Source organism: Natronorubrum amylolyticum (assembly GCF_052040145.1).
In the GTDB taxonomy this organism is placed as follows: domain Archaea; phylum Halobacteriota; class Halobacteria; order Halobacteriales; family Natrialbaceae; genus Natronorubrum.
Genome location: NZ_JBPPFW010000003.1, coordinates 54,953 through 837,166, shown reverse-complemented (window position 1 = coordinate 837,166; position 782,214 = coordinate 54,953). Strand labels below are relative to the sequence as shown.

Genomic DNA, 782,214 nt, shown 5'->3' with positions numbered 1-782,214 from the left:
CCATGTCAAATCGAATGCGACGGGGGACGGAACAGGTTCTCAGCGAAGCCCTACTCTCGACATCGGCGGACTTCGACTGATCCGGAAGGCTATTTAAATGGATTGTTGGAACAATGGTCCTCCTTGTCCGACTGGATCAGTAAACCAATTAGTAACCATGTCTGGTCACAGTTTTCACCGTCGGGCTGCAGTACACCCAAGAACCCCAAAGTTACCAAAATTGACTGCAAAATGACCGAAGAGACCATTGACTTCAACACGGTAATCGACCTGTGTAGAGATGAGCACCGTCGCATCGTTCTTTCAGTACTCGCCGCAGAACAGCGTTCGCTGACGGTGAATGACCTCCGAACAGCGATTCTCACCTGTAATCATCACACGCCAGTTACCGACGCTTCTGGAGAGGTGTTAACAGAAATTGGGGCCTTGCTATCCCACACGCACCTTCCAAAGTTGGAATCTGCAGGGGTCATCGAATACTATTCCGAACGGCGACTCATAGTACCAACAGAACAGTTCGACCAGCTACAGCCCCATCTATCCACGATCATCGGTGCCGATCCAAATCTCGACGAACCAATTGAGTTGTGAGTTCAGGCAGGAGACCCTCTATTTGCGATATGGGGCTTGGAATGCGTCCGTCCTGTCTGGGTGGAGATACGGTCAATAAGCACGTCTTTGTATCGGTTACTTCAGGATCGGTTAGGCGAAATAATGTGGATCGCCGTGATGGATTCATCCTCTGTATTCAGCAGGGCTGCTGAAATCTATCACCGATTGAGGGTTTCAACAAGGCTGCTTCCGCACATTCGGCCGGTCGATCGGCAGGCGATCGAACTCGAACTGCGCTCGTTGTTCGCGTACTACTGTATTGACTCCGTTCGACCCTCTCGCCGAAACCAAATCGACGCCATAGCGATACACACTTCTGGCCGAAGAAGACGGAATGACTCGTTTCGACTACTCGTGGCTGGTCGCCCTGCCACTCGCATCGGTAGCCGACGATTCGACCGCGTCGGCCGTCTCGAGCGCGCTGGCGGTCGCGAGGCGAATCGCGTGCGGCCAGCCGAGCGGCGTCGCGCTGTCGGGCGTGCCGTCGTCGAACAACTGTTCCGGAAGATAGGCTCCGGGTCGTCGGAGTGGGCCGTCGGGCGCGACCAGCGCCAGCAACGTTCGAGCGCGGTCGTCGAACTCGGCGGCTCGGTCGTGACCGTTCGCGGCCAGCAGCTCGCGGAGTTCGACGGCCGCGTGGGCGCCCCACGCGGTCGTCACCGTCCAGATCTTGGCGTCCGACTGCTCGCGGAGCCGCCAGGGGTCGTCCTCGAAGCGCGCCAGCCCCTCGATCGGCCCCTCGGGATCGCGGTAGAGTCCGTCGAGCGTCGTCTCGAGGTGGGAGACGAGCCGATCGAACCGATCGTCGTCGACGACTGCGACCGCATCGTACTCGTGGTGTGCCGACGCGAGCGCGAGCGTACTTCCGTCGAGGCGATCGTCGAGGTCGTCGCCGTCGAGGCGCATCGCGTAGCAGCCGCGGTCTGCCACCCACAGGTCGTCGAGCGCCTCGTAGACGCGAGTCGCCTGCGATCTCGCGTGGGCCGCGACGTCCTCGTCGACTGGCGCTCGAGCGATCGCGGCGTAGGCCTCGAGGAACGTCGCCGTCGTGTGCGTAAACCGTCCGGTCATGTTCTCCCAGGCGTTCTGGACGCGCTCGGGCAGGCCGTCGTCGGCGAGGGTCGCATCCATCCCCTCGAGCGCCGACGTCAACGTCTCGTGAACCCGCTCGTCGCCGGCGTCGACGCGCCGGAGGTAGGTCGCGAGAAAGGCGGCGACGCTCGCGGTCTGGTCGGCCTGGTAGTCCGCGGTGTTCGCTTCCTCGAGTCGACCGTTCGCCCAGCCCGGCGCGAGTCGGCCGTTGTACGGCCAGACGCGGTGGGGCCACGTCCCGTCTGAGCGCTGCGTGTCGGCGTAGAAGCGCGCGCTGGCTTCGTGCCACGCCTCGAGACCGAGCCCCGTCCGTTCGTCGGCGTCGAGGAGAAACCGGGAGATTTCGGCGTCGTCGCGGAACCAGGTGTAGCCGTAGCCGCCGGAGTAGCGGTAGAAGGGGTCGAACTCGGGGCCGGCGATCCGCGCGCCCGTCGACGACCGCAGGAGACAGAGCGCCCGCAGATCCGCGAACCCGCGGTCGATTCCGGGCGCCGCGTCCGGAAGCCGGTCGCGGGCTTGACTGTGGCCCGCGTCGACGATCGACTCGCGGTCGTCGTGAGCCATCGCGTTCGATCGCACGCGCTCGAGCGCGTCGGCACGATTGGCAGTCTCCGTCAGGAGCGTCGCGACGGTCGCGCTCGGTGCGGAGCCGGTCAGTTCGAACTCGACCATCGTGATCGGGCTGAGTCGGGCCTCCTCGTATCGGTCGTCGTCCTCGGAGCGCGGAAACGCTGCGGGTTCCGGTTCGAGTAACTCCTCGAATCGTTCGGGGACCTGCCCCGAGACGGAGATATCGGTCGACGCGGCGACGAAGTCGCGCTCGCTGTCGTGGTAGACTTCGACGGCATCGCCGTGCCAGAGCTGTCCGATTCGGCTCGCTCGTCCCTCGGGGGCGAACCCGAAGCAGGCCGTGATCGAGGCGTCGACGTCGGTCGCCGCGTCGTCGAGCACGAAGTGAGTCACGTGACCGCGATCCACCGCGAGGTCGTACTGAGTACAGCTGTAGCCGGCGACCTCGTGGACGGTTTCGACGACGGCCGTGTTATCGATGTACCGTTGGTTTCCGTCGTCAAACCAGTGTGTTTCGCCGTCCAGCGCGAGGCCGAATCGGGAGCGTTCGATGCCGGCAACGCCGGAGAGCGGGTAGGAGTAGTCGCTGATCGATCCGTCGGGCGCGACGTGGACGAGTCTGTCGTCGAGACCGGAGAACAGCCCCGTCGTCGAGCGTCGCTCCCCGGGAAATCGCCGGGGATCGCCCTGAGAGCGCTTGAAATCGTTGAGGGCGCCGTGTAATTCCATCGTACGTTCGGTTGGTGCCCGTCCCATTAAATCTTGTTGAAAAATGTGTTCCTACTTTTCAGGCAAGATCGAAGACGCGTCCGGAGCGTTAACGGTCGAATATTTGGGCCCGGCGGGACGGATCGTCGCAGTTACGACGGCCTGCGAACGGCATCGGGGCTCGGTGATCGGGAATCTTTTAGCGTAACCGAACAATTGTGAACTACTGAGTATACATGGATACCGACGATCTCGGCGACCTGCTCTCGCAGTTCGGCCTGTCAGCGAAGGAGATCGACACCTATCTCGCGATACTCGACCACGGCGAGTCGAAGGCGAGTACGATCGCCGACGCTGCGGACGTCTCCAAGCGGTACGTCTACAGCATCAGCGAGGAACTCGAGGATCGCGGCTTCGTCGAGGTCGACGACCACGCCGTCCCGACCGTTATTCGCCCCGTCCAGCCCGAGACGGTCGTCGGACGACTCACCGACAGCGTCGAAGCGATCGAGCCGGAGTTACAGTCCCGGTACACGACGACCGAGCGGACGGGCGAGCAGTTCGAGGTGATCAAGTCCCGCCAGACGGTGCTCAAACGGATCGAGGAGCTGTTGGCCGCCGCGGAGACGGAAGTCACTCTCTCGCTGCCCGTCGAAATACTGCCCCAGATCCGCTCGACGCTCGAGGAGACGGTCGATCGGGGCGTCCTGGTCTTGCTTCTGTTAGGGGGCACCGACGACGATCAGGACATCGCCTCGCTGGCCGGAACGGCGAGTACGGTCCGCACGTGGGACGCACTCGTGCCGACGATGCTCACGGTCGACGCTCAGCACGGCCTGCTCGCCCCCAGCCAGCTACTGACGAGTTCGACGAGCGAGACGAAGGCGATCAGCATCTCACAGCCACAGCTCGCACCCGTTTTCGCCGGCTCCTTTCTCGCGAACTACTGGCCGACCGCCGAGGAACGGTACGTGAGCGCGCCCGGAGAGCTCCCGCGGACGTTCGAAGGATTCCGCAACGCGGTCTTCCAGATGGCTCTCCACCGAGCCACGGACAACCGGATCGAGGCGACGGTGACGGGAACACCTGTGGGTGATCGAGATCTTCCGTCGACGCTCTCCGGCGAGGTCGTCGCCGTTCGGCAGAGTCTCGTCCGCCCCGTCTCGTCGACGGTGCCGATCGAGAACGCCTTCGAACTCGACGTCGACGGCGAGCGTTACACGATCGGTGGCACCGGCGCGTTCCTCGAGGATTTCGAGGCCGAATCGGTTACCGTCCGCCCGCTCGAGGAGTGAGAAACCGGGAAATCCGGTTTTTCATCTGTGAGTAAATTTCTTGAGTCGGGGGCGTGAACGTCTCGTCGTGATGGACAGCCACTGCCACACAGCGGGAGGGATCGCCGGTGTCTGAACGCCAGTCGGTCAGGGACCGACTCGTCGAGAGCGGCGTGATCGCCGTGCTCCGCGGAATCGACGAGGAACAGATCGTTCCGGTCGCGCGAGCGATTCACGAGGGGGGCGTCGACGCGCTCGAGGTCACGGCGGACGGGACGCGTGCGAGCGAACAGATCGCCGCCGTCGACCGTGAACTCGGGGACACTGACGCGATCGTCGGCGCGGGAACCGTCCTCGACGCGCCGACGGCGCAGTCGGTGATCGACGCGGGCGCCGAGTTCGTCGTCTCGCCGAATACCGACGTCGAGACCGTTAGACTGTGTAACCGACAGGGCGTGCTCTCGGCACCGGGTGTCATGACGCCGACCGAAGCCGTCACGGCGCTCGAGGCCGGCGCGGACGTGCTCAAACTGTTCCCGGCCTCGACCGTCGGGCCGGGTCACATCGGCGCGATTCGAGGCCCACTCGGCGACGTCGACGTGATTCCAACCGGCGGCATTTCACCGGCGAACGTCGAGTCGTACTTCGACGCCGGCGCGGTCGCCGTCGGTGCTGGCAGCGCGCTCATCGACTACGACGCGATCGCCGACGGCGATATGGACCGCGTTCGAGAGAGCGCCGCCGAGTTCGTCGAGACCGTCGAATCCGTACGAAGCGACTGATCGCTGCTCGCGTTCGCAATTTTCCGTCGACCGTCAAAAACTCGTTAGCGGTGCAGAATTCCGTTTCGGCGGGTGCGGACGTCCGTTTCAATCTCCCGTGCATCGAGCGACGGCCATCGGTATGCAGAGCGAAAACTCTTCGAAAGCCGATAGTTACTGACGGTGGCCGAGCGCTGTTCAAATATTTACTACGAATAGGGTAAACTTTTTGCGGGCAGGGGTTCTCTGGTGGACTATGAAAGCGATCGCTGTCGAACCCGGGGCCGGTACGCCCGTCCTCGTCGAAAAACCCCGTCCCGACCCGAAGCCCGGCGAAGCGCTCGTGCGCACGCTTCGCGTCGGCGTCGACGGGACCGACCACGAAGTCATCGCGGGCCACCACGGAAACCTTCCCGACGGCGCGGATCGACTCGTACTCGGCCACGAGGCCGTCGGCATCGTCGAGGACGCGAACGGAACCGATCTCGAGGAAGGCGAGTTCGTCGTCCCGACCGTTCGTCGGCCCCCGAACGGGACCAACGAGTACTTCGAGCGCGGCGAGCCCGACATGGCTCCCGAGGGGAAGTACGTCGAGCGAGGAATCGTCGACGGACACGGATTCATGGCGGAGTACTTCACCAGTCCCGCGGAGTACCTCGTCCCGATTCCCGAACGGCTCGCGCCGCTCGGATTTCTGGTCGAGCCGATCAGCATCAGTGAGAAGGCCATCGAGCACGCCATCGCCTCCCGGTCGGCGTTCGACTGGGAACCGGAGTCGGCGATCGTGCTCGGAAACGGCTCGCTCGGATTGATCACGCTCGCAATGTTCGAGGAGGTACTCGAGATCGATCGGACCTACTGTCTCGGCCGGCGGGATCGCCCGCATCCGACGATCGACCTCATCGACGAACTCAGCTCGACGTACGTCGACTCCCGCGAGACGCCCGTACCGGAGATTCCCGACGTCTACGAGTCGATCGACCTCGTCTACGAGGCGACCGGCCACGCGAAACACGCCTTCGAGACGGTCGACGCGCTCGCGCCGAACGGCGTCGGCGTCCTGCTCGGCGTCCCCGAACCCTGGGAGTTCGAAGTCGACGGCGGTCGTCTCCACCGTGAACTCGTTCTCCACAACAAGGCGCTGCTGGGGACCGTCAACTCCCACCGCGGCCACTTCGAGGCCGCGATCGACACGCTCTCGCAGCTTCCGACGTGGTTCACCGACGAGTTCGTCACCGGGATCCACGGACTCGAGGAGTTCGAACGCGCGTTCGAAACTGATGACGACGTCGTGAAGACCGCCGTCGAGTTTAGCCGTCTCTGAGCACGGCTCGAGTTCGCGGCCACGATCCCGTTTTTCCTTGATCCGATGCCGTTGGTGTTGATCAATGAATAGAAACAATTACTATTATCGAAGTAAGTATTTGTGCTATGGGAGTCGATTACACGCAGCTACACGATCCGAACGCCGAGTACACGATGCGGGATCTCTCGGCGGAGACGATGAACGTGACCCGCGAGCGCGGGAACGGCCGAGACGTCGAGATCACGGACATCCAGACGACGATGGTCGACGGCAACTTCCCGTGGACGCTCGTGCGAATCTACACGGATTCTGGCATCGTCGGCACGGGCGAAGCCTACTGGGGTGCAGGTGCGCCAGAACTGATCGAGCGCATGGCCCCCTTCCTGCAGGGGGAGAACCCGCTCGACATCGATCGACTCACGGAGCACCTCGTCCAGAAGATGTCCGGCGAGGGCTCGATCGGCGGCGTCACGGTGACGGCGATTTCGGGCATCGAGGTCGCCCTGCACGATCTGGCGGGCAAGATCCTCGAGGTACCGGCCTACCAGCTGCTGGGCGGGAAGTACCGCGATGAGGTTCGGGTCTACTGTGACTGTCACACCGAAGACGAAGCGGATCCGATAGCCTGTGCCGACGAGGCCGAACGCGTCGTCGAAGAACTGGGCTACGACGCGCTGAAGTTCGATCTGGACGTGCCGTCGGGCCACGAGAAGGATCGTGCGAACCGTCACCTTCGCGGCCCCGAGATCGAGCACAAGGCTTCGATCGTCGAAGCCATCACCGAGCGCGTCGGATCGCGCGCCGACGTGGCCTTCGACTGCCACTGGACGTTCTCCGGCGGCAGCGCGAAACGCCTCGCGAAGCGACTCGAGGAGTACGACATCTGGTGGCTCGAAGACCCTGTCCCCCCGGAGAACCACGACGTCCAGCGGGAGGTCACCCAGTCGACGACGACACCGATCACCGTCGGTGAGAACGTCTACCGCAAACACGGCCAGCGCCGGCTGCTCGAGGAGCAGGCCGTCGATATCATCGCGCCGGACATGCCGAAGGTCGGCGGCATGCGCGAAACCCGAAAGATCGCCGACCTGGCGGACATGTACTACGTCCCCGTGGCGATGCACAACGTCGCCTCGCCCGTCGCGACGATGGCCAGTGCTCACGTGGGCGCGGCGATTCCGAACTCGCTGGCCGTCGAGTACCACTCCTACGAACTCGGTTGGTGGGAGGAGCTGGTCGAAGAGGACGTCATCGAGGACGGTTACATCGAGATTCCCGAGAAACCGGGCCTCGGCGTGACCCTCGACATGGACGTCGTCGCGGAGCGGATGGTCGACGGTGAGGAGTTGTTTGATGAATCGTAAGATTCATCAAACTCGCTGAGCTCTGCTCAGCGTTGTTTGACGAGGCGTAAGCCGAAGTCAAGCCAGCAAATCTTCGATTTGCGCTGTTCGGTTGAGCGAAGCGAAATCGAGCTCGGAAGACTCGCGGTGCTCTGCTCAGCGTTGTTTGACGAGGCGTAAGCCGAAGTCAAGCCAGCAAATCTTCGATTTGCGCTGTTCGGTTGAGCGAAGCGAAATCGAGCTCGGAAGACTCGCGGTGCTCTGCTCAGCGTTGTTCGACGCGGCTCATGCCGCGTCGGGCTCGTGAATCACCGATGTGGCCCGTCGAAGTCGATCGGAACGCGAGAACGACTGCACTCTCGAGATGGCGCTGCCGGGACGTGTTTTATTGTCCTCCTCGAGGTGAATCTGGGTATGTCGCCAGACGAACGGCCTGTCAGCCGCCGCCGAGTACTGGGGCTGAGTGCCGGTGTCGCGACCGCAACCGGTTTCGGGAGCGTCGTGAGCGCAAGTACCGGTACACAGGAGGCCGAGGACGACGACGAGCCGGACGAAGCCGCCGACGTGGGGGGACAGTACGCCGAGGTCTATCAGGAGTCGATCGACGACGTTGTGCTCGTCACCGTCCCCGGGACTGGTGAGCCCGGGCAGGAGACGCCCGGCGGACTCGGCTCCGGGTTCGTGGTCGACGACTACGTCGTGACGAACCACCACGTCGTCGGCTCAGACGAGGTCGAACTCCAGTTTCGGGACGAACAGTGGCGAGAGGGGACCGTCGTCGGAACGGACGTCCACAGCGACCTCGCCGTCCTCGAGGTCGACGACATGCCGGACGGTCCCGACGGGCTCGAGTTCGCGACCGACGGGCCGACGATCGGAGCCGAAGTCCTCGCCCTCGGCAACCCGCTCGGGCTCGATGCGTCGATCTCACAGGGGATCGTCAGCGGGATTGACCGATCGCTCCCGAGCCCGACGGGGTTCTCGATCCCGGCGGCGATCCAGACCGACGCCTCGGTCAACCCGGGTAACAGCGGCGGTCCGCTCGTGGACCTCGACGGCGAGGTCGTCGGCGTCGTCTTCGCGGGTGTCGGCCAGACGATCGGATTCGCCATCTCCGCCGCACTCGCGAATCGCGTCGTCCCCGCACTCGTCGAGGACGGTACGTACGAACATCCCTACATGGGCGTCACCGTTACGCCCGTCGGACCGCAGGTCGCCGAGGCGAACGATCTCGAGGAGCCACGGGGCGTGTTGATCACCGAAACCATACCGAACGGGCCCGCCGAGGACGTCCTCCAGCCGGCGACCGGCGCCACGACGGTCGACGGGACGGCCGTCCCCGTCGGTGGCGACATAATCGTGGCCATCGGGGAGGAGGAGATCCCCAATCAGGATCGGCTCTCGTCGGTGCTCGCGCTCGAGACCTCCCCCGACGAGACAATCCCAGTCGAGATCATCCGCGACGGGGAGCGTGGAATCGTCGAGTTGACGCTCGAGTCGCGGCCGGACGTCGACGCACCGTGATCCTGCTTCGGCGGTGGCCACGTGGCCGTCCTGTATGTGGGTTCCTGCCACGTTTGACCGTCGAACTTTTCCCTTCGGAGGCGATTCCTATGGCTAACCGATTCTTGGGAACCTCATGAGCAAACCCACCCACTCCATCTCCGACGACGTGCTCGGTCTCGAGCGGCCGCTCGATGCGCTGCAGACCAGCCCTAACTTTCGTGGCCCGGTCGAACCGCTGGACGGAGACTTTTGTAACGACCACTTCGCGTTGATCTACGAATCCAGTGACGATCAGTTCGCGGCCGTGGCTCCGTTCATCCGCCAGGGGATCGAACGCGGCGAACACTGCCTGTACGTCGTCGAAAAGAACGACGTAACCGACGTCGAGGCGGCTCTTCGGGACAGGGGTGTCGACGTCGACGCCGCCGTCGAGTCCGGTGCGTTAGCCTTCGAGACGATCCAGAACACCTACCTTCGCGACGGTCAGTTCGACGCCGACGAGATGATCTCCATCTACGAGGAGGTCATCCAGGAGACGACCGAGGAGTACGAGGCGCTTCGACTGGTTGCCGACATGTCGTGGATCCTCGAGGCCGACGTGTCGGTCGAGGAGTGTATGACCTACGAGAGCAAGGTCAACGAACTCTTCGACGAGGAGGACGCCGTCGCGGTCTGTCAGTACGACCGCGAGGCGTTCCCGCAGGAGGTCCTCTGCGACGTCGTACGGGTCCACCCCCACCTCATATACGACAACACTGTCTGTCACAACTTCTACTACATTCCACCCGTCGAGTTTTGCGACACCACCCAGCCGACCCACGAGCTCGATCGGATGCTCGGTACGCTGATCGACAGAACGAGGGCGAAAGCCGAGCTCCGAGAGCGCGAACACTACCTCCAGCGCCAGAACGATATCACGGCGGACCCGGAGAAATCGTTCGAGAAGAAGTTACAGGCCCTCTTCGAGCTGGGCTGTGAGCGCTTCGACCTCGAACTCGGCGCGATGGCTCGCGTCGATATCGAGGAGAACTGGTTCGAAGTCGAATACGTCAGCGAGGACCACGAACACTTCAAACCCGGCGTCGAGCTCCCGCTGTCGGAGACCTACTGTACGGCCGCGACCGAAATCAGGGCGGCCGGAAGCGTCTCCGACCCCGAAACGGAAGGCTACGACGATATCTTCGTCTACGACGAGTTCGACCTTCGCGCGTACCTCGGTACCTATCTCGACGTCGACGGCGGGACCGACAGAACGTTTTTCTTCGTCAGTTCCGACCCGTGTACCGACGGCTTCTCCGACGACGAACACGCCTTCCTCCGGTCGATCGGCCAGTGGGTAACGTACGAACTCGAGGAGAATCAGCGCGAGCGCGAACTCGAGCGAACCGTCGACCGACTCGAGACGTCGAACGAACGACTCGAGCAGTTCGCCTACGCCGCCAGCCACGACCTCCAGGAGCCGTTGCGGATGGTCTCGAGCTACCTCCAGTTGCTCGACGCTCGCGGCGCCGATCTCACTGAAGAGAACCAGGAGTTCCTCGAGTTCGCCGTCGACGGCGCCGACCGCATGCGCGACATGATCGACGGGCTGCTCGAGTACTCTCGCATCGAGACGCGCGGCGCGCCGCTCGAGCCGATCGAACTGGACGCCGTCATCGAGGACGTCTGCGAGGACCTGCGATTCCAGCTCGCCAGCAGCGACGCGGAACTCACGGCGGAGTCGCTGCCGCGCGTGGAAGGCGACGGCAACCAGCTCCGACAGCTGTTCCAGAACCTCCTGGCGAACGCGATCAAGTATTCGGGGGACGAGTCGCCACGGATCGAGATCGATGCCGACCGAGCCGGAACCAAGTGGACGATCTCGGTCCGCGACGAGGGGATCGGCATCGATCCCGACGAACAAGACCGAATTTTCGACATTTTCGACCGGCTACACAGTCGCGAGACCTACGACGGTGCGGGGATCGGACTCGCGCTCTGTGAGCGAATCGCCGAGCGACACAGCGGCGATATCTGGGCCGACTCCGAACCCGGCGAGGGATCGACGTTCTCGGTGACGCTGCCCGCGGTGAGCGCCGACAAGAGCTGACCCAGCGATTGAGCCGAAGACGGCTATCGGAGGAACTCTCGTGGGAGTTGCAGGCGTCGGTGCAGTTCGAGTCAATCACGGGGCCGTTTTGGGCGGTATCGCAGAACTGGTCACCTGCTGAGCCGATCCCGACGAAACGTCGTGACGAGTTGGGGAGTTCGTCGAATACGACGAAGAAACGGGTATGACGGCGGTGCAGTCGCTGGTCGTTAGCTGTCCGCGTCCTCGGCGTCTTCGAGATCCTCGAGCTCCGCTTCTTCTTCGCGAGGCGCGTTCTGCGTCCCGAGATCGTCGTCTCCGGCGTCCACCTGGTCGGGATCCTGATCGACGCGCTCGAGTTCGTCTTCGATCTCTGCCTCTCGCTCCGCTTCGTACTCGTTCGCTCGGTCTGCGTCGTCTTCAGCCATGATCGGTGATTCGCCCTCGAGCGGTTTGTTCGTCGGGCCGTCGCCTGCAACGTCGACCCGTTCGCGACCCGAATCGTCGTCGGACACGAAAGACAGATAAAAGACGCCCCAGTGTGAACAGACAGACATGGACGTTCCGTACGACCTGACCTCGTACGTTCGGGTGTTGAAGATGGCAACGACACCCACGACTGAGGAGTTCCTTCAGGTATCGAAGATCGCCGGCGCAGGGATCCTGCTCATCGGGCTGATGGGCTTTCTCATCGGTGGCATCATGCTCGTGCTGACTGGTGGTCTCTGATGGGGATCTTCGCAGTCAAGACGACGGCGAGTCAAGAGCGCACCGTAGCAGACATGATTATCAACCGCGAGGAGCCGGAGATCCACGCCGCCCTCGCACCCGATTCGCTGACCTCCTACGTGATGGTGGAAGCCGAGGGCAACGCGGTCTTGAACCGCGTTCTCGAGGACATTCCTCACGCCCGGAGCATCGTGCCCGGCGAATCCGACATTTCGGAGGTCGAGCACTTCCTTTCGCCCAAACCGGACGTCGAGGGGATCGCCGAGGGCGACATCGTCGAACTCATCGCCGGCCCGTTCAAGGGCGAGAAGGCCCAGGTTCAGCGCATCGACGAGGGTAAGGATCAGGTGACCGTCGAACTGTACGAGGCGACGGTCCCGATCCCGGTGACGGTTCGTGGTGACCAGATTCGCGTGCTCGACTCCGACGAGCGATAGCGAGTCGGTTCACTCGGCGCGATCCGTCAGGAGAGCGGCGAGAACGTTTTGAACTAAATTTTGCGAGGAGTGGGTGGCGAGCGAAGCGAGGCATCCCGACGACGTAAAATTTAGCCGTGTGACGGTTCGTGGTGACCAGATTCGCGTGCTCGACTCCGACGAGCGATAGCGAGTCGGTTCTCTCGGCGCGATCCGTCAGGAGAGCGGCGAGAACGTTTTGAACTAAATTTTGCGAGGAGTGGGTGGCGAGCGAAGCGAGGCATCCCGACGACGTAAAATTTAGCCGTGTGACGGTTCGCGGCGACCAGATTCGGGTTCTGGACAGTGACGAGCGCTAACACGCTCGTCAAGCAGTCAGCACGACAGTGTCGTGCTGAATACTCCGACGAGCGGTAGCGAGTCGGTTCACTCGGTGCGAACGATATGAGAGGCGAGCGAAATGAGTGCCTCGAAAAGCGAACGGGGAGGGACGACCCGTGAGCGATAGGTTGGGAGGAACTCACTGCTCTACGGGCAGCTCGCTGCTGTTCTCAGAGAGAAACAGCAGTATCGGTCGAATGTCCTCAAATTGGGGTCCTCTTTCGACGCAATTCATACTGGGTGTCCATTCGATAAACCCGTAGTTGTCTAACTTGGGGAGGTGGCAGTGTTGGTACTCAATGCTACTTGTGTCGACTGGAACCCCCTCCGCTATCGGTGAATCTGTTTGCGAATTCTCCTCGACCAAAGCGAATAACAGGCGTCGCCGTTTTTCATCCGCTAACGCATCAAATGTCTTGTTTGTCATATGACTCATTTGGGGATAGTGGTACAACCGTATACATAAGACGACCCTCAGTTCCCACGGCGCTGGATTCCCCGCGTGAAATCAAGTTGCTCGGTTTCCCCTGTGCCTGCACAGCTGCCGAGCGGAGCACAGCACACCTACTCGCTGTCCAACGGCTTGCGCCCGCTATCGCTTGAGTTCTGTGGCGATCGCCTGCATGTTCGCAACGTCTTCGATCTCCTCGAGCAGTTCCTCGCGGTTGCGGACGTCTTCGGAGTCCGCGCCGTAGGCGCGAACGTACTCCGCGCGACTGTGCTCGGTAAAGGCGTGTCGGATCGCGAGGTAGCCGTCGGGGACGACGGTGCCACAGACCTTACACTCCCGTCGCTCGTGTTCCGTCGCCTGATGGACGACGGTCGATTCGACGTCCTCGAACACCGCTCCGCAGCCGTCGATGCCGCATTCCCAGGCCATTCACTCTCACTGAAACTATCGAGTGGCCGCCCTAATGATCCTTTCGCAGCCAGAACTACGGGCCGCCGTCCGTCGCGACCCGCATGCGATAGGGCTTCGGCAGGTCCGCTCCTAGAGGGCGTATGCCCGCGACGAACCGCTCGCAACTTTCCTCTTTCGACGCCGACCGCGTCCGACAGGCCGTCCAGCAGACCGTATCCGGCCCGCTCTACTCGTTCTGTGAGTACGACACGGAGTCGTTTCGGCCGCTCTACATCGACGATCGAACCATCGCGCTGTACGACAGCAGCGACGAGATGCTCGAGCACTTCGAGCGGATCCACACCCACGTCCACATGGACTTCATGCAGATCGAACTCTTTCGAAACACGCTGTTTCCGACCGCCGAACGGGTCGAATACATCGCCACCTCGATGGATGTTCTGAAGCTATTACGGGTCTACGTGGGCGACGAAGCACTTCTCCTCGCACTCGAACCCGACGAGCCGGTCGAACCGATCGTCGCCGTTATCAAGGAGACCGTCGGCTGGCCGCCGAATCAGAATTCATAACCCGGCGGTCTCGAAAGTGGCTCTCGTGAGCGAGGGTACCGCTGTGGAGACTCGAGTCGACTGTCACGTGAAGGTGCTCGACGAGTCGGTCGTCGATCGAGCGATCGCTGCCGGTCTCGACGTCATCGTCTACGCACCACACTTCACCCGATTACCGGAGATTCGGCGCCGAGCGAACCGCTTCTCGAGCGAGGATCTGCTGGTCGTCCCCGCACGGGAGGTGTTCACCGGCTCGTGGCGCGATCGAAAACACGTTCTAGCGATCGGTCTCGAGGAGCCGGTGCCGGATTTCATCCCGCTCGAGGCCGCGATGGCGGAGTTCGAGCGACAGGAGGCCGCCGTGTTGGCTCCGCATCCGGAGTTCGCAACGGTGAGTCTCACCGAAGCGGATCTTCGTCAGTATCGAGACACCATCGACGCAGTTGAGATCTTTAACCCGAAACATCTCCCGTCGCACAACCGACGGGCGCGCGAGTTGGCCGACCTGTTCGAACTCCCGCCGTTTACGTCGTCCTACGCCCACCTCTCGAGCACGGTCGGCGTCGCCTACACCGCGTTCGAGACCGAGATCCACTCCGAGGCCGACCTCGTGAGTGCACTCGCAGACGGCGTTCCCCGACGCGTCGTCCACCAGACGGGCCGGCGGCGGTGGCGAACGACCGCGAGCGAACTCGGCCACCTCTGTTATGAAAATACCTGGGAGAAGGTCGACCGACTCTTCCTCTCGGGAACCGAGCCGACGCATCCGAATCACATCGCCTACGACGGTCGGTTCGACGACGTCTCCGTCTACTGACACTGTCGGACAGAAATCAATGAAGAGAATTCGCCGGACGGAAGCGGCGAATTTTCACAATAGTTCTGTCCGACAGTACGAGCGGGCGATTCCGGCTACTGCTCCTCCTCGAGGGCGTCCGCGATTCGCTCGAGTTGCACTCCGACGTAGCAAAGCGCCTGCGTTTGCATGATCGCAGGATCGTCGCTCCATTCGTTGGTGATGTACGCCGCCTGTTTTCCCGCTCGGTCGAGGTGGTTGTTATCGTTCGGCATGGTCTCCGTAGCGTTCGGCGTCGAGACCTGAAACGGTTCGGGTCGGTACAGCCACTCGAGTCCTGACGGGTGCGTCCAGTACGAAGACGGCTTTCTCACGCCCAACGATTACCCAGTATCGTGCTGACTATCCGCACTGGATTATGGGAGAAACAGTCAAAGTCATCACACTGACCGGGAACTCATCGGAATCGTGAGAAGACGCCGCACAAAATGCGATCGACGACGCGGATCAGACGCTCGAGAACATCACCGGCGTCGAGGTCGAATCGCAGACGGCCGAGGTCGAGGGCGGGTCGATCGAGGAGTACCGGACGACCCTCGACGTCGCGTTCGTGCTGAACCGATAACGCCAACCTGCCGCGGTGGGTGCCCTCACCGTTCGGCTACGGGTCCTCGATCGGCTCTCCGTCGCCAATTTTCGCCAGCGTCTTCGCGACCCGATCCCAGTGGCTCCCTCGCCAGAAGTGTTGTCCACACGCTCGACAGCGCCAAACGTCGATCTCCGCGGGGTCGGGCGCGTATGCCGGTCTCGACGCCGTACGGTCGACTTTCTCGAGCGAGCCGTTGCACCGACCGCAGAACGCGGGTTCGTCGGCGAGCGTCAGCTCTATCCCCGCATCCGCGAGTTCCGCCAGTTGCGTCTCGACGTCGCGCGACTCGAGCAGGATCGAGTCGGCCGCGCGGTCTGCGAGCGCGACGTCTCTCGTGACGAGCGTCCGATCGTCGGCTCGAGCGACCGCGAGCAACGCGTCGTCGGCCTCGATCCCGCGGTCGCCGGCGTAGACGGTGTCGTGATCGCACATCCGCAGATAGGAAACTACGCCACCGCACATGACGTCGAGGAGCAGGCGCATGTGATGGAAGAGGGTGCCGAAGCGGTCGCCAATCAGTGCAGGAACTCGCGCAGGTCCTCGAGGTCCCACGTGTTGATCACGTCCGCGGGCTCGGCCCAACCCCGACGGGCGGTGTGGACGCCCCAGCGCATGTACTCGAGCGTCGAGGGTTGGTGGGCGTCGGTGTTGACCGAGATGGGCGCGCCTTCCTCGAGGGCGGCCTGGACGGCGCTCCCCCAGAGGTCGAGTCGGCGCGGGTTGGCGTTGACCTCGAGGGCGGTCTCGTGTGCGGCGGCGGCCTCGCCGAGCCGCCGTGCGTCGAACTCCAGTCCGGAGCGCTCGTTGAGCAGGCGGCCGCTCGGGTGGCCCAGCACGTCGATCGCGGGGTTCTCGATCGCGCGGACGAGCCGTTCGGTGGCCCTCTCCGCGTCCTGATCGAGGGCGCTGTGTGGCGAGGCGACGATCACGTCCAACGCCTCGATTACCTCCTCGGTGAGGCCGATTTCGCCGTCGGCGTCGACGTTGGCTTCGATCCCGGCGAAGACCTCGATCTCGCTCGCGGCGGCGACCTCGCGGATCGCCTCGACCTGCTCTAAAATTTCGGTGTCCGAGAGCCCCATCCCGCCGACGATGCCGGGTCCTTCGGCGTGATCCGCGACGCCGTAGAACTCGTAGCCCAGCTCCGCGGCGGCGTCGACCATCGCCTCGATGCTCGTGTTGCCGTCGGACCACTCGGTGTGGGTGTGCAGGTCGCCCCGAATATCGTCTCGAGTGATGAGGTCGGGCAACTCGCCGTTCTCGGCCGCGTCGATTTCGCCGCGATCCTCGCGGAGTTCCGGCGGAATCCACGGCAGGCCGAGGGCCTCGTACATGCCTTTCTCGTCCTCTCCCGCCACACGCTCGCCGACGCGCTGGTCGGATTCGGGATCCTCGACATCGCTCACGTCGAACGCGCCGTACTCGTTTAGCTTCATATCGCGGGCGATCGCGTAGTTTCGCAGGCGGACGTTGTGATCCTTGCTGCCCGTGAAGTACTGCAGCGCGGAGCCGAACTCCGCGGGGACGACGACCCGTAGGTCGACCCGGATCTCGCCGACGCGAATGCTCGCCTTCTCGGGCCCAGACTCGATCTCGCTGTCGACGGAGTCCCAGTCGACGAACGCCTCGATGACCTCCTCGCTTTGCTCCGTCGCGACGAGGGCGTCCACGTCGCCGATCGTCTCGCGCCAGCGTCGGATCGAGCCGGCGACCTCGCAGCGCTCGACGGCCTCGAGGGACTCGAGAAACGCGAGCACGTCGTCCGCGAGCGGACGGGCCTCGCCCAACAGTTGGCGCTGGCCGACCTCGCGGGCGAACTCGATTCCCTCACGGATGTTCTCCTCCGTCTTCGGACCGAACCCCTTGATTTCCTGGATTTCGCCGGCCCCGGCGGCTTCCTCGAGGTCGTCCAGCGTCTGCACGCCGAGTTCGCGGTAGAGTTTCCCCGCCGTCTTCGGGCCGACGCCCTCGATTCTAGTGATGTCGGCGATGTCGATCGGCAACTCCTCGCGAAGCTCCTCGAGTTCCTCGATCGACCCGGTCTCGACGTACTCGACCACCTTCGACGCGATGGCGTCGCCGACGCCGTCGATCTCCTCGAGAATCTCCTCGTCGCCCGCTGCGACCCGATCCCCGATCGGAACGGGGTGGGCCTGGATGTTCTCGGCCGCGCGTCGGTACGCGCGCGGTTTGTACTCGACGCCGTCGGCTGCGAGCAGGTCCGCAAACTCCTCGAAGCGGCCGGCGATTTCGGCGTTGGTCGCCATTACCGTCCCCCCCGAGTGGCGCCGTCGTCGTCGCCGAGGGCCTGCTTCAGGAACGACATCCAGCGCTTTCGATCGGCGGCCTGCTGGGCTTTCTGCTCGCGCTCGAGGTTCGTCGGGCCGAGGCTCTCTAAGGCGTTCAGCGCCCGATCGATCCCGATGATGCTCTGGGCGAGTTCCTCGCCCTCCTCGCGGGTGATCTCGCCCTCTTCGATCCGCTCGAGGCGGTCGTTCCGTTCGCGTCGCAGGTTCTTTTTCGCCCGCTCGACGCGGTCGCGCTCGCCGGCCGGGACCGTCTCGCGGCGCTTGATCTCGAAGACGAACGTCCGGAGGTCGATCGCCTCGCCCTGGACGGTGATCGTCTCGGGGATGTCCGCGCCGACGGTCGCGCCATCGCGCTCGACCCGCTCGAGCAGCTGCTTGCGCTCGTATGCTTGCACGCCTCGATATCCGGGTTGGGAGGGCAAAAATGTACAGTTCGTCCCTGCCAGGCTGGGCCGCCGCGATGTTTCGACCGGCCTCGAGACGATCGGGTTCGACGGTGTTCGGTTGGACGAACGACCCGGACGGGCTTCAAGCTCGGACTGCTAGCCCGGTCGAACTGTTAGGGACGGAAAACTGTCGCGAGCGCGGGCGTAACCCCACCATTCGCGCCGCGATTCAGCGCGAGGGACGAACCCCAAATCCCTTAGCGGTGCCACACATACCCCCGGTCAATGGCGAAGTGCGACGTGTGTGGGAAAGACGAAAGCATGCCCTACAACTGTCGGCACTGCGGGGGCACCTACTGCGGTGAACACCGACTGCCGGAGAACCACGACTGTACGGGGCTCCAGAACTGGAACGACCCCAACGGGGTCTTCGACAGCGGGTTCGACGACTCCGTAAACGGCGGTGGGAGCAAATCGAAGGCCTCGAGTCTCACCGACAAACTCCCCATCAATACTGGAACGGGTGGGCCACTCGCATACTTCCGCGGGAACATGACCTACCTGTTCCTCGCGATCATGTGGGTCACGATGGGGGCACAGTTGATCGCCTACTCTGTTGGCGGAATGGGACTTCACAACTACCTATTCACTCTTTCGTCCGACAACCCCGGACATGTCTGGACGTGGGTCACATCGATCTTCGCACACTCGCCCTTTTTCGTCCCCGGGGGCTCTATCTTCCATATCGTCTTCAACAGCATCGTGATCTTCTTTTTCGGACCACTGGTAGAACGCTATACCGGGTCCCGGGACTTCGCGATCCTGTTCGTCGTCAGCGGCGTACTGGCAGGTCTGGGACAACTCGCAGCCGACGCAGTGTTCGGTAATCCGCTGGTCGGTACGAGCGTGCTCGGCGCCAGCGGTGCTGCGCTGGCGATCTTGGGTGTCGTAACGGTCTTGAACCCCGACCTCCGGGTCTACCTCTTCTTCGTCATCGAGATGCCGATCAAGTACATCGCAATTGGTACTGCGGTCATCAGCGCGCTCCTGATCGTGATCAGTTCCCCGGGTGCCGGCGGGATCGCTCACGGTGCACACCTCGTCGGCCTGCTCGTCGGACTTGCCTACGGTGAGTATCTCAAACGGACGAAGAATATCCGGGCTCCAAACCAGCTTCAGATGGGGCCAGGCGGTCCGGGTGGGCCGGGCGGCCCTGGTGGTCGCCGGCGGTTCTAATCCGCTGTTCTTCACACGCTGCAACCCCGGCACTGATTTTCACCCGCTGCCAACTCGTCCCTATCGATGACTCCACCTCGTCCGGATCTTGCACCCGACGGCTCGCTCGAGCGCGACGACATGGAAACCCTCCAGCGCGAAATCGCCGACGCCGCGGTCTTCGAGGACGACTTTGCGTTTGATCCAACCGCACTGTCGAACCCGCTCGCGACGGCCTCGAGCCCCGCCGAGCCGCCGATCGTCGCGGGCGTCGACCAGTCCTTCCTCACGAACGCCGACGGCGACCAGGACCGCGCGCTGAGCGCCGTCGTCGCGATGCAAGGCGGCGAGGTGATCGAACGCGTCCACGCGGTGACGCCGCTCGAGATCCCCTACATTCCCGGCCTGCTCGCGTTTCGCGAGGGCGGACCGATCCTCGAGGCGCTCGAGGCGCTCTCAGTCGAGCCTGACCTCCTTCTGTTCGACGGCAGCGGCCGCATTCACTTCCGGCAGGCCGGCATCGCGACCCACGTGGGCGTCGTTCGGGACGTTCCCAGTATCGGCGTCGCGAAGAGCCTGCTCTGTGGCACGCCGCGCGAGGAGACGGAGAACCTCCCGGCGGGTACTCGAGTCCCGATCGAAGCGAACTCGCGGGTCGACTGTCCCGACGGTACCCTGATCGGCTACGCGGTCCAGACGCGCCAGTACGACTCGCCCGATCGGTACATCAATCCGCTGTACGTCAGCCCCGGCCACCGCGTCGGCCCCGAAACCGCGGCCGATGTCGCGCTCGCGCTCGCCTCGTCGTACAAGCTCCCCGAACCCGTCCGACTGGCCGACAGCTACGCCGACGAGGCGAAACGGGAAGTCGACGAAACGGCGTGAGAAGTGGGAGAGATGGAGACGGTCCAGTATCGGCGGTCGCTACGACGGAGTCAGTAGCTGTCGAAGCTGGGTGAGCACCGACCCGCCAACGGCGTCTCCGTCGCGAGCGAGGATGACCGTCTTGTCGGTCTGTCGGGTCACCGTCCGCGGAATCGTCCCGACGAGTCGACGCTGAAGCGCCCCCTGACGCGTCGCGCCGAACACGAGGACGTCGTGGTCGGCGGCGACGGCGAGCAGTTCCGTCGCGACGTCGTTGCCGGCGTAGGTCGCAGACTCCGTCCGAACGGGTGGTCCCGGGGCCTCCTCGAGAGCGGCCCGTGCCTGATCGATGTACTCGTCGGCCGCGGTCGAATCCGTCTCCTTGTCGACGACCGACGCCAGGTGGACGCTCGCTTCGTTTCGAGCGGCGATCGCGGTCGCGACGTGGACCGCCGGACGGACGTGCGGGCCGCCCGCGACCGGAACCAGGATCGACTCGACGCCGTTGGCCTCGTGACCGATGCGTTCGACGTAGAGGTCACACGGTGCGCGCTCGATGAGTCGGTCGACCGTCGATCCGAGAACGGTGTCGGTTCGGCTTCCCCGCGCCTTCCAGCCGACGACGAGCGCCCGGGCGTCGGTCTGTTCGATCGCCGCGAGGACGCCCTCGGAGACCGAGTGACTGACAACTTGCGCGTCCTCGACGGTGACGTCGTCGGGTGCGACGGCGATCGCTCTGTCAAGTAGCTCCCGACTGTTCCCCGCGTACTGGTCGATGATCGTCTCGTCCGAGTAGACGGAAAACGGCGAGTCGTGCGATTTGACGACGACCGAAACGATCTTCACCATGCTATCGCTCGCTCGGGCGAGATCACCGGCCGTTCGGACCAACTGTTCGGTTCGGTCGGGATTGCCGACCGCGACCAGCACTGGTCGGGTCGCTGACGAGGTGCTCATGGGTGTTATCTAGTACCACGGCAGTGAATAGCTCTCGGTTAGTGACCAAGACAATCATGTTGAGGGATATATTTGGCCCCTTGATCGATTACAATCGTCCGCGTTCGACGAGAACGACGGACGAGCCGTCGAATCGGATGTCGGAATCACGCTGCCGTCGCGTCAACGTTGCCCTCCAGTTACCTGTTGCCGTAGGGAGGACGCACTCACCCGCGGATCCGAACAGTACGTTCAGCGCGACAAACCGTCGATACTTAGGTATCGTCTCTCGAACCCGTCACGTATGGCCACCGCTGAGGACGTCGAGGAAGCCGACGATGGGCCGGAGGGCACCGTCGTCGAGGAGGATCGCGAGGCCGAATCGACTACGACCGAGACGGACGCGACCGATCGCACGTCGTCTGAAACCACCACAGAGGACCGTACGGCGTCCGGAACTACCGCGAGCGACCGCGCAGCGTCCGAGACCACGACCGACGACGCGAGCGATCGGGACCGCTACGCGCGCAAGAAGAGCGTCCTGATCACGGGCTGTTCCTCGGGAATCGGTCGGGCGACCGCCGAGGCGTTCCTCGCCAACGACTGGCAGGTCTTCGCGACGGCGCGCAATCCGGACGACGTTACGGCTCTCGAGGAGGCCGGCTGTACGACCTTCGCGCTGGACGTCACCGATCCCGATCAGGTCGCGCGGGCGGTCGAACGGGTCGTCGACGACGCCGGTGCGATCGACTGCGTCGTCAACAACGCGGGCTATGCCCAGATGGGACCGATGGAGGATATTTCGACGTCGGATCTCCACCGCCAGTTCGACGTCAACGTCTACGGCCCGCACCGACTCGTGCGCGCGGCGTTGCCCCACATGCGCGCTCAGGGCGCCGGCCGAATCATCAACGTCTCGAGCGTCGTCGGCCGAATCTCGTTCCCCGGATCGGGCGCGTACGCGGGCTCGAAACACGCCCTCGAGGCGATGAGCGACTCGCTGCGCGCGGAGGTCGAGGAGTTCGGCATCGACGTCACCGTGATCGAACCCGGGCCGGTCGAGACGAACTTTACGAACCGGGTCGACGAGGAACTGCCGGAGAGCGAGCGCACGCCGGCCTACGAGACGCTGTACGAGCTGTACGACGAGATGCAGCTGATCGGCGGGGGGAGCGGAGGTCCGTTCGCCTCCGAGCCGAAAGACGTCGCGCGGGCGATTCTCGAGTCGGCGACGACCCCCGAGCCGCCGGCTCGCTACCCGGTCGGCCCGCTCGCTCAGTACGGCGTCTACGCTCGATTCCTGCCGGACGCCCTCCGCGACGCGGGCTACCGATTGCTCCAAAAACTGGTCTGAGTCGCCGTCCGATTCGTTCGGAACGCTTACACGATCGGCTCTCGAACTTCGATTACTGTAATGTCCAACGGCCGATCGAATGCGGTCGAACTCGCGGATCGAGTTTCGGCGCTCCTGTACGGCATCGCCGGCTGGCTCCTCGTCGGGTTCGGACTACTGTTCGGGGTGGTCGGGGCCGGGAACATCGTCGCCAGTGCGACACAGGGCGTCACGGCCGGATACGTGTTGTTGGCGGCGCTGTGGCTCGTCGCGTCGTTCGTGCTCGTCGCCTTCGGCATCTTCGTTAATCCGAGGATGCGACGACGGCTGGACCGTCGGCACGCGCCGTCGGCGTTCGGCCGCGTTCGGTCGGTCGATCGACGGGTCGTCCGCCCCGACGAGGACTGCGACGAACGCTGTGTCGCCTGTGACTCGCGCGTCGAGCGAGGACTGGTTCGGCGCTACCGGGAGGAGTACGCGCTCGCGGGGCTGCCGGTCTACACGCGGTCGACGGACTACAACTACTACTGTCTCGAGTGTGCGACGGCGGAGCTGTCGGATGAGTCGGCAGCCAGCGACGGCAGTCAGGACATCGAACGCGGTCGTCGAACCGCGGACGACCGCCACCTCGAGCGACGGTAATCGGGATCGTTGCTATGGGACGACCGATTCGGTCGCTCGAGGCAGTCAGTCAGCGGGGTTCGGTTGCCGGTGTCGATCTGCGGGAGCGTCAGCGGGGGTCGTCTGCCGGTCGGTGTCGGTCTCGGTCTCGACGAGCGTGTACACCCCACCAGTGCACTGACGGATATGCCCAGCTCGCTGGAGGGAACGACAGCTGCGCTCGACGGTTACCGGATGCGTCTCGAGAGCCGTTGCGAGATCGGCGATCGTCGCCGGATTGGACGCCTCGAGCGCCCCGAGGATCGCATCTGCCTGCGTTCGTTCTGAGGTGTCGTGGTCTGGCATACCGTCTCATCCATCACGTATTCGGCGGAGCGTATCAACCGGACACCCGGTTCCCAGCCAGTCGGAACGTGGTTTCCGTTGGTAATCACTCCCCGTTCTGCCGAGCAGCAGCGTCCAGTATCTCGCGGAACGATGGCGACCCGGCCGAGCTCTGTTGTCCACTCGAGGGAGATCTCGAGTGCGCTGTCGGGTGTTACGAGTCCCAGGCCTCGACGAACTCCGTCGGAAGTGCCGTGATGTCGATGCCCCAGGCGACGGGCAGCCACACGAGCGCGACGATCGTAATCAGGATGATACCGATCACGTTGAGACCGATCCCGACGCGGGCCATCTGAGGCAGCGTAATATATCCGCTGCCGAAAACGATCGCGTTCGGCGGCGTCGCGACCGGCAGCATGAACGCGAACGAAGCCGCGGTTGCGGCGGCGATCATCAGTCCGAAGGGGTGGACGCCGATGCCGACTGCGACACCGGCGAGGATGGGCATTAACATCGCCGTCGTCGCCGTGTTCGAGGTAACCTCGGTCAGGAAGATGGTCATGGTAACGACGGAGAACAGGATGAGCACCATCGAGACGCCCTCGAGCGCTTGTAGTTGTTCGCCGATCCAGGCTGCGAGGCCGGTGTCGCCGAAGCCGGCAGCGATGGCGAGACCGCCGCCGAACAAGAGGATGACGCCCCACGGAATGTCGACGGCGTTCTCCCAGTCGAGCAGGAAGGTGTGATCACCGTCTTCGGTCTTGGTCGGCAGTGTGAACAGCACCATTGCACCGCCGATGGCGACGACGGTATCCGCGTCATCGGGGACCGGGAACGCGAAAATCGGGTCGATGAACGGCGCTAGCGCGCCGGGAACGAACGCCGGGGCGGAATCGAACTGCCCGATCAAGCTGGCACCGATCCAGGCGAAGGCCATGCCGACGAAGACGACGAGCACCAGTCGCTCCTGTTTACTCATCGAGCCGAGATCAGAGAGCTGTCGATCGATCGTGCCCGCACCGATCGGTAGCTGGTCGAACTGCGGGGACATCGCGATCCGAGTGACGTAAATATAGACTGCAGCGAGACCGACCGCCGAGATTGGAACACCGTAAAGCATCCACTGGGCGAAGCTGATGCTCTCGCCGAAGAGTTCTCCAGCCTGCCCCGCAAAGAGGATGTTTGGCGGCGTGCCGATGAGCGTCGCGACCCCGCCGACGGATGCACCGTAGGCGATACAAAGCATGAGTGCGATACCAAACGAAAAGTTCCCCTCAGTGGTATCGATATCCAGGTCGCTGTCGTCGACCAGATCCGCGGTCTGGTAGATCACCGCCAGTGCGATGGGAACCATCATCATTACCGTCGCGCTGTTCGAGACCCACATCGAGAGAAACGCCGTCGCGAGCATGAACCCGAGGATGAGCCTCGAGGGTTCGGTGCCGACGGCTTTGATGGTTCGTAGCGCGATCCGGCGGTGGAGGCCCCACCGCTGCATCGCCATCGCGAGGAAGAATCCACCCATGAAGAGGAAGATCAGCGGATTGGCGTAGGACGGCGTCGTCTCCGCGGCCGGAAGCGCGCCGGTCAGCGGGAACAGCACGATCGGGAGCAACGACGTCGCAGGGATCGGAATCGCTTCGGACATCCACCAGACGGCGACCCAGGCGGTGACGGCGGCGACGGCTTGCCCTTCCGGTGTGAGTCCCTCCGGCGTCGGCGAGAGGAAAATAAGTGCGAACAAGACCGGTCCGAGGCCGAAGCCGATCTTCTGGCGAAGCCCGTACGAGCCACCGACATCGAACGGGTTATCGTCATTGCCTCGGTCGTCACCACCGTTACCGGGGCCCGCGTTCGGGCCGTTTCCGTCGCCCGGATCGCGGCCACCATCGGCAAACGTTTCGCGTGCGAGACGTCGCTCTTCCTCGGTCACACCGTCCATATCCCGGACGATCGCCGGGGCATCGAGCTGGAGGTACGCTTTCGTCTGTGCGTTAAGTCTCCACAGATACGCCCAGATTGTTTGAATAAACTCCTGATAGCCTTTCGGAGAATTATTCGCCATTTTTCCGTTGCTACCAGATACGGGATATAAATGGTACTGGTTTCAACCGACTGAACGGGAATGTTACTACCCAATCACTGTCAGCTACAGCAACCAACGAACAAGCGCTATCGTAGCCACTGAATGTCACTGCACACCTGATCGAACGAGGGAAGTGCGGTTTGGAGCGTACGCGGTTCGGAGCGTACGCGGTTCGGAGCGTACGCGGTTCGGAGCGAACGAAGTGAGCGAGAACCGCGGATAGCGAATAGCGCGGGATCAGAGATCCCGCGGACCATGCGAACGGGCGCTGTGCGCCCGTGAGCAGACGGGGAGCGTAAGCGACCCGTGAGCTGTGTGCTCAGTGTGTAACTCGTTTCGGTTGTTACTATTGGTTCGTAACAGAGAACTCGGAACTCATCGCCCACCGACCGTTCTACGGCGTGATCGGAAATCGAGACCACCCCACCGACGGCGACAGTCGGCCGCCGTAAGGTGTGGGTCGATCACCGGAATTAACACTGTCGCTCGCTATCTCGAGATATGCCACTCCTCCAGTTCGATACGACGCTGTCGCTATCGGCTGCCGAGAAAACGGCGCTTGCGGATCGCGTAACTGATCTCTACACGGCGGAGATGGCGACGACGGCCGGGCACGTCGCCGTGACGATCCGCGACCGCGAGTCGGCCGATCTCCATCTCGGCCGCGCGGTGGACGGACCACTGCTCTTTCTCGACGCCGAAATCCGGCAGGGTCGGCCGTTCGATTGTAAGCGCGCGTTCGCACTCGAGACCATGGCCTACCTCGGCGAGACGTTCGACGTTCCCGACGAGAATATGAAGGTCGTCTTCACCGAGCACGCGGGCGAGAACATGATGGGCGTCGACCGCGTCGGCGGCGAGTGGAGCGACGAGTGAGTGATGAGTGAGTGATGAGTGAGCAGCGAGTGAACACCAACTCCGCGTCGGAACCGCGCGACGGAAGCAGCGTCCCGAGCCGGAACGTCTCTCCGCCACCGGGACAGTAAAGCGCGTTCTCGAGAAAGGAGGCGACGGTCGATGGATCGGTCGTACTGGCGAACGGTTTCGCTCGTGTCGCTGTGGCAGGTGTCGGCGAGCATCTGTTACTACACGGTCTTCGCGGCGACGCCGTTCTTTCGCAACGAGTTCGGCCTCTCTCGGCTCTCGGTGGGGTTCGTGGTGACAGCGCTGACGCTCGGCTACGCGGTCTGTCTGCTTCCTGTCGGCGCGCTGATCGATCGCTTCGGCGAGAAGCGATCGCTCACGCTCGGCCTCGTCGGACTGGCGGCCGGCGTCGTGATGGTTGCCGGCGCACCCACCTACGCCCTGTTGCTCGCGGCGGCGTTCTTTCTCGGCTCGATGTACGCCTCCGCGATTCCGGGGACGAACAAGGCGATCTACGACGGCATCGCCGCGGGCCGACAGAACTTCGCGCTGGGAATCAAACAGGTCGGCGTCACCGCCGGCAGCGGCATCAGCGCGTTGCTCGTGACCGGGTTGGCGGGCGTGCTCTTCTGGCAGGCCGGCTTCCTGATCGCCGCGGGCGTCGGGTTCGTCGTTGCCCTCCTCTTCGCGCTTCTCTACAGCGGCGCGGGCGACGGCGGCGTGGCGGAGTACCCTGACTTCCGACAGCTGTCGCGCAACCGGCCGTACCGGGTGCTCGTCGCGGCGGGCTTTTTCCTCGGCGCGGCGCTCTTTACGACGACCGGCTACACCGTTCTCTACGTCGAGGAGGATATCGGCGCCTCCGTCGCCTTCGGCGGCGTGGTGCTCGCGCTGGTACAGCTGTTCGGGAGCGTCGGTCGCATCGTCACGGGCTGGCTGAGCGACACCCTGCCGGGCGACCCGCAGACGCGGATCGGGGCGATCCTGATCGTCCAGGCCGTCGCAGGAGCCGCGCTGTTCGTCGTCGTCGCGGCGACCGACAGCGCGCTGAACGCCGCCATCGCCTTCTCCGTCCTCGGCTTCTTCGTGCTCGGAAACACCGGCATCTACTACTCCTACATGGCGACGCTGGTCACCGCCGACGAGATGGGCGGGGCGACCGCCGCCGGCCAACTCTCGCTCGTCATCGGCTCGGTCGTCGCTCCGCCCGCCTTCGGCTATCTTGCGGACACCGTCGGTTACCAGGGTTCGTGGTGGCTACTCGCCGCCGGCATGGGGCTCGCCGTCGGTCTGCTGTTGTACGCCGTTCGACTCGAGCCTCCGATCGACGAACCGGCGATGCAGGAGTGACGGGGGCGAATCGGCTCGCAACGGGGTAATCAGCGTTTGGACGCCACGCAGCACCTCGAGTCCAGATCCGGGAGACGACTTTTGATTCGGGCGCCCGAAGGAACGGCCATGTACCGCATCCTGCTCCCGGTCGACGAAACCGAGGCTCGAGCGCGCGCACAGGTCGAATCGATCCTCGAGAACCCGGCTGCAGACGACTGTACTGTCGACATTCTGCACGTCCACGCCGACATCTCGGCGCCGAACGCCGAGTGGGCGGCCGGTGGTTTCTCCGAGACCTTCGCCGAGGAGATGGCTGAAAACGCTGCGACTCGCCAGCGGCTTCCGAACGCGATCGAGGTCGCAACCGATCTCCTCGAGTCGGGCGGCGTCGACTGGTCGCTCCACGAGACGACGGGCGAGCCGGCCGAGGCGATCCTCGAGTTCGCCGCGGAGGTCGACAGCGACGTGATCGTGCTCGGGATCGGGACGGAGTCGCCGATCGGTAAGGTCCTGTTCGGCAGCGTGGCGCAAGCGGTGATCCTCGCCAGCGACCGACCGGTGACGGTCGTGCCGGAGGATCGGTCGGAGTCGTAACTGCGACGTGGCCACAGCGCTCTCGTTTCCGCTACCAGTTCGCGTCGTCCCAGCGGTCGTCGTCGCGGTCGGTTCGCGTTCTGTCGTCGGTCGTCGTTCCCCACCCGTCGTTCCTGCGGGTGTCGTCCGCTGTTGCCGGGGTTTCGTCGGCCGGCCGATTCTCGAGGTAGACGCGAGCGAAGGCGAACTGGACGACGGGGCTGACGACCGCTGTCAGGAGAGCCGAGAGGAACAGAAACGTGATGAAGAACTCGCCGTCGAAACCGGTGAACAGCACCGTAACGATCCCGACGCTACCGACGACGACGAGCGATGCGACGAAGATACCGAACAGCTTCAGGAGGTTTCCTTTCGCGACCGACCAGCTCGTGCTGAGACTCTCGAACGCGTCCTGATCGTCGATAACACACGCCGGAAACGCGAGGGAGAGGCGAACCGCGAGGTAGATTCCCGGGAGGATCAGAAAGAGTAATCCGACGAAAATTGCCACCGTGTAGGCGATCCAGATCCCGATCAACGAGAGGTACCGGGCGAGGACGGTCGAGGAGGCTCGCCCAATATCCCCGGACTCCCCGGACGCTTCCTGCTCGCCGATCACGTGGACGAGCCCGTCGATGTAGGGCAACAGGAGGAAGCCGACGAGCGTGAGCACGAATCCGCCGGGCCCGAGAAGCTCGGCACCGAGTTCGATAAGGCCGTACAACAAGAACAGAACGATCAGTATCGGGTTTCGACGGAGCCAATCGATTCCGTCGCCGATCGATCCGATCGCACCTTTTCGCCGGAGGGACGTCATACATCAATCAAACTGAGATAACGGATAGACGTTACTATCCCGACGCGAACTGGTGCGGAGGCGGATGGGACGTACAGGACGAAATGGAACGCGACGAAACGGGGCGGAGTGCGCACCTCGCAGCGTCGACTACCGCAGACAGGCCGCGACGACCTCGAGCATCTCCTCCCCGCGGACCTCCTCGGCGAACAGGGGCACCCGCCGGACGTCGGTCCCGCGGAAGAGGTCCTGGGCCTCCGCGAGGGCCTTCTGCTGGACGTCCCAGCGGCGCTGACAGAATTCGCAGTCGTCCAGATTCGGCTGGAGGAACTCGCCCTCGACGTCGTCGGTGACGTCCGAGAGCGGTTCCATGACGCGGTTGACGACGAGGGTGCCGACGGGAATGTCGAACTCCCGGAGCTGTTGGCGCAGGCGTTTGGACTCGAGGACGCTCATCTCCTCGGGCACCATGACGATCCGGAAGTCCGTCCGTCCGGGATCGCGGAGAACTGCCCGGAGCCGTTCGATCCGGTCGCGCAGTTCGTCCAGATCGTCGAGGTCGTCTTCCTCGGGCGGCTCCTGCCCGCCGAACATCCCTTTCATGCCCTCGAGCATGCCACTCATTCGCTTGCGGAATGTGAGGATTCGCCCCATCATCGTGTCCATCAGTTCGGGTAACTGGAGCAGCCGAAGGGTGTGGCCCGTCGGCGCCGTGTCGACGACCACGCGCTCGAATCGGGGGTCGTCCATGTACTCGAGGAGGAGCTGCATCGCGGCGGCCTCGTCGGCGCCGGGCATCGCGCCGCCGAAGATGGCGTCCATCGGGGACTCGCCGCCGAGCATGTCGCCGAGTCCGCCCATGCCGCCCATTCCGCCGCTTTCCCCGCTCCCGCCGAACGGCCCCTGGGTACCGCCACCGAACGCGTCGTCCTCGGAGCCATCGTTACTGAACCCGTCTCCACCATCGCCACCCAGAAACGCGGCCTGTCCGCGCTCCATCGCGGCCTCGGGATCGATCTCGGCCGCGTAGAGGGGGATATCGTCTCGGAGCCGGCCGGGTTCGGACGGCACCTCGGTCTCGAACGTATCGGAGAGGGAGTGTGCGGGGTCCGTCGAGACGACGAGCGTCGCGGTGCCGGCGCGGGCGCTGTCGAGCGCGGTTGCGGCGGCCATCGTCGTCTTTCCGACGCCGCCTTTCCCGCCGTAGAGGACGTAGTCGGGGCCGTCGATCGGCTCGTCGGACGGCTCCACGTCGATCGTCTCGCGTTCGTCGTCCGCGACGGAGTCCGTCGGCGTCACCTCGATGGTGTGTGCGCCGTCGTCGCCGCTCGAAGCGTCCTCGGCCTCCTCGTCGACCGGCTCGACGTCGATTCCACTCATGACAGCCGGTTCTCCGTCCCGACACGAGTATTCGTCGGTCTCTCGATTCGAATTTCCATGTCGGTTACACTCGCCCTCGAGCGACGTCGTCGATTGCCAGCGCCGTCGGCACCGCCAGTACCAACAAAAAGAGCCCCTGTGTGATCGGGTTGACGACGATCGAGTAACCCGCCTGATGCCAGCGGCTTCGGAAGGGGAGCGCGTCCCAGGCCGCGCGGTAGGCCACCACGCTCGAGTAGCCCCAGACCAGCGCGTTGAAGCCCACGAGCGAGAGGACGGGCACCGTGAGCAAGTTGACGTCCACGCCGCCGCCGTACAGGAACCCGACGAGCAGCGCGGCGGGGATGCCGACGACGGATAGCAGCGCCAACGCCTGTATCAGGAAGAGTCCCGTCCAGAACCGGCTGTCCTCGAGGCCGGCCCACCCGCGCGCGAACAGATACCGGTACGGCTCGCGGGTCCACTGGCGTTTCCGTTGAATCCACGACTCGAGAGCGGTGGGACAGTGCGCTCGAGCGTATCGATCGACGATTCCGAGATTGTAGCCGCGACGGGACGCCGCGACCCCGAGTGGCACGTTGCCGTCCGCCTCGCGCTGCCAGCGATCCAGATCGGCCAGCACGTGCGCTTCGGTGAAGTACGCCGAGCCCAGCAGGTGGTACGGCCTCTTGCTCGATTTGTAACACAGATCCGACCAGCCCGCGCTCGCCATCGACTCGAGCAGCGGCAGGATACCGTCGTCGGCGTTCCCGACCGTCCGCTTGGCCTGTACGACATCGTACTCCGCGAGACCGGCGACGGCGAGTTCGAACGTATCTACGGGGAGTCGCGTGCCCGCCTCGAGGACGGTGACGACGTCGTCGTCCGCGAACGTCCGGGACTGGGTATCGTAGGCATGCGTGAGCGCACGGGCTTGCGCCCGCGAGACGCCCGTTCCCGAAAAACACCACTCGTCCGGTGACCGCTCGCTCGCCAGCGCATCGGAGTCGGTTTCGATCGTCATGATCTCGATCCCCGCCGGTCGATTCGAGCCGATCGTGCCCTCGAGTTCCGGTGCGGCCGTTTCGCGGGGGTCGTACGCGACGATCACGCGCACGAGCGACACCGGATAGCTCTGGGACGCGAGACTCGTGAGGGTCCGCTCGAGGAGCCCCCACTCGTCGGCTGCGACCGACACGAGGACGTGAACCCGCGGAAGTTGTGTGGCGGGAAGTCGACAGCGGGGGCCGGGACCGTGCTCGAGAGGAGGGTCGACGGCGGGTTGGTCGGGTGGCAATGGCTGTTCGGAGCCGCCGTCGGCGCGGGCTCGAGTCGGTCGTCGTTCGCGCCGTTTGGTCGCCGTCTCGAGGGCGCGGCCGAGCGTCCGTTCGTCGACCTCGTTCGCCGGCCGGCGGACGAACAGGCCGAGCAGCCCGCAGTTGACGAGGGCGTAGCACAGCTGCGTCAGGACGAACGCGGCGACGACGGCCTCGAGGGGCATCTCCCTGCAACACTCTCGGCCGCTCGTATCTGTATTACGGCCGGAGCGCAGGTGGCGGTCTCCGTCGATTGCTCACTACGTCTGTTTACTGTACGGTGTGATTGAAGGAGATGAGGACGATACCGAGTGTTCTACTATCGTGGCAACAGGGAATCGCCACGTCCTCCCCAGCCGATTCGCTCACTCCGTCTGCTCACGGGCGCGAAGCGCCCGTTCGCATGGTGTGCGGGACCGAAGGTCCCGCACTATTCGCTCATCCCTCGCGCATATTCGAGCCGCGGTTCGCTAGCCACTCACCGCGACTCAGCGCGCGCCACCGCACGCCGGCTGGTCGGCGGTAACGCCTTCCCGGTACTGACTGTTACAGATACTGAACCGAGTACTTACTGCGGTTTTCGACGAGCCGTTGGATCTTGTATCCGACGTGGCTCGCTGTCTAACTCGACGGTCGGCAGCCGAGTCAGTCGAAGTAGGTCGCCAACCGCTCAGCCGCCTCCTCGACGCGCGGCGTCACGAGAGCGAATCGGAGCCACTCCGTTCGGGAGTCGCCGAACGCCTCGCCGGGCATTCCGGCGACGCCGGCCTCGTCGATCAATCGTTCGACGTTCTCGAGCGTTCCCGGATAGCCGTCGAAGCGGGCCATGACGTAGAACGATCCCTTCGGCGTGGTGTACTCCGCACCTGCCGCGTCCAAGGCGTCGGTGAACGTCACGACGCGCTCCCGAAGCAGGTCGCGGTTGGCTTCGTAGTAGTCCGGCCCCGTCTCGCGCAGGGCCTCCAGGACCGCGTACTGGCCGGGACGGGTGGTCGCGACGTTGACCAGCATGTGCCGGCTCTTGGCGTTCTCGACGAGGTGCGGTGGAAAGATCGCGTACCCCACGCGCACGCCGGTGATCGCCATCGACTTCGAGTACGCATTGGTGACGATCCGGTGGTTCGAATCGAACTCGAGCGCGCTCGAGAACTCCCCCGAGAGATCGAAGTGGTCGTACACTTCGTCGCTGACGAGGATCGCGTCGTACTCCTCGGCGATGGCGACGAGTTCCCGAACCGTCTCCTCCGGGTAGACCGCTCCGGTCGGGTTGTTCGGCGAGTTGACGACGATCGCCGCCGTCTCCTCGCTCGCGGCCTCGCGAACGTCGGCGGGATCGAGCTGCCCCTCGTCGTCCGTCGCGACGAATCGCTGGGTCCCACCCAACATCGTCGTCTTGCCGGGATAGTAGGGGTAAACCGGGTCCGTCAGGACGATCTCGCTTCCGCGGTCGCGCTCGAGCGCCCGTGCCATCGCGAGGTAGTTCGCCTCGCCCGCGCCGTTCGTGATTACCACCTGCTCGGCGTCGACGCCCCGCCGGGCAGCGATCTCCTCGCGCAACTCGAGCAGCCCCTCGCTCGGCGGGTACTGGAACTGGTCGGGTTCGAGGTCGGCGTACTCGTGCAGGCCGTCCCGAAGTGCCTGGGGCGGCTCCCAGTCGGGGTTCCCGCTGACCATGTCGATGACGTCGCGGTCGGCCTGGTCGGCGTACTGCATGACGTGAAAGAACAGCGGCGTCTCGTACTCCATGTGGGGGAGACGGTGGCGGCGGACCGTCGTTCTTTCCGTTCGAGTCGCGGAACCGTTCGCGTGAAACCCGTGCTTTGACACGTCGTCGGCCCCTCGACTCGAGCACGATGAACGACGACATCGACCGCGAACTGCCGATGGCCGTCGCCGACGCGCTCCGGGACCGCGAGGAGACCCTCGCCGTCGCCGAGTCCTGTACCGGCGGGCTGATCGGCGCCGCGGTCACGGCCGTCCCCGGCGCGAGCGACTACTTCGACTCCGGACTGACGACCTATGCCTACGACGCCAAACGCCGACATCTCGGCGTCAGCCGTGAGGCACTCGACGAGCACGGCGCCGTCTCCGAACCCGTCGCGCACGAGATGGCCCGCGGCGTGCGAGACGTTGCGAATGTCACGTGGGGGATCGCGACGACCGGCGTTGCCGGCCCGACCGGCGGTACTGAAGAAGATCCAGTCGGCACCGTCTACATCGGCGTCGCGTACGCCGGCCCGTGGGGGAGCGAGTCCTCCTTTTCCGCCGTCAATCGGTACGTCTTCGACGGCGATCGAGCAACCGTCCGCGCGAAGACCGTTGATCGGGCGCTTGAGGATCTGCTCGAGGCGATCGACGCGCGGTGATCGTCTGCTCGCTCGGTAGGTGTCTCCATCGGTCAGGAAGGTGGTTTTCCGCCGACAACTTCGGACGACCGACGACCGTTTTCGACAGATAGACCAGAACCGGTTTTTGAATTAGCAGGCTAGTGACCGTATGAACCGTCAGCACGCCGTCTTTGCAGCAGGCGCTCTCGCACTCTTCACCGCGATCGTCCATCTGGTGTTCGGAGTCGTCGATCTGTACAACTGGCTCGTCAACGGGGACTCCGTCTCGATACTACCGTTTGCCTTCGTCGCGTTCTCGCTGATCGTCTTCCTCCTGATCTACACGTACTCCAAGGGCCTACTTCGAGAGGCGCAGGCGTACGCGGCAGGTGCGCTCGTGATGGTCCTCCCGATCGTCGGCTACGCCGACTGGCACGCCGCGGGCGTCACCGAGTCCGCCCTCGGACTCGACGACGCCGGACTGGGTCACGAGCACAGTCACAACGACGACGATCACGGTCACAACGGTGACGATCACAGCCACGACGACGATCACGGTCACAACGGTGACGACCACAGCCACGACGACGATCACGGTCACAACGGAGACGACCACAGCCACGACGACGATCACGGTCACAACGGAGACGACCACAGCCACGATGACGACCACGATCACAATGGAGACGATCACGGCCACAGCCACGACGACGAGGGCGGCGTCATCGAGGTCACGATCGACCACCTGCGAGACGACATGATGGCCCTGTCGACCAAAGTCGCCGAGTTCGCGGCCTTCGCGCTCTTTACGGCGCTCGCCATTACCGAACGGTAATCCGGGTCGGGATCACCGACTCGAGCGGGCCGACGACACCGGAACTCGAGACGAGAACGGACTCCGACTCGCTCCCATCTCGCACGTCGCGACCGACCGACACGAGTCGGTGACAGTCATCGAGAGAAACCTTTTCGGCGGTTGCCTCTCCAGTAGCGATAGATGAACAAGAAGGGACACGTTCTCAACGCGGTTCTCCTGAGTCTCGGACTGGGCTACCTCCTCGAGCCGGCAGGCGACCTCGAGACGTTTCGGGCCATAATCATGATCGGCGTCCCGGTGACGCTGGGCGCCCTCTTTCCGGACGTCGACACGGCCTTCGGCAAACACCGGAAAACGCTGCACAGCCTTCCGGTTCTCGCCGGTTTCATCGCCTTTCCGTACGTCTTCGGAAATCTCGAGTACGTCTGGATCGGCGTGCTGACTCACTACGTGCTCGACGTGGCGGGAAGCAAGCGCGGTATCGCGCTGTTCTACCCCCTCTGGAAGAAGGAGTTCGGGCTGCCGGTCGGCGTCGCGGTCAGCAGCAAACACGCGACCGCGGTGACGGTTGTCATCACCGTTCTGGAACTGGTGCTCGTCGCGCTGGTTCTGTACGAGGTTCCCCAGTGGGGGCTCGAGCTAGGGCGGCAGGCGGTCGGCATCTGACGCCCCCATGGCGCTCTGCGTACCGAACACGGAATTTCTCGGGGACGTTCGCGAACTGTTCCGTCGATTCGAGACGGACCCGCGTGACGCCGAGACGTAGCGCACGTTAACCCCGTGCCCACGGTACGTACCGTATGACCACCGCGTCGCATCGAACGATCGGTAACACGGCCGTCGCCGTCGGAAGCCCGTGGCTGTTCTTCGCCGTGTCAGTGGGGGCGACGTGGCTGTTCTGGCTCTCTGCTATCGCCCTCGGGCTCCGGTTCGACAGTGCTGCAGGACTCGCGTTGCTGTTAGCGGGACTCGCCGCTCCCGGGGTCGCCGGTATCGGGTTCGTCTACCTCGTCTACGGGAAGCGAGGGCGAGCGGATTTCTGGGCCCGGATCACGGAGGTTCGTCGAATCGGAGTCCGGTGGTTCGCCATTATTCTGCTCCTCCCGGTCGCGGTGACGCTCGTCGCAGCGGCCGTCGATCTACTGCTGGGTGGTTCAGGGCTCGTGTGGGGCGAAGGCGTGCGGGAGTTCGGGACGAATCCGGCGGCGATTCTGCCGGCGCTGTTCTTCGCGACGCTCCCGCCGATCCTCGAGGAACTGGGGTGGCGAGGCTACGCGCTGGACCGGCTGCAGCTGCACTGGTCCGCGCTCAGCGCGAGTCTGATCCTGGGCGTCGTCTGGTCGCTCTGGCATCTCCCGTTGTTCTTTATTCCGGGGTCGTTCCAGCACGATATGGTTGGGTTCGGGACGATCGGATTCTGGCTGTTCACGATCGGGATCGTCGCCCTCTCGCCGGCGTTCACGTGGGTGTACAACCACACCGCACGGAGCATCCTCGGCATCATCCTGCTGCACGGCTGGGTCAACTTTACCGCCGAAACGCTCGAGGTCGCGGATCCCGCCTACTACCTCCACTGGATACTGCTGGCCGTACTTCTCACGGTGATCTGGGGGCCGAAGGCCCTGAGGAGGGACGACGACGTACCGCATCCGCCGCCCGGTTCCGAGCGATAGGTCGGCTGTTCGGTAGGCTGTTCTCACCCCTGCACCGGGTGTGAGCCGCGACCGCTACAGCCGCCAGTACGAGTTCGTGGCGGTCGATACGTCCACAAAACGAAGGGGCGAGTGCGAATCGGCGACCGAAAAATCAGTTGTTCGGCGTCCACTCTCGGCAGGCGTCCATGTCGTCCATCGCTTCGTCGTGGCGGCCGCAGTACGGAACCATCCCCTCGGAGGAACGGACGTACTCGAAGTGACCGCAGTTCCCGCAGTACTGGTCCGTCGGTTCGTTCGGCGTGGCCGGCTCCGAGCCGACGATTTCGGCGTCACGGCCGTTACCGGCGTCGAGCGGCGAGGAGAGATCCGACGTTGCCGTCCCGCCGTCGCTGGTTGGGGTGCCGGCGGTCGGCGCTCGAGGACGTGCCGAGCCACTGGAACGGCCGGTGCCGGCGCTGGTTCCCGTCGTCGACCGCGATTTCGATTCGGAGGCGGTCGAGGATTCGTCGTACGACAGTTGTGTTCCGTCGGACTCTGGATCGTTAGTCTGCGTCTCGACGTCGCCGTCCGGCGTGCCGCCGAAGAAGCCGATGCCGCCGAAGCCGGTCGACTCGTTCGATTCGGTGACTTCGACGACGGTCTGGTTGTGCCGGGTGACGTTCATCTCGAGTGCGCCGCCGGGGTCGTTGCGGGTCTTGAAGTTGACGACGGCGGTGAACAGGCTCCAGAGGGCCGTAAACAGGCCGAGCAGGTAGATTGCGGAGACGCGGAGCGTGTGGTCGTCGCCGTAGGATCGCCAGTCGTTGGGGTAGGCGCCCCAGAAGAGGACGACGCCGAGCAGACACAGGCTCACGCTGATCGCCGCGGCGGCCTGGACCCGACGGCCGGCCGGAAGGACGATGAAGACACCGACGAGTGCGGCCGGGACCCCGAGGCCGGCGAGCACGCCGGCGATGCGGATGGACGCGTAGTGGGCGTCGATGTTCGGAGAGAGCGATGCGGCGAGCCCGCTCCAGAGGTCGGTCGTCGCCATGAGTACGGCCGCGACCGCCAGGATCGCGCCGACGAGGACGAGTGCCGTCCCCGCGTACAGACGCTGGGGGCTCGCCACCTCCCCTGCGCTCCCGTCGTAGGCCTCGGTCAGGCTTGTCATGCACGGGTGTTCGGACTCCCACCACAAAACGATACGTCAGACACACGTCGTGCAAAAGCGGGGTCACTCGACGCCGAACCGTCGGGATTCCCACCGCTGTCGGGCCGATGAGCCGGTGAAGCGAACCACCGACTCCGGAACCGCCTCCCCTCCGGAAACGAAAGCTTGAATCGACGCGCTCGCAAACCCCCGTTCATGAGCGACGAGGACGACGATGAGCCAGCCGTGACACTCGGAGAGTCAACCCCCGTCGAGGGCGCCCCCCTCGCCCGCGTCACGTCCCGGCTGGTCTGGCCCAAAGAGAAAAGCGAGATCGATCGACTCGAGGGCGACAGCGTCGTCCGAACGCCCGACGGGCCACAGGAGCTGTCGTCCATCCTCGAGTCGATCGACGAGACGTACTTCCAGCGCCACCAGGAGTTCGAGACCCACGTCCGAGCGGTTATCGGCACCGGACCGATCCCGACGGCGGACGAGTAAGTAGCCGTGGCGACCGAGGGTGCCCGGAGCGGCGGTCGGTGGCTTCGCGACCAGTTCGATCGGCTCTCGTGGTTCCAGAAGTCGCTGCTGACCGGTGCGATCCTGACGATTCTGTGGATGCACTACGTCCCGGGCGACCTCGAGCGACGGGTCTGGGTCGACGGACTGTTACTGATCGGCGGCCCGCTCGCTCTGGGCCTCACGCACGGGAACCACATCGGCTGGAACATCAACCGCGTCGCCGTCCGGAACGCGGTGTTGCTCTCGCTGTTCGTCCTCCCGTTCTACCTGATCGGCTCGACGCTGCCGACGATCCGAGAGTTCTATCCGATGTGGGAGACGTCGGCCGCGCTGGGCGAGTTCGTGCCCCACGCGGTCCAGCTATTCATCCTCGCGCTGGCCGCCGAGACGTACTATCGCGGCTTGCTCTGTGTTGGCGTCAGGGAGATCGGGTTCAAGGCGGTGCTCATCAGCCCCGTCGTCTACATGATCCACCACGCCGGGAAACCGCCGATCGAGTTCCTGCTGTCGGGACCGACGGACATCCTCTTCGGCGCGGTGGATTACCAGTCTAACTCCATTCTCCCCTCCGTCATCGCTCACGGGGCGGGCCTCGTTTTGCTCGACTGGCTCGTGGTTCACGACCCGCTGTTCGATCCGACGTCGGCGTTACAACACCTCGAGTGGCTGCCGATCCCGTTGTGACGGCCGGGTGTGCTCGGCTTTCGAACGGCGCCCCTGTCTGAGACGGACGGCCGAATCGCGCCCCGGCGACGGTGGGGCTTTAGTACGTTCCCGCCGATGACTCCAGTATGAGTCTCCCAATCGACCCGGCGACGATCGACCCGGAGGATTTCGGCGAGAAACAGGCCGTCCTCGAGATGGACCACGAGGACGCGATCGAACACGTCCGCGAGGTCTGCGAGGACGTCGGTTTCGGTATTCCCGTCGAGTTTTCGCCGTCGGAACTGCTCAACGAGAAGGTCGACGCCGACCGTGATCCCTACTACGTGCTCGGGGCCTGCAATCCCAACATAGCCGATCAGGCGCTCGACGAGACGATGAAGATCGGCGGCCTCTTTCCCTGTAACATGATCGTCTGGCAGGAGGAGCCGGAACGCCAGCGGGTCTACCACCTCTCGATCATGAAGGTCGCCCGACTGCTCGGCACGGCACCGGACAACGAAGCGTGGGACGACATCATCGATACCACCGGCGACCTCACCGAGGAGGTCTTCGAGCGGCTCGACTCCGTTGATACCGAAGTCACCGACTGATACGGTCTGCTGTAACGATTTACCGGTGCAACCGCAGGACGGCTTCAGTTGCACCGGAAATGACTTACAGTAGTCCGTATGACGCTGCGAGCGCCTGTCGGCTCGATGACACCGCACTTCCGCTTGCCCATCTCTGTACCGCCGCTCGCTCCTGTTTCCACCGAGTCAACTCGCTCGAGCCGCCCCACTCTGCTCTCGAGATCGGTCGCGCCCCAAATGTCAATCTTTACGTATTGTTCGACTCACGTGACAGTATGGACGCTCGAACCGCGTTTTTCGCCCTCCTGCTCGTCGCTCTCGGCGTGATCTGCGCCCTTCTGGTCGCCCCGCTGTTGCAGTACGTGCTGGCTGCGGGTCTCCTCGCGTTCGTTCTGTATCCCGCGCACGAACGACTCGAGAAGCGACTCGGTGCTCGTCTCTCGGCGCTCGCGCTCACCGCCTTTGCGATCGTCGCCGCCGTCGTCCCGCTGATCTACTTCTCGATCGTCGTGCTCCAGACCGTGTTCTCCTTCCTGGACGATTTCGACGAACTCGCCGCCGTCGAGGAGGTCAGGGCTGCCGCGCTCGAACTCGGGATCGAGGCGGAGGTGCTCGACGAACTCGAGTCGGAACTCCTCGCGGAGATCGAGGGCTCGCTCTCCGGCTCCGTCGAAATCGTCCTCCAGGAGCTGATCGGGCTCCTGAACGCGAGCATTCGGATGAGTTTCGGGCTTCTCGTGCTCGTGTTCCTCCTGTACTATCTGCTGGTGGACGGCGACCGATTCGTCGCCTGGGTCAGCGACATCGCGCCGCTCGAGGACGACGTTCGCGACGAACTGTTCGACGAGATCGAGGTCGTCACCTGGGCGGTGATCTACAGCCACGTGCTTGTCGCCGTCGTCGAAGGGCTACTGGGCGGGCTCGGATTCTACCTGCTAGGGGTCCCGAACGTGGCGTTCTGGACCGTCGTCATGATCGTCGTCTCGTTCCTGCCGGCGGTCGGCGTCTGGCTGGTCTGGGGGCCGGCCGTCGTCTACCTCGCGATCACGGCAGATCCGCTTACCGCGGCCGTAATGTTGCTGTACGGGATCGCCGTCCTCTCGATCGTCGACAACTACCTGCGGGCAATCTTTGTCGACCGCGGGTCGGGACTGCACCCGGCGGTGGTCCTCGTGGGCGTCATCGGCGGGATCTACCTGCTCGGAATCATGGGGCTGTTCCTCGGCCCGGTTCTGCTCGCGGTGTTCAAGGCCGGACTGAACGTCTTCAACACGATGAACCTGACCGTCGAGGAAGGTGACTCACAGTCGGTCGATGCGGAGTCCGACGGACAGCTCCCGGAGGCAGAATAGTCGTCGCGAGATTCGAGCGTCGTCGTCAGTCGCGTCTCCGCGGCGTCAGCACCCGCCCGATCAAGGATTTCGACGTAGCGCTCACCGTCACTCGTCGTCCCCGCCGACCTGCTCGCCCTCGCTCGCGTCGACCTCCTCGAGGTACTGTTCGGCGTCGAACCGAACGTACGCCGAGAAGACCGCGATCACGCCGACGACGAACAGCGGGACCCCGACGAGCAACGCGAGGATCGCGATCACGGTGAGCAGTTCGGTACTGACGAGTGCGAGCCACATACCCGATCGTACGGCTCTGGACGGTTTAGAGGCGCGGTTTTCGACGGCGCGTTTCGAGGAGACCCATCCGTCAGAGCCATTCGAAGAAGCAAAATTAGATCAGATCGAGTGGGGTGGGTAGGCCGCCGGTCACCGAGACTACCCGCTACCCGCCTCGAGAGAACGCGCTGAGGTTCGACTGTAACCCGGCGGCGAGTTCGGACTTTCGCCGGAGGCGGGCGTAGGAGACCGGCAGCTGCGTCGAAACCTCCGCGACGGCTTCGTGGAAGGTCTCGGCCTCGCCATAGTTGCCCTCGAAGGCGTTGCGCACGCTCTCGCGGACCTGCCAGACGCCGACGGGGGCCCAGTAGTCGTCGCTCACTTCCCGGAGGACCAGACACTTCGCCTGGCGGCCGATCGACTCTAAGTACTCCAGTACCCCCAGCCGGGCGGCGTAGTAGGCTCCTGCAGTTTCCTCGACGTAGCTCGAGCGCCCCTCGAACCCCTCCGAGGCGCTCGCGAGCCAGATGTCGTCGTGGGGATCGGGGTTCCAGATGCTGCCGGGGGCTTTCATCTCGACGAGTTCGAACTCCCAGTTGCCCGGCGCGAGGACGATCCAGTAGCGGTTGCCGACGTACTCGTTGGCCCAGACCTGCACTTCGTCGATGCTGGGTTCGCTCCGGATGCCGCCGCGGAGGTACTGGCCGATCGTATCGTCGACGGCGGTGATCGACCAGCGCGTGGGAACGAGGCGACGCTGTTTCGTCTCGCCGAGCGCGCCCGCCGAGAGGATCGAGTTGATCTCGTAGACGTCGAAGCCGCGCCGGTAGAGGTAGGTCATCGCCCCCTGAGCCTGCCAGTCGTCGTCCTCTAAGGTCTTCTTGACCTGTTTCGGGACGTAGGGATTTTCCCGCAGTTCGGCGTTGCGAGCGTTGGCTCGCGGACCGCGCGGTGTCGCGACGTCCGTCCCCGCGTCGAGCCCCAGATCCGGTTTCGCGTCCAGTCCGATCTCGAGGTCGACCGGTTTCCCGGCGATGGCGACCTCCCGCTGGACGCCCACGAACCCGTCCCAGGTGTCGTGAACGGAGGGCGCCAACCGGCTCGCGATGCTCGGCGAGTCGACGTTCGCGCGCTTGCTGGAGTTCAACAGCCCCGTGCGGCGCTGGAGCACGTCCGGGATGTCGTACCCCTGCTGGTACCAGTTGCCGTCGGTGACGTACTCCTCGGCCGCGTCCTCGTCGCCGACCGGCGAGAGGAGTCCCACGGGGATGTCGGGGTAGTTCGACCGGCCGACGAAGATCGACGGGGCCGTCGATCCCACGAGGGAGTCGCCGCTGAGCGCGCTGTCGAACCGTTGCTCGAACTCCTCGAGATGGTCCGTGATCGCGTAGGATTTCTCCTTCGCGAGGCGCCGTCGCTCGGCTTCCTCGTCGGGCTCGAGATCCTCGATGTAGTCGTCGAGGCGCATTCGGTTGCGTGTAGGAACGGCCCGGGTTTGAATGTTGAGTTGCGGGCCGACGGTCGCCCCCAATCGAACGGTTTCAGGGACCGAAATCGTCCGAGTCGTTATGTACTGCTTCGTGGTACACTTCCGCACACCCGTGGATCTCCTGTCAGTCGTGATCGCGATCCTCGCGCTCGGCGTCGGCGCGCAGGTGCTCGCCAAACGCCTGCAGGTCCCCAGCGTGCTCTTTCTCATCGTCATCGGCGTTATCGTCGGTCCCGAAGGGCTCGGATTCGTCACCATCGAGACCTTCGGCGACGGACTCTCGACGGTCGTCGGCGTCAGCGTCGCCATCATCATCTTCGACGGCGCCTTTCATCTCCGGCGCGAGAAACTCGAGCAGGCCCCACAGGCCGTGGTCCGACTCATGACGATCGGTGCAGCGCTGACGTTCGTCGGAACGGCGCTCGCGGTTCGATTCTTCCTCGGCACCGAGTGGGACGTCGCCTTTCTGATCGGCGCGCTGTTGATCGCGACCGGTCCGACGGTGATCACGCCGCTGCTCGAGGTGCTCACGCTCCGGGAACACGTCGGCACTGCCCTCGAGGCCGAGGGAATTTTCAACGACGTCACCGCGGCCGTGCTCGCGATCGTCATCTTCGAGGCCCTCGTCGTCGGGGACTCGCCGGAGCTGATTCCGCCGGCGTTCCTCCAGCGGCTGGCGGCGGGGATCGGGATCGGGATCGTCGTCGCGCTGATCGTTCGAACGATTCTCGTCCACGCCACGACGCCGGCGGGGAACGCGCCGCAGTTGGCGCGGCTGGTGACGCTCGTCGGCGCGCTCGTCGCGTTCGGTCTCGCCGAGTCGGTGTTCTCCGAAACCGGCGTGGCCGCGGCCGCAACCGCCGGCTTCGTTCTCGGTAACGTCGATCTCCCCCACCGCGAAGAGATCCTGCAGTTCAACCGCGACCTCACGCTGATCGTGCTCTCGTTCGTCTTCATCTCGCTCGCGGCGTTGATCGACTTCGACTCGCTGATCGGGCTCGGAACGGGTGGTATCGCCGTCGTCGTCGCGGTCACGCTGTTCATCCGCCCCATCCTCGTCGCCCTCTCGGCGACCGACCGGCAGTTCAGCCGCGACGAACAACTGTTCCTCTCGTTCGTCGGTCCCCGGGGGATTATTCCGGCGTCGGTGGCGACGCTGTTCGCCATCGAACTCGAGGCTGCGGGCCAGTTCGAGGCCGCCCAGACGCTCGCGGGCACCGTCTTTCTCGTCATCTTCATCACGGTCGTCTTACAGGCGGGGCTCGCCCGCCAGATCGCGGAGTACTTTCAGGTCATTCCAATGCGCACCATCATCGTCGGCGGCGGCCGGGTCGGCCGATCGCTCGCCACTCGACTGGAGAATCGCGGAGAAAACGTCGTCCTGATCGACGAAGACCCGGACGTCGTCGAGGATCTCCGACGGGACGGATTCACCGCCCACGGGGGCGACGGCACCGACGACGAAACGCTGCGAGAAGCCGGCATCGAGGACGCGAAGATCGCCGTCGCGACGACGGCGGACGACGACACGAACCTGCTGGTCTGTCAGCTCGCCCGGACGAAATACGACGTCAAGACCGTCGTTGCGCGGGTCAACACGCCCAGCAACGTCGACGCCTTCGAGACGCTCGACGTCCGGGCCATCGACGTCTCGAGCGCGACCGCGTGGTCGCTCGACAATCAGATCGAACGACCCGCGCTCGCCCAGTGGATGACCCAGATCGGGGAGGGCCACGATGCCCAGGAAATCTCGGTCACCGCCAGCGATTTGGTCGGTTCGACCATCGCCGAGCTGGACGCCGAGATCCCCGACGGCTGTATCGTTGCCGTCATCGCGCGCGAGGGGGAGACGTCCGTCCCCAGCGCGGACACGGTGCTCGAGGCGGGAGACAAGGTGACGTTTCTCGGGCGCGAGGATGCGGTGAAAGCAGCCGTCCGGCGGTTTCATCCGCACGACTGACGGCTGCAGTTTCGACCGCAGAATGTCAGAGGCAGAGGTCCGGTCTGGCGTTCACCCACCGAACCTCATCCTTCCCTTTCGGCTGGAATATAAAGTACCCAGCAGGGTGTTTTCTGGCTCAGAAAACGCTGGGGCGAGACGTCCCATACCACTCGTCAACACGCACCGTGGACAGCGTACCGGTCTCGAGCCCCCAAAAGACAACCGTTAAAAACGGCGGGCGGGAAGGGAGGGGTATGAGTACGACGGACGACAAGCAGACCCGATCCTGCGTCTCCTGCGGGATCAACATCGCGGGCACGAACGCCGCTGCGTTCAAGTGTCCCGACTGTGGCGCCCAGATCTACCGCTGTGCCAAGTGCCGCAAACAGAGCAACCTCTACGAGTGCCCCGACTGCGGATTCACCGGCCCGTAAGACACCCATGGGAAAAGTAGCTGCCAAAATCAAGGTCATGCCGGACAGCCCAGAGATCGACCTGGACGCGCTCCAGGAGCGTCTCGAGAGCGCCCTCCCCGAGGGTGCGAAGATCAACGGCGTCGAACGTGAGGACGTCGCCTTCGGTCTCATCGCGCTCTACCCGACCGTGATCGTTCCCGACGGCTCGGGCGGGACGGAGACCGTCGAGGAGAACTTCTCGGAAGTCGACGGCGTCGAAAGCGTCGGCGTCGAAAACGTCGGCCGTATCTGATCCGGTCTTCGGCCGAATTCTTCAGCAACCACACACTCCGAGGAGCCGTTGGCATCGCGCCGTTCGTGGCCGTCGCGTGACTCGTGAGTCGCCGTCGCGTGACTCGTGAGTCGCCGTCGCGTGGCTCGAGAAACGGCCGTTGACGTGACGTTCAGGCCTCGAGTCGGACTCCGCCAGCCGCGCGGCTCTCGCAATTCTTACCATCCCACCTGAGAAAGAGTGTCGACGTGAACGTCCTGTCGGATCCGACGAAACGCCGGTGGCTCGCGTGGGGAGCGCTAGTGATCGTCTTCCTGCTCGTCAATCTCCACCGGCTGTCGACGGCCGTGCTGTCGGAACGGCTGACTGCCGACTTCGAGACGACGGCGGCACAGCTCGGCACGCTGCACGCCTCGTTCTTCCTCATCTACGCGGCGATCCAGATTCCGACCGGCGTCCTCGCCGACCGACTCGGCCCGCGGTACGTCGGCTCGGCCGGTGCCGTCGTCCTGAGCGTCGGGGCCGTCGGCTTCGCACTCAGTGGGAGCTACCTCGCCGCGTTCGGGTCGCGCGCGCTCATCGGTCTGGGCAGCGGCGTCATCTTCGTCTCGATTCTGCGATTCTGTGCGAACTGGTACCGCGCCGACGAGTTCGCGACGATGACTGGATTGACCGGCAGCGTGGCCGGTCTCGGTGCGATCCTCGCGACGACGCCGCTCGCGGTCACCGTCGATCTGTTCGGCTGGCGGGAGACGATGTTCGGCCTCGCCGGCGTCGGGTTCGTCGCGGCCGGAGCCGTCTACGTCCTCGCGCGTCAGTCGCCGGCCGACGCCGGGCTAGAACCGATCAAGGGCGTTCCCGAACAGCCGTCGGTCACGCTCGGAGAGATCGGCGGCCACCTGCGGACGCTCGCACGAGACCTCGACCAGTGGCTGCTCTCGATCGTGTTCTTCGCGGGCAACGGCGCGATGCTGACGCTGGTGGGGATGTGGGGCGTCCCGTACATCGTCGTGGTCTACGATCTGAACGTCACGACGGCCTCGTACTTCACGCTCCTCGCATCGATCGGCGTGCTGTTCGGTCCGACGACCATCGGCTGGCTCTCCGACAGACAGGGCCAGCGGCTGCTGCCGATGACGGCCGGGATCGGCCTGTTCGCGGTCGCACTCGCCGCGGTCCCCGTCTTCGGCCGACCGCCGCTCGCCGTCGTCGCCGTCTCCTATCTGGCGTGTGGCTTCCTCTTCGGCGCCGCGATGCTCTCGCTGTCGGTCGTCAAGGAACGGTATCCGGCCGGCGCCAGCGGCGTCGCGACGGCGACCGTGAACACGGCGGGCTTCATCGGCGGCACGATCCTCCCGACGGTGATGGGGGTAGCCCTCGACGCCTATCAGACCGGAGAAACCGTCGGCGGCACCGTCGCTTACACCGAGTTCGGCTACCGGATCGCCTTCGGCATCCTCGCTGGAACCGTCGCCGTCGGCTTCCTGTGTTCGTGTTGGTTGCTCGTCCGGGATCGCAGAGAGGAGGCGTCGCCGCCGAGTCAGGCAGCCTCGAGTTCGGACTAGCCTATCGTAGATAGTCGACCGGTTCGATTCGGCCGTTACACCTCGACTCGAGCCGCCAGCGAAAAGCGGTTCCGGAGCCGACCTCATCGAGTCGGCCCGATCCGACGGACGCTACGGTTGTTTTTCGCGATCCGCGCCGAGACCGGCCTCGGAGATGATTTCCGCGCCCTTCGGCGAGAGATCGACGGTGACGTCGCCGGGAACGGCTTTGCTGATCTCGTCGACGTTGCCCGCGAGCACCGTCAGAATGTCGTCGGGGTTCGCGTACAGCAGCATGTTGCCGTCCTGTCCCTCCGCGACGAGTTGCGTGTCGTTCAGGACGATCTGGTTGTTCTGGATCGTCGCCGCGACGACCGGCAGCGCCTCGGGTTTCCCCTGCTCGGTATCTTTGACCTTCCGGATGTGGACGTCCTCGAGGTCGAGGACGTCCTTGTGCTCCTGAATCACTTCGGCGCACGCGACCATATCCTGGAGGAGCGCCGACTTGTGGTGGCCGCCGTGTCCGTCGTCGCCGTCGAGACAGTGCTGGCAGACGCGAAGTTCGATTCGCATTGTGCGAGCGTTGTCGCTCGAGCCCGATGAGAATTCCGTTTCGGGGGCTGGGACTCGATGGCGGGTGGGGCGAACCGGCTGCGCTCAGTCCCGGTGGCTCTCGACGATCTCTCCGACCGCCTCGGAGCCGCAGTCGACGTAGCCGCCGTGGAAGCAGACGACGTGTTCGATATCGAGGTCAGCCAGATCGGCGACCGACTCGAGCGCGCGGTCCATATCCGGCGTGAATTCGGCCTTCGGGCCGTCTATCGGCTCGTCTACGTCCGCGACGAGGGCATCGCCGGCGAGCAATAGACCGTCTTCGGGAAAGTGCAACGAGACGTGGCCCGGCGAGTGGCCGGGGGTGTCGACGACTGCCATCGGCCCCGCGAGCGTCGGGATTCGGACGCCGCCGACGAGTTCCAGGTCGACGGCCGCCGGCGGATACCGATCGCCGTCGCCCTTGATCGGATCGTGGACGCCCGTCACGTACGGCGCTTCCTTCCGGTGGGTCGCGACGACCGCGTCGACGTGCTCGAGCAACTCCGCGAGCCCGCCGGCGTGGTCGCCGTCGTGGTGGGTCAGGAGGACGAGCCAGATGTCCTCGAGTTCGTAGCCGAGCGATCGGAGGTGCGTTCGTACGGCGTCGACCGTCCCCGCTGGGCCGACGTCGATCAGGACCAGTCCGCGCTCGGTCTCGACGAGCGTCGGGGTGATCGTCAGCTCTCGGCCGCCGTAGTCGACCGTCATCGGAAGCGTGTGAACGCCAGCATCGCGGTCTTCGTTCGTTCCCATACGCCAGACGTTCACCGCCAGGCCGAAAGCGTTGTTCGTCGCTGATCGAGACCTCTCTCGTCCGAATGGATTCTATACGACCAGTTCCGGCGCAATGAAAACTAATAAATCCGATACGTTATATGGTTATGAAAATGGAACGCACAGTCGATTTTTCGCCCCTCGAGGTCGAGACGGATCCGTTCGCCGACGCCGCTTCGCAGTCGCTCCCCGAGGTGGTTCGTCCGCTGGCCGACGCCTACGACGAGCAGATCACGGATCGAGACCGATCGCTCTGGCGCTGGTTTTACCGAGCGACGGCCGAGTTCGGGCTCTCGTGTGTCGATGCAGATTGCGTTCGACGGACTCGCAGCGCGAAGGTTCTCGCCACGATGTTCATCACCGTCGTCGACGACGTCGCCGAACGGTACGGCGACCGGGCGACGCTCGCAGAGCTGTTGAAAGTGCCCTTCGAGCACCAGCACGCCGATCCGACTCGAGCGGGAGTTGCAGGCGAGTACGTCCGATTTCAACGCGAGCTCTGGACGGAGTTGCGAACCCTGTACGACGACGGTCCGCGGGCCGGTGAGTTCGCGGAACTGTTCCGGTTCGATCTCCGACAGGCGCTCCAGTCGGTCGACTACTCCGCGCTGTTGGCCCAGCATCCCGGGCTCGCCTCCGAGCGCGAACTCTGGACGTACGACGCGCACAACATGATGGTGCTCTGTTTCGCCGATATCGATCTCGCGTACTCATCGTCGTTCGACGCGGCTGAACTCGCGGCGGTTCGGGAGGTCGTCACGCGGGCACAGCGGATGGCCCGGGTCGGCAACTGGATCGCGACCTGGGAGCGCGAACTGGCCGAAGGCGACTACAGTTCGGGCGTCGTCGTCCGCGCGCTCGAGTCCGGCGTCGTCTCGATTGACGAACTGCAGACACTCGAGGCGCGGCTGACGGACGACGCTGTCGAACCGATCGTGACGGCGATCCGCGGGTCCGATATCGAGGCCTATTTCGTCGATCGCTGGCGCAGCGAGTACGACGAGGCGGCGCAGTTCGTCGGTGCGGTCGATAGCGTCGACCTCCGGGCGTATCTCGAGGGGTTCGAGACGATCTTTCGGGCGCAGTTAGCGAACCGCCCGTCGAACTGATCCGGGGACGAACGGGGGAGTGTTCCCTGGACAGTCGCGGAGTCGGTCGACTTCCGTCTGCGACTCTCTGCCATTCATTTCAACGAAACAAAAAGTATATGCCGACAGAATCGAAGGTTGCTATACTGAATTAGATAGCTGAATGAGGTATCTCGAATGGAATTAATTAGCAACCAGTGCGGTGATACGACGGTCGTAGACGGGATTACACAGCTCTTCGACGAGGACGGAACGATCTATCTCGTGACCGGCTACTTCACCAACAGCGCGTACCGACTCATCCGTCCCGATATCGAGCGGTTTCTCTCACGATCTCCGGAGAACGAACTCGTCGTCGTCGTGAGTCCGACCGCGGATCAGTTCACGCCCTCGATCGCCCGCGACCTCCAGCAACTCGACGACAGAGTTCAGCTGTACAAGTATCCACACGGCTGTCTCCACGCGAAACTCTACGTTCGGACCGGCGACCACCCGACCGCGATGGTCGGCTCGATCAATCTCACGCGGGTCGCGTTCGAGCAAAACATCGAACTGAGCGTGCTCGTCGAGTCGGACGACGGCGACGCGGATATCGAGCCGTTCGTCGAGTGGACGGACGAACTCCTCTCGATCTGCGAACCGTTTCGGAAGCGGGACCTGTTCCGGCCGGTAATGCTCCTGAACACGATTTCGGTGTGGACGAACAAGGCGCGACTGCTCTCGGGACGCACCGTCGTTCACCAGCCGTCGGTGTACGTCGTCCTCGCGCTTCTCGGGCTGTTCGTGCTCATGTCTTGGACGACCTGACCGGCCATGGCACGTGACTTCGGCGAGGTCGACGCCCTCCAGGAGATCGTCCCGGAAGCGCTGGCGTTTCCGACCGCGATGGCGACCCAACTCGGCGCGATCTGGTTCGCGACGCTGCTCATCTGCTGTCTCTACCGGTTCCACGACCGCCGCAACGCCGTCGTGACCGCCGGCCTGCTGGTCACTGGCACGGGGATCTGGCGGACGATCAAGATCGTCGCCCCCGTACCGCGCCCCGAACAGCCCCTGGTCGCGCTCGAGGCGCTCCCCTCGATCCTCCAGCCGCTGTACGAACTGGCCGTCGTCGACAGCGGCGCGGGCTTTCCCAGCGGCCACGCGGTGACGACGACGATCGTCTACCTGTCGCTCGCGAGGCATCTCTCCGTCGGCAGTCGGCGACAGCGGTACCTCGGCGCGCTCTCGATCGTCTCACTGGTCGGCCTGACTCGGATGACCCTCGGGGTTCACTACCTCGTCGACGTAATCGCGGGCGCGGTGATCGGCAACGCGGTCCTCCTCGGCGGTTTCTGGCTCTTCTCGAGGTATCCCGAGCGACGAGTAGCGATCGCAGTCGGCGGGGGCTTTTGCTCCGCCTCGGTGTGCTTGCTCGCGAGTCTGTTCGTCGGGCCGTTCAGTTTCTGGGAGCTCGGCCTCTTCGTCGCCGGCGTCGGCGGCTTCCTGTGGTGGCACGTCGCTGCAACGGACCGTCGGCCGGTCGGCGTCGGCGATCCCTCGTAACGACGCGTCGCGACTGGGTCAGTCGAGCGCCGACTCGATCGCCGCGTCGAGATCGGCGATCAGGTCGTCGACGTGTTCGATGCCGACGCTCACCCGAATCAGGCCGTCCGTGAGACCGGCGGCGATGCGCTCCTCGCGAGGGATCGCCGCGTGGGTCATCGGCGCGGGCTGTTCGATCAGGCTCTCGACGCCGCCGAGGCTCTCCGCGAGCGTGAAGATCTCGGTGTTCGAGACGGCCTCGCTCGCCTCCTCGAGGCTCGCGTCGAGTTCGAAACTCAGCATGCCGCCGAAGTCGTCCATCTGCTCGGCGGCGATCTCGTGACCGGGGTGGGATTCGAGCCCGGGATAGTAGACGCGGTCGACGTCGGGGTGGTCCTCGAGCCACGCCGCGATCGAGCGGGCGTTCTCGCAGTGGCGGTCCATGCGGACGGGCAGCGTCTTGGTGCCCCGAAGGACCAGGAAGGATTCGAAGGGGCCGGGGGTCGCGCCGACCGAGTTCTGGTAGAACCCCAGTCGCTCGTCCAGGTCCTCGTCGTTCGTCAGGAGGGCACCGCCGACGACGTCCGAGTGACCGCCGAGGTACTTCGTCAGGGAGTGGGAGACGATGTCGGCGCCGAGATCCAGCGGCCGCTGGAGGTACGGCGTCGCGAACGTGTTGTCGATGGCACACAGCGCGTCGTGTGCGTGGGCGATCTCGGACGCGCCAGCGATGTCGACGATCGACATGAGCGGGTTGGTCGGCGTCTCGAGCCACAGCAGTTCCGTATTCTCCTGAAACGCGCCCTCGATCTCGTCGAGATCGGTCATATCGACGAACGTGAACTCGATATCGTACTCCTCGTACACCTGCGTGAAGATGCGGTGGGTGCCGCCGTAGACGTCGGTGCCCGTGACGACGTGGTCGCCGGCCGAAAGGAGGTTGAGGACGGTGTTGATCGAGGCCATCCCGCTGGCGAACGCGCGGCCGTAGTCGGCGTTCTCGAGGCTCGCGAGGTTCGCCTCGAGATCGGTTCGGGTTGGGTTCCCCGTTCGTGAGTACTCGTAGCCCCGATGCTCTCCGGGCGCGTCCTGCTCGTAGGTCGAGTTAGCGTGGATCGGCGTCATCAGCGCGCCGGTCTCCGCGTCGGGGTCCTGTCCGGCGTGGATCGAACGGGTCTCGAGTCGATACTGGTCGTCGTTTCCGTCGCGCTCGCGGTCGTCCATACCGGGCCCAACGGACTGCAGTGGGGTTACTCTTGCTTTCGCCGCCGATCGGGACGACGTCGTCGGAACCCTACAGTTGCTGGGGCGTCGTCGACTCGGAGATCGGTTCCGACACGACGTGATCGACGAGTTTCGCCTCGATCTTCCGGAGGTGCTCGCCGACCGTCCCGCCGGCGATGCCGACTTCGCGGCCGATTTCGTCGTAGGTCGTCTCCCGCGGCGAGGCGTAGTAGCCGAGATCGATCGCCGTCCGGAGCAGTCGGCGCTGTTGGGAAGTGAGCGTCGCGAGGAAGACGTTCTCGTCGGGTTCGAACGGCTGTTTCGTCTCGAGAACGACGTCGACGTCCTCGGGGACGACGGCCATCGCCCGCTGAAATGACGGCTCCGTCGCGAGGTAGGTCACCCGCAGGTCGCCGTCGCGGACGTAGGTCATCGGCGGATCGAGGAAGACCTGAAACTCACGGGTAATCCGGAGGAGCGCGCGAACGGTTTCATTCGGGACGAACTGCGAGCAGAGCAGGATTCGGTCGCCGAAGGCCTCGAGCCAGTAGTCGAACGGGCCGAGTTCGTCGTCTACGAACGCCTCGACGCGGTCGAACTCGCCACCCAGTTCGTACAGCACCAGCCCGAGTTCGTCGGTCGCCAGGCGGATCCGCTGAATCGCGACGCGTTCGACCCCCTCGTGCTCGTCGATTCGCTTCTCGAACGGGTGAAACCACCCGTCCGCTGGGGAGAGCCGAACGTCGTAGTGGCGCATACCTTCTCAACTGGTGCCATCACGCATAACTATCCGTCCACAAACGGGCGGTTAAGTCGTGGTTTCCCGAACCGGCGAAACGATCCGTTTCGATAGCCAGAACAGGAGACGACGGACGGGTATCGGCTCGAGTTGTCCCCCCAGTGGGCGCGACACTGACATGAGAGTGTCTGGGCCATTCCAGAGCGGCGGGTCCGTGTGAACGAGGGCCGAAGCGGAACTGGTAGTCGAAAGACGTGCGTTTTATAACCATCAGCGCTCAAGAGGGCCGTACGACTATGCCACACTCTAATGGCCCTCGTCAGGGAACCCGGAGGAAACTCGCGAACGCTCCTCGAGACCGCGGCACGTCGCCGCCACAGCGAGCGATTCAGGAGTACGAGAACGGAGAGAAAGTCCACCTGAAGATCGACCCGAGCGTTCCGAACGGACGCTACCACCCGCGCTTCGACGGTCAGACCGGCGAAGTCGTCGGTAAACAGGGCGACGCCTTCAAGGTGCAGATCAGCGACCGCGGCAAGGAGAAGACGCTGATCGTCACCGCGGCACACATGCGCGCACAGAACCAGGACAAGAACCGGATCTGAGTCAGGATGACGATCTTCAAAGAGATCGTCGACGAGGAGTTCCTGACGATCTCGGAGACGAAGGAACTGCTCGCCGACATCGAAGCCGAACGCGCGATGGACGAAGAGCGTGAACTGCGCTACGAACTCGCGCGAGCGATCGAGCACGTCAACCGATTCACCGTCTTAGAGCCGGAAGAGGCCCAAAACCTCGTCGACGACCTGCAGGAACTCGAGAAAGTCGACGAACCGACGGCGTACAAGATCGCGAACCTCCTGCCGCGCAACCGGGACGAACTCCGCTCGGTGTACGCCCAGCAGCGCTACTCGCTCTCGGGCGACGAACTCGACGAGATTCTCAACGTCCTCGCGCAGTACGTCTGATACTGTCTGCTGTAAGTCACTTCCGGCGGGACCGCAGGACGGTTCGCGGTCCCACCCGTACACCGGTACAGCAAACCGTACGAGCCGGCGCCGTTCGGAACGCGCTTTTCTGGCGACGACGGTTCAGTACGATTCGACCAGTCGCATCTCGATTCATCGGCGGCGATCGGAGTCGCTGCCGGTCGGTTCGACCGGCGCGTCCGCGAGTCGCTCGGCGGATCGATCGCGCTGTTCGACTCGATCAGGGTCCAGTCACGTTCAGTGGCTACAATAGCCGGGCACGGCGGTTCCCGTCCCACGATGGCGGGCCGACTCTTTAAGTACGCCCTCGACGTATCCAAAACCAATGAGCGAAGCCGACAGCGACGGGACGGATATCCGCCGCGCAGTCGTGTTGGACTATCTCGCACACGGGCTCTCGGACGACGGCCGGCCACAGTACGAGAAGTCACCAGCGGGATACGCCCTTGGAATCGACGATTTCCAACTCTATCAGGTCGCCTTCGACGAGGAGGAACGACTCACGATCGGGAGCGAAGTCGTCGTGGAACCAGCCGGTGAACGCGACATCGTCACCGAAGCCCACCGGGTCGACTACGAGGATCTCTCCTCGGGCGCCCAGTCGGAACTCGAGTACGTCGTCGCCGATCTCGTCGAGGAGAACGAGCAGCGATTCGTCGACTTCTACAACGACGCCCAGCCGATCACGCTGCGGCTCCACCAGCTCAATCTCCTGCCGGGGATCGGAAAGAAACTCCGCAACGGGATCCTCGACGAACGCAAGCGCAAGCCCTTCGAGAGCTTCGAGGAGCTTTCGGAACGCGTCTCCGGGCTCCACGACCCTGACGAGGTGTTAGTCGAGCGCATCCTCGAGGAACTGCGCGACGACGACCTCAAATACCAGACGTTCGTCGGGCGGCGCGAGCAGGAACAGAATCAGTAAGCGGACCGAGCCCCGACTCGAGGACGGCCGGCGGGCTTCTCGCAAAAACTGTTGGATCCTCTACACCGTAGTGGGTACGCCGCCAGGAGGCGATATGGAGATCCGCGAGATAGTCGACGAGACGGAGCGTCGCGAGGCCGTTCCGATCGTCCGCCAGCTGTGGAGCGACGCCGAGCCGAGCGACGTGCTCGAGTGGACCGGCGAGGACGAGTACCACCTGTTCGGTGGGTTCGCCGACGGTGACCTCGTCGGTGTTGCAGGTGTCCGCCTCGAGAACGTCCTCCACCACGCGCGACACGCGTGGCTCTACGACCTCGTCGTCGACGAACCACACCGAGGCGACGGGTACGGAACCGAACTCGTCCGGTTCGTCGAACAGTGGGCGACCGAGCAAGACTGCGAGTACGTCGCGCTGGCGTCGCCGCTCGCGAAAACGGACGTTCACGAGTACTACGATGGGCAGGGTTTCGAGCAGTGGGGGTACGTCCTCGAGACCGAGCTCTGAGAAGGTGTGTAGAGAATCCGTTCCTCTCGATCTCGCCAGAGAGATCGCACGAGTCGATATTGAACAAGTGACTTGTGAGCGATGTGGAACTCACCGCCGTCGGTGGGAGCACCACGCTCGAGCGAGCCACTACTCGCGACAAACAGCGGTCCGCAAGACGGTGCGTTTACACCGATCCCCGCCAAAACGCCGGCAATGAGAGATCCAGACGGACTGATCGCCCGGGCGGGCGTCCGCGGCGATCCGGACCGCGATCAGCACTTTCTCGTCGACGACCGCGTTCTCGATCGACTGCCGACGTATCTTGCGGCTATCGACGCCGACACCTCCCACCTGCTCGAGATCGGTGGCGGAACGGGCGCGCTGACGGACCGCCTGCTGGCGATGGGCAACGAGGACGACGAGGTGACGGTCGTCGAACGCGATCGAACGCTCGCCGCGTTCTTGCAGGAGGAGTTCCGCGAGGAGATCGATGCCGGACGGCTGACGGTCATCGAGGGCGACGCTCTCGAGGTCGACCTCCCCGACTTCACCGCCTCTGTCTCGAACCTCCCCTACGGCGTCTCGAGCGAGATCACGTTTCGGCTCCTGCCCGAAAAACGGCCCCTGGTGCTGATGTTTCAACAGGAGTTCGCCGAGCGGATGGTTGCCGAACCCGGAACGCCCGAGTACGGCCGACTCTCCGTCTCGACCCAGCACTACGCGGACGCCGAACTCGTCGAGTCCATCCCGAAAGAAGCGTTCTCGCCGCCGCCGGCCGTCCAGAGCGCGGTCGTTCGACTCGAGCCCCGCGATCCGGACTACGAGGTCGACGACGAGGAGTTTTTCCTGCGGTTCGTCAAGGCCCTGTTCACCCAGCGCCGGAAGACGATCCGGAACGGGATTCGGAACACGGCACACATCTCGGGGCTCGAGGAGCCCGACGCGGTCGTCGAGGCGGCAGACGAGGAGATCCTCCAGAAGCGTGCCGGCGCGATGGCACCGGCGGAGTTCGCGGCCCTGGCCCAACTTGCGGCCGACGTCAGCGCAGTAAGTGAGGGACAGTGAGGCCGTGACGGCCATTTTCGGACGACCGAGAACCGTTGGCAGTGTCGACGCCGACCGACGGATACTCGTAGCTCCGCGGACGACAGCCTCGAGAGACGACGACTACCCATGTCCGAGATACTGATGGGGTTCGACTGGCTATCGAACGTCTTCGAGACGACCAACGGCAGGCTCGCGGTCACGTTCGCAGCGGTCGGTCTCCTCCTCATCGTTCTCCTCTCCTATCGCCAGCTACAGGAATGGCTCACCGAGCGAACGCGACCGCTGTACAGCGATATCATCTCGATGGGGCTGTTGATCTCGACCTGCCTCCTCAGTCTGACTATCATTCTGGGCGTCTGGGACCAGACCAGCGAAATTCAGTCGATTTACACGGATCAGGATCTCGGCAGCGACGTCATCGCACGCGGCGTGTTCACGTTCGTTCTCGTTATCGGGACGCTCATCGTCACCCGATTCGTTCGCCGAGTGCTCCGTGAGGTGCTCGGCTCGGCGACGGCCGTGACCGACCACCAGCGAGAGATCACGCACCGCCTCTCGCAGGTGCTGATCTGGTCAGTTTCGCTCATCATCGTTCTCGGCGTCTGGATCGACGACCTCGGTGGCCTGCTCGTCGGGGCCGGGTTCGCCGGTATCGTCATCGGTATGGCCGCCCGACAGACGCTCGGGACGGTTATCGCGGGCTTTGTCCTCATGTTCGACCGGCCGTTCGAGATCGGCGACTGGATCGAAGTCGACGACGAGGAAGGAATCGTCACCGATATCTCGATCGTCAACACTCGCCTCCAGTCGTTCGACGGCGAGTACATCATGATCCCCAACGACCTCATCTCCTCGAGTATGGTGACCAACCGCTCGAAACGCGGGCGACTCCGCGTCGAAGTCGACGTCGGCGTCGATTACTCCACGGACGTCGAGCGAGCCGCTGAGATCGCGAGGGCGGAAGTCGAGGGGCTCGACGAGTCGCTAACCGCGCCGTCGCCACAGGTCATCACGAAGAACTTCGCCGACTCGGCGGTCGTTCTGGGCGTGCGCTTCTGGATCGACAACCCCAGCGCCCGCCGGTTCTCGAAGTCGAAGACGGCCGCGATTCACGCGATCAAGCGCGCCTTCGAGGACGAGGGAATCAAGATCCCGTACCCGCAGCGCGAACTGACCGGCCGGGCCGAAACCGGCGGCCTTCGAATCGCGGAGGACGACAAGCGAGAAGCGGGCGACTCCTCGCTGAATCCGCAGGACGACGATATCGACGACTCTGCGGACGGCGAGACGGACGAACCGAAACGGGAAACACAGCCAGGAACGCCATCGGAGGACGACTGATGGGGCTCGAGGACCGACGCGGCGTCGGCGCGGACGTCTACCAGCCGGCGGAGGACTCCCACCTGCTCGCGCAGGCGGCCTGCGACCGGCTTCTGCAGGATGACGACGAACTGCGAGACGGCGAAACCGGTCCGTTCGTCCTCGAGGTCGGCACCGGCTCCGGCTACATCGCGGGTCGGATCGACGCGGAGACGACCGCGCGCGTGGTCGCCGCAGACCTGAACCCCCACGCGGTTCGTCAGGCCCGAGAGCAGGGCCTCGAGGCGGTCCGCGCCGACCTCGTCGCACCCTTCGCCGACGGCGCGTTCGACGCCGTCGTCTTCAATCCGCCGTACCTCCCGACCGACCCGGAAAACGAGTGGGACGACTGGATGGAGCGCGCCCTGTCGGGCGGTGAGGACGGCCGAGCCGTGATCGACCCCTTCCTCGCTGACGTCGGTCGCGTGCTCGCACCTGACGGCGTCGTCTACCTGCTCGTTAGCAGCCTGACGGGGGTCGACGAGGTCGTCGAGGAGGCCGGCGAACACGGGTTCAGCGCCGTCGCAATCGCGGACGACTCCTTCCCCTTCGAGACGCTGACGGTGCTCGAGCTGATCACGTGAGACGGCCGGTGAGTGTCCGTCCGAAAGTCACCGAACGTTGGGAGCGGGTCACTCGGTCTCGTCAGCCATTTCGAGCAACCGCTCGATTCGTTTTTCAGTCGGCGGATGCGTCGCGGGTCGCCACTCGAGGGCGCGCCCGAGACGGCCGAACACTCGCGATAGCCCGGAAACGATTCGCGCACCTTTCAACTCGCTGTCGCCGGCCGGCACCCAGCGGGCGATCGACGACTCGGTCGGGGGCGAACGTCTGTGGTCGGCCGATATCTGTCGCGACACGATCCCGAGCGTCGCGGTCGCGTGGCGACTCCGTGCGTCTTCGCGGGGCGTCGCTTCCTCGAGCGTCTCGAGGGCGGCGGCGAGCGCAGTGGGATCTCCGACGAGTTCGGCACCAGCCCTGTCGGCAGCGTACTCTCGGGTCTGTGCGTGGAGGCCGATACAGATCGCGTTGACGGCGAGGATGAGACGGGCGAGAACGCTGACGAGCAGGTAACAGATCGAGAGGACCACGACGGGAACCGCGACGAGCAGGAGGACGAGCGTAACCGACCCCATCGCGAGCAGAAACCGAATCCACTCGCCGAGGCGTCGCTCGCGGGCGAACAGTCCCTCGGAGACCGACCCGATCGTCGCGACCACCGTTGCGAGTATCGTATCCCGGTTCGCGAGATGAGCAACTTCGTGGGCGAGTACCGCGTCGAGTTCGGATTCGGCAAGCGCCTCAAGTAGACCCCGCGTGACGACGACGGTCGCGGCAGTGCCGTTGTCGGCGGTGAAACTGGTGGCCTCGTCCGTTTCGACGATCGCCACAGTCGGTGCTTCGACCCCGGCTGCGAGTGCGAACCGCCGGACGCGAGCCTCGAGTCCGTACGCATCGTCCACGCCGTCCACGTCGAGCGGACGAGCGTCGGCGTTCTCGAGCGTTCGTCGGTAGCCGTAGCGGACGTACGCGAGAGCGAAAAGTGCCGCCGCCAGAACGAGCGTTCCGGCGACCACCGGGGTCGATGCGGCGACGTTTGGTCCGGTCGCCGTCACCGCGGCGTAGAGGATTCGAGCGACGAGCGTGACGATCCCGATAGCGACGAGTGCGACGACGGCAAGCGTCACTCCCAGTCGGATGTGAAGAGTACGGGGCGACTCGGAGACCATACGAGGCGTGTCACACTCCCGCTACAAAATGGTACGCGTTCCAAGGTGTCTGCGGAAAAAGCGGCGGACGGAAACCGTTCGAATCGATCAGGCCGGTACGTTCGGAATCACCGTTGCCATTGCGATGATGATAATGAACGCCGTCACCGAGATGATCGTGGTCAGCACCGTCCAGATCTTCACCGTCTCGGCTTCCGTGAGCCCACCGATCTCCTTGATGAGCCAGAACCCGCTGTCGTTGAACCACGAGCAGATGTTGCCGCCGGCACCGATAATCAGCGCGAGGTAGACCGCGCTCACGCCGAGTTCCGGTACCTGCGGCGCCATGATCCCCGCCGTCGTGATCATCGCGACCGTCGCGGAGCCCTGTGCGATTCGAATCGCCGCCGCGATGACCCACGCTGAGATCAGCACTGAGATACCGGCGCCGCCGACGCTGACGAGTTCGACGATGTAATCACCGATACCGGACGCCGCGAGCAGGGCACCGAACGCCCCGCCGGCGGAGGTGATCGCCGCGATGTGACCGCCGCTTTTGAGCGCCTCGACGAGTTCGTCGTTCCAGACGTCCCGATCGAGGTTCCGAATACGCAGGTAGGTCAGCGCGGCCACCAGCGCGGCCGCGGTGAGCGCGAAGTTCGGATCACCGACGAAGGCCGCGGCCGGCTGTGCTGCCTCGAGTGGTCCGTGGATCATGTCGAACGGAAAGACGCCGGCATCGGCCAGATCGATGAAGTAGTCGAGCGTCGTGTTCGACGCGACGAGGACGACCGCGAGCAGGATCGGCAGCGAGGCCTCGAACACACCGGGAAGCGCCGACGTCTTCCGCTCCGCGAGTTCGTGTACGTCTTCGGCGGTCGATCCGACCGTCTCACGGAGCGGGATGTCGTCGAGCCGGCGATTGATCCACTTGCCGTAGAGGATCCCCGAGACGATCGCCGTCGGGATAGCGACGGTCGCACCGATGACCATCGTCCACAGGAGATCGGCTCCGAGCTCGAGCGAGACCGCGAGCGGGCCCGGCGTCGGCGGGACGAGGACGTGCGTCGTCGCCGCACCGGCGCCGATGACGGCGATGTACAGCGCGTAGTCGCGGCCGGTGCGGGCCCGCATCGAGCGCGCGAGCGGCGTCAGCAGGAAGAACACGTTGTCGAAGAAGACGGGAATCGACAGCGCGGTACTGCTCCCCCACAGCGCCAGATAGGACCGTTCCTCGCGGAGCCTCGACTGGAACGCCCGAACGATCCGTTCCGCAGCGCCGCTCTCCATCATCGCCTTCCCGATGATCGCAGCCATCAAGATGGGAATACCGACCCCTTCGAACGTCTCACCGAGGCCGACGGCCAACTCGGACGGGACGTCACCGAGCGGTACCTCGGCCGTCGCGATACCGACGATGAGGCCGGCGATAACGAGACCCAGTACGGCGGGTAATCGAAGCCACACGAGTAGCGCGATTACGGCAATCAACCCGATTGCAAAGACAATCAGGGGATTTTCGAACGCCATACGCTGCCATCAAGCACCGGGTAAATAACAATTAGGTATTCGTGACTGTGTAAGCATCTAACTTTTCATATTAATACAACAATAGGTCACGAATACTCGTATGCTGTTACGGTATCGATTTCGCGTCGCTCGACGGACGACAACGGTGACTCTGAAAGCGATATCGCACTCGATTAGCTCACTGACGATTACTGCCACGTATTTATTGATATGGAAAATATTAAGCGTCGGTATAGCCTACGTCGCATTCACGATGACTGAGTACGTTTCGACCACGCCGGGGCTCTTTCCGCTCCCGGACTGGGCGAAAGACGACCTCTCGGACCTGAAGGGACACCAGAAACACGATCTCATCGGCGGCGATGAGGACGGAGAGATCGCCGCCGCCTACGAGAACGCCCGTAGCGACGTGATCGAGGACCAACAGAACGCTGGACTCGACCGAATCGTCGAGGGACAGCTCCGGTGGGACGACATGCTCGCTCACCCGCTGGCCGTCCACGATGCCGTCGAGACCCGCGGGATCGTCCGCTACTACGACAACAACAACTTCTATCGAGAGCCCGTCGTCTCCGACGAACTCGAGTTCTCGGGTGACGTCGCGAGCGAACTCGAGGCCACAAGCGAGGTGACTGACGGCGACCTGCAGGCCGTCCTCCCCGGCCCGTACTCGCTGGCCGACCTCGCCACCGACGAACAGTACGGCGACGACGCCGAGTTCCTCGGCGCCATCGCCGACTTCCTCGCGGGCGAGGTCGACGCTTTCCCCGCCCACGAGACGCTGTTCCTGCTCGAGCCATCCCTCGTTGAGGAGCCGCCCGAAGACGGCGCTGACGAGCGCGCGAGCGAGGCGATCGATCGCGTCGCGAGCGCAACCGATGCCGACGTCGTCGTCCAGCCCTACTGGGGCGCACTCGAGGAGAAGGTCTACGCCCACCTGCTCGACGCGGACATCGATGCGGTCGGCTTCGACTTCGTCGCAAATCAGGACGACAATATCTACAACATTCAGGAGTACGGCGCGACCGGCGACATCTCGCTCGGCCTCGCCGACGGCCAGAACACGCTCGTCGAGGATCCCGAAGCGATCCGCGACCGCGTCGACTGGGTCGAAGATCAGCTGCAGGTGACCGAGTTCGAGACGGTCTACCTGACGACGAACACGGAGACGTTCTACCTGCCGTACGCGAAGTATCAGGAGAAACTCGAGGCGCTTGCCGAAGCCGCGGACCTCGCGGAGGTGACAGCCGCATGAGCACGAACGAAAACCGAGATCAGTTCCGACCCGAGGACCACGAGAACGACCACTTCATTATGACGAGCGTCGTCGGCAGCTATCCGAAGCCAAAGTGGCTCAACCGTGCGAAGGAGCTCTATCAGGACCCCGATCACAGCTTCGACGAAGACGATTATCAGGAGGCCAAAGACGACGCCGCTCGCCTCATCACGAACGAACACGAGCGCGCGGGTCTCGATACCGTCGTCGACGGCGAGATGCGGCGCAACGAGATGGTCGAGTTCTTCGCCCACCGGATCGAGGGCTACGAGTTCAACGGCCCCGTCAAGGTCTGGGGCCACAACTACTTCGACAAGCCCTCCGTCGTGTCCGAGGTCGAGTACACCGACTCCTGGCTCGTCGACGAGTACAAATTTACCGCCGAGGCAGCGGACCGACCGGTGAAGGTGCCGATCACGGGACCCTACACGCTCGCCAACTGGTCGTTCAACGAGGCCTACGATGACGACGACGAACTCACCCTCGCGCTCGCCGATCTCGTCAACGAGGAAGTCGAGAAGCTCGTTGAGGCCGGCGCGCGCTACATCCAAATCGACGAGCCCGCGCTTGCGACCACGCCCGACGACCACGCCATCGTCGGCGAGGCGCTCGAGCACATCGTCGCGGACATCCCCGAGGAAGTCCGTATCGGCCTGCACGTCTGTTACGGCGACTACTCGCGGATCTACCCCGAGATCCTCGACTACCCCGTCGACGAGTTCGACCTCGAACTCGCCAACGGCGACTACGATCAGCTCGACGTCTTCAAGGACCCCGAGTTTACTGCCGACCTCGCACTCGGCGTCACCGACGTCCACGTCGCCGAGGTGGAGTCCGTCGAGCAGATCGAGGAGAACATCAAAAAGGGCCTCGAGGTCGTGCCGCCGGAACAGCTCGTCGTCTCCCCGGACTGTGGTGTGAAGCTCCTGCCCCGCGAGGTCGCCTACGGTAAGATGGCGAACATGGTCGAAGCAACTCGCAACGTCGAGGCCGATCTCGACGAAGGCAACATCGATATCGAACGCGGTGCGCCGACGCCCGCCGACGACTGAACGCTCGAGCGATTAGTTCGACGCAGCTCGTCTCTCGTCTCTCGTTTTTCCGTCCGTTTCCGCGTTCGGTTCGGTTTCTATAGCTCGTTACATTTCGATCGCTGTCATCTGCATCGATTGCGACGTCGGTCGGCTCTCGGGTGGCCCGATCGAGGGGAGCAAGCGAACCTAAGACGTTCGACCGGGCGGTTCGGATCGGTAATTAGTATTAAAATAGATAGTTCTGTACCGGTTGCCAAATGGACACACGAGACGGGGACGTGACCGTTACCTGGTAGCATCCATGTCTAAAAATGAATATGTAGTGCTGCTACGAACGGGCGCGTAATGCAACGAACCGCACCGACGCAACCCGACCTCCGCGAGGAAGCCACCGAGCACCGCGACCCCGAACACGACGTCGCTTCGCTCTTCGTCGGTCGCTGGTCGCCGTATGCGATGACCGGTGAACCGCTCGAGGAAGACGAGTACCTCCCGTTGTTCGAGGCCGCCCGGTGGGCCCCTTCGGCGTTCAACAACCAGCACTGGCGGTTCGTCTACGCCGCTCGCGACGACGACGAGTGGGACACCTTCGTCGACCTGCTCACCGAAGGGAATCAGGTGTGGGCAACTGACGCAGCCGTACTCGGCGTCATCGTCTCGAAGACGACGTTCGACCACAACGGCGAACCGGCGCCGACGCACTCGTTCGACACCGGCGCGGCCTGGCAGAACCTCGCGCTCGAGGGCGCGCGGCGAGGCCTGGCGGTCCACGGAATGGCCGGCTTCGACTACGAGCGCGCGGCTGACGAACTCGAGGTTCCCGAGGAGTTCGCAGTCGAGGCCATGTTCGCGGTCGGTGAGCACGCACCGCCCGAAGCGTTGTCCGAGGACCTTCGGGAGCGCGAACAACCGAGCGGTCGCAAGGATCTCGAGGAGATCGTCCACCGCGGACGGTTCGAGTGACAGTCGTCGCATCCTGAGCGACTTTCTGCGCCGTCCCCAGCGACCTCGGCCGAGGGCAATCATCAAGCGTTCTCGCTCGGTTGTCTCCGGTATGGTCGACGAGACAGCCGACTCGAACAGGTGGGACGCCGACGACTACGACGGGAACCACTCGTTCGTCGCCGAGTACGGAACTGACGTGCTCGAACGCCTCGAGGCGATGGCCGACGAACGGATCCTCGATCTCGGCTGCGGCACGGGCCACCTCACGGCCCGGATCGCGGCCACCGGCGCGACCGCAGTCGGCGTCGATAGCGCCGCCGAGATGATCGAACGGGCCCGCGAGGCGCATCCGGAGACGCAGTTCGTCCGCGCCGATGCCCGCACGATGTCGTTCGACGCTCCGTTCGACGCGGTCTTCTCGAACGCCGCCTTGCACTGGATTCCCGACGAGGAACAGGACGCTACCCTCCGGTCCGTTCGCGATGCGCTCCGACCCGGCGGTCGATTCGTCGCCGAACTCGGCGGAACGGGGAACGTCGAGCGGATCGTCGAGGCGACGCTCGCGGAACTCGAGAGCCGCGGCTACGACGCCGAGAGCCCGTGGTACTTCCCGAGCGTCGGCGAGTACGCCGGCCGGCTCGAGGACCACGGGCTCGAGGTCCGCTTCGCGCGCCTGTTCGATCGACCGACCGAACTCGAGGCGGGCGAAGACGGGCTCCGAAACTGGCTCGAGATGTTCGGTGACAGCCTCTTCGAGCCGGTGCCTGCCGATGAGCAAGCGGCCGTGATCGGGGCCGTGGAGGATCGACTCGAGGCGAGCCTGTACGACCGCGACGAGGAGACGTGGACGGCGGACTATCGCCGGCTTCGGTTTCGTGCGGTCCGTCTCTGAGCCGTTATCGCCGCCTCGTCCGAAGATCGCTCGAGTCCGCGATTCAGGCTCAACCACTTTTCGGCCGGGTCCTGAACGGTCCGTATGGACGATCCGTTCTCGACCGATACGCTCCGAGGACGAACCGGCGAGAGTCGGGTCGCCCACTGGTTTCTGCTCGATGCGAACCGGTGGCTCCTCGCGGGACTGCTGTCCGTCGTCGCGTTCGTTGCGTTCGTCGCGCTCGGTGCAGTCGCCGTGCCGCTTCGAGAGGCGATGGCGCACGGGACGCCGGTCAACACGGCGTTCCAGGCCCTGATCGCGGCAATTCTTACGGGCGTGACGCTGGTCGTCTCGATCAACCAGCTGGTGCTCTCGCAGGAACTCGGGCGGCTGGGCGACCAGCAGCGGTGGATGGACGAGGCCATGGAGTACCGACGCAACGTCGAGGCCCTGTTCGGATCGGTCGGCCCGCCCGATCCCTCGCAGTTCCTGCAGGCGCTCGTCAAAACGAGCAGCGACCGTGCCGAAGACCTGCAAGCGGCCGTCGCCGACAGCGACGACGACGTCCTCCGCCGCCGGACCGAACGACTGGTCGAGAACGTCTGCCGAAACTCCGACGAGATCTACTCACAGCTCGAGACGTCCGACTTCGGCGAGTTCGGCGTCCTCCGATCGGGGCTGAACTACAACTACTCCTGGAAGATCTACGCCGTTCGGCGGCTCCGTCACGAGCACGAGGACATGCTCGCCGCCGACGAATACGAGGCGTTCGACGAGCTTATCGACGTCCTGACGCTGTTCGGGCCGGCGCTCGAGCACTTTAAATCGCTGTACTTCCAGTGGGAACTCGTCCACCTCACGCGGTCGATCGTCTACGCCGGACTGCCGGGCGTGGTCGTCGCGACAGCGACGGTGCTCTATCTCGATCCGGCGTCGGTTCCGGGGGCGGTGCTCGGCGTGGACAACATGGTGTGGGTCGTCAGCGCCAGCACGACCATCGCGCTCGTCCCGTTCTTTCTGCTCGCGGCCTACGTGCTGCGGATCGCGACGATTTCGAAGCGGACCGGCTCGCTCGGGCCGTTCATCCTCCGGCACGCGGAACGAACGGACGCGATTGACTGGGAGGAGTAGGCGTCGGGGTCGGGCAGCGGACGTCGCTCCGATCACACCGATCGGCGCTCGGGATCTTCACGCTGTACCGATCAGTGCTCGAGGTTTTCGGGCTGTACCGATCAGCGGTCGGCGTCCTCGAACGTGTAGAACCGTTCGTCGCAGGCGGGACAGACCAGCTTCTCCGACGGGAGGCTACCGACCGGCGTCACCTCGCCACAGCAACTCGAGCGACTGATTGTCAACTCCTCGTCACAGAGGGGACAGCGCTCGAGGATCGTTCGGAGCGGCCGACCCGCGGCGCGACGGACCGCGTCGGACTCGACGCGGGACTCGAGGGCGCGCGCGGCGGCGAGTTCGGCGATGGCGATTCCGCGCGAGAGCGTGACCGGTGCGCCCGTTTCGGGCATGAGGACGATCACGGACCGGCCCCAACTGCGCCGCGACTGCGCGTCGACCGACGGGTCGGTTTGACGATCGGCGATGCGCGTGAGACCGGCGAGATCGGTCTCGCGAAGCGTTCGCATCTCCCGTCGCCAGTCGTCGCGAAAGTCGGGATCGAGGGCGATTTCGTCGCCGTGGAACTCGACGACGCCGGCTTCGACGAGTCCGGCGACGATCTCCTCGCCGGACGGCTGTGCTCGCGTCGCGTCGTTGGTTTCGGTACCCGCATCCGAGAGCGAGCCGTCGCCGGCCGACGCCTCGCGGTGGAACGGATCGATCGGGAGCGCGGCGACGAACCGCGGGGCGAATCGGGGCGTGTACGGCACGAGGTAGCCGCGAAGCGCGATCGCGACGGCCCCGACGACGGCGACCGCACCGGCGAGGCGTCGACGTCCCCGGAGCGCGGCGACGGCGACGAGGACGGCGAGCACCACACTGTTGGTGATCGTACACGGCCAACAGCGATTCTCACCGGTGTACTCGGGTCGCCGAATCGGCTCGAGCGGATCGGACATACGCCGTGCGTTCCGATCGAATCCCCTTCAGTGTACTGTCTCAACAACAGGTTTTTACAACACGTGTTATATCTGACTGCACATGGACGAGTATGCGAAGCGTATCAGAGAACACGTCCCGGCTGCACGCCAACGGCTCCGGCCGGCCCGCCGGCAGTGGTCGAGCGAGTCGCGTGACGGCTTCGGGAGGATGAGTGCCGATGGACGCTGAGGAACTCGTCGAGACGCTCGAGGACGCGGGGCTGTCGCCGTACCAGGCCGACGCGTTCGTGACGCTGCTCGAGCTCGGCTCCGCCTCGGCGACCGACATCGCGCAGGCGAGTTCGGTTCCCGATCCGCGGATCTACGACGTGCTGCGCGGGCTCGAGGAGCAGGGGTACATCGAAACCTACGAACAGGACAGTCTGCACGCCCGAGCCCACGATCCGGCGGAGGTGCTTACGGATCTCCGATCCCGCGCCGATCGGTTCGAGACGGCAGCCGGGGAGATCGAGGATCGCTGGAGTCAACCCGATATCGAGGAGCACAAGGTGAGCATCGTCAAGCGCCTCGACACGGTGCTGGCGCGGGCCGACGAACTGATCCGCGAGGCCAGCAATCAGGTCCAGATCGGCCTGACGCCCGGACAGTTCGCCGATCTCTCGGACGCCCTCGCAACGGCGCTCGAGAACGACGTCGACGTGAAGGTCTGCCTGTTTCCGGACCTCGGCGCGGAGCCGGCGCTGCCGCCGACGGACGCGCTGGCCCACGCCTGTACGGAGGCGCGCTACCGCGACCTCCCGTCGCCGTTTCTGGCGCTGATCGACCGGTCGTGGACCTGCTTTTCCCCCCACGGCGACTCGACGAACGAGTACGGCATGATCGTCAACGATCGGACCCACGCGTACGTTTTCCACTGGTACTTCCTCACCTGCCTCTGGGAGGTCCACGAGACGATCTACTCGGCCCGGCGCGACGAACCACCGATCACGTACGTCGATCTGCGGCAGTGTCTTCGGGACGTCGAACCGCTGCTCGAGGCGGGCGTGACGATCGAGGCGACGGTCGTCGGGTTCGAAACCGGAACGGGGCGGGAGGTAACGAAACGGGGGACGATCACCGACGTCGCGTACGCCGGCGTCTCTGCCAGTGACGAACGCGTGATGCCACTCTCACAGCTCGCGGGGAAGGCGGCGATCACGATCGAGAACGGCGACGAGCGCACCACGATCGGCGGCTGGGGCGCGATGCTCGAGGATCTCGAGGCGATTCGGATTACGATCGAGTCGCTCGAGTGAGGTGTCGGTCGGTTCGACCACTGGTTTTTACGACTCGAATGCGGCTCCAACTCAGCGCTGTACGTGAGTTCTGTTTGCGAAACCAGCTACTGTATTGGGCGGCAATCGGAACGCGACGTTCGATATGCGGGGCGGATACATCTTGCTGAGAGCCTTCGAGACGCCCGAAAGTCGGAGATTATCGCCTTCCAGTGAGTGTGTTGATTGCGATTAACTACACCTGTTGTACACTGACCATTAGATATAAATAGTAATATCTATCATGTCTCCTTATATGTCTGGCAAGCACTCACAGGGGAGTCGTCGAACTGACTCGAACGTCTCGCGGCGAACGTTCGTCAAGGCAGCCGGTGCAGGCGGGGCCGCCGTCGGCCTGGCGGGCTGTATCTACGGGAGCGAGGCGTCCGATGACGCCGTCGTCTGGGGGATCGACCCGAACGCCGAGGAGGCGGTCGGCGACGAAATCCTCGACCTGCTGGCGGAGAACGGTGCCGACGGGATCGACGTTCGGCTGCAGCCCGGCGACGAGGACACGGGCGACCGACGAGATGCCTACACGAACCTGCTGCAGGCCGAAGAAACCCAGCCGGACCTGTTCCTGATGGACAACGGCTGGGTGAACGTCTTCATCCAGCGCGGCCAGATCGCCAACCTGAGCGAGGAACTCGACGACGAGGATCTCTCGCAGGTCGACGACGAGTACTTCGAGTCGTTCACCGAGACGGCCCGAGATCCGGACTCAGGCGATTTGTACGGGGTCCCGATCTTCCCGGACTACCCGACGATGCAGTACCGCAAGGACTACGCGCGGGAGGCGGGGTACGACGACGAGGACTTCGACGAGTGGGCCACCGAGCCGATGACCTGGTCGGAGTGGGCCGAGGTTACCGAAGAAATCGTCGAGGCCTCCGACGCCGAGTACGGACTCGCGACCCAGTGGGACCAGTACGAGGGTACCGCCTGCTGTACGTGGAACGAGGTCATGTCCTCGTTCGGCGGCGCCTACTTCGGCGGCTTCGACAACCTGTTCGGCCCGGTTGGGGACCGCGACGTGACCGTTGACGAACCGGAGTTCGTCGAAGGGCTAGAGATGATGCGGACGTTCGTCGCCGAGGAGGCGGACGACTATACCCTCGAGGACGAGTACCCGCTCGGACTCGCGACGTCGAACATCACCTCCTGGCAGGAGGAAGACGCCCGCGAGGCCATCCTCGAGGGCGACGCCGTCATGCAGCGCAACTGGCCCTACGCGATCAATTCGAACCTCGAGAGCGAGGACCACGACCTCACGGTCGACGACTACGGCGCGATGCCGATGCCCTACGCCGTGAGCGAGGACGAGGCCGCCCAGCCCGGAACCGGCGGATCGACGTCCGCGCTCGGCGGCTGGCACATCGTCCTCAATCCCAACTCCGAGAACAAGGAGGAGGCACTCGAGGTTATCCGGGCGACGATGACCGACGAGTTCAACCTCGGCATGTTCGATCTCTGGGGCTGGATCCCGCCGAAGCCACACCTGTTCGAGACCGAGGAGGCGGAACAGGTCGAGCCGATGGGCAACTACATCGACACCCTTCGCGTGGCCGGTGAGAACGCCATGCCGCGTCCGGTGACGACGGTGTGGTCGAACCAGTCCAGTCGAATCGCCGAGGAAGTCAACCTCGCCGTCGCCGGCGACAAGAGTCCTGCGGACGCCGCAGCGGACCTCCAGGACGCACTCGAGGACATCGAAGAGCAAGGATGAGCACCGAAGACCGGACGACCGGCCCGGCCCGACAGTCGAACCGCTCCGGGCCGGTCGTCGCGATCACGCGCTGGATGGAGAACCTCGGCGAAACCGGGTTCGCGTACCTGCTGTTGACGCCGGTAATGCTCCTGCTCGGTGCGGTCGCGCTGTATCCGCTCTTGCGGACGTTCGAGCTGTCGCTGTACCAGAACGTCCTCTCCGATCCGGAGTTCGTCGGCCTCGAGAACTACGTCCAACTGCTCACGGGCACGGCCGACGCGCGGTTCCCCGGATCGACCACGTTCCTCCCCGGCGTCAGCACCAGCGGGAGTTTCCCGTTCGTCCACTTCGAGGGACTGCTGCGGAGCGCGCTCGCGGTGACGATCATCTTCACCGTCGTGAGCGTCTTCTTCGAGACGATCATCGGCTTCGGACAGGCGCTCGTCCTCGATCAGGAGTTCCGGGGCCGCCGGTGGGTCCGCGCCGCGATCATCATCCCGTGGGCGATCCCGATCGTCATTCAGGGGATGATCTTCTACCTGATGTTCCATCCGAGCGCCGGCTTCCTGACGGGGCCGCTGTCCGACTGGGGGATCATCGCCGGATCCAACACGCTCAACGATCCGTTCAGTTCGCTGCTGATCATCACGGTCGCCGATATTTGGAAGACGACGGCGTTCATGGCGTTGCTCATCCTCGCCGGACTCCAGAGCATCGACCGAAGCCTCTACGACGTGGCGAAGGTCGCCGGCGCGTCCAAGTGGCAGCAGTTCCGGTACATCACGTTCCCGCTGGTGCTGCCGGCGCTCGGCATCGCGATCCTGTTCCGAACGATCGACGCGATGCGGATCTACGGCCTCATCGACTCGGTGTCGGGCTGTACGACCGTCCCGTCGCTTTCGTGTATGGTCGTCGCGACGTTCGACACGAACCGCGGTCTCGCGGCCGCCGTCGCGTTCGTGACGGCCGGAATCATCGGCATCGCCGTTCTGGGCGTCATCTACCAGCAGTACAGGGAGGGGTTCTGAAATGACGACCGCATCCGAGCCGGCCGAACAGTCGACGGACGAGATGGGGCCGCTCGAACGGTGGACCCACGGCGTCGTCAACGATCCCGAAAAGCGCAAGCGGCTGTACCGGGCCCTGTTCTACGTCGCGGCGGCGTTTTTCCTCGTCACGACGCTGTTCCCGTTCTACTGGCTGCTGGTGCTGGCACTGACCCCGAGTGGCGCGATTACGCGTGGCGACTGGAACGTGACCGTCCCGCTTCTCGGCGAGATTCCGTTCCCGACGCCGCAGGGATTCAACGTCGCCTCCTTCGTGGAGGTGTTCCAGCAGGTGCCGTTCCACCTCTACGTGTTCAACAGCTTCGTGCTCGCGACGGCGACGACGGTCATCGTCCTGATCCTCGCGAGCCTCGCGGGCTACGTCTTCGGTCGACTCGAGTTCCCCGGCCGCGGGCTGATGATGCTCGGCATCTTGGCGGTCTCGTACTTCCCGCCGGCGGCGTTCCTGATCCCGCTGTTCGACGCGTTCCTCGGGAACGCGGTCGTCGTTCCGTTTCTGGGGATCGAGCTGTTCGAACCGCCGCGGTTGGTCAACACGCCGGGCTCGATGATCATGCCCTTCAGCGCGCTGTTCCTGCCGCTGGCGATCTTCATCCTCACCACGTTCTACGCCCAGATTCCGGACGGGTTAGAGGACGCGGCGCGCGTCGAGGGGACGACCCGACTCGGCGCGCTGTTCCGCGTGATCATGCCCCTGTCGGCACCCGGCGTCGCGACCGCCGCCGTGTTGACGTTCATCGCGGTCTACAACGAGTACTTCTTCAGCTCGATCATGGCGCTCCAGAACCAGCCCGAGCAGTGGTCGCCGCTGGTGGGCGGAATCTTGAGCTACCAAACGCAGTACACGACGGACTTCAACCTGATGGCTGCAGCGAGCATCGTCGGCGTGTTACCGATGTTGATCCTCGTGGTCGTCGCGCAGGAAAAGATTGTCAGCGGACTCACTGACGGAGCACTCAAAGAGTAACAATGGCACGAGTACGACTCAACGACGTTACGAAACGCTACGAAGACATCGTCGCCGTCAACGAGATGAACCTCGACATCGAGGACGGCGAGTTCATCTGTCTCGTCGGCCCGTCGGGCTGTGGGAAGTCGACGACGATGGAGACCATCGCCGGGCTCACGAAACCGTCCGACGGGACGGTCCACATCGGCGACACCGACGTGACGAAACTGCCGCCGAAAGACCGCGGGGTCTCGATGGTGTTCCAGAACATCGCCTTGTTCCCGCACATGGACGTCTACGAGAACATCTCGTTCGGCCTCCGACTGCGGAAGTACGACACAGACGAGATCGATCGCCGGGTCGACCGGGCGTCCGATATCGTCCAACTCGAGGGGATGTTAGACCGGATGCCGAACGAGCTGTCCGGCGGCCAGCAACAGCGGGTCGCGATCGCCCGCGCGATCGTTCGCGAACCGGACGTCTTCCTGATGGACGAGCCGCTGGCGAACCTGGACGCGAAGCTCCGCGTCCACATGCGAACGGAACTCCAGCGGCTCCACAAACAGCTGGATACGACGATCATCTACGTCACCCACGACCAGGCCGAAGCGATGACCATGTCCGATCGGATCGCGGTCATCAACAGCGGTGAACTCCAGCAGATCGACCCGCCGTTGGTCTGTTACAACGAGCCCGCGAACCTGTTCGTCGCGGGCTTCATCGGCTCGCCGTCGATGAACCTCGTCCGTGGCGAACTCGCCGCCGCCGGCCTGCGGACCGATCACTTCGACCTCGAGTTCGCCGCCGCCGACCTCGAGTCCGCCGTCGGGGACGGCGTGACGATGGGGATCCGACCCGAAGATATCTACCTCACGAAGAACGCGGAGTCCGTCGACAGCGCGTCCGAGGTGATCGAGGCGCGAACGGACGTCCTCGAGCCGATGGGCGACGAGATTTTCGTCTACCTCTCGCTCGACGACACGAGCAGCGAGATGATGACCAGCGAGGAGGTATCGACGGCCTCGAACCAGTTGCTGATGAGCGTCGATCCCGACACCGTCATCGACGCGGACGAATCGGTGTCGGTCGTTTTCGATCGCTCGAAGATCCACCTGTTCGAGACGGGTTCAGGGACGGCGATCACGCACGGCATCGCGGACCTATCGTCTCGGCCGACGGCCGCCGAGGCGGAGCCGACGCCGACGGAAGCGGAATCGGGTGGGCAGCATGAGTGAACTGGTGCCGATCGTCTACTACGGCGGACTGACCGTCCTGTTTTTCTTCTGGATCTACGGGATCGTCTCGTTCGCCCTCGACGTGAAGAACACGATCATCCCGGGAGTCAGGCAGTATCGTCACGGCCGAAAAACGCAGAAACAGCAACAACGAGAAGACAATGAACGCAAAGAGAACGAAGAGCAGTTGTACTGAGCAGAACGCCATCGCCCGCCGACACGCGGCCATCGCCGGCCGAACTGACCGCCCGGAGGATCGATGACGCGGGAATCAGCGTCGCCGGCGGTCCCGACCGGAATCGTCGGCCTCGGGAACATCGGCCACCACCACGCCGAACGGCTCGTCGACCTCGGCGTGCCGTTAGTCGGCGGCATGGACGTCTCCGCGGAGGCGCGAGAGCGGTTCGCGACCCAGTACAGCGCCACAAGCTACGCCGACCACCACGCGCTCTACGACGACGTCGACGCCGTCGTCATCACCACGCCAAACAAGTTCCACGAGGAGTACGCCGTCGCCGCGTTCGAACGCGACCTTCACGTCCTCCTCGAGAAGCCGCTCGGTCACACCGTCGAGAGCGCGGCGCGGATCAGCGAGGCCGCGGCGAAAAGCAGCGGAACGTGCATGATCGGCTTCAACAACCGGTTCATGAACGCCGTGAGACTCCTCGAGAACCGGATCGAGCGCGGCGACCTCGGGAAGGTAACACACGTCGAAGCGAACTACGTGCGTCGCCGGGGCATTCCCGGCCGCGGCTCGTGGTTCACTCGCGGAGAGATCTCCGGCGGCGGCGCGCTCATCGATCTTGGCGTGCACGCTATCGACCTCTCGCTGTACCTGCTTGGCTACCCCGAGGTCGAGGAGGTCTCGGGCGTCACCCGCTCGGAGTTCGGCTCCCGCGAGGAGTACTCCTACCTCGAGATGTGGGGCGACGACCAGGGCGCCGCCGCGTTCGACGTCGACGACTCCGCGAGCGCGTTCGTCCGCTGTGCCGGCGACCGAACGATCTCGCTCGAGGTTGCGTGGGCGACGAACCGGCCGCCGACACACGAGTTCGTCGTCCGCGGAACGGAGGCCGCCGCGCGGTTCGACCTCCTCACGAACGACCTCACCATCCACTCCGCGAGCGCGGACGTCACCGACCACATGTTGGATACGACGGTCGAGACCCGCGAGAACGACACGCACGGCGACGAACAGGCCGCGTTCTTCGACGCGATCGAGAACGGCGGCGACGCGGGCTCTAGCGTCGAGGAGGCGTTGACCGTCCAGCGGATCGTCGACGGGATCTACCGCTCGAGCGAGAACGGGCGGTCGGTCGCACTCGACGACGCCTAATCGCTCGAGGGAGCCGTCGCAGGCGGCCAACATGGGCCGTCGGTCGATCGGTCGACATGGGCCGTCGGTCGATCGACGACGGCGTAGTCGCTACTGCGATTTTCTTTTTACTACAAACGATAGAAATATATTTGCCGGTGGCTCCGCTACTGATTCGTATGGACATCGGTGTACACACGCCACCGCTGGCGGACGAATCGCTCGAGGGTGCGCTCGCGTACCTCTCCGATATCGGCGTCGACGCGATCGAACCCGGCGTCGGGGGCTATCCCGGGGACGACCACCTGGTTCGACGGGAGTACCTCGACGACGATGACGCACAGGCCGAGTTGGCGGAGCTGCTCGAGACCTACGGGATGCGAATCAGCGCGCTCGCGACCCACAACAACCCGTTACATCCGGACGACGAGCAGGCAGCCGAGGCGGACACCGAACTCCGCGAGGCGATTCGGCTCGCCGACCAGCTCGACGTGAACACGGTTACCTGCTTTTCCGGGCTGCCGGCCGGCGGTCCTGAGGACGAGGTCCCGAACTGGATTACGGCGCCGTGGCCGTCGGAACACGCCGACGCCCACGAGTATCAGTGGAACGTCGCGGTCGATTACTGGTCGGATCTCGCCGCCTACGCCGACGAGCACGGCGTCGACCTCGCCATCGAGATGCACCCGAACATGCTGGTCTACGAACCCCACGGGATGGATCGCCTGCGCGAGGAGACGAACGAGCGCGTCGGCGCGAACTTCGATCCCTCCCACCTCTACTGGCAGGGAATCACGATCACCGACGCGATCCGGTATCTCGGCGACCGGGACGCGATTCACCACTTCCACGCGAAGGACACTCGAGTGTACGAGGAGCAGGCCCGCGAGAAGGGCGTCCTCGACACGACGGCCTACGACGACGAGCCGAATCGATCGTGGCTCTTCCGGTCGGTCGGCTACGGCCACGGCGAGGGCCACTGGAAGGAGATCGTCTCGACGCTCCGGATGGTCGGCTACGACGGCGCGTTGAGTATCGAACACGAGGACTCGCTGACGAGTTCGCGTGAGGGTCTCGAGAAAGCCGTCGATCTCCTCGAGCGAGCGGTGTTCCGAGAACAGCCCGGAGACGCGTACTGGGCCGAGTGAGGAGGAACCGAGACCGCCGGCTTCGGTGCTCCCCTCGAGTGTGGGTTCCACATCAGGAGCGATGAGTGTCATCGTGAGCCACCGCAGTGGCTTTTGCGTCTCCGCAGGGTACGATGGGCATGTCACGTGAAGAGTTGACCTACGAATATCTGGGGGGAGGAATGATCATCGGACTGGGTGCAGTATTCCTCGTTCCACTGATCGGGGATTGGATCGAATTCGGGGCCCCGGTCACCGATCTTCGGGTGACCAAGCTTCTGCTCCCCCTGCTGTACTTCGGAGTGTTGCTCTGGTACGTCAGATGGCGGCTCTCTCAGACGAACGACACCGCGTTGCCGCGCATCGCAGCGTGGTTCCTTCTCGGGGCGATACTGACGCCGATCTTGGTCGGATTTTCACTCATCGGTCGAGAAGAGAGTTTAATTGATATCGTTCATATCACCAACAGGGCAGCGCTTCGAGGTGGAGTGATCTTCCTGATAATTGGCCACTATAGCGCGAACAATCATCACACCAAGATGCAACTCGAAGAGCGTACCAAACAGCTAGAGTTCGTCAATCGACTGCTTCGTCACGATATTCGAAACGACGTGACGGTCATAATCGGGTACACCGAAATGCTCTCCGATCAGTACTGGGACGAGCTGCTCGCCGAAAACGAGCGGGTCGCCGGCGAACCGCTCCGACAGATCGAAGAACGTGCCAACCGCATCGCCGAACTCGCAACCATTGCGGGTCGACTCGACACTGACGAGGAGTATCAGCCAGAACGAATTCCGTTGATCGAAACTCTCGAGACGACAGCGGACCGCGTTCAAGCCGAATACCCCGACGCGGAGTTCAACGTCGTGACGAACGACGACGGAGAGCGACACGTAGCCGCGGACGACGCGTTGAACGGCGCGTTCGAGAACCTCTTTCGGAACGCCGTCCAGCACAACGATCAACCGACGCCGCAGATCACGGTGACGACGGCGACCAACCCCGAGACAGTAACGGTACGGGTGGCCGATAACGGTCCCGGACTGTCCGAACCGATACGGGCTACGCTCTTTTCGCCCGGCGTGAAGGGAACCGATTCGTCGGGTTCCGGTCTCGGCCTGTATCTGGTCGAAACGCTTATGGACCGATACGACGCCGATCTCCGGGTCGAAGAGAACAAACCTAGAGGGACGACGTTCGTCGTCGAACTCGATCGATACTCCTCCCACGGCAAATGAGAGTCGACGCGACTCGGACACGCCGACAATAAACTGAGTGCCCCGATCGGCTCACGACTCGTTCTACCCGCGTCTCGGTCGGTTCGCCCCGTTCGATACCGCGAGACGCCTATTGCAGCGTCGACCGACTGCGCCGACGAACCGAATCACTCGCGGGATCGGTTCTCGCGACGAAAACTTCTAACTACACTCGTTGTGAACGAGTACGTATGTCACTCGAAGTCGGGGTTCTCGGCTATCGGTTCATGGGCAAAGCACACGCGAACGCGATGGCGCGGCTGCCGATGTTCTTCCCGGACGCGCCGGACGTCGAACGCAGCGTCCTCGTCGGCCGCGACGAGGCGGCGTTAACCGACGCGGCGGACCGACTCGGCTTCGACTCGATCGCGACCGACTGGACCGAGGTCGTCGACGACGTCGACGCCTTCTACAACCTGGGGCCGAACCACGTCCACGCCGAGCCCTCGATCGCGGCGCTCGAGGCCGGGACGCCGGTCTTCTGCGAGAAACCGCTCGCGCCGACGCTCGAGGAGGCCGAAACGATGGCCGAAGCGGCCCGGAACGCCGGGAGCGATGTGCCCGCCGGCTGTGCGTTCAACTACCGGTTCGTCCCCGCGATTCGGTACGCGAAACGGTTGCTCGAGGCCGGCGAACTGGGCGAGATCCACCACGTCCGCGGGCGCTACTTACAAGACTGGCTGGTCGATCCCGAGGCGCCGTGGTCGTGGCGCAACGACGAGGAACTGGCCGGCTCGGGCGCGCTCGGCGATCTCGGCGCGCACACGGTGGACCTGCTTCGATTCCTGGTCGGCGACGACGACCTCGCGGGCGAGATGGTCGGCGTCAGCGGCCACCTGCAGACGTTCGTCGACGAGCGGCCGGTTCCGGATTCGGACGAGAGCCGCCCCGTCACCGTCGACGACGCCTACTCCGCCCAGCTCGAGTTCGAAAACGACGCGATGGGGACGCTCGAGGCCTCGCGCTTTGCTACCGGCCATAAAAACGACCACACGATCGAAATCCACGGCTCCGAAGGGAGCCTGCGGTTCTCGCTCGAGCGGCTGAACGAACTCGAACTGATGCGAACGGACGACAATCGCGGCTACGAGACGATTCTGGTCACCGACGAGGACGACCCCTACGTCGACCACTGGTGGCCGCCGGGCCACGTGCTGGGCTGGGAGCACACCTTCGTCCACGAGAACTACGAGTTCCTGAGCGCCGTCAGCGACGCTGGCGAGTTCGAGCCGAGTTTCGAGGACGGCCTCGCCGCCCAGCGCGTGCTCGCGGCCATCGAAGAGAGCGACGAGGCTCGGGAGTGGGTCTCGCTCGAGTAGGACCGCACCGGGACTGCTTTGACGCTCCCCATCACCGATACTGGATATGGCACAGGACGAAGACGAACGGTACTGGGGACGGCCGGCCGTGCTCGAGCGCGGCGGCTCGCAGATTCACTACTGGGTCGTCGGACCGGAAGACGGGCCGCTGGTCGTTTGCACGCACGGCGCGACGATGGACCACCGGCTGTTCGATCCGCAGTTGGAACCGCTGGTCGACGCCGGATACCGCGTGTTGGCGTGGGATATCCGGGGTCACGGCATCTCCAAACCCATCGGCACGGAGTTCACGGTGCCTCTCGTCGTCGACGATCTGATGGCGATCATCGACCGCCTGGGTGCCGAGGAGGTCGTCCTCGTCGGGCAGTCGTTCGGCGGCTACGTCTCACAGGAACTCCTTTTCCGGTATCCGGAGCGCGTGACCGCGCTCGGAATCATCGGTTCGACGGATCTACTGACCGTTCCGCCGAGGCTCGAGTACCTCGCCCTCCGACTCACGCCGTATCTCTTTCGGCTCTGGCCCGCCGGCCACCTCCGAAAAGTCATCGCGGAGAACACGGCTGAAACACCGGCGGCGAAACGCTACGCGTACAATGCGACCTGTCAACTGTCGAAGCGGGAGTTTCTCACCGTCTGGAAGGCGGTCGCCGTCTGCCACCACGCCGAGCCGGGCTATCGTATTCGGAAACCGTTTCTGTTGACCCACGGTGAGCACGACGGGACGGGAACCATCGCGCGCGATGCACCCGCGTGGGCGGAGAGAGAACCCGACTGCCGGTACGAGGTGATCCCCGACGCCGGCCACAACGCGAACCAGGACAATCCCGACACGTTCAACGAGATACTGCTCGAGTTCCTCGAGGACGTACTCGAAACCGGGTAGCACCGCTCGGTACACCGTCTCGTCGCGTCCCGATTCGTCTCGAGGGACGCCCGACCGAGACCCGATTGTGGATACGCAAGCCGCTTCGTTTCTTCGCTACCTGTCATACCGACCTCGATGGACGGCTACGACGTCGCACTTATCATCGTCGCGATTGGACTGCTGGGTGCGATTCTCCTGCCGCGATTGCTGGCGAGCCGCCCGCTCTCGCTGCCGATGTTCTACGTCAGTCTCGGGGTCGCTCTCTTCGCGATACCGGGGACGCCGTCGATCGATCCCGTGACCAACGCAGTCGTGACCGAACACCTCACCGAACTCGTCGTGATCATCGCGCTGATGGGCGCGGGACTGAAGATCGATCGCCCCTTCGGGTGGCGCAACTGGACGGCGACGTGGCGGCTGCTCGGTATTACGATGCCCCTGACTATTGCAGCCATCGCGGTACTCGGCTGGACGCTGCTCGGACTCCACCCGGCGACGGCGATGCTTCTGGGTGCGGTACTCGCCCCGACGGACCCCGTCCTCGCCTCCGACGTGGATGCGGGCGCGCCGCAGACGGAACTCGAGGACGAGCTCGCATCCGTCCACCGATGGGGCTCCGTTCGATTCTCGCTCACGTCGGAGGCGGGGCTCAACGACGGCCTGGCGTTTCCGTTTACGTACCTCGCGATCGCCATCGCCGCGGCCGACAACGTCGCGGGCCGAACGTGGCTCCTCGAGTGGGCGCTCCTCGACGGACTGTACAGGATCGGAGCGGGGCTCTTGTTGGGGTACGTAATCGGCCACCTGATGGCCAGGCTCGTCTTCCACGCGCCGGTCGAAACCCACCGTTCGGAAGTGCTGGCGGGCGCGGAGGCGATCGTGACGACGCTGTTGGCCTACGGCGTGACGGAACTGTTCGGCGGCTACGGCTTTCTTGCGGTGTTCGTCGCGGCGCTCGAACTCCGACGCTACGAGTGGGAACACGACTATTACCGGGAACTCCACGACTTCGCGTCGCTCGTCGAACGGTTGCTGATGGCGACCGTGCTCGTCCTGTTCGGCGGTGCGATCGCGGACGGGCTGTTGGCGTCGTTGACCAGGCCCGACGTCGCGGTCGGACTCGTGGCGATACTGCTCGTTCGCCCCCTCGCCGGCTTGCTCGGGTTCGTCGGCTCCGATGCGCCGCTGGGCGATCGTGTGATCATCTCGGCGTTTGGCATTCGCGGCATCGGCTCGTTTTACTATCTGGCGTTCGCGCTCGCTCACGCCTCGTTCGCGGAACTCGAACTCGCCGTCGCCGCCGAACGGCTCTGGGCGATCGTTGGCTTCGTCGTCCTCGCCTCGCTTTTCCTCCACGGTGCGACCGCCAGCGTCGTGATGGACGCGTTCGACGCCCGTCGCGACCGAACGCTCGCGACGGACGATGGAACCGGCGACGAACGGACGGGCGGTGGCGGGCCGTAAGAACCACTTTATACAGTCCGGGCGAATTATCGGATCAGTATGGCAACCAGACTGGAGGAGTTCGTCGCCGAGGAGCTCTGGCTCCTGATCGGCGTCGTGACGTTCGCGCTCGTCAGCCTCGCCGGACTCACCGGCCTCGAGGGACTCGCTGGGGCGATTTCGATCGTCGGCTGGTTCCTGCTGACGCCCCTGTTCCTGTTCTGGGGCGAGGAGATCGCCGACCTGTTCTTCGGCGACGAAGAGACAACTCCGGACACAGAGAACACCGAAATGGACGCGCTCGAGGACCTCAAACGCCGCTACGCGGCGGGTGAAATCGACGACGACGAGTTCGAGCACCGCCTCGAGCGGCTGATGTCGGTCGACGACCTTCCCGACGACGTGTTCGCCGCCGGTTCGTTCACAAAAGCCGACGTCGGAGGTTCGTCCACGGAGACGAACGCCGGTGACGACCGTCGCGAGCGCGAGTACGAGCGGGAGTGAGAGTCGCGAACGCTTCCGTCGTTGGTACCGACTACGCCTTCTCGTCGGCCGTTTTCGCTCTGATGACCGTATCGATCTCGTCGTAGCGGACGCTCTTGTTCTCGGGTGACTGGCCGTCGATCTCGAGGTATGCCGGCTCGAAACTCGTCACCGCTCCCGAGTGTTCCGGATCGTCGGCATCCGTCCGTTCCCGCTTCCAGATTTCGACGACGTCGCCGACGGAAATGTGCTCTTGGACGAGCGCTGCGGCTTCCTCTTCGTCGGCGTCCGGCGGGACAGTGAGTTCGGTCATGTCTCCGGAAAGACGACGGCGACGCGGGTAAGTGACCCCGCGTCAGATGACGGTCGCTTTTATGTCGTCGGGCGGCAATTGGTGAGTTCCGCCGTCACGATGATTCTCCGATCGACGGTCGTGGACCGTCCTCGCTGAGTCCGTCGGTCTGTGGGCGTACACGCGGACGGTCGACGTATGAGCAGTGGCCGACGCCGTCCGCTTCGCGCCGAACGAACGCACATCTACGGCACGGAATCGCCTCGAACTACTGCGGTCGAAACGGTCGGCGGCTCGGTTACGCGAGTAAGACCGTTTCGAGCGCGTCGATCCGCCCGGCACCGGTCTCGGGGTCGCCACGTCCGCTGCCCTCCGCGCCGCGTTCGATCACGTTCTCGACCTGGTTGGCGTTGGCGCTGGGATCGAGTTCGCGCACGAGCGCGGCGAGCCCGCTGACCTGCGGTGCGGACATCGACGTTCCGGAGGCGCTCGCGTACTCGGCTCCGGGAAGCGCCTCGTTGTCCGGGTCGAACGTCGAGAGGATCTCCGCTCCCGGCGCGCCGACCGAAATCTCGTTGGCCCCGTAGTTCGAGAACGCCGCGAGTTCGTCGTCTTCGGTCGTCGCGCTGATCGAGGAGGCTCGGGGGATGCTCCCCCAGAGGCTGACCCACCCACCCTGCTGGAGGTTCTGGCTGTCGTTGCCCGCGCTCACCACTACCGACGTGCCTCGCTGGGTGACGCTGCGTACCACTCGCTGGCGAGCGATGCGGTATCCTTCCTGATTGTCTCGCGGCGGCTGCGGCGGGCTTCCGATGCTCATGTTCACGACGTCGAGCCCGCGCTCGGCCGCGTAGTCGAGGGCGAGGAGGGAGTCACCCACGGTGGCGAGGAGGTCACCTTCCGCCGGAAAGACCCGGAGCGAGACGATCTCGGCGTCCGGGGCGACGCCGGTCACGCCCGACGCTCCGGTCGCCGCTGCGATGCCGGCGACGTGAGTGCCGTGATACTGTACGTCGCCGGTGTGCTCTGACTCCTCCCAGTCGACGAACGTCCGACTGGCGTCCGTGTCGACGTTCCCCAGATCGGGGTGGCCGTCGTAGACGCCAGTGTCGACGATCCCGATACGGGTCCCCGTTCCGGTCGCGTGCTCGTGTGCATCGAACGCGTTGATCAGCCGCTTGTCCCACTGCTCGTCCTCGAGTTCGCCCTCGGTGTTCGTCGCTGTCGGGCCTTCGGGGACGCCGAGTCCGTATGCGAAATCCTCGAAGGCGGCATCAACGCCGTTCGCATCCGACGGGTCCTCGTTTTGGGGCCCCAGGACGAGGTAGACGTTCGCCCCCGAGATCTCGTGGACGACCGTGAACCCCGCTCGCTCGAGCTGATTCGGGTTGCCACCGCTGACGACGTATCGGGCCCGCTCTTCGTTCGCGCTCGCGGTTCCGATCGCCGTGAGGCCGATTGCCGTCGGTATTCCTGCTACCACTGTGCGCCGGTTGGGATTGTGTGACATACGGGAAGACCAATCAAGTTGGAAAACTATAATTAATTATTTGCTAATCGTTTGTAGTTAGTCTCTTCTCGGAACTCGTGTGAAGACAGATGGTTGTAAACGTCACCACGGGCTCGTTGTGTGGCAAAAAGCGCGTATGAACCGCGTTCCTCGGATCCGGTAAATGGGGATCTACCGCGCCGCGGATTGGACGACAGTTTTTGTACGATAGCGCCGAATCGGGGGGTATGACCACGATCAAGGACAGCGTCCACGACCACATCCGGGTCGACGGCGTGGCGCGCGACCTCCTCGATACGCCCGCCGTCCAGCGGCTTCGGAACATCCGCCAGCTCGGCACCGTCTCGCTGGTCTACCCCTCCGCCAACCACACCCGGTTCGAGCACAGTCTGGGCGTCTACCACCTCGCCTGCGAGGCGCTCGAGCACCTCGGAATCGACGGCCAACAGGCCGAACGCGTCCACGCCGCGGCGCTCCTCCACGACGTCGGTCACGGTCCGTTCAGTCACAACCTCGAGGCGGTCACTCACCGACGGACGGGTCGCTATCACGACGACGTTCACGCCCTGTTAGCGGAGGGGGACGTCGGCGACGTCCTGCGCGAGCACGACCTCGAGCCGGACGCCGTTGCGGACCTCGTCGCGGGCGAGGGGCGGTTCGGACAGCTCGTCTCGGGCGAACTCGACGTCGATCGGATGGACTACCTGGTGCGAGACGCCCACCATACGGGCGTTCCCTACGGCACGATCGATCACGGTCGCCTCGTCCGCGAACTCACCTTCACCGACGGCGAACTCGTCCTGGACGAGGGAAACGTCCAGGCCGCCGAGAGCCTGCTGGTCGCCCGGGCGCTGATGAACCCGACCGTCTACAGTCACAGCGTCGCCAGACTCACCAAGGCGATGCTCCGGCGGGCGAGCGAACGGTTGCTCGAGTCACCCGAGACCGACGTCGACGCCGGAACGCTCCAGCGGATGGACGATCACGACCTGATCGTCGCCCTGCGGACGTGTGCGGAGACGACCGAGTTCTCGCGGCGCTTAGACCAGCGCGACCTGTACAAACGGGCGGTATGGGCGGAGATCGACGACGTCCCCGGTGGGATCATCGAGTCCGATCACGAATCGATCCGGGAGTTCGAACGCGAGATCGCCGATACGGCGGACGTCGATCCGGAGTGTGTGATCCTCGACGTTCCCGGACGGCCGTCGATGACGGAGTCGACGACGCGCGTGCTGGTCAACGGCGACATTCGTCGACTGGGCCAGCAGTCGCCGCTCGTCGAGGCGCTGCGGGCCGCCCAGTACTCCCAGTGGCGACTCGGCGTCTACTCGCCGCCCGAGATGCGCGAGCGCGTCGGCCGCGCGGCCGTCGACGTGCTGGGCCTCGATATCGAGGGCGCGCTCGTGCGCGAGGTCCGAAACGGGCTGGACGCGACGCTGGATCAGTTCGTCGACTGACGGCGGTGACGGAACGGGTTCGAGGTCGCTGCCGACACTCGTTCGCGCCGTCACTGACCTGACAGTTCAGCGAACCTAAAATACGGAATTGACGGACAGTAGTGGCTGCCATCCGGATCGGTTCGTTGATGATTCGACTCCCACCGCCGTCAGTTCGTCACCGTCCAGACCGACTGAGATCGGCGAAAACACGACCACGGCTGTCGGTTATTAGCAACCGTCGCTCGAGGGATCTCGTCAACTATCGGCTGAAAGTGATCTCCGTTCGTTACGAACTGATTCACCCACTAACTCCAGAGTAATCGATTCCTGTGGTAGTGTAACGGTCTGGTAGCTTTTCTACTGGTATCGTGGCGAGACCAGTTATGGACGAACACAGTTCACGACGACGAACCGTTCTCAGAGCCAGTGCGGCGGCAGCGTTACTCTCGGTCGGCGGAAGTTCCGCGACCGGCGCCCAAGAGACGGCTGGCGACAACGAACGAGCGGCCGAGATGCTCCGGGAGTTCTACGACGGCTACCACGAGGGCATCAGCCAGGCGGTCGCCACCGACGTTCAGATGGAGGCCTCGATGATCGAAGACGGCCGCGACGAACCGTGGCCGCTCGCGGTCTGGGACGACGTCGAAGACGCGCGCAGCGAGGGGATCACGCTGGGTGCCAGCGAGGGCGGCTCGCAGCCGTTCTGGGACGAGTTCCAGTCGTTCGACCGCGAGTTCGACGGCGGTGACGGCACCGACGGAGACGACGATGTCGGCGACGGCGGGATATCGGTCGCCCTGCTCGAGACCAACGACCCCGTCCCCGCGGGCGAGACGCTCGCGGTGACGGCCGAACTCGAGACCGACGCTGACTCGGCGACCGCGGCCGAGGTCGAACTCGTCGTCGGACACGATCCGACAGTGGTCGACGCCGCTTCGACGACGGTCGACGGGACGGAGACGGTGGCGCTCGAGTTCGAGACCGCAACGGTCGCGAACGGGCAGACGTTCCCCGTTCGGGTCGAGGGATCGGACGATTCGGCGGAGACGTCAGTTCACGTGATCGGAACCGACGATACGACAACGTAGACCGCCCTCGAAACTGGCGAACTTCGGTTGGGGAATCGTCCGAATCCGGCCTTCCCCTCAGTACCAGGCACCACCGGAAGAGACGTTGATATCCTGCCCCGTCACGTGGCGAGCGTCCGGACTGGCGAGTTGGACAGCCAGTGCGGCGACCTCCTCGGGCGGAACCAGTTCGCGGATTGCGAGATTGTCGAGCACTTCACCTTTGGCCGTTTCGAACTCGATCCCCCGTTCGTCGGCCTGTCGCTCGAAGACGCTCCGGATGCGCTCGCCCTCGACCGGACCGGGACAGATGGCGTTTGCCGTGACGTCGTCTTCGGCGAACTCGAAAGCCAGTGCGCGCGTCAGCCCGATGACGCCCATCTTCGAGGCCGCGTAGGGCGTCCGATTGGGGTAGGGCCGTTTGCCGCCGATCGAAGAGAGGTTGACGATGCTGCCGTGATCGGACTCGCGGAGGTGTGGCGAGGCTTCCCGAACCGCTCGAGCGATGCCGACGACGTTGACGTCGAGCGTCTCGAGCCACTCCTCGTCGGTCGTCCGCTCGACGGGGGCCGTCGGCCCGGCGATGCCGGCGTTGTTCACCAGACAGTCCAACCCGCCGAACTCGTCGACGGTGGCGTCGACGGCGTCGGCGACGGAGTCGGCGTCGGTCACGTCCGTTTCGATCGCCAGCGTTCGTTCGGGTGCGTCGATCACTTCTTCGGTCTCGTAGATCCCGTCGCTACGGGCCGCGAGGGCAACGTTCGCGCCAGCGTCGGCGAACGCGACGGCGATTTCGCGGCCCAGCCCCTGACTCGCACCGGTGACGAACGCTGTGGTATTCTCCAGCATACTCGAGTCGTCGGGCAAGACCCTCTAAAGCGTTCCTGCCGGCGAACCGCCACGTAGCTATCGACGTTCCGCGGCCCGCACGGTCTTTACCCTCGAGACCGACTCCAGTACCGATGCGAGCCGCAGCCTTCACCGATTTGATCGGCCCGGACGGCGTGAGCGTGATCGACCAATCGGAGCCAGACCCTGGTCCGGGCGAAGCGATCGTCGACGTCGAAGCGAGCGCGATCAACAGACACGACCTGTGGATTCTCGAGGGCGACTCGGCGATGGTCGACGCGGCCGACCTCCCGTTCGTCACGGGACTGGACGTTGCTGGCGTCGTCAGCGAGACCGGTGACGAGGTCAAGGGTGTCGAACCGGGCGACAGGGTCGTGCTCTGCCCGAACGAGACCTGCGGCGCCTGTCGGTTCTGCAGCGAGGGTCCCGAAAACACGTGCGAGCGATTCTCGCTGTACCACGGCGGGCTGGCCGAGCGGGCTCGAGTGCAGGCCGATCGACTCATCGTCTTGCCCGACGAGGTCGATGCGACCGCGGCCGCCGCGCTGCCGACGGCGTACATGACCGCCTACCACATGCTCCGACGGGCCGACGTCGGGCCGGGCGATCTCGTCTTCGTTCCCGGCGCGACGGGTGGAGTTGGCGTCGCGACCGTCCAACTCGCCGATATCCTCGGCGCGCAAACGATCGGGACCTCGTCGTCGGCGACGAAACTCGAGCGCGTCGGGGAACTCGGCCTCGATCACGCGATACGGGCGACCGACGTGGACGAGATTCGAGACAAACTCGCCGATATCGGCGATCCCGACGCGGTGATCAACCACCTCGGCGGCGAGTACACGAAACTCGGTCAGCACGTACTGGCCCGCGGCGGAACGATGGTGATCTGCGGCCGTACAGCCGGCAACGAGTCGACGATCGACGTTACGAACCTCTTTCTCGGGCACAAGCGCATCGTCGGCTCGACGATGGGGACGCAGGACGATCTACGACGGCTCGTCGAGTTGACCGCTTCAGGAGCGCTGTCGCCGGAAATCGATCGGACGTTTTCGCTCGAGGAGACCGCCGACGCCTTCGCGACGATGCAGGATCGCGAGAGCATCGGCAAACTGGTCGTCGAACCGTAGTTCAGCAGCCCTCCTTCGGGCGGATTTCAGCCGCCCGGCCATCCACCGCCGGGTGGGAATGAAAGGGGCTTCCGTTCTGGACGAACCCGGGCGACGTAAGCACGCGACCGACGGGAGCGCGCGCAGCGAGCCCCGGGAGTCCAGAGCGGAAGGGGCTTTCAGGACGGTGTTGCTGTTCGGCGCTGCGTTCGCGTACAACCTAGTAGTTCGATCTCGTTCGACTAGCCGGAACGCGCTGGCCGGAGCTATTTCCCCCGTCCTGATGTCCAACGCCCATGACCGATATCGCCATCACCGGTGCGTCGGGACGGGTCGGGAGGGAGGCCATCGAGGCGTTCTCCGACGAGAACCTCACGCTCTTTTCGCACAGCGAGAGCGAGGACCTGGACACGACGCCGATAGACGTCGCGGACCGCAAGACGTTCATCGACGCCCTCGAGGGCCAAGACGTCCTGATTCACCTCGCGGCCAACCCGAACCCGCGGGCGGAGTGGGATGAGCTTTCGGGACCGAACGTCGACGGAGCGTACAACGCGTTCGAGGCCGCGGCAGAGAACGACCTCGAGCGGGTCGTTTTCGCGAGTTCGAACCACGCGGTGAACATGAAAAACACCGTCTCGCCGATTCGGCCGGAGTCGACGGTCGGCAAACCCGAAATAGTGCGGCCCGACGACGAGATGGATCCGGACACTTACTACGGCGTCACCAAGGTCTTCGGGGAGGCGATGGGTCACTACTACGCGAAACGTCACGGGATGGACGTGGTGAACCTGCGGATCGGCTGGCTGCTCTCGGAAGACGAACTCGAGGCCGAGGTCGCCGAGCGAGACGGCGCGGGCGAGCGCTTCGCCCGCGCGATGTGGCTCAGTACCGGGGACTGCCGGCGGGTGATCGAGGCCGCGGTGACGACGAGCCTCGAGTCGAATCCGACGACGGCCCACGGCATCTCGGACAACTCCGAACGGTTCCTCTCGCTGTCGGAGACGATGCTCGAGTTGGGGTATCGCCCGCAGGACGACTCGGCGGACGTGTTGGGAGAGTGAGAGGACGGGTGACTCGAGGCGAGTGGGCCGTTCGGCGTCCGCCGATTCGCGGACCGTAAGACCGATTAGCGACTGGTACGTACCGAGACATATGACACGGGTACGCGAGTCGACGGGCTACGGACCGAACACCCAGATGTCCCTGTTCGGGTACATCATGGCGGCAATTCTCGTGATGATCGCGTTACCGCTGCTGCCGGTTCTCATCCCCGCGTACATCATCTGGCGGGTGTTCTATGCCGACGAACCCGAGCACAGTTTCGAATCGTGGCGGAAAGAACGAGGGCGACAGAACAGTCCGTAACACGCGGTGCAACCGGTATCAGTGGAGTAAACGCCGCGGCTGTCGCCGGGCAGTCGACGACGCGAGGAAGAGGCGTTCACCCGAAAAGCCGATTTAGACCTGTTGTAGCAGTCCTTCGACGTCGTCTCGAGAGACGGTCGTATCGTGGCTCCGCTCGGCGTGTTGCTGGACGAGGTCGATCATCTCGTCTTCGTTCTCGTCTCGAATGAGGAACTGACAGTCCTCGAATCCCGCTTCGGCACAGCGTACTTCTTTGACCATGGGGCTCACTTGCCGTCGATAGGCACCGTACTATACGTCAGGTGTTAGCATAGCTATTGCCGACAACGGCGGTGATACCCACCGAGTTGGTGCGTTTCAATCGTCCGCGCTCGCGCCGACCAGCGCCGACGGCGGGCCGCCCGGTAGTTCGTTCCGGTCGTGTGGGGCCTCGAACGCGAGATCCGGGCCTCGAGCGACGATCCGGTTCGGGTTCACGTCGGGGTGAGTCGTGTAGTAGTGTTCTTTGATGTGGTCCATGTTCACCGTCCCTGCAATGCCTGGCGTTTGGTAGAGGTCACGCAGATAGGGCCAGAGGTTCTCGTATTCGCGGACGTACTGCACGTTACACATGAAATGCGTGTGGTAGACGTTGTCGAACCGGACGAGCGTCGTGAACATCGCGATATCCGCTTCCGTCAGCCGGTCACCGGCGAGATACCGTTGATCCGACAGCACGTCGTCCCAGCGGTCGAGCGCGGCGAACAGGTCGTCGACCGCGTCGTCGTACGGCCCCTGTTTCGTCGCGAAACCCGCCCGATAGACGCCGTTGTTGACCGGCTCGTAGATCTCGTCGATAATTCGGTCTACGTCGTCCCGATATCCCTCCGGGTAGAGATCGACATCCCTCGAGCCGACATCCCCGAATTCGGTGTCGATCATCCGCATCACTTCCTTCGACTCGTTGTTGACGATCGTCTCCTCCTGCGTGTCCCAGAGGACGGGTACCGACACGCGGCCGGTGACGTCCGAGTCGGCCTCGACATAGAGCTCTCGGAGGTAGTCGGCGTCGAGGACGGGATCTTGCGTACACCCCTCTTTGTCGGGAGTGAACTGCCAGCCGTCCTCGTCGCGGTAGGGGTCGACGACCGAGACGGAGATGGCGTCCTCGAGTCCCTTCAACGCCCGGACCACGAGCGTTCGGTGCGCCCACGGGCAGGCGGAGGAGACGTAGAGGTGGTACCGGCCCGCTTCGGGCTGGAACCGGGCGTCCGGATCGTCGCGGATCCGGTCGCGAAACGTCGTCTCTTGGCGTTCGAACGAGCCGTCGTCGTCGGTGTACTCTCCAGCGTCCGTGCGCCACTCGCCGTCGACGAGCATGTTCATACCTACGCGTACGGTTCGAGGGTACAAAGCATCCCGCTGACACCTGTGTTACCACCGGGAAGCGACACTGCGGGCGGTCAGCTCACGGCAGTTGCGACCCAGTAGCTCAAGCCGATGGCGACGAGGAGCGCGCCCTCGAGTCGCGTGACGCGCCTGCCGGTCGCGAGCAGCCCCGTCGCGATGGCGGTCAGGGCGACGAGCCAGACGACGCCGGGGAAGACGGCGGGATCGACGGTCATCGGACGCACGAGCGCCGCGAGTCCCAACACGCCGAGGCAGTTGAACACGTTCGAGCCGATGATGTTCCCCGCCGCGATGGCGACCCCGCCCCGTCGCGTCGCGACGACCGACGTGACGAGCTCCGGCAGCGAGGTTCCGGCGGCGACGATCGTCACGCCGATGAGCCACGGTGAGAGCCCCAGCGAGAGTGCGATGGTCGTCGCCGAGGCGACCAGGACGCGACCGCCGACGACGACGAGCGCGAGGCCGACGAGCAGGCGAACGCTCTCGCGACCGAGCCGAACGGGACCGTCGGCTGTGGCGGTCTCGTCGGTGATGGAGACGTTCTCGTCCACCGCCCCATCGATCGCTTCGATCTCAGGGCTCTCGACCGTCTCGATGTCCTCAATCTCCTCAATCTTCTCGATCGACGTCCCGCCGTCCGAACTATCGGGCACGCTGCTCGAGTCCGTACCCGACGACCGTCCGATCGCCACCCCGAGCGCGCCGAGATAGCCGAGCAAGAGGACGAGGAGGAGCGCACCCTCGAGTCGCGATACGGACTGATCCGCCAGCACCAGCGCGGCGATAACGGTCGCACCGGCCATCACGAGCGCATCGCGCCGGAGCAGCGTCGTCGTGACCCGAAATGGGGCGAGGACGGCGACGATCCCGAGAATCACGCCCAGGTTGAACACGTTCGAGCCGACGACGTTGCCGACCGCGACGTCGCTCTGACCCTCGAGCGCCGCGGTCGTCGAGACGGCGATCTCCGGCGCGGAGGTGCCGAAGGCGACGACGGTGAGACCGACGACGAGCGGCGAGATTCCGACCGACTCGGCGAGCCTCGAGGCGGCCGCGACGAGCCACGTGGCACCGAGCCAAAGGGCAGCCGTACCGACGACCAACAGCGCGACGCTCTCGAGGGTACCCATCAGTACATCCCTCTCCCGGAACCGCCAAAAGCACCGGGTCGACTCGAGGGGGCTCGCGGATCCGCGGGACGTCAGAAGAGACGCTTTTGAGGAGATAGTTGATGGACCGTCGCCGAGACGTGTCGGCTAGCGGTAACTCACTCGTTTCTTGGTAAGACTTTTCAGCGAGAGTTTGATTATACATCTCGTAAGTTCAAATGAGTGATGTCAGTGATGAGTCGACTGATGGCGATCCGACGGACGCATTCGTCCAGGGAACCGACGACGACGAACCACGAATAACGTTTTACGGCGGCCGCGGAATGAGCGCGTTGCCGATCGCGTTCTTCATCGTCTGGGCCGTCGCACAGACGGCGCTCTGGCGGATCTCGGACACCGGCGGACTCATCGTCGGGATCCTGATCGGCCTCATCGTCGGGATGTTCTTCGTCCGCGGAAACTGGAAATCCTACGCGAACACCATCTTCGAGGGGATGACCCAACCCGTCGCGGTGACGGCGATCGTCGCCTGGATCTGGGCGGGGATGTTCGCCGAGGTGTTACAGGACGGCGGCTTCGTCGACGGACTGGTCTGGTTCGCCGACATCGCGGGAATCGGTGCGACGCTCTTCCCGGCGATCACCTTCATCCTCGCGGCGCTGTTCACGACGGGGATCGGGACCGGCTACGGCGCGGCTATCGCGTTCGTCACGCTGTTTTTCCCGGCGGGCATCCTGCTCGGCGCGAACCCGGTCTTGCTGTTCGGCGCGATTCTGTCCGGGGCGATCTTCGGCGACAACCTCGCGCCGGTCAGTGACACGACGATCGTCAGCGCCGTCACGCAGGACTCGGACATCGGTGGCGTCGTCGCGTCGCGATTCAAGTACGTGATCATCGCTGCACTCATCGCGTTCGTCGGCTACGTCGTCGCCGGACAGTTCATGAGCGGCCTCGAGATCGCCGGCGACGCCCAGGAGATTCTGGTCGCCCAGAGCGAACCCATCGGCTTGATCCACCTCGTCTCGATGGGGATCGTCATCGGCGCCGCAGTCGCCGGCCGACACATCGTCGAAGCGATCTCGTGGGGGATCGTCTCCGCGATCGCGTTCAGCCTCGTGCTGGGGCTGATGAGCGTCGGCGACATCGTCACCTTCAACGCGCCCCAGGACGCACCGCTGGCCGAACCGCTCGAGTTCCTCCCGTTTCTCACCATCGTCGACAACCCTGATGCGGTCGGCGTCGGCGGGAGCCTGATCAACGGCGCGGCGGGCTTCTTCGAACTCGCGATTCTCGTCCTGCTGATCATCGCGGCGGCCCAGATCATGATTCGGGGCGGCGCGTTCCAGGCGATACTGGACTGGTCGATCGAGAACCTCGCGACGAACGTTCGCAACGCCGAACTCACGATGGTCGGCTCCGCGGCGCTGATCAACGCCGTCATCACGATCAACACGGCCGCCGAGGTCGCGATCGGGCCCTACATCTCGAAAATCGGCGAACGGTTCAACCTGAACGGCTACCGTCGGGCGAACATTCTGGACGGGCAGACCGCCGCGCTCGGCTACATCTTCCCGTGGTCCGGCGGCGTCCTCGCCGGCTACACGGCGATGCAGGACCTACCCAACGCGTACGACTGGTTCGACACGGGCATGCTCGTCACGCCGATCGACGTCGTCCCGTTCGTCTTCCAGGGCTGGCTGCTGGTCGCGGTGTTCGTCGTCGCGGCCATCACCGGCTTCGGCCGCGAGTACGTTACCGACCGCGAAACTGAAGAGGTGGCACGCATATGAGCTTCTTCGAAAAGTACCTCAAAGGATGGACGTTCCGGAGTACAAAGCCGTCGTTCGACGTGGGCGACGAGATCAGCGTGTTCGTCTCCGAGACGAACGGCACCGATGCGGGACTGGCCTACATCGGTGACACGCAACTGATCGTCGAGGGTGCCGGTCCGGAGGCCGTCGAGAAACGCGTCCGACTACGGGTGACCGAGTTCGACGAGGCGGAGTCGATCGGTCGCGGCGAGTTCCTCGAGGTCGTCGGCGAGAGCTCCTACACGCAGTAGTCACCGTCCGCCGTTCCGGTCGCGTTTTTTCGGTCGCTCGAGCCAGCGAGAGACACACGTTTAAGCGACCCGAGTGAGCACTCGAGGTATATGGCAGACGACGGGGACCGGCACCGACAGAGTCGCCTGTTCACGGACGACGACGGCGAGTTCGACGCCGAACGCGCTCGAGACGAGTCGCTCCCGGTCGAGGACGGCGAACTGATCGACACCGACGAACTCGCCGATCACCAGCGCTACGTCGAGGGGCGGGGGATCTACGACGAGCGCAATCGGGTCAATGACCTCACGGGCAAGGAGTGGAAGTACGCGACGAAGTCGGTGATCGCGGAAAGCTACCCGCCGGACGTTCAACACGACCTGCGCAGCGAACACGGCGGACAGAAGCCGCCGCGGCTCTGTGCCGACCTGATCGATCGGTTCAGCAAGGCCGGCGACACCGTCCTCGACCCGTTCGCCGGCGTCGGCGGCACTCTGCTGGGCGCGAGTTTCTGCGAGCACGAGGGCACCGGCTTGCGCGAGGCGATCGGCTTCGAACGCACCGAGCGCTGGATCGAGATCTACGAGACGGTCCTCGAGCGCGAGAACGAGGCGCGACGGAGCCGCGGCGAACCGCCCCTTTCCGAACAGGACGTGCGCCACGGCGACTGTGCGGACCTGATCGAGGAGATTCCGGACGACTCGGTCGACCTGCTGCTGACCGACGTTCCCTACTGGAACATGGACGAACTCGAGCAGACCCGAAACGAGCGTGCAACCCGGGAGAGCAAACTCGGCGCGTTCGATGCGGACGAAGATGTTGAAGACGGTGAAGTCGCTAAAGACGCTGAAAACGTCGTCGACGACGCAGCGAGCGACGAATCGGACACGCAGTCCAAAGCCGAGTGGCTGGCCGATATGGCCGAGAAGTTCGACCGCTTTGCCGACGCGGTCGCTCCGGACGGCCATCTGGTCGTCTTCATCGGCGACATGTACCGCGAGCAGTCCTACGAGTTCCTCTCGGCGGATCTCGCTCGAGCGATCGAGTCGACCGCGCCGGTGACGCTCGCGGCGAACCTCATCTGGTACGACCCGACGAAGGACCTCCACGTCTACGGCTACCCGTTCTCGTTCGTCCCGTCGATGGTCCACCAGAACGTCCTCGTCTTCCGACCTGAGAGCTGACATACCCGCGAGCTGACCCGTGTCATTCGGACGTCTGACGCGGTTTTATTGGCTCTCGAGACAATTGGTTCAACTGGCGCGCACTGGCGGAAATCGCTCCCCATCCCACTCCAACCCACCCCATCCGCGCGCCAGCATTCCTCCCCTCTCGCTTTCGTGCGGACGACCGATCAGTACAGAGACGCTCGTCTCCGCGACCCAGCCCCTCAGACGCTCGCCGGCAACAGCGCCGACCGAACGTCGTCCGCCCGATCGGTTTCGGTGATGATCGCGACCTCGTCGCCGCTCGAGAGCTCCGTCCCGGGTAGCGGAATCGTCAGCGACTCGCGTGCGCGACCGTGTGCGTAGATCCGCGCGTCCGCGGGCAGGTCGAGTTCGCTGATCCGCTTGCCGACGGCCGGGGAGTCCTCGGTGATCTCGAGGACGGTCAGTTGCAGGTTCGTCGCGAGATCCGCGACGACGTTGAAGTCGCCGCCGAGCATGGCCGTCTTCGCTCCCGCCGCGCCGAGTCGCTCGGGGTAGATGATCTCGTCGACGTCCGCGGCGTACTTCTCGTAGATGTCCTCGCGGTAGTCCTCGTCGATCCGCAAGACGGTGCGACAGCCGTGGTGTTCGCCCACCATACAGGCCGCGAAGTTGACGTTGAGATCCGGCGAGAACGCGCCGATAGCGTCGGCGGTATCGATTCCGGCGTCCATCAGGACGTCCTCGTCGGCGCCGTCGCCGTGAACCGTTTCGAACCCGTCGTTTTCGGCGCGCTCGATGCGATCTGGATCGTTGTCGACGACGATGGCTTCGTGGCCTTCGTCACTCAGAATGCGTGCCGTTCGCGAACCGACCCGTCCGTAACCCACGATGACGAACCTCATGGTACAGTAGTACACGCTCCGAGGTGAAATACGTTGGCTCGAGGATGGGAAGACCGAACGCAAGCACCGTGTCGTCCGCAATTGCGTCCGTAATCGCGCCCGTCAGTCATCGCTCGTCGACGCCGACTCGACGACGACCACCCGCAGATCGTTCAGATTTGTGCCGGTCGCGCCGGTACGGATCAGCTCGCCCCGCTCGGCCAGATACGGCGAGACGTCGTTGTGTTGTAACGCCGCTCGAGCGGTCGCCCGATCGTCGACGGTCGTCTCGTCGACGAGCGCTCCCGCGGCGTCGGTCGCGCCGTCGATTCCGTCCGTGTCGACGGCTGCGACGGTGATCCCGCCGGTGAGTTCGATCGCCGCGCTCGTCGCGAACTCCTGGTTCGGCCCGCCACTCCCGTCGCCGGTGACCGTCACGGTGGTCTCGCCGCCGGAGAGGAGGACGGCCGGCGGCGACGTCGGTACTCCCGTAACCAGAGCCTCCTCCGCGATGGCCACGTGCGTCGTGGCGGCCTCACGGGCCTCGCCGCGGATGCGCGAGGAGAGCACGAGCGGCTCGTAGCCGCGGTCGACGGCGACGTCGCGGGCCGCCTCGAGCACCGTCATCCCGTCGGCGACGATATGCGTCGTCACGTCCCCGAAAACTGGATCGTCGGCGTCGGGCGTCTCGGGAACCTCGCCGACGGCGCCGCGCTCGAGGCGATCAGCGACGGCTCCCGGAACGTCGATTTCGTACCGCTCGAGCACGGCGATCGCGTCCGCGAACGTCGATCCGTCGGGGACCGTCGGCCCGCTCGCGATCACGCTCGGATCGTTGCCGACGACGTCGCTCAAGAGCACGGAGACGACGGTCGCGGGGGCTGCGCGACGAGCCAGTTGGCCACCTTTCAGCGCCGAGCAGTGTTTTCGAACCGCGTTGCTCTCGCTGATGTCGGCGCCGCTCTCGAGCAGCGCGGTGGTGACCGTTCGAAGCTCCTCGAGCGAGACGTCTCCCGCTGGCGCGGGCATGAGCGCGCTGCCGCCGCCGGTGATCGCCGCCAACACGAGCGTTCGCTCGCCCGCGGCGTCGGCGGCCGCGAGAAGTTCGCGCGTGCTCTCGACGCCGCGCTCGCTCGGCACCGGGTGGTCGCCCTCGAGGACGGCGACGCGGTCGGTCTCGGTCGGATCGTCGGTGACGACGACGCCGCCGTCGATCAGATCGCCGAGGAGGTCCTCGAGCGCCGCGGCCACGTGTGCGGCGGCGTTCCCCCCGCCGAGCACGGTGATCTCGTCGTACTGGGTGAGGTCGTATTGTGCGAGGTTGCTCGTCCCGTCAGCGACACGAAGGTGATCGCGTCCCTCGAGCGAGACGGCTTCCCGGATCACTCGACGCGGATGGCCGGCCGCGATTCCCGCTTCGATACACTCGAGGGCGAGGTCGCGAGCGTCGGTCGTCGCCAACCGGTCTCGGTTCTCGGTCACGGGCGATCACCCGCCGAACGGTCCGGTGGCCGTCGCAGCAAACGGTCCGATGACCGTCGCCGTAGTCGGTCGTCGATGTGGCGCGGTCCGATGGCCGAATCGCCGGCGAACGGCTCGTATCCCGTCTCCTCCATAGTCGAGCGTTTCTCCCGGAGCCGATAAAGCTGATCCCGATCCGGCCTCCCTCGAGTCTTCGTCGGGTGACCGAATCGAAGTCGTCGAAAGCGGGTACCGCGCAATCGTTGCACGAACGTGTCTATTAGCTATCGGCTTTCGGACGGGAAGTTTTAACTAATCGCTCTTGTTATGCTCGATCGTCCAATATGGGGGCTTCCGATACACTCGCGGCCTACTTCGGATTCGACGAACACGAGACAGACTATCGAACTGAGACGCTCGCCGGCGTGACGACCTTTCTGGCAATGGCTTACATCATCGTGGTCAATCCCGCGATTCTGGCCGAAGCCATCACGATCGACGGCTACACTGACGCCCAGACGCGGGACGTGATCGCGATCGCGACGATCCTCGCGTCCGTCCTCGCGATCGGCGTGATGGCGTTCTGGGCGAACCGTCCGTTCGGACTCGCCCCCGGGATGGGGCTCAACGCCTTCTTCGCGTTCACCGTCGTGATCATCCTCGGCGTGCCGTGGGAACTCGCCCTCGCCGCCGTCTTCGTCGAGGGAATCATCTTCATCGCACTGACGGCCGTCGGGGCCCGTAAGTACATCATCGAACTGTTCCCCGAACCCGTCAAGTTCGCCGTCGGGGCCGGTATCGGTGTCTTCCTGCTCTTTCTGGGACTCCAGGAGATGGAGGTCGTCGTCGGCTACGACGCGACGCTGCTGACGCTCGGGAACGTCCTCGAGAGCCCGGTCGCGGCGCTCTCGCTCACCGGTCTCGCGCTCACCTTCTTCCTCTACGCCCGGGGCACCCGCGGCTCGATCATCATCGGCATTCTGACGACCGCCGTCGCCGGCTGGCTGCTGACGCTCCTCGACGTCGTCTCTCCCGGCTCGCTGGTGCCGGAACCCGCCTACGATCAGGCGACGAACGACGGACTGCTCAGCATGTTGCTCTCCGTCGAGTACGACATCACGCCGCTGATTTCGGGCTTCATTGACGGGCTAGGAATGATGGCCGACGATCCGCTCGTCTTCGCGCTCGTCGTCTTCACCTTCTTCTTCGTCGACTTCTTCGACACGGCGGGCACGCTCATCGGCGTCTCCCAGATCGGCGGCTTCCTCGACGACGAGGGCGACCTCCCCGAGATCGAACGGCCGCTGATGGCCGACGCAGTCGGGACGACGTTCGGCGCGATGATCGGGACGTCGACGGTAACGACCTACATCGAATCCTCGACGGGTATCGAGGAGGGCGGCCGAACCGGCTTCACCGCACTGATCGTCGGCGTCCTCTTCCTGAGCGCGTTGCTCTTCGTACCGCTGATGCGAGCGATTCCGCAGTACGCGACGTACATCGCGCTCGTGGTCGTCGGGATCATCATGCTCCAGGGCGTCGCCGACATCGACTGGCAGGATCCCGTCTGGGCCATCTCCGCCGGCCTGACGATCACGATCATGCCGTTGACCGCCTCGATCGCGAACGGACTCGCCGCGGGGATCATCAGCTACCCGCTCATCAAGGCAGCTATCGGTGAGGCACGCGACGTCAGCCCCGGCCAGTGGGTACTCGCCATCCTGTTCGTCGGCTACTTCGCGATCTACTTCGCCGTCGAAGCGGGACAGATCACGTTCTGATCGGCTCGCGCCGTTGCGTTCTGCCCGCTCGTCTTCGATTGCGGCAATTCGACACCCGACCAGTGGTCTCTTAGGGCTCAGTCAACTATCCGTACCCATATGGCCGACATTACGATGTACGAACTTCCCGGCTGTCCGTACTGCGCGAAAGTCCGCACGAAACTCGACGACCTCGAACTCGAGTACGACGTGATCGAGGTCCCCCGATCGCACGACGAGCGGACCGAAGTCGAGAAAGTCAGCGGCCAGACCGGCGTTCCCGTCATCACCGACGAGGCAAACGGCGTCGAGGGAATGCCGGAGAGCGACGATATCGTCGAATACCTCGAGGAAACGTACGCCTGACAGCACGGTCGACAGGGTGATCGAATCGCGGTTTTTACGACCTGACTCCGCCACCAGTCGTTCGTCGCTCGGTTCGGTCTCCAGAACCGCTCGTGGCTGGCACTGCCAGTTTCGACGTACCACTCACGTTCTCGTACCCGCGAGTCTCCGTTCGAAGAACGTCCGTTTTACAGCTCCCGAAGTGGTCCATACAACCCGTCACCTCTTCCGTGTAGGTGCCCCGATTACGTCCATGGTTGGGCCACAACAAGCGCACGCCGACGTCAGTAGCCGTTTCGAAGGTCTCGCACATCACCGTCGACGCGCCGCGCTCCGGTGTCTCCAAGAGTACGGGACACCGATCCCGCTTGCCGATCTCGCTGACGAGGTCGCTGTCCGAGAGTACGACACCGCGCTCCCGGAGATCCCCGCCGAGAACGTAACGCGAATCTACATGTCGCTGTATCATACGCACATTCCGAAATTAGCGGACGCGGAATACGTTCGATACGATCAAGAACGTGATGCAGTGACGTTACGGGCATACCCGGAACAGTTCGACCAGATTCGAGCACGACTCGAAACCGATCGCTCGGTCACGAACCGGTAGGCGCCGAACCGATCGAGCGGTCGCGGAGCGGCGAACCGAATCGTCCGGCATCGAGACTCGCAGACACCTCGATCGCTCCGCCGAGCGGACCGCTGGTTGTCAATACGAGTCGACACCCGACGTCTCTCGACGACGGTCTCTTACCGATTACCCTACCCGAACCCCGTGTAAAAACCGATTTAGGCCGCTTCTTCGTGTTCGGCGCGTTCCCGGATGACCTTCCGGAGCTCCGCGGCGTCGCGAAGCTCCTCGAGTTCGTCGCGTTCGACCAGCGCGGTGCCGTCGACGGACTCCTGTTTCGCCCGGTCGACGACGTAGACGGACTGCGTGTGGGTGACGTGGCCGATGGAGCTCATGATCCGAGCCCGTTTCTCGGCGGCCTTCGTAAACTCGGAGTGGCCGGTGAGCACGACCTCTTCGTCGTCGTCCTCGTCGTCCCGGCTGACCGCTTTGAACGGCGAGCGCAGCGTCGGGTGGACGCTGTAGCCGGCCCGGGTGAGCACGGCGACGACCTGTTCGTCGTCTGGATCGGCGTCGGGGTCGGCCGGCGTCGAGTCGCTCTCGTGGACCTCGTCGGCCCCGTCGAGCACGTCGACCGGACTCGTCAGCGGCGCGTCGAACAGCTCCTGTAGGGTCATCGCGACCTCGACGGAGGCGTTCATCCCGTCTTCGTACTTCGAGACGGTGCGCCGGGAGACGCCGAGTTCGGTCGCGAGTTGGCCGAGACTCCACTCTCTGTCCTGGCGTTCGTCGGCGAGTAAGTCGCCGTCGATGTTGACGTAGAGGCCGCCGGGTGCGGCGTAGATCAGCGGCGGGACCTCCTCGATGAACAGGTTGTACGCGGTATCGGGGCTGAGGACGGGGACGCCGTGACGGAAGTAGGTCACGTCGGGTTTGAGATCCTCGTCGCGACTCCGGAGACCGATGACCAGCGGCGTCGCCTGGAGGTAAGTACCCAGACGACGCATCTCGTGGCCCGTGGCCTCGTTGAACGCGTCGATGTTGCCGAGGATTTTGACCAGAATGAGGTCTTCACCCCGGCGCGCAGCGATATCGAAACTCTTCGGTCGGATCGCACACCGGTCGCTCACCACGAATCCCGCGTCCTCGAGCATCGCGGTCACGTTGCCGACCAGTGCGGAGCGGGACATAAGGGGATGTAAGCGATTCCTCGTATAAGACGTTTTCCCCGGGACATCCGGGTGCCGTGTCGCGGTTCGGATACGTACCGGCAGTATACTTTTATACTGGGTATCGACCCCACCGGTGATAGGTCGCTTCCGTTGATCGGTTCGATCTAGCTCGAGTGGGCGACTCGAGGACCCATCCCGAAAGCGGTTACTCGTTCCCGTCCCAACTCCGGGCGATGACCGTCGTCGGCCTCGACGATACCGACTCCCGCGAGCGCGGGATGTGTACGACCTACGTCGCTGCGCAGGTGGCCGAGCGACTGCGCCGGCAGGGAGCGACGGTCTCGAGACTGCTGCTCGTCCGACTCAACCCCGCCGTTCCATACAAGACGCGGGGGAACGCCGCACTCGCGATTCACACCGACGCCGATCCCAATCAGGCGTTCTCGATCGCTCGAGACCGGCTCGAGTCGCTTTCGGAGACGGCCGACGAGCGAACCAATCCGGGGCTCATCGTGGTCGAGGGCGGGCTCGAGGACGTTCCCGACGACGTGAGTGCGTTTTCCGGTCGGGCGATCCACGAGCACCTCGAGATTGCAGAGGCGACGGCACTGCTCGAGCGCCACGGCTACCGCTCGTGGCACGCGGGCGACGGACGCGGACGGATCGGCGCGCTGGCCGCGATCGGCAGCCGCCGAGCGCTCTCGGAGTGGACGTACGAACACATCTCCTACCGGGACTCGAGCCGGTGGGGGACCCCTCGCGACGTCGACCGCGAGAGCGTCTTCGCCGCGGCCGACCGGGGCTACCCCGAGGTCTGGGACACGGTAGACCGCGGCGAGGACGAGACCGTCTGCGTCCCCCACACCCCCGGTCCGATCCTGTACGGAATCAGAGGCGACGACCCCGACGCCGTTCGAACCGTGGCCGAGCGGATCGAAAGCGAGCCCGTCACCTCGAGCCAGCTGTTCGTGACCAATCAGGGGACGGACGCTCATCTGCAAGAGGGGGGACTCGAGTCGGTCGCCGACGGTCTGGCATATCGCGTCGACGGATGGGTTGCGAGCGAGCCCGAAACGCGTCGCGGGGGGCACGTCTTCTTTGATTTGGCGGCAGGGTCGGCCGACGTCTCTCGGCTCGAGTGTGCAGCCTTCGAACCCACGAAACGGTTTCGCGACCGCGTGCGAGCGCTACGGGTCGGCGATCGGCTCACCGCCTGCGGCGAGGTGTCGCGGGGAACGCTCAAACTCGAGAAGTTCGCGGTCCGAGAGCTGGTGACGACCGAGCGCGTGACGCCGACCTGCCCCGACTGCGAGCGGACGATGAACAGTGCGGGGCGGAATCAGGGCTATCGCTGTCGGGACTGTGGGACCAGCAGGGACGGGAAAGTCGAGCGGAGGCTCGAGCGCGACCTCGAAACGGGCTGGTACGAGGTGCCCCCGTGCGCACGGAGACACATTTCGAAGCCGCTGATCCGCGGTGGGTTCGACGCGCCGACCCACCCCGAGCGGTAGCTGCTGTGTGAGCGGACGAGTTTGCTCGAACGCGCTCCCTGTCGGACTGGGACGAACCCGATCAGATCCGCTTTTTGAGCGTGCCGTAGACGGGGTACAGCGAGTTGTAGACGGGGTAGGGGATGTTGCGCGCGACGCCGCGAACGACCTTGCGGTGTGTGGCTTCGGTTGCCGACTCCGTGATCGCGCCGATATCGACGGTTTCCAGCCACTCGAAGAACTCGGTCGCGCCGTCGACCGGGAACTCCCGATCGAAGCGAACGTGATCCTGAATGTCCCGCCAGTGGAAAACGGTGTGGTCGTCCATCACGAACGTTTGCGCTTCGACCCCTTCGCGAACCTCTTGGAACGTCCGCTCGTCCATCTCGTAGCCGAACCGGTTGGGGTCGAGCCCCGCGAGGACCATCCCGACCATCGTCCGGTAACACTTCTCGCACTCGTTGCAGTTACCCCCGCGATTCTCGTGGACGCAGGTTCGGATCGGGAACGCCGTCGCCTCGGTCTCGACGTAGTCGGCGATGAGTTCGACCTTCTCCTGTCTGCTCAGTTCGTAGCCGTCGTGGTTGCCGCTCGTGTACGTCCAGCGGACCCTATCGTCGATGCTGGGGTGTGATCCCCAGGGTTGCTCGAACTCGTCGGTATGACTCGAGGCGATGTGGACCGTCCCGAGCCCGAGCGCGTACGACAGCGGGGCACAGAGCGCGACGAGGCCGAGGCCGTGGCCGACGGAGCTGTACCACGCGCCGTCGACGTAGCGCTTGTAGTGGGCCTGCAACATCGGCATGTCCAGACAGGAGAGCATGTTCGAACGGACGTTCTGCACGTCGAGGCCGCGGTCGGCCGCGAACGTGTCGATATGCGTTTTGGCCCCCTCCCACCGATCGTCCTGTTCGACGCCGACGACCCAGCCCTGAACGCTGATCAGCGTCGGCGTCTCCTCGCATTGGCGCACGTAGCTCGCGACCGAGTCGATGCCGCCGCTGAACAGCAGTCCGCTCTCGTCGAAGTCATCCGGCGAGCGGTTGGTTCGCGTATCGACGACCTCGCCGACGCGGATTTCGCCGCCCTCGATGAACGACGGATACATCCGAGCTAACACCTCGCGGACTTCCTCGAGCGTCTGCAGGAAGGTTTCGTCCACCGCCGACACCTCCACGTCGACGCCGTTGGCCCACGCGACCGGGCAGACGTGTGCGAGCGCGGGAATCGTCGCGATTTCGGTCGGCAGGCCCGTGAGATCCACGTCGTACTCCACGCGAAACGCCTCGCCGCTGAAGAACCGCCGCAGGTGACGCGGCGGGGTGATCTCACACTCGATCGTCGAGCCGTCGATCGTGGGATCGTGTACGGTGAGGCTCATCGGTGGATCGATCGTCGACTATGTTCTGTGATCCGTGACCGAGTCGATATCTCTGAGACTGGTGTTGACATGATAATCGCCGTTGAGAGGTTCTTCTCCCCGTTGTCACTAAGTTAGCGGCGAACTACCCAGTATATTGATACGGATTACATGTCGCTGTGAAAACAACAACTGCGCACCGAACGCGTCCCATCGGGTATTTCGATCGGTTAGGGCCGCTGGCGTACGCCGTCGGGACGCTACTGAACCGAGATCCCGCGGCGAACGAGAAACTCGCTGGCCGCCTTGATTTCGACGGGGCTGCCGATGATCCGACAGCGATCCTCACCGTCGGCCACGATGGTCACGGTAAACTCGTCGTCCAGCGGCGGCTCGAGGTCCTCGAGGAGTTCCCGGGGGAGCACGATCTGAGTGCTATCGCGCAGCCGCGCCGCGTTGGACATCGTGTGAACGGTGCGCCGCGCGTCGTTTATTTGTGTCGAATGTCGCCGCCGTCGGTGCTGGAATCCGGTGGTAGTACCGCGTGTCGTTCGTGGTGTACGGAGATCCGATCCCGTTCGACGCGTCTCACCGGCGAAACGGCGGCTGTCGTTCGTTCCGAAGATTCGGCCGGAACGGCCCGCCCACCGCTCGCGTCGGCTCTCCGAGTCGTCGCCGCTCCGGCGGTCCCTACGGGTTTCGTATCGTCACTCCCGGAGAGCGAAACTGTCGAGTGAAACCGTTGCAGCGTCCTAAGCCTCCGGGTAATTATGAACGATACCGACGGCTCGAGAGTCATGGTCGAACTGCTCGCGAAATCGCTGACAAAGAAGTCCGTCGTCGGTGTCGACGGCGTCGACTTCGGAACCGTTCACAACCTCACGCTGAATACGACGTCCGGGAAGCTTAACGATCTCGTCGTCGACCCATCTGCGCGGATCGAGTCCCGGTCGCTCGAGTTCGAAACGGACGAAAACGATCGACTGCTCGTCCCCGTCGACCGGATTCGAGTCGTGAAAGATACCATCGTCGTCGACTACTGATCGAAGCGGGTCGGCTCGGAGTTCACCACGCCCACCCTCGAGCGGCGATGTCGCATCGACTGAACGCCGGTCCGAAGAGAACGTCACGTCAGCCGCCGGTCCGCCGGAAGAGCGGCGACTCGACGACGAGCGCGGTGTCGCATCGACCGAGCGCACGACGGCGCCGGCGTCACCGTCCTGCGAAGGGGGTCGAAAGTGTTTTTCGGCACGGGCGGTTGGGTACAGACAAATGGGGCTCGAGGAGGAGATCGAGAAGATCGAAGACGAAATCGCCAACACGCCCTACAACAAGTCGACGGAGGCCCATATCGGCCGGCTGAAGTCCAAACTCGCGGAGAAAAAGGAGAAGCTCCAGAATCAGAGCTCGGCCGGCGGCGGCACCGGCTACTCCGTCGAGAAACACGGCGACGCGACCGTCGCGCTGGTTGGCTTCCCGAGCGTCGGCAAGTCCTCGCTGTTGAACTCGCTAACCAACGCCGAGAGCGAGACGGGCTCCTACGAGTTCACGACGCTGGACGTCAACCCCGGCATGCTCCAGCACCGCGGGGCGAACATCCAGATGCTGGACGTGCCCGGACTGATCGAGGGCGCAGCGACGGGGAAGGGTGACGGCCAGCAGGTGCTGGCGGTCGTCCGGAACGCCGACCTCATCATCTTCACGCTCTCGGTGTTCGAGATCGAGCAGTACGATCGACTACAAGAGGAGCTGTACGACATCAACATCCGCGTCGATCAGGAACCGCCGCGGGTGACGGTCCGTCCGAAGATCAAAGACGGCATCAAGATCACCTCGAGCACCGAGCAGGACTTAGACGAGAAGACGATCTCGGACGTGTTGCGCGATCAGGGCTACGTGAACGCCGACCTGAACCTGCAGGAGAACGTCGACATCGATCGACTGGTCGACGGCCTGATGGAAAACCGGGAGTACATCCCGTCGATCACCTGCGTGAACAAGGTCGACCTGATCGAACCCTCCTACAAGGAAACCGTGGACGAGCAACTTCGCGAGCGCGACTTAGATCCCGAGGAGGTGACGTTCATCAGCGCCGAGGAGGAGAAGGGACTGGACGTCCTCAAAGACCGTATCTGGGACAATCTCGGACTCATCCGCGTCTACATGGAGAAACCCGGGCGCGGCATCGACTGGGAGGAGCCCCTCGTCATCGAGGAGGGCGCCACCGTCGCCGAAGCCATCGAGAAACTCGGCGGCGAGATGGAAGAGCGGTTCCGCTTCGCTCGCGTAACGGGTCCCAGCGCGACCCACGACCAGCAACAGGTCGGCAAGGACCACGTCCTCGAGGACGAGGACGTGCTGAAGCTGATTCTACGACGGTAGCTTCCGCGGTGTCGAGACGGTCGAGACGCTGGAGGTGGTTTCGTTCGATGGTAGTGTGGACCCGAGCGACTGTCCGCTCGCTCGTTCAGTCACCCGAGAATTAGTTAGCAGGGTGAGTGTACCGTTCCGATCGACTAGCGTTATTCACCAGCACGATGGCTCGTCTACTATGTCCGAATTCGGTGCTCTGTCGCTGGTTCCGCCGCTGCTCGCGATCGTCCTCGCGATCGTCACCCGGCGGCCGATGCTCTCGCTGTTTCTCGGCGTCTGGTCGGGGGCCGTCATCTACACCGAGAGCCTCGGTATCGCACAGACGTTCGACTGGATCGTCGGCGCGATCATCGCCGACGAGGGCTTTCACGTCCAGATCCTGCTGTTTACGATCCTGCTCGGCTCGGGCGTCGCGCTCATCTGGCGCCTCGGCGGGGCGACCGCGGTCCGCAACTGGGCGACGGCCCGACTCGAGACCCAGCGAACGGTCGGGTTGACGACGTGGGTGTTAGGGCTGCTCATGTTCTTCGACGACTACGCGAACACCGCGATCGTGGGGAGTACGATGCGTGAGATCTCGGATCAGTTCCGCATCTCCCGCGAGAAGCTCTCCTACATCGTCGACTCGACGGCCGCGCCCGTGGCGACGATCGGGCTCTCGAGTTGGGTCGCCTTCCAGCTCTCGCTGATCGCCGCCGGCTACGACGACCTCGGCGTCGAGGAGGAGGCCCCGACAGCGTTCGAGACGTTCGTCTGGTCGATTCCGTACAACACCTACGCGCTGCTCGCGATCGCGATGGTCGGGATCGTCGTCTACACCCGCCGGGACTACGGCGAGATGCTCGACGCGGAACACCGCGCGTGGACGACGGGGAAGGTCAGCCGCGAGGACGCCCAGCCGTTACAGGAAGTCGAGAAGGACCTCGGCGAACCGATCGAGGACCGTCCGATGCTGCGGACGTTCTTCGCCCCCGTCGTCGTCCTCATCGCGGTTACGCTGGCCGGCGCGCTCTGGACCGGTTACGACGGGTGGACCGCGGAGCAGGCCGAGGAAGGCGCGCCGACCGCCGTCGGTGCTGCCGCGGGCGAGGACGGTTGGCTGCAGGTGCTCGTCGATATCGTCGGCGCGGGGGACTTTGCGGGCGCACTGGTCTGGGGTTCGTTCGCCATGGTGGCGACCGCGATCGCGATCGGCGTCGCCTACGACCTCTTCGATCTCGGCGACGGCGTCGACACCGTCATCGACGGCTTCCGGCTCATGGTGACCGCGGTCACGATCCTCGTCCTCGCGTGGGCGATCAGCGACGTCGCGTCGGCGCTCGAGACGGGCGACTACGTCGCGGGGGCCGTCGGGGATGCGATTCCGATCGCGCTGTTCCCGATCGCGATCCTCCTCGTGGCGGCCTTCATCGCGTTCACGATGGGGTCGTCGTGGGCGACGATGGGGATCGTGACGCCGCTCGCCATCGAACTCGCGTACAGCCTGACTGGATCGTTCGACCTCATGCCGGTCGTCGTCGGCGCCGTCTTTTCGGGGGCGATCTTCGGCGACCACACCTCGCCGATCTCCGACACCTCCGTGCTGTCGTCGACGTTCACCGGGGCCGACCTGATCGACCACGTGCGCACGCAGTTCTACTACGCCACGACCGTCATGGTCGTCGTGGTCGTCTGCTACCTGCTCTACGGCTATCTCGACGTCTCGCCCGTCATCTTCCTCCCGCTGGGGGTCGCGCTCCTCTACGTGCTCGTCCGCGGGCTGTCGGAGCTCGACGGGGCGCGCAAGGGACTCGATCCGATCGCGTCACGGACGTCTGCGGAGCGCGCCGACGGCGACAGCGGAGACGAGTAGACCGCCGGCTTCGCCACGCTTTTTGATCCCGCAGGCGTCGTGTCGCGTATGGACGGAACGCTCGACCACACGATGATTCGCGTCGAGGATCTCGAGGAATCCCTCGACTGGTACCAAACGCACCTGGAGTACGAGGAGAAAGACCGCTACGAGGGCGACGGCTTCACCATCGTCTACCTCGGTCCCGAGGAGATGCACGAGGAGGGCGCGATGCTCGAACTCACCCACAACGAGGGCGCGGACCTCGAACTAGGCGACGCCTGGGGACACGTTGCGGTTCGCGTGCCCGAAGGCGAACTCGAGGAACACTACGAACAGCTGATGGACGAGGGCGTCGAGGACTACCGCGATCCCGAGAGCTGTGGCGGCCGGTACGCGTTCGTCAAAGACCCCGACGGCCACGAGATAGAGATCGTCCAGCGCGATCAGGGGGCGACGTGGTCGCTCGACCACACCATGATCCGCGTCGAGGACGCCGACGAGGCCCTCGGCTTCTGGACCCGGAAGTTCGAGTACGACGAGGTCGGTCGCTGGGAGTCCGACTCGTTCGCGAACTACTTCGTCGAGCCGTCGGATGCCGCCGAAGAGGCGATGTCCGTCGAACTGACGTACAACTACGACGGCCGTAGCTACGAGCTGGGCGACGCCTGGGGACACCTCTGCGTTCGGATGGACGACCTCGAGGACGACTGGGACCAGCTGCTCGAACGTGAGGCCGAGGACTATCGGGACCCAGAGAGCAACGACAACATGTACGCCTTCACCAAGGATCCGGACGGTCACGAGATCGAACTGATCGAGCGCGACCTCGAGGCCGACTCGCTGTTCCCGTTCTGAGCGACGAACAGTCGTTTTATCGTTCTAACGCGATCGCAAGACGAATCTCTTCCTCCGAACAGTTCAAAAACGAACGGGTACTCGAATCTGTACCGACCAAGCACTATGTAGTGTGACCTAACGCTGATCCGGCACACCTATTGGTGTGCGGGTACTCTCTCGAGTAGAGAGGAAGATGTCCGGAAACGCCGATCGGAACGAATCAGGACAGTTCGAATCGACGTTCGACGACGAGGAGGTTCTCGAACACTTCGCCGACGGTCGGCCGTTCCATACCGCCCAAGAGATTGCCGATCGCTTCGACGTCGATCGATCCACGGCCTACCGTCGATTGTCCGACCTGGCGACGGCCGGGGCACTGGAGAAAGTTACCCTCGGTAGTCGGACCGTCGTGTGGTGGTACCCGACGGAGACGTCGGAAGAACACACGGAAGCGGAGACCGACGACCCGCTCTTTACTGCTCCCGCATTTACTATCGACGAGCCGATCGACGAAGACGACATCGACGACGTCCTCTACGGTGAACTCGAGGGATGAGCGGTCCGGGAACGACTCCGCTGTTCGTCGATACGGGCGCGTTCTTCGCACACTTCGTCCGGGATTCTCCCCGTCACGAACGAGCACGTACTGTCATGAACGGTGTTCAGACCGGTGACCTCAGATTTCGTCCGCTGTACACCACTGGATACGTGCTCAGTGAATTAGCGACGCTAATTCTCCGAAAGAAGAGCCACGAAAAAGCGCTCGAGACGCTTCAACGGATTCGAAATTCGTCGGCCATCACGGTCCTTCACCCCGACGAAACGCAGTTCGACACGATCTGCGACGAATTCGCTCGCTTCGACGACCAGCAGATTTCGTTCGTCGATCACGCGACGGGATCGCTCGCGGCAGCCTACGGGGTCGAACACGTGTTCGCGTTCGATAGCGATTTCCGAACGCTTGGGTTCACGCTCGTTCCCGACGACGTGGGTATTCCCCATTCCGATCACTGAAGAGTACGTGCGAGCTATCGCCGGCGATAGTTAGTCGAGCGCGTCGTTGTCCGCGTCCCACGATCCCCGGGCCGTGACCCGATCGGACTCGATCTCGAGGGTCAGATCGTCGGCCGTCGCGCCGAGTTCGGCCTCGAGTTCGGTTTCCGTCTCGTCGTCGATCGTCTCGAACGTCGCCGCGAAGTCGCCCTCGGCGCTGCCGTCCGCGTCGAACGCGAGCGAGCTGACGATCGCGGTCGCCTCCTCGACGTCGTCGAGATCCTCCTCGCCGCCGTACATGCCGAGGGCGACGTGGCCTTCGCCGGCCGTCTCGAGCGTCCAGTCGAACGCCTCGCGCTCGTCGGTCGCGCGCTCGCGATCGCCCGCTTCGGTCTCGAGGACGGAACGAACGTGGTCGATCCCGTCCGCGGCTTCGGAGTCGCTCGCGAGGAGGATCGCGTCGGCACCCACGGCCACGGCCTGATCCGATGGGTCGCCGAATCCGTCGTCGTCGGCCTCGCTCTCGTAGAGTTCGAAGTCGCCGAAATCCTCGACGTGCCGGAACGTCGTTCCGACGGCGTACGGGTCGTCACTGGTTTCGGTGAGCGCGTCGGCGACTTCGTCGGTCGCAACGTCGCCCAGGAAGAGCACCGTCTCGTTGACGACGAGCAGCTCCTCGAGCATCGTCTCGGCGTCCGCCGCGGCCAGGTCGTCCTCCATATCGACGATTCGATCGAGTCCGGTCCCCGGAATCGCGAAGCCGGCCGTTATCGACGCGACGAAGAGCCCGACCATCGGCAGTTGGATCATCGGGTCCTCCGCGTCGGTGTGATCGTCGTCGGGCATCGGTTCGTCGGTGTCGTCCTCGAACGTCTCGAGGCCGGCCCAGTCGACGTAGCTGAACAGCAGTTCGCCGTCGGCGTCGCTCGCCAGCCACCGCTCGTAGGTGGGGTAGGTGGTGGACTCGGAGCCCTCCGATTCGGGTTCGGCTTCCTCGTCGGTGTCGCCGTTTTCGTCGTTGTCGTCGTCCCCGTTTCCGCCGTCGTCGCCGTCGTCGGCGCTCGTACAGCCAGCCAGTGCGGCCATCGAGGCGGCCGTCGTCGCCCCGGCGAGTCGTAGCACGCGTCGTCGGTCCGGATTCATACCGCTCGTGTTGTGAGGGGGTCAGCAAAATTGTTCTGGTGGCGACTGTCATGCTGTGGTGTGGGTCGTACGGTCCACCCCTGTGGTCGTCTTGGTGACCGTTCGTCTCGCGTGGGTGTGCTGGGCAGTTTCGGTTTGGGATCGTGTCGGTTCTCGAGGCGGTAATCAGAAGTTAGGCGAAACGGACTCGCGAGCGTGGGGTGGTCGGAGCGAGTAACAGTGTATGAATATCCACACTGGCTCGATACAATCAAGATTCTTTATGAGTAATACCGGATTAGAATCGACGTTCACGAGGTGGTATCAATTGGTGGCTCGAGCCGTCAATTATCGCCACGTCATGCGATTTTGTGTAATCACACTCGAAGTAATCGATTACTGAGTGTTCCAGAAAGCTTATTACGTGATGCTTTATACATTTCTGATACCCCTACCCGGTGCGGGTCAGTGCGGCGGTTTGCACTGGTTGCTCACTCGCACTCCTGTCGTATCGATCGCAAACCAACCAAACGAAACAAGAAGACAACATAAATGACAAGCGAAATTTCATATCGCGAAAAGGGACGCGCAGTGTTCCTGGCCGCGCTTATGGTACTCTCTGTTGTTGCCATGTCCGCAGCATTTGTGGGCGGGGCAGCCGCAGTGAGTAACGATGACTTAGAGACGATTAGTGACAGTGACCGATTCTGGCAAGGAGAAACACTCTACCTCAGCGGTATTGACAACGAGGAATGGGACAGCGACGCTGATGAAGTCGCTCTGCTAGACGGAGATGACAACCTTGTCCGTGAAATGCCGATCCGCACGAGTGATGACGGAGCGGACTACGTCCGTCTCCGAACTGGAAGCCTCGAAGGTAGCTACACGCTGGAGGGTGACACTACTAACACTGATGGTGCCACTGCCAACTTCAGTGTGAGTGACCAGGACCTTCAGGCAGAGTTCGCTAGCAACAGTAGTACGCTTGGCGACTCTGAGGACCTCGAGATTACCTCTGCACGTAACGGCTACGACCTCAACGTGAACGTCGACGGCGTTGACGCTGACGACCTCGTTCACGCAATCGACAGTGATCTGGTCGAAGACGTTGACTACGAGACGCATGAGGACAACGAAGTCGTCACGCTCTTCGACGTGACCAGTGAAGAGGAGTGGGATGTCCACTTCGACGAGGCCAACTTCACGGCTGACGAACACACGTTCGAGTTCGAAGCAGTTGACACTGGTGCCGAGTCCACTGCAACGATCACGCTGAACGAGCCTTCTGACACTGACGCACAGTTCGATCAGGCAACCTACGAACAGGAAATCGGTGACGTTGCCGAGTTCACGCTCGAGCCTACCGAGACCGACGAGATGTGGGTGAACATCTCCGAAGAAGATGACAACTACGATGTCACTCTCGAAATCACTGATTACGACGATGCTGACGAAGTGACCATCGAATTCAACACCTACAAAGCTAACAACACTGACGACCTCGATGCCGCATTCAGCTCTGACGAAGCAGATACCGTTAACGTTCACAATCCGGATGTGAACCTTGGTGACTTCCGTCTGCTTGACGCTGACTTCGAGATGGAAGTCTTCGTTGAGGAGCCAGATGGCGACACAGATGAAACCGACGCTGCAGTGCTGATCCTCAGCGATCGCTCGACTGGTGACATCGAGACGCACGTCGCACCAGAAACTGTTGACGCTGACGACGACCTTGACGACATCCTCGATCAGGTTACCGCTGATGACGAGGTCGCTAACGGCGATCTCCTCGTCACCTCGGTCGAAGCCTCGGGTGTCTACGGCTACATGCTTAACGACACTAACGAGTGGAACGACGAGAGCGGTCTCGAGTTCACCTTCACCGACACCAACGATCCACGCTACGGTGACGCAGACGAGCTCTCCCTGAGCGACCTTCTCGAAGACTACGACGATGACGTGGTCTCTGTCCACCCTGACGCTGAGAACAACATGTTCTACGTTGCCTTCGATGTCTCGGCTAACGACACCATCGAAGTTGACGAGACGTGGGACGTTGAGTTCGCAGTGACTGAAGACAACGACTACGTCTTCGACGAAGACGAGACGCAGTCCGCATCTCAGGAATTCGATGTTGAAGAGCGGAACATCGAACTGCACGGTGAATTCGACAGCGACGACCGAATCCAGCTCCAGAACTCTGCTGAGTCCGAGCTGGCCGCTGAAACGAACGTCGCACCCGGAACGCAAGCGAACTTCCGCGTTCGTGCACCAACTCAGGTTATGACCTCGTCCGGCGAAGTCGGCGCTGATGGAGCGCTCTCCACCACGTTCGACCTCTCCGAGTTCGAGGCCGGAACTGAGATCCGAACCGTTCGCGTCACCGAAAGCGGTGACGCAACCGACCAGCACGCAGGTATCATCGTCGACGCCGACGAGGACCTTCCTGCTGACCTCGACTGGAACGTTGACGTCGATCCTGCAGAGCCCGTTGAGGGTGACGATGTCGACGTGACCGTCTCCGTCGAGAACCTCGGCGAAGAAACCGGTGCAGCCTCCTACGACTTCCTCCTCGACGGCGAGAGCCAGATTGAGGGCGACGTTGAACTCGAAGGCGGCGAATCCGATTCCGACTCCTTCACCGTTGAAGACGCTGCTGCCGGTTCCTACGACTGGGAGCTGCTCGTCGACGGTGAATCCGAATCCGACGGCACGCTGACCGTCAGCGAAGCCGACGAGAACGGAGAGGAGAACGGTGACGAGAACGGCGACGAGAACGGCGACGAAGCCAACGGTGACGAGAACGGCGAAGAAGATGACGACGACGACGACGGAACGCCCGGCTTCGGAGTCGCAGTCGCTGTCGTCGCACTGCTCGCAGCCGCAATGCTCGCACTGCGCCGCCAGAACTAAGCCGTAACTAACTACCGGATCCGCTCCGGTTTCGCAGCATTTTCCTTTCTTTCGAACGCTACACCAACCAGCGGCAGCACTCGTCGAATACGTCGACTACGGTGCTACGCCGTCGTACAAACAACAGTCATGATGCCTCGTTCGTTCGAACTTTTCGAGGGGTCCTCGAGATAGATATCAATCGAGGACCGACGCTGTACTGGTTGACGACTAGCGCAGCCGATACGCATCGGTGCTAACACCGGAAGGATGGCACTCTTTCATACTCTACACGGGATGTACGGACGGAACGCTCGAATCGACGCTCCCACTGTGTGTCTCTTACGTGTTTCTGGAGAAATCAAAGCAATAGCACCGCGCAAACTCCGTCGTTCGTCACTCGTCGCCGACCAGACAGTACGCGTGTCCGGGCTCATCCATGACCGTCTCCTCATCATCGTCGTAGTAGTTCGAAAACACGGCCCGCTCGGCGTAGTAGATCCGGCCGTCGACGGGGACCGGCGCGCTGGTGACGCGACCCCGGTTCTCGACTCGCCAACACCGATCGCCGGTCTCCTTGTCGAGCGCATAGAGGTGCGAATCGTAGGAACCGGCGAGCACCGACCCAGCAGTGACCGACAGCGCGCCGATGACGCGGCCGTTCACGTCGGACGACCAGATCTCCTCGCCGGATTTGGCCTCGATTGCGTAGACGTAGCCGTCATCGTTACCCATGTAGACGACGTCCTCCTCGGGATCGACCGCCGGATTCGACATGATCGAGCCGTCCGTCTCGAACGCCCACTCCTCCGTGCCGTCCTCCAAGTCGATGCAGTAGAAATTGTTGTCCCAGCTGCCGACGTAGCCGAAGCCGTCGTGGGCCGCGACGGTCCCTTTGATCTCGGCGCCTGCGCGAAACGCACCGTCTTCTTGTTCCTCGCCGTCGGCTTCGGCCTGAAACTCCCAGGCGAACTCGAGGGAGGGGAACTCCCAGCAGTAGACGACGCCGTCGTTCGATCCCGCGAAGATGCGTCCGGCCTCGAGGTCAATCGTGGGCGAGGGATGGGGCTGGCCCCAGATGCGGTCGTCCTTCCACGTCGGCTCGCCGGTCTCGGCGTCGATTGCCCAGAGCGCTCCCGACGACGGTGAGCCGTACTCGGCGATGACGTAGAGCGTCCCATCGTAGTAGGCCGGGCTTGAGCCTATCGCGAGTGTCCCCTCGAGTTCGTCGGATCGAATCCGCCAGACTAGATCGCCAGTTTCGATATCTAGCGCGTACAGATCTCCGTCATAGCCACCGATGTACGCGGTGTCGCCGACGATAGCCGCCGAGCCGTGAAAACCCAGTTCGGTCGCGCCCGTCCGCGTTGACCAGCGCTTCTCGCCGTCGGGTGCGTAGGCGTGTACCCAGCCCGTATCGCCCGCGAACAGGATCGTCTCCCCGACGGATGTCGGGACGGGACTCGATTTGGCTGCGGTGTGTCCGACGTAGTTGATCGGAAACGTCCAGTTCACGCTCACCGATCCCGGAACGACCTCGTCGGGGTAGTAGCCGAGCCGACGCAGCCCCCGACAGAACAGCGAGACATCCTCGTCCGGATGTGTCGCGTACTCGGAGACCGTATCTGCAGGCTTGGCGGAGCCACAACCGCCGTCAGCACCGTCTGGGTCATCGCCATCAACCAAGTTATTGACTGTATCGGCACACCCGGCCAGCCCCGTGACTGCGACTGCACCGCTCACACGAAGGAAATGTCGCCGAGTCGCTGCGCCCGAGTGTTCTCGAGTACGTCGGGACGGCGAGAACTGTTTCGTCGATTCCATAGGGGTTTATGTTGACGTCGAAAACTGCCGTCGGCAAAAGTATCCCGATTCCACTGGTTTCCCGTGTTTCGTCGAAGAGACCGATGTTCGACGGGAAACGATTGGCGACTCAAACAGCTCGTCAAGTCCCCAGCCAATAGCCGCTACAGCCACAGCTGTTTTCCGTTGTCGCTGTAGGTCTGTGCAACTAATCTTCTGAAGACTCCGCCGAATGTAATGTCAGAAAGCATAATTTCAGTGACACTGTTGTCGCTCTGCTCGCAGCCGCGATGCTGGCCCTGCGACGCCAGAACTAAGTCAGCCTCACTAACCAACGGACTTCGTCCGGCTCCGACGCACTTTCATTTCTTTCGGACGCTACACCACCCAGCGACAGCCGTCGCGATCGACAACGGTATCGCGATCGATCACGCGGTGCGGGCGCTTCTCGAGACGACCGACGCCGATAGCCTCGGCTCGAGTCCAAATTGGTCTTCGATCAAACACCGTCACCGAAGTTCCGTACTCGTCTCAGCTGATCCGATTATCGGCGATCCCGCGGATCGCACTGGAGAATCGTCTCGGCGAGGATGGTTCAGTATTCTTCAATGTCGAGGACCGTCTTTCGTCTCCGGATGCGGTCAGCCTGTTTGTCCGACAGTATCCCGAATCAATCGTCGAAGTCAGCTTCGGTATCCTCCAGAACTTGCTCGAGAACGTCGTTGTAACTCTCGCTCTCTCGCTTCCGCCGCTCGAGTTCACGCTTCACCCGGTCGCTGACTCGGATCTGTTCGTCCGCGGTCCCCATACGTTGACATTCGTGTCGACGCTACTTGGCTTTTGGCTCCTCGCGGGATACGTTGTCCGACTTTCTCGTCGCTTCGACCGCGCTCACGGGCCGACCGACATAATTCTACGAAACCGTCAACTGATAAAACATGTCTGGTTATTGGTGTACGGGACATTCAAACTGAATAATTACCATCGCGGATTTCCACATCTCTGGGTTATAGCCTCCTTACCTCCTGAAAAGAGCGAGATAGCAGATCAGCTATAGCCGGTCTCCAACCCGAAAACCGACCCGTGTAGCGCCGACTCATCCTCGGTCTGACACCGCTTTCAACAACGTTATGACACTGCCGACTCGTTCATCGTAACGAATGCTTACTGGGTGGCGATATCGGATTGTGAGCGCCCTCGGCGTGGTCGGGTTGACCGTCGCCGCCGTGGTCGCCACCAACCACCCGTTCGCCCAACACGTCTTCACGACGTACGTCCCGCTGTTCAATCGCCTCGAGGTAACCGTCCTGTCCGGCGGCTCGCTCTACTGGGCGATTGGCCTCTCCGTCGTCGCCGTCACGGCGTGTCTCCTCCCGCTCTATCGACCGCGGCCGCGCCGACTCCTGGATACCGTCGTGCTGGCCCAGAAACGGCTGCTCGTCGCCGGACTCGCGCTCGCGGCGCTGGGCTACTTCAAGTGGTCCCACAGGCTGCCTCGCGCCACGCTGGTCATGATTGTCGGGCTCCTGGCGATACTGATTCCGGCGTGGTTCGTCTGGATCCGTCACCGACCGACCGAGTTGGACGGCCGTACGCTGTTCGTCGGCGACGATCTGGCTCAGATCGAGCGCATCGCGCCGGCCGTGAACGCTCCTGTACTGGGCTATCTCTGCCCGTCGAACGTCGGCTACCACGGGTTCAACGAGGACGATATCGACGGTCACGGCCCCCGAGCGCCGTCCGGCGATGTCAGAGCCGACGGTGGTGTCGCAGTAGAGCGCCGTCAGACGGGTGGTCCCGATCCGATACCCTCGCCCGAGTCGACACTCGACGAGCCGCGGGCGCTCGCCGGACTGACGCGACTCGGTGGGCTCTCCCGCCTCGAGGACGTGCTCGTCGAGCGCGACGTCGACACCGTCGTGCTCGCGTTCCGAGAGGCCGACCGAGCGGAGTTCTTCGGCGCGCTCGACGCCTGTCACGAACACGGCGTCAACGCCAAGGTCCACCGAGAGTACGCCGACAGCGTGCTCGTGTCCGCGGGGGACGTCGGCGAACTGGTCGACGTGGATCTCGAGCCCTGGGATCCGTTGGACCACCTGTTCAAGCGCGTGTTCGACGTCCTGTTCGCGACGGTCGGGTTGCTCGTCTTCGCGCCGCTGATGGTGCTGATCGCCACCGCGATTAAGTACGACAGTCCGGGATCGGTCCTCTACAGCCAGGATCGGACGGCCGGGCTCGGCGAGACCTTCTCGGTCTACAAGTTCCGGTCGATGGTCCCCGAGGGCGAGGACGCGACGCCCACCGACGACGAAACCAACGACCGGATCACGCGCGTCGGCCGCGTCCTGCGGAGGACGCATCTGGACGAGTTACCACAGCTGTGGTCGATATTTGTGGGCGACATGAGCGTCGTCGGCCCGCGCGCCGTCTGGACGGAAGAGGAGGTGTTGCTCGAGCGGGACGCGCCGGCGTGGCGCAAGCGCTGGTTCGTGAAGCCGGGGTTGACCGGGCTGGCTCAGATCAACGACGCGAACAGCACCGACCCGAACGCGAAGCTGCGGTACGACCTCGAGTACATCCGCCGACAGTCGTTCTGGGTCGACGTGACGATCGTCGTCCGACAGGTCTGGAGCGTGCTCGCGGACGTCCGGAAAATGATCTGGAGATAGCCCCGAACCGAAATACGAGCTTGCTGACCGCACCGAGGAGAGATGCCTCGACACCGGCCACCGATTTTGCGGATCGTCCCTTCGAACATCGACAGCCGTCTCGAGCCGTCTGTGGCGACGTCAGTCGTTCGAAAACGGGGTTCGGTTCGAGAGCTGATGTCCGGAGTGGTCGGGACGTGTCCGCCCGTGATGGCGACTCTATCGCTTTTCGGGCGGCTCAGGTGGCTCGAACGCGGCAGCGAGCAGCGTCCACGCCCGCGTCTCGGTAAGCTCCTCGAGCGTCCGCTCCGACCGCAGCCCCAGAAGTGAAACCAACACGAGGGCAGCGTGTGTGACGAGTAGCGCCGTCCCCAGTCGACCGAGCGCGACGGAGACGAGCAGCGAGACGAGTACTGTCACGGCTGTCGCGAGTCCAACGACCGTCAGCGGCCGATTCCGAAACGCCGTCTCGAGTCGAGCGACGACGTCGGCCGTTTTGGAGTCGGTCGCGGCGTCCGAAAGCCCCTCGAGACAGCGGTCGAGAAGACGGATGAACGGACCAACCGTGTACGTCTCGCGAAGGTCGATGACGATCACGTTCGGCTCGGGCTCGGTCGTGAACCAGCGGTAGAGCCGCGAGTGGCGAACGAAGCGTGCGAGCGTTCGAACGCCGCCGCCGAGCCGTGACGCCGAAAGTCCCTGGCGAACTCGGTCTCCGAGGGTTTCGAGCGTTGATCTCGGGGTTCCGGGGTTCGAATCGACCATGGTCAGCCCTCGACGAGCCAGATCCGTTCTTCGATAGACGTCACGCCGAAGTCGAGGTAGACGGTGTCTCCGTTGTTGAGAGACGCGCCCTGGAATTGGGGCCCCAGTTCGGTGTTTCGAGTCTGTAGCTCGACGGTGAGCGTCACGTCGTCTCGCGTCGGATGGTCGTGCTTCTGAAGTTCGCCGTCTTCGCTTTCGACGACGACCGACGCGGGTTCGCGGTCGACGTCCTGGATCGTCGCCCACGTCTCGCCGCCGGCGGTCTCGGTCAACCCGGGTTCGAACAGACTCGCCTCGCGATCGCTCAGCTTCTCGAGGTCGATCTCGACGGTCGTCGTCGCCGGTTCGCCGGCCTCCTCGATGACCCCCGTCTCGAGCACACCGAGCGCGAGATCGTAGTCCGCCGTCGAGATCGGAATCATCGATTCGGATTCGACTGGTACGTCTCCGTACCGGAGATCCGCTCCACGCTCGAGTGTCGTCAACGTCGCGCCGACGAACACTCGGTGTTGCTCGTCACCGACGGGGTAGACGGAGACCGTTTCGACTGTCGCGACGGTATCCTCACCGAACATGACCTCGTCGCCGACCCGAACGTCCGCGGCGGCGGACGGCGAGAGCGTCGCCTCGAGCAGCACTTCGGTCTCGGTGCGCGGGAGTTCCGTTCCCTCGTCTTCGACGGCCTCGATGCCGCCGGTGGCGGCGTACTCGCCGGTGTTGATCGAGACGTTCTGTCCGGGGGCGAACTCGTCGTCGCCGAAGGCGTACGCGCCGTTCTCGAGGTGGGTTCCCGAGACCTCCGCGCGGACGGTCACGTGGGTCTCGCCGCTCGAGACCGGCGCCGCGTACACGTCGGTAACGGTGAGCGTGTGGGGGTGGTCGTCGTGAGTCATCTCGTCGCCGACCGAGACGTCGTCGGCCGTCGACGACGGCTGCGTCCCGAGGTCAATAGTCGCGTAGCGGATTTCGTTCGCGGAGTCGTCATCGGCGTCGTCTCCCCCTCCGAGCGCCCCGACGGCCGCGACGCCGGCGACGAGGACCGCGAAGACGAGACAGACAGCGAGCGCATCGACGACGTTGACGGTCCCGAAGAGGTTCCCGTTCTCGTCGATTAGCTCCATGGCACACCCGAATCGTTCATATCAGTGGTGAGTTTCTTGCATCCACATAGGTATTGTGACCTGATGGGAGACGCGGCTTCGCTTCCGTTCCGTCGACCGTACGCTACCGCTCCTCGCCTCGAGTGTGGTCTATCCACCAGATGAGAAGCGCCGTGACGCCGACAACCGCGAGGACGACCGGATCGGATGAGACGTATAGGTTCGGGGTCGGGTGGCGGGTCCAGGTGACCGGATACAGCCACGCGCCGGCAGCACCGTCGGCGTACGCCTTGACCGCGTCCACGAGCAGGTGCGAGAGCGCGCCGGCGAGCAACACGCCAAACACCCGCCGGTGCTGGTCGGCGACGACCATCGCACCGATAGCCGAAAGCAAGCCGACGCCACCGAGCGTGTGGATCGCGTCGACGCTGAAGGGGACGCCGAGGACGCTCTCGAGCGTCGCATCCGTGACGAAGAGACCGATGCGGTTGAGATCCGGCAGGAGCGCGCCGATCATCGCGACGGCGACCCAGCGCTTTGTCACCCACTCGAGACGCCAACTCACGACGGTACCGATGGCGTAGGCAACGAGGACGTGCGAGAGGAGTTCAGCCATCGTCTGCCCCCGCCACGAGTTCGGCGGCCTCCGTCTCTCGCGGTTCGACGGCGAACGTTCGCGGGTTCACGGTCCAGTGGCGGGCGAAGTAGCCGATCGCGAGCAGGACGCCGACGATGGAGGTTCCGAGTTTGTAATCGAACGCGTTCGCGTCGCGGTCGACGACGACCGTTTCGTCGGCTGTCATCGTTCGATCGGACTCGAGCACCCCGTAGACCTGGACGGTCCCTCCGGAAGCCACCGAGTTGTCGACGCCGTCAATCTCGAGTTCGGCCGCGACCTCGTCGGCGGAGTCCGTGACGTGAATTACGATCGTCTCGCCGTCGACCGACTGGACGCTCCCAAACAGCAGGACGCGCTCGCCCGCGTAGGCGTCGTACTCCTCTCCTAACTGATCGCCCGTTGGATGGGGCCAATTATCGTCGTAGGTCCCACCGTAGTGCACGCAGAGGCCGAGAAGCGCCGCGAACAAGAGAGCGACGACGACGAGTCTGGCGGCGAGACGCATTCGTCTCTGTGCTGGACCGTCGTCGTCTTGATGGTGTCGGTCGAACCACGATCATCGACTCAGCTCGAGTCTCCATCGCCGTCCGCACCGACCTCGAGGACCGCCCCTTCCAGCACGTCCGACTCGCTGACGTCGACGTCGTCGTCGCCGACCGCGTACGTCCCGTCGTAGGGAACCGTCGCCTCGAGTCGGCCGTCGTCTCCGACTGTCACGTCACGTTCGTACGTGAACGACTTCTCGCCAACCGACACGGACGTACTGACGGTCACCGTCTCGCCCGGTTCGGCGTCCGCTTCGATCATCGCCCCCGGAACGACGGCGAACGCCGCCGCGGACCGATCGTCGTCCGCATAGAGCAACTGGTAGTGGGCGAGCGCCTCGCCGCCGTCGCCGCCGGTTCCGAGGCCCTCGAGCAGTTGCGCGTGCGTGCTCTCCGCCGGTAGCTCGGTCTCTCGTTCGGTCACGACGACGTAGCCGACCCTGTCCTCGAACTGGCTGTAGTTGCTGTCCGGATCGTCGCCGAACCGGAAGTCGTCGAAGTTCGCCATCGCGTACGCGTAGCTTTCGGACTCCCCGCTCACGTGGTAGTTGTACATCCGGTTGTCGCCCCACTCGCTCAGCACGAAGCTGTCGGGGTACTCCCGGTCCGTCTCGGCAGCATGCTCGTCGATCGTCAGTGCGGCTTCGAACTCCGAATCGCCGTGGGCAACCTGCCCGGAGAGTCCGGGGACGTAGAGCAGACTAAAGCCGCAGACGAGGAGGCCGATGCCGAGGACGTAGCCCAGCTTTCGCGCGTCGGGCAGCGTGATCGAGGGCTCGTCGCGGCCGCCGTCCGCGGCCACCGCGTTCGGTCGGTCGGTCCCCTGTCGGAACGGGAACGGCCGCCGCGCCAGGTCGATCGTCGACAGCGCGTAGACGAAGCCGATGCCACCCAGAACGGACAGCGGAACCGCGAACTGTGCGGCGAACCGGACCTGAATCGCGGCGAGTAGCATGAGAGTCGACGTGTACACCGCGAGCAGCAACCACGCCGGTTCGTACTGACGAGAGACGTGCCAGACGGCCCAGATCAACACCGCGACCCCGAGATAGAAGCCGACTCCGAGCTGGATCAGCGGTCCGAAAATCACCGCGTACTCGGGGGTAAACAGCGACGACGTCTCCGTGATTCCCTCCCGGAGGAGCAGGTCGTCGGCTCGAGACCGCGCCTCCGCCCAGTCCGCCGGCCGAAACCGGCGAAGCGCGTAGAGTCCCGCGCCGACGACGGCCGCCTCGAGCGCGAGGAGTCCGCCGACGTGGAGCTCGAACTGTCGCCACAGATCGCCGAGCGCGAGCACGGCGATTGCGCCGCCGAGCACCATCGCGGGCGTGTAGGCGACGAACCCGGAGTGCCAGCCCCAGTTGGTGTGGAACCAGACCGAGATCGCCGTTCCGATTCCGATCCCGACCAGCACGGGCAGGTTAGCCAGCGTCGGCGAGAGTCCCTCGCGGGCGTCGACGACGGCCCGAAGCCCGACGTAGGCGGCCAGCGGTACGAACAGCAGGGAGGAGCCGCCCCACAGATGAGCCGACGCACCCAGCGCCACGCCCAGCCCCACCGCGGCGAGCCACGTGGCCGGCGATGAGAGGTGGTCGCGAACCGCGTCCCGACCGGCGGTCGTCTCGCGCCGCCGCGTCAGATCGACCGCGAGCCACGCCAGCGTGAGGAGCGTCGCACCGAGCCAGAAGTACTGGTGGAGCCGGTGCTCGAGGAATCCCACCTGCGTGTACACGGCGTGGACGGGCGTGACCGCGAGCAACACCACGGAGGCGATGCCGACCCTGACGTCCCTCGTCACCACGACCGCCAGCGCGTACACGACGACGGCGAGCGCGACGGAGGCGACGACGGGCAACCAAGCTGCAACCGCGTCGGCGGCCCACTGGTCCCCGCCAAGCAGCGTCGCGAACCACCAGTTCAACGCGTGGGTCAGCGGTCGTCGAGCGGCGGCGCCGGCCGGCAGCTCCGCGAGAACGCTGATATCCGTCGGACTCGTCGACTCGGCCAGTAGTTCGTTCGTCCAGTACCGGTAGTAGTACGGGTCGTTCCCCGGCGAGACGACGTGATCACCGCGGAACACCGACCGAAACTGCGTGAGCCGCATCGCGACGACTAGCAACAGCGCGCCGGCCAGTCCGGCGAGCGCCCGTCGATCGCCCCAGATTCCGAGGTCGACTGCCGAACGGAAGTCGAGGGAGCCATCGTCGCCGGTATCCAACTCCACCGCCTCGCCCGATAGCACGGCCCGGACGACCGCCGCGTCGGCGACCCGGTACTCCCCGCCGGCCTTCTCGACGATCCCTCGAGAGACGAGTTCACCGAACGTTCCCGAGTCAAGGGGAACGTCGTCGAACGTCCAGGTTTCGGCTTCGGCGTCGACCTCGAGCACGGTCTCGAGCGCCCGTTCCGCCTCGTCGTGATCCGCGAGAAACGAGGCGGTCGCATCGGCGAGCGCGCTCGAGTCGGCGTCGGTCATTGGCCATCACGTGAGTGTACGGACTCATCACGTTTTCGCTCCGAGCCGGTGTCGGTGAGCCCGTATCGCCGCGCGTGAGCGAGCGGTTGCAAGCCGAAGATCACTCCACGGTAACGCTTTTCGCCAGATGTCGCGGTTTGTCGATCGATCGACCCAGACGATGGGCGACCCAGTAGGCGACCAGTTGCAACTGGACGTTCGCGGTGACTGCCGCGCCGATTTCGTTCGACGCGGGCACCTCGAGGACGTGATCCGCGTAGCGCTCAACGTCGGTTTGACCGTCTGTCACCGCCACGACGGGCGCGTCGCGAGCCTCGACCTCTTTGACGTTACTGACCGTCTTGTGCGCCCGTTCGTCGTCGCCAGTGACGAGCGCGAACACCGGCGTCTCCTCGGTCACCAGCGCCAGCGGGCCGTGTTTCAATTCGCCCGCGGCGAACCCCTCAGCGTGGCGGTAGCTGATCTCTTTCAGTTTGAGCGCACCCTCGAGGGCGACGGGGTACTGGTAGCCCCGTCCGATGAAGAAGAAGGCGTCCGACTCGGCGTACTCCGCGGCGATCTCGGTCGCCTGCGACGTATCGAGGACGGTCTGGACTTGGTCGGGAACGTCGCGCAGCGTGCGAATCACGTCGTGGTTCGACCCGTCGCTCAGCCGACACGCGAGCAGCGTCAACGCGACCTGCTGGCTCGCGAACGTCTTCGTCGCGGCGACGCCGATCTCGGGCCCGGCGCGAATGTACAGCGCGTGGTCACACTCCCGCGCTGCCGAACTGCCGACGACGTTCGTCACGGCGACCGTCTCTGCGCCGGCGCGGTTCGCCTCGCGCAGCGCGCGCATCGTATCTGCAGTCTCGCCGCTCTGCGTGACGCCGACGACGAGCGTCGACGAGTCGACCGGAATCCGGTCGGTCGAGTACTCGCTGGCGAGAAACGACTGGGCTGGAACGCCGCGGTCGCGTAACAGCGTGGCCCCGAACAGGGCGGCGTGGTAGGACGTTCCGCAGGCGACGAACTGCACCGGCGACGACGACTCGAGCGCGTCGAGTTCCTCGAGCGTCACCGTCCCGGTCAGTTCGTCCACGCGACCGCGAAGACACTGCCGCAGTGCCGTTGGCTGCTCGTGGATCTCCTTGAGCATGTAGTGGTCGTACCCGCTCTTCCCCGCGTCCTCGGCGTCCCACTCGATCGTCTCGACGGACGGTTCGACGACGGTTCCGCTCGAGTCCGTAACGACGACCTCCTCGGGCGAGAGTCGAGCGAACTCGCCGTCTTCCAGATAGACGACGCGGTCGGTGTACTCGATAAAGGCCGGCGCGTCGCTCGCGAGGTAGTAGCCGTCGTCGCCGATGCCGAGAACCAGCGGCGATGCCCGTCGAGCGGCGTGAATCGTCTCCGAACCGGCGAAGACGGCCGCGACGGCGTAACTCCCCTCGATTCGGTCGATGGCGGCGCGAAACGCCGTTTCGGGGGCCATCCCCTCCTCGAGGGCGCGGCCGATCAGGTGGGGAACGACCTCGGTGTCGGTTTCGCTCTCGAACGTAACGCCGTCCGCCGTGAGTTCGTCGCGCAGCGACTGATAGTTCTCGATGATTCCGTTGTGGACGACGGCCACTCGTCCTTCGTCGTCCGTATGCGGATGGGCGTTAGCGTCCGACGGTGGCCCGTGCGTACTCCAGCGCGTGTGCCCGATGCCATTCGAGCGTCCGCGCAGTTCCGCGGTCGGCAGCGTCGACTCGAGCGCGGCGAGTTCGCCCTCCCGCTTGTGAACCGCGAGCGTTCCGTTCGCCAGCGCTACACCGGCCGAATCGTAGCCGCGGTACTCGAGGCCGGAGAGCCCGTTCAGCAGGACGTCGATCGCGTCGTTCGATCCGACGTAGCCGACGATGCCGCACATCAGGACCGAACCTCCGTTTCGGAGTCGATCGTCCCGCTGACGGTCGTTCCGGGGCCGATGACGGCGTTCGAGCCGACGATCGTCCCCGGCGCGTACGTCACGCCGCCCCCGTCGCGGACGCGGTCGGCGATGAGCGCGCCGAGTCCCTCGTTTCGGTGGATCCGATCGCCGACGTGGACGTCGCCCGGCCCGCCGACGACGGTCGATCCGGCGCCGATCCGAACGCCGCGGCCGGTCACGCAGTCGACGAGCGTGGCGTTCGGACCGATCCGCGTATCGGCGTCGACGACGCTGTGTTCGCAGACGACGTTCGAGCCGACGGTGACGTTCTCGCCGAGACAGACGTTGGGTCCGATCACCGCTCCGGGCCCGACCACGCAATCGTCCGCGATGACGACGGGGCCACGGATCGTCGCGCGCTCGTGAATTCGGGCAGACGCCGCGGTCGTCCTCTCGACGCCGCCATCGCTCTCGAGGAGGGCGTCGGCAACCTCGAGCAAGTCCCAGGGATAGGTCGCGTCGATCCAGATCCCCTCCGAGCGAACGCCTCGAACCGGCTCGTCGCCGTCGATCAGCGCGGTGAGTCCGTCCACGAGCGAGTGTTCCCCGCCACGTGAGTTCGCGCTCCGGACGGTTTCGAACGCACGCGTCTCGAGGGCGTAGACGCCCGCGTTGAGCAGGTAGCTTCGGTCGTCGGTCGGATTCTCCACGATTTCGGTGACCCGGCGGGACGAGACCCCCGCGTCGTCGGGCTCGAGGAGGACGCCGCCGTACTCGGTGACGTCGCGGTGCTGGATCGTGCCGATGGTCGCCGCGGCGTCGTCGGTCTCTCCGTGCGCATCGATGACGTCCTCGACGATCCGTCGGTCGACGAGCTGGTCGCCGTTCACGACGAGGGTCGACCCCGACACTGTCGATTCGGCAGCCGCCAGCGCGTGACCGCTCCCGAGCTGTTTCTCCTGGGTCACGTAGGTCACGGGGACGTCGCGGTACGTCGGGCCGAAGTGCGACTGGACGCGGTTCCGTCCGTAGCCGACGACCACCGTTAGTTCCGTGATTCCGGCCGCGATCAGCGCATCGAAGACGTGGGCCAGTATCGGCTCGGTGGCGGCGGGGAGCATGGGCTTCGGTCGGTGTTCCGTCAGCGGTCGGAGCCGCTTTCCTTCCCCCGCGGCAAGGACGATAGCGGATCGAACGGTCATGTAGCTCCCTCGTCACACGGTCGGTGTAGGTCTTCCGGTCTTTCGACCGACGAACGGCCGTAAACACTATCTATCGGGCTTGAAACGCCGTCTCGACCGACGTCGAGTCCACAAGTGTCGTCGAGACGACTCGGCAGTTTCGCGCCGTCACCCCCGCTGTCGCTCGTCCGCTCTGATAGCAGTTCCTCGCGAGTCCTCGGAATCCGACGCAAAAACAGTCGTTCGGGGCTCGACGGCCGATCAGTCGTCCGCAGCGACGGCCTCGCCCTCGCTCGTCGACTCCGCGCGCTCTCCGTTCTCGAGGTACTCGTCGGCGTCGAGTGCGGCCTTCGACCCCATTCCGGCGGCCGTCACGGCCTGCTGGTAGTGGAAGTCGACGACGTCGCCGGCGCCGAAGATGCCGGGGACGTCGGTCTCGGTCTGGCCGCCGCCATCGCCGCCCTGGGTGCGGAGGTAGCCCTCGTCGTCCATCTGGACGCCGGTGCCCTCGAGGTAGCCCGTGTTCGGCGTGTGACCGATCGCGAAGAAGACGGCGCCGACGTCGAACTCGAACTCCTCGGTCTCGGGGTCGTCGAGGCGATCCGTGGGGTGGCCCTTGTCGTTTTGCACGAGGGTGACGTGGTCGACGCCCTCCGCCTGCGAGCCGTGGAGTTCGGTCACTTCCGTGTTCTTCATGATCTCGATCTCGCCCGCGTCGACCTTCTCCTGGACGCGGTTGACCCAGTACTGTTCGGCGCGGAACTCCTCGCGTCGGTGGGCGATGTAGACGGTGTCGGCGAACTTGGTCAGGAAGGTCGCCTCCTCCATCGCGGCGTCGCCGCCGCCGACGACGAGCATGTCCTCGTCGCGGAAGAACGCGCCGTCACAGGTGGCACACGTGGAGAGGCCGTACCCCATCAGCTCCTCCTCGCCGGGGATGCCGAGCGTTCGCGCGCTCGCACCGGAGGCGGCGATGACGGCGTCGGCGGTGTAGACGTCGCCGTTGGTCAGTTCGACGCGGAACGGGCGCTGGCTGGCATCGACGTTCTCGATGATCCCGTTTTTGAGGTCGGCACCGAACTGTTTGGCCTGCTCTTTCATGTTGTTGACCAGTTCGGGGCCGCTGATCCCGTCGGGGAAGCCGGGGTAGTTCGCCACGTCGGTGGTCAGCGTGAGCTGGCCACCGGGTTCGTCGCCCTCGATGACCAGCGGCTCGTTGTCTCCGCGGCCGGCGTAGATCGCTGCGGTCAGTCCGGCGATTCCAGTCCCGGCGATGATGAGTTTGCGGTGTTCGAGGACTTCACCGTCCTCGGTGTCGCTTTCGATCCCAAGTTTCGCGTCTAGTTCACCCGTCTCGTCGAGTGCACTCGTATCGTCCCAGCCGCCGATCAGTTCGTCGTCGATGAACACTTCGGGGGCCGTTTTGCGACCGTTCGCTCGCTCGACCATCTCCTCGAACAGGTCGTCGTCGCCCGTGACGTTGTACGTCTCGTACTCGACTCCCTTCGCGTCGAAGAGATCCTTGGCTTTGTCGCAGTACGGACAGTCCTCTTTGGTATAGATCTCGACTCGAGGCTGTTCGCTCATGGCTACGGGTTAGGACAGAGTGCCTAAACCGCTTGCGTTCTCAGCAACGCGAGGATGGCTCCTGTGACGTGCTGTGTCGTCGTTAGGCCCGTCCCGCATCGACGAACTCGACGACGACGGCGACGTCGCGGTCGGTCCGATCCTCGAGCGCCGTCTCGAGATCGGCGACGAGATTCGGGTACGGCGCGTCAGCGGGCCGCTGGACGACGACCGTCACCGCCGATTCGTCGTCGACGCCGACGAACTCGGTTCGCACCTCGACGAGTTCGAGGTCAGCGTACTCGTCGTCGTCGAGGACGGTGCGAACCTCGTCGTTGACGCTGTTCTCGTAGAGGACGTACTGCCCCAACACGAGGCCGCCCATGGAGAGCACGACCACGCCCAGAACGACGGCAACGGCGAGCGTGTCGATCCACTCACTGGAGAGATTCTCCCGAATCGAGCCGCGGGTCCAGCCGTCGGGTCGATATCCTAGATACCAGAAGACGGCGAGCCCGGAGAACAGGATCGACGTGGCGTTGACCGCGACTAGGACGAACGCGCCGAGGGCGACCGAGGGGTCACCCCAGGCCATCCCGATACCGACCGCCGCGGCCGCCGGGATGAGTGCGACAGCGATCATCACGCCGACCAGCGAAACGGGGATCGCCGTCGCGAGACCGAACGCACCCGCTGCACCGGCACAGATCCCGACGACGATCGCGAGTAGCCCGGGCGAGATTCGGTTCTGGACCTGGACGATGGCCGTGATGTCGATCGTCGACGGGACGACGCCGCCGGAGCGAACGATCCAGGCGAAGACGAACGCACTGACGATGGCGACGCCGAGTCCAAACGCCAGCGACGTGAGCCCGTCGACGACCATCTCGCGGTCGTCGAGCACGAGGCCGACGGTGCCCGTCAGCGCCGCGCTGACCTGCGGGGCGATCACCATCGAACCGACGACGATCGCCGGCGAGTCGAGGAGGAGTCCCGCGGTCGCGACGATCGCGCTCAACACGGTCATCGCGTAGTACGTGACCCGACCCGGCGTCATGTTCATCGCTCGAGACCGGATCTCTTCGTGGGCGATGCTGTCGTCTTCCTCCCGGCCGTTGACGTATCGCTCCTCGAGTTCGTCGATCCGCGGTGTTCGCGCCGTCTCGATCGAGGAAACGACGACGAACTGGTCGTCGATTCCGGCCTCGCGAAGTGACGACAGCACGCGTTCGACCGCCTGGGGCGGAAGCGGGAAGCTCACGAGTTCGCCGTCGGTCCCGTCGCCGGCTTCGGCGGTCCGGACGTAGTCGATCCCCTCGTCGTCGAGGACCGACAACGCGTCGTCGGAGCTGTCGTCCGGCACGAACAGTTCGATCTGGCGCACGCTCGAGTACAGCACGCTCGGTTTCAAACCTATGAAGACGTTAACGCCGTTGAACGCGTTCCCTACGTGTTTACGGTCGAACCGTTCGATATCTGGGACCGTCCCTGCCATTGGGACGCGACTCGTTGACGACACTGTTACGATGCCCACGGACGATCACCGAGTATGGTTGCGGATCTCGAGGAGAAGACGGATCGCTACGGAGAGTTACTCGCGGACGCGCTCGAGGAAGCGTCGATTGCCCCACCGGACGGAACACCGATGGCCGAGGCGGCCGAGGAGTGTTACGAAATGGCGGCCTCGTATCTCGAGGACGGCCGGCACTTCCGCGAGGAAGGCGACCGCGTCAACGCGCTGGCGTCGTTTTCCTACGGCCACGCGTGGCTCGATGCCGGCGCGCGCGTCGGGTTGTTCGACGTTCCGACGGAGGGGCATCTGTTCACGGTTTGATTTCGAGCGCCGTCCTCACGGGACGGGACCGGTTCGAAGCGGTGACTCCCAACATGTGTTGACGATACCTTTCTGTAGCTGCTCGACGTGGGGTTGAGTGACGTGACGGCACGCCGAGTCGGACGGCGTTCACGATTGCCAGTCTGCAGCGGCCGCGACGGCGAGTAGTCGGCCACTGTGGCACATATCGATAACGATCAATCGCTATATAATCAAAACTCATATAAACGTTTTCCCGATTAGCTTATAAAGCAGACGAAATCTTTATATCCTTTCCGGCCTAACTATACGTTAGCCGAGGCGACCGGGTTTCTTCTGGTTTCCCCACCCGGGAGCCCCGAGTAACCGTCCCGATACACCATGACAGACACGACAATTAGAACCTATACGAGCGAGGAAGAGCGCGAAGAAACGACCGAGGAATCGGGTGAGCGAGAGACTTGCCCCGAGTGTGGCGGCCGAGTCCTCTCGGACGCCGAACACGCGGAAACGGTCTGTGAGGACTGCGGACTCGTCGTCGAGGAAGACGAGATCGATCGCGGTCCCGAGTGGCGAGCGTTCGACGCCGCCGAGAAGGACAAGAAGTCCCGCGTCGGTGCGCCGACGACGAACATGATGCACGACCAGGGGCTGTCGACCAACATCGGCTGGCAGGACAAAGACGCCTACGGCCGCGCCCTCTCGAGTCGCCAGCGCCAGAAGATGCAGCGGCTTCGCACCTGGAACGAGCGCTTCCGCACCCGCGACTCCAAGGAGCGCAACCTCAAGCAGGCGCTCGGCGAGATCGACCGGATGGCCAGCGCGCTGGGTCTTCCGGAGAACGTCCGCGAGACGGCCAGCGTGATCTACCGCCGCGCCCTCGAGGAGGATCTCCTCCCCGGCCGTTCGATCGAGGGCGTCGCGACGGCGTCGCTGTACGCCGCTGCGCGCCAGGCGAGTACGCCTCGCAGTCTCGACGAAATCTCGGCCGTCAGCCGCGTCGAGAAGATGGAACTGACCCGAACCTACCGGTACATCATCCGGGAACTCGGTCTCGAGGTCAAACCCGCTGACCCCGAACAGTACGTCCCGCGGTTCGTCAGCGATCTCGACCTCTCGGACGAGACCGAGCGCATGGCCCGCGAACTGCTCGAGTCCGCGCGCCAGGAAGGCGTCCACAGCGGCAAGTCGCCGGTCGGCCTCGCGGCCGCCGCCGTCTACGCCGCCGCGCTGTTGACCAACGAGAAGGTCACGCAGAACGACGTCAGCGAGGTCGCGAGCATCTCCGAGGTCACCATCCGAAACCGCTACAAGGAGCTCCTCGAAGCCTCCGACACGGCAGCCCCCGCGTAAACGACGCCGTTTGGGGATCTGTCATCGGTGGTATCGGTGTGACGTCGGGAGGTGCGGATCGGTCGGTTCGTGAGTAACCGTGCGGCAACACTTTTGAGGCGTGGTGTGTAATACCGTGCCATGGACCAGACGACCGTCCAGCTGTTGTGTCCTGAATGTACGAAAGAGTGGCAGATTACTCCAGGTGACCTCCCTGGATCCACCTCGATGTTTCACTGTCCGAACTGTCACGCATCCCGACGGCTCTCCGAGTTCATGCGAACGGACCGCGATCTCCAGACGCTGAAACAACTCGGCTAACGCCGATCGACGTCACCACTTCTCGCGTTCGGTCCAACAGTAGTGACCGTTTAACTCTCCGAAGTAGTGCCATTGGAAACTGAGACGAACGCGTGATTTACGACGGTAATACTTGCTTGTAGCCACTCCCATCAGGTGGTTTCCGAGTGGTAGGGACGACCTTCGTTGTCATCTAGTCGGTGACATACCCTCGTCCGAGTACGGGTTGCGTGTTAACGCGACTCAAGATAATAATATAACCCTGCAGTGGGTAGGATTGGATGGTTATGAAGAAGCAGGAGCTCATTCACCTTCACGGCCTTCTCGCGGAGGTATCGAACCAGTGTGCGGCGTGGGACGACTGTCAGATTGATCTCGAGGAGTACGAAACGCTCGGGATCCGGCCGACATCGATTCACAAATCGAAAACAGATCACAAAGCTGCTGTCTTTGCACTCGCGGGGGGAATCACGATGAATATGCGCGAGGGGGAGCAGGAAGCAGTTGCCGCTACTGCAGACTGAGAAACACGTCGTCTCCTTCGAGTATGCAATAATTGACTGCCGAGACGTATCTTCTGGTCGACCGTTTTGGTCGGTTTCATCGACGACATACCGGTTTTGTTCCTACGAAACTCGAGTCAACGGATCGTTCCAGCAGGCAACAATCGATGGGCCAACAAAAAACGAGGCTCGGATACTCACTCGATCTCCGCACTCGGGAACAACTTATTCGACCAAATCTTCGAACTCGGGAAGGATCTCGTCGTCATCGTCATCCGTCGCTTCGGATCCCGTCTCGGATGACTCGTCGTCGGTCTCCGTCTCGTCGGTCGATTCCGTTCCGTCGTCCGCCGACTCGTCGTCGTCTTCGTCCTCGTCCTCGAACTCCTCGATGCTAATGACCTCGAGCGGGATGTTCTCGAGTCGCTGTCCGATCTCCTTGCGAGCGATTCGCGAGGCGTGTTCCTCGCGCTCGACATTGAAGACGGACATCTCCAGCTCGAGCGCGACGAGCGCTTCGTCGGCCGCGATGAAAGCGGGCGGCAGCTCCTCCCCCGATGGAGTCGTGCGCTCGCCCATGTTGATTTCGACGTAGTTTAAATCAGGGTTCAGCATCTCGCCCGTTTTCGAGATGGCGATACGGATCGCCTCGTCCTCCGTCTCAACGTCGAACACCGGCACAGCGGCTTCGACGACGACCCTGCAGTGCATACCTAGACATTGTGTCGCCTGCAGTATGAAGGTTCGCCTCATTTCAGTCCGATTCCACGAACGGCTGCGCCGTCCCTCGGTCTACGCTTCGACCACGACGACCGACGACGCCGATCGCCGGCCAGTTCGAAAGGCAAAAGCCTCCGCTCCCGAAGGGTCGGACAGATGGACACAGGGACGATTCCGGTCGACAGCCTCTCCGGCGGGCTCGACCTGTACCGGACGCTCGAGAGCGGCCAGAGCTACTGCTGGCGACGGAGCGACGGCGAGATGTACGGCGGCGCGAAACCGGGGGACTCGTGGTACTCCACCGTCGTCGAAGGGGACGTAATCCGTATTCGACAGGACGACGGCGTCCTCGAGTGGGAGTCGACCACCGATGCCGAGGCGACCGTCCGTCGACTGGTTCGGCTGGACGACGACCTCGAGGCCATCGTAGCGGCCGCGTCGGACGATCCGCTCCTCCGGGAGGCGTACGACGCCCACCGCGGGATGCGACTGGTCGAGGACCCGCCCTTCGGCTGTCTGATCTCGTTTATCTGTTCCGCCCAGATGCGCGTCAGTCGAATTCACACGATGGTCTCGACGCTGGCCCGCGAGTACGGCGACGCGATCGAATTCGACGGCGAGACCTACCACACGTTTCCGACGCCGGACCAGCTCGCGGCGGCGACCGAAGCCGAACTCCGGGAGTTAGGACTCGGCTACCGTGCGCCGTACGTCGTCCGCACGGCCGAGATGGTCGCGAACGGCGAGGCAGATCCGGCCGAGGCTCGAGGCCTCGAGTACGAAGCCGCCCGCGACTCCCTCACGCGGTTCGTCGGCGTCGGCGACAAGGTGGCCGACTGCGTCCTGTTGTTCTCGCTGGGCTTCGACGAGGCCGTGCCGCTCGACACGTGGATCAAGTCGGCCATCGAGGAGTACTATCCCGACTGCGATCGGGGCTCCTACGCCGACACCTCGCGGGCGATTCGCGAGCGACTGGGCGGCGAATACGCGGGCTACGCCCAGACGTATATCTTTCATCACCTGCGGACCGGGGAGTGACGGACCGACCGGTCGCGCTCTCGGTACGGACAGGACGCGCTGATGTCCTAGTAGCCGGTTTTCGCCTGCACCGCGAGCACTACTCCCTGTAATCGTCGCGCCCGGTGACGGCCCAGTACGCCTGCGAGACGAGCGTGATGGCGAAGATCACCGTGAGAACACCCGCGACGGCGAGGGCGACCGTTCCGCCGAGCAGATAGTACGCGAGGGCGCTCGCGATGCCGACGAAGACGACGGCCCCGGCGAACAACTCGAGTAACTCGCGAACCGTCGCGCGGCTGCTCGAGACGTCGAGATACTCGTCTTCGAAGCGTTCGATGATGCCCATCTCTCGTTGCCGAGTGAGTAGTGGACGACGTATATCGTAATCGCCCCGATACTGGACTGACGCGAAGCCGGATTTTTGACGGTCGGGGTCGATGACCCGCACATGGCAGAGCGAACCCGCGCACACGTCTTCGTCACGGGGACAGTTCAGGGCGTCTACTATCGCGCGAACACCCGCGATACGGCCCTGGAGAAGGGGATCGACGGCTGGGTGAAGAACCTCGAGGACGGCCGCGTCGAGGCGATCTTCGAGGGTCCCGAGGAGGACGTCGAGTCGATGATCGAGTGGTGTCACACGGGGAGTCCCGCGGCCGAGGTCGAGGACGTCGAGGCGGAGTACGAGGAGCCACAGGGCGAAGACGGGTTCGATATTCGGTACTGAACTGTCGTCTTGGGGACGGACCGGCAACGAAGGAGTGCCGACCGTCGGGTGATCGATCACTCGAGGTCGGCCGCGTACTCGGCGAGCCAGGGCGGTTCGTCGCAGTAGTTCCACTCGGCCCAGTCGGCCTTCTCGCCGGCTTAGTAGGCCCGATAGGCCGCGACGGGATCGTCGGGCCGTTTGTACTCGTCGGGCATCGTCTGGGGCCGCGGCGTCGGCTCGTCGCTCGGAAACGCGATTCGGTCGGGATCGATCCGCTCGATCACCTCCCAGGAGGCGTGGTCGTTGTCCTTCTCGTAGCGTTCGACGAACTCGGCGTTGAGCGCCTCGGCGTGTTCGCGAAGCCGGAGCCAGTTCGCTCGAGACTCGGCAGCCCACTTCGTGACGGGATGGCCGGTGTGGGTCGGCTGGTAGAGGAACTCCTCCGCGGAGCCGTTCTCGCGGGCCGCCGTACAGAGCACCTGGGCGGCCTCGAGCAGCAGTTTGTTCACGTGCTGGTCGCAGTGATACCGCGCCGCGAGCCGCGGGTCCTCGTCGAGCCAGAAGACGTTCACAGTAGCGCTGGGGTGTACGAGAACTTGAGCGTATTGGCGACGCAAGGAGGCCCATCGTAAGGTGCGGTGTGTCGACCGCCGTTGGGCGATCGATTTGGTTCGGTCGACCAGCGGCGGTCAACGGAGTGGATCGATATCGGCGTCCGCACTCTTCGACGGTCGGGCCGACGAATCTGGAGGGATATCAGTCTCGTACCGGTTTTCGTAAATTGCCGTGAAGAGCGTCTCTGCAGGGGCGAACAGCATGTCCATAGTGCGCTGATTACGTTGTTACTGCATGACAGAAGATACTTAAATGCTGTCATATTGTGTAGGATATGAATCGGCGAGCGCTATTGTCGGTCACTGTATCCAGCTTCTCCATCACGTTAGCAGGGTGCCAATCAATGGATGATTCAGAGAGCGATCATTCTTGCTCAGAACCAGATATCGAGGAAGGTGACACGTTGTCCTACGAAACGCTGCATTTCGATCATCTCGACGAAGAGTGGATAGGGATCTATCTGTTCACCCAGCGAGATCAGCTATCCGAAATCGATCTCATCGATGAACGAGATCTCAGTACCGAAGCGAGGCAGTGGATCGACGAGACGGATTTCACACAGAATTCTATCCTCGCGATACAAGTCGTCTCGTCAACTGACTCGAGTGAATTACAGCCAATTGAGGTAACACGTGAGGAGATTATTGGCGAGCACGATTCGTACAAGATGCACGCATATACGTGTATTAGCGATCCCGGAGATGACGAAAATCGGAAACGCTCCGCTCGGCTTCTTCGGGTATCGAACGACGGCAAAGCGCCGAGTGATGCCGACCTCACACACTGGGAAGGTGACAATTCGGTTTTCTACGCGTAGATTTAATGACCCGCTCCCCGCGTTAGACGGCAGTTGGGGAACTGTTCTGCATTTCAAAGATAATCGAATCGGAGGGACGGATGAAATCCGGCGTATCGTCCGCAATCTTCAACGGTCGGCCCGTCGAACGCTCCCGCATGATTACAGGCGAGCGGATGGCCGCCGTCGACGAGAACGCCGCGGCGCTCGGCGTGACGCAAAAGCAGTTGATGGAGTCGAGCGGACACGCGGTCGCCCGCGCGGTTCGGGACGCCGCCGAGCCGGACTCGAGCGTCGTGATCGTCGCCGGTCGCGGGAACAACGGCGGCGACGCGTTCGTCACCGCGCGGTTTCTGGACGACTACGATACTACCACCCTCCTGCTCGGCAAGGCCGAAACCATCGGAACCGAAATCGCCCGTGAGAACTGGGACGCCCTCCGGCAATGCGAGTACGAGACGCACGAAATCACCGACTCGAGTCAGTTCGACCTCCCCGACTGCGACGTCGTCGTCGACGCGATGCTCGGCACCGGAATCAGCGGCGACCTCCGAGAGCCCGCGGCGACTGCAGCCGAGGCGATTAACGACGCCGATGCGACCGTCATCGCGGTCGACGTCCCCTCCGGCTTCGATGCAAACGACGGTGACCACGCGGACAACGGCGTTGCGGCTGACCGGGTCGTCACCTTCCACGACGCGAAGCCGGGACTCGAGGATCTTGACGCCGAACTCACGGTCGCCGATATCGGCATTCCCGCAGCAGCCGAGCGCTACGTCGGCCCGGGCGACATCTCGCTCGCCCGACCCGACGGTCGAGACGGCCGACCCTACGTCATCGGCGGCGGTCCCTACACCGGCGCACCGGCGCTCGCCGCGCAGGGCGCGCTCCGGGCCAGCGCGGAACTCGCCTTCGTCGCCGCTCCCGACGCCGTCGCGGGCGAGATTCAGGGCTACAGCGAGGACCTCATCGTCCAGCCCTACGCGGAGGACGTTCTCACGCCCGAACGGGCCGAAGATCTGCTCGAGACCGCCGAGCAGTACGACAACGTGGTCGTGCTGGGGCCGGGACTCGGGACGGACGACGAAACGCTCGAGGCCGCGGCGCAGTTCCTCGAGTCCTATTCCGGCCGCGTGGTCGTCGACGCAGACGCCCTTCGAGTCGTTCCCGACCTCGAGACCGACGCGACGCTGGTCTGTACCCCCAATCGCGGCGAGTTGGCGAGGATGGGCGGTCCCGATACCGACGATCTGGCCGCCGCAGCAGACGAGATCGAATCCTTCGCGGCCGATTTGGGTCACATCGTGCTCGCGAAGGGGGCAAACGACGTAATCACGGACGGCGAGCGGACGCGGATCAGTCGCTCCGGAACTGTGGGAATGAAAGTCGGCGGGACCGGCGACACGCTGGCCGGCATCGTCGCGGCCCTGATGGAACACGCCGAACCGTTCGACGCCGCGGCGGCGGGCGCGCAGGTCAACGGCCTCGCGGGAGAACGGATCGCAACGACTGAGACGTTCGGCTTCCTCGCGTCCGATATGCTCGACGAGATTCCTGCGGCACTGTGGGGTGGGGCCGATGAGTGAAACGCCCGACGAGCGGTCGAACGCGGCGGATTCGAGCGAGGCAGCCGCGGCCGACGAACTCACGCACACCACGGACGACGGCGACGTCCAGATGGTCGACGTCGGCGACAAACCGGACAGCGAACGCCGCGCCGTCGCGGTCGGGGAGATCCACCTCCAGCCGTCGACGATCGAGGCGATCCGGGAGGATCAGGTGGGCAAGGGCGACGTGCTCGCGACCGCCCGTATCGGCGCGATCCAGGCCGTCAAACACACCTGGGAGACGATCCCGATGTGTCACCAAATTCCGATCACGAACGTCGACACCGACTTCTCGCTCGCGGAGGATCGCATCGAACTCGAGGTCGGCGTCGAAACCACCGGCAAAACGGGCTGCGAGATGGAGGCCCTCGAGGGCGTGACGACGGGCCTGAACGTCGTCTGGGATATGGTCAAAGCCGTCGAGAAGGACGACGACGGCCAGTATCCGTCGACGGGCATCGAGAACGTGCGGGTGCTCGCGAAGGAGAAAGCGCGGGCCTGAGCCGCGTTTGTCGTCAGTCGAGGAACTCGAGCAGCTCGATCCGCGTTCCCGCGGGATCTTCGAAGAACGCGACCTTCAGATCGCCGAAGACGGTGGGTTCCATGACGAACGAGACGTCGCCGTCGAGATCCGCGACCGCAGCATCGACGTCGTCGACGGTGTAGCCGAAGTGGAGCACCCCGTACGGTAACTCGTCGACGAAGCCTGCCGCCTCGTACGGCGCTCGATCGAAGACGTAGAGGTGTTTGTCGCCGACCATCAGCGCGGCGTGCTCGACGGCCGTCGCGCCCGTTTCCTCCTCGTCGGGTTGTTCGTGCTCAAGGAGGTCGCCGTCCAGGTGCTCGCGATAGAACGCGACGGCGTCGCCGACGTCCGGAACTTTCAGTGCGACGTGATAGAACGCGTCTGGCGTGACCATACCGGACTCTTTTCGTCCCGTCTGATAAGTGTGCGCACGGGTGAACGCGAGCCGACGGGAGCCACGATCGACAGTTCGATTCACTTGCCGCACGCGGAACCTACTTTGGTACCGGGCCCCAAATCCCGCGGCATGTCCTTCGAGGACACGGACGAGCCGTCGCCGACCGGCGGAGGGACTGAATCCAGTCCGAACCCGGCGAACGCACCCCGAGAGCCCGCTCTCGAGTCCGCCCGGACCGAACAGTTATCGGCTCCAAGCGACGCCTTCCAGGCGCTCGGCAACGAGATTCGAATGGGGATTCTCGAGACGATGCTCGAGCGGACCGACGGCGACGAGCCGTCGCGAGCCACCTTCTCGGAACTGTTCGACGCCTCCGAGGTAGACACGTCGGCCGGCTTCGCCTATCACCTCGAGCAACTCGTCGGCCCGTATCTCCGAAAGGACGCGGCGGACGAAACCGTGGGTTCCGGGGAACACACGGCGGGCTACGAACTCACCTACGCCGGACTGCAGATCGCCCGAGCGATCGCCACCGGTACCTACACCCACCGTGTCGACCACCCGCCGATCACGCTCGAGGAGCCCTGTCCGTTCTGCGAGCACGACGCGCTCGAGGCCGAGTCGACCGACAACGTCGTGACCGTGGGCTGTGCCGACTGCGAGCGCCGACTGTTGCAACTCGGCTTTCCGCCGTCGGGACTCGAGTCCCACGGACGAAGCTTTCCCGAGGCGTTCGACCGACACCACCGTCACCGGCTCACGCTCATGCGCGACGGCGTCTGCCCCGAGTGTGCCGGCACCGTCGACACACGACTCGGAACGCCCTCACCTGCGGTCGCCGACGAGTTGCCGACCGAGCACACGGATCACGTCCAGGCTGTCCTCGAGTGTTCGACCTGCGGCACCGAAGCGCGCTGCCCCGTCACGCTGGCGCTGCTCGAGCACCCGGCAATCGTCTCGTTCTACCACGAGCACGACCGGGACGTCCGGGAGCGACCGATCTGGAACGTCGGCCACGAGTGGGCCGAAACGGTGCTCTCGGAGGACCCGCTCGCGGTTCGGGTCGTCGTCGAACTCGAGGATGCGGTACTCGCGCTGTACGTCGACGACGGGCTCGACGTGGTCGACGTCCAGCGGTCGTCGGTCGCGGAATAAGAGCTGTGGCCACACCGGTGGGTGCAGATCGCCCGCTGAGCGACCGAACCACGCTGCGGTGGCGCGCGCTGTGCTGCGGCGAGCGGTGCGAGGCCGAACGGTGTGAGGCCTCGAGAAGCGAACGGGGAGTGAAACGACCCGTGAGCACGAGAGCGAGCCGGAGCACGATCCTGCGCGAGGGATGAGTGAACGAGCGCAGCGAGTGAACGAATCGGCTGGGGAGGACGTGGCACTCACCGCCGCCAACAACTGCAGAAGGGGCGTCGTCGCTGTCACGCGTTACTCGCTCGAGTGTGCCGCTCGCGCGGCGCGTGAGTGATTCGAGATCGCTCGGTTCGATCCGCCGATTACTGAGGGACGAACTCGAGTCTCGAACTACGACTCGAGTTCTGCTAGGGCCGCCACGATCTCGTCGGCGGACAGCCGCTCGACCGTCGCCGCGTCCGAATCGATCGTCCACACGTCGAGGCTCTCCGGCTCGAGGTCGCTCTCCGCCGTCGTCGCGAGCGCCTCGAGTGCCGTGGCGATTCCCCGTTGCGTCTCTCCCGGGAGGCCGCCCTCGAGTCGATCCTCGAAGAATCCCCTGATCCCGTCGGTGCCGTTCCCGATCGAGACGGCCCGCCAGCCGTAGGGGGTGCCGCTGGGATCGACTTCGAACAGCCGTGGTTCCCCCTCGGCGCCGCTCGGACCACCGGGATCGACGCCGGCGACGAGGAGCGCCGCACCGAACGGACGCGACCCGCCCGTCTGGGTGTGTTCCTGGACGTGATCCGCGAGGTGGGTCGCGAGCGATTCCACGCCGATGGGCTCGCCGTATCGCACCCGATGGTGCTGGGCGACCCGCCGCGCGACGTCGACGAGCTGTCGCGCGTCGGCCGCGTGGCCCGCGGACGCGATCGCGAGGTGGTCGTCGATCTCGTGGATCTTCTCGATCGTGTCCGCCTCGAGCAGCGGCGAGCGAACGCGCTTTCGCGCCGCGAGGACGACGCCGTCGTCGGTCACGACGCCCACGCTCGGCGAGCCGCGTTCGACGGCTTCGCGAGCGTACTCGACCTGGTAGAGCCGGCCGTCCGGCGAGAAGATCGTGTTGCCGCGGTCGTAGGCCTGCTGGGGCGCACTCGAGTCCATCTCAGCGCACCTCCTCGTCGGATTCCTCGATCACGTTCGGATCGTTCGACCCGGTGTCTCCGGTCGCGTCGGCCGTCGACGCGACGCCGTCGGCCACGCTCCCGAACTGCTCGAGGTCGAGCGAATCCGCAGTAATCGTCGCGATCGTCATCCCGTCACCGCTGGCGGTGTCGCGCTCGGTGGCACTCTGGACGGCGGTCGCGACGACACGTCGGAGGTCCGAAAGCGGGAGGTCGGGCTCGTAGGCCCCCTCGAGTGCGCCGTAGGCGAGTTGCATGCCGCTGCCGCTGGCCGCGTACGCGGTGTCCATGACGCCACCGCCGCCGCCGATCTGGTAGACCGCCGGGCCGTCGTCGACGCCCGCGAGCACGAGGTCGAGGATTCGGTAGGGACCCCGTCGAACGAGGTCGCCGGCCACGGTCGCGGCGGTTTCGACTGACGCGGCGGCGTCGTGACGTAACTCGTAGCCTCGGAGTTCGGCGCGGAGGTGGCGAACGAACGACTGCGCGTCGCTGACGCTGCCCGAGAAGGCAACGGCCGTTCGGTCGGCGACGGGTTCGATCTTCCGTGCCGACTGATTCGTCACGAATTTTCCGCCGAGGCTCGCCCGCCTGTCCGCCGCGAGGACGACGCCGTCCGCACCGACGGCACCGACCGTCGTGGTTCCCGTCGTGAACTCGTTCGGTAGGGTGTGCGGGTCGGTCCCCCCGTCGTCTCGGTCGGATCGTCTCCCGTCGCCGACCGGCTGGATGCCGCTCGTCTCGAGGAAACTCGTCTCGAAGTTCATTTCTGATTGCATCAGTAACGAGAAGGGCTTCCGACGGAATATATGGTAGCTAAAATATATTTTAGCTGCGAGGGTGTACGAACTCGTCTCGAGCGTCGAAACGGAATCAACAGCGCACGAACGACGGCGACCGAACGCCGAACGCGCTCGATAACTCGAGAGTAAATCCGCGTTGCGACGCCGGCTAGAGGTCCATCCCGCCGTTGACGTCGATCACTTCGCCCGTCACGTAACTCGAGTCCTCGCTGGCGAGGAAGCGAACGACGGCGGCGATATCCTCGACTTCGGCCAGTCGCTCGAGCGGAATGCCCGAGATGATTCGCTCGAGGACGTGGTCCGGCACGCTCTTGAGCATATCGGTCGCGGTGAAGCCGGGCGCGACGCAGTTGGCCGTCGACCCGCCTTTGGCGAGTTCGAGGGCGATGGTGCGGGTGAAGCCGAACATCCCACTTTTGGCAGCCGCGTAGTTGGCCTGTCCGAAGTTGCCCTGTTTGCCGACGACGCTCGAGATGTTGACCAGTCTCCCCTCGTGGGCGTTCCAGATGTCGTCGTAGAACTCCTGGGTGCAGTTGAACATCCCGCCGAGATTGACGTCCATGACGCGATCCCACTCTTCGCGGGTCATCTCGGTGAACTGTTCGTCGGCCGTGATCCCGGCGTTGTTGACCAGGACGTCGGCCGGGCCGAACGCGTCGTGGCAGACCTCGCGCATGTGTACGACCTCCTCGCGGTCGGCGACGTCGGCCCGTGCGGTGACGGCGCTCCCGCCCGCCGATTCGATGGCGTCGACCGCCTCGAGTGCCGATTCCTCCGACGACCGGTAGTTAATCACGACGTTCGCCCCTTCCGCGCCGAGGTACTCCGCGATACCGCGTCCGATCCCGCGCGCCGAGCCGGTGATAACACAGGTTCGCCCATCCATAGACATGGTACACCCGTTCAACGTCCGGCGATAAATAACAACATGTTGGGTATCAGGAGATACGGTGGCGAGAGAAAGTGAGAGACTCGTGAGGCCGGGTCCGATAGCGCGGTGTCGTCACGCGAACCGCCGGCTATCGCGGTAGTGCTATCGGTTCTGGGCCTGCTCGATCCAATCTTCGATTCGGCTGGGTGAGATACCGGTTTCGGTAGCCAGCTCCGCGGTATCGGCATCGGCCAGCTGATCGAAGGTTTCGATACCGGCTTCCGTCAGATCGTCCGCGTAGGCCTGCCCGACGCCGCTGAGATCGGTCAGGTCGTCGGTCTCGGCCTCGATCTCGGAGGCCGCGTCCTCGCCGGCGACCTCTTCGACGACGTCTTCGTCGACGGTCATCTCGCCCGGCTCTGCGGGCTCCGCTTGGATGTCGTCCTCACCGCGCGCGGTGACTTCCTCGTCGGTCCGGTCGGTCGTCTCCGCGTCGATGTCGTCCGGTTCGGTCCCGACGTCGGCGTCGGTTTCGACCGTTGCGCCGCCGTCGGTCAGATCCGCAGGACCGGTTTCGTCGCCGGCGACGTCCTCGGCGAGTGCGGCGTCTTCGGCTTCGGGTTCAGGCGTCTCCGGTTCAGCCTCAACCTCCGTCCCGTTCGAACGCGTCTCGAACCACTCGCTGACCTGCGGCCAGAGTTCCTCGTGGCTTCTCGAGGAGACGGACATCCCGATGTGGCCCGTCGCGAACTCGAGGATCTCGGTGTCCTCGGAACTGATAACGTCGTTGAACGGCTTCGACGCCTCCGGCGGGATGAGGTGGTCGTACTCCGCGACGATCTGAAGGACGGGCATGTCGATCTTCGTGAGGTCGACGTGCTCGCCGTTCAGGTAGAGCTCGTTCTCGTAGAGCTTGTTCTCCTGATAGATGTCGCGGATGAACTCCTCGTAGGCCTTGCCGGCGACGTCGATTCCCTCGTCGAGCCAGCGCTCCATCCGGGCGAAGTTCTCGACGAAATCCTCGTCCTCCATGTTGTCGTAGAAGCGGACGTACTTCGTCACGTTGTTCGCGACGGGATCCATCAGCGCGAAGCCGACGTCGAGGAATTCGGCGGGAACGTTGTCGAAGGTGTCGGTGACCGTCTCGGGGTCGTAGTAGTCGTCGGCGCCCCAGAGCTCGAGCACGCCGCCGTCGCCGGCAAAGCAGAGGCCGGCGGCCATCAGCGCGAGGTTCTTGACCTTCTCGGGGTAGAGCGCGGCGTACATCGCCGACTTCGTGCCGCCCATACAGTAGCCGAGGATGTTGATCGAGTCCTGTCCGGAGCGCTCGCGGACGACGTCGACGCAGTTGTCGATGTAGCGGTTGACGTAGTCGTCGAGGCCCAGCGTGCGGTCGAGCTTCGAGGGTTCGCCCCAGTCGATCAGATAGACGTCGAAGCCGGCCTCGAGCAGCGTCTGGACGACCGAGCGGTCGGGCTGGAGGTCGAGGATGTACGGCTTGTTGATCAGCGCGTACGTGACGAGGATCGGCACGTCGTGTTGCTCCTCGGTCATCGGCTCGTAGTGGAGGAGTTTGAGCTTGTTCTCCTCGTAGACGACCTCGCTCGGCGTCTGGCCGACCTCGACGTTCTCGAGCGTTTCGGTCCGTTCTGGTGCGACTTTGCTCTTGTCGGCCAGATCGGCGGTCGCCTCCCAGGCCTGGCGCTGCAGGTCCAGGACGGATGTGAACGGATTCATCATTCTTCCTCGAGGTGGTCCAGAACGCGGTCGAGTTTCTGCTCGACGGCGTGCTGGCGGCGCTCGAGTTCGACGAGGCGGTCGCCGACCTCGACGACGGTGTCTTCCGTCGCGAAGCCGAGCTGGCTGAGCGTCTCCTGTGAGGCCTCGTCAGCCTGTTGCTGGAGTTCGAGGATGTCGCCGACGGTTTCGCCGGTCATCCGAGCAAAGGCGGTCGTCGACATGACGTCCTTGAACGCGTCGTTGGCCGTGTTAAGCCATATGTCGCGGAACTCCTCCATGTCGACCTCTTCGCCTTCCATCTGATCGTTCATCCGCTCGACCATCTGCTGGGAGGCGTTCATCCACGTCTCGTAAGCCCGCGCGTAGCCCTCGACGCCCTCGGAGATCTCGTTCTCGTCGGTGGCGTCGCCGACGGCTTCGGACCAGCTCTCGACGAACTGGGCCTGGGCTTCCATGTTCTCTTCGATCGCGTCCATAAACTGTTCGTTCCACTGTTCGACGACTGCGTTCCAGTTCTGCGCCTGGGGCTGTGAATCTGTCATTGTGCTAAAATTGGGGTTCGGCGCTGAAAAAGCTGCGCCTGATGCTGCGGTCTACGCCGAGACGTCGAACTCTTCGGCGGCTTCCTCAACGTCGTCTGCGACGGACGCGACGTTCGCTTCGACCTGTTCGTGGGCCTCGAGCGCGGCGTCGAACGAGTTGTCGACGACCTCGGAGTAGCTCGCGGCGAACTCGTCGTAGGCGGCTTCGGACTCGTCGATGGCCTCGACGACGGCCTCGAGCGACTGGTGCTGTGCGTCAGTTGCGGAGTCGAAGCCTTCGTCGACGAGTTCGCGGAGTTCGTCGAACTCGGCGGCCTGCTCGGGCATGGAGGCCTCGAGGGCGTCGAAGTAGGCGTGGACGGCGCCCTTGGTCAGTTCGGCGTTGGATTCGAACATCGCGCCGGAGCTCTCGACGGCGTCGCCGAAGGCGCTGATCGAGGACTTCTGGGCCTCGAGGGCGTCGTGGGTGAGGTTCTGGGACTGTTCGAGTGCGGTGCGCTGTGCGTCGAAGACGGCGGTGAATGGGTTCTGAGTCATGATTGATCTTCTCGGTTTCGCTTGACGGGTACGACGATCGTCTGGACGATATCGCCCTCTTCGATGTCGAGGGCTTCCCGTTCCGGGCCGGGAATGCTGATCCGACCGCCGCTCTGGACGCGAGCTTTGAACGTCGCCGTTCCCATGTTCATCGGACCGAAGCTGGAACCGGTATCGAACGGGTTCGAGCCGCTGGCCTGCATCATCTTCTTCATCATCTCCTGCTGGGATTCGGCAACCTGCTCGCCTGCCTCCTGCATCTGTTCGGTGAACATCGCAGGCGGGAACCAGAGCGATCGGTCGGAGTCGTCCGTCATCAACAGAACGTACGGGCTCGGACCTGATAAGGGTTTCCACTAGATACCATCTGATACCATCTAATGGGTTAAGACGTATCGGACGTGCTCTCGCGGTCTTCAGACGGGCGACGAGTCGGCGACGCCGATCGAACGAGGGGACGGCAATCACCCGATCGAGCGATCGATCGAACCGGGCGAACGAAAATAGCTAATAATCGTGTACAATCCGGTTAAAATCGTCCAGGTCAGCCAAAGAAGTCATAACCACCACACACCTACCGGGCCGTAGATGTCCCACGAGAAGCCTGCGAAACACAACTTCGCTGCCATGACCGACGCGTGGACGTCGATGGCCCAGACTCTCTTCGAAAGTGCGACTGCTGCCAACCGCGCGGCGATGTCCGCCATGTTGGCACCCGGCGTCTCGAACGGCTCCGATACCGAGACCGTCGCCGCGTCGATTCCGTCGATCGATCACTCCCACCTCGACTGGCAGTTCGACCGAACGGTCGACGACCCGGCCCACATCAGCGTCGGCGACACCGTCACCTTCGAAAAAGTCCTGAGCGAGGACGACGTTCGGGCGTTCGCCCACGTCAGCGGCGACACGAACCGACTCCACCTGGACGAAGAGTTCGCCGCCGGCACGCGATTCGGCGAGCGGATCGTCCACGGGACCCTCGTTTCCGGTCTCATCAGCGCCGCGCTGGCGCGACTCCCTGGACTCACGATCTACCTCTCTCAGGACCTCGAGTTCAGCGGGCCCGTCGGCATCGGCGACCGCGTCTCCGCCCGCGTCGAGATCGTCGAAGACCTCGGGAACAGGCAGTACCGCCTCGAGACGATCATCCGGAACGAGAGCGAGGACGCGACCGTCATCAACGGCGAAGCGGTCGTCCTGATCGACGACATGCCGGAAGAGTAGTCGACGTTCCACGCCGTCGGCCGACCGCTCAGGCAGTTTAGCAGCCTCTCGTTTTCAGCCCAGCCCTCCCCCGCCCGCCGATCCCGTAGCGACGGCGCAGCCGAATCCGGGTGCAACGTTGCTAAGTAGTTCCTCGCGGAACGGCCTGCTATGACGCTCTTCGGGACTGCAGGGATCCGCGGCCCGGTCGAGGAGGTAACGCCAGCGCTCGCGCTCGCGGTCGGACAGGCCGCCGGCGATCCCGACACGACGTTCGTCGTCGGCCGAGACGGCCGAGAAACTGGACCCGCGCTCGCCGCGGCGGTCGAAGCCGGCCTCGAGAGCGCCGGCTCGGACGTCGTTCGAATCGGCGAAGTACCGACGCCGACGCTGGCGTTCGCCTCGCGCGGCCGCAAGGGTGTGATGCTCACTGCGAGCCACAACCCGCCCCAGGACAACGGCATCAAACTCTTCGCGAACGGCGTCGAGTTCGACCGCAACGCCGAACGCGCCGTCGAGGATCTAGTCGAGAGCGACGGCGGGCTCGAGTCCGTCCGCTGGGACCGGTGGGGCGAGTCGTCGACGCTCGAGGTCCTCGACGCGTATCGGGACGCTGTCGTCGCCTACGTGCGCGAACAGTTCTCGTCGTCGAGCGACGGCTCGGCCGACGAGACGCCGCTCGAGGGGCTCGAGATCGCCGTCGACTGCGGCAACGGGATGGGATCGCTCGCGACGCCCCACGTCCTCGGACGGCTCGGCGCCGACGTCGTCGCGCTCAACGCGAACGTCGACGGCCACTTTATCGCCCGCGAGAGCAAGCCGACGCCGGAGACGCTGTCGGACTTTTCGGCCTTTTTGGAGACGGGCTCGTTCGACCTCGGACTGGCCCACGACGGCGACGCCGATCGACTGGTCGTGCTCGGCCCCGACGGGGAGGTGATCCACGAGGACACCGTGCTCGCCCTCGTCGCGGCCCACTACACGGCGGCGAGCGACGCCGAGGACCCCGTCGTCGTGACGACGCCCAACGCATCGGCACGCATCGACGAACAGGTCCGCAACGCGGGCGGACATGTCGAGCGAGTCCGACTCGGCGCGCTCCACGAGGGGATCGCTCGAGAGCGCCGCGCGGCGGCGGACGACGACGAGACGGCCGTCGTCTTCGCCGCGGAGCCGTGGAAACACATCCACACGGCCTTCGGCGGGTGGATCGACGGCGTCGCGAGCGCGGCCGTCGTCAGCGCCCTCGTCGCCGCGGCCGGCGATACGGAAACGCTCCGCGCGCCGGTCACCGAACGACCCTACCGAAAGGTCAGCGTCGACTGCCCGGACGACGCCAAGGCCGACGCGATGGCCGCCCTCGAGACCGACCTCTCCGACGGGTTCCCGGCGGCGGCCGTCGACACGAGCTACGGCGTTCGCCTCGAGTTCGAGGACGCCTCGTGGATCCTCGTCCGGCCGAGCGGAACCGAACCCTACGTGCGGATCTACGCCGAGAGCGACACTGTCGACGACCTGGTCGCGGACGCCCGCGACGTCGTCGAGGCTGCGATCGCCGCTTCCCGGTGAGCGAGTCGAATCCGAAGCGCCGAACCGGGTTTCGGGGCTTTGGTCGGGTTCACGACGGTGGAGTCGAACCGGATCGGGTCTCGTGCAAGCCGGGCGATTTCGATTCCGGCTGTGCGTTTCACGCCGTTCGTATTCGAAACGAATAACAAGTGAAGGCAGACTAGTTCTGTTAGTATTACATTCGTCGATTCCGACGAGTATAAACCGAATGTCTACGCTATTCAGGGCTATGGCGCAGAATCGACGGCGGTTCCTTACTGGTGCAGGTGTCGCAGGACTGACCACGATAGCCGGCTGTGTGGGCGGCTTCGGCGAAGACGCCGATACGGAGTATCAGGTCGGTATGATCTACGCGAGCGGCGGGCTCGGCGACAACTCGTTCAACGATATGGCGCAGTCGGGGATCGAGGACGCGCAGGACGAGTTCGACCTCAGCTACGATCAGGCCGAACCCGACGACGAGGGTGAGTTCGACGGCCACCAGCGCGACTTCGCGGAGGGCGGTGAGTACGATCTGATCACCTGTGTCGGCTTCGCACAGGAGGACGCGCTCGCGGAGAACGCACCCGAGTACCCCGATCAGAACTTTATGATCATCGACACCGCGGGTATCGAGGAAGACAACGTCCGAAACTACGTCTTCGACGAACCGGGCGGCTCGTTCCAGGTCGGCCACCTGGCGGGACTGTTGACCGCCGAGGAGTTCTCGGCCGGCGACGGAGAGACGAATCCGGACGAGGACGTCGTCGGCTTCGTCGGCGGCGTCGAATCGCCCCTGATCGAATCGTTCGAGGCCGGCTTCACCGCCGGCGTCGAGTACGCGAACGACGACGCCGAGGTCATCTCCTCGTACGTCGGCGACTTCAACGACACGAGCGGCGGTCAAGAGGCCGCGCTCTCGATGTATCAGGACCACGGCGCCGATATCGTCTTCCACGCCGCGGGTGCGACCGGCGTCGGCGTCTTCCAGGCCGCCGAATCCGAAGGTCGGTTCGCGATCGGCGTCGACTCCGATCAGTCGCTCGAGGAGGAGGACTACGCCGACGTGATCCTCGCGAGCATGGTCAAACGCGTCGACGAGGCCGTCTACACGGCCGTCGAGTCGATCGTCAACGACGAGTTCGAGGGCGGCGAAACCGAGGAGCTCGGACTCGAGGACGGTGGCGTCGAGGCTGTTTACGGCGACACGATCGGCGACGAGATTCCCGACGAGATCACGGATCAGGTCGACGAATCCAGACAGGAACTCATCGACGGCGAGATCGAGGTTCCGGACGATCCCGACGACGTCTGATCGCGCATGACCGAGCCGGGAACGGAACACACCGACGACGCGGGCGGAGTCGAGACAGCAACTGCGGGCGATCTCGCGGTGCATCTCGACGGAATCACCAAACGGTTTCCGGGCGTCGTCGCGAACGACGACGTCGACCTGCTGGTCGAGCGAGGGAGCGTCCACGCCCTGCTGGGGGAGAACGGGGCCGGAAAGACGACGCTGATGAACGTCCTCTACGGGCTCTACGAGCCGAACGAGGGCCGCGTGGTCGTCGACGGCACCGAGCGCGCGTTCGGTTCGCCGCGCGACGCCATCGACGCCGGGATCGGCATGATCCACCAGCACTTCATGCTGGTCGACACGATGACCGTCGCGGAGAACATCGCACTCGGTAACGAGCCGCGAAAGTGGTTCGGGATGGCGGTCGACCGCGAACGTATCGAGCGCGAGATCCGGGATCTCTGCGATCGCTACGGGTTCGACGTCGATCCGACGGCGACGATCGCCGACTGCAGCGTCGGCGTCCAGCAGCGCGTCGAGATCCTCAAAGCGCTCTACCGGGGCGCCGACGTCCTCATCCTCGACGAGCCGACGGCCGTCCTCACGCCCCAGGAGGTCGAGGGACTCTACGACGTGCTCGAGGAGCTAACGGCCCAGGGGAAGACGATCATTTTCATTACGCACAAACTCGGTGAGGCGACACACGCCGCGGACGCGATCACCGTCCTCCGGGACGGGGAGTCCGTCGGTACGGTCGATCCGAACCGGACGACGCGGGAGGAACTGGCCGAGTACATGGTCGGCCGGGAGGTGCTCCTCGAGGCCGAAACCGAGCCGAACGAGGTCGGCGGGACGATCCTCTCCGTCGACGAACTGTCCGTCGAAGACGCGCGCGGCGTCGAGGTCGTGTCGGGCATCGATCTCGAGGTCCGAGCCGGCGAGATCCTCGGCATCGCCGGGGTCGACGGCAACGGCCAGACCGAACTGATCGAGGCAATCACGGGACTTCGAGAGCCCGAACGCGGGTCGGTCGTCTTCGATGACGCGGACGTGACCGGCTGGTCGCGCCGCGACCGAATCGATGCCGGCATGTCGTACATCCCGGAGGATCGCCACGAGCAGGGGCTCGTGATGTCGTTCGATCTCGTCGAAAACGGCGTGCTCGGAAGCCAGCGCTCCGAGGAGTTCTCCGAATCCGGACGCATCGACTGGCAGGAGGTCCGCGACCACTCCGAGGAGATCATCGAGACCTACGACGTTCGCCCACCCGACGCGGAGGCGGACGCCGAATCCCTCTCGGGAGGGAACCAACAGAAGTTCATCGTCGGCCGCGAGTTCGAACGCGGTCCGCGATTGGTCGTCGCGACCCACCCGACGCGCGGCGTCGACATCGGTTCGACCGAGTTCATCCACGAACGGCTGCTCGAACTCCGCCGCGCGGGTATCGCCATCCTGCTCGTCTCGTCGAATCTGGACGAGGTGCGGAGCCTCTCCGACCGGTTGGCGGTCATCTACGAGGGCTCGTTCATGGACGTCACCGATCCCGACGATCTCACCGAGGAGGGACTCGGCTTGCTCATGGCCGGCGAACGGCCGGAGTCACGAGCCGCGTCCGACTCCGCCGGCGGAATGTCACCGACCACCGACGCCGATTCCGGAGGTGACGCATGAGACAGCGACTCGAGACCCTTATCGAGCGCCTCATCCGCGCGTCGATCCTCGAGCGGGTCGCCATCAGTATCGCGGCCCTGTTCGCGTCGATCCTGGTCGGCGGCGTGCTCGTGTTCGTTTCGGGCGCCTTCGCCTCCTGTCAGACCGGGCTGAACGTCGCCGGCTGGACCTTCTGTTACAACCCGGTGCAGGTCTACTACGAGCTGTTCTTGGGCGCGCTTGGCCACCCACTCGAGGGCGGCTGGAGTCCGGGGAACCACCGACTGGCGACGACGCTCCAGCAGACGACGCTGCTGATCTTCACCGGACTGTCGTTCGCGGTGGCCTACCGGGCCGGCCTGTTCAACATCGGGACGCAGGGACAGTTAGTCGTCGGCGGTCTCGCGACGGCGGTCACCGTCGTTTACGCCTCGTTGATCGTTCCCAGCGGCGTCGTCGGGACGGTCGTGCTCATCCCGCTCGGCGTGCTCGCCGGTGCGGTCGCGGGTGGGTTCTTCGGCGCGATTCCGGGCGCCCTCAAAGCCTACGCCGACGCGAACGAGGTCATCACGACCATCATGCTCAACTTCGTCGCCGTCGGGATCACCTCGACGCTGTTATCTTGGCAGTTCCAGGATCCCGACAGCCCCAATCCGGGGACTCGGCGAATCCCCGAGTACGCCGAGATTCCGAACATCCCTCTCGTCGGCTTCAGTAGCCGGGCGAACTTCTCGCTGCTCGCGCTCGCGTTCGCGGTCGCGCTCATGATCGGGATCGCCTGGCTGCTCGCGCGTACTTCCTTCGGTTACGAACTCCGGACGAGCGGCGTCCAACCGGAGGCGGCCGCCTACAGCGGCGTCGACGAGAAACGGATGATCGTCACGAGCATGACCCTCTCCGGCGCGCTCGGCGGTATCGGCGGCGCGCTCTGGGTGCTCATGCAACACGGACGCTGGCTCGAGAGCGTGCCGCCGCTCGGCTTCGACGGCATCGCCGTCTCGATCCTCGCGGCCAACAATCCGCTGGGTATCGGCGCGTCAGCGTTCCTCTTCGGCGTCCTCGACAGCGGCTCGAGCGCGATCGGGACCGCGACGGCCGTCCCGCCGGAGTTGGTGGGGATTCTGAGCGGTCTCATCATCCTGTTCGTCGCGATGCCGGAGTTCTTCCGTATGATCGGCACACGATACGTCGACGTCAGCAGTAGCGACCCCGTCCGCGCGGATGGCGGTGAACCAGATGACGACGGAGCAACGACCGACGACGGAGGTGAGCGCGATGATTGACAACCGGCGAACCGGGATCATGATCGCCGTAACCGCCTCGTTCGCGGTCCTCTGGATCCTATTCGGCGTCCTCTTCCCCGATTCGTGGGCGGGCGTTACGCTATCGGTCGCTGCCAGCCCGGGAACGCACACGGCGATGCTCCGGCTGGCCGTCCCCATCGCGCTCGCCGCGATCGGGGGGATCTTCGCGGAGAAGAGCGGCGTGATCAACATCGGAATCGAGGGGCTGCTCATCGTCTCGGCGTTCAGCGCGGTGATCGTCACCTTCTGGCTGGGCTCCGGCGAGTCGACGTTCGCGGTCTCACACCACTGGTGGGGACTGCTCGCTGGCGTGCTCGTGAGCACGCTGTTCGCGCTGCTGTTCGCGGTCGTCTGCATCGAGTACAAGGCGGACCAGATCATCGCGGGACTGGCGCTCTGGCTCATCGCGCTCGGATTGGCACCGTTCGTCTCGCGAATCGTCTTCGACAGTCCGAACACCGGCAACGTCGGCACGTTCGACAACGTGACGATCCCGGTGCTGTCCGAGATTCCGCTACTCGGCTACCTGCTGTTCGACACGCCGCCGCAGGTCTACCTCATGTTCGGGGCCGTCCTCGTCGGCTGGTACGTGCTCAACTGGACGAGCTTCGGGCGCTGGGTTGTCGCCAGCGGCGAGAACCCGAAGGCGCTCGATACAGCCGGCGTTGACGTCCGAAAGGTTCGCTACGCGGCGGTCATCCTCTCGGGCGTGTTCGCCGGTCTCGGCGGCGCAGGGTTCGCACTCGGCCAGCTCGGGACCTTCGCCGGCGGCGGCGAAACCGACATGCAGGGCCGCGGGTTCATCGCCATCGCGACCTACCTGTTCGCGAACTACCACCCCCTCGGCGCGCTCGCCGGCTCGTTTCTCTTCGCGGGCCTCGACGCGTTCCAGCTCCGGATTCAGAACATCGGCTACGCCGTCCCGTCGGAGCTCATCCGCACGATTCCCTACGTGACCGTGATCCTCGTGATCACCTTCGTCGGGAAGACCCGGCTGCCGGGTGCCGCCGGCGAGAACTACGAGTCTGGGGAGGACTGACCGCCGCTTCGCTTCCGACGGCGGGTCTGCGGCTGTCGGTGCCTTCTTGTCCGCTCTCGAGTTAGCAGCGGTATGAACAAGACCAAGTTGCTCGAGGCCGCCCGCGACGTCCAGTCCGACGCCCACGTTCCCTACTCCGAGTACCCCGTCGGTGCCGCCCTCGAGACGGCCGACGGGGAGGTCTTCGTCGGCTGTAACTTAGAGAACGCGAACTACAGCAACAGCCTCCACGCGGAAGAGGTGGCCGTCGCCGAGGCGGTCAAGAACGGCCACCGAGACTTTGCGCGGCTCGCCGTCAGCTCCGGCCGCCGGGACGGAGTCACGCCCTGCGGGATGTGCCGACAGACTCTCGCCGAATTCTGCGACGACGACCTCCTCGTGATCTGTGACGAAGGCGAGGACGAGGACCCGACGGAGTACACGCTCGGTGGCCTGCTGCCGAACACGATCACCGAGGAGATGCTCGAGTAGCTTCGTCGCCCGTCCTCGCGTAATTGTCTGTTTCGACGGCGCGCAGCGGCACGGCGAACGACAGTGAGCGGTGTCGCAACTCGCGAGGGATGAGCGACTGAAAGGAGCGTAGCGCGGAACCAACGGTTCCGCGGACATTCGAACGGGCCCGTTGGGCCCGTGAGAAGAAATCGGTTGGGGAGGGTGTGGAAACCCTCGGTGTCTGCCTCGAGTCGGTGTTCTGGATTGTGCATCGCTGAGAGTCGCTGCATCGGTATCGGACCGTCAAGAGTCGCTTCTGCCGCGATAGCCGAACTCCACCAGTCAGAACTGCCGCTCGAACTCCACCGGATCGGAGACCGTGTAGTACGGCCCGCCGAGTCGGCCGACGGTCGGGAGATCGCGCATGTCGAGTTTTCCGTCGCCCTCGGCGAGCAGTTCCTCGTCGACGTGAACGTGCTGGACGTCGCCGAGGATCATCAGTTTGTCGTGGACCTCGAGCGAGTCGTGCAGCGTACACTCCATCGAGACGGCCGCGTTCGCGACCCGCGACGCCGAGACGGTTCGACAGTCGGCGCGCTCGACGTCGGCGAGATCGAACTCGCTCTCCTCGGGCGGGATCGCGGCCGAGGTGTGGTCCATCCGTTCGATCTCGGACTCGGTGACGACGTTGACGACGAACTCGCCCGTATCCAGGGCGTTTCGTGCCGTGTCCTTCAGTTCGTCGCGGTCGCCGTTGGGCGTGTTGAACAGCACCGTCGGCTCCGTCAGCGAGACGTAGTTGTAGGAGCTGAAGGGTGCCAGGTTGTCGACGCCATCCTCGGTTCGCGTGCTGATCCAGGCGATGGGACGGGGAGTGACGACCGTCTTGACGAACCGGGCGATCTCGTCTTCGGACCGCTCGTCCGTGTCGAACTCGTGCATGACGAGTGGGTATGGGTACTCACCACATCAGTTCGATGGATTCCGGCGAGTTGTCGGGTGCGGTCCTCGAGGTGGCTTCGCGGCGAGTGAGTCGACCGAAACCACTTTCCGATGTTGGTTTCAACCTCCCATCATGTCCTCTCCGAACGAAGCACCGGACCGAAATCAGAACCTGGATCAGCCTTCGAGATTCGATGAGAGGGCCCTCTATACCGTCGTTCGCAAAGCGGTTCGGGACGCCCTGCTCGACGTGATCGGAACGCTGGTCTTGCTCGCCCTCGGGTTGGCGTCGGTCTGGGCGGGCGTACAGAACGCGGCCAGTCAGGGGGCCGACGGGCTCCTCTTTGCAGTGCCGATGATCCTGCTCGGCGTCTACTGTGCGGCCTACGCGCTCGATTTCGTTCCGCGAGCGCTCGGTCCGCTCTCGAGATGAGTGCGCGACGACGGCGTCATCTCCGCTTCTCGAGCACGTCCCGAAGCACCGTCCGGTGGCAGCGCTTCTTCGCGGTGTTCTCGAAACAGACCAGCGCCAGCGACTCGCCGTCCGCGAGTCGGGTTTCGAGGGCCTCGAGCGCCGCCTGCGCGTCGGCCGACTCCTCGAGGTAGTTTCGATACCGCTCCTCGAATCCGACTTCGTCCCACGCGGCGTTGTGTGCGCCTTCCTCGCAGATCCCGCGCATCTTCAGGTCGTCGACGGTCGTCTGAAACGACTCGAGCAACTCGCCGGGCGGTCCGAGTGCCGGACGGTTCTCGTCGACGGCCCCGTGAAACCACGGCGTCGGGTTCCGAACGACGCCGACGAGCGTCGTCTCGGGCGGGAGATCGGCGAGATCGTGTTGGAGCGCGGCCACGTAGGTGTCCTCGAGCGTTCCCTCGAACGCATTCTGGCCATTGGCATCGTCCGTTCCCTCGGCTCCGCGTGCCATACCGGCGGTACGTCGGCCCTGCAGTTATATACGGCGGCGGTGCGAATCACCGCGTCTGAATGACCGGCGACAGCGAAGATCCGAACGCCGACGTACAGTACCACCTCGAGGTCGGCTCCGACGACGTCGCGGAGACCGTGCTCCTCCCGGGGAATCCGGAGCGACTCGAGAAGATCGTCGACTTCTGGGACGACCACGAAGTCACGGCCCACCACCGCGAGTACCGGACCGCGACGGGGACGACCGAGGGAACGCCGATCTCGGTTACGTCGACGGGGATCGGCAGTCCGTCGGCGGCCATCGCCGTCGAGGAACTCGCCCGCGTCGGCTGTGACACGTTCATTCGCGTCGGCTCCTGTGGGGCGATCCAACCCGAGATGGACGTCGGCGATCTGGTGATCACGACCGGTGCGGTCCGTCAGGAGGGAACCAGCGACGAGTACGTCCGGGAGGATTACCCCGCCGCGGCCGACCACGAGGTCGTCTGCGCGCTGGTCGCGGCCGCCGAGCGACTCGGCTACGACTATCACACGGGCATCACGATGAGCGCGGACTCCTTCTACGCGGGCCAGGGTCGCCCCGGTTTCGAGGGATTCGAGGCCGCCGGCGCGGACGACCTCGTCGACCAGTTGAAGGAGGCGAACGTGAAGAACATCGAGATGGAAGCCAGCGCGATCGTGACCATCGCGAACATCTACGGCCTTCGGGCCGGCGCGGTCTGTACCGTCTACGCAAATCGAGAGACCGGCGAGTTCCGAACCGAGGGCGAGTCACGCGCCGCCGAAACGGCGACGCTCGCAACCCACCTGCTCGCGAAGATGGACGCCGTCAAGCGCGAGGCCGGCGCGGACCGCTGGCACGCCGGGCTCTCGCTCGAGGACGCCTAACCGGTAGTCAGTCGATGTCAGCGAAAATCCGTCGTTGAACCGAATCGCGTGCAGTGTGACTACAGCTGCTCGTTCTCGTGGAGACGTTTCATCCGGTTCTCGAGGTCGACGCCGCGCTTCTCGAAGTACGCGATGCGAGCCCGGTAGAAGAGGTAGCCGAGAATCATCCAGCCGGCGAGGACGGCGACCATCATCCGGAGCTGGGTTGCAACCAGCACCCAGAGGATCGCAGCGGAGACGACCGCTCCCGCGGCAGTGGTTTTGAGCAGCCACGGCGGCAGCTTGTACAGCGAGTACTCGTAGCGGTCGGGGAACACCTTCGGCAGGTTCCACAGCGCGACGCCGGCGACGGCGAGGCCGAACAGGATCGTCAGCGAGAGCGCCACGGAGAGCGTGACGGTTCCCGGCGAAATCGGCGCGACGAGCAGCGGCGGGACGCCCAGCAGGAGGACGGCCACGTACGGCGAGTCGTAGCGGTCGTGAATGCGGGCGATCGCCCCCGGGATGATGTCGTCACGACCAGCTCGCATCAGGAGCCTCGAGTACGCGGTGTAGGTCATGTTGATCGACGTCAGCGCACCCATCGCCGCGGCCATCAGGACGAGTGCAGTCAGTGCCGTCGGGAAGTTCTGCAGTGAGACCTCCGCGACGGCGGCGTCCATCCCGCCGAGGACCTCGTAGTTCGCCGACCCGACGAGGACGACGACGAGTCCGACCAGCAGCGAGAGGGAGATCGCGGCCGAGAGCCCGAGCACGCGCGGAATGTTCTTCGCGGGGTTCTCCATCTCCTCGCCGAGTTCGACGACGAGTCGGAAGCCCCGAAGCGGGAAGTACAGCGAGACGACGGCGACGATAGCCGGGCCGGTTCCCTCGGGGAACAGCGGCGTGTAGTTGTTCGTATCGACGATGAACGCGCCGGGAACAATGAACGCGAGCATCCCGACGACGATGATCGACACCATGATGAACTGAACGATAGCGACCATCTTGATCCCGAGTACGTTCAAAACGATAAACGGGATAAGCAGCCCGTAGATCAACCAGAGATCGGGAATCGCCGGAATCGCCGAGATGTTGTCGGCGACGAACCCGGCGTACTCGGCGAAGCCGAGGCCGATGAACAGCATGCCGGCCCAGACGCCGGGGATCGTGATCCACGGGAGCAAAAAGCCCCAGAACGGCCCCACGAGCCGCGACGCGTAGACGTAGCTCCCTCCGGCGACGGGTATCGCACTCCCCAACTGCAGCGACATGAGGATCCCGAAGGTCAGCGGGATCAACGCGAGCAACAGCGCGAAGATGATCCCCGGCCCGGCGTCCCCCGCCAGCGGCCCGGGGAGCACGAACGCACTCACCCCGATGACGTTTCCGATTATCAGTACCGTGGCCCCTATCAGCCCAACTTTCTGATCGATTATTCCGTGTTCAGACATTGTATCTATCTCAAGTGATTGTTCGTGACAAGTCCGGTAGTGGATAACAGTGTTACGGATTATCGATGCATGCGGTAACAGTGGTTGTAATATTTGCCAGCAGGGATTCCATAGCGTGTCGCTGGGTACTCTCGAGCGAAAAGAGTAGCCGACTCGAGTTCAGCAAGTCAGCGAGCGGCAGTTCGATCGGTGTTTGAGATACGCACGAGGCACTCCGCAGCAATTGAGCCCGCAGGTCAGTACACGAGCGCACTGTGCTACCGATTCGTCGGACTCGTTCGATAGTGGAGTCTCTGATTCTTCTCGACTCACGGGTCGCTTCGCACCCCGTTCACTGGCAACTGCTTCGGATCCTCCTACTCACGGCACAACCTGTCGCTCGCTCGAGCGGTCTTCGATTCCTCCCTACTCGCGGGTCGTTTCACTCCCCGTTCGTAAGCGGGTCCCCCGGACCCTCTCTACTCACGAATCCGGACGATTCCATCCTCGAAGACCTTCCGATTGGGGACGATATACTCCTCGGACTCGTCCTCGATTTTCGTCACGAACAGGTCGACTTCCTGGACGATTCCCACCTGTTCGCCGATCCGGACCCGGTCTCCGATCCCGTAGGGCTGGTTGAGCAGCAAGTAGATTCCCGCCGCACTCGAGATGAGAAAGTCCTTGAAGGCAATGGTTCCTACGAAAACGAGTCCGAAGGCGTACACCGTCAACAGGATCAACAATGCGACGACGTGCACCCCGATCTGCCCCAGCGCGATGATGAAGGTCACGTAGAGAACGGTGTACTTGACGAGCTTGGGGAGGACCGAGACCTCCGGGAGTTTGACGCCGCGGAGGTACTCGCCGACGACCAGCTCCGCCTTGTCCGCGACGATGAAGCCGATGATGAGCACGAGGACGGCGATGAACACCTGCGGGATGAACTCCGTTACGCGCAGCCAGAACGCGTCCGTATCCAGCAACTGCGCGATGTGAATCGCCGTGAGCACGGCGATCCCGTAGATGAACCACGAACTCAATCGCGCGACGATGCCGACCGTGGAGGTGCCGATCGACTGGGCGGTCCGCTCGAACGGCGTCCCCTCGACCGTCTCCGGCACGCCGGATGCCGTCAGCAACTCCTCGTTGAGCCGTCCGACGAGATAGCCGACGACGATCCCGAGCGCCAGCACTGCTGCGGCTATCACGGCCGGTTCGTCGATGAGGGTCTGCCAGTCCATATCAGTACGCCTCCGGATCGACCTCCAGAATGAGCTCGCCGGCCTTGAACGCCCGCACGAGTCCGTCGCTCTCGGAGAGGACGATCGTTATCGCGTTCGTATCCCGCGTGATCGCCCCGCCCGCCATATGGCGCGCGCCGAGGCCCTTCGGAATGTCGACTCCTTCGGCGGACGGCTCGAGGTACCGGTACGCCGAAACGATCTTCCCCGCATCGGAGATGACGAACGCCCCGTCGAGCCGCGAGAACTCCTTTAACATCACGTTCACGATCGGGTCGCCGACGTGAACGTGGGACTTCTCGAAGGGGTTGTACGACAGCGGCCGGGACTTGTTCATCACCTTGCCCGCGTCGCCGACGACGAACAGCGCGCCGACCGGTTTCCCCTTCTGACCTTTCTTTCCGAGTTCGATGGCCAACTCGAGGACCGCTTTGACGACCTCCGGCTCCGCCCGGGACTTGACGAAGAGGTCGTAGATTCCCGTATGGGCTTCGGCATCCGCGCGGACGCGAGAGAGGGTGTCGATACTGTCGCTAAACGTCATCGTCGCACACAACAGTTCGTCACCGCCGTCGATCAACCCCTGCTCCAGGGCGCCCTCGAGTCCGAACTTGATCCGCTCTCTGATATCGTCGAACGCCAGCGGCAGTTCGACGAACGTCTCCGCGCCGACGGCGTTTTCGGTCCCGATGACGATCAGATCGAGGTCCTCGATGTCCGTAAACCGCTCGTAGTACGAGCCGCTCGGCGAAAAGAGCACGACTGCATCAACGTTCGCATAGAGATCCCCGAACACGTCGTCTAACCCGTCCATTGATCATACAAGTCGGTCCCGCGTGAATAAGCGTTGTGGACCGTCTGACGCGCGTCTGTCGCGTGGCATCCGGTTTCCCCGGCCAGAAGGGCGCTCCCAGCCGTCACGGGGCTCGGTGACGACTGGTTCACCGATTCGGGTCAGTTCTCGAGTGCCGGCGCTCGAGTGGTGGTGGTTTGGTTTGGTTGTCTCGAGTGATGCCGTACTCGAGGCTGTGCGGGACCGGATTCGAACGACGCGAAGACGTGCTCGCTGCGCTGCGCGCGTCTTCTCTCGTTCGAATCCGCTGATCGCATTCTCCGCTCACGACGTTGTTCGCGGAGAATGCGCGGGACCGGATTCGAACCGGCGGACCCCTACGGGACAGCGTCCTAAGCGCTGCGCCGTTGGCCTGGCTTGGCTACCCGCGCGCACTCTCAGCTATCCACGAACTCAGTAAGAAACTGTCGATACGCACTACGGGTGTGTCACCGGCTCCTCGGGTGACCAGTCCGGCGGAACGATGAACGTCACGTGCTCCGAGTCCCGGAGTTGATGTAGCTCCGCCGCTTGTTCGGCCAGCGATCGATCCCGGTACGGCATTTCTAAACCGCACCCGGTGCAGACGAGCTTGCAGGTTGGCTCTTTCATAGACGAGACGCAGCCGCGGATCGTACCCGGTCGACGAGCGTCTATTGGAATGGCGGGACAGCGACGGTTTAGTAGTTGTATCCTAGTGAAACTGACAGTGAACGGCCAATTCTCCTACTCGTTCGTAGCTGAACATTGTCCGGGACAGCGCCGCGCTGGTCGATCGTTTCGCCGAGTATACGTCTCGAGCGCTATCGATATACTCAACTTTTGATACACTTATTCCGTAGCTTTATCGGCGATGCACCGATATCCTGTCGTATGCACAGCGCTCGAGATCGTATCGAATACGAACAGTGGCTCGATGAACTCGAGTGTGTCGCAGACCGACTGGAGCTCTCGACGGACGCTCGGTCGTGTGCGGTGGATCTCTTTTTAGCCGACGTTCCCGACGAAGACCGGTCGAAACGGGCGGTTCTCGCGGCGAGCGTCTACGCCGGTTCGCTCGTCGCGGGCGACGGCCGAACGCAGGGAGCCGTCGCCGACGCCGCGGACGTCTCGCGACTCTCGATTCAATCCCGCTGGAAGGAGTTACTCGAGACCGCGGGTCTCGAGCCACCGCGGTGGTAGGTCGACCGAACCGACTGTTTCGACCGTTTCAGGAGGACAGTTTCACACTGAGACACTGTAAGTAGACGATACGCAGCCGAAATCGGATACAACAGCGGTGAACAGTCACCTACATCGCAGACGATGGGGAATTACCCTGACTCACTCGGAGCGGTCCGTCTCGCTGTCCGCGCCCTCGAGAACGTTCCCGTGTTCGTCGATTTCGCCCATGACGATTCGCGTACTCGAGATGATATCGCCGTCGTCGGCCCGCAGGTGCGGAACGACGATAACCTCGAGTGGGTCGTGGCCTCGTTCACGTCGAATTTCGTTGATCCGCTCGCCGCCGTCTTTGGTTTCGGGTGAGACGACCAGATAGTCGAACTGCGGTTCGGTCGCGATGCCGGTCGGTCCGTCGAGGCGCCGAATCTCGAACTCGCGGTCGTAGTCGGCGGCGATCGATTCGAGTTCGTCCTCGAGCGCCGCTTTTCGCTCGTCGAACGCTCTAACTCGTCGCTCGACGTGTCGTGTCTTCGGTGCGAGTTCGTCGCTCGTCAGTCCCACAGTCACGTCCCCGAGTTCGAACGCCCGTTCGAACAGCCGTCGATGGCCATCGTGGACGGGGTCGAACGTCCCACCAAGCGCGACGTCCATACTCCACCTCACTCGAGCGGTGCGTATAAAACGGTCGAATCGGGGAACGACGCGATGTGAGAGGAGAGACAATCGAAAGGTTCGACAATTGTCGTACCTCCCCTTCGCATTGTTTTTAGTAGTCGCCCGCAGTGTCCCCGATATGGGATTAGACGAGGATTCACTGGAGTACCACCGAACCGATCCACCCGGAAAGATCGAAATTTCGACGACGAAGCCGACGAACACGCAGCGTGACCTCTCGCTCGCGTACTCGCCCGGTGTCGCCGCGCCGTGTTTGGAGATCGACGCGGACGAAAACGAGGCGTACACCTACACGGCCAAGGGCAACCTCGTCGGCGTCGTCTCGAACGGCTCCGCCGTGCTCGGACTCGGCGACATCGGCGCGCAGGCCTCGAAGCCGGTCATGGAGGGGAAAGGCGTCCTGTTCAAGCGCTTCGCCGACATCGACGTCTTCGACATCGAACTCGATGAGGCCGATCCCGACAAGATCGTCGAGGCCGTCAAGATGATGGAGCCGACGTTCGGCGGCGTCAACTTAGAGGACATCAAAGCGCCGGGTTGTTTCACCATCGAGGAGCGCCTGCGCGAGGAGATCGACATTCCGGTCTTCCACGACGACCAGCACGGGACGGCGATCATCTCCGGTGCGGCGCTGCTCAACGCCGCCGATATCGCTGGAAAGGACCTCGAGGACCTCGAGGTCGTCTTCTCGGGTGCCGGCGCGAGCGCGATCGCGACGGCCCGCTTCTACGTCTCGCTCGGTTGCAAGAAGGAGAACATCACCATGTGTGACTCCTCGGGGATCATCACCGCCGAGCGCGCCGAAGCGGGCGACGTCAACGAGTACAAACGGCAGTTCGCTCGCGACGTCCCCGAGGGCGACCTCGCGGACGCGATGAACGGTGCGGACGTCTTCGTCGGCCTCTCGATCGGTGGCATCGTCTCTCAGGAGATGATTCAGTCCATGGGCGACGATCCGATCGTCTTCGCGATGGCCAACCCCGATCCCGAGATCGGCTACGAGGAGGCCAAAGCGGCCCGCGACGACACCGTCATCATGGCCACGGGGCGCTCGGACTACCCGAACCAGGTCAACAACGTCCTCGGCTTCCCCTTCATCTTCCGCGGCGCGCTCGACGTGCGCGCGACCGAGATCAACGAGGAGATGAAGGTCGCCTGCGCCGAGGCGCTGGCCGACCTCGCACGGCAGGACGTCCCCGACGCGGTCGTCAAGGCCTACGGCGACGAGCCGATCCAGTACGGCCCGAACTACATCATCCCGAAACCGGTCGACCCCCGGGTGCTCTTCCGCGTCGCGCCGTCGATCGCCGAGGCCGCGATGGAGTCCGGCGCCGCACGGACCGAAATCGACCTCGAGGCCTACGAGGAGGAACTCGAGGCCCGCCTCGGCAAATCGCGCGAGATGATGCGCGTCGTCCTCAACAAGGCCAAGAGCGACCCCAAGACGGTTGCCCTCGCGGAGGGCGAGAACGAGAAGATGATCCGAGCGGCTTACCAGATCCAGGAGCAGGGAATTGCCCTGCCGATCCTGATCGGCGACGAGGGCGAGATTCGCCGGACTGCCGCGAACCTCGGGCTGGACTACGATCCGCAGGTCGCGGACCCCTCGGTCGGCGACTACGAGGCGTACGCCGAACGCTTGCACGAACTCCGCGCGCGCAAGGGGATCACGCGAAGCGAGGCCGGCGAACTCGTCGAGCGCGACTCGAACTACTTCGGCAGCGTGATGGTCGAACAGGGTGACGCCGACGCGCTCCTGACCGGCCTCTCCCACCACTATCCGTCCGCCCTGCGCCCGCCGCTGCAGGTCATCGGAACGGACGAGGACGTCGACTACGCCGCCGGCGTCTACCTGCTCACGTTCAAGAACCGCGTGATCTTCGTCGCCGACGCGACGGTCAATCAGGCTCCCAACGAGGACGTCCTCGCCGAGGTCACCAAGCAGACGGGCAAACTCGCCCGCCGGTTCAACATCGAACCGCGCGCGGCGCTCCTCTCGTACTCGAACTTCGGCAGCGTCGACAACGAGGGTACCCGCAAGCCACGCAAGGCGGCCGCAATGTTGCAGGACGACCCCGAAGTCGACTTCCCCGTCGACGGGGAGATGCAGGCCGACACGGCCGTCGTCGAGGACATCCTCGAGGGTACCTACGGCTTCTCGGATCTGAACGAGCCTGCGAACGTGCTGGTCTTCCCGAACCTCGAGTCGGGCAACATCGGCTACAAGCTGCTCCAGCGCCTCGGCGGCGCGGACGCCATCGGCCCGATGCTGGTCGGGATGGACGAGCCGGTTCACGTCCTCCAGCGGGGCGACGAGGTCAAGGATATCGTTAATCTGGCGGGTGTGGCGGTCGTCGACGCCCAGCAGGAGTAACGCGGTTCGGAGCGAATGAAATGAGCGAGAACCGCGAAGAGACGAACGGCGAACGGAGTGAGCCGTGAGTAACGAGGGATCGCAGATCCCTCGAACGAACGGGCGCCGTGCGCCCGTGAGTAACGAGGCGCGACTGACGGGAGCGCCTCGGAATAACGAGCGGGGAACGAAGTGACCCGCGAGTAGCGCGATTCGGAGCGTACGCGGTTCGGAGCGAGCGAAGTGAGCGAGAACCGCGGAGAAGCGAACGGTGACCGAAGGGAGCCGTGAGCAGACGAAGTGAGCCAGCGACGATCGATCACCGCGTTTTAGCTGTCGCGGGTACCGAGTGTCAGTAGAACCCGAATGCAACGTCCGAACAACTCCTCCGTGTCGGAGACCGATCGAGACCGTGCTGCTGGCTGCTCCCGGCGGCGACTGCTCGCCGCGAGCGGCGCGGCCGCGGCGACGGGACTCGCCGGCTGTGTCGACCTTCCGACGTCGCTCGGTGACCGCCTCGAGGGCTCCGAGGACGTCTCACTGTTCCACGGCGGACTGCGTCGATTGGGATACTATCCCGACGAAACCGTCCCGGACTCGGTCGCCGTCAACTGGCAATTCCCGCTCAACTACGTCGAGCACACGGCGGCCAAGTCGAGCCCGGTTCCGGCCCCCGACGGGGAGACGATCCTGTTCGCGGGCGATACGGGCTGGCTCTACGGCTACACGCCGGGGGGCGAACTGCGCTGGTCGACGCGGACGGGTGCAACGGATCTTGGTTTTCACGGCTCGGCAGCCGTCGTCGGCGACACCGCTTATATCGGCGGCTACGACGGCGACCTCTACGCGCTGGACGTCGAGAGCGGCGAGATCGTCTGGCGGACTCGATCCGCGGAGCTCGACGACGCGCTTGCGATCGGCTCGAGTCCGGCCTACCACGACGGCTCGCTGTACGTCGTCTCCGAGTACGGCTCGCCCTCCACGGGGACGCTCTGGGAGATCGACCCGAACACCGGCGAGCCGACGTGGAAGGACGACCGCATGTGGGGCCAGCCCCACCCCTCGCCGACGATCGACCTCGAAACCGGCCGACTGCTCGCCGGCTCGAACGACGGCGTCCTCTACTGCTGGGAGTACCCCTCTCTCGAGTTTCTCTGGGAGTTTCAGGCCGAGGCCGACGGCGAGGAACAGGAGGACGGCGCCTTTCGTGCGGGCGCCGAAATCAAGGGGACGCTCGCGGCCCACCAGGGCTACGGCTATTTCGGTAGTTGGGATAACAACTTCTACTGCCTCGATCTCGAGGACGGCTCTCAGGAGTGGGCGTTCGAGGCGGGGAGATCGATCATGTCGAATCCGGCGGTCGACGTCGAGACGGATATCGTCTACATGGGAAGCGACGACGGCTACGTGTACGCGCTGGACGCTGCCTCGGGCGAAGAGATTTGGTCGACTGACGTCGACGGCCGCGTCATCGGTGCGTTGACGGTCACCGCCGAGACGGTACTCGCCGGTTCGTACGATTCGCACCTCTACGCGCTCGACAAGGAGACGGGGGACCGGAACTGGCGGGTCGAGAACCGGGGGCGCGTCACCAGCGCGCCGGTCCCCGTCGACGGCCGAATCTACTACGCGGAACGGGCCATCGTCTCGACGGACGACGAAAACGAGGAGACGACCGAGGTCCCGGGCCACGCGTACTGTCTGGTCGGCGACGAATGAGATCGAGTGAGACGAGAACGATCGAGTTCGGCTCGAGCGCGACGGCCGCCACATCGTGTGAGCACGGCGCACGGCTGTCGATCATCGTCGGCGTCCATCCCGTTGCATATAAATATCCGCCGAGATTGTTTGCGGGTATGCAAGACCAGGGTAGCTCTACGCGCAAGCGAACCGGTGGCCGACTGAAGAACGTCCGCAAACGCCGGAAAGACGAACTCGGCCGCCTGCCGACCGAGACGCAGGTCGGCGAGCAGCGATTCCGAACCGTCGACGTCCGTGGGAACGGAACGAAGACGCGCGCACTCGCGACCGACGTCGCGAGCGTCAACAAGGGCGACGAGACCGTCTCGGCCGACATCGAAGACGTCGTCGAGAACGACGCCAACCCGAACTACGTCCGCCGAAACATCATCACGAAGGGCGCCGTCATCGATACCTCGGAAGGACAGGCCCGCGTCACGTCCCGACCCGGCCAGACCGGTCAGGTCAACGCCGTTCTCCTCGAGTAACGTCTCGATTCTCGGTTCGTCCGACAGCGACGGACGGAACTCGTACTATTCGTTCGACCGCGAGTCACGACGCTCGCAAGCTATTTATTACAGCACTCGGTACGGTGACGGTCGGCGTACTCGAGCGATCAATTACGCGACGAAGCTGCGACTCAGGGCCGCGGCGCGGCCTTCTGGAGCGCCGTCTCGGCGATGTTGCCGCCGTAGTCCGCGCTGCGGGACAGCGAGTCGACGATCAGCCCGAGCGACTGGGCCTGAACGGGGTCCAGGTCGCGCAGCATGTCGTCGATCGTCCGGGTGTGTTCGTCGATTTCGAGGACGGACTCGAGGGCGGCGTGGCCTAGCCGCGTCGCCTCCTCGGTCTCCTCCGCGACCAGCGCGTCCATCGCCTTCTCGAGGATGTCCGAGGCGTCCCCGTGGAGTTCGACGAGCGCGTCGGCGACGCCCTCCGGGATCTCTTCGAGTTTGAACGCGAGATTCGAGATCTTGGCCGCGTGGTCGGCCACCCGTTCGAGCTGGCGCGCGCTCGAGTGGTAGTCAAAGCAGTCCTCGCGGGGGACGCCGAGTTCCGCCGCGGCGCGGGGCGAACGCAGCGTCGCGCGGAAGATCCGGGAGACGACGAGCCAGAGCCGGTCGACGTCGTCGTCGCGCTCGATGACGTCCTGTGCGATGTCGTCGTCGTTCTCGACGAGCGCGGTGACGGCGTCCTCGAGCATCGAGCGGGCGATCAGCCGCATGCGGCTCACCGCGTTGACGATCGACAGCTCCGCGGAGTCGAGCAAGTCCTGGATAACGACGCTGTCGGTCGTCTCTTCCAGTACTTCGACCCCGACGAGACTCTGGGTCGCGCTCCGGATCGCGCTGCGCTGGTCGGTCGTGATCCGGCTCGCCTCGAGTCGGATGATGTCGAAGCCGCTGACGTACATCGTCATGACGGCCCGCGTCAGTCGTTCGCCCTCGAGGTCCGTGATTTCGAGGGTGCCCTCCTGGCGATCGGTCTCGCTCTGTGGCGTCAACAGGAGAGAGTCGTTCTCGGGATAGAATTCGACCGTCGTCCCGGCGCTGACGCCGTTGTCGGTCGCCCAGGATTTCGGTAGCGAGACGGTGTACGTCGAGCCGCCCGTCACCTGCACTTTGCGCGTCTCCATGCGAGAACGTTCGAGAGAGTACGTATAAAATCACTCCTCTCTATAGCTGTTGGAAACCGGGACGATGGAACAACGTGGCGATCAATCGACGTATGAAACCGCGTTACAGGAGGCGTCTGATCCTGTTACTCGGTATCGAACATAGCGATATATAGATAACATAGTAGGGTATTTAGACTGGACGTGCGCTATACCTACCCGATGGGTACCGAGCCGATGTCCGGTGCGGACGGCGTCTCTCGTCGTCGCGTTTTACTCGGTGTCGCAGGATCGAGTCTGATGGGACTGTCGGGGTGTATCGTTCACGGCGAAGATAGCGGTCTCGAGGGCGAGATCGTTATCGACGGATCGAACACATTGCTGCCCAACAGTGCGCTCGTCGCCGAGCAGTTCAACTGGGAGAACAATCAGGTCCAGATTCCCGTCAGGGGGTCGGGAACCGGGGCCGGCTTCCAGCAATTCTGTCGCGGCGAAACGGATTTACAGAACGCGAGCCGCGATATCGCCGACGACGAGCAGGACCTGTGCGACAGCAACGACGTCGACTGGATTCAACTCGAGGTCGTGACGGACGGACTCGCGGTCATGAAACACCCGGAGAACGACTGGTGTGACTGTCTGACGGTCGACGAACTCAAGCAACTGTGGGAGAGCGACTCCGATATCGAGACGTGGCAGGACCTCGACGACGAGTGGCCCGACGAGGAGATCTCGTTCTACGGCCGGGATACGGCGTCGGGAACGTTCGATTACTTCACGGAGACGATCAACGGGGCCGTCGGAAACATTCGCAACGACTACAGCGGGACGCCGGACACGAACGCGATCATCCGCGGCGTCAGGGGGAACCGCAACGCCATCGGGTTCGGTGGCGCCGGTTACTACTACGAGAACGAGGACGACCTCGATCTGATCGCCATCGACGACGGCAATGGTTGTATCTACCCCGAACCGGATACGATCGAAGAGGGCACGTATACGCCGCTTTCACGGCCGATGTATCTCTACGTACGCGAACAATCGTTGGAACGGGAAGTCGTCCGGGTGTTCCTCCGGTACTATCTCGACAACACCCAGCAGACGGCCCGGGATGTCGGCTTCTACGCGGTTCCGGACGAGACGATCGACGCTCAACACGAGAAACTCGACGAACTATTCGAGGAGTACGAATGAACACAGCTATCGACGGCACTGAGCCGCACACTGATCGACGAGGAATCGAGGGGAGACGATGAGCACGGAGCCGATCGATCTCAGCCGTGAGGACAACAACGTCGGATCGCTCGTCGACAGGGCCGCGAAGTGGATTTTCTTCTCGTGTGCGCTCGTGACCGTACTGACGACGCTGGCGATCATCATCGTCCTTCTCGACGGGGCGATCGACTTCTTCGCGCAGGTGTCGGTCGTCGAATATCTCACGGGGACCTCCTGGAATCCGCGGGACGCGACCGACCCGAGTTTCGGCGTGCTGCCGCTCGTCTGGGGGACGCTCGTGGTAACGATCGGGTCGGCGCTGATCGCGCTCCCGGTCGGCACGCTGACGGCGATCTACCTCTCGGAGTACGCCGACGAGCGAGTTCGTCGCACCGTCAAGCCCACCCTCGAGATCCTGGCCGGGATCCCGACGATCGTCTACGGCTTCTTCGCGCTCTCGTTTATTACGCCGATCATCCAGTACTTCTACGCGGACGTGGGGACGTTCAACGTGCTCTCCGGGGCGATCGTCGTCGGGATCATGATTATCCCGATGGTCTCGTCGATCTCCGAAGACGCGATGAGTTCGGTGCCCGATTCGCTTCGGAACGCCGCCTACGGTCTCGGTGCGACGAAGTTCGAGGTCTCGACGCAGGTCGTCCTCCCGGCGTCGCTGTCGGGGATTCTGGCCGCGTACATTCTGGCGATCTCTCGAGCGATCGGTGAGACGATGGCGGTCACGCTCGCCGTTGGAATGCTCCCACAGATCACGATGAGCCCGTTCGCCGAGATGCAGACGATGACGGCGTACATGGTCGAGATCGGGACCGGTGACGCCTCCGTCGGCTCGATCGGCTACATGAGCCTGTTCGCGATCGGGCTGACGCTTTTCGTGATGACCTTCCTGATGAACGTCGGTAGCATGTGGATCCGCTCGCGCTACCGGGAGGAGTACCAATGAGCGCGCCGACCGAAACCGACGCCTTCGAGGTGGACGACTCCTCGATCCGTCGAATGCGGTTCTACGGGCGGATCTTCCTCGGGGCCTGTCTGCTGGCGACGATGGTCGGTATCGTCGCGTTGATCGCGCTCGTCTTCGACGTCGTCAACGAGGCCTGGGGCTGGCTCACCTGGGAATTCCTGACGCATCCGCCGTCCTACCTGGCCGAGCACTACGATCCGTCGAACTACGGCGATCTGCCGACCGGACCCGGCGGCATCTATCCGGCGCTCGTCGGTTCGGTCTACCTCATCGCGATGACCGCCGTCTTCACGCTGATCCTCGGCGTCGGCGCCGCGATCTACCTCGAGGAGTACGCCGGCGACAACCTCCTGACGCGGTTCATCGAGGCGAACATCTCGAACCTGGCCGGCGTCCCGTCGATCGTCTACGGACTGCTCGGGCTGGCGCTGTTCGTTAGAGCGGTCGGCGCGGGCTCGAGCCTGCTCGCGGGTGCGCTGACGCTGACGCTGTTGATTCTGCCGATCGTCATCGTCCAGACGCAGGAGGCGCTGCGCGCCGTGCCGGACTCGATGCGTCGGGCGTCGTACGGCTCCGGGGCGACGAAGTGGCAGACGATCCGCAACGTCGTCCTCCCCGAGGCCATCCCGGGTGTCATGACGGGGATCATCCTCTCGCTCTCTCGAGCGATCGGCGAAACGGCGCCGATCATCATGGTCGGCGCAGCTACCTCGATGTTCGCTCCGCCGAACCTGACCGATCCGACCGGCTCGTTCGCCGCGATGCCGATGCAGATCTTCACGTGGGCGAAAGAGCCCGAAGGTGACTTCCAGCACATCGCGGCCGCCGGGATCATCGTCCTCCTGACGGTCCTGTTGCTGATGAACGCGGTCGCGATCTACATCCGGAACAAGTACGATCGGCGGAAGTAGCATCCACACGCCGGACGATCGCATCGAGCCCGCGGACCGTTTCAGTTCTGCTGTCCGGTTTCGGACCGGTCAAACACGTTAGTACCTGCCCCAAGTGACAGTGAATTAAGGGAATGGCCACAAGAATAATGCGTTCGTTATCTGTACCGTGTATCGATACATGCTCGCATGAGGCTCGTGCATCGGTTCGGCATCGTGTTTCTAGTCGTCGTTCTCATCGCGGGAGCCGTGCTCGTGGTCACGTTCGACGCCCACCGAACCGACGTCGAGGAGCAGGCGAACACGTCGGTCGCCGACCGAGCGGCGCTCTCGGCGTCGATCCTCGACGACCGCCTCGAGGAACAGCGGCGAACCGTCGCAGTCGGTGGAATCAACCCCGATCTCGCCGCTCACGGAGCGGATCGACAGGGGGAGGCGCTCGAGCGGTTCGTCGAGTCGACGGCGTTCGACGGCGCCTCGGTGGTCGACGAAGACGGACGGGTGCAGTCGTTCGAGACGACGTCATCCGGGTTCGAATCCGAAGCGATCATCGGTGACGATTTCAGCGATCGCACGTACGTCCAGCGCGGACTCGCGGGCGAGCAACACGTCAGCGACCCGTTCGGCGCACAGACCGGTAACACGGTCGTCGTGATCAGCGCGCCCGTCGTCGTCGACGGCGAGATCGTCGGCTCGCTCAACGGCGCCGCCCAACTCGAAGAGACCGGTCTCTTCGACATATTGGACGGTGACGACGGACGCGAAGCCGTTACGGTCGCGACTGAGACCGAGACGCTGTACACGACGGCCGATCGCTTCGACGAGACCGTCGCCCACAGCGCCGACCTCGAGACCGTCGATTGGACGGTCACGGCCCACCGTGACCGGGCGGCGATCGACGCTCGAATCAACCGTCTCGCCGTCTTTCAGGCCGTCTCCGGCTTCGCTCTGCTCGGCTCGATCATCGTCTTCGGCGGCTGGGTGTACCGCTCGAAGATCCGTCGGATCGGACAGTTCGCAGACTGCGTCAGGGCCCTGGAACGACGGGAGTACGACGCAGGCCCGTCGTTCGAGGGGGCCACCGAGTGGCGGCGCATCGACGACGCGCTCGAGCGACTCGGGACCGCACTGGCCCGGCGCGAGCAGATGCTGCTCGTCCTCAACCGAATCCTGCGGCACAACCTCCGAAACTCGCTCAACGTGGTCGCCGGTCGGGCCAGCGACCTCGAAGAACGACTTGACGGTCCCGAGCGCGAATCGGCTCGAGAGATTCGGCTGGTGACGGGAGAACTGCTCACGTTAGCCGATCGGGCGCGGATGACCGAGGAGTTACTCGATCCGGTCGGCGAGGAGTCGCCGCGGATCGATCTCGCAGCCGTCGTTCACGAACGCATCGTCCAGTTCGGCCTGTCGGGAGCCGACGACGCGAAGCCGAACCTGACCGTGACGGTTCCGGATCGAGCCGTCGCCGTCTGCGGACCCGAGATCGCCGTCACGATCGACGAACTGCTCGCGAACATCGCCGACCACGCCGGCCCCGAGCCGACCGTCGACGTCACCGTCGAGACGGACGACGACGTCGTTCGGATCCTGGTCGCCGACGACGGGCCCGGCATTCCGGCGGACGAGGCCGCCGTCATCACCGGCAACCGGGAGATCTCACAGATCAGCCACACCGGCGGCATCGGGCTGTGGTTAGTCGACTGGATCGTGAGTCAGTACGACGGACGGCTGCTGATCCCGGCGGCGGACTCGAGCACCGCGGCGATAGCCGATGGCACGACCGTCGTCCTCGAGTTCGCTCGAGCGCCGGACTCGACAGCGGACGCTGACGCCGAGGAGTGGACGTGACACACGTCCGGCGCTATCGCTCCGCTGTTCGGGCGGTCGACGGCCAGGGTTGACAGCGTTCGTGCCTCGACCACAGTTCCCTATATATCCCTCAGTAGCAGTATATGGGCGACAGCAGCCGAACGGAGTCGTCATAGCACACTATTTATTCGATCGGCTGATCGTGTCGGATATGACGACGGCGTCTCGAGGTGAACGATCCGAGGGATTGACTGAGCGAATCCGACCCGGTAGCCCCCTCAGCCGGCCCATGTGGCCAGTTCGTCGGCCTCTTGAACCAGGTTGCCGGTCCGCCGAGCCGAGGAACAGCCCCGTCGTGGCTCGAGCGAGTACCCGCGCGACACTGCCCGTAACGAAGCACATTCCGGAACAAGTAACTGCGTGAGTCCCAAGAATCAACCACCTCATATGACCGCGAATGGCGGCGGACCCAGAACCGTATCGACGACAGAATCCGACGGCGCCCGGTCGGACGCATCGATGGCCGACAACGCGCCGCTCGGCACCCCGCGCGTCGACGATGCCGTCATCGAATCCCGGGACCTCGACGTCTTCTACGGCGACGATCAGGCGCTTCACGGGATCGATATGGACATTCCCGAAAAGAAGGTGACCGCACTCATCGGTCCCTCGGGCTGTGGGAAGTCGACGTTCCTGCGCTCGATCAACCGGATGAACGACCTCATCGACGTCGCCCGCGTCGAGGGCGACCTCTACTTCCACGGGAAAAACGTCTACGACGACGACGTCGACCCCGTCGCCCTCCGGCGGAAGATCGGTATGGTCTTTCAGAAACCGAACCCCTTCCCGAAGAGCATCTTCGACAACGTCGCCTACGGGCTGCGCGTCCAGGGCAAAGACGACGGCGACGTCGAAGAGCAGGTCCGGACGGCACTCGAGCGCGCAGCGTTGCTCGAGGAGGTCGAAGACCAACTCGATTCTTCGGGACTCGACCTCTCCGGCGGCCAGCAACAGCGGCTCTGTATCGCTCGCGCCATCGCTCCCGACCCCGAGGTGATTCTGATGGACGAGCCGGCGTCGGCGCTCGATCCCGTCGCCACCTCGAAGATCGAGGATCTGGTCGAAGAGCTCGCCGAGGAGTATACGGTCGTCATCGTCACCCACAACATGCAGCAGGCGGCCCGGATCTCCGATAAAACCGCGGTCTTCCTCACCGGCGGTCACCTCGTCGAGTTCGACAACACGAACAAGATCTTCGAGAACCCCGAGAGCGATCGGGTCGAAGACTACATCACCGGAAAGTTCGGATAGTCGGCAAAATTGGATTCTGGCCGGCAATCCGTCGGTCCACGGCTACCGCACAGCGCAGACGGCCGCTTTTTTATCGCCTCGAGAGCGATCGTTCGGGCCCGTCCAACCGCGGTTACGTCGCCGGCTCGATGTTCTGGTTGACCCGGAAGAAGTTGTCGGGATCGTACTTCGATTTGACTGCTTGCAACCGGTCGTAGTTCTCCCCGTAGGTCGCGCGGATTCGCTCCTCGCCTTCGTCCATCATGAAGTTGATGTACGACGCGCCGGCCGAGTGCGGGTGCAACGCCTCCCAGTAGTCGCGAGCCCACTCGGTGATGCGATCGCGTTCGGCGGGGTCCGGGTCGACGCCGACGATGACCATCGACCACGTGGCATCGCGGTGATTCCACGCCGTCTCGTCCGCACCGACGCGGTGGACGGCCCCGTCGATCGGGTAGAGATGCATCGTCGACTTGGGCGTCGGCACCTCCCCGAAGCGCCGATGCTCCGCGATAGCGTCGTCGGTCAGCTCCGCCACGAAATCCCCCTTCCAGTACCACTGGTCGCCCGGCGGGTAGAGGTCGTCGAACATGCTCTGCAGCGTCGGGTAGGGCATCGGCCCGACGTGTTCGAACAGGGGGTCAGCCACGTCGCGGGCCGGTTGGATTGCGGCCTCTGCTCTCTCTTCCGGGCCCGTGTAACACCACAGCAATCCGCAGACCTTCTCGCCGTGGATCTCCGCCGGGAAGGGGTCCCCCGGAACCTCGGCGGTGAGGTAGAAGGCGTAGACGTCCTCCGGCGCTTCCGTCAGCCACTCGCGGTACCAGCGCATCGTGGTCTCGAGTTCTTCGATCGGCCAGAACAGCGGTCCGGCGACCACCGTCTCGACCGGCTGTAACTGGAACTCGAACGCGGTGACGACGCCGAAGTTTCCGCCCCCGCCGCGCAGCGCCCAGAACAGGTCGGGGTTCTCATCCTCGCTGGCGTAAACCAGCCGACCGTCGGCCAGCACCACGTCCGCGCTCACGAGATTGTCGATGGCCAGCCCGTACTTGCGACTCAGATAGCCGTGGCCGCCACCGAGCGTCAGTCCGCCGACGCCGGTCGTCGAGATGACGCCGCTGACGGTGGCCTTTCCGAAGGCGTGGGTGGTGTGATCGACATCGCCCCAGGTGCAGCCCGGCTCGACGCGGACCGTCTCCGCATCGGGGTCGACTCGGATCCCGGTCATCTCGGAGAGGTCGATGACCAGTCCGTCGTCGACGAGCGCCAGCCCCGGCCCGCTGTGGCCGCCGCTCCGGATCGCCGTCTCGAGCCCACGTTCGCGCCCGAACGTTACCGCTGCGATCACGTCTGCGACGTTCGCACACCGGACGATCAACCCAGGGTGCTTGTCGATCATTCCGTTGTAAATGGTGCGCGCGTCGTCGAACGCCGGATCGGCGGGCCGAATCAGTTCGCCTCGCAGGGTCCCCGCCAGTTCCTCGATCGCCGCATCATCGTCTGTTGTGGTTGTTGCCATAATTTCTCCCCCGTCCGGCTCGCGACGGACGAGTATCGCCCCGGCAATAGCGTGCTATTACCAAGCACGCATCTATGGACTACCGAGAGCGTGATGAACGTAGTGAGTGGCGATTCGGCAGTCACTGGGCACCGTGCGAGCGCTGCGACGAAGTCACCGCCTGCAGACCGGGAGCGGGCGTGCGAAGAGTGGCTGTTCACGGCGTTTACAGCGACACGGCGAGAATCAGGAGAACGTACCCTATCGCGGCGAGCATCGCCCAGCGGACTCCCGCGTGGTTGACGGCAAATCGGAGCGGCGTGTCGTCGACCAGCCGTTCGCGAACGGTCCGGGGGTCCCGACGAATCGCGACCTGCGGCGACGCGAACACGCTGGGACGAACCGGGGCGTCCGCTCGACGCGACGCGAGTTCGTGCGTCGAGAACCGGTGATTGGCGGAGAGTGCGTCTCGAGTACAGTTCGGGTCGCGCTCGAGTACCAGTCCCGCACACGGTTTACAGAGGGTCAGGTGGTCGGTCTCTCGCCCGTCCGCGGGTGCCGGCACGTCGGTCCAGGCGACGAGCTCCCTCGGGTCGTCGCGCTGGGCTCCGCACCGACTGCAGCACTGATCGTCCGGGGTCCGCATTCGGGCGACGGGAGCGGGCGCAGTGCGGTCGGGAAAGAGCGGCGCGTCGTCGCGAACGTCGTCGAACGCGCCGTTGGACTGGTGGATCACGCCGTGGCACGGACGACAGATCGTAAGCAGGTTCTCGAGGTCGTCCGGTCCCCCGGCCGATCTGGGGACGACGTGGTGGGCCTGGAGCGTCCGATCGTCGGCCCCGCAGCGCGTGCAGGCGTAGCCGTCCCGACGCAGCGTTTTTCGGCGAAGCTCCTCCCAGCCCTCGCCGTAGCCGTGATCGTCGGGCCGGCCGTCGGCCTCCCGTTCGCTCCGATTCCCCATCGGTTTCGAGACGGTACGGCTCGCGGTCCCAAAGGCGCATCGACGGACTCGAGACGACCCCGGTACGCCGACGACCCCGGTCACTCAGAGAACTCAGCACGCAGACGCCCTCGTTCGAACGAGAGCGACGAATACAGCGAACCCACTGACGGCGCTGGTGTGACGTTTCAGGCCGCGTCGATACTCCCGTCCGGCCGAACCGTCACGACCGGGACGGGTGCCGTTCGCACGACTTTGTCGGTGACGCTGCCGAGAATCCGCTTTTCCAGACCGGTTCGGCCGGCCGTTCCGATCACGATCATTTCGGCGTCGAGCTCCGCCGCGTACGCTGCGATCTCTTCGGCGGGAACGCCGGTTTTGACGACGGTCTCCGTCTCGAGGCCGCGCTCTCGAGCCGCCGCCGCGAGCTCGTCGGCCCACTCGGCGGCGACGTCGGTGACGTCCTGTTTGCTCTGGGGCGGCGCGCCGCCGATCGACGAAATTTCCGAGATGTTGACATCGCCGACGGCGAGCGCGTGGACCGTCGCGTCGAGCTTTTCGGCGAAATCGAATCCGACTTCGGCTGCTTTTTCGGCGTACTCGCTCCCATCTGTTGGTATTATAATGTCGTTTGCCATCGAACGTACTCTATTTCAGGTGTTTAGAGGACGTTCGTATAGTGTTTTCCAATCGAGCAACGTTAGCGATGGTCTCTGCGCTTCAGGTGTTGTCCCGTCCGGTCCGCCTCTGACACCCGCCAGCTCACTTCGTCTGGCTACTGGACGCCGCGATCACCGTTGCAATGAGCGCAAGCTATATCTTCGCCCGGAAAGGTGCGTGAATCATGGCTCGGAAATCGTATCAGGAGCAGCTCGCGGAACTCCGCGAGGATATCCTCTACATGAGTGAAGTCGTCATGGAGCGACTTCGGATGGGGCTCGACGCGCTGGAGCAGAAAGACAACTCGCTCGCTCACGAAGTGATCCAAGGAGACGGCGAGATCAACCGGATGTACCTCGATCTCGAGCAGGACTGTATCGATCTGCTGGCCCTGCAGCAACCGGTCGCGAGCGATCTCCGGTTCATCGCCGCCTCGTTCAAGATCATCACCGACTTAGAGCGAATCGCCGACCTCGCGGTCAACCTCGGCGAGTACACCTTGGACGCCGAGGAGAACCTCTTTCCCGACGTCGACGTCCAGGAGATGGGCGATCTCACCCTCGAGATGATCGAGGACGCGATGGTCGCCTACGACGTCGAAGACACCGAGGCCTGCCGGGAGCTGGCCTCCCGAGACGACGACCTCGACCATTTCGCGGAGCGAGCGAGCGAGATCGTCGTCCGAGACCTCATCGAACGCGAACTCGACTCCCCCTCCGAGGTCGAACTCCTCCTGCAGGACGTCTCCCGGCTACTGTTGACGATTCGTGACCTCGAGCGCGTCGGCGACCACGCGGTCAACATCGCCGCGCGAACGCTGTACATGGTCGAGAACGACGACGAACTGATCTACTAACGGCACCTCCGAGTCCCGGCGCGCGTCAGCAGTGCTCTCGCGGCGGTGTTCCGGTCAGCAACTGCCCGATGTCGTCGACGTTTCGAGTCTGCACGAGCAGTTCCGCGGCTTCTCGGACCGTAAAATCGGCGTCGAACGCCACGCCGTAGCAGCGGGTGTAACACTCGAGCCACTGGTTCATCGCCCGCTCTAACGCGTCGAGTTCGGCCGGCGAAAACGGAACCAAGCGACCGCCGGTTCGGGCCTCGACGTAGAGCCAGATCGCCTGCCCTGCACCCTCGCGGAGGTACGTGGCGGCGTCGTCCGGATCGGCCCCGCTGTCGCCGTCACCGACCGTCACGTCTGCGCGATCCCGCTCCGCGCGCCGCTCGAGGGCCGCGATTCGTGGCCCGTAGCGGCTCATAGCTATCCCTCGCGGTACTCGACACCTTTGCCGCCACGGGGGTGGGTCCACTCGGTATCCGCGACGATCGCGCAAGTCCCACACTCGATGCAGGGCTGGGTGTCGAGGCTGACCAGGGTCTCCTCCGTACCGTTCGTCTTCACCGTCTCCGAGCGGTAACAGCCGCCGCCGAAGTCCTCGGCGCTGACCGGGCAGGCGTGGACGGCCGCCCCGCTGGCCTCGGCGGACTCGTCTCTGAGTTCGATGTGGGGGTTCCCGACGTCCGTATCGTAGGTGAGGTCGCCGATGCGTTCCTCGAGCGACGGCGGTTCGATCTCGCTGCCCCAGTGGATGGTCCGCCCGTGTTGTTCGCCGATGACCGTCGGGAGCGTGACGTAGCCCGTGCTCGTGTCGGGCAGCATCGACACCAGGAACGGCGAGTTGTAGGCTCGCTTCAGCAGGCCGTTCGCGATCGGGTTACCGACCGCGAGCGAACCGACTCGGGACTCGAGCACTCGATCGACCGCGCTCTCGACCATGTCGTGCTCGCCGACGCCCCGGCTGAGTTCGTAGCGCCGGGGTCGAAGTTTGTCCATCGTGCCGGACTTCTCGAGCATCTGTGCGTAGCGCTGACCCGCGGCCTCGGGTTCGACGTTGCCGCGGGTGACGACGAAGGCGTCGGCCGCGAGCGCCCCGGCGGTGACGGCGTGGTTCATACCCTTGATGATCGGCCCCTGGGCCTGCATCTGACCGGCGGCGTCGCCGACGAGCACCAGTCGGTCCTGATAGGGCTCGGGGTGAGCGACCTTCTTCGAGTCGGGGACGAGTTTCGCCGAGTACTCGCGTTCGTGATAGTCGTCGCGGATCCACTGAGCCAACAGCGGATGGGTGAGCAACGCGTCGAGCAGTTCGTGTGGCTCGGCTTCCTGTTCGACGAGACTATCGAGGTGGAAGACGGTCCCGATCGACAGCGAATCCTCGTTGGTGTAGAGGAAGCCCCCGCCGCGGACGTCCTCGAAGAGGTCGCCCGAGAACAGGTGGGCGACGCCCTCGTCGTCGTCGATCCCGAAGCGGTCGTTGACCACGTCAGGCTCCATGTCGACGACGGCCTTGACGCCCTGGAACCACTCGTCGGGCTCCTCCCAATCCATCAGGCCCGCATCGCGGGCGAGTTCGGAGTTGACGCCGTCCGCGCCGACGATCAGGTCGGCTTTGATGGGATCGAGTTCGTCGCAGGTCACCCCGACGATCTCACCGTTCTCGCGGAGCAGCCCGTTTACGCGGACATCGGTTAGCACGCCGCCGCCCGTCTCGCTGGTCTTCTCGTGGACGCGGGCCTCGAGCCAGGAGTCCATCTGCCGGCGGAGCACCGCGTCACACCAGTCGGTATCGTGCTCGTGCAGGTCGGTTAGCTCGTAGCTCTTGACCTTGTTCCCCGCGATGTTGTGGATGTGGTAGTCCGTGACCGGCCGTTCGGCCGCCGCCTCGCGGAAGCCGTCGAAGAGGTCGTCGATCGTGTAGGCGGCCGACTCCTCGGCGTAGATCAACCCGCCGGAGACGTTCTTCGAGCCGGCTTCCGTGCCGCGCTCTAAGACGAGCGTCTCGACGCCGTGATCGGCCAGCCGTGCGGCGGCCGCGGCCCCGCCAGGGCCACAGCCAACGACAACTGCCTCGTAGTGTTCGTACTCGCTCGTATTGTCGCTATCTGCACTCATCAGTCATCACCTCCGCTGCCGTCAGCCATCGCCTCGAGTTCGATCTCGCCCGATTCGACCGCCCGCGTCAGCTGTGGCAACACCTCGAAGAGGTCGCCCTCAAGGAAGTAGTCCGAGAAGTCCCGGATTCGGGCGTCGGTATCCGTGTTGATCGAGACGATGGTGTCCGACTCGTCCATGCCGACCTTGTGCTGGACGGCGCCCGATACGCCGGCAGCGATGTAGAGGTCGGGCGCGACGACCTGTCCGGTCTCGCCGATCTGACGTTCCTCTTTCGAATACTCCTCGACGTGGCCCTCGAACTGGTAGGAGGAGGTGACGATTCCACGGGTGATGCCGAGTTCGGCGTCCTCGAAGGCGTCGACGAGGTCGAGACCGAGCTCCATCCCCTGGGTGGGGTCGTCCGCAATTCCGCGGCCGAGACAGACGACGACCTCGTGACCGGTGAGGTCGATCCCGGCCTCGAGCTGGTCGTGTTCGGTGATCTCGACGCGGAACCAGTCCGCCTCGAGGTCCATGTCGTGTTCGATTACCTGACCCTCGCGGTCCGGGTCCCGCTCTATCGGGTCGAAGCTCCCGGGGATGATCGAGGCTCCCTGCGGGTGGAACTCCCGCCCCGGATTGTCGAGACAGAGGATCGTCGAGTACTCGAAGCCCGAGAAGTCCGGCCGTTTCATGTGCAAGACCTTCTCGAAGGTCTTCTTGACGCCGGGCTCGCCCGTTTTCACCGGGTTCGAGACCTTGTTCTCCTCGATGAAGAGGTCCGAACAGTCGGAGGCGAGTCCGGAGTCGAGCTCCGCCTGCACCTTCGCCGAGAGGTCGCGGCCGTTGTTGGTCGCCGGGAACAGAATGTACCGTGGCTTGTCGTACTCTCGCCAGTCGGTGCTCTCGACGGTTCCCTCGCCGCGGGCCATGTGGGACGTGATCTCGGTGTAGGGTTTGTGGAGGAACCGCTCGAGGCGCTCGTCGTCGTGATAGACGGCGACGTCCGCTCCGTAGGCGATGCACTCCTCGGCGAGCCCCTCACAGTCGTCGCCCATGAGGAACGCGACGACGCGCTCCTCGTCGTTGTAGTCCTCCTCGAACTGGTCCATCAGTTCGCGGGCCTTGCCGAGCATCTCGAGCGAGACGTCGAGCAACTCGCCGCCCTGGGTCTCGCAGAACACCCACATGTCGGCGTACTCGCCGTCGGCGAGCGCGCGGACGTGCCGCTTGTCGCGCGTGGGATGCGAGAGGCCGTCGTCCTCCTCGGCGTCGGCTTCGTCCGGTTCGGACTCCTCGTCGTCTTCTTTTGCTTCCTCGACCTCCTCACCTTCGGCCTCCTCGCCGACGTCCTCCTTCGTCTCCTCGTACTCGCCTTCCGTTTCGGTTCCCTCCTCGATGCCATCGCTGGCTCCCGACTCGTCGGCGTCGAGTTCGCCAATATCCTCGAGTCGCTTGTGGACCGCTTCGCGAGCGGTCGCCCGATCCTGTCCGGCCTGTTCGGCCTCGAGAATCGTCTGGAGTTCGTCCGCGTCGTCGATCGTCTCGAGTTCGTCGGTCAGTTCGTCGACCGTGTGTTCGGTTGGGTCTACGTCGGTCATCTCAATCACCCGCTCCTGTGGCGAACGGTTGCATCTCCTCGAGCACCTCGCTCATCTCGTCTTCGCTTCCTGGGTCGATCATCGTCGCCTCCCGTTCCGAGGGCGCTTTGGGGATCGGATCGACCGACGAGACGATCGTCGGCGAGCCGTCGAGCCCGATGTAGTCGGGATCGAGGTTCAGATCCTCGTGATTCCACGTCGTCAGGTGCTCTTCGTGGTCGGCCGCTCGTTCCTCGGTTTCAGCCCTGAGTTGCTTGTGGGTCAGCCGGTGTGAGGCCTTTCGGTAGGTCGGCTCGAACTCGGGGTCGGTGACGACGAAACAGGGGAGCGGCACCTCCACGGTCTCGATCTCGTCGATATCGCCCTCGACGAGGCGTTTCGCGCGGAGTACTCGCTCGTCGGGATCGATATCGAGCGCGAGGACGTGCGTGACGATCGGCCAGTCCATCGCCCAGGCGGTCTGCGGACCGGTCTGGCCCGTCTCCCCGTCGGCCGATTTGAAGCCGGCGAAGACGATATCGATGTCGCCGACCTCCTCCTGATAGGTTTCCAGACCGGCGCTGAGCGTGATCGCCGTCGCCCACGTGTCCGACGCGGCGAGCTCCCGGTCGGAGAGCAGATAGCTGTCGTCGGTGTAGACGGACCCCATGGCTTCTTTCAAGACGTCGGCGTAGCCCGGCGGTCCCATGCTCATCCCGCTGACGTGCCCGCCGTGACGAACCCGCGTCTGTAGCGCCGCCTGCACGGCGAACTTGTCGTTCGGGTTCATCACGGTCGGCGTCTTTCCGCGCTCGAGGTGGCCGTCCTCGTCGAACGAGACGGCCCCTTCGGAGAAGTCCGGGACCCCTTTCGTCAGTACGATCGATCGCATTGCACCCTCCGTTTCAATTGTGTGATTGTCACTCCCATGCCTGTCAACCCCTATCGTAATTATCGGTATTAAGAATAGGGGTAAAAATCGCCACGAGAAGCTGCCGGTCCGCTCGCTACTCGTTCGAACGGAGACACTTCCAGCTCGAGACGGCAAACGAACCCGCGACAATTTGTAAGAGAAGGAATCTCTCGGCGGAAGTAACGGGTTACACCGTTCGACCGACCATCACAGCGTCAGCCGACTGTCGGCGGTTCGGCCGCGGTCACTCGGGCTCGCGTTCAGTCGTCCCCATCGTGATCTCGCCGTCGGCACGGATCGTGCCGTCGACCTCGGCTTCGGGCCCGAGTTCGAGGTCGTTGCAGGAAACGTCGCCGAGGACCCGAGCGGTCGGCTCGATCGTGACGTCGCCGTCACGAGTCGTCAGATCGCCGTGAATCCGGGTTCCCTCGCCGACGGTGACGTCGCCTCGAGCGCGGAGGCTTCCGAAGATCGTCGTATCGGTGCCGACGTCGATCGTCTCGGCGCGGACGTTGCCGTGAAGCCGGCAGTCGTCGCCGATCGTCGCGGGCGTCGAGACACGCCAGGCGTCGTCGCTGACGGTCGCGTTTCGGGGGATCACGAGCGGTTCGACCTCCGGCGGGGCGTCCCCCTCTTCGTCGACGAGTTCGGAGACGAGCCGCTGGGCGGTGTCTTCCTCGCCGACGAGCAGGAGGTGTTTGAGGTAGACGAAGAGGAGGACGATGGTCGGCATCGGGTTGCGGATGACGATCCAACCGTTGGCTTCGAACCCTTCCTCGATCTCGACGTCGTCGCCGATGTCCAGATCGCCGGCGACTTTCATCTCGCCCGCGACGTGGACCCGCTCGCCGATGTAAGCGTCCTGCCCGACCAGCACGTTTTCGGCGACGTCACACCACATGTCGAGTCGGCAGTCGCCCTCGGCTTCGATGGCACCGCCGAACTCGACGCTCTCGCCGGCGAGGACGTTTCGGCCGCGGACGCCGAAGTCGATCGTCGACCGCGCGCCGACGAGGACGTCTCCGTCGGTCACGAGGTCGACTTCCTTGGCTTCCGTCCCGTCGGGAACGACGAGTTCGTCGAGCGGATCCCTGCTAAATGCCACGTTTCAGGCCAAAGGAGTTATCCGGTAATAAATCTCGCGCGTCGTCCGCCGTCCGTCTGACGCGTGTCTCACGCCTGTCGGATGCAGTCGCCCCGCTTTTATGAGTCCCACCGCGTACACTCGCATATGACTACACTTGCGTTCGACGACGAGGGTGTCGACGTCGTCTACGAAGGAACCGAATTTCGCCTCGAGAAAGACCTCATCGAAGAGGCCACGGAGAAGTCCTACTACGACGTGACCGACCACGAAGTGCTCAAGATCGTCGCCGAGCAGCCGAACCTCAAGGGCGAACCGCGGCGCGTCGGCGATATTCTCGACTGAAGCCGTCGGATTCGGGGCGTCGTCGCGTTCAGATTTAGGGACCCCCTCAGTCGATCGTCGGCACCGGCACCGACTCGAGGACGCGCTCGACGATCCGTCCCTTGTCCGCGTCGTTGACGGTCGCGTCGGGCGTCAGCACCAGTCGATGCGCCAGCACCGGCTTCGCGACGCGCTTGATGTCGTCCGGGGTGACGTACTCCCGGCCCGTGACGACGGCGTACGCGCGGGCCGCCTCGAACAGCCGTTGGGTTCCGCGCGGGGAGACGCCAGTCTCGACGCGGCCGTCGGTCCGAGTCTCTCGCGCCAACGTCGCGATGTACTCGAGCAGATCCTCGTCCACCCGAACCGTTTCGGGTACCTGTCGTAACTGCGAAACCTGCTCGGGCTCGAGGACGGGATCGACCGATGGACTGCCGGTCTCGCGACTCGCTCGGCGACGGAGCAGTTCGACCTCGCCGGCCGCGTCGGGATACCCCATCGCCGTCTTGACGAGGAAGCGGTCCACCTGGGCCTCCGGCAGGGGGAACGTCCCCTCCTGCTCGACGGGGTTCTGGGTCGCGATGACAAAGAACGGATCCGGAAGCGGACGGGTCTCGCCGTCGACCGTGACCTGGCCTTCCTCCATGGCCTCGAGCAGCGCAGCCTGCGTTTTCGGCGGCGCGCGGTTGATCTCGTCGGCCAGCACGATGTTGGCGAAGATCGGGCCCGCCGAGAACTCGAACTCGCGGTCCTGTTCGTTGAAGATGTGCGTGCCGGTGACGTCCGACGGGAGCAGATCGGGCGTGAACTGGATCCGCGAAAACGAGAGCCCCAGCGCGCTCGCGACGGTCCGGGCCGTCAGCGTCTTCCCTGTTCCCGGTACGTCCTCGACGAGCACGTGGCCGCGGCCGACGACGCCGAGGAGGATCTCCTCGAGAAAGGCGCGATCACAGATGACGGCGTCGCCGATCGCCTCGAGGACGGCCTCGCAGTCGGCGGTTGCCTGAGTTCCGTTCATAGCTCACGGGTCGCAGGCTCGTGTCAAATGGATTTCGCTCTCGAGGGACGAGAGTCGGTCACACTCGGGGAGAAAAATCGAAACGGGTAAAAACGTCTCCCGGGTAGGTAGAGATGAGCCGAGATAGCCTAGCCCGGCCAAGGCGGTAGATTCGAAATCTACTGTCCTCACGGACTCGGGAGTTCAAATCTCCCTCTCGGCGTTTTACAGCGACCAACTCAACGAGCGACGCGTAGCGGCGCGAGTTATCCAGTCGCTGAAAACTCGCACAGGGAGTTTGAACGAGACGAGTCGCAGCTCGCGCAGCGACCGAAGGGAGCGAGCAAGAACGTCTCGGCGTAGTTCAAATCTCCCTCTCGGCAGCCCTATGAAACGGTGTAACGATCACGATCCGAAGCGCTCGAGAATCGCGTTCCAATTCTCCAACCGATAACAGCGACCAGCATCTCCTCACTCGCGAGTTCGATCTGTCTCCAGTAGCGGACCTCACCCGATCAGCTATCCTCCTGACCGGCGTAGATGGCTTCCCACGTGACGTCTGCGGATTGCTGAACAGGTTCTAAGTAGATTCGACCCCACTGGATACGGTCTCCGACGATTCTCTTGATGACGACTCCGCGAACGTCCAGTTCCTCGTCAGTCTGTGTACCATGCATTCGCAGCTCTATCCAGGCAGTGTCGCCGTCGATCGTCGTTCGCGGAAACTCCACCGCCAGATCGGGGGTGGTCTCGAACAGCTGTACCCAGTTCGCCCGAACCTGCGCGCGCCCGGTGAACGATCGTTCGGGGTGGGCCGGCGTTTCGCTCCGATAGTCCTCGTGGAAACACGAGACCAGTTCGTCGAGGTCGTGATCGTTCATCGCCCGCAGGAAGCGATCCACGACGTGTTTGGTACTTTGTGTCACGGAGACTCTCCACCGGCGGAGGTCATAAACCCGAGGTGGGAACAGTGAGTGAGTCGTGAGACGCGGTACGAGTTTCAATCGGCAGGCTCGTCTGTGGCGGGGAGCGTGAACGAAAACGTCGTTCCGCCGTTCGGGCCGGAATCGATCCAGATCTCGCCGCCGACAGACTCATTTCGCTCGTCTGTCGAGCCCGGCCTCACGCTGTTCGCCCGGACGCCGTGTCGTTCGACAATCCGCTCGCAGAGCGCGAGCCCGATCCCCGTTCCGGGGTGTTCTTCCTGGCTGTGCAGCCGTTGAAACACCTCGAACACCCGATCTGCGTCCTCGGGTTCGATTCCGATTCCCTCGTCGCTGACCGAAACGATCCACTCGTCTCCGTCGCGCGTAGCCGAAATCCTCACTCGAGGCGGCTGCTCGCCCCGGTACTCGATGGCGTTGTCCAGCAGGTTCTGGAACAGCTGGCGGAGCTGGCTGGCGTCGCCCGCGACGGTCGGTAACGGCTCGCTGGTGATCTCCGCGTCGGTGTCCTCGATTCGTCTGTCGAGATCCATCAGGACGTCCTCGAGCACGGCGTCGAGGTCGACCATGTCGAAGGAGTCGCCCTGCGTCTCGATTCGCGAGTACTCGAGGAGCCCGTCGATCATCGCTTTCATCCGCTCGGCTCCGTCGACGGCGTACGCGATGAACTCGTCGGCGTTCTCGTCGAGTTCGTCGGCGTACCGGCGCTCGAGGAGTCCGAGGTAGCTCGTGACCATTCGCAACGGCTCCTGGAGGTCGTGAGAGACGGCGTAGGCGAACTGTTCTAAGCGCTCGTTGGACGCCTCCAGTCGACGCTGGTACTCGTAGCGCTCGGTGATATCGAAGTGGGCAACGGCGACGTATCGCTGTCCGCCGTCGGTAAAGGGTGCTGCCCGCATGAGGAACCATCGGTGCTCGTCGGGAGAGTGACACGGATACTCGAACTCGAACAGGTCCCGTTCGCCCGCGAGAATCTCGGATAAGCCTGCGGCAACCGCCCGTGCGGTCTCCGTCTCCGCTTGCGCGGTGACCTCGAGATAGTTTGTCCCGATCGCGTCCGCCGAGAGTTCGATATCGTTCGCGTCGCCGAACTCCCGCCACGCGCGGTTCGTATGCAGGATTGTTCCCTCGTCGTCGAGAATCGCGAAGTTGATCGGGAGGGTGTCGACCGCCGCAGGAACAAGAGCCTCCGGCTCTCGAGAGTGCATGGACGGGTTCAATGGGGCGACGGAGAAAACGTTGTTCCTGGCGGATTGGACGAGGCGCGATTTTGGGCATCGTGGCTCGCTCCAGGCACCACCGTCGGCCGCCGGCCACTATCCGAGTGTGGCCCGGACGACCGCCGGTACTGGTGAGATGCATGTCAGTCGCAAGCACCCCGTTTATCGATATCAGCCTGCTAGCTACAGTGCCAGTAACTAACAATGGACACGGACCGTATCTACCGCGCCGCTCGTCGGGGTGAGGTGGCGCGATGAGTTTCGACGACAGCGATGAGCACGACGAGGAGCCGTTCCATCCGCTCGGAGAATCGTGGCAGGACGGTCTCGAGGACGCACTCGAGGACACCGAGTACGACGCGGAGCTGGGGATGGAGATGGCGAAAGACGCCATGCGCGTCACCGAGGGGACACTCTCGGAGGAAGAATTCTACGATCGGTACCACGACGACGTCGTCGAGGAGTTCGGCGAGGATAGCCGACCGATGGCCGAGGAGATCGAGGCCGCTCGGGAGGAGGAAGGGCGGTTCGAGGAGACGCTCTCGCGGTTCGGCGTCGGCGAAGACTCCCGTCGCAGCGTGATGAAAAAGATGGGGGGTGCCGGGGCCGTGGGGCTCGGCGCGTGGGGCGCAACCAACAGCGGCGGCACCGATTCCGCATTCCTCCAAGACGAGGATCAGGAGGCGGACGAGCCGGACGATACGAACGGCGAGGGCGTTCAGTGGGGGATGGCCCTGGACCTCGAGCACTGTGACGGCTGTCTCTCCTGCGTCGTCGCCTGCGCCGAAGAGCACGACTGGGATCAGGGCGCGAACTGGATGTACGTCCTCGCGTACGAGGACGACACCGTCTCGTCGCCCGACGCCGGCGACTTCGAGTCGACGGAGGATTTCGAGTATCTGATCCGGCCCTGTCAACACTGTACCGACGCGCCCTGCGAGAAGGTATGCCCGACGACGGCTCGTCACACCCGCGACTCGGACGGCCTCGTCCTGACCGACTACGACGTCTGTATCGGCTGTCGCTACTGTCAGGTTGCCTGCCCGTACGGTGTCAACTACTTCCAGTGGGAGAATCCGGAGGTGGGTGAGGACGAACTCGACGAGGATCACGTCTACGACGAACGCGACCGTCCCGTCAGCGCCCGCGGCCCGCGCGGCGTCATGGAGAAGTGTACGTTCTGTCCGACCCGACAGGACGGCAGCTTGGGCGACGAAATGGTCGGGACGACCGCCTGCGAGGACGCCTGTCCGCCCGAGGTGATCCAGTTCGGCAACATGAACGATCCGAACAGCGACCCGCAACGCTACATCGAAAACACCGCCAAGAGCCGGACCCTCGTCCGCACTGCCGGCGACCTGCCCAGCCCGGAAGACCTCGAGGAGGCACTCGACGGCGAGGACGACGACCTCGAGTCCATCGTCAACGCCGTCGAAGATCTCGACGAGGAGATGATCGGGAACCTGGTGTCGATCGCGATACTGAGCGACGAGGAGCAACTCGAAACTGAGGAGAACAGTAGTCTCGTCGAACAGGAAGCCGACGCACTCGAACTGGTCGAAGTGCTCGAGGATCACGGCCTCGACCTTGAGGACGAGGAGCTCCTGATCGAACTCGATCTCGCCGAGGAGCCGGACGAAGACGAGGAGTTCGAAGGCCCGAGCGAGGAACTCGCACAGCAGCGACTCGACACGTTCGCGGGCGACCCCGACTCGAAGTTCAAGTTGCTCGAGGGAATCGGGACGGATCCGAACGTCGTTTATCTCGGCAACGAGCCGGGACCGAACGCTCACCAGGTCGAGGGACCGGTGAGCTACGCCGACGTCGGTCAGACGGACGACCGAAAGGACGTCCTCGACGAGGGAACCGTCGGCATCGACGGCCCGTCGCTCTGATCGATCCGGCGACTCGACTCGCCGGCTTCATTACGGCTGGCTCGAACGTCCACGTATGAACGTTCGTCAGCGGGTGATCGTCGGCAGTCTCTGGATCGGGGTCGCGGCGTTGATGGCGATCACGCTCGAGCCGGGGGTTCCGTCGACGGTCGGCGAAATCGCACGGCTGTTCGTCGTGATCGTCGCACTGTTTCTGGCCGTCGTTTACTTCTTCGATCCCTGGAACATCCACGGGCGGTTGATGCCTGACCAAGAGTAATCAGCGGGAAACGTCGGTCATCCCGAAACCGTCGGTCACGCCGGATCGCTCGCCGCTCGTCAGTCGTCCGCCGGTGTAAGCGGCTGCGGATCGGCTGCGAGGAGTCGATCGAGTGCGTCGACCATCGCTTCCACACTGGCCCGCGTGATGTCGGCCTCGCTGCGAGCGACGGTGACTGAGCGATCGTTGCGAACCATCGTCACCTCGACGGTGACGACGGCGTCGGTGCCGCCAGTCACAGCGTCGACGTGGTAGGAGTCGAGTTCGGCGTCGGCCATCGAGCCGAGCGCCTCGCGAACGGCGGAGACGGCGGCGTCGACCGGACCGGAGCCGGTGCCGCTGGCGACGCGCTCCTCGCCGCCGACGGCGAGTCGGATGCTCGCGGTCGGAACGGCTCCGCCGCTCGTCGCGGTGAGGTCGAGCAGTTCGACCACGCGCTCGCGGTCGTCGCCCGTGACGTCCTCCGCGATGGCGAGCAGATCGGCGTCCGTCACCCGGCGGCCGCGGTCGCCGAGTTCGGTGACGCGGGTCGCGATTTCGGCGACGGCGTCGTCGTCGGCCTCGACGCCGTGTTCCTCGAGCGTCGCCTGAACGCCCGCGCGACCGGTGTGTTTGCCGAGTGCGAGCCGTCGCTCCCGCCCGACCGTCTCGGGCGCGTAGGGCTCGTACATCTTGTCGTCCTTGAGCGTGCCGTCGGTGTGGATCCCGCTCTCGTGGGTGAAGGCGTTCTCGCCGATGACGGCCTTATTCGGTGCCAGTTGAATCCCCGTCGCTCGAGAGACCGTCTGAGCGAGGCCGTACAGCTCCTCGAGTTCGAGCGTTTCGACGTCGTAGACGTGAGAGAGCGCGATGGCAACTTCCTCTAAGGCGACGTTGCCGGCGCGTTCGCCGAGGCCGTTGACGGTACAGTGAACCAGATCCGCGCCGGCGGAGACGGCCGACAGCGCGTTCGCGACGCCCAGTCCCAGGTCGTCGTGGGTGTGGGCGCTGACCGGCCCCAGTTCGGCGAGTCGGGAGACCGCCTCGGCGGTTCGTTCGGGACCCGTGTGGCCGACGGTGTCGGCGAAACAGACCCGATCGGCACCGGCGTCGAGCGAGGTTCCCATGAGTTTCTCGAGGTAGTCGAGGTCGGCCCGGGAGCCGTCCTCGCCGATGACCTCGACCCAGAGGTCGTGGTCGGCGGCGTACTCGACGAGCTCGGCGGTCTTCGCGAGGTTATCCTCGCGAGAGGTGCCGACCTTCCCCTCGACGTGACGGTCGCTCGAGGGGACGACGAGGTGGATGCCGTCGACGTCGCAGTCGAGCGCGAGATCGATGTCGGTCCTGATCCCGCGACAGAAACTGGTGACGCGGGCGTCGAGGCCGAGGTCAGTGACGCGGGAAATAGCCTGACGCTCGCCGGCCCCGGTACAGGCGCTGCCGGCCTCGATGACCGAGACGCCGGCGCGCTCGAGTCCACGCGCGATTTCGACTTTCTCGTCGGGCGAAAGCGAGACACCCGGCGCTTGCTCGCCGTCGCGAAGCGTCGTATCGAGAAGGCGGACGGTACGGTCTGGGGAAATCGTCTGCTCGGCGGAGTGAGTCACAGGTACAAGTGAAGAGTGATGGCTTTCATCGCTGAATTTCACGCCCAGCCGGGTTGCCCCGACTTCCTCTATCCTCGGACTCCGGCGTTGAGACGGTATCTCGTGCCATTGTATCTCCCCCTATCGAATCACGGCGACTTAACTCCGCCGGTCACGGTACAACCTGCGAGCGGGTCGTCCACGGAGTCGAAACGTAACGCCGACCCGAACACCCATTCACCTCCCCGTCGTACCCCCACTCGAGTATGGATTCAACTCTGGAGCCGCTCGCGCGCTCGCTTCGCGAGGCCCCGGTCGTCGACAGAGACGGCTACGAGTACTTCGTCCACGGCGTCACCGACGGGGTTCCACCCGTCGAGCCGTCGGTGCTGCGGGCGATCGCGGACGGCATCCGCGAGCGAGTCGACCTCGAGTCCGTCGACACGCTGGTCGCGCCGGAAGCGATGGGCATTCACCACGGGACGGCGCTCTCGCTCGCGACCGACGTCCCGCTGGTCGTCGTCCGCAAGCGCTCCTACGGCTTCCCCGACGAGGTGGCCGTCCATCAGGAGACCAGCTACGGCGAGGACGAACTCTTTTTGAACGGCGTCGACGCTGGCGATCGCGTGGTCGTCGTCGACGACGTCCTCTCCTCCGGCGGAACGATCGACGCCGTTTGCGGGGCGCTCGAGTCCGTGGGTGCCGAGATCGTCGACGTCGTGACCGTTCTCCGACGGATCGACGTCGAGCACGAGGACGTCTCGCGCGACGTGACGAGCCTGCTCGACGTCCGGGTTCGGGACGGAGCAGTCGAGATCGTCGACTGAACGCCGGTCGAAATTACTGTTCGGCGAGAACGAGTTTGTCGCCAGCCTCGACGTTCGCCGCGGCTCCGGCGGGGAGTTCGACGAGCAGGTCGCACTTTTCTCGAGCGAAGCTCCGCCACGGCCGCAGTCGCTCGACGCGTTGGACGACGTCGTCGACGACCCAGACGGCGTCGATGGGAAAGAAGACGAACAGCATGTGCACGTCGCGGATCTTAGCTGTGTTGAACCGGAACACGAGTGCGGAGTCGTCCGGAAAGGACCGGCGAAACATTAGCCCGCGTGTCTGGCTCACGATCGATTCCGCGAGCTCGACGTCCGTCGCCAGCACGTCCTCGTGGCTCACGGCGTCGGTCCCCGCCTCCAAATCGTCACCGCGTCCGACTGTCGAGTGGTGAACCAGCTGCACGCTCTCGGTTCGGGGGGCGAATAGCAAAAATCTTCTCGCTGGCACCAAACGAATCGGTCGTTCGAGGGCCGCTCAGCCGCCGAACGAGAACGTCTCACAGTGACTGGAGAAACCGAAATAAAAGCGATGTCGCCGTCGGTCTACTCGTCGAACGAGAAGGCGTCGTCGTCGGCCGACTCCTCGGACGCGTCCGCGTCCGTCCCGACCGTTTCCTCGCCGAACGAGAACGTCTCCTCACCGGAGCCTTCGTCGGGGGTGCTTTCGTCCGGCTCCGCGACGTCTCCGACGACGGCGGCGCCGGTGGCCGTCTCGAGGGACTCGAGTTCGATACCCGAGGCGCTGCCGTCGGTATCGGTTTCGAACCGGTCGAGCGCCTCCGAGAGCGTCACTGCCTGCTGGGAGAGGTCGTCCGCCGATTCGGAGACCTCCGACAGCGCGGACGTCTGTTCCTCGGCGGACGCGGCGACGTTCTCGGCTTCGGCGGTGGTCTCCTCGGAGATCGTCGCCACCTCGTCGACCATCGCGACGACCTCCTGGGTCGATGCGGCCTGCTCTTCGGTCGCCGCCGAGATCGACTGCACGCCGTCGTTCGTCTTCTGTGCGTACTCCGCGATCTCCTCGAGTGCGGAGCCGGCGTTCGTCACGAGTTCGTTGACCTCCTCGATCTCCTCGCTGGTCTGGTCGACCTCCTCGGCCGACCGCTCGGTCTGGTCCTGGATCTCCTCGAGGCGGGCGCTGATCTCGTCGGTGGCCGTCTTGACGTCCTGGGAGAGCTCCTTGACCTCGGCCGCGACGGCGGCGAACCCGCCGTCGTCACCTGCGGCGGATCTGGACGCCTCGATGTTGGCGTTGAGCGCGAGCATGTTCGTCTGCTCGGCGATCTCGGCGATCCGATCGATTAACTCGTCGACCGTCGCGACCTCGTCACGGAGCTGGTCGAACTCCTCGACGACGGCGTCGCGATCCCGCTCGAGTTCCTCGCAGGCTTCGATGGCGGCGTCGAGCTTTTTGCGCCCGTCGCGACCGGTCTGGGCGGTTCGCTCGGCGACGTCCGCAACCTCGTTCGAGGAGGCGGCGATCTCTTCGGTCGTCGTCGAGAGGTTGTTCATCTCCGCGTCGACGGAACGGAGCGACTCGTACTGCTGGTCCGCGCCGTCGGAGATCTCCTGAACCGACGCGCTGACCTGTTCGCTTGCGGATCTGACCTCCTCGCTCGAGGCCGTCACTTGCTCGCTGGCGGTCGCGACGTCGGTCGCGAACCGGTTGAGGTGGTCGACGGTCGCTTCGATCTCGGTGAGCATCTCGTTGAAGTCGACGGCGATCTCCTCCATGGTCTCGTTGTCCGAGGCGTTCGGATCCATCCGCACGGTGAGGTCGCCGTCCGCAGCGTCCTCCATCACCCCGCAGTAGGTCGTCGCCGCCTGCTTGAGATCGTCGTTAATCCGTTCGACGCGCTCGCGTTCGCGCTCGGCGTCGGCCCTCGCGTCCTCGGCTTCCGTGATCTGCAGTTTCAACTCGTCGCGCATCGAGCCGAAGCCGTCGTACAGTCGGCCGATATTGTCGATCCGCTTGGTCTCGAACTCGACGTCGAGATCACCCTCCTCCATCTGACCGACTTTGTCGGTCAGTCGGTCGATCGACGTCGCCGTACTGCGGCCGATCACGGCACCGACGAGACCGATCAGGAGGACGCCACCCAGCGTGGCCATCGTTCCGTACTGATTGACCGAGTTAACGAAGCCGTAGGCTTCGTCGGTCGAGGTGTGAGAGAGCACGACCCATCCCGTTTCGGTCCCGTGGTACGCCGCAACGTAGCCGTCCGGATCGAAATCGTGTGGCGACGACTGAAGCGCACTGACCGGCTCCTCCTCGAACGTCATCGATCCCGTGTGGGACGCGTTTTCGGACGCCAGCGCCTCGTCCAGAAGCGGGTGCTCGTCCGCGTAGGCGGTCTGGAATCCGGAGTCGACGAACCCGTCCTGTAATCCGTCCGCGCCGCTACCGGTGAGTCTGTCGTCGAGAATGATCTGCCCCTCGCGATCGACGACGACCGTCGATCGTTCGCCCTCGACCGTCGCACCGAGGTCCGTCATCACGTGCTCGAGTTCGAACGACACGACGATCGCCGTGTCGTCCTGGCCGCCCGTGCTGATATAGTACGAGACGACCGGCGTGTCGTCGACGGCGTACGGCTCCGTTCGTTCGACGTTCGACGCCGAAATCTCCGAATCGATTCGGTGTGGCTCGGGGAACGCAACGTCCTCGAGCGTCGCCGCATCCCCCGTCGTCGTCGCCAACAGTTCGTGGCTCTCCTGGTCGACGTAGTGGATCGCTTCGACCTGTCCCGATAACTCGAGTTGGAGGTCGTAGAGATAGGACTGGATCGCTTCTTCGTCACCCGACTCGACGACGGGTGTATCGGACGTACTGGCAGTCCGTCGTTCGTTCTCCTCGTCCCAGTTGTCGATCGTGTTCGCCTCCTGAGCGGCGAGCGATTGTTGGTCTTCCAGCGCGTTCTCTTCGACGCTGTCGGTGATCTGGGCCGTCGCGACAAGTCCGATCGCGCCGACGGAGAGACCGAGTAGTAACAAGGCGATACCGAACTTCAGTGCGTAACTTCGTCGAATCGTCGATGGGACGATCCGTCGTATCGAATCGAGCATTGAGATAGAACAGTTATCATTATTCAAAAAACCTTCCTGTTTGCGCTAGTATCCCGACAGCCTACAGTATCGGAGTGAAAAATGTTATGGCCAGATAGGGTGCGCTGTTGACAGTTGTGTCGAACGGTGCTCGGTGCATTCAAATCAATTCGCTCCCTACCGTGGACTCGACGCATGGAAAAAACGCCCCGGGGGACGTCCGTCGGCGTCGACGACCCGTACGAGTTCGCGGGCGTCTGTGACTACCTCACCGGCGAGGGGCAGTGTCGCTACGCGTTCGACCACTACGAGCACGACCCCGAATTCGCCCGCGAACGCGCGGACGACGACTACGCCTGTCCCGTCGTCGATCCCGAAACCGACGAGACGTGGGCCGACTGCCCGCACTTTCGCTCTCGAAACCACGACCGGGAGTGCGTTCGCTGCGGACTCGAGGAAAAGCGCATGGCTCACGACGACGAGCGCCCGCTGCTCGAGGAGCACCACCTTTCCTACGCCCGCAACGGCGAGGAGCTAACCCACGAGATCACGGTCTACCTCTGTCGGTGGTGCCATTCGAAGGTCCACAACTCGTGGGCCCGGATCACCGACGACGCCGCGCCGGAGCCGGACGCGATCGCCGCGCTCGAACAGCGCCGCGGACGCGAGTACGACGAACTGGGATTCGAGTCGGCCGCGGAACGGTACGGTGAGGGTGAAGACGGCACCGATTGAGGGAAGCGGCCACCCGATGGCCCGCTATCCCGTGTTCTTCATCCCGGCCGCGATCCCCTTGACCGTCAGCCGAAGCGTTCGTTCTTCGATGTCGGTTCGGTGAGTTCGATCGAGGAGGTACACCTGCAGCAGGTTCAGCGGATCGACGTAGGGGTTGCGCCGCGCCAGGTTCTCGCCGAGCCAGTCGCGGGTGTGGAGGGTCTCTCGTTGGCCGATGGTGGTGATCAACTCGGTCGCTCGGTCGTACTCGTCGGTCACTCGCGGGAAGAACCGACTGCGGAGCTCTTCGTCCGCCAGATCGGCGTACTGTTCGGCGATCTCGAGTTCGGTCCGGGACAGCGAGAGCGCGGCGTTGTCGAGCGTGGTCCGGAAGAACGACCACTCCTCGTACATCTCCTGGAGAGTGTCCACCGAGCCGCCATCGTCTAGGTAGGCGTCGAGACCCGTCGCGAGGGCGTACCACCCGGGCAGGATACAGCGGGACTGCGTCCACGAGAACACCCACGGAATCGCCCGCAGGTCCTCGACGGTTCGCTCGCCGCTGCGCGAGGCGGGACGCGACCCCAGATCGAGGTCCTCGATGACCGTGATCGGCGTCGCCTGCTCGAAGTACCGGACGAAGCCGTCGCTCTCGAGGAGGTCGCGGTACTCGCGGCGGGCGGCGTCGGCCATGGTCTCCATCGCTTCGACCCACTCGTCGCGCACCTCCTCTTCGGGCTGCTCTTTGGCGTACAGCCGCGCGCGAAGCTGTGCGTTGACCATCTGTTCGATGTTGCGCTCGGCGATGCGCGGGTTGGCGTACTTCTCGGCGATCGCCTCGCCCTGCTCGGTGAACTTGACCTGCCCCGTCACCGTGCTGTTCGGCAGCGCCAGCAGCGCCTCGTTCATCGGGCCGCCGCCCCGCGAAATGGAGCCCCCGCGGCCGTGGAACAGTCGCATCGTCACGTCGTGATCGTCGCAGATCTCGCCCAGTCGACGCTGGTTCTTGTACAGCGACCAGTTGGCCGCGAGGAAGCCGTTCTCCTTGTTCGAGTCGGAGTAGCCAAGCATGATCTCCTGGGTGCGCCCGCGCGCCTCGAGCGCCTGCGCGTAGGCCTCGTTCTCGAAGAGCGTCCCCATGATCCGGCGAGCGCCGGAGAGGGCGTATTCCGTCTCGAGCAGCGGGACGATGTCGAGTCCGCAGTGTTCGGGCAGGGAGACGACGCCGGCCTGGTCGGCTAGGAAGAGTACCTCGAGGACGTGGCTGGGTTCGTCGGTCATCGAGATCGCGTAGGTGTCGATGGCGTGGACGCCGTACTCGGTCTGCCAGTCCCCGAGGTTGGCGAACAGGTCGAGGACCTTCGTCGATGATTCCGAGAGATCCTCGGTTTCAGAGAGGTCGACGACGGGTTCGTCCTGCAGAATCGCCTCGGTCAGCAGGTCGGCACGCTCTTGTTCGTCCATGGCGTGGTAGTCGATCCCCTCGCGATCGAGGGCCTCCGCGATGGCGTCGGTATGGTTCTGCTGGTGTTCGCGCAGGTCCAGACTGGCGAGCGAGAAGCCGAAGGTGGCGACCTGTCGCCGGATCGGATCGACGTGGGCCTCGGCGACGCTCTCCGCGCCGTTGTTCCGGAGGCTCCGGGCGATGATCTCGAGGTCGTCGAGCAGGTCGTCGACCTCGTCGTAGCCGCCTGGGCGGACGTCGCCGACGCGCTGGAGCCGTTCGCGCATCAGCTTGAGCTTCTGTCGGTACGGTTCGTCGGGGTAGCGCTCCTCTGCAGTTCGGGCGCTGCCGGGCAGTCGCTCCCGATCGTCCTCGAGCGTGACCAAGAAGTCGGAGCCGGGGTCGATCCGGCTCCCGTCCTGACTGAGGACGCCCGACAATCGTTTGAGCTCCTCGCGATACTTCTCGAGGATCACCGAGCGCTGGCGTTCCAGCGTGTTCGCGGTCACCTCCGGGGTTACGTAGGGATTCCCGTCCCGGTCGCTACCCGCCCACGATCGGAACTCGAACAGCTTTGGGATCTCGAGGTCGCCTTCGACTTCGTCGTCGATCGCGTCCGCCAGTTCGTCGTACACTTCGCCGACGACGTCGAACAGCGTGTTCTCGAGGTACCACTGGACGTTTCGCGCCTCGTCTTCGGGCTCGGGCTGGCGGTTCCGGACCTGTGGCGTCTGCCAGAGGCTCGTCACTTCGGCGTCGATATCCCGCCAGACCTGTCCCTCCTCCTTCTCGGTCAGCAGCCGCTCGTCGAGCGTCTCGAGTTCGGTCGAGATCGTTCGCAGCTTCGATTTGACCGTCTTGCGTCGGGCTTCCGTCGGGTGGGCCGTAAACGTCGGCTCGATCAGCACGTCGTCTAAGACCTGTTTGACGGTGTCGACGTCGCTATTACCCAGCTCTTCGGCCGCGGTCTCGAGGCTGTCCTCGAGGGTTCCCTCGTGGGACTCCGTCCGAATCGTCCGTACCCGCTCGCGCTCTTCGGCAAGGTTGATCAGTTCGAAGTAGGTCGTAAACCCCCGAGCGACGACTCGCTGATGGTGTGGCGACAGTCCGCGAAGATCCGCGATGAGCGCGTCGCGCGAGTCGAGTTCGCCCGATCGGTAATCGATCGCGGCTTGGCGACACGATTCGACCGTTTCGAACGCCCGTCGAGAGGTCTGGTCCTCCAAGACGTCGCCGAGCAACGCACCGAGCTCTCGGACGTCCTGTCTGATCTCCCTGTTGTGAAGTCGCATACCAAGAGCGTACGGCTTCTACCCCAAAAACCCCCGTGGAGGGTCCGTATCTCCCATTTCATCCTTTTCCGTGATAGTTACTGACGGTGACCGATTGGAGCGAAATCTGTCGATCACCGAGTCGGCAATTTGTCATGTACTCACACCTCGGTGTAGACCGATCAGTAGCGTTCACGTGCGAATTAGCAACTCGAATCCGAGTACTTTTCTCGGGACCGACAGTAGCCTGCGACGAGACCGTCATTCAATTATTTTGATCGATGATGATGGATGTTCCGACGAAACTGATGGGATCGAACTGGCGCGCGCACTCCTCGCGGGCGCATATTAGTTGGTCTTGTGACACATTGGCGAGGTCGATCCCACCCCGTGTCGACCGCGTCAGCCACCGCGTTTTCGATACCAGACTCGAGCTCCGACCGGCGACTCGTCCGCCTCGAGATCCAGTCTGCGCAACACTAGCTCCTGTATGGCGGGCGTGACAACGAGTTCGACCGTCCCTCCACTGTCTGCCTGTAGTTCGAAAACGCAGTGTCCATCCCGCTCGTTAATGCGTTCGATCGTCCCGACCGACCACCGATCGATATCGTGGGTCGGTTCTCGAGCGTGGATTCGATCGTGATTCATAGACGGATGGAGGTCGAGCAAACGGTTGAAGCCACGGTGCCGACGGTGCGAGTTTGCCCGCACTGTCCGTCAGTAATCGCCGAGCACGCCGAGCCGCCTCGCTCTGCGGGTCGCGTACTGAAAGACCGCGTAGCCCAACACCACGTAGCCGACAGCGACCGCGACCAAGAGCCCGAGTTCGGTCGGCGAGAACTCCCAGAGACGAACGCCGTCGACCATCGCCCGCTGGAGGAGTGCGCTTCCGTGAGCGAGGGGGAGAAATCGCATCCAGCCGAGTTCGAACGCGGGTGCCGAAATCAGGACGATGAATCCGAACTGGAGGAGATTCAGCCAGTTTCCGACCTGTTTGTAGAGCACCGTGACGCCGCCGGCCGCCAGACCGAGTCCGAGCACCGACACGATGCTGAGCGTCGCGACGACGACGATCGTAACCAGGTTTAGTTCGAGCGTCGTCCCGGTGATCAGGATCATCGCGACCAGAATCACCGTCGAGGTGATAAACGTCCGAACGATCTTCGCGACGCCTTTCAGCATCGCGACGGGTGCGAACCCGAACGGCGTCATCACGTGGCGCTCGAGGGTGCCCCACTGCACTTCGCTCCCGATATCGTTCGAGATGGCGGAGTACGCCCCCACCGACAGCGTCCACAGGAAGTAGCCGACGATGATCCCTTCGATCGAGTCGGTGAGCGCTTGTCCGGCGACCATCTGCCCGCCGTAAAAGAGCACCCCGAAAAAGAACAGGGAGATGACGATCCCGCCGATAGCGTTCGCCGGATAGCGCACGAAAATCAGAAACTCGCGGTAGAGCACGGCCCGCGCGAGGTGATAGTAACCGGCTGGTTGCGGCGTTACGTCCTCCTCCTGCAGCCGTTGGCTCATCGTTCCCCCCGGTCGACCGCCGTCAAATCGACGAACACGTCCTCGAGGTCGGGTTCGATCGTCCGGACGCGCTCGAGCGTCACGTCCGCGGCGCGGAGCGTGTCCAACAACTCGTAGAACCCGTCGCTGTCCGTCGTCAGTTCGATCATGTTACCACGGTCGTACGGCTCGACGCGAATCCCGGCGAATCGGTCCTCGAGACGCGACACGATCGCCGCGTCGAGATCACGACTCGCGATCTGCACGCGGTGTCGATCCGTCCCGTCCAGCAGCGCCGCCACGGTGTCGTCGGCGATGATCGCTCCGCCGGACATGATGAGGACGCGGTCACAGACCGTCTCGACGACGTCCATGTCGTGGCTGCTGAGGATAACGGTGAGATCCTCTTCCTCGACGAGCCGTCGCAACTCCCGCTGGAGCGTTCGGGAGCTTTCGATGTCCAGCCCCAGCGTCGGTTCGTCGAGAAAGACGACTTCCGCACCTCCCGCGAGAACGCTCGCCAACGACACTTTCTGCTTCATCCCGCGCGATAGCTCGCGGACGGGAACGTCCGCTTTTTCTTCGAGCCCCAACTGCGTCAGGAGCCGGTCGTGACGGTCGCGCACCGAATCCGGATCGACCCCGCTGATCGTCGCGAAGTACCGAAGGTTCTCCCGAACGGTGAGCCGCCAGTAATCGTTTCGCGCCCCCTCGAGCATCGCGTCGACGTACGCGTACGCCTCTCGAGGCCGATCGTAAACGTCGATCCCCCGTATTCGAACGGTCCCCGCGTCCGGCAACACCATTCCGAGAATCGACTTGATGAGCGTCGTCTTCCCGGCCCCGTTCGGCCCGAGCAATCCCACTATCGATCCCGTTTCGATCTCGAAGGAGACGTTGTCTACGGCGGTCACCGCCGTCGGGCCGTCACCGAATCGCTTGCTGAGTCCGGCAACGGAAACGGCGACGTCGTGACGGTTCGTTCTCGCGGTCTCGGTCCCGGCAGCGACGTCGCCCCCGGTGAGTGGAACGGCATCGGCCGACGAGGATCCAGCGGATTCCACAGCGACTCTTCCACTGGGCCGGGAGCCAGCGACTTCCTCGTTCGTCGATCCGTCGTTGTCTCGCACGGTCACTGTGCCAATTTAAGCGCGGTAGCTACAAAAGCGCGCGGCCAACGGGAGTTCGATACCGATCCGAGACTGCAACGGTTCCACTCGACAGGCTACAGAACTCCGCGCCACTGCGGGAACGGAAGTGACCTACAGCACATCCGTCGATCCAGCGCCACGTTTTTACGAACTAGCCGTGTCGATGGCACCGTGGGACGCTATCAACCCGGGCAACACGATTCGTTTATTAGCTGTGATACGCCTCGTTGCGGGGCGAGCAACGCTCCTGAAGGATCTCCGGAGTACGATACCGACTGCTGGCGGTGTGGGGAACCGCTCGGTGGGAAGCCCGAACCAGGTGACACCGTTCACGTCGACATCGTCGACGAGAAAGCCGACGGGACGCTCGTCTGTAAAACGGAAAGCGGATTCGTCCTCTTTCTCGAGGCGGATATCGCGGCGATCGAAGCGACGGTTCGAGTGACGTCCGTCGACGAGACGTACGGCGAAGCGGACCTCGTCGAAACGGGCTCGTAGCTAGGGCTTGGTAGTTTCTTACCAGTTCGACATCAACTTCGAAGGGAACTGTCGTCTCCGGCCGGACCGTGAGCAGCTGATTCCGAGTTGGATCTGATGAAGGTGGCCGAGCATGTCAACACCGGCAACGGTGACTGTTGACCTACGATGGAGTACAAGCGACACGCTCATCGGTCGATCCACTGTTCTCGAGTTCGACGGTCATCTCGAGAAGAGTACCGCCCTCTCGATCGGGGTTGTTAGCTCGACGATGTCGATAGAGATGTGGCTGATTGCTTACTAACCCGTGCCACAATCGGCAGTGCGCTGAACGAACTCACTGACCTTGCTTCAAAAAAGCTCCCTTAACAAGACCATAGTGATGCGAGTCATCAGAGACGGTTCTGGAATAATGAACGATTCTGATGACCGTGTCGAACACTCGGAACAACGTCGCCGATCCCGACGGCTTTTCATGCAGTCGGCCGGTGCAGTGGGGTTCGGCCTGGCTGCCGGCCCGTCGATCGCCGGCTCCCAGGAGGACGACGAGTACGAAGGCACCGACACGGACGCGGCTGAAGCGTTGGACGGCTGTCCGCCAACCGAGATCGAACCCGGTCTGCACGGGTTCGTGCCGGACAACGGCGAGGTGGGGGACGGGGTCGGCGACTCGGTCGCCATCGACGGCGACACGGCGATTGTCGCGCCGGCCAACCTCCTCGACCTTGAGCAAGCCGAGTTCCACAACTTCACAGCCGATCCTGCGACAGCGTACGTGTTCACGTACGACGACGACAGGTGGTGCCAGCAGGCGACGCTCGTCGCAGACGAAGGCGGTTCGGACGGGGACGACGAGCACTACTACAGCGGGTCCGCGGTCAGCCTCGACGGCGACACGGCGGTCGTCGGTGATGTCAACCACGACGGGGTCGATGTGGATACCGGCGCGGCGTTCGTATTCACCCGCGACGGAGACACGTGGTCCCAGGAAGCGAAACTTACAGCTGCGGACGGCCAGCGCCACGACCGTTTTGGAGGGGCGATCAGTCTCGACGGCGACACAGCACTCGTGGGGGCACACCTCGAGGACGAACGCGGTTTCCAGGCGGGCGCGGCCTACGTATTTACGCGCGATGGGGACACGTGGTCCCAGGAGGCAAAGCTCACAGCCGAAGACGGCGCGAACCTCGACCTGTTCGGCGTATCGGTCGCCCTCGATGGTGACACAGCACTCGTTAGCGCACCGTTCAAAGCCGAGAACGGGAACTGGACCGGCACCGCGTACGTGTTCGCACGTGAGGGAGGGTCGTGGTCACAGGAAACGAAAGTGCTCGCAGACGACGGCGCGGAGGGCGACCGGTTCGGCCAGGCGGTCGCCCTCGACGGCGACACGGCCGTCGTCGGCGCACCCTACAACAACGAGAACGGAGAGGACGCGGGCGCGGCGTACGTGTTCGCACGTGAGGGAGGGTCGTGGTCACAGGAGACGAAGGTGCTCGCTGACGACGGCACGGAGCGCGAGCAGTTCGGCTGGTCGATCGGCCTCGATGGGGACCGGGCGGTCGTCGGGATGTGGCACGTACTCCGAGGAGGTGTCCCCGCGACGGGTGCGGCCTACCTGTTCGCCCGAGACGGAGGGTCGTGGGGCCAGGAGGCGACGCTGCTCGCCCCAGACGGAGCGGACGGCGACGATTTCGGCCGGGCCGTCGATCTCGGCGACGAGACGATCCTCGCCGGCGCACCGGGCAGCGACGAGGCAGGTTCGACGTACGCGTTCGACCTCGCGACGTGGGAACCGACCGACCCCGACGACAAGGGGCCGGATGGGGAGCCGACCAAAATCGATTCCTGTACGGTGATCACTGAACCCGGCGAGTACGAACTCGTTTCCGACCTCGCGCCAAGCGAGCTCGATCAGCCCGCCTGCATCGTCATCGACAGCGACAACGTCACGCTCCGCGGGCAAGGACACACAATCAACGCCAGCGACGCGACCTACGTGGAAGGTGACAACTCGGAGGGGTACGACCGACCACCCTGCATCGCCGTCCACCCCTTCCGGAACGGACTGGGTGAGGACAACTGGAACACCGTCGTCGAGGACGTCGTCGTAACCGGCGGGCACGCGGGTGTGGCCGCCCGACTCTCCAGCGGCGGCCACTACGAGGACGTCAGGGCGGTGGACAACGACCACGGCTTCCTCTTCGAGAGTGACGGCGGGCTCGTTCGGAACTGTGTCGTCGAGGACAACGACCGGGGAGTAACTGTGACGACGGTTTCGGGGCCTCGTAGCCGGTTCCAGGCTGACCTCGAGGACTGCACCATCCAGGGCAACGGGACTGGGCTGTGGATCGACCAGGGGATGGACGCTACGGCCGTCCGATGCCGCATCCTCGAGAACGGTACCGGCGTCCTGGCTGTGCCGTTCGCCCTCGAGCCCGACCGGTTGTCGCCGACGGTGGCCCTCGAGAAGTGTCACGTCTGCCGGAACGAGGACTACGGCGTTCGCGCCCGCACCGACCCGTTGGCCGAGGACGCCGACGCACTCGAGCACGGGCGAGAAGGCATCGTTCTGGCGGTCGATAACTACTGGGGTGGCGCGGACGGTCCCTCGAGCTTCGGCGATCCGCCGGAGCCGTACACGGACCCGGAGACGGGTCGTCCCGCCGACGGCGACGGGGACGCCGTCTCGCAATCGCTGGAGTCTAGCGTCTCAAACGTCCGCTTCGATCCGTTCCTCGAATTGCCACTCGACGAGGTCGGCGTCCGTCGCTAACTCACTGTCGGGCGTCGGCCCCTGCAGGTATCCTCGTACCGACCTGGGTTCACGTAGCCGTAGCTGTCGGTTACTGACGTGGAATCGTATCGAGTTGCCCGTACTCTCAGCGATCTCTGAATCGCAAGACGGCATCGGGATCGATTCACCATTTGAATCGCATTGCCCGTGAACGTACGTTTACCGATGGTTAGTCCACGGCGAAACCACGAGAGGGCGTCGGGAGAAGTGCTCCGTCAGGAATACGAACTACGCGAAACGCTCGCTAGCGCTCACGTTTCTCTACTTCGAATCCTGGATCGCATCTGCTGTTCACGTATTGTTCGCAGCAGAATGCTCCGTCAGGGATTCGAACCCTAGTCATTGCCGTGAGAGGGCAATATGATTGGCCGGACTACACCAACGGAGCGTACTACATCACACAGTTGTGCGGTGGACAGTTTAAGGATTCCGTTTCGATTCGTCACTGTCGCTTCGTACCACAGATTCGAACGGTGACACGACCGTCACTCCTCGAAGGGAGATTTGGTCGCCTCGGGCTCGAACCCCTCGAGGCTGATGATGTTCTCGCGGCCGACGCGAAGCTTGCTGATGGTCCCCTCCTCTTCCATATCGGAGAGGAGCATGCTGACCTTGGACTTCGACCAGCCCGTCTCCTCGACGATGTTGACCTGCTTCATTCGGCCACCGTTCTTGCGAATGAGCCTGACGACTCGATCCTCGTCGGTGAGCAGTTCCTCGTTGGTCAGCGGGCTGGCACCGTTCGTCGAGTCGTCGTCGTGGCTCTCGCCTGCGGACGGCGGCGCTGTGTCCAGGTCCGTCTGCTCGGCTGACGTGACGTTCGCCTGCGTCGTCGCGCCGGCGGCGGCCGTGCGATCGTCGGTCCCGGATCCAGAGTGTTGGCGTCGGTACCAGACGGCGGCGCCACCGATCCCCAGCACGACGAGCGCGCCGAGAGCCAGGTGCCACGCCGCGTCGTCGCTGTTCGTGATCGACGAAACGGCCGAGCCAGTCTCGTCGTTCCCGCCGCCCCCACCGTCCGTGACGAAGACGGCGCGCGGATTGCCGTCGAGGAACTGCTGTTCGCCCTGCCACAGTACCGAGTCGGCGTTCTCGAGCGTGTTGTGTGAGGGCCGGGCCTCGTCTTCGGGCCCGATACGATCGAACGTGAGGCCGTCGCCGGCGATGATCACGATCGACTGATCCGAGCCGATATACATCCCTTCGAAGACGTCGCCGACTTCGACGGTCCCGTCTTCGACCTTCGCGAAGCCGTTCCAGGTGAACGACATCTCGACGATCCCTCGAGTTCCGAACCGATCATCGACCGTCGCCGATCGATTGAAGTTCGTCGCCTCCATCTCCCGGTCGGTCGTCTCGGCGCCGCTTTCGGTCATCCCGTGGGTCCGCGTGACGAATCGCTCGTACAGTCCGGTCTCTTCTTCCTCGAACTCCTCGGCGAACTCCTCGAAGGCCGCGCGCTCCTCGGACTCGTTTTCGGTGTCGAAGCGCTGTTCGTGCCGGAAGGTCCACGTTGCACTGCCGTTTTCGTGGACGGTGATCTGGAACGTCGTCGTGTCGAAGTCCTGTGAGTCACCGGCGATCGACTCGTCAGCCATCGTGTCGGTTGTACTCGAGCCCTGAACGGTCGACAGCGTCGCTGGGGCCGGCTGAGACGAGGCGCTCTCGCCGCCACCGGCGACGGACATCGCCATCGGGACCCCGACACCGGTGCTGCCGGCGAGAAAACCGATAACGACGAGGGCGACAATGGCGACGGAGACCGACCGGTTCATTCGTCTACCACTACGTGGCGGAGCTAAAAATGCTTGTGAATACCGGAACCCCCCAACAGTCATCGCGAGCTCGTCGATCGAGAGCGGAGATACCGCTCGTCGAAGCGTGTCGATACGCACAAACCAGTCGATAGCGTAGCCACGGCCATGATCGCCAATCTCGCGCAGGGCGTCCAGGTGTTCACGAGCAACGTCTACCTCGTCGACGGCGAGCGAACCGTGCTGGTCGATCCGGGGGCGAACTTCGACGTCGTTAGCGCCGTTCGCGAGCGAGTCGACGACCTCGACGCCGTCGTGCTCACGCACACGCACCGGGACCACGTCGGCAATCTCGAGGCCGTCACAGACGCCTTCGACGTCGACGCGTGGGGGTACGACACCTCGATCGACGGCGTCGATCACGCTATCGAGGACGAGGAGACGATCCAACTCGGGGACGACGAGTACGTCGCCCTCCACACGCCGGGGCACAAGAACGACCACCTTTGTTTCTACGCGGCCGACGCGGGCATCCTCTTCGCGGGCGACCTCGTCTTCCAGAACGGGAGTTTCGGGCGCACCGACCTCGAGGAGGGCGACCGCGAGCTATTGATCGAGAGCATCGATCGACTGCTCGAGCGGATCGACGAGGGCCTCGAGGAGATGCACACAGGACACGGTCCGAGCGTGACGAACAACCCGTACGATCACGTGGAGCTATCGGCCCGAATGGCCCGGCAGGCCTGAGTCGCGGGCTGCCGAGATAGCGTCCATCCCCTCGTATCGAATTGGGCTCGACGCCACGACCGAACTCGATCTGTTCGTTCCGACTGCGGGACCGTCACGGTTCCAGCACGTGCACACTCGAGGGCTCGAATCCCACGGTGACCTCGTCCGCAGGGACCTCCTCGAGCTGTAATACGACTGGAACGTCGTTCCACCGGCCGTACGCGTGGACGGTCTCCCCGCGGAATTCGCTGGTCTCGACGGAGATCAATAACTGATTCTGCTCGACGGTGGGCGACAACGCGGCCGCTCGAACGCAAAAGTGTACTCGATTCGTGCCGTCCCGAACCGCGGGGATTTCGATCGTCTTCCCGCGGACATCGACCGAGCAGCGGTCGCCATCTCGAGCGACGACGGTCCCCTCGAAGACGTTGTTGTCGCCGACGAACTCGGCGACGAATCGGGTCTCCGGCTCGCGGTAGATCGTTTGCGGCGAGGCGACCTGTTCGATCCGGCCGTCGTTCATCACCGCGAGCCGGTCCGAAATCGCTAACGCCTCCTCCTGGTCGTGCGTAACGTAGATCGTCGTGATATCGAGTCGCGACTGGATCCGCGTAAGCTGTCGGCGCAGCGATTCCCGGAGGCGGGCGTCGAGCGCGCTCATCGGCTCGTCGAGCAGGAGGAGGTCGGGTGCCGGCGCGAGCGCGCGGGCCAGGGCGACCCGCTGTTGCTGGCCGCCGGAGAGCTGCTCGGGAGCCCGGTCGCCCGTCCCCTCGAGGTCGACGAGTTCGAGCAACTCCGCGACGCGCTCGTCGGCGCTCACTCCGCCGGGCGGCTCTCGGAACCGGAGTCCGTAGCCGACGTTTTCGGCGACGCTCATGTGCGGGAAGAGGCCGTAGCTCTGAAAGACGACGCCGACGTCGCGATCCTCGGGCGGCACGCCGGCCATCGGTTCGTCGTCGAAGCAGACGGTCCCGTCGGTGGGCTCTTCGAAGCCGGCGATCGTTCTGAGCGTGGTCGTCTTCCCGCAGCCCGAGGGACCGACGAGCGTGAAGAACTCGCCGTCTCTGACGGTAAGGTCGACATCTTTCAGCGCAGCCGTCGTGGTCTCGTCCGTTCCTGCCCCGTAGCGTTTCGAGACGCCCTCGAGTCGAAGCTCGGTCACAGTTCGTACCTCCCGCCGACGCGGTCGATGACGACGAAACTCGCTGCCGTCACGGCCAATAACAGCGTTCCCATGGCGATGGCAGGGCCGGATCGACGGCCCAGGTAGCGTTCGACGGCGACGGGCATGGTGTAGCTCTCGCCCCCGCTGGCCAAAATCACCGTCGAAGAGAACTCGCCGATCGAGATGGCGAACGCGAACGCGGCTCCGGCGACGATTCCGTTCGCGACCAGCGGGAGTTCGACGTCCAGCAGCGCGCGGAATCGCGAAGCGCCGAGCGCACGGGCGGACTCGACCATCGCCGGATCGAGGTTCGTCAGCACCGGCGAGACGTTTCGAGTGACGAACGGATAGGCGGCGACCGCGTGGGCGACGACGATCGCGACGGCGCCCGTGACCTGGAAGCGCCAGCCGCCCGGCAGCGGGATGCCGAACACGAGCCCCTGCAGGAGCCCGATCCCGAAGACGATGCCGCTGACGGCGAGCGGGAGCATCGCGAGGGTGTCGACGATCGTCCCGCTGCGGCCGGTACGGGCCGTCAACACCGAGATGACGACGCCCATCGGCACGGCGATCAGGAGCGTCGCGATGCCGAACAGCAGCGAGTTCCGAATCGCCGGCAGCGGGAGTGTCTGGAAGCTCGCGCCCTCGAGTTGGCGCTCGAGCAAAAATGAGTAGTTGCGAAGCGTGAGGCCGGAGCCGTCGGTAACCCCGCCGACGACGAGACTCGCCATCGGACCGACGAACAGCACCAGCGCGACGAGCCCGTAGCCGAAGATCGCGAGTCGCCGCGGCGAGAGAGCGGTCCGAAGGTCGGGGACGAGCCGCTCCTTCGGCGGCGGAGACGGCGCCTGTGCGAACCCCGTCTGTGCGGACTCGTAGCGAAGGTAGGCGTAGGTCAGTCCGAGCGAGAGGATCGTCTCGAGTATCGCGAGCGTCGCGGCTTCGGCGTAGTCGAGTCGCTGGATGCGATCGTAGATCCAGACCTCGACGGTCGCGAGCTGCAGCCCGCCGAGGGCGAGCACGATGGGGAACGTCATGAAGGTGAAGATGAAGGTCAACAGCGCGCCGGTGAGGACGGCCGGGGCGAGTTGCGGGATGATTACGTCCCGGAAGGCCCGACGCTCGCTCGCACCGAGGCTGCGAGCCGTTTCGACGGTACGCGCGTCGACGGACTCCCAGGCGGCGACGGTGAGTCGGGCGACCAGCGGCGCGTTGTAGAACGCGTGGGCGAGGATCACGATCGTCAGCGGACTCGTCTCGATGAACGCGTACGGACCGAGACCGACCGTCCCGAGGAGTCCGTTGAGCGTTCCCGCCCGTCCGAACATCGCGTAGAAGCCGACCGCGACCAGAATCCCGGGCATGACGAACGGCAGGATCGTCAACGACCGGAGCGTTCGCCGACCGTAGAACTCGTAGTTCGCGAGGACGTACGCGGCCGGCAACCCGATCGCGACGCTCGCGACCGTCGACAGCGCGGCCTGGTAGGCCGTAAAACCGAACAGTCCCTTGCGAACGCCGGGCGTATCGACGGCGAGCCACGGGACAGGGATGTCGACGCCGGGGAGCGGATACTCGAGCGTCAGCGAGATCGAAATCGCGGCGAGCCAGCCCGCGAGCGAGCCGAGGTGCGTGCCGATCGCCAGCGGCTCCGCGAAGACGTCCGCGAGCGCCCCGAAGTAGAACGGATCCGTCAGCACGTCGGCGAAGTGGCCGAGCGTCGGCGTTCCGTCCTCGAGGACGGCCTCGACGAAGACGACGCCGACGGGGAGGTACAGCATGACGACGAGAATTCCCGCCGTCACGAGCGCGGTTAGTCCGATTGCGTGGCGCTCGAGCCACGCGCGGACGCGATCACCTGCGAAGCGACCTGTGGCGGACACGGCCGTCGATTATTGGCTGGCGAACTCGCGCGCCCAGTCGTCGACCCACTCGTCGAGGTTGCCGCGAAGGTCGTCGTAGCCGACCGTCACCGCCTCCGGCGGCACGTGTGCGTACTGATCGAACTCGTCGTCCAGGTCGACGTGCTCGTCTTCGACCGCGGGGAACTGGACGTTTCGCTCGGCGATCTCCGCCTGGGCGTCGTTCGAGAGGACGAAGTCGAGGAACTCGTAGGCGAGATCGACGCTGTCGGCATCCTCGAAGATCGCCATCCCTTCCGGGTTCGCGTAGCCCTGGTCGTTCAGGAAGCCGATCTGGTGGCGCGAGAGGTCGTTCCCTTCCGCGCTGGCGAACACCTGATCAGTCGAGTAGGAGACGACCATCGGCCGCTCCTCGTTCATGTACGCGCCGTAGTAGGACTCGGACCAGTCCTCGAGGGCCCGGACGCCGTTCTCCCGGAGGTCCCGCCAGTAGTCGAGGTAGCCGTCCTCGCCGAACGCGTCGATCGTCCACAGCAGGAACGCCTGTCCGGGATCCGAGGTCTGGGCGTTTTGAGCGATCAGGGCATCCTCGTACGCCGGTTCGGTCAGATCCTCGAAAGTCTCGGGGTCGTCGACCTCGGTCTCGTCGAAGACGAGGCTGATGTAGCCGGTGTCGTAGGCGAGCACGCGGTCGTGCGGGTCACCCATGTCGAGCCCGTCGCGAATCCGGCTCGAGCGGTCGATTCGATCCGCGTTGAGTCCGCGGAAGAGCCCTCCCTCCTCGAGGTTATCGTCGACGCTCACGAGGTCGTCGATGTTCAGCCCGAAGTAAACGTCGGCGTCGATGTTCTGCCCACCCTGCGCCTGGTTGATGTAGTGGCCGACTCCTTGATCCGGAAGCTGTACCCACTCGAGTTCGGCGTCGGGGTACGCCTCCTCGAACGCCTCCTTGAGCCACGGGCCGGCGGGGTTGTCGCCGTCGATCATCGACTCGTAGGTGACGACCTCGAGCGTCCCCTCGAGATTCGGCTCCTCAGGTTCGGGATCGCCGTTCGAATCGTCTGATTCGTCGCCGTCCTGCGTCAGACACCCGGCGAGTCCGAGCGCGGCCCCACTACCAACTGCACCGACGAACGTTCGTCGTCTCATTACGCGGTTGTTCCACTGGGTGGTCTTAACCCCTCTGATACTGAAGTCGGAACCTCCGGGACCGAAACCGACGTATGTCGACGATTTGAGAGTGTGAAAATACAGGGTCGGTGAGACCGAACTTTTCCGGTAGCCGGCCTCAGACGCCGAAACCGGAGTTCGGCACCGACATCGCTTCTCAGACCCGCTGGGCCGCCTCGAGCATCGCGTCGTACGCTTCTTCGTACGCCCGTGCGATCCGCGCCGGATCGTCCCGCGCGTCGCCGCCGAGCGCCGGCAGCCGAACCCGCTCGAGCGGCTCGAGGAAGTCGAGCACGTCGGGGACGCGCTTCTCGAGCGCGCCGTCTTTCGGGCTCGAACTGGCGATCTCGCAGGCGCGACAGTACCGATCGCTGTCGTAGATCCGCGCGCAGCCGGGTTCGACGGCCGCGACGGCGCTAATCGCCGCGTGCTCGAGCGACTGGAGCGGTTGGGCGATATCGCTGTAGGATTCGACGACGGCGACGTCGGCCGATTCGATCTCGGCCGCCAGTCGTTCGAACGCGGGGACGTACCGCTCCTCGGCGAGTTCGTTGAACTCGCCGACGGTCTCGACGGGGATGGCATCCTCGAGCGGGAGCGCGTCGGCGACGACGTCCGGAATCTCGGCGGTCGCGTTGCGGACGTACGTCGGCACGTCACCGTCGCCGTCGCTCGGCCGACCGACGCGGTCGACGAGGAACTCTCGATCCGACTTCCCGAGGACACCGGTCCCGCCGTCGGGCGTGGGCCGCCACAGGCGATGAACGGGGTTGAGCCGCTCGGGCTCGCGACCGCGCGCTTCGGCCCGTGCGAGCCGTCTGGCGTCCTTGCCGTAGAGCCGATTCTCCGCGAGCGCCGACCGACAGTCGTCGTGGTCGAACCAGTAGTCGTTGCCCGCGCGCGGCTTGTAGCCGACGGCTCCGGTTCGCTCGAGGAGCCCCGCCGAGAACGTGGTCTTGCCGGCGTCGACGCGGTCGGCACCGACCACGAGGAGGATCATTCGGTGTCGTCGTCGGCGTCGTCGCCGTTGCTCTCGTCAGCGGCCGTTTTGTCACCGTCACTTTCGTCAGCGTCGGTTCCGTCGCTCGCGTTCTCCTCTTTCAGCCCGTAATGGGCGGGTTCGTCGTCGGAACGCGGTTCGGCGACGACGAGATCGTCGGCGTTGTTCATGATCCACGGGATCGTCCAGTCGAGCAGGACGTCCTCGGTTCCCTGGTCGATCTCCGCGCCGGGGTCGAGCCCCTGCAGGAGGCGGGCGATCTCGTAGACAGTGTACATCTGGTCGGCCTCGAGCAGCTCCGCGGGCGTGTAGAAGTCACACGGCGGCAGGCTGTCGAACTCGGACTTGGAAACGGGCATCTACTGGGTGCTATCAGTCTCGCGCGCCTAAATCGTTCGTTCCTGAGGCGTCCGACGCAGTCGATTCGCTCGAGGGCTCTCGCGGTTCCTCGTAACCGGACGGTTCCGAAGCGGAAGACTACGCCTCGAGCGCCGCGTCGAGCAGTTCGATCGGGTGCGGCGGTCGATCGTAGGCCTCGAAGTCGCCGATCTGGGTGCGACAGGAGGTACCCGGGGCGACGACCCTCGTCTCGCCCCCATTCGCCGTCTCCGCCTCGGCCGCGCTCTCTTCGAGTTGCTCGTGGAGCAGGTCACCGATCGCCCGCGAGAGGTCGTAGTGTTCGGCCTCGTAGCCGAAGGAGCCGGCCATCCCGCAGCAGCCCGAATCGACGGGATCGACGGCGTAGCCCGCGCGTCTGAGCAGACCGACCGCATGGTGGTCCGCGCCGCGAGCCTTCTCGTGGCAGTGGCCGTGGTAGGTCACGCGCTCGCGTGCGTCCTCGTGGTCGACCGGAAGCCGCTCATCCAGGTGATGCGTGTCCAGATACTCGCAGACGCCGTAGGCGTTCGAGACGAGTCGCTCGAGTCGCTCGTCGTCGACGCGGCCCGGGAGCAGCGACCGGTACTCGTCGACCACCATCGCCGCGTCCGAGGGCTCGACGAAGCAGACCGACCACCCGCGATCGAGATAGGGCTCGAGGCTCTCGAGCAGCGCCTCCCCGTGATCCGCCGCGTCGTCGAGCAGCCCCTTCGAGTACGCCGCTCTGCCGGTCGGTCCGAGATCGGGGACCGCGACGCGGACGCCCGCGGCCTCGAGGACCCGGACGGCGGCCTTGCCGGGGGCGGGATTCGAGTAGTTCGTGTCCGTGTCCGGAAAGAGGACGACGCCCGCGGTGGCCGTCTCGGCGTCGACGGTCGACTCCCGGTCGGCGAACCAGTCGACCAGCGTCTCCCGTCGGAACTCCGGGAGCGTGCGTTCGGTGGCGATCCCCACCGTCTTCTCGAGAACCGCCCGTGCACCCGGCAGATTCGTCGCTCGATTGGCGACCGGCGCAGCGGCGCTCCCGGCCGCGGCGAGTCGGTCGACGTTCGAAAAGAGGCGCTCGCGGAGCGTCGTTCCGTTGCGTTCGTGGGACTGGTGTTTCACCTCGGCTTTGAGCTTCGCGAGGTCGACCCCGGTTGGACAGTCGCTCTGACAGCCCTTACAGCCGATACAGAGATCCAGCACCTCCTCCTGAAATCGGTCGCCGTAGAGCTCCTCGGGATCGATTTCGCCGCTGATCGCCGCCCGGAGCAGGTTGGCCCGCCCGCGGGTCGTCGCGATCTCCTCTTCGGTCGCCCGGTAGGTCGGACACATCACGTCGCCGTCGGTCTGGCGACAGGTGCCACAGCCGTTACAGAGTTCGACGAGGTGGGAGAAGCCGCCGTCGTCCGCGAAATCGAGCGCGGTCTGTGGCTCGAGCGAGGCGTAGTCGGGGCCGTAGCGGAGATGTTCTCTGATATCCGTGGGGTCATCGTCGCGGTAGACGACCTTTCCGGGGTTCATCCGCCAGTCGGGATCGAAGGCGGATTTCACGTCCGTGAACGCCTGCCAGAGCGTGGGGCCGTACAGTTTGGGGTTGAACTCCGTCCGCGCCAACCCGTCGCCGTGCTCGCCGGAGAACGCGCCGTTGTGCTCGAGCGCGAGGTCGGTGACGTCCTCGGCGATGGATCGCATTGTCTCGACGCCCTCACCGTCCTTCAGGTTGAGAACCGGTCGAATGTGCAGCGTCCCGACGCCGGCGTGGGCGAAGTAGGCCGCCGTCGTGTCGTGATCCGCGAGGATCTCCTGAAAGCTCGCGACGTACTCAGCGAGCTCCTCGGGCGGTACGGAGGCGTCCTCGACGAACGGATACGGCTTCGGATCGCCGTCCATGCTCATCAGGAGCGGAATCGACGCCTTGCGGAGCTTCCAGAGTCGGTCCTGGGTTTCGGGCTCGAGCGCTTCGATCGAGTCGAACGCGGTCCCGTCGTCGACGAGCTGAGTCGTCGCGTTCGCCAGCGCCGCTGAGAGATCGTCGACCACCTCCGAATCGAACTCGACCATCAGCACCGCCGCGGTGCCGTCGGGGATCGGCTCCGCGTACTCGGCGTACTCCGGCGACTCCGCGGCCAGCCGAAACACCTCGTCATCCATCAACTCGACCGCGCTGGTCTCGAGGGAGAGCGCCTGGGGCACCGCGGCCAGCGCCTCGAGTAACTCGTCGTAACAGCAGACCGCGAGTGCGGTCTTCTCGGGACGGGTCACGAGCGAGAGTTCGGCCTCGACGACGACGCCCAGAGTCCCCTCAGCGCCGACGACAAGCTTCGAGAGATTGAGGACGTCCTCTCCCGCCTCGTTCTCCCGCAGCACCTTCTGCAGATTGTAGCCGCTGACACAGCGTTTGAGCGTCGGATACCGGTCTTCGATCTCGTCGGCGTTGTCCTCGACGATCGCTCGGACCGCCCGGTAGATCTCGGCCTCGCGGTCATCTTTCGAAACGATCTCGTCCCACTCCGGACTGTCGAGGACGACGTCCCGCGTGCGAATCAGCGAGCCGTCCGCGAGAACGACCTCGCACTCCTCGATGTAGGCGTCCGTGATCCCGTAGCGGACGGAGTGAGCACCCGTCGAGTTGTTGCCGATGCCGCCGCCGACGGTCGCCCGGTTCGACGACGCCGGGTCAGGTGCGAATCGGAGGCCGTGGGGCTCGAGCGCATCGTCGAGGTCGTCCTGAACAACCCCAGGCTGGACGGTGGTCCGTTGGTCGTCCGGATCGATCTCACAAATCTCGTTCATGTGTCGGGACAGGTCGAGGACGATACAGCCCGGACCGACCGCCTGTCCGGCGAGCGAGGAGCCGGCGCCGCGAGGGAGCACAGGGACGCCATAGTCCGCGGCGACGCGGACCGCCGAGCGGACGTCGTCCGTGTTCCGCGGGAAAACGACTCCCGCGGGCTGGGCGCCGTAGATGCTCCCGTCGGTCGCGTACAGCACTCGGGTGTACTCGTCGAAGCGAACGTCGCCGTCGACCGCGACCTCGAGGGCGGCCGCGAGGTCGCTTCCCGTGCCGTTCGCACCGCCATCGACCCCGTTTCCGTTCGTACTCGAGTCGCGCTCGAGCGGCCGGTCCTCGCTTCCGACACGTTCCGTAGCCATACGAGCACTCGACCACCGAGAACCAAAACAGTGCGTGTCGCTTTCACACGATGTTACCGGTCGTGATCGACCGGTGGCACCGCTCTCGAGGATGCGGTCCAAAAAAACGTCTGGATTGCCGAGTCGTCGCGTTTCCGGCGAGCTACGTTACTCGAAGTGGTCGAGACACTTCTGGTACTCCTCGGCGGCCGAGTCCCAGTTGACGACGTCGAAGAAGCCGTCGATGAACTCGCCGCGGTCCGGACCGTAGTCGTAGTAGTAGGAGTGCTCCCAGACGTCCAGCGCCAGGATTGGGTGGGAGCCCCAGAGTGCGCCCTGGTCGTGCTTGTCGACCGCGACGTTACGCAGCTGCTTGGCGACCGGGTCGTAGACCAGCAGGGCCCAGCCACCGGCGGCGCCGGCAGCGGCCTCGAACTCGCCCTTCCAACCCTCGTAGGAGCCGAAGTCCTCCTCGATGCGGTCGGCGAGGTCGCCCTCGGGTTCGCCGCCGCCGTTCGGCGACATGTTCTCCCAGAACAGCGTGTGGAGATAGTGTCCACAGCCGTTGTGAGTGACGTTCGAGAGGGCGCCGGGCGTCGAGCCGAAGTCGCCCGACTCGCGGTTCTCTTGAAGGGTCTCCTCGGCGGAGTTGAGACCGTTGACGTAGCCCTGATGGTGGGTGTCGTGATGCCAGGTCACGACCTGTTCGGAGATCGATGGCTCCAGCGCGTCGTAATCGTACGGTAGTGGTGGAAGTTCGTGGTCAGTCATTGGAATTCACCTGTAGTGTTGTATCTGCATCTCGCCTGTTAAGTTTTGAGGAGAGAAACGGTATCATGCCGCACAGGCGATCGCGCTCCCCTCGTGTGGTTCGTCTCGCGTGATACGCCGCCACCGGTAGTCCCACGGGTTGCGGGTTAAACCTTTCATACGGACTCTGTACGTTATCTCCGTGCAACCGCGACCGCCCTGCGAGAACACCGGTACATCGTTACAGCAGACCGTATCAGCCACGCCGGGGAACCGCATCGTTGCCGTCGGACTACGAGCGCTCCTTGTGTTTTGCGTGCTCGAGCCACTCCTCGAGCGAGGGCTGGTTCCAGTATCGAACGGTCTCGCTGCGCCGGTCGTGGTCGAGGATTCCGGCATCCTCGAGTTTTGGCAGGTGCGTGTGCTTCAGTTCCGTTCGGATTCGCAGTTGCCGCTGGTCGCCGTTCGTTTCGGAGTCGGTTTCGTCGCCTGTGTCGGTCTCGTCTGCTATCGCCGCCTCCTCGCTCGAGTCCGCCTGCTGGAGGGCGACGATGGCGGTCGCGAGTTCGTCGAGTGTCGCGACGCCGTCCGGTTGGTCGTGCATGTAGTAAAGCGCGTACCGCCGACGGCGGTTCGAGAGTAGATCGAAGATCAGATCGAGCGACGGTGTCACCTCGGCCGTGATCCTCGTCGACTCTCGCTCGGTCTCACGCATCCACGAACCACCTACCGTGTGTTACCATTCGAAACCACCAACCGTCCCTTCTACAGCCGTCACATTAGATGTTACGTCTACCTAGAAAAACACATGTACATTCTCCGCAATATAATATCCAGTATAATTACTGAGTGGTGGCCACTGCCAACGGGATCCCGGGGGCTCTCGACTGTCCCCGCTTCGTGTCAACTGTCCACTATACGCGAGAAAACGAAGAAATCAACCGTCCGAATCGCTGCGTTCGATCCGAGACGAGGTCGACGTATTACTCGTAGAGCCACTCGGCGTCGTGCTGATCGTAGTCGATCAGTTCGTCGTCGTCGAAGTGAATCGCGATTTCGCGTTCGTTCGCGCCCTCGTCCTCGTGGTCGGCGGCGTGAACGACGTTTCGACCGAGATCCAGCGCGTAGTCGCCGCGGATCGTTCCCGGTGCGGCCTCGAGTGGGTCGGTCTCGCCGATCATCTGACGGACCTGACGGGTCGCGTCCTGGCCCTCCCAGACCATCGGGACGACCGGACCGCCGGTAATGAACTCGATGAGGCCGTCGAAGAACGGCTTGTCCTCGTGTTCACTGTAGTGTTCTTGGGCCCGCTCCTCGGGCATGTTGATCACTTTGATCCCGACGAGTTTGAGACCGCGATCCTCGAGTCGGGAGATGACTTCGCCGACGAGCCCACGCGCAAAGGCGTCGGGCTTGACCATGACGAAGGTCCGCTCGTGGTCGCTCATTGTTCGGCCTCGGTCTCTTCGGCTTCGGCCTCGCCGTCGTCGTCCGCTTCGGCGTCGGTGACATCCTCGTCACCGGCGGATTCGGAGTCGTCGTCTTCGTCGACGGCTTCGTCTTCAGTTTCGAGGTCGTCGTCAGCTTCGGCGTCGGCGACCTCGTCCTGCTCGTCGTCCTCGGCAGCGGACGTGGGAGCCTCGGTCCGGCCCTTGTTACGGCGACCGTCCTCGGTCCACTCCAGATCGCGCGGTTCGCGACCGAGCTTGTAGTTTTTCTCCGCCTTCGAGTCGACGAAATGGAGCACACTGCCGTTCTTGCGGACGTACATGATGCCCGTGCCGGGCTCGATCTCTTCGCCCGTGTAGTCGCAGGTACGTTTCTCGACCATTGGTTATTGTCCTCCGATGGAGTCTGCCTCACGAGCGGTCTCGCGAAGCTGCAACACGTCGCCTTCGCGAACCGGCCCGAGGCAGTTTCGGGTGATGATTCGTCCCTGGTTCTCGCCCTCCTTGATTCGGCATTTGACCTGCATGGCTTCGCCGTGCATGCCGGTCTTGCCGACGATCTCGATGACCTCGGCGGGCGTAGAGCCGCTTTCTTCCTCTTCAGCACTCATCTCTGATCACCTCAGTCGAGGTCCTCGACCTTGCCGGCGATATCTTCGACGTCGTCGCCCGCCTCGCCGGCGTCGACGATCGCCGCGGCGGCGCTCCCGACCTCGAGGCCGGCGGCGTGGCCGACGTCGTCCTGGGTCTCGATGAAGACGACCGGGATGCCCTTCTCGTCGGCGAGTTCGGGCAGGTGCATGACGATCTCCTCGGGGGAGACGTCTTCGGCGACGTAGACGAGATCGGCGTTGCCGCGCTCGATCGCTTTCGTCGTTTCGTTCGTTCCTTTCTTTACGCGTCCTGTGTCTCGTGCGACCTCGAGTGCCTCGAGGGCATCGTCTGCGAGGTCGGCCGGGATGTCGGTTGTTACGTAGACTGACATTGGTTGTTCACCTCTCCTACACGTGGGCTCGCGCTCCCCTGCCGTCCGGGGTTCTCACCCCGTGCCGGACCGTTTCCGGCGGAAGTCCTGTGAGGCTAGGAGCATCATCAACCCCGCGTAGGGTGTACTACGCCAGTAGCGTTGCCCCCCTTAAAAGCGTGTTCAAACGACTGGGGCTGTGAGAGGGGTCCGCACGGGCCGATTAGACAGGGTCTAGACAGACGTGATTGTGTTCCGGAGCGAACGGTCCACGCGGGGTTTCGGTAACGCGCCGGGCTGCCGTGAGCTAAGCGAGACCCGACTACCGGGCAGTAGACCTGTGAACGGTCCGTGATCGTGGATCCCTACTTTTCGAAGCGAACTTGCTGCTCCCATTCGAGGCGCTGACAGCCTTCGACCAGTGGGTCTGGAATGTCGATCGCACTCGAATACAACGCTTCAAAAACCACCGCAACTTCCTCGAATCGAGGGCCTCGATACGCGACGAACGGGCTCGCCTCCCATTCGATGAATCCGGAATCTGCCAACGTCGGTAGATGGTTGTGGTGCAGATCCGATGTCAATTTCTCGGGATTAGCAGGAACGGTGGGATTTATGGCGCTCTCGGGGAGCGCCACCGGTTCATCTGTCGAACAGTCTAAGAGAGACACAATGAGTTGCCGACGCGGCTCAGCCGAAAGAGCACGGAAAGCCAGATTCCAACGTTCTATCGCCTGTTTGCCGTTTTCGTACCTTCGCTGTGTCATAGGATAGCTACCGATTGGCTGCATAAGCAATATGCCTTATGTGGCGAAATCGGTGACAGGAATCTCTTCTGCGAATACATTTGTCATATTATGCTTCAGTGTGCGGCGCATGCGTCACGACTGTCGAGACAGGTGCAGACTCACGCGCCCGTGAGCAATGAGCGGGTACGACGTGCCCATAAGTAGAGGGAACGCCGTTCCGCAGTGCTCGTGAGGAGAAAACGGCTGGGAGTCGTTGCGCTTCTACCTGCTAGCTCGAACAGAACGCGACGGGTCACCGTCACCGAATTGCAGGTGCGTATTACGTTTCCGGACAAATCGCTCCCCCATCGTACTCCGGTGGCTATTACTCTCGAGGCCCCAATTCGGTCACATGAACGCGGATGTCGTCGACCTCGCCGAGTCGCTGTTCGACGAGGCGACGGGGGTGAACGAGCGGCGGCTGCTGGTCCTCGCTGGCGACCGAGCAGCGGGGTACGATACCCTCGAGTCAATCCTCGACACCCTCCCGGTCCCGATCACGGCGACCACGCTTGTCGGTCCCGACGACCGCCTGCGCTGTGAACACCTCCCGCAGGCCAACGCGAGCGAGCTTCTCGGAACGACTCGAGACGTGATCGCCCTCGACGCCCACGAGGGACTCCGACCGAACGCGCTCGGCAAAGTCGTCGGCGCGGTCGACGGCGGCGGCCTGCTGGTCCTGCTCACGCCACGCCTCGAGGACTGGCCCGACCGCCACGGCGAGTTCGACGAGTCACTCGCCGTGCCGCCATTCTCAGTGGCGGACGTTACCGGACGGTTCAGGCGGCGACTCGTCGAGACGCTTCGCGCACACCGCGGCATCGGGATCGTCGACCTCGAGGCCGAGCAAATCGTCGACGACGGACTGACGAATCCGGCACTGCGACGAAGCCGCGAGCAGGAATCCTCGCTCGAGGAACCGACGAACGCCCGGTTCCCCGCCGAGACTTACGAAGCCTGTCTCACGGGCGACCAGATCGACGCGGTGGCGGCGTTCGAGTCGCTGCTCGAGGGCAACGGGGGCAGCACCGACGAGCCGCCCAGCGAGGATCAGCCGCGAGCCGTCGTCCTCGAGGCCGACCGCGGCCGCGGCAAGTCGAGTGCCGCGGGGCTGGCTGCGGGTGCCATGGCCGCCGCCGGACTGGACGTCCTCGTCACCGCGCCTCGATCGCGAAACGCGGCCGAGCTATTCGATCGTGCGAGGGAACTCTGCGAGACGCTCCCGGACGCCACCGCCACGGTCGACTCCACTCGCCGGCTCGAGACGGCTGTCGGCGGCCGCATCCGGTTTCTCGAGCCGACCGATGCCGTGACCCACCTCGCAACCGCGGACGTCGTCATCGTCGACGAGGCCGCCGCGCTGCCGGTCTCGATGCTCGAGTCGCTGCTCGAAGCCGACCGAGTCGCGTTCGCGACGACGATTCACGGCTACGAGGGGGCCGGCCGCGGCTTTTCGGTCCGGTTCCGGGACCGACTGGCGGGGAGTGATCACGCAGTGGTCGAGCGAACGCTCGTCGAGCCGATTCGGTACGCCGCGGGCGACCCCGTCGAGGTCTGGGCGTTCCGCGCCCTGTTGCTCGACGCCCGGCCGCCGGTCGAGTCGATGGTCGAGGATGCGACACCCGAATCGGTCGAATACCGCACTCTCGAGCCGGACGACCTGTTCGCCGACGAACACCTTCTCCGAGAGGCGTTCGGCCTGCTCGTGCTCGCTCACTACCGCACCGAGCCCAACGACCTCGCGCGGCTGCTCGACGCGCCGAATCTCGAGGCCCGCGCGTTGATCCACCGCGACGCCGGCGATACTGACGATTCCGACGGCGGCCGCGTCGTCAGCGTCGCGCTGCTAGCTCGCGAGGGGAACCTCTCGGCGGAGACGCGGGCGATGATGTACGAAGGCGGTCGCGTTCGCGGGAACATGCTCCCTGACGTGCTGACGAGCCAGTTGAGCGACGAGTCCGCGGGCGAACCCGCGGGGCTCCGCGTCGTTCGCATCGCGACCCACCACGCGGCGCGCTCGCGCGGGTTGGGGTCGCAGCTGCTCGAGTGCATTCGCGAGGAGTTCGCGAACGAGACGCCAGGCGTCTCGGACGTCGAACAGGACCGACGGCCCAGCGAGGGGATCGACTGGCTCGGAACCGGATTCGGTGCGACGCCCGGTTTGCTCGAGTTCTGGCGCGAGAACGGCTACCGAACGGTTCACGTCTCGACGACTCGCAACGACGCCAGCGGCGAGTACTCGGCGCTCATGCTCGCCCCGACGACCGAATCGGGAGCCGGCCTCCACGACCGCCACGCCGAGTGGTTCGCCCGGCGGTTCGCAGCGCTCTGTACGGACGCGCTGTCGGACCTCGATCCCGACGTGGCCCGCGGACTCCTGCGGTCCGTCGACGACGCGGCAGCGCCGCCGCTCGAGCTATCCGATCACGACTGGCGGGTCGTCGCCGGCGCGGCCTATGGCCCGGGGCTGTTCGATGTCGATCCCGGCCCGTTCCGTCGCCTCGTCGTCCGCTACTTCGTCGAGGACCCACCCGACATCGATCTAACCGACCGCGAGGAACGGCTGCTCGTGTTGCGCGCGCTCCAGGGTCGCGACGTCTCGGCCGTCACGGATCGACTCGAGTACCACTCGACGGGCCAGTGCATGCGTGCGCTCGGCACCGCACTCCGTCCGCTAGTCGATCGGTACGGGGGAGACGCGGCGCTCGAGGAACGGGGTCGGTTCGCCGACGAGTGAGTTCGAACTCCGTCAATACCGGCCTCGGACCAGCGAAACTCGCTTTTTGCTCCGAAGCGTAGCGTCTCCATGACCACCTACGCGACGAGCAGGGTGGAAGCAATTCCGCGGTGGAGACGGAACGTGGCGACCGGTATTCTGGTACTCGCCGCGCTCGGTGCACTGTACGCATTCGTCGTGGCAGTGTCGGCCGTCCGCGCTGCGGGTCCCGAGACGCTCGTCGTCGAGAGCTGGCGCATGTTTGGCTTTCTGGTGTTCGCCGGGCTATTTTTACTCCTGGCCTATCGCCCTCGTGCGTATCCGGGAATCTGGGAGCTGGTTATCTTCCACAAGACCGCGATGGCGATTTTCCTCGCCGCCGTCGGGAGCGAAGCGATCGACGGGACGTCGACCGCCATCGCCGACGGCGTGCTCGCGTTCGTGCTCGTCCTCGCCTATCTGCTCGTCGGCGGCTACCGTGGCTGGGATCGGCTTCGACGCCCCGTCGCCGGCCGTGGCGACTGACGGTACTCGACCCGATCCGTCGTCCGAGGAGGTGACCGTCGTCGACGGCACGCCTGTGTTTCTATCGCTCTGCTTCGGACGACGAGTTCACACGCTTACGCCGAGACGCGGAACCGAAGGTGAGTGACGCCAGGCGACTCGACCACCCTCGTACGTTCCAGTGCGACGTACTCAGCGGCCGTCGGTCGATCGCCGACCGACCGTTCGAACAGGCCAGCAGGACGGGCACGAGGTGGATCTGTAGCTCGTCGAGCAGGCCCGCCTCGAGACACTACTGGATGGTGCTCGCGCCGCCCGCGATTGAGACATCCCGGTCGCCCGCTGCGTCCGTCGCTCGCTCCACGGCGCTCTCGATCCCGTCGGTCACGAAGGTGAACGTCGTGCCGCCGTCCATCTCGAGCGGCGCTCGAGCGTGGTGGGTGAGGACGAACACCGGGACGCCGAAGGGCGGATCGTCGCCCCAGTGGCCGTCGAACGGCTCGTCGCCCCACGGACCGTCGTCGTTGCTGAACATTCGCCGTCCCATCACGACCGCACCGACGTTCTCGGTCAGCTCCGCGACGATCTCGTCGTTTGCGTTCGTCTCGCCACCCTCGAGACCGTGGGCCTCGCGCCAGCTCTCGAGGTCGTAGATCCACTCGTGGAGCCGCTCGCCGCCGTCTCCCAGCGAATTCTCGGGATCGTCGTTCGGCCCGGCGACGTCGAGATGTTTGCCGTGACGGCCGTCACTTCGTACCACCCGCCGACCGGTCGACGTACGCCTCGAGCTTGTCCAGGCTCTGGCTCCATCCCAGTTCCATTCCGCCGAGCGCCTCGGCCACCTCGGGCGTCGCCGTGAGAACCTCCGCTTTCAGCGTGAGTTCCGTCCTTCCGTCGCGGTCGGCGAAGGTGACGGTCTGGCGGACCTCGAGTTGGAACTCGCCGTCGTCGTCCTCGAAGGCGCGACTGGTGACGACGAGTCGCTCGGGTTCGTCGACCTCGTGAAAGACCCCTTCGTCCGGGTAAATTGTTCCGTCGGGGCCTTCCATGTCGATGCTGAAGGAGCCCCCCGGTCGCACGTCCATCTCACAGCGGGGAACAGTGAATCCCTTGGGACCCCACCACTGTGCCACCTGTTCGGGGTCGGTCCACGCCTCGAACACGCGTTCGCGCGGCGCGTCGAACGTCCGCCGGATAGTCATGTCGTACTCGCTCGGTTCGAATTCGGGTTCGTTGGCCGTCTCGTGGTCGGTCATTGGTCTTCGTCCTCCAGATGGTCTGCGAGCGCGTCGAATCGATCCTCCCAGAACACGCGGTACCGGGTCAGCCAACCGAAGGCGTCGCTGAGTGGGTCGGCGTCCAGGTGACACCGGCGCACGCGACCGTCCTGCTCGACCTCGATGAGGCCCGCGTCCTCGAGCACCTGCAAGTGCTTCGACACCGCCGCCAGCGAGACGTCGTGGGGCTCCGCGAGATCGCCGACGCTCTCGGGGCCGTCGGCGAGTTGCTCGATGAGCGCCCGTCGCGTCGGGTGGGCCAGCGCCTGGAAGATCGCGTCCAAATCGGGATCGTTCGACTGTCGTTCAACCATCCGGTTGAATATATGCCGCACCAGTATTTAACCATTTAGTTAAATAGGCGCGAAAGACCGTGTGAATGCCAAAATAGGGCGGCTTCGATCGGTGGAGATCGATCATCTGGCGGACCCTCGAGTCCGGACGTGACGACTCGCCGTGCGAATCGGCAGGGTTCGAACGGAACTACAGCGCGTTCAAAACTCGGACCAACTGTCGGCGTCGGCGGGCTCGGCTGGCAGCTCCGGGAGGTAGCTCGACGACCGTCGGTGAAAGTGTCTCGAGAGACGTCAAATATGGACATTTCGGCCGCCTAAGGCGCCTCTCTGACCACTTTCGCTACGCACGTGGCTCGGGTATATACGCTCTGGAAGCGTATGAAACAATGAGGAGGAGCCGATGATCAATTTCACCATCACCGAGAGTCGATCAGCGTGTCGTAGCGGCCGCGGCGGGCCGAGAGCTGTCGTCGCGGGGAGAACAGAATGACGGCGAACGAATCCTCGAGGGGTGCCGTCGAGTTCATCGGCCTCTCGAGTCTGTCGGAACCCTTCACCGCGGGATCGAGTCGCACGGATTCCTCGTCGGGCACCGACGGGACCGATTCGACCAGTGGAACGGAAGCCGTCGGGCCCGGCGACGGCGAAGCGACGCTCGCCGTCGAAACCGAGGGGCTCGTCAAACACTTCGGCGAGACGAAGGCCGTCGACGGAGTCGACCTGACGATCCCCGCAGGCGGCATTTACGGCCTTCTCGGACCGAACGGCGCCGGCAAGACCACCGTCATCCGAATGCTCGCGACGCTATTGGCTCCCGACGCGGGCGCGGCTCGAGTCTTCGACCACGACGTGGTGAGCGACGCCGACGCGGTTCGCAGCCGAGTGAGTATGACCGGGCAGTTCGCGTCGGTGGACGAGGATCTCACCGGCCGGGAGAATCTCGTTTTACTGGCACGGTTGCTCGGGTACTCGCGATCGCAGGCCAAAACGCGGGCGGCAGAGCTCCTCGAGGCGTTCGGACTGACCGAGGCGGCGCCGCGACAGGTGAAGACGTACTCGGGTGGGATGCGACGCCGCCTCGACATCGCGGCGAGCATCGTCGTCACTCCCGAGTTACTGTTCCTCGACGAGCCGACCACCGGGCTCGACCCGCGGAACCGCACGCAGGTCTGGGAGATCATCCGGGCGCTCGTCGCTAACGGAACGACGGTGGTGCTGACCACGCAGTATCTGGAGGAAGCCGACCAGCTTGCCGACCGGATCGCCGTCATCGATGCCGGGCGGATCATCGCCGAGGGGACGCCGAGCGATCTCAAGGCCTCGATCGGCTCGGGCGTCCTGAGCGTTCGAGTGCGCGATCCCGATCAGCGCGAGGAAGCCAGCCGCGCGCTGAGCCGGATTCTCGACGTTCCTGTAGATCACGAGGCCGACCCGACGGCGCTCTCGGCTCACGTTACGGAGACCGACCGCATCGCCCACGCGTTCGTTGAGCTCTCACAGAGCGGGATCGAGGTCACGGAGTTCGCGCTCGGCCAGCCCAGCCTCGACGAAGTGTTCCTCGCGCTGACCGACCAGCCGGCACACGAGAACGCAGTCTCCGAGGAGGGGTCCCGATGAGCGACGAACGCACGGCGGCTGAGCCCGACGCCGAGGCCCTGCGAGCGGCGGTGTCGAACCAGCCGCGACCGCCTCGAGCGAACGCCCTGTCCGCGTCGCTCACCTTCGGCTGGCGCGCGCTGCTGAAGATCAAGCACGTCCCCGAGCAGCTGTTCGACGTCACCGTCTTTCCGATCATGTTCCTGTTGCTGTTCACCTACCTGTTCGGCGGGGCGCTCGCGGGATCGACGAGCGCGTACCTCCAGGAACTCCTGCCGGGGATCCTCGCCATGACCGTCGTGTTCATCACCATCTACACGGGCGTTACGTTGAACGACGACATCGACGAGGGCGTCTTCGATCGGTTCCGGACGCTGCCGGTCTGGCAGCCCTCGGTCGTCGTCGGCGCGCTGCTCGGCGACGCCGTGCGGTACACGATCGCCTCGACGATGGTGATCGCCCTCGGACTGCTACTCGGGTTCCGTCCGGAGGGCGGAGCCGTTGGCGTCATAGCTGCGGTAGCGCTCCTGCTGGTGTTCTCCTTCAGCCTCTCGTGGATTTGGACCGCACTCGGGTTCGTCATGCGAAGCCCCGAATCGCTCATGGGCGTGAGCATGCTGCTCCTGTTCCCGCTGACGTTCGTCAGCAACGTGTTCGTCGATCCGGAGACGATGCCCGGCTGGCTCGAGGCGTTCGTCGCCGTCAACCCGGTCAGCCACCTCGTCACCGCGATGCGGGGGCTAATGCACGGCACCGCGACGGTCGGCGAGGTCGGGATCGTCCTGCTCATGTCCGCCGCACTCGTCGCCGTGTTCGGTCCCGTGACGATGTACCTGTTCCGCACGCATCAGTAACGGAATCGACGGCTACAACAGCCGGCGAAGGAGCCAGTTGGGCGTCAGATCGAGGGCCCACGCGACGAGGCGCCATCGACGGGTGACGTAGACGTGAGTTTTCTCCGTCCGGATCGCTCGAGCGATCTGTTTCGCCGCGGTCTCGGGCGAACACTCCCAGAAGTCGCCCATCGAAAGCTCGGTATCGACGTAGCCGGGTTCGACGGTCGTGATCGAGACGTTCGAGTCCGCGCCGCGCTGGCGGGCCCGGAGTCCCTCCAGGTACGTCGAGACGAACGCCTTCGACGCGCAGTAGGCCTGGACTCCGCCGCCGCCGAAGTGGGCCGCGACGGACGAAATCCCCACGAGGTGGCCGTCCAGTTCGCTCGAGTGATCCTCCCGGCCCACCGTCTCGAAGTACTCCATGGCGGCCGTCGCGAGCGCGACGAACCCGCGAACGTTGACGTCGACGGTCCGCCGTTCGGCCTCCCACTCGAGTTTGGGGTTGAACGGACCGACGCCGGCGTTGAGCACGACCAGGTCGACCGATCCCATCGCCTCTGCGAGTTCGAAAAAGCCCGCTCGAGCGTCCTCGGTGTCGGTGACGTCCATCGTCGCGACGTACGATTTGGTCGGGAGTTCGTTCCCGATCTCTCGCATTCGTTCCGTCCGACGGGCGGCGAGTCCGATCTCGTACCCCTCGTCGGCGAGTTTCCGTGCGAGCGCCTCGCCGATTCCCGACGACGCGCCGACGATAACGGCTCCGCGTGTCTGCGTCATATCCAGTCGTTCGGATGCTGGTACGTAAGAATACGGGAGGCGGAACCGGTCACCGACGCCGCGGGAATCGCACGCCGGGTACCGACCGATCTCTCAGTGACTGCACCGAAGACCGTACGCCTTTTGCTGGGCCGGCCGTCGGAGTCGGTATGGTCGATGCGATCACGATCCTCGCACTCGCGTTGCTCGTCGGCGGCGTCGTCGGGACGCTCGTGCCGCTCGTCCCCGGCGGGCTGCTCTCGCTGTCGGGGATCTGCCTCTACTGGTGGCACTCCGGCTTCGCCGAACCCGGGACGATCACGCTCGCCGTGCTCACGCTGCTCGGGCTGTTGACGCTCTTTGCGGAGTTCTTCGCCGGCTCGCTCGCGGCTCGAGCCGGCGGTGCGTCGTGGACGACGACCACCATCGCCGCCGTCGTCGCCATCACGCTGCTCCTCGTCGTCGGTCCCCTCGGGCTGCTCATCGGCCTGTTCGGGACGGTCTTTCTCCTCGAGTACTTCCGGCGCGGTGACGCCGCCCACAGCACTCGGTCCGCGCTCTTTGCGACCGTCGGGACCCTCGCGTCGACGGCGATTCAGGCGCTGTTGACGGCGACGATCCTGTTCGTCTTCGTCCTCGCCGTTTTCGCGTTCTAAGGGGTCGTTCGTCTGGTCGTCTCGAGCCGACCGCTCGAGGAGCACAAACACTGAGTCGGCCGCCGTCGTAGAGCGCCTATGGACTGCACTGAGGACGACTGCGACCGGCCCGCCGCCGTCGAACTCCACATCCCCTGGGCCGACAATCGGCTGGTCTGTGCCGCCCACGCGCGGGTGCTGGGTCGGCGGGACGGCGTTGTTGCGGATCCGGATGTGGATCGTGGAGACGACCTCCTCGAGGGCGAAGAGTAGTGCATCTATCCAGATATCTGGCGAACCAATACGCGTGAATGTAATTTGTTTCCGTTAGTCACGTGAACGTGTGGGAATTAATACGGAACAGATATGACTGAACGCGCATTTGCGTATCCCAGCTATGCAACCCACACGCCGAACAGTCATCCACCGCTCGAGTCTTCTCGCTACTGGTCTGCTGGGCACTACGAGAACAGTTACTGCCGATGGACGCGAATCCACTGCGACCGGCCACCTTGAGGGGACAGTCACGCACTTCGGGCAGCCAGTCGAGGACGCACTCCTAAGAGTCGATGAGAAAACCAGCACGGGGACCGACGAAGACGGTGACTTCTCACAGGAGCTCCAACCAGGGACGTACACCAGCTCGGTAACCGCTGATGGCTATGCCCCAGTAACTCGAGAGGTCGACGTCGTTGCGGACTCACGGACAACGATGGACGTCTCCCTCGATCAGGCGTGGGGCCCTGATACGGGTCAACTCGACGTGGCCGTGACGGAAACGGGCGGTGGTGATACCATTCCCTGTGAAATCACGCTGTTCGGAGATGAGACCAATACGCTGTTTGCACCACTGGGTGCGGTCCCTGACGGCGAGAACTGGGAGTCGCCGTTTCGAGTGAGCGAAGGCTGGTGGGAAGTTCGTGCCTCGAATATCGACGGCTACAGCGATGGTTATAAAAAGGTGTACGTCGAGCCTGGCGAAACCGAGTTCGCGTGGGTACAACTTACCGAGGGCGACGAAGAAATCTCGGACACTGGCCGGATCGAGGGGACAGTTACGGACGAACGGGGGAACAGAATCGACGATGCGACGGTGTTCGTTGATGGGGAGCAGCTGGCGGTCACCGAAACCGGCGCGTTCGAAGTCGACCTCGAGCACGGCAGACACCAAATCGAAACACGGGCAGCCGGCTACGAATCCATTGCTGAGGTGACACTGGTAAAGTTCGGTCGAACGACGGAACTTACAATCGCCCTCGAGTCACAATAGCGTCTCTGGCCCATTATATTATAGATCAATTTGTAATCAATCCTATTGAAAATTATGTTGTGAGAGGAAAGAGGGCGTACCAATTTTCAGTGTCGGTATTTATACGCATTCGGAACAATATTATCGATATGAGCATGTTCGAACGACTTGGAGAGAAGGTCGAGCGATTCAAACAGGAGGCGGTGTCCGCACGCGACGACAGTGTCAATTATCGCTGCCGTAACTGCGACGAAGGGTTCCACAGTGAGCAGCAGACGTGCCCAGAGTGTGGCAGTACTGAGGTTTATCAAGTTAGAGCAGACCCCGAGGCTGAGGCGGAAACGGATACGGATACGGACGAAGCACCTGAATGATGCTGTCTGCAGTGGACTCAAGCACGCAACTCACAACCCAACCGTAACCGATCTTGACTCATACGGTCTGTTGTACCGATGTACGGGTGTTGTCGCAGAGCGGCCGCGGTTGCACCGGAACTGACATACAGCGGTCCGTATCAGGGGTGCGTGTAGTACACGACAGTCTCGTCCTCGTCGTGACGATCGATTCTCGCGAAGCCGACCCGTTCGAACTGCACGAGTTCGTCGGCATCGAGGTCGGCGACGCCGGGTTCGGCGTGGCCCCGGACGTCGCCGTCGGGCGTTCGCATACGAACCGCGACGCTCTCGTCCGCAGGTACCCAGTGAACGACGTCGACGTCGCCCTCGCGGACCACGTCGATGTCCTCGCCCGTGTACTGGAGGACGTCCCGCGTAAACTGGAAACAGCCCAGTCCCTTGAGCCAGATGCGCTCCTCGCGCTGGGGGAGATCGTCCTCCTCGAGCATCACGGAGGCACCGACGGGGATCTCGCGGACGCCGCGCTCCTCGTGGTTGGGGTGGAGCGGCGGGTTCGCCTCGTCGGGCGGGCTACCGCCCAGCGGGACCTGGTTGCCGTCGCGGACGAAAAAGCGCCGGTCCGTCTCCTCGTCGATCAGGTCGCGGTTGTTCGCGTAGATCGTGCTCATCGCGAGGTCGACGTCGCTGGTCGACGTGCCGAGCCCGGTCATCGACTCGACGATGGCGTCGCCGCGAATCCCGCGCCGACGGAGGCTCTTGAGCGTCGGCGCGCGCGGATCGTCCCAGCCGTCGAGTTCGCCGTTCTCGATCAGTTCCGCGATCGTCGACGTGCTCATCTTCACGTCGTAGGCGTCGATCTGGACGTGGCCCCAGTGGAGGACCTCGGGATACTCCCAGCCGAAGTAGTCGTAGACGAACTGCTGGCGTTTGGCGGAGTCCTGTAAGTCGATACCGCGGATGATGTGAGTGACCTCGAGCAGGTAGTCGTCGACCCCCGACTGAAAGTCGAGCATCGGCCAGCAGCGGTACTCGCTGGCCTCTTCGCGCGGGTGAGGCGTGTCGATCATCCGGAAGGCGACCCAGTCGCGCAGCGCGGGGTTCTTGTGCTCGATGTCGGTTTTCACGCGGAGGACCATCTCGCCGCTCTCGTACTCGCCGTCGATCATGGCCTCGAACTCTTCGAGAACCGTTTCGACGTCCTTGTCGCGGTGCGGACACGGCTCGCCGTTGTTCTTCAGTTCCGAGAACTCCTCGCCCGAACAGGAGCAAGTGTAGGCTCCGCCCAGTTCGATCAGTTCGCGGGCGTGCTCGTAGTAGGTCTCGAGGCGGTCGCTCGCCCGATAGGTCGCGTCGGGTTCGAAGCCGAGGTAGTCGAGGTCCTCGAGGATCGCGTCGTACGCCTCGAGATCGGGGCGTTTCGTTTCGGGGTCGGTGTCGTCGAAGCGGACGCAGAACCAGCCGTCGTAGCGTTCCTTGTAGCTGCCGATGACGGCGGGCATCCGGGCGTGGCCGACGTGCCACGGTCCGTTGGGGTTCGGCGCGACGCGCATTCGGACCTCGTCGTAGTCGTTCGCGTTGGGCAGGTCGGGCAGGTCGTGTTCGTCCTCCTCGTCCTCGGCTTCGATCTCCGCGAGTTCCTCGGGGGCGAGGTCCTCGAGACGCTCGCGTTTTTCCTCGTAGGATAGGTCGTTGACTCGACCGATGACGCCGCCGGCGATGCCCGGAATCTCGTCGCCGTGCTGGCGAAAGTCGGGGTTGTCGCCCATCAGCGGCCCCATGATCGCCCCGACATCGGCGTCGCTCTCGTGTTTGACGGCGTTCAACAGCGCGTGCTTTTCCGCCTCGCGCTCGATCCGCTCGCGTAGATCGTCGTCCATTGGTGAGCGCTATTCGTGCCCGGACCAAAACCCTCGCGGTGTTCGCTCGCGAGGCCGGATTTGGGTGACCCGTCGTGACGAGCCTTCGAATGAGGTGCTTGTGCTGCCAAGGACAGTCACTACCCGTTTCGGGGTCAAAAACCCCGCATGGAAACCCGCGTTGGACGCCTCGAGTTACGGGAACTGCTCGGCGGCCTCGCCATCATCCTCGGAGTCAACCTCCTCGGCTCGTCGCCGGCGTTCGTCGTCGGCTCCGATACGTCCTGGTTCGCGGAACCGTGGTTCTTCCCGCCGGGCTACGTCTTCTCGATCGTCTGGACGCTGCTGTTTACGCTCATGGGGGTCGCGCTCGTACTCGTCTGGCAGCGGTGGACAAGCCGACGCGCGTTCGCGCTCGCACTCGCCGCGTTCGCGCTCCAGTTCGCACTCAATCTCGCGTGGACCCCGGTCTTCTTCGGATTCCAGCGAGCCGATCTGGGACTGCTCATCATCGGGGCCCTCTGGATTGCGATCGTCGCCACGATCGTCGCGTTCGACCGCATCAGCCGCCTTGCAGCCGCGTTGCTCGTGCCGTATCTCGCCTGGGTGAGCTTCGCGATCGTGCTCAACTATACGATTTACGCCGGCGGCTGATCACCACAGCGTCGCGTCAGGATCGATCGCCACAGAAAAAATCGACTCGAGTGAGTCGTATTAGTAGCCGCGTTCGATCAGGTAATCCGCCAGCTCACAGAGCAGGTCGCGGGCCTCGTTGTCCGGGAGGACCTCGAGTCGTGCTTTCCCCTGGTCGACGAGATCGCGTGCCTTCTCGTTCGCGTAGCTGATCGAGCCGGCCGCCTCGAGTTCGGCGACGGCGTCGTCGATTTCGGCCTCGGTGACCGCCTCGACGTCCGTCGTATCGACCAGCCCTTCGATGTCGACACCCTGATCGCGGGCGTGGACGGTGATCAGCGTCTGTTTGTTCTCGACGAGGTCGCTGCCGCGTTGCTTCCCGAGTTTCTCGCTCGGGACGGTCAGATCGAGGACGTCGTCCTGAATCTGGAACGCGCGGCCGATATCGAGTCCGTAGCCGTAGAGCGCGTCGATGGTCTCGTCGTCGGCTCCGAGCAAGATCGCGGGAAGACACGCCGACGCTGCGTACAGCACGGCCGTCTTCTGTTCGACCATCTCGAGGTACTCCTCGGGCGTGACGTCGGTTCGATTCTCGAATGTGACGTCGAGCGACTGGCCCTCGCAGATCTTCGTACAGGTCGTCGCGAGGATGCCGAGCGCGTCGACGGTCCGGGAGGGATCGGCCCCCGTCTCGAGCATGATCTCGAACGCCTTCGAGTAGAGCGTGTCGCCGGCGAGAATCGCCGTCTCGAGGTCGTACTCCTTGTGGACGGCGGGGACCCCGCGACGGAGGTCATCGTCGTCCATGATGTCGTCGTGGATCAGCGTGAACGACTGGATGACCTCGACGCTGACGGCGGCGTCCATGAGATCGATCGTGTCTCGCGGCGAGTCGCTCGAACTATCCGCGGAGCGTGGTTCCGCGCGCGCTCCGTCGATCGTGGGGAACGCACGGTAGTCCTCGCTGAGCGGCTCGGCGTCGACGAGCGCCTCTCCCGTGGCGAGCAGCACCGTCGGCCGGAGCCGCTTTCCGCCGGCGTCGAGCAGATACCGCGACGCCTCGTAGAGCCGTTCGGGTCGTTGGATCGGTAACTCCTCGGGAATGGCCTCGTTGACCTGCTCGCGGCGCTTCCGAACGGCCTCGAGCACCGCCTCTTCTCGTGCCTCTGGGGTCGTCATATCAGTCGACAAGCTGGATGAGGTTGCCGTTGCGCGTTACGTGAACGTCCCGGCCCATCTGGTAGCCTTCGCTCTCACAGAGGTTGACGTAGCCGGAGAGGCCTTTCAGATTCTGGTGAGCGGGGATGATGTTCTGTGGCTGGAGTGCGTCGAGCATCTCGTAGTGGCCCTCCTGGTTGAGGTGGCCGGAGACGTGGATGTCGTCGTAGATGCGGGCGCCCTGCATGCCGAGCAGTTTCTCGGCCTGGTAGCGCTGGCCTTCGTTGGTCGGCTCCGGGATCACGCGGGCGGAGAAGACGACCTTGTCGCCGTCGTCCAGTTCGTACGGCGTCTCGCCGCGGGCCATCCGGGTGAGCATCGCGCGCGGCTCGCCCTGGTGGCCCGTGACGACGGGCAGGAAGTTCTCCTTGCCCTCGTTCATGATCCGTTTGAACGTGCGGTCGACGGACTTGCGGTGACCGAACATCCCGAGGTCGTCCGGGAAGTCGACGAAGTCGAGTCGCTCCGCGGTTCCGGAGTACTTCTCCATCGAGCGACCGAGGAGGACGGGCTGTCGGCCGATGTCCTTTGCGAACTCGACCAGCGAGGTCACACGCGAGATGTGACTCGAGAACGTCGTCGCGACGATCCCGCCGTCGTAGTCCTCCATGCTGTAGAGGACGTCCCGGAGGTGTTCCCGGGCGACGTTTTCGCTGGGGGTTCGCCCCTTCTTGTTCGCGTTGGTACAGTCCTCGATGTAACAGAGGACGCCGTCGCCCTCGCGACCGATCTCACGGAAGCGCTTCATGTCGATCGGGTCGCCGATGACCGGCGTGTGGTCCATCCGCTTGTCCAGTCCGTAGACGATGGCCCCTTCGGGCGTGTGGAGGACCGGGTTGATCGCGTCGATGATCGAGTGGGTGACGTTAACGAACTCGAGGTCGACGTTGCCGCTGTCGCCGATCGACATCGTTTCGCCGGCGTCCATCTTGACTAAGTCGTTCTCGACGCCGAACTTCTGTTCGCCTTCGATCTGCTGTTTGACCAGTTCGATGGTAAACGGCGTCGCGACGATCGGCGCGTTGTATCGGTGAGCCAGTTTCGAGATGGCGCCGATGTGGTCCAAGTGACCGTGGGTCGGAACGATCGCCTGCACGTCGCCCTCGAGATCGGACATGATTCGGTCGTCCGGAATCGCACCCATGTCGATCAGATCGAGGCTGTGCATCCGTTCGGTTTCGACGTTGTCGTGGATCAGAACCTGCGAGAGGTTCAGCCCCATGTCGAAGATAACGACGTCTTCACCGGCGCGGACGGCAGTCATCTGCCGGCCGACTTCTTCGTAGCCGCCAATTGTTGCAATTTCGATTTCCATAGTTCGTTGTACTGAAAGCCGCGTGGTGGACTCTCGTCGAAACGGTCCGCGGACTCCCGGTTCGCACGGCCCCGGCGTCTTACAGCGCGTCGGCCATCCCGCTATGCGAACGGGGAGACGCCTCGTCTCCGATTCGGCCCACGACACCGTCGTGAGCCCCGAACGCACTTGCCCGCGGGTTTCGCTACGTGACTCTACACACCGGTGCGGTATAAACTCCGTGGGTTTTGCGCCCGCGACATCACGTGCGATACCGGCCGAACAGATTCGGGAAAATTGGTGCGGGCGCCGCCGATCCGTCCGGTTCCGTGACGATCGGTACACGCGGATTTGTCGAGTGAGGTGGGAGCTCGTATTGACAACGTTTCGCAGACGGATCACTCGCCTCTCATCTATCGAAATAGTATAAACATTCATTACCGTGTTTCAGGAGTAAAAGATCGTATGACAGCAGAACACACGAATGGTAGTAACAGGCACAGATCCGTCGTCTCGAGACGCGCCGTGCTCCGAACGTCGGGGGCTGCCGTCGTCGGGGCAGGGGCGATCGTCGGCGGTGCGTCGACCGCGACCGCCAGCGACAAGGGAGACGGCTGTGACGATCCGCCGTGGTCGATTCCGCGCGTAACGACGCGCGGCCACTTCGCCACGTCGGGCGGCGTCCACCTGACCGACGGAAACGACGTCCACAACGTGGAGTACGCCGGCGGTGATCTCCCCGGCGTCCACGGCTCCGCGCCGTCGGAGCTGGTCGTGTTCGTCCACGGCTGGGACAACAGTCCGGAAGGTGCCGTCTGCACCTTCGGCACCGCGGCGTCGACGTTCGCTGCCGAAGGCTACGGACACCCGGTCGTCGGCTACACGTGGGATTCGGACCACGGCTGGTACGATTCGACCGAGATCGCCGAACAGAACGGCGCCAAACTCGCCAACTTCACCTATGCGTACAAAAACGAGAACCCTGGCGTACAGGTCCGATACGTAGCACACTCCCTCGGCGCCCGCGTCGTTCTGATGGCGCTGAAGAACCTCCACGCCTGGGATCGGCTCTCGGACGTCGCGTCCGTCTCGCTTCTCGGCGGGGCGGCCGACGACGATTCGGTCTCGATGGCGGGGACCTACGGCGAAGACATCGCCGCCGCGGCCGGCCGCGTCGACAACTACTGGATGGGCGACGATAGCGTGCTCAACTGGGCGTACGGCTTCGCCGAGTGGGGGAACGCCGTCGGCAACGCCGGCTGCGACGGAACGCCTCCGGGGAACTACACCGACCACGACGTCGGCTACGTCTCCGGTCACAGCGGCTACTACGGAAGCGATGGCTGTCTCCACGAAGTCGTCGCGAACTTCTGACGACGGGTGAAATATCCCAAATGTGCGATTATTGCCGCAATTTATTCCTATATTATCTTTCACTACGAGTTTATGAGACTGACGGAGCCAAAATGGGAAGTTTTCTAAACCGTCGTTTAGAACGGGCCGGTAATGGCGAAAGATCTCGAGCGCGACCTGGGGCTGTTTGCCGTGATCGCGATCAGTATGGGAGCGATGATCGGGAGCGGGATCTTCATCCTTCCCGGCGTCGCGATGGCCGAAGCGGGACCGGCCGTGATCCTCGCGTTCGTGATTGCCGCAATTCTGGTCGTTCCGGCGGCGCTCTCCATCGCCGAACTCGGCACGGCGATGCCCGAAGCGGGCGGTGACTACGTCTTCATCGAACGCGGGCTGGGTCCGACGTTCGGCACCATTGCGGGCCTCGGGACGTGGCTCATGCTGATGCTCAAAGGATCGCTCGCGCTCTACGGCGGCATGTTCTACATCAACTTCGTCTACCAGCTTCCGACGTGGAATCTCGCCGTCCCCGCGGTCGAATCGACGCTTACGATCCCAGGCGTCCGCGCGCTCGGAATTACGTTCGCGATCGTGCTCATCGCAGTCAATCTCTTCGGCGTGAAACAGACCGGCGGGCTCCAGCTGATCATGGTCATCGTCATGCTCGCGATCCTCTCGGCGTTCGTCGCCGGCTCGATCATCCAGGTCGAAGGCGCGAACTTCGACGGCTTCTTCGACGAGGGAATCGACGGGATCCTCAGTGCGACGGCGCTCGTGCTTGTCTCCTACGCCGGCGTGACGAAGGTCGCCGCCGTCGCCGAAGAGATCGAGAATCCCGGCCGGAACCTCCCGCTCGGGCTGCTCGTCTCGCTGATCGCCACGGCATTCCTCTACGCCCTGCTCGTCTTCGTCCTCGTCGGCGTCGTCGAAGGCGACGCGCTGACCGGCACGGAGGAGCCGATGGCCGAGGCGACGGAACTCCTCTTCGGCGAGGTGACGATCTTGGGCGGCATCCCACTCGGGACGCTCGCCGTCGGTGCGATCGTCCTCGCTGCCCTGCTCGCGCTTATCAGCACCGCCAACGCGGGAATTTTGACCGCCTCCCGCTACCCGCTCGCGCTCAGCCGTGACAACCTCTTTCTCTCGAAGTTCGAGTATATCCACCCGCGGTTCTCGACGCCGTTCGTCGCCATTCTCACCACCGGTGCGATCATCATCTTCATCGTCGCCACCCAGGAGGTCGACGAGATCGCCAAGATGGCTGGCGCGTTTCAGATCCTCGTCTACATCCTCGTCTGCGGGGCGCTGATCGCCTTCCGCGAACGCGACCTCGAGTGGTACAACCCCGACTTCCACACGCCGGGCTACCCCTGGGTCCAGCTGTTCGGCATCTTCTCGGGAATCTTCATCATCTCCCAGATGGACGTTCAGGAGATCGTCGGCTCGATCGTCATCGTGATCTTCGGCTTCGTCTGGTTCCGCTGGTACGCAAAGGAGAAGGTCGAACGCGAAGGCGTCGCCAAGGGACTCGCTCGTCGCGAAGCCAGCAAGCAGTTCGTTCGCGACACCGAAGCGCAGCTCGAGGAAGGAGCGGACTCCCCACAACCCGCCCGCGCGACCGATCAGTACGAACTGCTGATCCCGATCCGACAAGACGTCTCCCGCGAACAGGAGGACGCCTTGATCCAGATGGCCGCACCGATCGTCAGCCGTCGGAACGGCCGGATTCGCGTCGTTCGGTTCGACGAGGTGCCCGATCAGGTACCCCTCGATACGGCGGCGGAGGAGCTGTCCGAAGCCGACATCGAGTTCGAGGAGCGAACCGACGAACTCGTTCGCTATCTCGAGGTACCCGTCGAGGTCGGCGAAATCGTCAGCCACGACACGCGCCACGCGGTCGTCAACTTCGCCGATCGGACCGGCGCGGATCTCATCCTCGCCCGCCAGGAGGCGACCAGCCGCCTCGGGACCCTCTTCGGCCGGGATACCGACTGGATCATGGACCACGCGCCCTGCGACGTCGTCTTCGTCCAGCACGAACAGCGGGTGCAGGTCGACGAGATCGCCATCGTCACCGACCGTAGTCCGTTCAACGATCCGCTCAAGGTCGAACTCGCGGACGCGATGGCAGACGTTCTCGGCGCACGCATCCGGTTTTGCTACGCCGTTTCCGAGAACGCTCCCGAGGAGCTCACCGAGACGATCGAGGAGTACCACGCCGAGTTGGACGATCTCTGTACGGTCCCCGTGGAGTCGACTATCGTCCGTTCGAACGATCCGGTCAAGGGACTCTCGCAGGCGCTCGAGTCGTCCGATATCGTCATCCTGAGTACGGTGACTCACCGCAGGCTCCCGGACCTGGTGATCGAACAGCGATCCGATCGTCTCGCCGCCGCTATCGATCAGCCGGTGTTGCTCGTCCACTCCAAGCAAACGCGTCGAGGCTCGTTCCTGCGGCCGATCCTCGACCGGGTGCTGTTCGACTGAGCGAGGCGCGTTTGTGTCGGATCCGGACTCGGCAGTGCCCGTTCGCCGACGACGCGGTCGGAGCCACAGTACGAACGGTCGCTCGCCCCCGAGTAGTTGCGTCGTCCGTCGGATCAACATGTTAGGCTGACAATCATCTCGTTGGAGGCGGAACACCGTGGTATGGCACGAGACATGCCGAATCCATCAATCACGTGTCCCCTTCGGGACCCGTCCCTCGACCCCGTCCTAACGGTGACACACGGTGAGTAACGCCCTGTCATCGCTCGAACGCCGGTCGCTCCAGCGAACGGTCCACCTCCTCCTTGCGCTTTCGCTCGGAATCTACCTCTATTCCCCGCTATCGGACCTCAGAGCGGCGGAAATACTCGTCCACAACGTCGTCTTTCCCGGACTCGTCCTGTCAGGGGTACTGCTTTGGAAAGGAGGCGCAGTTCGACGGGTGTACCGAACTCGACGCAGGAACGACGAGTGAACGCGAGCGATCCGCGCTGTACACAAACGGCACTAGTATCGAAACAGCGAACCTACTCGATCGTCGTTCCGGCGGCCGAGCCGGCGAGGAACGACTCCAGATCTTCGAGACCGAAAATAGACGCTTCAGCCTCGAGTGCGAGCAACGTCCGCACCTTCGCGGCCATCCCGCCGGTCACGTCGGTCGAGTCGCTGGCACCCAAAATGCTCTCGACGTCCTCGTAGGCCGAAATCCGCTCGACGACCGCCTCGTCGTCGTCCAGTACGCCCGGGACCGTCGAGCAGAGCCCGATCCGGTCGGCTGCGAGGTCGCGAGCCAGTTCGGCGACCAGTTCGTCGCCGCTGACGACGGTCGCGCCCGACCCCGCGTGGGCGATCATATCGCCGTGGAGGACGGGAACGAACCCCTCTCCGAGCAGCGTCTCGACCTGCCCGGTCGGGAGTTCGAGACGCCCCTCCTCGTCGCGGTGGCCCGCCGAGAACGGGTGAACCGGGATCGCTTGTACGTCGCGCTCGAGCAGCCGCGTCAGCACGAACTGGTTCAGCGTCTTCATCGCGCCGTGAATCTCGAGCGCTGCGGTCGCGTCGTGCGTTCCATCAGTTGTGGAGACGCCGTGCTCGCTGGCGTTGTGGTGGCCGAAACTGCCGCCGCCGTGGACGATGACGAGGTTCTCGGTACCGTCTGTGACTGCATCTGCAACCGCGTCGGCCGCTCGTGCGAGCGCCTCGCCGTCGAGCGTCTCCGGGCGATTCTTGTCCGTAATGACGCTGCCACCGAGTTTTAGGACGATCATTCGAGCCGTTCCACCCCGGTTTCGGAGAGTTCGGCGCGGAAGGTGTCCTCACAGCCCGGCGTGTACGACAGCGCCGTCTCGGTCTCGTCGGTTGGATCGAGGGCGACGATACAGCCGCCGCCGCCCGCGCCCGTCAGCTTCGCGCCGTGGGCGCCGGCGTTTCTGGCCGCCCAGACCATCGAATCGAGCGAGCGCGAGGAGACGCCCAGCGCCGACAGCAGGCCGTGGTTGAAGTTCATCAGCCGACCGATCTCCTCGACGTCGTCCGCGGCGAGCGCCTGCTCACCGTTTCGGACGATGTCGCCGATCGATTCGACCGTGTCCGCCGCGAACTCGTACTCCTCGCGGAGGCTGCGAACGCCCGCAACGAGTTTTCCGGTGTCGCCGGCCCCGCCGTCGAAGCCGACCACGATCGGGAGGTCGGGTGCCTCGAGCGAGCGACAGTCGGCATCCTCGACGCGGACGGCCCCGCCCGTGGCCGAACAGAACGTATCGGCTCGAGAGGCCTGTCCGCCCTGGACTTCGTACTCCGTCTGATAGGCTCGCTCGGCGAGTTCCTCGGTCTCGAGGGTCGTGCCGAGTTCGCGGGTGCCGGCGTCGATTGCGGCGACCGCGACGGCCGCCGACGATCCCAGCCCCGCACCGAGCGGGATGTCGCTCTCGATCGTCACGTCGAAGCCAACCTCGTCCTCGCCGGTGACGTCCCGGACCTGCTCGATCGCGCCGTCGACGTACCCCATCGCCGCGGTGAGCAGCGACTCCTGGACGTCCACGTCGGGCGGTCCGTCGGCGGTCCCGCCGTACTCGACGGTGAAGCCGTCCAGACTGAGATCTTCGGCGTGAATGCGCAGTTTGCTGTCCGCCCGTTGCTCGACGCCGACCCGCGCCCGTACCTCGATGGCGCACGGAACCGCGGGCTCGCCGTAGACCACCGCGTGCTCCCCGAACAAGTACACCTTCCCGGGAGCGCTCGAGACTGCCATGGCCGGCCGTTCGCACGACGACGGTTAATAGCTATCTTCTCGGAACGGACTCCTCACCGATCCTGATGGTTCGCTAACTCGCTCCGCGGGTATTCGTGAGTGTTATCCTTTAGTGGTCCCCAGTCCGTCTATGAACCGGAGAACGTATCTCGGCGCGGCAGCAGGCGGTCTCACAGCGGGCGCGGCCGGTTGTCTCGACGGGCTTACCGGCTCGGATATCGACGACGACGAACACCCCGTCGGCGCGTGGGCCGACGGCAGTATCGAGTTCGGCCTGCCGCCGTTTCAGAGCCAGGAGGAACTCGAGGAACAGTACGCGGGCACGTTCGAGTGGCTCGCGGACGGCTTCGACGAGGTCGACAGCGTCGAGGGCGTGCCGACGACGAGTTACAGCGGCGTCGTCGAGAGCGTCGTCAACGGCCACACCGAACTGGCGAACCTCTCGCCGTTCATCTTTGTCCTCGCCCAGGAGGACGACGTCCACCCGCTGGCGATCAACTGGTCGCACGGCTCGGACTCCTATCACACGTACATCGCGACCAGAGCCGACACCGACGTCGAGGAAATCGCGGACCTCGAGGGGAAGACCATCGCGATGGTCGACCCGATGTCGGCCAGCGGGGGAATGTTCCCCCGCCACCGGCTCTCCCAGGAGGGACTGCACGCGGGCGACCTCGAGACGGACCCCGAGGACTTCGACATCCAGTGGGCCGGGAGCCACGACGCTGCGCTCCGCGTGCTCGAGGAGGGCCACGTCGACGCCGCGGCCTACGGCGACTTTCAACACCCCGACGACGACGAAATCGTCAAAATCGCCGAGAGCGACCCGATCCCGTTCGACGTGATCGTCGCCAAACCGGACACGCCCGAAGACGTCCGCGAGGAACTCGCCGATCGACTCGTCGCGACGCCCGAAGAGGCGCTCGAGGACCACCGCGTCGACGAGTACGGCGAGTTCGATCCGGACCTCTACGACCACGTCCGCGACATCGCCGAGGAGATGGGCGTCGATATCGAGACGCTCGACGACGCCGAGGACGAGGGTAGCGATGACGACGAAGACAACGAAACTGACGACGACGATGGAGCCGAAACAGACGACGGCGACGAAGGAAGCGAAAACGACGACGGCGACGACGGGTCCGAGACCGACGAGTAACCGCCCATGCTCACCGTCACCGGTCTCGAGAAACGCTACGACGACGTCGCGGCGGTAGCCGACATTTCGTTCGAACTCGAGCCCGGCTCGCTCGCGGTGTTGGTCGGCCGGTCGGGCGCCGGCAAGACGACGCTGTTGCGGTGTATCGACGGACTGGACCGGCCGGATTCGGGATCGGTTCGACTCGCGGGCGAGCCGCTCGAGCCGACCGACGCGGCGCTGGTCTTTCAGGAGGGCGCACTACTGGACAACAAATCGGCCCTCGAGAACGTCCTCGACGGCGGACTCGCGCGCGAACCGGTCTGGCGGGAACTGCTCGGGTGGCATACGCCCGCGGCGAAGCGAGCCGCGATCGAACGGCTTCACGCGGTCGACCTGGCCGGCTACGCCGACCGCCGCGTCGGCGACCTTTCGGGCGGCGAGCGCCAGCGCGTCGGCATCGCTCGGGCACTCCAGCAGGAGCCGCGAGTGCTGCTGGCCGACGAACCGGTCGCCTCGCTCGATCCGGCGACCGCCCGGGCCGTCCTCGAGCGACTCGCAACGGTCGTTCGCCGCGAGAATCTGATCGGGCTCGTCAGCCTCCACCAGCCGCGGCTGGCCGGCGAGGTCGCGGATCGATATCTCGGTCTTTCCGACGGACGGCTCGCGGTCGACGAGTCGGCGACCGAGATGGGGCCGGACCGAATCGCGGAGGTGTACCGTGGCTGACCCCGACGCCGGAGTAGACGACCGATCCGGCTCTGCAGGGCCCTCCGTCGGCGAGGAGTTCGATCGAATACAGGCTCGCTGGCGACGCCGATTCGCCGTTCGGATCGGTGCCGTCGTCGGGCTGATCGCCCTCGTCCTCGCGACCGCACGGTGGCTCGGCTTCGATCTGGCGTACCTCTACGCCCACCGCCGGAACCTGCGGGACGTCTTGCTAGAGGAGATGCTCGCGCCCGCACAGCTCTGGGCGCAGTTGCAGGCGGACGGCTCGACGCTGGCGTCGGCCACCCTCGAGACGTTAGCGATCGCGGGCGTCGGCACGGCGATCGGGCTCCCGCTCGCGTTCTGTCTCGGGATCCTCGCCGCGGGCAACGTCACCCCCAAAATCGTCCACGCCCCGCTGCGGCTGTTTCTGGGCGGCGTCCGCGCCGTGCCGAGCATGGTCTACGCCCTCCTGTTCGTGATCCTCGCCGGACTCGGCCCTGTCGCCGGCGCGCTCGCAATCGCGATGGGGACGGTCGGCGACCTCGGTCGGCTCTTCGCCGACGAGATGGAGGAGATCGACCGCGCGCCGGTCGAAGCCGTCGCCTCGAGCGGGGCCGGACTACTCGCGACGACCGCGGCCGCCCGACTCCCGCAGGTGACGACGGCCTACGTCGCGTGGACGCTGTTCTACCTCGAGATCAACGCCCGCAAGAGTTCGGTGCTTGGAATCGTCGGTGCTGGCGGGATCGGCTACCCGCTGTTCATGGCGTTCAACGCCAGAAACTACACGCGCGTGATGGCGGCGATCGTGGCGATCCTCGTCCTCGTCGTGAGCGTCGAACTCGTCGCGAATCGGCTCCGGAGCCTGCTCGACGCCGACCGGCGGGCCGCACGGAACTGAGCCGGAACGGTGGGATCGCTCAAGCGCCACCGTTCGGCCGCGGTAGCCGGATTTAAGCCGGTGTCCGCGCTACGCGGTCGTATGTCTCTCGTCCTGCCGAGCGAACTCGTCGTCGATCGGTTTCTCCCGACGGTCCGAGCCATGCTCGCGACCCGACTCGCCGATCGCGGCATGACCCAACAGGAGATCGCGGCCAACCTCGGCGTCACCCAGGCCGCCGTCAGCAAGTACGTGGGCGGCGAGAGCGGCGGCGACGATCGCTTTCGCGAACACCCCGAAACGGTCGCGACGGTCGACCGGATCGCCGACGGGCTCTCGAGCGGAGAGATGGACGGCTACGACGCGCTGGCCGAACTCCTCGCGCTCGTCCGCAGTCTCGAGGACCGCGGCCCGATCTGCGAACTCCACGAGGAGGAGATGCCCGCCCTTCGCGGTCTCGGCTGTGATCTCTGCGTTCGCGGTCTCGACGCCGACGTCCGAGCCGAACGCGACGTGCTCGCCGACGTGCGGACGGCCGCGCGAACGCTCGCGGCAATCCCCGGGATGGCCGACTACGTGCCGAACGTCGGCACCAACGTCGGGATGTGTCTGCCGGAGCCGCGGGACGAGACCGACGTCGCCGCGATTCCGGGCCGAATCTACTCGATGGGACGCCGGATCGAAATTCCCGCGAATCCCGAGTTCGGTGCGTCGAAACACGTCGCCACGGCTCTTCTCGCTGCTAACGCCGTCGATTCCGACGTCCGGGGTGCGATCAACGTCGCGACCGACGAGGGCGTTCTCGAGGCCGCCGGAGAACTGGGGCTGGAACCGCTCGAGTTCGACGCGGACTACGAAGACCGTGGAGCCCACCTCCGGTCGCGATTCGAGGACCGAGGTGGGGTTCCGCTCGTCGCCTACCACGAGGGGGCGTTCGGCATCGAACCGACGACGTTCGTGTTCGGGTCGACGGCCGGTGACGCAGCCCAACTCGTGGACGAACTGGTCGCGATTGCGTCCTCATAGCGGTTCGTGTTGGCCCGGGCTATCGGAACCGGGACGGTATTCTCGAATCGAACTCGGGTTGTGCCGCCCGCTCACAGGAGATGAGTTACTCGAGTTCGACGCCGACTGCGCGGCCAAACGAGTTGCTGCTCCGCACGAACCCAGTCCATCGCCTCACAAACCATCATCGGACCCACGTTGTCCGGCAGTCACGACGGGACTCGAGGCGGCAGCTCACGGCGATTCTCAGTACTGTCAACACGATTGAAACAGTTGCAAGTCTCAGTTATGAGGTGGTTATCGTGGTTTCGAGCGCGTATACGGTTACTAAGACGACGATAGTAATGGGGTGTCAGGAGAGTGGAATTATCCGTCTTAGCACGAATGGATATCATCATCACGATCCAGCACGCGGCGAACGTCCACTTCTTCAAGCACGTCGTCCGCGACCTCGAGAGTGGGGGCCACGACGTGCATGTGTTCGCTCGCGAAAAAGGCGTCGCCGGACGCCTGCTCGACGCCTACGATATCGATCACGAACTGCTTTGTGGGGAACCCGACGGCTGGCTCGGATTAGGACTGACGCAACTATCGTATGAGGTGCGGTTGCTCCGACGGGCGCGCGCTATCGACCCGGCGTACATCGTCAGCAGTCACGGTATCGCCGCGACGCACGTCGCCACGCTGGTCGGCGCGGAGAGCCACGTCTACATCGATACCGAGACGGCGATCAACACCGGTAACAGACTGACCCTCCCGTTCGCGGATGCCCTCTACACGCCCGAGAGCTTCCGCGAAGAGTACGGCGACGATCACGTCACCTACCCCGGCTACCACGAACTCGCCTACCTCCACCCGGATCGGTTCGAACCCGATCCGTCGGTCCTGCGCCGACACGGCGTCGACCCCGACGAACGGTACGCGGTCCTCCGGTTCGGCGCGTGGAACGGCAACCACGACGTCGGCAAGGTGGGGATCTCTCCCGAGGGGCGTTGCGAAATCGTCGACCTGCTCGGAGCCGACGGACGGGTGTACGTCTCCGCGGAGGGCGACGGATCGATCCCCAGCGGCGGCGAGTCGCTCCCCATCCCGCCCGAGGCGTTCCACCACCTGCTCGCGTTCGCCGACATCGTCGTCGGCGAGGTCGCGACGACCACGCTCGAGGCCGGCGTCCTCGGGACGCCGACCGTTCGCATCAGCCCGTTCGCGGGGGCGAGCGAGATGGGGAAGTTCCAGGACCTTGAGGAACACGGCCTCGTCCAGTCGTTCCACACGACTCGCGAAGCGGAAGGAATCGAGGCTATCGAGCGGCTCTCCCGCGATCCGAACGCCGCCGAGACGTGGGCGAGCCGACGCGAGACGCTCCTCGAGGGGACGATCGACGTCAGCGAGTACGTGCTCGGTCAGCTTCTCGAGGATGTCGACGAACGGTCTCTGAAAACGGACACACGGAGCGAGCCTGAACCAGCAACGGAAGCGCGAACCGGGTCCGACCTAGCACCCACCGAGCGCAACGACCCGATTTCGAACCGATGAGGACGACCATACGCGTCCTGAGCCTCACCACGACCGACTGGCGAAGTTTCTATCAGAGTCAGCTCGCCGCACTCGATTCCGTCGACGTCGAGGTGACGACCCTGCCCGTTCCGGGTGAACACCGCGCGCGCGAGGACGACGTCGAGCAGCGGACGCCGGCCGATTACGCCCGATACCTGCCGCAGGTACTCCGAGAAGCGGGCGACGACTACGATCTCGTCCACGCCAACTACGGGCTTACCTGTCCGTTCGCCGTCGCGGCGTCCTCGCTCCCGCGGACCGAGTTACCCGTCGTCTGTACGCTCTGGGGCGGCGAGTATCGCGACAACCCCTACGCGTCGCTCATCGAACGGTTCGCCGCTCGAGCCGACGAGATCGTCGTTCCATCGAACGCGATGGCCGATCGCGTCGACCGGTCCTCTCACGTCGTTCCGTTCCCCGTCGACACGGAACAGTTCCGACCCATTCCACGGGCTGAGGCCCGCGAACGCGTCGGCTGGGCGACCGACGAGCGGATCGTCCTCTTCCCCTACGCGCCGTCGCGCGAGGAGAAGAACTACCCGCTGGCGAGACGCGTCGTCGACGGACTCGAGGGAGACGTCAGCCTCCGGACCGTCGCCAACGAGCCCTACGCGGACGTGCCGTACTACCTGAACGCCGCCGACGCCCTCTTGCTCACGTCGCGATTCGAGAGCGGCCCGATGACGATCAAGGAGGCCGCCGCCTGTAACACCCCGGTCGTCTCGCGCGACGTCGGCTTCGCTCGAGAGGTGCTCGCCGACGTCTCGAACGCCGCTATCGCAAATGACGAGGAGACGCTCCGTGATCGGTTGGCTGCCGTACTCGAGACCACCGAACCCTCGGATGGGAGAGCACAAATCACCGGGTACGGCACCGCGGAGATGGGGATGCGTCTCCGAGGGATCTACGAGCGCTGTCTCGAGAAGCCGACATCGGTGTAACGCGGTTCACCACTCCGTTCGGGTCCACTTTGTGATAGCGTGACCGAGTGACTCTCGTTCGATGACGACGGTCCAGTCGACTCAGAAGCCGACGATGACCCGATACGGAATTCCGAGCGCGAAAATCGCGATCAGCGCCGTCGTCGCGAGGACGACCGGGACCGGGATCGCCTTCTCTTCGAAATCGAACAGGGAATCGAACATACCTCCCATTGGCACGGTTCCTACGTAACTCTGTTGTTCGTCTGTCCACTTGGCTGCGCTCGAGCGCGCCTCAAAGCGGTTTTCAACGTTCGCACTCAGCAATCACTGACCGACTTCGTCGTCCACCTGAAAAACGAACAGTATCCGAATTCGAACGCGTTAGACCATGCTCTCGAAGTCCTCGAGCGAGTAGGACGGCTCCGCGCCGCGCTTGTCGAGGACTTCGTTCGCGAGAAGCCAGTAGACGACCGAGAGGGCCTTGCGACCCTTGTTGTTCGTCGGGACGACGAGGTCGACGTTGCTGACCTGGTTGTTCGAGTCACACATCGCGATGACCGGGATGCCGACCGTGATGGCCTCCTTGACGGCCTGGGCGTCGCCGATCGGGTCCGTGACGACGACCACGTCGGGTTCGATGTAGCCATCGTACTTGGGGTTGGTCAGCGTGCCCGGGATGAAGCGGCCGGTGCGGGCGCGAGCGCCCACGGCTTCGGCGAACTTCTCGGCCGGGAAGCGACCGTACTGGCGCGAGGACGTGACCAGGATCTGCTCCGGGTCGTAGTTCGCGAGGAAGTCCGCGGCCGTGCGGATCCGGCCGTCGGTCTTCGAGACGTCCAGCACGTAGAGACCGTCGGTTCGGACGCGGTGGATGAACCGCTCCATGTCCTTGGTCTTCTGCTGGGTACCGATGTGGACACCGGCGCCGAGGTAGTCCTCGACGGGGATGAGGAGGTCGGCCTCCTCGTCGCTCATGACGTCGTCGTCGAGCGTCGGCCCCTCGTCTTCGGGCTCCTCGTCGGTCACTGGTTCTGCGTCGGCGTCGGCCTCTTCGGCCTCGGCGTCGGCGGGCTGTTCCTCGGCTGGCTCGACGTCTTCCTCGGGATCGGCGGCGGGGCCAGGCCCTTCGGCTGGCTCCTCGTCGATCTCGTCTTCGGCGGCGTCGAGCCCTTCCTGGGTTGCGTCGTTATCTGTCATGTCGCGTCGTCTGCGATTCTGATGAGCTCGTTGAGCTTGGCGGTTCGCTCGCCGCCGACGGCACCCGTTTTGATGTAGGGTGCGTCGGTTGCAACGGCGAGGTGTGCGATCGTCGTGTCCTCAGTTTCGCCCGAGCGGTGGGAGATCACGGAGTCGTAGCCGTTCTGGGTTGCGAGTTCGATCGCGTCGAAGGCGTCGGTCAGCGTCCCGATCTGATTTGGTTTGATCAGGATGCTGTTGGCCGCGTCGCGGTCGATGCCCTCGATGAGCCGATCCGTGTTCGTGACGAACAGGTCGTCACCACAGATCAGCGTCTGATCGCCGACCTCGTCGGTGAGTTCGGCGAAGGCGTCGTAATCGTTCTCGTCGAGGGGATCCTCGACGTAGACCAGATCGTACTCGCGGACCAGATCGGCGATGTACGCGATCTGTTCGTCCGTATCGCGGCTGACGCCGGCGGACTCGTACTCGTAGGTCTCCGACTCGTCGTCGTACATCTCGGCGGCCGCGACGTCGAGCCCGAAGCCGATTCCGAAGCCGACGTCGTCTTCGACCTGCGAGACCGCCTCGTCGACGATCTCGAACGCCTCCTCGTCGTCGATCGATGGCGCCCACGCGCCCTCGTCGCCCTTGCCTGACGGAACGCCTCGTTCCTCGAGCAGGTCGGCGACGGCGTCGTGGACGGCGGCGTTAGCGAAGACGGCGTCTTCGACGTTCGGCGCCCCGACGGGGGCGACGAGGAACTCCTGAATGTCGGTCGCGTCGGCGGCGTGTTCGCCACCGCCGACGACGTTGCCGAGCGGAATCGGGAAGTTCTCGCCGCGGAACGCACCGCCTAAGTGCTGGAACAGCGGCGCGCCGAGGACGTCGGCGCCGGCTTTCGCGGCGGCCATCGAGATGGCGACCGCGCTGTTGGCGCCGATCTCGGAGAAGTCGTCCGTACCGTCCGCGGCGCGGAGGATCGAATCGACTTCTCGTTGGTTGCCCGCGTATGCCTCACCGACGAGTCGGGGGACGGCACGTTCGCGGGCCGCGGCGATCGCCTCGTTGGCGGGTCGTTCGACGGCCTCGTACTCGCCCGTGCTGGCACCGCTGGGTGCTGCAGCGCGACCGAATCCGCCGCTCTCGGTGACGACGTCGGCCTCGACCGTCGGGTTGCCCCGCGAATCGAGGATTCGACGCAGCCGAACGTCGGTAATGCGCGTCATTTCCGGTCGTACCCCCGCTTGACGGTAAACGGCAGGACGCCGGCATCGTACTCTTCGGCGGCGATGAGGATCGGTTCGGTCTGCTTCGTCTCGATCAACACCGGCGCGCCGTAGGACACCTGCAGCGCTCGCGCGCCGAGGATGCGTGCTTTCTCGTAGCGATTGTGACGTTCCTGTTGCATGTTACTGGTATGGGGAGACGACGTCGACGAGGTCGGTGTGGCTGACGAGCATGCGCCGACAGCAGTAGCGGTCGACGCCGAGTTCGTCGAGAACCTCCTGTGGGTCCTCGTCGCCCTCGTTCGCTCGCTCGTCGAACTCCTCCCAGTGTTCGCCGACGACAGTGCCACAGGTGAAACACCGGACCGGTACCATCATATCTGAATCACCTTAGCGGTAGGACTTCTGGTAGCGAGCCCGAGCGCCGGGGCCGCCCCACTTCTTCGGTTCGGACTGGCGAACGTCGTTGACCAGCAGCGACCGGTCGAACTCCATGTAGGCGTCGCGGAGTTCCGCATCGTTGCTGTGCTGGACGATGCCGCGTGCGATGGCGGTGCGGACGGCGTCGGCCTGTCCGCTGATTCCGCCACCCTCGACGCGAACGTCGATGTCCATCTCGCTGCGGAGGTCCTCGCCGGCGATGCGGAACGGCTCGAGCATCTTGAGGCGGGACATCTCCGGCTCGACCAGTTCGACCGGCTTGGAGTTGATTCGGACGCGACCCTCGCCCTCGCGAACGGTCGCGCGAGCGACGGCGGTCTTCTTCTTTCCACTCGTGTTCGTTACCATGTGACGTTAGCACCGAGTTGATCGGAAACTTCGCCCAGGTGGACGAAGCGGATGTTCGACAGGCGATCCAGCGACGTGTCCTCGAGAATCTCGGCCTCGCGGTCGTCGTCGTCCTCGTAGGGGTTGCCGACGTAGACGCGAACGTTCTCGAGCGCTTCGCGACCGCGCGTCTTCTTGTACGGCAACATCCCGCGAACGGACCGCTTGAAGATCGTGTCCGGTCGCTTCGGGTAGTAGGGTCCGCGGTCGGAGCCCAGCTGGATGCGCGTGCGGTAGTTCTCGAAGATATCCTCCTTGTCGCCGGTGATGACGGCGTCTTCGGCGTTGACGATCGCGATACGTTCGCCGTCGAGTGCGCGCTGTGCGACCTCGCTGGCGACGCGACCGAGAATGCAGTCGCCGGCGTCGACGACGACGTCCGCGTCGAACTCTGCGATACTCATCGAATCACCCGGACGTTGGATCCTTCGGGGTTCTCTTCGAGCAGTTGCTCGAGCGGTACTGGCTCGCCGACCTGATCGATCTTCGTCTCTGCGGACGAAGAGAAGTTGACGGCGGCCACGGTGACGTTCTTCTGTAGTGCGCCGGAGCCCAGCACTTTGCCGGGAACGACGACAGTCTCTTCTTCGCGTGCGTATCGCTCGATGCGGCCCAGGTTCACCTCTGCGTGGGTGCGTCGGGGCTTTTCGAGTCGATCCGCAACGTCTCGCCAGACGTCGGCGTCCGCTTTGCGGGACGTCGACTTCAGCTCGGCGATGAGATCGTTGAGCCTCGGGTTAGTTTTGCTACTCATTGGTTTCCTCCAAATACTGCGGGCTCGAGAGCGAGCACGTGCTCGCGTCCTCGAGCGGTCGTGGAATCGGTATCGGTTCGATCGAACCGACCGAGAGGTCGACCGCGATTGGTCGTGTCTCTCCGGATCGATCGACTGCTGAGAAGTGGATGCAGGGAGCAGGATTTGAACCTGCGGACTCCTACGAGACAGCGCCCTGAACGCTGCGCCGTTGGCCTGACTTGGCTATCCCTGCTCGCACTTCTGTCTATCCGTCGCCCCTTCAAACCCCTTTCGATTCCAGTGGACGACGCCGCGCCAGTCTCGTCGCTCGCGGCGCTGGCGAACGGGCGTTCGTCCGTGTGGGTGTGGGGGCGATGAATCATCGTTACAGCTGTACTGCGTCTTCGAGTTCGGTCGCACGCGCCTCGATCGAGTCGACGGCTCGCGTGACCAGTTCTTCGACGGTAAAGGAGCCGTCCGTCTCCACGCGGAAGACGAAGGCGTTCGGGACGTCCTCGACTTCGACCTGTTTACCGGGGTACCGGTTCGAGAGATCGTGGTCGAACTCGCTGGTCGGCACGAGCTCGCCGTCGTCCTCGATGACACCGCGAACGATCTGTGACTCCTGCTCTTCGAACTCCGGCAGGTCGTCGACGACCGACACGCGCTGGAGGTGTCGATAACCGACGGCGACACCGCCCTGGTGTTTCGCGTGGTTCTTTCCGCGTTCGAGCACGGCGTCGGCCTCGGCCTCGAGGCGCTGGCCGTCTTTGAGCTCGATGATCGGCACGTTGTCGTCCGCGGGCTGGACGAGGTCGTCGCTCGAGACGAGATCGCCCGAATAGGCGGTTGCCGGCCCTTCGACGTCGATCGAGAGCGTGACGGTGTCGTCCTCGACGAACTCGCCTTCCGGCGGGGTCGTCAGCGGGACGAGTCCGAGACGGAGCGCGAGTTGCTCGTCGAACATGACCGACGAGTTCTCGACGAAGCGAACTTCGTCGATCGCCATCGTCGGCACGTCAGCGACCATCGCGCGACGGATACCGTTGGCGAACGCGGGCGTCACGCCGCGGACGAGGAAGCGTGCGTCACGATCCTCGCGTTCGACGAACTCGACGTCGTACTCTGCTGTCATGGGTTAGTAGCCGCCCTTGCCTTTCGGTGCGCGCGATCCGTCGTGCGGAATCGGCGTGACGTCTTCGATGCGGCCGATCTCGATGCCGGCACGGGCGAGCGCGCGGATCGTCGCCTGTGCACCTGGACCGGGAGACTTCTGCAAGTTGCCGCCGGGGCCACGGACCCGAACGTGCAGGCCCGTGATGCCGGCCGCCTTGACCTCTTCGGCGATGGACTCGGCCATCTGCATGGCCGCGTACGGCGACGCCTCGTCGCGGTTCTGTTTGACCGCCGTCCCACCGGAGGACTTGGCGATCGTCTCCGCGCCCGTGAGGTCGGTCACGGTCATGACGGTGTTGTTGAACGATGCGTGTACGTGGGCAACGCCCCACTTGTCGTCGTCCTGGCTCATGTTATTGTCCCTCCGCTCGTTCCGGGTGGAGATCGTCCGCGAGTGGGCTGTTCTCGTCGAACGCGACGAGGTCCTCCTCGTCGACGTCGACGACGTACGACGGGATGCAGTGACGCTGCTCCCCGATCACGATGTGGCCGTGGATGATGAACTGACGCGCCTGCTGTGGCGTGTTCGCCAGTCCCTTGCGGTAGGCGACCGTCTGGAGTCGTCGCTCGAGGACGTCTTCGATCTCGAGCGACAGGATGTCGCCGAGTTCGTCGCCCTCGTCGAGGACGCCGACGCGTTTGAGCCGACCGAGGAACTCCTCGGAGCGGCGGATGACGACCTCGTCGTCCTGGGCCTGGCCGAGCAGCTCTCGAGCCTCGCGCCGGTAGGAGCGAAGCTCGGACTGTGCTCGCCAGAGCTCTTCTTTGTTCGCGAGTCCGTAGCGGTCGAGCAGGGAGTGCTCGGAGGCGATCCGTTCACCCTGATACGGGTGGTTCGGCGTCTCGTACTGTTTGGTGTCGGTTCCGAGCGGCATTATTCGTCATCCTCCTCTTCGGCGGCGGCTTCCTCCGCCTGCTCTTCGCGGATCTCTTCGACGTTGACTCCGATGGTGCCCTCCGTACGACCGGTGGACTTGGTTCGCTGACCGCGAACCTTCTGGCCGCGCTTGTGGCGCGAGCCCTTGTAGGAGTCGATCATCTTCATCCGGTTGATGTCGTGCTGACGGGTCAACTGGAGATCGTTGCCGATCTCGTGGGTCGTCTCCCCGGTGTAGAAGTCCGACTGGCGGTTAGCGAGCCACTCGGGCACTTCGTCAGCGTAGTTCTCTACCTGTTCGACGACGGTCTCGATGACGTCGTCGTCGAGTCGACCGAACGTCGCTGTTCGATCGACACCCGCTTCGTCGGCGATGAGTCGGGCGGTCCGTCGACCGATACCGTTCATCTCCGAGAGCGAGCGCTCGACGGACTTCGTCCCATCGAGGTCGGTCTGACCGATGCGGACGAAGTACCGAAGATCTTCGTCGTCCTGTTGTTCTTGAGGTTCTTCCTCGCTCATGTGTCGTGTATGGTTGTCTGGTCTGCGCGCGTTGCAAACGCAACTGGCGAAAGCACGCCAGCGTGTGTTGAATACTGGCGTCAGTTCGCCAGTATATCCGACGTTGTGGCGGGGATTCGAACCCCGGAGGCTTGACGCCACATGGTTAGCAACCATGCGCCTTGGGCCGCTTGGCTACCACAACACCGTGTCTCTATCATCGCCCTCCCGGACTCGGGGACTGCTCCCCTACACGTATTGCACCCGAATTTACCCCCGACGGGTACTTAAGCGCAACGAAAGGTGGCCGCCCGGAAGCAACGCTCCTCGCCTCGGCCGACTCTCGGTCGCCCGCAACTCTCACCTTTTATAATATGGGATCGGAAATTCCAGTATAGCCATGGATCTCTACGAGGCCGAAGCCGCGTTCGAACATCCGGTACTCGAGCTCGATACGCTAGCGGAGATGTTCGAAGCGAGCGTCGACCGAAACGGCGACCGACCAGCCCAGCGGTACAAGGGCGGCGTCTACGACCGATCGATCGCCAGCAGTGGAGACGAGACGCCGCTCGAGCCCGCACCCGACGGCGAGTACGCGACGATCACCTACGATCGAATGGGCGAACTCGTCCGCCGACTCGCGGCGGGCGTTCGCGATCTCGGTATCGCCGACGGCGAACGAGTGGGGATCTTCGCGGACACGCGCATGGAGTGGGCGCTGTCGGACTTCGCCATTTTGGCCGGCGGCGGCGTCGTGACGACCGTCTACAAGAGCTCCTCGCCCGACCAGATCCGCTACCTGCTCGACGACCCCGACGCCTCGGGCGTCGTCGTCGAGAACGAGACGCTCCTCGAGCGCGTCCTCGAGGTCGAAGACGATCTCTCCCTCGAGTTCATCGTCGTTCTCGACGCCCTCGAAAGCGACGAGTACGCGGACCGCGAGGGTATCCTCACGCTCGGTGATCTCTACCGCCGAGGGGCAGAACGATTCGACCGCGAGGAGTACGAATCGTGGCTCGAAAGTCGTGATATCGACGACCTCGCGAGCCTAATTTACACCAGCGGGACGACGGGACAGCCGAAAGGAGTTCAACTCACGCACAAAAACCTCCGTTCGAACATCAACCAGACCTACCGGCGGTACGGTCCGCGGCCGGACAAAGACGCGGACGATCCCACGATCGACGAGGAGACGCAGGTCCTCTCGTTCCTGCCGCTCGCACACGTCTTCGAACGCACCTGTGGCCACTTCATGCTCTTCGCGGCGGGCGGCTGCGTCGCCTACGCGGAGAGTCCCGAAACGCTCACCGAGGACCTCCCCGCGATTGCGCCGGACAGCATGACGAGCGTCCCGCGCGTCTACGAAAAACTGTACGACGGCATCCGGGAACGGGTCGGTCAGGACGAGGCGAAAGCCGACGTCTTCGAGTGGGCCGTCGACGTCGCCCGACGCTACCAGGCGGCCGACGACCCGAGCGACGAACTCGAGAGCGAACTGGCGAGCGCCGATCAACTGGTCTTCGCGGAGATCCGCGAGAGCATGGGCGGCAACATCGAGTCGCTCATCAGCGGCGGCGGCAGCCTCTCCCCGGAGCTCTGCCAGCTCTTTCACGGCATGGGGCTGCCCATCTACGAGGGCTACGGCATGACCGAGGCGTCGCCGGTCGTCGCGACGAACCCGCCGACGGACGCGCGCATCGGAACGATCGGTCCGGCGCTCTCCGGTCTCGAGACGACGATCGATAGCTCGGTCGTCGGCGACGACGATTTCGACGACGAGGGCGAGGTCGGCGAACTGCTCATCAGGGGGCCGAACGTCACCGCGGGCTACTGGAACAAGCCCGCCGCGACCGAGGGCGCCTTCACCGAGGACGAGAACGGGAACCGCTGGTTCCGAACCGGCGATATCGTCCACGAACGCCCCGACGGCTACCTCGTGTTCCGCGAGCGCACGAAGCAGCTCGTCGTGCTCTCGACCGGGAAGAACGTCGCGCCGGCACCCATCGAGGACGCCTTCGCCTCAATCGACGTCGTCGAACAGTGTCTGGTCGTCGGCGACGGCGAGAAGTTCGTCGGGGCTCTCCTCGTTCCGAACGTCGACGCGCTTCGGAGTCGAGCCGAGAGCGAGAGCGTCACCCTTCCTGACGACATCGAAGCGCTCGTCGAAGACGAGTGGGTGCTCGAGCAGGTCGAGGCGGCCGTCGACGACGTCAACGAGGCGTTCGAGTCCTACGAGACGATCAAGGCGTTCCGGCTGGTCCCCGAGGAGTTCACCGAGGCGAACGACCTCATGACGCCGACGATGAAGAAGAAACGCTCGAAGATCGAAGACCGGTACGACCACCTCGTCGAGGAGATCTACGCCGCCGACGAGGCGGTCGGCGGGAGTTCGGACTGATCCGACCCACCGCATCCGATGGGTCAATTTATTATCATACGGCCGTTAGCTGCCGGTAACTGGTGTCCCGATCGAGCCTCCTCCGTCGATTAGCTGTCGCCGCCTGCGCGATCGTCGCCATCGCGCTCGTGGCGGCAACTATCCGCTCGCCCCTCGAGACCGGCGGCGACGGCACGGGCGGCGGCAGCGGAGGCGGCGAGGGGGACGGCGTCGGTCAGCCGGCGCCGCCGGAGAGCGGCGGTGACGTTACCGTTCCGCCATTTCTCGAGTACCTGATCGTCCTGTTGCTCGTCATCTTCGCGCTCGCGCTCGTCTGGTATCTCCTCGCCCACCGACGCGAGGCGGTCAAGCTGATCGCGATCGGATTGGTCGTCCTCTCCGTCACGGCGGTACTGGTGTACGCCATGATGTCGGTGCTGCCGTTCGCCGCGGGCGAGTTCGAACCGCCGGAGCAGTTCTCGGAGAGCGGGGAAGGTGGGGACGGCGAGGGCTCGTCCGGCTCCGAGGAGGACACCTCGATCTCTACCGGTCCGATATTCGTCCTCTTAGCGCTGCTCACGGCTATCTTCCTCGGCGGACTGTTCCTCTCCCGTGAGTCCGGCGGGGCCGAGGACCGACGGTCCGGCTCCGATCTCGCGACCGATGACGCACGGATCGACGGAGAGACGACCGCCGCCGTCGGGACGGCCGCGGGAGCGGCGGCCGACCGACTCGAGGAGACCGACGAGTTCGACAACGCCGTCTACCGCGCTTGGAAGGAGATGACCGAGCCGCTCGAGGTCGCTCGACCCGACTCGAGCACGCCGCGGGAGTTCGCCCGCGCCGCGACCGACGTGGGGATGGACCGCACTGACGTCGACGAACTCACGCGGTTGTTCGAGGACGTCCGGTACGGCGACGCGCCGACCACGCCCGAGCGGGAGGCCCGGGCGATCGAGGTGCTCCGACGGATCGAAGCCGAGTACGCCGACGCTTCGGATGCGGACTCGAGCGACGGCCGAATCGATCCGCAGGCCGCCGAGGAGCATCGGTCCCGGGGTGAGAATCGGTGAACACCGCTCGCATCGCGGTCCTGTTCGGGAGCGTCGCGTTCCTCGCGGCGATCGGTACGGTCGTCGGGGTGTTCGATCTCGGGGTGACGAGCGAGACCATCGTCTTCGTCGGACTCGTCGCGCTCGGTATCGGGCTCGTCGGACTCTCCCGCGCACACGGCGATCACCATCACGCCGGGACGCCCGACCCCGAACAACGGACCGAGGTTCCGGTTCCCGGTCGGTCGCTCACCGACGCAGTCGATGGGTTTCGCGGAATGAAGTCGAGCGTCGTCGTCGACAGCAACCGGCTCACTGCCAAGCTCAGGACGGCTGCAATCGTTGCACTGACGCGCTTCGAGGGGCTCTCCGACGAGGAGGCGGTTCGACGCGTCGAGGACGGCACGTGGACCGACGACCGAACGGCGGCGGCATTCCTCTCGGAGTCCGAAGAGCTCCCATCGCGCTCGATCCGTCGACGACTGGCGGCCGTCGTTAGCCGGTCCGACGAAACCAGGTACCAGACCGGTATCCGACACGCGGTCGCCGCGATTGTCGCCGTCAGCACTGATCCGTTCGCCGACGAGGGCGAGAGTTCGAGTGACGAACCTGATCGGCGGGCTGCCGAATTCAATCGCCCCATCGACGACCGTAACCGATCGTCACTGTCCACGTACGGCCGCTCGTCCGTCTCGCACGCTCAGTCGCGGTCGAACCGCCGAACGACGACCGACTCGGTCGAGAACGTTACAGCCCGTCGTCCTCGCCCGACCGGTCACTGGTCCGGCGTCGGTGCCATCGCGCTCCTCGCCGTCGGTATCGGTGCCATCGCCGAATCCCCGGCCGTCGTCCTCGCCGGCGTCGTCGGCGTCGGCTACGCCGGCTTCGCCCACGCCACCGAGCCGCCGGCGCTCGACATCTCCCTCGAGCGGACGGTGAGCGACGACGATCCGGAACCTGGAGACGACCTCGAAGTCACCCTGACGATCACGAACGAGAGCGGCGCGTTCGTCCCCGACCTGCGGCTCGTCGACGGCGTCCCCCCGGGAATGGCGGTCACGGAGGGGACGAGCCGGCTCGGAACCGCGCTGCGACCGGGGGAGTCGGTGACGCTCGAGTACGCCGTGACCGCACGGCGAGGCAGCCACGCGTTCGACCCCGCGCTCGTGCTCACCCGCGATCTGTCGCGGTCGACGGAACGCGAGCAGTTCGTCGGCGCCGAGACGACGATCGTCTGCGAGCCGTCGATGCGTCCGCTGGCGTCGGCGGTGCCGCTCCGAGACGCGACGGCGGCTTATGCCGGCCGAATTCGAACCGCAGAGGGCGGTTCCGGAACGACGATCCACTCCGTCCGGGAGTACCGCAAGAGCGATCCGCTCAACCGGATCGACTGGAACCGCCGCGCCAAGACCGGCGACCTCGCAACCCTCGAGTTTCACGAAGAGCGGGCGGCTCGCGTGGTCGTGCTGGTCGACGCGCGGCTGGCCGCCTATTGCGCGCCGCGGCCCGATGCGGCCCACGCCGTCGATCGGTCGGTCGACGCCGCGGGACGGATCGGCGCGTCGCTGCTCGCGACGGGTGAAGCGGTCGGTCTCGCGGCCATCGGGCCGGTCAGTCGCGACGCAACTGGGCGGTCGACGGGCGATCCGTGCTGGCTCGCGCCGGGATCGGGACGCCACCACGAGGTGCAGTTTCGGGAGTCCCTCGCAACCCATCCCCAGTTCGCGACGCTCCCGCCGGAGGGCAACTGCCATTGGCGCCGACAGCTGCGGACGATTCGCCGGCAGCTCTCCGGCGACAGTCAGATCGTCTTCCTGACGCCGTTGTGTGATAACGCGTCCGTCGAAATCGCCCGACAGCTCGAGGCCCACGGCCATCCGGTGACCGTCGTGAGCCCGGATCCGACGGCCGATCGGACTGCCGGACAGCAGCTGTCACGGGTCGCCCGTCGGGTCCGAGCGATAGACCTCCAGCGAGCGGGGATTCCGGTCGTCGACTGGCCCGACGACGAGTCGCTGGATACCGTGTTCGCACGACATGCGGGTGGTCGTCGATGACCGAAGCCGGTGAGCGCGGAGCGGAGGTCACTCGGCGACCGACGGTCCTGCTGAGCATCGCCGCGGCCGTGGCTGTCTCAGTCGGCGTCCTCTCGACCGCCGTCGGTCCGTCCAGCGCGATCACAGTAGGTGCTGTCGGTGCGATTATCTTCGCCGCCGGACTCGTCCGGTCGCGTCAATCGGCGCTCGACGCCGGCGCGCTCGCTATCATCGCCGGTATCGTCATCGGAGGCCTCGAGCAAACGGCGGTCGAACCGACCGTCGTCGGAACGATCGCCGTCGTCGTCGCGTGGGATCTCGGCCACAGCGCCGTCGCCCTCGGCGACCAACTCGGCCGCGAAGCGCAAACGCGCAGACTCGAGGCGGTCCACGTCGTCTCGAGTCTCCTGATCGGGCTGTTCGCGGGGACGGTCGGCTACGCAGTGTACGTTGCGGGCGGCAACCAGCCGGTCGCCGCGGCCGTGTTGCTGTTGCTCGCCGCGATCCTGCTGGTCGTCGGTCTCGGAAGACGGCGCGATCGGTCCGTCATCGGGAATCGATCGGCTCTCTCGCGAAACCGATGAGCCGTCCGGAAAATCAGCTAGGGACGTCGAGCCTCAGATCTCCGCGTACTCGCCGACGTACTCGTCGTTGAGTTCCCACTCGCCGTCGCCGTTTTTGATCATGTACTCGCCGTAGTAGGGGACCCGGTTCGCGACGACGTCGCGGAACGCCTCGCGGATCTCGGGCTTGGTCATCTCGCCCATCGACTTCAGGTCGTCGTTGCGGTTGAGACAGCCTTTCAGGTAGCCCTCGTGGGTGACGCGGACGCGATGGCAGTTCGCACAGAACGTGGCGTTCTCGACTGGGTCGACGATTTCGACCATGCCGACGCCGGGCGAATTCGGCGTGAGTTCGTCGATATCCGCCGCGTCGCTGCCGCCGACCCAGTAGCGCTTCCGGTCGTGCATCTCGCGGTGTTCGATCTCGATTGCCTGCTCGGCCAGCCAGTCGTGGACGCGCTGGATGTCGATATTCCACTCCGGTTTGCCCGTCAGTTCGGGCATGTACTCGATCAACTGCAGCTGGAGTCCCTCGTTTTCCGCGACGTGATCGACCATCTCCGGCACGTAGCCCGCGGTGTGCTCGAAGACGACCATATTGAGTTTGACCGGGTCGAGGCCGGCCTCGAGCGCCGCGTCGACGCCCTCGAGCACCTTGTCGTAGGCCCCGCTCTTGGTCACCGCCGCAAAGTCCTCCGGATCGAGCGCGTCCTGAGAGACGTTGACCCGCTCGAGACCGGCGTCGACGAGGGCCTCGGCGCGACCCGGGAGGAAGGTCCCGTTGGTCGTCAGCGAGACCTCCATCTGGTCCGGCGTTCGCCGGATAATCTCCTCGAGATCCTGTCGGAGCATCGGTTCGCCGCCGGTGAACTTGACCGCGTCGACGTCGAACTCCGCGGCGACCTCGAGGAAGCGAACGACGTCGTCGGTCGACATCTCGTCGTCCTGTGGGTCCATCGGTCCGCGGGTGTCACCCAGTCCCTCGTTGTGACAGTAGACGCAGTCGAAGTTACACCGATCGGTGAGGGAAACCCGAACCCCGGTTACCTCCCGCCCGAACTCGTCGGTGAGCATACCACCCGATTGCAGGTGGATCCGCTTAAGCACGCTGGGTGTTCCCACGTTCACGTAACCGATTTCGGTTTCATTAGTGACAGACATCGGTCTATTTCTCCGCCTCCTCTCGGTACGAGGCCATCGGGGCGCAATCGGTCCCGGTTTCGAATCGATTACTATTTGGGATGGACGTGGTAGTGGCCGCCATGAGTACGATCGCAGAGTTGACGATCCCAGCCGAGGAGTTCGCACTCAGAGAGTCGCTCGAGACCACGGATTCCCTCGGCGTCGAGATCGAGCGCGTCGTCGCGTACGATCCCGAGTACGTCATGCCGTATGTCTGGTTCGAGGGTGATGAGTCGACCCTCGAAACGCTCGACGCCGCGCTCGCCGACGATCCAAGCGTCGACGAGTACGAGTTGCTCACCGACCTCGACGACGAACGACTCTACCGGCTGAACTGGGTGGACGACGTCACCGTCATCATCCACCTGTTGACCGAGGAGCAGGCGACGATCCTGGACGCGAGCGTCGAGGGGACCCACTGGCGGTTCCGAGTGCTCTTCCCCGAACGCGACTCGCTCTCGAGCACCTACGACTTCGCGACCGACCACGGGCTGACCGTCGATATCCGGAAGATCCACCAGCTCGAAGACGACAGACAAGGCCTCTACGGGCTGACCGACGCCCAGTACGAGACGCTGGTCGAAGCGCTCAATCGGGGCTACTACCAGATTCCTCGCGACATGGACATGGAGACGCTATCGGACGAACTCGATATCTCCCATCAAGCCCTCTCCGAGCGGCTCCGACGCGCCCACCAGACGCTCGTCCAAGAAGCCATCGACGTCGGCGCCGACGACGAGCGGTAATCACCGTTGTCGTCGCTCGAGCGACTTTTGATCAGTCGAGCAGAGCCGGAGCGGCCGGCGCAAGAACTACCCGACTGACCGTCGAACGCTATCGCATGGACGAGGACATGCTCGAGGACCAGCGCCGCCTCGTGGAGCTCATCGAAGCGGAGGGCTGGGACGTGACGGATCTCGAGATTTCGGCGTACGACAGCCCGTGGGCCGACGAGGACGACCCCGAGGCGACGGTGACGATCACGGCGCGAAAGCCGTACGAGAGCGAGGACGGTGACGGTAACGCGGACGATGAAGACGACGAGAATCCATTTCGGCTGAAGTAGACGTGTACGGGACGGCCTCGTCTAGGGGCTAACTCGGTCTCGGCGGGCACCTCAGATTTGTGGACCCTGTTTTTGGTTCCTTAACGCTCCGTGACTGCTTGGCTGATTGATTCGAGGAACGTAACATCTCCGTTCCGAGCTGTCTCTCACACTGTATTCGAAATGAAATTCCTTCTAGTAGCGTCTAGTCAGTCGACACTCACACACCGTGTTCGAAATGAAATCCGGCCTGCGTATCCGGTTTTTGTATCGTGAGCTGGCATCGATGATGGAAATACCGATTTAGCACGAGACTTCACGCAATTCATCTCGATTGGGGTGCTCGAACACCGGTCACAGGGCGCCTTATTTCGCTGTTGTCGGTCACCGGCCCCTCCATTTCCCCGTTTCATTTCGATCACGGTGTGGGACTGGTCCGATACTGCTAGTCGTTCCCTCGCCCTGCCAAGTTCATTACGACAACGGTGCCTTCATTTCGATCACGGTCTGTTTCGGCTTTCATTTCGCACACAGTGTCTTCATTTCGGAGACGGTGGACGTCGCAGCTTCATTTCGACTACGGACCCTTCATTACGACCACAGTCCACTCATTTCGAAAAAGGTATTGCAGCTTCGTGAGCAGTGCCGATAATGGATCAGGAGCCATCGACTGCTCGAGGAGACGGGAACGACGATGGGACGACCCACTCCCCCGAGTCGTCCATCGTCGATAGCATCCTCGATGGCGAACGGAAGACCGTCTTCGAGAACAAGCGACTCGTCGACTCGAATACGATCGTCGATCACGATCGGATCTACGGCCGCGACGAACAACTCGCAGCCGAAGCGCGCGCGTTTCGTGACACCCTCGACGGCGAACGCCCCCCGGATCTCTTACTGTACGGTCCGAGCGGGACCGGAAAAAGTCTCACCGTGAAAGCGGTCGCCGAGAAGGTGAAAGAACGCGCCACGCAGAACGAGATCGCCTTCGACTTCGTCGCCGTGAACTTCAAGACGATGGAGTCGCACTCGCTGGATCGCGCCGTCTGGAAACTCGGGCATCAGACCGCGAACAAAGCCGGAGTCGCGTGGGACATCCCGCGAAAAGGCGTCTCCACCGACGCGAAATACGTTCGGTTCTATGAGATCGTCGACCGACATTTCGACGCGCTCGTCTTTGTTCTCGACGAAATCGATGCGCTCACCGGTCGCGTCGGTGAAGACGAGCCCGCGTACTCCCGATTGCTGTACAGCCTGAGCCGAGTGATGGCCGAACAACACGTGGATACGCTTGTCTCGACGGTCGTGATCACCAACCATCCCAAGTTCCGCGAGAACCTCGATAGCCGGACCGATAGCTCGTACAATCCGACCGGGATCCACTTCTCCGACTACGACGCGACCGAACTCATCGAGATTCTCAACCGTCGACGCGACGCCTTCAAGGAGGGTGCGCTCGACGACGGCGTCATCGAGCTAGTCGCCGCGTACGGGGCGAAAAACGAGGGGGACGCACGGCGGGCGATCGACCTGCTTCGCGACGCGGGCGAAATCGCGAACCGAAACGGGGAGACGAAGGTCACGGAGCAACACGTCCACGCAGCCAACGATTCGGTCGTAAAAAATCGAGTGCTCGAGATGGTCGGCGGAATGACGCTCCAGAAGAAGCTCTCGCTCTATGCCGCGGCGGTCGTCGCGAACGTGAATAACGGGGCTGCTCCGAGTCCGGCAGTCTACACACTGTATCGAGAGATCTGTCAGCGCACCGATCGTGACGTCTACACCCAAGAGACCGTCAACAGCCACATCAACAAGGCGGGGACGTACGGCGTTCTCGAGAGCGAGCGAACGAGCGGCGGATTCAAAAGCGGCGTCCACCTCGTGTTCACGTTCACGGAACCGGTCGAGGCCGTCCTCGAAACGCTCGAGGAAGACGATACGTTCGACGAACTCGATCTATCGATCGCTCGCTCGATCGCACGCAACTCGCTCCGCGACTCGTGAGACGATCTGCTGTACCCGTTTCTCGGAGCGACCGCGAAGTCATCCTGCGGTCGCTCCGGAACCGACGTACGGCGGTCCGTCTGCGGTGCTCCACGTCGTACCCGACGGTAACTCTCGAGCCTGAGGCAGTAACTCCCGAGTCTAAGCGGTGATTCTCGAGTCGGAGGCAGTTCTCTCGTCCGTATCGAACGAAGAGCGGTCCGACGTTGCCGTCACCCCTTGATGTTACACACGGGGAACGTCCGCGCTACCCTGTCGCCGATGCCGAGCTCGTCCGAGACGCGGACGACCTCGTCGACGTCCTTGTAGACGCCCGGTGCCTCCTCGGCAACCGTCGCGCCCGACTGCGCTTTGACGTAGATCTGGTCCTGGTCCTCGAGTTCCTGCTGGACGTCGCCGCCCCAGAACTCGTTTTTGGCCTGCGTGCGGCTCATCAGTCGCCCCGCGCCGTGGGCCGTCGAGCCGAACGTGAGCTCCATCGAATTCTCGCCGCCTCGGAGGACGTAGCTGCCGGCGCCCATGCTGCCGGGGATGATCACCGGCTGGCCGACATCGCGGTACGCTCTCGGCACTTCGGGATGGCCCGCGGGGAAGGCGCGCGTGGCACCCTTGCGGTGGACGTAGAGCTCCCGTTGCTCGCCATCGTCGTTCACCGTGTGCGTCTCCTTCTTCGCGATGTTGTGCGCCACGTCGTACAGCAGCTCCATCTCCATCTCCTGCCACGAGCGGTCGAAGACGCGCTCGAAGACCTCCCGCGTGCGGTGCATGATCAGCTGGCGGTTGACCCACGCGAAGTTGATCGCCGCGTTCATCGCGCCGTAGTAGTCCTCCGCGAGCTGCGAGCCCGCCGGCGCGGCCGCCAGCTCCCTGTCCGGGAGCTGGTCGAGGAGCCCCTGGTGTTGCTTCTCGATCTTGCGCAGGTAGTCGTTACACGTCTGGTGGCCCAGTCCGCGCGAGCCGCAGTGAATGAGGACGACGATCTGGTCTTCCTCGAGGCCGTACGCCGCGCCCACGTCCCCGTCGAAGACGTCGGTCACGCGCTGGACCTCGAGGAAGTGGTTCCCCGAGCCGAGCGAGCCGATCTGGTTCTTCCCGCGGTCCTTGGCTTTCTGGCTCACCTTGTCGGGATCGGCGCCCTCGCGCATCCCTTCGTCCTCGCAGTGGAGCAAGTCTTCTTCGACGGCGTGGCCGTTCTCGAGGGCCCAGTCCACCCCGCGAGAAAGGATCTCGTCAACGGTGTCGACGCCGGCTTCGACGATACCGCCGCCGCCGAGTCCTGACGGGATATTGGCAAATAGCGAGTCGACGAGTTCCTCCTCGTGACCCTGCACCTCGTCGTAGGTCAGGTTCGTCCGCATCATCCGAACGCCGCAATTGATGTCGTAGCCGACCGCTCCTGGCGAAATACAGCCGTTTTCGGCGTCCAGCGCGCCGACCCCGCCGACGGGGAAGCCGTAGCCCTGGTGGCCGTCGGGCATACAGATCGCGTGGTTGGTGATTCCGGGCAGGTGGGTCGTGTTTGTGATCTGCTCGAGCGTCTTGTCGTCCTGAATCTGCTCGAGGAGCGCTTCGCTCGCGAGCACTCGTGCGGGGACGCGCATGTCGCCCTCCTGTGGGATCTCCCAGACGTATTCACGCACTTTCTCGAGCGTGATGCCGTCGGCGTCGAACGTGGTGTTGCTCATACGCACAACTGGACGCCGGACGGTGAAAGAAGTTCGTCTCTGCGGTCGACCGAACGGGCGCGGGTCCGTCAGTCCCCGCCGGTCGGCATCACCTCGAGTTCGTCGGCGTCGGTCGCGACTCGCTCGAGGTGGCCGTCGACGGCGTACGGGCCGCCGCCCGTGATCAGGAGCACCGAGGCCATCCCGAACAGCGCGACGTGAGCGAGCACGGGATCGTCGGGGAGGGCGAACAGCGTGAGCGTGAAGACCGCGATCGCCGTCCCGGCGCTCGCTCGGGTGAACAACCCGGCGATCAGCGCCAGTCCGAGGGCGACTTCGGCGAGGCCCGCGCCCAGTACCCACAACTCGGGGCTGGCAGGGACGGTCGCAGCGAGATCGTAGCGATCGACGACCGCGAGGGCGAGTCCGGGCTGGAGGAGTTTCTGTGTCAGGCCGAGATAGATGAACGTCGATCCCAACCCGAGTCGGACGACCGTCGGCAGGTAACGTCGGTAGCCGTCGACTCGCTCCTGCAGCGTTCGCGCGCGGCCGTACACTGGATCGATTCGTCCGTAGACGGTCCCTCGCGTCCCGGCGACCCGCTGAAGGACGTGATCCGCGCTCGGCCGGCCGCTTCCGATCAGCGCGATCGCGAGCAGCCCGCCGACGAACTCCCACTGCAAGAGGAGTACCGGCCAGATCACGACGCCCACCAGATACGCGGCGAGCGTGACGAGCGCGACGACCCGGGTCGCGAGTCCGAACAGCAGACAGAAGCCGAGCACCACCTGCAGGATTCGCAGGTCGACCTCGAGTGCGGGACTGATGAAGTAGCCCGCGAAGCCGGCACCGATCAGGGGGATCCCCAGCGAGATGCGCAACAGCCAGGGAACGTAGTCGGTGTACTCTCCCATCGCCGTCTGGAACGCGGCGAGGTCGCGCTGGAACGGACGGAAACGGAGATAGCCCGCGATGGCAACGGTGACGGCGAATGCGCCCACCAACAAGGGCCCGACCACGAACGGATCGGTGAGCGTATCGCCGAAAAACGTCGGGACGTCGACGTCGTGTTCCTCGTCGACGACATACTCTTCGTGTGCAGCGACCGTTCCGGTAGCGACGACTGCGAGGGAGACGATACTCGCGGCGAGCAATCTCGAAACCCGGCGGCGTCTCTGATCCACTCTCGAGCCTACCGTGGCGAGCGTAAAAACACGTCTGCTGTTCGGCCGTGCATGTGAATCGACGTCCAGCTGCGATGGGCGTCCAGCCGCGGATGGGTGCGAAGGTCGAGCGATCAAACGTCGAAGACGACGTACGCCTCCCAGCCGCCCTCGTCGGACGCTCCGGCGTCGACTCGCCCGAGGCGCATCTCCGAGTAGGTCACGGCCTTCACCTCGCGGGCGTCGATCTCGTCGAGCGGAACGCCGCGCGTGCTGGCCTCGAGGGTCCACTCGGTCTCGTCGTCACCCACTGTACCGGCTCCCGGACCGTTTTCGTCGGACGTCTCGATTCGCTCGACCCGGTGATCGACCGGGAGCGCCGCTCGCACGTCCCGTTCGTAGATCAGTTCGTCGAGGTAATCGAACAGCAGGGCCTCGCGGTTCTCTGCGCTCACGGAAAGCGAAAATCGGTCCCCAACTCCCTCGGGGATGTCGTCAGCCGAGGCGGCCGCGAGCCCGTCGGCGACCGCGGCGAAGACGGCCTCGAGCGTGTCCCCGGTCGCGGCGACCGCGACGTCCGCCGTGTGATCGCGGAGTTCGAATCGTCCGCCCTGTGCTCGTGTCATCGGTTGGTGGCTACGAGTTCGGCAACCGGGATGGTATGCTCGTCGGTTTCGCCGGCGCGCGGTCTCGCATCTCGTAGTCCCCAGGGGCGTTTCGGTCGTCGACCGATCGCTCGATCGGTTCTCGAAGCGGGTCACTCGTCTGACGTTACGAATCGTCAAGTGCCGGTGGAATTATATTGACGACGCTGGTAGGGTGAAACAGTGAGCGTCAATATCGACAGCTGCGTCGTCACGCCGGGGAGTGACGACTACGTCGACGAAGCCTGGCAGCTCAAAGAGGAGATCAACGAGCGGGAAGGCGTGCTCAAACAGCGCCACGATTTCTTCTCCGACGCCTACCGTCGGTCGACGGTCCACTGTTACGTCCGAGAGGGAGAACTGATCGGATTCGCGGCCGTTCGACGCGACGGCTACATTCTCTTTCTGGCGGTCTCCCCGGAGCTCCGCGGCGAGGGCATCGGTAAACAGCTCGTCGCTCGCGTGGCCGAAGACCACGACACGATCACGTGTCACGCCCGGACGAGCAACGAGAACGCCCTCCAGTTCTACGAACACCTCGGCTTCGAGATCAAACGCCGCATCGACGACTACTACGAGGACGGCGGCGACGCCTACTACCTGAAACTCGGCTCCGACGTCGGCATCACCGACAAAATCTCGGAACTGATGCGTCGCTGAACGTCGATCAATCGATCGTCGTTCGCTTTTCCTGCGCTCTTGTCCTCTCTCTCTCGAGTGACTCGACGTGTCCGACTGTCGCAATCGTTTCGGACAGGACCAGCAGTCCAATCGCTGCCGAACGTGCTCGAAGAATTGCATCGACCGGCGGTAATCGAGATCTTAGAGCGCGCTGCTGCCGCCGAACGCGTCGAGCGTGTAGGGAACCAGTACGGTCGGGGTTTACGTCTCACTCCGCTTCGTCGCCGAGTAGGTACCTGAACGCGACGTACAACACGACGAACAGCACGACGAAGACCGTCAGCCCCTGAACGGCCATCGTGAGACGGCTCTTGCCGCCGGTATCGGGTTCCTCGTCGGCAGTCGGTTCGTTGCTTACAGTTACCTCGTCGTCCGTAGTCGACCCGTCGTCGCGTCGTTCGTCGAGCGGGACCGTTTCGTCGACGGCCTCGAGAATCGGGTCACGTAACGGCGTCTCCAGTCCGGCGCGCACCGCTTCCGAGACGAGCAGTTGGATCAGGTCGTTCTCCAGGTCGACGTCGTCGACTACCGCATCGAGTGACGGAGTCATTAGCCTGTCACGTGAGTACACTGTGCAGTCGGATAACTGTTACACGAGACCAGGCTGTTACCGGGACCATCGATTCAATCTCGCGCTCGAGTCGACTTCGAGTCGACTTCGAATCGGCTCTTGTCGCGTTACTTCGTCCGCTTACTCTCGGACGCAGTCGTCTCGACGCCGGGGCTGTAGAAGTGAACCGGTTCGGACTCCGGCGTGGAGAACCCGTTCGCCCGAAAGAGCGTGTTGGTCTCGATTTTGACGGCGGCGTCGTACAGCGGCCACGGCTCGTGATCGATGGTTGCGTAGCGCAGCGTTCCGTCCGGGGCTTCGGTGTAGTAGCGGTAGCGCGCCGTGAGAAACGCGGCGAGCGTGTCCGGTTCGGCGGTGTACCGGTCGCCGACCGGGCCGTACGTCGCGTCGAACTGAACCGGTCTGGCCCCGGGGTGACGACGGCGATTCGTAAATCGAACGCGGCCGTTTTCTCCACGAAGATCGATGCTGGCGTAGTAGTACGGGAGATAGTGAAAGAGCCGAGCGCCGAGCACCGCGAGAAGTCCGTCCGCGTCGAGGCTGAAGAAGTACACGCCCGGGGCGCCGTCGTGGGTCACGTAGGTCCGGAGATTGAGTTCGGGGAGCGGAATCCCCGCGCCGGACGGGAGCATTCGCGGTCGGACATCGACGTTCGTGAACGGAACGACCGAGAGCCACGCCCGTCCGTCGTGGGTCTCGAGTGCGAGCGCCTCCGGGAGGTGGGGTTCGACTACGGCCGGATCGACCGGCCAGTTCGCGAAGAGCACGTTCCGCCAGCCCATGTGCAGTGATCCGAGCATCGGTTCACGATAACGGATGACTAGGAGACGGAAATAGCTGCGTTCGGAGTCGACCATCCGGCAGGATTATACCCCCGCACGCACGACTACCCCAGACGCATGGAGGAGCGAACGAGGGCCTATCTTCGCGGTCGATTTCGTGATCACTACCGGCGGACGGAGATCACGCCGCCGCCCGCGGCCAACGAACGCGAGTGGGGCTACATCCCCTGGACCGAAGGCCCGGATACGACGATGGTCCGCCACCGGTCGCTCCTCGAGTTAGGCGATCTTTCGGAGTTTCTCGTCCGGAAGCGGCCACAGCACGTCTACTTCTCGGCGGGCCGATTTCGCGATCCCGGTGCCAGTTCGATGCACGCGAAAGACTGGCAGTCCGCGGATCTCGTCTTCGACTTAGACGCGGATCACCTGCCGAGCGTCACCCTCGGCGAGGACTCCTACGCCGAGATGCTCGCGAAGTGTAAGGACGCCCTCTTTCGACTGATCGAGTTCTTAGAGGACGATTTCGGCTTCGAGGAACTCGAGTTCGTCTTCTCGGGCGGCCGCGGCTATCACGTCCACGTCCGTGACGAGAACGTCCTCCATTTGGATCGAGAACACCGCCGAGAGATCGTCGACTACGTTCGCGGGATCGGAATGGACTACGAGGAACTGATCGACACCGAGACCGTCGCGGGGCTCGGGCGAAAGACGCCGACGGAGCGACGAACGCTCGAGATCGACGGCGGGTGGGGCAAGCGGACTCACGCCCATCTCATGGACTACATCGACGAATTGCTCGCACTGGACGACGAGGACGCGTTGGCGCGCCTGCAGGAGTTCGATGGTATCGGCGAAGGCAAAGCGCAGGCGACCCTCAACGCGGCCCGGAACAACCGCGAACAGCTCGAGGCGGGTAACGTCACCGTCCACACCGCGGTCTCCCAGCTGGCAGAGCGATTCGCCGCGCAGGCGGTCGAGCGCGACAACGCGCCGATCGACGAGCCGGTGACGACCGACACGAACCGGCTCATCCGCCTGCCGGGGAGTCTCCACGGCGGCAGCGGACTGAAAACGCTGCGACTCGAGCGCGACGAGATCGCGGAGTTCGACCCCTTAGCCGACGCCGTCCCCGAGACGTTCCGTGGCCACGAGATCACCGTCGATGTGACCCGCGGCGGCGAGGTCGAACTCGGGGGGGATAGTTTTACGGTCACGGAGGGTGACCAGTCACTACCAGAGTACGTTGCCGTGTTCCTGATGGCACGCGGCCGCGCCGAGAAGGAGAAAGAATGAATTTAGACGAGTTGCGTTCGGTCCAGAGCAAGGAGCGCCAGAAGGACAGCCTCCAGAATCTGCGCCCCTCGTTCTACCAGGAGGTCGGCGAGTACATCGCCGATCTCGAGGACGAACGCGACCGCGTTGCAGAACAGGCCGACGACCCCTTTTCCTCGCCCGAAGTCGGCCGGCTCACCGACGAGATCGAGACCGCCAAGGACGTCGTGGAAGCCGTCTACGAGCGACGCATGGGCAAACTCGTCAAACAGGCCAGCCTCGCCGCGGCGGGGATGCCGGCCGACGACGACGGGCTGACCGCGGAGGAGGCCGACCTCTTCGACGACCTCGTCGAGCGCATTTCGTCGAACAAAACGCGTGTGCTCGACGTCCTTGAGGGGCTCGATACCGAGGCTGGGTCCGGTGGCAGCGACGGAGCCGATCCCGAAGCCGGAACCGACGCCGGTGTCGGCCCCGATCCCACGACCGTCGAACGCGACCCCACGGCCGTCGATCCGATCGACGACTCCGGATCGACGGAGCCTAAGGACCCGCCCGAGGACGCGCCACCGGTGCCACCGCAGGACGGGCCGACCGACGTCGACTCGAGTCCCGAATCCGATGGGGGCGAGACAGTTGCCGATGGGTCCGACGGCTCGAGCGGCGTCACGCCCGCCGACGTCATGGGCGGTGACGGACCGGCGATCGACGACCCCGAGTCGCCGCCGGAAACCACCCCGGCACCGCCGGAAGATGTCGGCAGCGACGGGAAAGCGGGTGCAGACGACGGCAACGAAACCGATGTCGACCGCGTCACCGTCAAGATCACCCGCGACATCGGTTCGATTCTCGGCGTCGACGACCGCGAGTACTCGCTCTCGGCGGACGACATCGTCACCCTGCCCGAGCAGAACGCGACGCCGTTGCTCGAGCAGGAAGCGGCCGAATCGCTCGAGTAGCCTCTCCGAACCTGTGTTGTCATGAGTATCCGGTCCGCTCGAGCGGGCTGTACACACTGGCAGCGGTGATCGCTACGACCTCTCCAACCGAGTTCCCTTCACGGATACTCCGCAACTTCCACGCCTGTTCTTACAGAGTTCGCGTATTATCGATCAGAAAGTAGTCTTATGTCCCCCGTATTCCACGTACCATCGCTCCGATTACGGTTTCGAAAGCCCTCAGCGGCCTCGCGGTCGCTGCGACGCGAGCCCACTTCGCCCTTTCAGTCCGCCAGGGTCGGCCGTAAGCCTACCCTCCCCGGTGAGGGAAAGCTTTGCTTTCGCGATGCTCGGAAGCGCACGCGCTTCCGTAGGATCGTGCGGCGCTCGCAGCGCTCGAGTCGCACTCTCGGCCATGGCGCGCGCTGACGGCGCGCCCGAGCAGTACGAGGGTGTGCCGTCGACATTGCGCGAGGGGCGAGTGAGCGTAGCGAACGAGTCGGCTGGGGAGGATGGGGCCTTGTGGGTGGGACTTTCGAGGTCGTTCCGTCTCTTTTCCGCTTCGGTCCGTCACATACCGTGGACTAATCTTACGACAAACCAACCGTTAACGCCTTCCACTAGAGCGAACACGAGTATCGATCCGAAATTTGCCCATTCGCAAACCACAACGCATACATCGGCCCTCGCTAACAGACGGCCATGCTCGACGTCGGCGACGAAGCACCCGAGTTCGAACTATCTAACCAGCACGGCGAGACCGTCCGCCGCTCAGATTTCGACGGCGAGCGACTCGTCGTTTACTTCTACCCGCGTGCGAACACCGACGGCTGTACCACCGAGGCCTGCGGGTTCAACGACGCGCTCGCCGAGTTCAACGACCGCGACGCGAACGTCGTCGGCATCAGCGACGACCCGGTCGAAGATCTCGAGTCGTTCGCCGCGGCGTACGATCTCGAGTTCGACCTCCTCTCGGACGAACTCGGCGAGGTCGCGACGCTGTACGACTCCTACGGCGAAAAGAAGATGTTCGGCAACACCTTCGACGGCGTCTTCCGCAACACGTACGTCGTCGGCCCGGACGGCTCCATCGAGGCCGTCTACGAGGACGTCGATCCTGAGGGCCACGCCGAGGAGGTTCTCGAGGACCTCGAGGACTCGTCGGCCGAACTCGCGACGTAATCGACTCGCAATCTCCGTTCCCGGTGTCTCCCTGACGTAGTTCAGCAGTCGTTTCGCCGATTGGTCGTCGCTCGAGACCGGTGTCGCCAGTCGTCCGCTGACAACCGGTCGAACAGGGCAGTTTGCTCGGGTCCATTTCGCCGGAGCTGTCGCTCCGCGGGGTTCGATGCGTCAGAAAAATCGCACGCGGTAACTGAGAACGTCTCAGTTCGCTCTCGATCGCTCGGGGCCGCCCTTACTGGAAGGTGCGGCCGAGCTGATCCTGTTCCTGGGCCGGTTCGGCCTGCTGGAACTGCTCTTCGATCTCCTCGTAGCGCTCGCGCGTCTCGGGAGTCACGCTCGGGAGGACTTCCCTGAGCGCGTGTTCGAAGTGCTCCTTGCTGATGCGGACGTTACCGATCGAGTCGGCCATGTCCTCGGGATCGACGGAGTTGATGAACTCGCGGCTGGCGGCCATCGACGCCTCGCGGCAGACCGCTTCGATGTCGGCGCCGACGTAGCCTTGCGTCTCGCTCGCGAGCCAGCCGAGGTCGATCGCGTCGGCCAGCGGCTTGTTGCGGGTGTGGACCTCGAAGATCTTCTCGCGGGCCTCCTCGTCGGGGACAGGGACGTGGACGTGACGGTCCAAGCGGCCCGGCCGGAGCAGCGCCTTGTCGATCAGGTCGGGACGGTTGGTCGTCGCGATGACGACGACGTCCTCGAGCTCCTCGAGCCCGTCGAGCTCCGTCAGGAGCTGGCTGACGACCCGTTCGCCGACGCCGGAGTCGCTCTGGTTCTTCCCGCGCTCGGTGGCGATCGAGTCGATCTCGTCGAAGAAGATCACGGTCGGTGCGTTCGACCGCGCCTTCTCGAAGATCTCGCGGACGCCCTTCTCGGACTCCCCGACGTACTTGTTCAGCAGTTCGGGGCCTTTGATCGAGATGAAGTTCGACTCGGCCTCGTTGGCGACGGCCTTGGCGAGCAGGGTCTTCCCCGTGCCCGGCGGGCCGAACATCATGACGCCCTTGGCGGCCTCCATATCCATGGCCTCGAAGACCTCGGGGTAGTCGAGTGGCCACTGGATCGTCTCGCGGAGGCGTTCTTTGGTGTCGCCGAGTCCGCCGACGTCGTTCCAGGTGACGTCGGGGACTTCGACGAAGACCTCGCGCATTGCGGAGGGTTGGATGCCTTTGAGCGCCTCCTTGAAGTCACCCTTCGTGACCTGCAGCGACTCGAGCACCTCGGCGTCGATCTCGTCTTCCTCTAAGTCGAGGTCGGGACGGATGCGACGCAGCGCGTTCATCGCGCTCTCGCGGGCGAGGCTCTCGAGGTCGGCGCCGACGAAGCCGTGCGTGTTGGACGCGTAGTGGTCCAGATCGACCGAGTCGACGAGCGGCATGCCGCGGGTGTGGACCTGCAGGATCTCCTTGCGGCCGTCCTTGTCCGGGACGCCGATCTCGATCTCGCGGTCGAACCGACCGCCGCGACGGAGCGCGGGGTCGATGTCGTCGACGCGGTTCGTCGCGGCGATGACGGTGACGCGGCCGCGTTCCTCGAGGCCGTCCATCAGGCTCAGGAGCTGGGCGACGACGCGCCGTTCGACGTCGCCGCCGGCGTCTTCACGTTTCGCGGCGATCGAGTCGAGTTCGTCGATGAAGACGATCGCGGGAGCGTTCTCCTCGGCCTCTTCGAAGACCTCGCGGAGCTTCTCCTCGCTCTCGCCGTAGTATTTCGACATGATCTCCGGTCCGGAGATCGTCTCGAAGTGGGCGTCGATCTCGTTGGCGACGGCCTTGGCCATCAGGGTCTTCCCGGTGCCCGGCGGGCCGTGCAGGAGGACGCCCTTCGGCGGCTCGATCCCTAACTGCTGGAACAGTTCGGGGTGGCGCATCGGCAGTTCGATCATCTCGCGGACCTGATCGAGTTCGCTGTCCAGGCCACCGATGTCCTCGTAGGTGACGTTCGGAACGCCCTCGGCGGAGCCGCCGGGACCGCCGGAGCTGACCTGTTCGGCCGGCGTCTCGGAGATCTCGATGTTCGTCGAGTCCGTGATAACCACGGTGCCCGACGGCGACGTGCTCGCGATCTTCAGCGGCACCGACTGGCCGGAGCTGGCCATCGGGCCAAAGGAAAGCGAGAACGGGACGGTCTGGCCTTCGGTGACGGCCTGTCCCGAGAGTTTGTCGCGGACGAGCGGACCGATATCCCCGCGAATACGGAGGTTCTGGGGGAGCGCGACGGTGACCGATTTGGCGGGGTTGACGTCCGCGGGTTCGATCTCGACGCGGTCGTCGATCCCGACGTCGGCCTCCTGGCGGAGACGACCGTCGATTCGGACGATCCCGCGACCCTCGTCTTCGGGGTAGCCGGGCCACACTCGCGCGACGGCCTGGCTGTCGCCCTTGCCGTCGATGACGATGTAGTCGCCGTTCTCGAGATCGAGTTCGCGCATCGATACGCGGTCGATCGCGGCCAGTCCACGCCCTGCATCCTTCTGTTTCAGTGGTTTAACTGTAAGTTTCATAGGTCACCTTCTATCTCGACAGTGAGGACGCCGTTTTTCATAAACGTGTGCGCGTCGTCTGCACCGTCGGGAAGATCGAATTCGTACTGCTGGTCGTCAGCGACTACGATAACCGTGTCGTCGACGAGGTCGACCGTGGCCTCGATTCCGTGGGGCCCGAAGTCGACGGCCAGCACCGCACTATCGTCGTACTGGTACTGGCGTGCTAACTGCCCTTCGTTCCGGGTGAATTGTTCGAGTGTCATGCTTCAACTAACCCAAGGTAAGCACCGGAAGTATATAAACCTTTCGCCGACTAATGCGCAGACGGGGCCGTTTTCGGAGAAAAAGCATTGTTCGTAGTTCACACCAAATCTGGCCGAGTTACGTGACTGCTTCCCTCGAAGAACGGGGCTCGGGTCGACCGGGCTGTGTCCGCCCACGAGCTCGTCGACCGGCTGGTTCCGATTCGGACTCGAGGCGAACTGAGCGAAAACTGGTATCGGTGCGACGCTCCTCGAGAATTTAAGCCACCACCCCTCGTTCGAACGAGTATGGAGACGGTAACACACCACGGCCGAGAGACGGCCTACGACGTCGCCGACCGCGGCGGAGACGGCCCGCCGATCTGTTTCGTCCACGGAAGCGGCGGGTCGCGAGACGTCTGGTCCGCCCAGCATCGCCTCGCCGACCGAACCCCCGTCGTCACGCTCGATTTGAGCGGTCACGGCGATTCTGACGATATCAACGCCCAAGCCGGCTACACGACGCTCTCCGCGTACGCCGACGACGTGTTGGCCGTCGTCGAGGCGACCGAGAGCAGGGTTCTGGTAGGCAACTCGCTGGGTGGTGCCGTCGTCATGCAACTCCTGATCGAGCGCGACCCGGATATCGACGCCGCCGTGCTGGTGGGGACCGGCGCACGACTGGGCGTCCTCGAGGACCTCCTCGACTGGCTCGAAAACGATTTCGAGCGCGCTATCGAGTTCCTCCACGAGCCGGACCGCCTCTTTCACGACCCCGATCCGGCGGTCCGCGAGGAGTCGGCCGAACAGCTCCGGGAGACCGGCCGGGCCGTCACCCACCGGGACTTCCTGACCTGCCACGAGTTCGACGTTCGCGACGAACTCTCGGCGATCGACTGTCCCGTTCTCGCAGCTCACGGCGAGTACGACAAGTTGACGCCGCCCAGATACCACGACTACCTCGCCGAGGAGATCGACGACGCCTGGATCGCGGCGCTCGAAGACGCCGCACATCTGGCGATGGTCGAGCAACCCGAAGCGTTCAACGCGGCAATCAACGAGTTTCTGGATATCGTGTCCGAGCAGGGTGGAGACACCACCGAGGAGTGACGGCAGCCGACCGACCCGACGCGAGAACAGTCGACGATTTCGGCGACGACTGCGTCCCGACGCAAGCGGGAAACGCGTGGCGCCCTCGGGGGCGATGGCGACGTCTCGACGCCGAAGCAACATCTCGAACCTGCGGCCGAACTGTGCGCGTCTGCACCAGCGGAACTCGTTTCTGGGGTAGCGAAACTCGCCTCGTTGCGGTTAGTAGAGCTCCTCGAGATCGCTCTCTTCGTGGCTGTGTTCGTCGGCCGGGAACTCGCCGGATTCGACGGCCGAGACGTAGTCGTCGACGGCCGACTCCATTTCGGCACGGACGTTTCCGAACTGTTCGGAGAAGGAAGGCGTCCACTCGCTGATACCGACGGCATCGTCGAAGACGAGCACCTGGCCGTCACAGCCCGGGCCGGCACCGATACCGATGGTTGGAATGTCCAGTGCGTCGGTGATTTCGGCCGCCAGATTCGAGGGCACGTGCTCGAGCACCAGCGCGAACGCGCCCGCCTCCTCGTGCTCGACCGCAAGTTCGAGCATTCGTTCGGCGGCCGCCTGATCGGTCCCCTGTCGGGGGTAGCCGCCGTACTGGTTGACGTGCTGTGGCGTGAGTCCGAGGTGGGCCATCACCGGAATACCAAGCTGGACCATCTTCTCGGTCAGTTCGACGGTGTGGGGGCCGCTCTCGAGTTTGACCGCCTCCGCACCCTCCTCTTTGAGCATTCGTCCGGCGTTCTCGAGGCTGTCTTTCTCGTCGACGCCGAAGGAGAGAAACGGCATGTCGGCGACGACGAGCGCGTCTTCGGTCGCGCGCGAGACCGCGCCGACGTGGTGGGCGATCCCGTCGACGGAGACGGGCACCGTCGTTTCGTGGCCGAGCACCACGTTACCGACGCTGTCGCCGACGAGAATCATGTCGACGCCGGCGTCGTCGACGATTCCGGCCGTCGGCGCGTCGTAGGCCGTCAGCATCGTGATCGGTTCGTCGCCTGCTTTCTCTCTGACATCCCGCACGGTAGCCATACCCACAGGTTCGTCGCCGACGATTAAATGCCACCGTTCTTCGGCGGGATCGACAGAAGGAGTTCGAGACTGCCGTACGACCGTCTCGTTCGCGGACGGACCTGCACTCACGACTCGTTCGAGCGGAACGCCGAAGCGTCGAACACGGAGAAATTAAGAGGGCTGGGTCGCCACTGTCGGTCGTGCCAGAACCCGTCGAAACGACCACTCCCGAGGGCGTCGACTACGGCTGGGTGATGCAGGTCACCTTCGTAGCCACGATCCTCGTCGGTGCACCGATCGTCGCCCTGCTCTCGGTGAACGCCGATCTGCCGAGTTGGGGCGCCCGAGCCGAGTTCGCGATCCGGGTCGGAGCCCCGATCTGGTTTCTGACGGCCATCGCCGTCTTCGCGTACGCGAAGCGAACGCAAGAGTAGTCGACGGAGCCGAACGGCCCGTTAGACGCCTGCCGGACCGTCGTCCACGAACTCGAACGCGACGCCCGCTCGTTCTGCCGTCAGTCGATCCCGCGGCGAGTCACCGACGAACAGCGCCGTTTCCGGCTCCGCCTCGAGCGCCCGAACCGTCTCGAGCAGCGGCTCCGGATGGGGCTTTTGCGTGCCGACCGTATCTCGGCCGACGACTGTATCGACGGCGTCGAGCAGATCGTGCGTCTCGAGTGAGATTCGACAGGCCGCCTCGCAGTTGAGCGAGCAGACGCCGACGGGGACCGTTTGCTCGAGTAACTCGTCGGCGTGAGTGAGTCGCGGCGCGGTCTCGGCGCCAGTCCGTTCGTGGGCGGCGATGGCCGACTCGACGTCCGCCTCCAACCCCACGTCGCTCGCGGTCTCGAGCAGTTCCCACAGGTCCTGACTCGGTGGCTCGACGTCAGCGCGCTCGTAGACCTCGAGGACGTCGGTAGCTACGGCGTCCCAGTCGACGTCGAGGTCGACGAGCGTTCCGTCCAGATCGTAGACGACAGCGTCGTAATTGGTCACGCCTCGTGATACGAGCGGTGGACGAATAGTGACTTCGGTCGCGAGAGCGAGGTCGACCGCGAACGCCGATCTCTCGTTTGCCGATCTCCTCGACGAGAGCGAACTGGCCGACGAGTACGACGGCGCACTCGACGACATTCGTCCGTTCATCACCGGTCTGCAGCGAAAACTCGCCGTTAGTGCCCAGCGGAAAGACGCTGCGGACGTTCCGATCGACGACGAAACGAGCGTGGCCGGCCGTCGTCTCGTACTCGACGGACTCGTCGTCGTGAAACGTGGCGACGGTCGCTGGAAGATGCCCCACGACGAGAGCAGATCGTCGGAGCCTGGATCGTGAACGGGCATCGCAGGGGTCCGGGACGAACGAGTTACGTTCTGCTGTCAGCTACAGGACGGCCGCGATGGCGGTACTCACCGCCTTAGTCGGTTGCCAACTCTCCCGATGGGTCGTCCAGTTGCTCGCTCGCGAGCACGCGGTTCGCGCGGCGAAGCCGCTCGGAGAGCGCCTGATGGGAGATGTCGAGTTTGTCCGCCAGCTCCTCGAGCGAGATCTCGCGCGGCACGTCGTAGTAGCCCTGTCGGTAGGCCTCGGAGATGGCCTCCTGCTGGGGTTCGGTCAGTGCGGCCGTCGTCTCGAGGTCGTCGTCCTGTCCGGCTTCGACCATCCGGCGGACGTCGACGCGAACGCCCTGGTTCTCGATGGCGGAGACGGTTTCGGAAAGCTCCTCTCGCTCGGGAAAGAGCAGTCGGAGCGTCCACTGGCCGTCGGTAACCTGCGCGTCGAGTACAGTGCCGCCGTTGGCGTAGACCGACCCGCAGACGGAGCTGACGGCTTCGCCGTACTGGAGGCGATAGAACCACTCGCCGTCGGCGGCGGTCTCGAGCAGACACTGGTGGTCGTCGACGGACGGATCCGCATCGAGTGCCGCCTCGAGGTCCTCGGGATCGTCAGTCGAGAACCAGACGAGGGGCATCGTTCGCGTCGGTCCCTCGGCGACGACGCTTTCGACCCTGACCGTCAGGTCCGGCAGTCGTTCGAGTGTCTTTGCGAGCGCGAACTCGTCGGTCGACAGGATGAGCTCTGCGATCGTCGTCATCAGTCGACCACCCCGTATAGCAGGCTCGAGTCCGGTTGGTGTACGGTGCGGCTATCGTGGGTGGATCGGGACTCGAATCGTGTCATAGTACCACGCAGATCCGCATTCTCGGTAGCGAGCGCGCCTCGTCGGCGGTTCGTCGTCGATGAGAGTCGCTGCCCGCCCGTGACACTCCCGCCTGGATCGTGCTACTACTCGATACCGCACCGATTCGATTGATGAGCGGGCTTTTGTGTTCCAGCCGTTTAAGACAGCATCTCACGGTCGATGACGGTCAGTAGGACGGCAGTGTCGAACGGTCCCAGTGGAGTGGCGGCAGTGTGAACGATCTCGGTGTATCGACGGTGTCGAACCGGCTCAATCGAGGCGGGCCAACCGATTCAGCGCGTACACCGTCCGGAGGATGTCGACGCTCTTCCCGCGGTCGAAGACGAGTTCGTCCGTCTCGAGGACGTGCTCTAAGGTATCCTGCGAGGCGTGTTCGGGCGCGGCCGCGATTCCCGCGTCGGTTTCGTCGACCCACTGCATGACGCGCAGATCGCTCTTCGAGTCGCCCATCACGAGGCTAAACGGATCGTCGACGTCCAGGACGTCGAGCGCCCGCTCGACGCCGACGACCTTGTTCAGTTCGAGGCTGCCGATTTCGGCCGCGTCAGCCTCGTAGTAGGCGACGTCGATCCGCTCGAGGACATCCGCGAGCGTGTCGGGGACGGCGTCGGGTTCGAGGTCGGGGTACTCTCCCTCGCTCTCGAGGACGCCCCTGATTTCGGGGTCTTGGCCGGCGTAGAAGGCGCGAGTCCAGTCGACGACCGTCTCGTCGTCGAGCACGGTTGTACCGTTCCCGTCGCCGTTCGACTCGAGTGCCGTCTCGACGGCGTCGGCGAGCAGGTCGATCAGGTAGACCAGCGCCGTATCGATGGTCTCTCTGGCCTTCGTCGAGCCGGTCTCATAGTTTGGCTTCATCGTCACGTTGAACTCGTTGCCCTGCAGGTGACAGCCCCGTCGGAGATCCTCTGGGGCCTCCGGGAGCACTCGCGAGCGAACGTCGTCGAAGACGTCCCGGATCTCGTCGTCCAGTTCTTCGTAGAGAAGCTGTTTCGTGTCCGCACCGTGGCCCGGCGTGAAGACGCCCGTTCCGGCCTCGTAGACGATCGAGAGCTCACCCGAGTGGACGATCTCGCTCCCCAGCCCCTGAATCGCGAACCCCTTGACGTTCTCTAGGGTCTGGCCCGTACAGATGACGATCGGAACGCCGGCCTCGTGAAACTCGGTCAGTTCGTGAAGCGTGTCGCGTGGAATCTCGTTGTCGGTGCCGCCGGCCGACCGCAGCGTCTCGTCGACGTCCAAAACCAGTACGTTCACCGCGCGGCCGTACTTGGCCTCGAGATCCAGTGCCGTGAAGGCCTGATCCCGGTTGGCTCGGGAGACGACCTCCGCGAACGTCTCGCCGGATGCGAAGTCGGATCGAATCTCGTTCTTCCGGCGCTCGAGTTCCTCGTTCGCCCCCTGCCAGTGCTCTAACGCGACGCGAGAGTCGACCGCCGGGAAGACGTCGACGAACGCCTGATACTCACGTAGCGTCTCGGTATCGTAGTCGTCGTACAGCTGATAGACGAGATCGTAGCGTTCCATGCGTACAACAGGCGGGAGCAGGCAGATAATCGTTTTCAGTACCGGTCGTCTGGGAAGGGGCACTCGAGGCCGGGACGTACAGGGTGTTCTGGGGACAGCCTCTTTGAGAGCAACGCTCTCCAATGGTCGGCGAATCTTCGATTCGGCTCGGTATCGGACCGCTTTGCGTTCTGAAGACGGCTAACGCGGTAGGTTTTCACCTCGCAACTTCTATAAAAACGGCGCTCGAAATCCCAGTTATATGAAAAACGTCGACGACCTGATCGAGAGCGCGGCCGAGCTCGCAGCGCGCGGGCTCTCGAAGGGGGAGATCGCGGACGAACTGAACGTCTCGCGGGAGACCGCGAGCTGGCTCGTCGAACGCAGCGGCGCGACGACAGAGCCGACGGATCAGTCGACACAGGCTACCCAACCCGCAGGCGGCCCACAGGACATCCACGTCGACTGGTCCGCGATTGGAAGGGACAGCAAACGGATGGGAGCGATCGCGGAAGCCATGGCCGACATGCTCGCCAAACACGGCGAAGACGTCGATCTGACGATCGGGATCGAGAAAGCCGGCGGTCCGATGGCGACGCTCATCGCGCGCGAACTCGAGACGGATCTTGGGACGTACACCCCGGCGAAACACCAGTGGGAGGAAGGCGATATCGAGGACCTCGGCGGGACGTTCAGCCGAAACTTCGCGGGGATCCGCAACCGCGAGTGTTACATCGTCGACGACACCATCACCAGCGGGACGTCGATGCGCGAGACCATCGAGGCTATCCGGGCCGAAGGTGGCGAACCGCTCGCCTGTGTCGTCCTCGCGGACAAACAGGGGCTCGAGGAGCTCGAGGGGGTCCCGGTTTACTCGCTGTTGCAGGTCATCAGCGTCGGGAAGGAGGAGTAGCCGAGCCGGACGCAATCGACGTATCAGACCCTGTTTACGAGTTTCTCGAGTAAACCGATCAAGGCTGCAACGATGCGGGTAACTACCCGTTTTCGGACCCCGCATCGATCGACGCCCACTGTGGGTTTCGGCTGAAACGGTCGACAGTCGAATCTATCAGTGTGCTGATTAACGCGCCGTCGATCAACGTCTATTTTCACGGCACAACCAGTTCGATATAACAGCCGTTTGTCGCCCAACCACTGATACTAGGCTCCGAATTCTATTGACCATCAGTCGCCCCGTATTGAGTGGAGAGATATGACAGATCGACTCACACGCCGACGACTGATCGCACTAAGCGGCGCAGTCAGTTTCGCTGCGATCGCTGGATGTAACGATAACGGGGAAGGCCCCGGCGAGGACGAGGAAGATGTCGAGGACGACATGGAGGACGACGAAGAGGACCTTGAGGACGACACGGAAGACGAAGAAGACGATCTCGAGGACGATGAAGAGGATCTCGAGGACGACGCGGAAGACGAGGAAGACGACCTCGAGGACGACGAAGACGATGCAGAGGACGACCTCGAGGACGACGAGGACGACGTATAGGAGTCCTCAGTCGGGGAGTACGAGCGATCGGAAGCGATTCGCGGAACGGCTCGTTCTTCTCTCGTCCCGCTTCGATACGAACGACGCTTCGGACGGGATCGATTGTGCGTTCTAGTAGGGCCGATTTGCCTATCGACAGCGACGACTGGCAACGGAAACGAAGCCGTAGCAAGGGCAGGGGGTGAGCTTTTCGACGCGAAAGCGCGAGCTAGCGGTACCGCTCGTCGGCTCACTGCCGTGCTCGCAACCGGTGGGGGACAGGCATCTCAGAAGCGGGACTGATCGCCTGCTGGAGTAAGGCCCAGAAATGCGACCGCCCGATTTCGAGCCGCAGTGTGGACCGAGCGATCGAGTTACTATGACACGATCACCGACACGACGACGATACCTCACAGCCGGCGTTACGACCGGTCTCGTGGCGCTTGCAGGCTGTAGCGATCTGATAGAGGAGTACGACGAAGACGACGGTCCCGAGGAGGAAACCGGCGACGGGGATCGGGTCGAAGACGTCGATCACGAGAATCCGGAGGGCGAACTCGAGGTCGTGAGTCCGGACGACGGCGACGAGGTGACGTCCCCCGTCGAGATCGAGATGGACGTCGAGGACTTCGAACTGCAGGCGGTCGAGGACGACGGCGATGACGACGAGGCCGACGCTCCCGACGATGGCGCCGGACACCTCCACGTCATCGTCGACGAGGGCTGTGTTGATCCGGGATACATGATCCCGCTCGAGGACGGCTACCACCACCTGAGCGAGGGCGAAACCGAGATCGAACTCGACCTCGAGCCGGGAGAGTACGAGCTCTGTGCACAGGCCGGCGACGACCAGCACAACGCCTACGAGATGACCGACGAGCTCTCGATCGAGGTCGTCGAGAATGATGACGACGCTGACGACGGGAGCGAAGACGGCGACGAAAGTGACGACGACGATAACGGCGACGACGGAACTGGTGACGGCGACGACAACGGCAGCGACGAGAACTGAGTCGCCGATATCTGACGACCGGTGACGGAACAACAACGATACGGACAACATCGGCGAGGAGGACGGCACCAACGAGGGGGACGACACCGATACTGGACGATACCGATGTGGACGAGCCATCACACGACCGTCGAGACGCGTTGCTCGCTGCAGGTGCTGGCTGCCGACCGATCGCGAAAAATGGTGAACTGGTGAGCGGACGAGTTAGCCGTGGATTCCCATCGCTTCGATCTGTTCCTGATAGCGGTTCCGGATGGTGACTTCGGTCACCTGGGCCACGTCGGCGACTTCGCGTTGGGTCTTCTTCTCGTTACAGAGCAACGATGCAGCGTAGATCGCGGCGGCGGCGTAGCCGGTCGGCGACTTGCCCGAGAGGAGCCCTTCCTCGGCCGTCTTCTCGATGATTTCGTTGGCCTTGGTCTGGACCTCTTCGGAGAGTTCGAGTTCGGAACAGAAGCGAGGGACGTACTTTTTCGGGTCGACGGGACGCATCTCGAGACCGAGTTCCTGCGAGATGTACCGATAGGTGCGACCGATTTCTTTGCGTTCGACGCGTGAGACTTCCGAAATCTCCTCGAGACTTCGCGGGATGCCCTCCTTGCGACAGGCGGCGTACAGTGCGGACGTCGCCACACCTTCGATCGATCGCCCGCGGATGAGGTCTTCTTTGAGCGCGCGTCGATAGATGACGGACGCGACCTCGCGGACCGAGCGCGGAACTCCCAGTGCGGACGCCATTCGATCGATTTCGCTCAGTGCGAACTGCAGGTTTCGCTCCCCGGCGTCTTTGGTACGAATGCGTTCCTGCCACTTGCGCAGGCGGTGCATCTGACTGCGCTTTTTCGAGGAAATAGACCGGCCGTAGGCGTCTTTGTCCTTCCAGTCGATCGTCGTCGTCAGTCCCTTGTCGTGCATCGTTTGCGTCGTCGGCGCGCCGACGCGGGACTTCTCCTGGCGCTCCTGGTGGTTGAACGCACGCCACTCAGGACCCGGATCGATCTTTTCTTCCTCCACGACGAGCCCACAGTCTTCACAGATGAGCTCACCCCTGTCGGAGTCCTTTACGAGATTGTCCGATTCACACTCGGGGCAGGCACGCACCCCTTCCTGATCCTCGGTCTCGTCCGTCTCACGCGTTCGCTCCCGCTGGCGGGTGGACCGTGTCATCGCACTTTTATAGTAGTATCACCATAGTATATAAATCCTTGGTGGGTGCTCTGATCTATCCACGCTAATGTGTCGAAATGAGGCGGTACAGCTCTTCAAGGTCGTGATTTACAATTCGGAACCGGAAAGACTTTATCCGGCTCTCGACGACAACAGCCACGAATGCCGGTTATCGAGTGCGACGTCGAGGCGGCTCGAGAGCGACTCGAGGAAGCGGGTGTGACGGTCGAATCCGGAAACACGGACCACGAGCGATGGCGTGCGAGCCGCGGTGGCGCGACGGCCGTCGCGTACGACGACAAAGTCGTCATCCAGGGCGGAGACCCGCAGGATATCGAGGCACTGCTACGCGAGGGTGGTGGTCGCGCACACGCGTATTTCGACGGCGCGTGTCGCGGGAATCCCGGTCCCGCAGCGACCGGCTGGGTGATCGTCAGCGGCGACGGGATCGTCGCCGAGGGCGGTGACCGGATCGGTATCGCGACGAACAATCAGGCCGAGTACGAGGCGCTAATCGCGGCCCTCGAGGCCGCGAGCGACTACGGGTTCGACGAACTCCACGTGCGCGGAGACTCCGAACTCATCGTCAAGCAGGTCCGCGGCGAGTACGACACCAACAACCCCGAACTGCGGGAGAAGCGCGTGACCGTCCACGAACTCCTCGCTGCGTTCGACGAGTGGACCTTAGAACACGTCCCCCGGGAGGTCAACGACCGCGCGGACGAGCTCGCCAACGAGGCGCTGGATCAGGGCTGAGACCGAGAGCGGACGTCGCCACCGAAGCCCAGACCAGCAAGGGAAAAACCCTCGAGCGCCTACCGGGAGCTAATGTCCGATTCGAACGACCCGTCCGCCGGCTCCGGTCGGGAGTCCGAGGGGTCCCAGCCTGGGAGGGATACTACTGCCGACGAAGAGCTTCCTGCCGAAATCGTCGACGAAGCGGAGCGGCTCACGCGACTCGAGCGCACCGTCGCTGACGAGGGCGAAGCACAGGCTCACGCCGAGCGACGCGACGAACTGCTCGACGAGCACGACTTTACGCATCGGATCCGCGATGACGACGGCGACGACGTGCTCGTACTTCATCCGGAGGAGTGGCACGACGACGAGGCGGGCGTCATCCGAACCGACCGCATCGACGACATCTCGCGAGGCGTCGAGGTTCCGCTCGAGGGAACGGAACATCCCGACGACTGGGACGCGATCGAAGCGCACAATCGAGACCTCGTCGAGCGCGTTAGGGAGCGCCACGGCGACGTTCACGGCGACAACGCCTCGTTGCTCGCCGACTTCGTCGGCAACCACTACGCGAAGCGCATCGAGGACCTGACCGGCGCGGAGCTACGGGAGTTCCGGTCGGAGTACTTCGTTAGAAACGCCTGGCCGTCGGACGCACAACGAGACGCGCTCGAGGAGTCGATCACGCTCGTCTACGAGACGGCCGGGGTATCGGTCCCTGAACGGCGGGTCCGATAAAAACGTCTGGTGGAGTTGGTCGCGCGTTCAGTAGCTGTTCTCGACGATCTCGCTGATCTCTTCGGCGCGGTCGTCGCCGGTGACGACCTTCGAGAGCGTCCACTGGATGCCGTCGAGGACGGCGTCGTAGCCGTCGTCGGTCAGCGAGTACTGGTTCGTTCGCTTGTCAAGTTCGCTCTTCTCGACGAGACCCAGCTCGACGAGTTCGTCGAGGTTAGGGTAGAGACGGCCGTGGTTCACTTCGGTTCCGTAGTACTCCTCGAGTTCGCGCTTGATGGCCAGTCCGTACATCGGCTCTTTCGCGAGGATAACGAGGATGTTGTTCTGGAACGCGGTAAGTTCGCGTGCAATACTCTGATCGCCGCTGATTGATTGTGCCTCTGACATACCTGTGCAAATGTCATCAGACTATTTAAGACTTGTCAACCATTTCTCGGTATCCACCGATCGCCCGCGGGCAGATCGGGTACCGCAACGCCGAATACTGGTGGAATTCGGTCGAATCACGTCTTGGTGGTATCTGATGACCTTCACCCGTAAGGTGACATCGATTACGAAAATACTTTTTGATCGGCCATGAAGCTCGGGTACATGGGTAATCTCTGGGAAGATCTCGAGACTGGACCGAATCCACCCGAAGAGATTTACGCCGTCGTCGAGTGCCTCAAGGGCGAACGCAACAAGTACGAGTACGACAAGGACGTCCCCGGCGTCGTCTTAGACCGCGTACTTCACAGCAACGTCCACTATCCGAGCGACTACGGCTTCATCCCGCAATCGTACTACGACGACGAGGATCCCTTCGACGTGCTCGTCCTCGTCGAGGACCAGACGTTCCCCGGCTGTATCATCGAAGCCCGCCCCGTCGCGCTGATGAAGATGGACGACGACGGCGAGCAGGACGACAAGGTCATCGCCGTTCCGTCCGAGGATCCACGCTACGATCACATCGAGGACCTCGAGGACATCACCCAACAGCAACTCGACGAGATCGACGAGTTCTTCTCGAGCTACAAGAACTTGGAGGAAGGTAAGGAAGTCGAAACCCAGGGCTGGGAGGATAAACAGGCCGCCTACGACGCAATCGAACACGCTCAGGAACTCTACAAGGAGAACTTCTGAGAGTTCGTCGGGCACGATATTTTCGGACCGGCGACGGCGGCGAACGTTGCCGTCCGCTCGAACGGTCACAACGCGTATCGTCACGGTGACACAGCCGCGGTTGTATCGCGGCTCTGGACCGTTTAACTCTCGGTACTGTACGATCCAGTTGAATTCTCGTCGACCGGTGTGGCCCGCAGTTCGCGGCCGGTGGTCCACCGCCCCGTCGTCGCGAATCCCATCGAATTCGCGGGAGTTATGTTCGGCTGTATGGCTCATGCATTATGAGCATGGGTAATTTTATCCGGATGTCTCACCTTTCTAGACTCGTTATGGCAGCAACCAACTCGTCCGCACGGACGTCCGCCTCGGCAGACGACGCGGCCGAATCCGGTGCCGGCATGGCCCATCTGACGGTCATCCCCACTAACTTCGAGTCGACCGAACGGAACGGAACGGAGGACTGAGTCCGACACGCCACGAGGTCGTGCGACCGGGTGTGCACCGACTTCCAGTGGGGACGATGGTTCCCGCGAGCGCCGCTCGAGCCGACTCCGCCAATCGAGCATCGCCGGGGAGTACGTGAGTCGGTATCAAACCGTCTCAATATAGTGTCCCGAAACGAACCTTCTTGTATGCGGTCGAACTACGTCCGCCCATGGGTCTGTTCGATCGATTGCGGGGCGACGGAGCTCCCCGAGTCGCATTTATTGGGGTCGACGGCGTGCCGTACAGTCTCCTATCGGAGAACGAGGAACTGTTTCCAAACTTCGCTGCGATCGCCGACGAGGGGACGGCTGGCGAGATTTCGAGCATCGTCCCACCGGAATCCAGCGCCTGCTGGCCGTCGCTGACGACCGGAATGAACCCCGGCGAAACGGGCGTCTACGGCTTTCAGGACCGCGAGGTCGGCACTTACGACACCTACGTCCCGATGGGCCGGGAAGTCCAGGCCGACCGCGTCTGGGACCGCGTCCAGGAGGACGGCCGCCGCGCGACCGTGATGAACGTCCCCGTCACCTTCCCGCCACAGCGCAATGTCCAGCGGATGGTCTCGGGCTTCCTCTCGCCGGGGTTGGATAAGGCGGCGTACCCCGACGACGTCCGTGACTACCTCGAGACGCTCGACTATCGGATCGACGTCAACCCGAAACTCGGCCACCAGGGCGACAAGACCGAGTTTATTCAGGACGCCCACGAGACGATCGACGCTCGCTTCGAGGCGTTCGAACACTACATCGAGGAGGACGACTGGGACCTGTTCTTCGGTGTCTTCATGACGACCGACCGGGTCAACCACTTCCTGTTCAAGGACTACGAGCGCGACGGCGAGTACCACGACGAGTTTATCGAGTTCTATCGGAAGGTCGACGACTACATCGGCCAGCTTCGCGAGGCGCTGCCCGACGACGTCACCATGATCGTCGCCTCCGACCACGGCTTTACGAGCCTCGACTACGAGGTCCACTTCAACGAGTGGCTCCGAGAGGAGGGCTGGCTCTCCTTCGGCACGGACGAACCGGAAGAACTGGGCGATATCTCCGACGATACCAAAGCCTACTCGTTCATCCCCGGACGGTTCTACATCAACCTCGAAGGCCGCGAACCGCGCGGTGCCGTCCCCGAGGACGAGTACGACAAGGTCCGCGACGAACTCAAGGCCGATCTCGAGGCGCTCGAGGGGCCGGACGGCAAGAAAGTCGTCGAGCGCGTCGTCGAGAAAGAGGAGGCGTTCCGCGGCGACCACGACGATATCGCGCCGGATCTGGTCGCGATCCCGAACAAGGGCTTCGACCTCAAGTCCGGCTTCAAGGCCGATTCGGACATCTTCACCACCGGCCCCCGAAACGGTATGCACAGCTTCGACGACACCTCGCTGTACATCGACCACCCCGAGGCGACGATCGGCGACGCGGACCTCTTCGACATCACGCCGACGATCCTCGACCTGCTCGAGGTCGAGTACAGCCGCGGCGAGTTCGACGGCGCGAGTCTCGTCTGAGCACCGTCCCCCGTTAGCGATCGAAACGGCTTTTGTCACTCAGATGGACTGTAGCGCGTGAACGACTCGAGAATCGTCGCTCTCTCGCTCCTCCTCGCCGTCGGTCTCGCCGGCGTCGTCAGCGTCGTGACCGACAGTCTCGCAATTCTCGGACACACACCGATCGGGCTGGCGATCTACCTCGCCGTCGGAATCGGACTGCCCCAGTACGTGCTCGCTCGGCGTACCGGATCGCCGCTTCGACTCGGGCTGGCAGCCCTCGCAATCGGCGGAGCCGCGCTAACCGTTCTCGTCGGCGCTGCGATGGGCTCTCTGACCGAGGAGTGGCGTCTCGGAATCGTTCCGATCCTCTTTCTCGCCGTGTTCGGAATCCTGATTGGCAGCATCGTTCGTGAGTTTCGTACCGGTTTTCGGACACGGTCGTGACGTGGGCACACCGACAGTGATCGAATTCGAGGCCGTTTTCCGGCCCGCAACGAACTGCTGGGCATGGAAGAGCTCATCCGCGCCCGCGGCCACGAACACGTTAGTGCCGAACACTCGAGCACGTTCGAAATTACGACCGACGACTTCCTCACGCCCGCCGGCGACTGCATTCTCGCGATCGAGGCCGACCGCGCGCCGGCGGACTTCGACCCGGAGTTCGTGGAGGCCTGCCAGGATGCCGACGCGACGATCACCGCGACTATCGAGGCTGGCGGGTACACGGATTCGGTGACTGGGCGGGGCGACCCCGACCTCGAATTCACGAACGAGCGCAGCGCGGTGGGTCGAACGAGCGAGTACGTCGACGACCGAACGATCGTCAACGACGCCGAGTTCGCGGCCGAGGGGTTCGATCGGGAGCTCGTCGCCGCGCTAGCCGACGGGGCCGAGGTGACGGTAACGATCAGCGTCGAGTGACGGGAGCAGAATCGTCCGTCGCGGTTTTGATTCGCGAGACCGTACGCGATGGTATGAGCGACGAGCCGGACCTCGAGGCGGATCGCGAACCGTCGATGAACATCAGCGGCGGCGTCGAGGGCGGCGGCATCGCGGCCGAGTTCGACCCCGCAACCGCGGACACCCGCGCCGAGGAGGTCGTCGACCGACTGGGGAAGCTGTACTGGCAGAAGACCTACGGCGGACAGGACGCGTTCACCTGCCTCGTTCGCACGATCCTGAGTCAGAACACGAGCGACAAGGCGAGTCAGCCGGCCCACGACGCGCTGATCGAATGGTACAATGCGGAGGACATCGACCTCGCGGAGTCGCTCGCGAACGCGGAGCAGTCGGAACTCGCCGAGACGATCAGCGGCGCAGGGCTCTATAACCAGAAATCCGAGACGCTGATCGACACCGCGGAGTGGGTCTTGGCGGAGTTCGGCTCCGCCGCCGCCTTCGACGCCTTCGTCAAGGACGAGAAGCCCTCGGACGTTCGCAACACCCTCCTCGAGGTGCGCGGCGTTGGTCCGAAGACCGCGGACTGCGTCCTCCTCTTTGCGGGCGGTCGCGGCGGCGTCTTTCCCGTCGACACGCACGTCCACCGGATCTATCGACGGCTGGGAATCGCCCCCGCAGATGCGGATCACGAGGAAGTCCGTACCGTCCTCGAGCGCGACGTCCCCGCCGCGAAATGTGGCTTCGCCCACACGGCGACGATCCAGTTCGGCCGCGAGTACTGCACGGCGCGGAAGCCGGCCTGTCTCGAGGATCCCGACGCCTGTCCCATGGGCGATCTCTGCGATCAGGTCGGGGTCTACCCCGAGACGAACGAGGTCGTCGATCCGGCCGCGGCACCCGAAGCGAGCGACTGATATAGAGGGAGTAGATCACGTTCTCGAATCGCTGCAACTGCTCGGTATCGATCGCTGCTCGACCCGATCACTGCGTTTATACAACCGTGCTTTATTTACTGAACCAATGGTTTCATTCACGGCGGCCGAACGAGACGCGGTCTACAAGACCATCTACGCTCGGCGTGATATCAGACGGTTTCGGCCGGAGCCGATCCCCGAGGACGTTCTCGAGCGACTGCTCCAGGCCGCCCATCACGCCCCGAGCGTCGGCTTCTCGCAACCGTGGGATCTGATAGTCGTCCGGGAGGACGAGACGAAAACCGAGATCGCCGAGATCGCGGACCGGGCCATCGCGGCCGCTCGCGAGGGGTACGAGGAACCGAGGCGGTCGAAGTTCGCCGACCTGAAACTCGAGGGCATCCGCGAGTCGCCGATCAATATCTGCGTGACCTGCGATCCGACGCGCGGGGCACCCCACGTGCTGGGACGGAGTTCGATGCAGCGGATGGACGTTTATTCGACCTGCCTCGCGGTTCAGAACCTCTGGCTGGCGGCCCGCGCGGAGGGCGTCGGGGTCGGCTGGGTGAGCGTGCTCTACCCCTACGAAGTCCAGGACGTACTGGGGATTCCGCCCCACGTGAAGCCGGTCGCCTATCTCTGTCTGGGCTACCCCGAGAATGGCTTCCCGGACGAGCCCGTGCTCCAGAAGGAAGGGTGGCGCGAGCGCCTCGCGGTCGAGGAACTCGTCCACGAGGAGCGATGGGAGGGCGAGGGGACTCGCGACGACGACGCGTAACGAGCGTTCGTCGAACGCGACGAGGGCTAGCTCGCGAGGAGGGCGACTGCCAGTATCGCGAAGGCGATCCCGAGCAGATCCGTCGGTGCGAGCGACTCGCCGAGGAACACCGCGGCGAGGATCACGGCGACGATGAAGTACATCGCTGAGACGGTCGTGACGATCCCCGCCCGCCCGGCGTTCAGACCCACGTAGAACGCGACGGCACCGATCCCGGCGAACACGCCCGCAGCGAGCGCGAGAAGCACGCCCGTTCGCTCGATCGAAACGGGATCGTTCACCACCGAGACGTAGCAAACGGCCACGGCGACGGCGGCGGAGTACGAGAGAATCATCGCGAGTTCGGGATCGATCGTTCGAGTGGCCTCGTTCGCGATCACCGTCCAGACGCCCCAGCTGAGCATCGCGACCACGGCCAGCGAGACGGCGTATCGACTCATGTTCAAACGAACGGCGTCCGGCTCCGAATAGGCGTCGAAGTAGACTCCTAACGGCCGTCTGTCGCGGCGTGCGGCCGGCACTCGCAGGCAACCCGGACGAGAATACTCGAAAGCGAGACGCGCCGTGGAGGCGCTAGAGGAACCGGAACGTCTCGAGGTTCTTCGGCGCGAAGGTGCGCATGTTGTAGTCGTGGTAGAGCGCCGAGGAGAGGTCCTGGGTGGATCGCTCGTCGCCGTGAACGCAGAGGACCTTCTCGGGACGGGGGTTCATCGTCTTGACGAAGTTCTCGAGACCGGCGCGGTCGGCGTGACCGGAGAAGCCGTCGACGGTTTCGACGTCCATGTTCAGCGAGAGCGTGCCTCGGCCGTTGCTGTTCGAGCCCATCGCGCCGACCTCGCTGGTCGGAATCTCGTCCCAGCCGTTCTGGATGCGGCGGCCGAGGGTTCCCTGGGCCTGGTAGCCGACGAAGAGGAGCGTCGAGTCCGGGTCGGGACCGAGGTGGCCGAGCCAGGACATGATCGGACCGCCGGTAACCATACCGGACGTCGAGAGGATGATGCAGGGTTCGCCGTCGGCGACCTCCTGGCGTTCCTCCTCGCCGGCGTCGATGTGGTTGAACTCGTCGGCGAGGAATGGGTTCTCGTCGTCGTGGAAGATGCGGTCCCGGAGGTCGTCGCGCAGATACTCGGGGTAGGTGGTGTGGATCGCGGTCGCCTCCCAAATCATCCCGTCCAAGTGGACCGGCATTCGGGGGATATCGCCGCTTCGCATCGCCTGCTCGAGAACGAGCATGATCTCCTGTGAGCGACCCACCGCGAACGCGGGGATGACGACCTTGCCGCCTTTCTCGTAGGTCTCCGTGATGACCTCTTTGAGCTTCTCTTCGGAGTCTTGCTGATCGGTCTGGTAGTCGTTTCGACCGCCGTATGTCGACTCGAGGACGAGCGTCTCGACCCGCGGGAAGTCGTTGGTCGCGCCGTTGAACAGCCGCGTGTCCTCGTAGTGAATGTCACCCGAGAAGCAGACGTTGTAGAGACCGTCGCCGATGTGGAAGTGCGAGACGGCCGAGCCGAGAATGTGACCCGCGTTGTGGAAGGTGAGTTTGACGTCCGGCGCGATGTCGGTGACGTCGCCGTACTCGAGCGGGATGCAGTGTTTGATCGCCTCGCGAACCTGCTCGCTCTCGTACGGCGGGGCGCGGCCTTCCTTGGCCGCGACGTCGAGGTAGTCGAGGGTCAAGAGGCCCATCAGGTCTCGCGTGGGTTCGGTACAGTAGATCGGGCCGTCGTAGCCGTATTTGAACAGCAGCGGGATGAACGCGGAGTGGTCAAGGTGGGCGTGGGTGAGCACGACGGCGTCGATGGTCTGGGGACCCGCGCCGAACGCCTCGGGCGCGTGGAGGTACGGTACCTCGCCCTCCGCGCCGGGTTTGTCCCCGCAGTCGATGAGGATGCGCGTCTCGGGGGTCGAGAGGATAAAGGCGGCCCGTCCGACCTCGCGACAGCAGCCGAGCGTGGTGATCCGGACGTACTCGTCGTCGGACATCTCCTCGCGGTGGATCTGTCGGCCGACCTTCTCTAAAATGTCGCGTCGCTCGTCGCGTTCCTGTTTGAGGAAACTCCGAACGTTCGAGACCGTCGAGGACTCGATCGGCGGCGTGCGGACGACTTCGGGCGTCCAACCGACGCTTTTCGTGATATCGCGAAGCGTCGAGCCGTGACGGCCGATCACCATCCCGGGCTTTTCGGCCTCGATGACGACCTCGCCGGTATCGGCGTGGAAGTCCAGATCCGTGACCCCCGCCTCCTCGGGGATAACGTTCATAATCTGCTCGCGGGCCTCGTCGGGCCGCGAGAGGACGCTCGGGTCCGGGCGAACGGTGATCCGCTTTCGGAGTTTGCTCGCGAGCTTCCGAATGAGGTCGCCTTGCTGGGCGAACTTCTTCGGGTCGCGGGTGTAGACCACCAGTTCGGGGCCTTCGTACTTCACCGAGGAGACCGAGATATCGGTCGGTAACTCGCTCGTGATCTCTGCTTTCAAATCGTCGAGTTGCTGCTCTACAGTACTCATAATCGCCAATTGTGGCTTGCGTGAACTCGCCGCCGGAGAGCGGATGTCCAGCAAGATACGGGAAGTCCGGATCCAGTCCTCGAGTCAGTGGCCGCGCGAGAACCGCCACGCGCCGGCTGCGTCGTCGAGAGCTGTGGTTCTGAAACAACGTCGGTCGTCTGCAGTCCAGTATCCCGGATCATCGCGTTGTACCGTGCTGTGACAAACACGCTCCCAGAACGGTTGTCCTGGTTCGTGCGGGAAGATTCCAGGGAGAACCCGCTTATTCGACGCTATTCTTTGCGTCGTATATAAGCCTTCGCAAAACCCAGGGACGTTCGGCACGAACGGGGGGTATGCACCTGACACCGGAACGCGTTGCGAAAGAACGTACCTGGGTCGCTGAACGGGCCGAGACGGTCGTTCCGATCATCAACGACGTCCGTGACGACCTCGGGGAGATCTTCGACACTGACGTTGACCACGTTACCGAAGATCAGTATCTCGAGGAAGTCGACGTCGTCTTTGCGAACGGCGATCTGGCGGTCAACGTCGCCGCCATGGTCGCGATTCTCCGGGATCTCGACGTCGAGGACGACTACCCCGGCTTCGTCGTCGATGAGATTCTCGGCCGAGAGCTCGCCGCGACGATTTCCGGCACGCAACCCCTGCGGACGCTCGGCGAGGCGACGTTTCACTACGCCGACTTGCAGGTCCACGGTGACGGCGACGAGAACGCGGGGGTCGACGACTGCGAGGCCGCGCTCGCGGCCGGCTTTCAGGAGCGAATTCCGGGCTGGAACTGGACCGAGCGCGAGAGTCCGTTCGGCGTCGAGTAATTAGTCCGACTCTTCGTCGTCCGCGTCGTCGCTATCCGACCCGTCACCGGATTCCGCGTCCGCGTCGTCGTCGGAACCCTCATTGTCCGCGTCGTCGCTGTCCGAATCCTCGTCAACGTCATCATCCGAATCGTCGTCCATGTCTTCGTCGGGTTCGGGTTCTGGCTCGGGTTCGGGCTCTGGTTCAGCGCCAGCCTCCTCTTGGGCCTGCAGTGCCTCCTCGTACTCTTCGCCGGGAAGCAACGCTTGGACGTCGTCGTTGCGAAGCAGATCGATCAGCCCGTCGTCCGATCCGGTAAGCAAAAACGCGCCGTGTTCGCCGATCGCCGCTTCGATCGAGATATTGGTGTCCGCCATCGCTCCTTCGAACTCGATCGACCGGGACATGAACAGCTCCTGCTGTCGTTCCTGCATCTCGAGCTGGGCCTCCTGTTGGTCGAGCTCGCCGTCTTCGGCCTCGGCCATGACCTCCTGTTGGGCCTCCATCAACGCCTCATCGGTGGGCCGGACGACCGCCGTAATCCCCTCCGACGGATCGATATCGGGCTCTTCATCTGCGTTGAGTTCGCCCTCGGACTCCGAAAAAATGCTCGTACAGCCGGCGATCGATGCGGTTGCACCGGCGCCGGATAACTGCAGCACGCGGCGTCGAGTTGGATCGGATGTCATCGTGTCCGGTTTCCGGGGCGGGCGCGAATAAACCCTTGTGATGGCCGACAGAACTCGATGCATTCCTAACAGTACTCAGCTGACAGGAAAACCGTAGATCACGGGAATTCCCCGTCCGCATCCGTCATCTTGTCTCGGTCCGGGGTCCTTTTATTCGCTCGAGAGCTACATTCTAACAGTGACATCCGGGACACCGACGACGCAGCGGTCGCAGGCAGTCACCCTCGAGCAACCCACTCTCGAGGCGGCCTGCGAGGCGATCGCCGACGGACTCGAGCGCGAGGCGTTGGTGACCGTCTTCGGCCGCTGTACGGTCGAGTACGACGGTCGCGCCTCGAGCACGCTCGAGGCGGGCGACCGCCACGTCATGCTCAAACCCGACGGCGCGGCGCTGGTCCACACCGACGAGGGTCAACAGCCGGTCAACTGGCAGCCGCCGGGCTGTGACCACGACGTCCGCTGTGGTGGCAGTGTCGACGACGAGAGCGATCCCGAACTGATCCTCGAGAGCGTCCGCTCGCCGCCGGACGAGCGACTGTGCGTTCGCTTCGAGGAGATCCTGCAGGTCTCGACGTTCTCCGGCGCCGATGAGAACGATCTGACACTTTCGGGGACCGAGGAGGACCTCCGCCAGCGGATCCTCGAGGATCCCGCCCTGCTCGAGACCGGCTTCACCCCGCTCGCGACGGAACGCGACACGTCAGCCGGTGCGATCGACATCTACGGCGAGGACGCGGCGGGACGGAGCGTCGTCGTCGAACTCAAACGCCGGCGCGTCGGTCCGGACGCGGTGAGTCAGCTGCGACGGTACGTCGACGCACTCGAGCGGGACCTCCACGCCGATGCGTCCGTTCGCGGGATTTTAGTCGCCCCGTCGGTCACCGATCGGGCCGACCGACTGCTCGTCGACCACGGACTCGAGTTCGTCCCGCTCGAGCCGACCGCCGAGTGAGCAATCGATGCACGACTTTTGGAACGTCGATGACCTCGAGCTAACGCAAAACGAACTGATCGAAGCCGGTTCTCGAGTCGCCAGCCTCGCTCCCGCTCACTCGTCGAGCAACTGTTTCAGCCGATCCAACTCCGTCAGGGCCTCGACGGGTGTGAGATGCGCGAGATCGAGTGCCCGGAGTTCCGCGGCGACGTCGGTCGGCACGTCGCCACCGTCGGCAGTCGCTGTCGCCTTCGTCGTCACCTCGTCGGTCGCTTCCGCGTCGGTCCGTCCGTCGTCACCGTCCGCAGTCCCGTCGCCGGCCGCGTCCGCGACCAGTTCCCTGGAGCGCTCGACCACGTCCGCCGGAACGCCCGCGGCGGTCGCGACCTCCACCCCGTAGGACCCCGTCGCCGCACCCGGCGCGATATCGTGGTGGAAAACGACCTCGCCCTCGAGCTGATTGACCTCGAAGTGGAGCGTGAAAGCGGCCTCGAGGTCGTCCGCCAGCTCGGTCAGCGGATGGTGGTGCGTCGCAAACAGCGCCGTCGCACCGACGACGTCGTGGAGGTGTTCGGTGATCGCCTGCGCGATGGCGAGGCCGTCCGCGGTCGACGTCCCGCGACCCACTTCGTCCAGCAGAACGAGCGAGTGCTCGTCGGCCTCGCGCAGGATGGTCGCGAGTTCGTCCATCTCGACCATGAACGTCGAGCGACCGCCCGCGATGTCGTCGCTGGCACCGACGCGGGTGAAGATTCGGTCGACTGGCGTGAGCCGCGCCGCCCTCGCGGGGACGAAGCTGCCGACCTGCGCGAGCAGGGCGATCTGGGCTACCTGTCGCATGTATGTCGACTTCCCCGACATGTTGGGTCCCGTGATGACCGCGAGCCGCCGGTTGTTCGTGAGGTTCGCGTCGTTCGGAACGAACGACTCCTGGGTGCGCTCGACGACGGGGTGACGGCCGCCCTCGATGTCGATCTCGAGACCCGCTCGGTCGTCGCGCTCGAGCATCTCTGGCCGGCAGTAATCGTACTGCGCGGCGACCGTCGCGAGCGAGACCAGCGCGTCGAGCGTCGCCAGCGCGTCGGCGAGTCCCTGTACGCGTTCGACCTCCGCGGCGATCTCGCGGCGGACCTCACAGAACAGTTCGTACTCGCGTTCGTCGGCGCGCTCCTCGGCGCCGACGATCTGATCCTCACGCTCTTTGAGCTCCGGCGTGACGAACCGCTCGGAGTTTTTCAGCGTCTGGCGGCGCTGGTAGTCCTCGGGAACCGACTCGAGGTTCGGGTTCGTCACCTCGATGTAGTAACCGTGGACCGAGTTGTAGCCGACCTTCAACGAGTCGATCCCGGTGCGCTCGCGTTCACCGTCCTCCAGGTCGTCGATCCACTGTTTGCCGTCTCGAGCGGTCGCACGAAGGTCGTCCAGCCCGTCGTCGTAGCCTTCGGCGATGATGTCGCCCTCGGTGATTTCGATCGGCGGGTCGGAGACGATCGCGTCCTCGATCAACTCGCGGACGTCGACGAGCGGATCGAGACTCTCGTGGAGCGCTTGCAGCCGCGTACAATCGGCATCGGCGATCTCCTCACGAATCTCGGGGACGACGGCCAGCGTATCCCGGAGCGAGCGCAGATCGCGTGCGTTCGCCCGCTCGCGGGAGATACGGCCGATCAGCCGCTCGAGGTCGTAGACGTTCCGGAGCCCGTCGTGCAGCGACTCCCGCGTCCGAACGTCGCCAGTCAGCTCCTCGACGGCGTCGAGCCGCGCCTCGATTCGGTCGGGCTCGAGCAGCGGCCGGCGAATCCAGTCGCGGAGCGTTCGGCCGCCCAGCGCGCACGCAGTTTCGTCCAGCACGCCGACGAGCGTCGCCTCCTCGCGGCCCTCCACGGCTCGCGGCTCGAACAGTTCGAGGCTCCGCATGGCGACTGCATCGAGCAGGAGGTATTCGCGAGGATCGTAGCGCGTGAGGTGGGTGATGTACTCGAGGCGGTTTCGGTCCGGGTCGTCGGTTTCGGCGTCCGCGCCGCGTTCCGCGCCGTTCCCGTCGGCTTCGTCGTCCTCGAGCGTGGTATCGCGCTCGCCCTCGTGTTCGCCGCCGCGAACGTACTCCGCGTAGGCGAGCAGCGCGCCGCAGGCCCGAATCTCGGCGTCGCTTGCGAGCAAGGCGTCGGGGTTCCGGAAGTACCGCGAGACGGTCTCGCCCGCGCGGTCTCGGTCGAACGCCGTCGCGTCGTAGGGCGTCACCATACAGCCTTCTGCGAAGAGATCGGCCGGCGCGTTCGGGCCGACGACGGCCTCGGAGGGGCCAAACCGGCTCACTTCGTCGGCGATGGCCTCGCTCGAGGTCGAACTCGTCGCGAAGAAGTCGCCGGTCGAAACGTCGAGCAGGGCGAGCGCGAGTTCGGGGTCGCCGTCGCTCTCCACACCGGAGCCGCGCCCGCGAGCCACCGCGGCGACGAAGTTGTTGTCGTCGCTCGCGAGCAGTTCGTCCTCGGTGAGCGTTCCGGGCGTGACCACGCGCGTGACCGCGCGCTCGACGACGCCAGGCGACTCGCCGGGCTCTTCGACCTGATCCGCCACGGCGACCCGGTAGCCGGCCTCGAGCAACGTCTCGACGTACGATTCGGCGTTGTCGATCGGAATGCCGGCCATCGGATACTCGCCGGTGCTGTCCTCGCGGCTCGTGAGTGCGATCTCGAGCAGTCTCGCGGTCCGCTCGGCGGCGCCACAGAACGTTTCGTAGAAATCCCCTACCTGAAAGAGGACAATCGCGTCGTCGTAGCGGGCACAGAGGTCGTGGTACTGCGCCATCATGGGCGTCAGCTCGTCGCGTTTCTCGGCCATCGCCTCGGGAGGGCCAAGCGCCGGATCCATACCCGAAATCCGGCTTCGGACGCGGAAATAGCTTGCTGGATCGACCGCGGTTGGTCATCCCCAACTACTGTACGGAAACGAAGACAGCCACGAAAACCGAAAACACGTATTACGGTCGGCAACCGAGGGAGAGATGACTAACATGTCCGCTCGTTCGTCCGTCGCGAGTCGGCTGCTCGTCTGTCTCGTCGCCGTTTTGCTCGTTGGTGCCGGGATCGCTGGCGCTGTGGCGGCGGTCGCGCCGACAAGCGGGGCGACAGCGCTGGATTCGGACGGCGACTCGCTCGAGAACGGTTCGACGGAGTCGTCGGCACCCGCGGACGGCTGACGACTCGTTCGAGCCGCGTTCGTCGATGACCTACTCACGGGAGCCGGTATCAGCAGCCGGAATCCGAATGCATCCGACCAGGGGTTGGTTTTTGGGAGCGTTAACGTATCCGAAACTGTCGGGGTCGCTGAATCAGCGACTCGGAATCGATGATCTAACTGCGGTGTACTCGCTTGTTTGTCAATATATTTATATTGTTCTCACCAGTGACTTTCGGTAGTATCATGGGCGGCTTGATTCGGATCCTGTACGTCGATACGGAGCCGACCGAAACGGCAGCCGTCCTCGAAGCCGAAAACGACCGATTCGTCGTCGAAACGGCGACGAGCGCGAGCGAGGGATTCGATCGCCTCACCGACGCAGCTTTCGACTGTATCGTCAGCGCACACGAGCCGCCCAAAATCGATGGAATCGAGTTTCTCGACACCGTCCGATCTGAGGACCCCGATCTCCCGTTCGTTCTGTTCACCGACAACGGGGGCGAGGCGGTTGCCAGTGCGGCGATCGCCGCCGGCATCACCGACGCTTTCCAGCGAACGGGCGACCGAGAGCAGTACGCGACGCTGGCGACTCGAATCGTCACTGCCGTCGACGGCCACGAGACGGACAGCGAACGGCGACAGTCCGCCCTGAAAGCCCTGCACGACGTTGCGACGACGCTCCAGACCGAAGAGACGGTGACGGCAGTCTGTGAACGGACGGTCGCAGCGGCTGCAGATATCCTCGAGTTCTACATGTGCAGCGTCATGGTTCGCGAGGGCGAGTGGCTCGTGCCCTACGCCGTTTCGGCTGGCGCAGGGCCGGACGGAAGCCGACGGATGCGGATCGATCAGGGCCTCGCCGGGAAAACGTACCAGCGCGGCGAATCGTTCGTCGTGAGGGAGGTCGAGCCTGACGACGAGACGGAACCGGCCAAACTGACCTACCGCTCTGCGATCAGCGTGCCGATCGGCAACCGCGGCGTCTTTCAGGCGGTGAGTACCGTCCCGGACACTTTCGACGCGGAGAACATCGAACTCGCGGAGCTTCTCGTGAGCCATACGGCGAGCGTCATCGAACAACTCGAGCGTGAGGCGGTCCTCAAACGACAGAACGATCGACTCGACGCGTTCGCGAGCATCGTTACGCACGACCTTCGAAACCCGCTGAACGTGGCCGAAGGCCGACTCGAACTCGCTCGAGAGGCGTCCGACAACGAACATCTCGAGGACGTCGCCGTGGCGCTCGATCGGATGGACGCCCTGATCGACGACGTGCTAACGCTCTCCCGCCAGGGAGAGGCCGTACGCGATGCACAGTCCGTTTCGCTCTCGGATCTGTGCGAGACCAGTTGGGAGACCGTCGCCACCGCCGACGCCACGCTCGTCACCGATATCGATCGGTCGATTCGGGCCGACCGATCTCGGCTCCAGGCACTGCTCGAGAATCTGTTTCGCAACGCTGTGGAACATGGTTCCACAAGCCCTGCCTCGGAACCTCGGCAGGACGCCGTCGAGCACAACTCGACGAGCCCTGCTTCGCAGGCTCAGCGGGACAACGGAAGATGCAAAGCATCTTCCGAGCCCTCGGTCGCTACCGCTCCCGAGGACGCCGTGGAACACGGTTCCACGAGCCCTGCTTCGCAGGCTCAGCAGGACGCCCCCGAACACGGGGGTGGCGACCTCGCTGTGACGGTCGGAACGCTCGAGGACGGGACCGGCTTCTACGTCGAAGACGACGGCACGGGCATCTCCGAAGCAGAACGGGAGTCGGTCTTCGAGAGCGGCTACTCGACCGAACCGGCGGGCACCGGTCTCGGGCTCGCGATCGTGAGCGACATCGTCGACGCCCACGGCTGGGACTGTGCATTGACTACGGGCACCGCGGGCGGTGCTCGGTTCGAGATTTCCGGCGTGGAGTGGGCGGATGCCGAGTCGCGCGCCCACGGCTACTCTACGGAGCCGTCGGTCTCGAAGTAACGGTCGGCGTGTGCGCGACAGCCCGGATTGAACGGCGCGTCACAGGAGGGGCAGCGATGGGCGGCCTCGAGATACTCCGGAACGGTGAGTTCGGTCTCACAGACGCCACAGAGTACCGAGCGCTCGTCAAAGCGCTCACGGGGCCAGGGGACCGCCTCGTGGTCCGCCGTCTCCTCGTGACACCGGTAGCAGGGATAGTACTCCTCACAGCAGTCAAATCTGAACGCGACGACGTCGCGATCGGTGTGATAGTGGGCACACCGGGTCTCCGGGTCGACGTCGACGCCGTGTACGGATGGGCCAGTCACGGGTAGTAATCGAACCTACGTAAGGGAGGGTTCTCAGCGTTGTCCCCCTCGAAAACGTGAGCAATGTCCCTGAACACCCAATAAACCATATGCGACTGCATAAAATCGACGGCGACCGAACGGGGACTCCGTCGAAAAATACCGACGGACCGGACACGACTCGAGCGATACCCACGGCTCGAGCGGCCACGAGGCCGCAACCAGGGCGTAAGAACCATCGTGGCGAACGAACGATCGTTACTCGAACGTGGCCGTGTCGCCCCGACGATACCGGTCGAGTCGACGGTAGCCGTGGACGGTCGCGTTTTCGTTGAGTTCGATCTCGTAGCGCCCGACGATGTCCTGCGTGTCGGGGACGGCCCGCCGTTCGACGACTTCGACGACCGCGCGCCAACCGTCGTCGGTCGGGGCGATCTCGCTGACCGCATCGAACTCCCGGCCGATGAGTTCGCCCGCCGTCGATTCGACGGTGCGTCGAACCGCGAGGACGCCGGCGATTTCGTCGTGATCGGTCTCGACGTCGACGTCGACGTCGTCGGGATCGGTCTTCTCGTCGGCGGTCATGTCGACCGTCCCTAACTCTTGGCTCTCGGCCTCCTGTTCGGATCCCTCATCGCTCTCTGCTTCCTGTTCTTGCTCGTCCTGTGCGTCCTGCTCTGTCTCGGCTGTCTGACTGTCGCTCACAGTTTGATCACTCTCGTCGTGTTGGTAGCAAAATCCGTCGTCTTGGGCTGGCCGTGAACAGCGCTCGCCGTCCTCGGTGAGCGCCTTACACTGGTCCGTCGATTGGTGGGTGTCGGCTTCGGCCATTGGCGTGTGGTGAACCTATTCTCGGTTTCGTGTCTGGTGTCGGGGCCATCGATCGGTCAGAGCGCTTCGGCGATCTGCGATCGGAGCTGTTCGACGTCGTCCGGGCCTTCGCCGGCGATCTTCGGTGCCAGCACGTCCATGAAGACCTCCGTCAACAACTCGTCTTTGAACTCGCCGTTCTCGCTGCCGCTGTCGAACACCGTGAGTCCCTTCGCGGCCGTGATCGCCGCTCGCGTACCGACGACGATATCGAGTTCGTCGCGCAGCGCTCGCGTCGTCTCGACGATCGTCTCGACGTCCTCCTCGGAGAGATCGACGTGCGAGTTGACGATCTCGCGTTCGGTCTCCGCGTCGTAGTAGTCGATGTGGACGCCGACGAACCGATCGAGCAGCGCGTCCTGTTGGCGGTGGACACCTGCGTACTCGACGTCGTTCGAGGTCAGGATCATCCGGAACTCGGGGTGGACGTCGATCGATCGATCCGCGCCCTTCTTCCCCGGTCGCTCGAGGACGCCCTCCTCGAGCACCGAGAGCAAGACGTTGTGGGCGGAGGGATCGCTACGCGAGAACTCGTTGTAGACGAGCGTCGCGCCCTCCCGGACGGCCACCGAGAGCGGGTTGTCGACCCACCGCTCCCTGACGATCTCCGTCTGTTTGCTCACGCCGCTGACGAACTGGTCGCTCTCCTTGTAGCTCTCTCCGCCGGCGTTCGCGCCGACGAGCGCGGCCGTGTCGACGGATTCGTCGCCGTTGATCCAGACGACCGGCCGACCGCGTTCGGCGGCAGCCGACAGCGCAAGCGCCGTCTTCCCACAGCCCGTCGGGCCGATCAGGTGGACCGGCTGATCCGCTTGGAGCCAGCCGTTGATTCGGCCCCGCAGCGAGGCGACGGCGTCCGTCTCGACGAACGGGTCGGGCGCGACCGCTTCGGGGTCGGAGAGCGGGCTGTCGCCGTTCTGTTTGCCCACGCTCGAGGACTTCCGGGCGAGTTCTTTTTTCGCGCGTCGCCCCTCCTTGCTCGAGCGACTGCTCGCGATTTTCTTCCCTCTGACCTTGCGCTTGCGCGAAGAATCGTCGGCCATGGAGTGTTATTCGGCGGACTGTGGTGACGATTCCGGTCGCGGTTCGACCTCGAGCTCCTCCAACTCTTCGAGATCGCCCTCTGCCGTCGCTTGCTCAATTTTTGCGATCTCCTCCGCGTAGTGCAGGAAGGTGTCGACGGAGGCGACGACGACGCGGGCCTCGATCGTCAGCAGTTCGATTCCGACGACCGACACGCGAGCCCAGACGTCGATGACGACGCCCTTGTCGAGGATCCGGTCCAGTACCTCTGCGAGACTCGAAGAGTCGGGTCTTCGTCCTGATGATGCTGCCATGATACGGTCACAGATTCACGCCGACTTCGTAACACGGCTTGCACTGCGACTGCAAGCCAGTCCACCGAATTCGACGATCAAACCGGGCGAAATCCCGCCCAGCCAAATTTGGCGCCGGATCGGGCGGGAGCCAGCCAACGACGACCGCGTTCCGTTGTGCGACCGTCGGCTGCAACTGCAAGCACCACGGTAACCCGTCGAAGCGTCGAATCTCAGGTGACGAGTTCCTCGGCTACCCGCGGGTGACGCCCGTTCGCTCTCGACTGGTGCTGTGTTCGGGCCGTCGCGAGTGGTCGAATTCCGTTCCCATGATATCCCGATCGATCCGTCTCGAGACCGGCGACGAATCCCGCCCGCGCCTGCGGGCACGAGCATCGAGCGACAGCTGTCGGGCACCGAACGCCAGCCGGCGGGTGATCGAACGATGACCAACCGATACGTCTACGGCGTGATGAACGACGATCCAGTCGAGTTCGAGACCGACGCCGTCGGTGGGGCAGACCGGGTCTACACGGTCTCCCACCGTCGTCTCAACGCCGTCGTCTCCGATATCGACACCACCAGCCCGGAGGAGACCGACGAGGACGCCCAGCGACACGACGACGTGCTCCGGGAGATCATGGAGCGCGACGGCGGCCGGGCGATCGTCCCGATGCAGTTCGGGATGGCCTTCGAGAGCGACCGAGCGCTGAAGAACGTCCTGCGCGGCGCCAGACCGGCGTTTCGGCGCGCACTGAACGACGTCGAGGGCCGGATCGAACTCGGCCTCAAGATCGTCCGCGAGGAGGACGCCGAGGTCGACGACGACGCGGTCGAGGAAGCCGTCGCGGACGAACTCGAGTCGATCGCCGCCCAATCGGTCCCGAACGACCTGTTCAGCGATCGGCTCGTGCTCAATCGTTCGTACCTCGTCGAGCGCGAGGACCGCGAGGCGTTCGACGACGCCGTCGCTGAACTCGAAGAACAGTACGACGACCTCATGTTCCGGTACACGGGGCCGTTCGCACCGTACAGCTTCGTCGACGTCAAGATCGGCGCCCAACAGTAACCATGTTCATCCTCGACGACCTCCTGATTCGACCGTTCGTCGGCATCGTCGACACGCTGCACACGATGGCGCTCAGCGAGCTGTACGACATCGAGGGCCTCGAGGACGAACTCAAGGAGAACCAGTTGCTGTACGAACTCGGCGAACGCTCCGAGGAGGAGTACCAGCGTCGAAAGGAAGAGATCGAAGCGGAGATCGAGATCGCCCGCGACGTCCACGAACGGCTCGCGAGCGGCCGCGTGGAGGTAAAATCGTAATGACTGAAGAGGACACCGATCCGGACGACCGACGCGACGAATCGAGCGACGAGTACGACGAGGCCGTCAACGACGCAAATTCCGCCGACGAGGGTGCCGACGCCATCGATGACGACGACTCGACGGACGTCCCGATCGACGACTCGCCTTCGAGCGACGAGTCTCCGTCCGATGAGCCTACAGCCGACCAGAAGCCGAGCGACCGACGGCTTGACGATCGAGAATCGGACGAGTCAGAGATCGGCGTCTCGGTCTCCGGAACGGACGCCAGTCCGGAATCCGACGATCACGAAGCGAACGACGAGGGAACACACTGGCTCTCGAGCCTGTTGTCCGCCCTCGAGTCACTCGACAGCGGCTCGACGTCGGGCCGACGCCGGACCGATCGAACGGTCCTCGATTACGATATCTCGGTCCGTTCGGGGGACGACGTCATTGACGAGTCGCGATTCGAGCGGACGTCGTTCACCGGCGAGGAGACGAACGACCGGCATCGACGCTCCGATTCCGATACGGACCGGCCCCGGAAACGGCGTCGCCGGTCGGCCTCCTCGGAAGGGCACCTGACGACCCGACGCCACGACGACGAACTGCTCGTCACCGCCGACGTGGCCGGCACCGATCCGGACGACGTCACCGTCGGCTTCGACGACTCGACGCTCGTCGTCGCCCTCTCGGGGAGCGAACTCGATCGGGTGGACGTCCCTTGGCCGGATCGAACGTCCGAAGCAACGATCAAAAATGGCGTCCTCACCGTCCTGATCGAGCCGGCGACCGACGAAGCGGCGAGTACGGAGACCGAGGGAGGGGACGGTGATGAGTGACGAGACCGACGGCTTCGATTCCCTCCTCGACGAGGCGGAAGACGCCCTCGGCAACGTCGACGAACTGCTCGGCGGCGTCGAGAACATCGACGACCTCGACGACAGTGCGCTCGAGTCCGTGGTTGGCGACGTCGAGACGCTCGTAACCGTCGTGAGAGAGACCGAGGATCTACTCGAGGCGATCGATCTCACCGACCTTCCCGACGCCGTCGACGGCAGCGAACTGCTCGAGGCGATCGAGGTCGGCGAAATCCCCGAGATACTCGCGGACGAAGACCAGGGTGCGAGCGACCTCGTCAACTTTACGCAGCTGTTCCGGGCGATCGACCTGCTGAACGCCTGGGACGCCACCGATCTCTCGGATCTGTGGCAGGAGAAACGCGAACTCCAGGACGCGGTCGACGAGCTCGGAGAGGGCGAGGACGCCGGGATGGTCGAAGAGGCGATCTCAGACGTCACCGATGGCGACGACGGCGGCGATTTGATCGGAGACGACGAGGACGACATGATCGAGATGGATGCGGGCGACGCGAAGCAGGCACTCGGTGACATAAACGTCGCGGAGGATCCCGAGGCCTACCAGGTCGCGATTCAGGAGCAGGCGATGAAGGGGATCGACGCCTTCCGCTCGGCGCTGCTCGAGACCCACGAGAAGTTCGAAGAGCTGTACGAGATGAACCGCGAGAAGATGCGCCGGCAGGATACGAGCACGAACTCGCGGAACCCGACCGCGGCGTCGACGATCCAGACCGATCGCCGCGACCTCGGCGGCGGCGCTCGCTACTCGACGGTCCCACAGGAGGTCAAACTCTCGACGGCCCCGACGCGCAAGCGTATCTACGGCCGCCGGTTCGAGATCGAGCGGGAGAAACAGCGGAGAGCTAACAATGAGTGATCTACCACAGCGCACGACCGGACGACGCGGGGTGAGCCAGACGACCGATTCGAACGCGAACGCGGAATCGACCGGCTGTGGAGGTGAGACCCATGGTTGACGACTTCCAACCGAGTCGACAGAAGGCCGACCTCGCCGAGGTCGTCGAGATGCTGCTCGACAAGGGGATCGTCATCAACGCGGACATCGCGGTCTCGATCGGCGACACCCAGCTGCTCGGCGTGCAGGTCAGAGCCGCCATCGCCTCCTTCGAAACTGCGGCGAAGTACGGGCTCGAGTTCCCCGAGGGAACCGACATGCGCCGCGTCGCTGCTGCAGTCGACGAACCCGAGTTGGCCGAAACGGATCGACCGAAGATACCGGTCGATCCGACACGCGGCGTCAACATCACTGCCGACGACCGGTACGCAGACGAGACGCGCGAGGAGTTCTCGGACGAGGCGGACGACGGCGAGGACGCGGGCTCGAGCGAGGGAGACGGGAACGATGAGAGCGACGAACAGCCCGACCGCGGGACCGAACACGTCGGCGCGCGGCCGGATCCGGAGCGGCCGACGAGCGGCGGGTTCGACCTGCTCAGCGACGACGCAGAGGGGGACGAAGCGGAATCCGGCGACGCCGACGGAGAAACCGGTAACGACGACGCTGAGGGCGACGAAACCGAGGCAGACGAAACGGCGGACGCGGAGGACGGGGACGCATGAAGCAGATCGACGTCGGCGACGGCGAGGACGCCCGTCAGGGGCTGGTCACGCTCGTCATCACGGTCGTCGAGATCCTGATCGACGCCTTGGAGCGCGAAGCGGTTCGGCGAATGGAGTCGGGCAACCTCTCCGACGAGGAGATCGAACGGCTCGGCCAGCAGCTGGCGTCGATCGAAGCCGAGATCGAACAGCTCAAAGACGACGAGGGGATCGAGGAAGGCGTCGACGACCTTCGCGGCGACCTGGACGGGCTGGTCAACGACGCGATCGAACAGCTCCACGGCGACCACACCGTCGCGAACAAACCCGGTTACTCCGTGTTCGGAGGTGACGAGCAGTGAGCTCCGACCGCGCGTCCGATCGGCTCGAGGAGCTCGAGGACGTCGACGGCGTCGACAGCTTCGACGCCCTCGAGACCGGCGACTCGGACGACGTGGAGACGGCCGTCGACGACGACGTCATTCCCGATTTCGACGACGGGCGATACCTCTACTGCATCGTGCAGGTCGACGGTGACGACGAGGCCGAGACGTTCGAGACGAGCGGCGTCGACGGCGAACCCGTCTCTGTCGTGGTCGAAGACGGCATCGGCGCGGTCGTCCACGCCTGCGACGGCATCTACGACTCGGGGGACCTCACGCAGGTCAGACGCTGGCTCGTTCGCCACCAGACGGTGGTCGACGAGGCCGGCGAGGCCTTCGGCACGCCGATTCCGTTCCAGTTCGATACGATCCTCCGGGACGACGACGAGGGCGTCCGCGAGTGGCTCCGCGAGGAGTCCGACACGCTCGAGCGCGCGCTTTCGGGATTGGCGGATCACTGGGAGTACCGCGTCGAGGTCGTCGAAACCGACCCCATCAGCGACGAAGCGCTGATCGAGCGCGACGAGCGGCTGGCCGAACTCGACGCCAAGATCGGTGACTCCGGGGAGGGGACGGCGTTCCTCCTCGAGAAGAAGTTCGATCAGCGGCTCACGGAACTGCGGGCGGCCCGCCGCGAGTCGATCACGGGCGACCTCCAGGCGCGACTCGACGAGCACGCGAGAGAGGTACACCAACTCGAGCGGTCGCCGAGCGCGTCGCTCTCCGACGAGGTCGCCGGGGACGCGAGCGACGGCGAGACGCTCTGTCGGCTCACCCTGCTCGCCCACGAGGACGACGAGGGGGCCGTCGGTTCGGTGCTCGACGGCGTGGCCGCGAACGACGGCATCGAAGTCAGATTTACGGGTCCGTGGCCGCCGTACACGTTCGCGCCGGAACTGGGCGGCGACTCCGACTCGACGGACCAGTCCCGATCATGAGACCGCAAAAGAACGAAGAGACCCTCGTCGACGTCCTCGACGTCCTGCTCAGGGACGGGGCCGTCCTCCGTGCGGACGTGGTCATCTCAGTCGCGGAGATTCCGCTCGTCGGGCTCAAGCTCACGGCCGCTCTCGCGGGCATGGAGACGATGAACGAGTACGGCCTGTTCGAACAGTGGGATATCGAACGCCGACAGACGGCGGTTACTCGTCGGCAGCACAGACAGCCCGGTCAGCGAGAGAAGCGAACCCGACGACTGGAAGAACGGGAGCGAGAGCGAAACCGCGAGTTCGAGGGCCTCGACGAGATTACGGTCGGCGACGAGCAGGATCGAGACGGATCGCCGAACGGATCCGATTCGGCGTGAGCTGTCGACGGGCGAGCCGATCCGGAGTGATGCACGCGACGAACACGAACGAGCGTGCCGTATCCTATCCGACCTTCCCGGTGCTCTCGAGACGCTGACTCCGATCCCCGACACGCGAACACAGAACGAGACGAGCAACAGACCGATTCGGCGGCTATCCGTCAAACGAGACCGCGCCAGTCCGTCGCGCCGTCAGGCGAACTTCGGTCGTTCCGTCGTGAGTTCGACGTCGCCGGTGACGGTCTCCTCGTTGTGGTCCTCGTCGTAGATGTACTGTCCGGTCGCCCCGCAGAGCGTACACTCGTAGGTTTCGGAGATCTCGTTGATCATTTCGCCGTCTTCGAAGTAGACGCGACTCTGCGTGATCTGCAGGAATTGGGCGGTCTCGCAGTTACTGCAGGTGATCATACTCGACCGAAAGCGAGGACCAGTTGTAGTTATCCGGCTTGTAACGGAAAGCCGCGACCCGCTATGCGTTTCTTACCCGGCGGTCGTCGACGGACCGACCGCCGGCGTCTGTGCCGATCGATTCCGTTCTCGAGGCGGCGTCACGTGCGAGAGTAAACGGTACATAACCGCACGACTGCGCAGGGTTGGATCGGGCTTTTCGGAAGTGGATTAGCTGCCGGTAAACGTCGTGCGATTCGAGAGTTGGCCGCGTTATTCGGACACTTCTCGCGGTGGATTCTGCACCCGATTCGGGTCGAATCAATCGCGGAGACGAGTCGCCCGAACGCCGCCGTTCGGCGACGTCGCCACCGCTGTTTTCTCCGCGATATCGACGTCAGTTCTCGAGCGATACCGACACTCGATCGCCGGTTCGCGCCGCTTCGTAGGCCGCCTCCGTGAGCGCTGTCACCCGGAGTGCGTCTCGAGCCGTCGCTGGCGGCTCCTCGCCCGTTCGGACGCTCTCGAGGAAGGCCTCGGCGCGGTTCCGTTCGGTCCGAAAGTCGATGTAGGGGTCGTACTCCCCCGCATCGGAGTCGATCTCCGTGACCGTTCGCGAGCCCCACTGGCGGCCCTCGAGGTAGACCGCTCCCTCGTCGTCCCACAGGTGGATGTGTTCGCGGACCGACGGAGCGTCGCCGTTGAACGAGAAGGTTCCGGTTGCCCCGTTCTCGAACCGAACGTCGAGGTGTGCTCGCTCGTCGATCCGTTCTGCCTCGTCGTAAAAGTCCATACTCGCGGCGACGGAGTCGGGCTCGAGACCGGTCGTCCAGAGCACCCCATCAAGGACGTGACTGCCGGTATCGTAGAGGAAGCCGCCGCCGGAGAGGTCGGGATCGAGTCGCCAGGTCCCCATCGAGTCGTCGATCCAGTCCTGCGTGATGGAGGCCGTCAGCCAGTTCGGCGAGCCGTCGAGAAACCGTTCTCTAGCGGTTCGGAACGCCGTCTGGAGGTGACGCTGGTAGCCGACCATCAGCGTCTGTTCGCCCCGTTCGGCGCGCTCGGTGAGGTCGCGGGCGTGCTCGAGGTCGGTCGCGAGCGGTTTGTCGCAGTAAACGTGGTAGTCGTGTTCGAGGGCGGCGGCGACCTGCTCGTAGTGGAGGGTGTGGGGCGTACCGACGAGTACGGCGTCAAGTGGCTCGTCCTCGAGCATCGTCGCGTAGTCGGTGTACTGTCCGTCGCTCGAGACGTCGAACGCAGTGCCAGCCTCCGCGAGCCGATCCGTATCGAGGTCACAGAGGGCTCGGACGGTTGCGTCCGGGTGGCGATGAAGCTGTCCGCCGACGGTCGTGCCGATGTATCCGAGTCCGACGATACCGATTCGAAGCGGGGAGGAGGTCTGCTCGTCGCGCATAGCCCAGCGGATGGGCTACAGTACCATCGTTTGGAGGTCGTCACAGGCAAGCATCCACAGTTCGGGCGAGTTTCGGCGATTAGACGTGGCGACCGCTCGGCCACCCGCGGTAGAAGGCAGCGCCAACCACGTCGAAGGGAGACGCTGTACGACGGTATCCGCCGCCTGTCGAGGTTTCGCCCCTGCTACCATCGCGCAAGTGGCTGCATAACAATGGGTCGGACTTGCAATGTACTGGTTGCGGGGACGCAAGACCCCGCCGGGTACACGCTCCAACAGACGACGCGCTACCCAGCCGATTGCGTGTTCGTGCCCGGATCGCTCGAACGTGGACTCGCCCCCGCTTCGAGTTAGCTCATGTCTCTCACGCCGGGGCGGGTTCCCGCCCCCGCCCGGGTTTTCGACCCTGACTCGCCGCCGAACCGCGGTTGCGGACCCTGTCAAGGCGAGTCGGGACTCGATCCGAACGCTACTCCTACGCACTATCGAGCGACGCAAAAACTGATTCGCGATCGGAAACTCTCGGCGCCGCGTCGCCTCAGAACTCTGTGACGACGGGAATGCCGACCGTCTCGTAGTCGTCCATCGAGGCCAGCGTCTCCGGCAGTTCGTCGAGACTCAGGGTTTCGCCGATGATCTTGCCCGGCTCGAGGGTCCCCTTCGCGATCAGTCGGAACAGCTCCTCGTAGCGGACCAGCGGCATGCCGAAGGAGCCGTGGAAGTCGATCTCCTGCATCGTCATGACGTCGACGGGCAGATCGATCTGGCCCTGTTCCTCGCCGGTCGTCAGGCCGACTTGAACGTGGCTGCCCCGCGTTCCGAGGCTGTTAACCGAGTTTTGGCAGGTCTCCGCGATACCGAGCGCGTCGATCGAGACGTCCGCACCGCCGCCGGTCAGCTTCTTGATCTCCTGTGGCGCGCTGTCGACGTCGGCCCCGTTGACCGTTTCGATGGCACCGAGTTCCTCGGCGCGCTCGAGTTTGGAGTCGAGTACGTCGACGGCGATCGGGTGGGCACCCAACGCCTGTGCGATGTGGATCGCCGAGAGACCGACGCCGCCACAGCCGTGGACGGCGACCCAGTCGCCCGGTCGGAGGTCCGCGCGGTCGGCCAGCGCGTGGTAGGCCGTCATGAACCGGCAGCCGAGCCCCGCCATCTCGGTGAAGTCGACTTCCTCGGGCAGTTTAACGCAGTTGAAGTCGGCTTCGCGAACCGCGAAGGCCTCCGCGAACGCGCCCTGTGAGTACTCCGAGAGACCGAGTGGCAGGACCGTTTCGCAGTTGTTCGCTCGCCCCTCGCGACAGTGTGGGCAGGTGCCGTCGCCGAGATGGAAGGGGACGGCGACTCGGTCGCCCGCCTCGAGCGTCTCGACGTCCTCACCGACTTCGGAGACGATTCCGGCGGGTTCGTGACCGAGAATCTGTCCTTCGGGGACGCCCGCTCCGATCCAGCTCCAGTCGCCCTGCCAGGCGTGCCAGTCACTGCGGCAGACGCCGCAGGCTTCGGTCTCGACGACGACCTGGTCCGGGGCCGGTTCCGGATACGACACGTCTTCGATCTCGAGCGGTTCTCCGTGCTCCTGGATTACGGCTGCTCGCATACGTTCATGGTTCTTCCTGATAGTACAAAAGTGTGTGACATGTGATTCGACGGTCGGCTGCGATAATCCGGTGCTCGAGCGTCTGAAACAGTTATAAACGCAACTTCCGTTTTTCGGATCGAGATCGTTTGCCACTCGTGATACACAAATCGCGAACGACCGATAGGAGATCCTCAGTGCGGTCCTTAGTCGTAATGCGTTGGGTTCAGTAGGTGTCTGACCGTGTACATGAAAATATCGGAGAATACTCACCCCCAATATGATTGCTATGTACTCTTTTTAACCTCATCAGTAGCAAAAGGGCTCGATTGAGCCGTCATCTGGCTCAATCGCTCGAAATTGGTTATTGGGCAGTGGGTTTGGGATTTTCGAGAGGTGTCTCGGTTTTCTTGGAGAGTATCCTGCTAAGGGCGACGGAGAAGCACATCTGGCGGAATATGTTCGACCGATCGCTTCCCGAGCTGAGTAGTCCATCATCTGACTACTACATCAAATGGTCCAATAGATGCCATTTTAGCTTGAGCAGAAGACCTGATAGATCCAGACGTCCCGAACTCCGCTCACTCGTCCGCCGCCTCTCCGTCGCGATTCTCGAGTTTGAACTTCTGAATCTTGCCGCTGGTCGTCCGCGGAAGTTCGTCGATGAATTCGACCTCCCGTGGGTGTTTGTAGGCGGCGACGCGCTCGAGGAAGTAGTCCTTGATGTCCTCCTCGGTGATGTCGACGCCGGCTTCGATATCGGGTGCGGGAACGACGAACGCCTTCGGCACCTCGTTTCGTCGGTCGTCCGGAATGCCGACGACGGCGCCCTCGGCGACAGCGTCGTGTTCCGCGAGGAGTTCCTCGAGTTCGCTGGGATAGACGTTGTAGCCGGCAGTGTTGATCATGTGCTTTTTCCGGTCGACGATCTCGTAGTAGTTCTCCGCGTCCCGGCGGGCGATATCCCCGGTCCGGAAGTAGCCGTGTTCCGTAAAGGCCCGGTCGGTCGCGTCGGGCATGTTGTGATAGCCGTCCATCACCTGCGGTCCGCGGACGACGAGTTCCCCCTCTTCGCCCGGTGGAACGTCCTCGCCGGAGCTATCGACGATCTTGCAGTCGGTCTGTCGGGTTGGCTGGCCGATCGTCCCGTGGCGCAGGCCGAACGTCGAACTCCCCTGAGTGTGTGTCGCGCCGTGGGTTTCGGTGAGTCCGTACCCCTCGGTCATCTCGACGCCGGCGACCTCCTCGAACTCCTGTTGGACTGCGACGGACATCTTCGCGCCGCCCTCGCCCGCGGACTCGAGGCAGGTCAGATCGTAGTCGCCGAACTCGTCGCTGTTGACCATGTCGACGTACATCGCGGTGACGCCGACGTAGTGGGTGATCCCCGCCTCCTCGATGAGTGCCATCGCCGCGTCGGCATCCCAGTTCGCCGCACTCCGGAGGAAGATGCTGCCGCCGCGAAGCAGGGGCTGCCACGCGGTGTGCGTAAAGCCGGTGATGTGGTACAGCGGGAGCCAGACGAGGCTGCGGACGTCCTCGTCGTCGAGTTCGCTCGGTTGGGAGAGCACCGAGAACATCTGCGCGCGGAAGTTGCGGTGGGTGAGCCGGACGCCCTTCGGCTTGCCCGTCGTCCCGGAGGTGTACGGCAGGAGCGCCAGATCGTCGTCCGCGCGCTCGACGAACGTCTCCTCGCCGCGAACGTCGGAGAACATCTCGACGCCCTCCTCCGTGCTTCCGACGCCGATCACGACGGGGTCCCAGTCGATCTCCTCAAGGGCCTCCTGTAAGTACGGTAACAGCGCTGCGTGGGTCAGGACCGCCGTCGCTTGCGTATCCTCGAGCTGATACGCCAGTTCTCGTCGTCGGTACTGCGGATTGACGGGCGAGACGGCGACGCCCGCTTTGAACGCCCCGAGCGCGCCGATCAGGTACGGCGGACAGTTCGGCAGGTACTGGAGCATCACGTCACCGGGCTCGATCCCGAGGTCGGCCAGCCCCCCGGCGAACTGCGCGCTCTCCGCGCGAAGCTCTTCGTGTGTCAGTTGCGTCCCATGGTATTCGATGGCCGTCGCCGACCCGTGGTGGCGCGCGGTTTCGTCGTGCAATCGAGCCGCATTCCCCGCTCTCGCCTCCTCGCGAACGTCTTCCAGATCCATGTTCTCACATAACACTGTGTGGTACTAAAGCGTATCCCGACCGATCGGTCTCGAGACCGACAGGCCGATCTTCGGTCCACTATCGCTGAAACCGGCCGCCTCGAGAGTTGTGGGTCGGGACTCGTCGACCACGAACTCGAGTACACGCTGCGTCTCGGTCCGTCCGAGGCTTCCGATCTACTGACTCTCATCGCGTCGAGAGACTTCGTATTGCAACGTTGTATCTGACCGCTTTGTTGTGCATTTACAATGTTGTATGTGTATCCCTCGGTATGGAGTACCACGACTCCGAGAAAGCAACGGAGGTTGCCGGGCGGGTAGAGGCGTTCATGGACGACGTCGTCATCCCGCGCGAGCGCGAGGCTCTCGCCACGGGCGAGCAGATCACGATGGACGAGATCCACGACTTCTGGGAGCAGGCGAAAGAGCGCGATCTGTTCGCGCCCCAGGTTCCCGAGGAGTACGGCGGGCAGGGACTCGACTTCAGCGACATGCTGCCGTCGTTCGAACAGGTCGGCCGCTCGCTTATCGGCGCGCTCGCCATCCGCGCGAACGCGCCCCAGGAGGGGAACATGCATACCCTGGAGATGGTCGGCTCCGAGCAACAGAAAGAGGAGATCCTCCGACCGCTCGTCCAGGGTGAGATCACGACGGGGTTCGCGATGACCGAGCCGAAACAGGGCGGCGGCTCGGACCCCAAGATGCTCCAGAGCACCGCCGTCAAAGACGGCGACGAGTGGGTCATCAACGCCCACAAGTGGTGGACCTCCGACGGACTGGACGCCGACTACTATCTGGCGATGGTGCGGACCGACCTCGACGCCCACCCCTACTCGGGGACGTCGATCATCCTCGTTCCGTCGGACGCAGACGGCGTCGAAGTCGTCCGGAATATCCCTCACGTCGGTGGGCACGGCATCACCGAACGCGAGGGCGGCCACGCCGAGGTGAAGTTTAACAATGTCCGCGTCCCCGTCGAGAACACGGTCGGCGAGGAGAACGAAGGGTTCCAGATCGCCCAGATGCGACTCGGCGGCGGCCGACTCACCCACTGCATGCGCTACTCCGGAATGGCCGAGCGCTCGCTCGAGGTTGCGAAGGCGTACCTCGCCGAGCGCGAGGCCTTCGGTACGACCTTAGAGGAGAAACAGGCGCTCCGTCATCGGATCGCTGACGCCGAGACCCGGCTGCACGCGGCCCGCTGTATGGTCCGCCACGCCGCGCGCGAACTCGACCGCAGCGACGCGCGCATCGAGGTCGCGATGTCGAAGATGTTCACCGCGAACGTCACCAACGAGACGATCGACCTCGCGCTCCAGTGTCTGGGCGGCAACGGCATCGGGAAAGACCTCCCGATCGCGCACTTCTACGAGAACGTCCGCGCGTTCCGAATCGTCGACGGGGCCGACGAGGTCCACCGCCGCTCGATCGCCCGCTGGGCGTTCGAGGACGTCGACGAAACCGAGGTCGAGAACGCGCTGCAGTTCGACGAAGACCTGCGCATCGACGCACTCGACGAGTAGGCACTCGACCGCGAGGTCCACATTCTCACGCTTCTGACGGCCATTTCGGAAGCGAACTCTGTCACGTGCTCGCTCAACGGACCGACGTTATCGTCTTCGGGCGAGTGTAGACGCGTTCGAGGAGCGATACCACCAAACGGTTTCCAACTAATGCGATCGGACACCTAAGCATTTACATTGCTGTGTTCGGTTGTGGATGATATGGAGTATCACGACTCGGAGAAAGCGAAAGAGGTTGCCGGACGTGTAGAGGCGTTCATGGACGACGTCGTCATCCCGCGCGAACGCGAGGCCCTCGCCACGGGCGAGCAGATCACGATGGACGAGATCCACGAGATGTGGGAGATGGCCAAGGAACGCGACCTGTTCGCACCCCAGGTTCCCGAGGAGTACGGCGGGCAGGGACTCGACTTCAGCGACATGCTGCCATCGTTCGAACAGGTCGGGCGCTCGCTCATCGGTGCGCTGGCGATCCGAGCCAACGCGCCCCAGGAGGGGAACATGCACACCCTGGAGATGGTCGGCACCGAAGCGCAGAAAGAGGAGTGGCTCCGACCGCTCGTCCAGGGTGAGATCACGACGGCGTTCGCGATGACCGAGCCGAAGCAGGGCGGCGGGTCGGACCCGAAGATGCTCCAGAGCACCGCCGTCAAAGACGGCGACGAGTGGGTCATCAACGCCCACAAATGGTGGACCTCCGACGGGCTGGACGCCGACTACTATCTAGCGATGGTGCGGACGGATCTCGACGCACATCCCTACTCGGGAACGTCGATCATCATGGTTCCCTCCGAGGCCGATGGCGTCGAAGTCGTCCGTAACGTCCCGCACCTCGGCGGCCACGGCATCACCGAGCGCTCGGGCGGCCACGCCGAGGTGAAGTTCGACAACGTTCGCGTCCCCGTCGAGAATACCATCGGCGAGGAGAACGAAGGGTTCCAGATCGCCCAGATGCGCCTCGGCGGCGGGCGGCTCACCCACTGCATGCGTTACTCCGGGATGGCCGAGCGTTCGCTCGAGGTTGCGAAGGCCTACCTACAAGAGCGCGAAGCGTTCGGCACGACGCTCGAGGAAAAACAGGCGCTTCGACACCGAATTGCCGACGCCGAAACGCGCCTGCACGCGGCCCGCTGTATGGTCCGCCACGCGGCACGCGAACTCGACCGTAGCGACGCGCGCATCGAGGTCGCGATGTCGAAGATGTTCGCGGCGAACGTCACCAACGAGACGATCGACCTCGCCCTGCAGTGTTGTGGTGGCAACGGTATCGGCAAGGACCTCCCGATCGCGTACTTCTACGAAGCCGTCCGCCGGTTCCGTATCGTCGACGGAGCCGACGAGGTCCACCGTCGCTCCATCGCCCGCTGGGCGTTCGAGGACGTCGACGAAGCCGAGATCGAGAACTCGCTGCAGTTCGACGAGGATCTGCGTATCGACGAACTCGACGAGTAGACTCGAGCCGCGAGCGACTTTTTCAGCAGATTACGCTGCGTTTTCGATAGCTACTCCGCTTCAACCCGGCCGAACTAGTTGCGGTGGCGCGCGCTGGCGACGTTCCCGAGCAGTGCGAGGGACGTCGGCGACGCTGCGCGAGGGATGAGCGAGCGAGAGCGCGGCGCGACGCGCCGCGGCGAGGCGAACGGCCAGCGGCCGTGAGCCCGGAGCGAGCGAGTCGGCTGGGGAGGGAGTGGCAGTTCCCTGTTGCCACGATAGCAGCGGTACGATAGACAACCGTGGACGAATCAATCTACCGTTCAACACGCCTCTGAACGTACCAAAACAGCGAAGTAGTGTTTCGAGTTGTTCAGACCCGCTCGAGGATCGTCGCGACGCCCTGCCCGAAGCCGATACACATCGTCGAGAGCGCGCGGTCCTGCCCGGTGCGCTCGAGTTCGTGCGCTAGCTTCGTCAGCAGCATCGCGCCAGTCGCCCCCAGCGGGTGGCCGTGGGCGATGGCGCCGCCGTTGACGTTCACGTTCTCCCAGGAGACGCCGGTCTCCTCGAGCCAGGCCGCGACGACCGCGGCGAACGCCTCGTTGACCTCGAAGAGGTCGATGTCCTCGAGTTCGAGGTCGGTTTTCTCGAGCACCTGCTCGGTCGCCGGAATCGGGCCGGTGAGCATCGTGACGGGATCGACGCCGACGACCTCCGTCTGGACGATTCGGGCCATCGGCTCCCAGCCGTGTTCTTCGGCGGCTTCCTCGCTGGCGACCAGTAGGGCCGAGGAGCCGTCGACGATCCCCGAGGCGTTGCCGGGATGGTGCCGGCCGTTGCCCTCCTCGCGGAAGGAAAGCGGAAGGTTCGACAGCGTCTCGAGGTCGGTCTCCGGTCGCGGGTGTTCGTCCTGCTCGACCGTGATCGGCTCGCCCTCGAGTTCCGTTTCCACGGGAACCACCTGGTCGTCGTACCGGCCGTCTTCCCAGGCCTCACCCCAGCGGCGTTGGGAGTCGACCGCGATCTCGTCGAGTTCCTCGCGGGAGAAGCCGTACTCCTCGGCGATCCGTTCGGCCCCCTCGCCCTGGTGAGTTAGCTCGTCGAAGTGCTCGAAGTAGGTGTCCGTGACGGCGCTCGTGCCGTCCACGCCGTCGGCCCCGTCGGAACCCATCGGGACGCGGGTCATGTGTTCGACGCCGCCGGCGATCAGCACGTCGTGCTGGCCGGCCATGACGTTCGCCGCCGCGAAGTTGAGCGCCTGCTGGCCGGAGCCACACATTCGGTTGAGCTGGACGCCGGGAACGACGTCGCCCCAGCCGGCGACCATCGGCGCGAGTCGTCCGATGTTGAGCCCCTGCTCGTCGATCGGCGTCACGCAGCCGTAGATCACGTCCTCGATCGTCTCGGGCTCGAAGTCGTTGCGCTCTTCGAGCGCCTCGAGTGGTTTCGCTGCCAGATCCTGCGGATGCGTGTCGCGGAACGAGCCGTCTCGCTTGCCGAAGGGCGTTCGAACCGCGTCGACGATGACTGCCTCGTGCATGATATAGATCACCTACCACGGCGAGCCTGAAAATGGTTCTGTCCGGTCGGGATCGAAACGGTTCGGTCCGGCGAGGCACGATCGACGCACTCCGTTCGGCGAGGCACGGTGGATCCACTGTCGGCCCGCTTGACTTACGCCGGCTCGTAGTATCGAACCCCGTCCTCGAGCCGTGATCGAACGTCTCCCTCTCGCTCGAGGTACTCGAGCGCGCCGACGAGTTCGGGAAGCACCCGCGCCCGTTCGCTGAAACTGTCGGTCAACTCGTCCGCGAGGTCCGTCGCGGTGGTGGTTCCATCGCGGCCCGCGAGGGCGTCGGCGCAGCCGTCGATTCGGTCCTCGAGGTCGGCGATCGACCGCTCGACGGTTTCGTGATAGCTCTCGTGAACCGGACCGTGGCCGGGATAGACGCGGTCGAAATCGCACCGTTGCAGTCGCTCGAGGGCGTCGACGAAGGCGAGAAGACAGTCGCGGACACCGTCGTCGAAGTTGACGTGAATCGCCGCCGCGCGGAACGGTTCGATAGCCATGTCGCCGGCGAAGACCACCCGCTCGTCGCCGAGCGTCGTCCCGTAACAGTGGTGGGTGACGTGATGGCCCGGCGTGTAGATTGGGTCGAACTCGCGGTCACCGACTCGGATGGGATCCTCGCCGTCGATCCAGTCGTCGACCGCCTCGAGCGCCAGGGCGGCGCGATTCGATTCGTGGGCCTCGAGCAGCCGGTCGATCGCGGACTCGATGTACGCCGGATCGACCCCTGCTTCGGCCAGGTTCCGCCTCGTCGCGGCTTCGACGGTCTCGAGATCCCGTTCGAAGCGCTCTCGGATCCGTATCGGCGCGTGAACGGTCGGATCGCCGGCCTCGAGCAGCGTTTCGATCTGCCCGACGTGGTCCGTATGCGAGTGGGTGAGTAACAGATGGTCGACGTCGTCCGGGACGTAGCCGTGGCTGTCGAGCCCGTCGATCAGCTCCGTCCGTCCCCGTTCACCGGCCATTCCGGCGTCGATCAGGATCGGCTCGTCACCGGCGAGGAGATACGCCGCCGCGTGGCCCGGCGGCCAGTCGACGGTGAACTCGAGGCGATGAACGCGTGACCGGTCGCTCGCCGCGTCCGATCGATTCGTCCGTGACACGAACACTCATACGAACGCCACCAGTGATACGCTTTGTGACCCGGCAAGCCGTACGCGGCGCCGGGGCCGTCTCCGGCATCGACCGCCGAGCCGATCCGTGTACTTATTTGGTGATCGATCGTGAGTATCCGCCATGGACGACACCCTCGATACGGTCCTGGTAGAGTTCGACGACGAAACCGGCGTCGGCACGCTCACGATGAATCGACCGGACGCGCTCAACGCGCTCAGCGGACAGCTCAGAGACGACATCGTCGCCGGCCTGCAACAACTCGAGGCCGAGAACGACGATGCCGAGGGGATCGCCCTGCGAGCCGTCGTCCTCGAGGGCGCCGGCGAGAAGGCCTTCTGTGCCGGCGCGGACATCGGCGGCTTCTCAGACGAGTCGGCGGGCGCTACGTCCGCGCCCTCGCACTACGATTTCGTCCGCGAGTTCCCGGTGCCCGTCGTCGCCAAGATCGACGGCTACTGTCTGGGCGGCGGCCTCGAGACCGCACTTGCGTGTGACTTCCGACTGGCAAGCGAGGGCAGCACGTTCGGCTTTCCGGAGGTCAACCTCGGCATCCTCCCCGGTGCCGGCGGCGTGCAGTACGTCTCGAAATTGGCCGGCCCGTCCGTCGCGAAGGAACTCGCGATGTTCGGGAACCACATCTCGGCCGAGCGCGCCGCCGAGGAGGGCATCATCAACCACGTCTACGACGAGGACGCGTTCGACGACGAAGTCGAGGCGTTCGTCACCGAACTCGCCGGGCAGGCCCCGCTCTCGATTCAGGCGATCAAGAAATCCGCGGATATGGCGGTCCACTCGGGACTCGAGGAGGGGATCGCCTACGACGGTCAGCTCTTCGCGGAGCTCCTGAAGACCGAGGACCACGCGGAAGGCGCGGCCGCGTTCGGCGAGGACCGCGAGCCCGAGTTCCAGGGTAAGTAGACGGTCGGACGGGCGATCTTCGGATCACTTCGGACGATTTACTGAGCACGTAGGCGACCAAACCACGTGCGGTGGCGCGCGCTGTCGATCGGACCCGAGCAGTGCGGGGTTCGAACGGAGTGAGAACCTCGGAAAGCGAACGGTGTGAACCGTGAGCAAAAGCGAGGGCCGAGCGACGACACCGTGCGAGGGATGAGCGAACGACTGGAAGGAGTAAGCGAATCGGTTGGGGAGGGCGTGGAAATCATCGGTGCCAGTCTGAGTAGTGTGTTCACCACTTCAGATACGTAGAGGCCAGTAACAATGGCTACTCATGCTGGCGGCTAGGAGTACCACGTCCGCCCCAGCCGATTCGCTCCTTGCAGTCGCTCATCCCTCGCGCAGCTTCGTGCCGCGGCTCGTCGGTGACGAACCACGGCACAGCGCGCGCCACCGCCGATGGATTGATCCGGTCGCGTCGTACGGCTCTCGCTCGAGTGTCTCGCCAGCCAGAAAACCACAACGGATAGTACAGCGATCTTAGTCCCACTCCTCGCCGATACCGCGCAGCGAGAACGGCCCGACAGGGAGGTTGTAGCCCTCCTCGAGCGCCGTGTCGACCTGGTCCTCCGTCGCGATCCCTTCGTCGACGATCTTCTGGGCCTCAGCGCGCATCGCCGCGTGGCACCGATTCGCGATGAAGCCGTAGGAGCCCGGATCGTCGTCGATGGTGACCCGGGTCTTGTCGAGTTCGTCGACCAGTTCCTCGGCACGCTCGACGACCGCCTCGTCGGTCTCGGGGGCTTTCACGACTTCCACCATCGACATGATCGGGACCGGGTTGAAAAAGTGCATCACGGCCACGCGCGAGGGATCCGAGACGGCGTTCGCGATCGAGGTCACCGAGAAGCCGCTCGTGTTCGAGTACAGCGGCTGGTCGTCGGTAACCGCATCCAGGTCGCGGAAGACCTGCCCCTTGATCGAGAGCTTTTCGGTAACGGCCTCGATGACGAATTCGGTACCGTCGGTGGCCTCCTCGAGATCCGTCGTGAACGTGAGTCGCTCGAGCGTCTCCGCCTTCTCGTCCTCGGAGAGGTAGCCGCCCTCGACGGCGTCGTTGAGACCGTAGTTCCCCTCGACGATGCGTTCTTCGGCCTCGACGGCCAGTTCCTCGTTGATCTCCCGGACGCGAACGTCGTAGCCGTTGCGGGCGAGTACCTGCGCGATTCCAGCACCCATGATGCCGCCTCCGACGACGGCGGCTGCTTGTTGTGCCATGTACACACACTCCACGATAGCACTGTTAACGGTTTCGACTGGTCGCCATAGGTCTATCGACGAAGACGGTCAGTCCGTCTCCGCAGATTAGTCCGCCTTCACGGCGGACGTCGTGACCTTCGGGTTCCGGAGCAACGGAACGGAGACGACCAGCAAACAGCTGAAGACGAGCGCGGCACAGAGCGCGTAGGTCCACTGGAAGCCGATCGCGTCGACGGCCGGCAGCGCGACGAGCGGGCCGAGACTCAGCCCGATATCTCCCATCACGTTGTAGACGCCGCCCATCCGACCGAGTTCGTCGCCGGGCGTGAGGTCGCCTAGGATCGCCATGAGCGCGGGTGCGGCGGCCCCCATCCCGAGTCCGATGAGGAAGATCGCCCCGAACAGGGCCTCGAGCGTGGGTACGTACGCGATAACCAGGAAGCCGATGCTCATCGCACAGAACGCAGGCAGCGTCAGCAGCGTCCGGTCGCTGACGCGGTCCGAGACCCGGCCCATGATCACCGTCGTCGCCCCGGACGTGAGCACGCCGACGGCCATAACGACGCCGCTGACGCCCGCCGCCTCGAGCAGGGAGAGCTCGAGGCCGAAATCGCTCGCGTAGCGGGCGAGCGTGGCGAGGATGACCCCGCCCCAGAGGAACTGGAGGGTGAAGTTCCCGAAGCCGATCACGAGCACCGCCGGACGGCCCCGGAGCAGGGTCGGCAGCTCCCGCAGCTTCGCGGAGTCGGTGTCGGCGCCGCCGTGGATGTCCGGGAGAACGAGCGTCGCGACGGTGCCGGCGATCAGCGCGAGGAGGCCGGCGGCGAGAAAGGCGATCTCCATGCTCGCGATGTCGGTCAGCACGCCGCCGAGGATGAGTCCGGCCGGGAAGCCGAGCGACTGTCCGCCGCGCAGGTAGCCGACCCAGCGGCCGCGATTGTCCGACGTGGTTACGTAGGTGACCGTCGCGAACGCGCCGATGAAGACGAACGCGCTGCCGATCCCCCAGAACAGCCGCGAGAGGACGAAGACGAGACCGGGAAGCGACACCTGTCCGAACACGGGGATCGTCCCGAGCACGACCTCCGGAACGTACAGCCCGAGGATGTAGCCGAAGGGAGCGAGCGCCTGCGTAAAGAGCCCGACGATCATCGGCGTTCGCGCGCCGACGCGGTCGATAATCGTTCCGGCCGGCGTGTTCATGAACAGCCGCGCGATGCGGTTGGCCGAAAGGATCACGCTGAGCATCAGCGTCGAGATGATCAGCCGCTCGTCGAGCAGCGGCAGCGTCGGAAAGGCGACCCCGGTGGCGACGCCACCGAAGAAGATCCCGGCGATGACCGCGAGAGCGATCGTCCTGATCTCGCCGGACGAGTACGTGTCGTCGTCGGTCATCTGGTTTGGTTCACCGTTTCGGTCTCGCTGTGTTCAAGGTTGCGTTCGATCGGCGTGACGACTGCCGGTTCTCGCTGCCGTCCTGTGGATCGCCGTAGTCGTCGTTGGCTGTTCTCGCTCCGGTTCCGTTCTGGGGCCGAAACGAACGGCGGGTGCGATCCCACATTCGTTGGCTCATTCGGTGTCGTACGTCTCCCGAAACTCCTCGCGAAGGATCGTCTTTCGAATCTTGCCGCTCCCGGTCTTGGGTAGTTCCTCGCGAACCTCGACGTACCGCGGGTGTTTGTACGGTGCGAGTTCGCCGAGGACGTACGCTTCGACCTCGTCTGCCTCGAGCGACTTCCCGTCCGTCGGGACGACCGCCGCGGCGACGGTCTCGCCCCGGCGCTCGTCGGGGACGCCGAAGACGGCGGCCTCGAGCACCGCCGGGTGGTCGTAGAGCGCGTTCTCGATCTCGCGGGGGTAGACGTTGTAGCCGGCCGTGAGGATCATCTCCTTCTCCCGGCCCTTGATATAGTAGTAGTTGTCCGCGTCTCGGGAGCCGATGTCGCCGCTCCGGAAGAACCCATCCTCAGTGAACACCGCCTCGTTGGCTTCGGGGTTCTCGTAGTAGCCTTTCATCACCTGCGGGCCGGCGATGAGGATCTCGCCTTCTTCCCCGACGCTGACCTCCTCGCCGCCCTCGTCGACGATCTTCGAGCGCGTGTGGCCGACGGGCTGTCCGACGCTGCCCGGCCGATTCCCGAGCGTCGACCAGCGGATGGTGTGCGTTGTCGCCGTCGTCTCGGTCAGCCCGTACCCCTCCGAGAGCGACACGCCGAACGTCTCCTCGAACTCCCGTTGGACCGGCTTCGGCAGTTTGTCACCACCCTGTCCGGCCCGTTCCAGCGCCTCGAGGTCGTACTCGTCGGGGTCGTAGGCCTCGAGCAGATCGTTAAACATGGTCGCGACGCCGACGAACGCGGGGATATCGTGGTCGTCGACGAGTTCGAGCACCCGTTCGGGATTCCACTGGTCGGGGCGCATGAGGTGCAGCGTCCGACCGGCACACAGCGAACTCATCATCTGGAGCAGGCCGGTGATATGGTACATCGGCAGGATGATCAGCCCGTCGCCTTTGATCGGACTCGCGCTGTAACTCGAGACGCTCTGGGCGATCTGCACTCGGAAGTTCCGGTGGGTGAGCAGGACGCCTTTCGGATCCCCGGTCGTCCCCGAGGTGTAGGGCTGGAGCAGCACGTCGTCGTCCGACCGTTCGACGAGGTCGCCGTCACCCTCGGACGCGGTTTCGGCCAGTTCTGGGAGGGACTCGTGGCCACCGTCAGCACTCGTACTGACGAGTTCGGCCTCGAGATCCGCGACCCCGCTCACCACGTGCTCGCTCGGTTCGCCCGCGACGACGACGGCCGCGGCGTCGGCGTGGTCGACCTGGTACTCGATTTCGCGGCGTCGGTAGGCCGGGTTCAGCGGGCTGGCGACGATCCCACCCCGACAGCACGCCCAGACGACCGCACAGAACGCGATGCCGTTCGGAACGTAGACGCAGACGCGATCGTCGGGCTCGAGTCCGAGCGCTCGGAAACCGCGCGCGTATCGTTCGACGAGATCGGCGAACGCCCGGTACGTAACGGTTTCGCCGGCGTGCTCGATCGCAATTTGGTCGGGCCGTTCGGCGACCGCTCTGCCCAGTAGTCGGGCGACGTTCCCGTCGTACGGCGACTCGAGGAGCGTCTCCGCTGGAACCAGCTCGAGGTCTTCCATGTGGCCGGTGGTTTGTCGATAACCCTGAAAAATATATGGGTATTGGTAACAGTGCCCTGAATCCGCGCCCCTCACTCGAGCCGCGGCGTGCCCTTGATCGTCATCGTCTCGCCGACGATGTACGACGAGGCCGGGCTGGCGAGGAACTGGGCGAGGTCGGCGACCTCCTCGGGGGTGCCGATCGTTCGATCGGCGGTCGTCCGGTCGATTTCGGCGGCGTCGTCCTCGACGCCCATCTGGGACTTGACGCCCTCCGTCGCGACCAGGCCGGGCGCGATGCAGTTGACCCAGACGTCGTCTTCGGCCCAATCGGCGGCGAGCGACGACGTGAAGTTGATGACCGCCGCTTTCGCGGCTCCGTAGGGGCTCATTCGCCTCGAGCCCCGCTGGCCGGCGACGCTCGCGATGTTGATGATCTTGCCGCCGCCGTTCTCGCGCATGTACGCCCCTGCGGCCTGACAGCCGTGGAACGTGCCGTGGAGGTTGATGTCGACGATTGTCTTCCAGCCGTTCTCGCTGATCTCCGCCACTGGTGCCTGAAAGCTCGCGCCCGCGTTGTTGATGAACACGTCGAGCGAGCCGAACTCCTCGACGGTGCGCTCGACCAGTTCGTGGACCGACTCGCGGTCGCGGACGTCACACTCGAGTGCCAACGCCTGCCCGTCGGCCTCGCTCTCGTTGATTCCGTCCGCGACTGGGGCGACGTTCTCGAGTTCGCGGGACGTGACGACCACGTTCGCGCCGTCGTCGGCGAACCGCTCGACCATCGCCTTCCCGAGGCCGCTCGAGGAGCCGGTGACGATCGCCGTCCGGCCCTCGAGGCTGAACTGGCTGGTCGTCATTGGGGTCCCCCATCGATCGATCGACTCGCTACCGACGGTGCTGTGACGGTTGTTGACATCGTACACATTCCGGTTCGACGATCCGTCTGATAAGTCATTCGACCGGTCAGGGCTCGGGCGGTGATCGCCGGTCATCGCGCCTGAGAGACTCGAGGGAGGGTCGGGTACCGAACGAGACGGGCGAACAACGAAATCACCCGTGAGGAATACAATTATGCGTGCCGTCGAGAAACCACCTCGGCATGGACCGAACCCGGATCGGGATCACGTCCCGAACGCGGCCGACGGATCGTCAGCGCGGATCATCGCAGCGCTCGCTCGCTCGAGGTGTCGCCCGTGCCGAATAAGCCGCTGGCCGACCTCGAGGCGATGGTCGGCGACTCGAAGGTCACCGTCGAGGAGTTCCGGATCGAACCGGGGAAAGTCGAGGAGTTCGCGCGCTCGATCACGGAGCCGAACCCGGTGTTTCGAGACCCGGATGCTGCGTCGGACCGCGGCTTCGATCGCGTTCCCGCGCCGCTGACCTACCCCCGTGTAAGTCGATTCCCGCGATACCGACCCGAGGATATCGAGATGTACGGCTTCGATCTGGGCTTCCAACCCGAGTACGTCCTCCACGGCGAACAGGCCTACGAGTACGAGCGCCCGCTGCAGGTCGGGGACGTCCTGACGGGGACGACGACGCTCGCGAAGGTCTTCCAACGCGAGGGTGGCCGCGGCGGGACGATGACGTTCGCCGTCTACGAGACCGAGTACCGAGACGAGAACGGTGATCTGGTGCTCACCGACCGCGCGACGGCCATCGAGACGTCCGGGGCCGTCGAAGCCGACGCGAACGACGGCGAGGCGTCGAACGACTCGAGCGACGCCGACGAGGCTGACGCCGTCGCGAACGGCGGACAGATTCCGGAGCCCGAATCGCTCGAGACGGTTTCGTCCGTCGGCGACGTCGACGTCGGCGATACCGGCCCCACGGTCGTCGTCGAGGACCTCGAGCGAAAGCACTTCGTCAAGTACGCGGGTGCGAGCGGGGACTTCAACCCGATCCACTACGACGAGCCCTACGCCCGCACGGCGGGCAACGAGAGCGTCTTCGGGCAAGGAATGTTCACGGCCGGCGTCGCCTCTCGAGTGGTGACCGACTGGTTCGGGCTCGAGTCGATCGACTCCTTCGGCGTCCGATTCCAGTCGCAGGTCTTCCCCGGCGACGCTATCGTCGCGACCGGCGAGATCGTCGACGGCGAGTCCGACGACGGTGTCGTCGAAGTGGATCTCGAGGCGACGAACCAACACGGCGAGACGCTGCTGACCGGGTCGGCGACGGCGACGCTCGAGGAAGACTGAGCAATACGGCTCTTTCTGGATGCTACAGCGTCTCGAGACAACGGTATGCGGTGGCGCGCGCTGGCGTCGTGCCCGAGCGAAGCGAGGGTGCGACGCCGATTCCGTGTGAGGGATGAGCGAACGACCGGCGGGAGTGAGTGAGTCGGCTGGGGAGGGCGTGGAAGTCCTCGCCGCCAGCGTGAGCAGCGTTTTCGATCTCTTTCTCTTGAAACAACATACTCGAGTCGTCACTACTCCGTTTCTCGAGACCGGCAAAAACCGATCACAACGTGCCCAACCGTCTCAGCGAGGTACAAACACGGGCAGCGCAGCCTCGTCGGAGACTTGCCAGAACGTGACCTCAAGCGCCGTCCCAATCTCCACCCTCTCTGGGGCACAGTCCACCAGCGCCAGCAGCCGCGGACCTTCCTCGAGATCGATCGCCGCGACGACGTACGGCGTCCGGTCCCCGAAACCGGGCTCGCCCGGGACGTGACACACGGTATAGCTGTAGACCGTCCCGACGCCCGAACTCGCCTCGAACGGTGGATCGACGGCTCCACAGCCCGTACAGACGGCCCGCGGGTACAACTGGGCGGCCCCACACTCCTCGCAGTGTTGGTACACCAACTCACCCTCGAGCGTCGCCGCCCAGAACTCGGTATTCGCACCGGTCGGAACCGGAACCGGCCCCTCCCAGAACTCGCGGCGATCCTCGACGACCGCCGAATCAGCTCCCATCATGCTCCCCTCCGGAGGACGACGGTGCTACTCGAGGACAACACGCCACCGGTGCCGTGGGCCACCGCAACCTCGGCTCCATCGACCTGCCGATCGCCGGTGTAATCGCCGCGCAACTGTCGCACGGCCTCGATGAGGACGAAGACGCCGAAGTGACCCGGATGGCAGTACGAGAGCCCGCCGCCCTGGGTGTTCATCGGCAACTCGCCGCCCGGTGCGGTCGTCCCGCCTTCGACGAACGATCCGCCCTCGCCTTTATCGCAAAAGCCCAGATCCTCGAGGGTCACGAGCGCCGTATAGGTAAACGAGTCGTAGAGCTGGGCCACGTCGACGTCCGCGGGCGTGATCCCGGCCTCCTCGAACGCCTTCGGTCCGGTCACCGCAGCCCCGGTCGTCGTCATATCCGGCATCTCGCTGATGTCCTGGCGGTGCGTACTCGTCGAGGCCACGCCCGCGACCGAAATCTCCGGGACGCCGATCTCGCGGGCTTTCGCTTCCGAGACCAGCACGACGGCCCCGCCGCCGTCGGAGACGAGACAGCAGTCGAGCAGGTTGAACGGCTCGGCAACCGGACGGGACTCGAGGACGTCGTCGACCGTGATTTCCTCCCGCTGGGCGGCCTTGGGGTTCATCGACGCCCACTCGCGGGTCGACACCGCGATTTCGGCGAGTTGCGCCTCCGTCGTGCCGTACTCGTGTATGTGCCGTTTCGCGGCCATCGCGTACGCGCCCGGCGGGCGAAACAGCCCCGTCGGCCGGACGAAGCCGTCGACGGGATGGGTCACCTCGAGCGAGCGATCCCGCCCCGGACCGGTCTTCCGCGTCGAGCCGTAGGCGATCACGACGACGTCCGCCCGGCCGCGGGTCATCGCGTCGCCGACGTGTCCACAAAAGTGTTCGAACGAGGAGCCGCCGATTTCGGTGCCCTCGAGCAGCGACGGCTCCTCGAGGTCGAGGTACTCCGAGAGCACGAGCGCGGGCATGTAGTCGTCGCCGCCGGCAACGGCGACGCCGTCGACGTCCGAGAGGGCAAGTCCGGCGTCCTCGAGCGCTCGAACCGTCGCAATGCCGGCGTTGTCGAGCCAGTTCCGATCGGGCGTCTCGCCGAGGTCGCTCTCGGCGACGCCAGCGACGATCGGCTCAGCCATGGCAGTGCCTCCGGACGGCGAATGCGGTCATACCCTGCGTTTTTCCGACGGTCGCTAAATAGATTGTGGTGGTTTGTCACGGTGAACGATGGCATAGACGTCATCGTCCGGATTTCGGGCGTCCTTCCCGTCAGGTGGTTCGGGCGAAACGGTCGTTGAACCGAGTCGATTCACGAGTACGCAAACTATTATGTGAAAGGGTTGAATTATCGCGGACCGTCCTATCTCCGCGGCCGTCGTCGGCGCGTTTATGTCGCTCAACACGCTCTACACGGCCTACTCCCGACAGCTGATGCGAGCCGCCCGCGACGAGGCGATTCCGCTGTTCTTCGCGAAACTCCACCCCGAGTACCAGACGCCCTACCGTGCGATCCTCCTGCTGGCCGTCCCCGCACTGATCATGGTCCCGCCGATCAGTTCGACGACGCCGGTCTTGATGGCCTCGGTGCTCGCGATGACGTCGCTGATCGGAGCGATCATCAGCTCAGTCGCGCTGTGGAACTTCCCCGAGCGATTCGAGCGCCGCTACGAGTACTCGATCTACAAGCTGCCGTTGCCCGTCCTGAAGTTCGTCGCCGTCGCGAGCGCGCTCGTGGCGACCGTCTTTCTGGCTGGCGTCTCACTGGAGCTGGGATGGGTACTCGGGATCATCCTCGGCTGGATGATCCTCGCCTACCCGGCCTACAAGTATCGCGTCCGCTCCCTCCGAGCGAAGAAGGGCGTCGACCTCGAGAAGCGGATGAAATCGTTACACGACTACGAGGAGGAACACGCCGAAGCCGGTTCGCATGCCGGTCGTGAGAACGAGTCGGACTCCGGTCGGGAAGTCGAGACCGATGCCGAAGACTGACGACCCCACCCTGCGTATCAGCTTGCGTGGACCGTCCGAAACCCACTCTCGGCCGATCAGCCGACCGCTGTCATGCGGGTGAGCGACGATGAGCGTATTGGACTGGATTCCGACGAAACGAGTGCCCGACCCCGACCCCGAGTCGGCGTCGCCAGCGCTGCTCAAGCGTCGCGCGATCGCCACCGTGATCGATCTCGTGATCTGTTACGTCCTCATCGAGACCGCGATACTGGCGGTGTTGATGGTCGTGTTCCTCGAGTACTTCCTTGCGAACACCGGTGAAGCGGTTGCACTGAGCGTCGTCGGACTCGTGCCGGTGTATCTGCTCTACACGTTTGCCTTCGAGTGGCGGTACGCTCGGACGCCGGGGAAGAAACGAATGGGAATTCTCGTCGTCGACGACGACGGAAGCCGGCTCTCTGCCCGTAGTGCGGCGATTCGAAACGTACTGCGGTACGTCGATTGGCTTCCCTTCGGCTACGTGCTCGGCTGGCTGTCCGTTCGCAGATCTCCACGCGGTCGGCGACTCGGTGATCGGCTTGCCGGAACGCTCGTCGTTCGTCCAGTTACGGAAGCACAGCCGCTGTACTCGACGGATCGAGCCGCAGAAAATGCCGACGAACAGCCCGCTGAGTAGCGATCAGTAGTCCGCCTGTTGATTGACCTGTTCCCACCGATCTTCGTACTGATCGACGCCCCACTCGTAGACATCGTCGGCGTCGTTGTCGTCGACGAGCAACCGGTTGACCATCTGGGCCTGAATGTCGAACGTCTGTACGTGAAGCGTCTCAGGACTCGAGACGACCTCGGGGCTGTCCATTTCGGGAACGAGCTCCTCCATGATGTACTCGTTCTTTGCGAGGAACGCGCCGTCGTGCATCTCGAAGACCTCGGCGCTGCGGTACTCCTCGTCTTCGATGATATCCTCGTACGGCGGAATAAAGCGCATCGGTTCGACGAGGGAGACGTCGACGTGATGGTCCGCGCCGTACATTAGCCGCTTGAAGTCGCCAGCCTCTTCGGGATTGCTCGAGCCCTCGATGATCGGCGTCCCGTTGACGAGCACCCACCCGCGCGTGATCGGATCGGCTCCGTCTCGAGTCGGGATCAACGCCTGCTCCGTCGCGAGGCCGATCGGCTCCGCGGGGGTCCCGATCGTCGGTCCACAGAGCCACGCGTTGTTCATGAAACACTGGCCGAACCGGCCGCCGATCCAGTACTCGATGGTTTCCGACCAGTTTAGACTCGACGGATCGGGCGAATACTCGGCCAGTTCCTCGAGCATCTCGAGGACGGGCATGACGTGCTCTTCGTCGAACCACAGTTCGATGTCGCCGCCGTTTTCTTGCCAGACGTCGCCGCCGGAGTTGTACAGCCAGTTCGAGAAGTCCGACCCCGCTTTCCCGTCCGGCTGACCCGGGATTCCGAACCCGCGCATCTCTTCGAAGTCGCCGCCGGCTTCGTCGATCGCTTCGGCGTTCGCGAGGAGTTCGTCCCACGTCTCGGGAACCTCGAGGTCGAGCGCCTCGTAGACGTCCGAGCGATAGTTGAAACAACCACCCACGTAAACGCCGTGCGGGATCGAGTGCGTTTCGTCGTCCCGGTCGCCGGTCATCGGCTGGAGCGTGTACTTGAACAGTGCGTCGCCCCACTCGTCTTCTAAGTCGTCGACGACGTCGTCGACCTGTCGCGTCAGCCCCTGGTTGATTAGGTCACCGATCTCGGAGGTCGTCGCGTGGTAGAACTCGGGTGCATCGCCGGACTGCATCAGCGTCGCGAGTCGTTGTTCTCCGGTTCCCTGGAAGCCGGTGTACTCGACCTCGATCGGGACGTCCGACTGCTCTTCCCACGCTGGAATGAGTACGTCATCCCAGTGGTTCTCCCAGTCATCACCGTCGAAGTCGGTCAGAACGTGTATTTCGTCGTCGTCGTCACCGCCGCCGAGACACCCCGCAAGGAGTCCGGCTGCACCGACTCCAATTCCTTGTAGTGCTCGCCGCCTGTGGATACCATTACCCGGCATGTACCATGTGTGTTGTTAACAATCATTATAAAACTATCGTTTATTTTACCGCTTCTTTGCCGAGAAGCCGTCGTTACAACCGAACGAGAAGCGTTTGGATACGGATCAGTACATCGTTTAACCGGTGTTCGTTCGGACACGGCAGCGATCACCGGTACCGAATGACGACGGACCGTATCGGCGAACCGATCGCGATCGGCAGGGCTGTGGCTACTGGATCCGGAGACCGCTTTTCGGATCGAACGCCTTCATCGCGTCCGTGTCGAACTGCAGGCCGTACTGTTGTTCTCCGCCGCGGAACCGCGGCGGCGTGACGACGGTGATCCGACCGAGCGGCGTGTCGAAGAGACTGTGGGTTTGATCGCCGAGCGTCTCGTCGAACACGTGGTCGCCGGTTACACCGTCGTTCGGATCTTCGACAACCGTAATGTCTTGCGGTCGAATCCCGATCCGCACGTTCCCGCCCGAATACTGCGCGAGTGCGTCCGTCGTCGTGATCTGGTGGACATCGTCACCGATACTGAGATCGATGGTTCCGTTCTCCCGATTGACGCCCGCGTCGAAAAACTCCATATTCGGTCGTCCGATGAACTCGCCGACGAACGAGGTCTGGGGTTCGTCGTACACCTCCTCCGGCGGCCCGACCTGCTCGAGTTCCCCGTTGTTCATGACGGCGATCTGGTCGCTCATCGTCATCGCCTCCTCCTGATCGTGCGTCACGTACATCGTCGGACAGCCGACCTTGTCGGTCACTTCCGCGAACAGCGGCCGCAGTTCGTGTTTGAGCTTCGCGTCTAAGTCGCTCATCGGCTCGTCGAACAGGAACATTGCGGGCTCTCTGACGATGGATCGGCCAAGCGCGACGCGCTGTTGCTGTCCCCCCGAAAGCGAGCTTGGATGTTTGTCCAGCTGATCGACGATCTGCAGCATTTCGGCGGATTCACGCACTCGCTCGTGGCGTTGTTCCTTGCTCATCCCCTCGAGTTTCAGGGGGTAGGCCATGTTCTCGCGGACGGTCATGTGGGGGTAGAGCGCGATATCCTGGAACAGCAGGGCGATTCCACGTTGCTGGACCGGGAGGTCGGTAACGTCGTGGTCGCCGAACATGATTTGTCCCGAGGTTGCACTCTCGAGGCCAGCGACACAGCGCAGCGTCGTCGTTTTCCCGCATCCGGATGGACCGACGAGCGTGATGAACTCGCCGTCCTCGATGGTGAGGTTGAAGTCGTCGACGGCGACGAGCGATCCGAACTTCTTCGTGAGGTTCTGAATGTTGATTTCGACCATGGGTTCGTGTTGTGTGTGGTGTTGAAGTGGTGTGTGGTTGTCTGGCGGTGCCTCAGAGGGCTCGAATCTTGAATCCCTTCAGGAGATACGACTGCAGGAAGAACGCGAACAGCAACGCTGGCAGCGAGACGAGCAGACTGATCGCCATGAACTCGGCCCAGCCGGTCTCCCACGAGGAGGTAAACACGCGGAAGATGCCGGGCGGGAACGTCGTCGCCTCGTTCGACGGCATCAGGATGTAGGAGATGGTGAAGTCGCCCCACGCGATCGCGAACGCGAAGACGGAGTTGGCGATCATCGCCGGCTTGGTCTGTGGGACGATCACGTCCTTGAACCCCTGCCATCGCGACGCACCGGCGACCCATGCAGATTCCTCCAGCGAGGTCGGTATGGTCTGGATGTACTTCCACATCAGCCAGACCGCAAACGGCATCGACAACGCGCTCAGGGCAATGATCAGTCCGACGTACCTGTTCAACAACCCGAGGTAGTCCCAGATGAGATACAGCGGGATCGCGATCACGATCGGGCTGAACATGTAGCCAACCAACAGGAAGCGGGCCACCTTGACCTTGTGTTTGTAGTCGAACCGCGCGAGGCCGTAGCCGGCGATCAGCGAGACGACGATGACGGTGATGACGACGCCGGTGGTAACGATGATACTGTTGAGGAGGTATCGACCGACAGTCGGGTTGAAGACGATATCGAACTGCTCGACCGTGAACGTCTCCGGCGTCGGCAGGAACGTGATCCCGTCCTGAATTCCCTCACGCGTCGTAAACGCGCTCTGGGCCATCCAGTACAGCGGGAACGCGAGGATCAGCAGCAACGTTGCCACGCTGCCGTAGAGCCCTGCTCGGTAGATGATGCTGCGGTAGGTGTGTGAGACCCGGAACGTGCGACCGAACGCTGGCTGATCGGATTCCTCTTCGGTGCTCATGTTTCCACCTCCTCGCTCGGATTGGCGTACTTCAGGTAGACCAGTCCGAACGCGAGCAGGAACAGGAACATCACGATGGCGATCGCGTTACCCATGCCGTAGGCGCCCAGATCGAACGTCTCCCGGTAGGCGAGGATCGGCATCGTCGTGGTTGCGCTGCCCGGCCCACCTTGGGTGAGCTGCCAGATGATGTCGTACTTGTTGAACATGAACACCGCGCGGAGGAAGATTACGACCAGTATGGCTCCGTAGATGCGCGGAAGCGTGATATCTCGGAACATCTCCCACGTCGTTGCCCCACAGACCTTCGCCGCCTCGTAGAAGCGGTCCGGAATCGACTGGAGTTGGGCGAGCGTAAACAGCGTCACGAACGCCGAGAACTTCCAGCTACTGATGATGACGACCGTGATCATCGAGAGGCTCGTGTTCCCGAGCAGGTAGTCGTCCCAGAGACCCAGTGAGCTCCCGGCCGCGTGCAGGACACCGTCGTAGGGGTCCAGCATGAACAGGAACATCATCGTCACGATGATCGTCGGAATGAGGTACGACGTGAACACGAGCGTACTCAGGATTCGGCTCCCGCGGGAAATCTTGTTCAGGACGAGCGCCATCCAGATACCGACCGTCAGCTGAATGACCGTCGATCCGATCATGAACACGAACCCGCGCCACATCGAACCCCAGAATCGATCGAGCTGGAAGACATCGATGTAGTTGTCGAATCCGACGAACTCCCACTGTGGGTTCAACAGAGGAACGCTGTGGAGTGATGCCAGGATTGCAAAGCCAATCGGGATCAGTGCAACGAGCGTATACAGGGCCACTACTGGCAGAATTGTCAGCCAGCCCCAGAAGTCGTCTGAGGTAATTTCGAACCTCCCGATCGAAAACCCGTCGTCGTAGAACCGACGAGATCGATCTAGTGGCTCGAGATCGGTTGCCATGCCATCACAATACACAAGGTATATGTTAACAGTTTCGCTGTTAGCAGGATGAGTAGCCGTTCACAGATTTGTACAAAAGCCGTACTATCTCGACTACGATCCGATTTAGTCGAGTATACAGTGCCTTGTGCGCTAAGAAGTGTTTGAACGATCAGCTTCTTCCACAACGAGTCGTTCGTGGTTGGCACGATGATCGGTCGCAGATTGCCAGATACAACCGGTTTACAGTTCCTCTAGCGGCGCTACTCGAGCGACGGAACCACCTAATAACGGGACAGCAGCTATCCTTGGGGCCGAGATACCAGCGATCCCTGGTATTGACACACACTTTTTATTAGTTCCGGCAGTACGGTGGGCCATGGAACGACAACACGGGCCTCAGTTGCGAAGGCGGTGTCAGCCACTCGGCAAGCGGTCACGGTCGACCGACCACCGACGCGGTCGGCAACAGCGGACGGATACCGCCGGCCGGAACCGGCAGGATCGCGCCGGCGGGGCGGGCTACCGGACGGTGAGCGTATGACCGTCGTCGTTACACCGTATGTTTTCGGGGGTGGTGGCCCGATTCTGCTCGAGGAAATCAGCCACCGCCGGTCCGACATCGACCTGGTGCATCCCGACGAGGACGACCTGCTCGAGGCCGTCGCCGAGGCGGAGATCGTCGTGACCGGTCGACTCCCCGAGGAGGTGCTGACCGCGGCCGACGACCTGCGCTGGGTACAGGCGCTCAGCGCCGGGACGGACGCCTACGATCACGACGCGCTCGAGGCTCGCGACGTCGCCCTGACGACCGTTTCAGGAATCCACGCGAAGCCGATCGCTCAGCAGGTGCTGGGGTATCTGCTCCACTTCGAACGGCGGTTCGATCGCGCGATCGCCCAACAACGAACGAAGACGTGGGAGCGATACAGCGGCGGTGAGCTCGGCGATCACACGGTCGGCATCGTCGGCGTCGGCGCGATCGGATCACAGATCGCGGACTACTGTAACACGTTCGACGCTCGCGTGATCGGGACGAAACGCGATCCGACCGACGCGCCGGCGGCCGTCGACGACGTCTACGGTCCGGACGGACTCGAGACCGTCCTCGCCGAGAGCGACTACCTCGTGCTCGCCTGCCCGCTCACCGAGGAGACGCGCGGGCTGATCGACGCCGAGGCGCTGGCGACGCTCACCGACGATGCCGTCCTCGTCAACATCGCCCGCGGCGAGGTCGTCGATCAGGGGGCGCTCGTGGACGCACTCGAGGCCGACGAACTCGGCGGCGCCGCGTTAGACGTCTTCGAGGAGGAACCGCTGCCCGAGGCGTCACCCCTGTGGAACCGCGACGACGTGCTCGTGACGCCGCACATGGCCGGATCGACCCCCCACTACTGGGAGCGCTGTGCCGACGTGTTCATCCGGAACTACGACCGATTCCGGGACGGCGAGGCCCTCGAGAACCGGGTCGTCTGAGTCGGTGCCGATCGGCCGACGTTCGGTCATCAACCCGTCGACGTCTGCACTCCGCCGCGTTGGCGTCGGGGCACCGTCCCGCTGGTGCCAGGTCCGGCTGGTCGATCTCTCGTTTCGACGATAGATTCAAGCCTCGATCCATCGACTACATTGTATGTCAACGATTCGCATCGATGCGAACGTGCCGCATCTTTCAACCGAGACCGGCGACGCCGCCGAACGCGCCGAGGAACTCAGCTTCGACGGCGTCTGGACGGCCGAAACGGACCACGACGCCTTTTTGCCGCATCCGATCATCGCGGATCGGACCGAACGGATCCAGCAGGGAACGCGCATCGCGCTCGCATTTACTCGGAGTCCGATGGCCCTCGCCTACACGGCCTGGGATCTCGCACAATACTCGAACGGGCGGTTCGTCCTCGGTCTCGGCACGCAGGTCAAGGGACACAACGAACGGCGGTTCAGCGTGGACTGGGAGTCACCCGGCCCCCGACTGCGAGAGGTCGTCGAATCGCTGCGCCACATCTTCGACGTCTTTCGGGGGGAGGCCGAACTCGACTACGAGGGCGACCACTACTCGTTTTCCCTGATGACCGAGACGTTCGATCCCGGGCCGATCGACTACCCCGACGTGCCGATCTACATCGCGGGCGTCAACGAGTACAACATCCGACTCGCTGGAGAACTCTGTGACGGACTGGCGATGCACCCGTTCAACACGCCTGCGTACGCGAGCGACGTTATCGCCCCCACGGTCGCGGAGGGGGCGGACCGCGCCGACCGGTCCCTCGAGGACGTCGCCCTCTCGGCGAGTCCGTTCGTCGTGACGGGCGCGACCGAAGACGAAATGGATCGGTCCCGCGAAGAGGTTCGCCGCCGGATCGCGTTCTACGGCAGTACCCGAACCTACCACGACGTCCTCGAGCACCACGGCTGGGGCTCGATCGGCGAGGAACTCCACGATCTCTCCAGAGACCAGCGGTGGGAGGAGATGGCCGACCGCGTCACGGACGAGATGGTCGCGACGTTCGCGATCGAAGCGCCGCCCGAGGATCTTCTCGACCGCGCTCGAGACGCCTACGGCGGAATCGCGGACCGACTCGTCCTCCCCCTCGATCAGGGCGAGGCCTTCATGAACGAGTAACGACGAACGCCGTCTGAACTGTCGAACGAGACGCGGCCTCGTCGCACCAGCGTTCCGAGCGCACCCAGGGTGTCGAGCAACTGCGCCGGATACCGAACTTCGCCGGCGCGGTTTCGGGTGATCTCCATCGGCGTCGCCGGCCCGACGGTCACGACGGCCTCGAGGGTGGCTGCGGTGAGCGACTCGAGTTCGTTTCGGGTAAACTCGATGGTCTCCCGGTACGTCGTGAAGACGGGCCCGTGGCCAGGGAAGATCCGATCGAACGACCGGGACTCGAGTCGGTCCATGGCGTCGTGAAACGCGTCGACCGCCTCGTACGCGCCGTGATCGATTCCGACGTGAATCGCTCCGGGTCGGAACGGTTCGACGAGCGCGTCACCGCTGAAGAGGACGCGCTGGCCGCCGACCGTCGCCGCGAGGCTGGCGTGGTCGATCTGATGACCCGGCGTGTGGATGGGATCGAACTGGAGGCCCGCCACCGAGAACGAGCCGTCGAACGCGAAGCCGACGGCCTCGTCCGGGGCGAGCAGTCGCCGGTTGCGTTGCAACGAACTCCTGGCGCGTTCGACTTCGCGTTCGATCGCTTCGCCCCGGTAGCCCGCCGAGCGGCCGACTTCGCGGACGCCGTCGGCCAGATCGTCAGGATTTCGCTCGAGTCGCTCGAGGACGGGTTCGGGCGCGTAGACGGTCGCGCCCGCCTCGCGAAGCAACGGCACCTGGCCGATGTGGTCGCTGTGGGGGTGAGTGACGACGACTGCCTCGACGTCTCCCGGCTCGTAGCCGCGGTCAGCCAGTCCCTCGCGGATCGTCTCCTCGGCTCGGTCGCTGGGGTCTCCGGCGTCGACGAGGATCGGCGCCGGCGTCTCGAGCAGGTAGGCCGCCGCGTGTTTCGGCGGCCACTCGATGTCGAACTCGAGTCGCGTGATCTCCGTTTCTGTGGAGTCCGTCGTCCGCTCCGTCGGTTTGCTCATCAGCCCGCCTCAGATTAGCTCGCGGGCGATCGTTCGTTTCTGGATCTCGTCGGTGCCCTCGAAGATGCGGAACACCCGCGCGGAGCGGTAGTTGCGTTCGATCGGAAGCTCCTTCATGAAGCCGGCGCCGCCGTGGACCTGCATGGCGATGTCGGCCGCGTCGTTCGCGAGTTGGGCGCCGCGGAGCTTCGCCATCGACTCCTCCTTGCGGGCGCGCTCGCCGTTGTCCATCTTCCAGGCCGCGTAGCGGTAGAGCTGGCGGACCTGTTCGATGTCCGTCGCCAGTTCGGCGAGCTGAAAGGAGACGCCCTGTCTGTGCCCGATCGGCTTGTCGAAGGTTTTCCGGTCGCGGGCGTAATCGACGGAGATGTCGAGTAAGTACTGGGCGGTGCCGACGGAACCCGCGGCGATGTTGATCCGGCCGCCGCCGATCCAGGACATCGCCGACTGGAACCCGCGGCCAACTTCGCCGAGCACCTGATCCTCGCCGACTCGGCAGTCGTTAAAGTAGAGTTCCGAGTGCGTGCCGGGGGTCATCCCCATCGCGCGGTGGATCGTGCCGACCTCGAAGCCGGGGTTGTCCGCGTCGACCAGGAAGCAGGTGATCCCCTCGAGATCCCCGTCATCGCCGCTCGTTCGCGCGAAGACCATCGTGAAGTCCGCGTACGGGCCGTTCGTGATGTAGCACTTCTGGCCGCTGATCACCCACTCGTCACCGTCCTTCTCGGCGGTCGTATCCATGTAGTGGGCGTCGCTGCCGTGGCCCGGCTCGGTGAGCGCGAAACAGGTCGTGATCTCGCCGTCCATCAGCGGTTGGAGGTACTCCTCGCGCTGGTCCTCGTCACAGGCCAGCAGGATCGGAGTTGGGCCGCCCGCGCCGCCGAAGATGGCGCTGTGGAACCCCGGCGGCCGGTTCGACATGTGTTCGCCGACGATCGCCCGCGTGAGGATATCGACGTCGCCGCCACCCGCTTCTTCGGGCATCGTCATCCCGTAGAACCCCGCCTCGACTGACTTTTGACGGATCTGTTCGACGATATCGCGGTACTCGGGGACCTGCCGGTGGTTCTCGTCGACGATGTGTTTCTCGTAGTCCGCCCCGAGGAACTGATCGTACTCGTTCTCGAGCGGTTTGACCTCCTGATCGACGAAGTCGTCGAGTGCCTGCTTGATCTGCACCGCTTCGGACGGTTCGCTAAAGTCCATAGCCTATATGACAGAACGTGGTACATAAGTGTTATCGTGTCGCATACGTCTGCCGGAAGGAGATGAATCGGTCTCTCTCGAGCGCCAATCGAACGCAAGCGTTCGACAGAACAGAACAATTATGTCACCTCCACGGCAACCTATTGGTATGACAATCCAGGGCACGGATAAGGGCGACAGGGTGCAATCGGTCGTCAAGACGTTGGATATTCTCGAGGCCCTCTGGCAGTCCGAGGGCGCCGGCGTTACCCAGCTGACCGAGCGGACTGGCCTCCCGAAGAGTACGGTTCACGCCCACCTGACGACGCTCCGCTCGAAGGGGTACGTGGTCCAGGACGGCGACGAGTACCGACTCGGCGTTCGGTTCCTCTCCTTTGGCGAGCACGTCAAACACGCCGAACCGCTGTACGCCGCGTCCGAGACGCCGATCGAGGACCTCGCGGACTGGACCGGAGAGCGCGTGCTCTGTTCAACTGAGCAGAACGGCCTCGGAACCGTCATTCGGGCTTGCGACGGAGAGCGATCGGTCTCCTCGAGTATCAGCGTCGGGACACCGACGTACCTCCACTGTTCGGCCGCCGGGAAGGCGATGCTTGCTCACTTCGATCGGTCGAGGATCGATGGAATCGTCGACACCTGGGGACTCCCGGCCTTTACGGACGAGACGATTACGGATTGGGCGACGCTGGAAGCCGAACTTGAAGCCGTCCGCGAAGACGGTGTCGCGTACAATCAGGGGGAGTACCTTCCCGGTATCAGCGCGGTCGGTGCCCCTGTACTCGACAACGACGGCGACGTTCACGGCGCAGTGACAGTCGTCGGTCCGCAACATCGACTCGAGAACGAGTGGGAACACGAGGAACTGCACAATCAGCTGCTCTCGGCTGCGAACACGATCGAAGTCAACCTCCTGTTCTCGGAGTGAGCCCGCATCGCGGTCTGTCTCGATCGTCGGCGTTCAGCCTGATTGAACGGTGCCTTGTGATGCGACCATCCGCTAGATTCGTGTGTCTCGACTCCTCAGCGAAGACCGTGCTCGATTACCGCGTTCCGTCTGACTGAACACAGCTAAATTTACAACCATATGCTTGTAATTCTCTCGGCCGTCGATCGACAGTTGTCGTCGCTCGCGGAACCGGCAACGTCCCTCGGACGTAACGGAGCGCTGTCACGGTTTATCACGAGAACGCTCCGGTTTTTAGAGTTATCTGTGGGCGTAGAAAGTAGTAGTAGCCCCTCTAGGTGATTTTCGTCAACTCGGAAATGATGACTTTGAGGAGGTCGCTGCCATTCATATTTCCTCTACCCCTATATGCGGAATTAAATAGATTTATACTGTTCTATATAGAATTTCGATTTATTACCAAACTCTAGACATCATATTCGACTGTCTATAGATCAGAGAAGATTTTCGTTCCGTTTCGGACTCGAGACCGAACCAATTTGAGAGCGCCATCTATCCGGCCCATATGCCCTAATACGTCGATATTGATTAGAGAGGTCATTAGAATTTCGTCTCGTACGACTCGAGTACCGATACAGAGTCGCTTTTCCGCACCAAGCTATCAGACATGTATCTATCATCGAAATCATACAGATCCAGGTAGTTACATGTGTTTAGTATACTAGTTATCTCGAGGAATGTATGTTCGGTCGGAGGGTCTGTGATCCTGTTACCTTTCGCACAATGCTGGCAGTTCGATTAATGAGCGTCTGGGCCAAACGGATCGATGGGATGGGAGTGGTTACAAGACTTCGACTGATCATCGGCGACGACGGAGAGTTGTACGAGTGTCGCAACTGCGGGTCGAAGTTCGACCACGAACCCGACACGTGTCCGACCTGTGGATCGGCCGAAATCGCTCACTACAAGTTTTGAACGAGTCGCCATTTTCCACGCCGCTGGCCGTTGAGATCCATCCATACAGACAGTAGTCCGGAGCCGACTGTACCGGTCGATTGCGCGTCCCAGTGTCGATCCCCGGCGGCGACGAAGCCATCCGTCTGGACGGCGAAAAACGGGCATGGATCACTCGAGTGCGGATGCGAGGACTGCACCAGCGGGCGAGCAGGACGCGAAGACGCCGACGACGGACGAAACGAGAACGGCGACGTTCGGAATGGGCTGCTTCTGGGGTCCCGACGCCCGCTTCGGCGCGATAAAGGGCGTCGTTCGAACGCGTGTCGGATACGCTGGCGGGACATCGCCGACCCCCAGCTACCACTCGCTCGGGGACCACACCGAAGTCGTGCAGGTCGAGTACGATCCTGATACGCTGGGCTACGACGACCTACTCGAGGTCTTCTGGACGAACCACGACTGGGGATCGACGGCGACCAAACGCCAGTATCGGAGTGTCGTCCTCGCGGCGGATGACGATCAGTTGGCGACCGCCGAGCGCCACCGGGACGAGCTCGAGGAGCGGACCGGCCGATCGGTCGCGACAGATCTCGAACGACTCGAGGCGTTCACCCGTGCTGAAGACTACCATCAAAAGTACGAACTCCGCTCGACGCCAGTCGTTGGCGACGAACTTGCGACCCGCTACGGCGACGCGTTCGTCGACTCGACGGTCGTTGCACGGCTCAACGGCTTCGTGGCTGGACACGGCGAGCCGTCACAGCGTGCGGCGCTGCTGGAGCGAGTCGAACTCGAACCGACACAGCGCTCGGAACTGCAGCGGCGCTTCTGATCTGGGCGTTTCGTGACCCTACTTGTACGTCGACCACGAAGGAGAAGGTATGACCGACGACGATCGGTACAAACTGTTCGGCGTCTACCTATCGGAGCCAACCGTCGACGCGCTCGCCAAATCACTGTACGAGGCGGCAGGCGTCGTCGATCTCGAGACCTATTTCGACGAGACGGCGGATTTCGTCCCCGCTGGTGACCCGGGTGCCGACGCGACCGACGCCCTGCTCGCGGACGTCCTCGAGTCGTTCGCGACGCGCTACGACGAGGCGGCGTTCGAGACCGCGGAAGCCGTCGATCCCGACTCGTTCACGCTCGTCCATCTCGCGGCCAAGCCGCGACACGTCACGGAGCTTCGCGAGCGCTTTCAGGCCGCGGCGACGATTCAGGAGACCGACCTGCGGACGGTCCAGACGGCGATTCTCGCGGCGCACCTCGATACCGAACTGACGGCGTAGCCGGGACCGACGGGCTACTGGCCGGAGTCTCGCCGCTCGGTCATCGCCAGCGCGATGAAGGAGACGACGACGTCACCGTCTTGATTGTATCCCTCGACGCGGCTGTCGACGTAGCCTCTCCGGGGATCGCTCTCCGAGACGCGCTTGTCCACGATTTCCGTTCGGACGGAGAGCGTGTCGCCGGGTTTGACGGGCCGCTTCCAGCGCAGTTCGTCGACCCCGCGGGCGCCCATACTCGCTCGCTCGTCGATCGGGCCGTCGACGAGCATCCGCATACACATCGAGGCGGTGTGCCAGCCGGAGGCGACTAGCTCACCGAACGCGGACTCCTCCGCTGCGTCGGCGTCGGTGTGGAACGGCTGTGGATCGTACTGCTCGGCGAACTCCACGATCTCCTCGGCCGTCACGTGGTACTCGCCGAATTCTCGAGTGTCTCCGATCTCGATGTCCTCGTAGTACTGCATTTCCCTCAACTGTGGCACACGCGACCAAGAGTGTATGGAAAGGCGAACGAAGGGGGCCGGTCGCCCGTCAGGCCGCCTGGAGATCGTAAATGCTCACCCAGTGATCAGGATACTCCCTTTCGTGGTCGCTCGCATCGCGGTTCGCGTCGGGCCAGTCGGCACACTCGCGCTCGAGATCACAGCTGTCGCACCGAAGTTTGTATGCCATATGTTCTCGCATGACTGGGAAGGTTGTAAGCGTTCGTCGGAACGTGACGGATTGTTTTCACGTGTTGCTTGTGGTATCGTGGAATGTTTGGCCGTGGCTCGAGTCCGACCTTCCTCGATTCGTGATGAGCGGGCGAGGAAGATCTGCTAAGTACACGTCGTACTGGGCGGATGCGACTAGTAACACTCCCTACTGAGTACTAGCACACCGACCAGTACGGCCGCTCCACCAGCAGTAAAGAGGAGAGCCGTCAGAAACGGATTGATCCCTTCAAAACCGAGTCGATACGCACAAAGGCGACCGATTGCTCCCCCAACAGCAATCGCAGCATAACATTCCAGTCTACTGAGAGCGAATACGCGATACCAATCCATATGGTCGTAATGGATTTGTGTCACGGTAACCATGTCGCCCGTGCTGACAATACGTTCTCGCGAACGAACTGAGCGAGTGGGCACGTTGGCTGATTTGAACACTGTAGAGACGTGCTCGCTCGCGGCGCTTTGCGCCGTCCGCAATCGCATTGCGTTGCGACCGCGTTCTCGTTGCGTGCGACTCGTCTCGTTCAAATCTACCGACCATTTTGACGGCACGCACTCCTCGCTACGCTCGTCGTCATTGTGTCGTCAAAAATGGGTTGGGGCAGATTTGAACTGCCGACTTCCTCCGTGTGAAGGAGGTATCATAACCGGACTAGATCACCAACCCGCACGGGATTGTATCCGTGCGTTTAACTTAAGACTTCCTTTCAGCGGTCGTCGGCTGGGTCGGCCGCGTCGGACCGCGAGAGCGTCGCTCGAGCGTTCCCAACGACCGTACGGGCCTGCCCGGCGGCGTTGCGCTCCAGATCAACCACGCCGTCGCGAACCGCCTCGAGACGCGTGGACTCGGGTTCAGGTTCCGACTCGCGGCCGACCAGAGTGCGGACTCGCGCCGCGTAGGGCTCGACGGCCTCACTGAGACCGAGTTTCGCGTGTTCGCCGGCGCGGCTGAGGTAGTAACGGCTGTCGTCGAAGTGCTTATTCATGTGGTACTCTACCAAGGGGAGGACCCCATCCAATATAGCCCTTTCGTAGGCAACAGGATCGGACCGTGCCCGGAATCGCGCCGGCCGTCGACCGGCTACCAGCCGACGCTGACCGCAACCCACTCGCACCGAGCGAGTTCCAGTTGGTCGCCTTCGTTTCGCGGCCGATCTGTCCCTGGAGTTGTCGTTACAGGCGACGACGCGCTCGAGGAGTTACTCAGCGATGGTGGATGCAGGATCAGCCGGCCGCTGTGCACGATTTAGCCGGTGGCGGTCTCCAGCGTGGCCGCGTTGAAACTCACCGCCACGGGGTACCCGACAGCGTCGGAACGGACTCGAGCCAGTTATTGGTAGAGTAATTACAGGATACTGTGTGTGGTTAGCTAGTTGCCAATTGCTAGTAAATATGTGTCAGAGAACATCGATGGTCGGCGAGTTCATTAAAAAGTAATATAAAACCGCTACCTCATCAGTTTGGCATGCTGGTCGCTGAATTCATAGTAAGCGAAGCGATACTTCACAGCACATTATCTGCGTTTTCCACTATTTCCGTCACTCACGAGGCACAGTACCGGATGGCTAACGATGGCATACGACTGCTGTTCTGGCTATCCGGTGTCGAGAGCTCCGCGTTCGAAGTCGCCGTCGAAAACGATCCGACAGTGACGAACTGTCACCGGTTAGACGAAGTCGGTTCGGCGTTCCTCTACCGAGTCGATCTCACCCAGCACGGACGGTCTAAATCGACGTTTCTGCGGTGGGGCGAAGACGATGTCGGATTGATCGACGGTCACGCGACCCAGGATGGATGGCAAGTCGAGATGCGTTTCCCGGACCGGGAAACATTGATTACGTACCGAGAAGCGTACGTTGCTAACGGCTGCTCGTTTTTTCTCCTGTCCCTCTATCAGCGCTCGACAGACGACCAGGCGAACGTCACCTCGCTCACCTCGGCACAGCGCGAACTACTCGTCGAAGCTTACGAGTCGGGCTACTTCGATATTCCACGTCGGATCACACAGAACGAACTCGCATCACAGTTCACTATCACGTCACAATCGGTCTCTGAACGGTTACGGCGTGGGATCGCCTCGCTGATCGAATCGATGCTTCGGCGGAAGTAGTACTTAAAACCCTGAATGGACAGGCTGGACACTCACTCACATTTCTACCGAACCACGATCTGTAATGTCAATGACCGTCGCTCCTGATTTAGTATTGAAAGCACTTGCTAACCAAGAACGTCGAGCCGTTTGTCAGTATCTTGCCGGACAGCAGGCGCCGGTCACGACCAACGAGGTCGTGGCAAGACTGCAGGCACAGTCGGCGGATTCTCGATCACGCTCTCAGTTCGTGGTCGCTCTTCGTCACACCCACTTGCCGCTGCTGAACGAGGCGAACATTATCGAGTACACTCGCTCGACCGAGCGTATCGAGTCGGGACGACATCTCGACGTCGCGTCGGAGATTCTTGACATTATCTCTCGCGACGGAATCGAAGTCGTTTGACAGGCCACTAGCGCGAGATCGTCCTCGCAATCCGTGGCCGACTCAGTACTGGGGCGAATCTTCGGGTTCGCCGTCGCGCTTGTTGACGACGCGACCGAAGGTGAACAGGCCGTCGGAGAGTCGGTTCAGATACTGCACTGCTTGTTCGTTGATCTGCTCCTCGCTCGCGAGGGCGACCGCTCGGCGCTCGGCGCGCCGACAGACGGTTCTGGCGTGGTGGAGCGCCGCACCGTGTTCGCTGCCCGTCGGCAAGATGAAAGAGGTCAGCGGCTCGAGTTCCTCGTCGTACGCGTCGATCCAGTCCTCGATGGTTTCGACGTGATCGGCGCGGACTGCGGGGTCGTCCTCGTCGGGGTCGGGGTTCGCGAAGTCCGCCTGCACGACGTGGAGGTGGTTCTGAACCGTTCGTAACTGCTCGTCAACGTCGTCGTAGCCGGTCGGTCGGATCGTCCCGATCAGGGCGTTGAGTTCGTCGACGGTTCCGTAGGCCTCGATGCGCGCGCTGGTCTTCGAGACGCGAGTCATATCCCGGAGATCGGTCTGTCCGTCGTCGCCGCGACCGGTATAGATCGTCATACTCGAGTCGACGGACGGCGGCCACTTAACTGCTGACGCATCGGTGGGTCGTCAGGTTGGGTCCGCTCGCGGTACGGACGGGCGGTACGATATCGGGACACGACTGGAAAATGGTCGTTCCCTCGAGGTGGCTCACTCCCCCGGTAGCGCAGCGACGAACGTATCAGTTTGGACCGGACGCAACTTATGGTCCTGCTCGGTATACGAGACCCTCGTGACTGAAAATAACGTACTCGAGGTCCGGAATCACGGGGGTCGATCGTAGATGTGCACGCGATTAGTGTATCTGGGTCCCGAAGACGTCGTCATCACCGGTCGGTCGATGGATTGGCACGACGAGATCGGAACCAACATCTGGGTGTTCCCCCGCGGGATGGATCGAACCGGCGCGGTCGGTCCGAACTCCATGGAGTGGTCCGCAGAGTACGGCAGCGTCATCGCTTCTGCGTACGACATTGCGTCGACTGACGGGATGAACGAGGCGGGATTGGTCGCGAACCTCCTGTGGCTCACCGAATCCGACTACCCCGAGTGGGACGGCGACACACCCGGTCTGGCGATTTCGATGTGGGTACAGTACGTCCTGGACAACTTCGAGACGGTAGCCGAGGCGGTCGAAAATCACCGGAAGGAGGAGTTCGTCGTCGTCTCCGAAGAGATCCCTGACGAAGGCCGGTTCGCCACCTTGCATCTGTCCCTGTCGGACGCCACGGGTGACAGCGCGATCTTGGAGTACGTCGACGGCGAGTTGACGATCCATCACGGTCGGGAGTACCAGGTGATGACGAACTCCCCGCCGTTCGACCAGCAACTCGCACTCGACGAATACTGGTCGGAGATCGGCGGCACGGTCATGTTACCGGGGACGAATCGCCCGGCCGACCGGTTCGCCCGGGCGAGTTTCTACGTGGACGCGATCCCGCAAACCCAGGACCGTCGAACCGCGACGGCGAGCGTCTTCGGTGTGATCCGCAACGTCTCCGTGCCGTACGGTATCAGCACGCCGGACGAGCCACACATCTCCTCGACGCGCTGGCGTACGGTCGCAGATCACCGAGACCGCCGCTACTACTTCGAATCCGCGCTCTCACCGAACGTCTTCTGGCTGGATCTCGACGAGCTCGACTTTGCCGCCGACGCCGGTGTTCGAACGCTTCCGCTCGGTCAGGACCAAGCGAACGTCTTCGCTGGCGACGTCGCCGGAGAACTCGTCGACACCGAGCCGTTCGAGTTTCTCGGCGTCCCCGCTCCTTCGAGGTAATCTCGATCGAGAGGCGAACGCCGGCGGTAGCGATCGGTACGTTAAACACGCGCCGCGCCAAACGCCCGCGTATGGCCATGGAACTCGACCACGACTGTCCGAACTGCGGTGACGAGCGGACCTTCTACCGTGCGGCGAGCACCACGCTCCACCTCGGCGAGAAGGTCAAGTGGCACTGCCCGGACTGCGACTACGGCTTCGTCCGGATCGGCGACAACGGCACCGCCGTCGACTCGAGCGCACCGTAACGACGACCAACGCCACTTCGATTTTAGTAGGGTCGGTCACCGTCACTTCGTGGCAGTCGCTCGTAGGCCGGCGACACCGACCGGATAATGTTCGCGACCTGCTGGAGTTCCATCCCCAGGAGCACGACGATATCGCTCAACGAGACGATGGCGACGAGGTCGCCGTCTTCGACCACGGGGACCCGGCGGACGCCCTTGCGCGACATTCGATCGAGGAGATCGTAGATCCCCGCGTCGGCGGCGACCGTCAACAGGTCGTCAGCAACGATCTCGCTCACTGGCGTCGACTTTGACGCCCCGTCTCCGTCGAGGACCTCGAGTGCGAGGTCGCGGTCGGAGACAAGTCCGATCGGTTCGCCTTGGTCGACGACGATGACGCTCCCGACTCGTTCCGTCCGCATCGTCTGAACGACGTCGGATAGCGTGGCGGTCGGTTCGACGGTGACGACCGTTCGCCGCGCAATGTCGATCACAGCCATACGCAACGTGTCCTCGCCGACCGATACAAGCGTTGTGCCAGATCCAGAGTATCAGTGCGCCGAACAGTACCGATCCGAAGAGAACGCATACAAGATTACTTCTGCCGAGGAGTTCGTGGGATACGTATGCAAGGACGCAGGCTCGCCACGACGGACGAGATCATCGCGATCGTTAGTCCGGACAGCGACGAGGCGCTCGCGTCGCTCACCGAGTGGACCGAAGAACGGGGGCTCGGGCTGGCGACCGTCGCCGTCGGGGAGGACATCGGCGACGTCTACGACGAGAGTCGAGCGACGCTGGGCGTGACGCTCGGTGGCGACGGAACGTTTCTGGAGGGTGTCAAGACGTTCAGTCCGCGGGATATCCCGCAGCTGGGCGTCAACACGGGGACGCTCGCGTTTCTGGCCCGCGTCGAGCCCGAGGACCTCGAGGACGCGCTCGACGAGACGCTCCGCGGTCGGGCCTCCGTCGACAGCCGCCAGCAGGTCCACGTCGAGGCACCTGGCGTGAACGCGACCGGGATCAACGATCTCATGGTCCAGCAGGTGCCCCCGGAGAACCCGATCGACCGGAAGGTGACGCGACTCGACGTCTACGCGGACGACGAGTACGTCGGCGAGTTCGAGGGGACGGGCCTTGCCGTCTCGACGCCGACCGGCTCGACCGGCATCTCGCTGTCGGCCAACGGGCCGGTCCACTACCCCGTGAACAACCATACGCTCCAGATCGTCCCGCTGCACACGCACAAACTCGGCGTTCGGCCGATCGTCGTCTCTCCCGAGACGGAGCTCCAGATCGTCACGCAGGAACAGGCGAGTCTGCTCGTCGACGGCGGCCGTGCTCACACCATCCTCACCGAGGGCGACGAGATCACGGCCACCGGCGCAGACAAACTGGCCCACATCGTCCGAACCAGTTACGATGATCACTTCTTCACCGCGATCACGAAGAAACTCGGTTGGGACGTTCGGGATGTCGAAGTGCCGGCGGCGAAGCGTCGCGAGCCGCTGTCCGCCGCGTCGAAGAAGTCGATAACCGCCGACGAGGAGACGGATACCGTCGAACGTGCGCTGACGGTCGCAACGGAGGCCGCGAAGGCCGCCGGGGAGCCGCTTCGCGAACTCCACGGACAGGTGGAGTCCATCGACGTCAAAACCGACAAGTCCGATATCGTCACGGAGGCCGACCACCAGGCCGATCGGATCATCACGACCGTTGTTCGCAACGAGTTCCCCGACCACGCGATCTTCTCGGAGGAGGGGGCCCGCCAGCGAGGCGAGGACAGCGACTACACCTGGGTGATCGATCCGCTCGACGGCACCGGCAACTTCGCTCACGGCAACCCCAACTACTCGATCTCGGTCGCCCTCGTCGAGGACGGCGAGCCGGTGATGGGCGTCGTCTACGTCCCCGAAACCGACGAACTGTTCTCCGGTATCGCCGGGAAAGGCGCCTGGCGCGACGGCGATCCGATCGAGACGACCGACCGTGACCAGCTCGACGAGAGCATGCTGATTTCGGGCTACGATCCTGACGGCACCTTCCTCTCGCACTTCTATCAGGCCTCGCGCGGCGTCAGACGCCTCGGCTCCGCCGCGCTCAATCTCTGTTACCTCGCCAGCGGCAGCGCGGACGCCGTCTGGGAGCACGACACCTATCCCTGGGACATTGCCGCCGGACTCGTCATCGCTCGCGAGGCCGGCGCGACGCTCACCGACCAGACGGGCGACCCCTACGAGTTCGACTTCGATACCGACGACCGAACGCCGTTGCTCGGCTCGAACGGCTCGCTCCACCCGGCGCTGCTCGAGCACCTCGAGGACGGATTGCCGGCCCGCTCGCAGTAAACAAAAGACGAACGAGCGTTGTTGAGCGGACGAACGAGTGTAGCTGAACGCGACGAACGAGCGTTGCTAAATGCGACGGACGGCCGTTACTCGTCGTCGGTGGTTCCGATCGCGTGCCACGACAGCCGCGGATTCCGTGCGGCGCTGGTCTGGTCGATCCGGCGGGCCGTGGTGCGGCCGGGTGCGGCCTCGAGCGTCTCGTCGTCCTCCGCCGCGACGGCGTTGAAGGCGGCGGCGAGCCGATCGAGCGTTCCCTTGCTTTCGACCTCCGTGGGTTCGGTCATCAGCGCCTCGGAGACAATCTCGGGCCACTTGGTCGTCGGCGGGTGGACGCCGTAGTCGAGCATCCGCTTGGCGACGTCCGCGGCGTCCTGATCGCCCGCGCTGGCGACGAACTCGTGGTGGAACGGCTCGTAGGGAATGTCGTACTCGAGCTGACTCGCGAGGTAGTTCGCGTTGAGCACCGCCTTCGCGCTGGCGTCCGAGAGACCCGCGTCACCGAGTCGAGCGATATAGGCGAACGCCTTGACGAGAACGAGCCAGTTGCCCTGGTAGCCGTGCACGTGGCCGATTGTGTGTTCCGGGTCGAACAGCTCGTAGGTCGACTCGCCGCTCTTCGTCACGCCGCCTTCACGCACTCGAGGCGCAGGGAGGAACGGCGCGAGTTCGTCGACCACGCCGACGGGACCCGCGCCGGGACCGCCGCCGCCGTGGGGCGTCGCGAACGTCTTGTGGACGTTGTAGTGCATCACGTCGAAGCCCATATCGCCCGGGCGAGCGCGGCCGAGCAGGGCGTTCAGGTTCGCCCCGTCGTAGTAGAGCAAGCCGCCCACGTCGTGGACCATCTCGGCAATCTGTTCGATGTCGCGCTCGAACAGCCCGAGCGTGTTCGGATTCGTGAGCATGAGCGCCGCCGTGTTCTCCGAGAGGGCCGCCTCGAGGGCCTCGAGGTCGACTCTCCCTTCGTCGTCGCTCGGCAGCGAGACGACGTCGTAGCCGCCCAGCGCGGCGGTGGCGAAGTTGGTTCCGTGGGCGCTCTCGGGGACGATGACCTCGTCGCGGTGGTCCTCGCCGTTGTGCTCGTGGTAGGCCGCGGCGACGCGGATGCCGACGAACTCGCCGGCCGCGCCGGCCGGCGGCTGGAGCGTGACGGCGTCCATGCCGCCGATTCGGCCGAGATAGTCCTGGAGCCGGTACAGTAGCTCGAGGGTCCCCTGCAGCGATCGTTCCGAGCGGTCGGGGTGGACCGCCGCCTTCGGCAGCGCCGCGACGTCCTCGGTGAACTTCGGGTTGTACTTCATCGTACACGATCCCAGCGGGTAGGGACCGCTGTCGATCCCGTAGATCATCTGGGAGAGCCGCGTGTAGTGGCGCGCCAGCTCGGGCTCGGAGAGTTCGGGGAGCTCGAGGGAGTTCCGCGTGAGGTGGTCGGGGAGGGGCGAACCGCCGTCGTCGCCGTTGCCGTCACCGTTCGCTTCGTCGCCCCCAGTGCCGATTTCGACCCGCGTCAGGTCCTTCTCCGAGAGCAACGGCTCGTACTGGCCGTTCTCGACGTATCGGGCCTGATCGTAGCGGACCCCCTCGGCTCGAGGCGCTGCGCTCGCGTCGTCGGAACGCTCGCTCATCGGGCCACCTCCTCGAACGCCGCGACGAACGAATCGATCCGTTCGTCCGTGACGCCGGCGACGCAGACCTGAATCAGGTGTTCGCCAATCACGTGGACTGCGAAGCCGCGTTTCTCGAGGTCTTCGGCGATGGCGGCCGCGGGCTGGTCGACGCGAGCGACGAACTCGCGGATGTGGTGTCGGTCGTGAACCGGCGCCTTGACGCCGACGAGGTCGTCGAGTCGCTCGGCGAGGTCCTCGGCGCGGGTGACTCCGCGTTCGGCGAGGTCGACCATACCATTCGGCCCCAGAGAGGCGGCGTGCATTGCCGTTCGAAGCGCGACCCAGGCCTGGTTCGTACAGATGTTGCTCGTGGCCCGCTCCCGGCGGATGTGCTGTTCGCGGGTCTGTAGCGTGAGGGTGTACGCCCGGCGGTCGGTCGCGTCCTCGCTGACGCCGACCAGTCGGCCGGGGACCTGTCGGAGGTAGTCCTCGCTCGTCGCGAACAGCCCGAGCCCCATCCCGTAGCTCGTGGGCAGGCCGAGGACGCTCGCGTCACCGACGACGACGTCGGCACCGACGTCCGCCGGCCGCTGGAGCACGGAGAGCGCGACCGGATCCGAGCCGAGGACGAACAGCGCGTCGTGGGCCGCGGCGAGGTCGCCGATCGCCGTCAGGCTCTCCTCGATCGTTCCGCGAACGGTCGGATTCTCCGCGTAGACCATGACGCTCTCCTCGCCGACCCGGTCCTCGAGGCCCGCGAGATCGACGTTCCCGTCGTCGGTCGGATACTCCTCGATCTCCAGATCGGTGCCGGCGACGTAGTTCTCGAGCGTCGACCGTCGCCCCTCGCGAAGGAGGTCGGGAACGAGCACGCGGTGACCGCTCGTGTCCCGGACGCGCTCGGCCAGCGTGGCGGCTTCGCCGAGCGCCGTTGCGGCGTCGTACATCGAGCAGTTGGCGATCTCGAGGCCCGTCAGTTCGACCAGCAGCGACTGGTACTCGAACAGCGCCTGCAGGAACCCCTGGGAAACTTCGGGCTGGTACTGCGTGTAGGAGGTGAGAAACTCCGAGCGGTCGGCGAGGTGGTCGACCAGCGACGGCACGTAGTAGCCGTAGTGGCCCCGGCCCAGCAGCTCCGTCAGGTCGGTATTTCGGCCCAGAATCGAGCGAACCAGCCGTCTCGTCTCGCGTTCAGAGCGTGCGTCGATACCGAACTCCCCGTCGAACTGGACGGCCGTCGGGATGTCAAAGAGGTCGGCCTCGGTCTCGACGCCGACCGCCTCGAGCATCCGCGAGCGTTCCGCGTCCGTGTGGGGAGCGTACGGACTCCCCGTGGCGTGTGATCCGTGCATAGTTAGTAGCGGTCCCGGTCGAACGTCGCGGGCCGTCCCCAGCGTGGCCCGCCCCGTGCGATTCGAGACATGATACCAGCCAGTAGCGGTCACGGGGTAATGAACGCACCTCTTCGGCTCCGGGAACCTGTCGCCGAAAGCGACCGATCACGCCTCGCGAAGACCGACCAACGAATGAGCGCTACCCGCTCGAGTCGCACCGTCGTGCCTGCAGACGCGCCGTCGCCACCTTTGCCCGCCGGCGGCGTGGGCCACCCGCATGGACAGTTCAGGCAGCCGAGACGACGATCGAACGTCGCCGCTCGACGGATCCGACAGGGGGGAGTCACCGCTCGAGCGCGAAGATCAGGAAGTGGGCGCCGAGGCCGCCACCGATCCCGACTCCTTTCTCGGCATCCTCCCGCACTTCTACCGCGGCGAGGTCAGTCAGGCGAGCGGCGCACAGGATCGGATCGACCGCACGACCGACTGGGCGATCGCCCTGCTCGCCGCGTTGCTCTCGCTCGTTTTCTCGAGTCGCTGTTCGCGCCGGAACAGCAGTGGACCGAAGCGGCCGAACTCCCCGGCATTCCGGGGCTCGCGGTGGCAACAGTGCTCGGCGTCTTTTTCGTCGGCATACTCGTGTTCGCACTCTGGCCGACCGAGCGCAGGGCGAAAGGCGAGATCCACGGGCAAGAACTCGGCGAGTGGAAGAACGATTGAGAGGAGAGACGCGCTCGGGTCGGGCGAGCTATCGGTCGGAATCGGTACCGGCCGTAGAATCGGCGTCCGGCTCGACCGTCCGATCGTCCTCGAGATCGGCTTCGGCCTCCACGCTCGAATCGGTCACGTCGGCCGATTCGTCACCGGTCTCTCCGCTTGAGCCGTCACCAGCGTCGACCGGGGTCTCTCGAGCACCGTCTCCCCCACCGTTCGAATCTTCGTCCGCGTCCGTCCGGATTCCGGTTTCGTGCTCGGTGTCGACGGCCGGATCCTCGGTCTCCTCGTCGTCCTCGAGCCCCGGTTCCGCGCCCGTCTCCGCGGCTCGCTCTCGAGCGAAGGCGTCGAGCGTGACTTTCGCGCCGCCGAGGACGACGGGACCGACGAACAGTCCGACCGCGCCGAAGACGACGATACCGCCGAAGATACCGACGACGATGATGGCGGAGTTCAGGGCGCTCGTCCGACCGATGAGCGCCGGTCGCAGGTAGGTGTCGGAAGCGCTGACGATCGAGCCGTAGACGACGAGCGCGATCGCGCCGACGATATCGCCGGCGGCGAGCAGGTAGAGCGAGACCGGAACCCAGACGCCGAACGCGCCGATCAGCGGGAGCAACGCGAGGACGAACGTCATGACCGTGAGCAAGACGACGGCCGGAACGCCGAGGATGGCCAGCCCGATTCCAAGCGCGACCGCCTGAATCGCCGCGACGACGACGTTGCCGACGACCGAGGCCCACATGAGCTGGTCTAGATCGGCGAGGAGCTCCCGCTGAATGTCGTCGTCGATCGGGAGGACGTGACGGATCCAGGCGACGAGCCGGTCGCCGTCTCGCAACAGCGCAAAGAGCACGAACACCGTGACGGTGAGCCCGATGAGCAGCCCCGGCAATCCGCTGACGAGTTCGATCCCGCTCGTCGCGAGCCCCTGGGCCGCCGTCCCGATCGGCTCCTGGTACGTCTCGAACAGTTGGATGAGATCGTCGGGTTGGCCGATCACCTCGAGTCGACGCTCGATGTCGGCCATTCCGAGCGACCCCTCCTGGACGGCCGTAAGCAGTTCGAGGGCTTCTCGAAGCGCGACCGCGAGGACGTACAGCATCGGGAGCAGTATCGCGAGGATCGCGACGACGACGAGCGTGAGCGCCGCGGTCATCGAGCCGACGGTGCGTTCGAGGCGACGCTGGGCGGGCATGAGAATGTACGCGAGCACGACGCCGAGCAGGATATACTGCAGATACGGGAGGAAAATGAGAGTCGCGAGGATGGCACTCACGAGCGCGAGCAGGGTCAATCCGGTCCGTTCGGAGAGCCACTCCGGTCGGCTGGATCGATCGGTCATAGCCCATCATACGGCCACCTAACAGATTACTGCACTGGAAGATTCTCGCTTGACGTAGCCGACTACGCCTCGTCGTCGAGCAGCGACCGGGAGGAGTTCGTGACGACCAGCAGGCTGCTGATTCCCATCGCGACCGCGGCGAACAGCGGATTGAGCAGTCCCGTCACGGCGAGCGGGATCGCAATGGCGTTGTAACAGAACGCCCACCCGATGTTTCCTTTCACGCGCCGATCGGTGGCTCGAGCGAGGTCGAAGACGGTGTCGACTGACGACAGGTCGTCGTCGACGAGGGCGACGTCCGCCGCGTCGGCCGCCATCGCGGTGCCGCCGCCGAGCGCGATGCCGAGGTCGGCGGCCGCGAGCGCGGGTGCGTCGTTGGTTCCATCGCCGATCATGACCGTCTGACCCCTGCGTTTGAGCCGTTCGACGGTCTCTGCTTTCCCCTCCGGCGGGACGCCCGCGAACACGCGGTCAACGGCGTCGTGCTCTCGGAATCGAGTCGCTGCGCGCGCATCGTCGCCGGTGAGGACAACGACTTCGGTCCCGGTTTCGGAGATTGCCGTCAGCGTCTCCGCCCACCCCTCGCGCAGGTCGTCGCCGACGACGATCACGCCCGACGCGACACCGTCTCGACCGACGGCGACCGGAACGCGGCCGGTCTCCCGGCTCTCGGCGATCCGCTGATCGATCGCGTCCGGGACCGTCCAGCCGCGGTCGCGAAACAGGTCCGGGTGACCGACGACGATCTCCTCGCCGTCGACGACGCCGGAGACGCCGTTTCGGTGGCTCTCGAAAGACTCGACGCGTTCGGCGTCGGCATCGTCGCCATTGTCGCCGTCGACCGCGGCGGACGCTGAATCGGTCGCCGCAACCGCGTCTCCCTCGACGGCACCGCCGTCGGCGACCGGCTCCTCGGCGGCGATCGCCTCCCCGATCGGGTGGGCCGACTGGCGCTCGAGCGTCGCCGCTTGCTCGAGCAGGTCGTCGTCACAGTCGGCGTCGACGACCGTCATGTCGCCGGTAGTCAGCGTCCCGGTCTTGTCGAAGACGACGGTGTCGGCGTCGCGAAGCCGTTCGAAGACGCTGTCGTCGAAGACGACGATCGATCGCTCGAGCGCGTCGCGGATTCCCGCGGCGACGGCCAGCGGCGTCGCCAGCCCGAGCGCGCAGGGACAGGAGACGATCAGGACGGTGAGTCCGATGAGGAGGGCGGTGGCCAGCCCGGAGCCCAGGATGAGGTAGACGACCGTGACGACCGTCGCGAGCACGAGCACGAGCGGGACGAAGATCGTCGCCAGCTTGTCCGCGAGCTTCTGGATGCCGTGGGTCCCGCTCTGGAGGTCCCAGACGAGTTCGCCGATGCGGTCGACGGTGCTCGTGGCGTCCTCGCCGACGCGGATCGTGAGGGAGCCGTCGGAGACCGTCGAGCCGCCGACGACGTCGTCGCCGCCGACTTTGGTAACGGGGAGGGACTCACCGGTGACGACCGCCTCGTCGACCGCGGCCTCGCCGTCGACGACCGTGCCGTCGATCGGAATTCGCTCGCCGGCGCGGACGACCACGCGCTCGTCCGGCTCGAGGTCGTCGACGGCGACCTCCTCCGTCTCGCCGGTCTCGAGGAGGCGCCTGGCTTCGTCGACCTGGACGGCCGTCAGGTCCGAGAGGCGCTCGGTCGCCTTCCGCTTGATCTCGGACTCGTAGTAGCCGCCGACGGAGACGATGACGATGATCGCGACGGTGACGTCGTAGTAGATGTGCGGGCCGCCGACGGCGATCGAGAGCGTGCTGTAGAGGTAGGCGCTGACGGCTGCGATCGAGACGAGCAGGTCCATGTTCGGCGAGCGCGTCTTCACGGCGACGTAGGCGCCCTGGAGGATCGGCTTGCCCGTCACGCCGAGGACGATCGTCGTGAGCGCGGCGATCATGAGGTAAAACGGCGTCGCGAGGTCGCTTGCGAGCGCCTGTGTGAAGAACTCGGTCGTCCGTTCGTCGTAGAACAGCCCGCCGAAGTACGTAGGGTAGATGATGAGCAGGTACTGCATCATCACCGCCATCCCCATGAGCACGCCGACCGCGATCCGTCCCGTGGCCCAGTTGTCGGCCCGGCGGCGGCTGATCGAGTCCTCCCGGTCGTACGCGCTGTAGCCGAGTTGGCTGATTTCGGTTTTCAGCTCCTCGACGGACGCGACCGCAGGATCGTGGTCGATTCGCACCGTGTCGGTGACGTAACTGGAGCTAACCGAACTGACGCCGTCGGTCTCGCCCGCGACCGACTCGATGAACGCCTCGCAGGTCGCACAGTACATGCCGTCGACCTCGAGGAACGTCGTCTCGTAGCCATCGGGAACGACTCGTTCCTCGGATTCGTCCTCGCTCGAGTCGGTTCGCGCATCGCGGACGTCGTCGGCTTCCACTGCCTCGATATCGCCGAGGGCGTCGTACACCTCGCGACAGCCCGCACAGCAGAACGCCTCGCCGCCGGCGGTCACGCCGCTCTCTTCGACGGGGAGCTCACACAGCGTACAGGTGGATTGGCTCGACATGAGTGATCGTTAGTGGTGTTCGTGTCCCCCTGGCGCACCCAAGCCGTCGTAGAACGGAAGTTCGGGGTGTGGAACGTGGATTCCCAGGCTCATCAGCCCGTGGGCGAAGAGGACGTAGCCCAGCGCGACGAAGGCGACGCCGAGCAGTCGGTGGACCCGGCGGCGGTGGGCCACGTCGACCGAATCGATGATCGTCCCGTAGGCGAAGACGGCCGGCACCGTCCCGATCCCGAGCGCGGCGAGCGCGAGCGCGCCGCTGATCGGCGAGCCGGTCGCGAACGCGTAGAGGAACGCCGGGTAGAGGATCGGACAGGGGAGCAGTCCGTGCACCGCGCCGAGACCGACGATGCCGGGGCCGTTCGCGAGTCGGTCGACGCGTCCCGCGAGCCAGCCGGTGAGTCGCTCGAGACCGGGGAAGGAGATCCCGCCAGTCGTCCGGCCCAGTACGTAGTAGACGCCCGTCGCGATGACGAACCCGCCGACGAGGAGACCGACCGCGCCGCGGGCGATGTCGACGGCCGGCGTCAACTCGGCGGTCGTGACGAACAGCAGGCCGCCGAGGGCACCGAATGCGGCCCCGAGGAGGGTGTAGCTCGCCGTTCGTCCGAGATTGAACAGCGCGTGCTGGCGTACTTCGTACATCGAGAGGTGACCCGCGCGTCCGGCGCTCGAGGCGGTCGCGGTCCCCCCGTCGGTCGCGGCGCCGTCCATCCGACTCGCGTAGACGGTCACGAGCGGGCCGCACATCCCGATACAGTGGGCACCCGCGAGTAGCCCGATGAGCAGAAACAGCGCGACGTCGACGCCGAGGAACGTGAACGGGTCCATAGCTTCACTCTCGAGGTGGTCGTTGGTCGACCTAGTCAGCCAACGGTGTAGTGCGTTTCGCTCGAGGAACGGGTTTCGAGAATCGTACCTCTGGGCACGTCGGTCAGTATGAGGAGTTGCCGCTGCGGTCGGAGTACAAGCGCAGCACCCGCGAGCGAGCGAAGCGAGTGTGCGGCCTTTTTAGCGTAGATTTTTGCGCCGAGAGGTTCCGAACGGAGTGAGGAATCCCGAGGCGGAAAAAGGTACTTCTGCTATTCGACGTACCGGTACTTTCGCTCGCCCATGCGGCCCCAGCCGTCGAAGACGAACTCCGACTCGGGCGCGGTGAACTCCTCGACGTCGACGTCCATGTCATGGTTGTGGACGTCGTGAATCTCTTCGTAGTCGTCCCAGCTCATGTCGTACCGGTTCTCGAGCTGTTCGTCGACGTTCAACGCCTCGATTTCGTCCTTCCAGCCGTCCTGAATCGTCTCCGCGTGGCCCTCCGCCTGCGCGCCGGAGCCGTAGGAGCCGACGAGGAGTTTGCTCCCCGTGAGGTCGAGGTCGTTCTCGAGGCCGTGTTTCAGCGCGCTCACGCGGGCGACGTGGACGGAGCCGGTGTACCAGTTGCCGACCTCGCGAGAGAGGGTGAGGGTCGGATCGATCGTCGCCTCGTACCACTCCTGGTAGGTCTCGGTGTCCTTGAGCGCGTCCATGTACTCCCGCAGCGCGTCGTGGAACGCTTCGTCGTCGTCGAACGCTTCGGCGCGGGGCTGGCGACCGATCTCCTCGGCCAGTTCGTCTTCGATGCTGGTGTCGCGGATCATGTGGCGGTAGACCAGCATCCCGGCCTTGCGGACCATCCCCGGGAACGGGGTGTGGAACGGGATGTAGGCGAACTGATCGGGGTGGGTTTCGCCGGCGACGCTCTCGAAGTCCTCGAGCGCCTCACGCATGCGGGCGAGATACACCTGGACGGAGCGTTTGCCGTCGACGGAGGGGAACTGCTGGTTGGGTTTGAGGAAGTCCGTCTCGTCGGCCGAGCCGTAGCCTTGCTCGGTCGAAAGTTCGACGAGGCTGGGATCCTCGCTGATGAGCATCGCGACGGCACCCGCACCCTGGGTCGCCTCGCCGGCGTCACCGCGGGCGTACAGCGCCGTGTCGGTGGCGATGACCAGCGCCGAGCGACCGCGATTTCGGCCGGCCTGGATCCAGTTGAACGCGTCGTCTAAGCTCTGCGTTCCGGCGATACAGGCGAACTTCCGTTCGCCCTTGTTCGCGTGGTGGAAGTCCTCGCCGTAGACCTGTTCGAGACAGCCAGCGACGTACGTCGAAACCGGCTTCGAGTTGTCGAACGCGCTCTCGGTCGCGACGTCGATGCGGCCGATATCGTCGGGCTCGAGGCCCTTGCGTTCCATCAGCCGGTGGGCGGCGTTGGCACCCATGGTGACGATGTCTTCGTAGCTGTCGGGGAACGAACTGGCGTTGAGACCGAGTCCCTTCGTGTACTTTTCGGGGTCCTCGCCCTTCTCGGGCGCGAAGGTCCCGGGTAAGTCGAGTTTGAGATTCCCGGTCCAGATTTCGATGGCGTCGATACCGACTGCAGTCATGCATCGACAATGCGGACCGAGATACAAGATATTGTCGTTCGATATTTCGTCAACTGTCGATCATCGAATCGAGTGATGCGTTTTGACCATCGCTGACGATCAGCGAGGATCGTCTCACAGATTGTCGTCGACCCACCGGTCTACCACCGCCCCGTCCGAGTCGAAGAGCAAGAGAGTAATCTCGTACGCATCGCCGCCGGTACCGCCACCGGGTTCGTGGTCGAACGCACCGCTCGTACCCAATTGCTCGAGAACTTCCGACGCCCACGCGTTATCGAGGTTTCGGAACTCTACCCAGACAGAGCCGACTGCTGTCGACCCCACAGTGTCGTACTCGACCGTGTACTGGGACTGCCCCGGATTTCCGCCGTCGGTAACGGACGGGGAGTCGAACTGTGGACTCGTCGCTAGTCCAAGGTCGTCGTTTCCGCCCGGGTTGGTGCCGTCAGCGGTATCGTCGTACGTCCGGCTATCGACCAGTACATCGTCGGTATCGTAGACACGGAGTTCGATCTCGAACTCGTCGCCGATCCGGTTCCCCCAGAACTCGAGACGCCCACGAGGGCTTGAATCGGTTTCGGTGGTGATCACGCCGCTATCGCGGTTCTTGAAACTGGCCTCGACTCGATCGAACTCGTCTCGGTTGGCGACGTCGTACGAGACGAAGTATCGGGCAGAATGGTCGTTCGGCTGACTCCAATCGTCGACCCGGCTTCCGTCCAACTGCGGTGACGACGGTGAGGACGGACCGTCGCCCGTGTCAGGGCTTTCACCGTTCGCCGTGTCAGTGACCGTTCTCTCGTCGATCACGTCGCCGTTCGTATCGAACGCGGTAATCGTGATCGAGTACGTATCACCCGCCGAACCGCCCTGACTGTACGCAACTGTGCCTCGAGGCTCGAATCGCTCTTCGTCGGTCGTCGACTCGTCGTCCTTGTTTTCGAACTCGACTACGACGTACTCGAACGACGAATGGGTGACCTCGTACGACACCGAGTAATAGACGACATTGTTCGTCGTCTCGTCCGTAACCGACCACCTGAGTCCGTCCGTCCCGGACTCCGAGTCGTCGGTTGGCGGGTTCACGTGCACGGTGCGTCGGTCGCTGCTCTCGCCGCTCGAAACGTAGACGTCGATCGAGGAGCCGTCGCTCGACACCGCACTCGAGTCGAACTCGAGCGTCGTTCGATTCTGGCCGGACGCATTCGTCGTGCCCGAGTTATCGAACGTATCGACAACGTCGTCGTCGTCGCTTATCGCGTACGAGACGCTCGCACCCTCAACGGCGCTTCCTTCGTTTGCCGCGTTCATTGTGAGGGTGAGCGGATCGTCAGCGACGACTTCCGTGGGGTTGGTGTCTTCCCAGACGGTCTCGTATACCTCGGTGGCGCCGCCGGCGGCGTTCGGCCCCGTTCGACGAACGTCAAACTCGTCGCTCGATTCCCCAGCTCCGTTGATCCCGACGCGAGCGACTCGCAGATCGTACTCGTCGTTTACCAATTCGATCGTGAGTGAACCGCTTCTGTTGTAGCTGTCGACCTTCGCCCCGGATTGGCCGCCCTCGAACGACGTCCCGATCGTGTCGTTCCAGATCGCCGGCGAGTCGGTCGGAATCGTGATCATAATGTTCTCGTCCTCGCCGTCGGGTTCGATCGGGACCCCGTCGGACGGACCACTGAGCGCGGTCAGATCGAGAGTGACGGTTCCGCTGGCGGACCTCGAGAGTTCGCCCTCGAGTACAACTAGTGTGATCGACCGATTCGAGATCAACGGCTGATCGGTCAGTGAGACCTGTTCACCGTCGAAGTCGTTGAACGCAAACCCGTGTTCGATCCGCGTCGTCGGCGCAGACTGGTACTCGTGATAGGACGGCGTGTACGCGAGTGTCGTCGTCTTGTGATCGCCGAGCAGGGTATCGGGGCTTCCATCGTAGTCGTACTCGTTTCCTGCGACCGCCGCGTTCTCGATGCGTACGGCTTCCGTCCCAGTCGTCTCGAGGGTTCCCATCGGTGCCGGCGGATTGGTCGCGACCGTTCGGGTCGGGTACTGGGTGCCGAGCGTGGCGGATGTCGACTGAGTCCCACGATAAGTACCTACGTTCTGGATCGCGTTACGAACGTCCTGTAACTCGGTGTGAACGCGCTCGTTATGGTCGAACTCCACCCCGCGATTCTGCTCGGGGACGGCGTTGACCTGGTAGAGCGCGAGCGCGGAGAAGACGATCGCGAGCAGCAGTATCGCCCCAATCTGGACGGTGACTGCTCGGTCGTCTCCCCGACGTATCATACCCGTGAATGATCTCCACAGTGTAAACGTGTACTGGCCGCCACGGACCGCGCGGCCTGTGGGCCAGTCACGGCTGACGGCGTTCCACGACCGAGCCGTTCCGTCGGTGACGTCCACACGCCCCGCCGACAACCTTCGGACGTCCTGCCGACGACCTTTGGACGTCCCCGCCGCCGGATCCCATGTCGCCGAACCACCAGTCAGTTACCCGGCGGTGAAGGGAGTGGCTTACTATGTGCTGGCTCGGGCTACCAGCAGTCGAATGAGACCCGCGGAAGAGCGGTTCACGAGGCATCTGGTCGAGGGCGAGTCGGTGCAGAATCTCGTGCCCGGGACGCTGCTCGAGGATGCCGTTCGCGGCACCGCAGCGGTCGGTGCGACCGACCGACGGATACTGTGCGTTTCGAAGACCGGCGAGTTCGTCGACGTCGGCTACGACTACATCTGCTCGATCGAAAGCCAGCGGCGAGCCAGAACTGAGTATCGGCCCGGGGACGAGAACGACCGACTGCTCTCCCTTCTGGGTGGGATCGTCGGGCTGGCCGCGCTCGCCTTCGTCGTCGCCGCCAACGTCCCCGTCGACGCGTTCGGTGGTTCCCTTTCGGTCGGTCTCGCAGCCGCGACGGTCGGCGTTGCGAGCGCCGTCGAACACGTCCGCACGCAGCCTTCCATCGGCCGAGCGTACGCACCGGTGTTCGTCGGCGCAGGCATCTTCTCGCTCCTCGCGCTCGTTGGGGTCGCGCTCGTCGCACCGAGCGTGTACGTTCCGCTGTACCTGCTCGTGACGGTCGGCGGGTGCGGTCTGGTGGCCTACGCGGCCCGTCACCGAACGCACCTCAGCGGCCCGGGACTCGAGCGTCATCGCGAGACCCACCTCAGTATCAACACGATCGACGGCGAGACGGTACGGATCGCAATCGACGCCGAAATCGACTTTGACCGCGAACTCAGCGCGTGCGTTCACCGCTACGAGGGCTCGACTATCGATCGAGCCATCGTTGGAACTCCAACGGAGTGAGCTCGGTCCCACGTTCGGCTCCGTCGAGACGCGGGAACGCGTCGATAACCGGCTGGTGGTAGCTATCGCTTACCATGCTGGAGTCGGTCCGTTCTCGAGATAGTCGGCGATTACGGATCGTTCGGTTGCCGGTCGAGAGGCGACGAGCGATATCGTCTGCCGTTTACGTCCTCGGCGGTCAATCGTCGTCGGTCTCCGGAGCGGAGTCGGCATCGCTCGAGGCCATCTCGCCGGAGCTCGGAACGTCGACTCCGTCCTCGTCGCGCAGGAACAACGACCGCTGGGTGCCGAACGCGAGCGCTATCGAGGCGACGGCGATCAAGGTAATGACGGAGAACGGGCCGCCGGTGATGATCGCGGCCGCCTGCAGCGCTTCGACGCCGCCGGTGACGATCAGCAGCGACGCGAGGGCCCCGATAAGAAAGCCCCAGATGACGCGGTTGACCGTCGACGGTCGCTGTGCGCCGCCAGTCCTGAGCATGCCGAGCGCGAGCGTCGACGAGTCCGCGGACGTAATGAGAAACAGAAGCACCAGCAGGAGAAACAGCGCGGTCAACAGCCACTCGAGCGGCAGGGCCTCGAAGAGCGGATAGCCGGCGCCGGCTTCGTCGAACGTCGCGACCGCCGAGAGGATGTCGGCTTGGCCGTCGTTCTGGAGATAGATCGCCGTCCCGCCCATCGTCGCGAACCACGGGATCGTGATGCCGGTCGACGCGAGCACCCCCGTCGCGGCGACCTGCCGGACGGTTCGGCCCCGCGAGATTCGCGCGATAAACAGGCCGACGAACGGCGTCCACGAGAACCACCAGGCCCAGTAGAAGATCGTCCAGTCGCCGACCCAGCCCGAGACGCCGCCGTTCCCCGTCTGGGCGGTGCCGGTGTAGAAACTCATCTGGACGAACTGGCTGATGTAGGTGCCGATCGCCGTGATGTAGTTCGTCGGTCCGAGCAGGAAGGTCACGACCGTCAACAGTCCGAACAGCGACAGGTTGACGTACGAGATTCGGCGGATCCCCTTCTGTACCCCGAGCGCGACGGACGCCGTGAACGCGACGGTCATGCCGGTGATGATGAGAACCGTCCCCAGGTCGCCGACGGAAACCCCCGTGGTCCACTCGATGCCGACCAGGAATTGACTGCCGACCAGTCCGAGGGTTGTCGCGACCCCGCCGATGGTTGCGAACACCGCCAGAATGTCGACGGCTTTCGCGAGCGGGCTGTCGAGGTTGTCGATCCCGATCCACGGTGCGAGCACCGTCGAGATCCGCATCGGGGCGTCGTAGCGGTACGCGCAGTACGCGATCGGCAGGGCGACGACGACGTACGCCGTCCACGCCGAGACGCCCCAGTGGAAGAACGTGTACTGAATCGCCCCGACGGCGGCCTCGGAGGACTGCGGATCAGCGCCGATAAACGGCGAGACGTCGTCGTAGTGCGAAACCGCCTCCGCTGGCCCCCAGAAGACGATGCCGGCGGCGATTCCGGCCGAGTACAGCATGGCGAAGTACGAGAGGAAGGCGAACTCGGGCTCCTCGTCCTCCTCGCCGAGTTTGATGTTCCCCAGGGACCGAAGATGAGGAAGATGACGAACGCGACGAGAAAGAACATCACGATCAGGTACCACCAGCCGAATCCGGTCCAGATGAGTTGGTTCGCGCTATCCATGTACCCCGTTGCCGCATCCGGCGCGACGACGAACGCGATCACGGCAGCCACTGCAATCGTGAACCCGACACCGAACACGACTGTGTCGAGTTCCTCGAAGAAGCCATCCGCTGGACGGTGTCGATCTGAGTCAGTCATTGAATAGAAGGGATATGACGTCGTTGTGAGTGTTTGACGGATCGAGTGTCGAGCGTCTCGAGTAGACGAACATCGAGTACGGGCAAGTGTGCTGGGTTTGCACCGACGAGCGGAAATCAGTGCTATGAATCACCTTCAGGGCTCGGATCGGGGAGACGGTGCAGGCGAGTTCCATCGATTAGGATGGTTAGCACGGTGGGTTTCGATCGAGATTTCGATTGGTCCGCACGCTATGGGCCGATATCGAACGCATCAGCAAGAGCGGTCGCTTTTCGGAACGCTACTCGAACTCGCGTCGGCGTTCAGTCGCTGATGAACTTGTTGTCCCGCCAGTTGACGCCGCTCTGTCCCGAGGCGTTCTCGCCGGGCCCTTCGACGACTTCGATGTCGGCCGGGCGGGGCTCGCCCTCGACGATTCGGGTCGCCTCGAGGTCGCCGTCGCGCTCGGAAATCGCGGTCAGCGTCCCCTTCTCTGCGGCCTCGGCGATCCCACAGAGGACGAGGAACATCTGGTACTGCAACAGCGAGTTCTGCAGGACCGTCTCGCGGTCGCCCTTGAACGCCGCGAACTCGACGAGTTCGGACTCGATCTCCTCTTCTTCCTCCTCGTCCCAGCTAAAGGACTTCTGCCGGCGTTCGTCCGGGTCTTCCTCGTAGACCCGGTTTTCGGTGACGCTGGCTTTCAACTGGGCCGTCGGCGTGTACTTGCTGACGGACTCGTCCTCGGCGACGGCCTTGAGAATGAGCGTGTTGTTTCGCCGCGTTATCTCCACGTCGGCGATGCCATCCGGGTACGTGGCCTCGTCGATGTGTTCGCGAAGCTCTTCGAGGGGCAGTTCGAGGGTCGAATGCAGCCGATATACGTGTCTGGATTCCTCTGTTGACATAGTGGGATGGTCTGCGGCGATAGTCGCTGGGTGTCTAGTACGGGTGGGTGACTTATATGACCTGCTATTGAATACGTGGCCGAATTACCCGGATAAATTTAATCGATAGTTCCGCGTTCGGATTACGCCGTCTCGAGCGTCTCGGCCAGTTCGCCGCGCTCCTCGAGCTCCTCGAGGACGTCCGAGCCGCCGACGAATTCGCCGTCGACGAACGTCTGAGGGATCGTCTCCCAGCCGCTGTGACGGTTGAGGGCGGTGCGGTACTCGTCGAGCGACTCGAGGACGTCGACGACCTCGACCTCGTCGCGGTGCTGGGAGATGAGCCCGAGCGCCTTGCGGGAGTAGCCACACTGGGGCATCAGCTCGGTCCCCTTCATGAAGAGGACGACCTCGTTGTCGGCGATGAGTTCGTCGACCTGTTCGTCGACTTCGTCCTGATCGAGACCCTGATTCGGTGGGAAGTCCATACTCGACACATGTCGACGAAGGGGGATAGACCTTGCGTCATCCCCTTGGACACGGTGTCGCCAACGACAAAAACGGAGTCAGGCGGGATCGAGACGGACGATCCGGTCGTCGTCCTCGAGCGGAAACTCGTCGCTGGCCCGGCCATCCCGATTGGACGTGAGTACGTAGAGCGACCCGTTCGGGCCGGGTTCGACGTGTCGAATTCGACCGAACTCTCCCTCGAAGAGGGTGTGAGCCGTCGCCTCGAATCGGTCGTCGAGCCAGTCCTCGTCGTACCAGGTTCCGTCGTCGTCGGATTCGCCGGAATTTTCGGCTCCGTCGTCTGCCGGCCGCAATGCCACAGCGTACAGCGCGTTCGACGTGAGTCCGGCGACGAAGACGTGATTCTCCCACGCCTCGATCGCATCGTCATCGTAGAACGCGAGTCCGGACGGTGCCCACGTCGTCTCAGGACCCGTGTTTATCACCGGGGGCGTCGCTTCGTCGTGTTCGTCGTAGCCGTCGTACTCCGGATCGTCGGGGCCGCCGCGGACGAGATCCCAGCCGTAGTTGCCGCCCGGCCGGAGGATCGACAGCTCGTCTCGAGCGACGGGACCGTGTTCGGCGATCATCGGCGTCCCCTGCGGGGTGAAGCCGATCCCCTGCGGGTTTCGGTGGCCGAGCGTGTACGTCCGCGGATCGCCGTCGTCGCCCCAGTCGACGGGCTCCGACACGGGATCGCCGTCGGGCGTCACTCGGAGCACCGCGCCGGCACGGGAGCCGGGATCCTGCGTGAGGGCGGGCTCCTCCGCGTCGCCCGTCAACACCCAGAGATCGCCGTCGGGACCGAACGCGATTCGGCCGCCGTTGTGGGTCGTCGCACCCGGTATATCGTCGAGAATCGTCTCGAGGTCGTCGGTCTCCAGATCGTAGCGAACGACCCGGTTTCCGGTCCCGTCGTCGTCGGTCGTATAGTAGACGAACAGTTCGGGTGCGTCCGGATAGTCGGGGTGGACGGCGATTCCGAGCGTGCCACCCTCGCCGGGGGCCGCTCGGTCCGGCAGGTCTTCGGCCTCGAGAATCAGCTCGCTGTCCTCTGGACCGAGCGGCGTGCCGTCGGTTTCGGCGAGTTCGTCCGCGTCGAACCGTCGCACCCCGCCATCGCGCTCGGTGATGAAGGCGTCGTCGCCCACGAACGTGAGGTCCCACGGAATCTCGAGGGTAGCGACGACAGTCGTCGCGTCGACGTCGTCCGCGGTGGGCGTGGCGTCCGCCGGACGCCAGTCCGGTTCGGACCAGTCGTCGTCCGGCGTCGCTTCGGGCGTCACGAGCTCCAGACCGTCGGAGTCGACACCCGTGAGACAGCCGGCCAGTGAGGCGAGCGAACAGCCGGTCGCCGCGAGCACGCGCCGCCGTGTCGGAGGCATACTCGACACGAGGGAGTCGAGACGTGTGAACGCTGTGGTGAACTCGAGTCGACTCGACACAGTTCCGAGGAGCGCAAAAAAGGTCAGTCCGCGGCCGCCGCTGGCGACTCGCTCTCGGTGCGTGCCGAACGCCAGTAGCCCTGGACGTACGCGCCGACGAACATGCCGGCGATTCCGTAGAGAATAAAGATATTCCCGACGCCGAGGCTGGCGTAGGCCGCACCGGGACAGATTCCCGAGAGCCCCCAGCCGACGCCGAAGATGCCGCCGCCGATGACGACGTTCTTGTCGAGCGTCTTGAGTCGGCGACCGTAGATCGCGCCCGTCAGCGGTGCCTCGCTGCGGAACTGCTTTACGCCGAAGAAGGTGATCCCGGTCACGACGGCCGCACCGAACATGACGAACAGCAGCCCGAAGTCCTCGAACTGCAGGAAGTTCAGGACGACCTCGGGCTGGGCCATGTGACTGAATCCGAGCCCGAAGCCGAAGATCAGTCCGCCGACGAACACCAGCGGCAAGAACAGCGGGTGTTGTTCGTGTTCGGCTGCCATCTACGGGCTCACCCCCGTTGCCGCTACCAACTGAGCGACGCCGATCGCTACCAGCAGGAACGTCGTGACGCCGACGAACGACGCACCCGAGGCCGACCCGACGCCGCAGACGCCGTGACCGGAGGTACAGCCCTTGCCGAGTCGAGTTCCGATCCCGATGAGGATGCCGCCGAGGAACAGCCGCCAGGGCTGGACCTCGGTCAACCAGATCGTTACGCCGCCGACCTCCCGGAGTTCGCCGGTGGTCGCACCCGGCTGGAGGCCGCTCGAGAGGAGCCCGGATTGGAAGGTCAGCGCGTAGACCGCCGCGCCGGCGACGATCCCCAGCGTGAAGACGACGCGCCAGTCACGCGATGCGCGATACCGTTCGAACCGGGCGAGACTCGAGCCGTAGGAGAGCGTCGACTCGAGGAACGTACTCGCGCCGGCCGGAATGCCGGTGCCGAGGTAGATCACGGCGACCCCGAGACCGACGAGCAGGCCGCCGATCACGTAGTGGCTGATCCCGTTGGGGAACAGCTCCGCGAACATGGCGACGATAAGCGTTGCAGTCATCGTTCTTCGGAAGGAAGTGTGGGGGTATCAAAGCTATCGACGCGGGGAAAATTGTGTCCATCTCGGAGCGTCTCGCGAGCGGACCGAAGCGATCGGGGGCTGGCGTCGTTTGAAGCGGCCGGCGTTCCGGGTCGTTTGAAGCGGCCGGCGTTCCGGGTCGTTTGAAGCGGCCGGCGTTCCGGGTCGTTTGAAGCGGCCGGCGTTCCGGGTCGTTTGAAGCGGCCGGCGTTCCGGGTCGTTCGAAGCGGTCCGCGTCCCCACTCAGTTGCTCTCTACCCCGGCCGGTAGTTTGGCGACCGAGAGCCAGAAATCGGTGTACACCCCGATAGTGTCCATGAACTCGCCCGGCTCGACCGCTTTGTGGAGGCAGGCGTTCGCGTGTTTCTCGTAGGAGCGGACGACGTCGCCTTCGTCTTTCGAGCCGGTCAGGACGGTGACGGGGATGTGCTTGAGATCAGGATCGCCTTTCACCTCCGTCAACACGGTCTCGCCGCTCGTCCGCGGAATGTTCCAGTCGAGTAACACCAGGTCCGGTCTCGGCGCGGCCGCGTGATCGCCGCGCCGGTAAAGAAAGTCCATCGCTTCGTCGCCGTCGGAGACGACGTGCAGCCGATTGGGGTTCGGACAGTCCCGAAGCGCTTCTTCGACGAGCCGTGCATCTCCCGGGTTGTCCTCGATCAACAACAGCTCTGCTGGCCGCGTCGAATGCGAGGACGAATCGCTCATACCCCGGTCGTTCGACCCGGCGACGGATGAAGGCACTGCCTGAACGTGGTGACTGTCTCAACTATCGCACCGATAGTTGCGGCAACTGGTCGCCGAGTACGGAGCGCTGGGTCCGGGGAATCGCACGCTCGGGCCGGAACGGCCGGTCCCCTCGAGACGTTGCAAACGCGCGCAGTGCTGTGGTCCAAGGACTTTAGGTGTCCCACCTATGTCCGTGTGCCCTGTGGGGTACGGTAGTGGAGATGGATCAACGGGACGCGTTTCGAGTGCTCGCCAGTGCGGACCGACAGTTCGTTCTCCACGAGCTAGTCGACCGCGACGATTCGGTATCCGTCGACGCGCTCTCACAGGCGGTCGCCGCGCGGCGACACCGCGTTTCGCCCGAGGCAGTGAGCGACGCACAGGCCGACCGAGCACAGGTCCGACTGGTCCACCTCCATTTCCCCCAACTGATGGACCGCAATATCATCACCGTCGACTGGGCAGATGACGAGGTTTCACTTGCCGACACCGAGCACGTCGACGTCTTGCTCGAGGCCGCCGAGGAACTCGAGCCGTGGCCGCCAAACGATATGCCGGGACGGTACTCCTGGTAGCCCCGATATCGGTCGTCGATTCCGACGGGTACGCGAACAGTCGAACACTCAGTCCGCGGCCGGCGACGGTGTCAGCACGTCGATTTTCTCTGCGGCGTAGCCGAAGACGTTTCGATAGCCGTTCGGCGACATGAGCACCGGGTAGAACGGCTCCTGTGCGACCTGCATATCGCCGTCGGCGGCCGCGAAAGGATCACCGGGCTCGACTTCGGCGAAGTTGTCGACGAACACCTCGTAGGTGTCGGCTCGCTCCTTCCGAATGACGTCGGTGAGACGGTAGACCGGCAGATCTCGGGCGACCGTGTCGCCGGGTAACGCACCGACGGCCGTCAGGAACGCTCGCGTCAGGCGGTCGGCGTTCTGGGCGGCCGTCTCGGAACCTTGCAGCCCGCACTCGACTTCGATCGTGTCGATCTCGGAGAAGAGCCGTCCCTCCGCGAAGTTGCTCGTCTCGACCATCGTGGCCACCGGCAGCTGTGGGACCAGTTCGGTCGCCGTCTCACTGAGTTGGTTGACGATCGCGAACGGCTCGGCGTGGCTCTGCGTCGAGTGCATCGAGAACGCCAGACAGCCCTCGAGCTCCTCGATGAGTTCGTGTGCGAGTCGGCCTTCGTGAGTCTCTGCGTCTGGATCGCCCGGGAATGCGCGGTTGAGATCCTCGTCGACGAACCGTACTTGGCGCTCGAGCGCCGCCTCGTTGACGACGACGAGTTTGACGGGTCGTTCGACAGTCGGGCGTTCGTCGAGCAGCCGCTTGACGGCGCGGACGCCACAGGGTTCGTCCCCGTGGACGCCCGCAACGACGGCGATCTCCGGCGTTCCCGACCCGAGCTGTGCAACTCTCATTGTCCACTAGTTGGCCTCGGTGGCCAAAGGCGATTCGGTCTCTCACGCACGCGAAAATTCAGCGAAACGGAGACGTCGTCGATTGTCACGGTACGGTGTGGCATCGACACGGGTGGTCCGCTCTCGGGAACCGCCGACCTGTCACTCCTCGAGCCCGTCGACGTACTCGAAATCGGCCGCTCGAGCGGTCGGTCGCTCCCCGTCGATGGGGATCCGCCACTCGTCGATTCGGCTCGGTTCCTCGATCGCGTTCGTCAGCGTCGTCCGAACCTCGAGCAGGTCCACGCCGTAGTAGTCTCGAGGGACGCCCTGGAGGTACTGGAGTGCGGTTCGAAAGAGCGACCGCATCCCGTCGTCGTCCGTGAAATCGGCGCGTTTGTACGTACCGGCGGCAACCTGGACCATTCCGTGAAGGAACGCGCTCTCCTCGGTTCCGCGGCCGTAGTTGTACCACTCGAGTTCGAAGCAGTCGTGACTCTCGTGATAGGCCTCGGCGTTGAACAGCCGGACGCCGTGGACCGTCGCCTGACGAAGCGTCGCGTGTTCCCAGCGGCCGTCGGCGGCGTGCCAGCCCGTCGGTGCGATCGGTCCGCTCGGCGGGGGGACCGACGGGTCGTTGGTGTGGTCGTCCATACACACCGTTGGCCGAGGCCGCGGGTAATTCCATCGCCACGACCCCTCAGAGACGTGTCGAACGCATATAATGACGCCAGTGGAATAGCCAAGCGTTTATTTCGGTTTAATTCCTTCTCAGCGCTAGATGAGATACCCCATCGGGAGTTGCCGGGACTGCGGGGAGCGCCTGTACGAGCACATCGAGGGCGATTACCAGTGTCTGAACTGTAGCCGACGGTACGAATCGACCGAGTTAGAGATGCGAACGGCCTGAAATCGCGGCTCGTCGAACCGGACAGTACCGAACGAATCACCGGGATGGAGACGCGATCGGTACCAGTCGACGGCGACTCTCTGTCTGCCTGTAGGCCGCACCGTCGACGACGGTCCAAACGAACTGAACCAGTCGAGACGGGTGACTCTTGGGCTGGTACGTCGCTCGTCAGGGTTGTCAATACAACTACCTACCTCTTGAGAAAAGAGATGCTTCGTTCGCACGTGCAATCCCCCAAGCAGTCACACGAAGCCACTACTCCGGTGTTCGGGCGCCTTGCACGTCACCGGTGTCGAGACGCGGTGCAGCGTCCTCGGGAGGACGCCGATCCGCTCGGAAGGGGTCCTGTAGAGACGGCAACGTTAGGTTATCGGTCGGCGGTCGATACGAGCCATGTCTCTTAACGACGATCGACCGAAAGTGGCTGCCCAGTGTTGTGAGTGCGGGGCCGTCTACTCCGCGTGGATTCTCTCCGACGAGACGGTACAACCGATCGGACGGAAAGACGGCTGTCGATGCGGCGGTGACACGTTTCAGTCGATCTCGACGGAGTGAACCCGGTCCCTGGGTTTGGTGACGAATAAACGACTGCCAGTTACGCGTAGCGCGTCGACTATCAGATTCCTACCGAACACGTTCAAAATCGAAACCTGTATCGGTTACTTTCTAAGCGAGTAGGAACCTAAGGTGGTTATATGTGTGGCCGAGTCCGAACAACACTGTATGAACACCGCTGGCGACTACGCCGGACACCGAACGAGTCGCCGTTCGGTACTCGCGACGACCGGGACCGTCGCCGGTCTCGGTATCGCGGGTTGTCTCGGGAGTACGGCCAGTTCGGTGCGCGTGCTAGCGGCGGGCAGTCTCGCACGAACGTTCGAGGACCACGTTAGCCCGGCGTTCAGGGAGGAGGCGGAGATCGAACTTCGCGGCGAGTACTACGGTGCGAACGCCGTGATGCGGATGGTCGAAGACCGAACCAAACACCCCGATGTCGTCGTCAGCGCCGACGCGACGCTGCTCCGCGATCGGCTGTACGGCGAGTTCACCGACTGGGACGTCGCGTTCGCGACCAACAGCATCGGGATCGGGTACGCCGAGGAGTCGACGTTCGGACGGCGACTCGAGGACGGCGAGCCGTGGTACGAACTGGCTCGAGGGACCGACGAGGGAGATCTCGCGATCGGCGACCCGAACCTCGATCCGCTGGGCTATCGCGCCGTTCAGGCGTTCGATCTCGCGGCGGGGGAGTACGGTCTCGATGGGTTTCGCGAGGACATGCTGGCCGTCGTCTACGAGGAGCCCGACGAGCCGCAGCTCATGGTCGGCGTCGAGAGCGGCTCTCGAGCCGGTGCGATCGTCTACCGGAATATGGCGGTCGATCACGGGGTCCCCTTCCTCGAATTCCCCGACGAGTACAATTTCGCCGACCCCGAACTGGCGGATCACTACGCGACGGTCGAGTTCACGACGGACGAGGAGGGGTACACGGCCGAAGGTCGGCCGATCGTCTACAACGCAACGGTCACCGACGACGCGGACGAACCGGATGCCGGCCACCGACTGATACAGTTTCTCGTCGATCGGCCTGACCTCCTCGAAGAGGCGGGGTTGACGGTCGGATCGAACGTCCCCGAGGCGAACGGTGCGGTTCCGGAGGCGATCGACGTATGAGCCGCTCCGAATCGGCTCGTCTCCGGCGGATACGAGCGCCAGAACTGCTCGTCCCGGCCGCGCTCGGCGGACTCATCCTCGTCTACTTCGCGCTCCCGTTCGTCACCTTTCTCTCTCGAACGGGGACGGCGACCGTCGTCGCCGGGCTATCGACCCCCGAGGCACAAGTTGCGATTCGCAACTCGCTGCTCACCGCGCCGGTTTCGACGGCCATCGCGACGGTTCTCGGCGTGCCGCTCGCGTACGTCCTCGCTCGGACGTCGTTCCCCGGGAAGCGCCTCATCGAAGCGCTGGTGATCCTGCCGCTCATCGTCCCGCCCGTCGTCGGTGGTGCGATGATTATTACTGCGGTCGGGCGGTTTACGCCGATCGGCTCCGCCGCGACCGCCGCGGGAATCCCCCTTACCGACAGTCTGATCGGGATCGTCCTCGCCCAGACGTTCGTCGCCGCGCCGTTCGTGATTATCACCGCTCGAGCCGGGTTCGGCGCCGTCGACGAACGCCTCGAGCAGGCCTCCCGATCGCTCGGCTACGGACCGCTCGAGACGTTCTGGAACGTCTCGCTTCCGCTGGCTCGCGGCGCGATCCTCGCCGGGATCAGCCTGACGTTCGCTCGAGCGATCGGCGAGTTCGGCGCGACGATGATGGTCGCCTACAATCCGCGGACGATGCCGACGCGCATCTGGGTCGACTTCATCACCGGCGGGATCGACGCGATCGTCCCGCTCGCGCTCGCCCTGTTCGCGATCACGCTCGTCGTTCTCGCGGCCGTCCAGCGATTCGGTCGGGTTCCGACGGTGATCGATCGATGATGCTCGAACTCGAGTCGCTCACCCACCGATACGGGACCGAATCGGCCGTCGACGACGTCTCGTTCGGTCTCGAGGCGGGCGAACTCGTCGCGCTGCTCGGCCCGAGCGGCTGTGGCAAGACGACGATCGTACAGGCGGTCGCCGGCCACGTCCGTCCGACCGCGGGCCGGGTGACGCTCCGCGGCGCTGACGTCACCGACGCACCGCCCGAATCTCGGCGGGTGAGCGTCGTCTTTCAACAGTCGACGCTCTACCCTCACATGACCGTGGGCGAGAACGTCGCGTACGGTCTCAGGGCACGCGGCATCGAGACAAGCCGACGGGCCGACGTCGTGAGCGAGTACCTCGAACTGGTCGACCTTCGGGACCAGCGCGATGCCTACCCGTCGGAACTGAGCGGCGGGCAGCGTCGTCGCGTCGAACTGGCTCGAGCGGTCGCCCCTGAACCCGACGTGCTCTTGCTCGACGAACCGCTCTCGGCGCTCGATCGGTCGCTGCGCGAACGCCTGCGCGACGAGATCACCCGCATTCAACGGGAAACCGGCGTCACGACGCTGTTCGTCACGCACGACCAGGCGGAGGCGATGGCCCTCGCCGATCGACTCGTCGTGATGGACGACGGCAGCGTCGCCGGCGTCGGGGAGCCGCGAACGCTCTACGAGTCACCACCGACGCCGTTCGTGGCCTCATTCCTCGGTCGGTCGAACGAGCTTTCGGCGACCGTCACCCGACAGGAGCCGCTGACGCTCACTGTCGGCGGTCAGGAGATCGTGCTGCCCGACTCGAGAGCCGACGTTTCGATCGGTTCGGCCCTCTCGTGTCACGTTCGGCCGGACGACCTCGCGCTGGACGCTGGCGGTGGGCCCGGTTCGGACGGCCCGGCGGTGTCGTTGCCGGGAACGGTGGCCCGCGTCGCCGATATGGGCCGCCGCTACGACGTGACCGTCCGACTCGAGACTGACGAGGAGATCGTCATCGAGCGGACCGAGACGCCGCCAGCGACGGGCGAGTCGGTTTCGGTGGGACTGCTCGAGGCGGACCTGACGATATTCGGTGCCGATCAGCGCGACCGTCTCGGCGTCGACGTCTCGAGCACCTGAGCCCGCAATCGGCGACAGATTCGATTTTCGATCGAGAGAACCCCGCGGGGTCCGTCTTGCTGCTTCTACAAATACGCGAGGCGGTTCACCGTTCGTGCTTTCGATAGCGTCGACCTCGAGGGATCCGGCGTCACCTCTCCGAGAGTACGACGGCCGACAGGGCTCTCGAAATCCTACGAGCCGACCAGGAGATCATCGTCGTCCTCGTCGTCAGCGTCATCTTCGGTTTCCTCGATCGCCTCCTCGACCTCGTCCTGTGTTGCCTCCTCGAATTCGTCTCCCATTCTAGTGCTAGATACGAGTACGAGGACATTATGACCGATGAGCGTTTTCACGGTCAGATAATGTCATGCGTGGCGACTCTCGTGTAACATGTCGTCCACTCGTATTGTGACAGTCTCTGCAAACCGTGCTCCGTCAGGGATTTGAATCAGACCAGTCGCGCGCAGCGAAGCGAGCACGTCTGGGCGTGGTTCAAATCCCTGAGCGGCCGCTTTTTGCTCATTACGTTCGCAAAAATGCTCCGTCAGGGATTTGAACCCTGGTCATCGGCTCGAAAGGCCGAAATGATTGGCCGGACTACACCAACGGAGCGTTCACTTCGTTCACGCACCAAGCCTCGACGGACTTCGTCCGCCTCAACAACGGAGCGTGTCTTACTCTGCAATCAGTCATTGCCGAGGCCTAGTAAAAAGCGTTCCGTTCCGAGTCGACGGTGGCACACGCTGACGCACCTGAACGTCACGCACAATACACACTCCCGTGTTCACCGCAGTCGGCCGCCATCTCAACGTTTTTGAAGCCCCGTGACAACCTATCTCGCATGAAATACGTTCGATTCCGTGACCCGGCCGGTGCGATTCGACGCGGCGAGTTCGAGAGCGGCCACGTTCACTTCGCGAACGAGAGCTACGACCTCGAGGACGACGCCATCGACGTCCTGCCACCGAGCGACCCGTCGAAGATCGTTTGTATCGGTCGCAACTACGCCGACCACGCCGACGAGATGGGGAACGACGTACCCGACCGGCCGCTGCTCTTCTTGAAACCGCCGAACGCGGTCGCCAGCCACGGCGATACCGTCACCGCACCCGCCGGAAAGGAGCGGATCGACCACGAGGCAGAACTCGGCGTCGTCATCGGCGAACAGTGTCGCCACGTCTCCGAAGCCGAGGCGATGGACGTCGTCGAGGGCTTTACCTGCGTCAACGATATCTCGAACCGCGACGATCAGGAGAAAGAACAGAACTGGATCCGCGGGAAGGCGTTCGACGGCGCCGCGCCGATCGGCCCGCTGCTCGCGACGCCCGACGAGGTCCCCGACGACGCGAGCGTCCGGACCCGCGTCAACGGCGACCTGAAACAGGACGGCTCGCGCGAGCAACTCATCTTCCCCATTCCGGAACTCATCGCCGAGATTACGACGTACATGACTCTCGAGCCGGGCGACGTGATCGCCACCGGCACGCCGGAAGGCGTCGGCCCGCTCTCCGACGGCGACGAGGTCGAAATCGAGGTCGAAGGCGTCGGGACGCTCTCGCACTCGATCCGACGCCCCTGAGCGGTCCTGGTTTCGACACGACGGTCAGCCGACCACCGGACCGACGCGAACCGAACCGTTTTCGCCCCGCTCCGATGAAGACAGTCGCATGACCGTTCGATTCGGTGCGGTGACCGTCGACTGGGTCGGTCTCGCGACGATTCGCCTCGAGGGCCAGACGGGGGCCGTCATCTACACGGATCCCGGGCCGGAGACGTACGGCGTTCTCGACGGCCTCGAGCCTCGAGATGGCGATCTAATTCTCGTCAGTCACGACCACCACTACGATCCCGACTCGATCCGGCGGGTGGCTCACGAGGACGCCATCGTCGTCGTCCACGAATCGATCGACGCCCGCGAGATCGATCGGGAGGTCGAACAGCCCGAGGCCCTGCCCTACGAGGTCGAACGCGTTCGCGCCGACGAGTCGTTCGTCCTCGGACCGTTGGATCTGTTCACCACGCCGGCGTACAACGATCCGGCGGGTCCACACGTCGACGAGGCGGGAACGCCGTACCACCCCGAAGGACAGGGCTGTGGCTTCGCGGTCACCGTCGACGGCGTCTCGGCGTTCTGGCCCGGCGACACCGACGTGCTTCCGTTCCACGAGGACCTGGACGTCGATCTCTTCTGTCCGCCGGTCGGCGGCACGTTCACGATGGACCGCCACGAGGCCGCCGATCTTGCGGACCGAATCCGGCCGGACCTCGTCCTGCCGGTCCACTACGACACCTTCGAGGCGATCGAAACCGACGCGGACGCCTTCGTCGTCGACGTCGCGAACCGCGGTGTCCCGGTGGTGCTCGACGAACAGAACTAACCACTCTTACACATTTCGGGACGAATCCGTGGACATAAGTTGACGGTTGGCCACTCTCACGCATCTGCCATGCATACTGGTACCAATCCGACAGCTTTCGGAGGCGACCACGTGAACAGTCGTCTGAGACTGACTCTTTCGTATTCACGAACGGGTGACCGACGTGGCCAATAGCGCGGCCGACGAGAGCGGCCCACAGGATTCCGAACTTACCTACCCATCGTCCGACTGGCGCGGGTTCTTCGAGAACCACTTCGGGCCGTCGATGCTCTGGGCGCTGATCAGCATCGGCGGGAGCCACATCGTCCTCGCACCGACGCTCGGCGGAACGTTCGGGCTCGTCGCGATCTGGATGTTCGGCCTCATCTACGTCGCCAAGTACGGCGCCTGGGAACTCGGCATTCGCTACAACTACGGAGTCGGAGCGAACCCGATCGAAGCCTACGGCGACCTCCCCGGCCCGAAGAACTGGGCCCTCTGGCTGACGATCCTCGTGTTCACCGTTATGTACACGTTCATCACGGCCAGCGTCGGGATGAGCACCGCCGCGTTCGTCGCCGCGCTGACGCCCGGTTGGCTCACCGCCGCCTGGGCGTACGTGATCTTCGTCGGCGCCGCCGGTGCCCTGGTGATCACGTCTCGATACTCCGTCCTCGAGAAGGCTCTGATTGGTTTCACGATCGCGGTGGGCGTCCTCGTTCTTCTCGGCGCGCTCGTCGGACCACCGTCGCCGGAACTGATCGCTGACACGGCGTTCGCGGTGCCGGATCTCACCGGCCCGGCGTTTATCGCGCTGTTCGCCGCCGCGGCGGGCTTCGCGCCGACCGGCTTCAGCACGAGCATCCTGATCGGGAGCTGGAGTATGGCCAAGGGGGAAGGCGCCGGCGAACTCCGCGAGAAGGGGCTCGATCCGGACGATCCCGCCAATCACGACTACATCCGCGCGTGGATCCAAACCGGCCGACGGGACTTCAACGTCGGCTACGTCTTCAGCTTCGTCCTGATCGCGGCGATGGTCGTTCTGGCGACGAACGTGCTCTACCCGAACCCGCCGACGGACGCCAACCTCGCCTTCGCCATCGGAAACATCCTGAGCGACTCGTTCGGGGAGTGGTCGTACTACGCCATGCTGATCGGTGCGTTCGCGGCGCTGTACTCGACGGTCATCACGCTCCTCGACGGTGCCGCCCGCGCGACCGGGGATATCCTCCCGATGGCACTCGAGGACGAGAGCATCGACAGCGAGCGGGTGCGAAAACTCGTCGTCGTCGGTGTGGTCGTCGTCAGCAGCGCGATGGTCGTCGCGCTCGGTGACGTTCCAGTGACCCTGTTGCTCTACGTCGCTGCAATACTCGCGGTCACGGAGATCTTCTTCTATCCGGCGAACTGGTACGTCGTCGAGAAACACCTACCCGAGCCGTTCCGCCCGTCTCGTGCCTGGCACGTCTACTACGTCGTGAGTCTCGTCTTCGTCCTCCTCTTCGGTGCGATGGGGGCCGCGCTCCGACTCGGGTTCATCGGCTGAGGGGCTGCTCAGAACCACCATCCGCTGGAAGTGGTGACCATCGATCCGAACCGGACGATTGGGTCGACTGAGCGAGGCAGAACTGGTTGACTTTCCGAACGGACCAAACCGTTACTGTGACTGCTGACGACTCCACGACTATGAGCAGCGATCGGCGATCGAATCAAGACGGGGGTGGGCCGCCGTACTGTTCGAACTGTGGCACCGGTCTCGAGCCGTCGGCGAACTACTGCCCGAACTGCGGACTGTCGAACGGTCGTCCGGCCGACCGATCGAGTGCCGAATCGTCGACCGTACGAGGACGAACGGGACCCGGTGCCAGCGCGAGTACGGATTCGAGCGGCAGTGTGACCGACCGCGAACACCTCGAGCATCGGATCGCGACGGCGCTGCAGGACGGCTGGGAACTCGAGCACGACTTCGGCGACCACGCGGTCATGGTGAAACGGTCGTTCGGCAGCAGGGACGAGCACCTGGTGGTCGCGCTGATCACCGTCTGGTTCACGATGGGGATTGGCAACGCGCTCTACGGCGCATACCGGTACGTCGGCGACGCAGAGCGGATGGTGTTACGAACGGACCACGTCGAGAGCAGCGACGCCGATCGCGAGTCCACCGGCTCCGCGCTCCGCTGGCGCGTGACGGCTGCGGTCTGCTGGCTCGCCGCCGCAATCGTCGCCGTGGTCGGTCTGCAGGTCGTCACGCCAGCCGCGGGCTACCCCCTCTTTCTCCTCGCGTTCGTGTTCGCCGCAATGGGTGTGAGCGCCCTGCCGTCGGTCCAGCGACGACTCGAGAGCCGCCACTCGGTGACGACCAACGGTCGGGTCCGATCGGTCGACGAACGTACCGTCGTCGCTTACGATAGACCGTGTGCCGCATGTGCGGATCCCGTCGGTCGGGGCCTCGAGCGAATCTACCGAAAGGAGTTCTGCCTGCTCGGCGTCCCGCTGGCGGCCTCCGAGGGGCGCAACTACTACTGCAAACAGTGTGCGAACGGAACGAGACCCACGACTCCGGACCGGTCCGGCCCGCCCTCGTCCGCGAGCAACGCGAAGACGGACCGGTTGCTGGAGACGGACCCAGAGACGGAACGAGAATCGACGTAGTCCAGTTGCGACAGGGTCGTCACAGCAGTGGCTTTTCGAGGGAGCCGCGTCGCGGATACGGTGTGTGGCTCGAACGTCACTCGAGGGACTATCGTTCGACGAGGCGACAGCAGGCTCTCGGCATCGCTGCCGAAGCCGCTGAGGCCCGACGGTACCGGAGCCGGCGAGGCGCCGCAAGTTCCGGTTTGGGAACGCTTTCGACGGTCGGGGTCCCAGTGATGGCAGTGTGAGCGTCTCTTCGCCTCCGATCTGGTCGAACGTCTGGTCGAATCCGTACCGCCGACGATGGATTCTGTGGGGTATCCTCGCAGTGACGTTCCTGCTCGTCAGCATCTACCGGCTCTTGACGGCAGTCATTGCGGGGCCGGTGATGTCCGCGTTCGGAATCACGGGGACCCAGCTCGGAACGCTGCACGCGATATTCTTCGTCATCTACGCGCTGATGCAGATTCCGGCGGGTATCCTCGTCGATCGGATCGGTCCCCGTCGGACGGCCACAGCCGGGGCGGCAGTGATGAACGCCGGCGCGGTCTGGTTCGCACTCGCCGGCGGATACGGAGGCGCACTCGCGGGACGGTTTCTCATCGGACTCGGCGGGAGCGTGATCTTCGTCTCGTTGCTTCGGCTCTGTGCGAACTGGTATCGAGCCGACGAGTTCGGGACGATGAACGGGCTGTGTTTCGCCGTCGGTGGAGTCGGCGGTATCCTCGCGACGACGCCGTTCGCCATCGCGGTCGACGTCGCGGGGTGGCGAACGGTCGTACTGGCCCTCGGAACGTTCGGACTCGTGGTAGCGGTCGTGACGTTCGTCTTCGTCCGAGACTCCGCCGAGCGGGCTGGTCTGCCGGCGATCGAAGGCGCTCCCGAACGGCCGATGTTGTCGGTCGGTGAAGTAAGGGAGTTCACCGTGCGGATCCTCTCCGACCGATGGACGTGGGTCGCCGCCGTCATGCTGTACTGTACCGGCGGAGTTAATTTGACGCTCGTCGGCCTGTGGGGGATCCCCTACGTCGTCCAGACCTACGACGTCTCGGTGACGGTCGCCTCGACGATCACGCTCTTCGGCGGGATCGGGCTCGTCGTCGGACCGCCCGTCATCGGTCGCCTCTCGGACTCCCTCGAGCGCGATACGGAGTTCATCGTCGTCGGCTCCATCCTCTATACGATAGCGCTGGGATTCGTTGCCGCAACGGGTGACCCGCCACTCGTTACCGTCGGCGTCGTGTTCTTCCTGACCGGAAGTCTGTTCGGTACATTCGTGCTCACCTATCCGATCGTCCAGAATCGGTACGACGACCGAGCCAGCGGTATCGCCATCGGAACGATAAACGGCGCGTCGTTCTTCGGCGCTGCGACCTTCCCGACAGTGATGGGATGGGTCCTCGACGCCTACTGGACCGGCGACGTTCTCGACGGTGCCCGCGTGTACACCGAGACCGGCTACCGTGTTGCGTTCGCAATCGGCACCGTCGCCGGTCTCGTGTCGGTCTGCTGTGCCGTCTGGCTCCACCTTCACGACCGCCAAGAGTAGGAAGACGGAGTAGGCGTTCGGCGGAACGGCGACGGTTGCGACGCTCACGAAACACCGTTTAACCCTCGGTATGACGACTCACCCTCACTGAGAGGCTCCGGCTCATCTCCCGAACCGTCGGTTCGATGGCCGTCTACAGGACGCCCATCTCACTGAGACGTTCCGGCTCATCTCCCGAACCGTCGGTTCGATGGCCGTCTACAGGACGCCCATCTCACTGAGACGTTCCGGCAGATACGTGTCCGTCACGAAGTCGAGACCGCGAGCCGCGAGCGACTGCTGTTCGGACTTCTTGCCGATCTCGAGCTGTAACTCGATCTGTTCCTCCCAGTAATCGGTCTGGAAGCGGGGGTCCTCGAGTTCGCTCTCGAGTGCGTTGATGTCCGAATCCGAGAGGGGATCGGTCGGGAGTTCGTACTCGACGATGTCGGCGGGCTGGATGCCGATATACTGGGCCTCAGGGGTGGCGAGATACTCCGAGAGGTGGGCCGACTTGATCGAGCCGTACGCGACGGAGCCGTAGATGCGGTACGACCACGGGTCACCGTCGGCGAAGACGGTGACGGGAAGATCGAGTTCGTCGTGGAGTCGCTTGGTCAGTCGTCGCGTCGCTCGGGCCGGCTGCCCCCCGAGGTGGACGATGAGGGCGTCGTACTCCTCGTCGAACCCGTTCTCGACCAGTCGGTCGCGCATGCCACCGGTCTCGACGCAGAGGACGAACTCGGCGTCGTTGTCCAGGAACTCGATGGTGTCCGGGTTGTTCGGGATCTGATACCCGCCCTGTCCAACGTCGAGCTGACAGTGGATGTCGCGGTCGCCGCGGTTGGTCTGCTCGCGAATGCGAAGCGGCCCCATAACCTTCGCGCCGGACTCCTCAGGGCGCATGTGGAAGTCCTCGCGGGTGACTCCCGAAACGATCTCGAGGTCCTCGATCAGCCCGTTCGACTCGTCCTGATCGTTGAACTGGGCCTCCTTGTTGTCCCAGCTCTCCGAGAGGTAGTAGAGTTCACGCAGGGTCGACGAGCGATCCTGCTCGAGTTGATCCGCGAGGAACTCGATGGTGTAGACGGCCTTCAGGAGCTTTCGGGCTCCGCGGACGGAGTTGGCCGAGCGCGTCGACTCGCGGTCGCCGTACACCCAGACGTTCAGCTCCTCGCTGTACTCGATGTTGTTCTTCGTCCGCGTCGGGACGGACATGTGCGGGATCTCGCCCAGTTCGAACTGGTCGTAGAACTGCGCCGCGAGATCGATCAACTGTTCTCGTGCCTGCTGGTCGTTGTCTGCGCTCATTGGTCTGTGACGGTGAGTTTCTCGGTTTCGACACCCTTCACGTCGAGATCGAATTCGGCGTCGTCGGCCACCTCGTACTCGAGGGCGGCGTCCTCACCGCTCGAGACGTCGGGTTCCCACTTGACGAACCACTCGCCGTCCATCTCGACGACGGTGGCGTCGTCGGGGAGGCCGGTCGGTTCGGCCGAGACGATATCGGTGATCTCGAGGCTCTCGTTCGTATTCGAATTGTTCTCGACCGTGACCGTAACGGCCTGACTGGTCCCGTTCTCCTCGAGCGATCGCTCGACGAGGACGTTGTTCATGATACGGGCGATGGCGTCGTCGATGTCGGGTTCGTCGCGGTCGGTTACCTCGGCGACTTTCGTGGCCATTTCGGGGAGGATCTTCCCGAGGACGTTCTGTTTCTTGCGGCGCTGTTGCATCGAGCGACGCTTGTTCAGATAGCTCTTGAGTTCGCGTGCGGCCTCTCGGATGGCGAGTTCGATCTCGTCTTCGATCGCGGGGACGTTCGCGACGGCGTCCTTCGACTCGCTGGTGAAGGGAACGTTCGTCGACGCGACGTGGACCATGATGACGGCCGGACCGTTGGGCAGGCCGGAGCCGCCGGGCTGGTCGAGCCCGTAGTTGCGCCAACCGATCGACTTGACCACGTCGGTCGTCGCACACGCACCGCGCTGGTAGACCAGCGGCACGCGGTTGGCAAAGCGCATGACGTCGGCGCTTCCCTCGGCCTCGAGGTCGCCGCCGTAGGCGATGCCGGCCTCGACGATGAACGGGTCGCCGCCGTGAACTTCGGCGTCCCGGGTCGCCGAGGAGTAGAAGTCGGCCTCGAACTCCTTTTCGAGCCCGGCCGAGATCAGTTCCTCGGTGATGGGGGCGAGACACCGCGTCGGCGGTGCCATAATGTCGGTCTCGCGCATCCCGTCGACGAGGTTGCTGGCGGCGTCGCGGTCACCTTTGAACTCGCGCACGAGCGGCGGGTCGTCGGGAACGGTCGCCATGACCCCCCAGACGGCCTCGAGGACGTTCTCCCGAGCGGTGTCGCCGAACGAAACGTCGTCGTACTCCTCGGTGAGATCCGCCGCGCGGTCGACGAACGAGCGAAGTTGCTTGTGCGTGAGTCGGTGGCGAGTGAGCCCGTCGTCGTCTCCCTCCTCGCGTTCGTCCTCGAACTTGGCCGCGAGGCGCTCGGCGAAGGCGTGGATCACTTCGTCGTCCTTGCGGGTGCTCGTCGCGTCGTCGGCGAGGGCGTAGAGGTCGGCGACGAGTCGCGACTCGACGTCGACGTCGTCCTCGTCGAAATCGACCGTCTCGTCTCCCCCTGTCGGCTCGTCGTCGCCGGGCGCGTCGATCAGCGCGCGCCAGACCACGTCGACGGCGTTCTCGCGGACGGTGTCGCCGAACGTCGTTCCGTGGTCGGCTTCGACGTCGTCGGCGGCCGAATCGACGACCGCGAGGAGTTCGTGGTGAGAGATTCGATCGCGGTCATCGACCGCATCGACGATGGCCTCGGCGAATGCGTCCGTCGCGTCTGCACCCTTGTTCACGGTCGCGTCCGTGATCGACGATCGGAGATCGATATCTTCGTGGCTCGCGGGCGGTCGCCACCGCATCTCGCGGCCGTAGTGGCGGTCGCGGAACTCGTCGATGATCGACTCGGCGCTCTTCTTGCCGACGCGCGTGAACTCCTCCTGGAGGAAGCCCGAGACCGTCTGGGAGTCCGTCGCCGACAGCATCTTCATCACGGTGCCGAGTTCGACGCCGTGTGGGTGGGGACGGATCTCCTCTGTCTCCTCGGGCAACTGATCCGTCGCCCGCTCGAACTTGAAGTGCTCCTGTGGTTCGCGCAACTCGAGACGGGCGTGGGGGTTGACGACCGCCGTGTGTTTGATGTAGTCGTGAAGCTGGTTGCGAGCGCGCATGTTCGCCTCCATCTCGAGGACGATGCGCGTGCCGTGGGGCCGATCCCACGTGGTCGTCTCCTCGACGCTGATCTCGGGTTCGTTCTCGTCGGTGTCGACGATGAGTTCGAAGTACTCCGCCTCGCTCGCACCCTGGGTTCGACTGGTGATCTTGGCGGGTTTTCCGCTCGTGAGTTGGGCGTAGAGAACCGCCGCGGAGATCCCGATCCCCTGCTGTCCGCGGGACTGTTCGCGGGCGTGGAACCGCGAGCCGTACAGCAGTTTCCCGAAGACCTTCGGGAGCGTCTCTTTCGTGAGACCCGGCCCGTTGTCCTCGACGATCAACCGATAGTAGTCGCCCGCTTCCTCGATTTCGACGTAGATATCCGGCAGAATGCTCGCCTCTTCGGCGGCGTCTAAGGCGTTGTCGACGGCCTCTTTGACGGCCGTGACGAGCCCTCGAGCCCCGCTGTCGAAGCCGAGCATGTGCTTGTTCTTCTCGAAGAACTCCGCGATCGAGATCGCCTGCTGGCTCTCGGCCAACTCCTCGGCGATCCCCGCCTCGTCCTCGAGTGTCGACTGAAACGACGTCATTGTCCCTCCATACTAACGGCGGGGCTAAAAGGTGTGTGTTACCGGAGTGAAAGTGATGTGGGCCTAGCTTACGTTGACTTCCCGGCCTCCTACGGGTACACTATGGACGGCTCGCCGTTGTGATCGCCCTTTTCGTTTCCGAAGTCATATCCGTCCTCGAACGTCGAATAGCCGGCATCGTCGAATAAGTCCAGCATCCGTCCTTCAGGGTCGGCTCGAGATACGATACTGTGGGGAATCTCATCGTCCTCGTGGACCTCCATACCGATTCGGTCGTCCACGAACTCCCATATCTTGGCGTGGTCACCGCCGTTTGGTCGATACCGACTTGTCCCGTAACTCGTCGGACTTTCAAACGAATCCGTTCGATGGTTGTATCCCCATCGGCGGTATTCGTGACCGTGACGCCAGTCGAGTGAAGTCCATCCATCGTCGTCAAGTACGTCCGTTACTTCGGAAATTCCGCTGAGGTTCTCGAACGTGACATTGATCGGATTTTTCTTCTCGTAAGCCCAACCGCTCCAGGTAGCACTTCTGGAGTACGTCCAGACCGGGTACGACCAGTAGTGTTCTTCTGGATCCTCGTCAAGCGCGCCAATCCCGCCAGGGCTTTCCTCGCGTTCCGCTCGACGGGTTCGATGATATTCCTGCCACTCCTCCTCGTAAGCGATCTCAGTCTCCCACCGCTCAGTCGTGACATCAGTCCCGCGTTCTGGTAGCGTATCTTCTTCCTCGAACGACGAGCGATTGTATTCGATCTCCTCGGTTACCGTCGCCGAATCAAGGTCCAATCGATGAACGAGGTCCTCGCTCGTTTTTCGGATTTCGACCGTTATCACGTCTGGATCGTATGTAACCTTCGTTCGTTTTCGTCCACGAACGGTAAAATCCTCTTCAGTGCAAGTTTCATCGGCCGTCCCAACGCTACTTGCCGCACCAATTATACTCGCTGATCCAGATATCTGAATGAATTTCCTTCTTGTATAGTTTCTACTCATAAAAGCAGATATATTTATCCGCTAATATTAAATGTTTCTATTTTAACCAGTAGGTCCATTACATACAAGTTATTGGGGGTGGAATCAACATACAATGAGTACTAGCCCGGAAAATCAGTCGCTCCTCGCCACGTTACTGTCTGTCCTTCGACCTTCACGGCCCGTCGGGGTGGTATTCGTGGTTCTCGTTCTACTCGTCCTCCAGCACTTTTTTCGACGAGTGATTGCCGGATATACGACGACGTGGTTCGAAACCGGCCTTCCCTTCAGACTGTTAGATAGGGTGATGGAAATCGTTCTTGCACCCGTCCAGTCGGTCGTAAACGTCTTGTACGATCCCTGGTCACCTGATTGGGCTTTTCTCTTGGTCACCTTCGTGTACTTCTATGCGCTCGCGATCGTAATCGGGACCGCATACGAACGCATCGCTCACGGCGTGTAGTTGGGATGTACGCCAGCGGTGAATCACCAGCGTAATTCCATCCGATTCCACGACCGAATATACCGAAGGCAACGAATCCATGTTGAGACGAGCGTTGACCGAACCGGAAATCTTCCATGCGGTGTCGGTGACCCGCTGATCGCCGCTGCGGCGAACGCGATTTCCCACACCGCGTTGCCGCTGCCGGGGTTGGATAGGGTGTGCCTCCGACGGTCTGCTGTAGCGCGCTACTGGGCAACCGCGAGATGTGTCAAGTTGCGCCGACACTGTCGTTCAGCAGTCCGTGTCACTCCTCGAGTGGCGGCCAATACCACGCGTCCGCTCGAACGACGCCGAGCAGTTTCTGGCGCCGCTCGGTCAGATCCTCGAGTACCTGGTCGAACTCCTCGTCGGCCATCGGGATGCCCTCGTCGTGGAGGCGGTCGAGATCCGGCGATCGCGGCACGTCGTCGGAGGGCTCGATGAACGCGGTTCCAAGCGTGCCGAGGTAGCTGTCGACGCTCGAGCGGGCGTTCTCGACTAGCGTCGGATTCGGCTGGGCCTCCTCGACGACCCCGTGCCGGAAGATGGTCAGTGCCTCGTCGAAGATGGGGACGGCCATCGCCGAGGCTCGCGTCGCCTGTTCGCTGTGGTAGTAGTGGAGAATCGGGTAGGCCTTGTGCTGGTCTGCGAGCAGGGAGAGCTGGGTCGAGAGCGACTCGAGGGGGAGGTCGAGTCCCTCGAACTCCTCGCTCTCGCCGGCCCAGCCTGCGCGGACGAACGCCTCACTGCGCTCTCCTAGCCCGGTGACGTCGCTGGCGAACGACCGTTTCTCCGAGACGGCTCCGAGGACGGTGAGGACGTAGGAGACGCCCAACGTGACGAACGCCATGCCCGTCGCGGTAGTAAATGAACTCGCGATCTCCCAGGTGCCCGTCGTGGGAGCGTAATCACCGTTCCCGGTCGTGAACATCGTGTAGGCGACGTAGTAGAGCCGCCCCGTCCAGTCGGCGTACTCACCGGTTTGCGGGCTAACGAGGGCCGTCTGGTCGCCGGCGAAGAGCAGGGTCCAGCCGAGCCACAGCAGCGCGATCCACATCGCGAGCGTGAGCGCGAGGATGAGCGGCCCGGCGAGGCTCAACGCCCGCGGATGATCGCCACTGATCGTCCGGAGGCCGCGCCAGGTCCAGCTGGTCAACCGACCCGAGAGCGGACCCGACCCCCCGTCGACCCAGAGCGTCGTCCAGAGAATGTCGACGATCACGGCGGTGAGTACGAGGATACCGACGACCAGATACAGCGGTCTCATTTCGCACGAACTACAGGATCGACTCCCGTCAACGATGCCCCAGTCACTGACGCGGCTTTTTCAGTACCGACGAAGCCGGCGATGACGTCCCGTGGGTCGACGTCTGAAAAAGCCGTCTCAGTGTGCCAGAGGGTTTATATTATTCACGCCACACCAACGATTATGAGTACACGAACGGGCGCCACAGAGGGATCCTTTTGGGGGGACGTCGACGACGACGTGGCGCTCTCGCGGTATCGGGCGCTCGTCGAAACGATCGACGACGGGCTCTATCGGCTCGACGCCGACGGGCGGTTCGTCGCGGTCAACGACGAACTCGTCGAGGCGACGGGCTACGCCCGCGACGACCTCGTCGGCGAGCACGTCTCTCTCCTTCTCGAGGATGCGACTATCGACGCGATCGAACGCGACCTATCGAATCGGCTCCGAACCGACGACGTCGACGCCGCGACCTTCGAACTCGAGGTTCGAACGGCTGACGGTTCGACACTTCCCTGCGACGTTCGAATTACTCCGATCGTAGACGGCGACGAGTTTCGGGGGACGATCGGCGTCGCCCGCGACCGTTCGAGGCCCACCCGGCAGTTACACACGACCGACGCGAGGCGACCGACGTCGCAGGATATCACGGACACCGCTTCCGAGTCGATCACGGCTATTCTCGACGACGCGAACATCGGCGTCGTCGTCCTCGATGAGGCGTTTAACGTCGCCTGGATCGACGAGACGATCGAGGACTTTCTCGGCCTCGAGCGCGAGTCTGACATCGGTCGGGACGGCCGGACGATGTTCGAAGAGACTCTCGCGGAGACGATCGCCGAACCCGGTTCGTTCGCGGAGACCGTACTGGCTACGTACGACGAGGACAGCTACGCCGACGGATTCGAGTGTCGAGTCACCGGCACCACAGGCGGCAATCTCGAGGAGCGGTGGCTCGAGTACCAGAGCGAACCGATCGAGTCGGGCGAGTACGCCGGCGGACGGGTGGAGCTCTACTACGATATCACCGACCAGAAACGGTCCGAAGGCGCCTTGCGGGAGAGCCAGGTGGAGTTTCACTCGCTGGTCGACGCCGTCGAGGAGTATGCGATCTTCCGATTGGATTCGGACGGCCACGTCATCAGTTGGAACGAAGGGGCAACGCAGATCAAGGGGTACGATCGCGAGGAGATCCTCGGCGAACACATTTCCACGTTCTACACCGAGGACGAACGCGCGGCGAACGTTCCCGAAAGAAACCTCGAGGCGGCGACCGAAAACGGCTCCGTCGAGGACGAAGGGTGGCGGGTTCGGAAGGACGGTGGGCGGTTCTGGGCGAACGTGACGATCACGCGAATTCGGGACGACGACGGGACCCATCGGGGGTTCCTGAAAGTGACTCGCGACATGACCGATCGGTGGGAGTTCGAACGAGAGCTCGAAACCGAACTACAGCGCATGCTCAGCCGGATCTCCGACGCGTTCTACGCCGTCGACGACGAGTTCAGGTTTACCCACGTCAACGACCGCGCCGAGGAACTCCTCCAGCACTCCGAGGAGGAGTTACTCGGCGAGCAGCTCTGGGACGTCTTCCCCGACCTCGTCGAGATCGACGAGGTCTGGGACGCCTTCCATACGGCACTGGAGACGCAGGAGCCGACCAACTACGAACTCTACTACGACACACTCGGTTTCTGGGTCGAGGCGAACCTCTACCCCTCCGAAACCGGTATTTCGGTCTACTTCCGCGACATCACCGACCGGAAAGAGCGCCAGCAGGCTATAGAGGAGTCCGAGCAGCGCTACCGCACCCTCGCAGAGTACTTCCCGAACGGCCTCGTCACGCTGTTCGACCACGAACTCGAGTACACGCTGGCTGCGGGCCAGGGCTTCGATCGGATCCCCGTGGATCCCGAGGATCTCGAGGGAGAGAGCTTCTACGACGTGTGGCCAGAGGAAACGGGCGACGTGCTCGAGCCGGCGTTCCTGGCCGCCCTCGACGGCGAGGAACGGTCGGTCGAGCTCACCTACGCCGACCACGAATGGGTACTCCACGCGGTCCCGATCACCGACGAGCACGGCGAGGTCTTCGCGGGGATGACGATGGCACAGGACATTACGGAACAAAAGGAGCGCGAGCAGTACTTGGCGGACGCCAAAGCGCAACTCGAGGCCGCGACCGAGGCCGGAGCCGTCGGGACCTGGGAGTGGCAGATCCCCGAGGACCGGTTCGTTACGGGCCGATCGTTCGCCAAGACGTTCGGCGTCGATCCCGAAGCGGCCCGCGAGGGCGTCCCGCTCGATCGAATCACGTCGTCGATTCACGAGGCGGATCGCGACCGCGTCGAGCGACAGATCGAGGCCGCCATCGAGTCGGGTGGGGAGTACGAGGAGGAGTACCGTGTCTGGAACGCCGACGGCGAACTCCGTTGGGTCGTCGCTCGCGGGCACGTCGAGTGCGACGAAGACGGGACGCCCGAAACGTTCCCCGGCGCGCTCACTGACATCACGGAGCGAAAGCGAACCGAACTGGAACTCCAGCGAAACAAAGAACAGCTCCAGTCGCTGTTCGAGATCCTCCCCGTCGGGGTCATCGTCGCGGAGCAGAACGGCGGTATCGTCGAGGCCAACAGGGCTGCAAAGGAGATCTGGGGTGTCGACGAGTTCGACGCCGACTCGTTCGACGATTACGATCAGTTCCCGGTCAGGTGGGCCGACACGGGCGAGCCGCTCGAACTCGACGAGTGGACGATCGCTCGCGTGCTACGGGGCGAAGAGGTGACCGATCCCGGAACCTTCGAAATCGATTCCAAAGACGGAAACCGACGTATCCTCAGCGTCAGAGGGATGCCGATCAGGGACGCGCACGGCGACGTGACGCGTGCCGTGATCACGCTCAGCGATATCACCGAGCGCACGGAGTACCAGCGACGCCTCGAGGAGACGATCGACCAGCTCGAGGAGTCGAACGAACGGCTCGAACAGTTCGCCTACGCGGCCAGCCACGATCTGCAGGAGCCGCTGCGAATGGTCTCGAGCTATCTCCGCCTTATCGAGCAGCGGTACGGGGACGAACTCGACGAGGACGGCGAGGAGTTTCTCGCGTTCGCCGTCGACGGCGCCGATCGCATGCGCGAGATGATCGAGGGGTTGCTCGCCTACTCCCGGGTGGAGACGCGCGGCGATCCGCTCGAGCCGATCGATCTCGACGCGGTGCTCGCGGACGTCGTAGCGGATCTTCAGTTCCAGATCGAGGACTCCGAGGCCGAGATCACGAGCGACGAACTGCCGCGCGTCGAGGGTGATGGGACGCAGTTACGGCAGGTGTTCCAGAACCTCCTAACGAACGCGATCACGTACAGCGGCGACGAGCCGCCGCGGATACACGTCGACGCCGAGCGGCGGGGTCGGCGGTGGGAGGTGTCGGTCCACGACGAGGGGATCGGCATCGATCCGGAGGATCAAGAGCGCGTGTTCGAAATCTTTCAGCGGCTCCACAGTCGCGGCGAACACACTGGAACGGGGATCGGGCTCGCGCTCTGTCAGCGCATCGTCGAACGCCACGGCGGCGAGATCTGGCTCGACTCCGAACGGGGTGAGGGGACGACGTTTTCGTTTACGCTGCCGGCGGCCGAAAGCCAGTGAGAGACGAGGGGGCAGCGACCGTCGAACCGCGTCTAACAGGAGCGTTTCGACGCGGCCCCTCCGTTGACACGACGCACTGCTCGCGTAGCGATCGCTCGCTCACTCGATCGCACCGAGAAAGTCGTCAAACGGTTCGGCGAGTTCATCGATCCACTCGCCGTCCTCCTCAGGTGCGAATCGGAGTATGACCGTGTCTCGCTCGTCTCCGCTACGCGCCGTTTCGAGGCGCTGGACGCACCGCGTCCGCTTCCAGATCTCCGTGATTTCGACGCGTCCGTGTTCGGTGTGGTCGCACGTCTCTCCGTTCTCGATGGCACGGTCATTGGCCGATCCGTACTGCTGTTTCCCGTCTGTCATACGGGCCGGTACTGATCCGCACGGTTTCCGTTTGCTCCTGCAACGGTAGACGAACTCGTCTCCCCTCTGGCGGTCATCAGACGAGTTCGAGTCGACACTATCGGTTCGTCTCGGAGCTGTGGTGGTCGCCCTTGCCGTGTTCGACGTGACGGTCATGGGTTCCGCCAATCGACGATTACTCGGCCGCCGAACGCAACTAATACGGTGTTGTAGATCCACCGATACGACCAACCGACTGTTACCGAGCGCTCGCCCGCGCGCGTACGTGACTTTTATTAGGGACCGACCACTACCCGAAAGCAGGTTTTACATGTCCCAGGAAAGTGAGTACGGCGCCGGACAGATTCAGGTCTTAGAGGGCCTGGAGGCCGTGCGAAAACGGCCGGCGATGTATATCGGCTCTACGGATTCTCGAGGACTCCACCATCTCGTCTACGAAGTGGTGGATAACTCGATCGACGAGGCACTGGCTGGTCACTGCGACGACATCACCGTCACGATCCACGACGACAACTCGGTGAGCGTCTCGGACGACGGCCGCGGCATCCCCGTCGACACGCACGACGAGTACGAGCGCCCGGCTCTCGAGGTGATTCTCACTGTTCTCCACGCCGGCGGGAAGTTCGACAACAAGTCCTACCAGGTCTCCGGCGGCCTCCACGGCGTCGGCGTGAGCGTCGTCAACGCGCTCTCTGAGCGCCTCGAGGCCGAGGTCAAACGCGACGGCGCCGTCTTCCGCCACGCCTTCGAGGCGGGCGAACCCGTCGGCGACATGGAGCGCGTTCGCGACATGGAGCCGGACGAGGAGACCGGCACGCAGATTCGATTCTGGGCCGACACCGGCATCTTCGAGGCCGACGAATTTTCGTTTTCGACGCTCTCGAACCGGCTTCGTGAACTCGCCTTCCTCAACTCGGGCGTCCGCATTACGCTGCGCGACGAACGCGAGCAAACCGACGACGGCGAGTTCGTCGAGGACACCTACGAGTACGACGGTGGCATCCGCGAGTTCGTCGAGTACCTGAACGAGACGCGCTCGGCGATGCACGACGAGATCATCTACTTCGAGGACGAGGATCAGAACATCCAGGTCGAGGTCGCGATGCAGGCCACCGAGGAACTGCAGGGTTCGATCCACGCCTTCGCGAACAACATCAACACTCGAGAGGGCGGCACCCACCTCACCGGGTTCAAGACCGCCCTCACGCGGACGGTCAACGACTACGCGGGCGACAACGGCCTGCTCTCGGATCTCGAGGAGAACCTCACGGGCGAAGACATCCGCGAGGGACTCACCGCGGTTATCTCGATCAAACACCCGGACCCGCAGTTCGAGGGCCAGACGAAGACGAAACTCGGCAACTCGGAGGTCCGCGGGATCGTCGAGAGCGCGATGCACGAGGGGCTGGGTACCTACTTCGAGGAGCATCCCGACACCGCCCAGGCAATCGTCATGAAGGCCGTCGAGGCCGCGAAGGCCAGAAAAGCGGCTCGGAAGGCCGAGGAGCTGACGCGACGCAAGTCCGCGCTCGACTCGACCTCGCTGCCCGGAAAGCTGGCCGACTGCCAGACCAAAGACCCCGACGAGGCCGAACTGTTCATCGCGGAGGGTGACTCCGCGGGTGGCAGCGCGAAACAGGCCCGTAATCCGGAGTTCCAGGCCGTTTTGCCGATCAAGGGGAAGATACTGAACGTCGAGAAACACCGGCTCGACCGGATCCTCGAGAACGACGAGATCCGGAACATGATCACTGCCATCGGCGCGGGGATCGGCGACGAGTTCGACGTCGAGGACGTCCGCTACAAGAAGATCATCATGGCGACCGACGCCGACGTCGACGGGGCGCACATCCGGACGCTCATGCTCACGTTCTTCTACCGGCACATGCGCCCGCTGCTGGAAGGTGGCTACGTCTACGCGACTCAGCCGCCGCTGTACCGGATTCGCTACCGCGGCGAAACGTACGACGCGATGACCGACGCCGAGCGCGACGAGATCGTCGAGGAGAAGTGCGACGGCAATCCGACGCAGGTCCAGCGGTTCAAAGGACTGGGTGAGATGAACCCCGAACAGCTCTGGGAGACGACCATGAACCCCGAGAACCGTATCCTCAAGCAGATTACGGTCGAGGACGCGGCCGCGGCGGACAAGATGTTCTCCGTGCTGATGGGCGACGCCGTCGAACCCCGAAAGCAGTTTATCAAGGATCACGCTCCCGAAGCAGAGTGGATCGATATTTAGACGAGGTGACGTAACTACATGAGTTCAGACGTACCCGATCCGACTGACGTACAGGCGCGGGCGGTCGAAAACGTCCGCATCGAAGACGAGATGGAGCAGAGCTACATCGACTACGCGATGTCCGTCATCGCAGGGCGAGCCCTCCCGGACGTCCGGGACGGTCTGAAGCCGGTCCACCGGCGCATCCTCTATGCGATGCACGAGATGGGCGTCTCCTCCGGCAGCAGCCACCGCAAGTCCTCCTCGATCGTCGGGGAGACGATGGGTGACTACCACCCTCACGGCGACAGCGCGATCTACGACACCCTGGTCCGACTGGCCCAGGATTTCTCGATGCGCTATCCCCTCGTGGACGGGCAGGGGAATTTCGGTTCGATGGACGGCGATCCGGCCGCAGCGCCCCGATACACTGAGGCGCGGATGGCCCCCGTCGCCGAAGAGTTGCTCGAGGACATCGACAAGGACACGGTCGACTTCTCGGCGAACTACGACGACCGCCTGCAGGAACCCGACGTGCTGCCGGCGGCGTTCCCGAACCTGCTGGTCAACGGCTCCTCGGGGATCGCAGTCGGGATGTCGACGAACATCCCGCCGCACAACTTAGGCGAGGTGATCGACGCGACGATCGAACTGATCGACAACCCCGACGCGGCGGTCGAGGACCTGATGGAGCACGTCAAGGGTCCCGACTTCCCGACCGGCGCGAACATCGTCGGTCGCGACGCCATCTACTCGGCGTACAAGACCGGGCGCGGTCGGATTCGCGTCCGTGCCGAGTTCGAGGTCGAGGAGTGGAAGAACGACCGCGAGCGGATCGTCATCACCGAACTCCCCTACCAGGCGAACAAGGCCCGGATGGTCGAGCGCATCGCGGAGGACGTCAACGAGGGCCTGATCGAGGGAGTCTCGGACCTGCGCGACGAGTCCGACCGCGACGGCGTCCGCGTCGTCGTCGAGTGTAAACGCGGCGCGAACGTCGAGGTCGTCAAGAACCGGCTGCTCGAGAACCACCTCGAGAAAACGTTCGGCGTCATCAACCTCGCGCTGGTCGACGGCCAGCCCAAGGTGCTCTCGCTTCGAGAGACCTTAGAGGAGTACGTCGCCCACCGACGGGAGGTCGTGCGCCGTCGCAGCGAGTACGATCTCGAGGAGGCCGAGGATCGAGAACACATCCTCGAGGGTCGGCTGACGGCCGTCGAGAACGCCGACGATGTCGTCGAACTGATCCGCAACAGCGAGGATCGCTCGGCCGCGAAGGAAGCCTTGCAGGAGGCGTACGACTTCTCGCAGGCCCAGTCCGAACACATCGTCCGGATGCAACTCGGGAGTCTCACTTCGATGGAGACGGCAGAGATCGAAGACGAGTACGAGGAGGTCCAAGCCGAGATCGAGCGCCTGACGACCATCCTCGAGAGCGAACAGGAACTGCTCGCGGTCATCAAAGACGAGTTGCTGGAGATCAAAGACGAGTATTCGGACGATCGTCGCACCTCGATCATCGAGGATCAGGGGACGGTCACCCACGAGGATCTCATCCCGGAAGAGGAGGTCTTCGTCGTCATGACCGAAGACGACTACGTCAAGCGGATGCCCATCGAGAACTTCGATCCCCAGGGACGCGGCGGCAAGGGGATCATCGGCGCGGACGTCAAGGAGGACGACCGCGTCACGACGGTGTTCCGGGCGAACACCCACGACTACCTGCTCTGCTTTACGAACCAGGGCAAGGTCTATCAGCTCAAGACCTACGAAATTCCCGAGATGGGCCGAACGGCCCGCGGGAAATCGGCGGTCAACATCCTCGATCTCGATCCCGGCGAGGATATCACGGCCATCGTCGACACCGACGCCTTCGGCGAGGACGAGTACGTGACCATGGCGACCCGCCACGGCTACGTCAAGCGAACCGCGGGCGACGACTTCGAGAACATCCGAACGACGGGTATTATCGCGGCCGACTTGGAGGAAGGCGACGAACTCGTCGACGTCGAGGTCACCGACGGCTCCCAGGATCTGGTCATCGCCACCGAGGGCGGAATGACGATCCGGTTCGACGAGGACGAAGTCCGCGCGATGGGCCGGAACGCCCGCGGGGTAAACGGCATCAAACTGCAAGAGGGTGACGCGGTCGCCGGCCTCGTCGCGACGGACGAAGAGGACGGGCAGGCGCTGTTAACCGTCACCCGGAACGGCTACGGGAAACGGACCCGGCTCTCCGAGTATCGCACTCAGTCCCGCTACGGAAAGGGCTTGATCGACATCAAGACGGGCGAGCGAAACGGTCCCGTGACGGCCGTCAAAGCTGTCGACGACGACGACCAGCTCGTCATGATGAGCGAGCGCGGCCAGATCGTCCGCACCCGCGTCGACGAAATTTCCGAAGTCGGCCGGAACACGATGGGCGTGATCGTGATGGCCGTCGAGGACGGCGACGCGGTCGCGAGCGTCGACGACATTCCGGCGGCCGCAGCGGCCGACGCCGAAGCGGACGACGATGGCGAGGCAACCGATGCTTCCGATGCGGACGGCGAAGTCGAGGCGGACGGCGACGAGAACTGAGCGGCCCGCTGCAATTTTTTGCGCGTCGAAGCGCCGTCGAGAACGGTAGGCGAGCGGAGCGTCGTCGGATACTCTCGAGTATGGGGTACGCTACGAAAGGTCGAGAACTGTAGACGGCTCAGTGTGCGGGCTCTTCGGCGGGCGCAACCATGTCTTCGATTCGCAAGATGAGAATGTTGTTGGTGTCGTCCTTGCCGTCGACGCGGCCCTCGATGACCAGTTTCGACAGCGGCGTTGGGCCGACGATGACCGAGTCGTCCTCGTGAATCTCGCCCATCGAGCCCTGCATGTGAATCTCTGCGCGGCAGAGTTCGGGGTGGTGGACGCTCGAGAGGTCGATCTCCTCGACGATGACGTCCTGGACGGGGTTGCCCTCGTGCTCGAGCGGGACGGAAGCGGGATCATCCATCTGCTGGATCTCGAGGGCTTCGTAGGCTGCGGCGGTCGGCTTGTAGCCACCTTTCGGACCTGGTACACCTTCGACCAGCTGCAGGGCCTTGAGACTCTGCATCTGGTTGCGGATCGTTCCGGGGTTCCGGTCGACCTGCTCGGCGATGTCCTCGCCTTTGATCGCGGATTCGGACTCCTTGTGGAGATTTGTCAATGCGCGGAGAATCTTCTTCTGGCTGGGGGTGAGTTCGATGGATGACATACTATGATGTTCGTAATTGATTTCCTTAAATCCGACGGGTATGTCGGGCTGATACACTCAGATTTTGCTGTTTGAACCGGTCATAGTAAGGCGTTTGGATTCGTCGGTCGTCGGTCGTCTAACCGACGGTGATCGACGGATTACGCCGGTACCAGCCACCCCTCGAGGACTAGGTCCGTGAGCACGTCCTCGAGGAAGAACATGAGGGCGAAGCCGAACGAGAACGTCGCGGCGTTGACCCGGGTGATGACGGCTTCTGCATCGAACCGGATGAGTTCCGCGACCTCGATGAGCACCTGCAGGATCGCACCGATCGCGATGGCATAGAACAGGACCGCGAGCAGAGTAGACTGGGCGAAGCTACCGATCCAGCCGCCGAAAATAACGGTCCCCCCGGCGATGGTACCCATCGCGACGAAGTGGTATAGCGGCGGCGTTGCCCTGTCGCGAGCGACGGCGGCGACGATGGTCGGACCTTCCATCACGTTGTGCATCACGAACGCCAAGACGAGCAACATCACCAGCGACGCGTCACCGGCGACGTAGGCGACGCCGATGCCGAGCCCCTCACCGAGACTGTGCAGGCCGAGCGCGAGTGCGACCAGATAGGCGATCTCGAGGCCGCTTTTCTGCTGGTCCGCCATCTTGCGCTGACGCCACTCGCTGGCGGCGTACATGACGAGGAACGTCCCCCCGACGCCGACGACGGCCAGCGCGGCAGCGAGGCCGGTACTCTCGGCGGCAGCGCTGTACTCGAAGACCTCTTCGGTCATCTCGACGGCGATGAATACGAGGACACCGGCAGCGAGCGCCATGAAGGCGTGTAAGTACCGCGGATCGAGATCGCGAATGAACGGAAACCAGAGCATCCCGATCAACACCGGAATGATTCCGGCGATTGCTCCGATTATCGTCAGCATCCAGAGCATATCGGCCGTGCTCGCTTCGTCCACGCTTCCGAGGTCGCCGAACGGCGAAGTGAGATAGAGCGCTCCGAAAATGGCCCCGAAGACGAGGAGGGGACCGATCGCTAACAGCCAGCGGGGCAGGTCGTGTATTGACCGATCCGTCATCGTAAACCGTCACCTCCAGCAACACGCACTCGAGTCGTCATTACACATCGATTAGAGGCGTCTAAACTTATACCTTTTCCACGCACTTTCCGTTAGATTGAATCTAAACAAACATCCCGATCGGTTTTGTGTACGAATATGGGCCGTTCCCTGCTATTGTTCGATCTCCGCTCCTCGAGCCACGCGCACGTGGTGGGCGACGGAATCGGGGAGCGAAACCGACTCGTCGTGCTCGCTCGAGCGCGCCGTAATCATGCCGAAGGGTGCGACCTCGACGATCTCGAGTTCGACCCCGGGTTCGACGCCGTGATCGGCGAGGTAGGAGAGGACGTCCGCGTCACGGTCGGCGACCTCTTCGACGACGACGACATCTCCCTCCTCGAACTCGGTGACGGATTTGCCGTCGGGACGCTCCGGCGGCTCGAGGTCGGCGCTGGGGATCGGCGAGCCGTGGGGGTCGACCGTCGGCTGGCCCAGCGCGTCCGCCACGCGGGCCTCGAAATCCTCGCTAATGTGGTGTTCCAGCCGGTCGGCTTCCTCGTGGACCTCCGCCCAGTCGTAGTCTAAGTGTTCGGTGAGGTAGGCCTCGAGCAGCCGATGGTGGCGGACGACCTCGAGGGCGACGGTCTCGCCCTCGTCGGTCAGCGTGACGCCGCGGTACTTCTCGCGGTCGACGAAGCCCCGTTCCTCGAGTTTGTCGAGCATGCTCGTGACGGTCGGCGACGTGACGTCTAGCTCCTCGGCGATGGCCGACGTCTTGATCCGCTCGTCGGTCTCGCGCTGGAGCTGATAGATCGCCTTGAGGTAGTCTTCCATCACGTCGCTCAGCATCATTCTGTACGAGATTTAGGGCCATCTAACCCTAAATCTGTCGCCGTCTCGACCGTCACCATCAAATCGCCCCGTCGTAAACTGGACGTATGGGCACGACTGTCAGAATCATCGGTGCGCCGATGGACTACGGCGCGGATCGTCGCGGAGTCGACATGGGACCGTCCGCCATTCGGTACGCGGGGCTGGCCGACAGACTCGAGCGGGCGGGGGTCGATCCGATCGATTCGGGGGACCTCGAGATCCCGCGAGCCGAAGAACGGGACCCGGACGCCGGTGGACCGAGCCGCGGGAACGCGAAGTTCCTCCGGGAGGTCGAAGACGTCTGTACGCGGCTGGGGGACCAGGTCGCGGAGACGCTCGCCGACGGCGAGTTTCCGCTCGTCCTCGGCGGCGATCACTCGGTCGCCATCGGATCGATGCACGGGGCCGCTCGAGACGCCGATCTCGGTGCGATCTGGTTCGACGCCCACGCCGACCTGAACACGCCCGAGACCTCGCCCAGCGGAAACGTTCACGGGATGCCCCTCGCCGCGACGCTCGGCCACGGTGCGTTCGAGGGGATGGACTGGGCCCACGCGCCGCGCGTCCGGGAAGAATCGATCGCGTACGTCGGCCTCCGCAGCATCGACGAGCGCGAACGCGAACTCGTCCGGGAGAGCGAGATGACGGCGTTTACGATGGCTGATATCGACGAACGTGGCATGACGGCCGTCGTCGAGGACGCACTCGACGTCGCAACCGCCGGCACCGACGGCGTCCACGTCAGCCTCGACCTCGACTGGCTCGATCCCAAAGCGGCCCCCGGCGTCGGGACGCCCGTCCGTGGGGGCGTCACCTATCGGGAAGCCCACGCCGCACTCGAGACCGTCTCCGAGCGCCACGATAGCGACGGAATCCTTCGGTCGATGGACGTCGTCGAAGTGAACCCGATCCTCGACGAGGGGAACGAAACGGCGACGCTCGGAGCCGAACTGACCGCAAGCGCGTTCGGAAACAGAATTCTCTGAGTTCGACACCTGTCAGGAGTCCGATTTTCTGGAGCCCGAACACTGAGGAGTGAGAACACGCCACAACTCGATGCGTGTTCCAACACCTTTGTATCGTAGTGTATCAGACTGTCGAATATGACTGAGAACGTCGTCGTGCTCGGTGCTGGCTATGCCGGTGCTGGTGCGATCAACAAGCTCCAATCGGAGCTCGGGGGCAACGCGCGGCTAACGTGGATCGCAGACGTCGACTATCATCTCGTCTTGCACGAATCCCACCGCGTGATCCGTAATCCGAACGTCCGTTCGGACATCACGTTCCCGGTTGAAGATATCGCCGACCCGTCGACCCGGTTCGTCAAGGACGAGGTCACGGGTCTCGACGTCGACGAACAGGTCGTCGAACTCGCCGATAGCGACGACGTGGAGTACGATTACGTCCTCGTCGGTCTCGGCAGCCAGACCGCCTACTACGGCATCCCCGGTCTCGAGGACCACTCGCTGACGCTGAAGAGCCTCGACGACGCCCTCGAGATCCACGAGGCCATCAAGGAAGCCAGTCAGGCCGCCACCCGCGGCGAACCCGCACAGGTCGTCATCGGCGGTGCCGGTCTCTCGGGCATCCAGACCGCCGGCGAAATCGCCGAGTTCCGCGACAACCACCGCGCGCCGATCGAGATTCACCTCGTCGAGGCGCTCGAAGAGATCTTCCCCGGGAACGATCCGGAAGTCCAGCAGGCGCTGCGCGACCTCCTCGAGGAAGCCGGCGTCCAGATCCACACGGACGACCCGATCACCGAAGCGAACGAAGACGTCATCGAGTTCGACGCGGGCGAACCGCTCGAACACGACGTGCTCGTCTGGACCGGTGGCATCACGGGCCGCGACGCGATGGACGACGTCGACCTCGAGAACGAACACAACCGCGTGAACACGGAAGCGAACTTCCAGACCTCCAACGAGCGCGTCTTCGCCATCGGCGACTCGGCGATCATCGATCAGGGCGACCAGCCCGCACCGCCGACCGCACAGGCTGCCTGGCAGGCCGCCGAGGTCGCCGGCGAAAACATCTCGCGTGCCATCGAGAACCGCCCCCTCAAGACCTGGGAATACAACGACAAAGGGACCGTCGTTTCCGTCGGCGAGAAGGCCGTCGCCCACGACGTGCAGATGCTCCCCGTCGACACCTTCGGCGGCTTCCCCGCGAAGAACCTGAAGAAGATGATTGCCGCCCGCTGGATCGCGGACATCACCTCCTGGAACGTTGCCCGGAAGTCCTGGTCGTCGCTGTAAGCTGGTCGGTCACCCGTTCCGGTCGCTCGAGAGTATCGTTTTCACGCTGTTGATTCGTTGCGAGGAAATCGTCTCATACCTGCGGACGGATACGCGCGCCTCAGAAGCGTCCCGTCTCAGTCTCCGGTTTTGCCGTCGTCGCTCTCCGCAGCATCGTCGTCTCGCGATCCCATCGGTTCGGCCGGAACGCCCGCAACTGTCGTCTCCGGCGGCACGTCCCTCGTCACGAGCGAGTTCGCCGCGACGCGTGCGTCCGCACCGATCTCGACGCCCGGGAGTACGATGGCCCCGGCACCGATCATCGCCCGCTCGCCGATCCGGACCTCCCCCGTCCGATACTCGTCCTGCAGGAACTCATGACAGAGGATCGTGGCGTCGTAGCCCACGATCGCCTCGGCTTCGACGGTAATCAGTTCGGGCCAGAAGACGTCCGGCGTGGCCTCGAGTCCCCAGGAGACGCCCGGACCGACGGTGACGCCGAGCCGTCGGAGGAGCCACCGTTTGAGTTGCAGACTCGGCGAGATCCGCACGAGCCAGACGATGACGTACGACATCGCGACTCGAAGCGGGTTGCGAGCACGAGTCCAGTCAGCGAGCGAGTTCCCCGGTCCCGGCGTTGGATGGCGCCGGACGCGGTCGTGGCGGGACGGCGTCTCGTCAGTCACTGGCTGGTGATATGACCTATCACTACATGAAACCGACCGGTCGTTGTCGGGGCCTCGCTGAACCTGACATCGGTTCCGGTCCAGACCGTCGGGAGTGCAGAGTCGGGTTGTGATCGGCGTCAACTTACTGCGGTCTGCTCCCTGCGTTTCGTTTCGGAATCCCGCGGCACAATCCGTTACGGGAAACGCGATAATAGTAATAAACAATCACTGATCATTGACCGTTCGTTTTCCAGATAATATAGTTGAGGACCCAACCAGTTAGGGCCAACCGTTGTTTCGGATGCGGACATTGTGGTGGACGTAATGTCGCTTCAACGGGATACCCTCGAGCCGGAGACGGTCTATTCACTACTCGCCAACCGAGTCCGTGGGTATTTGCTTAGCTATCTATCGGTTACCGATCGGACGACGGTGTCGGAAGCCGCCCAGCGGATCACCGACTGGCAATGCGAGACATCGGCAACGACGTTCGAATCGGATCAGACGGCCGTTCTCGTCCAGTTGATCCACAACCACTTGCCGCGGCTCAGTCAGTACGATATCGTCGAGTACGACCGCTCGAGTGAGGAGATCACTCCCGGCTCGAACTTCGAGGCGGTAGCACCGTACGTCTCGGAGCTCGAGATCTCGATTGAGCACCAGTGACGCCCTGTTAGGCGGCGTCGACCGCCGCGTCGTCGGCGGTTCGCTCGCCGGGGACGCCGACGTGCCGGCGGAACGCATCCCCGGAGAGTCCGCAACGATAGGCCGGCTTGTACATCATATTCTTGCCACCAGCGCGAACGTCGAACGCGCTCGCGATCGACTCTCGTAGATAGTACTGTGCCCGTTCGTTCCCGGACTTGACGTAGTACTCCGAAAGCTGAATCGGGTGTCGATCGAACAGGCCACCGGGTTCGCGGCCGTCGATCAGTACGACCGGTTTCTCGAGGTAGCACTCGCCGTCGCGGGCGCGTTTGGTGTGGGCGTTGTCCGGATGCGCGGCGAGGATCGATTCGCGCTCGTCCCGGGGCATATCGGGCGTGACGACGTCGACTCGATCCACTGTGAAGTAGCCGATCAGGTAGCGATGAGCACGGTCGCCGTCGGGGCGGCGCAGGCCGGCGTAGAAGCCGACGATGTCGCCCGACTCGAGCGCGCGCAGCCTCGAGACGTAGCCGCTAGTGCGGTGTTCACCGTAGGTTAGGGCCTCGAAATTCGGGTCGTGGTGGAATGGCCAGGACTCGAGTTCGTCACCGGTGACGGTCCGGTCGGCGTCGCCGATCGGCTGGGGTGTGATCCGGCTCGTGAGGTCTACGGCGGTTCCGTCGGTCGCACGGAGGTCCCACGAACCGAGCGTGGCAGTCTCGTCCGTCTCGCAAGTCTTCTCGGGAATCGGGACGTACTCGAAGCGCCCGTCGTCGTACAATGGTCCGAGGGCGCCCAGATTCGTGCTGTCCGCACCGACTCCGGCCAGAACCACCGTCATTAGTCGTTCGTGGGGATGGCTGGGACGTAAAGTCGACGGTCGCGGGAGCACGGGGCTCGACGATCGACGGAGACTGTGAGCGGAAGTATCCGACGCCGTAGGTACCGCTCTCGAATCGATCGAACTCCGGCCACACGGACACTACCGGGCGGACGATCGAGCCGAGTAAAACAGGGGAACGAGCAAGACGAGAAAGAGACAGCCCATTACGGCGATCCCGATCCAAATCGTCGACAGCCACGTTTCGGGGACCACGCCGGCCAACTCGAGCACCCAGAGGAGGCTGTAGCCACCGACGATGACGAGCGAGCAGACGTAGAGACGGAGTCCCCAACCGACGACGTGGTACAGGGTCGTCTTCGTCACCTGCGGTGGAACCAACTCTTCGAGCCCGAACATCAGAGTGTCACCGTCCGGTCGAAGACGCGCGTCTCGGCATCGTTGTACTGGGCGACGGCGACGATTCGAACGTCGACATCGCGTGGCATCGCCGAATCGACAGCTTTGCGGACCGTCACGGTGTCGCCCATCGCGTCTACGTGGTCGATCCGCTCTGCGGTCCCGTTCGGGCTTCCGTCGATGATCGTCGACGCGCCGTCGGTCGTCGCCATGATCTCGACGCGTTCGGCGCGGGTCATCGACGTCACCTCGAGGGTGACGAACCCATTGGTCTCGTCTCGAACCACCGTGCTCGTCTCGATCGTTGCGTTCGGTTCGGTCTCGCCCTCGAGATCGCTCTCGGCACCGATGAGGATCGTCCCCACGGCGGCCGAACAGAGCACCGTTACCCCGACGAGGAGCAGTCCGGCGACGATTGGACTGATGGCGCGGTCGATCGGTGACTCGAGCGAGATACGCATCGGATTCGATACCTGTTGCCAGTCATGGCAGTACGTGCGCTTGAATCTATTTGCCGCGAGCGAGACGCGAGGGATGGAGGGTCACACGCGCGTGTCGTTCACTCGAGACTCGGTGATCGTCCTCGACGGAACCTCACGTCTTTCCGTCTGTCCAACTGTTGGATCTGTGCGCGAGCACGAGATCCCCTCGAGTGTTGCCATCCGCGAACTCATCGAGAATGTCCTGGTCGCTCGTCGTCGGCGCTTCGCGCCGACTGCTCGAGGGATCAGAGATCCCTCGCTGGCTGCGACTTGCGTGCTCAATTCTCCGTTCTTTCCAGAGTACTGCTGCTCACGAGTTTGTTCGCGGCAGAATATGGGACCGCGGTCGCAGCGAAGCTGCTCCCTGATTCCAATTTTGCGACGCAAAATATGGGACCGCCGAGAATTGAACTCGGGTCCTACGGACCCCATCCGCAGAGGATACCACTACCCCACGGTCCCGTATCTTGGTGGATGCCCGTCTGCTGTTTAAGCGTGTCGTTTCGGCTCGACTCCCGGCAGGAAACGGTACCAATAGCTACGCTCGAGCGACACCTATCTCAAACCAGCACGCGCTCGAGCGACACCACAACCCCACGATCCGCATCGGCATTGCCCACGAACTCACCCAAACATACCGCAGCCTTGTTCGGCGTGTAACAGGCGACGAGATCACCCTGCCGAATACCGTCGTCGACCGCGAGTACACCCGGCGCATACACGGGTGCCCCGTTGGCCACCTCTCGAGCCGCGTTCTCTGCGATCGTGATCGACGGAATATCCTCGAGAATCCGTTCGGCCGGATCGACCACCTCGAAGAGGGGGTCGGGATCGTCGTCCTCGATCCAGAAGGCGAGCGCGTCCAGGAAGTCGGACGTACTGTGGAGGTCGCTGTCGTCGAACGGGGTAGTAGCCGATCGACGCAAGTGGCCCATGTGCCCGCCGGTTCCGAGCGCGAGGCCCAGGTCGTGACAGAGTTTGCGGACGTAGGTCCCGCTCTCGCAGCGGATCCGCAGGAGGACCTGCCGATCGTCGGCCTCGAGCACCTCGAGATCGTATATTTCGCGGACGCGCAGGCGTCGCGAGACCGCACTTTTGCGCGGCGGCTTCTGGTAGATCGGCCCCTCGAACTCGGCGACGACCGATTCGACGTCCGCCGGCACCGGTGCGTGACACTCGAGGACGGCGATGTACTCCTTCGATCCCTCGAGGAAGACCTGTGCCAGTCGGGTCGCCTCACCGAGCATGAGGGGAAGACAGCCGGTCACCTTGGGATCGAGGGTTCCAGCGTGAGCGGCTTGCTCGAGCATCGCGTCGGCGCCGCGTTCGGCGAGCGTTTCAGCGACCGAATCGCGCAACCAGCCGCTCACCTGATGTGAGGAGGGGCCGGGCGGCTTGTCGAGGTTGACGACGCCGAACGTGAGCAGTTCTACGGGCGAGCGGTCGTCAGGCGGGCCGCGGAGACGAGGACGATCAGCCATCGTTCAGAACTCGTACTCGATCGGGATCGGTGCCTGACCCTCGTCGCCAGCAGCCTCGTACTCCCCGACGGCGGTGACGAGCATGTCGAGCACGGCATCGGGCTCCCAGCGGGCGGTGTTCACCGAGAGATCGTAGATCGTCAGATCCTGGATATCGATACCATAGTACTCCTGATAGCGCTTGGCCTCGCTGGCCTCACGGGCTTTCGTCTCCTCCGTCGCACGGGCGGGGTCTTTCTCCTCCCGCTCGGCGATCCGTTCGCCGCGAACCCGTGCCGGTGCGTCGAGCCAGAACCGGAAGTCAGCCTGTTCGCCGGCCAGCCAGCCCGCGAGCCGGGACTCGAGGACTAGATCGTCCTCCTCGACGGCGATTTCGCGGAGCCGACGGTCCAGATCGCGGTCGATTTGGTCGTTCTCCTCGGCGAGTTTGTTGAACTCGAGGGGGGTGTAGCCGCGTTCGTCGGCCAACTCCCGAAAGATGTCGCCGCCGCTGACGTGATCGAGATCGAACGCGTCGGCGAGCAACGCCGCGGTCGTGCTCTTCCCGCTCCCTGGCGGGCCGGAGACGGTGAGTAACATAGTCGAACTGCGCGGTGACTGGTAAAATGGGTTTTGAATCGCTCGACAGAGCACGAACGTATCCCCGAACGAACGAGGAGTCGCCGAACTGAAAAAAGCCGGACCGTCGAAATCGATTTTCCGAGGGGGTCAGGCCCCGGACGGCGTCATATCGATGTTCAGCGCCTTGCGCAACAGCTGCGTAAAGCCCATCGAGCACAGGAAGTACCAGACAATCCAGGCCGGCATCGGGCCGAGCAAGCCGGCGTTCCAACTCGTCTCGCCGATCAGCGGCATAACGACGGTGCCGTCGATACCGACGCCGTGGATCTTCCAGTACATCCAGAGGAACAGTGGAATGGTAAAGAGCATGATCCAGACCATCGGTCGCAGCTGCTCTTTGAACATGCCGAGGTTCTCGGCCATGGCTTCCATCTGCTCTTCGCGGACCTTCTCGAGTTCCTCGTCGAGACGTTCGATTTCGGCCTCACTCGCGCCGCGCTCTTCGGCCTCTTTTTTGGCCTCGCGAGCGTCTTTCTGTTTCTCCTGCATCGCCTTCATCCGCTGTTGGTACTTCCCCATGATCTCCGGGTTCATGAGGTTCGCCTGCAGGAGCGTCGAGTACAGGCCCGTCAACAGCGCCACCGAGAGAATTACACCGTAAAACGGGAGCGCGGCGTCGAGCGGGCCCAGTGCCATATCGAGCGCCCCGCCGACCGTATCACGAACGGACTCGATCCAGTAGCCGAACATCAACAGGAGCGAGCCCACGCCGGCCAGTTTGTCCCACTGTGACCACGACGATTCTTCGGCGTCGATATCGACGTCGGTGTCGTAGCTCTTGGTGTCACCGTCGCCGTCGAGCGCCTGATCGTAGGCCTCGCGATCGGTGATCTCGAACCCTTCGTCGCCGTCGACTAATACTCCTTTTTCGATCAGTCGGCCCCATTGTCCGCTCGTAAGCTCCTCGCGGACGTCGGCCCACTCGACCTCGCCCCCGTTTCGATCGGCCGCCTCGCGAATGGCCTCGAGGGCGTCCGTCATCGAAGAATCCTCGCGGACGAGGTCGTTGATCTTCTCCGCTGTACGCGTCATCTGTGTTGGGCTAGGGTACGTTCGGTATACAAGTGTTTATCTTCGGCCGGCACTCGAGCGAGCCACCCGGAATCCCGTCGCACCTCACAGGTAGTACCTGTGACAGTTTTTCGTCCAGGTCCGAAATCGTGACTCCGACGGCGTTACTCGCCGAAAATACCGCCTATGAACGAATATAAACGATTCAGAAGTATTTGACCTACCGACATTACTATTATCCATATTGTCAAGATAGCGCTCATGAGTATTCCGTTCGGGCGTGGGGCAATTACACCGTCACGGAGAGGGCAATCGACGGTGCTGGGGATCGTCCTGTTGATCGGGATGGTCGCGGCCGGCAGTATCGGTATTCTTCTCGTTGCTGGCGATTCGATCTCCGAGATCGAGCACGAGTCCGAACAGGATCGTGTCGAGAGTGCGTTCGTCCAACTGAGCCAGCAGATGTCATCGGCGTCGTCGAATAGTGATGTACCCCGTACGATGGACATGGATATTGGAGACAGTGGTGCCGTCGTGATGAGTGATACCGGGAATCTTCGGATCCAGGGCGGTGACGTTGACGAGAACATCTCGATCGGTGCGATCGAGTACACCGGTGACGACGGAACCAAAATTGCATATCAGTCGGGTGGTGTTTTCCGTGAGACGGGGTCCGAAACTCGAGTCGTTTCAGCACCACCGCTCCAGTACGATGCTGACTCGGAGACGCTTTCGTTTCCGATTATTAAGACCCGAGGCGAGGCAGAACTCAATTCCGGCGATATCAGTGTAACTCATTACGATACCAACTCGATGCAAAACGCGAGCCTCGTCGAGAACGATACGGTGACAGTCGAAGTGACGAGCGAATACTATCGCGGCTGGGAAGATTATTTTGAACAACAGGGTGGTGCGACAACCGTTCAAGATGTTGAAGTTCACGACGATGAGAGTGGGACTGTGACGGCCGAATTCGGATTCCACGAAATCTCGGACGCGTTTAGAACGGGTGCGATCTATGCAACTGATTTCGAAACCGGTGGTAACGCCGACATCGAAGATAACATGACCACCAAGGCTGCGTATCCCTCATTGAGTGATCAAATTGACGTTACGGTTAACGATGCGATAGACGGTGAATTTGACGGCGAACCAGTCACGTATCTCGGTGTAGACGGACAGGAAGAGGACAATTACAACAACTTCAGCGACGACGAAAGACGAGTCGATAGCGAACATACTCTCGGTGAGGGTGTCTACTTCACCGAGGAAATTGTAGACGAAGAAACAGCCCATCTTGACTTCGATTTATCTAAAGGAAATGCGACACTCATTGTTAATGGCACAATTGAGGCAAACGGTCGAACAATTACAGTCAGCGAGAACGAAAATAACCTGAACATCTACGCGACCGGCAACTATAACGGTGACAATGGTGGTGTGACCTGTGTCAACACTGATGACAATTGTCAGGATGATGTTGACGGAACCTCCATCCAATTAGTACTATCCGAGGATTCGTCGGTTGACATCGGTCCCGGTGGCAATGCGAGGTTCGAAGGAGTCATTTATGCTGGCGGAACGCGAGGAGACTGGAACGACCGGCGAACTGGGCAGTGTTCGAGCCAGATCTGTATTCATTCTAATCCATCTTTCTACGGTTCAGTGGTTGCAGCGTCTGTCGACGTACAAGCGGCTGCGACGGATTTCAATTACGACGAAAATCTCCAGGAAGCAGACCTCTCTATATACCCTTATCCCGATGCACTTCCGCCCCAGATCACCTACCTCAACGTCGCTGAACATCAGGTCGACATCGAGGGTAACTAAAAACTTACAAAAGCCGACTTACGCCGCGTCTTCGATCGTCGCCTTCACGTCGTCCCAGACCTGATCGGGTGCTTGTTCGCCGTTGATGCGCTCGAGCGAGCCCTCCTCCTCGTAAAACTCGATAACCGGCTCAGTGTTCTCCCGGAACACGCGAAGTCGCTCTTTGACGGTCTCCTCGGTGTCGTCGTCGCGCTGCTCGAGTCGGGCCTCCACGTCGGGATCCTCCGGCGGGTTGTACTCGATGTGGTAGATGTCACCAGTTTCGGGATCCATCCGACGACCGGTGAGTCGGTGGACGAGTTCGTCCTCGCCGACGTCGAGGTAGAGAACGACGTCCAGCTCGGTCATCCCCTCGAGTTCCTCGGCCTGCTCGATGTTCCGCGGGTAGCCGTCGAGAACGAAGCCGTCGGCCTGCGAGAGGGCCTCGTCGACGATGGCGTTGACCACGTCGTCGGGGACGAGCTCGCCCTGGTCCATGTACTCTCGTGGCGTGTCGTACTCGGTGTCCATCTCCGAGATGTCCATGTCCTTGTTCGCCCGGAGCGCGTCACCGGTGGTGATATGTTCGACGTCGAATTCTTCGGTGATCTTTGCACTCTGGGTCCCCTTGCCTGCCCCGGGCGCCCCCAGGATCAGAATTCGTGGCTGTGCCATATTCGCTCGTTCACCGGCGTCACATAAAGGCTTAAAGAAACGCGCACATCTACTGCGGTATGACGCGTTTCGAGGCAACCGATCCGGCGGAGCGACGAGCGTTGTACGTCGACGCCATCACGGCGCATCGACGTCGAGGGAGCGAATTTTTGACCCTCGAGGTCGACAGTGAGGTGTTCGAGAGCGATGGTGATGATGGAACCTTCGAGGACGACGGCGGGGACGAAAACGACGACGGCACCGACGACCGACTCGATCCGGAACTCGGTCTCCCCTGGATTCAGTTCGGCGACGGAACGATCAACGTCGACTGTACCGATACGGAGCTCGAGACCCTCAAGACCGTCCTCGGCGAGTTTCCGGCGTTCAAGATCGACGAAATCCACCGGCCGGACGACGCCGAAGGCGTCAACGTCCGTATCAGTGCGAAAGCGGATCCCAACCGGATCGCTCAGTGCCTCGACGCGATCTTCCAGCGAGTCTACGAACTCCCGGACGACGTTCGTATCTGGGTCGTAGAGATCTGACTCGGCGCCCGTTGTGAGAGCGTCTCGAGGCTGGCGACGATCCGGCAGTTACTCGATCGAGAGCGTTCCGTCGCCAGCTTCCTCCCCGTCTCCGCCTTCGTCCCACTCGAGTTCGAACTCGAGGCCGAGCTCGCCCGGTCCGTCGGGCGCCGAACTCGACGTCTCTCGTTCGGCTTTGATCTCGAACGTCGGCTGAGCAGGCGGGTTCATCGTTACCGACTCGCCGCCCGCCTCGAGCGAGATCGAGTCGCCGCTCTCTAGGCTATCGGCGACGGTTCGGAGGTAGTCAGCGATCTCGGCGCGTTCCATTCGCTGTTCGAACTTGAAGAGGACCTCTTCTGGCATATGTAACCGTACGTGATCAACGGTATAGAACGTTCCGCAGACTGTGGTCCCAGACGTAGCCCGTTTTCGTCTCGATCATGACACCACGGGAGCGCGCGCGAGCGAATTACCACGTGGTACGACGGGGATTGATGTGACGTTGCGGTTTCTCCCTCGCTCGCGATCCGAACACGTTCGCTTTCGGGCGAACATTCTCCGAATAGCTGTCCGATCGAAGACACGAATTCCGCCCCACAGCGATAGAAAAAAGGTCTCTCCCCCAAAGCGGATGTTGAGGGACTGAGAAATAGTGGCAAGGGTCACCGCGTCGGAACAGCAATATCCGCGGTAGCAGTGGACGACGAGACCGATTCGATCGGGTCGTTTCCAAATAGATAAGTGCCCCCGGCCATCATCGTCCGACATATAAGCGGTATACAAACGAGGTGAATACAATCTTCAGCGCACTTACGACTCCGATGCAGGTGCAGACGCGCGTAGACGTGTTCGAGAGCATCTTTCAGGTGTTTCTCGCACTCGGAACGCTCGTCGGTGTTGTCGTCGTCGCGTACACCTTGTACAACGCGTACAAGTATCGCGACACTGACGACGCGAAAGCCGACGATTCGCTGCCCACGCTCGGGGAGTTACCGACAGGAGGAGAGGGTGGAAAGAAACTGTTCCTATCGTTCGGTATCAGCGCGATTATCGTTATCTCGCTGGTTATCTGGACGTACGGAATGCTGTTGTACGTCGAGGACCCGGAAGACGACTTCGAAGAGGAGCCGATCGATATCGAAGTCGTCGGCAACGGCTTCGCTTGGCACTTCGAGTACGAAAATGGTGCCCAGGAGAGCGGAACGATGACCGTTCCCGCTGATCATCCGGTCGCAATTCAGGTGACTGCCGGCGACGTCTGGCATACGTTCGGGGTCACGGATCTCCGCGTGAAGGCGGACGCGATCCCTGGTGAACACGACGAAACGTGGTTCATCGCCGAGGACGCCGGTGCGGAACACGAAATCGAGTGCTTCGAACTCTGCGGTGACCAGCACACGCAGATGGACGGGACCGTCCAGGTCCTCGAGCAAGACGAGTTCGATCAGTGGCTCGACGAGCGGTTCCACCTCGATATCAGCTTCGAAGACCCTGAAGGCGAGCCGATCAACGACACCGGTCCGCTCACGCTCGAACTCGTCCACCAGGAGAACGACGAGTTCGACGAGGATTTCGCCTACTCCTACACCGAGGAGGACTTCGATAACGACACGATCTCCATCGAGGACATCGAACAGGGTGGCGAGTACGATCTGGTAATCGAGTTTGAAGAGGAGGAGTTCGAGACGATCGAGGACGAGCTCTCCATTACCAGCCCGTCGAGCGAAACCTACACGCTCGGTGAGGAAGACGAAGACGAGGAGGATGATGACAACGACGAGGACGACGAGAACGACGAAGAAGCGGACGATGACGACGAAGATGGAGGTGACGACGAATGAGTGACCTTCCGCCAATGACGTCCGTCAAGCGCTGGCTCGTTACGACGAATCACAAGGACGTCGGAATCCTGTATCTTGCAACGTCGCTGTTCTTCCTTCTGCTCGGCGGCGTACTCGCACTGGTATTCCGTGCCCACCTCTGGGAAGCCGGTGGTACGGGGCTGCTGACGGGTAACGAGTTTAACCAGGCCGTCTCCGCCCACGGGCTGTTGATGGTCTTCTGGTTCCTGTCCCCGATTGCGTCCGGATTCGCGAACTACTTCGTGCCGCTACAGATCGGTGCGAAGGACCTCGCGTTCCCGCGGCTGAACGCCCTGAGCTACTGGTTCTACCTGTTCTCGGGCCTCCTAATCGTCATCTCGTTCTTCCAGCAAGGAACGTTCGCAGGCGGATGGACGATGTACGCACCGCTGAACGTGCCGACGTACACCCCTGCGATGGAGGCGACGACTGGCAGTAACGCGACAGTTCTTGCACTGATGCTGTTTGTCTTCTCGATCACGCTCGGGACGGTGAACTTCCTCACGACGATTCACCGTTCGCGCGCAGAGGGACTCGGCCTCTGGAACATGCCGATGTTCACGTGGTCGTGGCTACTGACCGTCTGGATGATGCTGTTCGCGTTCGCCGCGCTGCTCGCCGCACTGCTGTTGCTGTCGATCGACCGACTGTTCCTCACACAGTACTTCGCGACCGATCAGGGATCGGGTCTGCTGTGGGCGCACCTGTTCTGGTTCTTCGGCCACCCGGAGGTGTACATCGTCTTCTTCCCCGCGCTGGGGATCATGTTCGAGACGTTCCAGACCTTCTGTGGTCGGCGACTCGTCGGTCGGAAATGGGTCATCATCTCGATGGTTCTCGTGGCTGTCCAGTCCTTCCTGGTCTGGATGCACCACATGTTCCTGACCACCATCAACCTCGAGATCAAGACGCTGATGATGGCGACGACCATCGGGATCTCGCTGCCGTTCGACCTGATGGTCTTCGCACTGATCTACACGATGGTCAAGGGACGCGTGCGATTCACGACGCCGTTCCTATTCAGCCTCGGGGCGCTCGTGTTGTTCATCCTCGGCGGCATCACCGGGGTTTTCCTCGGCGCCGTCGTACTGGACTACGAGTTCCGCGGCACTTACTGGGTCGTCGCGCACTTCCACTACGTGATGGTCTCCGGCGTGACGGCGCTGATCGCTGGGCTCTACTACTGGTGGCCGAAGCTCTCCGGGAAGATGTACTCCGAGACGCTCGGCAAGCTCAACTTCGCGGTCTACTTCATCGGATTCAACCTGCTGTACTTCCCGATGTTCCTCGCCTGGGAGACGCCGCGGCGTGTCTTCAACTTCAGTGAGGGCATGGAGATCTACCATCAGATGGCGACCGTCGGGGCGTTCGTCCTCGGCGCGTCGTTCCTGATCATGTTCTACACGTTCGCAAAGAGCTGGGTTTCGGGCCCCGACGCACCCGACAACCCGTGGGAGTTCTCCCGCACCGCCGAGTGGGCGATTCCCTCGCCCCCGCCGCTCGAGAACTGGAGCGGCCGCCCAAGCTACGCCAGCGGCCGACTCGAGTTCGTCGACGACTCGAAGGCGGCTACCGACGGCGGCGTCGCCACCGGCCACGGTGAAGCGACCGCAGTCGACGCAGGTCACGAAGAGGAACACGCCGACCACGCCAGCATCTGGCCGCTTGGCATCGGGTTCGGGACCTTCGTGTTCTTCCTCGGCCTGACCGGCCTGACGCCGTACATGATCGATTTCGCCTCGGAGCGCGGACTCGAGGGCGTCAGCCACGCGGTCGAAGAGCCGGACATCATGTATCCGATCATCACGGTGGTCGGACTGGTGATCCTCGCGTACACGCTGTTCAAGTTCGGCGTCGAGGAGTTCAACGCCCCCGAGATGGCCATCGCCGAGCGCTGGCCGTTCGAGGGCGTCGGCAACACGAAACTCGGCGTCTGGATCTTCCTGGCGTCCGACGTTGTCGTCTTCGGCGCCGCGATCGGCGCGTTCATCTTCATGCGCCTGCACATGGGCTGGGGTAACTGGGAGACGATTCCGTTCGCCTCCTGGCCCGGCCTGCTCAACACCTACGTGTTGCTCACCTCGAGTTTCACGGTCATCATGGCGCTCGTCTTCGCAGAGCGTCAGAACAAGAAGGGGCTGCTCGGCGCCATGGGCGCGACGCTCCTGCTTGGACTGACGTTCATGGCCGTCAAGGCCTACGAGTACAACTACAAGTTCGCGATCGGCGAGTACTGGTGGACCAGCATCGAGCACTCCATCTACTTCGTCACGACGGGGCTGCACGCCCTGCACGTGATCCTCGGATTGCTCATCGCGATCTTCATGATCTACCGGATCATCAGCGTCGACGCCTACCTCGAGGACCACCGGCCGGTCGAGTTCTTCGGACTCTACTGGCACTTCGTCGACATCGTGTGGGTCTTCCTGTTCCCACTGTTCTACCTGATGTAGCGGCCATCCGCTACACGGAATTCGAGCGCTGTTTTTTTGAATCGCAGGTTGCCTCGAGCGATAGCTAGTCGCCACGTCGAGTCGGATCCGTCTGGAAATTGTTGGTTCACGAACGGTCCCAGCCAGCCTACTCACCGTGGCTACGTTACGAGGCGCTCACGCGTCTGCAGGTACGATCCTCGCTTCGGCCGCTGAGGGATCAGCCGGCAGTATGGAGACCGAGAACGGACCGACGCTCGCCTATTGACGTGGCTGTCAGAGCAAGAGCACACGAGGTTTGAAACAGTCCCTGCACGACCGTCTTCTGTCCACGAAACGGTGGGTCGAGATCGCGTCTACGGCCGAGGTAGTTCCGCCATCAGTGCTCGGCCTCCCGAGAGACCGAGCGCGCTGCAAGCAGTGTGACGGCAGCGACGAGCACTACGATGACCGAGACTCCAGCGGCGAACAGATGGCTGTAGGGTGCCGTCGTCTTCGATTCCGTGTCGGTCGCGCCATCTGCCGAATCGGTACCGATCGCTTCGCGAGTGTCGACGAGTGCGTCGGTCGCAGCCTTCGCGTCGACGATGCCGTGCCCGTAGCGCGTGTCCATCGTGTCCGCGTTTGCCCCGTCGGGTTTCCAGGTCGTCCCGTAGAGTGCCGTCGAGATCTCCTCGGTCGTCGCATCGGGTTCGGCCGACAGCATCAGCGCGACCGTGCCCGAGACGTGTGGCGTCGCCATCGAGGTACCCGGCATGGGCTGATAGCCGCCGCCGGGGACCGCGCTGAAGACGGCGACACCGTGTGCCACCACGTCGGGGACGACGTACGACGACGGCCACGACGCTTGCTCGTGAGTCCAGTCGCTTCGATTGATCGTTTCGCCGCCGGAGAAGGAGGCGACAGTCCCGTCCGCGTGAACGGCGCCGACGCTGATCGCCTCGTAGACGTTTCCGGGCGAGTTGGAGGTCTGCTCGCCGTCGTTGCCGATCGCTGCGACGACGACGGCACCGCTATCGACGGCGTTTTGCACCGGATCGATCAGTGCGCTATGTGTACCCGTCGACCCGAGACTCATACTGATCACGTCCGCGTCCTCTTCGAGCGCCCACTCCATGCCGGCGATGATCTGTGCGAACGAGCCGCTGGTCTCGTGCAGGACGAGTCCGTGGAGCAACTCCGCGTCCGGTGCGACGCCGATCTGTGCCCCGCTCGCGGCGTTGCCCGCGACCGTCCCGCTGACGTGAGTGCCGTGAGTGCCGGAATCGTGCGGCGTCGATCCCTCGACACGCTCGCCCGCCGCGTCGAACTCGGCCCACCCTCCCGGATACGTCGGATCCGACGGATCTTCCGTATAGAGGTCGATCGAGGGATGATCGGCGTCGACGCCGGTGTCGAGAACGGCGACCCTGACGCCGTCACCGCGGGTGTCGTACGAGTCCCAGACCGCCGGCGCGTTCAGTTGTGCGATACCCGGTGTCGTTAACCGAGTCGTAGCACTGGTTTCGTCGCCATCGACCGGCACCTCTGCCGTACTATTCGTTCCGTCGACCGTCGGCTCCTCGGGAACGGAGAGTTCGAAGTTCTCGTGGACCGCTTCGACTGGGTCGACGGCCGCGAGGATCTCGAGGGTCTCGAGGTCGATCCGATCGGCGTCGACCTCGAGGAGGACGGCGTTGGTCAGCCAGAACTCCGACTCGACGCTGACTCCGGGCGTGTCGGCGACGTGCTCGAGGAGCGACTCCTGTGTCTTCTCGGCGTGGTCCTCGAGGAGCCGTTCGGCCTCCGCCTCGGTCGCGTCCGCGGGGATGGTCGCTTCCTCGAGTCGGAGCACGACCTCGATCGTTCCGTTAGCCGATTCGACGGAGTCCTCGACGTCGGTGTGGATCGCGCCGTTCGCCAAGTCGGCAGTCGCCTGACCCTGAACCGTCCCTGTTCCGCCGTCGACAGGGGTGGTCCGTTCCAATCCACTGGACGCAGCGAGCGCAGGGGTGAGCAGTGCCGTCGTCAGCAACAGACAGACGAGTGCAACGGTGAGAAGACGAACGGCCCCGGCAGACGGGACCGCACGGTGTGCCGCCATGATACGCCAACTGGGTAGTCACGGGATAAAGAGATTCTGGAGACCGGACTGATCCGTTCAGCCGGCCCGGACGAGCGCGTAGAGGAGGTAAACACGAAGGAGGTCGGAAAGACGGTGACGACCGCGTTGAGGTGGAACGTGAAGAGTTCCTACTCCTCATCGCCACGCTCGTCTTCGAACGCCGTTCGTTCGTCCGCGGTAAGTTCGTTGAAGTGGATGACGCAGAGGTGGTACGTGGCTCGGTGGGTTCGACACTGTGTATTTCGGTGTTCGATCGCTACGACTGACGACCGTCTGTCGGACCGAGCGATTCAGCCCGGGACGTAGACCGGTTCCGTAGCGGGCGCCGAGACGAGATACAGACTCATCGTGGTGAAAAAGATCATGACGACGATGAAGGGGTACTGGCTCCGGATCGCTTGTAGCCTCCCGGGGAACAGTTCGAACGAGACGGTGTGCGAGATCCAGACGGCGAGGAGATGGCCGCCGAGGAGTCCGGCTATTTCGACGTAGCCAAACCACGACGTCAACACGTACTGAGTCGGGTTCTCGGGCGGATTCAGCGGGGCAGCCATCGTATCGACGAGCGACGGCCACAGCGAGATCGAGAACCCGATGTAGTGGGCGAAGTGATAGCCGGCCGCGATGGCGAGCAGCGGCGGTGCGAACCGAAGGGCGAGATGCCGCTGCGAGAGGTGCGTCTCGGCACGCTCGCGTGTCCTGGCGGCGGCGAGCCAGTACACCGTCCAGAAGAGGGCAAAGCCGGCCAGCAACAGCCCCAGATAGACAATCTGGGGTGGGATCCCGAGAGCAACGAGCAGTTCGACGGTTCGAACGCCCGGCACGGTGACGATGAAGCCGCTGTAGGTCACCTCCCAGACGAGCACGAGGACGAACGCGACCAGCGAGACGTCGGTGACCACGTCGTCGTCGCTGAGCCTCGAGCCGGGATAGCGAACCTCGAGCCCGTCGTCGGTTCGCTGGATGGGTGCGACCGCCCCGTAGAGTCGGAACCAGACGGAGATCGGGTCTCCCCTCCGGAACCACGTCTCGGGGGAGAAGACGACGGCACAGCCAATCGTGAGCGCGGAGTACGCGAGAATCACGGCGACGAGTGCGCGCGCCGAACTGCTCAACGGCACGAGTAACTCGAGCCAGACGAGCGCGAGGAGCGTGCCCACGGCGGGCCAGGAGCCGAGCCATGCGGGGTAGGTGGCGTAGCCGTTCGGAAGGGAGACGGCGATCCGACGCCACGGGTTGAGCGCGTGCCACGGACTGCCGATCGTGTACGCGACGATCGTCAACAGCGCGCGGCCACCGACGAACGTCAACAGGACGGCGGCGCTGAAATTGCCGAGCTGGGGGCCGACGAGGCCGACCACGACGATGAACACCAGCGCAGCGATACCGAGCGTTCCGAGCAACAGCGAGCCTGCCGTCTGGAGACGTGTCGTGGGGAACGCGACCGCATCGTCGCGGAAGTTGGCGATAACGTCGCGATCGGTCACTAACATCGTCATCAGCGCCGACGCGACGACGACGCCGACACCCGTCGCGAGATACAGCCACGTCGGGACCGTCGTCTCGCCGCTTTGCTCCGAGAGTCCGACGGCGACGTTGCTCGCTGCGACGATGCCAGCGCCGACGGCGAGCGCGACGAGCACGAGCGCACCGAGGATACTGCTTCGCCGAAGGAGGACCCGACGTCTACCCATTGCTCGAGCGTTAGCCCGCGGCTCCATCTACGTGTCGTTTTAGACGGTGGTTGCTCCCGAAGATGTTCGCCAAGACACGCGTTGTGGAGCGGTACGGCCCGTCGGCGAACGACCGTGACCGATCGTATGAGGAAGGTATAAGTGGCCGTCATCCGGATTGTACACCAATGGCTGACGTTCGGACATACACTCTCATATACGTCGTACTGTTAGCGCTCGGAACGGGCAAGTTCCTGTTCTTCGAGCTCGATCAGATATTCTCGGAGCAGATGGCGATCATCGGGACGATTATCCTCGCGGTCGTCAAGTCGCTGCTGATCGCCGGCTACTACCAGCACCTCCGAGATGAACCGCGCTCGATCACCTACATGATGCTCGTTGCCGTGTTCATGGTGTTCCTGCTGACGGTCGCAGCGGGCTACTCCATCCAGTAACGGTCACGAACTCGCCGTTCTTTCCGAGCGACGTCATCCACTCGTCTCTTCTGTCACGCCCAACTGTCGAAGAGTGGTCCGTCACGCTCCGCTCGACGGCCACCGAAAACGTCGTTCCGACGTCTCGAGCCGATCAGCGCGCTCTTATCTGGGTTGTCACTGACCGCTTATCGAACGGATCGCACAGACGGCTGACTGCGGCCGGATTCACCGTGTCCTCGCTCGAGTTGTGCTCGGGTGGTACGTCGCAGTAGCCCCTGACGAGAACTCGCTGCCGACCAGCCACCGCTGATCGGAGACGAACGATGTGCGACAAGTGACGAGTGACGAGCGGTCGGTGACCGCCCGAGCCCGGAGAGCATTCGATGCGTGACTCCAGCCGGTTCGATTCGGCGTTGACGTGTCCGACGCGGTCGTCGTCTCCGAAGGTCTCGCGATAGGTACTGCTTCGCTCTTGCGTACTGTGTGCGATAACACAAGCGCGGGCCATACGCCTACGAGCGGCGTTCGTCGTCGAGACGCGTCGCTGTCACTGGTGTGAGACAACGGGAGAACCGCAGAGAAAAACGGTGGATCGAGACGTGCGCCGGTTATTCGCGGCCGAACATCTGGCGCATCATCGGATGCATCTCCATCATCTGCTCCTCGGCAATCTCCTCGTACAGCTTGTACGTGATGGAGACTGCCAGCAGCAGCCCGGTTCCCGTGACACCACCGACCGTTCCGAGCATGTTCGCCCAGACGGCCAGCAGGCCGACGAGGGCACCGCCGATGACGGTCACTTGCGGGATGTACCGCTCCATGACCTTCTCGATGACGCCGACGTTCTGTCGGAAGCCGGGGATCTGCATCCCGGAGTTCTGGATCTGGCGTGCGGTTGCCTCGGGACCCATGTTAGTGGTCTCGACCCAGAAGATGGCGAAGATCGCCCCGCCAATGACCATGAACGTCAGGTCGACGGAGATACGGATCAACACCATCCACGCATCCTGGGTGACGGCACCGGTCCACCACATCCAGTCCTGTGGGGAGTAGATCGGCGCGGTGTAGTAGAAGAACCCGCTGACGGGTTCGTCACCGGAGTAGACGCCGAGCCACGACGGCATTCCGTCCCACGTGCTGGCGAGAATTTGGCCCATGAACTGAATGTTCGCCTGCAGCGCGCGAACGAGGATCATCGGCAGGACGCTCGCGTAGATGAGCTTCACCGGGAAGCGTCCGCGAGCACCCTTGACGCGGGCGTGACTGAGCGGAATCTCGACCCGCACGGACTCCGCGTAGACGACGATACTGAAGATCAGCAGCGTCGTCAGCAAGGCGACGATCTGACCCTCGCCGAGCAAGAGCGTGTAGAGCCCGTCGCCGGAGACGAGCGAGCCGGTCTCGATCTGCCCGGTGAGAATCCGGTACCAGTCGTAGAAGAACCCGTCGGCGCTGGGCTGGATGAATCCGGTGACGAGTCGCTGGCTCACGCTGGCGATAATGAACAGCCCGATCCCGCTGCCGATCCCCCACTTACTGACGACCTCGTCCATATACAGGATGAGGATCCCGCCAATGAAGATCTGGGTGAACATCAGCACCTGGATTTCGGTCTGTCCGAACTCGAGACCGCCGAGAGCCAGTGACTGCTGGGCTGGCAGGAAGCCGCCGGCGAACACCATCGGGAGCGCAGTCAGCGCCGTCATGATGATGACGAGCAGTTTCTGCAGCCCCTGGTAGAGCACCTGGTCCCGTGGATCGTCCGTGTCGAGACCGAGCAGGTTGGCACCACCGAGCAGTTGTAAGACGATGCTGGCGGTGACGATCGGTCCGATACCGACCTGCATCAGCGACCCCATCTCGCCGGCGAGCACCGAACGGAACTCGCCGAAGATGTCGGTCGCCTCTCCGCCCTGCAACCCGAGCAAGGCGATGTTCGTCAGGAAGAAGTACAACACGAGGATCCCCGCAGTCCACGCCAGCTTGCGCTTGAAGGGAACGTGTCCCTCCGGACGGCGGACTGCAGGCATCCGCGTCAAGACCGGTTCAGCGGCTTCCTTCCATCCCATATGTTAGTCCTCGTTCTGTTCGTCGTCGGCTTCTTCAGCCTCAGCTTCGGCTTCCGCGGCCTGCTGTGCTCGTTCCGTGAGCACGGCCTCGCCGCCGGCAGCTTCGAGTTTCTCCTCGGCGGATTCGGAGAAGTCGTCTGCCGTGATCTCGAGGGAGTTTCGAACCTGTCCCGAGCCGAGAACCTTCACTATGTCGACCTCGTGTCCGTCTTCGACGACGTCGCGAGCGTCGATCGCGTAGCCGTCGTCGGTCTCGTCTGCGAGATCGTCGGCGACGTACAGGATCGCGTCCTCGTCGAGTTTCTGGACATCGATCTCCGCGACCTCGTCGCGGATGTTCTGCGGTCGCTTGAAGCCGTGTTTGCCCTTCGGTTCGTAGTTGTGGAACTCGTGTTTGCTACGTCCAGCACGGCCGCGGCCACCGCGATGGCCCGCACCGCGTCGGTTCTTGTGGGTGCCGCCGCTGTGGGTGCGCGATCCGCGCTGGCGTCGTTTTTTACTCGTCATGGTTATCGCATCGATTCTAGCAGGTCGTTAATCTGCGCTGTTGTATGCTTTCCGAGTTGGCCGCCTTCGACAGTCGGCTTCTTGATGCCGTCGTGGCCGCCTCGTGGTGGGTGCAGTCGAAGCGTCGGCGACAGACCCTGCTCGCGCAGCGTCGTCTCCTCTGCGAGCAGTGCCTCGGCGAGTCCACCGAAGTCGTCGAAGTCGGTGTGCTCCGCGAGCCACTCCTCGTCGACGTCCGCCTGTTTGCCCTCGAGGGGCTCCGCTCGCTTCGCGAGCAGCGTCTCGAGGACGTCGGCATCCGGTTCGCCGACGGCGACGTAGTCGTTGACCTTCGAGATCATGCCCTGGTAGGCGTCGGTCTCGGGGACGAGCGTGCAGTGGTTGACGCTGTGAATGTTGAGCATCTCCAGGGTGTCCTGGATATCGCCCTTGCGGTTGACCTCACCGCGAACCTGAACGATCGCTTTCATTGGTCAGCCACCTCGGCTTCGTCCTGTCGGCCCCGCTGCTGGGGCTGGCGCGACTGCGATGCGTTCTCGAGTGCGTTGAACGTCGCCTTCGCGAGGTTGACGGTCGTTCGGGTGTTGCCGTGACTCTTGGTCCAGGCGTTTTCGATGCCGGCCAGTTCGAGGACGTGACGGACGGTGTCGCTCGCGGCCAGTCCGAGCCCTTCGGGCGCGGGAATGACTTCGACCTCGACGGAGCCGGCTTTGCCGGTCGTCCGACGGGTCAGCGAGTGTGGCCGATCCGAACGGTCCTCCCAGGAACCGGAGCCGCGTGGCACCTGGATGATGTTCAGCTTCGCGATACCGATCGCCTTCTGGATGGCGGAGCCGACCTGATCGTCTCGGCCTTCCGCGTAGCCGACGTAGCCGTCGCGGTTACCGACCGCGACGACGCATCGGAACTTCACGCGGCGTCCGGAGTCGGTCATCCGCTGGACCATGTTGATGTCCAGCACTTCGTCGTCCAGTCCGGGGAGGAGCTGGTCGACGATCTCGGGCTCCTTCAGCGGGAGTCCCGAGGCGAGGGCGGTCGCCATATCGTCGATCTCGCCCTCTTGGACCTTCCGACCGAGACGGGTGACGGGTTCCCATCCGCTGTCGTTGTAGTTGCTCATTCGAGAATCGCCTCTCGTACTTCGTCGAAGTGATCTGGGAGATCCGCTGCGTCGAACTCCCCGCTGTACAGCGGCTCGTCGAGCTGTTCGGCGTACTCGGCGATGTGTTCGCCGCGGGTACGCGACCAGTCTGCGAGCACGCTATCGTTGTGCGGAATCTCGAGACCGGCGTCGATGGCCCCTTCCTGCACTGCGAACACCTTGTTCCCGGGCGTGGCCGTGTTGAGACCGATGTCGAGGACCGCTTCCTCGAGACCGGCGTCGACGGCTCGTTTGCCGGCCAGCAGGCCGGTCAGATACGCCGCAGAGATGTTGCTTGTTGGGGCTTCCCAGCCGTACTCCTCTAGGTCGCTGGAGTGTGCGCTTGCGAGCGTCTCGTCTCCCTGAGGTCCGGGAGTGATCAGCTGCGCCGTAGTGTGCTTGTTGCTCTTGCGAGCGACGAGGCGGGGCTTTCCCGATTTCAGCAGGCGCAACCTCTGGTGGTAGTCCGTCCGGACCTCACGGCGACGCCGCATCGGTACCTTATATCGTGGTCCTGTCGCCATTATTGGTCACCGTAGGTTTCGTCGATGTAGTTCAACAGGTACTGGACGCTCCGGAACTCCCCACCGCCAGCCTTCTTGTAGAGCTGTCGGTACTGCGTGGGCGTCAGCTCGCCCGAATCGCGGAGTTCACGCAGCTTCCGTCGCTGTGCGCGAATCTTGTTCTGCCACTCTTCTTTCTCGTTCTGGCGTGCGCCTTTCTTGCCGCGGCGCTTGCCCGGCCCTTTCTGGTGTCCGTAGGCGCGCTTCTTGTTGCGCTCACGGGCACGGCCGCGAGAGTTGCCGGAGGCGTCGTCGGCCTGAATGCGACCCTCGTCGACGAGGTCGCGGATCTCGTCGCGGGTGATCGCTTCGGCAATCTCCGACTGGGCGTCGGGATCGAGCCAGACGCGGTTCTGACCGACGTCCAAGACGTCGGCTGCGAGTCGCTTCTGTGCGGAGAGATCAGTCATTTGATTCCACCTCGACTTCTTCGTAGGTCGGGTTCAGGACGCGAACGCCCTGTTCCTCTGCTTCCTCTTCGATCCGTTCGCGCTTGCGCGCGCCGACCGAGGAGGCGATGCGGACCGCTTCGCGGGAGCCGTCGACACCCTCGAGGTCGTTCGTGTTCTCGACGTAGACCTCCTCGAAGCCGCTGGGGTGTTTCCCTCGCACGGCTTCGGGGGTGCGGTAGCCGGCTTGGACCTTGGGGCCCTTACCTTTGACACCGCGGCGCTGTTTCGACAGCTGTCCGCGTGGGCGGCGCCAGGACTCCGGCGTCCGCTTTTTCTTGTGGTAGTCCTGTCGGTTGAACTGCGGCTTTCCTTCGCTCTGCCGGCGACCGAGGAGTCGCTCCTCGTCGTCGGAGAGTTCGGGCGTCTTCTCGGTCAGCCCGCGGGGCTGCAGTTCGGTCTCGACGTCGTCGGCCGCTTCGGCCTCCTCGTCGGCACCTTCGTCTTCGATCTCGGCGTCGGTCTCTTCGGAGACCTCGAGGTCGCCGACGTCGGCTTTGATACGGGCCGCGAGTGCGTTCCCGATACCTTCGGCTTCGGCCAGGTCGTCCTGGTCTGCCTCTTTGACGTCCTCGATGGAGTCGAATCCGGCGTCGCGCAGGGCCTCTGCCTTGCTTGCACCGACGCCGCTGATGTCTTCGAGCTCCTGGGGCTCGTCTTCGGCCGAGTTGTCTTCGGGTTCTTCGTCTGCCATCTATCAGGCACCTCCTTTGACGGGTTTCTCGGTGATGTAGACCCCGTCCTGGAAGACGCGGGTGTCCTTGTCGTTGACGCGTGTCAACTGTTCGATGTCTGCCGCCGTCTGGCCGACGTCCTCCTTGTTCGGACCGGAGAGGACGAGCCGTTCGTCGTCGACGGAGACGTCGGTCTCACCGTGGATAGTCGTACGTCGCGGTGCCTTTTCGCCGAGGAAGTTCTCGATGACGACGTCGTCACCCTCCACGCGGACCTGCATCGGGAAGTGAGAGTAGAAGACTTCCATCTTGTACTCCCAGCCCTCGGTCACGCCGTGGAAGGCGTTGCGGATGTGGCTCTCGAAGGTGCCAACGGTCGCGTTCGTTTTCGCGTCCTCGTTGTCGCTTTCGATCGCTACAGTGTCGTCTTCGAGCTCGACGGACACGTCGGGGTACCAGAGACGTCGCGTGACGTTGCCCTCTGGACCGTCGACGGTCACGTCGAGATGGTCGATCTCGACGGATACGTTTTCGGGGATTTCCAGTTCGACTCGCATGGTTAGTAGACGTATGCGATCACCTGGCCGCCGATCCCCTGCTCACGAGCCTCGTAATGGCTCATGATGCCGCTGCTCGTCGTCACGACGAGCGCACCGAAATCTCGAGCGGGAAGATAGCGCTTCTCCCACTTCTCGAAGTCCTCGGCACCTGCGGCGTAGCGGGGCTTGACGGGGCCACACTGGTTGATCGCTCCTTTCAATTCGACCTCGAACTGGCCGGCTTTACCGTCGTCGACGTACTCGAAGCCGTCGATGTACCCGCGGTCGTAGAAGACCTCGAGCACGCTGCCGATCTCGTTCGAGGCGGGCGTTACCTCGTGGGACAGGTGTCCCACACTCTCGGCGTTGTCGATCCCCGAGAGCGCGTTACTGAGTGGATCGTTTCCGGTCATGTTATCGATACTTCTTGAATCCCATATCACGAGCGATTTCGCGGAAACACTGGCGACAGAGGTTGATGTCGTACTTGCCGACGAGCCCCTGTTTGCGGCCACAGCGCTGGCAGGCCGCTTCCTGCCCCGTGCGCTTTGCGGCGTGTTCGCCCGTTTGCTCGCGTTCTACGTCAGTTTCAGTTTCACTCATCGTCTGCCTCCTCGACGGTCACGTCGAAGTTCGCCTCGATGAACGCGATTGCGTCCTCGGGGGTGAGTCGGTGGTTCGACGGGATCGACCGGTTGGCCTTGTCGCGCTTGGCCACGCGGTAGCCCGGTCGAACCAGATTGACCGTCACGTCCATGCCGTAGATACCGACGTTCGGGTCGTACTCCTGGCTCGGGAACTCCGTGTGTTCCTCGACGCCGAAGCTGAAGTTGCCGGTGTCGTCGAACTGCTTCGCGGAGAACTCCGCGAGTGGCAGGGACTTCTCGAGGAAGTCGTAGGCGTCTTCGCCGCGGAGGGTGACCTTCGTGCCGATCGGGTCGCCCTGGCGGATACCGAAGTCGGGTTCGGTCTTTTTCGCCTGGGTACGAACGCTCTGCTGGTTCGTGACCGCCTCGATGATGTCTTCGGCTTTCCCGAGTTCGCGGCCACCGCGGCCGACGCCCATGTGGACGACGACTTTCTCGACGCGGGGTTCGCGCATCTCGTGGAACTCGCCGGCTTCAGCTTCGCTCATTCGTCATCACCCGTGAAGTTCTCGTCGATGACGACGACGTACTCCTGAATGGTTTCGAAGCCGCCGTCCTCGGTGTCGACACCGATCGTGTTCGGGCCGCTGCCCGGCGTAATGTCGATCGCGTCGATCTCGCCGATCTTGCCGCCGTGGTTGCCACGGACGGCCGTCACGAGCGCACCCTCTTCGAACGGGAAGTGGGCGACGATGGACTTGTCCTCGTTGTCGACGACGATCGAGTCGTCCGAGTTGTACTCGCTTTCGTCGTCGACGATGACGTTCGTGCCATCGTGGAGGGTCAGCTGGGTGTTTCCACCGGGAACCTGCTGTTTGCCCTTGATCTTGCCGAGGCGGCTTCCGGCAGCATCCTCGTCGATTTCGGTCAGCGCGAGCCGACCGCCTTCGTCGGGGAAGACGCGGTAGTACTCCTCTCGGCCGGGGAACGCAACGATGTCGAACATGCCGATCGGGCGCTGTTCGTCGTTGATCGGTTCCCCGTTGACGAGGATCGCATCCTCGGAGAGGGCGTATCGTGCTTCTTTCTTGGAGTCGACGTAGCCGAGTACGTCCCGCAGCAAGACGACGAGCGGCACGCCGTCTTTACCGTGCGGTCCAGCGCCGGCTTTGACCGTGAAGGTCTCCGTCTTGCGCTCGACCGGCCAGGACTTCGGTACTGACAGTCGTTTCTGGTGTTTCGTCATTCGCTATCACCTTCGAGGCGTGCTTCACGACGCTCGTCCTCGAGATTGAGGTCCGTGAGTCGGACGTTCGAGGGGGCGAGTGGCCGCGGCACTTCTTCGCCGTCTGCCGTCTCGACCGTCACGCCCTCGACGTGGATGGTTCCATCCTCGAGGATCGCGCGGAGGACTTCGCCGGATTCGCCGGCGTCGTCGCCGCGCATGACCTCGACCGTGTCCCCCGCGTTGACGCGGGTTCGACGGGTGCCGTACTCCTCGCGGAGGTCGTCGGACAGCGTCGCGTGGAGCTGCGCTCCTCGCTTGTGCAGCGGTGCACGCGCAGTCTCGTTTCGCTGTTTGGTTGGTTGTTCGCTCATAGTTCTATACGATCATCGTTGCGGTAGAGGCGATCGCTCCGAAGCGTTCTGCGACTTCGCGGGCGATCGGGCCCTTGATCTCCGTACCGCGGGGCTCTTCGTTCTCGTCGATGATGACGGCCGCGTTGTCCTCGAACTTCAGGCGCGTACCGTCGGGCCGGCGGATCGATTGCCGCTGGCGGACGACGACGGCCTCGAGGACCTGCCGGCGCATCTCGGGGGTACCCTTGGTGACCGAGACGGTCACTTTGTCACCGATTCCCGCCTTCGGCTGGCGGTTCTTGGTGCCGTGGTAGCCCGCGACGCTGATGACTTTGAGTTCGCGTGCGCCGGTGTTGTCGGCACACGTGACCAGCGACCCCTTCTTGAGTCCCTGCGTGACGTCGGCTTTCATTGCCTCCATCACTCATCACCCTCTTCGTCATCTTCGTCGCTCTCGGCGCTGAGGTCTTCGGCCGAGAGCTGTGGGTCCGGCTCCGCTTCGCCGGTGAGTTCAGCGACGTCCTCTGCCGTCGCTTCTTGGGTTACTTCGACGACCACGTGCGATTTCGTCTTCGATAGTGGTCGGGTCTCTGCGATCTTGACCGTGTCACCGACCGAGAGTTGCTCGAGCACGCCCGGCACGTGTGCCGGAACGCGCGAGCGACGTTTCATTTGACGGTCGTACTTCGGAACCGTCACGTCGTACTCTCGCTCGACGACTACGGTCTTGTCCATGTCCGTCGAGACGACCTGCCCTTCGAGGATCTGTCCTCGAACGGGAAGCTCGCCGTAGAACGGACACGTCTCGTAGTCGTATTCCTCCGGGTTTTCGGGTTCCGGAGGGGTTTCAACGTCTAGTCCTATTGCCATGGTGAGTCACCATTCGTTTCCGTGCGTCGGGCGGGTCGTGAGAGCAGCCGCGATCCATCGACCGTAACGTAGGCTACATCCTCGCCAGCAACGTGGCGGTGGTCCTGCGAGGGATCATCGCCACGACAGCCGGCAGCATCGCCGCCGGCTCCGTCCGACTCGTCCGATTCCTCGGACGGGTCGGGTTGAGTATCGGCCAGTTTGGACGCAGTCCCCGAGGACTTCTCGTCCCCGGCGGCTTCATCTGTGATCGCGAACTCGAACGTCGAGCCCGACTTCGGCACCATCAACACCCGAGACTCGCCGTTGTCCCGAACTTCTATCGACAGCGTGTTCGTCGTCTCGATGACGACGCGTCCCTCGAGGCCGACCCGCGAGGCGTCGTCGCTCTCGACGACGCGGACGGGAAGCCCGTTGAGTTCGTGTCGTGGGAGGGTCTCGGGTGTCAGTGCCATTGTTATATTACTCGTCGTCCAGGTCGCCTTCTTCTCGCTGGATCGTCTTGACCCGAGCGATCGTCCGGCTCAGTTCGCCGATGCGGCCCGGATTCTCCGGGGCACCACCGGCGGCGAGGACGGACTTCTGGTTCAGCAGCTCCGTCTCGAGTTCCTCGAGTTCCTCTGCGCGTTCCGCAGGGGTCATGTCGCGAACCTCTGCGACGTGGAGGATCGCCATCAGGCGTCACCTCCCTCGTCTGCGTCGTCCGCGTCCTCGACGTCCGCTTCGTCGGCGTCGGCTTCCTCCTCGTCCATCTCCGCGACGAGTTCCTCAGCCTCGGCTTCGACGTCCTCCTCGAGTTCGTCGAGATCGTCCTCGATCGGGGACTCGTCGGGGATGTCGACGTCTTCTTCGTCGGTCTCGACTTCCGCTTCGATGACCTCCTCGACGTCCTCCTCCTCGAGTTCTGGCTCGGGCTCGACGGCATCCTCGGCAGGAGCTTCGGCGCCGTCGTCGGCGGCTTCGGCCTCCTCGGGTTCGCCCTCGAGCAGCTCCTCGACACCTTCGGCCTCGTTGGCCTCGACGGCGTCGGGAACGACCTCTGCGGGGTCCATATCTTCGTGGACACCGAAGTCGTCGGGCAACTCGGCTCCCGGCGGGATGATCTTGACGTCAACCCCGATGGTACCGAGCTTCATCACTGCGACGCCCTGACCGTGGTCGACGACCTCTTCGGCGGGTTCGCCGTTGTGCTTGATGTAGCCGCGGTTGAACTTCTCAACGCGCGAGCGGGCACCGGTGACCTTTCCGGAGAGGACGATCTCGGCGCCGAGCGCGCCGGCGTCCATGATGCGGTCGATCGTCGTGTGACCGGCCTTCCGGAAGTACCAGCCACGCTCGAGTGCGTTAGCCAGTCGGTCCGCGACGATCCGTGCGTTGAGGTCGGGTTCGTCGACCTCCTGGACGTCGATCTGTGGGTCCTCGAGGTTGAACTTCTCCTCGAGAGCCGTCGTGACCTTCCGGATGTTCTCGCCACCTTTGCCGATGACCATCCCGGGCTTTTCGGCCTTGAGGACGATCTGGGTTCCCATCGGCGTCTTGGCGACGTCCATGCCACCGTAGCCTGCACGGCCGAGCTCTTCCTGGAAGAACTCGTCGATCTGGGACCGCTGAAGGCCGTTTTCGATGAATTGGTGTTCGTCAGCCATTAGTTATCGTCCTCCGTTTCTTCGTCGACTTCCTCGACGACGATCTCGACGTCGACCTGCGGCGTGTTCCAGGCCGAGGCACGCCCCATCGCACGGGGCTTGCGACCGACCGATTCGCCGACCTTGTGGGCGGCGATGTGGACGATCTCCATCGATTCGCCGTCGAAACCCTGGTGGTCCGCGTTCGCCGCGACGTTCTCGAGCAGGTCGAGGAACTCGCCCGAGACCTTCTCGGGGTACTTTCCTGCGTCCCAGCCGTCGATGTCGGATCGGTGACCCGCACCGGTGTTGTGGGACTTGAACGGAACGGACTGCTCTTCGTCGATGACGTCCTGAAGGAAGGCCTGTGCGTCCGCGACGGTTCGGCCCTTCAGTTCGCGAGCGACCTCCTTGCTGTGCTTGTTGCTCATGTGACGCTCCCGAAGCATCGCTTTCGCGGTCTTCTCCGGGTCGGCGTCGACTGAGTAGTTGATTCCCATACGATGATCACTTCAGTGGGACGAACTTCGAGGAGCGAGTCGCACCGATCCCCGCCTGTCCGTGTTCGACGGAGTTGCGGGTCAGCTGGAACTCGCCGAGATAGTGTCCGATCATCTCGGGCTCGACGCGGACGCGCTCGAACGACTGTCCGTTGTAGACCTCGAAGGTCAGGCCAACGAACTCCGGCAGGATCGGCATATCCCGCAGGTGTGTTCGGATCGGCGCGTTCGCCGTCTCCTCTTCTTCTTTCTCGCGGGCCTTCTCGAGCAGCTTCTGCTTCTCGATGGAGAGGCCGCGTTCGATACTTCGCCGCTTTCGAGCGGGCAGCAGTTCTGCGACTTCGTCGATGTCCAGATCCTGCAACTCCTCGAGCGTGTGACCGCGATAGGTGAACTCACCTTCACGGCCGGTTCGGTACTCCTGACTCATTTGTTTCCACCTCGGCCGGTACGGCGCGAGGAAATGTCACCAACCTTCCGTCCCGGCGGGGCATCCCGCGAGACGGACTTTGGTTTGCCCGGGTGCTGTCGGCCACCGCCACCGAACGGGTGGTCGACGGCGTTCATCGCGACACCACGGACGCGAGGGTATTTCGTCCCCCGTGCCTTCATCTTGTGATACTTGTTCCCGGCCTTGACGAACGGTTTCTCCGTTCGACCGCCGCCGGCGACGACGCCGACGGTGGCACGGCACTGCGGATCGAGGCGCTTGACCTCGCCGCTGGGAAGCTGGACGACCGCAGCGTTGCGGTCGTGGGTGATTAGGTCCGCGTTGACGCCGGAGGCCCGGGCGAATCGACCGCCGTCGCCCTGGTTCGCCTCGACGTTACAGACCGGAATCCCTTCGGGGATCTCCGCAAGCGGGAGCGTGTTACCCGGCTTGATCTCCGCGGAGACGCCGACCTGAATCTCCTCGCCGACGGCAATGCCTTCGGGTGCGAGGATGAGTCGCTGGTCGCCGTCGTCGAACTCGACGGCGGCGATCGGCGCGGATCGCGCCGGGTCGTGCTCGATATCCACGACCGTTCCGCGAACGAGGTCGTCGTCCTCCTGTTTCTTGTGGTCGAGCTTGGCCTTGTAGCGGTGTGACGGGGCACGGAACGTCGGACCACCGCGGCCGCGTCGTTGTCCCTGAATTCGTCGTCCCATCGTTAGAACACCCCAATTCGCGAGGCGACTTCCTGTGCGTCGTCGTCCTCGGAGAGTTTGATGATCGCTTTCTTTTTGCCTTTCATCGTCACTTGCGTGTTGATGTTGTCGACCGAGACGTCGAAGCGCTCCTCGACGACCGAGCTAATCTCGGGTTTCGTGGCGTCGGGATTGCAGACGAACTGGAGCTTGTTCTCGAAGTCCATGTCGTTCATCGCCTTCTCCGTCACGAGGGGGTGCTCGATGATCGAACTCATCGGTCCGCCACCTCCTCGAGTGCGCTCTCGGTCCAGACGGTCAGTCGACCCGGCTGTGCGCCGGGTGCGAGCTCTTCGGCGTTGACCTCTGCAGCCGTCGTCACGTCGGCACCGGCGAGGTTCCGGGCCGCACGGGACGGGCCGGATTCGCTGGAGGTGACGAACAGGATCGACGTCGGCGTCTTGTACTTCCGGCCACGGGCTTTCCCCTGTCCGGATCGGACGCTCCGACCCTCGTCGGCGCGTTCGATGTCGTCCGCGAGACCGGCGGCCTCGAGGAACGAGACGACTTCCTTCGTCTTCTGGAGCTCTTCGAACTCGTCGCTCACGACGACGGGGATCTCCGCGTCGTCGTCGAACTGGTGGCCGCGCTCGGCGACCAGATCGGCGTCCGTCGTCGCCGCGATGGCGCTGCGGACGGCGAGTTTCTTCGCTTTCGTGTTGATCGAGTCGGACTGGTCCTTCTCGGCCTTCGGTGGGTGGGATTTCCGTCCTTTGACCGCCTGGGGGACGCGTCGTGCGCGTCCATCCTGACGTGGAACGTGAGCCATCCCGCGACCGCTACCGAACGACTCCGCGGGCGTGCGCATGCCCGCGAACTCGTCGGCACCGTAGGCCTGTTTTCGGTTTGCCTGGGCGACGCGAACGGCGCGGGCGATCAGGTCCGGGCGGTACGTGGTCTCGAAGACCGCCGGGAGCTCGATCGAGCCCGCGTCGTCGCCGTCCAGGTCTCGTACTGTTGCTTCCATGTGTTATCCCTGGTTAGATGCGGTGGAGACGTAGCGAACCTCGGGATCGAGGCGCGGCTGGTCTCCGGGTCGGATCGCCGGGCGGAAGCGCACGAGGCGCTTGTTCGGCCCGGGGAGCGAGCCCTTGATCAGCGCGTGTGGTCCGTCGACTTCGCCGTAGTTGACGAAGCCGCCGTCGACCGTCGCGTCTGCGCCGTCGCCGATATCGACGAGGCGTTTGTTCAGTTCCGTCCGCTGGTGGTAGCCGGTCTGCCCCTGCTGGGGGACCGTCGACCGAACGCGGGACGGGTTCCATGGACCGAGGTTCCCGATGCGGCGGCGCCATCCCTGCCGGGCGTGCTTGCCCTTGCGCTTCTGGACGCCCCATCGCTTGACGGGACCCTGGGTACCCTTTCCTTTCGTGACACCGCTCGCGTCGACGTACTCGCCCGCGCGGAACACGTCGTTCATAACGTGTTCGCCGCCGTCTGCGACGGTCTCGAGGGCGAAGTCGACACGCTCCTCGACGGAGCCGCCGCCGACTCGCGTCTCCATCACGTCCGGTCTCTTCTTCGGCATCGAGGGAATGCTCCCTGGAACCGTATGCGTGATGACGCGAACGTCGTCGACGCGTCCCTCTTCGAGGTAGCCCCGAAGCTCGTCTTCGGCGGCGTCGGCGTCGTAATCGTCACCGGGGACGTCGAGGACGCGATCGAGTTCGGAAACGAACTCGTCGGTCCAGACCTCGGTGACCGGCTTCATGCCGTATGGCGTTGCTTCGTACGCTCGTAGTGCGACCGCGCGCATCGGCGGCGTCTCCACGATCGTCACGGGGACGGTCTGTTCCATCCCCTCGGTCGGCGAGTTCGCTTTATCGTCGACCATAACGACGTGGGTCATGCCGGCCTTGTAGCCCGCGAATCCCTGGAGCGTTGGCTGTCCGTCGTCGTCCGGCCACGAGTTGAAGCGTGGGACCTCGCTGGTCGCACGCTGTCGTGGGCCGAACCCGAGTGAGCCTTTGCGTGGTGAATTTGCTTGTGGCATTCTATCACTCTCTCAGTGAGAGGGGAGCGAGCGAGGCGAACAGAGCCTCCTCCGTTCGCACAACCTCGCTTCCCTGGTCCGGAACCGTATTTAGCCAGAGGTCGAACCCCGGATCGGCAGTGGGTTCGACTCCGTCGACCGCGTCGCCCGTTCCATCCGCAGGGGTGACGGCGGAAGCCTCGATGTCGAGGATGTCCGGCAGCCCTCGTTCGGGCGCCCCGAACGCGACGGTCATCCCGTCTCGTTCGACGCGTCCGGCCAGCGTCTCGAGCCGCCCGACGGTGAGCTCCTCACCGAATCGGGAGGCTGCGATACAGACGCCGGCGTCCTCACGGCCGAGTGCTGCGGAGAGGTCCGTCCGCTCGACCGACAATCCCGGAAGGGGATCGTCGACGAGTTTCGCCCGGACCGGTCGTCGCGAAGAGATCCTGACGGTCACGCGCTCCCCCTCCTCGACCTCCATTTTCGGAGGAACGTTGAGGGAGATCGGGTGTTGCAAGCCGCAATTGACCCGGACGCGCCCTTCAGGTCCGACCTCGGTCACGATTCCTTGTCTTGACGACCCCGAACCGTCAGATTCGGAGCCGGTCTGTGACATGGCGCGGAGCGGCGGCAAGATGCCCGCATACTCCAGTTCGTCCCGCATCCCCCATGCCTCGTTGCGGAGGTATGGCGGCGTTGCGGCGTACCGCAAGACGGTGTGTACGAACCCGCCGTCGAATCGCCCGGTTTCGCCATCCCGGTCGGGATAGACGATCAGGCGATCGGCCCGGAAGATCGTCGCCGCGCGGGCGACGTATCCGAGTTTGCGAGTTGCCTCGCGTTTGTCCTCGGCTTCACGGGTGAGCGACGACGGGACGAGTATGCTGACGGTCATGCCGAAACGCTTCGGCGCCGCGTCACTAGACTGTAGCGATGTGTTGCCGGTAATGTCTTAAAAGGGTAGCGGATTCGATCCCGGCTGTGAACGGCTCACACCCACGAATTCGTGTGTTACAGCCACACACTCTGTCGAAGTGATAGCTACGTGATCGATTTCCGGAAAAACGGGTTCGTTGGGACGAGTATGGGGACTCGAGAACCGATAGCGGGCGGTCGGACGCCGGCATGTGCCGACATGCCGATGCCGGGCCGATTCGCAACCCTTATACATCCCTCCGGGTGTACATTAGAGTGTAGCAGGGCGCTGGTAGTGTAGTGGTATCACGTGACCTTGCCATGGTCACAACCTGGGTTCAAATCCCAGCCAGCGCATTTTTGGGTGAACAACAACGACGAGCGTTGCGTGGTGCTACGCGCCACGATATAGTGAACGGCGAAGCCGTGAGCGAAGCGAGGAGTCTGTTCGCCCAAAAATCGTTCTGGATTTGAATCAGACTGAGGTTCTGCGAGCGTAGCGAGCAGGTTCTCAGGCGTGGTTCAAATCCCGGCCAGCGCAGTTCTACGGCGAACAAATTCGTGAGCGACCCGGAATGTCTTCGCGTTGTTCAAATCCCAGCCAGCAGTGTCGCCAGCGAACATCGTGGGCCCAGCTAACTATCCTCGAGCCAAAGCAAACGTAATCACAGCCCACGCAGGACCGTTTCAGCGGATTTCACCGATTAGCAAAGGATTACTGACAATCGATCCTCGAGCCCGAGCTTCCTCCCTCGAGGGCCACAGTCGAAAATCGAACCGACCATCGAGGCGGTGAACAACCGATTACGTCGGAAATCGTGAAGAGCGATAGCGCATCGCCGTGTCGGAGCGTCATCTCGCTGGGAACCGCCATCCGCCCGCTAACAGGCCCGAAGGCGTCGGTTTCGAACGGGACCGACGAGTCTGCGCTCGGTAACACGTGATTGTACTGACGGGGCGACAGAGCTATCCTTCTCACTGACCATCAATAAGAAGGTACTATTCGACTGATCGAACAGTTCTCGTAGGGTTTGGGTCAAGATCAGTAACTGATGCTGCCTGCGATTGGCTTTTATACCGTGGCTTGCTACGGGTCAATGGACAATTGAACTCGTGATTTAGCAATGCAAACTGAACTCCCTACCGCCGACGACGCGAACGACCTCCAGTACGACCAGACCAACGATCGCTACGTCTTCCACCACGATTTCGACAGCACGGCGACGATCACCACGACGATCGTCCACGCCATCGCGCAGATCGCGGACACCGACGTCTCCCAGGGCGAGTTCTCTCTCTACGACAGCGTCGATCCGGACGCGCTCGATCGCATCTTCAGCAAGAAGGCCGACGGCACCGAACGCTCCGGCGGTCACATCGCCTTCACCGCGCTCGAGCACGAGGTGTACGTCTACGCGAACGGCGACGTCATCGTCTACCCGCCGACGGAGACGAGCCGTCCCGGCCAGTCCAACTGAACCCGGCTCCTGTCCGTCCCCGCCGCGCTCTACTCCCCGTTTTTCGACGCTCGAGAGGCGTCTGTACGTCACTGTTGCGGATCGATCCGCTCGTGCTGACGACTCAAAATCCGCATGGAACGGGTTTAGGAGCCTTCGCGTCGTCGACAAACTCGATGACGGTAATCGCACTCCTGAGCGTCGCACCGGTGGTCGAAGACAGCATGTCCGGCGAGATCGCAAAGGCCGTCGACGCGCTCGAGGCGTACGACGTCGAGTACGAGACGAATCCGATGGGGACAGTGATCGAGACGGACGATATCGGCGAACTCTTTGCCGCCGCGCAGGCGGCCCACGAAGCCGTCGACCACGATCGCGTCAGCACCGTGTTGAAGATCGACGACAAACGGAACCGAGACACGAACGCGGCGGCAAAAGTCGAGGCGGTCGAGGAGCACCTCGGCCGGGCAGCGAGAAACAAAGACGAGTAGGGGAGTACGCGTTGGAGGAATTTCACGTTCGAGGGCGGCGATAAACGATCGAGATAGGCGGTGAAAAGCGCCGTGGAGACGAGTGATCGACTTCAGGCGGGGACGACTTTTACCGGTCGATCGGTGTCGAGGATGACGGACTGGGCGACGCTGCCGAACAGTACTTTCCCGACCGGCGACTGTCGGCGAGCACCGACGACGAGTTCGTCGACGTCGAACTTGTCGGCGACGTCGACGATGGCCGCGGCGGGGTTGCCGGTCGCCGTGTGAACGGTGGTGTCGACATCGGCTTCAGCTAGTTCGTCGACGGCCAGCGAGAGCGTCTCGATCAGCTCGTCGAGCTCGTCGACCGAGAGATCGGAGCGAATCTTTCCGATCTCCACGTCCTCGTCGCTGTCGGCGAACTCGAGTTCCTTCCTGACGTGCAGCAGTTCGACGGCGACGTCGTCGGCTGCGTTCGGGAGATCGAGAACGGCCTCGATCTGTGCGCTCACTCGGTCTGGTTGTTCGTCGACCGGGACGAGTACTGTGTACATGGTCGAAAAAACAGTCCAATCACATATCAAACCACCCATTGAAACACGTGCGTGGGAAAACCGGCACACGTCGGGACCGCCGTCGCTCGTAACGACCCGATCTGTGCCGCCGCCGACTTGATCTGCGAACGTACGGTCGAGAACGGAGTCGACCGGCTCGAGTCCGGACACTCGAGGCTCCGTAGACGCTGTTAGTCCAGGTGCTCGACGAACTCGACGACGTAGCCGCTCGGGTCGTAAACGAAAGCCGCTCGGACGTCGATACGGTCCATCGTGACGGGTTCGATCTCGACGTCACAGCCGGTCTCCTCGACGACGTGCTCGTAGGTTGCGTCGGTGTCCTCGACCTCGAGTGCGACGTGGTCGATCCCGGTCGGCTCCGGTACGGCGTCGCCGTCGGGGTCGTACTTGAACTGGAGTTCGGCACCGTCTTCGGTGCCGATGTAGACGTTCTCGACGCCGTCGTCGGCGGTGAAGCTCCAGACGCGCTCGAGGTCGAGCACGTCGGTGTAAAACTCGAGGGTCGCGTCGAGATCGTCGGTCCAGAGTGCCGTGTGGATAACTTCCATACCGGCGCTTTCGGATCTGCGACCAAAATAGTTGCTTCCTCGAGAGCGGAGGCTGTTGTGGATGTGGTGAGCACTCCTCGAGCCGGTTCACGGGATCTGATAGCGCCGGAAGCCGACCGATGCTCACCGAACGACGGTCACGGGGACGGGCGATCGCCTGACGACGGCTTCGGCGATGCTCCCGAGCAGGATTCGGCTCGCACCGGATCGCCCGTGGCTCCCCATGACGACGTGATCGACGCCGTGTTCGTCGACGTAGTCATTGATCGCCCTCGCAGGGACGCCCTTTACCAGCGCCGTTTTGATTTCGACGCCGTGTTCACGGCTCGTCTCACGGGCGCGCTCGAGTAACTCCTCACCTCGCGCTTCCACCTGTTCTAGGAGTTCCGGCGTGTATGCGTACCCCTCGTCGTACAGATGATACTGACGGAGGTTGAGCACGTGGACGACGGTCAGTTGCTCCTCGGGATATTCGCGGAGCGCGTACTCGAGAGCCAACGTCGACGGGGGCGAGTCGTCGAACGGGACGAGGATGTGGCGAGTCATGATAGCAATACGCACTGGGCGAGCAAATCGTCGTCGGTCGAGTTGTGGAGATCGTACCGCATGTCGCGGCGACCAAGAGCGCCACCGAGTGCTCGAGTGCGTGTCGGACGATCCAACCTGGGAGCCGATCGGGCCGAACGCCTGATATACGACCGGGCAAGTCACCGGCGAATCACCACCGACTACGCCGCTCGATCGGCCAAATTGCGTGAAAAAGTGGTATGTGTTATCGTGGCGTAGTTCGGAACATGAACTCCGAATGCCCCGACTGCGGATGGTTCGGCGACGCGAACGAACTAAACTGGATGATCGTCGACGGAAACGCCAGCGTCGGTGGCGAACGCGTCTGTCCCGACTGCCGGAGTTCGAGCGTACTGCTGTTGGCGTGAGCGACTACGAGTTTCGACGAGAGAACACGACGATCGATACCGGACCGACGAGCACGGACCGTCCGAGTCGATGAGAGTCGGGAGCGGAACGCTCAACAGGCCCGCGGATGTAGCGGTCGTATGGAGCGTACGACCCTGACGGTCGACGGAATGGCCTGTGACGGCTGTGAAGCAACCGTAACGGACGCCCTCGAGTCGCTCGAGGGCGTCGTTTCCGCGACGGCCGATCACGAGACGGAAACGGTACGGATCGAGTACGACGAGGGAGCGGTCGACGAAGCGACGTTCGGATCGACAATCGAAAGCGCCGGCTACGCGATTCCGTCCTGAGCGCGGTTCGTCCGAATCCGCTTCGATCGGGTCGATTTTGCCTGCAGTTCAAACGCTTTCCGTAGCACAGCACGCTGCAATCGCCGCTGTTCGTCGCGAGAAGACGCCGTCGACGAGTCGAGCGAACCGACTAGACGAGGACCTCGAGAAAGGCTACCAACGTGCCACAGAGCGCGAAGAACGCCTCACGAAGGGGAGGACTGGCGCTCGGTTGAGAGCGAACTGGGAGTTCACCCCGTGATGGTCGCGAGCGCCCGATCGTCGCGTGCGAAACTGCAAGAGGTTTCAGGACGGACGCAGAAGCAGTTCTATGGAAAGTCTCAATCGGATGGCGATCGAGTTGGTCGACGAGGCCCTCGAGTACGCCGAGGAGTTGAATATCGGCGGCTACGACCTCGAGAACGAGGCGAGCGTTCTCGACTTCGGTCTCGAGTTCGACGGCGGGATCGAGGCCGGACTGTTGCTGACGGAGATTCAGACGGCGGGGATGGCGACGCCGAGTCACCGACTCGGCGAGATCGGTGGGGCACCGATCCCGTTCGTCGAACTCTCGACGGATCAGCCGGCCCTCTCGCTACTTTGCTCGCAGAAGGCCGGCTGGGAAGTGATGACGGAGGACTTCGAGGGGCTGGGCAGCGGCCCCGCCCGAGCGCTCGTCGCCGAGGAGGAGGAGTTCCACCGCGTCGGCTACACGGACGCCTTCGATCTGACGGCGCTGGCCATCGAAACAGATCAGGATCCGACCGAATCCGCGGCCGAACACGTCGCGGACCTCGCGGAGGTCGAGACGAGCGGCGTCTTTTTGCTTGCCTATCCGACCGCAAGTTTGGTCGGGAGCGTCACGAACGCCGCCCGGACGGCCGAACTGGCGACGTTCCGCCTCTCCGAACTCGGCTACGACCCGCTGGATATCGTCTCGGCGACTGGTCGAGCGCCAGTGGCCCCCGTCGCCGCGGACGAACGAACGGCGATCGCCCGGACGAACGACGCCATCGCCTACGGCGGGACGGCCCACCTCACGGTTCGCGAGGACGCCGACGTCTTCGAGGACGTGCCGTCGACGGCTGCCGAAGGTCACGGTCGGCCGTTCGGCGAAATCTTCGACGACCTCGAGTGGGAGTTTGCGGAGGTCCCCGCGGATCTCTTCGCGCCCGCGAAGGTGACGATCGACGTGCTCGGCGGGCCGACGTACGTCCACGGCGAGACGGACGAAGCGCTGCTCGTCGAGTCGTTCGACCTGTAGCCGTGCAGTTCAAACCGGTTCCCGAACCGCCCGATGACCTCGAGAGCCTCGAGACCATCCTGAAGGCCGTCCCCACGGAAGCCGGCGTCGTCGAGGACTGTTGTCAGCATCTGCTCGAGGAGACCCGTCTCGATGCACGGAACGAGGCCGAGACGTGGCTCGTCTTTTTACGGGCGCTCGAACTCGTGACCGAGGAGCCAGCGGGGTATCGCCGGTGCTCGAGCGCAAAGGGGGGAAGTGACGATACAGCGCTGGTGTTGGAACGCTGCCAGCGAGCGTTTCGCGACCGCGTCTACGGGGCGAATTTGGTGCTCGAGGCTCTCGAGCGCGCCGAGGGCCCGCTCACCGACAGCGAAACGTTCGGTGCCGTTCGTGGCGACGTCCCGGCGTTCGACCGCGAGGTCGATACCGGTCGCCTCGAGACTCACTGGACCGAGCGGATTCGGCGGCTTCTCGAGTGGGGTATCCTGTTCGGATTGGTTGAGCGAACTACGGACGGTCGATATCGACCGGCGACCGAACGGGAACGCCAGTAGCTCCGGGTCGATCGAGCCACGGAGTCGGGTGATTTTTCGCGTCAACAGCCGTACCAAGCAGCCATGGCCGAACGCGAGTCCGGTGCCGCCGAGATCGATACGGTCTGTTTCGATCTCGACGATACCCTCTGTCGGTACAGCCAGCGCGGTGGGGACGTCCTCGAGCAGGCGTTCCAGAAGGCGGGTATCAGCCCGCTGTGGACGGTCGAGGACTATTACGGACGCTATCGGGACTATCTCGAGACCAGTACGGACGCGGACGATCTTCGTCGCCGGTGTTTCGCCGACCTCGCGGTCGACGCCGGCCACGATCGGAAGGCGGGCCACGCCGTCGCCGAGACGTTCAGCGAGGTTCGCGATCAGGAAGCCGTCGAACTCCTGCCGGGTGCCCGCGAGGTTCTCGACGCGCTTGCCGCGGAGTGTCGTCTCGGGCTGATCACCAACGGTGCTCCCGGGATGCAGCGGACGAAACTCGAGGCGACCGGACTCGACGACCGGTTCGAGACGGTCGTCTGTGCCGGCTACGACACCGCCCCAAAGCCGGCTGCCGAACCGTTCGAGCGGGCGCTCGAGGATCTCGATTCGAGCGCCGACCGAACAGTGTACGTAGGGAACTCGCTCTCCTCGGACGTGGCCGGTGCTCGAGCGGCGGGCCTGGTCTCGGTGTGGATCCCGGCCGCTGACGTCGCCACGGAACCGCCGGAGCCGGCACCGACGTACCGCCTCGAGGCGCTGCGAGAGCTTTCGACGCCACCGTGGTGATCGGGCCATACGTTGGTCGCGGGCGCGAAGCGGACCGTTCCGCCACCGAGCGTGTTCGGCGTCGATCGGCCGACTTTAGGTCGCTCGTTTCGACGTGGGACCATGACCGACCGCGCGCTCAACTTTCGGGAGATCGTCGCGTCGATACGCAACGACGAAGAGTCGACCGCCGAATCGACGACGATCGTCACGGCGACCGGAACCGATCCGGTCGACGTCTGTCAGGCGGTGTATCGCCGCCTCGGAGAGCACACCGACCACGCCGACTGCGAGTTCTACATGAGTCTCAACACGCGTCGCGAGATGGAACGCGGACTCGTGAAACGCGGCCCCGAGGCCGCCTCGCTTGACTTTCTCGAGCGACAGATCCGAACCGACGTCTCGATGCCGGACGAGACGGTGTTGTTCATGGAACCTGACGCAGTTACGCTCGGCGGCACGATCACCGGCTCGTCGCCGATCGGTGTGGGGACGATCTCGAGCGAGGAGCACGCGACGGCGCAAGAGCGATAGTTCGCGGCTACCAGAGACTGCGGTGAGGGAGGCGATCCGAACGAAGCCGTCCTCCGCCGGTTCGGCGTAGCGAACGTTCAGGATATTTCACAAATATTATTCCACGCTGCTTCGCAGTACGACTAATGCCGGTCGGATACATATTCGCCGCGGTCGTCGTGTGGTCCACTGTGAGTATCTGGGCGGGGATCGACGCGACCGATCGGAGTTCACACAGTGCTCTCCTGTGGGCCCTGACGGTGTTTTTCGGCGTGATCCCCGGATTGCTGCTCTATCTCAATCTCGGACGGGACGTGGGTCCTGAGGCAGGCGCGGCGAGCGTCCAGCGGTCCGAGCTGATCACCTGTCCCAACTGCCACGCTCGGGAAGCGAGCGATAGAAAGCGATGTCGGTTCTGTGACGAGTCGTTACACGAGTTGTGAGAGAGCGAACGAAGTGAACGAGAACGGCGGATGTGTGATCGATGAGAAACAGTTTCACAGGCTATTGTAGCGACGCGACGTCTCTCACTCCATCGGGTGGACCTCGGTCACCGTCCCGACGCCCTTGCTCCGTCCCTCGCGGAAGACGAACTTCTGACCCTCCTCGACGAGGTATGGGCGGAACTTGAACCGAACCGTGGTTTCGCCGGTGTCGCCGGGAAGGAGACGGCCGTCGTCGGGGTGGAAGGCGGCGGCCTCGCCGATCGTCTCGAGGTGGACGACGGGTTCGTAGCCGTCGCCGATCCGGGTGGGATGGTTGAGTACCATCACTTCGGCTTCGAACTCCCGAACCGGTTTCGGATCGGCCTCGCGGGGGAGGAGGACCATCCCGCGCTCGATAGCGCTCTCCTTGACGCCTTTCAGCGCGATGCCGACGATGCGGCCGGCCTGAGCCTTGTCGACGCGGTGGTAGTGCATCTCGATGGAGCGGACTTCGACCTCCTGAAATCGGCCGTCGGGCATCGGCCCGAGCAGAAGTTCGTCGCCGGCTTCGACCTCGCCGGACATCACCGTCCCCGAGGCGACCGCGCCGACGCCGGTCACCGAGTAGCTCCGATCGACGTACATCCGGAACTCGCCGGTGTCCTGGGAGGTCTTCGGCAGTCGGTGGAACAGTTCGTCCAGCGTCTCGAGTCCCCCCATCGTGATCGCGCTCGTTTCGACGATCGGGACGACGCGGTCGCCGATCTCGTCGATTGCGGCGTCGACGCCGTGGCGGGCGACCCGCAGCGGCGACTTCTCGACCTCGCGCAGGAGGCGTTCGACCTCGCGTTCGACCTCCTCGACGCGCTCGTCGTCGACGACGTCGGTCTTGGTGATCGCGACGATGGTCGGAAGTTCCGTCGCGAGCAAGACGCCGAGGTGTTCGCGCGTGGTGCGGGTCGGGCCGTCGTCCGCGGCGACGACCAGCAGGCCGTAGTCCAGTTTCTGCCCGACGAGACCGCGGATCGTCGTCCGAAGCCACGGCTCGTGGCCGACGGTGTCGACGAAGGAGACGAGTCGGTCGGCTTCTTCGACGACCGCTGCCCGATCCGCCTTGCGGTTCGGGTTCCCGACCCGTACCGGGCCGCCATCGTCGTCGAAGCCGTAGACGGCGTAGGAGAGGTCCGCGGAGAGTCCGCGCTCGACCTCGTGGGGCTGGACGTCGAGATAGGCGCGCGTCGCACCGTCGCCGTCGTCCGGCTTGCCGGTCACGAGCGAGCCGACCAGCGTACTCTTTCCGTGGTCGACGTGGCCCGCGGTGCCGACGACGACGTGTTCGTCGTCCGTCTCGAGGACGCCACCTTCCCGTACCTGGGCGACGCCAACCAGCCCGTCGTTGATCCCCCACGTTTGGACGTCGTCGATGTGTGCGTCGGCCTCTTCGGCCAGGAGGGAGAGCACGTCCATCGTCTCGGAGAACGTATCGGGGTCGATGCCGGCGAGTCCGCCGTCGTCCGTTACGCCGACGACGTACGTCGCCTCGCCGTCCCCGGAAAGAATTCGGTGCCGGAGTTGCGCGGCCAAACTCTCTCGGCGCCCACCCTCGAGGTGAACGTCACGTGACAGTCGTTCCTTGAACTCGACGTTGCCACCGTCCTGTTCACCACGGTCCAGGGCTCGCTCGAGGAGAGCCCGGTCACGGCTCATGTAGACCGGTAGCTGCTCACATGGCAAAAACCTTCCCGTGGATTGTTAACACAGTACATGACTATTTCGAACGATAAAACCCTCGCAGAAGGTCCAACGACCACGATTCTTCGGGGGGACGTCACTCCTCGACGTGAATATAGCCGAGCATTCGGCGCGGGTGCGGTTCGCAGAGATACTCGTGCATGTTGGTGTTCGCCTCGAACTCGAGGGTTGCCGTGTCGCCGCGACTGCGCACGTCGGACGTTCGGAGGCCGCTGATCACCCGGTTGTCTTCGTTTCTGATCGCGAGGTTGTGGTTGACGCCGTCGCCGTTCTCCCAGGTTAACTCGTACTCGTTGCCGTCGAACAGGAGCAGCGTTGGGTTACGAATGCCGTCGATGAGATCCGGTTCGGCGCCTTCCCAGCCGCCGGTGTACCCCATCAGCCGAATCTCGTCGACGTCTTCCCAGTCGTCCGGATCGAGCGGCTGTTGCCACTTGTCGCCATCGTCGCTCTCATCGTCACTGCTGCCGGTACAGCCGGCAATTCCTGTCGCGAGCGCGGCTCCGGATAGCGCGAGCGCTCGACGGCGGCTCACGAAACTACGGTCAGTCATAATCGTGCAGTAGAACGTCACTGTCTTAAATCCTGATGTGAACGCACTGGCCGTTGACGTCATCGAGAAGATCACCGCAATCGCGCCACTGGATCGTTCCAGCCCCGGTTTCAAGTCGATCCGGATCGTACGAGCGGTATGAGCGTCAGTGGTCTCTGTCAGATCTGCGAGTCACGGCCGGCCCAAGAGCGGTGTGCGAACTGCGGCACGCTCGCGTGCGACGTTCACTTCGAGGACCCGAAGGAACTGTGCGTCGAGTGTGCTACACAGGCGGATCCGAGCCGCCAGTCGGACGACGTCGACATCCACCGGTTCTGATTCATCGTGACCTCCTTCCGCGATCGGCTCGGCGAGTCGCTGGCCGTCGGCGAGCAGTTTTGCCTTCGTCTCGAGGAGCGGGACGGAACACTCGTCGCGAACCACCCCCACGATTCGAGTCCGATGAATATCGCCGTCGTCGAGGGAGTGGAGTTGCTCGAGGAGCGACCGCCGTCCGAACCGGTTTTGGTCGAACTGCTGGGAAAACGGGTCGATAGTCGAATCGCCGGTCGTGTCGTCGGGGTCGACTGTGACGAGTCGCCGAACGAAGGCGATGACCGGGACTACTCCCGGTACTGATTGAGCCGCTTTTTCAATCGCTTCGCCGCCTGCCCGCTCGCGCTCGCGAACTGCTCGCCATCGTTTTCTCCGGCAAAGATGATCCCGCGCGAGGAGTTGACCAGCCCGACGCCGTTCGCGAGACCGAACTCGACCGCGGCCTCGGCGTCGCCGCCCTGTGCTCCGATGCCGGGGACGAGGAAGGGGAGGTCGGGAACCTGCTCGCGGAGTGCCTCGAGCTCTTCGGGTTTCGTCGCGCCGACGACGAGCCCCACGTTGTCGTTCTCGTTCCAGAGGTCGGCCAGCGCCGCCACGCGCTCGTAGAGCGGTTCGCCGGTCTCGAGTTCGAGGTCCTGGAGGTCAGCCCCGCCGGGGTTCGACGTTCGGCAGAGGATGAACACGCCCGACTCCTCGTCGGCTAGAAACGGCTGCAGGGAGTCACGGCCCATGTATGGGTTGACCGTAATCGCGTCCGCGGTGTCGAGCAACTGAGCGTACTGGCGGGTCGTGTTGCCGATATCGGCTCGCTTCGCGTCGAGGAGGACGGGTACCCCCTTCCCGTGTGCGTACGCGATCGTTTCTTCTAATGCACGCCAGCCGTCGGGATCCTCGTAGAACGCGGCGTTGGGTTTGTAGACCGCGGCGTGTTCGTGAGTCGCGTCGATGATCCGTCGGTTGAACGCCCAGCGGGGCAGGTCGTGCTCCTGTAGGTGGTCCGGAATCCGCGATAGGTCAGGATCGAGACCGACGCTGACGACGCTGTCGACCGTCCGAATGCGGTCGTGCAGGCGATCGAAGAAGTTCATACCTCCGAGTGGTTTTGCGGCGGTCGAAAAGGTTGCTATCCGTGTTGGTGGTTCGTAGGTTACACGTTCGGCCAGAGTTGCTTGCTAACAGGAAACAGGCACTGCCGCTGAAACAGTCTAACCGAACGGATCGCGGTGGTATTCGCGTGAAAACGGCACGCTTCGTTCGCGATTTCGCGCGCCGGTACCGACCGACCTCCAAATACTTTAGACGTCAGGTACTTCGGTACTATAATCGTCCGCTACAGTATGGCTATTCGAACCAACGAGAAATCTAACTCGCGTCTCGGTCGGCTTCGGGATCGGATCCGGTCGACGCTGTTCGCTGGACGGGACGCGTCGGGCGAGGACGCCGTCGACAAGTCGGCAGCCGAACAGCGGCCGACGAACCCGGACGCGCCCGGAAATCTCTTTCACTGTTCGACCTGTGGAAACGTCTACATCGACTCCGAGAAGAGTAGCTGTACCGCGTGCGAAGAGGATGTCGAGCAAGTGTCGTCGACGCTCGACTCCTCGCCCGTTCGTCACTGACGCCGATCCGAGTGAGCCGTACAACTGTCCGAGTCGAGCGACGGCCCGTCTGATTCGAGCATTCCTCCTCTCCTCGAGCGTCCCGTCCGATCGGACCTCGAGTAGGCTTACGCTTCGAGTACTTCGATCAGGTTCCCTTCCGGATCGTGGAGAAACACGATCGACGTCCCGCTGGCCGTCGTCCGCGGCTCGCTGATCGTCGAGACGTCGTCGGGAAGGCCCGCGTAAAAGGAGTCGAGGTCGTCGACCGCGAGACCGATGTGTGTCGCACCGGGCTGGTTGAGCCCGGCCGCGGGCGAGTCGGGCGCTTCGGGCTCGTACTCGATCAGTTCGATTCGGATCCCGTCCGCCTCGAGGTGGGCGAACTCGCCGCTGGCGTCGTCGACGCCGACGGCGTCCGAGAACGCCTCGCCGTCGACGCTGAACCGATCGGCGACGTCGAGACCGAGCACGTCTCGATAGAACGGCAGCGTTTGCTCGAGGTCGTCGACGGTGATCCCTACGTGGTGTGCGCTGAGAGACGGCATTAGCTGGACCGTACCGGCCCGCCGAAAAAACGATTCCGACTGGCCGATCGAGTCCCGTCGCGCCTGAGACTGACGCTCACGGTTCGCCGATGTCGAGCGTCCAGTCGCCATCGGCCTCGACGTCGATCCAGGAGACGCCGGTCGCGCCGGCCGATCTCGAGGCGTCGAACTCGCCGCGCTGGTTGACGATCTGTTCCCAGCCGCCGTCGGCACCGTAGCCGTCGACGACGAACGCTCCGTCGCCGTCGTGAGTCACGGAGAGGGTGAGACCGTCGTCGGCCCACAGCGGACCGACGAATCCGGATCCCGACCCGGACGCCTCGATCGGTGGCTCCTCGAGGTCGTCGCCGTGGACGGCAGGCTGCTCCAGGTCGATCGCCCACGGGCCGTCCGCGTCGACGACGAGCCGGTACGTTCCGCCGCCGACGGGCGCTATCGACTCGCCGTCGGTGACTCCAGCCGTGGTACTGAGCCGTTCGTTGGGGAGATTGCCATCGACCGGTAGCAGCTCCACGGCGAACGATCCATCGCCGTCGTGAGTGAACTGTGCTGTGACGATTCCCTCGTCGAGCGCGAACGCGTCGGATTCGTCCGCTCCGTCTCCGTCGAACGAGTGGGATCTCCCCGCCTCGAGGATCGTCCCGTCCGGTTTCCCGTCGGTTTCGTCCCGCGTGCCGCGATCGATATCGTCCATCCCGTCGACGATATCGGAGGGCGTGATCACGTCGAGACCGCGGTTTTCGATGTGATCGAGCAGGTGTTCGAAATCGTCGAGCGACATACTGTTGCTCCCGGCGTCCCCCTCGACGATCCGGGGGATCCGAATCACGGTGAGCTGGCGGTACTGATCGCAGAGGTTGATGTGTCGTCGAACGCCGTTGTGGAGCGCGGGCCCCCAGATCACCGGGGTCATATGGGTCCCGGTCGGCGGCGCGCCGGTCGGACAGCTGCCGAACAGAAAGCCCGATTCGTGGTACTCCCGGACGATCTCGTGGGTTTCCGGCGTCATGCGGCGCCAGTCCGGGGCGAAGAAGTGCCGCGAGCCGTCCTCGAAGCCGCGGTCCGCGAGCGAATCCCGGGTGCTCTCGACGACCGTTCGCTGTCGCTCCGCGGGCTGTTCGGTGAGGTCGCTCTCTCCCCGCGGATACGAACAGACGTCCCAGCCGCGGTCCCGAAGCTCGTGTAACTCGTCGATCCCCATCCGACCCTGCCCGCCGATGCGACCGGGATCGACCGGCACCGCGGCGGCCCAGCCCCGTTCCTCGAGTAGTTCGGCTGCGATGTCGTAGTGGGAGTCGTGCCCGCCGTAGCACGCGAGGATCGCCTTGCCGTTGTCGACCGCCTCGGTCCGTCGGAGGTCGTCGACCAGCATCCGGGTCGGGCCGTCGCCGGGTCCGACCGCGATCACGTTCAATCGGGTGACGTTCGACAGGTCCGGCTCGCCTTCCGGCTTGTGTTCGTAGCCGCAGTCGAGGCGGAACCAGCCGTCGTAGCCGTCGGGAACCGCCCGAACGGTGTTCAGCCGTTCGTCGCGGTTCGGCGCGATGAACTCCACGACGATCTGGGTCGCGGATTCCGGTTTGACGGCGAGCGAGGTGTCCCACCCCTCGAGGTCGAGTTCGTCGGAGAGGCCGATAGTTATCCCGGCCGTCCGGTCGTCGCTCTCGATGAGGGCCGCCTGCGAACCGGTTCGCGCCTCGTCCGGAGCGGCCTCGAGTCGACCGTTTCGGACGCCCCAGCGGTCGAGATCCTCGAAATCGTCGATAACCTCGCCGGAGTCGATCGCGGGCCACGTCGACCCGCCGCCGTTCGTTCCGTTCCCGCCGTCCTCCTCGGCGGCGTCGTCGGTTCCGTCGCCGGAGAGGAAGTCGAGGCAGCCGGCGAGCGCGGTCGACCCTGCAGCGACCGTCGCCAGCGCGTGACGTCGTGAGAGATCGTGGTCCATGGGTACCGTTCCTACGAGCAGTCACCCTTTGGTGATGGAGCGGTTAAGCGAGGTTTCCTCGAGCGGGAGTTTGCGAGCCCGCGTTCGAACCGCGGTGAGGGCGTTTATAGAGGTGTTAAACGCCCGTTCGGGCGGTGTACGGGTCGCCGAACCGTCGGGAGAACGTCGCTCGCTTGCGTCTCTCCGGAGGGTGTGCGACCGACCGTCCGACGGTGGCGTGCCAGTTTTACTCGATATTAATAATCACCCCTCGACGACGATGCTCGCGTATCTGATGGAACGGAACGCGGGGACCACGAACGCGCGGACGGATCGCAATCGGATGGACGCACTACTCATCGGGATCGATGCCGGCTGTCCGTCGGTGTTCGACCGGCTATCGGACGAGGACGTGATTCCGAACCTGCAGTCGCTACTCGATGCGGGCGCCAGCGGCCCGCTCGAGTCCCAGATTCCGCCGTGGACGCCGAGCGCGTGGCCGTCGCTGTTCACCGGCGTCAACCCCGGGAAACACGGCGTGTTCGGGTTCACCGGGTTCGACGGCTACGATTTCCACGTCGTGAAAGGGAGCGACGTCCGCGAACACCGACTGTGGACGCTGCTCGACCGACACGATCGCTCGAGCGTCGTCGTCAACGTCCCCGTCACGCACCCGCCGGACGAGATCGACGGCGCGATCGTCCCCGGGTTCATCGGCCCGGAGGATCCGCCCTGTCACCCCGAGGGGGTCCTCGACGACGTCCGCGAGGAGATCGGGGAGTACCGCGTCTATCCGAAGTACTCGCGAGGCGACGAGTCGCTGACGGACGCCGAGAAGATGGACGAGTACTGCAGGCTCGTCGAGATGCGCGGCGAGGCGTTCCAGTACCTGAGCGGGCGCTTCGAACCCGACTTCGGCTTCCTCCAGTTTCAGAAGACGGACACCGTCTTCCACGAGTTCGACGGCGACTGGGAGAAGGTCAAACGGGTCTACGCCGCCGCCGACGAACAGATCGGGGCGGTTCTCGAGGCGTGTAACCCCCGCCAAGTGTTCGTCGCGAGCGATCACGGCATGGGGCGCTACGAGAAGCCCGAGTTCCGCGTCAACGCCTTCCTCGAGGACGCCGGCTACCTCGAGACGACGCTCGGCGGCAAGGGGATGCCCACGTGGAACGTGATGCGAGACGATCTCCGAGACGGCGAACAGGCAGAGGAGTGGGAGCCGAACACCGTGGAGCGACTCGCCGCGGCGATGGCGAGCGTCGGACTGACGGCGCACCGAATCGGTCGCGTGCTGGACCGACTCGGCCTCGCGGCGTTTGCAAAAGCGCACGCTCCGGACGGCGTCGTCCGAACCGGGAACGAGCAGGTCGACTTCCCGAACTCGAGGGCGTACGTCCGCGCGCGGACCGAACTCGGCGTTCGGCTGAACGTCGAGGGTCGCGAACCGAACGGGCAGGTGCCACAAGAGGAGTACGACGAGGTCAGGGCGGCGCTCATCCGGGACCTCGAGTCGGTGACCGCCCCCGACGGCGAACCCGTGTTCCAGACGGTCGCCCCTCGAGAGGAGTTCTTCGAGGGGCCGTACACCGATCGAGCGGTCGATATCGTCACGGTCCCCACCGACTTCCAGCACTTCCTCTCGGCGCAACCGGCCGACGAGTACTTCGCCGAGACGACGGAGCCCTGGAACCACAAACTCGACGGGATCTTCGTCGCCAGCGGGGAAGGAATCGACGCCTCGCAGGCGATCGAGGACGCTCACCTGTTCGACGTCGCGCCGACGATCCTCTCCGCGCTCGACGTGCCCTACAGCGACCGAATGGACGGACGCGTGCTCCCCGTCGTCGACGCGACTGAGCCGACGAGCTACCCGGAGTACACGGCGTCGAAGCGAACGGCGATCGATTCCGCGGTCGAGGGACGGCTCGAGGACCTTGGCTACGTCGAGTAACGTACCCATGATATCCGAACCAGTCCCCCGGCCTCCGACACTGAGAACGGACTCTTGCGGTTCGACCCTCCCGATGAGACACCACTCACACAACCGACCACACAGCCGACAACGCCGACGAACCAACACATGAGCTACACCCTGTCATTCAAGCCAGCGATCGACCTCTACGGCCAACACGATCCGAGCGCGGCGCTGTTCGAGGACGGTGAACTCCGCTTTGCGGTCGAAGAGGAGCGCCTGACGCGGGACAAACACGCGGTCGACACCTTCCCCGAGCGGGCGATCTGCGCCTGTCTCGAGCACGAAGGGATCGAGCTCGCCGACCTCGAGAAGATCGTCCTTCCCTACGATCCGAAACTTCGGCGGAAGATCACCCCTCACTACCTGAAAAATACCGTCCAGCTGGAGGGGACGCTTCGGAAAGTCACGCACCTCCGGAACGTCGTCAGGGATCAGTTCGTGGCGTCGGTTATGCCGACCCGAATCGTCGAATCCCGGCTCCAGCGGATCGGAACGCCGGTGCCGCCGATCGAGTGTCGCTCCCACCACGAGTGTCACGCCGTGAGCGCGTTCCACCCGTCGACGTTCGAGGAGGCGCTGGTGGTGACCATCGACGCGAAAGGGGAGTACGATTCGACCGTGGTCTGGCACGCCACCCCCGACGGACTCTCGCGCGTGCGTACGTACGAACACCCGAACAGCTGGGGGCTGTTCTACGCCGCGATCACGAACTACCTCGGCTATCGGATGTTCAACGGCGAGGGGAAAGTGATGGGACTCGCCCCCTACGGCGAGGACAACCCCGAGATCGAGCGCCGGCTGCGGGAGACGATCGATACCGGCGTCGACTACGACGTCACGGCGCTCACTGGTCGCTGGGGAACGGAACACGGCGTGAACGCCCTCGAGGAGCTGTTCGGTCGACCGCGGTCGACCGGCACCGACGAGTTCGACCAGTTCGAGAAGGACCTCGCACACACCGCACAGAAACTGCTCGAGGAGTCCGTCACGGAGATGGTCGGCACGTACGTCGACCGTGTCGGGACCGGGAACGTCGGCCTGGCTGGCGGCGTCGCCCTCAACTGTAAACTGAACAAGGCGGTCAGGGAGCACCCGGCCGTCGACGAGGTCTTCGTCCAGCCCGTCGCCCACGACGCCGGGCTCGCGCTCGGCGGCGGCTGGATCGATCGATCGCCGTCCGAGGTCGATCCGATGACGACCGTCTACTGGGGCCACGAGTACGCAACCGGCGAGATCCGAGGGTTGCTCGAGACGAACAAAATCGAGTACACCGAACCGGACGACCTCGAACGGCAGGTCGCCGAACGCATCGCGGACGGTGCGCTCGTCGGCTGGTTTCAGGGCCGCTCCGAGCTCGGCCCGCGAGCGCTCGGCAACCGAAGCATTCTCGCGGATCCGCGGACCGAAGCGTCCCGCGACCGGGTGAATCGGTTCGTCAAACACCGCGAGGAGTGGCGGCCGTTCGCGCCGTCGATGATCGAGTCGGCCGCCGACGAGTACCTCGAGAACGCGACCACCAGCCCGTTCATGATCGACACGTTCGACGTGCGACCCGAACGACGGGACGACCTTCGAGCGGTGGTTCATCCGGCGGACGACACCACGCGAGCACAGACCGTTCGCGAGGACCAGAACCCGCGGTACCACCGGCTGCTCCGCGAGTTCGAGGACGTGACCGGCGTCCCGGTCCTCCTCAACACGTCGTTCAACGACCACGGCGAACCGATCGTCGACACGCCGACGGAGGCGCTGAAGGACTTCTTCGGGATGGGTCTCGACGTGCTCGTTCTCGAGGACTGTCTCGTGGAGAAAGCCGGCTCGAGCGACGCGTCGCCGTGAGGCGGTTCGATTCCGTGCGCTCCTAACGAGGCTCGAGTCCACCCACCGTCACGTCAGGATGCCCCATCGCCTCGCGGGAACCCGTTTATGGGGGTAACGTTATCTCTTCGCCGGGTGACTAGTCGCCGTATGACTCGCGTCGCGCTCATCGCTCACGACGAGAAGAAGTCAGAACTGATCGAATTCGCCCAGAGCCACGAGGAACAGTTACGCGAGTACGAACTGATCGGGACCGGGACGACCGGCAAACGAGTGATGGAGGCGACTGACCTCGAGGTCGAGCGCAAGGAGTCGGGACCGCTCGGGGGCGACCTGATGATCGGTTCGGAGGTCGCCGAGGGACTCCTCGACGGGATCGTCTTCCTCCGAGATCCGCTTCGCGCCCAGCCCCACGAACCCGACATCTCGGCGCTGTTGCGGATCTGCGACGTTCACGACACGGCGCTGGCGACCAACCTCGCCTCGGCGGAGTTTCTGATCGAAGGGCTCGCGGACTGACGCCTACTCGCTCGTCGATTTATATTGGGAAGGCTGTCGATACTGTGGATTACTACTATCGGTCGTGAGACAGCCGCGTACGATGGGGGTACGTGACACGTTTCGAAGCGAGAACGGATGTACAGAGCTGTACGAGTGTCGAGATTGCGGGATGACACTCGACGATGTTTCTGAGTGTCCCATCTGCAGCACGCGTGAAGTTGCGCATTATGATTTTTGAGCGCCTCGAGTATCGGTTCAGGAGTGGCTTTTTATACTGCGTTTGTGAACAAGTGATATGGGTCTCTTTCAGCATCTCGTCGTTCCGGTAGCGACTGAGGAGGACGCACACGCAACGTGTGCCGCGCTTCAGCCGTATCTCGACGATATCGAACGCGTCACAGCTGTTCACGTCATCGAAAAAGGCGGTGGTGCGCCCGACAAAGCTCCGTTAGAAAAACGTCGTGAGGATGCGTCCGACTTTCTCGCGATCGTGGATTCGACGCTCAGCGAGTCCGTCGCTGTCGATACGCGAACGATGTTCGCGACGGATATCGTCTCCGCACTGTTTACTGCAGCTGCTGACGCCGGCGCGGACGCGATCGCGCTCCGCGCTCGCGGCGGGAGTCGAATCATGCGTATGCTGACCGGTGATATTACGACAAATCTCGTTACTGAGCCAGAGATCCCAGTCATATCCCTTCCCTATCACGAAGCGAACAACGGCGAATCAAACCCAAAATAAGTATGAGGTCGATTCCCACGTCTACCGACGGTACGGGCCGTCCCCTGCTGTCTTCCGGACCGATGCGTGCACACGCTACTCGCGTCGATACCCGGGCCCAACGCTACTGATCACCCACGGAACCACTTCAGGAACTACGAATGTACGTACTCATCGTCGGTGCGGGTCAGGTCGGACGGATGATCGCGGCGAATCTCGCGACCTCACACGAGGTCGCCGTGGTCGAACGCGACGCAGAGATCGCCGAGGAGATCACGTACTCGCTCGACGTGCTCTCGGTGCAGGGCGACGGAACGAAACCCGACGTTCTTCGGGAAGGAGGTCTCGAGCGAGCGGATCTGGTCGTCGCGTGTACGGACAGTGACGAAACGAATATCGTGATTTCTGGCACCGTAAAGAGCGAGAGTGACGTGTTTACGATCGCACGCGTCCGTCGTCGCACGCTGTTGAACACCTGGGAGGGGTCGGCGGGCGCGTTCGGCGTCGACTTCATGGTCTGTACCGACCTGCTGGTCGCCCAGACGATCTTCCGGATCTCCGGCTTCCCGAGGGCCCAAGACGTAGAAACGTTCGCCGGCGGACTCCTCAGGATGGCCGAGTTCGAGATCGGAACGGAGAGCCCGCTCGCGGAACAGCGCGTTTCCGAGTTGGACCAGTACGGATCGATGACGTTCGCCGGCGTCTTTCGGGACGACGAGATGATCGTCGCACAGGGTGACACCGCCTTCCAGATCGGTGACCGAATCGTCGTCATCGGCAGCCCCAGCTCGGTCAAGGAGTTCGCGATGTCGAACGTCCCCGATACGACCTCGAGTGCGGAGGACGTGGTCATCGTCGGCGGCAGCGAGATCGGCTTTCAGACCGCCCGCGAGTTCGAGGCCCACGGTTTCGAACCGCGACTGATCGAACGCGATCCCGAACGTGCTCGCGAAGTCGCCGAAGCCCTCCCGAAGACGCTCGTCATGGAAAGCGACGCGACCGACACCGAATTTCTCAACAGGGAGCACATCGACGAGGCGGACATCGTGATCGCCGCGCTCGACAGCGACGAAAAGAATCTGCTTATCTCCCTACTCGCCCGCCGGGCCGGCGTCGATCGAACGGTCGCGATCATCGAGAACACCGAGTACACCGACCTCTTCGAGACCGTCGGCGTCAACGTCGCGATCAACCCTCGAGAGGAGACGGCCGAAGAGATCGTCCGCTTTACTCGCACCGATCAGACCGAGAAGATCGCCATGCTCGAGCACGATCGGGCGGAAGTCATCGAAGTCAAACTGGGCCACGAAAGCTCGTTGACGGGCCGCCAGATCGCCGATTCGATGGCAGACCTTCCGGACGGCGTCGTCATCGGGGCGATCTCTCGTGACGGCGAACTGGTCACCCCCCGCGGGACGACGGTCCCGCAACCGGGCGATCACGTCGTGCTGTTCGTCGATGCGAGGGTACTCGAGGAGGTTTCGGCTGTGTTGTGATCATCGGTAGAGATCGAGATTTCGGAAGAGTGCACCGAGCAACACGGCGACCGGAACGATCTCGAGTCGGCCGATCCACATGTTGAAGATGAGCATGACTTTGGCAGTGTCGGGCATCTCTGGACCGGTAATTCCCGCGTCGAGACCGACGTTACTCTGTGCGCTCATCACGTCGAAGATGACGTACTCGAGGGGATGGTCCGGCGACAGCGTCCAGAGCAGGACGGCGACGCCGACGATGAGGAAGACGATCCAGAGGACGAACACGACCGCCGCTTCGGTGTACTCGCGCTGAACCTGATCGCGACCGAGCGTTCGTTTCCCGAGTCGCAGTCGGCGGATCGCGGTCTCCGGCGCGAAGACGCTTCGAACCTGCCAGACCGTACCTTTGATGAGCGTGATGACGCGAATCAGTTTGAGTCCGCCGACGGTCGACCCTGCCGCTGCGCCGGTGAGCATGCCGAGGCAGATAAACAGCGTCGCGCCGGCCGTCCAGACCCGTTCGGTGCCGTCGCCGATAGTCGCCGTCCCGAAGCCGGTGTTCGACGTCGCGGAGACGAACTGGAAGAGGCCGATTCGAAACGTCTCCTCGAGCGAATCGTACTGGCCGTTGAACCAGAGGAGCGCGGTCAGCGCGACCGATCCGGCGGCGAACCAGATGAACACCCAGCGCGTCTGGATGTCCGCGTAGAAGTTGCGCAGTTCGCCCTTGAGAATCAGGTAGTGGATCGGGAACGCGATGGAGCCGGCGACCATCACGGGCACGACCGCGTACTCGATCAGCGGACTCCCGTAGTAGCCGATCGAGTCGGCGTGGATCGAGAACCCGCCGGTCGCGATGGCGGTCATCGCGTGGTTGATCGCACCCCACAGCGGCATCCCAGCGGCGAGGAAGAGGGCGATCGCGGCGAGGGTGAGACCGAGGTAGATCTTCCAGATTTCGGTCACCGTCGAGACGATACTCGGATGGATCTTCTCGGAGCGAGCCTCGCTCTCGAAGAGCGTCAGCGAGCCGCTGCCGGGCCTGGAGAGGATTGCGACGGTCAGGACGATGACGCCGACGCCGCCGATCCACTCGGTGAACGAGCGCCACCACTGGAGCGACCGCGGGAGATCTTCTTCGACGGCGGCCATCGTCAGACCGGTGCTGGTAAAGCCGCTGATGCTCTCGAAGATTCCGTTCAGCGGGTGGCGAAAGACCGCGACCGTGTCGGTCATCGTCGGCGTGTTCGCCCACGCCGGGTAGGGATCGAGTGCGATCGTCCACGCGACGAGGAGAAACGGCAGCCCGCCGAGGGCGCCGACTGCCCCCCACGCAGTGGCCGCCGTGACCATCGCCTCGAGTTTCCCCATCTCTCCCGCGTCGTGATACCGTCGAGCGAGTGCAATACCGAGACTCGCCATGACCACGGCGGCAATCCCGAACGCGGGGACCGCGAAGAACTCGCGGTTGGCGACGGCGATCAGTATCGAGACGAGCAACATCAACGAGACGACCTGCAGGATACGACCGAGGTCTCGCCCGACTGCTGGATACCGTACTCTCATGACTGGTCGCCCGTAAACGCCGCAACTGCATCGGAGAGCGTGACGTCGTCTGTAAAGACCGTCACCTGGTCGCCCGCTCGGATCGTCGTGTCCCCTCTCGGCGCGCGGATCTCCTCGCCGCGTTTGAGGGCGACGACGAGACAGCCGTCCGGAAGGGTCCCGGTCTCGTTTGCCGTCTCGAGGAGCTGGCCGCTCATCGGGGCGTCGTCGTCGACCGTCAACTCGACGAGTTCGGTGTCGTCGTCGAGGTCAATGAAGTCGCTGACGCCGGGGTACCGGACCGAGTGATAGAGGTAGTCCGCGATCAGCCGCTGTGGGTTCTCGATGAGCGTGACGCCGATCTTCTCGAAGACGGGGAGGTTCTCGGGATCGTGAACGACACTCACGAGATTGGGGACGTCGTGTTCCTGGGCGAGCAACATCACCATGATGTTGACCGCGTCGATGTTCGTCGTCGTGATGACGGCGTCCGCTCGGTCGATATCGGCGTCCCTGAGCGTGCCGTTTTTGGTTGCGTCGGCGTTGAGCACGAGACAGTCGTACTGCGAAGCAACCTCGTTCGCCCGTTCCTCGTCGCTCTCGATGACGACGACGTCGTTGCCGTCGTCCACCGCGAGATCGATCAAATTCGAACCGATGCTGCCTGCGCCGATGATGACGATATACATAGTGTAGTCTCCGTTAGTGATCGCTCGAGTCGTCGTCCGAATCGAGCCGCGAGAAGACGACAACCGGCTGTTCGCTTTCGGTGATCAGTCGATACGAATCGTTGCCCGAGAGCAGTCGATGGAGTCGACCGCTCGGCCGAGTAGCGAATCCGATCGCCGTCGCGTCGACCTCCGCTGCTGCGGCGAGGATTTCGTCGACGACGTCGGTGCCGTATCGGAGTTCGCGCCGGATTTCCGGCCCGTCAGGGAACCGATCCTCGACGATCGAAAAGATCCGTTCGGCCTGCAACCGGCGGGCCTCGAGCGGCGCTTTGTCCATGTAGCCCTCCGTCTTCTCGATGACGTGAACGACCGTGATTCGCTCGACCGAGTCGTCGAGAACTGGCTCGAGTGCGTCACAGGTCGCCCTCGCGTCGTCCTCGTTCGCAACCGGGACGACCGTGTGGGTCATGATGGAGTCCGTCACGGGTTGGTCCTCGTGTTGAGCGCCGACCGTTCATAGCGTTGTTCTCCCAACATGCTTGCATCACTGACGGCATTCAGGATTCAACAATATAAACCCACTAGATTTACGCTTTCAGTAATACTACTCTTAACTAGGGTTCGTATATCGCCCTATTCTTCGAGTAGATGCAGTGAGCCGTTGAAATACGGCGGTAAACGATCGAAAAGGACGACTCTTTCAGTACTGGTTGCCGTACCCACGCGTATGAGCATTCGTCTCGACGACGTGAACAAGCGCATTATTCACGCGCTGATGGGAGACGCACGGAACACGTCTGCACCGATGATCGCCGAAGAAGTGGGGGTCTCACCCGCGACAATTCGAAACCGGATCAGCCAGTTAGAGGATGCGGGAATCATCAGGGGCTACCACGCGAACGTCGATTTCGACGCGGCCGACGAGATGCTTACGACGCTCTACGTAGCGACGGCCCCCATCGAAGAACGCGCGCGGCTCGCCCAACAGGCGCGAACGATCACCGGCGTCGTCAACGTCCGCGAGTTCATGGCCGGCGAGGAGAACCTTCACGTGCTCGCCACCGGGGACACTATCGAAGCCGTAAACGACGTCGCTCGCGAGTTGACGACGCTCGGCATCGGGATCGACGACGAGAAATTCCTCCGAACGGAGCAGTTCCAGTCGTACCAGCCCTTCGGCCCTACCGAGACGCATCAACAGTTCTCGGACTACATCAGTCTCGCCGGCGGCAACGAAGTCATCGAACTAACCGTCGATGACGACGCACCGATCGCCGGCATGACGCTCGAGCACGCCGACAACGAGGGTCTCCTCGAGGACGGATTACTCGTCGTCTCGATCGAGCGTGACGATTCAGTCCTGACGCCGACGGGAGCGAGCGAAGTACAGGCCGGTGACATTCTGACGGTCCTCTCTCGAGGTGGGTTTACGGACACCATGCTCGATGCGTTCGAAGCGGCGGAACGCTAGCCACGAACTACTGAAGAGTCAATAGACTTATCTCGAGAGATCGAATCAGAACGGAGTATATGAATACCGTTCCGGAATCAAAAATTGAGGTGGTCGTATTCCCTATTTCGCGGATGCGACCCGGGTGGGGTGGCAGCAACGATGCCTGACGGAGATCAGGAACTCGCGCGGGATCTGGGCTTTCTCGAGGCCTACACCCTCGGTCTCGGGACGATGATCGGGGCGGGGATCTTCGTCCTGCCGGGAATCGTCGCCGAGAGCGCGGGCCCCGCGAGCATGATCTCGTTCGTGATCGGCGGCGTCGTCGCCCTACTCGCGGCGCTGTCGCTCTCGGAACTGGCGACCGGGATGCCGAAAGCCGGCGGGAGCTACTACTACGTCAATCACGCCCTGGGCAGTTTCTTCGGGACGATCGTCGGCTGGGGGATGTGGGCCGGGTTGATGTTCGCGACGGCGTTCTACATGCTCGGCTTCGGACAGTACCTGCTCAATCAGCCGTCGGACGCGTTCGCCGTCATCCTCGCGGGCGTGGCGATGGCCGCACTGCTCGTCGGGGTCAACTATCGGGGCGTCAAGGAGACGGGCTCGTTGCAGAACGTCATCGTTATCCTGCTCGTCGGTCTCATTACGGTCTTCATCGCCGTCGGACTCACAGGCATCGATACCGATCTCCTCTCGCCGTTCGTCCGCGAAGGTGAGGGCTGGCCGGTCGTCGCGGCCACCGCGGGCACGGTGTTCGTGACGTTCATCGGCTTCGAGGTGATCGCGACCAGCGCCGAGGAGATCAAAGAGCCCGGTCGCAACCTGCCGCTGTCGATGATCGCGGCCGTCGTCACGCCGACGATCCTCTACGTCCTCGTGATGCTCGTCAGTACGGGGACGCTCCCCGTCCCGGAACTGGCCGCCTCGGACGTCCCCGTCGCCGACGTCGCCGCCGCGGCCGCCGGGCAGTTCGGCGCGCTCGCCCTCGGCGACTACACGCTCGAGTTGGCCACCGTCGGCTCGTTCGTGATGATCACCGGGGCGATTCTGGCGACCATTTCCTCGGCGAACGCGTCGATCCTCTCGGCCGCGCGAGTCAACTTCGCGATGGGGCGGGACAAGATCCTCACGAACTGGCTCAACAAGATCCACAACGAGTACCGAACGCCGTACCGAGCGATCCTCGCGACCGGCGCCGTCATCCTCGTCCTCATCGCCAGTCCGCTCCCGATAGACACGCTCGCGGACGTGGCGAGTTTCATGTTCCTCATCACGTACGCGCTCGTCCACGCGGCCGTCGTCGTCCTGCGGCGCGCCGAACCGGACGAGTACGATCCGGATTTCCGGATTCCGTCGGTGCTGTACCCGGTCGTGCCGGCGCTCGGCTTCGTCGCCTGCCTGGCCGTCATGCTCCAGATGGCGAGGACGGTCCAGTTGATCGGCCTCGGGATCATCGTCGTCGGTATCGTCTGGTACCAGTTCTACGCGAAAGAGAAGGCGATTTCGACGACGCTGATCGGCGAAGCGGTCGCTCCGGCGGAACGGGAGGGCCTCGAACAGGAGGCCTACCGGGTCGTCGTTCCCGTCTCGAACCCCGCGACACAGGGGACGCTCCTGAAGTACGCGGCCGCGAGCGCGGCGAGTCAGGACGGGCAGGCCGAACTCGTCGCGATCAACGTGATCGAAGTGCCACCGCAGACCTCGCCCGCACAGATCGAGTTCGAGGAGGAACGCGTCGAGCGCCAACAGGAACTGCTCGAGAGCGTCCGCGACGCGGCGGAAGGGCTCGACGTCGCGGTCCGGACGCGCGCGATCGTCGGACGGAACGCCGGGGAGACGCTGCTCTCGGTCATCGACGAGGAAAGCGCCGACCACATGCTGCTCGGGTGGGCCGGCGAACGTCGCCGTCGGGACGTCCTCTTCGGATCGACGATCGATCCGGTCCTCGAGCGCGCGCCGTGTGACGTGACGCTGGTTAAGGATCCGACCGAATCGCCGGGGAGTATTGTGACGCTCGCGGGTGGCGGCCCGCACGCGTCGACGTCCGCGCGACGGGCGGGCGAACTCAAGCGAGCGTTCCCCGACAGTACGCTGACGCTGTTGAACGTCCAGTCGGAACCGGAGCCAGCGGGCGACGAGGATGCCGAGCCGATCGATCCGAACGCGGTCGGTCGTGAGATGATCGCCGACGTCGCCGAGGAGGCTCGACTCGCGGACGGCGAGTACGATTCGCGAGTCATCGTCGACGACGACGTCCGCGAGACGCTGGTCGACGCTGTCACCGAGTACGACACCGTCGTCGTCGGCGCCACGGGGACCAGCACCGTCGCGCAGGCGTTGTACGGTTCGATTCCACAGCAGATCGTTCGGGAGAGCGACGGGACGGTCGTCATGGCCCGCGGCGAACAGCGAGCGCCGCGAACGTTCCGTCAGGCGCTGATCCAGCGACTCGAGGGCTAACCCGACGCCAGGTCTCCGATACCTATCTTCCCGCGACCACGTGGGTTTCGGGGGCGTTATCGTGTGCGCGACCGCTGTACCGAGCGTTTGAGGATTCGATTGACAGCCCAGACGACCCAGGCGAAAATGAGTACGATGAACGCGCCCATTTCGATACGGACGAACGAACCGTGCCAGATAGAGAGGACGGCCGCCACGAGTACGATCGACGTGGCAGTAACGGTAAAGACATCGAAAAACGTCACCGGCCGGCGAACGCTTGGCAGTCGGACCATCTCAACTGGCTATCCCTACGAGGCGAACGTATATAGATCGCGGGAGGATCGGTACGAACGACCGACCGTGGTCGACACGCCGGTGTCGAGCCGTCTCGCCTCGTCTCGGCACCGATCATCCACAGTTGGAATCGATTACAGTGCAACGATAAACGACCGACAGCTCCGGATGATCATGTCGTCGACGGCACCGGGTATGACCGCATGAGTGTACGCGTCGATTGGCGGGCAAGCGTCTCCCTCACTGGGACCGTCTGCAAGTATCTCGCCCTCGCACTGCTAGTGCCACTGATCGTCGCCGTCGTCTACCAGGAAGATATCCTCGTCTTCGTCGCTGCCATCGTGATTACCGTCACCATCGGGTACCTCCTCGAGCGACTCGATCCGAATCCGGACCTCAAACCGCGGGAAGCACTGTTGCTGGTCGCACTCGCGTGGTTCGCCGTCGCGGTCATCGGCGCAGTTCCGTACCTCATCGCGGGCTACGGCACCGAATCGACGCTCAGGCATCCGGTGAACGCGCTCTTCGAGTCGATGTCCGGGTTTACGACCACAGGAGCGACCGTACTGGGCGAGATCTCGACCGATCGCCACTCCCACGCGATCATGATGTGGCGACAGCTCACCCAGTGGCTCGGCGGGATGGGAATCATCGTTCTGATGATCGCGATCTTGCCGGAGCTCGCCGTCAACGGTGCCCAACTCATTCGGACTGAGGCACCCGGGCCGGAGTTCCAGAAGCTCACGCCGAAGATCGCCGAGACAGCCCGTATTCTCTGGCTCGTCTACTTCGGGTTTACCATCGTCCTCATCGGGCTGCTCTACGGGCTTCACCTCGTCGGGCTGGCACCCAACATGCACTTCTACAACGCGGTCGCCCACGGTTTTACAACCCTGCCGACCGGCGGATTTTCACCCGAAGCGAACAGTATCGCAGCCTTCGCCGCAGTCGTCCAGTGGGTCATTATCCCCTTCATGGTCATCGCGGGAACGAACTTCGCTCTCTTCTGGTACGTCCTTCACGGTGAGCCCCGCCGATTCATCCAAAACACCGAGTTCCGAGCCTACGCTGGTGCGATCGCTGCCCTGATCGGCGTTCTCGGCGCACTGCTGTACAGCGGTGCAGCACCGCCACTGGGGCAACTCGGTGGGACGACCGAGGGGACGACCGAACCGGCACTTCGGCAGGCCGCGTTCCAGATCAGCTCCCTGATGAACTCGACGGGATTCGCGACGAGCGACTTCGCCGAGTGGGATACGAGCGGCCAGATCGTCCTCCTGTTCGCGATGTTCATCGGCGGAAGCGCCGGCTCGACCGGCGGCGGGATCAAGGTCATCCGGTGGCTGGTCGTCTGGAAAGTGGCCCGACGGGAACTGTTCACGGCCGCCCACCCCGAGGGTGTCAAACCGATTCGCCTCGGCGGCTACGTCGTGGACGAAGACGTCATCCGCGGCGTGCTCGGTTTTACGCTCCTGTATCTGCTCCTCTTTGTCTTCGCGACGGTGTTCATCGTACTCGACGCGGCCCGAGCCGGCTACTCGATCTCCATCCTCGAGGCCATCAGCGCGAGCATCGCGACCATCGGGAACATCGGGCCGGGATTCGGGACGCTCGGCCCGTTCGGCAGCTACCTCGAGTTCCCGACGTCCTCGAAACTGCTGATGATCTTCCTGATGTGGGTCGGCCGACTCGAGATTATTCCGGTGCTCGTCCTCTTTACGGGTGCGTTCTGGAAGCGGTAACCGTGCCTGACGTGCTCGCGGGCGAACAGCTGGTCGCGACCGTCGTGGAGCTCACTGCCGGCCGGACTGATCTCGACGCGCTCGAGCGAGCGCAACTGGAGTACTTCCAGACACTCGATCGGTACGGACTCGCGACGCGCACGGACCGAGTGTGGGCGTCCTCGAGAAGAAATCGAGGCCCGCGGAAGTGTTAAGAGTCGGAGTGCGAATGGGAGTTCAGTTCGGCTAGGTGCTCGTCCCGGAGCTCCGCGGGCGTCCACTCTCCGTCGAGCAGGCGCCGAATCTGGGAGACGAGTTGCTGGCCGGCGAGGACGTCCGACTGGCTGACGTACAGCGCGCCCGCCTCGAGCAGTTCGAGGGCGATCGTTCGGTCGCTGGCTCGCAGCGTGATATCCGCGTCGAACTCGAACGAGAGGAGCCGCCGTGAGACGGCGTCGGAATCGACCGTCGAGACGATGATCCGCGCGTCGTCGACCCGTGCTTTCTCCCAGCCGTATCGCTCCATCGCGTCGCCGAACACGTAGTTGCGACACTCCGTGACGACCGCCTCCCTGTGAGCCGGGTCGTTCTCGATGACGACGTACTGCCGATCGGCGTCCTCGCAGGCCTCGATCAGTTTCCGGCCGTGTCGACCGTAGCCGACGATGATCACGTGGTCGGAGAGTTCGGCCGGAACGTCGCTCAGTTCGTCGATCTTCTCGTGGTTGGCGGAGAGCACACCGAAGTCGTTCAGCGCGCGGTAGATCCGTTCGTCGTAGCGCTGTGTAAAACTCGAGACCACCATCGTCACTGCGGCGGCGAAGATGATCGCGTCGAACACCGACTGCGTCAACAGCCCGAGTATCAGCGCTTCGATCGCGATGATCAGCGCGAACTCGCTGACCTGATCGCTGCTGAGACTGGCCAGCGTCGCCGACCGCGTCTCGTAGCCGCGGGAGACCAGGATCGCCGTGGTGATCGCCGGCTTCACCACGACGGTCAGGAGGACGAGCCCGCCCGCGAGGAGGAGCTTCTCGACGGAGTCGGTCCAGCCGACGTCGACGAACGGCAGAACGACGAGCGCACCGATCGTCAGGAAAAAGATGGCAACGAAAAAGTCCTTGATCGACTCGAGGCCGTTGAACAGCCCGAGGTACTCGACGGGGTCGTGTCGAACGGCGAGCCCGGCGGCGAACGCGCCGACGGCGATCGAAATGCCGGCGTACTCGGCCGCGCCGACGAAGAGCGCGAGCAAAGAGACGACGCCGAGGACCATGAGTTCGTCCGAGTCGTCCGCGAGTCGGCCGATTGCGCCGAACAGGAACCGGTTGACGAGCACCGCAGCGACGAGCAGCGCCAGTCCGTAGCCGATCACCGTCGCGACGGGACCGGGATCGAGCGTGCCGACGCTCAAGACGAGTACGAACAGGATCGCCAGCAGGTCCTGCGAGAAGTGGATCGATCTGGCCAGACGCCCGTGGATCAGATTCGTGTTGATTTCCGTCTGCAGCAGTGCGGTGCCGACGATCGTCGACGAGAGCGCCGCCGCTGCACCGAAGAAGATCGCTTCGCGTGGCGGGACTCCGAGGAGGACGCCGAGCCCGAACCCGAGCGAGCCGACGACGAGAACCTGGGCGAGCGCGGCGATTTCGCTGTCGACGATCACCATCCGGACGGCGGAGATATCGATCTCGACGCCGAAGGCGAACACGAGCAGCGCGATGCCGTACTGTGCGAGCTCGAGCGTGAGCGCTTCGTCGATCCCGAAGGCGTCCAATCCGAAGCCGGCGACGATCCCCGCGAGAACCAGCAAGGGAACGGTTGGGAGATCGAATCGGTTGGCGACCAGCAGGAACGGCCCGGCCACGATGAACATGATCGAGACGGCGGTGAGCAGTTCAGTCATTGAGTCCACCCCCGAGTCGCTCGTACGTATCTGGGAACGGCTCCGAACTCGCGAGTAGTTCGACGTCGCCGTCCATTACCTTCTCGAGGCGTTCGTCCTCCGCGAGGTACGCCCGGAGGTAGTCCGCGAGTCGTTCACCCGCGAGATGCGGCGTCATGATCACGCAGTGGGCGCCCCTGTCGTAGAGCTCGCGCGCGTCCTCGACGCGCTCGGCCTCGACGAACACCGTCGCGTCGTCGCTGACCTCTCTCAGCAGCGCCTTGTTCACCGCAGGCTCGACCGACGAGGAGAGTGCGAAATCTGCCTTCTTTACGGCCGCGTCCTTTCGAATCGTCGCGTTGCGGAAGTCGCCGTAGATGGCGTCGTACCCCTCCGCCTCAAGGGCCTCGATGTGATCGACGGTCCTGTCGACGACGACGACGTCCTCGTAGTGGTCGGCGAGCAGCGGGAGCGCGTTTCGCGTTACGTCGTCGTAGCCGACGACGATCGCGTGATCGCGGTACTCCCGCTTGCCGCCCTCGAACTCGCCGTCGGAGCTCCACCGACGGATCGTCGGTTCGAACCGCTCGAACAGCGGATGGCTGAACTCGATGAAGTAGACCGAGACCGCCATCGTGAAGATCGCGAGCAAGGTCATGAAGCCGAGCACCTCCGCGTTGATGAAGCCGCCCTCGAATGCGACGGCGGCGACGATGATCCCGAACTCGCTGACCTGGATCATGTTGATACTCCCGAGGAACGTCGTCTCGGTGTCGAACCCCTGCCAGTCGAGCAGGGAGAAGAAGACGAGGAACTTGATCGGCATCAAGAGTAGCGCGGCGATGATCGCCTCTTGCCAGTAGGCGAGCAGTTGGCTCGCCTCGAGGTCGAGCGCGACGGAGACGAAAAACACCATGACGAACAGGTCGGTCAGCGGGTTGACCCGGTCCTGTAACTCCTTGCTGTAAGGGAGTTGGGCGATGGCCAGCCCGGCCATGAACGCGCCCATCTCGATCGAGAGGTAGGCTTCGATACCCAGTGGAGCGAGAAAGAGGTTGATGTTGTCGGAGACGAAGACGAACAGGAACGCCCACGAGATGGCGATGAGGAAGAACACCTCCTTGTTGTCGGCGATCCGTCTGAAGACGACCGGTAACACGGTCTGGGAGGCACCGACGGCCACGACGGTAACGAGCGCAACGAGGACGAGCACGACGCCGAGCGTCGTCGCAACCTCGCCGAGGCTCTCCGGCCGTCCCGCCGCGAGCACCGCCAGAATAATGACGACGACGACGTCCTGGACGAGCAACACGCCGACGTCGATCTTGCCGTGTAGCGAGGTCGCCTCGTCCTTGTCGGTGAGCATCTTGATCACGACCGCGGTGGAGCTGTACATCACCGCGAGGCCGATCAGGAACGACTCGAGGAGGCCGAACCCGAGCGCAAGCGAGATGGCCGCACCCGCGAGAAAGACGGCGGCCATCTGCGGGAGCGAAATCTTGACGATCGGTGTGAGAACGTGTTGAATCTCGTCGAGTCGCATCTTGATCCCGAGCAAGAAGAGGAGAAAGGCGAGTCCGAGTTCGGAGAGCAACTCGGTGAGTTCGCTGACGCCGATGAGATCTAGGGCCGCCGGACCGAGGACCACCCCCGCGAGAATGTAGGCGATGATCGTCGGCTGTCCCGTCTGCTTTGCGATGAATCCAGCGAGTGTCGCACCCAGTAAGATGATAGCGAAATCGACAGTAAGCGCTATCTCGGAGACCATTCGGTTGATCGTTCTATTCGAATCGATTAATAGTTCCGAAAGCGATTCTATTCGGGGCTCGTGACCGGTCGACGAGATTCCGTTCGGCGGTCGATGACGACATGCAGAGCGTCCGTCTCAACCATTTTAAGTGAGAGGCCGATAGCTACAGATGTATGACGATCTACGAAAGCAATCTCCCCGGCGTAGGGAAGAAATACGAGGTCGAGCTCGAGAACGGGGAGCGACTCGTCATCGTGACCCACAACACGGGGAAACGGGAAGTCTACACGAAGGAAAACGAGGACGCTGACAGCAAAAAGGTGTTCGAGGCCTCCGATCGTCTCGCCAGAAAGATCGGGACGATCCTCGAGGGCGCGTACTTCCAGCCGGTCCAGACCGATCGGGTGGAGACGATGCTGTCGGACAACACGTTCATCGAGTGGTACGGCGTGACGAAAGACGCCGAAATTGCCGGCAAGAGTATTTCTGATGCACAAATTCGAGAACGGGTCGGCGTCTCGATTATCGCGGTCCAGCGAGACGACGAACTCATCACGCCACCCACACCCGAGACCGTGATGGAGCCCGGCGACACGCTCGTCGTCGTCGGCGACCGCGAGGACTGTATCGAGTTCGAGAAACTGCTCGGCGAAAAGAGTGGAGCCTGACGCATCGATGCTGACGACGTTGGAGGTGACAGAGAGTGGCGACTGAAACGACGGCACTGATCGATATTGGCGTCCTCTTTGCGGCCGTTGCTCTCGCGGGACTCCTCGCGAACCGTATCAACCAGTCGGTAATCCCGTTCTACATCGTTATCGGGATGCTCCTCGGCGAGTACGTGCTTGGCGACATCGACTTCCCCGCACTGCTCGGCACGGATCTGATCCCTCACGGCTCGGAACTGGCGCTCGTCGAAACCGACTTCATTCACCTCGGTGCTGAACTCGGGATCGTCATGTTGCTATTCTTCCTCGGTCTCGAGTTCAATCTCGAGCGCCTGATCGCGGCCAAAGAGAAGATCGGGAAGGCAGGCACGTGGGACCTTGGGATCAACTTCGGGATCGGGCTGGTCCTCGGCTGGGTTCTCTTCGGGGAGTTCCTTCCCGCGTTCCTCACCGCCGGGATCGTCTACATCTCCTCGAGTGCGATTATCACCAAGTCGTTGATCGATCTCGGCTGGATCGCCAACGACGAATCCGATCCGATGCTCGGCACGCTGGTCTACGAGGATCTGTTCATCGCGGTCTATCTGGCCATCGCCTCGGCGCTCGTCCTCGGCGGCGGCGACGTCGGCGAGGCACTGGGCCAGATCGGAATCGCGGTCGGCTTCATCCTCGTCTTGCTCCTGCTCGTATACTTCGGTACGGAGTGGTTCCAGCGAAGCCTCGAGACCGACTCCCACGAATTCATCGTGCTCCGGGCGCTCGGGATCACGGTGCTGGTCTCGGGAGCCGCACTCGCGCTGGGGGTCAGCGAGGCCGTCGCCGCGTTCTTCGTCGGTATGGCCTTTTCCTCGACCACCCACGTCCACGACCTCGAGAACCTGCTCGAACCGGTTCGGGACACCTTTGCAGCGGTGTTTTTCTTCTGGATCGGCCTGATTACGGATCCGACGCTGTTCCTCGACGTCCTCTGGATCATCGCGGCAGCCGTCGTGCTGACGGCCCCGTCGAAGCTGGTCAGCGGCTACATCGGTGGACAGGTCTACGGTCTCAACGAGCGTCGATCGGTCCGCGTCGGACTCGGGATGACCACCCGCGGCGAGTTCTCGCTCATCATCGCGAGCATCGCGCTCGCCGGGGCTGGAACCGGTCTGGCGGAGGGCGTCGCGAACGACATCTACGCCTTCGCCGTCGGCTACGTGCTGTTCATGAGCATCCTCGGAACCACGCTCATGCAGTACTCCGGAAAGATCGAGTCCGTCGTCGTCCCGCGACTCGAGGCCAGATCCGAGCCGACGCCACAGCCGAGCGACGACTGACCGTTTACTCGAGTTTCGGTACCGTTTCCGCTTCACGCGCCGAGCAGAAGGGATAGCTTCAACCTCCTCGAGCGCCCGGTGACTTCCATGCCACGGGCGGTCGTCTTTGACCTCGATTACACGCTCGCCGTGCCCACGCAGGACCGAACGACTATCCTCCAGCGGGCCGCCGCCGAAGCCGGCGCGCCGGCGCTGACTCGCGAGGCCTACCTCGAGGCCCACCGGCGAAACCTCACCCGCGAGACGCGCGAACCCATCTTCGCGGATCTGCTCGAGGGCCGGGAGACCGACGCGGACCCGGCCGCTGTCGCCGACGCCTACCGCGAGACGATCGCAGCCTCGCTCGAGGCGCTGCCCGGCGTCGAAGCGATGCTCGAGGAGCTTCGCTCGGAGTACCGCGTCGGACTGCTCACCAACGGGCCGGTCCGCGCCCAGCGGGACAAGATCGCGACGCTCGGCTGGGAGCGCGCCTTCGACGCGGCGCTCGTGACGGGCGAACTCGAGGCCGGGAAACCGGATCGCCGCGCGTTCGAGGCGATCGCCGCCGAACTCGACGTCGATCCCGCTGACGTCGTCTACGTCGGCGACGAGGTCGAAGCCGACGTCTACGGGGCGACGAACGCCGGGATGGACGTCGTACAGGTGTTACTCGAGGACGGGCCGGGTCCCGACCCGCGAGCTGCCGATCACGTCGACCAGTCGGCTATCGCCGCGGAACTGCCGCAGATTCTCGACGCAATCGATTCTCCGGCCAAGTGAGCGAACGCACCGCTTGAAGCGGTCTACCGTGTGAGTGCCACCTCGAGAGCGGGTCGTCAATAGCTGATTGTAGTCGGTACGTCGAACGCATCGGACGCAACGCACTCGTCCGGCAGCCGAACGGCTCTCTGTCGTCTGGAGCCGTAGGTCCCTCGGTCGAGAGTAGCTCCCACCGCTCAGTCGGCACAAACCCCACAATATATAAAAAATAGTGAACCAGGCCCCATCATAATTTTATCTTTAGTCACGATACAAGGACATTCTGTTTATTTTATTCATTTTTAAGGGAGAAAGCTTATATAGAAAACAGAGAATTACAGGATCGTATGGCACGCGATACTGCAGAATCGGATGGCGGTAAAAACGGCGGCAAGCGGGCGTTTAGCGGCGATTACGCAGATAATAACACGTTGCTTGACCGTCGTTCGTACCTGAAACTCGCCGGTGCAACGACGGCGGCGGCGACCGCAGCGGCCGGTGCGGCGAGTGCGAGCGGTGACGATTACGACGTCATTACCGCCCGCGGACAGACGATCCGTCTCGGCAACGAGACGTGGGAGAACAAACTCATCGACGTCACCGGTGGCGGGAGCATCACCGTCGTCGTCGAGGGCGCGGCTACAATCCGCAACGTCGGGGTCGAGGGGCTCTATCAGGGAAGCAGCTTCATCTTCTCGATCACGAACACCGGCGGTACCGTCACCTTCGAGAACGTCTACATCGGCGACGGCGCGAACAAACGAGGCGAAAGCTTCGTTCACGGCCCCGGCGCCATCTTCTACCACCGGAGCGCGAACTGCCGCGTCGAGTTCGATCGAATGAACGTCCAAGGCTACCCGAACAACGGCTTTTACTGTTCCAACACTGCCCACGGCGGCAGCGTCCACTGGACCAACTGTTACGGGAAGAACAACGGCGTCACCACGTTCCGGACGGGATCCGGCCGCGACACGCTCGAGAACTGCGTGGCGTACAACGACAACACGGACTACTCGACGAGCTACGGTCGCTGGGGGAACTACTCCGAGAGTCACGGCCGACCGCTGTGGCACTGGGGCAACCAGACGATGACCGCCACGGACTGCAACTTCGCCGCCGGATCGTACGGCGCCGCGGCGATCACCCACCAGAACGGACGGATCGTTCTCGACGGCGGGAACATCTCCGGTGGAACACAGGGGAGAGTCGACACGTCTCGAGCGGGCTCCACCCCCGATCTCTCGATCCCGGACGGCGTCCCCACGTCGGCCGAAGCGGCCGCATCGGGCAGCTCCGGCGGCTCGATCGAGCCTCGCGGCGACTACGAGGACCTTCGACACACCTACGAGTTCGTCGCCGAGGGCGAGGACGAACCGACCGACTACTACTTCGAAATCGAGGACGGACCGATCGAGCCCTCGACGTACAACGGCGCGACCGTCGAGGACGACTTGATGTGGATCAGCGACGACGGAACCCGTGCCGCGGGCCGCGTCGTCGACGGCCGCCACGCCTGGGAGTTCGATACCAACATCATCGACGCGACTGTCGAGGGCCCCGCCCACGCGGTCGTCAACGACGTCGACTCGAACCTCGATCGCTACCCGCTCTCCGGCGCGACCGGCGACGGCTGGAAGGGCGATATGCCGTGGCACGACGAGGAGGAAGCCGACGAACCCGAAGAGGACGACGGCGACGACGAGGACGACCACGAGTTCGAACACACCTACGAGTTCGTCGCCGAGGGCGAAGACGAGCCGACGGATTACTACTTCGAGATCGAGGATGGGAGTCCTATCGTCCCGTCGACGTACAACGGGGCGACCATCGAGGACGACTTCATGTGGGTCAGCGACGACGGCACGCGAGCCGCCGGTCGCGTCGTCGACGGCCGTCACGCCTGGGAGTTCGATACGCTGCTCGTCGACGTCACCGTCGAAGGGCCGGCCGAACCGATCGTCAACGACCAGCAGTCACACCTCAGTCGCTATCCGCTCTCCGGTGCAACCGGGGACGAGTGGAAGGGCGACATGCCGTGGCACACCTCCGGCGAGCACACCTACGAGTTCGTCGCCGAGGGCGAGTCGGAGCCGACCGACTACTACTTCGAGATCGAAGACGGCAGCACTATCGTTCCGTCGACGTACAACGGCGCGACTATCGAGGACGACTACATGTGGGTCAGCGACGACGGAACCCGCGCCGCGGGCCGCGTCGTCGACGGCCGCCACGCCTGGGAGTTCGACACGCTGCTCGTCGACGTCACCGTCGAGGGCCCGGCGGAACCGATCGTCAACGACCAGCAATCACATCTCAGTCGCTACCCCCTCTCCGGTGCGACGGGCGACGGATGGAAAGGTGACATGCCGTGGCACGACGGCGACCTCGATCGAACGCTACTGATCGACGGGGTCGGCGCTTCGGGCAAGACCAAGTACGAATTCGTCGTCAGCGGCGACGTCGAACCGACGACGGACCAGGGGTCGTCGATCAATGACGACACCGAGATCGACGGCGGACACGTTACCGGTACGATCAACGGCTGGCGCGACGCGTTCAGCTTCAGCGGCGACCTCGAGTCGATCACGATCGACGGCTCGGCTCGCGTCTCGCTCGACGGCGAGCGGATCGATCCCAGCGAGTACGGCGACGAACTGCCACACATCCTGACGGTCGTCGGCAACGGCTCGCCGGCCGCCTACGACGTGAGCGTCGACGGCCGGATCGAGACGATCGCCTGGGACGCCTCGAGTCGGCACGCGACGGTGGACTCGGACGGTACGGCCAGCGGCGAGATCGAGGACGGCTACCACCGCTTCCGTTACGCCGGCTCGATCACCGATCTCTCGTTCGAGGAGGGGACGGCGTTCGTCTACGCCAACTCCGACCGTATCGACCCCGACGACTACTGAGACGGTCCGCTGTACCGAGTTACCGGAACTCGCGGGACGGCTCGCGGTTGCTCCGGAAATGACGTACAACGGTCCGTACGAGGTGCCGACAGATTCGCGGGTGCCATTTTTGCGGGGTTCGAAGCCCGTTACGACCAGTAGTATTCAACGAGAGAGACGCGGCGACGAGCGGGCAGCACCCGCTACTCGTTACGACGACCGGTTCACCGCCTGCACGACGTCCGTCGCCCGCTTCACCGCCGCACCGCTTTCGACAAACACGAGCGTCCGCGGCGGCTCCGTCGCCTTCGGGCGCACGCGCAACTCGAGGTCTGCAGCCGTCTCCGCTGCGACGTCCTGTTCGGCCTCGAACTCGAGGCGCGCGCGGTCGTCGTGAACGAACACCCGTGCGATCCGCTCGCCATCATAAGTTACATCGTACGCGCGCGAGCCGTCAGCCGTCGGCTCGACGTCGCGATCCGCGTTCGTGACGCGCGTCGACTCGAGCGTGCCGTCCTCGCGGCCGTCGAGTTCGGAGGCGAGCAGTTCGGCGATTCGGCGGCCGTCGGTGATCCGCGACTCGACCATGGCGGACATCGGTCGGCCGGAAACTAACGCGCTTCGGCTTCCGATTTGTTCGCGGCGACCTCGTCCGCGTCGAGACGCCTACGAGGTCTCGCCGTCGTTCAGCGCCGCCCGCGCGACGGGGACCAGGTCGGTCACGTCGATCCCCTCGCGGCGGGCGTAGACGACGGCGGCGGTTTCGATCGTGACGCCGAGGTCCTGTTGCAGCGTGTTGATCGCGCCGACGGCCTCGTGTTTCTCCACGCCCGCCGCGACGAGCGTATCGAGGACGCGCTCGAACGCGGAGCGTTCCTGCAGGAGGTCCTCGTCGGGGACGAACTCGTCGGGAACCGTTACGTCGGCGGGGTCGAACGTGACCTCGAGACCGTCGTCAACCGGCTCGAGCAGTCCCTCGCGCGTCGCGATATCGATCAGCCGTTTGGACTGGTCGGGGGAGAACCAGTCGCGGTCGAGCGAGAGTGCGACGACGAGTTCGTTTTCCTGCAGCTGTCGGCTCCCGTTCTGGATGAACGGTGCCGCGATCGCGACGCGAAGGCTCATGCACTGTGATGACCCGAACGACGAGATAATGGTGGCGGTTCCGACTGCCGGACGGGTCGGTTCGGTCCCGCTCGAGGGCAGCCGACTGGGTTCGATCCCCGCTCGAGGAAGCGGGTCGACCCTCGAGCGACGACGCGATCGGTCGGGGTTCGCCGTCAGTCGGAGGCGCGACCGCCGCCGTTGCGGTTGGCTCGAGACGGCGGCGGGAACTCGGTCGCGGTCGGTTCCGGCGTCTCCGGGAGGACACAGCGATCCGGTTCGCGGTTGACGTGTCGATACTGGTCCGGCGCGTTCGCGAGCGGGTGGGCGGGGTTCTGGTCGCTGTCGATGCGCGCGGCCCGGACCTCGCCGAAGCCGTTGAGCCGCGCCTGGATGCCCCGCCAGTGATACCGGGTCGCGGACGGGACGGAGATCGGACGCGGTGCTTTCCCGTCCGGGTGGTTCGTCGCGAGAATGGCGCTGTTGACGTTACTGGCGAGCGCATCGTGGTCGATGAGGACGCCGACGCGGGCGTCTCGAGGCGCACGCGCTGCCAGAACGTCGAGTCCGAGATGCAGCGCTCGATACTCAGCGACGTTGTTGTCCGGCGGCGTATCCGTGGTCGCGACGCGTGCGACACGGGTGCCGTCGCGCGTTTCGATGACGGCGCCCAGTCCACCGCCCGCCTTCCGGAAGGACCCATCGGTAGCGACGTAGAAGTCACGATGATGGGTCCGCGGCGGGTGAGCGATGTGGGGTGTGGGCGACTCGTCGAACAGGTCCCGCAGGGCGGACCGGCCGTGAGCGGCCATACTCGTAGTACGAGTCGAAGGTTTCTTAAAGTTATCCCAGGAATCTCCCCGTGAGACGGAACGGTGGGACGTTTATACTTCCCATTCGCTGCATAAAATTATACACCGGTGTACATATCACCGCATATGGACTGGCAGATACCAATATTTATAAATAATCATCCGGTTTGCTATTGAGTATGCAGGGTGCCAATTATTCACTTGACCGCCGAGCCCTTCTTCGGCGTACCGGGGCAGCAACGAGTATCGCGGGTCTCGCAGCCATCGCCGGCTGTATCGACGACTCGAACGGCGACGGCGACGACGAGTTCGTCGTCACGCAGGGAGAGTTCGCCTCGACCGTCGATCCGAACAATCACAACGACTCGCCGACCTACAACGTCCTCGATCAGGTGTACGAGCCGCTGTGGAACATCACGCACGAGGGGGAGCTCGAAGAGCGGATCGTCACCGAGTGGGACCACCCGGACGACAATACGATGGAGCTGACCATCCGCGACGACGTCGTCTTCCACGACGGAGAGGAGATGACCGCCTCCGACGTCGCGTACACGATCAATCGGGCCGTCGACGAGGAAGTCGGCATCACCAGCGAGCAGGCCGACCGATACCCCGGCGTCACCGGGGCCGAGGCCGAAGACGAGACGACGGTGCTGGTCGAACACGAGTCGGTCCCGTCCATCGTCGAGTTCAACGTCGCGACCGTCGCGACCGTCGTCAGCGAGGAGTGGATGGAAGACCGAGAGCAGCCCGAAAACGAGGAACTGAACGGAACCGGTCCGTACCAGGTCGAAGACTACACGCCGGGAGAGGAGATCATCCTCACCACGTTCGACGACTACTGGGGAGACGTCCCCGACATCGGACGAGTTCGGTTCCGCGGAGCAGATCAGGCGAGCACGCGCGTCTCGGAGCTCGAGACCGGAGAGAGCGACCTGATCGTCAACGTACCGCCGTCCGACGTCGCCACGTTCGACAACGTCGACGACGCCGAGATTCGGGAGGTCACCAGCCTCCGAAACATCTTCCTGGTGATGCCGAACGACGACGAGCCGTTCGACAGCCAGGAGTTCCGGCAGGCGATGAACTACGCCGTCGACGTCGACGCGATCATCACCAACGTGCTGGACGGCTTCGGCGAACCGAGCACGCAGCCGGTCCCCGAGGGTATTTTCGGTTACAACGAGGATCTCGACCCGTACCCACACGATCTCGACGAGGCGGAATCTCTGGTCGAGGATAGCGGCTACGCAGGCGCTGAGATCACCCTCGAGTCCCCGGAAGGTCGTTACCTCAACGACACCGAAGTCGCGGAGACGGCGGCCCAACAGATCAACGAACTCGACAACGTCGACTGTAACTTCCAAATTACCGACTTCGAGAGCCTCACCGAGTCGTCGCTCGACGCGGATCCGTCGACGTCGCCCGACTTCTTCCTCATCGGCTGGGGGAACCCGACGTACGACGCAGATTACGGACTGGCTCCGTGGTTCGTCGAGGGACAGGCCGCGTACAACTTCGTCGACGAGGACATCGAGGAGAAAATCCTCGAGAGTCAGCAGACCGCCGATCCCGACGAGCGGGAGGAACTGCTCCAGGAGATCAACGCCGACCTCTACGAGGCCGCGCCGTGGGTTTACCTCCACCGCGAGGAGAGCATCTACGGGATCCGATCCGACGTCGACTGGGACCCGCGCGCCGACGAGAGCATCTTCCTGGACGAGATGGGGCGATAACGGCCGAACGCACGGCAGAGCTACGTCGCGGCGGTAGCGTGGTAATCCAATATTTGTTCACTACAGCAGCAAAACGTACACGTATTAGATGTCTACAGGCAAGTTCCTCATCAAACGAATCCTCCAGGGTGTGTTCGTCATCTGGGGCGTCGTCACGGTGACGTTCGGTCTCAGAGCGATCGCACCCGGCGACCCCGTCGACCTGATCGTGGATCCCTCGACGTCGCCGGAACTCCGCGACAGAATCCGCGAAGAGATGGGCTTACACGAACCGATTTATATCCAGTATCTGGACTACCTCCAGGGTATTCTCGTCGGAGATCTGGGTTTCTCCTACCAGTCGCGTCGCGACGTCTCCGTCATGGTCATCGAACGCGTCCCGGCGACGCTCGAGTTGGCGATCGCCGCGACCGTCGTCGCGATCGTGATCGCGATTCCGCTGGGCGTCGTCAGCGCCACGAGACGCCACGAGCCGGCGGATTACGGTGCAACAACGTTCTCGCTGGTCGGGATAAGCACCCCGAACTTCTGGCTCGGTATCATGTTGATTCTGGTGCTGTCGGTTCGGTTCGGACTCTTCCCCGTGAGCCAACGACCGGTCAGTTTCTCGGATGCGATCATCGCGCTGGTGACGACCGGATACTTCAACGACATTATCACATGGTTCAGACATATTACGCTCCCGGCGATCACGCTGGGAACGTATTTTACGGCCCTTATTACGCGGTTGACTCGCAGCGGGATGATCGACGAACTCGGAAAGCCGTACGTGACGGCGACCGAAGCGAAAGGGCTTCCGAGCGTCCTGATCCGGTTCAAACATGTGTTGCGTAACACGATGATCCCGATCATCACCGTGCTCGGACTCCAACTCGGGACGTTGATCGGCGGGGCGGTCATCACCGAGCAGGTGTTCGACTGGCCCGGACTCGGAACGAGATTGATCTCGGCGCTGTACGCGGGTGACTGGCCCGTTATTCAGGGCATCCTCATCTTCATCGGCGTCGGATTCGTCCTCATCAATATCGTCGTGGACGCGCTGTACGCGTACCTCAACCCGCGGGTGGTCGACGAATGATCTCGGATCGACTCAAATCGAGTCTGAAGCGGGAGTTCGATCGGAGTCTGATGGCGAAAATCGGGCTCTCGATCGCGATCGTGATCATCCTGGTCGCGACGTTCGCGCCGATTCTCGCCACCCACAACCCGGGCACGACCGGTCACTTCGACGACGAGGGAAGCTCCTACCCGCCGATCGGGTCCACCTACGAAACCCACACGTGGGAGGAGAGTGACGGCGACCGGGAACGCGTTCCCCACACGGTCGAGTCGACCGGAGAGCACGTCCTCGGAACGAACAACCTCGGCCAGGACGTCTACTCGCGGGTGCTGTACGGCGCCCGAACGTCGCTGCTAGTCGGGCTAGTCGGAACCGGACTGGCCGCGGCGGTCGGGGTCCCGTTCGGGCTGGTCGCGGGCTACTTCGGCGGCCGGACCGACGACTCCATGATGCGGATCGCCGACATCATGCTGGCGTTCCCGTCGCTCGTGCTCGCGATCGCGCTGATCGGCGTCTTCGGACGGAGCGTCCAGTACATTCCCGACCCGATCGTGATGGCGGGCCTCGCCGACGGGATGCCCGAGTACGCCGTCTTACCGGGTACCGTGACGCTCGTCGTCGCGCTCGTCAACTGGGTCTGGTTCGCCCGCGTCGCACGCGGCGAAGCGCTCTCGATTCGCAACGAGGAGTACGTCAAGGCGGCGAAAAGTCTCGGCGCGAGCAACTGGACGATCCTGCGCAAACACGTCCTGCCGAACAGTCTCACGCCGATTATCGTCCTCGCGACGATTCAGGTCGCGGCGATCATCCTCCTCGAGAGCTCCCTGTCGTACCTCGGATTCTCCGGGACGACGCTCTCGTGGGGGTACGAGATCGCCCAGGGACAGGACTACCTTCGGACCGCGTGGTGGATCTCGACGATTCCGGGGGTCGCGATCGTGCTCGCCGTGATCAGCATCAATCTGCTCGGCGACTGGCTACGGGACGCCCTCGACCCGAACATCGAGGGAGAGGGAGGTGTCTAACGTGACAGACGATATCATCCGCGTCAACGGACTCTCGACTCGATTCTTCACCGAACAGGGGCAGGTAAACGCCGTCGACGATCTCGACTTGCGGATCGAACGCGGCGAGGTCTTCGGCATCGTCGGCGAGAGCGGGAGCGGGAAAAGCGTCACCGCGCGGTCGCTCATGGATCTCATCGACTCGCCGGGTCAGATCACCGACGGGGAGATCTGGTTCAACGACGCCGAGTTGGCCGAGGCCGTTCGAGACGATCACCCCGACGCGGTCGACGGCGAGTTCGTCGACCTCCTCGAGGTGCCCGAACGGACCCGGAGCGCGCTCCGCGGGACGTCCTTCAGCATGATCTTTCAGGATCCCGAGAGCAGTTTCAATCCGAGTCTCACGGTGGGCGAACAGCTCGCGGAGGCGGTTGAGGTCCAGCGCCGGGCGAGTGCGAACCCCCGTTCGACGCGAGCGCGGACGCAGTCGTCCGAGTACTCGTTTGGCTCGTATCTCCTCTCGACGGTGGTCCCGTCCCGACGGTACGTCAGCGAACAGAGTCGCGAACGGGCCGTCGAACTCCTCGAACTGGTCGGCATCCCCGACCCGGTCGAGCGGGCCGACGAGTACCCACACGAGTACTCCGGCGGGATGCTCCAGCGGGCGATGATCGCTCAGGCACTGGCGGGCGAACCCGACGTTCTGGTCGCCGACGAGCCCACCACCGCGCTCGACGTGACCATCCAGGCGCAGATTTTGGACCTGCTCGACGACCTCCAGACGGAGACCGGGATGACGATCCTGCTGATCACGCACAACCTCGGCGTCATCGCGCGGATGTGCGACCGCGTCGGAGTCATGTATGCCGGTGAAATCGTCGAGCGCGGCACGCTCGAGGACGTCTTCGACGACCACGTCCACCCCTACACGGCGGGGCTACTCGGCTCGGTTCCCGACCTCGAGGGTGCGGGGGGTCGACTGGAGCCGATTCCCGGGAACGTTCCCAGCTTGCTGGATCACGAGATGGGGGATCGGTGTCACTTCGCCGATCGCTGCCCGAAGGCGATGGAACGCTGTCTCGAGCATCCGCCCGAGTACTCGGCTCGGGGGAGCGACTATCACACGGCCCGCTGTGTCCTCGCCGAGTCGGAGTACGACGAAACGGAGGCGGTACCCGCGGGCTACTTCGACGACGCGGAGCGGCCGGCCGGGGACAAGCACGTCGATTCCGACGAGACCGACGACGCGCACCCGGAGGATCGAACCGCTCCCCACGCCGAGACCAGCGGAGGTGAGCACCAGTGAGTACCGATCGACCGCTCGTTCGCGTCGACGGCCTCGAGAAGTACTTCTGGGAGAACGACTCCATCCTCGACCGGCTGCTCGGTGAGGAGCCAGTTCCCGTTCGCGCCGTCGACGGCGTGAGCTTCGACATCCACGAGGGGGAAACCCTCGGCTTAGTCGGCGAGTCCGGCTGTGGTAAGTCGACGACCGGCGAAACCCTGTTACGGCTGCAGGATCCGACCGGGGGAACCGTCGAGTTCGACGGTCACGACGTCTACGAACTGGACGGATCCGAACTCACGGAGTTCCGACAGGAGGCCCAGGTCGTCTTCCAGGACCCGTTCTCGAGTCTCGATCCGCGAATGACGATCGGCGAGATCGTCAGACAGCCGCTCGATATCCACGACGTCGGTGCCGGCGAGGAGCGCCAACAGCGCGTTCGCAGCCTTCTCGAGCGCGTCGGACTCTCGTCGGATCAGCTCGATCGGTATCCTCACGAGTTCTCCGGCGGCCAACGACAGCGGATCGGGATCGCCCGTGCACTCGCCCTGGAGCCGGAGTTCATCGTCCTCGACGAGCCGACGTCGGCGCTCGACGTCTCGGTGCAGGCGCAGGTGCTGAACCTGCTCGACGACCTGCAAGCGGAGTTCGATCTGACCTACCTGCTGATCAGCCACGATCTCTCCGTGATTCGCCACGTCTGTGACCGCGTGGCCGTGATGTACCTCGGCGAGATCGTCGAGGTCGGACCCGTCGACGAGCTGTTCGAGGACCCGAGACACCCCTACACGCAGGCCTTACTCGAGAGCGTCCCGCGCGCCTCGACGGACGAACACGAGCGCGAGCGGGAGACGCTCGCCGGTGACGTCCCCTCGCCGCGTGATCCTCCCTCCGGCTGTCGGTTCCGGACGCGGTGTCCGATGGTGATTCCGCCGGCGGACCTCGATATCGAGCAGGATACCTATCGCGAGCTCATGACCGTCCGCCAGCGGATCGAAAGCCGCGACGTCTCGCTCGAGTCCGTCGGTGACGACGGCCGGTTCGAGCGCGGCGAGGACGGCATACCCGCCGCGGACGTTCCCGGGTTCGTCGCGGCACTGAAGGAGCGATTGCTCGACGAGAACCTTCCCCCGCGTCACGACGAAATTCTCGACGAAGCGCTTGCGGAACTGGCCGACGAGAACTGGGACGCCGCCGCCGATCGACTGCGGGCGTCCTACGAGAGCGTCTGCGAACGGGACTCCCCCGAACTCGAAACCGAGGACCATCCGGTCGCCTGCCACCTCCACGGCGAGGCCAGCGAGCGAACTGCCGAACCGGATTCGTGGACCTGATGGAACGTGTGAATACCGGGTCGGGGAATGGCGGGCTTACAGAATCGATGAATCGGTGGTATGACCGTTGAAACAGCCGAGAGTTGCGTAACCGGTGCCAACATAGCGTCGACCGTTCGGATCGGGGAGCCAATCTGTGTTGGCAGCAGGTGTAATATGGCCCGGGCTCTTGTGCAGGTATGAACGACGCGAGCGCCAGCCGAATGGAAGCCGCCTGTTCCCTCCTCGCCGAGTCCGAGCGCCGGTTCCTGCTGTACCAGTTGGTGGAACACCGAGACGCGAACCTCGAGGACGTCGTCACCGGAATCGCGGCCTGGGAGCTCGACGTACGTCCGGCGGAGATCGACAAGGAGACCAGACAGCGGGTCTACGTCTCGCTGGTGCACAACCACCTGCCACGACTCGCCGATTACGACATCATCGAGTACGACCTGCGAAGCGGCGACATCGTGCTCACCGACGGTTTCGAGGAGATCAAGCCGCTGTTAGAGCAGTTCAAGCAGACCGAAGCGGAGCCCGAGATTCGCGAGCTCCCCTCGCTCTGAGCCGGCGTCTTCGTTCGACTGGGAGGTTCGCGTCGCGACCGTTTTCGACGGAGTGCCGCCGCTCGAGAGGCGTTCGATTATCGGTTCCACGAGTCGATAGCTGCGATTCGGTCTCGGCGTCGTTCGTTTCGAACCGAAACACGTAGGAGCGTACTGGCGAGACGTTTCGTGTGAGCCGATATCGAAATCTCGGACTCTTTCTGGCCCTCGCAGCGATCTGGGGGAGCGCGTTCGTCGCGATCAGTGCGGGGCTCGATCACTTCCCGCCGGTGTTGTTCGCGGCGCTGCGATACGACATCGCGGGCGTACTCATGCTCGCGTACGCAGCCTACGCCGTCGACGACTGGTACCCGCGGGGGCGTAGCGAGTGGCTACTGGTCGCCGCCGGCGCCGTGTTGTTGATCGCGGCCTATCACGCGTTCCTGTTCGTCGGCCAGCAGCACACGACCGCGGCCGCGGCGGCGATCGTTGTCAGCCTCTCGCCCGTGCTGACCACCGGGTTCGCCCGCGTGTTCGCCCCCTCGGACGCTCTTTCGGCGGTCGGCGTCGTCGGCCTGCTCGTCGGACTGGTCGGCGTCGGCATCATCGCTCGACCGGACCCGTCGAACCTGCTGACGGCGGACGTCGTCGCGACGCTGCTCGTCTTCTGTGCGGCGGCCGCGTTCGCGCTGGGGAGCGTCCTGACGCGCACCATCGAGGCCGATCTCCCGATCGAGACGATGGAGGCCTGGTCGATGATCGGCGGCGCACTCCTCATGCACCTCGTCAGTCTCGGACTCGGCGAACCGATCGAGCCCGCGGCGTGGACTCACCCCGAGGCGCTCGGCGCGCTCGGCTATCTTGCAGTCGTCGCGAGCGCGATCGGCTTTCTCCTCTACTTCGACCTGCTCGAGCGACTGGGGGCCGTCGAGATCAACATGGTCTCCTACGTCGCCCCGATCTTCGCCGCGGTCGTCGGCTGGATCTATTTGGGCGAAGTCATCGACGCGACGACCGTCGTCGGCTTCGGTCTCATCGCGGTCGGCTTCGTGCTCGTCAAACGCCGGGCGCTGCGCGAGGAGTTCGGACACGCGGTGCGGTGGCGCTCGAGCGACTGACGGACGGACGTCCGGCAGCGGCCGAGTTACTGACCACGTGACTACCGACGGCGATGCGCGTGTCCGACGTACAATGCAGCGAGGTTCACCGCGAGGAGTCCGCAGAAGGCCACTGCCTGGAGCGACGTCGACAGCCCGTTCGCGAGCAGCGGGAGGTACAACACCGGGAGCACGATCGCTCCCCAGAACCCGGCCACACGAATCGGTTTCGCGACCGAGGGGGCGACGTCCTCGAGCGTCCGGTCGCCGGTCGTCGGTTCGGGACTCGACTCGAGGTCGGGTTCGTCCCGGTCGCCGGATGACTCGCGCTGGTCGTCGGTCGACTCGAGGGAGGCGTCGGCTGAGTCGCTGGCAGTGGAGGGTTTCGACATCGATCTGGACGAGTTCGTCTCACGTATCCGACGGTCAGCACATATAACGCGACGAACGTTTGACAATTATATGAGAAATTCACCGTCGATAAGATCGCCCTGAACGAACACCTTCGGTTTCGGGCCGTAGATCGGTCAGTCGACGACGGAGACAACAGTGACAGCGTCGCGTTGCAATCGTAATCTACCGTCGCTAAGACCCGGTTACAGTACAGTCCAGCGTGTTATTGTTCGGTTCGTGACACTCCGTTGCCAGCGAGAGCGCGATGGTACGGAAGCGGTCGAACGGGGAGCGGATACTCGACGAAAATCGCAAAAATCGGCGTTGATCGACAGCGCGTCAGCTCACTGGAAGCCGATGCGGCTGCCGCGTCGACCAGACGGCCCCGGTCCACCGGAGCCACCGCCCTGGAACTGCTCTTCGATCTGCTCGTAGTACTCGAGGATGTCGTCCGTGATCGTCGGTCGGACGTTCTCCATCGCCTGTCGGAAGTGACGCATCTCGACGATGTCGGCCTCGTGGTCCTCGCGCAGGGCCTCGATAGCCGACTCTCGAGCGATCGACTCGAGGTCGCTGCCGACGTAGCCGTCCGTGATCTCCGCGATCTCGCGGAGGGTCACGTCGGCCGCCAGCGGCGTGTTCTGCGTGTGGATATCGAGGATCCGTTCGCGGCCGTCGACGTCGGGTTGGCCGATCATGACGAGCCGGTCGAACCGACCCGAGCGCAGGAGTGCGGGGTCGATCATGTCCGGGCGGTTCGTCGCGCCGATGACCATCACGTTCTCCATCTCCTCTAAGCCGTCGAGTTCGGTCAGCAGCTGGTTGACGACCCGCTCGGAGACGTTCGAGCCGGTTTCGCCGCCCCGGCCCGGCGCGAGCGCGTCGAGCTCGTCGAAGAAGATCACCGTCGGCGAGACCTGCCGCGCCTTGCGGAAGGTCTGGCGGATGGCTTTCTCCGATTCGCCGACCCATTTGCTGAGCAGCTGCGGGCCGCGCACCGAGATGAAGTTCGCGTTCGTCTCGTTGGCGACCGCTTTCGCCATCAGCGTCTTCCCGGTGCCCGGCGGCCCGTAGAGCAGGACGCCGGCCGGCGGATCGACGCCCAGCCGCTCGAAGCGCTCGGGGTTGTTCAGCGGCCACTCGACGGACTCCTGGACCTGCTCTTTGGCGTCGTGAAGCCCGCCCACGTCGTCCCAGGAGATTTTCGGTAACTCGACGAGCACCTCGCGCATCGCGGAGGGTTCGACCTCGTTGAGTGCGCCGCGGAAGTCCTGGCGCTTGACGATCATCCGGTCGATCAGGCTCGGCGGGATGTCCTCCTCGTCGAGATCGATCTCCGGCAGGTATCGACGCAGCGCCTTCATCGCGGCCTCCTTCGTCAGCGACTCGATGTCGGCGCCGACGAAGCCGTGGGTCTCGTCGGCCAGGTGGCCGAGTTTGACGTCGTCCGAGAGGGGCATCCCGCGCGTGTGGATCTGGAGGATCTCCTCGCGACCCACTTCGTCCGGCACGCCGATCTCGATCTCGCGGTCGAATCGGCCGGGTCGGCGCAGGGCCGGATCGACCGAATCGACGCGGTTGGTCGCCGCGATGACGATGACCTGGCCTCGCGCCTCGAGGCCGTCCATCATCGTCAGCAGCTGGGCGACGACGCGGCGTTCGACCTCGCCCGTGACGTCCTCCCGTTTCGGCGCGATCGAGTCGAGTTCGTCGATGAAGATGATCGACGGCGACTCCTCGCTGGCGTCCTCGAAGATCTCTCGGAGCTGTTGTTCGGACTCGCCGTAGTACTTCGAGATGATCTCCGGCCCCGCGATGGAGAAGAAACTCGCGGAGGTTTCGTTGGCGACCGCTTTCGCCAGCAGCGTCTTCCCGGTCCCCGGCGGCCCGTGGAGCAAGACACCCTGTGGCGGCTCGATCCCCAGTTTCTTGAAGATCTGCGGGTGTTTCATCGGGAGTTCGACCATCTCCCGGACGCGTTGGATTTCGCTCTGGAGCCCGCCGATATCCTCGTAGGTGATCCCGCCGCCGGTCTTCTCGAAGCCGCTGATCGGCTCCTCGCGAAGTTCGACGTCGGTGTCCTCGGTGATCAATACGACACCCTCCGGCTCCGTCTCGACGGCGATGAGCGGAATCGCCTGGCCGGGCGACCGCATGAATGGATGATTCGTCGAGGACATGACCGGGACGATGTCGCGGCCGACGACCGGCCGTTTGAGGATCTGGCGTTTCACCATGCCAGCCGCGTCGGAACCGAACTGCACCGACGCCTCCTCAGGGGGTGCGAGCGTGAGCTTCTCCGCCTTCGTCGCCTCTGCCTTGCGGATCGTCACTCGCTCGCCGATTCCCACGTCGGCGTTCTGGCGGGTGAAGCCATCGATCCGGACCGTATCCGTGTTCCAGTCCTGCCGGTCAGCACGCCACACCTTCGCCGCGGTGGTGTCTGCACCTTCGATCTCGATGATGTCGCCCGGACTCAGCTTCAAATGCAACAGCGTGTCCGGGTCGAGTCGGGCGATACCACGACCCGAGTCGTTCGGGTACGCCTTCGCAACCTCCAGTTGAACTTCATTCATGATTCGGGTAGACGATGATGTCTGTGACTCCGCTTCGTGAGCGGATAGGTTTTTTGCTAGCCTTCACCGCATGGTATGCTAGATGCTACCATATATGATTGTGGCTGGAACGTACATAGCTGTACCGGCATCGGTTGGTTTTAGTGCTACCGACAGTCGGTGTAGGCACCGAATACGGCAGCAGCCTCGCGGCGAGGAGATGCCTTTTTGACCGTGCCACTCGGCCACCTACGCATGAAGATCCTCGCGTTCGACGGCCGCATGGGCGCAAGCGGCGATATGATCCTCGCCACCTTGCTCGACGCCGGGGCTGACCCCGACGCCCTCGAGTCCGTGACCGACGCCCTCGAGGTGGAGTACCGAATCGACGAGACGGTCAAGTGCGGCATCTCCTCGACGACCGTCGACGTCTATCTGACCGATCGTGATGATGGCGGTCACGACGGCCACAAGCACGATCACAACGCCGAGCACGGCCACGCGGACGAGCACGGCGGGAGCGAACACTCCCACGAACACGCCGATCACGCTCACGACCACGGAGACGGGGACGAACACGGTCACGACCATGCCGATGGGAATGGTCACGGGCACTCTCACGACGCCGGAGAGGACCACGTCCACGCCGAAGGCCACGGCCCCCACCGGAGCTACCTCGAGGTCCGCGAAATCGTCGAGAACATGGGCCTCGAGCCGGCGATCGAGCGCGACGCGCTCGCGATCTTCGAACTGCTCGGCGAGGCCGAGGCGAGCGTCCACGGCGAGTCACTCGAGGAGATTCACTTCCACGAGGTCGGCGCCGACGACGCCATCGCGGACATCGTCGGGGCCGTACTGTTGTGTCACGACCTCGCTCCCGACGAAATCGTCACGACGCCGCTCGCGACGGGCGGCGGCAGCGTCTCGATGAGCCACGGCGAGTACCCCGTCCCGACGCCGGCGGTCGTAGAGATCGCCCAGCGCGCGGATTGGTCGCTTCGCGGCGGTCCCGTCGAGACCGAACTGCTGACGCCGACGGGGGCCGCAATCCTGGGCCACCTCGCCGACGGCGTGGCGTCGCTGCCGTCGCTCGACCTCGAAACCTCGGGGTACGGCGCCGGCGGCTACGATCTCGACCCGCACCCGAACGTCCTCCGGGTGCTAGTCGGCGACGGCAGCGGTCGAGGGGCGCTGGCGAAGGACGATATCGCCGTCCTCGAGACGAACCTCGACGACGCGACGCCGGAGGTCCTCGGCGGGCTTCAGGAAACGCTCTCGGACGCGGGCGCGAGAGACGTCTCGATCCTGCCAGCCACGATGAAGAAGTCCCGCCCCGGCCACCTCGTGAAGGTGATCTGCAAGCCAGAAGATCGGGAGCGAGTGGCTCGAGCGCTCGCCGAAGAGACCGGAACGCTCGGCGTTCGGGACGCCGGCGCGACCCACCGCTGGATCGCCAGTCGGGAGTTCGAGACGGTCGAACTCGAGGTCGAGGGTGAGACGCACGAGGTGACGGTGAAGATCGCGAGCGATGTGGATGGCGAGGTGTACGACGTGAGTACCGAGTACGACGACGCGCGAGCCGTCGCCGCCGAAACGGGCGTGGCGATTCGCGAGGTGATTCACCGCGCCGAGACGGCTGCTCGAGCGGCTCTGACGGATCGCGACCGGCAGTGACAGCGGACGGATCTGCGGAGTTTCGGGTGTCGACGAGGGTGTACGTGCGCTGACGATGATGTGCGTGCATCAACTTCGGGACGAACGAGTAATCGGGTCCTATCCGAATCGTATCTTCCTCGTTCCGTCGGCCTGTTCGGCGCGCGGTGTTCCACATTTTCGGTGCGGTGTGTCGCCAGCGGTCGTCGTTCGAACGATCGCACATTTTGGATCGATTTCTGGAGCGAAAGCGGTCGTTCGCGCGCCGAACGATTCTGTCGGTTTATTGTCTGATGTGAGCGACGTGTGGGTGCCCCCGAGGCAACCAATGAAACGGATATCACAGCGGTACGGAACGATCGGACGGACAGTGTTCGTGATCGCGATCGCGGCAGGGTTGCTCGCGCTGAGCGGCGCCGGAACGGCAGCGGCCCAATCTACGACCGTCGAGGACGGTGACGATGCGGTGGAGGAGGCGAGCGTGACCGTCACCGAGGAGGAGACGATCAGCGAGGTCACCGAACAGGAGACGGTCGATACCAGTGAGGAGACGACGGAATTCACGGACGGGACTGACTCGTTCGAAGATATCTCGGTCGATCCGGTGACGCCAGTAGTCCCGGATCTGCCGGCGATCTGACGGGGTCGATTGACACGTAGTCCGATACCGCCGGCGAGGGGCCGTTCGGAATCGGTCTCCGTGCTCTCGTACATTTTTTGTCGCGTGGAGTGCCGTGAGTGCCGACGAGACCGACACACATCTCAGCTGCGACGTTACTCGAGAAGAGACGGGAGCCTCGAGATGCACGCGATAGCGTGGCTGTGATAGTAACAACTGAAACAATTTACACACTGATCGCAACGCAGTCCTGCGATCAGGTGTGCATTGATGTTCAGTGGCTACTGGCTCGAGCCCCCGACTGCTGCCTTCGAACAGTTCTCGACGACGACCGAATTCAGTCGTCGTCTCCGTCGTCGATATCGATCGACGTTCCGGATGAAATGTTCGTCGATTGCGAAGTGCTCGTCGTGGAACTACTGGTGACTACCGAACTGGTGGCCGAGCTCGTCGTAGACTGAGTGACGTTCGCGTTCGCGTCGGCTGACGACTGGACCACCGTCGTCGACCCCGCCTCGGTATCGGATACTGCCCTCACGGAGACGGAGACGTCGGCTTCAGCGTCGGTGATCACCTCGATGGTGGTGGTCCCGGCATCGGCGTCGGGCGTGTGGACCACTACACCCCACGGGAACGTCGCCGTCTCGGCTTCCGCGTCGGTGTCGACTCGCTCCACCGGAGGAGCGTCCGCCACGTTGGCGGCTGTCGTCACCGAAAGCGAGATGCTTCCCTCGGACTCGGCGATTATTTCGACGTTTGTATCGCCCGATTCGGGATCGGTCTGGTGGGTTATCGTTCCCCACGAAAAGTCGGTTGTTGTCATGTCACTTGCAGGGTTTTGGGTTGTCTGTTGGCGTGATCCTCGGCGAACGTTGTCGCTCCTGGTGCGGGAGAACACTCCCTGAACCAGCGACAGTGAGACTCACACCGGATCACGATTGCAGTTCTGGACCGTGTCGGATCGTCTGGCGATCTCTCGCTACCTCATCAGTACAGACGACTCGGTTTGAACCGTGGGGATCGTTTTCCCAGTACTCAGTCGCTACTACGCGGCTCACGACCCATGACGAGCGAGCGTTCGGGTACTCGAGCGACCGTGCAATCGCGCGGCTCTCGGTCGTCATCGCACGAGACGGTGCGAAACGACGGCTGATGCTCGAGGCCGTATCGGAAGCAGTCGATTCTGCAGGTCGTCCGGACCGTGGAGAGCACTGCTGTTCGAAATTCGGGTACAGCCGTTTGATTCGGATCCCTCGCCGGATGGTCGCGGAGTCCGTTTCTGGCCGATGGAAACCCGTTTGGACGGATCAGGTGGTTTCGTTTGAACGGATCCAGGGGTTTGCTGATATTTCACTATCCGCACACGTAATACGGCGCCTCGCCGTTTTCGCTTGCACTGATCGCTCTAGGGTGCGGTAAAATAAATAAATTTGAAAGACCGTTGCAGCTTCCACTTAGAGGATCAGACCGACGCCGTTGTCGAAGTCATCGAAGTCCACGTCGACGTCGATGACACCGACACCGGCGTCACCGCCATCGCCACCATCGCCGCCTTCAGCGACCGTGGTTGCGTCTGCGTCAATTGCGTTACCCTGATCGACATCCTGGTTCTGGTTCACGATAGCCGTGGACTCGGAGACAGCCGTGGACTCAGCGCCAGCGAAGTCCTCAGCTGCACCTTTGTCCTTCGGGTCGTGTTTGTCATTTGCAGCCGCCTGCCCGTCGCCGTCACTCACTGCGGCCGACGTTGCAGTCGACTCTGAGCTAGCCTCTCCGACCTGCTGGTTCACGTTATTCTGATCGAAGTCCTGCACCGTTTCGGCGGCTGCACTGCCACCGTCGCCACCGTCACCAGCGGTGATGTTGTCGGTGTCGATATCGATATCCTGTGCTGCAGCGGTTCCTGCGAACCCCATAAACATGAGTCCGCCGACCATTGCTACCGTCAGTGTGACTGCGAGTGCTCGATTCATTTGTGTTAGGTCTGGCACGCCTCACAGTCCGGATCGCCCCCGGTTGCTGTGACGCGTTGCCCAGTCGGGACGAATCACCGACTCTCACTTATACCCGGAGAACGGTTACGGGAGGAATAGTTGGTTTAACGGATCGAACAGTGCGGTTTAGTCAATGTACGTGAGTATACACGTTTGCCGGATCGGGATTGGTTACCGACGCGGACAGGAGTGTTTCCCCGCCATCACCTTTCGTCTCTTGGGTACCTGCGTTTGCACTCGAGGCTCGTGCCACTGATCGAACGGATGGAGCCAACAGCCACCGGCCGGCCGATAACCCACCTGATGCCCGCGAAGGCAATCGATGTACACGTCGCGTGTCCGAAACCGTTCTTCGACGCGCGCTCGCAGCGAGCTACCGAGACGGAACCGAACCCAGTCGGGAGACACCGATCGGATAGCTATCGCCGCCGAGAAGAATCACGGCAGCCGAGAAAGCGACGTGTTTCGGCGACCCGATACGAAAGTCGGCAGCCGGGTCTTGACAACCCGACAGCTCAATACCAGCTAGCAGTTTCGTCTCGTGTCGATCATCCTCGAGTGAGATGGGCGGTCGTCTCCCGAAACGTGAATAGCAGTAGACTGACGGACGGCAGCTGTCAGGGCGTTCACCCCCTCACTTGAGCGAATCCGTCTCCCGCTCGAGGTCGACGAGTTTCGCACGGACAGTCCCCACCGATCGGCCGATTTCCCGAACCACCGCAGTCGATTCCGACAGAGCCACCGCGACGAGCGACAGCAAGCTACGAACTCGAGTGTGAATCAGGGAGCGAGAGCGGTCGCTCATTGATTGATGACGTTTTGGGCACCGATCGCCGAAAAAAGGAAGAACGTTAGGAACGGTGTTAATAATCGCTGTGACTACCGATTAGAGGAATCCAGCGAGGAAGAGGTCGATGTCGAAAACACCGACACCGGCGTCACCGCCATCGCCACCATCGCCGCCGAGAGCGATCGTGGTCGCGTTCGCTTCTACGGCGTTACCTTGGTTGACGGTCTGACTCTGTGCGACGACAGCTTCGGAACTACTGCCTGCAGCAGAGTCGGCCCCACTACCGACTGCGTACGACTCCGCAGTCGACGTCGAGTCAGCGACGCCAACCTGTGCGTTTTGGTTCGTCTGATCGAAATTCTGCACCGTCGCCGCAGCCGCATCGCCACCGTCGCCACCGTCACCAGCTGTGATGTTGTCAGTGTTGATGCTAATATCCTGTGCCGCGGCGCTTCCTGCGCCTCCTATGAATAAGAGGCCGCCGACCATTGCTACCGTCAGTGTAATTGCGAGTGCTCGGTTCATTGTTTTGTTCTGGAACGCATTACAGCTATGCGACACTGGGTTCCGGTACCAATGGTGCTGCGACGCGTTGACCAGTCAAGACGTATCACTGACTCCTACTTATACCCGGAGAACGGTTACGAGATGAATACCCGGTTTAACGGGTTGAACGGTTCGTTTTGTAGTCACTGCGCGTGAGGGGGCATCACTACCTGGTCGGCATTCTTCACCTACGCGGACAGCTGCGTTTCAATCCGCGGGTGTTCGTCGGGTAGGCACCCATTGCACTCGAGGCCCCTCCCACCGCCCGCACGGGTTGCGTCACCGTCCGACGTCGGCCAACAGTCCACTCGAGGCCTCCGAAAGCGGTCGACATCTATCGTACCAACTGACACGAGCGACACATCGATCACATAGCTCACTGGTCGTCCCTCCCTGTCTGCTCACGGGTCGTGTGCGCCGCGAACTCGAGGCGGTTGCTCCCCTCGCAGTGTCCGTTCACACGGTATGCGGGACCGTAGTGCGCAAGAGTTGAATTGAATACGACTCCTCCTGCGGAGGCGAACACTTCGAAAGCCCCTGGCCCGCTCGACCGTCCGGGGCTCGCTGCGGTCCTCACTCCGTTGCGGTCCTTGCGTCGCCTGGGAAGGATCGACCGGGCCAGCCCCTTTCATTCCCGCCCAACGGCGAGTTGATCGAGGGGCACGACTCCGGCGGCTGGTCACTATTCGCATCTTCTTTGTCCCACTACGGTCCCGCACTATTCGCTTTGCCGCGGTTCTCGCTCACTTCGTTCGCTCCGAACCGCGTACGCTCCGAACCGCGTACGCTCTGAACCGCGTACGCTCCGAACCGCGCTACCGTCGTGCGATCGGGTGTGTAACTCGTTTCAGTTGTTACTATCGTTCCGACGGATAGCCCGGTACTGATCACCGACGACTCTAAAACGCGTGAGCAAGGGCCGGCAATAGACGGCGGTCGTTTCGGTCGCGATAACAACGAACAGACATTCGTGGACTAAGCGGCGGAGCAGATCAGCAACACGAGAACTGAAACAGACTCCGGGCACTGATGACGTGAGTGTGGGAGTCTCGATTGCAGAGCGAATAGCTATCGGCTCGTTAGTTACTACGGGCTTTGGTGCTCCGATCGCCTTCAAAAATGAGGTTAGTTAGGGAAGATCCGATAATCGCTGTAGTTAGCGATTAGCCCTCAATGACGCCGTTGTCATCGAAATCGATGTCGACGACACCGACGCCAGCGTCACCGCCAGCGCCACCATCGCCACCAGCGGCGATCGTGGTCGCGTCCGCGTCTATGGTGTTAACCTGATTGACGTTCTGGTCCTGGTCAACGACAGCAGCGGAACTACTGCTTGCACCAGAGCTAGCTCCAGAACCGGCTGCGAGCGAGTCCGCAGTCGATGTGGAGTCAGCTACGCCGACCTGCTGATTTTCGTTAGTCTGATCGAACTCCTGCACTGTCGCCGCAGCCGCATCGCCACCGCTGCCACCGTCTCCGGCAGTGATCTCATCGGTGTTGATACTGATATCCTGTGCTGCAGCGGTTCCTGCGAACCCCATAAACATGAGGCCGCCGACCATTGCTACCGTCAGTGTAACTGCGAGTGCTCGATTCATTTGTGTTAGGTCTGGCACGCATCACAGCTCCCAGATCACTGTGGTCGCTGTGGCGCGGTGCCCAATCGGGACGAATTACTGACATGCACTTATATCCGGAGAACGGTTTCAGTGGGAATCGTTGATTTAGCGGATCGAAAACGCACTATTAGTTACGATAGACGAGTATCTGCCCGCCTTACGTGTGATTCTATCACTTCTACATTGATATCTCCGTCTCCGCTACAACTTTCTACCACCGGCTTCGGTTCGCCGCGCCGTCCCCGAAACTGATCGCTGACAACGGTTCCGATGCTAGTTCGTACGGACTAACATATCACTTATCGTGATGAAACAGTACCCGTTTCGTGGAACGTTCGGAAGACGTGACATCGTCGTCACCCGTAATTTATAGTGGTTAGCGGTTTCCCGAGGCCCCATCCAACGGCGGGAGCAGTCTCCGACCGGCACTTGCACTCCGTCAGCGCAGACGCTTCCCGTCACAGCCGTCGTCGGCGTCCAGAGCGATTCAGCGCGCCGAATTGCGATCTCGTGTACCCAACCACGTCGTGCGTTCGAAAGTCGCCATCGGTGGCGTAGCGCCCGTTCTCGAGGGCTCGACGGACACACGGCTCACGAAGACGAGATTGTCACGATCGTTCGAGAGTCGTTTTTCCGTGAAAAAAGTGTTTGGCACTCGATCCTGTATCCGTGGGCATGAACCGACGCGACATCATCAGTCTTGGTGCCGGTGTCTGTGTCAGCGCCACAGCCGGCTGTCTCGGGAGGACCGCGGATTCCGCGGACGGTGGGTCCGACGACGAGTCGCTGTGGACCGACGACGGGAGCGATGGGGGGAACACGTCGAACGGGGAGTCGTCGGCGGACGAGCCACTCGAGCGGATCGTGATCGGCGACGAGTCGGAGACCGATGCGGCGTACTCGCTGTACATCTGGAACGCGACGGACGACGAGCGGTCGGTCGAGATCCAGATCGATCACGACGGGGCGTCCGTTCTCGATCGAACCGAAGACGTGCCGGCCGAGGAGTACCTCGAGATCGTCCTGATCGATTCGGGGACCTACGAGACGACCGTGGAGTCCGAGTCCAGTCGGAGTTCGGTGTCGATGACGCCGCCGAGTGGCGACTGCGAGGAGTCACGGACGGTCATGACGCTCCAGGAGAGAAGTATTGGGATTGATACATCAATTCGGTGTTGATCAGTAAGGTATTCATAAGGTTTGGTGATAGCCGTCCGATTTATGTGACTTCAAGATGTGAGCCGTCTTATGTACATGCTCCAACGGAGCCCGCAGAATGACCGACGAGATACTGGTCTAAGCGACCAAACTTGTTGCTGGTTTGAATCATCTCATCAGACCAACCGGCATTGTCCCAGCGGTCGCATCTATCCCGACTGTATACAACTGGAAGTCCGTGAATTGCCACAACCATTCGTTAGTGTCCGAATCGGTCGACGTTCGAGTGAGCTATGGACGTAATCAACGAGGATGGAGACCTTTTCGGCACCATCAACGTCGTCGACGCGCTCGTAGTCCTCGTGTTGATGGCCGTGGTAATCTCGGGGGTTGCGATTGTTGCCGGTGCGTTCAGTGTCATCGCTGCCTTCGCCGTTCTCTTGTTACTCACAGCCATCGTCGGGGGGTTCACGACTATCGGCGCGCAGGACAGCACCCAACTGGAGCGGCGGTACGCGACGATCGAACTCGAATCCCAACCCGACTACGTACTCGAGCGGATAGATGAGGGTAATGTCGGAACGCTTGACGGCACTGACGAGACGGTCACGGTAACGGATGTCCAGATTATCCCTGCAAGGGGCGGTGCAGACGACGATCGGCCCGACGTTACGCTTCGGACAGAAGTGACCGGTAAACCTATTCCGGACGATGCACATGGGCGAGACCGGTTTCAGGTCACCGGCACTAACTTTCAGCTCGGCAACGAGATCCGGCTCGATATGGGGCCGTACACGGTCACTGGCATGATCACCGATCTCGAACGCGAGGGTGCGACCCTCTCTGAGGGTGGGGCGACCACAACAGCCCACGTCGATCTTAAGAATGTCTCACCAATAGTTGCGAACACGCTCGAGGCAGGCATGACCGAGACGACGAGAGGCGAGACGGTCGCGCGGCTTGAGTCGATCGAGCGCAAACCGGCCCGCTTGATCCTCGAGAGCGAGGACGGGGAATTACATGAGCGGGAACATCCGCGGAATGTAAATCTGACGCTGGTCGTCGAGTTACAGACGACGGTCGGGGAGACCGGCATGCGGTTTCGGGGCCAACGGCTTCGCGTCGACTCGAGTATCGTCCTCGACTTTGGGTCAATTACTGTCGACGGGACGATTACGGCGATCAGGTGATTTTGATGCTCGATTCCGCACTCGATCGATCAGCAGTCGCGAAACGAGTGGGAGGACTCCGCGACTGGCTTCGAGCCAGGGGCGAGCACTCGGCCGTTGTCCACGCGTGTCGCCGTGTGAGTTCTTCAGGGCTGGATCGGGCGGTCGCTGGCACGAGGCTGGCCACGCTATGTTCGGCGAGCACCAAATTCCGTCAGGCCGGGAAGCGCTCGCGGGTCGTAGCCCTGAGTCGGCTCGGACGGACCTCGCTGGTGTCTTCGGCCGCGTATCGGTGGTTCACGGCGGAGCCAGAGCCGGAGGTCATCGTTATCGACCTCCGCGAGACGCGAACCATTGGCCCAGTGATACGCGGTCTGGATCGGGTCGTTAGTGGATTTGAGAGGTGGGGCCGGACGTCGACTGTTGTCGACTGGTGTAGGCAGGTCGGCTCGACCGTCCAAGCGCGGCCGATCCGACTGGCGAGTGTCGTCGTCCTCTCGGCGATGGCGGTCTCGCTGCTAGTCGCGTCTCGAGGTTCGCCTTCGACGTTATTTGTATACTCGTCGCTGACCCTAGTCGGATTGGCCGCCCTCGGGCTTCGGTCGCGGGCGAGCTTGGGGGAATTGCTCGAGACTCGAGTCGGACGAGCGATTGTGGCGGCGTTCGAACCGCCCGAGCCGCCGGAGCGCGGTGAGGGCGAGGGCGATAGTCGGTGACGATTTGGGAGTACTCCAATCATCGAGATGGAACGCTCGAAGAGACGCACACCTCGAAAGCCCCCGACGTGCTCGAGTCGGGGGGCTTGCTGCGCTCCTCACTCCTTGCAGTCGTTCCGGTGCTTACTTCGCCCGCCTTCCTCGAGCAACGGGAGCGCAAGCGCTCCCGAGCATCGCGAACGCGTCGCGTTCGCTCACCGCGTCGGCCCCTTTCAGTCCCACCCGACCGCGCGGTGGTCAGACGCGAGCCGTCTCGGTGGGTCGGGCGACGATCCCGGAGCGGTTCGACGAGGGACGCGCAATCGGGCTTCGGGACGGAGGGGCAGTCGACGAGAGCGAAGACGATTCGCTACTCGTTTAGTCAGCAAGAGCACGTCATAGAATCTTCGTATACCACCTCTCTTCGAGTTGCTGAATGGTCTATAGTAGAGCTGAAGATGTGGTGGTGAAGGTACGTTTGAGGCCTTGTCTCTTCGAGACTGGTTACGGGACGTTCGACAGTTGTTCTTCGAGTTAGAACAGCACAAGACCGAAGAACCTTGACGAACTGGGGCAGTGCGCTGACTACCCCAATCTTGATTCTCGTGAAGCGTCAACGTTGTCAACAAGAATGTCACATCAGATCCGTCTCGAAGATGACGTATACGAACGCATCAAAGCGAACAAACGTGATGATGAGTCGTTCAGCGACGCCGTGGATCGTCTTATCGGTGGGCGGTCACTCCGCGATCTCCGCAATGTCTTCGACGAAGACCAGGTGAGCGAGATGCGCGACGCGATAGCGGCCGCTGATCAGGCGGACCGCGATGAAGTACGGGAGGTCGCGGAGCGCTTCGAATGATCGTTGATACGAGCTTCGTTCCCTCGGGCAGCTTTTGGTCGCCGGGCTGGCTGCCCTCGGACTTCGGTCGCGGGCGAGTTTGGGGGGAATTGCTCGAGACTCGAGTCAGACGAGGGATTGTGGCGGCGTTCGAACCGCCCGAGCTGCCGGAACGGGTTGAAAATGAGCCGCGACAAGATGGGGAAGGACGCTCTGCGAAACCCCAGGAACAGGGCTAAGTGATTCTGGTCGGACGTATTACCTGTGTCGAGTAATACCAATGGCCCGGTGAGGAGCGAATCGTTTCCGTCACCGAAAAGGGGCAGGCGACGATTCCGAAGCGGCTCCGGGAGAAACACGGAATTCCAGCGCCCGGGCGGGTGAAGTTCGTCGAGAACGAGGCCGGTGAGATCGTCGTCCGGCCGGTCGGCTCGATGCGGGAGTTCCGCGGCCTCGAGCGAGACGGCGAGGAGGAGCGCCCGGCGACAGCCGTCCTTCGCGACGAGCGGGAGCGAGAGACGCGGCGATCCGAAGCGGTAGTCGAGACGTTCGACGACGAGGACGCGGAATGACCGACTGGATCGTTTTCTACGTCGGTTCCTGAGTCGGATTCCGTCCGGACGACGTTCGGCGGAGTCTCGAGCGACTCGAGGAGCTGGGCGTCGACGTCTACGGTCCGCACGAGTGCTGGGAGACGGCCGCCGCGCTCAAAGCGGCGCACCAGCTGGCACTCGGCGATGCGTACGCGCTCGCGACGGCCGAGGCCGTCGACGGGACGCTCCTTGTCGGCGCAGACGACGACTTTGAGGTGTTAGCGGCCGACCTCGAGCGGTTCCGCGACGAACCGGCTTGATCGGCTACCGTGGACCGTTCTGGAGCTGTAGGCTTCTCGTCGCCGATTGTTGTCTCGAGTGTGGACACTACTCACGCCAACCCATCACGGAAGCGTTCAATCGGGACTCGTCAGTTCGACGGGGGGCAATCGTCTCGATCGGATCGGTCTCGCTCTCGCTTCTCTCGAAGGAGGTCTGTTGCGGGGGCATCCGTTGATGCTTCACTCCGAGCGGCGAATCCCTGCATCTCGCTCGCGGATTGGACCCGTTCGACGACGATGTTTCCGTCCTCGGTCTCACGGAACAGTACCTTCCCCGGCGGGTCGATCCCGAGTTTCTCTCGAAACCGCTTCGGAATCGTCACCCGGCCGCGTTTCGAGACCGCAACGACCTCCGTCTCAGCGTCTGGCGACGATTCAGAGTCGCTCATCGCTCATCAGTATGTGATGGTCATAGGTGAATGTTTTCAGCCCTACAGGATCACGCTTCGCCAGCGCGCGGGATCGGTATCCGGTGACAGCTGTCGTCTTCAGGAGCAGCAACAGACCGGTCCTCGGTTTAGACTGCCGACCGACTGCTCGAGGAAGAGACCGACGACTATCCGACCCGGTTATCGTCCGCTTCGCGAGGCGTTTCGGGGTCCGTTTTGAGAGGGAAACCTCTCTCGAGGGTGGGTTGCTACGTCCCGTCCACAGTCACCCGAGGACGTCAGCTGTCTCCGGGGGCTGTTCTCTGTGGTGGGTCGTCTCGCCGGGAACCTCCGCATCGTCGGGCACGATCAGTCGGCGCTCGGTGTACTCGAGCCCGTTCTTTCGCTCGGTTCGCTTGCGGACCGCGAGTCGGTGCTTCGAGAGGTCGAGTACCGCGTCGATCGTGCGGGAGACCAGCTTCTTCGCGTAGCTCTCGCTCGTCCCCGGCTCCTGGCGTCGAATCCAGTGTTTGAGGTCGCTCGCCTTGACGTACTCCCGGACCCCCTTGCAGCCCGAGCTCCAGGGATCGTCGCCGACGCTCGAGTCAGTTCGCGCTTTCCATAGTTTCGCAGCCAGTCTGGTGGGGAGCGCGTTCGTGGTCGACCGGAGCATGTCGTCGTCCATCCGGGCGAGCTGCTGGATCGGGAGCAGGTCGCCGTAGGCCAGCGAGACGTCGCTTCGGTCGAGTGGGTCCGTGTGTTCGGGGAGTCTGACGTAGGTTCGGCCGTCGTCCTTCGTGATCCGCTCTATGTGCTCGCTTCGGACCTCAAGTTCGTGTTCGTCGACGGTGTCGGCCCGGAGGTGGGCTCCCTTCTCGAGTTCGCGCGCCTGGAGCTCGCGGAGGCGGTGCTTGTTGGTGTTCGCTTTCTTCAGGACCGCTTTGGTTTGCTTGGTTGTGGTTTTGTTGTCGGTCTGGAGATCCTCGAGTGTCGCTTGGTGGTCCTCGAGTCGGGTGTCGGTTTGCTCGAGGTGGTGGGCGTGGTTCTCGAGGCGTTTCTGCTGGTTCTCGAGGTGATCGTCGAGGCATTCGTCGTGATCATCAAGGCGTGCCTCGAGCGTCGCGATCCGCTCGTCCTTTCGTCGGAGTTCGGCCTCGAGTTCATCGATACGGTCGGTGAGGGCGGCGAGCTGGGACTCGAGCGACTCAGTCATCGTTCTCACCGTCGGTCTCCTCGGTGTCGGGCTGGTCTTCGGAGGCCCGTTCCTGCTCGTCGTGCTGGTCGTGGTCGAATTTGTTCGGCGGCGGTCCGGAGAACGTCGTCACGCCGCGGCCCGCGTCGGTGTCGGTCTCGTCCGGATGATAATGGATCGCCGCGTCGGGTCCGAGCAGGAGCAAGCCGATCTGGCTCGCTTCCGCTCTGATCTCCCGGCACCGTCGACGGGCCTGGTGGCGCGTCTCGTCCGGTACTCGTTCGCCGTCTATGTCGGCTCGGTGGAGGCGCGCGTGTAGGGATCGGGTGAGCTGGTCGAGGGCCTCGAGATAGGTTTCGATCGGGTGGGTGGAGTCTTGTGGGAGCGATGCATCCTGTCGGTCGGGGCTTTCATTACCCCGCGAATCGTCGTTCGACATGGCTTCCGTAGGGTCGTTACGGGAGCTTCTCGCGGACTGGTGCCGCTAACACCGGTCCGTCATTCTGCGACTCAGCGATAGGGAGAGCCACATATTGCTTCCGTGCGAGAGACAAGGTACTCCTCTGACATAAGTCTTGACTACATATGACGTTCTAAAAAAGCATCGAATAGCGATTTATCTCTCGAAGATGGTACTGATTTTTCTGTTCTGATGGTGGTCTATCGTGAATAGATGGTCGAACGGGTCCCGTGGATGGCTCCTGTTGACTACGAGATTCTGCTCTTTTTCGACGAGCATCCTATCCAAGTGTCTCCAAAAGTAGTTGCAGCGAATATCGACTACGATCGCCAGTATGTGGGCAAACGATGCGGGATACTCGCTGATGCAGGACTGCTGGAATCCGTTGGCACTGGTCTCTATGCGCTTACGGAAACTGGGCACGCGTATCTCCAGGGCGAACTGGATGCCCATGACCTCGAGAAAGACGAGTAGCGGTGTCTTTTCCAGAGAGTATTCTTTGAAAAGCCTCCGGTGGTCTCGAGGACTGTGACTCACTCCTCAAGTCCGTCGGCCCCTTTCAACGCACAGTGGTTTAATTGGTCAGCTTCGACGAGGGGTACCAAATCTGGCCATGCCTTCATTTTCAAGGGCCGACGCGACCGCTTGATACGGACCGCTGTTCGTCCGTGACGATGAATCACAGGACGGTAGCGATCCACCAGAAGATCGGTACAACAGACCGCTTACGTGTCACTCAAGGGTGCGTTCGAGTTCGTTGGGTTTCTCGAGGTCCTCGGCCCGCGACTGCTGGTCGATATCGGCCTTGCACTGGGTGGTAGTCTGTTGGTCTGGTTCTGGTTTCTCTCACGTGACTCTGGTCGAACGCTCGTCGTGGACGATGATCTGTCGCTGATCGCCCCTCGAGTATCGCGTCGCTGTCCATTGAATCCGTCGCGTGGTGTCGTCGACCGACAGCGAAGTCCTCATGGATGGCAGACAGTGACCAGTGGGCAGGCCATCAACGGCATCGAGCGCATCGGCGGGCTGTCGCGACTTGAGTCTGTGGTGGAACGCCACGGTATCGATCGCGGCCTCGAGGTGCTGGTCCACGAGTCACTGTCGGATCGGGTACTCGATAGCAGTTCGGTTGGGTCGTTGGTCGAGGTGGACCTTGAGCCGATTCCGTGGTACAGTCGGATCGTGAAGCCAGTGTTCGATGTCCTGTTCGCCTGGTTCGGGTTGTTGCTGTTGTCGCCACTAGTCGACTTGATCTCGATGGGGATTCGCCCGGTCCCATTCTGTACGGTCAGACGCGGACGTCCGAGCTTGGCGGGAAGTTTTCAGTGCTGAAGTTTTGCTCCATGCTCCCCGAGAGCGAAGACGCGAATCCCGGTGACGACGACGATCGGATTACACGCGATGGACGTGTTCTTCGGACAACCCACATGGACGTTATCCCGCAGCTGTGGTCGATTTTGGTCGGAAATATAAACGTTGTCGGTCCGCAAGCCGACTGGTCCAAGGAAGAGCAACTGTTCAAGAACAAGGCTTTGGCTGGTCGAAGCGATAGGGCGTGCAACCTGGTCTAAGCGACCTAGCACAGATTTGATCGGTCGACACCACAACGGTGCGAAGAAACTGGCGTGTAACCTCCAGTACATACAGCAACAGTCGCGCTGGTTCGATCTGCTGATCGTCTGTACGCAGATCTCTATCGTCTTTGGATCTTATTCTGATCGAATATCCTGCTGACCGACTCTCCAGTAGATTTGAGCCGTTTGGCGTTGTATCGAAGCAGCGGATGCAGGCTCGAGGCTGTGGGTAGTTGTCCTCCTCCACCGAAAAAGTGCACTGGTTTTCTCGATTGCTTGAACCAAAAAAGTCGTATTTCAGTGATTGGGGGACCTCTGTGTTATCGAACCGCGTCGATTATTGGAATAACGTACTGAGCAATTGAGTCAGGCAATCGATCGGTGAACTCATCGATTTCATCCGAGGAGATGACGCCGAGTCTGAGCGTTAATATCGAATAGACGATAAATCCTACTGGGGGAACAACGATCAGTGAGAATATCGACGAGTCGATTACCGATGCGACGCTAAAAATGACGGCAGCGGAGACCGCAGCTACCATTGTGATTTTTACTAGTCGGAGATCCTCGATCGGATTGAATCCGATCTGTCGGGCCGCCAGAACGTGAAAGACAACCATCGAGCCGTAGCTGAGACTGGTGGCAATAGCTGCACCAGTGGTCCCGTATCGCGGGATCAATAGCAGATTCAAACAAAGATTCATGATCGCAGCGGTACCAGTCGCCAGAACCAGAATGCGGAGGTCGCCTTTCCCCTGCCCAACTGCGAATATCGGCCGAGCAAGTGCAAAGCCGAGCACACCGGGGAGTAGCAGTATCAGTGGGAGAGTCGACGCATCAAACTCCGATCCGAAGTATATCGGGACGAAATCGTCTGCTAGTGCTGCGAGACCGATCACAAGCAAAAGCAGAAGAGAAAGGTTGTACCGAGTTAGCCTCGAGACTAATGTCGTAATTTGGTTTGTCCGTTCTTCTGCCCACATTTTCGAAGAAGAATGTAGAAGCACCATCTGGAGTGCATTAGGAACGAACCAGAGGAATTCAGCGACGACGAGTGCAGCTTGGTAGTAACCGGTTTCTTGACTTCCTGCCAATGGTCTAAGGAGGAGGATGTCGACGTGATAGAGTGAAGCTGTTAGTAGAATCAAAAAGATACTGAGGCCATTGAACGAAAGTAGTTCGAGTTTTGGGAAGGTAGATGGAACACGGCTAAAAACTGCCTTGAGCTCAAGTTGTCGAAACAAGATTATAAATGCAAGAATGGAAACAACAAGACTAGCGATAATGTGCCCTGCAAGAACACCTGCAACACCATATCCGATGTATACAAGCGAAAGTCCGATAATACCGAAGAGAACCTTTCGAAGAATGAGAAGTGGCTCGCTTTGGTCCTCAAGTCCGAGTCCCATTAGCCCGCCACGAGCAACAGAGTATGCCTGACGGCAGACTATCAGTCCAGCGAGGAGATAGAAGTAAATTGTGTAATTCTCATCAAATAGTTGTCCGGGAATACCTAAAAATGAAATGATAGCGTATGAGAGTGCTGCAAAAATGGCTAATCCAGTTGCTACCTGAAGATAAAACCCAAAGACATGTTCGATCCAGTTCGCCTTGTCTCTATTTTCGGCAATATACTTCCGTGTTCCGTCGAATATTCCGGCATTCACAAGAATCATTGTAATGCCTAAAACAGATAGAATGAAAGCATAATCGCCATAAAGAGAACTACCGAGAAGACGGACAAGAATTGGTGTTATCAGCAAACCAAGTAGAAGTGCAGTAATTTTGGCTCCAAGAATCGAAACAAAGCCCCGAAGAACATCCATTTGCATTCTGCTTAACGGCTATTTTGATGCTCGTAAAAAGACCTCGGTTCCACGGTGAGAGATCTCATCTACATTGAAACCAATATTATCTAAAAATGATATTACTTCTGACGGTGTGTCTCCGAACTCTGTGATCTTCTCTGTGTGCACTTCAACATATACAAGCCTGATATTTTTGAGGAGTGTTTTTTCCAACCCACGTAGAACAGATAGCTCTGCTCCTTCAACGTCAATTTTTACGACCGATGGTGTCGGAACATTATATTTATTTATGACTAAATCACCTTTTGTAGACTTTACTTGTATTGTTTCTGTCTTATCATCGGTAGCTATCGAATGTTCTCCTTCACCAGGCTCATTACCAGACAACGTAAGAGCAACGTTACCCTCATTATTTGATAATGCAATTTGTAGTATGTTAGAATCAAACCCATTCAACTCAATGTTTTCTCTCAACCGTGCTGCATTCTGTGGCTCTGGTTCAAAGGCGACAATCTGGTCAGAGTCAAGCTTTGATGCAGCAAAGCAGGTATATGTTCCAACATTTGCTCCGACATCATAGAATACATCATCATCCTCCAATGAGTTCAATAAATCCACAATAACCTGCTTCTCCCCGGAGAGATCTCGAAAGCGCATAAATTCAGTAAAGTTATTAGTATAGAATCGAATGGGTTGGGAGTTTATTGAATGGAGCTGTGTATTTCCGGAAAATCTATAAACCATCTTCCAATATGGTATCGCTAATAATTTATTCAACCCAAAATGACGAATTATTAATCGAACAGGTCCCCTATACACAATGTCTCTTACTTTACGTAATAAGAAGCCTATCTGTGACTTAGTGGTCATGATTTACAGCAATTTGTTACCCTTGGCACAAGAACCTACCCGTTTGCTACTCTAACATAGTCCTTCCGCCCTGATTTTCTCTACGACTCTAGAACAATTATTATAATCATTGTAATCGAATGTTCTTGACATCCATCTGTTTTCCTGCGGCGTTCGATTTTCGCCCACTTTTTCTTTTATTACTTCAATCCCCTTCAAAAGACGCGTATCTTCTTCTACAATTTTCCCTGGAACACTGTTGTATTTGAAATAGAATTCCCTATTTTCCATATACCGACTGAAATCATGTGGGTAGAAAATAATGGGTATCTCTTCATATAGGGCATCGTAAAAAAGCGAGGAGTAATCTGTGATCATTATATCGATGTGTTTCAATATCGGGTAGAAATCTTTATTTGATGGGGCAGAAACAATATTTTCATACTGGTTATCATCTAACTTCTCTGAACTGGGGTGGTTCCTTACGATCAATAATTCATCTTCCATCAATTGTTTGTCGATACTCATTAGGGTATTTTTGTTTGGAAAAGGGCCTGCTCCGGTTTTACTCCTCCATGTTGGAAAATATAAAAATACTGTATTGAAATCCTCTTCTTCTAGCCAATTCAGAAACTCTCTATCAGTCCATAGTTCAGTATTATCAGTCACTTCACCAAACATATCCATTCTAGGTAAGCCGGTTATCCATACCTTGTCTTCTGACAGATCTGTGGCTTCCGCAACTAGGTTTCTATACTCTTTAGAAGTAGCGATTGAATAATCATGTCCCATAAAAATGTGTTTTCTAGCCAAAAATTCGATTAAACCCCATTTATTTGTCTCGTTCGTATGTGCCCATCCGAATTTTTTAAACGGTATTCCATGACCGAGACGTATTATTGTTGCTCCCCCTGTACACCACCATGGAACGTCTTTCCTAGAATGTGTTATGAAAATATTTCCGCTACGCATTACAAGATAAATCCCTTTAAATGAGGAGAAAGTGTACGCCTCGTAACCAGCTGATCTTAGTTCCTCTACAAGACCTTGATCTTTTGCCATGAATACACTTCTGATATCGTCCTCATTTTGGCTCGTATGTAAGTACAAGTGCTTTGAATTGTCTGTGAAGGAAGTTCCTTGACGGTAACCATATATCCATAATTTTCTATTTCTTGGGGCCAAAAACGATAGCAAATAAACTGGGAACATTGCCATATGAAGCACAGTTGAATACAGGGTCATGCGATCATTTGTGAACCCATAAGTACTTGTCTTTGTCGGATTATGATCTACTAAACCTACAGCTGATTGATTACGATCCGTAGTATATCCTCTATCGACACTATCTAGTTGAGAGCGTCTAAGAAGTGAGCAGGCCCTAGTGAAAAGTGCTTATGGCAACTCGTAGTAGAGATACCGTCAGACGTTTTCCAACAGCAGACTCACCACAACGTACAGCAACCGAACCGTCGCATCTCGTGTCGTTGCCGTCGCTATCGTTTGTTCGGTCAAGCAATAGCTCGATTCGATAGCGAGGCGTTTCGAGTAGTGGTATCGAGCTTCGCGTGGTGTGTCGATGAACGGCGCGTCAGCGGCGTAGCCGTGACGCGCCACCCCGTGTTCGTCGTACCGACTATTCACGTACGTACAGTTGATGTAGACGGGAAACTCGACGGTCCAGCTGTGACCGTCAAGTTTCCCCCTCAAGTGGTGCTGAATGACGTGACTCCACCCTTCCAAGAGTTCCTGCTGAATCGCCTCTCCCCATCGGATGATCGGGACCACATAGGCAACGTTGTGCGTCTGAAACAGCGTGAGACACTTGCTGTCGTAGAACCCGCGGTCGAGGTAGACGGCCTTGACCTCGGTGTCAAGCCCGTCGAGCACACCAAGGAACTCAGCAAGGACGCTACTGGCGGTGTCGCCGTCTTTGAGACGGCGTACCGCCAGCGTGTAGCGCTTGTTCTTTACACGCGCGTAGAGTGTAGCGTAAGCGTGGAACGCTGTGATTCCACGCTTCGCTTCCGAGTGGTAGAGGCCGTCTGTGTTGACGAGAAAGTTAAGAAGTTAGTCCCCGTGGATTTCATCGTCTGCTTGCTGGGTCCTGAACCTTTGTGAGGTACTGAGGCATGGATTGTGTAGAGTTTCAGATAACAAACGCGCCCCGAAACCCATCAGGGTGTTTGAGGTACGTGTGTATTAGATGGGATTCTCGGTTCAAAAGGTCGTTGCAGTGCTCAAATTACTATGTCGTCGTTCTTTTGGTATTGGACCCATACGTCTGAGGAAGTGTAGATCAACCTGCTAAAGGAGCAGATGTCCCGGCTGGAAATAGATTGAGGTAGACGGCGAGAAAAAGTGGTTGTACGCGGCGATCAATGCAGAAACAAGGCTCCTGCTAAAAATTGGTGTGTTCAGTCTTGAAGAACCGATCTCGCGGCGGCATTTTGAACTGACTCACCGAGAAACACGATCATGGCGAGAAAGAGTTCTCGTTGTTGCTGGTGGCTATCTAACCGCGTTGTTCGTCGAAAATTGAGTGGTTATTCAACTCCAGCGGCCGAAACCAGCCGAAAATCTAGCGCAAGAATTGATATATATAAAATACAGAAAATACACTAATGAATGCGAAAATGAATAACACAAGGAAAGAGTAACTAGAGAGAAAATCACCTCGCAAAAATAACAACATCAGCCCTGGTAGAAACGGGTAAAACAACTCATATGTGTCCACTCGATTATCTTTGAATTGATTATTATTCTGTACAGCTCTCTTGTATCGCATATCAGTCCTTCCAATAATGAAGCCAAACACTATAGCACCTAATATTACCCCCAGAATATGGAAATTCAAGAACAACTCCGATATAAATGGGTTTGCAACGTTGAAATTATGAACCTCGTGTTGTGTGTCCAACCATTGATATATCATCGCTCCGGACCCTATAGGCTTATCTCCCCAGAGTGAGCGTGGTATGAAAAAGAGGATCCCTCCTAAGAATTGCCTTCCATATACAACACTATTTGTATTCACAAAATCAATAGTGTGGACAAAATTTTCATAAGCATCAAAAGTGCCAGTGGTCAAATATTCTCCCATCGGCCGGTATTCTCCTATATCAAATGTAGATGCATGTCTCAACCAATTAAATATCTGTAGCCCGAATAAACCGACCAACAATACATAAAATGAAGGAAGACCATTTCGAATGGTTCGAACCATAACCAAGGCAAATATCCCATATAAAATAGCAAAAGCATAAAATCGTGCATTCGACATGGGGTTATTGATATATAGTGCCACTGGAAACATCACAACTAATAGTGGTAGCAATCTTCGATAAGAATTCTCTGTTAAAATCACATACGCAAACCCAAAAACAGCGCAAAATAGTACAATGGGCCTAATGAATCGTGTTAATAATATTGAAGGGGGTCCCGAACCAATTTGAGCTGCTACTGCAGCGCTTCTTGTCCCCCGTGTTAAAAATGCGTCGAAGCCAAGTAATAACAAGAGTAGTATAGATATGAACAACCCCGCAGATAGTACAAAAGCCAATGGCTTTGCGTCTATATGCACATGAGCGCGGAGATCACTCCTGTCAATTGAATTTTCCTGGGCCTTTCCAATAGAATAGCCGTACGTGTATATTAAACACCATCCCATAATCATAACATTAGCAAAAATCATGTGTGGTTCTGAGAGGGGGTATCTAAAAGTCCCAGATATATATTGTGTAAATGGACTAACACCAAAGAATATAAGAATAAAAAACCAATGAATTAGGTTGATAGAAATTACATTATTAACCACATCTACATAAACCATAAAAGAGGAATAGGATATTATAATCAAGAACATAAATATCAGGATAGTGTTGTATTCTTGTCCGGCATCAGAATAGTGGTTTACAATTGAAAGAATAAGTATTATTATTGGGGCAGCCACAGCAACTAAAAAAAGTTTGCTGATTGGAATAGATACGTATCTGGGGAACAGAGACCTCATTAATCAACTCTATATCTCGTGGCTTCATTAAAATTTTTATCAGACCCTACACATCTAGCTCATCTTAAAAATAATTATCTTTGTTATAATTGGTGGCATTATGAAAGACACTAATTAATCTACTGACTGACTTTTCCCATGTAAACTCTTTAGATCTTTTCTTCCCTTTCTGAATTAGGTCATTTCGCAAGTTCGGCTCAGTGAGGACTAATGACATTTTGTCACTTAATTCAGATACACTGTCTGGATCGAATAATAGTCCTGCTTCATCAACAATCTCTGGTATAGCTGTGGCATTGGATGCAATAACTGGTGTTTCTGAGGCCATAGCCTCTAGTAAAGTCATCCCAAACGTTTCTAGTCTAGATGGGAGAACAAAAAGAGATGCATTGTAATAGTATTGGGCCACAGAATTAAAATCCACTCTTCCAACGAAATCTATTTCCCCGACAAAATTATTTTCATCTAATATCGGTTCAATATTATTATAGTAATGCTCTCTCTTCTTTCCAACTATTACGAGATCATAATTATTTTTCAGTTCTTTGTCTAAACTAGTGTATGCTTCGACAAGTGTCTCTATATTCTTATGCTTCGAGGTATCTGATACGCATAGTATATATTTTCCCCTCCGAATATTTCGCGATTTGTCTTGGTTTGGTTTAAAGTCTTCTAGGTTGACTCCGTGGTATATAGTCTCCCGCTTCAATTCCCCGATCGACAATTTATCCCCAATATGGTCTTTAGCTGTGTTAGATGTAAATACAACCTTTGAAGCTTTTTTTGCTGATAGACAAGCTAGCTTTTCCATAATTTTAATTTTCAAAGATGTGATTGGGTCGGAAAACTCTACCTCTTCATGGTATATGTTGTAATTTTGGACTCCCAAAATAACGGGGCAAGTCGTCAAGAAAGTAGTTATTTCGGCTGGAGAATATAGAACATCTACATCCTCTTTTGCTATGATATATGGAAGAACTAATTGCTCATATAGGAATCTATGTGCGATATTTTTAACATCAACTTCGACCACTTGTAATTTGTCACACTCATAAGACACTATTTCATCTCTTTTATCACTCCTCACAAATAATATATATGTATGTCCGACTTCTTGCATACAGACCTGTGTACATACCTCATTAAGATAAGTAACTCCGCCCCCTATCTTTGCAGATAATCCATTTATTGCTATTTTCATTTCGGCACTCACTCTAATAGTGGGTAGTAAAGACTATTATAAGAATCTCACGCCGGCATCCTCTAGTTAGCGCAGTTTGAGAAGTGAGCAGGTCGTAGAGTTTGGTTGGAACTATGCTCGCAGACCTGCTCAGCGAGTGCTATGCGGCGGAATTTGATGAATCTTGGGAGCGTGAGCGGACGGCGAACACCCTGACGGGTGTCGCCATCCGTCTCCACGCGACCGGTTGTTCTCTCCGTGAGACACAAGCAATTATTCGCTTGATCGGCGTAGAACGATCTCATCAAGCAATCTGGTACTGGGTACATCGGCTGGCTGATAGCGTGTCAGACCCGCCGACGGCGCAGCCGTCGCGGGTCGCCATTGATGAAACCGCTATCAAGATCAACGGCAACTGGTCTTGGGTATACGCTGCAATAGATCTAGACTCACGCCTAATTCTTGATATCGCAGTGTTCGGACGGCAAGGCACCGATCCAGCCGCTGTGTTCCTGCACCGATTGACCGAGAAACACGATCTCTCCGACGTTGTGTTTCTCGTCGATGGCTACGGCTATCTGCTGCCCTCTCTCGATTAGGGTTAAGCGGTCAGATCGACTACGTCGAGAGAAACCTGATCGAAAAGTGGTTTCAGATTTTCAAGATGCGGGTTGACCGCTTCCATAATTCGTGGGGGGCAGTCGGGCGAGCGTCAGAGAATGGCTTGAGCAGTTTGTACACTACTATAACACACAACGACCGCACTAATCACTCAACGGACAGATGCAAGCCGAGGTGCTAAACTAGACAGTGCCCTCACGCCCCATAGGTAAGTTTATCCGCATGAGTCGAAAGACATGCGTAAAGAGAAATAGACTAAAGGCATGCAGATCGAATTATTGGACGACATCATTTAGGTCGGGATAAGAGCCAGATAATAATCCACTATGAGAATAGATTAGAATGAAAGAAAAATCAGTTTCCTTTATCGGTGACATTGCTTATTCATCCAGAGTCTCACCAACTATTGAACAATCTAAACTCCCTTTCAAAAACTCGACGGTAATAGCTAATCTTGAAGGAGATATAGTTGAATGGGATGGTCCACTTCATACCAAAAACATTCTTTTTAATCACAAATCGTGTCTAGATTTTCTTCTTGATATGGGTGTTGATTTGGTGAATTTGGCAAATAATCATCTGTTAGACGTTCATCCCACAGTAAAGGAAACAACATACCACTTGAAAGGGAGTGGTATTTCCTCGATAGGAGCTGGTGATAATATTGGCTCGGCAGCCCAAGTTCAAACATTCTGTCAGGGGTCATATGAATACACTGTTTTAGCATTCGGATGGAATGTTATAGGTTCATCCCCAGCAACCATAAAGTCTCCAGGTGTTAACCCTCTTAATCCCACGTATGTTCTAAATATGATCGAATATGCTAAAGAGAAATATATGGGTAATGAATTAATAGTATTATTCCACTGGAACTACAATCTAGAGCGTCATCCACAACCGATGCATCGAAAGTTAGCTTTCCAGGCAGCTGATCGTGGTGCAGATATCATCGTTGGTCATCACCCTCATATTGTGTCTGGAATAGAAATCCACAAGTCTACTCCGATCATTTATAGCCTGGGGAACTGGTTCATCCCACATGGTGTTTTCTTCGGAGGAGAACTGTCCTATCCAGAAATATCGACACTTCAGCTTGCAGTGGAATGGTCTCCGTCTGTGGGATTACTTTGCCACTGGTATCGCTATCATTCTGAGGATCATTCAGTGACCTATATTGAGAGTGATCGCTTATCTGAATCCAAACGTGTGAAAGAACTCACTCCATATCAAGGAATGTCTCATGATGAATATACGAAGTGGTTCCGAAAAAACCGTCGAGTAAAGTCACTTGTTCCTGTCTACGTTGAACCAGACCAGGAGAGAATAAACAAAATGAAAGATATGTACTGTAAATATCGGCAATTTGCTGTCGATAAATACTCTAGTATCCGCAAGTAACAGGAGTAGCCTATGGATTATAGTCTTGAATGAGGAGTTGCTTTTTGCCAGAATTCGTGAGTTCAACACGGTCAACGAATTCGATATCCACGCCGAACTCCTCTCCTAGCCTTCCTTTGAACGCATTGATGATCCCACCCGTGTCTATCGAGTCTGGATCATCTCGAGGTTCGATTCGAACTACAATCTCACCGGGAGCCTGTTGATAGAACTGGATGGAACTTACACTGTCAAGGGTCGACCCGTGCATCGCATAATAGATGAGATGGATCGCAACTTCGTGAGATTCGTCGACGTAGATACTCCGTTCCTTTTCCTCTCGACCTTGAATTGATTGCAACACTCGATATTGGCGTCTGCAAGAACAGGCCCCGATCTGTCCTTTGGTCGCGTAGTCCCCCGTTTTATACCGGATAAATGGCATCGCTCTGTTCAAAAACCCTGTCGCAACAATTTCTCCCGTTTCCCCTACAGCTACTTCGTTTCCGTCCTCATCGAGTATCTCGGTGACTCCATATTGGGGATAGAGATGGTACTTGTTCGATTGCTCGCACTCTGCTGCAAGAGCGACCTTTTCGGATTGTCCGTAGTGCGAAAACAGTCGAGTATTAAGGGCTTCCTCTATGATCTCCCGTTGGGTCTGATAGACGTTCTCTGAAGCCGCGAGCACTCCCTCGATATCCGGGAACTCTCTCGGGCTTTCTTCCACGAGATTTGCTAATTTCGTGATCGCCGATGGGTATCCGTGAATGTAATCTGGACCGATCGCGTTTATCTTTCGAACGTATTTGTCGATATTATCGATAGTCAAATGATACGGAGAGAACTCGTACGTGTTATAGATCGGATTGTATTTCCAGTATTTTCCTTCTTCTGTATCACCATAACTGATCGCTTTGAATGTGATGAGCTGATCGCCCGGCGAATACCCCACTCGCTTCCAGCCATGCATGATAAACGCCCATTCCTTACCGTATGCTGAATCAGCGAGGGTAAAAGCGAAGGGCTCGCCGGATGTTCCTCCTGTCGTTATTTTATGTGCCTGTTTCGAAGGGGAGCTAGTTGACTCGAATTCTTCCTTCCTGTTCCGTATCTCTTCCTTCTCCACGATGGGGAACACCTTGAGATTCCGAAATGGATCCTCGTGTGGGAGCGACTGATCTTGATAATAGGGAACGGTTTCGGTAGCGAACTGCAAGAGCTGATCGAGTTGCTCCCGCTGATAGTCTTCTAACTGCTCCCGTGACCACTTCTCCGATCGCTCCAAAAACGAGTACGTCTCGGAGAAATCACTCCCGCCGAGACGGTATTTGATCGGGACGAATTCGATCGGTTTCCGAACCGATTCCGGAGTTCGTCGATACCACTTCCGTATTGTGTTAAGTACCATGGAATCACCTACTTCAGTTCGCTCTCATCGGACTTTCAGTCAGGTCTGATGGACGCTTCTTCCTTCAACGACTCACGGATCGCGAACGTCGTCAACGATGTTTCTACGAGAGAGCCGATATAGATCGGGGACTGATCTCCGTTCTGAATCGCGTCGACAAACGCTCGAAACTCGTTCTCGAACCCTTTCGATTGATCGAGACCCAGCCGTCCGGTTTTGAAGTCGTCGATGCGGTACGTATTCTCGCCACTGTGTACCTCGAGATATTCCTTTCCGTCCGAACCGTCTCCGAGCACCGTATACGTGATTGTCCCAGTCGAGCCGTCGTTGAAATCGATTACGACCTGTACATTCTGTCTGGTGGGTGATTCCGCTGGAACGGCAGGACCATTCGCATAGACGGATTCGGGCGAATCATTGACGAAAAACTGTAGCAAGTCCACGAAGTGACATACCTCACCGATAATTCGCCCACCTCCTTCCTCAGGATCGAGTGTCCAGTGGTCGAGCGGTACGGATCCGGCGTTCACTCGATAATTAGCCATCAGCGGAGCGTTGGGATTTAGTGCGCTAGCGATATCCTGCGCTGGTTCGGAAAACCGCCGATTGTATCCGACCATCAAACGTCCATCCGACGCCTGCTCTGCGTCAACCACGCTTTGAAGCTCCTCACGATTGAGTGCAGGTGGTTTCTCGACGTGGACGTTCTTCCCAGCATCTAGTGCCTTGGCCGCGATCTCCGCGTGGAGATCATGCCGGGTAGCGATGACGACGAGATCGATATCCGGATCCTCGATGATCACGTCGTAATTCGTCGTGATGTAGTTGGCTTCGTACTTCTTTCCCACCGCCTTAGCACTCCCACCGGTCGCTGTTGCGACCGCAGTAATATCGATGTCGTCAACGCTCGAAATCGCTGGAAGTAGGGTACTCGTCGCGAAATTGCCGGCACCGATCATTCCAACCGAGACCTCGCCCGGTACGGACCGCTTGGAGACCGACTTGAGCGTAAGACCGGTGCTTCGCTGCTCGGTTTCGCTATCGTATTCGAGAACGACTCCCGTGTAATCACCGCCCTCTAGAATGAGATCGTACGCATCCAACGCTTCGTCGAACGAATACGAGTGTGACACGAACTCGTCGAGGTTGATACTCCCGTCACCAACGAGTCGAAGGAATTCCGCCATGTTCCGGTTTTCCGTCCAGCGAACGTATCCGATCGGATAGTCAAGCCCCTTCTCCTCGTAGGTTCGATCGTACCTGCCAGGGCCGTACGATCTCGACAGTCGGAAATCCAGTTCCTTTTCGTAGTACGCTGCTCGTGGAATGTCCATCCCGACGTCGCCGACGACTGATACCCGCCCCTGTTCCCGAGTAATCTCTCCGGCCATCTCGACCGGTTCATCGGAATCCGTCGCCGCAGCGATAACAACACCGTCTACGCCACCGCCCTCGCCGAACGATTCAGCGATGTGCTCGACGTTGTCTTGTCCGATAACAGCTCCAGCTTCGAGTTCATCGGCAGCTGACATCTTTGACTCGTCAATGTCGATTCCGAGTACGGGATGGCCGTACGCCGACAAGAGCTTCGACGTGAGCCGTCCGACCAGACCGAGGCCAATCACTGCAAACCGTTCACCGGGCGTTGGATCGAGACGTCGAACTCCCTGCAACGCGATTGCACCGACGGTAGTAAAGGACGCATCGCGGAGGGAAACGCCATCGGGAACCGAGACACAGAGATTCTCCGGAACGTGGTTGATCTCCGAGTGAGTCGCATATTCGGCACCGCCACAAGCCACGGAATCACCGACGGAAAAGTTAGAAACATCCTCTCCGACCTCGATTACTCTCCCCGAGCAGCTGTAGCCGAGCGGAAGAGGCTTGTCTAAGCGGGACTTCACCGAGTGATACGTGGAATGGAGGCCATCATTGCGCGCCTTGTTGACGACCTCTTTGACGAGATCCGGTCGTTCCTTTGCTTTCCCGAGGAGCGTCTTGTTCGCCAGTTCCATCATTGCGCGTTCCGTCCCGGCACTGACTAACGAATACCGGGTGTCAACGAGAACGCCGTTTGACGAGAGACGAGGCTCCGGAACCTCGGCGAGTTCCAATTCCCCGCTACTGAAATTCTGCTGAAGTTGTCGCATTACTGTTCTCCTTCTACCTGCTGTTGTTTTTGTTTTATCATCCGTCTATAGACTCTGATCAGCGAATTTCTCAGTTGATTGAGTGAGATGAACCCCGACTGGCTCCGAATGAGATTGCTGCAGTACGATCACGTCTCGAGCGGAGTCGATCCCATATTCAGGATAGTACGGTGCCGTCTCCACGGAGAGCTGTTCGTGCCCGAACGGCACTGCCGAAACTACAGTCTCGCCCGTTGAATCCGTAACCTCGACTCGTTCGTCTGCCACTCGCGCATCAAACTTCGGATGTACGTGCAACCGACTCATTACTGGTGAGTCGCTATTACCAACTTGATCGACCACTGTCCAAACGCCCGACTCGTGCTTGATCTTTCGATTGTGCTTGTACCTTGGACGGCCAATCCCACTCACCGAGTATGTGAATTCGAGTGTCTCTGCCGATTTGTCGAACGATACCGACGGATTGAGACGTCCCAAGAGCCAGAACGAAGAGGCCATTCGAACGGGTTCTGCTTCACCGACCTGTACGGTGTTATGACTCCGGATACTTCGAGCACGCTGACGACGATCTCCCGCTGCGTATTCGTAAACGCCTGTATCGGTAAACACTCGCTGCCCATCGATCCAGAGACAAATCTGTCCGGGATGAGCGTGAGCGTGAGCGGGGATATGCGGAACTGCGATCTCGTGTGCCGCTACGAGCATTCTATCGTCCCCATCACCGAGCCAGTAGAACCCGGAGCCGTCCATTCGATTTGTCTGTGGTGCAGTCAAGGAATCGATCACTCCAACCTCCTGGGCGTACGCGAGACAGTCGTCCAGAGCGAGCGCCTCACCGAACACGGAGTCGTTTAGCAGTGGAATTCGACCGTCCGGTGGCCGTAACCGTTGCAGAAAGCGTGCACTTTCGGTAGCACAGCTAGATATCACATCCGACGACTCACCTACCATCCCCAAGAGCGATACCGCGCTCAGATACCGCTGACAGACGATTGCGTGATACATCGGCGACCGCTCGAAATGGCCGCCGTCGTCGAAGAACTGATTCGAGGCCGCTCGTTCGAACAGTCGCTGTCCCTGCTGACGCCATTGACGCTCGTCTAGATAGACACCTGCAATCACTAGGGCGACCGCGTTCTCGATCAGGTGGTTTCCGCCGACACCGTACTCGACGTTGTCAGAGAGGAACGCCGCGTTTTTGTACACGAATTTCCGAATCTCTCGAGAGAATTCCGGCGACAACTCCTCACCAAAAACCGCTTCGTACCGACTCCAGTTACAGATCCGCAGACAGACCGAGTGCGGCATCCACTCTCGTCGGAGATAGCCCGGTTCTGCCGCGATTGGATGGCCGTCAATCCACTCGTCGAGCCACTGTTGGTGAACCCGTTGCTGTTCGTCGGGGAGCGACTCCGGCTCCGAATAGCCGAGCCATACCCATTTCAGGTGTTCGAATCCCCAGCACTTCAGCTTCCAGTGGAGAGACTGGTCCGCGAGCCTCTCGGGAGATAACGAAACACGCTCACCATCAGGAAATTCCACGGACTCGTTGAGGAACGTCAGGGTTCCGTCGGCAGCTTCGGTTGCCTTCTCGCGGTACGTTTCGCTTCGGGACACCGTACTCCGTTGGAGCTGTGCCGTGTTCTCCCGGACAGGTTCAACGATTGCAGTTGGGTCCTCGGGAACGCGATGTTCGTATCGCTGGTTGATATCCACGGGAAGCCGGGGGAGCAACTTCGCCTTGAGCGACCGCTTGAAAATCCCGGCAAGCTGTTCGGGACGCTTGTTGATCGCAGTTCCGAAGAGCGTCAAATAATCAGTCATGTGACCTTACACCTGATACACGTCGAAACCGGCAGCCTCCCATCGTTCCATGTCCAACATTGCTCGTGTATCGACGATCACATTCCCCTTCATTCGGTTCGCGAACGACTCCGGATCGAGCGCCCCGTATTCCGGATGATCCGTTATGACTACGGCAGCATCACTCTCCTCGAGGCTCTCTTCCAGAGGCAGCAATTCAACGTCCTGAACCTCTTCTTTCACGTACGGATCTGTAAGCCGAATCTCATCGACTTCTGCCTCCGCAAGACGATCTATTAATGAGAAGGCTGGACTTTCTCTCGTATCCGCAACACCACCCTTGTATGCAACTCCGAGTATCGTCACCGTCGAACCCGCTACGTCCCCGAGCGCGGCCGAGAGTAGTTGTCTGACGAAAGCAACCATCTCGTTGTTGACTGTCCGAGCAGTCTCGATCAGCATCGGGATATCGTTTCCGTGGTTCAAAAACAGCGGATCGATCGGGATACAGTGCCCTCCCACGCCCGGACCCGGTCGCAGGATCTCCACGCGCGGATGCTCGTTTGCGAGTGCGATCGAGTCTCGAGAATCGATACCGAACTCCTGAGATAACTTTGCAATCTCGTTCGCGAACGCGATGTTCACGTCCCGGTAGGCGTTCTGAATGAGTTTGACGAATTCTGCGGTAGTGGCGTCCGTCGTCCTGATATCTCCCGAAACGAACGAGTCGTACAACGCGACGATCTCGTCCGTAGGCTGACCGCCAACCGTCCCGACGAGTCTGTCGTTCTCCCGAAGCTCTCGCAACGTGTTTCCGGGTAGTACCGTCTCCGGACTGTAGCCGAGTACGATATCCTCGGTCGCAGAGAGATCCGCTCGCTCAATTATCTCCCGAAGCCTCGTAGCCGTCGTCCCTGGTGGAACCGTCGACGAAAGGAGAACCGTATCACCCGGACGTAGTAGTTCTGCGACGGCTTCCCCGGCAGCCTCTACGTACGAGAGGTCCGTTCGATCGAGATCAGTATCGTACGGGGTTGGGACGCAGATTATGTGAAACTCCGCCGATAGTGGATCCTCGACGATCAGTAGATCATCGTCGAGAGCCCGACTCACGAACCGCTCGAGGTCAGGTTCTTCGAACGTAAAATCCCTGTTCTCGAGGTTGTGACGGTGCTGTGGATCCGCGTCGAATCCGTACACTTCGTAACCGGAGTTCGCGAGGATGGCCGCTGTCGGGAGTCCGACGTATCCGAGTCCGTGTACACAAATGCGTGGTTTGTCGTCTGTCATTCGTATCCGAGAGTGTCGAGTATTCGTTCTCCTGCCGTTCCGTCGCCGAAGGGGTTCTCCCAATCTGATTCCATCGAAAGCATTTCTCGAGTCCCATCCGCGATCCCTGCTGCCTCTACGCCGACTATTTTATTCGCGCCAACTTCCACAGTCTCCGGTCGTTCGGTATTGTCTCGTAAAGTCACACAGGGAGTTTGCAAAATACAGCTCTCCTCTTGTACACCCCCCGAATCGGTGAAGACGATCGTAGCATCGTCTTCCAAAACGAGGAAGTCGAGGAATTCCTGTGGTTCTACGAGCTGGATGGATTCGGGCACGTCGATTTCGAACTCCTCGATCTGCTTTTTCGCTCGAGGATGAATCGGGTACACGACTGGAAGGTCGTACTCCTCGGCGGCCGTCGCTACCCCATCGAGTAGAGAGACGAACCGCTCTCTGTCGTCGACGTTTTCTGCACGGTGGGCTGTCAACAGTGCGAATCGATCTTCTACGCCCAGCCGTGAGCGAACGTCACTTCGTTCGTGAGCGATTTCGACGTTCTGCATTACGGCATCGACGATCGTATTTCCGGTGACCGTGATCCACTCTTCTGGAAGTCCCTCTTCGAGTAACTGATCCTGCGATGTCTCGGTCGGGGGAAACAGATAATCGGCAGCGTGATCCGCGAGTCGACGATTAACTTCCTCCGGCATGTCTCGGTCGAAGCTTCTGAGTCCTGCCTCAACGTGCCCAACGTCGATTCCGTCCATTTTGGTCGCCGCAATCGTCCCGGCGAGCACCGAATTGGTGTCACCCTGAACGAGTACGACTTCAGGCCGTTCTTCCTCCAGTACGGATTCGATCTCGACAATCATCTTCCCGGTTTGCTCTCCGTGGTCACCCGACCCCACCGCCAGATTATATTCCGGTATCGGGAGCTCGAGTTGGTCGAAGAATACCGAATCGAGTTCATCGGAGTAGTGTTGACCGGTGTGGATGATCGAGAACGATACATTCCGTCGTTGACAGGCACGAATAACCGGAGAGAGTTTGATTATCTCCGGTCTCGTTCCTAGTACGAAACATAGGGTAGAAGACATCGTCTTGATCTTTCGTCAGGTGTGTGAATCCTGCGATTGGACTTAAAAACTCGTATTCGCTACGAACGACCCGAATCACTAGTGATGGTCGTTAAATACTCGTCGGAGATCGTTTCCCAGTTGAAATGCTCGACGACGTACTCCCGACCAGAGACGGCGAGTTCCCGTCGTTCGTCTGGGTTGCTCTGGAGCCGCCTAGCTGCTGTAGCCAGCTCATCGCTGTCACCTGGTTCCATAACGATTCCGGCCTCTGCTTCCGTGAGGATTCGTTCGGCCTCCCCGTGAACCCCCAAGATGACCGGAAGTTCCGCCGCCATCGACTCGAGTAGTTTCGACGGAATCACTGTCTCGAAGACCTGACGTGGCTTCAGGTGGACGAGTGCAACGTCAGACTCTCGGAGAATATCTGGAACTTCCTCTTTCGGTCGACGTCCAGTAAAGACCACGTTATCGAGATCGGTCGCTCGGGCTTCGAGTTCCTCGCGTTCAGCCCCGTCGCCAACCAGCACGAACTGGATGTCATCTAACTTTGGAGCGGCCTCGAGGACAACGGCCAGCCCGTGTGCCCGCCCAATCGTCCCGACGTACGAGATCGTGAACTCGTCGTCGAACTCGTCCAGAACTGGAGAACCGCCGTCTTCGCGTTGATAGAACTCGAGGTCGATCCCATTGGGATGAAACGCGATTTTCGATCGATCGACACCACAGTCGACGATCGGGTCGATGAACGCCTGCGAAACGACGACGAGGTGATCAGACCGCCGGTACAGAAACGTCACCGTTCGGTTCAAAACCCAGATCACGAGCTGATTATCGAAGTCGCTAACCGCCAGAATCGACTCGGGCCACAGGTCGCGGACTTCGAATACGAACGTCGCGCGACGAACTCGAGCGATCACCCAGGCGGAAACCCCAGTGAGCGGCTGTGGTGACGTCGCGACGACGGCTGTCGGGGTCGTATATCGAATTCCAACGATCATCGAAATCAGCATGAACCAGACGAACTTCAGACTGCGTCGGATCAAATTTCCGCTGGGCGAAGTGATCGTTTTCGTGTACATGACGTCGACGCCATCCCGTTGCTCGCGTCGCAGCCATTGGTTATCGTAACCGTCGTAAATTTCACCTTCCGGGTAATCGGGTGCAGATGTGAGAACGGTCACAGAGGCGTCGTCAGACCACCGTTTAGATAACTCATCCCATCTCGTCTGAGAGGCCCCTGTTTCCGGTGGGAAGTACTGTGTTACGACGAGAATCGAATCAGTATCGTCCGTCATTTGGTATCCACGTACGCGTAGGGATCAGGTATACAGTTAATTATCTGGTGTTTGAATTCGGCTAGGAAAGTTGGCTGTACTACCGTAGGAGTCGTTCTAGTACGAGCGATTCACTCCCTCAACAGCGACCGATATCTAAGTTTCACTAGTGATCGATGATTCGTCCGCTTTTCATTATCGCCACACAATCTCCCGCACATCCTCGAGCACCCCACAAACCTGCCGCACAACAATTTTCAGATCGAACCACGGCGACTGCTTCCGAATGTACTCTAAATCATACCGCAACTTCGCCTCGGGATCCGTACTCTTCGCACCGTTAATCTGCGCCAACCCGGTCAATCCGGGCTTCACAAACCATCGTTTCCGCCACGCCGGCGCGTCCTCCTCGAGCAACACCTCCTCTTCCGTCCACGCCGCGCGCGGGCCGACGACGCTCATGTCGCCGACGAAGATCGACCACAGCTGGGGCAGCTCGTCGAGGTGCGTCCGCCGAAGTACCCGCCCGACGCGAGTAATCCGATCGTTCTCCCCGTCCGAAGACGGCACCGCGGATTCGCCCTCGGGGACCATCGTCCGGAACTTGTAGACGGGGAAGGTATCGCCGAAGCCGGCCGTGCGATCTTGGCTGTACAGCGCGGGGCCGGGACTGTCGAGTTTGATCGCGAGCGCAATCAACACAAACACCGGCGCGAACACCACCAGCCCCACGACTCCGAACGTGACGTCGAACAGCCGCTTGAACAGGTGATCGAGCGGATCCCAGGGCTCGACGTCCACGTCGACGATCCCCTCCAGGTCGTCTTCGGCGACGAGCACGCTGTCGGCGTACTCCCGGTGGATCTTCGCGTCGATCCCGTGTCGGTGACAGACGTCGAGCGCGCCGAAGAACTCCGCCCGGTCGGGCTCGCGAAACGCCAGCACGACCGTGTCGACGTCGTACTGGAGCAGGACGGTCTCGAGGCGGGACAGTCCCCCCAACCGATCGAGCGCACTGGCGTCGCCCTCGCCGCCGCTTGCCGCCACGCCAGCGCCGGACGTGATCCCGCCGTCGGCGACGGTCCGGACGGAGACCGAGTCACCACTAGCGCCGAGCACGGACGGATACAGATACCCGAGCACCGGCACGTCGATCGCCGGGGTGATCCGCTCCATCTGCTCGAGATCGTCGCCGACCACGAGCGTCCGCCCCGGATCGTCGGCCGGGCTGCGGTGGATCCAGACGAACCACGCGGGGATCGCGACGATAAGCGCCCCGATAGTCATGACGAGCGTCGCCCGCGGCAATCGGTGCGACCACTTGAAGTAGCCGAGCGTCGCGAGCGCGAGCCCGCCCACGATCACGCGCCGCTGGGCGAAAAACACCGTATCCAGCACCCGCCGCGGCTGGGGTTTGTACAGCGGGACGAGACTGCCCCCGATCGCCAACACGCTCAGGAGGACCGCCCAGTAGAGCGACTCACCAGATAGAGTGGTCACCTCGAGCCGGTTGAACAGCGGCACGTGCGAGGTAAACAGCGCCTGAGAGAGCTGGTGGTTCGCGATGAGCACCGCGCCGACGGTCAGCAGTATGACACCCACGACGCTCACCGTGCGATACTTCCATCCCGTGAACATTCATTACCTGACACGACCGGGGGTTACATAGTGCATTTCATGTTTTATCGTGTACATTTGTTCTCGGAACGTTAGCTGTACGGACGACAACAGAGTCATACCAACCACTACATACCAATCGCTGACACGGATTCGCGCTCGAGGGTCCAGGAAAACCCCACTACTCCGTCGAGAAACGCGACCGCCGCGCTGTCAGCCGGTGCCCCGAAAGCAGCCACAGCAATCGATCCAACCAGCCACCAACCGGTTCGTCTCGGTGCCCAAGCAGAACGCGGCAAAATCGAGCACGGAGACCGAACGCTCACTGCACCTGCACCGTCTCTCCGTTCTCGACCGCCTCCTCGCTGACCTCGACCGTCCCGTCGCCCACCGCGTACTCGCCCGCGTAGGGAACCGTCACCTCGAGCGAGCCGTCTCCGCCCGCGGTCACCTCGCGCTCGTAGGAGATCGTCTCGCCCGACACCTCGACCTCGGTCGCGACGACCACCGTCTCGCCGGGCGGCGCGGTCGACGTGATCGTCGCCCCGGGAACGACGGCGAAGGCCGTCGCATCCTCACCCACGTAGATCGTCTGGTAGTGCGCGAGCGGCTCGGTTTCCTCCCCACCCGTCCCGAGGTCGTCGTGGAGTTGCGTCTGCGAAGTCGTCTCCGCGAACTCGCCGTCCAGGTCGGTCGTCACGACGTAGCCGACGTCGCGCTCCGCGAACTCCTCGTACCAGCCGTCCGGATCGTCGCTGAACACGAACGGCTCGAAGTTGGCCTCCGCGTACGCGTAGCTCTCCGACTCCCCGTTGACGAAGTAGTTGTACAGCCGGTTGTCCCCCCACTCGCTGAAGACGAAGGTTTCCGGATACTCCCGGTCCGCCTCCGTGGCATGGTCGTCGATCACCGCCGTGGCCTCGAACTGCGCGTCGCTGTGGGTCGTCTCCGCGAGCATCGACGGGATGAAGAAGAGACTCATCCCGCACACCAACAGCACGATCCACACCAGCGTGACGAGCGTCTTGGCGTCCCCCGGAACGACGAGACTCGGCCGGCGTTCGCCGCCGTCCGCAACCGTGCCTCGAGCCGCTTCCGATCCGGTCTCGACATCGCCGTCCCCGCGCTCTCGGAACGGCACCGGATCCCGGGCGACGTGGGTCCAGGACAGCAGCCAAACGAGCCCCATCCCCCCGAGCACCGAGATGGGGATCGCCAACTGCGCCGCGAAGCGCCCCTGAATCGCTGCCAGCGCGAGCCAGCAGACCGCATAGACCGCGAGCAACAACCAGCCGGGTTCGTAGCGGCGGACGGCGACCCAGCAGGCCCAGCCCAAAACGATGATCCCGAGGTAGAAGCCGAGGCCGAACTGCGTCAGCGGCCCGAGGACGACCGCGTTCTCGACGGCGAGAAGCGACGCCGTCTCCTGGGCCCCCTCCCTGAAGAACAGATCGTCGGCGCGCTCGGCCATCCGGGTCCACTCCTCGGGTCGCACGCGACGGAACGCGAAGAGACCGGCGCCGGCCAGGAGCACCTGTACGCCGACGAGTACCCCGGTGTGCCACTCGAGACGACGCCACAGCTCACCCAGACAGGCGACGGCCACGATCCCGGCGATGACGAGCAGGGGAACGACCGCGGTGAACCGATCGTGCCAGCCCAGCCGGAAGTGAAGCACGGCGCCGAGCGCCGCGCCGAGGGCCAACCCGCACAGAATTGGCGCGGTCGACGCCGCGGGCGAGAGCCCGGCACGGGCGTCGATGGCGACCTTCAGCCCGACGTACGCCGTGAGGGGCACGAGCATCACGATCGAGCCGCCCCAGGCGAACATCGACAGCGTGACCGCGATCCCCAACACGACGGTGGCGAGCCACGTCCACGGGCTCCGCAGGTGCCCGACTACCGCCGCCCGCGGCGTCGACTCGAGCGCCCGCCGCCGGAGGTCGACGGCCAGCCAGGCCAGCGTCAGCAGCGTCACGCCGAGATAGAGATACTGGTGAACCCGGTGCTCGAGGAAGCCGATCTGCGTGTAGACGGCGTGGGCCGGCGTGAGCGCGAGGAGGATAACCGACGCGAGTCCGATGCGGACGTCGTCGCTGACGACGACGGCGAGCCAGTAGACGACGATACCCAGAAGCACCGTTCCGACGACGGGGAGCCACGCGGCGACCATATCCGCGGCCCACTGATCGCCGCCGAGCAACTCGGCGAAAAACCAGTGCGTCGAGTGCGTCAGCGGACGTCGTTCGGCCGCGCCCTCGGGAAGGCTCGTGATCACGCTCGTATCGGTGATCCCCGACGACTCCGCGAGCAGCGCCTCCGTCCAGTAGCGATAATAGTACGGATCGTTCGCCGGCGAGACCACCTCGTCGCCGCGAAACACCGATCCGTAAGTCCAGAGTCGCGACACGAGCAGCAATCCGAGCACCCCGACGAGCCCCACGGCGGCACGCGGGTCGAGCGCGATCGGACTCGAGATCCCCGACGCCGAACGCGACCGATCCACGGAAACGTCCCTGCCCTCGAGTCCCGCCCGCACGCCCTCGCGACTCGAGACCCGGTACTCGCCGTCGTCTTTCGTCACGATATCGCGCGAGACGAGTTCCCCGAACGTCCCCGAATCGAGCGGCAGCTCGTCGAAGGTCCAGCCGTCGTGGTCGGCGTCGACCGCGAGGACGGTCTCGAGCGCCTGGGCTCCGTCGTCGCGGTCCTCGCGGAAGGTAGCTGCCGCGTCGGCTACCGCGGCAGGATCCGGTTCGTCGGCCATTACGCCGATCACTCCATGTGTATCCTGATAAAGACTGGGCGCGTACTGCGCTCGGATCGAACGATAATCGAACGATACTGAACCCGTGTCTGGTCACCGCACCGAGCGTGCCTCATCGACAACGCTCGAGTATGCGGCTCGAACCCGCTCAGTCGGTCGTCGACTGCGACGCCTGTTCGGTCTCCGTCCCCGGATCGGCGAGCCGGCCGCTTTCGTCCCGGAGTCGCTCCTCGGCGCGGTCTCGATCCTCGGGGTAGCCGACGTCGACGCGCCAGCCGTCCAAGCGAATCGCGTCGATGGTGCGGCCGGACTGGATCAGCAGGTCGACCGCGTCGGAGAGCTCGTACTCCCCGCGGTCGGAGGGCTGGACCAGGTGACAGGCGTGGAAGATCGCCGGCGTGAACGTGTAGAACCCGGTCATCACGAGATTCGACGGCGGCTCCTCGGGCTTCTCGACGACCTCGACGATCTCGCCGTACTCGTTCGTATCGAGCACCCCGTACCGGGACGCCTCCTCGTAGGGCACCTGTTCGACCAGGAACGCCGCGTCGGCGCGGTCTTCCTGCTGTCGGTTTCTGACGTCCGCGAGGTTCCCTCGGAAGACGTTGTCCCCGAGCATGAGCATGAAGTCGTCGTCGATGAGCGATTCGACCTGCAAGATCGCGTGGGCGAGCCCGCGCTGTTCGCGCTGGTGGGCGTAGGTGATCGGCACCCCCTCGTACTCGTCGCCGTACCGATTGATGATCTTCTCTTTCAGGTAGCCGACGACCACGATCAGTTCGTCCGCGCCGGCCTCGAGCAGATTATCGAACACGTCCTCGATAATCGGCCGCCCGTCGACCTCGACGAGGGACTTCGGTTTATCCTCGGTCAGCGGTCGAAGTCGAGTCCCCTTTCCTGCCGACAAGACAACAGCTTGCATGTGCGACCCACAGTTGGAAGATCGATAAATAACTGTTCCCTGAACTCGCGGCCGGGCACGAAAGCCGCCGAGACGACCCGTCTGTGGGCCACTGGGGCTGGTGCTCGAGACGCCCGCACCTTCGTTAACGGAGACGGCGATCCCGTCTCGTCCGTCTCGCGTTCGCGGTCAGCGCCGACGCCGTACTCGGCGTTCCACCGCTCGAGTGATCACACAGCTCTAGGCACGTATCGACTAGTGGCTTCGGTGTACTAGTAGCCAGGAGGTACTAGCGGTTCGTATCGACTAGTGGTTGATCGAATTGACTAGTGGCTCGCGTCTACTAGTGGCGGATCGAAGCTCACCGAAAACAATCGTGGACGGTCCCACGGATCAACTGGAAGCCACGTCCCCACCTCACGTCTGTGCGGAGTCCGTCGCTGCCATCTCCTTCAGGAGTCGCAACTCTTCGTCCTCGGAGATGTTCTCGGCGGAGAGACACGCGTGGACGACCTTGTGTGCGAGTTCGGGATCGGACAGGGCCCCGGATTCCGACGCGGAATCGTCTTCGAGCCGCCGCTCCAGCGACTCGAGTCGCTGGGTGACCGCCTCGAGTTGCTCGGTGAGTTCGGTGACCGACTCGTCACCAGGAGCACTCGGAGTGCCAGCGTCCGACGGCACAGCGTCGTCCGACGACGCTCGAGCGAACGCGTGAGATTCGTCGCCGCTATCGCCCTGTGACTCCGGCCCCGGCCCACGACCGGCAGTGGGGTCCCCGCTGCCGTTGCTCTCGGCACCGGGTTGGGTCCGTTCGACGCCACTCGCGTCTGCAGGCTCGGCTCGGTCGACGGAACTCGCGTTTCCAGCCTCGGCTCGGTCGACGGAACTCCCGTCTACGGACTGGACTCGATCGGCGGAACGTCCATCCCCAGGCTGGGCTCGCTCGGCGCCACTCCCGTTCGTAGACGGGCGTCGATCCACCGGCGGTTCGTCGCTGGGAGCCACACGGTCGATGTCGCTCGTCGCGCTCGAGTCGGTCCCGGACGGCTCCTCGAGGTCGGTCCCCTCGTCGTCGATCCCCGGGCTGTCGACTGCCGTCCGCTCTGCGTTGGGGTCCGACTCGGGTTCCGGACCGTCCCGATCAGGCTCCTCGACGGCGTCGTCCTCGAACCAGTCGCCGCCGTCGAACAGCACCTCGACGAACGCGTGGCGGTCGGCCCAGTGGAACTCGTCGATCGCGTTCACGCGCTGACTGATCGTCGCGCTACTGACGCCGAGGGTCTCCGCGAGCGCCGCCTGCGTCGCCTCCGGTCGTCTGTAGATCTCCGCGAGCGTCTCGCGTTGTTTCTCCGTCACGTCGTCCGGTTCCAACGACAGTTCGAGGTCCGTATCGGATTGGCTATCGTGTTCGGTCATGGCTGACTCCGCGTCGTCTGATTCGGGTGGGTCGCCTGCTGTAGCCGACGAGTCGGACGTCCGGTCCGTCTGGCGCTCGTCGATCTCGGCGTCGCTACTCGAGTCGTCGCTGGCGTCCTCGAATTCGTCCGGATCGTCGGATTCGCCCGGATCGCCGTACTCCTCTAAGACCTGGTCGACGATGGCGACGGTGGCACCGCTGACGTCGTCCGCGATCGCCTCCATCGATGCCGTCGGCCGTGACTCCGCGACGTCGAGGATCTTCTTGTGAATGACCGCTCGTGGGACGTTCGTGCTCCGCTCACCTGTGTCCCCAGTTGATAGTGATGAATGACTCATGTGCAACCTCTCCGAAGCGACGGTTCAGGCCAACAGACCTCGACCCCGCCGATATAATTTTTTCAGCGAGACAACACATACACGGATCCGTACAGCTCTATTGGGGCGTTTCCGCGCGGTATGTCGGATGTTACTCGGAAGTGTCAGGTCATCTGAGTACCGGTCCTCGAGCGGATCTCGCTGGCGCCCTGTGCACCGATATCTGTTAGTAAACCGAGCGTAATCAGTCGCTGGGCGACCAGTCGACAACACCGGGTGCGGGGCGAACGCGACTGACTACCGGTACCGACTGAACGCGACGCCCGCCAGCGCGACGAGGGCGGCGATCGCTCCGAGCCCGACCCAGCCGCCAACGCCGTCGGCCAGTCCGTCGTCGTCTGTCTCGCCGTGGCTCTGTTGGTCGGCTACGTCCCCGTTCAACTGCAAGACCACGACGGTCTGGCCGTGCGAGCCCTCGGTCTCGTAGGTCCAGCCGCCCTCAGTCGCCTCGTAGGATTCGGCGTCCCCGATCGGGTGGACGTCCGTCTCCCAGGCCTGGTGGGCCTGTTGGATGTAGCCGACGACCTCGATATCGTCCGCGTGTTCGCCCTCGAGTTCGACCTCGCCGTACTCGACGGTCTCGTCCTCCGGCAGGCCGTGCCACTCGAGGCAGTGTGAATCCATGTAACCGTCGCCCTGTGGCAGATCCGGATTCGTCCCGAACTGATCGCTGTCGAGCGGCCGGACGTAGTTGTCGGTCAGCGGGAACTCGACGACGAACGGATCGGCGTCGGAGTGCCACTCCAGCGACTCGCCGGTCGGAATCGTCGCCGTCGTGTTCGGAACGCTCTCGCCGACGATCGGCTGGCCGGCTTCGTTGAGCAGCGTCACGCAGATCTGCCCCGACCCCTGACCCAGGTTCGGGTCCCGGTACTCGTCGCGCGGATTGACGTAGCTCACCCAGCTATCGTCGCCAGCGCGCTCCTCGAAAAACAGATCCCCTTCCTCGGGAGCGGGTTCGACGTAGGCGTCCTCGCTCACGTTGTCCTGAATCGTCGCCTCGGTCTCGAGCGCCGAGTCTCCCCCGCCGCTGCCGTCGCCGATCGCGAGCCCGGCGAGCAGGGCGACCGCGAGCACGGCGCCGACGGCGAGCACGCCGGCGACGAACGCGGGACGACCGAGGGCGTTGCGCGTCAGTGCCACGGTTATCCCCTCGAGACGGCCGGTTCGGTCTCGAGCGGGGCGAGCGCGGCCGTCGCGGGCTCCCGTCCGGCTGGCGTCGGTCTCGCCTCGGGCTCGTTACTGGCGAGGCCGTCACCGGCCTCGGGGTCATCACGAGCGAGGTCGCCGCTGTTCGGTGGCGGCCCGCCGTCTCCGGCGTCGGCGAATCGATCGGTCGGGGTGAAAGGCGTCACCATCGGGTTGCAACACAGCGTCAATCATCCTATATATGAGCAGCGTACAGCCGCTAGTCGCGTGCTTCCTCGCCGGTCCGAGTTCCCCGGAACGTCCTCCTCGAGTTCGTCACGCTCGCGGTATTGATACTCACAACTAATAGCAAATTATCGAACTGTGGCTCCATCATTAACAATATGCTGGAGCCTACCACGGACGCACATGGGTTGGCTGGTCCTGGCGGCCGTCGTCGTGCTCTTGTCGATACTCACGGTGGTAGCCGTGGCGTCGAACTATCGGAACGTGGCGGGACGACTGTCGGAGCTTCCCGGCGTCGACGCCGGTGGCGGCGTCCAGACCGGCGTTATCGCTGGTCTCTACGCGCTCGTCCTCTGGAGCGTGGTCCTCTCCGGCGGGATGCTGTTCGTCGGCGACGCCGGCTCGAGCGGTACCGAATCCTATCAGGGGCCCGGCGCTGACGGGGCGGAACCCGACGAGGCCACTGCGTCGGAAGAGTACTCCGACGCCGAACTGCTCGTATTCTTCGAGACGATCACGTCCCACTGGGGTGTCAACGTAACCTCGACGGAGATGGTCGACGACGAGTTTGTCGTGGAGTACGCCGATACCACCGAGACGGACGACGAGTTCACCGACGAGGTGGGGACGCTCATCGGCGTGTACATCGATATCGTCGAGGGTGGACTCGAGGCAGAGCGGATGGACGTCACCGCCGTCGACGAGGACGACGGCGAGCAGACCCACTGGCACGTGGAATCCGAGTGGGCAGCGGCCTATCTCGAGGGCGAACTCACTGTGGATGACGTCTACGAACGGGTGCTAGAGACGGTCGAATCCGCGTGACGTGGTTGCGACCGGTGTGATCTGTTTTCCCCCACTCGATCAATTCCTCGCGGCGTTTCGGCGAAACGGTCAAAACGAATCGAATCGTCGTCGAGCGTGCCTCGATTCGACGGCAATCCTCGAGTCGTGAACGAGACACCGAGGCCATCGCTTCGAAAGGTTATTTGTCGGGAAGGGAAACGTCGAAGGTGACGAGTTGGGTTCGCCCGTCGTCGTTCAGCCCTATGCTATCACAGCTCGCTTTGGATCGCTCTGTCGGCGTGACCGAATACATTCGAGACGTCCTCCCGGAGTGGTCCGTCCCGCTTTTCGAACTCGCGGCGCTGTTCGGTGACGAACTCGTCGTCGTCGGCGTGTTACTGGTGTTCGTCACCGCAGACCTCTACCGATCCGTTCGGCGGGGCTCCGATCGACTCGTCTCGGATCGCGTCGCGTTCGTCTCGGCCGTCGTCCTCGGCGGGCTGGCGCTGACGCTCGTCGTGAAGACGACCCTCGGATTCCCGCGGCCGCCCGAATCGGTACAGGCGGTCCCGCGAGAGGGAGACGGGTTCCCGAGCGGGCACACGATGGCAGCCACCGTACTCTGGGGTGCACTTGCGCTCTGGGGAGCGCGATTTACCCGTCGCCAGCGGTTCGGTCTGGCCGCGATACTGGTGGGGCTCGTCGGCTTCTCCCGGCTCGCACTCGGCGTCCACTACCTCGTCGACGTGCTCGCGTCGGTCGGGTTGGGGATCGGCTATCTCGTTCTCGTCGCAGTGGTCACCGGCCGCGAGCCCAGGCTGGCGTTCGCCGGCGCGGCGGTGCTCGGCGGCGTCGCGGTGCTTTCGACCGGCGGCGACGCCGACGGCTGGCTGGCGTTCGTCGGCTGCGTCGGCGGGGCCGTCGGCTGGTGGCTCACGACCCTCCCGTCGGTTCGGGCGGCCTGGCAATCGGTCACGTAACGTCTTTTGCGCCGGCGACCGGCTCTCCGCCGCCCAACTGCTGTGCGGAACGCAGCGGCCAGATCGTCGCGATGGTCGGCCACGCGAGCGGCATCGTCGCCGGCTGAGTGCTCTCGAGGACGGTGTCGTCGTCGAACCCGAAGCGACCACTGGCGAAACCCGCGATCGTCGGCGGAATGCGCCGAGACCAGTACCGGAACGCGGAGCGAACAGCGCGACGACTGGGTGATCGTCGTCGCTCACCGGGTCCGAACCGCCACTCGAGACGGCCAGCGCCGAGCCGGCAGCGAACGGACCGTGGTGACGACGGGGCGCAATCGGCAACGCTGGCGAGTCCGTTCTCAGACGCTGAAAGTCGCCGCGAGTAACCAGTCCAAAACGGTCCGGTGAGTCGCGTCGATCCGCAACGAGATCGCGTTCATACCGATCACGTACTGCGGTTTCAAAATGTTACCGCAGTACACTCCCGCGGGCACCGACCGGCGACTGACCCGGCGTGAAAACAGTTCACTGTCGGACGGAAGGGACCGCCAATAGATCTCTAGCCGGCTTCTTATTCAGGGCAACCAACAGATAACAAAGACCATCTTCGGGATAGACTGGTTTGCGTCGCAGACATTCAGCGGAGAAAGACCCTCACAGGTCGTTTCAAAGCTGATGCGACAATAACCATGAACAGACGATCACAGCTTACGACAGTATTCGTCGCCCTGATGGTCGCCATCTCGATGGTCGGGATGGCCGGCACCGTGGGCGCGAACGGGAGTATGGATTCGGATCGAACAGTGCACACGATGGAGAACGGGGAGGACGTCTACCTCGTCTTCGGCGTCGACCTCGGCGATCAATCGGTCGAGGAGTTTATTGACGATCACGTGACGGACAACCCTGGTGAACCCGCAGCTGACCAGGACACCGTCTCCGAAGTGATCCAGTACCAGGACGTTGGCCAGGTTAACATCAACGAACAAGGTGAAGCCGTCGCCATCGCGATGGACGGCGCCGAGGCCACGGCCATTCAGGAAGTGAACCAGCAGAACGCGAACACCCAGGAGGGTGACGCGTCCGCGGAGAACAACGCGGGTGTCAGCCAGGAGACGACCATCGAAGAAGTCGGTGACGTCTACGTGGTCATGGGCGACGAGAACGGTCAGGAGTACAACGGCTGGGGCGCCGTTGACGACGACGGCGAGACGACTGTCAGCCAGACGGCTGAAGCCTCCGTCAGCCAGGCCCAGGCAGTCAACCAGGCGAACATCGTCCAGAACAACACCGCACTCGCGTTCGCGGAGAACGGCAGCGAGGCGACCGCGGTGCAGATGACCGAGCAGTCCAACATCAACCTCCAGGAAGGCTACGCAAGCGCGACGAACGTCTACGGCGCCGACCTCGAGGGCGACAAGGACCTCCACGACGAACACAAGAAGTACGACGGTGACAGCACGGCTCCGAGCGCGGAGCAGGACGCTGACGCATCCGTCGAACAGATTCAGGAGGTCGAGCAAGTAAACAGCGTCCAGATGGGCAGCGCGATCGCGATCGCAGTCGGTGAGGACTCCTCCGCGACCGCCGTCCAGATCACCGACCAGACGAACCTGAACGAACAGCTCGGCACCGCCGAAGCCATGAACGTCCTGATGGACTCCGCCGGGATGCACGTCGCGACCGCGAGCGCCAACGGCGCGACCGACGTCGTGACCCAGGACGCCGACGAAGAGTACAGCGACACCGAACTGAAAGGCGATGAGGCCAGCGACGTCGGCCAGACCGCCGAAGCGAACGTCACGCAGTACCAGAGCGTCGAACAGGTGAACATCAACCTCGACAGCTCGGCCCAGGCGATCGCCACGGACGGCAGCACGGCCGAAGCCGTTCAGCTGACCTTCCAGCAGAACGTTAACGCGCAGATCGGCTCCGCCGAAGCGCTGAACGTCTTCCTGGAAGACGAGGAGATCGACTACGACGAGGCCAAGGACCAGTACGAGGGTGCGGTGAAGACCTCGACGACGACCGCGATGGTCAACGGTGACGGCCTCGCCGACGCCAACAGCACGACCTTCGACTACGACGGCGACAACGAGCAGCTCAACGACGTTGAGCAGTACTCGAGCGCCGATGTCGAACAGAGCCAGGAAGTCGCACAGACGAACCTGCAGTCGAACAACGCGCTCGCAGTCGCCGAAGACGCCGGCGACGCCTTCGCGTTCCAGATGACGATGCAGGAGAACGAGAACGTCCAGTTCACGTCCGCTGAATCGGCGTCCGTCGCCGAAGGCGCAGTCGGCGACGACGCTGACGAGGACGAGGACGCGAAGGACCACGACGATGACGAGAAGAAGACCGACGACGATGAGGACAAGACTGACGACGATGACAAGTCCACCATCGAAGCGAGCGAGTCCGACGCCGATGACGACGAGCAGAAGAAAGAGGACGACTCCGTGCCCGGCTTCGGTGTCGTCGTCGCACTCGTCGCAGTGCTCGCCGCCGCGATGTTCGCCCGATTCGAACACTGAGCACCGCTCACGAGAGATTGCCTCCGGTCGGAATTGACCGCGAGATTCGGCGATTCAATTTCAGCGATTCATTTTCTCCGCGTTCACTGCCACCGAGAGCGGTGCCACGGGTGTGCCAACGGCTCGAGTACGAGATGCCAGTGTACGCTCGGTACGACTATAATCCAGCGACAGACGACAGTGTACGCGAATGAGAGACGACAGTGTACGCGACCGCTCACTCGAGCGTCTCGTCGGCCGCCGAGGCGTCGATACCATCGTCCGCGCCGCGGTGTTCCGCGAGCGCTTCGTCGATCGTCAACTCGCCGGCGGCGACCCGACGCGCCAGGAGCTCGTCGATCGCCCGATTCTCCTCGCTCCGCTCGCGCGATCGATCCTTGATCACCTGAAGCTCGCCCGCAGTCGGCTCGATCTCGCGCGTGTCGACCACCTCGCCCTCGAGGCGCGCGATGTTCACCGCCGCCAGCACGTCGCCCATCCCCCTCGAGCCCGTGCCGAGGTAGGGCGTCGTCCCCGTCTCGTCGACGAGTTCGACCGTGACGTCCTCGAGGTCGTTGACGAGTTTGGCGCTCTCGAGGCGGGAGCCGTCGCCGATGCGGACGACGGGCGAAGTCGCCTCGTCGGCCTCGCGCTGAATGACGTCCACAGCGTCGGAGATGGGAACCTGAAAGGCCGCGACGACCATTTCTCCCGCGAGGATGGCGATACCGGGTTTGCGTCCCGGATCGACGCCGATGATCGTCCGGCCGCCGTCCCCGCGGACCGCCGTTAGCGCTTGGTCGACGGTGCGTCTGGGGTTGTCCGGGTCGGCGACGATCGTCGTCACGCCCGCGAAGGCGTCGGCGTTGTCGGCGCCGGTGACGACGACCGTCGTGTGCTCGGGCAGTTCGGCGTCGGGTTCGACGGTCGTGAACACGGAGCCGCGATCCCGTAGCTCGTTGACGACGCCGTGGTACACCTCGAAATCTGACGTGGCGACGACGATCACGTGTCGGTGTTGGTCTCGAGCGTGAATAAACGTACGCGACCTGCCCGGTTGGTGCTCCAGACTGAAGAACCGGAATGTGGTGGCGCGCGCCATCAGCCGACCGAGCGATAGCGAGGGCGGGTGACGAGTTGCGCGAGGGATGAGTGAGCGAGCAGGGCGAGCGAACGAATCGGCTGGGGAGGTCGTGGAAATCATCGTTGCCAGCGGTAGCAGAACACGTTCGCTTCAGAAATCCCTCGCGAGAACAGATCCGATACGTTCGTCTACGAATGGGGCAACTAGAACTCGAGAGAAACCGAAGGTGTGCTGAGTGTTCTGCGACTCGTGGCAACTAGGGTTGCCACGTCCTCCCCAGCCGATTCGCTCACTCCCCATGGTCGTTCGCTCATCCCTCGCACGGCAACGGACCGCGTCTCACTTCACGTTCGCCGCGATCCGGCGCGCGCCACCGCACGTGATTCGATCGGTCCGAAGAGAGTGGGGGCGTTCTACGAGTTACTCGAGTCCGCTCGAAACCCGCCTTCAGATAGCGATTCGGCCGATCATCGACGTATTCCGGGGGCTTTTTGCACGTCTCCTGCCAATTCAGATCGTGAACGACGAGGCGATCCCGACCGGCTGTGCCCCGGTCGACGAGTTACTCGGTGGGGGATTCGAACGCGGGACCGTCACGCAGGTGTACGGCCCGCCGGCCGCAGGAAAGACGAACCTCGCGCTCTCGGCGGCGGTCGAGACGGCCGCGGACGACGGCACCGCCGTCTACATCGACACCGAAGGCGTCTCGGTCGACCGCTTTCAGCAGTTACTCACCGCGCGCGTCGGCGAAGACGACGTCGAGGCGGCGGCGTCCCGAATCGTTATCGAGGATGCGCTGGACTTCGAGGAGCAGTCCGAGGCGGTCCGCGACGCCGAGGAGTTCGCCGAGCGCGCCGACCTGATCGTCCTCGACAGCGCGACCGGCTTCTACCGCCTCGAGCGAACCGGCGATAACGACGACGGCGAGGCGCTCCGCGGCGTCGCCCGACAGGTAACCCACCTGCTCTCGCTCGCACGCAAGCACGACCTCGCGGTCGTCCTGACGAACCAGGTGTTCGCGGATCCCGAGGCCGACCGCACGCGCGCGCTCGGCGGAAATACGTTGGAGCACTGGACCGGCGTCGTCCTCCGCCTCGAGCGATTCCGCGGCGGAAACCGGCGAGCCACGCTCGAGAAACACCGCTCGAAAGCCGTCGGCGAGTCCGTCCAGTTCCGGATCACGGACTCGGGGCTGGAAGGCGGCGACGACTCGAGCCGGTTGTAGGGCGACGAGCCGGTTGTAGGGCGACGAGCCGGTTGTAGGGCGACGAGCCGGTTGCAGGGCGACGAGCCGGTTGTAGGGCGACGAGCCGGTTGCAGGGCGACGAGCCGGTTGTAGGGCGACGAGCCGGTTGCAGGGCGGCACACTCGCTGGCGCGTTCGGTAGCCGGCAGCAAAAATCGTGAAATCGAGCAGTCGGAACGCCTACAGCTCGTTCAGCTTCCGGAGCAGCTGGCCGCGGTACTCCTCGTCGCTGGTGACGCCTTTGACCTCCAAGACGTTGCGCTCGAGTTTGTCGACGGCGACGCGGAAGCTGTTCTCGGCGCCGTAGCCCTCGCCGGTGCCGGCGACCTGGCCCTTGTTGGTCCGAAGGCGGATCTGACACTGGACGAGGTGCGTGCCTCGGAGCTTCTCGTTGTGCTCGTGGAATCGGACGTGAGCGTGCATCACCTGCATGTCGGCGTACTTGTCGGCGACCTCCTCGATGCTCTGGACGATCGACTCCCGGGTGATGGTGTCGAGCATCGAGATGTTGGTGATCTGGACGTCCATGTGCTCCTCCTCGGTGAACGTGAGCGCGCGCAGGACGTCGGTCTTGGTGATGACGCCGATGACCACGCGGTCGTCGTCGTCGGGGGTGACCATCAGCCCGGCGTAGTCCTTCTCGAGCATCGTTTCGACGGCCTCCTTGGCCGTCACGTCGAGCGTCGTGGTCACGACGGGGCTGTTCATGATGTCGTAGACGGGGACGTCGAGCAGGCGCTGGGAGTCGCCGACGCGGTCGCCCGTCGTCGTCGTGTGGTTCTCCCGGATGACGAAGTCCGCGATGTCGTGAGTGGTCACGACGCCGGTGAGAAAGCCGTTCTCGTTGAGGACGGGGAGTCGAGAGATACCGTTCTCTCGCAGGTAGTTGATCGCCTTGCCGATCCCGTCGTCCTCTTGGAGGGTAACCGGATCGTCGGTGTAGATGTCCTCGACGGAAAGCGCGTCTAGATTCTCGAGGACGGCCTCGAGGATGGCATCGTCGGTGATGACGCCCCAGAGTTCGTCGTGCTCGAACACCGGTGCGACCTTCGAGTTGCTCTCGATCAGCAGGCGTGCGGCCTCCCGGACGTTCTCCTGGCGGTCGATCTTCGGTGCCGGGTCGTTCCGGCTCGGTTTGATCAGCGCCGCCACCTTCGCGTCGTCTTCGACGTGTGACTGGAGGACCTCCCGCTCGCTGATGACCCCCTCGTACGCCCCGTCGTCCGTGACGATAATTCCCTTGGGGTTGCCGTTCTCGAACGTAGAACGAACCTTCCCCATACGCTGCCCGACGTCGACTTCGATGTACTCCTTGGTGGCGATATCAGCGATATTCATCGTTCTGTTCGTGTATACTGTCGCCGGGCTTTTGAACATACCGCACGTTCTGTCCGGGTGGAAACGAGCCCAATCGTCGAAGCAAGGTCGATCGTCGAAGCAGGGCCGACCGTTTTGGACATCGCGCCCGTAGGAAACGTAATGGCACCCGATATCAGCGTACTCGGTCGGTACACCTACCTCGCGACGGAACTGGTCTGGGGAAGCGTCGCCCTCGTGTTGCTCCACCGAGCGAACGCGCTCCGGAAGGCCGCCGTGACGATCCTCGCGCTGTATCCCATCGCCTACCTCTGGGACCGCTACACCCTCGCCGTCGGCGTCTTCGACATCAAGCTTCGGACTGGGATCGATATCGCAGGGATTCCGCTCGAGGAACACCTCTTCATGGCCGTCGTTCCCGGACTCGTCATCGGCTTCCACGAAACCATCTTCGGCGACGAGTAGTCTCCATCTTCGGCGGAGAGTAATCGCCACCTACGGCGACGACTCGAGTGTCAGTCGCTGCAATGGACCACGACTGTCTTATCCCGGCTTCACGACCGTACGGACGATGGAAGACCGGCGTCCGTCGACCGATCCGAACGACAGCGATCCCACCGATAGAGCCCTGCTTCGGGGGATCCTTCGATTTTTCGTCGCCGTCGCGCTGATCGGCGCGCTCGCGTTCGGCGCCGTGCTGTTCGCACCGACGGTTATCGACGATCTCGGCGGCGTCGATGAGTTCGAGAGCCCCAACGGCGTCGATATCGGGACGCAGCCGTCGCCCAGTTCCGATCCGCCACCGGCCGGCGATCGCGATCCGAACGTCACGGACCCGGACGACCCCGGTAACTCGACGTACGATGCGGACGTCGAAACGATCGATTCAGAGACCGTCGAGGACTTCGTCCACGCGGAGGTCAACGAGCGGCGGGCCGAACACGGCCTCGAGCCCCTCGAGTGGGACGGCACGGTCGCCTCCGTCTCCCGCGCCCACAGTTACGACATGGCCGAACGCGACTACTTCGACCACGTCACCCCCGACGGCGAACAGCCGATGGACCGGTTCAACGACGTCGACGACTACTGTCGAGGATACGGCGAGAACATCGCCCTGACCTACATCGATCGACCCGTCCAGAACCCCGACACGGACGAAACCGACCGTCACGAGACCGCGGAGGAACTCGCAAACGGACTCGTCGATCAGTGGATGAACTCCACGCCGCACCGACAGGCGATCCTCGAGGAAGACGGCGTGCCCGATTGGGACCGAGCCGGCGTTGGCGTCTACCTCACTGACGACGGCGAGGCCTACGCGTCGCACAACTTCTGTCGCGAGTACTGACCGACCGGTACCGTCTCGAGTCCGGCTGCACGATCGGTTGATGTCTGAGCCGACACTCACCCGACCCGGAATCTGTGCCGGATTGACAGAGCTTTGAGGCTGGATCCCCCGGGTTCCAGTATGGACGTTCCTGAGACGGCGAAGTCAGTCTATCGAACGGCGACCGACCGCGATATCTCATTTCTCGCGGCCGGCTTTGCCTACTACGCCTTCGTCTCGCTGATCCCGCTGGTGATCCTCGCGCTCGTCGTCGGCTCGTTTCTCGGCGGGGAAGACGCCGCCGAACGGCTGATTCTGGTCGCCGGCGACTTCCTCCCCGAGGCGGGCGAAGATCTCGTGCTCGAGGCGCTGACGACGGAATCCGGTCGCGCGGAGGCGACGATCGTCGCCCTCGGCGTCGCCTCGTGGGGTGCGCTCAAGGTCTTTCGGGGGCTCAGTCGGGCCTTCGACACCGTCTACGACCGGACCGGCGAGGACACGCTCGTCGACCAGCTCAAAGACGGTGCCACCGTGATTCTCGCCGGTGTCGGTGCTCTGGCGCTCATGATCGGTATCGGGACGGTGATCGGGCTCGCGGCCGACGTCGTCCCGTTCGCCGGGCTTCTGAGCTGGGCCGTGTTGCTGGTCGGGCTCGTTCTCGTCTTCTTCCCGATCTACTACGTGTTGCCGCCGGTTCCGGTCGACGCGCTCGAGATCCTTCCCGGGGCCGTCTTCGCCGCCGTCGGATGGACGGTCCTTCAGGCCGGGTTCCAGCTGTACGCGGCCAACGCCGGCCAGTATCAGGCCTACGGGGCGGTCGGCGCCGTCCTCCTCTTCGTCACCTGGCTCTACTTCGCCGGCATGCTCATCCTGTTCGGCGCGGTGCTCAACGTCGTCCTCTCGGAGCGTCGCTTCGCCGAGTAGGCGGCCGAAAACGGGACACTGGAACGGGTAGGGACGGCCCCGGTCATCGGCCACCACCGCCGTGGGGAACAGTTATGGTTCCGGCACGGCCAGACCTCCACAATGAGCGACGACCAGTCACGGCGGTCCGCCGCCCCTGACTCGAGTGCCGACGCGAGCGAGTCGGCGGACGACGCGGACGGCGACGCCCTCGCACCGAGCGGCGGTCCTCGGCGCGTCGTCTCCGACCAGAGCGTCGACGACATCCTCGACTCGCTCGGCGAGACGAAAGCGAACGCGACGGGCTCGAGCGAGTCTCCGGCGCCGACCGAGGACGAAGGATCCACGACGGTCGAGTTCGACGAGGACGAGGTTCCGGCAACCGAGGACGCAGCGACCGACACCGACTCGAGCGTCGAAACCGATACGGAGCCGGATACGGACGGTACCGAAACGGAAGCGGACATCGAAGAACATTCGGACGATAGCGAAACGGACGCTGACGGCGCGAACACGGATGCAGACGCCACATCGTCGGTCGACGCGGCGGCCTCCTCTCTCCAGGCCGAGACGGCCCGCACGGAGGACGAAAACGAGTCGATCGATGAGCTGGCCGCCCGCATCGAAACCGGCAGCGTCACCGGCGCGGACGTTCGGGCAGCCGAAGCGGGTGACGGGCGCGAGTCGACGCCCGACGTCGACGAAATCGAGCTTTCGATGGACGACCTCGAGGCCACGCAGGCCCAGTCGAAAACCAGCGGCTCGAGCGCGGCTTCCGGATCCGACCTCGGTGACGACGCCGGCCCGCTCGCGGGTTCGATTCCGCGCGACGAGGGTGACTTGAGCGACGACGGGGAGGACAAGGCCGACTCTCCCGGATTGGTCGGACGACTCAAGCGACTCTTCGGCGGATAACGACGCGAACGGATCTTTCGGAGCGCCCCTTCCCCTGTTTTCTCGAGTACGACGCCGCCTCAGCCGACCAGTGTGATCAGCACGAACAGTGTCAGGATCGAGACGAGCGTCGTCGCGAAGACGTTCAGCGAGGCGAACTCCGTGTCACCGCCGAGTTCGGACGCGAAGACGTACGTCGAGACGGCCGTCGGCGTCCCTAACATCACGACCGACGCGGTGAACGTCGCTGAGTCGACCGGCAGCGTCGAGAAGACGAGCCACGCGAGCGCGGGCATGCAGACAATCTTCAGCGCGACGATGGAGCCCGTCGCGCCGAGATCGACTGTTGGGAGGTCTAACTGGAGCGTCGCGCCGACGCAGAGTAAGGCCAGTGGGAGTGCGAGCGAGCCGGCGGCGTCGAGCCCGACGGCGACGGTTCCGGGGACTGCGAGGCCGAGCGAACCGACCGAGAGACCGCAGAACAGCGCGACCAGTACGGGATTCGTCGCGAGTCCGCGAAGCTCGTCGCCGATAGCCGCGTCGGCTTCGTTGAGCGTCGAGAGGAGAACGATCGTCAGCGGGACCTGTACCAGCGACAAAACACCGAGAATCACGCTCGCGACCGCGGTGACCCCCGACCCGAAGGTGGCCGCGACCAGCGGGAGCCCGAGGTAGCCGAGGTTCGAGTGATAGGACTGGATGATCGCCACGCTGCGCTGTCCGGTCGACTCCCGGTTGCGGTGGACGAACCACGCCAGTCCGGCCGTCGCGAACAGCACGAACAGCAATCCGCCGATCAGCATCGGCGAGAGCAGGTCGCCGACCGACTGATCGTACGTCGAGACGAAGATCAGTGCCGGCAGCGCGACGTAGTAAGCCACGGCGTTCAGCGACGCGGTTCGGCCGGCGTCGAGGACACCGGAGGCTCGAAGCCCGGTTCCGAGCAGGAGCACGACGAGCAACGCCACGAGCCGGCCGAGGACTTCCACAGCGGTCTCGAGTCGACTCGGACGTTTTTACCGTTCGGTTACGGCCGACTGTGCGAACACGTGACAGGGAACGAATGGCGAGTCGACCGATCGGCGTGTCGACACCTTCGGCTACCGACCGACAGGTCGGAAGCCCTTTGAACGCATTCGATAATGGACTGATACTGCCGTGAGTCGGATTCCGAACCCGTTGCGTTTGACGATCCTCTACATCGGTCTCGCGCTCGCTCGTCTCGGGCTAATCGATCGAGAGCGCGCCGTCCAGACGACCGTCCTCGCGTGGCCCCGCATCGTCACCGGGATCGCGCGGATGTCCAAGAGCGCCGTCGACGTCGCGATGGTCGGCGTCGCGGTCGGCACCTCGGCCGTCGCGGGCGTCGGGTTCGCGGGGCCGTTCTGGGGGCTCGCGTTCGCCATCGGCGGCGGCGTCGCCGGCGGCACCATCGCGCTCGTTTCGCAGCGATTCGGGGCCGACGCCTACGACGAGTTGGGGCTGGCCGTTCGCTCGAGTACGCTCCTCGTCGTCGTGGTCAGCCTCCCGGTTGCAGCGTGTTTCTGGCTGTACTCCCACGAGTTCATCTCGCTGCTCAGTAGCAACGAATCGGCGATCGACTACGGCGCGACGTACCTGCAGGTCGTCGCGCTCGGCATCCCCTTCGCGGGGCTCAACCTCGTCGGGAGTCGGACGCTCGTCGGCGCGGACGACTCCTACATCGCGATGCAGATCCGCGCCGGCGGCGCGATCATCAACATCGGGCTGAGCGCCCTGTTCATCTTCGAACTCGGATGGGGCGTCGCCGGCGCCGCGCTCGGAACGGTGCTCGCGAACGTCGCCGTCACCACGACGTTCGCGGTCGGCATCGGTGCGGGCTGGCTCCCGATTATCGGCGCGCTGCCGATCCGGGTCGATCCGCTAGGGACCTACCTCGATCACGATACGCTTCGCGATATCGTCACCATCGGACTCCCCGTCGGCGGCCGGAACCTCGTTTGGACCGTCGCGGAGTTCCCGATGCTGGGCATCCTCGACATCTTCGGGGAGAACACCGTCGCCGCGTTCGTCATCGCCCGGCGCATCTGGGGGATCATGAACACGCCCGGTTGGGGTTTCGGGCTGGCCTCCTCGAGTCTGGTGGGCCAGGCGCTCGGGCAGAACGACGAGCAGACGGCCGAGGCCTACGGGCGTGACATTATCAGATTCGCCGTGGCAACCTACCTCGTCAGCGCGGTGCTCATCGCGCTGTTCGCCGAACAGATCGTCGTCCTCTTCGCGGACGATCCGACGAGCCCCGAGATTCCGATCGCGGTCGCCCTCGTCTACGCCTCCTGCGTCGCGGTCGTCTTTCAGGGGGTCGCGGGCGCCGCCGCCGGGCCCCTCGACGCCAGCGGCGACACGAAAGTCCCGTTCGTCAGCCAGTTTATCGGGATGTTCCTCGTCTCCATCCCGCTGGCGTACCTCGGTGCGACGACCGCGCTGGGCTACTGGGGCCTGTATCTCGCGTTCGTCGCGGAGACCAGCGTGCCCGCCGCGATCAACTACTGGCGATTCCGCACCGACAAGTGGAAGGCGATCAGCGAGACGTACCGACCGGATGTGGCCGTCGCGGACGATTGAGGTCTGGGGCTCGAGACCGTGTGCTCGCGGATCGGTCGTTTCGAGAGAAGTTCGACCCCCCCTTCGATCGAGTTGTGATTCGATGCGGCCGTAATATCGCCCATCGGAGTGAGAACGAACTACCCATGGTAAGAGCTAACATTGACCACAGCATACGGTACGTCTAACCGACGAGAGATCGGTACCCATGCCAGAACAGTCAGCACATTCCCAGTCCGTTACGCTATCGCTGCCGCTCGAGGAGCAGTGGACGCTCCACCACGTCCTCCTCGACCGCATCGAACGAGAGCTCGCGGCGGCCGATCCGACGACCATTGATCCGCCGCCGGTCGAGGTGTTCCAGGCGTTCGAGGCGCTCGATGCGGGCCAGACCCGCTTTACGATGGCCCAGCTCGGCGCGATCCAGACGATCCTCGCGGAGTACCATCACTCCCCGACGTGGTGGGAACTCGAGCGGCCGCAGCTCGAAGCACTCCTTCACCACGTCTCGAGCGCCATCGACGGGCGCGAACCGACGCTTTCGGCTGACTGATGGGTGCTCGAGCGAGCGGTATCGTCGACTCGCGGCACGCTCTCGAGTTCGAACCGGTTCACTATCTCGTACGGCTGCTACTACTGAACCCGGATGCGTCAACTCAGTCGGGTGTTAGCACAGTAAAACAGAATAGGCAGATTTGAACTACGCCGAGACGTTCTTGCTCGCTCCCTTCGGTCGCTCCGCGAGCTGCGACTCGTCTCGTTCAAATCTCCCCGTAACAATTTTTCCAACGCAGACTCGTCGCTTCGCTCCTCGTTGTTGCGTTGGAAAAATGGGTTGGGGCAGATTTGAACTGCCGGCCTCCTCCATGTCAAGGAGGTGTCATAACCAGACTAGACCACCAACCCGCCTGGTTTCGCTTGCGTGGCCTCCGTCGCCACCTTGTCTGCACTCATTGATTGCCCACCACCGTAATTGAAGGTTTCGAATCGACCGCCGTACGCGACTCGCACCCACGCACCCCGCCGATACGCTTAAGTTGATGTACTGATTTGGACATTGTAAGACAACTACGTACATTGGTGTTCACTATGCAGGAGTATGTCGAACGGGTAACTGACGGGGAGGATCTCACACAGAACGAGGCTCGAGCAGCCTCCACGGCCGTCTTCGAGGAGGCGACGGAGGCACAGATCGGCGCGCTGCTCGCCGCGCTGCGAGCGAAAGGCGAGACGGAAGCCGAAATCGCCGGCTTCGCCGAAGGCATGCGCGAGGCGGCGCGAACGATCTCCCCCGATCGAGAGCCGCTGGTCGACACCTGCGGCACGGGCGGGGACGACTACGACACGATCAACGTCTCGACGACGAGCGCGATCGTCACCGCCGGCGCCGGCGTTCCGGTCGCCAAGCACGGCAACTACTCCGTTTCCTCTTCCTCGGGCAGCGCGGACGTCCTCGAGGTCGCAGGCGTCAACGTCGAGGCCGAACCGCCGGCCGTCGAGGAGGCGATCGAACGCGACGGGATCGGCTTCATGCTCGCGCCCGTCTTCCACCCCGCGATGAAGGCCGTCATCGGCCCGCGCAAGGAACTCGGGATGCGGACGGTGTTCAACGTGCTCGGGCCGTTGACGAACCCCGCCGGCGCGAACGCACAGGTCGTCGGCGTCTACGACCCCGATCTCGTCCCCGTCCTCGCGGACGCCCTCGCGCGGATGGACGTCGATCGCGCGCTGGTCGTCCACGGCGCGGGCACCGACGAAATTGCGATCCACGGGGAGACCGTCGCCGCGGAAGTAACTGGCTCCAACGTGGAGTCTTACACCCTCGAGCCGTCCGATCTCGGTCTCGAGCAACACGAGATCGAGGCCATCTCGGGTGGCTCGCCGGAAGCGAACGCCGACGACATGCGCGGCATCGTCGAGGGGACGGTGACGGGTGCCAAACGGGACGTCATCCTCGCGAACGCCGGCGCGGCGATCTACGTCGCCGGCGAGGCCGACTCGCTCGAGGCAGGTGCCGACGCCGCGCGCGAGGCCATCGACTCCGGGTCGGCGGCGACGAAATTCGAGCAACTCTGTGCGGGAACGGAGCAGGTCCAGCGATGACTCGCGTGAAGATCTGCGGCCTGACTAGCGAGACCGACCTCGAGACGGCCGTCGACGCCGGAGCCGACGCCCTCGGGATTATCTGTGACGTGTCGGTCGATACGCCACGCGAGGTCTCCATCGAGCGAGCCAAAGCGCTCGTCGCCGCGGCCCCGCCGTTCGTGACGACCGTGCTCGTGACGATGCCGTCCGGACCGAACCGGGCGATCGAACTGGTCGAGGAGATCGAACCCGATGCGATCCAGTACTACGGCAGTATTCGACCGGGAGATCTGGCGTACCTGCGCGCGAAGATCGACGCCCAACTCCTGCTCGCGGTCGACGCCGACGACGCCGAGACGGCCGCAGCCTACGACGACGTGGTCGACGGCCTCATCGTCGACACGCCGGGGGAAGACGGCGGCGGCGGCACCGGTGAAACCCACGACTGGGACCAGACGCGGCTGGCCGCCATCGACCTCGAGTCCCCGCTGATCCTCGCGGGTGGGCTCACCCCCGAGAATGTCGAGGACGCGGTCCAGACGGTCGAACCGTTCGCCGTCGACGTTGCCAGCGGGGTCGAAGCAGAGGGTGGCGTCAAGGATCCCGACGCCGTCCGATCGTTTATCGACCGAGCCACGAACGCCCGCCGACCGGCGGAGCTCTGACCAACCGATTTCAGCATGAGTGACCCAGACCCCCCATCCGACGCGACGCCGACGCTCGACATCGACCGCGAGACCTTCCGCGAGCACGCGGGCGACCGCGACGACCGACCGGTGGTCGTTCGCACCGTCGCGACGCTCGACGTCGAGACGACGCCCCTCGAAGCCTACGCCGTGCTCACCGGCCGATCACCCTCGAGCGACCGGGAGCGGTCGCCGTACGCCTTCCTGCTCGAGAGCGCGGAAAAGACCGCCTCGAGCGACCCGGACGGCGCGTTCCGACCGAGTTCGGCCCAGACGGATCGCCACGCGCGCTACTCCTACGTCGGCTACGATCCGGACGCCGTCGTGACGGTCGAACCCGAGGAAACGACCGTCGAGGCGCTCCGGGACGACGTGCCGCTCGATCTCGTCGAAACGACCGACGACGGCGACACCGTCGACGCCCTTCGCGCGGCGATGCCGGACGTCCGATTTGCGAACGCGCCCGACCACGACCGCCAGCACCTGACCGGCGGACTCGTTGGCTTTCTCGCCTACGACGCGGTCTACGACCTCTGGCTCGAGGAGGTCGGCCTCGAACGGCCCGAGTCGCGGTTCCCGGACGCGCAGTTCGTCCTGACGACCAAGACGCTCGCGTTCGACGAACGTGACGGGACGGTCTCGCTGGTCTGTACGCCGATCCTCGAGGCCGACGACGACCCGGACGCGGTCTACGACGCACTTCTCGAGGAAGCGAGTGCGGTCGCGGCTACGCTGCGCGGGGCCGAGCCGCCCGAGACGGGCGGGTTCACCAAGACCGACGAGGTCGCGGGCGCCAAGGACGTCTACGAGGAGAGCGTCGAGCGGGCCAAAGAGCATGTCCTCGACGGCGACATCTACCAGGGCGTCATCTCCCGAACGCGAGAGCTGTACGGCGACGTCGATCCGCTCGGCTTCTACGAGGCGATGCGGGACGTGAACCCCTCGCCCTATATGTACCTGCTCGAGCACGACGACCTGACCGTCGTCGGCGCCAGTCCGGAGACGCTGGTCTCCGTTCGCGGCCCCGAGATCATGTCGAACCCGATCGCCGGCACCTGCGACCGCGGGACGGGACCCGTCGAGGATCGGCGACTCGCGGGCGAGATGCTGGCCGACGAAAAGGAGCGCGCCGAGCACACGATGCTGGTCGATCTGGCCCGCAACGACGTGCGCCGGGTCGCCGACGCCGGCTCGGTCCGCGTCGACGAGTTCATGAACGTCCTCAAGTACAGCCACGTCCAGCACATCGAGTCGACGGTGACCGGCGACCTCGCGAGCGACGCCGACGCCTTCGACGCGACGCGCGCCTCCTTCCCCGCCGGCACCCTCTCCGGCGCGCCGAAGATCCGGGCGATGGAGATCATCGACGACCTCGAGACCGAACCCCGCGGCCTCTACGGCGGCGGCGTCGGCTACTACTCGTGGTGTGGCGACGCGGACTTCGCGATCGTGATTCGGACGGCCACAGTCGAAGACGAAGGAGACCGGGACCGGATCACGGTCCGTGCCGGTGCCGGACTGGTCGCGGACAGCGACCCCGAATCGGAGTACGAGGAGACCGAGAAGAAGATGGGCGGCGTGCTCGCCGCCCTCGAGGCAATCGAGGAGTCGGGCGACGACGAGGAGAGCGTCGCAGACGGCACTCTCGAGAGCCCGGAGGTGGGCCGATGAGCGCGACGGGCGACGAACGCGCAACGGACGCGAACGAAGGTGGCGAAACGGAGCCGCTGACGGTGCTGTTCGTCGACAACTACGACTCCTTTACGTACAACCTCGTGGAGTACGTCAGCCAGCAGGCTGGCACCGAGACCGAGGTGCTGAAAAACACCGCGTCGCTCGAGGAGATACGCGCGGTCGACTCCGACGCCATCATCATCAGTCCCGGTCCGGGACACCCGAAGAACGACCGCGACGTCGGCGTCACGATGGAGGTTCTTCGGGAACTGAGCCCGGAGGTGCCGACGCTCGGCGTCTGTCTGGGTCTCGAAGCCGCCGTCTACGAGTACGGCGGCAGCGTCGGCCGAGCACCCGACCCGATCCACGGGAAGGCCTCGGCCGTCGACCACGACGGCGCGGGCGTCTTCGCGGGCCTCGAGCAGGGGTTCCGCGCAGGCAGGTATCATTCGCTGGTCGCAACGGAGGTTCCGGACTGCTTCGAGGTATCGGCGACGGCCGAGCATGGTGATGAGACGCTCGTCATGGGTGTGCGCCACCGTGAGTATCCGATCGAGGCCGTGCAGTTCCACCCGGAAAGCGTGCTCACGGCGCTCGGTCACGACGTGATCGAAAACTTCCTCGAGTCGGTCGCGGAAAACTGAGCTGTTCGACGATTCCTGCGGACTCGGTTCGAAAATTCTCGTTCGCTCGGCGGTAGCTGTCGGCCGGAGCGGGTGCTTCAGCCGTCGTCCCGGCGGAATCGATCCTAGTGGGGGACAGCCCCCTCACGAATCAGCAGTCGTGAAATCAGTTCTCGAGCGAGTTAGAAGAACGGAAGGAACGACAGGTCCGTCACGCCGGCCGTATAGAGTCCGGCGAGGACGACGGCGGAGACGATTCCGACTCGGATTGCCAATTTGATCGCGATGCGGATCGCAATGATGGCGACCGCGACGGCAGCAAGTCCCGCGAGTACGAGCAGGACCATCGATGATGGTTCGACCATATCGACTCCCCGTACTACAGGGACGTAATCTTTCTGGATATCGTGACAACATTCGGATCGTGACTACCATCGGGAAGAGAACGCCGATGGAGCCGGTAACCACCGCTCTGAAACTGAAAATCGCCGGACAGAGGGGTGGATTATCCCACTCACGGCTACTTTCAGTTCGGTCTGAAAATCGTTAAGAGCGTCGGCGTTGTAGTCCCAGACAGCACCGATCACGGCCGTTTCGAACGTCGTGGTCGGAGACGAAACCATAGCGTACAGAGACGTCTATACAACCACAGTTGTCCTAATACAAGAAAAGCAGGACAACAACACCCAGTTTTAAGATGTATCGATGACTACCGAACCTTCGTCACGAACGATGAAATGCAGGACCCGGACCCACGCTAGAATCGCCACCCCGCGGCGCGGTCGCCTCGAGGTGACCCGCGCATGAGCGAATCGGAGCTCTCCGCGGAAGAACTAACACTCCCGATCAAGCGCACCGACGGCGACACGCTCGAGGCGCGCATGACCGACAACGCCTACCACAACATCCTCCCCGCGCGCTATCTGCGGAAGGATGCCAACGGCGAACTCACCGAGACTCAGGAGGATCTCTTCGAGCGCGTCGGCACGAACATCGCGCTGGCCGAAGCCGTCTACGAGGCCGAGAAACGCGACCTCGAGATCACGGTCACGCCCGACCAGCTCAAGCCAGGCCATCCGCGCCGCGACGAACTCGCCGAAGAAGTGTTCGGTGAGGGAACCACGGCCAAGGACGACGCGGAAACCGTCCTCACCGAGCGCAACGTCAACAAGTTCGCCTACGACACCATCGTCCCCGAACTCCCCGACGAGGTACGCGAACACGTCGAGGACGTCGCGGAGACGTTCATCGAGGGCATGTCGGAGCTCTCCTTTATGCCGAACTCGCCGACGCTGATGAACGCCGGCGACGAACTCCAGCAGCTCTCGGCCTGTTTCGTCATGAGCCCCGACGACGACCTCTCGGACATCCACGAGACCGCCAAGAAGGCCGCGGAGGTCTTCCAGTCCGGCGGCGGCGTCGGCTACGGCTTCTGGCAGCTTCGGCCGTTCGGCGACTCCGTCGGCTCGACCGGCGGCATCGCCTCCGGGCCGATCACCTTCATGCGGACCTACGACCAGCTCTGTGAGACGATCGCACAGGGCGGGACCCGACGCGGCGCCCAGATGGGCATCATGCGCGTCTCCCACCCGGACGTCATCGAGTTCATCCACGCGAAGAACAAGGACGTCTCGCTGGCGCACACGCTCCGGCTGAACGATCCCGACGACTACACCTACACTACTTTCTCCGAAGCGCTCGAGGAATCGCGCAGCCTCATCGACGAGGACGGTCGCGTCCCCAAACACCTGCGCAACGCCGTCGAGGGCCATCTCTCTAATTTCAATATCTCCGTCGGCGTCACCGACGACTTCATGGCGGCCGTCCAGAACGGCGAGGAGTTCACGTTCACCAACCCGCGGACCGAAGAGCCCCACATCGCCACCGAGGAGACCAAGGAGATGTACGGCCGCTACGACCTCGGCGAGCACGTCGAGGTCGGCGAGCCGCTTTCGATCCCCGCGGAACTCATCTTCGAACGCATCGTCGAGGGCGCCCACGAGAACGGCGAGCCGGGCGTCATCTACCTCGAGCGAGTGAACAAACAGCACTCCTTCGACGTCGAAGCGGAGCCGGACCACCGCATTCTGGCGACGAACCCGTGTGGCGAACAGCCACTCGAGGAACACGAAGCCTGTAACCTCGGCCACATCAACCTCTCGACGCTCGCCGACCAGGAGGCGCCCGACTGGCGCGTCTGGAGCGAGCAACACGCAGACGAGTACGACACGCAAGCCGAGGCCGTCGACGCCTTCCTCGAGGAGGCCATCGACTACGCCGAGTTCGACGAGCGAATCGAGTACGGCACCCGATTCCTCGAGAACGTCGTCACCATGTCCGACTTCCCGGTCGAGGAGATCGAGGAGAAGGTCCGAGACATGCGCAAGATCGGTCTCGGCGTCATGGGTCTCGCACAGCTGTACATCCAGTTGGGCATCAAGTACGGCAGCGACGAGGGCAACGAGGTCGCCCGCCAGCTGATGACCCACATCAACCACGGCGCGAAGGCGACGAGCCACGACCTCGCGACGGAGCGCGGCTCCTTCGCCGACTGGGACGACTCGAAGTACGCTACCCCGACGGAGTACCGCGAGTGGTTCGAGCACCAGACCGGCGAGGACGCCGACGACTGGGCCGACGGCTTCCCGATCCGCAACCACAACGTGACGACCATCGCACCGACCGGCACGACCTCGATGGTCGGCAACACGACCGGCGGCTGCGAGCCGATCTACAACGTCGCTTACTACAAGAACGTCACCGACGACGTTCAGGGCGACGAGATGTTGGTCGAGTTCGACGACTACTTCCTGCGCACCTTAGAGGAGAACGGCATCGACGTCGACGCCGTCAAGGAGGAGGCCCAAGAGCAGATGGCCACGAACCAGTTCGAAGGCGTCGAAGGGCTCTCGACCGTTCCGGACGCCATCGGCGAGCTGTTCGTCATCACGAGCGACCTCTCGGCGAAACAGCACGCCGCCGTCCAGTGTGCCGCACAGGCCGGCGTCGACTCCGCCATCTCGAAGACGGTCAACGCCCCGAACGACTCCACGCTCGAGGACGCCAAGGAGGTTTTCGAGTGGGTCTACGAGAACGGCGGCAAGGGCGTCACCTACTACCGTGACGGCACCCGCTCGAAGCAGGTGCTGACCACGCGCGCCGACAACGCCGACTTCGCGGACGAGACCGAAGCCGCCCAGGCGCTCGTCGAACAGATCGACGAGATCTTCGGCGGGCTCGAGCAGTTCCTCGAGAGCGACGAAGTTCGAGACGTCCTCGAGGAGGACGTCGGCGGACTGCTCGACGACGATCAAATCACGGTCGACTTCACCGAGAAGCGCGAGCGACCCGACGCGCTGCAGGGCGTCAGCCAGCGCATCGACACCGGCTACGGCAAGGTCTACGTGACGATCAACGAGGATCCAGAGACGGGCCAGCCGTTCGAGCTGTTCGCGAACATCGGCCACTCGGGCGGGTTCACCAACTCCTTCACCGAAGCGCTCGCGAAGGTCATCTCGACCTCGCTTCGCTCCGGCGTCGACCCCGAGGAGATCGTCGACGAACTCTGTGGCACGCGCAGTCCGAAAGTCGCCTGGGACAAAGGCGAGCAGATCCAGTCGATTCCGGACGCCATCGGCACCGCGATGCGGCGCTATCTCGACGACGAGATCGACAAGCCGTACCCGAAACAGCAGACGCTCGAGGAGTCCGCCGACGCGGACACCGAAGTCGAGTTCGACGGCCCGCAGACCGACGGCGGCGCGGCGGCCGCACAGGGCGGCACCGAGGCCGACGACGACGCCACGCAGGACCTCATCGACGCCGGCGAGTCGCCGGAGTGTCCCGACTGCGGCTCGATGTCGCTGTACTTCTCCGAAGGCTGCAAGACGTGCGAGAGCTGTGGCTGGTCGGAGTGCTGAGCCGGTAACAACGGTACTCACGGCTCAGTGACGGTTCGAACGACGCACGAACGATCTTTTTTGACTCAAGCGAATCAGTAGCACGGCCCTCGAGTGCAGCCGTCCGTGTGCCGATCAGACTGCCGATCGATCCAGCGCCGAAACGGTCGCCGTTCGGTGCCACAACAGGCCGACCAGCCCGGCACCGGAGAGCACCAGTCCGCCGGCGACGGCGAACGCGAGACCGAAGCTCGAGGCCGCGAGCCAACCGCCAAGGAGGCTCCCGAGCCCGCCGGCGAACGCCATGAGCGCGCTGTAGACGCCGAGGGCCTCGCCGCGGACTCCCGCGGGCGCGAGCTGGGTGACGATCGTCCCCGTCGTCACGGAGATGACGGCCCAGGAGAGCCCGATCAGGACGAAGACGGTCGCGGTCCCGACGAGACCGATCGTCGTCGCGCCGAAGACGATGCCGACGAGGGCGACGAGCGGGAGTCCGACCGCTCGGCCGAGGAGCCCGGCGATCTGGACGAGTTCGGCGTCGTGTCTCGTCGCGAGACGACCGACGCGGTCGAAGAAGACCGCCGACGCGATACTCGAGACCAGATAGAGCGCGAAGATGCCGTCGGAGCCGTAGCCCGCGTCGCCCAGAAACGCGGGGAGCGGGGCGAAAAACACCGCAGAGCCGGCGAAGACGAGGACGATCGCGCCGAAGTAGAGGGTGAGATCCGGCGTGAACCGACGGGCCAGTCTGCTGGGGTGGAGGTCTCGCGGATCGACGCGCACCGGGGAGAACGGAAACGTGACGCCCCGAACGTTGAACCGGCCGGCGCGCCGAATCGCTCGTCGAAGCTTCCGCGGCGAGGGCTCCTCGCCCGGCCGGGGATCCGGCGGCAACAGCCGAACTGCGGCCACACAGCTCAGTCCGGCACAGCCGGCGCAGGCGAGCAGGAACCCTTGCTGGGCGGCCAGCGGGTCGAGGACCAGTTCCGCGCCGGCGGTCCAGACAGCACCCGCGAGGAGTCCGAGCGCCCAGCCCACTCCCTGGTAGGTATTGAGCCGGGCGATCTGTGCGCTCCACTGGGAGTCGGGGACGTCCGTAACCGCGAGGAGAGTCAGGATCGGCAACGCCGCCGCGGAGGCGAACCAGATGACGGCGTTCGCGCCGACGACTATCGGAATCGACTGTGTAAGGGGGACGAGAGCGGCCATCACGGCGACGAGTCCGAGTGCCGCGACGACGAAGCCGCGACGTTTGCCCGTGCGATCCGCCAGCCCGCCGAACGCCAGCGCGCCGGGAACCCCGGCGAACGCGGCTGCGGCGGCGAGCACGCCGAGTGTGAACGGATCGCCGCCGAGCGAGACGACGTAGAGCGGGACGATCAACGAGACGCCACCGAATGCGACGGAGCCGAGCGCCCACGCGTACAGCCACCGATGGGACATTAGAGAGGACACTCGAGCGCCGCCTCATAAATGGTCGATTTCGGTCGGCGCGTTCGATAGCGATTCTCTCGCTCGAGGACAGTCACTCACTGTCGGCCGCGAGTCGAACAGCGGGTCGCCTCGACCGGGAGCACCACACTTAGCACGGTCGGGGCAGTATCGAGCGCTATGGCTGCCGACGACGACGGAGACGGGAACGGGGCAAATGCGGTGGACGGGCCCAATGTCGACTCGAGCGGCGCACCGACCTGTCCGCACTGCGGGGAACCGCTGTACAAGCGCCACTGCAAGTACGTCTGTCCGCAACACGGCCCCATTATCGATTGCTCGGATCCCTTCCGGTGATCGCGACTCAGCACCCGACTCAGGGCGTGAGTTGCGCGGTACAGATACAAGGCGACGGCTTGTGGTCTCGAGCAAGCGACCTGTATGTCTACACAACCGACGATCCTCGTCGTCGACGACGAGCGCGAACTCGCCGACCTCTACGCGATGTGGGTCGATGGAGAGTACGAGGTGCTGACCGCCTACGACGGCCGATCGGCGCTCGAGGCGATGAGTCCGGCGGTCGACGTCGTCCTGCTCGACCGCCACATGCCGGATCTCACCGGGGACGAGGTTCTCGGACGAATCCGAGCCGCGGGCCACGACTGCTGGGTCATCATGGTCACAGCGGTCGATCCCGGACTCGACATCGTCGAACTGGATATCGACGACTACGTGACCAAACCGGTGACGCGAACCCAGTTGACCCGAATCATCGAGAACCTTCGCGTGCAGGCCAAGTTCAGCAACGACGGTCGCCGCGAACTCGCCGCGCTCTCGAACAAGATGGAGACGCTCGAGGACGAGCAGTCGGTAGACGAGTTAGAAGAGACCGAGGCGTATCGGCAACTCGAGTCGGATCTGACGGAGCTGAGCGACTCGCTGGTCGAGGAGTGAGGCGGGAAGCGATGAGACGCGTTTGCGAACCAATCTCGAGTTAGCTCTCCGCGGATCGACCGGCAGTCCCCGTCTGCCTGTGCGTTCGAACGACGCGATACGCCGGACCGGCGAGCAGCACCGACGCGGCGACGAGACAGGCGACGGTGAGCGTGACGCCGAGTTCGCCGAGTCCGCCCGCGGTGACGGTGGCGGCCGACGCGCCGACGACGACGCCGGCGACCGTCCACGGGAGTTCGCCGACGACCGTCCCGACCACGAACTGCCGGAGTCGCACGCCGCTGACCGCCGCCGCACACGTCGAGACGTCCGAGGGAATCGGCGCTAATCGAGAGACGACGACGCCACGGGTCGGGCCCGCGGTATCATAATACCGGGCGACGACGCTCCCCGCCCGCTCGAGGAGCGAGCCGAACGCGCCCTCGATCGAGGCTTGCACGGAGTCGGCACGCGTGGTACTCGACGCACTCGTATCGGTGTCGGCGAACCAGCGAGCGACGAGGAAGACGGGAATCACGGTCACCACGACACCGGCGAGTGCGATCGGGATCCCGAGCGCGACGCCGTAGCCGTAGCCGACGACGACGGCCAACGGCGTCGTCGGCAGGACGAGCAGCGGTCGCACGAGATAGAGGCCGACGACGACGAGTCCGAACAGATAGGGATCCGCCGAGACCGACTCGACGGCCCCGAGCACCGTCGACGGCGAGACGAGCACGCCCATCGCGACGATCGCACCGATCACGACCGCCCCGACGAGCGCGCGGCGTTTCACCGACGACAGCGTCATCGGTTCCAGTTTTTCGTCGAGCGTTGAAACGTTTGTGTCTCGACGGGTGGCCGTCGGTTGCGGTCGATGGCGGACGACGCAACGTTTATTCGCTCGCGGCCGACAGCACTCATCGATGGATCGCGACGAGACCGGACCCGACACGGCCGCCGGCGTGAGCGACGACCGGGTCGCGCTCGGCTTGGCGCTACTCGAGCGCCTTGAGCACGAGTCGCTTCCCCTGCCCGAGGTCGTCGACCGGATCGAGACGGTGACGACCGATCCGACGGTGACGCGAACGATCCTCGACGAGGCGGAACTCCGCGGCATCGTCGAGCGCGAGGACGGCATCATCCGCCCGAAGAGCCGCCAGTACGTTCGGTTCGAGCAGGACGTAATCACGAAAGAGGGCGACTTCTCCTGCCAGCGCTGCGGGACCGGCGTCTCGACGGGCTACTTCATCGATCTCGACGCCGGCGAACTGGGGCCCTTCGGCTCCTCGTGCATTCGGAAGGTGACTGGCCGAGAGGACTGAGTACGCGAGCCGCTGAGAGGACTGAATACGCTTCTATCGCTGCTTGCGGAGTTCGGCGATGAGTTGCTCGATCGTCCCTTGCTGGCGTTCGATGACCTCGGTCTGTCGCTCGACGGCGACCTCGAGTGCCTCGACGCGCTCGAGCAGTTCGTCGGCGACGTCGTCGTCGAGCTCGGTCTCAGGGATGGTGTCGGTATCAGTCCCGAGCAGCGGCGTCGAATCCGTTCCGAGTCCGCCGTCGTCCTGCGTCGGCTCCGCGTCGATCCCCGTCGATTCGGTTCCCTCGAGATCGGCCTCCGGTTCGGTCACGGTGTCGGCCGACATTTCGAAGGTGGTCTCGGTTTCCGAGGATGTGGTCTCGGACGACTGGGTCGGCTCCGAATCCGTCTCCGGTGGCGTCCGCGTCGCCGACTGCGTCTGCGTCTCGGGCTGCTGTCGCTGTTGAGACGCCTGCGCGGTGTCCTGTTGGGTCTGTGGCTCGCTCGTTGTACCCGAGTCCGCCGCGGGCTTGGGCTCGTTCGCGTCCGAGCCAGCGGCTGACGTCTCGTCCGTCAGCGGATCGGGGGTTGCTGCGGGTTCCTGGACGCCAGCGGCCGCCTCGTCGACGGGTTCGTGATCGTCCAGCGACGGCGGGTTTGCGTCGAGGGGATCGACCCCCTCTCCGAAGTCGACCGACGCGCTCCGCTGGCTCTGCTCGGCCTCGTCGTCACCGCCGACTTTCTCGTTGAGTTCCTCGAGCGAGCCGACGTCGTGGTACTCGAAGAGGGCTCGCTGGAGCCGTTCCCGGAGATCGTTCGCCTGCTCGTTGGGGGCTTTGATCCGCTGGGGTCGGCCGTCGACGGTGAGCACGATCTGCGTGGCGACGCTACCGTCCTCGAAGGAGAGACTCGTGACGTCCCCGAAGTGGTACTCCTCGTAGTCGCCGTCCCAGACCGCCGCACCGATGTGTTTGACGAGCCTGTCGCTGGTGATGATCAGCGTTAGTTCGCTGAAGCGGTAGGTCTTGGCGACCGTCTCGCCGGGGTCGGTGATTCCGTTCCCGTTCAGGACGCCGGCCAGCACCGGGTGCAAGACGTCGTCAGTTTTGCCGCTGGGGACGCTGAACGATTTCGTTCCCTCGAGCGGATACTCGAGGGTGAACTTCGTCTTGCGTCGGCCCTCCGAGAGGGTGAGTCGGTCGGCCTCGTGGGGGTATTCGTCGATCGACTCGTCGCTCAGCAGGCCTTCGGAGCTGTAGACGAGCGTGCTCGAGGGCGTGATGAAGAGTTCGTTCTCGCCACCGAGAGAGACGCGCGCCGCGATTTCCTCGCCATTGAGAGTAGACTGGACGATTCCGGGAACGCTCATGCGCGGGTAGTTGGGAAGGCCGTGCCATAAATCCGTGGGTCGGCGTTGCACGCCGGGGTCGAATGAGAAGGTTAAAGAAACAGACGGGGCTATCTGAGAGTGAGCCCGGGTGGCTTAGCTGGACATAGCGCCGCACTCATAGGGTTCAGAGATTCGGTGCGGTTTCGCCTTGGAAGCCTCCGTGTCCCCACGAGGACTCATGCCGAGCCTCGGACCTGGGACATGCGGAGATCGAGGGTTCGGAGCCCTCCCCGGGCATTTTTCGACGACGAGTCACGAACGCAGTGAGTGACGAGTCCGAGAAGATGCCCGGGGAGGCGGAGAACCCGTAGGTCTTGCGCGAACGAAGTGAGCGCAAGGCAGGAAAGACGAACGGAGTGAGTCTTTCCGTGGTTCGGAGCCCTCCCCGGGCATGCTTCTCTACACATCACGAGTCGAATACGAGTGATAACACTGAAAAGCATGCCTGGTTCGCTCCGAATCCGGTGGTCTTCGCGAGTAAGTGAAACGAACGAGCGAAGGCTCGAGAGAGCTTTGCTCTCTCGTAGGTTCGGAGCCCTCCCTGGACATTTTTCCAAGAAGCCAGGAACGAAGTGAGCGTCGGGTCCGAGAAAATCCCCTCCCTCGAATCCGACTAGAAGTCGTCGTACGCTACCGGCTTCTCAGTGTCGCGCTGACTCCGATACGGCCTCAAGCTCGACTTCGACCTCGTTCGTTCGCATGAACGGCGGCGTCCACGGATCGTTGTACTGGAGGAGCGTCGGCTCGTCGCGTCTCTCGATAGCTCGCCGAGAGAGGCCCTCGAGCAGACGGGTTCGCTCTCGGTCGACGCGTTCGTCGGTCGCGTACCACGAAAAACGCCGTACCGCCACCGTACGCGGCGGATCGACGACGAGCCGAACGTCGGGATCGGTCGGTTCCGGGGCAGTTTCGGCCGTGTACGCCCGTGGAAGGGAGAAGGCCATCGTCACGTCATCGCCGTCTGACCCCGTTCGCACGGGAGCGGTCATCGGAATCGACGTCCCGCGGACTGTAACCGGTGCGGTCATCGCCATGTCCTCGCTTCGCGTGTTATCGCCCGAGATGTAGCGAAAGAGTCGCCTGAACGCCGTCGCCGCGTCCGGAGCCGTCGTCTCGGCACGGACCGTGCGCGGGTAGCGGCGGATCTCGATGTCGTCGAAGGTCTCCAGCGTTTCCGAGGGGACGCGTTCGGTCGTACGGGTGACGTACGCACCCCACCCGATCCACAACCCGACCAGTGCGGCGATCCCGAGTAGTAGCGTTCGTACGGATCGCATAGGTATCGAACGACTCGCATCCCAATAGATCCGAGGGGGTCCGCGGCCGTGCGTCGATCGGCGGATATGTTGGTTCGTCCGGCTCGCCGAGACAGTCGATCGGTGACAAGTTCCGCCACGATCCTGTCGAACATCGGGCACGGGTATTGCACGGAGGATATTTCGTTCCTAACACTACACCTCCACTGGTGCGCTGACGGTGAAGTTCTCGTCGACAAACGGGATAGTCTCCGTCTCGGACGATTCGAAACGAGCGGTGACGAAACTGCCCTCACGAGGACCGTTCGACGACCAGGACGGGAATATCGTCCATCCGTAGGACGCTCGAGGTCACGCTTCCGAGCAACTGTCGCGCAAGATTCGACCGGCCGAGTGACCCGATGATGATGGCGTCGACGTCGTGATCGGAGACGTGCTCGTGGGTGACAGCAGCGACGCCCGTTCGGCAGTTTGTGGACGCCTACCCGAGGAGGTTCTGAAGCACTAGAACGATGAAGAGGGCAATCACCGCCTCGGAGATGATCCACGAGTTGTCGTCCATCCAGTCGCGAAGTGTTGGGAGTGCGGCTTCTGCTCGCTCACCGAGCACGAACACGCTGAGTAATGGAATCGCCAATATGAAGAGCGTCAGTAGGACGAATCCTGCCGCGTGCGTGATCGGATCACCGTTGGCTGCGAGGTAGGTGCCGACGCTAATCGACGTGACGATGTCGGTCGGGAAGAATCCAAGCAGGAGAAATCCCAATCGAAACGAGAACCGCGGTGTCGCGGTGGTCAACTTCCCCATCCACTTCGGTGGCTCCGATACGTTCCGCTTTCGGTAGGTCTCCACCGCCGCATAGAGGAGGAGAACGAAAACGGCGCCGTAGAGGATTTGTTGTCCGGTCGGCCCCAACAGGCCGCCACCACCACCGCCAAATCTGTTTCCGAGCAGGTACGCGATGGCGACGACGAGACTGATAGCGAGAGCCGCACCGAAGACGTACGCGGTCGAGTTCGCTCGCCAGTTTTCGCTCGTGGCGAGAAAGATGGGCGCGAGTATCTGTGGCCCTGCGATCATCACGACGGCCAGTGGGAGAACCTCCACGAGGCTCATCGCTCAGACCCGCTGTGACTCGAGTTGTGGCACCGATCGAACCATCCACGTTGGGAACTGTTTACAACGAGTATCATAATCGTGGTTCTCTAGCTGAGAGTAGAGGCCGGCGACGGTAATTAGTATTATTACAATCACACAACGGAGTAATTCGTCGGTTCTGGCGGGTGCACCGTTCGTCTACGTCGTGTCGTCGAATAGTAACTCGAAAGAGATTAGAACGGAAGCGTCGAAAAACCGGATTTCCCGATACAGCGTATCTACAGCGTCTCGAGCTATCGTCTAGATAGCCAGCAAGTCCGACCAGCCGTACTCTCCTCCCACCCTGAAAACGACGTTATTACCTCCGAGAGCGTACTACATCATTGATCATGAGTGTGAATTGGACAGCTGTAGTAATTGGGTTCGTCGTGGCGCTCGTCCTCGCGTTCATCAACGGGCTCGTGTACGCGGGAACGGATGCGACAGTTCTGGCGCTCTCGTGGGCGATGATCGGCGTACTCGGCGGTCTCACCGCCGGTCTCATCGCAGGCGGAACGGTGGAAAACGGCGCCCTCAACGGCGGCCTGGCGACCGTCTTCGGATCGCTCATCGTGCTGGTGGTCGTCTCGTTCACCACGCTGCTCTTCGGCGGACTCGTCGCGTCGTTCGGGATCCTCGGCATCGGCCTGCTCCTGCTGGCGTTCTACGCCATCCCCGGCGCGATCGGCGGCGCGATCGGATCGTGGGCCAAGGGGCGACGGGCCTCCCGGGAGATGGCCGGCACACGGGCGTGAGAGAGGGCAACACCGACACCGGGAAACGATTGTTTTTTGCCGTCCTATCTATCCGTTTCACTTTTACCAACACGCTTATCCGGCTCTTCGAGTGATCCGTGATCGATCATTTAGAGTAACCGACCCTCACCTCGCCAGCTAGCGTATTCGTGGTTTTGAACGCGGATCATCGGTGGACGGTTACGGTTCATCGGTGAACGATTCGTTGTGACTCCCAGCCGATCAGTCCGGAGCAGCGTCGATCGTCGATGACTGTGCCCGCTTCGCTCTGGTACTCCCGAACGATCGCGCGCCGATGAATCTCTTCAGCCTCGCGTACTCCTTTTTTCTCGTTTCGGGTATTGGTGATTTCCCAATGCACAAGTGCCAACGCATCGGAAAGCCGAACGACCGGGGTTCGATACTCGTGCCGTAGGTGCGCCACAGATGAGTACGCGATCCAAAAGATCCAGGACGTTCTTCGTCGTCGTCGGCGTTCTCGTCGGACTGCTCTCGTTACTGATCGTCCTCCCGTTTCTCAGTTGGATTCTCATTGCGGTGATCCTCGCCTACGTCCTCCGTCCGATCGACCGGCGGCTTTCGCGTCGACTCGGCTCGAGCCTCTCGGCCGTCCTGTCGATACTGGTCGGACTCGCGTTCGTCGTCTTCCCGATCGTCCTCATCCTCGCCGTCGCGGCGAACCAGGCCAGCCAGCTATTCGCACAATTTGACCCCCAGGACATCTCCCAGATCGACGACGTCGTCGCGGAGCGTTTTGGCGTCCAAGTCGATACGGCGGCCTTGCACGACGCGTTCACCGGCGCGGTGAAGACGGGAGCTCGGGGCCTCGCCGGCAACCTCTTCAGTATCATCGGTGGGCTCCCCGAACTCTTCATCGGGTTTACCGTCCTATTCTTCGTCCTGTTTTATTTACTCAAAGACGGCGATAGCGCGGTCGAATGGTTCCGAACGGTAGTTCCGCTCGAGCCGGACGTTCGGGAGGAACTGTTCGAAGAGACGGGTCTCCTCTTGCACAATTCGCTCGTCGGAACCGCCGCCGTCGCAGCGGCACAGGCGGTCCTCATCGGCACGGCGTTCCTCGTCCTCGGGTTCTCGAATATCGTGTTTTGGGTCGTCACGACGTTCGTCGCGGCGATGATTCCGCTCGTCGGCGCAACTATCGTCTGGATCCCGGCGTCGGGGTATCTGCTTCTCACCGGCGACCTCGTTCCCGCCATCGCGTTGTTCGCCTTCGGTGCAGTAGTGATCAGTTCGGTCGACAACATTCTTCGGCCGCTCGTCATGCGACGCGGAGCAGAACTCAGTCCGGCACTCACGATCGTCGGTATCTTCGGCGGCATCGCGCTCTTCGGCTTCATCGGACTTTTCGTCGGCCTAATCGTTCGGAACGGTGAAACTGATCATCGATCTATGGGTTCGAGAGTATTCCGAGCCGCGCCGACCCAGTAGCGACAAGCGAAGGAGTCGAGAGACGCAGTTGCGCAATCGTTTACCGAATAGATGATCCACCAGTACGCGACTCAACCCCTGAACGCTTCGTTCTCTTCTCGGCCGATTATGTATAGCACGAGAACGAACAGTACGAACGCGGCGAACAGCGCGAGGCCGACGTATCTCATTTCGTGCACCCACGCGAACAACAATCCGAGACCGCTGAGCCCGATCGCCGTGGCGAGTAGTACCCAAAAGAGTCGGTCACGGGTGTGCAATTTTCGATCGCTCATTCGCCGGTATACTCCCCGTTCGTCACGGTTGGAAATCGATCGATGAGAAGTTCGATAGAGGCGCGTGGCTCCGACGTGAACTCGAGCGTCGTCTGCGTCGTCGGCGCGTTCGACGCGAGTACCGACACGAGATCGGAGCGCGTACCCACACCGATCGGATCTTCGTCGTCGACGATCACGATCCATTCGTGTTCCGACTCGGCGAAGCGTCTGGCGACGGCGTCGGCAGTATCGTCCCGTGGTGCCGTCTCGACGGCACCCATGACTTCTTTTGCGGATACTGGAACGACCATGGGTTACGGACGACCTCGAGAGTCATAATTACCTGACGCCACCCAAAGCGTCTTTTTCGTCAACGATGTCCGTTCCCTGTTCATGATCCCGAACGGGGACGTCGACGCGGAGTGGTTTCGGTCGAGAGGCTGGTGGTGGGCGTTCGCGTTCGCGCTCGCGGTCGTGTTGATCGCTGCCTTGAGCGACTACCTCGGCTGGATCGTCTTCGGGATCTTCCTCTACTACGTCGCTCGGCCTGTCTCGAGGCGGCTCCACCAACGAGGCCTCTCTTCGGGAACGAGTGCGACCGTAACGCTCGCGCTCGTCGTCCTCCCGTTCGTCGGCGTCCTGTTCGTCGTCGCGTCGCTCGCGATCGTTCAAATCGCGACGCTTGAGGTAACCGATTTTGACGTCGTCTTCGACCGGCTCTTTCCTGGCGTAGATACCGACGAACTCCCGACGACCGATGCGGAGTTGTATCCGCTCGCGGAGGACCTTGCAACCGATCCGCGGCTTGCCACCGTAGGACAGTGGGCCAGCGGGCTCGTCGGCCGATTTCTCGCTGCGTCGTATTTGTTGTTCGTCACGTTTCTGTTCGCGTTCTTCCTGGTTCGCGACGAACGCCGTCTCGGACGCTGGCTTCGAACCGAAATCGTCGGGGAGAGACCCAACGTAACGACGTATCTACGGAACGTTGACGAGGGATTGCAGTCCGTCTTTTTCGGGTATACGCTGACGATTCTCGCGATCGTGCTGTTAGCCGGCATCGTATACGCAGGGCTCAACGCGATCGCCCCGGCGGGACTCGAGATACCTCAGATCCTTTTGCTGGCGATCGTGACCGGGCTCGCGTCGGTGATTCCGCTCGTCGGCCGAAATATCGTGTACGCGAGTATCGTCGGCTACCTCGCGCTGACAGCGATTCGAACGGACCCCACCGACCTCTGGTTCGCCGTCGCGTTCTACGTCGTTATGGGCGTCCTCTTCGACGGCGTCATCCGAACCTACGTGCGACCGACGCTTTCGGGACGAATGTTTCCGACGGGGCTGATCCTATTTGCGTATATTCTGGGCCCCCCGGTCTTCGGCTGGTACGGAATTTTTCTCGGCCCGATCATCATGGTCGTTACGGTAGTATTCGTTCAACATCAACTACCGCGATTGCTCTACGGTGATCAACGTCCTTCCGAGACGTCCGAGTACAGCGATCACGATTCGGAGAAGCAGTAATAGACGACGTTTCTATCCCGGAACGTTATCTGGCCTTCTACGTATCCGTTCGCCCCCAAATCGGCTGTAACACCATGACAGTTCCGACCCCGAACAAGAGGGGGAGCCAGTACGTGGCCGCTCGATACAGAAGCGTTGCAGCCGTCGCTTCCGGAGCCGGCACGCCTGCAGTCGTAACGAGCAACAGGACGAACACCGATTCGACGCTTCCGAGGCCCCCTGGGAGGGGAAGCACGTTCGTTATCGCACCGAGTGGAACGAGGAAGAGGACTACCTCGGGTGGGACCGCGTAACCGACGGCGTAGAGGGTGAACCAGAGTGCGCTCGAGAGGAGCATCCAGCCGCCCGTGGAGTACGCGAGCCCGCGTTTGAGGTTGTGACGGTCGGCGGTCACCTGCTCGACCTCCTCGACGAACCGCTCGAGACGTCGCTCGAGATTTTCTGGCGACACTGCGTGAACACCGGGAAGGATTGCGCTCATTCTGGACGAAATGCCACCGAGAAGTGCCGCCGCACCGCTAACGGCCCGTCTTCGATGTCGCCAGCCATACACGATAGCGCCGACGAATAACACGAACACCGCGAAAACGGCGACGAGAGCGAGTTCGATACGTCGACCGAGCGCGGCCGTCGCCGTGAAGTAGCAGATTCCAATCCCGGCGAGCGGAACCATCGGCGCATAGTTGAGCAGGTCGACGCTCGAGATGGTGGCAAAACTCGTTTCGTAGTCGATTCCGGTGTGACGAGTGAGCAAGTAGGCGGCGAGCGGCTCTCCGCCAAGATACGTCGACGGAGCGATGCTGTTCGCGAACAGGATATCACCGAACAGAAGCACGCCATCTGTTACGCCGTGCTCGACGTCGAGAATCGTCAGTACGATCGAGAGGGTTCGCGACCACGCGATGGCCCAGAGAACGACGATGCCGAAAATCGAAGCGAGGATCAACCGGTTGGCGGCTGCGATCGCCGCGAGGGAGTCTCGAACGCCGACGACGGAGAGCACGAGGACCAACAGGCCGATAGCGATGACGAATCCGACCCCGACGGTCGTCTTCCGGACTCCGACGGTCATGCGTGACGAACCACGAACACCCTCAAAACGGTGTGGTTGTGGTCAATCGATTCACACACCTTCCGGAAGTGTGACGACTAGTTGTGACTCCTCGAAGCAGCGTGACTGCGGTAGTAGCGTCGTTGAGGCGGGTGAATTACGGGACAAATCACGCCGGTGAAGTCCTGTTGAAACCTTCCGTCGGTGATCGGCGTCAGTGGACGTGCTACAGAAGGGGCCGAACGCGGCGGAGATCGACCGTCAAAAAAGAGCCTCGTGTGATCGTTCGGTATAGGCCAGCTACATTCTGAACGAGGGCTCGGCTGGGATCTAAGTAGTACATTGTCGTGGTTGTCAGCATGGCCGTGACTACCCACCGTCGCTCTGTGAGGGACCACCAGATGGGCGACGAACGGTATCAGCTGGCGCTGGCGATCGCGTTTTGTGAACTCGTCGGAATCGTTCCCGGGATTCTCACGGCGGACGACATCCGCGAGTGGTATCCGACGCTGGACAAACCGTCGTCAACGCCGCCGGATCGGGTCTTTGGGCCCGTCTGGGGGGTGCTGTTTGCGCTGATGGGTGTGTCCCTCCATCTGATCCGGCGGGAGGAAACGACAGCCCAGACGCGGCGCGCGAAGGGGCTGTTCGTCCTTCAGTTAACACTCAATGCGATCTGGAGTTTCGTTTTCTTCGGTCGTCGGTCTACCCGCGGCGGATTCCTCGTCATCCTGTTGCTTGGACCCGCAATCGCTGCGACCATCGCCGCCTTCGCCCGAGTTAACCGGCGAGCGGCCTTCCTGCTCGTACCGTACCTCGTTTGGATAGGGTTTGCAACGTATCTCAATTTCGAGATCTGGCGACGAAACCGGTAATTCACATGATCTCCCGATCTCGTTAGTGGTCTCGTGGGCCGGTCGTAACGCACCCGACCGAGACGCACTCAGTCGTCGTCAGCATCGCGGCCGAGCGCCGCGGCGGCGGTCGTTCTCGCGAGTGATGCCTTCGGGTCGATCGTCATGTCCGGATCGAACTCCGCCACGTCCGCCGCGTCTCCGGTCGTCGCCACTGCGACGATCGAGACGTCGGAGTCGGTTCGTCTCACCGCGAGTACGGCGTACGGAACGGTTTGGGCATCCACGGCGATCACCACAGCTGTCAGGTCCTCGAGAGTCAGTTTCTCGAGCGTCTCTTCGTCGGTCGGGTCGCCAGCGCGGACGTCGATCCCTCGATCCGAGAGGTTGCGTGCCCAGTCTTCCTCAGCCGTCAGCACCGTCAACGAGACCTGCTCCGCTAAGTGTTCGACCACCGACTCGTCGAGACTCGAATCACCCAGTAGGACGACGTTGTCGCTCGTCGTGCGATTCAACTGCCGGATACGAGCGTGCGTTCGTTCGAAGCGTGATTTGAGAAGTGGAGCGAAGAGGCTCCCGGCGGCGACGGCGACGGTGGCTGGACCGAGGGTGACGAGTGAGATGGCGAACAACCGTCCGCTTTCGGTCGTCGGATGAATATCTCCATAGCCGACGGTGCTTGCCGTGACGAGGGTGTAGTATAGCGCGTCGATGAGGGTGTCCACTTGGTCGAAATCGGTTCGGAGAACGTACGTACCGACGGTCCCGTACGCGACGAAGGCACCGATGGCGAACAGCGTTCCGGTCTGCGTTGGGGTGAGCGAAACCGACTGGGTAAACACCCGGCGTTGGCGGACGAGCATTGCGATTCCGGCGACGGAGAGGACAACCAGCGGAATCGAGACGAGTCGCGTCTGCACGACGCCGTGAAGCGTCGAGAGAACGAGCAGCACTGCGCCGGCGGCGTACCCGAGCCAGTAGTCGCGGCGCATCCCCCACGCGGCGGCCAACAATCCGAAGCCGACGAGAACGCCGCTAAATCCCGATGCGATCTGCAGGGTAGCAAACAGCCCTTCCGCTTCGAGCATCGGTTCGGTAACCATCGCCAGTAGCCCCGTTGCAATCGAGAGGAGGCCGACCCCGGTGATGAGTGTCGTCACAGACCAATCGAGACCGAATCTGGCGGTGAAACCGGACATATCTGTCCCACCACGGTGATGGAGTTAAGACGGAGGGTCCGCGGGGTTTCGAATACAGGATCGATACGGGTCGGTTGCGACCTCGGCGCGGATCGATCGCTGTCTCGACTCGGGGCAGGCCGACGGGACGACTCACCGCCCTCGCCAACTCCAGAGACCGACCACGAGAAGCGTGAGCGCGAGAACGACTAGTAGTACCCACTCACCGATCTCGCCGACGGTCAGGTTCTGAGAGGCGACGAGTTCGGTTTCCTCGAGCAAGAACAACGCGAGCAGTAACAGTCCGAACAGCGACGCGATCGCGACGCCAATCCCCTCCCGAATTGCCCATTTGAAGGCCTCAGCGTCAGCCTGGGACGTTTCAGTCGCCTCTTCTGCAGATTACTCGTCGGTTCCGGCATCGGGTATGCGGTATCCGCCCAGGACAGTCCGAGATATCCGATCCCGTACGAGAGCGTGAGCCCCGCGATCAACACCACGCCGAACGTCAGCATAGTCGCGGTTGCGTTCGGCGGTGCGAGGAGGATCGTCATGACGGCTGCAGCAACGACCGATCCTCCGAGCATGACCAGAAATCGTCTGAGTGGTGAGGCCATTGCGGTTCGTATTCCACACCGGATAATAACGCCATCACACGATCCGTTGACAGTCTCTTTGCCGGACTGGATCGAACGCGATCCTCCCACCGAGATCCGACAGTACTCGATCGACGTTGGGAGTTCGACACGCGTATATCACAGAAATCGCACACCCAAATTGGTGTGTCGACGATCCGCTGACCTCGGTATTTTGCACTGCTGTCACGTAGTGTGAGGCGATGTCCTTGCTCGAGACTCTCGCGATCGTGTTCGTCGCCGGGTTCATCACGGCGCTTGCGACTGGAATTGGCGCACTGCCGTTTTTCTTCTTCGACTCGATCAGCGACAGCAGAAACGTCCTTCTCTGGGGCCTCGCGTCGGGCATCATGCTCTCTGCGTCGGTGTTCGGTCTCGTCAGGGAAGGACTGGCAGTTGGGACACCGGTAGAAATTCTCGCAGGGATGGGCGCAGGCGTCCTGCTCGTCGTCGTTGCCCGCGACGTATTGATGGACAGTGATATCGATCCGCGTACGTACGAGGAAGCCGACTTCAAGAAGCTCGTGCTCATCCTCGGAATTCTGACCGTCCACAGCTTTCCCGAAGGAATCGCTATCGGCGTCTCGTTCGCCGACCTCGGACTCGAGGGTGACGCGCAGATTCTCGGCGTTGCCGTTCCGTTGCTGGCGATTTTCATGACGATAGCGATCTCGATTCACAATATCCCCGAGGGGACTGCTATCTCGATTCCCTTGAACTCGATGGGCGTCTCCAACTGGAGGATGGTCTGGTGGGCGGTCTTCTCGAGCCTGCCACAACCGATCGGCGCGGTCATCGCCTTTACGTTCGTCCGCGTGGCTCGGGACCTCCTTCCGTTCGGCTTCGGATTTGCGGCTGGTGCGATGATCTTCCTCGTGATAACGGAGTTCATCCCCGAAGCGCTGGACACCGGTGCGGAGTTACCCGGTCGGGGGCTGCGAGAGCTCGTCGCCGGGATGACGATCGGAGTCGCGATCATGCTCCCGCTTGCGTTCATTTGATCTCGGCTGGTTTACTAAGAGTTCCTTCACGATTCGAAAGAGTTAGTACAGGGACGTAGCGTTCGGCGCCACTGTGCAAACGATACGCAGAGAGAACTACTTCGGGGGCCCAAAATCACCGCATTCGGTAGTTATCGAGAATTATCGAATACAAGGCCGAAGAACACGGTATCCTCGTAGACCGAAAGAGCGAGCGAGACACATCGAAGACGTGTTCGTGTTGTGGGCGGAAGCTAAACGCGAACCGCGTAGAGCATGGCCTGTACGTCAGTGAGTCGTGTGGTGTGACGATGAACGCTGACATGAATGGTGCAGTCAACATTCGCAGAAAGATAACTCAGAATCCTCCTACGGGGGATATGAGTAACGGTCGTTTGGCACGACTAGTATCCTACCTGTTTACTCAAACCTCGGGGCGTTTCGCACCGAGCGAACAGGCGGGTTGCAAACCGTAATATCCCAACGATCGGGAATCCTCGCGCTTTAGCGCGGGGAGGATGTCAAGCCGTTTCGTGCTGTACCACCCCTAATGGCAAAGACATCAGCAAACGAATTCCGGTACGGCGGCGGCACCGTAGAACCCGGCGAACAAACGCACTTTCGTCATACGATCGGTGAGACATACCTCGGAGATCCGATTCGCGTTCCGGTGACTATCATCAACGGAGCAGATCCCGGACCGGCGCTCGTTCTCGTAGCGGCACTTCACGGCGACGAACTCAACGGCGTCGAAACGGTCCGTCACGTTGCAGACGAGTGGAATCACGCGACGCTGCAAGGCACTCTCGTGTGTCTTCACGTCGTGAACGTACCAGGGTTCAACGCCCAAGAGCGGTATCTCCCGCTCGACGATAGCGACCTGAATCGGTCATTTCCCGGATCGATAGCGGTACTGCCGCCCAACGGATCGCCCACTCAGTCTACGAAACCTTCGTTCGTCACTGTGACCTCGGAATCGATATTCACACCTCAACTCGAGGACGGACGAACCTCCTACACGTGCGGGGCGATTTGCGGGACGATCGTGTGGATCGACTCGCTCGAGCGTTCGATCCAGCGGTGATCCTCTCTGGAACGGGGCCTGACGGCTCGTTTCGAAAGTGCGCGACCGAACGTGGGACCCCGACGATAACGGTCGAAATGGGGGAAGCGGAGCGGTTTCAACGACACCTGATCGATAAAGCCCTCCGGGGAATACGGAGCGTGTTCGGAGAGTTCGATCTCTATCCCGACGAAGCAGTTCGGTGGGGAAATCGACGAGGCATCGTCTCGGAGGTGAGCGACGCGACGTGGCTTCGAGTCGACGAGGGCGGTATCGTGGAGATGCACGTAGACAGCGGAGAACGTGTCGACGAACGGGACTCGATCTGCACGATCATGAACCCGTTCAGTAAGGATCTCGTGACTGTCGACGCGCCGTTCGACGGAGTCGTTCTTGGATCGCTCGAGACGCCGCTCGTCTGGCCGGGGAACCCACTTTATCACCTCGTTCCGACGAAGAGCGTGGCGTGATTACAGATTTGAAACGGTTGTTGCTCGGATTGGTCACGTGAGTGCCTTCCGTGTCCATTCCAAAAACGGGTCGTCGCTTCTCCGCATCTCCTCGAGAAGTGCTTCCTGCGAACGGTGACGCACCGATTCGTACTCGGGGTGATCGATCAGATTGCGTAGCTCGTGCGGATCGGAGTCGTGATCGTACAGTTCGTCGATATCAAAGGCGTTGTGAACGTATTTGAATCGGTGGTTCGCGAGCAACCGCTGTGAGTAGAACCCAAACTCGTCGCCGTGATACTCCGCGAAAACCCGCTTTGGCCACTCCGTCGGGGTCGATCCTTCGAGAAGCGGGCGAATACTCCTCCCGTCGATACCCGAGGGCGCATCGAGACCGGCGATATCGAGAATCGTCGGCATGAGATCGTGCAATTGGACGAACTCCGTGCAGACGGATCCGGGCTCGACGACCTCCGGCCACCGAACGACGAGCGGAATGTGGTACGTTTCCTCGTACATCAGCGGTCCCTTGTTGAACTGCCGGTGACTGCCGGTGAAGTCGCCGTGATCCGCGGTGTGTACGACGATGGTGTCCTCCGCCAGTCCGAATTCGTCGAGCGCGTCGAGCAGGCGATCGACCTGATCCGCGATAAACGACGCGTACCCGAAGTACTTGCTCACGATCGGCGCCCAGTCGTCCCAGTCGAAGCGACGAACACCTCGGTTATCGAGTTGCAACTCGTGGATGCGCGGTTTGCCGTCGAACGTTTCCGAATACGACGACCACGGCTCGATCTCGTCGGGCCCGTACATCGAGGCGTACGGCTCCGGAACGACGTAGGGGTGATGCGGGCCCGGATAGTCGAGTCGATGAAGAAAGGGGGTGCCGTCATCCGCACACCGTCGTAGGCGGTCGATCGTGAGTTCCGTGTAATAGTACGTCCGCGTGGCCTCGATCGGGATCGGGAGCGTTGCAGAAATGAGGTCCGGATCTTCGGGGTGGTCCGTATACAGCACCTCCTCGAGCTCGATTTTGTCGGAATCGATGCCGAACGAGCGATGATACGCGCGAAGCGTATCGTCCAACACGTTCGAATCAGTCCCCTGGTACTGATCGAATCCGAAGTGTTCTGGCCGTTGGTCTCGTCCGACGTGCCACTTCCCGACGTAGCTGGTCTCGTACCCGGCCGCCTGAAGCGATCGGGCGAACGTCGGGAATCGCTCCGGGAGATTACGAAGGACGGCTTCGTTACCGTGGCAGTTGTTCAACATGCCGTGATTGTGGGGATAGAGGCCGGTGAGTAGCGAGGCCCTCGCGCTGGTACAGATGCTGATCGGCGTGTACGCTCGTTCGAAGCGCATTCCTTCCGCTTGTAGCCGATCGTACCCCGTGGTTCGCACCGTCGGACCGGTGGGCGCACTGAGGTCGTAACGCTCTTGATCGGTGAGTAGAAGGAGCACGTTCGGTCGATTTTCCATGCAGTCTCGACCACATCCAGGCGTAAAAACTGATAACGTCAGTACAGGTGCCGATATCGAAACGCGTTATTGTGGGCGGTGTTCGTCCGCGAGCGCTAATACCGTTTTTACCCAGAGCAGGTGAAACGGGTCGATCCGATTACGAGAGTCGGATTCTCCGTGAGCGACGCTCGTTGACTTTTCACGCTTCGCGTAGAGAGCTGCACTGTGACGGACGTTCACGTCTTCCTCGCGGTGGGAATCGCGCTCGCCGGGGCACTCGTCTTCGGTGAACTCGTCGAACGAGCGGGCGAACCGATCATCCTGGGAGAGATTCTCGTCGGGATGGTCCTCGGTGCACACGTCCTCGGAATCGTGGATCCATCCGGGTCGTTCGCGCTACTAGCTGCGATCGGGTCGATGCTGTTGTTGTTCGACGCTGGCTACGAGGAGATCGACCTCGGAGAGCTCGAGCGTGGCGGCGTCCCCGTTGCGATCATTGCACTGTTTGGCGCGGGGCTCCCGGCGACGATAGGGGTCGCGATCGGACTCGCCTTTGGGTACTCGCTCTCCGCGAGCGGGATCCTGGCGATAGCCGTGGGTGTGACGTCGATCGGGATTACCGCGCGGGTATTCCTCGATCTCGATCGTCTCGACACGCGCTACGGTCTCCACGTGGTCGGTGCAGCTGTTTCTGCCGAGATCGTTGGACTCACGGCCTTTTCGTTGTTACTCACAACGCAACAAGCTGGAGCCTCCGGCGGTCAGTACGTGCGTATCATCGGCATCATCGCTCTGTTCTTTCTCGGGGTAATCGTCGTTCAACGAGTTCTGATCGAGCGGGTGTCTCACCTACTCGCCCGCTTTCAACAGCCGAGCGCGGACCTGCTCGGTATCGTGGGACTCCTGTTCCTGTTCGGGTACGCGGCCGACGCAGCCGGGTTAGACGTGATCGTCGGTGGCTTGATCGCCGGACTAATCGTCGGGGGCGAACGTCGTTTTCGTGACGCGGAAATCCGTGACGGAATCGTCGGAATTGCCTACGGGGTGTTCATCCCGTTGTTCTTTGTCAACGTCGGCGCACAGATGGACCCGACCATCCTCTTTCAGGTTGATCCACTCGTTATCGCTGTCGTCACGTTGGGTGTAATCGTGAAAGTCGGTGGCAGTTATCTCGGTGCACGGATCGTCGGCCATCCGAGCGACGAAGCGCTTATCGTGGGGGTGGGAATGCTTCCTCGCGCCGGTGTCGAACTGGTTGTGGTAACTGGGGCGCTCGCTGCGGGGATTATCGATCAGCGGCTGTTTTCGGCCGTGCTCGCACTTGTACTCGTATCTGTGCTTTCGACGCCACCGCTTCTTGCGCGTGCAATTCAGCGATCTGATTCGGAAGTGAACCCGTAGTCAACGTGCAAGCGATCGAACCTACCCACAGTACCACGATGCGACGTTGACTTTACCGGCATAGAGAGAGAAACGCGTAGCCGTTCGAAAGACGCTGGGCAATAGCCAGCGTCACCGTACCCCATCCGCCGTGGTGTGTCAGTGGACAGGCCAATCGAAGATCGGCTGTCGATCGTCTCGAGCGACAGGATCTCGATCAGTGGCGAGGTCCGGCCGTCTCGAGCGGCCGGATACCATCGGCAACGACAGTAGTCCTCCCCTCGCCGGATGGATATTCGACCATCGTCGATTAAAACTATTGGCCGCTCGACGCTGGACCTAATCGAGTCATCATCGTATTACCGCCCACAACCGCCTGTTCCCCGTCGAGAACGGCGTTTTCGACTGTTCAGGTTAGTCGCGACTCGATTGAGACCCGCACGCGGCAACTAATTCTTTCGCGAGTGCTTCGCTAGTTTTATGCGACACACCATAGCATGGCGTGGTATGGGGACGGGGGTCCCACCAAGCCACAAAGTACTGGCGCAGGTCGCATCGTCCGAGGGCGTTTCACCGACGGACCTCGAGCCACCGCTTCACGACGTCATCGATCCGGAAGCACTCGACCGGCTGGTCGACTCGTGCGGACGCGCCTCGAGTGACCGCGTCGTAACGATCGAGTTTCCCTATCGGGAGTACACGGTTCGGGTCGACAGCACGGGCGCCGTCGATCTGACCGCTGGAGATCACCTCCCGGATTCGACCGGCGATTCGACGGAGGAGTCCCACGGCGACTGATACTGACGGGAGCGACGCGCCGCTTCGTCCGTCGTGAGCCGCGCCGACGCCGCGAACGATGTGGCGATCGCTGAAATACCGAGACGACTGCTCGCGATGACGATTGCAGCGGCAGCACTTTCGACGCTCCGGGCGGCGACGCTCCTGACGATGGCTCCGAGAAAAATCGACGGAACGGAAGTCGAGAACAGAGACAGTTCGATTCCGGCCCGCGGGTCGAAGCGCCGCGACGTCGATCGAGTTACGCCGTTTCGACCAGAATTTCGCCGTCAGCACCGACGGTTACGAGACAGTCGTTGTACTCGAACGTTACCGACCCGCCGGATCGGAGTCCGTCTGCCCGCGGTTCGAACAGCCGTTCGAGTGCGTCGGCGTTGATCGTATAGTGAAGTGGCTCGAGTTCGGTTACGTCGTCGTTACAAAACGTCGCAACCGCATCGACGACGGCGACACTCAGTGGTTCGTTGTCGAGTCTATCGTACTGCACAGCGTACTGTTCCTCCGTTGGAACGGACGGTGATTGTGAAGTCATCTCGGTCATATAGTTCTGCGCACCCCCAGTGCGGTCTGTGGGAAGACAACTTCCCGTTCACGAGTTGCACTGAAGAGCCTGACCGTTAACTGTGTAGCCCACCCTCCCAGAGAGGGGTTAAGCAATTAACCCTCCGACAGCGCCTCGTCGAAGAGCGTCCTGAAGAGCTTCTGCTCGGCGCCTCTCACGTGCTTGTGGAAAGCCGGCGAGGAGATGTCGAGCGAGTCCGCGATCTCCTCGCCGTTCGTTTGCCGAGGCCACTCGAAGAACCCGCCGTGGTACGCCGTCTGGACGACCTCCCGCTGCCGATCGGTGAGTTGCTCGAGCAGCGAGTTGCGCGCGCCGGCGTCGATCGTCGACCGATCCGCGGTCGTTTGCTCGCGTCGCGCGACCATCGAAACGGGGAATCCGCGACGGTTGAGTCCCGAGAGAAGGTCCCTGATTTCGATCGACTCCGGGACGTCGACGATGGCCCGCGTCGTCGACTCGTCCGTGACGAACGACCGGAGCGTCCCGCCGCGGGAGTGGACGACGGTGCCGAAAAACGGCTCGGTACACTGGAGCTGTAACAGCGTCTCGTCCTCGGTTTCGGCGATGACCGTGACGCCGTTGATTCCGTCGATGTCGGCGAGTTCGGTCGCTTGCTCGGCCGTGACCGGCGCGTCTGCTACCGCGAAGACGGTCGGCGGTCCGTCCTCCCGTATCGTCGCACCTTCGAACGTCACGCGCGTTCCCAGCCGGCCGGCGAGCCGACAGAGCAACGACTCGTCGGTGAGTTCGAGTTCGAGTTCGGCGGTCGCGACGTCGTCGTCGCGCAGTGCGACCTTGCGCTTGACCGCGTCGATCGCGTACCCGATCGGTTCGCCGAGTTCGGCGAGCGTCTCGCGAAGGGGGTCGTCGAACGCGTCGCGGTCGTCGCCGTAGATCGACAGCACGCCGTAGAGGAATCCGTCGTAGACGAGCGGCACGGTGTAGACCGACTGATAGTTTCGTGAGAGGGCTTCGACCCGCCACGTTCCGTCGCGGATCGAATCGGCGGCGTTTTCGACGTACATCGGCTCCCGCGTCCGCGCCGACCGTCCCGTCGGCTCGGCCGCGGAGTCGTCGACGGTCGTCACCGAGACCGCGTCGAGGTACTCCCGTTCGCGTCCGGCGCTGGCCTGCGTCTCGAGTCGATTGCCGCTCGGGTCGGGTTCGCCGATCCAGGCGAACGAGCAGGCCTCGAGATCCGCGAGGCGATCACAGATCCCCCGTTCGATCTCGGCTCGAGAGTCGGCCATCAGGAGCAACTGCTCGATGTCCTGGCGGACCCGACTGGCGGCGTTCAACCGCTCGAGGTGGATGTTCTGTTGCTGGAGTTCCCGCTCACGACCGTGGAGTCGACGCGTCCGGGAGATCCGGTCGAGGGCGGCCTCGGCCGTCGTCGCGAACAGTTGGGCGAGTTCGAACGTGTCGTCGTCGTACTGCGCCGGCTCGGAATCGAGAGCGACGAGTGTCCCGTGTTCGCCGATCGGAACGTAGAGGCCACTGCGAGCGGTGACGGCCGCCTCACAGCATCGATCTTCTTCCGGCGTATCGTGAAGGCGTGAGGGGGTCCCGTTAACGAACGTCTGCCAGACGGAACTCTGGTCGGGGCGGACGCGAGGTGGCCGACCGAAGGTCGACTCGAACTGCTGGGAGTAGGCGGCCGGCAGGAGTTCGTTATGCTGGTCGTCGAATCGGTAGACGACGCTCTCGAGGTCGAGGACGTCCGCCGCGACGTCGACGATGTACTCGCAGGCGGCCTGTTTTGATTTGACGGTCAGCAGGTGACTCGTCGCCTCGTGCAGAGCGTTCAGTGCCTCCTGATACTGAGCGCGCTCGGTGACGTCCGCGGCGATGGCGATGACGCGGTCTGTCGACCCGTCGTCGACGATCGGCCGGTACCACGATTCGAAGACTCGATCCTTGACTCGGACCGAAGAGTGGGCCGTCTCGCCGTCCAACGCTGCCGTGGCGTCGTCGAGAATTTGAGAGTGGCCCTCGAAGACGTCGAACAGTGACTCGCCGACGATATCGTCCAATCGGCGATCGAATCGCTCGAGGGCACGTCCCTCCGCGAGCGTGATCGTCCCGTCGGCGTCGAGCACCAAGAGCACGACTGGAACGTTCTGGACGAGCGTTTCCAGTCGCTCCGTTCGCTCCCGAAGCTCACACTCGCGTTCGATCCGGTCGGTGACGTCCGTGAAATAGATCGAGATACCGGACGGGGAGGGGAACAGCCGCACGTTGTACCAGCAGTCGGTTGGTTCGTACTGCCGTTCGAAGGAGACGGGTTCTTGGGTCTCCATCGCTTCGATCGCCGACCGCTGAAAGGGGGTATCCCGAAGCTCCGGGAACTGATCGTGAATCTTCCGTCCGAGAATTGCCGCCGGCTCGGTGTCGAGCAGGGTCGCTGCCCGATCGTTGACGTACGTAAATCGCCAGTCGGTGTCGAGCGCACAGAACGCGTCGGTCACGCGCTCGAGCGCGTCGTCCAGTTCCCGTTCGACCTGCTGGTGCTCCGTGATGTCCCGGATCGAGGCGACGATTCCGCCGATGTCGTCGTCCGCGAGCCGGTTTGTGAGATCGGCCTCATGGACGTACCAGGAGCCGTCGGCGTGCTGACACCGGTAGGTGATCGAGACCGACGTCCCGGGAGCCTGTTCACGGAGCTCCTCGAACGCGGTGTGAACCGTCGAGGTGTCCTCGGGGTGGACGGTCTCGGTCACGTGATTGCCGACTAGCGATTCGGGATCGTAGCCGCCGACTGCTTCGACGGACGGGCCGGCGTAGGTGACGGTCCCGTCGGCATCGGTGACGACTACTAGATCCGAGGACTGCTCGATCAACGCCTGATACCACGTTTCCTGCTTCGAGGCCGTTCGACGGACGGCGGCGAGTTCGGCTGCCTGCCGAAGCCGATGGCCGAGAAGGGCAGGCTCGCACTCGGGATCGTCGGCCCGTTGCTTGACGATCACGTCGGTCGCACCGTCGGACCGAAACCGTTCGATCGACTCACACGCCGCTGAATCGATTGCGTAGACGACCGGATGCGTCTCGCCGAGCGACGTGAGAACCGCGTCGTCGTCCGTGAGGACACAGTCCGCCGCGTCCAGTTGCGCTGTGTCGAGTTCGGACACGGCTTCGACCGGTCCGTCGACGGTGAGATCGCCGTCCTCCAGCCCGCTCGTCGCCGTCTGCAGCCACCGTGACGAGCCGACCGCAAGCGCTCGGACCTGGGCCGCCTCAGGGACCTCGAGACCGCGAGTCATATCTCCGATGGAACCGGCGCGCGTAAAAAGGTCGTGTTACCCGAGACTGGGCACGTTCGCCGGGGCGCACTCGAGTGCCTCGAGCGCAGTGACCGACTCGCAGCCCTCACGACTCAGAAGCCGATCGCGACGCCGTCTTTTCGGGGTTCGGTCGCGCCGGAAAGCGTCCCGTCGCGACGGCGAACGAGCTGTGCACCCCCGAACATGACCGGCGGCAGGACGCCGACGTCGTGGCCCATCCGAGCGAGTTTGGCCGCGTTCGGGAGCCGCTCCTCGATCCCGAGCGAGCCGCTCTCTCGGTATCGCCAGCGCGGCGCGTCGAGCGCCGCCTGCGGGCTCATGCCGTAGTCGACGAGGTTCGAGAGCACCTGGACGTGGCCTTGGGGCTGCATGTAGCCCCCCATGACGCCGAAGGCCAGCCAGTCGTCATCGTCCAGCTTTGCGATCGCCGGAACCAGTGTGTGGAACGGCCGTTTTCCGGGCTCGAGGCGATTCGGATGATCCGACTCGAGCGAGAACGACGCGCCGCGGTTCTGGAGAGCGATGCCGGTATCGCCCGCGACGAGCCCGCTACCGAAGCCGGCGAAGCGAGAGTTAATGTAGGAGACCAGGTTCCCCTCCTCGTCGCCGACGGTCAACAGGACGGTGTCGGCGTCCTCGGCGTTGGCGTTCGGGACGCCGACTTCGGGATTCTGAATCGGACTGTCACCGATCGCCGTCGCACGCTCTCGAGCGTAGGACTTCGAGGCGAGCGGCGGAACCTCCTCGAACCCGGGATCCGTGATGTAGTGGTGGCCGTCGACGAACGCGAGTTTCATCGCCTCGGTGAAGGCGTGGATCCGTTTCGGGGAGTCGTACGCGTGCTCGCCGGCACCGATCTCCTCGGCGATGTTCAGCGCCTCGAGTGCGACGAGCCCCTGATTGTTCGGGGGCAGTTCGTAGACCTCGGCCCCGTTGTAGGTCGTGCTGACGGGGTCGACGAACTCGGGTTCGAAGTCAGCGAGGTCCTCGTGGCTCATGAAGCCGCCCGCGGACTGGATCTCGTCGACGATTGCGTCCGCAATATCGCCCTCGTAGACGTCGTCGGCCCCGTACTCCGCGATCCGCTGCAGGGACTCGCCCAGCCGCGGCATGGTAACCGTCTGCCCGGGATCCGGGCTCTCGCCGTCGAAGAGGTACGCCTCGCGCGCGTGTTCGTCCGTAAAGAGTCGCTCTGCCCCCTCCCAGTGGTGAGCGATGATCGGCGAGACGGGATACCCCTCCGTCGCGTAGTGGATTGCCGGTTCGAGGACCTCCGAAAGGGACCGTCGGCCCAGTTCCTGCACCGTCGTCTCCCAGCCGCGAGCCGTGCCGGGAACCGTGACGGCGTGCGGGCCGAGGAACGGCATCCCCAGTTCGTCAGCGCCCGCCCCGCTGTCGACGGCGTAGCCCCGCGACTCGGGGTAGTAGCTCTCGAGGGTCTCCTCGTCGGTCTCCTCGAGCGCGTTCGTCACGTTCTCGATTGTCGCGTCGGCCGGGGCGGGACCGCAGGATCGCATGGCCCCGACATCGCCGTCGGCGGTTCGATAGAGCGCGAACACGTCGCCGCCCAGTCCGGTCGAGGTGGGTTCGACGACGTTGAGCGCGGCGGCCGTCGCGACGGCCGCGTCGAAGGCGTTCCCGCCGTCGCGAAGGATCGAGAGGCCGGCCTCAGCGGCGAGCGGCTGGCTCGTCGCGACCATCCCCCGGTTTCCGTAGACGGTCGACCGCCTCGAGTCGAATCGGTCGAGATCGATAGCGTCGTTCACACCGGTTCTACGCGGGCCACCACTAAATCACGACGGAAGCGGCGGGGGCAGCCGAGAATCACGACGGCAACGGACAGAGGCTCGCCGTGAACACGACCGTCTCGTCGGTCTCGTTTCGCGCGCCGTGGATTACGCCCCGCTTGTGGTGGACGACGCCGGGGGCCGAAATCTCCTGGCTCTCCTCGCCCTGCACGACCGTCACCGTTCCCTCGAGCACGTGAAAGACGTTCGTGCTGTCGGGATGATCGTGGGCCTCGAGTTCGGCGTCGGGACCGAGCGCGAACGCCTTGACCAGCACGTCGTCGGTGACGACCAGTTCGGTCGTTTCGATCTCGCCCTCGCTCGGCTCGAGGGCCGAAACTGCCGTCGCGTATTCGTCGAGCGTCATAACCGCCCGTTCGCGCTCCGGTGCAAAAAACGTGGTCGGTACGAGCTATCGACCGTCCTCACTGGGACCCAGCGGCACGTGTTCGGCCCGATAGCCGTACTCGTCGCCGTCGCCGCTGTTTCCATCGTCGGTATCGGCGTCGACGGACTCGATCGCTTCGACTTCGCGCAGCCGAATCCCGCGCTCCATTTTGGTCACGACCGGCGTGTCGTAGTAGTCGGCCTCGTACTCGAATCCCTTCCCGTCCTCGCGACGGCTCGCGACGAACTCGCGGTGGCGCTCGAGACGCGCCCGCCCGACCGACCGAGACAGCGCCGGCACGTCGGGCACGCGGTCGTCGAACCGTTCGACGAAGGCCGCCTCGAGCTCCGAGCCGAGCGAGTGGCGGCCGGCACACATGGCCGCGAGCGTCGTGGTCCCGGTTCCCCAGAACGGATCGAGGACGGTGTCGCCGTATGCCGAGTACATGCAGATCAGGCGATAGGGGATCTCGAGCGGATAGGCGGCCGACCGATCGCGGAGGTCCGCCTCCGCGTCGCCGCCGAGAGCCTGCAGTTCGCCCTGGACGTCGGTCCAGACGTCCGTGAACCAGCGGTTGCGCTCCTCCCAGAAGTAGGCGGCCTCGTAGCGCCGGTCGGCTCCCGGCTCGAAGCCGCGGCTCTCGCCGCCCTTCCGGAAGAGCAGGACGTACTCGTGTTCCAAGGTTACGTAGGCGTTCGGCGGGATCATTCCGCTGCCCATGAACTTGGCCGCGCTGTTGGCCGGCTTGCGCCAGAGCACGTCCGGCAGGGGATCGAAGCCGCGGGCCTCGAACGCCTCGAGCACGCGGGCGTGGTTCGGATAGACGCGGAAACTCCCGTCGACCGTCCGCGTCGCGTCGCCGACGTTGATACAGGCGATGCCGCCGTCGACGAGCACGCGCTCGAGTTCCGCCCAGACGCGGTCGAGCTGGGCGTGCATCGCGTCGAACGCCGCGCGGCCGTCGCCGGACTCGAGCGCGTCGCCGATCGCCGGATCGAGCGCCGTAAACAGCTCGTCCCACATCTCGATCATGGGGTACGGCGGGGACGTGACGACGAGTTCGACGGAGTCGTCGTCGATCGCGGCGAGGTCTCGAGAGTCACCGACGAAGACGCGGTGGGTCGTCTCCATTGGGTTCACACTGTCGGCGTCGCCCCCTTAGCTCCTTCGTCAGCCGTCGGCCAGTCGCCAACCAGCCGCCCCTCGACGGGTTTCGGCCTCCGCGGCCGTGCTCCAGTGGCAGCCGTTGCCTTCTGTGGACGGGTTCACCTCACGAGGGGACACGTTACGTACGAATAGACAGACACGCGGTTTCCGCCGACTGCCGGTTGCAGTCGTCGTCGCGAAAACGAACGCATCGGCCGTCTGCCGGTCAACGGCACTCAGCACCGAGGTCCGCGACTTACTCTTCTTCTTCTTCCATCTCGTCCGACTCGTCGCCGTCGACGTCGACATCGGCTTCCATCTCGTCCGATTCGTCGAACTCCTCGGACTCAGCACTCGTCGCGGGTTCGAACTCCTCGATCGGCTCCCACTCGTCTTCCTCGTCGGAAGCGAGTCGACGGCGAATGAGCGCGACGCCGGCGAGGAGACCGACGACGAGCAGCATCCGCGGCAGCCGACTCGAGCCGCTCTCGTCCTCCGCCTCGGCATCCATCTCCGCTTCGGAGTCGTCGTCGCTCATCGTCTCCTCGGCGCTCGCTTTCGTCCCTTCGGCGGTCGACGTCGCCCCCTCGACTACGTCTTCGATGATCTCCGGCTCCTGTAGATCCTCGAGCGAGGTGTCCTCGAGTTCGGGTGATTGTCGACCCGCGAGAAAGCCAAGCGCAGCACCGGCCCCGAAGAGGGCGCCCGCCAACGGCAGACTCGTCTTCCCGCCCGCCGATCCGTCCGCCTCCTCGACGGCCTCGAGGATAGAATCGCGCAGCGGTGACTCCATTCCCATTCCGACTGCTTCTCTGACGACGGTCTCGGCTAATGTCTTGTCCTGTTGCTCGGTTTCGGGCATAATCAGTGCCGACCACATCCCCCTAAATAGTTCTGTCCAACGTTTCGGCCGCGCGAATCGTTTTCCCGAACAGTACACGTCGACTACTGCACCGCGTTCGTCCGAGTAACCGTCCCCTACTCGACCGAACGGTCGCTCGAGCGACTCTCCAGGCCCCCTTCAAGCGACCAGCCATCGACCGAGAGAGCCCGAATACGAGCGAGATCCACAACAGTGGCGGCTCAATCACCACTGACCCGCGCGCTGTACCTTGTGCTGACTCGACGAAGTCAATGGCAGTCGTTCGCTCGCGCGGACACCGTCTCGCACGACCTATTAGTAAAACGACCCGTTACCGTCGTATAAATCCAACACCGACAAAGACGCGATTACGCCCGCATTACTGTGTGACATAATGGCTCACATAACGAAAGGGACGGCCTGAGTGGGACGTGGTATGAGCGTCATCCGTCAGCCTGGCGTCCTCGGCCGAACGACCCGCCGGCGGGTCGTCGGGCTGACTGCGGCGCTCTCGGCGGCCACCGTGGAAGCGATCGCCGTCGGTCTCTGGTTCACCCTCGTCGTCGACTCGCGGACGACGTCGACCGCACTCGCCGGACTGGGGATCCTCTTCTGTGGCGCGCTCCTCAGAGCCGGCGTTTTCGGCGCAACCATCAGCGAACTGGGCGACCTCCTCGAGCCGCGGCGACTCGCCGCCGCGTTGCTGTTGACCGGCGGCTGGGTGGGCTGGCTGTTCGTCGCCGAACAGATCGGCGGCGTCGACGGGGTTCTCGTCGCGACGGCACTGCTCGCCGGCGTGCTCGTCGGGCAGTTTGCCCTCGAGCGACACGTCTTCCGGCATCGGTCGCCGTCCCGGACGGCACGGACGCCGCTCGTCCCCGGCCTGTTGCTCGCCGTCGGGGCGTCGTTGCTGCTCGCGTCCGCCTGGTTCACCGAGTGGGCGATCGCGACGCCGCCGCTGGCGCTCGAGATCACCACGATCGTTATTCGCATCGAGGCGCTGCAGGTCGGCGTAGTGGTCTTCGCGCTGTTCGCCTTCCTCGCCCACCAGCGTCGCTTCGAACAGTTGCTCGAGCCCTGATTACTTCCCCTCGGCACCGACGTTCTGGTCGCCCTGAAACGAGTCCGGATCCGGCTCGATCGTGGCGTACTGTACCGCACGTCGCCCCAGCGTTGCGACCCGCTCCTCGAGTTTTTCCTCGACGAACTCGCCGCCCTCGAGTGCAGAGTGGGAGTTGGGGATCGCGGCCTCGTGGGGAATCACCCACGCGTTCAGCGCTCGGCACATCGAGCGCATGTGCTCCAAGGCCGTCACGGGGAACGCGCCGCCCGATACCGCGAGCAGGCCGACGGTCTTGCCCCTAAATTCGTCGAAGCCGCAGTAGTCGAGAGCCGTCTTCAGCGGCGACGCGTACGAGCCGTGGTACACCGGCGAGCCGAGAACGATCGCGTCGGCCTCGCGCAGGCTGGCCGCGAGTTCCGCCGCGTCGCCCGTGTCTTCTCGATCCTGATCCGCGTCGAAGGTCGGCAGTTCGTACTCCCGGAGATCGATCAGTTCCGTGCTGGCACCGCCCGTTTCGGCCGCCTCGAGAACGCGCTCGAGGGCGATTCGGGTGGTGCTCGCGTCGCGAAGGCTGCCACAGACTGCAGTGACGTGTACGTCGGCCATGGGTGGTCTTCGAGTACGGGACTGAAATATGCGGGCCAAAGGACACGGCTTCCGACCGGTCGCGTCGGCGGGTCCCAGGAACTGACGCGATCCGACGGCCATTTCTTTCGGCGATTCGAACGGATCGGCGTGGAGTCGCTCGTCTCTGTCCTGTTGACCGAAGCCCTCCCGCGGGTCCTGACGATTTCGGTGCTCATCGGCATCGGCGTCGGACTGGCGAACCTGGCCGTAGCGTACGGGGTCGTCGACGTGATCGCTCGCGTGGGACGATACCTGACGGAGCCGGCGAACCTGCCCGACGAGGTGGGGGCCGCCGTCCTGACGAACACGGTCTCGGTCACCGCCGGTTACGGAATGCTCGCGGAGTTTCGCGAGTCCGGACTGCTCGACGACCGCGCGACGCTGATCGCCGTCGTCATCAACACCTTCTTCGGCTTCGTCCAGCACATCTTCACCTACTACGGTCCCGTCCTGATCCCGATTCTGGGGCTCCACGCCGGTCTCATGTACGTCGGCGCGCGGGCCGGCATCTCGCTCGCCATCTCGGTCGTCGGCCTCCTCGCCGGTGCGATCCTGCTTCGGGGCTACGAGTACGACGGGAGCGTCGTCGACCCCGAGGTGCCCGAAGACGGTGAAGGTGAGGACGGCGGTCGAACGCACCGAGAAAACCTCCGGCAGGCTGGGGAGAAAACGCTCGAGCGGCTTCGATCGATCGTCCCGCGGCTGGCCGTCGTCTACTCGCTGGTCTTCGTGGCCCTCGAGTACAGCGACCAGCTCGTTGGAGCCCTTGCCTACGTCGGCATAGAGGAGCCCGCTGCGCTCGTCGATCCGGTCGCAGGATTCCTCGGACTCCCGGCCGCGGCGGTGCCGGTGATCCTCGTCTCGCTGGTCGATCCGACGATGGGTGCGATCACGGTCGCCCCCATGATCGGCGACGTGCTCACGCCGACGGAGGCAGTGATCACGCTGCTCGTCGGGAGCCTGTTCTCGCTGACCATCGGGACGGTCAAGCGCTCGATTCCGTTTCAGTACGGTATCTGGGGCTCGGAGTTCGGCTCGAAGGTTATCGTCGTCAACACCGGCTTGAAAGCGATCTTCATCGTCGTCGCGATTCTGGTTTTTCTCGTGGTATGACCGGCGGTCGTGGACTCGAGCCGTCGATCAGCGCTGCAATCGAGCGACGAGTTCGTCGTCCGCGTCGGCGCGCTCGAGGTCGACCAGTCCGTCGGACTCGAGGTCGGAGAGGAGCCCCGTGAGCCACTCGCGGCCGTACTCGCCTTCCGGCGCGTAGTCGACGCGGATTCGGTGACCGAGCGTGTCCAACTCGAGTTCGTCGTACTCCCGGAGGGTTCCGATCACGCGCCCGCGGAACTGCCGACGACTCCCCTCGAAAGCGGGCTGGGTGGGGACGTCGGGCGCGGTGAAGTCGCCGCTCGCGTAGGCGTCACACCACTCGCGCCACGGACAGCCCACCTCGTCGCAGCGGGGGGTCTGCGTACAGGCGACGCCGCCGAGTTCCATGATCGCGTTGTTCCACACCCGCGACTCGCCCTCGGGCATGAGGTCGTTCGCGCCCGCCTCGAAGGCCGAATCGTCGTCCGGAATCGAGAAGGCGCGGTAGGTGACTCGCTTGACGTTCGTATCGACCACGGCGTCGCCGTTGTTGAACGCGAAACTCGCGACGGCGTTTGCGGTGTAGGGCCCGACGCCCATCAGTTCCTGCAGTTCGTCGGGCGTTTCGGGGAACGTGCCGTCGTACTCTGACTCGATCTGAGTGGCCGACTCGTGGAGGTACTTCGCCCGGTTGTTGTAGCCGAGGCTGTGGCTCGTCCAGAAGCCGACCACGTCCGCCCGGTCCGCCGCGGCGAGATCTGCCGTCGTCGGCCAGCGCTCGAGGAACTCCTCCCAGGCGTCGACCACGCGATCCAACTGGGTCTGCTGGCTCATCACCTCGCTGACGAGGATCGCGTAGGGATCGTCCGTCCGCCGCCACGGAAAGTCGCGGTGGTCGCCCTCGTACCACTCGATCAGGGCCGTCTGGATGGCCTCGAGGTCATCGGGCAACGACCAGTCGTCGACCCCGTCCGCGTCGCCGGCACCGTCGCGCTCGCTCATTGGTCGGGCTAGCGACCGGGTCGCCTTACTGGTGGCGGTTCTCGGTCGATCGTATCGATTCAGAGTGGTACGTGTTTCTCCAGGCTGGCTGAACCAGCCGCGGTGGCGCGCGCTGTGACGCGGTGAGCGGAAAGCGAACCGCGGCACAACTTCGTGCGAGGTCTTCGCGAGCCTGTGAGCGAAGGCCTGGAAGACGCAAAGCGTCTTCCTTTGGATGAGTGAGCGACTGGAAGGAGCGAGCGAATCGGTTGGGGAGGACGTGGCACTCATCGTTGCCAGTGTGAGCAGGATGCTCGTCTCCACAACCGTTGCTATCGAACGATCTAAGCACGAAAGCCCTATCCCGCCGGCTCGAGTCCCCACCCGTATGAGCCTCGACGATCTCAACGACGACGTCCAGGAGTCCTACACCGCCTTCGACGACGAACTCAGCGTCTCACTCGACCGGGAGACGACGAACGAACTCGCCCTGCTCGAGGCCGCCCTCGAGCCCGACGAGACGGACGAACTCGTCCGGCGGGCGATCCACATGCTGTTCCAGTCGACAGTCGAAACGGGCAAACTCGACTTCCAGCTCCGCTCGGCCTACGACGTCACCTACGACGAGTACCTTTCGGGGATGACCTTCGAGCAGATGACCGGCGCGGACCAGTACCCGACGATGGACGACGAGCGACGGTACCAGTTCTAGTCGACAGGAAGCCGATTCGGCGGACACCACTGGGCGACCGACACGGAGCACTGTCGAAATGACTTGGTACACTCCACAGTAACAGTAGATAGTAGCGCGGTTTCTTATTCAGTCTCGCACCTGAAACTGAAACAGGCAGTTCGGTACCTACGTGTGCACACGTACCTTTTTCTCGTCGGGTTCGCTCGCATGGCTCGCTCACCGCTCCTCCAAAAATCTACGCTAAAAAGGCCGCTCACTCGCTTCGCTCGTTCGCGGGTGCTGCACTTGTACTCTGACCGCAGCGGTAACGCATTCGCCTGTACTGAACGCGAGTCTTTCGCCCCTCCCTGAATAACGAAACTGAGCTACCAACTACTGGTAAGTACAGGTGAAGGCGTTACCGGAGCAGTCACCCACCTCTCGGATAAGTCCCATAACCGACCTGCTGAATATAGAGGTTGGGTTCAGCAAATCGTCATGCCAGATTTTTAATTTGAACTTCAGCGTGGGTGGCCGGATCAATGTCTGTTATTCTGGAGGATGGCTGTGGCCTCTGCAACTCGCCGGTTTAAATAAGAAAGAGCGGTTCGTATAGAGACCACGGTGACCGTGGAATGTCAAAGTTGAAAGACGTCGATTCATACATAGCTAATGCGGATACGGAAGCCCGTCAAACACTGGAAGAACTCCGCGAGATAATCAAATCAACTGTTCCAGAAGCCGAGGAAGGAATCAGCTACAACGTGCCGTTTTATACGTTCCACGGCACTCACGTTGGAATTAGCGCGGCCAAGAACCACGTTACATTCGGTATTGGTGCCGACGCGCTTCAGAGTGAAGATCGAACGATGCTTGAAGAGAAGGGGTACAAAACCGGAAAAGAAACCATACAAATCAGATACGACCAAGCGGTGCCGACCACAGAGATAACGCAGCTTCTGGAAGAGAAGGCGGAAGAAGCCAAAAAAGCGCAGTAACCGAGACAGTGCTGTTCAAAGGAACAGGGGTCATCGCATCTCGTTATATTGACCAATGTACTACTCTCCAACTTGAATACGGATCGGTGGCTCATTCGCGCTGTGGGTTCAGCAAGGCTCGTTCGACCTGTCCTGAAATTGGTAGAAAGCACGTGCAAGATACAGAGTATTAGTGCAGCACGACAACCCTATTTGTTTCACTCCGAAATTGGTGAACCATCCGCTCACTACACGTGCGGACATACCGTTGAGGATCCTGTCTGTTCCAGATGATTTTGGGCGAGTCGTGCTGAATACAGAGCGCGACCGTCGTACGGGCGTAGTCCATCCAACCGACTCGAAGCGGTCAACTCAGAATATCAGAAACGGTTTTCTATACTCAAGTGTTCTTATATCCTATGGGTTTTTCACTAAACACCAACGAGCGTCCGAGTAACGGAACCGGGTGGCTCGCTCTTTTCTTTTTACTCACATTTGTGTTCTCATGGACGCTGTGGCTCCCGAAGGTCGCCGTGGCGTCGGGAACTGAGACGGGGATGGCGGCGATAGACGACTTGATTGTGGGGGTTACCCAGGTCCCGGAGATCGGGGCGTTTGGCCCTACAGTGGCTGCTGTTCTACTTGTATACCTGCACACTGGTCGGCACGGAGTCACCCGCCTTTTCAAGCGGGCTATTGACCGTTCATTTCCCCGATGGTGGTTCGTACCTGCAGTGGTGCTGTTTCCGGCACTCGCCCTTGGAGCACTGGGTGTAGCCGTTGTCCTGGGAGTTGAACCAACACTTCCGTGGGCGGGTGAAGCGTACGTGCTTCCTATCGCGTTCGTCTACATTCTGCTTCTCGGTGGGCCGATGCAGGAGGAATTCGGCTGGCGGGGGTACGCACTTGATCCGCTGATCGAACGGTTTGGTGCATTAGCCGGAAGTCTCGGACTGGGAATCGTATGGGGCGTCTGGCACTTACCGTGGTTCTACATGCCGTCTATGACGATGTACTATCAGCGCCCGCTTGTGGGCTTCATGGTTACAATAACGCTCCTGTCCGTGGTTATGACGTGGGTGTTCCAGAACACTGGGGGGAGTCTCGCCCCGATGATCTTGCTCCATGCCTCGTTCAACTGGTCGTTATGGGCGTTTCCCGCAATCGAATCCGACATCGGTGGGCAAGCATTTATTTTCATTCTGATTGCTCTGGCACTTCTTATTGTTCTACGGCATGGGATAATGGACTTCTCATCACCTAGATCGGCGGCAACCGGCCCGGCAGCGCGATAATCATCCAGCGAAGTCCTTCGTCCCGACCTCCTGTGATTAGCACGATTCCTATCTGCTGACTTCAGCCTCTATATTCAGCACGCCGCATCTGGCAGGAATCGGAGAGACCACAACTTGCCATGTTACATCGCTCAGCTGTACTCAACGGCAACTACGTGTGCGAACTAAACGGTTAGACTCCAGAACTTGCATTGAGTCAACCAGAAAGTATTCATCAATATCAATATGATAATCCCTGGTGAAGTCTCAAATATACACTGTACTATCTTTACTGGTCGTCCTTCTCTTAGTGGTGAGTATCTTCCAACCGCTGGCGCTTACATACCCCTACGGTGAAACAAGCGAATCATATTCAATCGCCCATGAATCGACAGTGGCTTTTGACCGAACTGCTGAGGCGATGAATATAAGCACAACAGACCCGACTTCCGTAAGCAACCTTTCACCGTATGCCCAACAAACCTTTCAGCAAGTGAAAGACCAACCACAAGTTGGAGTTGGCTGGCAACGAATTGGAGGGGTCGTTGTGTGTAACGATGAACTCCTTTTCTGCGATAAACCTACTGAGCCACCAGAATTCCCTATTGATGCTGAGGATACGGCTGCTGATTCTTTTAATAAATTTAGTGTGATAGAAGACGACGGTGAAGTCTACATCCTTCGACACGGGTTCGGCCTCCGACTAATAAGTGATGCTGCTTTTGCGTCGTTTATTGAATTCCTCGTGAAGTTCGTTTTGTTTGGCTCGTATGCTACATTCCTTTCGTATGCAATAGTGTCTCACAGGAAAACGCATCCACAGACTGTTTTCTCTTTTGCTGGATACGGAGTAGGGCTAATTGTAGTATCATATGCCTATCCGTATGCTGTGATGCTCTATCCATATTCACCAAAGCACATTAGTCTACTCTACCTCACAGCAGCACTTCTCCTCCTGTACAAGGTTGTAGATAAAAGACGTGAACTCAAGCGTGGTAACAGTAGTTAATCGAAGACCGTGCTTGACTGATTTATCTGTATGAAACGCTGTGTGATTCACCTGTACTGACCGTTCGACATTCCGCGTTGATCCCACCTCAGCCCGTGCAACATTCGCGCCCTGTATCCATCACAACTTTTCGAAGAGATGCGCTAATTGATAGGAATCCAAGCAGTCGCTAAGCTCCCATAGTGAGCGTGTATTTCACGCCGAAGAGCATCTAAAATGAGGAGTTCAACAGAGACGTCGCAAAGTATACGGTTGCTGACTACTCACCAGCAAACACAGTCATATATACGCATTGTATTGCCACAGAATACTTCTACCTCGATAATAGGCGAACTTATACGCATCGAGTGCTCCGGTCCGAACATGGCAATCAGTCAGTCCACAACCCACGACTACCGCTGTCCCGAATGTACCGGCTCCCTCCAGTCCCACCACGACTCCCTCGAGTGCGTCGACTGTGGCTACACGCCACGTCACGGGTCGGACTAAACTCGAGTCGACAACAACTCTCGCACGGAGTCACACCGCAGTCCTCGTTTTAGCCACCACGATCCGGCGCGCGCCGCTGTGCGTTATTCGCTCGGTTCCAAACGAAAACCGAATCCAGCTGTCGCTCCGTCTCAAAACGGATCGCAACTAAGGATGAAACCGACCGAAAGGTAGCCGCTCAGTCGTCGATCGGCGCGGCACTCGAGAGCGCTTCGTCGATCTCCGCGTCCTCCATCTTGTCGACTAAGGCGTCGATCACTTCCTCGCGTTTGCCCTTGACGAACTTGATCGAGCCGACGACGAGGTGGCCGCCGCCGGAGACGCCGCCGCCCGGAATTTCTTCCTCGAGCTCCGTCACCATCTGCGGGATGTCGAGTCGAACGCCGTCGGATCGGAGGACGGCAAAGTCGGGACCGTAGCCGACCGTGATCACGGGATCGCCGGTCTCCTCGATCTTGCGGTCGTGGATCTCGCCCGTGGTCTTCCCCGGTGCGGGGTACGTAAAGCGGTGGGCGTAGTTCTCGACGTCGATCCGGTAGAGGTGGGCACCGTTGTCCAGATCCTCGTGCTCGAGGTGGGGCATCGCCGCGTCGAGTTGGACGTCGACGTCGTCGCGAGCGCGGTCCGCGAGGAACGAGACGAGTTCGCGGTGGCGCTCCTCGTCGTTCGAATCGATCTGGAGTAAGTCCTGAATCAGCTGATCACCGGAGTTGTAGCGCAGCCAGAAGGCCGCGTAGTCGAGCGCCTCGCTGAGATCCTGTAGCCGCTCCTCGTCGTAGCCCACCTCGTTGGCGAGTTCGAGGTAGTCGCCCATCGCGTCGGCCTTCGAGCGATCCGAGAGGCCGGCGACGGCGGGGACGTGGCGGAGTTCGTCGGTGATGTCGGGGTCGATCATCCGCGCAAGTTCGACGCAGAGCATCCCCGTCGTGATCCGGTAGTCCTCGTCGTGGAGGTACGGGTTGACGTGGGCGTCGAGGAGATCCTCAACGGCCTCGGGGTCGGGGTGGTGGTGGTCGACGACCGCGATCGGAATGTCGTAGTGGGAAAGCGTCTCGTAGGCCGGGACGTCCTCGGCCGTCGAGCCGTTGTCCAGCATGAGCAGGAGGGGGAGCTGCTGGCCGTGCTTTTCGCGGTCCTCGAGCGCGAAGTTCAGGTCCCGCGTGGCGTCTTCCATCTCGTAGAAGGGGGCCTTCGCGGGGAGGCGCTTGATGAGGTGTCGCGGCGCGTTCTCGTCCTCGTGCACCTCGGCGATGAATCGCTGGAGCGCGATCTGAACCGGTACTGCGGCGCACATCCCGTCGCCGTCGGCGTGGTGACGGACGCGGATCGGACGGCCTTCGAGGACGGTCCGGCGGAGCAGTTTCGCGACCTCCTGGAGGTTCGGTCGAAGCTTCTCGAACGCGGGCCAGTCGATCAGCGGCTCGACGTCGTGGGGTTCGGCGCGCGCTTCGAGGGCCTCCGCGAGTCGCTCGCGGGCGTCCTCGGCGTCTTCGCCCTCGAGTTTCGAGAGGCCGTCGACCTCGATCTGGACCGAGCCCTCGCGGTGTTCGGGGGTGCCGGTGACGCGGACGACGTCGCCGACTTCGACGGTGGGGAAGGCGCGGACGCCGGCTTCTTCGAACGCCGCACACGGGACGACGCCGTACTCGTCGGCGACGTGGAAGATCGTCGGTCCGGCGGTCTGTTTGACCTGGACGACCTCGCCTTCGAGGTGGATCTGGTCGCCGATGGTGGCCTCGAGGCGGTCGGTGCCGGTGAGGCTGTAGTCGTGGGCGACGGCGTCGACCGCGTAGTCGTCGCCGACGTCGGCGGGTTCGAACGCCATATCGCCGTTGTCTCGGACGGCCTCGAGTTCGACGACGAGTTCGTCGCCGACGCCGTAGGTGCCCTCGAGGACGGATTCGTGGACGAGTCCGGAGACGGAGTCAGAGAGATCGACGAAGACGCCGTAGTCGACGATGCCGTTGATTTCGGCGAGGTAAGCCTGGCCGTGTTCGACGTCGTCTGCAGTACACTCGGCAGCGAGATCGTAGACGACGGAATCCCCGTCGTCTGCGCCGGGTTCCCCGGCGGACGCTCGTGTCATCTTGGCCCGTAGTTTGGGACGGTCGCGTATAACCCTTGTCAAGAAGAAGCGACGCTGTCGCCGGAGGCTGTCGGTGAAGACACAGTTCGGCCCGCGAGCGACGATGCCGTTCGGCAGGGTTAGTCCGAGCTCACAGTCGCAGGGTCGTTCGCCGCAGGTCGTCATCACCGCTCGTCTCCATCGACCGTCTCGTGTCCTCGAGACCGACCGTGAGACCGGTGAGAGTGGCTCTGTTGGAACACGTAAAACGTGAGAGGGTTGGTACCCTCTGCGGCCAGTACAGTGTATTGGCGTATCGGTCAATTCGGGGACTCTATTGAGAGGTTCCCTGAAGGCGTTCAGGTAGAACCATCCTCTCAAGGAGCAACACGATTGTATAGCCGATAATACCCCCGAGTACACCGACAGCCATAATGAGTAGTAGGTTTTCAAATATGAGTCCGAGACCGAGTATAACTGGTATAAAGAGCAAAACAATGACCGACGCAACATAGCCAAGAGACTCACGCTGCTTTTCAGAGAATCGGTCGCGGACAGCCCACATAACAGGTCCGAGAAGAACGGCAGTTCCGATGGCGAATGCCACAACCCATCCCCACGGACTCGTATCAGACTCAACGATACGTGCAGAACTGAATAGAACAAGGTATGCATACAATATAATCCACATAATTCGCCTTAGCGGAAGGGACCCTACAGACTTCATACGATAGCATAGATGTTTGCTGAGAAATATGTTTCGGGACAGTCGTTTAAGAATCTGAAAGAGTCCATATGACCAATAATTGAATATCCAGCCGATTAGCGCTCAGTTAGCAGGTGTACTAATCTCTCTATTCAATCAATGGTATATCTGAAAAATAGATTTTGGCAGAGCCGTGAGAGTAGCTATTCGCCCTGTGCGTCGACGGTCGCGACGGCGGCCAGGTTCACGATGTCCGTAACTTCGTCGTCGCGCTGGAGGACGTGGACCGGTTCGCCCATGCCGACGAGCATCGGCCCGATCGCCTCGGCGCCGCCGAGTCGCTGGAGCAGTTTGTAGCAGATGTTCCCCGCCTCGAGATTGGGGAGCACGAGCACGTTCGCTGGCTCGTCGAGGTCGGTGAACTCGTAGCTGCCCTCGAGCAGCTCCTCGACGACGGCGGTGTCGGCCTGCATCTCGCCGTCGACCGGGAAGTCGACGCTCGGATCCTCGCGGAGCCGTTCGGCAGCCCGTCGAGGCTTTCGTGTCCCCTCGTTGTCGACGCTGCCGAAGTCGGAGTACGAGAGGAGTGCGGCGCGCGGCTCGACGTTGAACCGTCGGGCGAGGTCGGCGGTGTGGCGCGTGATCTCGACCAGCACCTCCTCGTCGGGATCCTGATTGACGGTCGTATCCGCGAGGAAGACGACGCGGTTCTTGAACGTGAGCATGTAGACCCCGGCGGCGTAGTCGGTGTCCGGGGCCGTCCCGATCACCTGTAGCGGCGGTCGAAGCGCCGAGGGATAGTGGTTCGTCAGCCCGGTGAGCATCGCGTCGGCGTCGCCCTGATCGACCATCACGGACGCGAAGTAGTTGCTGTCCCGGATCAGGTCCACCGCTTCGGTGCGCGTCACGCCCTTGCGCTGGCGGCGCTCGTAGAGCGCGTCGGTGTACCCTCCGTAGTCGCCCGCGCTCGGATCGACGACCTCGGGCTGGAACTCGAGTCCCAGATTCGCGACGGTCGTCTTGATCTCGTCTTCGTCGCCGATCAGAACCGGCTGGGCGATCTCTCGCTCTTCGATCTGGGCCGCGGCCCGGATGATCTTCTCGTTGCCACCCTCGGCCAGCGCGAGGCGCTTCGGATCGCTCTTGGCCTTGTTGAACACGGTCCGCATCATCTCACGGGACTTGCCGAGACGGGCCTCAAGGCGTTCGACGTACGCCTCGGGGTCGAGCTCCGCTCGCGCGGCGCCGGATTCCATCGCGGCGCGAGCGACGGCGGGGGCTACCTCGAACAGCACCCGGGGATCGAGCGGTTTCGGGATGATGTACTCGGAACCGAACTGCAGTGGTTGCTCGCCGTAGGCCTTGCGGACGGCGTCGGGGACGTCCTTCTTCGCGAGGTCGGCGATGGCCTCCGCGGCCGCGACCTTCATCGCCTCGTTGATCTCGGCCGCGCGGACGTCGAGCGCGCCGCGGAAGATGAACGGAAAGCCGAGGACGTTGTTGACCTGGTTCGGGTAGTCCGAACGGCCGGTCGCCATGATCACGGTGTCGTCGCGGGCGTTCTTCGCCGTCTCGTAGTCGATCTCGGGGTCCGGGTTGGCCATCGCGAACAGGATCGGTTCGTCGGCCATCGACTGCACCATCTCCGCGCTCACGATGCCGCCGACCGAGAGCCCGACGAACACGTCCGCGTCGACCATCGCGTCTTCCAACTCGCCGTCGGGTACGTCGCGAGCGAACTCGCGGCTGTACTCGTCGAGATCGGCCGCCTCCGCTCGAGTAGTCGTCAGAATGCCGTCGATGTCGACCATCGTGATATTCTCCTTTCGGACGCCGAGCGAAACGAAGAATCGAGCGGTCGCGAGCGCCGCCGCTCCCGCGCCCGCGAAGGTAACCGAGAGCTCCTCGAGATCCTTTCCGGCGATTTCGGTGGCGTTCAACAGCGCCGCGCCGGAGATAATAGCGGTCCCGTGCTGGTCGTCGTGAAAGACCGGGACGTCCATGCGCTCTCTGAGTCGTTCCTCGATCCGAAAGCAGTCGGGCGCGCCGATGTCCTCTAAGTTGACCCCGCCGAAGGTCGGCTCCATCGCCGCAACCGACTCGACGAACGCGTCGACGTCGTCGTGATCGAGTTCGATGTCGAAGACGTCGATGTCGGCGAAACGCTTGAACAGGACGCCTTTCCCCTCCATGACGGGTTTCGACGCCTGCGCGCCGATGTCGCCGAGTCCGAGCACCGCGGAGCCGTTCGAGACGACGCCGACGAGGTTCCCCTTGGCCGTGTAGGTGTACGCTTCGTTCTCGTCCGCGTCAATCTCCAGGCACGGCGCGGCCACGCCGGGCGAGTACGCCAGCGAGAGATCGCGCTGGGTACTCGTCGATTTCGTCGTCCGAATTTCGATCTTCCCCGGCGGGTCCTCGCGATGATAGTCGAGTGAGTCTTCGTCTAATGACATATGCCGTGGTACGAACACCCCCCAGAAAAACGCCCCGCTATTCCGCATGAAAGAGTATTCTCACCGGGCGACCAGCAATAACTATCACGGATAATTCACATGGTTGAGCGGACCGACGCTGATCTCTGGATGGGACCGTTGGCCGGGAACTGGGTGTCGGATCGAACGCGGATACAGCGACCCGGAAACGGCCGATCGAAGCGGCAGAGATGGTGATCCGTTACCGGCCGACCGAGACGGGAACTCGAGTCGCGTACCTGATCGGAACGTTTAGCAACCGCAAGCACTCAGGTCGTCACATGGGGTTGTTCGACGCGCTGTTTCGCTCGAGTTCGATTCTCGGTATCGCCGAGGAGACGCTCGAGTTCGCTATCGAGTCCTCCGAGGCCTCCCACCCGAACGAGTACATGGGATTCCTCCGGGGGACCGAGGCGGAGCGACTGGGGCTCGACAGTGATGGACTCGTCATCACGGACATTCTCGTCGTCCCCGGCACCGAGTCCAACAGCGTCAGCGCGACCGTCAAGACGAGCCAGATTCCGAACGACGTGAAGGCGCTGGGCAGCGTTCACTCCCACCCGAACGGCGTGATCAGCCCGAGCGCTGCGGACTTAGAGACGTTCGGTCGGGGCAGCGTCCACATCATCATCGGCGCGCCGTACCGCCGCTCGGACTGGCAGGCCTTCGATTCACAGGGCCAGCGCACCCAGTTGAACGTGATCGACGTGGAGCTTCCCGAAACCGAGGACTTCTTCGACTTTACGCAGGCGGATATCGACGACGAACTCAGACGTTAGTATGATTCTCGAGACGACGCCGACGACGACGACCGTGTTCACGACTACACCCGCGAGGGACCGTTCGGCCACCCGCCGGAGGCAGACATGACGCGGACGGTCATCGCCCAGGGAACGTTCGACATCATCCACCCCGGCCACGTCCACTACCTGGAGGAGGCCGCCGCGATGGGCGACGAACTGTACGTCATCGTCGCGCGCAAGGCGAACGTCGACCACAAGGAGAAGCCGATCTGTCCCGCGACGCAGCGCCGGGACGTCGTCGACGCGCTCGAGGCCGTCGACGAGGCGATCCTCGGCCACGAGGAGGACATCTTCGTCCCGATCGAGGAGATCGACCCCGACGTGATCGCGCTGGGCCACGACCAGCACCACGACGCTGCGGGCATCGAGAGCGAACTCGAGCGCCGCGGGATCGACTGCACCGTCGAGCGCGCGAGCGGGCGTGATCCCGCGGACGACGAGGAGATCCTCTCGACGCGGCTGATCATCGACCGGATCCTCGAGCGACGGGGCTAGCGGCGACGGCCGGTTTCAGCGAGACCGTTCGACAAAAGACTGCTTCTACGATACCCTCGAGCGAGCAGCCCTCACGCACGTCGATAGCCGACGCCTGCCGCGAGCGCGACGAGGACTGCGACCGCAGCCGCGATTCCGAAGCCGGAAAGCGGTTCGTCGCCCGCCCCACCGTCTCCATCCGCCGTTTCGTCGTCCTCGACCGGCTCCGGCGGCGATGCGCCGACGACCTCGGCATCGTCGTCGACGGAGACGCTTCCGTTGTGGGTGAACGACTGGAGCGGCCAGTCGTTGATCAGTTCAGACTCGACGTCCGTGACGTTCACGGGCGACGTCTCCCCGTGGGCGTCGTCGGCGACGGTAAACGTGAGCGTCGCCATCCGATCCTGCCCGGTCGAGCCGCCGTCGGGTGGGTCGCGGTACTGATCGATGAATGCGTACCCCTCCTCGTCGTCGATATCCGTTTCGGCGACGATCTCGGTCTCGTTGTCCTGCTCGAACCAGGGGCCGCGGGTGATCTCCTCGAGCGCCAGCACGTCGCTATCGTACTCGACGCCGAAGGCGACCCGCTCGACGCCGACGCCGCCGTAGCCGCCGTCGCTGGTCATCACGATCGCGACGTGGATCGTCTCGCCCGGCGGTGCCTGCGCGTCTTCCGGCTCGACCTCGAAGATCGTCGCACTATCGCCCGCGCCGGCGGTGCCGGCGAGCCCGGCGACGCCGACGCTGACGCAGAGCGCCACGGCGAGGACGACCGCGAGGAAACGTCTTTCCCGGACCATCGTCAGCCGTCCTCGATCTCGAGCGTCAGTTCGCCCGTCGACAGGAAGGCCGTCTCGTACCCCTGGTGGCGGGAGACCTGCGGCGGGCTTTCGACCACGATATGGAGTTCGTCGCCCGCCTCGACGTCCTCGAGAGCGATTCCGTAGTGGAAGTTCAGTTCGTGGTCGAGCGTCGGGATCAGTTCCTCGTCGACGACCGTCTCGCCCTCGCGCTCGAGTCCAACGGAGAGCGACTGCTGGGAGAGCACACAGCGGTTGTACGGCGTCCGCGGTGAGACGGCGAGGTAGCGCTCGTCGCCGTCGACGAACCGCGACCCCGGGGACAGCAACGTCGTCGCGTAGACGCCGTCGTCGAGGGTCGGCTCGCCGAGGAGTTCTCCGGGGAGGTCTTCGGTCAGCGGAAGCGACGAGTACGGCATCTCGTGGTCATGATGGCCGTGGTCGTGTTCGCCGTTTTCGTGCTCGTCGGCGTGTCCATCGTGGTCGTCGTGATCACCGTTTTCGTGCTCGTCGTCCTCGTGATCCTCGTGTTCCTCGTCGTGGCCGTCCTCACCGTGCTCTTCGTTGTGGTCCCCGTGATCGTCGTGGTCGCCGTGGCCCATCGGCGGAACCGCATCGCGGTCACCCCAGCGGTCCTCGTCGAAGAACTCGATTCGATCGACGAGATCGTGGCGCGCCTCGTCGGTGATCTCGAACTCGAACGTCGCCGTCGCGCCCTCGTCGAATCGTCCCGCCAGCTCGCCGGTCAGTCGGACGTCGGAGATCGACTCGAGGGAGACCGTCGCCGTGTACGTACCGTTGCCGTCGATCGGGACGTTGTCGCCGAGGTGGAACCCCATCCCCTGAGAGATCATCGTCCACGGGGAGCGTTCGGAGACGGACTCGCCGTCTTTCGTCAGTTCGATCGTCGAGCCGACGGCGACGGGGATGACAACTTCGGTTTCGGGATCCCAGACCGTGGCCATCAGGTGGACGGCGTCGTCGGCGGGTGGGTCGACTTCCGTCGGTCCCGGCATGGTCCAGAAGAAGTGCGGGATCGACAGCATCGGCGACAGCGCAAAGTCGCCGGCGGTTACGGTGTCCAGCGCGATCATTCCGTCGCGGTGGGACGGCAGATAGGTCGCGTTCGGTGGATCCTCGACTCGAGGCAACGCCTCGAATCCGCCGTCGTCGCCGTTCTCGTCGGGATCGTCGTCATCGTTGTCGTCGTCGCCGCCGAGACAGCCGGCCCCGACGGCCAGCGCGCCGGCCGCGACACCAGTGTACAGCACCCGTCGACGTTTCATCTTGATCGAAGAGTGGGGAGAGAACGAATTTATATCCCGTGATCGTTGCCGATACCACCGCAATCCCGTTCGTGAATTCTCGACCGCCATCGGCGGGTCGCCGGCACCCGCTCGAGAGGGACAACCGACGGTCTCGAGGCGGCGTCGACGACGCAATCGATACCAGTCCTCGAGCACCGATCGTGAATCCGAATCCGATAACCGTCACCGGTAGCGGCCAGTATTGACCACAATACTGGCAAGAGGAAACTGTTGCCCCTATCTGTGAGATGCCCATATTCGGCACTTTCACGCCCTCAGAACGAAGGTGTTATACTTGATAGTGGCTAGGTACTGAACATGACAGCACGGAAAACTCGACGCCGATTTCTGCAGACGAGTACAGTCGTTGGTGGGGTCGCACTCGCAGGCTGTCTGGGAGGCGACGACGACAACGGTGACGATGACGATGGGAACGGCGACGACGATGGGAACGGAACCGAGGCGGCGTTTGCCAGCGCCAGTCCAGTCTGCCACGACTACACGCAGGACGGGCAGTACGCCTACGTGACCCTCGGTCCCGGCTACGGCGATGCCGGCCTGTTGGTCTTCGACGTCGAGAACTTCGAAATCGCGGAGGAGTTCCCGGACGTTCCGGCCAACTGCGGAACCATCGCTCACCCCGAAGAGAACAAGATGTACCTCAACGGCGGTGTCGCCGACACCGACGAGACCGACCCAGCCGGCGAGTGGTGGGTCTTCGACACCGAGAACCACGAGGAACTCCACAACGAGGACAGTAACGGCTACGACACCCACGGCGTCTGGTTCACCCCGGACGGCGACGAGCTGTGGATGGTCAACCGCGACACCGACGACGGCTTCATCGTCGATCCCGAAACCGACGAGATCATCGAAGAGATCGACTACGTCGGCACGTCGCCGGACATTCTTACCATCTCCCCGGACGGACAGTACGCCTACGTCACGACGCGTGGCCCGGACCCGCAGTCCGGCCCCCACGCCATTCAGGGCGACGAACCCGGCGTCTCCGTGATCGACGTCGAGAGCCGCGAACACCTCCACACGTTCCAGCCCGATGAAGGCAACGACGCCAGCGACTTCCACGGAATCGGTCTCGTCCCCGGCGACAGCGACGACGACTACGAACTGTGGGCCGTCGACCAGGGTACCGCGACGCTGTACGTTCTCGAGCCGGCCGGCGACGGCGACCTCGAGATCGCCGACGAAGTCGACCTCGGCGAGGGCGAGGAGGAGACCCCGCACATGGTCGACTTCGACTCCGAGTACCGCTACGCCGCGATCCCGAGTACGAGCGGCGGGATCACCCAGATCGTGCGCGTCGACGACTACGAGATCGTCGAGGAGCTCGACACCGGCGCCGGATCGCACTTCGCGGGCGTCAACCCCGGGGACGAGACGATCCTCGTCGACGTGATCGGCGACGAGAAGTTCGTCGAGATCGACGCCGACTTCGAGGACGAGGAGTTCGAGATCAGTCAGGAACTCGTGCTCTCGGAGCTCGAGCAGTTCCCCGGCGGCGAGTAACGAACCGATCGCCGACGGACGCGGTCGCTACCGATTTCTTCGGCCGGATTCACAATCCTCGACTCGAGTCGCCTCTCCAGATGCGTTACAGATTGTCGACGAGTGTGTGCGAGGAGCGAGAGAACCCGTCCTACCGGCAAAAACGTGCGGCTGACTCAGTTTTCGATGACGACCGGCGGCGGGAGCCTGATCGAGTCGACGGCGTGTCCCGTCTCCACGAAGTGATCGATCGCGCGTTTCGAGACCTCCTCGGGCGTACATCCGTCTTCCGTACTCGCGTGCCAGTCACACTCGAGACAGTATTTGTGCATCTGTCGCTCTTACGTACCAGTCGACGATAGAGGGTTGAAAGCATCGTGCAGGAAAGCGACGGTCCATGCACTCGCCTGCGACGGAAAGTCACGGGTGGAAACGAGTTACAATCTGTGAGGGGGCACATAACAGACGTAGCAAATGTATTTATAACTGATAACTTATCGCTGATCGGGCGGGGTAAGCAGCCACTGAAAGTCGCTTCACACCTGGTCACACGACAACTGTGCGATCGGCATGTGGCCCGTTTCAGTTGGGACGATACCCCGTCGTTACCGTATCGCTACGTCCAGCACCCGAATACGTTCGATCGCACTTTGCTGGGGCTGGTGTCCGTATCCGGGGCCTTTAAGCGCCGAGAAGGCAATCCCTCGGTATGAGCCAACAGCCCGAACAGCGATCGCCCGCGGAGGGCAAACCCGAGGAGCTACCGAGCAAGGAGGTCACGGAGGGGACCGACCGGGCACCCCACCGAGCGATGTTCCGCGCGATGGGGTACGACGACGATGACCTCGCCTCGCCGATGATCGGCGTCGCGAACCCGGCCGCCGACATCACGCCCTGTAACGTCCACTTAGACGACGTGGCCCAATCGGCTTACGACGCCGTCGATGCGGCCGACGGGATGCCGATCGAGTTCGGGACGATCACCATCTCCGACGCCATCTCGATGGGGACCGAAGGGATGAAAGCCTCGCTCATCTCTCGAGAAGTGATCGCCGACTCCGTCGAACTGGTCGCATTCGGCGAGCGCATGGACGGGCTCGTCACCATCGGCGGCTGCGACAAGAACATGCCCGGGATGATGATGGCTGCCATCCGCACCGATCTCCCGAGCGTCTTCCTCTACGGCGGCTCCATCATGCCCGGCGAGCACGAGGGTCGCGAGATCACCGTTCAGAACGTCTTCGAGGGCGTGGGCGCCGTCGCCGACGGCGAAATGTCCGAGGAGGAACTCGACGAGATGGAGCACAACGCCTGTCCCGGCGCCGGCTCCTGTGGCGGGATGTTCACCGCCAACACGATGGCCTCCATCTCGGAAACGATCGGCTTCGCGCCGCTCGGTTCCTCGTCGCCGCCCGCAGAAGACGAGCAGCGCTACGAGGTCGCCCGCGAGAGCGGCGAACTCGCCGTCGAAGCTGTTCACGAACAGCGAAAGCCCTCCGACTTCCTCTCGCGAAAGTCCTTCGAGAACGCCATCGCGCTTCAGGTGGCCATCGGCGGCTCGACCAACGCCGTCCTCCACCTGCTGGCGATGGCCGCCGAGGCCGGCGTCGAGCTCGATATCGAAGACTTCAACGAAGTCAGCGCTCGCACGCCGAAGATCGCCAAACTCCAGCCCAGCGGCGCGCGCGTGATGAACGACCTCCACGAGGTCGGCGGCGTTCCGGTCGTCTTGCGAGAGCTGCTGGAGGCGGACCTGCTCCACGGCGACGCGCTGACCGTCACCGGCGAAACGATGGCCGAAGCCCTCGAGCGCGTCGATCCGCCGCGGATCGAGGAGCTCGACACCGACTTCCTCTACACCGTCGACGACCCGATCAACGAGCGCGGAGCCATCCGAATCCTCACGGGGAACCTCGCGCCCGACGGTGCCGTCATCAAGATCACCGGCGAGGACCACCTCCGTCACGAGGGACCCGTCCGCATCTTCGAGCAGGAGGAGAAGGCGATGGCGTACGTTCAGGAGGGCAACGTCGAGACCGGCGACGTGATCGGCATCCGCAACGAGGGTCCGCAGGGCGGCCCCGGCATGCGCGAGATGCTCGGCGTCACCTCGGCCGTCGCCGGGCAGGGCCACGCCGAAGACGTCGCCCTGTTCACTGATGGTCGGTTCTCCGGCGCCACCCGCGGCTTCTCGATCGGTCACGTCGCACCCGAGGCCGCCGCCGGCGGTCCCATCGCGGCGCTCGAGGACGGCGACACGATCACCATCGATATCGACGAACTCGAACTCTCCGTGGATCTCTCCGACGAGGAGATCGAACAGCGACTCGAGGCCCGCGACCCGCCCGAACCGAACTACACGAGCGGCGTGCTGGCGAAGTACGGCCAGACGTTCGACTCGGCAGCCAACGGTGCGGTGACGAACCCCGGCGCGAAGCAGGAGTGAACGAACCGACGCATATCGCGCCAAAGGCGCGGTCTCACTGGCACCGAACGTAGTGAGATGGCAGCTTTTTCACCCACGTTCGCGGGAGCGAGGCTCTCGCGAGCCCGCCAGAAATCGGAAATATCTGGAGAAAAAGGTGGAACTGGTGCGGTGACGAATTTCGGTGCAAAACAGGACTGAAGCGTAATCCACTATCGGCGGCACTTACTGTTCGAATCGGCGTTCGTCAACAGCTGAAATCGCAGCCTCAAACCCCGTAAACAGCCCGTGAACGCCAAGAAATAGACACCCGACGACCAGTGCGTACCCGATCCCGGCTTCGCGAGTGGAGAGCTCTGGATGCGTCGCCCAGGCGTACAGTAGATACGCGAGTACGGCGCCTGCAATCACTTTCGACGTGTGTGTAACGTATCGCATAACAGAATAGAGTTCTCGGAAGAGTATAATCATACTGAATTATCAAATTCATTACCTTCGGGTGCGTGCTAAATCAGCCGTCACAGTTCCAGGTTCGGTCCATCAAGGGGTGTCTTCTCAACAAGGAGGACACCGTCGACGCGATTACTCGAGCCGGCGCGTCGCGTCCCGTAGCGCCGCCTGCGTGTCGATGCTGTCGAACGTTCGGTCGGAGACGCCCTCGAGGTCGGCTTCGGCCACCGTCGCGACGTCGAGTCGCTCGAGTGCGGCCATCACTCGGCCGTCCCCGGTCGACAGACGCTCCTCGCAGACGCGAGCCATCGTCTCGGCGCGGTAGACGGCCTGCATAGGTTGCAACCAGCCGTCCGCGAGTCGGACGACGGCCCCGTCGCGTCCGAGAGCGCGGTCGTAAAGAACCTCGAGCAGCGTCGGGTCGACGAACGGCATGTCGCAGGCGACGACGGCCGCGTACTCGCAGTCGAGCGCCTCGAGACCGACCTGCATCCCCGAAAGCGGGCCGCGGTCGGGGACCGGGTCAGTTGCGTAGCGAAGGTCGACGTCGCTATCCGAGAGCGCGTCTCGGATCGGCTCGAGTTGGTCCGTTCGACAGTTGACCACGCAGTCGTCGGTCACCGTCGCGAGCCGGTCGACGACGCGACGGATCATCGGCGTCCCGGCGAGGTCGGCGACGGCCTTGTCGCTCTCGCCGAAGCGCGTGGAGTAGCCGCCCGCGAGGACGACGCCGCCGAGTGAGCCGTTGCGCGTCACGTCCGGTCGGTACGAATCACGATCGTATAAAGACACAGCGACGTTCCCAGCCGACTGGGAGTCCGATCGCGCCGTCGGGAATACACCGCGACGGAACTATCGTAACAACTGGAACTGTTTACACACAGATCGCATAGCCGTCGTGCGATCGGGTGTCCACTGACTTCCAGTGGCTACTGTAGCCGGCTGTCGACTGTCGCGAAATGAGGATTCGAGTTCGCGACCGGTTAGCAGTAGTTGATAACAGGGTTTCGTTATTCGGAAATGCGGTTGGAACCGAATTAGATGATTCGGTACCTACGTCTGCAAACCGAACGCCGTCTTTTCTATCAGCTAATAGAGGTGTTGAGAGAGCCGTTCTGAATCCACAGCGCGAATGTGGTACGACCTGTATCAATCAGCAGAGAAACTGCTCGTAGCATACCGTTGTCTGTTGAAAAGCAGTTTACAGTTACACTATCGGTTCGCGACTCATAACCCTACGTTGAACTACCGTTATTTCCTCTTCACAGTCATAGATTTCGCCGTCGATAGACAGTGACATTCGTACAGAATCCGGTGTAGCTTCGACCACGTCCTCGAAATCTACGTTCGGCTTTGTTAGTAATTTCCCCTCCTCGAACGAAAATACAACGTACATCATGATCATTGCCCCATGAGAGCAGTCCTTCCCCGAAACCTCCACCCTCGTAGACTCGATAGAGGTGTCAAGCTGCGACTCTACATGATTGAGAGCAGCAGACCCAGCCTCAAAACAGCAGAGGGTTTCCCCAGAAAAGGAGATAGTTTCCAACTCCTCCGGGCTACGTTCGGCACTGATAGTCAGTGGCTCGGCTTGTCCCTGCCCTCTCATATCCTCGGGAAGATCGTCGCGCTCCGTATCTTTGATATCGGGTTCTTCCCAAGGAAACCTATCGAACTTAAGGCATCCAGCGCCGACGACCGGAAGGACTGCTCCAGTGAGGAGAGCGCGACGATTCATAGTCTCAATAACTGACAATATTATATATATCTTTTAATGTCTGCCCGAAGCTATGATTGGTCTATTTTCGATGAACGAGACTCAACGAGCGTTCCGTGATGGATGGATACTCTGTATGCAGTAGGCAGAGTTTGACAGCTATCAGAGAGTTTGATCACCGTTCCGGCAACTGCTTGCCCTGTACTGAACGCGAGTTTCGCGGATACTTCTAAATAAAGAAACCGTACTACTGTCTACTGTTACCGAAAGTGCGCTCGAGACGGCGAGCGTCCGGGGATCGCGTACTCGAGATACCCTACGAAATACGCGAGAAAGAGCGGGAGATACCCCTCCTCGCGCTGGCGACGGGCCGAGGTCTCGACCGGGCAGGTGTGATCGTAGACGACCACTCCCTCGTCGCGCAGTCGTAGCGAGAGATCGGTGTCCTCGAGAAATGGCAGCGACTCGTCGAAGCCGCCGACCGCCTCGAACGCCGAGCGACGAACGCTGCAGTTACAGCCGGGTTGCTGGACGAAGCCGAGGGGCCAACTGAGGCGGTACCACCAGTCCGAGAGGAGCCGAAACAGCAGTCGGTGTCGAACCGCGCCGGTGATGGGACGAAGCGGCCCGCCGACGCCGACGACCGAAGGCGTCGCGTAGTGGCGTCGGTGGCATCGAACCCACGCCGGGGGAACGACCGTGTCGGCGTCGGTAAAGAGGAGGAGTTCACCGGTGGCCGCCTCGGCACCCCGGTTTCGAGCGGCTCCCGGCCCGTTTTCCCACTCGTCGACGAGCACGCGGTCGGTAACCGAATGCTCGCGGGCGGCTGCCAGCGTCGCCGAGCCGCTGGCGACCACGACGACCTCGAGTTCGCCGTCGAAGACCTGTTTCGCGAGCGAGTCGAGCGTTCGCTCGAGACGCGCGACCTCCTCGCGGGCGGGGACGACGACCGACGCGGTGTCCATCGACGGTGACTGTCGCCGCGAGCAGTATAGTCGCTGCGTCTCCGCGGTTTGTGAGCAGATGGTTCGACGATGTGTGGTCCGCCGCGTTCGAGACGTCCACAGTCGTTGCCAGCGTCGAAATCCCCTTCCCGGGGGCCTCCCTATCGCAGCGTATGACGACCGCGACCGTCACCGCAGGGGCGCGACTCCACGTCGGCTTTCAGAACCTCTCGCTCGCCCGGCGACGACTCTACGGCGGCATCGGCGTCGGCCTCGAGGAGCCCCGTGTGACGGTCGCGGCCGAACCCGCGTCCGGGGTCGAGAGCGACGACCCGCTGGCCTCCGAGTACGCCGCTCGAGCCGTCGACGTCCTCGACGTCTCCGGAGTCGCGGTCACGCTCGAGGAACGGCTCCCGCGCCACGTCGGACTCGGGAGCGGGACCCAGCTCGCCCTGTCGGTGCTCGCCGCGACGGCGCGGGCACACGGACTCGAGCCGGAGATCCGCGAACGAGCCCCCGCCATGGGACGCGGCGGCCGCAGCGGCGTCGGCGTCGGCACGTTCGAGGGCGGCGGCTTCGTCGTCGACGCCGGCCACCCGACGAACCGGTTTACGACCGAGCCGCCGGCCGAAGGCGACTGGACTGTCCCGCCCGTCGTCGCCAGACACGAAATTCCCGACGAGTGGCGATTCCTCGTCGTCGTCCCCGAGGCCGAGCCCGGTCGCAGCGGCGACGACGAGGACGCGAGCATGCGTTCCGTCGTCGAGCGCGCCGATCCAGCCGTCGCCGACGAGATCGCCGGCGTCGTCACCCGGAAACTGCTGCCCGCCGCCGCGGAAGGGCGGCTCGAGCCCTTCGGCGAAGCCATCGCCGAAATCGGGCGAAAGAACGGCGCGTGGTACGCCGACGCCCAGGGTGGCGTCTTCCGACCGCCCGCCGGGACGCTCGTGGAGACGCTCGAGGAGTGTCCGGTCTGTACGGGCGTCGGCCAGTCGTCGTGGGGGCCCGTCGTCTACGGCGTGACGGACCGCACGCACGCCGACGAGGCCGAATCGGCGGCTCGAGACGCGCTGGACGATCACGGACTCGACGGACGGGTTATTCTGACCGAAGCGGCCTCGAGCGGAGCTCGAGTTCGGATTGACGGCGATTGACACTCACACACCGGTGGCGCGCACTGGGCCGTGGTGAGCGAACAGCGAACTGCAGCCCGGAATCGCGCGGGGTCGTCGAAAGGGATACGAGCGACTGCATGGAAGACACAAAGCGTCTTCCTGTGGTTGAACGAGCGACTATCAGGAAGCGAAAAATCGGTTGGGGACGGTATGGAAATTACCGGAGCCAGTGTGTGTTCACCGAATCGGTAGCGGCGACTCACGACCACCGTAGCTGCCACAACAGGTAAGCGGACTCGAGCAAATCAGATCCTATGAAACGGCTTCCGTTCGGCGTCTCGCGGCTCGATCGGATGATCGGCGGCGGTGTTCCCGCCGGCAGCGTCGTCTTGCTCGCGGGCGAGGCCGGAGCCGGCGCACGCGAGTTCTGTTACACGGCCACGGCAATGAACGGCCTCGCCAGGGCCGATCCCGACCGGTTCGAGCGCTACTACGGCGACCTCGAGGCGGAGACCACGCTGCCCGACGCCGTCCACTACGTCTCGTTCACCGACGAACGCGGCGCGATCGTCGACGAGATGCGGTACGTCCTGGACGACGACCTCGTCGACGCCGGCATGGCCGACGTCTCGGTCGTCGACCTCGGCGAGGCGTACTTTCAGGTGACGCCCGTCCCCACGGCGTGGTACGCCGATCGGACGAGCGACATCACCGATCTCGGGGATCGGACCGATCGACGCGACGTCCTAGAGACGATCGGGGATTACCTGACCGAGCACGCGGCGGACAACCTCGTCGTGATCGATTCCGTCTCCGACCTCGTCGCGGCCGCGGACGAACAGTTCGGCTGGGCGGACCTGACCGTCCTCCTCAAGGGGCTCAAGCGCGCGGCCCACCGCTGGGGCGGCGTCATCTTACTGGTAGTCAACACGGACGTACTCGAGCCGACCGAGTACGGACGCCTGAAGGAAGCGACCGACGGCACGCTCTCCTTCGAGTGGGAGAGCGGCGGGTCCGAACGGGCACGCACGCTCGTCGTCGAACAGTTCCGCGGAGTCCTCTCGCGACTCGAGGACGAGGACATCGTCCGCTTCGAAACTGAGATCCGCGACAGCGGGTTCGACATCAGTAACGTCCGAAAGATCCGGTAGGCCGACTGCCAGCTACAGGGTGTCGACTCCGATTCGCGGCGTATCGATCTCGAGAACGCGTCAGAGACGCCCGCTCGGGCGCGTATCGAGCGGTGAGTCCGAACCAACCCTTATGCCCGTCTCGACCCAGTATCACATATCATGTCGAGCGAGAACGACAGCCGCGTCTCATTCGGGGTCCCCGGCGAGGTGAACGACTGGCTCGCTCGAGCGGCCGACCGACGCGGACAGACGCCCGACGACGTCTGCCGTCAACTGGTGGCCGCGTCCCACGCCATCGCATCCGACGACGAGTTCAGTCAAACCGATCTCGAGGACGTCACGGATCTCCACTCCGAACTCGAGACCCAACGCGAGGAGTTCCGTGAACTCCTCGAGGACGTCCGTGGTCGCGTCGTCCAGGTCAAACGCGAGACCGACGCGAAAGCGCCGGCCGACCACGCCCACGCCGACTACGCGACCGACGACGACCTCGCGACCCTCCGCTCGGCGCTCGAGGAACTCGAGTCGACCGTCGACGACGGCTTCGCGAACTTCGAAACCGTCCTCGAGCACCTGTTCGCGGAGACCGAGACGCTCGAGGAGCACGCGACGCTGCTGGCGACCGCCGTCGTCGACCTCCGGGAGCAACGCGACGCCGCCGCACAGCGCGCGCGACGACGAGCGGAGGCCGACCGACTCAAGCGTGCGGCGAATCAGCTGGGAATTCGAACAGCCGTCTGTGACGCCTGTGACGAGCGAGTCGATCTCTCGCTCCTGACCGAAGCCGCGTGCCCTCACTGTACACGCGGGATTACGGACGTCGTCGAGAACACCTCGTTTTTCGGCTCGCACGCGCTCGAGACGGGCGATCCGCCCGCGCTCGAAGGACAGATCGAACCCCCGAACACCTCGTCAGCCGCTGTCTTCGATGCCGTCGAATCGGACGTCGCGACTGATGACTCGACGGCCGATGGCGGGCGCGACGGCTCGAGTCAGAGCGGCGTCGCCGACGCGAAACCGGAGGGGACGACTCGATGACCGACCGCGGCGAATCCGGAGAGCACACCGCCGATATCACCGAAACTGACGTCGAATCGGACGCGCTCGAGCGAACCGGCCCACTTAGTGACCTTGCGACGGCGGCCGACGAACGACGCTCGACGGCGCGCAGCCGAGAGCGAGACGGCGATGTGGAGTCTCCGTCGACATCCGATTCCGATTCCGACTTCGACGATTTATTCGATCGCGAGGACGTCACCGGGATCGACGCCGATCGGCTCTGGACCGAACTCGAGAGCGATCCCGACGGACCCACCACCTGCTCCGACGACCGGGAGATCCGTGACCTCGATAGCGGAAGTTATTGCCACCAGTGCGAACACTTCTCGGCGCCGCCGGCCGTCGCGTGCACTCGCGAGGGGACCGACATCCTCGAGATGACCGCCTTCGAGACGTTCCGGATCGCCGACTGTCCCGTGGCGCTCGAGGACGAGCGACTCGAGCGCGGCTACTGAGGTCGACGGCGGCGGTCAGTATCCTTTTGCGCCTCGACCCGTTACGGGCGGCTATGCAGTTCTGCGACGACTGCGGCTCGATGATGAAAGCCGACGGCGACCACATGGTCTGTACGAACGACGACTGTGGCGCCTCGAGCGAACGGGACCGCGATCTCGAGAGCGAGTTCGTCTCGACGGAGTCCCAGACGGACGACGAGGTGATCGAGTCGGACGAGAACGCCAACTTCGAGGGGAAGCCGAAGGCGACGGACGTGATCTGTGACGACTGCGGCAATCAGGAGGCGTGGTACACCCTCAAGCAGACGTCCTCTGCCGACGAGCCGCCGACACGATTCTTCAAGTGCACTGAGTGCGGGAAGCGCTGGCGCGGCTACAACTGAATTCGGTCGCCCGCGCTGTGTTTCGTCGCCATCGGCGGACGGTGCACGCCGGTCACTCCGTGCGAACTCGTCATCGGATGCCTCTATGCTACCGTTTCGCTTATCGGAGCGTGGGTGAGCGATACGATGGACGACGAAACATCACCGGATGCGGACGAGATAACGACCATTCACCGAGCCGTCTCGGACGACGGCACCGAGCTAGCCGGGCGCGTACACGGGCGGGGTCCACCCGTGGTCCTCGTGCCGGGCGCCATGGGCGACGGCGAGTTCGTCTGGGATCCGCTGGTACCGTTTCTCGCCGATCGGTTCACGTGCTACGCCATGAGCGTGCGAAGCAGGGGACTGAGCGACCACAGCGCTGACGTCTCGACCGAGCGTCGGATACGGGACGTAACGGCGTTCGTCGAGAGCATCGGTGAGCCCGTGGGCCTGCTCGGGTGGTCTCAGGGCGGCCGGATGGCGCTCGGTGCGGCGGCGCGCACCGATGCAGTCTCCGCGCTCGTCACCTACGAGCCGGCCGTGTTGGAGGTGCTGAGCGAAGACGAGTTCGGACGGTTCACGGAGCGAATTACGCGTATGGGCGAGTTGATCGCCGAGGACCGCCCGGTCGATGCAGCCCGAACCTTCCTCGAGTGGGTCGCTACCGAGGACGAACTGGTCGTTGCGGAGGAGGTTGGCTTCGTGGAAGGCTGTGCGCCGAACGTCCCGATTTTCCTGCAGGAGGTACAGGAGTTGGGGGAGAACGAAGGGACCAATCCGACCGATCCGTCGACGCTCGCCGAGATTTCGGCCCCGTTCTTGCTCCTGCACGGAACCCGATCGATCCCGGACCCCTGGTTCATCGACGGCGTCAACTACATCGAGGAACACGCGGCTCCCACCCAGGTTCGCGAGGTCGACGGCACCGGACACATGGGCCCCATCCACGAACCCGAAGCCGTCGCCGACGAGGTTGGGCGATTCTTCGCCGCGACGACGGAACCGGCTCGGTCGTAACGGACTCGAGATCTGGACGCCGTCGGGATCGTCTCGACGCGATAGGACAGCCGAGTTCGGATCCCGCTCCGACAGCGTCGATGGGAGGAGCCTCCCGTTTCGGTCAGAACTGACGGAGTTCGTCACGGACCCCTGTCAGAGCTCGTTTTTCACGTAGATGCCGAGCACCGCGCCGACGACGCTCAACCCGACGGTGTAGAGCGCGCCGAACACCAGGAAGACGACGAGCATCACGCCCATTCCCGGTGCCGAACCGCTGACGCCGAGGAAGAAAATCGATGCGAGAAAGCCGAAGAAGACGAACGGGACGAGCATGACGAGCCCGGCGAGCGCACCGACTCGCAGCCCGTCGGCCGGCTCGCCGCCCTCGAGGTAGCCGGCGATTCCGCCGCCGAGCAGCGTCGAACCAGGGACGAACGAGAGCACGATGCCGGCGGCGCCGCCGATCACGGCATTGAGCGGAGTGCCGAACCCCGACGCGGGGTCGGACCTGTTCGAATCGGTACCGTAGGGGTCGACGGATGGCGGCGTATCGGCGGTGTCGGAGCCCATAGCACGAACTCTCGCCCAACCAGTAAAATAGTTGTCTTTATCGAGACGAGAACGGAATCGGCGGTATGTTTCACGCTGATAGTAACCCGCTCTCAAGAATTTCACGTTTCATAAAATATGTCTGACACAACTTGTTATAGTTGAGCCTCGCCTGTCAGGGTATAGCGGGCGATTCAGACGACTGTGCGGACAAACGTGAGTTCGACCCCGAAACCACCACCCCGACTCGAGCCGTCGTGGAAATTATCGCCGACCTCGAGGGCGTCGAGACGCTCGAGTTGCCCCCGCTGTACTCGACGGTGAACGACCTCCTCGGCGAGTTCGCCTCGAACCCGCCGGCTTCGGGGGCGAACGTAGAGATCACGTTCACGTACGAGGGCTATCGCATCACGGTCTACCAGACGGGCCTCATAGAGGTCGAGTAGCGGCGGTCGCGCCGCGTCCGACTTCGAGGTGCCGTCGGACACAACGTTCACAACGATTCGCGCGAACCGATCAGTAGACGAATGACCGACGGGCCGCGACTACCGGGCATCGAAACGGACGACGACGGCGAGGACCGAATCGTCTGTCACGTCGATGCGGACTGCTTCTACGCCTCCTGCGAGCGACTTCGCGAGCCCGAACTGCGGGGCGAACCCGTCGTCGTCGGCATGGGGTACGAACCCGGCGACACCATCGGCGCCGTCGCCACCGCGAGCTACGAGGCCCGCGAGTTCGGCGTCGAGAGCGCCCAAGCGATCTCGAGCGCGCTCGAGCGGCTCCCTCGACGCACAGCCCTCGACGAAGACGCCGAGGATTACGACCCCGACCTCGAACCCGAGGAGACCGGCCACTACCGGCCCGTCGACATGGACTACTACGAGTCGGTCGCCGGAGCGGTACGAGAGATTCTGCACGACTGTTCCGACACCGTCCGAGAGGTGAGCATCGACGAGGCCTACCTCGACGTCACCGACCGCACGGCTTGGGAGGTCGCGGACGGCTTCGCTCGCCATATCACGGACCGCATCCGCCGGGAGGTCGGCGTCACCGTCAGCGTCGGCGTCGCACCCACGATGAGCGCGGCCAAAATCGCCAGCGACTTCGACAAGCCCGACGGCCTGACCGTCGTCCGACCCGGCGAGGTGCGAGAGTTCCTCGCCCCGCTCGAGGTCGACCTGCTCCACGGCGTCGGTCCCGTGACCGCGCGGGCGCTTCGGGAGATGGGGCTCGAGACCGCGGGCGACGTCGCCACGACCGACCCGGGGCCGCTGGTCGAACGCTTCGGCGAGCGCGGTCGAGAACTGTATGATCGCGCACGCGGCGACGACGACCGCCGGGTCGAACCGAAAGGCGAGCCGAAGAGCTTCTCCCGGGAGTCCGCGTTCGCGGAACCGGTCGAGAAGCCGAAGCCGAAGTACGAGCAGATCGAAACGCTCGCCGCGGCCGTCGCCGACCGTGCCCAGCGAGAGGGCGCGCTCTACCGGACCGTCGGGGTCAAGGCCGTCACCCCGCCGTACGACGTCAACACGCGCGAGCGGTCCTTGCCGGGACCGATCGACGATCCGGAGCTCGTCGACCGTATCGCCCGCGACCTGTTCACCGAGTTCGAGAGCGAGGCCGTCCGCAAGGTCGGCGTTCGCGTCGCCAACCTCGAGTTCGCCGCGGCCGATCAGGCCAGTCTCGACGGCTGGGAAGGGCAGGCGAACGGGCAACGGGCTGACGGTGACGGCACGGCCGAGACTAACGCCGCAGACGGCGGACTGGCGGCCGGTAACGACGCCGGAGTCGGCGACGAGACGGGTTCGACCGGCGATGAGACGAATTCGAGCGACGAAGAGAGCGATTCGGCGGCCGACGAAACGGCGTCAGCGACGGACGGTCGTGATTCGACGACCCACGCCGAGGGGCAGGCCTCGCTCGGTGATTTCTCGTGAGGTCGTTCGACGCCCCGTATCGAACCCGTCAACGGCCACAATAGTAAACTCACTCGAGCGACGAGTCGAAGCTACTGTACAGAACGGCGTAATTATATCCCTCCACTCACAACTCATAGCAGACACGCTTACTTTCACATGACTGAGGATTTCTACGACCTTCTCGAGATCCCGTCCGACGCCTCCCAGGACGAGATCAAGGACGCCTATCGCGAGCAGGTCCGCGTCTACCACCCCGACCATAACGACGACGAGCGAGCCCGAGCCCAGTTTACGGCGGTCAAGAAGGCCTACGACATCCTCGGCGACTCCGTCGAGCGACAGGCCTACGACCGCCTCGGCCACGAGGACTACGTCGCGAAGCGAACCAGCGGCCTCCCCTCGCCGGACGTCTGGAAGAGTTCCGACAAGAACACGAGCAGTTCGGCCGACGAGGACGCGACCGACGAGGAGTCGGGAAAGACGTTCACCTACTCCGACGACGCGAGCGCCTCGAGCGACGCCGGTTCCTCGAGATCGAGATCGACATCGAAGACGAAGGCAACGGCGTCGTCCGCCGCCGGCGCAACGGCGACGGGAACGACTGCGGGGGCGTCCTCCTCATCCACAACGGCTTCGTCCTCGAAGGCGACGGCATCGAGCACTGCGGCAGGTGGGGCGACCGGAACCGGAACCGGGGCCAGAGCCGGGGCCGATACCAGCAGTTCGAGCGGGACGAACCGAACCAGCGGTTCGACCGACGGTGGGACGAGTCACGCGAGTACGGGGAGCCGAACTGGGGGCCGATCCGGCGCTGAAACCAGCCGATTCGGCGACAACGCAGCCGTCCGCTGGTGGCGTCGCCAAAACTTTTCGCTGCCACTGATCTGGACCTCCCTGTTTGTCTACCTCGCCGGCGTCGCCGATTTTGCGCTCGTAAACGACGCCGCACTCGAGGGACTTTCGGCCGAACTGAGCGCCGTCGGCGCCGATCCCGGTGCGATTTGGGACGTCCTCTCGAGCGGCCGTCACGGCGTCGAGTCGACCGTCGGCTATCTCGCGGGGTTCGAACTCGTCGCGCCGCCGCTCGAGGGACCGCTCTGGGAGGCCGCATTAGCCGGCGTCGTCGCCCTGACGCTGGTCGCCCTGCTCGGGGCTCGAGCGGCCCGAGACGCCGAGACGTGGGGCCCGATTTCGATCGACGAGACGATCGTCCTCGCGCTCGCGGTAGCCGCGTCGACCGTCCTCGTTGGCGGGCCGCTGCTGGCCGGGGCGGTCCTGATGCCGATGCTGTTTGCCGTCATCGTCCGCCACACCCGTCGCGGGCCGGGCTGGAAGCCGTCGTATCTCTACGTCCTGCCCGTGCTGGCTCCGCTCGCCGGACTCGCAATCGGGGCTGCCGGCGAGGCGACGCTCGCGATCGATCTCCTCGCGTTCGTGCTCTTGCCGATCGTCGGCGGACTCGGGCTGCCGCTGCGGGCGACGATCCGGAAACGCTTCGGCTGGTAAATTACCCGACCGTCGTCGCGACGCCTTTCGTCTGCCGGTAATCGCGTCCGAGGATCTCCTCGAGTCGCGCCACGATCGCTTCCCGGTCCGTATCCTCCCACGCCGTCGGCTCCCTGATCGGCACGACCAGGAAGCCGCGGCCGCGGATCTCACGGGCGTGGAGCCGGGCCATGTCGAGTTCGAGACGGTCCCGTTGGGTCGTATACTCTCGGAGGACGTGATCGGTCGCGCGCTCGCCGACCGGGAGGAGGATATGAGCGTTGATCGCCCGCAGTTCGGCGTCGAAGTAGCGCTCGAGGTCGGCGTACGCCTCCTCGCTCGGCGTCTCGCCGGCGGGGAGACAGCACATGTGAATGTAGCTGCAAAACAGGTTCTCGAGGACGGGGCGGTCTTCGGGTCCGCTGGCGAAGCCGACCTCGCGAGCGACGTCCTGAATCGCGTCGCCGGACTCGGTTCCGGTGAACGGCACGCCGGTCGACGCGCCGCCGTGGACGCCGGGGTGGTCGCCGATCAGGTAGAAGTCGGCGTTGGCGTCGCCGTAGCCGAAGACGGCGGTCCGTTCGTCGGGACCCGTGCGGTCGAACGGCGGTCGCAGTCCGAACGGATTGCTCGTCCGCTCTGTAACGTTCTTCACGGGACTGGAAAGGCCGTCGAGGAGCATAATCACCTCGATCACCGAACGGACCGCCGGAGACGGACCTCTCATCGAAGCGTCCAAGTGTGCCGTGCGTGCTACTGATCCGGCTCGGGCTCGGTGTCGAACCCGTCCTCGAGCCCGGTCGACGACCCGCCTCCTGACTGCTCTGCGAGAACCGTCGAATCGATCAACGCCGCGAGCCCGCGCCGGAGTCGCTGTGAGACCGCCGAATCGGAGACCTCGAGCCGTTCGCCCAGTTCGACGAGCGTCGTCCGACGCGGCACGTCGAAGTAGCCCGCGCGGTAGGCAGCGGCGATCAACTCCCGTTGGGCCGTCGTCAGCCCGAACTGACGTGTGGAGCCAGGACTGACCGTCTCGTGGAGTTGGACGAGTTCCATCGAGATCCCCTGATCGACGCAGTTCGTGTAGAACGCGGAGAGATCCTCGTAGGACGGAAATCGAAGTCGAAACGTCCACTGCGCGTCGGTGCCGACGGCGCTCGTGACGATCGCGTCACGCTCGCGAATCGACTCGAGAACGCCGTTGACGCGATCGTTCCAGGTGACCTTGACGAGGACGTGGTCGTCGGTCTCGTCGACGATCGCGGCGGTCGAAACGGCCGGTTCGTCCTCGATCGAATCGATGATTGCGTCCCCGGCGGACGCGGGCGCCCAGAAGTACGGGACGATCGATTCGCTCGTGGGAACCGTCGTCTCGACGGTCAGCGTCACGTCCTCGTCGATATCGGCGAGTGCGCCGAGCGGGAACTCCGCCGCCGGAACGGCGATTGTCGCGATGATGCTCATTCCACCCGTGCCCTCTCGAGCGGTGGGTCGCGGGGGCCGTGGCAATTCAGTCGCGAACGTCGGTTCGACTGGGGCGAACGAATCGTTGATAATTTCCGACTGTCACAGGACATGGAGGAGTCGTTCGGTGGAACATCCACAGGAGCTTACAAGAATTGGCCGGTTGGATATCGAAGTAGTTTAAATACGGGTCCGTATCTCGGTACGGGACCTGACGCCGATTCCGTCGGGCGGGAGCGGATTCGAGAGCTGTCAGGTCCTGTCGTTCAGCGATAAGGTTCCGACGTCGTCCGAGGACGGGAACCGCTCAGACGTCATCGACCGTCGGCATCCTCGCTCGTGGCCGTCGACTCCGCGCGCAACAGCGTCACCGAGACGCGCCCGACGGCGTCGAAGTCCTTCAAATGGTAGACGAGCGAGCGGATGCGTTCGGCCGAGCCGTGACAGAAGACGGCCTCGAGACACCACTCGCCGTGGTGGACGTGACAGGTCGTATCGATTTCGGACTGGAACTCGTGTTGAATCTCGTGGAGGTCCTCGATGATCGCCTCGTGGACGTAGTCGAAGACGACCGTCGCGGCGACCGTTCCGCGGGCCTGTTCTAACTGGTGATGAGACTCGACGTACTCCTGGATCGCCTCACGAAGCGCACGCGAGCGGGAGTCCAGACCTTCCGCCTGCCAGGTCCGGTCGAACTCGGCCAGCATCTCCTCGGGAACGTTGAGGCTGGTTCGCATACGCGGTCGTACGTGCGGCGGCGAAAAAGGTTCAGCGGTCGCCGATGTCCAACTGGACCGGCCGATCACGGTGTGTTTATTGGCCAGAAGCGACTCCCGTTGAACAATGTATCAGCTCGGCCACTACGGGGCCGCGTTGCTCGTCTACGCACCCCTCGGGACCGTCGTCGGTCTCGCGGGTCACGAGACGGCCGCGATCGTCGGCGCGCTCGCCTGCGTTGCCCTCTCGACGCTGCCCGACTGCGACCACCGGATTCCGGGGATCGAACACCGCGGTCCGACCCACTCGGTGGGATTCGCGCTGTTCGTCGGGGTCGGACTCGCCGCCGTTACCGCAGCGCTCGTCGGCGCCTCCTCGCCGCTCGCCGAGGTCGGCTTCGTCGCCTTCGCGTTCGTCGTCGGCAGCCTCTCGATCGTCTCGCACCTCCTCGCCGACGCGCTCACGCCGATGGGGATCCGTCCGTTTTGGCCCGTCTCGAAGCGACACTACACGCTCTCCGTGACGAAAGCGGCGAACCCGGTCGCGAACTACGTCCTGTTGGGGATCGGTGCCGGCGTGGGTGTCGTCGCGACGATCATCGTCGCCACGCTCGGCTGAGCGAGAGGCTGACTTTCCGCAACGGTCCGAAAACGAGTCGGCGAGAGACTACTGCGCGTGGTCGTCGCGAGCCTCGGCTGCCGCAGTCCGACTCAGATAGATGCTGACGACGAACGCGGCGAGGAGCACCCCAACGCCGGTGAGATAGAGGGCGTCAAACGCCGGGTTGACGGCCTCGCGGGCGAGGAAGGCGACGACGAACGCGAGGACCGTCGTGGCGCCCAGCACCGCGGTCAGCCGTCCGCTCTGCAACCGGCGGCGACCGACCATGAGGGCGACGATAACGGTCGCCAGCAGCGCGAGCGTGACGGCGTACTGTGCCATCTGCAGCGACGGGCCGTAGGACGTGATGTCGCCGAGGGCGAACGGGCTGAGGGCGACGTGGAACGGAAGCGACAGGGCACCGAGCGCGAGCGCACCGGTGACGTGGTTCGCCGTCAGTCGCGGCGCCCAGACGAGCACCGTCGCCACGACGAAGAGGACGAAGATGAGGACGGCGGTCCAGAAGTGCAACTGGAGGATGTCCATCGTGTACTGCGTGACGGTTTCGCGGCCGAGGACGACCTGAATCGGCGTTAAGATTGCGCCCATAACCACGAGTACGGCGACGCGGCGGTCGACGTCGGGGAGTCGCCAGGCCGCGGCCGCGGTCCCGATGATCGCGATCCCGGCGAACATGGCGACGAACCGGTGGAACCACTCGTAGAAACTCGGCAGATTCGCCGGGAACGCGTTGTACGGCCCGGCGTCACAGAGCGGCCAGTTTTGCTCGCAGGCCAGCCCCGAACCGGTCGCCTTCGCGGCGACGCCGAGCAGGATCGTCGCGGCGACCAGCACGAGCGTCGTCGCGAGTAGCTGGGGAAAGCCGAACCGTTCGATCAGCGGGCGAACTACCGGACGGGACGTGTGGCTATCGGTCGACACGGGCGTTCAGACGGGGGTTAGGACCAGCTATACTTAGGTTGCCCGAGTCGTTCTTAGTTCGCTGGAATCGGCCGACTGGGGCGGTCACGTCGGCGGTTTCCTCGCCTCCCTGTCGGACACTCGCCGGGACCGACGACGTCGCGTTCGTCGCATTCAAACGTCGCCCGCACCAGCACCCGGTATGAGCAAGCGAGCGCGACTCGAGCGCTACCTCGACTCGGCGGACCTCGATTCGATCTGGTTCGCCCGACCGAACTCGTTCGCCTGGCTGACGGGCGGAAACAACGTCGTCGACCGCGAGACGGACGCCGGCGTCGCCGCCGTCGGCTACGACGGATCGGACATCCGAATCGTGACGAACAACATCGAAGCGGATCGGATTCGGGCGGAGGAGATTCCGGATCTCGAGGCCGAAGACGTCTCCTTCGAGCAATTCTCCTGGCACGCCTTCTCGCTCGGCGAGGCCATCGCAGCCCGCGTCGCAGACGACGAGCGTGCGGCTGCCGATATCGACGTGCCGGGGCTCGAGCGCGTCGATTCGACGTCGCTTCGACAGCCGCTGACCGAGCACGATATCGAGCGGTACCGACAGCTAAGCGGACAGACGGCGTCGGCCGTCGAGTCGGTCTGTCGGGAGCTCCGCGCCGACGACAGCGAACACGAGGTCGCGTCGGCGCTGCGGGTTGCCCTCTCGGCGCGCGACATCGAAGCCCCCGTCGTCCTCGTCGGCGGGAGCGAGCGCGCCCAGCAGTACCGCCACTACACGCCCACCGAGGCCGAACTCGGGGACTACGCGCTGGTCTCGGTGACGACAGAACGGGCCGGTCTGCACGCAAGCTGTACCCGCACCGTCGCCTTCGATCCGCCGTCGTGGCTCGAGGACCGACACGCCGTCGCGGCCCGCGTCGAGACGACCGCGCTCGCGGCGACGCAGGCGGCAGCGACCGAGGGCGGGACGGCCGGAGACGTCTTCGAGGCGATTCAGCACGCCTACGACGCGCTCGGCTACGACGGCGAGTGGGAGCACCACCACCAGGGCGGTGCGGCGGGATTCGCGGGCCGAGAGTGGATCGCGACGCCCGACCACGAGGCCGACGTCACGGCACCGATGGCCTACGCGTGGAACCCGACCGTGCAGGGCGCAAAGAGCGAGGGAACCGTCCTCGTCACCGAGGACGAGATCGAGCCGCTGACGTCGACGGAGCGCTGGCCGACGACGACCGCACGGGCCGTCGACGACGAACTGGAACTCGAGCGGCCGGCGGTGCTGGGGCTCGAGGAGTAAGCAGCTGATCGGTGGTCAAAACGGGGGTGGAGGCTGGGAGACGACAGAGAGCACGTTGGGGTGACGCGAGGCGATCGCGTCTCGACTGCGGTGTTGCCGTCCGGCTAGTCGTCGTCCGCACTCGACTCGTCGTCGTCCTCGAGGAGTTCGACGTCCGCCTCCTCCGCCGCCGACGGTTCGTCGTCTTCGGCTTGAGTATCGCCCAGTGTGCCGATCTCGGGCGACTCGGTGTCGTCGACGGTGATCGTTACCGGTTCGGCGTCACTCTCGAGATCCGCGTCCGACGCCTCGTGCCGATCGAGGACGCGATCGAGGGTGAAGATAGTGTTCAGTTCCTGCTGGACCTGATCGACGACGCCGCCGACGAGTTCGCTCGGCTGGATCGCCGTGTACTCGTAGGGGTTGTTCCCCGCCCCCTCGCTCGCGCGTTTTTCCCGCGTCACGCGGTCTTCGTCGTGGAGTTCAGCCAGCGCTTCCCGAACCGTGCTCGGGTAGAGCCCGGTCCCCTGTGCGACCTCCTCGGAGGTGCTGCCGGGGTTCGCCAGCAGGTGGACGTAGATCTTCGCTCGCGTCTCCGTGTCGAGGATCCACGAAAGCAGGTCGACGATTCGCTGGTCGACCTCCTCGACGGCCGCCGTTCGAACGCCGTCGCCGTCGCTTTCGTCGTTCACGAAGACGTCCACGTCCGTCAGGTCGTACTCCTCGCCAGTCTCGTCTCGATGCTGTTCGTCGCTCCCGTCGTCTACCCGGTGCTCGTCAGTGTCGTCTGAAGCCATCTGTTGTCTCGTCGAAGACAACGCCTCGCACGGAAGTAAACCTTTGCGGGGGATCGAACCCGCGTTACTCGGTGCCGAGTAGAATCGACTCGCAGAGGGCGTCAGCACCCGATTCATCGCGTATTCGTCGCTGTTTCTGGGCGCCGCTCTCGCGGTCGTACACGCGTCCGATACCCTCGATTCCCAGCCGTTCACACTCCCGGTCGACGAGTTCACCGAGGTCGATCGTTCCGTCGAGGTCGCGGCTGATGAACGAGGCTTCGTGGCCGTGACGGATCGCCCGCCACTTGTTCTCGTCTAACAGCTCGCGGCGGTGCTCGCGGGCGTAGCCCGACGCGCCGTCCTCGTAGGCGGCCGCGAGATCCTCGACGAGCGCGTGGGCGTACTCGACGAACGCGAGGACGACATCAGGATCGGCCTGGCCGTCGGGCGTGCGCAGTTCGACCGTCCCGTGTGCCGTGTGCGGGCGGACGTCGTACCAGAGTTCGCCCCGATCCTCGATCGAGTCGGTCTCGAGCATCCGGCGTTCGAACCGGTCGAACGCCTCGTAGTCCTCGAAGTAGGTCGGCATCCCGGTGTTCGGCAGTGCCTCGAATATCTTCGCGCGTGCGGACTGCAGCCCGGTGTCGAACCCGTTCCAGTACGGCGAGTTCGCGGAGAGGGCGAGCATGATCGGGACGTACCAGCGCAGTTCGTTGGCGATCCAGACCGCCTTGTCGGCGTCGTCGACGCCGACGTGGACGTGGACGCCTGCGGTCGTGTTCCGGTGCTGTGGATACTGAATGCGGTCGAGTTGGGAACGATAACGGGGCTTCTCGGCGTGCTCGAGTTCGCGCCACTTCGCCAACGGGTGCAACCCTGCAGCGGCGATCTGGTAGCCGTGGTCGGTGGCGTAGTCGACTAACGCCCGCCGGATCTCGAGCAGCGACTCGCGGGCGTCGCTCGGATCCTCGATCAGCGGCGTCTGCGTCTCGATCACGAACTTGAACAGTTCGTGGTCGAGTCGGCCCTCGAGGATCTCGGGCGGATCGTGTTCGTAGACGAGTTCGTCGGTGCCGCTGGTGGGACGGCCAGTCTCGTCGACGACGAAGCACTCCTCTTCGATCCCCAGCGTGCCCATGCGCGTAAACGAATCCCGGGACCCGCGTTCCATCGTCTCCCGTTTTCGCCCGCGGTGATAAATACCGTTTGGACTCGGCAGCGTGGGTTCCCTGGGAGCGCGGGTCGTGATAACGGAGGACAGACTCGAGCCAGGGGCCACCTCGGTCGTCGGCCGCCCTTCGGTCGCCGCTCGATCGCGGCTCGGTCGTCGGCCGCCCCCACTCAACCATCGGCCAGTCCGGGGTCAGTCGTCGGCCGGTCGCGGCTCGGCAGCCGCTGTCGGGACGGGGTCACCGAGCATCGCCGCCAGATCGGTTTCGGGATCGTTGATGGGCTGGAGGCCGAACTCGTCGTTCAGCAACTCGACGATCTCGGGCGTGAGGAAGTCTGGGACCGTCGGACCGAGCCGGATGTCTTCGACGCCGAGACTGAGCAGTCCCAACAGGACGGCGATGGCTTTCTGTTCGAACCACGAGAGGACGACCGAAAGCGGGAGGTCGTTAACCTCACAGTCGAAGGCGTCGGCGAGTTCCGCCGCGATCTTCACCGTCGAGATCGAGTTGTTGCACTGTCCGAGATCGATATATCGCGGGATGTCGGTTCCGGGGACCGTCCCCATCTCGAGGTCGTTGAATCGGAACTTTCCGCAGGAGGTGGTGAGGACGACGCAGTCCTCCGGAATTTGTCGGACGAGTTCACGGTAGTAGTCTCGGCCGGGCGTCGGGCCGTCACAGCCCGCGACGACGAAGAACTGGCGGAGGTTGCCGGACTCGACCGCGTCGACGATTTCGTCTACCTGATCGAGCACCGGTTCGTGGTGGTAGCCCGTCGTGACGGTGCCGTCTTGCTCCCAGTCCGCCTCGGGGAGCGACTTCGCCTTCTCGATCACCGGCCCGAAGTCGTAGCCGTCGATCGACTCGACGTCCTCGAGACCCGCCAGCCCGGTCGTAAAGAAGCGATCGCGATACTCCTCGCGCGGCGGCTGGACGCAGTTCGTGGTTCCGACGATGGCGCCGGGGAAGTCCGCGAAGAGGATCCGCTGGTCGTGCCACGCACCGCCGACGTTTCCTTTCAAGCTGTCGTACGCGGCGAGTTCGGGGTAGCCGTGAGCGGGGAGCATCTCGGAGTGCGTGTAGACGGAGATCTGTTCGTCTTCGGCCTCGAGTTGCTCGAGCAGTTGTTTCAGGCCGTAGAGGTCGTGTCCGGTGATGAGAATCGACTTCCCCTCGACGTCGTTCTGGGCCACCTCCGTCGGTTCCGGAACGCCGAGTTCCTGCGTGTGGGCCTCGTCGAGTAGTTCCATCACGTCGACAGCGGCGTCGCCGGCGCGCATCGCGAGGTCGACGTGATCGTCCATGTCGAAGTTGACGTTCGTCAGCGTCGAGTACAGCGCCTCGTGGACGAAGCCGTCGACGCCGTCGTCGCGATAGCCCATGTCTCGAGCGTGGGTCGCGTACGCCGAAATCCCCTTGAGCCCGTAGATGACGAGCTCCTGCAGCCCGTTGAGATCCGGCTCCTTGCCACAGACACCGACCGTCGTACAGCCGCCCTCGGGGGTCTGCTCGCATTGGTTGCAGTTCATACTACGATGGCTCGCTCGCGGAACGATTAAGGGCCACAGCGATTCCCACCGCCTCACAACGGGTGGGAAGACGTTCGGACGGCAGTATTTATAGGCGGCGTCGTGCTACCTGTCTGCATGGCCCGAGATCGGCGCGAACACCGCAATCCGGTCCGTCAGACGCGGCCGGCTACCAGCGCCACGCGCCGGACCTGGTACGGCCTCGGCAAACTCTCGCGTGCCGAAAAGAGCGGGTTCGGCCGGTTTCTGCACGACTGCAGCCACATTTTCGGCGACATTTCGATTCTGGCCCTCCCGACGCTGTTCGCGATCGTGGCCGCACCCGGGCCGGGGATCTACGATGCGACCGCCGCCGGACTGCTCGCGTGGATGGCGATGGTCCTCGTCGGGACGCTGATCCGCGGCGGCTGGATCAGGCCGCCGGGCACCGACACGCTCGGCTGGGTGGCGCTCTCGCCGCTGCTGGTGGTCCTGCGGTTCGTTTACTACAACCTCGCGCTCGCCGTCGCCGTCTTCGGCAGCGTGTGGCTCGCCGGCGTCGTCGGCGTTCCACCGCTCTCGCTCGTCGCGGCGCTGGTCGTCGCGGTCGTCTCGATGCTGGCGTTTCCGCGCGTCGCGGAGTCGGTCTACGCTACGGTTCGAGACCGGTAAGAAGCCGCTGTCGACGACGGTTAGGACGCGATGGTCTCGGCTTCGGGATCGACGTCGGCCTCGTCCTCCCGGAGTTTGAACTTCTGGATCTTCCCGCTCGGGTTCTTCGGCAGGTCGTCGACGAAGTAGTACGCCCGTGGGCGTTTGAAGTCCGCGAGGTGGTCGCTCTCGAGGGCGAACGAATCCAACTCCTCAGCGGAGACGCCGTCGGCGACGACGTAGGCGACGACCAGTTCGCCCCACTCGTCGTCCGGTTCGCCGAGGACGGCGGCCTCCTCAACTGCCTCGTGGGAGAACAGCACGTCCTCGACTTCGGCCGGGTAGATGTTCTCGCCGCCGGAGACGATCATGTCGTCTTTCCGGTCGACAACGTAGAGGTAGCCGTCGTCGTCGAACCGGCCAAGATCCCCGGTGTAGTACCACGTCGTCCCGTCGTGTTCGCGCAACGATTTCTCGGTCGCCTCGGGCCGGTTCCAGTACTCGCGCATCGTACACGGGCTGGCGATCAGGATCTCGCCGATCTCGCCGTCGGCGACCGTCTGGTCGGGGTCCCCGTCGGGTTCGATCACGCGCAGTTCGTGGTTGAGCGCAGCGACTCCGGCGGAGCCCTGCTTCGAAAGCTGGTCTTCCGGCGGCTGGAAGACGCCGGCGGGACCGATCTCGGTCATCCCGTACGCCTGGAGGTAGTCCTCACAGAGGTGCTCCCGGCAGTTCTCGAGGACCTGCTCGGGCATTGGTGCCGCGCCGTAGAGGCCGAGTCGCAGCGAGGAGACGTCGACATCCGATTGAGCCGCGGTCAGCGACAGCGCGTTCCACGCCGTCGGCGCACAGAACAGGAGGCTCACGTCGTGTTCGTCGATCGCTTCGAGGGCCGCCTGCGGTTCGAACTCGTGGTGGATGACGCTCGCCGCACCGCGGTGGACCCGCGGGAACAGGTTGCAGTGGAGTTCGGCGCAGTGATACAACGGCATCACCGACAGGCCGACGTCGTCGCGAGTCATCCGCCCCTCGCCGATACAGATGAGGTTGTGCTCGACCATGCTTCGGTGCTCGTGGACCACGCCCTTCGGACGGCCCGTCGTTCCCGAAGTGTAGATGAAGGCGTAGACGTCGTCCTCCGCAACGTGGATGTCGGGTCGCTCGTCCGAACCGGACTCGAGTAGCTCGTAGAAATCCGTCGCGTACTCGGGCACGTCGTCGTCGATGTAGACGTAGTCCTCGACGGTCTCGAGGGCCGGACGAGCGCCCTCCACCGACTCCCTGGTCGCCGATTCGAACAGCAGCAGTTCGGCCGACGCGTCGTTGACGATGTACTCGATCTCGCCCGCCGGAAGCCGGAAGTTCAGCGGGGTGAAGACGGCTCCGATCTTCGCGCAGGCGTAGACGGCCAGCGCCATCTCCGAGCCGTTGTACAGCACCGTCGCGACGCGATCGCCTTTCTCGATCCCACGCTCGAGCAACGCGTTCGCCAACTGGTTTACGCGTTCGTCGAGTTCGGCGTAGCTCCAGCGCTGGTCCTTTCGCGGATAGATGATTGCGTCCCGGTCGGGATAGCGGTCAACCGTCTGTTCGAGCGTGTCACCGATCGTGGGATGCTCCGACATGTCGTGATAATATCCCACAAACGTCCTTATATTTGTTAGCGACGGCTGGGTGACCGACCGTCCAGTCGTTTTCGGCCGTCTACTTCGGCCGCGCGACGATTCCGAGGTGATCCGCGTGGTACTCCTCGAGTCGCCGCGACTCGAGCACCTCGTACCCCGATTCGAGTTCGTCTCGAACGTCTTCGAAGACGTCGGTGGGGTCGCGGGTGACGTCCTCGCTCCGAGCCTTGACGGCCAGCAGGAGTCGGCCGTCGTCGGCGAGAAACTGGGCGTTCTCAAGGGCGACGCGGGCCTGTCCCCTCGTCGCGACGTCCTGGACGATCACGTCGACGTCCGATTCGACGACGTGAGCGTACGTCTCGGGCTTCCGGGCGTCTTTGAGCAGCGGAAACAGCCGCGGTCGCGACTCGGCGGCCTCGAGCAGGTCCCGTACCGGCCGTGCGGCGAACTCGACGGCGTAGGTCGGTCCGGCGAAGTCCGCGACGTGGCTCACGGTCGTCCCGCTCGCTGCGCCGAGGTAGAGCACCGTCTCGCCGCCCGCGAGGCCGGTGTTCATCCCCAGTTCGAGCATCGCGCCGAGTTTCGAGCGGTTCGGGTTCCAGGCGCGCCACTCGCCGTCCGTTGGCTCGCCGTAGACCGGTTCACCGCGGGTCCCGAGCCGTTCGGTGCCGTCGAACTGGCGGCGCTCGACGCCGTCGGGGAGGTCACTCATCGGACTCACCCCCGTCGCTCTCGTCGGCACCGGCACCGCTCCCGTCCTCGCTCCGAGCCTGAATCGTCTCGATCCGTTCTGCGAGTTCGGCCTCGAGTTCCGGCTTCACGTCGCCGGAGTAGTGATCGACGCGGGCGGCGATGGCGAGTTTGCCGGCGACCGCACGCGCCGCGGAGCCGCGCTCGTCGGGGTGGGTCCCCCGGACCGCGTCGTGCGTGTAGATGATGCCGTGTTTGGGCGACGGGGCGTGCCCGCGTAGGTGGGCGAACAGGGCGTCCTCCGCACCGAGGATCTGGACCGTGCCGCTGGGTTTCTTCGCGAGGGCCTCGAGCCCGCCGGCCAGCGAGATCAGCCGCGCCCCGAGGACGGGACCGGCGAGCGCCGAGAGGTTCGGCGCAACGGTCGGTGCCTGCCGTTCGACGTACTCCTGTAACTTGTCGGCCTCGTCGGCGAGTGCTGCGACGCGCTCGGCGAGCGAGACGAGCGGCTCTTGGCCGGGTTCCGGGTCACGCTCTCGAGTCGCGAGTTCGCGGGCGTAGTCGACGCCCGTTCCGGCGTCCGGGTCGACGGTGCCGGCCCACTCGGCGAGCCGTTCGGCGAGTTCGTTCGCCGTCCGGGTGCAGTCGTCCATCGCGCGGACGGCGTGGACGAGTTGGCGGTCGTCGGCCTGTTCGCGCTCGGCGACTTCCTGGCGTGTCGCGTGCATCGTCGCCTCGTGAAGCAGATCGTAATACTCCCCCGCTGAATCGGCGTACCCGGTTTCGACGGCGAGTTGTGGCCAGTCCTCCGAGTGGTCGGCAGCCCCCCCGATAATCGCGCTGCTGGCGCCCTCGAGATCCCCTGGCTCCAGATCCGAAAACCAGCCCGCGTTTGCGGTGTCGGCTTCGTCAGTCATTATTGCTCGATAAACCCCGTAGTTGTAAATGCGTTCCCGAAACGATGAGCCACCGATCGCTGCAACTCGGGGTAATAGCGCGCCACTCTCGAGGCGATTTTCACATAACTGCACGGAGGAAGCCACCCCTTCAGGGGTGGGAAGAATCCGACGACGCCAGGAGCGTGCGATCTATCATCGTCGATCCAGATCGCTCTACAGACGTTGACCAATCAAGACAAGTCAAAAAATCGGTAACGGCTACTCTGCGCCGAAGGCAGCCCGAAGGTTATCTTCCTCTTCTGGCGAAAGGTTCGTTCGGAGTACGTCCGGGTTGTGCGATTTCAGTTCCTCGAGCACGCGTTCCTCGGACCACTCGTCGACAAGCATGAAGAGCGCGGATTCGTTCTCGCCGAGCGACTCGGACACTTCTTTCATGAACGCGTCGTCGACACCGATGTCACCGAATTTCCCCGTGAGGCCGCCGACGACGGAGCCGATCGCGATCCCTGCAATCGGGTTCAAAAAGAGGAGGCCAATCAGCGCACCCCAGAACATGCCACCAAGCGCACCCTCACCGACTAGATTTCGGGCCTGTTTGAATTTTAAGCGTCCTTTCTTGTTTCGAGAGACGATACACGCGTCTGCGAGCGCGATTAGTTCCTCCTTGCGCAACTCATATAGCCTGTCACGCACGTTTGACGCACCATCCTTGCTGTCGAACGAGAGAACAAGTAATTCACTCGTTAAAACTACGAGCAGCTATTTGCTGTCAGCAAACTTAGTCTTGCGCCTGTCTGTATTCGAGTAATATGTCTGGGTAGCTACTGTTCAGTGATGGATGCAGTAGTCAGTTCGCACGATCAATTGTCTGAATATATGTCCCGCTATCTGTACTCATGATATTTCTCACATGAGTGGTATCAGTACTCCCTACTACTGCCCACGGTGAGATCAAACACTCCGATACAGCAAGGATCCCCCACCGGCCCCAGTGGTAATTATTACAACTGAGTTCTGTCGGAAGTTACTTTTGGCTGCCATTTTACAGTACACACCTATTTCAGTCGTGCCTACCTAGAGATACCAAGTCCAGCGCTGTATTTGTCTCGGTAATTTGGGATGAAGGGAGTTCCCCATTCGGGCACCGTTTGGACAGAGGAATGACATTTTATGAAACTAATTGTAAAACCGCTCGATCGAAAGAGTGCAGGGAAGGGTATCGCCGCGATTGACCGCGAGGCGATGGAAGAACTCGGCGTTTCCGATGGTGACTTCGTTACCATCCAAAGCGAGGCTGGAACTGCGGTCGTCCGTGTCCGTTCGGGACGGGCAGGCGACCGACTCCGTGGTGTCGTCGGCATCGATGGCCAGACACGCAAAGCTATCGGAACGCGAATCGATCAGTTCGTCCAAGTCGAACAGGCCGACGTGGCACCGGCAGAAGAGCTATCGATCGCACTGCCAGACGGGCTTCAGATCAGTGGAAATCTCGCTTCGTATCTGCGTGAGAAGCTTGCCAACCGCGCAGTTCAGGCGGGACAGACCGTCCCGCTCGCGCTCGGTTTCGGTTCGCTAATGGGACGATCCAGTCGCCGGATTCCGATCCGGATCGTCGATACCGAGCCGGAAGGTACCGTTGTCGTGACGCAGTCGACGAGCATCGACGTGGTCGAGCAGTCCGTCGAGGACGTCGATATCGAACGCGGAGACGAAGCGACTGACAGTTCAGAGGGCCCAGGAGTTGCCTACGAGGACGTCGGTGGCCTCGACGATGAACTGGATCAGGTTCGGGAAATGATCGAGCTGCCGATGACTCATCCCGAGCTCTTCCAGGCCCTCGGCATCGAACCACCACAGGGCGTCTTGCTTCACGGACCGCCCGGAACCGGCAAGACACTGATCGCAAAGGCGGTCGCCAACGAAATCGACGCCAACTTTTCGACGATCTCCGGCCCGGAGATCATGTCGAAGTATCACGGCGAAAGCGAGGAGCGACTGCGAGAGGTCTTCGAGGAGGCCGGTGAGAACGAGCCCGCGATCATCTTCATCGACGAAATCGACTCCATCGCCCCGAAACGAGACGACACGCAAGGTGACGTCGAACGCCGCGTCGTCGCACAGTTACTGTCGCTGATGGACGGCCTCGAGGACCGTGGTCAGGTAACGGTCATCGGGACGACAAATCGGGTCGACTCGATCGACTCCGCACTCCGCCGTGGCGGTCGCTTCGATCGCGAGATCGAGATCGGCGCACCGGACACGCAGGGTCGGACAGAGATTCTCCAGATCCATACCCGCGAGATGCCGATCGCCGAGTCGGTCGATCTCGAGCAGTACGCCGAGAACACGCACGGCTTCGTCGGCGCGGATCTCGAGAGCCTCGTTCGCGAGGCAGCGATGAACGCGCTCCGACGCGTCCGTCCCGACCTCGACCTCGACGGCGATGAGATCGACGCCGAGACGCTCGAAACGCTCGAGGTAACCGAACAAGACATGCGGACGGCGCTCCGGGAGATCTCGCCCAGCGCGCTCCGCGAGGTCTTCATCGAGACGCCCGACGTCACCTGGGACGACGTCGGCGGTCTCAAAGAGACCAAAGCCCGACTGCAGGAAGCTATCCAGTGGCCACTGGAGTATCCTGACGCGTACAAACAGGTGGACCTCCAGTCGCCGAAAGGGATCATGCTCCACGGACCGCCCGGGACCGGGAAGACGCTGCTCGCGAAAGCCGTCGCAAACGAGGCCCAGTCCAACTTCATCTCGATCAAGGGGCCCGAACTGTTCGACAAGTACGTCGGCGAGTCCGAGAAAGGCGTCCGCGAGATCTTCGAGAAGGCTCGGTCGAACGCACCGACCGTGATCTTCTTCGACGAGATCGACTCCATCGCGACGAAACGCGGGAGCGGCGGCAGCGATTCGAACGTCGGCGAACGCGTCGTCTCACAGCTGTTGACCGAACTCGACGGGTTAGAGGAACTCGAGGACGTGATCGTGATCGCAGCCACGAACCGTCCCGACCTCATCGACGACGCCCTGACGCGTGCGGGCCGTATCGAGCGCAAGATCGAGGTCGGCGAACCGGACGAGGAGACCAGACGCGAGATTCTGAAGATCCACACCCGGGACCGGCCATTGGCCGACGACGTCGATATCGATCACCTCGCGGCCGAAACGGACGGCTTCGTGGGTGCTGATCTGGCAGCGCTGTGTCGTGAAGCAGCGACGACGGCCGTTCGTGAGCACGTCCAGTCTCAATCCGAGGAGACGCCGACGGCTGTCGAGGATATCGTGCTTACGCAGGCGCAGTTCGAGGCGGCACTTGAGGAACGCAGACAGGAACACGACGACTCCAGTGGTGAGGTAGACCAGCTGTAATCGGTCGGTGTCGTTGAGAGACGGCTGGCGCTGTGCTTTTTTATCTCATAAAACGCTTGTCGAGTACTAGCTGGGTAGCGAAGCCATCGGCAGTCCTGTTTGACAGACACTTTTCGGCGTCCGATCTCGAGCACACGAGCCTTAGCACTCCTCCTCGCTCGTCCCAACGTGGAGCGCTTAGAGGAACGAGAACGACGGTCGGTCGAGTGTATTAAGGCGGTTCCAGCGTGAGAGGGGTGCAATGTCAACTGAGGAGACAAACGTTGCAATCGCCTGTCAGGGCGGTGGCAGCCACACGGCGTTCACGGCGGGCGTCCTTCGGGAGCTACTCGGGAGCGTCCCCGACGAGTACACCATCGTCGGGTTCAGCGGCACGTCGGGCGGGGCCGCCTGCGCGTCGTTGGCGTGGTACGGCCACGTTCATCCTGACGAAGATCCGGGGGAACTGCTCTCGGAATTCTGGACCGAGTTATCCGCGACCTCGCCGCTCCACCGAGCCGCGAACAACCTCCTCCGATGGAACATCCGACTTCAACGGGCTGGGATCCCGATGCCCGAGATCAGTCCGTCCCACTCGCCAGGATCGAAGTGGGGCGAAAACGAGTTTCGCGACCTCCTCGAGTCGACGATCGACTTCAACTCAGTACCAGCCCTGCTCGACGGCACCGAACCCGGCCTGTTTATCAGTGCAATTGATGTCTGTGCCGGCACATTCGAAGTCTTCCGTGAGACCGACATCTCTTCCAGTGCGATTCTGGCATCGGCGGCCGAACCCCACCTGTTCGAGGCTGTCGAGATCGACGGGAACCACTACTGGGACGGACTGTTCTCCAAGAATCCGCCGATAAGCGATTTTATGGACGCGGCGGATACGCCCGATCCCGACGAAATCTGGCTGATCAAAATCAACCCACAGGAACGGCCCGAGCCCCCACGGACGATGGAGGGAATCAACAATCGACGGAACGAACTCTCGGGGAACCTCTCGCTGAACGCAGAGGTTCGGTTCGTCGAGCAGGTCAACGACTGGATCGAGCAGGGACACCTGCCGGATCGCTACACCCACACGGACATCAAGCGCATCCGATTTCCACGCAGCAGTACCCTCGATTGGCGAACCAAACTCGATCGCGATCCCGAGTTCATCCAGCGGCTGGTCCGCGACGGCGAGACACAGGCCCGGAAGTTCCTCGCGACCATCTAACGGACGAGGGGACGGCTGTATCATAGCCACTGTGGAAGTCAGTATGTGAATAGTGTCGGTTGGTGCTATACTGAGCCAGGAGCAGCGCTCGAAAAGTAGCTGACGCTACACCCCCTGCGCCCCCATCTCCGCCCCGTCATTGATCGGACAGTCAGCGTACACGTCGCCGTTATCGTCGCCCATATCGGCCTCGGACGGACTCGAGGCTGGCTCCGTACCGTCCGTCGCGTCTTCGAGGCCCGGACACTCCGAGTCACCAGCGCTGTGGAGGGCGGGCGAACCGGCGAGTGCGGCCAGCAGGAGGAGTCCGACGACCGCGGCGCCGACGAACACCCAGCGTGACATGGGTGCCCGTTCGCTCGAGGCACGGAAAAACGTGCAGGTCGTTAGAGGACTGCGAGGAACAGCGTCAGCCAGCCGCCGACGATGACGAAGCCGACGAGCATCGCCACGGTGGTGTAGCCGATGATGTCTCGAGCCCGGAGGTTCGCGATGGCCAGCAGCGGAATCGCCCAGAACGGCTGGATCATGTTGGTCAACTGGTCGCCGAGCATCTCGATGATGATGGCGTCCTCGGGGTCCATCCCAAGGCCGACAGTGATCTCCATCATGATCGGCCCCATCGCGACCCACTGGCCGCCGCCCGAGGGGATGAAGATGTTGACGAGGCCCGCGACGATCACGCCGATCACGGGCCACGTCATCGGCGTCGCGAACCCACCGACGGATTCGACGATGACCGTTGCCAGCCCCGTTCCGGTCAACAGGCCGGCGATCCCGGCGTAGAAGGGGAACTGGAAGATGATGCCGGAAATGTTGGAGACGCTGTCTTTCATCTGGGCGACGATCGCGGTCGGGCGAACCCACAGCAAAATTGCGAGCATTAGGAAGAACGCGTTGATGCTGTTGAGCGTCAGGTTCGCGATTCCGCCGGGCTGGATGACCCACGCGTTGAGGACGAAGTACGCCGGAAAGATAGCAATCGCGAGTCCGATCAGTCGAGAATCGTTGAGTCGATCCGCGAATCGTTCGCGGCCGCCGTCGGTGGCGACGGGGTTCTCATCGGTCCCGAAGGCTTCGGAAACCACCTCGTCGATCTCCTCGTAGGTCGTTCGAGGCAGCTCTCGAATACCGTCTTTCGGGTGGAGCACCCCCATCACCACGGGGATCACGAGCAATAGCGTTCCAGTCGTCACGATGTTCGCAGTGCTCCCGACGGTCAGGGAGAGTGGGATTCCATCGCGAGCGTAGTCCGGGAAGTTCGACGGGATGAGCGACGGATCGGCCATCATCAAACCGACCGACGAGGAGAGACCACCGTGAAAGACCATGAGGCTCGTGTACCCTGCCGCAGCCAGCAACGGGTAGTGAACCTCGATTCCCTTCTCCCGACATTCGTAGGCGACGCGTTTGGCCATGATCGCGCCGACAATAAGGCCGATGGCCCACGAGACGATGGCAGCAGCCATCGCCACGAAAGAGGTGAACCAGACGGCGCTAAAGCGGGAGTTCGGGAGTCGCGCGAGTCGCTCGAGGCCGAGCGTGAACGTCGGCGACTTCGCGATAGCGTCCCCGGCCATCAACAAGATCGAGATAGCGGCCATAAAGGGCAGCAGACTCCAGACGCCGGTCGTCCAGGCGTTCATCGTCTCCTGAGGTCCGGCACCGGTCCCGAGCGCAGCGGCGACCGCGACGAACGTCAGGACGATGGCGATAACGTAGGGGTCGGGAATATATTCCTCGGAGAGGTCGGAACAGCGTTCTCCGAGTCGACGCAAAATAGCGAGCATGTCTCCCACTCAGACGGGCCACACATCAAGATGTCGTCTGCTCCATGAGATAACGGATAGTTGTCAATAGTCTGTATCACAGTGGATGGTGTACTCGTATTCCGCTCACGAGTAGGGGAGCGTCGACGTCCTAATACGTTAGCGACATCCCGCCTTCGTGCGTCATGTCGCCGCCGTTGAGGTGCGTACTGTGGGTCGAACAGCCAGTCACGAAGAGGTTGGCGACCTCGTACGGCTCCATCAGCTCTTTGACGCGGGTTCGCTCGAGCATCACCGTCTCGACGACTTCGTCGACGGTCATCCCGCGGCGGTCCGCAGTCGCCGGAAGCTGTTTGGCGACGAGCGCGGTCTTGACGTAGGCCGTACTGACAGAGAACGCGCGGACGCGTCCGTCGCCCTCGGCGGCGATCGACTGTGTCAGCCCCCGCAGGCCGAACTTCGTCGTGTTGTAGGCAACTTTGTCGCGGGTGACGATGTGGCCGTGGACCGAACACATGTTCGCGACGACACCGCCGCCGTCCTCGTTGTCCCGGAAGTGTGGCAGACACGCCTTCGAAAGGACGAACGGCGCTCGCTGCATCACGGCCTGCATCGTGTCGTACTTTTCGAGGGGGAACGACTCGATCGGGGCGATGTGTTGGAGGCCGGCAATGTTCGCGAGGTACCGAATCGAACCGTGGTCGGCAGCCTCGTCGACGATCCGCTCGAGATCCTCGTCGACGGTCAGATCACCAACGATCGGGACGATCTCACCCGGTAGCGAGAGCTCCTCTGCCGTCGACCGGACGGCCTCCAGATCAGATTCGTTCAGGTCCGTGCCGGCGACGGTGAGCCCGTTCGCGGCGAACGCGAGTGCTGTCGCCCGACCGATGCCCGATCCAGCACCAGTTACGAGAGCGACGTTTTCGGGCGCGTAGTGAGGGTCGTCGAGTACGAGAAAGTCATCAGCCGTTGGCTCCGTCGGGCCGTACCGTTCCATCGCCTCGTCCACAGTCATGTCGGCCATACTCCCATGCGAGCGACTGTCAATAAAGGCCTATCGACCAACACGCGGTACGGAAGTGATGACGATCACAAAACGTCGCACTGACTTCGAGTGGCGACTAGAACTCGCGGCTCATCGGTTTCGACTGACCGGAAAGCCGACCCGATCCGGATGTTCGTTCATCCGCTCGAGAATTCGTTCGAAAAGGTCGTTGCGGACGCGCTGGCCTTCCCGGGGGTGGACGAGATAGCGGAGTCGAAGGTCGATCCAGGACTCCCCCTGGGCGACGTTGACCGACGGTCCGTCGCGGACCTCGAGTTCGACCGGCGTCTTCGCGAGGCGTTCTCGGTAGAGCGTGATCGCTCGTTGCATATCGTCACCCAGGTACTCGGTCGCCTCCTCGATCATCAGCGCGCGTGCGAACTCGAGATCGGTTTCGTAGGCCACCTGAACTGAAAGCTCATTCCAGACGTGGGGAAACTCCTGATAGGAATAGTTGTAGACGTGCGAGGAGAGGACGACGCTGTTGGGAAGGGTGATCACGCGTCCCGAGGGCTGGTGGGAGCTGACGAGTTCCCCGTTGATCTCCCACAGCGTCGTCACGAGGAAGTCGACTTCGACGACGTCGCCCTTCGAGCCCTCGATCGCGACGCGGTCGCCGACGCCGTAGGGCCGCTTGATCATGATGTAGAGCCAGCCGATCAGCGAGAAAAGCGGCTGTTGGAGGGCGAACGTAACGGCGAATCCGACGATGCCGAGCGAGAAGAAGACGCCGACGTACTGTTGGGTGAGCACGCCCAGGACACCGACGAATCCGAGCACCATGAACGCCAGACGGATGACGTTCTTGAGGTCGTGTCGGCGCCGTTTGTTTGCCGTCTGCGTGAGCAGAAAGCCGACGACCAGCACGTAGCCACCGAACGCCGCGAACCCGACGGCCGCGACCAGCAGGGCCTGCACGAACAGGCTCGTAACGGGAACCCCACCGAGTTCGCCGGGAGCCACTGCAACATCGAACCGCCTGACGATACCTGCAGTCACACCTAGTCCGATAGCGACCAACAGGGAGACGTAGCCGAGACGGCGATTCACAGCCATCGGTTGGCTGCCGGATATAAAAACCTGGCTTCGTGACCGGTGTGAGGACGTAGCGGTTTGCAGCCGTGATCGGAATCGAGTCTACCGAAACTCGGTCCTACTCGGTCCCTAATAGACTCTCTCTGACGGTTTCGGCGACGCCGGAGAGATGGACCTGTCCGAAGGTCGCGACGAGGACCGCGCCGAGCGTGTTGAACATCATATCGCGGACGGTATCGTCCAGTCCGTGCTGAGACAGCGGCATCGCGATACCGGTCGACTCGGCGGCGAGATCGAGTCCGAACTCGAACAGCTCCCAGATCACGCCGAAGGCCATCACGACGATTAAGATGAAGACGAACGCGAATCGGTGGGGAATATGAATCTCGTCGCTGTGGAGGTCGACGGCGCGGACGGCCGTGTAGCCGATCCCGGCGACGAGTGACGCCGACATCGCGTGGGTGAGGTGGTCCCACCAGCCGATTCTGGCGTAGAGCCCGGCGGAGCCCATCGTGTGCAAGAAGACGGCGAGCGTGATCCAGAGGCCCAGCCACGGATCCAGCGGGATATCGTAGTTTTTCTCCAAAAGTGCCGGGGAAAACGTGATGAGTAACGCGATAGCACCGTTCACGATCGCCTTCGGCTGCGAGAAGAGGAAGCCGTAGGCGACGATCCCGACCAGTATCACCTGCATTCCGCGAGTGAGTTGCCGCTGGGTTCGCAGGGAGGGGCGCGGAAGGAGCGTCATCGGCGCACCACCTGGCGAAGTCGGCGGCGAAGATACTTCCCACGGCGTTTGAAGTACGCGTCGAAGAGGATTCCGGCAACCACTCCGGCGAGGGTAACCCAGACGAACTCACCCATCAGTGTCGCGTTTGCGGTGTCCTGTGACATCCCCGGTTCGGTCAGGAACGAGGTGCCCAGCTGCCGATCCATGTTCCATCGAACGATCGCCCACGCCGCACCGGACGCCATCGTCGTCATGACGACCAGCACGACCGTCGCCCAGTGTGTCAGTCGAAGGTCGTTGAACGCGAACATATGGAGTTCGACGATGAGAAGCAGTGCCAGCCCTGCGACCGAGAGATAGTACCCGAACGTCCCGAGTTCACCACCGAACAGTCCACGAATGAGAATCGGGAGCAGTGCCACCACGAGCAGTTCCCACGGCAACATCATCCGCCAGTCCCAGTAGGCAACCGGCGGGGCGAGAACGATGATCGCCGTCGCCGCGACGAACAGTATCCACAGTCTGTCGAAATCGAGCACGCTCTCGAGGAAGACCAGACAGAGGATGCCGACGAGCACCCACGAGATGAGTGCGTTCATCCGTCCGCTTCGGAACAGCCGCGCGAGAACGTCCTCCGGTTCGTCCGTCACGGGAGTTGCATTTTCAGTACCCTCACGTTGCATAGCGTGGTCAGTGTTACTCACGCCTCATAAACCCCACAGACGTCTTTGCGATCGTCTCGACGAGCTGAACCGTTCACGTATCAACGAACGGCCACGCCCCATTCGCTGTCGTTCACGACGCAGTCTTACGTCCGATATCGTTCCGGAACGTACCCCTCCAGCCGTTCAGGAACGTACCCGAACACGACCGGTGCGAGGGCCGCTAATCGCCGGCGAAGGCCGGCGTAGACGGCACCAACCACCAGCGCGATGGCGACAACAGCGCGAAACGGTCCCTCGAGGACGACGAGCAGTGGAACGGCGAGGGCCACCAGCAACGACAGATCCTCCGGCGCGCCGTCGTATCGGACCCACCGCTTCGGTCGTCGCCAGCGTCCGCGAACGTGATCGTAGACCGCGCGTTCGGAGGTTCCCTCCCACGGGCGGAGCTCGAGGCCGCCACCGAGCCGGTCTGCGTGGCAGTGAACGGCTGCTCCGACGACGATGGATGCCACACCGACGCTAGCGGTCGTTGGAACGACCGCTGCGATGAGCGCCAGCGGAAGTGCGAGGAGGGTGTAGATCGTCGGATAATGGAGCGTGCGGCGATGGCCAGCGTACAGATCCAGGTCCGGAACGAGACTCCCGATGAGGGCTCCCGTGAGCGCGGCTGGCGCAATATCGGGCGACAGAAACAGGAGTGGCGCCGCTATCGCCAGTCCGATCACCGCGTGGGTGGGTAACATCATCGGTTCGGTGACTCCCTCTGGACGGAACGACGTAACGGCTGCAGATGAGTTCTTCGACACCCGATATTCAGCGACTCTATCGAATGCGGTGAGGTTCGGGGTTCGAAAACAACCCAGGTCGGCGTTCGTACCGCTCCGGTTCGTTGCTCACCCGCTCCGTTTTCCCGGGACCCACCGCGAATTCGATCCGCCCGATGACGCCAGCAGCCGTCCCCAGTTCGACGCAATCTGCAGCGAGAGTAACCGAAACGGCGGTTCGAGTCGTCGATTTCACGCCACACGTAGCTTTGGCTGTGACCGTTCCTCGAATTCGTTCGCCGATCTCCAGAGGGGGCTCTCGGGTCCGGATCGAAGAGCAGTGCCACGAGCGGTCCGTCGTAACGCCTTTCGTCTCACCTGCAAAACACTCAGAGAAGATGTCCTTGCGGAGGTCGGTCTACCAATGTATGTACTAATCGTCGGCGCAGGTCAGGTCGGGAAGATGATCGCCTCGAACCTCCAAGACTCACACGACGTCGCCGTCGTCGAACGTGACTCGGAGATCGCCGAAGAGATCAACTACTCCTACGACGTGCTCTCGGTGCAGGGCGACGGAACCGAACTCGAGACCCTCCGGGAAGCCGGTCTCGAGCGAGCGGATCTGATCGTCGCGTGTACCGACAGCGACGAGACGAACATCGTCGTCTGTGGCACGGCCAAGAGCGTGAGCGAGACGTTCACGATCGCTCGCGTTCGCCGTCGCACGCTGTTGAACACCTGGGAGGGGTCGGCGGGCGCGTTCGGTGTCGACTTCATGGTCTGTACCGACCTGCTGGTCGCTCAAACGATCTTCCGGATCTCCGGCTTCCCACAGGCACAGGACGTCGAGATGTTCGCCGGCGGGCTCGTCAGGATGGCCGAGTTCGATATCGGCGCGGACAGCCCGCTCGTCGGCCAGCGCGTCGAGGAGGCGGATCAGTACGACTCGATGACGTTCGCCGGCGTCTTCCGTGACGACGAGATGATCGTCGCCCGCGGTGAGACCGTCTTCCGTGCCGACGATCGGATCGTCGTCATCGGCAGCCCCAGCTCGGTCAAGGAGTTCGCGATGGCGACCGTCACGGATACGACCTCGAGTACGGACGACGTGGTCATCGTCGGCGGCAGCGAGATCGGCTTTCAGACCGCCCGCGAGTTCGAGGCCCACGGCTTCGAGCCGCGACTGGTCGAACGGGACCACGAGCGCGCCCGCGAGATCGCCGAAGCGCTCCCCAAGACGTTCGTCATGGAGAGCGACGCGACCGACACGGAGTTTCTCGCCCGCGAGCACATCGACGAGGCGGACATCGTGATCGCCGCGCTCGACAGCGACGAGAAGAACCTGCTCGTCTCGCTGCTTGCCCGCCGGGTCGGCGTCGATCGAACGGTCGCGATCATCGAGAACACCGAGTACGGCGACCTCTTCGAGACCGTCGGGATCGACGTCGCGATCAACCCTCGAGAGGAGACGGCCGAGGAGATCGTCCGCTTTACTCGCACCGATCAGACCGAGAAGATCGCCATGCTCGAGCACGACCGCGCCGAGGTCATCGAGGTCGAACTCGGACCGGAGAGCGCGTTGATCGGCCGTCAGATCGCGGACTCGATGGCCGATCTCCCCGAGTGCGTCGTCATCGGGGCGATCTCTCGGGGCGGCGAACTCATTACCCCGCGCGGGACGACGGTTCCGGAGGCGGGCGACCACGTTGTGCTGTTCGTCGACGCGACGGTGCTCGACGAAGTCTCGTCGGTCTTGTAACGCGCGCCGACGCTCGCCTCCGCCTGCTGTAACGCACTCGACGCTCGGCTCCGTCGTCTCGCCGCCGACGCGGCGTCAAGATCGAACGGACCGGCTCGTTTCGAATCGCTTCTCGAGATCCCCCGATCGATTCAGCCGCTGCGCTTTCCCGACGGGGACGAGACGCGTACCGTCACGGACGAATAGGGATAGAAGGAGGGGACGCCGTCAGTCGTCGTCGGAACGACTGCCGAACAGCCGGTCCCAGAGGGACCGTTCCGTCGGACGCTCGGCCAGCAGGACCGAACACTCGACCTCGCTGACGACGCTGTAGGCCAGCGAACCGCCGATGAGCCGTGAGAGCAGTCCGCGCTCGGTCGCGCCGATGATGACCATCGTGTGATCGCGAGCCGCCGTCGCAATCGCACCCTCGACGTCGCCGGTGGTGTCGATGCGGATCGTCGCGTCCTCGAGGCCGCGGTCTGCCGCCCACTCGGTCAGGAACGCTTCCCCGTCGTCCTTCTCGCCCTCGTTGACGACGTTCAACAGCGTGATCTCGGAGCCGAGCTGGTCGCGCATGTAGCGGGCCATCTCGGCGCTGAGGTCGGAGTCCGGGCCGCCGGCGGTCGGCACGAGCACGCGGTCGGTCTCGAGCCCTCGGTCGTTCAGGACGAGGAAGTCACACGGCAGGTTGTGCGTGAGTTCGTCGAGCGGCCGTTCCGCGCGGCCGGCGGTCCACGGTCGACCGGGACCCCAGCCCATGACAACGGTGTCTGCCTTCTCACGGCGGGCCACGTTGAACACCTCCTCGAACGAGCGGTGAGAGACGACCGTTTGAACGTCGACGGGGACATCAAGCGTCTCCGTACTCTCGCGAACCTGATTCATCAGCCGCTGGGACTCCTCGTCGATCCGACGCATATGCTCGGAGCCCTCCTGAAGCGGCGTCTGGTCGGGTACTTCGACGATGTGGACCGCCTTGACCCTGCCGTCGTTAGCCTTCGCGACCACGCTCGCGAGGGAGAGCAGCTGTGACTCCGTTCGGGGGTTCGAAACCGGGACGACGACCGTGTGTCCCTCGTTGGCCGACGGTTTCGCGACGTTCGCGGCCGAAACGGCGGCGTCGGGCATCTCCTCGGACCGCGAGAGGATGTAGTCGCTCAGGATGCCCTCGCGGTCGGTCTTGGTCCGTGCGTACACGAAGTACCAGACGACAGCGAAGACGACGAACACCGCACTGATCGCCGTCGCAATCGGGTCCATGAAGTAGATCAGCGCGAGCGAGAGGACGAAGCCGGCGATCGGCGTGAGCGGGTAGAACGGGACCGTAAAGTCCGGATCGTACTCCGGCGGGTTCGTCTCGCGGAAGACGACCAGCGAGGCATTGATGAGCGCGTAGACGACGAGGTGGAGGACGCTCGCCGCACTCGAGAGGATCGCAACGGTCTCTCCGAGAGCGATGATAAAGACGAGGATCATCCCTCCGGTGACCGCGATCGATCGATACGGCGTCGCGAATCGGGGATGGATCTCGTTGAGTTTCGGGGTGACGATCTTGTCTCGGCCCATCGCGAAGTTGATGCGGGCCGAGGCGAGAATCGAGGCGTTCGCCGACGAGGCGGTCGCGAGCAGCGCCGCGATGGTGATCGAGGTCACCCCGATGCCGAGCAGCGGTATCTCGAAGCCGAAGACCGGGAACTGGTAGTCGAAGACGACCTCTGCGGCGTAGGACATCGGCGCATTCTCGACCGTCTCGAGGAAGAACTCCTCGTGGGGGATCAGTCCCATCAGGAGGCCGACGAGGATCGTGTAGATGACCATCACGATTCCGACGCTGCCGATGATCGCGATCGGGAGGTTTCGACCGGGATTCTTGAGTTCCTCGCCGATCGTCGCGATTTTCGCGTAGCCGAGATAGGAGACGAACACGAGCGCCGCGCCGGGGAGGATTGCCGCCGTCCCCTCGGGCGTGTAGCTGCCGTCGGCGGTGACGGTTCCCCAGTCGAACGAAAAGAAGCCGACGATGGCGAAGATCGTGAGGATACCGAGCAGGATGGTGACGATGGCGGTCTGGATGCCGCCTGTCTCCTTTGCACCGATGTAGTTGACCCCGACGAACACGGTTCCAGCGATCACCGCGCCGATCTGAATGTCGGAGAGGACGAGCGGACCGAGCACGATCGTCGGGAGGAGGGCGAGCTCTCCGATACCGGGGATCGGAACGACGACCCCGTCGAGCAAGTCGGCGAGGTATCCGCCGAAGCCGATGGCGTAGAACGCACTTGCGAAGGCGAGTCCGATCCAGTCTCCCATCCCCGAGATCGAGCCGAACAGCGGCCCGAGCGCCCGATTGATGTAGTAGTACGCCCCACCCGCTTTCGGCATCGCGGTCCCGAGTTCGCTCACCGAGAACGCGTTTATCATGGCGATCATCCCGCCGATGATAAACGAGAGGACGACCGCCGGACCTGCTTCCTGCGCGGCGATACCGGGCAGGACAAAGATACCCGCGCCGATCATCGTCCCGATCCCGATCGCGAGCGCCGAGATCAGGCCGAGGTCCTTGGCCAGTTCTTCGTCGGTTTCACTCATACGTCAGTACCCCTCGTGCGTGGACGAACTGTCGGTGGATGGCCAACATACTGTGTAATTAGGCAACGGAGCCGCTAGAGAGGGTCGACAGTTCGGACGCTTCCGGAGGCAACGCGAACACCCGTTCGATTCCATAGCCTCGTCTGGTCGGACCCTTCCCAAAACATAGTAGTTGGAAGTGCCACCCGCCTCTTAATAGGTTCGTTTGCCGCCTGTTCGCAGCTAACCGCCGGAGAGTCCCGTGACGAGTATCACACGAAAGACGAGTTGCGAATTTCGATATCGACTCCAGACGGCCTACTGATTCCGCTTCCCTCCCCGCACAGACCGCTCGAGAATGCGGGAGATCGCCCAGACGACCCACCCGAAGACGAGCACGGTAAAGACGGCCATTTCGATGCGAACGAACGAGCCGTGCCAGACGGCGAGTACGGCCGCGACGACCGCGATCGAAACGGCGGTGACGGTAAAGACGTCGAAAAACGATACCGGATCTCTAACGCTAGGGAATCGGGGCATGTCACTTGCCCGTTGTACGAGACGAACCCATTTAGGACACCGGCCAACCCGTCCTCCTGGAGATGTGTTTTGTGCCGTGATCGAGTGACGTTCCGACTGGCTCTACTACGAGATCCCGAGACAAGCGCTCGAGTCGACGCTCAGACCCCGAACGTCGCTCGGAGCATGTCGCGGGTGCCGGGCCCGAGGCCGACGGCGACGACGGTGATCATCATCAGGATGGCAAACCGCGGGCTCTCCTCGAAGATCTCCTCGTTGAAGATCCAGATGATGAAGACCGGCGCGGCGAGTTTCAGGAGCGCGAACGGCCAAGCTTCGCCGATGACTTCCGTGACGCCCGCCGGAACGATCGATCCGGTGTAGGTGACGATGGCTTCGTTGACCGGGTGTTTCGGGCTGTAGCCGAGCCCCCAGACGTGCGACCAGTCGAGCATCAACTGGTTCGCGAAGCCGTCGACCGCGTGGGCCCAGATAACGACGATTCCCATCGTTCCGGTCCCCGCATTCAACCCGGGTGCGAAGCGCTGGATGCCCCACCAGACGAGCGCTGTCGAAACGGTCGCCGCCGTGAGGACGATCGCCGGAATCGAGGGGTAGAACGACGCGTATTCTGTCGTCGCGGCGAGATACCCGAGCCAGCCGACGGTTACGGCGAGCACCACCGCACCGACGCCGAACAGCGGGTACTCGTAGCCCGAGACGTGGTCATTTTGCTCGAGCCAGACGGAGCCGACCACGGCAATGAAGGCGATGAGGGCCACTGTGAAGTAGATCAGCGGGCTGATCAGAAAGCCCGACCACGGCAGTTGGATCGCGAGTTCACCCGTCTCGCGGTAGGCCGCGACGTTCGCGTCCTCGACAGTTCGTAGCGCCCCGCCGAACAGCATGAACGGGAACAGCGCGAAAAAACCCGCTCGGTAGCGGTCGATATCGAGACGCCGAATCGCGAACAGGATTCCGATCGCCATCAGGATCAGCGTCGGGATGTAGCCGGCGTAGGAGACGGCGGTGTAGCCCGGCGAGGCGAACGGCCCGTCGTCGGGGCCAGCATCGTTCGCGTTGATCTGTTCGCCGTCGGCCCAGGCGACCTCTCCCCAGCCGTAGGCGTCGGCCACCACCGGCCCCCAGTAGTACTGCCAGATGAAATCGACGTACACCCGCTGGGGGAAGAGGAGGGCAGCGATGGCGATACCGCCAAAGAGGAGGACGACGGTCGCGGCCCAGACTTTCTCGGCCCCGTACCGTTCGATGTACTCGTCCATGGTCGATATCCGTGGGGGCGAGCGCTTACCGTTTCCGATTTCCTGCAGGTTCTGACAGTCGACAGTCGGTGACCGTCACGTCGTCACACCGTCGATCTCGAGCGCCGCAGCGCGGAGTTCGTTGTGAACCGTCCCGTTCGAGGCCACCAGCCCCTGGCTGTCGTGTCGCCAGCGGTTCCCCTCGAGGTCGGTGACGGTCCCCCCAGCCTCGCGAATCAGGTGGACCCCGGCGACGGTATCCCACGAGTTGGCCCGCAGGTTGGTCATCGTCCCCTCGAGCGACCCCGAGGCGACCATCGCGAGCTCGAGCTGGGCGCAGCCGAACCGGCGCATGTCGCCGAATCGCTCGACGATCGCGCGGGTCGCCGCGGCGTACTGGTCGCGCTGGTCGTAGTCCCACCAGAACGTCGGGCAGACGGTCGCCGCCTCGGGATCGCTCACGTCGCTGACCGAGAGCGGGTCGTCGTTTCGAACGGCCCCTTGGGGACCGGACCGGTACGTGTCTGAGAGTGCGGGACAGACGACCGCGGCACCGACCGGCTCGCCGTCGCGGACGGCGGCGACGGCCGTCGCGAACGCCCGGTTCTCGGCGACGTAGTTGTTCGTCCCGTCGATCGGGTCGACGATCCAGGCCGGCCCGTCTTCGGGGACCGCTTTCAGGGCGTCTTCCTCCTCGCCGACGACCGGGTCCGTCGGGAACTCGTCCTCGAGAACCTCGATCACCCGCTGCTGGGCGTCTCGGTCGACCTGCGTGACGACGTCTGTCTTCCCATCTTTGCGCTCGATATCGAGATCGGTCCGAAACGACGCCGCGGCGACGTCAGCGCCGGCGGCGGCCGCGCGGTGTGCGACGCTCGCTCGGCGAGCGTCCTGTTCGCGTTCGCTCATTATCGATCGTCTCTCGGGTGGAGTAAAAAGTGGTCGCGATGCGGCACACCGAGTACCGACGAGCGGGGTCGACGGGTATCGGGTGTCTATCGGAGGAAAATCGTGTCGTAGACTGTCAATCTCATTCACTTTCGTTTCGAAACAGTCTTTTCACAGCTTCCGAAACGTCCGCCGTGAACGAGAATCGCGTGCAGTTCTGGTCGCTCTATCTCACCCGATTCTCGGAAGGATTCGGCTTCATCACGCTCGTTACGCTACTGCCGTACTACATCAACGCGCTCGATCCGTCCGGGACCACGGTCCTCGGACTGACGATCAGCGCGGGGCTCATCGTCGGCCTGTACACCACCGGCTTCACCTTCGCACAGACGGTCGCCATCGTCCCGCTCGCGTGGGCCGGCGACCGGTTCGACAAACGTCTCGTCCTGCTGATCGTTCTCGGGATGGGCATCGGCGCCTACGGCCTGTTTCCGATCGTCGACTCGAGCGCGTCGTTCATCGCGATTCGAGCACTGCAGGGAGTCGCCGTCACCGGGGCCGGGCTGATGACGCTCTCGCTCGTCGGCCAACTCGCGGACGGCGGCGCGCGGGCGAACTACATCGGAAAGGCGAACGCGGCGAACTTCGCTGCGTCGATCGTCGGCAGCCTCAGCGCGGGGACGCTCTACGAGGCGTTCGGCTTCGGCCCCATCTTCGCGATCATCGTCTGCATCATGTTCGTCGCGTGGCTCGGCACGTTTCGGTACCTCGAGGCGGACGAGACTCGCGTCCGCGGCTTTCCGTTCACCGACCTCGCGCTCAACCGGAAGCTCATCACGCTCTCGACGTTCCGGGTCCAGTACGCGTTTTCGGTCACCCTCGTTCGGACCTGGATCCCGATCTACGCCGGCGTCGCAGCCGCACAGGGCGGACTGGCCTACGGCGGGCTCGCCGTTTCGCTCACCGTCGTCGCCGAGAAGTTTACCAACATGTGCTGTCAACCCTTCACGGGACGGCTCTCGGACGGCTACGGCCGAGCGATGTTCGTCTTCGCCGGCGGCGCGGCGTACGGGCTAGTCGCATTGCTCGTGCCCTTCTCCCCGGCGATCGGGTCGGCGCTCGGATTGTCCTCCGAGATCATCGTCGGCGTTCCAGCGATTCTCGCCGGCGCGACGCTTCCCGCATTCCTTCCGCTCGAGTCGATCCCCGCCCAACTCACCCTGTTCGGTGACGTCTCGCCGGCGTTTCTGCCGCTGGTCGCGATCGCCGGCCTGTTGGGCATCGCCGACAGCTTCCGCGAACCCGCGAGCATGGCGTTGTTTGCAGACGAGGGCACCGACGAGGGCGGCGTCGCCTCGAGTTTCGGCATTCGAGAACTCGTCTGGCGGCCGGGCAGCGTCATCGCGCCGTTGCTGGGCGGCTGGCTCATGTACGAAGTGAGCATGGCGTCGGTCTTCTACGTCGGCGGCGCGTTCGCGCTGACCGGCGTCGCGACGTTCCTCGTGATCCTCGTCTGGGCTCACGGCCGGCGGGCGCTGCTCGAGTGGTAAGCCCGGAACGAGACCCTACTCCGTCCGGAGGAACCGATCGTCGTGATCGGGCTCGTCCTCCCGGAGGAAAAACAGCGCGAGCGACCGGGCCGGCGCGTCGGCGAACCGATCCGAGATCGTTCGCAGTTCGTCGTCCCAGCCGATTTCGCCCTCGCGAACTGCCAGCGTCACGATCAGTTCTTCGGGGGTCGTCTCCGTCTCCAGCGACGACTGGAGATCGCGCCACGACGCGACCGAGGCGAACTCGGCGGGGATGTCGATCTCGACGAGATCGAAGAGCGTCCGGTACTGCTGGACGTTCGGCTCGAAGACGGAGACGGAGAGAGTCGCGTCGAGAACGCTAGCCAGCTGTTTCACGTTGTAGATCGCCTCGTAGAACCCCTCGTGGTGGTCGACCTGACGCGGAACCACGACGTGCAATCGGTCTATCGCGGACAACGGATCGTCGAGCCGAACCAGATAGACCGGGAGAGATGACCGAGAGAGGACCCGATCGATCGTTCGGCCGTCCGGCGCGTCGAGGACGGGATGAGTCCCGTCCCAGCCCATCACGAGCAGATCGGCGTCGGTCTCGCTGGCCGTCCGAACGATCGCTTCGGCGACGTCGTCGTTCCGACTCGTCCCGGTCTGCACGGCGGTCGTTCTGTCGTGACCCGCTTCGGCGAGTCGGTCGTGGAACGCAGCAATCCCGTCGGCGTCCGTGGCTGCGTTCGGGTCGCCACGGTCCGTCGGGCGGACGGTAAAGAGGTGGATCGGCTCGTCACCGTACCGGTGTTTGATCGAACACGCGAAATCGAACGATCGGTCGGCGTTCGCCTGATCGGCGGTGACCGGAAGGAGGATCCGAGGATCGATCGCTCTGGCGTCGTCGACGTCCTCGGTGTCGAAGAGAGATAACTGGGGAGACGGCGGGCTGAAGCCCGACTCCCGAGTCTCGTCCGACGGCGTCACCGACCGCCGTCGTTTGATCGCAACACCCCCCAGCGTCAGAAGCGCTCCGACCACGAGCACGCTCGAGACGACGATCAGCGTGATGGTAGTCATCTCACCGTACCCGACGCTGGTGACAGCGGGTCGCAGTATCGGGTCGCTGTACGCCACCGCGGTCCGACGTGTCCGAGACTCGTGAGTCTCTCACTGATCGATAACACCTGTTCGACACTGTTTGCTTGACGGCTATAACTGTACCTATACCCGGCTATTTCTCCTCGAAAAGATGAGTTAGATATTTAGCCCCCGGTGAAAACCACATCCGTCCTTCTAATCAATGCATTTGACCACGTTCAGTCACCGGCGAGACGATTGCGACCGATTAGCGACGGCGTTCCTCGAGGGTGCCGACCGTTCCACAGAAGTTTGCGAGGGCAAGACGCTCCGTCTTGCCGCACTATTGATAGTGCGAGGGGAGGGAATCGAACCCACGAACCACGGGAAGACGATCGCGTTCGCTGTGCTCACGCGCTGCGACTTCCCTGCCTTCGCTCGCTCCGCTCGCGAAGACCCTACGGGAGCGGATCTTGAGTCCGCCGCCGGCGACTGTTTCGATCTTCCACGAAGGCGAGAGCGGTACAGCACCGTCTACTATTGGATGGTGTAGTGTCCAGAAGTTTGCGAGGGCAAGACGCTCCGTCTTGCCGCACTATTGATAGTGCGAGGGGAGGGAATCGAACCCACGAACCCCTACGGGAGCGGATCTTGAGTCCGCCGCCGTTGGCCGCTTGGCTACCCTCGCACGCAGTCTCTGGTTTCGTCCTCACGTGGTTAAATCGTCCGATTCGCGTTCGAGTGGCTGGTCGCTCGAGCCGACCGACCGGCCGATCCGACCTGAAAACGCTTAGGGGGTCGCACCCGAACGATCGAGTGTGAGCGAAAATCGCGTCGTTCAGGGACGGATGGTCACGGGCAAGAAACTCGCGGAACTGATCGAGGACGATTCGGTGATGGAGGCCGAACCGATCGAGGACGCCGACAGGGAGTGTCCCGACTGCGGCGGGGACGTCCTGAAAGTCGGCTACATGCCGTCGGTGACGGAGTTCATCACCGGCTGGAAGTGCCAGGATTGCGACTGGAGCGAGACGGATCGGGACTGACTCTCGAGATCGATTCACGTTCGGTCGTCTGTGGGTGCGTTCTTTGGGACGACATGGATCAAGAGAAGTCTTAATACACTGTCCATGGAACATGTATTGTGATGTCTACGGACGGCCACACTGCTGCTCGTCGCAATCCCGAGGAGACGTTCACTGATCTCCTCACCTACGCTGAGCTGTTAAACACGCCCCGACTTGCCCGGCTCTATAGCTACATCCTCCGAGAGGGACCGGTCGACGTTGAGACGATTAAAGGCGACCTCAAGATGGCTCACTCGACGTCGTATAAGTACATCGGCCAACTTGAGGAGATGGGCATCTTGGCCCGACACGACACGGAGTCCCCCGCGACGGTGACGGTCACGCCGATCCGCCTTGAAATCGAAACTGATCACGGTAACGTGACTGCGACGCCGACGCTCGTCGATGCAATTGGACGCCAGCTCGAAACCGAGGATATTAGGGTGTTCGTCGACCGACAGGGCATCGCCAAACTGGCCGCTGCGTTGCATTACACGCTTCGAGTGATTGACGGAGAACTCACGCAACGAACCGTCGCGAACAAGCTGGACGTCCACCCGGTTGAGGGCATGACCATCGTCACTGCGTTGCGAGATGTCGTCGAGGCTGGGGCGGCAGACGACCCGTATTTACCCGATTTCGAGAGATGAGCGAGGTCGACATTCCGCGAAGCAGTGTCGCGATTATCGACAGTAGCGTTCTGTTCGCTATGGGTGGACCATCGAACGACAAGTATCGGGCGTTCGAACGATTCGTTCGACGGCGGAATATCACAGCGAAGATCCCGCAGGAGGTTGCCGAAGAATTGGGTGAGAGTCCGGACGAATACGCGTATCAACGGGACCGTCTTCGCGCAGCACGAGACGCGGGATGGCTGAAACCGGACCGAATCGATTTTTCGGCGGCTCGTGTGCCGGAGATCGTCGACAAAACGCGAAACCGGATGCATCGGCTCTCCGGTGATGATGTTACGGAAGACGAGATCGAAAAAACGGATACCGTTCTCGCTGGACTGGCCTATCAGTACGTCAGCCGCAATTCCGCGTACGTTATCATATTTGTAAGCGACCGGATCGCTGAACGAGCGATCGAAGACGTCCTCTCGGCGGTCGGCGTCGAAGATCGAACGCGAGTGGTCGATGGCCGGGCGTTTCTCGACGAACTCACGGAGTGATCGCTGTGATCAGACTGCTCGGACTGGTACGCTGGCTGCGAGCGACGCAGCGAGACCGACTGTCTCAGAGCACGCCGAACCACTCGACGAACACGACGACGACCGCGAGAAACACGTGCTCGCCGTCGACGACGAAGCCGTAGTACAGCGGGCCGCGGTCGGGCGTGGCGAACGGAACGTAGCCGGCGACGTAGCCGTTCATCGCGAGCAGTGCGAGGAACTCGAGCGAGAGGCCCGTCCCGAAGACGAGCGCGACGACGACTGCAGCCACGAGAACGTTCGCGACCTGCGAGTAACGCCGCGTCGCGGCCGTTCCGAGTGTGTTGGGAACGGTGGCGATCCCTTCCTCGCGGTCGCCCGGGATGTCCTTGACGTCGAAGATCACCGCCGCGATGGTGATCATCGCGATCACGTAGCCCGCGACGACGAGGATCTCGAGCGTCCAAAGCTGTTCGTAGTAGTAGCCGACGCCGAGCGGAATCAGTCCCCAGGCGAATCCGACGAAGACGTTCTTTACGAGGAAGACCCGCTTGATCCCGCCGACCGAGTAGAGGAGGGCGACGACCAGCGGAAGCAGCAGGTAGATCGCACCCGGCAACCCCTCCAGCACGGCGATTGCGATAGCGATGACGTAACAGCCGACGCCGAGGGCGAGGAGAAGTCGTCCGTAGCGTTTCGTAAACGAGGCGCGGTCCGGTACGTTCGCTTCGTCCTCCTCGAGGTCGGTGAACCGGTTGACCGTGTAGACGAACAGCGTGGCCGCGAAGACGATGAAGAGGGGCAACGCCTCGAGCGGAAGATCCGCGAGGAGGACCGTGGTGACGACGACGCTCATCGTGGCCAGCGAGATGAACAGGTTGCTGTGGACCAACAGCCGGAGTGTCCGCTGGAGCGACGCGACCCACCGCCGTCCGCCGCGGGACGCAGTCGGGGCGGTCACGTCAGTTCGGCCTCCAGCGTGCGGTGGCGGTGACGAACATAGGTTCGAACGGGCGACGTCCGGCCGCCGACCAGTTCGTCTTGAGCCCTGGTCGTGCCCCGGTCGCTCCCTGTACGGTTCAGTTGCGGCCGGTCGGAGACAAACGCTTCGATCGCCGCGATTGGAGTCTTCGCGATCGAGTCGCGAGACGAGGGATGACGGGAGAGGTTGACAATCCCACACTGATAGCGTCGAAAACGGCTCGAGTTCGAACGTGCGAACGTATTTCACCCCACCATAGTTGAAAATACACATAACGTTCGGAGATGAGAGAACGATGCAAACGCAGTGTCACGATGAAGTTGATGGGCGTCGATAGATTCCGGTCGCGAGTGGAAACTAACAGGATTTAAGCAAGGTCGGAACGGCCGTTCGAATGGCTATGAAACTACACGAGTATCAGGCGAAGCAGGTCTTCGCCGACGCTGGGATTCCGACGCCAGCGTCTCAACTCGCCTCCGACGTCGACGGCGCTGTTGCCGCGGCCGAGGAGATCGGGTATCCAGTCGCGATCAAAGCGCAGGTACAGGTCGGCGGCCGCGGGAAGGCCGGCGGGATCAAACTCGTCGACGACGAGGCGGAAGCCCGCGAGGCAGCGGACGAGATTCTGGGGATGGATCTCAAGGGCTACCACGTCGGCAGCGTCCTCGTCGAGGAGGCAGTCGACTTCACCAACGAACTCTACGTGGGGATCACGATGGACCGCGGCGAGGGCAAACCCGTCGCGATGGTCTCGACGAAGGGCGGCGTCGACATCGAGCAGGTCGCCGAGGACGACCCCGACGCCATCGCGCGCGAACACATCGACCCCGCCTTCGGGATGCACCCGTACCAGGCCCGCAAGGCAGTGTACGACGCCGGCGTCGATCAGGCGATCGCCCGCGACGTCTCGAGCGTCCTCACCACGCTCTACCAGCTCTGGGACGACCGCGACGGCGCAGACGCCGAGATCAACCCGCTGATGGTCACCGCGGACGACGAGGTCATCGCGGCCGACGCCGTGATGAACATCGACGAAGACGCGCTCTTCCGCCAGCCCGAGTTGGCGGAAATGGAAGCGGAAGCCGCAAGCACCGGCGACGAACTCGAGCAAAAGGCCGACGAGTACGGCTTCGACTACGTCCGTCTCGATGGTAACGTCGGGATCATCGGCAACGGTGCCGGGCTCGTGATGACCACGCTCGACCTCGTCGACCACTACGGCGGCAAGCCGGCGAACTTCCTGGACGTCGGCGGCGGCGCGAAAGCCGAGCGAATCGCGAACGCGCTCGACATGGTGTTCTCCGACGACAACGTCGACAGCGTCGTCTTCAACATCTTCGGCGGGATCACCCGCGGCGACGAAGTCGCCAAGGGGATCAACGAAGCGCTCGAGCAGTTCGACGAGATTCCGAAGCCCGTCGTCGTCCGTCTCGCGGGGACGAACTGGGAGGAAGGCATGGAGATTCTGAACGAGGACCTCGTGACGGTCGAACAGACCCTCGAGTCCGCGGTACAGCGTGCTGTCGAGTACGCTGGGGAGGTGAACGACCAATGAGTGTACTAGTCGACGACGACACGCGCGTCGTGGTACAGGGCATCACCGGCGGGGAGGGCAAGTTCCACGCCGAACAGATGATGGAGTACGGCACGAACGTCGTTGCCGGCGCAGTCCCCGGCAAAGGCGGTCAGGAGGCCGCCGGCGTCCCCGTCTACGACACGGTCCACGAGGCCGTCGAGGAAGAAGACGCCGACACCTCGGTCATCTTCGTCCCGCCGGCGTTCGCCGGCGACGCCGTCTTCGAGTCGCTCGATTCGGATCTCGACCTCGCGGTCGCGATTACCGAGGGTATCCCGACCCAGGACATGGCTCGAGTCAACAAGCGGCTCTCCGAGACGGACACCCGTCTCATCGGGCCGAACTGCCCCGGTCTCATCACGCCCGGCGAGGCTAAACTCGGCATTCTCCCCGGCAACATCTTCTCGGAGGGGAACGTCGGCCTCGTCTCCCGCTCGGGAACGCTGACCTACCAGGTCGTCGACAGCCTGACCAACCGCGGCATCGGTCAGACGACCGCGATCGGTATCGGCGGCGACCCGATCATCGGCACCGACTTCGTCGACGCCCTCGAACTGTTCGAGGACGACCCCGACACCGACGCCATCGTCATGTGCGGTGAGATCGGTGGCGAGGACGAGGAGGAGGCCGCCGCGTTCATCGACGACTACGTCGATACACCGGTCGCCGGCTTCATCGCCGGCCGAACCGCACCGCCGGGCAAGCGAATGGGCCACGCCGGTGCGATCGTCTCTGGCTCCGGTACCGGCACCGCCGAGAGCAAGATCAACGCGCTCAACGACGCCGGCGTCCCCGTCGGCGACACTCCCGAAGAAGTCGCCGACCATATCGAAGGCTTCCTCGGGTAGCCTCGAGTCGGGACACCCGCAGCTCTCGATTTTTGGCGGTCGAGTCGGTTTCGGTACGAAGATTCAGGTGTGAAACGGGATCTATCGGTTCGTGACGATCGTGCGAACGTTTGTTATGCGTTAGGGATACTAGTCGAGTATGTCCGAAACCGACGACGACGATGCTTCGACAGCCGAAGCCTCCGACGGCGTCGATGCGAACGACGGTCTCGTCCCGGCCACCGTCGAGGACGCCAGCGGGTACGGACTGTCGCTTACGCTGGTCGGCGGCGTGTTGCTCGCGCTGGCGTACTACGGCTATCTGGCAGTAACCGGCCCGCAGACGCTCGGACAGGCAGTTCCCGAACCGTTCTATCTGCTCGTCTTCGCGCTCCTGTTCGTCCTCGAGTTGTTTCAGAGCCGCGAGCGCGGGGCGATGGCGGTGGTTCGAGCGATCGCCCTGGCGCTGTTCTACGGCGGGCTCACCGCGTTCGCGATCGAAGGCGGTCTCTACCTCTGGAACACTCCCGAAGCGGCGCTCGAAGGCTTCGCCGGGGTCACCGTGCTGGCGGTGTCATTGATCGTCGCCGCGCTGGCATACTTCTGTTATCTCACCGTCCTTGAATCGGGTCGCTGACGTCGTCTATAGGCCCTCGTCGGCCAGCCATTGCCCGCACCGTGGTGATGATCGCTCGAGCCGTCGGGTTCGATATGGCCCACATCGAGTGTGCGTCCTGCGGGTTCGAGCACACGATTCCGGAGCGCGAAGACGATCCGGGCGGCGGCACGCGGTGTCCGAACTGCGGCGAAAAACCGTTCTCGGTTCGTCGGGACGGCCTCGAGTGGCATCCCGTGCTGTAGCGAAGTCACGAAAGAAGACGTCCAAGAAGACAACTGAGACGACCGATATCGTCGGCCAGTGACGAGAGTCGGGCTGACAGTCCGACGCTTAGAACAGACCGCCGAGCTTCGAGCGCAGCCAGCCGAGGACGCCGCCGGATCCGTCGTCGTCTTCCACCGTCGCCGGCACGTCGCCCTCGTCTTTGGTGACGAGTGCCGTTTCGTCCGACTCGGAAACATCGGCGGTCTCCTCGGGCGTGTCGTCGTCCTCGAGTTCGAGGTCACCGGCTTCCGGATCGGAGGAGTCGAACTCACTCTCTTCGTCGGTTGCCGGTTCCGTCTCCGCGGCGGAGTCGGCCGTGTCGTCCTCGAAGATAGTGCCGGTCGCTTCTTCGGGTTCGCCGACACCGTCGGACTCGTTTTCAGTCGACTCGCCCTCGGCTTCGGTCTCGGGAGACGCTCCGGACTCCACCCAGAGGAACTCCTTTTCTTTCGTCCGCCCGGTGAGCAACAGATCCGCGAGTTCGTCGTCGTCGACGCGGAGGTCGTCGTCGATCTCGGGCTCCGGATCGGGGTCGTCCGCGCTCGCGATGATGTCCTCGGGACTCTCGTCCGCGAGCACCTCGTCGGCGTCGTTCTCAGCGTTGGCCCGGAGCTGCCCGAAGACGTCCGCAGCCGTCTGATCTTCGACGCCGTCGGCACTGGTATCGTCCCCATCCCCCGCCGTCGACTCAGCTGTCGACTCGTCGTCCGCCCCCTCGAGTGACTCGTCCGCGAACTCCCCGAATAGTTCGTCGGCGCTCGCCCCCACGTCGAACGCGTCGTCGCCCGAGTTCGTATCTGTCGTACTATCTACCATGAACCTCTTCCAAGAATATACATAATAGCACGACTTTAACTTTTGGAATTTTTTCACCAGCAGCGGCCAGAACTGATAGTGTATTAGTGTGTCGGCCGTTTTCGATCGGTCTCGCAACCGTTGGTTGAAAATATCACAGTTTTTTGGCCATCGAAGAACGTTCGTGTGATTTGTCGTCGGCATCGGTTCGAAGCAGTCGTCTACAGGCCGTCCAACGGTGATTACCTGCGATCACCGAGTTGGTTACCGGAACGTGACGATCGTCGTGTTCCGACGAGGGATGTAGCCGCAATCCCACACTTTGAGCGGTCACGACGCCATTACCGCGCCCGCTCCCCGACGGTATCGGTGTTCGGTCCTCGAGTTCGTAATCGTCGACCGGCCGGACGACGAGCCGAAACCGACGGACGGTTCGAACGATGAACAACTGATTACCGGTCGCCGGCGATGCAGTGTGCGGGCATCGGCGTCTCGGCTGTGTACCGATCGACAGCTATCGAACGTCTCAGTCGGCATTTCGTTACCGAGATAGCCGGAAATCCAATTCGAGATTGGATTCGCCCGTTCGGTAGAAATACGCGCAACGACCCAGAACGATCAACTCAGTTTATTGGGGAATCCACCCACTATCTGGTGCAGTCCGACAGTCGCATCGGAGACGATTTTCGGAGGCAGCGAGGAGACCATGAGAGACAACAATCAGCGAACGCACGAGGACCGGGCGTACGACATCGGTCTGTCGCGTCGCACGCTTCTGGCGGGGACGGGCGCAGTCCTCGCCGCCGGTACAGTGGTACCGGCGACAGCGTTCGCACAGGAGGATGGAGCCGCCGAAGCCGGCATCGACGAGGGAATCGAACGCCTCGAGGATGAGGGCATCGAAGTCACGGATGAACAGCGAGAGGCGGCGGTTGATGCGGCGACCGACGCTGCTGATGAGCATCCGGACGCGGACGACGATCAGATCTTCGGAGCCGCGAGCGGGGCGGTGTTCGGAGCGCTCGAAGTGGAACCCGAGGAAGAGCCGGAGACGGATCCGGAGGAGTTCGAGGTTCCGGACGAGGACGACGACGAACTCGAGTTGCTGGCGCTCCAGCAGTCACAGACCCAGCAGGTCGACGCTTCGCAGGTCCAGGCGCTTGTGGGCGGCGGAATGAACGGCGCGCTCGCACAGTACCAGCGCGTCACCGCGACACAGATCCAGCACGCGGCGAGGGGAGCGTGCCGCGGCGCGGCGTATCAGTCGCAGGTCGTGACCGTCGAGCAACTCCAGATCGCCGCACTCGGCGGTGCGGCAGGGTCGCTCACGCAGGCGCAGTCGGTGTCGGTGACGCAGATTCAGGCGGCGGCCTGGGGCGGATCCTCGGGCGCACTCAGCGGAGTAACCCAGCACCAAAGCGTCTCGATCACCCAGTTACAAGCCGCTGCACAGGGTGCCGCGGAAGGCGCTGCTCGCGGAGCGGCCCAGCGACAGGATGTCGGTGCCGACCAGCTGATGGCGGCCGCCTACGGCTGTGCCCAAGGGGCGGCGATACAGACGCAGGTCACGAGCGTGACCCAGATCCAGGCGCTCGCCATCGGCGCGGCGCGCGGTATCGTCGTCACGTTCGTGCAGGTGACGATCATCCAGATTCTACTCGTGGCGAGGCAGGCGGTCGCCGCGATCAGCGTCGTAATCGTCCAGATCTCGCTCGTCAGTATCACGCAGATCCAGCAGTACGCGGCGCAGTCCGCAGCCAACACGATGGAACGAGTCGAATCGGAGGGACTCGAGAGCGAAGACGAAATCGAAGAGGCTGCGTCCGATGAAGCGACGACGACCGCCGAAGAGGAAGGCTACGAAGAGAACGGAGAGGAGGATGGTGACGGCGAAAACGGTGACGCCGAGAACGGTGATGACGACGGCGACGATGAAACTGGCGACGGTGAGAACGGCGATGGAGGCGACGTGGACGGCGATGAAGACGGTGAGAGCGGCAACGGTGAAACAGGTGACGGCGCGAACGGCGAGGGAGAGACTGGTAACGGTGAAAACGGTAACGACGTTGGCAACGGCGAGAACGGCAATGGTAACGGCGACTCGGGCAACGGTGTCGCAAACGGCAACAACGGAGGTAACAGCGACGCCGGCAACGACGCGGCCAACAACGGTGCCGATGGCGGCGATACACCGACGATGAGCTTCTGAAACGCCTCCCGGAACGGAGCCGGAACCGCTCTGGCTCGCGGGCGTTTCGTGACGTGAAACCCACACGAACCGACCCGGATTGCTCGAGTTCGCCGTCAAATGCCCCTGTTTTCGGGTCGTTTCAATCCGGTACACCAGCCGAGAGCGTCGTCTCAGGTCTCGAGTCGGCCCGATACCCGTTCGTCGCAATAACAGGACGTTCCCCAAACATTTTATTCTCGTTAACCGCCATTCGATATGTGGTTTACGAGACGAACAACCAGACGGTCGACGACGCACTCGAGCGCGTGCTAGCCGGCGAGCGACTCGATCGAACCGACGGGCTCGCGCTGCTGGCCCAGCCGGTCGAGGCGCTCGCCGAGGCCGGCGCCGCCGTGCGCGATCACTTCGGCGACGGCACGGTTGACGCGTGCTCGATCGTCAACGCGAAGGCGGGCAACTGCGCCGAGGACTGTGGCTTCTGTGCGCAGTCGGTCCACTTCGACACCGGCATCGATACCTACGGCTTCCTCGGGCCCGAGAAGATCCTCGAGGCGGCCACACGCGCCGAACGCGACGGGGCCCAGCGCTTCGGCATCGTCGTCGCGGAGAAAGGCGTCTCCAAGGAGAACCGGCCCGAAGAGTGGGCGGAGGTCCTCGAGTCCATCCGACTCGTCAGAGACGAGTGTGATCTCGAGGTCGACGCCTCCCTCGGCATTCTCACCGAAGAAGAGGCCGCGATCCTCGCCGACGAAGGGATCAATCACTACAATCACAACATCGAAACCTCGCCGCGGTACTTCCCCGAAATCGTCGGCACGCACAGCTTCGAGGACCGCGTGAAAACGCTCGAGGTCGCCAAGGAGGCCGGCATGGACCTCTGTGCCGGCGTCATCCTCGGGATGGGCGAGACGCCGACCGACCGCGTCGACGCCGCTATCGCGTTGCAAGAGATCGGAATCTCCTCGCTCCCGGTGAACGTGCTCAACCCGGTCGCGGGGACGCCGTTGGCCGAAGAGGGCGTCGAGATCAGTACCGAAGAGATCGTCAAAACGGTTGCAGTGTACAAACTGCTCCACCCCGAGTCCCGCGTTCGGCTGACGGGCGGTCGCGAGGTCAACCTCGACCCAGACGAGCAGCATCTGCCGCTCGAGGCGGGTGCCGACGGCCTGCTCACGGGCGACTATCTGACGACGGAGGGTCAGTCACCCGGCGAGGACCTGGAGATCGTCGAACGCGCGGGTCTCGAGCCCAACATGGAGACCAACGAGTTCGATCCCGAGGCGGTCAAGGCCCGCCACCGCGACTCGGCGGAGTCGTCGACCGAGACGACGGCGAGTACGGGCGGAGAACCGAGCGACGACTAGCGAATCAGCACGACGACATCACACCGATACACATGGACGACATCACGTTTGCAGTACTCGGAACGGGAGGAATCGGCCGACGAGCACTCGAAGTGAGCCAGCACAAGGACCATCTGACGCCCGTCGGAGCCTGTGACCGCCACGGCACCGCGATCGATTTCGATGGGCTGGACGTGGACGAGCTGTTGGCTGCAACCGAGGGCAACATCGATAACGAAGTCGCGACGGACGGCGGAACGGGCGCCACACCAGCAGACGGCGAGGGCGGCGTCAAGCAACACGGCGAGAACAGGGGCGTCGTCGCCTCGAGTCAAGCCCGTCCCAGCGAGGATCCGATTCAGGACGTGATCGACCACGGCGACGAGATCGACGCCGTCTTGCTGGCGCTGCCGAACTACGAACACGACTTCATCCCGCGGGTCGCCGACCGGTTCCTCGAGGGCGGCTACTCGGGCGTCATGATCGACGTGCTCAAACGCTCGCGCGTGATCGACATGTTGGACGAGCGCGGCGACGAGTTCGAAGACGCGGGTATCACGTTCATCTGTGGCGCCGGCGCGACACCCGGCCTGCTCACCGGCGCTGCGGCGCTCGCAGCCCAATCGTTCGTCGAGGTGACGGACGTCGAGATCTGGTGGGGCGTCGGTCTCAAATCCGGCTACGAGGATAATCGGGGCACCGTCCGCGAGGACATTGCCCACCTTCCCGAGTACGACATCGAGACGGCTCGAGACCTCTCGGACGCGGAGATCGAGGACGTTATCGACGACCACGACGGCGTCATCGAGTTCGAGGACATGGAACACGCCGACGACGTGCTCCTCGAGCGCGCGGGCGTCTGCGACGCCGAGGACGTGACCGTCGGCGGCATCCTCGACGTCGAAAGCGACGCGAAACCGACGACGACCACCGTCAGCGTGACGGGAACGACCTTCGACGGCGAGACGGCGACGAACACCTTCCAGCTCGGCGACGAGACGAGTATGGAGGCCAACGTTAACGGGCCGGCACTCGGTTACCTGAAGACCGGCGTTCGGCGTAATCGTGCGGGCGAGTACGGCGTCTTCGGTCCCGCCGAACTGATGCCGGGGTTCTGAGACGGGAGCGACTGCACCGTCTCTCTGGCGTACCGATCCTCAGTTCCAGGCGCCGTATCAATCCACGGTTCCAGGCGCCGTATCAATCCACGGTTCCAGGCGCCGTATCGGTCGAACCTACAGCCCAGCGGGCGTCACAGTAACGAGTACGATCGTAACAACCCACGTGATGCGTGCAACACAGAACCGTGAGAGTCAAACCATGGCACTGACACCGTACACCCGAATGGAAGACCGCGGGTTCGACCTCGAGGATCGACTCGACGTCCTCGAGAAATCCGATCTGAAACGAACGCTCTCCCCCGTCGACCGGGTCGCCGAACGGGGCTACTTCGCACCGCCCTGTGGCGGCGAGCTACCGGTTCTCGATTCGGCCGAAGCGCTGGTGTTCGCCTCGAACAACTATCTGGGGCTGACCGACGATCAGCGCATTCAGGACGCGGCCCGGCAGGCCGCCGCGACCGTCGGCACGGGTGCCGGTGCCAGTCGTCTCGTCACCGGCGACACGATGGTGCATCAGGACTTAGAGCGCGTGCTCGCCGAGACGAAAGGGACCGAACGCGCACTCGCGTTCGCCTCGGGGTACGCCGCGAACGTCGGGACGATCACGGCCCTCGAGCCGGACGTGATCTTCTCCGACGAGTACAACCACGCGAGTATCATCGACGGCTGTCGGCTCACGGACGCCGACTCGATCGTCTACAGCCACTGCGATCCGACGAGCCTGCGGACGAAACTCGAAGAACGAGACAGATCCGCCGGCGACGCGGACGAGTCGTGGCTGATCGTCACCGATTCCGTATTCAGCATGGACGGGACCGTCGCACCGATCGCAGAGCTCTGCAACCTCGCCGAAGAGTTCGGCGCGTGGGTGATGGTCGACGAAGCCCACGCGACGGGGCTCTACGCGAACGGCGGCGGCGTCGTTCAGTCGGAGGGACTCGAGGATCGTGTCCACGTCCAGATGGGGACGCTCTCGAAGGCGCTGGCGAGTCAGGGTGGCTACGTCGCGGGGAGCGACGAGTTGATCGAGTGTCTCTGCAACGACGCTCGCTCGTTCGTCTTCTCGACCGGGCTCGCGCCGCCGGCCGCGGCGGCCGCGAGCGAGGCGCTCCACGTCGCCCGCCACAGCGACGTCCGAGAACGGCTCTGGGAGAACGTCGCCCACCTCCGGGACGGCCTCGAGTCGATGGGCTTCGAAGTGATCGGCGACTCGCAGATCCTCCCCGTCCTCGTCGGCGACCGACGGGATGCGCTCGCGCTGGCCGACGGACTCCGCTCGCGAGAGATCGTCGCACCCGCGATCCGTCCGCCGACGGTGCCGGAGGGAACGAGTCGAATTCGCGTCGCTCCGATGGCGACCCACGAACAGCGCGACATCGTCGCCTGTCTCGAGGCGTTCCGGGCGGCGGGCGAAGACGTCGGGATTCTCTGAGGACCACCGATGAGCGAGACCAGCACCACGATCGCGATCGTCGGCACCGGTACCGGTATCGGAAAAACCGTCGTAACCGCGGGGATCACGCGCTGGCTCCGCGAGAACGGCGCGGATGCGCGGGCGATCAAACCCGCCCAGACCGGCTATCCGCCGGACGACGACGCCGGTTTCGTCGCCGAGGCGTGCGAGGCGGACGAGGCCGCGACCTGTCCGCGCTATCTGGAACCCGCACTCGCGCCGCGCGTGGCCGCAGCGGAAGCTGACGAGGAACTGACGTACGACTCGATTTTGTCGGCATGCGAGGATGCTATCGCGAACACGTCACATCCGATCGTCGAGGGGATCGGCGGCCTTCGAGTGCCGCTCGCCGAAGATCGTGAGGTGATCGATCTCGTCGCCGACCTGGAGGCGACCGCCGTCGTCGTCACACGCTCGGGACTCGGGACGCTCAATCACACCGCGCTCTCGATCGAAGCGCTCGAGCGCCGCGGCATCGACGTCGCCGGTATCGTTTGCAACGAGTACGCCGGTGAGACAGTCGCCGAGCGAACCAACCCCGCCGAACTCGAGCGTATGACCGGCTACGCGGTCGAAACGGTGCCGCCGCTCGAGGGTGAGACGCCGCGAGCACTGGCTACCGGTGTCGAAACCGCACTCTCGTCGAGGTTTCTAGAGCAGTTTCTGGCTGCAGACGGCTGACGGAATCGGATAGCGATTAATCGGCCGACGGCGCTCGCCGCTTTTCGTCGACGGCAGTCAGCTCATCCTCGAGAGCGCTGTTTGGGGCGGTATCGGACAGCTCGACGACCATCGTGACGAGTTCCGACTTCCGGTGCTCGACCTCGAGGTGGACGCGGAGGTCCGTCCGGTCGTCGTACGATTCTGTACAGAGAGGGCAGCATAGTTTCTCAGTCATTCGCCCGATCACCGGTGTCTACTGTCGACGGTCTCCAAAGTAATAGTGTCGATCGTTCTACACGCAGATATTTCAACAGCGGCGGACAGTCCACCGACCGCGCAGTTACATGAAGTCGCTCAGTCCGGACTGGTCGTCGTCCGGTTCGGGATCCTCGACCGCCGAGTCGGGTTCGGGCTCGTCATCGTCGTCTGCCGGCCCCGCGGCGGCGGTCAACGTCTCCTGATTGTCCGCATCGGATTCACCGGACGCGGTGTTACTATCGTCGACCGTCGCGGCGTCGTCCGAGTCGGTATCGGTCGTCTCGTCGTCGCTCGAGTCACCGGTGTCGAAGAACGCGCTGCCGGAGTGTTCGACCGTCTCCTCGGTGAGCAGTTCCTCGGCGTCCTCGACGACCGACTGGACCTTGTTGGTGTCCTTCCCGCTACCGGTGATGAACGACACCTCCGATTCGTCGAGGTCGTAGGTTGCAGCCATCCGAACCGTGAGGTCGCGGTTCGTGCAGTGGTGAGTCATCGCCGAGAGGAACGGGAGGATCTCCCGGCGTGCGGTGGCGACGCTCGTTCCCTCCTGTTCGGCGATACGTTCCGCGATGGCGTCGCGGGTGTTCCGCGTTCCCTTCGTTCGGCCGAGTTTCGACCAGTAACTCGGCGGGCCGTAGCGGGTCCAGCCGCCTTTCGGTTCGCGGCGGGAGGCGGCGACGCCGGCGGTCATGTTGTCCGTCGCGTAGCGCCAGTAGGAGTAGTTCTGGGTGGCGCGAACGCGGCCGAGCCACCGATCCGCGTTCGCGAGGTAGCCGTAGGCGTCGGCCAGCTCCGCCCCCTCGTAATCCTTCGGCATGTTGTCCTCGATCCAGTTCAACATCTCGTCGGGGTTCTCGTCGACGTCGTAGGATGCCCGCAGCGCCTCCTCGGCCGTCGCCTCCTTGATGACCGTATCGAGGAAATCGAAGATGCCCTCGGTTCGGTCGCGCTGGCTCGTGACGACGTCGTCGACGGTCAGCTGGTCGGCTTCTTCGGCGACCGCCTGGAGGTCGTTGACCGCCGATCGCAGGTCGCCGCTCGTCGACTCGGCGATCTTTTCGAGCGCTTCCTCCTCGAACTCGACGCCCTCGCGCCGACAGATGTCTCGCAGGACGGGCACGATGGAGCGCTTCGAGACGTCCCGAAACTCGATCGTCTCGCAGCTATTGCGCAGCGACTGGCTCATGTCGTAGAACTCGTTGGCCACGAGGACGACCGGCTGATTGGCCTCCTTGACGACGCGAGTGACCTCTCGAGAGCCGCCGTAGTCGGCGTTGCCGTGGAAGTTGTCCGCCTCGTCCATGATCACGAGTCGTCGACCAGCGCCGCCCGCCGTGAGCGTCCCGCTCTTGGATGCCTCGCCCGCAACCCGTTCGATGACGTCGGCCCCGCGGCTGTCGCTGGCGTTGAGTTCCATCACGGGCCAGCCCATATCGTTGGCCAGCGCGTGGGCCGCGGAGGTTTTCCCGATGCCCGGACTGCCGTGGACGATCACCGACTTCCGGTGGTCGTCCCACGTCTCCGCCCACTCCTCGAGGCTGTCGCGGGCCTTGTTGTTTCCGCGTACCTCCGACAGCGTGGTCGGGCGGTACTTTTCGGTCCAGTCGCTCATTGTGATGTGGTTGGGGTGAGCCGCGTTTAGTGGTTGCGGAGCGTCACTGTTCGTCGACCGTCTTTAGGTCGAGACGGGACGTAACGCCCTCGTACGTGTCGTCACTCGAGACGATCGTGTCGCCGTGGGATTCGACGAGGTGGAGCGCGTCGAACGGCGTGAAGCCGTGATCTTCGACGTACGTTGCCGCGGCGACGACGGTATCGACGTCACCGCGTACCTCGACGAGGGTGGCGGCGTTCGTGACGACGCGTTCGGTGTCTCGGTCCTCGCGGTAGGCAACCAACAAAAGTTCGATAAGTGTGAGCTGTGACGTCCACAACTCGTCTCGTCGGTCTCGGTATACGGTTTCGGCGGCATCGCCGAGCCAATCGTCGTCCTTGATGAGCGCGAGCAAAAAGTCGGTTTCCGCGTACATTTATCGGCCGGCCTCGTCGAGGGCCGCTTTTCGTGCGTCTTCACGAAGTTCGTCGGCCGACTTGTCGACGTCCGCGAACTCGTCTCTGAGCGCGTCGAGCGGGTCGTCAGCGATTGGAACGAGTTTGATTCCGTCGTGAAGTTGAACGATACGATATCGCTCGCCGTATCGTTCTCGGACTTCCTTCGGGAGCGTGAGACGACCACGGTCGTCTAGCGACGCATCAGACATGGCTTGCTGTACGGTGGGCGAAGATAAAAATTTTCCCCGAGTGAGCCAAGGTACCCATCAGCGAGGGTCGCTATTACCGTTCTCTCGTCCGTCCGCGAACCATCGATTACCCCGCAAAATACATCGAATGTACATCATATTATACAGCGTTCTCGACCCAGTCGGTCGACGAGATTGCCGGCATTTGTGACGACGCGTCCGGCATCTCGTTCCTCTCGGAAAGCAACCGCCAACAGTCAGCGATCCCGTAAGGATCGCCGTCGAAGAATACGCTGCTGGCTTCGGTCCGACTAACAGTCGGGCGGACGGTCTCCGCGAGCGGAGATAGTTGAGCACTCTTAAGACCCGCGGCCGACAGCATGTCCGTATGCAACCGCGCGACCTGTCCGATCACGTCGCTTACGAGGCGGGTCGAGGCATCGAGGAAGTCGCCCGAGAGCTCGGGCGCGACCCCTCGGAGTTCGTCAAACTCGCCTCGAACGAGAACCCCCACGGCCCCTCTCCCGCGGCCGCCGTGGCGCTCCGCGAGGCCGCCTCGAGCGTGAGCTCCTACCCGAAAGCCGCTCACGCCGACCTCACCGCTGCCATCGCCGACCGCTGGTCGGTCACCGACGAGCAAATCTGGCTGGCCAACGGCGGCGACGGCGCGCTCGATTACCTCCACCGGGCGACGATCGAGCCCGACGATACAATTCTCGTCCCCAACCCCGGCTTCGCCTACTACGGGATGAGTGCCCGATTCCACCACGGCGACGTCCGAGAGTACGCCCTCGAGCGCGAGGACGACTTCGAGCAGACGGCCGAGACCGTCCTCGACGCCTACGACGATGAGCGGATCGTCTTCCTCACGAGCCCGCACAACCCGTCGGGATCGACGATCCCCCTCGCGGACGTCGAGCGAATTGCCGATGAAACGAACGAGGAGACGCTCGTCGTCGTCGATGAGGCCTACGGCGAGTTCGCCGACCGCGACAGCGCCGTCGCCCTCCTCGAGGGCGAAGACGGTTTCGACGCCCGGGACGACGTCGCCGTCGTCCGGACGTTCTCGAAGGCCTACGGACTGGCCGGCGTGCGACTGGGCTACGCTATCGTCCCCGACGAGTGGGCCGACGCCTACACCCGGGTGAACACGCCGTTCGCCGCCAGCGAGTTGGCCTGTCGGGCCGGGTTAGCCGCAATCGACGACGACGAGCACGTCAACCGGACCGTCGAAACGACCGAGAACTCGCGAGCGTACATGCGCGAACACATCGACGCTCACGTCTGGGAGAGCGAGGGCAACTTCGTCCTCGTCGACGTTGGGGATGCCTCGAGCGTCGCCGAAGCGATGCAGGAACGCGGCGTCATCGTCCGAGACTGTACGAGTTTCGGCCTGTCAGGCTGTATTCGTATCACTTGCGGGACCGACGACGAGACCGAACGCGCCGTCGAGACACTCAACGAGGTGCTCGCGGATCTCGGTCTCGATGCCGACGAGGGCGACGCGGACGGCGACGAAGCGACCGACACCGACATCGACGCGGAGGTGACCGACACGTGAGAGTCGCCGTCACCGGAACCCCGGGAACCGGGAAGACGACCGCGACGGACCTGCTAGCGTCCCGTCTGTCGAGCGCGGACGACGACTCGCTTCCCGAACTCGAGACGATCCACCTCAATCGCGTGCTCGAAGACGAGGGACTCTACACCGACGTCGACGCCGACCGCGAGAGCAAGATCGCCGACCTCGACGCCTTGGGCGAGTGGCTCGAGGGACGGGACGACGTCGTGATCGACTCCCACCTCGCCCACCACTTCGAAGCGGATCGAGTGGTCGTCCTTCGGTGTCGGCCCGACCGGCTCGAGACCCGCTTGCGCGAACGCGACGAGACCGAGGCGAAGGCCACCGAAAATGCCGAAAGCGAGGCGCTGGACGTCATCCTCTCGGAGGCCGTCGACGAACACGGACTCGAGTCGGTTTACGAGATCGATACGACCGATCGGGATCCCGAGGACGTCGCGGACGCGCTCGAAGCGGTTGTCACCGGGACTCGCGAACCGAGCGCTGGCGAGGTCAACTTCGTGGGGTATCTCGCATGACGCTCGACAAGTTCCGCCCGTACATCTCACGGTTCCTCGACCCGTTCGTCAAGGGATTCGACCGCGTCGGGATGACTCCCGACGGCGTGAGTATCATCGCCTTCGGAATGGCGATTCTCGCGGCGGTCGCCTTCCTGCTTGGCGGCCGCGCGGATCCGGTCTGGTACGTCGCGGCCGCGACGCTGGTCTTTCTCAACGGCTGGCTCGACATCATCGACGGCGCGCTCGCCCGCGAGCAGAACGTTGCCTCGGCGGGCGGAGACCTCCTCGATCACGTTCTCGACCGCTACGCCGACATCGTCGTCATCGCCGGGCTGGCTGCCGGCGTCGGTGACTACTTCCTCGGCTTTCTGGCCGTGACGGGTGTCGTGATGACCTCCTATCTCGGCACGCAGGCACAGGCCGTCGGGCTGGACCGCGTCTACGGCGGACTGGTCGGTCGCGCCGATCGACTGGCGATCATCGGTATCGTCGGCTTTCTGGCCTTTCCGCTGTCGGGCGAGTACGGCGGGCTCACGCTGGTCGGCTGGCTCCTCGTCTTCCTCGCCGTCGTCGGCCATCTGACCGCACTCCAGCGGTTCTACTACTCCTGGTCGGCCCTGGAGTGAGCCTCCATCCCCCGGTTCGGGACCGCGCCGCATGGTTTATGACTCGCCGCGATATACGTTTCCTCATGGTTCAGTGCGAGATGTGTGGCGCCGAGACGTCGTCTCCGAAGACAATCAAGGTCGAGGGCGCGAAACTCGACGTGTGTTCGAACTGTACCGACTTCGGCACCGAAGTCAAGCAGCCCTCGAGCACGAGTTCCTCGAGCAAGTACTCGACGAGTTCGAGTTCGTCCTCGAGTTCGAGCGGCGGCTCGAGCGGATCGGGCTCCGGGTCGACCGCGAGCGGCGGGAGTTCGAGTTCCCAGCGTCGCAACGATATGTTCGACGACATGGACGAGCTCGCCACGGATTACGACGATCTCGTCCGGAACGCACGCGAGGGGAAAGGACTCAGTCAGTCGGATCTCGCCAACGAACTCAACGAGAAGGCGAGCCTGATTCGAAAGATCGAACGCGGTGATACGCTGCCGAGCGATCAGGTCCAGTCGAAACTCGAGGACTTCCTCGAGATCAACCTGAACGCGCAGGGTGGCTCCAGCGACGATACGGAGTGGTCGGGCGGTTCCTCCTCGGGGAGCTACACGCTCGGCGATGTCGTCAAGCGCAAGGACTGATCACAGTTCGGTGCCGCACGAGTCGCGGTTCGACGCCGTGCTGTCAGCGTCCGTCGCGCCGCCGCCGGTTCTCGAGACGAGGGTCCGTTGCATCGATAGTACCGACCGAATCGAGGTAGCGATCCGGGACCGTCTAGTCGCCGTTCCCCGGTCGCCGACTCGCAAGCTATTTCTTTCGGGCGAAAGGCTGTGCTGGTATGTTCGTCCTCGTCAACCTGAAGACGTACCCGTGTGATCCGATCGAAGTCGCGGAAGCCGTCCGCGACGTCAACGAGTCCACCGACGCTCGCGTCGCCGTCGCCCCGCAAGCAGCTAACATCGCGCCAGTCGCCGAGACGGGCGCGGAGACGTGGGCCCAGCACGTGGATCCGATCGACTACGGCAGCAACACCGGCCACACGCTGGCCGAATCCGTCGCCGACGCCGGCGCGGTCGGCACGCTGATCAACCATTCCGAGCAGCGACTGAAACTCGCCGATATCGATGGTGCCGTCCAGGCCGCTCAGCGGGCGGACCTCGAGACAGTCGTCTGTGCCAACAACCCCGCCCAGATCGGCGCCGCCGCGGCGCTCGGCCCCGACGCGGTCGCCGTCGAACCGCCGGAGCTGATCGGCACCGGCACGCCGGTCAGTCAGGCCGATCCCGACGTCGTCGAGGACGCCGTCGACGCGGCTCGAAACGTCGATTCGGACGTCTCCGTCCTCTGCGGTGCCGGCATCAGCACGGGCGACGACGTCGTCGCGGCCGGTGATCTCGGAGCCGAGGGCGTCCTCCTCGCCAGCGGCGTCGCGAAGGCTGACGATCCGACGGCGGCGCTCGAGGACCTCGTCGAACCGCTCTGAATCGATCTCGAACGACGCTGGTGACGGCAGGGATCGATGTTTGCCCGACGACTTTTCTCGCTGTCCGTGCTATCCATGGGTATGACCGATCACCGACCCGTCGGCGTCGCGCTCGAAAACCGACTCATGAGCCACGGAATCTACGTTCTCGACGTAGAGCGGCTCTCGGATGCGGGCGACCGGGAGGAAGATGGAGACGACCTGCCCGACGGAACGGGCTTTACCCTCGAGTACGAGACCGTCTCCGATTCGCCGGGGATCGGTACGGACGAGGTCGGTGCCGTCGTGCGGACGCTGCTCGATATCGCGAACGAACGCGAGTGGACGCCGGGTCGACTCGAGGTGACGTCGCTAACGACCGAGGGAGACGTCCGCGGCCACTGGCACGTCGAACGCGAGTGGTTCGACGCGCTGGGTCTCGAGTACGACGATCTCGAGTTCTCGGAGCGGGTACTCGAAACGAGACGCACGGATGTCGCCACGGAGTCTCGAAGTCACTGACCGTCGAACAGTTTCGAAACCATTGGCCGTCGACTCTCGCTCGATCGTCTGAGCCCATATCTAACCGTACGACGGCCGTGGGCGCCGCATCTCTCGTTTCAATTGCATCTATGGGTAGATTAATAGTGTCTCACACGCCTACTCGTTGTAGACCCGCAGATGACCGGAGAGCAGATCTACGTCTCACACGCGCCGGCGGACCTCGAACTCGTCCAGGAGCTGTTCTCGACGGTCAAGAACTTCCCCTTCGGCGTCCACATCGCCTTAGAAGAGGTTGGATCCGGTCGATCTCGCAAGCGACTCGAGGGGCGACTCGCGAACAGCGACGTCGTGGTCGCCGTGTTGACGGAGAGATCGGCCGACAGCCGGTGGATCAATCAGGAGATCGGCTACGCGCTGGCGAAGGGGATCCCCGTGATTCCGCTCTCCGACGACGAGCACCGACAGGGTGGGTTCGTCGGCGACGTCGACGGGGTGACGATCGACCGGCGGAACCCCTCGTACACGATCTTCAATCTCCTCAGCCGGCTGCGGAGCGAGCTCGCCCCGCTCGGTGCGCTGTCGGTTCCGAACTGGTACATCCGATTCCCCTGTACCATTCCCGACTGTGGCCATCCGGTCACGCTCGAGATCGAGCGCGATCAGACGAAGCTCTGGAAACGATACGAGCACGGCAAACTGCTGTCGACGTCGTGTGGCGTCTGTGACTCGACGTACTACTTCGACGCGGCCACGATCGGGTACGTTCGCCGCGAGGGCGGACTCTAGTCGTCTTCGGTGAGCCGTTCGTAGGCGTCCGTCACGAGCTGGAACGCCGACGCGCTCCCACTCTTTCGGTCGGGGTGGGCGCGCTTGACCTCTCGATGGAACGCCGATCGGATCTCGTCTGCGGTCGCCCCGCGCTCGACGCACAGGACCTCCCTCGCCTCCGCGCGCCGCATGCCGACGTCCGTGACGATACCGTCTCGTTCCGCGGCTTCCTTGCAGGCGGGACAGAGCCGTTCGCTTCGGCCGTCGATGGTCGTTACCGGAAACCGCTCCGCCGCGGTCCACTCGTTACACTGGGTGCAGAGGGATCTCTCGCCAGTCTCATCGTCGGTTCCGGTCGTCCGTTCGGCACTCACCTCGTTCGGGGTATCGTTCGAATTGGAGACACGGCGGTCGGTGCCGGAGCCCCGTCCCGGCACTTCGGCCACACAGGAGGGACAGCAGGCGACGACGGTGCCGTCGTCGAGCACTACGTCCTCGAGTTGTGACTCGAGATAGGTGTCGGTACAGCCGTCACAGCTGTCGCGACGCTGGTCGAGCGAGGAACACTTCCGGGCGGCCTCGCGGGCGTGGGGCTCACAGCGAGGGCAGCAGGCGACCCGTTCGCCGTCCGGCATCGTGACTGCCGTCAGCTCCTCGAGCGGAACCGTTCGGCCACATCCATCACAGCCACCGTGACGGTCACCGGCCACAGCCATTGGCTCCGTGTTTGTCACCATCCCTTATTAGTTCTTCTTCTGACAGACCCGGGAGCGGGTGTCCCGGAGCCGGCTGGTCGGCGCTGGCACCGGGTGGTCGCTCGAGGACACCGCCATCGAACGCCGCTTCACCCGTCCGAATCGCCGGGTCGATGACTGTCGACTGAACCGGGAAATCAATAGGGATTCGGCCTCGAGTCGTACGTATGGACACCGCAGTTCGAACGGCGTCCCGCTCGGAGTCGGTCGACCGAAAGACGCTCCTGGTCGCCGTCGGCGATATCGGCCTGCTCGCCGGCCTGGTGCTCGTCGGCCAGCTGAGTCACAACGTGAACCCGATCGACCAGCCCGTCGCCTCGCTCGAGGCGATCGCACCGTTCGTGATCGGCTGGCTGGCCGTCGCCGCCCTCGCCGGGCTCTACACGCGGTCGGTCGCAGCATCGGTGACGCAGTCCGTTCGACTGACAACCGTAACCTGGATCGCAGCGGCCAACGTCGGCTTGCTGCTCCGCCAGACCGTGTTCGGCGACACCGCCGTGTGGCCGTTTCCTCTGGTGATGACGGGATTCGGACTCCTCTTACTCGTTGGCTGGCGTATCGCGGTCGCGCTGATCACCGACCGGTTGTGACGATCCGCGTCGTCTCGAATCGTCGCATCTCACGATCCCCCTCTGATTGTTGCTAGCATGGTCTTTCCATCACGAGATCGCCTCGCGTATCGACCTATCACGATCCGTATACACGGCAGCTACGACCGAATAAAAAAGTGTATACAATGATTATAGATCTGGCCGAATCAGTGCTTCTCTGGACGAAGAGTACCGCACCGCCCTCTTGCGGTTAACAACTCAGAAGGGGGACGTTCTCATACAAAATATTACTGAAAGTGTCGCTCGACAGCGTTATTTTTCATCGCCAAGAGCGAGCAATAACGTCTCTATAAGTTATGGGAATCCACCACCACCGATACAAATTAGAAACGGGTCCACTATGAAGCGATTATGGGAAACGCTTATATGGCTATTTCTCATACTATCGAATAGTTATGACTGGATATTACGACATTGTTCTCGGCCTCATCCCAGTCGCACTGCTCGGGATCACTGCAGCCCTGACCTTCGTGGGTATCTCGTTGACAGCCGCGGTCCCGATCGGCTCGGTCGTTGCGATGGCGATCATCGGTCACGCGATGTTCGTCAACACCCCTTCCGACGTTCCCGACGAACCCCAGTCCGCACGGCCGCCGATGAACGCTGACTGATCGGTTTTCTCTCTCTACTGCCGTCTCCCCGGTTCCTATCTCCGTTCGCGTTCCGTTCTTCCCGACGACCGAAACGCCGTTTTGCTCGAGCGACGGCGAGATCACCGGCTTCGACAGCGGCGGGACGAGAATCGAGACCGTTACGGCGTCTCAACTCTACGAACGTGCGAGCGAGATAACTGGCACAACGAAGGAGAGCGTACCGTTGTCGGCGACGCTTTTCGGCCGCCTCGAGTCGACTACTCCGCCGGCCGTACCTTGAATCCGTAGCGCGTCACGCCCTCCTGCGTGTAGATCCGTCGGATCGTCGTCTCGATTCGATCGCTGACCGCGAACGCATCGGGGGCTGCGTCGGTACCCATCGCCGCGATACTCGCAGATTCGGAACCGTCCTCGGTCTCGAGCGCCACGATCGCGGCCGCGTAGTCACCGGAGCGGGCCTGCTGTTCGGCGAACTCCGGCGGCGCGCCGCCCTGCGAGATCGTCGTGACGGCCTCGATGGTCCCTTCGCCGGATAGCTGGACGGGTTCGTACTCGGAGAGTGCGCCACAACTGGAACACGCACCCTCTGGCGGGAACGAGAGCGCGCCGCACTCGGGACAGCGCCCGGCCTCGAGGTTGTAGCGTTGCGGAATCGAGCGCCGCCAGGAGGGGACGCTGACGTACGCGCCGCCGCCGGACGGCGGGCCGCTCGTGACAACGCCACGCTGGCGCAGGTATTCGGCGTAGGAGAGCGTGTCGTCGCTCTCGAGGTTCATTTCGGCGGGCACCTCGCCGTCCGATTCGACGACGAGCGCGTCAGCCCCCGCGCCGCTGCCGTGGGAGACCGCGAGGACGGAGCCGAAGCCGTCCGCGAGCGCGCTGGCCAGCGAGACAGGGACGCTCGCCGCGCCGAGATCGCCCAGCTCGTGGACCGTCGCCGCGGCCTGAATCTCGTCGGTACCGACGCCCGCCGCGCCTGCGGCGCGGTAGGGGAGCTTGCCGTCGGGAGCCTGAATTGCGGCCGCCTCGACGTCGGGTTCGGTCTCGAGCCCGGAGACGGCCCCGCCGATCGTCTCGGTGAACGCCGCCCGGTCGTACTGGGTGACACCGAGCCCCTGAGTCTCGTCCTCCCCGGTCGTTCGGAACCGGGTGCCGGGATAGGGAGTCGCGTACTCCGCGCGATCGACGATCTCTGCGGGACCCTCGAGCTCGAGAACGAACGCGGCCGCCCCGGCGCCGGCAGCGTGGTCGATGCCGTCGTCCGGATCGCCCTGCGGCGCGTCGGCCGCGACGACGAGACCGGTCGTGGAATTCGATTCGAGGGCGTCCACCCCGGCCCAGAGCGCGCGGGTGCCGGCGCGCGTGCTGCCCGCGAAGACGTGTCGCGTCGCCGTTTCGTCGATCTCGAGCATCGCGCCGAGCCGGGCCGTCAGATCCTCCTCGGCCAGCGGCGGTCGCGATGAGGCGAACGCGAGCCAGTCGACGCTCGCGGCGTCGACGTCGGCAGCCTCGAGCGCCCGACCCGCGGCCTCGAAGGCCATCGTCAGGGCATCCTCGTCGGCCGCGGCGACGGCCTTCTCCGAGATGCCGGCAGCCTGGAACTGTCCCCAGGCTTCCTGGAACGCCTCCGCGCTGATTCGGAACCGCGGCGCGTACGCGCCGACGCCGGTGATCGCGGTCATCAGGCGCTCACCTCCGTTTCCGATTCCTTTTCAAAGATGTGGACGACGGACGCACCGCCGCTGCCGCCCACGTTGTGCGTGAGTCCGCGTGCGGGACTGTCGACCTGTCGCTCGCCTGCTTTCCCGGAGAGCTGTTTGAACGCCTCGACGACCTGTCCGGCGCCCGTTGCACCGATGGGGTGGCCTTTGGACTTGAGACCACCGGAGGTGTTGACGGGGAGGTCGCCCCCGATCTCGGTCTCGCCGGATTCGATCAGCTGGCCGGCCTCGCCTTTCTCACAGAATCCGAGGTCCTCGTAGGCCAGCAGTTCGGCGATGGCGAAGCAGTCGTGGACTTCCGCGAAGTCCAGATCGTCGGGCTCGATGCCGGCCATCTCGTAAGCCGTCTCGGCGGCGCGCTGGCTCGCCGGTACGCCGGTATAGCTGTCACGCTGGAAGAGACCGACGTTGTCGCTGCCCGCGCCGACGCCTGCAACTCTGATCGGGTCGTCAGTGTACTCGTCCACGACGTCCTCGCTGACGATCAGGGCGCAGGCCGCGCCGTCGGAGGTCGGACAGCAGTGATAGAGGTTCAGCGGGTCCGCGACGACCGGGGCGGACTGGGCGTCCTCGAGCGAGCACTCGAACCCTAACTGGGCGTGCGGATTCTTCGCGCCGTTCGAGTGATTCTTGACGGCGACCCGCGAGAGCTGTTCGCGGGTGGTGCCGTACTTCTCCATGTGGACGCTGGCCATCTGGGCGTAGACGCCCGAGAAGGTGGTTCCGGAGAGTCGCTCCCACTCCGTCTCGCCGGAGACGCCGAGCCAGTACTTCGTCGCGTCCGAGCTCATGTCGGACATGATCTCGAAGCCGCCCGCGAGAACGACGTCGGCCATCCCGGACTTGACGGCCTGGACGGCCTGTCTGGTCGCGTAGCCGCTTGCCGCACAGGCGTTTTCGACTCGGGTACAGGGGACGCCGCCGAGTCCGACGTGTTCGGTGACGGCCGGTCCCGAGAGACCGAGCTGTCGCCCGCCGACGCCGAGATTGCCGACGAACGCTTCGTCGACATCGCTCGCCTCGATCCCGTTCGGTACACTGTCAGTGGCCGCCTCGAACGCCGTTCGGAACAACGACCGGTAGCTCTCCTCCGGGAAAGCCCCGTAGTCCGACTGCCCCGCGCCGACGAGATACGCGTCTCGCATACCCGTGGGTGGGATTTGCAAAGTGAAATAGCTGTACACTCGTGGCGAAAACTGTAACCTGGTGTGACCGATCTCGCATACGGTGGTAGCGACAGTGACGAGTGAAGTCGCTCGAGTGGCAGTCACACCCCGCGAGTCCTGTCTCTCTCCGTGCGGTTCGACACGGGGTTCAAGCGTCTCGCACTCCTACTGCGGTTCATGACCCGTGCGGCGGAACTCGTCTCTGTCCTCGAGACGACCGAGTCGCTGGTGATCGTCTGCCACGACAATCCGGATCCGGACTGTCTCGCCAGCGCGCTGGCTCTCGAGGCCATCGCGAGCGACCACGACGTCGAAGAGGTGACGATCGCCTACGGCGGCGAGATCTCACACCAGCAGAATCGGGCGTTCGTCAACATGCTCGATATCTCACTCGAGGCGGTCGAAAAAACGACGATCGACGCCTACGACAGCGTCGGCTTCGTCGACCACTCCCAGCCCGGCTCGAACACCGAGCTCTCGGCGAACATCACGCCGGATATCGTTGTCGACCACCACCCCGGCGAGCCGGTCGACGCGACGTTCGAGGACATCCGAACCAGGGTCGGTGCGACGGCAACCATCTTCGTCGAGTACCTCCGTGACCTCGAGATTGAACTGACGACGCGGCTGGCCTCCGCGCTGCTCTTCGCCCTCCACCGAGAGCGCCTGGACTTCGTCCGCGAACCGACCAGACGGGAGTACGAGGCCGCGCTCGCGGTCTACCCCGACGCCGACCTCGAGACGCTCGAGCAGCTGTACGGCAGCGCGTTCTCGCCGGGGACGATCGACGCGATCGGCCGGGCGATCGCGACCCGGGAACGCCGCGGCTCCTCGCTGGTCGCCAGCGTCGGCAAAACCCCCGAGACCGACGCGCTACCCCAGGCCGCGGACTATCTCCTCAATCTCGAGGGCGTCGACACCGTTCTCGTCTACGGCATCGTCAACGGCGCGATTCGGATGAGCGCCCGCTCGATCGACCCGCGAATCCACATCGGCGAGACGCTCCAGACCGGATTTGCCGAACTGGGGGCCGTCGGTGGCCACCACGATATGGCCGGTGGCCGGATCGAACTCGGTCTCTTCGCCGACGAGGCGGCCGACGCAGAGGCGTTGCTCGAATTCGCCGGCGGCCGTCTCACGCGCCGTTTCTTCGACGCGCTGAATCTCGACGACGACCGGTGATCCGTCGCCAGTCGATCCGTTCGCTCACCTGGTGGCGAGGCCGTTGCGACTGGACGACGAGTGCTCTTCGCGACATCGCTCACTCGAGGTCGATCGCATACGTTTCGTCCGAAGACTCGTATTTGGGCAGCCAGATCGTCAGGATACCGTTGTTGAGCGACGCCGTTACCGCATCCGCGTCGACCGGATCGGGAAGAGTTACCTGCCGGCTGAACGACTGCATTTTGCGCTCGTGACGAATGTAGGTTCCCGCTGATTCGGAGCCGTCGTCCGCCCCAGTCACGGTATCAGCCTCGAACGCCCCCTCGCGCTCGCCGTTGATCTCCAAGGTGTTACCCCGGAGCCTGCTCTCGAGGTCGTCACTGTCGAAGCCCGGGACGTCGACGGTGACCACGAACGTGTCGCCGTGATCGGTAAGGTCGAGTCGCGTCGCCGACCCGCCCGTGGAGAGATCGAGCTGGCTTCCGGCGTCGAACTCCGACTCCCACGACTTCGCGGTCGTCCCGAGGTGTCTTCGCAGTCGTTCGAACAGGTTTCCGAGACCGTCGAATGGACTGGGTCGATCTGACATGGGCTTGTGTCCCTTTCGTCGTCGATGGCGAAAAAGACCAGTCTCAGCGCGACGGACGGTCGTCGTTTCGAATGTATCGGGCCGATAGATTGCGGCAGAACCGAGGGGTGGGCTGGCCGTTTTTAGGCTCCTTCACGTACGGTCGCGTATGAGCACTGCACTGTTCGTCGTCAGCGAAGAAGGTTACTGGGGAGAGGAGTGCGTCGAACCACTCGAGACGCTCTCGGACGCGGGTCTCGAGATCACGGTTGCGACGCCCTCGGGGAACCCCCCGGAGATCGACGAGCGGTCGATCGACCCCGAAGAGGTCGGCGAGGAGACCGCCGAGCACGTTCGCGAGGTCCACGAGTCCGACGAGCGACTCAACGATCCGATCCCGACCGCACGGGCCGACGCGGAGGCCTACGACGCCGTCGTCTTCCCCGGCGGCCACGGGACGGAGTGGGACGTCAATCAGGACAGCGACGCTCGCCGACTCCTGCGCGACATCGTCGAGGACGAGTCCGGCGGGAAGGCGCTCGTGGTCTGTCACGCCGTCGGAATCCTCGCCTTCGCCCGCGACAGCCACGGCGCGTTCCTCGTCAACGGCCGCGACGTGACCGGCTTCCCCAACGAGTGGGAGGAGGGCATCGTCGACGAGAACGATTGCATGCCCAACGGCCGGAAACTGCCCTACTGGGTCGAAGACGAAGTGAAAGCCGCCGGCGGCAACTGGGACGCCGAACTCGAGGAAGACGTAAGCGTCACCGTCGACGGCGACCTCGTCACCGCCCGCGGTCCCGGCTCCTCGCACGCGGCGGGCGAGACGCTGCTCGAGGAACTCGAGCACTGATAGACCTGAAAGAACTGATAGATCGGCCCGTTTCGGTGCCAGCATAGCCCGCTCGAGTACGGCGATTTTGGCGCTAATCGTGGCGTTCGGCCCCGTTACGCGCGGACCGAGTCCGTTATACACACGGCTTCCTGAGGAGGTGTGTGGTCCCCGCCGAACCGAACACGTCCGCCCGAACCGATTCGTTAGAGAGTCACAGCTACCGCATCACCGTCGACGACGGGCGCGAGTCGTTCTACGCGCTCAGCATCGAGGACGCCACCAGCGAGGAGGCGTGGCTCATGTCTGATACCGTCGTCGCGCTGGATAACCTCCGTTGAGACCCTCCCCGCTCTGATGGGGCATGACGAAACGCGAGGCGTCTCGTTCCAACCGAAAACACAGGGCGCCTCGAGACGGAAATATCCGATCGAACGAATCGAAGACTTGCGTTCCTCCGATATGTCCAATTTTCCCCCGCGCTGGGTCGTTCCGGTTCGTAACGGTCTCGTAGCCGAGCAGGGTTGTAACGCGGTTGAACGCTCAGCCGTAGGGTTTTCTCGTGTCCGTTCCGTCCCCGAACTCGAGAGTTGCCGCTCTCGTCTTTCCGAATCTCGGACGATTGCCCAACAGCGACGCGACCACCCTCGTGGTTGATACGCTATTTGACACGTGCTTGGCGAGGACGGACAGGAACGGCTTTCCGCCGAATGTAGCTGATGCGCGTATCGCCTATCAGCCGTAGCACGGATGCCTGAAGTGATCTCGTATATCACTCGAAAAAGAGTAGATATCCAGAGACCTGCGCCGTGTGTCTGAGGGGGCCTCGGATCGACAGCACATTGATAAAACCGACTGTGGGGAGGAATTATAAGTCTACAGCCATACATTATCCTTCTCAGATAAGAATTTTGGCTGGAAAAGGTGGCTCAGATCAGTCTATAACTGAACAGCATTATTATAATTCAGAGCGAGAAAAATCCACAAGCTGGTCCCTAATATTGTGATAGACGGGCAGTATCCATAGATTAGGCGATATCACGATACAATGATATCTGCACACCAATGGAAATATCCAATATAAGATACCATCGAATTCACGACATTGTGAAAAATATATTATATATCTGCACAGGAAACAGATCGTTACACCTCACAAACACGGGGGGTTGACAATCAATGAAAAGCCAAGATTCGATAGAGACCGACAGTTCAGAAATCAATCGTAGAGTAGTGCTGAAAGGCGCCGGAGCGATGGGTATCGTGAGTGTTCTGGCGACCAGTGTGGCCGCAGGCACAACTCGAGGAAATCCGCAGGAGGGGTGTGATTGCCCTGAAGGTATTACGGGGAAATACGAGTTCAAATCCGGTGAGTTCGTACACGCTGAGGGTGAAGATCTCGTTACGATCGAGGACTACACCAACAAAGAGGGGGAGGAGAACGAGCCTGTTTCCGTTACGTATTCCGCGCCAGATGGACACGTCGTTACGAACGTTTGTTCGTTTGGCGGGGGCGACAACCACAGCGACAGTGGGACAGATGGCGAGTATACATCCGACCTCCGAAATCCCAATAATGGGAATCGAGTAGCGATCAGCAATATCACGTTCTGTGTAGAGGAGGACAACGGAGGCGAAAACGGCGACGACAACGGCGACGGCGACAACGGAGGCGAAAACGGCGACGACAACGGCGACGGCGACAACGGAGGCGAAAACGGCGATGACGAGAACGGAGACGGCGACAACGGAGACGGCGACAACGGCGATGACGAGAACGGAGACGGCGACAACGGAGACGGCGACGACAACGGAGACGACAACGGCGACGGCGACGACAACGGAGACGACAACGGCGACGGCGACGACAACGGAGACGACAACGGCGACGGCGACGACAACGGAGACGACGAGAACGGAGACGACAACGGAGACGGCGACGACAACGGAGACGGCGAGAACGGAGACGACAACGGCGAAGACGACGACAATGAGAAAGCCGATGGCGGTGATAGTAGCGCAGTAAGTAGTACTGAGGTGAACCAACAGAATAGCAACGTCCAGCAGGGCGAAGCAACATCGAGTTCTCGGGAGATGTCCAGTAGCTCTGTTTCCCAGAGCCAGAACGTTGGTCAACAGAACGTTGCTAACGTGGACCAGACGACGATCTCAAGCGGTGGTGACTCGTCTGGATCCTGAAACCTGAGTACGGGACTACACGCACAGATATACTTGACTCGACATTTTTGATCAGAACCAACGTCCGAGGAGACTGCGCTCTCTACGGATATGACTGGAAAACGTATCTCACGCGAAGAGTGTGAATTTCAACCAGTAACTTCCGTAAATTCGCCCCGTATGGTCGTCGCCGCAGCCACTCGATAGCTACCCTTCGTGATCGACGCCGAACTACTCGCGGGCGAATGTTCCCCGAGGTTCCAGTCCATGTCGATGAGAAAGTGCTTGAGGCCGCACAATCTACCTGCGTTCGATGAGACGCCGGACGTTCGTGGCTGGCGCTGGAACGACGCTCGCCGCTATCGTCGCGTCGGGTGCCGTGAGCCGGCCGTCGGGCAACGAGTCGCTGCTCGAGGCGGCCCGTCGACCCGGCAACGCGGGCGAAGCCAGTACCAGTACCGAGACGATTCTCTCTGACACCGTCCACGAGACGTCGCTGTACGTGATCGACGCGGCGGCGGAGGGACCGACGGCAATGATCTTCGGCGGTGTCCACGGCGACGAGCGTAGCGGGATCGAGGTCGCCCGAGAGATCACCGACTGGCACCCCGACGCGGGAACGCTCGTCGTGGTCCCCGAGACCGACCGCGTGGCCGTCGAAAACGACGAACGCGAGGGTGTCGACGGCGATCTGAACCGACAGTTCCCGGCCGACGGCGAGCCGACGACCGCCCTCGCACGCGGGATCTGGGACGCCGTCGAGCGCCACGAGCCCGACGTCGTCCTCGACCTCCACCGATCGCTCGGGATCTACGGGCTCCACCGGGAGTACGTCGGCCAGGCGATCTTTCACTCGCCGGATGCCCACGGCGACGCGCTCGCCGGCCGGCTCGACGACGAGGCCGTGCCGTGGTACCTGCCGTTCCACCGGTTTACGGCCGCCGAAAGCGGGAGTTCGGGACCGTTGCTCTTCCAGAAGGCGGCTCGAGAGCTCGAGGCCAGCGCTTACCTCTTCGAGACGACAGAGTTCATGCTCGACCGCGAGACGAAAGTCGAGATGACGCGACTGGCGACCGCACACGTCCTCGAGCTTCACGACCTGCTCGCGGCCGGAGGTGACGAATGACCGCCAGCGATGAGTGGGCGACTGTCCGCCGTGGTATCCGTCGTCGCCTGCCGGTCTCGCCGCGCCGCATCGTCACAAGTCCAGCGACGCTCGCGACGTTTACGTTGCTCGTCGTCCCATTCGGACTGGGCTGGCTCGAGACGCGGCTCTTCTCGCCGCTCGCGCTGCCCGGCTACCTGCTCTACGGCGTCGGCACGGCGATCGGGAACGCCATCGCGCCGCGGTTCGACCTGTGGGTCTACTGGGTGCCGTTCCTCGGCGGATCGGGCGCTATCGCCGTCGCTATCGGATTCGGATTCGAGTGGTGGCGCGAGCGACGGGCTACGGACTCGATGGAGCGGTTGTAATTCGACGGATGAACACCGCGGCTGCGTTGATGCCCTGCAGCCAGATTCCACCACTCATAGCGTCTTGAGGGAGCCACTGAAGCCGTCCGTCAAAAGCTCGAGAACCTGAGAGAGAATGAGCATGACTGAGGTGTCTAATCTCTCGGTCGCAGAATTCGAGGCGATCAAGGATGTTGTCGAGCAGGAACTCAAGCACAAAAGAGACAACCCAGATTTTGATACAGATGCAAACCTCCTCGAGCTGCTGAAGCGAGGAGATTTCTACAGGAATCTTGGCTGGGATGCTCCGCGAGAAGTAGCCGTTGAGGAGTCAGCTGAACTGATGGATCTACCTGACACAGAATAGGAGAGCGGCTACCGATTTCCATCTACTGAATTGTCTTTCCCGTCAGTTCGATTGTAACCGGGCTCACTTTGTCGCTGAAACGGTTGGATTTGAGATGGGATGATTCCCCTTCAGAGAACTGAATCAGCTCAGAATGGCGCGTTTCGTTTCTAATAGTTGGATGTCAAACTGGCCGGAAATATTATGTCCTCCGGATAGTAATTTCTGGCCGATGGACATTACCGTATCACTCAGACATGGCCCACTCAATATCGAGATTGAGGCAGATACCGAAGAGGACTACCGCGAAGAGATCCTTGGCTTGGCAGAGTTCTTCAATGAGAACGGAGAGCAGTTCGAAGCGTTTGATCTTCCGACTTCTCCAGAACAAGAGTATACGGAAAACGGGGAAGGAGAGGCACAGCAAGTCACATTAGATTTCTCTGATGAATCTAGCGAATCAGAAACTGCTACTACCAACGATCCAGATGGTCCTCTTGCACCTATCGCGAAAGACTTGAGGATGGATGAAGGTCTCTTAGAGGAAATACTGGATGCTGATCCTGAAGGTGAGAAGTCTCCAATCCTTCTATTGAACGAGACAAATATACTTGGAGATTTGAAAAAAGATCGTCAAGCGACAGCCTCTCTTATACTCCTCCATGTATGGAAAGAATGTAATGGAGAGGAGCGAGTATCATCTTCTGATCTGAAAGAGGCCTTAGAGGACTCTGGGGTTAGTTCCTCAAATATGTATAATATGTATGGGGGTAACGGGAAACGGTACTTTGATACAAAAGGTAAAGGCGCTAGTGCTACAATCGCCCTTCGCCGGCCTGGAAAACGACAAGCTCGTGAGGAGATAAAAAACCTGATCGAAGAATTGAATATAGCATAGATGAAGTTTGATCGATTTATCGCCGAATCAAAACATTCGAGTCAACAGGATCAGGTAGGGTTGGCACTCTATTATTTTGAGCATGAAGAGGAAAAAGACCAGGTGAGATCTCGTGAAGTCAAAGATTTATTTAAAGAGTCACGGGTTTCTATACCTGAAAGAAACGTACCAACGAATCTTAGTCGGTTATCTGACGATGATCTTTTGAAATACGAGGGTTCTGCTCAATACAGAGAATACAAATTATCTCTAAAAGGGCTCAGAAAATTTTCTGAGCTGGCCGCTCCTCTCGATCAGGAAGAGGAAAAAGAGCGAGAAGATTTGTTTATCCCCATTGAAGATATTGACGTTGATTACTACTCAAAGTTAGTGGATGGCATAAACAAAAGCTATCGATACGGGATCAATGACGGTACTCTAGTTTTGACCCGGAAACTCTTCGAAAACCTCGTCATTGACATCCTCAGAGCAGAATATGGCGGCCAAGGCATTAATCTGTACTACAATACCGAGACGGGACGATTCCACGGCTTAGGAACCCTCTGTGGGAAACTCGAGGAGAAATCTTCGGACTTAAAACACTACTCTCGTCAACTCGATAACGGGCTGGTTGCTCGTGTTGAGCAGTTTAAGGAGCACGGGAATTCTCAAGCCCACTCCGTTCGAGTGAACATCGATGATGATGAATTAGAGGCGATGAGTGTTGAGGCTACTGAGCTAGCTAAAACTCTCTACGACATCCGTGAAGAAGTTCGCATTGCCAACGGGTGAAAACCCAAATGTTTCATCAAATCTGAGCCAGATCTGGAACTGGTGAGCCTGAGCATTCTTAAGCTCAAAACCATCGCGTATTTTAAAAAGCGTCTTACTCCTGAGTTCCTTTGGGCTCGAGAGGTGTATGCGGAATCTTCTCAGGGGGCGTAGTCACTTCCGTCCTTGAACCTGGACCTTCGTGTCTCGCATGGACTTCCCTGCTCCTCAGCATCGCATCTGTTTCCACCGACACATTGCATTCCCATCACCGAATCGTCTCGAGTGCGTGGGATCGAGAAGTCTGTTGATCCATCAATACTCGAGAGCATCTGATCTAAATGTATCAGATATTTTAATGGTCGTCATCCATAATCACAGTATTGTTATTGTCTTTTGAGCGCAGAGATTTTGGAGAGGGATATTCGCTTGTCTTTCCCTACACCCTACGCCTCGAAGACCTTGCTCCTCGCGGCTCTGGATATACCAGAAGGATCTTTTGGAGGAACGCCGTAGATTAGCGTGAATCAGGGCCTGTCTCTTCTTGAAGTCTTCAAGAACTGGACATCCAAATCAGTCCCTTTTTACGCGATGGCGGGGAACTCAGGGCTATGAGCTTCGACGAAGACGACAGCGTCGTCCTGCACGACGAGCACAGCGAGTTCGACGGAGAGACCGGCACCATCACGCAGACGATGGAGTCGATGTTCGGCGACGTCACCTACACCATCAGCTTCGAGGACGGCCAGGAGACCGGCGTTCCCGAGGACGCCCTCGAGGAAGCCGACGAGGACGACGACACGGACGAAGACGAAGAGTAAGCGAGCGACTAGCGACGAGCCACCCGCTCGAACCGCACCAGTTACGGACGGACCCAGATGCCACAGATCCCGCTTCACTACGTCGACCTACGCACGTTCTGTTACGCCACCGAGGACGAGAAACGCGTCGAGGAGGCGCTCAGAACCTTCCTCCCCGAGGAGTTCGAGATCGAGCGCACCGAGAGCGAGGGCCACTTCGGCGACCGCATCCTCGTCCTCTCGGCCCGCGTCGAGCGAGCGGACGAGGTCCGCCACGTGCTCTCGCGGCTGGCCGACCTCGAGTCGTTCGACGACCTGATCGACGAACTCGACGAGCGAGTCACCGAGAACACCGAACTCTTCTTGCGACTCGACAAACAGGGCGCCTTCGCAGGCGACGTTCGATTGGGCACCGGAATCACCTTCCGCGGAAAGGTCGAGGCCTACCCCGCCAAAAAAGAGCAGGCTGTCGAAAACGCAGAAGAGGTCCTCGAGCGGCTTCGGGACGACGAGTAGTTCGGTTCGATTCTCCGGTGGCCGTCAATTTCGGCAGCTCTCGGTACCAATGCTCGCTATCGGAGCCGTCGGTACGCTCGCAGGAGCAGTGAGGTGGCCGTTCCGAGCCCCGGAATCCGCGACGAGAGGGCGGCGGCGCCGAGCAACAGGACCCCGCTCTTGCGGTGTCCCTTTGAGAACTCCATGACGCCGTCGATCGCCGTGGTGACGACGCCAGCGTTCTTCAGCAGTTCCGTTCGGTCGGCGTGCGCTCGTGTGGAAGCCATGAATCTACGCTAGCAACGTCGACCAGCGACAAACCGTGGCGGCCTGCAGATGTCGGGTCGGAGTCGGCCGGTTCGACGGGTCGATGGCACCCGGTTCGAGGGCTCGAGGTCGGCCACGAGACGGCCGCCGAGCGCGGCGTTTTTGATGCCGGCCTGTGACTGTCCGGGTATGGATATTCACGTCGTCGGCGACGATCCGGTTCGCGCGGCCGTCGTCGCCGCGCTCGGAGACGTCGACGTTTCGGTCGTCAACGCCAGTGCTGACGAGATCGCGGACGCCCGGTTCGCGATCGTGAGCGACGTCGCGGGCTCGGCCACCTTCGACCGGGCGAACGAGGCCGCTCGAGCGGGCGGCACCCCGTGGATCGCCGTCGAGATCGGCGGCGTCGGCGGGCAGTCGCTCGCGACGGTCGACGCAGCCGTCTCGGGATTCGCCGCCGCGACCGGCTGTTTCGACTGTCTCCGCCACCGCGTCGCGTCGAATATCGAGGAGGGAACGACGACAGCCCAACCGACGGGAGACCGCAGCGCGGCGCGATTAGCCGGCGCGGTCGCCGGCCGGGAGTGCGTTCGGGTCCTCTCGGGCGACGAGGCGTCGGTGATCGGCCACGTCGTCGAACTTCCACACCAGCGACGACGCGTGCTGCCGGTGCCGGGCTGTGACTGTCAGGACGGCGAGCGGGATCGAACGCTCGAGCGCGACGACGACACGCTCGGGCTCGATGCGGCCGTCGAGCACGCCGAAGCGGCGATCGACGACCGGGTCGGCGTCGTCTCGAGCATCGGCGAGGTAGCGTCGTTCCCGGTCCCGTACTACCTCGCGACGATGGCGGAGACGTCGACGTTCAGCGACGCGAGCGCGCCCAGCCAGGCCGCCGGCGTCGCCGACGACTGGAACGCGGCGCTGATGAAAGCCGTCGGCGAGGGCCTCGAGCGCTACTGCGCCGGCGTCTATCGCGACAGCGAGTTCGTTCACGCGAGCGAGGACGACCTCGAGAACGCGGTCTCACCCACCGACCTCGTGCGGCCCGAGGACGCGCCCGCGTACGACGCGAGCGACGAACACCGGTGGGTTCCCGGCGAGGACCTCGCGACCGGCGAGTCGGTCCATCTACCCGCTGCGGCGGTCCAGTTCCCCCAGCCCGGCGAGCGACTGCTCCCGGCGATTACGACCGGGCTTGGACTCGGCTCCTCCACCGTCGATGCGCTGCTGTCGGGGCTGACGGAGGTGCTCGAGCGCGACGCGACGATGCTCGCGTGGTACTCCTCGTTCGAGCCGCTCGGCCTATCGGTCGAAGACGATGCCTTCGACGTTCTCGAGCGCCGGGCCCGAAGCGAGGGGCTGTCGGTGACACCGTTGCTCGTCACGCAGGATATCGACGTCCCCGTGGTCGCCGTCGCCGTCCACCGAAATCCGGAGACGCTTGCGGAGGATCTCGAGCCGACCGACGACGAGTGGCCGGCCTTTGCCGTCGGCTCCGCGGCCGGGCTCGACGCCACCGTCGCCGCGCGCTCGGCGCTCGAGGAGGCGCTGCAGAACTGGACGGAACTGCGCGGCCTCGGTCCCGAAGAGGCCGCCGACGCCTCCGGCTCGATCGGCGAGTACGCCGCGTTCCCGGAACCCGTTCAATCGTTCGTCGACGTCGAGCGGACGATGCCGGCCGAAAGCGTCGGTCCGGACCCGGTGCCGTCGGGTCGAGAGGCGCTCGAGGAACTCGTCTCGCGGACGACCGACGTCGACCTGACGCCCTACGCGGCGCGACTGACGACGCGAGACGTCGAGCGCGTCGGCTTCGAGGCCGTCCGCGTCGTGGTTCCGGGTGCACAGCCGCTGTTCACCGGCGAGCCGTTCTTCGGCGAGCGGGCGCGGACGGTGCCGGACGATCTCGGGTTCGAGCCGCGACTCGAGCGGGCGTACCATCCGTATCCCTGAAACCCGTCGGTAGAGCGATTCTAAGCCGTTTCCCCGATATACCTGCGGTAGGGTAGATATCCGTCACAGTAGCTGGGAGCACGGTTTCGTTATTCAGAGTCCGGTGCGAAACCTGTGGTAAGTATAGGCGAAGGCGTTACCGAAACCATGCTTCACCTCTCCAATCTTCTGAGAATCTCCACTGGCGCCCACATTCGGAGTGGGATTATAGACGCGGGATGTCTTTCTTGAATCATGGGCCCAGTGTTCTTCGAATCTCGCAACGAGTTCCGCACCTGGCTGGAGGAGCACCACGAGACGGCCGATAAGCTGTGGGTTGGGTACTACAAGGCCGACGCCGAACAGTCTGGCATCGGTTACGGCGAGTCGGTCAAGGAAGCGCTCTGTTTTGGGTGGATCGACGGTCTCATCAAGGGCATCGACGACGAGACGTACAAACGCCGGTTCACGCCCAGGAGACCCGACAGCAAGTGGTCGAAGGCGAACAAGGAGCGGGTTGAGACGATGGTCGAGGCGGGGAAGATGACCCCGGCCGGAATGGAACTCGTCAAAGCGGCGAAGGAGTCGGGCGAGTGGGGCGCGGCGTACCGGTTAGCCGACGACCACGAGATTCCGGCCGAACTCGAGACGGCGATCCGTGAGAACGAGGCCGCCTGGGAGAACTTCCAGAACTTCTCGAACACGGACCAGCACGCCTTCATCGCGGCCGTCGAGGAGGCTAAGACGGACGAGACCAAGCAAAAGCGCATCGAACGAACGGTCGAACTCGCGGCGCAGGACCTCCGAGCATACGACGAAAACAACAAGCGGCGGCTGTGATGAGACCTTTTCGGAAGTAACCGTCGCTCAAGAAATCTCTTTTCTCGTGTTCTTTCTCGTCACCATTGCGGACGAAGTTACGGCTTTGCCCACCGGGAATGGTCGTGTAGTACACGCCTTGTATTCAGCATGTATCCGCTAACATCGTCGGGTAGCTGATAGAAGTCGCCACGTTCGGTTCGCAACTGTAGTTGCCGAATCGCCAGCTTCAGTTTTAGGTGTGAGAACGAATAAAGAAATCGCGCTACGATCTACTGGTAAAACAGTACCAAGAACGCGCCTAGTCGTCGGAGTCGGTTTCGTTCTCGTCGCTATCGTCTCCGTTTTCCTCGCTTGGCTCGTCGTCCGCATCGTCTGCGCCCTCCGCGCCCTCCGTTCCGTCCGCGATCTCGTCCTCGCCCTCACTGCGCTGGACTTCGACGACGAGGTCGTCATCGGAGATTCGGATCACGACGAGGGAGGTGTCGGGCGTGATCGAGACCGCTCTGACCGTCGCCTCTTCCTCGTTCTCGACGATGGCGGCGCGGAAGCTCTGTTCCGTCTCGTCGAGGTGGGGCGGACCGACGGTCTCGCCCGGACCGACCGAGTAGCTCTGCTCGTAGCTCTCGCGGCCTCCGTTGCGCTCTCGAGCCTGAAGGCGCAGGTTCCGGGCGGTATCGCCCTCGTTGTGGATTTCGATCGGGATGATACCCTGCAGCCCGAAGTGCTCCTGGACGCCGTCGACACAGCCCGCGAGCCCGACGGCGGCCGCCACTCCGGCGGACTGAAGTAGCGTACGGCGGTTCACACCCGGTGCTCGGGAGCGAGCGAACGTAGGCGTTACTCTTCGCGGCTCCGCGTGCCGTCTCAGTGTGCTTGGAATACACTACCGTACGGTTTTATGAGACGAGCGGAAAACACAGGCACGTATGGAGAAAACTGCAATCGACGACGTCGACATCGAGACGAACCCGATGGACGTCCACTCGATCAGACGGCCGGTCTCGAAGGCGCTCGGATTCACGGACTTCGCGATGAACTACTTCGAACTCGAGTCCGGCGAGTCCTTCTCCGGCGGCTATCACACCCACCACGACCAAGAGGAGGTGTTCTACGTGCAATCTGGGACCGCGACGTTCGACACCGAGGAGGGGGAGGTAACCGTCGCAGAAGACGAAGTCATTCGGTTCGCACCGGGGGAGTTCCAGCAGGGATACAACGACGGCGACGATCCGGTCGTCGGCTTCGCCTTCGGTGCACCCGGCGCCCAACACGACTGGGACCAGATCGAGTCGATGATCTTCTGCCAGGATTGTGAGGAGGAGGTCGGACACGGACTCGAGCTCACCGACGAGGGGGCGTTCCGAATGACCTGTACCGCGTGCGACAACGCGTTCACGATCGGATAATACGGAACCCAAACTTCGGCGTTTCTGCGGCTCTGTCGTCGATACACTCGCTTCCAAAGCGACCGCTCGAGGATCGCTTCGAGCCCTGTCTCGAGGTGTCTATTGACATGTTAACAAGCACATTCTCGGGGGTATAGAGCGTGGCATGTAGTATCGTGGTGGTCACCAACGGAGAGTTCGCTCGAGCGGGCTGTGGCGTACCGCTGTAGTGACGATCACTGGAATCGGGAGCGATCTCCCGGCAATGGGTTGTACGGCGGGGAGGACCGAATCGAACGCGAAGCGACTTCGACACGAGTTACCAACACAATGGCACGAAATCGAACGATGGGTGCGCTCGGTGTACTTTCACTGATCGCACTGATTACGGCGAGTCTCGAGTTGTACAGGGTGTTTTCTTTCGTCGGGGCGGCGGTCATCCTCACGGTGATCGCGTCCGCGACGATCGAACGAAGCGACGGGGATCCGGATTTCGCCCCGTATACCGGGCTGATCGGTGCACTGGCGACGTTCTTTCTGATCGGTCTCGGCGGAATCTGGTTGACGTGGGAACCGGGCACCGCGGAGTACAGCTACGTGCTCGGAGTTCCGGTCTCGACGCTCATCTACTTCGGATTCATCTGGCTGTTACCGCTGACCGCCGCGATCTACTACTCGCTGATCTTCGATCGGATCGCGAGCGACGAGATCGTCGACGACATCATCGAATCGGCCCGCGAACGACAGCGCCAGGAGTCGTTCCCGCTGGCGCCGGAGCAGCCGACACGAGCTGCCGAGACGGCCGACGGCGGTGAAGTGACGACCGGAGGTGAGGGCGATGAGTAACGCGCTCTCGCTGCTCTCGTTGGTTCCGATGCCGCTACAGGAGGAGGGAATTCCGGTGGCCGACGACCCCGTTATCATCGGCTTCGGAGCAGCCTACCTCCTCATCGTTATCGCGATCGGCGCCTGGGGCTGGATGCAGACCGAATCGACGAGCGACTTCCTGATCACGGGCAAGAGCATCGGAACCTGGGTCCTCGCGCTGACCGCGTTCTCGGTGATCCAGTCCGGATTCGGTTTCGTCGGCGGTCCCGAACTGGTCTACTCGTTCGGGACGACCGCGCTCTGGATCTTCTTTACGGCACCGCTCGGCTTCCTGCTCACGTGGATCGTCCTCGCAAAGCGAATGCGAATTCTCGCGGACATCCGCAACGTGTTGACCCTGCCGGACGCGATGTACGTCCGCTACGAGAGCGAGTGGGTCCGCGGACTCGGCGGCGTCGCCGTCGCGTTGGGGGTCGTCGCCTATCTCGCGGTCAACCTGGCCGCGCTGCAGTTCGTCATGCGCGCCATCTTCGGCATTCCACTCATCTGGGGCCTGCTCGGTGGCGCGCTCATTCTCCTCCTGTACAGCATGCTCGGCGGGATGATCGCCGGCGTCTGGACCGACTTCCTGCAGGCGATTACGATGATCGTCGGCGCGGGATTCGTCTTCGCCTACGCGATGTCGTTCGGCGGCGGGATGGGAACCATCTCGCAGAACCTCGCCAGCGCGGATCCGAACCTCATCTCGCCGTTCGGCGCGCTGGGTGCGCCCGCCGTCGCCGTCCTCGTCGGCATTTCGTGGTGGATGCTGTTCTCCATCGGTGCGGCCGGACAGCCCCACCTCATCACGAAGTTCTACATGAGCCGCGACATGAAGATCCTGAAGTGGGGTGCGCCCATCGCGGCCATCTCCTACGCCATCTCGAGTCTGATCGCCTTTTCGGCGGGGCTCTCGATGCGCGCGATGGTCGAAGCCGGCGAGATCTCGGAAACGTTCTCCGCATCCGAGGTCGGTCCGGTCTTCGTCCTCGATCACACGGGGAGCGTCATCGCGGGGCTGATCCTCGCCGCGTTGCTCGCGGCGATCATGTCGACGAGCGACTCGTTCCTCAACATCGGGGCGGCGGCCATCTCGCGGGACATTCCGCGCGCGCTCGGTCGGCCGATCACGGACGATAAAACCGAACTCCGCGTGACGCAAGCCGCGCTCGCCATGCTAACGGTGCTCTCGACGATCGTCGTCTTCTACTCGCAAGCGCTGGTCGGCATCCTCGGGGCGATCAGCTGGGGCTTCTTCGCCGCCGCGTTCGTCCCGGTGGTGGTGTTAGGACTCAACTGGAAAGGGGCGACGAAGCAGGGAGCAATTGCCTCGCTCGTCGTCGGCATGGTATTCAACATCGTCTACAACGTTCCGCCCGAACTCGCGGAGGTTACCGATGCTGGCTGGGCTGCCTCGCTCAACGAAATGGTCATGGCGACCTACCCCTACCCCGCGGAGGTTCCGGCGGAAGCGATCGGACTGCTGGTCGCGATCATCGTGTTCATCTTCGTCTCGATCGCGACTCAGGACGGTGAGGAACTCCCGAGTGACCTGCACGCGCTCTTCGAACGATGATGACGCACACCGAAGAACCGATCACACAACTCACGCGGTGGCTCCGCCAGCGCCCGAACTCCATCGAGTTCTGGGAACTGGTCCTCACCGACGAGCGACTCGTCTGGTGTTACGTCGGCCAGTCCTACCGCTCCATGCTGTTGCGCGCGGACATGGGTGAACGCGACCGGGCCGTCCTCGAGGACAGCCACCTCGAGGAACTAATCGACCTCGCCGAGGAGAACTTCGCCATCCCACTCGAGGCCCTCGAGTCGATCCGTCACGTCGAGGGGACTCGGTTTCGCCGCGCCAGACTCGAACTCGAGTGGTCCGAAGCGGACCTCGAAGACACACGGTACGGCGGCCAGATGACGCTCGTCAGTACCAGTCAGGCTGACCCACAAGAGGACGTCGTAGCTAGCCTCGAGGCGGATTCGCGACTCGAGCACGTCGACATCGAACTCGATACGCCGCGCTGGTCGCTCTTTTAGCGTGCGACCAGTCGGACCGTTTTTCACGCAGAGCCGTGAGCAAGCACGTATGTCTACGGACCCGACGGCGGTGGGCGAGATCGACACGACACTGTTTATCACGGTCTCCGGACCACCGGGCTGTGGCGCGACGACGCTCTGTGACCAACTGGCCGACGCGATGGGCTGTCCGTACGTCTCCGGCGGCGACATCTTCCGCGAGATCGCCGAGGATCGCGGCATGAATCTCAACCAGCTGACGGCGCAGGCGGATTCCTCCGAGGAGATCGACCGCGCGCTCGATCAGCGCCTCCAACAGATCGCCGAGAAGTGGGGGACGGCGAACAAACCCTTCATCCTCGAGTCCCGCCTCGCCGGCTGGCTGGCCGGCGAGCGGGCCGATCTCCGCATCTGGCTCGACGCACCCGAGGACGTTCGCGCGGACCGGATCGAGGACCGCGTCGAAACCGAAGCCGAAATGCGCGTCCGCGAGGTCAGCGAGGCCGGCCGCTACCAGTCGTACTACCAGATCGACATCGACGAACGGGAGTTCTACGACCTCTCGATCAACACCGCCCGCTGGAGCAAACGCGGCGTGTTCGAACTCGTGCGGACCGCACTCGAGGAGTACGACGCCGAAATCGACGAAGGGGCGTTCTCGACGCCGGCCGTCGATCCGTAGCTCGGGGTCGCAGGAGATTCCTTCACGGCCGGCATCTGCCGCCGTCGAAACTGGTCACGGCGGTAGTTCTTTTGTGGTATGTGTAACCAATCACCAGTATATGACGTACTACGTCACGACCGATGGCGAGACGTACGACGAGGCTCGCGAGTCGTTCTCGTGGGACGTTCCACCGGGGTTCAACGCGGCCGCGGATCTGGTCGGCAAGCACGACGACGAGCAGGTCGCGCTCTATCAGCTGTCGTCGGCGGACGGCCACGAGGTGTACACGTTCGCCGACCTCGACGCGCGCTCGAGCGCCGTTGCCAACGCTCTCGAGGCCCGCGGGGTCGAGTACGGTGATCGCGTCGCCGTCGTCGTCCCCCAGAAGCCGGCGAACGTCCTCACGCACCTCGCCTGTTGGAAGCTGGGCGCGATTTCGCTCCCGCTGTCGGTGCTCTTTGGCGACGACTCCCTCCGCTACCGGCTGACCGACAGCGAAGCCCGGGTGGCCGTCGTCGACGCGAGCCAGTGGGAGACGGTGTGCGAGGTCGCACCGGACTGCCCCCGACTCGAGTCCGTCCTCGTCGTCGGGAATTCGGGGAGTGCTATCGATGCGGAGGCCATCGGCGACGTGACCGTGGAGCGGTTCGCGGACGCCGTTGACTGGGACGAGTCGGCGTTCGAACTGGCCGATACGGACGCCGACACGCCCGCGATCATCATGTATACGAGCGGCAGCACCGGCGAGCCGAAGGGCGTCCTCCACACGCACGGCGTCTGGCTCGGGCACTGTCCGGCGTTTGCGATGTACTTCGAGCGCGATGTTCGCGACGGCGTCTACTGGACGCCCGCCGACTGGGCCTGGATCGGCGCGCTCGGCGACCTCGTCTTCCCGGCCTGGCACTACGGTCAGCCAGTGGTAGGGTATCCGATGGGGTCGTTCGACCCCGAACGCGCCTACGAGATCATGGCCGCCTTCAACGTCACCGACGCCTTCATCCCGCCGACGGCGATTCGGATGCTAATGGGTGTCGACGAACCGAGCAAGCGGTACGACCTCTCGCTCGAGGCGATCTGTTCCGGCGGCGAACCGCTGACCGGGGAGATCCTCGAGTGGGCCGACGAGGCGCTTTCGGGCGTGGTCGTCAACGAACTCTACGGGCAGACGGAGGCGAACCTGCTCGTGACCAACTGCCGGGAGTGGTTCCCCGCGAAGCCGGGCAGTATGGGGAAGCCGGTGCTGGGCCACGACGTTGCCGTCGTCGACTCGGAGACGGGTGAGCGGGTTGGGTCGGGTGAAATCGGCGAGATTGCCGTCCGTCGCGGCGACGATCCGGTGATTTTCGAGGCGTACTGGAACGCTCCCGAAAAGACGGCGGCGGTGACGCTGGAGGACGGTCCGGATGGGGACGTCTGGCATCTCACTGGCGACCTGGCCGAACGGGACGAGGACGGCTATTACTGGTTCAGTTCGCGAGACGACGACCTCATCATCACCAGCGGCTACCGCGTCGCGCCGCGGGAGGTCGAAGAGACGATTCTCGGACACGAGGCCGTCGCACAGGTTGGCGTCGTCGGCGTTCCTGACGAGACCCGGGGCGAGATCATCAGGGCGGTCGTCCAGCCTGTAGACGGCGCGACGGGAACGGACGAGTTGCGCGAGGAGATTCGGGACCTCGTCCGGGAGCGACTGGCCGAGTACGAGTACCCGCGGGAACTCGAGTTCCGCGACGAACTGCCGACCACGACGACTGGAAAGATCCGGCGATCGGAGCTATAGTGACGTCTATCGCTGTTTACCGCGAGGAGATGTCACACGGACGCTGTCAGCCCCCCATCGACGCGGATATTCTGTCCGGTGACGTAGCTCGATGCGGGCGAGAGCAGATACGCGACTGCGTCTGCTATCTCTGCGGTTCGCGCCGGTCTCCCCATCGGAATTCGCGCGTTCGTCTCCTCGTCGACGTCGTAGCTATCGACGAATCCTGGCTGAACCGTGTTCATCCGGATTCCGTTCGCCGCGTATCGGTCGGCGTAGAGTTTGGTAAAACTACCGAGACCGGCCCGAAGAACCGACGATACGGGGAACTCGCTCGACGGTTCGAACGCCGAAAACGTGGAGATATTCACGATCGACCCGCGGCCTTGTTCGTCCATGATCGGCGTGACGAGTCGGGCCATACGCACGGTGTTCAACAGCACGAGGTCCAGCCCCTCGTGCCACTCCTCGTCCGAAATCTCGAGGAGGTCCCCGGATGGCGGGTGACCCGTGTTGTTCACCACCGCGTCGATGCGACCGTAGCGTTCGGCCGTCGTTTCGACGAGGGCCGCTAAGTCATCTGGATCGCTCACCGAGCCCTCGAACCCGTCTCCGCCGAGGTCGTTCGCGACGTCGACGGCGCTCCCCGACCGCGACAACAGAACTGGCGTGTAGCCGTCCTCGTTCAGCCGCCGGGCACAGGCTTCTCCGATACCGCTTCCCGCCGCTGTTACGACCGCCACTTTCTCATCGGTCATACGAGGACTACCACGACCGCATTCAAAAAACGCGCTCAGTACGCACCCGCCGCAAGCTCACGGTCGAAGCCGAGCAAGGTGATCGACTGCGGGTTCGACTCTTCGAACGGAGGGGATCACTCGCTGTCGGGCGAGTAGTTCGGCGCTTCGTCGGTGATGACGACATCGTGGGCGTGGCTCTCGGCCTGGCCGGCCGCGGAGACGCGGACGAACTCGCTGCGCTCTTTGAACTCGGGAATCGTCTCGGCGCCGACGTAGCCCATGCCGGACTGCATCCCGCCCGCAAGCTGGTGGAGTTCGGACTTGAGCGTGCCCTTGTACGGCGTCGCGGCCTCGACGCCTTCCGGCACGTACTCGTCGTCCTCGTCAGGCTCTTCCTTGAGGTATCGGTCGCTGTCGCCGGATTTCATCGCGCCCACCGATCCCATTCCGCGGTACTGTTTGTACTTCTTGCCGTTCATCGTGACGACGCGGCCCGGTGCCTCGTCGGTGCCGGCGAAGTAGGACCCAAGCATGACGGCGTCCGCGCCGGCGGCGACCGCCTTGATCGCGTCGCCGGAGTACCGAATTCCGCCGTCGGCGATGACGGGTACGTCGTGTTCGCTCGCGACGTCTGCGACCTGTGCGACGGCCGTGATCTGTGGCATACCGGAGCCCGAGACGATTCGGGTCGTACAGATCGATCCCGGGCCGATTCCGACTTTGATCCCGTCCGCGAAGTCAACCAGATCCGCGGCCGCCTCGCGGGTTCCGACGTTGCCGACGACGACGTCAGCCTCGACTGACTCCTTGATCTCTCGAGCGCCGTCGATGACGTTCAGGTTGTGCGCGTGGGCGGTGTCGATAAATAGCACGTCTGCGCCGGCCTCGTCGGCGGCCTCGGCTCGTTCCTGCTCGAATGGGCTGACGGCGACGCCACAGCGGAGGCGACCGTCCTCGTCGCGGACGGCCTGCTGATACTCGCGACGCTGGAGGATGCCCTGCATCGTGACGAGGCCGACGAGGAGGTTCTCGTCGTCGACGACCGGCACGCGCTCGATCTTGTGCTCGTACATCAGATCGAACGCGTCGCGCGGATCGATATCCTCGGAGGCCGTCACGACCTCGTCGGTCATCGCTTCGGTGACCGGATCGTCCTCGTTGACCTCGAGGTGGGGTCGGATGTCGGTACTCGAGATGATCCCAAGCACCTCGCCGCGGGTGTTGACGACCGGCGCGCCGCCGACGCCCTGGCGGGCCATGCGTTCGTCGACCTCGCGGACGCTCATCTCGGGATCGGCGGTAACGACCGAGTCGAGGGGGATGATGAGTTCGTCGGCGCTCTTGACCCGTTCGATCTCCTCGACCATCCCGTCGATGTTCATGTTTCGATGGAGGACCCCCAGTCCACCGTGGCGGGCCATCGCGATGGCCATGCCGCTCTCGGTGACGGTGTCCATCGCGGCCGAAAGGATCGGCACCGACACCTCGACGGATTTCGAGACGTGCGTGGTGAGGTCCGCGTCGTCGGGTTCGACACGACTCTCTTTCGGACGCAAGAGGACGTCGTCGAACGTTAGCGCTTCCGGTACCCGTAATTTCGAAGAATAAGGCTCCTGCTCAGGGATATCGTTCGCCATGTAAACCGTCCGAACCCGCGAGCAAAAAGGGTTGCGAGATCCGAATCGGCTGTCACGGGTTCTCGAGGCTGGCGGCGTGAATGGCCGCCGGTGGTGTGGCTGACGACCGTCGGTGCTGGGACGGATGCCCGTCGATGATGGGCCACGACCGTCGGTGGGGACGGCGCCACGCGTGCAGGACAGCGGTAGCGGACGCGGAGGCGCGGCCCGGGCGGAAGACTCGTGATCCGATCGTGGCCTCCCCTCGAGTGGACGTTCGTCGACCGAATCCCGCTCTCAGCTACAGTTGTCAAGCGCAGGTGTGTACATTCCCGTCCGCATCTGGCAGCCAGTGGTGCGAATGCGGCAAGTTATGCGACCGCGTCCCACACAACGCTTATTGAGAATCCGGTCGTCGGTAGGGCTATGTACGCTGTGAATTTCAGTGCTGCCCGAACCGTTGGCCGGACGAGCGTCGACAGTGACGCCGCCAATCTCCAGTTCGGGAAATTCACAAAACAATTCACAGCGCGAGGCCGCAACTGGACGACCTGGTGTGCGATTCACCAGTCGCGACGGGACCGTCCACCCTATTGCCCACAGGCCTCGGGTCATGGCCATCGAGCCTGACTCATGAGTACGTCACGACACCCGGTCGCACTCCGTCTCGAGCGAATAGTCGGTGGTGATACCCGTCTGTTAGCGCTGGTGATGATGCTGCCGCTGATCGACGGCGTCTTCCCGGCGCTGATTCTCGCGGGCGCGCTGGACGACCCGCTCGGTGCTATCCAGGTCGGCCTGCTGATCTTCGGTGGCAGCGCCACGGTCGCGGTGATCCTCGCGGAGATGTCCGGGACGCCCCGGGAACAGGCCACGATCGTCATGCTCGTCGGAATTCCGCTGATACTGCTCGCAGGAATACAGGCGGCTCTGGCGCCGGCGATCGGGAGCGTTCTCGATATCGTTATCTTCGAACGGTTCGCGGCGCTGGTGATCGTCGCCATCGCGGCCAAGACTGCCAGCGCGACGATCGGCGACTACCTCCCGAATCCCGTCGTCATCATCGGTCTCGGCCTCGTCGCGAGCATCGATCCCGCGGGTGCCGAGTTCGTCGTCATGGACAACCCCGCGCAGGTCGCAAACGCCCTGCTCGCTGCCGGAGTTGGCGTCGCATTCGCACTCGCCATCGCCCTCGGCGGCCCGTACCTCCGAGGCTGCATGGACATCGATCGCTTCCGCTTCGGCAGCGCGGTCGCCCTCGGACTGCTCCCGCTGTCGATGCTCGGGATGCCCTTCGGACAGGCGCCACTGGCCGCGCTGCTCGTCGCCGGCGTGTTCGCGGTCGATCTGCCGCTCGACCGCAACTCGAGTGACAGCGCAACCGACGGCGACGATTCGCCCACGGACAGCCTGGGCGCGCTGACCGACGGCGGCGGGTCGGACGCCGACGATGCAGACTCGAGCGACGACGACTCCGACTCGGGACCGTATCCGGGCGACGACTCGACCGACACGCAGGGTCGGGCCCCGTGGCTGTAGGGCGGATTCCGAATCGAAACCACTTTAGGCAGGATCGCCTAACTGAGACTTGAGGGGTCGTGGCCAAGCCAGGGATGGCGACTGACTCCAGAGGCTACGGCGCCCGGGACGACACTCCAGACTGATATACTGATCGGACACCTGATCAGTGTCCGTGTGATGACCCTCTGGAGTTCCGAGGCGCACCGGAGATATCAGTCGATCGGGGGTTCAAATCCCTCCGACCCCATTTCCTCACCGCGAACAACATCGTGAGCGGTGAGCAATGCAAGAGGAGGGATTTGAATCAGGGAGCAGCTTGCTGCGACCGTGGTTCAAATCCCTCCGACTCATACCCTCATTGCTTCCAAACCCCCTAAGCAGTGCGTATTCGAAGCGGATCGACTCGAACTCGAGAGTTGCTTTCTGCGGCCGTGTGCTAATGCTCCACTGGCAGACTCTCAACTCGAGTCTCGAGCGATACCGTCAACAGATCCATTCCCTCCGGTGGCACGGTTTCGGAGGCGTTCGGTCGATACTGTTGTCGCGAGCAGTATCCGAGCCACAGAGATCTGTTCCCAGTGAGCGATCTTGCTCCTCGAGAGCGGGGGGACCGTCGAACGGCGATGAGCCCGTGAGGAAACGGTAACGAACGTATCGAGTGAGAACCACAGTACCGTCCAGCTACAGTTTGTCGGCGATGCGCTCGACGACCACGACCAGTCGGTAGAACAGAGAAAGCGCGTAGGCGAACGCGAGAAGGGCGACGAGACTGAGGACGGTGAGTATCTCCGGTCCGACGATGGAATGTACCACGATGGGACCGACGAGGAGAAGACCAACGATCAGGGCTAGTCGTTCGCGGTCGGTTCGATCGCGACTCGTGGCAGCCATACACCATCCACTCGGAGTTCGAAAATAAACGTTCTGGTGACAGGTTCTCCAAACGGTGTACGACCACTGTGGCGTACAGGCCTCGAGTCGGTAAGCCAGTAGATGCTGTGCAAAACTCGAGCCGACCGCTCGAGGACGACGATAACGGTCAACTCGCGCGAAATCACTCTCGCCAGTGGCGAGCGAAATATATGCACAAACGGACGAGCGAACTAGTGTGTGACGACGAGAGCTGACTGGTCGGGGCCGACCGAGAGAGCGATCGGAGAGTCAGTTGGCGGGTTCGGTTTTGACGATCGCGAACCAGAACTCCTCGACCTCTTGGACGAACTCGATGAACTCATCGGTCTCTACCGGCTTCTGGATGTAGGCGTCCGCCTCGAGATCGTGAGACTTGACGATCGATTCGCCCACCTCCGAACTCGTGAGCACGATCACGGGGATCTCACGGAGCGGGGGCTCGCCGTTCAGTTGCGCGAGGACTTCCATACCGCTCTGGCCGGGAAGCTGTGGCTCGAGCAAGATGAGATCCGGTCGTGGGGAGTCCGCGTACTCGCCGCGCTGGTGGACGAACTCGAGTGCTTTCTCGCCGTTGGTGACGGCGTGGACGGCGTTCATGAGCTTCGCGTCTCTGAAGTTCTCCTCGAAGAGGCGCGTATCGCCGGGATTCGGCTCGACCAGTAAGATGTCGATTGTCTCCCCGATTTCGCCATCGCTCTCGTCGTCTGCTGGTGCCATATCCGTGCATGACACTGCAAGCGTATAAGCGCAACTCTAACGGGCCCAACACAATCCCTCAATCTGATTAGTTCGGCTCAGTGACGGCCCGTACATCGGAAAACGGGGTCGGTGACGGAAGCGCTTTTACACCTACCCACGTATTGTCAGTTGAATGTCTCCGCCCCCGTCCGCGGACGCGGATTCGACCGTGCAGCCCCGCATCCGTCAGCAGGAGGTCGTCGCCGAACTCGGCCAGCAAGCACTCGAGACCGACGACCTCGATGCGTTGATGGGCGACGTCTCGGCTGCGATCACCGAGGCGCTCGGCTGCGAGTACGGGGCCGTCCTCGAGTTGTGTGCCGGCAGCGACGAAGCCGTCCTGCGACAGGGTACCGGATGGCGAGACGGACGAGTCGAATCGATACCTGTGGGAACCGATTCGTCGTCTCCGTCGGCGTACACGCTCCGTACCGACGGCGCGGTCATCGTCGGCGATCTGCGTACCGAAGACCGGTTTTCCGAACCAACGCTCCTTGCCGATCACGACGTCGTCAGCGGAGTGTGCGTCGTCGTCGGCCCGACAGCAGAGCCGTGGGGTATTTTGAGCGCGTACACGGTCGAGAAACGGGAGTTTACCACGACCGACGCGAACTTTCTTTGGAGCGTCGGGAACCTCCTCGCATCGACGGTCGAAAACACGCGGACGAGCCGCCGGTTCGAGGCGGTCTTCGAAGATCCGAACATCCTCGTCGGACTGCTCGACCCGGATGGAACGGTGCTCGACATTAATCGGACGGCGATGGAGTACATCGACGCCGATCTGGAGGCGGTACGGGGCGTCCCGTTCTGGAAAACGCCGTGGTGGGGTGCGGGCGACGCCGTCCAGTCGGATATCGAGCAGTGGACCGAACGAGCGGCCGACGGCGAGTACGTCGAGTTCGAAACCGATCTCACGCGGCCGAGCGGCGAGGCATACACTCTTAGCGGCTTCTTCAGACCGGTTACGGACGGCGACGGCGACGTCGTCTCGATTATCGTCTCGGATCGAGACGTCACCGAACGCAAACAGCACGAGCAGGAACTCGAGTTGTTTCGGAACTTGCTCGATTACTCTAACGACAGCGTGTTCGTCCTCGAGCCCGAGACGGGCCGGGTTCTGGACGTCAACGCGACGGCTCGCCGACGAACAGGCTACTCGCGAGCCGAGCTTCTGGAACGGTCGGTTCCCGACCTCGAAGAGAAGATTCCCGACGGCGACGCCTGGCGCTCGTTGGCCGAGGAGGTTCGAAGCGACGGACCGACGACGTTCGACGGGATCCGCCGCCGAGCGGACGGTTCCACGTTCCCGGTGGAAGTCAACCTCTCCGTCGCCGAACTGGATCGAGAGTACGTGCTCGCAATGGTTCGCGACGTCACCGAACGTCGAAAACACGAACGCAAGCTCGAGGAATCGAACGAACGCCTTGAGCAGTTCGCCTACGCCGCCAGTCACGACCTCCAAGAACCGCTTCGAATGGTGACGAGCTACCTCCAGTTGCTCGAGGATCGCTACAGCGACGTGCTCGACGACGACGCCGAGGAGTTCATCGCGTACGCCGTCGACGGCGCCGAACGGATGCGCGAGATGATCGACGGGCTACTCGAGTACTCCCGAATCGAGACGCAAGGGCAGTCTTTCGAGCCGATCGAGCTCGAAACCATCTTCGAGGACGTCGTCGAGGACTTACAGCTTCGGATCGAGGAGTCCGAGGCCGAGATCACGGCTGAGGACCTCCCTCGCGTGGAGGGCGACGCCAGCCAGCTTCGGCAGGTGTTCCAGAACCTCCTCGGCAACGCAATCGAGTACAGTGGCGACGAGCCGCCACGAATCCACGTCGAAGCCGACAAGAAGGACCGACTGTGGCAGCTTTCGATTCACGACGAGGGGATCGGGATCGACGCCAACGATCAGGAGCGCGTGTTCGAAATTTTCAACCGCCTACACAGTCGCGAGCAACACGGCGGGACGGGGATCGGACTCGCGCTTTGTCAGCGCATCGTCGAGCGTCACGGCGGCGAGATCTGGGTCGACTCCGAACCCGGCGCGGGCGCGACGTTCTCGGTTACGTTGCCGCCGATCGACGGCGCGGATTCATAACTGTACACGTCGCCCGTGACGACCCGCGCAAGTGCCGGCTAAACGCACGGTGGGACCGACGGCCCGTCCTCAGGTGCAGTAACAGGACGGAGTCTGTTGGTCGGGGCCTCGAGCCGACTCCGTCGGCCGAACGGTGATCGTCGTCCCACACTCGGGGCAGTCGTATCTGTCGCCGTCGGTCGTCGACTGGACGTTCCAGTCACCGTCGGACGAACTCTCGTGCCCGCAGTCGAAACAGTAGAGAACGGTCTTGCTGGAGGGCGGACGGTCGGTTGTGGATGCGGTGGTCGTCATACGCATTTATAGGGGTCGAACGCCGAAAACGGTGTCGGGCAGGTCGGGAGCGACACGAGACTCGATCGGTCCGGGGGAGCGACAAGAGGCGTCGTCAGTCGCTGTCGACCGGATTCCGAACGATCGCGAACCAGAACTCCTCGAGCGACTGTACGAAATCAACGAACTCCTCAGGAGCGACCGGTTTTCGGATGTAGCAGTCGGCCTCGAGATCGTGGTCTTTGACGATATCCTCGCCGGCTTTCGAACTCGTGAGGATGACGACGGGGATCTCACGAAGCACCGAGTCGCCGTTTAGTTCCGCCAGCACGTCCATCCCACTGGTTCCGGGGAGTTGTGGCTCGAGCAGGATGATGTCCGGCCGCGGGGCGTCCGCGTACTCGCCGCGCTGGCGGACGAACGCGAGCGCGGATTCGCCGTCGGAAACGGAGTGGATCGTGTTGAGCAGCTTCGCGTCCCTGAAGTTCTCAGTGAAGAGTCGTGTGTCGCCTGGATTCGGCTCGACTAACAGAATGTCGACCACCCCGTCCATCCGCATATCCCCCGGAGTCATAGCCACTAATTCGTCTGAGAGAATAAAACTGCGAGGGTCCGATTCCGACACCCCTCGTCGACGAAACAGATGAGATACCAAACCACTCGAGGATGGGTCACTGTTTGACGGACCCCATATCGAGACCGAAGCCGTTGGGAACGGTGGCGAAATCCGACCACCGACACAGCTGTCAGCGGCACAATGCTTGGTCCACATTTAGCATCGCAGGATGCGTACGGACGGTATGAGTGAGACACGCACGACGACCGATCGATCACCGATCCCGGTGCGGACGGCCGCGTTCGCCGCCGCGCTCGGAGCCTGGATCCTCTGGTCGGGGGTCTTCCTGACGGGCTCCGGCCCGATCATTATCAACAACGTTCTCGCCGGCGCAGCGATCGCCGCGTTCGCGGCATATACCGCCGGCTGGCCGGACGGCGGACCGCTGCCGAGCGTCGCCGCACCGGCCCTCGCCGCGCTCCTCGGGCTGTGGGTGCTCGCCGCCCCGTTCGTCCTCGAGGTAACCGCAGACCGGCTCCTCTGGAGTAACGTGATCGCCGGCGCGCTCGTGGCGATTCTGGCCGGCGGGAGCATCTACGGGAGCTGGCAGCTGACGCAGGCGAGGGCGAGCGGCGCCTGACCGTATCCGCACCGACTCCCGGCTCGAGTCCGGTGTACGTCCGAGACGGGGCGACGTTTCGACGGTGCTAGCGCTTCACTCGACCACGAGACACATATATGTTTTTCCGCGGTCTACTCTGTTCGATGACGCCTCGAATACCCGTACGGACCAACGACCGTGGACGCGACTACCGGCGTGGACGAACCGCCCCCGCCGACGCGACGCCACGTCTCGGGCGGACGGCGTCCGAGCGACGGGACGTAACCGCACGCCTCGAGCGGATCGAAACGCGGCTTCCGTTGCTGGAGAATACGCTCCGTGCAGTGGCCAGACAGGCGGGCGTTTCGATCGGCAGCCCCTGTGGTCACTGCGAGCGGAGCTATCTCTTGGTCGCCAACGGGATGATGACGTGTCCGACGTGTGGCTACCAGCAGTCGATCTGACGCCACCCCTGCTGGTCGTGGCGGGACCGAGAACGCGGACTGCTCGCGACTCGAGTCGGTAGATTGCGGTCTCTCCGGATCAGATCCGCTACAGGCGTTCCGGACCGGTTCGACCCGTCGGGGACTTTATCCGACTCTAGAGCGACGACAGCACGTATGAGCAATCGAGCGGATGCCACGGGACTGACGTTCTGGGGAGACGTCGACGACGACGTGGCGCTGCAGCGCTACCGGACGCTCGTCGATACGATCGACGACAGCGTGTATCAACTCGATGCGGACGGACACTTCATCGCGGTCAACGAGAACATCGTCGAAACGACGGGCTATTCCCGCGACGAACTCATCGGCGAGCACGTCTCGCTCGTCGTCGACGAGACGGATATCGAACGCATCAACCGCGGGATTCGCACTCAGCTCGAGGGCGACGATGAGCTGTCACCGATTGAACTCTCCATCCACACCGCTGACGGTTCCCGAATCCCCTGTGAGTTGCGGATTAACGTCCTGCTGGACGACGGTGAGTTCGCCGGTACCACCGGCGTCGCACGCGACATTTCCGACAAAAAACAACAGCGGGAGACGCTCGAGTCGACGCGAGCGTCCTACGATTCGATCACGAGCGTCGTCGACGAGGCCGACATCGGCGTCTTCATCCTCGACGAGTCGTTCAACGTGCGATGGATCGACGAATCCATCGAGGAGTATCTCGGACTCGACCGCGAGTCGATCATCGGGCGAGATAAGCGAACGGTGATCGAGGAGTCGGTCGCCGAGAGGTTCGCCGACCCCGACTCGTTCGCACGGAACGTGCTGGCGACGTACGACGACAACAGCTACGTCGAACGCTTCGAGTGTCGGGTCACCGCAGATTCCGAGACCGGCCGCGAGGAACGCTGGCTCGAGCACCGGAGCAAACCGATTCAATCGGGGCGGTACGCGGGCGGCCGTGTCGAACTCTACTACGACATTACCGACCGGAAACGCTCCGAGGGAGCGCTCAAGGAGAGCGAGAAACGGTTTCACTCGCTGGTCGACGCGGTCGAGGAGTACGCCATCTTCCGACTCGATTCGGACGGCTGCGTCGCCAGCTGGAACGAAGGGGCGCGACAGATCAAGGGGTACGAACGCGGGGAGATACTCGGTTCACACGTCTCCACTTTTTACACTGATGACGACTGCAGGGCGAACGTTCCCGCAGAAACCCTCGAGCGAGCGCGAAACGCAGGCTCGATCGAAACGGAAGGCTGGCGCGTGCGAAAGGACGGCAACCGGTTCTGGGCGAACGTGACGATCACGTCGATCGTCGACGATACCGGCACGCACCGCGGCTACGTGAAGGTCACCCGCGACATGACCGACCAGCGCGAACGGGAACAACAGCTCCAGCGCGAACGCGACCTCATCGATCGCGTCCTCGAGACCAGCCCCGTCGGGATCGTGGTCTTCGACGGGGACGGGACGATTTCTCGGGCCAACGAGCGCTATCTGGAGATCCTCGGCCTCCCGGAGTCGGGGATCGAGACGTACACGCAGGCGGGCGGGACGATCCACGATGCGAGCGGCGAGCCGGTTTCACAGGGGAGACATCCTTTCACACGGGCGCTTCGGACCGGCGAACCGGTGTTCGATCGCGTGCTCCAGCTCGAGACGCCGGGTGCGGACGACCGACGGTGGTTCGTGACGAACGCCGTTCCGATTCTCGCCGATGACGGGACCGTCGATCGCGTCGTCGCCACCGCGGAGGACGTGACGGCGCTCAAGGAGCGCGAACGCGAACTCGAGAGCGAACTCGAGGCGATCCTCAGCCGAATCACCGACGCCTTCTACGCCCTCGACGACGACTGGACGTTCACGTACGTCAACGACCGAGCGGAGGAGTTGATCGACGTCGAGGACCGCGGCTTGCACGGGCGAAATCTCTGGGAGGTGTTCGAGTGGGCGGCGAACTCGAAACTCAGAGACGAGTACGAACGGGCGATGGAGACCCAGGAGCCGACCTCGTTCGAACTCTACTACCCCGAGCCGCTCGAGACCTGGTTCGAGATCCACGCCTACCCCTCCGAAACCGGGCTCTCGGTCTACTTCCGGGACATCTCCGACCGCAAGGAGCGAGAGCGAAAGCTCACGGAGTCGGAACGACGCTACCGCACCCTCGTCGAGTACTTCCCCAACGGGATCGTCACCCTGTTCGATCACGACCGCCGGTACACGCTGGCGGCGGGGAAGGGGTTCGATCGGATTCCCGTCGACCCGGCAGACCTCGAGGGAAGCCACTTCCGCGACGCGTGGACCGAGGGGGCCGCCGACGCGCTCGAACCGATCTTCGAGGCCGTCCTCGAGGCGGGCGAGGAGCGGTCGATCGAGCTCGTGTACGCCGACCGAGAGTGGGTCGTTCGAGCCGTTCCGATTACCGACGAGCGCGGGGACGTCTTCGCCGGGATGACGATGGCCCAGGACGTCACCGAGCGCAACCAGCGCGAACGGGCGCTCCGAGAGGAACGAAACCTCGTCGAACGGATCGTCGACACGAGTCCCGTCGGGATCGTCACGCTCGACGCGGACGGCGACTTCGACCGCGTCAATCGCCGCGCGCGGGAGATACTGGGCTATCCCGAGGGCGAGTTCGAGGACGTCGTCGCCGACCTCGAGAGGGTAGACCCCGTCGAACCGGACGGTGAGTCCCTCTCGACGCCGGAGATTCCTCCCTACCGCGTCTTTCGCGAGGGGGAGACGATCAACGACTTCGAGATGGGAGTCCGCCGGGCCGACGGCCAGCGAATCTGGGTCTCTGTCAGCGGCACGCCGCTGTACGACGACGGCGAAATCGCCGGGGCCGTGATCACGTTCGCCGACATCTCCGAACGCAAGGAGTACCAGCGGCGACTCGAGGCGTCGAACGAACGACTCGAGCAGTTCGCCTACGCCGCCAGCCACGACCTGCAGGAGCCGCTACGAATGGTCTCGAGCTACCTGCAACTGATCGAGAGCCGGTACGCCGACGAACTCGACGCCGACGGCGAGGAGTTCCTCACCTACGCCGTCGACGGCGCCGAACGGATGCGCGACATGATCGAGGGGCTGCTCGAGTACTCACGCGTCGAGACGAAGGGAGAGCCGCTCGAGCCGATCGATCTCGAGGACGTGGTCGACGACGTGCTCGGGAATCTGCGCCTGCAGATCGAGGAGACCGACGCCGAGATCACGGTCGACGAACTGCCGCGGGTCCGGGGTGACGGCGACCAGCTCCGACAGGTGTTCCAGAACCTGCTCTCGAACGCGCTCGAGTACAGCGGCGACGAACCGCCCGCGATCGGCATCGACGCCGAACGCGCGGGGCCGCGGTGGCGGATCGACATCACGGACGAGGGTATCGGCATCGATCCGGACGAGACCGGGCGGATCTTCGAGGTGTTCCAGCGGCTGCACAGTCGCGAGGAGCATCCGGGAACGGGGATCGGGCTCGCGCTCTGTCAGCGGATCGTCGAACGCCACGGCGGCGAGATTCTGGTCGACTCCGAACCCGGCGAAGGCTCGACGTTTACGATCACGTTACCGGCGGCCGACGGCACCGATCGATAGGTCGAACGAGACCGGTACGCCGTCACTCTTCGTGGGGTCTCCGATCGATGCCTCGGCGTATTCGACGTTTGACGCGATGGCGTCGACGACGGAGCGTCGTCCCGCGTTTCGGCTCGGTCCACGGCTGCAAGCACATGACTGGACGAGCATCACGTTGTAGTTTGTCGAAATCGGACCACGACGGTCGTCAGCCACCCTGCGCTCTCGCACGTCTCTCTGCCGAGACGCCTGACCGTCGACCTACCGATAACTACGGACGAACCCATCGAGCACGACCGAACGGAGAATCGATCCGAAGAATCGGCTGACGACGACGTGGATACTGACCGAGGAGCACCTCGAGCCGACGGCTCCGGAGAGGCCTCCGAATCGTCCTCGAGCCGGGCCGGAACCAGCGACGACCACGACGGGGAGATGGACGAGAACAGCAAACAGGAGCAACTGGATGAGGTCCGCGAGAATCCCGCGGGAAAGGACCTCACCTCCGATCACGGCGTGAAGATCAGCGATACGGACAACTCCCTGAAAGCCGGCGAGCGCGGGCCGACGATCATGGAGGACTTCCACTTCCGGGAGAAGATGACGCAGTTCGACCACGAGTCGATCCCGGAGCGGGTCGTCCACGCTCGCGGGACGGGTGCCCACGGCGAGTCGCGTGGCTGCTGGGTCACGGAGACGAGAAAACGTGATACCGCCGACCTGCATTCCCTGTAACCAAGTTTCCACACTCGGTTGAATGAATATTTCATACAGTCGTACTATAACTTTTCTGGTGGCTGCAACGCGTGAGAGCAACCACAAAATCGACACAGTCGGCTAGTATCGGTGAACTATTCACCGCCCAAAACACTCCGCGAACAACGAGAGTCACGGCAATTGGGTGGCGGGAAAGGCTACCGGAAACCCAACGCGTCTATACGTCTCTGTGGTGGGTTTCGAGCATGACGACAGTCGTCGAACTCGAGATACCGGCCGATCGATTCGGGATCGCCCGGACGTTCGATCGGGTGCCGACGTTCGAGTGCCAGATTGGTGGGATGATCGGAGATTCGCCGCCGCTAGTCTGGGTTATCGGTCCGGATCGAGGGACCGTCCACGACGCGCTCGAGGCCGACCCGTCGGTCGACGTGATCGCGAGTTTGACAGGTGGTGAACGGAGCCTCCGAGCCGGGAACGAATCCGACGACAGTGAGCGCTGGTTGTTCCGACTCGAGTTCGGAGACAGCGTCAAACTGTTCGAACAGATCGTCGCGGAGAACGGCGGCGCTATTCTGGCGGCCTGCGGCCAGAACGGAACGTGGTCGGTGAAACTGCTCTTTCACGATCGAGCGTCGCTCTCGGAGTGTTACGCGCTGTTCGAACAGTACGATTACAGCGTCGACGTGACGCGTCTGACCGGCATGGACGACTTCGAGAGCGCCCAGACGCCGCTGACACAGACCCAGTACGAGACGATCTGTAAGGCCCACGAACTCGGCTATTTCGACATTCCCCGCCAGATCACGCTCAAGGAACTCGCCGCCGAACTCGACGTTTCTCATCAGGCGCTCTCGGAGCGACTGCGGCGCTGTCACTCGACGCTCGTCAGCGCCGAACTGACGGACGGAATGCAGCCGACGGCGATCGATCCCTGAGCGCGAGTCGCGGATCGGTTTGATCCGTTCGACGGATCGGTTCGACGCCGTGTTTCCGATCGACGATATCGTTCGGATCGGCGACCATCGGTACCTCACCACCCGTGACGAAACGTCCCGAGGAGACGCTGCTACCGACGGCGAGTCTCACAAACGAGTAACTTACAACTTCCACAGAGAGAATTATAGTGCTTCGAGAAGCGTTCTCTGCTGAAATTGGCCGAACTTCCGCATAATCGACCCGTATAGTCGTATCTACCGCAACGGACAGGTTTATTATTGGACGGAAACAAACAATTCCTGTCGGCGAGACGCCGACTCCGCGACATCACCGAGTGCCCTAAAGCGCCGGTGGTTCACTCGTGCTCAATCACGGCGGCCACTCGTGGCTGTGTGGCTGCCGGTCTCAGATCCCACGGGCCGCTCCACTGCATACCATTCGGCCCACACCTTTTCACCGCACGTTCGAGACCGAGAGAGCTGCCTCTCGAGACGGGGAAGATACTTATCTACGCTCTGTGGTGCTAGCGTATCGACAATGGCGCCATCTGCGTCTTCACCACGATCCGTCGGCGAAGGACCGTCTCGAGCGTCCACGGCGGACGACGATTCGTCGCTGGACCCCGACGACATCTATCACATCCTGCAGACGCGCCGGCGGCGTGACGTGCTCCGCTATCTCCGGACCAACGACGATCCGGTTCTGTTGAGCGACCTCGCTGAACAGGTCGCTGCCTGGGAGCACGAAACGACGGTCGAGAACCTCCACTCCGACCAGCGCCAGCGCGTCTACATCTCGTTGTACCAATCCCACCTCCCGAAACTCGACACCCGCGGAATCATCGACTACGACAAGGACCGCGGGACGATCACCGCAACCGACCTGACGCCGCAGTTCGATCCCTATCTGGCGGGAGTCGAGTCGTCGGAGTCGGACGACCCGTGGCCTTACCGGTACGCGGGAACCGTCGGCTGTTCCGGACTGCTTCTCGCCGTGACCGCGAGCGGCCTCGTCTCGGTTCCGTGGCTCGTCGTATCGGTCCTCACCGTGCTGACGTTTGCGGTCGTCACGGCTGTGCACGTCTACTCCGCGTCCGCAGAAACGTAATCGTTCGACGATCGGTAGCAAGCTCGAGCGAGCGGCCCGCGAGCACACGGCGACGAAGCGACGACCGTCAATCGGCGCAGGAAGCTGGTGCCGTGTTCGGTTCGCGGGCGGGCTCGGACTCGAGGGCGCGATGGGCGTAGAAGGCGACCGAGAAGTCCTGCGGGCTGGGGATCGAACAGGCCAGCCAGCCGATTCCGATCGCCGTCACGACCGGCGAGTCGACCGGCACGCCACGTATCCCGAGTGCGAAGACGGGCACGGCCAGGAGGAACGGGGAGAGTGCCGCAGCCCGAAGCTGCCAGGTAGGTTCGCGACCGGTCGGATGCGGTCGGACGGCCGCCCACGGACAACTCGCCAGCAGACCGACGACCCCGTCGGTCCGGTCCGGAAAGTAGGTCACCGTGTAGTCGATTCGAGCGAGTCGAAGGGTCAGTGCGTGCAGCCACTCGTGGGCCACCAGTCCGGTGGCTACCGCGAGGACGAGCGCACCGCCAGCAACCGCCACCTCCGTTTCGATCATGGGGACACGTGAGATCGACACCTGCGATCGACTCGCTCGAGTCGAGTTCCGTTCAGCGACGGACAGCGTTCCGTATCGTCATCTCACGTACTCGGTGCGAAGAACCGGCCGCGAAAGGCTTTCCGGATTCACCTGTTGGTTCATTAAGTCCGACCTGACGAGCGCGGACGCATCGCTCCGCAACTGTCGTGCGCTCAGATCAGTTGGCACGCACCATCTCCCGTAGAGCGGAGCGGTGACGCCGCCGGTGTCGACGGCCCACTACGCCGGCCAAGGGTTAAGTATTGTGAGATGGTACCTCGTACCATGGCATCCAGTAAACCCCTCGAGTTCGGCCACGACGACCGCAAACGGATCTACGAGCACGTCGAGCGCCACGGGGCCGTCGATCCCGACGACGTACAGGGGACCCTCGGGATCGATCCCAGCGGGTTCCGACACCACGTCGCGATCCTCAAACGCGACGGGCAACTCGAGGAAGCGGACGGCAAACTCCGAGTCACGATCGACGCGGGGGCCGAAGAGGAGTACGTTTCCGAGGATCTCGAGTTTCACATTCGGCCGGCCAGACAGGAGGATCTCACGGGGATCGTCGGCGCGATCCGACAGGTCGCCGAGGAGAAGACGTATATCGAAGCCGAGAGCGTCGCCGACGAGATCGACCATCAGGACGCCCTGTTGCGGCACAACGAAATCGAATCTCGGATGTTCTTCGTCGCGACGGTCGAAGACGAGGTCGTCGGCTGGGTCCACCTCCACGCGCCGGAACTAGAGAAGCTCTCCCACACCGCCGAACTCACTGTCGGCGTTCTGGAGGAGTACCGCGGCCACGGCATCGGCTCGCACCTCCTCTCGCGCGGGCTCGAGTGGGCCGGCGCGAACGGCTACGAACGCGTCTACCAGAGCGTCCCCTCGAGCAACGAGGACGCAATCGCGTTCCTCGAGGGCCACGATTGGGAGACCGAGGCCGTCCGCGAGGACCACTACAAGCTGAACGGACACTACGTCGACGAGGTGATGATGGCGCTCGTGCTGTAGACGTTTTGTTCGCTCTCGAGTCGATTGAACCAGTATCAGATATCGAATGGTCGGAACGGGGTTCGTTTCCGCCTCGAAAACGAAGTCTGAGCCGACACGATACTTTATGTGACCGTCCGGAGAACGGAGCTGTATGCGTTTCGCTACCCCCTTACAGTCCGAGTTGAAGGGGTGGGGGGAGTCGAGCGCCGCGATCGTCGCGATGGGCCTCGCCCTCGCGGCCGTCGGGATCGTCCAGACGATTACCACGCCGGCTACACAACCGGTCGTCGCGCTCGAGTTGTTCGTCTCGTTTCTCGTCCCGACGGGCCTCGCCACCGGCGGCTACTGGCTGGCCAGTCGAAACGTCGCGCCGGACGTCCGCTCTCGAGTCGCGATCTGGGTCTCGATCGGCATCGTCGCCGCCTGCGGGCTCGGCGGCTGGCTGGTGCTCTACGTCTCCCTCGAGGGTGGGACGATCGTCGAACCGCTCTCACTCGTGACGACGCTCGCGGCGGTCGGCGGCGCGACGGGATTCGTCGCCGCGGTTTGCGTGATGTCTCGAGAGAGTGCGTCCGATACGGCGGCGCCGTTCGAGTCCGGCAGCGGGCCTGATACGGCTCACGATTCCACGCGCGCGGACGACCCGAGGCGAAACTACGGCGACGAGCGGGAGGCGCTCTCCGAAACGGAGACGGCCGCGGAGTCAGCCGCGAGCACGCCGGTTAGCGCACCCACCGTGACCGCCCCGAAACCGGCCACGGACTGTCCACTCGAGCCCACTGAGACCGCGGCGAGTATCGAATCCGCCGATCCTCCCGAGCCGATCGTCCCCGACGAGACCGTTCCGCTGGCGCCGTCCCCGGGCGAACTCGAACCGAGCGTCGAACGGGTCGCGGCGGTTCCGGGGACGACGGAGACCGTGCTCGAGGTCCTGCGGGACGAGCGGTCGCGAATCGTCCTCGCACGACTGTACCACGACGCCGACAAAGCCCAGTCGCTCGCCGATCTCGCGCGCGTCGTCGCCGCACACACCGACCAGTGCGCCGCTACGGCGGCGGTATCGCTCCGGCACGCGACGCTTCCGCGGTTGGCTGCTATTCGCGCCATCGACTGGGATCCGCATGCCGATCGCGTCAGCGCGCCGGAAAACGCACTCTTCGAGGAGGGGGTTCGCGACGCGTCGGCGCTGCTCGAGGCGTTCGAGCCGGGTACTCGGTAGTCGCCGAAATCGCCCTTACGCCGGGCTACCTTCGTGTTCTGCGATCTCGAACAGCTTGTCGTAGCCCTTGTCGTCGGGGAGTTGCGCGCTGATATCGTCGAGTGCGCCTTCGGTGACACCTTCCTTGAGGAACCGACTGAGCTCTTCGGAGAGTTGTGCGCCGAGATTCTCTGCCTCACCGGGTTGGATCCGCTCGGAGAGCGTCGTCAGCGTCGCCCGGGAGATGCTCAGCGCGGCCTCTCGGGAGTCGAGCTGTGCGCGGTGTTGAACCTCGCCGATGAAGTCGTCGTACTGATGGTCGCTCGTTTACGCGCGCCACTGGTGAGCCTGAACCCTTCAGTCGAAAGGGTACCGTCGGTGATCGACGAGTAGTGGGAGTTCGGTCCAATCCTCGACCCGTCGATTCGTTCGTCCCCGACGGCTCCTCGAGCGCCGGTCCGACACCGCCGGCGATCGGTGGCGGGAATCGAAAGACAGTTTGAGGGGACGATGCTACGGAGAGGCATGCTTTCGATCGCGCTTGCCGGGAAACCGAACGCCGGCAAGTCCACGTTCTACACCGCGGCGACGATGGCGGAGGTCGACGTCGCCAACTACCCCTTTACGACCATCGACGCCAACCGCGGGGTCAGCTACGTCCGGACGGAGTGTCCCTGCCTCGAGCGCGAGGAGCGCTGTAACGCCGACAACTGTGAGGACGGCAAGCGCTACGTTCCGATCGAACTGCTCGACGTCGCGGGGCTGGTACCGGGTGCTCACGAGGGGAAGGGGCTCGGCAACCAGTTCCTCGACGAACTCACGAACGCGGACGTGATCGTGAACGTCATCGACGCCTCCGGCGGCACCAACGAGAAGGGCGAACCCGTCGATATCGGCGCACACGACCCGCTCGAGGACATCGATTTCGTCGAGGAGGAGATGGACCTCTGGCTGGCCGGTATCGTCGAGAACAACTGGGAATCCGTCGAGCGCAAGTCTCGCTCGCCCGACTTCGACATCGACGACGTGCTGGCCGACATGCTCTCGGGCTTCGGCGCCTCGCCGACGCAGATCGCGAAGGTGCTTCGGGAACTGGAGTATCCCGACGACCCCATCCAGTGGGAGGACGACCATCGCGAGGAACTCGCTCGACTGGTCCGCGAACGGACCAAGCCGATCGTCGTCGCGGCGAACAAGATCGACGTCGCGCCCCAGGAGAACGTCGAGAAGTTACTCGAGTTGGATAAACCCGTCATCCCCACCACCGCGGAGGGGGAACTCGCACTCCGCCGCGCCGCGGAGAACGGCCTCGTCGACTACGATCCCGGCGACGAAAGCCTCGAAATCGGCGACGGCGTCAACGACGCCCAGCGCGAGGCCCTCGAGGGACTCGCCCAAACGATGGGCGAGTGGGACGGCACCGGCGTGCAGTCCGCGCTGAACTACGCGGTCTACGAGTTGCTCGAGTACCTCACGGCGTACCCGGTCGAGGACGCCGCGAAGTGGTCCGACGGCAGCGGCAACGTCCTTCCCGACGCCTTCCTCCTGCCTGACGGCTCGACGCCAGTCGACCTCGCCTACGCCGTCCACTCCGACATCGGCGACGGCTACCTCCACGCCGTCAACGCGAAGTCGAGTCGTGAGGTGAGCGATGGGTACGAACTCGAGGAAGGCGACGTGATCAAGATTGTGAGTACCAACTGACGGTCGCGCGGCGTGCGTTCGATCCCGTTGGATCACTGCAGCACCGCTGACCGCGGGGGCCGGGACGGGCGAAAGCGGTACCGGTTTGGTCGGGCCGGAACCGTTCACTCGAAGACGACCAGCCGTTTTAGCGTTCTTCCTGACACCGACGAACTATCAACAACAGTAATTAGTATATTACATTACTGTAGAAGACATTTTCAAGCAGTGAGGATAATAATTATTTCTTAAAACTCCGCCGTGGGCTATCGAGCCGTAACAGATGACTCCCGAACGAACCCGAAGTGATGGCGTTCTGAACCGGCGATCGTATCTCACCCTCAGCGGCGCGACTGTCGCGGGGATCCTCGGCGGAACGGGTACAGGTAGCGCGACGGACGACGGCTACGAAACCGTCAGCGTCCCCGAAGGCGAGCGCGAGGTCGTCTACGTAAACGACGACGAGACGCTCGAGAACGTGCTGTTCGACGTCACGGCGTGCGGTGCCGGCGTGACGATCGTCGCGTACGGATCGGGCTGGACGATCCGAAACGTCGGCGTCCGCGGGCAGGTCGACATGGACGATAATACCGTCATCGGTGGGGCCGTCACCGACGGCGGGAGCGCTCGTATCGAGAACGTGTGGATCGGCGACGGCGCGGTCTACGAGGAGGAGGGCGGAATCGGAATCTGGCTCGATCCCGAACACGACGGTCACCTCACGATCGATCGGGTGAACGTCCAGGAGATGGGGAACAACGCCTTCTACTGTTCGTCGCCGGGTGGCAACGGCGACGGAACGGTAACCTTCAAGAACTGTTATGCGGCAAACTGCGGGATCGCTCACTACCGACTCGCACGCGGGACGGTCGATAATTGCGTCGCCGCCGTTACCGACGACCGACAACACCGTCAGGGACGAGGAGTCTGGGCGTGGCCATCCGGGCCGGTCTTCGTCAAAGACAGCCAGTTCGCGATGAACGGGAACCACTACTCGTTCGTCCCCGGCGCGGAGGACGAGGGGAGTACCATGATCGTCGCCGGAACGCAGTGGGACGACGGGTTCCGCGGCGGCTGGACGGATCACTACGGCGGGACCGTACATTTCGTCGGCACCGGCAACGATCCGCAAAACACCGTCCCAGCGGGCTGTCCGACCTCGGTCATGGACGCAGTCGAAAACTGATCGTCGGATTCAGCTCGCGGCATCCCGCTGCCGATTGACGTTCGCCTACCGACTCCCAGTAGACGTCGTTCGGATCGAACCGCCGCTCCCGTTCAGTTTTTGCCCCGTTGTCGCCCGTTCGACTCGCCCTCAGCCGAGTACACTCCCGATCAGCAGGCGAAGTCCGAGTCCGATCAGGATCAGTCCCGAAAGCCACCGCACGCCGGCGGCGACTCGCGGTCGCGCGAACAGCAGTTGTCGGACGGCGCTCGAGCCGACCGCCACCGTCGCGAGGTAGCCCATGGTCACGATGGCGTAGATCGCACCGAGGATCGACAGCTGCGTCGGAACGTGGCCGGCCCGATCGACGAACTGCGGCAGGAAGGCGAGAAAGAACAGCGCAACCTGCGGATTCAAGACGTTGACAAGCACGGCCTCCCGAAACGGGCTCGCCGTCGAGGGATCGTCGTCGTCCACCAGGAGCCCGTCGTCCCGGATCGTGCGAACGCCCAGGTAGACGAGGTAGCCCGCGCCGACGACGGTGACGGTGGCGAAGGCGAGTTCGGACGCCCGAAAGACGGCGGATAGTCCCACGACCGCCGCGAGGGTGTGGACGAGCACGCCAACGCTGATTCCGACGGCGGAAGCGATTCCGGCGTCGCGACCGTCACCGACGCTCCTGGTGAGCACGTAGAGCGTATCGGGGCCTGGCGAGAGGATCATCGCACCCGCCGCGACCAGGTAGATCGCAAGGAGCGTCGGTTCGATCAGGGCGGCGTCGATGCGCTCGAGCATCGACGATTACACCTCGAGCGGGCTCTCACGTGGGTCGGACGGTCCGCCATCGTCGGTGACGACGAAGGGACACGCGAAGCGATACCGGTCGGCGATTCGCTGTCGGTTCACTGTCGATCAGTTTCTCGGTCGGCGACAAAAGCGACGCGACTCTTCGGGAGTGGACCTCGAGGATGGATGCGATTCCCTCGCTCTCGAGTGGACGTGTAACTCCCACAGCGCGACGAGAGTGCGGTAGATCTCCACGGGCCGATGACTGACCTGACACTTTAATGATCTCGAGGGCTTACACGGGATCGACGCGATGAGCGAACCACGACCGACGCTGATGGAGGATCTCGAGCGTGCGGGCCGGGAGAGCATGCCGCATCTGCTGGGTGCGATCGTCTCGGCGGTCGTCTCGCTGCTCGTTCCGCTCGCGGGGATCGTTGCGGCCTACAGCGGCTACCGGCTGACGACGGTCATGGAGCGGTCGTGGTTCGGCCTACTGTTCGCCGTCTTCGGCGTCGTGAGTATCGTTTCGTGGCTGGTGTTGATCTGGGGACCGCACCTGTTCTGATCTTCCTGATCGTACACCGGCGTTGCGAGCGACGGCTTCCGACGCTTCGAGTACCGACGTGTTCGTGTCGTCAACCGATCGCCGCTAGCGGCTCGAACCAGACCGCGACGACCAGCACAGCTAGGAAGACGTACGATCCGCGGACGAGCAACATGGTCGCGAGATCCGGCCCGGTCCGGTAGGCGATGGCGGCGACGACGGCGAACGCGAGCGCCGCGAGGATCGCGGTCGGTGGAAACACGCGAGCGGTGGCGAAGCCGACCACGACGAGGAGCGCGAGCACCATCAGGCCGTACGCGACGGCGTGCGCTCGCTGCGGGCCGACCGTGACGGCGACCGTTCGTTTCTCGATCGATCGGTCGTAGTCGTAGTCCTGGGCGTCGTCGACGACCTTGATGCCCGACAGCAAGACGAGGAAGACGACCGCGAACCCGAGCGGGACTGCGGTGATTGTCCCGGCTTGCACGTAAAACCCGCCGAGCAGCGAGAGCGCGATCCCGAGCGGATAGCCGGTCGTCGCCGTGATGGGGTTCATGTCCAGTTGGGGAGCGTGGTGGTAGGCGATCACCCACGTCGGCAGCGTCAGCGCGACCGCGATCCAGCCGACGGAGAGCCAGAGGAGGAGACAACACACGCCGAACGTCGCCGACGAGAGGACGAGACCGACGCGACAGCCGCGTTCGGTCAGCGGGTGATCGTCGTCCTCACCGCGAAGGTGGAAGTCGACGTAGCCGTCCTTGACGTGGGCGGTGTACACCGCCGCGAAGATTGCGAGGGTGTGAAGCGCCGCGAGGGTCGGCTCGAGAGCGCCGGCAAGAACGACGCCGAACAGCGACGCTGCGAGCGGAGGCAGCATGAACACCGGATGGACCTGCGACCAGAACGCCTGTGCAGTCGCTGTGACGCCGGGTCCATCTCTCGCGAGAGCCATATCACGAGCGACAACGAACTGATGTATAATACCCCGCCCGGCATGGAACTCGCCGGAATCAGAGAGACACGTGACAGCCCAGAAACCCGTCTCGAGCGCCGAAACACACAGTTTGATGTATCGTCCCGTTCCACGAACGATCATGACAGACGGCTACACCGGTGCAGATCTCTTCACCGACGCACTCGAGTCCTACGGCGTCGACTACCTCTTCGGGAATCCTGGCACGACGGAGCTTCCGATCGTGGACGCGGTCGGACGGAGCGACCTCGAGTACGTCCTGGGGCTCCACGAGGACATCGCGGTGGGAATGGCTTCGGGCTACGCCCAGACGCGACGGTACCATTCCCACCACGACGAGTCGATCAACCCGGTCGGCGTAGCGAACCTCCACGTCGCGCCGGGGCTGGCCCACGGGCTGGGGAACCTCTACGCGGCCAAGATCACCGGCGCGCCGGTGGTCGTCACCGCCGGAAACCACAGCACGGATTTCCGCCACGAGGAACCGATCCTCTCGGGCGGGCTGGTCGAGATGGCCGAGCAGTTCTGTAAGTGGTCCGACGAAGTGTTAGACGTCGAGGCGCTTCCGACGATGCTCCGGCGCGCGTTCCGCGTCGCGATGACGCCGCCGACCGGGCCCGTCTTCCTCGGACTTCCGCTCGACGTTATGCTCGCCGAGACCGACGCCGAACCCGAACGCCTCGGGGCGATTCCGAACGCGGGTAGCGGCGATCCGGCTCAACTCGAGCACGCCGCCGACCTGCTCGTCGACGCCGACAACCCAGTGATGGTCGTCGGGGACCACGTCGCGCGTTCGGGGGCGGACGCCGTCGCCGCGGCGGTCGAACTCGCGGAGGCGACCGGGGCTCGCGTCCACGGCGAAATCCTCTCCTCCGAGGTGGACTTCCCGACCGACCACGATCAGTGGGTCTCCTACATCCCGCCGAACGAGGACCTCGCGTCGATGCTGATGGACACCGACACGGTCGCCTTCATCGGCTGTTCGACCAACACGACGCTGACTCGCCACGAGGAGGCGCTGGTCGACTCCGAAACGACCTGTATCCACATTAGCGACGACGACTGGCAGGTCGGCAAGAACCAGCCCGCCGACGCGGCCGTCATCGGCGATCCCGGGCTGATCCTGCAGGGGCTCATCGAGCGCGTGCAGGGCAGACTCTCGGAAGAGACCGTCGAGGAACGACTCGAGAACGTCGCTGCGATCAAGGAGATGGTCGAGGCGAAGATGGCCGGCATGGGCGAGGGTGACGCCGAAGACGACCCGCGGGCCTCGAAGGCCGAACTCGTCGACGCGATGGAACGGGTGGCCGGAGACGCCGCGATCGTCGACGAGGGCGTGACCTCGAAGTACGCCATGCTGACCCGCTGGAACTTAGCGCCCGAACAGTACATCTCGAACAAGGGCGGCGGACTCGGCTACGGGCTCCCCGCGTCCGTGGGCGCGGCCATCGCCGAAGGCCAGCGCGACGACCCGCGGGACGTGATCGGCTTCATCGGCGACGGCTCCTACCTCTACTACCCCCACTCCATCTACAGTGCGGCCCGCCACGACGTCGACCTCACGGTCGTCATCTCGGACAACCGCAACTACCGCATCCTGAAGGACAACACGCTCAAACTGATGGGCGGCGAGGAGGCCGACTACGAGTTCACCGCCATGGACTTCGATCCGGCCGTCGACCTCGTGAAGAACGCCGAGAGCCACGGTGCGCGGGCCGAACAGGTCGAGACGCCGGACGGAATCGAAGGGGCGCTCGAGGAGGCGCTGGCCAACGAGGGCCCCGACGTGCTCGACGTGTTAGTGCACGACTGAGGCGGGGTCGCTCGAGGTGGTTCAGGGCCGGCGGCCGTCGACTCCCAGTTAGCACTCGATGTTTCCCTTGCTCGATTCCAAGAACACGAACGAATCGTCACCGGTGACGAGCGCGGTCGCAGCCACCGGATCGGACCGAATGCTCGTCATGTCCATCTCGTGCCAACCTGCGCCGTTCAGTTGAAATTCGAAGGTGAACGCGCCCTCGGTCGGTTCCACGTCGGCCGCTTCGACGGTTAGCCAATCGTGGGGCTCGAGGGCTGCTTCCTCGTCGTACAGTCGGTCCTCACCCTCGCGAAGCCGCAGTCGAACGTGGTGGGTCTCGGTCTCGTCGTCGTTGAAAACCATCGCCTGACACAGTCGGACGGAGTCCGCCGTCTCGTCGTCCGTTTCGCGAACTCGATCGAGACAGCCGCTCATTGGTAGGAGTACGCCACCGGAGAGTACCTGGAGGGTAGTTCGGCGAGTGAGACGACGCATTACTGTACGGAATGTCACTCGAGGTGAACAAATTTGTCATTCTACGATCAATCTCGCCCTAAACGACGAACGGAACAGATGAGCGCCGTTCAATACTGGTCCCGCACGTTGTCTATCTGACACTGCACGCAGAGATCGTCGGCGAAACACGAGATGTCGTCGTAGGGACAGTCGTAGGCCTCGACGTGGACGGAGAGGCTGCGCTTTTCCCGTCTCCAGACGCTCTCCCAGTCGTCGATGTCCATCTCCGCGGAGGTGAAGACGACGGCCCCGTCTCGATCCACGATCTTTGCCACCGTGACCGAGTGCTGTCGCTCCCTGACGAGGTCGATCGCTCGCTCGTACGAGGCACAGTCGATCGCCTCCGTTTCCGCGTCGTCGTCAAGGAGCCGAACGGTGATCGACCCGTCGTACTCCTCCGTCGGATCCAACCCGTGAGTCACGATAGCTACTGACCCAAGGGCCGTAAAAAAGGTGGGGTTCGAGGAACGTGTGTTCGGATAACCCCCGAGTCCGGTTTGTCATGCCGCTTCCGCTGGTCTCACTCCACTTCGTCCGGGAAGATCTTCCCCGGATTCAGCGTCCCCGTCGGATCCAGCGCCCGCTTGATCCGTCGCATCGCATCGACCGCACCCGCGCCGTGTTCGGCCTCGAGATACTCGCGCTTTCCCTGTCCGATTCCGTGCTCGCCCGTCGAGGTGCCGCCGATCGCCATCGCTTGCTCGACGATTTCCTTGTACAGTGCTTCGCCGCGCTCGAGTTGCTCGGGATCGTCCGGATCGACGAGCACGCTGTAGTGGAGGTTACCGTCTCCCGCGTGGCCGAAGCAGGGGACGGCCAGTCCGTACTCCTCCTCGAGCCGTTTGGCTTCGTGGACGATCTCCGGATAGGCGCTGATCGGGACCGTCACGTCGCCGGGGTGTAGCGGCTGTGAATCGGGGTCGTAGCTCTGCACGGCGTAGGCCAACTCCCGGCGGGCCCGCCAGAGCGACTCCATCTCGGCGTCGTCGTCGCTCATCTCGAAGCGGGCCACGTCGTGGTCCTCGAAGATGGTCCGGCAGAGGTCGATCTCCTCCTCGACGCCGTGATTGGCGTGGAACTCGAGGAAGACCATCGGTGCGTCGGGCAGGCCGGAGTCGAGATACTCGTTGGCCATCCGGGCGCTCAGCCCGTCGACGAGTTCGATCCGGGCGACGTCGACGTCGGTCCGGACGGCGTCGAAAACCGCGGCAGTCGCGTCGTCGAGCGTCTTGAAGATCGCTCGCCCGCCGCGGATCTGCTGGGGACGGCCGGCCAGCCGGAGGGTGGCCTCGGTGACGACCGCCAGCGTCCCCTCGCTGCCGACGAGCAGTTCGGTCAGGTTGTAGCCGCTCGAGGTCTTGATCGCTCGCGAGCCCGTCCGGACGACCGTTCCGTCGGCCAACACGGCCTCGAGGCCGAGCACCCAGTCGGCGACCTCGCCGTACTTGACGGTCTGCATGCCGCTGGCGTCGGTCGCGATCATTCCGCCGATCGTCGAGATGTCGCCCGAAGAGGGCAGCGGCGGGAAGAACAGGCCGTCGTCGGCGACGTACTCGTCGACCGCCGAGCCGATGATTCCGGGTCCGACGTCGATCTGGAAGTCGTCCGGCCGGTAGTCGACGACGTCGTCCATTCGGGTCAGATCCATGCTGATCCCGCCGTGGGCCGGGACGGCGTTGCCCTCGAGCCCCGTCCCCGCCGCGTAGGGCGTGACGGGCACGTCGTGTTCGGTCGCGGCGGCGAGGACCACCGAGACGTCCTCCGTCGTCTCCGGCCAGACGACGGCATCTGGAAGCACCCCGCGTCCGTCCTGTTCCGCGCCCCAGTCGGCGGCGTGTGTTTCCCGGCGCCCCTCCGCGAACGATAGCTGGTCGTCCGTGAGGTCGAGGTCCTCGAGGAACGAACAGTCGTGTGTCATACGTGGTCGTCGTTCACGTGCCGTATCAACGTTTCCCACCTACTCGTTCAGCCCCGACGCTTCGGGGATGCTCGCCTTGGTCTTCGCGCACCGGCGCCGTGCGAACGGTTCGTGGCCCCTTCGATCCTCGCTGTTTGAATGTCGGGGGTCGTCTCCGCCGGTTTCTTCGAGCAAGCGTCACGGGTCTCGAGTCCGTAGTCCCAATCGTGACTGACGATTCGCATCCGGCCCGCACAGCCGATGGCTCCGAGGACTCGCTCGAGGACCACACCCAGCAGCTTCACCGGCACCTCGAGGCCACCGCCGAGTTACCGATCGACCGGCTGGCGAACCGCTGGCTCGGCGAGGCCGAAGCCATTTCTCGGGATGTCGCGACGAGCGACCTCGAGGACGACGTCGTCGTCGAACGCGTCGAGAAGATCCAGCACCTGCTCTCGGAGGTCGACGAGACCGGCCACGAGGAGGGGGACGACCACCTCGAGGCGGCGATCCAGTGCTGTAAAGCGATTCTCGAGGGAACGGAGCGCAACTGACCCCGTCGACCGACCGGACGTACCGAGATGCGAATACCGAGGGACGACGCGTCCGCCGCAGTCTCTCACGACGGAAGACATATTCCACTCGTCTCTGTTGTCGATTGTATGCCAGGTGCCCGAATCTCCCGCGGTACTCGCGTGACGCTCCGGACGGTCGAGGACGATGACCTACCGTTCCTGCAGCGAGCGTACGCCAATCCCGACCTTCGGTATCCGCTCGGAACCCCGCTGCTGAACCGAGACGAACTCGAGGCGTGGCTCGACGACGACAACGCGGATCGGTTCCTCGTCTGTCTCGACGGAGAGCGGACGGGTCCCGACCGTCCCGAAGATGCCGACGACGTTCGACGTATCGGCCTCGTGACGGTCGAAGACGCCGACTGGCGGCGTCCGGAGATCGTCTACTGGCTCGTCCCGGCGGTCCACGGCGATGGATACGGGAGCGAAGCCGTGTCCCTGGTAATCGACTACGTCTTCCGCACGTACGATACGCCGGCCGTCGGCGCGGCGGCCTACGAGTTCAACGACGCCTCCCGTGGCCTCCTCGAGTCGCTCGGGTTCGAGGAGGAGGGGCGCACTCGACGGGACCGGTTCATTGACGGCGAGTACGTCGACACGATCCGGTACGGACTGCTGCGGGAGGAGTGGACTCGAGCGTGACTCCGACCGCGATTGACCGAAGCCGTGACTCGGCCACGTAGCGGGTGACGAGCACTCGAGGCCCCGACAGGGGGCCGGAGTGTGAGACGCAACTTCTGCGCCGCCCTATGCCATTACTACTGGAAGAAATTTCCCCTATACCAACAACCAGTGTTCAGTAAACGGTCAACTCTCGGAAACGATGGATTTTATGATAACTGATACCGTACTGTCGGCTGATGGCAGATAGCCGAGCGATTCGACCGCCGCGGAGGGGAGAACCGTGAACGCCGATCTCGACCTGCTGGTGCAGCTCAACGACTACGAGCGACCGCAGGACGTGGCCGAGCGAGCCGTCCAAGCCGAGGAGCTTGGCTTCGACCGGATTACGGTCGGCGAGACGACGGGCTGGAACATCGTCCCGGTGCTCACGCTCGCCGCCGACCGCACGGACGAACTGGGGATCACGAACGACGTCATCTCGCCGTTCGGTCGCTCCCCCGCGATGCTCGCCCAGACCGCGCTCACGCTGCACGAGGCCTCCGAGGGCCGGTTCCGGCTCGGTCTCGGGCCAAGTTCACCCGCGATCACCGAGCGCTGGCACGGCCTCGAGTTCGACCGCCCGCTCCGACGGACCCGCGAGACCATCGAGGTCATTCGGTCGGTCTACGAGAACGGCAACCCCGCCTACGAAGGCGAGATATTCGACATCGCCGGCCTCAACTACGAGCGCGAGGTCCCCGAGAACCCGCCACCGATCGACCTCGGGACGCTCGGCCCGAAAGCCACCGAGATGGCCGGCCGCTTCGGCGACGGCTGGGCGCCACAGATGTTCACGAAAGAGGGTCTCGAGGAGCGACTCGAAGACCTTTCCCGCGGTGCCGAACTCGCCGACAAGAGCGTCGACGACCTGCGCGTCGCGCCGATCGTCCGCGGTATCGCGAGCGAGGATCGCGAACTCGCCCGCCGGAAAGCCCGCGGCACGATCGCGTTCATGCTGGGTGCCTACGGCCCGTACTACGGCGATTCCGTCGCGGAGCAGGGCTATCCCGAGGTCGTCGAGAACATCCGCGCGGCATGGCAGGACCGCGATACGGAGCGAATGGCTGCCGAGTTGCCTGAGGAACTGCTCGACGAACTCGCGCCAGCGGGAACGCCCGACGAAGTTCGCGAGTGGGTCGAATCGTACAGTGAGATAGACGGCGTCGACGCCGTCCGCGTCGGCTTCGTCAACGAGATGACCGAGGACGAGAAGGAGACGACGATGGAAGCGGTCGCTGACCTGGTGTAGAGTCAATCGGTCGCCGCTCGAGTCGGCCGCCGAAAACGCGTTCCGCTTCGATCCCACGTGATCCACCGACTGCCGATTGATCGTCCGACTGCCGACCGATCCGTTATCCCTCACCTTCGGACTGGTACGGTTCGCCGACGGCGTGTCGAGGGAGGAGGTTGAACACCTCCGTCTCGAGGTCGTCCATCGACTCGAACGTCTCGCCGCTCGAGTCGGCGACGATCTCGCCGAGGTTCTCCTCTCCGTCCGCGAGGACCAGCGTCACGTCGTCGCACTGGTCGGCGGCTTCGTCCCGTGAAATCGGATACTCGAGGTCGTCGAGCACGTTCACGAGACCATTGAGCTTGACATCCTGTGTCATAGTGGCGAACACGGGTCCCGTCGGCATAGCCGTACGGATACGCCGGATCGCTGGACAGTCGTCGTCTGCCGAGTGACGGCTAAAACAATCCGTTTCTGGGAACGGATTTCAAGTCGCCGCTTGAATTCCTAATCCGATCGCAGGCCGGAACCGTTTGCTCACGGTTCGATGACGAGCTTACCGAGGAAGCTCTCGTTCATGACGTCCTCCTGCGCCTGCGATGCCTCGTCGAGGTCGTAGCTCCGTGCGATCTCGATCCCGAGCGCGTCGGTCGCCATGAGGTGAGCCACACCGCGGAGGGGCACGCGCAGATCGGGCGTGTTGAACATACTCATAAACTGGTAGCTGACGTCCTTCGAGCGAGCCGCGCCGTCGTTCGTGAACGCGGGATCGGGGCTGTTCTCCCCGATGCCGACGACGCGACAGCCGGTCGCGGCGACGTCCGCGTCGAACTGAAGATAGTCGTCCAGCCGATGGTCGAGGATCGCGTCGACGCCGCCGTCGCTGGCCTCGAGGACTGCATCGGCCAGATCGTCGCGCCCATAATCGAGGACCGTCTCGGCGCCGAGGGCTTCGAGATCGTCGTGGTACGTTTCGGAACCGGTCGTGACGACTCGAGCACTGACCGCGGCGGCGATCTGAACGGCTGCGTGACCCACGCCACCCGACCCGCCGTGAACGAGGCAGTGCTCGGCGGGATCGAGGTCGGCGTGGTCGATCAGCGCGCGCCAGGCGGTAACGGCGGCGACGCCGGCCGCGCCCGCTTCGGTCAGATCCGCGCCGTCAGGGAGGTGGACGACCCGGTCTGTGGGTACCGTCGTGTACTCCGCGTAGGATCCCTGGAACCCGCCGTTGCCGATCCCAGTTCCGAAGACGCGGTCGCCTTCTGCGAAGCCCTCGACGGCTGACCCGGTCTCCGCGACGACGCCGGCGAAATCGACGCCGGGCGTGAACGGCACGCTGACCGGCTCGTAGGAGCCGTCTCGGAAGTAGGTGTCGACGGGGTTGATCCCCGCGGCGGCCACTTCGACGAGCAACTCGTCGTCGGCTGGCTCGGGTCGGTCCACGTCGTCTACCTGCAGTACGTCCGCATCACCGTGCTCGTGTAGGCGTACAGCGCGCATGATACTCGAGCACACGCCGTAGAGCCGTATAAGGGTACAGTTCTCGGTCGCTCGAGCGTCCGTTCGTCCGCGAATCTATGTCGACACCAACAAGTCCAACGTCTGTGGGTTCGCTGGCCCTCGAACGGGACGATGAGTGAATCCAGTGGCAATCAGCTCGAGGACGTAACGGTCGCCGTCTTCCCCGCGCAGGAAGGCAGCGAAGAGATCGAGTTCACCGAACTGAAGGACGTCGTCACCGACGCGGGCGCGACGGTCGACGTCGTCGGACACGAGACGGGCGCGGGCCTGACGGTGAACAACGTTTTCGAGGAGTTCTCGAACTAAAAACGGCGATCCGAAACGGTCCGACCGACTCAGTCGTCGGCCGGGAGCGGTCCCATAAACGCGAAGCCGTGTTCCTCGCCGACGGCGAACAGTGCCTCGAGATCGGCGTCGGTCACGTCACGAGGCTCCGGTAGTGTCCGCGTTTCGGTCGGCTCACCGACCGCGCGGAAGAAGTCCTCCGTTCCGGCGGGCGTGAGCGCGACGAGCACGCGAACCGGTTCGTCACCCTCGACGCGGAACCCGTGCGGACGACCTCCCGCGACGTAGCCGGTCATTTGGGGCTCGAGGGTGTGGTTCTCACCGTCGATGTGGAGGGTCATCGACCCCTCGAGGACGTGAAACACCTCGCTCGGGGCGTGCGTGTGAAGGCCGTTTTCGAACCCCGGCGGCGCGAGCATGTCGACCACGGTAAACTCGCCGTCCGTGTCGTCACCGTCGGCCGTGATGGTCATCGTCGAGCCGAGCACGTGGAGGTGTTCGCCGTCCGATCGCGGTGTGAGTTGTTTTCCTGCCATTGCTATCACCGACCGTATAGACGCTCTGCTCGGAGATAAAGAGATATTAGTGATTTCGAAGACGATTCCGACGACGGCCGGGTTAGCGGTTCGGCAGTTCGACTGACGCCTCGGCCGCTTCGACGGGTGGTACTCCGCTATCGTACCGCTCGCGTCGCGTCGTCGATGATTTCGAGGGCCTCCTTCAACTCCTCCATCGCCGTCGCGTACGAGAGTCGCGCGTAGCCCTCGCCGTTCGCACCGAAGGCATCGCCGGGGACGACGATCACGCCGCGGTCTAACACCTCGTCACACCAGCCCGCTGGTACCTTCGGCATGACGTAGAACGCCCCCTCGGGTTTCGGGACCTCGAGACCGGCGTCCGCGAGTCCGTCGAGGACGACATCGCGGCGCTCCTCGAACGCCTCGACCATCTCCGCTACCGGCTCCTGTGGTCCCGTCAGCGCGGCCTCAGCGGCGTACTGTGCGGGTGCGGAGGCGCAGGCCTGCCCGTACTGGTGAACGCGGAGCATGCGCTCGATGCGGCGATTGGACCCCGTGACCCAGCCGAGTCGCCAGCCGGTCATCGAGTAGGTCTTCGAGCAGGCGCTGACGACGACCACGTTGTCGGTCTCGGCGAACTCGAGCGGCGATCGGTGTTCGCCCTCGAAGACGATGTGTTCGTACACCTCGTCGGAGACGCAGAGGACGTCGTGTTCGTCGGCGATGCGGGCGAACTCGCGCATGTCCTCCTCGCTCTGGACGGCGCCGGTCGGGTTGGCCGGGCTGTTGACGACGAAGACGGCAGTGTCGTCGGTAATGGCTTCCTCGACGGTCGCCGGATCGAGCGTGAGATCCTCGCGGAGGCCGACGGGCTTCGGCGTGCCGTCCGCGATGTGAGTCAGCGCGTCGTAGGAGACGAAGCCCGGGTCCGGGAAGATCACTTCCTCGCCCGGATCGACGTGTGCCTGCAGGACGAGGTGGAGCGCCTCGCTGCCGCCGGACGTGGCGATAACGTGCTCGGGGTCGATCTCGAGTCCGTAGTCGCGGTCGTACTTCGCCGAAATCGCCTCGCGAAGCGTCAGCGTCCCCTTGTTCGACGTGTAGGCGTCGGTCTCTCCGGCCTCGATCGCCTCGATCGCGCCCCGGCGGGCGTGGGCGGGCGTCGGAAAGTCCGGCTGGCCAATTCCGAGGTTGATCGCGTCGTCACCGGCGGCCTCGAACACTTCGCGAATGCCGCTGATCGACACCTGCTCGACTCGTCGTGCGAACTCGGTCATACCTAACGGCTGGTGCGGATCCCGATAACTCTTGATGTGTCCGGGGCGTCGCTGCAACGATCGATTCGAAAACCACTATCTCGTTACAGTCTTGTCTACGTGAGTAACTGTTCCACAACAAATATACGGTTTCTGCCGAATACACCGCTAATGACCTACTCTCGACGTGCCATTCTCGCAACAGGAGCGACCGGAACGCTCGCACTAACAGCCGGCTGTCTCGACTTCGTCCTCGGAAACGGGCCGATGGAGCTCACGGCTGAACGCGTGGCTCCGACCGATGCGGCCCTCGAGGCCGCCGGCTACGGCGAGTACGAGATCGAAGAACGATCCATCGAAGAGACGATCGAGGTCGGCGTCGAGCGCGACGTCGAGGCCAGGGTGTGGTCGTCGATCTACTCGAAAGACGTCGAGCACCGCGGTATCGAACACGAGGGCGCGTTCTTCGTCGCCGTCTCGATCCCCGACTTCTCGATCCTCGGACGGTCGTTTAACCCAATTTCGGAGATGACGAACGACGAACTGCTCGAGGAATTCCTGTCCGAAATCGATAGCGATCACACCGACATCGACGACATTTCGAAGGTCGACTCGTTCACGCTCGATATTCTCGGCGACGATCGAACCGTCGACGTCTTCGAGGGCGAATCCGAGTTCGAGGGCGAGCCGATCGACATCGAAATCCCGGTGGCGTCGTTCGGTCACGAGGACGACCGTATCGTCCTCCTCGGGAGCTACCCTGCGGCGCTGGCCGAGGAATCGGCGAACGCCGAGGAGCTGATGGAATCCGTCGAACACCCGGTTTGAACGCCCGCAAACTCGAGGGACGGGTCACTTTTTTCGAGCCGCAACCGAGAGACAGAGCGAGCGTTCCGCACTCAGTGAGCGAGACCGAAGCCATGGTTGTCACTCGATGGTCGTCCGGAGCGCGGTTGGAGACACGGTACTGTCTCACCGGTGGCTGGTGATCGGTGTTGAGAAAACGACTACTAGCGAGTCGCGTCGAGCGCGTCGGTCGTCAGTAGAACTCGCGGACGAGGTCCATCGCGTCGTCCGGCGCGCCCTCCGGAATATCGGACATATCCTCGGTGACGCCGTGTTGCTCGTGGTACGGGACGGAGTTTTCGTCCTGGTACATGACGCCCTGATACTCCTTGTCGCTGTCGAGGATGACTTTCTTGGCGTCCTCGTAATCGTTCGGATCGTGGCCCTCTTCTTTGAGGTCGACGAGGTTCTCGCGGAAGTAGTCGTACGTGTCGACGTCGTTGAACGTGACACACGGGCTGAAGACGTTGACGAAGCCGAAGCCGTCGTGCTCGATCGCTTGTTCGATGATCTCCTGGTGGCGCAGCGCGTCGGAGGCGAACGACTGGGCGATGAACGAGGCGCCGGAGGCCAGTGCGAGCGCGAGCGGGTTGACCGGCGGCTGCTTCGGTCCTTCGGGGGTCGTCGAGGTCTCGAAGTCCGACCGCGAGGTCGGCGAGGCCTGGCCCTTCGTCAGGCCGTAGATGCGGTTGTCCATGACGACGTAGGACATGTCGACGTTTCGGCGGACGGCGTGGACGAAGTGACCGGCACCGATCGAGTAGCCGTCACCGTCGCCGCCGGAGACCATCACTTCGATGTCGGGGCGGGCCATCTTGACGCCGGTGCCGACGGGGAGCGCACGGCCGTGAACCCCGTGAAGGGCGTAGCTGTGCATGTAGGTCCCGATCTTGCCGGAACAGCCGATGCCGGCGACCACGAACGTGTTGTCGGGGTCGTTGCCGGTTTCGGCCAGGGCTTTCATCATGCCGTTCATCGTCCCGAAGTCGCCGCATCCGGGACACCACGTGGGCTGCTTGTCGGATTTAAAGTCGGTGAATCGTACGTCGGAGCTCATTATGCTGGCACCTCCTCGGAGAGTTTCTCGGTGATCTGTTCGGCGAGTTCGTCCGCCTTGAAGCGGACGCCGGTGTACTTGTTGATGCGCTTGACGCGGGTAAGTGCGTCGTGTTCGATGAGGTCGGCGAACTGGCCGGTCGCGTTACACTCGACGACGATCGTCTGTTCGGCCGCCTCGATCTCGTCGGTGAGGTCCGGCCGCGGGAAGATGTACGGAACCGAGATCACGCGGACATCGACGTCCTCGTCCTCGAGGTAGCCGAGGGCTTCGACGAGTGCCCCTTCGTTGGATCCCCACGAGAGGATGAGGTTGTCCGCGTCCTCGTCGCCGAACTCGCGACACTCCCACTCTTCTTGCTCCTGTGCGGTCTCGACCTTCCGATACCGTTTGTCGACCTGCTGGACGCGCTCGTCCTGTTCCTCGGTTCGGCGGCCGAGTTCGTCGTGCTCGAGACCGGTGCTCATGTGTGCGCCGTCGATCGTGCCGGGGATGGCGCGCGGGCTGACGCCGTCGTCGGTGTCGGCGTGGGCGCGGAACCGTCCCTGCTCGTCGAGCCACTCGTCGACCTCGTCGTCGCCGACGAGTTTGCCGCGATCGATCTCGACTGCGTCCATGTCGAACGCCTCCGGCGGGAACGTCTGTTCGGTGACCGACATCGCCAGATCGGAGACGAGAAACACCGGCGTGTTGTACTTCTCGGCGAGGTTGAACGCCTCGACCGTCTTCCAGAAACACTCGGTGATCGAGGTGGGAGCGACGACGAACCGCGGCACTTCACCGTGGCCGCCGTACAGGGCCATGTTGAGGTCACCTTGTTCCTGTTTCGTCGGCATCCCCGTCGAGGGACCGGATCGCTGGACGTCACAGATGACCAGCGGCGTCTCGCTGGTCGCGACCAGTCCGAACGTCTCGGTCATGAGGTCGATCCCGGCTCCCGACGTCGCCGTCATGGCTCGAGCGCCCGCGCGTGCGCCGCCAAGTGCCATGTTGATCGCGGAGAGCTCGTCTTCGGCCTGGACGACGTGGCCGCCGTAGTCCTCGATACGGCCCGTCAGATACTCCATGATGGACGTCGCGGGCGTGATGGGGTAGCCAGCGTAGAAGCGACAGCCGGCGGCGATGGCACCCATCCCGATCGCTTCGTTGCCGTTCAGGAGGACGTAGTCGTTGTCGGTTACGTCGACGTTGTAGCCGAGGTGGTCGAGGTCGTAGTTCGCTTCGACGTACTCCTGACCGAGGCGGGCGGCTTCCTTGTTGTTCTCGACGATCTTCGAGCCCTTGCCGCCGAAGCGCTTCTCGAGCGCTTCGTCCAAGTACTCGACGTCGAAGCCGGTGATCTTACACGCGGCACCGAGCGCGACGATGTTGCGCATGATCGCGCCGCCGGCGTCCTCGGCGAGCGATTTCAGGGGGACGTCGACTGCGGTGATCTCGTCGGGAATCTCGGCCTCCCAGGAGCGTTCACCGTCGTAGATGACGGCACTGCCCTCGTGAAGTTCGTCGAGGTTTTCGTCGATGGTGCGCTGTGTCAGAGCGACCAGGATATCGAGTCGATCCACGACGCTTTGGACCTGCTCGACCGACGTCCGAATCTTGTAGGCCGTGTAGCCGCCGCGGATTCGGGACGCGAAGTCTTTCGACGTGAATACGTGCCGCCCGGCTCGGGAAAGTGCCTGAGCGAAGATTTTTCCGGTGGAGTCGATACCGTCCCCGGCCTCGCCTCCGACCGCCCAGTTGAGATCCTCAGCCATGTTATGCTGAGCCTTGCCCCCAGTAAATGAAAAGGCTTCTGAAAACCCAACCGGACCACCGCAACAGTGCGTGATATGTCCGCTCTCGATCGCCGAGTTCGTTACTCGAATCAGAATAAATCACCGGTGAAATTACGCTCTCGGGCAGCTGTGAGAACACCGGTTGGTACTGTTTCGAACAGGCGGCCATCTCTCGAGAACGATCGTTTCCGAGAGGGGCCGGATCGAGTGTATCGGACCGCGGGTCTATCGAACCGCGAGCGTCGCGACGACGCGGAACGGAACGCCTTTTCCAGCGGCCCCCGAACGGATTCGACATGACAATCGAAGGAACACCAGTCACCGTCGAATCGGTCCGCGAAGTCGGTCCGGGTACCGTCGCACTCGAACTCGAGACGCCCGACGGGTTCGATGCCCTCCCCGGGCAGTTCGTCCTGCTTCGGGCCGTCCCCGGCGTCGAGGACCAGACGAGCGGCGACCACGACGAGGACGACGTCGTCATGCGCCACTACACGCTCTCCTCGCCCGCGGTCGGCGAGACGTTCGAGATCACGGTCGGCATCGACCCCGACGGCGACCTGTCGCCGTGGCTCGCGAATCTCGAGGGCGGTGAAACCGTCCACATCGAAGGCCCGTTCGGGACGATTACCTACGAGGGTGACGAAGACGTCGTCGCCGTCGCGGGCGGCCCCGGCGTCGGTCCGGCCGTCTCGATCGCCGAAGCGGCCCACGAGTCCGGGCACGACGCCGTCGTCGTCTATCAGGACGACGAACCCGCACACGTCGACCGACTCGAGGCACTGGAGGACGCGGGCGCGGACGTGGTCATCCTCGACGAGGACGACAACGACGGACTGGCGGAAGCGATCGAGTCCCACCGCGCGGACGGACAGCTCTACGCCTTCGGCTTCGAGGACTTCGTGCGGTTCGTCGCCGACACGATCGACGAGGACGGCGGCGATTCCGACGAGGCGCTGATCGAGAACTTCGGCTGAGGGACCGCTCGAACGCGGGACCACGCTTTTCTGTGGCCTGGCGACGAAGCAGCCACGTCTCAGCTCGATCGATCGCGCACCCACCAGGGCCGAACAGTCGATCAGCCAATCACCCCGCGAACAGTCTGCCAAGGTGCGTGGCCGACCCGTGATCAGTCGCGTGCCGAGGCTCGCAAGCACAGTCACTACGCGTGTCGGATCCCTATCGGAGCCTATGGTTGACGAAGACCTCGAACTCGAGCGAGACATCGGACAGGCGACGATCGTCTACGAAGAACCCGACGAGGACACCGTCAGAAAGACGGTCCCGAACGAACACATCGCCTACTTCCAGGACCACTGGATTATCAAGACCGACGAGGACGAGGAAGGACACGACATCGTTCGGCGAATTCCCGCCCAGCGCGTCCACTACGTCGAGCGCTCGGTCGAGCAGTTCGAAGAGGAGGTCAAGACGCTGGTCGACCAGGTCCAGTCGTTCGCCGCCGACCTCCGAACCAAGCTACCGGTCGGCGGCGGCAGCAGTGGCGGCGACGAACGCCCCGAACCGCACCGGATCGACATCGACCAGGGCGAGTTCGACGAGAGCGATAATCGAATGGATTGAGTCGGTCGCCCGACTCGAGCGGCGGCGACGTTCGGTTCAGTGCTCGACGAGTTCGACGAGGATTCCGCCGGTATCTTTGGGATGTAAGAAGGCGACCGAATGACCCCACGCGCCGGGTCGTGGCTCCTCGTCGATCAACTGCACGTCGTGGTCGCGGACCGTCTCGAGGGCACCCTCGAGATCGTCCGTCGCGAGCGCAAGGTGGTGAATTCCCGCGCCGTTTGCCTCGAGATAGTTCGCGATAGTCCCCTCCTCGAGCGGTTCGAGCAGTTCGAAGTAGCCGTTTTCGCAGTCGAGAAAGACGACGCGCATGCCGTCGAACTCCTCTTCGTGGACGATTTCGAGACCGAAGAGGTCCGCGTACAGGGCTCCGAGTTCGGCGGCGTCCTCGGTCGCGATTCCCGCGTGATCGAAGTGCATGGTTCGCCGTTCGGGATCGAACACAAATATTGATGTGGTTCGTCGATTTCGGGCTTGCATATCGGGCCTCGATGCGGCATCTGGTATCGGTCCGAGAGTGAACTATTCAACTTGGTGTCGTTTTCGACGAGTATTTGATCCGGGTCTGTGAAGTCGAGACTATGCAGATCGCAAACACGGAGACGGTCCCGAACGGCGAGGTCGTCGAGGTCATCGGAATCGCCCGCGGCAACACCGTCGAGGCCAGAAACGCCGGCCGCGACATCACGCAGGGGATCCGCAACGTCTTCGGCGGGGAGCTCAAGGCCTACTCGGAACTCCTCTCGAAGGCTCGAGACGAGGCCATCTCACGGATGGAGGCCGACGCCGAACGGATGGGCGCTGACGCCGTGGTCAACGTCCGTCTCGAGACCTCCCAGATCACCGACGGCGGTTCCGAAGTGATGGCTTACGGGACCGCCGTTCGGCTCGAGTAACGAGTAACGAACTGCGAATCGCACGCCGCGAACCGTTCTGACTCCTCCTTTTGACACGGCCTGCTCGCTGTTGCAACGAATACGTGTTACCCCGAGACATCGGTTTGGGCAGTCGCAATATTCCGCGCTCTCGGCCGCTTCGGTGGCAGTTTCCTCGAGGTTACCGTCCTGCGTAACTCTCAGGTCGCTATCATTACTGAAGGTCGTCGGTGCTCTAAACTGGTATGAGCGCCACACATCACCGCCGTTCCGGTATATCCGACGATCGTCTCCGTTCGCGTCCGAACGAGAGCGACGGACTCGGCTACCGTTTCGCGGAGATCGACGGCTCGCCGTCTCCGCTCGTTCCGCACCGTCCCGCGATCGGTATCGTCGCCCGGGGCGAGGAGGCCGAATCGATCTACCGAACGATCCTTCGTGCGACCGACCGCCGGCTCGCGGTCTACCTCACCGCGGTCGATCCAGATTCCGAAATCGGTCGCCTCGCCGTCGGTCTCGGCGCCACGGTCGTCGAACCGCGCGGCCCGGCCACGAGCCGACTCGAACTCGAATCAGCCCTCTTCGCGGCGGGACGAATCGGCGGCCACGACGGACTCATCTTCCAGCTGGAAGGCTGTCCGCGAATCGACTACGAGCGGACCCTGGCGTCGTTCGAGGAGGACCGGTTCGAAGTCTACGCCGTTCCGGAGGATCGTTCGGCGTTCGAACGCCGGTCGCCCGTCGTCGCGGCGATTCCCGCGTACAACGCGGCCGAAACGATCGGGCAGGTCGTCAGGGAAGCCGCCGATCACGCGGATACGGTCCTCGTCGTCGACGACGGGAGCGCCGACGCGACGGCCGAACGCGCAGAACGCGCCGGCGCGCTCGTCGTCCGCCACGAGCGTAACCGCGGCTACGGCGGGGCGCTCCAGACTATCTTCGAGGTGGGACGAACGCTCGACGCAGACCACCTCGTGACGTTGGATGCCGACGGACAGCACGACCCCGCGTCCATCGCGACGCTCGTCGCGGCGCAGGAATCGAGCGGCGCAGAGGTCGTCATCGGCAGTCGATTCGCGGACGACTCGAACACGCGGATGCCCCGCGTTCGGTCGCTCGGACTCGACACCGTCAACCTCCTCACGAACGCGAGTCTGGGACGGTTCCGACCGCACACGTGGGTGCGAGACACACAGAGCGGTCTCCGATCGTACACGCGAGACGCCGTCGAATCCCTCGCGACGACCGCCGACCTCGGGAGCGGAATGGGCGCGAGCACGGATATCATCTACCACGCTCACCAGGAAGGGTTCGACTTCGAGGAGGTCGGAACCACGATCAGCTACGACGTCGAGCACGGTAGTTCCCAGGGGGCGCTCTCTCACGGGGCCGGTCTCGTACGGAACATCCTGGGATTCCTCGAGCGACGTCACCCCCTGCTCGCGCTCGGGCTTCCGGGACTGTTCCTCACCGTCCTCGCCGTGTCGTTCGGCCTCTGGTCGATCGGACAGCTGTTCGTCACCCCGGTGTCGGTGATCTCGGCGTCCGCGGCCGCCGCGTTCGCGCTCGCCGGGACGACGATGGTCCTACTCTCGGTATTTCTCCACACGATAAACACGCATCCGTACTTCCGAACGACGCCGGACCGGGACCGTTCGGTGTCCCTCCAGTACCGCGAGCCAACGTCAGAGATCGCCTCCGACAGAGGGACCCTCACGGTCGACGAACGACTGTGAGAGCGGTGGTTGCGACGACCGACGCTCAGCGATACCCGTTTTGAAATCTGAACGCCGTCTTCGCGAGGAAGGCGCCGAGATCGGTGAACTCCCACCGGAGCTGTTTCGGCTCACCGGCGCCGTTTATCCGCGCCAGAAGGTGCGGATCCGACTCCGGGCCAACTCGAATCTCGTTCAGTCCGGCCACCGCGAACCGGTGCGTGTCGCGAACGAGGTCCACGGCCGTCTGCGAGTACTCGCCTTCGGGGTAACAGAATCGCGTCACGTCGATCCCCAACAACTCCTCGAGTTCGTCCTTCGACCCTGCGATCTCCTCCGCTAACTCGTCGTCGGGCACCGTGTCGAGTTTTCGGTGGGACTTCGAGTGGTTCCCGATGGTGACCAACTCGTCGTCGGCGAGTTCGACGAGCTGGTCTTCGCTCATATACTCGTAGTCGAACAACTCGTTCTGCCGGAACGTTCCGTCTCCGATGCTGTTGCCAATGATGAAGACCGTCGCCGGGACGTCGTACTCGCGGAGTATCGGCACCACGTTCTCGTAGAAATCGACGGTTCCGTCGTCGAACGTCAGCGCGACGCGGGTCTCGTCCGTCTCCGCCGTCACGTCCGGGAGATCGACGACGGCGTACTTCCGGGTGAGCTGTTCGAGCTGTCTCCGGAACCGGTCCGGAGAGATATCGTCGTAAAACCCGCTTCCGACGGAGTGGTACATGAGAATTCGGTTCCCGGAGTCCGGAACCGGCACCCACGACGAGACGTTCGCGTAGTAATCGAGACGGGCCAGTTGTATCCACGTGCTCTTCAGAACCCTGTGGCTCAGCTCAGGGGTATCCGGATTCTCGCGGCCGCACAGATTGATAGTTCGTACCATTTCGATCGGCTCGCACTCGACGGATGCGGTATCGGGGAACCACACGTTCGAGACGATTCAGCGTGTCCGTACGAACGCCGCCGCGATCCAAATATGGAGCGCATCGTTTCGCCCCTCGAGTCGCCCCGGCTTCGCACTCGAGAGCTCCACCGGCCGCCCCCGCCGTTTCCGCTTTCGTATCGCCGAAATCCCTTCGTGACAAGCGAGGCCTAACGCGGTAACGGTACCCCCACTCTAAACCCGGCGACGGCGTACTCGTGGCCACGAGAGCCGATTCGCCGACCATCGGTCCACTCCACCTCACAACATGCGCCCCGCGTTTTCGGTACTGATGCCGGTGTACCACGGCGACGATCCGTCGCAGCTAGCGGTCGCCGTTCGGAGCGTCATCGACCAATCGGTTCGCCCGGACGAGATCGTGATCGTCGAGGACGGACCGCTCACTCGAGCGTTGGACGCCGTTCTCGACACCTTCCAGCGGGAGTACGGGGAGCTGATCTCGCGCTACCGATTGCGCGAAAACGTCGGTATCGGGAACGCGCTTCGGGCGGGCGTACCGCGGTGCGAACACGAACTCGTCGCCAGAATGGATGCCGACGATATCAGCGTCCCCGACCGGTTCGAGCGCCAACTGGCCGTCTTCGAGCGCCGTCCGGACGTCGACGTCGTCGGCGGGTACATCGCCGAGTTCGACGACGATCCTGACGATCTCTACGCGCGTCGGATCGTCCCCACGAACCACGCGTCGATCGCCGCTCGAGCCCGGTTTCGGAACCCGATGAATCACATCACCGTAATGGCCCGTCGCCGGGCGATCCTCGAGGCCGGCAACTATCGTGACTTCCTCGGCATGGAGGACTACGACCTGTGGGTACGAATGCTGTCGAACGGGTCGACGTTCGCCAACGTACCGGCCGTGCTCGCGAAGGCGCGAATCGACCGTCACTACACCCAGCGCGGCGGAATCGCCGTCGCGAGGGCCGAAGCCCGACTCCAGTGGACGTTCTACCGAGCCGGGTTCGTCGACGCGCCGATCCTCCTGTACAATCTGCTTACGCGGGTTTCCCTTCGACTGCTTCCCAGCCGAATCCGCGGCCGACTGATCGCACGCTACACGAGGACGCCTCCGTAACGCGTCGATCGGGGTTCGGAGTACGCGGTCGAGAGCGCCCTTCGAAACGAAGCGTCGTACTCGATATAATTTCGGCCTACGGTGGTGAACCGTTCGCTAACGGCGTCTTACCGGCTTTCGCTCCCCCATACTGTTTTACCTCGAACGCTGGTAACTGCAGTAGCGAACGAAGATGACAGACACCGTGTATTTGTTCCGTTCCGGGCGCCACGAGCGGACCTCGGATCATTGCCGTGACGTGTACGCCGCGCGAACGCCGATTCGTCTCCGCCGACGGCGGGTCCCGCTATGAGAGCGGCGACGATCGACGAACGGACGGACGAGCGCGACCCCCTCCCGATCTCCGTCTGTATCACGACGAAGGACAACGCCGATATCATCAGACGGTGTCTCGAGAGCGTCCACGACTGGACGGACGAGATCGTCGTCGTGGACAGCGACAGTCGGGACGGGACGATCGAAATCTGCGAGGAGTACGGCGCGAACGTCTACCAGCACGAGTTCAAGGGGTTCGGGGACATCAAGACGAAGTCGATCGCCCACGCGACGAACGACTGGGTGCTCATCCTCGACTCAGACGAAGAGGTGCCCCCGGCCCTCCGTCGGGAGATCATCGACGTGTTCGGCTCGTCCGGGATCGTCGGCTTCTACATCCGAAAACGCGAGCACATCCTGGGCGCCTGGTCCCACCAGTATCACGTCAAGCAGCCGGTGTTAGCGCGCAAGGAGGCGCTGTACTACCAGCAAGAACACCTGTGGGAGCGCCCGGCGATCAGAGACGAGTACGCCGAACGGACGAGAGACCTCGAGCACGCGCTCAACAACTACACGGTCGATCGGGTCTCCGAGCGAGAGACCAAGATGATGCAGTACAGCGCGCTTGAGGCCCTCCAGATCGTGGAACTGGACAAGCGCGACGGCGCCGCCGTTCTCCTGGCGAAAGGAATCGGCGCGGCGCTCTACCGACTCGTCGTCGGGCGGGCCATCCTGGACGGCTATCGCGGCTTCTACATGGCGTTTACGGACGTCAATCACTACGTGACGACGTACGCGAAGATCCGGGACATCGAACGGCTCCGAAACCGACGGCCGGAAGACTGGAAGGAGATCTGGCTCGAGGAAGAGTGTGGCCGATGAGCCCCGGAATGGCGCCGTCCGAGGCGTCGCCGTTGCGCGTACGGACGCCATACCGATCGACCGGAAGCGGCGGAACGAGATCGCGTCGTGATCCGACCGCGGTCGGACCGGAGTTCGACCGCGAGATCCGATCGCTCGCCTAACGAGACAGACGAATGCACGAGACTCACGCTGATCACCGAGGGACACCCCGCGAGTACGCCGGGGCGCTCCTCTTTTGTTGCCTCCAGGTCGCGTTCGTCGGCTGGATCGGGATGGCCGCGCTCGGCTTCGACCTTCCGGTCGTTCGCGCGGCGTTCGTCGTTCTCTACCTCACGTTCGTTCCCGGGTTCGTCCTCGTTCGGCTGTTGAACGTCGACGTCCGGTCCGTCTCGTCGCTGCTCGTGCTCACGGTCGGCTCGAGTCTCGTCTTCTCGATGGCTCTCGGTGCGATCATCAACGTTACGTATCCGCTGTTCGGGATCGCTCGGCCGATGGCACCGCTCACGCTCGCCCTGACGATCGTCGTCTCGGTCAGCGCCCTCTACTTGCTCGCCGTGCTGCGGCGGGACACCGTGCCGTCCGTTCCTCGAATGGACGGCGTCGTAACCTGGCGAACGGTCCGATATGCCGTCCCGCTATTGACGCTGCCGGTACTGAGCGCAATCGCCTCGCATTACGGGTCCGCGACCGGGGAGTTCCGCATCAATCTCGTCGTCTTGGTGGTGCTCTGTCTCGTTCCGCTGATCACATACGTCAGCGATCTTCCCGCGTCGGCGTATCCGCTCGTGATCTGGACGGTGTCGCTCGCGATCCTCTTTCAGTTTACGATGGTCTCGACGCACGTCGTCGGGTTCGACATCCACTACGAGTACTACACCGCGAACGCCGTTCGAGAGCAGGCCCGCTGGTACCCACAGGTTACCTCGGTCGGAAACTCACTGCTGTCGATCGCGGTGCTCCCGGCGATGTACGCGATCCTCGCGAACGTCGAGGTCGCGTGGATTTTCAAAGCTGTCGTGCCGTTTTTCTTCTCGCTGGCCCCGCTGTGCGTGTATCACGCGACGATTCACGTGTTCGACCGTCGCGACGTCGGCTTCCTGGCCGCGTTCGTCTTCGTCGCCTACTACAGTTTCTTCAAGGACATGCCGGACAAACAGCACATGGCCATCCTGTTTCTCGGCTTTCTCCTCGTCGCGGCGACCGACCCGCGTCTCTCACAGCGCGTCAAACTCGTCCTCTCCGTCGCGTTTCTCGGCGGAATCGTCACGTCACACTACGCGACGAGTTTCATTCTGATCGGCCTCTTCGCGCCGGTGGCGTTCGTCGACGTCGTCTCGCGGTACAGATCGAACGGGATACGCGTCGAGCGGACCGCTATCTTCGTCGGCGTCGGGCTGTGGGCGTACTTCGTCCTCTTCAACGTGCTCTGGTACGGCACCGTCAGCCAGGGAACGAACCTCGAGTTGATCCTCGCCGTCTCTGCCGAGACGGTCACGAACGTCGAGGCGTTCATGGCGACGCCCGAGAGCCGAAGCGGCGTGGACTACGCGACGCGCGACCTCCCGGGCGGCGTGCTCTGGGAGTGGTACCGGCTGTTGAACGTCGTCCTCCTCGGGTTCGTCTCCGCGGGCCTCCTCGCGACGGCACGACGGGTTCTCGTCGACCGAGAGATCCACCCCTATCACGTTCTCGCGGCGGGGTGTTACGCGCTGATCGCGGTCACGATCGTTCTCCCGTTCGATATCGGATTCGACCGCATCCTGCAGTTGGCGCTGTTCGTCCTCGCCCCGTACCTGATCGTCGGAGCCGTCGCGCTAGCGACCGCCACCGCGAGCGTGTTCGAGTCCACGAGACGGATCGCGACGGCGGGCAACGCGCGCAAGGCGGCGTGCGTCTTCATCGTCGTCTACCTGCTGTTCAGCACGGGCGCGGGGTTCGCGCTCGCCGGCGACGAAACCCCGCCGTACGCGATCTACCTGGACGACGAAAACTGGGAGGAGTGGAACGTCGCCTATCCGTCCGAACTGGCCGCCGCGGAGTGGGTGAGCGCACACTCCCGATCGGACGAGATCGCGACCCTCCCCGGCCCGCCGAACCACTGGTGGCACAACAAGGACTTCATGATACTCTCCGGCTACTACGGGCAAGAGGAGTTCGTGTGGTTCGAACGGGACACCGATTCGGTCCCGCGTGGGACGTGTATCTACCTCGGGAACGAGATGAGCGACGACGGGCGGATGCCGTACTTCGACACCGAGACCGAGACGCTCGAGCACACCGAGTTCGCGGAAACGACCTTTTACGAGGCGGTCGTGGTCGACTCGAACCGGGTGTACGATAGCGGCTCGGCGACGATCTACGGCTGCTGAGGGGACGGATCTCGAGAGCCGATTCTCGATCCGCGGCGCGGCGTCCGATCGAAACCGCAGCGTCGCGACTCAGTCGGACGGCGAGAGAACGTCAATGACGTCCCGACGGATGCGCTCCGTCAGCGCCAGTAGCGAGACGACGTAGACGACGATCCCGAGCCCGACCGCTAGCACGAGACCGACGAGCGTGTCGACGTCGAACGGGGAAAACAGCAGCGTGAGTCCCATGATCCCTGCGGAGACGACCTGCATGCCGATCTCGCGCGTCGGGACGGTGATCTCGAGCAGCCGCGAGGAGTAGACGTACACGAGTGCGGTCTTGATCAGCATCGCCAGCGAGGTCGCGACGGCCGCCCATTGCCAGCCGAACGAGGCGATCAACGCCACGTTGAGCACGACCGCCAGCGCGATGAACACGACGTTGGCTTTGAACATCAACACCGGTCGATCGAGGGCGTGGACGAGCTTCTCGAGGATGATCTCGTAGCTGTGGATCACGCGCGCGAAGATCAGCACGAGCAACACGGCGTAGCCGGCGGTGAACTCCTCGCCGAAGTACGAGAGGAGCTCTTCGCCGACGAAGATCGCTCCGACGAAGCCGGGGATCGCGATGATTCCCGCGTAGACCAGCGACGATTCCACGAGCCGTTCGACGCGTGCGTGCTCGCCGTTGGTCCAGAGTTCGCTCACGTTCGGCAGCAGCGTCGAACTCACCGCCAGACCGACGAAGAAGAAGATCCCGGAGACCTGCCAGCTCACCTCGTAGATGCCGATCAGCGCGGACGCGACGAAGAACCCGAGTACGAGCGTGTCCGTCCACACCCAGGAGGTGTCCTTGATGGATGCGAGCCAGCTGAACCGCGCGAATCGGTAGAGGCTCGAGTAGTGTTCCCTCGCGGGCGCGCCTGGCGTGACGGGGAGCAGGTACAGCGCCAGGACGATCGCGAGCACCTGTCCGGCGATGAAGCCGATCAGGATTCCGGTCAGCCCGTACCCGAGAGCGACCAGGACGAACCACAGGGAGACCCGCCCGAGCGTCTCCGTGAACAACAGCAGTACCGACCGACCTACGAGTTTCTTCCCGGCCAGCACCGACGAGAGGGTGTCGACGACGACGTTCAGAAAGATCCCGGCCACCAGGAAGGGGAACACGACGTCGCTCCCGATGTACGTCGCGACCGGACCGCGAAACGCGAACAGCGCGGCGAGGACACCGACGAAGAGTCCGAGCCGAATCGACAGCGAGGCCGTGAAGTACCGATCGCGGGTGCCGGCGCCGCTCGCCGACCGCTCACTGATCCGCTTTCGCGTCGCCTCGGAGAACCCCATGTCGGTCAGCAAGGCGGCGAAAAACACCGTCGCGGCGAACAGCGCGTATGTCCCGAACGTCGCGGCGTCAGTCGCTCGAGCGACGTAGAGGACGCCGGCGAACTCGAGTCCGGCGATTCCGACCTGAAGGAAGAACACGCCGAGAGACGATTTGACGAACCCGAACTCTCTCATCGGCCCGGAGCCGTGACCGGTGACGGAGGCGCTCGACGACGGCTCGTTGCGGGTGACGGATGCGTATTGGACACTCGATTGCGTCTCACCATGCTCATCGACTTAATACCTCTATCCGTCCGGTCGCTGAACGAGTGCAGTGGATCGCTTAAGTCGACCGGGCGTCTCCCTCTTCACCATGACCGAAGACGACCGAACGATTCACCGCCGAGCGATCCTCGCCGCGACGACCGCGACGTCGCTCGTCGCCGCCGGCGTCACCGGTTCGGCGGCCGCTCACCATCGACCCGATCACGGACGACGGGGGCCACCGTCTCGAGATTCCCCGGATGAGACGGACGAGCCCGCGAGTGAGTGCGGATTCGGAGCCGAATACGGCCGTCGATACGGGTCATAACTCCGGAGTAGATCATGCCAACACCATCCGACAACCACGGATTCGACCTCGACTACGAACCGGGCGAAGCGTGGGACTACAACGACGACTTCGCGGCGCTCGAGGAGCGGGTGCCGGTCGTCGACGACGAGACCGACCGCGACGGATACACGCCCCACGGCGATTCGGTGTTCATCGCTCGAGACACGGGCGACGTCTACGTCGGCACCGGGTCGGCGTGGAATCACCTGGGTAACGTCGCGGAGACGACGGCCCCCGTGACCGCGTACGGCGCCGTCGGGGACGGCGTCACCGACGACACGCGAGCCATTCAGAACGCGATCGACGACGCAAGCTACGCGGTCTTTTTCCCCGAGCCCGAGGACGCGTATCTGGTCTCCGAGCCGATCGAGTTCGGTGACGGAGGTCGCGCTCGCCACCTCCGCGGGAGCGGCGCGGTCACCGTTCGGGCGGATCCGGACGGGACGTGGCCGACCGGCGCAGGTGTCTTGGACAGACCGGAACGGACCGAGTGGACGCCCGGTCACGACCTGATCGTCCGCGACCTCAGCCTCGACGCCAACGGCGTCGCCGATCACGCCCTCAGCGTCAGCGAGGCGGGCGCCGACGTGAACGTCGTGCTCGACGTGACGAACGTACACGGCGTCCGCGCGAGGAGCCACGGCTTCGCGATTCACCGGCCGATCGTCTCGCGGATCGCCACCTGTCGCGCCCAGCACAACGGCGGAAGCGGCTTCTTCGTCACCGGTCACGGGACGTCGACGCAGTTTCACACCTGCTACTCGCTCGACAACGACGGCCACGGCTACGACATCGACGTGATGGACTACACCGGCCTCGTCAACTGCGCGGCCGACAGAACCCGACGCGGCTACTCCCTACAGGGAACGGAGGGCCGACGGAGCATGGCGCTCGAGATCCACCACTGCGGCGTCGAGTGGCCGGCCGAAGAGGCCTACTACCTCGAGGGTGTCGACAACGCCCACATCGTCGCGCCGTACGTTCACGACCCGAGCGACGACCACCCGATGCTCTCGTTCAACGCATTCGCGCGGGTCACGGTATCGAACTTCGTTTCGTTCGTCGAACCCGCGAACGCGCCCGTCGTCTCCGTCAACACGAGCGGCGGGACCCACTCTCGGTATCCGGACCTGATACACGTCGAGAACTCGCGATTCGCCTCGATCGAGGGCGGCGACCTCGATCTCCGGTGGGTGTTGAGTTCCTACGGGCTCGAACTCGGGGACGGCTCACAGCTCGCGGAGTACCGCGTCAACGGTGACCTCTACTGCGGCGGCGCAGACGGCGACGGCGTGATCGTCCGCGACCGGTCGACCGGCGAGCCCTACCGAATCACCGTCGACGGCGGAGAGGTCGTCGCCGACCCGGCGAACGACTGAGGCAGCGGACGGCCGCGTCGGTCCGTCGCTCCCTCGATCGCATTAGTCCGCCGCTTCGTCGCCCCCGTCTCCCCAGAGCGAGACGTAGTAGTCCGCGCTCTCGACGGACGGTTCGTCCGGGACGTCTCCGTCGAGGTACAGCAACCAGACGATCCGGACGTCCGATCCCGCCACCGTCGGCTCGAGTTCGTCCGACAGAATCCGCGTCTCGCCGTGCTCGAGGCGCGCGTCGAACCGCTCGAGTTCCCGCTGCTCGTCGACGATCGCCTCGCCGTCGCTCACGTTGACCTCCTGTTCCGCGACGACGACGGTGTACTCCGTCGGCCGGTGCTCGTGGTTGTCGATACCGACGATCACCTCGCGCTCCTCGCCGGAGTCGAACTCGGCCGGGTACTCGTCGGCGACCAGTTCGCCGTCCTCGTCCTCGGTCAAGAGGTAGATCGCCGAGTACGACTCGTCTTCCGGCGACGTCACGGCGGCGTAACCGACGGTGCCGACGACGAGCAGGGCCGACACCACGAGGACGACGGTCAGCGCCGTCTCCCCTCGCGTGCCGGACCGGAACGCGCCGCGTCGGCCGGACTCGATCCACTCGCGGACGGGGACGCGAACCCGCTCGTCTTCGGGAACGGTTCGCCGCCTGACGGCCGCAACCGACGCCGCGAGGAGCGTGAAGGCGGCCGCGACGAGGACGAGCGGGACGAGGCGGATACCCCACGGCGTCGCGGCGAGCCCGAGGCCGAGAACCGGCACGATCGCGAGGCTCAGGCCGACCGAGAGCGCGACGCGTTCGAATCCCCCGAGTCCATCGCGTTCGGGGAAGAGGGCCGCGACGGTGACGTATCCCGGAGCGAAGAGCAGCGACGGGACCGCGAGCGGACCGAGCACTGTCGCGCCGGAGTGTCGCGAGGCGAGACCCACGGCGGCGACGAGAACCGTCGCCGCGGCTACCGCGACGAGATCGATCGGGAAGGACCGCCCGCCGCGTACGCGAGGCGATCCCCGCGACTCGTCGTCGATCATCGATCGCAACCACCACGGTCGGCCCTAAAAGAGTGAATTACGAAGACGCTGACTCTCACGGCCTCGAGAACGCGGGGACGACCGACCTGTCCCTCGTCTCGGTTCGTCACGAAGCGATCCGAAACCGGGATCGAGAGCCGGTCAGCCGCGCAGTCGCCGTAAGAGGAGGCCGGACGATTCCACCCGATCGAACGCCCTCTACGAATGGGCTGACCGCCTTCGCGGGGCAAAGGAACATACGCTTCTCCGTGGTCCGTTCGATATGTCGACGCAGGAATTCCGAGACCGAACGGTCCTCGTCACGGGTGGCGCTGGATTCATCGGCAGCCACCTCGCGACCGCACTCGCCGACGATACCGACCTCAGGGTTCTCGACTCGTTCGCCACGGGGCGGCGGGAACGAGTCCCCGACGACGCGACGGTCATCGAGGGCGACGTGAGAGACGACGACGCGCTCGCTCGAGCGACCGAGGGCGTCGACCTGATCTTTCACGAGGCCGCCCTCGTCAGCGTCGAGCGCTCCGTCGAGGATCCGATCGCGAGTCACTCGATAAACGTCGACGCGACCCTCGCGCTGTTGGAGCGAGCTCGAGAACTCGACGCGCGGTTCGTGCTTGCCTCCAGTGCGGCGATCTACGGGCAGCCGGAGCGGTCGATCGTCTCGGAGGCTGACCGAACGATTCCGAGTTCGCCGTACGGCCTCGAGAAACTCGCGGTCGACCACTACGCGCGCCAGTATCACGACCTCTACGGGCTCGAGACCGTGGCGCTTCGGTACTTCAACGTCTACGGCCCGGGCCAGTTCGACAGCGATTACAGCGGCGTCGTCACCGCCTTTATCGACCGGGCGCTGGCCGGAGAGCCGCTTCCGATCCACGGCGACGGCAGCCAAACGCGGGATTTCGTCTTCGTCGAGGACGTCGTGCGGGCGAACATCCTGGCTGCCACGACCGATCACGTCGGCCGCGCGTACAACGTCGGCACGGGACGGTCCGTGACGATTCGGGAACTCGCAGAACTGATCGTCGACGTAACCGACTCCGACGCCGAGATCGTGCACACCGACGAGCGAGTCGGCGATATCCGCCACAGCAGGGCCGATGTCGACGCGGCGCGGGCTGACCTCGACTACGCGCCCGAGGTCTCGCTCCGCGAGGGACTCGAGCGGACCGCCGAATGGGTGGCGGCGTCGAACCGGCGCGGCGAGTTTCGCTGACAGACGAGTCGGGATGTCCGCAGTTCGGGCTCGGCGCGCCGATCGACTGCCCCGCCTCGATTCGAATGATCCGCGCGGCCGTGGGCGGGCCACCGACGTGGTCTGCACACCGGTAGCGGGAACAACGGTTACTTACCGACGGAAAACAGCCGTTTCGACGATCTGACGCTCACAACCCTTAATCAGCGGTCGGGCGAACCGGCCTCGCACGCACTCGAGTCATTCAATGTCTCAGGCAATCCTCCACTTCGCCGTCGGCGGAACGCTCACTGCGCTCCTCATCGCTCTCGTCCCGGACATCCCGTATCCGCGAACGCTCGTCCTGATCGGGGGTGGATGGGCGATGATCCCCGACGCAGCCAAACTCGCATCGCATCCGTCCCTGTTGGCGTTTCACGACAGTCCGGTCGCCGACGTCTTCTGGTTCCATCGGACCCTCGATCGCCTCGACGAGAGCGATTCCGTGCGACTCGCGAGCGTCGCCCTGGTGATCTTTATCGTCGTGACATCGCTCCTCGAGCGGCGCTCGTATCGCGCTCCGGAGGTCGTCCGCGAACGGGGTGATGGCGACTGAGCGGCTCGCTAGTCGCCGTGAACTGAACGCGGCCGAATCGACCCGCCCGCACCGGCGGTCGGCGAGTACGCAAGTCGACTCGCTCACACCGCGCTTCCGGGCTGATACTCCCCGAACTCGTCGCGCAGGACGTTACAGATCTCGCCGACCGTCGCGTACACCTTCACGGCGTCGATGATGTACGGCATCAGGTTCTCCTCGCCCCGTGCGGCCTCGCGCAGCGCCTCGAGCGTCTCCTCGACGCGTTCGTCGTCGCGCTCTGTGCGAACCGACTCGAGGCTGTCGATCTGGCGCTGCTGGTCTTCCGGCGTGACTTCTTGAACGTCCATCTCGGGATCCTCGTCGACCTCGAACTCGTTGACGCCGACGATGATGCGCTCTTTCTCCTCGATCTCCCGCTGGCGATCGAAGGCGGTGTCTTGGATCTGGCGCTGGACCCACTGCTGTTCGATCGCCTCGCGCATACCGCCGCGTTCGTCGACCTCCTCGAGAATCTCGTAGGCGTCTTCCTCGACCTCGTCGGTCAGCGACTCGACGTAGTAGCTGCCCGCGAGGGGGTCGATGGTGTCGGCCGCGCCGGACTCGTGGGCGAGGATCTGCTGCGTGCGCAAGGCGGTGCGGACCGACTGCTCGGTCGGCAGGGCGAGCGCCTCGTCCTTGCCGTTGGTGTGGAGACTCTGGGTCCCTCCCAACACCGCGGCCAGCGCTTGGTAGGCTACCCGAACCACGTTGTTCTCGATCTGCTGGGCGGTAAGCATCGAGCCCGCGGTCTGGGTGTGGAACTTGAGCTGTTTGGACTTTGGATCGTCCGCGTCGAATCGCTCGTCGATGATGTCGTGCCACATCCGGCGGGCGGCGCGGAACTTCGCGACCTCCTCGAAGATGTTGTTGTGACCGTTGAAGAAAAAGGAGAGCTGCGGGGCGAACTCGTCGACGTCCAGTCCGGCCTCGATGGCCGTCTCGACGTACTCGATGCCGTCGCCGAGCGTGAAGGCGAGTTCCTGTGCGGCCGTCGAGCCGGCTTCGCGAATGTGGTAGCCCGAGATCGAGATGGTGTTGAACTTCGGCGTCTCCGCGGCGCAGAACTCGAAGATGTCGGTGATGATCCGCATCGACTGCTCGGGGGGGTAGATGTAGGTGTTGCGGGCGATGTACTCCTTGAGAATGTCGTTCTGGATCGTCCCTCGAAGCTCCTCGCGGTCGACGCCCTGCTGGTCGCCCACGGCGATGTACATCGCGAGCAGGACGGATGCGGGCGCGTTGATCGTCATCGACGTCGAAACCTCGTCCAACGGAATGCCGTCGAAGACGGTCTCCATGTCGGAAAGCGAGTCGATCGCGACGCCCGCCTTCCCGATCTCGCCGGCGGCCATGCTGGCGTCGGAGTCGTAGCCCATCTGCGTCGGCAGGTCGAACGCCATCGAGAGCCCGGTCTGGCCCTGATCCATCAGGTAGTGGTAGCGCTCGTTAGTGTCCTCGGGCGTCGAAAACCCCGCGTACTGGCGCATCGTCCACAGTCGGCCGCGGTAGCCGGTCGAGTAGACGCCGCGCGTGTACGGCGGCTCGCCCGGATAGCCGATATCCTCCCGATAGTCCAGATCGGCGACGTCTTCGGGCGTGTAGAGTCGATCGACGTCCTGGCCCCCCGTATCCGTCGTGAACGTCTCCTTCCGTTCGCCGAACCGTTCGACCACCGGCTCGACGTCCTCCTCGTGCCACTCCTCCCGGCCGGCACGGATCTCCTCGAGATCGTCGGAATCGAACATTATCGTTTATCTAGGTTGGGGTGGGGCTTGAAGGTTCATGAAGGCGGCCAGTATCGTCCCGAGTTGCGATCGGTACCAGTGGGTCGCTTACCCGTCGACGATCGGAACTGGTACAGACCTACGACAGTCACTCGAGTCGGGACGGCCGCTTTTCACCCGCGCCGTGGAGGTGCCGATATGGAGCAGCCGGTACCGAGCGACGAGGCGGCGCGCGACCGCCGGCGAGCGGCGCTGTACGTCGCCCCGTTCCTGCTGATCGGACTGTTCAACCTCGCCATCCTGCTCCGCTGGGGGATCGATCCGCTGTGGGCGTTCGCTATCCTCCCGCCGATTCTGGCCGTCACCGCAATCGCGTGGGTCGCGTTTCGTCACGGCTTCGACCGCCAGCCACACCAGCCGGACACGCGTCGCGAGTAGTCGGCGTCGGCCCCGTCGGCCCGGCCCGCGGGTCGACAACCGTCTCTGGATCGATTCGAGCTAGCGACCCGTATCGTACTTGTACGTCGCCGACTCGGGGTCGATCCCGAAGTCCTCGGGGGAGTCGTCGTCCGAGGCCTCATCGCGGCCGTCCGGCGCCCGTTTGAACGCCTCCCGGAGCCGTTCGGGCAGCTGGAACTCGTCGACGTCGATCTCGAGCGGGACCGCGTCGGGATCGACTCCCTCGCGTTTGTCCTCAAGTCGCTTCTGTAACGGCTCCGGCAGCGCCGACTCCTCGATTCGGCGAAAGCCGAACTGGGCGAGATAGCTCCCTTCGCCGGTCAGGCTGTAGACGGTCTCGAACCCCTGATCGCCGGCGTACTCGACGAGGCGTTCGACGACGTGCGCGCCGACGCCCTGACCGCGCCAGCTCTCGAGGACGCCGATGCTGGTCAGCTCGCAGACGTCGTCTGCGTGCCCGCCGGCGCGACCGGAGTCGGTGTCAGTCGACGCACCGTCGTCTCGCTTGTGTACGCGAATGCGGCCGAACCCTGCCTTTTCCCCCGAGGTTTCGTCGACGGCGACGACGTAATCGCGCGAGCGGAACGCCGTCTCGTCGAGTTCCATAGCCTCGATGGCGTCGAGCAACCAGACCTCCTCTCTGTTTTTCGCGTCCCGCACGTACATGATTCGAAGTAGGGGGTGTATCTCCAAAAGCGTTTGCGGGGCGACCTACTCGAGGGCTCGTTCTTTGGCCGGGATGTCGTCGTCGTTCGACGGCACTGCCGAAACGTCGCTGTTGCGTCGCCATTGCGTCGCACGACGATCGAATGGAGGTTCGACGCGACCCACGTTCGGCGCGCTCGAGTCGCCGTCACCGCCGGGAGTCGTGATCCCCGCGACTGATCTGCAAGCCGATCAGTCGCCGGCTGCGACGTTTCGTCGCCGTCCAGAACGCGCCCGTCGGCGCGATCCACGGAACGAGGATGACGGCCGCGAGGAACAGCGCGGACCAGACCACAATGAACGCGCGGTTGCCGATCCCCAGGTCGGTGACGAACCACGTTCCGACGACGATGGAGACGCCGACGAGGGGAGCCACCGTCTCCCAGAGGGTGTCTCGCATTCGGTCTGCGATCGCCGGGGCAAAGTGCCAGGCGAGCACCGCACCGATACCCCCGCCGAAGGCGATGTGCGAGTTTCGGCTCCCGACGTAGATGACCGCGATCAGCGCGAAGAGGAAGCCGACGGCGAAGGCAGCCGTCGTCTCGCCGTACGACGTCCGTCGGGGGACGTACCGCCGGCCCAGGTAGTAGACGGCGAGGAAGCCCAGCGCGTAGGCGATGCCGCCGATGACGTCGCCCGGAAAGTGGACGGCGAGCCCGACTCGAGTGAAGCCGACCCAGCCGATCACCGCGAGACCGGCCACGGCGCGTTTCCAGAGCGTGCCCACCGGCAGGTCGACGACGATCATGCCGACGATGATCGTCGCAGCCATCGCGTGGCCGCTCGGAAAACTCGTCGTGGAGATGTGTGCGGCGTGTTCGTACCAGGGGACGAACCAGCCGGGGAACGCGCTCCCGTCGACCGGCGGGCCGACGATCGGTCGACTCGCGGTGTGGTACGATTTCGTGATCGACATCAGGCCGTAACAGCCGATGATACCCCCGAGCCACGGCGCGACGAGGTCGCGGTTGGCCCAGTAGGCGGCGATCATGGAGGGGGCGATCAGGTAGATGCTCCCGAGATACGAGAGGACGACCATGACGACGCCGAGCCACGTCGGAACGGCGTCACGGACGGCTTCGACGGCAGCGGGGTCAAACCACATCGGCTGATAATTCAAAATAGCTAACAGTATTTCTTTCGATCGCGATCGATCGAGTATCGAACCGTTGTAGCGCGACCAACGTCAGCCCCGACGGATCGTCGTCATCGAACCGCTCTCGAACGCGTCGTTCGATCGGTACGCCAGCACCCGTTGCCCTCTAACGTACCGTTCGATCGGCGTGTCACCGCTTGCGCTCCCGAACGAACGAGTCGACGAGCAGGATTCGCGGTCGGAACGAACTCGAGAACGGCCCTACGCTTCCGGCTTACCCCGTCGTTAACGCCTCCTCGAGCCGATCCTCGATCGCCTCGAGTTCGTCCTGTAGCGACTCTCCCTGGGCGTCCTCGAGCTCCTCGATACGGTCGGCGAGCCCCTGCAACCGCGAGTACTTCTCGTCCTCGTCGACGCCGATTTTCTGGACGTAGACGTCCTCGCTGGTGTCGTAGACGTCGTCGTCGGCGAGGTCGGTAACGGAGAGGACGACGTCCAGTTTGTCCCGGTCGACCCCCAGAACCCACTCGCGGGGGATGGCGTGCTCGTCGAGCGCGGCGAGGACGGTCTCGTCGTCCTTCGGCCGGCGACGCTCGCGGGTCGTTCGCCGGACCGTGCCGAAACGACCGTGAAGCTCCTGATCGGGTCCGAGGCGCTCGAGCAGTTCGTCTCGCGCCGCCGCCCGTACGCCGTCGGCGCCGCGCTGGACGTCCGAGGCGAGGACGTAGTAATCGGTCAGTGCGTCGGTGTCGAGCGAGTCGAGGGCGTCGAAATCGTCGATCTCGAGTCGCTCGACAAGATGGGCCAACAGGATGGCATCGTCGTGGACGCGCTCGGGCGGCGTCCGCGCGTCGGCCGCGGAGACGAGGAACGGGCTCTCGCCGCCGGTGGCGTCCTCGGGGGCGGTGACGATCGACCCGTCCTCGACGGTGTACGATTCGGAGAGCGTGATCACCGCGGCGTAGGGCTCGACGCCCGGCTGGAGATCGTCGACGGCCATCGCACCGCCCTCGAGTTGCTCGTCGAAGACGCCGAACTGCTCGCGCCAGAGGGGTCGTTCTTCGGTGCTGTCCGCAAAACGGACGAGAATCCGGTCGTCCGCGGTCGCCTCGACTCTGAACGGCCGCTCGGAGAGCGGCGTCAGCAGTTGCGCGCCGGCCGGGACGTCCTCGCATCGCGACCGAAGTTCGGCCCAGTTCTCGTCGTTCATGCGATCCACTCCCACCGTCTCGCGCAAAAAGCGATGGCTGGAATCTGCCCGGTCGTCCCCGCTACCGGATCGTGTGGGGCGCGTAACACACGCGAGGGGGGTCCCCACTGACCGTCATATTACATTGTCGAAACGTCCTCACCGATCGAGAGTCGGATCACTCGAGGAGCGGCGGTACCTGCGTAAGCGAGGAACAGTGATACGTGGGTGCCACGTCGAGGGCGTCGTCGGCGGATTCGTCGTTCGAGGACTCGCGGGAGAGCAACACCGAGTCGATACCCGCATTGTCGGCGGCCCGGACGTCGACCGATCGATCGCCGACGTAGAGCGCAGACTCGGCCTCGAGGGTATCCATGGCGGCTTCGATGTTCGCCGGGTCGGGCTTCCGACGGGCGAGGCCGTCCGGCGTCAGGGCACAGCCGTAGACGGTCTCGAAGAGCGGTCGGAGCCGGCTCCGGTCGAGGACGGTCGTGACCACGGTGGGGTGGTTGTCGCTAACGATTCCCAACGGTAGGTCGAGCGATCGAACGACGCTTACGTCGTCGTAGACGGAACGCAGCCCGCGCTCGATTTCGCCGAGCTGGGTACGGATCAGTTCGCGGGCGGCCCGCGTACAGAAGACGTCGGTGTCGATCTCGAGGGCCCGGCATCTGTCGGCGATCGACTCGAAGTCGCCGCGAACGAGTTCCTGAAGCGTCTCCGCTGCCGGTCCCGAACGATCGAACTGCTCGTACGTGCGGCCGAGCGCGTCGGACAGTCGGCGAGTGGAGGGCGTCTCGACGACGACGCCGTCGAAGTCGAACAGAACCGCGTCGTACTGCATCACCGGATGGGTATCTGCTCCGGGACAATAACTCTACTGAGGAGCCGCTGACGCTGGTAATCACGTGTGCGTCCGTGGCATACATCTAAGGCCTCCTGTCTGCAATCCTGTGACATGCTCCACGCTACAGGACCGCTGCTCACCGTCAACGTGAGCGAGCGGACTGCGGACGAAACGGTGATAGACGACCTGCTCGAGGCGACTGTCGGCGGTCGGGCCACCGCGACCGCCCTCGCCCACGACCGGATTCCATTCGACGCAGACCCGTTCGGACCCGAGAACCGGGCGTACCTCTCGACGGGACCGCTCCAGCAGTCCCAGATGTCCTTTACCGGACGGATGAACATGACCGGGCTCTCGCCGCTGACCGACGGCCTGGTCTCGACGAACGCCGGCGGCTACCTCTCGCGGAACGTCGTCGCGACGGGCTACAGCGTCCTCGAGATCACGGGCCAGAGCGACGAACTGCTCGCCGTTCACGTCACAGACGACGGCGTCGAGTTCGAGGAAGTGCCGGAACTCGAGGGCGCGACGGTGCCCGAAACCTCAGACTACGTCGAGAATCAGCACGATCTCGGCCCCGAACACTGCATCGCGATCGGGCCCGCTGGCGAGAACCGCGTTCGGTTCGCGTCGGTGATGACGTTCGACTCGCGAGCCTTCGGCCGCGGTGGCCTCGGGGCCGTGCTGGGCTCGAAGAACGTCAAGTGCGTCACGTTCGACGGGGACGTGGAGCCGCCGCTCGAGATTCCGAACCCGCCGGAGTCGGACATCCACCGGGAGGCAGCCACCTCGGACGACCGAATGCGTCGCCAGGGGACGACGGGCGGGACGGAGTTCATCAACGACAACTTTTCACTGCCAACGCGGTACTTCCGGGAGTACGAGTTCGAGGGCGCGGCGGACATCGGCGGCAACGCCGTCGAGGAAAAGAAGTACAAGAAGGGCGCCTGCTCGGCCTGCGCCTACGCCTGCAAACTTCCGACGCGGGACGAAGCGAGCGGCGTCGAAACCGAGGGGCCGGAGTTCGAGACCGTCTACTCGTTCGGCTCCCAGCACGGGGTCGACGATATCGTCGACGTCATGCGAGCCAACGAGCTCTGTGACACGCTCGGGATGGATACGATTTCGGCGGGCGTTACCGTGGCAGCGTACCTCGCCAGCGAGGACGAGTTCGGCAACGCTGAACTCGCCCAGGAGATCACCGAAAAGATCGCCCGTCGGGAAGGTGTCGGCGACACGCTCGCGGAGGGCGTCGCCCGCTGTCACGACGAACTGGGTGTCGAGAACTATACGGTCAAGGGGATGGAGTTCGCCGCCCACGACGGTCGCGTCCTCCACGGTCAGGGGCTCTCCTACGCCGTCGCGAACCGCGGCGCCGACCACATGTACGCGAGCATGCTGAGCCTCGAGTACGCCGGCCAACTCGATCCAGAAGGCACCCTCGGCAAAGCCGAGACACTCGTCGACCAGGAGAACCACAACGCGTTCCGCGACACCGGAATCGTCTGTGCGTTCGGCGACGACTATGTTACCGAAGAACGCCTCGAGAGCCTGTTCGACGCCGACTACGCGGATCTCATGCTCGTCGGGGCACGAACCGTCGAACTCGAGCGCCACTTCAACAATCAGCGCGGCTTCGACCGTGACGACGACGGCGTCCCGTACGACCTGCCGGACATCGAGGACGCGATCGCGGAGTACTACGACGCCCGCGGCTGGTCCGAGGAGGGGGTCGTCTCCGACGCGAGACTCGAGTCCGTGACCGGAACTGCGCTTTCGGACGATTAGGGACGGCCAGTTCTTCCCTTGCTACTTCTCGAAGTATTAAGTCAGTGCGTTGTCACGGTGCACCAATGAACGACTCAGACGACAGCGTCCTCGAGGAACTCGCGGGGCTACCGACGATCGCCCATCCGACCGTCTCGCCGTCCGGCGACGAGGTCGCGTGCTACTACGACGTCACCGGTCAAAACGAACTGCACGTCGTCGACGTCGAGAACGGCGACGTCGAGCGCTGGTCCGATGGCGAGGTGCCGCGCAACGCTCGCTGGTTCGTCGCGTGGGGCGCCGACGGCGACCGCGTCTTCTTCCACCTCGACGACGCCGGGGACGAGCAGAACGATCTCTACGCGCTGTCCCGCGACGGCTCGGTAGAACCGATCGTCGAGATGGACGGCCAGGTCGTCCTGCAGGAGGTCGGCGAGGACGGCGAGACGCTCCTCGTCGGCTCGAATCGGGACGGCCAGTTGAACGTCTACCGGCACGATCTCTCGAGCAGCGAGACGACCAAGATCACCGACTACGAGCGAGCCGTCTGGGACGCCCACCTCTCACCCGACGGCGAGCGGATCGCGTACGCGACCAACGAGACCGAGGATTTCGACAACCGGGACGTCTACGTCGCGAACGCGGACGGCTCGGACCCCAGGAATCTCGAGATTGGCGAAACCGGTGCCGAAGCCACGCCGACGGACTGGGGTCCGGACGGCGAGTGGCTGCTCGTCGGCGACAACACGACCGACCTCGGCCGTATCGGCGTCTACGACTTCGGTACCGATGACGTAACCTGGTACGGCGACGGCGAGTACGACGAGCAGCCGATCGCGGTGCTCTCCGGCGGCGACCGACTCCTCGCCACCCGCAGTCGGAATGCGAACGCCGTTCCGGTCGTCTACGACCGAGAGTCGGGCACCGGCCGGGAACTCGAGCTCCCCGAGGGCGTCACCTCGTTCGGGATGGGACCGACCGGACTCAGCGTCGACGAAGATCGGATCCTCCTCGAGCACACCAGCCCGACGCGCCGTCCGGAACTGCTGGTCTACGATCTCGAGAGCGACGAGTACGAAGTCCTGCTCGAGGCCGAGTACGGGCCGTTCGATCCCGACGACTTCGCCGATGCCGACTACCTGACGTTCGACTCGGACGGCGTCCCCGAGACGCCCGCCCGAGCCGTCGAGCACGAACCCTACGACGAGTTCGAGATCGGCGCGCTCCTCTACGACTCCGGGGAGCGGCCCTCGCCGCTGATCGTCAACCCCCACGGCGGCCCGCGCAGTCGCGACGACACGTCCTTCGACCTCTACGCGCAGACGCTGGTCTCGCAGGGGTTCTCGGTGTTACAGGTCAACTACCGGGGATCGACCGGACGGGGCCGCGAGTTCGTCGAGGAACTGCTCGAGGACTGGGGCGGCGCCGAACAGGGCGACGTCGCGACGGCCGTCGAGTACGTCCTCGAGCGCTACGACTGGCTCGACGAGGACCGCGTCGTGGTCTTCGGGGGCTCCTACGGCGGCTACTCGGCGTACTGGCAACTGGTCCAGTACCCCGATCTCTACGACGCCGGAATCGCCTGGATCGGTCTCACGGACCTCGAGGAGATGTACGAGACCACGATGGACCACTACCGCATCGAGCTGATGGAGAAGTACCTCGGCACGCCCGCGGAGAACCCAGACCTCTACGTGGACCGTTCGCCGCTCACGCACGTCGAGAATCTCGACGCCCCCATCTGCATCGTCCACGGGGTCAACGATCGACGCGTTCCCGTCTCGCAGGCGCGACTGTTCCGCGAGGCGCTCGGGGCACGCGGGGTCGAGGCGGGCGAGACTGGCGCGTTCGAGTACCACGAACTCGGCGAGGAGGGTCACGCCTCTTCCGATCAGGGCCAGAAGCTTCGGCTCTTTCGGCTGTTGACGGACTTCCTCGAGCGGCGCGCCGACGGGGAACGAGCGGACGCCTGACCCACGAGCGAAACGCAAAACCGGGCCACGCGGGTATTGTCGGCGTGTAATGCGTGGCCCGTTATCGTATTTGGACACGGCGCGACCAGCCAACCGTCGGACTTGCTATCGCCTGACCGCACGACAGCCTCGTCTCCTCAGTCGCATAAATCCATGCCAGCCAACCTCATGCAAGGTGTGGTAGTAGCTGGACCAATCTCGACTTGCTGAAGCGGCGTGCCGAACCATACTGAAAGATCTTCGAAACAGTCGATGACTAATCGGTCAGTCACGCCGTTTCGTCATCGCGAGGAAGCCGGCTAGCAGGAGTCCGAGCGCCGGGAAGAGGGCGAGGACGAGAAAGAGGAGGGACGTCCCGCCGTAGGTGAGGGCGACGCCGGCGATGGACGCCCCCGCGGCTCCGATGCCAAAGACGCCGAGATACGTAAAGCCGAACGACAGCCCGTGAACGTCCGCGGTGGCGTATTTTCCGATCAGCGCTTGATGGATCGGGGCTTCGACGTAGACGAAAAAACCGAGCGCCGCACAGATCAGCAGCGTCGCGACGAGCCCGGCGTTCGTTGCGAGGGGAAAGAGCAACGAAACGGCGATCAGCGCGGCGAACGCGCCGACGATGGCCCACTCGGGCGAGCGGTAGTCGCTCACCCGTCCGCCGACGTACTGCCCGACGGCACCGATCAACAGTAGGCCGGCGTAGACGTACTGACTCGGTTCGAACGTCTCCCCGGCAATGATGATGGGATCGAAGACAGGGAGCTCTGCGAGGACGTCCGGGAGGAACGTAAAGACGCCTCGGTAGTACGTCCCCGCGAGCATCGCGATGACGAACACGACGGCGAAGCTGCCGACGAAGAGGAGCTTCGTCCGCTCGAGCAGGGTCGTTATTCCGGCGCTCGAGTCCGTACTCGACGTGGCTTCGGCGTCGACACCCGCCCGCTCGTCGAAACGAAAGATCGAAGCCGCGAAGACGGCGACGAGCGCGGGGACGGCGAACAGCGCGGCCACGAGCCGCCAGTCCAGTAGGGTTAGTGCGATCGCCGCCGCGAGCGGGCCGACCGCGGTCCCGACGTTTCCCGCGACGCCGTGGTACGCGAGGACGGTTCCCTGCTGTTCCGAGCCGCGGGTGATCAGCGAGAGTCCCGCAGGATGGTAGAGGCTCGCCGCGGCACCCCACAGCACGAGCGCGACGCCGAGCAGCCAGACGGACGGCGCGAGGCTGACGAGTACGAAGCCGGCGCCCATGCCGATCATCGAGAGGACGACCAGCCGTCTCGAGCCGTATCTGTCGGCGAGCGCGCCACTCGGCAGCGCGCCGAGCCCGATGAGCCCGTAGCCGACCGCGACCACCGTCCCGAGGACGGCCGGCGAGACGTCGAACGCGTCCAGCCAGACGACGACGAACAACGGGATCGTGAGCTCGTAGAGGTGGAACGTCGCGTGCCCGATCATCGTGAATCGGGCGATTGCGCGATCGTTCCGGTCCATGGCGTGGCTAATCAGGTGTACTGGTTAGTCGTTCCGATCGGTACAAGGTAGCAGGTACTCGAAGGCGAGTACGCGTTCGCTGACCGATTCGGAGGGATGATTCGCGATCAATCGCGATGTCGGTCCGCGTCTCGGTTCCGTCGGCAGGTTAGCCACCGTACACCGACGGCACCAACCGAATCACGTCGGTCTCCTCGAGCTCCGTCTCGAGACCGTCGATGTGCGTCACGTCTCGTTTGTTCTTCGTGACGACCGCCTTTCCCACCGGTTCGGTCCCGTCGTCGGACACGAGTCGTCCCTCGAGGTCGGGGTACGTCGACTCGAGGTCGAGGAGGAGTTCGCCTACGTGCTCGGCGTCCGTCTCGTAGCGGACGGTCTTCTCGCCGACGGCGTCGCGAAACGGGCCGAAGAAGACGCACTCGAGTTGCACGACACGAGATTCGACGTAGCACCTCTTAAATCGACGGTGTCGAGTTCGGCGGGTGGACGATCGACGGAGGCGGCAGACGAGACGAAACGGGAGTTAGTCGTCGCTCGGGCCGACCGATGGCTCCGATTCGGCGGACTCATCCGCAGGGGTGTCGAACAGCGGACTCTGCTCGCCGGGGACGAACGTGTTGAGCAATAGGGCCGACAGCGCGGTCATGATGACGGGTTCGCCGAAGAACGTCTCGGCTGCGTTCGGGAGCCCGGAGAGCGCCTCGGGGGTCGTCGCGACGCCGAGTCCGAGGCCCAGCGAGACCGCGACGATAACCATATTTCGACGGTCGAGGTCGGTGTGAAGGACGATCAGTCTGACGCCGCTGGCGGCGACCATGCCGACCATGAGCAAGACGGCACCCCCGAAAACCGCGCTGGGAATCGTCGTGACGGCGGCACCCACCTTGGGACTGAGTCCGAGAATCGCGAGGATCACGCCGCTGATGCCGACGACGTGACGGCTCATCACGCCCGTGAAGTTGACGATGCCGACGTTCTGGGAGAACGACGTGATCGGAAACGCGGCGAAGATGGCGCCGATCGAACTCAAGAGGCCGTCGTTGAACAGTCCGCCGCGGAACTCCTTGTCCGTCGGATTCCGGCCTTCTGCAGCCGTAACACCGGACATGTCACCGACGGTCTCCATCGCGGAGACGAGAAAGAGAAAGGCGAAGACGACGATGGCGATCGGTTCGAACTCGAAGCCGAACCTGGTCGGCGAGGGGACGGCGACCCAGGCCGCCTCGCCGATCGGCGAGAAGTCGACCAGCCCGAACGCGACGGCGACGACGTAGCCGATAGCGATCCCCGCGAGGATGCTCAGCAGTCGCGCGATGCCTCGAGTGAACAGGTTGAGGCCGACGGCGATAGCCAGAACGAGCGCGGCCAGACCGATGTTATGAAGCGCGCCGTAGTCGTCGGCGCCGACGCCGCCGGCAGCGTAGTCCATGGCGACGGGAATGAGGTAGAGACCGATGATGACGACGACGAGTCCGGTGACGAGCGGCGGGAAGAAGGGTTTGATGCGTTTGAACTGCCAGCCAATGAGACCCTCGACGGCGAAGCCGGTGACGAGAATCGCCCCGAAAACGGCGGCCATGCCGTAGTCGATCCCGATCGTCACCGCCGCGCCGACGAACGTGAAACTCGAGCCCATCACGATCGGCAGGCGAGCCCCGACGGGACCGACGGTGTACGCCTGTACGACCGTCGCCAGCCCCGAAAACAGGAGAACCATCTGGACGATGTACGCCGTGTCGGCGACGCTGAGGCCGACATCTCCCGCCACAATGAAAGCGACAGCCGTCGCCGGAACGATCATCACCGCGACGTGTTGAAGGCCGAGTAAAAGCGACTTCGGCCACGGCGGCCTGTCGTCGAGTCCGTACTCCAGTTGAATACTCCCGTCCGTTTCGTTCGACATGCTATGGCCGCCACGTTGCGGATCGCCCACTAAAAAGATTCGTATATGAGTGTATATAGGTGCACAAGATGGCCGTGTTTACCCATATTCGTGTATATCAGAATGTGCCGTGGCGACACACGACAGGCACTCGGTTTCGTCGTCAGTTCTCGCTCACAATCGGTTAGTGAACGATGACTTCTCCGTCTTCGACCGTGATGTCTATGAGGCTCGTCGCCTCGAACTCGGTCTCGTCCAGCGCGGACGGTCCGACTTTTCGCATTACGACGACGATATCCTCGATTGCAGCGCCGATGTCATCCAGTGCGGTACAGATGGAGGCCAGCGTGCCGCCCGTCGAGAGCATATCGTCGACGATGAGGACGCGATCGCCCGCCTCGACGTCGTTGATGTACATCTCCGACTCCGAGTAGCCGGTCTGCTGGTGCAACGAGACCTCGCCCTCGAGGCCGTACGGCCGCTTGCGGATCACGACCAGCGGGATGTCGGTCTGAAGCGAGAGCGCGGTCGCGAGGTGGATGCCCATCGCCTCCGGGGCGACGATCTTGTCGACGTCCAGGTCGGCCGTCTGCATGACCTCGATGACGACCTCCCGTAAGAGGGCCGGATCCAACATCGGCACGCCGTTACTGATCGGGTGCACGAGGTACTCGTAGCCGTCTTTGTCGATGATCGGCGCGTCGTCGAGCGAGGCGAGGAGTTTCTCCATGCGGCCGATTGGCGCAATCGGGGGAAAAACGGTTCGTTCTCGCGTCCGTTCGAGACCGGTCACCTCCCGCGTCCTCGAGGCCGACCCGTCCGTTCCGGCCGGTCACTCGAGGGAAACGTCGCCCAGTTCGATCCGGGTCGGCTCCGGCACCGACTCGCTCGAGAGCCCGTACTCGCCACGCTCGGCCGTCGTCTCGTCTGCGTCGCCGGTAAGAACGATCACACCGTCGGCGAGCATCGGTGCGAGAACGCCCGCGATCACGGCTCGAGGGTCCGCGAGCGACTCGCGAACAACGACGCGGTCGCCGGCCTCGAGGCCGTACGATTCGCCGATCTCGCTGGCAGCCTCGAGCGCATCCTCGTGACTCACGTCCCGTGCTCCGTCGGTCAGAAGTACCGTCTCGGGATCGACGTCCAGCGGCGGGAAGGCGGGGTTTTCGCTCCAGACGCCGGCGTCGAAGTGGTGGATGTCGGGCTCCTCGGGTTGCTGGCCGTAGCCGACCCGCTGGGCGCCGCGTGGGAGAGCGTAGTCGCCGGACTCGAGGGCAGCAACTGGGGCGACGAGCGCGCGGAAGTCGTCCGCGTCAGCGAGGTCAGTCGGCGGCTCGAATTGCGTCGTCCCCTCGAGCAGCGTCGTGCCGAAAAAAGCGAGCAGGGGGAGCGGTCCCTCGCCGACGATACCGACGGTGACGTCCCTACGGACGCCCGCGTGGCGCAGGAAGTTCCCGGCCTTCCAGGACGTCGTACACAGCCAGTGCGTGTCGAACTCCCGGCCCGTCGCGTCCACGAGCGCCGTGCGATCGTCCCGGAGGTCGCGCGTGAGCAGGTCGTCCACTGTCTCGGCGGTCATGTGCGTGACTCGAGGCCCGGTCGAAAAAAGGTCGCCGACTCGAGGCGACGTAATTGCGGCAGTGGCCGTCATACGACGGGACTCGCGTCCCGGCACCCGTCGTCGTCAGTCGTCCGCCGCCGCGGGCGCCGCGTCTTGGTGGTCGATCTCGGTGCCGAGACACTCGAGGAACTCGGCGAGCCACTCGGGGTGGTCCGGCCAGGCCTGTCCCGTCACCAGGTTCCCCTCGCGCGTGACGCCGTCCGCCCAGTCGCCGCCGGCGATTCGGACGTCGGCCTCGAGTGCCGGATAGCCGGTACAGGTCCGTCCCTCGAGGACGTCCGCGGCGGCGAGGATCTGGACGCCGTGACACAGCGCGGCGACGGGTTTGTCTTCCTCGAAGAAGTGACGCGTGATCTCGAGGACCTCGTCGTACGTCCGAAGATACTCGGGCGCGCGACCGCCGGGAACCACGAGCGCGTCGTAGTCTGCGGGGTCGACGGCGTCGAAGTCGTGATTCAGTTCGAAGTTGTGTCCCGGTTTTTCGGTATAGGTCTGGTCGCCCTCGAAGTCGTGGATCGCGGTCGGACAGGTGTCGCCTTCGTCCTTCTCGGGACAAACGGCGTGGACCTCGTGGCCGACCATCTCGAGCGCTTGGAACGGAACCATCACTTCGTAGTCCTCGACGAAATCGCCAGCGAGGAGCAGGATCTGGTGTGACATGGGTATCTCCACGTGTTGGTTCGACGACACCCGTTATAGAGTGTGTTGGATGATACCGTGACACTCATGGTGTCGAATACGATCGATCCCCTGCATTCGATTCGCCGAGAGGGCTGTCGAAGTCGGGGATGTGCGAGGGTCACTCCGTTCGGGATGCTCGATAGCCGTCGATAGATTCGGTGAGGAGGTAGGCGACGAGCGTGAGGCCGATAATCGCGGTTCCGATCGACTCAATTTCGACGGTTGCGACGGTTCGGTCGCCCCAGTAGGCAATCGCCGCCCCCGTGGAGAAGAGCACCGCGAGCAACGTCACGTACCGCCACCGTGACGCGACCGGTACCATCCCGTCTTCGCCGCGGACGGCGAGATAGAAGTGTGCCCCGCCGAGTACGAGTCCGTAGAACAGCAGAAACGCCGGGACCGACGGGACTGGACCGTCGGTGGCGGCATCGACTGCGAGCAGGCTACCGAACGCCAACCCGACGGCGACGAGGTGGACGGCCGTCTCGCGGGATATCATACTCAAACAGTATCGACGAACAGAATAACTCTTGTGGAATAGTCAGGCCAGTATCAGTTTCTCGTCTCGAGCCGCGGTACGAGGTTACAGAGGTGGGATCCGGCGACCCCACGAACTCACGGGCTAAAACGCCCGCTTGATCTTCTCGAAGAAGCCTTCCTTGATCTCGATCTCGTCGCCACCGGCTTCGGCGAACGCCTCGAGCGCGTCACGTTGGTCCTCGTTCAGGCTGTCGGGCGTGACGATCTGGACCTGCACGAAGAGGTCGCCGTGCCCGCGACGGCGGAGCCGAGGCATGCCCTTGCCCTCGAGGCGGAACGTCTCGCCGCTCTGGGTTCCTTTTGGGATTTCGAACTCAGCAGCGCCGTCGAGGGTGGGCACTTCGACGGTGTCGCCGAACGTGGCTTGCGGGAACGAGATGGGGAGCCGATACTGGAGGTCGTCGCCGTCGCGTTCGAACTCCTCGTGGTCGCGGATCGAGACGTCGATGAGCAGGTCGCCGTGGCGGCCGCCTTCGGGGCTGGGTGCGCCCTCGCCTTCCATCCGGAGCGTCTGGCCCTCCTGAATGCCCTCCGGGACGTCGACGGTCAACGAGGCCTCGTTGCGGACGTAGCCCTCGCCGCGACAGTCGTCGCAGCTCTCGGAGTACAGCGTCCCGTCGCCCTCACAGCGGGGACACGCCGTCGTCTGCTGGACGCGACCCAGCGGCGTCTGCTGGACCTGGGTCACCTGGCCGCGACCCTGACACTCGGGGCAGGTCTCCGAATCCGCATCGGGCGGGTGACCCTCGCCGTCGCAGGTGTCACACTCCTCGGGTCGTTCGACGGTGAACTGCTTTTCGACGCCGTCGTAGGCCTCCTCGAGGTCGATCCGGAGCTCGGTTCGCAGATCACGGCCCTTCCGCGGTCGCCGTCGTCCGCGACCGCCGCCACCGCCGCCGAAGACCTGTTCAAAAATATCGCCGAGCCCGCCGCCCATGCCACCGCCGCCACCGCCCATGCCGCCGAACGGTCCGCCACCCATCCCGCCGGCGCCGCCCGCCTCGCCGGCGTCGAAGCCGTGTTTCTCGGCCTGTTCGTAGCGGTCGTGGCCCATCCGGTCGTACGCCTTGCGCTTTTCCTCGTCCGTGAGGACCTGCTTTGCCTTCTGGATCCGTTTGAACTTCTCCTCGGCGTCGGGGTCGTCGCTGACGTCCGGATGGTACTCCGTAGCCTTCTTCCGGTACGCCTGTTTGATGTCCTCGGTCGACGCATCGGGGCTCACGCCGAGTGCGTCGTAGAAGTCCTCGCTCATTCGTTGTCGAACCGATACTCGGTTGAGCCACTTGAAACGAACGTTCCGTCCGTCGCGGCGTCGGATTCGTTACTACCCGCTGTCGGTGGTCGGCAGACGGGTGATTCGAACCGTCAGTACGAACGGGTCCGCGGCTCGACACGATCCGTTTCGAACGCGCGTATCGAACGGGTGGTCTCGGCGCTGTGAGCCTTGCCGGTGTCAGCTCACATCGGCGCGAAGCGTCTCCTCGTTCTCGCGACCGTCGACGATCGTCATCTCGAGTTCCGCCGGTGGATCGTCTTCGACGGTGATGCGAACGAGCGCAATCGGAAAAGACGGCGCGTCGTCGCCCACCTCTTCGCCGGTCGCTCGCGCCGTGACGGCCAGTCGGTCGTCCCGTCGCTCTAAGGCATCCACTTCGATCGCCGCGTCGCTCGTGTTCGGCCACTCGGTGACGACCGAACACAGCAGTTCCCGTTCGAAGTCGGTCTCCGTGACGAACTCCTCGGTCGCCGACGGATCGGTGGCGTCGATCTCCTCCAGCGGCGCCCGATCGTGTGCGTCGGCGGCCGATTCGAACACCTCGAGCGAACCGACCGCGTCGTCCTCGAGCGGGTCGTGAGTCGCCCGAAAAAATCCGACCTGATGGACATCGTACTCGAGGCCATCGTCGGTCGTCTCTGGCGGATCGTCATCTTCCGTTCCGTCGTCTGGAGCGCTCTCGCCGGCGTCGTCCTCGCTCAGGCACCCGGCCATCGGTGTCGTGAGTGCGATAGCCGTACCGACGAGCGTACTGCGTCGGTCCATACTCGATGCGACGGGAAAACGTGTGAAAAACGTCAGGGTAGCTCAAACGCGGCTTTTACCGCGGTGGCGAGATCAACCGTCGTCGCCAACTCCTTCAGTCCTCGTCCTCGTCCTCGACTTCGTCGGCGATATCTTCGAAGTCGGCGTCAACGTACTCCTCGCCTTCGCCGCCGGCTGCAGCGCCGTCCGGACCGGGGTTCGGACCGCCGCCCATACCACCGGGTCCTGCGCCCGCGGCACCGCCGGCCGCGCCGCCTGCGGCACCGCCAGCGCCTGCAGCGCCGGCTTCCTGATAGATCTGCTTGCCGATCTCCTGCAGTTCCTTGCTCAGGTCTTCGGTCGCGGCCTCGATGGCATCGGCGTCGGCGTCCTTGTCGTCGATCGTCTCCTCGAGATCTTCGACGGCCGCCTCGATGTCGCCGCGGAGGTCGTCGTCGACGTCCTCGTTCTCCTCTAAGAGCGTCTCGGCGCGCTGGATCGTGGCCTCGGCGGTGTTGCGGGCCTCGATGCGCTCGCGCTTTTCTTTGTCCTCTTCGGCGTGTTTCTCGGCTTCGGCCTGCATCTTCTCGATCTCGGTGTCGGAGAGTCCGGCACCGCCCTCGATGGTGATCTCCTCGCTTTCGCCGGTGCCCTTGTCCTCCGCGCTCACGTTGACGATCCCGTTCTCGTCGATGGAGAACGTAACTTCGATCTGCGGCGTTCCGGCGGGTGCTGGCGGGATACCGGTCAGGTGGAACTCACCGAGCATCTCGTTTTTCTGGGCCAGTTCGCGCTCGCCCTGGAAGACCCGAACCTGGACGGAGGTCTGGTTGTCTGCTGCGGTCGTGAAGATCTTCGACTCCTCCGTCGGAATCGTCGTGTTCTTCTCGATGAGTCGCTCGAAGAGACCGCCCTTGACCTCGATACCGAGCGAGAGCGGCGTGACGTCGAGCAGGACGATGTCGTCGACCTCGCCGCCGAGGACGCCGCCCTGAATCGCCGCGCCCAGCGAAACGGCCTCGTCGGGGTTGACGTTCTTCTGGGGCTCTTTGCCCGTCAGATCCTCGACCTTCTCTGCAACCTGTGGCATTCGCGTCGAGCCACCGACGAGGAGCACCTCGTCGATGTCGTCTTTCTCGTAGCCCGCATCCTCGAGCGCCTGCTCGGTCGGCTCGACGGTGCGGTCGATCAGCTCCTGCGTGAGCGACTCGAACTTGGCGCGAGTCATCGACTCCTCGAGGTGGATCGGGCCGTCGTCGGTCGCCGTGATGAACGGCAGGTTGATCTCGGTCTCTTTCCGGCTCGAGAGCTCGATCTTGGCCTCCTCGGCGGCGTCTTTGAGCCGCTGGAGCGCCTGTCGGTCGTCTCGGAGGTCGATGCCGTGTTCGGCCTCGAACTCGTCGGCGAGCCAGTCGATGATGGCTCCGTCCCAGTCGTCGCCACCGAGGTCGTTGTCACCGTTGGTCGCGACGACTTCGTAGACGCCGCCGCCGAGATCGAGAATAGAAACGTCGAACGTACCGCCACCGAGGTCGTAAACGAGCACGGTCTGGTCGGAGTCGTCGTCGAGGCCGTACGCCATGGAGGCGGCCGTCGGCTCGTTGATGATGCGCTCGACCTCGAAGCCGGCGATCTCGCCGGCGTCTTTGGTCGCCTGGCGTTGTCGATCCGAGAAGTACGCGGGGACCGTGATGACGGCCTTCTCGACTTCGTCGCCGAGGTAGTCTTCGGCGTCGCGTTTGATCTTCTGGAGGATCATCGCCGAGATCTGTTCCGGCGTGTACTCCTCATCGTCTACCTCGACGGTATAGTCTTCCTCGCCGATGTGGCGTTTGATCGAGGCGATCGTCTTTTCGGGGTTCTGAATCGCCTGATTCTTCGCCGGTTTGCCGACGAGTCGCTCGTCGTCGTCGGTAAAGGCGACGACGGAGGGTGTCGTCCGTTCGCCTTCGGCGTTGACGATGATCTCCGGATCGCCGCCTTCCATCACCGCGAACGCGCTGTTCGTCGTCCCAAGGTCAATTCCGAGAATCTTGTTGCTCGCCATCGTGGCAGGCTATTGTGCGCACTTTGTTTTAAAGGTTACTAGGCGGTATCGTGAGCCGAATTAAATTCACTCAAACGCCCGGGGACGACGGGAGCAGCGGCTGAAACGACTCGAGTAGATTCGACTTTGGCGACGATAATATGGTGTCGGTTGTCGAGAATGATCGGGCGATGAGCGGCTGACTGCTCTCTCAGTTGGCAGTTCCGTCGGAGTCGGTAGGGGCGTCCGCTTCGACGTCCGCGGACTCGTCGCTCGCGACCTCGCCACCGAGTTCGATCGCCGCGCCCTCGTCCTCTTCGTCGGCCGATTCATCGGCGTCGTCGGCAGCCGCATCGTCACCGCTCGAGTCCGCATCTGTGTCCGGCGTTTCGGACGCTTCGTCGATCTCTTCGTCGTCTTCACCATCGGCGTCACTCTCGTTCGTCGTCCCTTCCTCGGCCTCGAGTTCGCCGTTCGAAACCGTCACCTGTGCGTTCTGAATGACCTTATCGCCCATCTCGTAGCCGGGCGTGTAGACGTCGGCGACGGTCCCCTCCGGCTGTGCGCTGTCGACCTGCATCATGACCTCGTGGCGCTGCGGGTCGGTCGCGGTGCCGGGGTCGGGATCGATCTCCGAAACGTTCTCGTCCTCTAAGATGCGGTCGAACTCCCGTTTCGTCATCTCGACGCCCTGCCGGAGGCTTTCGGCGTCGTCGCTGTCCTCCTCGAGGGCGCGTTTCAGGTTGTCGCGAACGCCGAGCAGCCGTTCGACGAGGTCCTCCGTCGCTCGGTCCTTGATCTGCTGCTGGCGCTTCTTGGCCCGCTTCTTGTAGTTCTGGAAATCGGCCTGTTTGCGCTTGAGGCGACTCTTCAGATCCTCGACCTTCTCCTCGTGTTCCTCGACCTGTTCCTCCCGACTCTCGAGTTCGTCCTGTAGCTCGCCGATGGTCTCGGCCTGTTCTTCGACGCGCTCGGAGAGGTCCTCGAGTTCCTCGCGCTGGTGGGCGACGGTGCCGTTCAGATCGCGGGCCTCGTCGACGATGGCGCTGACCTGGTGGGCGAGGTCGTCGTCGTACTCGGTCACGTCGTCGAGCAGTTCCTGAATGTCCTCGCTCGTTTGGGGCGCTGCGGAGGGTTCGCCGTCGGATTCCTCGGTGGCGTCCGCCGCAGCGACGCTCGAGTCGTCGCCGTCCGATTCGGCGTCGCCAGCAGGGACGGGGTCGGCGTCCGACTCGTCCGTAGCTGAAGCGGCGGATTCGCCGTTGGCCATCTCGCCGTCGTCGGATTGCTCCTCGGACGGGACACCTTGGGCTGTGGAGTTCGTGCCCTCGTCTTCGCTCATGTGCCAGTCAAGGAACAGCGGTAATAAAAGGGTTGAGGTAGGGGGCCGACGGCCCTCGATTTGCCATCGGCCGTCGACGCCTTCCGACCGCATTCGTGGACTCGTTTCGACTGCGTTCGGTGTCCTCCCTGCCTCGTCGAATTCCCGACAGTATTTGTTCGCCCCGCTCGGATCGGTCACCGTGACGCGGCCACGCGAGGAGCGGACGGATCCGGGACCGATCACGCTCCGCTACGAGAACGGCACCGTCCGAATCGACGGACTCGAGGAGACGGCCGTCTCCCCAACATCACTCCGAGAGTCGGTTCCCGACCTCGAGTGCGACCCGCGGACCGACGGCTGGCGCGTGCCGGCGTTTCGGTACGCAGCGCTCCGCACCGCCCTGCTGGACGCAGCCGTCGCCCCCGATCGAATCGATGACCGCGTGCTCGACCTCGACTCGCTCCCATCGCTCCGGTCGGCGTACGAACTTCGCGCGTATCAACAGGAGGCGCTCGAGACGTGGCTCGAGACGGATCGCTGGAGTGCGAACGCGGCGGACGACGGCTCGGTTACCACCGCGCCCGCGGGCGTCCTCGAACTTCCGACTGGCAGCGGAAAGACCGTCATCGCCCTGAAAGCGATCGAACGGCTCTCGGTTCCGACGCTCGTCGTCGTCCCGACGATCGACCTGCTCGAGCAGTGGCAGCGCGAACTCGAGCGCGAGTTCGACTGCGACATCGGCCGGTTCGGCGGCGGCGAACAGCGTCTCGAGCCGATCACGGTCTCGACGTACGACTCGGCGTACCTGAAAGCGGATGCAGTGGGCGACCGCTTCGGGCTGGTCGTCTTCGACGAGGTCCACCACCTCGGCGGGGAGGGCTACCGCGAGATCGCTCGCCTGCTCGCCGCCCCCGCACGGCTGGGGCTCACGGCGACGTTCGAGCGCCCTGACGACGCCCACGAGATCATCGAAGAGATCGCCGGCCCGCTCGTCCACCGCGTCGACGTCGACGAGTTGGCGGGCGATCACCTCGCGAACTACGACCTGAAGCGACTCGAGGTGGCGCTCACGCCCGACGAACGCGAAGCGTACGAGCGAGCCCAGGAGACGTTCGCGAACTACCTCGCGCGCTCGGGTATCCGGATGCAAAGCGGCTCGGACTACCAGGAACTCGTCAAACGCTCCGGGAGCGATCCCCAGGCGCGCGAGGCGCTGCTCGCTCGCCAACGCGCCCGCGAGATCATGTACGGCAGCGCGGCCAAACTCGAGGCGCTCGAGGGGATTCTCGACGACCATCGCGAGGAGCGGACGATCGTCTTTACCGCTCATAACGACCTCGCGTACGACGTCAGCGAGCGGTTTTTGATGCCGACGATTACCCACCAGACGGGAGCCGCGGAACGTCGGGAGCTCCTCGAGCGGTTCCGCGACGGGACGTACACCCGGATCGCGACCTCGAACGTCCTCGACGAGGGCGTCGACGTCCCCGACGCCTCGGTTGCCGTCGTCCTCTCGGGTAGCGGGAGCGAGCGGGAGTTCGTCCAGCGGCTGGGCCGGATTCTGCGCCCGAAGACCGACGGGAGTCGGGCGCTTCTGTACGAAGTCGTCTCCGAAGATACGGGCGAAGAGGGCGTCTCGAGTCGCCGTCGCGACGGTTCGCGATAAGACGACCGGTACGTCGGATTCGATCACGCTCGCGAAGTCCTCGTCTTTCGGGACCTCCTCGGGGATGTACCCCTCCGGAATCGCCCACGTGTGGGTGCCGGTCATCACCGAAAACGACGGCGGAGACGCGGATATCGCACTGGCTTGTACCCTCAGGGACGTCTCTGCGGGACTCGAGCGTCCGTGAGTGAACGCGCTCGGTCCGTGGGTCATCGTGCCCACGGAAAGTCAGCGCGTGCTATTCCGAGGGGGGGTTGGGGCCGCGACTTTCGCACCAAATCGCCTATCTTCTTACCGCAGTAGGGTGACGTTCGACCATGTCACAACCCAGTTACGTCATCGGTCACCAGCAGCCGGATACGGACACCATCATCTCTGCGATCGCCTACGCGCGGTTGAAGCAGGCGCAGGGAGAAGACGCCGCCCCGGCTCGAGCCGGAGCGATAAACCCGGAGACGCAGTTCGTCTTGGATCGGTGGGAGGTCGAGAAACCGGCACTCCTCGAGGACGCCGCGGGAGAACGCTTGGCCCTCGTGGATCACAACGAGCACAGTCAGACCGTCTCCGGCGCACGGGAGGCCGAGATCACCGATATCGTCGACCACCACCGAATCGGCGACGTGGAGACCAGTTCCCCGATCTTCTTCCGGAACGAACCGGTCGGCTCTACGGCGACGATTCTCACGCGGCTGTACGACGAAGCGGGCGTGGAGATCGACGCCCAGACCGCGGGCCTGCTGCTCAGCGGACTGCTCAGTGATACGGTCGTCCTCCGGTCGCCGACGACCACCGACACGGACCGGACCGTCGCCGAGCGACTGGCCGATATCGCCGATGTGGACTACGAAACGTACGGGAAGGAACTGCTCCAGCAGAAGAGCAAACTCGGCGAGAAGGAGCCTCGAGAGATGGTCCTCGGAGACTTCAAGGAGTTCGAGTTCGGCTCCCACGACGTCGGCATCGGACAGATCGAAACGGTCGAACCGGACGCCGTGTTGACCCAGCGCGACGCCGTGCTCGAGGCGATGGACGAGGTCGTCGCAGAGCGGGGGTACGCCGTGCTCGTGTTGCTCGTCACAGACCTCCTCGAGGAGGAATCCACCGCTCTCGTCGCGGGCGACCACGCGGAGACCGTCGAAGCGGGACTCGACGTTTCGCTGACGGATAGAGAGGCGTTCCTACCCGGCGTGATGTCCCGCAAGAAGCAGGTCGTGCCGCCGCTCGAGGACGCGTTCCAGTAGTCGACCGTCATTCACACGGCACCACGTCGTTTTCACTCGAGTTCCGGGCGCACGTGGTCTCCGAACGCCTCAATAAACTGCTCCTGATTCGTGTTGACGTTGTGGAACACCCGGTCGACGTCGAGTTCGAAATCGGCCTCGAACCAATGTGTCGAAAAGCCTGCTGAGATTCGATCTGCTACTGTCGACTCCGTTCGGTCGGGCGGGAGTACTCGTTTCACGCGAATCGATAAAAGAGTGATTCCGCGCAGAATGTACTGTTCAGTATTGAATACGGTCCCGGACGATTCAGTAGCGCCGGTTGCCCGCTCGAACCGGTCGTCGTTCACGAGTACGTGTGTGGGTTCCACTCCCCGCCGAGTTCCGTCCGCTTGCTGGTCTCGAACGACCCACTCTCGAAAGTCGTGACGCGGCCGGTCTCCTCGCTCAGTGTCAGCGCCGAGATCACGTTCTGCCGCCGCGAGGTGTCCAGCGCGCTCATGTGGCGCGACCCCATCCAGTCTTCGTACTCGGCCCCGGCCGGGTCGACGGTCTCGAGTTCGCTCGGCAGGAGATCCGTAAACCGGACCATCTGTTCCTGCACGACCCCGTCGACGCTGACGACGAGCGCTCCGTCTCGGTTCATCGCGACCTCTCGAGCCGTCTCGAAGAAGTTCTGGATGTCCAAACAGACGTCACGACAGCGATCTGTCGGCCACCGGTTTCGGCCCATCGGGTCCGCGAACTCCGCGACCGAGGGGCCCGTAACGACCGCGACGTACATTCCGGGTCCCTTGACGTACTGTTCGTTCCAGCGGTCGAAGTTCAGGCTGATCGACTCGAGCGTGTGGGTGAGACAGTCGATCAACTCCTGGACGCCCTCGTGGTCTTCGTAGGCGATCCGGAGGTCGTCGTCCATACCGTTCGTACGTCCCGGATCCCCGTAATCTCGCTGCCTGAACGAGGGCGGACCGGCGCAGCTATCCGACGAACGTCCGCGCGGCACAGGTCGCAGGCGAGCGAGCTACTTTTGAGCGGGCCGCGCCGATACCGAGATGGATGCTGACGAAGGATCTGTTGCGCGTCTCGCGGGCCGGCGGCGGTTACCATCCCCAGTTCGCCGACCGGGAGCACCGACCGCTGGCCGCCCGCGTGATCGGGACCTATCAGGGCCACGTCGGCGAACCTCGCTCGGCGCTCGAGGATGCGCTCACCGACCTCGAGCGCGACGCCGAGGACTTCAAACTCGTCCGCGGCTTTTCTGCCCTGCTCGAGCGCGAAGCGACGTTCGAGACGGACGCCGCCGTCGGACCCGAACGCGCTCGAAAGGCAGCGTTCGAGGCCGCCGAAGCCGTCGGCGTCGTCACAAAGGACGAGCGAGCGATGGCGCTCGTTCGGGCCGGCGAGTCGCTCGGGATCTCGGCGGACGACCTCGACCGGGCGCTGTACGCCGACCTCGAGGAACGGCAGCTCCTGACCGAACTCGACTCGCCGTGGGATCCCGACGGCCTCGTCGCGCAGTACAACCTCTCGCTGGCCCAGACGGCGCTGTTCGACGCGACCGAGATTCGCGTACGCTCGAGCGAGCCGAAGGCGCTGATTTCGGCGATCAAACGGCTGCGACTGATGTACGAGATTCGGCGACTCGAGGGCGAGAGTGCAAACGACGGCGACGACGGGTCTGAAACTATCGTCGAACGCGAGGTGATCGTCACCGGACCCACCCGGCTCTTCCGAGCGACCCGCCGGTACGGCACCCGTTTCGCGCGACTCCTGCGAACCGTCGCGAAAGCCAACGAGTGGCACCTCGAGGCGACCGTCGACGACCGGGGAACCGAGCGTACGCTCGCGCTGTCTCACGAGGATCCCGTCCGCGTCCCCGACGCGGATCCGGTCGCCGAGGTCTCCTTCGACAGCGGCGTCGAGGCCGACTTCGCCGCTCGGTTCTCGAATCTGGGTCTCGAGTGGGACCTCGTACGGGAGCCGGCGCCGCTCGCGACCGGCACTCGAGTGATGATCCCGGACTTTGCCTTCGACTACGAGCACGCGGAGTTCCGCGTCTACTTCGAAATCATGGGCTTCTGGACGCCCGAGTACGTCGCGAAGAAGCTCTCTCAACTCGAGGAACTCGAGGACGTCCAACTGCTCGTCGCGGTCGACGAATCGCTGGGCGTCGGCGAAGAGATCGCCGCCCGGGATTTTCGGGCGATTCCCTACACTAACACCGTCCGCGTCAAGGACGTCGCCGACGTCCTCCGGGAGTACGAACGCCAACTCGTCGCCGAAAGCGCTGCCTCGCTGCCCGACGAACTGCGGCCCGACGCGGATGTCGTGTCGCTCGAGACTCTCGCTGCGGACCGCGGTGTCAGCGAGGACGCGCTCGCCGATGTCTCGACGCCCGAGCACGAGCGAGTCGGCCGGACGCTCGTTCGCCCGACGGTGCTCGACTCGCTCGCCGCCGATCTCGAAAGCGGGATGGATCTCGCGGAGGCCGAGTCCGTGCTCGAGGACGTGGGGATCACCGACTCGAGCGCGCTCCTCTCGGCGCTCGGCTACCGCGTCGAGTGGGAGGGGCTGGCGGGTGGGACGCTGGTCGAACGGTAGCGTGAGCCCGCATGGCGCCGAACAGCTATTCCATTAGTAGGGAGTAGTCGGATTTCCCACACCAGCCGATTCCCGCTCGTGAGAACGGGTGTCGTCCCAACGATATTAGTGGGCAGCCTTAACCTGTTGAGGTGTCAACATCCGTATGTGCACGACTTGTGAAGGATTCTCGCTCAACCGAACCCATGCATATCCTGCTCGTCGAGGATAATCCCGGCGACGTCCGCCTGATAGAGGAAGCGTTCCGGGAGGCGAACGTCGAAACGACGTTCCATACGGTTCACGACGGCGATGCGGCCCTCGAGTTGCTTCGCGAGCGACAGCGATCCGGTTCAACCACCGAACTCGACCTCGCGCTGCTCGATCTGAATCTCCCGCGGATTAGCGGATTCGAGGTCTTAGCGGAGATCAAGAACGATGACGAGCTGACCGCGCCGCCGGTGCTCGTCCTGACGAGTTCGAAAGCCGAAGAGGACATCGCACGGAGCTACAAACTCTGTGCGAACGCGTATCTCACCAAGCCGAGCAACCCCGACGAGTTCACCAAACTTGGAAAAGCGGTCGAGGCGTTCTGGTTCGAGGAGGCGACGCTGCCCCCGGCCCCGGCCTAATCTAACGATTCCTGTTATCACACGTTCTGATCGTTCGAAATCGCAGTCGGTATGGCCCCAGCATTATCCCTGCAGGCGGTGTAGAAACGAGTATGCCCGACGACACGCCCGGCATCCACCACGTCACCGCGATCGCGAGCGATCCACGAGGGAATTACGAGTTCTACACGGAGACGCTCGGCCTGCGACTCGTCAAGCAAAGCGTCAATCAGGACGATGTTTCGGTCTATCACCTGTTCTACGCGGACCACGAGGGGACGCCCGGGACGAGTATGACCTTCTTCCCCTACACCGATGCCCAACCCGGGCAAGTCGGTTCAGGCCAGGCCAGCGCCGTCTCGTTTCTCGTCCCCACCGGCTCGATCGACTACTGGCGCGACCGACTCGCAGACGCCGACGTCGACCTCGAGGAGCCCCGCGAGCGGTTCGGCGACACCGTTCTCTCGTTTACCGATCCCGACGGACTCCCCCTAGAGCTGGTCGCCCGTGAGGACGCACCATCGGCGAACCTTCCCGAGAGCCCGGTTCCCCACGCCCACGCGATTCGGGGTTTCTTCGGCGTCACGCTCTCCCTGACGAGCGGCGACGCCACCGGCGAGCTCCTGAAAGAGATGGGGTATCGTCAGACCGACCGCGACGGGAGCCGATACCGCTACGAATCCGCTGGTGAACTGGGATACGTCGTCGACGTACTCGAGGATCCGCAGGCGCCGCAGGGAATTCCGGGTGCCGGGACCGTCCACCACGTCGCGTTTCGGGTCACGAGAGACGACCAGCCCGACTGGCGCCAGCTCCTGATGGACAGGGGGCTCCGCCCGACCGAGATCATCGACCGCAAGTGGTTCGAGTCGGTCTACGCCCGCGAACACGGCGGAATTCTCTTCGAGTACGCGACCGCAGAACCGGGCTACACGGTCGACGAAGAACTCGACTCGCTGGGTGAGCGGCTCGTCCTCACCGAGTGGCTCGAGGACCGACGCGAGGAGATCGAAGCCGGATTGCCGGTACTCTCCCCCTAATCGGCCGACTTTCGGTCTGTCGACGGCTGATCCTCCGACCCTCGTTTGTCGATAGCTGATCGTTCGGCCAGTCAGACGCTCGTCAGCGCCGACTCACGACGACTCCATAATCTCGGTTTCCTCCTGTGGAAGCTCCTGTTGCAGCACGAACGGACCGAAGTCCGCGGCCGTCCGCCGGGCGATGGTTGCGATCCGAAGGACGTAGACGAGCAGGACGGCGAAGGGGCTGAACAGGGCCGTCACCGTCGCGCTCACGACCAACACGTAGACGGACGGGTGCAGCCCCATCGCCAGCAGGTTCCCGTAGGAGACGATGACGAACGCGCCGCCGAGCAGTGTCGGAAAGCCGACGTACAGCAGGATCTTCGACAGATCGGCGAGCTCCTGTTGCATGTACACCGTTTTGAAGTACTGGCGAGCGATGTGGATATCGCCGAGCAGTTCCTCGAGTCGCTCGAGCTGTCCGTCCGCGGCCGCCGAGAGCTCGTCTCGATGACCCTCCCGGAGCTGGCGAACGATCTGTAGCTGCCAGGAATCGTTGTAGTGCAAGATGACGGAGATGACGGTGAACGAGCCGAACGTGGCGCCCTCGAGCGTCCTGATCGCGTCCCGATCTCGCGAGTCGGTTTGGGAGACGAACGCGTCGACCCGCGACTGCAGGTCGTCCGGCCCGTCGCGACAGATGGTCTGCAACCCGAGCGCGGTCCGGCGTTTCGACTCGATGAGGACGCGGAGAAACGACGACGGCTCGGCGGGCGTCGGCCGATAACCAGTGTGGTCTTCGATCCGTTTTCGGTACTCGCGAGTCTCCTCGAGTCGCTCGAAGAAGGCGCCGGTCGAGCCGAACTCCTCGGAGAGAATGAGCTGGTTGATCGCGAGGACGACGGTGATAAAGGGGAGCATCCCGCCGACGAGCGCCGCGCTGATGGCCGTAATGTCGCCGGCCTCGGCGGGCGTGATCAGTCCGCCCCGGATGAGCAACAGGGAGGCGCCGAACACCGCGAGCAGGAGTAGCCCGGAGATGACGCGCCGGTCGCCGTAGAGGAACGTCCAGCGGACGAACTCCTCGGCGTTGAGCCGCTCGAAGACGGACGTATCGTCCAACGACGCGGACGGCGGTTCCGCTTCGTCGTCGCCGACGTCCTCACTGGCTTCGCCGTCTTCACCGGCCATCGTGATCACTCGCGGTACGGCTCACGTGGACGATACTACGGACCCAGCGACAAAACGACGCTGCCGGCATATCGCCGGCTGGCCCGCTACAGCTCTCGTTGCCGGCCTTTCGGCACCATCGAGCGCAGTTCGCCGTGGACGTAGAGACCGACGCCGAGGGGCTCGAGTTCGTCGGCTATTCGATGAGCCCCGATCAGGTAGCCCCAGTCGCCGTTCCACCACTCGAGATCCTGGTCCTCGCCCGCCGCGAACGCGCGTGCTTGCTCGCGATCCAGTTCGATCACGCAGTCGGTCGCGTATCGGCCGAAGCGCTGTGCGAAGTCCGTCGTCGGCTTCCAGTGTTCCTGTCTGGTTCGCAGGCAGGTCATTCCGATGGCCTCGATCTCGAGCGGCGTCTCTGCCTCGCCGGCGTAGATCCAGATCTTGCCGGCGCCTTTCTCCCAGAACGTGTACTCGTCGAAGGTCTCGGCCGGGATGCCGAATCGGTCTTCGAAGTAGTCGACGACCTCCTCGCGACTGGCGCGGCCCTCGACGGTTCGCTCGTCGGGCGTTTCGGGGAGCCGATCGAATCGCTGGCCGTCGTTTTGCTCGGTCATTCGGCGGTCACCTCCAGTTTCGCGACGAAGAAGCCACCAGTATCGTTCTGGTGTGGATAGATTCTAATCGCTCGCTCGAGACTCTCGTCGAAGGTCTCGCCTCCCCACTCCGTGAGTCCCGGCGAGTGCTCGAGTCCGATATCGAAGTCGACGACGCGACAGGACTCCTCCTCGAGTGCGTGCTGGACGACGGCCTCGTTCTCTTCCGGGGCGAACGTACACGTCGAGTAGACGACCGTGCCGCCCTCGCGAGTGGCCTGGATCGCCCGTCGCAGGATACCCTTCTGGATCCCCGCGATCGAGGAGATGTGCCCCTCAGACCAGTTGTCGAGCGCGTCGGGGTTCTTCCTGATCGTCCCCTCGCAGGAACACGGGGCGTCGACGAGCGTTCGGTCGAACTCGTCGAAGGGGAACCGGTTCAGCGAGTAGTTGCGCGCGTCGTCGACCGTCACCGCCAGACTCGTCGCTCCGAGTCGCTCCGCGTTGAATCGCAGCGCCGAGATGCGACCGAGGTTGTTGTCGTTCGCGACGACGGTGCCGCGATCGTCCATCAGCGCCGCGATCTGGGTCGCTTTCCCCCCGGGCGCGGCACAGCAGTCCCAGACTCGCTCGCCGGGTTGTGGGTCGAGAACGACCGGCGGCACCGCCGACACCTCCTCCTGGCCGTGGGTGAAGCCGTGGAACGATGTCCACGTCGATCCCGGTGAATCGGTCTCGAGCCGCAACACTCGCGGGTTCCAGTCCGCCTGTTCGTACGCGACGCCGTCCTCGTCTAACGTCTCGAGCGTTCGCTCGACGGACGCCTTGATGGTGTTGACGCGCACGGCGTTGCCGAGCGGTCGCTCGCAGGCCGCGAGAAACGCCTCGAAATCGTCGACGATGGGTCGATACCGCTCGAATGGCTCCATTAGCCCGGAATTCGGACGCCCGGCGTTTGTGGGTTTCGAAGCGCCCGGAGCCGATCGAGACGGGCGCCCTCGATTTTAAGACGCCGCCAGCAGTGCACTCACACATGGCACAGATCTGTTTACAGGATTCGGCGGCCGACCTCGAGGAGCCGACGCTGATCGAGGGCTTTCCCGGGCTGGGTCTCGTCGGAAAGATCGCGACCGACCACCTCGTCCGCGAACTCGACATGCGCTACTACGCGGGTGTCGACTGCGAGGGACTGCCCCGTATCGGCGTCTATCGCGGTGGTGACCGGACGGCTCGCCCGCCGGTGCGGATCTACGTCAGCGAGGAGCACGATCTGTTCGCGCTCCAGAGCGACGCGCCGATCCGATCCGAGGCCGTCGGCACCGTCGCCGACTGCGTGACCGAGTGGACCGTCGCCCAGGAGGCGACGCCGATCTATCTCAGCGGGCTTCCGTCAGAACGGGAGGAGTCGCCGGATATCTACGGCATCGCGACTGGCGACGCCGGCGAGACGCTCGAGGCCAACGATATCCCCGTCCCGCCCGAGGACGGCGTCATCACCGGGCCGACGGGGGCGCTCATCAACCGCGCCGCACACCGCGACCTCGACAGCGTCGGCCTGGTCGTCGAGTCGAGTCCGCAGTTCCCCGACCCCGAGGCCGCGAGCGTCCTTCTCGAGGAGGGGATCGCGCCGATCGCCGACCTCGAGATCGACGTCCAAGACCTCATCGACCGCGCCGAAGAGATCAAGGAGAAACGCGAGCAGTTCGCCCAGCAGATGCAACAGATCGGACAGGAGGAGAGTTCGCAGGCCCAGCCGCTGCGGATGTACCAGTAGGCCGATCTACCACACGTACGGTAGACTTGTGAGAAGTGCGATGCAGAAGATCAACTAAAAGAGTACGAAGCCGATACCTACTACTATCGGTTTCAGTTATTCAATTGCATTTATGACCGTTCATTGGCTGGCGCTTGCCGTATTCGGCGTACTGGTTCTTGGATACCGTAGCTATCAATACTACTCTCGAGAGGAAGCGATCACGGGGGAACGGGGCTACTTACTCATGCTCGTGAGTTGGATACTACTGGCCCTCGCATTTGGTTCCGAGGGGTTAGATGTCGTGCCTCGATCGGTGACGACGGGACTATGGATTCTTACCGGAATCGCCATTCTCGGTTCCGTTGTAATTCGCCGCTGATACAGGCGGCCAACGATAGTAGCCACTGAACGTCACTGCACACGCGATCGCAGGAGGGAAACGCGGTTCGGAGCGTACGCGGTTCGGAGCGAACAAAGTGAGCGAGAACCGCAAAGAGGCGAACGGGGAGGAACGACCCGTGAGTGAACGGAGTGAGCGAGAACCGCGGAGAGGCGAATAACGCGGGATCTTCGATCCCGCGAACCATGCGAACGGGCGCAAGCGCCCGTGAGCAGACGGGGAACGAACGTGACCCGTGAGCTGTTCGATCGGTGTGTACATCGTTTCAGTTGTTACCTTGTCGGAATCGCGCTGCTCGCGTTCTCGACACCCTCGAGACGGCTCGGCGACCGAATCGCCGAAACCGTCGTCGTCAGTTCGTGACACTGCACAGCGATTCGGCCGAGATCCGAACCGAGATCGAGTCCATCTCCGCCGTGTGATCCGCTCTCGAGCCGATCCGAGCTTTCTGTTGGTATGTAGCCATCAGAACACTTCCCACGTATTTTTAATTCCCGAACTCATTCGAGCGAATAACAATGACAACGAAGTCGGTATCGTACGACATGGTCGTCGTCGGTGGCGGGACGGGTGGCTGTTTCGCCGCGGCGACCGCCGCCCGAGCGGGACTCGACGTCGTTCTCCTCGAGCGAAAGTGCGAGGACGAGGGCGGTTACATCGCCTGTGGGGACGGTATCAAGGGCAAGAGCACGTTCCCCGATGTCGTCGACCGGGACCGACTCCGGGACGAATCGTTCACCAACCAGGGGATCACGCGCGGCATCTTCGAGAACCCACAGTCTGGCGAGTCGCTCGAGATTCCGTTCGACGAGACGGGCGCGGTCGTCGACCGGTTCCGGTACGGACAGGTGTTGCTCGAGGAGACCGACCGCGCCGGCGTCGAGTTGCACTACGATACGGTCGTCAACGACGTGATCCAGCCGAACGGACAGGTCGAGGGCGTGACGGCGATTCGGGACGGTGACCACCTCGAATATCGGGCCGACGTCGTCGTCGACGCGGCGGGCGCGCTTTCGGTCTTGCAGGACAAAACCGATCTCTCGGGGTCGACGTTCGACACGAACGTCAACTACTCGCAGTTCTGCTCGGCGTATCGCGAGGTGCTCGAGGTGCCCGAACCGGTCGACTGGGACGACGCGCTCGTCTTCAAGCCGACCGAGGAACTGGGCTACCTCTGGTACTTCCCGCGCTCGTCGACGGAGATCAACGCGGGCCTGGGCTTCCAGATGAGCCAGCAGCCCCTGGAACTGGTCGACGTCCTCAAAGACGATATCGCGAACCGCGCGGAGTTCGCGGGCGCGACGGTGAAGAACAAACTCGGCGCGGCCCTGCCGACGCGGCGGCCCTACGACTCGGCCGTCCACCCCGGCTACGTGGCCGTCGGCGACGCCGCCGCACACGTCAATCCCTGTACCGGCGGAGGGATCCCCGGGGCCGCGAAGGCGGGTCACTGGGCCGCGGAGATTGCCGTCGAAGCGATCGAGGACGGCGACGTGAGCGAAGCCGCGCTCTGGGAGTACAACCGTCGCGTCCAGACAGACTTCGGCAAGCGCTTCGCTGCGATGGACCTGTACAACATCTTCGGCACCGCCCGCGATCAGGAAGATCTGGTCTCGATGGTCACGGCGCTCCCCGGCCAGCAACTCGTCGACGCCATCGGCAAGAAGGGGACCACCGACATGAGCCTCGGGCTCAAGCTCAAGACGCTCGTGAAGACGTTCGGCCACTGGGACACCCTCTACGACCTCTACAAGGTCCAGAACGCGGCCGGCTCGCTCAAAGACGTCTACGACAGCTATCCCGACGGCCCCGGTCAGTTCGAGGCCTGGCAGAAGGAACGCGACTCCGTGATGGATCGCGTCTACGACATCACTGGTGCCGAGCCGAAGTACTAGGAATCGATTCGTTCGTCGAGACGGGCTATCCGTCTCGCTGATTTCCGCTCGAGGGTCTCGAATACCTCGGCGGCGGCGCGGTCGGCATCTCGCGGCACTCCGTCGTCATCTGATGGTCGCTCGCGGCGGCGAGACCCTTTCGCAGACGCGAGGTCGAATTAACTTATATCACACCGCGCACCGCTGCTAGCGGTATGTCACTCGAATCCGAACTCACGCGGCTCTCCGCGACCGAACTGGCCACTCGAATTCGCAACGGCGACGTGACCGCGAGGGAGGCCGTCGAGGCACACCTCGAGCGAATTGAACAGTTGGACGACGAGATCAACGCCTTCGTTACAGTCTGTAGAGAGGAGGCGCTCGAGGCGGCCGTCGAGGCCGACCGCGCAGTTGAATCCGATGAGGACGTCGGACCGCT

General features: G+C 63.3%; 755 protein-coding genes, 13 tRNA genes and 15 pseudogenes (1 of these 783 running past the window's edge). 393 read left to right on the top strand and 390 right to left on the bottom strand.

The annotated features are described in order from the left end of the window. The first annotated feature begins 231 nt into the window (after nt 1-231). Nucleotides 232-591: a DUF7344 domain-containing protein gene (locus ACSFDB_RS15535; protein WP_440771842.1), complete on the top strand. Its 360-nt coding sequence runs from the start codon at nt 232-234 to the stop codon at nt 589-591. A gap of 369 nt (nt 592-960) precedes the next feature. On the opposite strand, the gene ACSFDB_RS15530 is transcribed toward ACSFDB_RS15535, so the two are convergent. Beyond that, entirely contained in the window at nt 961-3,003 is a 2,043-nt protein-coding gene (locus tag ACSFDB_RS15530; RefSeq protein ID WP_440771841.1) for a DUF7997 domain-containing protein, read from the bottom strand. Nucleotides 3,004-3,218: 215 nt separating this feature from the next. Between ACSFDB_RS15530 and ACSFDB_RS15525 the strand changes: the two genes are divergently transcribed. The 6 genes from ACSFDB_RS15525 to ACSFDB_RS15500 all read left to right on the top strand — a co-directional run bounded on the left by ACSFDB_RS15525 (nt 3,219) and on the right by ACSFDB_RS15500 (nt 11,261). After that, entirely contained in the window at nt 3,219-4,277 is a 1,059-nt protein-coding gene (locus tag ACSFDB_RS15525) for a TrmB family transcriptional regulator (protein WP_440771840.1), read from the top strand. Nucleotides 4,278-4,384: 107 nt separating this feature from the next. Beyond that, a complete protein-coding gene (locus ACSFDB_RS15520) occupies nt 4,385-5,038 on the top strand; it encodes a bifunctional 4-hydroxy-2-oxoglutarate aldolase/2-dehydro-3-deoxy-phosphogluconate aldolase (RefSeq protein ID WP_440771839.1) in 654 nt (217 codons plus the stop codon). 235 nt (nt 5,039-5,273) lie between these two features. Continuing rightward, nucleotides 5,274-6,341 (top strand): glucose 1-dehydrogenase, encoded by a 1,068-nt coding sequence (locus ACSFDB_RS15515; RefSeq protein WP_440771838.1) that lies wholly within the window; start codon nt 5,274-5,276, stop codon nt 6,339-6,341. A gap of 107 nt (nt 6,342-6,448) precedes the next feature. After that, nucleotides 6,449-7,687, top strand: coding sequence for a mandelate racemase/muconate lactonizing enzyme family protein (locus ACSFDB_RS15510; RefSeq protein ID WP_440771837.1), 1,239 nt, complete (start codon nt 6,449-6,451; stop codon nt 7,685-7,687). Between the two features lie 393 nt (nt 7,688-8,080). Next, on the top strand, nt 8,081-9,190 hold the full coding sequence (locus ACSFDB_RS15505; protein WP_440771836.1) for a S1C family serine protease: 1,110 nt from the start codon (nt 8,081-8,083) through the stop codon (nt 9,188-9,190). A gap of 115 nt (nt 9,191-9,305) precedes the next feature. Continuing rightward, the gene (locus ACSFDB_RS15500) at nt 9,306-11,261 is read left to right on the top strand and encodes an MEDS domain-containing protein (RefSeq protein WP_440771835.1); all 1,956 of its coding nucleotides are present in this window, start codon (nt 9,306-9,308) and stop codon (nt 11,259-11,261) included. Between the two features lie 209 nt (nt 11,262-11,470). On the opposite strand, the gene ACSFDB_RS15495 is transcribed toward ACSFDB_RS15500, so the two are convergent. After that, nucleotides 11,471-11,668 carry a hypothetical protein gene (locus ACSFDB_RS15495; protein WP_440771852.1) on the bottom strand — a complete coding sequence of 66 codons (198 nt, stop codon included), beginning with the start codon at nt 11,666-11,668 and terminating at the stop codon, nt 11,471-11,473. A gap of 127 nt (nt 11,669-11,795) precedes the next feature. On the opposite strand from ACSFDB_RS15495, the gene ACSFDB_RS15490 reads away from it, so the two are divergent. Both ACSFDB_RS15490 and ACSFDB_RS15485 read left to right on the top strand, forming a co-directional pair. Continuing rightward, a complete protein-coding gene (locus tag ACSFDB_RS15490) occupies nt 11,796-11,969 on the top strand; it encodes a protein translocase SEC61 complex subunit gamma (RefSeq protein WP_006090494.1) in 174 nt (57 codons plus the stop codon). Next, the gene (locus ACSFDB_RS15485; RefSeq protein ID WP_004217006.1) at nt 11,969-12,406 is read left to right on the top strand and encodes a transcription elongation factor Spt5; all 438 of its coding nucleotides are present in this window, start codon (nt 11,969-11,971) and stop codon (nt 12,404-12,406) included. The genes ACSFDB_RS15490 and ACSFDB_RS15485 overlap by 1 nt, the downstream gene beginning before the upstream one ends. Nucleotides 12,407-13,358: 952 nt before the next feature. Here ACSFDB_RS15485 and ACSFDB_RS15480 read toward each other — a convergent pair. Then, nucleotides 13,359-13,646: a DUF7565 family protein gene (locus ACSFDB_RS15480; RefSeq protein ID WP_440771834.1), complete on the bottom strand. Its 288-nt coding sequence runs from the start codon at nt 13,644-13,646 to the stop codon at nt 13,359-13,361. A gap of 122 nt (nt 13,647-13,768) precedes the next feature. On the opposite strand from ACSFDB_RS15480, the gene ACSFDB_RS15475 reads away from it, so the two are divergent. Together ACSFDB_RS15475 and ACSFDB_RS15470 are read left to right on the top strand one after the other, a co-directional pair. Continuing rightward, nucleotides 13,769-14,197, top strand: a complete 429-nt coding sequence (locus tag ACSFDB_RS15475; protein WP_440771833.1) for a hypothetical protein — start codon at nt 13,769-13,771, stop codon at nt 14,195-14,197. A gap of 25 nt (nt 14,198-14,222) precedes the next feature. Continuing rightward, nucleotides 14,223-14,993: a PHP-associated domain-containing protein gene (locus tag ACSFDB_RS15470; protein ID WP_440771832.1), complete on the top strand. Its 771-nt coding sequence runs from the start codon at nt 14,223-14,225 to the stop codon at nt 14,991-14,993. Nucleotides 14,994-15,088: 95 nt separating this feature from the next. On the opposite strand, the gene ACSFDB_RS15465 is transcribed toward ACSFDB_RS15470, so the two are convergent. Continuing rightward, on the bottom strand, nt 15,089-15,247 hold the full coding sequence (locus ACSFDB_RS15465) for a hypothetical protein (RefSeq protein ID WP_440771831.1): 159 nt from the start codon (nt 15,245-15,247) through the stop codon (nt 15,089-15,091). Nucleotides 15,248-15,456: 209 nt separating this feature from the next. Between ACSFDB_RS15465 and ACSFDB_RS15460 the strand changes: the two are divergent. Continuing rightward, nucleotides 15,457-15,597, top strand: a pseudogene (locus tag ACSFDB_RS15460) (dodecin family protein); the annotation flags it as partial. A 36-nt stretch (nt 15,598-15,633) separates the two neighbouring features. Here ACSFDB_RS15460 and ACSFDB_RS15455 read toward each other — a convergent pair. The 3 genes from ACSFDB_RS15455 to ACSFDB_RS15445 are packed head-to-tail and all read right to left on the bottom strand — an operon-like array spanning nt 15,634 to nt 18,325. Beyond that, entirely contained in the window at nt 15,634-16,104 is a 471-nt protein-coding gene (locus ACSFDB_RS15455) for a Mut7-C RNAse domain-containing protein (protein ID WP_440771830.1), read from the bottom strand. A gap of 32 nt (nt 16,105-16,136) precedes the next feature. Beyond that, nucleotides 16,137-17,888 (bottom strand): DNA polymerase/3'-5' exonuclease PolX, encoded by a 1,752-nt coding sequence (gene polX / locus ACSFDB_RS15450; RefSeq protein ID WP_440771829.1) that lies wholly within the window; start codon nt 17,886-17,888, stop codon nt 16,137-16,139. Next, the gene (locus ACSFDB_RS15445; protein ID WP_440771828.1) at nt 17,888-18,325 is read right to left on the bottom strand and encodes a DUF5788 family protein; all 438 of its coding nucleotides are present in this window, start codon (nt 18,323-18,325) and stop codon (nt 17,888-17,890) included. The genes polX and ACSFDB_RS15445 overlap by 1 nt, the downstream gene beginning before the upstream one ends. 276 nt (nt 18,326-18,601) lie before the next feature. Here ACSFDB_RS15445 and ACSFDB_RS15440 point away from each other — a divergent pair, with 276 nt between their 5' ends. Further along, entirely contained in the window at nt 18,602-19,552 is a 951-nt protein-coding gene (locus tag ACSFDB_RS15440; protein ID WP_440771827.1) for a rhomboid family intramembrane serine protease, read from the top strand. Between the two features lie 66 nt (nt 19,553-19,618). Then, nucleotides 19,619-20,416 carry an endonuclease V gene (locus tag ACSFDB_RS15435; RefSeq protein ID WP_440771826.1) on the top strand — a complete coding sequence of 266 codons (798 nt, stop codon included), beginning with the start codon at nt 19,619-19,621 and terminating at the stop codon, nt 20,414-20,416. Nucleotides 20,417-20,455: 39 nt separating this feature from the next. On the opposite strand, the gene ACSFDB_RS15430 is transcribed toward ACSFDB_RS15435, so the two are convergent. Beyond that, the gene (locus ACSFDB_RS15430; RefSeq protein WP_440771825.1) at nt 20,456-21,352 is read right to left on the bottom strand and encodes a universal stress protein; all 897 of its coding nucleotides are present in this window, start codon (nt 21,350-21,352) and stop codon (nt 20,456-20,458) included. Nucleotides 21,353-21,635: 283 nt separating this feature from the next. Between ACSFDB_RS15430 and ACSFDB_RS15425 the strand changes: the two genes are divergently transcribed. Together ACSFDB_RS15425 and ACSFDB_RS15420 are read left to right on the top strand one after the other, a co-directional pair. Then, on the top strand, nt 21,636-22,685 hold the full coding sequence (locus ACSFDB_RS15425; RefSeq protein ID WP_440771824.1) for an SDR family oxidoreductase: 1,050 nt from the start codon (nt 21,636-21,638) through the stop codon (nt 22,683-22,685). Nucleotides 22,686-22,745: 60 nt separating this feature from the next. Next, nucleotides 22,746-23,306: a DUF8108 domain-containing protein gene (locus ACSFDB_RS15420; RefSeq protein WP_440771823.1), complete on the top strand. Its 561-nt coding sequence runs from the start codon at nt 22,746-22,748 to the stop codon at nt 23,304-23,306. Between the two features lie 45 nt (nt 23,307-23,351). Here the strand turns inward: ACSFDB_RS15420 and ACSFDB_RS15415 are convergent, their stop codons facing one another. Beyond that, entirely contained in the window at nt 23,352-23,630 is a 279-nt protein-coding gene (locus ACSFDB_RS15415; RefSeq protein WP_440771822.1) for an Lrp/AsnC family transcriptional regulator, read from the bottom strand. Nucleotides 23,631-23,823: 193 nt separating this feature from the next. Further along, a complete protein-coding gene (locus ACSFDB_RS15410; RefSeq protein ID WP_440771821.1) occupies nt 23,824-25,674 on the bottom strand; it encodes an SLC13 family permease in 1,851 nt (616 codons plus the stop codon). Between the two features lie 522 nt (nt 25,675-26,196). Here ACSFDB_RS15410 and ACSFDB_RS15405 point away from each other — a divergent pair. From ACSFDB_RS15405 to ACSFDB_RS15395, 3 genes are all read left to right on the top strand, one after another. Next, the gene (locus tag ACSFDB_RS15405; RefSeq protein WP_440771820.1) at nt 26,197-26,571 is read left to right on the top strand and encodes a tautomerase family protein; all 375 of its coding nucleotides are present in this window, start codon (nt 26,197-26,199) and stop codon (nt 26,569-26,571) included. 141 nt (nt 26,572-26,712) lie between these two features. Beyond that, a complete protein-coding gene (locus ACSFDB_RS15400) occupies nt 26,713-27,909 on the top strand; it encodes an MFS transporter (protein WP_440771819.1) in 1,197 nt (398 codons plus the stop codon). 108 nt (nt 27,910-28,017) lie between these two features. After that, the gene (locus ACSFDB_RS15395; RefSeq protein WP_440771818.1) at nt 28,018-28,485 is read left to right on the top strand and encodes a universal stress protein; all 468 of its coding nucleotides are present in this window, start codon (nt 28,018-28,020) and stop codon (nt 28,483-28,485) included. A 31-nt stretch (nt 28,486-28,516) separates the two neighbouring features. Here ACSFDB_RS15395 and ACSFDB_RS15390 read toward each other — a convergent pair whose 3' ends face one another. The 4 genes from ACSFDB_RS15390 to ACSFDB_RS15375 form a co-directional block, all read right to left on the bottom strand. Continuing rightward, entirely contained in the window at nt 28,517-29,281 is a 765-nt protein-coding gene (locus ACSFDB_RS15390; protein WP_440771817.1) for a DUF7847 domain-containing protein, read from the bottom strand. Between the two features lie 129 nt (nt 29,282-29,410). After that, nucleotides 29,411-30,640 carry an ArsA family ATPase gene (locus ACSFDB_RS15385; protein ID WP_440771816.1) on the bottom strand — a complete coding sequence of 410 codons (1,230 nt, stop codon included), beginning with the start codon at nt 30,638-30,640 and terminating at the stop codon, nt 29,411-29,413. A gap of 64 nt (nt 30,641-30,704) precedes the next feature. Next, a complete protein-coding gene (locus tag ACSFDB_RS15380; protein WP_440771815.1) occupies nt 30,705-32,120 on the bottom strand; it encodes a glycosyltransferase family 2 protein in 1,416 nt (471 codons plus the stop codon). Nucleotides 32,121-32,580: 460 nt separating this feature from the next. Further along, entirely contained in the window at nt 32,581-33,681 is a 1,101-nt protein-coding gene (locus tag ACSFDB_RS15375) for a pyridoxal phosphate-dependent aminotransferase (protein ID WP_440771814.1), read from the bottom strand. Nucleotides 33,682-33,788: 107 nt separating this feature from the next. On the opposite strand from ACSFDB_RS15375, the gene ACSFDB_RS15370 reads away from it, so the two are divergent. The 4 genes from ACSFDB_RS15370 (at nt 33,789) to ACSFDB_RS15355 (ending at nt 36,752) form a co-directional block, all read left to right on the top strand. Beyond that, on the top strand, nt 33,789-34,301 hold the full coding sequence (locus ACSFDB_RS15370; protein ID WP_440771813.1) for a CinA family protein: 513 nt from the start codon (nt 33,789-33,791) through the stop codon (nt 34,299-34,301). Between the two features lie 130 nt (nt 34,302-34,431). Further along, entirely contained in the window at nt 34,432-35,097 is a 666-nt protein-coding gene (locus ACSFDB_RS15365; RefSeq protein ID WP_440771812.1) for a hypothetical protein, read from the top strand. Between the two features lie 162 nt (nt 35,098-35,259). Then, complete coding sequence (locus ACSFDB_RS15360; protein WP_440771811.1) at nt 35,260-35,745, top strand: metal-dependent hydrolase; 486 nt, start codon at nt 35,260-35,262, stop codon at nt 35,743-35,745. 134 nt (nt 35,746-35,879) lie between these two features. Beyond that, nucleotides 35,880-36,752 carry a CPBP family glutamic-type intramembrane protease gene (locus tag ACSFDB_RS15355; protein ID WP_440771810.1) on the top strand — a complete coding sequence of 291 codons (873 nt, stop codon included), beginning with the start codon at nt 35,880-35,882 and terminating at the stop codon, nt 36,750-36,752. A 133-nt stretch (nt 36,753-36,885) separates the two neighbouring features. On the opposite strand, the gene ACSFDB_RS15350 is transcribed toward ACSFDB_RS15355, so the two are convergent. After that, a complete protein-coding gene (locus ACSFDB_RS15350) occupies nt 36,886-37,887 on the bottom strand; it encodes a cell division protein CdpA domain-containing protein (protein ID WP_440771809.1) in 1,002 nt (333 codons plus the stop codon). A 195-nt stretch (nt 37,888-38,082) separates the two neighbouring features. Here ACSFDB_RS15350 and ACSFDB_RS15345 point away from each other — a divergent pair, with 195 nt between their 5' ends. The 4 genes from ACSFDB_RS15345 (at nt 38,083) to ACSFDB_RS15330 (ending at nt 40,975) form a co-directional block, all read left to right on the top strand. Further along, a complete protein-coding gene (locus ACSFDB_RS15345) occupies nt 38,083-38,367 on the top strand; it encodes a DUF5789 family protein (protein WP_440771808.1) in 285 nt (94 codons plus the stop codon). A 6-nt stretch (nt 38,368-38,373) separates the two neighbouring features. Next, entirely contained in the window at nt 38,374-39,072 is a 699-nt protein-coding gene (locus ACSFDB_RS15340; RefSeq protein ID WP_440771807.1) for a CPBP family glutamic-type intramembrane protease, read from the top strand. A gap of 107 nt (nt 39,073-39,179) precedes the next feature. Continuing rightward, nucleotides 39,180-39,644, top strand: a complete 465-nt coding sequence (locus ACSFDB_RS15335) for a DUF302 domain-containing protein (RefSeq protein ID WP_090303387.1) — start codon at nt 39,180-39,182, stop codon at nt 39,642-39,644. Between the two features lie 254 nt (nt 39,645-39,898). Next, nucleotides 39,899-40,975 carry an AI-2E family transporter gene (locus ACSFDB_RS15330; RefSeq protein ID WP_440771806.1) on the top strand — a complete coding sequence of 359 codons (1,077 nt, stop codon included), beginning with the start codon at nt 39,899-39,901 and terminating at the stop codon, nt 40,973-40,975. 87 nt (nt 40,976-41,062) lie between these two features. Here ACSFDB_RS15330 and ACSFDB_RS15325 read toward each other — a convergent pair whose 3' ends face one another. Both ACSFDB_RS15325 and nreA read right to left on the bottom strand, forming a co-directional pair. Further along, nucleotides 41,063-41,251 (bottom strand): hypothetical protein, encoded by a 189-nt coding sequence (locus ACSFDB_RS15325; protein WP_440771805.1) that lies wholly within the window; start codon nt 41,249-41,251, stop codon nt 41,063-41,065. A 145-nt stretch (nt 41,252-41,396) separates the two neighbouring features. Then, complete coding sequence (gene nreA, locus ACSFDB_RS15320) at nt 41,397-42,698, bottom strand: DNA repair protein NreA (protein ID WP_440771804.1); 1,302 nt, start codon at nt 42,696-42,698, stop codon at nt 41,397-41,399. 100 nt (nt 42,699-42,798) lie between these two features. Between nreA and ACSFDB_RS15315 the strand changes: the two genes are divergently transcribed. The 4 genes from ACSFDB_RS15315 to ACSFDB_RS15300 all read left to right on the top strand — a co-directional run bounded on the left by ACSFDB_RS15315 (nt 42,799) and on the right by ACSFDB_RS15300 (nt 46,913). Then, entirely contained in the window at nt 42,799-44,679 is a 1,881-nt protein-coding gene (locus ACSFDB_RS15315; RefSeq protein ID WP_440771803.1) for a cation:proton antiporter domain-containing protein, read from the top strand. A 236-nt stretch (nt 44,680-44,915) separates the two neighbouring features. Next, nucleotides 44,916-45,095: an HVO_2753 family zinc finger protein gene (locus ACSFDB_RS15310; protein WP_006090569.1), complete on the top strand. Its 180-nt coding sequence runs from the start codon at nt 44,916-44,918 to the stop codon at nt 45,093-45,095. Nucleotides 45,096-45,102: 7 nt separating this feature from the next. Then, the gene (locus ACSFDB_RS15305) at nt 45,103-45,369 is read left to right on the top strand and encodes an elongation factor 1-beta (protein ID WP_440771802.1); all 267 of its coding nucleotides are present in this window, start codon (nt 45,103-45,105) and stop codon (nt 45,367-45,369) included. 227 nt (nt 45,370-45,596) lie between these two features. Next, a complete protein-coding gene (locus ACSFDB_RS15300; protein ID WP_440771801.1) occupies nt 45,597-46,913 on the top strand; it encodes an MFS transporter in 1,317 nt (438 codons plus the stop codon). A 111-nt stretch (nt 46,914-47,024) separates the two neighbouring features. On the opposite strand, the gene ACSFDB_RS15295 is transcribed toward ACSFDB_RS15300, so the two are convergent. Both ACSFDB_RS15295 and ACSFDB_RS15290 read right to left on the bottom strand, forming a co-directional pair. Further along, complete coding sequence (locus ACSFDB_RS15295) at nt 47,025-47,465, bottom strand: hypothetical protein (RefSeq protein WP_440771800.1); 441 nt, start codon at nt 47,463-47,465, stop codon at nt 47,025-47,027. Between the two features lie 84 nt (nt 47,466-47,549). Further along, nucleotides 47,550-48,239, bottom strand: coding sequence for an MBL fold metallo-hydrolase (locus ACSFDB_RS15290; RefSeq protein ID WP_440771799.1), 690 nt, complete (start codon nt 48,237-48,239; stop codon nt 47,550-47,552). 134 nt (nt 48,240-48,373) lie between these two features. Here ACSFDB_RS15290 and ACSFDB_RS15285 point away from each other — a divergent pair, with 134 nt between their 5' ends. From ACSFDB_RS15285 to ACSFDB_RS15275, 3 genes are all read left to right on the top strand, one after another. Continuing rightward, entirely contained in the window at nt 48,374-49,369 is a 996-nt protein-coding gene (locus ACSFDB_RS15285; protein WP_440771798.1) for a terpene synthase family protein, read from the top strand. A 156-nt stretch (nt 49,370-49,525) separates the two neighbouring features. After that, the gene (locus ACSFDB_RS15280; RefSeq protein ID WP_440771797.1) at nt 49,526-50,155 is read left to right on the top strand and encodes a phospholipase D-like domain-containing protein; all 630 of its coding nucleotides are present in this window, start codon (nt 49,526-49,528) and stop codon (nt 50,153-50,155) included. Between the two features lie 6 nt (nt 50,156-50,161). Beyond that, nucleotides 50,162-50,893: a phosphatase PAP2 family protein gene (locus ACSFDB_RS15275; protein WP_440771796.1), complete on the top strand. Its 732-nt coding sequence runs from the start codon at nt 50,162-50,164 to the stop codon at nt 50,891-50,893. A gap of 18 nt (nt 50,894-50,911) precedes the next feature. Here the strand turns inward: ACSFDB_RS15275 and ACSFDB_RS15270 are convergent, their stop codons facing one another. Together ACSFDB_RS15270 and ACSFDB_RS15265 are read right to left on the bottom strand one after the other, a co-directional pair. After that, nucleotides 50,912-52,096 (bottom strand): cystathionine gamma-synthase, encoded by a 1,185-nt coding sequence (locus ACSFDB_RS15270; RefSeq protein ID WP_440771795.1) that lies wholly within the window; start codon nt 52,094-52,096, stop codon nt 50,912-50,914. Nucleotides 52,097-52,166: 70 nt separating this feature from the next. Beyond that, the gene (locus ACSFDB_RS15265; protein WP_440771794.1) at nt 52,167-52,853 is read right to left on the bottom strand and encodes a helix-turn-helix domain-containing protein; all 687 of its coding nucleotides are present in this window, start codon (nt 52,851-52,853) and stop codon (nt 52,167-52,169) included. A gap of 278 nt (nt 52,854-53,131) precedes the next feature. Here ACSFDB_RS15265 and ACSFDB_RS15260 point away from each other — a divergent pair, with 278 nt between their 5' ends. From ACSFDB_RS15260 to ACSFDB_RS15230, 7 genes are all read left to right on the top strand, one after another. Next, a complete protein-coding gene (locus ACSFDB_RS15260; protein ID WP_006090583.1) occupies nt 53,132-53,440 on the top strand; it encodes a 50S ribosomal protein L21e in 309 nt (102 codons plus the stop codon). Between the two features lie 6 nt (nt 53,441-53,446). After that, the gene (locus tag ACSFDB_RS15255) at nt 53,447-53,803 is read left to right on the top strand and encodes an RNA polymerase Rpb4 family protein (protein ID WP_440771793.1); all 357 of its coding nucleotides are present in this window, start codon (nt 53,447-53,449) and stop codon (nt 53,801-53,803) included. A 346-nt stretch (nt 53,804-54,149) separates the two neighbouring features. Further along, a complete protein-coding gene (locus ACSFDB_RS15250; protein WP_440771792.1) occupies nt 54,150-54,746 on the top strand; it encodes a DUF655 domain-containing protein in 597 nt (198 codons plus the stop codon). 94 nt (nt 54,747-54,840) lie between these two features. Beyond that, nucleotides 54,841-55,251, top strand: a complete 411-nt coding sequence (locus ACSFDB_RS15245) for a GNAT family N-acetyltransferase (protein ID WP_440771791.1) — start codon at nt 54,841-54,843, stop codon at nt 55,249-55,251. 195 nt (nt 55,252-55,446) lie between these two features. After that, complete coding sequence (locus ACSFDB_RS15240) at nt 55,447-56,298, top strand: 16S ribosomal RNA methyltransferase A (protein ID WP_440771790.1); 852 nt, start codon at nt 55,447-55,449, stop codon at nt 56,296-56,298. A gap of 108 nt (nt 56,299-56,406) precedes the next feature. After that, on the top strand, nt 56,407-57,621 hold the full coding sequence (locus tag ACSFDB_RS15235; RefSeq protein ID WP_440771789.1) for a mechanosensitive ion channel family protein: 1,215 nt from the start codon (nt 56,407-56,409) through the stop codon (nt 57,619-57,621). Further along, complete coding sequence (locus tag ACSFDB_RS15230) at nt 57,621-58,223, top strand: HemK2/MTQ2 family protein methyltransferase (RefSeq protein ID WP_440771788.1); 603 nt, start codon at nt 57,621-57,623, stop codon at nt 58,221-58,223. The genes ACSFDB_RS15235 and ACSFDB_RS15230 overlap by 1 nt, the downstream gene beginning before the upstream one ends. A 48-nt stretch (nt 58,224-58,271) precedes the next feature. On the opposite strand, the gene ACSFDB_RS15225 is transcribed toward ACSFDB_RS15230, so the two are convergent. Together ACSFDB_RS15225 and ACSFDB_RS15220 are read right to left on the bottom strand one after the other, a co-directional pair. After that, nucleotides 58,272-59,369 carry a M48 family metallopeptidase gene (locus ACSFDB_RS15225; protein ID WP_440771787.1) on the bottom strand — a complete coding sequence of 366 codons (1,098 nt, stop codon included), beginning with the start codon at nt 59,367-59,369 and terminating at the stop codon, nt 58,272-58,274. 87 nt (nt 59,370-59,456) lie between these two features. Then, nucleotides 59,457-60,878, bottom strand: coding sequence for a GntP family permease (locus ACSFDB_RS15220; protein WP_440771786.1), 1,422 nt, complete (start codon nt 60,876-60,878; stop codon nt 59,457-59,459). A gap of 253 nt (nt 60,879-61,131) precedes the next feature. On the opposite strand from ACSFDB_RS15220, the gene ACSFDB_RS15215 reads away from it, so the two are divergent. The 5 genes from ACSFDB_RS15215 (at nt 61,132) to ACSFDB_RS15195 (ending at nt 66,138) form a co-directional block, all read left to right on the top strand. Next, nucleotides 61,132-62,133 (top strand): 5-methyltetrahydropteroyltriglutamate--homocysteine methyltransferase, encoded by a 1,002-nt coding sequence (locus tag ACSFDB_RS15215; RefSeq protein WP_440771785.1) that lies wholly within the window; start codon nt 61,132-61,134, stop codon nt 62,131-62,133. Further along, the gene (locus ACSFDB_RS15210) at nt 62,130-63,206 is read left to right on the top strand and encodes a methionine synthase (RefSeq protein WP_440771784.1); all 1,077 of its coding nucleotides are present in this window, start codon (nt 62,130-62,132) and stop codon (nt 63,204-63,206) included. The genes ACSFDB_RS15215 and ACSFDB_RS15210 overlap by 4 nt, the downstream gene beginning before the upstream one ends. Before the next feature lie 327 nt (nt 63,207-63,533). Beyond that, nucleotides 63,534-64,151 (top strand): nitroreductase family protein, encoded by a 618-nt coding sequence (locus ACSFDB_RS15205; protein ID WP_440771783.1) that lies wholly within the window; start codon nt 63,534-63,536, stop codon nt 64,149-64,151. Nucleotides 64,152-64,242: 91 nt separating this feature from the next. Then, nucleotides 64,243-65,025 carry a class I SAM-dependent methyltransferase gene (locus ACSFDB_RS15200; RefSeq protein ID WP_440771782.1) on the top strand — a complete coding sequence of 261 codons (783 nt, stop codon included), beginning with the start codon at nt 64,243-64,245 and terminating at the stop codon, nt 65,023-65,025. 84 nt (nt 65,026-65,109) lie between these two features. After that, entirely contained in the window at nt 65,110-66,138 is a 1,029-nt protein-coding gene (locus tag ACSFDB_RS15195) for a DUF7972 family membrane protein (RefSeq protein ID WP_440771781.1), read from the top strand. A 101-nt stretch (nt 66,139-66,239) separates the two neighbouring features. Here ACSFDB_RS15195 and ACSFDB_RS15190 read toward each other — a convergent pair whose 3' ends face one another. Then, on the bottom strand, nt 66,240-67,076 hold the full coding sequence (locus ACSFDB_RS15190; protein ID WP_440771780.1) for a DUF8054 domain-containing protein: 837 nt from the start codon (nt 67,074-67,076) through the stop codon (nt 66,240-66,242). 200 nt (nt 67,077-67,276) lie between these two features. On the opposite strand from ACSFDB_RS15190, the gene ACSFDB_RS15185 reads away from it, so the two are divergent. The 13 genes from ACSFDB_RS15185 (at nt 67,277) to ACSFDB_RS15125 (ending at nt 81,162) form a co-directional block, all read left to right on the top strand. Beyond that, on the top strand, nt 67,277-68,353 hold the full coding sequence (locus ACSFDB_RS15185) for a TrmB family transcriptional regulator (RefSeq protein ID WP_440771779.1): 1,077 nt from the start codon (nt 67,277-67,279) through the stop codon (nt 68,351-68,353). Between the two features lie 274 nt (nt 68,354-68,627). Beyond that, on the top strand, nt 68,628-70,097 hold the full coding sequence (locus tag ACSFDB_RS15180; RefSeq protein ID WP_440771778.1) for an extracellular solute-binding protein: 1,470 nt from the start codon (nt 68,628-68,630) through the stop codon (nt 70,095-70,097). After that, a complete protein-coding gene (locus ACSFDB_RS15175; RefSeq protein ID WP_440771777.1) occupies nt 70,094-71,107 on the top strand; it encodes a carbohydrate ABC transporter permease in 1,014 nt (337 codons plus the stop codon). Before ACSFDB_RS15180 ends, ACSFDB_RS15175 begins: the two co-directional genes overlap by 4 nt. Nucleotide 71,108: 1 nt before the next feature. Further along, the gene (locus ACSFDB_RS15170; RefSeq protein WP_440771776.1) at nt 71,109-72,113 is read left to right on the top strand and encodes a carbohydrate ABC transporter permease; all 1,005 of its coding nucleotides are present in this window, start codon (nt 71,109-71,111) and stop codon (nt 72,111-72,113) included. 2 nt (nt 72,114-72,115) lie between these two features. Next, on the top strand, nt 72,116-73,330 hold the full coding sequence (locus tag ACSFDB_RS15165; protein ID WP_440771775.1) for an ABC transporter ATP-binding protein: 1,215 nt from the start codon (nt 72,116-72,118) through the stop codon (nt 73,328-73,330). Continuing rightward, nucleotides 73,323-73,526 carry a DUF8005 family protein gene (locus tag ACSFDB_RS15160; RefSeq protein ID WP_440771774.1) on the top strand — a complete coding sequence of 68 codons (204 nt, stop codon included), beginning with the start codon at nt 73,323-73,325 and terminating at the stop codon, nt 73,524-73,526. The genes ACSFDB_RS15165 and ACSFDB_RS15160 overlap by 8 nt, the downstream gene beginning before the upstream one ends. Before the next feature lie 63 nt (nt 73,527-73,589). Continuing rightward, the gene (locus ACSFDB_RS15155; protein ID WP_440771773.1) at nt 73,590-74,666 is read left to right on the top strand and encodes a Gfo/Idh/MocA family protein; all 1,077 of its coding nucleotides are present in this window, start codon (nt 73,590-73,592) and stop codon (nt 74,664-74,666) included. A gap of 158 nt (nt 74,667-74,824) precedes the next feature. Further along, nucleotides 74,825-75,793 carry a sugar phosphate isomerase/epimerase family protein gene (locus tag ACSFDB_RS15150; RefSeq protein WP_440771772.1) on the top strand — a complete coding sequence of 323 codons (969 nt, stop codon included), beginning with the start codon at nt 74,825-74,827 and terminating at the stop codon, nt 75,791-75,793. A 518-nt stretch (nt 75,794-76,311) separates the two neighbouring features. After that, nucleotides 76,312-77,013: a sensor histidine kinase gene (locus ACSFDB_RS15145; RefSeq protein WP_440771771.1), complete on the top strand. Its 702-nt coding sequence runs from the start codon at nt 76,312-76,314 to the stop codon at nt 77,011-77,013. 209 nt (nt 77,014-77,222) lie between these two features. Beyond that, entirely contained in the window at nt 77,223-78,350 is a 1,128-nt protein-coding gene (locus ACSFDB_RS15140) for a Gfo/Idh/MocA family protein (RefSeq protein WP_440771770.1), read from the top strand. Between the two features lie 46 nt (nt 78,351-78,396). Then, nucleotides 78,397-79,233: an alpha/beta fold hydrolase gene (locus ACSFDB_RS15135; RefSeq protein ID WP_440771769.1), complete on the top strand. Its 837-nt coding sequence runs from the start codon at nt 78,397-78,399 to the stop codon at nt 79,231-79,233. 117 nt (nt 79,234-79,350) lie between these two features. Next, entirely contained in the window at nt 79,351-80,679 is a 1,329-nt protein-coding gene (locus ACSFDB_RS15130) for a cation:proton antiporter (RefSeq protein WP_440771768.1), read from the top strand. Between the two features lie 39 nt (nt 80,680-80,718). After that, nucleotides 80,719-81,162, top strand: coding sequence for an SHOCT domain-containing protein (locus tag ACSFDB_RS15125; protein WP_440771767.1), 444 nt, complete (start codon nt 80,719-80,721; stop codon nt 81,160-81,162). Nucleotides 81,163-81,193: 31 nt separating this feature from the next. Here the strand turns inward: ACSFDB_RS15125 and ACSFDB_RS15120 are convergent, their stop codons facing one another. Continuing rightward, nucleotides 81,194-81,454 (bottom strand): hypothetical protein, encoded by a 261-nt coding sequence (locus tag ACSFDB_RS15120; RefSeq protein WP_440771766.1) that lies wholly within the window; start codon nt 81,452-81,454, stop codon nt 81,194-81,196. A gap of 277 nt (nt 81,455-81,731) precedes the next feature. Beyond that, nucleotides 81,732-82,916: a S8 family peptidase gene (locus ACSFDB_RS15115; RefSeq protein WP_440771765.1), complete on the bottom strand. Its 1,185-nt coding sequence runs from the start codon at nt 82,914-82,916 to the stop codon at nt 81,732-81,734. 254 nt (nt 82,917-83,170) lie between these two features. Between ACSFDB_RS15115 and ACSFDB_RS15110 the strand changes: the two genes are divergently transcribed. Next, nucleotides 83,171-84,403 (top strand): HD domain-containing protein, encoded by a 1,233-nt coding sequence (locus ACSFDB_RS15110; RefSeq protein WP_440771764.1) that lies wholly within the window; start codon nt 83,171-83,173, stop codon nt 84,401-84,403. Between the two features lie 365 nt (nt 84,404-84,768). After that, nucleotides 84,769-85,473, top strand: a complete 705-nt coding sequence (locus ACSFDB_RS15105; protein ID WP_440771763.1) for a hypothetical protein — start codon at nt 84,769-84,771, stop codon at nt 85,471-85,473. 57 nt (nt 85,474-85,530) lie between these two features. Here ACSFDB_RS15105 and ACSFDB_RS15100 read toward each other — a convergent pair whose 3' ends face one another. Further along, nucleotides 85,531-86,301, bottom strand: coding sequence for an SDR family NAD(P)-dependent oxidoreductase (locus ACSFDB_RS15100; protein WP_440771762.1), 771 nt, complete (start codon nt 86,299-86,301; stop codon nt 85,531-85,533). A gap of 113 nt (nt 86,302-86,414) precedes the next feature. On the opposite strand from ACSFDB_RS15100, the gene ACSFDB_RS15095 reads away from it, so the two are divergent. The 3 genes from ACSFDB_RS15095 to ACSFDB_RS15085 all read left to right on the top strand — a co-directional run bounded on the left by ACSFDB_RS15095 (nt 86,415) and on the right by ACSFDB_RS15085 (nt 88,775). Further along, nucleotides 86,415-87,428: an alcohol dehydrogenase catalytic domain-containing protein gene (locus ACSFDB_RS15095; protein WP_440771761.1), complete on the top strand. Its 1,014-nt coding sequence runs from the start codon at nt 86,415-86,417 to the stop codon at nt 87,426-87,428. Nucleotides 87,429-87,703: 275 nt separating this feature from the next. Further along, nucleotides 87,704-88,471: an NAD-dependent epimerase/dehydratase family protein gene (locus ACSFDB_RS15090; protein ID WP_440771760.1), complete on the top strand. Its 768-nt coding sequence runs from the start codon at nt 87,704-87,706 to the stop codon at nt 88,469-88,471. 91 nt (nt 88,472-88,562) lie between these two features. Next, nucleotides 88,563-88,775 carry a DUF7535 family protein gene (locus tag ACSFDB_RS15085; protein ID WP_440771759.1) on the top strand — a complete coding sequence of 71 codons (213 nt, stop codon included), beginning with the start codon at nt 88,563-88,565 and terminating at the stop codon, nt 88,773-88,775. 93 nt (nt 88,776-88,868) lie between these two features. On the opposite strand, the gene ACSFDB_RS15080 is transcribed toward ACSFDB_RS15085, so the two are convergent. From ACSFDB_RS15080 to ACSFDB_RS15070, 3 genes are all read right to left on the bottom strand, one after another. Continuing rightward, nucleotides 88,869-89,036, bottom strand: coding sequence for a DUF1059 domain-containing protein (locus ACSFDB_RS15080; protein WP_440771758.1), 168 nt, complete (start codon nt 89,034-89,036; stop codon nt 88,869-88,871). Nucleotides 89,037-89,132: 96 nt separating this feature from the next. Beyond that, nucleotides 89,133-90,140, bottom strand: a complete 1,008-nt coding sequence (locus ACSFDB_RS15075; RefSeq protein WP_440771757.1) for a glutathione S-transferase family protein — start codon at nt 90,138-90,140, stop codon at nt 89,133-89,135. Between the two features lie 77 nt (nt 90,141-90,217). Continuing rightward, nucleotides 90,218-91,294, bottom strand: a complete 1,077-nt coding sequence (locus ACSFDB_RS15070; RefSeq protein WP_440771756.1) for a calcium/sodium antiporter — start codon at nt 91,292-91,294, stop codon at nt 90,218-90,220. Nucleotides 91,295-91,491: 197 nt separating this feature from the next. Between ACSFDB_RS15070 and ACSFDB_RS15065 the strand changes: the two genes are divergently transcribed. The 3 genes from ACSFDB_RS15065 to ACSFDB_RS15055 all read left to right on the top strand — a co-directional run bounded on the left by ACSFDB_RS15065 (nt 91,492) and on the right by ACSFDB_RS15055 (nt 94,499). Then, on the top strand, nt 91,492-93,063 hold the full coding sequence (locus tag ACSFDB_RS15065; protein ID WP_440771755.1) for a Na+/H+ antiporter NhaC family protein: 1,572 nt from the start codon (nt 91,492-91,494) through the stop codon (nt 93,061-93,063). Next, nucleotides 93,060-93,335 carry a DUF7513 family protein gene (locus tag ACSFDB_RS15060; protein ID WP_440771754.1) on the top strand — a complete coding sequence of 92 codons (276 nt, stop codon included), beginning with the start codon at nt 93,060-93,062 and terminating at the stop codon, nt 93,333-93,335. The genes ACSFDB_RS15065 and ACSFDB_RS15060 overlap by 4 nt, the downstream gene beginning before the upstream one ends. Before the next feature lie 90 nt (nt 93,336-93,425). Next, nucleotides 93,426-94,499: a DNA methyltransferase gene (locus ACSFDB_RS15055; protein ID WP_440771753.1), complete on the top strand. Its 1,074-nt coding sequence runs from the start codon at nt 93,426-93,428 to the stop codon at nt 94,497-94,499. A 206-nt stretch (nt 94,500-94,705) separates the two neighbouring features. Here the strand turns inward: ACSFDB_RS15055 and ACSFDB_RS15050 are convergent, their stop codons facing one another. Then, on the bottom strand, nt 94,706-95,368 hold the full coding sequence (locus ACSFDB_RS15050; protein ID WP_440771752.1) for a potassium channel family protein: 663 nt from the start codon (nt 95,366-95,368) through the stop codon (nt 94,706-94,708). Between the two features lie 102 nt (nt 95,369-95,470). Further along, entirely contained in the window at nt 95,471-96,829 is a 1,359-nt protein-coding gene (locus ACSFDB_RS15045) for a glycerate kinase type-2 family protein (RefSeq protein ID WP_440771751.1), read from the bottom strand. A 323-nt stretch (nt 96,830-97,152) separates the two neighbouring features. On the opposite strand from ACSFDB_RS15045, the gene ACSFDB_RS15040 reads away from it, so the two are divergent. From ACSFDB_RS15040 to ACSFDB_RS15030, 3 genes are all read left to right on the top strand, one after another. Further along, on the top strand, nt 97,153-98,589 hold the full coding sequence (locus ACSFDB_RS15040) for an NCS2 family permease (protein WP_440771750.1): 1,437 nt from the start codon (nt 97,153-97,155) through the stop codon (nt 98,587-98,589). Nucleotides 98,590-98,688: 99 nt separating this feature from the next. After that, nucleotides 98,689-98,934: a glutaredoxin family protein gene (locus ACSFDB_RS15035; protein ID WP_440764280.1), complete on the top strand. Its 246-nt coding sequence runs from the start codon at nt 98,689-98,691 to the stop codon at nt 98,932-98,934. Between the two features lie 232 nt (nt 98,935-99,166). Further along, nucleotides 99,167-99,523: a DUF7344 domain-containing protein gene (locus ACSFDB_RS15030; protein WP_440771749.1), complete on the top strand. Its 357-nt coding sequence runs from the start codon at nt 99,167-99,169 to the stop codon at nt 99,521-99,523. Nucleotides 99,524-99,702: 179 nt separating this feature from the next. Here ACSFDB_RS15030 and ACSFDB_RS15025 read toward each other — a convergent pair whose 3' ends face one another. Beyond that, nucleotides 99,703-100,674, bottom strand: a complete 972-nt coding sequence (locus ACSFDB_RS15025; RefSeq protein WP_440771748.1) for a transcriptional regulator — start codon at nt 100,672-100,674, stop codon at nt 99,703-99,705. A gap of 215 nt (nt 100,675-100,889) precedes the next feature. Here ACSFDB_RS15025 and ACSFDB_RS15020 point away from each other — a divergent pair, with 215 nt between their 5' ends. Then, the gene (locus tag ACSFDB_RS15020) at nt 100,890-102,167 is read left to right on the top strand and encodes a TiaS agmantine-binding domain-containing protein (RefSeq protein ID WP_440771747.1); all 1,278 of its coding nucleotides are present in this window, start codon (nt 100,890-100,892) and stop codon (nt 102,165-102,167) included. Between the two features lie 61 nt (nt 102,168-102,228). On the opposite strand, the gene ACSFDB_RS15015 is transcribed toward ACSFDB_RS15020, so the two are convergent. Continuing rightward, nucleotides 102,229-103,527, bottom strand: a complete 1,299-nt coding sequence (locus tag ACSFDB_RS15015; RefSeq protein ID WP_440771746.1) for a hypothetical protein — start codon at nt 103,525-103,527, stop codon at nt 102,229-102,231. A gap of 239 nt (nt 103,528-103,766) precedes the next feature. Next, nucleotides 103,767-103,970: a VNG_1110C family protein gene (locus tag ACSFDB_RS15010; RefSeq protein ID WP_440771745.1), complete on the bottom strand. Its 204-nt coding sequence runs from the start codon at nt 103,968-103,970 to the stop codon at nt 103,767-103,769. 306 nt (nt 103,971-104,276) lie between these two features. Between ACSFDB_RS15010 and ACSFDB_RS15005 the strand changes: the two genes are divergently transcribed. From ACSFDB_RS15005 to ACSFDB_RS14980, 6 genes are all read left to right on the top strand, one after another. After that, a complete protein-coding gene (locus ACSFDB_RS15005; protein ID WP_440771744.1) occupies nt 104,277-104,549 on the top strand; it encodes a PRC-barrel domain-containing protein in 273 nt (90 codons plus the stop codon). 229 nt (nt 104,550-104,778) lie between these two features. Then, entirely contained in the window at nt 104,779-105,888 is a 1,110-nt protein-coding gene (locus ACSFDB_RS15000) for an OBG GTPase family GTP-binding protein (protein ID WP_440771743.1), read from the top strand. Between the two features lie 169 nt (nt 105,889-106,057). Continuing rightward, on the top strand, nt 106,058-107,731 hold the full coding sequence (locus tag ACSFDB_RS14995) for a Na+/H+ antiporter NhaC family protein (RefSeq protein ID WP_440771742.1): 1,674 nt from the start codon (nt 106,058-106,060) through the stop codon (nt 107,729-107,731). A gap of 48 nt (nt 107,732-107,779) precedes the next feature. Continuing rightward, complete coding sequence (locus ACSFDB_RS14990) at nt 107,780-108,568, top strand: VOC family protein (RefSeq protein WP_440771741.1); 789 nt, start codon at nt 107,780-107,782, stop codon at nt 108,566-108,568. Nucleotides 108,569-108,743: 175 nt separating this feature from the next. Then, nucleotides 108,744-109,106, top strand: coding sequence for a helix-turn-helix domain-containing protein (locus ACSFDB_RS14985; protein WP_440771740.1), 363 nt, complete (start codon nt 108,744-108,746; stop codon nt 109,104-109,106). Next, nucleotides 109,103-109,564, top strand: coding sequence for a type II toxin-antitoxin system VapC family toxin (locus ACSFDB_RS14980; RefSeq protein WP_440771739.1), 462 nt, complete (start codon nt 109,103-109,105; stop codon nt 109,562-109,564). The genes ACSFDB_RS14985 and ACSFDB_RS14980 overlap by 4 nt, the downstream gene beginning before the upstream one ends. Nucleotides 109,565-109,594: 30 nt before the next feature. Here ACSFDB_RS14980 and ACSFDB_RS14975 read toward each other — a convergent pair whose 3' ends face one another. Further along, the gene (locus ACSFDB_RS14975) at nt 109,595-110,686 is read right to left on the bottom strand and encodes a hypothetical protein (RefSeq protein ID WP_440771738.1); all 1,092 of its coding nucleotides are present in this window, start codon (nt 110,684-110,686) and stop codon (nt 109,595-109,597) included. A 570-nt stretch (nt 110,687-111,256) separates the two neighbouring features. Here ACSFDB_RS14975 and ACSFDB_RS14970 point away from each other — a divergent pair. Continuing rightward, nucleotides 111,257-113,578, top strand: coding sequence for a DUF7827 domain-containing protein (locus ACSFDB_RS14970; RefSeq protein ID WP_440771737.1), 2,322 nt, complete (start codon nt 111,257-111,259; stop codon nt 113,576-113,578). 375 nt (nt 113,579-113,953) lie between these two features. On the opposite strand, the gene ACSFDB_RS14965 is transcribed toward ACSFDB_RS14970, so the two are convergent. Continuing rightward, a complete protein-coding gene (locus tag ACSFDB_RS14965; protein WP_440771736.1) occupies nt 113,954-115,381 on the bottom strand; it encodes an outer membrane protein assembly factor BamB family protein in 1,428 nt (475 codons plus the stop codon). Between the two features lie 652 nt (nt 115,382-116,033). Next, nucleotides 116,034-116,168, bottom strand: a pseudogene (locus ACSFDB_RS14960) (antitoxin VapB family protein); the annotation flags it as partial. Between the two features lie 352 nt (nt 116,169-116,520). Here ACSFDB_RS14960 and ACSFDB_RS14955 point away from each other — a divergent pair. Continuing rightward, nucleotides 116,521-118,029 carry a sugar transferase gene (locus tag ACSFDB_RS14955; RefSeq protein ID WP_440771735.1) on the top strand — a complete coding sequence of 503 codons (1,509 nt, stop codon included), beginning with the start codon at nt 116,521-116,523 and terminating at the stop codon, nt 118,027-118,029. A 198-nt stretch (nt 118,030-118,227) separates the two neighbouring features. Here the strand turns inward: ACSFDB_RS14955 and ACSFDB_RS14950 are convergent, their stop codons facing one another. From ACSFDB_RS14950 to ACSFDB_RS14910, 9 genes are all read right to left on the bottom strand, one after another. Further along, nucleotides 118,228-118,773 (bottom strand): hypothetical protein, encoded by a 546-nt coding sequence (locus ACSFDB_RS14950; protein ID WP_440771734.1) that lies wholly within the window; start codon nt 118,771-118,773, stop codon nt 118,228-118,230. A gap of 2 nt (nt 118,774-118,775) precedes the next feature. Beyond that, complete coding sequence (locus ACSFDB_RS14945; RefSeq protein WP_440771733.1) at nt 118,776-119,894, bottom strand: DUF4330 family protein; 1,119 nt, start codon at nt 119,892-119,894, stop codon at nt 118,776-118,778. Between the two features lie 103 nt (nt 119,895-119,997). Beyond that, complete coding sequence (locus ACSFDB_RS14940; RefSeq protein WP_440771732.1) at nt 119,998-120,489, bottom strand: metal-dependent hydrolase; 492 nt, start codon at nt 120,487-120,489, stop codon at nt 119,998-120,000. After that, the gene (locus ACSFDB_RS14935) at nt 120,482-120,997 is read right to left on the bottom strand and encodes an OB-like fold-containing membrane protein (protein WP_440771731.1); all 516 of its coding nucleotides are present in this window, start codon (nt 120,995-120,997) and stop codon (nt 120,482-120,484) included. Before ACSFDB_RS14935 ends, ACSFDB_RS14940 begins: the two co-directional genes overlap by 8 nt. Before the next feature lie 59 nt (nt 120,998-121,056). Further along, complete coding sequence (locus tag ACSFDB_RS14930) at nt 121,057-123,513, bottom strand: MFS transporter (RefSeq protein ID WP_440771730.1); 2,457 nt, start codon at nt 123,511-123,513, stop codon at nt 121,057-121,059. Between the two features lie 100 nt (nt 123,514-123,613). Then, nucleotides 123,614-125,407: a glutamine--fructose-6-phosphate transaminase (isomerizing) gene (gene glmS / locus ACSFDB_RS14925; RefSeq protein ID WP_440771729.1), complete on the bottom strand. Its 1,794-nt coding sequence runs from the start codon at nt 125,405-125,407 to the stop codon at nt 123,614-123,616. After that, nucleotides 125,407-126,609, bottom strand: a complete 1,203-nt coding sequence (locus ACSFDB_RS14920) for a sugar phosphate nucleotidyltransferase (protein ID WP_440771728.1) — start codon at nt 126,607-126,609, stop codon at nt 125,407-125,409. The genes glmS and ACSFDB_RS14920 overlap by 1 nt, the downstream gene beginning before the upstream one ends. 240 nt (nt 126,610-126,849) lie before the next feature. After that, a complete protein-coding gene (locus ACSFDB_RS14915) occupies nt 126,850-128,175 on the bottom strand; it encodes an FAD-dependent oxidoreductase (protein WP_440771727.1) in 1,326 nt (441 codons plus the stop codon). Nucleotides 128,176-128,257: 82 nt separating this feature from the next. Beyond that, nucleotides 128,258-129,538, bottom strand: a complete 1,281-nt coding sequence (locus tag ACSFDB_RS14910; protein WP_440771851.1) for a TIGR00341 family protein — start codon at nt 129,536-129,538, stop codon at nt 128,258-128,260. Nucleotides 129,539-129,703: 165 nt separating this feature from the next. Between ACSFDB_RS14910 and ACSFDB_RS14905 the strand changes: the two genes are divergently transcribed. The 4 genes from ACSFDB_RS14905 to ACSFDB_RS14890 all read left to right on the top strand — a co-directional run bounded on the left by ACSFDB_RS14905 (nt 129,704) and on the right by ACSFDB_RS14890 (nt 132,123). Then, nucleotides 129,704-129,988, top strand: coding sequence for a DUF357 domain-containing protein (locus tag ACSFDB_RS14905; protein ID WP_440771726.1), 285 nt, complete (start codon nt 129,704-129,706; stop codon nt 129,986-129,988). A 360-nt stretch (nt 129,989-130,348) separates the two neighbouring features. Continuing rightward, nucleotides 130,349-131,320, top strand: coding sequence for a transcription initiation factor IIB (locus tag ACSFDB_RS14900; RefSeq protein WP_090303464.1), 972 nt, complete (start codon nt 130,349-130,351; stop codon nt 131,318-131,320). 120 nt (nt 131,321-131,440) lie between these two features. Continuing rightward, the gene (locus ACSFDB_RS14895) at nt 131,441-131,620 is read left to right on the top strand and encodes a DUF7836 family putative zinc-binding protein (RefSeq protein WP_090303465.1); all 180 of its coding nucleotides are present in this window, start codon (nt 131,441-131,443) and stop codon (nt 131,618-131,620) included. 266 nt (nt 131,621-131,886) lie between these two features. After that, nucleotides 131,887-132,123 (top strand): UPF0058 family protein, encoded by a 237-nt coding sequence (locus tag ACSFDB_RS14890; RefSeq protein ID WP_006090682.1) that lies wholly within the window; start codon nt 131,887-131,889, stop codon nt 132,121-132,123. A 204-nt stretch (nt 132,124-132,327) separates the two neighbouring features. Here the strand turns inward: ACSFDB_RS14890 and ACSFDB_RS14885 are convergent, their stop codons facing one another. Beyond that, the gene (locus ACSFDB_RS14885) at nt 132,328-132,813 is read right to left on the bottom strand and encodes a DUF555 domain-containing protein (protein WP_440771725.1); all 486 of its coding nucleotides are present in this window, start codon (nt 132,811-132,813) and stop codon (nt 132,328-132,330) included. Nucleotides 132,814-132,978: 165 nt separating this feature from the next. Here ACSFDB_RS14885 and ACSFDB_RS14880 point away from each other — a divergent pair, with 165 nt between their 5' ends. Further along, entirely contained in the window at nt 132,979-133,860 is an 882-nt protein-coding gene (locus tag ACSFDB_RS14880) for a DNA-3-methyladenine glycosylase family protein (RefSeq protein ID WP_440771724.1), read from the top strand. A gap of 79 nt (nt 133,861-133,939) precedes the next feature. Here the strand turns inward: ACSFDB_RS14880 and ACSFDB_RS14875 are convergent, their stop codons facing one another. Beyond that, entirely contained in the window at nt 133,940-134,188 is a 249-nt protein-coding gene (locus ACSFDB_RS14875; RefSeq protein WP_440771723.1) for a hypothetical protein, read from the bottom strand. Nucleotides 134,189-134,290: 102 nt separating this feature from the next. Between ACSFDB_RS14875 and ACSFDB_RS14870 the strand changes: the two genes are divergently transcribed. Then, nucleotides 134,291-134,569, top strand: coding sequence for an acylphosphatase (locus ACSFDB_RS14870; RefSeq protein WP_440771722.1), 279 nt, complete (start codon nt 134,291-134,293; stop codon nt 134,567-134,569). A gap of 56 nt (nt 134,570-134,625) precedes the next feature. Here ACSFDB_RS14870 and ACSFDB_RS14865 read toward each other — a convergent pair. After that, a pseudogene (locus ACSFDB_RS14865) lies at nt 134,626-135,123 on the bottom strand (hypothetical protein). A gap of 386 nt (nt 135,124-135,509) precedes the next feature. On the opposite strand from ACSFDB_RS14865, the gene ACSFDB_RS14860 reads away from it, so the two are divergent. The 3 genes from ACSFDB_RS14860 to moaC all read left to right on the top strand — a co-directional run bounded on the left by ACSFDB_RS14860 (nt 135,510) and on the right by moaC (nt 138,071). Next, on the top strand, nt 135,510-135,983 hold the full coding sequence (locus ACSFDB_RS14860) for a hypothetical protein (RefSeq protein WP_440771721.1): 474 nt from the start codon (nt 135,510-135,512) through the stop codon (nt 135,981-135,983). Nucleotides 135,984-136,120: 137 nt separating this feature from the next. Further along, a complete protein-coding gene (locus tag ACSFDB_RS14855) occupies nt 136,121-137,548 on the top strand; it encodes an NAD(P)H-hydrate dehydratase (RefSeq protein WP_440771720.1) in 1,428 nt (475 codons plus the stop codon). Beyond that, nucleotides 137,541-138,071: a cyclic pyranopterin monophosphate synthase MoaC gene (moaC, locus tag ACSFDB_RS14850; protein ID WP_440771719.1), complete on the top strand. Its 531-nt coding sequence runs from the start codon at nt 137,541-137,543 to the stop codon at nt 138,069-138,071. Before ACSFDB_RS14855 ends, moaC begins: the two co-directional genes overlap by 8 nt. A 13-nt stretch (nt 138,072-138,084) precedes the next feature. Here moaC and ACSFDB_RS14845 read toward each other — a convergent pair whose 3' ends face one another. Then, complete coding sequence (locus ACSFDB_RS14845) at nt 138,085-138,489, bottom strand: VOC family protein (protein ID WP_440771718.1); 405 nt, start codon at nt 138,487-138,489, stop codon at nt 138,085-138,087. A gap of 132 nt (nt 138,490-138,621) precedes the next feature. On the opposite strand from ACSFDB_RS14845, the gene ACSFDB_RS14840 reads away from it, so the two are divergent. Then, nucleotides 138,622-139,647, top strand: coding sequence for a DUF7351 domain-containing protein (locus ACSFDB_RS14840; protein WP_440771717.1), 1,026 nt, complete (start codon nt 138,622-138,624; stop codon nt 139,645-139,647). 375 nt (nt 139,648-140,022) lie between these two features. On the opposite strand, the gene ACSFDB_RS14835 is transcribed toward ACSFDB_RS14840, so the two are convergent. The 7 genes from ACSFDB_RS14835 to ACSFDB_RS14805 all read right to left on the bottom strand — a co-directional run bounded on the left by ACSFDB_RS14835 (nt 140,023) and on the right by ACSFDB_RS14805 (nt 145,605). Beyond that, complete coding sequence (locus tag ACSFDB_RS14835; RefSeq protein WP_440771716.1) at nt 140,023-140,775, bottom strand: archaeal proteasome endopeptidase complex subunit alpha; 753 nt, start codon at nt 140,773-140,775, stop codon at nt 140,023-140,025. 1 nt (nt 140,776) lies between these two features. Beyond that, entirely contained in the window at nt 140,777-141,574 is a 798-nt protein-coding gene (locus tag ACSFDB_RS14830) for a proteasome subunit alpha (protein WP_440771715.1), read from the bottom strand. Nucleotides 141,575-141,746: 172 nt separating this feature from the next. Beyond that, nucleotides 141,747-142,490: a beta-ketoacyl-ACP reductase gene (locus ACSFDB_RS14825; protein ID WP_440764320.1), complete on the bottom strand. Its 744-nt coding sequence runs from the start codon at nt 142,488-142,490 to the stop codon at nt 141,747-141,749. Between the two features lie 141 nt (nt 142,491-142,631). Then, complete coding sequence (phaC, locus tag ACSFDB_RS14820; RefSeq protein WP_440771714.1) at nt 142,632-144,209, bottom strand: class III poly(R)-hydroxyalkanoic acid synthase subunit PhaC; 1,578 nt, start codon at nt 144,207-144,209, stop codon at nt 142,632-142,634. Further along, complete coding sequence (locus ACSFDB_RS14815) at nt 144,206-144,751, bottom strand: poly(R)-hydroxyalkanoic acid synthase subunit (protein WP_440771713.1); 546 nt, start codon at nt 144,749-144,751, stop codon at nt 144,206-144,208. Before ACSFDB_RS14815 ends, phaC begins: the two co-directional genes overlap by 4 nt. A 51-nt stretch (nt 144,752-144,802) precedes the next feature. Continuing rightward, a complete protein-coding gene (locus ACSFDB_RS14810) occupies nt 144,803-145,288 on the bottom strand; it encodes a hypothetical protein (RefSeq protein ID WP_440771712.1) in 486 nt (161 codons plus the stop codon). After that, on the bottom strand, nt 145,285-145,605 hold the full coding sequence (locus tag ACSFDB_RS14805; protein ID WP_090303481.1) for an AbrB/MazE/SpoVT family DNA-binding domain-containing protein: 321 nt from the start codon (nt 145,603-145,605) through the stop codon (nt 145,285-145,287). The genes ACSFDB_RS14810 and ACSFDB_RS14805 overlap by 4 nt, the downstream gene beginning before the upstream one ends. 271 nt (nt 145,606-145,876) lie before the next feature. Here ACSFDB_RS14805 and ACSFDB_RS14800 point away from each other — a divergent pair, with 271 nt between their 5' ends. The 7 genes from ACSFDB_RS14800 to cdd all read left to right on the top strand — a co-directional run bounded on the left by ACSFDB_RS14800 (nt 145,877) and on the right by cdd (nt 153,800). Then, complete coding sequence (locus ACSFDB_RS14800) at nt 145,877-146,512, top strand: MaoC family dehydratase (RefSeq protein WP_440771711.1); 636 nt, start codon at nt 145,877-145,879, stop codon at nt 146,510-146,512. Between the two features lie 150 nt (nt 146,513-146,662). Beyond that, nucleotides 146,663-148,060: a phosphohexomutase domain-containing protein gene (locus tag ACSFDB_RS14795; RefSeq protein WP_440771710.1), complete on the top strand. Its 1,398-nt coding sequence runs from the start codon at nt 146,663-146,665 to the stop codon at nt 148,058-148,060. 229 nt (nt 148,061-148,289) lie between these two features. Then, nucleotides 148,290-149,354 carry a BMP family lipoprotein gene (locus ACSFDB_RS14790; RefSeq protein WP_440771709.1) on the top strand — a complete coding sequence of 355 codons (1,065 nt, stop codon included), beginning with the start codon at nt 148,290-148,292 and terminating at the stop codon, nt 149,352-149,354. Between the two features lie 6 nt (nt 149,355-149,360). Next, nucleotides 149,361-151,007, top strand: a complete 1,647-nt coding sequence (locus tag ACSFDB_RS14785) for an ABC transporter ATP-binding protein (RefSeq protein ID WP_440771708.1) — start codon at nt 149,361-149,363, stop codon at nt 151,005-151,007. Beyond that, entirely contained in the window at nt 151,004-152,269 is a 1,266-nt protein-coding gene (locus ACSFDB_RS14780; RefSeq protein WP_440771707.1) for an ABC transporter permease, read from the top strand. Before ACSFDB_RS14785 ends, ACSFDB_RS14780 begins: the two co-directional genes overlap by 4 nt. Further along, entirely contained in the window at nt 152,262-153,329 is a 1,068-nt protein-coding gene (locus ACSFDB_RS14775) for an ABC transporter permease (RefSeq protein WP_440771706.1), read from the top strand. Before ACSFDB_RS14780 ends, ACSFDB_RS14775 begins: the two co-directional genes overlap by 8 nt. A 72-nt stretch (nt 153,330-153,401) precedes the next feature. Beyond that, nucleotides 153,402-153,800 (top strand): cytidine deaminase, encoded by a 399-nt coding sequence (gene cdd / locus ACSFDB_RS14770; RefSeq protein ID WP_440771705.1) that lies wholly within the window; start codon nt 153,402-153,404, stop codon nt 153,798-153,800. Nucleotides 153,801-154,103: 303 nt separating this feature from the next. Here cdd and ACSFDB_RS14765 read toward each other — a convergent pair whose 3' ends face one another. Further along, nucleotides 154,104-154,703, bottom strand: coding sequence for a flavin reductase family protein (locus ACSFDB_RS14765; RefSeq protein WP_440771704.1), 600 nt, complete (start codon nt 154,701-154,703; stop codon nt 154,104-154,106). Between the two features lie 133 nt (nt 154,704-154,836). On the opposite strand from ACSFDB_RS14765, the gene ACSFDB_RS14760 reads away from it, so the two are divergent. Continuing rightward, a complete protein-coding gene (locus ACSFDB_RS14760; protein ID WP_440771703.1) occupies nt 154,837-155,136 on the top strand; it encodes a hypothetical protein in 300 nt (99 codons plus the stop codon). Between the two features lie 16 nt (nt 155,137-155,152). Here ACSFDB_RS14760 and ACSFDB_RS14755 read toward each other — a convergent pair whose 3' ends face one another. After that, nucleotides 155,153-155,629: a DUF488 domain-containing protein gene (locus tag ACSFDB_RS14755; RefSeq protein WP_440771702.1), complete on the bottom strand. Its 477-nt coding sequence runs from the start codon at nt 155,627-155,629 to the stop codon at nt 155,153-155,155. Between the two features lie 59 nt (nt 155,630-155,688). Between ACSFDB_RS14755 and ACSFDB_RS14750 the strand changes: the two genes are divergently transcribed. Continuing rightward, nucleotides 155,689-156,516, top strand: coding sequence for a nucleoside phosphorylase (locus ACSFDB_RS14750; protein ID WP_440771701.1), 828 nt, complete (start codon nt 155,689-155,691; stop codon nt 156,514-156,516). Nucleotides 156,517-156,575: 59 nt separating this feature from the next. Here ACSFDB_RS14750 and ACSFDB_RS14745 read toward each other — a convergent pair whose 3' ends face one another. From ACSFDB_RS14745 to ACSFDB_RS14730, 4 genes are all read right to left on the bottom strand, one after another. Further along, nucleotides 156,576-157,949 carry an APC family permease gene (locus ACSFDB_RS14745; RefSeq protein WP_440771700.1) on the bottom strand — a complete coding sequence of 458 codons (1,374 nt, stop codon included), beginning with the start codon at nt 157,947-157,949 and terminating at the stop codon, nt 156,576-156,578. Nucleotides 157,950-158,407: 458 nt separating this feature from the next. Continuing rightward, on the bottom strand, nt 158,408-159,172 hold the full coding sequence (locus ACSFDB_RS14740; protein WP_440771699.1) for a mechanosensitive ion channel family protein: 765 nt from the start codon (nt 159,170-159,172) through the stop codon (nt 158,408-158,410). A gap of 1 nt (nt 159,173) precedes the next feature. Further along, complete coding sequence (gene dacZ, locus ACSFDB_RS14735; protein WP_440771698.1) at nt 159,174-159,986, bottom strand: diadenylate cyclase DacZ; 813 nt, start codon at nt 159,984-159,986, stop codon at nt 159,174-159,176. 325 nt (nt 159,987-160,311) lie between these two features. After that, a tRNA-Leu gene (locus tag ACSFDB_RS14730) sits at nt 160,312-160,396 on the bottom strand. Between the two features lie 481 nt (nt 160,397-160,877). On the opposite strand from ACSFDB_RS14730, the gene ACSFDB_RS14725 reads away from it, so the two are divergent. Further along, the gene (locus ACSFDB_RS14725; RefSeq protein WP_090303494.1) at nt 160,878-161,186 is read left to right on the top strand and encodes a transcription initiation factor IIB family protein; all 309 of its coding nucleotides are present in this window, start codon (nt 160,878-160,880) and stop codon (nt 161,184-161,186) included. Nucleotides 161,187-161,327: 141 nt separating this feature from the next. Here ACSFDB_RS14725 and ACSFDB_RS14720 read toward each other — a convergent pair whose 3' ends face one another. Beyond that, nucleotides 161,328-161,819 (bottom strand): phosphopantetheine adenylyltransferase, encoded by a 492-nt coding sequence (locus ACSFDB_RS14720; RefSeq protein WP_440771697.1) that lies wholly within the window; start codon nt 161,817-161,819, stop codon nt 161,328-161,330. Between the two features lie 142 nt (nt 161,820-161,961). Between ACSFDB_RS14720 and ACSFDB_RS14715 the strand changes: the two genes are divergently transcribed. From ACSFDB_RS14715 to ACSFDB_RS14705, 3 genes are all read left to right on the top strand, one after another. Then, nucleotides 161,962-164,217 (top strand): NADP-dependent malic enzyme, encoded by a 2,256-nt coding sequence (locus ACSFDB_RS14715; RefSeq protein WP_440771696.1) that lies wholly within the window; start codon nt 161,962-161,964, stop codon nt 164,215-164,217. 345 nt (nt 164,218-164,562) lie between these two features. Then, nucleotides 164,563-165,915 carry an outer membrane protein assembly factor BamB family protein gene (locus ACSFDB_RS14710; RefSeq protein ID WP_440771695.1) on the top strand — a complete coding sequence of 451 codons (1,353 nt, stop codon included), beginning with the start codon at nt 164,563-164,565 and terminating at the stop codon, nt 165,913-165,915. Between the two features lie 137 nt (nt 165,916-166,052). Then, a complete protein-coding gene (locus tag ACSFDB_RS14705) occupies nt 166,053-166,424 on the top strand; it encodes a 30S ribosomal protein S8e (protein WP_006090715.1) in 372 nt (123 codons plus the stop codon). 152 nt (nt 166,425-166,576) lie between these two features. Here ACSFDB_RS14705 and ACSFDB_RS14700 read toward each other — a convergent pair whose 3' ends face one another. Continuing rightward, on the bottom strand, nt 166,577-167,572 hold the full coding sequence (locus ACSFDB_RS14700; protein WP_440771694.1) for a PhoU domain-containing protein: 996 nt from the start codon (nt 167,570-167,572) through the stop codon (nt 166,577-166,579). 201 nt (nt 167,573-167,773) lie between these two features. Between ACSFDB_RS14700 and ACSFDB_RS14695 the strand changes: the two genes are divergently transcribed. The 5 genes from ACSFDB_RS14695 to pstB all read left to right on the top strand — a co-directional run bounded on the left by ACSFDB_RS14695 (nt 167,774) and on the right by pstB (nt 173,761). Further along, nucleotides 167,774-168,745 carry a PstS family phosphate ABC transporter substrate-binding protein gene (locus tag ACSFDB_RS14695; RefSeq protein WP_440771693.1) on the top strand — a complete coding sequence of 324 codons (972 nt, stop codon included), beginning with the start codon at nt 167,774-167,776 and terminating at the stop codon, nt 168,743-168,745. Nucleotides 168,746-168,803: 58 nt separating this feature from the next. Continuing rightward, the gene (gene pstC / locus ACSFDB_RS14690) at nt 168,804-169,727 is read left to right on the top strand and encodes a phosphate ABC transporter permease subunit PstC (protein ID WP_440771692.1); all 924 of its coding nucleotides are present in this window, start codon (nt 168,804-168,806) and stop codon (nt 169,725-169,727) included. Next, nucleotides 169,724-170,659 carry a phosphate ABC transporter permease PstA gene (gene pstA / locus ACSFDB_RS14685; RefSeq protein ID WP_440771691.1) on the top strand — a complete coding sequence of 312 codons (936 nt, stop codon included), beginning with the start codon at nt 169,724-169,726 and terminating at the stop codon, nt 170,657-170,659. The genes pstC and pstA overlap by 4 nt, the downstream gene beginning before the upstream one ends. Nucleotides 170,660-170,827: 168 nt before the next feature. Continuing rightward, nucleotides 170,828-172,489: a sensor histidine kinase gene (locus ACSFDB_RS14680; protein ID WP_440771690.1), complete on the top strand. Its 1,662-nt coding sequence runs from the start codon at nt 170,828-170,830 to the stop codon at nt 172,487-172,489. Between the two features lie 408 nt (nt 172,490-172,897). Further along, nucleotides 172,898-173,761: a phosphate ABC transporter ATP-binding protein PstB gene (gene pstB, locus ACSFDB_RS14675; protein ID WP_440771689.1), complete on the top strand. Its 864-nt coding sequence runs from the start codon at nt 172,898-172,900 to the stop codon at nt 173,759-173,761. 112 nt (nt 173,762-173,873) lie between these two features. Here pstB and ACSFDB_RS14670 read toward each other — a convergent pair whose 3' ends face one another. From ACSFDB_RS14670 to ACSFDB_RS14660, 3 genes are all read right to left on the bottom strand, one after another. Beyond that, the gene (locus ACSFDB_RS14670; protein ID WP_440771688.1) at nt 173,874-175,262 is read right to left on the bottom strand and encodes an FAD-binding oxidoreductase; all 1,389 of its coding nucleotides are present in this window, start codon (nt 175,260-175,262) and stop codon (nt 173,874-173,876) included. Nucleotides 175,263-175,467: 205 nt separating this feature from the next. Then, nucleotides 175,468-176,202, bottom strand: a complete 735-nt coding sequence (locus ACSFDB_RS14665; protein WP_440771687.1) for an HNH endonuclease — start codon at nt 176,200-176,202, stop codon at nt 175,468-175,470. Nucleotides 176,203-176,369: 167 nt separating this feature from the next. Next, entirely contained in the window at nt 176,370-176,819 is a 450-nt protein-coding gene (locus tag ACSFDB_RS14660) for a universal stress protein (RefSeq protein WP_440771686.1), read from the bottom strand. 206 nt (nt 176,820-177,025) lie between these two features. On the opposite strand from ACSFDB_RS14660, the gene phoU reads away from it, so the two are divergent. After that, on the top strand, nt 177,026-177,697 hold the full coding sequence (gene phoU, locus ACSFDB_RS14655) for a phosphate signaling complex protein PhoU (RefSeq protein ID WP_006090725.1): 672 nt from the start codon (nt 177,026-177,028) through the stop codon (nt 177,695-177,697). A 25-nt stretch (nt 177,698-177,722) separates the two neighbouring features. Here phoU and ACSFDB_RS14650 read toward each other — a convergent pair whose 3' ends face one another. From ACSFDB_RS14650 to ACSFDB_RS14630, 5 genes are all read right to left on the bottom strand, one after another. Then, the gene (locus ACSFDB_RS14650; RefSeq protein WP_440771685.1) at nt 177,723-178,100 is read right to left on the bottom strand and encodes a DUF8055 family protein; all 378 of its coding nucleotides are present in this window, start codon (nt 178,098-178,100) and stop codon (nt 177,723-177,725) included. Between the two features lie 2 nt (nt 178,101-178,102). Then, on the bottom strand, nt 178,103-179,794 hold the full coding sequence (locus ACSFDB_RS14645) for an FAD-dependent monooxygenase (RefSeq protein WP_440771684.1): 1,692 nt from the start codon (nt 179,792-179,794) through the stop codon (nt 178,103-178,105). After that, nucleotides 179,794-181,377, bottom strand: coding sequence for an electron transfer flavoprotein subunit alpha/FixB family protein (locus tag ACSFDB_RS14640; protein WP_440771683.1), 1,584 nt, complete (start codon nt 181,375-181,377; stop codon nt 179,794-179,796). Before ACSFDB_RS14640 ends, ACSFDB_RS14645 begins: the two co-directional genes overlap by 1 nt. 1 nt (nt 181,378) lies before the next feature. Next, complete coding sequence (locus ACSFDB_RS14635; protein ID WP_440771682.1) at nt 181,379-182,248, bottom strand: electron transfer flavoprotein subunit beta/FixA family protein; 870 nt, start codon at nt 182,246-182,248, stop codon at nt 181,379-181,381. 265 nt (nt 182,249-182,513) lie between these two features. Next, the gene (locus ACSFDB_RS14630) at nt 182,514-183,374 is read right to left on the bottom strand and encodes a polymer-forming cytoskeletal protein (protein ID WP_440771681.1); all 861 of its coding nucleotides are present in this window, start codon (nt 183,372-183,374) and stop codon (nt 182,514-182,516) included. Between the two features lie 126 nt (nt 183,375-183,500). Between ACSFDB_RS14630 and ACSFDB_RS14625 the strand changes: the two genes are divergently transcribed. Further along, nucleotides 183,501-183,698, top strand: coding sequence for a DUF5800 family protein (locus ACSFDB_RS14625; RefSeq protein WP_440764358.1), 198 nt, complete (start codon nt 183,501-183,503; stop codon nt 183,696-183,698). 46 nt (nt 183,699-183,744) lie between these two features. Here the strand turns inward: ACSFDB_RS14625 and ACSFDB_RS14620 are convergent, their stop codons facing one another. Beyond that, complete coding sequence (locus tag ACSFDB_RS14620) at nt 183,745-184,695, bottom strand: AAA family ATPase (protein WP_440771680.1); 951 nt, start codon at nt 184,693-184,695, stop codon at nt 183,745-183,747. A 117-nt stretch (nt 184,696-184,812) separates the two neighbouring features. On the opposite strand from ACSFDB_RS14620, the gene ACSFDB_RS14615 reads away from it, so the two are divergent. Next, nucleotides 184,813-184,897: transfer RNA gene (locus ACSFDB_RS14615), tRNA-Ser, on the top strand. 292 nt (nt 184,898-185,189) lie between these two features. On the opposite strand, the gene ACSFDB_RS14610 is transcribed toward ACSFDB_RS14615, so the two are convergent. After that, nucleotides 185,190-185,600, bottom strand: a complete 411-nt coding sequence (locus tag ACSFDB_RS14610) for a nuclear transport factor 2 family protein (RefSeq protein WP_440771679.1) — start codon at nt 185,598-185,600, stop codon at nt 185,190-185,192. A 74-nt stretch (nt 185,601-185,674) separates the two neighbouring features. Next, complete coding sequence (locus ACSFDB_RS14605; RefSeq protein ID WP_440771678.1) at nt 185,675-186,826, bottom strand: sensor histidine kinase; 1,152 nt, start codon at nt 186,824-186,826, stop codon at nt 185,675-185,677. Nucleotides 186,827-187,092: 266 nt separating this feature from the next. Here ACSFDB_RS14605 and ACSFDB_RS14600 point away from each other — a divergent pair, with 266 nt between their 5' ends. Further along, nucleotides 187,093-188,733 carry a 4Fe-4S ferredoxin N-terminal domain-containing protein gene (locus ACSFDB_RS14600; RefSeq protein ID WP_440771677.1) on the top strand — a complete coding sequence of 547 codons (1,641 nt, stop codon included), beginning with the start codon at nt 187,093-187,095 and terminating at the stop codon, nt 188,731-188,733. Between the two features lie 55 nt (nt 188,734-188,788). Beyond that, nucleotides 188,789-188,992 (top strand): hypothetical protein, encoded by a 204-nt coding sequence (locus ACSFDB_RS14595; RefSeq protein WP_440771676.1) that lies wholly within the window; start codon nt 188,789-188,791, stop codon nt 188,990-188,992. A 59-nt stretch (nt 188,993-189,051) separates the two neighbouring features. On the opposite strand, the gene ACSFDB_RS14590 is transcribed toward ACSFDB_RS14595, so the two are convergent. Further along, entirely contained in the window at nt 189,052-190,578 is a 1,527-nt protein-coding gene (locus ACSFDB_RS14590) for a (R)-citramalate synthase (RefSeq protein ID WP_440771675.1), read from the bottom strand. A gap of 245 nt (nt 190,579-190,823) precedes the next feature. Here ACSFDB_RS14590 and hpt (ACSFDB_RS14585) point away from each other — a divergent pair, with 245 nt between their 5' ends. After that, the gene (gene hpt, locus ACSFDB_RS14585; protein ID WP_440771674.1) at nt 190,824-191,384 is read left to right on the top strand and encodes a hypoxanthine/guanine phosphoribosyltransferase; all 561 of its coding nucleotides are present in this window, start codon (nt 190,824-190,826) and stop codon (nt 191,382-191,384) included. Nucleotides 191,385-191,397: 13 nt separating this feature from the next. Here hpt (ACSFDB_RS14585) and ACSFDB_RS14580 read toward each other — a convergent pair whose 3' ends face one another. After that, a complete protein-coding gene (locus ACSFDB_RS14580; RefSeq protein WP_440771673.1) occupies nt 191,398-191,790 on the bottom strand; it encodes a DUF192 domain-containing protein in 393 nt (130 codons plus the stop codon). A gap of 140 nt (nt 191,791-191,930) precedes the next feature. Then, the gene (locus ACSFDB_RS14575; RefSeq protein ID WP_440771672.1) at nt 191,931-194,453 is read right to left on the bottom strand and encodes a methyl-accepting chemotaxis protein; all 2,523 of its coding nucleotides are present in this window, start codon (nt 194,451-194,453) and stop codon (nt 191,931-191,933) included. A gap of 174 nt (nt 194,454-194,627) precedes the next feature. Between ACSFDB_RS14575 and ACSFDB_RS14570 the strand changes: the two genes are divergently transcribed. Further along, entirely contained in the window at nt 194,628-195,167 is a 540-nt protein-coding gene (locus ACSFDB_RS14570) for a DUF7097 family protein (RefSeq protein WP_440771671.1), read from the top strand. A gap of 24 nt (nt 195,168-195,191) precedes the next feature. Here the strand turns inward: ACSFDB_RS14570 and ppc are convergent, their stop codons facing one another. From ppc to ACSFDB_RS14550, 4 genes are all read right to left on the bottom strand, one after another. Beyond that, a complete protein-coding gene (gene ppc, locus ACSFDB_RS14565; protein ID WP_440771670.1) occupies nt 195,192-197,882 on the bottom strand; it encodes a phosphoenolpyruvate carboxylase in 2,691 nt (896 codons plus the stop codon). Nucleotides 197,883-198,263: 381 nt separating this feature from the next. Then, on the bottom strand, nt 198,264-198,509 hold the full coding sequence (locus tag ACSFDB_RS14560; RefSeq protein ID WP_440771669.1) for a DUF7861 family protein: 246 nt from the start codon (nt 198,507-198,509) through the stop codon (nt 198,264-198,266). A gap of 69 nt (nt 198,510-198,578) precedes the next feature. Continuing rightward, on the bottom strand, nt 198,579-199,391 hold the full coding sequence (locus ACSFDB_RS14555) for an ABC transporter permease (protein WP_440771668.1): 813 nt from the start codon (nt 199,389-199,391) through the stop codon (nt 198,579-198,581). Further along, nucleotides 199,388-200,506 carry an ABC transporter ATP-binding protein gene (locus tag ACSFDB_RS14550; protein ID WP_440771667.1) on the bottom strand — a complete coding sequence of 373 codons (1,119 nt, stop codon included), beginning with the start codon at nt 200,504-200,506 and terminating at the stop codon, nt 199,388-199,390. The genes ACSFDB_RS14555 and ACSFDB_RS14550 overlap by 4 nt, the downstream gene beginning before the upstream one ends. A 186-nt stretch (nt 200,507-200,692) precedes the next feature. Between ACSFDB_RS14550 and ACSFDB_RS14545 the strand changes: the two genes are divergently transcribed. Together ACSFDB_RS14545 and ACSFDB_RS14540 are read left to right on the top strand one after the other, a co-directional pair. Continuing rightward, a complete protein-coding gene (locus ACSFDB_RS14545; RefSeq protein ID WP_440771666.1) occupies nt 200,693-201,019 on the top strand; it encodes a TRAM domain-containing protein in 327 nt (108 codons plus the stop codon). Nucleotides 201,020-201,473: 454 nt separating this feature from the next. Beyond that, complete coding sequence (locus tag ACSFDB_RS14540; RefSeq protein ID WP_440771665.1) at nt 201,474-203,774, top strand: right-handed parallel beta-helix repeat-containing protein; 2,301 nt, start codon at nt 201,474-201,476, stop codon at nt 203,772-203,774. A 334-nt stretch (nt 203,775-204,108) separates the two neighbouring features. Here the strand turns inward: ACSFDB_RS14540 and ACSFDB_RS14535 are convergent. Together ACSFDB_RS14535 and ACSFDB_RS14530 are read right to left on the bottom strand one after the other, a co-directional pair. Further along, nucleotides 204,109-204,183, bottom strand: a tRNA-Glu gene (locus tag ACSFDB_RS14535). A 97-nt stretch (nt 204,184-204,280) separates the two neighbouring features. Next, complete coding sequence (locus tag ACSFDB_RS14530; RefSeq protein WP_440771664.1) at nt 204,281-205,570, bottom strand: helix-turn-helix transcriptional regulator; 1,290 nt, start codon at nt 205,568-205,570, stop codon at nt 204,281-204,283. A 147-nt stretch (nt 205,571-205,717) separates the two neighbouring features. Between ACSFDB_RS14530 and ACSFDB_RS14525 the strand changes: the two genes are divergently transcribed. Next, entirely contained in the window at nt 205,718-206,296 is a 579-nt protein-coding gene (locus ACSFDB_RS14525; protein ID WP_440771663.1) for an MBL fold metallo-hydrolase, read from the top strand. A 94-nt stretch (nt 206,297-206,390) separates the two neighbouring features. On the opposite strand, the gene ACSFDB_RS14520 is transcribed toward ACSFDB_RS14525, so the two are convergent. The 13 genes and pseudogenes from ACSFDB_RS14520 to ACSFDB_RS14460 all read right to left on the bottom strand — a co-directional run bounded on the left by ACSFDB_RS14520 (nt 206,391) and on the right by ACSFDB_RS14460 (nt 218,899). Continuing rightward, nucleotides 206,391-207,440, bottom strand: a complete 1,050-nt coding sequence (locus ACSFDB_RS14520) for an ABC transporter ATP-binding protein (protein WP_440771662.1) — start codon at nt 207,438-207,440, stop codon at nt 206,391-206,393. Continuing rightward, nucleotides 207,437-209,326: an ABC transporter permease gene (locus tag ACSFDB_RS14515; protein WP_440771661.1), complete on the bottom strand. Its 1,890-nt coding sequence runs from the start codon at nt 209,324-209,326 to the stop codon at nt 207,437-207,439. Before ACSFDB_RS14515 ends, ACSFDB_RS14520 begins: the two co-directional genes overlap by 4 nt. Nucleotides 209,327-209,335: 9 nt before the next feature. Further along, nucleotides 209,336-210,454: a thiamine ABC transporter substrate-binding protein gene (locus ACSFDB_RS14510; RefSeq protein WP_440771660.1), complete on the bottom strand. Its 1,119-nt coding sequence runs from the start codon at nt 210,452-210,454 to the stop codon at nt 209,336-209,338. Nucleotides 210,455-210,632: 178 nt separating this feature from the next. Further along, nucleotides 210,633-211,475, bottom strand: coding sequence for an ATPase (locus ACSFDB_RS14505; protein ID WP_440771659.1), 843 nt, complete (start codon nt 211,473-211,475; stop codon nt 210,633-210,635). Between the two features lie 95 nt (nt 211,476-211,570). Beyond that, nucleotides 211,571-211,834: pseudogene (locus ACSFDB_RS14500) on the bottom strand (DUF5827 family protein); the annotation flags it as partial. Between the two features lie 118 nt (nt 211,835-211,952). Beyond that, nucleotides 211,953-214,991 carry an FAD-binding and (Fe-S)-binding domain-containing protein gene (locus tag ACSFDB_RS14495; protein WP_440771658.1) on the bottom strand — a complete coding sequence of 1,013 codons (3,039 nt, stop codon included), beginning with the start codon at nt 214,989-214,991 and terminating at the stop codon, nt 211,953-211,955. Nucleotides 214,992-215,138: 147 nt separating this feature from the next. Next, nucleotides 215,139-215,741 (bottom strand): superoxide dismutase [Mn], encoded by a 603-nt coding sequence (sod, locus tag ACSFDB_RS14490; RefSeq protein ID WP_440771657.1) that lies wholly within the window; start codon nt 215,739-215,741, stop codon nt 215,139-215,141. 271 nt (nt 215,742-216,012) lie between these two features. Continuing rightward, on the bottom strand, nt 216,013-216,435 hold the full coding sequence (locus ACSFDB_RS14485; protein ID WP_440771656.1) for a DUF7344 domain-containing protein: 423 nt from the start codon (nt 216,433-216,435) through the stop codon (nt 216,013-216,015). Between the two features lie 268 nt (nt 216,436-216,703). Continuing rightward, nucleotides 216,704-217,168: a nucleoside-diphosphate kinase gene (gene ndk / locus ACSFDB_RS14480; RefSeq protein WP_090303573.1), complete on the bottom strand. Its 465-nt coding sequence runs from the start codon at nt 217,166-217,168 to the stop codon at nt 216,704-216,706. Continuing rightward, the gene (locus tag ACSFDB_RS14475) at nt 217,165-217,551 is read right to left on the bottom strand and encodes a 50S ribosomal protein L24e (RefSeq protein ID WP_440771655.1); all 387 of its coding nucleotides are present in this window, start codon (nt 217,549-217,551) and stop codon (nt 217,165-217,167) included. Before ACSFDB_RS14475 ends, ndk begins: the two co-directional genes overlap by 4 nt. A gap of 3 nt (nt 217,552-217,554) precedes the next feature. After that, nucleotides 217,555-217,779 carry a 30S ribosomal protein S28e gene (locus ACSFDB_RS14470; protein WP_006064297.1) on the bottom strand — a complete coding sequence of 75 codons (225 nt, stop codon included), beginning with the start codon at nt 217,777-217,779 and terminating at the stop codon, nt 217,555-217,557. A gap of 11 nt (nt 217,780-217,790) precedes the next feature. Continuing rightward, a complete protein-coding gene (gene rpl7ae, locus ACSFDB_RS14465) occupies nt 217,791-218,153 on the bottom strand; it encodes a 50S ribosomal protein L7Ae (protein ID WP_090303575.1) in 363 nt (120 codons plus the stop codon). A gap of 344 nt (nt 218,154-218,497) precedes the next feature. Next, the gene (locus tag ACSFDB_RS14460) at nt 218,498-218,899 is read right to left on the bottom strand and encodes a hypothetical protein (RefSeq protein ID WP_440771654.1); all 402 of its coding nucleotides are present in this window, start codon (nt 218,897-218,899) and stop codon (nt 218,498-218,500) included. Nucleotides 218,900-219,272: 373 nt separating this feature from the next. Here ACSFDB_RS14460 and tmcA point away from each other — a divergent pair, with 373 nt between their 5' ends. Continuing rightward, on the top strand, nt 219,273-221,657 hold the full coding sequence (gene tmcA, locus ACSFDB_RS14455) for a tRNA(Met) cytidine acetyltransferase TmcA (protein ID WP_440771653.1): 2,385 nt from the start codon (nt 219,273-219,275) through the stop codon (nt 221,655-221,657). A gap of 123 nt (nt 221,658-221,780) precedes the next feature. Next, the gene (locus ACSFDB_RS14450; RefSeq protein ID WP_440771652.1) at nt 221,781-222,161 is read left to right on the top strand and encodes a hypothetical protein; all 381 of its coding nucleotides are present in this window, start codon (nt 221,781-221,783) and stop codon (nt 222,159-222,161) included. Nucleotides 222,162-222,432: 271 nt separating this feature from the next. Here ACSFDB_RS14450 and ACSFDB_RS14445 read toward each other — a convergent pair whose 3' ends face one another. The 3 genes from ACSFDB_RS14445 to ACSFDB_RS14435 are packed head-to-tail and all read right to left on the bottom strand — an operon-like array spanning nt 222,433 to nt 223,731. Then, nucleotides 222,433-222,900 carry a dihydrofolate reductase family protein gene (locus ACSFDB_RS14445; protein WP_440771651.1) on the bottom strand — a complete coding sequence of 156 codons (468 nt, stop codon included), beginning with the start codon at nt 222,898-222,900 and terminating at the stop codon, nt 222,433-222,435. Further along, nucleotides 222,887-223,396 carry an SRPBCC family protein gene (locus ACSFDB_RS14440; RefSeq protein ID WP_440771650.1) on the bottom strand — a complete coding sequence of 170 codons (510 nt, stop codon included), beginning with the start codon at nt 223,394-223,396 and terminating at the stop codon, nt 222,887-222,889. The genes ACSFDB_RS14445 and ACSFDB_RS14440 overlap by 14 nt, the downstream gene beginning before the upstream one ends. Continuing rightward, the gene (locus tag ACSFDB_RS14435) at nt 223,393-223,731 is read right to left on the bottom strand and encodes an ArsR/SmtB family transcription factor (protein ID WP_440771649.1); all 339 of its coding nucleotides are present in this window, start codon (nt 223,729-223,731) and stop codon (nt 223,393-223,395) included. The genes ACSFDB_RS14440 and ACSFDB_RS14435 overlap by 4 nt, the downstream gene beginning before the upstream one ends. Before the next feature lie 468 nt (nt 223,732-224,199). On the opposite strand from ACSFDB_RS14435, the gene ACSFDB_RS14430 reads away from it, so the two are divergent. Both ACSFDB_RS14430 and ACSFDB_RS14425 read left to right on the top strand, forming a co-directional pair. Then, nucleotides 224,200-225,330, top strand: a complete 1,131-nt coding sequence (locus tag ACSFDB_RS14430) for an ATP-binding cassette domain-containing protein (RefSeq protein WP_440771648.1) — start codon at nt 224,200-224,202, stop codon at nt 225,328-225,330. Then, nucleotides 225,327-226,163, top strand: a complete 837-nt coding sequence (locus tag ACSFDB_RS14425; protein WP_440771647.1) for an ABC transporter permease — start codon at nt 225,327-225,329, stop codon at nt 226,161-226,163. Before ACSFDB_RS14430 ends, ACSFDB_RS14425 begins: the two co-directional genes overlap by 4 nt. A 12-nt stretch (nt 226,164-226,175) precedes the next feature. On the opposite strand, the gene ACSFDB_RS14420 is transcribed toward ACSFDB_RS14425, so the two are convergent. Further along, nucleotides 226,176-226,922 carry an SDR family NAD(P)-dependent oxidoreductase gene (locus tag ACSFDB_RS14420; protein WP_440771646.1) on the bottom strand — a complete coding sequence of 249 codons (747 nt, stop codon included), beginning with the start codon at nt 226,920-226,922 and terminating at the stop codon, nt 226,176-226,178. Nucleotides 226,923-227,071: 149 nt separating this feature from the next. Between ACSFDB_RS14420 and ACSFDB_RS14415 the strand changes: the two genes are divergently transcribed. The 4 genes from ACSFDB_RS14415 (at nt 227,072) to ACSFDB_RS14400 (ending at nt 229,159) form a co-directional block, all read left to right on the top strand. Continuing rightward, nucleotides 227,072-227,557: a DUF456 domain-containing protein gene (locus tag ACSFDB_RS14415; protein ID WP_440771645.1), complete on the top strand. Its 486-nt coding sequence runs from the start codon at nt 227,072-227,074 to the stop codon at nt 227,555-227,557. A 78-nt stretch (nt 227,558-227,635) separates the two neighbouring features. Next, nucleotides 227,636-227,809: a DUF8014 family protein gene (locus ACSFDB_RS14410; RefSeq protein ID WP_440771644.1), complete on the top strand. Its 174-nt coding sequence runs from the start codon at nt 227,636-227,638 to the stop codon at nt 227,807-227,809. A 124-nt stretch (nt 227,810-227,933) separates the two neighbouring features. Continuing rightward, nucleotides 227,934-228,806, top strand: a complete 873-nt coding sequence (locus ACSFDB_RS14405) for a carboxypeptidase regulatory-like domain-containing protein (RefSeq protein ID WP_440771643.1) — start codon at nt 227,934-227,936, stop codon at nt 228,804-228,806. Between the two features lie 128 nt (nt 228,807-228,934). Further along, a complete protein-coding gene (locus ACSFDB_RS14400; protein ID WP_440771642.1) occupies nt 228,935-229,159 on the top strand; it encodes a PhlB family protein in 225 nt (74 codons plus the stop codon). 140 nt (nt 229,160-229,299) lie between these two features. Here ACSFDB_RS14400 and ACSFDB_RS14395 read toward each other — a convergent pair whose 3' ends face one another. Continuing rightward, a complete protein-coding gene (locus ACSFDB_RS14395) occupies nt 229,300-231,018 on the bottom strand; it encodes a glutamate--tRNA ligase (RefSeq protein WP_440771641.1) in 1,719 nt (572 codons plus the stop codon). Between the two features lie 147 nt (nt 231,019-231,165). Here ACSFDB_RS14395 and ACSFDB_RS14390 point away from each other — a divergent pair, with 147 nt between their 5' ends. Continuing rightward, on the top strand, nt 231,166-231,651 hold the full coding sequence (locus ACSFDB_RS14390) for a TspO/MBR family protein (RefSeq protein WP_440771640.1): 486 nt from the start codon (nt 231,166-231,168) through the stop codon (nt 231,649-231,651). Between the two features lie 60 nt (nt 231,652-231,711). On the opposite strand, the gene idsA3 is transcribed toward ACSFDB_RS14390, so the two are convergent. After that, the gene (gene idsA3 / locus ACSFDB_RS14385) at nt 231,712-232,809 is read right to left on the bottom strand and encodes a geranylfarnesyl diphosphate synthase (RefSeq protein WP_440771639.1); all 1,098 of its coding nucleotides are present in this window, start codon (nt 232,807-232,809) and stop codon (nt 231,712-231,714) included. 1 nt (nt 232,810) lies between these two features. Continuing rightward, a complete protein-coding gene (locus ACSFDB_RS14380; protein ID WP_440771638.1) occupies nt 232,811-234,163 on the bottom strand; it encodes an RNase J family beta-CASP ribonuclease in 1,353 nt (450 codons plus the stop codon). Between the two features lie 444 nt (nt 234,164-234,607). On the opposite strand from ACSFDB_RS14380, the gene ACSFDB_RS14375 reads away from it, so the two are divergent. Continuing rightward, a complete protein-coding gene (locus ACSFDB_RS14375) occupies nt 234,608-235,516 on the top strand; it encodes a DUF726 domain-containing protein (protein WP_440771637.1) in 909 nt (302 codons plus the stop codon). A gap of 132 nt (nt 235,517-235,648) precedes the next feature. Next, nucleotides 235,649-237,982, top strand: coding sequence for an amino acid permease (locus tag ACSFDB_RS14370; protein WP_440771636.1), 2,334 nt, complete (start codon nt 235,649-235,651; stop codon nt 237,980-237,982). 527 nt (nt 237,983-238,509) lie between these two features. Here the strand turns inward: ACSFDB_RS14370 and ACSFDB_RS14365 are convergent. After that, on the bottom strand, nt 238,510-239,250 hold the full coding sequence (locus ACSFDB_RS14365; protein WP_440771635.1) for an isopentenyl phosphate kinase: 741 nt from the start codon (nt 239,248-239,250) through the stop codon (nt 238,510-238,512). Beyond that, complete coding sequence (gene mvk, locus ACSFDB_RS14360; protein ID WP_440771634.1) at nt 239,247-240,233, bottom strand: mevalonate kinase; 987 nt, start codon at nt 240,231-240,233, stop codon at nt 239,247-239,249. Before mvk ends, ACSFDB_RS14365 begins: the two co-directional genes overlap by 4 nt. 130 nt (nt 240,234-240,363) lie before the next feature. Here mvk and ACSFDB_RS14355 point away from each other — a divergent pair, with 130 nt between their 5' ends. From ACSFDB_RS14355 to ACSFDB_RS14330, 6 genes are all read left to right on the top strand, one after another. Next, nucleotides 240,364-241,392, top strand: a complete 1,029-nt coding sequence (locus ACSFDB_RS14355) for a phosphate/phosphite/phosphonate ABC transporter substrate-binding protein (protein ID WP_440771633.1) — start codon at nt 240,364-240,366, stop codon at nt 241,390-241,392. A gap of 6 nt (nt 241,393-241,398) precedes the next feature. Next, a complete protein-coding gene (locus tag ACSFDB_RS14350; protein ID WP_440771632.1) occupies nt 241,399-242,100 on the top strand; it encodes a phosphonate ABC transporter ATP-binding protein in 702 nt (233 codons plus the stop codon). Then, nucleotides 242,093-242,983, top strand: coding sequence for a phosphonate ABC transporter, permease protein PhnE (phnE, locus tag ACSFDB_RS14345; protein ID WP_440771631.1), 891 nt, complete (start codon nt 242,093-242,095; stop codon nt 242,981-242,983). The genes ACSFDB_RS14350 and phnE overlap by 8 nt, the downstream gene beginning before the upstream one ends. Nucleotides 242,984-243,064: 81 nt before the next feature. After that, nucleotides 243,065-243,988 (top strand): thiamine-phosphate synthase family protein, encoded by a 924-nt coding sequence (locus ACSFDB_RS14340; RefSeq protein WP_440771630.1) that lies wholly within the window; start codon nt 243,065-243,067, stop codon nt 243,986-243,988. A gap of 363 nt (nt 243,989-244,351) precedes the next feature. Next, on the top strand, nt 244,352-245,503 hold the full coding sequence (locus ACSFDB_RS14335) for a DUF354 domain-containing protein (RefSeq protein ID WP_440771629.1): 1,152 nt from the start codon (nt 244,352-244,354) through the stop codon (nt 245,501-245,503). Continuing rightward, a complete protein-coding gene (locus ACSFDB_RS14330) occupies nt 245,500-246,465 on the top strand; it encodes a glycosyltransferase family 4 protein (RefSeq protein ID WP_440771628.1) in 966 nt (321 codons plus the stop codon). Before ACSFDB_RS14335 ends, ACSFDB_RS14330 begins: the two co-directional genes overlap by 4 nt. Nucleotides 246,466-246,546: 81 nt before the next feature. On the opposite strand, the gene ACSFDB_RS14325 is transcribed toward ACSFDB_RS14330, so the two are convergent. The 14 genes from ACSFDB_RS14325 to ACSFDB_RS14260 form a co-directional block, all read right to left on the bottom strand. After that, nucleotides 246,547-246,669, bottom strand: coding sequence for a hypothetical protein (locus ACSFDB_RS14325; protein WP_440771627.1), 123 nt, complete (start codon nt 246,667-246,669; stop codon nt 246,547-246,549). Between the two features lie 159 nt (nt 246,670-246,828). Then, nucleotides 246,829-247,644: a 30S ribosomal protein S2 gene (gene rpsB, locus ACSFDB_RS14320; RefSeq protein ID WP_006088594.1), complete on the bottom strand. Its 816-nt coding sequence runs from the start codon at nt 247,642-247,644 to the stop codon at nt 246,829-246,831. Continuing rightward, nucleotides 247,641-248,852: a phosphopyruvate hydratase gene (gene eno / locus ACSFDB_RS14315; RefSeq protein ID WP_440771626.1), complete on the bottom strand. Its 1,212-nt coding sequence runs from the start codon at nt 248,850-248,852 to the stop codon at nt 247,641-247,643. Before eno ends, rpsB begins: the two co-directional genes overlap by 4 nt. Next, entirely contained in the window at nt 248,849-249,034 is a 186-nt protein-coding gene (locus tag ACSFDB_RS14310) for a DNA-directed RNA polymerase subunit K (RefSeq protein ID WP_006088592.1), read from the bottom strand. The genes eno and ACSFDB_RS14310 overlap by 4 nt, the downstream gene beginning before the upstream one ends. Before the next feature lies 1 nt (nt 249,035). After that, nucleotides 249,036-249,230: a DNA-directed RNA polymerase subunit N gene (locus ACSFDB_RS14305; protein ID WP_006167943.1), complete on the bottom strand. Its 195-nt coding sequence runs from the start codon at nt 249,228-249,230 to the stop codon at nt 249,036-249,038. Between the two features lie 12 nt (nt 249,231-249,242). Beyond that, on the bottom strand, nt 249,243-249,641 hold the full coding sequence (locus tag ACSFDB_RS14300) for a 30S ribosomal protein S9 (RefSeq protein ID WP_090303602.1): 399 nt from the start codon (nt 249,639-249,641) through the stop codon (nt 249,243-249,245). After that, on the bottom strand, nt 249,635-250,084 hold the full coding sequence (locus ACSFDB_RS14295) for a 50S ribosomal protein L13 (protein ID WP_090303603.1): 450 nt from the start codon (nt 250,082-250,084) through the stop codon (nt 249,635-249,637). Before ACSFDB_RS14295 ends, ACSFDB_RS14300 begins: the two co-directional genes overlap by 7 nt. Beyond that, the gene (locus ACSFDB_RS14290; RefSeq protein WP_006088589.1) at nt 250,081-250,434 is read right to left on the bottom strand and encodes a 50S ribosomal protein L18e; all 354 of its coding nucleotides are present in this window, start codon (nt 250,432-250,434) and stop codon (nt 250,081-250,083) included. Before ACSFDB_RS14290 ends, ACSFDB_RS14295 begins: the two co-directional genes overlap by 4 nt. Before the next feature lie 150 nt (nt 250,435-250,584). After that, nucleotides 250,585-250,669, bottom strand: a tRNA-Leu gene (locus tag ACSFDB_RS14285). A 132-nt stretch (nt 250,670-250,801) separates the two neighbouring features. Further along, on the bottom strand, nt 250,802-251,551 hold the full coding sequence (locus tag ACSFDB_RS14280; protein ID WP_440771625.1) for a DNA-directed RNA polymerase subunit D: 750 nt from the start codon (nt 251,549-251,551) through the stop codon (nt 250,802-250,804). Between the two features lie 3 nt (nt 251,552-251,554). Next, a complete protein-coding gene (locus ACSFDB_RS14275) occupies nt 251,555-251,944 on the bottom strand; it encodes a 30S ribosomal protein S11 (RefSeq protein ID WP_006088586.1) in 390 nt (129 codons plus the stop codon). Between the two features lies 1 nt (nt 251,945). After that, nucleotides 251,946-252,467, bottom strand: coding sequence for a 30S ribosomal protein S4 (locus ACSFDB_RS14270; RefSeq protein ID WP_090303605.1), 522 nt, complete (start codon nt 252,465-252,467; stop codon nt 251,946-251,948). Continuing rightward, the gene (locus tag ACSFDB_RS14265; protein ID WP_006088584.1) at nt 252,467-252,991 is read right to left on the bottom strand and encodes a 30S ribosomal protein S13; all 525 of its coding nucleotides are present in this window, start codon (nt 252,989-252,991) and stop codon (nt 252,467-252,469) included. The genes ACSFDB_RS14270 and ACSFDB_RS14265 overlap by 1 nt, the downstream gene beginning before the upstream one ends. Before the next feature lie 101 nt (nt 252,992-253,092). Further along, nucleotides 253,093-253,175 (bottom strand) — tRNA-Ser (locus tag ACSFDB_RS14260). 195 nt (nt 253,176-253,370) lie between these two features. Here ACSFDB_RS14260 and ACSFDB_RS14255 point away from each other — a divergent pair. The 4 genes from ACSFDB_RS14255 (at nt 253,371) to ACSFDB_RS14240 (ending at nt 259,019) form a co-directional block, all read left to right on the top strand. Beyond that, a complete protein-coding gene (locus ACSFDB_RS14255) occupies nt 253,371-255,368 on the top strand; it encodes an AMP-dependent synthetase/ligase (protein WP_440771624.1) in 1,998 nt (665 codons plus the stop codon). Nucleotides 255,369-255,430: 62 nt separating this feature from the next. Further along, complete coding sequence (locus tag ACSFDB_RS14250) at nt 255,431-256,420, top strand: DUF4129 domain-containing protein (protein ID WP_440771623.1); 990 nt, start codon at nt 255,431-255,433, stop codon at nt 256,418-256,420. Further along, nucleotides 256,417-258,456 (top strand): DUF58 domain-containing protein, encoded by a 2,040-nt coding sequence (locus ACSFDB_RS14245; RefSeq protein WP_440771622.1) that lies wholly within the window; start codon nt 256,417-256,419, stop codon nt 258,454-258,456. The genes ACSFDB_RS14250 and ACSFDB_RS14245 overlap by 4 nt, the downstream gene beginning before the upstream one ends. Further along, nucleotides 258,453-259,019: a DUF7519 family protein gene (locus tag ACSFDB_RS14240; RefSeq protein WP_440771621.1), complete on the top strand. Its 567-nt coding sequence runs from the start codon at nt 258,453-258,455 to the stop codon at nt 259,017-259,019. Before ACSFDB_RS14245 ends, ACSFDB_RS14240 begins: the two co-directional genes overlap by 4 nt. A gap of 33 nt (nt 259,020-259,052) precedes the next feature. On the opposite strand, the gene moaA is transcribed toward ACSFDB_RS14240, so the two are convergent. Next, nucleotides 259,053-260,072, bottom strand: coding sequence for a GTP 3',8-cyclase MoaA (gene moaA / locus ACSFDB_RS14235; RefSeq protein ID WP_440771620.1), 1,020 nt, complete (start codon nt 260,070-260,072; stop codon nt 259,053-259,055). A 188-nt stretch (nt 260,073-260,260) separates the two neighbouring features. Here moaA and ACSFDB_RS14230 point away from each other — a divergent pair, with 188 nt between their 5' ends. The 3 genes from ACSFDB_RS14230 to ACSFDB_RS14220 all read left to right on the top strand — a co-directional run bounded on the left by ACSFDB_RS14230 (nt 260,261) and on the right by ACSFDB_RS14220 (nt 263,229). Further along, nucleotides 260,261-260,926: a helix-turn-helix domain-containing protein gene (locus ACSFDB_RS14230; protein WP_440771619.1), complete on the top strand. Its 666-nt coding sequence runs from the start codon at nt 260,261-260,263 to the stop codon at nt 260,924-260,926. A gap of 95 nt (nt 260,927-261,021) precedes the next feature. Continuing rightward, nucleotides 261,022-261,246: a hypothetical protein gene (locus tag ACSFDB_RS14225; RefSeq protein ID WP_440771618.1), complete on the top strand. Its 225-nt coding sequence runs from the start codon at nt 261,022-261,024 to the stop codon at nt 261,244-261,246. A gap of 630 nt (nt 261,247-261,876) precedes the next feature. Further along, the gene (locus ACSFDB_RS14220) at nt 261,877-263,229 is read left to right on the top strand and encodes a Cdc6/Cdc18 family protein (RefSeq protein ID WP_440771617.1); all 1,353 of its coding nucleotides are present in this window, start codon (nt 261,877-261,879) and stop codon (nt 263,227-263,229) included. A 212-nt stretch (nt 263,230-263,441) separates the two neighbouring features. Here the strand turns inward: ACSFDB_RS14220 and ACSFDB_RS14215 are convergent, their stop codons facing one another. The 3 genes from ACSFDB_RS14215 to ACSFDB_RS14205 form a co-directional block, all read right to left on the bottom strand. Beyond that, nucleotides 263,442-264,914, bottom strand: coding sequence for an RtcB family protein (locus ACSFDB_RS14215; RefSeq protein ID WP_440771616.1), 1,473 nt, complete (start codon nt 264,912-264,914; stop codon nt 263,442-263,444). A 68-nt stretch (nt 264,915-264,982) separates the two neighbouring features. Beyond that, nucleotides 264,983-266,077, bottom strand: coding sequence for a DoxX family protein (locus ACSFDB_RS14210; RefSeq protein ID WP_440771615.1), 1,095 nt, complete (start codon nt 266,075-266,077; stop codon nt 264,983-264,985). 113 nt (nt 266,078-266,190) lie between these two features. Further along, the gene (locus ACSFDB_RS14205; protein ID WP_440771614.1) at nt 266,191-266,682 is read right to left on the bottom strand and encodes an archease; all 492 of its coding nucleotides are present in this window, start codon (nt 266,680-266,682) and stop codon (nt 266,191-266,193) included. 201 nt (nt 266,683-266,883) lie between these two features. On the opposite strand from ACSFDB_RS14205, the gene ACSFDB_RS14200 reads away from it, so the two are divergent. Continuing rightward, complete coding sequence (locus ACSFDB_RS14200) at nt 266,884-267,360, top strand: GNAT family N-acetyltransferase (RefSeq protein ID WP_440771613.1); 477 nt, start codon at nt 266,884-266,886, stop codon at nt 267,358-267,360. A 229-nt stretch (nt 267,361-267,589) separates the two neighbouring features. Here ACSFDB_RS14200 and ACSFDB_RS14195 read toward each other — a convergent pair whose 3' ends face one another. Then, on the bottom strand, nt 267,590-267,931 hold the full coding sequence (locus tag ACSFDB_RS14195; RefSeq protein ID WP_440771612.1) for a hypothetical protein: 342 nt from the start codon (nt 267,929-267,931) through the stop codon (nt 267,590-267,592). A gap of 128 nt (nt 267,932-268,059) precedes the next feature. Next, nucleotides 268,060-268,752 carry a YqjF family protein gene (locus ACSFDB_RS14190; RefSeq protein WP_440771611.1) on the bottom strand — a complete coding sequence of 231 codons (693 nt, stop codon included), beginning with the start codon at nt 268,750-268,752 and terminating at the stop codon, nt 268,060-268,062. 99 nt (nt 268,753-268,851) lie between these two features. Here ACSFDB_RS14190 and priS point away from each other — a divergent pair, with 99 nt between their 5' ends. The 3 genes from priS to bcp all read left to right on the top strand — a co-directional run bounded on the left by priS (nt 268,852) and on the right by bcp (nt 272,126). Next, nucleotides 268,852-270,027, top strand: a complete 1,176-nt coding sequence (gene priS / locus ACSFDB_RS14185; RefSeq protein ID WP_440771610.1) for a DNA primase small subunit PriS — start codon at nt 268,852-268,854, stop codon at nt 270,025-270,027. Further along, the gene (locus tag ACSFDB_RS14180) at nt 270,024-270,965 is read left to right on the top strand and encodes a DNA replication complex subunit Gins51 (RefSeq protein ID WP_440771609.1); all 942 of its coding nucleotides are present in this window, start codon (nt 270,024-270,026) and stop codon (nt 270,963-270,965) included. The genes priS and ACSFDB_RS14180 overlap by 4 nt, the downstream gene beginning before the upstream one ends. Nucleotides 270,966-271,646: 681 nt before the next feature. Then, complete coding sequence (bcp, locus tag ACSFDB_RS14175) at nt 271,647-272,126, top strand: thioredoxin-dependent thiol peroxidase (protein WP_440771608.1); 480 nt, start codon at nt 271,647-271,649, stop codon at nt 272,124-272,126. A 235-nt stretch (nt 272,127-272,361) separates the two neighbouring features. Here the strand turns inward: bcp and ACSFDB_RS14170 are convergent, their stop codons facing one another. Together ACSFDB_RS14170 and ACSFDB_RS14165 are read right to left on the bottom strand one after the other, a co-directional pair. Continuing rightward, nucleotides 272,362-274,629: a CDC48 family AAA ATPase gene (locus tag ACSFDB_RS14170; RefSeq protein ID WP_440771607.1), complete on the bottom strand. Its 2,268-nt coding sequence runs from the start codon at nt 274,627-274,629 to the stop codon at nt 272,362-272,364. Beyond that, the gene (locus tag ACSFDB_RS14165) at nt 274,626-274,874 is read right to left on the bottom strand and encodes a DUF7127 family protein (RefSeq protein ID WP_440771606.1); all 249 of its coding nucleotides are present in this window, start codon (nt 274,872-274,874) and stop codon (nt 274,626-274,628) included. The genes ACSFDB_RS14170 and ACSFDB_RS14165 overlap by 4 nt, the downstream gene beginning before the upstream one ends. Nucleotides 274,875-275,162: 288 nt before the next feature. On the opposite strand from ACSFDB_RS14165, the gene ACSFDB_RS14160 reads away from it, so the two are divergent. Then, nucleotides 275,163-275,963, top strand: a complete 801-nt coding sequence (locus tag ACSFDB_RS14160) for an alpha/beta fold hydrolase (protein WP_440771605.1) — start codon at nt 275,163-275,165, stop codon at nt 275,961-275,963. Nucleotides 275,964-276,164: 201 nt separating this feature from the next. Here the strand turns inward: ACSFDB_RS14160 and panB are convergent, their stop codons facing one another. Further along, entirely contained in the window at nt 276,165-276,977 is an 813-nt protein-coding gene (gene panB / locus ACSFDB_RS14155; protein ID WP_440771604.1) for a 3-methyl-2-oxobutanoate hydroxymethyltransferase, read from the bottom strand. Between the two features lie 182 nt (nt 276,978-277,159). Between panB and ACSFDB_RS14150 the strand changes: the two genes are divergently transcribed. Beyond that, nucleotides 277,160-277,393, top strand: coding sequence for a DUF5822 domain-containing protein (locus ACSFDB_RS14150; RefSeq protein ID WP_440764475.1), 234 nt, complete (start codon nt 277,160-277,162; stop codon nt 277,391-277,393). 21 nt (nt 277,394-277,414) lie between these two features. Here ACSFDB_RS14150 and ACSFDB_RS14145 read toward each other — a convergent pair whose 3' ends face one another. The 4 genes from ACSFDB_RS14145 to ACSFDB_RS14130 form a co-directional block, all read right to left on the bottom strand. Then, on the bottom strand, nt 277,415-277,954 hold the full coding sequence (locus tag ACSFDB_RS14145) for an HAD family hydrolase (RefSeq protein ID WP_440771603.1): 540 nt from the start codon (nt 277,952-277,954) through the stop codon (nt 277,415-277,417). After that, nucleotides 277,845-278,258, bottom strand: coding sequence for a dihydrodipicolinate synthase family protein (locus ACSFDB_RS14140; RefSeq protein WP_440771602.1), 414 nt, complete (start codon nt 278,256-278,258; stop codon nt 277,845-277,847). The genes ACSFDB_RS14145 and ACSFDB_RS14140 overlap by 110 nt, the downstream gene beginning before the upstream one ends. Before the next feature lie 115 nt (nt 278,259-278,373). Then, nucleotides 278,374-279,051 carry a helix-turn-helix domain-containing protein gene (locus ACSFDB_RS14135; RefSeq protein WP_440771601.1) on the bottom strand — a complete coding sequence of 226 codons (678 nt, stop codon included), beginning with the start codon at nt 279,049-279,051 and terminating at the stop codon, nt 278,374-278,376. A 357-nt stretch (nt 279,052-279,408) separates the two neighbouring features. Next, nucleotides 279,409-280,683, bottom strand: coding sequence for an HAD family hydrolase (locus tag ACSFDB_RS14130; RefSeq protein ID WP_440771600.1), 1,275 nt, complete (start codon nt 280,681-280,683; stop codon nt 279,409-279,411). Nucleotides 280,684-280,924: 241 nt separating this feature from the next. Here ACSFDB_RS14130 and gfcR point away from each other — a divergent pair, with 241 nt between their 5' ends. From gfcR to ACSFDB_RS14115, 3 genes are all read left to right on the top strand, one after another. Then, nucleotides 280,925-281,575: a transcriptional regulator GfcR gene (gene gfcR, locus ACSFDB_RS14125; protein WP_440771599.1), complete on the top strand. Its 651-nt coding sequence runs from the start codon at nt 280,925-280,927 to the stop codon at nt 281,573-281,575. Between the two features lie 300 nt (nt 281,576-281,875). After that, a complete protein-coding gene (locus ACSFDB_RS14120) occupies nt 281,876-282,169 on the top strand; it encodes a hypothetical protein (RefSeq protein ID WP_440771598.1) in 294 nt (97 codons plus the stop codon). Nucleotides 282,170-282,527: 358 nt separating this feature from the next. Next, entirely contained in the window at nt 282,528-283,160 is a 633-nt protein-coding gene (locus ACSFDB_RS14115; protein WP_440771597.1) for a DUF4399 domain-containing protein, read from the top strand. A 204-nt stretch (nt 283,161-283,364) separates the two neighbouring features. On the opposite strand, the gene ACSFDB_RS14110 is transcribed toward ACSFDB_RS14115, so the two are convergent. Next, entirely contained in the window at nt 283,365-284,327 is a 963-nt protein-coding gene (locus ACSFDB_RS14110; protein WP_006108914.1) for a transcription initiation factor IIB, read from the bottom strand. Between the two features lie 162 nt (nt 284,328-284,489). On the opposite strand from ACSFDB_RS14110, the gene rnhA reads away from it, so the two are divergent. Both rnhA and ACSFDB_RS14100 read left to right on the top strand, forming a co-directional pair. Continuing rightward, nucleotides 284,490-285,083 (top strand): ribonuclease HI, encoded by a 594-nt coding sequence (gene rnhA, locus ACSFDB_RS14105; protein WP_440771596.1) that lies wholly within the window; start codon nt 284,490-284,492, stop codon nt 285,081-285,083. Nucleotides 285,084-285,155: 72 nt separating this feature from the next. After that, on the top strand, nt 285,156-285,803 hold the full coding sequence (locus ACSFDB_RS14100) for a DUF7108 family protein (RefSeq protein WP_440771595.1): 648 nt from the start codon (nt 285,156-285,158) through the stop codon (nt 285,801-285,803). Between the two features lie 27 nt (nt 285,804-285,830). On the opposite strand, the gene ACSFDB_RS14095 is transcribed toward ACSFDB_RS14100, so the two are convergent. Beyond that, nucleotides 285,831-286,190, bottom strand: a complete 360-nt coding sequence (locus tag ACSFDB_RS14095) for a PadR family transcriptional regulator (RefSeq protein WP_440771594.1) — start codon at nt 286,188-286,190, stop codon at nt 285,831-285,833. 204 nt (nt 286,191-286,394) lie between these two features. On the opposite strand from ACSFDB_RS14095, the gene ACSFDB_RS14090 reads away from it, so the two are divergent. The 7 genes from ACSFDB_RS14090 to bluB all read left to right on the top strand — a co-directional run bounded on the left by ACSFDB_RS14090 (nt 286,395) and on the right by bluB (nt 291,480). Further along, entirely contained in the window at nt 286,395-286,925 is a 531-nt protein-coding gene (locus ACSFDB_RS14090) for an inorganic diphosphatase (RefSeq protein ID WP_440771593.1), read from the top strand. A gap of 311 nt (nt 286,926-287,236) precedes the next feature. Continuing rightward, the gene (locus tag ACSFDB_RS14085; protein WP_440771592.1) at nt 287,237-287,371 is read left to right on the top strand and encodes a hypothetical protein; all 135 of its coding nucleotides are present in this window, start codon (nt 287,237-287,239) and stop codon (nt 287,369-287,371) included. Nucleotides 287,372-287,562: 191 nt separating this feature from the next. Then, nucleotides 287,563-288,906, top strand: a complete 1,344-nt coding sequence (locus ACSFDB_RS14080) for an alkaline phosphatase family protein (protein ID WP_440771591.1) — start codon at nt 287,563-287,565, stop codon at nt 288,904-288,906. Between the two features lie 57 nt (nt 288,907-288,963). Then, on the top strand, nt 288,964-289,332 hold the full coding sequence (locus ACSFDB_RS14075; protein ID WP_440771590.1) for a hypothetical protein: 369 nt from the start codon (nt 288,964-288,966) through the stop codon (nt 289,330-289,332). A 63-nt stretch (nt 289,333-289,395) separates the two neighbouring features. Further along, complete coding sequence (locus ACSFDB_RS14070) at nt 289,396-289,809, top strand: DUF371 domain-containing protein (protein ID WP_440771589.1); 414 nt, start codon at nt 289,396-289,398, stop codon at nt 289,807-289,809. A gap of 53 nt (nt 289,810-289,862) precedes the next feature. After that, on the top strand, nt 289,863-290,702 hold the full coding sequence (locus ACSFDB_RS14065) for an endonuclease III domain-containing protein (RefSeq protein ID WP_440771588.1): 840 nt from the start codon (nt 289,863-289,865) through the stop codon (nt 290,700-290,702). Nucleotides 290,703-290,808: 106 nt separating this feature from the next. Continuing rightward, complete coding sequence (bluB, locus tag ACSFDB_RS14060) at nt 290,809-291,480, top strand: 5,6-dimethylbenzimidazole synthase (protein ID WP_440771587.1); 672 nt, start codon at nt 290,809-290,811, stop codon at nt 291,478-291,480. Nucleotides 291,481-291,506: 26 nt separating this feature from the next. On the opposite strand, the gene ACSFDB_RS14055 is transcribed toward bluB, so the two are convergent. Both ACSFDB_RS14055 and ACSFDB_RS14050 read right to left on the bottom strand, forming a co-directional pair. Then, the gene (locus ACSFDB_RS14055; protein WP_440771586.1) at nt 291,507-291,920 is read right to left on the bottom strand and encodes an EamA family transporter; all 414 of its coding nucleotides are present in this window, start codon (nt 291,918-291,920) and stop codon (nt 291,507-291,509) included. Between the two features lie 133 nt (nt 291,921-292,053). Beyond that, nucleotides 292,054-293,991: a beta-CASP ribonuclease aCPSF1 gene (locus tag ACSFDB_RS14050; protein WP_440771585.1), complete on the bottom strand. Its 1,938-nt coding sequence runs from the start codon at nt 293,989-293,991 to the stop codon at nt 292,054-292,056. Between the two features lie 335 nt (nt 293,992-294,326). Between ACSFDB_RS14050 and ACSFDB_RS14045 the strand changes: the two genes are divergently transcribed. After that, on the top strand, nt 294,327-294,809 hold the full coding sequence (locus ACSFDB_RS14045; protein WP_440771584.1) for a DUF7984 family protein: 483 nt from the start codon (nt 294,327-294,329) through the stop codon (nt 294,807-294,809). Here ACSFDB_RS14045 and ACSFDB_RS14040 read toward each other — a convergent pair whose 3' ends face one another. Then, a complete protein-coding gene (locus ACSFDB_RS14040; protein WP_440771583.1) occupies nt 294,810-295,478 on the bottom strand; it encodes a hypothetical protein in 669 nt (222 codons plus the stop codon). A 178-nt stretch (nt 295,479-295,656) separates the two neighbouring features. Between ACSFDB_RS14040 and nucS the strand changes: the two genes are divergently transcribed. Then, nucleotides 295,657-296,430 (top strand): endonuclease NucS, encoded by a 774-nt coding sequence (nucS, locus tag ACSFDB_RS14035; protein ID WP_440771582.1) that lies wholly within the window; start codon nt 295,657-295,659, stop codon nt 296,428-296,430. Nucleotides 296,431-296,526: 96 nt separating this feature from the next. Here the strand turns inward: nucS and mutS are convergent, their stop codons facing one another. After that, on the bottom strand, nt 296,527-299,283 hold the full coding sequence (gene mutS, locus ACSFDB_RS14030; RefSeq protein WP_440771581.1) for a DNA mismatch repair protein MutS: 2,757 nt from the start codon (nt 299,281-299,283) through the stop codon (nt 296,527-296,529). Nucleotides 299,284-299,425: 142 nt separating this feature from the next. Between mutS and ACSFDB_RS14025 the strand changes: the two genes are divergently transcribed. Together ACSFDB_RS14025 and ACSFDB_RS14020 are read left to right on the top strand one after the other, a co-directional pair. Beyond that, nucleotides 299,426-299,611, top strand: a complete 186-nt coding sequence (locus ACSFDB_RS14025; RefSeq protein ID WP_440771580.1) for a hypothetical protein — start codon at nt 299,426-299,428, stop codon at nt 299,609-299,611. 224 nt (nt 299,612-299,835) lie between these two features. After that, nucleotides 299,836-301,569, top strand: a complete 1,734-nt coding sequence (locus ACSFDB_RS14020) for a sensor histidine kinase (RefSeq protein WP_440771579.1) — start codon at nt 299,836-299,838, stop codon at nt 301,567-301,569. On the opposite strand, the gene ACSFDB_RS14015 is transcribed toward ACSFDB_RS14020, so the two are convergent. From ACSFDB_RS14015 to gvpA, 4 genes are all read right to left on the bottom strand, one after another. Next, nucleotides 301,539-301,877 (bottom strand): CHY zinc finger protein, encoded by a 339-nt coding sequence (locus ACSFDB_RS14015; protein WP_440771578.1) that lies wholly within the window; start codon nt 301,875-301,877, stop codon nt 301,539-301,541. The genes ACSFDB_RS14020 and ACSFDB_RS14015 overlap by 31 nt on opposite strands. A gap of 237 nt (nt 301,878-302,114) precedes the next feature. After that, the gene (gvpO, locus tag ACSFDB_RS14010; RefSeq protein ID WP_440771577.1) at nt 302,115-302,687 is read right to left on the bottom strand and encodes a gas vesicle protein GvpO, halophile-type; all 573 of its coding nucleotides are present in this window, start codon (nt 302,685-302,687) and stop codon (nt 302,115-302,117) included. A 56-nt stretch (nt 302,688-302,743) separates the two neighbouring features. Then, nucleotides 302,744-303,769, bottom strand: coding sequence for a gas vesicle protein GvpN (gene gvpN / locus ACSFDB_RS14005; protein ID WP_440771576.1), 1,026 nt, complete (start codon nt 303,767-303,769; stop codon nt 302,744-302,746). Nucleotides 303,770-303,775: 6 nt separating this feature from the next. Beyond that, nucleotides 303,776-304,063 (bottom strand): gas vesicle protein GvpA, encoded by a 288-nt coding sequence (gvpA, locus tag ACSFDB_RS14000; protein ID WP_436344290.1) that lies wholly within the window; start codon nt 304,061-304,063, stop codon nt 303,776-303,778. Between the two features lie 424 nt (nt 304,064-304,487). On the opposite strand from gvpA, the gene ACSFDB_RS13995 reads away from it, so the two are divergent. From ACSFDB_RS13995 to gvpM, 8 genes are all read left to right on the top strand, one after another. Beyond that, a complete protein-coding gene (locus ACSFDB_RS13995; protein ID WP_440771575.1) occupies nt 304,488-305,111 on the top strand; it encodes a GvpL/GvpF family gas vesicle protein in 624 nt (207 codons plus the stop codon). Between the two features lie 2 nt (nt 305,112-305,113). Next, nucleotides 305,114-305,368: a gas vesicle protein GvpF gene (gene gvpF / locus ACSFDB_RS13990; protein WP_090303663.1), complete on the top strand. Its 255-nt coding sequence runs from the start codon at nt 305,114-305,116 to the stop codon at nt 305,366-305,368. After that, nucleotides 305,368-306,192, top strand: a complete 825-nt coding sequence (locus tag ACSFDB_RS13985) for an Hsp20/alpha crystallin family protein (RefSeq protein ID WP_440771574.1) — start codon at nt 305,368-305,370, stop codon at nt 306,190-306,192. Before gvpF ends, ACSFDB_RS13985 begins: the two co-directional genes overlap by 1 nt. Further along, nucleotides 306,185-307,087 (top strand): hypothetical protein, encoded by a 903-nt coding sequence (locus ACSFDB_RS13980; protein ID WP_440771573.1) that lies wholly within the window; start codon nt 306,185-306,187, stop codon nt 307,085-307,087. The genes ACSFDB_RS13985 and ACSFDB_RS13980 overlap by 8 nt, the downstream gene beginning before the upstream one ends. A 92-nt stretch (nt 307,088-307,179) precedes the next feature. Continuing rightward, nucleotides 307,180-307,791 carry a gas vesicle protein GvpJ gene (gvpJ, locus tag ACSFDB_RS13975; protein ID WP_440771572.1) on the top strand — a complete coding sequence of 204 codons (612 nt, stop codon included), beginning with the start codon at nt 307,180-307,182 and terminating at the stop codon, nt 307,789-307,791. Continuing rightward, nucleotides 307,788-308,132, top strand: coding sequence for a gas vesicle protein K (locus ACSFDB_RS13970; RefSeq protein ID WP_090303667.1), 345 nt, complete (start codon nt 307,788-307,790; stop codon nt 308,130-308,132). The genes gvpJ and ACSFDB_RS13970 overlap by 4 nt, the downstream gene beginning before the upstream one ends. Next, nucleotides 308,129-309,091 (top strand): gas vesicle protein GvpL, encoded by a 963-nt coding sequence (gene gvpL, locus ACSFDB_RS13965; RefSeq protein WP_440771571.1) that lies wholly within the window; start codon nt 308,129-308,131, stop codon nt 309,089-309,091. Before ACSFDB_RS13970 ends, gvpL begins: the two co-directional genes overlap by 4 nt. Beyond that, on the top strand, nt 309,088-309,459 hold the full coding sequence (gvpM, locus tag ACSFDB_RS13960) for a gas vesicle protein GvpM (RefSeq protein ID WP_440771570.1): 372 nt from the start codon (nt 309,088-309,090) through the stop codon (nt 309,457-309,459). The genes gvpL and gvpM overlap by 4 nt, the downstream gene beginning before the upstream one ends. 192 nt (nt 309,460-309,651) lie before the next feature. Here the strand turns inward: gvpM and ACSFDB_RS13955 are convergent, their stop codons facing one another. The 4 genes from ACSFDB_RS13955 to ACSFDB_RS13940 all read right to left on the bottom strand — a co-directional run bounded on the left by ACSFDB_RS13955 (nt 309,652) and on the right by ACSFDB_RS13940 (nt 314,998). Next, complete coding sequence (locus ACSFDB_RS13955; protein ID WP_006088503.1) at nt 309,652-309,867, bottom strand: hypothetical protein; 216 nt, start codon at nt 309,865-309,867, stop codon at nt 309,652-309,654. 376 nt (nt 309,868-310,243) lie between these two features. Beyond that, complete coding sequence (locus ACSFDB_RS13950; protein WP_440771569.1) at nt 310,244-311,260, bottom strand: Gfo/Idh/MocA family protein; 1,017 nt, start codon at nt 311,258-311,260, stop codon at nt 310,244-310,246. Between the two features lie 538 nt (nt 311,261-311,798). After that, entirely contained in the window at nt 311,799-312,860 is a 1,062-nt protein-coding gene (locus ACSFDB_RS13945; protein ID WP_440771568.1) for a zinc-dependent alcohol dehydrogenase family protein, read from the bottom strand. A gap of 560 nt (nt 312,861-313,420) precedes the next feature. Beyond that, on the bottom strand, nt 313,421-314,998 hold the full coding sequence (locus ACSFDB_RS13940; RefSeq protein WP_440771567.1) for a class I adenylate-forming enzyme family protein: 1,578 nt from the start codon (nt 314,996-314,998) through the stop codon (nt 313,421-313,423). A gap of 272 nt (nt 314,999-315,270) precedes the next feature. On the opposite strand from ACSFDB_RS13940, the gene ACSFDB_RS13935 reads away from it, so the two are divergent. The 3 genes from ACSFDB_RS13935 (at nt 315,271) to ACSFDB_RS13925 (ending at nt 318,177) form a co-directional block, all read left to right on the top strand. Further along, nucleotides 315,271-316,521 carry an acyl-CoA dehydrogenase family protein gene (locus tag ACSFDB_RS13935; RefSeq protein WP_440771566.1) on the top strand — a complete coding sequence of 417 codons (1,251 nt, stop codon included), beginning with the start codon at nt 315,271-315,273 and terminating at the stop codon, nt 316,519-316,521. Nucleotides 316,522-316,722: 201 nt separating this feature from the next. Next, a complete protein-coding gene (locus ACSFDB_RS13930; protein ID WP_440771565.1) occupies nt 316,723-317,973 on the top strand; it encodes an acyl-CoA dehydrogenase family protein in 1,251 nt (416 codons plus the stop codon). Between the two features lie 78 nt (nt 317,974-318,051). Then, nucleotides 318,052-318,177, top strand: a complete 126-nt coding sequence (locus ACSFDB_RS13925) for a hypothetical protein (protein WP_440771564.1) — start codon at nt 318,052-318,054, stop codon at nt 318,175-318,177. A 148-nt stretch (nt 318,178-318,325) separates the two neighbouring features. On the opposite strand, the gene ACSFDB_RS13920 is transcribed toward ACSFDB_RS13925, so the two are convergent. Together ACSFDB_RS13920 and ACSFDB_RS13915 are read right to left on the bottom strand one after the other, a co-directional pair. Continuing rightward, complete coding sequence (locus tag ACSFDB_RS13920; protein ID WP_440771563.1) at nt 318,326-319,495, bottom strand: thiolase family protein; 1,170 nt, start codon at nt 319,493-319,495, stop codon at nt 318,326-318,328. 134 nt (nt 319,496-319,629) lie between these two features. Next, the gene (locus ACSFDB_RS13915) at nt 319,630-320,628 is read right to left on the bottom strand and encodes an MBL fold metallo-hydrolase (protein ID WP_440771562.1); all 999 of its coding nucleotides are present in this window, start codon (nt 320,626-320,628) and stop codon (nt 319,630-319,632) included. A 133-nt stretch (nt 320,629-320,761) separates the two neighbouring features. Here ACSFDB_RS13915 and ACSFDB_RS13910 point away from each other — a divergent pair, with 133 nt between their 5' ends. Continuing rightward, a complete protein-coding gene (locus tag ACSFDB_RS13910) occupies nt 320,762-321,559 on the top strand; it encodes an enoyl-CoA hydratase/isomerase family protein (protein ID WP_440771561.1) in 798 nt (265 codons plus the stop codon). A gap of 519 nt (nt 321,560-322,078) precedes the next feature. On the opposite strand, the gene ACSFDB_RS13905 is transcribed toward ACSFDB_RS13910, so the two are convergent. The 4 genes from ACSFDB_RS13905 to ACSFDB_RS13890 form a co-directional block, all read right to left on the bottom strand. Then, the gene (locus ACSFDB_RS13905; protein WP_440771560.1) at nt 322,079-322,816 is read right to left on the bottom strand and encodes a 3-hydroxyacyl-CoA dehydrogenase family protein; all 738 of its coding nucleotides are present in this window, start codon (nt 322,814-322,816) and stop codon (nt 322,079-322,081) included. Between the two features lie 87 nt (nt 322,817-322,903). After that, a complete protein-coding gene (locus tag ACSFDB_RS13900; RefSeq protein ID WP_440771559.1) occupies nt 322,904-324,193 on the bottom strand; it encodes an MFS transporter in 1,290 nt (429 codons plus the stop codon). A 174-nt stretch (nt 324,194-324,367) separates the two neighbouring features. Continuing rightward, nucleotides 324,368-325,954 (bottom strand): class I adenylate-forming enzyme family protein, encoded by a 1,587-nt coding sequence (locus tag ACSFDB_RS13895; RefSeq protein ID WP_440771558.1) that lies wholly within the window; start codon nt 325,952-325,954, stop codon nt 324,368-324,370. A gap of 71 nt (nt 325,955-326,025) precedes the next feature. Next, on the bottom strand, nt 326,026-326,796 hold the full coding sequence (locus ACSFDB_RS13890) for an SDR family NAD(P)-dependent oxidoreductase (RefSeq protein WP_440771557.1): 771 nt from the start codon (nt 326,794-326,796) through the stop codon (nt 326,026-326,028). 336 nt (nt 326,797-327,132) lie between these two features. On the opposite strand from ACSFDB_RS13890, the gene ACSFDB_RS13885 reads away from it, so the two are divergent. Continuing rightward, nucleotides 327,133-328,140, top strand: a complete 1,008-nt coding sequence (locus ACSFDB_RS13885) for an FAS1-like dehydratase domain-containing protein (RefSeq protein ID WP_440771556.1) — start codon at nt 327,133-327,135, stop codon at nt 328,138-328,140. 22 nt (nt 328,141-328,162) lie between these two features. Here ACSFDB_RS13885 and ACSFDB_RS13880 read toward each other — a convergent pair whose 3' ends face one another. The 3 genes from ACSFDB_RS13880 to ACSFDB_RS13870 form a co-directional block, all read right to left on the bottom strand. Beyond that, nucleotides 328,163-328,357 carry a hypothetical protein gene (locus ACSFDB_RS13880; RefSeq protein ID WP_440771555.1) on the bottom strand — a complete coding sequence of 65 codons (195 nt, stop codon included), beginning with the start codon at nt 328,355-328,357 and terminating at the stop codon, nt 328,163-328,165. Nucleotides 328,358-328,422: 65 nt separating this feature from the next. Continuing rightward, nucleotides 328,423-328,860 carry a Zn-ribbon domain-containing OB-fold protein gene (locus tag ACSFDB_RS13875; RefSeq protein WP_440771554.1) on the bottom strand — a complete coding sequence of 146 codons (438 nt, stop codon included), beginning with the start codon at nt 328,858-328,860 and terminating at the stop codon, nt 328,423-328,425. Next, nucleotides 328,860-330,008, bottom strand: coding sequence for an acetyl-CoA acetyltransferase (locus tag ACSFDB_RS13870; protein WP_440771553.1), 1,149 nt, complete (start codon nt 330,006-330,008; stop codon nt 328,860-328,862). The genes ACSFDB_RS13875 and ACSFDB_RS13870 overlap by 1 nt, the downstream gene beginning before the upstream one ends. A gap of 205 nt (nt 330,009-330,213) precedes the next feature. Here ACSFDB_RS13870 and ACSFDB_RS13865 point away from each other — a divergent pair, with 205 nt between their 5' ends. Together ACSFDB_RS13865 and ACSFDB_RS13860 are read left to right on the top strand one after the other, a co-directional pair. Beyond that, nucleotides 330,214-330,858: an amino acid permease gene (locus ACSFDB_RS13865; protein WP_440771850.1), complete on the top strand. Its 645-nt coding sequence runs from the start codon at nt 330,214-330,216 to the stop codon at nt 330,856-330,858. Nucleotides 330,859-330,946: 88 nt separating this feature from the next. Beyond that, a complete protein-coding gene (locus tag ACSFDB_RS13860; RefSeq protein WP_440771552.1) occupies nt 330,947-331,495 on the top strand; it encodes an RDD family protein in 549 nt (182 codons plus the stop codon). Between the two features lie 3 nt (nt 331,496-331,498). Here ACSFDB_RS13860 and ACSFDB_RS13855 read toward each other — a convergent pair whose 3' ends face one another. The 4 genes from ACSFDB_RS13855 to ACSFDB_RS13840 form a co-directional block, all read right to left on the bottom strand. After that, nucleotides 331,499-332,881, bottom strand: coding sequence for an ABC transporter substrate-binding protein (locus tag ACSFDB_RS13855; RefSeq protein ID WP_440771551.1), 1,383 nt, complete (start codon nt 332,879-332,881; stop codon nt 331,499-331,501). Between the two features lie 210 nt (nt 332,882-333,091). After that, nucleotides 333,092-334,168, bottom strand: coding sequence for an ABC transporter ATP-binding protein (locus ACSFDB_RS13850; protein WP_440771550.1), 1,077 nt, complete (start codon nt 334,166-334,168; stop codon nt 333,092-333,094). A 52-nt stretch (nt 334,169-334,220) separates the two neighbouring features. Continuing rightward, nucleotides 334,221-335,108, bottom strand: a complete 888-nt coding sequence (locus tag ACSFDB_RS13845) for a carbohydrate ABC transporter permease (protein ID WP_090303692.1) — start codon at nt 335,106-335,108, stop codon at nt 334,221-334,223. Next, the gene (locus tag ACSFDB_RS13840) at nt 335,105-336,052 is read right to left on the bottom strand and encodes a carbohydrate ABC transporter permease (RefSeq protein WP_440771549.1); all 948 of its coding nucleotides are present in this window, start codon (nt 336,050-336,052) and stop codon (nt 335,105-335,107) included. Before ACSFDB_RS13840 ends, ACSFDB_RS13845 begins: the two co-directional genes overlap by 4 nt. Before the next feature lie 519 nt (nt 336,053-336,571). Here ACSFDB_RS13840 and ACSFDB_RS13835 point away from each other — a divergent pair. Next, the gene (locus tag ACSFDB_RS13835) at nt 336,572-337,507 is read left to right on the top strand and encodes a D-2-hydroxyacid dehydrogenase (protein WP_440771548.1); all 936 of its coding nucleotides are present in this window, start codon (nt 336,572-336,574) and stop codon (nt 337,505-337,507) included. Nucleotides 337,508-337,661: 154 nt separating this feature from the next. After that, on the top strand, nt 337,662-338,651 hold the full coding sequence (locus ACSFDB_RS13830) for a TIGR03617 family F420-dependent LLM class oxidoreductase (protein WP_440771547.1): 990 nt from the start codon (nt 337,662-337,664) through the stop codon (nt 338,649-338,651). Here the strand turns inward: ACSFDB_RS13830 and ACSFDB_RS13825 are convergent. Both ACSFDB_RS13825 and ACSFDB_RS13820 read right to left on the bottom strand, forming a co-directional pair. Continuing rightward, on the bottom strand, nt 338,624-339,622 hold the full coding sequence (locus ACSFDB_RS13825) for an MBL fold metallo-hydrolase (RefSeq protein ID WP_440771546.1): 999 nt from the start codon (nt 339,620-339,622) through the stop codon (nt 338,624-338,626). The genes ACSFDB_RS13830 and ACSFDB_RS13825 overlap by 28 nt on opposite strands. Nucleotides 339,623-339,631: 9 nt before the next feature. Then, nucleotides 339,632-340,828 carry an acyl-CoA dehydrogenase family protein gene (locus ACSFDB_RS13820; RefSeq protein WP_440771545.1) on the bottom strand — a complete coding sequence of 399 codons (1,197 nt, stop codon included), beginning with the start codon at nt 340,826-340,828 and terminating at the stop codon, nt 339,632-339,634. 148 nt (nt 340,829-340,976) lie between these two features. On the opposite strand from ACSFDB_RS13820, the gene ACSFDB_RS13815 reads away from it, so the two are divergent. From ACSFDB_RS13815 to ACSFDB_RS13805, 3 genes are all read left to right on the top strand, one after another. Continuing rightward, entirely contained in the window at nt 340,977-341,753 is a 777-nt protein-coding gene (locus ACSFDB_RS13815; RefSeq protein ID WP_440771544.1) for an IclR family transcriptional regulator, read from the top strand. Between the two features lie 1,099 nt (nt 341,754-342,852). After that, nucleotides 342,853-343,521 (top strand): peptide-methionine (S)-S-oxide reductase MsrA, encoded by a 669-nt coding sequence (msrA, locus tag ACSFDB_RS13810; RefSeq protein WP_440771543.1) that lies wholly within the window; start codon nt 342,853-342,855, stop codon nt 343,519-343,521. A 49-nt stretch (nt 343,522-343,570) separates the two neighbouring features. Then, complete coding sequence (locus ACSFDB_RS13805) at nt 343,571-343,978, top strand: hypothetical protein (protein ID WP_440771542.1); 408 nt, start codon at nt 343,571-343,573, stop codon at nt 343,976-343,978. A gap of 14 nt (nt 343,979-343,992) precedes the next feature. Here ACSFDB_RS13805 and ACSFDB_RS13800 read toward each other — a convergent pair whose 3' ends face one another. The 4 genes from ACSFDB_RS13800 to ACSFDB_RS13785 form a co-directional block, all read right to left on the bottom strand. Beyond that, a complete protein-coding gene (locus tag ACSFDB_RS13800) occupies nt 343,993-344,442 on the bottom strand; it encodes a MaoC family dehydratase (RefSeq protein ID WP_440771541.1) in 450 nt (149 codons plus the stop codon). Nucleotides 344,443-344,509: 67 nt separating this feature from the next. Next, nucleotides 344,510-344,650 (bottom strand): hypothetical protein, encoded by a 141-nt coding sequence (locus tag ACSFDB_RS13795; RefSeq protein ID WP_440771540.1) that lies wholly within the window; start codon nt 344,648-344,650, stop codon nt 344,510-344,512. Nucleotides 344,651-345,283: 633 nt separating this feature from the next. After that, nucleotides 345,284-345,358, bottom strand: a tRNA-Val gene (locus ACSFDB_RS13790). Nucleotides 345,359-345,398: 40 nt separating this feature from the next. Beyond that, nucleotides 345,399-345,677 carry a DUF7553 family protein gene (locus ACSFDB_RS13785; RefSeq protein WP_440771539.1) on the bottom strand — a complete coding sequence of 93 codons (279 nt, stop codon included), beginning with the start codon at nt 345,675-345,677 and terminating at the stop codon, nt 345,399-345,401. A 575-nt stretch (nt 345,678-346,252) separates the two neighbouring features. Here ACSFDB_RS13785 and ACSFDB_RS13780 point away from each other — a divergent pair. Then, nucleotides 346,253-346,801, top strand: a complete 549-nt coding sequence (locus ACSFDB_RS13780; protein WP_440771538.1) for a helix-turn-helix domain-containing protein — start codon at nt 346,253-346,255, stop codon at nt 346,799-346,801. 64 nt (nt 346,802-346,865) lie between these two features. Beyond that, complete coding sequence (locus tag ACSFDB_RS13775; protein ID WP_440771537.1) at nt 346,866-347,186, top strand: DUF7344 domain-containing protein; 321 nt, start codon at nt 346,866-346,868, stop codon at nt 347,184-347,186. Nucleotides 347,187-347,228: 42 nt separating this feature from the next. Here the strand turns inward: ACSFDB_RS13775 and ACSFDB_RS13770 are convergent, their stop codons facing one another. Continuing rightward, nucleotides 347,229-347,762, bottom strand: coding sequence for a cob(I)yrinic acid a,c-diamide adenosyltransferase (locus ACSFDB_RS13770; protein WP_090303703.1), 534 nt, complete (start codon nt 347,760-347,762; stop codon nt 347,229-347,231). 265 nt (nt 347,763-348,027) lie between these two features. Between ACSFDB_RS13770 and ACSFDB_RS13765 the strand changes: the two genes are divergently transcribed. Continuing rightward, nucleotides 348,028-349,023 (top strand): linear amide C-N hydrolase, encoded by a 996-nt coding sequence (locus ACSFDB_RS13765; RefSeq protein ID WP_440771536.1) that lies wholly within the window; start codon nt 348,028-348,030, stop codon nt 349,021-349,023. Nucleotides 349,024-349,094: 71 nt separating this feature from the next. Further along, nucleotides 349,095-349,271, top strand: a complete 177-nt coding sequence (locus ACSFDB_RS13760; RefSeq protein ID WP_440771535.1) for a DUF7838 family putative zinc beta-ribbon protein — start codon at nt 349,095-349,097, stop codon at nt 349,269-349,271. Nucleotides 349,272-349,294: 23 nt separating this feature from the next. On the opposite strand, the gene ACSFDB_RS13755 is transcribed toward ACSFDB_RS13760, so the two are convergent. Continuing rightward, nucleotides 349,295-349,750 carry a CBS domain-containing protein gene (locus ACSFDB_RS13755; RefSeq protein WP_440771534.1) on the bottom strand — a complete coding sequence of 152 codons (456 nt, stop codon included), beginning with the start codon at nt 349,748-349,750 and terminating at the stop codon, nt 349,295-349,297. Nucleotides 349,751-349,876: 126 nt separating this feature from the next. Between ACSFDB_RS13755 and ACSFDB_RS13750 the strand changes: the two genes are divergently transcribed. After that, nucleotides 349,877-351,598: an inositol monophosphatase family protein gene (locus ACSFDB_RS13750; protein ID WP_440771533.1), complete on the top strand. Its 1,722-nt coding sequence runs from the start codon at nt 349,877-349,879 to the stop codon at nt 351,596-351,598. 86 nt (nt 351,599-351,684) lie between these two features. On the opposite strand, the gene gcvPB is transcribed toward ACSFDB_RS13750, so the two are convergent. After that, nucleotides 351,685-353,223, bottom strand: coding sequence for an aminomethyl-transferring glycine dehydrogenase subunit GcvPB (gcvPB, locus tag ACSFDB_RS13745; RefSeq protein WP_440771532.1), 1,539 nt, complete (start codon nt 353,221-353,223; stop codon nt 351,685-351,687). After that, complete coding sequence (gene gcvPA / locus ACSFDB_RS13740) at nt 353,220-354,557, bottom strand: aminomethyl-transferring glycine dehydrogenase subunit GcvPA (RefSeq protein WP_440771531.1); 1,338 nt, start codon at nt 354,555-354,557, stop codon at nt 353,220-353,222. Before gcvPA ends, gcvPB begins: the two co-directional genes overlap by 4 nt. Before the next feature lie 259 nt (nt 354,558-354,816). Here gcvPA and ACSFDB_RS13735 point away from each other — a divergent pair. Beyond that, a pseudogene (locus ACSFDB_RS13735) lies at nt 354,817-355,259 on the top strand (DUF2270 domain-containing protein). A gap of 28 nt (nt 355,260-355,287) precedes the next feature. On the opposite strand, the gene ACSFDB_RS13730 reads toward ACSFDB_RS13735, so the two are convergent. From ACSFDB_RS13730 to ACSFDB_RS13710, 5 genes are all read right to left on the bottom strand, one after another. Beyond that, a complete protein-coding gene (locus ACSFDB_RS13730) occupies nt 355,288-356,598 on the bottom strand; it encodes an AI-2E family transporter (protein ID WP_440771530.1) in 1,311 nt (436 codons plus the stop codon). Nucleotides 356,599-356,660: 62 nt separating this feature from the next. Continuing rightward, nucleotides 356,661-359,141 carry a heavy metal translocating P-type ATPase gene (locus ACSFDB_RS13725; RefSeq protein WP_440771529.1) on the bottom strand — a complete coding sequence of 827 codons (2,481 nt, stop codon included), beginning with the start codon at nt 359,139-359,141 and terminating at the stop codon, nt 356,661-356,663. A 9-nt stretch (nt 359,142-359,150) separates the two neighbouring features. Next, nucleotides 359,151-359,969 (bottom strand): sulfite exporter TauE/SafE family protein, encoded by an 819-nt coding sequence (locus ACSFDB_RS13720; protein ID WP_440771528.1) that lies wholly within the window; start codon nt 359,967-359,969, stop codon nt 359,151-359,153. Nucleotides 359,970-360,220: 251 nt separating this feature from the next. After that, nucleotides 360,221-361,558: a hydroxymethylglutaryl-CoA synthase gene (gene hmgB, locus ACSFDB_RS13715; RefSeq protein WP_440771527.1), complete on the bottom strand. Its 1,338-nt coding sequence runs from the start codon at nt 361,556-361,558 to the stop codon at nt 360,221-360,223. A gap of 114 nt (nt 361,559-361,672) precedes the next feature. After that, on the bottom strand, nt 361,673-363,844 hold the full coding sequence (locus ACSFDB_RS13710) for a hypothetical protein (protein ID WP_440771526.1): 2,172 nt from the start codon (nt 363,842-363,844) through the stop codon (nt 361,673-361,675). Between the two features lie 262 nt (nt 363,845-364,106). Here ACSFDB_RS13710 and ACSFDB_RS13705 point away from each other — a divergent pair, with 262 nt between their 5' ends. Further along, a complete protein-coding gene (locus ACSFDB_RS13705) occupies nt 364,107-364,862 on the top strand; it encodes a hypothetical protein (RefSeq protein ID WP_440771525.1) in 756 nt (251 codons plus the stop codon). Nucleotides 364,863-365,040: 178 nt separating this feature from the next. Here ACSFDB_RS13705 and ACSFDB_RS13700 read toward each other — a convergent pair. The 7 genes and pseudogenes from ACSFDB_RS13700 to ACSFDB_RS13670 form a co-directional block, all read right to left on the bottom strand. Then, nucleotides 365,041-366,665 (bottom strand): annotated as a pseudogene (locus ACSFDB_RS13700) (BCCT family transporter). 302 nt (nt 366,666-366,967) lie between these two features. Next, a complete protein-coding gene (locus tag ACSFDB_RS13695; protein WP_440771524.1) occupies nt 366,968-367,552 on the bottom strand; it encodes a DUF7110 family protein in 585 nt (194 codons plus the stop codon). A 122-nt stretch (nt 367,553-367,674) separates the two neighbouring features. Further along, nucleotides 367,675-368,019: a glutaredoxin family protein gene (locus ACSFDB_RS13690; RefSeq protein ID WP_090303717.1), complete on the bottom strand. Its 345-nt coding sequence runs from the start codon at nt 368,017-368,019 to the stop codon at nt 367,675-367,677. A 78-nt stretch (nt 368,020-368,097) separates the two neighbouring features. Continuing rightward, nucleotides 368,098-369,426 (bottom strand): PQQ-dependent sugar dehydrogenase, encoded by a 1,329-nt coding sequence (locus ACSFDB_RS13685; RefSeq protein ID WP_440771523.1) that lies wholly within the window; start codon nt 369,424-369,426, stop codon nt 368,098-368,100. Nucleotides 369,427-369,509: 83 nt separating this feature from the next. Continuing rightward, nucleotides 369,510-369,977: a DUF6691 family protein gene (locus tag ACSFDB_RS13680; RefSeq protein WP_440771522.1), complete on the bottom strand. Its 468-nt coding sequence runs from the start codon at nt 369,975-369,977 to the stop codon at nt 369,510-369,512. Next, entirely contained in the window at nt 369,978-370,532 is a 555-nt protein-coding gene (locus ACSFDB_RS13675; RefSeq protein WP_440771521.1) for a YeeE/YedE family protein, read from the bottom strand. Between the two features lie 261 nt (nt 370,533-370,793). Further along, nucleotides 370,794-371,258 (bottom strand): response regulator, encoded by a 465-nt coding sequence (locus ACSFDB_RS13670; protein WP_440771520.1) that lies wholly within the window; start codon nt 371,256-371,258, stop codon nt 370,794-370,796. A 242-nt stretch (nt 371,259-371,500) separates the two neighbouring features. Between ACSFDB_RS13670 and ACSFDB_RS13665 the strand changes: the two genes are divergently transcribed. Continuing rightward, entirely contained in the window at nt 371,501-371,854 is a 354-nt protein-coding gene (locus ACSFDB_RS13665) for a DUF7344 domain-containing protein (RefSeq protein WP_440771519.1), read from the top strand. A 48-nt stretch (nt 371,855-371,902) separates the two neighbouring features. Here ACSFDB_RS13665 and ACSFDB_RS13660 read toward each other — a convergent pair whose 3' ends face one another. After that, nucleotides 371,903-372,700: a M14 family metallopeptidase gene (locus ACSFDB_RS13660; protein WP_440771518.1), complete on the bottom strand. Its 798-nt coding sequence runs from the start codon at nt 372,698-372,700 to the stop codon at nt 371,903-371,905. 141 nt (nt 372,701-372,841) lie between these two features. Further along, the gene (locus ACSFDB_RS13655) at nt 372,842-373,333 is read right to left on the bottom strand and encodes a DUF309 domain-containing protein (RefSeq protein ID WP_440771517.1); all 492 of its coding nucleotides are present in this window, start codon (nt 373,331-373,333) and stop codon (nt 372,842-372,844) included. 127 nt (nt 373,334-373,460) lie between these two features. On the opposite strand from ACSFDB_RS13655, the gene ACSFDB_RS13650 reads away from it, so the two are divergent. The 4 genes from ACSFDB_RS13650 to ACSFDB_RS13635 all read left to right on the top strand — a co-directional run bounded on the left by ACSFDB_RS13650 (nt 373,461) and on the right by ACSFDB_RS13635 (nt 377,175). Then, nucleotides 373,461-373,589 (top strand): hypothetical protein, encoded by a 129-nt coding sequence (locus ACSFDB_RS13650; RefSeq protein WP_440771516.1) that lies wholly within the window; start codon nt 373,461-373,463, stop codon nt 373,587-373,589. Nucleotides 373,590-374,312: 723 nt separating this feature from the next. Then, on the top strand, nt 374,313-375,263 hold the full coding sequence (locus ACSFDB_RS13645; RefSeq protein ID WP_440771515.1) for an extracellular solute-binding protein: 951 nt from the start codon (nt 374,313-374,315) through the stop codon (nt 375,261-375,263). Beyond that, nucleotides 375,260-376,075 (top strand): ABC transporter permease, encoded by an 816-nt coding sequence (locus ACSFDB_RS13640; RefSeq protein ID WP_440771514.1) that lies wholly within the window; start codon nt 375,260-375,262, stop codon nt 376,073-376,075. The genes ACSFDB_RS13645 and ACSFDB_RS13640 overlap by 4 nt, the downstream gene beginning before the upstream one ends. After that, nucleotides 376,072-377,175, top strand: coding sequence for an ABC transporter ATP-binding protein (locus tag ACSFDB_RS13635; RefSeq protein ID WP_440771513.1), 1,104 nt, complete (start codon nt 376,072-376,074; stop codon nt 377,173-377,175). The genes ACSFDB_RS13640 and ACSFDB_RS13635 overlap by 4 nt, the downstream gene beginning before the upstream one ends. A 519-nt stretch (nt 377,176-377,694) precedes the next feature. Here the strand turns inward: ACSFDB_RS13635 and ACSFDB_RS13630 are convergent. Next, nucleotides 377,695-377,769 (bottom strand) — tRNA-Glu (locus ACSFDB_RS13630). Nucleotides 377,770-377,998: 229 nt separating this feature from the next. Between ACSFDB_RS13630 and ACSFDB_RS13625 the strand changes: the two genes are divergently transcribed. From ACSFDB_RS13625 to ACSFDB_RS13605, 5 genes are all read left to right on the top strand, one after another. Further along, on the top strand, nt 377,999-378,736 hold the full coding sequence (locus ACSFDB_RS13625; RefSeq protein WP_440771512.1) for a fumarylacetoacetate hydrolase family protein: 738 nt from the start codon (nt 377,999-378,001) through the stop codon (nt 378,734-378,736). A gap of 88 nt (nt 378,737-378,824) precedes the next feature. Next, on the top strand, nt 378,825-379,535 hold the full coding sequence (locus ACSFDB_RS13620; RefSeq protein WP_440771511.1) for an MBL fold metallo-hydrolase: 711 nt from the start codon (nt 378,825-378,827) through the stop codon (nt 379,533-379,535). Between the two features lie 154 nt (nt 379,536-379,689). Further along, complete coding sequence (locus ACSFDB_RS13615; protein ID WP_440771510.1) at nt 379,690-381,060, top strand: Nramp family divalent metal transporter; 1,371 nt, start codon at nt 379,690-379,692, stop codon at nt 381,058-381,060. A gap of 140 nt (nt 381,061-381,200) precedes the next feature. Further along, a complete protein-coding gene (locus tag ACSFDB_RS13610; RefSeq protein WP_440771509.1) occupies nt 381,201-382,166 on the top strand; it encodes a zinc ribbon domain-containing protein in 966 nt (321 codons plus the stop codon). Between the two features lie 226 nt (nt 382,167-382,392). Beyond that, the gene (locus ACSFDB_RS13605) at nt 382,393-383,697 is read left to right on the top strand and encodes an MFS transporter (protein WP_440771508.1); all 1,305 of its coding nucleotides are present in this window, start codon (nt 382,393-382,395) and stop codon (nt 383,695-383,697) included. A 198-nt stretch (nt 383,698-383,895) separates the two neighbouring features. Here ACSFDB_RS13605 and ACSFDB_RS13600 read toward each other — a convergent pair whose 3' ends face one another. The 4 genes from ACSFDB_RS13600 to ACSFDB_RS13585 form a co-directional block, all read right to left on the bottom strand. Then, on the bottom strand, nt 383,896-384,987 hold the full coding sequence (locus ACSFDB_RS13600) for a DNA topoisomerase IV subunit A (RefSeq protein WP_440771507.1): 1,092 nt from the start codon (nt 384,985-384,987) through the stop codon (nt 383,896-383,898). Then, the gene (locus tag ACSFDB_RS13595) at nt 384,984-387,485 is read right to left on the bottom strand and encodes a DNA topoisomerase VI subunit B (protein WP_440771506.1); all 2,502 of its coding nucleotides are present in this window, start codon (nt 387,483-387,485) and stop codon (nt 384,984-384,986) included. Before ACSFDB_RS13595 ends, ACSFDB_RS13600 begins: the two co-directional genes overlap by 4 nt. Nucleotides 387,486-387,574: 89 nt before the next feature. Further along, a complete protein-coding gene (locus tag ACSFDB_RS13590; RefSeq protein ID WP_440771505.1) occupies nt 387,575-388,483 on the bottom strand; it encodes a hypothetical protein in 909 nt (302 codons plus the stop codon). Between the two features lie 728 nt (nt 388,484-389,211). Next, nucleotides 389,212-390,213 (bottom strand): ion channel, encoded by a 1,002-nt coding sequence (locus ACSFDB_RS13585; protein WP_440771504.1) that lies wholly within the window; start codon nt 390,211-390,213, stop codon nt 389,212-389,214. A 162-nt stretch (nt 390,214-390,375) separates the two neighbouring features. On the opposite strand from ACSFDB_RS13585, the gene ACSFDB_RS13580 reads away from it, so the two are divergent. Continuing rightward, the gene (locus tag ACSFDB_RS13580) at nt 390,376-393,837 is read left to right on the top strand and encodes a PAS domain S-box protein (protein ID WP_440771503.1); all 3,462 of its coding nucleotides are present in this window, start codon (nt 390,376-390,378) and stop codon (nt 393,835-393,837) included. Nucleotides 393,838-393,936: 99 nt separating this feature from the next. Here the strand turns inward: ACSFDB_RS13580 and ACSFDB_RS13575 are convergent, their stop codons facing one another. Further along, a complete protein-coding gene (locus ACSFDB_RS13575; RefSeq protein WP_440771502.1) occupies nt 393,937-394,350 on the bottom strand; it encodes a hypothetical protein in 414 nt (137 codons plus the stop codon). A 154-nt stretch (nt 394,351-394,504) separates the two neighbouring features. Here ACSFDB_RS13575 and gyrB point away from each other — a divergent pair, with 154 nt between their 5' ends. Then, on the top strand, nt 394,505-396,436 hold the full coding sequence (gyrB, locus tag ACSFDB_RS13570; RefSeq protein ID WP_440771501.1) for a DNA topoisomerase (ATP-hydrolyzing) subunit B: 1,932 nt from the start codon (nt 394,505-394,507) through the stop codon (nt 396,434-396,436). An 18-nt stretch (nt 396,437-396,454) separates the two neighbouring features. Continuing rightward, nucleotides 396,455-398,995: a DNA gyrase subunit A gene (gyrA, locus tag ACSFDB_RS13565; protein ID WP_440771500.1), complete on the top strand. Its 2,541-nt coding sequence runs from the start codon at nt 396,455-396,457 to the stop codon at nt 398,993-398,995. Nucleotides 398,996-399,113: 118 nt separating this feature from the next. Here the strand turns inward: gyrA and ACSFDB_RS13560 are convergent, their stop codons facing one another. The 3 genes from ACSFDB_RS13560 to ACSFDB_RS13550 all read right to left on the bottom strand — a co-directional run bounded on the left by ACSFDB_RS13560 (nt 399,114) and on the right by ACSFDB_RS13550 (nt 401,554). After that, a complete protein-coding gene (locus tag ACSFDB_RS13560) occupies nt 399,114-399,647 on the bottom strand; it encodes an Rrf2 family transcriptional regulator (protein ID WP_440764593.1) in 534 nt (177 codons plus the stop codon). 140 nt (nt 399,648-399,787) lie between these two features. Then, nucleotides 399,788-400,720, bottom strand: a complete 933-nt coding sequence (locus ACSFDB_RS13555) for a ZIP family metal transporter (protein WP_440771499.1) — start codon at nt 400,718-400,720, stop codon at nt 399,788-399,790. 153 nt (nt 400,721-400,873) lie between these two features. Continuing rightward, nucleotides 400,874-401,554 carry a metal-dependent transcriptional regulator gene (locus ACSFDB_RS13550; protein WP_440771498.1) on the bottom strand — a complete coding sequence of 227 codons (681 nt, stop codon included), beginning with the start codon at nt 401,552-401,554 and terminating at the stop codon, nt 400,874-400,876. Nucleotides 401,555-401,640: 86 nt separating this feature from the next. Between ACSFDB_RS13550 and rocF the strand changes: the two genes are divergently transcribed. Both rocF and ACSFDB_RS13540 read left to right on the top strand, forming a co-directional pair. Beyond that, entirely contained in the window at nt 401,641-402,561 is a 921-nt protein-coding gene (rocF, locus tag ACSFDB_RS13545; RefSeq protein ID WP_440771497.1) for an arginase, read from the top strand. Nucleotides 402,562-402,678: 117 nt separating this feature from the next. Beyond that, the gene (locus ACSFDB_RS13540) at nt 402,679-403,833 is read left to right on the top strand and encodes an NAD(P)/FAD-dependent oxidoreductase (RefSeq protein ID WP_440771496.1); all 1,155 of its coding nucleotides are present in this window, start codon (nt 402,679-402,681) and stop codon (nt 403,831-403,833) included. A 116-nt stretch (nt 403,834-403,949) separates the two neighbouring features. Here the strand turns inward: ACSFDB_RS13540 and ACSFDB_RS13535 are convergent, their stop codons facing one another. Further along, on the bottom strand, nt 403,950-404,498 hold the full coding sequence (locus tag ACSFDB_RS13535) for an acyltransferase (protein WP_440771495.1): 549 nt from the start codon (nt 404,496-404,498) through the stop codon (nt 403,950-403,952). 306 nt (nt 404,499-404,804) lie between these two features. Between ACSFDB_RS13535 and ACSFDB_RS13530 the strand changes: the two genes are divergently transcribed. Continuing rightward, complete coding sequence (locus ACSFDB_RS13530; protein WP_440771494.1) at nt 404,805-405,146, top strand: DUF7344 domain-containing protein; 342 nt, start codon at nt 404,805-404,807, stop codon at nt 405,144-405,146. Nucleotides 405,147-405,153: 7 nt separating this feature from the next. On the opposite strand, the gene ACSFDB_RS13525 is transcribed toward ACSFDB_RS13530, so the two are convergent. The 7 genes from ACSFDB_RS13525 to ACSFDB_RS13495 all read right to left on the bottom strand — a co-directional run bounded on the left by ACSFDB_RS13525 (nt 405,154) and on the right by ACSFDB_RS13495 (nt 409,984). Then, complete coding sequence (locus ACSFDB_RS13525; RefSeq protein ID WP_440771493.1) at nt 405,154-405,969, bottom strand: Nmad3 family putative nucleotide modification protein; 816 nt, start codon at nt 405,967-405,969, stop codon at nt 405,154-405,156. A 141-nt stretch (nt 405,970-406,110) separates the two neighbouring features. Further along, nucleotides 406,111-406,368 carry a hypothetical protein gene (locus ACSFDB_RS13520; RefSeq protein ID WP_440771492.1) on the bottom strand — a complete coding sequence of 86 codons (258 nt, stop codon included), beginning with the start codon at nt 406,366-406,368 and terminating at the stop codon, nt 406,111-406,113. Then, complete coding sequence (locus tag ACSFDB_RS13515) at nt 406,368-406,829, bottom strand: type IV pilin domain-containing protein (protein WP_440771491.1); 462 nt, start codon at nt 406,827-406,829, stop codon at nt 406,368-406,370. Before ACSFDB_RS13515 ends, ACSFDB_RS13520 begins: the two co-directional genes overlap by 1 nt. 412 nt (nt 406,830-407,241) lie before the next feature. Next, nucleotides 407,242-407,312 (bottom strand) — tRNA-Pro (locus ACSFDB_RS13510). Nucleotides 407,313-407,410: 98 nt separating this feature from the next. Further along, nucleotides 407,411-408,331 carry an RNA-guided pseudouridylation complex pseudouridine synthase subunit Cbf5 gene (locus ACSFDB_RS13505; protein ID WP_440771490.1) on the bottom strand — a complete coding sequence of 307 codons (921 nt, stop codon included), beginning with the start codon at nt 408,329-408,331 and terminating at the stop codon, nt 407,411-407,413. A gap of 3 nt (nt 408,332-408,334) precedes the next feature. Then, complete coding sequence (gene cmk, locus ACSFDB_RS13500; RefSeq protein WP_440771489.1) at nt 408,335-408,910, bottom strand: (d)CMP kinase; 576 nt, start codon at nt 408,908-408,910, stop codon at nt 408,335-408,337. A gap of 129 nt (nt 408,911-409,039) precedes the next feature. Then, on the bottom strand, nt 409,040-409,984 hold the full coding sequence (locus ACSFDB_RS13495; protein ID WP_440771488.1) for a DUF106 domain-containing protein: 945 nt from the start codon (nt 409,982-409,984) through the stop codon (nt 409,040-409,042). 240 nt (nt 409,985-410,224) lie between these two features. Here ACSFDB_RS13495 and ACSFDB_RS13490 point away from each other — a divergent pair, with 240 nt between their 5' ends. Further along, the gene (locus ACSFDB_RS13490) at nt 410,225-411,793 is read left to right on the top strand and encodes a DUF7289 family protein (RefSeq protein ID WP_440771487.1); all 1,569 of its coding nucleotides are present in this window, start codon (nt 410,225-410,227) and stop codon (nt 411,791-411,793) included. Nucleotides 411,794-411,811: 18 nt separating this feature from the next. Here the strand turns inward: ACSFDB_RS13490 and ACSFDB_RS13485 are convergent, their stop codons facing one another. Next, nucleotides 411,812-412,447, bottom strand: a complete 636-nt coding sequence (locus tag ACSFDB_RS13485; protein WP_440771486.1) for an adenylate kinase — start codon at nt 412,445-412,447, stop codon at nt 411,812-411,814. A 59-nt stretch (nt 412,448-412,506) separates the two neighbouring features. Here ACSFDB_RS13485 and ACSFDB_RS13480 point away from each other — a divergent pair, with 59 nt between their 5' ends. Further along, complete coding sequence (locus tag ACSFDB_RS13480; protein WP_440771485.1) at nt 412,507-412,974, top strand: DUF7975 family protein; 468 nt, start codon at nt 412,507-412,509, stop codon at nt 412,972-412,974. A gap of 48 nt (nt 412,975-413,022) precedes the next feature. On the opposite strand, the gene ACSFDB_RS13475 is transcribed toward ACSFDB_RS13480, so the two are convergent. Then, nucleotides 413,023-413,319, bottom strand: coding sequence for an amphi-Trp domain-containing protein (locus ACSFDB_RS13475; RefSeq protein WP_440771484.1), 297 nt, complete (start codon nt 413,317-413,319; stop codon nt 413,023-413,025). 458 nt (nt 413,320-413,777) lie between these two features. Between ACSFDB_RS13475 and coxB the strand changes: the two genes are divergently transcribed. Then, a complete protein-coding gene (coxB, locus tag ACSFDB_RS13470; RefSeq protein ID WP_440771483.1) occupies nt 413,778-414,797 on the top strand; it encodes a cytochrome c oxidase subunit II in 1,020 nt (339 codons plus the stop codon). After that, nucleotides 414,794-417,271, top strand: a complete 2,478-nt coding sequence (locus ACSFDB_RS13465) for a cbb3-type cytochrome c oxidase subunit I (protein WP_440771482.1) — start codon at nt 414,794-414,796, stop codon at nt 417,269-417,271. Before coxB ends, ACSFDB_RS13465 begins: the two co-directional genes overlap by 4 nt. Before the next feature lie 358 nt (nt 417,272-417,629). Here ACSFDB_RS13465 and ACSFDB_RS13460 read toward each other — a convergent pair whose 3' ends face one another. Continuing rightward, nucleotides 417,630-419,333, bottom strand: coding sequence for a S8 family serine peptidase (locus ACSFDB_RS13460; protein ID WP_440771481.1), 1,704 nt, complete (start codon nt 419,331-419,333; stop codon nt 417,630-417,632). Nucleotides 419,334-419,644: 311 nt separating this feature from the next. Then, on the bottom strand, nt 419,645-421,048 hold the full coding sequence (locus tag ACSFDB_RS13455) for a hypothetical protein (RefSeq protein WP_440771480.1): 1,404 nt from the start codon (nt 421,046-421,048) through the stop codon (nt 419,645-419,647). A gap of 167 nt (nt 421,049-421,215) precedes the next feature. Here ACSFDB_RS13455 and ACSFDB_RS13450 point away from each other — a divergent pair, with 167 nt between their 5' ends. Beyond that, nucleotides 421,216-421,482, top strand: coding sequence for a cytochrome C oxidase subunit IV family protein (locus tag ACSFDB_RS13450; RefSeq protein ID WP_090303772.1), 267 nt, complete (start codon nt 421,216-421,218; stop codon nt 421,480-421,482). Nucleotides 421,483-422,072: 590 nt separating this feature from the next. Here ACSFDB_RS13450 and secY read toward each other — a convergent pair. The 25 genes from secY to ACSFDB_RS13325 are packed head-to-tail and all read right to left on the bottom strand — an operon-like array spanning nt 422,073 to nt 436,624. Continuing rightward, on the bottom strand, nt 422,073-423,533 hold the full coding sequence (gene secY / locus ACSFDB_RS13445; RefSeq protein ID WP_440771479.1) for a preprotein translocase subunit SecY: 1,461 nt from the start codon (nt 423,531-423,533) through the stop codon (nt 422,073-422,075). 3 nt (nt 423,534-423,536) lie between these two features. Continuing rightward, nucleotides 423,537-424,040, bottom strand: a complete 504-nt coding sequence (locus tag ACSFDB_RS13440) for an uL15m family ribosomal protein (protein WP_440771478.1) — start codon at nt 424,038-424,040, stop codon at nt 423,537-423,539. A gap of 2 nt (nt 424,041-424,042) precedes the next feature. Then, nucleotides 424,043-424,510 carry a 50S ribosomal protein L30 gene (locus tag ACSFDB_RS13435; protein ID WP_440771477.1) on the bottom strand — a complete coding sequence of 156 codons (468 nt, stop codon included), beginning with the start codon at nt 424,508-424,510 and terminating at the stop codon, nt 424,043-424,045. Further along, entirely contained in the window at nt 424,507-425,160 is a 654-nt protein-coding gene (locus ACSFDB_RS13430; RefSeq protein ID WP_090303777.1) for a 30S ribosomal protein S5, read from the bottom strand. Before ACSFDB_RS13430 ends, ACSFDB_RS13435 begins: the two co-directional genes overlap by 4 nt. After that, nucleotides 425,157-425,705, bottom strand: coding sequence for a 50S ribosomal protein L18 (locus ACSFDB_RS13425; RefSeq protein ID WP_090303778.1), 549 nt, complete (start codon nt 425,703-425,705; stop codon nt 425,157-425,159). Before ACSFDB_RS13425 ends, ACSFDB_RS13430 begins: the two co-directional genes overlap by 4 nt. After that, nucleotides 425,705-426,154, bottom strand: a complete 450-nt coding sequence (locus ACSFDB_RS13420) for a 50S ribosomal protein L19e (protein ID WP_090303779.1) — start codon at nt 426,152-426,154, stop codon at nt 425,705-425,707. Before ACSFDB_RS13420 ends, ACSFDB_RS13425 begins: the two co-directional genes overlap by 1 nt. Further along, nucleotides 426,147-426,887: a 50S ribosomal protein L32e gene (locus ACSFDB_RS13415; RefSeq protein WP_440771476.1), complete on the bottom strand. Its 741-nt coding sequence runs from the start codon at nt 426,885-426,887 to the stop codon at nt 426,147-426,149. The genes ACSFDB_RS13420 and ACSFDB_RS13415 overlap by 8 nt, the downstream gene beginning before the upstream one ends. Before the next feature lie 3 nt (nt 426,888-426,890). After that, on the bottom strand, nt 426,891-427,424 hold the full coding sequence (locus ACSFDB_RS13410) for a 50S ribosomal protein L6 (RefSeq protein ID WP_440771475.1): 534 nt from the start codon (nt 427,422-427,424) through the stop codon (nt 426,891-426,893). 2 nt (nt 427,425-427,426) lie between these two features. After that, the gene (locus tag ACSFDB_RS13405; protein ID WP_090303782.1) at nt 427,427-427,819 is read right to left on the bottom strand and encodes a 30S ribosomal protein S8; all 393 of its coding nucleotides are present in this window, start codon (nt 427,817-427,819) and stop codon (nt 427,427-427,429) included. A 1-nt stretch (nt 427,820) separates the two neighbouring features. After that, on the bottom strand, nt 427,821-428,009 hold the full coding sequence (locus tag ACSFDB_RS13400; RefSeq protein ID WP_006088310.1) for a 30S ribosomal protein S14: 189 nt from the start codon (nt 428,007-428,009) through the stop codon (nt 427,821-427,823). Further along, nucleotides 428,002-428,541 (bottom strand): 50S ribosomal protein L5, encoded by a 540-nt coding sequence (locus ACSFDB_RS13395; protein WP_440771474.1) that lies wholly within the window; start codon nt 428,539-428,541, stop codon nt 428,002-428,004. Before ACSFDB_RS13395 ends, ACSFDB_RS13400 begins: the two co-directional genes overlap by 8 nt. Beyond that, nucleotides 428,538-429,239 carry a 30S ribosomal protein S4e gene (locus ACSFDB_RS13390; protein WP_440771473.1) on the bottom strand — a complete coding sequence of 234 codons (702 nt, stop codon included), beginning with the start codon at nt 429,237-429,239 and terminating at the stop codon, nt 428,538-428,540. Before ACSFDB_RS13390 ends, ACSFDB_RS13395 begins: the two co-directional genes overlap by 4 nt. Next, complete coding sequence (gene rplX, locus ACSFDB_RS13385; RefSeq protein WP_440771472.1) at nt 429,236-429,592, bottom strand: 50S ribosomal protein L24; 357 nt, start codon at nt 429,590-429,592, stop codon at nt 429,236-429,238. The genes ACSFDB_RS13390 and rplX overlap by 4 nt, the downstream gene beginning before the upstream one ends. Nucleotides 429,593-429,596: 4 nt before the next feature. Then, the gene (locus ACSFDB_RS13380; RefSeq protein ID WP_090303786.1) at nt 429,597-429,995 is read right to left on the bottom strand and encodes a 50S ribosomal protein L14; all 399 of its coding nucleotides are present in this window, start codon (nt 429,993-429,995) and stop codon (nt 429,597-429,599) included. Continuing rightward, a complete protein-coding gene (locus ACSFDB_RS13375; RefSeq protein WP_440771471.1) occupies nt 429,995-430,444 on the bottom strand; it encodes a 30S ribosomal protein S17 in 450 nt (149 codons plus the stop codon). Before ACSFDB_RS13375 ends, ACSFDB_RS13380 begins: the two co-directional genes overlap by 1 nt. Continuing rightward, on the bottom strand, nt 430,435-430,899 hold the full coding sequence (locus ACSFDB_RS13370) for a ribonuclease P protein component 1 (protein WP_440771470.1): 465 nt from the start codon (nt 430,897-430,899) through the stop codon (nt 430,435-430,437). The genes ACSFDB_RS13375 and ACSFDB_RS13370 overlap by 10 nt, the downstream gene beginning before the upstream one ends. Before the next feature lie 7 nt (nt 430,900-430,906). After that, a complete protein-coding gene (rpmC, locus tag ACSFDB_RS13365; RefSeq protein ID WP_090303789.1) occupies nt 430,907-431,119 on the bottom strand; it encodes a 50S ribosomal protein L29 in 213 nt (70 codons plus the stop codon). Next, the gene (locus ACSFDB_RS13360) at nt 431,119-432,090 is read right to left on the bottom strand and encodes a 30S ribosomal protein S3 (RefSeq protein ID WP_440771469.1); all 972 of its coding nucleotides are present in this window, start codon (nt 432,088-432,090) and stop codon (nt 431,119-431,121) included. The genes rpmC and ACSFDB_RS13360 overlap by 1 nt, the downstream gene beginning before the upstream one ends. After that, nucleotides 432,090-432,569 carry a 50S ribosomal protein L22 gene (locus ACSFDB_RS13355; protein WP_440771468.1) on the bottom strand — a complete coding sequence of 160 codons (480 nt, stop codon included), beginning with the start codon at nt 432,567-432,569 and terminating at the stop codon, nt 432,090-432,092. The genes ACSFDB_RS13360 and ACSFDB_RS13355 overlap by 1 nt, the downstream gene beginning before the upstream one ends. A gap of 7 nt (nt 432,570-432,576) precedes the next feature. Continuing rightward, nucleotides 432,577-432,999 (bottom strand): 30S ribosomal protein S19, encoded by a 423-nt coding sequence (locus tag ACSFDB_RS13350; RefSeq protein ID WP_440771467.1) that lies wholly within the window; start codon nt 432,997-432,999, stop codon nt 432,577-432,579. Further along, nucleotides 432,996-433,718, bottom strand: a complete 723-nt coding sequence (locus tag ACSFDB_RS13345; RefSeq protein WP_090303792.1) for a 50S ribosomal protein L2 — start codon at nt 433,716-433,718, stop codon at nt 432,996-432,998. Before ACSFDB_RS13345 ends, ACSFDB_RS13350 begins: the two co-directional genes overlap by 4 nt. Before the next feature lie 2 nt (nt 433,719-433,720). After that, nucleotides 433,721-433,975, bottom strand: coding sequence for a 50S ribosomal protein L23 (locus ACSFDB_RS13340; protein ID WP_090303793.1), 255 nt, complete (start codon nt 433,973-433,975; stop codon nt 433,721-433,723). Beyond that, the gene (gene rpl4p, locus ACSFDB_RS13335; RefSeq protein ID WP_440771466.1) at nt 433,972-434,724 is read right to left on the bottom strand and encodes a 50S ribosomal protein L4; all 753 of its coding nucleotides are present in this window, start codon (nt 434,722-434,724) and stop codon (nt 433,972-433,974) included. Before rpl4p ends, ACSFDB_RS13340 begins: the two co-directional genes overlap by 4 nt. Nucleotides 434,725-434,727: 3 nt before the next feature. Next, the gene (locus ACSFDB_RS13330; RefSeq protein WP_440771465.1) at nt 434,728-435,747 is read right to left on the bottom strand and encodes a 50S ribosomal protein L3; all 1,020 of its coding nucleotides are present in this window, start codon (nt 435,745-435,747) and stop codon (nt 434,728-434,730) included. 4 nt (nt 435,748-435,751) lie between these two features. Then, on the bottom strand, nt 435,752-436,624 hold the full coding sequence (locus ACSFDB_RS13325) for a putative RNA uridine N3 methyltransferase (protein ID WP_440771464.1): 873 nt from the start codon (nt 436,622-436,624) through the stop codon (nt 435,752-435,754). Nucleotides 436,625-436,930: 306 nt separating this feature from the next. On the opposite strand from ACSFDB_RS13325, the gene ACSFDB_RS13320 reads away from it, so the two are divergent. The 3 genes from ACSFDB_RS13320 to ACSFDB_RS13310 all read left to right on the top strand — a co-directional run bounded on the left by ACSFDB_RS13320 (nt 436,931) and on the right by ACSFDB_RS13310 (nt 438,592). Continuing rightward, a tRNA-Gly gene (locus tag ACSFDB_RS13320) sits at nt 436,931-437,001 on the top strand. A 767-nt stretch (nt 437,002-437,768) separates the two neighbouring features. Further along, nucleotides 437,769-438,122 (top strand): HalOD1 output domain-containing protein, encoded by a 354-nt coding sequence (locus ACSFDB_RS13315; RefSeq protein ID WP_440771463.1) that lies wholly within the window; start codon nt 437,769-437,771, stop codon nt 438,120-438,122. Nucleotides 438,123-438,277: 155 nt separating this feature from the next. Continuing rightward, nucleotides 438,278-438,592 carry an MTH1187 family thiamine-binding protein gene (locus ACSFDB_RS13310; protein WP_090303798.1) on the top strand — a complete coding sequence of 105 codons (315 nt, stop codon included), beginning with the start codon at nt 438,278-438,280 and terminating at the stop codon, nt 438,590-438,592. A gap of 92 nt (nt 438,593-438,684) precedes the next feature. On the opposite strand, the gene ACSFDB_RS13305 is transcribed toward ACSFDB_RS13310, so the two are convergent. From ACSFDB_RS13305 to ACSFDB_RS13295, 3 genes are all read right to left on the bottom strand, one after another. Further along, on the bottom strand, nt 438,685-439,128 hold the full coding sequence (locus ACSFDB_RS13305; RefSeq protein ID WP_440771462.1) for a universal stress protein: 444 nt from the start codon (nt 439,126-439,128) through the stop codon (nt 438,685-438,687). 191 nt (nt 439,129-439,319) lie between these two features. Continuing rightward, nucleotides 439,320-439,697, bottom strand: coding sequence for a VOC family protein (locus tag ACSFDB_RS13300; RefSeq protein ID WP_440771461.1), 378 nt, complete (start codon nt 439,695-439,697; stop codon nt 439,320-439,322). Nucleotides 439,698-439,820: 123 nt separating this feature from the next. After that, nucleotides 439,821-440,243: a universal stress protein gene (locus tag ACSFDB_RS13295; protein ID WP_440771460.1), complete on the bottom strand. Its 423-nt coding sequence runs from the start codon at nt 440,241-440,243 to the stop codon at nt 439,821-439,823. A 248-nt stretch (nt 440,244-440,491) separates the two neighbouring features. Between ACSFDB_RS13295 and ACSFDB_RS13290 the strand changes: the two genes are divergently transcribed. The 6 genes from ACSFDB_RS13290 to ACSFDB_RS13265 all read left to right on the top strand — a co-directional run bounded on the left by ACSFDB_RS13290 (nt 440,492) and on the right by ACSFDB_RS13265 (nt 444,016). Further along, nucleotides 440,492-440,632: a hypothetical protein gene (locus ACSFDB_RS13290; RefSeq protein WP_440764646.1), complete on the top strand. Its 141-nt coding sequence runs from the start codon at nt 440,492-440,494 to the stop codon at nt 440,630-440,632. 120 nt (nt 440,633-440,752) lie between these two features. Beyond that, nucleotides 440,753-440,962 (top strand): heavy-metal-associated domain-containing protein, encoded by a 210-nt coding sequence (locus ACSFDB_RS13285; protein ID WP_440771459.1) that lies wholly within the window; start codon nt 440,753-440,755, stop codon nt 440,960-440,962. Nucleotides 440,963-441,272: 310 nt separating this feature from the next. Next, on the top strand, nt 441,273-442,205 hold the full coding sequence (gene mch / locus ACSFDB_RS13280; RefSeq protein WP_440771458.1) for a methenyltetrahydromethanopterin cyclohydrolase: 933 nt from the start codon (nt 441,273-441,275) through the stop codon (nt 442,203-442,205). Nucleotides 442,206-442,207: 2 nt separating this feature from the next. Continuing rightward, a complete protein-coding gene (locus ACSFDB_RS13275) occupies nt 442,208-442,741 on the top strand; it encodes a double winged helix-containing putative transcriptional regulator (protein ID WP_440771457.1) in 534 nt (177 codons plus the stop codon). Nucleotides 442,742-442,804: 63 nt separating this feature from the next. Further along, nucleotides 442,805-443,503, top strand: coding sequence for an HAD family hydrolase (locus ACSFDB_RS13270; RefSeq protein ID WP_440771456.1), 699 nt, complete (start codon nt 442,805-442,807; stop codon nt 443,501-443,503). Nucleotides 443,504-443,605: 102 nt separating this feature from the next. Next, complete coding sequence (locus ACSFDB_RS13265; protein ID WP_440771455.1) at nt 443,606-444,016, top strand: hypothetical protein; 411 nt, start codon at nt 443,606-443,608, stop codon at nt 444,014-444,016. 506 nt (nt 444,017-444,522) lie between these two features. On the opposite strand, the gene ACSFDB_RS13260 is transcribed toward ACSFDB_RS13265, so the two are convergent. After that, the gene (locus ACSFDB_RS13260; RefSeq protein WP_440771454.1) at nt 444,523-446,127 is read right to left on the bottom strand and encodes a GTPBP1 family GTP-binding protein; all 1,605 of its coding nucleotides are present in this window, start codon (nt 446,125-446,127) and stop codon (nt 444,523-444,525) included. Nucleotides 446,128-446,248: 121 nt separating this feature from the next. After that, nucleotides 446,249-446,725 carry a cupredoxin domain-containing protein gene (locus ACSFDB_RS13255; RefSeq protein ID WP_440771453.1) on the bottom strand — a complete coding sequence of 159 codons (477 nt, stop codon included), beginning with the start codon at nt 446,723-446,725 and terminating at the stop codon, nt 446,249-446,251. Between the two features lie 138 nt (nt 446,726-446,863). Between ACSFDB_RS13255 and ACSFDB_RS13250 the strand changes: the two genes are divergently transcribed. Beyond that, on the top strand, nt 446,864-447,043 hold the full coding sequence (locus ACSFDB_RS13250; RefSeq protein WP_440771452.1) for a hypothetical protein: 180 nt from the start codon (nt 446,864-446,866) through the stop codon (nt 447,041-447,043). Nucleotides 447,044-447,049: 6 nt separating this feature from the next. After that, the gene (locus tag ACSFDB_RS13245) at nt 447,050-447,343 is read left to right on the top strand and encodes a hypothetical protein (RefSeq protein ID WP_440771451.1); all 294 of its coding nucleotides are present in this window, start codon (nt 447,050-447,052) and stop codon (nt 447,341-447,343) included. On the opposite strand, the gene pyrF is transcribed toward ACSFDB_RS13245, so the two are convergent. Further along, nucleotides 447,328-448,128, bottom strand: a complete 801-nt coding sequence (gene pyrF, locus ACSFDB_RS13240; protein ID WP_440771450.1) for an orotidine-5'-phosphate decarboxylase — start codon at nt 448,126-448,128, stop codon at nt 447,328-447,330. The genes ACSFDB_RS13245 and pyrF overlap by 16 nt on opposite strands. 249 nt (nt 448,129-448,377) lie before the next feature. On the opposite strand from pyrF, the gene ACSFDB_RS13235 reads away from it, so the two are divergent. Beyond that, on the top strand, nt 448,378-448,659 hold the full coding sequence (locus tag ACSFDB_RS13235; protein WP_440771449.1) for a hypothetical protein: 282 nt from the start codon (nt 448,378-448,380) through the stop codon (nt 448,657-448,659). Between the two features lie 107 nt (nt 448,660-448,766). Here the strand turns inward: ACSFDB_RS13235 and ACSFDB_RS13230 are convergent, their stop codons facing one another. Together ACSFDB_RS13230 and ACSFDB_RS13225 are read right to left on the bottom strand one after the other, a co-directional pair. Further along, entirely contained in the window at nt 448,767-449,186 is a 420-nt protein-coding gene (locus tag ACSFDB_RS13230) for a VOC family protein (protein ID WP_440771448.1), read from the bottom strand. Nucleotides 449,187-449,262: 76 nt separating this feature from the next. Beyond that, the gene (locus ACSFDB_RS13225; protein ID WP_440771447.1) at nt 449,263-451,131 is read right to left on the bottom strand and encodes a polysaccharide deacetylase family protein; all 1,869 of its coding nucleotides are present in this window, start codon (nt 451,129-451,131) and stop codon (nt 449,263-449,265) included. A gap of 274 nt (nt 451,132-451,405) precedes the next feature. On the opposite strand from ACSFDB_RS13225, the gene ACSFDB_RS13220 reads away from it, so the two are divergent. The 5 genes from ACSFDB_RS13220 to trkA (ACSFDB_RS13200) all read left to right on the top strand — a co-directional run bounded on the left by ACSFDB_RS13220 (nt 451,406) and on the right by trkA (ACSFDB_RS13200) (nt 457,624). Beyond that, a complete protein-coding gene (locus ACSFDB_RS13220; RefSeq protein ID WP_440771446.1) occupies nt 451,406-453,064 on the top strand; it encodes an alkaline phosphatase family protein in 1,659 nt (552 codons plus the stop codon). A 129-nt stretch (nt 453,065-453,193) separates the two neighbouring features. Further along, nucleotides 453,194-454,927, top strand: coding sequence for a carbamoyltransferase family protein (locus ACSFDB_RS13215; protein WP_440771445.1), 1,734 nt, complete (start codon nt 453,194-453,196; stop codon nt 454,925-454,927). Nucleotides 454,928-455,056: 129 nt separating this feature from the next. Beyond that, entirely contained in the window at nt 455,057-455,425 is a 369-nt protein-coding gene (locus tag ACSFDB_RS13210; RefSeq protein WP_440771444.1) for a methylglyoxal synthase, read from the top strand. Between the two features lie 277 nt (nt 455,426-455,702). Next, nucleotides 455,703-456,149: a universal stress protein gene (locus tag ACSFDB_RS13205; RefSeq protein ID WP_440771443.1), complete on the top strand. Its 447-nt coding sequence runs from the start codon at nt 455,703-455,705 to the stop codon at nt 456,147-456,149. A gap of 140 nt (nt 456,150-456,289) precedes the next feature. Next, nucleotides 456,290-457,624 carry a Trk system potassium transporter TrkA gene (gene trkA / locus ACSFDB_RS13200; RefSeq protein ID WP_440771442.1) on the top strand — a complete coding sequence of 445 codons (1,335 nt, stop codon included), beginning with the start codon at nt 456,290-456,292 and terminating at the stop codon, nt 457,622-457,624. Here trkA (ACSFDB_RS13200) and ACSFDB_RS13195 read toward each other — a convergent pair whose 3' ends face one another. From ACSFDB_RS13195 to ACSFDB_RS13185, 3 genes are read right to left on the bottom strand one after another with little or no spacing between them, the layout of a single operon-like run. Further along, entirely contained in the window at nt 457,625-459,172 is a 1,548-nt protein-coding gene (locus ACSFDB_RS13195) for a TrkH family potassium uptake protein (RefSeq protein ID WP_440771441.1), read from the bottom strand. It lies immediately after the preceding gene. Next, nucleotides 459,169-459,840, bottom strand: coding sequence for a potassium channel family protein (locus ACSFDB_RS13190; protein WP_440771440.1), 672 nt, complete (start codon nt 459,838-459,840; stop codon nt 459,169-459,171). The genes ACSFDB_RS13195 and ACSFDB_RS13190 overlap by 4 nt, the downstream gene beginning before the upstream one ends. A 13-nt stretch (nt 459,841-459,853) precedes the next feature. Next, entirely contained in the window at nt 459,854-460,306 is a 453-nt protein-coding gene (locus tag ACSFDB_RS13185) for a universal stress protein (protein WP_440771439.1), read from the bottom strand. Nucleotides 460,307-460,549: 243 nt separating this feature from the next. On the opposite strand from ACSFDB_RS13185, the gene ACSFDB_RS13180 reads away from it, so the two are divergent. From ACSFDB_RS13180 to ACSFDB_RS13165, 4 genes are all read left to right on the top strand, one after another. After that, nucleotides 460,550-461,293, top strand: a complete 744-nt coding sequence (locus ACSFDB_RS13180; protein WP_440771438.1) for an Lrp/AsnC family transcriptional regulator — start codon at nt 460,550-460,552, stop codon at nt 461,291-461,293. 141 nt (nt 461,294-461,434) lie between these two features. Further along, a complete protein-coding gene (locus ACSFDB_RS13175; protein WP_440771437.1) occupies nt 461,435-463,735 on the top strand; it encodes an amino acid permease in 2,301 nt (766 codons plus the stop codon). Nucleotides 463,736-464,214: 479 nt separating this feature from the next. Then, on the top strand, nt 464,215-465,753 hold the full coding sequence (locus ACSFDB_RS13170; RefSeq protein WP_440771436.1) for a TrkH family potassium uptake protein: 1,539 nt from the start codon (nt 464,215-464,217) through the stop codon (nt 465,751-465,753). A gap of 2 nt (nt 465,754-465,755) precedes the next feature. Then, nucleotides 465,756-465,947, top strand: a complete 192-nt coding sequence (locus ACSFDB_RS13165) for a hypothetical protein (RefSeq protein WP_440771435.1) — start codon at nt 465,756-465,758, stop codon at nt 465,945-465,947. Here ACSFDB_RS13165 and ACSFDB_RS13160 read toward each other — a convergent pair. Then, nucleotides 465,944-467,638, bottom strand: a complete 1,695-nt coding sequence (locus tag ACSFDB_RS13160) for a cation:proton antiporter domain-containing protein (protein WP_440771434.1) — start codon at nt 467,636-467,638, stop codon at nt 465,944-465,946. The genes ACSFDB_RS13165 and ACSFDB_RS13160 overlap by 4 nt on opposite strands. Beyond that, nucleotides 467,631-469,385 carry a cation:proton antiporter domain-containing protein gene (locus ACSFDB_RS13155; RefSeq protein WP_440771433.1) on the bottom strand — a complete coding sequence of 585 codons (1,755 nt, stop codon included), beginning with the start codon at nt 469,383-469,385 and terminating at the stop codon, nt 467,631-467,633. The genes ACSFDB_RS13160 and ACSFDB_RS13155 overlap by 8 nt, the downstream gene beginning before the upstream one ends. A gap of 155 nt (nt 469,386-469,540) precedes the next feature. Here ACSFDB_RS13155 and ACSFDB_RS13150 point away from each other — a divergent pair, with 155 nt between their 5' ends. From ACSFDB_RS13150 to ACSFDB_RS13135, 4 genes are all read left to right on the top strand, one after another. Further along, nucleotides 469,541-470,035: a cation:proton antiporter regulatory subunit gene (locus ACSFDB_RS13150; RefSeq protein WP_440771432.1), complete on the top strand. Its 495-nt coding sequence runs from the start codon at nt 469,541-469,543 to the stop codon at nt 470,033-470,035. A gap of 35 nt (nt 470,036-470,070) precedes the next feature. After that, complete coding sequence (locus tag ACSFDB_RS13145) at nt 470,071-471,351, top strand: cation:proton antiporter (RefSeq protein ID WP_440771431.1); 1,281 nt, start codon at nt 470,071-470,073, stop codon at nt 471,349-471,351. 87 nt (nt 471,352-471,438) lie between these two features. Further along, on the top strand, nt 471,439-472,110 hold the full coding sequence (locus ACSFDB_RS13140; RefSeq protein WP_440771430.1) for an HAD family hydrolase: 672 nt from the start codon (nt 471,439-471,441) through the stop codon (nt 472,108-472,110). Nucleotides 472,111-472,436: 326 nt separating this feature from the next. After that, a complete protein-coding gene (locus ACSFDB_RS13135) occupies nt 472,437-475,001 on the top strand; it encodes an AsmA family protein (RefSeq protein ID WP_440771429.1) in 2,565 nt (854 codons plus the stop codon). A gap of 189 nt (nt 475,002-475,190) precedes the next feature. Here the strand turns inward: ACSFDB_RS13135 and ACSFDB_RS13130 are convergent, their stop codons facing one another. The 3 genes from ACSFDB_RS13130 to ACSFDB_RS13120 all read right to left on the bottom strand — a co-directional run bounded on the left by ACSFDB_RS13130 (nt 475,191) and on the right by ACSFDB_RS13120 (nt 476,896). After that, nucleotides 475,191-475,568 (bottom strand): DUF7993 family protein, encoded by a 378-nt coding sequence (locus tag ACSFDB_RS13130; RefSeq protein ID WP_440771428.1) that lies wholly within the window; start codon nt 475,566-475,568, stop codon nt 475,191-475,193. A 78-nt stretch (nt 475,569-475,646) separates the two neighbouring features. After that, on the bottom strand, nt 475,647-476,105 hold the full coding sequence (locus tag ACSFDB_RS13125) for a DUF2240 family protein (protein WP_440771427.1): 459 nt from the start codon (nt 476,103-476,105) through the stop codon (nt 475,647-475,649). A gap of 155 nt (nt 476,106-476,260) precedes the next feature. Beyond that, the gene (locus ACSFDB_RS13120; RefSeq protein ID WP_090303834.1) at nt 476,261-476,896 is read right to left on the bottom strand and encodes a ribonuclease H family protein; all 636 of its coding nucleotides are present in this window, start codon (nt 476,894-476,896) and stop codon (nt 476,261-476,263) included. A gap of 179 nt (nt 476,897-477,075) precedes the next feature. Here ACSFDB_RS13120 and ACSFDB_RS13115 point away from each other — a divergent pair, with 179 nt between their 5' ends. The 7 genes from ACSFDB_RS13115 (at nt 477,076) to ACSFDB_RS13085 (ending at nt 484,957) form a co-directional block, all read left to right on the top strand. Further along, entirely contained in the window at nt 477,076-478,632 is a 1,557-nt protein-coding gene (locus ACSFDB_RS13115; RefSeq protein ID WP_440771426.1) for an ABC transporter substrate-binding protein, read from the top strand. 88 nt (nt 478,633-478,720) lie between these two features. Further along, on the top strand, nt 478,721-479,710 hold the full coding sequence (locus tag ACSFDB_RS13110) for an ABC transporter permease (RefSeq protein WP_440771425.1): 990 nt from the start codon (nt 478,721-478,723) through the stop codon (nt 479,708-479,710). Further along, nucleotides 479,707-480,717, top strand: a complete 1,011-nt coding sequence (locus ACSFDB_RS13105; RefSeq protein ID WP_440771424.1) for an ABC transporter permease — start codon at nt 479,707-479,709, stop codon at nt 480,715-480,717. Before ACSFDB_RS13110 ends, ACSFDB_RS13105 begins: the two co-directional genes overlap by 4 nt. A gap of 1 nt (nt 480,718) precedes the next feature. Then, entirely contained in the window at nt 480,719-482,002 is a 1,284-nt protein-coding gene (locus tag ACSFDB_RS13100; protein WP_440771423.1) for an ABC transporter ATP-binding protein, read from the top strand. Next, nucleotides 481,999-483,315 carry an ABC transporter ATP-binding protein gene (locus ACSFDB_RS13095; RefSeq protein ID WP_440771422.1) on the top strand — a complete coding sequence of 439 codons (1,317 nt, stop codon included), beginning with the start codon at nt 481,999-482,001 and terminating at the stop codon, nt 483,313-483,315. The genes ACSFDB_RS13100 and ACSFDB_RS13095 overlap by 4 nt, the downstream gene beginning before the upstream one ends. A 179-nt stretch (nt 483,316-483,494) precedes the next feature. Next, nucleotides 483,495-483,860 carry a DUF7344 domain-containing protein gene (locus tag ACSFDB_RS13090; RefSeq protein WP_440771421.1) on the top strand — a complete coding sequence of 122 codons (366 nt, stop codon included), beginning with the start codon at nt 483,495-483,497 and terminating at the stop codon, nt 483,858-483,860. Nucleotides 483,861-484,030: 170 nt separating this feature from the next. Beyond that, nucleotides 484,031-484,957 (top strand): DMT family transporter, encoded by a 927-nt coding sequence (locus tag ACSFDB_RS13085; RefSeq protein ID WP_440771420.1) that lies wholly within the window; start codon nt 484,031-484,033, stop codon nt 484,955-484,957. A gap of 41 nt (nt 484,958-484,998) precedes the next feature. Here the strand turns inward: ACSFDB_RS13085 and ACSFDB_RS13080 are convergent, their stop codons facing one another. Together ACSFDB_RS13080 and ACSFDB_RS13075 are read right to left on the bottom strand one after the other, a co-directional pair. Further along, nucleotides 484,999-485,328 carry a DUF8028 family protein gene (locus ACSFDB_RS13080; protein ID WP_440771419.1) on the bottom strand — a complete coding sequence of 110 codons (330 nt, stop codon included), beginning with the start codon at nt 485,326-485,328 and terminating at the stop codon, nt 484,999-485,001. A 345-nt stretch (nt 485,329-485,673) separates the two neighbouring features. Then, nucleotides 485,674-487,905, bottom strand: coding sequence for a CDC48 family AAA ATPase (locus tag ACSFDB_RS13075; RefSeq protein ID WP_440771418.1), 2,232 nt, complete (start codon nt 487,903-487,905; stop codon nt 485,674-485,676). A 234-nt stretch (nt 487,906-488,139) separates the two neighbouring features. Here ACSFDB_RS13075 and larC point away from each other — a divergent pair, with 234 nt between their 5' ends. Continuing rightward, nucleotides 488,140-489,558, top strand: a complete 1,419-nt coding sequence (larC, locus tag ACSFDB_RS13070; RefSeq protein WP_440771417.1) for a nickel pincer cofactor biosynthesis protein LarC — start codon at nt 488,140-488,142, stop codon at nt 489,556-489,558. A gap of 307 nt (nt 489,559-489,865) precedes the next feature. Further along, a complete protein-coding gene (locus tag ACSFDB_RS13065; RefSeq protein ID WP_440771416.1) occupies nt 489,866-490,177 on the top strand; it encodes a hypothetical protein in 312 nt (103 codons plus the stop codon). A 316-nt stretch (nt 490,178-490,493) separates the two neighbouring features. Here ACSFDB_RS13065 and ACSFDB_RS13060 read toward each other — a convergent pair whose 3' ends face one another. The 4 genes from ACSFDB_RS13060 to ACSFDB_RS13045 all read right to left on the bottom strand — a co-directional run bounded on the left by ACSFDB_RS13060 (nt 490,494) and on the right by ACSFDB_RS13045 (nt 495,048). Then, entirely contained in the window at nt 490,494-490,979 is a 486-nt protein-coding gene (locus ACSFDB_RS13060; protein ID WP_440771415.1) for a hypothetical protein, read from the bottom strand. A gap of 631 nt (nt 490,980-491,610) precedes the next feature. Further along, nucleotides 491,611-492,072 carry a hypothetical protein gene (locus tag ACSFDB_RS13055; protein ID WP_440771414.1) on the bottom strand — a complete coding sequence of 154 codons (462 nt, stop codon included), beginning with the start codon at nt 492,070-492,072 and terminating at the stop codon, nt 491,611-491,613. 964 nt (nt 492,073-493,036) lie between these two features. Further along, nucleotides 493,037-493,429 (bottom strand): hypothetical protein, encoded by a 393-nt coding sequence (locus ACSFDB_RS13050; RefSeq protein WP_440771413.1) that lies wholly within the window; start codon nt 493,427-493,429, stop codon nt 493,037-493,039. 1,220 nt (nt 493,430-494,649) lie between these two features. Continuing rightward, the gene (locus ACSFDB_RS13045; protein WP_440771412.1) at nt 494,650-495,048 is read right to left on the bottom strand and encodes a hypothetical protein; all 399 of its coding nucleotides are present in this window, start codon (nt 495,046-495,048) and stop codon (nt 494,650-494,652) included. 732 nt (nt 495,049-495,780) lie between these two features. Here ACSFDB_RS13045 and ACSFDB_RS13040 point away from each other — a divergent pair. The 6 genes and pseudogenes from ACSFDB_RS13040 to ACSFDB_RS13015 form a co-directional block, all read left to right on the top strand. Further along, complete coding sequence (locus tag ACSFDB_RS13040; RefSeq protein ID WP_440771411.1) at nt 495,781-496,284, top strand: hypothetical protein; 504 nt, start codon at nt 495,781-495,783, stop codon at nt 496,282-496,284. Between the two features lie 272 nt (nt 496,285-496,556). Continuing rightward, a complete protein-coding gene (locus tag ACSFDB_RS13035) occupies nt 496,557-497,453 on the top strand; it encodes a DUF4330 family protein (protein WP_440771410.1) in 897 nt (298 codons plus the stop codon). Nucleotides 497,454-498,758: 1,305 nt separating this feature from the next. Further along, nucleotides 498,759-498,989, top strand: a complete 231-nt coding sequence (locus tag ACSFDB_RS13030; RefSeq protein WP_440771409.1) for an antitoxin VapB family protein — start codon at nt 498,759-498,761, stop codon at nt 498,987-498,989. Nucleotides 498,990-499,267: 278 nt separating this feature from the next. Next, nucleotides 499,268-499,345 (top strand): annotated as a pseudogene (locus tag ACSFDB_RS13025) (AbrB/MazE/SpoVT family DNA-binding domain-containing protein); the annotation flags it as partial. A gap of 3 nt (nt 499,346-499,348) precedes the next feature. Then, nucleotides 499,349-499,540, top strand: coding sequence for a hypothetical protein (locus tag ACSFDB_RS13020; RefSeq protein WP_440771408.1), 192 nt, complete (start codon nt 499,349-499,351; stop codon nt 499,538-499,540). A 68-nt stretch (nt 499,541-499,608) separates the two neighbouring features. Next, nucleotides 499,609-499,821, top strand: a pseudogene (locus ACSFDB_RS13015) (PIN domain-containing protein); the annotation flags it as partial. Nucleotides 499,822-499,931: 110 nt separating this feature from the next. On the opposite strand, the gene ACSFDB_RS13010 reads toward ACSFDB_RS13015, so the two are convergent. From ACSFDB_RS13010 to ACSFDB_RS13000, 3 genes are all read right to left on the bottom strand, one after another. After that, nucleotides 499,932-500,231 (bottom strand): AbrB/MazE/SpoVT family DNA-binding domain-containing protein, encoded by a 300-nt coding sequence (locus ACSFDB_RS13010; RefSeq protein WP_440771407.1) that lies wholly within the window; start codon nt 500,229-500,231, stop codon nt 499,932-499,934. Between the two features lie 265 nt (nt 500,232-500,496). Then, nucleotides 500,497-501,423 (bottom strand): DUF8008 family protein, encoded by a 927-nt coding sequence (locus ACSFDB_RS13005; RefSeq protein WP_440771406.1) that lies wholly within the window; start codon nt 501,421-501,423, stop codon nt 500,497-500,499. After that, complete coding sequence (locus ACSFDB_RS13000; protein ID WP_440771405.1) at nt 501,416-501,841, bottom strand: hypothetical protein; 426 nt, start codon at nt 501,839-501,841, stop codon at nt 501,416-501,418. Before ACSFDB_RS13000 ends, ACSFDB_RS13005 begins: the two co-directional genes overlap by 8 nt. A 234-nt stretch (nt 501,842-502,075) precedes the next feature. Between ACSFDB_RS13000 and ACSFDB_RS12995 the strand changes: the two genes are divergently transcribed. Then, nucleotides 502,076-502,336 carry a winged helix-turn-helix domain-containing protein gene (locus ACSFDB_RS12995; RefSeq protein ID WP_440771404.1) on the top strand — a complete coding sequence of 87 codons (261 nt, stop codon included), beginning with the start codon at nt 502,076-502,078 and terminating at the stop codon, nt 502,334-502,336. A 692-nt stretch (nt 502,337-503,028) separates the two neighbouring features. Continuing rightward, nucleotides 503,029-503,433, top strand: a complete 405-nt coding sequence (locus ACSFDB_RS12990) for a sugar transferase (protein WP_440771403.1) — start codon at nt 503,029-503,031, stop codon at nt 503,431-503,433. A gap of 323 nt (nt 503,434-503,756) precedes the next feature. On the opposite strand, the gene ACSFDB_RS12985 is transcribed toward ACSFDB_RS12990, so the two are convergent. The 6 genes and pseudogenes from ACSFDB_RS12985 to ACSFDB_RS12960 all read right to left on the bottom strand — a co-directional run bounded on the left by ACSFDB_RS12985 (nt 503,757) and on the right by ACSFDB_RS12960 (nt 511,318). Further along, nucleotides 503,757-505,268: a flippase gene (locus tag ACSFDB_RS12985; protein ID WP_440771402.1), complete on the bottom strand. Its 1,512-nt coding sequence runs from the start codon at nt 505,266-505,268 to the stop codon at nt 503,757-503,759. A gap of 12 nt (nt 505,269-505,280) precedes the next feature. After that, complete coding sequence (locus ACSFDB_RS12980; protein ID WP_440771401.1) at nt 505,281-506,114, bottom strand: FkbM family methyltransferase; 834 nt, start codon at nt 506,112-506,114, stop codon at nt 505,281-505,283. Nucleotides 506,115-506,165: 51 nt separating this feature from the next. Continuing rightward, nucleotides 506,166-507,305: a CDP-glycerol glycerophosphotransferase family protein gene (locus tag ACSFDB_RS12975; protein ID WP_440771849.1), complete on the bottom strand. Its 1,140-nt coding sequence runs from the start codon at nt 507,303-507,305 to the stop codon at nt 506,166-506,168. 213 nt (nt 507,306-507,518) lie between these two features. Then, nucleotides 507,519-508,145 (bottom strand): annotated as a pseudogene (locus ACSFDB_RS12970) (ISH3 family transposase); the annotation flags it as partial. Nucleotides 508,146-508,674: 529 nt separating this feature from the next. Further along, nucleotides 508,675-510,105 (bottom strand): hypothetical protein, encoded by a 1,431-nt coding sequence (locus tag ACSFDB_RS12965; protein ID WP_440771400.1) that lies wholly within the window; start codon nt 510,103-510,105, stop codon nt 508,675-508,677. A 64-nt stretch (nt 510,106-510,169) separates the two neighbouring features. Then, nucleotides 510,170-511,318 (bottom strand): glycosyltransferase family 4 protein, encoded by a 1,149-nt coding sequence (locus ACSFDB_RS12960; protein ID WP_440771399.1) that lies wholly within the window; start codon nt 511,316-511,318, stop codon nt 510,170-510,172. Between the two features lie 101 nt (nt 511,319-511,419). On the opposite strand from ACSFDB_RS12960, the pseudogene ACSFDB_RS12955 reads away from it, so the two are divergent. Next, nucleotides 511,420-512,053: pseudogene (locus ACSFDB_RS12955) on the top strand (IS6 family transposase). Nucleotides 512,054-512,248: 195 nt separating this feature from the next. Further along, entirely contained in the window at nt 512,249-513,304 is a 1,056-nt protein-coding gene (locus ACSFDB_RS12950; protein WP_440771398.1) for a CapA family protein, read from the top strand. A 10-nt stretch (nt 513,305-513,314) separates the two neighbouring features. Here ACSFDB_RS12950 and ACSFDB_RS12945 read toward each other — a convergent pair whose 3' ends face one another. The 12 genes from ACSFDB_RS12945 to ACSFDB_RS12890 form a co-directional block, all read right to left on the bottom strand. Continuing rightward, nucleotides 513,315-514,694 carry a phenylacetate--CoA ligase family protein gene (locus tag ACSFDB_RS12945; protein ID WP_440771397.1) on the bottom strand — a complete coding sequence of 460 codons (1,380 nt, stop codon included), beginning with the start codon at nt 514,692-514,694 and terminating at the stop codon, nt 513,315-513,317. Nucleotides 514,695-514,729: 35 nt separating this feature from the next. Beyond that, nucleotides 514,730-516,844, bottom strand: a complete 2,115-nt coding sequence (locus tag ACSFDB_RS12940; protein WP_440771396.1) for a bi-domain-containing oxidoreductase — start codon at nt 516,842-516,844, stop codon at nt 514,730-514,732. 45 nt (nt 516,845-516,889) lie between these two features. After that, nucleotides 516,890-518,668: a heparinase II/III domain-containing protein gene (locus tag ACSFDB_RS12935; protein ID WP_440771395.1), complete on the bottom strand. Its 1,779-nt coding sequence runs from the start codon at nt 518,666-518,668 to the stop codon at nt 516,890-516,892. A 6-nt stretch (nt 518,669-518,674) separates the two neighbouring features. Next, entirely contained in the window at nt 518,675-519,937 is a 1,263-nt protein-coding gene (locus ACSFDB_RS12930; RefSeq protein WP_440771394.1) for a nucleotide sugar dehydrogenase, read from the bottom strand. Then, on the bottom strand, nt 519,934-521,016 hold the full coding sequence (wecB, locus tag ACSFDB_RS12925) for a non-hydrolyzing UDP-N-acetylglucosamine 2-epimerase (protein WP_440771393.1): 1,083 nt from the start codon (nt 521,014-521,016) through the stop codon (nt 519,934-519,936). The genes ACSFDB_RS12930 and wecB overlap by 4 nt, the downstream gene beginning before the upstream one ends. 59 nt (nt 521,017-521,075) lie before the next feature. Further along, entirely contained in the window at nt 521,076-522,293 is a 1,218-nt protein-coding gene (locus tag ACSFDB_RS12920) for a glycosyltransferase family 4 protein (RefSeq protein WP_440771392.1), read from the bottom strand. Between the two features lie 174 nt (nt 522,294-522,467). Continuing rightward, the gene (locus ACSFDB_RS12915) at nt 522,468-523,910 is read right to left on the bottom strand and encodes a sugar transferase (protein ID WP_440771391.1); all 1,443 of its coding nucleotides are present in this window, start codon (nt 523,908-523,910) and stop codon (nt 522,468-522,470) included. Nucleotides 523,911-524,211: 301 nt separating this feature from the next. Further along, complete coding sequence (locus ACSFDB_RS12910) at nt 524,212-526,656, bottom strand: MFS transporter (RefSeq protein ID WP_440771390.1); 2,445 nt, start codon at nt 526,654-526,656, stop codon at nt 524,212-524,214. Between the two features lie 148 nt (nt 526,657-526,804). Next, complete coding sequence (gene aglF / locus ACSFDB_RS12905; RefSeq protein ID WP_440771389.1) at nt 526,805-527,578, bottom strand: UTP--glucose-1-phosphate uridylyltransferase AglF; 774 nt, start codon at nt 527,576-527,578, stop codon at nt 526,805-526,807. A 396-nt stretch (nt 527,579-527,974) separates the two neighbouring features. Next, nucleotides 527,975-529,312 carry a MarR family transcriptional regulator gene (locus ACSFDB_RS12900; protein ID WP_440771388.1) on the bottom strand — a complete coding sequence of 446 codons (1,338 nt, stop codon included), beginning with the start codon at nt 529,310-529,312 and terminating at the stop codon, nt 527,975-527,977. Between the two features lie 276 nt (nt 529,313-529,588). After that, the gene (locus ACSFDB_RS12895; protein ID WP_440771387.1) at nt 529,589-530,494 is read right to left on the bottom strand and encodes a PGF-CTERM sorting domain-containing protein; all 906 of its coding nucleotides are present in this window, start codon (nt 530,492-530,494) and stop codon (nt 529,589-529,591) included. A gap of 2 nt (nt 530,495-530,496) precedes the next feature. Continuing rightward, on the bottom strand, nt 530,497-530,709 hold the full coding sequence (locus ACSFDB_RS12890; protein ID WP_440771386.1) for a hypothetical protein: 213 nt from the start codon (nt 530,707-530,709) through the stop codon (nt 530,497-530,499). 199 nt (nt 530,710-530,908) lie between these two features. On the opposite strand from ACSFDB_RS12890, the gene ACSFDB_RS12885 reads away from it, so the two are divergent. The 3 genes from ACSFDB_RS12885 (at nt 530,909) to ACSFDB_RS12875 (ending at nt 535,007) form a co-directional block, all read left to right on the top strand. Further along, on the top strand, nt 530,909-531,550 hold the full coding sequence (locus ACSFDB_RS12885) for a DUF8159 domain-containing protein (RefSeq protein ID WP_440771385.1): 642 nt from the start codon (nt 530,909-530,911) through the stop codon (nt 531,548-531,550). Between the two features lie 224 nt (nt 531,551-531,774). Further along, complete coding sequence (locus tag ACSFDB_RS12880; RefSeq protein ID WP_440771384.1) at nt 531,775-532,491, top strand: phosphatase PAP2 family protein; 717 nt, start codon at nt 531,775-531,777, stop codon at nt 532,489-532,491. A 671-nt stretch (nt 532,492-533,162) separates the two neighbouring features. Continuing rightward, complete coding sequence (locus ACSFDB_RS12875; RefSeq protein ID WP_440771383.1) at nt 533,163-535,007, top strand: PGF-CTERM sorting domain-containing protein; 1,845 nt, start codon at nt 533,163-533,165, stop codon at nt 535,005-535,007. 217 nt (nt 535,008-535,224) lie between these two features. Here the strand turns inward: ACSFDB_RS12875 and ACSFDB_RS12870 are convergent, their stop codons facing one another. After that, a complete protein-coding gene (locus ACSFDB_RS12870; protein ID WP_440771382.1) occupies nt 535,225-535,995 on the bottom strand; it encodes a hypothetical protein in 771 nt (256 codons plus the stop codon). A gap of 592 nt (nt 535,996-536,587) precedes the next feature. Between ACSFDB_RS12870 and radB the strand changes: the two genes are divergently transcribed. Then, entirely contained in the window at nt 536,588-537,295 is a 708-nt protein-coding gene (gene radB / locus ACSFDB_RS12865; RefSeq protein WP_440771381.1) for a DNA repair and recombination protein RadB, read from the top strand. A 200-nt stretch (nt 537,296-537,495) separates the two neighbouring features. On the opposite strand, the gene ACSFDB_RS12860 is transcribed toward radB, so the two are convergent. Continuing rightward, nucleotides 537,496-538,653, bottom strand: coding sequence for a CBS domain-containing protein (locus ACSFDB_RS12860; protein ID WP_440771380.1), 1,158 nt, complete (start codon nt 538,651-538,653; stop codon nt 537,496-537,498). A gap of 141 nt (nt 538,654-538,794) precedes the next feature. On the opposite strand from ACSFDB_RS12860, the gene ACSFDB_RS12855 reads away from it, so the two are divergent. The 4 genes from ACSFDB_RS12855 (at nt 538,795) to ACSFDB_RS12840 (ending at nt 541,777) form a co-directional block, all read left to right on the top strand. Then, a complete protein-coding gene (locus ACSFDB_RS12855) occupies nt 538,795-539,097 on the top strand; it encodes a lycopene cyclase domain-containing protein (protein WP_440771379.1) in 303 nt (100 codons plus the stop codon). A 106-nt stretch (nt 539,098-539,203) separates the two neighbouring features. Beyond that, the gene (locus tag ACSFDB_RS12850) at nt 539,204-539,980 is read left to right on the top strand and encodes a CAP domain-containing protein (RefSeq protein ID WP_440771378.1); all 777 of its coding nucleotides are present in this window, start codon (nt 539,204-539,206) and stop codon (nt 539,978-539,980) included. 120 nt (nt 539,981-540,100) lie between these two features. Then, nucleotides 540,101-540,883, top strand: a complete 783-nt coding sequence (locus ACSFDB_RS12845) for a YihY/virulence factor BrkB family protein (RefSeq protein WP_440771377.1) — start codon at nt 540,101-540,103, stop codon at nt 540,881-540,883. A 102-nt stretch (nt 540,884-540,985) separates the two neighbouring features. Further along, nucleotides 540,986-541,777 (top strand): hypothetical protein, encoded by a 792-nt coding sequence (locus ACSFDB_RS12840; RefSeq protein ID WP_440771376.1) that lies wholly within the window; start codon nt 540,986-540,988, stop codon nt 541,775-541,777. A 59-nt stretch (nt 541,778-541,836) separates the two neighbouring features. On the opposite strand, the gene ACSFDB_RS12835 is transcribed toward ACSFDB_RS12840, so the two are convergent. Continuing rightward, complete coding sequence (locus ACSFDB_RS12835; protein WP_440771375.1) at nt 541,837-542,745, bottom strand: AEC family transporter; 909 nt, start codon at nt 542,743-542,745, stop codon at nt 541,837-541,839. Nucleotides 542,746-542,914: 169 nt separating this feature from the next. Between ACSFDB_RS12835 and ACSFDB_RS12830 the strand changes: the two genes are divergently transcribed. Together ACSFDB_RS12830 and ACSFDB_RS12825 are read left to right on the top strand one after the other, a co-directional pair. After that, complete coding sequence (locus ACSFDB_RS12830; protein WP_440771374.1) at nt 542,915-544,360, top strand: MATE family efflux transporter; 1,446 nt, start codon at nt 542,915-542,917, stop codon at nt 544,358-544,360. Nucleotides 544,361-544,547: 187 nt separating this feature from the next. Beyond that, nucleotides 544,548-544,892, top strand: a complete 345-nt coding sequence (locus ACSFDB_RS12825) for a DUF7853 family protein (RefSeq protein WP_440771373.1) — start codon at nt 544,548-544,550, stop codon at nt 544,890-544,892. Between the two features lie 278 nt (nt 544,893-545,170). Here the strand turns inward: ACSFDB_RS12825 and ACSFDB_RS12820 are convergent. Further along, a tRNA-Val gene (locus ACSFDB_RS12820) sits at nt 545,171-545,245 on the bottom strand. A gap of 183 nt (nt 545,246-545,428) precedes the next feature. Between ACSFDB_RS12820 and trpD the strand changes: the two genes are divergently transcribed. The 4 genes from trpD to trpG are packed head-to-tail and all read left to right on the top strand — an operon-like array spanning nt 545,429 to nt 549,428. Then, nucleotides 545,429-546,442 carry an anthranilate phosphoribosyltransferase gene (gene trpD / locus ACSFDB_RS12815; protein ID WP_440771372.1) on the top strand — a complete coding sequence of 338 codons (1,014 nt, stop codon included), beginning with the start codon at nt 545,429-545,431 and terminating at the stop codon, nt 546,440-546,442. Further along, entirely contained in the window at nt 546,439-547,089 is a 651-nt protein-coding gene (locus ACSFDB_RS12810; RefSeq protein ID WP_440771371.1) for a phosphoribosylanthranilate isomerase, read from the top strand. Before trpD ends, ACSFDB_RS12810 begins: the two co-directional genes overlap by 4 nt. Nucleotides 547,090-547,104: 15 nt before the next feature. Next, nucleotides 547,105-548,781 carry an anthranilate synthase component I gene (gene trpE, locus ACSFDB_RS12805; protein WP_440771370.1) on the top strand — a complete coding sequence of 559 codons (1,677 nt, stop codon included), beginning with the start codon at nt 547,105-547,107 and terminating at the stop codon, nt 548,779-548,781. Further along, nucleotides 548,778-549,428, top strand: a complete 651-nt coding sequence (gene trpG, locus ACSFDB_RS12800; protein WP_440771369.1) for an anthranilate synthase component II — start codon at nt 548,778-548,780, stop codon at nt 549,426-549,428. Before trpE ends, trpG begins: the two co-directional genes overlap by 4 nt. 161 nt (nt 549,429-549,589) lie before the next feature. On the opposite strand, the gene ACSFDB_RS12795 is transcribed toward trpG, so the two are convergent. Beyond that, the gene (locus ACSFDB_RS12795) at nt 549,590-549,772 is read right to left on the bottom strand and encodes a hypothetical protein (RefSeq protein ID WP_027119225.1); all 183 of its coding nucleotides are present in this window, start codon (nt 549,770-549,772) and stop codon (nt 549,590-549,592) included. Between the two features lie 438 nt (nt 549,773-550,210). Here ACSFDB_RS12795 and ACSFDB_RS12790 point away from each other — a divergent pair, with 438 nt between their 5' ends. After that, nucleotides 550,211-553,327 (top strand): adenosylcobalamin-dependent ribonucleoside-diphosphate reductase, encoded by a 3,117-nt coding sequence (locus tag ACSFDB_RS12790; protein ID WP_440771368.1) that lies wholly within the window; start codon nt 550,211-550,213, stop codon nt 553,325-553,327. A 114-nt stretch (nt 553,328-553,441) separates the two neighbouring features. On the opposite strand, the gene ACSFDB_RS12785 is transcribed toward ACSFDB_RS12790, so the two are convergent. Then, the gene (locus ACSFDB_RS12785) at nt 553,442-554,749 is read right to left on the bottom strand and encodes an MFS transporter (protein WP_440771367.1); all 1,308 of its coding nucleotides are present in this window, start codon (nt 554,747-554,749) and stop codon (nt 553,442-553,444) included. Nucleotides 554,750-554,917: 168 nt separating this feature from the next. Here ACSFDB_RS12785 and ACSFDB_RS12780 point away from each other — a divergent pair, with 168 nt between their 5' ends. Continuing rightward, nucleotides 554,918-555,094 (top strand): HVO_2523 family zinc finger protein, encoded by a 177-nt coding sequence (locus tag ACSFDB_RS12780; RefSeq protein ID WP_440771366.1) that lies wholly within the window; start codon nt 554,918-554,920, stop codon nt 555,092-555,094. Between the two features lie 84 nt (nt 555,095-555,178). Continuing rightward, complete coding sequence (locus ACSFDB_RS12775) at nt 555,179-555,691, top strand: response regulator (RefSeq protein ID WP_440771365.1); 513 nt, start codon at nt 555,179-555,181, stop codon at nt 555,689-555,691. Between the two features lie 40 nt (nt 555,692-555,731). Here the strand turns inward: ACSFDB_RS12775 and ACSFDB_RS12770 are convergent, their stop codons facing one another. Further along, nucleotides 555,732-556,481, bottom strand: coding sequence for a TVP38/TMEM64 family protein (locus ACSFDB_RS12770; RefSeq protein ID WP_440771364.1), 750 nt, complete (start codon nt 556,479-556,481; stop codon nt 555,732-555,734). A gap of 115 nt (nt 556,482-556,596) precedes the next feature. Here ACSFDB_RS12770 and ACSFDB_RS12765 point away from each other — a divergent pair, with 115 nt between their 5' ends. Next, nucleotides 556,597-556,995 (top strand): DUF5830 family protein, encoded by a 399-nt coding sequence (locus ACSFDB_RS12765; protein ID WP_440771363.1) that lies wholly within the window; start codon nt 556,597-556,599, stop codon nt 556,993-556,995. 33 nt (nt 556,996-557,028) lie between these two features. On the opposite strand, the gene ACSFDB_RS12760 is transcribed toward ACSFDB_RS12765, so the two are convergent. After that, on the bottom strand, nt 557,029-558,342 hold the full coding sequence (locus ACSFDB_RS12760) for a DUF7115 domain-containing protein (RefSeq protein ID WP_440771362.1): 1,314 nt from the start codon (nt 558,340-558,342) through the stop codon (nt 557,029-557,031). A gap of 103 nt (nt 558,343-558,445) precedes the next feature. Between ACSFDB_RS12760 and ACSFDB_RS12755 the strand changes: the two genes are divergently transcribed. Beyond that, nucleotides 558,446-558,600 (top strand) — tRNA-Met (locus ACSFDB_RS12755). A gap of 404 nt (nt 558,601-559,004) precedes the next feature. Here the strand turns inward: ACSFDB_RS12755 and ACSFDB_RS12750 are convergent. The 3 genes and pseudogenes from ACSFDB_RS12750 to ACSFDB_RS12740 all read right to left on the bottom strand — a co-directional run bounded on the left by ACSFDB_RS12750 (nt 559,005) and on the right by ACSFDB_RS12740 (nt 560,736). After that, nucleotides 559,005-559,640 carry an SOUL family heme-binding protein gene (locus ACSFDB_RS12750; RefSeq protein WP_440771361.1) on the bottom strand — a complete coding sequence of 212 codons (636 nt, stop codon included), beginning with the start codon at nt 559,638-559,640 and terminating at the stop codon, nt 559,005-559,007. 271 nt (nt 559,641-559,911) lie between these two features. Further along, a pseudogene (locus ACSFDB_RS12745) lies at nt 559,912-560,061 on the bottom strand (universal stress protein); the annotation flags it as partial. A gap of 39 nt (nt 560,062-560,100) precedes the next feature. Continuing rightward, nucleotides 560,101-560,736, bottom strand: a complete 636-nt coding sequence (locus ACSFDB_RS12740; RefSeq protein WP_440764748.1) for a GAP family protein — start codon at nt 560,734-560,736, stop codon at nt 560,101-560,103. A 371-nt stretch (nt 560,737-561,107) separates the two neighbouring features. Between ACSFDB_RS12740 and ACSFDB_RS12735 the strand changes: the two genes are divergently transcribed. Together ACSFDB_RS12735 and ACSFDB_RS12730 are read left to right on the top strand one after the other, a co-directional pair. Then, nucleotides 561,108-561,512 carry a DUF5518 domain-containing protein gene (locus ACSFDB_RS12735; protein WP_440764749.1) on the top strand — a complete coding sequence of 135 codons (405 nt, stop codon included), beginning with the start codon at nt 561,108-561,110 and terminating at the stop codon, nt 561,510-561,512. Between the two features lie 426 nt (nt 561,513-561,938). Continuing rightward, a complete protein-coding gene (locus tag ACSFDB_RS12730; protein WP_440771360.1) occupies nt 561,939-562,961 on the top strand; it encodes an AI-2E family transporter in 1,023 nt (340 codons plus the stop codon). 271 nt (nt 562,962-563,232) lie between these two features. Here ACSFDB_RS12730 and ACSFDB_RS12725 read toward each other — a convergent pair whose 3' ends face one another. Continuing rightward, complete coding sequence (locus ACSFDB_RS12725) at nt 563,233-563,529, bottom strand: CBS domain-containing protein (protein ID WP_440771359.1); 297 nt, start codon at nt 563,527-563,529, stop codon at nt 563,233-563,235. An 82-nt stretch (nt 563,530-563,611) separates the two neighbouring features. On the opposite strand from ACSFDB_RS12725, the gene ACSFDB_RS12720 reads away from it, so the two are divergent. Beyond that, the gene (locus tag ACSFDB_RS12720; RefSeq protein WP_440771358.1) at nt 563,612-564,739 is read left to right on the top strand and encodes an AI-2E family transporter; all 1,128 of its coding nucleotides are present in this window, start codon (nt 563,612-563,614) and stop codon (nt 564,737-564,739) included. A 37-nt stretch (nt 564,740-564,776) separates the two neighbouring features. On the opposite strand, the gene ACSFDB_RS12715 is transcribed toward ACSFDB_RS12720, so the two are convergent. Then, nucleotides 564,777-565,811 carry a lysylphosphatidylglycerol synthase transmembrane domain-containing protein gene (locus ACSFDB_RS12715; protein WP_440771357.1) on the bottom strand — a complete coding sequence of 345 codons (1,035 nt, stop codon included), beginning with the start codon at nt 565,809-565,811 and terminating at the stop codon, nt 564,777-564,779. 338 nt (nt 565,812-566,149) lie between these two features. Here ACSFDB_RS12715 and ACSFDB_RS12710 point away from each other — a divergent pair, with 338 nt between their 5' ends. Then, complete coding sequence (locus ACSFDB_RS12710) at nt 566,150-566,665, top strand: TspO/MBR family protein (protein WP_440771356.1); 516 nt, start codon at nt 566,150-566,152, stop codon at nt 566,663-566,665. A gap of 68 nt (nt 566,666-566,733) precedes the next feature. Here the strand turns inward: ACSFDB_RS12710 and ACSFDB_RS12705 are convergent, their stop codons facing one another. Next, nucleotides 566,734-567,804, bottom strand: a complete 1,071-nt coding sequence (locus ACSFDB_RS12705; protein WP_440771355.1) for an ion channel — start codon at nt 567,802-567,804, stop codon at nt 566,734-566,736. 171 nt (nt 567,805-567,975) lie between these two features. Next, nucleotides 567,976-568,104 carry a hypothetical protein gene (locus ACSFDB_RS12700; RefSeq protein ID WP_440771354.1) on the bottom strand — a complete coding sequence of 43 codons (129 nt, stop codon included), beginning with the start codon at nt 568,102-568,104 and terminating at the stop codon, nt 567,976-567,978. Between the two features lie 556 nt (nt 568,105-568,660). Between ACSFDB_RS12700 and ACSFDB_RS12695 the strand changes: the two genes are divergently transcribed. The 5 genes and pseudogenes from ACSFDB_RS12695 to ACSFDB_RS12675 all read left to right on the top strand — a co-directional run bounded on the left by ACSFDB_RS12695 (nt 568,661) and on the right by ACSFDB_RS12675 (nt 570,970). Continuing rightward, nucleotides 568,661-569,458 (top strand): ZIP family metal transporter, encoded by a 798-nt coding sequence (locus ACSFDB_RS12695; RefSeq protein ID WP_440771353.1) that lies wholly within the window; start codon nt 568,661-568,663, stop codon nt 569,456-569,458. Between the two features lie 140 nt (nt 569,459-569,598). Continuing rightward, nucleotides 569,599-569,913 (top strand): annotated as a pseudogene (locus ACSFDB_RS12690) (zinc ribbon domain-containing protein); the annotation flags it as partial. Between the two features lie 74 nt (nt 569,914-569,987). Beyond that, a pseudogene (locus ACSFDB_RS12685) lies at nt 569,988-570,287 on the top strand (succinylglutamate desuccinylase/aspartoacylase family protein); the annotation flags it as partial. Nucleotides 570,288-570,328: 41 nt separating this feature from the next. Next, nucleotides 570,329-570,604, top strand: a pseudogene (locus tag ACSFDB_RS12680) (M14 family metallopeptidase); the annotation flags it as partial. Nucleotides 570,605-570,661: 57 nt separating this feature from the next. Further along, nucleotides 570,662-570,970, top strand: a complete 309-nt coding sequence (locus ACSFDB_RS12675; RefSeq protein ID WP_440771352.1) for a succinylglutamate desuccinylase/aspartoacylase family protein — start codon at nt 570,662-570,664, stop codon at nt 570,968-570,970. A gap of 33 nt (nt 570,971-571,003) precedes the next feature. Here the strand turns inward: ACSFDB_RS12675 and ACSFDB_RS12670 are convergent, their stop codons facing one another. Continuing rightward, the gene (locus tag ACSFDB_RS12670; RefSeq protein ID WP_440771351.1) at nt 571,004-572,428 is read right to left on the bottom strand and encodes a sulfatase family protein; all 1,425 of its coding nucleotides are present in this window, start codon (nt 572,426-572,428) and stop codon (nt 571,004-571,006) included. 207 nt (nt 572,429-572,635) lie between these two features. On the opposite strand from ACSFDB_RS12670, the gene ACSFDB_RS12665 reads away from it, so the two are divergent. Both ACSFDB_RS12665 and ACSFDB_RS12660 read left to right on the top strand, forming a co-directional pair. Continuing rightward, nucleotides 572,636-573,811 (top strand): cation:proton antiporter, encoded by a 1,176-nt coding sequence (locus ACSFDB_RS12665; RefSeq protein ID WP_440771350.1) that lies wholly within the window; start codon nt 572,636-572,638, stop codon nt 573,809-573,811. A 486-nt stretch (nt 573,812-574,297) separates the two neighbouring features. Continuing rightward, the gene (locus tag ACSFDB_RS12660; RefSeq protein WP_440771349.1) at nt 574,298-574,588 is read left to right on the top strand and encodes a HalOD1 output domain-containing protein; all 291 of its coding nucleotides are present in this window, start codon (nt 574,298-574,300) and stop codon (nt 574,586-574,588) included. A 241-nt stretch (nt 574,589-574,829) separates the two neighbouring features. Here ACSFDB_RS12660 and ACSFDB_RS12655 read toward each other — a convergent pair whose 3' ends face one another. The 6 genes from ACSFDB_RS12655 to ACSFDB_RS12630 all read right to left on the bottom strand — a co-directional run bounded on the left by ACSFDB_RS12655 (nt 574,830) and on the right by ACSFDB_RS12630 (nt 582,617). Next, nucleotides 574,830-575,129: a HalOD1 output domain-containing protein gene (locus ACSFDB_RS12655; protein WP_440771348.1), complete on the bottom strand. Its 300-nt coding sequence runs from the start codon at nt 575,127-575,129 to the stop codon at nt 574,830-574,832. Nucleotides 575,130-575,245: 116 nt separating this feature from the next. Further along, nucleotides 575,246-578,413: a PAS domain S-box protein gene (locus tag ACSFDB_RS12650; protein WP_440771347.1), complete on the bottom strand. Its 3,168-nt coding sequence runs from the start codon at nt 578,411-578,413 to the stop codon at nt 575,246-575,248. Nucleotides 578,414-578,526: 113 nt separating this feature from the next. Then, the gene (locus ACSFDB_RS12645; RefSeq protein ID WP_440771346.1) at nt 578,527-580,200 is read right to left on the bottom strand and encodes a gamma-glutamyltransferase family protein; all 1,674 of its coding nucleotides are present in this window, start codon (nt 580,198-580,200) and stop codon (nt 578,527-578,529) included. 58 nt (nt 580,201-580,258) lie between these two features. Further along, nucleotides 580,259-580,588: a cupin domain-containing protein gene (locus tag ACSFDB_RS12640; protein WP_440771345.1), complete on the bottom strand. Its 330-nt coding sequence runs from the start codon at nt 580,586-580,588 to the stop codon at nt 580,259-580,261. Between the two features lie 45 nt (nt 580,589-580,633). Further along, the gene (locus ACSFDB_RS12635; RefSeq protein WP_440771344.1) at nt 580,634-581,740 is read right to left on the bottom strand and encodes a DNA-methyltransferase; all 1,107 of its coding nucleotides are present in this window, start codon (nt 581,738-581,740) and stop codon (nt 580,634-580,636) included. 271 nt (nt 581,741-582,011) lie between these two features. Further along, nucleotides 582,012-582,617 (bottom strand): hypothetical protein, encoded by a 606-nt coding sequence (locus ACSFDB_RS12630; protein WP_440771343.1) that lies wholly within the window; start codon nt 582,615-582,617, stop codon nt 582,012-582,014. A gap of 436 nt (nt 582,618-583,053) precedes the next feature. Between ACSFDB_RS12630 and ACSFDB_RS12625 the strand changes: the two genes are divergently transcribed. After that, nucleotides 583,054-583,698 (top strand): hypothetical protein, encoded by a 645-nt coding sequence (locus tag ACSFDB_RS12625; RefSeq protein WP_440771342.1) that lies wholly within the window; start codon nt 583,054-583,056, stop codon nt 583,696-583,698. Here the strand turns inward: ACSFDB_RS12625 and ACSFDB_RS12620 are convergent, their stop codons facing one another. After that, on the bottom strand, nt 583,699-584,286 hold the full coding sequence (locus ACSFDB_RS12620; protein WP_440771341.1) for an NADPH-dependent FMN reductase: 588 nt from the start codon (nt 584,284-584,286) through the stop codon (nt 583,699-583,701). Nucleotides 584,287-584,415: 129 nt separating this feature from the next. On the opposite strand from ACSFDB_RS12620, the gene ACSFDB_RS12615 reads away from it, so the two are divergent. Then, nucleotides 584,416-585,420, top strand: a complete 1,005-nt coding sequence (locus tag ACSFDB_RS12615) for a nucleoside recognition protein (RefSeq protein WP_440771340.1) — start codon at nt 584,416-584,418, stop codon at nt 585,418-585,420. A gap of 27 nt (nt 585,421-585,447) precedes the next feature. Here the strand turns inward: ACSFDB_RS12615 and ACSFDB_RS12610 are convergent, their stop codons facing one another. After that, a complete protein-coding gene (locus ACSFDB_RS12610) occupies nt 585,448-586,401 on the bottom strand; it encodes an HhH-GPD family protein (protein ID WP_440771339.1) in 954 nt (317 codons plus the stop codon). Between the two features lie 367 nt (nt 586,402-586,768). Here ACSFDB_RS12610 and ACSFDB_RS12605 point away from each other — a divergent pair, with 367 nt between their 5' ends. From ACSFDB_RS12605 to ACSFDB_RS12585, 5 genes are all read left to right on the top strand, one after another. After that, entirely contained in the window at nt 586,769-587,092 is a 324-nt protein-coding gene (locus ACSFDB_RS12605) for a ribbon-helix-helix protein (protein ID WP_440771338.1), read from the top strand. Nucleotides 587,093-587,688: 596 nt separating this feature from the next. After that, a complete protein-coding gene (locus tag ACSFDB_RS12600; protein WP_440771337.1) occupies nt 587,689-588,051 on the top strand; it encodes an iron chaperone in 363 nt (120 codons plus the stop codon). Nucleotides 588,052-588,449: 398 nt separating this feature from the next. After that, a complete protein-coding gene (locus ACSFDB_RS12595; protein ID WP_440771336.1) occupies nt 588,450-589,325 on the top strand; it encodes a CPBP family intramembrane glutamic endopeptidase in 876 nt (291 codons plus the stop codon). Nucleotides 589,326-589,563: 238 nt separating this feature from the next. Then, the gene (locus ACSFDB_RS12590; protein WP_440771335.1) at nt 589,564-590,313 is read left to right on the top strand and encodes a hypothetical protein; all 750 of its coding nucleotides are present in this window, start codon (nt 589,564-589,566) and stop codon (nt 590,311-590,313) included. 363 nt (nt 590,314-590,676) lie between these two features. Then, complete coding sequence (locus ACSFDB_RS12585; RefSeq protein ID WP_440771334.1) at nt 590,677-590,802, top strand: hypothetical protein; 126 nt, start codon at nt 590,677-590,679, stop codon at nt 590,800-590,802. A gap of 178 nt (nt 590,803-590,980) precedes the next feature. On the opposite strand, the gene han is transcribed toward ACSFDB_RS12585, so the two are convergent. From han to ACSFDB_RS12570, 3 genes are all read right to left on the bottom strand, one after another. Continuing rightward, a complete protein-coding gene (gene han, locus ACSFDB_RS12580; protein ID WP_440771333.1) occupies nt 590,981-592,888 on the bottom strand; it encodes a Hef-associated nuclease in 1,908 nt (635 codons plus the stop codon). A gap of 313 nt (nt 592,889-593,201) precedes the next feature. Further along, nucleotides 593,202-593,594 carry a hypothetical protein gene (locus ACSFDB_RS12575; protein ID WP_440771332.1) on the bottom strand — a complete coding sequence of 131 codons (393 nt, stop codon included), beginning with the start codon at nt 593,592-593,594 and terminating at the stop codon, nt 593,202-593,204. A gap of 182 nt (nt 593,595-593,776) precedes the next feature. Next, nucleotides 593,777-596,029, bottom strand: coding sequence for an NADP-dependent malic enzyme (locus ACSFDB_RS12570; RefSeq protein ID WP_440771331.1), 2,253 nt, complete (start codon nt 596,027-596,029; stop codon nt 593,777-593,779). Nucleotides 596,030-596,328: 299 nt separating this feature from the next. Here ACSFDB_RS12570 and ACSFDB_RS12565 point away from each other — a divergent pair, with 299 nt between their 5' ends. Then, nucleotides 596,329-596,826, top strand: a complete 498-nt coding sequence (locus ACSFDB_RS12565; RefSeq protein WP_090310253.1) for a Mov34/MPN/PAD-1 family protein — start codon at nt 596,329-596,331, stop codon at nt 596,824-596,826. A gap of 87 nt (nt 596,827-596,913) precedes the next feature. Continuing rightward, the gene (locus ACSFDB_RS12560; protein WP_090310255.1) at nt 596,914-597,345 is read left to right on the top strand and encodes an FAD synthase family protein; all 432 of its coding nucleotides are present in this window, start codon (nt 596,914-596,916) and stop codon (nt 597,343-597,345) included. A gap of 71 nt (nt 597,346-597,416) precedes the next feature. Here ACSFDB_RS12560 and ACSFDB_RS12555 read toward each other — a convergent pair whose 3' ends face one another. Continuing rightward, complete coding sequence (locus ACSFDB_RS12555; protein ID WP_440771330.1) at nt 597,417-598,124, bottom strand: cohesin domain-containing protein; 708 nt, start codon at nt 598,122-598,124, stop codon at nt 597,417-597,419. A 2-nt stretch (nt 598,125-598,126) separates the two neighbouring features. Next, complete coding sequence (locus ACSFDB_RS12550) at nt 598,127-599,410, bottom strand: DUF7350 domain-containing protein (RefSeq protein WP_440771329.1); 1,284 nt, start codon at nt 599,408-599,410, stop codon at nt 598,127-598,129. Nucleotides 599,411-599,749: 339 nt separating this feature from the next. Here ACSFDB_RS12550 and ACSFDB_RS12545 point away from each other — a divergent pair, with 339 nt between their 5' ends. Continuing rightward, complete coding sequence (locus ACSFDB_RS12545) at nt 599,750-600,958, top strand: YncE family protein (protein WP_440771328.1); 1,209 nt, start codon at nt 599,750-599,752, stop codon at nt 600,956-600,958. 155 nt (nt 600,959-601,113) lie between these two features. Here ACSFDB_RS12545 and ACSFDB_RS12540 read toward each other — a convergent pair whose 3' ends face one another. Continuing rightward, nucleotides 601,114-601,269 carry a hypothetical protein gene (locus tag ACSFDB_RS12540; protein WP_175529358.1) on the bottom strand — a complete coding sequence of 52 codons (156 nt, stop codon included), beginning with the start codon at nt 601,267-601,269 and terminating at the stop codon, nt 601,114-601,116. 377 nt (nt 601,270-601,646) lie between these two features. Between ACSFDB_RS12540 and ilvD the strand changes: the two genes are divergently transcribed. After that, nucleotides 601,647-603,383, top strand: a complete 1,737-nt coding sequence (gene ilvD, locus ACSFDB_RS12535) for a dihydroxy-acid dehydratase (RefSeq protein WP_440771327.1) — start codon at nt 601,647-601,649, stop codon at nt 603,381-603,383. Nucleotides 603,384-603,944: 561 nt separating this feature from the next. Here the strand turns inward: ilvD and ACSFDB_RS12530 are convergent. The 3 genes from ACSFDB_RS12530 to ACSFDB_RS12520 all read right to left on the bottom strand — a co-directional run bounded on the left by ACSFDB_RS12530 (nt 603,945) and on the right by ACSFDB_RS12520 (nt 606,494). Beyond that, a complete protein-coding gene (locus tag ACSFDB_RS12530; protein ID WP_440771326.1) occupies nt 603,945-604,568 on the bottom strand; it encodes a molybdenum cofactor guanylyltransferase in 624 nt (207 codons plus the stop codon). A 451-nt stretch (nt 604,569-605,019) separates the two neighbouring features. Then, complete coding sequence (locus ACSFDB_RS12525; protein ID WP_440771325.1) at nt 605,020-605,550, bottom strand: hypothetical protein; 531 nt, start codon at nt 605,548-605,550, stop codon at nt 605,020-605,022. Between the two features lie 239 nt (nt 605,551-605,789). After that, on the bottom strand, nt 605,790-606,494 hold the full coding sequence (locus ACSFDB_RS12520) for a glycosyltransferase (RefSeq protein WP_440771324.1): 705 nt from the start codon (nt 606,492-606,494) through the stop codon (nt 605,790-605,792). A gap of 152 nt (nt 606,495-606,646) precedes the next feature. On the opposite strand from ACSFDB_RS12520, the gene ACSFDB_RS12515 reads away from it, so the two are divergent. The 6 genes from ACSFDB_RS12515 (at nt 606,647) to ACSFDB_RS12490 (ending at nt 611,617) form a co-directional block, all read left to right on the top strand. Continuing rightward, complete coding sequence (locus tag ACSFDB_RS12515; RefSeq protein ID WP_440771323.1) at nt 606,647-607,627, top strand: beta-ribofuranosylaminobenzene 5'-phosphate synthase family protein; 981 nt, start codon at nt 606,647-606,649, stop codon at nt 607,625-607,627. Between the two features lie 275 nt (nt 607,628-607,902). Beyond that, nucleotides 607,903-608,739, top strand: a complete 837-nt coding sequence (locus tag ACSFDB_RS12510) for an RAD55 family ATPase (protein ID WP_440771322.1) — start codon at nt 607,903-607,905, stop codon at nt 608,737-608,739. 141 nt (nt 608,740-608,880) lie between these two features. Continuing rightward, a complete protein-coding gene (locus tag ACSFDB_RS12505; RefSeq protein WP_440771321.1) occupies nt 608,881-609,759 on the top strand; it encodes a hypothetical protein in 879 nt (292 codons plus the stop codon). Next, complete coding sequence (locus ACSFDB_RS12500) at nt 609,756-610,235, top strand: DUF8135 domain-containing protein (protein ID WP_440771320.1); 480 nt, start codon at nt 609,756-609,758, stop codon at nt 610,233-610,235. The genes ACSFDB_RS12505 and ACSFDB_RS12500 overlap by 4 nt, the downstream gene beginning before the upstream one ends. Before the next feature lie 53 nt (nt 610,236-610,288). Then, nucleotides 610,289-610,618 (top strand): transcription factor S, encoded by a 330-nt coding sequence (locus ACSFDB_RS12495; protein ID WP_440771319.1) that lies wholly within the window; start codon nt 610,289-610,291, stop codon nt 610,616-610,618. 126 nt (nt 610,619-610,744) lie between these two features. After that, nucleotides 610,745-611,617 carry an alpha/beta fold hydrolase gene (locus ACSFDB_RS12490; protein WP_440771318.1) on the top strand — a complete coding sequence of 291 codons (873 nt, stop codon included), beginning with the start codon at nt 610,745-610,747 and terminating at the stop codon, nt 611,615-611,617. 135 nt (nt 611,618-611,752) lie between these two features. Here the strand turns inward: ACSFDB_RS12490 and ACSFDB_RS12485 are convergent, their stop codons facing one another. Next, nucleotides 611,753-612,169, bottom strand: coding sequence for a DUF5518 domain-containing protein (locus ACSFDB_RS12485; RefSeq protein ID WP_440771317.1), 417 nt, complete (start codon nt 612,167-612,169; stop codon nt 611,753-611,755). Nucleotides 612,170-612,309: 140 nt separating this feature from the next. Here ACSFDB_RS12485 and ACSFDB_RS12480 point away from each other — a divergent pair, with 140 nt between their 5' ends. The 3 genes from ACSFDB_RS12480 to ACSFDB_RS12470 all read left to right on the top strand — a co-directional run bounded on the left by ACSFDB_RS12480 (nt 612,310) and on the right by ACSFDB_RS12470 (nt 615,576). Next, nucleotides 612,310-612,594, top strand: coding sequence for a HalOD1 output domain-containing protein (locus ACSFDB_RS12480; protein WP_440771316.1), 285 nt, complete (start codon nt 612,310-612,312; stop codon nt 612,592-612,594). 81 nt (nt 612,595-612,675) lie between these two features. Beyond that, nucleotides 612,676-614,088 carry a DNA polymerase Y family protein gene (locus ACSFDB_RS12475; RefSeq protein WP_440771315.1) on the top strand — a complete coding sequence of 471 codons (1,413 nt, stop codon included), beginning with the start codon at nt 612,676-612,678 and terminating at the stop codon, nt 614,086-614,088. A gap of 138 nt (nt 614,089-614,226) precedes the next feature. After that, on the top strand, nt 614,227-615,576 hold the full coding sequence (locus ACSFDB_RS12470; protein ID WP_440771314.1) for a J domain-containing protein: 1,350 nt from the start codon (nt 614,227-614,229) through the stop codon (nt 615,574-615,576). 1 nt (nt 615,577) lies between these two features. Here the strand turns inward: ACSFDB_RS12470 and ACSFDB_RS12465 are convergent, their stop codons facing one another. The 3 genes from ACSFDB_RS12465 to ACSFDB_RS12455 all read right to left on the bottom strand — a co-directional run bounded on the left by ACSFDB_RS12465 (nt 615,578) and on the right by ACSFDB_RS12455 (nt 617,756). Continuing rightward, complete coding sequence (locus ACSFDB_RS12465) at nt 615,578-616,210, bottom strand: uracil-DNA glycosylase family protein (protein WP_440771313.1); 633 nt, start codon at nt 616,208-616,210, stop codon at nt 615,578-615,580. Between the two features lie 98 nt (nt 616,211-616,308). Continuing rightward, complete coding sequence (locus ACSFDB_RS12460) at nt 616,309-617,019, bottom strand: helix-turn-helix domain-containing protein (RefSeq protein ID WP_440771312.1); 711 nt, start codon at nt 617,017-617,019, stop codon at nt 616,309-616,311. A 314-nt stretch (nt 617,020-617,333) separates the two neighbouring features. Beyond that, entirely contained in the window at nt 617,334-617,756 is a 423-nt protein-coding gene (locus tag ACSFDB_RS12455) for a CopG family ribbon-helix-helix protein (RefSeq protein ID WP_440771311.1), read from the bottom strand. 106 nt (nt 617,757-617,862) lie between these two features. Here ACSFDB_RS12455 and ACSFDB_RS12450 point away from each other — a divergent pair, with 106 nt between their 5' ends. Next, complete coding sequence (locus ACSFDB_RS12450) at nt 617,863-618,354, top strand: metal-dependent hydrolase (RefSeq protein ID WP_440771310.1); 492 nt, start codon at nt 617,863-617,865, stop codon at nt 618,352-618,354. Nucleotides 618,355-618,402: 48 nt separating this feature from the next. On the opposite strand, the gene ACSFDB_RS12445 is transcribed toward ACSFDB_RS12450, so the two are convergent. Continuing rightward, the gene (locus ACSFDB_RS12445) at nt 618,403-619,278 is read right to left on the bottom strand and encodes a COX15/CtaA family protein (RefSeq protein ID WP_440771309.1); all 876 of its coding nucleotides are present in this window, start codon (nt 619,276-619,278) and stop codon (nt 618,403-618,405) included. Nucleotides 619,279-619,459: 181 nt separating this feature from the next. On the opposite strand from ACSFDB_RS12445, the gene ACSFDB_RS12440 reads away from it, so the two are divergent. Continuing rightward, entirely contained in the window at nt 619,460-620,563 is a 1,104-nt protein-coding gene (locus tag ACSFDB_RS12440) for a M24 family metallopeptidase (protein ID WP_440771308.1), read from the top strand. Nucleotides 620,564-620,667: 104 nt separating this feature from the next. Here ACSFDB_RS12440 and ACSFDB_RS12435 read toward each other — a convergent pair whose 3' ends face one another. The 3 genes from ACSFDB_RS12435 to hcp all read right to left on the bottom strand — a co-directional run bounded on the left by ACSFDB_RS12435 (nt 620,668) and on the right by hcp (nt 624,022). Further along, on the bottom strand, nt 620,668-621,339 hold the full coding sequence (locus tag ACSFDB_RS12435; RefSeq protein WP_440771307.1) for a helix-turn-helix domain-containing protein: 672 nt from the start codon (nt 621,337-621,339) through the stop codon (nt 620,668-620,670). Nucleotides 621,340-621,403: 64 nt separating this feature from the next. Beyond that, complete coding sequence (locus ACSFDB_RS12430; RefSeq protein WP_440771306.1) at nt 621,404-622,492, bottom strand: glutamate--cysteine ligase; 1,089 nt, start codon at nt 622,490-622,492, stop codon at nt 621,404-621,406. Between the two features lie 192 nt (nt 622,493-622,684). Then, complete coding sequence (hcp, locus tag ACSFDB_RS12425; protein WP_440771305.1) at nt 622,685-624,022, bottom strand: hydroxylamine reductase; 1,338 nt, start codon at nt 624,020-624,022, stop codon at nt 622,685-622,687. Nucleotides 624,023-624,139: 117 nt separating this feature from the next. Between hcp and ACSFDB_RS12420 the strand changes: the two genes are divergently transcribed. After that, nucleotides 624,140-624,673, top strand: a complete 534-nt coding sequence (locus tag ACSFDB_RS12420) for a DUF8215 family protein (RefSeq protein ID WP_440771304.1) — start codon at nt 624,140-624,142, stop codon at nt 624,671-624,673. A 20-nt stretch (nt 624,674-624,693) separates the two neighbouring features. Here ACSFDB_RS12420 and ACSFDB_RS12415 read toward each other — a convergent pair whose 3' ends face one another. From ACSFDB_RS12415 to ACSFDB_RS12400, 4 genes are all read right to left on the bottom strand, one after another. Then, on the bottom strand, nt 624,694-626,277 hold the full coding sequence (locus tag ACSFDB_RS12415; RefSeq protein ID WP_440771303.1) for a fatty acid--CoA ligase: 1,584 nt from the start codon (nt 626,275-626,277) through the stop codon (nt 624,694-624,696). 79 nt (nt 626,278-626,356) lie between these two features. Beyond that, on the bottom strand, nt 626,357-626,989 hold the full coding sequence (locus tag ACSFDB_RS12410; RefSeq protein ID WP_440771302.1) for a fibrillarin-like rRNA/tRNA 2'-O-methyltransferase: 633 nt from the start codon (nt 626,987-626,989) through the stop codon (nt 626,357-626,359). Then, nucleotides 626,982-627,884 carry an NOP5/NOP56 family protein gene (locus ACSFDB_RS12405; protein WP_440771301.1) on the bottom strand — a complete coding sequence of 301 codons (903 nt, stop codon included), beginning with the start codon at nt 627,882-627,884 and terminating at the stop codon, nt 626,982-626,984. The genes ACSFDB_RS12410 and ACSFDB_RS12405 overlap by 8 nt, the downstream gene beginning before the upstream one ends. A gap of 240 nt (nt 627,885-628,124) precedes the next feature. After that, the gene (locus ACSFDB_RS12400) at nt 628,125-628,559 is read right to left on the bottom strand and encodes a DUF1269 domain-containing protein (protein WP_440771300.1); all 435 of its coding nucleotides are present in this window, start codon (nt 628,557-628,559) and stop codon (nt 628,125-628,127) included. A 477-nt stretch (nt 628,560-629,036) separates the two neighbouring features. Between ACSFDB_RS12400 and ACSFDB_RS12395 the strand changes: the two genes are divergently transcribed. Beyond that, the gene (locus ACSFDB_RS12395; protein WP_440771299.1) at nt 629,037-631,241 is read left to right on the top strand and encodes a CDC48 family AAA ATPase; all 2,205 of its coding nucleotides are present in this window, start codon (nt 629,037-629,039) and stop codon (nt 631,239-631,241) included. Between the two features lie 241 nt (nt 631,242-631,482). Beyond that, nucleotides 631,483-632,445: a patatin-like phospholipase family protein gene (locus ACSFDB_RS12390; RefSeq protein ID WP_440771298.1), complete on the top strand. Its 963-nt coding sequence runs from the start codon at nt 631,483-631,485 to the stop codon at nt 632,443-632,445. 105 nt (nt 632,446-632,550) lie between these two features. On the opposite strand, the gene ACSFDB_RS12385 is transcribed toward ACSFDB_RS12390, so the two are convergent. The 7 genes from ACSFDB_RS12385 to ACSFDB_RS12355 form a co-directional block, all read right to left on the bottom strand. Next, nucleotides 632,551-632,790 carry a hypothetical protein gene (locus ACSFDB_RS12385; protein WP_440771297.1) on the bottom strand — a complete coding sequence of 80 codons (240 nt, stop codon included), beginning with the start codon at nt 632,788-632,790 and terminating at the stop codon, nt 632,551-632,553. A gap of 41 nt (nt 632,791-632,831) precedes the next feature. Further along, the gene (locus ACSFDB_RS12380) at nt 632,832-634,235 is read right to left on the bottom strand and encodes a TIGR00366 family protein (protein ID WP_440771296.1); all 1,404 of its coding nucleotides are present in this window, start codon (nt 634,233-634,235) and stop codon (nt 632,832-632,834) included. 130 nt (nt 634,236-634,365) lie between these two features. Next, entirely contained in the window at nt 634,366-635,232 is an 867-nt protein-coding gene (locus ACSFDB_RS12375; RefSeq protein WP_440771848.1) for an SDR family NAD(P)-dependent oxidoreductase, read from the bottom strand. Nucleotides 635,233-635,352: 120 nt separating this feature from the next. Beyond that, the gene (locus tag ACSFDB_RS12370; RefSeq protein ID WP_440771295.1) at nt 635,353-636,312 is read right to left on the bottom strand and encodes a mechanosensitive ion channel family protein; all 960 of its coding nucleotides are present in this window, start codon (nt 636,310-636,312) and stop codon (nt 635,353-635,355) included. Between the two features lie 103 nt (nt 636,313-636,415). Then, nucleotides 636,416-637,045 (bottom strand): DUF2238 domain-containing protein, encoded by a 630-nt coding sequence (locus tag ACSFDB_RS12365; RefSeq protein WP_440771294.1) that lies wholly within the window; start codon nt 637,043-637,045, stop codon nt 636,416-636,418. Further along, nucleotides 637,042-637,710: a hypothetical protein gene (locus ACSFDB_RS12360; protein WP_440771293.1), complete on the bottom strand. Its 669-nt coding sequence runs from the start codon at nt 637,708-637,710 to the stop codon at nt 637,042-637,044. Before ACSFDB_RS12360 ends, ACSFDB_RS12365 begins: the two co-directional genes overlap by 4 nt. A 125-nt stretch (nt 637,711-637,835) precedes the next feature. Continuing rightward, nucleotides 637,836-638,438 (bottom strand): metal-dependent hydrolase, encoded by a 603-nt coding sequence (locus tag ACSFDB_RS12355; protein WP_440771292.1) that lies wholly within the window; start codon nt 638,436-638,438, stop codon nt 637,836-637,838. 442 nt (nt 638,439-638,880) lie between these two features. On the opposite strand from ACSFDB_RS12355, the gene trkA (ACSFDB_RS12350) reads away from it, so the two are divergent. After that, on the top strand, nt 638,881-640,215 hold the full coding sequence (gene trkA / locus ACSFDB_RS12350) for a Trk system potassium transporter TrkA (RefSeq protein ID WP_440771291.1): 1,335 nt from the start codon (nt 638,881-638,883) through the stop codon (nt 640,213-640,215). Nucleotides 640,216-640,422: 207 nt separating this feature from the next. Here the strand turns inward: trkA (ACSFDB_RS12350) and ACSFDB_RS12345 are convergent, their stop codons facing one another. The 4 genes from ACSFDB_RS12345 to ACSFDB_RS12330 form a co-directional block, all read right to left on the bottom strand. Then, complete coding sequence (locus tag ACSFDB_RS12345; RefSeq protein WP_440771290.1) at nt 640,423-642,786, bottom strand: amino acid permease; 2,364 nt, start codon at nt 642,784-642,786, stop codon at nt 640,423-640,425. Nucleotides 642,787-643,083: 297 nt separating this feature from the next. Then, complete coding sequence (locus ACSFDB_RS12340; RefSeq protein ID WP_440771289.1) at nt 643,084-643,305, bottom strand: hypothetical protein; 222 nt, start codon at nt 643,303-643,305, stop codon at nt 643,084-643,086. A gap of 140 nt (nt 643,306-643,445) precedes the next feature. Continuing rightward, on the bottom strand, nt 643,446-644,567 hold the full coding sequence (locus tag ACSFDB_RS12335; protein WP_440771288.1) for a DUF63 family protein: 1,122 nt from the start codon (nt 644,565-644,567) through the stop codon (nt 643,446-643,448). Between the two features lie 75 nt (nt 644,568-644,642). After that, the gene (locus ACSFDB_RS12330) at nt 644,643-645,455 is read right to left on the bottom strand and encodes an inositol monophosphatase family protein (protein ID WP_440771287.1); all 813 of its coding nucleotides are present in this window, start codon (nt 645,453-645,455) and stop codon (nt 644,643-644,645) included. A 173-nt stretch (nt 645,456-645,628) separates the two neighbouring features. Here ACSFDB_RS12330 and ACSFDB_RS12325 point away from each other — a divergent pair, with 173 nt between their 5' ends. After that, nucleotides 645,629-646,984, top strand: a complete 1,356-nt coding sequence (locus tag ACSFDB_RS12325; RefSeq protein WP_440771286.1) for an MFS transporter — start codon at nt 645,629-645,631, stop codon at nt 646,982-646,984. Between the two features lie 15 nt (nt 646,985-646,999). On the opposite strand, the gene ACSFDB_RS12320 is transcribed toward ACSFDB_RS12325, so the two are convergent. Then, nucleotides 647,000-648,028, bottom strand: a complete 1,029-nt coding sequence (locus ACSFDB_RS12320) for a universal stress protein (protein ID WP_440771285.1) — start codon at nt 648,026-648,028, stop codon at nt 647,000-647,002. Nucleotides 648,029-648,633: 605 nt separating this feature from the next. Beyond that, nucleotides 648,634-648,716, bottom strand: a tRNA-Leu gene (locus ACSFDB_RS12315). Nucleotides 648,717-648,846: 130 nt separating this feature from the next. Here ACSFDB_RS12315 and ACSFDB_RS12310 point away from each other — a divergent pair. The 3 genes from ACSFDB_RS12310 to ACSFDB_RS21055 all read left to right on the top strand — a co-directional run bounded on the left by ACSFDB_RS12310 (nt 648,847) and on the right by ACSFDB_RS21055 (nt 650,269). Then, nucleotides 648,847-649,074, top strand: a complete 228-nt coding sequence (locus ACSFDB_RS12310) for a DUF5795 family protein (RefSeq protein WP_440771284.1) — start codon at nt 648,847-648,849, stop codon at nt 649,072-649,074. A 101-nt stretch (nt 649,075-649,175) separates the two neighbouring features. Beyond that, on the top strand, nt 649,176-649,745 hold the full coding sequence (locus ACSFDB_RS12305) for a DUF7437 domain-containing protein (RefSeq protein ID WP_440771283.1): 570 nt from the start codon (nt 649,176-649,178) through the stop codon (nt 649,743-649,745). Beyond that, complete coding sequence (locus tag ACSFDB_RS21055) at nt 649,742-650,269, top strand: PIN domain-containing protein (RefSeq protein ID WP_502260891.1); 528 nt, start codon at nt 649,742-649,744, stop codon at nt 650,267-650,269. Before ACSFDB_RS12305 ends, ACSFDB_RS21055 begins: the two co-directional genes overlap by 4 nt. 64 nt (nt 650,270-650,333) lie before the next feature. On the opposite strand, the gene ACSFDB_RS12295 is transcribed toward ACSFDB_RS21055, so the two are convergent. Continuing rightward, nucleotides 650,334-651,209 carry a UbiA family prenyltransferase gene (locus tag ACSFDB_RS12295; protein WP_440771281.1) on the bottom strand — a complete coding sequence of 292 codons (876 nt, stop codon included), beginning with the start codon at nt 651,207-651,209 and terminating at the stop codon, nt 650,334-650,336. A gap of 421 nt (nt 651,210-651,630) precedes the next feature. Between ACSFDB_RS12295 and sucC the strand changes: the two genes are divergently transcribed. From sucC to ACSFDB_RS12275, 4 genes are all read left to right on the top strand, one after another. Then, nucleotides 651,631-652,785: an ADP-forming succinate--CoA ligase subunit beta gene (gene sucC, locus ACSFDB_RS12290; RefSeq protein WP_440771280.1), complete on the top strand. Its 1,155-nt coding sequence runs from the start codon at nt 651,631-651,633 to the stop codon at nt 652,783-652,785. Continuing rightward, nucleotides 652,782-653,654 (top strand): succinate--CoA ligase subunit alpha, encoded by an 873-nt coding sequence (sucD, locus tag ACSFDB_RS12285; RefSeq protein WP_440771279.1) that lies wholly within the window; start codon nt 652,782-652,784, stop codon nt 653,652-653,654. The genes sucC and sucD overlap by 4 nt, the downstream gene beginning before the upstream one ends. 139 nt (nt 653,655-653,793) lie before the next feature. Then, nucleotides 653,794-654,270, top strand: a complete 477-nt coding sequence (locus tag ACSFDB_RS12280) for a hypothetical protein (protein WP_440771278.1) — start codon at nt 653,794-653,796, stop codon at nt 654,268-654,270. Between the two features lie 74 nt (nt 654,271-654,344). After that, a complete protein-coding gene (locus tag ACSFDB_RS12275; protein WP_440771277.1) occupies nt 654,345-654,494 on the top strand; it encodes a hypothetical protein in 150 nt (49 codons plus the stop codon). 88 nt (nt 654,495-654,582) lie between these two features. Here the strand turns inward: ACSFDB_RS12275 and ACSFDB_RS12270 are convergent, their stop codons facing one another. Next, entirely contained in the window at nt 654,583-655,332 is a 750-nt protein-coding gene (locus tag ACSFDB_RS12270) for a prolipoprotein diacylglyceryl transferase (RefSeq protein WP_440771276.1), read from the bottom strand. 685 nt (nt 655,333-656,017) lie between these two features. Between ACSFDB_RS12270 and ACSFDB_RS12265 the strand changes: the two genes are divergently transcribed. From ACSFDB_RS12265 to bioD, 5 genes are all read left to right on the top strand, one after another. Further along, on the top strand, nt 656,018-657,520 hold the full coding sequence (locus tag ACSFDB_RS12265) for a hypothetical protein (protein WP_440771275.1): 1,503 nt from the start codon (nt 656,018-656,020) through the stop codon (nt 657,518-657,520). A gap of 239 nt (nt 657,521-657,759) precedes the next feature. Then, nucleotides 657,760-658,866 carry a biotin synthase BioB gene (gene bioB / locus ACSFDB_RS12260; RefSeq protein WP_440771274.1) on the top strand — a complete coding sequence of 369 codons (1,107 nt, stop codon included), beginning with the start codon at nt 657,760-657,762 and terminating at the stop codon, nt 658,864-658,866. 32 nt (nt 658,867-658,898) lie between these two features. Then, nucleotides 658,899-659,963 carry a (S)-8-amino-7-oxononanoate synthase BioU gene (gene bioU / locus ACSFDB_RS12255; RefSeq protein WP_440771273.1) on the top strand — a complete coding sequence of 355 codons (1,065 nt, stop codon included), beginning with the start codon at nt 658,899-658,901 and terminating at the stop codon, nt 659,961-659,963. Nucleotides 659,964-660,189: 226 nt separating this feature from the next. Then, nucleotides 660,190-661,398: an aminotransferase class I/II-fold pyridoxal phosphate-dependent enzyme gene (locus ACSFDB_RS12250; RefSeq protein ID WP_440771847.1), complete on the top strand. Its 1,209-nt coding sequence runs from the start codon at nt 660,190-660,192 to the stop codon at nt 661,396-661,398. 9 nt (nt 661,399-661,407) lie between these two features. Continuing rightward, nucleotides 661,408-662,100 (top strand): dethiobiotin synthase, encoded by a 693-nt coding sequence (gene bioD / locus ACSFDB_RS12245; protein ID WP_440771272.1) that lies wholly within the window; start codon nt 661,408-661,410, stop codon nt 662,098-662,100. A 16-nt stretch (nt 662,101-662,116) separates the two neighbouring features. Here bioD and ACSFDB_RS12240 read toward each other — a convergent pair whose 3' ends face one another. From ACSFDB_RS12240 to ACSFDB_RS12225, 4 genes are all read right to left on the bottom strand, one after another. Then, a complete protein-coding gene (locus ACSFDB_RS12240) occupies nt 662,117-662,317 on the bottom strand; it encodes a hypothetical protein (RefSeq protein WP_440771271.1) in 201 nt (66 codons plus the stop codon). A gap of 105 nt (nt 662,318-662,422) precedes the next feature. Next, nucleotides 662,423-663,952: a replication factor C large subunit gene (locus ACSFDB_RS12235; protein WP_440771270.1), complete on the bottom strand. Its 1,530-nt coding sequence runs from the start codon at nt 663,950-663,952 to the stop codon at nt 662,423-662,425. Between the two features lie 43 nt (nt 663,953-663,995). After that, nucleotides 663,996-664,370 (bottom strand): PIN domain-containing protein, encoded by a 375-nt coding sequence (locus ACSFDB_RS12230; RefSeq protein WP_440771269.1) that lies wholly within the window; start codon nt 664,368-664,370, stop codon nt 663,996-663,998. Continuing rightward, nucleotides 664,371-664,601: an AbrB/MazE/SpoVT family DNA-binding domain-containing protein gene (locus ACSFDB_RS12225; protein ID WP_440771268.1), complete on the bottom strand. Its 231-nt coding sequence runs from the start codon at nt 664,599-664,601 to the stop codon at nt 664,371-664,373. A 367-nt stretch (nt 664,602-664,968) separates the two neighbouring features. Between ACSFDB_RS12225 and hisC the strand changes: the two genes are divergently transcribed. The 7 genes from hisC to ACSFDB_RS12190 all read left to right on the top strand — a co-directional run bounded on the left by hisC (nt 664,969) and on the right by ACSFDB_RS12190 (nt 670,013). Further along, nucleotides 664,969-666,141 (top strand): histidinol-phosphate transaminase, encoded by a 1,173-nt coding sequence (gene hisC / locus ACSFDB_RS12220; RefSeq protein ID WP_440771267.1) that lies wholly within the window; start codon nt 664,969-664,971, stop codon nt 666,139-666,141. Continuing rightward, nucleotides 666,138-666,680, top strand: coding sequence for an adenylate kinase family protein (locus ACSFDB_RS12215; protein WP_440771266.1), 543 nt, complete (start codon nt 666,138-666,140; stop codon nt 666,678-666,680). Before hisC ends, ACSFDB_RS12215 begins: the two co-directional genes overlap by 4 nt. Beyond that, a complete protein-coding gene (locus tag ACSFDB_RS12210) occupies nt 666,677-667,288 on the top strand; it encodes a CDP-alcohol phosphatidyltransferase family protein (protein WP_440771265.1) in 612 nt (203 codons plus the stop codon). The genes ACSFDB_RS12215 and ACSFDB_RS12210 overlap by 4 nt, the downstream gene beginning before the upstream one ends. Before the next feature lie 65 nt (nt 667,289-667,353). Then, nucleotides 667,354-667,902, top strand: coding sequence for a multiprotein bridging factor aMBF1 (locus tag ACSFDB_RS12205; RefSeq protein WP_090310377.1), 549 nt, complete (start codon nt 667,354-667,356; stop codon nt 667,900-667,902). A 197-nt stretch (nt 667,903-668,099) separates the two neighbouring features. After that, the gene (gene tpiA, locus ACSFDB_RS12200; RefSeq protein WP_440771264.1) at nt 668,100-668,744 is read left to right on the top strand and encodes a triose-phosphate isomerase; all 645 of its coding nucleotides are present in this window, start codon (nt 668,100-668,102) and stop codon (nt 668,742-668,744) included. Nucleotides 668,745-668,825: 81 nt separating this feature from the next. Then, nucleotides 668,826-669,245, top strand: a complete 420-nt coding sequence (locus tag ACSFDB_RS12195) for a DUF8159 domain-containing protein (RefSeq protein WP_440771263.1) — start codon at nt 668,826-668,828, stop codon at nt 669,243-669,245. 159 nt (nt 669,246-669,404) lie between these two features. Next, nucleotides 669,405-670,013, top strand: coding sequence for a toll/interleukin-1 receptor domain-containing protein (locus ACSFDB_RS12190; RefSeq protein WP_440771262.1), 609 nt, complete (start codon nt 669,405-669,407; stop codon nt 670,011-670,013). Here the strand turns inward: ACSFDB_RS12190 and ACSFDB_RS12185 are convergent. Continuing rightward, the gene (locus ACSFDB_RS12185) at nt 670,010-670,711 is read right to left on the bottom strand and encodes a J domain-containing protein (RefSeq protein ID WP_440771261.1); all 702 of its coding nucleotides are present in this window, start codon (nt 670,709-670,711) and stop codon (nt 670,010-670,012) included. The two genes, ACSFDB_RS12190 and ACSFDB_RS12185, sit on opposite strands and share 4 nt — an antisense overlap. A gap of 206 nt (nt 670,712-670,917) precedes the next feature. Between ACSFDB_RS12185 and ACSFDB_RS12180 the strand changes: the two genes are divergently transcribed. Together ACSFDB_RS12180 and ACSFDB_RS12175 are read left to right on the top strand one after the other, a co-directional pair. Then, entirely contained in the window at nt 670,918-671,340 is a 423-nt protein-coding gene (locus ACSFDB_RS12180) for a DUF3054 domain-containing protein (RefSeq protein WP_440771260.1), read from the top strand. A 416-nt stretch (nt 671,341-671,756) separates the two neighbouring features. Further along, nucleotides 671,757-671,972 (top strand): DUF8015 family protein, encoded by a 216-nt coding sequence (locus ACSFDB_RS12175; RefSeq protein WP_090310386.1) that lies wholly within the window; start codon nt 671,757-671,759, stop codon nt 671,970-671,972. A gap of 239 nt (nt 671,973-672,211) precedes the next feature. Here the strand turns inward: ACSFDB_RS12175 and ACSFDB_RS12170 are convergent, their stop codons facing one another. Then, complete coding sequence (locus ACSFDB_RS12170; RefSeq protein WP_440771259.1) at nt 672,212-673,636, bottom strand: zinc ribbon domain-containing protein; 1,425 nt, start codon at nt 673,634-673,636, stop codon at nt 672,212-672,214. Beyond that, nucleotides 673,636-674,820: a thiolase domain-containing protein gene (locus tag ACSFDB_RS12165; protein WP_440771258.1), complete on the bottom strand. Its 1,185-nt coding sequence runs from the start codon at nt 674,818-674,820 to the stop codon at nt 673,636-673,638. Before ACSFDB_RS12165 ends, ACSFDB_RS12170 begins: the two co-directional genes overlap by 1 nt. 198 nt (nt 674,821-675,018) lie before the next feature. On the opposite strand from ACSFDB_RS12165, the gene ACSFDB_RS12160 reads away from it, so the two are divergent. Beyond that, on the top strand, nt 675,019-676,023 hold the full coding sequence (locus ACSFDB_RS12160; RefSeq protein WP_440771257.1) for a DHH family phosphoesterase: 1,005 nt from the start codon (nt 675,019-675,021) through the stop codon (nt 676,021-676,023). Between the two features lie 79 nt (nt 676,024-676,102). Here the strand turns inward: ACSFDB_RS12160 and ACSFDB_RS12155 are convergent, their stop codons facing one another. After that, nucleotides 676,103-676,594 carry an Hsp20/alpha crystallin family protein gene (locus ACSFDB_RS12155; RefSeq protein WP_440771256.1) on the bottom strand — a complete coding sequence of 164 codons (492 nt, stop codon included), beginning with the start codon at nt 676,592-676,594 and terminating at the stop codon, nt 676,103-676,105. Between the two features lie 148 nt (nt 676,595-676,742). Between ACSFDB_RS12155 and ACSFDB_RS12150 the strand changes: the two genes are divergently transcribed. Together ACSFDB_RS12150 and ACSFDB_RS12145 are read left to right on the top strand one after the other, a co-directional pair. Beyond that, the gene (locus ACSFDB_RS12150) at nt 676,743-677,426 is read left to right on the top strand and encodes a type 1 glutamine amidotransferase domain-containing protein (protein WP_440771255.1); all 684 of its coding nucleotides are present in this window, start codon (nt 676,743-676,745) and stop codon (nt 677,424-677,426) included. A gap of 143 nt (nt 677,427-677,569) precedes the next feature. Then, entirely contained in the window at nt 677,570-677,746 is a 177-nt protein-coding gene (locus ACSFDB_RS12145; RefSeq protein WP_440771254.1) for a hypothetical protein, read from the top strand. Nucleotides 677,747-678,617: 871 nt separating this feature from the next. Here the strand turns inward: ACSFDB_RS12145 and ACSFDB_RS12140 are convergent. Continuing rightward, nucleotides 678,618-679,451: a hypothetical protein gene (locus ACSFDB_RS12140; protein WP_440771253.1), complete on the bottom strand. Its 834-nt coding sequence runs from the start codon at nt 679,449-679,451 to the stop codon at nt 678,618-678,620. 445 nt (nt 679,452-679,896) lie between these two features. Here ACSFDB_RS12140 and ACSFDB_RS12135 point away from each other — a divergent pair, with 445 nt between their 5' ends. The 7 genes from ACSFDB_RS12135 (at nt 679,897) to ACSFDB_RS12105 (ending at nt 684,345) form a co-directional block, all read left to right on the top strand. After that, a complete protein-coding gene (locus ACSFDB_RS12135) occupies nt 679,897-680,709 on the top strand; it encodes a succinylglutamate desuccinylase/aspartoacylase family protein (RefSeq protein WP_440771252.1) in 813 nt (270 codons plus the stop codon). Then, entirely contained in the window at nt 680,706-681,056 is a 351-nt protein-coding gene (locus ACSFDB_RS12130; protein WP_440771251.1) for a hypothetical protein, read from the top strand. Before ACSFDB_RS12135 ends, ACSFDB_RS12130 begins: the two co-directional genes overlap by 4 nt. Nucleotides 681,057-681,171: 115 nt before the next feature. After that, the gene (locus ACSFDB_RS12125; RefSeq protein WP_440771250.1) at nt 681,172-681,402 is read left to right on the top strand and encodes a hypothetical protein; all 231 of its coding nucleotides are present in this window, start codon (nt 681,172-681,174) and stop codon (nt 681,400-681,402) included. A 211-nt stretch (nt 681,403-681,613) separates the two neighbouring features. After that, complete coding sequence (locus ACSFDB_RS12120; RefSeq protein ID WP_440771249.1) at nt 681,614-682,279, top strand: hypothetical protein; 666 nt, start codon at nt 681,614-681,616, stop codon at nt 682,277-682,279. Beyond that, entirely contained in the window at nt 682,280-683,050 is a 771-nt protein-coding gene (locus ACSFDB_RS12115; RefSeq protein WP_440771248.1) for a hypothetical protein, read from the top strand. A 590-nt stretch (nt 683,051-683,640) separates the two neighbouring features. Then, nucleotides 683,641-683,850, top strand: a complete 210-nt coding sequence (locus ACSFDB_RS12110; protein WP_440771247.1) for a DUF1918 domain-containing protein — start codon at nt 683,641-683,643, stop codon at nt 683,848-683,850. 57 nt (nt 683,851-683,907) lie between these two features. Then, nucleotides 683,908-684,345 carry an RNA-binding protein gene (locus ACSFDB_RS12105; protein WP_440771246.1) on the top strand — a complete coding sequence of 146 codons (438 nt, stop codon included), beginning with the start codon at nt 683,908-683,910 and terminating at the stop codon, nt 684,343-684,345. Between the two features lie 56 nt (nt 684,346-684,401). Here ACSFDB_RS12105 and ACSFDB_RS12100 read toward each other — a convergent pair whose 3' ends face one another. Further along, nucleotides 684,402-684,611 carry a hypothetical protein gene (locus tag ACSFDB_RS12100; protein ID WP_440771245.1) on the bottom strand — a complete coding sequence of 70 codons (210 nt, stop codon included), beginning with the start codon at nt 684,609-684,611 and terminating at the stop codon, nt 684,402-684,404. 169 nt (nt 684,612-684,780) lie between these two features. Between ACSFDB_RS12100 and ACSFDB_RS12095 the strand changes: the two genes are divergently transcribed. Then, entirely contained in the window at nt 684,781-686,544 is a 1,764-nt protein-coding gene (locus ACSFDB_RS12095) for a YcaO-like family protein (protein ID WP_440771244.1), read from the top strand. A 234-nt stretch (nt 686,545-686,778) separates the two neighbouring features. After that, a complete protein-coding gene (locus ACSFDB_RS12090) occupies nt 686,779-687,363 on the top strand; it encodes a YdeI/OmpD-associated family protein (protein WP_440771243.1) in 585 nt (194 codons plus the stop codon). Between the two features lie 280 nt (nt 687,364-687,643). Here the strand turns inward: ACSFDB_RS12090 and ACSFDB_RS12085 are convergent, their stop codons facing one another. Then, on the bottom strand, nt 687,644-688,150 hold the full coding sequence (locus tag ACSFDB_RS12085) for a hypothetical protein (protein WP_440771242.1): 507 nt from the start codon (nt 688,148-688,150) through the stop codon (nt 687,644-687,646). A gap of 121 nt (nt 688,151-688,271) precedes the next feature. On the opposite strand from ACSFDB_RS12085, the gene ACSFDB_RS12080 reads away from it, so the two are divergent. The 6 genes from ACSFDB_RS12080 to ACSFDB_RS12055 all read left to right on the top strand — a co-directional run bounded on the left by ACSFDB_RS12080 (nt 688,272) and on the right by ACSFDB_RS12055 (nt 694,066). Further along, complete coding sequence (locus tag ACSFDB_RS12080; RefSeq protein WP_440771241.1) at nt 688,272-688,751, top strand: cupin domain-containing protein; 480 nt, start codon at nt 688,272-688,274, stop codon at nt 688,749-688,751. A 309-nt stretch (nt 688,752-689,060) separates the two neighbouring features. Then, entirely contained in the window at nt 689,061-689,576 is a 516-nt protein-coding gene (locus ACSFDB_RS12075) for a hypothetical protein (RefSeq protein ID WP_440771240.1), read from the top strand. After that, entirely contained in the window at nt 689,569-691,173 is a 1,605-nt protein-coding gene (locus tag ACSFDB_RS12070; protein WP_440771239.1) for a sodium/proline symporter, read from the top strand. Before ACSFDB_RS12075 ends, ACSFDB_RS12070 begins: the two co-directional genes overlap by 8 nt. Then, nucleotides 691,170-691,643: a hypothetical protein gene (locus ACSFDB_RS12065; RefSeq protein WP_440771238.1), complete on the top strand. Its 474-nt coding sequence runs from the start codon at nt 691,170-691,172 to the stop codon at nt 691,641-691,643. Before ACSFDB_RS12070 ends, ACSFDB_RS12065 begins: the two co-directional genes overlap by 4 nt. 49 nt (nt 691,644-691,692) lie before the next feature. Then, a complete protein-coding gene (cmk, locus tag ACSFDB_RS12060) occupies nt 691,693-692,304 on the top strand; it encodes a (d)CMP kinase (RefSeq protein WP_440771237.1) in 612 nt (203 codons plus the stop codon). A gap of 100 nt (nt 692,305-692,404) precedes the next feature. Then, on the top strand, nt 692,405-694,066 hold the full coding sequence (locus ACSFDB_RS12055; protein WP_440771236.1) for an acetate--CoA ligase: 1,662 nt from the start codon (nt 692,405-692,407) through the stop codon (nt 694,064-694,066). A 32-nt stretch (nt 694,067-694,098) separates the two neighbouring features. On the opposite strand, the gene ACSFDB_RS12050 is transcribed toward ACSFDB_RS12055, so the two are convergent. Both ACSFDB_RS12050 and guaB read right to left on the bottom strand, forming a co-directional pair. Beyond that, entirely contained in the window at nt 694,099-694,803 is a 705-nt protein-coding gene (locus ACSFDB_RS12050; protein ID WP_440771235.1) for an SDR family oxidoreductase, read from the bottom strand. Between the two features lie 116 nt (nt 694,804-694,919). Then, entirely contained in the window at nt 694,920-696,422 is a 1,503-nt protein-coding gene (gene guaB / locus ACSFDB_RS12045) for an IMP dehydrogenase (protein ID WP_440771234.1), read from the bottom strand. 612 nt (nt 696,423-697,034) lie between these two features. On the opposite strand from guaB, the gene ACSFDB_RS12040 reads away from it, so the two are divergent. Next, complete coding sequence (locus ACSFDB_RS12040) at nt 697,035-697,940, top strand: DUF5794 domain-containing protein (protein ID WP_440771233.1); 906 nt, start codon at nt 697,035-697,037, stop codon at nt 697,938-697,940. Between the two features lie 53 nt (nt 697,941-697,993). Next, nucleotides 697,994-698,169: transfer RNA gene (locus tag ACSFDB_RS12035), tRNA-Trp, on the top strand. A gap of 434 nt (nt 698,170-698,603) precedes the next feature. On the opposite strand, the gene ACSFDB_RS12030 is transcribed toward ACSFDB_RS12035, so the two are convergent. Together ACSFDB_RS12030 and ACSFDB_RS12025 are read right to left on the bottom strand one after the other, a co-directional pair. Continuing rightward, complete coding sequence (locus tag ACSFDB_RS12030) at nt 698,604-698,813, bottom strand: hypothetical protein (protein WP_440771232.1); 210 nt, start codon at nt 698,811-698,813, stop codon at nt 698,604-698,606. 270 nt (nt 698,814-699,083) lie between these two features. Further along, nucleotides 699,084-699,551: a response regulator gene (locus tag ACSFDB_RS12025; protein WP_440771231.1), complete on the bottom strand. Its 468-nt coding sequence runs from the start codon at nt 699,549-699,551 to the stop codon at nt 699,084-699,086. Between the two features lie 154 nt (nt 699,552-699,705). On the opposite strand from ACSFDB_RS12025, the gene ACSFDB_RS12020 reads away from it, so the two are divergent. Beyond that, complete coding sequence (locus ACSFDB_RS12020) at nt 699,706-701,670, top strand: ATP-binding protein (protein WP_440771230.1); 1,965 nt, start codon at nt 699,706-699,708, stop codon at nt 701,668-701,670. A 69-nt stretch (nt 701,671-701,739) separates the two neighbouring features. Here ACSFDB_RS12020 and ACSFDB_RS12015 read toward each other — a convergent pair whose 3' ends face one another. Beyond that, on the bottom strand, nt 701,740-701,964 hold the full coding sequence (locus tag ACSFDB_RS12015) for a DUF8106 domain-containing protein (RefSeq protein ID WP_440771229.1): 225 nt from the start codon (nt 701,962-701,964) through the stop codon (nt 701,740-701,742). Between the two features lie 94 nt (nt 701,965-702,058). Next, on the bottom strand, nt 702,059-702,517 hold the full coding sequence (locus ACSFDB_RS12010; protein ID WP_440771228.1) for a response regulator: 459 nt from the start codon (nt 702,515-702,517) through the stop codon (nt 702,059-702,061). A 226-nt stretch (nt 702,518-702,743) separates the two neighbouring features. On the opposite strand from ACSFDB_RS12010, the gene ACSFDB_RS12005 reads away from it, so the two are divergent. The 6 genes and pseudogenes from ACSFDB_RS12005 (at nt 702,744) to ACSFDB_RS11980 (ending at nt 709,888) form a co-directional block, all read left to right on the top strand. After that, nucleotides 702,744-703,139 carry an SPW repeat domain-containing protein gene (locus tag ACSFDB_RS12005; RefSeq protein ID WP_440771227.1) on the top strand — a complete coding sequence of 132 codons (396 nt, stop codon included), beginning with the start codon at nt 702,744-702,746 and terminating at the stop codon, nt 703,137-703,139. A 125-nt stretch (nt 703,140-703,264) separates the two neighbouring features. Next, nucleotides 703,265-703,564: a hypothetical protein gene (locus ACSFDB_RS12000; protein ID WP_440771226.1), complete on the top strand. Its 300-nt coding sequence runs from the start codon at nt 703,265-703,267 to the stop codon at nt 703,562-703,564. Between the two features lie 156 nt (nt 703,565-703,720). After that, a complete protein-coding gene (locus ACSFDB_RS11995; RefSeq protein ID WP_440771225.1) occupies nt 703,721-707,146 on the top strand; it encodes a PAS domain-containing sensor histidine kinase in 3,426 nt (1,141 codons plus the stop codon). 315 nt (nt 707,147-707,461) lie between these two features. Beyond that, nucleotides 707,462-707,794, top strand: a pseudogene (locus ACSFDB_RS11990) (catalase); the annotation flags it as partial. Between the two features lie 293 nt (nt 707,795-708,087). Further along, a complete protein-coding gene (locus tag ACSFDB_RS11985) occupies nt 708,088-708,780 on the top strand; it encodes a helix-turn-helix domain-containing protein (RefSeq protein ID WP_440771224.1) in 693 nt (230 codons plus the stop codon). A 538-nt stretch (nt 708,781-709,318) separates the two neighbouring features. Continuing rightward, entirely contained in the window at nt 709,319-709,888 is a 570-nt protein-coding gene (locus tag ACSFDB_RS11980) for a DUF7344 domain-containing protein (RefSeq protein WP_440771223.1), read from the top strand. A gap of 67 nt (nt 709,889-709,955) precedes the next feature. Here ACSFDB_RS11980 and ACSFDB_RS11975 read toward each other — a convergent pair whose 3' ends face one another. Then, a complete protein-coding gene (locus tag ACSFDB_RS11975; protein WP_440771222.1) occupies nt 709,956-710,408 on the bottom strand; it encodes a hypothetical protein in 453 nt (150 codons plus the stop codon). A gap of 306 nt (nt 710,409-710,714) precedes the next feature. On the opposite strand from ACSFDB_RS11975, the gene ACSFDB_RS11970 reads away from it, so the two are divergent. Beyond that, nucleotides 710,715-711,446 carry a GNAT family N-acetyltransferase gene (locus ACSFDB_RS11970; RefSeq protein WP_440771221.1) on the top strand — a complete coding sequence of 244 codons (732 nt, stop codon included), beginning with the start codon at nt 710,715-710,717 and terminating at the stop codon, nt 711,444-711,446. 133 nt (nt 711,447-711,579) lie between these two features. Continuing rightward, nucleotides 711,580-712,647, top strand: coding sequence for a DUF7344 domain-containing protein (locus ACSFDB_RS11965; RefSeq protein WP_440771220.1), 1,068 nt, complete (start codon nt 711,580-711,582; stop codon nt 712,645-712,647). 15 nt (nt 712,648-712,662) lie between these two features. Here ACSFDB_RS11965 and ACSFDB_RS11960 read toward each other — a convergent pair whose 3' ends face one another. After that, a complete protein-coding gene (locus ACSFDB_RS11960) occupies nt 712,663-712,878 on the bottom strand; it encodes a DUF2267 domain-containing protein (protein ID WP_440771846.1) in 216 nt (71 codons plus the stop codon). A 273-nt stretch (nt 712,879-713,151) separates the two neighbouring features. On the opposite strand from ACSFDB_RS11960, the gene ACSFDB_RS11955 reads away from it, so the two are divergent. Next, a complete protein-coding gene (locus tag ACSFDB_RS11955; protein ID WP_440771219.1) occupies nt 713,152-714,330 on the top strand; it encodes a redox-regulated ATPase YchF in 1,179 nt (392 codons plus the stop codon). Between the two features lie 262 nt (nt 714,331-714,592). Further along, nucleotides 714,593-715,495: a hypothetical protein gene (locus ACSFDB_RS11950; RefSeq protein ID WP_440771218.1), complete on the top strand. Its 903-nt coding sequence runs from the start codon at nt 714,593-714,595 to the stop codon at nt 715,493-715,495. A 129-nt stretch (nt 715,496-715,624) separates the two neighbouring features. Here the strand turns inward: ACSFDB_RS11950 and ACSFDB_RS11945 are convergent, their stop codons facing one another. After that, nucleotides 715,625-716,269, bottom strand: coding sequence for a LysE family translocator (locus ACSFDB_RS11945; protein ID WP_440771217.1), 645 nt, complete (start codon nt 716,267-716,269; stop codon nt 715,625-715,627). Nucleotides 716,270-716,573: 304 nt separating this feature from the next. Between ACSFDB_RS11945 and ACSFDB_RS11940 the strand changes: the two genes are divergently transcribed. Beyond that, entirely contained in the window at nt 716,574-716,828 is a 255-nt protein-coding gene (locus ACSFDB_RS11940) for a hypothetical protein (protein ID WP_440771216.1), read from the top strand. Between the two features lie 70 nt (nt 716,829-716,898). Here the strand turns inward: ACSFDB_RS11940 and ACSFDB_RS11935 are convergent, their stop codons facing one another. After that, the gene (locus tag ACSFDB_RS11935; protein ID WP_440771215.1) at nt 716,899-717,759 is read right to left on the bottom strand and encodes a UbiA family prenyltransferase; all 861 of its coding nucleotides are present in this window, start codon (nt 717,757-717,759) and stop codon (nt 716,899-716,901) included. 142 nt (nt 717,760-717,901) lie between these two features. Here ACSFDB_RS11935 and ACSFDB_RS11930 point away from each other — a divergent pair, with 142 nt between their 5' ends. Next, nucleotides 717,902-719,593 (top strand): thiamine pyrophosphate-binding protein, encoded by a 1,692-nt coding sequence (locus ACSFDB_RS11930; RefSeq protein WP_440771214.1) that lies wholly within the window; start codon nt 717,902-717,904, stop codon nt 719,591-719,593. 48 nt (nt 719,594-719,641) lie between these two features. Here the strand turns inward: ACSFDB_RS11930 and ACSFDB_RS11925 are convergent, their stop codons facing one another. The 3 genes from ACSFDB_RS11925 to ACSFDB_RS11915 form a co-directional block, all read right to left on the bottom strand. Next, nucleotides 719,642-720,013, bottom strand: coding sequence for a hypothetical protein (locus ACSFDB_RS11925; protein ID WP_440771213.1), 372 nt, complete (start codon nt 720,011-720,013; stop codon nt 719,642-719,644). Between the two features lie 149 nt (nt 720,014-720,162). After that, nucleotides 720,163-720,516, bottom strand: a complete 354-nt coding sequence (locus tag ACSFDB_RS11920) for a hypothetical protein (protein WP_440771212.1) — start codon at nt 720,514-720,516, stop codon at nt 720,163-720,165. A 98-nt stretch (nt 720,517-720,614) separates the two neighbouring features. Then, a complete protein-coding gene (locus ACSFDB_RS11915; RefSeq protein WP_440771211.1) occupies nt 720,615-722,012 on the bottom strand; it encodes an FAD-binding oxidoreductase in 1,398 nt (465 codons plus the stop codon). A gap of 206 nt (nt 722,013-722,218) precedes the next feature. Between ACSFDB_RS11915 and ACSFDB_RS11910 the strand changes: the two genes are divergently transcribed. The 3 genes from ACSFDB_RS11910 to ACSFDB_RS11900 all read left to right on the top strand — a co-directional run bounded on the left by ACSFDB_RS11910 (nt 722,219) and on the right by ACSFDB_RS11900 (nt 724,478). Next, complete coding sequence (locus tag ACSFDB_RS11910) at nt 722,219-722,545, top strand: DUF8152 family protein (protein WP_440771210.1); 327 nt, start codon at nt 722,219-722,221, stop codon at nt 722,543-722,545. A gap of 108 nt (nt 722,546-722,653) precedes the next feature. After that, nucleotides 722,654-723,208, top strand: a complete 555-nt coding sequence (locus ACSFDB_RS11905) for a GNAT family N-acetyltransferase (RefSeq protein ID WP_440771209.1) — start codon at nt 722,654-722,656, stop codon at nt 723,206-723,208. Nucleotides 723,209-723,470: 262 nt separating this feature from the next. Next, the gene (locus tag ACSFDB_RS11900; RefSeq protein WP_440771208.1) at nt 723,471-724,478 is read left to right on the top strand and encodes a TIGR04024 family LLM class F420-dependent oxidoreductase; all 1,008 of its coding nucleotides are present in this window, start codon (nt 723,471-723,473) and stop codon (nt 724,476-724,478) included. A 103-nt stretch (nt 724,479-724,581) separates the two neighbouring features. On the opposite strand, the gene ACSFDB_RS11895 is transcribed toward ACSFDB_RS11900, so the two are convergent. Together ACSFDB_RS11895 and ACSFDB_RS11890 are read right to left on the bottom strand one after the other, a co-directional pair. Beyond that, complete coding sequence (locus tag ACSFDB_RS11895; RefSeq protein WP_440771207.1) at nt 724,582-724,839, bottom strand: DUF5789 family protein; 258 nt, start codon at nt 724,837-724,839, stop codon at nt 724,582-724,584. A 158-nt stretch (nt 724,840-724,997) separates the two neighbouring features. Then, the gene (locus ACSFDB_RS11890) at nt 724,998-725,963 is read right to left on the bottom strand and encodes an NADPH:quinone reductase (protein WP_440771206.1); all 966 of its coding nucleotides are present in this window, start codon (nt 725,961-725,963) and stop codon (nt 724,998-725,000) included. 132 nt (nt 725,964-726,095) lie between these two features. Here ACSFDB_RS11890 and ACSFDB_RS11885 point away from each other — a divergent pair, with 132 nt between their 5' ends. Beyond that, entirely contained in the window at nt 726,096-726,290 is a 195-nt protein-coding gene (locus tag ACSFDB_RS11885) for a hypothetical protein (RefSeq protein ID WP_440771205.1), read from the top strand. A gap of 29 nt (nt 726,291-726,319) precedes the next feature. Here ACSFDB_RS11885 and ACSFDB_RS11880 read toward each other — a convergent pair whose 3' ends face one another. Further along, nucleotides 726,320-726,805, bottom strand: coding sequence for a cupin domain-containing protein (locus ACSFDB_RS11880; protein ID WP_440771204.1), 486 nt, complete (start codon nt 726,803-726,805; stop codon nt 726,320-726,322). 137 nt (nt 726,806-726,942) lie between these two features. Further along, entirely contained in the window at nt 726,943-728,064 is a 1,122-nt protein-coding gene (locus tag ACSFDB_RS11875; RefSeq protein WP_440771203.1) for a pyridoxal phosphate-dependent aminotransferase, read from the bottom strand. Nucleotides 728,065-728,214: 150 nt separating this feature from the next. On the opposite strand from ACSFDB_RS11875, the gene ACSFDB_RS11870 reads away from it, so the two are divergent. Further along, on the top strand, nt 728,215-728,871 hold the full coding sequence (locus ACSFDB_RS11870; protein ID WP_440771202.1) for a DUF6517 family protein: 657 nt from the start codon (nt 728,215-728,217) through the stop codon (nt 728,869-728,871). Nucleotides 728,872-729,082: 211 nt separating this feature from the next. On the opposite strand, the gene ACSFDB_RS11865 is transcribed toward ACSFDB_RS11870, so the two are convergent. Both ACSFDB_RS11865 and ACSFDB_RS11860 read right to left on the bottom strand, forming a co-directional pair. After that, nucleotides 729,083-729,946 carry a 2-oxoacid:ferredoxin oxidoreductase subunit beta gene (locus ACSFDB_RS11865; protein ID WP_440771201.1) on the bottom strand — a complete coding sequence of 288 codons (864 nt, stop codon included), beginning with the start codon at nt 729,944-729,946 and terminating at the stop codon, nt 729,083-729,085. Beyond that, entirely contained in the window at nt 729,946-731,700 is a 1,755-nt protein-coding gene (locus ACSFDB_RS11860; RefSeq protein WP_440771200.1) for a 2-oxoacid:acceptor oxidoreductase subunit alpha, read from the bottom strand. Before ACSFDB_RS11860 ends, ACSFDB_RS11865 begins: the two co-directional genes overlap by 1 nt. Before the next feature lie 317 nt (nt 731,701-732,017). On the opposite strand from ACSFDB_RS11860, the gene ACSFDB_RS11855 reads away from it, so the two are divergent. After that, a complete protein-coding gene (locus ACSFDB_RS11855; protein WP_440771199.1) occupies nt 732,018-732,695 on the top strand; it encodes an FAD-dependent oxidoreductase in 678 nt (225 codons plus the stop codon). A gap of 214 nt (nt 732,696-732,909) precedes the next feature. After that, the gene (locus tag ACSFDB_RS11850; RefSeq protein ID WP_440771198.1) at nt 732,910-733,302 is read left to right on the top strand and encodes a hypothetical protein; all 393 of its coding nucleotides are present in this window, start codon (nt 732,910-732,912) and stop codon (nt 733,300-733,302) included. A 36-nt stretch (nt 733,303-733,338) separates the two neighbouring features. On the opposite strand, the gene mce is transcribed toward ACSFDB_RS11850, so the two are convergent. Further along, nucleotides 733,339-733,722, bottom strand: a complete 384-nt coding sequence (gene mce / locus ACSFDB_RS11845; protein ID WP_440771845.1) for a methylmalonyl-CoA epimerase — start codon at nt 733,720-733,722, stop codon at nt 733,339-733,341. Nucleotides 733,723-733,883: 161 nt separating this feature from the next. Here mce and ACSFDB_RS11840 point away from each other — a divergent pair, with 161 nt between their 5' ends. Both ACSFDB_RS11840 and ACSFDB_RS11835 read left to right on the top strand, forming a co-directional pair. After that, nucleotides 733,884-734,198, top strand: a complete 315-nt coding sequence (locus ACSFDB_RS11840; protein WP_090310563.1) for a YbjQ family protein — start codon at nt 733,884-733,886, stop codon at nt 734,196-734,198. A gap of 224 nt (nt 734,199-734,422) precedes the next feature. Then, complete coding sequence (locus tag ACSFDB_RS11835; RefSeq protein WP_440771197.1) at nt 734,423-735,913, top strand: glycosyltransferase family 2 protein; 1,491 nt, start codon at nt 734,423-734,425, stop codon at nt 735,911-735,913. 25 nt (nt 735,914-735,938) lie between these two features. Here ACSFDB_RS11835 and ACSFDB_RS11830 read toward each other — a convergent pair whose 3' ends face one another. Next, nucleotides 735,939-736,784, bottom strand: a complete 846-nt coding sequence (locus ACSFDB_RS11830; protein WP_440771196.1) for a polysaccharide deacetylase family protein — start codon at nt 736,782-736,784, stop codon at nt 735,939-735,941. Between the two features lie 307 nt (nt 736,785-737,091). On the opposite strand from ACSFDB_RS11830, the gene ACSFDB_RS11825 reads away from it, so the two are divergent. From ACSFDB_RS11825 to ACSFDB_RS11815, 3 genes are all read left to right on the top strand, one after another. Further along, complete coding sequence (locus tag ACSFDB_RS11825) at nt 737,092-737,916, top strand: glycosyltransferase (protein ID WP_440771195.1); 825 nt, start codon at nt 737,092-737,094, stop codon at nt 737,914-737,916. 288 nt (nt 737,917-738,204) lie between these two features. Next, nucleotides 738,205-739,053 carry a glycosyltransferase family 2 protein gene (locus tag ACSFDB_RS11820; protein WP_440771194.1) on the top strand — a complete coding sequence of 283 codons (849 nt, stop codon included), beginning with the start codon at nt 738,205-738,207 and terminating at the stop codon, nt 739,051-739,053. A gap of 155 nt (nt 739,054-739,208) precedes the next feature. After that, on the top strand, nt 739,209-741,404 hold the full coding sequence (locus ACSFDB_RS11815) for a DUF2206 domain-containing protein (protein WP_440771193.1): 2,196 nt from the start codon (nt 739,209-739,211) through the stop codon (nt 741,402-741,404). A 69-nt stretch (nt 741,405-741,473) separates the two neighbouring features. On the opposite strand, the gene ACSFDB_RS11810 is transcribed toward ACSFDB_RS11815, so the two are convergent. After that, entirely contained in the window at nt 741,474-742,907 is a 1,434-nt protein-coding gene (locus ACSFDB_RS11810) for an oligosaccharide flippase family protein (protein ID WP_440771192.1), read from the bottom strand. A gap of 178 nt (nt 742,908-743,085) precedes the next feature. Here ACSFDB_RS11810 and ACSFDB_RS11805 point away from each other — a divergent pair, with 178 nt between their 5' ends. Together ACSFDB_RS11805 and ACSFDB_RS11800 are read left to right on the top strand one after the other, a co-directional pair. Continuing rightward, nucleotides 743,086-743,304, top strand: a complete 219-nt coding sequence (locus ACSFDB_RS11805) for a hypothetical protein (RefSeq protein ID WP_440771191.1) — start codon at nt 743,086-743,088, stop codon at nt 743,302-743,304. A gap of 14 nt (nt 743,305-743,318) precedes the next feature. After that, a complete protein-coding gene (locus tag ACSFDB_RS11800) occupies nt 743,319-744,704 on the top strand; it encodes a glycosyl hydrolase family 28-related protein (protein ID WP_440771190.1) in 1,386 nt (461 codons plus the stop codon). Nucleotides 744,705-744,746: 42 nt separating this feature from the next. Here ACSFDB_RS11800 and ACSFDB_RS11795 read toward each other — a convergent pair whose 3' ends face one another. Further along, complete coding sequence (locus ACSFDB_RS11795) at nt 744,747-745,727, bottom strand: DUF1616 domain-containing protein (RefSeq protein WP_440771189.1); 981 nt, start codon at nt 745,725-745,727, stop codon at nt 744,747-744,749. A 262-nt stretch (nt 745,728-745,989) separates the two neighbouring features. Between ACSFDB_RS11795 and ACSFDB_RS11790 the strand changes: the two genes are divergently transcribed. Together ACSFDB_RS11790 and ACSFDB_RS11785 are read left to right on the top strand one after the other, a co-directional pair. Continuing rightward, nucleotides 745,990-746,943, top strand: a complete 954-nt coding sequence (locus tag ACSFDB_RS11790; protein ID WP_440771188.1) for an NAD-dependent epimerase/dehydratase family protein — start codon at nt 745,990-745,992, stop codon at nt 746,941-746,943. A gap of 226 nt (nt 746,944-747,169) precedes the next feature. Beyond that, entirely contained in the window at nt 747,170-747,517 is a 348-nt protein-coding gene (locus ACSFDB_RS11785; protein ID WP_440771187.1) for a hypothetical protein, read from the top strand. An 83-nt stretch (nt 747,518-747,600) separates the two neighbouring features. Here the strand turns inward: ACSFDB_RS11785 and ACSFDB_RS11780 are convergent, their stop codons facing one another. Then, the gene (locus ACSFDB_RS11780) at nt 747,601-749,283 is read right to left on the bottom strand and encodes an acyl-CoA mutase large subunit family protein (protein WP_440771186.1); all 1,683 of its coding nucleotides are present in this window, start codon (nt 749,281-749,283) and stop codon (nt 747,601-747,603) included. 177 nt (nt 749,284-749,460) lie between these two features. On the opposite strand from ACSFDB_RS11780, the gene ACSFDB_RS11775 reads away from it, so the two are divergent. Beyond that, entirely contained in the window at nt 749,461-749,700 is a 240-nt protein-coding gene (locus tag ACSFDB_RS11775; protein WP_440771185.1) for a DUF8142 family protein, read from the top strand. 60 nt (nt 749,701-749,760) lie between these two features. Here the strand turns inward: ACSFDB_RS11775 and ACSFDB_RS11770 are convergent, their stop codons facing one another. The 4 genes from ACSFDB_RS11770 to ACSFDB_RS11755 form a co-directional block, all read right to left on the bottom strand. After that, entirely contained in the window at nt 749,761-750,387 is a 627-nt protein-coding gene (locus ACSFDB_RS11770; RefSeq protein WP_440771184.1) for a GNAT family N-acetyltransferase, read from the bottom strand. A gap of 187 nt (nt 750,388-750,574) precedes the next feature. Next, complete coding sequence (locus ACSFDB_RS11765) at nt 750,575-751,531, bottom strand: phosphatase PAP2 family protein (protein ID WP_440771183.1); 957 nt, start codon at nt 751,529-751,531, stop codon at nt 750,575-750,577. Nucleotides 751,532-751,796: 265 nt separating this feature from the next. Further along, complete coding sequence (locus ACSFDB_RS11760; RefSeq protein ID WP_440771182.1) at nt 751,797-752,732, bottom strand: DUF7983 family protein; 936 nt, start codon at nt 752,730-752,732, stop codon at nt 751,797-751,799. A gap of 157 nt (nt 752,733-752,889) precedes the next feature. After that, the gene (locus tag ACSFDB_RS11755; protein ID WP_440771181.1) at nt 752,890-753,555 is read right to left on the bottom strand and encodes an HAD family hydrolase; all 666 of its coding nucleotides are present in this window, start codon (nt 753,553-753,555) and stop codon (nt 752,890-752,892) included. A gap of 114 nt (nt 753,556-753,669) precedes the next feature. Here ACSFDB_RS11755 and ACSFDB_RS11750 point away from each other — a divergent pair, with 114 nt between their 5' ends. Then, nucleotides 753,670-755,346, top strand: a complete 1,677-nt coding sequence (locus tag ACSFDB_RS11750) for an aldehyde ferredoxin oxidoreductase C-terminal domain-containing protein (RefSeq protein WP_440771180.1) — start codon at nt 753,670-753,672, stop codon at nt 755,344-755,346. A 65-nt stretch (nt 755,347-755,411) separates the two neighbouring features. Continuing rightward, entirely contained in the window at nt 755,412-757,298 is a 1,887-nt protein-coding gene (locus ACSFDB_RS11745; protein WP_440771179.1) for a S9 family peptidase, read from the top strand. Between the two features lie 264 nt (nt 757,299-757,562). Here ACSFDB_RS11745 and ACSFDB_RS11740 read toward each other — a convergent pair whose 3' ends face one another. The 11 genes from ACSFDB_RS11740 to ACSFDB_RS11690 form a co-directional block, all read right to left on the bottom strand. Next, nucleotides 757,563-758,783 carry an MFS transporter gene (locus tag ACSFDB_RS11740; RefSeq protein ID WP_440771178.1) on the bottom strand — a complete coding sequence of 407 codons (1,221 nt, stop codon included), beginning with the start codon at nt 758,781-758,783 and terminating at the stop codon, nt 757,563-757,565. 148 nt (nt 758,784-758,931) lie between these two features. Further along, nucleotides 758,932-759,213 (bottom strand): MoaD family protein, encoded by a 282-nt coding sequence (locus ACSFDB_RS11735; RefSeq protein WP_440771177.1) that lies wholly within the window; start codon nt 759,211-759,213, stop codon nt 758,932-758,934. Between the two features lie 93 nt (nt 759,214-759,306). Then, a complete protein-coding gene (locus ACSFDB_RS11730; protein ID WP_440771176.1) occupies nt 759,307-760,686 on the bottom strand; it encodes a uracil-xanthine permease family protein in 1,380 nt (459 codons plus the stop codon). A 163-nt stretch (nt 760,687-760,849) separates the two neighbouring features. Continuing rightward, a complete protein-coding gene (gene hpt / locus ACSFDB_RS11725) occupies nt 760,850-761,395 on the bottom strand; it encodes a hypoxanthine/guanine phosphoribosyltransferase (RefSeq protein WP_440771175.1) in 546 nt (181 codons plus the stop codon). Between the two features lie 102 nt (nt 761,396-761,497). Next, entirely contained in the window at nt 761,498-762,244 is a 747-nt protein-coding gene (locus tag ACSFDB_RS11720) for a hypothetical protein (protein WP_440771174.1), read from the bottom strand. Nucleotides 762,245-762,349: 105 nt separating this feature from the next. Further along, complete coding sequence (locus ACSFDB_RS11715; RefSeq protein ID WP_440771173.1) at nt 762,350-762,946, bottom strand: DJ-1/PfpI family protein; 597 nt, start codon at nt 762,944-762,946, stop codon at nt 762,350-762,352. A gap of 139 nt (nt 762,947-763,085) precedes the next feature. Beyond that, nucleotides 763,086-763,466 (bottom strand): hypothetical protein, encoded by a 381-nt coding sequence (locus tag ACSFDB_RS11710; RefSeq protein WP_440771172.1) that lies wholly within the window; start codon nt 763,464-763,466, stop codon nt 763,086-763,088. 123 nt (nt 763,467-763,589) lie between these two features. Continuing rightward, nucleotides 763,590-764,759, bottom strand: coding sequence for a molecular chaperone DnaJ (gene dnaJ / locus ACSFDB_RS11705; protein ID WP_440771171.1), 1,170 nt, complete (start codon nt 764,757-764,759; stop codon nt 763,590-763,592). A 201-nt stretch (nt 764,760-764,960) separates the two neighbouring features. Beyond that, the gene (locus tag ACSFDB_RS11700; protein WP_440771170.1) at nt 764,961-765,548 is read right to left on the bottom strand and encodes a hypothetical protein; all 588 of its coding nucleotides are present in this window, start codon (nt 765,546-765,548) and stop codon (nt 764,961-764,963) included. Between the two features lie 94 nt (nt 765,549-765,642). Continuing rightward, the gene (dnaK, locus tag ACSFDB_RS11695; protein WP_440771169.1) at nt 765,643-767,574 is read right to left on the bottom strand and encodes a molecular chaperone DnaK; all 1,932 of its coding nucleotides are present in this window, start codon (nt 767,572-767,574) and stop codon (nt 765,643-765,645) included. Between the two features lie 190 nt (nt 767,575-767,764). After that, the gene (locus ACSFDB_RS11690) at nt 767,765-768,895 is read right to left on the bottom strand and encodes a nucleotide exchange factor GrpE (RefSeq protein WP_440771168.1); all 1,131 of its coding nucleotides are present in this window, start codon (nt 768,893-768,895) and stop codon (nt 767,765-767,767) included. A gap of 181 nt (nt 768,896-769,076) precedes the next feature. Here ACSFDB_RS11690 and ACSFDB_RS11685 point away from each other — a divergent pair, with 181 nt between their 5' ends. Together ACSFDB_RS11685 and ACSFDB_RS11680 are read left to right on the top strand one after the other, a co-directional pair. Beyond that, a complete protein-coding gene (locus tag ACSFDB_RS11685) occupies nt 769,077-770,543 on the top strand; it encodes a DEAD/DEAH box helicase family protein (protein ID WP_440771167.1) in 1,467 nt (488 codons plus the stop codon). 317 nt (nt 770,544-770,860) lie between these two features. Then, nucleotides 770,861-771,784, top strand: a complete 924-nt coding sequence (locus tag ACSFDB_RS11680; protein ID WP_440771166.1) for a manganese-dependent inorganic pyrophosphatase — start codon at nt 770,861-770,863, stop codon at nt 771,782-771,784. A gap of 32 nt (nt 771,785-771,816) precedes the next feature. Here ACSFDB_RS11680 and ACSFDB_RS11675 read toward each other — a convergent pair whose 3' ends face one another. Continuing rightward, nucleotides 771,817-772,005, bottom strand: coding sequence for a hypothetical protein (locus ACSFDB_RS11675; protein WP_440771165.1), 189 nt, complete (start codon nt 772,003-772,005; stop codon nt 771,817-771,819). Nucleotides 772,006-772,109: 104 nt separating this feature from the next. Next, complete coding sequence (locus ACSFDB_RS11670) at nt 772,110-772,682, bottom strand: hypothetical protein (RefSeq protein WP_440771164.1); 573 nt, start codon at nt 772,680-772,682, stop codon at nt 772,110-772,112. A gap of 140 nt (nt 772,683-772,822) precedes the next feature. Here ACSFDB_RS11670 and ACSFDB_RS11665 point away from each other — a divergent pair, with 140 nt between their 5' ends. The 3 genes from ACSFDB_RS11665 (at nt 772,823) to ACSFDB_RS11655 (ending at nt 775,997) form a co-directional block, all read left to right on the top strand. After that, nucleotides 772,823-774,367, top strand: a complete 1,545-nt coding sequence (locus ACSFDB_RS11665) for a DUF790 family protein (protein ID WP_440771163.1) — start codon at nt 772,823-772,825, stop codon at nt 774,365-774,367. Between the two features lie 185 nt (nt 774,368-774,552). After that, complete coding sequence (locus tag ACSFDB_RS11660; protein WP_440771162.1) at nt 774,553-774,978, top strand: response regulator; 426 nt, start codon at nt 774,553-774,555, stop codon at nt 774,976-774,978. A 92-nt stretch (nt 774,979-775,070) separates the two neighbouring features. After that, nucleotides 775,071-775,997 (top strand): ring-cleaving dioxygenase, encoded by a 927-nt coding sequence (locus tag ACSFDB_RS11655; protein ID WP_440771161.1) that lies wholly within the window; start codon nt 775,071-775,073, stop codon nt 775,995-775,997. A 93-nt stretch (nt 775,998-776,090) separates the two neighbouring features. Here the strand turns inward: ACSFDB_RS11655 and ACSFDB_RS11650 are convergent, their stop codons facing one another. From ACSFDB_RS11650 to ACSFDB_RS11640, 3 genes are all read right to left on the bottom strand, one after another. Beyond that, nucleotides 776,091-777,170, bottom strand: coding sequence for a DUF7972 family membrane protein (locus tag ACSFDB_RS11650; protein ID WP_440771160.1), 1,080 nt, complete (start codon nt 777,168-777,170; stop codon nt 776,091-776,093). 86 nt (nt 777,171-777,256) lie between these two features. Next, nucleotides 777,257-777,766: a DUF7122 family protein gene (locus ACSFDB_RS11645; protein WP_440771159.1), complete on the bottom strand. Its 510-nt coding sequence runs from the start codon at nt 777,764-777,766 to the stop codon at nt 777,257-777,259. Beyond that, on the bottom strand, nt 777,763-778,674 hold the full coding sequence (locus ACSFDB_RS11640) for an RsmB/NOP family class I SAM-dependent RNA methyltransferase (RefSeq protein WP_440771158.1): 912 nt from the start codon (nt 778,672-778,674) through the stop codon (nt 777,763-777,765). The genes ACSFDB_RS11645 and ACSFDB_RS11640 overlap by 4 nt, the downstream gene beginning before the upstream one ends. Before the next feature lie 104 nt (nt 778,675-778,778). Here ACSFDB_RS11640 and ACSFDB_RS11635 point away from each other — a divergent pair, with 104 nt between their 5' ends. From ACSFDB_RS11635 to ACSFDB_RS11625, 3 genes are all read left to right on the top strand, one after another. Beyond that, nucleotides 778,779-779,519: a proteasome assembly chaperone family protein gene (locus tag ACSFDB_RS11635; RefSeq protein WP_440771157.1), complete on the top strand. Its 741-nt coding sequence runs from the start codon at nt 778,779-778,781 to the stop codon at nt 779,517-779,519. A gap of 900 nt (nt 779,520-780,419) precedes the next feature. Further along, a complete protein-coding gene (locus ACSFDB_RS11630; RefSeq protein ID WP_440771156.1) occupies nt 780,420-781,796 on the top strand; it encodes a geranylgeranyl reductase family protein in 1,377 nt (458 codons plus the stop codon). 194 nt (nt 781,797-781,990) lie between these two features. After that, nucleotides 781,991-782,214, top strand: the beginning of a protein-coding gene (locus ACSFDB_RS11625; RefSeq protein WP_440771155.1) for an amidase. 1,204 nt of this gene lie beyond the right edge of the window; 224 of the gene's 1,428 nt are visible here — the first part of the coding sequence; the start codon lies at nt 781,991-781,993; its stop codon lies off the right edge, out of view.

Coding starts and splice junctions, on each gene's coding strand:
- ACSFDB_RS15535 (WP_440771842.1), top strand. CDS start 232: ATGACCGAAGAGACCATTGACTTCAACACGGTAATCGACCTGTGTAGA.
- ACSFDB_RS15530 (WP_440771841.1), bottom strand. CDS start 3,003: ATGGAATTACACGGCGCCCTCAACGATTTCAAGCGCTCTCAGGGCGAT.
- ACSFDB_RS15525 (WP_440771840.1), top strand. CDS start 3,219: ATGGATACCGACGATCTCGGCGACCTGCTCTCGCAGTTCGGCCTGTCA.
- ACSFDB_RS15515 (WP_440771838.1), top strand. CDS start 5,274: ATGAAAGCGATCGCTGTCGAACCCGGGGCCGGTACGCCCGTCCTCGTC.
- ACSFDB_RS15510 (WP_440771837.1), top strand. CDS start 6,449: ATGGGAGTCGATTACACGCAGCTACACGATCCGAACGCCGAGTACACG.
- ACSFDB_RS15505 (WP_440771836.1), top strand. CDS start 8,081: ATGTCGCCAGACGAACGGCCTGTCAGCCGCCGCCGAGTACTGGGGCTG.
- ACSFDB_RS15500 (WP_440771835.1), top strand. CDS start 9,306: ATGAGCAAACCCACCCACTCCATCTCCGACGACGTGCTCGGTCTCGAG.
- ACSFDB_RS15495 (WP_440771852.1), bottom strand. CDS start 11,668: ATGGCTGAAGACGACGCAGACCGAGCGAACGAGTACGAAGCGGAGCGA.
- ACSFDB_RS15490 (WP_006090494.1), top strand. CDS start 11,796: ATGGACGTTCCGTACGACCTGACCTCGTACGTTCGGGTGTTGAAGATG.
- ACSFDB_RS15485 (WP_004217006.1), top strand. CDS start 11,969: ATGGGGATCTTCGCAGTCAAGACGACGGCGAGTCAAGAGCGCACCGTA.
- ACSFDB_RS15480 (WP_440771834.1), bottom strand. CDS start 13,646: ATGGCCTGGGAATGCGGCATCGACGGCTGCGGAGCGGTGTTCGAGGAC.
- ACSFDB_RS15475 (WP_440771833.1), top strand. CDS start 13,769: ATGCCCGCGACGAACCGCTCGCAACTTTCCTCTTTCGACGCCGACCGC.
- ACSFDB_RS15465 (WP_440771831.1), bottom strand. CDS start 15,247: ATGCCGAACGATAACAACCACCTCGACCGAGCGGGAAAACAGGCGGCG.
- ACSFDB_RS15455 (WP_440771830.1), bottom strand. CDS start 16,104: ATGCGCCTGCTCCTCGACGTCATGTGCGGTGGCGTAGTTTCCTATCTG.
- polX (WP_440771829.1), bottom strand. CDS start 17,888: ATGGCGACCAACGCCGAAATCGCCGGCCGCTTCGAGGAGTTTGCGGAC.
- ACSFDB_RS15440 (WP_440771827.1), top strand. CDS start 18,602: ATGGCGAAGTGCGACGTGTGTGGGAAAGACGAAAGCATGCCCTACAAC.
- ACSFDB_RS15435 (WP_440771826.1), top strand. CDS start 19,619: ATGACTCCACCTCGTCCGGATCTTGCACCCGACGGCTCGCTCGAGCGC.
- ACSFDB_RS15430 (WP_440771825.1), bottom strand. CDS start 21,352: ATGAGCACCTCGTCAGCGACCCGACCAGTGCTGGTCGCGGTCGGCAAT.
- ACSFDB_RS15425 (WP_440771824.1), top strand. CDS start 21,636: ATGGCCACCGCTGAGGACGTCGAGGAAGCCGACGATGGGCCGGAGGGC.
- ACSFDB_RS15420 (WP_440771823.1), top strand. CDS start 22,746: ATGTCCAACGGCCGATCGAATGCGGTCGAACTCGCGGATCGAGTTTCG.
- ACSFDB_RS15415 (WP_440771822.1), bottom strand. CDS start 23,630: ATGCCAGACCACGACACCTCAGAACGAACGCAGGCAGATGCGATCCTC.
- ACSFDB_RS15410 (WP_440771821.1), bottom strand. CDS start 25,674: ATGGCGAATAATTCTCCGAAAGGCTATCAGGAGTTTATTCAAACAATC.
- ACSFDB_RS15405 (WP_440771820.1), top strand. CDS start 26,197: ATGCCACTCCTCCAGTTCGATACGACGCTGTCGCTATCGGCTGCCGAG.
- ACSFDB_RS15400 (WP_440771819.1), top strand. CDS start 26,713: ATGGATCGGTCGTACTGGCGAACGGTTTCGCTCGTGTCGCTGTGGCAG.
- ACSFDB_RS15395 (WP_440771818.1), top strand. CDS start 28,018: ATGTACCGCATCCTGCTCCCGGTCGACGAAACCGAGGCTCGAGCGCGC.
- ACSFDB_RS15390 (WP_440771817.1), bottom strand. CDS start 29,281: ATGACGTCCCTCCGGCGAAAAGGTGCGATCGGATCGATCGGCGACGGA.
- ACSFDB_RS15385 (WP_440771816.1), bottom strand. CDS start 30,640: ATGAGTGGAATCGACGTCGAGCCGGTCGACGAGGAGGCCGAGGACGCT.
- ACSFDB_RS15380 (WP_440771815.1), bottom strand. CDS start 32,120: ATGCCCCTCGAGGCCGTCGTCGCCGCGTTCGTCCTGACGCAGCTGTGC.
- ACSFDB_RS15375 (WP_440771814.1), bottom strand. CDS start 33,681: ATGGAGTACGAGACGCCGCTGTTCTTTCACGTCATGCAGTACGCCGAC.
- ACSFDB_RS15370 (WP_440771813.1), top strand. CDS start 33,789: ATGAACGACGACATCGACCGCGAACTGCCGATGGCCGTCGCCGACGCG.
- ACSFDB_RS15365 (WP_440771812.1), top strand. CDS start 34,432: ATGAACCGTCAGCACGCCGTCTTTGCAGCAGGCGCTCTCGCACTCTTC.
- ACSFDB_RS15360 (WP_440771811.1), top strand. CDS start 35,260: ATGAACAAGAAGGGACACGTTCTCAACGCGGTTCTCCTGAGTCTCGGA.
- ACSFDB_RS15355 (WP_440771810.1), top strand. CDS start 35,880: ATGACCACCGCGTCGCATCGAACGATCGGTAACACGGCCGTCGCCGTC.
- ACSFDB_RS15350 (WP_440771809.1), bottom strand. CDS start 37,887: ATGACAAGCCTGACCGAGGCCTACGACGGGAGCGCAGGGGAGGTGGCG.
- ACSFDB_RS15345 (WP_440771808.1), top strand. CDS start 38,083: ATGAGCGACGAGGACGACGATGAGCCAGCCGTGACACTCGGAGAGTCA.
- ACSFDB_RS15335 (WP_090303387.1), top strand. CDS start 39,180: ATGAGTCTCCCAATCGACCCGGCGACGATCGACCCGGAGGATTTCGGC.
- ACSFDB_RS15330 (WP_440771806.1), top strand. CDS start 39,899: ATGGACGCTCGAACCGCGTTTTTCGCCCTCCTGCTCGTCGCTCTCGGC.
- ACSFDB_RS15325 (WP_440771805.1), bottom strand. CDS start 41,251: ATGTGGCTCGCACTCGTCAGTACCGAACTGCTCACCGTGATCGCGATC.
- nreA (WP_440771804.1), bottom strand. CDS start 42,698: ATGCGCCTCGACGACTACATCGAGGATCTCGAGCCCGACGAGGAAGCC.
- ACSFDB_RS15315 (WP_440771803.1), top strand. CDS start 42,799: ATGTACTGCTTCGTGGTACACTTCCGCACACCCGTGGATCTCCTGTCA.
- ACSFDB_RS15310 (WP_006090569.1), top strand. CDS start 44,916: ATGAGTACGACGGACGACAAGCAGACCCGATCCTGCGTCTCCTGCGGG.
- ACSFDB_RS15305 (WP_440771802.1), top strand. CDS start 45,103: ATGGGAAAAGTAGCTGCCAAAATCAAGGTCATGCCGGACAGCCCAGAG.
- ACSFDB_RS15295 (WP_440771800.1), bottom strand. CDS start 47,465: ATGCGAATCGAACTTCGCGTCTGCCAGCACTGTCTCGACGGCGACGAC.
- ACSFDB_RS15290 (WP_440771799.1), bottom strand. CDS start 48,239: ATGGGAACGAACGAAGACCGCGATGCTGGCGTTCACACGCTTCCGATG.
- ACSFDB_RS15285 (WP_440771798.1), top strand. CDS start 48,374: ATGGAACGCACAGTCGATTTTTCGCCCCTCGAGGTCGAGACGGATCCG.
- ACSFDB_RS15280 (WP_440771797.1), top strand. CDS start 49,526: ATGGAATTAATTAGCAACCAGTGCGGTGATACGACGGTCGTAGACGGG.
- ACSFDB_RS15275 (WP_440771796.1), top strand. CDS start 50,162: ATGGCACGTGACTTCGGCGAGGTCGACGCCCTCCAGGAGATCGTCCCG.
- ACSFDB_RS15270 (WP_440771795.1), bottom strand. CDS start 52,096: ATGGACGACCGCGAGCGCGACGGAAACGACGACCAGTATCGACTCGAG.
- ACSFDB_RS15265 (WP_440771794.1), bottom strand. CDS start 52,853: ATGCGCCACTACGACGTTCGGCTCTCCCCAGCGGACGGGTGGTTTCAC.
- ACSFDB_RS15260 (WP_006090583.1), top strand. CDS start 53,132: ATGCCACACTCTAATGGCCCTCGTCAGGGAACCCGGAGGAAACTCGCG.
- ACSFDB_RS15255 (WP_440771793.1), top strand. CDS start 53,447: ATGACGATCTTCAAAGAGATCGTCGACGAGGAGTTCCTGACGATCTCG.
- ACSFDB_RS15250 (WP_440771792.1), top strand. CDS start 54,150: ATGAGCGAAGCCGACAGCGACGGGACGGATATCCGCCGCGCAGTCGTG.
- ACSFDB_RS15245 (WP_440771791.1), top strand. CDS start 54,841: ATGGAGATCCGCGAGATAGTCGACGAGACGGAGCGTCGCGAGGCCGTT.
- ACSFDB_RS15240 (WP_440771790.1), top strand. CDS start 55,447: ATGAGAGATCCAGACGGACTGATCGCCCGGGCGGGCGTCCGCGGCGAT.
- ACSFDB_RS15235 (WP_440771789.1), top strand. CDS start 56,407: ATGTCCGAGATACTGATGGGGTTCGACTGGCTATCGAACGTCTTCGAG.
- ACSFDB_RS15230 (WP_440771788.1), top strand. CDS start 57,621: ATGGGGCTCGAGGACCGACGCGGCGTCGGCGCGGACGTCTACCAGCCG.
- ACSFDB_RS15225 (WP_440771787.1), bottom strand. CDS start 59,369: ATGGTCTCCGAGTCGCCCCGTACTCTTCACATCCGACTGGGAGTGACG.
- ACSFDB_RS15220 (WP_440771786.1), bottom strand. CDS start 60,878: ATGGCGTTCGAAAATCCCCTGATTGTCTTTGCAATCGGGTTGATTGCC.
- ACSFDB_RS15215 (WP_440771785.1), top strand. CDS start 61,132: ATGACTGAGTACGTTTCGACCACGCCGGGGCTCTTTCCGCTCCCGGAC.
- ACSFDB_RS15210 (WP_440771784.1), top strand. CDS start 62,130: ATGAGCACGAACGAAAACCGAGATCAGTTCCGACCCGAGGACCACGAG.
- ACSFDB_RS15205 (WP_440771783.1), top strand. CDS start 63,534: ATGCAACGAACCGCACCGACGCAACCCGACCTCCGCGAGGAAGCCACC.
- ACSFDB_RS15200 (WP_440771782.1), top strand. CDS start 64,243: ATGGTCGACGAGACAGCCGACTCGAACAGGTGGGACGCCGACGACTAC.
- ACSFDB_RS15195 (WP_440771781.1), top strand. CDS start 65,110: ATGGACGATCCGTTCTCGACCGATACGCTCCGAGGACGAACCGGCGAG.
- ACSFDB_RS15190 (WP_440771780.1), bottom strand. CDS start 67,076: ATGTCCGATCCGCTCGAGCCGATTCGGCGACCCGAGTACACCGGTGAG.
- ACSFDB_RS15185 (WP_440771779.1), top strand. CDS start 67,277: ATGGACGCTGAGGAACTCGTCGAGACGCTCGAGGACGCGGGGCTGTCG.
- ACSFDB_RS15180 (WP_440771778.1), top strand. CDS start 68,628: ATGTCTGGCAAGCACTCACAGGGGAGTCGTCGAACTGACTCGAACGTC.
- ACSFDB_RS15175 (WP_440771777.1), top strand. CDS start 70,094: ATGAGCACCGAAGACCGGACGACCGGCCCGGCCCGACAGTCGAACCGC.
- ACSFDB_RS15170 (WP_440771776.1), top strand. CDS start 71,109: ATGACGACCGCATCCGAGCCGGCCGAACAGTCGACGGACGAGATGGGG.
- ACSFDB_RS15165 (WP_440771775.1), top strand. CDS start 72,116: ATGGCACGAGTACGACTCAACGACGTTACGAAACGCTACGAAGACATC.
- ACSFDB_RS15160 (WP_440771774.1), top strand. CDS start 73,323: ATGAGTGAACTGGTGCCGATCGTCTACTACGGCGGACTGACCGTCCTG.
- ACSFDB_RS15155 (WP_440771773.1), top strand. CDS start 73,590: ATGACGCGGGAATCAGCGTCGCCGGCGGTCCCGACCGGAATCGTCGGC.
- ACSFDB_RS15150 (WP_440771772.1), top strand. CDS start 74,825: ATGGACATCGGTGTACACACGCCACCGCTGGCGGACGAATCGCTCGAG.
- ACSFDB_RS15145 (WP_440771771.1), top strand. CDS start 76,312: ATGCAACTCGAAGAGCGTACCAAACAGCTAGAGTTCGTCAATCGACTG.
- ACSFDB_RS15140 (WP_440771770.1), top strand. CDS start 77,223: ATGTCACTCGAAGTCGGGGTTCTCGGCTATCGGTTCATGGGCAAAGCA.
- ACSFDB_RS15135 (WP_440771769.1), top strand. CDS start 78,397: ATGGCACAGGACGAAGACGAACGGTACTGGGGACGGCCGGCCGTGCTC.
- ACSFDB_RS15130 (WP_440771768.1), top strand. CDS start 79,351: ATGGACGGCTACGACGTCGCACTTATCATCGTCGCGATTGGACTGCTG.
- ACSFDB_RS15125 (WP_440771767.1), top strand. CDS start 80,719: ATGGCAACCAGACTGGAGGAGTTCGTCGCCGAGGAGCTCTGGCTCCTG.
- ACSFDB_RS15120 (WP_440771766.1), bottom strand. CDS start 81,454: ATGACCGAACTCACTGTCCCGCCGGACGCCGACGAAGAGGAAGCCGCA.
- ACSFDB_RS15110 (WP_440771764.1), top strand. CDS start 83,171: ATGACCACGATCAAGGACAGCGTCCACGACCACATCCGGGTCGACGGC.
- ACSFDB_RS15105 (WP_440771763.1), top strand. CDS start 84,769: ATGGACGAACACAGTTCACGACGACGAACCGTTCTCAGAGCCAGTGCG.
- ACSFDB_RS15100 (WP_440771762.1), bottom strand. CDS start 86,301: ATGCTGGAGAATACCACAGCGTTCGTCACCGGTGCGAGTCAGGGGCTG.
- ACSFDB_RS15095 (WP_440771761.1), top strand. CDS start 86,415: ATGCGAGCCGCAGCCTTCACCGATTTGATCGGCCCGGACGGCGTGAGC.
- ACSFDB_RS15090 (WP_440771760.1), top strand. CDS start 87,704: ATGACCGATATCGCCATCACCGGTGCGTCGGGACGGGTCGGGAGGGAG.
- ACSFDB_RS15085 (WP_440771759.1), top strand. CDS start 88,563: ATGACACGGGTACGCGAGTCGACGGGCTACGGACCGAACACCCAGATG.
- ACSFDB_RS15080 (WP_440771758.1), bottom strand. CDS start 89,036: ATGGTCAAAGAAGTACGCTGTGCCGAAGCGGGATTCGAGGACTGTCAG.
- ACSFDB_RS15075 (WP_440771757.1), bottom strand. CDS start 90,140: ATGAACATGCTCGTCGACGGCGAGTGGCGCACGGACGCTGGAGAGTAC.
- ACSFDB_RS15070 (WP_440771756.1), bottom strand. CDS start 91,294: ATGGGTACCCTCGAGAGCGTCGCGCTGTTGGTCGTCGGTACGGCTGCC.
- ACSFDB_RS15065 (WP_440771755.1), top strand. CDS start 91,492: ATGAGTGATGTCAGTGATGAGTCGACTGATGGCGATCCGACGGACGCA.
- ACSFDB_RS15060 (WP_440771754.1), top strand. CDS start 93,060: ATGAGCTTCTTCGAAAAGTACCTCAAAGGATGGACGTTCCGGAGTACA.
- ACSFDB_RS15055 (WP_440771753.1), top strand. CDS start 93,426: ATGGCAGACGACGGGGACCGGCACCGACAGAGTCGCCTGTTCACGGAC.
- ACSFDB_RS15050 (WP_440771752.1), bottom strand. CDS start 95,368: ATGAGGTTCGTCATCGTGGGTTACGGACGGGTCGGTTCGCGAACGGCA.
- ACSFDB_RS15040 (WP_440771750.1), top strand. CDS start 97,153: ATGGGGGCTTCCGATACACTCGCGGCCTACTTCGGATTCGACGAACAC.
- ACSFDB_RS15035 (WP_440764280.1), top strand. CDS start 98,689: ATGGCCGACATTACGATGTACGAACTTCCCGGCTGTCCGTACTGCGCG.
- ACSFDB_RS15030 (WP_440771749.1), top strand. CDS start 99,167: ATGGTTGGGCCACAACAAGCGCACGCCGACGTCAGTAGCCGTTTCGAA.
- ACSFDB_RS15025 (WP_440771748.1), bottom strand. CDS start 100,674: ATGTCCCGCTCCGCACTGGTCGGCAACGTGACCGCGATGCTCGAGGAC.
- ACSFDB_RS15020 (WP_440771747.1), top strand. CDS start 100,890: ATGACCGTCGTCGGCCTCGACGATACCGACTCCCGCGAGCGCGGGATG.
- ACSFDB_RS15015 (WP_440771746.1), bottom strand. CDS start 103,527: ATGAGCCTCACCGTACACGATCCCACGATCGACGGCTCGACGATCGAG.
- ACSFDB_RS15010 (WP_440771745.1), bottom strand. CDS start 103,970: ATGTCCAACGCGGCGCGGCTGCGCGATAGCACTCAGATCGTGCTCCCC.
- ACSFDB_RS15005 (WP_440771744.1), top strand. CDS start 104,277: ATGAACGATACCGACGGCTCGAGAGTCATGGTCGAACTGCTCGCGAAA.
- ACSFDB_RS15000 (WP_440771743.1), top strand. CDS start 104,779: ATGGGGCTCGAGGAGGAGATCGAGAAGATCGAAGACGAAATCGCCAAC.
- ACSFDB_RS14995 (WP_440771742.1), top strand. CDS start 106,058: ATGTCCGAATTCGGTGCTCTGTCGCTGGTTCCGCCGCTGCTCGCGATC.
- ACSFDB_RS14990 (WP_440771741.1), top strand. CDS start 107,780: ATGGACGGAACGCTCGACCACACGATGATTCGCGTCGAGGATCTCGAG.
- ACSFDB_RS14985 (WP_440771740.1), top strand. CDS start 108,744: ATGTCCGGAAACGCCGATCGGAACGAATCAGGACAGTTCGAATCGACG.
- ACSFDB_RS14980 (WP_440771739.1), top strand. CDS start 109,103: ATGAGCGGTCCGGGAACGACTCCGCTGTTCGTCGATACGGGCGCGTTC.
- ACSFDB_RS14975 (WP_440771738.1), bottom strand. CDS start 110,686: ATGAATCCGGACCGACGACGCGTGCTACGACTCGCCGGGGCGACGACG.
- ACSFDB_RS14965 (WP_440771736.1), bottom strand. CDS start 115,381: ATGGAATCGACGAAACAGTTCTCGCCGTCCCGACGTACTCGAGAACAC.
- ACSFDB_RS14955 (WP_440771735.1), top strand. CDS start 116,521: ATGCTTACTGGGTGGCGATATCGGATTGTGAGCGCCCTCGGCGTGGTC.
- ACSFDB_RS14950 (WP_440771734.1), bottom strand. CDS start 118,773: ATGGTCGATTCGAACCCCGGAACCCCGAGATCAACGCTCGAAACCCTC.
- ACSFDB_RS14945 (WP_440771733.1), bottom strand. CDS start 119,894: ATGGAGCTAATCGACGAGAACGGGAACCTCTTCGGGACCGTCAACGTC.
- ACSFDB_RS14940 (WP_440771732.1), bottom strand. CDS start 120,489: ATGGCTGAACTCCTCTCGCACGTCCTCGTTGCCTACGCCATCGGTACC.
- ACSFDB_RS14935 (WP_440771731.1), bottom strand. CDS start 120,997: ATGCGTCTCGCCGCCAGACTCGTCGTCGTCGCTCTCTTGTTCGCGGCG.
- ACSFDB_RS14930 (WP_440771730.1), bottom strand. CDS start 123,513: ATGACCGACGCCGACTCGAGCGCGCTCGCCGATGCGACCGCCTCGTTT.
- glmS (WP_440771729.1), bottom strand. CDS start 125,407: ATGTGCGGCATCGTCGGCTACGTCGGATCGAACGACGCGATCGACGTC.
- ACSFDB_RS14920 (WP_440771728.1), bottom strand. CDS start 126,609: ATGACCGTTCGATCCGCTATCGTCCTTGCCGCGGGGGAAGGAAAGCGG.
- ACSFDB_RS14915 (WP_440771727.1), bottom strand. CDS start 128,175: ATGAGCGAACAGCCTCGAGTCGAGATCTATACCAAAGAGGACTGTCCG.
- ACSFDB_RS14905 (WP_440771726.1), top strand. CDS start 129,704: ATGGTTGCGGATCTCGAGGAGAAGACGGATCGCTACGGAGAGTTACTC.
- ACSFDB_RS14900 (WP_090303464.1), top strand. CDS start 130,349: ATGACAGACACGACAATTAGAACCTATACGAGCGAGGAAGAGCGCGAA.
- ACSFDB_RS14895 (WP_090303465.1), top strand. CDS start 131,441: ATGGACCAGACGACCGTCCAGCTGTTGTGTCCTGAATGTACGAAAGAG.
- ACSFDB_RS14890 (WP_006090682.1), top strand. CDS start 131,887: ATGAAGAAGCAGGAGCTCATTCACCTTCACGGCCTTCTCGCGGAGGTA.
- ACSFDB_RS14885 (WP_440771725.1), bottom strand. CDS start 132,813: ATGCACTGCAGGGTCGTCGTCGAAGCCGCTGTGCCGGTGTTCGACGTT.
- ACSFDB_RS14880 (WP_440771724.1), top strand. CDS start 132,979: ATGGACACAGGGACGATTCCGGTCGACAGCCTCTCCGGCGGGCTCGAC.
- ACSFDB_RS14875 (WP_440771723.1), bottom strand. CDS start 134,188: ATGGGCATCATCGAACGCTTCGAAGACGAGTATCTCGACGTCTCGAGC.
- ACSFDB_RS14870 (WP_440771722.1), top strand. CDS start 134,291: ATGGCAGAGCGAACCCGCGCACACGTCTTCGTCACGGGGACAGTTCAG.
- ACSFDB_RS14860 (WP_440771721.1), top strand. CDS start 135,510: ATGGATGATTCAGAGAGCGATCATTCTTGCTCAGAACCAGATATCGAG.
- ACSFDB_RS14855 (WP_440771720.1), top strand. CDS start 136,121: ATGATTACAGGCGAGCGGATGGCCGCCGTCGACGAGAACGCCGCGGCG.
- moaC (WP_440771719.1), top strand. CDS start 137,541: ATGAGTGAAACGCCCGACGAGCGGTCGAACGCGGCGGATTCGAGCGAG.
- ACSFDB_RS14845 (WP_440771718.1), bottom strand. CDS start 138,489: ATGGTCACGCCAGACGCGTTCTATCACGTCGCACTGAAAGTTCCGGAC.
- ACSFDB_RS14840 (WP_440771717.1), top strand. CDS start 138,622: ATGTCCTTCGAGGACACGGACGAGCCGTCGCCGACCGGCGGAGGGACT.
- ACSFDB_RS14835 (WP_440771716.1), bottom strand. CDS start 140,775: ATGGACTCGAGTGCGCCCCAGCAGGCCTACGACCGCGGCAACACGATC.
- ACSFDB_RS14830 (WP_440771715.1), bottom strand. CDS start 141,574: ATGCAATCAGAAATGAACTTCGAGACGAGTTTCCTCGAGACGAGCGGC.
- ACSFDB_RS14825 (WP_440764320.1), bottom strand. CDS start 142,490: ATGTCTATGGATGGGCGAACCTGTGTTATCACCGGCTCGGCGCGCGGG.
- phaC (WP_440771714.1), bottom strand. CDS start 144,209: ATGATGAATCCGTTCACATCCGTCCTGGACCTGCAGCGCCAGGCCTGG.
- ACSFDB_RS14815 (WP_440771713.1), bottom strand. CDS start 144,751: ATGACAGATTCACAGCCCCAGGCGCAGAACTGGAACGCAGTCGTCGAA.
- ACSFDB_RS14810 (WP_440771712.1), bottom strand. CDS start 145,288: ATGACTCAGAACCCATTCACCGCCGTCTTCGACGCACAGCGCACCGCA.
- ACSFDB_RS14805 (WP_090303481.1), bottom strand. CDS start 145,605: ATGACGGACGACTCCGACCGATCGCTCTGGTTCCCGCCTGCGATGTTC.
- ACSFDB_RS14800 (WP_440771711.1), top strand. CDS start 145,877: ATGTCCCACGAGAAGCCTGCGAAACACAACTTCGCTGCCATGACCGAC.
- ACSFDB_RS14795 (WP_440771710.1), top strand. CDS start 146,663: ATGACGCTCTTCGGGACTGCAGGGATCCGCGGCCCGGTCGAGGAGGTA.
- ACSFDB_RS14790 (WP_440771709.1), top strand. CDS start 148,290: ATGGCGCAGAATCGACGGCGGTTCCTTACTGGTGCAGGTGTCGCAGGA.
- ACSFDB_RS14785 (WP_440771708.1), top strand. CDS start 149,361: ATGACCGAGCCGGGAACGGAACACACCGACGACGCGGGCGGAGTCGAG.
- ACSFDB_RS14780 (WP_440771707.1), top strand. CDS start 151,004: ATGAGACAGCGACTCGAGACCCTTATCGAGCGCCTCATCCGCGCGTCG.
- ACSFDB_RS14775 (WP_440771706.1), top strand. CDS start 152,262: ATGATTGACAACCGGCGAACCGGGATCATGATCGCCGTAACCGCCTCG.
- cdd (WP_440771705.1), top strand. CDS start 153,402: ATGAACAAGACCAAGTTGCTCGAGGCCGCCCGCGACGTCCAGTCCGAC.
- ACSFDB_RS14765 (WP_440771704.1), bottom strand. CDS start 154,703: ATGCACGAGTTCGACACGGACGAGCGGTCCGAAGACGAGATCGCCCGG.
- ACSFDB_RS14760 (WP_440771703.1), top strand. CDS start 154,837: ATGTCCTCTCCGAACGAAGCACCGGACCGAAATCAGAACCTGGATCAG.
- ACSFDB_RS14755 (WP_440771702.1), bottom strand. CDS start 155,629: ATGGCACGCGGAGCCGAGGGAACGGACGATGCCAATGGCCAGAATGCG.
- ACSFDB_RS14750 (WP_440771701.1), top strand. CDS start 155,689: ATGACCGGCGACAGCGAAGATCCGAACGCCGACGTACAGTACCACCTC.
- ACSFDB_RS14745 (WP_440771700.1), bottom strand. CDS start 157,949: ATGTCTGAACACGGAATAATCGATCAGAAAGTTGGGCTGATAGGGGCC.
- ACSFDB_RS14740 (WP_440771699.1), bottom strand. CDS start 159,172: ATGGACTGGCAGACCCTCATCGACGAACCGGCCGTGATAGCCGCAGCA.
- dacZ (WP_440771698.1), bottom strand. CDS start 159,986: ATGGACGGGTTAGACGACGTGTTCGGGGATCTCTATGCGAACGTTGAT.
- ACSFDB_RS14725 (WP_090303494.1), top strand. CDS start 160,878: ATGCACAGCGCTCGAGATCGTATCGAATACGAACAGTGGCTCGATGAA.
- ACSFDB_RS14720 (WP_440771697.1), bottom strand. CDS start 161,819: ATGGACGTCGCGCTTGGTGGGACGTTCGACCCCGTCCACGATGGCCAT.
- ACSFDB_RS14715 (WP_440771696.1), top strand. CDS start 161,962: ATGGGATTAGACGAGGATTCACTGGAGTACCACCGAACCGATCCACCC.
- ACSFDB_RS14710 (WP_440771695.1), top strand. CDS start 164,563: ATGCAACGTCCGAACAACTCCTCCGTGTCGGAGACCGATCGAGACCGT.
- ACSFDB_RS14705 (WP_006090715.1), top strand. CDS start 166,053: ATGCAAGACCAGGGTAGCTCTACGCGCAAGCGAACCGGTGGCCGACTG.
- ACSFDB_RS14700 (WP_440771694.1), bottom strand. CDS start 167,572: ATGGAGACGCGCAAAGTGCAGGTGACGGGCGGCTCGACGTACACCGTC.
- ACSFDB_RS14695 (WP_440771693.1), top strand. CDS start 167,774: ATGGGTACCGAGCCGATGTCCGGTGCGGACGGCGTCTCTCGTCGTCGC.
- pstC (WP_440771692.1), top strand. CDS start 168,804: ATGAGCACGGAGCCGATCGATCTCAGCCGTGAGGACAACAACGTCGGA.
- pstA (WP_440771691.1), top strand. CDS start 169,724: ATGAGCGCGCCGACCGAAACCGACGCCTTCGAGGTGGACGACTCCTCG.
- ACSFDB_RS14680 (WP_440771690.1), top strand. CDS start 170,828: ATGAGGCTCGTGCATCGGTTCGGCATCGTGTTTCTAGTCGTCGTTCTC.
- pstB (WP_440771689.1), top strand. CDS start 172,898: ATGACCGCGAATGGCGGCGGACCCAGAACCGTATCGACGACAGAATCC.
- ACSFDB_RS14670 (WP_440771688.1), bottom strand. CDS start 175,262: ATGGCAACAACCACAACAGACGATGATGCGGCGATCGAGGAACTGGCG.
- ACSFDB_RS14665 (WP_440771687.1), bottom strand. CDS start 176,202: ATGGGGAATCGGAGCGAACGGGAGGCCGACGGCCGGCCCGACGATCAC.
- ACSFDB_RS14660 (WP_440771686.1), bottom strand. CDS start 176,819: ATGGCAAACGACATTATAATACCAACAGATGGGAGCGAGTACGCCGAA.
- phoU (WP_006090725.1), top strand. CDS start 177,026: ATGGCTCGGAAATCGTATCAGGAGCAGCTCGCGGAACTCCGCGAGGAT.
- ACSFDB_RS14650 (WP_440771685.1), bottom strand. CDS start 178,100: ATGAGCCGCTACGGGCCACGAATCGCGGCCCTCGAGCGGCGCGCGGAG.
- ACSFDB_RS14645 (WP_440771684.1), bottom strand. CDS start 179,794: ATGAGTGCAGATAGCGACAATACGAGCGAGTACGAACACTACGAGGCA.
- ACSFDB_RS14640 (WP_440771683.1), bottom strand. CDS start 181,377: ATGACCGACGTAGACCCAACCGAACACACGGTCGACGAACTGACCGAC.
- ACSFDB_RS14635 (WP_440771682.1), bottom strand. CDS start 182,248: ATGCGATCGATCGTACTGACGAAAGGGGTCCCGGACTTCTCCGAAGGG.
- ACSFDB_RS14625 (WP_440764358.1), top strand. CDS start 183,501: ATGACTACACTTGCGTTCGACGACGAGGGTGTCGACGTCGTCTACGAA.
- ACSFDB_RS14620 (WP_440771680.1), bottom strand. CDS start 184,695: ATGAACGGAACTCAGGCAACCGCCGACTGCGAGGCCGTCCTCGAGGCG.
- ACSFDB_RS14605 (WP_440771678.1), bottom strand. CDS start 186,826: ATGCACTCTCGAGAGCCGGAGGCTCTTGTTCCTGCGGCGGTCGACACC.
- ACSFDB_RS14600 (WP_440771677.1), top strand. CDS start 187,093: ATGAGTTTCGACGACAGCGATGAGCACGACGAGGAGCCGTTCCATCCG.
- ACSFDB_RS14595 (WP_440771676.1), top strand. CDS start 188,789: ATGAACGTTCGTCAGCGGGTGATCGTCGGCAGTCTCTGGATCGGGGTC.
- hpt (WP_440771674.1), top strand. CDS start 190,824: ATGGATTCAACTCTGGAGCCGCTCGCGCGCTCGCTTCGCGAGGCCCCG.
- ACSFDB_RS14575 (WP_440771672.1), bottom strand. CDS start 194,453: ATGCTCGATTCGATACGACGGATCGTCCCATCGACGATTCGACGAAGT.
- ACSFDB_RS14570 (WP_440771671.1), top strand. CDS start 194,628: ATGGAAAAAACGCCCCGGGGGACGTCCGTCGGCGTCGACGACCCGTAC.
- ppc (WP_440771670.1), bottom strand. CDS start 197,882: ATGCGACTTCACAACAGGGAGATCAGACAGGACGTCCGAGAGCTCGGT.
- ACSFDB_RS14560 (WP_440771669.1), bottom strand. CDS start 198,509: ATGAATCACGATCGAATCCACGCTCGAGAACCGACCCACGATATCGAT.
- ACSFDB_RS14555 (WP_440771668.1), bottom strand. CDS start 199,391: ATGAGCCAACGGCTGCAGGAGGAGGACGTAACGCCGCAACCAGCCGGT.
- ACSFDB_RS14540 (WP_440771665.1), top strand. CDS start 201,474: ATGCAGTCGGCCGGTGCAGTGGGGTTCGGCCTGGCTGCCGGCCCGTCG.
- ACSFDB_RS14530 (WP_440771664.1), bottom strand. CDS start 205,570: ATGAACCGGTCGGTCTCCGTCGCCATTGTCGCCCTCGTCGTTATCGGT.
- ACSFDB_RS14525 (WP_440771663.1), top strand. CDS start 205,718: ATGATCGCCAATCTCGCGCAGGGCGTCCAGGTGTTCACGAGCAACGTC.
- ACSFDB_RS14510 (WP_440771660.1), bottom strand. CDS start 210,454: ATGAGACGACGAACGTTCGTCGGTGCAGTTGGTAGTGGGGCCGCGCTC.
- ACSFDB_RS14505 (WP_440771659.1), bottom strand. CDS start 211,475: ATGATCCTCCTCGTGGTCGGTGCCGACCGCGTCGACGCCGGCAAGACC.
- ACSFDB_RS14495 (WP_440771658.1), bottom strand. CDS start 214,991: ATGGCTACGGAACGTGTCGGAAGCGAGGACCGGCCGCTCGAGCGCGAC.
- sod (WP_440771657.1), bottom strand. CDS start 215,741: ATGACTGACCACGAACTTCCACCACTACCGTACGATTACGACGCGCTG.
- ACSFDB_RS14485 (WP_440771656.1), bottom strand. CDS start 216,435: ATGCGTGAGACCGAGCGAGAGTCGACGAGGATCACGGCCGAGGTGACA.
- ndk (WP_090303573.1), bottom strand. CDS start 217,168: ATGAGCGACCACGAGCGGACCTTCGTCATGGTCAAGCCCGACGCCTTT.
- ACSFDB_RS14475 (WP_440771655.1), bottom strand. CDS start 217,551: ATGGTCGAGAAACGTACCTGCGACTACACGGGCGAAGAGATCGAGCCC.
- ACSFDB_RS14470 (WP_006064297.1), bottom strand. CDS start 217,779: ATGAGTGCTGAAGAGGAAGAAAGCGGCTCTACGCCCGCCGAGGTCATC.
- rpl7ae (WP_090303575.1), bottom strand. CDS start 218,153: ATGTCAGTCTACGTAACAACCGACATCCCGGCCGACCTCGCAGACGAT.
- ACSFDB_RS14460 (WP_440771654.1), bottom strand. CDS start 218,899: ATGACACAGCGAAGGTACGAAAACGGCAAACAGGCGATAGAACGTTGG.
- tmcA (WP_440771653.1), top strand. CDS start 219,273: ATGAACGCGGATGTCGTCGACCTCGCCGAGTCGCTGTTCGACGAGGCG.
- ACSFDB_RS14440 (WP_440771650.1), bottom strand. CDS start 223,396: ATGACCGACCACGAGACGGCCAACGAACCCGAATTCGAACCGAGCGAG.
- ACSFDB_RS14435 (WP_440771649.1), bottom strand. CDS start 223,731: ATGGTTGAACGACAGTCGAACGATCCCGATTTGGACGCGATCTTCCAG.
- ACSFDB_RS14430 (WP_440771648.1), top strand. CDS start 224,200: ATGACGGCGAACGAATCCTCGAGGGGTGCCGTCGAGTTCATCGGCCTC.
- ACSFDB_RS14425 (WP_440771647.1), top strand. CDS start 225,327: ATGAGCGACGAACGCACGGCGGCTGAGCCCGACGCCGAGGCCCTGCGA.
- ACSFDB_RS14420 (WP_440771646.1), bottom strand. CDS start 226,922: ATGACGCAGACACGCGGAGCCGTTATCGTCGGCGCGTCGTCGGGAATC.
- ACSFDB_RS14415 (WP_440771645.1), top strand. CDS start 227,072: ATGGTCGATGCGATCACGATCCTCGCACTCGCGTTGCTCGTCGGCGGC.
- ACSFDB_RS14410 (WP_440771644.1), top strand. CDS start 227,636: ATGGACTGCACTGAGGACGACTGCGACCGGCCCGCCGCCGTCGAACTC.
- ACSFDB_RS14405 (WP_440771643.1), top strand. CDS start 227,934: ATGCAACCCACACGCCGAACAGTCATCCACCGCTCGAGTCTTCTCGCT.
- ACSFDB_RS14400 (WP_440771642.1), top strand. CDS start 228,935: ATGAGCATGTTCGAACGACTTGGAGAGAAGGTCGAGCGATTCAAACAG.
- ACSFDB_RS14395 (WP_440771641.1), bottom strand. CDS start 231,018: ATGGACGACGATCTACGCGAGCGGATCGAGCGCGAGGCGGAAAAGCAC.
- ACSFDB_RS14390 (WP_440771640.1), top strand. CDS start 231,166: ATGGAAACCCGCGTTGGACGCCTCGAGTTACGGGAACTGCTCGGCGGC.
- idsA3 (WP_440771639.1), bottom strand. CDS start 232,809: ATGACGACCCCAGAGGCACGAGAAGAGGCGGTGCTCGAGGCCGTTCGG.
- ACSFDB_RS14380 (WP_440771638.1), bottom strand. CDS start 234,163: ATGGAAATCGAAATTGCAACAATTGGCGGCTACGAAGAAGTCGGCCGG.
- ACSFDB_RS14375 (WP_440771637.1), top strand. CDS start 234,608: ATGACAGCAGAACACACGAATGGTAGTAACAGGCACAGATCCGTCGTC.
- ACSFDB_RS14370 (WP_440771636.1), top strand. CDS start 235,649: ATGGCGAAAGATCTCGAGCGCGACCTGGGGCTGTTTGCCGTGATCGCG.
- ACSFDB_RS14365 (WP_440771635.1), bottom strand. CDS start 239,250: ATGATCGTCCTAAAACTCGGTGGCAGCGTCATTACGGACAAGAATCGC.
- mvk (WP_440771634.1), bottom strand. CDS start 240,233: ATGGCAGTCTCGAGCGCTCCCGGGAAGGTGTACTTGTTCGGGGAGCAC.
- ACSFDB_RS14355 (WP_440771633.1), top strand. CDS start 240,364: ATGAACCGGAGAACGTATCTCGGCGCGGCAGCAGGCGGTCTCACAGCG.
- ACSFDB_RS14350 (WP_440771632.1), top strand. CDS start 241,399: ATGCTCACCGTCACCGGTCTCGAGAAACGCTACGACGACGTCGCGGCG.
- ACSFDB_RS14340 (WP_440771630.1), top strand. CDS start 243,065: ATGTCTCTCGTCCTGCCGAGCGAACTCGTCGTCGATCGGTTTCTCCCG.
- ACSFDB_RS14335 (WP_440771629.1), top strand. CDS start 244,352: ATGGATATCATCATCACGATCCAGCACGCGGCGAACGTCCACTTCTTC.
- ACSFDB_RS14330 (WP_440771628.1), top strand. CDS start 245,500: ATGAGGACGACCATACGCGTCCTGAGCCTCACCACGACCGACTGGCGA.
- ACSFDB_RS14325 (WP_440771627.1), bottom strand. CDS start 246,669: ATGTTCGATTCCCTGTTCGATTTCGAAGAGAAGGCGATCCCGGTCCCG.
- rpsB (WP_006088594.1), bottom strand. CDS start 247,644: ATGACAGATAACGACGCAACCCAGGAAGGGCTCGACGCCGCCGAAGAC.
- eno (WP_440771626.1), bottom strand. CDS start 248,852: ATGACGCGCATTACCGACGTTCGGCTGCGTCGAATCCTCGATTCGCGG.
- ACSFDB_RS14310 (WP_006088592.1), bottom strand. CDS start 249,034: ATGCAACAGGAACGTCACAATCGCTACGAGAAAGCACGCATCCTCGGC.
- ACSFDB_RS14305 (WP_006167943.1), bottom strand. CDS start 249,230: ATGATGGTACCGGTCCGGTGTTTCACCTGTGGCACTGTCGTCGGCGAA.
- ACSFDB_RS14300 (WP_090303602.1), bottom strand. CDS start 249,641: ATGGTAACGAACACGAGTGGAAAGAAGAAGACCGCCGTCGCTCGCGCG.
- ACSFDB_RS14295 (WP_090303603.1), bottom strand. CDS start 250,084: ATGAGTATCGCAGAGTTCGACGCGGACGTCGTCGTCGACGCCGGCGAC.
- ACSFDB_RS14290 (WP_006088589.1), bottom strand. CDS start 250,434: ATGAGTAGCAAAACTAACCCGAGGCTCAACGATCTCATCGCCGAGCTG.
- ACSFDB_RS14280 (WP_440771625.1), bottom strand. CDS start 251,551: ATGACAGCAGAGTACGACGTCGAGTTCGTCGAACGCGAGGATCGTGAC.
- ACSFDB_RS14275 (WP_006088586.1), bottom strand. CDS start 251,944: ATGAGCCAGGACGACGACAAGTGGGGCGTTGCCCACGTACACGCATCG.
- ACSFDB_RS14270 (WP_090303605.1), bottom strand. CDS start 252,467: ATGCCGCTCGGAACCGACACCAAACAGTACGAGACGCCGAACCACCCG.
- ACSFDB_RS14265 (WP_006088584.1), bottom strand. CDS start 252,991: ATGAGCGAGGAAGAACCTCAAGAACAACAGGACGACGAAGATCTTCGG.
- ACSFDB_RS14255 (WP_440771624.1), top strand. CDS start 253,371: ATGGATCTCTACGAGGCCGAAGCCGCGTTCGAACATCCGGTACTCGAG.
- ACSFDB_RS14240 (WP_440771621.1), top strand. CDS start 258,453: ATGACCGAAGCCGGTGAGCGCGGAGCGGAGGTCACTCGGCGACCGACG.
- moaA (WP_440771620.1), bottom strand. CDS start 260,072: ATGCTCACCGACGAGTTCGGGCGGGAGGTAACCGGGGTTCGGGTTTCC.
- ACSFDB_RS14230 (WP_440771619.1), top strand. CDS start 260,261: ATGAGTACGATCGCAGAGTTGACGATCCCAGCCGAGGAGTTCGCACTC.
- ACSFDB_RS14225 (WP_440771618.1), top strand. CDS start 261,022: ATGGACGAGGACATGCTCGAGGACCAGCGCCGCCTCGTGGAGCTCATC.
- ACSFDB_RS14220 (WP_440771617.1), top strand. CDS start 261,877: ATGGATCAGGAGCCATCGACTGCTCGAGGAGACGGGAACGACGATGGG.
- ACSFDB_RS14215 (WP_440771616.1), bottom strand. CDS start 264,914: ATGAGCAACACCACGTTCGACGCCGACGGCATCACGCTCGAGAAAGTG.
- ACSFDB_RS14205 (WP_440771614.1), bottom strand. CDS start 266,682: ATGACACGAGCACAGGGCGGACGATTCGAACTCCGCGATCACACGGCG.
- ACSFDB_RS14195 (WP_440771612.1), bottom strand. CDS start 267,931: ATGACTCCGTCACTCGATGCGGTAGTCGACGACGTCGACCTGGAGAAC.
- ACSFDB_RS14190 (WP_440771611.1), bottom strand. CDS start 268,752: ATGCTCGGATCACTGCACATGGGCTGGCGGAACGTGCTCTTCGCGAAC.
- priS (WP_440771610.1), top strand. CDS start 268,852: ATGGAGGAGCGAACGAGGGCCTATCTTCGCGGTCGATTTCGTGATCAC.
- ACSFDB_RS14180 (WP_440771609.1), top strand. CDS start 270,024: ATGAATTTAGACGAGTTGCGTTCGGTCCAGAGCAAGGAGCGCCAGAAG.
- bcp (WP_440771608.1), top strand. CDS start 271,647: ATGCTCGACGTCGGCGACGAAGCACCCGAGTTCGAACTATCTAACCAG.
- ACSFDB_RS14170 (WP_440771607.1), bottom strand. CDS start 274,629: ATGAAACTTACAGTTAAACCACTGAAACAGAAGGATGCAGGGCGTGGA.
- ACSFDB_RS14165 (WP_440771606.1), bottom strand. CDS start 274,874: ATGACACTCGAACAATTCACCCGGAACGAAGGGCAGTTAGCACGCCAG.
- ACSFDB_RS14160 (WP_440771605.1), top strand. CDS start 275,163: ATGGAGACGGTAACACACCACGGCCGAGAGACGGCCTACGACGTCGCC.
- panB (WP_440771604.1), bottom strand. CDS start 276,977: ATGGCTACCGTGCGGGATGTCAGAGAGAAAGCAGGCGACGAACCGATC.
- ACSFDB_RS14135 (WP_440771601.1), bottom strand. CDS start 279,051: ATGACGACGATCGCAGAGCTCATCCTGTCGACCGACGAGTTCGCGCTC.
- ACSFDB_RS14130 (WP_440771600.1), bottom strand. CDS start 280,683: ATGGAACGCTACGATCTCGTCTATCAGCTGTACGACGACTACGATACC.
- gfcR (WP_440771599.1), top strand. CDS start 280,925: ATGAAAAACGTCGACGACCTGATCGAGAGCGCGGCCGAGCTCGCAGCG.
- ACSFDB_RS14120 (WP_440771598.1), top strand. CDS start 281,876: ATGACAGATCGACTCACACGCCGACGACTGATCGCACTAAGCGGCGCA.
- ACSFDB_RS14115 (WP_440771597.1), top strand. CDS start 282,528: ATGACACGATCACCGACACGACGACGATACCTCACAGCCGGCGTTACG.
- ACSFDB_RS14110 (WP_006108914.1), bottom strand. CDS start 284,327: ATGACACGGTCCACCCGCCAGCGGGAGCGAACGCGTGAGACGGACGAG.
- rnhA (WP_440771596.1), top strand. CDS start 284,490: ATGCCGGTTATCGAGTGCGACGTCGAGGCGGCTCGAGAGCGACTCGAG.
- ACSFDB_RS14100 (WP_440771595.1), top strand. CDS start 285,156: ATGTCCGATTCGAACGACCCGTCCGCCGGCTCCGGTCGGGAGTCCGAG.
- ACSFDB_RS14095 (WP_440771594.1), bottom strand. CDS start 286,190: ATGTCAGAGGCACAATCAATCAGCGGCGATCAGAGTATTGCACGCGAA.
- ACSFDB_RS14090 (WP_440771593.1), top strand. CDS start 286,395: ATGGGTAATCTCTGGGAAGATCTCGAGACTGGACCGAATCCACCCGAA.
- ACSFDB_RS14085 (WP_440771592.1), top strand. CDS start 287,237: ATGGCAGCAACCAACTCGTCCGCACGGACGTCCGCCTCGGCAGACGAC.
- ACSFDB_RS14080 (WP_440771591.1), top strand. CDS start 287,563: ATGGGTCTGTTCGATCGATTGCGGGGCGACGGAGCTCCCCGAGTCGCA.
- ACSFDB_RS14070 (WP_440771589.1), top strand. CDS start 289,396: ATGGAAGAGCTCATCCGCGCCCGCGGCCACGAACACGTTAGTGCCGAA.
- ACSFDB_RS14065 (WP_440771588.1), top strand. CDS start 289,863: ATGAGCGACGAGCCGGACCTCGAGGCGGATCGCGAACCGTCGATGAAC.
- bluB (WP_440771587.1), top strand. CDS start 290,809: ATGGTTTCATTCACGGCGGCCGAACGAGACGCGGTCTACAAGACCATC.
- ACSFDB_RS14055 (WP_440771586.1), bottom strand. CDS start 291,920: ATGAGTCGATACGCCGTCTCGCTGGCCGTGGTCGCGATGCTCAGCTGG.
- ACSFDB_RS14050 (WP_440771585.1), bottom strand. CDS start 293,991: ATGAGTACTGTAGAGCAGCAACTCGACGATTTGAAAGCAGAGATCACG.
- ACSFDB_RS14045 (WP_440771584.1), top strand. CDS start 294,327: ATGCACCTGACACCGGAACGCGTTGCGAAAGAACGTACCTGGGTCGCT.
- ACSFDB_RS14040 (WP_440771583.1), bottom strand. CDS start 295,478: ATGACATCCGATCCAACTCGACGCCGCGTGCTGCAGTTATCCGGCGCC.
- mutS (WP_440771581.1), bottom strand. CDS start 299,283: ATGGATCCGGCGCTTGGCCCTCCCGAGGCGATGGCCGAGAAACGCGAC.
- ACSFDB_RS14025 (WP_440771580.1), top strand. CDS start 299,426: ATGTCCGCTCGTTCGTCCGTCGCGAGTCGGCTGCTCGTCTGTCTCGTC.
- ACSFDB_RS14020 (WP_440771579.1), top strand. CDS start 299,836: ATGGGCGGCTTGATTCGGATCCTGTACGTCGATACGGAGCCGACCGAA.
- gvpO (WP_440771577.1), bottom strand. CDS start 302,687: ATGGCCGAAGCCGACACCCACCAATCGACGGACCAGTGTAAGGCGCTC.
- gvpN (WP_440771576.1), bottom strand. CDS start 303,769: ATGGCCGACGATTCTTCGCGCAAGCGCAAGGTCAGAGGGAAGAAAATC.
- gvpA (WP_436344290.1), bottom strand. CDS start 304,063: ATGGCAGCATCATCAGGACGAAGACCCGACTCTTCGAGTCTCGCAGAG.
- ACSFDB_RS13995 (WP_440771575.1), top strand. CDS start 304,488: ATGACCAACCGATACGTCTACGGCGTGATGAACGACGATCCAGTCGAG.
- gvpF (WP_090303663.1), top strand. CDS start 305,114: ATGTTCATCCTCGACGACCTCCTGATTCGACCGTTCGTCGGCATCGTC.
- ACSFDB_RS13985 (WP_440771574.1), top strand. CDS start 305,368: ATGACTGAAGAGGACACCGATCCGGACGACCGACGCGACGAATCGAGC.
- ACSFDB_RS13980 (WP_440771573.1), top strand. CDS start 306,185: ATGAGTGACGAGACCGACGGCTTCGATTCCCTCCTCGACGAGGCGGAA.
- gvpJ (WP_440771572.1), top strand. CDS start 307,180: ATGGTTGACGACTTCCAACCGAGTCGACAGAAGGCCGACCTCGCCGAG.
- ACSFDB_RS13970 (WP_090303667.1), top strand. CDS start 307,788: ATGAAGCAGATCGACGTCGGCGACGGCGAGGACGCCCGTCAGGGGCTG.
- gvpM (WP_440771570.1), top strand. CDS start 309,088: ATGAGACCGCAAAAGAACGAAGAGACCCTCGTCGACGTCCTCGACGTC.
- ACSFDB_RS13955 (WP_006088503.1), bottom strand. CDS start 309,867: ATGATCACCTGCAGTAACTGCGAGACCGCCCAATTCCTGCAGATCACG.
- ACSFDB_RS13950 (WP_440771569.1), bottom strand. CDS start 311,260: ATGCGCGACGAGCAGACCTCCTCCCCGCTTCGAATCGGTATCGTCGGA.
- ACSFDB_RS13945 (WP_440771568.1), bottom strand. CDS start 312,860: ATGCGAGCAGCCGTAATCCAGGAGCACGGAGAACCGCTCGAGATCGAA.
- ACSFDB_RS13940 (WP_440771567.1), bottom strand. CDS start 314,998: ATGGATCTGGAAGACGTTCGCGAGGAGGCGAGAGCGGGGAATGCGGCT.
- ACSFDB_RS13935 (WP_440771566.1), top strand. CDS start 315,271: ATGGAGTACCACGACTCCGAGAAAGCAACGGAGGTTGCCGGGCGGGTA.
- ACSFDB_RS13930 (WP_440771565.1), top strand. CDS start 316,723: ATGGAGTATCACGACTCGGAGAAAGCGAAAGAGGTTGCCGGACGTGTA.
- ACSFDB_RS13920 (WP_440771563.1), bottom strand. CDS start 319,495: ATGCACGAGGCAGTCATCGTCGACGCGGTTCGAACGCCCTTCGGCAAG.
- ACSFDB_RS13910 (WP_440771561.1), top strand. CDS start 320,762: ATGGACGACACCCTCGATACGGTCCTGGTAGAGTTCGACGACGAAACC.
- ACSFDB_RS13905 (WP_440771560.1), bottom strand. CDS start 322,816: ATGGCACAACAAGCAGCCGCCGTCGTCGGAGGCGGCATCATGGGTGCT.
- ACSFDB_RS13900 (WP_440771559.1), bottom strand. CDS start 324,193: ATGACCGACGACGACACGTACTCGTCCGGCGAGATCAGGACGATCGCT.
- ACSFDB_RS13895 (WP_440771558.1), bottom strand. CDS start 325,954: ATGGAAGACCTCGAGCTGGTTCCAGCGGAGACGCTCCTCGAGTCGCCG.
- ACSFDB_RS13890 (WP_440771557.1), bottom strand. CDS start 326,796: ATGACGACCAGCCAGTTCAGCCTCGAGGGCCGGACGGCGATCGTCACC.
- ACSFDB_RS13880 (WP_440771555.1), bottom strand. CDS start 328,357: ATGTTGTTTCAAGAGAAAGAGATCGAAAACGCTGCTCACGCTGGCGGC.
- ACSFDB_RS13875 (WP_440771554.1), bottom strand. CDS start 328,860: ATGGGAGCTGATTCGGCGGTCGTCGAGGATCGCCGCGAGTTCTGGGAG.
- ACSFDB_RS13870 (WP_440771553.1), bottom strand. CDS start 330,008: ATGGCTGAGCCGATCGTCGCTGGCGTCGCCGAGAGCGACCTCGGCGAG.
- ACSFDB_RS13860 (WP_440771552.1), top strand. CDS start 330,947: ATGAGCGTATTGGACTGGATTCCGACGAAACGAGTGCCCGACCCCGAC.
- ACSFDB_RS13855 (WP_440771551.1), bottom strand. CDS start 332,881: ATGCCGGGTAATGGTATCCACAGGCGGCGAGCACTACAAGGAATTGGA.
- ACSFDB_RS13850 (WP_440771550.1), bottom strand. CDS start 334,168: ATGGTCGAAATCAACATTCAGAACCTCACGAAGAAGTTCGGATCGCTC.
- ACSFDB_RS13845 (WP_090303692.1), bottom strand. CDS start 335,108: ATGAGCACCGAAGAGGAATCCGATCAGCCAGCGTTCGGTCGCACGTTC.
- ACSFDB_RS13840 (WP_440771549.1), bottom strand. CDS start 336,052: ATGGCAACCGATCTCGAGCCACTAGATCGATCTCGTCGGTTCTACGAC.
- ACSFDB_RS13835 (WP_440771548.1), top strand. CDS start 336,572: ATGACCGTCGTCGTTACACCGTATGTTTTCGGGGGTGGTGGCCCGATT.
- ACSFDB_RS13830 (WP_440771547.1), top strand. CDS start 337,662: ATGTCAACGATTCGCATCGATGCGAACGTGCCGCATCTTTCAACCGAG.
- ACSFDB_RS13825 (WP_440771546.1), bottom strand. CDS start 339,622: ATGAGCAAACCGACGGAGCGGACGACGGACTCCACAGAAACGGAGATC.
- ACSFDB_RS13820 (WP_440771545.1), bottom strand. CDS start 340,828: ATGGACTTTAGCGAACCGTCCGAAGCGGTGCAGATCAAGCAGGCACTC.
- ACSFDB_RS13815 (WP_440771544.1), top strand. CDS start 340,977: ATGACAATCCAGGGCACGGATAAGGGCGACAGGGTGCAATCGGTCGTC.
- msrA (WP_440771543.1), top strand. CDS start 342,853: ATGGATCACTCGAGTGCGGATGCGAGGACTGCACCAGCGGGCGAGCAG.
- ACSFDB_RS13805 (WP_440771542.1), top strand. CDS start 343,571: ATGACCGACGACGATCGGTACAAACTGTTCGGCGTCTACCTATCGGAG.
- ACSFDB_RS13800 (WP_440771541.1), bottom strand. CDS start 344,442: ATGCAGTACTACGAGGACATCGAGATCGGAGACACTCGAGAATTCGGC.
- ACSFDB_RS13795 (WP_440771540.1), bottom strand. CDS start 344,650: ATGGCATACAAACTTCGGTGCGACAGCTGTGATCTCGAGCGCGAGTGT.
- ACSFDB_RS13785 (WP_440771539.1), bottom strand. CDS start 345,677: ATGAATAAGCACTTCGACGACAGCCGTTACTACCTCAGCCGCGCCGGC.
- ACSFDB_RS13780 (WP_440771538.1), top strand. CDS start 346,253: ATGGCTAACGATGGCATACGACTGCTGTTCTGGCTATCCGGTGTCGAG.
- ACSFDB_RS13775 (WP_440771537.1), top strand. CDS start 346,866: ATGTCAATGACCGTCGCTCCTGATTTAGTATTGAAAGCACTTGCTAAC.
- ACSFDB_RS13770 (WP_090303703.1), bottom strand. CDS start 347,762: ATGACGATCTATACCGGTCGCGGCGACGACGGACAGACCGATCTCCGG.
- ACSFDB_RS13765 (WP_440771536.1), top strand. CDS start 348,028: ATGTGCACGCGATTAGTGTATCTGGGTCCCGAAGACGTCGTCATCACC.
- ACSFDB_RS13760 (WP_440771535.1), top strand. CDS start 349,095: ATGGCCATGGAACTCGACCACGACTGTCCGAACTGCGGTGACGAGCGG.
- ACSFDB_RS13755 (WP_440771534.1), bottom strand. CDS start 349,750: ATGGCTGTGATCGACATTGCGCGGCGAACGGTCGTCACCGTCGAACCG.
- ACSFDB_RS13750 (WP_440771533.1), top strand. CDS start 349,877: ATGCAAGGACGCAGGCTCGCCACGACGGACGAGATCATCGCGATCGTT.
- gcvPB (WP_440771532.1), bottom strand. CDS start 353,223: ATGAGCGAGCGTTCCGACGACGCGAGCGCAGCGCCTCGAGCCGAGGGG.
- gcvPA (WP_440771531.1), bottom strand. CDS start 354,557: ATGCACGGATCACACGCCACGGGGAGTCCGTACGCTCCCCACACGGAC.
- ACSFDB_RS13730 (WP_440771530.1), bottom strand. CDS start 356,598: ATGACCGATCGATCCAGCCGACCGGAGTGGCTCTCCGAACGGACCGGA.
- ACSFDB_RS13725 (WP_440771529.1), bottom strand. CDS start 359,141: ATGTCGAGCCAATCCACCTGTACGCTGTGTGAGCTCCCCGTCGAAGAG.
- ACSFDB_RS13720 (WP_440771528.1), bottom strand. CDS start 359,969: ATGGACCCGTTCACGTTCCTCGGCGTCGACGTCGCGCTGTTTCTGCTC.
- hmgB (WP_440771527.1), bottom strand. CDS start 361,558: ATGACTGCAGTCGGTATCGACGCCATCGAAATCTGGACCGGGAATCTC.
- ACSFDB_RS13710 (WP_440771526.1), bottom strand. CDS start 363,844: ATGATACGTCGGGGAGACGACCGAGCAGTCACCGTCCAGATTGGGGCG.
- ACSFDB_RS13705 (WP_440771525.1), top strand. CDS start 364,107: ATGAGACCCGCGGAAGAGCGGTTCACGAGGCATCTGGTCGAGGGCGAG.
- ACSFDB_RS13695 (WP_440771524.1), bottom strand. CDS start 367,552: ATGTCAACAGAGGAATCCAGACACGTATATCGGCTGCATTCGACCCTC.
- ACSFDB_RS13690 (WP_090303717.1), bottom strand. CDS start 368,019: ATGGACTTCCCACCGAATCAGGGTCTCGATCAGGACGAAGTCGACGAA.
- ACSFDB_RS13685 (WP_440771523.1), bottom strand. CDS start 369,426: ATGCCTCCGACACGGCGGCGCGTGCTCGCGGCGACCGGCTGTTCGCTC.
- ACSFDB_RS13680 (WP_440771522.1), bottom strand. CDS start 369,977: ATGGCAGCCGAACACGAACAACACCCGCTGTTCTTGCCGCTGGTGTTC.
- ACSFDB_RS13675 (WP_440771521.1), bottom strand. CDS start 370,532: ATGACTGCAACGCTTATCGTCGCCATGTTCGCGGAGCTGTTCCCCAAC.
- ACSFDB_RS13670 (WP_440771520.1), bottom strand. CDS start 371,258: ATGAGCGATTCGTCCTCGCATTCGACGCGGCCAGCAGAGCTGTTGTTG.
- ACSFDB_RS13665 (WP_440771519.1), top strand. CDS start 371,501: ATGGATCAACGGGACGCGTTTCGAGTGCTCGCCAGTGCGGACCGACAG.
- ACSFDB_RS13660 (WP_440771518.1), bottom strand. CDS start 372,700: ATGAGAGTTGCACAGCTCGGGTCGGGAACGCCGGAGATCGCCGTCGTT.
- ACSFDB_RS13655 (WP_440771517.1), bottom strand. CDS start 373,333: ATGGACGACCACACCAACGACCCGTCGGTCCCCCCGCCGAGCGGACCG.
- ACSFDB_RS13650 (WP_440771516.1), top strand. CDS start 373,461: ATGAGATACCCCATCGGGAGTTGCCGGGACTGCGGGGAGCGCCTGTAC.
- ACSFDB_RS13645 (WP_440771515.1), top strand. CDS start 374,313: ATGAACACCGCTGGCGACTACGCCGGACACCGAACGAGTCGCCGTTCG.
- ACSFDB_RS13640 (WP_440771514.1), top strand. CDS start 375,260: ATGAGCCGCTCCGAATCGGCTCGTCTCCGGCGGATACGAGCGCCAGAA.
- ACSFDB_RS13635 (WP_440771513.1), top strand. CDS start 376,072: ATGATGCTCGAACTCGAGTCGCTCACCCACCGATACGGGACCGAATCG.
- ACSFDB_RS13625 (WP_440771512.1), top strand. CDS start 377,999: ATGAAATACGTTCGATTCCGTGACCCGGCCGGTGCGATTCGACGCGGC.
- ACSFDB_RS13620 (WP_440771511.1), top strand. CDS start 378,825: ATGACCGTTCGATTCGGTGCGGTGACCGTCGACTGGGTCGGTCTCGCG.
- ACSFDB_RS13610 (WP_440771509.1), top strand. CDS start 381,201: ATGAGCAGCGATCGGCGATCGAATCAAGACGGGGGTGGGCCGCCGTAC.
- ACSFDB_RS13600 (WP_440771507.1), bottom strand. CDS start 384,987: ATGAGCGCAGACAACGACCAGCAGGCACGAGAACAGTTGATCGATCTC.
- ACSFDB_RS13595 (WP_440771506.1), bottom strand. CDS start 387,485: ATGACGTCGTTTCAGTCGACACTCGAGGACGAGGCGGGGATCGCCGAG.
- ACSFDB_RS13590 (WP_440771505.1), bottom strand. CDS start 388,483: ATGAGTAGAAACTATACAAGAAGGAAATTCATTCAGATATCTGGATCA.
- ACSFDB_RS13585 (WP_440771504.1), bottom strand. CDS start 390,213: ATGAGACCGCTGTATCTGGTCGTCGGTATCCTCGTACTCACCGCCGTG.
- ACSFDB_RS13580 (WP_440771503.1), top strand. CDS start 390,376: ATGAGTACACGAACGGGCGCCACAGAGGGATCCTTTTGGGGGGACGTC.
- ACSFDB_RS13575 (WP_440771502.1), bottom strand. CDS start 394,350: ATGACCGTCACGTCGAACACGGCAAGGGCGACCACCACAGCTCCGAGA.
- gyrB (WP_440771501.1), top strand. CDS start 394,505: ATGTCCCAGGAAAGTGAGTACGGCGCCGGACAGATTCAGGTCTTAGAG.
- gyrA (WP_440771500.1), top strand. CDS start 396,455: ATGAGTTCAGACGTACCCGATCCGACTGACGTACAGGCGCGGGCGGTC.
- ACSFDB_RS13560 (WP_440764593.1), bottom strand. CDS start 399,647: ATGTCATCCATCGAACTCACCCCCAGCCAGAAGAAGATTCTCCGCGCA.
- ACSFDB_RS13555 (WP_440771499.1), bottom strand. CDS start 400,720: ATGACGGATCGGTCAATACACGACCTGCCCCGCTGGCTGTTAGCGATC.
- ACSFDB_RS13550 (WP_440771498.1), bottom strand. CDS start 401,554: ATGATGCTGAGCGACGTGATGGAAGACTACCTCAAGGCGATCTATCAG.
- rocF (WP_440771497.1), top strand. CDS start 401,641: ATGGGCACGACTGTCAGAATCATCGGTGCGCCGATGGACTACGGCGCG.
- ACSFDB_RS13540 (WP_440771496.1), top strand. CDS start 402,679: ATGACTGAGAACGTCGTCGTGCTCGGTGCTGGCTATGCCGGTGCTGGT.
- ACSFDB_RS13530 (WP_440771494.1), top strand. CDS start 404,805: ATGTCGCTTCAACGGGATACCCTCGAGCCGGAGACGGTCTATTCACTA.
- ACSFDB_RS13525 (WP_440771493.1), bottom strand. CDS start 405,969: ATGACGGTGGTTCTGGCCGGAGTCGGTGCGGACAGCACGAATCTGGGC.
- ACSFDB_RS13520 (WP_440771492.1), bottom strand. CDS start 406,368: ATGTTCGGGCTCGAAGAGTTGGTTCCACCGCAGGTGACGAAGACGACC.
- ACSFDB_RS13515 (WP_440771491.1), bottom strand. CDS start 406,829: ATGCGTATCTCGCTCGAGTCACCGATCGACCGCGCCATCAGTCCAATC.
- ACSFDB_RS13505 (WP_440771490.1), bottom strand. CDS start 408,331: ATGGCTGATCGTCCTCGTCTCCGCGGCCCGCCTGACGACCGCTCGCCC.
- cmk (WP_440771489.1), bottom strand. CDS start 408,910: ATGTTACTCACCGTCTCCGGCCCGCCAGGGAGCGGGAAGAGCACGACC.
- ACSFDB_RS13495 (WP_440771488.1), bottom strand. CDS start 409,984: ATGACGCGTACAGCGGAGAAGATCAACGACCTCGTCCGCGAGGATTCT.
- ACSFDB_RS13490 (WP_440771487.1), top strand. CDS start 410,225: ATGAGTATTCCGTTCGGGCGTGGGGCAATTACACCGTCACGGAGAGGG.
- ACSFDB_RS13485 (WP_440771486.1), bottom strand. CDS start 412,447: ATGGCACAGCCACGAATTCTGATCCTGGGGGCGCCCGGGGCAGGCAAG.
- ACSFDB_RS13480 (WP_440771485.1), top strand. CDS start 412,507: ATGACGCGTTTCGAGGCAACCGATCCGGCGGAGCGACGAGCGTTGTAC.
- ACSFDB_RS13475 (WP_440771484.1), bottom strand. CDS start 413,319: ATGCCAGAAGAGGTCCTCTTCAAGTTCGAACAGCGAATGGAACGCGCC.
- coxB (WP_440771483.1), top strand. CDS start 413,778: ATGCAGGTGCAGACGCGCGTAGACGTGTTCGAGAGCATCTTTCAGGTG.
- ACSFDB_RS13465 (WP_440771482.1), top strand. CDS start 414,794: ATGAGTGACCTTCCGCCAATGACGTCCGTCAAGCGCTGGCTCGTTACG.
- ACSFDB_RS13460 (WP_440771481.1), bottom strand. CDS start 419,333: ATGGCGGCACACCGTGCGGTCCCGTCTGCCGGGGCCGTTCGTCTTCTC.
- ACSFDB_RS13455 (WP_440771480.1), bottom strand. CDS start 421,048: ATGGGTAGACGTCGGGTCCTCCTTCGGCGAAGCAGTATCCTCGGTGCG.
- ACSFDB_RS13450 (WP_090303772.1), top strand. CDS start 421,216: ATGGCTGACGTTCGGACATACACTCTCATATACGTCGTACTGTTAGCG.
- secY (WP_440771479.1), bottom strand. CDS start 423,533: ATGGGATGGAAGGAAGCCGCTGAACCGGTCTTGACGCGGATGCCTGCA.
- ACSFDB_RS13440 (WP_440771478.1), bottom strand. CDS start 424,040: ATGACGAGTAAAAAACGACGCCAGCGCGGATCGCGCACCCACAGCGGC.
- ACSFDB_RS13435 (WP_440771477.1), bottom strand. CDS start 424,510: ATGAAAGCGATCGTTCAGGTTCGCGGTGAGGTCAACCGCAAGGGCGAT.
- ACSFDB_RS13430 (WP_090303777.1), bottom strand. CDS start 425,160: ATGAGCAACTACAACGACAGCGGATGGGAACCCGTCACCCGTCTCGGT.
- ACSFDB_RS13425 (WP_090303778.1), bottom strand. CDS start 425,705: ATGGCGACAGGACCACGATATAAGGTACCGATGCGGCGTCGCCGTGAG.
- ACSFDB_RS13420 (WP_090303779.1), bottom strand. CDS start 426,154: ATGACTGATCTCTCCGCACAGAAGCGACTCGCAGCCGACGTCTTGGAC.
- ACSFDB_RS13415 (WP_440771476.1), bottom strand. CDS start 426,887: ATGGCAGACGAAGAACCCGAAGACAACTCGGCCGAAGACGAGCCCCAG.
- ACSFDB_RS13410 (WP_440771475.1), bottom strand. CDS start 427,424: ATGCGAGTCGAACTGGAAATCCCCGAAAACGTATCCGTCGAGATCGAC.
- ACSFDB_RS13405 (WP_090303782.1), bottom strand. CDS start 427,819: ATGACCGGAAACGATCCACTCAGTAACGCGCTCTCGGGGATCGACAAC.
- ACSFDB_RS13400 (WP_006088310.1), bottom strand. CDS start 428,009: ATGAGTGAAACTGAAACTGACGTAGAACGCGAGCAAACGGGCGAACAC.
- ACSFDB_RS13395 (WP_440771474.1), bottom strand. CDS start 428,541: ATGAGCGAAGCTGAAGCCGGCGAGTTCCACGAGATGCGCGAACCCCGC.
- ACSFDB_RS13390 (WP_440771473.1), bottom strand. CDS start 429,239: ATGACGAAACACCAGAAACGACTGTCAGTACCGAAGTCCTGGCCGGTC.
- rplX (WP_440771472.1), bottom strand. CDS start 429,592: ATGAGCGAACAACCAACCAAACAGCGAAACGAGACTGCGCGTGCACCG.
- ACSFDB_RS13380 (WP_090303786.1), bottom strand. CDS start 429,995: ATGGAGGCAATGAAAGCCGACGTCACGCAGGGACTCAAGAAGGGGTCG.
- ACSFDB_RS13375 (WP_440771471.1), bottom strand. CDS start 430,444: ATGGCAATAGGACTAGACGTTGAAACCCCTCCGGAACCCGAAAACCCG.
- ACSFDB_RS13370 (WP_440771470.1), bottom strand. CDS start 430,899: ATGGCACTGACACCCGAGACCCTCCCACGACACGAACTCAACGGGCTT.
- rpmC (WP_090303789.1), bottom strand. CDS start 431,119: ATGGCGATCCTCCACGTCGCAGAGGTTCGCGACATGACCCCTGCGGAA.
- ACSFDB_RS13360 (WP_440771469.1), bottom strand. CDS start 432,090: ATGGCTGACGAACACCAATTCATCGAAAACGGCCTTCAGCGGTCCCAG.
- ACSFDB_RS13355 (WP_440771468.1), bottom strand. CDS start 432,569: ATGGGAATCAACTACTCAGTCGACGCCGACCCGGAGAAGACCGCGAAA.
- ACSFDB_RS13350 (WP_440771467.1), bottom strand. CDS start 432,999: ATGAGTCAGGAGTACCGAACCGGCCGTGAAGGTGAGTTCACCTATCGC.
- ACSFDB_RS13345 (WP_090303792.1), bottom strand. CDS start 433,718: ATGGGACGACGAATTCAGGGACAACGACGCGGCCGCGGTGGTCCGACG.
- ACSFDB_RS13340 (WP_090303793.1), bottom strand. CDS start 433,975: ATGAGTTCGATCATCGAGCACCCCCTCGTGACGGAGAAGGCGATGAAC.
- rpl4p (WP_440771466.1), bottom strand. CDS start 434,724: ATGGAAGCAACAGTACGAGACCTGGACGGCGACGACGCGGGCTCGATC.
- ACSFDB_RS13330 (WP_440771465.1), bottom strand. CDS start 435,747: ATGCCACAAGCAAATTCACCACGCAAAGGCTCACTCGGGTTCGGCCCA.
- ACSFDB_RS13325 (WP_440771464.1), bottom strand. CDS start 436,624: ATGACCGTCAGCATACTCGTCCCGTCGTCGCTCACCCGTGAAGCCGAG.
- ACSFDB_RS13315 (WP_440771463.1), top strand. CDS start 437,769: ATGCAAACTGAACTCCCTACCGCCGACGACGCGAACGACCTCCAGTAC.
- ACSFDB_RS13310 (WP_090303798.1), top strand. CDS start 438,278: ATGACGGTAATCGCACTCCTGAGCGTCGCACCGGTGGTCGAAGACAGC.
- ACSFDB_RS13305 (WP_440771462.1), bottom strand. CDS start 439,128: ATGTACACAGTACTCGTCCCGGTCGACGAACAACCAGACCGAGTGAGC.
- ACSFDB_RS13300 (WP_440771461.1), bottom strand. CDS start 439,697: ATGGAAGTTATCCACACGGCACTCTGGACCGACGATCTCGACGCGACC.
- ACSFDB_RS13295 (WP_440771460.1), bottom strand. CDS start 440,243: ATGACTCGCCACATCCTCGTCCCGTTCGACGACTCGCCCCCGTCGACG.
- ACSFDB_RS13290 (WP_440764646.1), top strand. CDS start 440,492: ATGAACTCCGAATGCCCCGACTGCGGATGGTTCGGCGACGCGAACGAA.
- ACSFDB_RS13285 (WP_440771459.1), top strand. CDS start 440,753: ATGGAGCGTACGACCCTGACGGTCGACGGAATGGCCTGTGACGGCTGT.
- mch (WP_440771458.1), top strand. CDS start 441,273: ATGGAAAGTCTCAATCGGATGGCGATCGAGTTGGTCGACGAGGCCCTC.
- ACSFDB_RS13270 (WP_440771456.1), top strand. CDS start 442,805: ATGGCCGAACGCGAGTCCGGTGCCGCCGAGATCGATACGGTCTGTTTC.
- ACSFDB_RS13265 (WP_440771455.1), top strand. CDS start 443,606: ATGACCGACCGCGCGCTCAACTTTCGGGAGATCGTCGCGTCGATACGC.
- ACSFDB_RS13260 (WP_440771454.1), bottom strand. CDS start 446,127: ATGAGCCGTGACCGGGCTCTCCTCGAGCGAGCCCTGGACCGTGGTGAA.
- ACSFDB_RS13255 (WP_440771453.1), bottom strand. CDS start 446,725: ATGACTGACCGTAGTTTCGTGAGCCGCCGTCGAGCGCTCGCGCTATCC.
- ACSFDB_RS13250 (WP_440771452.1), top strand. CDS start 446,864: ATGAGCGTCAGTGGTCTCTGTCAGATCTGCGAGTCACGGCCGGCCCAA.
- pyrF (WP_440771450.1), bottom strand. CDS start 448,128: ATGAACTTCTTCGATCGCCTGCACGACCGCATTCGGACGGTCGACAGC.
- ACSFDB_RS13235 (WP_440771449.1), top strand. CDS start 448,378: ATGGCTATTCGAACCAACGAGAAATCTAACTCGCGTCTCGGTCGGCTT.
- ACSFDB_RS13230 (WP_440771448.1), bottom strand. CDS start 449,186: ATGCCGTCTCTCAGCGCACACCACGTAGGGATCACCGTCGACGACCTC.
- ACSFDB_RS13225 (WP_440771447.1), bottom strand. CDS start 451,131: ATGGACCACGATCTCTCACGACGTCACGCGCTGGCGACGGTCGCTGCA.
- ACSFDB_RS13220 (WP_440771446.1), top strand. CDS start 451,406: ATGGAACGGAACGCGGGGACCACGAACGCGCGGACGGATCGCAATCGG.
- ACSFDB_RS13215 (WP_440771445.1), top strand. CDS start 453,194: ATGAGCTACACCCTGTCATTCAAGCCAGCGATCGACCTCTACGGCCAA.
- ACSFDB_RS13210 (WP_440771444.1), top strand. CDS start 455,057: ATGACTCGCGTCGCGCTCATCGCTCACGACGAGAAGAAGTCAGAACTG.
- ACSFDB_RS13205 (WP_440771443.1), top strand. CDS start 455,703: ATGGGTCTCTTTCAGCATCTCGTCGTTCCGGTAGCGACTGAGGAGGAC.
- trkA (WP_440771442.1), top strand. CDS start 456,290: ATGTACGTACTCATCGTCGGTGCGGGTCAGGTCGGACGGATGATCGCG.
- ACSFDB_RS13195 (WP_440771441.1), bottom strand. CDS start 459,172: ATGAGAGTACGGTATCCAGCAGTCGGGCGAGACCTCGGTCGTATCCTG.
- ACSFDB_RS13190 (WP_440771440.1), bottom strand. CDS start 459,840: ATGTATATCGTCATCATCGGCGCAGGCAGCATCGGTTCGAATTTGATC.
- ACSFDB_RS13180 (WP_440771438.1), top strand. CDS start 460,550: ATGAGCATTCGTCTCGACGACGTGAACAAGCGCATTATTCACGCGCTG.
- ACSFDB_RS13175 (WP_440771437.1), top strand. CDS start 461,435: ATGCCTGACGGAGATCAGGAACTCGCGCGGGATCTGGGCTTTCTCGAG.
- ACSFDB_RS13170 (WP_440771436.1), top strand. CDS start 464,215: ATGAGTGTACGCGTCGATTGGCGGGCAAGCGTCTCCCTCACTGGGACC.
- ACSFDB_RS13160 (WP_440771434.1), bottom strand. CDS start 467,638: ATGACTGAACTGCTCACCGCCGTCTCGATCATGTTCATCGTGGCCGGG.
- ACSFDB_RS13155 (WP_440771433.1), bottom strand. CDS start 469,385: ATGGTCTCCGAGATAGCGCTTACTGTCGATTTCGCTATCATCTTACTG.
- ACSFDB_RS13150 (WP_440771432.1), top strand. CDS start 469,541: ATGACGATCTACGAAAGCAATCTCCCCGGCGTAGGGAAGAAATACGAG.
- ACSFDB_RS13140 (WP_440771430.1), top strand. CDS start 471,439: ATGCCACGGGCGGTCGTCTTTGACCTCGATTACACGCTCGCCGTGCCC.
- ACSFDB_RS13135 (WP_440771429.1), top strand. CDS start 472,437: ATGGCACGCGATACTGCAGAATCGGATGGCGGTAAAAACGGCGGCAAG.
- ACSFDB_RS13130 (WP_440771428.1), bottom strand. CDS start 475,568: ATGGTCGAGTCGCGGATCACCGACGGCCGCCGAATCGCCGAACTGCTC.
- ACSFDB_RS13125 (WP_440771427.1), bottom strand. CDS start 476,105: ATGAGCCTTCGCGTCGCGATCGCGGCACCGTTCATCCAGAACGGGAGC.
- ACSFDB_RS13120 (WP_090303834.1), bottom strand. CDS start 476,896: ATGGCCGCTCACGGCCGGTCCGCCCTGCGGGACCTGTTCGACGAGTCG.
- ACSFDB_RS13115 (WP_440771426.1), top strand. CDS start 477,076: ATGCAGGGTGCCAATTATTCACTTGACCGCCGAGCCCTTCTTCGGCGT.
- ACSFDB_RS13110 (WP_440771425.1), top strand. CDS start 478,721: ATGTCTACAGGCAAGTTCCTCATCAAACGAATCCTCCAGGGTGTGTTC.
- ACSFDB_RS13105 (WP_440771424.1), top strand. CDS start 479,707: ATGATCTCGGATCGACTCAAATCGAGTCTGAAGCGGGAGTTCGATCGG.
- ACSFDB_RS13090 (WP_440771421.1), top strand. CDS start 483,495: ATGAACGACGCGAGCGCCAGCCGAATGGAAGCCGCCTGTTCCCTCCTC.
- ACSFDB_RS13080 (WP_440771419.1), bottom strand. CDS start 485,328: ATGTCGAAACCCTCCACTGCCAGCGACTCAGCCGACGCCTCCCTCGAG.
- ACSFDB_RS13075 (WP_440771418.1), bottom strand. CDS start 487,905: ATGAATGAAGTTCAACTGGAGGTTGCGAAGGCGTACCCGAACGACTCG.
- larC (WP_440771417.1), top strand. CDS start 488,140: ATGAAGATCCTCGCGTTCGACGGCCGCATGGGCGCAAGCGGCGATATG.
- ACSFDB_RS13065 (WP_440771416.1), top strand. CDS start 489,866: ATGAAACGGATATCACAGCGGTACGGAACGATCGGACGGACAGTGTTC.
- ACSFDB_RS13060 (WP_440771415.1), bottom strand. CDS start 490,979: ATGACAACAACCGACTTTTCGTGGGGAACGATAACCCACCAGACCGAT.
- ACSFDB_RS13055 (WP_440771414.1), bottom strand. CDS start 492,072: ATGGGGTTCGCAGGAACCGCTGCAGCACAGGATATCGATATCGACACC.
- ACSFDB_RS13050 (WP_440771413.1), bottom strand. CDS start 493,429: ATGGTCGGCGGCCTCTTATTCATAGGAGGCGCAGGAAGCGCCGCGGCA.
- ACSFDB_RS13045 (WP_440771412.1), bottom strand. CDS start 495,048: ATGGTCGGCGGCCTCATGTTTATGGGGTTCGCAGGAACCGCTGCAGCA.
- ACSFDB_RS13040 (WP_440771411.1), top strand. CDS start 495,781: ATGAACCGACGCGACATCATCAGTCTTGGTGCCGGTGTCTGTGTCAGC.
- ACSFDB_RS13035 (WP_440771410.1), top strand. CDS start 496,557: ATGGACGTAATCAACGAGGATGGAGACCTTTTCGGCACCATCAACGTC.
- ACSFDB_RS13030 (WP_440771409.1), top strand. CDS start 498,759: ATGTCACATCAGATCCGTCTCGAAGATGACGTATACGAACGCATCAAA.
- ACSFDB_RS13010 (WP_440771407.1), bottom strand. CDS start 500,231: ATGAGCGACTCTGAATCGTCGCCAGACGCTGAGACGGAGGTCGTTGCG.
- ACSFDB_RS13005 (WP_440771406.1), bottom strand. CDS start 501,423: ATGACTGAGTCGCTCGAGTCCCAGCTCGCCGCCCTCACCGACCGTATC.
- ACSFDB_RS13000 (WP_440771405.1), bottom strand. CDS start 501,841: ATGTCGAACGACGATTCGCGGGGTAATGAAAGCCCCGACCGACAGGAT.
- ACSFDB_RS12995 (WP_440771404.1), top strand. CDS start 502,076: ATGGTCGAACGGGTCCCGTGGATGGCTCCTGTTGACTACGAGATTCTG.
- ACSFDB_RS12985 (WP_440771402.1), bottom strand. CDS start 505,268: ATGCAAATGGATGTTCTTCGGGGCTTTGTTTCGATTCTTGGAGCCAAA.
- ACSFDB_RS12980 (WP_440771401.1), bottom strand. CDS start 506,114: ATGACCACTAAGTCACAGATAGGCTTCTTATTACGTAAAGTAAGAGAC.
- ACSFDB_RS12975 (WP_440771849.1), bottom strand. CDS start 507,305: ATGTTCCCAGTTTATTTGCTATCGTTTTTGGCCCCAAGAAATAGAAAA.
- ACSFDB_RS12965 (WP_440771400.1), bottom strand. CDS start 510,105: ATGAGGTCTCTGTTCCCCAGATACGTATCTATTCCAATCAGCAAACTT.
- ACSFDB_RS12950 (WP_440771398.1), top strand. CDS start 512,249: ATGAAAGAAAAATCAGTTTCCTTTATCGGTGACATTGCTTATTCATCC.
- ACSFDB_RS12945 (WP_440771397.1), bottom strand. CDS start 514,694: ATGGTACTTAACACAATACGGAAGTGGTATCGACGAACTCCGGAATCG.
- ACSFDB_RS12940 (WP_440771396.1), bottom strand. CDS start 516,844: ATGCGACAACTTCAGCAGAATTTCAGTAGCGGGGAATTGGAACTCGCC.
- ACSFDB_RS12935 (WP_440771395.1), bottom strand. CDS start 518,668: ATGACTGATTATTTGACGCTCTTCGGAACTGCGATCAACAAGCGTCCC.
- ACSFDB_RS12930 (WP_440771394.1), bottom strand. CDS start 519,937: ATGACAGACGACAAACCACGCATTTGTGTACACGGACTCGGATACGTC.
- wecB (WP_440771393.1), bottom strand. CDS start 521,016: ATGTCTTCTACCCTATGTTTCGTACTAGGAACGAGACCGGAGATAATC.
- ACSFDB_RS12920 (WP_440771392.1), bottom strand. CDS start 522,293: ATGACGGACGATACTGATTCGATTCTCGTCGTAACACAGTACTTCCCA.
- ACSFDB_RS12915 (WP_440771391.1), bottom strand. CDS start 523,910: ATGTTCACGGGATGGAAGTATCGCACGGTGAGCGTCGTGGGTGTCATA.
- ACSFDB_RS12910 (WP_440771390.1), bottom strand. CDS start 526,656: ATGGCCGACGAACCGGATCCTGCCGCGGTAGCCGACGCGGCAGCTACC.
- aglF (WP_440771389.1), bottom strand. CDS start 527,578: ATGCAAGCTGTTGTCTTGTCGGCAGGAAAGGGGACTCGACTTCGACCG.
- ACSFDB_RS12900 (WP_440771388.1), bottom strand. CDS start 529,312: ATGAGTCATTCATCACTATCAACTGGGGACACAGGTGAGCGGAGCACG.
- ACSFDB_RS12890 (WP_440771386.1), bottom strand. CDS start 530,709: ATGGTGACGCCTTTCACCCCGACCGATCGATTCGCCGACGCCGGAGAC.
- ACSFDB_RS12885 (WP_440771385.1), top strand. CDS start 530,909: ATGGGTTGGCTGGTCCTGGCGGCCGTCGTCGTGCTCTTGTCGATACTC.
- ACSFDB_RS12880 (WP_440771384.1), top strand. CDS start 531,775: ATGCTATCACAGCTCGCTTTGGATCGCTCTGTCGGCGTGACCGAATAC.
- ACSFDB_RS12875 (WP_440771383.1), top strand. CDS start 533,163: ATGAACAGACGATCACAGCTTACGACAGTATTCGTCGCCCTGATGGTC.
- ACSFDB_RS12860 (WP_440771380.1), bottom strand. CDS start 538,653: ATGAATATCGCTGATATCGCCACCAAGGAGTACATCGAAGTCGACGTC.
- ACSFDB_RS12855 (WP_440771379.1), top strand. CDS start 538,795: ATGGCACCCGATATCAGCGTACTCGGTCGGTACACCTACCTCGCGACG.
- ACSFDB_RS12850 (WP_440771378.1), top strand. CDS start 539,204: ATGGAAGACCGGCGTCCGTCGACCGATCCGAACGACAGCGATCCCACC.
- ACSFDB_RS12845 (WP_440771377.1), top strand. CDS start 540,101: ATGGACGTTCCTGAGACGGCGAAGTCAGTCTATCGAACGGCGACCGAC.
- ACSFDB_RS12840 (WP_440771376.1), top strand. CDS start 540,986: ATGAGCGACGACCAGTCACGGCGGTCCGCCGCCCCTGACTCGAGTGCC.
- ACSFDB_RS12825 (WP_440771373.1), top strand. CDS start 544,548: ATGCCAGAACAGTCAGCACATTCCCAGTCCGTTACGCTATCGCTGCCG.
- trpD (WP_440771372.1), top strand. CDS start 545,429: ATGCAGGAGTATGTCGAACGGGTAACTGACGGGGAGGATCTCACACAG.
- ACSFDB_RS12810 (WP_440771371.1), top strand. CDS start 546,439: ATGACTCGCGTGAAGATCTGCGGCCTGACTAGCGAGACCGACCTCGAG.
- trpE (WP_440771370.1), top strand. CDS start 547,105: ATGAGTGACCCAGACCCCCCATCCGACGCGACGCCGACGCTCGACATC.
- trpG (WP_440771369.1), top strand. CDS start 548,778: ATGAGCGCGACGGGCGACGAACGCGCAACGGACGCGAACGAAGGTGGC.
- ACSFDB_RS12795 (WP_027119225.1), bottom strand. CDS start 549,772: ATGGTCGAACCATCATCGATGGTCCTGCTCGTACTCGCGGGACTTGCT.
- ACSFDB_RS12790 (WP_440771368.1), top strand. CDS start 550,211: ATGAGCGAATCGGAGCTCTCCGCGGAAGAACTAACACTCCCGATCAAG.
- ACSFDB_RS12785 (WP_440771367.1), bottom strand. CDS start 554,749: ATGTCCCATCGGTGGCTGTACGCGTGGGCGCTCGGCTCCGTCGCATTC.
- ACSFDB_RS12780 (WP_440771366.1), top strand. CDS start 554,918: ATGGCTGCCGACGACGACGGAGACGGGAACGGGGCAAATGCGGTGGAC.
- ACSFDB_RS12775 (WP_440771365.1), top strand. CDS start 555,179: ATGTCTACACAACCGACGATCCTCGTCGTCGACGACGAGCGCGAACTC.
- ACSFDB_RS12770 (WP_440771364.1), bottom strand. CDS start 556,481: ATGACGCTGTCGTCGGTGAAACGCCGCGCGCTCGTCGGGGCGGTCGTG.
- ACSFDB_RS12765 (WP_440771363.1), top strand. CDS start 556,597: ATGGATCGCGACGAGACCGGACCCGACACGGCCGCCGGCGTGAGCGAC.
- ACSFDB_RS12760 (WP_440771362.1), bottom strand. CDS start 558,342: ATGAGCGTTCCCGGAATCGTCCAGTCTACTCTCAATGGCGAGGAAATC.
- ACSFDB_RS12750 (WP_440771361.1), bottom strand. CDS start 559,640: ATGCGATCCGTACGAACGCTACTACTCGGGATCGCCGCACTGGTCGGG.
- ACSFDB_RS12740 (WP_440764748.1), bottom strand. CDS start 560,736: ATGAGCCTCGTGGAGGTTCTCCCACTGGCCGTCGTGATGATCGCAGGG.
- ACSFDB_RS12735 (WP_440764749.1), top strand. CDS start 561,108: ATGAGTGTGAATTGGACAGCTGTAGTAATTGGGTTCGTCGTGGCGCTC.
- ACSFDB_RS12730 (WP_440771360.1), top strand. CDS start 561,939: ATGAGTACGCGATCCAAAAGATCCAGGACGTTCTTCGTCGTCGTCGGC.
- ACSFDB_RS12725 (WP_440771359.1), bottom strand. CDS start 563,529: ATGGTCGTTCCAGTATCCGCAAAAGAAGTCATGGGTGCCGTCGAGACG.
- ACSFDB_RS12720 (WP_440771358.1), top strand. CDS start 563,612: ATGATCCCGAACGGGGACGTCGACGCGGAGTGGTTTCGGTCGAGAGGC.
- ACSFDB_RS12715 (WP_440771357.1), bottom strand. CDS start 565,811: ATGACCGTCGGAGTCCGGAAGACGACCGTCGGGGTCGGATTCGTCATC.
- ACSFDB_RS12710 (WP_440771356.1), top strand. CDS start 566,150: ATGGCCGTGACTACCCACCGTCGCTCTGTGAGGGACCACCAGATGGGC.
- ACSFDB_RS12695 (WP_440771353.1), top strand. CDS start 568,661: ATGTCCTTGCTCGAGACTCTCGCGATCGTGTTCGTCGCCGGGTTCATC.
- ACSFDB_RS12670 (WP_440771351.1), bottom strand. CDS start 572,428: ATGGAAAATCGACCGAACGTGCTCCTTCTACTCACCGATCAAGAGCGT.
- ACSFDB_RS12660 (WP_440771349.1), top strand. CDS start 574,298: ATGGGGACGGGGGTCCCACCAAGCCACAAAGTACTGGCGCAGGTCGCA.
- ACSFDB_RS12655 (WP_440771348.1), bottom strand. CDS start 575,129: ATGACCGAGATGACTTCACAATCACCGTCCGTTCCAACGGAGGAACAG.
- ACSFDB_RS12650 (WP_440771347.1), bottom strand. CDS start 578,413: ATGACTCGCGGTCTCGAGGTCCCTGAGGCGGCCCAGGTCCGAGCGCTT.
- ACSFDB_RS12640 (WP_440771345.1), bottom strand. CDS start 580,588: ATGACGCTCGACGAATACGCGACGGCAGTTTCGGCCCTCGAGCCGAGC.
- ACSFDB_RS12635 (WP_440771344.1), bottom strand. CDS start 581,740: ATGGAGACGACCCACCGCGTCTTCGTCGGTGACTCTCGAGACCTCGCC.
- ACSFDB_RS12630 (WP_440771343.1), bottom strand. CDS start 582,617: ATGCCCGAAACCGAGCAACAGGACAAGACATTAGCCGAGACCGTCGTC.
- ACSFDB_RS12625 (WP_440771342.1), top strand. CDS start 583,054: ATGAGCGTCATCCGTCAGCCTGGCGTCCTCGGCCGAACGACCCGCCGG.
- ACSFDB_RS12620 (WP_440771341.1), bottom strand. CDS start 584,286: ATGGCCGACGTACACGTCACTGCAGTCTGTGGCAGCCTTCGCGACGCG.
- ACSFDB_RS12610 (WP_440771339.1), bottom strand. CDS start 586,401: ATGAGCGAGCGCGACGGTGCCGGCGACGCGGACGGGGTCGACGACTGG.
- ACSFDB_RS12605 (WP_440771338.1), top strand. CDS start 586,769: ATGAGCCTCGACGATCTCAACGACGACGTCCAGGAGTCCTACACCGCC.
- ACSFDB_RS12600 (WP_440771337.1), top strand. CDS start 587,689: ATGTCAAAGTTGAAAGACGTCGATTCATACATAGCTAATGCGGATACG.
- ACSFDB_RS12595 (WP_440771336.1), top strand. CDS start 588,450: ATGGGTTTTTCACTAAACACCAACGAGCGTCCGAGTAACGGAACCGGG.
- ACSFDB_RS12585 (WP_440771334.1), top strand. CDS start 590,677: ATGGCAATCAGTCAGTCCACAACCCACGACTACCGCTGTCCCGAATGT.
- han (WP_440771333.1), bottom strand. CDS start 592,888: ATGACACGAGCGTCCGCCGGGGAACCCGGCGCAGACGACGGGGATTCC.
- ACSFDB_RS12575 (WP_440771332.1), bottom strand. CDS start 593,594: ATGAAGTCTGTAGGGTCCCTTCCGCTAAGGCGAATTATGTGGATTATA.
- ACSFDB_RS12570 (WP_440771331.1), bottom strand. CDS start 596,029: ATGTCATTAGACGAAGACTCACTCGACTATCATCGCGAGGACCCGCCG.
- ACSFDB_RS12565 (WP_090310253.1), top strand. CDS start 596,329: ATGGGGTTGTTCGACGCGCTGTTTCGCTCGAGTTCGATTCTCGGTATC.
- ACSFDB_RS12560 (WP_090310255.1), top strand. CDS start 596,914: ATGACGCGGACGGTCATCGCCCAGGGAACGTTCGACATCATCCACCCC.
- ACSFDB_RS12555 (WP_440771330.1), bottom strand. CDS start 598,124: ATGGTCCGGGAAAGACGTTTCCTCGCGGTCGTCCTCGCCGTGGCGCTC.
- ACSFDB_RS12550 (WP_440771329.1), bottom strand. CDS start 599,410: ATGAAACGTCGACGGGTGCTGTACACTGGTGTCGCGGCCGGCGCGCTG.
- ACSFDB_RS12545 (WP_440771328.1), top strand. CDS start 599,750: ATGACAGCACGGAAAACTCGACGCCGATTTCTGCAGACGAGTACAGTC.
- ACSFDB_RS12540 (WP_175529358.1), bottom strand. CDS start 601,269: ATGCACAAATACTGTCTCGAGTGTGACTGGCACGCGAGTACGGAAGAC.
- ilvD (WP_440771327.1), top strand. CDS start 601,647: ATGAGCCAACAGCCCGAACAGCGATCGCCCGCGGAGGGCAAACCCGAG.
- ACSFDB_RS12525 (WP_440771325.1), bottom strand. CDS start 605,550: ATGAATCGTCGCGCTCTCCTCACTGGAGCAGTCCTTCCGGTCGTCGGC.
- ACSFDB_RS12520 (WP_440771324.1), bottom strand. CDS start 606,494: ATGGACACCGCGTCGGTCGTCGTCCCCGCCCGCGAGGAGGTCGCGCGT.
- ACSFDB_RS12515 (WP_440771323.1), top strand. CDS start 606,647: ATGACGACCGCGACCGTCACCGCAGGGGCGCGACTCCACGTCGGCTTT.
- ACSFDB_RS12510 (WP_440771322.1), top strand. CDS start 607,903: ATGAAACGGCTTCCGTTCGGCGTCTCGCGGCTCGATCGGATGATCGGC.
- ACSFDB_RS12505 (WP_440771321.1), top strand. CDS start 608,881: ATGTCGAGCGAGAACGACAGCCGCGTCTCATTCGGGGTCCCCGGCGAG.
- ACSFDB_RS12500 (WP_440771320.1), top strand. CDS start 609,756: ATGACCGACCGCGGCGAATCCGGAGAGCACACCGCCGATATCACCGAA.
- ACSFDB_RS12495 (WP_440771319.1), top strand. CDS start 610,289: ATGCAGTTCTGCGACGACTGCGGCTCGATGATGAAAGCCGACGGCGAC.
- ACSFDB_RS12490 (WP_440771318.1), top strand. CDS start 610,745: ATGGACGACGAAACATCACCGGATGCGGACGAGATAACGACCATTCAC.
- ACSFDB_RS12485 (WP_440771317.1), bottom strand. CDS start 612,169: ATGGGCTCCGACACCGCCGATACGCCGCCATCCGTCGACCCCTACGGT.
- ACSFDB_RS12475 (WP_440771315.1), top strand. CDS start 612,676: ATGACCGACGGGCCGCGACTACCGGGCATCGAAACGGACGACGACGGC.
- ACSFDB_RS12470 (WP_440771314.1), top strand. CDS start 614,227: ATGACTGAGGATTTCTACGACCTTCTCGAGATCCCGTCCGACGCCTCC.
- ACSFDB_RS12460 (WP_440771312.1), bottom strand. CDS start 617,019: ATGAGCATCATCGCGACAATCGCCGTTCCGGCGGCGGAGTTCCCGCTC.
- ACSFDB_RS12455 (WP_440771311.1), bottom strand. CDS start 617,756: ATGCGAACCAGCCTCAACGTTCCCGAGGAGATGCTGGCCGAGTTCGAC.
- ACSFDB_RS12450 (WP_440771310.1), top strand. CDS start 617,863: ATGTATCAGCTCGGCCACTACGGGGCCGCGTTGCTCGTCTACGCACCC.
- ACSFDB_RS12440 (WP_440771308.1), top strand. CDS start 619,460: ATGAGCAAGCGAGCGCGACTCGAGCGCTACCTCGACTCGGCGGACCTC.
- ACSFDB_RS12435 (WP_440771307.1), bottom strand. CDS start 621,339: ATGGCTTCAGACGACACTGACGAGCACCGGGTAGACGACGGGAGCGAC.
- ACSFDB_RS12430 (WP_440771306.1), bottom strand. CDS start 622,492: ATGGAACGCGGGTCCCGGGATTCGTTTACGCGCATGGGCACGCTGGGG.
- hcp (WP_440771305.1), bottom strand. CDS start 624,022: ATGAACTGCAACCAATGCGAGCAGACCCCCGAGGGCGGCTGTACGACG.
- ACSFDB_RS12420 (WP_440771304.1), top strand. CDS start 624,140: ATGGCCCGAGATCGGCGCGAACACCGCAATCCGGTCCGTCAGACGCGG.
- ACSFDB_RS12415 (WP_440771303.1), bottom strand. CDS start 626,277: ATGTCGGAGCATCCCACGATCGGTGACACGCTCGAACAGACGGTTGAC.
- ACSFDB_RS12410 (WP_440771302.1), bottom strand. CDS start 626,989: ATGAGTGACCTCCCCGACGGCGTCGAGCGCCGCCAGTTCGACGGCACC.
- ACSFDB_RS12405 (WP_440771301.1), bottom strand. CDS start 627,884: ATGACTGACGAAGCCGACACCGCAAACGCGGGCTGGTTTTCGGATCTG.
- ACSFDB_RS12395 (WP_440771299.1), top strand. CDS start 629,037: ATGAAACTAATTGTAAAACCGCTCGATCGAAAGAGTGCAGGGAAGGGT.
- ACSFDB_RS12390 (WP_440771298.1), top strand. CDS start 631,483: ATGTCAACTGAGGAGACAAACGTTGCAATCGCCTGTCAGGGCGGTGGC.
- ACSFDB_RS12385 (WP_440771297.1), bottom strand. CDS start 632,790: ATGTCACGCTGGGTGTTCGTCGGCGCCGCGGTCGTCGGACTCCTCCTG.
- ACSFDB_RS12380 (WP_440771296.1), bottom strand. CDS start 634,235: ATGCTCGCTATTTTGCGTCGACTCGGAGAACGCTGTTCCGACCTCTCC.
- ACSFDB_RS12375 (WP_440771848.1), bottom strand. CDS start 635,232: ATGACTGTGGACGAGGCGATGGAACGGTACGGCCCGACGGAGCCAACG.
- ACSFDB_RS12365 (WP_440771294.1), bottom strand. CDS start 637,045: ATGACGCTCCTTCCGCGCCCCTCCCTGCGAACCCAGCGGCAACTCACT.
- ACSFDB_RS12360 (WP_440771293.1), bottom strand. CDS start 637,710: ATGCAACGTGAGGGTACTGAAAATGCAACTCCCGTGACGGACGAACCG.
- ACSFDB_RS12355 (WP_440771292.1), bottom strand. CDS start 638,438: ATGATGTTACCCACCCACGCGGTGATCGGACTGGCGATAGCGGCGCCA.
- trkA (WP_440771291.1), top strand. CDS start 638,881: ATGTATGTACTAATCGTCGGCGCAGGTCAGGTCGGGAAGATGATCGCC.
- ACSFDB_RS12345 (WP_440771290.1), bottom strand. CDS start 642,786: ATGAGTGAAACCGACGAAGAACTGGCCAAGGACCTCGGCCTGATCTCG.
- ACSFDB_RS12340 (WP_440771289.1), bottom strand. CDS start 643,305: ATGCCCCGATTCCCTAGCGTTAGAGATCCGGTATCGTTTTTCGACGTC.
- ACSFDB_RS12335 (WP_440771288.1), bottom strand. CDS start 644,567: ATGGACGAGTACATCGAACGGTACGGGGCCGAGAAAGTCTGGGCCGCG.
- ACSFDB_RS12330 (WP_440771287.1), bottom strand. CDS start 645,455: ATGAGCGAACGCGAACAGGACGCTCGCCGAGCGAGCGTCGCACACCGC.
- ACSFDB_RS12320 (WP_440771285.1), bottom strand. CDS start 648,028: ATGACTACCATCACGCTGATCGTCGTCTCGAGCGTGCTCGTGGTCGGA.
- ACSFDB_RS12305 (WP_440771283.1), top strand. CDS start 649,176: ATGTCTACGGACGGCCACACTGCTGCTCGTCGCAATCCCGAGGAGACG.
- ACSFDB_RS21055 (WP_502260891.1), top strand. CDS start 649,742: ATGAGCGAGGTCGACATTCCGCGAAGCAGTGTCGCGATTATCGACAGT.
- sucC (WP_440771280.1), top strand. CDS start 651,631: ATGAAACTACACGAGTATCAGGCGAAGCAGGTCTTCGCCGACGCTGGG.
- sucD (WP_440771279.1), top strand. CDS start 652,782: ATGAGTGTACTAGTCGACGACGACACGCGCGTCGTGGTACAGGGCATC.
- ACSFDB_RS12280 (WP_440771278.1), top strand. CDS start 653,794: ATGTCCGAAACCGACGACGACGATGCTTCGACAGCCGAAGCCTCCGAC.
- ACSFDB_RS12275 (WP_440771277.1), top strand. CDS start 654,345: ATGGCCCACATCGAGTGTGCGTCCTGCGGGTTCGAGCACACGATTCCG.
- ACSFDB_RS12270 (WP_440771276.1), bottom strand. CDS start 655,332: ATGGTAGATAGTACGACAGATACGAACTCGGGCGACGACGCGTTCGAC.
- ACSFDB_RS12265 (WP_440771275.1), top strand. CDS start 656,018: ATGAGAGACAACAATCAGCGAACGCACGAGGACCGGGCGTACGACATC.
- bioU (WP_440771273.1), top strand. CDS start 658,899: ATGGACGACATCACGTTTGCAGTACTCGGAACGGGAGGAATCGGCCGA.
- ACSFDB_RS12250 (WP_440771847.1), top strand. CDS start 660,190: ATGGAAGACCGCGGGTTCGACCTCGAGGATCGACTCGACGTCCTCGAG.
- bioD (WP_440771272.1), top strand. CDS start 661,408: ATGAGCGAGACCAGCACCACGATCGCGATCGTCGGCACCGGTACCGGT.
- ACSFDB_RS12240 (WP_440771271.1), bottom strand. CDS start 662,317: ATGACTGAGAAACTATGCTGCCCTCTCTGTACAGAATCGTACGACGAC.
- ACSFDB_RS12235 (WP_440771270.1), bottom strand. CDS start 663,952: ATGAGCGACTGGACCGAAAAGTACCGCCCGACCACGCTGTCGGAGGTA.
- ACSFDB_RS12230 (WP_440771269.1), bottom strand. CDS start 664,370: ATGTACGCGGAAACCGACTTTTTGCTCGCGCTCATCAAGGACGACGAT.
- ACSFDB_RS12225 (WP_440771268.1), bottom strand. CDS start 664,601: ATGTCTGATGCGTCGCTAGACGACCGTGGTCGTCTCACGCTCCCGAAG.
- hisC (WP_440771267.1), top strand. CDS start 664,969: ATGCAACCGCGCGACCTGTCCGATCACGTCGCTTACGAGGCGGGTCGA.
- ACSFDB_RS12210 (WP_440771265.1), top strand. CDS start 666,677: ATGACGCTCGACAAGTTCCGCCCGTACATCTCACGGTTCCTCGACCCG.
- ACSFDB_RS12205 (WP_090310377.1), top strand. CDS start 667,354: ATGGTTCAGTGCGAGATGTGTGGCGCCGAGACGTCGTCTCCGAAGACA.
- tpiA (WP_440771264.1), top strand. CDS start 668,100: ATGTTCGTCCTCGTCAACCTGAAGACGTACCCGTGTGATCCGATCGAA.
- ACSFDB_RS12195 (WP_440771263.1), top strand. CDS start 668,826: ATGACCGATCACCGACCCGTCGGCGTCGCGCTCGAAAACCGACTCATG.
- ACSFDB_RS12190 (WP_440771262.1), top strand. CDS start 669,405: ATGACCGGAGAGCAGATCTACGTCTCACACGCGCCGGCGGACCTCGAA.
- ACSFDB_RS12185 (WP_440771261.1), bottom strand. CDS start 670,711: ATGGCTGTGGCCGGTGACCGTCACGGTGGCTGTGATGGATGTGGCCGA.
- ACSFDB_RS12180 (WP_440771260.1), top strand. CDS start 670,918: ATGGACACCGCAGTTCGAACGGCGTCCCGCTCGGAGTCGGTCGACCGA.
- ACSFDB_RS12175 (WP_090310386.1), top strand. CDS start 671,757: ATGACTGGATATTACGACATTGTTCTCGGCCTCATCCCAGTCGCACTG.
- ACSFDB_RS12170 (WP_440771259.1), bottom strand. CDS start 673,636: ATGACCGCGATCACCGGCGTCGGCGCGTACGCGCCGCGGTTCCGAATC.
- ACSFDB_RS12165 (WP_440771258.1), bottom strand. CDS start 674,820: ATGCGAGACGCGTATCTCGTCGGCGCGGGGCAGTCGGACTACGGGGCT.
- ACSFDB_RS12160 (WP_440771257.1), top strand. CDS start 675,019: ATGACCCGTGCGGCGGAACTCGTCTCTGTCCTCGAGACGACCGAGTCG.
- ACSFDB_RS12155 (WP_440771256.1), bottom strand. CDS start 676,594: ATGTCAGATCGACCCAGTCCATTCGACGGTCTCGGAAACCTGTTCGAA.
- ACSFDB_RS12150 (WP_440771255.1), top strand. CDS start 676,743: ATGAGCACTGCACTGTTCGTCGTCAGCGAAGAAGGTTACTGGGGAGAG.
- ACSFDB_RS12135 (WP_440771252.1), top strand. CDS start 679,897: ATGAGACGCCGGACGTTCGTGGCTGGCGCTGGAACGACGCTCGCCGCT.
- ACSFDB_RS12130 (WP_440771251.1), top strand. CDS start 680,706: ATGACCGCCAGCGATGAGTGGGCGACTGTCCGCCGTGGTATCCGTCGT.
- ACSFDB_RS12125 (WP_440771250.1), top strand. CDS start 681,172: ATGAGCATGACTGAGGTGTCTAATCTCTCGGTCGCAGAATTCGAGGCG.
- ACSFDB_RS12120 (WP_440771249.1), top strand. CDS start 681,614: ATGGACATTACCGTATCACTCAGACATGGCCCACTCAATATCGAGATT.
- ACSFDB_RS12115 (WP_440771248.1), top strand. CDS start 682,280: ATGAAGTTTGATCGATTTATCGCCGAATCAAAACATTCGAGTCAACAG.
- ACSFDB_RS12110 (WP_440771247.1), top strand. CDS start 683,641: ATGAGCTTCGACGAAGACGACAGCGTCGTCCTGCACGACGAGCACAGC.
- ACSFDB_RS12105 (WP_440771246.1), top strand. CDS start 683,908: ATGCCACAGATCCCGCTTCACTACGTCGACCTACGCACGTTCTGTTAC.
- ACSFDB_RS12100 (WP_440771245.1), bottom strand. CDS start 684,611: ATGGCTTCCACACGAGCGCACGCCGACCGAACGGAACTGCTGAAGAAC.
- ACSFDB_RS12095 (WP_440771244.1), top strand. CDS start 684,781: ATGGATATTCACGTCGTCGGCGACGATCCGGTTCGCGCGGCCGTCGTC.
- ACSFDB_RS12090 (WP_440771243.1), top strand. CDS start 686,779: ATGGGCCCAGTGTTCTTCGAATCTCGCAACGAGTTCCGCACCTGGCTG.
- ACSFDB_RS12080 (WP_440771241.1), top strand. CDS start 688,272: ATGGAGAAAACTGCAATCGACGACGTCGACATCGAGACGAACCCGATG.
- ACSFDB_RS12075 (WP_440771240.1), top strand. CDS start 689,061: ATGGCACGAAATCGAACGATGGGTGCGCTCGGTGTACTTTCACTGATC.
- ACSFDB_RS12070 (WP_440771239.1), top strand. CDS start 689,569: ATGAGTAACGCGCTCTCGCTGCTCTCGTTGGTTCCGATGCCGCTACAG.
- ACSFDB_RS12065 (WP_440771238.1), top strand. CDS start 691,170: ATGATGACGCACACCGAAGAACCGATCACACAACTCACGCGGTGGCTC.
- cmk (WP_440771237.1), top strand. CDS start 691,693: ATGTCTACGGACCCGACGGCGGTGGGCGAGATCGACACGACACTGTTT.
- ACSFDB_RS12055 (WP_440771236.1), top strand. CDS start 692,405: ATGACGTACTACGTCACGACCGATGGCGAGACGTACGACGAGGCTCGC.
- ACSFDB_RS12050 (WP_440771235.1), bottom strand. CDS start 694,803: ATGACCGATGAGAAAGTGGCGGTCGTAACAGCGGCGGGAAGCGGTATC.
- guaB (WP_440771234.1), bottom strand. CDS start 696,422: ATGGCGAACGATATCCCTGAGCAGGAGCCTTATTCTTCGAAATTACGG.
- ACSFDB_RS12040 (WP_440771233.1), top strand. CDS start 697,035: ATGAGTACGTCACGACACCCGGTCGCACTCCGTCTCGAGCGAATAGTC.
- ACSFDB_RS12030 (WP_440771232.1), bottom strand. CDS start 698,813: ATGGCTGCCACGAGTCGCGATCGAACCGACCGCGAACGACTAGCCCTG.
- ACSFDB_RS12025 (WP_440771231.1), bottom strand. CDS start 699,551: ATGGCACCAGCAGACGACGAGAGCGATGGCGAAATCGGGGAGACAATC.
- ACSFDB_RS12020 (WP_440771230.1), top strand. CDS start 699,706: ATGTCTCCGCCCCCGTCCGCGGACGCGGATTCGACCGTGCAGCCCCGC.
- ACSFDB_RS12015 (WP_440771229.1), bottom strand. CDS start 701,964: ATGACGACCACCGCATCCACAACCGACCGTCCGCCCTCCAGCAAGACC.
- ACSFDB_RS12010 (WP_440771228.1), bottom strand. CDS start 702,517: ATGACTCCGGGGGATATGCGGATGGACGGGGTGGTCGACATTCTGTTA.
- ACSFDB_RS12005 (WP_440771227.1), top strand. CDS start 702,744: ATGAGTGAGACACGCACGACGACCGATCGATCACCGATCCCGGTGCGG.
- ACSFDB_RS12000 (WP_440771226.1), top strand. CDS start 703,265: ATGACGCCTCGAATACCCGTACGGACCAACGACCGTGGACGCGACTAC.
- ACSFDB_RS11995 (WP_440771225.1), top strand. CDS start 703,721: ATGAGCAATCGAGCGGATGCCACGGGACTGACGTTCTGGGGAGACGTC.
- ACSFDB_RS11985 (WP_440771224.1), top strand. CDS start 708,088: ATGACGACAGTCGTCGAACTCGAGATACCGGCCGATCGATTCGGGATC.
- ACSFDB_RS11980 (WP_440771223.1), top strand. CDS start 709,319: ATGGCGCCATCTGCGTCTTCACCACGATCCGTCGGCGAAGGACCGTCT.
- ACSFDB_RS11975 (WP_440771222.1), bottom strand. CDS start 710,408: ATGATCGAAACGGAGGTGGCGGTTGCTGGCGGTGCGCTCGTCCTCGCG.
- ACSFDB_RS11970 (WP_440771221.1), top strand. CDS start 710,715: ATGGCATCCAGTAAACCCCTCGAGTTCGGCCACGACGACCGCAAACGG.
- ACSFDB_RS11965 (WP_440771220.1), top strand. CDS start 711,580: ATGCGTTTCGCTACCCCCTTACAGTCCGAGTTGAAGGGGTGGGGGGAG.
- ACSFDB_RS11955 (WP_440771219.1), top strand. CDS start 713,152: ATGCTTTCGATCGCGCTTGCCGGGAAACCGAACGCCGGCAAGTCCACG.
- ACSFDB_RS11950 (WP_440771218.1), top strand. CDS start 714,593: ATGACTCCCGAACGAACCCGAAGTGATGGCGTTCTGAACCGGCGATCG.
- ACSFDB_RS11945 (WP_440771217.1), bottom strand. CDS start 716,269: ATGCTCGAGCGCATCGACGCCGCCCTGATCGAACCGACGCTCCTTGCG.
- ACSFDB_RS11940 (WP_440771216.1), top strand. CDS start 716,574: ATGAGCGAACCACGACCGACGCTGATGGAGGATCTCGAGCGTGCGGGC.
- ACSFDB_RS11935 (WP_440771215.1), bottom strand. CDS start 717,759: ATGGCTCTCGCGAGAGATGGACCCGGCGTCACAGCGACTGCACAGGCG.
- ACSFDB_RS11930 (WP_440771214.1), top strand. CDS start 717,902: ATGACAGACGGCTACACCGGTGCAGATCTCTTCACCGACGCACTCGAG.
- ACSFDB_RS11925 (WP_440771213.1), bottom strand. CDS start 720,013: ATGAGCGGCTGTCTCGATCGAGTTCGCGAAACGGACGACGAGACGGCG.
- ACSFDB_RS11915 (WP_440771211.1), bottom strand. CDS start 722,012: ATGACACACGACTGTTCGTTCCTCGAGGACCTCGACCTCACGGACGAC.
- ACSFDB_RS11905 (WP_440771209.1), top strand. CDS start 722,654: ATGCCAGGTGCCCGAATCTCCCGCGGTACTCGCGTGACGCTCCGGACG.
- ACSFDB_RS11895 (WP_440771207.1), bottom strand. CDS start 724,839: ATGACACAGGATGTCAAGCTCAATGGTCTCGTGAACGTGCTCGACGAC.
- ACSFDB_RS11890 (WP_440771206.1), bottom strand. CDS start 725,963: ATGCGCGCTGTACGCCTACACGAGCACGGTGATGCGGACGTACTGCAG.
- ACSFDB_RS11885 (WP_440771205.1), top strand. CDS start 726,096: ATGAGTGAATCCAGTGGCAATCAGCTCGAGGACGTAACGGTCGCCGTC.
- ACSFDB_RS11880 (WP_440771204.1), bottom strand. CDS start 726,805: ATGGCAGGAAAACAACTCACACCGCGATCGGACGGCGAACACCTCCAC.
- ACSFDB_RS11875 (WP_440771203.1), bottom strand. CDS start 728,064: ATGACCGAGTTCGCACGACGAGTCGAGCAGGTGTCGATCAGCGGCATT.
- ACSFDB_RS11870 (WP_440771202.1), top strand. CDS start 728,215: ATGACCTACTCTCGACGTGCCATTCTCGCAACAGGAGCGACCGGAACG.
- ACSFDB_RS11865 (WP_440771201.1), bottom strand. CDS start 729,946: ATGAGCTCCGACGTACGATTCACCGACTTTAAATCCGACAAGCAGCCC.
- ACSFDB_RS11860 (WP_440771200.1), bottom strand. CDS start 731,700: ATGGCTGAGGATCTCAACTGGGCGGTCGGAGGCGAGGCCGGGGACGGT.
- ACSFDB_RS11855 (WP_440771199.1), top strand. CDS start 732,018: ATGACAATCGAAGGAACACCAGTCACCGTCGAATCGGTCCGCGAAGTC.
- ACSFDB_RS11850 (WP_440771198.1), top strand. CDS start 732,910: ATGGTTGACGAAGACCTCGAACTCGAGCGAGACATCGGACAGGCGACG.
- mce (WP_440771845.1), bottom strand. CDS start 733,722: ATGCACTTCGATCACGCGGGAATCGCGACCGAGGACGCCGCCGAACTC.
- ACSFDB_RS11840 (WP_090310563.1), top strand. CDS start 733,884: ATGCAGATCGCAAACACGGAGACGGTCCCGAACGGCGAGGTCGTCGAG.
- ACSFDB_RS11835 (WP_440771197.1), top strand. CDS start 734,423: ATGAGCGCCACACATCACCGCCGTTCCGGTATATCCGACGATCGTCTC.
- ACSFDB_RS11830 (WP_440771196.1), bottom strand. CDS start 736,784: ATGGTACGAACTATCAATCTGTGCGGCCGCGAGAATCCGGATACCCCT.
- ACSFDB_RS11825 (WP_440771195.1), top strand. CDS start 737,092: ATGCGCCCCGCGTTTTCGGTACTGATGCCGGTGTACCACGGCGACGAT.
- ACSFDB_RS11820 (WP_440771194.1), top strand. CDS start 738,205: ATGAGAGCGGCGACGATCGACGAACGGACGGACGAGCGCGACCCCCTC.
- ACSFDB_RS11815 (WP_440771193.1), top strand. CDS start 739,209: ATGCACGAGACTCACGCTGATCACCGAGGGACACCCCGCGAGTACGCC.
- ACSFDB_RS11810 (WP_440771192.1), bottom strand. CDS start 742,907: ATGAGAGAGTTCGGGTTCGTCAAATCGTCTCTCGGCGTGTTCTTCCTT.
- ACSFDB_RS11805 (WP_440771191.1), top strand. CDS start 743,086: ATGACCGAAGACGACCGAACGATTCACCGCCGAGCGATCCTCGCCGCG.
- ACSFDB_RS11800 (WP_440771190.1), top strand. CDS start 743,319: ATGCCAACACCATCCGACAACCACGGATTCGACCTCGACTACGAACCG.
- ACSFDB_RS11795 (WP_440771189.1), bottom strand. CDS start 745,727: ATGATCGACGACGAGTCGCGGGGATCGCCTCGCGTACGCGGCGGGCGG.
- ACSFDB_RS11790 (WP_440771188.1), top strand. CDS start 745,990: ATGTCGACGCAGGAATTCCGAGACCGAACGGTCCTCGTCACGGGTGGC.
- ACSFDB_RS11785 (WP_440771187.1), top strand. CDS start 747,170: ATGTCTCAGGCAATCCTCCACTTCGCCGTCGGCGGAACGCTCACTGCG.
- ACSFDB_RS11780 (WP_440771186.1), bottom strand. CDS start 749,283: ATGTTCGATTCCGACGATCTCGAGGAGATCCGTGCCGGCCGGGAGGAG.
- ACSFDB_RS11775 (WP_440771185.1), top strand. CDS start 749,461: ATGGAGCAGCCGGTACCGAGCGACGAGGCGGCGCGCGACCGCCGGCGA.
- ACSFDB_RS11770 (WP_440771184.1), bottom strand. CDS start 750,387: ATGTACGTGCGGGACGCGAAAAACAGAGAGGAGGTCTGGTTGCTCGAC.
- ACSFDB_RS11765 (WP_440771183.1), bottom strand. CDS start 751,531: ATGTGGTTTGACCCCGCTGCCGTCGAAGCCGTCCGTGACGCCGTTCCG.
- ACSFDB_RS11760 (WP_440771182.1), bottom strand. CDS start 752,732: ATGAACGACGAGAACTGGGCCGAACTTCGGTCGCGATGCGAGGACGTC.
- ACSFDB_RS11755 (WP_440771181.1), bottom strand. CDS start 753,555: ATGCAGTACGACGCGGTTCTGTTCGACTTCGACGGCGTCGTCGTCGAG.
- ACSFDB_RS11750 (WP_440771180.1), top strand. CDS start 753,670: ATGCTCCACGCTACAGGACCGCTGCTCACCGTCAACGTGAGCGAGCGG.
- ACSFDB_RS11745 (WP_440771179.1), top strand. CDS start 755,412: ATGAACGACTCAGACGACAGCGTCCTCGAGGAACTCGCGGGGCTACCG.
- ACSFDB_RS11740 (WP_440771178.1), bottom strand. CDS start 758,783: ATGGACCGGAACGATCGCGCAATCGCCCGATTCACGATGATCGGGCAC.
- ACSFDB_RS11730 (WP_440771176.1), bottom strand. CDS start 760,686: ATGTCGAACGAAACGGACGGGAGTATTCAACTGGAGTACGGACTCGAC.
- hpt (WP_440771175.1), bottom strand. CDS start 761,395: ATGGAGAAACTCCTCGCCTCGCTCGACGACGCGCCGATCATCGACAAA.
- ACSFDB_RS11720 (WP_440771174.1), bottom strand. CDS start 762,244: ATGACCGCCGAGACAGTGGACGACCTGCTCACGCGCGACCTCCGGGAC.
- ACSFDB_RS11715 (WP_440771173.1), bottom strand. CDS start 762,946: ATGTCACACCAGATCCTGCTCCTCGCTGGCGATTTCGTCGAGGACTAC.
- ACSFDB_RS11710 (WP_440771172.1), bottom strand. CDS start 763,466: ATGATATCCCGCGAGACGGCCGTCCACCTCGTCGCCGTCGGGTTGGCG.
- dnaJ (WP_440771171.1), bottom strand. CDS start 764,759: ATGAGCGAGGACTTCTACGACGCACTCGGCGTGAGCCCCGATGCGTCG.
- ACSFDB_RS11700 (WP_440771170.1), bottom strand. CDS start 765,548: ATGGACCGACGCAGTACGCTCGTCGGTACGGCTATCGCACTCACGACA.
- dnaK (WP_440771169.1), bottom strand. CDS start 767,574: ATGGCGAGCAACAAGATTCTCGGAATTGACCTTGGGACGACGAACAGC.
- ACSFDB_RS11690 (WP_440771168.1), bottom strand. CDS start 768,895: ATGAGCGAAGACGAGGGCACGAACTCCACAGCCCAAGGTGTCCCGTCC.
- ACSFDB_RS11680 (WP_440771166.1), top strand. CDS start 770,861: ATGTCACAACCCAGTTACGTCATCGGTCACCAGCAGCCGGATACGGAC.
- ACSFDB_RS11670 (WP_440771164.1), bottom strand. CDS start 772,682: ATGGACGACGACCTCCGGATCGCCTACGAAGACCACGAGGGCGTCCAG.
- ACSFDB_RS11665 (WP_440771163.1), top strand. CDS start 772,823: ATGCTGACGAAGGATCTGTTGCGCGTCTCGCGGGCCGGCGGCGGTTAC.
- ACSFDB_RS11660 (WP_440771162.1), top strand. CDS start 774,553: ATGCATATCCTGCTCGTCGAGGATAATCCCGGCGACGTCCGCCTGATA.
- ACSFDB_RS11655 (WP_440771161.1), top strand. CDS start 775,071: ATGCCCGACGACACGCCCGGCATCCACCACGTCACCGCGATCGCGAGC.
- ACSFDB_RS11650 (WP_440771160.1), bottom strand. CDS start 777,170: ATGGCCGGTGAAGACGGCGAAGCCAGTGAGGACGTCGGCGACGACGAA.
- ACSFDB_RS11645 (WP_440771159.1), bottom strand. CDS start 777,766: ATGACCGAGCAAAACGACGGCCAGCGATTCGATCGGCTCCCCGAAACG.
- ACSFDB_RS11640 (WP_440771158.1), bottom strand. CDS start 778,674: ATGGAGCCATTCGAGCGGTATCGACCCATCGTCGACGATTTCGAGGCG.
- ACSFDB_RS11635 (WP_440771157.1), top strand. CDS start 778,779: ATGGCACAGATCTGTTTACAGGATTCGGCGGCCGACCTCGAGGAGCCG.
- ACSFDB_RS11630 (WP_440771156.1), top strand. CDS start 780,420: ATGACAACGAAGTCGGTATCGTACGACATGGTCGTCGTCGGTGGCGGG.